The organism is Marinobacter denitrificans, assembly GCF_008795955.1.
GTDB lineage: Bacteria > Pseudomonadota > Gammaproteobacteria > Pseudomonadales > Oleiphilaceae > Marinobacter > Marinobacter denitrificans.
On record NZ_VMHN01000001.1, the window covers coordinates 1 to 922,746 of the forward strand.

General features: G+C 57.1%; 850 protein-coding genes, 6 tRNA genes, 5 pseudogenes and 1 riboswitch (1 of these 862 only partly in view). Of the genes and pseudogenes, 371 read left to right on the forward strand and 490 right to left on the reverse strand.

Annotated elements, in window-relative coordinates; translation table 11 throughout:
- A partial coding sequence (locus FO268_RS00005; RefSeq protein WP_150987750.1) for a transposase domain-containing protein occupies positions 1-110 on the forward strand: 110 nt, incomplete at its 5' end.
- Here the strand turns inward: FO268_RS00005 and FO268_RS23300 are convergent.
- The 10 genes from FO268_RS23300 to FO268_RS00055 form a co-directional block, all read right to left on the reverse strand.
- Complete coding sequence (locus FO268_RS23300; protein WP_150987753.1) at positions 91-582, reverse strand: competence protein CoiA family protein; 492 nt, start codon at positions 580-582, stop codon at positions 91-93. The genes FO268_RS00005 and FO268_RS23300 overlap by 20 nt on opposite strands.
- 83 nt (positions 583-665) lie before the next feature.
- Positions 666-1,577, reverse strand: a complete 912-nt coding sequence (locus FO268_RS00015) for a hypothetical protein (protein ID WP_150987757.1) — start codon at positions 1,575-1,577, stop codon at positions 666-668.
- Positions 1,577-3,418, reverse strand: coding sequence for a DUF3696 domain-containing protein (locus tag FO268_RS00020; RefSeq protein ID WP_150987760.1), 1,842 nt, complete (start codon positions 3,416-3,418; stop codon positions 1,577-1,579). The genes FO268_RS00015 and FO268_RS00020 overlap by 1 nt, the downstream gene beginning before the upstream one ends.
- Positions 3,419-3,577: 159 nt before the next feature.
- Entirely contained in the window at positions 3,578-4,069 is a 492-nt protein-coding gene (locus FO268_RS00025; RefSeq protein WP_150987763.1) for a hypothetical protein, read from the reverse strand.
- Positions 4,066-4,854: an ASCH domain-containing protein gene (locus FO268_RS22920; RefSeq protein ID WP_202336507.1), complete on the reverse strand. Its 789-nt coding sequence runs from the start codon at positions 4,852-4,854 to the stop codon at positions 4,066-4,068. The genes FO268_RS00025 and FO268_RS22920 overlap by 4 nt, the downstream gene beginning before the upstream one ends.
- Before the next feature lie 20 nt (positions 4,855-4,874).
- Positions 4,875-6,074 carry a restriction endonuclease subunit S gene (locus FO268_RS00035; RefSeq protein ID WP_150987766.1) on the reverse strand — a complete coding sequence of 400 codons (1,200 nt, stop codon included), beginning with the start codon at positions 6,072-6,074 and terminating at the stop codon, positions 4,875-4,877.
- Positions 6,071-7,612, reverse strand: a complete 1,542-nt coding sequence (locus FO268_RS00040) for a type I restriction-modification system subunit M (RefSeq protein ID WP_150987769.1) — start codon at positions 7,610-7,612, stop codon at positions 6,071-6,073. Before FO268_RS00040 ends, FO268_RS00035 begins: the two co-directional genes overlap by 4 nt.
- A complete protein-coding gene (locus FO268_RS00045) occupies positions 7,609-7,920 on the reverse strand; it encodes a hypothetical protein (protein ID WP_150987772.1) in 312 nt (103 codons plus the stop codon). The genes FO268_RS00040 and FO268_RS00045 overlap by 4 nt, the downstream gene beginning before the upstream one ends.
- Before the next feature lie 29 nt (positions 7,921-7,949).
- Entirely contained in the window at positions 7,950-11,396 is a 3,447-nt protein-coding gene (locus FO268_RS00050; protein WP_150987775.1) for a DEAD/DEAH box helicase family protein, read from the reverse strand.
- 57 nt (positions 11,397-11,453) lie between these two features.
- The gene (locus FO268_RS00055) at positions 11,454-12,965 is read right to left on the reverse strand and encodes a sigma-54 interaction domain-containing protein (protein ID WP_150987778.1); all 1,512 of its coding nucleotides are present in this window, start codon (positions 12,963-12,965) and stop codon (positions 11,454-11,456) included.
- A gap of 202 nt (positions 12,966-13,167) precedes the next feature.
- Here FO268_RS00055 and FO268_RS00060 point away from each other — a divergent pair, with 202 nt between their 5' ends.
- Complete coding sequence (locus FO268_RS00060; protein WP_150987781.1) at positions 13,168-13,581, forward strand: hypothetical protein; 414 nt, start codon at positions 13,168-13,170, stop codon at positions 13,579-13,581.
- 457 nt (positions 13,582-14,038) lie between these two features.
- On the opposite strand, the gene FO268_RS00065 is transcribed toward FO268_RS00060, so the two are convergent.
- The gene (locus tag FO268_RS00065) at positions 14,039-14,299 is read right to left on the reverse strand and encodes a pyocin activator PrtN family protein (protein WP_150987784.1); all 261 of its coding nucleotides are present in this window, start codon (positions 14,297-14,299) and stop codon (positions 14,039-14,041) included.
- A 110-nt stretch (positions 14,300-14,409) separates the two neighbouring features.
- Complete coding sequence (locus FO268_RS00070; RefSeq protein ID WP_150987787.1) at positions 14,410-15,501, reverse strand: tyrosine-type recombinase/integrase; 1,092 nt, start codon at positions 15,499-15,501, stop codon at positions 14,410-14,412.
- A 334-nt stretch (positions 15,502-15,835) separates the two neighbouring features.
- On the opposite strand from FO268_RS00070, the gene dusA reads away from it, so the two are divergent.
- The 5 genes from dusA (at position 15,836) to FO268_RS00095 (ending at position 20,403) form a co-directional block, all read left to right on the forward strand.
- Positions 15,836-16,894: a tRNA dihydrouridine(20/20a) synthase DusA gene (dusA, locus tag FO268_RS00075; RefSeq protein WP_225316470.1), complete on the forward strand. Its 1,059-nt coding sequence runs from the start codon at positions 15,836-15,838 to the stop codon at positions 16,892-16,894.
- 119 nt (positions 16,895-17,013) lie between these two features.
- Positions 17,014-17,979 (forward strand): transaldolase, encoded by a 966-nt coding sequence (gene tal, locus FO268_RS00080; protein ID WP_150987790.1) that lies wholly within the window; start codon positions 17,014-17,016, stop codon positions 17,977-17,979.
- 36 nt (positions 17,980-18,015) lie between these two features.
- A complete protein-coding gene (locus FO268_RS00085; protein ID WP_150987793.1) occupies positions 18,016-18,462 on the forward strand; it encodes a tellurite resistance TerB family protein in 447 nt (148 codons plus the stop codon).
- Positions 18,463-18,478: 16 nt separating this feature from the next.
- Positions 18,479-19,606 (forward strand): 3-deoxy-7-phosphoheptulonate synthase, encoded by a 1,128-nt coding sequence (locus FO268_RS00090; protein WP_150987795.1) that lies wholly within the window; start codon positions 18,479-18,481, stop codon positions 19,604-19,606.
- Positions 19,603-20,403, forward strand: a complete 801-nt coding sequence (locus FO268_RS00095; protein ID WP_150987798.1) for a glycerophosphodiester phosphodiesterase — start codon at positions 19,603-19,605, stop codon at positions 20,401-20,403. The genes FO268_RS00090 and FO268_RS00095 overlap by 4 nt, the downstream gene beginning before the upstream one ends.
- On the opposite strand, the gene sthA is transcribed toward FO268_RS00095, so the two are convergent.
- From sthA to FO268_RS00145, 10 genes are all read right to left on the reverse strand, one after another.
- Positions 20,377-21,768, reverse strand: coding sequence for a Si-specific NAD(P)(+) transhydrogenase (gene sthA, locus FO268_RS00100; RefSeq protein ID WP_150987802.1), 1,392 nt, complete (start codon positions 21,766-21,768; stop codon positions 20,377-20,379). The genes FO268_RS00095 and sthA overlap by 27 nt on opposite strands.
- A gap of 123 nt (positions 21,769-21,891) precedes the next feature.
- Positions 21,892-22,140: a (Na+)-NQR maturation NqrM gene (gene nqrM, locus FO268_RS00105; protein ID WP_150987805.1), complete on the reverse strand. Its 249-nt coding sequence runs from the start codon at positions 22,138-22,140 to the stop codon at positions 21,892-21,894.
- 14 nt (positions 22,141-22,154) lie between these two features.
- Positions 22,155-23,204: an FAD:protein FMN transferase gene (locus tag FO268_RS00110; RefSeq protein WP_150987808.1), complete on the reverse strand. Its 1,050-nt coding sequence runs from the start codon at positions 23,202-23,204 to the stop codon at positions 22,155-22,157.
- A gap of 9 nt (positions 23,205-23,213) precedes the next feature.
- Positions 23,214-24,440 carry an NADH:ubiquinone reductase (Na(+)-transporting) subunit F gene (nqrF, locus tag FO268_RS00115; RefSeq protein ID WP_150987812.1) on the reverse strand — a complete coding sequence of 409 codons (1,227 nt, stop codon included), beginning with the start codon at positions 24,438-24,440 and terminating at the stop codon, positions 23,214-23,216.
- A gap of 37 nt (positions 24,441-24,477) precedes the next feature.
- A complete protein-coding gene (gene nqrE, locus FO268_RS00120; RefSeq protein ID WP_150987815.1) occupies positions 24,478-25,086 on the reverse strand; it encodes an NADH:ubiquinone reductase (Na(+)-transporting) subunit E in 609 nt (202 codons plus the stop codon).
- On the reverse strand, positions 25,086-25,751 hold the full coding sequence (locus FO268_RS00125) for an NADH:ubiquinone reductase (Na(+)-transporting) subunit D (protein WP_150987818.1): 666 nt from the start codon (positions 25,749-25,751) through the stop codon (positions 25,086-25,088). The genes nqrE and FO268_RS00125 overlap by 1 nt, the downstream gene beginning before the upstream one ends.
- 2 nt (positions 25,752-25,753) lie before the next feature.
- Positions 25,754-26,557, reverse strand: coding sequence for a Na(+)-translocating NADH-quinone reductase subunit C (locus FO268_RS00130; protein WP_150987821.1), 804 nt, complete (start codon positions 26,555-26,557; stop codon positions 25,754-25,756).
- Positions 26,550-27,755: an NADH:ubiquinone reductase (Na(+)-transporting) subunit B gene (locus FO268_RS00135; protein WP_150987824.1), complete on the reverse strand. Its 1,206-nt coding sequence runs from the start codon at positions 27,753-27,755 to the stop codon at positions 26,550-26,552. The genes FO268_RS00130 and FO268_RS00135 overlap by 8 nt, the downstream gene beginning before the upstream one ends.
- Positions 27,756-27,758: 3 nt before the next feature.
- Positions 27,759-29,105: a Na(+)-translocating NADH-quinone reductase subunit A gene (locus FO268_RS00140; protein WP_150987827.1), complete on the reverse strand. Its 1,347-nt coding sequence runs from the start codon at positions 29,103-29,105 to the stop codon at positions 27,759-27,761.
- A 341-nt stretch (positions 29,106-29,446) separates the two neighbouring features.
- On the reverse strand, positions 29,447-30,916 hold the full coding sequence (locus FO268_RS00145) for a glyceraldehyde-3-phosphate dehydrogenase (RefSeq protein WP_150987830.1): 1,470 nt from the start codon (positions 30,914-30,916) through the stop codon (positions 29,447-29,449).
- 206 nt (positions 30,917-31,122) lie between these two features.
- Here FO268_RS00145 and mfd point away from each other — a divergent pair, with 206 nt between their 5' ends.
- Positions 31,123-34,629 carry a transcription-repair coupling factor gene (gene mfd / locus FO268_RS00150; RefSeq protein ID WP_150987833.1) on the forward strand — a complete coding sequence of 1,169 codons (3,507 nt, stop codon included), beginning with the start codon at positions 31,123-31,125 and terminating at the stop codon, positions 34,627-34,629.
- A 27-nt stretch (positions 34,630-34,656) separates the two neighbouring features.
- Complete coding sequence (locus FO268_RS00155) at positions 34,657-35,490, forward strand: CsiV family protein (RefSeq protein ID WP_150987836.1); 834 nt, start codon at positions 34,657-34,659, stop codon at positions 35,488-35,490.
- On the opposite strand, the gene FO268_RS00160 is transcribed toward FO268_RS00155, so the two are convergent.
- The 5 genes from FO268_RS00160 to FO268_RS00180 are packed head-to-tail and all read right to left on the reverse strand — an operon-like array spanning position 35,471 to position 39,742.
- Positions 35,471-36,253, reverse strand: coding sequence for an S-methyl-5'-thioinosine phosphorylase (locus tag FO268_RS00160; protein ID WP_150987839.1), 783 nt, complete (start codon positions 36,251-36,253; stop codon positions 35,471-35,473). The genes FO268_RS00155 and FO268_RS00160 overlap by 20 nt on opposite strands.
- Entirely contained in the window at positions 36,250-37,491 is a 1,242-nt protein-coding gene (locus FO268_RS00165) for a mechanosensitive ion channel family protein (protein ID WP_150987842.1), read from the reverse strand. The genes FO268_RS00160 and FO268_RS00165 overlap by 4 nt, the downstream gene beginning before the upstream one ends.
- A 33-nt stretch (positions 37,492-37,524) precedes the next feature.
- A complete protein-coding gene (locus FO268_RS00170; protein WP_150987845.1) occupies positions 37,525-38,055 on the reverse strand; it encodes a L,D-transpeptidase in 531 nt (176 codons plus the stop codon).
- Between the two features lie 58 nt (positions 38,056-38,113).
- A complete protein-coding gene (locus tag FO268_RS00175) occupies positions 38,114-38,788 on the reverse strand; it encodes a TetR/AcrR family transcriptional regulator (protein WP_150987848.1) in 675 nt (224 codons plus the stop codon).
- Positions 38,789-38,848: 60 nt separating this feature from the next.
- Positions 38,849-39,742 (reverse strand): MFS transporter, encoded by an 894-nt coding sequence (locus tag FO268_RS00180; protein ID WP_150987850.1) that lies wholly within the window; start codon positions 39,740-39,742, stop codon positions 38,849-38,851.
- 204 nt (positions 39,743-39,946) lie between these two features.
- Between FO268_RS00180 and FO268_RS00185 the strand changes: the two genes are divergently transcribed.
- The gene (locus FO268_RS00185) at positions 39,947-40,561 is read left to right on the forward strand and encodes a riboflavin synthase subunit alpha (protein WP_150987852.1); all 615 of its coding nucleotides are present in this window, start codon (positions 39,947-39,949) and stop codon (positions 40,559-40,561) included.
- On the opposite strand, the gene FO268_RS00190 is transcribed toward FO268_RS00185, so the two are convergent.
- From FO268_RS00190 to FO268_RS00210, 6 genes are all read right to left on the reverse strand, one after another.
- Entirely contained in the window at positions 40,540-41,685 is a 1,146-nt protein-coding gene (locus FO268_RS00190) for a class I SAM-dependent methyltransferase (protein WP_150987855.1), read from the reverse strand. The two genes, FO268_RS00185 and FO268_RS00190, sit on opposite strands and share 22 nt — an antisense overlap.
- 164 nt (positions 41,686-41,849) lie before the next feature.
- Complete coding sequence (locus FO268_RS00195; RefSeq protein WP_150987856.1) at positions 41,850-42,701, reverse strand: UDP-2,3-diacylglucosamine diphosphatase; 852 nt, start codon at positions 42,699-42,701, stop codon at positions 41,850-41,852.
- An 82-nt stretch (positions 42,702-42,783) separates the two neighbouring features.
- The gene (locus FO268_RS00200) at positions 42,784-43,830 is read right to left on the reverse strand and encodes a methyltransferase (protein ID WP_150987859.1); all 1,047 of its coding nucleotides are present in this window, start codon (positions 43,828-43,830) and stop codon (positions 42,784-42,786) included.
- 103 nt (positions 43,831-43,933) lie between these two features.
- Positions 43,934-44,107, reverse strand: a complete 174-nt coding sequence (locus FO268_RS22775) for a hypothetical protein (protein WP_191966771.1) — start codon at positions 44,105-44,107, stop codon at positions 43,934-43,936.
- A 124-nt stretch (positions 44,108-44,231) separates the two neighbouring features.
- Complete coding sequence (can, locus tag FO268_RS00205) at positions 44,232-44,909, reverse strand: carbonate dehydratase (RefSeq protein WP_150987862.1); 678 nt, start codon at positions 44,907-44,909, stop codon at positions 44,232-44,234.
- 65 nt (positions 44,910-44,974) lie between these two features.
- Positions 44,975-49,861, reverse strand: coding sequence for an NAD-glutamate dehydrogenase (locus tag FO268_RS00210; RefSeq protein ID WP_150987865.1), 4,887 nt, complete (start codon positions 49,859-49,861; stop codon positions 44,975-44,977).
- A gap of 144 nt (positions 49,862-50,005) precedes the next feature.
- Between FO268_RS00210 and FO268_RS00215 the strand changes: the two genes are divergently transcribed.
- From FO268_RS00215 to FO268_RS00240, 6 genes are read left to right on the forward strand one after another with little or no spacing between them, the layout of a single operon-like run.
- A complete protein-coding gene (locus FO268_RS00215; RefSeq protein WP_150987868.1) occupies positions 50,006-50,968 on the forward strand; it encodes an AAA family ATPase in 963 nt (320 codons plus the stop codon).
- Between the two features lie 11 nt (positions 50,969-50,979).
- On the forward strand, positions 50,980-51,927 hold the full coding sequence (locus tag FO268_RS00220) for a DUF58 domain-containing protein (protein ID WP_150987871.1): 948 nt from the start codon (positions 50,980-50,982) through the stop codon (positions 51,925-51,927).
- Between the two features lie 18 nt (positions 51,928-51,945).
- Positions 51,946-52,416, forward strand: a complete 471-nt coding sequence (locus FO268_RS00225) for a DUF4381 domain-containing protein (RefSeq protein WP_150987874.1) — start codon at positions 51,946-51,948, stop codon at positions 52,414-52,416.
- Positions 52,410-53,432 (forward strand): vWA domain-containing protein, encoded by a 1,023-nt coding sequence (locus FO268_RS00230; protein ID WP_150987877.1) that lies wholly within the window; start codon positions 52,410-52,412, stop codon positions 53,430-53,432. Before FO268_RS00225 ends, FO268_RS00230 begins: the two co-directional genes overlap by 7 nt.
- A complete protein-coding gene (locus FO268_RS00235) occupies positions 53,425-55,224 on the forward strand; it encodes a VWA domain-containing protein (protein ID WP_150987880.1) in 1,800 nt (599 codons plus the stop codon). Before FO268_RS00230 ends, FO268_RS00235 begins: the two co-directional genes overlap by 8 nt.
- Positions 55,218-56,966 (forward strand): BatD family protein, encoded by a 1,749-nt coding sequence (locus FO268_RS00240; protein WP_150987883.1) that lies wholly within the window; start codon positions 55,218-55,220, stop codon positions 56,964-56,966. The genes FO268_RS00235 and FO268_RS00240 overlap by 7 nt, the downstream gene beginning before the upstream one ends.
- A 5-nt stretch (positions 56,967-56,971) precedes the next feature.
- Here FO268_RS00240 and ccmI read toward each other — a convergent pair whose 3' ends face one another.
- The 9 genes from ccmI to ccmA all read right to left on the reverse strand — a co-directional run bounded on the left by ccmI (position 56,972) and on the right by ccmA (position 64,231).
- Positions 56,972-58,249 (reverse strand): c-type cytochrome biogenesis protein CcmI, encoded by a 1,278-nt coding sequence (gene ccmI / locus FO268_RS00245; RefSeq protein ID WP_150987886.1) that lies wholly within the window; start codon positions 58,247-58,249, stop codon positions 56,972-56,974.
- 72 nt (positions 58,250-58,321) lie between these two features.
- On the reverse strand, positions 58,322-58,804 hold the full coding sequence (locus FO268_RS00250) for a cytochrome c-type biogenesis protein (protein WP_150987889.1): 483 nt from the start codon (positions 58,802-58,804) through the stop codon (positions 58,322-58,324).
- Positions 58,804-59,340: a DsbE family thiol:disulfide interchange protein gene (locus FO268_RS00255; protein ID WP_150987892.1), complete on the reverse strand. Its 537-nt coding sequence runs from the start codon at positions 59,338-59,340 to the stop codon at positions 58,804-58,806. The genes FO268_RS00250 and FO268_RS00255 overlap by 1 nt, the downstream gene beginning before the upstream one ends.
- Complete coding sequence (locus FO268_RS00260; RefSeq protein WP_150987895.1) at positions 59,337-61,349, reverse strand: heme lyase CcmF/NrfE family subunit; 2,013 nt, start codon at positions 61,347-61,349, stop codon at positions 59,337-59,339. The genes FO268_RS00255 and FO268_RS00260 overlap by 4 nt, the downstream gene beginning before the upstream one ends.
- A gap of 39 nt (positions 61,350-61,388) precedes the next feature.
- Positions 61,389-61,865 carry a cytochrome c maturation protein CcmE gene (gene ccmE / locus FO268_RS00265; RefSeq protein ID WP_150987897.1) on the reverse strand — a complete coding sequence of 159 codons (477 nt, stop codon included), beginning with the start codon at positions 61,863-61,865 and terminating at the stop codon, positions 61,389-61,391.
- 14 nt (positions 61,866-61,879) lie between these two features.
- Positions 61,880-62,107, reverse strand: a complete 228-nt coding sequence (gene ccmD / locus FO268_RS00270) for a heme exporter protein CcmD (RefSeq protein ID WP_150987900.1) — start codon at positions 62,105-62,107, stop codon at positions 61,880-61,882.
- 4 nt (positions 62,108-62,111) lie between these two features.
- Positions 62,112-62,855, reverse strand: coding sequence for a heme ABC transporter permease (locus FO268_RS00275; protein ID WP_150987903.1), 744 nt, complete (start codon positions 62,853-62,855; stop codon positions 62,112-62,114).
- Between the two features lie 22 nt (positions 62,856-62,877).
- On the reverse strand, positions 62,878-63,540 hold the full coding sequence (ccmB, locus tag FO268_RS00280) for a heme exporter protein CcmB (protein WP_202336551.1): 663 nt from the start codon (positions 63,538-63,540) through the stop codon (positions 62,878-62,880).
- Between the two features lie 52 nt (positions 63,541-63,592).
- Positions 63,593-64,231 carry a cytochrome c biogenesis heme-transporting ATPase CcmA gene (gene ccmA / locus FO268_RS00285; RefSeq protein ID WP_150987909.1) on the reverse strand — a complete coding sequence of 213 codons (639 nt, stop codon included), beginning with the start codon at positions 64,229-64,231 and terminating at the stop codon, positions 63,593-63,595.
- A gap of 109 nt (positions 64,232-64,340) precedes the next feature.
- Between ccmA and fliK the strand changes: the two genes are divergently transcribed.
- Both fliK and FO268_RS00295 read left to right on the forward strand, forming a co-directional pair.
- Entirely contained in the window at positions 64,341-65,693 is a 1,353-nt protein-coding gene (gene fliK, locus FO268_RS00290; protein WP_150991516.1) for a flagellar hook-length control protein FliK, read from the forward strand.
- Positions 65,690-65,995: an EscU/YscU/HrcU family type III secretion system export apparatus switch protein gene (locus FO268_RS00295; RefSeq protein ID WP_150987911.1), complete on the forward strand. Its 306-nt coding sequence runs from the start codon at positions 65,690-65,692 to the stop codon at positions 65,993-65,995. The genes fliK and FO268_RS00295 overlap by 4 nt, the downstream gene beginning before the upstream one ends.
- Here the strand turns inward: FO268_RS00295 and FO268_RS00300 are convergent.
- The 16 genes from FO268_RS00300 to flhA form a co-directional block, all read right to left on the reverse strand.
- On the reverse strand, positions 65,981-67,084 hold the full coding sequence (locus tag FO268_RS00300) for an ATP-binding protein (protein WP_150987915.1): 1,104 nt from the start codon (positions 67,082-67,084) through the stop codon (positions 65,981-65,983). The two genes, FO268_RS00295 and FO268_RS00300, sit on opposite strands and share 15 nt — an antisense overlap.
- Entirely contained in the window at positions 67,081-69,363 is a 2,283-nt protein-coding gene (locus FO268_RS00305) for an ATPase, T2SS/T4P/T4SS family (RefSeq protein ID WP_150987918.1), read from the reverse strand. Before FO268_RS00305 ends, FO268_RS00300 begins: the two co-directional genes overlap by 4 nt.
- A 26-nt stretch (positions 69,364-69,389) precedes the next feature.
- Positions 69,390-69,782, reverse strand: coding sequence for a DUF2802 domain-containing protein (locus FO268_RS00310; RefSeq protein WP_150987921.1), 393 nt, complete (start codon positions 69,780-69,782; stop codon positions 69,390-69,392).
- A gap of 67 nt (positions 69,783-69,849) precedes the next feature.
- A complete protein-coding gene (locus tag FO268_RS00315) occupies positions 69,850-70,338 on the reverse strand; it encodes a chemotaxis protein CheW (protein WP_150987924.1) in 489 nt (162 codons plus the stop codon).
- A gap of 143 nt (positions 70,339-70,481) precedes the next feature.
- On the reverse strand, positions 70,482-71,270 hold the full coding sequence (locus tag FO268_RS00320; RefSeq protein ID WP_150987929.1) for a chemotaxis protein CheW: 789 nt from the start codon (positions 71,268-71,270) through the stop codon (positions 70,482-70,484).
- Positions 71,263-72,060 (reverse strand): ParA family protein, encoded by a 798-nt coding sequence (locus FO268_RS00325; RefSeq protein WP_150987932.1) that lies wholly within the window; start codon positions 72,058-72,060, stop codon positions 71,263-71,265. Before FO268_RS00325 ends, FO268_RS00320 begins: the two co-directional genes overlap by 8 nt.
- Before the next feature lie 197 nt (positions 72,061-72,257).
- The gene (gene motD, locus FO268_RS00330; RefSeq protein ID WP_150987935.1) at positions 72,258-73,040 is read right to left on the reverse strand and encodes a flagellar motor protein MotD; all 783 of its coding nucleotides are present in this window, start codon (positions 73,038-73,040) and stop codon (positions 72,258-72,260) included.
- Entirely contained in the window at positions 73,037-73,774 is a 738-nt protein-coding gene (locus tag FO268_RS00335; RefSeq protein WP_150987938.1) for a flagellar motor protein, read from the reverse strand. Before FO268_RS00335 ends, motD begins: the two co-directional genes overlap by 4 nt.
- Entirely contained in the window at positions 73,774-74,907 is a 1,134-nt protein-coding gene (locus FO268_RS00340; protein WP_150987940.1) for a protein-glutamate methylesterase/protein-glutamine glutaminase, read from the reverse strand. The genes FO268_RS00335 and FO268_RS00340 overlap by 1 nt, the downstream gene beginning before the upstream one ends.
- Before the next feature lie 49 nt (positions 74,908-74,956).
- Positions 74,957-77,092: a chemotaxis protein CheA gene (locus FO268_RS00345; RefSeq protein ID WP_150987943.1), complete on the reverse strand. Its 2,136-nt coding sequence runs from the start codon at positions 77,090-77,092 to the stop codon at positions 74,957-74,959.
- A 17-nt stretch (positions 77,093-77,109) separates the two neighbouring features.
- Positions 77,110-77,898, reverse strand: coding sequence for a protein phosphatase CheZ (locus tag FO268_RS00350; RefSeq protein ID WP_150987945.1), 789 nt, complete (start codon positions 77,896-77,898; stop codon positions 77,110-77,112).
- Between the two features lie 21 nt (positions 77,899-77,919).
- Complete coding sequence (gene cheY, locus FO268_RS00355; RefSeq protein ID WP_150987947.1) at positions 77,920-78,303, reverse strand: chemotaxis response regulator CheY; 384 nt, start codon at positions 78,301-78,303, stop codon at positions 77,920-77,922.
- Positions 78,304-78,482: 179 nt separating this feature from the next.
- Entirely contained in the window at positions 78,483-79,214 is a 732-nt protein-coding gene (locus tag FO268_RS00360; RefSeq protein ID WP_150987950.1) for an RNA polymerase sigma factor FliA, read from the reverse strand.
- Positions 79,215-79,244: 30 nt separating this feature from the next.
- Positions 79,245-80,057 carry a MinD/ParA family protein gene (locus FO268_RS00365; RefSeq protein WP_150987953.1) on the reverse strand — a complete coding sequence of 271 codons (813 nt, stop codon included), beginning with the start codon at positions 80,055-80,057 and terminating at the stop codon, positions 79,245-79,247.
- A 46-nt stretch (positions 80,058-80,103) separates the two neighbouring features.
- Positions 80,104-81,399 carry a flagellar biosynthesis protein FlhF gene (gene flhF / locus FO268_RS00370; protein ID WP_150987956.1) on the reverse strand — a complete coding sequence of 432 codons (1,296 nt, stop codon included), beginning with the start codon at positions 81,397-81,399 and terminating at the stop codon, positions 80,104-80,106.
- A gap of 60 nt (positions 81,400-81,459) precedes the next feature.
- Positions 81,460-83,628 (reverse strand): flagellar biosynthesis protein FlhA, encoded by a 2,169-nt coding sequence (gene flhA, locus FO268_RS00375; RefSeq protein WP_150987959.1) that lies wholly within the window; start codon positions 83,626-83,628, stop codon positions 81,460-81,462.
- 233 nt (positions 83,629-83,861) lie between these two features.
- Between flhA and upp the strand changes: the two genes are divergently transcribed.
- The 3 genes from upp to FO268_RS00390 are packed head-to-tail and all read left to right on the forward strand — an operon-like array spanning position 83,862 to position 86,609.
- Positions 83,862-84,500 (forward strand): uracil phosphoribosyltransferase, encoded by a 639-nt coding sequence (upp, locus tag FO268_RS00380; RefSeq protein ID WP_150987962.1) that lies wholly within the window; start codon positions 83,862-83,864, stop codon positions 84,498-84,500.
- 2 nt (positions 84,501-84,502) lie between these two features.
- The gene (locus tag FO268_RS00385) at positions 84,503-85,759 is read left to right on the forward strand and encodes a uracil-xanthine permease family protein (RefSeq protein WP_150987965.1); all 1,257 of its coding nucleotides are present in this window, start codon (positions 84,503-84,505) and stop codon (positions 85,757-85,759) included.
- The gene (locus FO268_RS00390; RefSeq protein ID WP_150987968.1) at positions 85,740-86,609 is read left to right on the forward strand and encodes a class I SAM-dependent methyltransferase; all 870 of its coding nucleotides are present in this window, start codon (positions 85,740-85,742) and stop codon (positions 86,607-86,609) included. Before FO268_RS00385 ends, FO268_RS00390 begins: the two co-directional genes overlap by 20 nt.
- Before the next feature lie 200 nt (positions 86,610-86,809).
- Here FO268_RS00390 and flhB read toward each other — a convergent pair whose 3' ends face one another.
- From flhB to FO268_RS00505, 23 genes are all read right to left on the reverse strand, one after another.
- Positions 86,810-87,946 (reverse strand): flagellar biosynthesis protein FlhB, encoded by a 1,137-nt coding sequence (gene flhB / locus FO268_RS00395; RefSeq protein ID WP_150987971.1) that lies wholly within the window; start codon positions 87,944-87,946, stop codon positions 86,810-86,812.
- A gap of 192 nt (positions 87,947-88,138) precedes the next feature.
- On the reverse strand, positions 88,139-88,921 hold the full coding sequence (fliR, locus tag FO268_RS00400; protein WP_150987973.1) for a flagellar biosynthetic protein FliR: 783 nt from the start codon (positions 88,919-88,921) through the stop codon (positions 88,139-88,141).
- Positions 88,922-88,928: 7 nt separating this feature from the next.
- A complete protein-coding gene (fliQ, locus tag FO268_RS00405; protein ID WP_150987977.1) occupies positions 88,929-89,198 on the reverse strand; it encodes a flagellar biosynthesis protein FliQ in 270 nt (89 codons plus the stop codon).
- A gap of 12 nt (positions 89,199-89,210) precedes the next feature.
- Positions 89,211-89,975: a flagellar type III secretion system pore protein FliP gene (gene fliP, locus FO268_RS00410; protein ID WP_150987980.1), complete on the reverse strand. Its 765-nt coding sequence runs from the start codon at positions 89,973-89,975 to the stop codon at positions 89,211-89,213.
- Between the two features lies 1 nt (position 89,976).
- Entirely contained in the window at positions 89,977-90,441 is a 465-nt protein-coding gene (fliO, locus tag FO268_RS00415; RefSeq protein WP_150987983.1) for a flagellar biosynthetic protein FliO, read from the reverse strand.
- A gap of 1 nt (position 90,442) precedes the next feature.
- Positions 90,443-90,949 (reverse strand): flagellar motor switch protein FliN, encoded by a 507-nt coding sequence (gene fliN / locus FO268_RS00420; RefSeq protein ID WP_150987986.1) that lies wholly within the window; start codon positions 90,947-90,949, stop codon positions 90,443-90,445.
- Positions 90,942-91,943, reverse strand: coding sequence for a flagellar motor switch protein FliM (gene fliM, locus FO268_RS00425; protein WP_150987989.1), 1,002 nt, complete (start codon positions 91,941-91,943; stop codon positions 90,942-90,944). The genes fliN and fliM overlap by 8 nt, the downstream gene beginning before the upstream one ends.
- 71 nt (positions 91,944-92,014) lie before the next feature.
- A complete protein-coding gene (locus FO268_RS00430) occupies positions 92,015-92,524 on the reverse strand; it encodes a flagellar basal body-associated FliL family protein (RefSeq protein WP_150987992.1) in 510 nt (169 codons plus the stop codon).
- A gap of 155 nt (positions 92,525-92,679) precedes the next feature.
- Positions 92,680-93,906 (reverse strand): flagellar hook-length control protein FliK, encoded by a 1,227-nt coding sequence (locus FO268_RS00435; RefSeq protein ID WP_150987995.1) that lies wholly within the window; start codon positions 93,904-93,906, stop codon positions 92,680-92,682.
- Between the two features lie 118 nt (positions 93,907-94,024).
- On the reverse strand, positions 94,025-94,369 hold the full coding sequence (locus FO268_RS00440) for an Hpt domain-containing protein (RefSeq protein WP_150987998.1): 345 nt from the start codon (positions 94,367-94,369) through the stop codon (positions 94,025-94,027).
- A gap of 15 nt (positions 94,370-94,384) precedes the next feature.
- Positions 94,385-96,130, reverse strand: a complete 1,746-nt coding sequence (locus FO268_RS00445) for an ATP-binding SpoIIE family protein phosphatase (protein WP_150988001.1) — start codon at positions 96,128-96,130, stop codon at positions 94,385-94,387.
- A 32-nt stretch (positions 96,131-96,162) separates the two neighbouring features.
- Positions 96,163-96,468 carry an STAS domain-containing protein gene (locus FO268_RS00450; protein WP_150988004.1) on the reverse strand — a complete coding sequence of 102 codons (306 nt, stop codon included), beginning with the start codon at positions 96,466-96,468 and terminating at the stop codon, positions 96,163-96,165.
- Positions 96,469-96,589: 121 nt separating this feature from the next.
- Positions 96,590-97,030, reverse strand: a complete 441-nt coding sequence (fliJ, locus tag FO268_RS00455) for a flagellar export protein FliJ (protein ID WP_150988007.1) — start codon at positions 97,028-97,030, stop codon at positions 96,590-96,592.
- The gene (fliI, locus tag FO268_RS00460) at positions 97,030-98,412 is read right to left on the reverse strand and encodes a flagellar protein export ATPase FliI (protein ID WP_150988010.1); all 1,383 of its coding nucleotides are present in this window, start codon (positions 98,410-98,412) and stop codon (positions 97,030-97,032) included. Before fliI ends, fliJ begins: the two co-directional genes overlap by 1 nt.
- Positions 98,393-99,256: a flagellar assembly protein FliH gene (locus FO268_RS00465; protein WP_150988013.1), complete on the reverse strand. Its 864-nt coding sequence runs from the start codon at positions 99,254-99,256 to the stop codon at positions 98,393-98,395. Before FO268_RS00465 ends, fliI begins: the two co-directional genes overlap by 20 nt.
- Positions 99,256-100,296 carry a flagellar motor switch protein FliG gene (gene fliG / locus FO268_RS00470; RefSeq protein ID WP_150988017.1) on the reverse strand — a complete coding sequence of 347 codons (1,041 nt, stop codon included), beginning with the start codon at positions 100,294-100,296 and terminating at the stop codon, positions 99,256-99,258. The genes FO268_RS00465 and fliG overlap by 1 nt, the downstream gene beginning before the upstream one ends.
- Positions 100,289-101,989: a flagellar basal-body MS-ring/collar protein FliF gene (fliF, locus tag FO268_RS00475; protein WP_150988019.1), complete on the reverse strand. Its 1,701-nt coding sequence runs from the start codon at positions 101,987-101,989 to the stop codon at positions 100,289-100,291. Before fliF ends, fliG begins: the two co-directional genes overlap by 8 nt.
- Before the next feature lie 15 nt (positions 101,990-102,004).
- On the reverse strand, positions 102,005-102,373 hold the full coding sequence (fliE, locus tag FO268_RS00480) for a flagellar hook-basal body complex protein FliE (RefSeq protein WP_150988022.1): 369 nt from the start codon (positions 102,371-102,373) through the stop codon (positions 102,005-102,007).
- A gap of 217 nt (positions 102,374-102,590) precedes the next feature.
- Positions 102,591-104,042, reverse strand: a complete 1,452-nt coding sequence (locus tag FO268_RS00485; protein WP_150988025.1) for a sigma-54-dependent transcriptional regulator — start codon at positions 104,040-104,042, stop codon at positions 102,591-102,593.
- A 12-nt stretch (positions 104,043-104,054) separates the two neighbouring features.
- Positions 104,055-105,344, reverse strand: coding sequence for a sensor histidine kinase (locus tag FO268_RS00490; protein WP_150988028.1), 1,290 nt, complete (start codon positions 105,342-105,344; stop codon positions 104,055-104,057).
- Positions 105,345-105,562: 218 nt separating this feature from the next.
- Positions 105,563-107,014: a sigma-54 dependent transcriptional regulator gene (locus FO268_RS00495; protein ID WP_150988031.1), complete on the reverse strand. Its 1,452-nt coding sequence runs from the start codon at positions 107,012-107,014 to the stop codon at positions 105,563-105,565.
- 73 nt (positions 107,015-107,087) lie between these two features.
- Positions 107,088-107,414, reverse strand: coding sequence for an SOS cell division inhibitor (locus tag FO268_RS00500; protein WP_150988033.1), 327 nt, complete (start codon positions 107,412-107,414; stop codon positions 107,088-107,090).
- A gap of 72 nt (positions 107,415-107,486) precedes the next feature.
- Complete coding sequence (locus FO268_RS00505; RefSeq protein WP_150988037.1) at positions 107,487-108,848, reverse strand: DUF1329 domain-containing protein; 1,362 nt, start codon at positions 108,846-108,848, stop codon at positions 107,487-107,489.
- A gap of 257 nt (positions 108,849-109,105) precedes the next feature.
- Between FO268_RS00505 and FO268_RS00510 the strand changes: the two genes are divergently transcribed.
- Positions 109,106-109,582: a DUF6586 family protein gene (locus FO268_RS00510; RefSeq protein WP_150988040.1), complete on the forward strand. Its 477-nt coding sequence runs from the start codon at positions 109,106-109,108 to the stop codon at positions 109,580-109,582.
- A gap of 60 nt (positions 109,583-109,642) precedes the next feature.
- The gene (locus FO268_RS00515) at positions 109,643-109,903 is read left to right on the forward strand and encodes a hypothetical protein (protein ID WP_150988043.1); all 261 of its coding nucleotides are present in this window, start codon (positions 109,643-109,645) and stop codon (positions 109,901-109,903) included.
- A gap of 38 nt (positions 109,904-109,941) precedes the next feature.
- On the opposite strand, the gene FO268_RS00520 is transcribed toward FO268_RS00515, so the two are convergent.
- Positions 109,942-110,430: a cell division inhibitor SulA gene (locus tag FO268_RS00520; protein ID WP_150988046.1), complete on the reverse strand. Its 489-nt coding sequence runs from the start codon at positions 110,428-110,430 to the stop codon at positions 109,942-109,944.
- 84 nt (positions 110,431-110,514) lie between these two features.
- On the reverse strand, positions 110,515-111,123 hold the full coding sequence (lexA, locus tag FO268_RS00525) for a transcriptional repressor LexA (protein WP_150988049.1): 609 nt from the start codon (positions 111,121-111,123) through the stop codon (positions 110,515-110,517).
- Between the two features lie 183 nt (positions 111,124-111,306).
- Here lexA and FO268_RS00530 point away from each other — a divergent pair, with 183 nt between their 5' ends.
- Both FO268_RS00530 and FO268_RS00535 read left to right on the forward strand, forming a co-directional pair.
- Complete coding sequence (locus tag FO268_RS00530; RefSeq protein ID WP_150988052.1) at positions 111,307-112,302, forward strand: amidoligase family protein; 996 nt, start codon at positions 111,307-111,309, stop codon at positions 112,300-112,302.
- Positions 112,295-113,059: a gamma-glutamyl-gamma-aminobutyrate hydrolase family protein gene (locus tag FO268_RS00535; protein ID WP_150988056.1), complete on the forward strand. Its 765-nt coding sequence runs from the start codon at positions 112,295-112,297 to the stop codon at positions 113,057-113,059. Before FO268_RS00530 ends, FO268_RS00535 begins: the two co-directional genes overlap by 8 nt.
- On the opposite strand, the gene FO268_RS00540 is transcribed toward FO268_RS00535, so the two are convergent.
- Positions 113,044-113,244, reverse strand: a complete 201-nt coding sequence (locus tag FO268_RS00540; protein ID WP_150988059.1) for a hypothetical protein — start codon at positions 113,242-113,244, stop codon at positions 113,044-113,046. The two genes, FO268_RS00535 and FO268_RS00540, sit on opposite strands and share 16 nt — an antisense overlap.
- A 12-nt stretch (positions 113,245-113,256) precedes the next feature.
- Here FO268_RS00540 and FO268_RS00545 point away from each other — a divergent pair, with 12 nt between their 5' ends.
- The gene (locus FO268_RS00545; RefSeq protein WP_150988062.1) at positions 113,257-113,943 is read left to right on the forward strand and encodes an SIMPL domain-containing protein; all 687 of its coding nucleotides are present in this window, start codon (positions 113,257-113,259) and stop codon (positions 113,941-113,943) included.
- Between the two features lie 9 nt (positions 113,944-113,952).
- Here the strand turns inward: FO268_RS00545 and FO268_RS00550 are convergent, their stop codons facing one another.
- Together FO268_RS00550 and FO268_RS00555 are read right to left on the reverse strand one after the other, a co-directional pair.
- Positions 113,953-117,690, reverse strand: coding sequence for a translocation/assembly module TamB domain-containing protein (locus tag FO268_RS00550; protein WP_225316471.1), 3,738 nt, complete (start codon positions 117,688-117,690; stop codon positions 113,953-113,955).
- Complete coding sequence (locus FO268_RS00555) at positions 117,687-119,447, reverse strand: autotransporter assembly complex protein TamA (RefSeq protein ID WP_191966773.1); 1,761 nt, start codon at positions 119,445-119,447, stop codon at positions 117,687-117,689. Before FO268_RS00555 ends, FO268_RS00550 begins: the two co-directional genes overlap by 4 nt.
- Before the next feature lie 233 nt (positions 119,448-119,680).
- Here FO268_RS00555 and FO268_RS00560 point away from each other — a divergent pair, with 233 nt between their 5' ends.
- The 4 genes from FO268_RS00560 (at position 119,681) to FO268_RS00575 (ending at position 124,996) form a co-directional block, all read left to right on the forward strand.
- Positions 119,681-120,985 (forward strand): acyl-CoA dehydrogenase family protein, encoded by a 1,305-nt coding sequence (locus tag FO268_RS00560; protein ID WP_150988065.1) that lies wholly within the window; start codon positions 119,681-119,683, stop codon positions 120,983-120,985.
- 61 nt (positions 120,986-121,046) lie between these two features.
- Positions 121,047-122,255, forward strand: coding sequence for an acyl-CoA dehydrogenase family protein (locus tag FO268_RS00565; protein ID WP_150988068.1), 1,209 nt, complete (start codon positions 121,047-121,049; stop codon positions 122,253-122,255).
- Between the two features lie 221 nt (positions 122,256-122,476).
- Positions 122,477-123,484: an ion transporter gene (locus FO268_RS00570; protein WP_150988070.1), complete on the forward strand. Its 1,008-nt coding sequence runs from the start codon at positions 122,477-122,479 to the stop codon at positions 123,482-123,484.
- A 30-nt stretch (positions 123,485-123,514) separates the two neighbouring features.
- The gene (locus tag FO268_RS00575) at positions 123,515-124,996 is read left to right on the forward strand and encodes an amidase (RefSeq protein WP_150988074.1); all 1,482 of its coding nucleotides are present in this window, start codon (positions 123,515-123,517) and stop codon (positions 124,994-124,996) included.
- Here FO268_RS00575 and nhaD read toward each other — a convergent pair.
- The 5 genes from nhaD to FO268_RS00600 form a co-directional block, all read right to left on the reverse strand.
- The gene (gene nhaD / locus FO268_RS00580) at positions 124,986-126,323 is read right to left on the reverse strand and encodes a sodium:proton antiporter NhaD (protein ID WP_150988076.1); all 1,338 of its coding nucleotides are present in this window, start codon (positions 126,321-126,323) and stop codon (positions 124,986-124,988) included. The genes FO268_RS00575 and nhaD overlap by 11 nt on opposite strands.
- Positions 126,320-128,845 (reverse strand): protein translocase subunit SecD, encoded by a 2,526-nt coding sequence (gene secD / locus FO268_RS00585; protein ID WP_150988079.1) that lies wholly within the window; start codon positions 128,843-128,845, stop codon positions 126,320-126,322. The genes nhaD and secD overlap by 4 nt, the downstream gene beginning before the upstream one ends.
- A gap of 70 nt (positions 128,846-128,915) precedes the next feature.
- Positions 128,916-129,296, reverse strand: a complete 381-nt coding sequence (locus FO268_RS00590; protein WP_150988082.1) for a hypothetical protein — start codon at positions 129,294-129,296, stop codon at positions 128,916-128,918.
- A 159-nt stretch (positions 129,297-129,455) separates the two neighbouring features.
- Positions 129,456-129,532: transfer RNA gene (locus tag FO268_RS00595), tRNA-Met, on the reverse strand.
- Positions 129,533-129,631: 99 nt separating this feature from the next.
- Positions 129,632-130,969, reverse strand: coding sequence for an acetyl-CoA C-acetyltransferase (locus FO268_RS00600; RefSeq protein WP_150988084.1), 1,338 nt, complete (start codon positions 130,967-130,969; stop codon positions 129,632-129,634).
- A gap of 166 nt (positions 130,970-131,135) precedes the next feature.
- Here FO268_RS00600 and FO268_RS00605 point away from each other — a divergent pair, with 166 nt between their 5' ends.
- Positions 131,136-132,542, forward strand: coding sequence for a 3-oxoacyl-ACP reductase (locus FO268_RS00605; protein ID WP_150988088.1), 1,407 nt, complete (start codon positions 131,136-131,138; stop codon positions 132,540-132,542).
- Positions 132,543-132,632: 90 nt separating this feature from the next.
- On the opposite strand, the gene FO268_RS00610 is transcribed toward FO268_RS00605, so the two are convergent.
- The 6 genes from FO268_RS00610 to FO268_RS00635 form a co-directional block, all read right to left on the reverse strand.
- A tRNA-Val gene (locus FO268_RS00610) sits at positions 132,633-132,708 on the reverse strand.
- Between the two features lie 11 nt (positions 132,709-132,719).
- A tRNA-Asp gene (locus tag FO268_RS00615) sits at positions 132,720-132,796 on the reverse strand.
- Positions 132,797-132,865: 69 nt separating this feature from the next.
- A tRNA-Val gene (locus FO268_RS00620) sits at positions 132,866-132,941 on the reverse strand.
- A gap of 79 nt (positions 132,942-133,020) precedes the next feature.
- On the reverse strand, positions 133,021-133,263 hold the full coding sequence (locus tag FO268_RS00625) for a hypothetical protein (protein ID WP_150988091.1): 243 nt from the start codon (positions 133,261-133,263) through the stop codon (positions 133,021-133,023).
- A gap of 87 nt (positions 133,264-133,350) precedes the next feature.
- Positions 133,351-134,229 carry a DUF2846 domain-containing protein gene (locus FO268_RS00630; protein WP_150988094.1) on the reverse strand — a complete coding sequence of 293 codons (879 nt, stop codon included), beginning with the start codon at positions 134,227-134,229 and terminating at the stop codon, positions 133,351-133,353.
- A gap of 115 nt (positions 134,230-134,344) precedes the next feature.
- Complete coding sequence (locus tag FO268_RS00635) at positions 134,345-135,352, reverse strand: hypothetical protein (RefSeq protein WP_150988097.1); 1,008 nt, start codon at positions 135,350-135,352, stop codon at positions 134,345-134,347.
- A 181-nt stretch (positions 135,353-135,533) separates the two neighbouring features.
- Here FO268_RS00635 and purE point away from each other — a divergent pair, with 181 nt between their 5' ends.
- From purE to FO268_RS00665, 6 genes are all read left to right on the forward strand, one after another.
- Positions 135,534-136,025: a 5-(carboxyamino)imidazole ribonucleotide mutase gene (purE, locus tag FO268_RS00640; RefSeq protein ID WP_150988100.1), complete on the forward strand. Its 492-nt coding sequence runs from the start codon at positions 135,534-135,536 to the stop codon at positions 136,023-136,025.
- Between the two features lie 161 nt (positions 136,026-136,186).
- Positions 136,187-137,305 (forward strand): 5-(carboxyamino)imidazole ribonucleotide synthase, encoded by a 1,119-nt coding sequence (locus FO268_RS00645; protein ID WP_150988103.1) that lies wholly within the window; start codon positions 136,187-136,189, stop codon positions 137,303-137,305.
- A gap of 72 nt (positions 137,306-137,377) precedes the next feature.
- Positions 137,378-137,956: a superoxide dismutase [Fe] gene (gene sodB, locus FO268_RS00650; protein ID WP_150988106.1), complete on the forward strand. Its 579-nt coding sequence runs from the start codon at positions 137,378-137,380 to the stop codon at positions 137,954-137,956.
- Positions 137,957-138,228: 272 nt separating this feature from the next.
- A complete protein-coding gene (locus tag FO268_RS00655; protein WP_150988110.1) occupies positions 138,229-140,295 on the forward strand; it encodes a putative bifunctional diguanylate cyclase/phosphodiesterase in 2,067 nt (688 codons plus the stop codon).
- A gap of 45 nt (positions 140,296-140,340) precedes the next feature.
- The gene (locus FO268_RS00660; protein ID WP_150988113.1) at positions 140,341-140,928 is read left to right on the forward strand and encodes a LemA family protein; all 588 of its coding nucleotides are present in this window, start codon (positions 140,341-140,343) and stop codon (positions 140,926-140,928) included.
- An 11-nt stretch (positions 140,929-140,939) separates the two neighbouring features.
- On the forward strand, positions 140,940-142,892 hold the full coding sequence (locus FO268_RS00665) for a M48 family metallopeptidase (protein WP_150988117.1): 1,953 nt from the start codon (positions 140,940-140,942) through the stop codon (positions 142,890-142,892).
- Between the two features lie 46 nt (positions 142,893-142,938).
- Here FO268_RS00665 and gspD read toward each other — a convergent pair whose 3' ends face one another.
- From gspD to FO268_RS00695, 6 genes are all read right to left on the reverse strand, one after another.
- Entirely contained in the window at positions 142,939-144,888 is a 1,950-nt protein-coding gene (gene gspD / locus FO268_RS00670) for a type II secretion system secretin GspD (RefSeq protein WP_150988121.1), read from the reverse strand.
- 32 nt (positions 144,889-144,920) lie between these two features.
- Positions 144,921-145,775 (reverse strand): type II secretion system protein N, encoded by an 855-nt coding sequence (locus FO268_RS00675; RefSeq protein ID WP_150988124.1) that lies wholly within the window; start codon positions 145,773-145,775, stop codon positions 144,921-144,923.
- The gene (locus FO268_RS00680; RefSeq protein ID WP_150988126.1) at positions 145,775-146,569 is read right to left on the reverse strand and encodes a type II secretion system protein N; all 795 of its coding nucleotides are present in this window, start codon (positions 146,567-146,569) and stop codon (positions 145,775-145,777) included. The genes FO268_RS00675 and FO268_RS00680 overlap by 1 nt, the downstream gene beginning before the upstream one ends.
- Positions 146,570-146,737: 168 nt before the next feature.
- Positions 146,738-148,390, reverse strand: a complete 1,653-nt coding sequence (gene groL / locus FO268_RS00685) for a chaperonin GroEL (RefSeq protein ID WP_150988129.1) — start codon at positions 148,388-148,390, stop codon at positions 146,738-146,740.
- Between the two features lie 64 nt (positions 148,391-148,454).
- Positions 148,455-148,742, reverse strand: coding sequence for a co-chaperone GroES (gene groES / locus FO268_RS00690; RefSeq protein WP_007155569.1), 288 nt, complete (start codon positions 148,740-148,742; stop codon positions 148,455-148,457).
- 161 nt (positions 148,743-148,903) lie between these two features.
- Entirely contained in the window at positions 148,904-149,464 is a 561-nt protein-coding gene (locus FO268_RS00695) for an FxsA family protein (RefSeq protein ID WP_150988133.1), read from the reverse strand.
- 96 nt (positions 149,465-149,560) lie between these two features.
- On the opposite strand from FO268_RS00695, the gene FO268_RS00700 reads away from it, so the two are divergent.
- Positions 149,561-150,322, forward strand: coding sequence for an SDR family oxidoreductase (locus tag FO268_RS00700; protein WP_150988136.1), 762 nt, complete (start codon positions 149,561-149,563; stop codon positions 150,320-150,322).
- A gap of 187 nt (positions 150,323-150,509) precedes the next feature.
- Here FO268_RS00700 and FO268_RS00705 read toward each other — a convergent pair whose 3' ends face one another.
- The 3 genes from FO268_RS00705 to FO268_RS00715 form a co-directional block, all read right to left on the reverse strand.
- Positions 150,510-150,821, reverse strand: a complete 312-nt coding sequence (locus FO268_RS00705; RefSeq protein ID WP_150988139.1) for an MGMT family protein — start codon at positions 150,819-150,821, stop codon at positions 150,510-150,512.
- A gap of 171 nt (positions 150,822-150,992) precedes the next feature.
- On the reverse strand, positions 150,993-152,330 hold the full coding sequence (locus FO268_RS00710; protein ID WP_150988142.1) for an AmpG family muropeptide MFS transporter: 1,338 nt from the start codon (positions 152,328-152,330) through the stop codon (positions 150,993-150,995).
- 78 nt (positions 152,331-152,408) lie between these two features.
- Positions 152,409-152,891 (reverse strand): YajQ family cyclic di-GMP-binding protein, encoded by a 483-nt coding sequence (locus tag FO268_RS00715; protein WP_150988149.1) that lies wholly within the window; start codon positions 152,889-152,891, stop codon positions 152,409-152,411.
- A gap of 156 nt (positions 152,892-153,047) precedes the next feature.
- On the opposite strand from FO268_RS00715, the gene FO268_RS00720 reads away from it, so the two are divergent.
- A complete protein-coding gene (locus FO268_RS00720) occupies positions 153,048-154,019 on the forward strand; it encodes a response regulator (protein WP_150988152.1) in 972 nt (323 codons plus the stop codon).
- A gap of 471 nt (positions 154,020-154,490) precedes the next feature.
- On the forward strand, positions 154,491-155,513 hold the full coding sequence (locus tag FO268_RS00725) for an AraC family transcriptional regulator (protein ID WP_150988155.1): 1,023 nt from the start codon (positions 154,491-154,493) through the stop codon (positions 155,511-155,513).
- 226 nt (positions 155,514-155,739) lie between these two features.
- On the opposite strand, the gene FO268_RS00730 is transcribed toward FO268_RS00725, so the two are convergent.
- From FO268_RS00730 to FO268_RS00755, 6 genes are all read right to left on the reverse strand, one after another.
- Positions 155,740-156,951, reverse strand: coding sequence for an argininosuccinate synthase (locus FO268_RS00730; protein WP_150988158.1), 1,212 nt, complete (start codon positions 156,949-156,951; stop codon positions 155,740-155,742).
- Between the two features lie 75 nt (positions 156,952-157,026).
- Positions 157,027-157,821, reverse strand: coding sequence for a substrate-binding periplasmic protein (locus FO268_RS00735; RefSeq protein WP_225316529.1), 795 nt, complete (start codon positions 157,819-157,821; stop codon positions 157,027-157,029).
- Between the two features lie 9 nt (positions 157,822-157,830).
- Positions 157,831-158,232, reverse strand: coding sequence for a flagellar export chaperone FliS (fliS, locus tag FO268_RS00740; RefSeq protein ID WP_150988166.1), 402 nt, complete (start codon positions 158,230-158,232; stop codon positions 157,831-157,833).
- Between the two features lie 36 nt (positions 158,233-158,268).
- On the reverse strand, positions 158,269-160,260 hold the full coding sequence (fliD, locus tag FO268_RS00745; protein WP_150988171.1) for a flagellar filament capping protein FliD: 1,992 nt from the start codon (positions 160,258-160,260) through the stop codon (positions 158,269-158,271).
- A 212-nt stretch (positions 160,261-160,472) separates the two neighbouring features.
- A complete protein-coding gene (locus FO268_RS00750; protein WP_150988174.1) occupies positions 160,473-160,913 on the reverse strand; it encodes a flagellar protein FlaG in 441 nt (146 codons plus the stop codon).
- Between the two features lie 73 nt (positions 160,914-160,986).
- The gene (locus tag FO268_RS00755) at positions 160,987-162,420 is read right to left on the reverse strand and encodes a flagellin N-terminal helical domain-containing protein (protein WP_150988177.1); all 1,434 of its coding nucleotides are present in this window, start codon (positions 162,418-162,420) and stop codon (positions 160,987-160,989) included.
- Between the two features lie 383 nt (positions 162,421-162,803).
- Here FO268_RS00755 and FO268_RS23260 point away from each other — a divergent pair, with 383 nt between their 5' ends.
- Positions 162,804-164,327 carry a flagellin gene (locus FO268_RS23260; RefSeq protein WP_150988181.1) on the forward strand — a complete coding sequence of 508 codons (1,524 nt, stop codon included), beginning with the start codon at positions 162,804-162,806 and terminating at the stop codon, positions 164,325-164,327.
- A 308-nt stretch (positions 164,328-164,635) separates the two neighbouring features.
- Positions 164,636-166,633: a tetratricopeptide repeat protein gene (locus FO268_RS00765; protein ID WP_150988184.1), complete on the forward strand. Its 1,998-nt coding sequence runs from the start codon at positions 164,636-164,638 to the stop codon at positions 166,631-166,633.
- Positions 166,634-166,699: 66 nt separating this feature from the next.
- Here the strand turns inward: FO268_RS00765 and sbcB are convergent, their stop codons facing one another.
- Both sbcB and FO268_RS00775 read right to left on the reverse strand, forming a co-directional pair.
- Entirely contained in the window at positions 166,700-168,145 is a 1,446-nt protein-coding gene (gene sbcB / locus FO268_RS00770; protein WP_150988187.1) for an exodeoxyribonuclease I, read from the reverse strand.
- A 48-nt stretch (positions 168,146-168,193) separates the two neighbouring features.
- Positions 168,194-169,060 (reverse strand): hypothetical protein, encoded by an 867-nt coding sequence (locus FO268_RS00775; RefSeq protein ID WP_225316472.1) that lies wholly within the window; start codon positions 169,058-169,060, stop codon positions 168,194-168,196.
- A gap of 199 nt (positions 169,061-169,259) precedes the next feature.
- Between FO268_RS00775 and FO268_RS00780 the strand changes: the two genes are divergently transcribed.
- Positions 169,260-170,285: a response regulator gene (locus FO268_RS00780; protein WP_150988190.1), complete on the forward strand. Its 1,026-nt coding sequence runs from the start codon at positions 169,260-169,262 to the stop codon at positions 170,283-170,285.
- Between the two features lie 2 nt (positions 170,286-170,287).
- Entirely contained in the window at positions 170,288-171,253 is a 966-nt protein-coding gene (locus FO268_RS00785; RefSeq protein ID WP_150988193.1) for a sensor domain-containing diguanylate cyclase, read from the forward strand.
- Between the two features lie 40 nt (positions 171,254-171,293).
- Here FO268_RS00785 and FO268_RS00790 read toward each other — a convergent pair whose 3' ends face one another.
- The 31 genes and pseudogenes from FO268_RS00790 to cysQ form a co-directional block, all read right to left on the reverse strand.
- Positions 171,294-171,662 (reverse strand): histone-like nucleoid-structuring protein, MvaT/MvaU family, encoded by a 369-nt coding sequence (locus FO268_RS00790; RefSeq protein WP_150988196.1) that lies wholly within the window; start codon positions 171,660-171,662, stop codon positions 171,294-171,296.
- 157 nt (positions 171,663-171,819) lie between these two features.
- A complete protein-coding gene (gene tviB / locus FO268_RS00795) occupies positions 171,820-173,082 on the reverse strand; it encodes a Vi polysaccharide biosynthesis UDP-N-acetylglucosamine C-6 dehydrogenase TviB (protein ID WP_150988199.1) in 1,263 nt (420 codons plus the stop codon).
- A 34-nt stretch (positions 173,083-173,116) separates the two neighbouring features.
- A pseudogene (locus FO268_RS00800) lies at positions 173,117-174,490 on the reverse strand (MBL fold metallo-hydrolase RNA specificity domain-containing protein).
- 34 nt (positions 174,491-174,524) lie between these two features.
- On the reverse strand, positions 174,525-176,294 hold the full coding sequence (locus FO268_RS00805; protein ID WP_150988202.1) for an SLC13 family permease: 1,770 nt from the start codon (positions 176,292-176,294) through the stop codon (positions 174,525-174,527).
- Positions 176,295-176,300: 6 nt separating this feature from the next.
- Complete coding sequence (cysC, locus tag FO268_RS00810; protein ID WP_150988205.1) at positions 176,301-176,921, reverse strand: adenylyl-sulfate kinase; 621 nt, start codon at positions 176,919-176,921, stop codon at positions 176,301-176,303.
- A gap of 35 nt (positions 176,922-176,956) precedes the next feature.
- The gene (locus tag FO268_RS00815; protein WP_150991528.1) at positions 176,957-178,897 is read right to left on the reverse strand and encodes a polysaccharide biosynthesis protein; all 1,941 of its coding nucleotides are present in this window, start codon (positions 178,895-178,897) and stop codon (positions 176,957-176,959) included.
- Between the two features lie 38 nt (positions 178,898-178,935).
- Positions 178,936-180,111, reverse strand: a complete 1,176-nt coding sequence (locus FO268_RS00820; RefSeq protein ID WP_150988208.1) for a DegT/DnrJ/EryC1/StrS family aminotransferase — start codon at positions 180,109-180,111, stop codon at positions 178,936-178,938.
- Positions 180,112-180,151: 40 nt separating this feature from the next.
- Positions 180,152-180,772, reverse strand: coding sequence for an acetyltransferase (locus tag FO268_RS00825; RefSeq protein ID WP_191966775.1), 621 nt, complete (start codon positions 180,770-180,772; stop codon positions 180,152-180,154).
- A complete protein-coding gene (locus FO268_RS00830; RefSeq protein WP_150988214.1) occupies positions 180,772-181,368 on the reverse strand; it encodes a sugar transferase in 597 nt (198 codons plus the stop codon). The genes FO268_RS00825 and FO268_RS00830 overlap by 1 nt, the downstream gene beginning before the upstream one ends.
- Entirely contained in the window at positions 181,365-182,486 is a 1,122-nt protein-coding gene (locus FO268_RS00835; RefSeq protein WP_150988216.1) for a glycosyltransferase family 4 protein, read from the reverse strand. Before FO268_RS00835 ends, FO268_RS00830 begins: the two co-directional genes overlap by 4 nt.
- 73 nt (positions 182,487-182,559) lie before the next feature.
- On the reverse strand, positions 182,560-183,723 hold the full coding sequence (locus FO268_RS00840; RefSeq protein WP_150988219.1) for a glycosyltransferase: 1,164 nt from the start codon (positions 183,721-183,723) through the stop codon (positions 182,560-182,562).
- Positions 183,716-184,849: a non-hydrolyzing UDP-N-acetylglucosamine 2-epimerase gene (gene wecB / locus FO268_RS00845; RefSeq protein WP_150988222.1), complete on the reverse strand. Its 1,134-nt coding sequence runs from the start codon at positions 184,847-184,849 to the stop codon at positions 183,716-183,718. The genes FO268_RS00840 and wecB overlap by 8 nt, the downstream gene beginning before the upstream one ends.
- Before the next feature lie 17 nt (positions 184,850-184,866).
- Complete coding sequence (wbjC, locus tag FO268_RS00850; RefSeq protein ID WP_150988225.1) at positions 184,867-185,988, reverse strand: UDP-2-acetamido-2,6-beta-L-arabino-hexul-4-ose reductase; 1,122 nt, start codon at positions 185,986-185,988, stop codon at positions 184,867-184,869.
- 3 nt (positions 185,989-185,991) lie between these two features.
- On the reverse strand, positions 185,992-187,026 hold the full coding sequence (locus FO268_RS00855) for a polysaccharide biosynthesis protein (protein WP_150988227.1): 1,035 nt from the start codon (positions 187,024-187,026) through the stop codon (positions 185,992-185,994).
- Between the two features lie 131 nt (positions 187,027-187,157).
- Complete coding sequence (locus FO268_RS23305) at positions 187,158-188,240, reverse strand: EpsG family protein (RefSeq protein ID WP_150988230.1); 1,083 nt, start codon at positions 188,238-188,240, stop codon at positions 187,158-187,160.
- 197 nt (positions 188,241-188,437) lie between these two features.
- On the reverse strand, positions 188,438-189,640 hold the full coding sequence (locus tag FO268_RS00865; protein ID WP_150988233.1) for a glycosyltransferase family 4 protein: 1,203 nt from the start codon (positions 189,638-189,640) through the stop codon (positions 188,438-188,440).
- Positions 189,641-189,780: 140 nt separating this feature from the next.
- Positions 189,781-191,196 carry an oligosaccharide flippase family protein gene (locus FO268_RS00870; RefSeq protein WP_150988236.1) on the reverse strand — a complete coding sequence of 472 codons (1,416 nt, stop codon included), beginning with the start codon at positions 191,194-191,196 and terminating at the stop codon, positions 189,781-189,783.
- Positions 191,193-192,323: a dTDP-4-amino-4,6-dideoxygalactose transaminase gene (rffA, locus tag FO268_RS00875; RefSeq protein ID WP_150988239.1), complete on the reverse strand. Its 1,131-nt coding sequence runs from the start codon at positions 192,321-192,323 to the stop codon at positions 191,193-191,195. The genes FO268_RS00870 and rffA overlap by 4 nt, the downstream gene beginning before the upstream one ends.
- Positions 192,323-192,883 carry an acyltransferase gene (locus FO268_RS00880; RefSeq protein ID WP_150988242.1) on the reverse strand — a complete coding sequence of 187 codons (561 nt, stop codon included), beginning with the start codon at positions 192,881-192,883 and terminating at the stop codon, positions 192,323-192,325. Before FO268_RS00880 ends, rffA begins: the two co-directional genes overlap by 1 nt.
- Positions 192,840-193,934 (reverse strand): TDP-N-acetylfucosamine:lipid II N-acetylfucosaminyltransferase, encoded by a 1,095-nt coding sequence (locus FO268_RS00885; RefSeq protein ID WP_191966777.1) that lies wholly within the window; start codon positions 193,932-193,934, stop codon positions 192,840-192,842. Before FO268_RS00885 ends, FO268_RS00880 begins: the two co-directional genes overlap by 44 nt.
- 10 nt (positions 193,935-193,944) lie before the next feature.
- On the reverse strand, positions 193,945-194,826 hold the full coding sequence (gene rfbA, locus FO268_RS00890) for a glucose-1-phosphate thymidylyltransferase RfbA (protein ID WP_150988246.1): 882 nt from the start codon (positions 194,824-194,826) through the stop codon (positions 193,945-193,947).
- 40 nt (positions 194,827-194,866) lie between these two features.
- Positions 194,867-195,976 carry a dTDP-glucose 4,6-dehydratase gene (gene rfbB, locus FO268_RS00895; RefSeq protein WP_150988249.1) on the reverse strand — a complete coding sequence of 370 codons (1,110 nt, stop codon included), beginning with the start codon at positions 195,974-195,976 and terminating at the stop codon, positions 194,867-194,869.
- 68 nt (positions 195,977-196,044) lie between these two features.
- The gene (locus tag FO268_RS00900) at positions 196,045-196,812 is read right to left on the reverse strand and encodes a Wzz/FepE/Etk N-terminal domain-containing protein (RefSeq protein ID WP_150988252.1); all 768 of its coding nucleotides are present in this window, start codon (positions 196,810-196,812) and stop codon (positions 196,045-196,047) included.
- Between the two features lie 338 nt (positions 196,813-197,150).
- Complete coding sequence (gene rfaH / locus FO268_RS00905; protein ID WP_150988255.1) at positions 197,151-197,651, reverse strand: transcription/translation regulatory transformer protein RfaH; 501 nt, start codon at positions 197,649-197,651, stop codon at positions 197,151-197,153.
- 121 nt (positions 197,652-197,772) lie between these two features.
- A complete protein-coding gene (locus FO268_RS00910) occupies positions 197,773-198,312 on the reverse strand; it encodes a hypothetical protein (RefSeq protein ID WP_150988257.1) in 540 nt (179 codons plus the stop codon).
- 118 nt (positions 198,313-198,430) lie between these two features.
- Positions 198,431-199,429: a hypothetical protein gene (locus FO268_RS00915; RefSeq protein ID WP_150988261.1), complete on the reverse strand. Its 999-nt coding sequence runs from the start codon at positions 199,427-199,429 to the stop codon at positions 198,431-198,433.
- 80 nt (positions 199,430-199,509) lie between these two features.
- Positions 199,510-200,481 (reverse strand): hypothetical protein, encoded by a 972-nt coding sequence (locus FO268_RS00920; RefSeq protein ID WP_150988264.1) that lies wholly within the window; start codon positions 200,479-200,481, stop codon positions 199,510-199,512.
- A gap of 7 nt (positions 200,482-200,488) precedes the next feature.
- A complete protein-coding gene (locus FO268_RS00925) occupies positions 200,489-203,893 on the reverse strand; it encodes a hypothetical protein (RefSeq protein WP_150988267.1) in 3,405 nt (1,134 codons plus the stop codon).
- A 2-nt stretch (positions 203,894-203,895) separates the two neighbouring features.
- Entirely contained in the window at positions 203,896-204,696 is an 801-nt protein-coding gene (locus FO268_RS00930) for a DUF4123 domain-containing protein (RefSeq protein WP_191966779.1), read from the reverse strand.
- Positions 204,656-206,773, reverse strand: a complete 2,118-nt coding sequence (locus FO268_RS00935; RefSeq protein WP_150988273.1) for a type VI secretion system Vgr family protein — start codon at positions 206,771-206,773, stop codon at positions 204,656-204,658. Before FO268_RS00935 ends, FO268_RS00930 begins: the two co-directional genes overlap by 41 nt.
- A gap of 154 nt (positions 206,774-206,927) precedes the next feature.
- The gene (gene cysQ / locus FO268_RS00940; RefSeq protein WP_150988276.1) at positions 206,928-207,695 is read right to left on the reverse strand and encodes a 3'(2'),5'-bisphosphate nucleotidase CysQ; all 768 of its coding nucleotides are present in this window, start codon (positions 207,693-207,695) and stop codon (positions 206,928-206,930) included.
- Positions 207,696-207,785: 90 nt separating this feature from the next.
- Between cysQ and FO268_RS00945 the strand changes: the two genes are divergently transcribed.
- Positions 207,786-209,147, forward strand: coding sequence for an MBL fold metallo-hydrolase RNA specificity domain-containing protein (locus tag FO268_RS00945; protein ID WP_150988279.1), 1,362 nt, complete (start codon positions 207,786-207,788; stop codon positions 209,145-209,147).
- On the opposite strand, the gene FO268_RS00950 is transcribed toward FO268_RS00945, so the two are convergent.
- The 3 genes from FO268_RS00950 to FO268_RS00960 all read right to left on the reverse strand — a co-directional run bounded on the left by FO268_RS00950 (position 209,144) and on the right by FO268_RS00960 (position 211,810).
- Complete coding sequence (locus FO268_RS00950) at positions 209,144-209,587, reverse strand: pilin (protein ID WP_150988282.1); 444 nt, start codon at positions 209,585-209,587, stop codon at positions 209,144-209,146. The two genes, FO268_RS00945 and FO268_RS00950, sit on opposite strands and share 4 nt — an antisense overlap.
- Positions 209,588-209,617: 30 nt before the next feature.
- Entirely contained in the window at positions 209,618-211,147 is a 1,530-nt protein-coding gene (locus FO268_RS00955) for an O-antigen ligase family protein (protein ID WP_150988285.1), read from the reverse strand.
- A 159-nt stretch (positions 211,148-211,306) separates the two neighbouring features.
- The gene (locus FO268_RS00960; protein ID WP_150988288.1) at positions 211,307-211,810 is read right to left on the reverse strand and encodes a pilin; all 504 of its coding nucleotides are present in this window, start codon (positions 211,808-211,810) and stop codon (positions 211,307-211,309) included.
- A gap of 346 nt (positions 211,811-212,156) precedes the next feature.
- Between FO268_RS00960 and pilB the strand changes: the two genes are divergently transcribed.
- The 12 genes from pilB (at position 212,157) to FO268_RS01020 (ending at position 226,236) form a co-directional block, all read left to right on the forward strand.
- Entirely contained in the window at positions 212,157-213,872 is a 1,716-nt protein-coding gene (pilB, locus tag FO268_RS00965; protein WP_150988291.1) for a type IV-A pilus assembly ATPase PilB, read from the forward strand.
- 2 nt (positions 213,873-213,874) lie between these two features.
- Positions 213,875-215,095: a type II secretion system F family protein gene (locus tag FO268_RS00970; protein WP_150988295.1), complete on the forward strand. Its 1,221-nt coding sequence runs from the start codon at positions 213,875-213,877 to the stop codon at positions 215,093-215,095.
- A 75-nt stretch (positions 215,096-215,170) separates the two neighbouring features.
- Positions 215,171-216,046: a prepilin peptidase gene (locus FO268_RS00975; RefSeq protein ID WP_150988297.1), complete on the forward strand. Its 876-nt coding sequence runs from the start codon at positions 215,171-215,173 to the stop codon at positions 216,044-216,046.
- On the forward strand, positions 216,046-216,648 hold the full coding sequence (gene coaE / locus FO268_RS00980; protein ID WP_150988300.1) for a dephospho-CoA kinase: 603 nt from the start codon (positions 216,046-216,048) through the stop codon (positions 216,646-216,648). The genes FO268_RS00975 and coaE overlap by 1 nt, the downstream gene beginning before the upstream one ends.
- Before the next feature lie 118 nt (positions 216,649-216,766).
- Positions 216,767-217,732, forward strand: coding sequence for a hypothetical protein (locus FO268_RS00985; protein ID WP_225316473.1), 966 nt, complete (start codon positions 216,767-216,769; stop codon positions 217,730-217,732).
- Between the two features lie 170 nt (positions 217,733-217,902).
- A complete protein-coding gene (gene tsaA / locus FO268_RS00990; protein WP_150988303.1) occupies positions 217,903-218,649 on the forward strand; it encodes a tRNA (N6-threonylcarbamoyladenosine(37)-N6)-methyltransferase TrmO in 747 nt (248 codons plus the stop codon).
- A 32-nt stretch (positions 218,650-218,681) separates the two neighbouring features.
- Positions 218,682-221,042, forward strand: a complete 2,361-nt coding sequence (locus FO268_RS00995) for a hybrid sensor histidine kinase/response regulator (RefSeq protein ID WP_227716212.1) — start codon at positions 218,682-218,684, stop codon at positions 221,040-221,042.
- A gap of 18 nt (positions 221,043-221,060) precedes the next feature.
- Entirely contained in the window at positions 221,061-221,249 is a 189-nt protein-coding gene (gene yacG / locus FO268_RS01000) for a DNA gyrase inhibitor YacG (protein ID WP_150988306.1), read from the forward strand.
- A 137-nt stretch (positions 221,250-221,386) separates the two neighbouring features.
- The gene (locus tag FO268_RS01005; protein WP_150988309.1) at positions 221,387-221,941 is read left to right on the forward strand and encodes a YfaZ family outer membrane protein; all 555 of its coding nucleotides are present in this window, start codon (positions 221,387-221,389) and stop codon (positions 221,939-221,941) included.
- A 142-nt stretch (positions 221,942-222,083) separates the two neighbouring features.
- The gene (locus tag FO268_RS01010) at positions 222,084-224,285 is read left to right on the forward strand and encodes a hypothetical protein (RefSeq protein WP_191966781.1); all 2,202 of its coding nucleotides are present in this window, start codon (positions 222,084-222,086) and stop codon (positions 224,283-224,285) included.
- 78 nt (positions 224,286-224,363) lie between these two features.
- Positions 224,364-225,287: a glucosaminidase domain-containing protein gene (locus tag FO268_RS01015; protein WP_150988312.1), complete on the forward strand. Its 924-nt coding sequence runs from the start codon at positions 224,364-224,366 to the stop codon at positions 225,285-225,287.
- A gap of 52 nt (positions 225,288-225,339) precedes the next feature.
- The gene (locus FO268_RS01020) at positions 225,340-226,236 is read left to right on the forward strand and encodes an acyltransferase (protein WP_150988315.1); all 897 of its coding nucleotides are present in this window, start codon (positions 225,340-225,342) and stop codon (positions 226,234-226,236) included.
- 3 nt (positions 226,237-226,239) lie between these two features.
- Here FO268_RS01020 and FO268_RS01025 read toward each other — a convergent pair whose 3' ends face one another.
- The 5 genes from FO268_RS01025 to zapE all read right to left on the reverse strand — a co-directional run bounded on the left by FO268_RS01025 (position 226,240) and on the right by zapE (position 235,186).
- On the reverse strand, positions 226,240-228,966 hold the full coding sequence (locus FO268_RS01025) for a LuxR C-terminal-related transcriptional regulator (protein ID WP_150988317.1): 2,727 nt from the start codon (positions 228,964-228,966) through the stop codon (positions 226,240-226,242).
- Between the two features lie 222 nt (positions 228,967-229,188).
- Complete coding sequence (locus FO268_RS01030; protein WP_150988319.1) at positions 229,189-230,550, reverse strand: DUF1329 domain-containing protein; 1,362 nt, start codon at positions 230,548-230,550, stop codon at positions 229,189-229,191.
- 33 nt (positions 230,551-230,583) lie between these two features.
- Positions 230,584-232,449, reverse strand: a complete 1,866-nt coding sequence (locus FO268_RS01035; protein WP_150988322.1) for a DUF1302 domain-containing protein — start codon at positions 232,447-232,449, stop codon at positions 230,584-230,586.
- Between the two features lie 382 nt (positions 232,450-232,831).
- Positions 232,832-234,016, reverse strand: a complete 1,185-nt coding sequence (locus tag FO268_RS01040) for a thiolase family protein (RefSeq protein WP_150988325.1) — start codon at positions 234,014-234,016, stop codon at positions 232,832-232,834.
- 72 nt (positions 234,017-234,088) lie between these two features.
- A complete protein-coding gene (gene zapE, locus FO268_RS01045; protein WP_191966905.1) occupies positions 234,089-235,186 on the reverse strand; it encodes a cell division protein ZapE in 1,098 nt (365 codons plus the stop codon).
- Positions 235,187-235,509: 323 nt separating this feature from the next.
- Between zapE and FO268_RS01050 the strand changes: the two genes are divergently transcribed.
- A complete protein-coding gene (locus tag FO268_RS01050) occupies positions 235,510-235,950 on the forward strand; it encodes a YhcB family protein (protein ID WP_150988332.1) in 441 nt (146 codons plus the stop codon).
- 29 nt (positions 235,951-235,979) lie between these two features.
- Here FO268_RS01050 and FO268_RS01055 read toward each other — a convergent pair whose 3' ends face one another.
- The 11 genes from FO268_RS01055 to FO268_RS01105 all read right to left on the reverse strand — a co-directional run bounded on the left by FO268_RS01055 (position 235,980) and on the right by FO268_RS01105 (position 244,876).
- Positions 235,980-236,723 (reverse strand): Nif3-like dinuclear metal center hexameric protein, encoded by a 744-nt coding sequence (locus FO268_RS01055; RefSeq protein WP_150988335.1) that lies wholly within the window; start codon positions 236,721-236,723, stop codon positions 235,980-235,982.
- A 35-nt stretch (positions 236,724-236,758) separates the two neighbouring features.
- A complete protein-coding gene (gene hisC, locus FO268_RS01060) occupies positions 236,759-237,814 on the reverse strand; it encodes a histidinol-phosphate transaminase (RefSeq protein ID WP_150988338.1) in 1,056 nt (351 codons plus the stop codon).
- A 204-nt stretch (positions 237,815-238,018) separates the two neighbouring features.
- Positions 238,019-239,326: a histidinol dehydrogenase gene (gene hisD, locus FO268_RS01065; RefSeq protein WP_150988341.1), complete on the reverse strand. Its 1,308-nt coding sequence runs from the start codon at positions 239,324-239,326 to the stop codon at positions 238,019-238,021.
- A gap of 172 nt (positions 239,327-239,498) precedes the next feature.
- Positions 239,499-240,146 (reverse strand): ATP phosphoribosyltransferase, encoded by a 648-nt coding sequence (hisG, locus tag FO268_RS01070; RefSeq protein ID WP_150988344.1) that lies wholly within the window; start codon positions 240,144-240,146, stop codon positions 239,499-239,501.
- A gap of 22 nt (positions 240,147-240,168) precedes the next feature.
- Positions 240,169-241,431, reverse strand: coding sequence for a UDP-N-acetylglucosamine 1-carboxyvinyltransferase (gene murA / locus FO268_RS01075; RefSeq protein ID WP_150988347.1), 1,263 nt, complete (start codon positions 241,429-241,431; stop codon positions 240,169-240,171).
- Between the two features lie 27 nt (positions 241,432-241,458).
- Entirely contained in the window at positions 241,459-241,701 is a 243-nt protein-coding gene (locus FO268_RS01080; RefSeq protein WP_150988350.1) for a BolA family protein, read from the reverse strand.
- 60 nt (positions 241,702-241,761) lie between these two features.
- Positions 241,762-242,115, reverse strand: a complete 354-nt coding sequence (locus tag FO268_RS01085) for an STAS domain-containing protein (RefSeq protein WP_150988353.1) — start codon at positions 242,113-242,115, stop codon at positions 241,762-241,764.
- Complete coding sequence (locus FO268_RS01090; RefSeq protein WP_150988356.1) at positions 242,112-242,765, reverse strand: MlaC/ttg2D family ABC transporter substrate-binding protein; 654 nt, start codon at positions 242,763-242,765, stop codon at positions 242,112-242,114. Before FO268_RS01090 ends, FO268_RS01085 begins: the two co-directional genes overlap by 4 nt.
- Positions 242,766-242,796: 31 nt before the next feature.
- Entirely contained in the window at positions 242,797-243,246 is a 450-nt protein-coding gene (gene mlaD, locus FO268_RS01095) for an outer membrane lipid asymmetry maintenance protein MlaD (protein ID WP_150988359.1), read from the reverse strand.
- A gap of 38 nt (positions 243,247-243,284) precedes the next feature.
- Positions 243,285-244,064, reverse strand: coding sequence for a lipid asymmetry maintenance ABC transporter permease subunit MlaE (mlaE, locus tag FO268_RS01100; protein WP_150988362.1), 780 nt, complete (start codon positions 244,062-244,064; stop codon positions 243,285-243,287).
- Positions 244,064-244,876, reverse strand: a complete 813-nt coding sequence (locus FO268_RS01105; protein ID WP_150988365.1) for an ABC transporter ATP-binding protein — start codon at positions 244,874-244,876, stop codon at positions 244,064-244,066. The genes mlaE and FO268_RS01105 overlap by 1 nt, the downstream gene beginning before the upstream one ends.
- A gap of 232 nt (positions 244,877-245,108) precedes the next feature.
- Here FO268_RS01105 and FO268_RS01110 point away from each other — a divergent pair, with 232 nt between their 5' ends.
- The 12 genes from FO268_RS01110 to yjgA all read left to right on the forward strand — a co-directional run bounded on the left by FO268_RS01110 (position 245,109) and on the right by yjgA (position 254,344).
- Complete coding sequence (locus FO268_RS01110) at positions 245,109-246,089, forward strand: KpsF/GutQ family sugar-phosphate isomerase (protein WP_150988368.1); 981 nt, start codon at positions 245,109-245,111, stop codon at positions 246,087-246,089.
- A 36-nt stretch (positions 246,090-246,125) separates the two neighbouring features.
- Positions 246,126-246,698: a KdsC family phosphatase gene (locus FO268_RS01115; RefSeq protein ID WP_150988371.1), complete on the forward strand. Its 573-nt coding sequence runs from the start codon at positions 246,126-246,128 to the stop codon at positions 246,696-246,698.
- The gene (lptC, locus tag FO268_RS01120; protein ID WP_150988374.1) at positions 246,698-247,288 is read left to right on the forward strand and encodes an LPS export ABC transporter periplasmic protein LptC; all 591 of its coding nucleotides are present in this window, start codon (positions 246,698-246,700) and stop codon (positions 247,286-247,288) included. Before FO268_RS01115 ends, lptC begins: the two co-directional genes overlap by 1 nt.
- Positions 247,272-247,853 (forward strand): lipopolysaccharide transport periplasmic protein LptA, encoded by a 582-nt coding sequence (lptA, locus tag FO268_RS01125; protein ID WP_150988377.1) that lies wholly within the window; start codon positions 247,272-247,274, stop codon positions 247,851-247,853. The genes lptC and lptA overlap by 17 nt, the downstream gene beginning before the upstream one ends.
- 10 nt (positions 247,854-247,863) lie before the next feature.
- Positions 247,864-248,589: an LPS export ABC transporter ATP-binding protein gene (lptB, locus tag FO268_RS01130; RefSeq protein WP_150988380.1), complete on the forward strand. Its 726-nt coding sequence runs from the start codon at positions 247,864-247,866 to the stop codon at positions 248,587-248,589.
- 119 nt (positions 248,590-248,708) lie between these two features.
- Positions 248,709-250,235, forward strand: a complete 1,527-nt coding sequence (locus tag FO268_RS01135) for an RNA polymerase factor sigma-54 (RefSeq protein WP_150991540.1) — start codon at positions 248,709-248,711, stop codon at positions 250,233-250,235.
- A gap of 26 nt (positions 250,236-250,261) precedes the next feature.
- Complete coding sequence (gene hpf, locus FO268_RS01140; RefSeq protein WP_137435116.1) at positions 250,262-250,570, forward strand: ribosome hibernation promoting factor; 309 nt, start codon at positions 250,262-250,264, stop codon at positions 250,568-250,570.
- Positions 250,571-250,667: 97 nt separating this feature from the next.
- Positions 250,668-251,138, forward strand: a complete 471-nt coding sequence (gene ptsN, locus FO268_RS01145; RefSeq protein ID WP_150988383.1) for a PTS IIA-like nitrogen regulatory protein PtsN — start codon at positions 250,668-250,670, stop codon at positions 251,136-251,138.
- Positions 251,139-251,166: 28 nt separating this feature from the next.
- Positions 251,167-252,048 (forward strand): RNase adapter RapZ, encoded by an 882-nt coding sequence (gene rapZ / locus FO268_RS01150; protein WP_150988386.1) that lies wholly within the window; start codon positions 251,167-251,169, stop codon positions 252,046-252,048.
- A gap of 7 nt (positions 252,049-252,055) precedes the next feature.
- Positions 252,056-252,325 carry an HPr family phosphocarrier protein gene (locus FO268_RS01155; protein WP_150988389.1) on the forward strand — a complete coding sequence of 90 codons (270 nt, stop codon included), beginning with the start codon at positions 252,056-252,058 and terminating at the stop codon, positions 252,323-252,325.
- Between the two features lie 106 nt (positions 252,326-252,431).
- Complete coding sequence (gene mgtE, locus FO268_RS01160; protein ID WP_150988392.1) at positions 252,432-253,793, forward strand: magnesium transporter; 1,362 nt, start codon at positions 252,432-252,434, stop codon at positions 253,791-253,793.
- 20 nt (positions 253,794-253,813) lie between these two features.
- Complete coding sequence (gene yjgA / locus FO268_RS01165; protein WP_150988395.1) at positions 253,814-254,344, forward strand: ribosome biogenesis factor YjgA; 531 nt, start codon at positions 253,814-253,816, stop codon at positions 254,342-254,344.
- A 12-nt stretch (positions 254,345-254,356) separates the two neighbouring features.
- Here the strand turns inward: yjgA and FO268_RS01170 are convergent, their stop codons facing one another.
- The 7 genes from FO268_RS01170 to FO268_RS01200 all read right to left on the reverse strand — a co-directional run bounded on the left by FO268_RS01170 (position 254,357) and on the right by FO268_RS01200 (position 263,650).
- Positions 254,357-255,217, reverse strand: a complete 861-nt coding sequence (locus FO268_RS01170) for a carbon-nitrogen hydrolase family protein (protein WP_150988398.1) — start codon at positions 255,215-255,217, stop codon at positions 254,357-254,359.
- A 20-nt stretch (positions 255,218-255,237) separates the two neighbouring features.
- Positions 255,238-258,984 (reverse strand): YhdP family phospholipid transporter, encoded by a 3,747-nt coding sequence (locus tag FO268_RS01175; RefSeq protein WP_150988400.1) that lies wholly within the window; start codon positions 258,982-258,984, stop codon positions 255,238-255,240.
- 43 nt (positions 258,985-259,027) lie between these two features.
- A complete protein-coding gene (gene rng / locus FO268_RS01180; protein WP_150988403.1) occupies positions 259,028-260,509 on the reverse strand; it encodes a ribonuclease G in 1,482 nt (493 codons plus the stop codon).
- Positions 260,502-261,107 carry a Maf family protein gene (locus FO268_RS01185; protein WP_150988406.1) on the reverse strand — a complete coding sequence of 202 codons (606 nt, stop codon included), beginning with the start codon at positions 261,105-261,107 and terminating at the stop codon, positions 260,502-260,504. The genes rng and FO268_RS01185 overlap by 8 nt, the downstream gene beginning before the upstream one ends.
- Positions 261,108-261,125: 18 nt before the next feature.
- Positions 261,126-261,602: a rod shape-determining protein MreD gene (mreD, locus tag FO268_RS01190; RefSeq protein ID WP_150988409.1), complete on the reverse strand. Its 477-nt coding sequence runs from the start codon at positions 261,600-261,602 to the stop codon at positions 261,126-261,128.
- Positions 261,602-262,489 carry a rod shape-determining protein MreC gene (gene mreC / locus FO268_RS01195; protein ID WP_150988412.1) on the reverse strand — a complete coding sequence of 296 codons (888 nt, stop codon included), beginning with the start codon at positions 262,487-262,489 and terminating at the stop codon, positions 261,602-261,604. The genes mreD and mreC overlap by 1 nt, the downstream gene beginning before the upstream one ends.
- A gap of 120 nt (positions 262,490-262,609) precedes the next feature.
- A complete protein-coding gene (locus tag FO268_RS01200; protein ID WP_150991542.1) occupies positions 262,610-263,650 on the reverse strand; it encodes a rod shape-determining protein in 1,041 nt (346 codons plus the stop codon).
- A gap of 376 nt (positions 263,651-264,026) precedes the next feature.
- Between FO268_RS01200 and gatC the strand changes: the two genes are divergently transcribed.
- The 4 genes from gatC to FO268_RS01220 all read left to right on the forward strand — a co-directional run bounded on the left by gatC (position 264,027) and on the right by FO268_RS01220 (position 268,825).
- Positions 264,027-264,314, forward strand: coding sequence for an Asp-tRNA(Asn)/Glu-tRNA(Gln) amidotransferase subunit GatC (gatC, locus tag FO268_RS01205; protein WP_150988415.1), 288 nt, complete (start codon positions 264,027-264,029; stop codon positions 264,312-264,314).
- Between the two features lie 47 nt (positions 264,315-264,361).
- Positions 264,362-265,819 carry an Asp-tRNA(Asn)/Glu-tRNA(Gln) amidotransferase subunit GatA gene (gene gatA, locus FO268_RS01210; RefSeq protein WP_150988418.1) on the forward strand — a complete coding sequence of 486 codons (1,458 nt, stop codon included), beginning with the start codon at positions 264,362-264,364 and terminating at the stop codon, positions 265,817-265,819.
- 32 nt (positions 265,820-265,851) lie between these two features.
- Positions 265,852-267,303: an Asp-tRNA(Asn)/Glu-tRNA(Gln) amidotransferase subunit GatB gene (gene gatB / locus FO268_RS01215; RefSeq protein ID WP_150988421.1), complete on the forward strand. Its 1,452-nt coding sequence runs from the start codon at positions 265,852-265,854 to the stop codon at positions 267,301-267,303.
- A 166-nt stretch (positions 267,304-267,469) separates the two neighbouring features.
- On the forward strand, positions 267,470-268,825 hold the full coding sequence (locus FO268_RS01220; RefSeq protein WP_150988424.1) for an MBL fold metallo-hydrolase: 1,356 nt from the start codon (positions 267,470-267,472) through the stop codon (positions 268,823-268,825).
- A gap of 38 nt (positions 268,826-268,863) precedes the next feature.
- Here FO268_RS01220 and rimO read toward each other — a convergent pair whose 3' ends face one another.
- The gene (rimO, locus tag FO268_RS01225) at positions 268,864-270,204 is read right to left on the reverse strand and encodes a 30S ribosomal protein S12 methylthiotransferase RimO (RefSeq protein WP_150988427.1); all 1,341 of its coding nucleotides are present in this window, start codon (positions 270,202-270,204) and stop codon (positions 268,864-268,866) included.
- A 401-nt stretch (positions 270,205-270,605) separates the two neighbouring features.
- Between rimO and FO268_RS01230 the strand changes: the two genes are divergently transcribed.
- From FO268_RS01230 to FO268_RS01245, 4 genes are all read left to right on the forward strand, one after another.
- Positions 270,606-271,010 (forward strand): PilZ domain-containing protein, encoded by a 405-nt coding sequence (locus tag FO268_RS01230; RefSeq protein ID WP_150988430.1) that lies wholly within the window; start codon positions 270,606-270,608, stop codon positions 271,008-271,010.
- A 158-nt stretch (positions 271,011-271,168) separates the two neighbouring features.
- Entirely contained in the window at positions 271,169-272,077 is a 909-nt protein-coding gene (cysD, locus tag FO268_RS01235) for a sulfate adenylyltransferase subunit CysD (protein ID WP_150988433.1), read from the forward strand.
- A 1-nt stretch (position 272,078) separates the two neighbouring features.
- Positions 272,079-273,737, forward strand: a complete 1,659-nt coding sequence (gene cysN, locus FO268_RS01240; protein ID WP_150988436.1) for a sulfate adenylyltransferase subunit CysN — start codon at positions 272,079-272,081, stop codon at positions 273,735-273,737.
- 234 nt (positions 273,738-273,971) lie between these two features.
- Positions 273,972-274,988, forward strand: a complete 1,017-nt coding sequence (locus tag FO268_RS01245) for a nucleoid-associated protein (protein ID WP_150988439.1) — start codon at positions 273,972-273,974, stop codon at positions 274,986-274,988.
- Between the two features lie 159 nt (positions 274,989-275,147).
- Here the strand turns inward: FO268_RS01245 and trmH are convergent, their stop codons facing one another.
- Positions 275,148-275,885 carry a tRNA (guanosine(18)-2'-O)-methyltransferase TrmH gene (trmH, locus tag FO268_RS01250; RefSeq protein WP_150988443.1) on the reverse strand — a complete coding sequence of 246 codons (738 nt, stop codon included), beginning with the start codon at positions 275,883-275,885 and terminating at the stop codon, positions 275,148-275,150.
- Positions 275,886-276,113: 228 nt separating this feature from the next.
- Here trmH and miaB point away from each other — a divergent pair, with 228 nt between their 5' ends.
- The 5 genes from miaB to lnt all read left to right on the forward strand — a co-directional run bounded on the left by miaB (position 276,114) and on the right by lnt (position 281,793).
- Complete coding sequence (gene miaB / locus FO268_RS01255; RefSeq protein ID WP_150988446.1) at positions 276,114-277,460, forward strand: tRNA (N6-isopentenyl adenosine(37)-C2)-methylthiotransferase MiaB; 1,347 nt, start codon at positions 276,114-276,116, stop codon at positions 277,458-277,460.
- Between the two features lie 491 nt (positions 277,461-277,951).
- Positions 277,952-278,935, forward strand: coding sequence for a PhoH family protein (locus FO268_RS01260; protein WP_150988449.1), 984 nt, complete (start codon positions 277,952-277,954; stop codon positions 278,933-278,935).
- Positions 278,932-279,405 (forward strand): rRNA maturation RNase YbeY, encoded by a 474-nt coding sequence (gene ybeY / locus FO268_RS01265; RefSeq protein WP_150988452.1) that lies wholly within the window; start codon positions 278,932-278,934, stop codon positions 279,403-279,405. Before FO268_RS01260 ends, ybeY begins: the two co-directional genes overlap by 4 nt.
- A complete protein-coding gene (locus FO268_RS01270) occupies positions 279,402-280,253 on the forward strand; it encodes an HlyC/CorC family transporter (protein WP_150988455.1) in 852 nt (283 codons plus the stop codon). Before ybeY ends, FO268_RS01270 begins: the two co-directional genes overlap by 4 nt.
- Positions 280,243-281,793 carry an apolipoprotein N-acyltransferase gene (gene lnt, locus FO268_RS01275; protein WP_150988458.1) on the forward strand — a complete coding sequence of 517 codons (1,551 nt, stop codon included), beginning with the start codon at positions 280,243-280,245 and terminating at the stop codon, positions 281,791-281,793. The genes FO268_RS01270 and lnt overlap by 11 nt, the downstream gene beginning before the upstream one ends.
- 274 nt (positions 281,794-282,067) lie before the next feature.
- On the opposite strand, the gene FO268_RS01280 is transcribed toward lnt, so the two are convergent.
- Positions 282,068-282,616: a zinc ribbon-containing protein gene (locus FO268_RS01280; protein WP_150988461.1), complete on the reverse strand. Its 549-nt coding sequence runs from the start codon at positions 282,614-282,616 to the stop codon at positions 282,068-282,070.
- A 396-nt stretch (positions 282,617-283,012) separates the two neighbouring features.
- Between FO268_RS01280 and leuS the strand changes: the two genes are divergently transcribed.
- From leuS to FO268_RS01305, 5 genes are all read left to right on the forward strand, one after another.
- Entirely contained in the window at positions 283,013-285,598 is a 2,586-nt protein-coding gene (leuS, locus tag FO268_RS01285) for a leucine--tRNA ligase (protein WP_150991547.1), read from the forward strand.
- Entirely contained in the window at positions 285,582-286,175 is a 594-nt protein-coding gene (locus FO268_RS01290) for an LPS-assembly lipoprotein LptE (RefSeq protein WP_150988464.1), read from the forward strand. Before leuS ends, FO268_RS01290 begins: the two co-directional genes overlap by 17 nt.
- The gene (gene holA, locus FO268_RS01295) at positions 286,172-287,179 is read left to right on the forward strand and encodes a DNA polymerase III subunit delta (RefSeq protein WP_150988467.1); all 1,008 of its coding nucleotides are present in this window, start codon (positions 286,172-286,174) and stop codon (positions 287,177-287,179) included. The genes FO268_RS01290 and holA overlap by 4 nt, the downstream gene beginning before the upstream one ends.
- 99 nt (positions 287,180-287,278) lie before the next feature.
- Entirely contained in the window at positions 287,279-287,542 is a 264-nt protein-coding gene (locus FO268_RS01300; protein ID WP_150988470.1) for a hypothetical protein, read from the forward strand.
- Positions 287,543-287,729: 187 nt separating this feature from the next.
- Positions 287,730-288,365 (forward strand): endonuclease, encoded by a 636-nt coding sequence (locus FO268_RS01305; RefSeq protein WP_150988473.1) that lies wholly within the window; start codon positions 287,730-287,732, stop codon positions 288,363-288,365.
- Between the two features lie 79 nt (positions 288,366-288,444).
- Here the strand turns inward: FO268_RS01305 and FO268_RS01310 are convergent, their stop codons facing one another.
- The 9 genes from FO268_RS01310 to bioB all read right to left on the reverse strand — a co-directional run bounded on the left by FO268_RS01310 (position 288,445) and on the right by bioB (position 298,101).
- The gene (locus FO268_RS01310; RefSeq protein WP_150988477.1) at positions 288,445-290,235 is read right to left on the reverse strand and encodes an acyl-CoA dehydrogenase C-terminal domain-containing protein; all 1,791 of its coding nucleotides are present in this window, start codon (positions 290,233-290,235) and stop codon (positions 288,445-288,447) included.
- A gap of 222 nt (positions 290,236-290,457) precedes the next feature.
- Complete coding sequence (locus FO268_RS01315) at positions 290,458-292,257, reverse strand: acyl-CoA dehydrogenase C-terminal domain-containing protein (RefSeq protein WP_150988480.1); 1,800 nt, start codon at positions 292,255-292,257, stop codon at positions 290,458-290,460.
- Positions 292,258-292,495: 238 nt separating this feature from the next.
- A complete protein-coding gene (locus FO268_RS01320) occupies positions 292,496-293,119 on the reverse strand; it encodes a putative metalloprotease CJM1_0395 family protein (protein WP_150988485.1) in 624 nt (207 codons plus the stop codon).
- Positions 293,120-293,214: 95 nt separating this feature from the next.
- The gene (locus FO268_RS01325; protein ID WP_150988488.1) at positions 293,215-293,460 is read right to left on the reverse strand and encodes a flagellar biosynthesis protein FlgE; all 246 of its coding nucleotides are present in this window, start codon (positions 293,458-293,460) and stop codon (positions 293,215-293,217) included.
- A 51-nt stretch (positions 293,461-293,511) separates the two neighbouring features.
- Positions 293,512-294,204 carry a dethiobiotin synthase gene (gene bioD, locus FO268_RS01330; RefSeq protein WP_150988490.1) on the reverse strand — a complete coding sequence of 231 codons (693 nt, stop codon included), beginning with the start codon at positions 294,202-294,204 and terminating at the stop codon, positions 293,512-293,514.
- Between the two features lie 19 nt (positions 294,205-294,223).
- Complete coding sequence (locus tag FO268_RS01335) at positions 294,224-295,054, reverse strand: methyltransferase domain-containing protein (protein ID WP_150988493.1); 831 nt, start codon at positions 295,052-295,054, stop codon at positions 294,224-294,226.
- A complete protein-coding gene (locus tag FO268_RS01340; protein ID WP_191966787.1) occupies positions 295,048-295,818 on the reverse strand; it encodes an alpha/beta fold hydrolase in 771 nt (256 codons plus the stop codon). The genes FO268_RS01335 and FO268_RS01340 overlap by 7 nt, the downstream gene beginning before the upstream one ends.
- Positions 295,815-296,993, reverse strand: coding sequence for an 8-amino-7-oxononanoate synthase (bioF, locus tag FO268_RS01345; RefSeq protein ID WP_150988499.1), 1,179 nt, complete (start codon positions 296,991-296,993; stop codon positions 295,815-295,817). Before bioF ends, FO268_RS01340 begins: the two co-directional genes overlap by 4 nt.
- Positions 296,994-297,018: 25 nt before the next feature.
- Positions 297,019-298,101, reverse strand: a complete 1,083-nt coding sequence (bioB, locus tag FO268_RS01350; protein WP_150988502.1) for a biotin synthase BioB — start codon at positions 298,099-298,101, stop codon at positions 297,019-297,021.
- A 40-nt stretch (positions 298,102-298,141) separates the two neighbouring features.
- Here bioB and FO268_RS01355 point away from each other — a divergent pair, with 40 nt between their 5' ends.
- Positions 298,142-298,930 carry a ComF family protein gene (locus FO268_RS01355; RefSeq protein ID WP_225316474.1) on the forward strand — a complete coding sequence of 263 codons (789 nt, stop codon included), beginning with the start codon at positions 298,142-298,144 and terminating at the stop codon, positions 298,928-298,930.
- Positions 298,931-298,941: 11 nt separating this feature from the next.
- Here FO268_RS01355 and FO268_RS01360 read toward each other — a convergent pair whose 3' ends face one another.
- A complete protein-coding gene (locus tag FO268_RS01360) occupies positions 298,942-300,042 on the reverse strand; it encodes an NAD(P)/FAD-dependent oxidoreductase (RefSeq protein ID WP_150988505.1) in 1,101 nt (366 codons plus the stop codon).
- Between the two features lie 127 nt (positions 300,043-300,169).
- Between FO268_RS01360 and FO268_RS01365 the strand changes: the two genes are divergently transcribed.
- Genes FO268_RS01365 through cmoB form a run of 5 tightly spaced genes read left to right on the forward strand, consistent with a single transcriptional unit; the run spans position 300,170 to position 303,759 of the window.
- Complete coding sequence (locus tag FO268_RS01365; RefSeq protein WP_150988508.1) at positions 300,170-300,592, forward strand: hypothetical protein; 423 nt, start codon at positions 300,170-300,172, stop codon at positions 300,590-300,592.
- 9 nt (positions 300,593-300,601) lie between these two features.
- Entirely contained in the window at positions 300,602-301,603 is a 1,002-nt protein-coding gene (locus FO268_RS01370; protein WP_150988512.1) for a serine/threonine protein kinase, read from the forward strand.
- A gap of 32 nt (positions 301,604-301,635) precedes the next feature.
- Positions 301,636-302,004, forward strand: coding sequence for a kinase (locus tag FO268_RS01375; protein WP_150988515.1), 369 nt, complete (start codon positions 301,636-301,638; stop codon positions 302,002-302,004).
- A complete protein-coding gene (gene cmoA / locus FO268_RS01380) occupies positions 301,997-302,752 on the forward strand; it encodes a carboxy-S-adenosyl-L-methionine synthase CmoA (RefSeq protein WP_150988518.1) in 756 nt (251 codons plus the stop codon). Before FO268_RS01375 ends, cmoA begins: the two co-directional genes overlap by 8 nt.
- An 11-nt stretch (positions 302,753-302,763) precedes the next feature.
- Complete coding sequence (cmoB, locus tag FO268_RS01385; RefSeq protein ID WP_150988521.1) at positions 302,764-303,759, forward strand: tRNA 5-methoxyuridine(34)/uridine 5-oxyacetic acid(34) synthase CmoB; 996 nt, start codon at positions 302,764-302,766, stop codon at positions 303,757-303,759.
- Between the two features lie 24 nt (positions 303,760-303,783).
- Here the strand turns inward: cmoB and FO268_RS01390 are convergent, their stop codons facing one another.
- From FO268_RS01390 to FO268_RS01440, 11 genes are all read right to left on the reverse strand, one after another.
- The gene (locus FO268_RS01390; RefSeq protein WP_150988524.1) at positions 303,784-305,079 is read right to left on the reverse strand and encodes an adenylosuccinate synthase; all 1,296 of its coding nucleotides are present in this window, start codon (positions 305,077-305,079) and stop codon (positions 303,784-303,786) included.
- 82 nt (positions 305,080-305,161) lie between these two features.
- The gene (locus FO268_RS01395; protein WP_150988527.1) at positions 305,162-306,343 is read right to left on the reverse strand and encodes an ATP phosphoribosyltransferase regulatory subunit; all 1,182 of its coding nucleotides are present in this window, start codon (positions 306,341-306,343) and stop codon (positions 305,162-305,164) included.
- Positions 306,344-306,522: 179 nt separating this feature from the next.
- Entirely contained in the window at positions 306,523-307,398 is an 876-nt protein-coding gene (gene hflC, locus FO268_RS01400; RefSeq protein ID WP_150991553.1) for a protease modulator HflC, read from the reverse strand.
- 2 nt (positions 307,399-307,400) lie between these two features.
- Positions 307,401-308,597, reverse strand: coding sequence for an FtsH protease activity modulator HflK (gene hflK, locus FO268_RS01405; RefSeq protein WP_150988530.1), 1,197 nt, complete (start codon positions 308,595-308,597; stop codon positions 307,401-307,403).
- Positions 308,598-308,675: 78 nt separating this feature from the next.
- A complete protein-coding gene (gene hflX / locus FO268_RS01410; protein WP_150988533.1) occupies positions 308,676-309,974 on the reverse strand; it encodes a ribosome rescue GTPase HflX in 1,299 nt (432 codons plus the stop codon).
- A 143-nt stretch (positions 309,975-310,117) separates the two neighbouring features.
- Positions 310,118-310,366: an RNA chaperone Hfq gene (gene hfq, locus FO268_RS01415; protein ID WP_007154829.1), complete on the reverse strand. Its 249-nt coding sequence runs from the start codon at positions 310,364-310,366 to the stop codon at positions 310,118-310,120.
- 40 nt (positions 310,367-310,406) lie between these two features.
- Positions 310,407-311,423 (reverse strand): tRNA (adenosine(37)-N6)-dimethylallyltransferase MiaA, encoded by a 1,017-nt coding sequence (gene miaA, locus FO268_RS01420; protein WP_150988536.1) that lies wholly within the window; start codon positions 311,421-311,423, stop codon positions 310,407-310,409.
- Between the two features lie 7 nt (positions 311,424-311,430).
- Complete coding sequence (mutL, locus tag FO268_RS01425) at positions 311,431-313,338, reverse strand: DNA mismatch repair endonuclease MutL (protein WP_150988539.1); 1,908 nt, start codon at positions 313,336-313,338, stop codon at positions 311,431-311,433.
- A gap of 19 nt (positions 313,339-313,357) precedes the next feature.
- Positions 313,358-314,716, reverse strand: coding sequence for an N-acetylmuramoyl-L-alanine amidase (locus tag FO268_RS01430; protein ID WP_150991557.1), 1,359 nt, complete (start codon positions 314,714-314,716; stop codon positions 313,358-313,360).
- 31 nt (positions 314,717-314,747) lie between these two features.
- Positions 314,748-315,254, reverse strand: coding sequence for a tRNA (adenosine(37)-N6)-threonylcarbamoyltransferase complex ATPase subunit type 1 TsaE (gene tsaE / locus FO268_RS01435; protein WP_150988542.1), 507 nt, complete (start codon positions 315,252-315,254; stop codon positions 314,748-314,750).
- Positions 315,251-316,837, reverse strand: coding sequence for an NAD(P)H-hydrate dehydratase (locus FO268_RS01440; RefSeq protein WP_150988545.1), 1,587 nt, complete (start codon positions 316,835-316,837; stop codon positions 315,251-315,253). The genes tsaE and FO268_RS01440 overlap by 4 nt, the downstream gene beginning before the upstream one ends.
- 119 nt (positions 316,838-316,956) lie before the next feature.
- On the opposite strand from FO268_RS01440, the gene queG reads away from it, so the two are divergent.
- Positions 316,957-318,021: a tRNA epoxyqueuosine(34) reductase QueG gene (queG, locus tag FO268_RS01445; RefSeq protein ID WP_150988548.1), complete on the forward strand. Its 1,065-nt coding sequence runs from the start codon at positions 316,957-316,959 to the stop codon at positions 318,019-318,021.
- On the opposite strand, the gene orn is transcribed toward queG, so the two are convergent.
- The gene (orn, locus tag FO268_RS01450) at positions 318,016-318,558 is read right to left on the reverse strand and encodes an oligoribonuclease (RefSeq protein ID WP_150988551.1); all 543 of its coding nucleotides are present in this window, start codon (positions 318,556-318,558) and stop codon (positions 318,016-318,018) included. The two genes, queG and orn, sit on opposite strands and share 6 nt — an antisense overlap.
- A 137-nt stretch (positions 318,559-318,695) precedes the next feature.
- On the opposite strand from orn, the gene rsgA reads away from it, so the two are divergent.
- Positions 318,696-319,751 (forward strand): small ribosomal subunit biogenesis GTPase RsgA, encoded by a 1,056-nt coding sequence (gene rsgA, locus FO268_RS01455; RefSeq protein WP_150988554.1) that lies wholly within the window; start codon positions 318,696-318,698, stop codon positions 319,749-319,751.
- A 6-nt stretch (positions 319,752-319,757) separates the two neighbouring features.
- Here rsgA and motB read toward each other — a convergent pair whose 3' ends face one another.
- Positions 319,758-320,717 (reverse strand): flagellar motor protein MotB, encoded by a 960-nt coding sequence (motB, locus tag FO268_RS01460; RefSeq protein WP_150988559.1) that lies wholly within the window; start codon positions 320,715-320,717, stop codon positions 319,758-319,760.
- Positions 320,718-320,746: 29 nt separating this feature from the next.
- Positions 320,747-321,598, reverse strand: a complete 852-nt coding sequence (gene motA / locus FO268_RS01465) for a flagellar motor stator protein MotA (RefSeq protein WP_150988562.1) — start codon at positions 321,596-321,598, stop codon at positions 320,747-320,749.
- A gap of 180 nt (positions 321,599-321,778) precedes the next feature.
- Here motA and asd point away from each other — a divergent pair, with 180 nt between their 5' ends.
- Positions 321,779-322,657, forward strand: coding sequence for an archaetidylserine decarboxylase (gene asd, locus FO268_RS01470; RefSeq protein WP_150988565.1), 879 nt, complete (start codon positions 321,779-321,781; stop codon positions 322,655-322,657).
- Here the strand turns inward: asd and epmA are convergent.
- Positions 322,629-323,615 (reverse strand): EF-P lysine aminoacylase EpmA, encoded by a 987-nt coding sequence (epmA, locus tag FO268_RS01475; RefSeq protein WP_227716214.1) that lies wholly within the window; start codon positions 323,613-323,615, stop codon positions 322,629-322,631. The genes asd and epmA overlap by 29 nt on opposite strands.
- Positions 323,616-324,191 (reverse strand): elongation factor P, encoded by a 576-nt coding sequence (gene efp, locus FO268_RS01480; RefSeq protein WP_150988568.1) that lies wholly within the window; start codon positions 324,189-324,191, stop codon positions 323,616-323,618.
- Positions 324,192-324,236: 45 nt separating this feature from the next.
- Here efp and epmB point away from each other — a divergent pair, with 45 nt between their 5' ends.
- The 3 genes from epmB (at position 324,237) to FO268_RS01495 (ending at position 329,551) form a co-directional block, all read left to right on the forward strand.
- Complete coding sequence (gene epmB / locus FO268_RS01485) at positions 324,237-325,277, forward strand: EF-P beta-lysylation protein EpmB (protein ID WP_150988570.1); 1,041 nt, start codon at positions 324,237-324,239, stop codon at positions 325,275-325,277.
- A 226-nt stretch (positions 325,278-325,503) separates the two neighbouring features.
- Complete coding sequence (locus tag FO268_RS01490; RefSeq protein ID WP_150988573.1) at positions 325,504-327,312, forward strand: GTPase; 1,809 nt, start codon at positions 325,504-325,506, stop codon at positions 327,310-327,312.
- A gap of 151 nt (positions 327,313-327,463) precedes the next feature.
- Positions 327,464-329,551 (forward strand): EAL domain-containing response regulator, encoded by a 2,088-nt coding sequence (locus FO268_RS01495; protein ID WP_150988576.1) that lies wholly within the window; start codon positions 327,464-327,466, stop codon positions 329,549-329,551.
- 54 nt (positions 329,552-329,605) lie between these two features.
- On the opposite strand, the gene serB is transcribed toward FO268_RS01495, so the two are convergent.
- Positions 329,606-330,829 (reverse strand): phosphoserine phosphatase SerB, encoded by a 1,224-nt coding sequence (serB, locus tag FO268_RS01500; protein WP_150988579.1) that lies wholly within the window; start codon positions 330,827-330,829, stop codon positions 329,606-329,608.
- Positions 330,822-333,137, reverse strand: a complete 2,316-nt coding sequence (gene parC / locus FO268_RS01505) for a DNA topoisomerase IV subunit A (protein ID WP_150988582.1) — start codon at positions 333,135-333,137, stop codon at positions 330,822-330,824. Before parC ends, serB begins: the two co-directional genes overlap by 8 nt.
- Before the next feature lie 216 nt (positions 333,138-333,353).
- Here parC and FO268_RS01510 point away from each other — a divergent pair, with 216 nt between their 5' ends.
- A complete protein-coding gene (locus FO268_RS01510) occupies positions 333,354-333,593 on the forward strand; it encodes a hypothetical protein (RefSeq protein WP_150988585.1) in 240 nt (79 codons plus the stop codon).
- A 113-nt stretch (positions 333,594-333,706) separates the two neighbouring features.
- Positions 333,707-335,344, forward strand: coding sequence for a methyl-accepting chemotaxis protein (locus FO268_RS01515; RefSeq protein WP_150988588.1), 1,638 nt, complete (start codon positions 333,707-333,709; stop codon positions 335,342-335,344).
- Positions 335,345-335,401: 57 nt separating this feature from the next.
- Here FO268_RS01515 and FO268_RS01520 read toward each other — a convergent pair whose 3' ends face one another.
- Positions 335,402-335,983, reverse strand: a complete 582-nt coding sequence (locus FO268_RS01520) for a YceI family protein (protein WP_150988590.1) — start codon at positions 335,981-335,983, stop codon at positions 335,402-335,404.
- Positions 335,984-336,036: 53 nt separating this feature from the next.
- Complete coding sequence (locus FO268_RS01525) at positions 336,037-336,597, reverse strand: cytochrome b (protein WP_150988593.1); 561 nt, start codon at positions 336,595-336,597, stop codon at positions 336,037-336,039.
- A 571-nt stretch (positions 336,598-337,168) separates the two neighbouring features.
- Between FO268_RS01525 and FO268_RS01530 the strand changes: the two genes are divergently transcribed.
- Complete coding sequence (locus FO268_RS01530) at positions 337,169-338,464, forward strand: EAL domain-containing protein (RefSeq protein ID WP_150988596.1); 1,296 nt, start codon at positions 337,169-337,171, stop codon at positions 338,462-338,464.
- On the opposite strand, the gene FO268_RS01535 is transcribed toward FO268_RS01530, so the two are convergent.
- From FO268_RS01535 to FO268_RS01570, 8 genes are all read right to left on the reverse strand, one after another.
- Complete coding sequence (locus FO268_RS01535) at positions 338,451-340,226, reverse strand: SLC13 family permease (RefSeq protein ID WP_150988599.1); 1,776 nt, start codon at positions 340,224-340,226, stop codon at positions 338,451-338,453. The genes FO268_RS01530 and FO268_RS01535 overlap by 14 nt on opposite strands.
- A 129-nt stretch (positions 340,227-340,355) precedes the next feature.
- The gene (gene parE, locus FO268_RS01540) at positions 340,356-342,251 is read right to left on the reverse strand and encodes a DNA topoisomerase IV subunit B (protein WP_150988602.1); all 1,896 of its coding nucleotides are present in this window, start codon (positions 342,249-342,251) and stop codon (positions 340,356-340,358) included.
- Positions 342,252-342,367: 116 nt separating this feature from the next.
- The gene (locus FO268_RS01545) at positions 342,368-342,859 is read right to left on the reverse strand and encodes a protease complex subunit PrcB family protein (protein WP_150988605.1); all 492 of its coding nucleotides are present in this window, start codon (positions 342,857-342,859) and stop codon (positions 342,368-342,370) included.
- A complete protein-coding gene (locus tag FO268_RS01550; RefSeq protein ID WP_191966791.1) occupies positions 342,856-345,351 on the reverse strand; it encodes a S8 family peptidase in 2,496 nt (831 codons plus the stop codon). The genes FO268_RS01545 and FO268_RS01550 overlap by 4 nt, the downstream gene beginning before the upstream one ends.
- Before the next feature lie 335 nt (positions 345,352-345,686).
- Positions 345,687-347,738, reverse strand: a complete 2,052-nt coding sequence (locus FO268_RS01555; protein WP_150988612.1) for a TRAP transporter large permease subunit — start codon at positions 347,736-347,738, stop codon at positions 345,687-345,689.
- A gap of 14 nt (positions 347,739-347,752) precedes the next feature.
- Positions 347,753-348,763 (reverse strand): putative solute-binding protein, encoded by a 1,011-nt coding sequence (locus FO268_RS01560; RefSeq protein WP_150988615.1) that lies wholly within the window; start codon positions 348,761-348,763, stop codon positions 347,753-347,755.
- Positions 348,764-348,820: 57 nt separating this feature from the next.
- A complete protein-coding gene (locus tag FO268_RS01565; protein ID WP_150988618.1) occupies positions 348,821-349,876 on the reverse strand; it encodes a hypothetical protein in 1,056 nt (351 codons plus the stop codon).
- Positions 349,877-350,131: 255 nt separating this feature from the next.
- Entirely contained in the window at positions 350,132-350,755 is a 624-nt protein-coding gene (locus tag FO268_RS01570) for a TetR/AcrR family transcriptional regulator (protein WP_191966793.1), read from the reverse strand.
- A 161-nt stretch (positions 350,756-350,916) separates the two neighbouring features.
- Here FO268_RS01570 and FO268_RS01575 point away from each other — a divergent pair, with 161 nt between their 5' ends.
- The 8 genes from FO268_RS01575 to FO268_RS01610 all read left to right on the forward strand — a co-directional run bounded on the left by FO268_RS01575 (position 350,917) and on the right by FO268_RS01610 (position 363,013).
- On the forward strand, positions 350,917-352,722 hold the full coding sequence (locus FO268_RS01575) for an acyclic terpene utilization AtuA family protein (protein ID WP_150988624.1): 1,806 nt from the start codon (positions 350,917-350,919) through the stop codon (positions 352,720-352,722).
- Positions 352,723-352,875: 153 nt separating this feature from the next.
- Positions 352,876-353,742 carry an SDR family oxidoreductase gene (locus FO268_RS01580; protein ID WP_150988627.1) on the forward strand — a complete coding sequence of 289 codons (867 nt, stop codon included), beginning with the start codon at positions 352,876-352,878 and terminating at the stop codon, positions 353,740-353,742.
- A gap of 10 nt (positions 353,743-353,752) precedes the next feature.
- A complete protein-coding gene (locus FO268_RS01585) occupies positions 353,753-355,369 on the forward strand; it encodes an acyl-CoA carboxylase subunit beta (RefSeq protein ID WP_150988630.1) in 1,617 nt (538 codons plus the stop codon).
- Between the two features lie 439 nt (positions 355,370-355,808).
- Positions 355,809-356,969: an acyl-CoA dehydrogenase family protein gene (locus FO268_RS01590; RefSeq protein ID WP_150988633.1), complete on the forward strand. Its 1,161-nt coding sequence runs from the start codon at positions 355,809-355,811 to the stop codon at positions 356,967-356,969.
- A gap of 169 nt (positions 356,970-357,138) precedes the next feature.
- Positions 357,139-357,957, forward strand: a complete 819-nt coding sequence (locus FO268_RS01595; protein ID WP_150988636.1) for an enoyl-CoA hydratase/isomerase family protein — start codon at positions 357,139-357,141, stop codon at positions 357,955-357,957.
- Positions 357,958-358,292: 335 nt separating this feature from the next.
- On the forward strand, positions 358,293-360,287 hold the full coding sequence (locus FO268_RS01600; RefSeq protein WP_150988638.1) for an acetyl/propionyl/methylcrotonyl-CoA carboxylase subunit alpha: 1,995 nt from the start codon (positions 358,293-358,295) through the stop codon (positions 360,285-360,287).
- Positions 360,284-361,111, forward strand: a complete 828-nt coding sequence (locus FO268_RS01605) for an SDR family oxidoreductase (RefSeq protein WP_150988641.1) — start codon at positions 360,284-360,286, stop codon at positions 361,109-361,111. The genes FO268_RS01600 and FO268_RS01605 overlap by 4 nt, the downstream gene beginning before the upstream one ends.
- Positions 361,112-361,183: 72 nt before the next feature.
- Positions 361,184-363,013 carry a long-chain-acyl-CoA synthetase gene (locus FO268_RS01610; protein WP_150988644.1) on the forward strand — a complete coding sequence of 610 codons (1,830 nt, stop codon included), beginning with the start codon at positions 361,184-361,186 and terminating at the stop codon, positions 363,011-363,013.
- Positions 363,014-363,392: 379 nt separating this feature from the next.
- On the opposite strand, the gene FO268_RS01615 is transcribed toward FO268_RS01610, so the two are convergent.
- Both FO268_RS01615 and FO268_RS01620 read right to left on the reverse strand, forming a co-directional pair.
- Complete coding sequence (locus FO268_RS01615; protein ID WP_150988647.1) at positions 363,393-364,373, reverse strand: NADPH:quinone oxidoreductase family protein; 981 nt, start codon at positions 364,371-364,373, stop codon at positions 363,393-363,395.
- 139 nt (positions 364,374-364,512) lie between these two features.
- Positions 364,513-365,079 carry a BLUF domain-containing protein gene (locus FO268_RS01620; protein ID WP_150988650.1) on the reverse strand — a complete coding sequence of 189 codons (567 nt, stop codon included), beginning with the start codon at positions 365,077-365,079 and terminating at the stop codon, positions 364,513-364,515.
- A gap of 138 nt (positions 365,080-365,217) precedes the next feature.
- Between FO268_RS01620 and FO268_RS01625 the strand changes: the two genes are divergently transcribed.
- The 5 genes from FO268_RS01625 (at position 365,218) to FO268_RS01645 (ending at position 369,916) form a co-directional block, all read left to right on the forward strand.
- A complete protein-coding gene (locus FO268_RS01625; protein WP_150988653.1) occupies positions 365,218-365,835 on the forward strand; it encodes a trimeric intracellular cation channel family protein in 618 nt (205 codons plus the stop codon).
- Between the two features lie 130 nt (positions 365,836-365,965).
- Positions 365,966-367,264, forward strand: a complete 1,299-nt coding sequence (locus tag FO268_RS01630; protein WP_150988656.1) for an NCS2 family permease — start codon at positions 365,966-365,968, stop codon at positions 367,262-367,264.
- Between the two features lie 27 nt (positions 367,265-367,291).
- Positions 367,292-367,834, forward strand: a complete 543-nt coding sequence (locus FO268_RS01635; RefSeq protein ID WP_150988659.1) for an adenine phosphoribosyltransferase — start codon at positions 367,292-367,294, stop codon at positions 367,832-367,834.
- A gap of 40 nt (positions 367,835-367,874) precedes the next feature.
- Positions 367,875-368,537 carry a fumarylacetoacetate hydrolase family protein gene (locus FO268_RS01640; RefSeq protein ID WP_150988662.1) on the forward strand — a complete coding sequence of 221 codons (663 nt, stop codon included), beginning with the start codon at positions 367,875-367,877 and terminating at the stop codon, positions 368,535-368,537.
- A 62-nt stretch (positions 368,538-368,599) separates the two neighbouring features.
- Positions 368,600-369,916 (forward strand): ABC1 kinase family protein, encoded by a 1,317-nt coding sequence (locus FO268_RS01645; RefSeq protein WP_150988665.1) that lies wholly within the window; start codon positions 368,600-368,602, stop codon positions 369,914-369,916.
- A gap of 33 nt (positions 369,917-369,949) precedes the next feature.
- On the opposite strand, the gene mscL is transcribed toward FO268_RS01645, so the two are convergent.
- The 4 genes from mscL to FO268_RS01665 all read right to left on the reverse strand — a co-directional run bounded on the left by mscL (position 369,950) and on the right by FO268_RS01665 (position 373,140).
- Positions 369,950-370,357, reverse strand: coding sequence for a large-conductance mechanosensitive channel protein MscL (gene mscL / locus FO268_RS01650; protein WP_150988668.1), 408 nt, complete (start codon positions 370,355-370,357; stop codon positions 369,950-369,952).
- Positions 370,358-370,468: 111 nt separating this feature from the next.
- The gene (locus tag FO268_RS01655) at positions 370,469-371,152 is read right to left on the reverse strand and encodes an SIR2 family NAD-dependent protein deacylase (protein ID WP_150988671.1); all 684 of its coding nucleotides are present in this window, start codon (positions 371,150-371,152) and stop codon (positions 370,469-370,471) included.
- Positions 371,153-371,188: 36 nt separating this feature from the next.
- The gene (locus tag FO268_RS01660) at positions 371,189-371,695 is read right to left on the reverse strand and encodes a DUF2244 domain-containing protein (RefSeq protein WP_150988673.1); all 507 of its coding nucleotides are present in this window, start codon (positions 371,693-371,695) and stop codon (positions 371,189-371,191) included.
- A 41-nt stretch (positions 371,696-371,736) separates the two neighbouring features.
- Positions 371,737-373,140: an FAD-binding oxidoreductase gene (locus FO268_RS01665; protein WP_150988677.1), complete on the reverse strand. Its 1,404-nt coding sequence runs from the start codon at positions 373,138-373,140 to the stop codon at positions 371,737-371,739.
- A 180-nt stretch (positions 373,141-373,320) separates the two neighbouring features.
- Between FO268_RS01665 and serA the strand changes: the two genes are divergently transcribed.
- Positions 373,321-374,550, forward strand: a complete 1,230-nt coding sequence (gene serA / locus FO268_RS01670) for a phosphoglycerate dehydrogenase (protein ID WP_150988680.1) — start codon at positions 373,321-373,323, stop codon at positions 374,548-374,550.
- A gap of 195 nt (positions 374,551-374,745) precedes the next feature.
- Positions 374,746-375,030 carry a hypothetical protein gene (locus tag FO268_RS01675; protein ID WP_150988683.1) on the forward strand — a complete coding sequence of 95 codons (285 nt, stop codon included), beginning with the start codon at positions 374,746-374,748 and terminating at the stop codon, positions 375,028-375,030.
- A 66-nt stretch (positions 375,031-375,096) separates the two neighbouring features.
- Here the strand turns inward: FO268_RS01675 and FO268_RS01680 are convergent, their stop codons facing one another.
- The 3 genes from FO268_RS01680 to FO268_RS01690 all read right to left on the reverse strand — a co-directional run bounded on the left by FO268_RS01680 (position 375,097) and on the right by FO268_RS01690 (position 378,404).
- A complete protein-coding gene (locus FO268_RS01680) occupies positions 375,097-376,389 on the reverse strand; it encodes a S8 family peptidase (protein ID WP_225316475.1) in 1,293 nt (430 codons plus the stop codon).
- 275 nt (positions 376,390-376,664) lie between these two features.
- The gene (locus FO268_RS01685) at positions 376,665-377,321 is read right to left on the reverse strand and encodes an OmpA family protein (protein WP_150988686.1); all 657 of its coding nucleotides are present in this window, start codon (positions 377,319-377,321) and stop codon (positions 376,665-376,667) included.
- Between the two features lie 63 nt (positions 377,322-377,384).
- Positions 377,385-378,404 (reverse strand): alpha/beta hydrolase, encoded by a 1,020-nt coding sequence (locus FO268_RS01690; RefSeq protein WP_150988689.1) that lies wholly within the window; start codon positions 378,402-378,404, stop codon positions 377,385-377,387.
- A 180-nt stretch (positions 378,405-378,584) separates the two neighbouring features.
- Here FO268_RS01690 and FO268_RS01695 point away from each other — a divergent pair, with 180 nt between their 5' ends.
- Positions 378,585-379,478, forward strand: a complete 894-nt coding sequence (locus tag FO268_RS01695) for an alpha/beta hydrolase (RefSeq protein ID WP_150988692.1) — start codon at positions 378,585-378,587, stop codon at positions 379,476-379,478.
- 20 nt (positions 379,479-379,498) lie between these two features.
- Here the strand turns inward: FO268_RS01695 and FO268_RS01700 are convergent, their stop codons facing one another.
- From FO268_RS01700 to FO268_RS01715, 4 genes are read right to left on the reverse strand one after another with little or no spacing between them, the layout of a single operon-like run.
- Positions 379,499-379,777: a GIY-YIG nuclease family protein gene (locus FO268_RS01700; protein ID WP_150988695.1), complete on the reverse strand. Its 279-nt coding sequence runs from the start codon at positions 379,775-379,777 to the stop codon at positions 379,499-379,501.
- Positions 379,774-380,679: a DMT family transporter gene (locus tag FO268_RS01705; protein WP_150988698.1), complete on the reverse strand. Its 906-nt coding sequence runs from the start codon at positions 380,677-380,679 to the stop codon at positions 379,774-379,776. The genes FO268_RS01700 and FO268_RS01705 overlap by 4 nt, the downstream gene beginning before the upstream one ends.
- Complete coding sequence (locus tag FO268_RS01710) at positions 380,672-382,057, reverse strand: sigma-54-dependent transcriptional regulator (protein WP_150988701.1); 1,386 nt, start codon at positions 382,055-382,057, stop codon at positions 380,672-380,674. Before FO268_RS01710 ends, FO268_RS01705 begins: the two co-directional genes overlap by 8 nt.
- Positions 382,047-383,549 carry a sensor histidine kinase gene (locus FO268_RS01715; RefSeq protein WP_225316476.1) on the reverse strand — a complete coding sequence of 501 codons (1,503 nt, stop codon included), beginning with the start codon at positions 383,547-383,549 and terminating at the stop codon, positions 382,047-382,049. Before FO268_RS01715 ends, FO268_RS01710 begins: the two co-directional genes overlap by 11 nt.
- Positions 383,550-383,789: 240 nt before the next feature.
- On the opposite strand from FO268_RS01715, the gene FO268_RS01720 reads away from it, so the two are divergent.
- Together FO268_RS01720 and FO268_RS01725 are read left to right on the forward strand one after the other, a co-directional pair.
- Positions 383,790-384,188, forward strand: coding sequence for a DUF4168 domain-containing protein (locus tag FO268_RS01720; RefSeq protein ID WP_150988703.1), 399 nt, complete (start codon positions 383,790-383,792; stop codon positions 384,186-384,188).
- A gap of 143 nt (positions 384,189-384,331) precedes the next feature.
- Positions 384,332-385,411, forward strand: coding sequence for a TRAP transporter substrate-binding protein (locus FO268_RS01725; protein ID WP_150988706.1), 1,080 nt, complete (start codon positions 384,332-384,334; stop codon positions 385,409-385,411).
- Between the two features lie 18 nt (positions 385,412-385,429).
- Here FO268_RS01725 and FO268_RS01730 read toward each other — a convergent pair whose 3' ends face one another.
- On the reverse strand, positions 385,430-386,272 hold the full coding sequence (locus FO268_RS01730; RefSeq protein ID WP_150988709.1) for a 23S rRNA (adenine(2030)-N(6))-methyltransferase RlmJ: 843 nt from the start codon (positions 386,270-386,272) through the stop codon (positions 385,430-385,432).
- Between the two features lie 100 nt (positions 386,273-386,372).
- On the opposite strand from FO268_RS01730, the gene FO268_RS01735 reads away from it, so the two are divergent.
- Positions 386,373-387,686: an MFS transporter gene (locus tag FO268_RS01735; protein ID WP_150988712.1), complete on the forward strand. Its 1,314-nt coding sequence runs from the start codon at positions 386,373-386,375 to the stop codon at positions 387,684-387,686.
- Between the two features lie 11 nt (positions 387,687-387,697).
- On the opposite strand, the gene FO268_RS01740 is transcribed toward FO268_RS01735, so the two are convergent.
- The 6 genes from FO268_RS01740 to FO268_RS01765 all read right to left on the reverse strand — a co-directional run bounded on the left by FO268_RS01740 (position 387,698) and on the right by FO268_RS01765 (position 394,877).
- Positions 387,698-388,063, reverse strand: a complete 366-nt coding sequence (locus tag FO268_RS01740; protein WP_150988715.1) for a DUF4870 family protein — start codon at positions 388,061-388,063, stop codon at positions 387,698-387,700.
- A gap of 65 nt (positions 388,064-388,128) precedes the next feature.
- Entirely contained in the window at positions 388,129-389,769 is a 1,641-nt protein-coding gene (locus tag FO268_RS01745; RefSeq protein ID WP_150988718.1) for a methyl-accepting chemotaxis protein, read from the reverse strand.
- A 219-nt stretch (positions 389,770-389,988) separates the two neighbouring features.
- Positions 389,989-392,040 (reverse strand): PhoX family protein, encoded by a 2,052-nt coding sequence (locus FO268_RS01750; protein ID WP_150988721.1) that lies wholly within the window; start codon positions 392,038-392,040, stop codon positions 389,989-389,991.
- Positions 392,041-392,260: 220 nt separating this feature from the next.
- Positions 392,261-392,560, reverse strand: a complete 300-nt coding sequence (locus tag FO268_RS01755) for a hypothetical protein (protein WP_150988724.1) — start codon at positions 392,558-392,560, stop codon at positions 392,261-392,263.
- Between the two features lie 138 nt (positions 392,561-392,698).
- Positions 392,699-392,959, reverse strand: a complete 261-nt coding sequence (locus tag FO268_RS01760; protein ID WP_150988726.1) for a hypothetical protein — start codon at positions 392,957-392,959, stop codon at positions 392,699-392,701.
- Positions 392,960-393,074: 115 nt separating this feature from the next.
- Positions 393,075-394,877, reverse strand: coding sequence for an acyl-CoA dehydrogenase (locus tag FO268_RS01765; RefSeq protein ID WP_150988729.1), 1,803 nt, complete (start codon positions 394,875-394,877; stop codon positions 393,075-393,077).
- 258 nt (positions 394,878-395,135) lie between these two features.
- On the opposite strand from FO268_RS01765, the gene FO268_RS01770 reads away from it, so the two are divergent.
- Both FO268_RS01770 and FO268_RS22780 read left to right on the forward strand, forming a co-directional pair.
- A complete protein-coding gene (locus tag FO268_RS01770) occupies positions 395,136-396,131 on the forward strand; it encodes a GlxA family transcriptional regulator (protein WP_150988732.1) in 996 nt (331 codons plus the stop codon).
- A gap of 114 nt (positions 396,132-396,245) precedes the next feature.
- Positions 396,246-396,410, forward strand: a complete 165-nt coding sequence (locus FO268_RS22780; RefSeq protein WP_191966794.1) for a hypothetical protein — start codon at positions 396,246-396,248, stop codon at positions 396,408-396,410.
- Positions 396,411-396,498: 88 nt separating this feature from the next.
- Here FO268_RS22780 and FO268_RS01775 read toward each other — a convergent pair whose 3' ends face one another.
- A complete protein-coding gene (locus FO268_RS01775) occupies positions 396,499-398,559 on the reverse strand; it encodes an NADPH-dependent 2,4-dienoyl-CoA reductase (RefSeq protein ID WP_150988735.1) in 2,061 nt (686 codons plus the stop codon).
- 72 nt (positions 398,560-398,631) lie between these two features.
- Here FO268_RS01775 and FO268_RS01780 point away from each other — a divergent pair, with 72 nt between their 5' ends.
- From FO268_RS01780 to FO268_RS01825, 10 genes are all read left to right on the forward strand, one after another.
- Positions 398,632-399,444 (forward strand): crotonase/enoyl-CoA hydratase family protein, encoded by an 813-nt coding sequence (locus FO268_RS01780; RefSeq protein WP_150988739.1) that lies wholly within the window; start codon positions 398,632-398,634, stop codon positions 399,442-399,444.
- Positions 399,445-399,676: 232 nt separating this feature from the next.
- Positions 399,677-401,983 (forward strand): putative monovalent cation/H+ antiporter subunit A, encoded by a 2,307-nt coding sequence (locus FO268_RS01785; RefSeq protein ID WP_150988742.1) that lies wholly within the window; start codon positions 399,677-399,679, stop codon positions 401,981-401,983.
- A complete protein-coding gene (locus FO268_RS01790) occupies positions 401,980-402,405 on the forward strand; it encodes a Na+/H+ antiporter subunit B (protein WP_150988745.1) in 426 nt (141 codons plus the stop codon). Before FO268_RS01785 ends, FO268_RS01790 begins: the two co-directional genes overlap by 4 nt.
- Before the next feature lie 46 nt (positions 402,406-402,451).
- A complete protein-coding gene (locus tag FO268_RS01795) occupies positions 402,452-402,799 on the forward strand; it encodes a Na+/H+ antiporter subunit C (RefSeq protein WP_150988748.1) in 348 nt (115 codons plus the stop codon).
- Positions 402,796-404,310, forward strand: coding sequence for a Na+/H+ antiporter subunit D (locus FO268_RS01800; protein ID WP_150988751.1), 1,515 nt, complete (start codon positions 402,796-402,798; stop codon positions 404,308-404,310). Before FO268_RS01795 ends, FO268_RS01800 begins: the two co-directional genes overlap by 4 nt.
- Positions 404,307-404,780, forward strand: coding sequence for a Na+/H+ antiporter subunit E (locus tag FO268_RS01805; protein ID WP_150988754.1), 474 nt, complete (start codon positions 404,307-404,309; stop codon positions 404,778-404,780). The genes FO268_RS01800 and FO268_RS01805 overlap by 4 nt, the downstream gene beginning before the upstream one ends.
- 11 nt (positions 404,781-404,791) lie before the next feature.
- Positions 404,792-405,064, forward strand: a complete 273-nt coding sequence (locus FO268_RS01810) for a monovalent cation/H+ antiporter complex subunit F (protein WP_137435241.1) — start codon at positions 404,792-404,794, stop codon at positions 405,062-405,064.
- On the forward strand, positions 405,057-405,470 hold the full coding sequence (gene mnhG / locus FO268_RS01815) for a monovalent cation/H(+) antiporter subunit G (protein ID WP_150988757.1): 414 nt from the start codon (positions 405,057-405,059) through the stop codon (positions 405,468-405,470). Before FO268_RS01810 ends, mnhG begins: the two co-directional genes overlap by 8 nt.
- Before the next feature lie 94 nt (positions 405,471-405,564).
- On the forward strand, positions 405,565-405,846 hold the full coding sequence (ppnP, locus tag FO268_RS01820) for a pyrimidine/purine nucleoside phosphorylase (protein ID WP_150988760.1): 282 nt from the start codon (positions 405,565-405,567) through the stop codon (positions 405,844-405,846).
- A 185-nt stretch (positions 405,847-406,031) separates the two neighbouring features.
- Complete coding sequence (locus FO268_RS01825) at positions 406,032-407,675, forward strand: fatty acid--CoA ligase (protein WP_150988763.1); 1,644 nt, start codon at positions 406,032-406,034, stop codon at positions 407,673-407,675.
- 66 nt (positions 407,676-407,741) lie between these two features.
- Here the strand turns inward: FO268_RS01825 and FO268_RS01830 are convergent, their stop codons facing one another.
- From FO268_RS01830 to FO268_RS01855, 6 genes are all read right to left on the reverse strand, one after another.
- Entirely contained in the window at positions 407,742-408,995 is a 1,254-nt protein-coding gene (locus tag FO268_RS01830) for a D-amino acid dehydrogenase (protein ID WP_150988766.1), read from the reverse strand.
- Positions 408,996-409,099: 104 nt separating this feature from the next.
- A complete protein-coding gene (locus FO268_RS01835; protein ID WP_150988769.1) occupies positions 409,100-409,453 on the reverse strand; it encodes a translation initiation factor Sui1 in 354 nt (117 codons plus the stop codon).
- A 38-nt stretch (positions 409,454-409,491) separates the two neighbouring features.
- Positions 409,492-410,016, reverse strand: a complete 525-nt coding sequence (locus tag FO268_RS01840; protein ID WP_150988772.1) for a DUF4136 domain-containing protein — start codon at positions 410,014-410,016, stop codon at positions 409,492-409,494.
- 77 nt (positions 410,017-410,093) lie between these two features.
- Positions 410,094-410,699, reverse strand: coding sequence for a YigZ family protein (locus FO268_RS01845; RefSeq protein ID WP_150988775.1), 606 nt, complete (start codon positions 410,697-410,699; stop codon positions 410,094-410,096).
- 7 nt (positions 410,700-410,706) lie between these two features.
- Positions 410,707-412,032 (reverse strand): sensor histidine kinase, encoded by a 1,326-nt coding sequence (locus FO268_RS01850; protein ID WP_225316477.1) that lies wholly within the window; start codon positions 412,030-412,032, stop codon positions 410,707-410,709.
- Positions 412,029-412,715: a response regulator transcription factor gene (locus FO268_RS01855; RefSeq protein ID WP_150988778.1), complete on the reverse strand. Its 687-nt coding sequence runs from the start codon at positions 412,713-412,715 to the stop codon at positions 412,029-412,031. The genes FO268_RS01850 and FO268_RS01855 overlap by 4 nt, the downstream gene beginning before the upstream one ends.
- Positions 412,716-412,917: 202 nt before the next feature.
- On the opposite strand from FO268_RS01855, the gene FO268_RS01860 reads away from it, so the two are divergent.
- Both FO268_RS01860 and FO268_RS01865 read left to right on the forward strand, forming a co-directional pair.
- Entirely contained in the window at positions 412,918-414,087 is a 1,170-nt protein-coding gene (locus FO268_RS01860) for a GNAT family N-acetyltransferase (RefSeq protein WP_150988781.1), read from the forward strand.
- Positions 414,088-414,131: 44 nt separating this feature from the next.
- Complete coding sequence (locus FO268_RS01865; RefSeq protein ID WP_150988784.1) at positions 414,132-414,791, forward strand: hypothetical protein; 660 nt, start codon at positions 414,132-414,134, stop codon at positions 414,789-414,791.
- A gap of 18 nt (positions 414,792-414,809) precedes the next feature.
- Here the strand turns inward: FO268_RS01865 and FO268_RS01870 are convergent, their stop codons facing one another.
- Together FO268_RS01870 and FO268_RS01875 are read right to left on the reverse strand one after the other, a co-directional pair.
- Positions 414,810-416,168, reverse strand: coding sequence for a nicotinate phosphoribosyltransferase (locus tag FO268_RS01870; RefSeq protein WP_225316478.1), 1,359 nt, complete (start codon positions 416,166-416,168; stop codon positions 414,810-414,812).
- A gap of 3 nt (positions 416,169-416,171) precedes the next feature.
- Entirely contained in the window at positions 416,172-416,387 is a 216-nt protein-coding gene (locus FO268_RS01875) for a dodecin (protein ID WP_150988787.1), read from the reverse strand.
- Between the two features lie 187 nt (positions 416,388-416,574).
- Here FO268_RS01875 and FO268_RS01880 point away from each other — a divergent pair, with 187 nt between their 5' ends.
- Positions 416,575-417,408, forward strand: coding sequence for a DUF3750 domain-containing protein (locus FO268_RS01880; protein WP_150988790.1), 834 nt, complete (start codon positions 416,575-416,577; stop codon positions 417,406-417,408).
- Between the two features lie 89 nt (positions 417,409-417,497).
- On the opposite strand, the gene FO268_RS01885 is transcribed toward FO268_RS01880, so the two are convergent.
- From FO268_RS01885 to FO268_RS01895, 3 genes are all read right to left on the reverse strand, one after another.
- Entirely contained in the window at positions 417,498-417,821 is a 324-nt protein-coding gene (locus FO268_RS01885) for an AzlD family protein (RefSeq protein WP_150988793.1), read from the reverse strand.
- Positions 417,818-418,567, reverse strand: coding sequence for an AzlC family ABC transporter permease (locus FO268_RS01890; protein ID WP_150988796.1), 750 nt, complete (start codon positions 418,565-418,567; stop codon positions 417,818-417,820). The genes FO268_RS01885 and FO268_RS01890 overlap by 4 nt, the downstream gene beginning before the upstream one ends.
- Positions 418,568-418,637: 70 nt before the next feature.
- Entirely contained in the window at positions 418,638-419,492 is an 855-nt protein-coding gene (locus FO268_RS01895; protein ID WP_191966910.1) for an NAD-dependent protein deacetylase, read from the reverse strand.
- Between the two features lie 235 nt (positions 419,493-419,727).
- On the opposite strand from FO268_RS01895, the gene FO268_RS01900 reads away from it, so the two are divergent.
- A complete protein-coding gene (locus FO268_RS01900; protein ID WP_150988802.1) occupies positions 419,728-420,156 on the forward strand; it encodes an organic hydroperoxide resistance protein in 429 nt (142 codons plus the stop codon).
- On the opposite strand, the gene FO268_RS01905 is transcribed toward FO268_RS01900, so the two are convergent.
- Entirely contained in the window at positions 420,134-420,697 is a 564-nt protein-coding gene (locus FO268_RS01905) for a DUF1415 domain-containing protein (RefSeq protein ID WP_150988805.1), read from the reverse strand. The two genes, FO268_RS01900 and FO268_RS01905, sit on opposite strands and share 23 nt — an antisense overlap.
- A 105-nt stretch (positions 420,698-420,802) precedes the next feature.
- Here FO268_RS01905 and FO268_RS01910 point away from each other — a divergent pair, with 105 nt between their 5' ends.
- Positions 420,803-421,696: a haloalkane dehalogenase gene (locus tag FO268_RS01910; protein ID WP_150988808.1), complete on the forward strand. Its 894-nt coding sequence runs from the start codon at positions 420,803-420,805 to the stop codon at positions 421,694-421,696.
- Between the two features lie 2 nt (positions 421,697-421,698).
- Here the strand turns inward: FO268_RS01910 and FO268_RS01915 are convergent, their stop codons facing one another.
- On the reverse strand, positions 421,699-423,285 hold the full coding sequence (locus tag FO268_RS01915) for an ABC-F family ATPase (RefSeq protein WP_150988811.1): 1,587 nt from the start codon (positions 423,283-423,285) through the stop codon (positions 421,699-421,701).
- 206 nt (positions 423,286-423,491) lie between these two features.
- Here FO268_RS01915 and FO268_RS01920 point away from each other — a divergent pair, with 206 nt between their 5' ends.
- The 3 genes from FO268_RS01920 to FO268_RS01930 all read left to right on the forward strand — a co-directional run bounded on the left by FO268_RS01920 (position 423,492) and on the right by FO268_RS01930 (position 425,590).
- Positions 423,492-423,770: a peptidylprolyl isomerase gene (locus tag FO268_RS01920; protein ID WP_150988814.1), complete on the forward strand. Its 279-nt coding sequence runs from the start codon at positions 423,492-423,494 to the stop codon at positions 423,768-423,770.
- Entirely contained in the window at positions 423,770-424,717 is a 948-nt protein-coding gene (locus FO268_RS01925; protein ID WP_150988817.1) for a succinyl-CoA synthetase subunit beta, read from the forward strand. The genes FO268_RS01920 and FO268_RS01925 overlap by 1 nt, the downstream gene beginning before the upstream one ends.
- A 93-nt stretch (positions 424,718-424,810) precedes the next feature.
- Positions 424,811-425,590, forward strand: coding sequence for a substrate-binding periplasmic protein (locus tag FO268_RS01930; protein WP_150988820.1), 780 nt, complete (start codon positions 424,811-424,813; stop codon positions 425,588-425,590).
- 9 nt (positions 425,591-425,599) lie between these two features.
- Here FO268_RS01930 and FO268_RS01935 read toward each other — a convergent pair whose 3' ends face one another.
- Both FO268_RS01935 and FO268_RS01940 read right to left on the reverse strand, forming a co-directional pair.
- Positions 425,600-426,778 (reverse strand): M24 family metallopeptidase, encoded by a 1,179-nt coding sequence (locus FO268_RS01935; RefSeq protein ID WP_150988823.1) that lies wholly within the window; start codon positions 426,776-426,778, stop codon positions 425,600-425,602.
- Between the two features lie 79 nt (positions 426,779-426,857).
- Complete coding sequence (locus FO268_RS01940; RefSeq protein ID WP_150988827.1) at positions 426,858-427,676, reverse strand: DUF2059 domain-containing protein; 819 nt, start codon at positions 427,674-427,676, stop codon at positions 426,858-426,860.
- A 123-nt stretch (positions 427,677-427,799) separates the two neighbouring features.
- Here FO268_RS01940 and FO268_RS01945 point away from each other — a divergent pair, with 123 nt between their 5' ends.
- The gene (locus tag FO268_RS01945) at positions 427,800-428,489 is read left to right on the forward strand and encodes a transglycosylase SLT domain-containing protein (protein WP_150988830.1); all 690 of its coding nucleotides are present in this window, start codon (positions 427,800-427,802) and stop codon (positions 428,487-428,489) included.
- A gap of 9 nt (positions 428,490-428,498) precedes the next feature.
- Here FO268_RS01945 and FO268_RS01950 read toward each other — a convergent pair whose 3' ends face one another.
- The gene (locus FO268_RS01950; protein WP_150988832.1) at positions 428,499-429,395 is read right to left on the reverse strand and encodes a LysR family transcriptional regulator; all 897 of its coding nucleotides are present in this window, start codon (positions 429,393-429,395) and stop codon (positions 428,499-428,501) included.
- Positions 429,396-429,524: 129 nt separating this feature from the next.
- Between FO268_RS01950 and FO268_RS01955 the strand changes: the two genes are divergently transcribed.
- On the forward strand, positions 429,525-429,722 hold the full coding sequence (locus tag FO268_RS01955) for a hypothetical protein (RefSeq protein WP_150988835.1): 198 nt from the start codon (positions 429,525-429,527) through the stop codon (positions 429,720-429,722).
- 82 nt (positions 429,723-429,804) lie between these two features.
- Here FO268_RS01955 and FO268_RS01960 read toward each other — a convergent pair whose 3' ends face one another.
- Positions 429,805-431,487, reverse strand: a complete 1,683-nt coding sequence (locus FO268_RS01960) for an AMP-binding protein (RefSeq protein WP_150988838.1) — start codon at positions 431,485-431,487, stop codon at positions 429,805-429,807.
- A 453-nt stretch (positions 431,488-431,940) separates the two neighbouring features.
- Here FO268_RS01960 and FO268_RS01965 point away from each other — a divergent pair, with 453 nt between their 5' ends.
- Complete coding sequence (locus FO268_RS01965) at positions 431,941-432,855, forward strand: glutathione S-transferase family protein (protein WP_150988842.1); 915 nt, start codon at positions 431,941-431,943, stop codon at positions 432,853-432,855.
- A gap of 61 nt (positions 432,856-432,916) precedes the next feature.
- On the opposite strand, the gene FO268_RS01970 is transcribed toward FO268_RS01965, so the two are convergent.
- The 3 genes from FO268_RS01970 to FO268_RS01980 all read right to left on the reverse strand — a co-directional run bounded on the left by FO268_RS01970 (position 432,917) and on the right by FO268_RS01980 (position 434,908).
- Positions 432,917-433,540, reverse strand: a complete 624-nt coding sequence (locus tag FO268_RS01970; RefSeq protein ID WP_150988845.1) for a TPM domain-containing protein — start codon at positions 433,538-433,540, stop codon at positions 432,917-432,919.
- A gap of 61 nt (positions 433,541-433,601) precedes the next feature.
- Positions 433,602-434,345, reverse strand: a complete 744-nt coding sequence (locus FO268_RS01975) for a TPM domain-containing protein (RefSeq protein WP_150988848.1) — start codon at positions 434,343-434,345, stop codon at positions 433,602-433,604.
- Positions 434,345-434,908 carry a LemA family protein gene (locus tag FO268_RS01980; protein WP_404802905.1) on the reverse strand — a complete coding sequence of 188 codons (564 nt, stop codon included), beginning with the start codon at positions 434,906-434,908 and terminating at the stop codon, positions 434,345-434,347. Before FO268_RS01980 ends, FO268_RS01975 begins: the two co-directional genes overlap by 1 nt.
- A 241-nt stretch (positions 434,909-435,149) precedes the next feature.
- On the opposite strand from FO268_RS01980, the gene FO268_RS01985 reads away from it, so the two are divergent.
- Positions 435,150-435,434, forward strand: coding sequence for a YebG family protein (locus tag FO268_RS01985; RefSeq protein WP_150988854.1), 285 nt, complete (start codon positions 435,150-435,152; stop codon positions 435,432-435,434).
- Between the two features lie 22 nt (positions 435,435-435,456).
- Here FO268_RS01985 and FO268_RS01990 read toward each other — a convergent pair whose 3' ends face one another.
- Positions 435,457-435,885, reverse strand: coding sequence for an Lrp/AsnC family transcriptional regulator (locus FO268_RS01990; protein WP_150988857.1), 429 nt, complete (start codon positions 435,883-435,885; stop codon positions 435,457-435,459).
- Between the two features lie 140 nt (positions 435,886-436,025).
- Between FO268_RS01990 and FO268_RS01995 the strand changes: the two genes are divergently transcribed.
- Both FO268_RS01995 and FO268_RS02000 read left to right on the forward strand, forming a co-directional pair.
- Positions 436,026-437,150, forward strand: a complete 1,125-nt coding sequence (locus tag FO268_RS01995) for an arginine N-succinyltransferase (protein WP_150988860.1) — start codon at positions 436,026-436,028, stop codon at positions 437,148-437,150.
- Positions 437,137-437,943 carry a DUF1338 domain-containing protein gene (locus tag FO268_RS02000; RefSeq protein WP_150988863.1) on the forward strand — a complete coding sequence of 269 codons (807 nt, stop codon included), beginning with the start codon at positions 437,137-437,139 and terminating at the stop codon, positions 437,941-437,943. The genes FO268_RS01995 and FO268_RS02000 overlap by 14 nt, the downstream gene beginning before the upstream one ends.
- Before the next feature lie 12 nt (positions 437,944-437,955).
- Here FO268_RS02000 and FO268_RS02005 read toward each other — a convergent pair whose 3' ends face one another.
- Positions 437,956-438,843, reverse strand: coding sequence for a diacylglycerol/lipid kinase family protein (locus tag FO268_RS02005; RefSeq protein ID WP_227716215.1), 888 nt, complete (start codon positions 438,841-438,843; stop codon positions 437,956-437,958).
- A gap of 145 nt (positions 438,844-438,988) precedes the next feature.
- Here FO268_RS02005 and FO268_RS02010 point away from each other — a divergent pair, with 145 nt between their 5' ends.
- Positions 438,989-439,774 (forward strand): ZIP family metal transporter, encoded by a 786-nt coding sequence (locus FO268_RS02010; protein ID WP_150988866.1) that lies wholly within the window; start codon positions 438,989-438,991, stop codon positions 439,772-439,774.
- Here the strand turns inward: FO268_RS02010 and FO268_RS02015 are convergent.
- On the reverse strand, positions 439,771-440,559 hold the full coding sequence (locus FO268_RS02015) for a sulfite exporter TauE/SafE family protein (protein WP_150988869.1): 789 nt from the start codon (positions 440,557-440,559) through the stop codon (positions 439,771-439,773). The genes FO268_RS02010 and FO268_RS02015 overlap by 4 nt on opposite strands.
- Positions 440,560-440,796: 237 nt before the next feature.
- Between FO268_RS02015 and FO268_RS02020 the strand changes: the two genes are divergently transcribed.
- Positions 440,797-441,462 carry an AbiTii domain-containing protein gene (locus FO268_RS02020; protein WP_150988871.1) on the forward strand — a complete coding sequence of 222 codons (666 nt, stop codon included), beginning with the start codon at positions 440,797-440,799 and terminating at the stop codon, positions 441,460-441,462.
- A gap of 5 nt (positions 441,463-441,467) precedes the next feature.
- On the opposite strand, the gene FO268_RS02025 is transcribed toward FO268_RS02020, so the two are convergent.
- From FO268_RS02025 to FO268_RS02040, 4 genes are all read right to left on the reverse strand, one after another.
- A complete protein-coding gene (locus FO268_RS02025; RefSeq protein ID WP_150988874.1) occupies positions 441,468-442,535 on the reverse strand; it encodes a peptidoglycan -binding protein in 1,068 nt (355 codons plus the stop codon).
- 12 nt (positions 442,536-442,547) lie between these two features.
- Positions 442,548-443,270 (reverse strand): MotA/TolQ/ExbB proton channel family protein, encoded by a 723-nt coding sequence (locus tag FO268_RS02030; RefSeq protein WP_150988876.1) that lies wholly within the window; start codon positions 443,268-443,270, stop codon positions 442,548-442,550.
- 108 nt (positions 443,271-443,378) lie between these two features.
- A complete protein-coding gene (locus tag FO268_RS02035; RefSeq protein ID WP_150988879.1) occupies positions 443,379-444,164 on the reverse strand; it encodes a substrate-binding periplasmic protein in 786 nt (261 codons plus the stop codon).
- Positions 444,165-444,328: 164 nt separating this feature from the next.
- Positions 444,329-445,210, reverse strand: coding sequence for an alpha/beta fold hydrolase (locus FO268_RS02040; protein WP_150991579.1), 882 nt, complete (start codon positions 445,208-445,210; stop codon positions 444,329-444,331).
- A gap of 170 nt (positions 445,211-445,380) precedes the next feature.
- On the opposite strand from FO268_RS02040, the gene FO268_RS02045 reads away from it, so the two are divergent.
- The 4 genes from FO268_RS02045 (at position 445,381) to FO268_RS02060 (ending at position 448,853) form a co-directional block, all read left to right on the forward strand.
- A complete protein-coding gene (locus FO268_RS02045) occupies positions 445,381-446,088 on the forward strand; it encodes a DUF3581 family protein (RefSeq protein WP_150988882.1) in 708 nt (235 codons plus the stop codon).
- Between the two features lie 13 nt (positions 446,089-446,101).
- Positions 446,102-446,572, forward strand: a complete 471-nt coding sequence (locus FO268_RS02050) for a DUF4112 domain-containing protein (RefSeq protein ID WP_150988885.1) — start codon at positions 446,102-446,104, stop codon at positions 446,570-446,572.
- A 71-nt stretch (positions 446,573-446,643) separates the two neighbouring features.
- Positions 446,644-446,883 (forward strand): zinc-ribbon domain-containing protein, encoded by a 240-nt coding sequence (locus FO268_RS02055; protein ID WP_150988888.1) that lies wholly within the window; start codon positions 446,644-446,646, stop codon positions 446,881-446,883.
- A gap of 86 nt (positions 446,884-446,969) precedes the next feature.
- Complete coding sequence (locus FO268_RS02060; protein ID WP_150988891.1) at positions 446,970-448,853, forward strand: N-acyl-D-amino-acid deacylase family protein; 1,884 nt, start codon at positions 446,970-446,972, stop codon at positions 448,851-448,853.
- Here the strand turns inward: FO268_RS02060 and FO268_RS02065 are convergent.
- Positions 448,850-450,079, reverse strand: coding sequence for a nucleoside recognition domain-containing protein (locus FO268_RS02065; protein WP_150988894.1), 1,230 nt, complete (start codon positions 450,077-450,079; stop codon positions 448,850-448,852). The genes FO268_RS02060 and FO268_RS02065 overlap by 4 nt on opposite strands.
- 367 nt (positions 450,080-450,446) lie before the next feature.
- Here FO268_RS02065 and FO268_RS02070 point away from each other — a divergent pair, with 367 nt between their 5' ends.
- From FO268_RS02070 to FO268_RS02085, 4 genes are all read left to right on the forward strand, one after another.
- Positions 450,447-451,289: a formate/nitrite transporter family protein gene (locus FO268_RS02070; RefSeq protein WP_150988897.1), complete on the forward strand. Its 843-nt coding sequence runs from the start codon at positions 450,447-450,449 to the stop codon at positions 451,287-451,289.
- Positions 451,290-451,354: 65 nt separating this feature from the next.
- Positions 451,355-453,073, forward strand: a complete 1,719-nt coding sequence (locus FO268_RS02075) for a bifunctional protein-serine/threonine kinase/phosphatase (protein ID WP_150988900.1) — start codon at positions 451,355-451,357, stop codon at positions 453,071-453,073.
- Positions 453,074-453,166: 93 nt separating this feature from the next.
- Entirely contained in the window at positions 453,167-455,056 is a 1,890-nt protein-coding gene (locus tag FO268_RS02080; RefSeq protein ID WP_150988903.1) for a sensor domain-containing diguanylate cyclase, read from the forward strand.
- Between the two features lie 6 nt (positions 455,057-455,062).
- Positions 455,063-455,800, forward strand: coding sequence for a maleate cis-trans isomerase family protein (locus FO268_RS02085; RefSeq protein WP_150988905.1), 738 nt, complete (start codon positions 455,063-455,065; stop codon positions 455,798-455,800).
- Here the strand turns inward: FO268_RS02085 and FO268_RS02090 are convergent.
- Positions 455,797-456,687 carry a DMT family transporter gene (locus tag FO268_RS02090; protein WP_150988909.1) on the reverse strand — a complete coding sequence of 297 codons (891 nt, stop codon included), beginning with the start codon at positions 456,685-456,687 and terminating at the stop codon, positions 455,797-455,799. The two genes, FO268_RS02085 and FO268_RS02090, sit on opposite strands and share 4 nt — an antisense overlap.
- A 242-nt stretch (positions 456,688-456,929) precedes the next feature.
- Between FO268_RS02090 and FO268_RS02095 the strand changes: the two genes are divergently transcribed.
- Positions 456,930-457,100 (forward strand): DUF1328 domain-containing protein, encoded by a 171-nt coding sequence (locus tag FO268_RS02095; protein ID WP_150988912.1) that lies wholly within the window; start codon positions 456,930-456,932, stop codon positions 457,098-457,100.
- A 41-nt stretch (positions 457,101-457,141) separates the two neighbouring features.
- Here FO268_RS02095 and FO268_RS02100 read toward each other — a convergent pair whose 3' ends face one another.
- On the reverse strand, positions 457,142-457,672 hold the full coding sequence (locus FO268_RS02100; RefSeq protein WP_263645052.1) for a shikimate kinase: 531 nt from the start codon (positions 457,670-457,672) through the stop codon (positions 457,142-457,144).
- A gap of 183 nt (positions 457,673-457,855) precedes the next feature.
- Here FO268_RS02100 and FO268_RS02105 point away from each other — a divergent pair, with 183 nt between their 5' ends.
- Positions 457,856-458,557 carry a lytic transglycosylase domain-containing protein gene (locus FO268_RS02105; protein WP_150988918.1) on the forward strand — a complete coding sequence of 234 codons (702 nt, stop codon included), beginning with the start codon at positions 457,856-457,858 and terminating at the stop codon, positions 458,555-458,557.
- A gap of 7 nt (positions 458,558-458,564) precedes the next feature.
- Here FO268_RS02105 and FO268_RS02110 read toward each other — a convergent pair whose 3' ends face one another.
- Together FO268_RS02110 and mtgA are read right to left on the reverse strand one after the other, a co-directional pair.
- Positions 458,565-459,194, reverse strand: coding sequence for a LysE family translocator (locus FO268_RS02110; RefSeq protein ID WP_150988921.1), 630 nt, complete (start codon positions 459,192-459,194; stop codon positions 458,565-458,567).
- A 32-nt stretch (positions 459,195-459,226) separates the two neighbouring features.
- Positions 459,227-459,892, reverse strand: a complete 666-nt coding sequence (gene mtgA, locus FO268_RS02115; protein WP_227716265.1) for a monofunctional biosynthetic peptidoglycan transglycosylase — start codon at positions 459,890-459,892, stop codon at positions 459,227-459,229.
- A 110-nt stretch (positions 459,893-460,002) separates the two neighbouring features.
- On the opposite strand from mtgA, the gene FO268_RS02120 reads away from it, so the two are divergent.
- From FO268_RS02120 to FO268_RS02130, 3 genes are all read left to right on the forward strand, one after another.
- Positions 460,003-460,695 carry a pseudouridine synthase gene (locus FO268_RS02120; protein WP_150988927.1) on the forward strand — a complete coding sequence of 231 codons (693 nt, stop codon included), beginning with the start codon at positions 460,003-460,005 and terminating at the stop codon, positions 460,693-460,695.
- Between the two features lie 13 nt (positions 460,696-460,708).
- The gene (locus FO268_RS02125) at positions 460,709-462,055 is read left to right on the forward strand and encodes a dicarboxylate/amino acid:cation symporter (protein ID WP_150988930.1); all 1,347 of its coding nucleotides are present in this window, start codon (positions 460,709-460,711) and stop codon (positions 462,053-462,055) included.
- Positions 462,056-462,117: 62 nt separating this feature from the next.
- Complete coding sequence (locus FO268_RS02130; protein ID WP_150988933.1) at positions 462,118-462,762, forward strand: DsbA family oxidoreductase; 645 nt, start codon at positions 462,118-462,120, stop codon at positions 462,760-462,762.
- A 62-nt stretch (positions 462,763-462,824) separates the two neighbouring features.
- On the opposite strand, the gene putA is transcribed toward FO268_RS02130, so the two are convergent.
- Together putA and FO268_RS02140 are read right to left on the reverse strand one after the other, a co-directional pair.
- Complete coding sequence (putA, locus tag FO268_RS02135; RefSeq protein ID WP_150988936.1) at positions 462,825-466,454, reverse strand: bifunctional proline dehydrogenase/L-glutamate gamma-semialdehyde dehydrogenase PutA; 3,630 nt, start codon at positions 466,452-466,454, stop codon at positions 462,825-462,827.
- A 169-nt stretch (positions 466,455-466,623) separates the two neighbouring features.
- Positions 466,624-470,139: an NAD-glutamate dehydrogenase gene (locus FO268_RS02140; RefSeq protein ID WP_150988939.1), complete on the reverse strand. Its 3,516-nt coding sequence runs from the start codon at positions 470,137-470,139 to the stop codon at positions 466,624-466,626.
- Between the two features lie 159 nt (positions 470,140-470,298).
- Between FO268_RS02140 and FO268_RS02145 the strand changes: the two genes are divergently transcribed.
- From FO268_RS02145 to FO268_RS02205, 13 genes are all read left to right on the forward strand, one after another.
- Positions 470,299-470,751 carry an Lrp/AsnC ligand binding domain-containing protein gene (locus FO268_RS02145; RefSeq protein WP_150988942.1) on the forward strand — a complete coding sequence of 151 codons (453 nt, stop codon included), beginning with the start codon at positions 470,299-470,301 and terminating at the stop codon, positions 470,749-470,751.
- Complete coding sequence (locus FO268_RS02150) at positions 470,751-471,662, forward strand: LysR family transcriptional regulator (RefSeq protein ID WP_150988945.1); 912 nt, start codon at positions 470,751-470,753, stop codon at positions 471,660-471,662. The genes FO268_RS02145 and FO268_RS02150 overlap by 1 nt, the downstream gene beginning before the upstream one ends.
- A 107-nt stretch (positions 471,663-471,769) precedes the next feature.
- On the forward strand, positions 471,770-472,573 hold the full coding sequence (locus tag FO268_RS02155; protein ID WP_150988949.1) for a putative hydro-lyase: 804 nt from the start codon (positions 471,770-471,772) through the stop codon (positions 472,571-472,573).
- A gap of 48 nt (positions 472,574-472,621) precedes the next feature.
- A complete protein-coding gene (locus FO268_RS02160) occupies positions 472,622-473,686 on the forward strand; it encodes a TRAP transporter substrate-binding protein (RefSeq protein ID WP_150988952.1) in 1,065 nt (354 codons plus the stop codon).
- Between the two features lie 64 nt (positions 473,687-473,750).
- The gene (locus FO268_RS02165) at positions 473,751-474,347 is read left to right on the forward strand and encodes a TRAP transporter small permease subunit (RefSeq protein ID WP_150988955.1); all 597 of its coding nucleotides are present in this window, start codon (positions 473,751-473,753) and stop codon (positions 474,345-474,347) included.
- Complete coding sequence (locus FO268_RS02170; protein WP_150988958.1) at positions 474,344-475,627, forward strand: TRAP transporter large permease; 1,284 nt, start codon at positions 474,344-474,346, stop codon at positions 475,625-475,627. Before FO268_RS02165 ends, FO268_RS02170 begins: the two co-directional genes overlap by 4 nt.
- Positions 475,628-475,659: 32 nt before the next feature.
- On the forward strand, positions 475,660-476,337 hold the full coding sequence (locus FO268_RS02175) for a DUF2848 domain-containing protein (RefSeq protein WP_150988961.1): 678 nt from the start codon (positions 475,660-475,662) through the stop codon (positions 476,335-476,337).
- Positions 476,334-477,665, forward strand: coding sequence for an amidase (locus FO268_RS02180; RefSeq protein ID WP_150988964.1), 1,332 nt, complete (start codon positions 476,334-476,336; stop codon positions 477,663-477,665). The genes FO268_RS02175 and FO268_RS02180 overlap by 4 nt, the downstream gene beginning before the upstream one ends.
- Before the next feature lie 5 nt (positions 477,666-477,670).
- Positions 477,671-478,507, forward strand: coding sequence for a hypothetical protein (locus FO268_RS02185; RefSeq protein ID WP_150988968.1), 837 nt, complete (start codon positions 477,671-477,673; stop codon positions 478,505-478,507).
- A 91-nt stretch (positions 478,508-478,598) separates the two neighbouring features.
- Positions 478,599-479,666 carry an NADH:flavin oxidoreductase/NADH oxidase gene (locus tag FO268_RS02190; RefSeq protein ID WP_202336555.1) on the forward strand — a complete coding sequence of 356 codons (1,068 nt, stop codon included), beginning with the start codon at positions 478,599-478,601 and terminating at the stop codon, positions 479,664-479,666.
- A gap of 39 nt (positions 479,667-479,705) precedes the next feature.
- Entirely contained in the window at positions 479,706-480,461 is a 756-nt protein-coding gene (locus tag FO268_RS02195) for a 5-oxoprolinase subunit PxpA (protein WP_150988974.1), read from the forward strand.
- Positions 480,458-481,183 carry a 5-oxoprolinase subunit PxpB gene (pxpB, locus tag FO268_RS02200; RefSeq protein WP_150988977.1) on the forward strand — a complete coding sequence of 242 codons (726 nt, stop codon included), beginning with the start codon at positions 480,458-480,460 and terminating at the stop codon, positions 481,181-481,183. Before FO268_RS02195 ends, pxpB begins: the two co-directional genes overlap by 4 nt.
- Positions 481,180-482,118 carry a 5-oxoprolinase subunit C family protein gene (locus tag FO268_RS02205; RefSeq protein ID WP_150988981.1) on the forward strand — a complete coding sequence of 313 codons (939 nt, stop codon included), beginning with the start codon at positions 481,180-481,182 and terminating at the stop codon, positions 482,116-482,118. The genes pxpB and FO268_RS02205 overlap by 4 nt, the downstream gene beginning before the upstream one ends.
- A 9-nt stretch (positions 482,119-482,127) precedes the next feature.
- On the opposite strand, the gene efpL is transcribed toward FO268_RS02205, so the two are convergent.
- The 5 genes from efpL to FO268_RS02230 all read right to left on the reverse strand — a co-directional run bounded on the left by efpL (position 482,128) and on the right by FO268_RS02230 (position 487,602).
- Positions 482,128-482,694 carry an elongation factor P-like protein EfpL gene (gene efpL, locus FO268_RS02210; protein WP_137435321.1) on the reverse strand — a complete coding sequence of 189 codons (567 nt, stop codon included), beginning with the start codon at positions 482,692-482,694 and terminating at the stop codon, positions 482,128-482,130.
- Positions 482,695-482,781: 87 nt separating this feature from the next.
- Positions 482,782-483,813, reverse strand: a complete 1,032-nt coding sequence (locus tag FO268_RS02215; protein WP_150988984.1) for a threonine aldolase family protein — start codon at positions 483,811-483,813, stop codon at positions 482,782-482,784.
- Positions 483,814-483,867: 54 nt separating this feature from the next.
- A complete protein-coding gene (locus tag FO268_RS02220; protein ID WP_150988987.1) occupies positions 483,868-484,566 on the reverse strand; it encodes a crotonase/enoyl-CoA hydratase family protein in 699 nt (232 codons plus the stop codon).
- 62 nt (positions 484,567-484,628) lie between these two features.
- Positions 484,629-487,202 carry a DUF2339 domain-containing protein gene (locus tag FO268_RS02225; RefSeq protein ID WP_150988990.1) on the reverse strand — a complete coding sequence of 858 codons (2,574 nt, stop codon included), beginning with the start codon at positions 487,200-487,202 and terminating at the stop codon, positions 484,629-484,631.
- A 16-nt stretch (positions 487,203-487,218) separates the two neighbouring features.
- Positions 487,219-487,602 carry a DUF2750 domain-containing protein gene (locus FO268_RS02230; protein ID WP_150988993.1) on the reverse strand — a complete coding sequence of 128 codons (384 nt, stop codon included), beginning with the start codon at positions 487,600-487,602 and terminating at the stop codon, positions 487,219-487,221.
- Positions 487,603-487,730: 128 nt separating this feature from the next.
- Here FO268_RS02230 and FO268_RS02235 point away from each other — a divergent pair, with 128 nt between their 5' ends.
- The 3 genes from FO268_RS02235 (at position 487,731) to FO268_RS02245 (ending at position 488,855) form a co-directional block, all read left to right on the forward strand.
- On the forward strand, positions 487,731-488,378 hold the full coding sequence (locus FO268_RS02235; protein WP_150988996.1) for a PEP-CTERM sorting domain-containing protein: 648 nt from the start codon (positions 487,731-487,733) through the stop codon (positions 488,376-488,378).
- Between the two features lie 108 nt (positions 488,379-488,486).
- The gene (locus FO268_RS02240; RefSeq protein ID WP_150988999.1) at positions 488,487-488,690 is read left to right on the forward strand and encodes a DUF3185 family protein; all 204 of its coding nucleotides are present in this window, start codon (positions 488,487-488,489) and stop codon (positions 488,688-488,690) included.
- 21 nt (positions 488,691-488,711) lie between these two features.
- Positions 488,712-488,855 (forward strand): DUF3096 domain-containing protein, encoded by a 144-nt coding sequence (locus tag FO268_RS02245; protein WP_114613847.1) that lies wholly within the window; start codon positions 488,712-488,714, stop codon positions 488,853-488,855.
- Between the two features lie 43 nt (positions 488,856-488,898).
- Here the strand turns inward: FO268_RS02245 and FO268_RS02250 are convergent, their stop codons facing one another.
- Together FO268_RS02250 and FO268_RS02255 are read right to left on the reverse strand one after the other, a co-directional pair.
- Positions 488,899-489,171, reverse strand: coding sequence for a SelT/SelW/SelH family protein (locus FO268_RS02250; RefSeq protein ID WP_150989004.1), 273 nt, complete (start codon positions 489,169-489,171; stop codon positions 488,899-488,901).
- 52 nt (positions 489,172-489,223) lie between these two features.
- On the reverse strand, positions 489,224-490,096 hold the full coding sequence (locus FO268_RS02255; protein ID WP_150989007.1) for a DMT family transporter: 873 nt from the start codon (positions 490,094-490,096) through the stop codon (positions 489,224-489,226).
- Positions 490,097-490,316: 220 nt separating this feature from the next.
- On the opposite strand from FO268_RS02255, the gene FO268_RS02260 reads away from it, so the two are divergent.
- Entirely contained in the window at positions 490,317-491,939 is a 1,623-nt protein-coding gene (locus FO268_RS02260; protein WP_150989010.1) for a M28 family metallopeptidase, read from the forward strand.
- Between the two features lie 13 nt (positions 491,940-491,952).
- On the opposite strand, the gene FO268_RS02265 is transcribed toward FO268_RS02260, so the two are convergent.
- The 3 genes from FO268_RS02265 to FO268_RS02275 are packed head-to-tail and all read right to left on the reverse strand — an operon-like array spanning position 491,953 to position 495,505.
- Positions 491,953-493,671 (reverse strand): BamA/TamA family outer membrane protein, encoded by a 1,719-nt coding sequence (locus FO268_RS02265; protein WP_150989013.1) that lies wholly within the window; start codon positions 493,669-493,671, stop codon positions 491,953-491,955.
- Between the two features lie 2 nt (positions 493,672-493,673).
- The gene (locus FO268_RS02270; RefSeq protein WP_150989015.1) at positions 493,674-494,684 is read right to left on the reverse strand and encodes an Acg family FMN-binding oxidoreductase; all 1,011 of its coding nucleotides are present in this window, start codon (positions 494,682-494,684) and stop codon (positions 493,674-493,676) included.
- A 26-nt stretch (positions 494,685-494,710) separates the two neighbouring features.
- Positions 494,711-495,505 (reverse strand): SDR family oxidoreductase, encoded by a 795-nt coding sequence (locus FO268_RS02275; RefSeq protein WP_150989018.1) that lies wholly within the window; start codon positions 495,503-495,505, stop codon positions 494,711-494,713.
- A 146-nt stretch (positions 495,506-495,651) separates the two neighbouring features.
- Between FO268_RS02275 and FO268_RS02280 the strand changes: the two genes are divergently transcribed.
- Entirely contained in the window at positions 495,652-496,311 is a 660-nt protein-coding gene (locus FO268_RS02280) for a hypothetical protein (RefSeq protein ID WP_150989021.1), read from the forward strand.
- Positions 496,312-496,328: 17 nt separating this feature from the next.
- Here FO268_RS02280 and FO268_RS02285 read toward each other — a convergent pair whose 3' ends face one another.
- Both FO268_RS02285 and FO268_RS02290 read right to left on the reverse strand, forming a co-directional pair.
- Positions 496,329-496,652: a hypothetical protein gene (locus FO268_RS02285; protein WP_150989024.1), complete on the reverse strand. Its 324-nt coding sequence runs from the start codon at positions 496,650-496,652 to the stop codon at positions 496,329-496,331.
- 1 nt (position 496,653) lies between these two features.
- Positions 496,654-497,028 (reverse strand): hypothetical protein, encoded by a 375-nt coding sequence (locus FO268_RS02290; RefSeq protein ID WP_150989029.1) that lies wholly within the window; start codon positions 497,026-497,028, stop codon positions 496,654-496,656.
- Positions 497,029-497,180: 152 nt separating this feature from the next.
- On the opposite strand from FO268_RS02290, the gene FO268_RS02295 reads away from it, so the two are divergent.
- The 4 genes from FO268_RS02295 to FO268_RS02310 all read left to right on the forward strand — a co-directional run bounded on the left by FO268_RS02295 (position 497,181) and on the right by FO268_RS02310 (position 499,354).
- A complete protein-coding gene (locus FO268_RS02295) occupies positions 497,181-497,750 on the forward strand; it encodes an NnrU family protein (RefSeq protein ID WP_150989032.1) in 570 nt (189 codons plus the stop codon).
- 15 nt (positions 497,751-497,765) lie between these two features.
- On the forward strand, positions 497,766-498,383 hold the full coding sequence (locus tag FO268_RS02300; protein ID WP_150989035.1) for a TetR/AcrR family transcriptional regulator: 618 nt from the start codon (positions 497,766-497,768) through the stop codon (positions 498,381-498,383).
- A gap of 79 nt (positions 498,384-498,462) precedes the next feature.
- Positions 498,463-498,918 (forward strand): hotdog fold domain-containing protein, encoded by a 456-nt coding sequence (locus FO268_RS02305; protein ID WP_202336512.1) that lies wholly within the window; start codon positions 498,463-498,465, stop codon positions 498,916-498,918.
- A gap of 31 nt (positions 498,919-498,949) precedes the next feature.
- The gene (locus FO268_RS02310; RefSeq protein ID WP_150989038.1) at positions 498,950-499,354 is read left to right on the forward strand and encodes a PaaI family thioesterase; all 405 of its coding nucleotides are present in this window, start codon (positions 498,950-498,952) and stop codon (positions 499,352-499,354) included.
- Here FO268_RS02310 and FO268_RS02315 read toward each other — a convergent pair.
- Positions 499,351-499,947 (reverse strand): pyridoxamine 5'-phosphate oxidase family protein, encoded by a 597-nt coding sequence (locus FO268_RS02315; RefSeq protein WP_150989041.1) that lies wholly within the window; start codon positions 499,945-499,947, stop codon positions 499,351-499,353. The two genes, FO268_RS02310 and FO268_RS02315, sit on opposite strands and share 4 nt — an antisense overlap.
- Before the next feature lie 109 nt (positions 499,948-500,056).
- Between FO268_RS02315 and pdxR the strand changes: the two genes are divergently transcribed.
- The 3 genes from pdxR (at position 500,057) to FO268_RS02330 (ending at position 504,274) form a co-directional block, all read left to right on the forward strand.
- Positions 500,057-501,487, forward strand: a complete 1,431-nt coding sequence (gene pdxR / locus FO268_RS02320) for a MocR-like pyridoxine biosynthesis transcription factor PdxR (protein WP_150989044.1) — start codon at positions 500,057-500,059, stop codon at positions 501,485-501,487.
- A gap of 126 nt (positions 501,488-501,613) precedes the next feature.
- Complete coding sequence (locus tag FO268_RS02325) at positions 501,614-502,351, forward strand: substrate-binding periplasmic protein (protein WP_150989048.1); 738 nt, start codon at positions 501,614-501,616, stop codon at positions 502,349-502,351.
- Between the two features lie 186 nt (positions 502,352-502,537).
- Positions 502,538-504,274 carry an extracellular catalytic domain type 1 short-chain-length polyhydroxyalkanoate depolymerase gene (locus FO268_RS02330; RefSeq protein WP_150989051.1) on the forward strand — a complete coding sequence of 579 codons (1,737 nt, stop codon included), beginning with the start codon at positions 502,538-502,540 and terminating at the stop codon, positions 504,272-504,274.
- Here FO268_RS02330 and FO268_RS02335 read toward each other — a convergent pair.
- The 4 genes from FO268_RS02335 to FO268_RS02350 form a co-directional block, all read right to left on the reverse strand.
- The gene (locus FO268_RS02335; RefSeq protein WP_150989054.1) at positions 504,271-505,158 is read right to left on the reverse strand and encodes a sigma-70 family RNA polymerase sigma factor; all 888 of its coding nucleotides are present in this window, start codon (positions 505,156-505,158) and stop codon (positions 504,271-504,273) included. The two genes, FO268_RS02330 and FO268_RS02335, sit on opposite strands and share 4 nt — an antisense overlap.
- Before the next feature lie 25 nt (positions 505,159-505,183).
- A complete protein-coding gene (locus FO268_RS02340; protein ID WP_150989057.1) occupies positions 505,184-505,636 on the reverse strand; it encodes a carboxymuconolactone decarboxylase family protein in 453 nt (150 codons plus the stop codon).
- Positions 505,637-505,772: 136 nt separating this feature from the next.
- Positions 505,773-507,227 (reverse strand): ice-binding family protein, encoded by a 1,455-nt coding sequence (locus FO268_RS02345; protein WP_202336514.1) that lies wholly within the window; start codon positions 507,225-507,227, stop codon positions 505,773-505,775.
- 272 nt (positions 507,228-507,499) lie between these two features.
- Positions 507,500-507,964: a sterol desaturase family protein gene (locus FO268_RS02350; RefSeq protein WP_150989060.1), complete on the reverse strand. Its 465-nt coding sequence runs from the start codon at positions 507,962-507,964 to the stop codon at positions 507,500-507,502.
- A 133-nt stretch (positions 507,965-508,097) separates the two neighbouring features.
- Here FO268_RS02350 and FO268_RS02355 point away from each other — a divergent pair, with 133 nt between their 5' ends.
- The 4 genes from FO268_RS02355 (at position 508,098) to tenA (ending at position 511,155) form a co-directional block, all read left to right on the forward strand.
- Positions 508,098-509,123: an AraC family transcriptional regulator gene (locus FO268_RS02355; RefSeq protein ID WP_150989063.1), complete on the forward strand. Its 1,026-nt coding sequence runs from the start codon at positions 508,098-508,100 to the stop codon at positions 509,121-509,123.
- Between the two features lie 236 nt (positions 509,124-509,359).
- Entirely contained in the window at positions 509,360-509,920 is a 561-nt protein-coding gene (locus FO268_RS02360) for a PEP-CTERM sorting domain-containing protein (protein WP_225316479.1), read from the forward strand.
- Between the two features lie 274 nt (positions 509,921-510,194).
- On the forward strand, positions 510,195-510,386 hold the full coding sequence (locus tag FO268_RS02365) for a CsbD family protein (RefSeq protein WP_150989069.1): 192 nt from the start codon (positions 510,195-510,197) through the stop codon (positions 510,384-510,386).
- A 100-nt stretch (positions 510,387-510,486) separates the two neighbouring features.
- A complete protein-coding gene (gene tenA / locus FO268_RS02370; protein ID WP_150989072.1) occupies positions 510,487-511,155 on the forward strand; it encodes a thiaminase II in 669 nt (222 codons plus the stop codon).
- A 36-nt stretch (positions 511,156-511,191) separates the two neighbouring features.
- On the opposite strand, the gene FO268_RS02375 is transcribed toward tenA, so the two are convergent.
- The 3 genes from FO268_RS02375 to FO268_RS02385 are packed head-to-tail and all read right to left on the reverse strand — an operon-like array spanning position 511,192 to position 514,712.
- On the reverse strand, positions 511,192-512,292 hold the full coding sequence (locus tag FO268_RS02375; RefSeq protein ID WP_191966795.1) for a histone deacetylase family protein: 1,101 nt from the start codon (positions 512,290-512,292) through the stop codon (positions 511,192-511,194).
- Between the two features lie 43 nt (positions 512,293-512,335).
- Positions 512,336-512,878, reverse strand: coding sequence for a GNAT family N-acetyltransferase (locus tag FO268_RS02380; protein ID WP_150989075.1), 543 nt, complete (start codon positions 512,876-512,878; stop codon positions 512,336-512,338).
- Between the two features lie 13 nt (positions 512,879-512,891).
- Positions 512,892-514,712: a putative bifunctional diguanylate cyclase/phosphodiesterase gene (locus FO268_RS02385; protein ID WP_150989077.1), complete on the reverse strand. Its 1,821-nt coding sequence runs from the start codon at positions 514,710-514,712 to the stop codon at positions 512,892-512,894.
- Between the two features lie 118 nt (positions 514,713-514,830).
- On the opposite strand from FO268_RS02385, the gene FO268_RS02390 reads away from it, so the two are divergent.
- The 3 genes from FO268_RS02390 (at position 514,831) to FO268_RS02400 (ending at position 519,793) form a co-directional block, all read left to right on the forward strand.
- Entirely contained in the window at positions 514,831-515,799 is a 969-nt protein-coding gene (locus tag FO268_RS02390; protein WP_150989080.1) for a ribonuclease Z, read from the forward strand.
- Between the two features lie 91 nt (positions 515,800-515,890).
- Positions 515,891-517,219 (forward strand): PilZ domain-containing protein, encoded by a 1,329-nt coding sequence (locus FO268_RS02395; RefSeq protein WP_150989083.1) that lies wholly within the window; start codon positions 515,891-515,893, stop codon positions 517,217-517,219.
- A gap of 18 nt (positions 517,220-517,237) precedes the next feature.
- Positions 517,238-519,793 carry an EAL domain-containing protein gene (locus tag FO268_RS02400; protein ID WP_150989086.1) on the forward strand — a complete coding sequence of 852 codons (2,556 nt, stop codon included), beginning with the start codon at positions 517,238-517,240 and terminating at the stop codon, positions 519,791-519,793.
- Positions 519,794-519,826: 33 nt separating this feature from the next.
- On the opposite strand, the gene FO268_RS02405 is transcribed toward FO268_RS02400, so the two are convergent.
- On the reverse strand, positions 519,827-520,171 hold the full coding sequence (locus FO268_RS02405; protein WP_150989089.1) for a PBPRA1643 family SWIM/SEC-C metal-binding motif protein: 345 nt from the start codon (positions 520,169-520,171) through the stop codon (positions 519,827-519,829).
- A 182-nt stretch (positions 520,172-520,353) separates the two neighbouring features.
- Between FO268_RS02405 and FO268_RS02410 the strand changes: the two genes are divergently transcribed.
- Both FO268_RS02410 and FO268_RS02415 read left to right on the forward strand, forming a co-directional pair.
- Positions 520,354-522,756: a Lon protease family protein gene (locus tag FO268_RS02410; RefSeq protein ID WP_150989092.1), complete on the forward strand. Its 2,403-nt coding sequence runs from the start codon at positions 520,354-520,356 to the stop codon at positions 522,754-522,756.
- Positions 522,749-523,612, forward strand: coding sequence for a universal stress protein (locus FO268_RS02415; protein WP_225316480.1), 864 nt, complete (start codon positions 522,749-522,751; stop codon positions 523,610-523,612). The genes FO268_RS02410 and FO268_RS02415 overlap by 8 nt, the downstream gene beginning before the upstream one ends.
- Positions 523,613-523,617: 5 nt before the next feature.
- Here the strand turns inward: FO268_RS02415 and FO268_RS02420 are convergent, their stop codons facing one another.
- The 4 genes from FO268_RS02420 to FO268_RS02435 form a co-directional block, all read right to left on the reverse strand.
- On the reverse strand, positions 523,618-524,142 hold the full coding sequence (locus FO268_RS02420) for a hypothetical protein (RefSeq protein ID WP_150989100.1): 525 nt from the start codon (positions 524,140-524,142) through the stop codon (positions 523,618-523,620).
- 135 nt (positions 524,143-524,277) lie between these two features.
- Positions 524,278-525,012, reverse strand: a complete 735-nt coding sequence (locus FO268_RS02425) for a J domain-containing protein (protein ID WP_150989103.1) — start codon at positions 525,010-525,012, stop codon at positions 524,278-524,280.
- A gap of 46 nt (positions 525,013-525,058) precedes the next feature.
- Positions 525,059-525,754 carry a VWA domain-containing protein gene (locus FO268_RS02430; RefSeq protein ID WP_150989106.1) on the reverse strand — a complete coding sequence of 232 codons (696 nt, stop codon included), beginning with the start codon at positions 525,752-525,754 and terminating at the stop codon, positions 525,059-525,061.
- Positions 525,755-525,785: 31 nt separating this feature from the next.
- On the reverse strand, positions 525,786-526,424 hold the full coding sequence (locus FO268_RS02435) for an SDR family oxidoreductase (protein ID WP_150989109.1): 639 nt from the start codon (positions 526,422-526,424) through the stop codon (positions 525,786-525,788).
- A 201-nt stretch (positions 526,425-526,625) separates the two neighbouring features.
- Between FO268_RS02435 and FO268_RS02440 the strand changes: the two genes are divergently transcribed.
- A complete protein-coding gene (locus FO268_RS02440) occupies positions 526,626-527,435 on the forward strand; it encodes a hypothetical protein (RefSeq protein WP_150989112.1) in 810 nt (269 codons plus the stop codon).
- A gap of 17 nt (positions 527,436-527,452) precedes the next feature.
- Here the strand turns inward: FO268_RS02440 and FO268_RS02445 are convergent, their stop codons facing one another.
- The 4 genes from FO268_RS02445 to FO268_RS02460 all read right to left on the reverse strand — a co-directional run bounded on the left by FO268_RS02445 (position 527,453) and on the right by FO268_RS02460 (position 532,163).
- Positions 527,453-528,742, reverse strand: a complete 1,290-nt coding sequence (locus FO268_RS02445; protein ID WP_150989115.1) for an MFS transporter — start codon at positions 528,740-528,742, stop codon at positions 527,453-527,455.
- A 58-nt stretch (positions 528,743-528,800) separates the two neighbouring features.
- Complete coding sequence (locus FO268_RS02450; protein WP_150989118.1) at positions 528,801-529,931, reverse strand: M14 family zinc carboxypeptidase; 1,131 nt, start codon at positions 529,929-529,931, stop codon at positions 528,801-528,803.
- Between the two features lie 203 nt (positions 529,932-530,134).
- Positions 530,135-531,520: a copper-containing nitrite reductase gene (gene nirK, locus FO268_RS02455; protein WP_191966797.1), complete on the reverse strand. Its 1,386-nt coding sequence runs from the start codon at positions 531,518-531,520 to the stop codon at positions 530,135-530,137.
- A gap of 187 nt (positions 531,521-531,707) precedes the next feature.
- A complete protein-coding gene (locus tag FO268_RS02460) occupies positions 531,708-532,163 on the reverse strand; it encodes a GatB/YqeY domain-containing protein (RefSeq protein ID WP_150989121.1) in 456 nt (151 codons plus the stop codon).
- A gap of 61 nt (positions 532,164-532,224) precedes the next feature.
- Here FO268_RS02460 and FO268_RS02465 point away from each other — a divergent pair, with 61 nt between their 5' ends.
- Positions 532,225-533,097: a patatin-like phospholipase family protein gene (locus tag FO268_RS02465; protein ID WP_150989124.1), complete on the forward strand. Its 873-nt coding sequence runs from the start codon at positions 532,225-532,227 to the stop codon at positions 533,095-533,097.
- Here the strand turns inward: FO268_RS02465 and FO268_RS02470 are convergent.
- On the reverse strand, positions 533,090-533,269 hold the full coding sequence (locus tag FO268_RS02470; RefSeq protein WP_150989127.1) for a hypothetical protein: 180 nt from the start codon (positions 533,267-533,269) through the stop codon (positions 533,090-533,092). The genes FO268_RS02465 and FO268_RS02470 overlap by 8 nt on opposite strands.
- A gap of 134 nt (positions 533,270-533,403) precedes the next feature.
- On the opposite strand from FO268_RS02470, the gene FO268_RS02475 reads away from it, so the two are divergent.
- The 4 genes from FO268_RS02475 (at position 533,404) to FO268_RS02490 (ending at position 536,374) form a co-directional block, all read left to right on the forward strand.
- On the forward strand, positions 533,404-534,072 hold the full coding sequence (locus tag FO268_RS02475) for a glutathione S-transferase family protein (protein WP_150989130.1): 669 nt from the start codon (positions 533,404-533,406) through the stop codon (positions 534,070-534,072).
- A gap of 167 nt (positions 534,073-534,239) precedes the next feature.
- Positions 534,240-534,401, forward strand: coding sequence for a PEP-CTERM sorting domain-containing protein (locus FO268_RS02480; protein ID WP_150989133.1), 162 nt, complete (start codon positions 534,240-534,242; stop codon positions 534,399-534,401).
- Positions 534,402-534,487: 86 nt separating this feature from the next.
- Entirely contained in the window at positions 534,488-535,243 is a 756-nt protein-coding gene (locus tag FO268_RS02485; RefSeq protein WP_150989136.1) for a sterol desaturase family protein, read from the forward strand.
- Between the two features lie 330 nt (positions 535,244-535,573).
- Complete coding sequence (locus tag FO268_RS02490) at positions 535,574-536,374, forward strand: hypothetical protein (protein WP_150989139.1); 801 nt, start codon at positions 535,574-535,576, stop codon at positions 536,372-536,374.
- A gap of 24 nt (positions 536,375-536,398) precedes the next feature.
- Here the strand turns inward: FO268_RS02490 and FO268_RS22930 are convergent, their stop codons facing one another.
- Positions 536,399-537,052 carry a PEP-CTERM sorting domain-containing protein gene (locus FO268_RS22930; protein ID WP_202336516.1) on the reverse strand — a complete coding sequence of 218 codons (654 nt, stop codon included), beginning with the start codon at positions 537,050-537,052 and terminating at the stop codon, positions 536,399-536,401.
- 139 nt (positions 537,053-537,191) lie between these two features.
- Positions 537,192-537,287 (reverse strand): annotated as a pseudogene (locus FO268_RS23310) (BBE domain-containing protein); the annotation flags it as partial.
- Between the two features lie 176 nt (positions 537,288-537,463).
- On the opposite strand from FO268_RS23310, the gene FO268_RS02505 reads away from it, so the two are divergent.
- Positions 537,464-538,765: a flavin-containing monooxygenase gene (locus FO268_RS02505; RefSeq protein WP_191966798.1), complete on the forward strand. Its 1,302-nt coding sequence runs from the start codon at positions 537,464-537,466 to the stop codon at positions 538,763-538,765.
- A 16-nt stretch (positions 538,766-538,781) separates the two neighbouring features.
- Here the strand turns inward: FO268_RS02505 and FO268_RS22785 are convergent, their stop codons facing one another.
- Positions 538,782-538,943: a hypothetical protein gene (locus tag FO268_RS22785; protein WP_191966800.1), complete on the reverse strand. Its 162-nt coding sequence runs from the start codon at positions 538,941-538,943 to the stop codon at positions 538,782-538,784.
- A 171-nt stretch (positions 538,944-539,114) separates the two neighbouring features.
- On the opposite strand from FO268_RS22785, the gene FO268_RS02510 reads away from it, so the two are divergent.
- The 3 genes from FO268_RS02510 to FO268_RS02520 are packed head-to-tail and all read left to right on the forward strand — an operon-like array spanning position 539,115 to position 541,237.
- On the forward strand, positions 539,115-539,405 hold the full coding sequence (locus tag FO268_RS02510; RefSeq protein ID WP_150989145.1) for a DUF3175 domain-containing protein: 291 nt from the start codon (positions 539,115-539,117) through the stop codon (positions 539,403-539,405).
- 45 nt (positions 539,406-539,450) lie between these two features.
- A complete protein-coding gene (locus tag FO268_RS02515) occupies positions 539,451-540,218 on the forward strand; it encodes an SDR family oxidoreductase (protein ID WP_150989148.1) in 768 nt (255 codons plus the stop codon).
- A gap of 56 nt (positions 540,219-540,274) precedes the next feature.
- Positions 540,275-541,237, forward strand: a complete 963-nt coding sequence (locus FO268_RS02520; RefSeq protein ID WP_150989152.1) for a GlxA family transcriptional regulator — start codon at positions 540,275-540,277, stop codon at positions 541,235-541,237.
- Here FO268_RS02520 and FO268_RS02525 read toward each other — a convergent pair.
- The 4 genes from FO268_RS02525 to FO268_RS02540 are packed head-to-tail and all read right to left on the reverse strand — an operon-like array spanning position 541,229 to position 545,018.
- Entirely contained in the window at positions 541,229-542,392 is a 1,164-nt protein-coding gene (locus tag FO268_RS02525) for an aminotransferase class I/II-fold pyridoxal phosphate-dependent enzyme (RefSeq protein WP_202336518.1), read from the reverse strand. The two genes, FO268_RS02520 and FO268_RS02525, sit on opposite strands and share 9 nt — an antisense overlap.
- Before the next feature lie 48 nt (positions 542,393-542,440).
- Entirely contained in the window at positions 542,441-543,697 is a 1,257-nt protein-coding gene (locus FO268_RS02530; RefSeq protein ID WP_150989157.1) for an MFS transporter, read from the reverse strand.
- Entirely contained in the window at positions 543,690-544,412 is a 723-nt protein-coding gene (locus FO268_RS02535) for a TenA family transcriptional regulator (protein ID WP_150989159.1), read from the reverse strand. Before FO268_RS02535 ends, FO268_RS02530 begins: the two co-directional genes overlap by 8 nt.
- A gap of 24 nt (positions 544,413-544,436) precedes the next feature.
- Positions 544,437-545,018, reverse strand: a complete 582-nt coding sequence (locus tag FO268_RS02540; RefSeq protein WP_150989162.1) for a GNAT family N-acetyltransferase — start codon at positions 545,016-545,018, stop codon at positions 544,437-544,439.
- 322 nt (positions 545,019-545,340) lie between these two features.
- Here FO268_RS02540 and FO268_RS02545 point away from each other — a divergent pair, with 322 nt between their 5' ends.
- From FO268_RS02545 to FO268_RS02555, 3 genes are read left to right on the forward strand one after another with little or no spacing between them, the layout of a single operon-like run.
- On the forward strand, positions 545,341-545,778 hold the full coding sequence (locus FO268_RS02545; RefSeq protein ID WP_150989165.1) for a hypothetical protein: 438 nt from the start codon (positions 545,341-545,343) through the stop codon (positions 545,776-545,778).
- 22 nt (positions 545,779-545,800) lie between these two features.
- Positions 545,801-546,271, forward strand: a complete 471-nt coding sequence (locus FO268_RS02550; RefSeq protein ID WP_150989168.1) for a phage holin family protein — start codon at positions 545,801-545,803, stop codon at positions 546,269-546,271.
- Positions 546,268-547,179, forward strand: a complete 912-nt coding sequence (locus FO268_RS02555; RefSeq protein WP_150989170.1) for a DUF3618 domain-containing protein — start codon at positions 546,268-546,270, stop codon at positions 547,177-547,179. Before FO268_RS02550 ends, FO268_RS02555 begins: the two co-directional genes overlap by 4 nt.
- Positions 547,180-547,214: 35 nt before the next feature.
- On the opposite strand, the gene FO268_RS02560 is transcribed toward FO268_RS02555, so the two are convergent.
- The gene (locus tag FO268_RS02560) at positions 547,215-548,072 is read right to left on the reverse strand and encodes an ion transporter (RefSeq protein WP_150989173.1); all 858 of its coding nucleotides are present in this window, start codon (positions 548,070-548,072) and stop codon (positions 547,215-547,217) included.
- A gap of 43 nt (positions 548,073-548,115) precedes the next feature.
- Complete coding sequence (locus FO268_RS02565) at positions 548,116-548,589, reverse strand: hypothetical protein (RefSeq protein ID WP_150989176.1); 474 nt, start codon at positions 548,587-548,589, stop codon at positions 548,116-548,118.
- A 177-nt stretch (positions 548,590-548,766) separates the two neighbouring features.
- Here FO268_RS02565 and FO268_RS02570 point away from each other — a divergent pair, with 177 nt between their 5' ends.
- Entirely contained in the window at positions 548,767-549,228 is a 462-nt protein-coding gene (locus FO268_RS02570; protein ID WP_150989179.1) for a gamma-glutamylcyclotransferase family protein, read from the forward strand.
- 6 nt (positions 549,229-549,234) lie between these two features.
- On the opposite strand, the gene FO268_RS02575 is transcribed toward FO268_RS02570, so the two are convergent.
- From FO268_RS02575 to FO268_RS02600, 7 genes are all read right to left on the reverse strand, one after another.
- Positions 549,235-549,720, reverse strand: coding sequence for a hypothetical protein (locus FO268_RS02575; RefSeq protein WP_150989182.1), 486 nt, complete (start codon positions 549,718-549,720; stop codon positions 549,235-549,237).
- An 8-nt stretch (positions 549,721-549,728) separates the two neighbouring features.
- Complete coding sequence (locus FO268_RS22935; RefSeq protein ID WP_225316481.1) at positions 549,729-549,905, reverse strand: hypothetical protein; 177 nt, start codon at positions 549,903-549,905, stop codon at positions 549,729-549,731.
- The gene (locus FO268_RS22940) at positions 549,906-550,109 is read right to left on the reverse strand and encodes a hypothetical protein (RefSeq protein WP_225316482.1); all 204 of its coding nucleotides are present in this window, start codon (positions 550,107-550,109) and stop codon (positions 549,906-549,908) included.
- A gap of 112 nt (positions 550,110-550,221) precedes the next feature.
- Complete coding sequence (locus FO268_RS02585) at positions 550,222-551,103, reverse strand: hypothetical protein (RefSeq protein ID WP_150989185.1); 882 nt, start codon at positions 551,101-551,103, stop codon at positions 550,222-550,224.
- 126 nt (positions 551,104-551,229) lie between these two features.
- Positions 551,230-552,177 (reverse strand): DUF4124 domain-containing protein, encoded by a 948-nt coding sequence (locus FO268_RS02590; RefSeq protein WP_225316483.1) that lies wholly within the window; start codon positions 552,175-552,177, stop codon positions 551,230-551,232.
- Positions 552,178-552,254: 77 nt separating this feature from the next.
- Complete coding sequence (locus FO268_RS02595) at positions 552,255-553,928, reverse strand: mechanosensitive ion channel family protein (protein WP_150989188.1); 1,674 nt, start codon at positions 553,926-553,928, stop codon at positions 552,255-552,257.
- Positions 553,929-554,011: 83 nt separating this feature from the next.
- Positions 554,012-555,796, reverse strand: coding sequence for a DEAD/DEAH box helicase (locus FO268_RS02600; RefSeq protein WP_150989191.1), 1,785 nt, complete (start codon positions 555,794-555,796; stop codon positions 554,012-554,014).
- A gap of 254 nt (positions 555,797-556,050) precedes the next feature.
- Between FO268_RS02600 and FO268_RS02605 the strand changes: the two genes are divergently transcribed.
- The 3 genes from FO268_RS02605 to FO268_RS02615 all read left to right on the forward strand — a co-directional run bounded on the left by FO268_RS02605 (position 556,051) and on the right by FO268_RS02615 (position 559,828).
- Positions 556,051-558,426, forward strand: coding sequence for a putative bifunctional diguanylate cyclase/phosphodiesterase (locus FO268_RS02605; protein WP_191966804.1), 2,376 nt, complete (start codon positions 556,051-556,053; stop codon positions 558,424-558,426).
- Positions 558,427-558,634: 208 nt separating this feature from the next.
- Entirely contained in the window at positions 558,635-558,931 is a 297-nt protein-coding gene (locus FO268_RS02610) for a hypothetical protein (protein WP_150989197.1), read from the forward strand.
- Positions 558,932-559,084: 153 nt separating this feature from the next.
- On the forward strand, positions 559,085-559,828 hold the full coding sequence (locus tag FO268_RS02615) for a class I SAM-dependent DNA methyltransferase (RefSeq protein WP_150989200.1): 744 nt from the start codon (positions 559,085-559,087) through the stop codon (positions 559,826-559,828).
- A gap of 48 nt (positions 559,829-559,876) precedes the next feature.
- On the opposite strand, the gene FO268_RS02620 is transcribed toward FO268_RS02615, so the two are convergent.
- The 3 genes from FO268_RS02620 to FO268_RS02635 all read right to left on the reverse strand — a co-directional run bounded on the left by FO268_RS02620 (position 559,877) and on the right by FO268_RS02635 (position 562,175).
- Positions 559,877-560,770: a metal-dependent hydrolase gene (locus tag FO268_RS02620; protein WP_150989205.1), complete on the reverse strand. Its 894-nt coding sequence runs from the start codon at positions 560,768-560,770 to the stop codon at positions 559,877-559,879.
- Positions 560,771-561,205: 435 nt separating this feature from the next.
- Entirely contained in the window at positions 561,206-561,646 is a 441-nt protein-coding gene (gene trxC, locus FO268_RS02630; RefSeq protein ID WP_150989213.1) for a thioredoxin TrxC, read from the reverse strand.
- A 49-nt stretch (positions 561,647-561,695) separates the two neighbouring features.
- Positions 561,696-562,175 (reverse strand): FKBP-type peptidyl-prolyl cis-trans isomerase, encoded by a 480-nt coding sequence (locus FO268_RS02635; RefSeq protein ID WP_150989216.1) that lies wholly within the window; start codon positions 562,173-562,175, stop codon positions 561,696-561,698.
- A 162-nt stretch (positions 562,176-562,337) separates the two neighbouring features.
- On the opposite strand from FO268_RS02635, the gene rlmF reads away from it, so the two are divergent.
- Positions 562,338-563,282 carry a 23S rRNA (adenine(1618)-N(6))-methyltransferase RlmF gene (gene rlmF / locus FO268_RS02640; protein ID WP_150989219.1) on the forward strand — a complete coding sequence of 315 codons (945 nt, stop codon included), beginning with the start codon at positions 562,338-562,340 and terminating at the stop codon, positions 563,280-563,282.
- Positions 563,283-563,285: 3 nt separating this feature from the next.
- On the opposite strand, the gene FO268_RS02645 is transcribed toward rlmF, so the two are convergent.
- Both FO268_RS02645 and bcp read right to left on the reverse strand, forming a co-directional pair.
- Positions 563,286-563,741 (reverse strand): CopD family protein, encoded by a 456-nt coding sequence (locus tag FO268_RS02645; RefSeq protein WP_150989222.1) that lies wholly within the window; start codon positions 563,739-563,741, stop codon positions 563,286-563,288.
- 42 nt (positions 563,742-563,783) lie between these two features.
- Positions 563,784-564,239 carry a thioredoxin-dependent thiol peroxidase gene (bcp, locus tag FO268_RS02650; protein ID WP_150989225.1) on the reverse strand — a complete coding sequence of 152 codons (456 nt, stop codon included), beginning with the start codon at positions 564,237-564,239 and terminating at the stop codon, positions 563,784-563,786.
- 106 nt (positions 564,240-564,345) lie between these two features.
- On the opposite strand from bcp, the gene FO268_RS23315 reads away from it, so the two are divergent.
- From FO268_RS23315 to FO268_RS02665, 3 genes are all read left to right on the forward strand, one after another.
- Positions 564,346-564,468: an SEC-C metal-binding domain-containing protein gene (locus FO268_RS23315; protein WP_191966806.1), complete on the forward strand. Its 123-nt coding sequence runs from the start codon at positions 564,346-564,348 to the stop codon at positions 564,466-564,468.
- Entirely contained in the window at positions 564,465-564,908 is a 444-nt protein-coding gene (locus FO268_RS02660; RefSeq protein ID WP_150989228.1) for a DUF3010 family protein, read from the forward strand. Before FO268_RS23315 ends, FO268_RS02660 begins: the two co-directional genes overlap by 4 nt.
- Positions 564,909-565,193: 285 nt before the next feature.
- Complete coding sequence (locus FO268_RS02665) at positions 565,194-565,433, forward strand: hypothetical protein (protein WP_150989231.1); 240 nt, start codon at positions 565,194-565,196, stop codon at positions 565,431-565,433.
- 126 nt (positions 565,434-565,559) lie between these two features.
- Here FO268_RS02665 and FO268_RS02670 read toward each other — a convergent pair whose 3' ends face one another.
- Complete coding sequence (locus FO268_RS02670; RefSeq protein ID WP_150989233.1) at positions 565,560-565,856, reverse strand: hypothetical protein; 297 nt, start codon at positions 565,854-565,856, stop codon at positions 565,560-565,562.
- A gap of 434 nt (positions 565,857-566,290) precedes the next feature.
- Here FO268_RS02670 and FO268_RS02675 point away from each other — a divergent pair, with 434 nt between their 5' ends.
- Both FO268_RS02675 and FO268_RS02680 read left to right on the forward strand, forming a co-directional pair.
- Positions 566,291-566,986, forward strand: a complete 696-nt coding sequence (locus tag FO268_RS02675; RefSeq protein WP_150989236.1) for an esterase/lipase family protein — start codon at positions 566,291-566,293, stop codon at positions 566,984-566,986.
- Positions 566,987-567,093: 107 nt separating this feature from the next.
- Positions 567,094-568,236 (forward strand): cell adhesion protein, encoded by a 1,143-nt coding sequence (locus FO268_RS02680; protein ID WP_150989239.1) that lies wholly within the window; start codon positions 567,094-567,096, stop codon positions 568,234-568,236.
- A gap of 27 nt (positions 568,237-568,263) precedes the next feature.
- Here FO268_RS02680 and FO268_RS02685 read toward each other — a convergent pair whose 3' ends face one another.
- The 3 genes from FO268_RS02685 to FO268_RS02695 form a co-directional block, all read right to left on the reverse strand.
- Positions 568,264-568,746 carry a metallophosphoesterase family protein gene (locus tag FO268_RS02685; protein ID WP_150989241.1) on the reverse strand — a complete coding sequence of 161 codons (483 nt, stop codon included), beginning with the start codon at positions 568,744-568,746 and terminating at the stop codon, positions 568,264-568,266.
- A 92-nt stretch (positions 568,747-568,838) separates the two neighbouring features.
- Positions 568,839-568,912, reverse strand: a tRNA-Gly gene (locus FO268_RS02690).
- Between the two features lie 18 nt (positions 568,913-568,930).
- Positions 568,931-569,869, reverse strand: coding sequence for a M14 family metallopeptidase (locus tag FO268_RS02695; protein WP_150989244.1), 939 nt, complete (start codon positions 569,867-569,869; stop codon positions 568,931-568,933).
- Between the two features lie 168 nt (positions 569,870-570,037).
- Between FO268_RS02695 and FO268_RS02705 the strand changes: the two genes are divergently transcribed.
- Positions 570,038-570,829, forward strand: coding sequence for a cobalamin-binding protein (locus FO268_RS02705; protein ID WP_150989247.1), 792 nt, complete (start codon positions 570,038-570,040; stop codon positions 570,827-570,829).
- Between the two features lie 44 nt (positions 570,830-570,873).
- Here the strand turns inward: FO268_RS02705 and FO268_RS02710 are convergent, their stop codons facing one another.
- The 10 genes and pseudogenes from FO268_RS02710 to rho form a co-directional block, all read right to left on the reverse strand.
- Complete coding sequence (locus FO268_RS02710; RefSeq protein ID WP_150989250.1) at positions 570,874-571,851, reverse strand: 5'-nucleotidase; 978 nt, start codon at positions 571,849-571,851, stop codon at positions 570,874-570,876.
- Positions 571,852-572,159: 308 nt separating this feature from the next.
- The gene (locus FO268_RS02720) at positions 572,160-572,669 is read right to left on the reverse strand and encodes a CAP domain-containing protein (protein WP_150989254.1); all 510 of its coding nucleotides are present in this window, start codon (positions 572,667-572,669) and stop codon (positions 572,160-572,162) included.
- Between the two features lie 133 nt (positions 572,670-572,802).
- Positions 572,803-573,951: a hypothetical protein gene (locus FO268_RS02725; protein WP_150989257.1), complete on the reverse strand. Its 1,149-nt coding sequence runs from the start codon at positions 573,949-573,951 to the stop codon at positions 572,803-572,805.
- 555 nt (positions 573,952-574,506) lie between these two features.
- Complete coding sequence (locus FO268_RS02735) at positions 574,507-575,256, reverse strand: substrate-binding periplasmic protein (protein ID WP_225316484.1); 750 nt, start codon at positions 575,254-575,256, stop codon at positions 574,507-574,509.
- Between the two features lie 275 nt (positions 575,257-575,531).
- A complete protein-coding gene (locus tag FO268_RS02740; protein ID WP_150989263.1) occupies positions 575,532-576,155 on the reverse strand; it encodes an ankyrin repeat domain-containing protein in 624 nt (207 codons plus the stop codon).
- Between the two features lie 81 nt (positions 576,156-576,236).
- Positions 576,237-576,632: a hypothetical protein gene (locus tag FO268_RS02745; RefSeq protein WP_150989266.1), complete on the reverse strand. Its 396-nt coding sequence runs from the start codon at positions 576,630-576,632 to the stop codon at positions 576,237-576,239.
- Complete coding sequence (locus FO268_RS02750) at positions 576,625-578,121, reverse strand: type VI secretion system PAAR protein (RefSeq protein WP_150989269.1); 1,497 nt, start codon at positions 578,119-578,121, stop codon at positions 576,625-576,627. The genes FO268_RS02745 and FO268_RS02750 overlap by 8 nt, the downstream gene beginning before the upstream one ends.
- Before the next feature lie 110 nt (positions 578,122-578,231).
- Positions 578,232-578,543 (reverse strand): helix-turn-helix domain-containing protein, encoded by a 312-nt coding sequence (locus tag FO268_RS02755; RefSeq protein ID WP_150989271.1) that lies wholly within the window; start codon positions 578,541-578,543, stop codon positions 578,232-578,234.
- A gap of 122 nt (positions 578,544-578,665) precedes the next feature.
- A pseudogene (locus tag FO268_RS23195) lies at positions 578,666-578,773 on the reverse strand (transposase); the annotation flags it as partial.
- A gap of 1 nt (position 578,774) precedes the next feature.
- Positions 578,775-579,758 carry a transcription termination factor Rho gene (rho, locus tag FO268_RS02765; protein ID WP_150989274.1) on the reverse strand — a complete coding sequence of 328 codons (984 nt, stop codon included), beginning with the start codon at positions 579,756-579,758 and terminating at the stop codon, positions 578,775-578,777.
- Positions 579,759-580,040: 282 nt separating this feature from the next.
- Here rho and sorT point away from each other — a divergent pair, with 282 nt between their 5' ends.
- From sorT to FO268_RS02785, 4 genes are all read left to right on the forward strand, one after another.
- A complete protein-coding gene (sorT, locus tag FO268_RS02770) occupies positions 580,041-581,267 on the forward strand; it encodes a SorT family sulfite dehydrogenase catalytic subunit (RefSeq protein ID WP_150989277.1) in 1,227 nt (408 codons plus the stop codon).
- A gap of 60 nt (positions 581,268-581,327) precedes the next feature.
- Positions 581,328-581,648: a SorU family sulfite dehydrogenase c-type cytochrome subunit gene (gene sorU, locus FO268_RS02775; RefSeq protein WP_150989280.1), complete on the forward strand. Its 321-nt coding sequence runs from the start codon at positions 581,328-581,330 to the stop codon at positions 581,646-581,648.
- 127 nt (positions 581,649-581,775) lie between these two features.
- Positions 581,776-583,260: a hypothetical protein gene (locus tag FO268_RS02780; RefSeq protein ID WP_150989283.1), complete on the forward strand. Its 1,485-nt coding sequence runs from the start codon at positions 581,776-581,778 to the stop codon at positions 583,258-583,260.
- Positions 583,257-584,297 carry a M14 family metallopeptidase gene (locus FO268_RS02785; RefSeq protein WP_225316485.1) on the forward strand — a complete coding sequence of 347 codons (1,041 nt, stop codon included), beginning with the start codon at positions 583,257-583,259 and terminating at the stop codon, positions 584,295-584,297. The genes FO268_RS02780 and FO268_RS02785 overlap by 4 nt, the downstream gene beginning before the upstream one ends.
- 17 nt (positions 584,298-584,314) lie before the next feature.
- Here FO268_RS02785 and FO268_RS02790 read toward each other — a convergent pair whose 3' ends face one another.
- Positions 584,315-584,809 carry a gamma-glutamylcyclotransferase family protein gene (locus FO268_RS02790; protein ID WP_150989289.1) on the reverse strand — a complete coding sequence of 165 codons (495 nt, stop codon included), beginning with the start codon at positions 584,807-584,809 and terminating at the stop codon, positions 584,315-584,317.
- Positions 584,810-585,722: 913 nt separating this feature from the next.
- Between FO268_RS02790 and FO268_RS02795 the strand changes: the two genes are divergently transcribed.
- Positions 585,723-586,538, forward strand: coding sequence for a THxN family PEP-CTERM protein (locus FO268_RS02795; RefSeq protein WP_404802906.1), 816 nt, complete (start codon positions 585,723-585,725; stop codon positions 586,536-586,538).
- Between the two features lie 40 nt (positions 586,539-586,578).
- On the opposite strand, the pseudogene FO268_RS02800 reads toward FO268_RS02795, so the two are convergent.
- The 5 genes and pseudogenes from FO268_RS02800 to FO268_RS02820 form a co-directional block, all read right to left on the reverse strand.
- Positions 586,579-586,674: pseudogene (locus FO268_RS02800) on the reverse strand (transposase); the annotation flags it as partial.
- Positions 586,675-587,106: 432 nt separating this feature from the next.
- Positions 587,107-590,100: an SPOR domain-containing protein gene (locus FO268_RS02805; RefSeq protein WP_150989295.1), complete on the reverse strand. Its 2,994-nt coding sequence runs from the start codon at positions 590,098-590,100 to the stop codon at positions 587,107-587,109.
- A 19-nt stretch (positions 590,101-590,119) separates the two neighbouring features.
- Entirely contained in the window at positions 590,120-590,953 is an 834-nt protein-coding gene (locus FO268_RS02810; protein WP_150989300.1) for a fimbrial biogenesis chaperone, read from the reverse strand.
- Between the two features lie 53 nt (positions 590,954-591,006).
- Complete coding sequence (locus FO268_RS02815; RefSeq protein ID WP_150989303.1) at positions 591,007-591,477, reverse strand: DUF4402 domain-containing protein; 471 nt, start codon at positions 591,475-591,477, stop codon at positions 591,007-591,009.
- A 94-nt stretch (positions 591,478-591,571) separates the two neighbouring features.
- A complete protein-coding gene (locus FO268_RS02820; protein WP_150989306.1) occupies positions 591,572-592,126 on the reverse strand; it encodes a DUF4402 domain-containing protein in 555 nt (184 codons plus the stop codon).
- A 137-nt stretch (positions 592,127-592,263) separates the two neighbouring features.
- Positions 592,264-592,352, reverse strand: a riboswitch (cyclic di-GMP riboswitch).
- Positions 592,353-593,089: 737 nt separating this feature from the next.
- On the opposite strand from FO268_RS02820, the gene FO268_RS02825 reads away from it, so the two are divergent.
- Positions 593,090-595,666, forward strand: a complete 2,577-nt coding sequence (locus FO268_RS02825; protein WP_150989311.1) for a bifunctional diguanylate cyclase/phosphodiesterase — start codon at positions 593,090-593,092, stop codon at positions 595,664-595,666.
- A gap of 394 nt (positions 595,667-596,060) precedes the next feature.
- Here FO268_RS02825 and chrA read toward each other — a convergent pair whose 3' ends face one another.
- Entirely contained in the window at positions 596,061-597,512 is a 1,452-nt protein-coding gene (gene chrA, locus FO268_RS02830) for a chromate efflux transporter (protein WP_202336520.1), read from the reverse strand.
- A 2-nt stretch (positions 597,513-597,514) separates the two neighbouring features.
- Positions 597,515-598,444, reverse strand: a complete 930-nt coding sequence (locus FO268_RS02835; protein WP_058091223.1) for a chromate resistance protein ChrB domain-containing protein — start codon at positions 598,442-598,444, stop codon at positions 597,515-597,517.
- Between the two features lie 171 nt (positions 598,445-598,615).
- Here FO268_RS02835 and dmeF point away from each other — a divergent pair, with 171 nt between their 5' ends.
- Positions 598,616-599,545 carry a CDF family Co(II)/Ni(II) efflux transporter DmeF gene (gene dmeF / locus FO268_RS02840; protein WP_011786633.1) on the forward strand — a complete coding sequence of 310 codons (930 nt, stop codon included), beginning with the start codon at positions 598,616-598,618 and terminating at the stop codon, positions 599,543-599,545.
- A 31-nt stretch (positions 599,546-599,576) separates the two neighbouring features.
- Here dmeF and FO268_RS02845 read toward each other — a convergent pair whose 3' ends face one another.
- Positions 599,577-599,855, reverse strand: coding sequence for a metal-sensing transcriptional repressor (locus FO268_RS02845; protein ID WP_011786634.1), 279 nt, complete (start codon positions 599,853-599,855; stop codon positions 599,577-599,579).
- Positions 599,856-599,935: 80 nt separating this feature from the next.
- On the opposite strand from FO268_RS02845, the gene FO268_RS02850 reads away from it, so the two are divergent.
- The 3 genes from FO268_RS02850 to FO268_RS02860 are packed head-to-tail and all read left to right on the forward strand — an operon-like array spanning position 599,936 to position 601,825.
- On the forward strand, positions 599,936-600,319 hold the full coding sequence (locus FO268_RS02850; protein WP_041656491.1) for a hypothetical protein: 384 nt from the start codon (positions 599,936-599,938) through the stop codon (positions 600,317-600,319).
- A gap of 48 nt (positions 600,320-600,367) precedes the next feature.
- Entirely contained in the window at positions 600,368-601,102 is a 735-nt protein-coding gene (locus FO268_RS02855) for a HupE/UreJ family protein (protein WP_011786636.1), read from the forward strand.
- A 15-nt stretch (positions 601,103-601,117) separates the two neighbouring features.
- Positions 601,118-601,825: a hypothetical protein gene (locus FO268_RS02860; protein ID WP_150989314.1), complete on the forward strand. Its 708-nt coding sequence runs from the start codon at positions 601,118-601,120 to the stop codon at positions 601,823-601,825.
- Positions 601,826-602,375: 550 nt separating this feature from the next.
- Here the strand turns inward: FO268_RS02860 and FO268_RS02865 are convergent.
- The 6 genes from FO268_RS02865 to FO268_RS02890 form a co-directional block, all read right to left on the reverse strand.
- Positions 602,376-602,690, reverse strand: a complete 315-nt coding sequence (locus tag FO268_RS02865) for a HigA family addiction module antitoxin (RefSeq protein ID WP_011786638.1) — start codon at positions 602,688-602,690, stop codon at positions 602,376-602,378.
- A 12-nt stretch (positions 602,691-602,702) separates the two neighbouring features.
- Positions 602,703-602,981, reverse strand: coding sequence for a type II toxin-antitoxin system RelE/ParE family toxin (locus tag FO268_RS02870; RefSeq protein WP_011786639.1), 279 nt, complete (start codon positions 602,979-602,981; stop codon positions 602,703-602,705).
- A 640-nt stretch (positions 602,982-603,621) separates the two neighbouring features.
- Complete coding sequence (locus FO268_RS02875) at positions 603,622-604,236, reverse strand: tyrosine-type recombinase/integrase (protein ID WP_150989317.1); 615 nt, start codon at positions 604,234-604,236, stop codon at positions 603,622-603,624.
- Between the two features lie 296 nt (positions 604,237-604,532).
- Positions 604,533-605,891, reverse strand: a complete 1,359-nt coding sequence (mgtE, locus tag FO268_RS02880; RefSeq protein WP_225316486.1) for a magnesium transporter — start codon at positions 605,889-605,891, stop codon at positions 604,533-604,535.
- Between the two features lie 93 nt (positions 605,892-605,984).
- Entirely contained in the window at positions 605,985-606,782 is a 798-nt protein-coding gene (locus FO268_RS02885; RefSeq protein ID WP_114435585.1) for an undecaprenyl-diphosphate phosphatase, read from the reverse strand.
- 206 nt (positions 606,783-606,988) lie between these two features.
- Positions 606,989-607,759 carry a hypothetical protein gene (locus FO268_RS02890; RefSeq protein ID WP_202336522.1) on the reverse strand — a complete coding sequence of 257 codons (771 nt, stop codon included), beginning with the start codon at positions 607,757-607,759 and terminating at the stop codon, positions 606,989-606,991.
- A 140-nt stretch (positions 607,760-607,899) separates the two neighbouring features.
- On the opposite strand from FO268_RS02890, the gene corA reads away from it, so the two are divergent.
- Complete coding sequence (corA, locus tag FO268_RS02895; RefSeq protein ID WP_114435584.1) at positions 607,900-608,973, forward strand: magnesium/cobalt transporter CorA; 1,074 nt, start codon at positions 607,900-607,902, stop codon at positions 608,971-608,973.
- A 544-nt stretch (positions 608,974-609,517) separates the two neighbouring features.
- On the opposite strand, the gene urtE is transcribed toward corA, so the two are convergent.
- From urtE to urtA, 5 genes are all read right to left on the reverse strand, one after another.
- Positions 609,518-610,216 (reverse strand): urea ABC transporter ATP-binding subunit UrtE, encoded by a 699-nt coding sequence (urtE, locus tag FO268_RS02905; protein WP_150989320.1) that lies wholly within the window; start codon positions 610,214-610,216, stop codon positions 609,518-609,520.
- Positions 610,216-611,040 (reverse strand): urea ABC transporter ATP-binding protein UrtD, encoded by an 825-nt coding sequence (gene urtD / locus FO268_RS02910; protein WP_150989325.1) that lies wholly within the window; start codon positions 611,038-611,040, stop codon positions 610,216-610,218. The genes urtE and urtD overlap by 1 nt, the downstream gene beginning before the upstream one ends.
- The gene (gene urtC, locus FO268_RS02915; RefSeq protein ID WP_150989328.1) at positions 611,037-612,176 is read right to left on the reverse strand and encodes an urea ABC transporter permease subunit UrtC; all 1,140 of its coding nucleotides are present in this window, start codon (positions 612,174-612,176) and stop codon (positions 611,037-611,039) included. Before urtC ends, urtD begins: the two co-directional genes overlap by 4 nt.
- 3 nt (positions 612,177-612,179) lie before the next feature.
- On the reverse strand, positions 612,180-613,778 hold the full coding sequence (gene urtB / locus FO268_RS02920) for an urea ABC transporter permease subunit UrtB (RefSeq protein ID WP_150989331.1): 1,599 nt from the start codon (positions 613,776-613,778) through the stop codon (positions 612,180-612,182).
- Positions 613,779-613,874: 96 nt separating this feature from the next.
- The gene (gene urtA, locus FO268_RS02925; protein ID WP_150989333.1) at positions 613,875-615,182 is read right to left on the reverse strand and encodes an urea ABC transporter substrate-binding protein; all 1,308 of its coding nucleotides are present in this window, start codon (positions 615,180-615,182) and stop codon (positions 613,875-613,877) included.
- Positions 615,183-615,532: 350 nt separating this feature from the next.
- Here urtA and atzF point away from each other — a divergent pair, with 350 nt between their 5' ends.
- The 4 genes from atzF (at position 615,533) to FO268_RS02945 (ending at position 622,856) form a co-directional block, all read left to right on the forward strand.
- A complete protein-coding gene (atzF, locus tag FO268_RS02930; protein ID WP_150989336.1) occupies positions 615,533-617,368 on the forward strand; it encodes an allophanate hydrolase in 1,836 nt (611 codons plus the stop codon).
- Between the two features lie 14 nt (positions 617,369-617,382).
- Positions 617,383-621,015, forward strand: a complete 3,633-nt coding sequence (gene uca / locus FO268_RS02935) for an urea carboxylase (protein ID WP_150989339.1) — start codon at positions 617,383-617,385, stop codon at positions 621,013-621,015.
- Between the two features lie 423 nt (positions 621,016-621,438).
- The gene (locus FO268_RS02940; protein ID WP_150989342.1) at positions 621,439-622,164 is read left to right on the forward strand and encodes a GntR family transcriptional regulator; all 726 of its coding nucleotides are present in this window, start codon (positions 621,439-621,441) and stop codon (positions 622,162-622,164) included.
- A gap of 422 nt (positions 622,165-622,586) precedes the next feature.
- A complete protein-coding gene (locus FO268_RS02945) occupies positions 622,587-622,856 on the forward strand; it encodes a ComEA family DNA-binding protein (RefSeq protein WP_150989346.1) in 270 nt (89 codons plus the stop codon).
- Positions 622,857-622,906: 50 nt separating this feature from the next.
- Here the strand turns inward: FO268_RS02945 and FO268_RS02950 are convergent, their stop codons facing one another.
- The gene (locus FO268_RS02950; protein ID WP_150989349.1) at positions 622,907-623,722 is read right to left on the reverse strand and encodes a helix-turn-helix domain-containing protein; all 816 of its coding nucleotides are present in this window, start codon (positions 623,720-623,722) and stop codon (positions 622,907-622,909) included.
- 177 nt (positions 623,723-623,899) lie between these two features.
- Between FO268_RS02950 and FO268_RS02955 the strand changes: the two genes are divergently transcribed.
- From FO268_RS02955 to FO268_RS02985, 7 genes are all read left to right on the forward strand, one after another.
- Positions 623,900-625,387, forward strand: coding sequence for an alanine/glycine:cation symporter family protein (locus tag FO268_RS02955; RefSeq protein WP_150989352.1), 1,488 nt, complete (start codon positions 623,900-623,902; stop codon positions 625,385-625,387).
- The gene (locus FO268_RS02960; RefSeq protein WP_150989355.1) at positions 625,384-626,787 is read left to right on the forward strand and encodes an aspartate ammonia-lyase; all 1,404 of its coding nucleotides are present in this window, start codon (positions 625,384-625,386) and stop codon (positions 626,785-626,787) included. The genes FO268_RS02955 and FO268_RS02960 overlap by 4 nt, the downstream gene beginning before the upstream one ends.
- On the forward strand, positions 626,784-627,815 hold the full coding sequence (locus FO268_RS02965) for a type I asparaginase (RefSeq protein ID WP_150989358.1): 1,032 nt from the start codon (positions 626,784-626,786) through the stop codon (positions 627,813-627,815). The genes FO268_RS02960 and FO268_RS02965 overlap by 4 nt, the downstream gene beginning before the upstream one ends.
- An 89-nt stretch (positions 627,816-627,904) precedes the next feature.
- Positions 627,905-628,684: a (Fe-S)-binding protein gene (locus FO268_RS02970; RefSeq protein WP_150989361.1), complete on the forward strand. Its 780-nt coding sequence runs from the start codon at positions 627,905-627,907 to the stop codon at positions 628,682-628,684.
- Complete coding sequence (locus FO268_RS02975) at positions 628,681-630,120, forward strand: LutB/LldF family L-lactate oxidation iron-sulfur protein (protein ID WP_150989364.1); 1,440 nt, start codon at positions 628,681-628,683, stop codon at positions 630,118-630,120. The genes FO268_RS02970 and FO268_RS02975 overlap by 4 nt, the downstream gene beginning before the upstream one ends.
- Complete coding sequence (locus tag FO268_RS02980; protein ID WP_150989367.1) at positions 630,117-630,776, forward strand: LutC/YkgG family protein; 660 nt, start codon at positions 630,117-630,119, stop codon at positions 630,774-630,776. The genes FO268_RS02975 and FO268_RS02980 overlap by 4 nt, the downstream gene beginning before the upstream one ends.
- A complete protein-coding gene (locus tag FO268_RS02985) occupies positions 630,773-631,693 on the forward strand; it encodes a DMT family transporter (protein ID WP_150989370.1) in 921 nt (306 codons plus the stop codon). Before FO268_RS02980 ends, FO268_RS02985 begins: the two co-directional genes overlap by 4 nt.
- A 6-nt stretch (positions 631,694-631,699) precedes the next feature.
- Here FO268_RS02985 and gloA read toward each other — a convergent pair whose 3' ends face one another.
- From gloA to FO268_RS03020, 7 genes are all read right to left on the reverse strand, one after another.
- A complete protein-coding gene (gene gloA / locus FO268_RS02990) occupies positions 631,700-632,257 on the reverse strand; it encodes a lactoylglutathione lyase (RefSeq protein ID WP_150989373.1) in 558 nt (185 codons plus the stop codon).
- Positions 632,258-632,576: 319 nt separating this feature from the next.
- Entirely contained in the window at positions 632,577-633,626 is a 1,050-nt protein-coding gene (locus FO268_RS02995; protein ID WP_225316534.1) for an alkane 1-monooxygenase, read from the reverse strand.
- 255 nt (positions 633,627-633,881) lie between these two features.
- Positions 633,882-635,249 (reverse strand): sigma-54-dependent transcriptional regulator, encoded by a 1,368-nt coding sequence (locus tag FO268_RS03000; protein ID WP_150989379.1) that lies wholly within the window; start codon positions 635,247-635,249, stop codon positions 633,882-633,884.
- The gene (locus FO268_RS03005) at positions 635,246-637,417 is read right to left on the reverse strand and encodes a sensor histidine kinase (RefSeq protein ID WP_150989382.1); all 2,172 of its coding nucleotides are present in this window, start codon (positions 637,415-637,417) and stop codon (positions 635,246-635,248) included. The genes FO268_RS03000 and FO268_RS03005 overlap by 4 nt, the downstream gene beginning before the upstream one ends.
- Positions 637,418-637,447: 30 nt before the next feature.
- Positions 637,448-639,469 (reverse strand): TRAP transporter permease, encoded by a 2,022-nt coding sequence (locus FO268_RS03010; protein WP_225316487.1) that lies wholly within the window; start codon positions 639,467-639,469, stop codon positions 637,448-637,450.
- Positions 639,466-639,981, reverse strand: coding sequence for a DUF1850 domain-containing protein (locus FO268_RS03015; RefSeq protein ID WP_150989385.1), 516 nt, complete (start codon positions 639,979-639,981; stop codon positions 639,466-639,468). Before FO268_RS03015 ends, FO268_RS03010 begins: the two co-directional genes overlap by 4 nt.
- A gap of 19 nt (positions 639,982-640,000) precedes the next feature.
- Positions 640,001-640,960 carry a TAXI family TRAP transporter solute-binding subunit gene (locus FO268_RS03020; RefSeq protein ID WP_150989388.1) on the reverse strand — a complete coding sequence of 320 codons (960 nt, stop codon included), beginning with the start codon at positions 640,958-640,960 and terminating at the stop codon, positions 640,001-640,003.
- Positions 640,961-641,242: 282 nt separating this feature from the next.
- Here FO268_RS03020 and FO268_RS03025 point away from each other — a divergent pair, with 282 nt between their 5' ends.
- The 5 genes from FO268_RS03025 (at position 641,243) to FO268_RS03045 (ending at position 647,484) form a co-directional block, all read left to right on the forward strand.
- Positions 641,243-641,908 (forward strand): GntR family transcriptional regulator, encoded by a 666-nt coding sequence (locus FO268_RS03025; RefSeq protein ID WP_150989391.1) that lies wholly within the window; start codon positions 641,243-641,245, stop codon positions 641,906-641,908.
- 164 nt (positions 641,909-642,072) lie between these two features.
- The gene (locus tag FO268_RS03030) at positions 642,073-643,107 is read left to right on the forward strand and encodes a DUF6160 family protein (protein ID WP_225316488.1); all 1,035 of its coding nucleotides are present in this window, start codon (positions 642,073-642,075) and stop codon (positions 643,105-643,107) included.
- A gap of 65 nt (positions 643,108-643,172) precedes the next feature.
- Positions 643,173-644,231 carry a lysylphosphatidylglycerol synthase transmembrane domain-containing protein gene (locus FO268_RS03035; protein ID WP_150989394.1) on the forward strand — a complete coding sequence of 353 codons (1,059 nt, stop codon included), beginning with the start codon at positions 643,173-643,175 and terminating at the stop codon, positions 644,229-644,231.
- Positions 644,228-646,444, forward strand: a complete 2,217-nt coding sequence (locus tag FO268_RS03040; RefSeq protein ID WP_150989397.1) for a glycosyltransferase — start codon at positions 644,228-644,230, stop codon at positions 646,442-646,444. The genes FO268_RS03035 and FO268_RS03040 overlap by 4 nt, the downstream gene beginning before the upstream one ends.
- A 92-nt stretch (positions 646,445-646,536) precedes the next feature.
- Entirely contained in the window at positions 646,537-647,484 is a 948-nt protein-coding gene (locus FO268_RS03045; RefSeq protein ID WP_150989400.1) for a YbgA family protein, read from the forward strand.
- 9 nt (positions 647,485-647,493) lie between these two features.
- Here FO268_RS03045 and FO268_RS03050 read toward each other — a convergent pair whose 3' ends face one another.
- The 4 genes from FO268_RS03050 to FO268_RS03065 all read right to left on the reverse strand — a co-directional run bounded on the left by FO268_RS03050 (position 647,494) and on the right by FO268_RS03065 (position 650,893).
- Positions 647,494-648,225 (reverse strand): DUF481 domain-containing protein, encoded by a 732-nt coding sequence (locus FO268_RS03050; protein WP_150989403.1) that lies wholly within the window; start codon positions 648,223-648,225, stop codon positions 647,494-647,496.
- 21 nt (positions 648,226-648,246) lie between these two features.
- Positions 648,247-649,257, reverse strand: coding sequence for an oxygen-dependent tRNA uridine(34) hydroxylase TrhO (gene trhO, locus FO268_RS03055; protein ID WP_150989405.1), 1,011 nt, complete (start codon positions 649,255-649,257; stop codon positions 648,247-648,249).
- Positions 649,258-649,440: 183 nt separating this feature from the next.
- The gene (locus FO268_RS03060; protein ID WP_150989408.1) at positions 649,441-650,001 is read right to left on the reverse strand and encodes a porin family protein; all 561 of its coding nucleotides are present in this window, start codon (positions 649,999-650,001) and stop codon (positions 649,441-649,443) included.
- Between the two features lie 169 nt (positions 650,002-650,170).
- Positions 650,171-650,893, reverse strand: coding sequence for a DsbA family protein (locus FO268_RS03065; RefSeq protein ID WP_150989410.1), 723 nt, complete (start codon positions 650,891-650,893; stop codon positions 650,171-650,173).
- A 108-nt stretch (positions 650,894-651,001) separates the two neighbouring features.
- On the opposite strand from FO268_RS03065, the gene FO268_RS03070 reads away from it, so the two are divergent.
- Positions 651,002-651,967 carry an NAD(P)H-dependent flavin oxidoreductase gene (locus FO268_RS03070; RefSeq protein ID WP_150989413.1) on the forward strand — a complete coding sequence of 322 codons (966 nt, stop codon included), beginning with the start codon at positions 651,002-651,004 and terminating at the stop codon, positions 651,965-651,967.
- A gap of 54 nt (positions 651,968-652,021) precedes the next feature.
- On the opposite strand, the gene FO268_RS03075 is transcribed toward FO268_RS03070, so the two are convergent.
- From FO268_RS03075 to FO268_RS03085, 3 genes are read right to left on the reverse strand one after another with little or no spacing between them, the layout of a single operon-like run.
- Entirely contained in the window at positions 652,022-653,566 is a 1,545-nt protein-coding gene (locus tag FO268_RS03075) for a DUF5666 domain-containing protein (RefSeq protein ID WP_150989416.1), read from the reverse strand.
- The gene (locus tag FO268_RS03080) at positions 653,563-654,426 is read right to left on the reverse strand and encodes a DUF6502 family protein (RefSeq protein WP_150989419.1); all 864 of its coding nucleotides are present in this window, start codon (positions 654,424-654,426) and stop codon (positions 653,563-653,565) included. Before FO268_RS03080 ends, FO268_RS03075 begins: the two co-directional genes overlap by 4 nt.
- A 37-nt stretch (positions 654,427-654,463) precedes the next feature.
- Entirely contained in the window at positions 654,464-655,909 is a 1,446-nt protein-coding gene (locus tag FO268_RS03085) for a DUF5666 domain-containing protein (RefSeq protein ID WP_150989421.1), read from the reverse strand.
- 159 nt (positions 655,910-656,068) lie between these two features.
- On the opposite strand from FO268_RS03085, the gene FO268_RS03090 reads away from it, so the two are divergent.
- Entirely contained in the window at positions 656,069-656,239 is a 171-nt protein-coding gene (locus FO268_RS03090) for a DUF6435 family protein (protein ID WP_150991611.1), read from the forward strand.
- 45 nt (positions 656,240-656,284) lie between these two features.
- Here FO268_RS03090 and FO268_RS03095 read toward each other — a convergent pair whose 3' ends face one another.
- From FO268_RS03095 to tkt, 6 genes are all read right to left on the reverse strand, one after another.
- Positions 656,285-656,629, reverse strand: a complete 345-nt coding sequence (locus FO268_RS03095) for a chaperone modulator CbpM (RefSeq protein WP_150989424.1) — start codon at positions 656,627-656,629, stop codon at positions 656,285-656,287.
- 12 nt (positions 656,630-656,641) lie between these two features.
- Positions 656,642-657,619 carry a DnaJ C-terminal domain-containing protein gene (locus FO268_RS03100; protein WP_150989427.1) on the reverse strand — a complete coding sequence of 326 codons (978 nt, stop codon included), beginning with the start codon at positions 657,617-657,619 and terminating at the stop codon, positions 656,642-656,644.
- Positions 657,620-658,138: 519 nt separating this feature from the next.
- Positions 658,139-659,203 carry a class II fructose-bisphosphate aldolase gene (fba, locus tag FO268_RS03105; protein ID WP_150989430.1) on the reverse strand — a complete coding sequence of 355 codons (1,065 nt, stop codon included), beginning with the start codon at positions 659,201-659,203 and terminating at the stop codon, positions 658,139-658,141.
- A 183-nt stretch (positions 659,204-659,386) separates the two neighbouring features.
- Positions 659,387-660,547: a phosphoglycerate kinase gene (locus FO268_RS03110; protein ID WP_150989433.1), complete on the reverse strand. Its 1,161-nt coding sequence runs from the start codon at positions 660,545-660,547 to the stop codon at positions 659,387-659,389.
- Between the two features lie 28 nt (positions 660,548-660,575).
- The gene (gene gap / locus FO268_RS03115) at positions 660,576-661,604 is read right to left on the reverse strand and encodes a type I glyceraldehyde-3-phosphate dehydrogenase (RefSeq protein ID WP_150989436.1); all 1,029 of its coding nucleotides are present in this window, start codon (positions 661,602-661,604) and stop codon (positions 660,576-660,578) included.
- Positions 661,604-663,604, reverse strand: a complete 2,001-nt coding sequence (gene tkt / locus FO268_RS03120) for a transketolase (protein ID WP_150989439.1) — start codon at positions 663,602-663,604, stop codon at positions 661,604-661,606. The genes gap and tkt overlap by 1 nt, the downstream gene beginning before the upstream one ends.
- A 234-nt stretch (positions 663,605-663,838) precedes the next feature.
- Here tkt and FO268_RS03125 point away from each other — a divergent pair, with 234 nt between their 5' ends.
- From FO268_RS03125 to FO268_RS03155, 7 genes are all read left to right on the forward strand, one after another.
- On the forward strand, positions 663,839-664,840 hold the full coding sequence (locus FO268_RS03125) for an ArsR/SmtB family transcription factor (protein ID WP_150989442.1): 1,002 nt from the start codon (positions 663,839-663,841) through the stop codon (positions 664,838-664,840).
- 149 nt (positions 664,841-664,989) lie between these two features.
- Positions 664,990-666,180 (forward strand): methionine adenosyltransferase, encoded by a 1,191-nt coding sequence (gene metK / locus FO268_RS03130; RefSeq protein WP_150989445.1) that lies wholly within the window; start codon positions 664,990-664,992, stop codon positions 666,178-666,180.
- Positions 666,181-666,657: 477 nt separating this feature from the next.
- On the forward strand, positions 666,658-668,052 hold the full coding sequence (gene ahcY / locus FO268_RS03135) for an adenosylhomocysteinase (protein WP_150989448.1): 1,395 nt from the start codon (positions 666,658-666,660) through the stop codon (positions 668,050-668,052).
- Positions 668,053-668,067: 15 nt separating this feature from the next.
- Positions 668,068-668,937: a methylenetetrahydrofolate reductase [NAD(P)H] gene (gene metF, locus FO268_RS03140; RefSeq protein WP_150989451.1), complete on the forward strand. Its 870-nt coding sequence runs from the start codon at positions 668,068-668,070 to the stop codon at positions 668,935-668,937.
- 228 nt (positions 668,938-669,165) lie between these two features.
- Positions 669,166-669,924, forward strand: coding sequence for a transporter substrate-binding domain-containing protein (locus FO268_RS03145; RefSeq protein ID WP_150989454.1), 759 nt, complete (start codon positions 669,166-669,168; stop codon positions 669,922-669,924).
- Positions 669,925-669,993: 69 nt separating this feature from the next.
- Entirely contained in the window at positions 669,994-670,665 is a 672-nt protein-coding gene (locus tag FO268_RS03150; RefSeq protein ID WP_150989457.1) for an amino acid ABC transporter permease, read from the forward strand.
- Positions 670,666-670,678: 13 nt separating this feature from the next.
- Positions 670,679-671,425 carry an amino acid ABC transporter ATP-binding protein gene (locus FO268_RS03155; RefSeq protein WP_150989460.1) on the forward strand — a complete coding sequence of 249 codons (747 nt, stop codon included), beginning with the start codon at positions 670,679-670,681 and terminating at the stop codon, positions 671,423-671,425.
- Between the two features lie 21 nt (positions 671,426-671,446).
- Here FO268_RS03155 and FO268_RS03160 read toward each other — a convergent pair whose 3' ends face one another.
- Complete coding sequence (locus FO268_RS03160; RefSeq protein ID WP_150989463.1) at positions 671,447-671,935, reverse strand: DUF2505 domain-containing protein; 489 nt, start codon at positions 671,933-671,935, stop codon at positions 671,447-671,449.
- A gap of 169 nt (positions 671,936-672,104) precedes the next feature.
- On the opposite strand from FO268_RS03160, the gene FO268_RS03165 reads away from it, so the two are divergent.
- The 4 genes from FO268_RS03165 (at position 672,105) to FO268_RS03180 (ending at position 676,855) form a co-directional block, all read left to right on the forward strand.
- Positions 672,105-673,457, forward strand: coding sequence for an adenosylmethionine--8-amino-7-oxononanoate transaminase (locus FO268_RS03165; RefSeq protein ID WP_150989466.1), 1,353 nt, complete (start codon positions 672,105-672,107; stop codon positions 673,455-673,457).
- 10 nt (positions 673,458-673,467) lie between these two features.
- The gene (locus FO268_RS03170) at positions 673,468-674,202 is read left to right on the forward strand and encodes a 16S rRNA (uracil(1498)-N(3))-methyltransferase (RefSeq protein ID WP_150989468.1); all 735 of its coding nucleotides are present in this window, start codon (positions 673,468-673,470) and stop codon (positions 674,200-674,202) included.
- 258 nt (positions 674,203-674,460) lie between these two features.
- Positions 674,461-675,690: a DUF445 domain-containing protein gene (locus FO268_RS03175; RefSeq protein WP_150989471.1), complete on the forward strand. Its 1,230-nt coding sequence runs from the start codon at positions 674,461-674,463 to the stop codon at positions 675,688-675,690.
- 124 nt (positions 675,691-675,814) lie between these two features.
- Complete coding sequence (locus tag FO268_RS03180) at positions 675,815-676,855, forward strand: HDOD domain-containing protein (RefSeq protein ID WP_150989473.1); 1,041 nt, start codon at positions 675,815-675,817, stop codon at positions 676,853-676,855.
- Here FO268_RS03180 and FO268_RS03185 read toward each other — a convergent pair.
- The 3 genes from FO268_RS03185 to FO268_RS03195 form a co-directional block, all read right to left on the reverse strand.
- Positions 676,852-678,171: a YihY/virulence factor BrkB family protein gene (locus FO268_RS03185; protein ID WP_150989476.1), complete on the reverse strand. Its 1,320-nt coding sequence runs from the start codon at positions 678,169-678,171 to the stop codon at positions 676,852-676,854. The two genes, FO268_RS03180 and FO268_RS03185, sit on opposite strands and share 4 nt — an antisense overlap.
- Before the next feature lie 117 nt (positions 678,172-678,288).
- Positions 678,289-679,506 (reverse strand): maltose/maltodextrin ABC transporter substrate-binding protein MalE, encoded by a 1,218-nt coding sequence (gene malE, locus FO268_RS03190; RefSeq protein ID WP_150989479.1) that lies wholly within the window; start codon positions 679,504-679,506, stop codon positions 678,289-678,291.
- 151 nt (positions 679,507-679,657) lie between these two features.
- Positions 679,658-680,590 (reverse strand): D-2-hydroxyacid dehydrogenase, encoded by a 933-nt coding sequence (locus tag FO268_RS03195; RefSeq protein ID WP_150989482.1) that lies wholly within the window; start codon positions 680,588-680,590, stop codon positions 679,658-679,660.
- 97 nt (positions 680,591-680,687) lie between these two features.
- Between FO268_RS03195 and tmpT the strand changes: the two genes are divergently transcribed.
- The 4 genes from tmpT to FO268_RS03215 all read left to right on the forward strand — a co-directional run bounded on the left by tmpT (position 680,688) and on the right by FO268_RS03215 (position 686,383).
- Complete coding sequence (gene tmpT, locus FO268_RS03200; protein ID WP_150989485.1) at positions 680,688-681,341, forward strand: thiopurine S-methyltransferase; 654 nt, start codon at positions 680,688-680,690, stop codon at positions 681,339-681,341.
- Between the two features lie 234 nt (positions 681,342-681,575).
- Positions 681,576-683,498: a PrkA family serine protein kinase gene (locus tag FO268_RS03205; protein ID WP_150989488.1), complete on the forward strand. Its 1,923-nt coding sequence runs from the start codon at positions 681,576-681,578 to the stop codon at positions 683,496-683,498.
- 48 nt (positions 683,499-683,546) lie between these two features.
- Positions 683,547-684,842 (forward strand): YeaH/YhbH family protein, encoded by a 1,296-nt coding sequence (locus FO268_RS03210; protein ID WP_150989491.1) that lies wholly within the window; start codon positions 683,547-683,549, stop codon positions 684,840-684,842.
- The gene (locus FO268_RS03215; protein ID WP_150989494.1) at positions 684,839-686,383 is read left to right on the forward strand and encodes a SpoVR family protein; all 1,545 of its coding nucleotides are present in this window, start codon (positions 684,839-684,841) and stop codon (positions 686,381-686,383) included. Before FO268_RS03210 ends, FO268_RS03215 begins: the two co-directional genes overlap by 4 nt.
- A 31-nt stretch (positions 686,384-686,414) precedes the next feature.
- On the opposite strand, the gene FO268_RS03220 is transcribed toward FO268_RS03215, so the two are convergent.
- Genes FO268_RS03220 through FO268_RS03240 form a run of 5 tightly spaced genes read right to left on the reverse strand, consistent with a single transcriptional unit; the run spans position 686,415 to position 691,881 of the window.
- Positions 686,415-687,773 carry a TrpB-like pyridoxal phosphate-dependent enzyme gene (locus FO268_RS03220; protein WP_150989497.1) on the reverse strand — a complete coding sequence of 453 codons (1,359 nt, stop codon included), beginning with the start codon at positions 687,771-687,773 and terminating at the stop codon, positions 686,415-686,417.
- Positions 687,774-687,811: 38 nt separating this feature from the next.
- Positions 687,812-689,860, reverse strand: coding sequence for a TonB-dependent receptor family protein (locus tag FO268_RS03225; protein ID WP_150989499.1), 2,049 nt, complete (start codon positions 689,858-689,860; stop codon positions 687,812-687,814).
- Positions 689,861-689,898: 38 nt separating this feature from the next.
- On the reverse strand, positions 689,899-690,624 hold the full coding sequence (locus FO268_RS03230) for an LrgB family protein (RefSeq protein ID WP_150989502.1): 726 nt from the start codon (positions 690,622-690,624) through the stop codon (positions 689,899-689,901).
- On the reverse strand, positions 690,617-690,997 hold the full coding sequence (locus FO268_RS03235; protein WP_150989505.1) for a CidA/LrgA family protein: 381 nt from the start codon (positions 690,995-690,997) through the stop codon (positions 690,617-690,619). The genes FO268_RS03230 and FO268_RS03235 overlap by 8 nt, the downstream gene beginning before the upstream one ends.
- On the reverse strand, positions 690,994-691,881 hold the full coding sequence (locus FO268_RS03240) for a bile acid:sodium symporter family protein (RefSeq protein WP_150989508.1): 888 nt from the start codon (positions 691,879-691,881) through the stop codon (positions 690,994-690,996). Before FO268_RS03240 ends, FO268_RS03235 begins: the two co-directional genes overlap by 4 nt.
- Positions 691,882-692,082: 201 nt before the next feature.
- Between FO268_RS03240 and FO268_RS03245 the strand changes: the two genes are divergently transcribed.
- Complete coding sequence (locus FO268_RS03245; RefSeq protein ID WP_150989512.1) at positions 692,083-693,564, forward strand: WS/DGAT/MGAT family O-acyltransferase; 1,482 nt, start codon at positions 692,083-692,085, stop codon at positions 693,562-693,564.
- 23 nt (positions 693,565-693,587) lie between these two features.
- Here the strand turns inward: FO268_RS03245 and FO268_RS03250 are convergent, their stop codons facing one another.
- Positions 693,588-694,217, reverse strand: a complete 630-nt coding sequence (locus FO268_RS03250; protein WP_150989515.1) for a TetR family transcriptional regulator — start codon at positions 694,215-694,217, stop codon at positions 693,588-693,590.
- Between the two features lie 182 nt (positions 694,218-694,399).
- On the opposite strand from FO268_RS03250, the gene FO268_RS03255 reads away from it, so the two are divergent.
- Positions 694,400-695,503 (forward strand): ferredoxin reductase, encoded by a 1,104-nt coding sequence (locus FO268_RS03255; protein WP_150989519.1) that lies wholly within the window; start codon positions 694,400-694,402, stop codon positions 695,501-695,503.
- A gap of 69 nt (positions 695,504-695,572) precedes the next feature.
- Positions 695,573-696,670 carry a fatty acid desaturase family protein gene (locus FO268_RS03260; RefSeq protein ID WP_150989523.1) on the forward strand — a complete coding sequence of 366 codons (1,098 nt, stop codon included), beginning with the start codon at positions 695,573-695,575 and terminating at the stop codon, positions 696,668-696,670.
- Here the strand turns inward: FO268_RS03260 and FO268_RS03265 are convergent.
- From FO268_RS03265 to FO268_RS03280, 4 genes are all read right to left on the reverse strand, one after another.
- Entirely contained in the window at positions 696,661-698,505 is a 1,845-nt protein-coding gene (locus tag FO268_RS03265) for a sensor domain-containing diguanylate cyclase (protein ID WP_150989526.1), read from the reverse strand. The genes FO268_RS03260 and FO268_RS03265 overlap by 10 nt on opposite strands.
- Before the next feature lie 126 nt (positions 698,506-698,631).
- Positions 698,632-699,069: an RrF2 family transcriptional regulator gene (locus FO268_RS03270; RefSeq protein ID WP_150989529.1), complete on the reverse strand. Its 438-nt coding sequence runs from the start codon at positions 699,067-699,069 to the stop codon at positions 698,632-698,634.
- Between the two features lie 29 nt (positions 699,070-699,098).
- A complete protein-coding gene (locus FO268_RS03275) occupies positions 699,099-699,473 on the reverse strand; it encodes a YbaN family protein (RefSeq protein WP_227716218.1) in 375 nt (124 codons plus the stop codon).
- 46 nt (positions 699,474-699,519) lie between these two features.
- Entirely contained in the window at positions 699,520-699,735 is a 216-nt protein-coding gene (locus FO268_RS03280; protein ID WP_150989533.1) for a hypothetical protein, read from the reverse strand.
- A gap of 216 nt (positions 699,736-699,951) precedes the next feature.
- On the opposite strand from FO268_RS03280, the gene FO268_RS03285 reads away from it, so the two are divergent.
- The 3 genes from FO268_RS03285 to moaA all read left to right on the forward strand — a co-directional run bounded on the left by FO268_RS03285 (position 699,952) and on the right by moaA (position 703,885).
- Positions 699,952-702,243 carry a nitric-oxide reductase large subunit gene (locus FO268_RS03285; protein ID WP_150989536.1) on the forward strand — a complete coding sequence of 764 codons (2,292 nt, stop codon included), beginning with the start codon at positions 699,952-699,954 and terminating at the stop codon, positions 702,241-702,243.
- 60 nt (positions 702,244-702,303) lie between these two features.
- On the forward strand, positions 702,304-702,786 hold the full coding sequence (locus tag FO268_RS03290) for a hemerythrin domain-containing protein (protein WP_150989539.1): 483 nt from the start codon (positions 702,304-702,306) through the stop codon (positions 702,784-702,786).
- A 106-nt stretch (positions 702,787-702,892) separates the two neighbouring features.
- A complete protein-coding gene (gene moaA / locus FO268_RS03295) occupies positions 702,893-703,885 on the forward strand; it encodes a GTP 3',8-cyclase MoaA (protein ID WP_150989542.1) in 993 nt (330 codons plus the stop codon).
- A gap of 165 nt (positions 703,886-704,050) precedes the next feature.
- On the opposite strand, the gene FO268_RS03300 is transcribed toward moaA, so the two are convergent.
- From FO268_RS03300 to FO268_RS03365, 14 genes are all read right to left on the reverse strand, one after another.
- Positions 704,051-704,602, reverse strand: a complete 552-nt coding sequence (locus FO268_RS03300) for a nitrous oxide reductase accessory protein NosL (protein WP_150989545.1) — start codon at positions 704,600-704,602, stop codon at positions 704,051-704,053.
- A 13-nt stretch (positions 704,603-704,615) separates the two neighbouring features.
- Positions 704,616-705,446 carry an ABC transporter permease gene (locus tag FO268_RS03305; protein WP_150989547.1) on the reverse strand — a complete coding sequence of 277 codons (831 nt, stop codon included), beginning with the start codon at positions 705,444-705,446 and terminating at the stop codon, positions 704,616-704,618.
- On the reverse strand, positions 705,443-706,375 hold the full coding sequence (locus tag FO268_RS03310; protein WP_150989550.1) for an ABC transporter ATP-binding protein: 933 nt from the start codon (positions 706,373-706,375) through the stop codon (positions 705,443-705,445). The genes FO268_RS03305 and FO268_RS03310 overlap by 4 nt, the downstream gene beginning before the upstream one ends.
- The gene (locus FO268_RS03315; RefSeq protein ID WP_150989553.1) at positions 706,375-707,640 is read right to left on the reverse strand and encodes a nitrous oxide reductase family maturation protein NosD; all 1,266 of its coding nucleotides are present in this window, start codon (positions 707,638-707,640) and stop codon (positions 706,375-706,377) included. Before FO268_RS03315 ends, FO268_RS03310 begins: the two co-directional genes overlap by 1 nt.
- Before the next feature lie 215 nt (positions 707,641-707,855).
- On the reverse strand, positions 707,856-709,745 hold the full coding sequence (nosZ, locus tag FO268_RS03320) for a TAT-dependent nitrous-oxide reductase (protein WP_150989556.1): 1,890 nt from the start codon (positions 709,743-709,745) through the stop codon (positions 707,856-707,858).
- Positions 709,746-709,801: 56 nt separating this feature from the next.
- Positions 709,802-711,985: a transcriptional regulator NosR gene (nosR, locus tag FO268_RS03325; protein WP_150991616.1), complete on the reverse strand. Its 2,184-nt coding sequence runs from the start codon at positions 711,983-711,985 to the stop codon at positions 709,802-709,804.
- A gap of 136 nt (positions 711,986-712,121) precedes the next feature.
- Positions 712,122-712,523: a ribonucleotide reductase subunit alpha gene (locus FO268_RS03330; protein WP_150989559.1), complete on the reverse strand. Its 402-nt coding sequence runs from the start codon at positions 712,521-712,523 to the stop codon at positions 712,122-712,124.
- A gap of 22 nt (positions 712,524-712,545) precedes the next feature.
- Entirely contained in the window at positions 712,546-713,295 is a 750-nt protein-coding gene (locus tag FO268_RS03335; protein WP_150989562.1) for a Crp/Fnr family transcriptional regulator, read from the reverse strand.
- Between the two features lie 368 nt (positions 713,296-713,663).
- Positions 713,664-714,470, reverse strand: coding sequence for a peptidylprolyl isomerase (locus FO268_RS03340; RefSeq protein ID WP_150989565.1), 807 nt, complete (start codon positions 714,468-714,470; stop codon positions 713,664-713,666).
- 11 nt (positions 714,471-714,481) lie between these two features.
- Positions 714,482-715,159 carry a respiratory nitrate reductase subunit gamma gene (gene narI / locus FO268_RS03345; protein WP_150991619.1) on the reverse strand — a complete coding sequence of 226 codons (678 nt, stop codon included), beginning with the start codon at positions 715,157-715,159 and terminating at the stop codon, positions 714,482-714,484.
- 23 nt (positions 715,160-715,182) lie between these two features.
- The gene (gene narJ / locus FO268_RS03350) at positions 715,183-715,923 is read right to left on the reverse strand and encodes a nitrate reductase molybdenum cofactor assembly chaperone (protein WP_150989567.1); all 741 of its coding nucleotides are present in this window, start codon (positions 715,921-715,923) and stop codon (positions 715,183-715,185) included.
- A 10-nt stretch (positions 715,924-715,933) separates the two neighbouring features.
- Complete coding sequence (gene narH, locus FO268_RS03355; RefSeq protein WP_150989570.1) at positions 715,934-717,508, reverse strand: nitrate reductase subunit beta; 1,575 nt, start codon at positions 717,506-717,508, stop codon at positions 715,934-715,936.
- Positions 717,505-721,248 carry a nitrate reductase subunit alpha gene (locus tag FO268_RS03360; RefSeq protein ID WP_150989573.1) on the reverse strand — a complete coding sequence of 1,248 codons (3,744 nt, stop codon included), beginning with the start codon at positions 721,246-721,248 and terminating at the stop codon, positions 717,505-717,507. The genes narH and FO268_RS03360 overlap by 4 nt, the downstream gene beginning before the upstream one ends.
- 122 nt (positions 721,249-721,370) lie before the next feature.
- Positions 721,371-722,648 (reverse strand): MFS transporter, encoded by a 1,278-nt coding sequence (locus tag FO268_RS03365; protein WP_150989576.1) that lies wholly within the window; start codon positions 722,646-722,648, stop codon positions 721,371-721,373.
- A 169-nt stretch (positions 722,649-722,817) separates the two neighbouring features.
- Here FO268_RS03365 and FO268_RS03370 point away from each other — a divergent pair, with 169 nt between their 5' ends.
- The 9 genes from FO268_RS03370 (at position 722,818) to FO268_RS03410 (ending at position 730,191) form a co-directional block, all read left to right on the forward strand.
- A complete protein-coding gene (locus tag FO268_RS03370) occupies positions 722,818-724,677 on the forward strand; it encodes a histidine kinase (protein WP_150989579.1) in 1,860 nt (619 codons plus the stop codon).
- 35 nt (positions 724,678-724,712) lie between these two features.
- Positions 724,713-725,372 (forward strand): two-component system response regulator NarL, encoded by a 660-nt coding sequence (gene narL, locus FO268_RS03375; RefSeq protein ID WP_150989582.1) that lies wholly within the window; start codon positions 724,713-724,715, stop codon positions 725,370-725,372.
- A gap of 68 nt (positions 725,373-725,440) precedes the next feature.
- Positions 725,441-725,938, forward strand: coding sequence for a ubiquinone anaerobic biosynthesis accessory factor UbiT (gene ubiT, locus FO268_RS03380; RefSeq protein ID WP_150989585.1), 498 nt, complete (start codon positions 725,441-725,443; stop codon positions 725,936-725,938).
- Positions 725,939-726,179: 241 nt separating this feature from the next.
- On the forward strand, positions 726,180-726,254 hold the full coding sequence (gene pqqA / locus FO268_RS23320) for a pyrroloquinoline quinone precursor peptide PqqA (protein ID WP_099617646.1): 75 nt from the start codon (positions 726,180-726,182) through the stop codon (positions 726,252-726,254).
- An 80-nt stretch (positions 726,255-726,334) separates the two neighbouring features.
- On the forward strand, positions 726,335-726,628 hold the full coding sequence (gene pqqD / locus FO268_RS03390) for a pyrroloquinoline quinone biosynthesis peptide chaperone PqqD (protein WP_150989588.1): 294 nt from the start codon (positions 726,335-726,337) through the stop codon (positions 726,626-726,628).
- Positions 726,597-727,730, forward strand: a complete 1,134-nt coding sequence (pqqE, locus tag FO268_RS03395; protein WP_150989591.1) for a pyrroloquinoline quinone biosynthesis protein PqqE — start codon at positions 726,597-726,599, stop codon at positions 727,728-727,730. The genes pqqD and pqqE overlap by 32 nt, the downstream gene beginning before the upstream one ends.
- Before the next feature lies 1 nt (position 727,731).
- Positions 727,732-728,238, forward strand: a complete 507-nt coding sequence (locus tag FO268_RS03400; protein ID WP_150989594.1) for a urate hydroxylase PuuD — start codon at positions 727,732-727,734, stop codon at positions 728,236-728,238.
- Positions 728,238-729,329 (forward strand): 3-phosphoserine/phosphohydroxythreonine transaminase, encoded by a 1,092-nt coding sequence (serC, locus tag FO268_RS03405; RefSeq protein ID WP_150989597.1) that lies wholly within the window; start codon positions 728,238-728,240, stop codon positions 729,327-729,329. Before FO268_RS03400 ends, serC begins: the two co-directional genes overlap by 1 nt.
- Positions 729,322-730,191, forward strand: a complete 870-nt coding sequence (locus FO268_RS03410) for a beta/alpha barrel domain-containing protein (RefSeq protein ID WP_150989600.1) — start codon at positions 729,322-729,324, stop codon at positions 730,189-730,191. The genes serC and FO268_RS03410 overlap by 8 nt, the downstream gene beginning before the upstream one ends.
- Here FO268_RS03410 and selD read toward each other — a convergent pair.
- From selD to FO268_RS22790, 4 genes are all read right to left on the reverse strand, one after another.
- Positions 730,181-731,218, reverse strand: coding sequence for a selenide, water dikinase SelD (gene selD / locus FO268_RS03415; protein ID WP_202336528.1), 1,038 nt, complete (start codon positions 731,216-731,218; stop codon positions 730,181-730,183). The genes FO268_RS03410 and selD overlap by 11 nt on opposite strands.
- A 25-nt stretch (positions 731,219-731,243) precedes the next feature.
- A complete protein-coding gene (locus FO268_RS03420) occupies positions 731,244-733,250 on the reverse strand; it encodes a putative bifunctional diguanylate cyclase/phosphodiesterase (RefSeq protein ID WP_150989606.1) in 2,007 nt (668 codons plus the stop codon).
- Positions 733,251-733,338: 88 nt separating this feature from the next.
- Positions 733,339-734,181: an iron-sulfur cluster assembly protein gene (locus FO268_RS03425; RefSeq protein WP_150989609.1), complete on the reverse strand. Its 843-nt coding sequence runs from the start codon at positions 734,179-734,181 to the stop codon at positions 733,339-733,341.
- Complete coding sequence (locus FO268_RS22790) at positions 734,165-734,320, reverse strand: hypothetical protein (RefSeq protein WP_191966811.1); 156 nt, start codon at positions 734,318-734,320, stop codon at positions 734,165-734,167. Before FO268_RS22790 ends, FO268_RS03425 begins: the two co-directional genes overlap by 17 nt.
- Positions 734,321-734,416: 96 nt before the next feature.
- On the opposite strand from FO268_RS22790, the gene FO268_RS03430 reads away from it, so the two are divergent.
- From FO268_RS03430 to FO268_RS03445, 4 genes are all read left to right on the forward strand, one after another.
- Positions 734,417-735,088 carry a hemerythrin domain-containing protein gene (locus FO268_RS03430; protein WP_150989611.1) on the forward strand — a complete coding sequence of 224 codons (672 nt, stop codon included), beginning with the start codon at positions 734,417-734,419 and terminating at the stop codon, positions 735,086-735,088.
- Positions 735,089-735,326: 238 nt separating this feature from the next.
- The gene (locus FO268_RS03435; protein ID WP_150989614.1) at positions 735,327-736,040 is read left to right on the forward strand and encodes a succinate dehydrogenase iron-sulfur subunit; all 714 of its coding nucleotides are present in this window, start codon (positions 735,327-735,329) and stop codon (positions 736,038-736,040) included.
- A gap of 98 nt (positions 736,041-736,138) precedes the next feature.
- The gene (locus FO268_RS03440; RefSeq protein ID WP_150989617.1) at positions 736,139-737,326 is read left to right on the forward strand and encodes a cytochrome P450; all 1,188 of its coding nucleotides are present in this window, start codon (positions 736,139-736,141) and stop codon (positions 737,324-737,326) included.
- Between the two features lie 83 nt (positions 737,327-737,409).
- Entirely contained in the window at positions 737,410-737,736 is a 327-nt protein-coding gene (locus tag FO268_RS03445) for a carboxymuconolactone decarboxylase family protein (protein ID WP_150989619.1), read from the forward strand.
- Positions 737,737-737,852: 116 nt separating this feature from the next.
- Here FO268_RS03445 and FO268_RS03450 read toward each other — a convergent pair whose 3' ends face one another.
- Entirely contained in the window at positions 737,853-738,224 is a 372-nt protein-coding gene (locus FO268_RS03450) for a DUF488 domain-containing protein (RefSeq protein ID WP_150989622.1), read from the reverse strand.
- 198 nt (positions 738,225-738,422) lie between these two features.
- Here FO268_RS03450 and FO268_RS03455 point away from each other — a divergent pair, with 198 nt between their 5' ends.
- Genes FO268_RS03455 through FO268_RS03465 form a run of 3 tightly spaced genes read left to right on the forward strand, consistent with a single transcriptional unit; the run spans position 738,423 to position 743,462 of the window.
- The gene (locus FO268_RS03455; protein ID WP_150989625.1) at positions 738,423-739,061 is read left to right on the forward strand and encodes a TetR/AcrR family transcriptional regulator; all 639 of its coding nucleotides are present in this window, start codon (positions 738,423-738,425) and stop codon (positions 739,059-739,061) included.
- On the forward strand, positions 739,045-740,373 hold the full coding sequence (locus FO268_RS03460; RefSeq protein ID WP_150989628.1) for an efflux RND transporter periplasmic adaptor subunit: 1,329 nt from the start codon (positions 739,045-739,047) through the stop codon (positions 740,371-740,373). Before FO268_RS03455 ends, FO268_RS03460 begins: the two co-directional genes overlap by 17 nt.
- Positions 740,370-743,462, forward strand: coding sequence for an efflux RND transporter permease subunit (locus FO268_RS03465; protein ID WP_150989630.1), 3,093 nt, complete (start codon positions 740,370-740,372; stop codon positions 743,460-743,462). Before FO268_RS03460 ends, FO268_RS03465 begins: the two co-directional genes overlap by 4 nt.
- 36 nt (positions 743,463-743,498) lie before the next feature.
- Here FO268_RS03465 and FO268_RS03470 read toward each other — a convergent pair whose 3' ends face one another.
- Both FO268_RS03470 and ubiU read right to left on the reverse strand, forming a co-directional pair.
- Entirely contained in the window at positions 743,499-744,392 is an 894-nt protein-coding gene (locus tag FO268_RS03470; protein WP_150989633.1) for a U32 family peptidase, read from the reverse strand.
- A 13-nt stretch (positions 744,393-744,405) separates the two neighbouring features.
- A complete protein-coding gene (gene ubiU / locus FO268_RS03475) occupies positions 744,406-745,401 on the reverse strand; it encodes a ubiquinone anaerobic biosynthesis protein UbiU (protein ID WP_150989636.1) in 996 nt (331 codons plus the stop codon).
- Positions 745,402-745,693: 292 nt separating this feature from the next.
- On the opposite strand from ubiU, the gene FO268_RS03480 reads away from it, so the two are divergent.
- Positions 745,694-747,721, forward strand: coding sequence for a methyl-accepting chemotaxis protein (locus FO268_RS03480; RefSeq protein ID WP_150989639.1), 2,028 nt, complete (start codon positions 745,694-745,696; stop codon positions 747,719-747,721).
- Positions 747,722-747,785: 64 nt separating this feature from the next.
- Here the strand turns inward: FO268_RS03480 and hemN are convergent, their stop codons facing one another.
- Positions 747,786-749,198, reverse strand: coding sequence for an oxygen-independent coproporphyrinogen III oxidase (gene hemN, locus FO268_RS03485; protein ID WP_150989641.1), 1,413 nt, complete (start codon positions 749,196-749,198; stop codon positions 747,786-747,788).
- Between the two features lie 355 nt (positions 749,199-749,553).
- Here hemN and FO268_RS03490 point away from each other — a divergent pair, with 355 nt between their 5' ends.
- Positions 749,554-751,086 (forward strand): cryptochrome/photolyase family protein, encoded by a 1,533-nt coding sequence (locus tag FO268_RS03490; RefSeq protein WP_150989644.1) that lies wholly within the window; start codon positions 749,554-749,556, stop codon positions 751,084-751,086.
- A gap of 21 nt (positions 751,087-751,107) precedes the next feature.
- Here the strand turns inward: FO268_RS03490 and FO268_RS03495 are convergent, their stop codons facing one another.
- The 7 genes from FO268_RS03495 to FO268_RS03525 all read right to left on the reverse strand — a co-directional run bounded on the left by FO268_RS03495 (position 751,108) and on the right by FO268_RS03525 (position 759,093).
- Positions 751,108-752,223 (reverse strand): ABC transporter ATP-binding protein, encoded by a 1,116-nt coding sequence (locus tag FO268_RS03495; protein ID WP_150989647.1) that lies wholly within the window; start codon positions 752,221-752,223, stop codon positions 751,108-751,110.
- Between the two features lie 7 nt (positions 752,224-752,230).
- The gene (locus FO268_RS03500) at positions 752,231-753,100 is read right to left on the reverse strand and encodes a carbohydrate ABC transporter permease (RefSeq protein ID WP_150989650.1); all 870 of its coding nucleotides are present in this window, start codon (positions 753,098-753,100) and stop codon (positions 752,231-752,233) included.
- Complete coding sequence (locus FO268_RS03505; RefSeq protein ID WP_150989653.1) at positions 753,093-754,019, reverse strand: carbohydrate ABC transporter permease; 927 nt, start codon at positions 754,017-754,019, stop codon at positions 753,093-753,095. The genes FO268_RS03500 and FO268_RS03505 overlap by 8 nt, the downstream gene beginning before the upstream one ends.
- A gap of 54 nt (positions 754,020-754,073) precedes the next feature.
- The gene (locus tag FO268_RS03510; protein WP_202336530.1) at positions 754,074-755,333 is read right to left on the reverse strand and encodes an ABC transporter substrate-binding protein; all 1,260 of its coding nucleotides are present in this window, start codon (positions 755,331-755,333) and stop codon (positions 754,074-754,076) included.
- A gap of 40 nt (positions 755,334-755,373) precedes the next feature.
- Positions 755,374-756,813, reverse strand: a complete 1,440-nt coding sequence (locus tag FO268_RS03515; RefSeq protein ID WP_225316490.1) for a carbohydrate porin — start codon at positions 756,811-756,813, stop codon at positions 755,374-755,376.
- A 107-nt stretch (positions 756,814-756,920) separates the two neighbouring features.
- The gene (locus FO268_RS03520) at positions 756,921-758,390 is read right to left on the reverse strand and encodes an ATP-binding protein (protein WP_150989659.1); all 1,470 of its coding nucleotides are present in this window, start codon (positions 758,388-758,390) and stop codon (positions 756,921-756,923) included.
- A complete protein-coding gene (locus tag FO268_RS03525) occupies positions 758,377-759,093 on the reverse strand; it encodes a response regulator (protein WP_150989662.1) in 717 nt (238 codons plus the stop codon). Before FO268_RS03525 ends, FO268_RS03520 begins: the two co-directional genes overlap by 14 nt.
- A gap of 121 nt (positions 759,094-759,214) precedes the next feature.
- Here FO268_RS03525 and FO268_RS03530 point away from each other — a divergent pair, with 121 nt between their 5' ends.
- Positions 759,215-760,462 carry a substrate-binding periplasmic protein gene (locus FO268_RS03530; protein WP_191966812.1) on the forward strand — a complete coding sequence of 416 codons (1,248 nt, stop codon included), beginning with the start codon at positions 759,215-759,217 and terminating at the stop codon, positions 760,460-760,462.
- 2 nt (positions 760,463-760,464) lie between these two features.
- Here the strand turns inward: FO268_RS03530 and FO268_RS03535 are convergent, their stop codons facing one another.
- Positions 760,465-762,153, reverse strand: coding sequence for an HAD family hydrolase (locus tag FO268_RS03535; RefSeq protein ID WP_150989667.1), 1,689 nt, complete (start codon positions 762,151-762,153; stop codon positions 760,465-760,467).
- A gap of 350 nt (positions 762,154-762,503) precedes the next feature.
- Here FO268_RS03535 and FO268_RS03540 point away from each other — a divergent pair, with 350 nt between their 5' ends.
- From FO268_RS03540 to apbC, 13 genes are all read left to right on the forward strand, one after another.
- A complete protein-coding gene (locus tag FO268_RS03540) occupies positions 762,504-763,865 on the forward strand; it encodes an ABC transporter substrate-binding protein (protein ID WP_150989670.1) in 1,362 nt (453 codons plus the stop codon).
- A gap of 258 nt (positions 763,866-764,123) precedes the next feature.
- Positions 764,124-764,867: an ABC transporter permease gene (locus tag FO268_RS03545; RefSeq protein ID WP_227716283.1), complete on the forward strand. Its 744-nt coding sequence runs from the start codon at positions 764,124-764,126 to the stop codon at positions 764,865-764,867.
- A complete protein-coding gene (locus tag FO268_RS03550; RefSeq protein WP_150989673.1) occupies positions 764,864-765,742 on the forward strand; it encodes an ABC transporter ATP-binding protein in 879 nt (292 codons plus the stop codon). The genes FO268_RS03545 and FO268_RS03550 overlap by 4 nt, the downstream gene beginning before the upstream one ends.
- Before the next feature lie 70 nt (positions 765,743-765,812).
- Positions 765,813-766,556 (forward strand): GntR family transcriptional regulator, encoded by a 744-nt coding sequence (locus FO268_RS03555; RefSeq protein WP_150989676.1) that lies wholly within the window; start codon positions 765,813-765,815, stop codon positions 766,554-766,556.
- 9 nt (positions 766,557-766,565) lie between these two features.
- Positions 766,566-768,299, forward strand: coding sequence for a fumarate reductase/succinate dehydrogenase flavoprotein subunit (locus tag FO268_RS03560; protein ID WP_150989678.1), 1,734 nt, complete (start codon positions 766,566-766,568; stop codon positions 768,297-768,299).
- Positions 768,300-768,341: 42 nt separating this feature from the next.
- On the forward strand, positions 768,342-768,575 hold the full coding sequence (locus FO268_RS03565) for a 4Fe-4S dicluster domain-containing protein (protein WP_023012262.1): 234 nt from the start codon (positions 768,342-768,344) through the stop codon (positions 768,573-768,575).
- 8 nt (positions 768,576-768,583) lie between these two features.
- Entirely contained in the window at positions 768,584-769,543 is a 960-nt protein-coding gene (locus tag FO268_RS03570) for a HEAT repeat domain-containing protein (protein WP_150989681.1), read from the forward strand.
- Positions 769,544-769,616: 73 nt separating this feature from the next.
- Positions 769,617-769,940: a ferredoxin FdxA gene (gene fdxA / locus FO268_RS03575; RefSeq protein WP_150989684.1), complete on the forward strand. Its 324-nt coding sequence runs from the start codon at positions 769,617-769,619 to the stop codon at positions 769,938-769,940.
- 3 nt (positions 769,941-769,943) lie between these two features.
- Positions 769,944-770,120, forward strand: coding sequence for a hypothetical protein (locus FO268_RS22795; RefSeq protein WP_191966814.1), 177 nt, complete (start codon positions 769,944-769,946; stop codon positions 770,118-770,120).
- On the forward strand, positions 770,113-770,424 hold the full coding sequence (locus tag FO268_RS03580; protein ID WP_150989687.1) for a DUF971 domain-containing protein: 312 nt from the start codon (positions 770,113-770,115) through the stop codon (positions 770,422-770,424). The genes FO268_RS22795 and FO268_RS03580 overlap by 8 nt, the downstream gene beginning before the upstream one ends.
- Positions 770,421-771,428 carry a YeiH family protein gene (locus tag FO268_RS03585; RefSeq protein WP_150989690.1) on the forward strand — a complete coding sequence of 336 codons (1,008 nt, stop codon included), beginning with the start codon at positions 770,421-770,423 and terminating at the stop codon, positions 771,426-771,428. The genes FO268_RS03580 and FO268_RS03585 overlap by 4 nt, the downstream gene beginning before the upstream one ends.
- A 36-nt stretch (positions 771,429-771,464) precedes the next feature.
- Entirely contained in the window at positions 771,465-772,241 is a 777-nt protein-coding gene (locus FO268_RS03590) for a ferredoxin--NADP reductase (protein WP_150989693.1), read from the forward strand.
- A gap of 14 nt (positions 772,242-772,255) precedes the next feature.
- Positions 772,256-773,140: an iron-sulfur cluster carrier protein ApbC gene (gene apbC / locus FO268_RS03595; RefSeq protein ID WP_150989696.1), complete on the forward strand. Its 885-nt coding sequence runs from the start codon at positions 772,256-772,258 to the stop codon at positions 773,138-773,140.
- A gap of 18 nt (positions 773,141-773,158) precedes the next feature.
- On the opposite strand, the gene FO268_RS03600 is transcribed toward apbC, so the two are convergent.
- From FO268_RS03600 to FO268_RS03665, 14 genes are all read right to left on the reverse strand, one after another.
- Positions 773,159-773,746, reverse strand: coding sequence for a DUF2845 domain-containing protein (locus FO268_RS03600; protein ID WP_150989699.1), 588 nt, complete (start codon positions 773,744-773,746; stop codon positions 773,159-773,161).
- Positions 773,747-773,842: 96 nt separating this feature from the next.
- Complete coding sequence (locus tag FO268_RS03605) at positions 773,843-775,336, reverse strand: complex I subunit 5 family protein (protein ID WP_150989702.1); 1,494 nt, start codon at positions 775,334-775,336, stop codon at positions 773,843-773,845.
- A complete protein-coding gene (locus FO268_RS03610) occupies positions 775,333-776,829 on the reverse strand; it encodes a complex I subunit 5 family protein (RefSeq protein WP_150989705.1) in 1,497 nt (498 codons plus the stop codon). Before FO268_RS03610 ends, FO268_RS03605 begins: the two co-directional genes overlap by 4 nt.
- Positions 776,826-778,295 carry a complex I subunit 5 family protein gene (locus tag FO268_RS03615; RefSeq protein WP_150989708.1) on the reverse strand — a complete coding sequence of 490 codons (1,470 nt, stop codon included), beginning with the start codon at positions 778,293-778,295 and terminating at the stop codon, positions 776,826-776,828. Before FO268_RS03615 ends, FO268_RS03610 begins: the two co-directional genes overlap by 4 nt.
- The gene (locus FO268_RS03620; protein ID WP_150989711.1) at positions 778,292-778,612 is read right to left on the reverse strand and encodes an NADH-quinone oxidoreductase subunit K; all 321 of its coding nucleotides are present in this window, start codon (positions 778,610-778,612) and stop codon (positions 778,292-778,294) included. Before FO268_RS03620 ends, FO268_RS03615 begins: the two co-directional genes overlap by 4 nt.
- Positions 778,609-779,307 carry an MnhB domain-containing protein gene (locus FO268_RS03625; RefSeq protein ID WP_150989714.1) on the reverse strand — a complete coding sequence of 233 codons (699 nt, stop codon included), beginning with the start codon at positions 779,305-779,307 and terminating at the stop codon, positions 778,609-778,611. Before FO268_RS03625 ends, FO268_RS03620 begins: the two co-directional genes overlap by 4 nt.
- Positions 779,304-779,579, reverse strand: coding sequence for a Na(+)/H(+) antiporter subunit B (locus FO268_RS03630; protein WP_150989717.1), 276 nt, complete (start codon positions 779,577-779,579; stop codon positions 779,304-779,306). Before FO268_RS03630 ends, FO268_RS03625 begins: the two co-directional genes overlap by 4 nt.
- Positions 779,572-779,886: a cation:proton antiporter gene (locus tag FO268_RS03635; RefSeq protein ID WP_150991628.1), complete on the reverse strand. Its 315-nt coding sequence runs from the start codon at positions 779,884-779,886 to the stop codon at positions 779,572-779,574. Before FO268_RS03635 ends, FO268_RS03630 begins: the two co-directional genes overlap by 8 nt.
- Positions 779,886-780,155: a monovalent cation/H+ antiporter complex subunit F gene (locus FO268_RS03640; protein WP_150989720.1), complete on the reverse strand. Its 270-nt coding sequence runs from the start codon at positions 780,153-780,155 to the stop codon at positions 779,886-779,888. The genes FO268_RS03635 and FO268_RS03640 overlap by 1 nt, the downstream gene beginning before the upstream one ends.
- On the reverse strand, positions 780,152-780,661 hold the full coding sequence (locus tag FO268_RS03645) for a Na+/H+ antiporter subunit E (protein ID WP_150989723.1): 510 nt from the start codon (positions 780,659-780,661) through the stop codon (positions 780,152-780,154). Before FO268_RS03645 ends, FO268_RS03640 begins: the two co-directional genes overlap by 4 nt.
- A 222-nt stretch (positions 780,662-780,883) precedes the next feature.
- Positions 780,884-781,420, reverse strand: a complete 537-nt coding sequence (locus FO268_RS03650) for a DUF4175 domain-containing protein (RefSeq protein WP_225316491.1) — start codon at positions 781,418-781,420, stop codon at positions 780,884-780,886.
- 95 nt (positions 781,421-781,515) lie between these two features.
- Entirely contained in the window at positions 781,516-784,638 is a 3,123-nt protein-coding gene (locus FO268_RS03655; RefSeq protein WP_150989725.1) for an efflux RND transporter permease subunit, read from the reverse strand.
- Positions 784,635-785,939, reverse strand: coding sequence for an efflux RND transporter periplasmic adaptor subunit (locus FO268_RS03660; protein ID WP_150989729.1), 1,305 nt, complete (start codon positions 785,937-785,939; stop codon positions 784,635-784,637). The genes FO268_RS03655 and FO268_RS03660 overlap by 4 nt, the downstream gene beginning before the upstream one ends.
- 5 nt (positions 785,940-785,944) lie before the next feature.
- A complete protein-coding gene (locus FO268_RS03665; RefSeq protein WP_150989732.1) occupies positions 785,945-787,264 on the reverse strand; it encodes a TolC family protein in 1,320 nt (439 codons plus the stop codon).
- Positions 787,265-787,521: 257 nt separating this feature from the next.
- Here FO268_RS03665 and FO268_RS03670 point away from each other — a divergent pair, with 257 nt between their 5' ends.
- Positions 787,522-788,820: an ATP-grasp domain-containing protein gene (locus tag FO268_RS03670; protein WP_150989736.1), complete on the forward strand. Its 1,299-nt coding sequence runs from the start codon at positions 787,522-787,524 to the stop codon at positions 788,818-788,820.
- A gap of 103 nt (positions 788,821-788,923) precedes the next feature.
- Here the strand turns inward: FO268_RS03670 and FO268_RS03675 are convergent, their stop codons facing one another.
- The 6 genes from FO268_RS03675 to FO268_RS03700 all read right to left on the reverse strand — a co-directional run bounded on the left by FO268_RS03675 (position 788,924) and on the right by FO268_RS03700 (position 796,251).
- Positions 788,924-789,310 carry a DUF302 domain-containing protein gene (locus FO268_RS03675; protein ID WP_150989739.1) on the reverse strand — a complete coding sequence of 129 codons (387 nt, stop codon included), beginning with the start codon at positions 789,308-789,310 and terminating at the stop codon, positions 788,924-788,926.
- Between the two features lie 24 nt (positions 789,311-789,334).
- Positions 789,335-791,683, reverse strand: a complete 2,349-nt coding sequence (locus FO268_RS03680; protein ID WP_150989742.1) for a heavy metal translocating P-type ATPase — start codon at positions 791,681-791,683, stop codon at positions 789,335-789,337.
- A gap of 41 nt (positions 791,684-791,724) precedes the next feature.
- Entirely contained in the window at positions 791,725-793,080 is a 1,356-nt protein-coding gene (locus FO268_RS03685; protein WP_150989745.1) for an APC family permease, read from the reverse strand.
- Positions 793,081-793,245: 165 nt separating this feature from the next.
- On the reverse strand, positions 793,246-793,989 hold the full coding sequence (locus tag FO268_RS03690; RefSeq protein ID WP_150989748.1) for a copper resistance protein B: 744 nt from the start codon (positions 793,987-793,989) through the stop codon (positions 793,246-793,248).
- A complete protein-coding gene (locus FO268_RS03695; RefSeq protein ID WP_150989751.1) occupies positions 793,986-795,701 on the reverse strand; it encodes a copper resistance system multicopper oxidase in 1,716 nt (571 codons plus the stop codon). Before FO268_RS03695 ends, FO268_RS03690 begins: the two co-directional genes overlap by 4 nt.
- A 13-nt stretch (positions 795,702-795,714) precedes the next feature.
- Positions 795,715-796,251, reverse strand: coding sequence for a cupredoxin domain-containing protein (locus tag FO268_RS03700; RefSeq protein WP_150989753.1), 537 nt, complete (start codon positions 796,249-796,251; stop codon positions 795,715-795,717).
- A 154-nt stretch (positions 796,252-796,405) separates the two neighbouring features.
- On the opposite strand from FO268_RS03700, the gene FO268_RS03705 reads away from it, so the two are divergent.
- The 6 genes from FO268_RS03705 (at position 796,406) to FO268_RS03730 (ending at position 804,234) form a co-directional block, all read left to right on the forward strand.
- The gene (locus FO268_RS03705) at positions 796,406-797,071 is read left to right on the forward strand and encodes a response regulator transcription factor (protein ID WP_150989756.1); all 666 of its coding nucleotides are present in this window, start codon (positions 796,406-796,408) and stop codon (positions 797,069-797,071) included.
- Complete coding sequence (locus tag FO268_RS03710; RefSeq protein ID WP_150989759.1) at positions 797,058-798,407, forward strand: ATP-binding protein; 1,350 nt, start codon at positions 797,058-797,060, stop codon at positions 798,405-798,407. Before FO268_RS03705 ends, FO268_RS03710 begins: the two co-directional genes overlap by 14 nt.
- A gap of 6 nt (positions 798,408-798,413) precedes the next feature.
- Entirely contained in the window at positions 798,414-798,866 is a 453-nt protein-coding gene (cadR, locus tag FO268_RS03715) for a Cd(II)/Pb(II)-responsive transcriptional regulator (protein ID WP_150989762.1), read from the forward strand.
- 232 nt (positions 798,867-799,098) lie between these two features.
- On the forward strand, positions 799,099-801,357 hold the full coding sequence (locus FO268_RS03720) for a copper amine oxidase (protein WP_150989765.1): 2,259 nt from the start codon (positions 799,099-799,101) through the stop codon (positions 801,355-801,357).
- Between the two features lie 103 nt (positions 801,358-801,460).
- Entirely contained in the window at positions 801,461-802,789 is a 1,329-nt protein-coding gene (locus FO268_RS03725; protein WP_404802907.1) for an alginate export family protein, read from the forward strand.
- A 35-nt stretch (positions 802,790-802,824) separates the two neighbouring features.
- Complete coding sequence (locus FO268_RS03730; RefSeq protein ID WP_150989771.1) at positions 802,825-804,234, forward strand: aldehyde dehydrogenase family protein; 1,410 nt, start codon at positions 802,825-802,827, stop codon at positions 804,232-804,234.
- 57 nt (positions 804,235-804,291) lie between these two features.
- Here the strand turns inward: FO268_RS03730 and feaR are convergent, their stop codons facing one another.
- Complete coding sequence (feaR, locus tag FO268_RS03735; protein WP_150989774.1) at positions 804,292-805,206, reverse strand: transcriptional regulator FeaR; 915 nt, start codon at positions 805,204-805,206, stop codon at positions 804,292-804,294.
- A gap of 309 nt (positions 805,207-805,515) precedes the next feature.
- Between feaR and FO268_RS03740 the strand changes: the two genes are divergently transcribed.
- Together FO268_RS03740 and FO268_RS03745 are read left to right on the forward strand one after the other, a co-directional pair.
- A complete protein-coding gene (locus tag FO268_RS03740; RefSeq protein WP_150989777.1) occupies positions 805,516-806,151 on the forward strand; it encodes a cation transporter in 636 nt (211 codons plus the stop codon).
- A gap of 120 nt (positions 806,152-806,271) precedes the next feature.
- On the forward strand, positions 806,272-806,835 hold the full coding sequence (locus FO268_RS03745) for a ferritin-like domain-containing protein (RefSeq protein ID WP_150989780.1): 564 nt from the start codon (positions 806,272-806,274) through the stop codon (positions 806,833-806,835).
- Positions 806,836-806,858: 23 nt separating this feature from the next.
- Here the strand turns inward: FO268_RS03745 and FO268_RS03750 are convergent, their stop codons facing one another.
- Both FO268_RS03750 and FO268_RS03755 read right to left on the reverse strand, forming a co-directional pair.
- Positions 806,859-807,344, reverse strand: a complete 486-nt coding sequence (locus tag FO268_RS03750; protein ID WP_150989783.1) for a DUF6174 domain-containing protein — start codon at positions 807,342-807,344, stop codon at positions 806,859-806,861.
- Positions 807,344-808,969 carry a M12 family metallo-peptidase gene (locus FO268_RS03755; protein ID WP_150989786.1) on the reverse strand — a complete coding sequence of 542 codons (1,626 nt, stop codon included), beginning with the start codon at positions 808,967-808,969 and terminating at the stop codon, positions 807,344-807,346. Before FO268_RS03755 ends, FO268_RS03750 begins: the two co-directional genes overlap by 1 nt.
- A 91-nt stretch (positions 808,970-809,060) precedes the next feature.
- On the opposite strand from FO268_RS03755, the gene rrtA reads away from it, so the two are divergent.
- Positions 809,061-809,657 (forward strand): rhombosortase, encoded by a 597-nt coding sequence (rrtA, locus tag FO268_RS03760; RefSeq protein ID WP_150989790.1) that lies wholly within the window; start codon positions 809,061-809,063, stop codon positions 809,655-809,657.
- Here rrtA and FO268_RS03765 read toward each other — a convergent pair.
- On the reverse strand, positions 809,647-810,567 hold the full coding sequence (locus FO268_RS03765) for an AEC family transporter (protein ID WP_150989793.1): 921 nt from the start codon (positions 810,565-810,567) through the stop codon (positions 809,647-809,649). The genes rrtA and FO268_RS03765 overlap by 11 nt on opposite strands.
- A 206-nt stretch (positions 810,568-810,773) precedes the next feature.
- Between FO268_RS03765 and FO268_RS03770 the strand changes: the two genes are divergently transcribed.
- From FO268_RS03770 to FO268_RS03795, 6 genes are read left to right on the forward strand one after another with little or no spacing between them, the layout of a single operon-like run.
- Positions 810,774-811,223, forward strand: coding sequence for a c-type cytochrome (locus tag FO268_RS03770; protein ID WP_150989797.1), 450 nt, complete (start codon positions 810,774-810,776; stop codon positions 811,221-811,223).
- A gap of 10 nt (positions 811,224-811,233) precedes the next feature.
- A complete protein-coding gene (locus FO268_RS03775; RefSeq protein ID WP_150989800.1) occupies positions 811,234-812,649 on the forward strand; it encodes a cbb3-type cytochrome c oxidase subunit I in 1,416 nt (471 codons plus the stop codon).
- 57 nt (positions 812,650-812,706) lie between these two features.
- Positions 812,707-813,660: a 4Fe-4S binding protein gene (locus tag FO268_RS03780; RefSeq protein WP_150989803.1), complete on the forward strand. Its 954-nt coding sequence runs from the start codon at positions 812,707-812,709 to the stop codon at positions 813,658-813,660.
- Positions 813,661-813,669: 9 nt separating this feature from the next.
- A complete protein-coding gene (locus FO268_RS03785; RefSeq protein WP_150989806.1) occupies positions 813,670-815,493 on the forward strand; it encodes a nitric oxide reductase activation protein NorD in 1,824 nt (607 codons plus the stop codon).
- A gap of 5 nt (positions 815,494-815,498) precedes the next feature.
- Complete coding sequence (locus FO268_RS03790; protein WP_150989809.1) at positions 815,499-816,083, forward strand: cytochrome c oxidase subunit 3; 585 nt, start codon at positions 815,499-815,501, stop codon at positions 816,081-816,083.
- 9 nt (positions 816,084-816,092) lie between these two features.
- Complete coding sequence (locus tag FO268_RS03795; protein ID WP_150989812.1) at positions 816,093-816,332, forward strand: cytochrome C oxidase subunit IV family protein; 240 nt, start codon at positions 816,093-816,095, stop codon at positions 816,330-816,332.
- A gap of 31 nt (positions 816,333-816,363) precedes the next feature.
- Here the strand turns inward: FO268_RS03795 and FO268_RS03800 are convergent, their stop codons facing one another.
- Genes FO268_RS03800 through FO268_RS03820 form a run of 5 tightly spaced genes read right to left on the reverse strand, consistent with a single transcriptional unit; the run spans position 816,364 to position 819,849 of the window.
- Positions 816,364-816,738: a hypothetical protein gene (locus tag FO268_RS03800; RefSeq protein WP_150989815.1), complete on the reverse strand. Its 375-nt coding sequence runs from the start codon at positions 816,736-816,738 to the stop codon at positions 816,364-816,366.
- Positions 816,704-817,492 carry a CbbQ/NirQ/NorQ/GpvN family protein gene (locus FO268_RS03805; protein ID WP_150989818.1) on the reverse strand — a complete coding sequence of 263 codons (789 nt, stop codon included), beginning with the start codon at positions 817,490-817,492 and terminating at the stop codon, positions 816,704-816,706. Before FO268_RS03805 ends, FO268_RS03800 begins: the two co-directional genes overlap by 35 nt.
- Entirely contained in the window at positions 817,489-818,253 is a 765-nt protein-coding gene (locus tag FO268_RS03810; RefSeq protein WP_150989821.1) for a PhnD/SsuA/transferrin family substrate-binding protein, read from the reverse strand. The genes FO268_RS03805 and FO268_RS03810 overlap by 4 nt, the downstream gene beginning before the upstream one ends.
- Positions 818,237-819,421: a cytochrome D1 domain-containing protein gene (locus FO268_RS03815; RefSeq protein WP_150991634.1), complete on the reverse strand. Its 1,185-nt coding sequence runs from the start codon at positions 819,419-819,421 to the stop codon at positions 818,237-818,239. Before FO268_RS03815 ends, FO268_RS03810 begins: the two co-directional genes overlap by 17 nt.
- Positions 819,422-819,480: 59 nt before the next feature.
- A complete protein-coding gene (locus FO268_RS03820) occupies positions 819,481-819,849 on the reverse strand; it encodes a c-type cytochrome (RefSeq protein ID WP_225316492.1) in 369 nt (122 codons plus the stop codon).
- A gap of 215 nt (positions 819,850-820,064) precedes the next feature.
- Between FO268_RS03820 and FO268_RS03825 the strand changes: the two genes are divergently transcribed.
- The 9 genes and pseudogenes from FO268_RS03825 (at position 820,065) to FO268_RS03865 (ending at position 828,185) form a co-directional block, all read left to right on the forward strand.
- The gene (locus FO268_RS03825) at positions 820,065-821,789 is read left to right on the forward strand and encodes a nitrite reductase (RefSeq protein WP_150989827.1); all 1,725 of its coding nucleotides are present in this window, start codon (positions 820,065-820,067) and stop codon (positions 821,787-821,789) included.
- A 27-nt stretch (positions 821,790-821,816) separates the two neighbouring features.
- Positions 821,817-822,281 (forward strand): AsnC family transcriptional regulator, encoded by a 465-nt coding sequence (locus FO268_RS03830; RefSeq protein ID WP_150989830.1) that lies wholly within the window; start codon positions 821,817-821,819, stop codon positions 822,279-822,281.
- Positions 822,282-822,313: 32 nt separating this feature from the next.
- On the forward strand, positions 822,314-822,823 hold the full coding sequence (gene ahbB / locus FO268_RS03835; RefSeq protein ID WP_263645056.1) for a siroheme decarboxylase subunit beta: 510 nt from the start codon (positions 822,314-822,316) through the stop codon (positions 822,821-822,823).
- Complete coding sequence (locus tag FO268_RS03840; protein ID WP_150989833.1) at positions 822,807-823,289, forward strand: Lrp/AsnC family transcriptional regulator; 483 nt, start codon at positions 822,807-822,809, stop codon at positions 823,287-823,289. Before ahbB (FO268_RS03835) ends, FO268_RS03840 begins: the two co-directional genes overlap by 17 nt.
- A complete protein-coding gene (gene ahbB / locus FO268_RS03845) occupies positions 823,264-823,779 on the forward strand; it encodes a siroheme decarboxylase subunit beta (RefSeq protein WP_225316494.1) in 516 nt (171 codons plus the stop codon). Before FO268_RS03840 ends, ahbB (FO268_RS03845) begins: the two co-directional genes overlap by 26 nt.
- Positions 823,780-823,792: 13 nt before the next feature.
- A complete protein-coding gene (gene nirJ / locus FO268_RS03850; protein WP_150989836.1) occupies positions 823,793-824,989 on the forward strand; it encodes a heme d1 biosynthesis radical SAM protein NirJ in 1,197 nt (398 codons plus the stop codon).
- A gap of 38 nt (positions 824,990-825,027) precedes the next feature.
- Positions 825,028-825,864 (forward strand): annotated as a pseudogene (cobA, locus tag FO268_RS03855) (uroporphyrinogen-III C-methyltransferase); the annotation flags it as partial.
- Positions 825,864-827,357, forward strand: coding sequence for a nitrite reductase (locus FO268_RS03860; RefSeq protein ID WP_191966916.1), 1,494 nt, complete (start codon positions 825,864-825,866; stop codon positions 827,355-827,357). The pseudogene cobA and the gene FO268_RS03860, both read left to right, overlap by 1 nt.
- A 96-nt stretch (positions 827,358-827,453) precedes the next feature.
- Complete coding sequence (locus tag FO268_RS03865; protein WP_150989844.1) at positions 827,454-828,185, forward strand: Crp/Fnr family transcriptional regulator; 732 nt, start codon at positions 827,454-827,456, stop codon at positions 828,183-828,185.
- A 74-nt stretch (positions 828,186-828,259) separates the two neighbouring features.
- Here FO268_RS03865 and wrbA read toward each other — a convergent pair whose 3' ends face one another.
- Positions 828,260-828,859 carry an NAD(P)H:quinone oxidoreductase gene (gene wrbA, locus FO268_RS03870; protein WP_150989848.1) on the reverse strand — a complete coding sequence of 200 codons (600 nt, stop codon included), beginning with the start codon at positions 828,857-828,859 and terminating at the stop codon, positions 828,260-828,262.
- Between the two features lie 196 nt (positions 828,860-829,055).
- Between wrbA and trhA the strand changes: the two genes are divergently transcribed.
- On the forward strand, positions 829,056-829,721 hold the full coding sequence (gene trhA / locus FO268_RS03875) for a PAQR family membrane homeostasis protein TrhA (protein WP_225316495.1): 666 nt from the start codon (positions 829,056-829,058) through the stop codon (positions 829,719-829,721).
- On the opposite strand, the gene FO268_RS03880 is transcribed toward trhA, so the two are convergent.
- A complete protein-coding gene (locus FO268_RS03880) occupies positions 829,722-830,285 on the reverse strand; it encodes a Yip1 family protein (RefSeq protein ID WP_150989854.1) in 564 nt (187 codons plus the stop codon).
- Between the two features lie 113 nt (positions 830,286-830,398).
- On the opposite strand from FO268_RS03880, the gene FO268_RS03885 reads away from it, so the two are divergent.
- Positions 830,399-831,544: an NnrS family protein gene (locus FO268_RS03885; protein WP_150989857.1), complete on the forward strand. Its 1,146-nt coding sequence runs from the start codon at positions 830,399-830,401 to the stop codon at positions 831,542-831,544.
- Between the two features lie 256 nt (positions 831,545-831,800).
- Complete coding sequence (locus FO268_RS03890) at positions 831,801-833,393, forward strand: MFS transporter (RefSeq protein WP_150989860.1); 1,593 nt, start codon at positions 831,801-831,803, stop codon at positions 833,391-833,393.
- Between the two features lie 52 nt (positions 833,394-833,445).
- Here FO268_RS03890 and FO268_RS03895 read toward each other — a convergent pair whose 3' ends face one another.
- The 3 genes from FO268_RS03895 to FO268_RS03905 all read right to left on the reverse strand — a co-directional run bounded on the left by FO268_RS03895 (position 833,446) and on the right by FO268_RS03905 (position 836,185).
- Positions 833,446-834,084 (reverse strand): ankyrin repeat domain-containing protein, encoded by a 639-nt coding sequence (locus FO268_RS03895; RefSeq protein WP_150989863.1) that lies wholly within the window; start codon positions 834,082-834,084, stop codon positions 833,446-833,448.
- A 105-nt stretch (positions 834,085-834,189) separates the two neighbouring features.
- Positions 834,190-835,695 (reverse strand): MFS transporter, encoded by a 1,506-nt coding sequence (locus FO268_RS03900; RefSeq protein ID WP_150989866.1) that lies wholly within the window; start codon positions 835,693-835,695, stop codon positions 834,190-834,192.
- A 28-nt stretch (positions 835,696-835,723) separates the two neighbouring features.
- A complete protein-coding gene (locus FO268_RS03905) occupies positions 835,724-836,185 on the reverse strand; it encodes a universal stress protein (RefSeq protein WP_150989870.1) in 462 nt (153 codons plus the stop codon).
- A gap of 266 nt (positions 836,186-836,451) precedes the next feature.
- Here FO268_RS03905 and FO268_RS03910 point away from each other — a divergent pair, with 266 nt between their 5' ends.
- Both FO268_RS03910 and FO268_RS03915 read left to right on the forward strand, forming a co-directional pair.
- Positions 836,452-837,861 (forward strand): MFS transporter, encoded by a 1,410-nt coding sequence (locus FO268_RS03910; protein ID WP_225316536.1) that lies wholly within the window; start codon positions 836,452-836,454, stop codon positions 837,859-837,861.
- 134 nt (positions 837,862-837,995) lie between these two features.
- Entirely contained in the window at positions 837,996-838,826 is an 831-nt protein-coding gene (locus tag FO268_RS03915; protein WP_150989875.1) for an ion transporter, read from the forward strand.
- A gap of 22 nt (positions 838,827-838,848) precedes the next feature.
- Here FO268_RS03915 and FO268_RS03920 read toward each other — a convergent pair whose 3' ends face one another.
- Entirely contained in the window at positions 838,849-839,220 is a 372-nt protein-coding gene (locus tag FO268_RS03920; protein ID WP_150989878.1) for a SirB2 family protein, read from the reverse strand.
- A 129-nt stretch (positions 839,221-839,349) separates the two neighbouring features.
- On the opposite strand from FO268_RS03920, the gene FO268_RS03925 reads away from it, so the two are divergent.
- Complete coding sequence (locus tag FO268_RS03925) at positions 839,350-840,534, forward strand: NnrS family protein (RefSeq protein ID WP_150989881.1); 1,185 nt, start codon at positions 839,350-839,352, stop codon at positions 840,532-840,534.
- Positions 840,535-840,575: 41 nt separating this feature from the next.
- Here the strand turns inward: FO268_RS03925 and FO268_RS03930 are convergent, their stop codons facing one another.
- Positions 840,576-841,088, reverse strand: a complete 513-nt coding sequence (locus tag FO268_RS03930; RefSeq protein ID WP_150989884.1) for an SRPBCC domain-containing protein — start codon at positions 841,086-841,088, stop codon at positions 840,576-840,578.
- A gap of 180 nt (positions 841,089-841,268) precedes the next feature.
- On the opposite strand from FO268_RS03930, the gene fabA reads away from it, so the two are divergent.
- Positions 841,269-841,778, forward strand: a complete 510-nt coding sequence (fabA, locus tag FO268_RS03935) for a bifunctional 3-hydroxydecanoyl-ACP dehydratase/trans-2-decenoyl-ACP isomerase (protein ID WP_150989887.1) — start codon at positions 841,269-841,271, stop codon at positions 841,776-841,778.
- 10 nt (positions 841,779-841,788) lie between these two features.
- The gene (fabB, locus tag FO268_RS03940; protein WP_150989889.1) at positions 841,789-843,000 is read left to right on the forward strand and encodes a beta-ketoacyl-ACP synthase I; all 1,212 of its coding nucleotides are present in this window, start codon (positions 841,789-841,791) and stop codon (positions 842,998-843,000) included.
- A 57-nt stretch (positions 843,001-843,057) separates the two neighbouring features.
- Here fabB and FO268_RS03945 read toward each other — a convergent pair whose 3' ends face one another.
- Complete coding sequence (locus FO268_RS03945) at positions 843,058-843,411, reverse strand: helix-turn-helix transcriptional regulator (RefSeq protein ID WP_150989892.1); 354 nt, start codon at positions 843,409-843,411, stop codon at positions 843,058-843,060.
- A 177-nt stretch (positions 843,412-843,588) separates the two neighbouring features.
- Here FO268_RS03945 and trhP point away from each other — a divergent pair, with 177 nt between their 5' ends.
- The 8 genes from trhP to FO268_RS03985 all read left to right on the forward strand — a co-directional run bounded on the left by trhP (position 843,589) and on the right by FO268_RS03985 (position 851,961).
- Positions 843,589-844,908 carry a prephenate-dependent tRNA uridine(34) hydroxylase TrhP gene (trhP, locus tag FO268_RS03950; RefSeq protein WP_150989895.1) on the forward strand — a complete coding sequence of 440 codons (1,320 nt, stop codon included), beginning with the start codon at positions 843,589-843,591 and terminating at the stop codon, positions 844,906-844,908.
- Positions 844,909-845,377: 469 nt separating this feature from the next.
- Complete coding sequence (gene sufB / locus FO268_RS03955) at positions 845,378-846,826, forward strand: Fe-S cluster assembly protein SufB (RefSeq protein ID WP_150989898.1); 1,449 nt, start codon at positions 845,378-845,380, stop codon at positions 846,824-846,826.
- A gap of 401 nt (positions 846,827-847,227) precedes the next feature.
- A complete protein-coding gene (gene sufC, locus FO268_RS03960; protein WP_150989900.1) occupies positions 847,228-848,001 on the forward strand; it encodes a Fe-S cluster assembly ATPase SufC in 774 nt (257 codons plus the stop codon).
- Positions 848,002-848,013: 12 nt separating this feature from the next.
- Positions 848,014-849,300, forward strand: a complete 1,287-nt coding sequence (gene sufD / locus FO268_RS03965; RefSeq protein WP_150989903.1) for a Fe-S cluster assembly protein SufD — start codon at positions 848,014-848,016, stop codon at positions 849,298-849,300.
- 6 nt (positions 849,301-849,306) lie between these two features.
- Positions 849,307-850,560 carry a cysteine desulfurase gene (locus tag FO268_RS03970; RefSeq protein ID WP_150989906.1) on the forward strand — a complete coding sequence of 418 codons (1,254 nt, stop codon included), beginning with the start codon at positions 849,307-849,309 and terminating at the stop codon, positions 850,558-850,560.
- A 13-nt stretch (positions 850,561-850,573) separates the two neighbouring features.
- On the forward strand, positions 850,574-850,927 hold the full coding sequence (locus FO268_RS03975) for a HesB/IscA family protein (RefSeq protein WP_150989909.1): 354 nt from the start codon (positions 850,574-850,576) through the stop codon (positions 850,925-850,927).
- Between the two features lie 30 nt (positions 850,928-850,957).
- Complete coding sequence (sufT, locus tag FO268_RS03980; protein ID WP_150989911.1) at positions 850,958-851,500, forward strand: putative Fe-S cluster assembly protein SufT; 543 nt, start codon at positions 850,958-850,960, stop codon at positions 851,498-851,500.
- Entirely contained in the window at positions 851,500-851,961 is a 462-nt protein-coding gene (locus FO268_RS03985) for a SufE family protein (protein WP_150989914.1), read from the forward strand. Before sufT ends, FO268_RS03985 begins: the two co-directional genes overlap by 1 nt.
- Before the next feature lie 18 nt (positions 851,962-851,979).
- Here FO268_RS03985 and FO268_RS03990 read toward each other — a convergent pair whose 3' ends face one another.
- Positions 851,980-853,170 carry a flagella assembly protein FlgT gene (locus FO268_RS03990; protein ID WP_150989916.1) on the reverse strand — a complete coding sequence of 397 codons (1,191 nt, stop codon included), beginning with the start codon at positions 853,168-853,170 and terminating at the stop codon, positions 851,980-851,982.
- 14 nt (positions 853,171-853,184) lie between these two features.
- A complete protein-coding gene (locus FO268_RS03995; RefSeq protein ID WP_150989919.1) occupies positions 853,185-853,718 on the reverse strand; it encodes an LPP20 family lipoprotein in 534 nt (177 codons plus the stop codon).
- A gap of 254 nt (positions 853,719-853,972) precedes the next feature.
- Here FO268_RS03995 and traF point away from each other — a divergent pair, with 254 nt between their 5' ends.
- The 6 genes from traF (at position 853,973) to FO268_RS04025 (ending at position 859,730) form a co-directional block, all read left to right on the forward strand.
- Complete coding sequence (traF, locus tag FO268_RS04000; RefSeq protein WP_150989922.1) at positions 853,973-855,232, forward strand: conjugal transfer protein TraF; 1,260 nt, start codon at positions 853,973-853,975, stop codon at positions 855,230-855,232.
- Positions 855,233-855,364: 132 nt separating this feature from the next.
- Positions 855,365-856,462, forward strand: a complete 1,098-nt coding sequence (locus FO268_RS04005; protein ID WP_150989926.1) for a multifunctional CCA tRNA nucleotidyl transferase/2'3'-cyclic phosphodiesterase/2'nucleotidase/phosphatase — start codon at positions 855,365-855,367, stop codon at positions 856,460-856,462.
- Between the two features lie 44 nt (positions 856,463-856,506).
- Positions 856,507-857,253 (forward strand): pteridine reductase, encoded by a 747-nt coding sequence (locus tag FO268_RS04010; RefSeq protein ID WP_150989929.1) that lies wholly within the window; start codon positions 856,507-856,509, stop codon positions 857,251-857,253.
- Positions 857,254-857,343: 90 nt separating this feature from the next.
- Positions 857,344-858,522 carry an acetyl-CoA C-acetyltransferase gene (locus tag FO268_RS04015; RefSeq protein WP_150989933.1) on the forward strand — a complete coding sequence of 393 codons (1,179 nt, stop codon included), beginning with the start codon at positions 857,344-857,346 and terminating at the stop codon, positions 858,520-858,522.
- A gap of 7 nt (positions 858,523-858,529) precedes the next feature.
- On the forward strand, positions 858,530-858,994 hold the full coding sequence (gene trmL / locus FO268_RS04020) for a tRNA (uridine(34)/cytosine(34)/5-carboxymethylaminomethyluridine(34)-2'-O)-methyltransferase TrmL (RefSeq protein WP_150989935.1): 465 nt from the start codon (positions 858,530-858,532) through the stop codon (positions 858,992-858,994).
- On the forward strand, positions 858,972-859,730 hold the full coding sequence (locus FO268_RS04025) for a type 2 periplasmic-binding domain-containing protein (RefSeq protein ID WP_191966816.1): 759 nt from the start codon (positions 858,972-858,974) through the stop codon (positions 859,728-859,730). Before trmL ends, FO268_RS04025 begins: the two co-directional genes overlap by 23 nt.
- 65 nt (positions 859,731-859,795) lie before the next feature.
- On the opposite strand, the gene secB is transcribed toward FO268_RS04025, so the two are convergent.
- Positions 859,796-860,296: a protein-export chaperone SecB gene (secB, locus tag FO268_RS04030; RefSeq protein WP_150989941.1), complete on the reverse strand. Its 501-nt coding sequence runs from the start codon at positions 860,294-860,296 to the stop codon at positions 859,796-859,798.
- A 142-nt stretch (positions 860,297-860,438) separates the two neighbouring features.
- A complete protein-coding gene (locus tag FO268_RS04035; RefSeq protein ID WP_150989944.1) occupies positions 860,439-860,855 on the reverse strand; it encodes a rhodanese-like domain-containing protein in 417 nt (138 codons plus the stop codon).
- 146 nt (positions 860,856-861,001) lie between these two features.
- Between FO268_RS04035 and gpmM the strand changes: the two genes are divergently transcribed.
- The 4 genes from gpmM (at position 861,002) to FO268_RS04055 (ending at position 866,009) form a co-directional block, all read left to right on the forward strand.
- A complete protein-coding gene (gpmM, locus tag FO268_RS04040) occupies positions 861,002-862,549 on the forward strand; it encodes a 2,3-bisphosphoglycerate-independent phosphoglycerate mutase (RefSeq protein WP_150989946.1) in 1,548 nt (515 codons plus the stop codon).
- A complete protein-coding gene (locus FO268_RS04045; RefSeq protein ID WP_225316537.1) occupies positions 862,549-863,682 on the forward strand; it encodes a murein hydrolase activator EnvC family protein in 1,134 nt (377 codons plus the stop codon). The genes gpmM and FO268_RS04045 overlap by 1 nt, the downstream gene beginning before the upstream one ends.
- A 105-nt stretch (positions 863,683-863,787) precedes the next feature.
- Positions 863,788-865,182 carry a S41 family peptidase gene (locus FO268_RS04050; RefSeq protein WP_150989951.1) on the forward strand — a complete coding sequence of 465 codons (1,395 nt, stop codon included), beginning with the start codon at positions 863,788-863,790 and terminating at the stop codon, positions 865,180-865,182.
- A gap of 26 nt (positions 865,183-865,208) precedes the next feature.
- Positions 865,209-866,009 (forward strand): divergent polysaccharide deacetylase family protein, encoded by an 801-nt coding sequence (locus FO268_RS04055; protein ID WP_225316538.1) that lies wholly within the window; start codon positions 865,209-865,211, stop codon positions 866,007-866,009.
- A 36-nt stretch (positions 866,010-866,045) separates the two neighbouring features.
- Here FO268_RS04055 and hisF read toward each other — a convergent pair whose 3' ends face one another.
- The 5 genes from hisF to FO268_RS04080 form a co-directional block, all read right to left on the reverse strand.
- Complete coding sequence (gene hisF / locus FO268_RS04060; protein ID WP_150989954.1) at positions 866,046-866,819, reverse strand: imidazole glycerol phosphate synthase subunit HisF; 774 nt, start codon at positions 866,817-866,819, stop codon at positions 866,046-866,048.
- An 8-nt stretch (positions 866,820-866,827) separates the two neighbouring features.
- Positions 866,828-867,565 carry a 1-(5-phosphoribosyl)-5-[(5-phosphoribosylamino)methylideneamino]imidazole-4-carboxamide isomerase gene (gene hisA / locus FO268_RS04065; protein WP_150989957.1) on the reverse strand — a complete coding sequence of 246 codons (738 nt, stop codon included), beginning with the start codon at positions 867,563-867,565 and terminating at the stop codon, positions 866,828-866,830.
- 195 nt (positions 867,566-867,760) lie between these two features.
- Positions 867,761-868,402, reverse strand: a complete 642-nt coding sequence (gene hisH, locus FO268_RS04070) for an imidazole glycerol phosphate synthase subunit HisH (RefSeq protein WP_150989960.1) — start codon at positions 868,400-868,402, stop codon at positions 867,761-867,763.
- A gap of 28 nt (positions 868,403-868,430) precedes the next feature.
- Complete coding sequence (gene hisB, locus FO268_RS04075) at positions 868,431-869,024, reverse strand: imidazoleglycerol-phosphate dehydratase HisB (RefSeq protein WP_150989963.1); 594 nt, start codon at positions 869,022-869,024, stop codon at positions 868,431-868,433.
- A 113-nt stretch (positions 869,025-869,137) separates the two neighbouring features.
- Entirely contained in the window at positions 869,138-869,599 is a 462-nt protein-coding gene (locus FO268_RS04080; protein ID WP_150989965.1) for an SRPBCC family protein, read from the reverse strand.
- 198 nt (positions 869,600-869,797) lie between these two features.
- On the opposite strand from FO268_RS04080, the gene FO268_RS04085 reads away from it, so the two are divergent.
- The 4 genes from FO268_RS04085 (at position 869,798) to FO268_RS04100 (ending at position 873,564) form a co-directional block, all read left to right on the forward strand.
- Positions 869,798-871,996 (forward strand): AsmA family protein, encoded by a 2,199-nt coding sequence (locus FO268_RS04085; RefSeq protein ID WP_150989968.1) that lies wholly within the window; start codon positions 869,798-869,800, stop codon positions 871,994-871,996.
- The gene (gene mutY, locus FO268_RS04090; RefSeq protein WP_150989971.1) at positions 871,993-873,057 is read left to right on the forward strand and encodes an A/G-specific adenine glycosylase; all 1,065 of its coding nucleotides are present in this window, start codon (positions 871,993-871,995) and stop codon (positions 873,055-873,057) included. The genes FO268_RS04085 and mutY overlap by 4 nt, the downstream gene beginning before the upstream one ends.
- A gap of 52 nt (positions 873,058-873,109) precedes the next feature.
- Complete coding sequence (locus tag FO268_RS04095; protein ID WP_027833160.1) at positions 873,110-873,382, forward strand: oxidative damage protection protein; 273 nt, start codon at positions 873,110-873,112, stop codon at positions 873,380-873,382.
- A 106-nt stretch (positions 873,383-873,488) separates the two neighbouring features.
- Positions 873,489-873,564, forward strand: a tRNA-Phe gene (locus FO268_RS04100).
- A 57-nt stretch (positions 873,565-873,621) separates the two neighbouring features.
- Here the strand turns inward: FO268_RS04100 and FO268_RS04105 are convergent.
- Genes FO268_RS04105 through FO268_RS04125 form a run of 6 tightly spaced genes read right to left on the reverse strand, consistent with a single transcriptional unit; the run spans position 873,622 to position 879,272 of the window.
- Positions 873,622-874,368 carry an NYN domain-containing protein gene (locus tag FO268_RS04105; RefSeq protein ID WP_150989974.1) on the reverse strand — a complete coding sequence of 249 codons (747 nt, stop codon included), beginning with the start codon at positions 874,366-874,368 and terminating at the stop codon, positions 873,622-873,624.
- Positions 874,369-874,423: 55 nt separating this feature from the next.
- The gene (locus tag FO268_RS22800) at positions 874,424-874,579 is read right to left on the reverse strand and encodes a hypothetical protein (RefSeq protein WP_191966818.1); all 156 of its coding nucleotides are present in this window, start codon (positions 874,577-874,579) and stop codon (positions 874,424-874,426) included.
- A 53-nt stretch (positions 874,580-874,632) separates the two neighbouring features.
- Positions 874,633-875,538, reverse strand: coding sequence for a carbamate kinase (gene arcC, locus FO268_RS04110; RefSeq protein ID WP_150989977.1), 906 nt, complete (start codon positions 875,536-875,538; stop codon positions 874,633-874,635).
- 15 nt (positions 875,539-875,553) lie between these two features.
- On the reverse strand, positions 875,554-876,555 hold the full coding sequence (locus FO268_RS04115; protein WP_150989980.1) for an ornithine carbamoyltransferase: 1,002 nt from the start codon (positions 876,553-876,555) through the stop codon (positions 875,554-875,556).
- Between the two features lie 18 nt (positions 876,556-876,573).
- A complete protein-coding gene (locus FO268_RS04120) occupies positions 876,574-877,803 on the reverse strand; it encodes an arginine deiminase (protein ID WP_150989983.1) in 1,230 nt (409 codons plus the stop codon).
- Positions 877,804-877,826: 23 nt separating this feature from the next.
- Complete coding sequence (locus tag FO268_RS04125) at positions 877,827-879,272, reverse strand: YfcC family protein (RefSeq protein WP_202336535.1); 1,446 nt, start codon at positions 879,270-879,272, stop codon at positions 877,827-877,829.
- A 241-nt stretch (positions 879,273-879,513) separates the two neighbouring features.
- Here FO268_RS04125 and FO268_RS04130 point away from each other — a divergent pair, with 241 nt between their 5' ends.
- Entirely contained in the window at positions 879,514-880,485 is a 972-nt protein-coding gene (locus tag FO268_RS04130; protein WP_150989989.1) for a calcium/sodium antiporter, read from the forward strand.
- A 15-nt stretch (positions 880,486-880,500) separates the two neighbouring features.
- Here the strand turns inward: FO268_RS04130 and FO268_RS04135 are convergent, their stop codons facing one another.
- The 8 genes from FO268_RS04135 to dctP form a co-directional block, all read right to left on the reverse strand.
- A complete protein-coding gene (locus tag FO268_RS04135) occupies positions 880,501-880,917 on the reverse strand; it encodes a DUF4124 domain-containing protein (protein ID WP_150989991.1) in 417 nt (138 codons plus the stop codon).
- 112 nt (positions 880,918-881,029) lie between these two features.
- Positions 881,030-882,238: a glycolate oxidase subunit GlcF gene (gene glcF / locus FO268_RS04140; protein WP_150989994.1), complete on the reverse strand. Its 1,209-nt coding sequence runs from the start codon at positions 882,236-882,238 to the stop codon at positions 881,030-881,032.
- Between the two features lie 211 nt (positions 882,239-882,449).
- On the reverse strand, positions 882,450-883,514 hold the full coding sequence (glcE, locus tag FO268_RS04145) for a glycolate oxidase subunit GlcE (RefSeq protein WP_150989998.1): 1,065 nt from the start codon (positions 883,512-883,514) through the stop codon (positions 882,450-882,452).
- Positions 883,507-884,979, reverse strand: coding sequence for an FAD-linked oxidase C-terminal domain-containing protein (locus tag FO268_RS04150; RefSeq protein WP_150990000.1), 1,473 nt, complete (start codon positions 884,977-884,979; stop codon positions 883,507-883,509). Before FO268_RS04150 ends, glcE begins: the two co-directional genes overlap by 8 nt.
- Before the next feature lie 39 nt (positions 884,980-885,018).
- Positions 885,019-885,444, reverse strand: coding sequence for a GlcG/HbpS family heme-binding protein (locus FO268_RS04155; RefSeq protein WP_150990003.1), 426 nt, complete (start codon positions 885,442-885,444; stop codon positions 885,019-885,021).
- Between the two features lie 18 nt (positions 885,445-885,462).
- Positions 885,463-887,001, reverse strand: coding sequence for a TRAP transporter large permease (locus FO268_RS04160; protein ID WP_150990005.1), 1,539 nt, complete (start codon positions 886,999-887,001; stop codon positions 885,463-885,465).
- Positions 886,998-887,711, reverse strand: coding sequence for a TRAP transporter small permease subunit (locus FO268_RS04165; protein WP_150990008.1), 714 nt, complete (start codon positions 887,709-887,711; stop codon positions 886,998-887,000). Before FO268_RS04165 ends, FO268_RS04160 begins: the two co-directional genes overlap by 4 nt.
- Positions 887,712-887,807: 96 nt before the next feature.
- Positions 887,808-888,920, reverse strand: a complete 1,113-nt coding sequence (gene dctP, locus FO268_RS04170; protein ID WP_150990010.1) for a TRAP transporter substrate-binding protein DctP — start codon at positions 888,918-888,920, stop codon at positions 887,808-887,810.
- 249 nt (positions 888,921-889,169) lie between these two features.
- Between dctP and FO268_RS04175 the strand changes: the two genes are divergently transcribed.
- The 6 genes from FO268_RS04175 (at position 889,170) to astE (ending at position 894,205) form a co-directional block, all read left to right on the forward strand.
- Positions 889,170-889,928, forward strand: a complete 759-nt coding sequence (locus tag FO268_RS04175) for an FCD domain-containing protein (RefSeq protein WP_150990015.1) — start codon at positions 889,170-889,172, stop codon at positions 889,926-889,928.
- Between the two features lie 113 nt (positions 889,929-890,041).
- On the forward strand, positions 890,042-890,812 hold the full coding sequence (locus FO268_RS04180; RefSeq protein ID WP_150990018.1) for an ABC transporter ATP-binding protein: 771 nt from the start codon (positions 890,042-890,044) through the stop codon (positions 890,810-890,812).
- Positions 890,813-890,899: 87 nt separating this feature from the next.
- Positions 890,900-891,652, forward strand: a complete 753-nt coding sequence (locus tag FO268_RS04185) for a transporter substrate-binding domain-containing protein (protein WP_150990021.1) — start codon at positions 890,900-890,902, stop codon at positions 891,650-891,652.
- A gap of 51 nt (positions 891,653-891,703) precedes the next feature.
- On the forward strand, positions 891,704-892,408 hold the full coding sequence (locus FO268_RS04190; RefSeq protein ID WP_150990023.1) for an ABC transporter permease: 705 nt from the start codon (positions 891,704-891,706) through the stop codon (positions 892,406-892,408).
- 3 nt (positions 892,409-892,411) lie between these two features.
- A complete protein-coding gene (locus FO268_RS04195) occupies positions 892,412-893,134 on the forward strand; it encodes an ABC transporter permease (RefSeq protein WP_150990026.1) in 723 nt (240 codons plus the stop codon).
- Between the two features lie 36 nt (positions 893,135-893,170).
- Positions 893,171-894,205: a succinylglutamate desuccinylase gene (astE, locus tag FO268_RS04200; RefSeq protein WP_150990029.1), complete on the forward strand. Its 1,035-nt coding sequence runs from the start codon at positions 893,171-893,173 to the stop codon at positions 894,203-894,205.
- Here astE and FO268_RS04205 read toward each other — a convergent pair.
- Positions 894,202-897,231 (reverse strand): efflux RND transporter permease subunit, encoded by a 3,030-nt coding sequence (locus tag FO268_RS04205; protein WP_150990032.1) that lies wholly within the window; start codon positions 897,229-897,231, stop codon positions 894,202-894,204. The genes astE and FO268_RS04205 overlap by 4 nt on opposite strands.
- Complete coding sequence (locus FO268_RS04210) at positions 897,231-898,310, reverse strand: efflux RND transporter periplasmic adaptor subunit (protein ID WP_150990035.1); 1,080 nt, start codon at positions 898,308-898,310, stop codon at positions 897,231-897,233. The genes FO268_RS04205 and FO268_RS04210 overlap by 1 nt, the downstream gene beginning before the upstream one ends.
- A 165-nt stretch (positions 898,311-898,475) precedes the next feature.
- Between FO268_RS04210 and FO268_RS04215 the strand changes: the two genes are divergently transcribed.
- Positions 898,476-899,117 carry a TetR/AcrR family transcriptional regulator gene (locus FO268_RS04215; protein ID WP_150990038.1) on the forward strand — a complete coding sequence of 214 codons (642 nt, stop codon included), beginning with the start codon at positions 898,476-898,478 and terminating at the stop codon, positions 899,115-899,117.
- A 57-nt stretch (positions 899,118-899,174) separates the two neighbouring features.
- Here the strand turns inward: FO268_RS04215 and astB are convergent, their stop codons facing one another.
- Genes astB through FO268_RS04245 form a run of 6 tightly spaced genes read right to left on the reverse strand, consistent with a single transcriptional unit; the run spans position 899,175 to position 906,850 of the window.
- Positions 899,175-900,515, reverse strand: coding sequence for an N-succinylarginine dihydrolase (gene astB / locus FO268_RS04220; RefSeq protein WP_150990042.1), 1,341 nt, complete (start codon positions 900,513-900,515; stop codon positions 899,175-899,177).
- Positions 900,516-900,528: 13 nt separating this feature from the next.
- Complete coding sequence (astD, locus tag FO268_RS04225; protein WP_150990044.1) at positions 900,529-902,004, reverse strand: succinylglutamate-semialdehyde dehydrogenase; 1,476 nt, start codon at positions 902,002-902,004, stop codon at positions 900,529-900,531.
- A 5-nt stretch (positions 902,005-902,009) separates the two neighbouring features.
- A complete protein-coding gene (gene astA, locus FO268_RS04230; protein WP_150990046.1) occupies positions 902,010-903,056 on the reverse strand; it encodes an arginine N-succinyltransferase in 1,047 nt (348 codons plus the stop codon).
- 28 nt (positions 903,057-903,084) lie between these two features.
- Entirely contained in the window at positions 903,085-904,101 is a 1,017-nt protein-coding gene (locus tag FO268_RS04235) for an arginine N-succinyltransferase (RefSeq protein ID WP_150990049.1), read from the reverse strand.
- A 33-nt stretch (positions 904,102-904,134) separates the two neighbouring features.
- On the reverse strand, positions 904,135-905,349 hold the full coding sequence (locus tag FO268_RS04240) for an aspartate aminotransferase family protein (protein ID WP_150990052.1): 1,215 nt from the start codon (positions 905,347-905,349) through the stop codon (positions 904,135-904,137).
- A 49-nt stretch (positions 905,350-905,398) separates the two neighbouring features.
- Positions 905,399-906,850, reverse strand: a complete 1,452-nt coding sequence (locus FO268_RS04245; protein ID WP_150990055.1) for an exonuclease domain-containing protein — start codon at positions 906,848-906,850, stop codon at positions 905,399-905,401.
- Between the two features lie 207 nt (positions 906,851-907,057).
- Between FO268_RS04245 and FO268_RS04250 the strand changes: the two genes are divergently transcribed.
- Positions 907,058-908,206 carry a DcaP family trimeric outer membrane transporter gene (locus FO268_RS04250; protein ID WP_191966820.1) on the forward strand — a complete coding sequence of 383 codons (1,149 nt, stop codon included), beginning with the start codon at positions 907,058-907,060 and terminating at the stop codon, positions 908,204-908,206.
- Between the two features lie 67 nt (positions 908,207-908,273).
- On the opposite strand, the gene FO268_RS04255 is transcribed toward FO268_RS04250, so the two are convergent.
- From FO268_RS04255 to aceE, 3 genes are all read right to left on the reverse strand, one after another.
- Positions 908,274-909,512 (reverse strand): NADH:flavin oxidoreductase/NADH oxidase family protein, encoded by a 1,239-nt coding sequence (locus FO268_RS04255; protein ID WP_150990058.1) that lies wholly within the window; start codon positions 909,510-909,512, stop codon positions 908,274-908,276.
- Between the two features lie 314 nt (positions 909,513-909,826).
- Positions 909,827-911,518 carry a dihydrolipoyllysine-residue acetyltransferase gene (gene aceF, locus FO268_RS04260; RefSeq protein WP_150990061.1) on the reverse strand — a complete coding sequence of 564 codons (1,692 nt, stop codon included), beginning with the start codon at positions 911,516-911,518 and terminating at the stop codon, positions 909,827-909,829.
- A gap of 10 nt (positions 911,519-911,528) precedes the next feature.
- The gene (aceE, locus tag FO268_RS04265) at positions 911,529-914,207 is read right to left on the reverse strand and encodes a pyruvate dehydrogenase (acetyl-transferring), homodimeric type (RefSeq protein ID WP_150990064.1); all 2,679 of its coding nucleotides are present in this window, start codon (positions 914,205-914,207) and stop codon (positions 911,529-911,531) included.
- A 655-nt stretch (positions 914,208-914,862) separates the two neighbouring features.
- On the opposite strand from aceE, the gene FO268_RS04270 reads away from it, so the two are divergent.
- A complete protein-coding gene (locus tag FO268_RS04270; protein ID WP_150990067.1) occupies positions 914,863-916,227 on the forward strand; it encodes a KamA family radical SAM protein in 1,365 nt (454 codons plus the stop codon).
- A gap of 91 nt (positions 916,228-916,318) precedes the next feature.
- Here FO268_RS04270 and FO268_RS04275 read toward each other — a convergent pair whose 3' ends face one another.
- The gene (locus FO268_RS04275) at positions 916,319-917,188 is read right to left on the reverse strand and encodes a thioredoxin family protein (RefSeq protein ID WP_150990070.1); all 870 of its coding nucleotides are present in this window, start codon (positions 917,186-917,188) and stop codon (positions 916,319-916,321) included.
- Between the two features lie 227 nt (positions 917,189-917,415).
- On the opposite strand from FO268_RS04275, the gene lon reads away from it, so the two are divergent.
- A complete protein-coding gene (lon, locus tag FO268_RS04280) occupies positions 917,416-919,866 on the forward strand; it encodes an endopeptidase La (protein ID WP_150990073.1) in 2,451 nt (816 codons plus the stop codon).
- 183 nt (positions 919,867-920,049) lie between these two features.
- Here the strand turns inward: lon and FO268_RS04285 are convergent, their stop codons facing one another.
- On the reverse strand, positions 920,050-920,544 hold the full coding sequence (locus tag FO268_RS04285) for a MarR family winged helix-turn-helix transcriptional regulator (protein WP_150990076.1): 495 nt from the start codon (positions 920,542-920,544) through the stop codon (positions 920,050-920,052).
- Positions 920,545-920,857: 313 nt separating this feature from the next.
- Between FO268_RS04285 and FO268_RS04290 the strand changes: the two genes are divergently transcribed.
- Positions 920,858-921,703 (forward strand): tetratricopeptide repeat protein, encoded by an 846-nt coding sequence (locus tag FO268_RS04290; RefSeq protein ID WP_225316497.1) that lies wholly within the window; start codon positions 920,858-920,860, stop codon positions 921,701-921,703.
- Positions 921,704-921,782: 79 nt separating this feature from the next.
- Positions 921,783-922,746, forward strand: the 5' portion of a protein-coding gene (locus FO268_RS04295; RefSeq protein ID WP_150990081.1) for a branched-chain amino acid ABC transporter substrate-binding protein. It continues 149 nt past the right edge of the window; 964 of the gene's 1,113 nt are visible here — the first part of the coding sequence; it begins with the start codon at positions 921,783-921,785; the stop codon falls past the right edge of the window.

The window sequence follows — 922,746 nt, forward strand, 5'->3', positions numbered from 1 at the left end:
CCTGTGCTTACCTGAAGGATGTGCTGACCCGCCTTCCGACGCAGAAGAACAACGCCATCGACGAGCTATTGCCCCACAACTGGAAGCCGGCTATACCTGACAAGGTGTGATGGGCGGACGCTTACAATACACCGGCCCCAGTTCCGCTGAGCTAGCCCAGGCATCCGGCCGAATATCCCTGGTACCTGGCAACGCCGGCTCAATATCTCCGTCAGCCAGCGAGAGGGTCCGGGAGGCGGGAGTGAGAGTTTCGGAAAAGGTACAAGTGATCGGTTCGGGCAGAACAAAGCGGTCAGTAGGCCGGTTCAAGGCTTTAGTGGGTATCGTTAGGCGATCAAGGTGATGGGCCAGTAAGCGCTTGGCGGCATTGTGCAACGCGGTCTCCTGACAAGCCCGCATTTGACTGTCCGATCCGCTCTTGTGTGCGAAATGGTGGGCCCTGATCTTACCCTTGCGCGCAACCAGTATTGCGCCGCACTGCGCGCACTGGCAGTGACACGCCTCGCCACTGACAACCTCTGAAATGATCCGGACCTCACCGGTGGCCCGGTCCCGGGCAGATAACATGCCTCCGTGCGCCATGTCTTACTCGCTGTCGTCTCGGAACAAAGGGGCAGAAAGGGGTGGGCAGCGAAATCCCCCTGAAAAGCAACGAGCCAAGACATTCACGAAACGCTGAACTCGTCTTCGAGACCAACCCCCTGAAGCTCAACAAATTGGGAAGATCGCTGTTGATACACTTCTTCAGCTAACAGAGTCAGCTCATCGTGTTCTTGATCGTTGCTTTCCTCGAACCCGTGACCGATCGACACGCCACCCAATTCACTCATTAAGTAACGATTGTGAATCGCGGACTTTCCTGTCTCGCGGATATCTTTGAAGGTGATTCGTGAAAATTGTTTCACCAGATCCGGTTGCTCTTCGGTCAACCTGTCAGCCAAATATTTACATGACCGTGCCGTTTTTTTACTACCGTCAAAAAGAACATCAAACGTTTTGCCTGGTGCTGGAGAGGAGTCAAGACTCGCCGTAAGCAAGAGAATGAATGTTTTCCACATGCCGGCCTGGGTTCCAAAATAAGGGTCAATCAACGTAATTGAGCTCGATAACCTTACAAATTCCTTTAGGCTTTGGGAAAGTTCTTCAGCAGTCCTTCTGACCGAAATCTGTGTCACGGAGGGTTCAAGGCCCTGCTCGAAATCTTCAATACAAACTACCTGTGAATCCAATGGTATCGGTGGTTTCCGATCCTTCAAAAAATGAATACCACAGAAAAAATTTTGCTCAGCATTTTTCAGGTTTTCATGAAAGGTAATGCTCCCATCGAAAACGAGTGATCTCTCAACCCGCCGCTCGCTTAACAATCGGAGCAGCTCCTCTAGCCTCATCTGCGCATGCTCTGACGCATCAGCTGATTGTTTGCTCAGCACCTGTTTGCGAAAGTTCTTCATCTTTGGAAAGTTCCCCGCTACCCGCGGCGACGGCATTGAAAACTCTCTTAATAAATCCTTGTAATCTCTTCTTGTTTCAGAAACTTTTAATAGGAATTCTGGTTCGATCAGGTGTTCCACTAGCATTAGAGAAGCTCCTCCCGCCTCTCAGAAAAAAAGCCCTGCGGCCAGCGAGATGTAAACTCACCATCCTCATCAATTTGGATCCGACGAACAGAGACACCGTCCTCGCCCGGCTCCAGATAAACGATCGAAATATCCTCAGGCCTGACCGGTGGAATATCCTCCGGCAGTCGGTTCTCTGTTGTTTCCCGAATTCGCCGAAGCAGGCGGAGAACCAAGTGTTCGCTGTGAGTCTCTATAAGAAAACTATTCTTTTCAGTAGCGTGCAAAAGCATGTCACCAATTGCTACCTGGATTCGTGGATGGACGTGAAGCTCAGGCTGTTCACATGAAACAAAACCGCTCTTTGTAATAAATGACGCGACAACTAAAGGAAATAGTTGCGAAACGCCAACACCTATGTCTGAGGGAGCAACTTCAATCTCGTTTAGAGTATCCCACAAGGTTAAAGATGCGGTCTGCGAAGAGGTTTCGCCAAAGTCGGGATCCGTCTTTTTTATCACATAACCAGTTTCGCGAAATTTTTCCAACAAAACACCCATCTTCGTCTTTGTCGGTTCATCTAGATCCTTGCCAATCTTCTCAGCTAACTCTCGCTCCAACGAACCATCATAGAACCTGCTCGTCAGCTCATGTAACTGTTCGAGAGCACCGACCTTCCTGGGCGCTACAAACTTTGCTTTTTCCTCGCTCATTTTGTAAACCAACTGATATCCCAAGTTCAATTTGTCCGCATCAGATATCCAGTGGTTTATTAGAGAATCTCTTTCAGGATCCTTGGCGGCGAGAACATCCCAACAGGCCTTACCTGAATACCAGTCGCCCTGAGCCGGATATGCATTAGAATGGTATGTAGCATCTCTTATGTGTCGTAAAGGGCCAATACACAGACTCTCATTAAGCAATTCGAGCAGATTGTCGAGTGGGGCAACGAAGATATCGCTCAGAATCTCTTCGACTACTCGAGTCTCCATGTCTTCACTCAACGACAGGCTGGTCACCAACGTGCGACCAAGCGTAGGAAGTGCACCCGCAAAGCCTTTGATACCAAGGGCCTTAAAGGAACCATACATGACGCTACTTTCTGCGATATCTGCATTAGATTCGACTGACTCTGATATCAGAGGCTGTATTTGCGTGAGCTCATGGAGTTCACTTTGAAGCGCTTCATCCGAATATGCGAGATCTTTTAAATCGGGACCCTCTTCATCTTTTGAATCAAGAATATACTCTACCAGGGAGGGGTGGACGGCTTGGCCTTGCTCAATCTGTTCGGAAACCCACTCAGTGAGCTCGTCATACTTCAATAAACTATGTTGGTAATTTATCCCAGTGATCATAGGCTGCTTGAGTCCCGAGTCACTGGTAATTTCCGCCAATTCTTCTCCATCGAACGCTACTGTGTAACGCGATACATAGGCTCGCTCTTGATCAGGAGACCAACTTACCTCCAGCCCCACGGACATCTTATTGGCTCTGGCCGCAAGGCCAATCAATTCGCCAATGGGCCCGATTTCAATAGCAACGAGGTCACCAACTTCCACATACGAGGATCCAAGCTTCTCCCCTAGCTCGAACTCAACCCCAATTCGGAGTGTCTCATCCAACCGCTTGCCGTGGACAAGATGTCGAAAACCACCAACAAATCGCCCTCCCATCGCTTCAATCCGCTGAGGGTCACACTGGCCTTTCGCCAGGATCTGCTGAACATAGAATAGCGCCATCAACACCGTGCTTTTGCCAACCGAGTTGGGGCCAAACAACAGAGTTAAAGGCGCAAATTCAATCGTCTGCTCTTTCCGAAATGAGCGGAAATTAGCGAGTGTTAGTTGGGTGATTCGCATGTGAAATTATGCTTCCTTCGCAAAAATGACCGCCCCTTCCCCAGGAACGGGCCGAAAAACTTTAAACGTCTCAGGCGGATTCATCCTGCTGAAGTGTAGCAATCGAATCCAGGGCCAGTAGCGAACCTAGGGAAAACTTTGCAGCGCACTCCATATTGATCATCCCGAGCGACCACCCTCTACCTGACTGTCACTCCAAATACCCACTATCCCATCAGACTGGGATTGCTGATGGTGTTCAATAAACGAGTCTGGATTTGTCGCTGGAGGAAGGAGATCCTCGCGAGCGTCATAGACTTCTTGCGTCAATACATCGACCTGCGCATACCAGGCTTCCAGATAACTTTGGATGGCGCGTGGCTGACTTTGAAGTTTCAATGTACCCTCAATCGGGACCCTTACAATTCGAATTTCCAATTGTCCCTGTAAGCGATCAAGGCTGACGCCCTCCGTATAGAGCCACCGCTTGTAGTACCTTTCCCAGGCTGGCTCGTCGACATCGATGCAAACTTCGATAGGCATTACGCCGCTCTGCAACTTTGCAATGAGCGCAAACAGCTCGGTCTTGGTAGTCAGGTACCGTCCGCGCCCCCAGAACAGGTGATTACGCGCGAGATCCAAGCGCCAGCCAACGATGCAAGGTTCAGTCATGAAGGTCCGGTCGCACCATGGCTGAATTTAAAAGAATCTAATTCTCCCTGATCTGCTTCAACCCAGCTCACTGCGGTCACTATGCCCCAATTCCCCTTGTCATTGGGCCGGCGCCACTTCGCCGCTGGCATTTTGCGTAAGTAATCCAGCGCTGCCTCGAAATTCTGGAAAGACACTTCCCCACCTTTTTCGCCAACCGTGTATTTCCCGCCTCGCTGGCAGGTGTCGCGGCTGAACAAAGAACCGTCTTTTGCCATCGGCAATTTAAGACGGCTATCTGCATCATTCCCGCTCTGGCCGGTCCGAGTGACAGGATCTTCCTCTGAATCGCCATGCCGGGGAGCTCGCGCCTGAATTGGGCTTCCCTCTAACGGCCAGTCCATTTCGGTGAGCTGCTCCGCAATTCCCTGCTGAGTCTGCTCGTCCAACTGCACCCAGATCACAGCGCCATTTTTGTGCTTGTAAGGAACAGCTGAGGGCAGAGCCGTTGCATTTTCAAGTACCCAAGCGTAGTGCCACTTGTAGTCAGATGCTCCGTAGATCTCGGACGGAATTTGATGACTATCTTCGTTCGCAGCCATTTCCTTATTGCCGAACGGGCCCTTTACGTCGACCAATTCAGCTACACCGACCACCTGACCAGAACCTTTCTCGATCAGGGCAATAGGTCCCCGCCTGTTGCTCTTCGCTGAACGCATCTCCCATCGCTTTCCTTTCTCCAGAATTCGAGTCAGCCATGGCTCGCTTACAACTAAACCAACCTCACAACAGCCAATGGATGGCATTTACTGTCCCCTCCTTTGCCCTAGAGTTGGCTGCTAAAAGCTTTCTGAGATGCTGAAGCGAAGAGCTCTTCCGTGAGATCGCTTGATGAAGAATATTTTTCAGAAATGGCTCTTGCCTTCCTATACATGTCAACAAACTTGCGTTGTTTCTCTATGGGCGGGAATATTGCTGACGTCTCCTCAAATTTTTTCTTTGATATATTGAGCATTGATCCACTCGTCCCGGTCGCTTGGGACCTCAATCGGTCTCTCATCCGCTGGTGCCACAACAAATAATTAAGGAATTCGGGAAGCAACTGCTCGTTCGTCTGAATTTTCCAAAGCTTATCCGGCAGGAAAAGGTTGTCGTAATCCCTATCAACGATCGCCGTCGCGGCTACCAGATCACGCGTGTTTGCGCGACTGAAAAGCAGGTCGCCTGCTCTTGGTTTCAAGAGTTTTTTCCCAGCCGGCACCGTCAATTCGTCCACCACTTTATTCTCGCTGGGGATGAACTTCCCAGTCGTCACGGAGCTAATCTTTAATACGCCGATCTGCCCCTCACCGGCAGGACGATTGTCGCCCTTTGCGCTCCACCCAGATTCGATTCGGGCGATTCCGGTCGACAGCGGCGCCTCACCCCAACCCTTCGGATTGCTAACCGGATCTCCAAACATCTCCATAAACACACTCCGCAAAAACTGATCCGCCAACTCAAGGGCCTGCTGGCGCTTGCGGCGGAGGGCGTCCGCTTTGTCGAGGATGGTGGCGATACGTTTTTGTTCTATAAGAGTTGGAAGTTCGATTTCCAATTCCCGCACGATAGACGAATTCAAATTCTTAACTACCGCCCCAGCAGCACGACTCGCTAGCTGATTTTTTATTTTAGGGGAGCCAAGATAATAGTAGAAAAAATCTGTGTGGATTTTGTCGGTCTTTGGGCTAAGCACCAGCCATCCGTCATGAATACAGCCCTCAGTTTTCAGTATGTAAGGCCGCCCAAAACTCATCGAATTGGTTAACAAAAAATCGCCAGGATAGACCTGCCTGGACTTTCTCGTGCCCTCAGGACGTATCTTTTTTGCCGTTCGCTCTATGTACTTCGAGCCACTGACTGCATCACCTATCATAATCCAGTTGACGCCTGACGGATCATCGGTAATAAAGCTTTCGATTGGCCTTGGTGATCCCCCACGCGCAACATCGAAAACATCGCCGAGCTTAAGTTTCGCTCCGCTCATAACAGCGCCTCTAGGTTTTCTAGATCTTGCGTAATTTCCGTTTCAATCTCCCTCAATCGATGAAGAATTTCCTTCGGGGAGTCAAAAGATTCCAATTCGTAGATTTGTTCTTTATATCTACTGATCGAAAGATCGAATTTGTTTTTCTTAATTTCTTCTTTGCTTACCCAGAATGACTTTGACGTGCGGTCATTCTGATCGGTGTCAGCAGCTGATTTATCGCGCTTTCTGAACTGTTCAACCAAGTCGGGCAAGTCATTTTCTCGAATTTCTTGCCGGCGGTCATCCAAGGTGCGACCGTCCGCCTCTACTTCATAAAACCATACGTGGTCAGTCGTACCACCTTTCGTAAAGAACAGAATGGCTGTCGAAACACCCGCGTAGGGTTTAAACACACCACTCGGTAGACTTATCACGGCTTCAAGCTGGTTATCCTCGACTAGGTGCTTTCTCAACTCCTGATGGGCACGCGAAGAACCGAAAAGCACACCATCCGGCACAATCGTGGCGCTCCGCCCCCCAACCTTGAGCATTTTCATGATCAGCGCAACGAATAGCAGCTCGGTTTTCTTGGTTTTCACTGTGCGAAGCAAAACCGGGTCGACATCTTCCTCATCCAGAGCGCCTTTGAACGGTGGATTGGCGAGAATCAGATCGAAGCCCTCCTTCGCGGCCTTGGGGAAACGCTCCGAGAAACGCTGGCTCAAGGTGTCCTGGTAATGAATATCCGGCTGGCTAATGCCATGCATCACCAAGTTCATGGCCGCGATGCGCAGCATGGTGGAATCAAAATCGAAGCCGTGGAACATGTCGGTGTCCACATGATGGCGGTGCTCTTGCAGAAGATCACCGGAATAGATCTTCTGCTCAACCTCCTCGCCTTTTTCGTTGGTAACCTTTTCCGTAGTGATGGTCTCTGGTGAGCTGTATTTCTCCAGGAGGTACTCATAGGTTGTCGCAAGGAAACCACCCGTACCACAGGCCGGATCAGCGATGCGGTATGTAGCTTCCGGATCAAGCATTTCCACAATCGCACGAATGATATGGCGTGGCGTTCGGAACTGGCCGCTGATCCCTGCCGTGGTCAGCTTTGAAAGCAGGTACTCATAGAGATCCCCTTTCATGTCCGATTCTTGCAGCGGGAGCTCACTGAGCATGTTGACGGCTTTCACCAGAAGTGTTGGCTTCTGAATCATCAGCTGTGCGTCTTTCATGAATTCGGCGAATAGCGATCCCTCGCCTGCCACGTCCTTAAAGTGCGGGAAAACTTCATCTTTCACCACTTTGTACATCTGCTCTGCGGGCAGGTGGCGGAAGCTCTCCCAGCGCGCCGATTGCTGATGCGGGGCGAAGCGGTGTTTGAAGGGCTGTCCGCTGCGCTGCTCCTTCTTTTCATCGCGACGCTCGTTCATATCCAGCAGACGGGCATACATCAGGAACGTGATCTGTTCGATCACTGTCAACGGGTTGGTAATGCCCCCGGTCCAGAATTCTTCCCAGAGCTTGTCGATTTTGCTTTTCAGCTCGCCCGTAATCATTTGTTTACTTCTCCGTTTTCAATTTGTTCCCAGGATCGAATTGCCCGCTCATCAATGGCGTAAAGTCCGGTGCGGCCTCCCCGGGTGGGTGGTTTCTCTGTGCGGGCACGAACCCGGTAACCTTGTCGAGTCACTTTTCGGATCATCTCGTCTTCGTCCATGACAGGGGTACTATCACTTTTGGTATTGCCACCTTTTGCAACACGGAAGGCCAGCTGACCTGTATCCCGGTCTTTTACTCTAGACGGATAGAGAATGTCGCCAGAGACATGAAACAGGCGCAGCTTGCGGCAAAGTATATCCGTCATATAGATGCCATTCCTTTTAATCAATCTTGTTATGGACGAGCCCGTTGCTCGGAGGAAGGCTTACGTTGTCCAAGCTCCACACCGAATTGTTTGACCAGATCGACCAGCGCGTCAGCCTGTTTGTCTTCCGTGAAAATGCCGTCCAGCCCTTCATGGTGGACGCCGGTAAACGGCTGTTCATACAACTGTTTAACGTTGATGGTGCCGAAGCGACACAGGTGATTCTTCAGCAGCGCGATAAAACGTTGCTGGCGACTATTCAGGTGAATGTGGTTGTCTTGGACAAATTCGGTAAAAGCGCCTTCAACCGCTTTGCTATCCATGCCAATCAGCGTGCGAAGCAACTGGTCAAGGCTTGCTCCTGAATTCGGAAAAAACTCTTTGAGGGTTTCCAGGTCAAGACTTGGATTCTGAACATGCACCAGCGCATTAAGCTCTTCCAGCTCCTGTTCTGACACTGGCTCACCCTTGCGAATTTTGATCAGAACGGCATTGGTGTCGAACCAGGGCTGGAGCGTTTCCTCTACCTGTTTCCGATAGATCTGATAGTCAACTGTCTCGATCCGGGTGGGGCGATCCTGAATTTGATACCCCTCGCTATCTTCCTTGAGATCGATCACTGTTGCCGGGCTGGCAGGTGGCGTCGCCTCTTTGTCTCTTAAATGAATAATCCTACGGAGAGCCTGACGCTGTTCTTCCAGTTTCTCGAACGACGGCTTTTGCCAGAATTCTTTAGCTTGAATGGCTTTTATGTGTTCGGCCTTGTCCCGAACCGGATTCAGGTGCATGGACAGGCTGCGCACTTTCTCAAGCGCTGCTTCTTTGGCGACATCCAGCTGCGATGGGTTCGTTAGCAGGATCCGCTGCAACTCTGTCAGCTGCTGATCCCACCGCAAGGCATCACTCTGCCCCTGCACATTACGCCACTGCATCAATGGCGCCATTGCGCCACGCAGAAGATCACGGGTTTGCGGCGCAAACTGCTCCAAAACCTTTGCGTCGCTCAACTGGGCCTTGAGCTTCCAGCTATCCCTGACTGCAATACAACGGTCATCAAGAGCGTCGATATCTTCCTTTATGAGCCGAACGATATCGCGGAACAGTTCGATCTCCGCGCGCTTAAGGGCTACCTCAGCCAAATCCAACCGGGTCTCAAACAGCTTTTCGCAAAGGGATTTACTTGGGCGCCCTTCTTCCTCGGGTGGGTCCATCTCGAAGTAATCGAAATTACCCCAATGATCAAAGATCAGAAAGTGGGTTTTATCATGCCCGGGGCCATACAGATTCGGACACAGTCGGGTGCCCCGCCCGACCATCTGCCAGAATTTGACCTTGGATTTGATCGGCTTGGCGAAAACCAAGTTGACCACTTCCGGCACATCGATACCGGTATCAAGCATGTCGACCGATATCGCAATCGTAATTTCATTTTTGGATTTACCGTCCGCCCGCTTGAAGTCTTCTATCAGCTCCTCTGCACGCTCGAATTTCGAGTGAATGACCCTGCAGAAATTGCCACCAAGCTGCGGATACATTTCACCGAAAAGCTCTGCCAAAAGTTCTGCGTGCTGGATGCTTCGAGCAAAAACGATGCTTTTCCCGGGCAGTTGGCCATCGGCATCTCGGACCCCCCGCTCCATCAGGTTGCGGAGCACCTCGCGATTCGTATCCTTGTTGAATATGGCTTTGTCGATATCCGGCTGACTGAAATCCAATTCATTAGGGTCGTAACCCTGGTCTTCCAGCTCAGCAATTTGTTCGTCAGTCAGAGACCGTCCCTGAATGCCCTCACGCAAAAATCGCGTGGTGTGTGAAACCACTTTAAACGGCACCAGATTGCGATCTTCAACGGCCTGCTCTAATGGGTAGTTCGCTGTGGGGGTTTTGTAATCGCAATCAAATAAGTTGCAGGTAGAGCGACTGACCATTTCAACCGGCGTCGCTGTCAGGCCAACCTGCCGGGCATCGAAATACTTGAACAGATCCCCGTAGACATTATAGATCGAGCGATGGGACTCATCGGCGATAATGAGATCGAAGTAACCCACGTCAAACTGTTCGAAGATGCGCATCATGCCGGGGTAAGTAGAGATATAAATCCGAGCGTCGTGCCGGCCTTCTTTGCTGCTGCGCCCAACAACGTAAAGGGGCTCACGAATGAACTCTCCGAACGCATTTTTCGCCTGTTTGCGAAGTTCTTTCCGGTCACACAAGAACAGAACTCGCTTGGCCCATCCCGCATCCAGCATCCGTTTTGTTAATGCAATGGAGACACGAGTTTTACCGGTCCCGGTAGCCTGGACAACGAGGGCTTTGCGGAAGCCGTTGCTAAAACGCTCACTGACACGAGTAATCGCTTCTATCTGGTACATCCGGCCAGCTATGTCCGTGGCGATGGGCGTTGAATTGAGATCCTGACGCGTTACCCGCTGAGCGACCAAATACTGGAGGCTGTCTTTGCTGTAGTAGCCATAAAGTTTGCGGGGCACTGTGTCCAGCACATCGTCCCAAATCCAGATGTCGTAACCGTTGGTGTAAAAGATAACTGGTCTTTGAGCGTGCTTTTCTTCCAGTGCATCGGCGTACAGCTTTGCCTGATGGCGGCCCTTCTCTGGGTTTTCGCGTGCACGCTTGGCCTCGACTACGGCAAGCGGCTTGCCATTATCATCCCAAAGAACGTAGTCACAATAGCCGGTACCGCTGCGGGTCGGTTGCCCATCGACTTCGTGCTCCAGAGTTACCTGGTCGGTGTCAGCGCCATCAAGGTCAATCTTCCAGCCTGCCAGTTGGAGCTCGCTGTCGATAAGACGACGTCGAGTTTGCGCCTCGTTCAACTCCAGGGTACTGGTTGCCTTTTCACTGCCATTGAAGAAAGATCGTGCCTTAGCCTGATCAACCGCCACTTTGAGCTGGGCAGCTTTCCTCAGCGCTTCTTGTTCAGACTCTTGCGCCGCCTCAAGTTCCTTTAAGGCACTCTCGAGCTGCGCCTCCTGTGAGGCGAGCTTTTCCTGAAGGGCTTTATTCTTTTTCTTGAATTCGGACTTCGCACTGCTTCCTTGCGGAGAAGGCGGTTGGAATTCAGGCACATCCTCGCGGCCACCTCCCGCTTGAGCGATAAACAGCCAGGCCCCGAGATGGTAAGCTTCCTCAACGAGCCAAACAGCCGTATCTGGGGAGGACTGACCTTCGTGTGCAGCCGAATTCCCATGCTTTCGCACAGCATGCAATTTATCGAGAATCACCTGGGGGACCATCGCAGTGAAACTGGCATTTCTGAGACGGTCCATGAGATTGGCAGTCGGCTCTATGGGCAGTTGGAGTTCACGATAAATCGAGCCCACCATTTTCTCTACATAGCAGCGCAGTTTTACAAGCGAACTCTGAGGATCCGAATAGGCATAGGTCTCGGCATAACCTCCAAGGTCTGCGAGTTCTGGCCATTGTTTTCTCAGGTGCTCAAAGTTCATAGACTTCATACAAGTTGCCTTCCATGTCGAGACTTAAATCAGGAACCGTGCCAAGTCCTAATAGAATCAATAACCGGTGTCGCTGATTCCGAGCTGATTGATCCAGTTGCTCAACGTTTGATGATTCGAAATCCCCAATAAACGGGCCGCTTTTACCTTCTGCCCAGCTGTCAACTTCAGAGCCTCTTGAATATAGTAGGCCTTTGTTTCATCGACGATTTTATTTATATCAACCCCTTGGGAAACGTCCAGTCGCTGACCAGAGTGAGAGACTGCTGCCCCCCTCTTTATCATTGCTTTCTCAATATGGTGATGCTCCAAGAGAACGCCGTCGGTCCACACAGAAGCTCTGACAAGGGTGTTCCAAAGCTCGCGAATGTTGCCCGGCCAAGGCTGGCTACAGATAAATTTAATTGCACTTTTGGAAATTTTTTTACTTGTATATCCTGGCTGCGTCCTCGCCTCCTGATTGAGCTGTTCTATAAGCCTCTCCACAAGATCAGGAATGTCCTCTTGGCGATTTCTCAACGGCGGTAGACTAAGAAGGCCAACAGCTAATCTGTAAAACAGATCTTCACGAAAATCACCTGCCTCTACCATAGCCAACAAATCACGGTGAGTTGCCGCAATAATTCGGACGTCTGTCTTGTGAGCACGGTTTGCACCGACCGGCATGACCTCTTTCTCCTGCAAAACTCGCAGAAGTTTCGCCTGTGCATCTAAAGGCAGCTCGCCGACCTCGTCTAAAAAGAGTGTACCGCCATGCGCCTGGTCAAATACGCCTTTTCGACTGCTTACAGCTCCGGTGAAAGCCCCTTTGACATGCCCGAACAAATGCGAATCCACCAATCCTTCAGGAATTGCACCACAGTTTACCGGCACAAACGGCTCACTCGCTCTCACCGAAGCCTGATGGATAGCGCTGGCAACTACCTCCTTACCTGTTCCGGAATCGCCTTGTATTACTACCGGTATATCTCTGAGGGCAATCCGTTTTGCCAGAGCGATAGTCTCACTCATAGTCGCTGAGTGAGTCTGGATATGGTCAAAATGAACGTCCACGTCAGGTGCATTGCTTGCGATCTGACCAAGCAGTCCATCCTGGTGCTGCAGATACTCGAGGGATATATCGAAAGGCAACTCGATGCTAGACAGCCCGGATTGCCACGAGGTCTGAACCAGTTCGGTCCCGTAAACACCCTTGCCGAGCAGCAACCATGTCGCAATCATCGCCGGCGTGCCCGAGGTTAGGTTCAGTGTTACCCGAACATCCTTAGCTGCCAGGCGATCAAGCTCTTCTCGGGCTACCTGGTAAATTCCACTGTAGTCGATAGGACTCTCAAGGGCGGCCTCGCGGAACGAGATCTTGAGGGGGCGTTTGATGCCTGCCATTTTCTTGGATAGCCAGCCCTCAAAATGTTCAAGTCGATCGAGCCAGTTATTTGCAAGAACTCTCACCTCATCAAACGGCCATTCGGCAGATGCCAGGATTGCAGCAATTGGACCTTCAGCTCCCCTCTCTTCCGCCAGTACATCCTGTTGACCCAACCATGTGAGCAAAATCCGTTTTTTGGGCATTGGTAAATTCCTCTACATCGACGCAAACAAACTTACCAGTTAAAGGCCGAGGGTGCGACAGAGTATGTTCTCAACTCTTACCAGCAGAACACGTGTCTATCTGGCCTAATTTCACGTAATGCACGCAAAAAACACGCAGTCACGTCGACAGCTCCCTTTTATTCCTTTGTAAGCTACCTGTGAACCCAGTTGGAGTAGAGACATGACAACACGCCCCCCTACAGACCGCATGATTGACTGCGCCAAGGAAAACGCAAAAGCTCTGGGCATCGAACTGCCACAGAAAGCCATCGAGGAATATATCTTTTGTAAGTGGTTCAACCTTCGCTGTTGGGCTTTGTTGCCGCCCCTCTATCGATACGTTTGTGACGAGGTAGAGCTTTGCGAACACCTCGGCATAACCGTAAACCTCTCGGAATTCAAAAGCCGACTGGACTTTGAAAGCTGGTTTGCCCCGATTTTGGCTAAATACGAAGCCTCAGTCCTAAGAATAGATGAGCAGCTTCAATCCCGGGAAGGCGCCATAGAATCTCCAAAGAAACCAAAGCTTCGCCCTCCCTCAATCAGCGGTACCAACTCGGCTTTGCAAAAAATTCGAAAGCTCTTCAAACGTTGACACCAACACCGAAATTTAGGATCGCTCACGAGGAAATAACGGGGCTCAACGGTCGACGGATCTTCAGCTTTAAGACATCTCCGTCGACGGCAAATTGAAAACTCAGGCCAAATAGATCACGAGCTTTCAAATACATCGTTCTACTGGTTTTCAATGAGCAGTTTACGATCACGATGGATTGGAAGGTTGGATGCAGGTCAGACGTGCTAAATCGCTTCGCAGCCAACATTAGCTTCTGCGCTTCGACCAATATCGGAAAGAAAGGGAAATGAGTGAGAAATGATGCCTAAGCAACTTGTCTTTGGCACCATTTCTCACTCATTGCGAAGCCTGTTGCCGGCTCTTTACGTGGCGAACCAATAAAAACGAAACAGTTGGGAAGCAGAACTTTACCCGCCGGCTTCGCCTTCACACAGAAGAATAGATTAACTGCATCCTCCGGATGCCTTTAGCTGAGTTAGGAATTCACCAAATGCCACTCTCGCCAGGCCAGCTCTCGTTGATTATCGATAAACTCTGCCAAATCCTGCAAGCTGATCAACCAGGTCGATTTCTGAGAACCTCCTCGCCACGCTGGAATTGGAAGAGCGTGGCGCCCTGCTTTTACTGCTGCTTTTGCTGGAGACAAGCCAAAATATTTCTGACAGACATCCGCCAACGGGACTTCTGATTCAGAATATTCCGCTAACAGCGCAAAATATGTTGATACCTGGTTCATAACACCTCCATAAAACACCCTGATTCTCAGCATATCGGAGACAGTGAACCTCGTGGGTCGTTAAACGGTGTTTTTTGCGCGCATGAGGACTCTCACCGATAGAGTGCAGATCACTCTTCACTTACTGGGCGCCAACTCCAACCCCTATATTTGTCGTGAGGCTCCTGCCGACTGATATGGGTATAGCGCTGGAGCATCGACCAGCTTTGGTGTCCTGATACAGATGCTACCCGTGGAATATCCCAGCCACACTCAAACAACCAACTGATGCACTCATGACGCAGGTCGTGGAAACGCAAATCTTTGATCCCTAGGAACTGGCAGTATGCATGGAAACGGGCGCCGATCGATTTTGAGTTATAAGGAAAAATTCGTTGGTGGCACCGCGGCTGCCGCTGAATGATCGACCAGGCCTCATCGGTGAGATAAACCACTCGGTTGTTCCCAGCAGTACCCATTGGGTTTTTCATGTTGGGGACGACGACACTCCGATTGCGCGAATCCAGGCTCGCCCACTCGATTCGGCAAATCTCGTCCTGTCGGCGGGTGGAAAAGAGGGCGAACAATATAATGTCGGCCATTGGAATAGCTCTTTTTCCCGAGGGTATGGAAGCGTATTCCAAAAGCTGGTCAAGTTCTGCCAAGTTCGGTCGACGATCCCTTTTTCTCGATTTCCCTACCAGTCGCTCTCGACGACATGTTTCGGCCGCATCATTTAGCGGTTCCAACGCTGCGGGTATGCCCCAGGCCGACCGGGCTGTTTTGAATACCGATCGGAGCCAAATCAAGTCGTTGTTAATTGTCTGGGGTTGAACCCTCTTTCCGAATGCATCGGGCTGTCCGCGGTCTACCACGTGTGCAACAACTTCTTGAGCGGTCAATTCGATCGCATCCTTCTCAGCCAGGTCGAACGACTTTAAATACTCCAAATGATGCCGTTTGCTTCTCCCAAAGCTATGACCAAACTCGTCCAAATAACGATCAATCAAGTCCTCAATGGTCACGCCCCTGTGTTGTATACGAAGCAAAGCACCAGGTTCCTGGAGTTCCAGCTCCCGCCGGCTACTCCAGTCTCGCGCCAGGGCCTTACGATCAAATGTACGGCTTTCCTGATATACGACGCTTCCATTGCGTTTGACCCGCACATCAGCACGATATGCCCTACTACCATCGGCACGTCTTCGTGTTGTTATGGATGCCATGCGCTATGTTTCTCCTCAGTATCGATCCCGGATCAAGATCATCTTTCAATCCAGAATATCCTCGAAAAATCGGCTTTCGTGACGGTAAACGTACTTTTTTGGCTACATCAGGGCTCGGATATCGCTTATCAGCCAGAGTCAGCCGAACAAACCATCGCAAGCACTTTCCTGATAGAATTCGCCCTGAAAGCGGTGGAACGTCTTGAGACACCGAAGCCTTTTAGGAAGGTTTTAACCGGAATTAATTACTGGCACAGATCGCGATGCTACAAGCCACTTGCTGTAGCACTCCTGTAGCACCGAGATCAGAAAAACGGTCAAAATCGAGCAATTAATGAGCAAAATAGTGCCCTCAGATAACAGCCAAATCATCAGCGGAGCCCCTGTAAAATCAGGGTTTGAGCCCTCCCGCCGCTTCTGCGTGGCCCCGATGATGGACTGGACGACCACCCACTACCGCTACCTGGCTCGTCAGCTGAGCCGGTACACCCTGCTATATACCGAAATGGTCACTACCGGGGCTTTGATCCATGGTGACACCGCCAGGTTTCTGCGGCATAGCGAGGCGGAATACCCGCTGGCACTGCAACTGGGGGGCAGTAATCCACAGGAACTGGCCCAGTGCGCCGGGCTGGCCGAGCAATACGGTTTTAGTGAAGTAAACCTGAACGTGGGCTGCCCCAGCGACCGGGTGCAGAACAACATGATCGGTGCCTGCCTGATGGCACATCCGGACAGGGTCGCCGAGGGCGTGCGGGCGATGATCAATGCCACCGGGCTTCCGGTAACGGTGAAACACCGGATAGGGATTGATGGCCGCGAATCCTGGGAAGATCTGTGTGAGTTTATTGAAAAAGTCTCGGAGGCGGGGTGTCGCACCTTTATCGTTCATGCCCGCATTGCCATTCTGGAAGGACTGAGCCCCAAGGAAAACCGTGACATACCCCCGCTCAAGTATGACTGGGTATACCGGCTCAAGGCCCGCTATCCTCACCTCGAAATCATCATCAACGGCGGCATCAAGTCGTTCGAGGAGTGCCATCAGCACCTTGAACGCACCGATGGCGTGATGCTCGGCCGCGAGGCCTACCACAACCCGTGGCTTCTGGCGGGCGTGGACACCGAGTTTTTCGGGCAACCAGGGCCGGCACAATCCCGCCACGCGGTCCTGCGCTCGGTATTACCATTCATTCAGGATGAGCTCGACCGCGGCGTCTACCTCACCCATATGTCGCGTCACCTCATGGGCCTGTTCCATGGCCAACCCGGTGGCCGGCAGTTCCGCCGCTACATCAGCGAGAACGCCCACAAACCGGGTTCCGGCATTGAAGTTATCGAGCAGGCCATGGCCAGGGTTCCAGAGCCCGAAGACTCGATGACAGTGCTGACCTGACCGCCCTGATACCTTTTACTGTCTTGTTCCTGTCAGGGCAGCCCGTTATTGTAGGCGTATAACCTTCAGCGCCCGCGATACGGGCGATCAATAACAAACCTATCAGGACGACAGGACGAATGAGCAGCAAGCTTGAACAACTCAAAGCCATGACCACCGTGGTAGCGGATACCGGTGACCTGGACGCCATTGTCCAGTGGAAACCGCAGGATGCTACCACCAACCCGTCACTTCTCCTCAAGGCCGCAGCCTCCGATGCCTACCGCCCCATGCTGGACGAAGCCGTGACTGCGGCCCGCAAACAGGGGGGGTCGGATGCTGAGCAGCTGACTTATGCCACCGATATGTTGGCCGTACTGGCGGGAAAGCAGATTCTGGGCCGTATTCCGGGCGTGGTTTCAACGGAAGTGGATGCCCGGCTTTCCTTCGACACTGGCGCCACCCTCACCCGGGCCCGCCGTCTGGTCGAGCTTTATGACCATCTCGGCATGGACACCAGCCGGGTACTGATCAAGATCGCTTCCACCTGGGAAGGAATTCGGGCCGCCGAGCAACTGGAGAAGGAAGGCATTCACTGTAACCTCACCTTGCTGTTCTCCTTCATCCAGGCCGCCGCCTGCGCGGACGCCGGTGCTTTCCTGATTTCTCCGTTTGTGGGCCGTATTCTGGATTGGCATCTGGCTGCCACCGGCCGTGATGCCTTCCCCGCTGAAGAAGACCCGGGTGTGCAATCGGTAAGCCGCATTTACAATTACTACAAGGCCAACGGCTACAACACCGTCGTCATGGGCGCCAGCTTCCGCAACACCGGTGAGATCGAGATGCTGGCCGGGTGTGATCGTCTCACCATCAGCCCCGCACTGTTGCAGGAACTGGACAACGACTCCGGTACCCTGCCGCGGCGGTTGTCGGCGGAAGGCGCGACGAGTGCCGACAAGCCCGGCAACATCGATGAGCGCCTGTTCCGCTGGGAATCCAACGAAGACGCAATGGCCACCGAAAAGCTGGCGGACGGTATCCGCCGCTTTACCAACGACCAGATTGAGCTGGAAAACCGCGTCCGCCGGCTGTCCCAGGCCGCCTGACGCTTGTAGCAGTAACCGGGAGGAGTGTCGCAAACCATGATTGAGCGCCTGAAAAAACTGTTTGGCTCGCCTGAAGACGAACCGACGCAGCCAGACAATCACCAGCTTGCCGTTGCCGCCACCGCGCTGATGGTTCAGTTGTCCAGAGTGGACAATGAGCAGGACGACGAAGAGCTGAAAACGATTGTTGATTGCGCGGTCCGGGCCCACCAGGTAACCCGGGAGGAAGCGGAAGACATTCTCCAGGACGCGCTCAGTCATGCCGACGACGCCACTTCCCTGTACGAATTCACCGGTATGATCAATGAACAGCTGGGCCAGGAAGAGAAACAGGTCCTGCTTGAAAGTATCTGGCGGGTAGCCTTTGCCGATGGCCGTATCGATAAATACGAGGAACACCTGATTCGCCGCATGGCAGACCTGCTGCACCTGAACCACAGGGAATTCGTGCAGGCCCGCCACCGCGCCGAGGACGCTGACTGAATCTTAAGGAGCAAGTATGTTAGCCATTCTCCACCCGGATACCGCACTGGATAGCGAAGCCTATCGCCAGACCATGCACTTTCTCGAGAACCTGCCCGGGGTCTCAGTCAGGGTTCACGAGGTTCAGGGCGCCAAACAGCGTCTTACCGAGGTTTACCTTCTGGGCGAAACCAAGTCCCTGGACAAGGATGAAATCGAAGCCCTGCCGGCCGTCGAGCGAGCCATCCGCATCTCGGACGATTACCGGATACTGGGGCGCCACAAGGACGACCGTCGCCAGAGTGGCTTTACCTACAATGGCGTGACGTTTGATCAGGCCAACCTGAACATCTTTGCCGGGCTGTGCGCCGTCGACGTTCCAGAGCATGTAGAACAGATGATGCAGGCGCTGGAGGATACCGGCCAGGTGTGTACCCGCATGGGCGCCTACAAGCCACGGACCAACCCCTACTCGTTCCAGGGGCATGGCAAAGGGTGCCTGCCGTGGGTTTTCGAGAAGGCCGGGAAACACGGCATCAAGGTGGTTGCCATGGAAATCACCCATGAAAGCCATATAGAGGAAATCGACCACTGTCTGGAACAGCTTGGCCGCCCGACGGGCGTGATGCTTCAGGTGGGCACCCGCAACACCCAGAACTTCGAGCTTCTCAAGGCCATTGGTCGCCAGCCCACCTATCCGGTGCTGCTGAAGCGCGGCTTCGGCATCACCCTGAACGAATCACTGAACGCGGCGGAATATCTGGCCAGTGAAGGCAACGCCAACGTGATTTTCTGTCTGCGCGGCATGAAAACCGAGGCCGGCCAGCCCCACCGCAATATGGTCGACTTCGCCCATGTGCCTGCGGTGAAACGCCTTACCCGCATGCCAGTGTGCGTGGACCCGTCCCACTCCGTGGGAAGCCGTGAGCGGGCACCGGACGGTATTCTGGACGTCATGCATGCGACAGCCCAGGGGGTGATTGCCGGCGCCAACATGGTGCTGGTGGACTTCCACCCGAAGCCCGAAAAAGCCCTGGTGGATGGCCCTCAGGCCTTGCTGATGGAAGAATTACCAGCCTATCTGGAAGATATCCAGCTGTGTCATGACACCTGGAAGCAACGCCAGCAAATCTACAACCGCTTGAAGGAATCCGCTAAAGAATGATCGTTTATGGGCACAGGGGCGCGAAGGGAGAAGCCCCGGAAAACACCCTCGCCGGCTTTACCCATGCCTATCGTCATGGTGTGCGTCACTTTGAACTCGACCTGGTACTTTCCAAAGATGGCAAGCCTGTGATCGTTCATGACCTTACGGTGGACCGCACCACCGGCCACAAAGGCAGTGTCGGCAGCTTTACCGCTCAGGAACTTGCGGGTATGGATGCACGACGAAATGGCAAACCTTGGCCGCGGGCCGTGGGCATTCCCTCGCTGGAAACTTTGCTCAACGACTATCCCGATTTCGAGCATCTGCAACTGGAAGTGAAAAAAGACAACCGTCAGCGCCTTAATATTCTCTGCAATCGCCTGATCGAGGTGATTCAGCGTCGCGACCTGTATAACCGCGTTGTCATCACCTCTTCAGATCCATGGTTCCTTCAGCAAGCGCGCCGCAGGGACACAAAAGTGCGAATCGGACTGGTTACCGACCGGAAATTCCCGAAACCTGTGAACGCAGCCGCCCGGCTGCACTGTGACTTTCTGTGCATCGGCTGGCGAATCTGTACGGAAGGCATCGTAACCGATGCCCACAGAAGGGGAATGCACGTCTCCACGTGGACCGTTAACCGCATCCACGACATGCTTCAGCTTGAGGCAAAAGGGGTCGACAGCATCATCACCGATTATCCCACCAGCACACGTATGTACTTCGATAACCGGTCCAGAACAGCCCTGCATTTACCCGGAGGGCAAAACAGGGCCGACAACACCAGGTCAGAAAATCCGGTTCAGGCCGTTTAGGGCAGCTACCCGATAGGCCTCTGCCATGGTCGGGTAGTTGAACGTGGTGTTGATGAAATAGTTCAGGGAATTGGCTTCCCCTTCCTGGTTCATGATGGCCTGGCCGATGTGAACAATCTCCGCGGCCTGGTCGCCAAAGCAGTGAATGCCCAGCAGTTGGCGGGATTCGCGGTGAAACAGCAGCTTCAGCATTCCGACCGGATCGCCGGTGATCTGGGCCCGTGCCAGGTCCTTGAAGAACGCTTGCCCCACTTCATATGGAACCTTGGCCTCCGTCAGCTCACGTTCGGTTTTTCCGACAGAACTGATTTCAGGGAGGGTATAGATGCCGGTAGGCACATCGGTCACCAGGCGGAAGTAATCATCCTTGACGATGTCAGAGGACGCCGAACGGCCCTGGTCATAGGCGGCGCTTGCAAGGCTCGGCCAGCCGATAACGTCGCCAGCCGCATAAATATGCTCCACCTCCGTCCGGTAATGGTCATCCACAGCCAGCTGACCTCTGCCGTTGGGAGTAAGGCCAATGTTCTCCAGCCCCAGCCTCTCGGTATTGCCGCTGCGGCCATTACACCAGAGGAAGGCATCCGCACGGATTTTCTTGCCGGATTTCAGCGACAGCACAACCCCGTGATCGTCGCCATCAACTGACTCATACTCCTCGTTGTGCCTGACAAGTACACCATTGTTACGCAGGTGGTAGCTCAGGGCATCCGAAATTTCGTCATCGAGGAACGTGAGCAGGCGGCTGCCGGGGTTGATCAGGTCCACCTTCACGCCAAGTCCGGCAAAAATCGAAGCGTACTCTGAGCCGATCACACCGGCACCATAAATGATGAGCGTGCGGGGGGTGTGAGACAGGTTCAGAATCGTGTCCGAGTTGTAGATCCGGTGATGACGGAAGTCCACATCGGGCGGGAGATAAGGACGCGACCCGGTAGCAATAATAGCCTGTTTAAAGTGGAGAATTTCGTGGGATTTGTTACCACGGATTTCCAGCCGGTGAGGGTCGAGAAAGCTGGCCCTGCCGTTGATCAGGTCCACCCGGTTGCGGGCGTAAAACTGGGTTCTCAGCTTGACCTGTTTACCGATAACTTTCTGGGCATTCTGCAGAACGCGCGGGAAGGAGAACCACCGTGGCTCGCCGATGTCGCGGAACATCTGATTGGTATTGAAGGTGATGATCTGCTTGACCGAATGACGCAATGCTTTGGAAGGGATTGTGCCCCAATGGGTACAGTTACCGCCAACGGTGGGTTTGTCCTCGATGATCGCGACACGTTTACCATGTTTCGTCGCATTCATCGCCGCACCTTCCCCGGAGGGACCCGCGCCGATAACGACGACGTCGTAATGATGTTCTGCCATTCTGCAGTGACTCCTTATCTACGTCGTGAGGAAGCCTCTGAAAAGACCCTGCAGGTGCGCACAGGCCAGGCAGGCGCTTTTCAGAGGCTCCCGGATTTTTTATAGTGTTCTGATTACGCCGGATCAGCGGTTGTTTTTATCGGAGGCATCGTAGGTTAATGCTTCCGCTGATTTACCGTCGTTGGCAAGGCGTTCATTTTCTTCTTCGCATTTCTGGGTGTTACCGCCACAGATATCGCAGGACTTGCTGATACCCAGTGCCCCAATGCCCCCACATGTACCACTGATGGGCTTGCGACCGAATATAACGCCCACCGACATGCCGGCAACCAGCAGTACAACAATTGTCAGAACCAGTAGAAAAGTACCCATAGGAGGTCTCTCCGTCAGTTTGCCAGGAACGAGGAGAACGCTGGCGTGTAATCCGTTTCAAACCCGTTCTCGCCCCGCACAATAAAGTAAGCGGCAATGTTTTCACGTGTGGCAAGCTCTTTCGCCTGCTCAAAACCCATGACGTTGAATGCAGTCGCCAGGGCGTCTGCTGTCATGCAATCGTCTGTTATAACCGTAACCGACGCGAGCTTGTGACGGATCGGTTTGCCACTCTTGGGGTCTATTGTATGTGAAAACCTCTGTCCTTCCGATTCGTAATAGTTACGATAGTCTCCAGAGGTTGCCATTGCCTGATCGTCCAGGGCAACCACCCTGTTGATTTGCCGCTGTTGTGACACCGGCTCCTCAATAGCCAGGCGCCAGGCTTCGCCGCCGGGCTTGCGCCCCGCAACGCGGACTTCCCCCCCAATTTCCACGAGGAACGCGGAAATCCCTTCGGACTCGAGGAAACGCGCAACCGCGTCGACCCCGTACCCCTTTGCTATCGCAGACAGATCAATGTACTGATTGGGGCTGGCCTTGAGCGCAGGCGGTTCGTCTTTCAGCTCCAGCTTGTCGTAGCCGATGGCTTCGAGTCTGGAAAAAAGTTCATCATCGGTGGGCACCCGCTCTGGCCGGGCATCGGGCCCGAACCCCCAGAGGTTGACCACGGGGCCGACCGTTACGTCGAAAGCACCCCCAGTCAGTTCAGACACTTCCATAGCCGTTGCCAGTACCTCGTGGAGCGGCCCCGATATCCCGGTCCAGCTGCTCTGGTCGTCCAGGCGGTTGAACCGCGACAGTTCCGAATCTTCTCGCCAGGTGGACATGGAGGCATCAATCTCTTCGAGCACCACTTCGATACCCTCTGCCAGATTTTCAAGCCGATCCGGGTCCTCCTGCAATACCACATTGATATGATACTGGGTGCCAAACACAGGCCCGGCGATCTCCCAGACTTTTTCCTCTTCTTCAAACGAACAACCCGCCAGCGCGGCAAAGGCCAGCACCAAAACGGCGCTGGCCAGAACCACCCTGACGGGTCGTAGCATACTGAATGTCATGTGAGCTGATTAACCCCCAAAGTCATCCAGCATGATGTTTTCATCTTCCACGCCCAGATCCTTCAGCATCTTGATGCAGGAGGCGTTCATGATAGGGGGCCCACACATGTAGTACTCGCAGTCTTCTGGAGCCGGATGGTCCTTCAGATAGTTTTCGTAGAGCACGTTGTGGATGAAGCCTGTCGGGCCTTCCCAGTTGTCTTCGGGCAGTGCATCAGAGAGTGCCACGTGCCACTCGAAGTTTTCGTTCTCTTCCTGCAGCCCGTCGAAATCTTCGACATAGAACATCTCCCGAACGCTTCGAGCACCGTACCAGAAGCTGATCTTGCGCTTGGAGTTCAGTCGCTTGAGCTGATCGAAGATGTGCGAACGCATCGGCGCCATACCGGCACCACCCCCGATGAAGACCATTTCAGCGTCTGTCTTCTTGGCGAAGAACTCACCGAACGGCCCCATCACGGTGACCTTGTCACCCGGCTTCAGATTGAACACATAGCTCGACATGATGCCCGGATTGTGGTCTGTTCCGGGAGGCGGCGTGGCAATACGGATATTGAACTTGAGAACACCCTTCTCTTCCGGGTAGTTCGCCATGGAATAGGCCCGTATGGTCTCTTCCTTGTTGATAGCCTTATAGCGCCAGATGTTGTGCTTGTCCCAGTCTTCGTGGAACTCTTCCTCAATATCGAAATCCTTGAAGTCGATCTCATAAGGAGGGCACTCAAGCTGGACGTAGCCGCCAGCCCGGAAATCCACTTCTTCGCCTTCCGGGAGCTTCAGTACCAGCTCCTTGATGAAGGTGGCCACGTTGTGATTGGAAACCACCTCGCATTCCCACTTCTTGACGCCGAAGAACTCCTCCGGCACCTCAACCTTCATGTCCTGCTTGACGGGCACCTGACACGAGAGGCGCCAGCCTTCTTTCTCTTCGCGATTGGTGAAGTGCGTTTTTTCTGTTGGCAGCATCGCACCGCCACCTTCCAGAACCTTGCACTTGCACTGGGCACAGGTGCCACCGCCACCGCAGGCAGAAGACAGGAAAATGCCGTTATTTGCCAGAGTACCAAGCAGCTTGCTACCAGCTTCCGTTTTCAGCGTGTGCTCTGGGTCATCGTTGACTTCGATGGTCACATCACCGGTGCTTACCAGCCTGGACCGTGCCGCGAGGATGACCGCGACAAGGGCCAGTACGATAACGGTGAACATGACCACGCCGAGAATAATTTCTGTATTCATGGTCTCGCCTTTTCGTTAAACCGACTCACCGGATTGGTTACAGTGAAATGCCTGAGAATGACATAAAGCCCAGGGACATCAGACCAACCGTAATGAAGGTGATACCCAGGCCACGCAAGCCCTCGGGAACGTCGCTGTACTTGAGCTTCTCACGGATACCTGCCAATGCCAGTATCGCCAGGGCCCAGCCAACACCGGCGCCAAACCCGTACACCACGCTTTCGCTGAAGGTGTAGTCGCGCTCTACCATGAACAGTGACGCACCAAGGATGGCGCAGTTCACTGTGATCAATGGCAGGAACACGCCGAGCGCCGCGTACAGCGCCGGAATGTACTTATCCAGGATCATTTCCATGATCTGGATAAGCGCGGCGATAACCCCGATATACGTAAGCAGGCCCAAGAAGCTCAGGTCAACGTTCGGCAAACCTGCCCAGTCCAGCGCACCTTCCCTGAGGATAGTGTTGTAGAGCAGGTTGTTCACCGGCACCGTGATCGTCAGGACCACGACAACAGCGATACCAAGCCCGGCGGCTGCCTCAATCTTCTTGGAGATCGCCAGGAAGGTACACATACCCAGGAAGAAGGCCAGCGCCATATTTTCAACAAAAATGGCCTTCAGGATCAGACTGATATAATGCTCCATCAGAAGGCCTCCTTAACCGTGTGGCGGGACATCTTGTAATCAGGCTCTTCCACCTGTTCTGGCTTCCAGACCCTCAGGCCCCAGATAGCCAGACCAATGATGAAGAACGCGCTCGGCGGCAACAGCAGCAGGCCATTTGGAATGTACCAGCCACCCTCGTTCACCACCGGCATCAGGGACACGCCAAACAACGAGCCCGCACCCAGCAGTTCGCGGAAGAACGCCACGAAGATCAGCATTACCGAATAGCCCAGGCCATTACCAACGCCATCCAGGAAGCTCAGCCAGGGGCCGTTCTTCATGGCGAAGCCTTCTGCACGGCCCATAACGATACAGTTGGTGATGATCAGACCAACGAATACCGACAGCTGTTTGCTGATTTCGTAGGCATACGCCTTGAGCACCTGATCCACCACGATAACCAGCGATGCGATGATGGTCATCTGGACGATGATGCGGATGCTGCCGGGAATCTGCATGCGAACCAGCGACACTGCCAGGTTCGAAAACGCCGTTACCGCGATAACCGCCGCGCACATGACCAGGGTCACATTCATGCTGGTGGTCACCGCCAACGCAGAACAGATACCCAGTATCTGCAGTGCAATGGGGTTGTTACTGAAAATCGGTTCGAAGAGAACCTGTTTGGCTGAAGCGTCTGCCATGATCAGACCTCCCCTTCACGAAGTTTTTTCAGGTACGGTGCGAAGCCCCGGTCACCCATCCAGTAATTGACCAGATTTTCCACACCACGGCTCGTCAGGGTCGCACCAGAGAGAGCGTCCACCTTGTGTTCCTTGTCGGGAGCGTTGGAACTTACACCACCCTTGACCAGGCGAATCTGCGGCTCTTCCCGCTCTTCGCCGTAGACTTCCTTGCCCACCCACTGGCTCTTCCAGCGGGGGTTGTCCACTTCGCCACCAAGGCCTGGTGTCTCAGCATGATCATAAAACCCCAGACCTTCAATGGTATTGGCATCGCCTTCCAGCGAGACGAATCCGTAAAGCGTCGACCACAGACCATAGCCATGAATCGGAAGCACCACACGAACCAGTTCGCCTTCTTCTTCAAGGGTAAATACCTTGGCGACGTTCGGACGGCGTTTGATGCCTGCCTTGTCAGCGGCCGACAGGATGTTGGTTGACATCTCCGGATCAGACGACGCTTTGTACATGTCGTACTTCATTGGGTCTTCAACACCGACGGATGACGGTTCCACGTATTCACCGGTATCAAGATCGACCAGACGAACACTGAAACGGGAGAAGGCTTCTTCAATCTCCTCTGCGCTGGCACCCGGTTCCAGCATGCCAGCAGCGGCGAGCATGTTCGAGCGGATGTCCAGGTTCTGGTTCTTGACCTGCGCCGGACGGAGCATTACTGCGGCAGTAGAAACCACTACCGAGAAGGCAATACTCAGCACCAGTGCAACCATCAGCGTTCTGGAGACAGTTTCTTTAGCTTTAGCCACGTGCGAGCCTCCGTTTGATGTTGGCCTGAACCACATAGTGATCCATCAGCGGTGCAAAGAGGTTGGCAAACAGGATTGCCAGCATGATTCCTTCCGGGAAGGCCGGGTTGATCACGCGGATGAGCACAGTCATTACGCCTACCAGGATACCGAAGCACCAACGCCCGGTATTGGTCATGGCCGCAGACACAGGGTCCGTTGCCATGAACATCATACCGAAGGCAAAACCGCCCATAACAAGATGCCAGTGTGCCGGCACATCAAACATCGGGTTGGTCTCAGAGCCGATAACATTCAGCAGCAGCGACATACCGATCATGCCGATCATCACACCCCCGACTATGCGGTAGGAGGCGATCTTCATCACCAGCAGGATAATGCCACCAAACAGCACCGCGAGCGTTGAGGTTTCGCCCATGGAACCCTGGATGGAGCCCATGAAGGCTGACATCCAGCCAATCTGGGTTTCCAGTGCTTCAAGGCCACCGCTGGCCGCCCAGCTCAGGGCCGTGGCGCCACTGAATCCGTCGACGGCTGTCCATACAGTGTCGCCGGAAATCTGCGCCGGATAAGCGAAGTACAGAAAGGCACGGCCGGTCAGGGCCGGGTTCAGGAAGTTCTTGCCGGTACCACCAAACACTTCCTTGCCGATAACCACACCGAAGGTGATGCCCAGGGCTACCTGCCATAGCGGAATGGTAGGAGGACAGATCAGTGCGAACAGCACAGAGGTAACAAAGAAGCCTTCGTTCACTTCATGACGGCGGACGGTCGCGAACAACACTTCCCAGAAACCACCCACCACGAAGGTGACAAAGTAAATGGGCACGAAGTACGCCATGCCATATACGAAGTTATCCCAGATGCTGGCAGCGTTGTTGCCCGCCAGGGCGCTTATAAAAGCGGTACGCAAGCCCCCGTCACCCATCAGGGCGTCCGGATTCTCAGCCAGGAAGCTGTTGGCCTGGAAGCCGATGTTCCACATACCGAAGAACATCGCCGGGAAGGTACACAACCACACCGTGATCATGATGCGTTTCAGGTCGACGCCGTCACGTACATGAGAGGTGGTGGAAGTCACCGAGCCGGGAGTGTAAAAAATAGTATCGACGGCCTCGTACAGCGCATACCAGCGCTCGTACTTGCCACCTTTTTCAAAGTGGTGCTCTATGCCATCGAGAAACTGTCGGATTGCCATCTGTTAGCCCTCGATCTCGATTCGGGTCAGGTTCTCACGGAGAATCGGACCGTATTCGTATTTACCCGGGCACACGAAAGTGCACAGCGCCAGATCTTCTTCATCCAGTTCCAATGCACCCAGTTTCTGTGCCATCTCGGTGTCACCAACGATCAGCGAACGCAGCAGTTGCGTTGGCAGAATGTCCAGAGGCATCACCTGCTCATACGCACCCACCGGCACCATGGCCCGCTCGCTGCCATTGGTGGAGGTGGTGAAATTAAACAGCTTGTTCCCTGCCAGTTTTGACAGGTAGATGTTCAGAACCGAGAACTTGTTCGGACCCGGAGACAACCAACCCATGAACTCGCGCTTGTAGCCTTCCTCCAGAACCGAGATCTGATTGGCAAAGCGACCGAGATAGGCACAGGGCCCGTCGCCACGACGACCACCAAACACGGAACCGGAAATTGTGCGAACCTCGCAGTCTGTGGCAATTTCACCGTCCAGAAGTTCCGTCAGGCTGGCACCGATGCGGGTGCGAAGCAGGCGCGGCTTCAGTGCCTTTGGCCCGCCAACGGCGACAATACGCTCCACCGGCAGCTCTCCGGTTTCAAACAGTCTGGCGAGGTCGATAACGTCCTGGTAACCAATACTCCAGACCACCTTGTCTCCTGCGATCGGATCAAGATAATGGATATGGGTACCAACATTGCCCGCCGGGTGAACACCGTCGAACTGCTGAACTTCAACACTGTCATCAGAAGGAACCGGGACGGCGGAGCCGGGTTTACCGGTGACAAACACCTTGCCGTTCGTCAGTTTGGCGAGAATCTTCAGGCCCTGTTCAAACGCAGCACTGTTTTCACGGATGATAACGGTGGGATCCGCCGCCAGGGGGTTGGTGTCCATCACCGATACGAAGATGGAGTGCGGCGCCGAGTCGATCGCGGGCACTTTGCTGTACGGACGGGTTTTGAAGGTGGTCCACAGACCGGATTCTACCAGGTTGTCGACAACCTGCTGGCGTTCAAGGCCAGCAATATCGGAGGCGTTGTAGCGCGCAAAGGTTTCAGCGTCGTCGCCATCAATTTCAATGACAACAGACTGGAACACGCGGCGCTCACCGCGGTTAATTTCCTTGACCACACCGGCTGCCGGTGAGGTATAACGAACGCCCTCGGTCTTCTTGTCCGTAAACAGCAGCGTACCGCGCTTTACACGGTCCCCTTCTTTCACAACCATCGTCGGCTTCATGCCGATGTAGTCAAAACCGATCAATGCCACGTGGCGAACGGGTTTGCCGTCAGTAATGGTCTGTTCAGGAGCGCCGCTGATGGGAAGATCCAGGCCTTTTTTGATCTTGATCATTAGCCTCATCCAATCATCAGAAACTGTTCGATGGATTGTAACGCCCGACGCCTGCGGCCCAGGTGTGCAATCCGGCTTCCGCCGGACGGCGATGCCAGAGCAACGAATACACCGGCGTCGTTACATGCCAGGCATCCTGTTACAGATAGCGATGGGAAGCGGGTGTCAGACGTACCCAAAATCGCGCCAATTATAGAGATTAAGGAATACTATTTCCACCAGAAACCCTGTGGAGTTTGTGCCTGAACGTAACCACACAATGGTTTATCGATTTCCAAAAAGAAACCCCGACCACAAAAATGGCCGGGGTTTCTTGTGTCACAAAGGCTGTCAGGCGTTGATCAGCCCCTGGCCCGCTTCGGGAAGATCGGATAGGTGACACCAGCCATCTGGTTAACCACGCGGATTACCTGGGCGCTGTAGCCGGCCTCGTTGTCGTACCATACGTAGAGGATCAGGCGCTTGCCATTGGCGATAGTCGCCTGGGCATCCACAATACCGGCGTGGCGGGAGCCGACAAAATCGGTAGAGACCACCTCCGGCGAATTGACGAAGTCAATCTGCTTCTGCAACTCCGAGTGCAGGGCCATGTCGCGAAGGTAGTCATTAACCCCTTCAACCGTGACTTCCTTTGCCAAATTCAGATTAAGGATGGCCATGGAGACGTTCGGAGTCGGCACGCGAATCGCATTGCCGGACAGCTTGCCCTTGAGCTCCGGCAGTGCCTTGGCAACAGCCTTGGCGGCACCCGTCTCGGTAATTACCATGTTCAGAGGCGCACTGCGGCCGCGACGGCTGCCCTTGTGATAGTTGTCGATCAGGTTCTGGTCGTTGGTGTAGGAGTGAACCGTTTCGACGTGGCCGTCTTCAATTCCGTATTCGTCTACGATCGCCTTGAGCACCGGCGTAATAGCGTTGGTGGTACAGGAGGCAGCGGAAAGAATGCGATCCTCGTCGGTTATCCAGTCATTATTGATACCATGAACAATGTTCTTGATATCGCCCTTGCCCGGCGCTGTGAGCATGACCCGACTAACGCCCTTTGACTTCAGGTGCAGACCAAGACCGGCTTCGTCACGCCATATGCCGGTGTTGTCGATGACAATGGCGTTATTAATACCGTATTGGGTGTAGTCCACCTGGTCCGGACCCGGAGAGTAAATTACCTTGATGAAGTTGCCGTTCGCGATCAGCGCTGAATTCTCTTCATCCACGGTGATGGTGCCATTGAAGGGCCCGTGGACAGAATCGCGACGCAACAGGCTGGCGCGTTTCTCGAGGTCATTGGCCGCACCACCCTGGCGAACAACAATGGCACGCAGCCGAAGGTTGTTACCACCACCGGCCTTTTCGATCAGGATGCGGGCCAGAAGACGACCGATACGACCGAAACCATAGAGAACCACGTCCTTGGTGTCGTTTTCAGCATCCTCTTCCGACTGTGTCTGATACTGGCCTACGATGGGCCCGATTTCGCGCTTGAGAAAATCCTCAAGGGAGCCACCCTCTTCCTTGAACTTCACTGCGAGCTTGCCGATATCAACATGCCCGCGCCCCAGATCCATCTTGTCCATTGCCTGCAGAATGGGAAGGGTGTTGTGAACCGACAATTCGCTATCCTCAACCTGACGCACAAAGCGGTGCGCGCGGATGATATCGATAACCGACTGGTTGATGACGGCGCGACCATAAACGGATGTAACCACATTGTTTTTGCGGTAGAGGCGGCCGATCAGCGGAATCATGGCTTCCGCAGTGGATTCTCTTTCAGTCCAGTTAGACAGGTGCTGGTTGATCTGTTCGTGACTCACGCTTGAACCTCTGCAGTTGGAACCTGGAAAATAGGGCGCACATTATCCAACGTTATGGGACAGACAGCAAATACAGACCCCCACTTCGCACGTAAGAGTATGTCCCCACTTTCATGACAGCGCTATCTCTGGCCGGTAGAATACGCGCCTCGCCGTTTTCCGGCCCGTCACTCTCAGCCGTCACTCTCAGGAGAACCAAAACGATCATGAGCCAAGGTGCCTCCCATTCCGACCGACCTGCCGTGCTGGTGGCGCCCCCTGCCCCACATAAGGCAGCGGATCATAGAACCTGGGGCCAGTTACACGGCAGCAGCGACGCTCTGGCAATCTGCGAGACCGCACGGGCCCATGCAGGGCTGACTCTGGTCATCACCCGCAGTACTGACGAAGCCATCCGCCTGGAGCAGGCCATGCGCTTCTATCTGGGACTGCCAGCCGACGAAGACCTGGCAGCCATTACACCTGACGGGCTGGAAGTACTGTCCCTGCCGGACTGGGAAACCCTGCCATACGACTTGTTCTCCCCGCACCAGGACATTACATCGCGGCGCATCCGGGCCCTGCACCGGCTACCCAGCACCAGCCATGGCGTATTGGTGGTGCCTGCCCGCACGCTGATGCACCGGCTACCGCCAGTCAGTTACCTGCAGGGCAACACCCTGCTGCTGGAAGTCGGGCAGTCACTGGACATCGACACCTGGCGTATGCAACTGGAAGCCGCCGGCTACCGGCATGCCGAAAACGTCTATGAACACGGCGAGTACGCAGTGCGCGGCGCCATTCTTGACATATTCCCTATGGGCGCAACCCGGCCCTACCGGATTGACCTGTTTGATGACGAAATTGAAACCCTGCGCACCTTTGACCCCGAAACCCAGCGTTCCATCGATCGGATCGATAAGATCGAACTGCTGCCAGCCAACGAGTTTCCCTGGCACAAGGAGGCCCGCTCCGGGTTTCGGAACCGCTGGTTCGAGCAGTTTCCTCATGCCGACAAGGACTCACCGATTTACCAGGATGTAACCCACGGCATCACCCCGCCGGGGATTGAATACTACCTGCCGTTGTTCTTCGAGCAGACCGCTACCCTGTTCGACTACCTGCCCGGAGAAACCGTGGTGTTTACTGCCTCAGGCCTTCATGAGGCGGCAGAACACTTCGACGCCGATACCCGTGACCGCCATGAGGAACGTCGCCATGACCGGATGCGGCCGATCCTCCCTCCGGCTCAGCTGTTCCTGCAGCAAGATGAATTGTTCGGGCAACTCAAGCATTTCCCGCGGATAACGCTAACCGCGGAAACCACAGATTCCGCAGGTGGCAGTAATTGCCACACCGAGGTACTGCCCGATGTTTCGATGGACGGCCGTGCGGCCGACCCCGCTGCCCGCCTCAAACGGTTTATCAATGAGTTCCAGGGCAGGATACTGATTTGCGCGGAGTCTTCCGGTCGCCGCGAAGCCCTGATTGAAAACCTGGCTGATCACGGGATCCAGGTAGCCGCAATGGACAGCTGGCGCGCGTTCAACGATAACCCGGACTGCGCCCTTGGCATTACCGTGGCACCAATGGAGTACGGACTGGTTCTGCCAGAGCAGGGCATCGCCCTGGTCACGGAAACAGCGCTATTCGGGGAGCGGGTATTGCAGCGCCGACGGCGTGAAAAGCCCACCGAAGCTGACGACTCCGGGTACCGCGACCTCTCTGAACTTCGAATCGGCGCCCCGGTGGTGCATATCGACCATGGTGTTGGCCGCTACCAGGGCCTGGAAACCATCACCGTCGAAGGAGAAGCCAGCGAATTTCTGATGCTGGAATACGCGGGTGGCTCGAAACTCTACGTGCCCGTGTCCAGCCTGCACCTGATTTCCAGGTACACCGGCTCCGACACCGATCACGCCCCCCTGCACAAACTGGGCACGGATCGCTGGAGCAACGCAAAACAGAAAGCGCTGGAGAAAATACGCGACACCGCAGCCGAGCTGCTGGATGTCTACGCCCGCCGGGAAGCACGCAAGGGTTTTTCGTTCGAGGACCCGAAGGAAGCCTACCGCGCATTCGCTGCCGGCTTCCCGTTCGAGGAAACGCCCGACCAACAGGCGGCCATCGAAGCAGTTTTCGAAGACATGATCAGCGAAAAGCCCATGGACAGACTGGTCTGTGGCGATGTCGGTTTCGGCAAGACCGAGGTGGCCATGCGCGCGGCCTTTATGGCCACCTACTCCGGCAAGCAGGTCGCAGTGCTGGTACCCACCACCCTGCTGGCGCAACAGCACTATGAATCGTTCCGGGATCGGTTTTCAGATACCGCGGTCAACGTTGAGTTGCTCAGCCGGTTCCGCAGCGGCAGCCAGACCAGCAAAGCCCTGGCCGCCATCGAAGCGGGCAAGGCAGACATTGTGATCGGCACTCACAAACTGCTTCAGGGCGATATCCGCTTCAAAAACCTGGGGCTGGTCATCATCGACGAGGAGCACCGCTTCGGTGTGCAACAGAAAGAACGCCTGAAAGCACTGCGGGCCGAAGTCGACATGCTCAACCTGACGGCAACCCCGATCCCCAGAACACTCAACATGGCCATGGGGCACCTGAGGGACCTGTCGATCATCGCCACCCCTCCGGCCCGCCGCCTTTCGGTAAAAACCTTTGTCCGTCAGCGGGACGAAGCCATGGTCAAAGAAGCCATCCTGCGGGAAGTGCTCCGGGGCGGTCAGGTGTATTTCCTGCACAACGATGTAGCCACCATCGAGAAAACCGCTGAAGACCTGCGGCGCCTGATCCCCGAAGCCCGCGTGGGTGTCGCCCACGGCCAGATGCGGGAGCGGGAACTGGAACAGATCATGTCGGACTTCTACCACAAGCGCTTCAACGTGCTGGTGTGCACTACCATCATTGAAACCGGCATCGACATCCCCAGCGCCAACACCATTATCATTGAGCGCGCAGACAAGTTCGGCCTTGCCCAGCTACACCAGTTGCGGGGCCGGGTAGGCCGCTCCCACCACCAGGCCTATGCTTACCTGCTCACACCACCGCCCCGCTCCATCACAGCGGATGCAAAAAAACGCCTGGAAGCCATCTCCGAAGCACAGGACCTCGGCGCCGGGTTTATGCTGGCCACCCACGACCTGGAGATTCGCGGCGCCGGCGAACTGCTGGGCGAAGAACAGAGCGGCCAGATCGAAAGCATCGGCTTTACTCTTTACATGCAGCTACTGGACGAAGCGGTGCAGGCCATACGGGAAGGAAGAACCCCGAATGCGGAACTGCCACTGAGTCATGGCACCGAAATGAACCTGCGGATACCGGCATTGATTCCCGATGACTACCTGCCCGACGTTCATAATCGACTGATGCTGTATAAACGAATTGCCAGCGTGAGTGACAAGGACGGATTAAAAGAACTTCAGGTTGAGATGATAGACCGCTTCGGATTATTACCGGAGCCGGCAAAAAATCTGATTCGCCAGTCGGAACTGCGAATCCAGGCAGAAGCCCTGGGGATCGTGAAAGTGGACGCCGGCAAGGAATGGGCGAGGCTGGAGTTTGGCAGCTCAACACCTGTGGATCCGCTGGTGCTGGTTAAAAAAGTGCAATCCGCCCCGGACCAGTATCGCCTTGAAGGAGCCAACAGTTTTCGTTTCCGGCTGAACGACACCTCAACCAGTGGTAAACTCGACGGCATTTCAAACATGTTGGGCCAGCTGGCTTGATAATGCCCCCCGGCTCAGAGGCCTGAGATGAAAAACAGCAACATTGGAGCAAAGCACTTGCGAACGCCCGGTAACTTATCGCCTGGAAAGTCCACCTTCATTTTTGTGGTTGCGCTGGCCCTGTCGTCCCTGGCATCCGCCCAGCAGCCTTCCCAACAGACCGACACGGCAGAAGCCCGTAAAGACTACTATCGTGCCGAGTTCGTGATCCTGGAGCGCAAGGTTGACCCGGACAGCATCAATGAGCGAATGGCCAGCCGCATCCCGGAGCCGCCCAACCCGGAGCTTACCGAAATCCTGCGCGCAGTGGACGGCAACGGTACGGTGGAAACCACACGGGACCTGGTTCCGCGTAGCGAACTTCATCTCAACTCAGCGGCCAGTCGACTGGAGAACAGCGGCAAATACCGGGTTCTGCTTGCCACCGGCTGGTACCAGTCCTTTCCGCCCGATTTCGAGGGTGAACCACTGCGGGTCGCTATCGGCGACTGGCTCGCCGATGCCGGGCACCGCGATGTGGAAGGCCAGATCACCGTTGACCGGCAGCGCTACCTGCATGTCAATGTGCAGCTGAACCACTGGCAGCCTAAGCCCTCCACAGAAGAAGTAGTCAATCTGACGGGTAACGGCCCGGAGGAGAATCAGCCCTCTGAGACCGGTGAAGATGGTGCTATCGAGGCAGATAATGTCAGTGAAACTGCGGCCGTCCCGGAAGAGGTGGCGATTTCCGGCGCAAACTGGCCGCGGGCGGAACTACTGACCTGGATTCGCGAAACCCGCCGCATGCGCAGCGAGGAAGTTCATTTCCTGGACTCCCCCACCATCGGCGTACTTGTATTCTTCAAGAAAATTGATGGGTAAGCGCACCCAGCTCGCTCATTGACACTTCGAGGATCCGCTTGACGCCAGACATCCCATGGTCGATAGCGGTCTCGATTTCCGCCATGGTAATGATGTGGTCGGATTTCCCTGCGGCATGATTCACCACCAGTGCCAGGCAGACATAGTTCATTTTCAGTTCGGCCGCCAGCGCGGCCTCGGGCATACCCGTCATACCCACCAGATCACAGCCGTCACGCTCCAGTCGCACTACTTCAGCCGCCGTCTCCAGTCGTGGCCCCTGGGTGGCGCCGTAAACACCAAAATCGGAAAACGGCAGGTTCTGGTCCCGGGCAGCAGCAATCAGCAGCTCACGGGCCTTTTGCGTATAAGGCCAGGTGAAATCAATATGGGTGGTCTCATCCAGTTCACCCTCAAAAAAGGTACTCGCCCTGCCCCAGGTGTAATCAATAATCTGGTCGGGGATCACGATATGCGCCGGGCCCATCTCCGGATGAATGCCACCCACGGCATTGACGCCCACAACAGTGCGAACACCGGCGTCATGGAGCGCCTGCAGGTTGGCCCGGTAATTGACCTGGTGGGGCGGAATACGATGGGGATTGCCGTGACGGGACAGGAAGACCACCGCCTGACCTGCCAGGCACCCCTCAACCAGTGCTGACGAGGGCTGCCCCCACTGTGTGTCAACAGAGCGCTCCGCCGTTATCTCCAGTCCTGAAAGGGTTGTAAGCCCGGTACCACCAATGATGCCAACCGGCGGGTTGTTCTCCGCTCCGCTCATGATCCTTCCCCTGTTGCCTCGGCGCTGTCGCCCTGTGTTTCACTGGAGCCTTCACTGCCATCCACCGGTGCACGGCTGCCGCCAGGCTCGGCACTGGAGGCTTCGCCTTCGTCACTCTTCCCTGCCTCCTCACTGGCAAGGCGCACGCCGTCCGGCAGGTGCAGTGTGCGTGTCGGGAAGGCAACCTCAGCACCATGGCCTTCAATAATGTCACTGATTTTCAACAACACATCCTGCTTGACCTCGTGAAACCGCACCCACTCAATGGTTTTGGTGAAGGTATAAACCATGATATCCAGAGAGGACGCGTTGAAGGCCAGGAAATTGACAATCAATGTCTGGTCCTGGTCGATATCCTCATGGTTCTCCAGCATGTCGCGGATTTCCGACACAATTTCGGCCATGCCACTGACATCCGCATAACGGATTCCAATGGTTTCCGAGATACGGCGGTTAAGCATTCTGGAGGGGTTTTCCACGGAAATTGTGGTAAAAACGGCATTAGGTATATACATCGGACGCTTATCGAACGTGCGGACAGTCGTGAGACGCCAGCCGATGTGTTCAACGGTACCTTCAATGTTACGATCTGGCGAACGAACCCAGTCGCCCACTTTGAAAGGCCGGTCCAGGTGGATAATAAATCCGCCGAAAAAGTTGGCCAGCAGGTCTTTCGCTGCAAAACCAACCGCAATACCACCGACACCACCGAACGCCAGCACGCCAGAAATGCTGAACCCCATCGACTGGAGCGCCGTCAGGGAAGCCGTGATGATCACTACCGCCCGGGAGAGCTTACTGATCGCATTAACCGTGGTGTAGTCCATCGGCGTCTTCATCTTGAGGGGCGAGGTCAGCATTTCCTCCCCCTGCTTGATCAGCCGGAGCAGGGTCCACACCAGCAGCACTATAAAGCCGAGCTGGAGCAGCTTATCGTTCACGGAGAATATCTCAGCGTCTGAGTAGCGATGAGCCACCTCCGCTGCCCAATACACCCCCTGCAACCAGACGAAAGCAACAACCGGCTTTCGGGCGGCATGAAGCAGTGCATCATCCCAGAGGTTGTCGGTTTTCTTGAAACGCCGTTCAATGGCACCAACAATAAAACTGGCAATATAGGCAACCACCGCGGTTCCAAGCACCAGGCCAAACACTACCAGCACCACCCGCCAGCTCTCTGACAGCAGGCCCCAATCCTGAATCCAGTTATTCACTATGGCAGGGGTTTCTTCTAGCATCGGTTCTCTCGGTTCCGTCAGTTCAGGGAAAGGTTATCGTATAAACACCGGTGTGCCCGGCTTCACCCGGCTGTACAAATCGACCACGTCCCTGTTTCTCATTCGGATACAGCCGTGGGAGCGTGGAACCCCCATGGGCTCGGAGTCCGGTGTGCCGTGAATGTATATGAAGCGACGAAAACTATCGACCCCGGGGCCCCGATTTTTGCCGGATTCCAGACCGCATAACCAGAGGATACGGGACAGTATCCAGTCCCGTTCGGGAAAATGCCCGGCCAGCTCCAGCGAATACACCTCGCCGGTTGGCCTGCGGGCGACGAAGACACTGTTCAGGGGGGCGCCACCACCGACCATGGCCCGTACATAATGCTTTCCGGTGGGGGTGCAGCCGCTGCTCTGGCGCTCACCCGGACCATTCAGAGCAGTGGAAACAACATAGGAAACTGAAGAGGTTGCGTCTTCCGTAAACAGTGTGAGCGTTTGTGTGGAAAGATCGATTTCAATTCCGGGAGTGGTCCCGGATACTCTCGCTGGCGCAAAAGGGGAAACAGAATCACTTGGCATGCGGCGTCAGGCTCCCGGCAGACGAGTCAAACCGGAAGCCTAACCGACAGAGTGCAATTCAGGCAACTGAGCTTTTATGGACAGGAGGGGCGAGCATCGCGTCCTCCGCCTGCATTCCGGCCGCGAGGAAAGGAACCAACCGGGCTGCGATTTCCTGGACTGTGGTTTCCACGCCCAGCTTATTCTGCAGGATATCCCTCAGAGCATCGCTGCTGGACATGGTGAATGCAGTGGCACCCAGCATGAACTGGATGCGCCAGTAACGATCCACCGATGACAGTTGCGGCGTAGCCTCTTTCAGCAAACGCATGAAACGACTGAAGGGCTGACTGTATTCCTGCTCTAAAAACTTGCGAAGATGCCCCTGGGACTGCGTATAAGCCAGCCCGAGCAGGCGCATGAATATGGAGATACCCTTCTCGTTGCGCTGAGGCATGCGCACGGCACTTTCTGTCAGCGCCCAGAGGGTCTGGTTCAGCGTGGGTGGTTCGCCGTCACAGCGTGCTTCAAGATCATCAAACGCCTTCTCGAGTGTTGCCGAAAAAGGTGTCAGGAAACGGGCGAACACCGCATGAATCAGAGCATTCTTGGAACCAAAATGATAATTGACAGCGGCAAGATTTACTTTAGCCTTGCTGGTAATCATCCGCAGCGAAGTTTCAGAAAACCCACGGTCAGCGAAAAGCTCTTCCGCTGCGTCAAGAATCCGGTCAACCGTATCAGACTGAGCCATTTTGTTATCAGTGCCTCTAGCAAACGTCTGTTTGAAACATACGTTTGACCGGCAATCTTGTCAAGTTCTCTGCTCCGGTTCCGCCGCCACAGAGGCCCAGCCCTTATCGATAGCCTGCTGATGACCTTCGAAGAACGCCTGTTGCGCGCGGGCATACGCCTTCTCCGCCTCAAGGAGATACACCAGATAGAGGCGAACATGCTCCCTGCGCGTCATGTTCCGCGCCAGCACCCGATGCTCCGACAGCGCCACAAGCTCACTGAAACGCGTCGCCTTGAGTGAGGGGTTGAATTCCGCCATGCGCGCGCACTGCCAAACCAGCCCTTCTTTCCCCTCCAGGTGACCGACGTGCTTTCGAGCATCCCGCAACAGTCGGCGCCGCCGCACGATCAGGTCCATATATGACGAGCGAGAGGTATACAGACGCCTGACCGTCGGCACGCCCATCAGCAGGATAATAACGAAGGCGCCGAATCCGCCACCGGCAATCCAGGCGGGCACAAAGCCGGTCATCCCGCTGAGGAAAATAACCACCGCCAGCAAGGCACTGAACAGCCAGAGATCCCGGTTCCGGCGCGCAGCGGAGAGTGTGTAGTTATCAGGCCAGTCAGGCAGTGCCAGTAATTCAAAATCCAGCAACAGGACCCGATCGCACTGCCGTAGCATCAGCCTCAGCTTACGCTGGCGGGATTCCGCCACGGTTTTTTCAATATCCGGCGAATCATCACCGGCAGCCCCCCTCTCACCAGAGTCCGCTTCCTCCGGGTCATCTTCGTGCCCGAGTCTGGGCAGCTCCTGAGCAGTAGCTGACGGTACGGCTTCTGTCGAGACTTTACCGGGCGTATCCCCCTGCCGTTCGGACACATGGGGCTGCGGATCCGCAGGGCGCCCTTTCCGTAACAGGGGCTCCTCCGGAGTACCGCTTTGCCGGACTGTGCTTTCGTTCTCTGCCATCAGGTTTCCCGTTGACTATAACCGGGCCTACACTCACAAAACCGCGCCCGTACCTGTGGTTTATCGACCACGCTTTCACATCCTTGAGCCCTGACCAGGGGGAACATGATGCCAACCCTCGCTTGGCATGGGATCATGCGACCGCTATCCTTGCCTCTCACAGTGTAGCCGGTACCGGCCGAAAACGTCCTCAGAGGGTAATGAATGTTTACAGGCATTGTTCAGGGTGTTGCCACCATAGACAACCTTTCCGCCGAGCCCGGGCTCAGCAGCTTCGCGATCCGTTTTCCCGAAGAGCAGGTTCAGGGCGTTACCATCGGAGCGTCTGTCGCTATCAACGGCACCTGTCTGACCGTAACCCGGCAGGAAGGCAATCTGCTTTACTTCGATGCCATGCAGGAAACGCTTCGCGCCACCACACTGGGGGAACTCCGGCCCGGGGACAGAATAAACTTTGAAAGGGCCGCCAGGATCGGCGACGAGATTGGCGGGCACCTGCTCTCCGGTCACGTTCATACCACGGCAGATATCGTTACGATTGACCGCCCCGAGAACAACTGCACCCTGGAATTTGAAGTGCCGGCCTCCTGGGCCAGATACCTTTTCCCCAAGGGCTACATTGCTATCAACGGTTGCAGCCTCACCATCGGGGAGGTCCGGGGTAACCGTTTTAACGTTTACCTGATTCCTGAAACGCTCCGGGCCACTACCTTTGGCGAGGTCTCCGTCGGCGACCGGGTCAATATCGAGATCGACAGCCAGACCCAGACCATCGTCGACACCCTGGCGCGAATGGGCTACGACCGGCCGGCATCCTGATCAGAGACTTCAAACACCACGAACCTGGGGTCGGCATCCAGCTGGCGAACCGTTGAGAAAAAACGCCTGAGGCTGCGGTGGTACCCCAGGTGGCGATTGCCCACCATCAGCATTCGTCCGCCAGGCTCCAGATGGCGGGCCACCTGACGGAACAGCCGCAAGGCGATGTGATCACCGACCACACCGCCCTCATGAAACGGCGGATTCAGCAGGACCAGCCCGAACTGACCGGCATCCTCAGGAATACCGTCACTATGGAGAAACGCCACCTCGGCTTCGGGAAACGCCTCGGCGGTATTATCACGGGCACTGACCACGGCCTGACTGGAAACATCCGCGAAGGTCACTGCCAACTCAGGATTGGCCTCCAGCACCGTCAGGCCCAGCACGCCATTCCCACAGGCAAGGTCCAGCACCTGGCTGCCGGGCGCCAGCCTGACAGCCTCACGTGTAACCAACGGCAATAGCAGCCGGGTGCCAATGTCGAGTTTCTCCCGCGCGAACACGTTAGGCATGGCGCTCACCTTATGCGCCGAATCTGGCAGCGGGTACCCTTTCCATAAATCAGCCCAGTTTCTCAGGGTCTGATCTCCTGGCGCGGCGATGATCACCCGTGCTTTTTTGCGAGCGGGGCATACTTCCCGGGTATGCACCAGATCCGCGAACACAGCAGAACTACTGTCCGGCAGATGCTTGATCATGCCCCCGGCGATGAGGGTGCCGTCAGGGTCAAGCACACTGTTAATCCACCTCAGCAGGCAGCTCAGATAATCCACCTGCCTCGGAATGCGCATTACCACCAGATCAAACGGGCCTTTCGGTGGCGCCAGCCAGCTTGCTGGCGTCACAACGTCCTCGCCAGCGGGCGTATTCATGATCAGTGCGGAGGAAAGTGAGCTACTGTCTGCAAAGGACACCGGCGCAAATTGCGCCAGGCCGAGCGTCAGTGCGCCGAACTGGTCGTCAACAATGAGCACGCGGGGACGGGCTTCCGGGTGAAAGCGGGCAAGGACCTGTTCCAGCAGCTGCTCGTCAGCCGCGTCCCAGGCTCGTAACGAACGGCCGCCACCCGGGCGTTTCAGAGGCAGGGACAGACCACTCACTTCCAGCACGTCACTTGTCATTTCCGGCTTCCGCTATCTGGTTTTTGCAACAGCGGACATTCTAGGCTGATTATTCTAGAAATTAACCCTACTCTGTGCAGACGATTTCAGGTTGCTCCGCTTTTTTTGGACGCCAACCTCTTTTGCCCCTTACCCCAGGGGCTTTTTTTCGTCCCGGAAAACCCTCACTTGGGCGCAGCGTTTATGCTTTCGATGAACGCGGGAGACAACACGTCGACAACGGGACGCTGGCCATGGGAAAATTCAGGTGCCGGTTCGGACGGCTCCGTGGCAATGATGCCGGGTTGCTCGGACCAGTGCAGGATAGCCAGGCGGCCGTCCTGTTGCTCCACCAGCGCCGTGCAGTGCTCCACCCAGTCCCCGTCATTGCAATAAAGGCCTTCCTGGCTGCGAAGGAAGCCGGCGGAGTGGATGTGACCACAGATAAAGCCATCGTAGTGGCCTCGCTCCGCCGCCGTTAAAGCGGCCAATTCAAAACGGCGGATAAAAGACCTTGCCCTGCCAATGCGGCTCTTCACCCACGCCGCCAACGACCAGTATGGTTTCCGGCGCAGCCTTCGCCAGACATTGAACCAGCGGTTCAGGCACAACAGGACTCCGTGTGCCCGGTCTCCCACCAGCAGCATCAGCGGGCTGCATCTCACGACCTGGTCAAACTGGTCACCATGGCAGACCACGAACCGGCGGCCGTCGGCGGTGGTGTGAATGGCTTTCTGCTTAAGCTCGATGCCGGCCAGGGTCTGGTCACAAAAATGCCGGAGAAAATCATCGTGATTGCCGGGAACATAGATAACCCGCGTGCCGGCGGCGGCAATGGCCATGAACCGCCGCACGACCGCCTGATGGCTTTCCGGAAAATGCACCCGGCGCTGCATGGCAATCAGATCGACAATATCGCCCACCAGATACAATGTGTCGCAGCTGACATTGTCTAGAAAATCCAGAAGGTAATCGGCCTGGCAGTCGGCTGACCCCAAGTGTACATCGGAAATGAAAACGCTCCGGTACTGATGCATCGGCTTCTCCCACCGGACTGGTCAAGGACTCCAGGTACCTTGTCCGACGGCAGTGACGAGCGTATGACAATCGTGCGACAGTTCAGTGACGCCGGGCAGACCAGACGGTAAACCGCTTGTCGGCAGCAATGGCTTTAACCGGCCCCACGTGGCGGCGAATCAGCTCCTGGTAAGGCAGGAAGCTGTTGGCCACCAGCCGTAACTCACCACCCGACTCCAGATGTCCTGCCACCTGCCGCAGAAACTGCTCCGTCATTGACGTATCAGTACGGATACCGGTGTGGAAAGGGGGGTTGCTCAGTACCGCGGCGTATTTGCCGTTCACACGGTCCAAACCATCCGAGGCCGTGATAACACCGGCTACATTGGCGCGCTGATACGTGGAGCGGGCGCAGATGACCGCCTGGGACTGCACATCCACGCCATCAACGGGTGTCGTGGCCTGCCCGATTGAACGCTGGTATAGCTGAAGCCAAGTGCCGACGACACCAGCGCCACAGGCAAAATCCAGCACCGGTCCTTTTTTCAAAGGGTAACCGGCCATTGACTCCAAGAGCATGGCGGTACCGGCATCCAGTTCACCGGTACTGAAAATTCCGGGCAACCCGGCCACCTCGAAACGGATCCCCGTAGATTCAACCAGGTGCCACTCCAGCCACTGGCGCACATTGAACGCGTCCGCTGGTTCCAGGTTATCCGCCTGCCAGATCTGGCAATGCCGGGCGCTGTCTATCTTAATGGCCTGGGGCGCCACGGCTTTGAGCTGTTTCACGGCGCCGGCGATGCCTTCCTTTTTTTCACCCACAAGAATCAGCCGGGCATCTTTTTTCGCAAGCCAACGCGCAAGCTCCAGCCGCAGGGCCAGTTCGGCCCGTGCCTTGGGAAGGAAAACCACCACCGTATCAGCGCCGGCCGAGGCCAATGCAGCGTCGTCATAGCCGAATGCGGCGGTCCAGCCGTCAATGGTTGCCATCTGTTGCCAGAGGCCAAAATGCTCGGTTACTACAAGACCGGAGGGCGCCAGGGCCGGCATGAGGGAAATGTCCAAAGGACCCAGCACCGCCAGACGGCCGTGCAGGTTTTCCTGATTCTTCAGCAGAGCTTCGTGGGAGTTGGGCAACGCAGGCATTGTTGGACTATTCCGGTCTCGGTATCAGACGGCATACTTTAACCGGAACAGAGCCCGGAGTCTTGACCCGGGCGATTGGAAATCAGGAAAAGGTCTTCGGGAATTATTTGTACCGCGCCACCGTGTTGGCACGCAGGGCGTCTTCGGGAGACATACCCCAATCTTCGGAGGATGCCGGCTGCGATGCGGAGTTGCCGGACCGGCGACGGGCCTCTGCTGCCTGCGATGTTTTACGCTGGCTCAACGCACTAAGGGCTTTCTGCATGATTTCTCGCATCACTGACCTCCTCAATTGCTACAAACTCAGTCTAACAACCAGGGCAGTAGTTAACTGTGATGACTGCGAGGGTCAGATAGTGACGTCTGTCACGAATAATTGACACAATTTGACACCATTGGTGTCACTTTTTTTGACGACCAGACCGAACCGGCCTTAAAACCAGCTCGTCAACACTGTTCTGCTTGACGCTTTCGCGGTCAGCTTCGGAGGCTATGGACAGCCCCATATCCCGCAGAATGCCGTCCGCCACATCATAAACGAACCCGTGTACTGTTAACGGCTGCCCTCTGCGCCAGGCCTCCTGGACAATGCTGTTCTGACACACATGCCCGACCTGCTCAACCACGTTAAGCTCGCATAACCGATCCACACGGTCCTGGTCCGAGGCCAGCCCATCGAGCACATCCCGGTGTTTGTCACGGACGTCCTGAACGTGTCGCAACCAATTAGAAATCAGCCCGAACCCTTCGTTATGCAGCGCCGCCTTTACACCACCACAACTGTAGTGCCCCACCACCAGAATGTGCTTCACCTTTAACACATCAATGGCGAACTGGAGAACTGACAGACAATTGAAATCCGTGTGCACCACCACGTTCGCGACGTTGCGGTGCACAAACAGCTCTCCCGGCATCAGGTCGACAATCTGGTTAGCCGGCACCCGGCTGTCTGCACACCCGATCCACAGATACTCGGGGGCCTGCTGATTGGACAGCCGGGTAAAAAATTCCGGGTCCTGGCTCTTGATGCTGTCTGCCCATGCCCTGTTTTTATCCAGCAACTTATCGAGCTGCCCCATCAAACCTCCCATCTGTAAATTCATGATGCGGGAATTGAACGGGAATCGACGTCATAAAGCAATACTCAAGTGGTCGGAGTGACAGCGTCTTCGTGCTGCTCGTGCATGGTTGTCTGGGCCAGATCCAGAAGCTCCCGCAGAGCTACCGAGAACATGGCGTACTCCGGTTCCCTGACCCCTTTGAGCTCGGTCAGCATGGATTTCCAGCGGTTGATCATGGCGGCATGCCGCTCCATCCAGTTTTCGACACAGCTATTAACATCCGACGGTTTTTCAGCCAGTTTGAGCACGCCGGTGGTCAGTGCCCGCTGCTGCCAGTCCAGGTCCTCACGGAAGCTCTCCCGCGCCAGGGCCTGCCAGTGGGAAGCCGGCACCAGTGCCGCGATGGCATTGGCAAACCAGTTCAGGTCCAGCTTGTCACCAAGGTCATAATAGAGGTTGGCGACCGTTTTCAATGGCATACCGGTGGCCTCCCGTGCCTCAATAATGCCCAGCGAGGAGTAAAGGTAACTGGTGCCGGACACTACAGAGGCAAGCTCCCCGGGCAGCCCCGACTCTACCAGCGCATCGTGCCGCTTCTTCCAGTCTGCCCGCGCCTGGTCTCCCAGATAGTCCGGCAGGTCCGCCGTGATTTTCCATACACTGTCGGCAAACCTTTCCATATGACTCTGGATACTGAGTTCGGCCCGGCGGTTACGCAGCAGCCAGCGAACAGCGCGGCGAATCAGCCGCATCAGGTCACCCATCAGCTCCATCTGCAGGTTAGCGGGAATAAAATAATCCAGGTATTCGATCTTGTCCCACCAGGTGTCCAGGCGGAACACGTCCCGGGCAATAATCCATGCCAGCGAGATCGAGGCGGCATCGGCCCCGGTAGACTGCTTCAGGCGCTCAACAAAGGTAATTCCCATGTGGTTGACCATATCGTTCGCAATCTGCGTGGCGATGATCTCCCGGCGCAACTGGTGCTCTCCCAGCTCTTTGGAGAATTTGCGGGTGAGGTCCTGGGGGAAAACCTTGTACATCTCCCCGGCCAACAAGGGTTCGTCAGGGAGGCTGCTGTTAATAAGCGTCTGTTTCAGATCGCCCTTGACGTAGGAAATCAGCACCGACAGCTCGGGGCGGGTAAGCCCCTTCTTGTCCAGTTTTCGCTCGGACAGGGTCTCATCGTCCGGCAGAAACTCAAGGCTGCGGTTCAGCTTGCCTTCGCTTTCCATGGTGTTCATCAGGCGGCGGTATTCCTCCAGGCGCGTCACCGCACCCATGCTGGCAATACTGATGGCCTGGGTTTGCCGGTAGTTGTTTTTCAGCACCAGCGCGGCAACGTCGTCGGTCATTTCCTCCAGCATGATATTGCGCTGCTTGTCGGTGAGGTCTCCCATTGCAACCGCATGGTTGAGCAGGATCTTCATATTTACTTCATGGTCTGAGCAGTCCACGCCACCGGAGTTGTCGATAAAGTCGGTATTCAACCGCCCACCCCTCAGGGCAAATTCGATGCGTCCGAGCTGGGTCATCCCCAGATTGCCGCCTTCACCGACGAGCTTGCAGCGAAGTTCGGAACCGTTAATACGTAAAGCATCGTTGGCCTTGTCGCCAACATCAGCGTGGGATTCTTCGTGCCCTTTCACGTAGGTGCCGATGCCGCCGATCCAGAGCAGGTCTGCCTGGGCTTTGAGGATGTGGGTAATCAGCATATTGGGCGGCACACGATCAGACTTGATCCCCAGCAGTTTCTTCATCTCGGGGCTGACCGGAATCGACTTGGCGCTGCGACTGAACACACCACCACCCTTGGAGATCAGGCTGGTGTCGTAATCGGTCCATGAAGAACGCGGCAACTCGAACAGGCGCTTGCGCTCCTTGTAGCTTTTGGCGGCATCCGGTGTCGGGTCGATAAAAATGTGGATGTGGTTGAAGGCCGCTACCAGCTTTGTTTTCTCCGATGACAGCAGACCGTTACCAAATACATCCCCACCCATATCGCCGATTCCGATGGCGGTAAATTCATCCAGCGCAGGATTTATGCCCAGTTCGCGGAAGTGCCGCTCCACGGATACCCAGGCACCACGGGCAGTAATGCCCATTTTCTTGTGGTCATAGCCGTTGCTCCCACCAGAGGCAAATGCATCACCCATCCAGAAACCGTATTCGGCGGCCAGGCCATTGGCTATGTCAGAGAAGGTGGCCGTACCCTTGTCCGCGGCAACCACCAGGTAGTGATCGTCCTCGTCGTGACGGATAACGGATTCTGGTGGCTGGATGCCGGCATCCACGAGGTTGTCGGTAATATCCAGCAAACCCCGGATAAAGGTCTTGTAGGCCTCTATACCCTCGGCCTGGAACGCTTCGCGGTCCGATATGTCGGGCAGGCGTTTGGCCACAAAGCCGCCCTTGGCTCCGACCGGCACAATCACGGCATTCTTGACCTGTTGCGCCTTGACCAACCCCAGTATTTCAGTGCGATAGTCCTCGAACCGGTCAGACCAGCGCAGGCCGCCCCGCGCCACTTTGCCACCACGCAGGTGCACACCCTCAACCCTCGGTGAATAGACAAATATCTCGAACATGGGCAGAGGCAATGGCACATCCGGAATCTCTGACGGATCAAACTTCACACTGATATAAGGCTTGGTCCTGCCCTCCTTGTCTGGCTGATAATAGTTGGTGCGCAGCGTGGCCTGCATCAACTCCAGGAACAACCTCAAAACCCGGTCCTCACTGAGGTTATCCACATCATCAAGGCCGGCATTGAACTCGATTTCAAGCTTCTGCTGCGCCGCGGCACTCTTGCCCTCACTCTGATAGCGCGCGGGATTGAACCGTACCTCGAAAAACTCAAGCAGAAGGCGCGTGAGTTCCACATGGTTCACAAGCGTATTAGATATAAACGTCTGACTGTTGGAGAACCGGATCTGCCGCATGTAGCGGGCATAGGTGCGCAGCAGGGCAATTTCCCGCCAGCTCATGTAGGAAGACAGCAGCAACCGGTTGAAGGCATCATTTTCTGCATCGCCATACCAGACCCGGCGGAACAGGTCCTCGAAGATCGGACGGATGCGGTGAATATCCACCATCTTTCCGCTATGGGCCTTCAGGGTAAAATCGTGAATCCAGACAATATTGCCGCGCCGGTCGCTGACCTCGAACGGATGCTCGCCAATAACCCGGAACCCGAGATTGTCAAAAATCGGCATAACATCTGATAACGGCAGAGGCTCATCCGGATAGAAAAGTTTGAAGTGCAGCGTACTCTCGTCTTCTTCCAGCGCCCGGTAGAAGCTCATGGTGAGATGTTTCTCGCTGGACGCTCCGGATATATGTTCAAGATCGATGGCTGCCCGCCTTGGCGAGAACATATCCTTGTAGCTGGCGGGAAAACCAGCGGAGTAGAGCCGGAACATTTCGTTGCCCTGCTCTTCGCCGTATGCTTCGTTCAGGGCTTCCAGCAACCCGTCACGCCAGGACTGGGCAAGCTCGATCACCTTCTCGCGGATTTCCGAGATCGGCAACTGACGGTTTTCCACCTGGGGCACACGAATCGTGAACTGCACCCGTGCGAGTACGGATTCCGAAAAATGGGTGACAAACTCGATATCCTCGGCCTCGAGCCTGTCATGCAGCACCTGCTCCACTTTCAGGCGCAGTTCCGTGTTGTAGATATCGCGCGGAAAAAACGACAGACAGGTCACGAACTGACCGTATACATCTTCGCGCATAAACAGCTCTATGCGTCGACGTTCCTGTATGTACAGGATGCTCTTGGCGACCGACAGCAACTCCGCAGGCTCGATCTGGAACAACTCGTCCCGGGGATAGACGGTAAGAATCTGATCCAGTTCCTTGCCGGCGTAATCATCCTTCAAAAAGCCCGAGCGTCTCATCACAGCCTGGACCTTGCGCCTTAACAGGGGGATCTCGTCCGGGCGCTCGTTATAGACACGAGCCGTGTAAAGGCCCAGGAAGCGGCGCTCGCCAACCACCTCGCCTTTGCTGTTGAACTTCTTGACCGCGATGTAGTCCGGATAGGCTGGCCGATGCACCCGCGATCGCTGGGCAGACTTGGCGAAGATGAAAATATCGTCGGTACGGGTCATTTCATGCCGCGTGCGCTGCGGCAATTCATTCAGTCTTACCTTCTCCGCGCGCTCATTGTTGACCCGGAGAATACCCAGCTCGGAGTTCTCCACGCGGCGAACCACCAACCCGCTCTTGTCCTTTGCAAAATCGTATTCGTCGTAGCCCAGAAACGTAAAATGATCCCTGACCAGCCAGTCCAGAAACGCTTTCGCCTCTTCCTTCTGCTCCTCATCAATACCGGCCGTGGTGCTATCCAGTTCGCGGCTGATTTCGTTGACTTTTTCAGTCACAATCGGAAAATCACTGACCGCAATCCGGACTTCATGAAGGATGGTCTGCAGCACTTCCTCCAGGGACCTCAGGTCCTCCGGACTGCTGTGCCGATCGATTTCCAGAACAATAAAGGCTTCGTATCCGGCATTGGTGGATTTTTTCTTCGGTGGGTGCAGTTTTTTCAGCTTCCCCTCGTCGCCCCGCTCCACCTGCAGGATCGAATGCTGAATCGAGTGGGTGCCGATTTCACGCTGATTAATGGCAATCCTCAGCGAGTCGATCAGAAACGGCATGTTGGGGTGAAGTATAAAGATGACCGTGTGGGTGGACTGCCAGCCATCACTCTCCAGATCAGGGTTGAAAACCGAGACCGGGGTTTCGTCGCCGGTACGTTTCTGGAGAAACTGCCAGGCCGCAAGAATAGCACCGTAGGTATCGGAAAACCGGCGACTCACGAGCTCTTCGAGAGGAATATGGGCATAATGCTGCTTTGCGAATTCACTGATTTTTTTCGCTTCTGTTTTCGCTATTTTTTCCGCGAAAGCTTCGTCCAGCTGCTGAAAAAACTGATCCTTGCTGGCGATTGTCAGCGCATTCATAGTCGACCTCTATGAGTGTGAAATAAACGTAATAGGCGTACTGTCACATAAGCATAGTCAAAGCCTTGATTTTTGCGCCGCAGATGCGAAAACTGCGGCAACTACTTACGCGAACCGTCCGTGCACCAGGAGCAGAGATTTCCCATGGCATTACAGCATACGTTTGGTGAGCTCAGGTCTCAGTTAGCAAAAAGAATAATCGGCCAGGAAAAGCTGGTAGACCGGTTGCTTATTGCTCTGCTCGCAGACGGCCACCTGTTGGTGGAAGGCGCTCCCGGCCTCGCCAAAACAACCGCTATCAAGGCCCTGGCCGATCACCTCGAGGGTGACTTCCACCGCATCCAGTTTACCCCCGACCTGCTTCCCTCGGACGTGACCGGTAGCGAGATCTACCGCGCAGAAACAGGCCAGTTCGAATTTCAGCACGGGCCAATCTTCCATAACCTGGTGCTGGCCGATGAAATCAACCGGGCACCGGCCAAGGTACAGTCGGCACTGCTGGAGGCCATGGGCGAGCGCCAGGTCAGCGTCGGTATGCGCACCTTTCCACTGGACCGCCTGTTCATGGTGATGGCCACCCAGAATCCTATCGAACAGGAAGGAACCTACCCGCTACCCGAAGCCCAGCTGGATCGGTTCCTGATGCACGTTGTTATCGACTATCCGTCCGCGGAGGCCGAAAAGGCCATCCTGCACCTGGCAAGAAACGATTACCGACGCGGGCAGGTGGCCGCGGAAGTCCGCCTGACGGCAGATCAGGTTTTCGAGGCCAGGAATGAGGTTTCAGACATCTACATGTCAGAACCTGTGGAGCAATACCTGCTGGCACTGGTGCTGGCAACCCGGGACCCGGCCACCCTGGACCCGGAGCTTGCGCGCTGGACTGCCTTTGGCGCCAGCCCGAGAGGCACGATTGCGCTGGATCGTTGCGCCCGCGCCATGGCCTGGCTGGAGGGGCGGGATTATGTCAGCCCCGATGATGTCCGCAACATCGCATTTGATGTGCTCAGACACCGGATCCTGCTCACATTCGAGGCAGAGGCCGAGGGCCTGACGGCGGACGCCATTATTCAGCGACTCATCGACCGCGTTCCGGTAACCGCCTGACAACCGTGACCATGACTGCACCTGAAGAGCCAGCCACCCATATTTCGCTGCCCGGCCTGATCCGGCTGCAGGCGGATGCCCGCGCCCTGAAGTTGCCGGCGGCGCGGCCGGTGGGATCCCGGCAGGCCGGCCTTCAGCGTTCTCCACGCCGGGGCCGGGGCATGGCGTTTGCCGAAGTGAGACAGTATCAACCCGGGGATGATATACGCAGTATTGACTGGAGGGTGACGGCTCGGAGGCAATCGCCCCATACCAAGCTTTATGAAGAAGAACGTGAGCGGCCGGTGCTGTTGCTGTGTGATCTTGGTCCGTCGCTGTTCTTCGCCAGCACCGGTGCCTATAAGCAGGTCCGCTGTGCGCAGCTGGCTGGTCTCCTGGCGTGGCTGGCGCTCTGGTCCGGGGATCAGGTGGGGGGTATTGTGTTCAATGGTACGACCCTCAGCGTCCAGCGCCCTGCCCGCCGCAAGAAATCGGTACTCAGGCTACTTGATACCGTGGCACAACAGCAGAGAATGTCCCGCAACGATCAGCCCCTGCAGCAGGCCGGCGACACAAACCGGGATCTGGACACAGCTCTGCAGGAGGCTCGCCGGGTAGCCCATACGGGCAGCCGTATTTTCGTAATCAGTGACTTTCTAAACATTACCGCAGAGACGTCACGGTTACTCGGGGCCCTGGCACGCCACAATACCGTCAGCGCACTGCGGGTAATTGACCCGTTGGAGCTGAAACTGCCCGATAGTGGCCGCTTCGCCGTTGCCGGTGAGGACGGCCCGGTATGGTTTGACGGCAGCAACCCCCGGTTCCAGCAGGCGTATGCCGAAAAGGTCCGGCAGCATACCGAAGCACTGGCAGAATGCTTCCGCACGGCAGGTGTGCAACCCGCCAGCGTCATGACCAGCGACCAGCCGGCACTGATACTGCAGACACTGCTCGGCCCACGTGGCCACATTGGATAACAGGACCGCTTCAGACCGATGATGGAACAGGATCCACTGAGCCAGCTCAGAGACATACACCTGCCCCAACCGGGCGGCTTCTGGCCCCCGGCGCCAGGCTGGTGGATACTGCTGGCCATTGCTCTGGCACTGGCTGTAGTGGCGTTCGTTATCCTCAGGCGGAAACGTCGCAGAAACCGCTGGCTGGGCACGGCAAAGAAAGAACTGCGGCGGCTGGAACAGACGGCAGTGGCGGACAATCACTGGTTCGCGGCCCTCAACCAGCTGTTGAAACAGTCCGCCCGGGAGCGCTACCCGGAACGGATACCGGAATCCCTGTCCGGCGAACCCTGGATCCGCTTTCTTCTCGAGACCAGCCCGAAAGATCGGATTGCTGCCCGGCCAGTGGTCGAGGCCATGGTTAACAGCGCATGGCAACCGGTCCCCGGCTGTCCACCAGAGGACGCCGTGGCCTTTGCCAGGCTATGGCTGGGAGGACAGAAATGCTGAGCCTCGCCTATCCCTGGTTGCTGCTACTGGCCCTGGTACCACTGCTTCTGCGCCTGCGCAGGCGCAGCACCCAATCTGTGGAAGCACCGGTTTTCCCTGTGGGGCACTGGCTGTCTGATCTGCCCGGCGTCAGCCGCAGCGGCAGCCGGGTACCCCTGTGGCAACAATTGGTGACGTTGCTGATGTGGCTTCTGCTTGTGGTAGCGCTGGCCCGGCCACAGCATGTGGGAGAGCAGGTTCAGCTCCCCGTCAGCGGACGTGACCTCCTGCTGGCCGTGGATATATCCCCTTCCATGGACGAACAGGACATGGTGATCCAGGGCCGAAGCATCAATCGGCTGCAGGCGGTCAAACGGGTACTGGATGACTTTATCCAGCGCCGTGAAGGCGACCGGCTCGGGCTCCTGCTGTTTGGTACCGAGCCCTACATTCAGGCCCCGCTGACGTTTGATCGGGCTACGGTGCAAACCTTGCTCAACGAAGCGGGCATCGGCATGGCCGGCCGTGCCACAGCCATTGGCGATGCGCTGGGCCTGGCGGTCAAGCGGCTACGGGACCGGCCCCAGGAACAACGGGTTGTCATCCTGCTGACCGATGGCGCCAACACCGCGGGCGAAATTGCCCCGGACAAAGCCGCCGAGATTGCCAAAGCTGCCGGCGTGCGCATTTACACCATCGGCATCGGCGCCGAATCCATGGTTCAGCGCGGACTGCTTGGCTCCCGCCGCGTCAATCCATCCCGGGACCTGGACGAAGAGCTGCTGAAGCGGGTAGCCCAACAGACCGGCGGGGAATATTTCCGGGCCCGCAGTCTGCCCGAGCTGGAGCTGATCTACGAAAGCATCAACCAACTGGAACCCATCGAACTGGAAGGCAAGCATTACCGTCCCGTGACCGAACTCTATGTCTGGCCAGCCGGCCTTGCAGCCCTTATATGGGTATTGATGCAAGGCGTCAGGCTAGCCGCTGCCAAACGCCAGTCGGTACACGTTGCCCGGGAGGCAGGCAATGGCTGACTTTCACTTCCTCCGCCCGCTCTGGTTACTGATGTTACTGGCAGCCTTCCTGCTGCCACTGATCTTACGGCGCTTTCATCAGAGCGACAGTGGCTGGAGCAAACTCATTCCGGCGAAATTACTTCGCCCCATGATCAGCCAATCGGGAGCGGACGGCACTCCCCGTAAATCACCCGTGTGGCCCGCGGTGGCAGCCGTCGTCGTGCTGGCGATAGCGCTTGCCGGGCCATCCTGGCGACAGGCGCCCACTCCCTTACAGCAGCAGGACGACAGTCTGGTGATCGTACTGGACCTGTCACTGTCCATGCTGGCGACCGATGTGGAGCCCGACCGCCTGACGGTGGCCAAACGCAAGATCCGCGATATTCTCAAGGCTCGCGAAGGTGCCCTGACAGCTCTGGTGGTTTATGCAGGCGACGCCCATGTGGTCACGCCACTGACTGATGACCGCAACACAATCGAGGGCATGCTGGATGTTCTGGAGCCCGTTATCATGCCCGCCACCGGCAACCGCACAGATCTGGGTATACAGCACGGTCTTGAATTATTGGAGCAGGGAGCGCCGGGCAACGGACGAATCCTGTTGATTGCAGACGAGGTGGGAGAACGCTATCGCGAGCGCATCACTGGTGACCTGGCGGCCAGCCGCTTCTCTCTGAGCACTCTCACCGTCGGAACCGCTGAGGGCGGGCCCATACCATTGGCACGCCAGGGCTTCATACGAGAAAACGGCGACATCGTCATTGCCCGGGCCGACCCCGCCGGCATGACCAGTCTGGCACGCAGGAACAACGGCAACAGTCACGAGCTGACCATCACCGATAATGACATTCTCGCCCTGGAGCTCCGCCCCATCGACTCCGCCGACTGGAAAGACAGCGATCAGGACCTGACCGTCAAGCGCTGGCAGGACGATGGCTACTGGCTACTCTGGCTGGCAGCGCCCCTGGCCCTTATCGGATGGCGCCGTGGAGCCATGGTCGTTATCCTGTTTGCGCTGCTCCCTCTTACGCCCCGCCCGGCCATGGCGGTGGACTGGGACGGCCTGTGGTCGCGGCAGGATCAGCGGGCGCCTGAACTGATTGAAAAAGACCCCGACCATGCGGCACAGATTCTGGATGATCCTGCCTGGCGCGGTAGCGCACTCTACCGGAAAGGCGAGTTCGAGAGCGCCGCAGAAGCTTTTGCCCGGGCCGAGTCCCCATCGGCGGAATACAACCGGGGCAATGCCCTGGCCCGCGCTGGCAAGCTGGAAGAAGCACTGGAAGCCTACAATACAGTGCTGGAGGCACAACCCGAGCACGAGGACGCCCAATTTAACCGTGACCTGGTGAAACAGCTTCTGGAGCAACAACAGGACCAGTCCGGGGGCGAAGGCAATGATTCCTCTGATCAGGAGGGGGACCAGCAACAACAGGACAATCAGCAGAATTCCCAGAGCGATTCGGACAGCCAGAACCAGCAAGGCAACTCGTCTGACCAGCCCGGCGACCAGCGACAGGACAACCAGCAGAATAATCAGCAACAGGACAGCGAGCCGGATGGCGACAGCGAGAATCAGGAACAGGACCAGTCGCCGGGACAGGAAGATCAAAGCAGCACCGACAGCGCTGAAAACAATGACCAGGCGGCCCGTTCGCCAGCAGAGCTGGAAACCTCGCCTCTGAACCAGGGTCAGGAGCAATGGCTCAGACGCGTTCCGGACAACCCCGGCGGACTGCTGCGAAGAAAATTCCTGCAACAACACCAGGAACGGGAAACACCATCTGACGAGGGCGACACACCATGGTAAGCCGGCTGACCTATCCGTTCATTCTGATATCGCTGCTTCTGACCATGGCGGGACAGGCCATGGCCGCAAATGACCTGATCGTAGAGCCTGACAGGACACGTCTGTATGAAGGCGAAGTACTGACTCTGACGGTGAAAGGCAGCACAAAGATTGATATCAACCTTGGTAATCTGTTTGATTTCGACATGTCCAGCCTGCCCAAGCCGGACATTGAGAAAGTAGAGGACGATTTCGAGATTCTCGCCCGCAACCAGCAGTACTCCATCCGTACAGTCAACAACGAAATGATTGGCGAAATCACATGGACCTATCAGCTGGCACCCAAAAATACCGGCAAGCTGACGATCCCTGCGCTCAAATTCCGGGATTCGGAGTCTGACCCCGTCACCATCAACGTCATCAGCGGCACACCACCCGAACAGGAAGCAGACGCCTCAAGGGAAAGTTTCATCGAACTGGCGGCCGACAAAGATGAGGTCTACGTACAGGAACAGCTGGTGCTGACCATCAAGCTGTTCTTCACCGGAAACCTCATCCGTGGCGAACTGTCTGAGCCGGAGCACCCCCATGCGATCATCGAATCCCTGGGTAAACAAAGCGAATACACGCGTTACCGGGATGGTGTGCGCTACAGAGTGGTGGAACGCCGATATGCTATCTTTCCCCAAAGAGAGGGCCAGCTCAGCCTGCAGCCCATCCGCTTTGAGGGCCAGGCTCGCAATAACGATGGCCAGCTGAAATTCCTGCGGGACAATGCCACCCTCTTCGACGTACCGGTCAAAGGGGTACCTCCAGAGTTCAGCGGTGATACCTGGCTACCGGCACGAAACCTGGAACTGAATGAATCCGGGTTGCCGCAAAACCAGACCCTGACCGCCGGCCAGAACCTCACCCGAACCCTGACACTGCAAGCTGACGGCTTGCCCTCCGAGAGCCTGCCGCCCTTCCCTGAAGAGATGCCAGATGGCGTGCGGTCCTATCCGGAAAAGCCAGAGCGCACAACGACCCCCGGCAGCGAGGGACTGGCATCCAGCCTGACGCAGACAATGGCACTGGTGCCGATCCAGCCAGGACAACTGGTGCTGCCCGAAATCCGCGTCCACTGGTGGGATACCGAAAGCGACACCGAGCGGGTTGCCGTGGTGGCAGCCCGCCCCCTTACCGTTGAGGCAATCCCCGGTCAGATCGAGACCTTACCCTCTGACTCACCCAGGCAGGCAGAAGCCACTGCTGATGACGGTGAAGAGAACACAGAAGGCACAACCAGGAGCACGGACCCTGGTTTCTGGCCAGTGGCCACACTGGTACTACTCGGGGCATGGATAGCGACCGCTGCGGCCTGGTGGATGTCGAGGCGCAAGTCACGCCCTCAGTCAGCTGTCGAGACTCCCCGTGACACCCGTGAAAAAGCCCTGTTTCGGGAACTTTGTGAAGCGGCCCGGGCCGGTGACCCAACCACCACCGAGCTGCTGGTGCGCTGGGTGGCCGTACGGCATCCTGAAAGCAGTTTCCGCAGTGTGGTGGACGTCAATCGCTTTCTAAAGGATATGGAGCTGGCGGCCGAGATTGAACAGTTGCAACACCGGTTATTCGGAACCCCGCAACAGCAGGCGTCATCGCCCTGGAACGGAGACCGTCTGGTAGCAACGTTGATCAGGATTCGTGGTGCCACCCACCCGGACGCCGCAGCCAAGACGTTACCACCACTGTACCCGGACGGCTTGAGAACCAGCGGCAACTGACGTAGCTACTGCACAAGCCGGGTATCTATTTCCAGGGTGACGACGTCAGCATCGGCGCCTCCCACCGGCACCGGCTCGTCCAGCTCTCCCTCCCAATCGCCAGCCTGGGGCCGGGCAGTTCCCGACCGTGACAATCGTGCTTGCACACGCACCTCGCCAGCCTCAGAAACCTTGGAATCCGGTGACATATTGAAACGGTCATCCAGACGTACATCTGCCGGTAACTGACCAGCTGTCAGTCGGGCTACTGCCAGTGGTGGCCCACCCTGCCCTTCGGCACTGCGGGCCAATACGAACAGTGTGGTGTCGTCCGGAACTTCGTCGCGGAATGACTCGGCAAGCTCTACCCGAACGGTAACGCCCGGCCCGGCGGCAACCTCCGCTTCGTCTTCTGGTACCTCACGACCAAGCCGTTGATAGGCCTGTTCAATACCCTGGCGAATAGAGCCGATCTGGGGATGATCCGGGGCCACTGCAACGATGCGTTCCCAATAGCGGATCGCCTGCTCATAGTTTTCCTGGCTGAACGCATGGATACCCAGAAGTCCCAGTGAATTTACCTCATCCGGATTGAGATCCCTGGCCTTCTCGATGGTTTCGGTAACTTCGGGCGTCATGCCACCCTGGCTCAGGAAAAACCGGGCCTGCGCGGATAGGCCCCATGCCACCGCCTTACCGTTGTCGTCCTCGTCAATGCTGCCGGCAAGCTGTTCAAAGGCCCAGGCGGCATCGCTGTATTGTTCAAGGCGCATATAGGTCCGGCCCAGCATCGCCCAGCCTTCCGTATTGTCCGGGTTCTCCTCCAGGCGTTCGCGCAATTGTGCCGTGAGTTCCTGCATCTGGCCAAGCCGGTCACCATCCGCCGCCATCATTTCCTGCATGGAGCGGAACTGTTCCACGTCGTCCAGTGCGCCCCATTGCTGGTACAGAAACACGGCTGCAGCAGGAACGATCACCAGGCTGGCAAGTACCACGGCAAAAGAGCTTTTGCCCCCATGCACTTGCTTCGGAGACTCCAGCACGCCCTGATCCGCATCCGGCACATCATCCAGCATGCTACCCGCCAGCTCTTCCCGGAGCTGCCGATAGCTGTCTTCGTCCATCGCGCCCGCCTCGAATTCGCGGTCCAGCTCTGCCATCCGGCTTCGGTAAGCCAGCAGATTCTGATTACGCAGGTCCAGCTCAGCGCGACGGCCTGAACGGTGGAAGAACAGCGGCGCGATAACAAAAGCCAGTGCCAGTATGATCATTACGGCTGCAGTGAGCCAGAAAGTCTGTGTCATGGAGCAGTCATGGTCCGGTAATAGGAAATGGGTGTAAACAATGCTGGATTGCAGGGGCCGCTAACCCGAGAATCAGGGTGTACGATCAGGATCATCCTCAGCAAGAATCCGGGACGCCCGGGCTCGTTCCTCGTCAGTCATCGCGGGTTCGCCTGCACCATTGCGACGGGCGCGCAAAACGATGACGGCCACCACAAGGAAGCCAACCACCACCGCAATCACAGGCGTGGCCCACAGCAGAATAGTCCGGCGGTCTACCTCGGGTTTGTAGCGTACAAATTCACCGAAACGGCTGACCAGGGCATCGACAATTTCTTCGTCGCGGGCGCCTTTCGACATCATCTGGTAGACCTCTTCCCTCATATCTTTGGATATCGGGGCGTTGGAGTCGGCAATGTTCTGGTTCTGGCACTTGGGGCAGCGCAGTTCCGAGATCAGTGTCTGGAACCGTTGTTCTTCCGCTCGGGAATCGAAACTGTATACATCGTCGGACTGGGCCATTGAGGACGGCCCGAATGCCATCAGCAGCAACGCGGCCATTACAGCACGAACCATCAGATCTTCTCCCGGTACTGGTTAACCAGGGGTTCAATATCCTGTTCCCAGACTTTTTCGTTGACCACGCCAACATGGCGGTGACGGACAATGCCTTCGGCATCAATCACGTAGGTCTCCGGCGCACCGTAGACACCCAGATCAAAACCCAGCCGGCCACGGGGATCATAGATGGACACCTGGTACGGGTCCCCCAGCCGATCCAGCCAGACCAGCGCATCGTCACGGTTGTCCTTGTAGTTCAGGCCCACGATGCGAATTCCTTTCTCTTCGGCGAGCCAGACCAGATCATCGTGTTCATCGCGACAGGCCGGGCACCAGGTCCCCCACACATTCAGCAGCGATACCTGGCCTTGGAATAACTCACGAGTCAGTTCGCGTTCCTCGTCGTGAAGGTCTTTCAACGTGAATTCAGGAACCGGCTTTCCGATCAGTGCTGATTCGAGCTTGTTGGGGTCCTTGCCGATCCCGGCGAACAGAAAAACCCCCAGCACGACCGCGATAATGACCGGTATAAACAGAAACACCCGCTTCATGACACAGCTCCTGCCGGATCCGCACGGCGAGTGCCGTCACCCTGAGTTGCCACTGACGGCTCGGCTTCCGACACCTTGTCGCGGATACGATAACGGCGGTCGGAGATTGCCAGGAAGCCACCGGCAGCCATAAACAGAGAACCCAGCCACAACCAGCGTACCAGGGGCTTGTATTGCAGGCGGATCGCCCAGGCATCGTCGGAGACCCGCTCACCGATCGCCACAAACACATCCCGGAACAGTCCGGCGTCTATCCCGGCTTCAGTCATGGTGTTGCGCTGCACCATGTATTGACGTTTCTCCGGATAAAGAGTCGAGACAACCCGCCCGTTATCGTCGGAAACCTCAAAACGCCCGTATTCCGCAGTAAAGTTCTTGCCGCGGCGATTGCCGATCTCAGTAAATGTCACCTGGTAGCCGCCCGCTGAGGCAGTGTCACCCGGTGACATCCTTACATCCCGCTCTATGCCATAATTGGATACCACGGTCGCACCTGCCATGGTGATGGCCAGCCCCAGATGCCCGAGCACCATGCCGTAATAACTGCGCGATTGGCGCCTCAACCCATGGAGCCGGCCTTTTTTCGAGCCGGACTTGTCCCAGATATCCCAGAAGGTGGCAACGCTTACCCACACAGATGCGAAGACGCCACCGAAGGCCCAGGGCTTGAAACCTCCGTAACCCACCAGAACCGCAGTGGTCACCACCACACTGATTGCCAGAGGCCAAAGCAGCTTGCGCCCCAGCCAGCCCCCGTCGGTTTTCTTCCATCGCGAAAATATGCCAGCGCCCAGCAGCAGACCGGCCGCAATTGCCAGCGGACTGAAGGTCAGGCTAAAGAACGGTTCACCAATAGAAAGCCGGCCCATTTCAAGGTAATCCAGTACCAGTGGATACAAGGTTCCCACCAGGACCAGCAGCGTCGCTGCCACCAGAAGCACATTATTAAGCAGCAGGAATATCTCCCGCGAAAGGCTTCCATAGCGGGAGCGCACATGCACCACCGGCGCACGGAATGCGTAAAGGGTCAGGCTGGACACGATGGTGATCGCCAGCAGCACCAGCAGGAAGGTGCCGCGATCCGGATCGGAGGCAAAAGCGTGCACAGACGTAAGCACGCCCGAACGCACCAGGAAGGTGCCCAGCAAGCTCAGAGAGAAGGTGACGATAGCCAGCAGTACCGTCCAACTCTTGAACACCCCCCGCTTCTCGGTAACGGCGAGACTGTGCATCAAGGCTGTGCCCGATAGCCAGGGCAGCAGGGAGGCGTTTTCCACCGGATCCCAGAACCACCAGCCACCCCAGCCAAGCTCGTAGTAGGCCCACCAGCTTCCCAGGGCAATGCCCAGGGACAGGAAGGACCAGGCCACGGTTGTCCATGGACGAGACCAGCGCGCCCAGGCCGCATCCAGCTTGCCGTTTATCAAAGCCGCAATGGCAAAGGCGAAGGCCACTGAAAAGCCTACATAACCCATATAGAGCATTGGCGGGTGCACAATAAGACCGAAATCCTGCAGCAGCGGATTCAGGTCGGCACCGTCAGCGGGTACGTTCGGCAGTGTCCGGTCGAAAGGGTTCGAAGTGATGATGGTGAACAGCAGGAAACCTACAGTGACCATGCCAAGCACCGCCAGTACCTGGGACACCATCACCGCAGGCAGACGACGGCTGAACACGGCAACCGCCAGGGTCCAGCCTACAAGCATCAGTATCCAGAGCAGCAGCGAGCCTTCATGGCCACCCCAGACGGCACTGAACTTGTAGTACCAGGGCAGCATGCTGTTGCTGTTATTGGCCACGTAAGCGACGGAGAAATCATCCGTTACAAAGGCATGGGTCAGTATCCCGAAGGCCAGCGCCACAAAAACAAACATCCCTGCGGACAGGGGCCTGGCAAAGGCCTGCAACTGATCACGGCCTGTCACCGAGCCCGCAAGAGGGACCACGGAAAGCAACACCGCCAGCAACAGCGCGAGTATCAGTGCAATCTGTCCGACTTCCGGATACATCAGGGTTCTCCAACTAATTCAACAGAATGGCCAGCAGGTTCAGTAGCTGGCGGCAGCTTCGCCTTGCGCATCAGAGATCGCAGCGCGTTTACCGGCGGCTTTTTCCAATGCTTCATTGACCTCGGGCGACATATAATTTTCATCGTGTTTGGCCAGAACCTGATCTGCCACAAAGCGGCCATTGCTATCCAGGCGACCCATGGCAACAACGCCCTGCCCTTCTGCAAACAGGTCCGGCAGGATGCCGGTGTATTCCATTAATACCGAGGAGGTGAAATCCGTTATCTTGAACTCCACCCTCAGGCTTTCCGGATCCCTTATCACCGACCCTTCTTCCACCATGCCACCGGCTCTTATACGCACATCCACCGGCGCTTCACCCTCAGCGATCTGGCTGGGGTCATAAAACAGGTTAATGTTCTGGCGCAGCGCATAGGTGGTCAGCCCTACCGCCACCGACACTCCGGCAAGCAGAAAAAGGATAATGGTGAGCCGTTTCTTCCGGATCGGATGCATGGTTCGTCTACCACTCAGTCTTGTGAAGGTTCAATTCGGGTAAAGCTCGCGCCCGCCGGACTCTCGGCGCGCACTGGCGTGCTATCCGTCCGGCGGCGCTGTTGCGCAATCACGAAACGGCGCTGACGCAGGGACCAGAACATAACGGCCCCCATGAGCAGGAAGAACACGAAATAACAGGCCCACACATAGGGCCCATGCCCTTCCATAACGATGAAGGCGCCGAACGAATCGAATGCCATCGGGTCAGTCCCCCCTTGCCTGGACCAGTTGTTGTACCCACCGGGTGCGGCCTTCGCGAACCAGGATCTCGGTCTGCATCCGCAAACAGGCCAGCCATCCAAAGATAAGGTACAGCCCCAGTACCGACAGTAGCAGAGGCACCCACATTTCCGCAGGCATGCTGGGCTTTTCTGTCAGTTTGAAGGTGGCGGGTTGATGAAGGGTATTCCACCACTCCACGGAGTACTTGATGATAGGTATATTCACAACGCCCACCAGTACCAGAACAGCCACCGCCCGCGCCGAGGACTTCTCATCTGATATGGCTGCGCCCAAAGCTATCACACCGAAATACAGGAATAACAGGATCAGCATGGAGGTGAGCCGCGCATCCCATATCCACCAGGTTCCCCAGGTCGGTTTGCCCCAGACAGCCCCGGTAAACAACGCCAGAAAAGTAAGCACCGCACCCACCGGCGCGACAGCTTTGACAAACACATCCGCCAGCTTCATACGCCACACCAACGTCACCAGCCCAGCAACTGCCATCATGATATAGACAGACTGGGCCAGAAATGCCGAGGGTACGTGGATAAAAATAATACGGTAGCTGTTGCCCTGCAGATAATCCTGGGGCGCAAAGGCCAGCCCCCAGCCCAGCCCGGCCACCAGCAGGGCAACGCCAACCCAAAGCAACCAGGGCATCAGCGTCGACGCGATACCGAAGAACCACTTCGGAGAGCCCAGCTTGTGAAAAATTTGCCACATCAGGTTGCTACCCTTCTACGTTTTAACTGTTGGACAGACTGATTCTTAAAGCGGCTGCCGAGGCGAAGGGCGCCAATGTCAGGGCCAACATCAGAAATGCCCCCATCAGTGCCAGCTGTCCCGCTACCGGCGCGCCCTCAGAGGCGGCCATCACCGTCCCGGTGCCAAAAATCAGCACCGGAATGTACAGTGGAATGATCAGCAGTGACAAGAGTACGCCTGCCGACCGCAAACCGAGCGTCAACGCTGCCCCAATGGAGCCGATCAGGCTCAGTACGGGCGTTCCGATCAGCAGCGTTAGACACAAAACCGCCACAGAGTTCCCTTCAAGGTGCACCATTACCCCAAGTACCGGCGCCAGCAGCACCAGCGGCAGCCCCGTCAGTACCCAGTGTGCCAGGGATTTGGCCAGTACCAGCAGGAACAGAGGCTGAGGCTGAAGCACCAATTGCTCAAGGGTGCCGTCGTCAAAATCGTGCCGGTACAGGTGATCCAGTGAAAGAAGCACTGACAGCAATGCCGCTACCCACAGGATACCGCTGCCGGCCTGCTGCAGAAATGACACTTCAGGGCTAACCCCGAGGGGAAAAAGGGTTACTACCATCACGAAGAACAGCAGTGGATTAAGCAGATCCTGAGGCTGACGAAAGGCTGTTTTCAGGTCCCGGACGAAAACCGCCTTCATGGCAGTGGCCGTGCCCACCGACACTTCAGGGGACCGCAGCGTAACGGTGAATTCAGTAGCCATAGCCGTCGCCTCCGCCCAACGTGACCCTTTGCATGGAAGGAAGCCGCAGATCATGGTGTGTTGTTACTACGATAGCGCCGCCATTTTCCACCCGCTCAATGAGTAACCGTTCCAGTGCCGCCACTCCCTGAATATCAATCGCGGTGAAGACCTCATCAAGTATCCACAAAGGCTCATCCGCTATCAGCAACCTGGCCAGCGCCACCCGACGCTGCTGGCCGGCGGAAAGGTTGCGGCAGGGAACTGCCTGGAAACCGCCAAGCCCGGTACCTTCCAGGGCCTGCCACAGGATCTTGTCCGGCAGTAACCGGCGGCCGTCCATCAAGGCACGCAGATTTTCCATGGGAGTTAGCAGGGGTTTGATACCGGGGCGATGGCCGAGATAGAGCATGTTACGGAGAAATTCTTCCCGGTAGCCGTTGCGGCTTTTACCCCGCCAGAGCAGATCACCGCTATAACTGTCGTTCAGGCCGGCCAGTATGCGTAACAGCGTGGTCTTGCCGGAACCATTAGGGCCCTCGACACGGATCAGACTACCGGGCAATATGGAAAACGAGAGATCCCGGAACAACACCCGGTCATCACGTTCACATTCAAGATTGACAGCCTGTAGTAACGGCTCAGACATCGGGGCCCCAGAGCTGGTTCAAACGATCGGGAAGGCAAACCTCGCCGGCGCGGCGTATTATAACGAAAGCGTCTCAGGAATACTCTTGTCTGACATCAAATCAGTGGCAATGAAATTACCAAACGGTAACCCTATACCACCGCCAAAAACAGATACCCCCGTGCCGACCCCCAGCCGGCCGGCAGGCGAGCAACCGGCGGCCACGGCGGATGCGGCGTCCGCGCGGGTTCTTCTCAACCAGCTCAAACTTGCCAACCGGGAAGCCACACTGGCACGGGTGGCCGAAGTGATCAACCGCCAGTCATCCGCCGGCGCACAGTTGTTGCTGGAAATCCGCGGCCAGTCATTGACGGTTCAGGCAGCTATTGGTGACACCTCCCTGCAAACCGGTGACTGGGTAAAGGTCATGCGGGCCGGTAACGAGTTGCAGTTGATGGGCAAACTGGCCCAGACCCCAGAGGCTGGTATTGCCCGGGCCCTGGCCCAGCGCCTGCCCTGGCAACAGTCTATTGATGCCGGCCTGGCGAAGCTTGTGGCCACACTGACCCAGGGTGTACGGCAGGACCCGCTGCCGGGCCAGCTACCTTCCTCCAGCCCGGCCCAGCCACTACCCGAAGCCGCCCGGCAGGCTATCCAGGAAATGGTCGCAAGGCTTCCCGCCAGTAATATGCTGGCGCCGGGTTCCGGCAGCCAGCCTACAGCACCACAACAGGTGCGCCAGTGGCTTTCTGAAAGTGGCCTGTTTGCCGAGTCGCGCCTGGCCCAGGCTCCTGCCAGCCAGATTCCTGATCTCAAGCTGGCCCTTGGCAGAATCATTACGGCCTTGCTGGCACAACAAGGCAGCACTCCGGCACAATTCAACCAGCTGACACCTATCGCCACTCCTGAACTGATGCAGGCACCGCTGCAATTCCCGCAACCCGTGGCGACGCCCCCGCCCCAGGGTAATGGAGAACCGCCCAGTGTCGGGCAGATGCTCCGCCTGCTGGCAGGAATGCTTAACCGTATTACAGTCAATCAGTTGCACAGCACGGCGTTGACCGCCAGAGGTGGTGGTGACGCAGCAGCACCAGCTTCCACGCTGCTGTTGGATCTGCCGTGGCTGACCCCCCAGAATGAACCCAGAATGGCGCAACTGCGCCTTGAACAGTACCGGGAGGAGAACGAGTCAGAACGGAAATCCCCGACACGGCCAACAGCAGAGTGGCGGCTTTCATTGGCGATGGACCTGGATGAAGCCGGACCACTGCACTTCGATGTGGCCCTGCGGCAGCAGGCGGTGAGCGCCCGCGTCTGGGCGGAGAAGCAGACAACCCTGCGCCGGGTGAATCAGGAACTGCCGGCCTTGCGGCAAAGCCTGTCAGACCTTGGCCTGGAAGTGACGGACCTGGAATGCCGCCGCGGCACCCCCCAGAGCAGTGTCACCCGGCTCGAACACAGACTGGTGGATACCCGGGCATGAACAAAGAGACCGATAACCACGGCAAAGCAGCCGTCGCACTCAATTATGATGGCGAGAAAGCCCCGACAATTACGGCAACCGGCACCCATGAACTGGCGGAAGAGATTATCCGCATTGCCCGTGAGCACAACGTACCCTTGTACGAGAACGCGGAACTGGCAAGTATCCTGGCGCGGCTTTCGCTGAACGAAGAAATCCCCGAGTCACTGTACCGGGTAATCGCCGAGATTCTTGCGTTTGCCTTCCATATCCGCGGGTTGACTCCTGACGACCGGCAACCCGGGGCCTCAGTGGATCAGTGAGCGTAGCGCCCAGGCCTGCTGCCAGTTGTCACCACGTCGCGATGCCACCGCTGTTTCAAAGTAGTGTTTCAGTCGGCGCCGGTCCTCGGGCTGGTCCTTGAGGGCCGAACCAATAATGTGGTGCATCAGCTGCTCCACCGTCATGCTGCCGCCGCCGTAATACCATGCGCTGAGACTGGCCGCGTGGGCCACGGAAACCGCTTCAGCAGTGGACAGAGCGGAGCCAGCCAGGCGGTCAGTGCTGCGGCCGTCCAGCGTCTGACCATTGCGCAACTCGTGAAACATGGTCACCAGAACCTCAACCACCGCTTCATCCGGAGCCACGTCAACGCCCGCCCGGGCGTTGGCTTTACGCACTTCCCTGAGCACCACGTCCATTTCGTCCGCCAGGTTTTTTATCGGTCGTATTTCTTCAAAGTCCATTCTCCGCTTGAGCGCGGCGCTCATGCGGTGCACCCCCTCATCGATGCTGTTTGACGTGGCAATCACATTAAAGCCGTCCCGGGCCAGTACCACGCCATCTTCTCCTGCCAGTTCCGGAATCACCACAACCCGGTCCGACAACACAGACAGCAGCGCATCCTGCAGCGACTGTGGGCAGCGGGCGATTTCTTCAAATCGAACCATGCGCCCTTCCATCATGCCCCTCAGCAAGGGGCTTGGTACCAGCGCTTTCAGGCAGGGACCCTCGTTACGCAGGACAGATTCATTCCAGCTGTACAACAGCTGTCCGACCTGGCTTACCGCCCCGCCCTGAAGTGTCAGGGTTGAGCTGGCCGATATCGCGGCCGACAACAGCTCCGAAAGCCAGGACTTGGCCGTACCGGGCTCGCCAACCAGAAGGCATCCACGGCTGGTACACAGGGAAATGATGATACGCACCACCATGGCCCGGTCTGCAACGAACTTGCGTTCAATACCCAGCTTTTCATCCCCCATAACAAACTTTTCCACCGCACGGGGTGACATCTGCCAGCCGGGGGGTACCGGGCCGTGATCCATACCTCTGAGCTTCGCGAGCTCTTCAGCGTAAACGGTTTCTGCCGGCTCACGCTGGGCGGCTCTGGACGCCTGATTCCTGCTGTTCATTCCTGACTCCTGCGGCCACCGCGAACTTCCGGCGCCATGCGTTCCATTGGGAGTATCCGCGGCAGTTCCGAAAGCGGGATAATGCCTTCAATCACATGATCCAGAGCACTGTCCCGCATGGTAATCAGACCCGCGTCCAGTGCCCGCCAGCGAAGTTCTCCGATAGGCGGCTGACTGGAAATGGCGTTACGGATGTCGGAATCGACTTCCATATATTCCACAATGGCCACCCGGCCCTGGGTACCTCTGCCATTGCAACTGTTACAGCCTGCACCTTCGAAACACCGGAAATCCGCCGGTGGCCCATCGGGAAACAGCTCGGCCACGATCGCCGGATCGGGCGTGGCCGGTTGGCGACAGTGTTTGCAGATTCGCTTCGCCAGTCGCTGGGCGATCACTGCCAGCAACTCACCGGCAATAGAGTTCGGGTGAACGCCCAGGTCGTATAGACGCTGCAGCGAATCCACGGCGTCGTTACAGTGCAGCGTTGACAGCACCACGTGGCCGGTCTGGGAGGCACGTATCGCCTCCAGAGCGGTTTCCTGGTCACGAATTTCGCCAACAAGAATAACGTCCGGATCTTCCCGGACGAAGGCCCTCATGGCATCGGAGAAGCCAAACCCGATCTCGGTACGCACGCGGGTCTGTTGAATATTGTCGATAGAGTATTCGATCGGGTCCTCTACCGTGATGACCTTTCGGCGGCCGTCATCCGCCAGGGTCTGCAGACCCGCATAGAGTGTGGTCGACTTCCCGGAACCGGTCGGGCCGACAACCAGCACCAGGCCTGCCGGGTTGTCCAGAAGACGCTCGTAACGCGCACCAATCATGGGGGACATACCCAGCTCGGAGATGGTCATGGCACGCCCCGTCTGGGGCAATAACCGGATAATGGCATGCTCCCCATGAAGCGAAGGCTGAGTCTGGATACGCAGATCGTAGGCGATATTGCCCAGTTGCAACCGCGAGCGGCCACCCTGGGGTAACCGGTGTTCGGCGATGTTCAGTTCCGCACGGAGTTTGATGACATTTATCACCCCCCTGATTTCCCGGGGCGATAGCTGGTACTGCGGCAAATCGTGGAGGTCACCATCCACCCTGAGCCGAATGCGGACCCGATCCCCATACTGCTCGATGTGAATATCACTGGCTTTTTCACTCACGGCATCCAGCAGGATCGCTTCGTAAACCGACACCAGATACGGGCTGACATGCTTATTGCCGGGATCGTTACCCAGGAGTTTGTCTTTGCTTGCATCGGCCCCGGGCTTGCCCTCCGTGCCGTCACCGTGATCCGCCACAAATCCAAGACCCTTGGCCGTCAGATCCAGTGCAGACCAGACCCGGCGGAAATCGGTCGGCGTTACCAAGAGACATTCAATAGTCTGATTGGGCGTCAGGCGCTCCAACTGATCAGTACGTGCGTCCGGATCATCGGTTACAACGGTGATCTTGTTATTATCCTGGGACACGGGAATCAGGCGTGACAGATCGAGAAACGTGCGGGAAAAACGCCGGAACAGTCCTGGATGAAGATCCGGGAGCAGCTCATCGGCGTCAGTGAACGTCATCCCCCTTTGCCGGGCGAGGGAGCGATACAGATCGATTTCCTCAAGATTCAGCTTGCGCCGGAGGATATCAAGCAGTGGGCTGTTCTGAGTGGCGGCCTCGGTCTTCGCCTCCGCCAGGATCTTGTCGTCAACAATGCCCTGGTCTATCAGAATCTGTTCCACGTTGCGGTTAAAGTCTACCCAGCCAAGTGTCCGGACCCGTTCCAACTGGACACCTTGCCTGACGAACATGGCCAGACTCGGGACCGGGCCAGCTCGCCCTTCAAGACAAAACAGATGCCCCCCTTCCCGCAGCAGGGGAGCCAGAGCATTCCGTTCACTGATAAACGTTGTGCACAGAACCAGATCGCACAACTGGTCCGGTTCCGGTGCTTCTTCCACGCTGGCCACAACGACATCCACGTTGTGCAGGCCCAGGCGGAAAAACCGCTCGCGCGCGGCTTCTGCAACGACCGGATTTTTCTCCAGGTAGATTACCCGGTGGGCCAACCCCGAAAGAACTGCAGCCAGGTAGCCGGAGCCACCGCCCACGTGCATTACCAACTGGTCCGGTTCTATCTCCGGAACCAGGGAGAGGATGTGGCGTACAGTTTCTTCGCGAGGGATGGAGTGCCCGGTTATTGAGGGGGCCAGATCGGAGCCGGATACAAAATCATGGCGGGATACAGACCTGAGGGCGTCAAGGGCCCTGGCGTAAACTCTCTTCATCCAGTAACGTCCGTAACAGCAGGATATCAGGCCGCCTGACGTTTTCTGAGTGCTGACACCAGCTCGGCCTCGGGACGGGAAATTCCGCACGTATTCATAAGATCGTCGATATCTGCGCCGAGATCAACCAGCCTTGAGGCTTCGTCGTAGGATATCCGCAGGGGGTCATTCTGGCGCATCTCGTCAAGCACGCCACGGATTTCGTGAAGCTGGCGCTCGCAGGTGACTACCCGCTGGCCCACCCCCATACTCCCACTGGCAGTGGCGTGAAGCTCCCGGCCCAGAATTTCGCAGCGCTCTTTTATTTGTTCCCGCAGTTTGCGGTTTTCCCGGCGAAACAACATACCCTGAACAAACAGCAGGCCCAGTGCGGCGGTGGTCAAAATCCACGGAGCCAGGGAAGAGATATCTGCAAACATGATGGACGTCCTCGGTTAATTGTTCCACGGGGCCTCCATCGTGTCTGCCTGCCGGCAACAGCCGGCGTTACAGAGCGGAGACTTCAGCCCATTCGTGGTCTGTCAGCATCTTGTCGAACTCGACCAGTATGATCAGCTCGCCGTTCTTGTTACACACACCCTGGATGAACTTGGCGCTTTCCTCGTTCCCCACATTGGGTGCAGTCTCGATTTCACTGGCTTTCAGGTACACCACCTCGGCCACGGAATCCACCAGAATACCCATCACCTGGTTGGACGACTCCATCACCACAATACGTGTTGCATCTGTTACTTCCGCATCCGCCAGCCCGAAGCGACGGCGGGTATCGATAACAGTGACCACGTTGCCCCGCAGGTTGATAATGCCCAGAACATAATCCGGAGCACCCGGAACCGGCGCGATTTCGGTGTACCGCAACACTTCCTGGATCTGCATGACATCAATGCCATAGGTTTCGTCATCCAGCCTGAAGGTTACGTACTGCAGTACCTGATCATCCTGGGCCTGATTTTTCTGTCCGCTGGGGGATGCCATAGCGTTGTGTCTCCTGTGGGCCGCCCCTGCGGGCAACCTGATCGTCAAAAAGTCATCATCAGTGCCCAATACTATAGTTAAGGGCACAAACCGTGCCAGTACTGCACGGTTTCATTCAGTAACGGGAGTTGTTTAACAGCTCCCTAGCTCAGATCAAGGTGTTGTTCGCGCTCGGCCCGCACCAGCAGGTCCGCCATGGTTTTAACATCAATCAGCGCGCACATGTGGTCAATAACCGTTCCCGCCAGCCAGGGCCGCTTGCTGCGGCCGGTCCGCCAGCGAACTTCGTCCGGTTTCAGGGTAAAGGACTGGGCCACGTCGTCGCAGGCCAACCCCCACTCGCTGCGATCGAGCCGGATAACGAAGCGGTAGTTATCCCTGGCATCCGCTGGCGCACGGCCAGCCATGATCCACTCTGCCGTGTCCACCACCCGAAGGTTATGGTCCCGGTCCGGACGCATCCCCATATACCAGCGGGGGCTGCCGGGAATCGGCTTCACCGGTTCCTCGATGCGGTGTATGGCCCCTAGCAGGACCAGAGGCACCGCCAGCTGCAGGCCGGCGACCGTAAAAATCAGGCATTCGAACGGCTTGTCGGACCACTCCGGACGGCCAGGTGGCTCCCATGCCGGGGGCGACGGAATGTCGGCGGTATTTTCCGTTTCTGGCTCAGGACTTTTAACGTCCGGAGTCTTATCCACCACCGGGGCCACAGGCTCCGGTTTTTCAATCTCCGCTGCCGGGGCCGACCTGGCCACAACAGGCGCTGGTCGCGGCGCCACCCGGGCACGCTCACGCACGACCGGTTTCGGTGGCTCCGGTTCCGGTTCATCCTGCCAGGCGGTATCCGTTGCCGTATGCAGCAATTCGTCCAGGTAGCTGGCAATGGCTGAGCCTGGATCAGCTACCTGTGTCAATTTCTTGTCAGGCATGCCGGCGCTCCGCCTTAGAGCCCGTCATTTCCTGCAAGTCGTTTAACAGTCGTACGTAGGCCCTTACCCCATGGGTCCCCTTATCCAGTGCAGACGGCGTTATGCCGGCCTGGCTGGCATCGCGGAATTTGGTATCCACCGGGATGGCAAAGCGCCAGAGCGAATCGGCATGGTTTTTCCGCAGCTGGTTAAGGCTCTTTACAGAGGCCTGGGTGCGCCGGTCAAACAGCGTTGGCACAATGGTGTAGGAAAGCTGGTTTTTCTGGGAGCGCATAATCATGGTGAGTGTGTGCAGCATGCGCTCCAGACCTTTTATCGCGAGGAATTCGGTCTGTACAGGGATAACCAGGTGCTGCGCGGCTGCCAGGGCATTCACCATCAGTACGCCCAGGGATGGCGTGTTATCCAGCAGGACATAATCGAAATCGTCCCACAACTGGGCCAGGGCGCGGGATATAATGAGCCCCATGCCCTCGACACCGATCATCCGCCGCTCAAGGGTCGCGAGCGCGGTGCTGGCCGGTAGAAGGGAGAGCCCCGGGCAACTGGTTTCGGTGATCAACTGGGCAGGCAAGCCTTCAGGTACCTTGCCCTGATGCTGGAACAGGTCGAACACGCTGTGGGCGATGGTGTCCGGATCATATCCGAACCAACTGGTCAGCGACCCATGGGGATCCAGATCCACGACCAGAACGCGTTTTCCGCTTTCCGCCAGCAGACCACCCAACGCCACAACAGATGTGGTTTTGCCCACACCGCCTTTTTGATTGGCAACTGCCCAGATTCGCACGCTGCATTCTCCAGAAAAATCGGCTCCGGAAACGCCGGAAACTATGAGGAGTTATCGGCCGTTATCCGCTCAACTTGAAGACAATTCGGCAAGGGTTTGCCGACTTTAAAGATGTAGGGGAGTTAATACAGATATTATGCCAACTTGCCTATAGGGACCTTCCGTCAGCCTCGGCCAGATGGATAACGGCAAAGCGCCTAGCGCATGGCGCCGCGGATACTGGCGTCCCGGGAAACAAGCAATACCACGCGGCGGTTGCGTCGCCTCCCCTCCTCGGTGTCGTTACGCGCAACGGGCTGGTATTCACCATAGCCAACGGCGGCCAGACGCTCTGATTCAACCCCTTCCATCGACAGCATACGCACGATGGCAGCGGCCCGGGCAGCTGAAAGCTCCCAGTTTGACGGGAAAGCACTGGTTCGGATTGGCAGGTTATCGGTAAAACCCTCCACCCGGATCGCGTTGTCGCGGTTGCGGAGCACACCGGCAATTTTTTCCACCACTTCAAATGCGTCGTAGTGGGGCTCTGCGTCGCCACTGCCAAACAGCAGGCTGTTACGAAGGCTAAGCTCCAGCCATTCATCACTGGTTTCCAGCGTTACCACGCCCTGGTTGATCAACTCGTCAAATTCCAGGGCGAGCTGGTCGGCCATGGCACGAAGTGCCTCCGTACGCCCCTGCTCGCTCATGGCAGGATTCTGTGGGGCTTCCGTCACCGGGGGGTCAATCACATCTTCAGCCGCCCGGGGTATGGCACGGCGTGGCTGGTCACCCACCTCAATGGGCTGGAAGGAGCGCTGTGGTGCGTTAAAAACTCCGGTCAGGGTTTCCGAGAGCACCTTGTACTTGCCCTCATTCACCGAGGACACGGAATACATCACCACAAAAAAGGCAAACAACAGCGTGATGAAATCAGCATAGGAGATCAGCCAGCGTTCCTTGTTGTGAAGGTCATCGTCCTGCCGTCTGCGACGTCTCACAGAAAGCCCCGTAGCCGCAGTTCGATGGATTTGGGATTCTCACCTTCAGCGATCGCAATGATGCCGTCGATCATCATATCTTCGTAACGGGTGCGCTCCCTGAGGATTCCCCGCAATTTGTTGGCCACCGGGAAGAACAAAAGGTTAGCCAGCGCCACACCATAGATGGTGGCAACAAAAGCAGTGGCAATACCGCTACCGAGAGACTGGGGGTCTTCAAGGTTGGTCATTACCTGGATCAGCCCCATCACGGCACCGATAATGCCGATGGTGGGCGAATAGCCGCCCATGGCCTCAAATACGCGGGCAGACTCCAGGTCACGCTGTTCCCGGGATTCCAGATCCACCTCCATGATACTGCGGATGGTTTCCGTTTCTGCGCCATCAACCAGCAGTTGCAGCCCCTTGCGGGCAAAACGTTCGGATTCTTTCTCCGCCAGTCCTTCGAGCCCCAGCAGCCCCTGCTTGCGGGCTTTCACACTCCAGTCGATGACTTTACCGATGCCATCTTCGAGGCTCACATAGGGCGGAAAAAACACCCACCGTGCCTGTGAACAGGCCCTCTTCAGCATTGGCCAGGAGGTCTGGAGAATGGTGGCGGCGAGTGTACCACCAATAACAATCAACGCTGCCGGGCCGTTGAACAGGGAACTGACTGCGCCACCTTCCAGAAGGTTCCCGCCAAGGATGGCCACAAACGCGAGAATAACGCCCAGCAGGCTGAGAATGTCCATCAGCTCACCCCTTCAACCAGGCGGGGACCGATGTCATCAAGTGCGAGGATCTCGTCTGGCAGGCCAGCCTTGGCCACCGCCATTGGCATGCCATAGATCACCGACGTTTTCTCATCCTGGGACCAGATATCCGAGCCACTCTGCTTCATCAGCCGGCAGCCTTCCTTGCCATCCGCTCCCATGCCGGTAAGGATCACGCCCAGGGTCTTGCCGGGAAAGCTCCTTGCCAACGAACCGAAGGTAACGTCCACACAAGGCTTATAGTTAAGGCGGTCATCACCGGGCAGTATGCGTATCCTTCCCTGGCCGCCCCGGTTTTCAATCATCATCTGTTTGCCCCCGGGCGCCAGCAGGGCCAGGCCCGGTTTGAGCATGTCGCCATCAGCAGCCTGGCGCACCTCGATCTGACAGAGCTTGTTCAGCCGTTCAGCGAACGCGGGAGTAAAACTTGCGGGCATATGCTGAACCAGCACCAGGGGTGCAGGGAATCCTGCTGGTAGCGCTGTCAGCACACGCTGAAGCGCGACCGGGCCGCCGGTTGAGGTGCCAATGGCAACCACACTGTAGTGCTTGGCGGCCCCACGGCGGGAACTGTGTCGGGTCGTCGGTGGCGCCTCCGGGGCCGGCCTGGGGATATCGCGCCCGGGACGGGGGCTGGCAGGTGTTGCACGTTTTTCCGGGGCTGGACGCGTTACCGGAGCGGCAACAGGCGAAGGAGCAGGTTTCGCTCCCGGCCGGCTGCCAGCCACATCCATTATGCGATCGATCAGAATCTTCTGGAGTTGGCTGGAGTCTCTGGCAATTTCCTCGAAATTCTTGGGCAGGAAATCCACAGCGCCGGCTTCAAGAGCATCCAGGGTAACCCGGGCGCCTTCGTAGGTCAGAGACGAAAACATCAGCACCGGAACGGGATGCCGTTTCATGATCTCACGAACGGCACTGATACCATCCATCACCGGCATTTCGTAATCCATGGTGATGACATCAGGGCGCAGCTTTTCAGCAAGCTCCACACCCTCACGGCCGTTTGTGGCAGCGCCCACCACCTTGATCTGACCGGACGCGGTCAGGATTTCCGTCAGTCGCTTGCGGAAGAAACCTGAATCATCAACGACCAGGACAGAAACCGTCATCCATTTCTCCTAAACCCGGGCCCGCTGCTGATCCACAACTGAAAATCTGTCAGCCGTAATTCTGCAGCAGGCTTGGAACGTCAATTATGAGTGCAATACGGCCGTCACCGGTGATCGTTGCTCCCGCCATGCCCGGTGTCCCCTGAAGGGCGCGACCGAGCGGTTTGATCACCACCTCTTCCTGGCCAACAAGCTGGTCCACCACAAAGCCAACCCGGCGGGTGCCCATGGCGACAATCACCACATGGGCATTCTCGGGCTCCGGGTCTCCTGCCGCGCCTTTTACCAGCCACCGTTTGATATGGAACAATGGGAAGACCTTGTCGCGAACCACAATACATTCACGGCCGTCAACGATGTTCTTTTTGCTCAGATCCAGGTGGAAAATCTCTACCACGTTCACCAGGGGTAAGGCGAAGGACTGATCCCCCAGCATGATCATCAGGGTCGGCATGATAGCCAGCGTCAGCGGCACCTTGATAACAATGCGTGAGCCTTTACCCAGTTCCGACTCGACACTCAGCTGGCCATTGAGCTGCCCGATCTTGGTCTTGACCACGTCCATGCCAACGCCACGGCCCGACACGTCGGAAATCTGGTCCTTGGTGGAAAAGCCCGCAGCAAAAATCAGGTTATAACATTCGGTATTGGTCAGGCGGTCAGCGGCATCCTGCTCATAGATGCCCTTTTCCACTGCTTTGCGGCGCAGCACGTCGGGGTCCATACCTGCGCCGTCATCCTCAATAGACAGGAGGATATGGTCACCTTCCTGCTCCGCAGAGAGGGTCACCGTTCCATGGCGGGGCTTGCCCGCTTTTTCCCGGATATCGGGTGCTTCAATACCGTGGTCAACCGAGTTGCGCACCAGATGCACCAGCGGATCGGACAACGCCTCAACGAGATTCTTGTCCAGATCCGTATCTTCGCCGTGCATCTCAAGATTGATCTCCTTTTTGAGATTCCGCGCCAGGTCACGTACCACCCGGGGGAAACGGCCAAATACCTTCTTGATGGGCTGCATTCGCGTTGCCATAACGGCGGACTGAAGGTCCGTGGTAACAACATCAAGATTGGAGACAGCCTTGTGCATGTGCTCATCTTCACTCTGCGCCCCGAGGCGCTGAAGCCGGTTGCGCACCAGCACCAGCTCTCCCACCATGTTCATGATGTCATCAAGTCGCTTGGTGTCGACACGCACTGAAGTTTCAGCCACAGGTGCATTCGCATCCCGGGATGGCATCGCAGGCGCGGCCGAGGCGGCACCTCCGCTGGCCTCGGCTTGCCGCTTATCAGGCTTACGGGCCGGTTCGGCAGGCTTGTCGGCGCCGGAACCCGCCGGGTTGCTGTCGGACGGCGCCGAAGACGCGTTCGACGTCTCAGCGGTGGGACTCCCCCCCTTGCCATGCAGGTCGTCCAGCAGCTTTTCAAACTCATCGTCTGAAATGAGATCGTCAGTGCTCTTACTGCCGGTGTCGTCAGAGGTTTCCGCCTTCTGCTCGTCAGCCTTGCCCGTCTCTGGCGGGCCGGCGAACTGACCCTTGCCATGTAGCTGATCCAACAGCGCCTCAAATTCATCATCGGAGATTTCGTCGTCGCCAGTGCTGTTGTCACCGCCGGCAGATTGGCTTTGGCTACCTTCGCCTGGGGACGCAGGGGCGCTCTTCTTCTCGTCTTCGAGGGCATCCAGCAGTTGTTCGAATTCGTCGTCGGTGATATCGCCGCTGTCTTCGTTCGAGCCGGCATCAGCCGTTGCGTCCGCATCGCGAGCCGCTGCAGGCGCTGCCGGGGCTTCCCCCGCAGGTTGTGCCAGGGCATCAAGGGCAGCAATCAGTTCGTCAGGAGCAGGTGTCAGTTCTTCGTGGTGACGAACCTGTTCGAACATCGCGTTGACATGGTCCAGCGTCTCCAGCACCACGTCCATCAGTTCCGAGTCAACCTTACGCTTGTGATTGCGCAGAATATCAAACACGTTCTCCGCGGAATGACAGCAGCGGACCAGCGGGTCCAGCTGAAGAAAACCTGCACCGCCTTTTACAGTGTGGAACCCACGGAAAATGGCGTTGAGCAGATCACTGTCGTCAGGATGTTGCTCAAGGTCGACAAGCTGCTCAGACAACTTTTCGAGTATCTCGCCTGCTTCAACAAGGAAGTCCTGCAGGATCTCTTCATCGGCATCAAACGCCATGGGTTACCCTCTTTTCCTCAGAAACCGAGACTGGACAGAAGATCATCAACATCGTCCTGGCCCGATACAACATCTTCGCGCTCTTCGGCTTTTATCTGCGGGCCGACACCCTGCTCCGCCGATACTTTCTCTTTTTCTTCCAGTTCGTGCACGGTGCCCGTCATCTGGTCCACATGGCTGGCCATAACCACGAGGCTAAGCAGGTGCTCTTCTACCTCTTTGACCAGTGTGGTGACCTTCTGGATGACCTGGCCGGTCAGGTCCTGAAAATCCTGCGCCAGCAATATTTCCGACAGGTTCTCGTACATGGCGCTGGCATCGGAATTGAGGCTGACAAAAAACGTATCTATCCGGGCATAGAGCTCGCGGAATTCTGCCGGCGCCATCTCACGGCGGCGCAACCTCTGCCACTCGTCCCTCAGTTCCGCCGCTTCATCACGAATGGCGCTGGCCCGGGGCATGGCCTCTTCTACCAGGTCCATGGTGCGGTTCGCCGCCTTTCCAGTCATCTGCACAACGTATTCCAGGCGGTCCGATGCGTCGGTCATTTTCGACAGCGCCTCGGACTGTTCGGCATTACGCGGATCAATCTGGAAATTGCGGATTGCCTCATGGAGGCTGCGGGTCAGCCGGCCTACCTCGCGGTACAGGCTCTGATCGCGAACCTCACTGAGTTCATTGATCAGGGTCATGGCGCGGCCGTACTCTCCGGCATTTACCTGCTCAACCAGTTCAGCAGCCTGGCTGCGAAGTTTTTCCGTAATCTCCGGGTCGAGGCCCTGTTGGTTCTTGTCACTTTCGCTCATGGGAGCCCGTCCGACCTCTGATTACTGGATTCGCTCGAAGATTTTCTCAATCTTCTCCTTGAGGACCGCTGCGGTGAACGGCTTGACTACATAGCCATTCACCCCGGCCTGAGCCGCCGCTACAATCTGATCCCGTTTGGCTTCCGCAGTTACCATGAGCACCGGCAAAGTCTTGAGGTTCTCATCGGCCCTGACGTTCTTGAGAAGGTCCAGCCCGGACATACCCGGCATGTTCCAGTCAGTAACCAGAAAATCGTACTTACCACTTCGCAGCATTGGCAGTGCAGTATTGCCATCGTCCGCTTCATCGGTATTGGTAAAACCAAGATCTCGAAGCAGGTTCTTGATGATCCGTCGCATGGTGGAGAAATCATCCACGATCAGGATTTTCATGTTCTTGTCCAATGGGACCTCCAGTATAAAACGCCCGGAATTCGTTTTTGGCCTCCGGCTTTCAGTCCGGCAAGCCGGCAGATTTACCGCTTATTGTGTTGCCTTTGGCACGGTTGTAAAGCGCCGGTTACCAAAAGGCTACAGTAAAGAATGCTTTGCAACGCTGCACAACGACTGCGACGTGACGGAGCTTACTGCTTCCAGTCCGAGAGCCGACCCCGCAACCTGAGCGCCGCCTGGCTGTGAATCTGGCTCACCCGGCTCTCGCTCACACCTAGTACTGCGCCAATTTCCTTCAGGTTCAGCTCTTCCTGGTAATACAGACTCAGCACCAGTTTTTCGCGTTCCGGCAGGTCGCCAATCGCCGTGGCCAGGTTCTTCCGGAAGTTGTCCGACGACAGACCGTCGAGCGGATTATCACTGGCCTCTGTTTCTTCTATCGGCAGGTCTCCCGATTCATTGAGCTCATCGAGACTAAAAAGTCGGCCACTGTTGGCATCGCTCAGTGCGGAGTGATATTCATCAAGGCTCTGGCCGAGCTCTTCGGCAACTTCCCAGTCCAGCGCTTCGCGGCCCAGACGGTCCTCAACGGCTTTGATGGCCTTGGCAATACGGCGGGAGTTTCTGTGGACGGAGCGGGGAACCCAGTCGCCCTTGCGGATCTCATCCACCATGGCCCCGCGGATGCGAATACCCGCATAGGTCTCGAAGGTAGCCCCTTTGGTGGAGCTGTATCGCTGGGCCGCTTCCAGCAGGCCGATCATACCGGCCTGCATGAGGTCCTCCAACTGGACCGAGGCCGGCAACCGGGCCATGAGATGCAGTGCTATTTTTTTGACCAGCGGCGCCTGCTCCTCCACAAGTTGCGAGGGGCCCTGCATGCCGGTCCGGTGGTAGATTCCAAGTTCTTTCGCCAATGTCATGTATCCGGCTTTTCGGTGACAGGATCAAATTCAGACTTCGACGAGCCGCTCCACGAAGAATTCCAGGTGCCCGCGTGGCGATTGCGGCAACGGCCAGCTGTCGACCTTTTCCGCCAGGCTCTTGATAGCAAGTGATGCCTTGGCCCGGGGATAGGCGTCCAGCACAGCGCGCTGACGCTGAACCGCCTTTTTCACGGCCTCGTCGTAAGGCACTATACCAACATATTGTAGTGCCACATCCAGAAACCGCTCGGTCACTCTGGTGAGTTTTTCAAAAAGATGGCGACCTTCCTGCTCATTACGCACCTGGTTTGCCAGTATGCGGAAACGGTTGGTGCCGTAATCCCGGTTCATTAATTTGATCAGGGCGTAAGCGTCAGTGATGGAAGTGGGCTCGTCGCACACAACCAGCAACAGTTCCTGGGAGGCCCGGAGGAAGCTGACCACGGAATCGGAAATACCGGCTGCGGTATCCACAATCAGAACATCGATCTGGTCGCCCAGTTCACTAAAGGCGTTGATCAGCCCCGCGTGTTCAAGGGAGGACAGCTGGGTCATCCGCTGGGTGCCGGAGGAGGCCGGCACAATCTTGATGCCACCCGGGCCGCTGACCAGCACATCACGCAGATCGCACTCCCCGGTGATGACATCCTGGATATTACGGTTGGCGGTAATACCCAGCAATACATCGATATTGCCAAGGCCAAGATCGGCATCAAGAAGCACCACCCGCCGCCCTTTTTGTGAAAGGGCAATGCCAAGGTTTACCGCAACGTTACTTTTACCAACGCCACCCTTCCCGCCGGAAATCGCAATCACCTGTACCGGATGTGGTTTGCTCATACTGATTCTGGTCTCTTGCCACGTTTAACCGCAGGCTGTGTTGTTATTAAACAGCGACTGCCTCTTGCTGCTGGAGTTTTCTAAGCCTCTCCACGGCCAGCCGCACCAACGGAACGGGCTCGGCGTGGTGCAGGTCTTCCGGGATCTTCTGGCCGTCGGTGTAATAGGCCACCGGCAACCCTGTCTCCATGACAAATCCCAGCGATTCTCCCAGAGTCAGTGCTTCATCGATTTTGGTCATCACACAACCCGTCAGATTTGCCATCTTATAGCAATGCCAGACGGATTTCATGATGCGCGGTTGACTCGTTGCGGAAACCACCAGATGGGTACAAATCTGGTGATGGCTGCGTGCCAACTCCGTGAGTTGCTCCTCGTAGCCTTTGTCGCTGCTGGTAAGACCCGCAGTATCAATCAGCACAAGGTGCCGGTCTGATAATTCATCCAGAATATCGTCCAGGGAATGGCTCTCATCCACCACTCTCACCGGTACATTCAGAATGCGCCCGAAGACGAACAATTGCTCATGGGCAGCCACCCGATAGCGATCCGTGGTCACCAGCGCCAGGGAGTCGGCGCCATGACGAAGTACATAATGGGCTGCGAGCTTGCCGATGGTGGTGGTCTTGCCTGACCCGGTTGGCCCTACCAGGGCGTAGACGCCGCCCTCTTCCGACCACTCGGTACGGGCAGTTTTTACACCGGCCGCCAGCATCTTCAGCGACTGCTTCCAACCGTCCTCCAGGCGTCCGGCACGATGACGACGGGACAATGAGCCGGCAAGCTCATGGCCCAGGCCGAATTCCTGCAGCCGTTCCGCCAGGCGTTGCTGCACGGCATTTACCGCTGTTTTCTCAGGCTCGGGGCTACGGCTGGCACTGACCAGATCCCGGAGAGAACTGATCTCTGCTCGCATCTGGGCCAGCTCGCCGGAATACCCGGAATTCGCACTGACGGGCTCTTCCGGTGTGATGTCGCTGCTGCCAAAGGCGTTGGCCCCCAGGCTGGTAAAACCCTGGTCCGAGACATTATTCCGACCGCCCTGGGCAGAGCGCTTTTCTCTGACTTCGCGGATTCGCTCCCGCGAACGGCCAAGTTCATCCTCCAGGCGGCGGTGCTGTTCCGCCTGAAGCTCGGCCAGCCGTGAGCCGTTGGTCGCTTCGCGCGCGGCATCACCCAGCCGTTGGCGCGCCATATTTTCGTCATAGTCCAGCGCTGTCACTATTTCGACACCACCATCCACACGGCGATTGGACAGAATCACCGCCTCGGGCCCCATCTGGTCACGTACCTGGCGCAGCGCTTCTGCCATGCTCTGGGCAAAAAACCGTTTTACTTTCATGATGACTCTTCCTCCCCGGTCAGCGCTTTGTGGCGCCTTCCGCCTTGCCGTCCGCGGCCGTTACTGGCCTACGGATGCCACAATGGTGATCTGTTTGTTATCCGGAATTTCCTGGTAGGACAACACGTGCAGTCGCTCTACCCCAAAACTTGCGAACTTTGCCAGTACCGGCCGCAGGGGCCCGGAGACCAGCAGTATTGCCGGCTTGCCCAGCATTTCCTGGCGCTGGACACTGTCCTGGAGCGAGCGCTGGAGTTTCTCGACCATATTCGGCTCCAGTACCAGCCCGATGTCTTCCTGACCGCCGGATTGTTGACTCTGTTGCATAGACTTTAGCAATAACTGTTCCAGGTCTGGGTCCAGGGTAATTACCGGGATTTCCGAGTCGTTGCCACAAATGCTCTGAACGATCATCCGTCGCAGCGATTGACGGGCAACCGTGGTCAGCAGTTTCGGGTCCTGGCTCTTCGGATGCACGTTGACAATAGCCTCGGCAATGGACCGCATATCACGTACCGGCACTTCTTCTTTCAGCAGGTTCTGCAACACCTTCAGCAACAGACTGATGGAAACAGTCGTGGGGACCAGCTCTTCCGCCAGCTTCGGCGAAACCTTTTCCAACTGATCCAGCCATTTCTGAACCTCCTCATGGCCCAGTAGCTCATGGGCATGCTTCTGCAGGATCTGGTTCAGGTGTGTGGCCACGACGGTGCTGGCATCTACAACGGTATAGCCCAGTGTCTGCGCTTGATCTTTCTTGTCCGGCTCAATCCAGCTGGCATCGAGCCCGAAGGCGGGATCCTTGCCTGCAATACCTTCAATCTTGCCAAACACCTGGCCGGGATCGATGGCAAGCTCACGGTCCGGATGGATTTCGGCCTCGGCGATGGTCACGCCCATCAGGGTAATGCGGTAAACGTTCGGCATCAGGTCGAGGTTGTCGCGAATGTGAACCGACGGCATCAGGAACCCCAGATCCTGGGAAAGCTTCTTGCGCACCCCCTTGATCCGGCTCAGCAGCTGGCCACCCTGGGACTTGTCCACCAGGGGAATCAGACGATAGCCGACTTCCAGGCCAACGATATCCACCGTGGCCACGTCATCCCAGCCCAGCTCACGGGTCTCACCCGGCGCAGGAAGCTGGGCACCCTGGTCCCCACCATCACCACCGGACGGAATATCCCGGCCGGCCGGCCTTGCGCCGCCGCCTCTGGCCGGAAACACGCCCTCCTCTTCAACAGTCTGGCGCTCTTCCTTCCAGATGTACCAGGCAATGGCACCTGAGATGGCACCAAGACCCAGGAAGGCTACGTGGGGCATGCCCGGAATCAGGCCGAGAATGATGAGGATAACGGCCGCAATGGCCAGAGCCTTGGGCGCGTTAAACATCTGCTGCAGGATCTGCCCACCCATATCCTGGCTTGACGTCACCCGCGTCACCATGATGGCAGCAGAGGTAGACAGCAGCAGCGAGGGAATCTGGGCGACCAGGCCGTCACCAATGGTCAGCAGCGCGTAGTTCTGGGTGGCGGTGCCGAAATCCAATCCGTGCTGGAGCATACCAATGGCAATACCACCGATCAGGTTGATCGCCAGTATCAACAGGCCGGCCACGGCATCGCCCTTGACGAATTTGCTGGCACCGTCCATGGAACCGTAGAAGTCCGCTTCCTGGGCAATCTCGGAACGCCGGTGCTTGGCCTCATCCTGGTTAATCAGGCCTGCGTTGAGGTCTGCGTCGATGGCCATCTGTTTGCCTGGCATGGCATCCAGAGTGAAGCGCGCACTGACTTCGGAAACCCGGCCAGCGCCTTTGGTGACAACCAGAAAGTTGATAATCATGAGAATGGCAAACACCACCAGGCCGACCGCGTAGTTACCGCCGATCAGTACCGCACCGAAGGATTCGATGACCTTACCCGCAGCATCCCCGCCTTCGTGGCCGTTGAGCAGTACGATCCGGGTGGAGGCAACATTAAGCGCCAGGCGCAGCAGCGTGGCCACCAGCAACACCGTGGGAAAGGAGGCAAACTCCATGGGACGCAGGGCGTAGACGCACACCAGAAGAATCACGATGGAAAGCGTGATGTTGAACGTAAAAAACACGTCCAGCATGAACGCCGGCATGGGCAGTATCATCATACCCAGCAGCCCCATCAGCATGATGGGGACGCCCAGATTACCCCGCGTCAGGGATTTGACATTATTGAGGACTAACGCTCGGTCCATGCCGGAAAACTCTCCGATAAGCGGTTAACCGCGGTTATTCGCGGGTGGTTTTTTTGACGCCTGCGCATCGATAGGGAGGGTATTCGCAAGATCCGTACCAGCCCTCAGGTTTTTTCTGCCAGCCATGCCTGACGGACCTGTCGATATACGGTATCCTTGCGCCATTTGCCGGCGTTTGCGCCGCGCGACAGACCGCATTCAGACACAGACAGAACACAAATAAAGGTGAGCCCATGCCAATCCACGAGGTGAAACACCCGCTGATCCGCCACAAACTTGGCCTGATGCGCCGCGCCGACATCAGCACCAAGAATTTCCGGGAACTGGCCCAGGAAGTGGGGGCCCTGCTGACCTACGAGGCCACCAAGGATTTCTCCCTGCAGAAAAAGACCATCGAGGGTTGGGCTGGACCGGTGGAGATCGAACAGATCCAGGGTAAGAAGATTACCGTCGTTCCAATTCTACGCGCCGGCATGGGCATGCTGGACGGCGTACTGACCCTGATCCCCGGTGCCCGGGTAAGTGTTGTCGGCCAGGTGAGAAACGAAGAAACTCTCGAAGCCAGCACCTACCTCGAAAAACTGGTGGGCGAACTGGACCAGCGTATGGCAATGATTGTAGATCCGATGCTGGCCACAGGCGGCTCAATGATTTCCACCATCGACCTGCTAAAGAAAGCAGGCAGTCACGAAATTCGCGCCCTGGTTCTGGTGGCCGCACCGGAAGGCATCGAGAAAGTGCTGGAAAAGCACCCGGATGTCTCCATCTACACAGCATCCATTGATGACAGGCTGAACGAGAAAGGCTATATCCTTCCCGGCCTGGGCGATGCCGGCGACAAGATTTTCGGCACCAAGCAGAAGGACGTTTGATCATGCAGGACCACCTGAACGACCCGGTATGGAAACAGGCCCTTGCCGGCTCGCAGATGTTACTGGTGGCCTTCGGCGCACTGGTGCTGATGCCGCTGATCACCGGCCTGGACCCGAACGTTGCACTTTTCACCGCCGGCATCGGCACCCTGATTTTCCATATCGTCACTGGTGGCCAGATTCCAATCTTTCTGGCATCTTCCTTCGCCTTTATCGCGCCGATCATTGCCGCCAAGGGCCGCTTTGGCCTTGAAGAAACCCTGGGCGGCCTGATGGCTGCGGGTATTCTCTATATTGTTCTCAGTGGCGCTGTGCGCCTGCGTGGCACCGGGTTCATTACCCGCCTACTGCCCCCGGTGGTCATTGGCCCGGTAATCATGGTGATTGGTCTTGGCCTGGCCCCGGTCGCCGTTCATATGGCCTCCGGTCGCACGGGTGACGGCGCACAGCAACTGGTGCCCTATGATACTGCCATCTGGATAGCGATGATCTCCCTGACCGTGACGGTCATCATGGCGGTCTGGTCCAGTGGCATATTCCGGCTGATTCCGATCATGTTTGGCATTATTGTCGGTTACATTCTTTCTGCCATTGCCGGCATTGTGGACCTCTCCCCTATCACCGAAGCGCCCTGGTTGGCTGTCCCCAATTTTGTGGCGCCGGAGTTCAGCTGGGCAGCTATCCTGTTCATGATTCCGGTTGCCATAGCACCGGCGATTGAACACATCGGCGACATCCTCGCCATCGGCACGGTTACCCGCAAAAACTACCTCGAAAAACCCGGCCTGCACCGCACCCTGCTGGGTGATGGCCTGGCCACCAGCGCAGCCTCTGCCCTTGGCGGCCCACCCAACACCACCTATTCCGAAGTGACCGGCGCCGTGGTGTTGACCAAAAACTTCAACCCGAAAGTAATGATCTGGGCCGCCTGCATCGCCATCGTACTGGCCTTCGTGGGCAAATTCGGTGCTGCCCTGCAGACCATACCGGCCCCGGTTATGGGCGGTATCCTGTGTCTGCTGTTCGGCTCGATTGCGGTGGTTGGCCTGAACACTCTCATCCGCCACCAGGTGGATCTGTCACAGGCCCGCAACCTGGTTATAGTGGCCATCACCCTGGTGTTCGGTATCGGCGGTATGGCCATCGGCAATATAGAAGGCATCGCCCTGTGCGCAGTGGTGGCCATTGCACTGAACCTGGTCCTTCCGGGTAGCGGTGAGGCCTGGGGTAAAAAGATCCATGAACACGACACCCTCTGACACCCGTTCTGGCAAAGACAGCTCGGGCATCAGCTTTACCGCCCTCTACACCGGTGCCGTCTGGCACCGGCACGGGCTCTCGAACGACTTACTCGCCACCGACCAGGGCCGCTGGCTCTACCACCTGATGACGCCGTTTGAGGCCGGCAGCAAGGCCCTCATCGGCGGCAACATCCGCACTTTCCTGCTCCAACGCCACCTGATCATCGACCACCTGATCGAGCAGGCTCTTAACCGCGGCGTCACCCAGGTGCTGGAAATCGCCTGCGGCATGTCCCCCAGGGGTATCCGATTGCATGACAAGCACCCCCTGCTCCATATGGTGGAAGCCGACCTCCCCGATATGGCCACCCGTAAGGCGGCAAGCTTGCTGGTAGCCGGTCGCCTGGGTGATAACCACCAGGTCATTCCCATCGATATTCTGGCAGAATCCGGTGAGCAGTCCCTGGAGGTGGTCGTTAAGAGGGCTTTCGACAACAACAAACCCATGGTTGTCGTCACCGAAGGCCTGACCAGTTACTTTTCACTGCCGGTCATTACAGAGTTCTGGAGACGCCTGGCCAGGGTAATGCAGCAGCGCCCGGGCTCGGTGTACCTGTCCGAAAGCTACTTGATGCCAGAACACCCGCTGCTCCGGGGAACACTGAAGTCCCTTGGCGGGCTGCTGGGAGCGGTTACACGGAGCGATGTCAGTTTTCATTTCCTGAATGACCAGCAGGCTGCTGAGCAATTTACTACCTGCGGGTTTCCTTCCGTAGCAGTCCACAATCCTGTTGACTTTTACGGTCGCCTTCCGATTCCAGAAAGCCGGAATGATCCCATGGTTCGGGTTATTGAGGTTTGGTCCTAGCCCTCTTCCAGCCTGGATGTTTGCGGTGTGAGCCGGGCGGGAGGCCGAAAGTGGTTCATCGGGTGGGCTTTCCAAAACTGTGCGGAGCCATGGATGGCGGAGCTCAAGCGCCACATGGATGTGCTTGAGCGTGTTTTGGAAAGCCCACCCGATGGATCACCTCCCCACAACCAGCAGGCTACAAGCAGGCAACCACCCAACTAAATATCCCGCCGCAGATCCGAAGGAATCGGAAAATCCGGAATATGGGGCTTCTGGCCACGACCCTTGCGGAACTGGCGGAGCTGGAATACGTAGGCGAGAACCTGCGCAATTGCCATATACAGGCCATCCGGGATCTCACCTCCCACCTCGGTATTGTGGTAAACCGCCCGAGTCAGAGGTGGCGTACGGAGGATGTCCACCTTGTGTTCGCGGGCAATCTCCATGATTTTGAAGGCGGTCTCATCCGACCCCTTGGCCACCACGATTGGCGCTGCCATTTTCTTCTGGTCGTACTTCAATGCCACCGCATAGTGCGTCGGGTTGGTGATTACCACGTCAGCCCCGGGCACATCCTGCATCATCCGGCGCTGGGCCATTTCCCGCTGCAGCTGGCGGATCTTGCCCTTCACTTCCGGCTTGCCTTCGGTGTCCTTGTATTCGTCCTTCACTTCCTGCTTGGTCATGCGCAGTTTTTTCTGATGATCGTAGATCTGGAACGGCACATCGATCGCAGCAATCACAATGGTGGCGCAGGCGAGGATGAAAAAGCTCCAGCCAAGGGTCCAGACCACGTGCTCCATGGCCGGGCGGGCGGGCTCTTCCGAGATACTGAGCAGGTCGTCGGTGCGCAGGTTCAGAATAAGGATGGCCACGGCCATGACCAGGCCGACTTTGAGAATCGCTTTCACCAGTTCGATGAGCGAGCGCATGGAAAACATGCGCTTCAGACCTTTGAGAGGGTCCATGCGGTTAAGTTTTGGCGCGATGGCCTTGCCGCTGACCAGCAGACCGCCGATGCCGATGGAGCCGGCGACAGCGGCAATCAATAACAGGATCAGCAGTGGTGCGAGGGCCCAGGCGGCTTCTTTCGCCGAGGCAATCAGCTGGACGCTCATGTGGCGGGTATCGAAGATGGCGGAGCGTTCTATGACAAAGCTGTCGCGCATGATGCTTTCCATGGAGGCGCCCAGGGACGCTCCGAACACCAGCAGGCCACCGGCGCCGGCCAACAGAACGGCCATAGTGGCCAGCTCTTTGGAACGGGCGGTCTGGCCATCCTCCTTGGCTTTTTCGAGCCTTCGGGGGGTGGCCTCTTCCGTTTTCTCCTGACTGTTGTCGTTTTCTTCGGCCATGTTTTTTCTTAACTTGGGTGTATCGGCCGGTGGGGATGACTATCCAAAACACGCTCCTTCGGCACATCCATGTGGCGCTTGAGCTCCGCCATCCATGGCTCCGCACAGTTTTGGATAGTCATCCCCACCGCCCTCGGCAAGCTTCTCAGTCAGCCCACGTTCCAATCATCTTTTCAATTCGATGATTAACCGTTAAGGCTGACCCTGCAGGTTACGCATGAATTCGAACGTTTCCCTGGTGTACTGCTCGAAGTGTGGCAGAAAATTGGCGTGCAGTACCCATATGGCAAATAATCCAAAAATCAGGCCAATCGGGAAACCCAAGGCGAAAATATTCATCTGAGGAGCTGCGCGGGTCATGACACCGAAGGAGATGTTGACGATAAACACAGCGGTGACCGCCGGCAGCGCCAGCAGTAACGCGGACACGAATATCCAGGTTATGCGGTGGGCCAGTTGCCAGACTCCCGACTGCCCCAGGCCTTCGAGGCCGATGGGGAGCGTGTGAAAGCTTTCGATGAAGACCTCGAAAGCCACCAGATGACCATTCATGGCCAGGTAAAGCAGTGTGATAGTGATGGTGTAGATCTGTGCCAGCACAGGCACGTTTACGCCGTTGGCAGGATCTACCATGGAGGCGAAACCCAGGCCCATTTGCATGGCGATCATCTGGCCGGCCACCACAAATAGCTGGAACAGTGCGGTAAGGGCAAACCCCATACCTACTCCAATCAATATCTGCTGGAGGGTGATCACTACCGCGTCTGCGCTGAAGGCATCCATCTGGGGTACCGGGGGGATCATCGGCACCACCAGGATGGTAATCAACAACGCCAGTCCCAGCCGGACCCTTGCTGGCACCAGTTGGGTGCCGATAAAGGGAATAACCATCATGAAGCTGGCCAGGCGGAACAGTGGCCACAGGTGCTGGCCAATCCACTGGTTAATCAGGTCGGCTGATATTTCAGTGGGCATGCCCGGGTCAACCGATCAGGTAGGGAATGCTGGTAATCAGCCGTTCCGCGTGGTCAAGAAGCTGGGTCAGCATCCAGGGGCCGGCAACAATAATGGTGATCAGGGTAATCAGCAGCCGGGGCAGGAAGCTCAGGGTCTGTTCGTTGATCTGGGTGGCGGCCTGGAAGGTGCTGACCACCAGGCCGATCACCAGGCCGGGGCCGATAATCAGGCTGGCCAGCAGAACAATCATCCACAGTGCTTCACGAAGGATGTCGATAACGGTTTCGGGTGTCATGGTTGCACTCCCCTATATCCCGTAGCTGGCGGCCAGGGTGCCCATAATCAGGGCCCAGCCATCCACCAGTACAAACAGCATGATCTTGAATGGCAGCGATATGATGATCGGTGACAGCATCATCATGCCCATGGCCATCAGCACGCTGGCGACCACCATGTCGATGATGAGAAACGGAATAAAAAGGATGAACCCGATCTGGAAAGCGGTCTTCAGCTCACTGGTTACAAAGGCCGGTAACAGAACCCAGAAAGAAACATCCTCCGGTGTGGCGTATTGTTCATCTGCAATGCGCATGAACAGGCCCAGATCGCTTTCACGGGTCTGCGCCAGCATGAACTTGCGGAATGGCTGGCTGGCTTGTTCCACCGCCTCAAGCGAGCTCAGTTCTTCTTCCATGTAGGGCTGCAGGGCCACCTCGTTCACCTCTTCCAGCACCGGTTTCATGATGAAGATGGTGAGGAACAGCGTCAGTCCAAGAAGAATCTGGTTGGACGGCGTGGACTGCAGGCCAAGGGCCTGCCGAAGTATGGCGAACACCACGATGATGCGGGTAAACGAGGTCATCATCATCAGCATCGCCGGCAGAAAGGTAAGCGCCGTCATCAGCGCCAGTATCTGCAGCGATACCGAGTATTCCTGCACACCTTCTTCTTCGCCCGGCGTTACCGTGAAGGCGGGGATACCCGGTATATCCGCCAGCGCCGATGGCGCCCAGGTGGCGAAAAGCACCAGCGCCAAGGAGACAAGGACACGCACTGGAACACGAGCCAACATGTCAGGAACCGTCCTTCGATGAAGCACCGGAGCCCCAGGATTTGCCGATCATGCCCTGGAGTTTGCGGGCAAAGTCGCCGGATACCGGCTCACCGGCACTGACCACCGGCTCGTCAAATACATGCAGTGTGCGAATCGTGGATGGCGTTACGCCAACAAGAATCTGTGTGCCCCCTACTTCGATCAGCGCTATCCGCTCCCGCGTGCCCATGGGCATCACCGACACCACCTTGATGGCCCGGGTATTGCCGCCGGTCATTCCACCCATGCGCCTTACAATCCAGGCACATCCGAAAATAAGCGCCAACACCGCCAGCAAGCCGGCTCCAAGCGTGAGCATGGTAACCAGAGTGTCGGGAGCAGAGGTCACTTCCTGTGCAGCGGGCTCCTTCTCCTGGGCAGTCACCAGGGCTGGTAGGAGCAGGGTCAGGAAAAGGCAGCCGGGGCCTTTACGAGCCAAAGCCATACTACTTCTGCAACCGCTTGATGCGTTCGCCGGGGCTTATGACGTCTGTCAGGCGAATACCGAATTTTTCGTTGACCATCACCACTTCCCCATGAGCAATCAGGGTGCCGTTAACCAGAACATCCAGCGGCTCACCGGCCAGGCGATCCAGTTCAATCACGGAGCCCTGGTTCAGCTGCAACAGATTGCGAATCGGAATCTGGGTGTTGCCCACTTCCATGGAGATGGTGACGGGAATATCGAGAATGACGTCCAGATCGGGCGCCGGGCCACTGCCCTGGCTGAAATTCGATCCTTCCGGAAACTCTTCCATCGGCGCGGCACGGACATTGTCCTTGCTGTCGCCAGTTTCGTCTTCCCCGGTTTCACCGGCTTCCGCCATGGCAGCCGCCCATTCATCCTCCCGGCCGTCGTCATCGCCAGACTCTTCCATGGCAGATTCCCACTCGGCAGCGAGCTTCTCGTCTTCGCTGAGCTCCTGCTCGTCTTTCTTGTCGTCATCAGCCATTGTTGCGTCCCACCTTCAGTTGCTTTTTCACCTTGGGCACCGTTGCCCGCTCATGAATTCTCAATGCCAGCTTGCCATCGCGGGTGCCCATCGTCGCTTTATAGATGGGGATACCATTGGCAGTCAGGGTCAGAAATTCGGGAACTTCCACCGGAATAATGTCGCCTTCTTTCAGCTTGGCGATATCGCGAAGGGAAATGCGGCGCCGGCACACCGTTGTATTCACAGGTACGTTGACTTCCTTGATGTCTTCTTGAAGTGCGCTGACCCAGCGTTCGTCCACGTCATCAATGTCGCTCTGGACACCAGCGTCCAGCACATCCCGAATAGGCTCAATCATCGAATACGGCAGCGCCATGTGCAGCTCGCCGCCGCCGCCATCCAGTTCGATGTGGAAGGTGCTGACCACCACAACTTCGCTGGGGCTGACGATGTTGGCCATCGCCGGGTTTACCTCGGAGCTGAGGTATTCGAAATCCACCTTCAGAACGGCGTGCCAGGCTTCCTTCATGTCGTGGAAGACCTGGTCCAGCACCATCTGGACGATTCGGGTTTCCGTCGGCGTGAACTCGCGGCCTTCAATCTTGGCGTGGCGACCCTCGCCACCGAAGAAATTGTCCACCAGCTTGAACACCAGCTTCGCGTCCAGCACGAACAGAGAAGTACCACGCAGGGGTCGAACCTTGCACAGGTTCAGGCTGGTAGGAACATACAGCGTGTGGATGTACTCGCCGAATTTCATGATCTGGACACCACCGGTGGACACATCGGCATTACGGCGCAGCAGGTTGAAAAGGCTGATACGGGTATAGCGGGCAAAACGCTCGTTGATCATCTCAAGCGTGGGCATGCGGCCGCGAACAATACGATCCTGGCTGGCAAGGTCGTAGGACTTGATACCGGTCTCGTCGGTTTCGTCGTAGGTATCAATGTCGCCGTCGTCCACACCGTGGAGAAGCGCGTCGATTTCGTCCTGTGACAGTAGGTCCTGCATACGTTTCTCTGCCCCTGTGTCCGCCCTCGCCGGGCCTGTTGAGCTATTTGTTGAGCTCGCTGAAGAACTCGCTATTGAACGACGAAATTCCTGAAAAGCACCCTCACTAACGGAGGCTCGCCTTCCTGCTCGAGCGCACCGTTGACGGCCCCCAGCATATCATCGGCCAACGCCTGCCTGCCTTCCGGGGTCTGCAGCTCGTCAAAACCCTTGTCCCCGAGGACACTGATCAGCTTACTCCGTAACAATGGCATATGCTTGCTGGCAGCGGCCAGAGCCTCAGGGTTGTTGGCTTCCAGGGCAAGATAGGCCTGAGCGTAACGCTGCCGGCCTTCTGCCTGCACCGTTGTTACCAGGGCTTTTTCCAAGACGGTATAGGTGCTGGGCACAAAAACGTCAGCCTGCTCCGCAGCCTCTTCCTCGTCACCTCCCGTAATGCCGGGAATGCCTCCCCCAAGGAACCACATGGTTCCGAGCACGGAGAGCCCTATCGCCAGAATAACTACCACTACCAGCAGTATAATAAGCTTGAGTTTGCCTTTCTTTGCCGGCGCCGCCTTGGGCGCATTATCTTCAGCCATAACGTGCTTCTGCCAGAAATCCGTCAACCAGACAGGTTATATGAAGGTATAAGCAAAGGACGGGCCAGAAAGCCCAATCCTCCTTATCCGCACAGCAGTTTAGCCTTGCGACGGAGGATGGGCAAAAGAAGAATTACCGAGGAAAGCAATTCCGGTCAGGCGAAGATATCAACTTCGCCTTTCCAGGTCAGATCCAGGGATTCGGACTGCAGGTCCTGATCGTCCAGGCCGCTGTCGGTCAGGGCACCATTGCCATTTCCGCTCTGTTCACCGGGGCCCTCTTCCCCAGCCTGTTGCTGTGGAGAGTCCGACACATCAAATTGCTCGAGGGACAATCCCTGCTCATTCAGCATGTCCCTCAGGCGGTGGCTGTGAAGTTCCAACTGATCCCTTACGGCGGGATTTGCCGAGTGTACGGTTATATTGGCCTGTTCCTGCTGGACCTGAACCCGTACTTCCATCGGGCCCATATCCGGTGGTGTGAGGTGTATTTCAGCAACGGACATGTTGCGTGCTGTCAGCCAGGTCAGCTTGCCAACCAGCTTGTCGCCCCACTCCGCGTGGTTGACCGGCACATCGATAGAAGTGGTGTAGCCCCGCAACGCGGCTGCCTCGGCTGGCAGCTTGGCGCTGTTGGGGTTCACTGCCTGCTGACTGGCCAGCTCTGCCGCTGCCTGAAAACGCAACGCCCCCTGAACCAACGGTGTCTCCTGGGTGCGGCTGGCATCGGCGGCCAAGCCGGACATCAACCCCTCGGTCAGGGCCAGTCCGGCCCCTGCTCCGGCAATGTTTCCGTTGCCCTGGCCAGGTTTGCTGCCGGGCGCGCCAGGCAGGCCAGCCATGATCCCGGCAAATGCCTGCGCCCCCGGCATCACGCCACTGACACTGGCCTGGGTGCTGCTGGCCCCGGCCGCTACCGGCATGGCACCGGCGTCCGCCTCACCAGCCGGCATCAATAGCGCCTGTAGACCGGCAAAGGTCAGTGGAATGATTTCTTCAGGAGCGTTCTCGTCAACCGTTTGCTGCGAAGTACCAACGGAGGCCCCAGATTCGGCATCAGCTGATACCTTTGAAGCTCCTGCGTCTTCCCCGGCATGCGTGTCTTCTTTCGGGGAGGGCTCTGTACCCGAGGAAGCTTCCTTGCGGTCGTCAGGGCGCCTGGCGCTGTCTTTGTCCTGGCGAACCTGCTCGTTACGGGCCGATTCGTCATTACGGGCCTGATCACGTTTTTCAGCCTGTTTTTTGTCGAGCCGCTGCTGTTCTGCGCGGGAAACAGAATCAAAATTACTGTCACCGCTTTTCTCACGGCCGCCCGACGCCGGCTTTACACCGTTATCGGGCTGCCCCTGCGGGGATGTCTGGGGAAGAACCATCTGGGACATGGCAACCTCTTGCCGTTTTTTTGCTGATCGGAGTGCATTTGTCTGCGTTACCGGGCTATTGAGCAAAAGGTAGCAAAAGGAATGCCATTCCAGGCAGAAGCATTGCCATTTACTTGTACTACTCCAGAAAACGTCGGAGCGTGACCTCTACCTGTCCGAATTCGCTTTCTATGGCATCGACCATAACCGAGGCTTCTCCCAGGCGATTGTCCCGACCGGCCTTTTCGGCCTCTGAACACAGCTCGCCCAGTCGGGGCGCACCAATGTTGATGCAGCTGCCCTTGAAGCTGTGTGCGGACTTGGAGAAACTGTCCGCGTCTTTGTGTTCCAGAGCCGAACGCAAATGTGCAATGCGATCCGACGAATCCTTGATGTAAGTGTTGATCAGGATATCGAATTCGTCTTCCATTACATCCTGCAGCTCGGCCAGTGCTTCCTGATCAAGGTGTGGCTTGTCCGTCATGACCAACCCCCTGCTTTATGTGTTGGTACCGCCCTCACGGGCAGCAACCTCAGAAAAATGCCAATCATATATAATTTCGGCCCGGGTACCATATTCCCGGAAGTTGAGGGACCGCCCCAGCTTCTGCAACAGCATCAGTCCTCGCCCGGAATAACCGTTTTCGTTACCGACGGCAGAGACGTCACCGTAATCGAACCCGCTGCCACTGTCTTCACAGACAATAGTCAGCTGCCCTCCCCCTTCCGTCATGGTGTGAGTCAGGGTAAAGCGGATGAAATGGTCCGATATGAACCGCAAACGCCGCTCCCGTTCTGCATAATAACGGCCGAAGCCATCCGGCGTGGCCTTCCAGTCCGAGGACAGGCCCAATACACCGTGCTCCAGGGCATTGGTGTACAGCTCCGACAACAGTGTGTAGATTTCGCCACTCTTGCGACGCAACCCGGGCACCTCCATACAGATGTGGAGCAACAACGGCAACGGACTGAACTGCCCCAGGGAACGATCCTTGATCTCGTAGACGCAATGCCATTCCGCGGGGCCTTCCAGGGCCGATTGGGGCAAACGTTCCGAAACCCCTTCCAGCTCTGCTTCTTCAACCATTTCCAGCGACAACAACGTGACATCGTCCTGTTCCGGTTGCTTGCCAGTGAATGCATGAATTCCGGTCATCACCGCATCAAATGGTGAGCCGGCATTGCCGGCTCCGGCGAGCGAACGCTTCAGGCGCTCCTCACCGTACATTTCGCCGTGGTGATTCTCGGCTTCCAATACACCGTCAGTCATCATCAGCAGGGTATCCCCAGGCTCCGTGCGAAACACCTCCATTCGGGCATCAAAGCGTGCGGCGCCGAGCACACCCAGCGGCAGATGCCGGGAGGCGATGGTCTCGAGTTTTCCATCCCTCTTCAGGAGAACGCCATCCGGCAGCCCTCCGTTCCATATCTGTAACTGATTAAGATGAAAGTCCGCCTGAATCATTGCTGCGCAGCAAAACATTCCGACAGGCAGTATCCGGCAAAGCTTCTGGTTAATCTCCCGTAGCACATCGCTGCCACTGAAACCCTTGCTGGTCATGCCATAGAAAATTTCGGCTACCGGCAGGGCACCAATGGCTGCCGGCAGGCCGTGGCCGGTGAAATCGCCAACCAGTATTTGCATGCCCCCTGCTGGACGGGGGCAGGCGAACAGAACATCACCGTTAAAAATCGACATGGGAGAGGCGTGATAGCGAATGTTCGTTGCATTCAGGCAGCCGGTATGGGCGACGTTATCAAATACCCGCTTGGCAATTTCCTGTTCCTCGAGAAGCTGGCGGTTACGATCGCGGATCAGGTCGCGGTGGTGGCTCAGAGTGCGGTGCATCAGCCGCATGCGGTTGAATGCATTGATTTTGGCTTCGATGATGATGCGGTTATAGGGCTTGGTCAGAAAATCATCGCCGCCAGCCTCCAGGCAGCGGGCGAGCGCGTCCGCATCAGAAAGAGAGGTGAGAAAGATGAGGGGTACCAGGCGCTCGCCCGCCAGTTCCTTGATGTGACGAGCCGCTTCCATGCCGTCCATTACCGGCATCAGCGCATCCAGCAATACAATATCCGCGCCGGACTCGCGGAAAATCCCCACAGCATCTTCGCCATTTCTGGCGTCTTCCACGTCATGGCCAAGACGACGGAGGAGGGTCTTGAGAATCAGTCGGTCACTGTCGCTGTCGTCGGCGATCAGAATCCTCAGCGGCCGGTTGTCTGAAAGTGAATCATCCACAACGAACCTCCGCGACCCTGCGATGTTATGGTTCAGCGAATCGCAAACAGCTGCTCGAAATTGGATATGGACAATATGCGGCGCACGTCACTGTTGCAGTTCTCTATGCGAATTTTCGCACTGTCGCCACCGGCGTAGTCTCTCAGTAACAGCAGCATCCCAAGAGCAGAGCTGTCGAGATAGGTGGTGTCGGAAAGATCCACCACAAATGCCGTCACGTTTTCGTCACCGTGTTCATAGGCATCACGAAAGGCCTGATGGGTACTGAAGTCAAAGCGCCCTTCAATTTTTATGGTCAGAGTCTGACCGTCCTCACTGCGATGCGTCTGAATCGGCATTCCGGTGCCTCCATGATGTGCGGGCTTGTTTACAGGGAACAACGTGAGCCTCTGGGGCATTGTGGTAAAGGATAGCTCACCACACTGATTTTGCACCCGCAGAACAAGGTCAGCAAACGTTTCAGCGTCTCCGGGCAATATTTCGGCCGGCGGCCTCGTCCATCAGTTTCTGATCCCTCAGATCCTGCTCCCGCTGCTCTTGTTGGCGGCAGGTTTCGATATATTTTTCCATGCCCCGGCGTCGTTCCCAGGCTTTCTGCCACTCCTCGCGACAGACCCTGAGCCGGTCCTCGGCCTGAACGAGCAGTTTCTGTTGCTGGCCGATCACCTGATCCAGTTGGGCGATAAATGCCTGCCAGCCTTGCAGCCGCGCCACCGAGACCACGCCCTGTTGACTGCTGCGGATCTGGTCCCGGTATTCCTTCTGGTAACGTTCCAGATTCTCGATTTGCTGGCGCTGGGCTTCGTGGTGTTTCTGAGCCTCAGCCATTTTCTCCAGTGCCGCCTTTTCCTTGCGTTCCTCAAGGGTCAGCACCACTGCCAGCCGCCGGGATCGCAACATCAGCTAGCTCCTCCGCCGACGGCCGGCGGGGTTTTGGGGCGGTCGGCAGAACGTCTTTCCGGCACCACCGCCAGCAATTGCCGGATACTTTCGTCGAGGGGCGCGCTTTCGTTCAATCCCTGCTGCAGGAACTGCCCCATATTGCCGATATGGGCTATGGCGAAATCGGTTTCCGGATCAGATCCTTTCACATAAGCGCCTACACTGATCAGGTCCCGTGCCTGCTGGTAACGTGAATACACCTGCTTGAAACGCTGGGCACGGGAGAAGTGTTCAGTTTCCGTCACCTGGGGCATAACACGGCTGATGGAGGCCTCCACATCAATGGCAGGATAGTGTCCCTCTTCCGCGAGCCGCCGGGACAGCACGATGTGGCCATCAAGGATCGCCCGGGCGGCGTCGGCAATCGGGTCCTGCTGGTCATCGCCCTCCGTCAGCACCGTATAGAATGCGGTTATCGAGCCGCCACCGGGTCGGCCATTGCCGGTCCGCTCCACCAGCTGTGGCAGCTTTGCGAATACCGACGGGGGGTATCCTTTCGTGGCGGGCGGTTCTCCAACGGCCAGAGCGATCTCCCGCTGGGCCTGGGCATAACGGGTGAGCGAGTCCATCAGCAACAGCACCCGCTTGCCCTGGTCCCGGTAGTATTCTGCAATACGGGTAGTCAGCATGGCGGCGCGCAGCCGCATCAGTGGCGAATCATCGGCGGGCGAGGCTACGACCACGGAGCGGTCAAGGCCCTCGTCCCCCAGGATGTCCTCGATAAACTCCTTGACCTCGCGGCCACGCTCACCAATCAGCCCCACCACGGTGATATCGGCGTCGGTAAAGCGCGTCATCATACCCAGCAACACACTCTTACCAACACCACTGCCGGCGAAAAGCCCCAGGCGCTGCCCCTGGCCAACTGTCATCAACGCATTGATCGCCCGTATTCCCACGTCCATGGACTGGCGAACCGGAGCCCGGTCGAGCGGATTGATGATATCGCCACTAAGGGACACCCGCGCTTCTGCCTGCAACGGCCCCTTGCCATCAAGCGGCTCCCCATTGCCGTTCACCACCCGCCCCAGCAGTTCAGGGCCTACAGGAACACGGCTGGCCACCGCTAACGGCACCACCATGGCGCCGGGGCGCAAGCCTTCAATTGCAGTCAGTGGCATGAGGTAAACACGGTCATCCTCGAAGCCCACCACTTCTGCCTCCACCGTGCCGGCACCCTGCCCGGTAATCACACAGCGATCACCCACCACCATGGGGCAGCCCACACATTCCAGAGTAAGACCCACCATGCGCGTCAGGCGGCCGGAAAGCTCCGGCTTCAGTTCATCGGTAAAGGAGCCCTGTAACCTTGCGAGGCGTTCAGCCAGATGCGCCGTCATCGCCCTCACCCTTGTCCGTGCTCTCATCGGAATCAAGCACGCCGTGCTGGAAATCGGTGAGATCGCTCATCATGGCGCCAAGCTCTTCCCCTTCAACGGTTTTCTCTGTGTCCAGCTGTTTATCCAGCATGCCCTGAATGGCTTTCTGGAAGCGCTTTTCCACGGTGAAATCCACCAGGCTGTGGCGGGTTTCCAGCTTACAGCCGCCTCGCAGAATCGAGTCATCCTCGACGATGGAAGTGGCTGCCTCAAACTTCCCGGCAACTTCGCTGACCCATTGGTGATCATCCGGGTGTACGTGAACACGTACGTTTTCCGTAGTGGATGGCAGGGAGGCCATTGCCGACCGGACCACTTCGGCGATATGGGAGGAATCCAGGGAAAGCTCCCTGAACACAATGGCGCGAGCAAGTATGGTAGTCAGGTTAACAAGCGCGGTTTCAATCTCATCTTCGTGGCGCTGGATGGGAACCAGCAACTCACCGAGCAAATGTTCCAGCCGGTCGAGTTTCACATCCACTTCCTTGCGCGTTTCCGCCAGACCCTGCTCCGTGCCCTGCTCGCGACCTTCTGCAAAGCCGGCTTCAAACCCTTCCTTACGGCCTTTTTCCAGACCCTCATTGAAACCCGCCTGGTATCCTGCCTCACGGCCTTCGGTATGGCCATCTTCATGGGCGGCCTGCCGGATTTCGTCAATGTCGGCCGCGGTCAGTGGCTTTACCTCACGCTCCTCTTCCCGGGCTACTTCGTTGCCCCTGGCGTCCAGCAGCGGGAGCTCCCAGCGCTCATAAGCGGTCAGATTTTCCTTGGGAATGCGATCGAGGTTGCGACGGGGATCTTTCATCACATCATTTCTTCGCCGGCACCGCCGAGGGTAATCTCACCGGCTTCAGCCATACGGCGGGCAATGGTGATAATGTCCTTCTGGGCGGATTCCACTTCACTGACCCGCACCGGTCCCTTCGCCTCCAGGTCATCCTGCAGCAGTTCAGCAGCTCGCTTGGACATGTTCTTGAAGATTTTCTCCTGAACGCCGTCGTCCGCGCCCTTGAGCGCCACTACCAGCACCTCGGAGGACACTTCGCGCAACAGGGCCTGGATACCACGGTCGTCAATCTCTTTCAGGTTGTCGAAGACAAACATCAGGTCCTCAATGGTGGAGGCCAGGTCCGGATCCATATCCTTGATGGAATCCATCAGGCCACCCTCAATGCTGCGGTCCATGAAGTTCATGATGTCGGCGGCTCGCTTGACCCCGCCGATGCGACTGGTCTGGGCAGCAGAACCGCCAGAGAACTGCTTCTCGAGAATATCGTTGAGCTCCTGCAATGCCTGGGGCTGAATGCTTTCCAGGGATGCGACCCGCATCATCACATCCAGACGCACCTTATCATCCAGAGTGCCCAGAATTTCGGCGGCCTGATCCGGATCCAGATAGGAAATAACAATGGCCTGAATCTGTGGGTGCTCATAGCGGATAATGTCGCCTACGGCACGGGGCTCCATCCATTTCAGGGTGTCCAGGCCCGTGGTATTACCCCCGATAAGAATCCGGTCGATCAGGCTGGAGGCTTTATCATCACCCAGAGCCTGGGTAAGCATGGTGCGGATGTAGTCATCGTTGCCAACGCCCAGGCCAGTCTGGCCGCCCACCGCCTCAACAAACTGATTGAGCACGTAGGTAACGTCGTCTTTGCTGACGTCTTTCATCTGGGCCATCGCCACACCAACACGCTGGACCTCCTTCGGGCCCATGTGCTTGAGCACCTCGGCAGCGTCGTTTTCGCCCAACGACATCAGCAGGATGGCGGCCTGCTCTACCCGCGGTATCTTCCGTTGGGGCTTTTGCGGCGCCTCAGGCTGGCGGTTAATCTCATCAGTCATCGACATTCACCCACTGGCGCATTACCTGGGAAACCCGCGCGGGGTCTTCCGCAATCAGGCCTTTCAGTGCATTTAACTGCCTATCATAGCTGTCTGTAGCGCCAGGCAAAAGCAGGTCGTCCTGCGAATGCATGGCCTCCCGCAGCGCGTCGCCACCTTCAATGCCGTCAAGCCCTTCGTAGCCGTCATCGTCCGAATCGCCCCGGCGCTCACTGCGGCCACCACCAGACAGGCTTTTCAGGGTCGGGCGCAACAACCCCAGTACCAGTACCAGGATGACCAGGCCCGCCAGGACCTGTTTCATCAGGTCCCAGAACCACGGTTGCTCCCAGAAGCCCGGCGCCTCAAATTCCACCTCTTCCTGGGCTGCAAAAGCGGTATTCATCACCGTAACACTGTCACCCCGGGCCGCAGAATAGCCAACCGCATCGCGAACGAGCATGGTCAGGCGCTGAAGCTCCTGCTCCGGCCAGGGTTCGTAGCTGACCTCACCGGTCTGTGGATCCACCACTTTCATATCATCAACGGCCAGGGCTACCGACAAACGCTTTACCCGCCCGAGTTCCTGGCGCACATAGCTTACCGTGCGGTCCATTTCGTAGTTACGGGTTGATTCCTCCCGTACATTCACAGGCGCCGGCGGTGCCCCGCCCTCGTCGTCACCGTTTGCCTGCTCCGGCACGGTCGCCTGGGCCGGGGGCTGGTTGGACAGTGCACCAGGAATCCCACCGGCGCCCCCACCGGCCCGACTCTCGGACATCTTGCGCTCGCTACGCACGGCCTGCTGCTCAGGGTTAAACAGCTCCTCTGCCTGCTCTACAGAAGAAAAATCAAGATCTGCCGTCACCTCGGCGCGGAACCGGCCGTCACCGACGACGGGACGAACCAGAGACGCAACCCGACGCGTCAGACGGTCCTCAACCCGGGAGGTGTAATCGTACTGGTCTTCCATCTGGCGGGTATCGCCACCGTCTTCCCGTCCCGTCAGCAGGTTGCCGCTCTGGTCGACCACCGTCACGTTTTCTTTCGACATTTCCGGAATGCTTCCGGCAACCAGATTTATGATTGAGGCAATCTGTTCATGCTCCAGCCGACGGCCGGCGATGACTTCCAGGAACACCGATGCTGTCGGCGTGCGGGCATCACGTACAAAAACCGAGCGCTCCGGAATGGCCAGATGGACGCGGGCGGAACGCACCGTACGCATACTGCTGATGGTGCGGGCCAGCTCGCCTTCGAGGCCGCGGCGAAAGCTGATGGTTTCCATGAACTGGGAGGTTCCCAGGCCACGGTCCTGGTCCAGCAACTCGTAACCCATCGTCTGTTCGTCTGTCACACCTTCGGCAGCCAGCTTGAGGCGGGCGTTATAAACCTCATCGGAAGGTACCAGTAGTGCTCCGGTACGGGGGTCCATCCGGTAATCAATGCCGCTACTGTCAAGAATGGTGGTGACGTCCTGGGGATTGTACCCGGACATATCCCCGACCACCGGCTGGTAATTGGGCTCCTGGGCCCAGAGAACCACGGCAACCCCGAGGGCAACACTGGCAGCAAGGCCTACCATCAGGCCTACCTGCCTAAGCAGGTTGAGCCGGTTGAACCCGAATATCAGGTCGCTACGGCTTTCGCCGGAGTCGTCGTCCCGCGCTGCGGGCATATTCGAGGATGAAGTTTCGGCAGGTAAACTGGCCATGGGTCTGCTCCGCTATCAAACCGGCATATTCATGATGTCTTCGTAAGCCTTGACCACCCGGTTACGAACCTGGGTAAGTGCCTCGAAGGAAATGGACGCCTTTTCGGACGCAATCATGACACGGGTAATATCCACATTAGGGTCACCCATATCGTAAGCTGTCTTGAGATTATTGGACGACTGCTGCAACTCGTTCACGGACCCTACGGCCTGGCTGAGCATGTCACTGAATTTCGGGGTTTCCTGGCTTTCCTGAATCCGGGAGGGTCCATCCAGCCGGCCGCGGATATTGTTATCCTGCTCAACCCGCTGATTCTCCATCATCTGCGAGCGCATGTTGCGGATTTCGGAAAGAACGCTGTTGATGTCAGCACGCTGAACCATGATTCACTCTCCCGGCTTAGCCTTTTGGCGGGCAAGCCATTGAACTGGATATTAGTTTCCAGGAGAGAAGCAAACCACAGGCCAATATCAATTACTGCCTGTTTTTCATTAAGTTAATGAACTTTCTGACAGCAGGGTCAGAAGCAGCGACGGTCTTTTGACGAGGCCATAAAAAACGGCACCCGAAGGTGCCGAACGAAGGAGTCTCAGGTGGGATTCAGGCAGCAGCCAGTTCAGCGTCCAGATCAATACCGGCATCCCGCATCTGGGCCAGCTTGTATCTGAGTGTGCGGGGGCTGATGCCCAGCTGTTCGGCTGCCCGGTTGCGACGGCCACGCTCTTTTTTCAGTGTCTGGATAATAATCCGGAACTCACGCTGGCGAACCTCGTCACCGAGGGAGGTCGGAGAAAGTTCTTCCATGCCCGGATTAGCGGGCTCACCGATACCCTCTTCGCCTGTCTGCATCGCCGTTTCAGAGAACGGTTGGGGAGCGGCATGCTGTGGGGCGGCCGCTGAGCCTCTGTCCACTCGCCCGGTAATGCCCAGCTCCAGGCATAAGTCACTGGCATGAATCACATTACCCTGGTGGAGCACGAGTGCTCGCTGAATGGCGTTGTCCAGCTCACGAACATTACCGGGCCATTGATGAGCCATGAGTGCGCTTCTGGCATCAGGCGCAAAGGTCACCCCGGTCAGTTTCATTTTGCGGCAATGGGTTTTCAGCAAGGCGCTGGCCAGGGGCATGATATCCAGTGTGCGCTCGCGCAGGGGCTGCCAGTGCATGGGAAACACCGTCAGCCGGTAGTAAAGGTCTTCCCGGAATTTGCCCTCGCGGACATAGTCGGACAAATCGCGGTTGGTTGTCGCGATCACTCTCACATCAAGGACAATCGTCTTACGTCCGCCCACCCGCTCGACCTCACGTTCCTGCAATACCCGCAGCAACTTGGATTGCAGGCCCAGCTCCATTTCCGAGATCTCGTCCAGAAGAATGGTACCGCCGTTGGCCTGCTCAAACTTACCGGGCGACGATGCAACGGCGCCGGTGAAGGCGCCCTTCTCGTGACCAAACAGGATGGCCTCCAGCATGTTTTCGGGAATCGCTGCACAGTTAATGGCAACGAAAGGCTGCTCGGAACGGGGAGACTGCTGGTGAATATAACGCGCCAGAACTTCTTTGCCAGTTCCACTCTCGCCGGAAATCATTACCGTTGAGTCGCTCGCGGCTACCTTTGCCGCCAACTGGAACATGCGCTTGCTGATGGGATCTTCCGCCACGGGCTGATCACCACTTTTCGGACGACTGCCCCCCACAACCTTGCTGACTGCGTCTACCAGTACCGCCGGTTCAAAAGGTTTGACCAGGTAATCAGTTGCCCCCGCCTGCATGGCAGAAACCGCATGACTGATCTGGCCATAGGCAGTAATCAGCATGGTCGGCAAGCCCGGATACAATCTCTGTATTTCATGCAGCAGATCATGGCCGGACATCCCGGGCATATTCACGTCACTGACCACCATGTCTACCGGCGACTCGGCCAGTTGTGCCAGCGCCTGCTTTGCATCGGCAGCTTCCCGCACCCGGAACTTCGCCAGCTCCAGTGTGGTCACCAGCGCTTCTCGCAGATCGTGGTCATCCTCAACGATCAGAATTTGGGCTTTGGCCATGATTGCCTCCGGTCAGTTATTCTGGTGTGTCTGCGTGCGGCGGCCATTGGCCGACAGCGAACGCAGCAACGGCAGCGAAATGGTTGCAACAGCGCCCCCGACAGTGGGCGATTCAATGTCAAAGCGGCCCTGGTGTGCCTTCACCACAGCCTGAACAACGGCCAGCCCCAGGCCTGTGCCATGAGACTTGGTGGTATAGAAGGCTTCCAGAAGCTGACCGGCCTGTTCCGGAGAAAAACCGGGGCCGTTATCAGCCACCCGAGCCACCAGCTCGCCATTCGCAGAAGCAATGGCAACCGTAACCTTCGTTGCGCCCGCTTCCACGCTGTTATTCACAAGGTTTGTGCAGGCGCCGACCAGGGCATCCCGATTACACATCAACGCCTCATCCCCTGCCTGGCTGTCCAGCTCTACGGAAACGCCGGCAGGGAGCTTCAGCCCATCGAGCGCAGACGCCAGCGCCTGAACCAGCCCAGAGGCAGACAGCTCCTCCGCAAGCCGGGTTTCACCGCGGGCAAAAATCAGCATGTCGCGAACCTGCTGTTCTAGGTGCGTAAGACGAGACATCAAGCGGGAGGCACAGCGCTGCCGCATTTCTTCGTCCAGATCCTCCTGGCTGAGGTGACCGCCATACAGAATGGCGGCAGACAGCGGTGTTCGAATCTGGTGGGCCAGTGATGCCACCATCTTGCCCATGGCTGACAGACGCTGGGCATGGGCCAGTTGAGCCTGGAGATGACGGGTCTCTGTCAGATCCGTCAGCAGGATCAACTGCCCCGGCTGATTTTCCATGGTGCGGATTTCAATACTGACCCGGCGGCCGTCCTTCAGTGACACTTCATGGCCGTCATCCCGTCGGGGCGCGAAACAGCGACGAATGACATCCACCCAGCGCTCGCCGCCCAAGGGCTCACCGAGCAGGGTAATGGCGGCGGGATTGGTCTGAGTCACGACACCCTGGCTGTCCAGTACCACCACCCCTGCCGGAAGTGCGTGAAGCAGCGTGGAAAGCCGATCAGCCAACTCCTCTTTCTGCTCCAGCTCCACCTGACGCTGCTGTGACTCTGCAGACAATTCTCCGGACAACTGGTTAACACGGGACTCCAGGGTGCGATAGGAATCAGTGATCTGCCGGGACATCTGGTCGAACAGATCCAACGCCGTACCCACAGCTTCATCGTCCTGCTCCGGGAACAACGCCGTCACCTTGTCATTGACATCCGCCGCCGCATTGGCCGAGGACTCCTTAATGGCTGAAGCCCCCTTCGCCGACGACAAACCAACAAAATGCAACTGACTCATAAACTCGCCCTCTGACCGGACCAAATCCGGCCCGTACCAATCGGATGGATCGTTTGGGCAGAACTAAGCCAGCACTGTGCCAACTTTATTTTTTGTTTATATTTCAATAGGTAGGGAAATTACAGAAAGGAGAGGTGACGGGTTTCTGGCACCCCTGAAACAACTACGGCGTCGCAGGTTACAAACCATTGACGCCGTTCAATACGCTACGGAGCTACTTAATTCTCCTCAGACTCCTCGTCCCGAAGGCCGTACTTCCTGACCTTTTCCACCAGGGTCGTCCGCCTAATCCGCAGTTTCTCCGCCGCCCGGGCCACCACGCCCCCCGCCTCATCCAGTGCCTGCTGAATCAGCTGCTTCTCGAGGTTGGAAAGGTAGTCCTTGAGATCAATCCCGTTAACGGGCAACAAGGCGGGTGCATCCAGCCCTACCAGACCCGGAATACTGGAAGGCATACCCGAATCTTCGACCGGCCGATTCTCGTCGTAGTCGTCAATATAGCGGAACTTCTTTGGAAGCTCCTGTACACCGATCACCCCGTACGGGTGCATAATTGCCAGCCGCTCCACCAGGTTTGCCAGCTCCCGGACATTACCCGGCCAGTCATGGCGACAGAGGCTCATGATGGCTGCCGAGTTCATCCGTAGCGAGCCACGCTTTTCTTTCTCCATACGGGAGATCAACTCATTGATCAGCAGCGGTATGTCTTCTACCCGCTCCCGCAGGGCCGGCATTTCAATGGGGAACACATTCAGGCGATAGTAGAGATCTTCGCGGAAATCCCCGCTCTCGATCATGTTCTCCAGAACCTTGTGGGTGGCTGCAATTACCCGTACGTCGGCGGACTGTGTGCGGTTACTGCCTACCCGCTCGTAAGTGCGTTCCTGTAATACCCGCAGTATCTTGACCTGCATGTTCAACGGCATGTCGCCGATTTCATCAAGGAACAGGGTGCCGCCCTCGGCCAGCTCAAATCGACCAACGCGGGCTGTGATGGCTCCTGTAAAGGCACCCTTTTCATGACCGAACAGCTCGCTTTCGAGCAGCTCAGCAGGAATGGCACCGCAGTTGACGGGGACAAAGGGCTTGTCTCGGCGGGCGGAATGGTAATGCAGATTGCGAGCCACCACTTCTTTGCCGGTACCGGATTCGCCGGTTATCAGCACGCTCACATCCTTGTCCGCCACCTGCTCCATCAATTGGCGAACGGACTGAACCTTGCGGCTGGTACCAACCAGGCTGCGGAAAAGCTGTAACCCGCGCTGTTTGCCACGCTCCCGGGACCGGGCAAACTGGTCACGGTAGATCTGGGCGCGATAGAGGGAGTCCACGAACTTGGTGTAGTTCAGGGGCCACTCCATGCGGGCAATCACCCGGCCGGCGTGTTCCTCGGACAACGGTTTCAGATCAGGGTACCCGATCATCAGCACAGGCACGCCTACAGTAGCCTCACACACCGACGCCACCGTCTTGCACACCCCTGCGTCCTCACCGTTGAGTACCACAGCAGAAATTTCGTCCAGCGTTTCAGGATCACCACTGGCAAGCAGCGAGCGAGCTTCGTCGCCGACCACGACCTCTTCCTCACCAACAAACTCAAGTATGGTGGCAATATCACGCTTTCTTGCGTCGTCCTCGCTGAGCACCAGCACCTTGTTGTTCTTCGACATTCAAACGAATCTCTTGCGGGGATTTGTGAGCGGTATTTAAGACTGTAAGTGCGTCTGAGTCAATTTTATGACGCTATTTAGGGGGATTTGAAGAGACGTTCTGATAGGCTTTCGCCGCGCTTCGGTTCTGATTAATTTCCTTGAGCGCTTTCTGAGCTTCGGCTTTAGCCTCATTTGCCGAAATATTGGCACGGTCACAATAAGTCTGGAGAGTTGCCAGTCGTTGCCGTACCGGCTCCGGGCTCAGTTCGCCGGCCTCCAGGGCTGCCATCACCGGTTCAATGGTTGGCTTCACCAATTCGTTCAGGCGTGACAGTTCTTCCCAGTTTTTTTCAGCAAGAGCGGTCTTGAGATGCTCCACCAGGGTATCCACTGCTTCCAGTTGCTCCGGTACCGACATACCTGTATCTCCAGTATCGTTGTATGGCCCGGACAGTGGCCGGGGATCCGAGACCCCCGGCCATCATGGTCATCAGCGGCGAGCGGCCCTGCGAGCGGCCGAAGCCGAGAACTGGTTGCCGCGGAAACCGGGCTTGAAATCGTAGGCCGGGAAACCATTGTCCAGACCATCAATGTAGTAACGCTCCGCCTTGAGATCGTACGTCATTTCCATGGTAGTCCAGAACACCGGCTCACTGTAGTAATTGATGTTGTGGGCCTCAGATACGCGCCAGAGCTCACCCTCACTGTCATATTCTTCGCTGGCAAGAATCTGCCAGCTATCCTCGTCTACATAGAATATCCGGCGGGAATAGATATGGCTGATACCTGTCCTCAGCTTCGCCTCAACAACCCATACCCGGTGAAGCTCGTAGCGGGTCAGTTCCTGATTGATGTGCTGCGGACGAATGACATCGTCAGGCTTGATGGTTTCGTCATGAAGTTTGTAGGCATTATAGGGCACAAAGATTTCGCGCTTGCCTTTGAGCTCCCAGTCATACTGATTCGGAGCGCCGTTATACATGTCTTTCTGGTCAACGGCCCTCAGTGAGGACGAGTTGGGCAGATCGGTTTCATAAGCCAGGTTCGGCGACCGGCGCAGACGTCTCGAGCCGGAATCATAGCGCCAGGCCAAGCGGGGCGAGCGGATCTGGTCAAGTGTCTCGTGCACCAGGGTGATGGTACCTGCCAGGTTGGAAGGCGCGATGGTTTCGGTTTTCAGGTAGAAAATCTTGTTGTCGATATCCTCAAGGTCGGCCCCCCGACGGCTGTAGGCGAAAAAGTAATCATACTGGTTCACCACCTGATTGTAGGAACCGTTTACTTGTGGAGTCGCCGAAGAACTGCGGAATGTAAGCTCCTCGCCCCGGTACCGAAGAATATGGTTCCAGATAACCTCAAGCCCATTCTCCGGAATCGGGAAGGGGCTGGTCATGATGGTATTCCGTACACCGTTACCGTTACTCAACAGCTCAGCACTAACGGCATTCTCCCGTGACTTCTCGTAGACATCCTCCGGGAAGGCCGCCGTGCGGCGAGTCTGGTATACCGGCATCACGAATTCCGGACCGTACTCCTCCAGCATCCGGACGTGGCCGTCGGTAAGCTTGTCGCGATACAGATCCACATTGCCAGCGGTAATCACGAATAAAGGCTCATCCTGCGGGAAGGGATTGATTTCCACCTGCCCCTGCTGCCAGCCTGAGGGCGGCGTGGTCAGCCCGCCGGTCCACTCAGGGATACTGCCAGATGCATTGGCTTTCCTTTCAGCACCAACGGGGGTGAGATCTTTGCCCAACCGCTCGGCTTCGGACTCACTGACCTTCGCGGAAACGCTGCTACCTGCAAACCCGAGCATTGCCACTGTAAAACCTGCGACCAAATGGTTACGCATTCCCTTCCACCTCCACGGAAACTGATCTGGACAACCGGCAGTCAAGATTTTCGCTTAACTGGAATTCAGCGCCAGACGATCAAAAGTTACTCAAACCGGGCGCCTTTTTGCCAAATTCAAACGACCGTTTCAAGTGAATCTTTGTAGTTTCTTGTCAAAGACTCGCGGATTGCCAGGAAGGAGGAAATCCCTGACCAGAAATGTTACCATTGGCAGTTAATCCATCGCGCGGCCCAGCTCTTTAGGCAGGTACATCCATGGCGTCACCGTGGCATTCACTGATTTCCCAGAAAATTTTTCTTGCCAGAACCCTGCTGGGCCAACTGGACGAGAATGACAATGTGCCAGTGCGCGAAGCACTGGTTCAGGGAGCGGTGGAGCTTGGCCTGCGCGCGAGAAAACTGATTCCGGTCATGGTCGCAAGAATGTACCAGGAGAAACTGGCGCAGCCCGACAGCCTGGAAGCTTTAATCGAGTTGCTCGGAAACGACATCCCGGAGGCGACCGACCTGAAGCAACTGGCCGGCGACACCAACAGCTGGTGGAACCACCTGGAGCAGCTGGAACGGCATCAGGGCAATCCCCCCGTGACCAGGAAAACCGTGAGTGACGAAAACGTGATTGCTGTTTCTGCCGATATCGGCCCGGACAGGTCGAGACAGGCTCTGGAACAAACCCTGACTGCCATCAAACACTTTACCGATATCCTTGAGGAACGGCACAGCGAGTGGTAATACCATGGTCCGCCGCTGATATTTGCCGACACCCGGGGAATGAACTGAAAGGCTAACTGAATGTCACCCTCTTTTTTCGAGATTGTACAACTGAGCAATGGCGATTACGCTCTTCGCCGTATCGACGACGACAGCGAACCCCTGGTAAAAATATCCTTCTCAGCCGAAGCCAGGGAAATGATGGAAGACCGGGATATGAATGTGGCCAAGGCCATGATTTCCGCCGGCATTGAGGCTGCAGGCAATGTTGCCCACGATATTGACTGGGAAGAAGATGAGCCAGATGCATACGATATCCGGCCCTCTTATACACTTCACTGACGTGGGTACTTCGCTCAACTGGGTGAGCCGCTGAACCCTCAGCGTTGGCGCAGGACCACGCCGTGACTGTTGCCTCTGGCCGAGGCCTGCTCCAGAGAAGCCAGGGCTTCACGCCCCAGCTTCCGGGTCCACATCACGACGGCATGACAGGTACCTGCGCTCAGCGCCCGCTCCGCCAGTTGCCTGGCCGGGTAGTCCGCAGTAGACCGCAACACCAATAGCTCGCCCGCCACAATCCCGCGCATGGGCTGCCACTTGCTGACCAGGCTTTGGGGTGGGTCGATCCAGGCCAGCCACCGTTTTTCCTGGTTGAGTTGTGTCAGCATCGGCAGCAATAGCTGGAAATTCTCAACCTGCCCTTCAGGAAGAATGATTTCCGTCACGTTACCGGTCGGCTGCGCAGGGCGGGAGCGGGTGACTGTCTCTCGTTTCACATCATGGCTGCTCAGAGCGGCAGCCTCCGGGCCGACAAATCTGCCGCCTCCGTGAGCGTACGCCAGGTTCTGATTAAAGCTGAGTTGTTCCATGATAAACCTCGTCTGCCGTTAAGCTGAGCCCGACAGAGGTTGACGCTCTGCGGAGCACTGCCGAAATGTCGGGATACAGGAGTATCAGTGAAGATCTGATCGCCGGATCACGCCGACACCCAGCCCTTCGATAAATAATTCCTGTTCTGTCAGATCCACCTCGATGGGGGCGAATTCTTCGTTTTCTGCAATGAGGTACACCTTGGAGCCATCCTTGCGGAACCGCTTCACCGTCACCTCCTCCCCCACCCTGGCAACCACAATCTGGCCGTTATGGACATCGCTGGTGCGATGCACTGCCAGCAGATCGCCATCCAGGATTCCGATATCCTTCATACTCATACCACGCACACGAAGCAGGTAATCCGCCGAAGGCGAGAAAAATTCCGGCTGCAGGGTGCAGTGGTCTTCGATGTGCTCCTGGGCCAGAATCGGGCTACCGGCTGCCACCTGCCCGATTACCGGCAAGCCCGGGTCCGCTTCGACTTCGGGGAGACGAATGCCACGGCTGGCGCCCGGAACCATTTCGATAGCCCCCTTTCTGGCCAGCGCCCTGAGATGCTCTTCCGCGGCATTGGCCGAACGGAACCCCAGCTCTGTGGCAATTTCCGCGCGGGTCGGTGGATATCCGGTCTCGTCGACAGAGCGACGAATGATTTCCAGTACCTGTGTCTGCCTTGCTGTCAGCTTCATGTTTCGGTGACCCCGGTTAGCCCTGTTTTTATATACAGTGATTTGACTATATACAGTGTTTTATCCAGTGTAAAGTCTGTACCTGAATTTTTTACTGAGGGCTGTATTTTTTGGCCGCCAATGGTCACTTTCAGTTTGCGGGTCTGTGTTAAGGTAACGCTAACCCCTTGTGGAGACGCATTAATGAGCAATAGATGCAGCATGCCGGACATCATGAGAACCGATGACGGGAAGGAACGGAAAGTTGGTGTTGAGATAGAGTTGTCCGGCCTGGGGTACGAAGCTCTCGTGTCCCTTTCGTCGCGCCTGCTTGGTGGCGAGGCGAAGCCTGTTTCGCGTTACGTATCGGAAATTTCAACCGAGGTAGGTTCCTTTACCATCGAACTGGATTCCGACCCCATCAAAGACCTGGATCTGCAGGATCAGAGGTTGCCGGAATCGGTCCGGGAACTCGGCGGCCAGGCCATGAGCGTTATCGATGCAGCAGCCGAGAAAATCGTGCCGCTGGAAATCATCAGCCCTCCATTGCCACTCAGCGAACTGGAGCGCATTGAAAAGCTCTGTGATGAGTTACGCAAGGCAGGTGCGCTGGGCAGCCGGGAGGCCATCTACTATGCATTCGGCCTGCAACTGAACCCGGAGCTGCCCGACCTGAAGGCCTCAACGCTGGTGCGCTACCTGCAGGCTTTTGCTGCGCTTTACGAGTGGCTCAAGGCACGTCACCAGATTGACCTGAGCCGCAAGCTCACAAGCTATATTGAACCCTGGAGCAGCACTTACATCGATCTGCTGGTGGCTGAGGATTATGATCCGGACATGGATCAACTGATGAAGGACTACCTTCACTACAACCCCACGCGAAACAAGGCGCTGGACCTGCTACCACTGTTTGCACACATCAACGGCGATCTCCTGTCTGAATACGTGAAGGATGAACGCATCAAGAGCAGGCCCACCCTGCATTACCGGCTGCCGGATTGCGACATCGACAACCCGCTCTGGCATTTCTCGACCGTATGGAATGACTGGGTGGTACTGGAGCAACTGGCTGCCAACGCCGGGGATCTGGCGGAGCTGGTCAGCGAGTTCCGCAAAAGCCGTAAGCTGAGCTTTCACAACCTGACCCATAGCTGGGTCGACACCGCCGAACAATGGCTGCAATCTCACAACTATGCCTGACGTCATCACGGAAAGGCCGGAACATCCCGGCCTCACCATCGGGATCAGTGGCCCTGCCCGACGCAGCCTGGCGCATCGGCTGATCAGTTTTGCCCTGCGCATGCATGGAGCGCACACTCACTTCATTCGCCCTGGCTCCAGAGTGGACGTTTCCCTGCTTGATGGCCTGGTGCTATCTGGTGGCACCCACGTTCACCCTTCCCGGTATGGTCAGGCGCCTCAGGTCACGGCAAACTATGATCCACGGCGGGACGAAACCGATGTTCGCCTGCTTTGCCGAGCGGAAGAGCTGAATATTCCGGTGCTGGGCATCTGCAGGGGTGCCCAGTTCATCAATATATTCCGTGGTGGCTCGCTGTGTCAGAACGTCACCCCCCTGCGGGTAAATACCCGTCACCGCCCGCTGCTCTTGCCCATGCAGACTGTTCGGATAGTCAACGACAGCCGTCTCGGAGAGGTCATGCGCCAGCCGGTGATTGGCGCCAACCGAATCCACAGCCAGACCATCAAGAGGCTGGGGCATCACCTTCGTGTCGTCGCCCTGGATAATGACCATTTCGTACAGGCGATTGAAAACACCCGCGGCCAGTGGCTGATGGGAATTCAGTGGCATCCTGAATATCTGCTGTATCACGGCGGCCACCGGCGCATCTTCAGGCACTTTGTTCAGGCTGCAGAAGAGAGAAAACTGATCAGACTTGATGAACCTTTGGAGCCCGATGATTCACCGCGGGAGGAATTTCAAAGTGGCAGGTAACGCTGCAGAACAGCCTTGATTTCGCGGATTTCCCTGGCATCACCGGGCAGGGCTTGCAGGTGGCGGGCTGCCCACTCTTTCAGTTGATCCCGGGTCGTCACATAATGGGGATCACTCCCGGTCAGCCTGAGCAGGATGTCACGCTCCCGGGGAGTCAACCTGACCTGATTATTGTGTAAAAGCATGGAGATCCCACAATGTTTTCTACCGCCCATCGATACCTGCTCATTCCCGCCGCCCTGACTTTCTTCTCCCTGGGCGCAATGGCCGGGGAAGTAAGCCTTAGCGGCCAGGCTTCAGTAAAGTATACGCCAGACAGCGCGCGGCTGCAGTTTACTGCCAACGCTGAACACAACCTGCCTGAAACAGCGACCCGGCGGGTGAATGAGCAGATGGAACAATGGCGGGACGGCATCAGCGACTACCGTGACCAGCTCGACGCCTACAGCGATGCTTCGGTTAATCTCTACAGTCGCTCCATCCCCTCCCAGGAGCGGGGCCAGAAGCCGGAAAAAATGGCCGTCGCCTCGCAAACTGTAAGCTTCACCATTGATGATCTTTCCTTGCTCAATCCCATTCTGCAGCAGGCCCAGGCACTGGGCATGGATTACAACGTGGGACAGCACCAGTTTTTCCATTCCGATGAGAGCAGCCTTCGCAAGCAGGCCCTGGCTGGCGCCATCGCTGACGCCAGGGCACGGTGCGAATTTGTTGCCAACGAACTTGGCAAGCAGTGCGGAGAGGTCATCAACATCAATGTCGATGACGGCTACCAGCCTCCGGTCCCGATGATGGCGGAAATGCGGGCCTCCTCTGCGCCTGTGTCTGACGTAGGCCCACGGGAACTCACATCCCGGGTCAGTGCCACATTTGAACTGGAATAACAGGCCCGCTCAGAAATCCCGGGTGTAGAAAATATCCAGGGAAGCTGCCAGGCCGCTGGCAGCTTCCAGATAGAAATACCGGCCAAGGTCGTAACGCAAGGCAACAGTGGTGATCGGCTCAAAAATACCCACGCCGTAGCGAATACTGAGCTCGTCGGTCAGGTAGCCACTGGCAACCACTGCAGACTCATCTCCGGAGCCCTCCGCTTCCAGCATCAGATTTCGTATGCCGAGCTCTTCACCAAGCCCCTGCGTGACCTTGTTGGCCTGGGTCAGCCCAAGTGAAATGGCGGCGCGACTCATCTGCCCCTCGTCACCCCTGCTCTGGGGGGCCCGGCCCAGGATGACATAGGATAATGCATCCGTCTGGGGCATCTCCGGTTCTGAAAACACTTCGGTCTGAGGAGAACTTACCGGGCCACTGAGCCGTATTCCCGCCACTACGTTGTCTACACGTCGGATAGCTTCGATGTCCAGGTACGGCTCTGTCAGCGGCCCTACAAACATCAACCGGGCCCTTCGCAGCTCCAGTTCCTGACCGTAAGCCTCATACTGGCCCTCAACCAGCCGCAGTTCACCACGGGTGTCGATATTGTTACCGATACGCAGGGTGCCCTCGAGGTTGCCGGTGACGCCAAAACCATTGAAACTGACCCGATCATCACCGACCACCACCGTCACATCCATATCCAGGGAGCGTAAACCACCCTCTTCCTTTTCCGCACCGACGATCACTTCGTCTTCCGAGACCGAAACTGCCTGCGCGGGCAGCTCCCTGATCTCGATCTCGCCGCGGGGAACCTCCAGGCGGCCGGTTATCGCAAGGTCGCCCCCGCTATAGGTAACGGTAATATCCGGAACCAGTTCTACGCGGGCGTAAGGGTCATAGCTGAACGGCAACCGGTCACCGGTGAGATTGATCTCTATATAGGGCTCCGCGAACCAATCCAGCCCCCCCTTGATGTTGCCGGTACTGCGCTCGTTGCTGCGCCAGCGGCCGGAAATATCCGCGGAATACCCATTCAGCTCCACGCTTACCACCATATCTTCCAACGGTATGGGCAACTGGGGGTCGGAAATCCGTCCGCCGGTCAACGCTATTTCACCCTTCACAGCCGGTTTCATTAGAGGGCCGGAAAGCCTGCCCTCGCCATTGAGTTCGCCCTCGACCACTTCCAGCCCAGCAAAAACTCCGGCCATCGCAATGTCCAGGCCCTGAACCCGGAACTGGCCATCCACCTCACGCTCTCTGTCGTTCGGATCAACCGCCATTGACACCGAGAGGTCACCCAGCCCGGGGCCCTTAAGCTCCACATTCAGTTCAGCGATGTCACGTTTCAACCGAAGCGCGGTAGTGAAGGTGTCATAACCCAGGGTCTGCCATTCGTCCCTGACCATAACTTCAAACTCACCGGCTCCAGCGTCCAGTGATACCTCACCATCAGGCCCGTCGTCGGTCATGACCAACTGGATGTCTGCGTTCAACTGCGCATCCCAGCGGAGCGTTTCAGGCATTAGCGGCGCCAATGCAGTGGTCGGGAAGTTCTCCACCCGATAGGCAATGTCCTGGGTAGGGAGCAGCGTCTGGTCTTGCGCACATACCGAGGCCTGTTGCCATTGCCAGCAATGGTTGCCGAAAGTCAGTCTGCCGGTTTCGGTATACTCCAGCGCTGCTGGTCCTGCCAATGTCCATTGTTGACCCTGTTCCGGAACATCAACGCGCCCCTGCTCTACAGCACCCTGCCAGGTGTTCCAGTTCTCGCCAGCCTTACCCGCAAATACCAGCCCGACCTCAGCCTCCTCATGAACGGCATTAACGTCTAGCTGGTGATTATCCCGGGTGCCTGACAGACCCAGCGTCAAAACCTGCAGCAACTGCTCGCCGTACCGGAGTTCGCTCGCTTCGACATCGGCACTGACACTCAGCCCTTCCCCTAGGTTGGCGTTCAGGTCCAGCTTGGCCAGGCTCAGTTCCTGCCAGGCCAGATCGGAACCGGACACACTCGCGCTGCCTTGAGGCTGCTCGGGTGTGCCGGACATCGAAGCGGTTCCGCTCAGCGAACCTGCCAGGCCGGGCAGGAAGGTTTCCGGAGAGGGCATCTCCACGCTCAGGTTGCCCTCGATCTCACTACTCCACTGGCCACTGCCGGTGACCCGGTTATCGCCCACCTGAAGTTCCAGGCCAGACACCGCCCAGGCCCCGGTGTCACTGTTCAGCGCACCGCGAACCAGGGCGTCATTGGACTGCCAGGTGCCTGAAAGATCCCACTCCGCCTCTATGGTTGGCTTGCCACTTTCTGGCATTCGCCCACTGGTTTTGACATTACCGTTCAGGCTCGCCTCGAGAACCGGCAACCAGTAGCCGGGGTTGAAACCGTCCAGTTCCAGTTGAGCATCCCATGCCAGCTGGTCTGCAAAGGCCACATTCCCCTGCCCACCGAGAAACCCGGCGCCTGTGTTCACTCGCAAGCGACTGATATTTAACGATTCCATATCGCCATCCAGCTCCCCGGACAGGTCAGCCTCCCCATGGGGGCCATCGACGCTGGCTTCGACACTCGCCTGATAGGCACCGGACTGATAGCGAACCTCACCATTCAGTTGGCGAAGGGAAACCGGTGGTTGCTCAAAATCCGGAATCAGGCTGTACCAGGGGAAGGCTTCCAATGCGACCCGGGCATCCAGCAAGAAGGCCTGCTGCCAGTCCATGCTTCCCGTCACCGATGCGTCTCCGGTCTCGGCATCGCCGGTTCCCGGCGCCGAGAGCAAGAGGTTCAGGTCTTCCACTCCGGCCGTTGTCACGAGACCTTTTAACGTAACCGCAATATCACCGGCGGTGCCGGGCAACGAGGTACGGGAATCGGAACGAAAACCGTTTTCGAGGCTCCCCTTCAATGCAACGACGGTGTCCTGAAGAACCAGGGTTTCAGGCAACCCCTCTGCGGGAATAAAACTCGGAGATTCCACAGTCAATTGTGCAGGCAAGGCACTGTCCAGAGGCGCCACTCGACCGGAAAGTGTGGCCTCCAGATAACCCGTGCTTGTCCCCCGCACCCTCATGTCTGCAGCACTACCAGTCAGATTGAGAGCAAGGTTCCAATCCGGCCCGTAGGGGGGCGGCAGACGAACTCCCACATCAAGAGCCAACGGCCAGTCGCCGCGTGTCTGCACCCGGCCGGACGCATCAATTCCGATATCATCACGGGCGAAGGTGAGGCTCTGCAGGTGCCAGTCCGATCCGGAGCCTTCGGCCCGCACCTGCAGATGATCCCAGATCTTGCCGTCATTCAGAGTGAAAGTGCCAAGATCTATCTCCCTGACCGCCAGGCCAAGCGGAAGGTTAATGCCAGGAAGTTCAATATCGTCGTTTTTCTTCTGCTGATCCGCCGACGGTTGCAGCGTCAGATCTATGGTTTCTACCCGCAGGGTTTCAAGGCACAGCTGCTTGCTGAAAAGACAGGTAGGCGACCAGTCAACCACCGGAGCCTCCAGCCGCAGACCCACACCGTAGCCCTGCCACCTCAACCACTGGGCCTGCCACTGCCCCAGCAACGAGCCCTGCCCCTGCTCTACTTCCAGACCGGGAATCTGGTCAATTACCCAGGCCGTTCCAGTCTCCGAGCGCAAGGCCAACAGCAGTGCCCCGATCAGGATCAGAGGCAGCAGGATTATGATGGCCAGCGCAATCAGCAGGCCATTCCTCAGACGCTTTGGCTTATGGACCTTTTCCGCTGGAGCGTCACTCATAACTCTGGCCCCATGGAAAAGTGAATACGCCACTCCCCACCAAATTCCGGGTTCAGCCCTTTTGCGACATCCAGGCGCAGAGGCCCCACCGGGCTTATCCAGCGGATACCGAGTCCGACGCCCGTTGCCAGGGGGTCCGCCAGATCATCAATGGCGTTGCCTTCATCCACAAAGGCAGCTACACGCCAGTTGTCGGCAAACTGATACTGATATTCAGCACTGCCGACCATCAGGTAACGCCCACCAACAGCGACATCGTCATCATCTCGCGGCGACAGAGTTTCGTAACCATAACCCCGGACACTCTGATCACCACCGGCAAAAAACCGCAACGAGGGCGGCACGTCGGAAAAACGATTGGTTGCTACTCCTCCAAACTGGAAGCGGGTCAGGAAGCGATGGTTATCCGCCAGCGTATACAGCCCCTTGACGAGAAAATTCACATGAACAATGTCGACGTTCGACAGTACGGCCCGGTGGGCACCGGTTACATCAAACTGAATCCGATAACCCCGGGACGGGTCCAGAGGCGAATCTGCATGCAGTTTCGAGTAACCTAGCCCGGGCAACAACAGGCTGCTTTGCTCGGTCTCATCATCGCCAATCCGGTAGCGTTCCCCCTCCCACCGCAGGGAAGCCACCTGTAACCAGCCATCGTCGAGCTGGTGCTTCCACTGCTGGCCGAAGGTCAGCAGTTCCGATTCAACGTCCTCTATATCCTCCCGCTGGTAACCGGCGGACAAACGGATGGAATCTGTCATGGGTGGGTCCAGGGGCAATTCGTACCATGTGCTGAGGTTCTGGCGTGGTGCGGAAAGTTCGGTTTCGACGCCACGGCGATGTCCCATGGGGTTAATCCAGTGCTCCCGCCAGTTACCCCGCAGACGTGGCCCCACGTCGGTAGAAAAACCGATACCGGCGGCCACCGATCGGGGTGGGCGTGTGGTCAGCCCGACATTCACCGGAATCGCCCCGTCCTCAGCGGCGCCGGGAGAGGCATCAATATCCACTCCGGAAAAATAGCCACTATTGGATAAATCCGTGTTGAGCCTGGCGATCTTGTCAGCGTGAAAAACTTCACCCGGTTCGAAACGCACAAACTGTTCAAGGAGCTGCTCCTCGAATCCATGGCCTTCGCTGAAACTGACCTCGCCCAGCCGGTAACGTTCCCCGCTGCGATAAATCAGAGTGATATCCGCCACCCTATTTTCAGGGTCTACTTCCAGCTTGCGGGTAGTGAACTCGCCATCAAAATAACCCAGTCGACTGGCGCGATTCTCGATAGTCTGGCGCAGCGAACTGTACTCACCGTGATTCAGTACATCTCCCTCAGCCGGTTTCTGCGGCAGGGACCCCGTAAAACCGGGATCTTCACTGGCCGGGCCCTCAATCTCCACCTTACGGGAACGGACACGCACCGGCTCACCCGGCTGCACGGTAAGAACCAGGCGCGCAGGCTCTTCATCCTCACCGGGTGGTTCGATAATTTCCCACTGGATAACCGGATTGTAGTAGCCGAGGGCGCGAAGAGCGTCTTCGACCTGGGTTTCGGCAGTGCCGGCGTAGCGCCTCAGACTGTTGGCCGTGCGGCCTTCGACTTCACCAACGAACGCCTCCGCGTTGTCCTGCAACTGCGGATAGTCACCATCCACCTTGATTTCCACCTGCTGGGCCCGGGACAACGCGGGAATGGCCCAGAAAACCAACCAGAGAATCAGGAGCCGACGGTTAACACGAGAACTAATGTGGGGGAGCATCCTGCAGCGTTACTTTCGTCAGTGAGTTTTAGTCAGTGTGTTAACGGGCACGGTATCAACCGGAGTGTAACGGGTAGAGGCACGGTTAATCCATGGCTATTGACCATCTTGCCTGCCAGTAATGTACGACATGCCAATGGCGTCGGATCGGCCCGGGCCCATGATCAACAAACAACAACCGCTCCTGATCGCCAGCAGGCGAACACAGGCAAGTGCAACCGAGGAGACAGCAGATGACACGGGACCCAATGGGCTTCGCCCTTTCCATGATGAACCGGCTTGCCGCGAATCCCTTACTGGACCGGTTTGGTCTGCGTGCCCCGCTTGAAAGAACCGCCTATCACGGAACCCGAACCGGGTTTCGTGCACTCGCTTTCGCCGGACGGGAGTTCCGTCGTGTCAACGACTGGCTGCCGAGGAAACGTCTGCCCAAGCGCGACCCGACTGAGCTGTTCGATCTCTCACTGACTGACGACCAACGGATGATCACCGATCTTCTTGGCCGGTTTGCCCGTGACGAACTCAGACCAGCTGCTGCCCGTGCCGATGAAACCGGGCAGATACCAGACGATATCCGCACAGCCTCGGCCGAGTTGGGGTTGGCCCTGTATGCGATACCAGAAGCATTCGGCGGTGTTGCGGAACACCAGTCCCCGGTGACCAGTGTGTTGATCGCCGAACAGCTGGCCTGGGGTGATATGGGGCTGGCGACAGCATTACTCGCGCCTTTCAGTGTGGCCCAGGCGATCACTCGCTGGGGCACCGGTGAACAGCAAAGCCGCTACCTGCCGGCATTCTGTGGTGACGAGCCCCCGGTAGCGGCAATCGCCATCGATGAACCCATCCCCCTGTTTGACCCCTTCACCGTGCAGACGTCGGCCCGGAAAACGAATACCGGCTATACCCTTAACGGCCTCAAAAACGCTGTTGTGCAGGGCGAAAACGCGGAACTCCTGCTGGTTGGGGCTGAACTTGAAGCACAACCGAGGCTGTTTATCGTGGAAGCAGGAACGCCGGGCCTTGGCGTTAAACCCGACCCGACGATGGGACTCAAAGCAGCGGGACCAGCCAGATTGCTGCTGGATAATGTTGAAGTACCGGCCGACGCCCTGCTGGGCGAAGAAGACTTCGACTACCAGGCCTTCCTCGATTGCGGCTCACTCCTTCGCTGCGGGCTGGCCATCGGTGCCACCCAGGCAGTTCTGGACTACGTCATTCCTTACTGCAACGACCGCGTAGCTTTCGGCGAGCCCATCAGCCATCGCCAGTCCGTTGCTTTCATGATCAGTGATCTGGCAATCGAGACTGACAGCATGCGCATGCTTACCTGGCGAGCTGCCAGCCGTCTGGAACAGGGCCTTCCAGCTCACCGGGAAACCGCCCTGGCAAGACTGCTTTGCAACGAAAAAGCAATGGCGGCCGGCACTAACGGCGTGCAACTGCTGGGCGGCCACGGTTTCGTCAAGGAACACCCGGTGGAACGCTGGTACCGGGATCTGCGCTCCGTTGCCACCCTGACCGGGGGCCTGCACGTCTGATTGCTTTTCGTCACTCCAGTTATCAACCGCTCATCACCCCAGCCAAAGCGAGCAGAACGACATGAATCTCGAAATACCCAGAAAATTTACTCCACTGATCAACCAGGCCCGACAAGTCGCCCGGGAAGTGTTCCGCCCGATCTCCCGCAAATATGACCTGGCGGAGCACGAATACCCAAGGGAACTGGACATGTTTGCCTCCATCATGGACGGCATGAACGACGGCGCGGCCGATGGTGGTACTGGTGCCGGAAAGCTCGCCCGCTCCGACACCAACGGGGGCGCTGGCAACCGCAACGGCATCAACATGAAAACCGTGCTCGGGTTGACCGAACTCTGCTGGGGCGATGTGGGACTGGCGCTGTCCATTCCCCGCCAGGGCCTGGGCAACTCTGCCATCGCTGCCGTTGCCAATGACGAACAACTGGCCCGCCTTGGCAACACCTGGGCGGCCATGGCCATCACCGAACCCGGCGCCGGCTCTGACTCCGCCGCCATTCGCACCACTGCCACCGAAGACGGCGACCACTACGTTATCAACGGCGAGAAAATCTATGTCACTGCCGGCGAACGCGCTGACGCCGTCGTAGTCTGGGCCACCCTGGACCGCAACAAGGGCCGCGCCGCCATCAAATCCTTCGTGGTGGAAAAAGGCACGCCCGGCATGACTGTGGAACGCCTGGAGAAAAAACTCGGCATCCGCGCCTCCGACACCGCCGCCATCCGCTTCGACAACTGCCGCGTGCCCCTGGAAAACCTCCTGGGCGACCCGGACATCAGTGTCGAAAAAGGCTTCGCTGGTGCCATGCAAACCTTCGACAACACCCGCCCTGTCGTCGCCGGCATGGCCATCGGCGTCGCCAGCGCCGCCCTGCAAAAAACCCGCGAGCTCATCGCCCTTACCGGCATTGACCTGGAATACCACCACCAGACCTGGACCCAACCCGCCGCCACCCGCGAACTCCAGCTCATGGAAGCAGAACTCGAAGCCGCCCGCCTGCTCACCCTTCGTGCCGCCTGGATGGCCGACAACGGCCTGCCCAACTCCAAGGAAGCCTCCATCGCCAAAGCCAAAGCCGGCCGCGTCGGCAACGCGATCACCCTGCGCTGTGTCGAACTCTGCGGCAGCCTCGGCTACGGTGAAACCGAACTGCTGGAAAAATGGGCCAGGGACTCCAAAATCCTCGACATCTTCGAAGGTACCCAGCAGATCCAGCTGCTGATCATCGCCAGGAGATTACTCGGTAAGTCGTCGGCGGAGCTGAAATAAGCTAACCTGTGTGAAAGCGTCGAAAAATCAGGCAGGTGCAACAAGTCCTGACCTGGACGGCGAACAGCACAGAGCCTGACGCAAGTTCCGGGTGGAGCCTTCCCAGACCGTGCATTGCCAAGGATGGCAATGCCGAGCCCCCATGGATGGGTTAACGGCGTGTCTGGGGAGGCTCCATCCGGAACTTGCCAGCACCCAAACCCGCAGTCCCGGATCACTGAATGCTGAAAGTAAACCGAGAAAACCTGAAAACCAGCCACCAACTCATCTGGTTCGTCATAGACTTCCTGATGCTCGGCCTGCTCATTATCAACCTGGCCTTCATCATCTTCGACTCCATCTACAACTTCGTCGCCATCCAGAACCTACTGGAAGAAAATGCCCCGGTCATAAAAGATCTTTACCACCCCATCCACGAGAACTTCATCTTCTACGACCTCATTTTCGTCGGCATTTTTCTGACCGAGTTCATCGTACGGTGGGGCTACGCCATCAAGGCAAAGGTTTATGACCGCTGGTATTTTTACCCCTTCATCCACTGGTACGACATCGTAGGCTGCATTCCCGTCGGCAGCTTCCGCTTCCTGCGGATATTGCGGGTGATCTCCATTGTCTACCGCCTGCACCAGTACAAGGTCATCGACTTCACCCAGACCCGAACCTTCCAGTTCTTCAACTTCTACTACGAAGCCTTCATGGAAGAGCTCTCCGACCGGATCGTCATCAAGGTACTCTCCGGCGCCCAGGAAGAAATCCGTCGCGGCTCCCCGCTGTTTGACCGCATCCAGAACGACATACTCTATCCCAGACGGGACATGCTCTCAGACTGGATCTCACAACGCGTGGCGGAAGCAGCGCAGGAAGGCTACGTGCCCAATCGCGGCGCCCTGCGCAGTTACCTGGAAACCCGTGTGGACAATGCCCTCAAGCAGAATCTCGAACTGTCACGGCTGAAATATCTGCCGGTCGTCGGGCCCACCATTCAGGAAACCTTGGAGGATGCTGTAGGGGACATTGTGGCCGACGTTATCCACCAGATTCTGGAGGACCTGGCATCGGCCTCCAACCATGCTTTTATTGAAGACATTGTGAATGTATTTCTGCCATCGCCGGATGAACACGGCAGGGAAGAGGCTCCGAACGAAGCGCTGATCAATCTGATCATCGAGATACTGGACGCTGTGAAATCTCAGGTGAAGGTCAAGCACTGGCGATCTGAATTGACCTGATCCGTACCGGAAAACAATAACGAGGACACAATGAAACCATTGCATTACCGTTCCGCCACCGAACTGGTTAGCGACCTCAAGGACGGCAAGCTAACTAGCCTGGAAGTTACCCGGGCTTTCCTGGACAGAATCCGACAGCACAACGGCACCATAAACGCCGTTGTGACACTGGATGAACAGAATGCTCTGGAAAGCGCCCGGAAGGCGGACGAAGCCCTGGCACGGGGGGAAGCTGGCGGGCCTCTGCACGGCTTGCCTCTCACCCTCAAGGACACCTGGGAAGTGGCGGGCATGGCCTGTACCGCAGGTGCCCCGGCGCTGAAAAATCACATACCGGACAAGCATGCCGATGTGGTCAAGCGACTGGAAGATGCCGGCGCCATCATCCTGGGAAAAACCAACGTCCCCATCTACGCCACCGATCTTCAAAGTTACAACAAGCTCTTTGGCGTCACCAATAATCCCCACAACCCGGCCTATACCCCCGGCGGCTCCTCCGGTGGCGCCGCCGCGGCCCTGGCAGCGGGAATGACACCCCTTGAAGTGGGCAGTGACCTGGCCGGTTCCATCCGCACTCCGGCCCATTTCTGCGGTATTTTTGGCCACAAACCCTCACGGGCGCTAGTCTCCTTCCGGGGTCATATTCCGGGGCCTCCGGGCACGGAATCGCGCCCCGACCTGGCCGAGGGCGGCCCACTGGCACGTTCAGCCAGGGACCTGGAACTGCTACTGAACGTGATTGCCGGCCCTGGAGAGCGGGAACGCACCAGCTGGCAACTTGCCATGGTTCCGGCAGCCATGGAATCGCTGGAACAGGCCCGTGTAGGGCTCTGGCTGAAAGACCCCCTATGCCCGGTTGATGATGAACTGGTCACCGGCTACGAGCAACTGGGCCGCGACCTGGAAAACCGGGGCGCGTTGGTAGCCGAAGCACATCACAACCTGTTGAACCTGGAGCACATCCTGCCGGTCTATTTCAACCTGCTGGGCAGCCTGCTGAGTACCTCCATGAAGCCGGCCCAGCGGCGGCAAATGAAGTGGATCGCCCGGCTGGAAAAATGGCTACATTTTTTCGGGCCGGTGACGGCCTTTATCGGCGAATATGGCCGCGGAGTAAACCAACCCGTTTACCAGTGGATGGCATGGAACGAAACCCGGGAGAAAATGCGGGCGGAAATTACGTCGCTGTTTGAGCAATTCGATGTTCTGCTGACTCCGGTTACGCCCACGACGGCAATTCGCCACGATCACACCCACCCGGTTTTCAAACGGCAGATTACCGTCGCTGGCCAACCCCGCGCCTATATGGACCAGTTCTGCTGGATTGCCCTGGCTACCCTGCTGGGCCTGCCCGCAACCTCGGTACCCATCGGTAGAACGAAAGACGGCTTGCCCTTCAACGTACAGGTGATCGGAGCGCCGGGAATGGATCTGACGACCATACGGTTTGCGGAGCTGCTGGAAGCAGGTGGCCTTGCCGGCTTCCAGCCCCCACGAGATCTCAGCCATTAATCATGAAGTGTACCCAGATACTTGCGCCATAGCCCAGGGCAATTGCCGGGGTCCATTTCAGGTGGCTGAGAAAGGTATACTGCCCCCTCGCCTGCCCCATCAGGGCGACACCGGCGGCTGAACCTATGGACAACAGGCTGCCGCCAACGCCTGCCGTCAGGGTAACCAGCAACCATTGAAAGTCCGACATTGCCGGGTTCATGGTGAGTACTGCAAACATCACCGGGATATTGTCCACCAACGCCGAAATCACCCCGATCATGACGTTGGCAAACGTAGGCCCGAGGTCGCCATAAAGTGTGGCTGACATCATGCCCAGGTAACCAATAAAGCCAAGGCCGCCAACCGCCATGATGACTCCGTAGAAGAAAAACAGCGTATCCCACTCCGAGCGGGCAATGTGGGAAAACACGTCAAAGGCACGACGGCCCTGCGTCCGATCGCCCGAACTGTCTCCGGGTGGCGTTTCAAAGCTTTCGTTCCAGTGGTACTCCTCGTGGCGCTTGAGATAGAAACCAAAAACCTTCAGGTAACCCAGCCCCGTCATCATGCCGAATACCGGAGGGATATGCAGAAACTGGTGGAAACTGATGGCGGTGGCGATGGTCAGCAGGAACAGGCCGCAGATCACCAGCCCGCCCGGACGAATAACACTGTCGTAGGATTCAGGCAAGGATGGTTGTCCTTTCGGCAGGGCAAAGTGCATCAGGGCAGCCGGCACGAGGAAGTTCACCATTGACGGCAGCAGCAGCTGGAAAAAATCCTGGAACGGAAGAATGCCTTTTTGCCAGACCATCAACGTGGTGATATCACCAAACGGGCTGAACGCGCCCCCCGCATTGGCACCCACCACGATATTGATACAGGAAAGCGAGACAAAAGCAGCGCTGTCCCGGCCCACCGCCATCACCACCGCGCACATGATCAGTGCCGTGGTCAGGTTGTCCGCTACCGGCGAGATACAGAACGCCAGGATACCGGTAATCCAGAACAGGCGGCGGTAACCGTAACCCTTGCCCAGCAGCCAGATCCGCAACTGATCAAAAACGCCGCGCTCAAGCATGGCGTTTATGTAGGTCATGGCCACCAGCAGGAAGAAGAACAGTTCGGCGTATTCCAGGAAATTGTGACGGATCGCCTCCTCGACTTCGCCATTGGCTCCTGCGGCCCGATAGGTAATGGCTACCAGTACCCAGATCAGCCCTGCGGCGATTAACATGGGCTTGGACTTGCGCAGATGGATCCGCTCCTCCAGCATCACCAGAACATAAGCAAATCCAAAAATCGCCAGCGCCAGATAGCCTACCGGATGGTCAACAAGGTTCATGGAATCAACTCCAGTTCACGGCGAATTTCATCGGCCGTTGGCCGCAACTGGGCGAGTCCCTTGCTGGCACGCCGCTGTCCCAGGTAATACAGGATCGGCGATGCGATAAAGACAGAGGAACTGGTGCCAATCACGATGCCAAACAGCATGGGCAACGCAAAGCTTGATACCGCCGCTCCACCGGCAATGCCCATGGGCAGCAGGGCCAGGAAGGTGGTTACCGAGGTGAACACGGTACGGGTCAATGTGGAGGAAATACTCTCGTTCAACAGCTCCAGCATTGGCCGATCTGGTGCGATTCGCATATTTTCACGGATGCGATCGAATACCACTACCTTATCGTTGACCGAATATCCCATCAACGCAAGCAGCGCGGCAACCGCCGTCAGGTTGAACTCCACGCCGGCAAGGGCGAAGAAGCCAATGGTTTTGGTGAGATCCAGCGCAATGGTCAATGTGGCTGCCCAGGCGAAATGGGACTCAAAGCGGAACCAGAGGTACGCCAGCATACCGGCTCCCGCCAGCAGGATTGCGAGAATGGTGGCGTCACTAAAACTGCCGCTGACTTTCGGGCCGACCATGTCCACCTTCGGAAACTCCGCCCTTGGTTCCACCGAGGTCACTGCGGCTTTGAGTAATGCCACCTGCTCCGCCGTTGCCCCCGGCACGCCCTGTTCCGCCGGAAGGCGGATGAGGAAACGGCCATCAGCGCCGGCCTCCTGAATGGCTGCATCTTCGAGGTCTTGCGCCTGCAGAGTGGTTCGCAATTGCTCCACTGTTACCCCCTGAGCCTGCACCTCAACCACCGTACCACCGGTAAAATCGACACCGTACTTCAGTCCGGGCTGCACAAACAGGGCAACGGCCGCAATGGAAAGAATCGCCGACACCACAAGCCCCATCACCCGCCCACGCATGAAATTCACCCCGCGTTCGCCGAGGCGATCCAGCCAGGCAAGGCCGGAAATCACCAACGGCTCCCGCTCACGGCCCCGGATACGCCATTCCATTATCAGGCGGGTGACTGCAATTGCTGTAAACAGCGAGGTCACCAGGCCGATGCCAATGGTGACGGCAAAGCCCCGTACGGGCCCGCTGCCAAACAGGAAAAGCAGGCTGACGGCGATCAGGGTGGTGAAGTTGGAGTCCAGAATCGTCCTGTAGGCCTTGCCGAAACCTTCCCGCAGAGCCATCCAGGCCGGCTTGCCCCGACGGGACTCCTCGCGGATACGTTCGTTGATCAGGATGTTGGCATCCACCGCCATGCCAATGGTGAGGATGATTCCGGCGATGCCCGGCAGGGTCAGGGTGGCGCCCAGCAGGCTCAGTATCCCGAAGACCAGCCCGATGTTCACCGTCAAACCCACACAGGCGATCAGTCCCCAGCGTCCGTACAGACCCACCATGAAGGCAATCACCATGGCGGCACCGAGCAAACCGGTGGTCAGCCCCATGGCGATGGCGTCGCTGCCCAGGTCCGGACCAACTGTGCGCTCTTCCATCACATGTAGCGGCGCAGGCAAAGCGCCAGCCCTCAGCAACAGGGCCAGGTCGCTGGCATCTTTGGAGGTAAATGAACCACTGATCTCACCGCTGCCGCCGCTGATCACGCTGCGAATCACGGGAGCGGTGATCACTTCGCCATCCAGCACGATTGCCAGAGGTCGGCCGATGTTATCCCGGGTCATGTCCCCGAACAACCGCGCGCCTTTGTCGTCCAACCTGAAATTGACCACCGGCTCCCCGGTATCCGGATTGAAGGCCATATGGGCATCGCGAATGTGCTCGCCGGCCATCGCAACCCGCTGCTCGAGTCTGTACTGCCTGTCTTCCCGGGCGTCTGGCAGGGTGATCAGGGGGATATCATCCCGCGACGTATCCCGCGCGGACCAGTGAAAGGTCATTTTCGCGGTGGTACCCAACAAGTCACGAATCTCACCGGGGTCGGCAACCCCCGGCATCTGCACCAGGATGCCGTCACTGCCCTGGCGAGTGATGCTGGGATCCACCAGCCCCGTTTCATCCAGTCGCCGCCTGACCACTTCCAGACTGCGCTCCACCGCATCCCGGGAAATACTCTCCCGCCAGGACGCGGTCAGGGCTAGCACCAATCGCCCACCATTGATATCAACATCAAACCTGCGCGTGCCATCCGGCGATTCCATAGCCATCGTTCGGGCGAGGCTGGCGGCTTCAGGTGCCCGTTCTGCCTGTCGTACCGGTAGTTCGATACCTTTATCGGTAATCTGGAGACGCCCGTACCGAATGTCCACCTCACGCAGGGCGGTGGTCAACTCACCTGCAATCGCCTCATACTCGCTGGCAAACAGTTCCTGGATGTCGACTTCCAATAGCAGGTGTGAGCCACCCTGAAGGTCCAGCCCCAGGGAAACCGTGTTCTGCTGGTACCAACCCGGAAGAATTCCGGACAGCCTGGGGGAAAGAACGTTCGGCAACGCACTCAGCAACCCGAGCACAATCACCAGGCCGTAGACCACAGCCCGTGAACGCAATGATTTCATGGGTAATCCTCGAAGAAAACTGCACTAATCCTAATGGCTGCCATGTGCACAGCCTTGAATAAACGGAGGATTACGCCAGGGGTGGTGCGCGAAGAAGAGGATTCAGAAAGCGGGCAGTTGTCGCGGAATGCTCCGCGAACACCCCAATGGTACAGTCATTGCCACAGAAGCTGGCCAAGGAAACACGGGAGTCGTCGTGCCACCACTCGGGAAGGTCACCATCTGCCGCAGAAGCTTCGTCCTGGCAGCTGCTAGGCGCCCGGCAAGACTCGCTATGGCTGGCGACAACCATCTGACCAAGTGGGCCGATAAACCCATGACCAACGTGAGTGGCAGAGGCCTGCTGGTGGGTAACCGAAGAAAGGAAAACAAGCAGCAATGCCAGGAGTGGAAGCACTACCAGAGGCATTTTAAATCGACGGTGATCACGTTGGAGAAAATCGTTGTTCATGCTGCTGTCCCTGAGTACGCAAGAAGTTTCGCGTGCAGGCAGGAAATAGTCAACGAGATTGCTGGCCGGCTATGGAAAGTACCTAGTGCTCCGAAGCAGTGGCGGTGTAAAAGCCTTCCCGGAATGCAGAAAGGCCAGCATAAGCTGGCCTTTCTTAATTGGTAGCGGGGGCAGGATTCGAACCTACGACCTTCGGGTTATGAGCCCGACGAGCTACCAGACTGCTCCACCCCGCATCAAACTGGCTGTTGCCAGGGAACCCCTGATCAACGAGGTGCGCATGGTACGGGTAGAAACCGAGCCTGTCAAAGGGGAAAATGAAATTTTCCGCAGACTTACCGCTCCAGTATTGCCGTCACCCCTTGCCCGCCTGCGGCACAGATGGAGATCAGCCCGCGGCCGCTGTCTTTTTCTTCCAACAGCTTCGCCAGGGTGGCCACAATACGACCGCCAGTGGCGGCGAACGGATGCCCGGTTGCGAGGCTGCTGCCTTTGATGTTGAGTTTATTACGGTCAATGCTTCCCAAAGGCTTGTTCAGCCCCAGACGTTCCTTGCAGAACTCCGGATCTTCCCATGCCTTGAGGGTGGATAGTACCTGGGCGGCAAAGGCTTCGTGGATCTCATAGAAATCGAAATCCTGCAGCGTCAGCCCGGCCTTTTCCAGCATGCGCGGTACGGCATAGGTCGGCGCCATCAACAGGCCTTCCTTCTTGTCGACAAAATCAACCGCCGCCACTTCCGAGAAAGTGAGGTACGCCTTGATTTCCATGTTGTTGGCCTTGGCCCATTCTTCACTGGCCAGTAGCACGCAGGAAGCTCCATCACTCAGGGCAGTGCTGTTGGCCGCGGTCATGGTGCCGTTTTCGCGATCAAACACCGGCTTCAGTGTCGCCAGCTTCTCCAGGGTGGTGTCCGGGCGCAGGATGTTGTCTTTCTCAAGACCGGCCAGGGGTGTCATCAGGTCCTTGAAAAAACCTTCCTCGTAAGCTGCTGCCAGTTTCTGGTGGCTTTCATAGGCCAGCTGGTCCTGCTCGTCCCGGGGAATGGACCATTCATGGGCGGTGATCTGGCAGTGGCCGCCCATGGAAAGGCCGGTTCTGGGCTCACCATTTTGAGGGATTTCGGGCTTCAGGTGTCCAGGACGGAAGCGGCTGAGAATCTTCAGGCGCTCGCCAGTCGTCTTCGCGCGGTTCAGATCCAGCAGGATTTCCCGCAGCCCCTCGCCAACACCAATGGGAGCATCGGAAGTGGTATCTGTACCACCGGCGATACCGCATTCAATCTGCCCCAGGGCAATCTTGTTGGCCACCAGAATGGCCGCTTCAAGGCCGGTCCCGCAGGCCTGCTGAATGTCGTAGGCAGGTGTTTCCGGGGCCAGGCCGCTGCTGAGGGCTGATTCCCGGGTAAGATTGAAGTCTCTGGAATGTTTGATGACTGCGCCCGCAACAACTTCTCCCATACGCTGACCCTGCAGGCCGAAGCGATCCACCAGGCCTCGCAAGGCAGCCGTCAACAGCTCCTGGTTGCTTACCTTGCTATAGGCGGTATTGGAGCGGGCGAAGGGTATCCGGTTACCACCAATAACCGCCACCCGGCGAACGCCACTGTTGGCTGCAGCCGACTTTTTCGGTGCTGCGGTTTTCTTTTGGGTGCTTTTCGGTGCCTGTGCCATGATGTTGTCCTGTTTGAACGAGTGTATTCATTGCGTTGCAGTTTAGCGCCGAGGGGGCCTGGCTCATTGGCATCCCTGACAACAGTGTGGGAGCGTTGAGTCAATCCAAAAACGGCCCGATTCTTTAACCTGTACGCCGATATCCGTTTCGCAAAAGGAAAATGCCATGTCTGATCGTTATCTCAAATTCGTCAACACCCCGGTGGGCAGAACTGCCGCCCAGTCCCTGGGACTGCCCTCGCCTGTCAATCTGAAACGCTGGAAGCGCGCAGATCAGCCGTTTATCGAAGGCGATGTACTTATCGGGGCTGCTAACGGGAGCAAAGCCATTGCCGCCATAGGCGGCCTGCTGGGGGCCAGCCCTGCGAAGCTCTTCCATGCCAGTGCCTTTGATACTCTGAACGATTCTGCCAAAAGCGGCAACAAGGCCAAAGCGCTGCCGCTCAATACCGAGATAGACCACAAATTCTCAGCCCTGGTGTTTGACGCCACGGGCATGAAGGACACCACCGACCTGAGAGCGCTTTACGACTTCTTCCACCCTACCATCCGTAAGCTGGCAGGCAATGGCCGCGTACTGGTGATCGGACAGGACCCTGCCACCTGTCGCCAACCGGCCAAAGCCGCGGCGCATCAGGCACTGGAAGGTTTTGTGCGCAGCGTAGGCAAGGAAGTGGGCAAGAAAGGTTCCACGGCCAACCTGTTATGGATGGCGCCCGGCGCAGAAAAGCAACTGGATTCCAGTGTGCGCTTTTTCCTCTCACCCCGCTCGGCCTATGTGTCCGGACAGGTAGCTCGCATTGGCAAGAGCACAGACGCACCCGCCACCAACCCCGTTGCTCCGCTGACAGGGAAAGTGGCCCTGGTGACCGGTGCCTCGCGAGGCATTGGCGCCGCCATTGCCGAAACCCTGGCGCGGGATGGCGCCACGGTGATTGGCCTGGACATTCCGCCCGCCATGGAAGACCTGCAGAAGGTCATGAACTCCATTAAAGGCAAGGCCCTAGCCTGCGATATTACCGACGAGAAAGCACCGAAGCAGATTGCTGATTTTGTGAAAGATCACTTCGGCGGCATTGACCTGGTCATCCACAATGCTGGTATTACCAGGGACAAAACCCTCGGCAATATGCCGGAGCATTTCTGGGACATGACCATCGCGGTGAACCTGACGGCAGAGGAACTGATCGACGAGGAGCTGATGCACGGGGAACTGCTGCGGGAGAACGGCCGCATCGTGTGCATATCCTCTATCAGCGGTATCGCCGGCAACTTTGGCCAGACCAACTACTCCACCGCCAAGTGCGGCGTGATTGGCTACGTGGAAGCCATGGCGAAACAGGTGAAGAACGGTGTAACCATTAATGCCATCGCACCCGGTTTCATCGAAACCCAGATGACCGCCGCCATGCCCATCACCATCCGCGAAGCCGGCCGGCGCATGAACAGTCTCTCCCAGGGTGGTTTACCAGTGGATGTGGCAGAGGCCATAGCGTGGTATTGCAACCCGGCATCGAATGGTGTGAACGGGAATGTTGTTCGGGTTTGTGGGCAGTCGTTGATTGGTAAGTAGGAGATTGTCGGGAGTGTGGTGTCGGATTATGCGAAGCCGTAATCCGACAACCCAAGCACCTGGCTTGCAATAACACTTCAAGGGGAAAAATGGTGGGTGGTACTGGGATCGAACCAGTGACCCTCGCCTTGTAAGGGCGATGCTCTCCCAGCTGAGCTAACCACCCGGGAATAAAAATGGCGGAGCGGACGGGACTCGAACCCGCGACCCCCGGCGTGACAGGCCGGTATTCTAACCAGCTGAACTACCGCTCCGCATCAATCCCTGCCTGAACGGCTTTCGGGACCTGAAACCGGGCGGGGTAGCCCGGCGATGCTGAAAAGTGGTGGGCGGTACTGGGATCGAACCAGTGACCCTCGCCTTGTAAGGGCGATGCTCTCCCAGCTGAGCTAACCGCCCACTTTTACAGCACACTGGCGATTCAGCGTTGCTGTCTCGACCAAGTGAGACGCGCATTTTAAGCATTTGTCTGACGGTGTCAAATTTTTTCCCGGATTTTTATGCTTTTCTGGGCCGCTTTTTTTGCCTTGCGACTCAAGGCAAGCTCACTGACCCGTCGCTTGCGATCTTCGGGCAATGCCCGCTCCGCCAGCGAGCAGTTCAGATGGTCCAAACGCTTTCTGACACGCTCAATACTCCGGCCCATGTCGTTAAGAGCTTCGGGTAGAACGTCTTCAGAAAACCGACGAAACCTTTTCTGCAGGGAATCCTTCAGCGACATGTTTCAGTGACCTTGTTATGACTGACTATTAACAGTCTAGTAACCGGGTACGGAAACACCAGTTCATCACGGGCCTGAATGCCTGCTTCAGAATATCCACCAGCCACCATCGTCTTCCGCCTCTTCCCTGCGCCTGCGCTCCTGCTCCAGGGCGGCATAGTCCTGCTCCAGTTCCCGCAGCCTGCGGTCGCTTTCCAGCGGCACTGTAGGCCCGCCGCCAAATGCCCAGTACCAGGGCGCCTCTTCATACTTCCCTTCGGCTTTAAGGCGCTCTATCTCGGCTTCACGCTCCTCTTCCAGCAAAGCCAGATCGCGTTCATAGTCGCCGTCTTCATTCACCTCTACAATCGAAACGGCGGCATGATTCGGCGCCAGCAGATCGCTGTTGAGGAAACGGGTGGATACGATCTCGTCAGCCTGCATGGCGTATTCCCGCGTGACCAGTTGCAAGTCGCCTGCGGTCAGAGGATGGTCTTCAGCCAGCCCCGGGTGGGTGCTCTCAGGCCCTTCCAGTTCGTTATAACGCAGGTAGTAGATATTTCCCGGTTCCACCTTCAGCGTTGCATCTGCAATCAGGCTGAGACTGAACGAGTTCAGTCCCTCCAGCCCCAGCAGCGGCCGGCGTATAGCAATGTGACGCTCTCCCGGGGCAACTTCCAACCAGGTAAAGCTATCGTTGCGGATGTTGAAGTAATGGTTGTCGTCGATATAGACGCTCGGGGCCTCTATTTCATCAGCGGCCCACTGGGAATGGGTGCGGTAGAAATACAGAACCGCGTTGCTGCGATCCCACTGATCATTGTCTATGTGGACAAAATCATGCCCTGATACGGGGTGCAGAAATGAGCCTACGCTCTTGCCAATGGACTGGTAAACCGTGCAGCCGGAGCCAAGCGCCAGCAGCGAAGCCACAAACAGGGCTGCCAGAAAACGGGAAAGACCGGGAAAAAGAAATCGGGTTTTCATTGTTGTTCACTCTTCATCCTTTCGCGAGTTGTCCCGATCATAACAACTGCGAACTTGCGGAACTGAGAGCTACCGCAAGGGATGACTACAAACTGTTACAAAGCTCAACCGGGGCTTACTGCCCCGATATCCGCGACCGCAAGTCATTCACTTCCTCGGACAACCGGACAAGCCTCGATGTCAGCTGGGCACGGGAAGAATCAATGGAGGCTACCGTGCCCTCCAGCTCAGCCAGTTCGCTGCGGACAGCATTCAGCTGCCCGCTGCTGGACAGGTTGTCTGTTGCTTCTTCAAGTGCGGCAATCCGGCTTTCCAGGCCATCAATGGTGAGTTTCTGCTCACGCTCAAACCGGACCAACTGACGCTCCACCAGCTGATCGACCCTAGCAAGGGATTCGTCCAGACTGGTCAGCCTGGAGGCGTTCTCCTGGCCAGTCTCACGCACGGCTGTAATCTGCTTTTCAAGATCAGACTCGACCGCCTCCATTCGGGAGGCAACGTCGGTTTCCAGCTTTTCCACCGAGGCGGTCAGCGTGTCACGGGCACTCTTGCCCTCGTCGAGGTCTGCGCGCAGCGACTCGAGTTGCGACTCGTGGTCATCGAGTCGTTTCCGGTTGCGGTCATTGGCCACGCCCCAGAGCTTGGCTATTTCGCTGTCAACCGTATCCAGGCGCTCGCCCTGAGAGGCCAACTGCTCTTCCATGGACTGCCCTGTCTCCTGCAGGCTTTCACCGGTTTCGGACAGCTCGCCCTCAAACCGTGCCAGTGCCAGCTTGCTTTGACGTGCCCAGTAGTCTGCCTCTTCCAGCTGGCCTTCCAACATCTGGATTCGTTGCTCCTGCTGGTACCATCCGGCACCGGCGGCACCGGCAACTACAAGCAGGGCAATAGCCCACATTCCACCCCGGCCCGGGCCACCACCTCCGGGAGTTTTGCGCAGGCTGCCTGCAGGCTTGCTGGCGTCACCACCTCCGGCAGCGGCTCGCCTGGGTGCTTCAGGTTTTTTGTCCCGGGCTGCCTTCCCGCTATCCCGCGGTTCCCGCTGGGCAGACAGCCCCTCTTCCCGCTTGGTATCTGCGGTACCAGCACGTACTTCATCATCATCCGGACGGATCGGTTCCATAACAGCTCCAGGATATGGACGGTAAGGGTAACTAGGCATGATAATACCCGTACCTTGCAACGACGCAAAATGAGCGCCCTGAACGGCGTCTGCCGAAGGAAGGTTACATCATGATGCGTTTGCATGGTTACAGGGCCTTACATACAATGGCCGGCTTTCTCACACATCAGGACTGTTGCATATGCAGCCGCTTGTAGGACTCATCATGGGCTCGAAGTCAGACTGGCCCACCATGGAACATGCCGCCGGGATGCTGGACAAGCTGGGCGTACCTTACGAGACAAAGGTTGTCTCTGCCCACCGCACACCGGACCTGCTGTTTGATTACGCCAAATCCGCTTCCGACCGCGGCCTCAAAGTCATCATAGCTGGCGCAGGCGGTGCGGCCCATTTGCCGGGCATGGTTGCTTCTCAGACGTCACTACCGGTGCTAGGTGTTCCTGTCCAGTCCAAAGCACTCAACGGCCTTGATTCGCTGCTTTCCATCGTACAGATGCCCGGCGGCATTGCGGTTGGTACTCTGGCTATCGGCAAAGCCGGGGCCACCAATGCGGGTCTTCTGGCTGCGCAGATTATCGGTACTTTCAGAGACGATGTCCGTAAGGCTGTTGATGAATTCCGCGCGAACCAGACACAAACGATCCTGGATAATCCTGATCCCAGCGAGCAGTAGTCGGCCTGGGTGCAGGAGTGGGTGGGGAGCGCTTTCCAAAACACGCTGTAAATACGTCCATGTACGCTTGGGCTCCGCCATCCATGGCTCCGCACAGTTTTGGAAAGCGCTCCCCACCCACTCCCCGAACTTTGCAGATGCCTAATGGCAGGAGATGACAGATGAGAATTGGTGTTCTAGGTGCTGGTCAGCTCGGGCGTATGTTGGCGCTGGCTGGGTACCCGCTGGCCAAGACGTTTGTTTTCTATGATATGTCGGGTAGTCCCAGTGCAGGTCTGGGTGAAGTGATTATTGATCGAGACGGTCAGTATCTGGACGATTTTATCTCCCGTGTAGACCGGGTCACGTACGAGTTCGAACACTTACCGGTTGATGTAGCCGAGCAAATCGCGAAAGAGAAGCCGGTTCACCCCTGCCCCCGGGCACTGCAGGTTTGCCAAAACCGTGAAATGGAGAAAACCCTGTTCGGTGAGCTTGGTATCCCGACACCCGAATGGAAAATCGCGGACAGCGCCCAATCCCTGCAGAAAGCTGCAGAATCGCTAGGATGCCCGGTGGTCGCAAAATCCAATACCGAAGGATATGACGGTAAAGGCCAGGCAGTTCTCCGCTCTCCGGAAGAAGCCGCAGCCGCCTGGCAGTCCATTGGCCACCCGCGCCTGATCGTCGAGAAATTCGTCGAGTTCCGCCGCGAGGTTTCCATCATCGCGGTGCGCGCCGAAGACGGCGAACTGGCCTTTTACCCCATGGCAGAAAACGCCCACCACGAAGGCATCCTGCGCTACTCTATCGCGCCGGCGCCGAAGCTGGAGAAGCACGTTCAGGAAGATGCCGAACGCTACATCAAGGCGTTGTTGAACGAACTGGACTATGTGGGCGTACTGACCCTGGAGCTGTTCGAGACGGCCGATGGACTGGTGGCCAATGAAATGGCGCCAAGGGTACACAACTCCGGCCACTGGACCATTGAAGGCGCTATGACCAGTCAGTTCGAGAACCATATTCGGGCAGTAAGCGGCCACCCTCTCGGCAGTACCGACCCGCGCGGTGTCAGTTGCATGATCAATATCATTGCCGAGCACGGCGACATTGAACGAATCCTCGAACTGCCTTACGCTCATGTACACCTCTATAATAAAGGCGAGCGCCCGGGGCGGAAACTTGGACACGTGACCGTTCTGGCCGACAGCTACGAAGAATTGGTATGGCGGGTAAAAAATTGCGCGCAGTTTTTACCCGGATGTCCTGAGTTCAACAGCACGCTCACGGCAAGGGGTTGATATAACTCAAAGCGCCCCTATATTTACAAGTCGACATACACATAAACAGAGAGAATCAGGGAGAACGACCTCATGGCATTTGAACTTCCCGCACTGCCTTATGAAAAGAACGCACTGGAACCGCACATCTCTCAGGAAACTCTTGAGTATCACTACGGTAAACACCACAACACCTACGTTACCAAGCTCAACGGGCTGATCGAAGGTACGGACAACGCCAACAAGTCGCTCGAAGACATCATCAAGAGCGCCAGTGGCCCGCTGTTCAACAACGCAGCACAGGTCTGGAACCACACCTTCTACTGGCACTGCCTGAGCCCGAACGGCGGTGGTGAGCCCACCGGGGCTGCCAAGGATGCTATCGAGAAAGCGTTTGGCTCCTTCGAAGACTTCAAGAAAGAGTTCAACGACAAGGCCGCCAACAACTTCGGTTCAGGCTGGACCTGGCTGGTAAAGAAAGCAGACGGCAGCGTCGCCATTGTGAATACCAGCAATGCCGAGACACCGCTGACCACTGCCGACAAGCCGGTACTGACCGTTGATGTCTGGGAGCACGCCTATTACATTGATTACCGTAATTCGCGCCCGAACTACCTGGAAGCGTTCTGGAAGCTGATTAACTGGGATTTCGTTAACGAAAACCTGGCGTAACAACGCTTCTGATCTCCCTGCTCGGAATGCAGCAGGGAGCAGGCGCCTGAAGAAGAAATGCCCGCTGAACTGCGGGCATTTTTGTATCTGGACGGAAACAGGCATTACAAAACGATACACCTGAACCCTGAAATATCTGGAAAAATTGCCGATACTGAAAGCAGTAACGGGAACTGATCCATAGTTTTACAAAACAATAGACCGGGAGCCCCCTCGCCCCCTGGAATGCGGTGCCGGGTCTCAATCAGTTGGAACGAATTATACAGGCTTCCATGCAAAATTCCTTTGAGGTAGAACATCGCCTGGGGTACCGGGTACTGCGATGGGTACTGGCTGTTGCGCTGATCAGCGGGATTCTTGTCAGTACCATTCAGGTTATTCTGGATGCACGGCGCGTATCGGCCTCACTTGACGCCCAGTCGGAGCAGACCATGGCCCTGGTCAGGGACGCCTCCACCCAGGCCGTTTTCAGCATCGATGCTGATCTGGCGCAACAGGTTGTCGATGGCCTGTTTGCCCAGGAATCCATTCATCTGGCACGGATCACCCATCCGGACGGCGAGGCTCTTGGCTATCGTAATCGGCCGCTCAAGGAAAGTGCGTTTCGTCCCATTACCGATCCGATTTTTGGTGCCGAGCGAACCTACCGTCAGGAGCTTTCCCGCAGCGGCAATACCGGCCGCCGAAACATTTATGGCTATCTCGAACTTCACTATGACACAGGGCCATCTACCGGCACCTGGCTTGAGCGTGCCTCGGTCACTTTCGGCTCAGGTATCGCCATTGCCGTTATTCTTGGAATGGTATTGTTCGTCGTCTTCCATTTGCTGCTCACCCGTCCGCTGCTGCGAATTGTCCAGTCCGTCAAGCAGGTGGACCCGGACCACCCTGACGACAACCTCATTCATCTTCCTCACGGCCATCAGAACGACGAGCTCGGGCTCTGGGTAAATGCCACCAACAACCTGCTGGTGGCCATTGGTGACAGCCAGACCCGCCACCGAGAAGCAGAAGACCGGGTGAACCGGCTCGCCAGGTATGACCAGTTGACCGGCCTGCCCAGCCGGGACACCTTTATGGAGCTACTGCAAACGGATATTGAAGAGGCCAGGGACGATAAATCCGTCCTCTCTCTTATTTGCTGCGGCATTGACGACTTCAAGTCCATCAATGAACAGTGTGGCTTCCGTACCGGTGACCTGATCCTTCAGGCCGTCGCTGATCGCCTCACCCAGCTGCTGGGGGGCACCCGTTTCACCATTGCCCGCCTGGGCAGCGACCAGTTTGTTATCGTAGAGAAAGGGCTGCGCGACGGATTCCAGGCAGCCAATACCGCCGATCGCATTCTTGCTACTCTTAGCAACCCGATGATGTTTGACGACCAGACCGTTACCATGACGGCAACCCTGGGCATTGCCCTGTTCCCGGGCGATGCCGAAAAGGGTGACAGGCTGTTGCAAAGTGCCGAGCAGACCATGGCGCTGGCCAAGGAAAGCGGGCACAACTACTTCCAGTTCTACGTTGCCAGCGTTGACCAGGAGATTCGTGAGCGAAAGCAACTCGAGAAAGATCTCTCCGTCGCCTTGAGCAATCACCAGTTCCACCTCGTCTACCAGCCGCAAATCAACCTGGAAACCCGCCGCATTATCGGCGCCGAAGCACTGATCCGCTGGGAGCACCCGCAAAAGGGACTTGTCCCACCAGACCACTTTATCCCCGTGGCTGAAATGAACGGCACCATTGTAGAAATCGGACAATGGGTGCTTGATCAGGCCTGCTGGCAGGCGGCCCGCTGGGCCAGTGACAGCATGCCCCTGCGGATTGCCGTCAACCTGTCGGCGGTACAGCTCCGCCAGGACTCCATCGTGGACGACATTCTCGACACCCTGAAGCGGCACAATATACCCGCCGGCAGGCTGGAGCTCGAGGTGACCGAGACCAGTTTCATGACCAACCTGGAAGATGCGGTGGATAAACTGAAGCGCCTGCACAGGGCCGGCATCAGCATCGCCGTTGACGATTTCGGAACCGGTTATTCATCGCTGACCTATCTCAAGCGGATGCCGGTACAGCACCTGAAGATCGACAAACAGTTCATCCGTGACCTGCTGGTCAACGAAGAAGACACCCGAATTGCCAATACCATTATCGACCTTGGCAAGAGCCTGAACCTTACCGTTGTGGCGGAAGGCGTGGAAACAGCGGAACAGGAATACTATCTCGCCCAGCGGGGATGCCAGCTGGCGCAGGGGTATTACTTCAGCAAACCACTCAAACCCCACGATTTTGAGAGGTTCGTTGCCAGTTTTCACAGTAAAATCGCTGAAAATAACGCCTGAGATCCGTACCACCCACCCTGATCCCTCTGCACGCAAGGAGTTGCCATGGGAACCACACTGATCGGCCTGATTGTTATTGCGGTCGTTGTTGTCTATATCGTCTTTATCTATAACCGTCTGGTTTCCCTGCGCAACCAGTTCAAGAACGGGTTTGCCCAGATTGATGTCCAGCTGCAGCGCCGTCATGACCTGATTCCAAACCTGGTGGAATCTGCCAAGGCTTACCTCTCCCACGAGCGCAATACGCTCACCGAGGTGATGCAAGCCCGCAACAATGCCGTCAGTGCCCAGAAAGACGCGGCCGGCGACCCTGCAGATGGCGGCAAGATTCAGCGCCTCGGCAGTGCCGAAAATATGCTGTCCAAGGCCCTTGCCAATTTTTACGCGGTGGCTGAAAACTACCCGGAACTGAAAGCCAATGAGACCATCCAGCAACTGATGGAAGAACTCTCCAGTACCGAAAACCGCGTTTCGTTTGCACGTCAGGCCTACAACGATGGCGTGATGAGCTACAACATCTTCCGCGAGCAGTTCCCCAACAACATCGTGGCGGGACTGTTTGCCTTCAAACCATCCTCCCAACTGGAACTGGAATCCCCTGACGCCCGCCAGGCACCGAAAGTCGCCTTCTGAGGCCTTTTGTTATGTCGCACACGGGATTTTTCCAGCGCCAGGCCAGCGCTCGCCGGAATACAGGGTTACTCGTTATCCTGTTTCTGGCGGCCGTGGCTCTTATCACCCTCAGCGTCTGCCTTGTGGGTTATCTGGTTACCCGCAGCGAGACCACCGGCCTCGCGTTTGCTGAGTGGCTGCTCAGCCGTCACGGGCTGTTAACGGCACTTGCGGTGGTCGGGCTGATCGGAATTGGATCGCTGATCCGCTGGGCCGACCTGGCCGGTGGCGGTGAACGAGTGGCAAAAATGGTCGGCGCCAGGGCCATCGACCCGGACACCCGGGATGCAGACGAGCGCAAATTGCGCAACATCGTTGAAGAGATGGCTATCGCCAGCGGCGTGAGCGTTCCTGGCCTTTACGTGATGGACCACGAAACCGGCATCAACGCCTTTGTAGCCGGCTACACGCCCGGTGAAGCCGTAATGGTGGTAACCCATGGCGCCTTGACCCAATTAAGCCGTGACGAACTTCAGGGCGTGGTGGGCCACGAGTTCAGCCATGTTCTGAATGGTGACATGCGGCTCAACGTTCGCCTTATTGCCATTCTGGCCGGCATTCTGATGGTCGGGCAGATAGGCAGCTTCCTGCTGCGTGTGTCTTTTTCTGGTTCTCACCGCTCAGTACGAACATCACGCAACAGCCGGGGCACGGCAATCTTCGGGCTGGTAGGGCTGGCATTGGTAGTGATCGGCTACGTCGGTGTGTTTTTCGGACGGCTGATACAATCGGCCGTCTCACGGCAGCGGGAAATGCTGGCGGATGCCTCCTCGGTTCAGTTTACCCGCAATCCCGAGGGCATCGGCGGGGCTCTGTTCAAGATCGGCCTCAAGGGTGGGTATCTGGACACCACCAGCCACGCCAGCGACATGAACCATATGTGTTTTGGCGAAAGCACCCGAATGAAGTTTACCGCCCTGCTGGCTTCTCACCCCCCGGTGCAGGAGCGCATCGAAGCCATACAGCCGGGCCTGTTTGCGCGGCTTCGCAGCCGCCTGAGAGACACAGAACCGGAGGGAACACTGCGATCCGCCCGCTCAGGCACTTCCGGCTCCCCGCTTCCAGAAGCCACCGCCGGGTTTGGCCCCGGCACCACGTCACCGCTAAATAGCCGACCACCGCAAAAAATCTCGGACAGTGTAGGTACCGTTAACCAGCGCAGTGAAGACTTTGCGGTGACACTCCTGAGCAGCCTGCCTTCCACTTTTCGCAACCTGCTATACACCCGTGCTGGTGCTGTCCAGTTGTGTTATGCACTCCTGGTTTACCAGTTGCCATCGCAGACAAGAGAGCAACGGCTGGCATTGATTGAAGGGGGCTCTATCCTTACCCCCAACCGGGAGTTATTGAGCAAACTGTTGCCTGCCCTGGAATCGTTGGGCCCGGGTGTTCGATTCCCTGCCCTGGAACTGGCCATGCCTGCCCTGCGCAAACTGGATCCGGACGAACGCGCAACGCTGATGGCCGGCACCGAAACCCTCATCAAAGCAGATAACCGGCTGAGCCTCTTCGAACTGGCCATGCACACCTTTCTGCGCCGCCACCTGGCTGAAGACTCGGCGCGGGTAGTGCCAGTGCGTTATCGTAGCTACCGGCCTGTGACAACCCAGTTACAGGTCGTATTCAGCCTGATGGCACGGGCGGGTGCAGAAGATGGTCGTAACAGAGAATCCCTCTTTGACGAGGCCATGGCTGGCTTCATATCAAACGGGGGGACACCGGAGCTGCTTACAGAAGTGTCAGTTACGCTGCTGAGACAGGCACTGCTGACGCTCAACAGCCTGTCGCCCCTGCTTAAACCCGGCATCATAGATGCCTGTGGCCACTGCGTCATGGCCGACGGCAACGTCAGCACCAGCGAGTACGAGTTGATCCGCCTGATAGCGGATCAGCTAGACTGCCCGATGCCACCACTTAGGGCCTAGGCCAGGAGCCGTTGAGGGCTCCCGGGGCAGGCGCCCGCCAGGAACCTCAGTCATTACTCGGATTGAACAGCGACTCTTTCGTAGGTGGTCTCTCGGGGTCAGGCAGCCCCAGCTTGCGCCGCACCCCGAGATTGATCTCCCACAGGCTCTGGAACTTCTTATCCGTAGCGGCGATCGACTCAGCCTTGCCAAGCATGATGGTAGGCCGCAGGAACACCAGCAGATTACGCTTCACCCGACGCTCCGACTCCGACGAGAACAGACGGCCGAGCACGGGAATATCCCCCAGCAGCGGCACCTTGCTCTTGTTGATCTGAAGGTCGTCCGTCGTCAGACCGCCAAGAACAATCGTTTCTCCATCATCTGCCAGCACAGTGGTCTTGATTTCACGCTTGTTGGTAATGATGTCCGAAGCTGACTCCACGCTATCGCCAATGTTCTCGGTGGTCTGCTCTACCACAAGACGCACCAGGCCGTCTGCGCTGATGGTGGGCGTCACCTTCAGGGTCAGGCCGATATCCCGGCGCTCGATGGTGGTAAAGGGATTCGTGGTGCCGTCACCGGTGACGGTGGATTGTCCGGTACGGAAAGGTACGTTCTGACCGACGATGATTTCAGATTCCTGGTTATCCAGAGTAATGATGCTCGGCGTCGACAGCAGGTTTGCTGCGGCGGAGGTCGACAGCGCCTGCAGCAGGATACCCCAGGAAATTCCGTCCTCATTACGTTGACCAGCCCCGAGGGTAATGCCCCCCGTGGCGGGCTCGATCAGTGAGTCTGTCAGGATGGCGCCAAGTACATCCCCCAGGCTACGGCCAACGTTGTTGAAATTGGTTCCGGCCACCGGGGTGGACTCACCCGATTCGTCCCCAACCGCAAGCTGAACCCCAAGGTCCTGACCCAGCTCGTCGCTGATCTCGACAATGGCCGCTTCGATCATCACCTGGGCACGTCGTACGTCCAGGGCCTGCACGATCTGCTCGGCTTCCTGCATCATGGAGGGTTCGCCACGCACCACCAGGGCGTTAAGCCCCTCATCGGCGAAAACAGCAAAGCCCGAGTTGCGGCTGCTGCCAGAGCTACTACCCGCCGAGCCATTCGAGCCGGAAGATTCTTTGGCCAACTCCCCCATCACACCTTTCAGAATTTCCGTCAGGTTTTCCGCATCCGCATGGCTCAGGCGAATGACCTTGGTGGTGCCGCCGGTGGCAGAGGGCTGGTCAAGCTTGGTGATCAGTGAACGCATCTTGTCGCGGAAAGTCTCGTCGCCGCGAAGAATCAGCCGATTACTGCGCTCGTCCGCCGTGACACTGTATTTGCGGGCGGCATTCTCACCGCCGCCCTGCCCGAGCTCATCCGGTGCCAGTTCCTGCAACAGTTCCACCATGTCGCCGACCCAGGCTTCCTCCAGCTGAATCACTTCCACTTCGTACTTCGAGGGACTGTCCAGCTCCCGGACAATTTGTTCAATGCGGCGGATATTCGACGAATGATCACTGACAATCAGGGCATTGGCTGCGGCAACGCCAGCCAGGTGGCCGTATTTTGCCACAAGCGGCCGCAGAATGGGCACCAGTTCCAGAGCGTTGGCGTTATCAATCTGGATGACCCGGGTGATCAGTTGTTCCGAGGGCACCTGAGTAAACCGGTCAAGCGATTCAGCGGACTGTTTGGCATCCACCTGCTGCACCACCTTGATCACTTCCTCGCCGGGGATCGCCGTAAACCCGTGCACCTGAAGGACAGCAAGAAACAGATCGTAAATCTCATCCTTGTTCATGGGGGCGCTGGAAAGCACTGTGACCTTACCCTTTACCCGCGGGTCCACCACGAAGCTGTAACCGGTAATGTCAGCCACCTGGGTGACAAACGCACGAATGTCGGCGTCTTTGAGGTTCAGCCGCCAGGTCTCATCCTGGCCGTAAGCGAGCGACATAAGGGGCAGCAACAGGGCCACAACGAAAGCCCGGAATAGATTGGATCTGTGGTTCAGCATCTGGCGTTCTTGTCCTGTATTGTTAAATCCGTTCAGCGCCACTGTTCAGGTATGGCATAGCTTACGGTCAGAATGGATCCGTCCCGTTCAATTTCGATTTCAACTTGCGGCTCAGACCGCCAGTTCTCCAATAGCGCCGCATCCTGCTCAAGGTCGCCCAGGCGCTGGCCGTTGACGGCGGTAATCACGTCACCGGCCTTGAGGCTGACGGCATTGAGCATGGCATTCGAGCCATCGTAAACATACCCCGAGCTGCCGTCATCGCCTGCCGGGCTGAGCCCATAAGGGGCAAGTGCCGCAACACCCTGGGAGTCAAGCTGTTCCCTGGCGTCACTCAGGAACTGTTCGGGCGAAGAGGTTACCGGATCTTCCTCAACATCCTCAACCAGGCCTGCTGGTATCTCATCATCAAAGGTCAGGCTTTCGTACTGGCCATTACGACGAATCAGGACCCGGCCAGGTTCCACCTCTGTAAGCTCTGCATTGCCGGGCAAAACGTCACCCACGCGATAATGCTCTGTTACCCCATTGCTTCCCGCCACTATAGCACCGGAGTCTTCCGGGCGCTCTGCAACCAACACCCCCTCAAGCCGGAGATTAAGCCGGGTTTCCGGTGCCGAACGGCGAACCACTTCAGCCACTCGGGCTCCTTCTGCGGGCTGGCCGAACAACTGGTGGGCTGCCATGGGTTGCAGGCGGGCTGACGTGGCGGTGGCTGCGGAACCAGCCGCTGAAGCCGACGCCACAGAAACCGGGCGCTCGTCCCAGGCAATCAGCCACGTAGTCTGCGCCAACACCCAGGCAAGATAAACGACCAGGCCAACCAGTAGAAGATTGGCCAGCACTCGCGGTAGTCGCTGGCCACCGATGGCTGTTGCCACAGCCATCACAGCGCGCCTCCCGGAATCAGCGGCTGCCTGACCCGGAATACCACATCGTCGGGGCTGGCCGAGTCCGGCCAGGGCTGGCCTGCCAGATCCACCATGCGTTTGTACACCCTTAAATCCATCATGCCGTTCCAGCGTATTTCGGCATCAGCGGCGGGGCCACCACCACTTTCCGGTGCCACAACCAGCGCGACGCCATCAGCGGTACTGTCGAGGCTCGCTCGCATGGGCGGGAAATCGGCCCGTCCGACGGTGTTACCCATAGGCCACGTGACTCTGCCGCCCGCCCATCGGCCAAGTCCATCAGCACCGGTGAGGCGCCCGTCCTCCCAGGACAGCACCAACTGATCGATGGTGACATCTCCTTCGATTACCGCGCCACCGCTACGACGGATCATATCCTCGAACTCGGCCACAGTCAGCTTGCCGCTTGCGTCAAGAGTACCGGCCCCTTGCCAGTTGAGATTAACACGGCCATTAACCGAGGATTGTGATGTCGCCAGTGAAAAACCAACCGGCACCGCCAACTCAGTCAGTGACGGGGCGCCAAGCTGCCAATCCAGCATGACAGGATAGCCGGCAACCACGGCACCAGCCGCGCCGGACCAGGCTTTACCGGAAACCTGCCTGACCTGGATTTCGGGTGGCAGCTGAATATGCGCCGAAGCCTGGTGCCATAGCCAACCGGCAGGGACAAGAACCACCAGCGCAACCAGATAGATCAGTACACCAGCAAGGGTTAGAAGGAAGATCTTGCCAGGTCTGAGAAAGGCTTTTGCAGGGGTTTCGCTCATACAGTGTCACAAAGATGAATGGCCGGTTGCCGAGTCTAGCAAAGCCATTTCGCAAGTTCATGACAAAAAAACAAAAAACCCCGCGTCAGTGTGAACCAACGCGGGGTTTTTCATGGGTTGACGGGGCCATTTCTCAAAAAATGAGAAACAGTCCGGGTCAGGCCGGCATTACATCATGCCGCCCATGCCTCCCATTCCGCCCATACCACCCATGTCCGGCATACCACCGCCGGCACCTTCTTCTTCAGGCTCGTCCGCAATCATCGCCTCGGTGGTGATGATCAGGGAAGCCACAGAAGCGGCAGCCTGCAGGGCAGAGCGGGTCACTTTGGCCGGGTCAAGGATACCCATTTCCAGCATGTCACCGAACTCTTCGGTAGAGGCGTTATAGCCGTAGGCGCCTTCGCCTTCCATGATCTTGTTAACAACAACGGAGGCTTCGCCACCGGCGTTGGTTACGATCTGGCGCAGCGGAGCTTCCATGGCACGGCGCAGGATGTTAACGCCAGCCTTCTGCTCTTCGTTGATGGCGTCTACCTTATCCAGGGACGCAATGGCCCGGATCAGGGTTACGCCGCCGCCCGGTACAATGCCTTCCTCAACCGCAGCACGGGTAGAGTGCAGTGCGTCTTCAACGCGTGCCTTCTTCTCTTTCATTTCCACTTCGGAACCGGCGCCAACCTTGATGACGGCCACACCGCCAGCCAGCTTGGCAACACGCTCCTGCAGCTTTTCCTTGTCGTAGTCGGAAGAGCTGTCTTCGATCTGCTTGCGGATCTGCTCAACACGGGCTTCGATATCACCCTGGGCACCGGCGCCATCGATGATGGTGGTGTTTTCCTTGGTGATGTTGACGCGCTTGGCAGTACCCAGATCGTCCAGGGTGGTGTTCTCCAGAGTCAGGCCAACTTCTTCGGAAATCACGGTACCACCGCTGAGGATAGCGATGTCCTGCAGCATTTCCTTGCGACGGTCACCGAAGCCAGGCGCCTTCACGGCAGCCACTTTCACGATTCCGCGCATGTTGTTCACAACCAGTGTTGCCAGCGCTTCGCCTTCGATGTCTTCAGCGATGATCATCAGCGGCTTGCCAGCCTTGGCAACAGATTCCAGCACCGGCAGCAGTTCGCGGATGTTGGAGATCTTCTTGTCGACCAGCAGGATGTACGGGTCATCCAGCTCGGTGGACATGTTTTCCTGGTTGTTGATGAAGTACGGAGACAGGAAGCCACGGTCGAACTGCATGCCTTCGACCACATCCAGCTCGTCTTCCAGGCCACGGCCTTCTTCAACGGTGATGACGCCTTCCTTGCCAACTTTCTCCATCGCGTCTGCGATGAGCTGGCCGATGGTCTCGTCGCCGTTGGCGGAGATGGTGCCTACCTGGGCAATGTTGCGGCTGTCGTCACACGGCTTGGACAGGTCACGGATGGCCTGTACTGCAGCGATGGTGGCCTTGTCGATGCCACGCTTGAGATCCATCGGGTTCATGCCGGCGGTAACCGCCTTGATGCCTTCACGCACGATGGCCTGAGCCAGGACGGTCGCAGTGGTGGTACCGTCACCGGCGGTGTCGTTGGTCTGGGAAGCAACTTCCTTGACCATCTGGGCGCCCATGTTTTCGAACTTGTCTTTCAGTTCGATTTCCTTGGCGACGGATACGCCGTCCTTGGTCACGGTCGGCGCGCCGAAGGACTTGTCCAGAACCACGTTACGGCCCTTCGGACCCAGGGTTACCTTTACTGCGTCTGCCAGAACGTTAACGCCCTGAACCATACGTTTACGGGCGCTGTCACCGAATCTAACGTCTTTTGCTGCCATGTCTTCTATTCCTGTTCGTTAAACCCAATTTGATCGTTCAATCGGATTGCTGCGTAACCGAGTTTTACTCGAGAACGCCGAAAATGTCGTTTTCGCTCATGATGAGCAGGTCTTCGCCGTCAACTTTCACGGTATTACCGGCGTACTGGCCAAAGACCACGGTGTCACCAACCTTGACCGCCAATGCGCGGGTTTCGCCATTGTCGAGAATACGGCCATTACCTACGGCGATAACTTCACCCTGGGAAGGCTTCTCCTTGGCATTACCCGGCAGTACGATGCCACCAGCTGTTTTCTCTTCTTCTTCCTTACGGCGCACGACAACACGATCGTGTAGCGGACGTATTTTCATTGCTCGATATCTCCAATGTCAGGTTAGGTTTGGCAATGATGGTTGCGTTAAAAGCCGGGGCTTTTAACCAACTGTTTTACAGCGGTTATTAGCCCGCAGCGAACTTGTGAGACCTATGTGGGGGTGGCACATTCGTTTTCAATAGTTGGCGAAAAAAAATTTCACTTTTTTTTCGGTGAATCGTCATCATCGCGGTCCAGACGCTGATGATCGCGCTCAGTCTCATCCCGGTACTCCCCCTCGATGACGTCCTCGTTCCTGTCGAAGGGGTTCTGACGGCCGAACGGGCTCTCGCGGCCACCGAAAGGCCCCTGCCCCTCGAAAGGTCCACGTTGCCCGGCGGTAAAGGTGAAACTGCTGCCCCGGCCTGCCACAACCATGCGCTTGAGTGCCTGTGCGGCGAGCCAGTGACGGGAACCGGGAATCAGGCACAAAAAGCCGATCGTGTCGGTGACAAAGCCTGGCGTAAGTAACAGGGCACCGCCCACAGCCAGGATCAGGCCTTCGGCCACTTCCTTCGCTGGCAGCTCACCACTATTGAGTCGCTGGTTGGCCTTCAGCAAGGTGGCAAGCCCCTGCTGTCTCAGGAGGGCGGCGCCGATGACCGCCGTCAGCAATACCAGACCCACGGTATTGAGGGCACCGATGAGGGTTCCCACCTTGATCAGAATCGTCATTTCGACGATGGGCATTACAATGAACAGAAAGAGAAAAACGCCCAAAAGAGCCTCCCGGGATGCACTGTGTCTGGTAGCGGCGGCGGTAATAAGCTCTGGTATACTCGCCTCGCTTGTTCATTCATTACCTTAGGGCGAAACATGAAACTTCAAGATTCCGTGATTGCAATTACCGGTGGAGGCCAGGGCCTGGGCCGTGCCATGGCAGAATACCTGGCCGCCAGAGGCGCCCGCCTGGCCCTGATCGACCTGATGCCGGAGAAACTGGCCGAAGCAGCCGAAGCCTGTAAAAAAGCCGGAGGCGAGGCCAAAACCTACGTCTGCAACGTGGCGAAGGAAGAAGAGGTGGAGCAAACCTTCGCAGCCATCGTGGCCGACTTCGGGCACCTCAACGGCCTGATCAATAACGCCGGCATCCTGCGGGATGGCCTGATGGTGAAGGTAAAGGATGGGCAGGTTGAAAAGCGCATGGAACTGTCCCAGTGGCAGGCAGTCATTGATGTGAATCTGACCGGCGTCTTTTTGTGCGGCCGTGAGGCGTCCACGCAGATGATCAAGAATGGTGACCAGGGTGTGATCATCAACATCGCGTCTATTTCCCGCGCAGGCAACATGGGCCAGAGCAACTACTCTGCTGCCAAGGCTGGCGTTTCAGCATTGGTTCCTGTCTGGGCCAAAGAGCTCGCCCGATACGGCATCCGTTGCATGGGCATTGCCCCGGGTTTTATCGAAACCGAAATGACCGCTTCAATGAAACCGGAAGCACTGGATAAAATGACCGCTGGCATTCCTCTGAAGCGTATGGGTAAGCCGGAAGAGATTGCCTCTGCTGCGGCTTTTATCTTCGAGAACGACTACCTCTCCGGGCGCATGATTGAGGTTGATGGGGCGCTTCGGCTGTAGGCTTTCAGGTTTGCCTCCTAGCCTGAGGGGTTTGGGGGCTGGCTAGGGGGTGGCGGTATTTTTTCTTTGGAAAAAGAACTCGCTTCGCTCAGACATCTTTTTCTGGCAGAAAAAATACCGCCACCCCCCACCCGACTGAACCTTTGGTGGGATCGCTAAATAGATTTATCCAAAACACCGTTAACGGTTACGGGCGCCACTGGTACTGTTTCATCGAAATCCTGCCATCGACAACCACGACCCCCTCCTCCCGTAGATTCTGGGCCTGCACCTCAAATGCCACACTTCCGAGGGGGAATGCGATCTGCCCGTTGCTTCTGATCACGCGGTACCAGGGAATGGAGTGTCCTTCGGGGAGTTTCCCGAGGGCTTTTCCGATGTACCGGGCCTGCCGGCCCAAGCCGGCCATGTGGGCGATCTGGCCGTAGCTGGCTACGCAGCCAGCGGGAATGGCGGCAACGACTTGCCAGATTTTCTGGTCCTTGGTGGGCTCTGTCATGGGGTTGGTTCGAGTTTGTATCGTTCAAGAGGTCCAATCAGGAGTTCGATCGGCCCGGTGGTGGGGGTACCTTTTCCGCCAGAAAAAGGTGTCTGAGCGAAGCGAGTTCTTTTTCCAAGGAAAAGGTACCCCCACCCCCGGGCCAGCCGTCGAAACCGCAGGTCAAAGTGCCTAATCCACCCTGCCGGGTTCGTCTTCGACTTCTTTATTGCGGGGCGCCAGGGCATCCAGGCGTTCGCCTTTGCTGATCATAAACCACGCCAGCAGTATAGCGGGGATGCCCATCAGCCCGGCCACCAGGAAGAACTCCCCGTATCCAAAACCGGCTACCACTATGCCCGAGAAGCCGCCAATAAATTTGCCGGGCAGCGTCATCAGTGAGCTGAACAGTGCGTACTGTGTTGCCGTAAAGGCGGCGCTGGTCATGCTGGAGAGCCAGGCGATGAGCGCCACGTTGGCGATACCGCCGCTGAGGTTGTCGGCGCTGACCACCAGCGCCAGGGTGGCGAGATTCGGGGGGTATTGCGCCAGAACCACGAACAGCAGATTGGTGGATGCGGTCATGATGGCGCCCGTAAGCAGTATCTTGCGCACGCCATAGCGTACAACCAGCACACCACCCACCAGGGAGCCGGCGATGGTCATGAAGAAACCGAAAATCTTGGTGACGTCCGCCACCTGGGTTTTGGAGAAGCCCATAAAGTCCAGGTAGAAGGGGTTGGCCATAACGCCCATGGCGATATCCGATATGCGGTACACCGCCACCATCACCAGAATCAGAATCGCCAGTTCCTTGTAGCGCCGGAAGAAATCCAGGAACGGCCCGGCCACTGCTGCATAGAACCAGCCTATAAACCGCGCCAGCCGAGGGTTCAAGTGGGTGCGTTTACTGGCTTCGTGTTCGATTTTGTCGGCAATGTCCTGGGCCGCGGCAAAATGATTGACCGCCGGTTCCCGCACGATGATGACAGTCGCCATGCCCACGCCTACCAGCAACGCCATCACTTCGTAGGACACTTGCCAGGACCAGAACTCGGCCAGATACAAGGCTCCTGCCCCGGCTACAAGCAGCGCCAGACGGTAGCCGAATATATAGGTCGCGGCCAAAGCCGCCTGCAGGCGTTCCTCGGCGATCTCGATCCGGTAGGCGTCAATCGCCACATCCTGGGTGGCAGAAGAGAAGGCGACCAACAAGCCACAGAACGCCATTATTTCCGGCGCAACCGTGGCATCAACATGGGCCATCAGGTAAAGACCGGTAGCAATGCCCGCCTGAGCCAGTAATATCCAACTGCGGCGTTTGCCCAGGAGCTTGTCAAGAAGCGGCAGCTTCACCCGGTCTACCACCGGGGCCCAGAACACCTTGATCGAGTAGGTAATACCCAGCCAGCTGAAAAACCCGATGGTGGCGGTTTCCACTCCGACATCGGCCAGCCGAGCGTTCAGTGTGGAAAACACCAGCAGAAAAGGCAGGCCTGCGGAAAAGCCCAGAAACAGGAGCGCAATCACCTGCCAACGGGTGTAGGTGTATACGGTTTCCCTGAGCAGTGCCAGGTTGCTGCCGGATAAGATGGTTCAGCCCCCGAATCAGTCGCGGAAATTGTTGAATTGCAGCGGTACGTCCAGCTCGGCTTCTTTCAGCAGGGCGATAGCGGTTTGCAGGTCGTCACGCTTTTTGCCTTTTACCCGCACCTTGTCACCCTCGATGCTGGTCTGGACCTTCAGCTTGGCGTCCTTGATCATCTTGACGATCTTCTTGGCCATGTCAGTCTCAATGCCCTGCTTGAGTTGCAGGTGCTGCTTCACCAGTTTGCCGGACTTGCTCTCACCATTCTCAGACAGCGCCCGGGCATCGATATTACGTTTGGCAAAAGCCATTCTCAGCATGTCCATCAGCTGTTCCAGCTGGAACTCCTGCTCGGCGCTGATGGTAATGCCCTTGTCGTCCAGCTCGATGTCCGCTTCCACGTTCTTGAAGTCCCAGCGATTACCCAACTCGCGTTTGGCCTGGTCTACGGCATTGGTCACTTCGTGCATGTCGATTTCAGAAACTATGTCAAAAGAAGGCATGGTGGGTTCTCACTTTTTACAATTATCCGCGTCAGGGCACGCGCAAAACGCTATACTGGAGCCCTTCTGGTTGCACTCTGGTTTGCAAGGTGCCAAAGCATACCAAGACCGGGGCGGCACCGCATCTGACAATGGACTGGTGAGTAGTAGATAACAATGCCAAATCTTGACCTTCCCATCCTCGTGGTAGACGACGCAAAGTTCAGCAGCATGGTAGTGGGCCGCACCCTCCGCAATGCAGGATACCGCGACGTACGAATCGCTAACAATGCACCTGCCGCCCTCGAGTTTATCGACCAGCGCCCGGTGAGCGTGCTGATTGCTGACTGGCTGATGCCAGAGATGGACGGGCTGGAACTCACCGACCAGGTACGCCAGCAGGACGAGCAGAACAACCATTACACCTATGTCATTCTGCTCACGGCCCGCGAGAGTGTGGAAGCCCTGTCGGAAGCCTTCGACCGCGGCGTAGACGACTTCATCTACAAGTCGGACATGACCAAGCAGCTGATTCCCCGTATCTTCGCCGCCGACCGTATGGCGGATCGCCAGAACACCCTGCTGAAAGCCAACTCCCTTCTGATCGAGAACAACCGGGAATTGGAGAACAGCAGCATCATCGATCTGGAAACCGGCCTGTGCAACAACCGCTATTCCCGCGACAAGATCAGTAAATGCCTGCGCCAGGCTGAATCCCGCGGTGGCGCCTCTGCGTACGTCCTTTGCGGCATTCGCAACTGGCAGGAGCTCAAGCGCAAGCATGCGCCTTCGGTCATGAGCGAACTGGCGGTAGGCATCGCCCGCCGCCTCAGCCACTTGATCCGGCCAATGGATTCCCTGTGCCGCGTGGGCGACAACCAGTACGCGATCATTGCCCACTTTCCCAACAGTGACCATTGCTCCACAACGGCTTTTCGCCGGGTGTTTGATGGCATTAACCACAAGGCATTGAAGACCACCGCGGGTTATATCTCCGTTGAAGCCGGAATGGTGCTCTGCCGGGCGGATGCGCAGAATGGTACCCCCTCAGTGCAGGAGATGGAGCGGGCGGCGGTTCAGGGGTTGGTGGATGCGTATGAAACGCGGAGGTTTACCGAGACCAGGCCGGAGATCGGGGAGAAAGCCTGAATCACACTCCGTAACACCAAGACACACATCACAAACAGACTTCCCCACCCGAAAGCCCTATTCTGAAATTGTGGATTCAAGCAGTATCCCCCATGGCGGAGGAGCCGAGTTGTACCTCCGCCGCTAAATGGGGAAACGGTCCACTGAATTAACGAATTTTTCAGGCACTTTCGTTCTTTCCTTGTTTTTAAGCCAGCTTTTTAGCTGGCTTTTTTATTGTCTCGAATTTGCTATTTTAATTTTTGCTGTTGGAGTTCCGCGGCGCCATGAACTGGAACAGGTTTCTGGAAAACGCCCGTGAATACGTCCATGTAGGGCTCGGTCGCGCCATCCCTGGCGCTCCACGTTTCCCGAAACCTGTTCCAGCCCACGTCACCACTTGCCAAAGCCTGAACTTGTCTTCCTTAGCTCTTTTTCCATTTTGATTCCGGTATACTTCCCCAACAATAATTCCAAGATGTTGCCGTAACCATGAAAACCCTCGGAACTGCCTGCGTTGCTGCCCTCAGACAATACGTTCGCGCCGCCAATGCCCAGGGTATGGATACCTCTGCACTATTCATGAAAGCCGGGCTGAATGAGTCGATCCTTCAAACCGACGATGAGCGTATAAACGGCGAACAGTTCCAGTCGTTCATACGGCTTTTGTGTGAAGAAAGCCGCAACCCGATACTTGGCCTGGAAATCGGTGATTTCGTACAGCCGGGTTCCTACAGTGTGCTCGGATACATCACCATGAGCTCCGCCACACTGGGCGAGGCGGTGGCGCGTATTGCTCCGTTCGAGAAACTGGTGGGCGATATGGGCACCACGCAAATTACGGGCAATGGTAACCACATCAAACTGATCTGGGCCTGCAACTACACCGACCCGGTCATCCGGCCCCACATGGTGGACAACGTTTTCGCCTCCTGGATCAACTACGCCCGCTGGCTGGCCGATAACTCCACCGCCTCCCCGGTAGAAGTGCTCCTGGAGCACCCTTCCCCCGGGCGGGAGCTGGAAAGCGCCTACACCGAACGCTGGCGCTGCCCAGTCCGATTCTGCGCCGGTGAAGATGCGATCGTACTGCACAAGGACTTGCTGGAAACCCCCTTACGACAGCCCGACCCGCTGCTCCGAAAGACACTTGAAGCCCACGCCCTGAGCCAGCTCGCCACCCTGGACACCGACACCGCCCTCACCCACCGGGTAAAGCACAGCATCCGCAAACAACTGATGCACGGCATTACCCGCCAGGACATGGTAGCGGACCATCTGAGCATGACCAGCCGCACGTTGCAGCGAAAACTCAGCCAGGAAGGGGTTTCTTATCAGCAGTTGCTGGACGAGGTCAGGCAGGCGATGGCCGAAGACTTCCTGGCCAATAGCGATCTGGGAATACCGGAGATAGCGTTGAGACTGGGATACAGCGAAACAACATCGTTTCACAGGAAGTTCAAAGCAGAAACAGGAAAGACCCCAGGTGAGTTCCGTCAGTTAAAAGCAGAATAGAGCAAAACCGGAACGAGCAGGATCGGTGCAGGTTTTCAGAAACGTGGAGCGCCTTGGCTGGCTAGGCAACACCGAGCTAAGAGCGCCGGACAGGTACCGCTTTTCAGGACTGTCGTTGGCCAAGGATGGCCAACGTCAAGCGCACATGGATGTGCTCGTAGCGTGTCCTGAAAAGCGGTACCTGTCTGGCGACTACTCCGAAACCATCAGGCACGGAATGAAAACTTTAAAGCTTGCGACCCTTCCCAGCCGCAATCCGCAACCGAAGGGCATTCAACTTGATAAAGCCTTCCGCATCCTTCTGGTCATACGCCCCCTGGTCTTCCTCAAAGGTCGCAATCTTCTCATCAAACAGCGAATCGTCAGACTTACGACCAACCACATCCACATTGCCCTTGTAGAGCTTCAGCCGCACCGTACCGTTCACATAAGTCTGGGTCTGGTCGATCAGCGCCTGCAGCGCCTCGCGCTCCGGCGACCACCAGTAACCGTTGTAGATCACCTCCGCATAACGCGGCATGATGCTGTCCTTCAGATGCGCCACTTCACGATCCAGGGTGATGGACTCAATGGCACGGTGCGCACGCAGCATGATGGTGCCGCCCGGGGTCTCGTAGCAGCCACGGGACTTCATACCGACATAGCGATTCTCAACGATATCCAGACGACCAATGCCGTTCGCCCCCGCCACCTTGTTCAGATGCTCCAGCACTTCGTGTGGCTTCATGGCCTGGCCATCAACGGCAACAATATCGCCCTTCTCGTAGGTCACCTCGATGTATGAAGGCGTGTCCGGAGCCGCTTCCGGAGACACACTCCAGCGCCACATGTCTTCCTCGGCTTCCGCCCAGGGGTCTTCCAGGTTCATGCCTTCGTACGAAATGTGCAGCAGGTTCGCATCCATGGAGTAAGGGGACTTGCCCTTCTTCATCTCCACCGGAATGTTGCGCTCGGCACAGTAGGCCAGCAGCTTCTCACGGGAATTCAGATCCCACTCACGCCAGGGAGCAATCACCTTCACGCCTGGCTTCAGCGCATAGGCCCCCAGTTCAAAACGAACCTGGTCGTTCCCCTTGCCGGTGGCCCCATGTGAAATCGCATCGGCACCGGTTTCATTGGCAATCTCGATCAAGCGACGGGAGATCAACGGGCGTGCGATAGAGGTACCCAGCAGGTACTCACCTTCATAGATGGTATTGGCGCGGAACATCGGGAACACGTAGTCGCGCACGAACTCCTCGCGCAGGTCCTCAATGTAGATTTCCTTGACACCCAATGCCTTGGCCTTTGTGCGCGCCGGCTCCACTTCCTCGCCCTGGCCGATGTCGGCGGTAAAGGTTACCACCTCACACTCATAGGTATCCTGCAACCAACGAACGATTACCGAGGTATCCAGGCCACCGGAATAGGCCAGCACCACCTTTTTAATATCAGACATGCCCTTGCTCCAGACTGAACAGAATGGATGTATCGAAAATAAGCGGCATATTGTACGGGACAGCGGGGGGAATGGCTATTGGGCGGAAAGGAGGGTGTCGCCCTCATCAACGCTGGCGGACTTACCATAGAAAATGCGGTGGAGTTCGCCGTCAGCGTCCATCTCTGCAATGGCCGCACTGAACCTGAGGGCGGCCTCAGGCCGGAGCGCTTCACGGGACATGTAAAGTGTGCCTTTCTGGCCAGGCACATGTTCGTGATACCGCAACCGATCCCGGCTCACATTTTGTGCGGCCAGGGTACGATATATATTGTGATCGCTGGCGAGAATCGCAGAAATTCGCCCCATGGAAAGCAACTCCAGCGCCTGGCTGATCGCATTTACCGGCACTTTCACCACATCCGTATCCTGCTCAAATGCATCACCGAGATAAGTGCCACGGATATACGCCACCCGCTTTCCTTTCAACGCCCGCAGGGTGAGCGGGTACTCAGAATCCGCCATGGCCGCCAGCAGCAAATTCACCTGAGTTATTGGAGAGACATTGACTGCCTCATTATCCAGTTCGGGGTTCTGGAAAAGAATACTGAAGTTAACATCACCCGTACGCAGCTCAAAAATCGCACGCCTGAGCGGTCGTAATCGTGGAATAACGGGAATACCGGTCTTCTCGGAGAGCCGATTTGCAACTTCGATAAGACTCCCCCGCAACTCTCCGGCCTCATTCTCATAGGCCCAGGGCCAGACATCGGGAATCGCAAAGGTAACTGCGTCCTCTGCTGCCGGCTCTGCCGCGAACACCAAAGAAGAGGCGGCGACTAAAGCCGCAACCAGAAGCCCTCCGGCAATCAATGCCGGAAACCGGGTCACCCGGCGCAATCACACCGCCTGCTGTTGCAGCGAAGTAGCCTCTTCGCGGATGCCATCCCAGCCGTCCTTGATGGAGCGCAGCAAGTCAGCTACTTCATCAAGTTTGGCGATGTCGTTTTTGGCGTTTGCCTCAAACAGGGTCCGTTCCATGTAGTCGTAGAGAGACTCCAGGCGAATGGCCAGGTCACCGCCTTTTTCGAAATCCAGGAAGCCACGGAGGCCGCCGATGATCTCGATGGCTTTGGAAATTAGCTTGCCCTTACCTTCGAAATCCCTGGCCTGCATGCGGGCCTTGGCCATATTGATGCGTTCCAGGGCGCCGTTGTAAAGCAGCTGGATGAGCTTGTGTGGGTCTGCATCGGTGATGCTGGTCTGGGTGTTGACCCTTTGGTATGCCTGTAAGCCGTTCATAGGTAGCCTCTTTATTCGCTTTTCAAGCAATAATCATCAACTATTATTGCGATTGTTCTGTGGCGCCAATGCAGCAAGCTGCTGGGTGACGTAGTCCCGGGTACTATTGAGCTGGGAGATCAGAGAATCGGCAGCGCTGAACTGGCTGACAAGGCGTTCCCGGTAGGCCGTGACCCGCTCTTCCAGCCTGATACGACCTTCCTGGATCTGCTCCAGCTCCCGGTTAAGGCTGTTTGTGCGGGAATCGAACGCCCCGTCGGCACCCACCATATTGGTGACCAGATCTGCGGTACGTTCACCTACCCCTTCAATGAAAGTGATGGAACCACGATCACCGGTTTGGTCCCCCAGGATACGAACCTGCAGGCCCGATGCGTCACCGTTACCACTGGACAAATATAAGACCTGCCCATCCCCCTCGGCTGTCTGGCCCCCAATCGTGCCAGCCACATCCAGCCCACCAGTACTGGAATTGGTATCCAGCCCGAAAGTGGTGGCGTTTTCGGCCGATGCCAGAGAAACACTCGATTCACTGCCATAACTGGAAGAGGTGAAGGTCAGCTTGCCGGTACTATCCACGCCGGCCTGAACCGAAACACCGGCTGCATTCAGGGCATTGTTGGCATCCAACTGGGTCTGGATTTCGTCCAGCATACTTTGCTGATCGGCGTAGGCACCCTGGGTCAAAGCCAGGTTCACGGTGATATCGCCGTTCACATCCAGAGTGAGCTCATCATTGGTGTCGGTGATATCAAAACTGGCACCCAACGCTGCCCCACCCAAAAGCTGGCCACGGGTGGCCGCCTGAGTGACATTTATGTCGTATTTCCCGGGTTTCGTATCCAGGCCGCTGCGCACAAATTCCACCTGGCCATCAGAGGCTCTTCCCTGCTCCGCAAACAACGCCGTAACATCGTCCGGATTAGCCTTGAGCTGCTCCTCAAACTTCTCGCGGTCAAACTCCAGCCCACCGGATTCCCAGTCGGTGGTAATACCCACATCCGCCAGGCTACGCACACTGGCATTCTCCATACCCGGAACAACACGGGTTAGAATGCCCCGTAACTGACTCTGAATACTACGAACCGTGGAATCGCCGGTCAGCAGACTGCCAGTGCCCGTCTCGGCGTTGAACCCGGCAAGGCTGTCGATGGTGGACTGCAGGGCGTTAAATTTGTCTACAAATCCCTGTACCCGATCCGCCACCGCACCCAGGTCCTGCTCAACCTTTACAGTGGAGGTGCCCTCGGCGGTGATATCAAAGGTCAGGCCGTCGATCACATTCTCGAACGTATTGGTGGAGCGGGTGACTTCTACACCGTTGATTTTCATAACCGCATCGCTTGCAGCGATGGTTTGTTGCAGGCCCGCATCCGCGTCCATACCGTCATTGAACGCAAAACGGGATAGCCCCTCATTGTCCGTATTGGTGCCACCTGCATCGCCACTGACAGAAATACTGACAGAATTCGCGGTACCTGTCTCATCAGCGGAAAGCACTAATTGGTAACCGCTACCAGTATCAATTACCCCGGCCGAAACCCCGGCGTCGGATTCATTAATGGCATTGGCCAGCCCCTGCAACGAATCATTGCTACTATCGATCGTAACGTTAGTGAGTTTGTCTCCCACGGAAAGCGTGAGGGTTCCCTGGCCAACACTGGTCGAGTCCCGGTCTGCAAACACCGCCTGAGATGCCAGTGCCTGCGCAGAGGCCAGACTGGTTACTTCAATACTGTAGGTACCCCGGCTGGCCTTGGTGCTGTCTACGGAGACCCCGATATCGCTATTGGAGGAGGACGCGGAAAAGGCCTTCAGGTTATCTGGGGAACTGAGCTGACGCATGGGCAAGCGAAGCTCGGTCACCGCACTGCGGAGTTTGCCATAGGCAGACAACAGCGCCTCAGTCTGCTTCGTCTTCTGCGTCAGACGGGTTTCTGTCGGTTTACGCTCGGCAGCAACCAGCTGATCCACCAGATCCGAGGTAAGAACTCCAGACCCAATGCCTAATGATGAAATACCTGCCATAACCATGCCTCCTCAAGGGGGCTCAATTCGCTACTGTTCAGTTTATCGGCAAAAAGCGGCAAATCTTTGCCATTTCCACTCGCCTTTTTGTAACACCACGTAACAGAGACGTTTTCCTGCCTTTCTGCCCAAACGCAGAACACCGCCGGCCCCTCTCGGGTGCGGCGGTGCTGAAAGTCCGTCATTTACATCAGGGCAGGAGCGGCAAGCCTCTACACCTTGATGTTGAATAACGTCAGCGGTTCGTCCTGCTGCAATTTTTCTGCCAACCTCAATGCAACCTCATCCGGAATTTGGCGAATCACTTCCTGGGTAGACTGATCAACGACTCTCACAATCGTCTGCCCCAGATTGTTATCCACTTCGAACTGCAAATCCCGTTGGACGGTCTGAACGAAATCGTTCAGTTGCGACACCGCGTTATCCAGTTGCTCCCGCTGAGCTTCGTTACGCTTCTCCAGCCTCTCGGCTTTCGAAGGCTCCTGAGCCTGGGTGGGCGACTGTACACGATCCGCACGGCCAGTTGATGAAGGTGCAACCTGGGCTGAGGCGCTCCTGCCTTCGGCCTGAGATGACGACATTGCCCTTACCGGAGACTGCTCACTGGAACGAACCAGCTTCAAATCCGGGCTGTTCAGGTTAACGTCATTCATAGCTTTACCTCACTATCCTCAAACGGCGTTAAACCGGGACCCGAAGGCCCCGGTTTGCACCGCTATGCCCCAATTACTGCAGGAGGGACAGAACCTGCTGAGGCCGTGCGTTGGCCTGTGCCAGTACGGAGATACCAGCCTGCTGCAGTACCTGGGACTTGGACAGCTTCGCCGTTTCGGCAGCGAAGTCGGCGTCCAGAATACGGCTGTTGGCGGCGCTCAGGTTTTCAACTGAGGTGCTCAGGTTGGCAATGGTGGACTCGAAGCGGTTCTGAATCGCACCTAGTTCGCCCCGGAGGCTGTTTACGCTTGTCAGAGCTGAGTCCACCCGCTTGATCGACTCGTTGGCGTCGTCAACCGTAGCCACGCTTACCGTATCAATGGATCCGGCAGCTGCGATCACTTGGCCGTCGGTGAAACCAGCGTTGGCCGGCGTGTTACCACCGATGGTGATGTCTTCAAGGCCTTCGATAGTGATGTCGCCGAAATAGTCTGTGACCTCAGCAGTGGTAAAACCTGCATCTGTACCCAGCGTTCCCGAGGCGAGTGTTCCATCAAAACCCTGACTGGCCAAGCCGATTTTTTCGCCATTAGCTGAGGAAAGAGTTATATCTCCACCGGACTCACTGACAGTCAAGCCCTCGATACCAAGAGCTTCAATGCCCGCAGCAACGTCAGCAGCACCCAGGGTTTCGCCGTCGCCAACTGCTAGCGTGAGAGTTTGAGCCGTCCCATCGCCAAGAGTAATGTCTAATGTATAATCACCACCGTCTCCAGCAGTAGATCCTGCAACTACATCTGCAAACGCAAGTGTCTGCTCGTTAGAGGCCGTTGCAGACGTAATTCCGGCAACATTCGCTGTATTAATGGCTTCAGCCAGCTCGGCCGCATCGCCTGCTGCGCCGATATCAACAGCCTCACCGTCACCCACCTTGATCGAGAGATCGCCAGCAGAAAGAGCGCCAGTAAGAGTACCGGTACCTTCAGCCAGGGATCCAATCTGGGTTCTGCGAGCTCCTTGGGTAAGGTCAATACCAATAGTCTCACCGGCGTTTGCGCCAACTTGGAAGTTCTGCTCACCGAAGCTGCCGTCGAGAACCTTCAGGCCGTTAAATGCTGTCTGGCTGGATATCCGGTCGATTTCTTCGAGACGCTGCTGGACTTCGTCATTCAGTGCCTGGCGGTCCGAAGCACTGTTGGTGGCGTTTGCAGACTGCACCGAGAGCTCGCGGATGCGCTGCAGGTTGTTGGTAATCTCGTCCAGAGCACCTTCGGCGGTTTGCGCCAGCGAGATACCGTCGTTGGCATTACGCTGTGCAACGTTCAGACCGGAAATCTGTGACTGGAATCGGGTAGAAATCGCAAGGCCAGCGGCATCGTCTTTGGCAGAGTTAATGCGCAGGCCAGAAGACAGGCGCTGCAGAGCCTGGTCGTTCATGCTCTGGGACTTGCCCAACTGATTCTGGGCGTTGAGTGACGCTACGTTGGTGTTAATACCGAGAGCCATATTGCTTCTCCTTCGACATGTTGTCGTTATTTCATGGAAAAGGTGTGACGCCCGTTTTCAGTTTGGGAGCGCCTCCCTGTTGCAATGCTTAACGGCGCCCCTTTCGCATCCTTTAGGAAAATATAGCCGGAATTTGTAAAGGAATGTAAAAGCGGCAACTGGTTTCCGATTTTGGTTGCCAGATAACCACCGGCTTCGTGCTTCGCTCTCCTCAGACTTTTCTATAAACCAATTAGAATCAGACGCTTATCTGACTAAAAAAGAAACTGGCATGGCGTTCGCTTAACCCTCTGCAAAACGGCAATTTAACGTATTTCCGCCGGCAAGGTGTCCAGTTTCATCGGGCACCGGGTTACCGGCATCTCTGAGCAGGGAGAAAAGATATGCCTCAGGTCATTAACACCAATATTGCTTCGCTGAACGCGCAAAGAAATCTGAACACTTCTCAGGGCCAGGCCAACCAGGCTCTCGAGAGGCTGTCATCCGGTCTGAGAATTAACTCTGCCAAAGACGATGCCGCAGGCCTGGCCATCTCTACCCGGTTTGAAGCACAGATCAGCGGCCTCAACATGGCCCAGCGAAATGCCAACGACGGCATCTCGCTCGCCCAAACCGCCGAAGGTGCCCTGGATGAAGTAACCAACAACCTGCAGCGCATCCGCGAGCTGGCGGTACAATCTGCAAACGCAACAAACAGCACATCGGACCGCCAGGCACTGAACCAGGAAGTGCAACAGCGAATCGCAGAAATAAACCGAATTGCCAGCCAGACCAGCTTTAATGGCCTGAAAGTGCTTGATGGTACTTTCGGCGAGCAAACCTTCCAGGTGGGCGCAAACGCGGGCGAAACCATCGGCGTTAGCGGGCTGGATTCCAGGGGGTCCCAGATTGGCTCGGTAATAGAGAGTACCTCAGGCATCTCAGATATTACTGCCGGGTACGAAGCGGTCGATACAAGCTCAACAGCCCTCCAGTCGACTCTCACGTTTCCGATTACAACGTCTGGCACAGATGACACCGTGACCATCAACGGTTCAGCGATTACCTTACCAGCCGGTACGTACAGCACAGCCGCAGATCTGGCTGATGCCATTCAAAGTGAGATTACTACTGCTGTTGATGGCGGCGACACGAACCTGACAGGCGTTTCGGTGAGCGCGAACGATGCCGGCGAGCTCGTCTTTACTAACACCAGAAACGAAGCGTTTGATGCAGTATTCAACATTGAAGACGACACTGCGCCGGCAACCTACGCGGAAACCGTCAACGTAGCCATAGCGGACACCCCTATAACTCTGGAAGAGTATTTCGAGTCGGGCGAAACTGTCACTTTCGATGTGGACATCAATGGCCTGGCGTTTTCAATCGTTGATGCAACATCATTGAATGACGTTGTCTCCCAGGTCAATGCCCGAACCGTGGATACAGGCATCCGTGCCAACCTCAATTCAGACAATGACGAAATCATCTTCTCCTCTCAGTTTGGTGAACCCTTCGAAATATCACTGACCAGCCCTGACCTGCTGGCAGACGATGGTGTCACACCACGCATTGACGAAACCTATACCGCCACCATTGCCGACAACACAGTAGCCGTCAATGATCTGGCTATCGATACACGCGAGGGCGCCGAGCAGGCCCTGGTCGCTGTTGACTACGCCTTCGACAAAATTAACGGCTTCCGTGCCGAACTCGGTGCCGTACAAAACCGCTTCGAGTCTACTATTGCCAACCTGGCGACCACCTCGGAGAACCTGTCTGCGTCCAACAGCCGCATCCGCGACGCAGACTTCGCCGCCGAATCCGCCGAACTGGCCCGCACCCAGGTGCTCCAGCAGGCCGGCCTTTCAGTACTGGCCCAGGCAAACGCAAGGCCACAGCAGGTGCTACAGCTGCTGCAAGGCTAATCGCCAACATCAGCAAACCACCACAACAGCCGGGCCCAAGCCCGGCTGTTTTATTTTGGGGTCTGACCACAACGTATGTGCCATGGTCCGATCGGCCCGGGGGTGGGGGTTCCTTTTCTGTCAGAAAAAGGTGTCTGAGCGAAGCGAGTTCTTTTTCCAAAGAAAAGGAACCCCCACCGCCGGGCCAGCCCCCAAAGCCCCGAAACTGGCACACCTTTCGCAGTATCTCCTTCAAAGCACTGCAAAACGTCAAAAAACTGCAGACCATTGCCGCTCGGTTGCCGCGGCGGGGTTTTACGAGGTGTCCCATGCAAGCACAGCACAACGTTCACGCTACCGAAGCACAAAAGGCTCATATCGCACGGCTTCTGCTACAGGCGAATCTGGCCTATGGCGAATCCAATAGCCCCGTGTCACTGGTACAGCGGGTCAAGGCGCGGTACGAGTGCCGCGGATACCTGAACGAAGTGCTGGCGCAAGAACCCGGCAATGCAGGGGCTCTCGGCTTGCTGGGACGGGTAGAAATGGACGAAGGGGCGCTGGAGAAAGCACACACCCTGTTCACAGACAGCCTCAGCCAGGATCCTGCCCAACCCCAGCAGTTTACTAACCTGGGCTACTGGGCCATCAAGTCAGAACGCCCGGCCCTGGCGGAGCAGTACTTCATCCAGGCCCTCGAGATGGACCGGCAATCCGCCGCCGCTTTCTGCGGGGTGGCCCACGCCAAGCGCCTTCAGGGCCAGTTCGACGTGGCCTACTTGCATTACCGCAAATTGCTGGAAATGGGTCTGGAATGGCCCTCCATCTACAGCGGCATGCTCACCTGCGCCGAGAATCTGGATGTTCAGAATGCGGATGCCAGGCTGGCCCGGGACGCCATCCTGCTGTTACGCCATGATGGCCTGCCACACCAGGAAATCGGTCGTTTCGTAGCGGCCATCATCCGCCAGCAGTATGACCTGGAAAACCCGAACGCCCAGGTGGCCCTGGATGCCGCCAGTGAAGACGAGTTGCTGATCCTGGCCCTGGAAAAAACCCTGATGCCGGACCCGGCAGTGGAAGAACTGGTTACTCTGCTGCGCCGGGCCATTGTTGCTGAGGTGGCACAGACGGTTGAACTGAGGGACGAATTGCAGCCATTGGCGTTGGCCCTTGCGGTCTATGCCGACCGCACCGGCTACGCGCTGACAGCCGAAGACGATGAAGAACGCCTGATCTCTGCCATTAATGAAAGCATTTGTGCGCAACTGGCCATGGGCGAGGAACAGGACGGGATGATCGGCTCCCTAATTCTCAGTGCCATGTATGGCGCGATGTTCCACCAGAGGTTTGCGGTGCAGCTTGGCCGCTGGAACCTGGTGGACTGGCCTGTCGCACTCCAGCCGGTGATGGCGACGAGCTATTACAATCGCACCACCGAAGAAGCCATCAAACAGAATTTTGACGAAAAAGCAGAAGAACTCTGCCTGGAAAAAACCGACGTACCTCAGGCCTGGCCGAGCTGGTCAAAGCTCGCCTACCGTAACGAGTCCAGCCTCAAAGCGATGATGGCTACGGAACTTGGTATGAACACCCAACAACTGCCAGCCACCCTGCGCATCATGGTCTGCGGCGCCCAGTCCGGCCAACGCGCCATGGAACTGGCTCACTACCTGAAAGATGTAGAAGTAATCGCGGTAGACGAGTCCCTCGCCAACATAGCCAAAGCGACCCGACTGGCCGGTGAAATGGGTATCAGCAACATCGTCTTCTGGCCCTGGTCCATTGCTCAACGGTTTGTGGCTGATAATCACAAAGTGCATTGGATCGAAGTCGGCCGCCTGCCCTCGAAAGAAATGACCGACGTATCCCTGGCAGCCCTGGTCAGCTCTGGTACTGGCAATGGCGCGGTGGTGCATATGCATACCGCCGTCAACGAACAAACCGACGGCGACCAGCAGATCCGCCGGCTGATCGCCCAGCATAATCTCAAACCCACCCGCACCGCCCTGCGCCAGCTGCGTAAAATGGTCCTGACCAACAGGCAGGACCCGATGTGGCAAGCGCTGGTCGCAGAAACCGACTTCTACGGCCTGGGTGGTTGCCGGGACCGCTGGTTCCGCCAGCAAGACACTGCGCAGTTAAAGGAATTGATGGCACTGGTTAGTAACGAGGTGGACTGGAAGCTGGTAAAAGCGCGGGATACCGACGGCCACAGTCTGGCCACCAAACCGGTACAGAAGCAGATTCAGGCCGAAGCGCTGGGGAGTGAGGTGCAGAGTTTGATGGGGCAAGGGCTGAGTGTTTACTTTCAGCGGCGGCGGTGAGCTCCTTATAGGGCCTGGGTGTCGGATTAGGCCCAAAGGGCTGTAATCCGACAACCCACTTCCACGCTAAACGTACGGAATCAAAGACTCCCCATACAAATGCAACTCCTCCAGCACATGCCGCTTCTCTGGCGTCAGTTCCGGATCGGCCGCAAGCCGCTGTAATTCGTTGGCATAAGCCTCCAGTGACCGCCACCCCTTTTTCGGGCTCATCAGGCGCTGGCCGCGGAATGTTTCCCAGCGTTCCATTTCTTCGCCGATCAGGGAGTTGGGGTAATTTCGCGCACGATAGCGAAACAGCAGCTCGTCCAGGCGTTTGTCTTCAAACTGTATCTCCTGCTCCCCCAGTGTCTCCACCGGTTGCTGCAGCAACCAGTTCAATTTCTCCCTGTCGGTCTTGCTGATAAATCCTCCCGCATAGAGCTGTTCGTCTGGGTCAGTGAGATCGCCTTCGTGGGCTTGGTCGAAAGCCTGGGCAATTCTTGCCGGTAGATCCGGGGCTTTGCGGAGGATGGCCAGGTGCTCACGCAGTTTGTCACCGTTCAGCTGCAGTGCCGCCAGCTGCTCTTCGGATAGCGACTTCAGCATGGTGGCGGGGGCCAGCACGGGGCACTTGTTCAGTTGCACGCCTTTGAGCGGAAACCGGCTTAACCCCTCCCCCAGGTCCGCCTGGGAAGTAAACACCCGCTCACGGATCTGTTCAGGTGTGGCATGGATCAGCTCGCTGGGGTCTTCCCGCAGGTCGTAGACAATCACCAGGTTCTTGTTGGTGGGGTGCTCTGCCACGGGCGCCACCATGGCACAACAGCCCCGAGAGGCCGGGTACTTGGCGGATATGTGGAACACCGGCTTCATACTGGCGGTATCAAGCATGGCGCGGGCGGAGTGTTTGTCTTTGTTCTGCAGCACAAAGTCAAACAGCTTGGGCTGCTTTTCCTTGATCAGCTTTGCCACAGCAATAGTGGCTTCCACATCCGACATGGCATCGTGGGCCGCTTCGTGGGCGATACCGTTAGCCGCCGTCAGTTCTTCCAGCCGGAAGCTGGGGCTGCCGTCCTCCTTCTTCGGCCAGTTGATGCCTTCGGGCCGGAGGGCGTAGGTCAACCGTACCATGTCGATGATATCCCAGCGAGAATTGCCGTTCTGCCATTCCCGGGCGTAGGGGTCACGAAGGTTGCGGTAAAGGGTATGGCGGGTGACTTCGTCGTCGAAACGCAGGCTGTTGTAGCCCACGGCGCAGGTGCCTGGCTGGCTGAAGGCTTCGTTGATCTGTGCGATGAACTCTGCCTCGGGAAAGCCGTCTTCCAGAGCCTTTTGCGGCGTGATGCCCGTAATCAGGCAGGCTTCGGGCGATGGCAGATAATCGTCCGCCGGCGCGCAGTAGATAACCAGGGGGTCTTCAATGATATTCAAGTCCGCATCTGTGCGCACGCCGGCAAACTGGGAGGGTCGATCATGGATGGGGTCGACCCCGAAGGTTTCGTAGTCATGCCAGTAGAAAGAGCGGATCACCGAAAGAACTCCTGCATTGCTTGAATGAGCGAATGCAGGGTAGTGTAATCAAAACATACCGGTACCGCGATCCACATAATGCGTTCGCTCCCGCTGAACGCCATTCCGCAGCGTATCCATATTCAGCGTCATACTGGTCGGCAAGTTAAGGAAGACCCCTTGCGGACCCTGTATCACGTTGCTGCCGTCCAGGTCTTGCCAGTCCACAGACTCACTCTGGAATGCCAGGAACAGATCCTTGGTGAAACCAACGGTGCCGTCCCCATTGTCGACGCCTACATCCATGGAAAGCAGGTTTGTCAGCTGCACGCATTCGCTGCAGTTTCCATCCTCTCCCGCCAGGCCGATCTGGGTGGCGCGGTGGTTGGTGGCAACTCCGTCAGCGTCAAACAGAGCCGCATCCAAGGTATTGCCACTGCCATCATCAATCTTCAGGCCAAGATTGCCGCTAAAACTGGCAATTTCACCGGACAGCGTGCCCCGCGCCTGGTTCAGGCCAAAGCGAAAACCGGACAGCTTGCCATCCCGTTCGGCCAGTTCCAGATAGGGTTGGATGCCCTCAAACGGCACTACTTCGTCCACATTGTAGGTGTTGCCGTCTAACTGAACGCGGTCCTGTTCCCCCTCACGCACATAATGACCGAGGGCGAAATTCTTGATATCAAGGTCTGCACCGGTATCATCTCCGCCCATAATCACATGGTCGGCATTCAGCCGCTTCTCGGAATCAATGCCCAGTGTCACACGGGTAAACTGGTGGTTAGCTCCGGCCACATTGTCTACCGTCATCATTGCCTGCCCTTGCACCTGGCTCATTTCCCTATCGGAAATGGGCTCCAGCTCTGCCAGGGCAACAGGCGAAATACCCAGGCAGATGGTGAGAGGGACAGCATACCAATAAGCATCCTGTCTCATAGTGTTGTGTCTCTGTTTGTTAGTAGGCCTTGCCGTCCGACGCCTGACCTTGCGGCATACAGTTATTATTTTTGTTACTGCTTGTTACCGCAGAGACACTATATCCCAGGCGCCCGGACCAATAGAGTGAGTCAGTTCACAGGGCATAGAATTCAGGGGCGCCACTGCTATACTGACGAAAATAACAATCGGAGCCCCCATGACCACCCGCGTTCTCATATGCGACGACTCTTCCCTCGCACGCAAACAGATGGCCCGCACCCTGCCCGCCAACTGGAACGCCGACGTCACCTTCGCCGTTGATGGCCGCGATGCATTGGAAAAGCTCCGCGCAAGTGCCGGTGAGCTGATGTTCCTGGACCTCAACATGCCGGAAATGGACGGCTACCAGGTTCTGGAAACGGTGCTGAAGGAAGATCTACCGGTGCTGACGATTGTGGTCTCTGGAGACATCCAGCCCGAGGCAAGGGCCCGCGTGCGCAAGCTGGGCGCTATCGACTTCATTAAAAAGCCCACCGATTCCGGCCTGGTTGTCAAACTGCTGCAGGACTATGGTTTTCTTCGTCCGGAGGACCTCGCGCCGGTTACTGAACAGCCGGCCCAGCAGAAAGCCGAACCCGCTGCCGATGACGCCACCATCAGCCTGAACGAGTACCTGCAGGAAATCTCCAACGTGGCCATGGGCCGCTCGTCCGATCTGCTGGCAAGACTGCTCAGAGTCTTCGTTAAACAGCCGATCCCCCGGGTGGAAATGATTGCGCGATCAGAACTGAGCATGGCCATCTCCGCCGCAGAGGAGGACAGCTGTTATTCCGCCGTCTGCCAGGGCTTCACCGGCGCCGGAATCGCCGGCGAGGCTCTGCTGCTGTTTTCTGACGCCAGCTTCAACGACATGGCTGAACTGCTCCACTACGAAGAAATGGACCCCGACACCATCCAGGTAGAGGTGTTGATGGACATGTCCAGTATCCTGTTCGGCGCCTTTCTCAAAGGCATCGGCGACCAGCTGGACCTGAAACTCGGCCTGGGCCATCCCACGGTTCTGGGCCAGCACCGGCAGATCGGAGACCTGCTGGAGCACCACAGCACGCGGCAGGAAAAGCTGCTGTGCATTGAAATCAGCTACGAGCTGGAAGACAGGGACATCAGTTGCGACATGCTGGTACTGCTGACCGAAGATTCAGTACCCTTCCTTGAACAACGGCTGCAGTATCTGGTGGATTAATCATGGCAACGAACGAAATCGAGGCAAGCACCTTTCACTGGCTGGTCGACATGCTGGAATCCGTGGAGGTCGGCCTGGTAGTGTTGGACCTGGAGTTCCGCGTACAGGCCTGGAACGGTTTCATGGAACACCACAGCGGCATAACCGCCAGCCGGATCCGTGAGCAGGTTTTATTTGATGTATTCCCGGACATCCCGAAAGCCTGGCTGACCCGCAAGGTGGATTCCGTGGCCATGCTCAACACCCGGGCCTTCACCTCCTGGGAGCAACGCCCTTACCTGTTCCGTTTTCGCAACACCCGCCCGATCACCGGCACCGAAGACTTCATGTTTCAGAACCTCACCATAAGCCCCCTCTCGGGGCCCGACGGCAAGGTCGAGAAAATCTGCCTGATGGTCTACGACGTCACTGACATCGCCACCAGCAAACGGGCACTGGAAAAAGCCAACGAACAACTCGCCAAACTGAGCATGACCGACCGCCTCACCGGCCTGCTCAACCGCGGCACCTGGGAAAACCTCATCGACGCCGAATTCGAACGCTATCGCCGCTATGGCCACCCCACCTGCCTGGTCATGTTCGACATTGATCACTTCAAACCGGTGAACGACACCTACGGCCACCTCGCCGGCGACGAAGTCATCAAATACACCGCCAAAGTCATGAAAGACAGCCTGCGCCAGGCCGATAGCCCGGGCCGTTACGGCGGAGAAGAATTCGGTATCATCCTCCCGGAGACAGACCCGGAAGGCGCCCGCATCATCTGCGAACGCATCCGCGAAACCATTCAGAACAGCACGGTTCAAACCACCGCAGCACCCATTCAGTACACCGTCAGCATCGGCATCGCCCCGTTGACCGACGGGCCAGAGAATCACATGCAATGGTTACAGCAGGCAGACGAGGCGTTGTATGCGGCGAAGGAGGGAGGAAGAAATCAAGTGGTGGTCTACAGTAGGTCGGATTAGCGCCGCTAGCGGCGCGTAATCCGACAAAACTATTACAAAATCAGTCCTGCTGCCAACCCTGCACAGTCTCCTTCCCATGCTTCTTCCGCCACTCATTCAAAACCTTGTGGTTACCACCACGTGTCTGAACTACTTCACCCGTGTGTGGGTTCTTGTAGGTTTTCATCGGGCGCTTGGCGCGGCTACCGGTTGAGGTATCCGCTTTTGTACCAGCAATGGATGGATCAATAGCACCCAGAATCTGGAGAACGTCTTTCGGCGACTTGTCATATTTCTTCATCAGCTCGCGAACCTTGTTTTCAAACTCAAGTTCGCCCTTCAGTGCTTGGTCCTGCTCCAGCTTCGCCAGTTCTTCGGAGAGCTTTTCCATAAGCTGCTTTTTCTGGTAATAATCATTAATCTTTGCCATGAACACAAACCCTTATCTAATAAGCTTCAATTGAAATCAACAAACACAGAATAGATAATAAGTGATAATCCTATACATGGCAAAATAAATCATTTACTAATCAGTTACCCATAAAAAAACCAGCCCGATGGCTGGTTCTATTAAATAAGCGAAAGGATTACAATCGCAAATCAGCCTCACCCAAAGGCAGCACACCCTTCAGGTCAAACAACACGCCATTTTCTTTCAGATAATCGCGCAATTCGCCGGATGAACGCTCTGCGTATTCCCGATGTGGAACTGCCAGCAATACCGCATCATATTGGCCTTTTTCGGGATTCTCATGTAATGAAATCCCGTATTCGTGCTCAGCTTCTTCATTGTTTGCCCAGCAGTCCGTTACATCTACCTGACAACCGAATTCAGCCAACTCTTTAACCACATCAATAACGCGGGTATTACGCAAATCGGGACAATTTTCTTTAAAGGTAAAGCCCATAATCAGCACACGGGCACGGGCAATGGTATGTCCCGCCTTGATCATCGCTTTTACCAACTCCGATGCGGCATAGGGCCCCATGTTATCGTTTACACGTCGCCCCGCCAGGATGATATCCGGATGATAACCAACGGCCTGGGCTTTATGGGTCAGATAGTAGGGGTCCACACCAATACAATGCCCGCCCACCAGGCCGGGTTTGAATGGCAGGAAATTCCACTTGGTTGACGCAGCGGCGATCACTTCATGGGTATCAATTTTTAGTTTCGAGAAAATCATCGATAATTCGTTCATCAACGCAATATTCAAATCACGTTGGGTATTCTCAATCACCTTCGCCGCTTCAGCCACTTTGATGGAACTGGCTTTGTGAGTACCGGCGGTAATAATGCCGGCATACAGTTCGTCCACTTCTGTCGCAATTTCCGGTGTGGAGCCTGATGTCACCTTTTTAATCGTAGTAACACGGTGCTCTTTATCACCGGGATTAATCCTCTCCGGGCTGTAACCGGCGTAGAAGTCCTGATTAAACACCAGGCCAGATACCTTTTCGAGAATAGGTACACACACCTCTTCCGTGGCGCCCGGGTAAACCGTGGATTCATAAATAACAATATCACCGCGCTTGAGCACTTTCCCAACGCTCTCACTGGCCTTAACCAGCGGTGTCAGATCCGGAGTTTTGAATTCATCAATCGGCGTGGGAACCGTCACAATATAAATTTGGCAATTGCGAATACCCTCCAGGGAGTCTGAAAACGAAAGCCCCTTTGAAGCGGCCAACTCTTCGCTGGAAACCTCGCGAGTGAAATCCACACCGTCTTTTAATTCCGCGATCCGCTTTGCATTGATATCAAATCCAACGATCTCGCGCTTTTCCCCGAACGCTGCTGCCAGGGGCAGGCCGACATATCCAAGGCCGACTACGGCGATTTTCTTCATAATCCCAATAATCCTTTAATGACAAATAACGGGTTCAGGCCAAACCGGGAATCATTATCCCCTTTAGGCCGACGGAATGAAATTGACGTTTCAGTAACTCTTTGGCGCCCGCGTCACCATGCACAATCCGGATTTCCGAAGGCGGCGGCTCAATACCACGAACAAACCGCACCAGGTCCGATTGCCCTGCGTGGGCCGAGTAACCACCTACCTGATGCACCCGGGCACGGATTTCATAGCGCTTGCCGTCCAGCTCAACCCAACCACCTCGAGGGCCGTAGGTAAGGATGTCCCGCCCTGGCGTCCCTTTGGCCTGGTAGCCTACAAACAACACATCATTGCGCCTGTCCGCCAGCATGGCCTTCAGATAATTCACCACCCGGCCGCCGGCACACATGCCGGAACCCGCCAAAACCACGCAGGGCCGCTGTGATTTTGCCAGATATTCAACGGCGTTAAGGTGGTCTTCGTGAGAGTCGATAACGGTAAGTTGTTCGAAAGACAGCGGGTGACGGCCCTGGTTGAGCAGGTCTGTGGCTTCGGCGTCCCAGAAGGGTTTGAGGTCACGGTAAATTCGAGTGAAAGTCGCGGCCAGGGGAGAGTCGACAACGATCTCGAGGTCATCCCACTACCCAAACTCATGAATCAAACTCTCAATCTCATACAACAATTCCTGCGTACGCCCAATACTGAACGCTGGTATCAGAACCGTCCCGCCATCCTCAAGGGCATGCTCCAGAACTGCCTTCAGGCGGTAACGCCGGTCTTCCCGGTTCTCGTGGTCTTTGTCACCATAGGTGCTTTCAATCACCACCCGGTCCGCTCGCTCCGGTGGCTGGGGCTCAGGTAACAACGGCGCATGGGGCGCCCCCAGGTCCCCACTGAACACAATCCGCTCGAACTCCCCATTGCTCTGGGCCTCACACTCCACATAGGCCGAACCGAGAATGTGGCCCGCTCTCTGCAACCGCACGGAAAGCGATTCACCCTTCCCGTCAAATATTGAGTGCCATTGCCCATAAGGCACCGGCACAAGGCGTGAGCGTATCAGTCCCAGCACCCGCTCAATCAATGCTCTGTCCCGCGTAAAGCCAATCTTCAGGGCATCCTCAAGAATCTCCGGCAGCATGATGGCCGACGGCTCCGAACAGATAATCGGCCCTTCAAACCCGGCCGCAAGAAGATAGGGAATGCGACCGATATGGTCGATGTGAACGTGAGTGACCACCAGCGCGCGAATGTGGCTGATGGGAAAATCAATGGAAAGATCCGAGGCACTAGCCCCGTTGCCTTCTTCCTCACCCTGGAAAAGGCCGCAATCGATAAGAATGCCAGAACCGCCAACAACCAGTTCATGGCAGGAACCGGTTACGCCTGTCACCGCTCCGTGGTGTTTTATGTCTATCATCAGAAACTTCCTTGCGGGTAAATCCGAACTACGCTCAGAACGACCAGACGAAGGGGATCAGACCGATTGCTGTTGATCCTACCAACAGGCTCAGCGGGAAACCCAGGCGTACATAGTCCATAAACTGGTAGCGCCCCGGGCCGTAGACCATCAGGTTGGTCTGGTAGCCCAGTGGGGTGATGAACGAGGCCGAGGCTGCAAACATCACCGCTACCGCGAAAGGCAGGAAGTTAACACCCAACTGCTCGGATACCGCCAGTGCGATGGGAAACATCAGCACCGCCGCCGCATTATTGGTGATGATTTCGGTAAATGCAGCCGTGAGAACGTACACCAGCGCCAACGCTAGCCAGGGCGTCAGCGGCCCAAACAACCCAAGCAGCCCATTCGCCACCCACACAGCCCCACCCGTATTCGTCATGGCGGTACCCAGGGCGAACGAGGCAGCAATCACCACCAGCACTGGCAAATCCACACTGCGTCGGGCACGGCTGGCCGTGATGCACCCGGTCACAATCATGGCGCCCGCCGCCAGAAATGCCGCCTCGATGATCTGCAACAGGCCGGAGGCACTGGCAAGTACCATCAACAACAGGATACCCAGCGCACGAGGCGCCTTATGGAAATCCGGCGGCGTGGAATCGTTCAGCCCGCTGACCAGCAGAAAGTCCCGTCGGAAGCGGTACTGCTCCACAAATTCGTGACTGGCCTCCAACAACAGGGTGTCGCCCATTTTGAAGGAGATATCCCCTAGCTTGCCGGGCACACGGTTACCCTCACGAGACACCGACAGAATTGCGGCATTAAAACGCGTACGGAAGCGGCTTTCCCGCACCGTCTTCCCTAGGGCCGGGAATTCCTGGCCCAGCACCACTTCCACCAGGCAGCGCTGATGGTTGGCCAGGTCCAGCTTCTGGATGCTCGCCTCGGCGGGCTTCAGGCCCTGAATCCGGCGCAGTTCGCTGGCGCACTCCGGCGCACCTATAAAATACAGCTTGTCGCCGGACTGCAACATCCGGTCCGGCTCCACCGCCGTAATCAAGCGTCCCCCCCGGTCGATTTCCGTCAGGTACCCGTAATTGAGCGCCCGTAAACCGGCCTGGGCCACGGTTTTGCCAACCAAAGGGCCGGCAGCCTCCACTTCCACCTCAACCCCGTACTGCCGAACCTGCTCCAGCTCTTCCTTCATGCCGCCCCGGTCCGGCAAAACCCGAGAAGCCACCAACACCAGATAGACACCACCCACCAGCAACAGCGGCACCCCCACCCAGGCCAACTCAAACAATCCCAGGTTAATCCCCAGGCGCGCCTGCAGCATACCGTCCACCACCAGGTTGGTACTGGTACCGATCAGCGTACAGGTACCCCCCAGAATGGCGGCGTAACTCAGGGGTAACAGAAGGCGGGAGGAAGGAATGCCCAGGCGCTGAGCCCAGTCCTGAATGGCGGGGATAAACATGGCCACCACGGCCGTATTGTTCATAAAACCGCTGAGAATACCGGTAGGCGCCAGCATCCGCAGTTGCGCACCTTTCTCGGTTTTGGGGTGGCCCAGCAGCAAACGGGCAATCCACTGCACGGCACCGGTTTCCTTCAGGCCTGCCGCCACCACATACAAGGTAGCAATGGTGATCACCCCCGGATTACCGAAACCGGCCAATGCCTCAACCGGCCCCAGGATGCCGGTAATCAGCAGAAACGCCAGGGCGGCCATCAGCACCAGATCAGCGGATACCCGCGTAATCACCAGCGCTGCTAGAACCGTAAACAGGGTAAGCAGGGTAACAATGGCTTCCCATGCCATAGCTACTTAAACTCCGGAGGCTTGCGGCGGGGTAAAGATCAGTTGCCGTTCCAGCAGGTAGCCAATTAACCGTTCCACGCAGTCTTCAACCGACATCTGCGCGGTATCCAGGCGCACCTCCGGCCGTTCCGGCGCCTCGTAGGGAGAATCAATCCCGGTAAAATCCTTGATCTTGCCTGCCCGGGCTTTTTCATAGAGTCCCTTGGGATCCCGCTCTTCACAGGTCTCAAGTGGCGTGTCCATGAACACCTCAATGAACTCCCCCGCCGGAAACAAGTTGCGCACCAGGCGCCTGTCACTGGTGAACGGAGAAATAAAGGCACTTAAAACAATCACACCCGCATCGGTAAACAGCTTGCTTACCTCGCCAATGCGGCGGATGTTCTCAACCCGGTCCTTATCGGAAAAGCCGAGATCCTTGTTCAGGCCGTGGCGTACGTTATCACCGTCCAGCAGAAAGGTATGGTATCCCCGCTCGAACAGGGCCACATCCAGGGCATTGGCGATTGTGGACTTGCCCGAACCGCTCAGGCCGGTAAACCACAGCAGGCATGGGCTTTGATTCTTGATGGAAGCGCGGTCCGCGCGGGTGACTTTCTGGTGATGCCAGACAACATTATCAGTCATTAGTCAGCTACCTTGCTTATAAAACTTTGTATTCCCTACACCGACAATCGATGCACCTTTTCGTCCTGGAGATCTGCAGCCACTGCATCGGACTGCCCATTACACCAAACCAGGTCTTCAAGCTCACCATTAGGCGCATAGCCCGTTTTTGCGGCTTTCAGAACCTCGATAATCGCTGCGCAGTCGAAAGCCTGGCTGGCGCGCTGGAGCTGGCTGAGGAACTCTTCAACCCTCTCCCACGGCAATGAAACTTCCCGCGCCATCATAATCCGGGGGTGTGATGTACCCTGAGGGTCGTCACCAATCAGCAGCTCTTCATAAAGCTTCTCGCCCGGGCGCAGGCCAGTGAAGACCACCTCAATATCACCACCCGGATCATCCTCGGTTTTCTCTTCCAAGCCCATCAGGTGAATCATTTTCCGGGCCAGATCCGCAATCTTCACCGGCTCGCCCATGTCCAGCACAAACACCTCACCACCCACGCCAATACTGCCGGCCTGCAGCACCAGCTGGCTGGCTTCGGGGATAGTCATGAAGTACCGGATTATATCAGGATGGGTAACGGTAACCGGGCCACCATCACGAATCTGGTCCCGGAACAGGGGAACCACGGAACCGGAGGAACCCAATACATTGCCAAAGCGCACCATTGAAAAAATCGTCTGCTGCTGCCTCTGGGCCAACGCTTGCAGCACCAGTTCCGCCAGCCGCTTGCTGGCCCCCATCACATTCGTGGGGCGAACGGCCTTGTCGGTAGAAATCAGAACAAACCGCTCAACACCGGCTGCAATAGCGGCTTCGGCCGTGTGCCAGGTACCGAAAACGTTATTCTGCACGCCTTCGATAACATTGTGTTCTACAAGAGGGACATGTTTGTAGGCGGCCGCGTGGTATACGGTCTGAATGCCAAAAGCCCGCATCACGGTTTCACAGCGACGACGATGGCTGACATTACCCAGCAGCGGATGCAGTTCCACCTCTAGCCCTTCGATCTGATTAATGGATGTCAGCTCGCGCTCAATGGCGTAAAGGGAGAACTCAGATTGCTCGAAAAGCACCAATTTGCGCGGGCGATGACGAACAATCTGGCGGCAAAGCTCAGAACCAATCGAGCCGCCCGCGCCGGTCACCATGACCGATTTCTGATACAGGCTTTTGGCCACAACGGCAGAATCCGGCCGCACCGGGTCACGCCCCAATAGATCTTCGATTTCCAGATCCCGGATATCGTTAATCCTTGCCTGGCCAGCCACCAATTCTGACATGGAGGGAACGGTCTGAACCGGGATAGACAAGGGCTCTAATTGCTTCAACAATTTCTTGCGGTCAACGTGGGAATTCTCATCCAGCGCCAGCAGAACCCGCTGTACACGGTACTTTGGCATATGCTTGGCGATGTGATTGATGCTGACCACAGGTAGGCCATTGATCATAGATTTGTGGTTGGCGCGATGCAGTGTCACAAAAACCACTGGCCGGTATTCCGTGCCCTGTGTGAGGGCGGAGGCCAATTGCATACCCGTTTCACCTGCACCCACGATGGCCACCGCTTCTTTAGCCATCTGCCTCGGGTGATTCACAATCATTCGTACACCCAAACGGGTGCCGCTCACAAACAAAAAGGCCAACGCACCATAGATAATAGGAACCGAGCGGGGCACAAATACCTGTAACAAATAGCCTAGGATGATCAGCGATACGCTAGAGGCAATTACCCCATAAATAATCGTAAGCAATGCCCGATCGCCCAGGTAGCGTATAACCGCCCGGTAGAGGCCCAGACGTATAAACACCCCAATGGTAAATACCACCGTAACAGCGGCAACCGTCAGTTGCCCTTGGGTAGGCATCCAGAATTGCTGCTCCAGGCGCAGGGCAAAGGCAGCCCAGATCGCGAAGAATAGGAAGAATGCATCCGAAAGTACGGAAACAACTCGCTTATGGAACCGGGGAAGATTCAGGAACGCCCTGATTATAGGGCTATCGTCACCACGTTTTGACAACTTGTCCTTCTTCAAGCAGTTGCCTCCTCCATCACCCGTGCAAGTACGTTGCACGTGAGCTTGACCTCATCCGCAGTCAATGTGGGGTGCACCAAAAACATCAGGCTGGTTTCACCCAACTCCCTTGCCACTGGCAAACGCTCTGCCGGCGCCATTCCTGCATCCTGAAACGCCTTCTCAAAATACACTTCCGAGCAAGAGCCGGAAAAACAGGGCACACCAGCACTGACAATCTCTGACATTACCCTGTCCCGGGACCAATGCGCATTCAGGGCGGTTGGCTCTACAAAAACATAACACTTGTATCCGCCGTGACCGATGGTTTTTGATACTTCCGGCACACGCAATCCGTTACATTTTCTTGCAGTCTTCCAAATAGACTCGCAATTGGTCTGGCGGCGCTCAGTCCAATCCGGCATACGCCGCAACTGGATACGGCCAATAGCCGCCTGCATTTCCGTCATCCGCCAGTTGGTACCAAAGCTCTCATGCAGCCAACGAAAACCCGGCGGATGTTCACGCTCATAGAAGGCCTCCCAACTTTTGCCATGGTCCTTGTAAGACCACATGCGCGACCACAACTCCCTGTCATTGGTGGTTACCATGCCACCCTCACCACCGGTCGACATAATCTTGTCCTGGCAGAACGACCAGGCCGCTACATGCCCTAAAGAACCTACAGGTTTTCCCTTGTACTTCGCGCCATGGGCCTGGGCACAGTCCTCAATCACAGACAAACCATGACGGCAGGCCAATTCATTCAGGCCATCCATGTCACAAGGCCAACCTGCCAAATGAACCGCAATAATCGCCTTGGTGTTCTCAGTGATCAGTGGGGCAACCGTCTCGGCAGTAATTCCCTGTGAATCCGCATCCACGTCCGCAAACATCGGCCAAGCACCCGCATTAACAATACACGTTACGGAGGCCAGGAAGGTTCGGGAAGTGACAATAACTTCATCGCCAGGACCAATGCCCAGGCCCTTCAGGGCAAGGTCCAGCGCTACGGTGCCGTTGGCAACGGCGACAGCGTAGTCGGTGCCCGCAAACTCGGCGAATTCCCGCTCAAACTCTCGGCCCTCCTTGCCTGTCCAGTAATTGACTTTATTGGAAAGGAGTACGCGGGAAACAGCGTCAGCCTCTTCCCGTGTAAATGAAGGCCAGGGAGAAAAAGGTCCGTTCAGCATAAGTTACTTAGCCATATACTTAGAATGAAAATTGGAATATTCAGAGGGTAAAAACTCGCGCTGGATTTCCCACCACAGTTACACCAGGCTCAACATCTTTGGTCACGACACCGCCCATGCCCACAACAGACTCCCGGCCAACCGAAAGCATCTGCCTGATTGATGCGCAGGCACCAACCCAGGCTAGATGCCCTAGTGTTACGCCACCCGCCAGAACCGCATTCGGGCTAATGTGGGCAAAGTCACCCACAACACAATCGTGTTCGACTACTGCTCCAGTGTTAACAATCACACCCGCGCCGACCACGGCACAAGGGTTAACCACTGAATTGGCAAAAACGACAGATCCCAAACCAATATCCGCATGGGGACTAATTATCGCCGAGGGGTGAATAATGGACACAAGCGTCGCTCCTGCTCTCACCAGCTCAGATTGTTTTTCCTCTCGAATCCGGTTGTTGCCAATACCAACAACTACGCCATCAAAGTCCGATAAGTGTTCACGTAGTGCTTGTGTATTGCCCCGCACCGTCCAAGGTCCGTTTTCTTCAAGCTCCGGCCAGGCATCATCGAAAAACGTAACAGTTTGCCAACCAACCTGCTCCGCCGTCTCGGCAACCACTTTGCCATGACCGCTAGCGCCAAGAATCGCTAAACGCATCAATCTTTATTCCCGGTAAATTTCGACATCGTCGACTCCCCTTCACCACTGATACCATCACGAACCAGCACTTTCTTGACCGTCAAGAACAGAATCTTCAAGTCCAGCCAGAATGATCGATTATCCACATACCATACATCGAGCTTGAACTTATCTTTCCAGGAAATCGCGTTGCGGCCATTTACCTGGGCCCAGCCAGTTATACCCGGGCGCACGTCGTGACGGCGATACTGCTCTTTTGAATACAGCGGCAGGTATTCCATTAACAACGGACGGGGGCCTACTAAGCTCATATCACCTTTCAAAACATTCCAGAGTTCCGGCAGTTCATCCAGACTACTGGAGCGCAGGAACTGGCCAAACGAAGGCATCCGTTCTGAATCAGGCAGTGGGTAGCCGTGGTCGTCCGTTGCATCTAACATTGTACGGAACTTGACCATCTGGAAGGGCTTACCATCTTTACCCGGACGAAGCTGAAAGAACAATACCGGAGAACCAAGTCTGCGATGAACCAGAAAAGCAACAACAGCAATCACCGGAAGTAAAAATAGCAGCGCCGTAGCTGACATCAAAACATCAAAAACACGTTTGATCACTGAATACCCATCTCGCCCAACATGAATTCATTCACTTTATGCACGTCATACTTCTCTTCAGCAATCTCTCGGGAACGCCTCCCCATGCGCGTGATCAGCGCCTGCTCTTCAATAAACCGAATCATGGCACTGGCCAATTCATCAATTGCCTGCACAGGTACCAGAAATCCATTATCCCCATCAATAACCGTCTCCCGGCAGCCCGGCGCATCGGTAGTAATGACGGGGCGTCCCATAGCCATCGCCTCCAAAACCGTGCGGGGTGTTCCCTCCCGGTAAGACGGCAACACATAAACACTGCAGGCCTCGATGGCGGGGCGCACATCGGCCAGCTTACCCAGAAACTCAAGAGCACCAGTGTTTATCCACTCATCAAGCTCGTGCTGACCAATGGCATCCGGGTTATCGTCAACCCACCCTACCAGCTTAAAGCTCGCCAGCGGGCACTGCGCCTTCACCAGCCTTGCCGCCTCGGCGTATTCACGAACCCCCTTATCACCTAACAACCGGGCGATCAGAAGGAACGAAGGTCTATACGGCAAAGGCGCCACCGAATACTCCGTCACATCCACGCCAGAACCATTCACCACGCAGGACGGGACCGCCACCGGTAACAGGTCGAGTTTCCGGAACAACTCTTCATCATCCGGATTCTGGAAAAATACCTTGCGGGATTTCGCCAGCCCGAATCGATACAAACGCTGGACCAGCTTTCGCAACAGGCCGCGTTTTCCCGAGGCTTCACCAATAAAGGCATAACCAAGGCCAGTAACCAGTGAAAACCGATTGGGAACCCCCGCCAGCCAGCCAGCCAGCGACCCGTAAATCACCGGCTTAATGGTATATCCCAACACATAATCCGGACGAATGCGGCGCATTAACCGCCACAACTCCAGCACGGTGCCCAAATCCGCGACCGGATTAGTGCCGGTGCGCTTTAACCCAGTTTCGTGAAGAGTAACGCCCAGCGCAGCCAGCTCACACCGGATTTCCTCGGCTCCGGACAAATCCGGCGCCGCCACATGTACCTCCAGCCCCTTTGTTAACAAGGCTTGCAGCAACGGCCCACGGAACTTGATCAACGAACCAGGAAAACTGGCAACCAATAGAAATCTCATTAGATTAGCAAGTACTCATTGAGCGTAGGGCCGAACCCACTTTTTGTGTAGATTTAGAAATGAAGCCATATTTCTAACCAATAAGTCTCAAAAAATCACCGGCATATTTTTCGGGCGCAAAATAGTTGGCAGCAGTTTCTTTTGCGCTCACGCGCATCGTATCGTCCTGTCTCATGTTCACACTTCGATTAATCACCTCTACCAAGCTATGAACTGTAGAATCTGGACAAACAAACCCGTTGATTCCGTCTTTGAGATAGGCGCCAAGGTCACTTGTCAGGTTTGCGATCACAGGTGTTCCTAGCGCCATACTTTCAACAAACTTGGTAGGAAACCCTGCTTGTACGCTACGTATATTCGGACGCAATAAAATTGAATAATCAGATCTACCTACTAAATTCAAGGTGTCCTCATGGCTCAAAATACCATGACATTTAACAACTTTATTTATTGCTTCCTGTCCGTAGGCATGCAAAGGCAAAAACTCGCCAAGCTTATCCTCAGGAACACCCGCTATGTGAAGCTCTACTCTATCACCATTTGAATGTGCAATTAATAAAGCAGAAATAATGGACGGCAAAGCATCTTTCTTTCCAGGTGTGCCTGCATAAACAAAGCTTATTGGCAAATCCACACTAGATCCCCGAGGATCGGAAAAATGTGGCAGATCCGCTGTGGGTGGTACCTTAATTATATTATTTAAATATGGCGAATAATATGACTTTAGATAATTACTTATAACAATTAGGCCATCGCATTTTTTTATTAAAAATCGCATTGCCAATTCGATATTCATATAGTAGGGCGACAGTAATCGAGACAACATGCCCGGCGGATCATACCATTCCACGACATCAAAAATTAGCTTAACGTTATTTTTTTTGGACCAAGGCAGCAATTTGATCAAATATGGCGAATATCCACTGTAGAGAATTACTGCCGCAGGCTTTTGCGCCAGAGAGTCCAGCCATCGGATCGTACTTTTCCCGGCCGAAAAATACATTAAATGTTTTAAAATCGTTGGTAAGTGTTCATGGCGGCGCTCACTCAACGAGATCACCGGTATCCCATCATATTCTTGCTCAACTGAATCAGAAACCTGACCTGAGGTGACAATCACATCATAACCGGCATTGCGAAGGGAGAGGCAATTACCATAGATTCGCCTCGCTGCAGCACCACCATCAGGAAACCCATATGGCCCAACATAAACAACAAGCTTGCGCTGCTTATTCATATTTCTTCCACACCGTCTGCATCACATAATCACGATAACTGTGGATAATGCGGACGACTTTCTCCGCCACATTCGGCATGCTGTAATCTTCGACTAGCCGCATGGAACGGTCATCACCCCTGCCCTGATTTTCCAGGATAGCCAGCCCCTGAAGCACGCGTTCCGTGCTCAGGCCTACCATCATGGCCGCCGTCTCTTCCATCCCTTCCGGACGCTCATGGGCCTCGCGGATATTCAGGGCCGGGAAGTTCAGGATAGACGCTTCCTCACTGATGGTGCCGCTGTCAGACAGCACCGCTTTCGCGCTCAGCTGCAGCTTGTTGTAATCCTTGAAACTGAGGGGCTTGAGCAGGCGCACCTGTTCGTGGAATATCACACCCAGGGCATCCACACGCTTCTGGGTACGGGGATGAGTGGAGACGATCACCGGGTAGCCGTACTGCTCTGCCACGGCATTCAGAGTCTCTACCAGCGCTCCGAAGTTTCGGTCGGAATCTACATTCTCTTCCCGATGCGCGCTCACCACAAAAAAATCACCGTCGGTGAGTCCCAGGCGCTCAAGAACATCCGATGCGTCAATGCCCTCACGGAAGTGGTTCAGTACTTCATACATGGGGCTGCCGGTTTTGATCACCCTGTCTGGCAGCAGGCCCTCGCGCAGCAGGTAATCCCGGGCTATGGAACTGTAGGTGAGATTGATATCGGCGGTGTGATCCACAATGCGCCGGTTGATTTCCTCCGGCACCCGCATATCAAAACAACGGTTGCCCGCTTCCATATGAAAGGTTGGGATTCGGCGGCGTTTGGCCGGAATAACCGCCATACAGCTGTTGGTGTCGCCCAATACCAACAGGGCTTCGGGCTGAACCTCCGCCAGAACCCGATCCACCGCGATGATGACGTTGCCGATGGTTTCCGCACTACTGGCACCCGCCGCACTCAGGAAGTGGTCCGGCTTGCGGATGCCCAGGTCCTGGAAGAAGATTTCATTCAGCTCGAAATCGTAGTTCTGCCCTGTGTGCACCATAATGTGCTCACAATACTCATCCAGTTTGGCCAATACCCGTGAGAGCCGGATGATCTCCGGCCGGGTGCCCACCACCGTCATAACTTTCAGTTTTTTCATGGCATTCCTAAATCGGTTCAGGCTTCTGTGCCCACCGGGCAAGCAAAAGTATCCGGGTTGTCCCGGTCAAAAATCTCGTTGGCCCAGAGCATACAGACCAGCTCGTCGTCTCCCACATTGGTGATATCGTGGGTCCAGCCCGGCACGGTTTCCACAATCTCCGGCTTGTCCCCGGAGGTGAACAGCTCGTAAAACTCGCCGGTTAACATATGGCGAAAACGGAAACAGGCCTCGCCCTTGATCACCAGGAACTTCTCGGTTTTGGAGTGATGATAATGGCCACCCCGGGTGATACCAGGATGGGCGGTAAAAAAGGAAAACTGGCCGGCATCCCGGGTTTTCAGCATCTCCACAAACACACCGCGCTCGTCACCATGCTGCGGCACGATGTAGGTGAACCGCTCCGGGGGCAAATAGCTCACGTAAGTGGCGTATAAAGCGCGGGTAAGGCCCGTGCCCACCGGTTCCGTGACCAGGTTCTCCCGGGTAGCCTTGAAGCGATTAAGCTGGTCCGCCAGGCCACCCACGGTAATTTTGTAAACCGGCGCCACCTCAACAAACGGGCCAGGGTCGCTGCTTTTCCCCTCCACCAGCGAGATAAAATGGCTAACCACGTCATCCACGTACACCAGATTAATCTCAGCGTCCGGATCTTTAATCGGCACCGGCAGATCCCGGGCGACGTTATGGCAGAAGGTTGCCACCACAGAGTTGTAATTGGGGCGCGCCCATTTGCCGAACACGTTGGGCAGGCGGTAAATATGCACCGGGTTACCGGTGGCCTCGTTCAGCGCCAGCAAGGCCTCTTCCGCGGCCCGTTTGCTGCTTCCGTAATCGTTCTCCCGCTTCGCCTGAATGGACGAACTGTAAATAACCGGAATCTTGCGGCCACTTTGTTTTACCACGTCACACAAGGCCTGAGTGAGCCCGGCATTCCCGGTAACAAACTCCGAAGGGTCGTCGGGGCGATTGATGCCAGCCAGGTGAATAACCCAGTCCACCCCCTCCAGCAAACCGGATAAATCATGCTCGGCATGCTCCCGGGTAAACGGAACCACCTCAAAATCGCTTGTTTCGCCCAGGTGCATCAGCAAGTTTTTACCGATAAACCCGTTCGCGCCGGTAACCAATACTTTCATGACTCAATCCTCCGGGTTGAGGTATTCACCCCGTTCCAGGGCACGAATGAAATCCAACTTGCGCAGCAGGGTTTGCATGCCCGCAACATCCAGGCGATCGGTATTGTGGGAATTGTAATCCTCGGCATGGGAGATCTTCTCCTCGCCCTCCTCAATAAACTTGCCGTAGTTCAGGTCGCGAAGATCCGGCGGAATACGGTAATAACCGCCCCTGTCTTCCGCACAGGCCATCTCTTCCCGACTCAGCAATACTTCGTAAAGTTTCTCCCCGTGACGGGTACCGATTTCGTGGATGGGATGGTCCGATTTATTCATTAACTCCGTCAAAGTCCGGGCCAACGTTTCAATGGTGGCAGCTGGGGCCTTCTGGACGAACAGATCGCCGTTCTCGCCGTGCTCAAAGGCATACAGCACCAGATCCACCGCGTCCCCCAGAGTCATCATGAACCGAGTCATGTTCGGGTCCGTGATCGTAATTGGCTTTCCAGCACGAATCTGATCAACGAATAACGGAATCACAGAACCACGAGAAGCCATCACATTGCCATATCGGGTACCGCAGATCACCGTTTTCTCGGGATCAACGTTACGGGACTTGGCCACCATCACCTTCTCCATCATCGCCTTGGAAATGCCCATGGCGTTGATGGGGTACACGGCCTTGTCTGTACTGAGGCAGACCACCCGCCGGACTCCATTCTGTATCGCTGCCTCTAGAACATTTTCCGTGCCGATCACGTTTGTCTTCACTGCCTCCATAGGATGAAACTCACAGGAGGGCACCTGCTTAAGTGCGGCAGCGTGGAAAATGTAATCGACACCCCGGGTAGCGTTCAGCAGGCTGGTGTAATCACGCACGTCACCAATGTAAAACTTCAGCTTGGGATTGGCGTACCGCTTGCGCATGTCATCCTGCTTTTTCTCATCCCGGCTGAAGATCCGAATTTCTTCGATGCCAGTGTCGAGAAATTGGTTAAGAACTGCGTTACCGAAGGAGCCGGTACCACCGGTAATCAGGAGCTTCGCACTACTAAACATTGTATTTTCCTTCTCATCTCTCAAACGGAGCAAAACCAATACTCCCAATTTATTACACTTTCTCCATACCTAATCTACAGTCTAATCACCTAAATCAAACACAGAACTTCAATAATACTCTCAAGGGATGATTACCTCGAATCACTTTCATAAAAAAAATTATATGGCACAAAAGTGTAACTTTGAGCTTCAGCACGAACTCTTTCATCGCCAACAATTCTTTCTCTTTCATTATAGATGCTCACAAAGCTTGAGATACAGAACCAAATTGCCAAACTGGATATAGCCGCGACATACAGAAAATTTTGGCCTAACCTTCTAGAAAAAAAACCATGCTCGCATAGCATGTAAAACAGAACAGCGAAAACCATAAGGTAAAGCCTAGATGCATAATTAAAAATCATTACTGAGCAGAACAAAGCCAAAAAATAAAAAGTCGTAAATAACAAAGATCCAGGAATTGACTTAACTGTCAGAAACGAAGAGAATATAAGAAAGCTAAACAGAGTTGCAACGATCGAAAATTCGAAGTCCGGGATGGAAATCAGACCATACAAGATCAGCTTTTCCTCTAAATACTTATGAAAAGTTAAATAAAATATACAGAAAAAAATAAAAGAAACAAATAATAATAGAAGCTTTCTCGGAGCACCAATCTTCATACAAGCAATGAAAATTGGAACGAAAATAATCGCAGAGAAGTGTGAAAAAATTGAAAACAAAAGCATTACGTAGGAAGCCTTCAGCCTACCACAACCCATCAAGCTCAACGAATAAAGAAAAAACAGGAGCGCCAGCGAAGCCCTCAAGACATTAAAATGATAATCAATAAAATAAATCGAAATATAGAAAAAAAGAAATATATACTTATTTGTAAGCGAAGAAAAAACTTTAAAAAGTATAAATGTTTGAACAAAAGAGATTACAACGAGAAGAAAAGTAAAGCTTCCAAAAAAATTACTAATTATATAAACAATAGAATAAAAAACAGGCTCCTTTAAAAAAATAAATTTCCACGAACCCCAAGCGTTAAAAACCTCGTTAAAGTAATACTGATACGAATACGTGTCAATCCCCGTGTCACCGCGAAAACCTGGAACAAAAAAAATAACTAAAAATACTAAAAAAACTAAATAACCTGATAATTTCTTCAAGTTTGCAGCAAGAAAAATCAGAAATGCGGAAAAAGCGGAAATAGATAGATAAAAAAGCATCAAGCAGGCTCAAGATTAAATTTTATAGACGCAACAACATCCATGATAGATCCACTACTTATGGAAAAATTTTCAGACTAATTCCACCTACTTTAAAATCCAGAAAATGCCACCTCTAACGCATCATCATTATTCTTTTAAATATCGTGAAAAATAGAGATAACAAGAAAGTAGCTCCGTTTAGATCCAAGCCCTTCTCAGCGCAACGAAAGAAGACGATCATAAACTGACATCACTTGTTCGACATGTACACCCAACGCAAAAAGCTCTTTCGCTTTAACTCGTCCTGAAAGGCCATATTCAACCGCTTTTGATCTGTTGGAATTCAAACAATTAATTGCATCCGCCAAGTTCTTCGGATCAAAAACATCCACAAGAATGCCATTCTCGTCATGATCGACGACTTCACTCATGCCCTCAATGTTCGAAGCAATCACGGGTTTTCCACGCGAAAAGGCTTCTATAATTGGCCTTGAGAAATGCTCGACAGTAAAAGGACTTATTAAAATATCTGCACCGTCGATTAACTCATTGGGGTCACTAACCACGCCTATAAATTCCACGTTATCAAGGCGAACAATTTCAAATAATTTTCTATAGTCACGCCTGCGTATAAGGAAATCGAATCGACTCAAGCCTTTCACTTTAAACGAAGACGTTTTCTCGAAAATGGAATAACCACCTGCCAACTGAACAACAATGTCTTTGTCCAGATACTTCACCGCTTCGGCCACAACGCGAAAACCCTTCACCTTGGCCATTCCTCCCAAGTAAACGACTTTATACGGGGCGGAGCCGGAAAAGGGTTCACGATACTTTTCAGGAATATCCACTGAGTTATAAATAGTAACTGACTTTTCTTCAAGACCAAGCCTTTTTTTATTATCATCGCTTATGCATATAAAAACATCAACCGTCCTGCGAAGAAGCCCACGGATCAGCCATGTTCTTAAGCCGAGATAACCTCTAGCCTCAAAAGGATCACGATTATGACAAACCACAGGAATATTTTTCCTTTTCGCAGCATAAGCCCACGAAGAAAGCACGTCAGAGTTTAAGTGCACTAGATCGGGGTTATATTTTTTTAAATATTTGGGGGCTATAAAAAATGCGTTGATTAGCCAGTCTTTAAAAATAAAAAGATAACGATACATTTTATACCATGCCATGAAGCTTTTTTTATGATGGGACAGGTAGTTTTTTGCTTTACCAACAACATCCACTTTAATTCCTTTCTCTTCAAACAAGTCAACGGCTGCACTTTGCTGCTGAAATACTACAGAAGACTTATATTTTTCCTTCGGCAAATTACTAATCAGGTTCAAGAGGCTTTTAGGCGCGCCACCAATCCCGTGTCCATGATGGACATATAATATTTTAACTTCATTACAAGAGGACATTAACAATTGTTCCTTTAATCATCGCACTCAGCCTTCCTATCTCAACTGAGCATTTTTGAGCAAAGTGCAGAAAATTCTATTTGCTTAGCGCCCGATCTGAGACCATGGGAATTGAGTTTTTTTGAAATGTCAGCATATCGTCACGAAAACTTTTTCGTCTCTAATAAAAATCGGCTAGCGCGACCAATCTCATCGCGAAAAATTACACTCCAGCTCAACAAAATCACCAACCAATATCCGACCATCCATCCCCCCAATACACTCCCCCAAAGAGTAAAAACCACCGCTCCAGCTACGGTGACAAAGGAAAAGAAATAGAGCAAACCTCTTGGCATCGGCTCCCACAAGTAAATTGAGAATTCTGTTCGAAGCAAAAAGAAGATCCAGAAAGAAATGCATGTACTCACTGCCGCGCCAGCCGCCCCATAACTGGGGACCAACCACCAGTTACCGCCCAGATTGACCGCGAACGCTATACTTGCTGCCAACATCGCATATGAGCTGCGCCGAGATATCCCAATCCCTACGACAGTGGTTTCAGACAACGTGTAAAGCAAAGGGTATCCAACGCAAGATACCAAAACCCATTGAACGGCAGCATACTCAGGCGGCAAGAACAAGGTCACCATCCATGAAAATAGTCCAGCTAACGCAAAGCCCAAGACCACCAACGCCAGTATAAATCGACTTACCTTATGAACATTTTCCAGTCCTTTTCCTGCAGACGCCCATTTGTATACCGTCGGTGCCCAGACGGTAGAGAATACACTTTGCAAGATAGATGCAGCTGCGGCAAAATTGACCGAAACGGAGTAGAGACCAAGCTCCTCAAAACTTGCCAGCATTCGAAGAAACACCTTATCAATCGCTGTAAGGCCCCAAAATGCGAGTCCGCCGAGTATCAGCGGCAAACCAAATCGGAGCATCCTTTTCAGATGACCGACATCCAGGCTCGTCTTGATGGCCGCCAGCCATTCCATTCGTGTGTTCCAGACGAAAATCACACAAATAAAGCTTATCGAGGCGACATTAGCTAGCACTAAATTCGTTAGATTTTTCTCCGCCCCTACTGCGATATAACCGCCAATTATTGCTAACAGGAGAAGCTTTGGAAGCAGCTGACTCATTGAAAATGCCAGGCCGCGTTCGTTCATTCGTAGCACCAATGACAAAAAGCGCGAGATGAAACTTACCACCAGAGCCAATGCTACAAGCACAGTCAAGTGCCAATGCGGCTCTTCAAACAACCAGCTAGCCAACGCTCCGCCAAACGACAGCAGTACAAGGACAGTTATTACCAACAATACCAAACCGGGCAGCATAGCTCGTTTGAGCAGCGCCGGTTTATTCTGAGCCTCGTGAAATTCCCGTACGTAGGATTGGTCCAAACCGAGGCTGAATAGCAAAATACCGAAGCCGAGGGTAACCTGCAGCATCGCCATTCGGCCAACATCTTCCTGCGAAAAAAACCAAGTAATGACTGGGAGCGAGATAAGGCTAAGAACAGCTCCCCCGACCGGGCCTATTGCGAAGGCAGCTATTTGTTTGGGCGTCACTGATAAAACTCAAAAATGGCGTCAATAACCTGCTGCTGAGTCGAGACCTCAATTCCGAACCAGATCGGCAATCTCACTAAACGTTCACTTTCCTTGGTCGTGAACCAATCCTCGCCATGAAAACGTCCGAAAGTCCGACCGGCTTTAGCCGTGTGCAGTGGTACATAATGAAACACCGCCTGAATGTCCCGGTTTTTGAGATGCTCCAACAACGTAGTGCGCTCTTTAAGTCCGGAAGTTTTCAGGTAGAACATGTGAGCGTTGGGGGTACACCCGCTTGGTGTGGTCGCAAGCTCGATGTGGGCTGACTTTGCTAACGGCTGGAGCTGCTGCCAATAAAAATCCCAAGAATTCAGGCGTGATTCGTTGATCTCGGCAGCGTGATCCAGTTGCGCCCAGAGATAGGCCGCCTGTAATTCACTTGGCAAGTAGCTGCTGCCAATATCCACCCATTGGTACTTGTCTACCATCCCTCGAAAGAACTGACTCCGGTTCGTACCTTTCTCGCGAATAACCTCTGCACGTTCCGCAAAGCGATCATCATTGATGATCAGAAGGCCACCTTCACCGCCACTGGTGTAGTTCTTGGTTTCGTGGAAGCTGAACGTACCAAGGTGACCAATTGTCCCCAGCGCTCGACCTTTGTAGCTGCTCATCATACCTTGCGCAGCATCTTCAACCACATACAAATTGTAGCGCTCTGCAATATCCATGATCGTATCCATTTCACAGGCTACGCCGGCATAGTGGACAGGCACAATGGCGCGGGTTTTGGGTGTGATTGCCGCTTCGATGATGCTTTCGTCAATATTCATCGTGTCCGGCCGGATATCCAAGAACACAATCTTGGCACCGCGCAATACGAACGCGTTTGCGGTACTCACAAAAGTATAACTCGGCATGATCACTTCATCGCCGGGCTTTATTTCGATCAATAGAGCGGCCAGTTCCAGAGCCGCAGTGCAGGAGGGAGTCAAGAGTGTTTTCAATGCTGGCAGGCTGTTTTCAAACCAACTCTGACATTGTTTACCGAAAGGGCCATCGCCTGACAGCTGGCCACTCTTCATGGCCAGCCTGAGGTATTGCTCTTCAGCTCCGGTACAAGGCGCCCGGTTAAACGGGATCATTATTGCTGTCCTTTGAGAAATTTCACTTCCAGTTCGAGTAAATCCTGCTTTCGATCTTTAATTCTCCTAGCGGGGTTACCAGCATAGATTCCCCAGGGCTGTGTGCTTTTGTTTACAAGCGTCATCGCACCAACGGAACAGCCATCTGCCAAGTCCACACCCGGAAAAACTATGGAACTTGCACCAATAATGACGTGTCGACCAATACGAATTGACGCTTTGCGTTCATTCTTAAACTCATCGCTAACAGTCGGATTTGTCAAAGTTTTACCTGAATAGTCGTCCGATTGAGAAAACACCTGAACCCCATATGCCAAGCCTGAGAAGTCCTCAAATGTGACCCCCTTTTCGCCTCCAGCAACCAAGCAGAAAGGTGCCAAGTGAACATACTTCCTGATCTTCACGTGGCCAGAAATAACACAAAAATCATCGATCCGAGAGCAATCCCCAAGTTCAATAGTTTCGGGATTGTAGATACTCGCTTTATCACTGACCTTCACATTCTTACCGACTGCCTTAAACCCCATGGCCAGCAGTGTTTCGCTTTTTAGATAAGCCATCTTTTCCCTCAAAAATATCTGAAAGTTGCCTAACCAGCGTCGCTTTGCAGAAGTACGAATGAATAATACATGCGTTCTTTCGCGCCTCTTCCCTTTCTATCGGTTGCAGCTGCAGCTCTTCAACATCATTCAACTTAATACCGAGACCGTGCAGGAATCGCCAATGACTCACATCGCGTCGCATGAAAACCCTCTTGCCCATCGCCAACAAGGTAATGGTATTACCCATTGCTTGCTGCCTGCGGTGATTAAAGATAGCGATATCCACGCTTTTCAAGAATTCCAGATACTGCTCGAACGGCATGAAATCCGTCATGGGCACAAACTTATCCCCAAACCATGCGTGGCCTTGAGCTATTACTTTGTTGGCGTAGTCCTCGTCGCCGTAGGACAGTGGCGCGTAAATTTTAATATTCTGACCTTTATAGGCCAGTAGCCGCTCAAATGCCTCAATGTGATTGTTGCCTGGGTCTGCTGAGTTGCCTAGAAGTATGTTCAGCCTACTTTTTTTGCGGTTCAGGGCTACCTCGACCGCCAACTGCGGGTCTACCACGTTGCTCAGATACACCAAGCATTCATGGTGGGTGCCCAATGCTCCGTACCATTGGCGGGCCAGATCTACATCGCCTTCTATGCACGTGACGAGATGGCCCATACGGCGAATAACGGAGTAGCGAAGCGCTTCTTTGATGCGTGACTTCAATTCATTTGAGGCTTGCTTGTACTGATATAAGTCCCCACCCCAGATGATCCAGTGGCACTTGGGCAGTATCCAAGGACACAATGCAAGAATCGCGACTACACGAATATTAAAGAGACCATGGAGCATGACCTTACGGGCGCTGTGCAGCGTTCTCACCAGTTTTGCATAGCCAACCAGTTCGCTCCAAAAGCCGTTTTTGCAAACGAAAACGGTCTCGCTTTGTTCCACTGGGTATTTTTCAACGGAACCGGTAAACCAAAACTGGTGACGTTCTTCCTGGAACTCCCTTTGAACGAACTTCACGAACGGCGGTATGAACTTGTCCAGCGTTGCTACATGCAGTATCACGGGCTGACCATCACAACTCACCAAGTGCAAGGGCGTTCAGATATTCACCGTAGGCGTTCTTGCGAAGTTCCTGAGCTTGCTGTTCGAGTTTCTCTTTACTGAGCCAACCCTTGTTAAAGCCTATTTCTTCTAGGCATGCAATCTTGTAGCCTTGGCGTTTCTCGATGGTTTCAACAAACTGAGCCGCTTCCAGCAGACTTTCATGAGTGCCGGTGTCCAGCCAAGCAAATCCCCGCCCCAATAGGTTCACTTTTAGTTGGTTATTTTCAAGATACGCCCGGTTCACATCGGTGATTTCCAGCTCGCCGCGATCAGAGGGTTGAAGCGTTTTTGCAATTTCGACCACCTTGTTGTCGTAGAAATACAAGCCGGTAACCGCAAAGTGGGACTTAGGCTTCATCGGCTTTTCTTCAATCGAAACCACTTTTTGAGCGCTGTCAAACGCCACCACGCCAAAACGTTCCGGGTCTTTTACCTGGTAACCAAAAACTGTTGCACCACCTTGATCTAAGACTTGATTCCGGGCTTCTTTCAGCTTTGGAACAAAGCCCTGCCCGTAGAAGATGTTGTCCCCAAGCACTAGGCATACGCTGTCGTTGCCGATGAACTCTTCACCGATAATAAAGGCTTGGGCCAGGCCATCCGGGTTTGGCTGTACTTCGTAGCTGAGTTTGATTCCAAACTGTGCGCCTGTACCCAGCGCGCGCTTGAAGCCGGTCTGATCTTCCGGAGTGGTGATAATGAGAATGTCTTGGATACCCGCGAGCATTAGTACAGAAAGCGGGTAGTAAATCATGGGTTTGTCGTACACCGGCAAGAGTTGTTTAGAGGTGCCGAGTGTTATGGGGTACAGGCGAGTGCCTGAGCCACCTGCCAGGACTATGCCTTTCATGGTTTGGTTCCTTCTGGTGAAGATGAGGTCAGAACTCTGGTTATGACCCCGCACCTAAGCGCTGGCGTTGGTAACTACCGTCGTGTACCCGCTGGCACCATTCCAGGTTATCAAGGTACCACTGTACCGTTTTACGAATGCCGGTTTCGAAGGTTTCCTGCGGCTTCCAGCCCAGTTCTTTTTCGATTTTGCTGGCATCGATGGCGTAGTGCAGGTCGTGGCCTGGGCGGTCTTTTACGTAGGTGATCAAGTCGCGGTAATGCGCTGTCTGGGGCCGGAGCTCCTGGAGAATATCGCAGAGGGTATGCACTACTTCAATGTTCTGTTTTTCGTTGTGGCCGCCGATGTTGTAGGTTTCGCCCGGGTTGCCTTCGGTCACCACTTTGTAAAGCGCGCGGGCGTGATCTTCTACGTAAAGCCAGTCGCGGATCTGGTCGCCTTTGCCGTAGACAGGCAGGGGCTTGCCTTCCAGCGCGTTGAGAATGACAAGGGGGATAAGCTTCTCGGGAAAATGGTAGGGGCCGTAATTGTTGGAGCAGTTGGTGATCAGGATGTGCAGGCCGTAGGTTCGGTGCCAGGCTCTAACCAAATGGTCTGAGCTGGCTTTGCTGGCAGAATAAGGGCTGCTTGGGGCGTAGGGGGTTTGTTCGGTGAATAGTGGCAAGCCAGATTGTCGGATTCCGCTTTGCTCTGTCCGATCTAAGGGGGCAGTCTCGCATGTGGACTCGGCCAGGTCGCCGTAGACTTCGTCTGTGCTTATGTGGTGGAAGCGGAATGCCTCTTTGTGTGGTGTTTCCAAAGTATTCCAGTAGGCTCTGGCGGCTTCCAGCAGGGTGTAGGTGCCTACGATGTTCGTTTCGATGAAGTCTGCCGGGCCGTCTATGGAACGGTCCACGTGGCTTTCGGCGGCCAGGTGCATGATAGCATCAGGCTGGTGTTGAGACAGTACCCGGTCCACTTCGGCGCGGTTGCAGATATCGACTTGTTCGAAGCTGTACCGGGCGCTGTCAACCACCTCGGCCAGGCTTTCGAGGTTGCCGGCGTAGGTGAGTTTGTCTAGGTTGACCACTTCATTTTTGGTGTTGTTGATGATGTGACGGATGACTGCGGAGCCTATGAATCCGGCGCCGCCGGTTATTAACAATTTCATTTTGAATAGGTGCTCTTACTTTTCAGAAGTACAAGGCTTAAAAGTTGCCTCTTGGAAAGCATTAATGGCTAACCGATGGCATCCTCGCCAAGCTGCTCTCTTACCAGCACAACAAATTCGGAGAAAAAGGCAAGAAATACCCCCATCATTCCTCCAAGAAGTACCGCCAAAATTACAATGAGGCTTCGGCTAGTGCCCTTACGTTCGGCGTTTTCCCGGCTAACAACGAGCGTTTCTCCCGAGCTCAGCCCTTCCAGCTTGCCCTCTAACTCCACTCGCTTTTGAAAGGCTTCTGCAATAGCGGAACCGGTGTCTTCACCGCCCTGTAGTGACTCTATTGCCCGGTCAACCGCCTTGATGCGGCTCTCCAGGCTCTTCTTTTCTCTGTTCAGCAGCACTTGGTGGCGCTCTTTCACCTGGTTGACCAGCTTTTCGTGGGTTTCTTTCACCAGCGACGCGTTTTCGGGCGCGGCTTCAGAAGCCATCCGGATCAAGCCGGTATTTTCAGGATTGGAAAAACTGACGTCAAATGGGAGCTTTTCCTCTTCCGCCTGACGATGGGTCGCCTGGATTTCAGGAAACCAGCGGTTTTCCAGGGTAGCAATGGTGGTTGCGGGTTCCTCTACGGTTTTTCCTGAATCCACTTCCGCCATCTGAACAAGGCTTACGTACTCGTACTTGTCTGGCATTAGCAATATCGCATAGGCCAGCCCTACCAGTGTTGTGACGAAAAAAACCACGTAAAAAACCCGCCTGCGACGGATGAAGGTGGTGGCCAGGTCGACAAGGCTTATCTCGTCGTCGTAGGTCGGGCGCCTTTCAGGAGTGTTGTCCATTAACTCGAACCTGTTGTTTCTGTTTAAGTTGTTCGTTCAGGCACGCTACCGCCCCACCTACCAGAACTCAGTGTGTTGGGGCTCAATACGCTTGGCTATGAAGACGACGAAAACATGAGTAGCGTTCCCAACGGCGTCCGAGTCAGGCAGCGTGTGGTTGATTGCAGTAATGGGGCGCAATTCTACGGCATCACGGCTTACAGGCAAGTCGCGATCTCCCTTACATTGTAAATCGGATCATCGGATTTGGTTAATTATTGTTAAATGGTTGGGGTTGGGAGCTTGAATCTGGGCTGGTTGTCGGATTACGCCCGTTGGCCTCTTGCGCCCTTCACGGGTCAGTCCGATCTACGTGAATCTCGAGAGCCCAAGGTTGAGAGTGGAACTTTTACGGTTTGTTGTTTTTGCATGAAGCTGATCAGGACAATGGCGCGCTCTTCACCGTCGTAAGCCTGGAAGATGGCGCTGATGCCCTTGAACGGGCCTTCGTCCAGCTCGACGGCCTGGCCGGGTTTGATGCTGCCCTGCTCTGCTACAGTATCCAGGCTGGCTTTGATGTGTTGGATAACCTCATCCGGGATGGAGGCGGGTTTATTGGCAAAACTCACGATGCGTATGACACCGCGGGTGGACCGCAACTTGGCCCACATGGGGTCGGTTTGCTCCAGGTTGACGAACAGGTAACCGGGAAAGAGGGGCTCCAGCTTTTTGGTTCGCTTGCCTGCCTTGATCTTTTCTACCGTGATTTTGGGATAGAAGCAGGCAATGTCCTGGTTTTGCAGGTGTGCCAGGGCGCGGTCACCCTGGGCGGGTTTGTGTTGGAGGGCGTACCAGGTCATCTATATCCTTGAAACTGAATCGGGGTCAGGGAAGCATTCTTAATGTCGAGCTGTCGGTTTCTGCATTGCTGATTGCCGTTAACTAACTGTTGATAATGATGATATTACCACAGCATGAAGATCATTCCGGCCAGATTACCAACCGACTACTTTCCAAAGCTTCAGTCAAATCCTTAAAGATCGACTCATGATCCTCGGCGTAATTATAAAGATCTGTGGCGAAGATACCGCCATCAGGCCGTTGCCGGCTGAAGAAACGCCCCTGTCTCGCACAAGAGTACTCATCTTTGTTTTTCGGGTAGATAATAAGATGCACAAAGCGACCAAGGCGCGTGCTGAAGTGATCCACTACGTCCAGATGAGAAATATCCGACCATGGAATCTCTTTGAATTCACAGTCGTCGATTCTCAGAAACTGTGGAGTGATCTCAATAACATTGTTGCGAATTCTGAAATCGTGAGACCAGATACTGAAAAGAAATAGGCCGATCAAAAGCATAAGACCTATTGTAAACAGAAGTGATGTGTCCTCGTACATAAAGTAGCCGGTCAAACCCACTGCGCCGAGGTGCAGCACCCCCATCGAATAGATTAAAGGTTTATCTTTCGAGTAAATCTTCGTCCTAGTGGTCGTCGGTAAATCGTTCTGGGTTAATTCCATGCACATCACTCCATTCATACCTGTTTTAATTCCAGGCCAAAAAACGTGTTGCAAGGTGAGTAATCGTTGATTAATTACCAACTTGTATGGTGTTTTCTGCCCCCGAAAATTGGCCAAACTACGCCAACATCGCCCCACCCGGCTCCTCCTGCAATGGCAGGCCCCGCCCCTGAATATGGGCATCCAGAATGCAAGGATGGTGGAAGTTCGTACTCCGCAGGCGGTCCCGGTAGGTTTGTTCATGGTTCTCGCGCCAGGCCTCCGGTGACATTTTCCGCCACTTGAACGGATCACGCCCGGTGCTTTCGTCCCACTGTGCAGTAACCGGATCACGGGACCGGAAGGGCTCAAAGACGGGGACGTCTGGCAGGGGCCGGGTGACATCCATGTACTGCTGGCGCATGTCCCAATAGGCATACACTTCCTTTTGGTCCATAGCGTCAGTGAGTAACCCCTTCATCCATAACTGGTGTTTGCTGTAGCGGTGTTGCAGTACCAGGTTGAAGTACCGGCCACCACGGCCCGAGGGTGTGTGAACCAGATAGGCATCGAATTCGATGAAGGGGGCCTCGAAGACCTCTTTGCCTTCCTTGATCCGAACCACACCCTCGCGGCGGTACAGGCCCGTGGGGTTGGCCCGCTGTCGCTTGTCGGTGAGGTGGGCTAACAGGAGGCGACTGTATTTGCCGCCGAAGTAACCTACGGCTAGAACTGAATAGGGAATTTCAAATGTGTGGTATACCCTTTTGGCTCCTTCTATGGTCGGGTCAGTAAAGAGCGCAGTAAGGATTAAAACGACTAATGGGAATAGGGATACGAAAAAACCGACTGCCGCACACATGTAAAGCATGTGCAAAAAGCCCTGCAACCCACTCAAAACCCCCTTGCTGACAGAGAACACGGATTCTCCCCAGGGATGCCCATCCTCCGCATCACTTTCATCCTCGAACAGCCGGGCGTAGGCCAACTGCGTCTCCATCGTGTTGGGCATTACCGGGTTCTGGTAGTGGCCCCAAGGCAGACGCTGAAATGCCTTGTCCATGTCCGGATGGCCGCCCGGTGGTAGCGCCGGGATGGCATCCGAGCGATAGGCGGTGGCCTGGTAGTGGTCCGTCATAAGTTGTTAACTCGTAATCGTAAGCCAGCGGGGGTTTAGGCAGGTGAAAACGGAGCACCTGCCGTTCGGCGTCGCCCCTTCTAAACCATCGCCCCCTGACTCAGATTGGGTACGCTTTTCTCCATTCGGTCTTCCAGTGTCGACCAGGGGAATTCCCGAATCTTCTTCAGGTGTGCCGGGTAACCTTCTTCCTCCCACCATGCCAGGTCCATCGTCGCCCAATAGTGTGCCGGGCGTCCGCGCTTACCCGCTGCATCATACTCCGTCGTGGTGGGGTCCAGGGGGCGGAACTTCTCAAGGGCAGGAACATCTGGCAAGGGCTGGCTTACGTCCATGTAGCGCTGGAGTTCGTCCCAGTGTGCATACAGCTCTACTTTGTGGATATCCGCCACTTGGGCCACGGTGGTTTGCCAACCGGTGTAACGGTGGCGCAGGAGCAGCTTGTAGTTCACGGGGCCCTTGGGGTTCACGTGGAACGAGATGTAGGGATCAAACTCGATAAACGGCGCTTCGAAGGTTTCTTCACGCCAGGTGCGAAACTTCACCATACCGGTAGTCCGGAAGAAGCCACAGCCCAGGTCCCTGACGATTAGACCGGGGTAACGCTCGAGGAGCCTGGTGAATGGGTAGCGGAAAAGCAGGTGAAGACCGAGCACCACTAACGTCATTACCGAATAACTTTCAAACTTGATGATGGTCGCTATATCCGCCAATACTGAGCAGAACAACAAAAGCTTTAGCATTCCATAGTCTGCAAAAGCACCTGCAAGCGTCAGCAGAAGCTGCCAGCGAGTTTTGACGAAGTCAGAGGGTTTTTTCTCATGCGTCCACTCGGGACCAACCCAACCGGCCCCTCCCGTATTGAGTCTTTCTTGATGGGATTTAACATATTGCGGACGAACATGGATGTTAAGGTGGCTATAATCACCCCAGGGCAACCGCTCAATGAAATCCCCTGCCTCCAGGGACTTGGCAAACCCACTGATGTCCTTCAGCGGAGCCTGTTCGGGAATGGCGTCCCGGCGATAGGCACCCGATGCGTAAGTGGCCATTGGTTCGTTACCGGCTTGCATGGTGTTTGATGTCCAGGTCGGTGAGCTGTTCGCTGATTTCCCGAATCGTATAGGTTTCCTGCTGGCGATCCCAGACCTTGACCTGGAAGGTGAGTTCCAGGCTTTTCACCGAGTAGCGCGTGGCCACGTATTCGTGATTGTGCTCGTTCGGGACCATTTCCGGAAGCTGGGCCTCCGACACTACGAAATGAATAGTGTGGCTGCCATCAAACCGATAATCGAGGTGGCGGGTATTGCCACTCCTGGAGGCAAGTGTCTTCGTACCAGCCCGGCCAAGCGCCTGGCAATGGGTGCGTTCGTATTCCAGCTCCCACTCGATGGTTACCGGCTCGCCCGAGATGGCCAATGCCGGTGCGGAAAAGGAAAACACGGATTCTGCTGCGCCCTGCCACGGCGACAGGCCATTCTCCTGCAGGAAGCTGTCCAGCCCGGCCCCGGTTACCCTCGTTATCGACAGAGGCATCATGGATTTAAGGAGCCCCAGGTACGCGGCATCCTCTTCCAGCAGTTCCGGGCGTTGATCTTCCAGGCTTCCCGAGAATGGGCCGCCCCGCAACCAGTTGCTGATGGCATCGTCCTTGATTTCGTAATACAGCCATTCACCCAACCCATAGATACCCAAACCAATCACGGTCACCCAGCCCGCGCTGACCGTACCTCCCCAGCCTAACGCCGCAGCGGCCCTGGATAACAGCGCCGCTGCCACGGCCCGCTCACCGGCACGGTGCACCAACTGGCGCCCCATGGGGGTCAGGATTCGGCCGGCAATGACGTCTGAATTGGTCATGACACCCACCCCCACCGCCTTAGTCAGGTCGGCTGAGGCCAGTTTCAGTCGTCCCTGAAAGACGTTCGCCGCCGCGTCCCAGATCATAACGGTGACAGTAAACATCCCCGCTATCCAGCCTGCGGCCTGCAGTTTGTTGCGGACAACTTTTTCTGCATATCCCTCTGAGGCTTTAATCTTGACGCTCCCGGCCATGGCAGAGAACCACTTAGCTTCCTGTTTCCAGGCACCAACCTGTGCATCGAGCCAGGCGGTTCTCTGGGGTAAAACAGAAAGTAACTGTCCGGAACTGACGAGCAGATCTAACGCAGCACTCATGAACCCTGCGCCATAACGTGCCCCATCCCCAGAATAATTGACTGCATTCCAAAAATTGAACACATCCAACACTACCAAAAACGGTGGCAACCCTATCGGGCTCACCGAAGCCGTATGGAAAAACTGACCAACAGGGCGCCGCCTCACCACTTCCTCAAAAGCCTGACTGTCAGCCAGTCTCAGTGTGGCACCCACCGCGGCGCCGGAAGTCAGGGTGTTCCCCTGTTCATCCACCACATCGAGCAGCGTATAAAGCTTGCCATCCTCGGCACTGTTCAACTGAAGAGTGGTTTTTCCAGGTATGGCGGCTTCAGCGAAGCCTTCGAATGCCCCTTTCACCTGGCTGACCTTTGCTTCAAAGGCAACGCCTTTCTTCAGGAGGGTTTCCTGGACACCGCCAAGCCACCATTGGCTGACTTCTGAAAAGGGTGCGGACAGCGCGTGCATACCAAAGCGGGTATCCGAGAACATTTCCGAAATATCAGGCGCACTGGTTTTATCGAAATGCTCGGCAAGGCTGCGCAGTACGTTGGCCTCGGCTACTCGCATAGGCTGTTCACGGTCCTGGAGCGCTCTGACCATAGCACGGAGCTTTTCACCAGTGGCGTCGCCGGGCAATGCTTCGGACGGGTCTTTGAAGGGCAACAGGAGCGCTGCCAATGCGTGGTCACCCACCATCAGGGATTCGTTAAGGTCCTCCGCATCGCTGGCTTTCAGCCGGCCCGCGTCCTGGGGCAACAGTAGAGGGTCGGCCCTCCCTACCGGCATGGTCAGGGCCTGGAGCAGCGGGCCGGCTTGAACATACCCGGCTATATCGTTACCGGCCTCGGCGTTGAAGAGATCACGCAGCACTTCCGTCAGGTTTTCCGTACGTGTGTCTTCCATCAGGCGTACAACAGCGCCCTGAGCCTCGATCAGGTAGCTGCGCAGGGCTGCGCGCTCCACCTCGTAGACGGTACGCAGCAGGCGTCCGTCTTCACTGTCATCCAGCCGATTATCAAACCAGCTCCCCTCTATGCACAGGGGGTTTCTGGAGCCGTTCGGCAGCACCTCTCGCCGGAAATTATTGTGAAACAATTCCGCCGTGACTCCATGGGGCCGCTTCTTGATGTTGTCCACCAGCGCCAGAAGAAGCGCCAGGCTTTCATTCATATGCTGAACCAGGTGCCTGGCCGCAAACAGCGGGTCCCGCAATGTCAGGGATAACAGGTGGCGGTTACGCAGGGGCTCGAATACATCCACGCCTTCGGCAATCTCCGGCAGCGCTTCTCCTTTCAGGTGCAAGTATCGCCAGCGGGGGACCAGCATCTGCGGGTAGATATCCATGTCGGCATCAACAACAGCCTCATCGGATTCAATGGCGTCCCGCTGGGTGACAATTTCATCCATCGTTCTCTGGGTGGCGCTGCCATCGATATCACGCAGCCATTGGTTCGGCATGAAAATGTCCCGCTCCAACGGGTTATCCCGGGCACGCATGGGAACAAGTTCGTCAACCCGGTGCCAGTCAGGGAACATGCCTCCGGGTATCCGATCCAGGAAACCCTTTATGGCGCGGGCATTACGGCAACGGCTGCCACGGAGCGAGTCGTCGCTTTCCAATGCTTCGATGTGCTGCCAGGACCACTGGGTATCGCTGAATGCCAGCTCCACATCATCGTATACGTCCTGGCCACGCAACCGGGCCGGTATGTGCACTGTGTCCACTTCGGGGCCTACGGGAGGCCGTTCATTCCTGTCTTCATCGCCAGCCTGTCGGAATCGTGCCAGGTCCGTATCCCGCAGTAACGGCGCCGATTCCTCTGCGGTGACCACAAACAGTTCGCGCCACAGGCGCCCTTGGAAAAAGACGTACACCCACCCGGTTCGCAGCGGCGCCGCCACGCTTTCCTCATAACCGGTCATGGGGCGTGGGTAGCTCAGTTCTCCAGCGTCGCAGAACACCGTGGGGTGTACCGCCACCATCAGGCTGTCCTGGAAATACCTCTGGGGAGGTCGGAGCGTGACGGGCGCGATCTGTTCCTTGTCTATCACAGGCACCACGACCTTTTCATCGCCATGGAGTTCCAGGACTAGGGACCGTTGCGTAGGTGCTTCTACATGGCCGGCGAGGATAGGCCCCATTCGCCCACGGTGATCTGCACAGGGCTCCATGGGCTCTGGACAAGGATCCTCCGTTTCGTGGTCCAGCAAACAGTAATGGTGTCCGTCCAGGGAATCCTCCCCGACCAGTTCCAGCCAAAAGGTGCGCGACGGTGTACAGGGGGGTGGTTTAATGGCTGGCATTGTTAAAGTCCTTTTTCATGTAGTCCGTGGAATTCCAGTTCCGCGTTTTGCCACAGTGCGCCTAGCTCAGCTTCTGATTCGGGGCATTCATGGCCTGCAGACCACAACTCACGAATGATCCGGCTTCGATGGCTTGGCGTGTGTTTATGGTTATTCACAATGGCTATGCACCGTGGCCAACCACTTACCCACGTTAATAACCTTTCAAAGGAGCGTGGCTGATGAGCGTGCAATCCCTCCCCTTCCGTGCTTGCGCCCCTTGCGCTGGATAAATGCGTATATTCCCCGTGATTAATGGCCCAAATCAGCAGTTCTCCTTCACCGATAAGCCCGCCTGCGGCATCGGGCAGGCACGTATTCAGAACTTCGAGAAAACGCCCATCGTATGGTCTTACAAAACAGGGACCGTAGGTTTCAAAATGGAGCATCAGGCTTTTGCGAATACCGTTCAGGGCTGAATTCCGTTCACGTTTTGATACCAGGATGGCCAATGCCTCATCCACACCCCACTGGGACAGGGCATGCTGACAAAGCGTACTGTCGAGGGTTGTCATAACAACAAGGGGGCCGGCGCTCCTATGCGGTTCAAAAGGCGTTTCGTCGAATAGCCAGAACCAATCTGGATTGGCATCCAGGGTATAAAGTTGCCGAAACACATCCTCTTCGTCGTACCTTGCTGCGTCGATAATGAGCAGACAGTGCTCCCGGGCTGACACCTTCCAGTCGTTAAGGGCCCGATCAAAGTCAGCCAACGAGTACGACTTATCCAACGCAGGCGCAGTTAACAACATCGCAGGTTCCATCCATTTTTTTCTGGCACATCTGCTGTGCCGGTGTTCGATCAGACGCGGCCTCCAACAGTGCATTCGGGGTAATCTGCGAGGCATCAGCGTTCGCCCGCTGGCCCACCTCCGCAATCTCCACCGGCGCAACCGCCCCACCATTCTTCTCCACCAACCCAGGCATCTCCGCCACCTGCACCTTCTGCCCACTCCCCTTACCCGGCGAACCACCCGCATTAAGCTTGATGGCGGCACCGCCCATGGCAACACCACTCGGATCAATCTTCACAAAGCTGCCCCCAGCCTTGAGGGTGATTTCGGCGCCGGCTTCGATGACGGCTTTCTGGCCGGCCTTGATGTGCAGTTCGGTGCCGGAGTCGCTGAGCCAGGCGGTGCCGGCCTTCAGGTGCAGAGTGCCGGTGACGTTGAAGCTGTGGTCTTTTCCGGTTTGTTCCCGCTTTTCACCGTCCACAGTGGCGTGGTCATTGCCCTTGATGTGAGCCTTGCGGTGGCTGTCCACGGTCAGGTGGCTGTCATTTTTGATGACTTCGGTACGGTTGTTCTCGGTCAGCAGGTCCAGGTCTTTCTGGGCGTGGATGTAGATCTGCTCTTTGTCCGCTTCGTCCTCAAATCTCAGTTCGTTACTGCCCTCACCCTTGTGGGTCTGGGTTTTCAGAGTGGTGCGTGTCTTGTGCTCCGGCAGCGCATACGGCGGTGTATTCGTGGCGTGATAGGTTCTACCGGTAATAATGGGCTGGTCCGGGTCGCCATCCAGGAAGGAGACGATGACTTCATTGCCGATGCGCGGTAAAGCCATGAAGCCATACTGGCCGCCGGCCCAGCCCTGGCTGACCCGCAGCCAGGCGCTGCTGTGTTCGTCGTTCTTGGAATAGCGATCCCAGGGGAACCTGACTTTAACCCGCCCGTGTTCGTCGCAGTGGATCTCTTCGCCTTCCGGGCCGGTTACGATGGCGATCTGGGGGCCGTCCATCAGGGGGCGGTGGTCAACCTGAGGGCGCCAGGTGCGGTCCGCCGGAATGGCGTTGAAGGCGTTATGGTAAGTGGTGGAGCCACTGTTGCCGTCTTCTTCCAGGGCCTGGGGTTGTTCGCCGGTGTGGGTGATGCTGGTGAACAGCCATTCCCGGTTCAGGGTCTGGTTGTCGTGTTCAGTGAGTTCGATTTTGGCGCCTACGGTGAAGTCGGGGCGGTTGCTCTGGCCGTTGGCGGTAGCAGCGTCGTTTCTCAGGGCGTCCATGCGGCTTTCGGTGAAGGGCTGGCCGCTGGCGTCCTGTTTGAAACGGCCGGGGTAGTCGTAGTGCTGGTAGTCTTCCCGCTGAGCATCTAGTTTGTCGGCCTGCTGCTCGTGCATTAATGCGTAAGCCGGGTTTTTGAAGGTGTAGTCCTTCATGGCGACGGAAGCGGCTTTGACCCGTTCCCGGTAGCTGAACTGGAAGACGGCGCTCTGGCGGCGGCTGCTGCCGCCGGCCTTGCCGTTGTATTCAGCGGGTTCCAGTTTAGGAGCGTCACCATGGTGGTCGGCGATGATCAGGGCCGGTTGTTCTTCGCCATTCACGTCACCGTGATTATACCGGTAGTGCCAGCCTTCCTCGGCAGACAGCCGTTCAATAAAGTCCAGATCGCTTTCCCGGTGCTGGACGCAGTATTCCCGTTCCTCGAGGGTGCGCTTAAAATCAAACACGGTATCGACGATGCCCCGCTCTTCCAGCAGGGTGCGCACGATGGCAGCGGTGGCCTGGATCTGGAAGATACGGCTGTTGTGCATCAGGCCCAGGCGCCACAGCGGGGGCTGCACTATGACTTCGTATCGGGTGCGGCGGTGGCCGGTGTCGCCACGGGCGAATTCGTTGACCACGCCGTGGAAACGCCGCAGCGGCACACCGTCCTGCCAGATCACCAGTTCCACGGGCTGCTCCAGCACGTCTTCAGGGGCAATGTCCGGGGACGTACTGGCCAGTTCCAGCTTGCAGTGGCTCAGCCTGGAGAGGTGTTCAGTCAGTTCGAAACGAGCGACCACGAACAGGTCTTTGGGGAGGCGGCCAAGGGTGGCCGTGAACTGCAGTCCGGTTGCCTGAGGCATGTCTTCGATCCCTGAAGATGTCTGGAATTTGTGTCAATCAACAAACGGCTCATCCTGAGCTTCGGTGATTATAACGATCGGCCCCGAGAATGTAACCCCAAACCCCGGCCGAGCGGCGAGAACACCGCCCGGATCACATTCCGGTTACTTCACTTCATTTATACCAATCGCCTGCCGCCACAAAGAACGGGTTCAGCACGTCTTCTTTACCGTACTTCAGTGGCTCGCCCTCAAGAGTGTCCACCTTCCCGCCTGCAGCCAACAAAATGGCATGAGCCGCTCCGGTATCCCACTCGCAAGTGGGGCCGAGCCGGGGATAGATATCCGCGTGGCCTTCTGCGATCTTGCAGAATTTAAGGGAACTGCCCGCCTGCACCAGCTCGTGGCTGCCGAGCTTATCAATGAAGGCTCTGGTGTCTTCATTCAGGTGGTTCTTGCTGGCGACAACGCGTTTGGTTTCGCCAGGGACCGCCACACTGATGCGGTGCACCCGGCCCGTGCGGTCGCGCTTATAGGCACCCTCACCTTTCAGGCCCCAATAGGCTTCTTTAAGCGCCGGGGCGGTCACCACGCCCAGGATGGGCTCGCCATTTTCGATCAGAGCAATGTTGACGGTAAACTCGCCGGTGCGCTGCGTAAAATCCTTGGTGCCATCAATGGGGTCGATCAACCAGAACCGGTGCCATTGCTTGCGCTCGCTCCAGGGGATTTCTGCACCCTCTTCCGAAAGTATTGGAATATCATGGCTGAGGTTACGCAGGCCCGCTGCAATTACCTGGTGGCTGGCGATATCGGCAGCAGTGATGGGCGACTCGTCTGCTTTGAAGTCCACCTTGAAGTCCGTCATGTAGATGCTGAGGACTTTTTCACTGGCGGCATCGGCGATTTTGAGAACGTCGGGGAGAATGGAGCTGTAATGCATGAGGGTTCCTTCCTGCGTCAGATCAATAACTTTTGCGCTATTATGGGCGATAGTGACGCAACACATCAAAACTATTGCAAGGATAATTTCATGAAGCTGCGATTCCTTGGCGGTGCAGGCACAGTAACCGGTTCACGCTATCTGCTTTCGGATGACAAGCACCGGCTGCTGGTGGACTGCGGCATGTACCAGGGCGTGAAAAATCTGCGCAAACGCAACTGGGCGCATTTCCCGGTGGATCCCTCCTCTATCAATGCAGTGGTTCTGACCCATGCCCATATTGATCACAGCGGCTATCTGCCCGCTCTGGTCAAGAATGGCTTCAATGGGAAAATCTACTGCACCAAGGCCACCCATGAGTTGTGCAAGGTTTTGCTCCCCGATGCCGGCTACCTGCAGGAAGAGGATGCCAAGTACGCTTTCCGCAAAGGGTTCTCTAAGCATGACAAGCCAGAACCGCTGTTTACGGTCAAAGATGCACATGAAGCCCTGAAACATTTCGAATCACTGCATTATCATGAACGCTTCGAGCCGGTTAAAGGCATGGAAGTCACCTTTACCCCTGCCGGACATATCCTGGGGTCCTCCTGCGTGCATGTAAACCACCGAAGCAGTGACCGCACTATAGTGTTCAGCGGGGACGTGGGCCGACAGAACGATGTCATCATGCGCGCACCGGAGCCCATCGATAAAGCGGATGTGTTGGTGTGCGAGTCCACCTACGGTGACCGATTGCACGCTGAAACCGACCCGGAAGCAGAACTGGCAGACATCATCACGAGAACCGCCGGACGAGGCGGCATTGTGCTGTTGCCCTCCTTTGCTGTGGGTCGAGCGCAAATGCTGTTGTACCTGATCCACAAAATCATGGGTGAAGGCCGGATACCGAAAATGCCGGTGTACCTGAACAGCCCCATGGCGATAAAGGCCACCGAGATTTTTTCTCGCCACCATAAAGAGCACAAGCTCAATGCAGCCCAGTGCGAGATGATCGATGAACACACCGAGTTTGTACGCACGGTGGATGAGTCTATCGAACTTAACAGTGTGCGCTACCCGTGCATCATTATCTCTGCCAGCGGCATGGCCAGCGGGGGCCGGGTGCTACATCATTTGAAGACATTGCTGCCCAATCCGCGGAACAGTATTGTGTTTGCCGGGTTCCAGGCGCCGGGTACGCGGGGCGATGCGCTGGTGAACGGGGCGGAGTCGGTGAAGATTCATGGGGAGTATTGGCCGGTTAAGGCGGAGGTTTATAACCTGGACTCTATGTCTGCTCATGGGGATTATGAGGAGATTTTGCAGTGGCTTGAGGCAGGGAGTTTGAAGCCGGAGAAGGTGTACGTCACCCACGGAGAAATTGTCGCGAGTGACGTTATGAGGAAGCGAATTTCCGAGAAATTTGGGTGGGATACCGAGGTACCTGAGTTGTTTGATGAAGCCTCGATTTAAATGACTGTGCAGCCAGACGGGCTGTACCTGTCATTCCAGTTCGGGGCTCCGCTTGTGTCAACAATACAACCCCAACTGCCCGTCACTGAGCGTTCAAGCCTTAATATTACGCCGGTAAGATTGTTATGGGCGTTGCCCCCCATGGTCACCTGAAGGTGACCAGAACCGTCAGGATTGAGCACTGCTATATCAGTTGCTGCCGTACCTGTGGTCAAAGGTGATGGGGTATAGCCAATATCGGGATTAACCAGTACACCGTTCTGGGCCAGGCGCTCTTCTACCGCCGACTTGTACGTTGATAACTCCCCAAGTGCCCGATTTACCTGAGATTGCATTACATATCCCCGATAGGCTGGGATGGCAATGGCGGAAATGATGCCAATAATGGCGACTACAATCATGAGTTCGATGAGGGTAAAACCACTGTTTTTTCCAAACATACTCTGTATTCCGAAACCCAAAAGTTACTTTTACTCAGCAAAGTCTGGACCAATACTGTTGGAAGGAGCTTGCGGACCTTCCCGGCGAGGAAAATTCCCATGAAACCAGAAGCGGGGCGTTGTCCATTCTTTTAGGTGTTCCTGAGAATAAATTTCATCGGCTTTCATATCGAGATAATAGGTATGCACCTGCCCTACCCAAAGCCACCAAAGTACCGCGACAACTGCGGCAGAGGAGGACGCCAAAGCCAGTTTTGCAGGGGTTCGAGCGTTATAGCCTCGGCTTTCCGGACGGAACACCTTTGGAGCAACCAATGCCCAGAACGCCACCAAAACATGCAGACCGACTATCATCGAACCAGGTGCTATAAACACAGCGGAAACCCCGGCATGTACCAATGCCCCAAGCAAGGACGAAGCTACACCGGAAAGTATAAGAACTTCATCTACTTTACCCTCAATCAATGAGGTAGTGCGACGCCGCCAAAAACTGAGGGTTAGCTGAAGTGCCAGTATCATGAGCAAGAGAATCAACAACCAGCCATACTCTGCAGCCCACATAAGATACATGTTATGCGGATGCCCAAACTTCCTGCTTTCCAAATACTCTTGAGCCAGCAGGTCATGGGTTAACCAGGATTGCGGCCCCATACCGAACGGAAAATTCTGTAGGCTCATCTGCCAGGCTTCAATAAAAAGCGGCATCCTCCCAGAGCTGGTCGCATGAAGTGACCGGAGCTCGGTTTCACCAAAAAACAATGATGGCACCAAGACTGAGAGGAAAAACCAAATAGCTCCCCCTATCAGAAAATAGACAATGAACTGCTTTAGCCACGGCCAGCTTTGGCGGCCAAAGAACAGGGTTGCGAGGAGCACGCCACTCGCAATTCCGATCATCGACCCCCTCGAAGTCGACAAGAGAATGATCCACCACCAAAGTCCGGCTCCGGTAGCGACGATTACTCGCCAAAGCCGGTACTTACGCAGAGGGCCTATAAGTACCGCCAGCGGCAGAATTGGAAGAAGCCAGGTTGCGACATGACTCCAATATCGGATATTTACAAAACCCCACGGAATGAGATCTGAAAGATCGGCCTGGCCATCCACCAATGCAAACAGGTAGACGTTGACCGACATAGCGCCATAGAAAAAGCAGGCAACTGCTGCAATGGAAACGAAAACCTCTACGTAGCGATTGACGCCTCCCAGCGTTACAAGAACAAGCCCGCCTAATATCGTGGTGGCGAAATAGAACGAATACAAACCGGGCTCTACGAAAACGTACAACTGCTCACGGAAAGGAATAGACAAGACGGGAAAGGCAAATATAAACAACAGAGCAGGTAGCAGGGCAAATACTGTTTTTTTTGAGGGTGCCCCCCGGGTCGCAATATAAATTGTGGCGACAATCGAAACAAAACCGGTCAATCCCACCAGAAAAAAACGCTGGTCTGCGTATGAGCCTGCGTACGTTGGCAAGAAATCAGCGAACAGAACGAGAAGCAACGAAAAGATTACTGCGCAACCTGCGAAGGCATGCATTATATGACTTGTTCTCATTCTTGCAGCCCTCCAACTCAATAGATAATGCTCCCTAACAGGAGCCCAACACTGCCAGGAATATCACCAACAAAAAAGCCTGGAGCCAAGGCCCCAGGCTTTCAGACTACCGCATCGCTTTAAAAAAACTCTGCGGAAGCGTGGTTCTACGACCCCTGATTAGGAAGCCGGGCAGCCAGCAGGTGCATAGCTGTCTTTCCAACCATTGTCGGTAGTTGGCGGAGTGATGGCACAGGTGTAAGCGCCATTGTTCGTGCGAGACACAGTGACAACCGCGCCACGAACCGCTGCAGAAGCATCGGTACCCAGCTCAACATTCCAGGACATGGTTGCCTGGTCGCCGTTAACAATATTCAGACCAAACTCTGGACCAGTGTTCGCGCCATCAACCAAGTTTGAACCGGTCCAGCCAATACCGATGGTACGGGGGTCGGTGGTCAAATCGTCTTCATTACCAATCTGGCCGCCGTTGTTAAAGATACTTTCAGCGTTGGATTTAATCGCGTTAACTTCGCCCACTACACGAGAAATCTGAGTACGGGCAGTGTAATCCTGATACTGAGGAATCGCTACCGCAGCCAGAATACCGATGATCGCCACAACGATCATCAATTCGATGAGCGTGAAACCCTTTTGGGCGTGATTCATTTGAATGTTCTTCATTAGTCGACCTCTGTGTTTGTCGTTGATCCACTCGATACGGCCCGGGCCCGGTGGAGTCTCACCCCGCGACCGATATCTAGAGCCTGAGGTTTGGGGAGCATTGTTCGTGCCAACCAGCAAGCGAAAAAAACAACCCCTTTATTATCTGAAGCTTACAAAACATTGTGAAACGCGTCACATAGGCAAAAACAGTCTGTTTAATGCCCTCCTACGTCACGGGGTGACAATAATTGTCAGGCAGGAAAGATGCGCACGCACCTTTCCAAAGTCTTTCGAGCCATCTAAACTCACTCCCAATAGACAAACATCCGTTTCAGCAACTTAGGCTGCGTTTTTTATACAATTTATGTCTACAAATAAAAGCAATGTAACGCTTACGGGCCTGGCGCGACGATTCGTCGAAGACGGGCTTATTGATGAATCCACCGCGAAAGATGCTTTTATCCAGGCATCCCAGAATCGCATTCCCCTCATCACTTACCTCGTTCAGAACGATCTCGCAAATAGCAGCGGGCTTGCCTTTTCCGCCGCGATGGAGTTCGGCGTGTCGGTTCTGGATCTCAGCGCGTTCTCTCCGGAGATGATGCCGGAGAAGGTTGTCGATGAGAAACTGATACGAAAACACAACACCCTGCCTCTCTATAAGCGGGGAAATCGTCTTTTTATTGCGGTTTCTGACCCCACCAACATCCAGGCGCTGGATGAGATCAAGTTCAACACGGGGCTTAGTACCGATGCGGTCCTGGTTGACGATGCGAAGCTCAGGGAAGCCATAGACAAATATCTTGAATCCCAGGATACATCGATGGGGGACCTCGATGACGCTGACCTGGAGGGCGTGGAAACCGAAGGCGGTGACCAGGAAGACGAAGCTGTTGCAGCGGCCACGGACGTGGACGATGCTCCGATTGTAAAGTACGTGAACAAGATGCTGCTCGATGCTATTCGGGGTGGCGCTTCGGACGTGCACTTTGAGCCATACGAAAAAACTTACCGGGTGCGTTACCGGACTGACGGCATCCTCAAAGAAATGTCCCGTCCCTCCATCAAACTGGCTCCGAAAATCTCTGCCCGCATCAAGATCATGGCCCAGCTGGATATTTCTGAGCGCCGGGTCCCCCAGGATGGGCGGATCAAAATGAAGCTATCCAAGACCAAAGCCATCGATTTCCGGGTAAACACCCTGCCGACACTCTGGGGTGAAAAAATTGTTCTGCGGATTCTGGATCCAAGTCAAGCCAAGCTGGGCATTGATGTCCTGGGTTACGAAGAAGAACAGAAAAAGCTGTATATGGATGCCCTGGAGCAGCCACAGGGAATGATACTGGTTACGGGGCCAACTGGTTCCGGCAAGACCGTATCGCTGTATACCGGCCTGAACATTCTGAACACACCCGAAAGAAATATTTCGACTGCGGAGGACCCGGCGGAGATCAACCTGGAGGGCGTCAACCAGGTGAACGTGAATACCAGGGTCGGCCTGGGATTCGCAGAAGCACTCCGGGCATTCTTACGCCAGGACCCGGACATCATCATGGTGGGTGAGATCCGGGACCTTGAAACGGCAAATATTGCCATTAAAGCCGCGCAAACCGGTCACTTGGTGCTTTCAACCCTTCATACCAACAGTGCGGCAGAAACACTCACCCGAATGATGAACATGGGCGTACCTTCCTTCAACATCGCCACATCCGTGAGCCTGATTATTGCCCAGCGCCTGGGCCGACGGTTGTGCAGTGCGTGCAAACAAGCGGCGGATGTTCCCAAGGACGTACTTTTAGCGGAGGGGTTCACACAGGAACAAATTGATACAGGGTTCACGTTGTACCGCCCCAAGGGCTGTGATAAATGCAATGGAGGATATAAAGGCCGCGTTGGTATTTACGAGGTGGTCAAGATTACCGATGAGCTGGCGAACATGATTATGGAAGAAGCCAGTTCGATTAAAATTGCAAAGCAGGCACAGGCCGAAGGCTTCCCGAATTTGCGGCAGTCTGCCCTCAAAAAGGTTATTGAGGGTGTGACCAGCCTTGAGGAAGCCAACCGCGTGACGAAGGATTAAGCATGGTAGAAAAAGCAGAGAAACTTCAGGCATTCCTCTGGGAAGGTAAAGACCGGAGAGGTAACAAGTCCAAGGGTGAAGTGTCCGGTACAAACCTGGCGCTGGTTAAGGCCCAGTTGCGCAAGCAGGGTATCATCCCTGAGAAGGTTAAAAAGAAGCCGAAACCTTTGTTCGGCGGTAGCAAGAAAATTACGCCTTTTGATATTGCCATGCTAACCCGCCAGCTCGCGACGATGATGAAGGCTGGGGTACCCCTGGTTCAGAGTTTCGACATCGTTGCGGACGGCCTTGAAAACAAAGGCCTTCAGGAGTTGGTTACGAGTATCCGGAATGATATTTCTTCCGGGACAAGCTTTGCCGGCGCCCTTCGAAAACACCCCAAACATTTCGACGATCTATATTGCAACCTGGTGGATTCGGGCGAAAAGGCTGGCGCACTGGAGAGCATGCTGGACCGCATAGCCTTGTATCTTGAGAAAACCGAAATTCTCAAGAAAAAAGTCAAAAAAGCTATGACGTACCCGGCCGCCATTATTGTCGTTGCCGTCATTGTAACAGCCATTTTGTTGGTAAAAGTTGTTCCTCAATTTGAAAGCCTCTTTCAGGGGTTTGGCGCTGAGTTGCCAGTATTCACGCAGATGGTAGTGAGGTTATCGGAGTGGCTGCAAACCTGGTGGTTTGTGGTGCTGATTGGAATCGTAGGCACGCTCTTCCTGTTTAAAGAAGCCGTGCGGAGATCCCAGAAGTTCTCTGATCTTGTTGATAAATACGTGCTGAAACTACCGGTGGTTGGTGAAATCCTGGACAAGTCCGCGGTTGCCAAGTTCGGGCGCGTGCTTTCCACAACCTTTGCGGCGGGTGTACCACTCGTTGATGCGCTTGATTCTGTTGCTGGCGCAACCGGTAATGCTATCTATCGGGATGCTATACAGCGGATAAAGAACGATGTTTCCAGTGGCACTCAATTGCAGGCCTCGATGAGACAACAGGGGGTCTTCCCGGTTATGGCGGTGCAGTTGACTGCCATTGGTGAAGAGTCAGGTAACCTGGATGAGATGCTGGAAAAGGTAGCGGTCCATTATGAGGCAGTGGTAGATGACATGGTCGACAATCTCACAGCACTGCTGGAGCCGGTGATTATGGCAGTACTGGGCGTGCTTGTGGGCGGTTTGATTATTGCCATGTATTTGCCGATTTTCCAGATGGGTCAGGTTGTTGGTTGATCGTTTTGCTTTGAGTTAAAAGCCCCCTCTCCCGCAAGGGGAGAGGGGTGTCAACAGTTCAGTTTGAGAATTTTGATGGTCTCTCTTGATGTTTTTCTGGCTACCCCCTGGCTTCTTTACCCCTCAGTCACCCTCTTTTCCCTCTGCATAGGCAGCTTCCTGAACGTCGTTATCCTGCGCCTGCCAAAAATGATGCAGCAGGACTGGCGCTGCCAGTGTGAGGAGTTTCTGGAGCTTCCCGAGGGTCAGCGGAAAGAGGAAGAGCCGATCACGCTTTCAAAGCCTGCGTCCACCTGCCCTTCCTGCGGCCACAAGATCCGTGCCTGGGAAAATATTCCGGTAATCAGCTACCTGGTACTGGGCGGCAAGTGTGCTTCCTGCAAGACGGGTATTTCACCGCGCTACCCGATTATCGAGGCCGTAACGGCGCTATTTTCCGTGGTGACGGTTTTTGTCATGGGGCCGACGGAAGCGGCGTTGTGGGCGTTGCTACTGGTATGGGCACTGATCGCGCTCACGGTGATTGATTTTGATACCCAGCTACTGCCGGATAGCATAACCTTGCCGCTGATGTGGCTGGGGCTGGTGTTGAATTACTTCGGTATACTCACCGACTTCACCAGTGCCTTTTGGGGCGCTGTCGCTGGCTACCTGTCGCTTTGGTCGGTCTACTGGCTGTTCAAGCTGGTGACCGGCAAGGAAGGTATGGGGCATGGGGATTTCAAGTTGCTGGCGGCGCTGGGCGCCTGGCTGGGGTGGCAGTTGTTGCCGGCGGTGATTCTGTTGTCGTCGGTGGTGGGCGCCGTGGTGGGTATCAGTTTGATGGTGTTCCGCAAGCATGGGCGTGAGGTGCCGATTCCGTTCGGGCCTTATCTGGCGGCGGCCGGGTTGCTTTGCCTCTGGTTCGGGGCGGAGATTTTGGCGGCCTGGTATGGGTATTTGGGGGTCTGATGGCGGTTGTTGGACTAACTGGCGGTATTGGCTCTGGCAAATCAACGGTTGCTCGGATGTTCGACGCCCTGGGCGTACACTGGGTGGACGCCGATGACGTTGCACGAGAGGTCGTCGAGCCCGGCACCCCTGCCCTTGAGCAGATTGCTGAGCACTTCGGGCATGATATCCTGCTTCCAGGCGGTGGCCTCAATCGCGCGGCATTGCGGCAGCTGGTGTTTGATGCTCCGGAGGAGCGGAGGTGGCTGGAGGCGCTATTGCACCCCGTCATTCGTGAGGAACTGATCAGGCAATTGCACCCGGAGGGCTATTCCCTACCCTACGTGTTGCTGGTGTCGCCATTATTGCTGGAAACCGACCAGCACCAGCTGGTCGACAAAGTGGTTGTGGTGGACGTTCCGGTGGAAGTTCAGATTGAAAGGACAATGGCCAGGGATGAAAATGCCAGGGATCAGGTTCAGCGAATTATCGACGCACAAATTCCACGGGAGCAGCGGTTGCAGAAGGCTGACGAGGTTGTGGACAATAGCCGACCCATTCCAGACGTTGAGCACCGCGTTGAAGAGTTACACAATCAGTTTATGGTGGCCTTTGGTCGCTAGCGCTCCCCCTTTCCGCACCTTTTCCCGCGTTTGTGCTGCTCTGCTTGTAGCCACCCCAGGGATAACCACGGCCCAGGACCGCCCCTTCACCATTGCAGACCCCGCAGTGGAGGACGTATTGACCCCGGAAAACCTGCCGCCTTCATTTTTTACCTTTTCCCCGGATGAATATTGGGCTGAGCCCAGGGATTCCTATTGGTTGCAGTTCAGCAACTGGGTTCTGACTCAGGAACGCGGCCATAGTGACCGCATACAGGCGTTGGGTGAATGGGCGGACCGAACCCTTTCAGGCAGTAGCCAGGCGTTGCCAGACAATGAAAGCTATCTGCGTGTGGGGTTTGCCACAGAGTCGGAGTATGGCGACCCGGCCCAGTTCGATCCCGAAGCGCGGTTCCGGCTGGACATTCCGACCACTGAGGAAAAACTGCGGCTGGTTATCGAGAGTGAGAGTGATGAACTGATCCCCCTCTCTGAAAGACGGCGTAACCGCCAACTGACCGAAGATGAGCGCAGTGAAACCCAGGCCACCGGTGCGTTTCGTTATCTGACCAGTGTCGGGGATGCCATCAATCTGAGTAACGATGTGGGTGTGCGCCTGCGGCTGCCGCCGGATGCTTTCTGGCGGGCAAAGGCTGAGAAGAGTTGGCAGCCGAACGAGGACTGGAAGCTTGCGGTGGAGCAGCGAGTGTACTATTTCCACCAGGACGGCTGGGGCACGCGCTCGTGGTTCGGGGCAGGTCGTGATCTGGGCAACGGCTGGAATACGTTGGTCTCGTCAGAGGTTGAATGGGTCCATGATGAACGTAAGTTTGAGCTTTCCCAGACGGCAAATTTTTACAAGCGGCTGAACAACCGGTCCACCCTGAATCCCCGCGTGGGTGTTCTGGGTGAGAGTCAGCCGGGGTGGCGGACGACGTCGGTGTTTACGGATGTGACATACCGGTATCGTTTGCACAGTGACTGGCTGTTTGGGGAAATTATTCCGGCGTTGGAGTTTCCGCGAGATGAAAGTTTCAAGGATCGGGCTTCGTTGGTGTTGCGGATAGAGTTGTATTTTTCTGGCAGTATTGAGCGGCCCTACTGAGGCCCTGACAATAAAATCCTGTGTTTTCTGGCCGAGCTTCAGCCGCTACGCCCTTCCAAAACACGCTACGAGCACATCCATGTGCGCTTGACTTCGGCCGTCCTTGGCCGAAGACAGTTTTGGAAGGGCGTACCGGCTGAATCTCTAACTCGAGTTGTCTGAATCTTTTTATGAGCCATCATCCATCCCGTCCTGCCACTGAGGCATTAACGCTCACGCCGATAGCCCTTACCCGCTCCTGTTTCCGTGACAAGTTTGGTGTACCCCGCCAACCGGGGCTGACCCGGTTTGCCCATGCAGATCTGGTGATTGAACCACCGTTTGACCGGGAGGATGCATTCCGGGGGCTGGAGACGGCGAGTCATCTATGGCTGACGTTTCAGTTTCATGAAGCGGTCCGGGCCGAGTGGCGGCCGGTGGTTCGGCCGCCGCGGCTGGGGGGCAACAAGAAGATCGGCGTGTTTGCCAGTCGGTCGCCGTTTAGGCCTAACAGTCTGGGGTTGTCGGTGGTTCGGAATGAGGGACTGGCCCGGGATGACAATGGGCGGTTAGTGCTGCGGATCAGTGATCATGATCTGATTGACGGTACGCCGATTCTCGATATCAAACCGTATTTGCCGTTTGCGGATTCGGTGCCGGAGGCTTCGCTTGGCTGGGCGGATTCAGCCCCTACGGAGCGGTTACCAGTGGTGTTTCTGGATGAGGCGCAAACTCAGCTTGCGGGTTTGTCGGCAACGCAGTATCCCGACCTGCGGGGGTTGATCGAGGATGTAGTGAGTTACGACCCGCGGCCTTCGTTTCGGCGGGGGCGGGATGAGGCGAGGATTTACGGGGCGCACCTGTATGACCTGAATGTGCGTTTTCGTTTTGTGCATGACGAATTACAGGAGCGTGTCGAAGTGCTGACTGTCTGTTAAACTGCAAATCGGTTGTTTTTTCGACACAGGGAATGCGTGCCTTGCCTCCGCTCCGGTTATTCAGACGAATAGGTGTACGGCCACTGGCTGCAAGACTGCTGGTTTATGTTCTGTTGTTCAGCCTGATCCTGTCTCTGGCAGCAACGGGCGTGCAGATGATTGGCGAGTTCGAGCGCCGCAAGGAGGAGCTTCGCAGCACTCAGGAGCGCGCTGCCGAGCTGGTTTCGGGTGCCATGAGCAACAATCTGTGGCTACTGAACTACAGCGAGGTAGCCAACAGTCTGGACGATATGCGGGCCATGCCTGTCATTCAGCACGCCCGGGTCATTACGGCCGGAGGCGAGGAGTTCAATACCGGCACCTACCCCGAGGGCCGGGTGATTAGCCAGTCGTTCCCGCTGGTTTTTAATCACGCCAATTTCGAACATTCTGAAGCCATGGGCACATTAACAGTGACCTCGTCGGTAGAGACGGTCTATAACGAGCTGATGGATCGCGCGCTGCTGACGCTGTTGTTCCAGTCGATGATTGTGATGCTGGGCACGCTGGGTTTGTTGATTATTGTGCGGCTCACCCTGTCACGGCATTTAGAAACCATTGCTGATTATGCCGCCCGACTGAATCTGGACGCGTTGATTGAACCGCTGCACCTTCGTCGCAAACCACCCAAGCGAGCGGATGAACTCAGCGAACTGGAGCAGGCACTGAACACCATGCGCCTGCAGTTGCTGGAAGATACCCGCTCCCTTCGCCAGTCATCGATTCAGTCCCAGGACGAGCGGGACGAAGCTGTTCGGGCCAATCATGCCAAGAACCAGTTCCTGGCAAATGTCAGCCATGAATTGCGGATTCCGCTGCAGTCTGTTCTGGGCTACGCCAATCTGCTTTCAGACACGCCCCTGGACCAGGACCAACGGGAGTACGTTCACACGCTGCTGAACGCTTCCCAGAGCCTGTCGTCCATCATCAACGACCTGCTGGACATCTCCAGCATGGAAGCCGGCAAGCTGGTGCTGGAGGATATTCCCTTTGACCTGCGGGACACCCTGAACGATCTCGTGCATATGCTGGGTGCGCGGGCCCGGGAAAAAGGCCTGGCCCTGGAGCTGCGCATTGACGAGAACCTGCCCTGGGCGCTGAGGGGCGATCCGGTGCGGCTACGCCAGGTTCTGCTGAACCTGACGTCCAACGCCATCAAGTTTACCGATTCGGGTCATGTACTGATCAGCATTGAAGTGCTGGGCCGCCGGGACGACAACGTGCGGCTGCGGATAGCGGTTGAGGATACCGGTGTCGGCATCAATCCCGAAGACATCCCGCTGGTGTATGAGCCTTACGTTCAATTGGGCCAGCGGTTCCAGCGCCAGCTCCCCGGCGCGGGCCTGGGGCTGACCATCTGCCGCCAGCTGGTTCACCTGATGAGCGGCTCCCTGGAGTTGGAGAGCAAACCCGGGGATGGCTCCACCTTCTGGATGGAGCTGACGTTGCCCGTTGCCGCAGACAGTGCAGCGCGCAGCAGGCCCGATACCAGCATGATCCGGGGCAAGCGCATTATGGTTGTTGATTCCTATGAACTGTCCCGCAAGATTACCCTGGAGATGCTGTCGCGGCATGAGCTGGATATTGAAGCGGTAAAGTCCGCCGGCGAGGCACTGACGTCACTGCGTCTGGCCTCTGACAATCACGAGCCCTTTGATGCCATTGCGCTGGATGGGTTTGTGCCTGATATGGACAGTGACCTGCTGTGCCGCCAGATTCGCAGCAATCCTGTATGGAACCATACGCGGCTGCTGATCCTGTCCTCCAATCCCCAGCGCGGTGACGCCGAGCATTTCCGCCAGGCCGGCGCCGATGCGTTTCTGAGCAAGTCCCTGCGGGAATCCTGCCTGACGCCAATCCTGCATCAGCTGTTTGCAGACGCAGCCAAGGACGAGCGCCGGTTCCTGACACGGTTTTCCCTGCAGGCGGTCAGCGACAAGACCCGCCGCCAGGAGTTGCCCTGTGGGCGCATGAAGGTTCTGCTGGTGGAAGACAACCCGGTCAACCGTACCCTTACCCGCCGCCTGCTGGAAAAGCTCGGCTGTGATGTGATGACAGCCAATGATGGAGAAGCAGCTTCCAGTCTGTGGCAATGGCACCCCTTCGACCTGATTTTCATGGACTGCCTCATGCCTCGGGTGGATGGCTTCGAAGCCACGCGGCGCCTGCGCCGGTGGGAGAAGGACCATCACCGCACCCCGGTACCGGTGGTGGCTTTAACAGCCAGTGCCATGGAGAAGGACGAGGAAAGTTGCCGCGAGGCAGGCATGGATTCCTTTGTTGCCAAGCCTGTCAATATTGAAATGCTGCGGGCGGTTCTGGAACAATACTGCAAGGCGTCCGCATCCACCTGAATATGTCACAAGGCCATCATGAACGTAGAATGCCCCACCTGTAAGAAATCCGTGGAATGGAACGAAAGCAATCCTTTTCGCCCTTTCTGCTCGGAACGCTGTAAACTGATTGATCTTGGCGCCTGGGCCAACGAAGAATACCGCGTGCCAGCGGAAAACGCTTCACCTGACGATCTTGACCAGGGCGGTGAAACAACCAATCACTGAAGACCCGGATTAACCACCCCTTACCCCATTTTAAGTTGAGCCTCCCGCGTCTGCCCGTTACCATTCAGGCAGTTAGCCCGTTGATCAGGCGGGTAAGAGCCGATCCGATTACATTCAATCAATGAAAAGGTAGAAGAATGAAAGCGTACCGTATTCCTTTTATCGTTCTGTCCCTTGCCGCAGCCCCTGTATACGCGGCTGATGCGGATCTGAGCCTGACCAACGACTCTGTAAAGGGCCAGGTGAACTTTTTCGGCCCCAATTCTGATATTCAGGTGGGTACCGGTTATACCTATCACGAAGGCAGCCGCCATATTGGCAACGTGGATTTCCACGCCCAGGGCCGCACCGCACTCGGCAATCTCCCTACTACTGCCGGCATCGGTGTTCGCGCCATCGGGTGGGATGACGATCGTCTGGACGGGGGCGCTGTTGCTCTTGGCGGGTTCGCCACGGTGAATGTTCCCGACGTCCCCGGCCTTTCCTTCACTGGCGGGCTTCACTATGCACCAAGCATTCTGTCGTTCGGTGATTCAGACGACCTCACCAGCGTTGAGTTGCGTGGCAGCTACCGGGTTATCCGTAACGCGGAACTCTTTGCCGGTTACCGCTACCTGAATACGGATTTCGAAGGCCCCGGTGACCTCAACCTTGATGAAGGTGTGATGGCTGGCATGAAGATCTTCTTCTGATCTGCCCCTGACCATCTGACACCCCCCCCGCCGGTTTCTCTACCGGCGGGGTTAACACCATTGAATTCGTGCCCTGCCTCACTCTTTGCACTTATCCAAGTTGGTAAACTTCCCGCTCACGTTTCGGGAATGGTTTATCGGCATGGACAACCTCTGTTTACAAACCACCAGACGGGCTCTTCTGGCCCTGTCAGCAGCTTCCGTACTCTCACTCACCAGCGGTTGCGGCGGTGGTGATGATGCCATTGACGAGGCCAGAGACAGTGAAAACAGCTTCCCCCCGGCCAAGAACGCCAATGACGATTTCACCTCCGGGACCACCGGCGATTCCAGCGATTCCTCCGGTCTGGAGCGCAATGAGGTCCGGGTAACCATGGAGGTTCCGGAATCTGTGGCGCCTGAGGGCGAGGCTACCAGGCGCAACCTGAGAATTGTCGAGCCGGACACCGTCACCGTTTACCGCACGGACCAGTCGCTCCGCAACCTTGCCTCGGTGGACACTCGCGCCCGCACCGAAGACACCGGCCGCACCGTGATCACCTTCGAAGAGGGCCTGCCCCTGGGCCCGGACGTGGTCATTGAGGCCACCTACGGCAACACTCGCCTTCGGGCCCTCGCTGCAGATGCCGACAGGGACGTAAAGGTTAACCCCTTCTCGGAATACCTGGTGGCCAATGCCGTGGGCCGTTACACCTCCGGTGAATTCAGCCGGATTATGGAGTGTGTGAACGACGCCAACAGCACCCTGTGTCTCAACAAATATGTATGGTCCACCCTTGCCGACCAGGTTCACGATTTTGAAATTGATATTCCTGACAACCTGGGGGCTCAGGGAGCATTAACACTGCTGGAAGAACGGGGAGACTTTGCGGGGTATGTGGCCTCCATGGCGGACCTGGCACTGCTGGATGAGGCTTCCTCCGGCAAAATTGAAGCCAGCTCGGCGGATTATCACTCGGTATTCTTGGGGATAGAACTGGGCCACACCTTCCGGGAGTCGAGCCTTGCTGGCTCCGGTCAATGGGGCGTGCGCCTTGCTCGAGAGGAGACTGTCACCGACCAGAATGGCACCGGCTATGTCTATCCCGGCCTGACGCTGACGTCCTTCGATGCCTTCAATATCAAGGTAACGTCCCTGGCCAGCGATATCCCCTATGACCGGAAGACGCTGGTACACCGGAATGACAACGAATTTTTTGACCGAACAGACTGGCAATTGAACACCCACTCTTCTTCCCCCGGAGCCGCTACCCTGAAGGACGATCTCCGCCTCCTGGCCGGTCGCGCCCTGTTCCAGAGCATTACCGGCCGCGGCAGCTCGGAAATCATCGGCTGGACCCGTAACCCCTATCATCTGGACGCCTATGTGGGGGGTGGTAGCGAACAGCCCGACCGCGTACTCAGCGGCTATTTCACAGCGGGAAAAGCCATTGAATTACGGTCGGAAGGGGGCGAGCTGAAGCGGGAGCGCACTCTGGAAAACCACTATTTGTCCGTTTTCGAACTGAACCTGCTGCGTTCAGAAGGTTTCGACAGGCAGGCCTCGTTGGACGGCAAGAATTACAACGTGGTGTACCTGGCCACCCGGATGGGCGATGAAAGCCAGCCCATGGTGGCGGAAAGTGGAATCGGTGACTGGCAGATCAGCGGCCAGGCCGTTACCCAGACCGCAACGACCGTGGCCCTTCAGCGGGACAATACCGGCGCAGTCTCCCTCGCGCCCGGAACCCGCGATGCCAGTTGGGTAATCAGCGAGCGTCCCTCCAGAGTGTGGGACCCCAATAGTGGGAACCGCATTGTCAGTAATGGGCGCCTGAACCTCGACAGAAACACCGCTTCCGGCCTTGATGAGATACCTGACCTTGCCATTGGTGCCTCCACACCGGATGGCAGCCTGCTGGGATTCAACCTGGATACCAACGCCATCGGCGATGGCCTGTTAGTGGCTGCCGAGAAGGCCAACGTCTCGCCACCCACCAGCGGCCAATACCGACTGCAAGGTGCGAGTCTGGGCATGGCCCCCGCCAGCAACCGCCTGGCCCATCTCGACAACGCCCTGCTGGTGATTGAATCTTCAGCCAGTGCCCGCCTGAAGGCTCGACGGCTTGATGTTACCCATCAGGTGAATGCAGAAACCGTTTCCGTGCCGCAAACCATAGTACCGGCCGAGGCTTCTCTCACCTACAGTGCGAACACAGATGGGACCGCAACGTTTACCGGGGACACCCTGACGTTGAACGGTTTTTTTACGAGTGATCAGGATCAGTTTTTCCTGCAGTTGAGGGACACCGACGGCCAGGAAGAGGTTCTGGGCCTGGTCATGGCGACCCGTCTTCCAGAGTGAGCAGCAGCAAACCACACGGGCGAAGTGCTCGTATAACCTGTTATAATCACTGTCATATCGATTGTAACGAGAGGTTGTATGTCTTCTGGTATCCGGGTGTTGTTGCTGGTAGTTCCGATGGTGGTTTTTGGCTTCTGGGGAGCTTTGCACACACCGGATCCCGATCTTGACCGGGACAAGGATGACGCAGCCGACGTTGCTCTGGCCAAATTGCCACCCCTGCCCCGTTGGTCCGGGACTGATCTGCCGGACTTCTCCACGTATCGTGATACCACCGAAAAAAAGGCAGCCTTCTTTTCGTTTCTCTACCCCCGTATCGTGCTGGCGAACTCTCGCATACTTATTGAGCGTGAATACCTGCGAAGCCTCTCTGGTAAAGAAAGTCTCACGAAATCAGAACTGACCTGGCTGAAAAACCAGGCCGAGCGTTTGCGGGTTGATGAGGAACCCGGTAGCCCGGACATGTTCCGACGGCTTGAGTATCGCCTCGACGTAATTCCTCCCTCCCTGGTCATGGCGCAGGCAGCTAACGAATCCGCCTGGGGAACCTCGCGCTTCGCCCGCCGGGGGAACAACCTGTTTGGCCAGTGGTGCTTCTCGAAAGGCTGTGGCCTCGTGCCTCAAAGCCGTATTGAGGGTGCCAGCCACGAAGTGGCCAGCTTCAGTTCCCCCTACGTTTCGGTGCGCTCCTACATTCAGAACCTGAATCGTCATCCCGCCTACCAGAAGCTCAGGGACATCCGCCTTGAGGCTCGCAACAACGGCGGTTATCCCAGCGGTTCAATCCTTGCTGCAGGGCTGCTTGACTATTCCGAGCGCGGTGAAGAATACGTGAAGGAAATCAGAAGCATGATCCGACATAACAACCTGACCTACTACGACGAAAAGTTTCGTAGTGTTCGCGATAGCAGCCAACAGCAGTTGCTGAAGCTTGCCTCAGCCAGCAAGGAAGAAGCCCTGCTGCCTGGCAGCGAAAATATAGCAACCGGCAGCGAAAGCTAACCGCCCTGCCACCCGACAACCAACCAGACTCGTATTCCGGAGACAGCCGTCGATGCTCAGTTTTTTGCCTGCACCGGTCAAAGGTGTGCTTGCAATAATTCTTGTTCTGCTCAATACCCTGTGGCTCTTCCCGATCCTGATGGTCTTTGCCATTATCAAGCTGGTCTTTCCGGCGGCACCCATCCGCAAAGGGTGCACCATTGTTCTCAATCGCATAGCCTGGTTATGGATCGGCTTCAACAATGTGCTGGCCGATGTACTTCACAATATTGAGTGGGACGTTCGCGGGGTCGAGGACCTGAGCCGGGAACACTGGTATTTTGTGACCTGTAATCACCAGAGCTGGGCCGACATTCCGGCTATCCAGCATGTGCTGAACAACCGCATTCCGCTGCTCAAGTTTTTCCTGAAACAGCAACTGATCTGGGTGCCTTTTCTGGGTATCGCTTGGTGGGCGCTGGATTTTCCATTCATGCAGCGGCACACCAAGGAACAGATAGCACGACGCCCCGAACTCAAAGGCCGGGACGTGGAAACCACTCGCGCAGCCTGTGAAAAATTCCGGTACACACCGGTAACCATCTTCAATTTCATGGAAGGCACCCGGCTGACTGCAGAGAAACACAGGAACCAGAATTCACCCTACAGGAACCTGCTCAAACCCCGTGCCGGTGGCACCGCCTTTGTACTGGAAGCCATGGGCGATTCGCTCCACACGATGCTGGATGTGACCATCGTGTATCCCGAGGGCAAGTGCGGCGTATGGGATTACCTGTGCGGGCGAATTCAGAGAATCATTATTGATATACGAACCAGGGAAATTCCACAGCGGTTTCTGGGCATGAACTATCAGGAGGATCGTGAAATCCGCGTGGATTTCCAGCGCTGGGTGAGTGAGCTATGGGCCGATAAAGACGCCCGCATCGAAGAGCTGAAACAGGGCGCCTGACCTCTATAACAGCCCTAGCTCCCGGGCCCGGACGATGGCCTGGGTACGGGATTTCACCTCAAGTTTGGCGTTGATGCGGCGGGCATGGGTTTTGACCGTATGCAGGGAAATATGCAGACGGTCAGCAATGTCCTGGTTCGAAAGCCCTTGGGCAATCAGTTCCAGCACGCCCTGCTCCCGGTCGCTGATGGGCTCCGCCAGGGGTGCCTGCTCCTTCATGTCCGACAACCCGTACAGTCTGCCCACAGACTCGGTAAAGGGCGTATCTGGCAACTGTTGCCACGTTTTTTCCAACAGCTCCTGCAACTCACCTCTGAGTTCGGCAAACGGACTGATGTAGTGTTCGTCCCCCGCCAACTCAATGGCTGTGGCCAGAATCTTTTGTGCCACGGCCGGGCCTTTCTGGCGCCAACTGACAATGCTCTCAAGCAACCTTGAGTGGATATCCAGCCCGAACGGAAGTGTCTCGCCACTATTGCTGCGAATTCCTTTTACCGTTTCTGCAGCTTTTACGTCATCCCCCCGCGCCAGTTCGATCCTGGCCTGCAGGCAGTTCAGCATACCCGGCATCATCGGGAACATTTCAGGAACACAGTTCACTTCCCGCCAGGGGTCCAGGCGTTCCATTGCCTGGGCTGCGGTATCAGCCTGGCCCAGTGCTAACCAGCCACTGATTTTCAGGGCTTCAAGAACCGGGACGTACACCGATCTGTCTACCTGCCACGATTGCATGGTGCGTTCAGCACGACCTATCCAGGCAAAAGCATCATCCATCCTGTTCTGGGTACGACAGATAAGTACCCTGAGCGCCATAGCCAGCAAAAGGCCCAGGTCACGGGTCTGTTCCGCATGGCGTATACAGGTCACTAACAGGCGATCCGCCTCGGCTTCCCTGCCCTGGTGCCACAGTACCATCACCAGGTTGAGCTGCAGTCGAGTCTCGCCCACCCGCGCGGGGCGGGAGGACTCGTTCATGGCAGTGTCCAGACCGGTTCTCAACAGTTGCTCGGCGTGTTTCAGCGAGCCTTTTCCCAGTTCAATACGGGCGTGGGCATACACCGCCAGAATTTCCGAGCCACCATCCCCGGCCTCCCTGGCCAGTCTTGCTGCAATTCGATTGGCTTCCCTGGCCTCACCGAAGTTACCCGCCGCACAAAGCGCACTGGAGCGCACCAACTGGGTCACCAGTTGCCCCTGGGTTGAGAGCTCTTCGGCCTGCAACGCACGGTCGGCGACGGCCAGGGCTTCGTCAACACTGCCTTCTCCGCGAAGGATGAAAGCTCTCAGCGCGTCAATACGGCCCACGAGCTCGGGGTGGTTTCCCTCATCCAGATCACTGATCAACAATCGCGCCTGCCCGAACTGGCCGCCAATGGCGTGAACCCAACCGTAAACAATCTTCAAGCGCGCACTCTTTTCCAGAAGCCCGGGGGGCAGGGAACGGCGAAGCCGCAGCAACGATGCGGTGTCCTGGCCAATCAGCAGCGCCTCTGAACCCTCCGAAGCTATGCGGACAGACTCATCCAGATCCCCGCTTAGCAAAGCGTAACGCAACGCCTCAGGGAACTGGTTACGCTCGCTGAACCAGCGACTGGCCTTGAGTGCCCTTTGCCGGGAGTCGTCCAGCGCCGGGGTCTGCAACCAGTCATGCAGTAACGGGTTCAGGCGGAACCATCGCCCCCGGCCCGGAAGCGGACGAAGTGGTATGCCGGTTTCCGCGGCAGCCGAGGGCCTGAAAGCGTGATCGCAGCCGGCGTCTGCCAGGGTCAGGAAGAGTTCATCCGAAACAATCTCCATTTCGGCCATGATCCGCAACGAGCGTTGCTGACCCGGCGTAAGATGAACCAGCACTGCATCCCGGAGAAATCGTTCAACACTGAAGGTTTCCTGGATCGGTAACCTGGCTTCAGAGGAGGACTCCAGCTCCCTCTGATAAAGCCCCAAGGGTGTAATCCAGCCCTCGGTGAGTGAATACAGGTGCTCCACCGCCACGGTTGTGAGCTGGTTACGGCTAACGGCGGTCTGAAAGAACTCGAAGGTTTCGGAACGGGTCAGTTCCAGAGATTCTGTGCCGATCCGATTGAAGCGGCCTTCCAGTTCGAAGGTATGGGTTTCAAACGGCAACGGTTTTCTCGACACTAGCACCAGTGCCAGTCCAGCGGGGGTGCTGGCCGTAAGTTGCTGCAACAGTGCTATCGCGGCTGGATTGGCGACGGTTCCGATATTGTCGATCACCAGCACACTGCCCGCGGTCGAGCCGGAATTTTCCTGTTCGTTGCTTACTCGTGTGTTCCAGTAAGGGTCCGACAACAGCATCGCCAGAGCATCGCTGTAGCTTGCAGCTTTTTGCTGGCTGGAAGACCGGGGCGTAACACGAGGGGGTGTCAATGCGATATCTAGCAGTGCCATAAGCCGGCCTGCATCGTTTTCCTGTCCCGTCAGGCCCAGCCATCTCAGGGTTTCGGGAGTACGACCGGTTTCCCGGAAGGCGGCGCTCAGCGCGTGGGATTTGCCAAAACCTGACGGTGCCTCCACAAACAGCACCTGCCCCGGCCTGATAACCGATGCAAGCTTCTCCGTAAGTGCCGCTCTTTTCAGATAGTTGGGTACGGGCTCTGGCATTCGCACCCGCTGACGCAATAAATCCCTGATCAACTCGCCACGATGTGCTCCGCCCAGTACCGACTGGAACTCATCATTGGCCGCACAGCCATCATCAAATGGTTTCACTCTCTGCCCCGTTGAAAACCCGGAATCTGCAGGCCCGGCGGCCTATTGTCCGGCAAAAGTGATCTCTGCCTTGTCGTTATCCTGGCGACCTGCATCGGGTACGCCTTTAGTATTAGTAGAGAGAGGTTAAACCAAATCAGGGGTGGGCTGCAAAAACAAAAAAAACGGCGAGCCATGGGCCCGCCGTTTTTTTACCCGAATTGGGTTCCGGAAATCCGGAGTTTACCGCGTACCAGCTCTGCGCAGAGCAGCTGGAGTGTATTCGCGGGAAGAACGCTCAACACCGAAGGTATAGGGGTTGGATTCTTCGTTGGTCAGACCCAGCACCAGATAACGACCCGACAGCAGATCATACAGCGTCTCAATCGCGTACCAGGGCACATTCTGATCGTAGAACTGCATGCTGTGAGCTTCCGCTACACGCCATAGCTCACCACGGCCGTCATAATGGTCAATGACCGTTGCCTGCCAGGAATCCTCATCGATATAGAAGTCACGTTGTCCGTAGATGTGGCGCTCGCCGTCCTTCAGGGTAGCGCGTACATGCCATACACGGTGCAACTCGTAACGGGTCAGGTCTTGATTGATGTGGCCAGCCTTGATGATCTCATCATAGCTCAGATCACGATCCACCAGCTTGTAGGAGTTGTACGGAATGTACATTTCCTTTTTACCGACCAACTCCCAGTTGTAACGGTCAGGTGCGCCGTTGAACATGTCGAAGTTGTCGGAGGTACGCATACCATCAGCAGCAGTACCCGGGCCATCATAGGCTACCTGCGGGGCACGGCGGACACGGCGCTGACCGGCGTTGTATACCCAGGCGCGGCGGGGCTCGGCAACCTGGTCGATAGTCTCGTGAACCAGCAGCACGTTACCTGCCAGACGGGCCGGAGCGGTGATAGCCTGCTTGAAGTAGAACAGCACGTTGGCGTCTTCGCCTGGCTCGTAATCTCTCAGGTAGGTACGCCAGGTCAGCTCGTCCTGAAATTTGACAACACTGTAAGCGCCGCTTTCTGTCGGAGTAACCTGGCCAACGTTACGCTGAACAGACCCACCGCGGTACCGGGTGATGTGGTTCCAGATGGCTTCCAGGCCATTCTGGGGAATCGGGAACGGCGTTGCATTCTGGTAGTTACCCAGGCCGTTACCGTCTTTGATCAGTTCAACCGTGGAGGCATTCTCAACGGTCTCTTCCATCACTTCGTCCGGATAGGCGGCCGTTCGATGCGTCGGATATACCGGCAGCTTGTAGTCATCGTAACGCTCAATCATGGCAACCTGGCCCGGGGACAGGTTGTCTGAGTACTGATCCACGTTGCTCTGATCAATGGTGAACAGTGGCTGCTCATCCGGGAACGGATTTACGTAGATTCCATCACCTTTGTAACCGGCAGGTGGCGTTGTCAGACCGCCGTCCCACGCCGGGATTTCATCGCCGTTGCCGGCCTTCTCTGCGCCCATCGGCGTGAGAGAATCGCCCAGCTTGGCCGCTTCCTCTGCGGAAACCGCGCCAAAGGCATTGCCCGCAAACAGGGAGGCGGACAGGATGCCAGTGGCCAGTAGCTTCTTGTTCAGTTTCATTTAAATTACCTCGTTAAACGAATTCGGGCCGAATCAGAATGAGTAGGAAACGCTCGCACTCACGAAATCGCGGTCGGTCAACTCGTTATACGGCTTGCCACCGAAAAAGTTTGTATAACCGATATTACCGGTTATGCGGTTCTGGTAAACGCCCTGCAGAGACACGCCAATGGCTTTGTTGTCTTCGTTAAAGGCACCACCAGGCTGCGGTGAATACCCTTTCACGTCATGGCTCCAGGCCAGCTGCGGCGACAGGTTGATGCCCGCGATCGCGTTGGGGTAATTCCACACCAGGCGAGTACGGTAGCCCCAGGAGAACGACGTGGTGAAGCCTTCATTGTCACAGTAGGAAGTGTTGATATTCAGCGCAGCACCGGTTGAGCCACTGCCATCACAGGCGCCACCAGGCAACTCACCGATACCAAAGGTACCTGACCGGCCATAACGGGCCTCGTCATCGTCCGGAAGGTCATGCACGTAGGTGGCACCGAATTCCGTAATCAGGGACAAGCGGCTGGCACCCATAACCTGGTCAAAGAACTTGATCAGTGTGAACTGCGCCTGGGACACATTGAAGCGGTCGTAACCGTCTACTTCAGCACCCCGAAGATCGACTCCCGGATTCTCTTCTTCGCGCTGCTGCTGAAGCAGGCTTGCAGGCTCACCGGTCTCCGGGTTGACCTGTTGCAGACCACCGTAGATCAGCTCAAACGCGTTCCATTGCAGAGGCATGTTGTCCCGGAAGCTGTACTCCGCACCAAGCGACCAACCACCAGGTGTAGTAGTGTTGATACTGATACCGTAGAGGTTGATATTTTCCGGGTACTCTATGAAGTAGCTGGGGAATCGCTCGCCCTCACGATCATCCCGTACTGTACCGCTGACGTAGGGAAGGCGGCTATTGTACTTGATGTAGTAGAAACCGAGCTCGGAGTCATTCAGCGCCGGTACATACCAGCGCAGTGCCACACCGAACTGATCCTTGGAGTCGGCTTCTCTATCGGCAAGACGTGGAGCGATGAAACCCTGCGCATAGGCCTGCGAATCAGGCAGCTGACCAGCCAGCAGAACCGGGCCACAGCCATCCGCGGCGAAATCGTTAGTAGAGAAGAATGTACCACAGTCGTCCGGACGCACCGGCTCCCAGTCTGCCTGCACAAAGGTTTCGAGAGTAATGTTTTCAGTAACACCGGCAGACATATAGAACATTTCAACCGGCAGCAGCGCGTCTTTCAGCTCTGAACCCGGTGCCCGGAATGCTTGTACGTCTACCGGGTTGATAGTATTGATACCACCCTGAATGAAGGTACTTTCACCCCAGCTCAGTACCTGCTTGCCATAGCGGACGCTGAGCGGCACATCACCGAGGTACCAGTCAGAGAACACATAGGCATCCAGAATCTCGCCACCGGATGCGTTGTCTTTTGCCTGCTCATTCAGTTCACGGCGCTGGCCCACAGGGTCTACGGCCCTGTTCTCGTCTTTCAGTTCAAAATCGTACCAGTAGCGGCCACGAACAAAGCCACCGACGCGGGTCAGAAGATTGCTGTCCACGTTGTAGTTAAGAAACAGTTCGCTGTTACCCTTGACGATCTTGGAAACAGTATCCCCTTTTTCGAAATTGAGGTTACCGTCGTCATAGTTGTTGGTGGAGGCACCAATATTTGCCATAGGCTGACCAGGTGCGTACTCCGGGCCGAGGTTACCCTGAGCAATCAATCTTCTATCGGGATCCTGGGTACGCCAGGTAGCACCCGCTGACAGCGTGGTGTTAAAAGAGGCTTCCACATCCCCCACATAAAACGAATAGGCAGCCGCCTGGCCGGACATTCCGGCGGCAACCGCTACGGCCAGCGGCAATTTGGTCCACTGCTGCCATTGATGTGTTTTTCTTGTCATTGGAAGGCTACTCCATTGTTGTTCTGAGTCGCTGCTCTGATTATTGGTATTCACGATGTTAGGAGGCTTCATGCACAGTGCTCGTGATGTTGGCACTATAGCTAACGCCATCGGACGCTTTGATCAGTCAAAAGTATGATTTTACGATTACACCCCTCTCTGCGGCAGGCTCCCCTCGCACAGAATCACTATAGTCAACATTTCTGGATGCAACCAGTTGTGGTAATGCGGGGTTTTGGCTTCAGTGCAACAGCAAGTGCGAGACAGGTTTTCGGGAAACGCTACGAGCACATCCATGTGCGCTTGACTTCGGCCATCCATGGCCGAAGACATTCCCGCAAACCTGTCCCGCACTCGCTGCCATGCCGACGAGCAGCCTACATCACAGCATTTCGATGGCCATTGCCGTGGCCTCGCCACCGCCAATGCACAGCGCCGCAATGCCCTTCTTTTTGCCGTAGTGCTTCAGAGAGTGCATCAGCGTTACCAGCAACCGTGAGCCGGTGGAGCCAACGGGGTGACCCTGGGCGCAGGCGCCGCCGTGGATGTTGACCTTCTCAGGGTCCAGGCCGAGTTCGCGGATAGGCATCATGGCGACCATGGCGAAGGCTTCGTTGATTTCGAACAGATCCACGTCGTCCTTGGTCCAGCCGGTTTTACCGAACAGCGTTTCGATCGCACCGACCGGGGCGCAGGTGAATTCCGACGGGTGCTGGGACTGGGTGCTATGGGCGACAATGCGGGCCAGCGGCTTGAGGCCGCGCTTTTCGGCCTCGGACTCGCGCATCAGCACCAGGGCAGATGCGCCGTCGGAGATAGAGGAAGCATTGGCGGCGGTAACGGTGCCATCTTTGCTGAATGCCGGCCGCAGGCTCGGAATCTTCTCAATGTTGGCGTTATGGGGCTGTTCATCGTCTTCAACAACCACTTCCCCTTTGCGGGTTTTTACGGTGACCGGAATAATCTCCTCTTTGAGCAATCCCTTCTCAATGGCGGTTTTGGCGCGGGTAAGAGAGGTGATGGCGTACTCGTCCATCTCTTCTCGGGTATAGCCTTTCTTGTCGGCCATTTCCTGGGCGAACGCGCCCATCAGACGACCGGTTTCTGCATCTTCAAGTCCGTCGAGAAACATGTGGTCCTGGGGCGCCTGCCCGGGCCCCATCCGATAGCCGCTGCGAACCCCCTGAAGGATATAGGGGGCATTGGACATACTCTCCATGCCACCAGCCACCATGATGTCGTTGCTGCCCGCCTTGATCACGTCGTGGGCGAACATGGCCGCTTTCATGCCGGAACCGCACAGCTTGTTGATTGTGGTGGCGCCGGTACTGTCAGGCAGGCCGGCCTGTCGCATCGCCTGCCGGGCTGGGCCCTGTTTCAGGCCTGCGGGCAACACGTTACCCATGATCACTTCCTGAACGTCAGCAGCCTGAAGTCCGGCGCGGCGGATGGCCTCGGCGATACTCATGGCACCCAGCTCCGGCGCGGAGACTGCGGCCAGGCTACCCTGGAAGCCGCCCATTGGGGTGCGTACACCGCTGACGATTACGACGTTATCTGTGGTCATGATTGGGTCTCTCTGTTCGTCTGTTCGTGTAGGTTGGTTTTCGGATCAGCCGAATCCGTAATCCGAAATTCATCAGGCTTTATGCGGCGCCTCAAGGTACTCCTGGGACTGCATCTCCAGTAACCGTGATTCGGTTCGCTCAAATTCGAAGCCAAGCCGCCCTCCGGCATACAGGTCGGTGATAGCGGCTTCTGCGGAAATGATAACTTTCACATTGCGGTCATAAAACTCATCGACCATATTAATGAAGCGTCTGGCCTGGTCATCCTTGTCCTTACCCAGAACCGGTACATTACTGATGATGACGGCGTGGAATTCCCGTGCCAGTTCGATGTAATCGTTCTGGCTTCTGGGGCCGTCACACAGAGTCTTGAAGTCGAACCACACCACGTCGTCTGCGTGATTGATCGCCGTGAGCTTGCGGCCGTTGATTTCAAGCTCGAGGCTGTGGCTTCCGGCTTCAACAGCAAGGCTGTCGTAGCTTTTCTGCAGGCTCCTGTCGGCCTCCTCGTCCAGTGGGTGATGGTAAAGCTCCGCCTGCTCCAGGGTTCGCAGACGATAATCCACGCCACCATCCACATTCACCACGTCGGTGTGCTTCTTCACCAGATCAATCGCGGGCAGGAACCGGGCGCGCTGAAGCCCGTCCTTGTATAGGCCGTCCGGGACAATATTGGAGGTACAGACGAGGGTGACACCTCGGCTGAACAGGCCATCCATCAGGGTGGCCAGGATCATGGCATCGCCGATGTCCGACACGAAAAACTCATCAAAACAGATAACCCGGGTTTCGTCCGCAAACATTCGGGCTACAAGTTCCAGCGGGTTTTTCTCGCCCTTCAGCGCCTTCAACTCTTTGTGGACGCGCTGCATAAAGCGGTGAAAGTGCACCCGCATCTTGCGATCAAAAGGCAGGGACTCGTAGAAAGTATCCATCAGGTAGGTTTTGCCGCGACCCACACCGCCCCAGAAGTAGAGGCCTTTAACAGGGTCTTCCTTGCCTTTTTTCAGCTTGAGGCGCAGTTTGACCATCGGTTTTTCCCGCTCCCTTTCCGCCGCCACCAGTTTGTCGTACAGTGACTGCAAACGGCGCACTGCGTCTTCCTGGGCCGGGTCCTTCTGAAACTCCGGCCGCTCAAGGTCCTGCTGGTATCGTTCCCATGGGGTCATATGGATGCGCTTTTGGGGTGTCATTAAGGCGTTTCCCGAAGTATGGTCATTCATAACGGCGGCGTATTGTGGCCGATTTTGGCTTTTTTCGCCATGGTCCGGAACTGTCCGGAGCCCCCCTGAACCGAAGCGGCAGGCGAAAGATACGACGCAATACGACGATTGGCGCACGCGTCACTCGTGTGCGCCGAGGCTTTGGAGCGTTATACTCTGGGAAGGGATTGCAACCACGTTAATTAAAGCCAGCGGATCTGGCGTATTCAGACCTGCCGGTATACTGATATTACCGGCATGGCCGATTCATCAAAAGGACGACACAGCTTATGACAAACCTGATTCTGGCAGCTATCGCCGCATTGATTGTTGGCATTGTCATCGGGGTACTGGTTGGCCGCTCCGGTCAGGGCTCCACCTTGCGTCAGCGCCGGGCTGAACAGCAGATTGAAGAACTGAGGAACGAGTACACCCGCTATCAGGCACAGGTCAACGAGCACTTCATGGAGTCTGCACATCTGCTGCGCCGTTTCAACGACACATACCGCGATGTGAACCAGCATATGGCCCGCGGCGCCAACCGCCTTTGCAACGACGAAGACTGGCTGCTTGAACTGGAGAAAGAAAATGCCAGAGCCCGCCTGGAAGAGAGTTCCAGCGGCAAGGATGGCGTAGAGCCGCCCCGGGATTATGCCCCGAAAAGCGACCCCAAAGAGAAAGGCACGCTGGCTGAAGATTTCGGGCTGGCCGAGAAAGAGCAGAAAGCGTGACGATTAAACCGGGCGTTTGAACCGGGTAATCAAACAGGATTGTCGCAGTCGATGAACCGGTGGCTTACCCCGAACGCTTCTTCCAGGGCCCGCCCCAGGGCCTGAACACCGTATCGCTCCGTGGCGTGGTGCCCCGCCGCATAGTAATGGATGCCACACTCGCGGGCGGTATGGGTTGTCGGCTCTGAAATCTCGCCGCTGATATAGGCATCGAGTCCCGCTTCCACCGCCTTGCCGATGAACCCCTGGGCTGCGCCGGTACACCAGCCAACCCTTGAAATCTCAGCAGGGCCAGCTCCCACCACCAGAGGAGCACGGTTTAATCGTTCCCCAATCAGGTCTGCGAAGGCCCCGGCCAGCATCGGAGCCTTCAGCTCGCCCTGCCATACCAGGCCACCCAACGGCTGTGGATCACAAATGCCCAACACATCTGCCAACTGGCGGTTGTTCCCGTAGTCCGGATGGTCATCCAGTGGCAGATGATAGGCCACCAGATTGATGTCGTGATCCAGCAGAGTTTTGATCCGCTCACGCTTCATACCACGAATGACCGGATCTTCGCCCTTCCAGAAGTACCCATGGTGTACCAGGATCATGTCTGCGCCAGCATCGACAGCCGCATCAATGAGCGCCTGCGAGGCAGTGACGCCGGTGATGATGGTTTTCACCTCTTCTCTGCCCTCGACCTGCAGGCCATTGGGGCAGTAGTCCTGGAAATGCTCAGGGCTAAGCCATAGGTTCAGAGTGCGGAGTATCTCGCTGCGCGATGCCATAGGGTCTCCGTATTCAGTGCCTGAAATTTGTCGTATTACACCAGCGCTTCAAGGCATTCGATCAATCGTTTGTTCTGATCTGCGGTGCCTGTGGTAATACGCAGAAAATCCGAAATTCGGGGCTTGTTGAAGTGGCGCACGATCACCCCCTGCTCCCGCAGCCCCTTCGCCAGTGCCTCGCCTGTATGTTCTGGATGACGGGCAAAGATGAAATTGGCTTTGGACGGCAAAACCTCGAATCCGAGCTCCTCCAGCCTGGAAGCCACCCACTCCCGCTCACCGATAACGCCCTCGCAGGTGGCCCGGAACCAGTCGTCATCCTCAAAGGCTGCACGGGCGCCTGCTAGCGCCAGGCGATCCAGCGGGTAGGAGTTAAAGCTGTTTTTTACCCGGTTCAGCGCCTCAATAAGCTCGGCGCTTCCCACTGCAAAGCCGACTCGTAATCCGGCCAGGGACCGCGCTTTGGAGAGCGTCTGGCAGACCAGAAGGTTCGGGTATTTGCCCACCAGCCCGATGGCGCTTTCGCCACCGAAATCCACATAGGCCTCGTCCACAACCACAACCCGGTCGGGGTTGGCGGCAACGATAGCCTCAACCTTGTCAAGCGCCAGGTAGCACCCGGTGGGGGCATTGGGGTTAGGGAAAATAATGCCACCATTAGGCTGCCTGTAGTCTTCGGGATTAATCTCGAAGCTGTCAGTCAGCGGTACGGTCTTGCCCTCAATGTTATAGAGGCCACAGTACACAGGGTAGAAGCTATAGGTGATATCCGGGTAGAGAACCGGCTCGCCGTGTTGGAACAGGCCATAGAAAATATGCGCCAGCACTTCGTCAGAGCCGTTGCCGAGGAAAATCTGTTCTTTCTCAACGCTGTAATATTGGGCGATGGTGCCTTTCAGCGCTTCACCTTCGGGATCCGGGTAGAGCCTGAGATTATCGCCCAGCTCTGCGGTAATGGCCTCGATCACCTTCGGCGAGGGGCCGAAAGGGTTCTCGTTGGTATTCAGCTTCACCAGATTGGCCATCTTCGGCTGCTCTCCCGGTACATAGGGGGTCAGCTTTTCCACCAACGGACTCCAGAACTTGCTCATTATTCTTCAACTCCTGAGGAGGTCGGGTGGTACGGAGAGCTTCCCGGGGCACGCTACGAGCACATCCATGTGCGCTTGACTCCGGCCATCCATGGCCGGAGACATCCCCGTGAAGCTCTCCGCACCACCCTCGCAGTCTTTACAGTGGCCTGCACAAAACGTAGGTCGGATTAGGCCCAACGGGCCGTAATCCGCCAGAGCCAGTTAATCCTTAATCCTATACTCCGCCGACCGGGCATGCGCCGTAAGCCCCTCGCCCCGGGCCAGCACCGAAGCCACCCGTCCCATCCGGTCCGCGCCCGCGGCGGAAAAGCCGATAATGGAGGACCGCTTCTGGAAGTCATAAACCCCCAGCGGCGAGGAGAAGCGCGCCGTACCGGATGTCGGCAACACGTGGTTCGGGCCGGCGCAGTAGTCACCCAGCGCCTCGGCCGTGAAGCGGCCCATAAAAATCGCACCAGCATGACGAATTTCTTCCACCAGGCTTTCCGGATCTTCCACCGAAAGCTCCAGGTGTTCCGGTGCAATGCGGTTGGAAACCCTAGCAGCCTCAGACAGATCCGCCACGTGAATCAGCGCAGCCCTGTCAGTCATGGAAGTGGCGATAATTTCGGCCCGTTCCATGGTAGGCAACAGCTTATTGATACTGGCTTCCACCGCATCAAGGAACGCCGCATCCGGGCTAATCAAGATAGACTGGGCCTGCTCATCGTGCTCAGCCTGGGAGAACAAGTCCATAGCAATCCAGTCCGGATCGGTTTTGCCATCGCAGATCACCAGGATCTCCGAAGGACCAGCAATCATATCGATGCCGACAGTACCGAAAACTTCCCGCTTAGCGGTGGCAACGAATATATTGCCGGGGCCGACGATTTTATCAACGGCAGGAATGGTTCCAGTACCATAAGCCAAAGCGCCGACAGCCTGCGCACCACCGACACAAAACACCCGATCAACCCCCGCTATCGCAGCAGAGGCCAGAACCATATCGTTCACCACACCATCCGGTGTAGGAACCACCATAATCACCTCGCCCACACCAGCAACCTTCGCCGGGATAGCGTTCATCAAAACCGACGACGGATACGCGGCCTTGCCACCGGGCACATACAGACCAGCGCGGTCCAACGGCGTTACCTTCTGCCCAAGGACCGTGCCGTCTTCGTCTTCGTACTGCCAAGACTTCTGATTCTGGCGTTCATGATAATCGCGAACCCGCTCGGCGGCTTTCTCAAGCGCAGCCCGCTGGTCCTGGGGAATAGCCTCCAGCGCCTTCTGCAACCGCTCTTGCCCCATCTCCAGCTCGGCGACAGAGCCCACTTTCAGGCGATCAAATTTCTCGGTAAATTCCAGAACCGCTGCATCACCACGGGTTTTCACCTCGTGCAGGATATGACGAACCGACTCATTTACTTGATGATCAACACTGTCATCCCAAGCCAGCAGCCTGGCCAGCGCACTGTCAAAGTCACTCTGGGAAGTGTTTAATCGTTTGATGCTGATATCGGTCATCACTGAATCCTGTTCCGGATTGTTAACTCAAGCCTGTTGAAGGCAACGCCTTAGTAGGGAAAGTGCTCAGGGACGGCTTTCCAAAACTGTACGGAGCCATGGATGGCGGAGTCCAAGCGTCACATGGATGTGCCGAAGGAGCGTGTTTTGGAAAGCCGTCCCTGAGCGCTTCTTACTCCAGAGTCCGCCGCTTCTCAACAGCAGCAGACATCTTCTCAATTATGGGGTTAATACCTGCGTGTTTCATCTTCATGGATGCACGGTTCACCACCAGACGGCTACTTATATTCTCAATCAGCTCGCGTGCTTCGAGACCATTCGCTTTCAGAGTATTGCCCGTATCCACGATATCGACAATCTCATCGGCAAGACCAAGGATCGGCGCAAGCTCCATAGCGCCGTAGAGTTTGATGATATCCGCCTGCCGTCCCTGGGCGGAGTAGTAACGACGCGCCAGATTCACAAACTTGGTAGCAACCCGTAGACGACCTTCCGGAGCCTTGGTGTCTTTCTTGCCAGCGGTCATCAACCGACACCGTGAAATATTCAGATCCAGCGGCTCATAAAGGCCGTCCCCGCCGTGCTCCATCAACACGTCCTTGCCGGTCACCCCCAGATCCGCCCCGCCATACTGAACATAGGTGGGCACGTCGGTGGCGCGGAGAATTAACACCCGCACATTCGGATCCGTGGTGGGAAACACCAGCTTCCGGGACTTCTTTACATCGTCGACCAGCTCAATACCTGCTTCTTTCAGAAGCGGCAAGGTCTCGTCGAGGATTCGTCCCTTCGACAGGGCGATGGTGATGGTGTCGGTCATGGGTCTTTCCGGTTCAGTGTGTTCAGCCTGGCAGGCGGCGAATACTGGCGCCCAGCAGTTGCAGTTTCTCTTCGATGCACTCGTAGCCACGGTCGATGTGGTAGATGCGATCGACAATGGTATCGCCGTCAGCCACCAGCCCCGCAATAACCAGGCTCGCGGAGGCGCGGAGGTCCGTCGCCATTACCGGAGCACCGGTAAGATGGTCCACGCCCTTAATGATGGCTGCATTCCCTTCAAGGGTAATGTCTGCACCCATGCGGATCAGCTCCTGGAGGTGCATGAACCGGTTCTCGAAAACCGTTTCCACAATCGTTCCGGTGCCCTCGGAAACCGCATTCATGGCTGCAAACTGGGCCTGCATATCCGTCGGGAACGCAGGGTATGGAGCCGTTCGCAGGCTGACCGCCTTGGGCTGGTTCCCTTTCATATCCAGGGATATCCAGTCCTTGCCGGTATCGATATGAGCACCAGCCTCTTCCAGCTTCAGCAGTACCGCCTCCAGAAGGTCCTCGCGGGTGTCCTTCAGCTTAACCCGGCCGCGGGTTGCTGCGGCAGCGACCAGGTAAGTCCCGGTTTCGACACGGTCGGGCAGCACGTCGTAGTGGCAACCATGTAGCCGCTCAACACCGTTAATTTCAATCGTTGCGGAGCCGTGGCCCTTGATGTCAGCGCCCATGGCAATCAGACACTCAGCGAGGTCCACCACTTCCGGTTCGCGCGCAGCGTTTTCGAGGATGGTTTTGCCATCCGCCAGCGCCGCAGCCATCATAAGATTTTCGGTACCCGTGACGGTTACGGTATCCAGGAAAATATGGGCGCCTTTCAGTCGACCATTGGTTTTCGCCTTGATGTAGCCGTTCTCGACCTTGATCTCGGCACCCATCATTTCCAGACCATGGATGTGCAGGTTTACGGGCCGGCTGCCGATGGCACAGCCACCGGGCAGCGAGACTTCCGCCTCACCGAAGTGCGCGACCAGGGGCCCGAGCACCAGGATTGAGGCGCGCATGGTTTTCACCAGCTCGTAGGGCGCGTGAAACTGCTTGATGGTGTTGGCATGAACCTCGACACTCATCTTCTCGTCGATCATCAACTCCACGCCCATACGGCCAAGCAGCTCGATCATGGTGGTGATGTCGTTCAGGTGCGGCAGGTTGCCAACGGTTACCGGCTCGTCCGCCAGCAGGGTGGCCGCAAGAATCGGAAGCGCGGCGTTTTTGGCGCCGGAAATCCGGATTTCGCCATCCAGAGGCTTGCGGCCCCTGATCAGAAGTTTGTCCACAATTAGGTCCTGTTGTTTGCGGGCGAATCAGCCCTGGCGCGCGGCCCACTCAGCCGGGGTAAAGGCTTTCGGGTGCAGGGCATGAATGGTACCGTCAAGAATGTGCTGGAAGAGTGCCTTGTTGATCAGTTGTTGCCGTTTGATGGTCGGCAAGCCTTCAAAAACATCGCCCACCACAACGACCATATAATGATTGCCGTCAACCTGAACCTGAACTTCGCACTCGGGCAGTGCCTCTTTGACCAGCTCAGCAACTTCGGTGGCTTCCATAAAAAATCCTCGGGCGTTTTTGAATCAGGGGCGAGATTGTAACCAATTATAGCGGCCGGGTCAGCTCTGGTGCTGGTTTTCGCGGGGTGCTTGCAACGGGGCCTGCGAGGGAAAGCCCGGCAGCTGCTCATCAAGGCCGCTCAGGGCAGCGAGTGAGCCCAGGCGCTGACTGACACCGGTAAAATTAAGGGCCTGGCTGCGACCGCGCGCCAGGCGTTGCCAGCAAAGCAACAGGGAAAGCACCACACTGTGGGCGGTACTCATGTCGGCAAGGTCCACCACCAGATCCGCTTTACTGGACAGGATAAGTGCCTCGCCCTCTTTTCTCAGAGCAACCACGGTCAGCGGATCGATTGGGCCGCTAACCGTCAGTGTGTTGCCGTTAAGGTTAACCGATGCCTGGGCTGGCGTCATGATTTGTCGACTTCAGCTTCCAGATTCAGCGACTCAACTGCATCGCCCCAGCCATCGATCACCACCTGGACCTTACCGCCGTTCTTCTCCATTTCCTGACTAAAACGATCACGAAATGCCAGGCCGATGTTCACGCCCTCAACAATCACGTTTTCCATCATCCAGCGGCCTTCGTCCGCCTGATACATGGAATAAGTCACCGGATAGCGATTGCCGGACGCGCTGATGACTTCCATACGCACGGAGGCACGCTTATCGTTGTTCGGATTGATGGTGGCATCCTTGACTTCAATGGCGAAATCATCTGCGCTCACCAGGGCCTGGGCGTAGCTGTCAAAAAGGCTCCGTTTAAACTTTTCCACGAACTCGTCACGCTGTTCCGGCGAGGTCTGGCGCGCATAACGGCCCATTACCCGGGCGGCGATCCGGCGGAAATCCACGAAGCCCTTCAGTTCGCTGTCCATACTCCGATAAAAGGCCTGGGGATCTTCCTCATACAGGCCTTTTTCATCGTGGAGTTTGTCGACGAGGCGCTGAGTGTTTTCATCCACGTACTCACGCAACTCTTCCTCCTGGCCAGCATGGGCCGGAAGCGCCAGAGCGGCCATCAGTAGTGCAACGAGCAGCAGGCTGCGTCTTATCAGAACCATGGTTGTCTCCTGTAAACCATTTCAGTTCGCTTTACTGCCCGGAGGCAAAGTTGGAAATCATTCGCTCAAGGTTCATGGCGGACTGTGTAGAGTAGAAAGTGTCCCCATCCCCCAGGGACTCCATATCGCCACCCACCGATATATCAATGTACTGTTCACCAAGCAGGCCGGATGTACGTATTACTGCTGAGCTGTCGGCGGGAATATTATCCACACTCCGGTTCACGTCAATAACGACCCGCGCCTGAAACGTTTCCCGATTCAGCGTAATCTCTCTGATCTTGCCGACCGTGACCCCGGCCATAGACACCTTGGCCCGCGGCGCCAGGTTACCGGCATCATTGAAGTTGGCGTAAAGCGTGTAGGAACTCTCCGGCGCCTTGGGCGCCAGCCCGCTCACCTGCAGCGCCAGAAACATCATGGCCGCGATACCCACGATCATGAACAGCCCCACAATGACTTCTGTTGTTCTTTGTGCCATGACGGCCCCCTGTGTCCTGTTGTTTCAGTATACCGCGATCAGAAGTCGCCAAACATGACGGCGGTGAGCACAAAATCCAGTCCCAGCACAGCCAGCGATGAATACACTACTGTCTTGGTGGTGGCAGAGCTGATGCCGGCAGAGGTGGGCACACAGTCATACCCCTGGTAGACCGCAATCCAGGTGCAGACAAAACCGAAGACCACGCTTTTGATCACACCGTTGAGAACATCATTGGTGAAACTCACCGAGGACTGCATGTTGCCCCAGAAGGAACCCTCGAAAACGCCGAGCCATTCAACACCTACCAGCATGCCGCCCCAGATGCCGACTACCGAGAACACGGCGGCGAGAATGGGAACGGCAATGAAACCGGCCCAGAGCCGCGGGGCAATTACCCGGCGAAGCGGATCGACTCCCATCATTTCCATACTGGATAGCTGCTCGGTGGTTTTCATCAGCCCGATCTCAGCCGTCAATGCGGAACCGGCGCGGCCAGCGAACAGCAAGGCCGTCACCACCGGCCCCAGCTCCCGCACCAGCGTCAGGGCAATCATCTGGCCAATGGCTGCTTCCGAGCCGTAGTCGCTGAGAATGGTGTAACCCTGCAGCCCCAGCACCATGCCGATAAACAGGCCGGACACCACGATGATCGCCAGAGACAACACACCGATCGAATACAGCTGCTTGAGCAACAGCGGGAATGCCACCGAAGGTTTTGATACGCCGCCCAGGACGCCGGCCAGAAAACGCCCCGAGCGCCCCAGCGAAGCGATGATATCCAGCCCCAGCCGGCCGAATGCCGCAAGCTTGTCCATTAACGACTCCTTCCGGTGATGCCCCAGTCCTGGCCGGCATCTGCAGCCGGGTAATGGAAGGGCACCGGGCCGTCCGGGTGGCCGTGCAAAAATTGCTGGACCTGCTCAGACGGGTGCGCCTTGATTTCCTCGGGAGTGCCGTCACCGATAATCTGCCCATCCGCCACGATGCAGGCGTAGTGGCAGATGCTCAGGGATTCTTTGACATCGTGGGAGACCATGACGCTGGTCAGCCCCATGGAACTGTTCAGATCGCGGATCAGTTTGATCAGTACCCCCATCGCAATCGGATCCTGCCCGGCAAACGGCTCGTCGTACATGATGAGTTCCGGATCCAGCGCTATACTGCGGGCCAGAGCCACCCGCCGGGTCATTCCGCCAGACAGCTCTGCCGGCATCAGCTCGCGGGCCCCTCGCAGGCCCACAGCCTCCAGCTTCATCAGCACAATATCCCGGATCATGTCCTCCGGCAGGGAGGTATGCACCCGAAGCGGAAACGCCACGTTTTCGAACACACTGAGGTCGGTAAACAGGGCACCACTCTGGAACAGCATGCCCATTTTCTCCCGCAGACGGTAAAGCGCCTTGCGCTTGAGTCGGGGGACATTCTCGCCGGCCACGGTAATAGTGCCGGAGTCCGGTCGTAACTGGCCACCGATCAGCCTGAGCAGGGTGGTTTTGCCGGTACCGCTGGGGCCCATGATGGCCGTAATCTTACCGCGGGGAATGTCGAGACTGACACCATCGAAGATACGACGATCACCGCGGGCGAAAACCACGTCTCTGAGTTCGATGTAGGGTGAAGTGTCCATGCCTGTTCCAAGTAACCGCCGGGGTGTGGGGGCCACCCTTGCGAATTGGTTGCAGCCCTCAATGTGTGGGTACATTATTCCAACCTGCTGACAACCTCAATCCATCCTTAACAAAATGAATTGATATCATTAATCAGTTTTGCTGACCGTCTTGTCATGAAGGCAGCCAAAGCCATTGAAGTGATATACTCTCGCCACGACGAAAAGCATCAACATTCTACCCGGGTGCCAGATGAACACCGAGATCGACCACAAGTTCAGAGAATCCGCTCTGCGGGCCATTGAAATCGAGCGCGATGCCATTGACGCGTTGACCGACAGGGTTGATGAGCACTTTGTCCGCGCCTGCGAGGTCATCATGGCCTGCAAGGGCCGCGTGGTGGTGACGGGCATGGGCAAATCCGGTCACATTGGCAACAAGATTGCCGCCACTCTCGCCAGCACCGGCACTCCTTCATTCTTCGTTCATCCCGGCGAAGCCAGCCATGGCGACCTGGGCATGATCACCAGCCAGGACGTGGTCCTGGGTATCTCCAACAGTGGCAACACCAGTGAAGTACTGACCATACTGCCACTGATCAAACGCATGGGTGCGCCGCTGATCAGCATGACAGGCAATGCAAACTCCACCCTGGCGCGGGAGGCGGTTGCCAACCTGGACGTCAGTGTTGCCCTGGAAGCATGCCCTCTCGGCCTGGCCCCCACCTCCAGCACTACCGCCACCCTGGTGATGGGAGACGCCCTGGCGGTGGCGTTGCTCGAGGCGCGCGGCTTCAGCACTGAAGACTTCGCGCTGTCTCACCCCGGCGGCAGCCTGGGCCGCAAGTTACTGTTGCGCGTTGCCGAAATCATGCATACGGGTGACCGCATCCCCCGTGTGCAGGAAGACATCACTCTTGGCGGAGCACTGCTGGAAATTTCCCGCAAGGGGCTGGGCATGACCACGGTTATCAATGCTGCTGGCGACCTGGTGGGCGTGTTCACCGATGGCGACCTGCGCCGCACCCTGGACCGCTCGGTGGATATTCACAACACGCCGATAGCGGAAGTGATGACTCGCAATGGTCGTGTTATCCACGACGACCAACTGGCAGCCGAAGCCCTGAACATGATGGAAGAACTGAAAATCAATGCCCTGCCTGTCATCGACCGTGACGGCAAGCTGACCGGTGCCATCAATATGCACGACCTGTTGCGGGCCGGTGTTATCTGAATGGTTATCTGAAATAGTTATCTGAGGGGTAATTTGATGGCCGATCAAATGAAAGAGTTGATGACAGACCAGCAGTGGCCAGCGGACGTACTGGAAAAGGCAGCCGGTATCCGTCTACTGGCGCTGGATGTCGACGGCATCATGACCGACGGCACACTGTTATTCAGCGCCTCCGGAGATGAACTGAAAGGCTTCAATATCCTCGACGGCCTGGGCATCAAGCAGGTGATGGCAGCGGGGATCGAGGTTGCCGTCATTACCGGCCGCTGCTCGCCCCTGACCGCCAGGCGCATGAATGACCTGGGCATCCCTCACCTGATGCAGGGCCGGGAGGACAAAAAGGTCGCTCTCGTGGAGCTCGCCGGACAGCTCGGCCTGTCCCCGCAGCAGATCGCCTACATGGGCGACGACCTGCCCGACCTGGCGGCCATCCGCTATGCCGGTCTCGGCTTGACCGTGCCCAATGGTTACTGGCTTGTCCGCCAGCATGCGGATATCTGCACCAGTGTCCCCGGCGGCAGTGGTGCCGTCAGAGAAGCCTGTGACTTACTGCTGACCGCCTGCGGGCAACTCGAGGCCACTCTGCAACCCTACCTGGAGCAGAATTGATGTCAGGCCAGCCGCTGTTCAACCGCCCCTGGGTCAGAACTCTGAGCCTGGCAGGCACGATAGTGGCACTGTTCTTTCTGCTCTGGCAAAGTGATGAGCCGTCGGAGCCAACAGACGCTGAATCCCTGAGGGGTGAATCCGAGCCCGACGGTTTTGTGGTCAATGGTCATTACCTGTCGTACGACGAAACCGGACGACTGACAACACAATTCCGAAGCCCGAGAATCGAGCAGTTCGAGTCTCGCAGTGAGACGGTCATGGCATCTCCCCGGGCAACACTATACGGCGACGGGGGCAGCCCACCCTGGCAGGTGGAGGCAAACGAGGGGCGCCTTCTGGAAGCGGACGACCTGGTTCACCTGACCGGAAATGTAAAGGTGACCCGCGAAGCTGAAGACGCCCCGCCGCTGACCCTGACTACAGCGGTGCTGACGCTGAACAACCGCGATCGCACCGTTTACACAGACGAGCCGGTAAAACTGACTGACGCTGCTGGCGTGACCACGGCTACCGGCATGAAGGCCTGGATTGATGATCGCATTCTTGAACTCGACTCGCAGGTGGAAGGACTCTATGAGCCTGGCAAGTAAACGTATTCCCCGCGGCAGGCCCCACTGGCCAGCTCTGAAATCGTTGGTACTGACAGCCGCTTGTACGGCCCTTATTGGCCCGTCAGCGGCGCTGGCTTTCAACCTGGAGTCCGACGAACCCATCAGGGTCAATGCTGACAGTGCACGGCTGGATGACGGCCAGGGGATCGCAACCTATACCGGCGCTGTAGAAATGACCCAGGGCCAGACCAACCTGACCGCCGACAAGGTTGTACTTTACCGCGACCAGGCCGGCGTCAGCCGCATTGAAGCCACTGGCCGGCCCGCACATTACCGGCAACCGGCAATGGAAGGACAGGGAGAAACCGATGCCCGCGCCCTGAGCATCACCTGGTCGGCCGCCGAAAACCGGGTAACGTTCGAGCGCGAGGCGGTTATTGAGCAGGACGGCAACCTGTTCCGTGGGGATATCATCCACTATGACAGCGCGAATCGCATTGTCACCGCAGAGGGCGCGCCCGATCAGGGCGAAGGAAGCGGCCGCGTGGAAATGGTGATACAACCACGCAACAATCCGGACAACTCGACCAGCAACCCCGACTGACAGGATACCGATGGCAGTTCTCAGAGCCAGTAACCTGGCAAAAAGCTACAAGCAGAAGAAGGTCGTCATTGACGTTTCGCTGGAGATCCGCAGCGGCGAGATCGTTGGCCTTCTGGGCCCTAATGGTGCAGGCAAAACCACTTGCTTCTACATGATCGTAGGGCTGGTTCCCGCCGACAATGGCAGGATCACCATCGACCACCAGGACATCACCCCGCTACCGATGCACGGCCGGGCCCGCAAGGGCATCGGTTACCTGCCCCAGGAAGCATCGGTGTTTCGTAAACTGACGGTACGCGACAACGTCATGGCCATCCTGGAGACCCGCCGCGAACTCAACCGCAGCCAGCGGGAGGCCAAGCTGGAGGAATTGCTGGAAGAGTTTCACATCACTCACATTCGCGACAGCCCCGGCATGGCGTTATCCGGTGGCGAACGCCGACGAGTGGAAATTGCCCGTGCCCTGGCAATGGAGCCGGCGTTTATTCTTCTGGATGAACCGTTTGCAGGGGTGGACCCGATCTCGGTGAGCGATATCAAGCATATTATCCGTCACCTGCGGGACAAGGGCATCGGCGTGCTGATCACCGACCATAACGTGCGGGAAACCCTCGACATTTGTGAGAATGCCTATATCGTCAGCGGAGGACATATCATTGCTTCGGGCAACTCCGACGATATACTGGCCAACCAACAGGTCAAGGAAGTGTATCTGGGCAATGAGTTCCGCCTGTAGTACACTCGGCAAAGAACTTGCTTGGCACGGCAAGTGACCAGCACATAAAGAGTTTTTGTGCAACCACAACTCCCACAAGAGACCGAGAGATACCGAGTGACGGATCCTGAATCATGGTTATGAAAGCCTCATTACAGTTAAAGCTGGGTCAAAGCCTGACCATGACGCCCCAGCTGCAACAGGCTATCAGGCTTCTGCAGCTCTCCACCCTCGACCTCCAGCAGGAAATCCAGCAGGCGCTGGAATCCAACCCCATGCTGGAAACCTCGGAAGACGACGATAACCAGAATCCGGAATCCACGGAAAGCGAGAGCGACACCGCCGAACCGACCTCGGCCGAAGAATCAAACCCCACCTCTGAATCTTCCCCGGACTGGGATGAATCCGAGAACGGGCCTGACTGGTCGTCGGAAACCGACAGCCCCGATACCATCCCCGATGACCTTCCGGTCGACACTGCCTGGGACGACATCTACCAGTCGGCTCCCGCGTCATCGGCCCGTAACGACGATGAAAACGACAACGATTTTGAAACCCGCAATTCGCCTACGGAAACCCTGCACGATCACCTTGAGTGGCAACTGAACCTGACACCCCTGAGTGAGCGGGACCAGGCCATCGCCCATGCGCTGATGGACGCGGTTGACAATCACGGCTACCTGACGTCCCCCCTTGAGGAAATCCACTCGGGGATGGTGGAGGAGTCTGATGAAGATCCACTGGAACTGGATGAAGTTGAAGCGGTATTACATCGCCTGCAGCATTTTGACCCGCCCGGTGTTTTCGCCCGGAACCTGCAGGAATGTCTGCTGATCCAGCTTAACCAGTTGCCGCCGGATACTCCCTGGCTTGCCCAGGCGCGGCTGGTCATTACCCACTACATCAACCTTCTGGGCAATCGTGATTACGCACAACTGCTTCGCCGCAGCCGCCTGAAGGAAGACCAGTTGCGGGACGTACTGGCGCTGATTACCGGATTGAATCCGCGCCCCGGTGATACCCTGGACCAGGCCGAACCGGACTACGTCATTCCGGACGTTATCGTGCGCAAGCACAACGAGCGTTGGCGCGTGGAACTGAATCCTGAAATTGCACCGCGCATTCGCGTCAATGCCAGCTATGCTTCATTGATAAAGCGTGCGGACAGCAGTGCCGATAACACCTACCTGCGAGACCAGTTGCAGGAAGCGAAGTGGTTTATCAAGAGCCTGCAAAGCCGCAACGAGACCCTGCTCAAGGTGGCAACCCGGATTGTCGAACACCAGCAGGGGTTCCTGGATCACGGCGAGGAACACATGAAGCCACTGATCCTTTCAGACATTGCCCAGGCGGTGGAGATGCATGAATCAACCATTTCCAGGGTGACCACCCAGAAATACATGCACACGCCCCGTGGCATCTTTGAGCTGAAGTATTTTTTCTCCAGCCATGTCAGCACCGACGAGGGTGGAGAATGCTCCTCTACGGCAATCCGGGCGATGATCAAAAAACTGATTGCAACGGAAACCCCGAAAAAGCCATTGAGCGACAGCAAAATTGCAGCCATGCTAGGAGAACAGGGTATCAAGGTAGCGAGAAGAACCGTGGCCAAGTACCGTGAGGCAATGCACATCCCTCCGTCCAATGAAAGAAAGCGACTGGTGTAGTAAAAATCCGATAACAGGAGAAGCCTATGCAACTCAATATTTCAGGCCATCACGTAGAACTGACCCCCGCTCTGAAGGATTACGTAACAGGCAAGTTTGACAAGCTTGAACGGCACTTTGACCACATCAGCAATTGCCAGGTCACCCTTGAGGTGGAAAAAGTGCGCCAGATGGCGGAAGCTACGCTACATGTGATTGGTGGTGAGATTCACGCAAAGGCCGAGAACAGCGATATGTACGCGGCGATTGATGCGCTGGTGGATAAGCTGGACAGGCAGATCCTGAAGCACAAGGAAAAGAACGTTGACCGGATGCATGGTAACGGTGCCCGCTAGGGCCTCCTGCTTCCTGCATAACAGTTAATCGAGCTGCGACACTGGCTAGGATTATAGAAGGTGTCGCAGCCTTTTTTTACGGAACTGCAGTCGATTCATGACCGACACATCCCTGACTATCGAGAACATTCTCGCGCCGGAGCTGACCCTTTGCAGGGTCCCCGCCTCCAGCAAGAAGCGGGTTATGGAAACCATCGCCGAGCAGATCCAGCAACACGATCCCTCGCTCAGTGATACCGAGATATTCAACAATCTGGTTGCCCGGGAGCGACTGGGGAGCACGGGTATTGGCCAGGGCATCGCCATTCCCCACTGCCGCCTGGAAGGGCTCGATCACGTTGTGGGGGTATTGCTGACCCTGGAAGAAGGCGTGGCCTTCGATGCCATCGACAACCAGCCAGTAGACCTGGTATTCGCGTTGATTGTTCCCAAGGAAGCGACCAGTGAACACCTTGAACTGCTGAGTCAGCTGGCCGAAAAGTTCAATGAAAGGGCATTCTGCGACCAGCTCCGTCAGTGCACCGATGCAGATTCTCTCTACCGCCGGATGACGGCCGAGGGAAGCTGAACTACTCCGGAATCGAGGTGAATGGGCTATGAAACTGATCATCGTCAGCGGCCGGTCAGGCTCCGGTAAAAGTACGGCGCTGCATGTGCTGGAAGATCTGGGTTTCTATTGCATCGATAACCTGCCCATCGGACTGCTGTTTCCACTGACACGGGAAGCGACCAACCAGAGCTCACCGGGCCGGCTGGGTAAAATGGCAGTCAGCATCGACGCCCGCAACCTGTCCGGCGAGCTCAGCAACTTTGAAGACATCTATCGCAGCCTGCAGGATACCGGTGTCACCGTCGAGATTATTTACCTGGACGCCGACGAACAGTCCCTGCTCCAGCGATTCCACGCCACCCGGCGCAAGCACCCCCTGAGCGACGACAAGACCTCACTGCGCGAAGCCATCGTCAGCGAAAAAAGGCTGTTGGAGCCCCTTTCCAAACTGGCCGACCTCTACGTCGATACCACCGGATTGTCCATGTACGAACTCAGGGATATGGTCAAGCAACGGGTTGCCGGGCGGCGGGAACAGGAACTGGCGCTGTTGTTCCAGTCTTTCGGCTTCAAGCATGGCGTACCACTGGATTCGGATTATGTCTTCGATGTGCGCTGTCTGCCCAACCCGTACTGGGATACCACCCTGCGGAAATTTGTAGGCACTGACCAGCCAGTGATCGACTTTCTGGAAAAGGAACCACTGAGCCGGAAAATGGTGGATGACCTGACCAGCTTCCTGGAAAACTGGCTGCCGTCCTTTGCCGACAGCAACCGCAGCTATATGACGATTTCCATCGGCTGTACCGGTGGCCAACACCGCTCGGTTTACATCTGCGAACAACTTGGCCGCCATTTCTCGGAAAAATACAGCAACGTGCAGGTCCGACACACCGAACTGCCCCACTTGCAGAGCCGGGAAAGCTGAGCCGTTTATGATCCGCCGCCCCATTACCATCATCAACAAACTCGGGCTGCATGCCCGTGCCGCAGCCAAACTGGTTGCAACAGCATCGGAGTTCGAGAGCAGTATTCATCTCAGCCGGAACGATCGCAAGGTGGATGCCAAAAGCATCATGCCGGTGATGATGCTGGCCGCCAGTCAGGGGACAGAGATAGAACTGATTGCAGACGGACCCGACGAGTCAGAAGCCATCGACGCGCTGGCATCGCTTATTGACGATTATTTTGGCGAGGGCGAATAGCGGCCAGCCGGCGGGCCACCCGACCACGGCATTCACCTATAACTCTTTCTCACCTGTGCACCCTAACTTCGCTATAATACGGGGGTTTTCTGACTGTGGGTGACCAATGACCGATATTCTGGAGAAAAGCCAGGCTCGCCAACGCCTTCGCTCCCTGAGCGAAGCGCTGGACAGTGGCGCTCTGAAACAGGTTGCCCGCATCCTTAATGGTGGCCTGAGCCCCAGCGATATTGCCCACCTGCTGGAGTCCTCTCCGCCCCGTCAGCGGGCGTTGCTGTGGAACCTGGTCGACAAGCAGCTGGAAGGCGAAGTTCTCCAGTACCTCAATGATGACATTCGTGGCTACTTCCTGAGCCAGCTGAACGCCCAGGAACTGGCGGACATCATTGAAGATTTCGAGTCGGATGACCTAGCCGACTTACTGCAACAGCTGCCGGATACGGTGATCCAGGAAGTCCTGGACACCATGGACGAACAGGACCGCCAGCGGGTGGAGGAAGTGCTCTCCTACCCGGAGGACACCGCCGGCGGCCTGATGAACACGGACACTATCACGGTGCGGCCGGATATCAGTATCGATGTAGTACTCCGTTACCTGCGCCGGCATCGCAACCTGCCACCGATGACCGACAGCCTGATTGTGGTGAGCCGACGGGACGAATTCATCGGCATGCTGCCAATCACCAAAATGCTGGTGTCCAACCCCGCAGCGACCGTTCGGGAGGTGATGGATACGGACATCGAGCCAATACCGGTCACCCTGTCCGACACCAAGGTAGCCACCCTGTTCGAACGCTACGACCTGATCTCGGCACCGGTGGTCAGCGAGGAAGGAAGGCTGCTGGGCCGGATCACCATCGATGACGTGGTTGACGTTATCCGTGAGGACGCCGACCACTCCCTGATGAGCATGGCCGGCCTGGATGAGGATGAAGATACCTTCGCCCCGATCCTCAAGACAACCCGGCGCAGGGCTGTCTGGCTGGGTATTAACCTGCTCACGGCCTTTACGGCGTCCGCCGTGATCGGCCTGTTTGAAGCCACCATCGAGAAGGTTGTGGCACTGGCTGTACTGATGCCTATTGTGGCCTCCATGGGCGGCATCGCCGGCAGCCAGACCCTGACTCTGGTTATCCGCGGCATGGCCGTGGGGCAGATCAGCGGGGCCAACGTGGGCTGGCTGCTGAACCGCGAGTTTGTTGCGGGCGCCCTGAACGGGTTGCTCTGGGCCGTTGTGGTAGCGTCGGCCGCTACCCTCTGGTTCAAGGACATCATGATTGGCGCCATCATCGCGGCCGCCCTGATCATAAATCTGATTGCCGCAGCCCTCGTGGGTACCGTGTTGCCCCTGTTCCTCAAGTCCCGCAACATTGATCCGGCGCTGGCAGGAAGCGTTATACTGACGACCGTGACAGATGTGGTCGGATTTATGGCATTCCTTGGCCTCGCTACCATATTTTATGGGTAATCCGACAAAACAGGCACTTCATGAACGATACTCAAGACGACTCCCCGCAATACTCAGGCCCAAGTAAATCCCAGCTCAAACGGGAGATGCACCAGTTGCAGGGTCTCGGCAAGCGCATGCTGGATCTGAGCAACGACCAGCTCGACACCCTGCCCATCAGCGGGACCCTGCGGGCGGCTATCGAGGAATCACGGCGCATTCGACAGAACGAAGCCCGCCGGCGGCACCTTCAGTACATCGGCAAAATCATCCGTCAGGAGGACGATCCAGAAGGACTGACGCGGGCTATAGATGCCTTTGATGCCGGCAGCGAGGAGCACACACGCCGCCACCACCTGGCAGAGCGGTGGCGTGACCGGATGATTGAAGAAGGTGATCCTGCTGTTGGGGAATTCCTTGATTACTGCACAACCGCGGATATCCAGCACCTGCGCAACCTGGCCCGTAATGCCCGTCGGGATGTGCAAAAAGAGAAGAACACCGGCCAGCCAAGAAAACTGTTCCGTTACCTGCGGGAATGCATTGACGACGTGGAGGCGGCCGGCAACTGAGGTCCCGCCTGGTCAGAGCCTGCGGTGCTCCCAGACCGGCATCCGGGCGCGGATCTCCCCGAGCCGCTCCGGGTCCAGGTCGGCAGTGACTACCCCCGGCCCCTCACCGATCTCGGACAGCACACGCCCCCAGGGGTCAACGATCATGCTGTGGCCATAGGTGTGCCGACGCTCACTGTTCTGGCCACCCTGCCCCGCTGCCACCATCCACAACTGATTCTCGATGGCCCTGGCCCGCAGGAGCGCATGCCAGTGGGCATCGCCGGTGTTCCAGGTAAAGGCGCTGGGCAATGAAACCCATTCGGCGCCCTGTTCCCGCAACTTGCGGAAAAGTTCGGGGAAGCGGAGGTCATAACAGATGGCCAGCCCGAGCCGCCCTGCAGGGGTGTCGAGCACAACCACCTCGTCGCCGGGCTCAAAGGTGTCGGACTCCCGGTACTGGCCGTGGGCGTCCTCCACCATGGCATCAAACAGATGAATCTTGTCATAACGGCCGACTTCCTTGCCCTCACTGTTATAGACGAAACAGCAGGCCCGAACCCGATCTTTCACGGTGGAGCCATCCGGGCGCGAGGCAATGGGAAGTGAACCGCCGACAATCCAGATACCCAGCCTGGCAGACTGTTCTGCCAGAAAATGACGGATCAGATTATCCGGGTCCGCTTCGCGCCGACCACACCCGATCATCTGCCGGGTAGCCAGAACGGCAAAATTTTCCGGCAGTACTGCGATGCCGGCGCCGAAAGCGGCAGCCTCTTCCAGCAAACGCCCCGCTTCCCTGAGATTCTCGGCAATATCATGGGTGCTCACCATCTGGATGGCCGCCACCCTGTTTGCCTGACTGGTCACTTCCTGCTGTGCATGTGCTGACATCAACTGTTCTCCCGATAGAATCATTGCGCGCCGGTATCAAACACCCGCCTGAGGCGAACCTCCGGTTCATCCCAACTGCCACTCACACTATAGGTTGCGCTGGTCAGTTTACTCAATGGGTCCCCCAACACTTTGTCCAGCACAAACAAGGCGCCTCCGATGGGCGCCCCCGCCCCCATCAGCAGCGCCGCCAGGGGCAGGTTCTGGGTCAGGGGCAGGACCACCACCATTCTCATATCCAGGGTTTCTTCGATCATGTTGCTGGTGCCGGTTAGCTTGAAAGCACCGGAAGGACCAACCACCTGAAGTTCCGGATCCAGTGTCAGCAGGCCATTAATCATGGTCGCCTTGCCTGAGATAGCATCAAATGCCACACCTGCCTCGTACAGATCGGAAAAATCCAGCTGCAGTCGGCGCCACAAGGTATCGGAGTTCAGCAGATTGAATACCCGGAACAACTGAGCGGTATTGTTGCTCTCGAGAATGACTCCATCGTCAAAGCGTACGCTCACTGAGCCGCTCAGTCCTGAAACGGCAAACTCATTGGGACGCCCCGGCCAGTCAATATCCAGGTTCACTGCCGTACTCTCGCTGCGGAACGGAATCTCGGTGCCAAACAGATTACCCAGATCCGCGAGGGACTCCCCGGTAATGTCACCAATGAACCGAGTGGTTTCCCGGTCTCCGGCAATACTCCAGATCAGCTGACCACCCAGCGCCAGAGATTTGAGGGTACCGTCGATGTCCTGAACCAGTAGTCGCGAAGGTTCCGGGCGAATCCCCAGCGACCAGGCTCCGGCATCATCATCGTCGAGTTGGAGGCTGGCGATACGAAGGTCAATATCCGGCCAGTTCTCCATGCCCAGCTCCCGGAAAGCACGAACCTGTTCTTCGGGCTCGGGCAGCAGAGGTATATCTTCATCAGTATCGGCGTCGCCCCGGGCCAGTTTCAGCAGCTCCAGATCGACGACGACCGGGCCGTCATCCGAAGGCCAGTATATCCCCCCGGAAAGCCACTCAGACTCCGCCTCAACAGACCATTGCTCATTGATCCGCTGTGCAGAAACGTCAACACCGGTTAGCTGCTGGTCGCCCAGAAACAGGCTGTTGAAAGCCAGCTCCAGATTATCCGGTTGCCACACCACATCCAGGTTCAGCCGGTCCGGCCAGTCGACATAGACGTTTATCCCGGCGTCGTCCCGCGGCTCTATTGACGCACTCAGGGGCGCCTCTTCGTCCGCCGCCTTTGCCAGGGGCTCCGGCCAGCCGACCTCAAGCCCGGTCAGGTCCGAATACAGCTTGATGGCGGCGGCCTTCCCCGGCGAGAGATCCAGGGTGGCCAGGTAGCCAGCCTCTCCACTTAACCCGAGCCTTGTGCCCTCTGGCAACGCGGTCTGGGCCAACAGATTGCTGACATCAAGACGGCCATACTGTCGGATATTGAGTGCTTCTCCGGTCTCGTCACGGCGCACCCGCACCGTGACCGGAGCTCCCAGGAAATGAGCCTGGACAGGCGTATCAGAAAACCCGTCCCCGGTACTGAAGCTCAGCTCACCGTTGATCTGTGTCCATTGCAGATCCGCCGGGGCATACGTCAGCGTGCCGGCATCGGCCCGGACTGTGGCATTTATGTCGGGTGGGGCCTCTGAACCCAGGAGCAGGCCAAGCCCCAGATCAAGGTGGTAGTCGCCATCCAGCTGAATGTTCGCCCCAGCTTCCCCGGCCAGCTCACCCAGCGGACTGTGCTCTATCCAGTATGCCACCGCCTCGCCTGACACTGCTGCGGCGGCATCCACGTTGATTCGGACATTGCCGCCCTCTGGCTCTACTCGCACCTGTCCCGGCTCGAGATCGAGCCCGCCCGTGCGAGCGGACTCCAGCTCAACCCGTGTACGGCCATTCTGAACGTAAACTGTGCCGGCGGCGTCGGTGACCTCTGGCCAACGTTCGTCGTAGCGTACGGTCCCATCCTTGAAACGGTAAACCATCGAAGACACAAACGAGCCTGGAGGGGCGTCGCGATTGATCAGCCCATGGCCGAAATACTCCCCGCTGGTGACGTCGACTTCTTTGATCGAGGTGGTCAGCCATTCATACAGCGCGGGAGCGACGGCTTTAACCGGCACAAAGTCCGCAAGCATTTCGGCGGTTCCGTTCTGAACGCCGACCTTGACGCCGAGATTGTCTTCCCCGTGGCGGTCCATCCGCAGATCGAACGCGCCGGCCAGCTCTGTGGCATCGCCATAAACCATCCCGATATCGTCAGAATAGACCCGGATAATGTCGCCTTCGAGGCGCCAGGCCACGCCGGCCTGGAGATCCCGCAGAGCCCAGGCTCCCCGAAACAGCTCAGGGAAGCCCAGTGTCAGCTCATCACTCCGGGCCTCTACATAGCCACCTTGGCCATTCATGACCAGACTGCCGTTCACCCCCGAGACGGCCGGCGCGCCGCCATAGGCCCGGACACCAACATTGTCCATTAGTGCCGTCAGCTCAAACGCTCCGTTGCCCTCAGAAGGAAGGTTGAGCACCAACTGGTTCAGCTTGCCGGCGGGCCGATAGTTTTCGAGGGCTCGTGAAGCAATGGCGGGTAGCATGCCAATGCTGGTGACCAGACGCCGAACGGGTTGGAGAGACAGTTCGTCGGCGATGATCCTCGGGCCGGCTTCGTCGTGTCGGAAGCGGATGCTGAAAGGCGGAACCGGATCGCCGTTCCACTCCCATTGAAGATCCTTGAGATGAAATTCGCCGGTGGTGAACCAGGGCTGATCAGCCAGCTCTGATTGCTGGTCGCCCCACGCATCCTGTCGGCGCCAACCAAACCTTGCGCTGATGTTTTCAAGGGGCGCCAGAGATTCGCTGCCAGCACCGATTTGCAGGTAAGGTGTTGCCACGTTGCCGCTGACCTGCGTCATCAGGCCCTCACGAAAGGTCATCCATACCTGGCCGCCCAGATCAAACCCTTCCACCCGGATATCGCGCCAGCCGTACTCGTCAACAAGACCGTCGAACAGCCGCCCGGAACTGATGTCCGCGTACACCTGGCCGGTAAAGTCGCCCCGGAAGAAATGCCTGCCGACCAATCCGAAACTGGCCAACTGTTCGGTAGTTCCAGGGCTCATGGCACGCCCGGAAGCGTGAAAAAGACCACGCTCATACACCAGGTCCAATTGGGGTATTTCCACATGACGTAGCTGGCCATTGTTGTCCCGCACGCCGAGGTCAAAGCGGGTGATTTTTACGGAGGGGTCGGAAAGCCAGGCTCCGGCAAAATCAAGCCAGAGTTCGATGTCATTAGCCACTGGCCCGGGGATATCGACACCTTCAACCGTCACTTCACCGCGCGGGGTCTGGTTGACTGTCAACTTGAGCCCATCCGCTTCAAAGTTGGCAAACACAATTCGCAAGCGGCTCAGCGAGGCCAGGAAGTCCAGGCCAATGCGAACACTCTGCAGCGAGCCCGCCACACCTTTGCCCGTCTCATCAGACAATACCAGGATTTCGCGGGCCATGATGGAGGGGTTGAGCCAGTTCCAGCTTGACGACAGCGAACCAATACGGATTTCCTGGCCCAGTTTCGACGACAGTGCCTGCTCGATATCGGTGCGATAATCGTCGATATTCTGGGTGAGCTGGCGGCCAATGCCGGCATACAGGGCCAGCAGGATGATGACTGCCAGCAACAACCACCAGATCAGGCTGGCAAGGCGTGACAGTAATCGGACCACTATATGCCTGTTTTCTGGATCAGCCACACTGGATGCCATCAGGGGTAACCGCCACGCCTAGTGAATACCTGCCGTTCCGGCGTTACAGCAGCACCACATCATACTGCTCCTGACTGTAGAAGGGCTCAACCTGAAAGCGAATGGTTTTACTGATGAAGGTCTCAAGATCTGCAACGTTATCGGATTCCTCGTCCAGCAAGCGATCCACCACGCTCTGGGAAGCCATGACAAGATAGCTTTCTGCATCATAGGCACGGTTTACCCGCAGGATTTCCCGGAACACTTCATAACAGACGGTTTCACTGGTCTTCAGGAAGCCACGGCCATCACAGATCGGGCAGGGTTCACAGAGTATCTGCCCAAGGCTTTCGGTGGTGCGCTTACGGGTCATTTCCACCAGCCCCAGCTCGGAAACGCCTGTTATTTTGGTTTTGGCGTGATCCCGCTCCAGCATCTTTTCGAGCATGCGATGCACCTGTCGCTGGTGCTCGGAATCATCCATATCAATAAAGTCGATAATGATGATGCCGCCCAGGTTGCGCAACCGCAGCTGACGGCTGATAGCACGCGCCGCCTCCAGATTGGTCTTGAAGATGGTTTCCTCAAGATTGCGATGGCCTACAAATGCCCCCGTGTTGATATCAATGGTGGTCATTGCCTCGGTCTGGTCAATGATCACGTACCCACCCGACTTCAGCTGCACCTTGCGGCTGAGGGCTTTCTGGATTTCATCCTCAACAGAATAGAGGTCGAAGATGGGCCGTTCACCCGGATAATACTCGACCTTATCGGAAAACTCGGTCACGAACTCATTTACGAATTCCATGACCCGCTGGTGACTTTCACGGCTGTCGATGCGGACTTTCTCGGTCTGGGGGCGAATCAGGTCACGAATGGTGCGGATAAACAGCGGCAGATCCTGATAGACCGCCGTTGGCGCCTCACAGCGGGTTATGCGCTCCTCGATCGCCTGATTCAGGCGATGCAGATAGTTCATATCGCCAAGAAGATCTTCCGCCGAGGCGGCCTCCGCGGCCGTGCGGATTATGTAACCCCCGCTTACCTCAGCGTCGGCGGCCGCCCCCTCTTCCACCAGCGCTTTTAGCCGGGCCCGCTCATTTTCGTCCTCAATCCGCTGGGAAATTCCCACATGAGTGACCCCGGGCATAAACACCAGGTAGCGGGAGGGAATCGAGAGCTGGGTGGTCAACCGCGCACCCTTGGTGCCGATGGGGTCTTTGGTGACCTGGACCACCAGTGACTGACCTTCCCGCAGCAGAGTGCGGATATCCGGGACGGTTTTCGGGGTATCGGCGGTTTCATTGGGCGGTTGTTGAACAGGCACCACATCGGACGCGTGAATAAATGCAGCCCGTTCAAGACCGATGTCCACGAATGCCGCCTCCATGCCGGGCAGCACGCGAACCACCTTGCCCTTGTAGATATTGCCCACAATTCCCTTGCGGCTGGTACGCTCAATGTAGGCTTCCTGGAGCATGCCGTTCTCCACGAGAGCCACCCGGGTTTCCACCGGGGTAACATTGATCAGTATTTCTTCACTCATTGCGGCTCTCCTGCCTGCTGTTCCAGGTTTCCCAGACCGGGCATCCGGCGCCGGCAAGTAATTCAGCGGTTTCCTGCAGGGGCAGACCGACCACAGCACTGTAGCTGCCCCGAAGTTCTTCTACAAAAATACCACCCCGCCCCTGAATACCATAGCCGCCCGCCTTGTCCATCGGCTCCTCACTTGCCACGTAGGCGCCAATCTCCTCCTCCGATAGCCGGCGAAAACGCACATCGGTAACCGCAACCAGAGACTCACAGGCGCCCCTGCTGGCGATGGCAACGGCGGTCATTACCTGGTGGGTGGTGCCGGACAGCTGCCTGAGCATGTCCGCAGCGTCCTGGCCGTCCCGTGGTTTGCCGAGAATCTGACCAGCAAGAACGACCGACGTGTCCGAGCCAATCACAATACTGTTCGGCTCTTTTGCCTGAACTGCCAGCGCTTTCTCCCGGGCCAGCCGGTCTACATAATGTACGGCCGATTCACCGGCGCCCGGGGTTTCATCAATATCGGCCGGTCGAACTTCGAACGACAGCCCGATCTGCCTCAGCAGTTCGGCTCGTCGCGGTGAGGCCGAGGCCAGAACAATAGCTGCCATGAAGCGCCGAAGCCCCCTCTATCCCAGTTTCCGGTTGAGATTGTCAAGCAGAACGCAAACAAACGGCCAGACTATGGCGCTGGTCAGCGCCGGCCAGAGATAGCTGAAACCGGAGTCGTCTGCGCCGAGGGTCTGTTTGATAAAGTGCACCAGCATCTGGTTGATACCCAGCAGCAGGAACACCATCAGGCACTGCTGGGGCATGGGATACATACGCAGGCGCTGATGAATGGTCAGCACCAGAAACGCGATCACCCCCATCGCCAGGGCATTGACGCCCAGTGGCGTGGCCTCCAGAACATCCAGCAACAGCCCCAGACACCAGGCCAGCAGAATGCCGAACTGGGCGGGCGCCCGGAAGGTCCAGTAAAACACCATCAATCCCAGCCATTCCGGTCGGAACTCGAACCAGCCCACCGGGAACAGGGAACTGCTGAGCACCAGTGACAGCACCACGCTGAATGCGAAAACGGGATAACTGATTACCGACAGCATCAGCGCACCTCGCCCTGGTCTGCGGGGGCCGCTTCAGTCGAGCGCGCGGTCTCCCCGGCTTCGTCGGTGGCCTCCTGTTCCGGAGAGAACACGACCAGCAGCAACCGGCTCTTGTTCAGTTCTGCCAGTGGCGTGGCTTCGATCTCCACAAAAGGTTCGCCCTGCTCTTTGGTAATGCTGCTCACTTCTGCAACCGGGTATCCCTTGGGAAAACGCCCTCCGAGGCCAGAGCTGACCAGCAAGTCACCTTCCCGGATGTCCGCAGTGTCAGGTACATGCACCAATTCCAGGGCACTGGTATCGCCGTTACCCAGAAGAATCGCCCGCAGGCCGTTGCGAACCACCTCCACTGGCACAGCATGGCTGCTGTCCGACACCAGCAACACCCTTGAGGTAAAACTGCTGGTTTGCTGAACCTGCCCCATCAGGCCATTGGCATCCAGAATCGCCTGGCCCACCTCGACGCCGTCGCGGCTGCCTTTATTGATCACAACCTCATGGGAAAACGGGTCGGGAGAAACCGCCACTACTTCGCCAACAATAACGCGGTCGTCCAGTACTTCCGACGAATTCATCAACTGACGCAGTTCATTGTTCTCGGAGGCCAGGGCGGCGTATTTAAGAGCGCGACGTTCCAGAATCAGCAGGCGTGCACGAAGTTCCTCATTCTCTGCCTGAAGATCTTCCTTGGAGGTGAACAGGCTGGCCACCCAGCCACTCAGTTCAGAGGGGGCGTTGCCCAGCCAGTGAATCGGCGCGAGACCCGTACCGATCGCGCTGCGAACGGGCGTGAGCTGGTCGAAGCGGGCGTCAGCCACGATGAGCACCGCCGACAGCACGATAACCAGTACCAGTCTGAAACCGGGAACAGGGCCTTGTACGAAAATGGTTTTAATGGCTCGCCCTCCCGCAATCCCTGCAGGTGTCCATACGACAACCGCCGCCGTGAGGTTTCACGAGCGGCGGCCGGGTTGAGGCAATGTCGGGGCGTAAAGCCGGGGTCAAGGTCAGCCCTCCTGGGAGAACATTCCGATTCCACCACGGTCAATCACTTCCAGCGCCTTGCCACCGCCACGGGCGACACAGGTGAGCGGGTCTTCGGCAATAATCACCGGCAGGCCGGTCTCCTCGCTGATCAGCTTGTCGAGACCCCGCAGCAACGCACCACCGCCGGTGAGCACTATGCCCCGCTCGGCGATATCAGAGGCCAGTTCCGGTGGGGACTGTTCCAGAGCGCTCTTCACGGTCTGGACGATCTGCGCCAGGGATTCCTGGAGGGCGTCGAGAATTTCTTCACTGTTCAGGGTAAAGGCCCGAGGCACGCCCTCGGCCAGGTTGCGGCCACGAACGTCGATCTCGCGGATATCCAGGCCTTCGTAGGCGCAGCCGATTTCGTGTTTGATGCGCTCGGCGGTGGAATCACCGATCAGGCTGCCGTAGTTGCGACGCACATAGGTAACGATGGCTTCGTCGAACTTGTCACCGCCGGTGCGGACGGATTCGGCGTAGACGATACCGTTCAGGGAAATTATGGCGATTTCCGTAGTACCGCCACCAATGTCCACGATCATGGAACCGCTGGCTTCTTCGACCGGCAGGCCGGCACCGATGGCTGCAGCCATGGGTTCTTCAATCAGGAACACTTCCCGCGCGCCAGCGCCCAGGGCAGACTCACGGATGGCCTTGCGTTCAACCTGGGTCGATTTGCTGGGCACACAGACCAGCACCCGGGGGCTGGGCGTGATAAAGCTGTTCTCGTGCACTTTATGAATGAAGTGCTGGAGCATTTTTTCAGTAACGACGAAATCCGCAATCACGCCGTCTTTCATGGGGCGGATGGCAGTAATGTTGCCTGGTGTGCGGCCCAGCATGCGCTTGGCTTCGGCGCCAACGGCTGCAACCATTTTCTGGGACCCATGGGTACGGATGGCCACAACGGAGGGCTCGTTCAGTACGATGCCGCGTTCGCGTACGTAAATAAGGGTGTTGGCGGTGCCCAGGTCGATGGACAGGTCGCTGGAAAATAAACCTCGGAGTCTTTTGATCAACATTCGTGTAGTTTCAACCTGAGAGTTGCAGTCGCAAAAAATGATGCGGCAACTTTAGCAGTGAGCACCCCTGCAGGCAAGGCACCATCGGGGCTCCCGCGGGGTCTTTCACGCTTTCGCCCTTTGTTTTGGCCCCTCCCGCGATTGTTCGAATCTGTTACTATAGCGCTTTTATTTGTTTGGCTGCGGTGAAGGGCCGTTCGTCAGGCAGGTTCCAAAACACGCTCAAGCACATCCCTGTGGCGCTTGAGCTCCGCCATCCCTGGCTCCGCACAGTTTTGGAACCTGCCTGACGAACACCCCCGGGCAAGTGAGCAGCGCTCTCTGAAAACCGTATTATTAAACACATTTCACATAGTTAAACCTGGGAGGCAATGTGACCATTTCCCGTGAGGACATTGAAAAAGTCGCTGTGCTCGCCCGCATTCGGGTGGATGACGAGCAGGTTTCGGAGCTGGAGAAGGATCTGGGCAATATTCTGGACCTGGTGGATCAATTGAGTGCCGCCGATACCGATGCCGTGGAGCCGATGGCCCATCCGCTGAATGCAGTGCAGCGCCTGCGCCCGGATGAGGTAACCGAGACCAATCAGCGGGAAGCTTTCCAGGCTATTGCCCCGGCTACCGAGAAGGGCCTATATCTGGTGCCGCGTGTCATCGAGTAAACAGATGGTATTGAGTGATCTGACGACCAGCGATTTCAGGATTCATCATGCATAACAAATCCGTAGCAGAACTGTCCCGCGAACTGGAAAGCGGCAAGATTTCCAGCGTGGAGCTGACCCGGGAGTATCTGGGCCGTCTCAAGAAGGAAGACGAACAGCTCAACAGCTTTATCTCCATTACCGAAGAACAGGCCCTGGCGGATGCCCATGCGGCGGACGAGCAACGGGCTGCAGGCAAGGCCACGCCCTGGACCGGCGTGCCTTTCGCCCACAAGGACATTTTCTGCACCAACGGTGTGGCGACTACCTGTGGGTCGAAGATGCTGGCGAATTTTGTGCCGCCCTACGATGCCACAGTCACGGAGAACTTCCGCAAGGCGGGGGCAGTGTGTCTGGGCAAGACCAACATGGACGAGTTCGCCATGGGGTCTTCTACCGAATCCAGTCATTTTGGCGCTACCACCAACCCCTGGGGCCTTAGCCAGGGCGAAAAGCGTGTACCGGGGGGCTCCTCCGGTGGTTCGGCTGCGGCAGTGGCAGCGCGACTGGTTCCGGCGGCGACGGCAACAGATACCGGTGGCTCAATCCGCCAGCCGGCCGCGCTGTGTGGCGTGACCGGGCTGAAGCCAACCTATGGCCGGGTCTCCCGGTACGGAATGATCGCGTTTGCCTCCAGCCTCGACCAGGGCGGCCCCATTGCTCGGAGCGCCGAGGATAACGCCTTGATGCTGAATGTGATGGCGGGGTTTGATCCCCGGGATTCCACCTCCATAGACCGGGACGTGCCCGACTATACCGCCACGCTGAACGAACCATTGAAAGGCTTGCGTATTGGTCTGCCGCAGGAATACTTTGCCAGCAACCTCAATGCGGCTGTGGAAGAGCAGATCCGTGGGGCCATTCGCGAATACGAGAAGCTTGGCGCCACTGTCAAGGAGGTGTCTCTGCCCCACGCCGATCTCGCCATCGCCGCCTATTACGTGATTGCGCCGGCTGAGGCTTCCGCCAACCTGTCCCGTTTCGACGGTGCCCGTTATGGCTATCGCTGCGAAGATCCGAAAGATCTGATGGACATGTACACTCGCACCCGGGCAGAAGGCTTTGGCGCTGAGGTGAAGCGCCGGATTCTGGTGGGCACTTATGCGTTGTCTGCCGGTTATTTTGATGCCTATTACCTGAAAGCCCAGAAAGTTCGCAGGCTGATCCAGCAGGATTTCATTGACGCTTTCCAGGAAGTGGATGTGCTGATGAGCCCCACCACACCCTCTCCGGCCTTCGTCCAGGGCGAGAAATCCAACGACCCGGTCACGATGTACCTGGAGGATGTGTTTACCGTTGCCATCAACCTGGCAGGTATTCCGGCGATGTCGGTGCCGGCAGGATTTGTCGACGGCTTGCCAGTGGGCCTGCAGATTATCGGGGACTACTTCTCTGAAGCGCGCCTGCTGAACGCCGCTCATCAATACCAGCAGGTGACTGACTGGCACCAGCGTGAACCGCAATAAGCCCGGAACAGGCCAGAAACAGGAGAGCGACTATGCAGTGGGACATTGTGATCGGGCTGGAAATTCACGTTCAGCTTGCCACCAGAACCAAGATTTTTTCAGGCTCCAGCACCGCCTATGGCGCCGAGCCCAATACCCAGGCCAATGCCGTTGACCTGGCAATGCCGGGTACCCTGCCCGTCCCGAATGAGCAGGCGTTCCGCTATGCGGTAATGTTCGGCCTGGCAGTAAATGCCGAGATTGAGCGCCGCTCGGTGTTCGAGCGCAAGAACTATTTTTATCCGGACCTGCCCAAGGGCTACCAGACCACCCAGCTGGAGCGGCCGATCGTGGGCCCCGGCTACGTGGATATCGATCTGGCCAACGGCGAAACCAAGCGCGTGCGCATTCACCACGCACACCTGGAAGAAGACGCCGGCAAATCCCTCCACGAAGACTTCCATGGCATGACCGGCATTGACCTGAACCGCGCCGGTACGCCACTGATCGAAGTGGTAACCGAGCCAGACATGACCAACGCCGAAGAAGCGGTTGCCTTTGCGAAGAAGCTCCACGGGATTGTGACCTCACTGGGTATCTGTGACGGTGATATGTCCCAGGGGTCCATGCGGTTTGACGTGAACATCTCGCTCAAACCCAGCGGCTCCGAGACCCTCGGCACCCGCACAGAAACCAAGAACCTGAACTCCTTCCGCTTCATGGAACAAGCGATCGCCCATGAAGTAGAGCGGCAGATGGATATTCTGGAAGACGGCGGCACCATCGTGCAGGAGACCCGCCTGTACAACGGCGACCGTGACGAGTCACGCTCCATGCGCACCAAGGAAGAAGCCAACGACTACCGTTATTTCCCCTGCCCGGACCTGTTGCCGGTAGAAATCGACGATGCCTTCATCGAGGCAGCCCGCAACAGCCTCCCGGAGCTGCCGGACGCTCGCAAAGCGCGCTTTATGGAGCAGTATGGCCTGAACGATTACGACGCAGGACTGCTGGCAGGCGACTCCAAACTGGCCGCCTTCTTCGAAACCACCGCCGAGCGCGGCAAAGATGCCAAACTGGCCTCCAACTGGGTACAGGGCGAATTCTCCGCACGACTGAACGCAGAAGAAAAGCCCGTTGCCGACTCGCCGATCTCCGGTGCCCAGCTGGGTGACCTGGTGGTTCGCATTGCCGATAACACGATTTCCTCGGCCGGCGCCAAGAAGGTGTTCGAAGCCTTGTGGACCGGCGAGAACGACAACGTGGACGCGATTATTGATGCCAAGGGTTTGAAACAGGTGTCTGACACCGGTGAACTGGAAAAGATGGTGGACGAGGTACTGGCCTCCATGCCGGATCAGGTTGCCCAGTATCAACAGGAGTCTGACCCCAAGAAACAGAAGAAAATGCTCGGCGGGTTTATGGGGCCCCTTATGAAGGCCTCCAGGGGCCAGGGGAATCCCAAGCTGTTCAATGAGATTCTCCTCAGAAAGCTTGGCACCTGACCGTCGCAGCGACCAGACTGGCCCGCGTTTGCAGAGCGGGCCAGTCTGGCCATGAAAGCACCGTAATATTTCCCGCCAGAAATGTTCATGACTTTGGGCCGTAAACAGCCCTGATTCGTGCTAATACTGAGTAATCAGCAACCACTTTTTAGCCGAAGGAGGTTCCATGTTTATTCAGCCATTCAAATCCGACGGTCTGTCTCACCTCTCCTACCTGATTGGCAACAATGGCGAAGCAGTCGTCATCGATCCCCGCCGCGATTGCGAATGCTATGCGCAAGCCGCCGCAGCCGAAGGCTGCCGAATAACCACGATACTGGAAACTCACCGGAACGAAGACCTGATTTCAGGGGCACCAGTGCTTTCCGAGCTCACCGGAGCCAGGGTTTTTCACGGGCCCAACGCGGCGGGAGAGGTTCGATATGCTGAAACCGTACGCGAGGACGACGAATTCAAATTCGGCAACCTGAAACTCAAGGTGCTCGAAACACCAGGGCACACCGACGACAGCCTCTCCTTCGCTCTCTACGACACGGAATTTGGCAAGGAAGCGGTGGCGGTATTCACCGGCGACACTCTGTTCATCGGGGACGTGGGCCGCACGGACTTCTATCCCGACCGGGCCAAAGAAGTGGCAGGACTGCTTTACGACAGTCTGCACAAACTGCTGGCCCTGGGCGATCAGGCGCTGATTTACCCGGCCCATGGGGCCGGCTCTGTGTGCGGCAATAACATGGCGGACCGGGAATTCTCCAGCATTGGTTATGAGCGCCGCAACAATCCAATGCTCCAGATCCATTCACGCGCAGAGTTCGTTGACCAGAAGGTGCGAGAGCATCATTACCAGCCACCCTACTTCCGGGACATGGAGCGGCTCAATCTGCAGGGAGGCGATGCCACCAAGCGGGTTCTGACACCGGCCGCGCTGTCGCCAGCGGCCTTCAAGAAACTGCCACATCACACCGTAACCCTGGACGTTCGCGGCATAAGCAGCTTCCTCGGAGCTCATCTACCCGGAAGCCTCGCATTACCCATACAGATGATCCCCGCATTTGCTGGCTGGTTCCTGCAACCGGATGACGAACTGGCGCTCGTTGCCAGCAATGAGCAGGAAGCGGAACTGGCAGCGCGCCACCTCGCCCGCATAGGTTTCGACAAGGTACTCGGCTTTCTGGCCCCTGATATGCCTCACTGGGCAGCCGGGGCAGAACCGTTTGATGCGGTGACGGTGATCGATGTAAACGAGTTCGAATCCCGGAGAAACAATCCTCCGAGCGACTGGCAGGTGCTGGATGTAAGGGGCAAAGACGAAGTCGAGGAAAACCCCATAGAGGGGGCGGTTCATCACTATGTGGGCCAGCTTGCCGAGGAATCGTCGGAACTTACTGCCAGCAATCACTACACCGTCATGTGCGGCAGCGGCGCCCGGGCAGCAATTGCCGCATCGGTATTGATGCGACAGGGCTTCAAAAAGGTTGACGTGTTCCTCGGCTCATTCGGGGCCCTGATGTCTGACTCCTAGATGTCTGACTCCTGGGCGGAACCCCGATTACTGGTCGATCAGACCAGTCGGCCCCACAGGTCGTGCTCATCCGCGTGTTCAACCACGGCCTGAACGATCTGCCCGGGCACCAGGCCTGTTTCGTCATTGAGGTAGACCATGCCATCGATTTCCGGCGCATCCGCCTTGGAGCGGCCGATGGCACCCTCCTCGTCGACTTCATCGATGAGAACGTCGATGGTCTGGCCAATTCTGGCCTGTAGGCGGGCAGCGGAGATCTGCGCCTGCTTCTCCATGAAGCGGGCCAGGCGCTCTTCCTTTATGTCCTCCGGCACAGCCCCTTCCAGCTCATTGGCCCTGGCCCCTTCCACCGCGCTGTACTTGAACGCTCCTACCCGATCAAACTGCGCTTCATCCAGCCAGTCCAGCAGATACTGGAAATCTTCCTCGGTCTCGCCGGGGAAGCCGACAATGAAGGTGGAACGAATGGTCAGTTCAGGGCAGATCTCCCGCCATTTACGGATTCGCTCCAGGGTTTTGCTGTCGTGAGCAGGGCGTTTCATGGCCTTGAGAATTTTCGGGCTGGCGTGCTGGAAAGGGATATCCAGGTACGGGAGGATCTTGCCTTCAGCCATCAGCGGGATAATATCGTCCACATGGGGATAGGGGTAAACGTAATGCAGGCGAACCCACACACCCATTTCACCCAACGCCTCACACAGCGACTGCATTCTGGTCTTTAACGGCCGGCCCTGCCAAAAGCCGGTGCGGTATTTGGTATCCACGCCGTAAGCGGACGTGTCCTGGGAAATAACCAGTAGTTCTTTCACCCCGGCATCCACCAACCGCTGAGCTTCGTCCATGACATCGCCAATGGGACGACTCACCAGATTACCGCGCATGGAAGGAATAATGCAGAAAGTACAGCGGTGGTTGCAGCCTTCGGAAATTTTCAGATAGGCGTAATGCCGCGGCGTCAATTTGATGCCCTGAGGTGGAACCAGGTCCGTGAAGGGATCGTGTTGCTTGTTCGGCGGCACAAACTGATGCACGGCACCGACCACTTCCTCATAGGCATGGGGGCCGGAGACTGCCAGAACACCGGGATGGGTGTCGCGGATCTTGTCCGCTTCCACACCCATACAGCCCGTGACGATCACTTTGCCGTTTTCACTGATCGCCTCGCCGATAGCGTCCAGGGATTCCTGTTTGGCGGCATCAATAAAGCCACAGGTATTGACCACAACAATGTCGGCATCGTTGTAGGTGGGCACCACATCGTAACCGTCCAGCCGCAGTTGGGTGAGGATACGCTCGGAGTCAACGAGAGCCTTGGGGCAGCCAAGGCTGATAAAACCTACTTTGCCGCCCTGGGAAACGGAAGGAATCTTGTCTGTCATAACCTGCACGGAATCATGGCGCCTTGATCGGCACCCGGTGAATGTTGGCGCGTAGTTTACCTCAGCCGACCTGCTGCCGTCAGTGAACTCGGAAAGGGAATTCACACCGCCCGGAATTGACATGCCTCATTATTAATGACGCCATGCTCATATTCAGTTCACAAATCTGACAGCTTTAGCGACAGGCAACTTGCTGATCACCAAACAAACAACTAGACTTTCAGGAAGTTAAGACCGAAATAATAAGCGCTTGCCGTTATCCCGCATCCGTCACATTAAGAGTTTATGACAATTTGCGGGGTTTTCTTGCGTATATGAGAAAGCGCAACAGCAAGTATAAAAAGGACTGAACGATGGGTAAGGCAGCCTCCTTTGAAACCAGAGACGCCAGAAGAGTCGCTATGAAACCAGTTGCCGCCAAGCCAAACCTTCGCAACCAGCAACGTGTTGATGTTGCTACCGAAGTCAGAATCGAGAAATCCGATGGCAGCTGCCTCACCTGTGAGGTCTCCAATATTTCGCGGACCGGAATCATGATCCTGTGTGATCAGGAATGCGTGAAGAAACTGGTTCCCGGCCAGAAAACTCCCGCCCCCGGCAACTGGATATCCGTCACAGCAACCTTTTCAGTACCCGTTGTTGCCCATCAGCCGGTTTCGGTTGTTGCCGGCGGTAACATCATCCATATGCGCCGCATCGCCCGCGACCAGTTCCAACTTGGCATCCAGTTCACAGAATTCGACGGCAACGGGTACGAGTACGTCGACAATTACGTCAGCAAGTTGCTCGCCGCCTCAATACCGTAAGCAAATAAACGCCCCGATCATTACATTACTCAGCCGCTATATTGTTATAGCAGCAAACTCTAGTAACCTGTCTTCTTATGCCGCGACCTGATCTGGTATGATTGCGGCATTCACACGCCCAGCCTTAATCAGGCACGCAAACGCGGTAACAGGATACGATGACCACTTACAACCTGACGCATCTCAAACAGCTGGAAGCTGAAAGCATCCATATCATCCGGGAAGTCGCAGCCGAATTCGACAACCCGGTCATGCTCTACTCCATCGGAAAGGACTCTGCGGTGATGCTCCATCTGGCCCGTAAGGCCTTCTACCCGGGCAAGTTACCCTTTCCGCTGATGCACGTGGACACCACCTGGAAATTCAGGGAAATGATTGAATTCCGGGACCGCAAGGCTAAAGAGTACGGGCTGGACCTGATCGTTCACAAGAATGAAGACGGCATCAAACAGGGTATAGGGCCTTTTACCCACGGTAGCGCCAAGCATACAGACGTCATGAAGACCCAGGCGCTCAAGCAGGCCCTCGACAAGTACAAGTTCGATGCAGCCTTCGGTGGCGCCCGCCGGGACGAGGAAAAATCCCGCGCCAAAGAGCGCGTGTATTCTTTCCGCGATGAATACCATCGCTGGGACCCCAAAAACCAACGCCCCGAGCTGTGGAACATCTACAACGGCAAGATCAACAAGGGCGAGAGTATCCGCGTATTCCCGCTGTCCAACTGGACCGAACTGGATATCTGGCAGTACATCTATCTGGAAAACATCGAGATCGTTCCCCTGTATTACGCCGCCAAACGCCCGGTAGTAGAGCGTGACGGCACTCTGATCATGGTGGATGACGACCGCATGCCCCTGAAAGAGGGTGAAAAGCCGATGATGAAGTACATCCGCTTCCGTACCCTGGGTTGCTACCCGCTGACCGGCGCCATTGAATCCGAGGCAGATACCTTGCCGGAGATCATCCAGGAAATGCTGCTGGCCACCAGCTCCGAACGTCAGGGCCGCGTGATTGACCACGATTCGGCCGGCTCCATGGAACAGAAAAAGCGGGAAGGATACTTCTAAGATGTCACACCAGTCTGATCTGATTGCCGAAGATATTCAGGCCTACCTGAAGCAACACGAGAACAAGGAACTGCTGCGCCTGCTGACCTGCGGCAGTGTCGACGATGGCAAGAGCACCCTGATTGGCCGCCTGCTCCACGACACCAAGATGATCTACGAAGATCATATGGCGAGCCTGAAAACCGACAGTGCGAAAATGGGCACCACCGGTGAGAAACTGGACCTGGCCCTGCTGGTGGACGGCCTGCAGGCAGAGCGGGAACAGGGCATCACCATTGACGTGGCCTATCGCTACTTTTCCACCGACAAGCGCAAGTTCATCATTGCTGACACCCCGGGCCATGAACAGTACACCCGCAACATGGCCACTGGCGCCTCTACTGCCCAGGTGGCGATACTGATGATTGACGCGCGGCATGGCGTGCTGACCCAGACTCGCCGCCATTCCTACATCGCGTCCCTGCTGGGCATTCGACATATTGTGGTTGCCATCAACAAGATGGACCTGGTGGACTACAGCGAAGAGCGCTTCAATGAAATCAAGGACGACTACCTGGCTTTCGCCAACAAGCTGGGCCTGAAAGACATCCGCTTTGTGCCGATTTCCGCTCTGGAAGGCGACAATGTCGTCAACAAGAGTGAGCACACGCCCTGGTTCACCGGCCAGCCGTTGATGGAGATTCTGGAAACTGTCCAGGTTTCCCATGACAAGAACCTGGAGCATTTCCGCTTCCCGGTGCAGTACGTCACCCGCCCCAACCTGAACTTCCGTGGCTTTTGCGGCACCGTCGCCTCCGGCGTGATCCGCCCGGGGGAGAAAGTGATGGCACTGCCCTCGCGGCGCACCAGTACCGTCAAGGAAGTGGTGACATTTGATGGCAACCTTGAGGAAGCCTATATCGATCAGGCGGTAACGCTGACTCTCACCGACGAGATCGATATCAGCCGCGGCGACATGCTGGTAAAAGCCGAGGATGAGCCGGAAGTGGGCAACCGCTTCACCGCCAATATCGTGTGGATGACGGATGGCCCTCTCGAAACCGGTCGGCTTTACGACATCAAGCTCGGGCCCACGTTTACCTCTGGCACGGTGAAAACAATTCACCACCAGACCGACGTCAATACGCTGGAGAAGAACGACAATCCTTCAGCCCTGCAGTTGAACGAAATCGGCCTGTGTGAGCTCACCCTGAGCCAGCCCATTGCGTTTGACGCCTATCCGCGCAATCACGCGACGGGCAGCTTCATTGTGATCGACCGGCTGACCAATGTGACTATCGGTGCGGGCATGATTGCCGGCACGGCTGGTACAGTCGAATCTCTGGATCCGGTGACCGGCGAAGAGCGTGAACGCCGCCTGGCGCAGAAGCCTGCGATCATTGCCTGTAATGGCAAGAAGGCGACAGCCCTGGCCATGGCGGTTGAGCGCGCGCTGTTTGACCAGGGTAAGACCTCCGTGGTGCTGAGCGAAGATAACGCCGGCAATGCGGATGACCGCCGCCGCGCCGCCCAGGTCATCAGTGCCCATGGCCTTATTGCCATTGCGGTGAACCTGGGAACTGACGTGGCTTCGGCCGCTGTTTCCGCGGACGACGACCAGGAAATTACTGAGGCGGTCAATACGCTGATTCAGGATCTGATGCGGCACAAGCGCGTTTAGTCGGATGGCTCGCTCTTGAGATAGCCCCCAGGTCTGTAACCTTGGGGGCTGGTTTGGGGGTGGGGGTGCCTCTTTGGAAAAAGAACTCGCGGCGCTCAGACACCTTTTTCTGGCACAAAAGACACCCCCACCCCCAAACCGATCGTTCCTCCAAAAAATCCATTACAATCCCCCTCCCTGAAGGTTTACCCTCAAAGCCTCTTACGTTTTAGCAAGCAAGGACTCTACAACCCCATGGCCATCAAACAGCTCCGCACCCTCTTCGCCAGCCAGTATCAGCCCGGACAACCGGCGCGGGTTCGTCCCGGCGAGGCGCTGGCCGAGCCGGGTGGTGACTACGAGGCGCTTCACAAGCAGATGAAGCGTCTGTTCAACAGCAAGCCGGGCAAGAAATACGGTCGCTTTTCCGAGGACGTTGGTGAAAGTCCGTTCAGCAGTTGGCTGAAGGATTACCGGGAGGACCGTCAGAGTTTTGCATCACTGACCGACCGTCTGTTTGGCCAGTGGCAGGAGTTGCTGAACAGTGCACAGGAGGAGTTCGAGGGGCACTTGATGATTGTTCACGAGGCCCTGGCGGATGCGGAGGTGGTTTACCTGTTCATCCTGGAAAACGACAGTGCCATGCGCTTTGACGCCCAGCAGACCCTGGACGCAACCGATATCCTGAGCCTGTCGCGGCTGAATCTGGCGGTGCGGATTGAGCTGGATGACTGGTTGGGCGACAGCCCAGGCGAAAACTATCTCACACTGGTCCACGCCCGTGGTTCCGGTGAAGGTGGCGATCTGTTCATCCGGCTTTGCGGTTTTACCAATCAGGTGGATGTGGAGAAGGAAACGCTGACGTTCATGGATGCGGTTGAGGCGTTCGCGAAGTCGTCCGAGCCGGAGGAAGCGGGCAAGATTCGGGCGCGGGCCTATGAGTTTTCCAAGGAGCAGCATGCGCTGGGCGAGCCGGTGGCTATTGAGGCGCTGTCAGGTTATCTCGACGAGGATCAGCCCCAGCGGTTCAAGGAGTTTGCCAGTGAGACGGCTGAGCTTCCGGAGAGCGGCGTGCTGCATCCGGATCACCGCAAGGTGAAGAAGCTGGTGCGGATTGCCGGCTCGGGTGGTGGTATGAGCGTGTCGTTTTCTTCGGATCTGGTTAATCAGGCCGTCTACTATGACCGTGACAACGATGCCCTGACTATCACGAAGCTGCCTAAAGCTTTGCGGGAGCAATTGCAGCGGTATCTGGAAAGTCGCAATGATTGAGACTGCTGCACTCCTAGCCTGTTAGCTGGGGGGGGCTGGCCCCGCCGCGGGGCAGCACTTTCTTCTGGAAAAAGAACTCGCTGCGCTCGGACACCTTTTTCCGGCAGAAAATGCTACCCCACACCGGGACCGAGCAAGTCAGGTGTTATCTCTGCAATATCAGGATTCGTTGGTGGTGACCGGAGTTGTATCGGTCCACCTGGGGCGACTTGCCCTTAGTTTTCGGACTTCCTTCATCCAGCCTACGCCATCCACCAGTTCACCGGTTTCCGGGTCGATAGGTGGGTACGGCAGATTACGGTCGTCGCAATAGCGTTTTACCACCGGCTGGCACCAGCAGAACAACAGGCGGTTGTATTCCTCATCAGGAAGTCTGCGGTAATCATACAGCCCGGCCAGTTTTCGTTGCCGTTGCGCTTCGGCGAGGATGATTGAGCAGGCTGATGACACGTTCAGGGACTCCACCATCCCCATCATGGGTATCACTATGTGCTCGTCTGCCTGTTCGGCGGCGTTGTCGCTCACACCATCCACTTCGTTGCCCATAATCACCGTGCAGGGCACGGTGAAATCCGCTTCCCGGTAGTCTATAGCGCGGTCAGATAGCTGTGCGGCGTAGATTCTGTGCCCCTGCCCTTTCAGTGCAGACACCGCTTCATCCATGGCCGGGTGGGTGTGGGTGGTGACCCAGTTGTAGCTGCCGCCGGCGGTTTTGCGAAACGCACGGAAGCCTTCCCGCGGCCAGACCACGTGCATGTTGGCCAGGCCGAAGGCGTCGCAGGAGCGGATGATGGCCGAGAGGTTGCGGGGCTTGTGGACCTGGTCGGTGAGGACGCTGAGGTCGGGTTGGCGGGTATTCAGGGTTTGTTTGATTCGGGCCAGGCGTTCGGGGGTCATGTTGTTTGAGCGTTTTGGTGAATGAGGTTTAGCACTTCAGTTGGGGAAGCGCTTCTACTTCCAAAGCTAAGCCAGCCAATAATACCACAGCCGATTTAGAGGATTGCCGAGACAGAGGTGGTTGCGGATTGATCACCTCGTTATAATGGCCAGCTAACTTTTTTAAGCGCCAACCTTGACCTCTTGGCGCATACCACACACCACCATGCACCAAATACGTTGAGAATCATGGCCAAGAAGCTGTACATCAAGACCCATGGCTGCCAGATGAACGAGTACGACTCATCCAGAATGGCAGATCTGCTGAAAACCGGCGAAGCTGTCGAGATGACCGACTCGCCGGACGATGCCGACATCCTGCTGCTGAACACCTGCTCTATCCGTGAAAAAGCCCAGGAGAAAGTGTTTCACCAACTGGGTCGCTGGAAAAAGCTCAAAACCAGCAAACCGGGTCTGATCATCGGCGTTGGCGGGTGCGTGGCCAGTCAGGAAGGCCAGGCCATCATCGACCGGGCGCCTTATGTGGACATGGTCTTCGGTCCGCAAACCCTGCACCGCCTGCCGGATATGATTACCGAAGTGCGTGCCAAGGGTAATGGCGTGGGTGTGGTGGATGTGAGCTTCCCGGAAATCGAAAAGTTCGACAACCTGCCCGACCCGGGTGCCGACGGACCTTCTGCCTTTGTTTCCATCATGGAAGGCTGCAGCAAGTACTGCACCTTCTGCGTGGTGCCCTACACCCGCGGCGAGGAAGTCAGCCGCCCGGTGGATGACGTTCTTGCGGAAGTGGCGCACCTGGCCGGCCAGGGCGTGCGGGAGGTAAACCTGTTGGGCCAGAACGTGAACGCTTACCGTGGTGAAACCCACGATGGCGACGTGATGGACATGGCGGAGCTGGTGGCGCTGATCGCTACCATCGACGGTATTGATCGCATCCGTTACACCACCTCGCACCCGGTAGAGTTCTCGGATTCGCTGATCGAAGCCTATGAACAGGTACCGGAACTGGTCAGTCACCTGCACTTACCAGTCCAGAGTGGATCCGACCGTATACTGGCTGCCATGAAACGCGGCCATACAGCACTGGAGTACAAGTCCAAACTTCGCCGCCTGCGCAAGATTCGCCCGGATATCAGTTTCTCCTCGGACTTTATCATTGGCTTCCCGGGGGAAACCGAGAAGGACTTTGAAGACACCATGAAGCTGATCAACGATATCGGCTTCGATATGTCCTTCAGCTTTGTCTTCAGCGCCCGACCCGGCACTCCGGCGGCAGACCTGCCGGATGATACGCCGCTGGAAGTGAAGAAGCAGCGCCTGAGCATTCTTCAGGACCGGCTGAATCAGAACGTGATGGACATCAGCCGCAAGATGGTAGGCACCACCCAGCGTATCCTGGTGACAGGGCTGTCCAAGAAGGACCCCGGCGAATACGCGGGCCGGACCGAGAACAACCGTATTGTGAATTTCCGGCATGAGAATCCGGAGGTGGTTGGGCATTTTATTGACGTGGAGATCAAAGAGGCATTGCCTAATTCTCTCCGTGGGACTCCTGTTAACTTGGAGATGTTTTAAAGCTGGGGCCATGCGTCTCGGGTTTGGTGAATGGCGAGTGGTGGGCACCTCTTCCCAAAAAATGCTACAAGCACATCCCTGTGCGCTTGGGCTCCGCCATCCATGGCTCCGCACATTTTTGGGAGGAGGTGCCCACCACTCTCCGCGAACCCTTTCCGTGTCTGCGGTCCAAACAGAGTAAATGTAGGTTGGATTAAGCGAAGCGCAATCCAACATTTGCAATGATATGAAGATGACCCAATATATTTCGGATTACGACTTCGTCTAATCCGACCTACTTGTATTTATGCATGCGGACCTGCAAATAGTTAAAAGGGCGCTGGCCGGAGGGCCTTTCCAAAAACGTGGAGCGCCAGGGATGGCGCGACCGAGCCCCCCATGGACGGGTTTACGGGCGTTTTTTGGAAAGGCCCTCCGGTCAGCGCCCGACAGCACCAATCATGAAATGCCTACTCCCTGAAATCTCGGGGAGTCATTAAAACGGAGCACTTTTGAACGCAAACGACTCAAGACAATTTGACCTGCACCCGGTAGACCAGCACCGGCTGACCACCCTGTGCGGCCAGTTCGATGAGCATCTGAAGCACATCGAGCGGCGCATGAACGTGAAGATTGGCCGCCGTGGCCATCATTTCCGGGTGGAAGGGGAAACCGAACATGTGGCTGCGGCTACCGAAGTCATTCGGCACCTGTATCGGGAAACCGAGGCCAACGATGATATTTCGCCGGACATGGTTCACCTGTTTATCCGCGAGACCGGCTTCGAGCGGCTGGCAGAGGATGTGCCCTACAACGGCGCCGTTACGGTTATCAAAACCCCGAAGCTGCAGGCCAAGCCCCGGGGCGAGAACCAGCAGAAGTACGTGCACAACATCCGTACCCACGATGTCAACTTCGGCATTGGCCCGGCCGGCACCGGCAAGACCTGGCTGGCGGTTGCCTGCGCGGTTGAGGCGCTCAAAGACGAACAGGTGAAGCGCATCCTGCTGGTCAGGCCTGCCGTTGAGGCTGGTGAAAAACTCGGTTTCCTTCCCGGCGACCTGGCCCAGAAGGTGGATCCTTATCTTCGCCCCCTCTATGACGCGCTCTACGAAATGCTGGGCTTCGATCATGTCACCCGGCTGATCGAGAAAAGCGTGATCGAGATCGCGCCACTGGCGTTCATGCGGGGCCGTACGCTCAACAATTCGTTTATCATTCTGGATGAAAGCCAGAACACCACCCGCGAACAGATGAAGATGTTCCTGACGCGGATTGGCTTTGGCTCAACTGCAGTCATTACCGGCGATACCACTCAGGTTGACCTGCCACGGGGCCAGAACTCTGGCCTGATCCATGCGGTGGGGGTGCTGAGCAAAGTGTCCGGTATCGGTTTCACCCGCTTCGAGTCCCGGGATGTAGTTCGTCATCCGCTGGTTCAGCGGATTGTTGAGGCCTATGATTCTCTGGACGATGGGAGTGCCACGGGCCAGTGAGTGAACTGACTGTAGATTTGCAGCTGGCCCTTGAGGCACCGGGTATTCCGGCACACGCCGACTTTGAGCGCTGGGCACAGGCAGCATGGCTGGGCGAGGATCCGTCAGAGGTGACGATACGTATCGTTGCCAGCGATGAAAGCGCCGGGCTGAACAGCCAGTATCGCGGGAAATCGGGGCCAACCAACGTCCTGTCCTTCCCATTTGACGCGCCAGCCGGTATAACAGTCCCGTTGGCCGGTGATCTGATTATCTGCGCTCCGGTGGTCGAAAAAGAAGCGGCCGAACAGCAGAAAACGCAGGAAGAACACTGGGCCCATATGGTGGTGCACGGCATGTTGCACCTTCAGGGCTATGACCATATTGACGATAATGATGCCGAGGTCATGGAAGCCCTCGAGATCCGGTTGCTAACGCAACTCGGGTTCAGCAATCCTTACGAGACAGAGGAAACGGAAACAGACTCATGAACGACGATCAGTCGAGTCGCAGTCAGGGCAGCAACAAGTCCTGGCTGGAGCGTATATCACAGGCCTTCTCCAGCGGGCCTGAGTCCGTCGAGGACGTGCTGGAAATCCTGCGGGACGCCGAGTCCCAGAACATCATCGATACCGATGCCATGAGCATCATCGAAGGTGCCATGCAGGTGATCGATATGCGGGTGGATGAAATCATGATTCCCCGCTCCCAGATGGTCACCGTCAAGGCATCCCAGGAGCCGAAAGAATTCCTGGGTGAAATCATTTCTTCTGCCCACAGCCGCTTTCCCGTCATTGGCGACAGCCAGGACGATGTAATTGGCGTGCTGCTGGCCAAGGACCTGCTGCCCCTGGCTCTGAACAACGACCTCAACTGGAACCGCATCCGCGAGATCCTGCGTCCGTCCACCTTCGTGCCGGAAAGCAAGCGCCTGAACCAGTTACTGAAAGAATTCAAGGAAACCCGCAATCACATGGCCATCGTGGTGGATGAGTATGGCGGCACCGCCGGCCTGATCACCATCGAGGATGTATTGGAACAGATTGTGGGCGAGATTGAGGACGAACACGACTTCGACGAAGAAACCCACATCAAGGCCCGCGGTGATGGCACATACGCCGTCAAAGCCGTAACGCCGGTAGACGACTTCAACGAATTCTTTGAAACCGAACTGGACGAGGAAGAGTTCGACACCATCGGTGGTGTTGTGCTCAAGGAGTTCGGCCACCTGCCCAGACGGGGCGAGTCAGTGGAGTTTGGCGGGTTGCAGTTCACCATTGCCAATGCCGATAACCGAGTCATCCGTCTGCTGCAGGTAACGCGCGGTGATGACCAGTAACACAACATCCCCAACGCCCGTGCTGAAATCACCGCTTTCTGAACAACCCTGGCTGCGCGCCGCGACCCTTCTGGTCGCCGGCGCCCTGCAGACCCTGACGTTTTCACCGTTTAACTGTTGGTGGCTGGGGCCGGTTTCCGTTGCCCTGATTCTCTTCTGTTGTCTGCCGCTCGCTTCTCAGAAGCTTTTCCGGGCTGGCTGGCTTATGGGGCTCGGGCTATTCGGGAGCGGTGCCAGCTGGGTCTATATCAGCATCAGCGAGCACGGCAACACATCCATTCCGCTGGCCATTATTCTCACGGTCATCTTCGTGGCCGGTCTCGCCCTGTTCCACGGCCTGGCCTTCTGGGCCTGGGGCAAACTGGCCAAGGACAGTATTATAAGGCGCCTGCTTCTGTTTCCGGCCGTGTGGATCCTCGGCGACTGGGTGCGAGGCTGGCTGCTGACCGGCTTTCCCTGGCTGTATCTGGGCACTGCCCATGTGGACGGCCCTCTGGGCGGCTTCGCACCACTGGTGGGCGTACATGGTGTTACTTTCCTGGTGACGGTGACCGGCGGTGCGGCCATCGCCTGCTGGTGGCTGGCCAGAAATACACGCTACACCAGCGCCGCCATAGTCGCGGTTGTCGCGCTGCTGCCCTGGCTTACCGGGCCGGCTGTATCGACTGCGCAATGGACGACGCTTGACGAAGAGCCCACCACATTCGCGTCCATGCAGGGCAATATCCCCCAGCAGATCAAGTGGGACCCGGATTTTTTGCGCGACCAGATTGTGGCTTACCTGGAACTGACGGAAGATCACTGGAACTCAGATCTCATCCTGTGGCCGGAAACCGCCATCCCCATCCCCCAGGACCAGGCCGGGAAGGTCATTGATCACATCGGTGAGGAGCTTGGGGAAAACAGTACGCTGATTACCGGCATTCCCTGGTATGGCTTCAGTGACAGTATTGAAGACTTCACCTTCCACAACAGTATCATGGCCATCGGCAGTGGTGGCGGCATCTACCACAAGCAGAAGCTGGTGCCTTTCGGCGAATATGTGCCCCTGCAGCAGTGGCTGCGCGGATTGATCGGTTTCTTCGACCTGCCCATGTCCAGCTTCAGCCCGGGGCCGTCCGACCAGGCTCCACTTGATGCCAATGGCACCAATATCATGCCCTTCATCTGCTACGAAGTGGCCTATCCGGACTTCGTGGCTCGCAACGCAAGCAATGCCGGCCTGTTACTTACCATCAGTAACGATGGCTGGTTCGGCGATTCCATCGGCCCGCTGCAGCACCTGCAGATCGCCCGCATGCGAGCGCTGGAAACCGGGCGTTACATGCTGCGGGGCACCAACAACGGCGTAACGGCCATCATCGACCATAATGGTAGGATTACTGAGACCATCCCGCAGTTTGAGCGCGGTGTGCTGACTGGTGAGGTCTATTCTGCCGAAGGCAGCACGCCCTACATGCAGTCCGGTTCCTGGCCGGTGCTGACGCTGGCTGCGATTCTTGTTGTGTTTGTTCGGGTGCGGGTGATTCCCAAGAATTGATCTCGGTTCTCGTCCGGGTAGCCTGCCAGATTGGTGCCTGGCCATGGGGTGGGGGTCCCTTTTCTTTGGAAAAAGAACTCGCTGCGCTCAGACACCTTTTTCTGGCAGAAAAGGGACCCCCACCCCATGGCCGTTCTGGCTCTGACGTTAGCTCCCGTAGTTCGGATTAGACGAAGTCGTAATCCGCCGCCCAGCTACATATGAACTCTATTTGTCGGATTACGCTTCGCTCATTGTGCCCTTCACGGGTAAATCCGACCTACTCCACCTACGCCTACTCCGATTTCCGAGGCCAGCGGCTTGTGACGCGTTCGTAGTAATGCGAGCCGCAGGCGTCGCAGGGTTCCAGATGGCTGGTGGCTGTCAGGCAGCGCATGTGGCCGCAATTGAGGCACTTGAACATGCCAGCCGTTGCCACTTCGCCACTGATGTACTGGCTGGGCGCGTGTTTTTCGAGCTTCTGGTTCAGCTCCAGGGTGTCGAGTTTTGTCTTGTCCGCCACCGAGAACAACATATCCGCAAGCTGGTGCTCCACCAGGGAAATGTCCAGCTGCAACCATTCCTTCAAGCCTTCGCCGGTTTCCTCCACAAAATGCAACAGGTGTTCAAGGTCCCGCTGAAGGTAGGCGCCCAGAAGGTCTGCCTCCTCCCGGGTCATGTCTTCCAGTTCGTACTCGAACTCCACTGCCCGCTCGATTTCCTCTTGCAGGGTATCGCGGGTGGTTTCCTGCATTTCACTGAGCCGGGACTGAACCCGTTCCAGCATGCGGTCGTAGGCCGCAAGGGCTTTGCCTGAGAGGTGATTGCGTTCTGGTTCGGTCATGGCCGCTCCCTATTGGTGTACGAGCAGAGTGGGTATGGCTGATCAGGGCACGCTGTAAATACATCCCTGTACGCTTGACAAAAACATCCCTGTTTTTGACATCCCTGATCAGCCATACCCACTCTCCCCTATATCAAACTGGTTTGCCAACTTACTCCAAGAGTCCGGGCGGGCAGGTACGGCTGTCCGGGACCGTAAAAAACAGGGATGTTTTTTACGAGCCTACAGGGACGTATTCACGGCGTGTCCCGGACAGCCGTACCTGCCCGCTTTCACCATTGAGTCTGGCACAGTATCAGCAATTTGGCAGACTACCTGTTAAGCCTTGTGTGCGTTAGAATGTCCGGCCGCTTCGCACATCTTTTTTGATACAGGGTAACTTTGGTAATGGCAGGAATGGACCAGCAATACAATCCCCGCGATGTTGAACAGCAAGCCCGCACCTACTGGGAAGAAAATAACACCTTTACGGTGAAGGAAGAGCCGGGCAAGCCCAAGTACTACTGCCTGTCCATGTTCCCCTACCCCAGCGGCAAACTCCACATGGGGCACGTTCGCAATTACACCATCGGCGACGTGATTTCCCGCTACCAGCGCATGCAGGGCAAGAACGTCATGCAGCCCATGGGCTGGGACGCCTTCGGCCTGCCCGCTGAGAACGCCGCCATTGCCAACAAGACTGCACCGGCGAAGTGGACCCACGCCAATATTGCCTACATGAAGAACCAGCTCAAGCAACTGGGCTTCGGTTATGACTGGAACCGCGAGCTGGCTACCTGCAAGCCCGACTACTACCGCTGGGAACAGTGGTTCTTCGCCCGCCTGTACGAAAAAGGCCTGGTGTACAAAAAGATGTCGACCGTTAACTGGGACCCTGTGGACCAGACAGTGCTGGCCAATGAGCAGGTGGTGGACGGCAAAGGCTGGCGGTCCGGGGCGCCGGTTGAGCAGAAGAAGATCCCTCAGTGGTTTATCCGCATCACCGACTATGCCGAAGAACTGCTGAACGACCTTGATCAGCTGGAAGACTGGCCCGAGCAGGTCAAGACCATGCAGCGCAACTGGATCGGAAAATCCACCGGTACCGAGCTGACCTTCCCCCTCAAGGGCCGTAATGACGCGCTGGATGTTTACACCACCCGCCCTGACACCCTGATGGGTGTGACCTATATGGCCGTCGCGGCTGAACACCCGATTGCCAAGGCGGCGTCAGAGCATTATCGGGAAGTCGCTGAATTTGTCGACCAGTGCCGCAACAGCAAGGTTGCCGAAGCTGACATGGCGACCATGGAAAAGAAAGGCATTGATACCGGCTACAAAGCGATTCATCCACTGACACAGGAAGAGATTCCGATTTACGTGGCCAACTTCGTGCTGATGGAATACGGTACTGGTGCGCTCATGGCAGTGCCCGCCCATGACGACCGGGATCACGAATTCGCCCTTAAATACCGGCTGCCGATCAAACAGGTTATTGCTCCTTCTGATAATCGCGAAATCGATGTGCAGGAAGAGGCGTTTACTGAGAAAGGTGTCCTGGTCTCCTCTGGCAAATACAATGGCCTGACCAGCGAAGAGGCGTTCGAGGCCATTGCCGGCTACCTGGAAGAGAATGGCATCGGCAAGCGTACGGTCAACTACCGCCTCCGCGACTGGGGTGTATCACGTCAGCGCTACTGGGGCGCCCCGATTCCGATGATGACACTGGAAGACGGCACAGAACGCCCGGTGCCCGACGACCAGCTGCCGGTGACCCTGCCTGAGGATGTCACCATGGACGGCGTCCAGTCGCCGATCAAGGCCGATCCCGAGTGGGCAAAAACCACCTTTGAAGGTCAACCCGCCACGCTGGAAACCGATACCTTCGACACGTTCATGGAGTCGTCCTGGTATTACGCCCGCTTCTGCAGCCCCAACTACGACAAGGGTATGCTGGACCCGGCTGCGGCCAACTACTGGCTACCGGTCGACCAGTACATCGGCGGTATCGAGCACGCCATTCTTCATCTGTTATACGCCCGTTTCTTCCACAAACTGCTGCGGGACGTGGGCCTGGTAAACAGCTCCGAACCCTTCAACCGTCTGCTTTGCCAGGGCATGGTGCTGGCAGAGACCTACTACCGTGAAGACGGTAACGGCGGCAAGGTATGGATCTCCCCGGCAGACGTCATCACTGAAAAGGACGAGAAAGGCCAGGTTATGCGCGCGGTTCACAAGGACGACGGCCAGCCAGTGGTGTCCGGCGGTGTAACCAAGATGTCCAAGTCCAAGAACAACGGCATTGATCCGCAGGCCATTATTGACGAGCACGGCGCCGACACAGTACGCCTGTTCATGATGTTTGCCGCGCCGCCGGAGCAGTCCCTTGAATGGTCCGACAGTGGTGTGGAGGGAGCTCACCGCTTCCTCAAGCGGCTGTGGCGCATGGTCAGCGAACATACATCCAACACACCGGTTCCAGCTCTGGATAGCGCGAACCTCAACGAGGGCCAGCGTAATCTGCGTCGCAAGACTCACGAAACCATTGCCAAGGTCAGTGACGACATCAGCCGCCGACTGACATTCAACACTTCAATTGCGGCAGTGATGGAGCTCCTGAACGAAGTTGGCAAGCTGGGGGATGATGAGCCACAAAGCCGGGCGGTACGCCAGGAAGCCCTTGATACCGCTGTGCTGATGCTGTCCCCCATCGCGCCCCATATATGCCACAATCTTTGGTACGCACTGGGGCATGAAACCCCGGTTGTGGACGCCCCCTGGCCCACCGCCGACGAAGCGGCCATGGTTCGTAGTGAAATCCAGATCGTCCTCCAGGTAAACGGCAAGGTACGCGCCAAGGCAGACGTTCCCGCCAATATTGAAAAAGACGCCCTGGAAGCACTTGCGCTGGATAACGAAAACGTCATTCGCTTTACCGAAGGCAAGACCGTTCGCAAAGTGATCGTTGTGCCAGGCAAGCTGGTTAATGTGGTGGCCAACTGATATGAACCTGATGGCGGGCTCCGTGATTCGTCCTATGGTGGCAGCAGCTTTGTCTTTGCTTGTTACAGGCTGCGGATTTCAGTTGCGGGGCGCACCACCGGTTTCATCGGCATTACAGCCACTGGCCGTAGACTGCGCTGAGAATGTGCCGGGACAACTGTGTGATGCAGTTCGGGAGCAGCTGGAGCTGGGCCGGATTGACCTGAAGCCCGCCGAAGAGGCGGACTTTGTGCTCAAAATCGGTAACTTCCGTCAGGAACGTCGGGCCAGTGCCATTACCCTCCGGGCAGCCGCCGCCGAATACACGCTACGTCACACGGTAGATATCGAGGTAATCACCTCCGATAACATCCCGCTCATTGAACCAACCGATCTCAATAGCAGTGAAACCTATCGCTACGACGAATCAAACGTGCTTGCCAAACAACGGGAGGAAGAGGCGCTGAGAGAGCAGCTCCATAATCGCCTGGCACAGCAGATTATCTTCCGCCTCGCGCCCATCACCGAAGATCGCATTGAACGGCTGAGACGGGAAGCCGATCAGGCAGGCGAAGAAGGCGCCGGGCCCTCGTCATGAAAACACAGCCGCACCAGCTTCCTCAGCTATTACAGAAAGGCCTGTCGCCGGTCTATCTGATCTCCGGCGACGAACCGTTGCTGGTTCAGGAATGCTGTGACCAGATACGTAAGGCCGCCCGCAAGGCCGGCTTCGAGGACCGGGTTACCTATCACGCGGACCAACAGCTGGACTGGAACAGGGTTGGTGAGGAATGCGGTGCACTGTCGTTATTCGCCGAAAAACGCCGCATTGAGATCCACCTTCCAACGGGCAGGCTTGGGGATGGCCGTGCGGTGATGGAAAGCGTGCTGCAGAATCCACCGGATGACATCATTCTGTTATTGATCAGTGCCCGTCTGGATGCCGCGGAAACCCGCCGTAAATGGTACAAGGAATTACAGAACAAAGGTGTTCACGTCCCGATATGGCCAATAGATTCAGACAAGTTCCCCGGCTGGCTTCAACAGAGGGCGCGGAACCATGGTCTCAGCCTGACCCGTGGCGCTCTGGATATACTCGCTGAACGCCTGGAAGGAAACTTGCTGGCGGCAAGCCAGGAACTGGACCGTCTGGCCTTGCTGGGATCAGGCACCACGATCAACGAAGAAACCATAGAACAGGCTGTTCAGGACAGCTCCCGCTTCAGCGGCTTTGAATTGGTCACGGAACTTCTTGCCGGCAGGGCCGCCCATGCCAGGAAAATCATTGGCGTGTTACAACAGGAAGGTGAGAACCCACTGGGGCTGCTGACAGTGCTGGCCCGGGATCTCAACCTGACCATGGAGCTGAATATCGCCGCCGCGAAACGTGAGAACACGGCCGGTTTTCTGAAAAAACGGGGGGTCTTCCAACCCCAGCGTGCAAAGGCTGTGGAACAGGCAGCCAGGCGCCTGAACCGACGCCAGCTCATGGCAGCTCTGGATCTGTGCAGCGCCACCGACCGCGCCGCCAAAGGCTTTGACAGCCTCTCCCCGTGGCACCACCTGCAGGACATGATTACCCTGTTGGCCAGGCCAGCCTGATCCACATCAAGTCGTTCGCAATCCCCTCCTTTCCCGCTTGACAGATTTTAACATTCGGCTGCATGGTATAGCGGTCAATCATCAAAGGAGGTGTGTGATATGAGTTTCCAGGACGAACTTAAGCAATTGTCAGAAAAGATAAAACAGTACCGAGATGAAGCCCGCGTTCAGATGCACCTGGCCAGAGAAGACGTGAAAGATGAGTGGGATGACCTGGAAAAGGACTGGGAGCGTTTTCGTGGCAAGCTCGACCGGCTCCTGCACGATGCAGACGACGCATCAAAAGAAGCACGCCAAACCGCCCACAAGCTTGGCGAGGATCTGAAATCTGGCTACCAGAACATCCGTAACCGACTGAAGTAAAGTGTTAACCGGTTAACAGATTGCTACAAATACCTGCCACGAGGCTCTGTTCATAAAGAGCCTCTGTGCCATACTTCTCACTATAAGTGAATGAAGCGTCATTTTTTTGTCTGGTTCGGCCTACGAAACCCAGTTCATGGCCCCATCAGCCAAGGCACTTCTGAGCTCCGAGAGGTATAAATGGCCTATGAAAACCCTAACCGTCTTATTGCTAACGCTATCCGTATCAGTTGTTCCCTCATTGGTCAGCAGTCAGAATACCCGCTTCAGTGACCCGGCAACGGTGGTCCAGAACGAGTTCTGGGGGAACCTCTATGCCGAGGGTGGAACCTCCTTTTTCTGCGAAACGCCGTTCACCAGCAAAGGCTTTTTGCTAACGGATGGATACATCTATCCGCTCGCCCAGGTTCGTAGTGCTCTCGATTGCGGTACCTCAAACCAGTGTGCCGATAACGACCGGTATCGCCAAATTGCCTCCGACCTCCATAACATCGTGCCAGTTCGCAGCCGCACGGAAATGAGACGGCGCAACTCCCTTTACGAAGAGCTCGGCTCAGTGGGCAAACCGGACGAATGTGGTATTCGTGAAAGTGCCCAGTTCTTCGAACCTCCTGAAAAGGTAAAAGGCGACGTTGCCCGAACCGTCGCCTACATGGTCGATACCTATAACCTGCCCTGGGCAGGAGCATCACGGGTGTTCAAGAGCTGGAACCGGATGGACCCGCCGGACGACCGGGAATTGACCCGTCATCGTCGGATTGCCGAGATACAGGGCAACGAAAATCCCTTCGTACTGGACCCCGGCAGACTGGAAAACCTCTAGTAACAATACCGTCTCCCACAAAAAAGGCAGGCCCCGGATTACTTACGGGCGCCTGCCTTTTTGCGTTACCTCAGCGGAATCAGAATTCCTCGGCGGTCAGCGCCATCATGGAGTTGCTGCCACTGCGAATACCCTCGGCGAGCGCGACGGTCTTGGGCAACAGACGATCGAAGTAAAAGCGTGCGCTTTTCACCTTACCGCTATAGAAGCCGGAGGTATCCGCTTCGGCTTTCGGAGCCGCTGCTTTCACCATTTTCGCCCACATGTAGCCCAGTGCTGTCAGGCCGAACAGGTCCAGATAATCAACCGAAGCAGCACCGACTGCGTCAGGATTGTCGCTGGCCTGGTTGATTACGTGTTCGGTTACATCGGACAAGCGCTCGAACGCCGCGGCCAGTGGCTCCAGGTAAGGACGCAGATTCTCATCCCCGCTGTTTTCCTCAATGAACGAAGCCACGTCCTCGGCGAACAGCTCATACAGCTTACCCTGGCTCCCGACGACTTTCCGGCCCATCAGGTCCAGCGCCTGAATACCGTTGGTGCCTTCGTAGATCTGGGTAATGCGGCAGTCACGAACCAACTGTTCCTGGCCCCACTCGCGTATAAAGCCATGACCGCCAAAGACCTGCTGACCCATGATGCAGGCATCCAGACCACGATCTGTCAGGAAGGCTTTCGCTACCGGTGTCAGAAGCGCCACCATGCCCTCAGCATGTTTGCGGCGCTCGTCATCATCCGAGTACTTGGAAATGTCCAACCACTGCGCCACATAGGTCGAGAAGGCACGGCCGCCCTCAACATAACCCTTCATGGTCAGCAGCATGCGACGTACATCGGGATGCACCAGAATCGGATCCGCCGCTTTTTCTGGCTGCTGAGCTCCAGTGGGAGCGCGGCTCTGAATCCGCTCCAGGGCGTATTCACGGGCGCTCTGCAAGGAGGCTTCAGCAGCACCAATGCCCTGAATACCTACACCAAGGCGCTCATAGTTCATCATGGTGAACATGGCCGCCAGGCCCTTGTTCTCTTCACCGACCAGCCAGCCTTTGGCACCGTCGAAGTTCATGACGCAGGTAGCGGAGCCCTTGATACCCATTTTCTTCTCAAGCGAACCGCAGCTAAGGCTGTTGCGCTCACCCAGGGAGCCGTCTTCGTTCACCTCAAACTTGGGCACCAGGAAGAGGGAAATGCCCTTGGGTCCCTTGGGCGCATCCGGTAACTTGGCCAGCACCAGGTGAATGATGTTCTCCGCCATGTCGTGCTCGCCCCACGTGATAAAGATCTTCGTGCCTGTCACGCTGAAGGAGCCGTCGCCGTTTGGTTCAGCCTTGGTGCGGATAATTCCGAGATCGGTACCGGCGTGGGGTTCGGTCAGATCCATGGCACCGGACCAGACGCCGGCGTACATATTGGGCAGGTACTTCTCCTTGAGTTCCTGGCTACCGTGGGCGTCCAGAGCCAGGCAGGCGCCCGCAGTCAGCATCGGGGCAAGACCAAAAGCCATATTGGCGGCCTGCATCATTTCCTCAAACTGGGCGACCAGGGTTTTCGGCATACCCATGCCACCGAACTCCGGGTTACCGCCCAGGCCGTTCCAGCCGCCTTCAACGATGGTCTGGTAGGCCTCACGGAAGCCTTCCGGAGTGGACACTTCGCCATTGTTCCACTTACAGCCCTGCTCATCACCTTCGCGGTTCAGGGGCGCCAGCACACCACTGGTAATCTTGCCTGCCTCTTCGAGAATGGCATCGGCGGTATCCGGGTCAACGTTCTCTGCCACCTTCGGCAATGACGTCCACAGGGACGGCGCATCAAAAACTTCGTTCAGGACAAAGCGCATGTCACGTAAAGGTGCCTGATAATCAGCCATCTAAGATCTCTCCACAATTCCACAATTCAGTCAGTCTGCGAAATGAACAAATACGGACCAGTGGTCCTGCTCACTTCCTCGGCTATGTGTCCGCTCAGGTTATTTTTATGGTGGCTTATTCTACCCTAATGGGGCCCCCAACTCATGAGGTCCCGGCGGCCATTTCATGAAAAAAGCCCGCCTCCTGGGAGAGCGGGCTTTTCCGGTTCCTTCAAACCCGCCTTAGAGGGCGAAGGCTTCTTCCGGCATGTCCATCAGGCTGTCGGCGCCGGCCAGCATACTCTCTGCATGGCCCTTGGAGCGCGGCAGCATACGCTTGAAGTAAAAGCGTGCTGTCTGGACTTTGGCGTTATAGAACATTTCTTCGGTCGTTCCTTCCACCATCTTGTCCAGCGCCACCTTGGCCATACGGGCCCAGAGGTAAGCGAACACGGCGTAGCCGGAGTACATCAGGTAGTCTACGGACGCGGCACCGACTTCCTCGCGGTTCTTCATGGCGGTCATGCCGATCTTCATGGTCAGGTCGCCCCATTCCTTGTTCAGCGCTGCCAGCGGCTCGATGAACTCCTTGAGCTGCTCGTTGTCGGCGTTTTCCTTGCAGAATACGTGAACCTGCTTGGTGAAGCCTTTGAGGGATTCGCCCTGGGTCATCAGAACCTTGCGGCCCAGGAGGTCCAGCGCCTGGATGCCGGTTGTGCCTTCGTAAATCATGCCGATGCGGGCGTCACGAACGTTCTGCTCCATACCCCACTCGGAGATAAACCCGTGACCACCGAATACCTGCATGCCCAGGTTGGCTGCTTCGTAGCCAATTTCGGTCAGGAAAGCCTTGGCAATCGGGGTCAGGAAGCCCAGGGCTTCGTCGGCCGCCTTGCGATCTTCCTCAGTCTTGCCGCTGTGCACAATGTCAGCCTGCTGGGCGGTCAGGTAAATCAGCGCCCGAGCACCTTCTGCAACGGCTTTCTGGGTCAGCAGCATACGACGCACGTCCGGGTGGACGATAATCGGATCCGCGATGCCTTCAGGATTCTTCGCACCGCTCAGGGAGCGCATGGCCAGACGGTCCTTGGCGTATGCCAGGGAGCCCTGGAAGCCCAGTTCAGCAGCACCCAGGCCCTGAATCGCAGTACCGATACGGGCAGTGTTCATGAAGGTGAACATGCAGTTCAGGCCCTTGTTCTCCGGCCCGATCAGCCAACCCTTGGCGCCGTCAAAGTTCATCACGCAGGTAGCGTTACCGTGGATACCCATCTTGTGCTCGATAGAGCCACAGGAAACCGCGTTACGCTCACCGGAAGAGCCGTCTTCGTTCGGCAGCTGCTTCGGCACGATGAACAGGGAGATCCCCTTGGTACCTTCAGGTGCGCCCGGCAGCCGCGCCAGAACGATATGGACAATGTTCTCGGCCATGTCGTGCTCGCCGGCAGAAATGAAGATCTTGGTACCGGTGATAGAGTAGGTTCCGTCAGCATTCGGTTCGGCCTTGGTACGCAGGGTGCCCAGGTCGGAGCCACAATGGGGCTCGGTCAGACACATGGTGCCGGTCCACTCGCCGCTGATCAGCTTGGTGAGGTAGGTCTGCTTCTGCTCTTCCGTGCCATGTGCCTCAATGGTATTGGTGGCACCGTGGCTCAGGCCCGGGTACATGCCCCAGGACCAGTTTGAGGTACCTACCATTTCGCTCATGACCAGACCGAGGGAATGCGGCAGGCCCTGGCCACCGTAGTTGGGGTCGGCTGTCATGGATGGCCAGCCGCCTTCCACGTACTGCTGATAGGCTTCCTTGAACCCGGTGGGGGTTTTCACACCGTCTTCGCTCCAGGTACAACCTTCGTTGTCGCCCACCTGGTTCAGCGGAGACAACACCTGCTCACAGAATTTGGCACCTTCCCCGATAATGGCGTCGACCATATCCGGAGTCGCATCCTCGGCACCTTCCAGATTGGCGTAGTGCTGCTCGCTGTCCAGCAGTTCGGTCATTACGAATTTAATGTCACGCAGGGGCGCTTTGTATTCAGGCATGGAATCCACCTCAGATTTTCGGTCACAGCTGCGAAAACGTCACAGCACTTTGCCTCGGGGTTTGCTCATACGGCACAGCACTCGGTGCGGCACCGCTAATTAAACACTTGTTTGAAACATACGTTTAGTGGCACAGAATTGTCAATAGCCACGCTTGAAATTTGTGTTGCATTTTGTGGTGAAGTTTTGCGGAAACCGCGGAATAAAAACTGAAAAGACCTGGTTGAATCGCAGGTTATCAGGCAGTTGTCTTAAACCGGGAGGTGACTTCATTATTTACAGTATCAGTCTCGCCCAATCCTGAGACGGTCTGATAAGCGCTGGCTGCGCTGCGGGTTTCCTGCCCGAACGACTTATCATCCTCACCGCTGCCGGCAGGGTCAGTGTCTTCCGGGTTAGCAGGCTCTGAAAACAACTCGGAGCGGGCCTGCAGCATAAGCTGCATGGCTTCCGCTGCGACCGCCCTATCCTGGGAAGACGGTTCCGCAGGTGCAAGCGCTGCAGCCCTGACCGTTCGCATTTTTTCAATGGTGGCCTGGGCATCACCGTGAATCGGGGAGGTGTCTATCGACACTTCTCCGCCAACAGCGTACTGAGCACCATCAGGACCCCGTTGATACACATAGGAAATTGAACCGGCGTATTGTCCACCTACGGCCTGGTGGGCCGCTTCGTGAGCACGGACTTCGCGGTCCCGGGCTTTGAGATCAGCCAATATCTGCAGCTCCGCATCCTCCAGCCCTTGAGGATTCTCCGGCTCTGAGCGCCGGCGCTCCTGGGTGCGGTCACGGTCGTTGGTTTCCGCCGTGGTTTCGACGTTGCGGTCGTCATCAGCCGCTCTGGCAGCTGGAAGGGGATTCATTGGAGGGACGGAGGCTAAGGCTCCGGAAATCATCATGTCAGTGATTCAGGTAATTATAGAACACGACCGGGCGGTCGCGAGCCATGCAGGCAGGTTCAGGCTTTGAGGTCCAGAAGCGTACCGAGAGTTTCATCGGCGGTCTTCACCACTTGGGCTGAGGCTTCAACACTTCGCTCGTAAAGCTTGAGATCAATGATGGGTTCCAGCAAGCCACCGGCGCCGTCCGCACTACCCCGAGGGCCGTCTGTGCCACCACGGGCAATCTGACGGGCGGCATTCTCCATGCCCTGCATACCGGTCTGGATGCCCTGGATACCAATTCCCAACGTGTTATTGATCATAACTTCAGTGTCCGATGACCATTAATTGACTCAATTAAGCCACATTTCTGGTCAATTTTCAAACAAACAATTCACATTGAGACTGGTCGCCAGCGTTTTGGGGTCCGCCCTTTCCTGCCATGGCAAGACGCCCATGCAGGGGGCTCCCAAATGGTTCACCAGGTATTCCAGCGTTTCCTGCTCACAGGTCATGACCTCAGCAACCGGCCGGTTGGCAACCCAGCCGGCAACGGCCAGCCCGTCACGACGAATGGCTTCGGCGGTCAATAAGGCATGGTTGATACAGCCCAGCCTCAGCGGCACCACCATAATCACAGGCATTTCCAGCAACCCCGGCAGAGCGGCGTAGGTTTCACGATCGTTGAGCGGTACCCGCCAGCCGCCAGCCCCCTCTACCAGCAAAAGATCCGCCGGGCGCATCTGCAAGCCGCGACAGAAACCTACCAGGCGTTCAGCCGTGACAGTACGGCCAGCCTGAGCTGCCGCAACGTGAGGAGCAATTGCGGGCTTCAGGGCTACCGGATTAACCTGGTCATAGCCCAGTGGCTCTGACATGGCCTCCATCAATATCAGCGCATCTTCATTGCGCAGACCCTCCGGGGTGTCGTCACAACCGGAGGCGATAGGCTTCATGGCCACTGTGCGCTTCCCCAGGACAGCGGCGGCCTCCAGAATGGCGGCCGACACCATGGTCTTTCCAACGCCCGTATCGGTGCCTGTTACAAAATAGCTTTTTCTGGCCATGGCCCGGAGAGCTCCTGTATCAATACGGCAGACGGCAACTCAGCCATGCTGCTTTATAAGTGGCGCGGACCAGCCCATCACTCCCTTTCGGGTAGTGATGGCACATGGCCCGCAAACGTCCCGGCGCTGTGGCGTAACGGCGACGGGACGAACCTTTGAATCCGGCCCCGATCGCTTTCAGCTCTGCCAGCAGGGCCAGCGGTGAAGGATAGTCCAGGACGATGGACTCCGTGAACACCCGGGGCCCCGGCAACTCATCCAGGGCCTGTCCACGAAACGCGGATTCGCTCTCGAAGCGGTTCACGTGCTCGTGTTCGGGATCAGCCTGGTACCAGGCGGTTCTTAATTCATCCAGCGTACCCTCCAGCAAGGTCGAGATGAATAATTGCCCACCCGGCCGCAGAACCCTGCGACATTCAGCCAGGACCCCGGCAGAATCCCTGCACCACTGGATCATCAGGTTGCTGAACACAAGGTCCAGGCTATTGTCTTCCAGCGGCAGAGACTCGGCATCTGCTACCAGCCATCGAATTCCGGGAGCCCCGGCAGCCCGCGCATAGTCCAGCATACCCGCCGACAGATCGACGCCGGTGACCGACGTTTCAGGCCCTTCAAACATTTCCGCCAGCTGTGAGGTGAACCAACCGGTGCCACACCCCAGGTCCAGCACCTGATAGCCTGCGCCGGCTACCGGGGGGCACTCCTGCGCAAGAATCTGCTCCATCATGACCTGGCCCATGTAGCGCTGTAGCCGGGCTGCGGGATTATAGGTTTTCGATGCGGCTCCGAAATCCCGGGCAATGGCTGTTTTCGGCGGGACCGATAAAGAACCTGTTGGCAGGCCTACCATGAATACTCCTTACCGAACGCAAATCGCCAGATCTGCTCACGGCACAGCCCGATCGCCTGCCCCCGCGGCCAGTGGGTCATTCCCGGCACAGTTACCACCTCCGAGCTTCCAGCCGGCACAAGGTTAGCTGCCCACGAGCGGACCACAGCATCCCGCCCCGCCTGGAGGTGGAGCGCCGGCACAGTAATCTGCCTCCACAGGGCGGTCTGATCCTCCGCTTCCAGCCACTCCAGGCCACGCACCAGATGGCCCGGACTCAGCGGAGTTCCATATTTCAGCCACGGCAAAAGGTCCTTGCGAGCCTCCCGGTAATCCTCACAGCCGTGTATCAGGAGCTGCTGGAACCGGCGCCACGCCGGACCGGTCTGGTGGGCGACATCGGCCCTGAAGGTTTTGAAAGTGCCAGTTGACATGCCAGCCGGCCAATCCGGGGTGGCTACAAACCTGGGGAAACCCGCCAGGGTAATGACCCTGGATACCTGCAGTGCCCTGTGCAATCCACTGATCAACGCACTCTGCGACGCTGCAGCCATGACCACCTGCGCCCCCTGGGACCAGCCGACCCACACCGAGGGGTGCGGATAGCGCTCCAACAGGAAAGCCCCCACCTCAGCGACCGACTCACACCGGGCCATTATCGTGTCGGTTAGCGAAACCAGGTGGATTTCACCAGGCCAGCCGTCGAACAGCGGCAGAAGCATGGCGGCATCAACGCCCCAGCCTCCGACCACGATCAATGGTGCCCTGTGAGCAACCTGGTTCATACAGCCTCGGCAGGCGGCCATTTCAACAGAGGGCGACACTCTGAGAGCGCGTCCAGCAGTTTTTCCAGATCCGCTGTCGAATGGGCAGCACTGAAGGTTACCCGCAAACGCGCCTCGCCCTCAGGCACGGTCGGCGGCCTTATGGCGGTCACCATCAGACCTCTTTGCTCCAGCGCCTCACTCAGGGCAAGAGCAGACCAGTTGTCGCCAACCAGGATCGGCTGTATCGGTGTGCGGGATGGCATCAATTCATAACCCAACTCAGAGGCACCACGGCGAAAATCGCGGATAAGAACGTGCAGATGGTTGCGGCGGGTATCCTCCCGTTCAATCAGGTCGATGCTGGCACAGGTAGCCAGGGCAATGGCCGGGGGCATGGCGGTGGTATAAATATAGGTGCGAGCCTTCTGCACCAGGTAATCCATCAGCAGTTTCGGGCCGGCGACGAACGCCCCGCTGGTGCCGATGGCTTTACCCAGCGTTCCAATCAGCACCGGCACATCCTCTTCCGACAACCCAAGTTCGGCGATGCTGCCTCGACCGTGGGGGCCAAGAACGCCCATACCATGGGCATCATCAACCACCAGTAACGCATCGTGTGCCCGGCACAGCGCCGCAAGCTCCTTCAATGGGGCCACGTCGCCGTCCATGCTGAACACACCGTCTGTCACAACGAGCTTATGGCCGCCAGTGCTGGCAAGCATGCTGGCCAGGGCTTCGATATCGCCGTGGGGATAGCGCCTCACCCTGGCACGGCTGAGGATGCAGCCATCAATAATGGAGGCGTGGTTGAGGCGGTCAGAAAAAATGGTATCGCCACGGCCCGCCAGGGCGGATATGACACCCATGTTGGCCATGTAGCCGGTGGAAAAAAACAGCGCCGAGCTGCGACGGGTGAACGCCGCCAGCCGAACCTCCAGTTGATGGTGGCCCTCGTGGTGGCCGCAGATCAGGTGCGATGCTGCTCCGCCCAGACCGGTGTGCGACATGGCTTCGGTAGCGGCCCGGACAATATCGGGATGGCTGGCCAGGCCCAGGTAGTCATTGCTGCAGAACGACAGCAGCGGAACACCGTCAGAAACAAGCTCCGGCTGCTGGGGCCCACTGATCAGCCGACGGGTACGGTAAAGCCCCGCCTGCTTACGGTTTTCAAGCTCGGCTGCAAAATCACGCATGGTCAGCTCTCACCGGCACCTCTGCCTATGCCGATTCGCGTGTGGCATCGTAGAACATGTGGCGGGTCTGCTCGTATTCGACGGCCTCCGCGATGGCTTCCTCCGCCTCCTCTTCCGAGCAAGCCTGCTCACGCACTTCGGGACGGATACCCAGGCGGTTGAACAACTCGCGATCGGCATCGGCTTCCGGGTTAGCAGTGGTCAGCAGTTTTTCGCCGTAGAAAATCGAGTTGGCGCCGGCCAGAAAACACAGGGACTGCATCTGCTCATTCATGTTCTCCCGACCGGCCGACAACCGCACATGGGAGGCCGGCATCATGATGCGGGCGACCGCGATGGTGCGAATGAAATCGAACGGGTCCAGGTCTTCCACATCTTCCATTGGCGTACCCGGCACCTTCACCAGCATGTTTACCGGCACGCTCTCGGGATGATGGGGCAGGTTTGCCAACTGAACCAGCAAACCTACACGATCGTCCGGGTCTTCGCCCATGCCCACAATGCCGCCGCAGCAGACTTTCATGCCGGCGTTACGAACATTCTCAAGGGTATCCAGCCGATCCTGGTAGGTGCGGGTGGTGATGATGTGGCTGTAGTACTTCTCGGACGTATCCAGGTTGTGGTTGTAATAATCCAGCCCGGCACTTGCCAACTCGTCGGCCTGCTCCTGCTGCAACATGCCCAGGGTCATACAGGTTTCCAGGCCCAGGGATTTCACCTGCCGCACCATGTCCACCACGTAGCCCATGTCCTTTTTAGAAGGGCTGCGCCAGGCTGCCCCCATGCAGAAACGGGAAGCGCCCTTCGCTTTGGCCGCCTTTGCTTCGGCAACCACCTTTTCAATTTCCAGCAACTTTTCCTTTTCCAGGCCAGTGTTGTAGTGGCCGCTCTGGGGGCAGTACTTGCAGTCCTCCGGGCAGGCGCCGGTCTTGATGGACAGCAGTGTGCTGATCTGCACCTCGTTGGGATCGAAATGTTCACGATGAACGCTCTGGGCACGGAACATCAGGTCGTTGAATGGCAGGTCGAACAGTGCACGTGCTTCCTGCATGGTCCAGTCGTGACGGGTTCCAATAGAAGGTGCCGCAGAGGGTGTGGTGGCAGTCATGATTCAGTCCTGTTAACTTTACCGGGATTCTGGTTTACGGATGAAACAGATGATAAAGGGACTGAGATCGCTGTCAACCTTGTTAACACCAAAGGTTAACAGCAGAGAATGGATTCACGACTCGGTGCGGAAGATCCGCAGCCCTCTGCCTTCCGGCGGTGGTCAGTGTGTCGCCTGTCTGGCGCCTGATGCCCTCTACGGGTTGTGTACGCCCTGCCGCCAGGACTTGCCTGCCAACCACTGGCATTGCCGCTGCTGCGCCCTTCCCCTGGCATTCGCCGGAAACGAAACGCTTTGCGGCCAATGTTTGCAGAATTTACCGCCGTTCACGCGGGTGATTGCGCCCTGGCGCTATCGTTACCCGGTCGACGGTATGATCCAGCGCTACAAATATAACGGCCAGCGTGCATTCGCACGGCCGCTGATTCACGACTTCGCAACCCAACTGGTGGGGATGCTGCAAACCATTCCCGAGCAGCGCCCGGATTTGCTGATAGCCAGCCCGATGCACCCGGCCCGGCGCCGCAAGCGGGGATTCAACCAGGCCGCAGACATTGCCGAACAACTCAGTAGACGCACAGGTATACCCTGGACTACCGATCTCGTTATCCGAAATCGTCGAACCCGACCCCAACGAGGCCTGAACCGGGAAGAACGGCTGGCCAACCTGCGGGGGATCTATCAGGTGGGTCGTACTCCGCCAGCAAGGCTCGCCATTATTGACGATGTCGTGACCACCGGGGCCACTGCGCGGAGCCTTACTGAAGCACTTCTTGAAGCTGGCGCGGCGGAGGTTCAGATCTGGGCACTGGCAAGAACACCGGGGTAACCAGGAAAGGGTCAGTCCCCCAGCTTTTGGGCTACCTCCTCGGCAATCGCCAGACACGCGGTCAAGCCCGGGGACTCAATACCAAACAGGTGGACCAGCCCCGGAATACCATGGTCTACCTCGCCATCAATTCGAAAATCCGCAAACCCGCCATCGGGCCCCGCCAGTTTGGGTCGGATCCCGGCATAAGCAGGTTGCAGACGGGTTTCATCCAGCGCTGGCCACCACTGACGGATACTGTTGGCAAACGATCGCGCTCGGCCAGGGTCCACCGAAAAGTCAACCTGCTCTATCCATTCCACATCCGGCCCGAAACGCCCCTGGCCAGCCAGATCCAGTGTCAGGTGAACACCCAGGCCGCCCGGCTCGGGCACCGGATAGATCAGCGAACTGAACGGGTGTCGACCGGAATAACTGAAATAAACACCCCGGGCAAGCCACTGTTGCGGCACAAGTGCCTCTGGCATCCCCTTCCAGGCAGACGCCAGAGCAACCGCGCCCAGGCCAGCTGCATTTACCACACGCCGGGCAACCAGCTCGCAAGGCGACTGCCCCCCTATCCGCAGGCGATGCTGGTCGCCGATGGTGGTGACACCTTCCACCGGCGCATGACAGACAAGCTGGCCACCACAGTCCTCAATATCCCCCAAAAACGCGAGCATCACCCCATGACTATTCACCACACCGGTTTCCGGGGAAAACAGCGCCTCATCGGCAATCACCTCCGGCAGCCTCGATTGCAGTGCGCCTTGCCCCACGCTTTGCAGCCACACCCCATTGCGCTCAGCCTGCCGGGCTATCGAAACGAGCTTCTCCTGTTGCTCCGGGCCTCGGGCCACGATCCACTTACCGGTTTTCCGATGGTCAATCTGTCGCTGCTGACAGTAATCGTATAGCAGTTGCCGGCCACGAATGCACAACTTCGCCTTGCCGGAGCCCTCCGGATAGTAGATACCGGCATGGATAACTTCACTGTTACGGGAGGACAACCCCTCTCCGAAACGTGCATTGCCGTCCAGAACCAATACCTCGCTACCCTGCATGGCGAGATGCCGGGCCACGGCAAGGCCGACAATACCCGCACCGACCACGACCGTATCTACCTGAAGCATTTCCCTGTCTGTCACCAAAGTTCGAATTACCCTCGCCTGTCTGTGGGAGTTTGCCGGAATCGCATTACGATCATGGCCCTGAAACGTTATACTTGCCCCAGAAAACAAGTGCACGGAGCAGGAAGCGATGTCTGACAGGAAGCAGTTTATAATTGTAATGATGGTCGCGGCCATATTTGTTGGCTGGCTTGGCTGGCGTGGTTTTGAGGTAATCAGCCTCAATCAGGATCTGAAAGCGGACACTATGGTGGCCAACTATCCCTATCAACACCGGGTATTGAGGGTGGAGGGGAGCACCGCCATTATGAGCTCCCTTCGCTCACACAAAACATCGACCCACGAAGCACTGAGCACCATTTTCCCGAGTATGCGCAACCTGAGCGACAACCACCGGGACTGGCAACGTGCAGAACGTGAATTGGCCCAGGTCCAGGCCAGGGCCGGCGATATTGTCCTCAATGCTTCAGGCGTGGACCGCGTTCGCTGGGAACTGGACGAAAACTGGTACCACCTTGCATCAATGCAGGCCCAACAAAGTTCGAGACGCTAAAATTTATTTATGACCGAGATCTCCAGCCATCCATACGATGCCCTTAAACCGGACAAGATTCTTGATGCCATGGAGAACGCAGGGTTCATCGTTAATGGCCGGCTGTTTGCCCTTAACAGCTATGAAAACCGCGTTTATCAGATCGGCATTGAAGACCAGCCCCCCGTAATAACCAAGTTTTACCGTCCGGGGCGCTGGAGTGAAGCGCAGATCCGCGAAGAACACGAATTTACCGCGCAACTGCTGGCCGCCGACATTCCGGTGGTCGCGCCAATGGTCATGCCCTCCGGGGACACCCTGGGGCGCTGTGATGACTTCCTGTTCGCCGTTTTTCCGCAGAGGGGCGGCCAGGCGCCGGATACCAGTGTAGCTGACACGCTCTACCGGCTTGGACAATGGCTGGGCCAGCTTCACAACATCGGTGATACGGCCAGCTTCAGCCATCGCCCCGTGATGTCCGTGCTCTCAGGCATTGAGGAGAACAACCGTTTCCTTACCGACAATTGCTGGGTACCGGATGACCTTCGCCCCGCCTGGGATTCACTGATTCCCGACCTGGTGGACCATTGCGCCCGGCGGATCGACGATGCCGGCGAAGTGCACTCCCTGAGACTGCACGGCGACTGCCACGGCGGCAACATCCTCTGTCGTGAGGAGCAGATGCTGTTTGTCGACCTGGATGACTGCCGCACCGGGCCAGCCATCCAGGACCTCTGGCTGCTGCTGAACGGAGACGACATTGAACGGGGCCAGCAGTTTGGCGAACTGCTTGAAGGCTATGAAATGTTCCGGGACTTCAACCGCCGGGAACGCCATCTTATTGAACCTCTGCGATGCTACCGCCAGATTTCTCACTGCACCTGGCTGGCCAAGCGCTGGGACGACCCCGCCTTCCCGCGATTCTTCCCATGGTTTGCCCAGCCCCGTTTCTGGTCCGACCAGATCCTGTCCCTGCGTGAACAGCTCGCGGCACTGCAAGCCCCTTCCATTAATGTTCCCGGCCAGTATTGAGGCCGGACAACCGAAAGACCGGAGACTTCCCGATGAGCCAGAGTGAGGCCAGATTCACAGTACGCAGCCTGATTGCGACAGCCATTGGCACCATGATCGCAACCGTTCTCGTACTGGAGGCAAGCGGCAAGATTGATCACTCCGACAACAAGGATCACGTGCCGGTTGGTGAATTCGAGGCAGTTCACATCACGCCGGATGAAGAATTCCGCATGTCGCCCAAGTCGTCTGAGCTTCACGCTGTCTGTGAACAGGGTTATCTGGCCATCGCTGCTGATGTTGACCCCGATTTCCGCGGCGTTCTGGTGGATTACAAGAACCGGGGTGTCCGCTGTAGCCGGGGCCCTGCCGCGGACCCGAGCCAGCCAGGGGAAAAGCAGGAGCCGGTGGGTGATGAGTGACAGTAACAGAAAGCCTGGGCAGGCACTGGACCGGCTGTTTGCCAGCGAACGTGAAACAGAAGATTTCCGTTTCGATGCCTCCGTAGCGAGGGTTTTCCCGGACATGATTCGCCGCTCCGTGCCCGGCTACACCACTATCATCCCGATGATCGAAGTCATTACCGAGCAATACGCCCGCCCTGGGAGCCACTGCTACGACCTCGGGTGTTCCCTGGGGGCCTCCACCCTGGCGATGCGACACGGCATTGGCGACCGGGACTGCATCCTGACGGGCGTGGATAACTCCGCCGCCATGATCGAACGCTGCGAGCACTACATCGCCCTGGATGACCATCCGCTGCCCGTCTCCCTGCGCTGCGAAGATATTCTGGACACTTTTATCGAGCAAACTTCGGTCACCACCCTGAACTTCACCCTGCAGTTCGTGGCGCCGGAAAGGCGCGGAGAACTGATGAAACGTATTGCTGAGGCCACTCTGCCCGGAGGTGCGCTTATCCTCTCCGAAAAAATCCGTTTTGAATCCGAAGCGGAACAGGCAATACAGACGCAACTTCACCACGAGTTCAAGCGAGCCAACGGCTATTCCGACCTGGAGATCAGCCAGAAGCGATCGGCTCTCGAGCAGGTTCTGATTCCCGAAACTCTGGCAGAACATCGTCAACGCCTGATAATAGCGGGCTTTGATAGGGTGCTGGTCTGGTATCAGTGCTTCAATTTTGTGTCCATGCTCGCCATCAAATCGCCCTGAACGGAGCCTTCATGACGACTTTCGACTGGCAGGGGTGTTTTGCCCCCTTGTTTGATGACCTCGACAGCCGTGGGTTCGGCCACTGGCGCTCCCTGCTACAGCAGCAACTTCACAAACGCTTTGATGAAAACCCTCACGGTGATATCGCACGTTGGATGCATGCGCTGGCGACCTTGCCCGATATCTCTTCGGTGACAGCGGATCTCAACCGGTCGGCCATCACTCTGAGCACCGAGCAGCCACTCCCGGCAGAGGCGGCAGCACACCTTGAAAAAGGGCTTCGGGGACTGATGCCATGGCGCAAGGGGCCCTTTGAGTTCTTTGGCACCTACATTGATACCGAGTGGCGTTCAGACTGGAAATGGGATCGCGTCTCCCCCTACCTGTCGGACCTTCGTGGTCGCCAGATACTGGATGTCGGTTGTGGTTCTGGCTACCACTGCTGGCGGATGCTGGGAGAAGGTGCTGGACGGGTCATCGGCATTGATCCCGGGCTCCTGTTCCTGTTCCAGTTCCTGAGCGTCAAACGCTACATCGGAACCGAACAGCGCGTCGACCTGCTGCCGGTGCGTATGGAAGACCTGCCAGAGAAACTGGAGGCTTTCGACACCACCTTTTCGATGGGGGTGCTCTACCATCGCCGATCCCCACTGGACCACCTTCTGGAGCTTAAGGACTCACTCCGCCCGGGTGGCGAACTGGTGTTGGAGACACTGATTACAGATGGGCCGGAAGGACACAGCCTGATGCCGGAGGACCGCTACGGTCAGATGCGGAATGTATGGTTCCTGCCCAGTTGCGATACGCTGCTGCGATGGCTGGACCGGACCGGTTTTCGCAACGCCCGCGTGGTGGACGTCACCGAAACCACCACCGAAGAGCAGCGCACTACAGACTGGATGCGCTTCCAGTCGCTGCAGGACTTTCTGGACCCGGACGATCCCACCAGAACTGTCGAAGGCTATCCGGGCCCCAAAAGAGCGACGGTTATCGCGGATAAGCCCTGAAGGCGGCCGCGACAACCTGCCGATTTACTCGCCGAAGGGATGGCGGAGTATGATGGTTTCCACCCGGTCAGGGCCTGTCGAGATAATATCGATGGGTGCTTCGATCTGCTCTTCCAGGAACCGGATATAGGCCTTGGCGTTCTCGGGCAGCTGGTCCAGCGCTGTAAGGCCAACCGTGCTTTCCTGCCAGCCAGGCAGCTCAGCAAACAACGGCTCGATGTCTTTGTAGGTGTCACACCCGATGGGGGGACGAGTGATTTCACCCTTGGGTGTCTTGTAGCCGATACAGACCTTCACGGTATCCATGCCATCCAGCACGTCGAGCTTGGTCAGGCAGATGCCCGATACGCTGTTGATCTGGATGGCGTGGCGCAGCGCGACGGCGTCAAACCAGCCACAACGGCGTGAACGACCAGTGGTGGTGCCGATTTCATTACCCTTTACAGCCAGATGCTGGCCCATGTCGTCAAACAGTTCGGTCGGGAACGGCCCGGAGCCAACACGTGTGGTGTAGGCCTTGGTAATACCCAGTACATAATCCAGGAACAGCGGGCCGAAACCGGTCCCGGTGGCGGTACCACCAGCCGTAGTGTTGGAGGATGTAACATACGGGTAGGTACCCAGGTCGATATCCAGCAGTGAGCCCTGGGCGCCCTCGAACAGGATATGTTCCCCGCGCTTGCGCAGATCGTGGAGGATATCCGTCACGTCCGCAGACATCGGCAGGATCTCCTCGCCCATGGACATGAGCTCGGCAAACGCCTGGTCAATGTCCTCCGGCTCTTCGCGGAAATACTCGGTCAGCACGAAATTGTGGTAAGACATGATTTCCTGCAGCTTCTCTTTGAAGCTTTGCGGATTACACAAGTCTCCAACGCGAACGCCACGACGGGAAACCTTGTCTTCGTAGGCCGGACCAATACCACGACCGGTCGTGCCGATCTTGTCCACACCCCGGGCACGCTCTCTGGCCTGATCAATGCGAACGTGGGTTTTGAGGATAACGGGACACGCCAGGCTGATCTTGAGCCGGTCGCGCACAGCAACACCGTTGCTCTCGAGCTCCCGGACTTCCTTCAGCAACGCTTCCGGAGAGAGAACCACACCGTTGCCAATCAGGCACTGAACATCTTTTCTCAGGATGCCGGAGGGGATCAGGTGAAGTGCGGTCTTCTTGCCCTCAATAACCAGGGTGTGGCCGGCGTTGTGCCCGCCCTGAAAACGCACCACGGCGGCGACCTTGTCGGTCAGCAGGTCAACAATCTTGCCTTTTCCTTCGTCACCCCATTGGGTGCCCAGCACTACAACGTTTTTACCCATGACTCTCTCTCAGTGCGGCTTCGCCGGTCGACGGAGTACCCGCAGTTTTACCTGTAAATGAGTGGCTCAGTACCCGTTGGTATCAGCCCAGCTGCTCTACGACCCATTGGCCGTCACGCTTTACCAGAATCCGGTCGCAATTACGGGAGCGCGGATCAACGCCTTCGTCCTCTGGCATAGCCCTGACAACGACTTCTGTCATCCGTAATCCGGATATGACACCGTCCAGAGTGGGGTCCTGCTCCGCTGGCGCCCAGACGGCCCTGCCCACTGACCGTGTACGCTGGCCCAGCGACACCAGGGCACGGATATCCAGGCTGAACCCGGTGGCCGGACGCGCCCGACCAAAATCACTACCGATGGAATCGTAACGCCCACCTTTGGCAACCGCATCGCCATGGCCGGGTACGTAGGCAGCAAAGACCAGGCCCGTGTGGTAGTTGTACCCACGAAGCTCACAAAAATCGAAGCCGAAGCTCACTTCCGGATAGTTTCCCGCCAGCATTTCCGCCACCCGTTCCAACTGCTCCAGGGCCTGAATCAGCGGCTTCGGCGCACCCTCAAGAATGCGTCTGGCTTCGGCCAGCGCTTCCCGGCCACCACTGACCCGCGCCAGCTCCCTGAGCATGCTCCCGGCAGAACCCGGTTCGCAATCACCCAGCAGTTCATCCAGCTCAGGCACAGACTTCCTGGTCATGGCATCAAAGATGGCCGCGCCGGTATCGCGGTCGAACCCGGCCTCACCTACCAGAGTTTCGTAGATGGTCACATGGGCCAGGTCCAGATGGATCCGCGGCAGACCGGACACTCGCAGTGTTTCCAGCATCAGGCTGATCACTTCCATGTCCGCCGATTCGGAACCACTGCCAAACAGTTCGCACCCGGCCTGAATGGGCGTGCGCCCAGTCAGCATATGGCGTGGGCGGGTGTGAAGTACATGGCCGGCGTAACACAGCCGAGTAATACCCTCCTGGCCAAGCGTGTGGGCATCAATCCTGGCTGCCTGGGGGGTCATGTCTGCCCTGAGACCCATCATTCGGCCGGTTAGCTGGTCCGTCAGCTTGAAGGTCTGGAGTTCCAGGTCATGGCCGGTGCCAGTAAAAAGTGACTCCAGGTATTCAATCAATGGCGGGATAACCAGCTGGTAACCCCAGTGCTGGCAGGTATCCATTACATCCCGGCGCAGGGATTCGATCTGTCCAGCCAGTGGCGGAAGAATATCTTCGACGCCATCCGGCAGCAGCCAGCGATCAGATACTGTCATGAGATTCGGTTGTCCGTTCTGCCCCGGAGGAAAAAGCCCCGGGAGTACACAGGATTTAGGGCGATGTTCGGCGCAAGAATAAAAACCCGAACCAAAACCGGCAGAATTTTACACTGTTGGCAGGCACAAAAAAACCGGAATACCGAGGTATTCCGGTTTTGTCATCACCGTGGCATCGTTCAGCGGCTTCCCTGGGGGTCCTTCAGGAACCTGAGGAATTCACTGTCGGTGTCTATCACCATGATGTCAGCTTCGTTGGCAAACGTATTCTGATAGGCTTCCAGGCTGCGATAGAAGCTATAGAACTCGCTGTCCGAGCCGTAGGCGTCAGCGTAGATACGCGCTGCCTCGGCGTCACCTTCACCACGCATCTCTTCCGCGTTGGCGAACGCCTCTGCCAGTATCACCGTCCGTTGACGATCCGCATCGGCACGAATACCTTCAGCGAGTTCGCGACCGCGGGAGCGGAATTCCTGCGCCAGCTTCTCACGCTCGGTGGCCATGCGCCGATAGACGTTCTGGCTCACCTGCCCCGGGAACTCGATTGCCTTGACGCGGATATCCACCACTTCAATCCCGAACTCTTTCTGTGAGGTTTCATTCACACGGTCCCGCAGAGTATGCATCAGTTCGTCACGCTGGCCAGAAACCACTTCGACCATGGTCCGCACGCCGAATTCATCACGAAGGCCGTTATCCACCCGGGACAACAGGAGCTCGGAGGCGCGATACTCATCGCCACCGGTAGCCCGATAGAACTGGTCCACATCCCGGATTTTCCAGGCGATGTAAGAGTCCACGTCCAATGGCTTCTTCTCGATGGTCAGGTACTGACGCGACGGCAAATCCGTTGTCAGCAACCGGATATCAAACTGCCGCACCTGGTCGATGACCGGTACCTTGAAGTGAAGGCCTGCCTGAATATCTGTTTCAATCAATTCACCAAATCGAAGCAGTACCCCACGATGGGTTTCCGGAATGATGTACACGCTGGACAGCACTATCAGTACCACGATCAGGGCGCCTGCAAGGCCCACAATGCTTTTGGGTCCCATCATTATCTACTCCTCCGAACGCCACTATCCTGCCTGCCGCGCAACTCCTGAATTACCTGGTCTGACAGGGTCTTGATGTCGATGCTGTCAGAGCTTCCGGAACTGTCCTGGCTGCCAGCGCTCGAGCCTGAACGATTATTCGTCAGCCTGTCCAGCGGCAGATACATCATGTTGTCGCTGCTCTGGGTGTCAACCAACACTTTGCTTGTTCTCGAAAGGACACCCTCAAGCGCCTGAATATACATGCGCTCCCGGGTAACCTCGGGTGCCGTCTCGTAGACACCAAGCACCGCGAGGAAGCGTGAAGTTTCGCCTCGGGCGCGCTCGATTACTTCTTCCTTGTAGGCTGACGCCTCTTCAGTCAGACGCTGGGCCCGGCCGCGAGCTTCGGGGACAACCTTGTTGCGATAGGTTTCCGCCTCTTCCTTAACCTGCTGCTCATCCTCGCGTGCACGCTGCACTTCGCGGAAAGCATCCTGAACCGCATCCGGTGGCTGGGTGCTTTCAACGTTCACACGCACAATCGAGAGGCCAGTGCCGTATTCCTCAAGGAAGTTCTGCAGTCGCTGCTCGACACGAACGGCCAGTTCTGCACGACCTTCAGTCAATACGTCGTCCAGAACGGAACTGCCAACCTCATGACGCAAGGCACTGTCAGTGGCGAATGCCAGCGCCTGGTTAGAGTCCCGGACATTCAGCACATAAGCCTTGGCGTCGCCAACGCGATACTGAACCTGCAGATCAACCGATACAAGGTTCTCATCCTGCGTCAGCATCTGCCCCGTAGACTCCGCGTTACGTACGTTGGTGACCCGGACCAGACGCACACTGTCGATCAACGGAACCTTGAAGCGCAGACCAGGATTCTCTGTACGACTGAATTCACCGAAGCGAAGAACAACTGCCCGCTCCTGTTCGTCCACGGTGTAAAAAGACTGGAACACCACATACCCAACGAAAATAATGGCTGCCAGCGCAAGAATGGCACCAAAACCACCGCCGCTGCCGCCGGACGACGAACCGCTGCCATTGCCTCCGGACTTGTTACCCTTGCCACCCAGCAGCTTGTTAAGCTTGTCGAGGCCCTTCTTCAACGCCTCGTCGAGGTCTGGTGGCCCCTGATCATTGCCGCCACGACCACCACCGGTTCCCCAGGGATCATTGTCATTGCGGTTTCCACCCGGTTCATTCCAGGCCATAGTTTTCTCCGTTCCAAACGAGTCTGATGGCTGCAAATACTAGGGATTTATAAGCGCCCCGGCAATAGCACAGCCTGTCTATATACGTTGTTCGTCAAGCTTTACGTCTTTTTCCTGAACCCCGGCCCGACTCAGTAGCTGCAACCAATCCCGGTACTGGAGACGCACTTCGATGATGGAGTCACCATCCTCCCGGTGCTCCTCGCTGAGTACGGAACCTGCCTGGTGTAAAAGCGCGCGGAGCTTGCCATCAGCCGGGCCCAACACCACAAAATGGTGCACAACGTCTTCGGCGAGTCGCTCCACAATAGTATCGAACAGCCCATCGAGGCCCGCTCCGGTGACGGCTGAAACCCAGACCCGCACCGGCACCCCATCTTCATTGCGTTCAATACGAGGCTCGAAATTGTCCAGCAGATCAATCTTGTTGAATACCTGCAACACGGGGATCTCATCCGCGCCGATTTCCGCCAGAACCTCTTCCACCTGTTCCATGTTTTCGTCGCGCCGGTCGTCGTGGCAGTCAATGATATGGAGAAGGATGGATGCTTCCGTGGTTTCTTCCAGGGTGGCGCGGAAGGCTTCAACCAGCTTGTGGGGCAAGTGGCGGATAAATCCCACCGTGTCGGCCATTACGACCGGGCCGATGTCCGGAAGTTCCAACCGCCGGAGCGTGGGATCAAGAGTCGCAAATAGCTGGTCAGCCGCGTAAACGGTGGACGTGGTAATCCGGTTGAAAAGCGTGGATTTGCCTGCGTTGGTATACCCCACCAGCGATACCGTGGGAATATCTGCGCGCTTGCGGGCCCGGCGGCCCTGATTACGCTGTTTGCGAACCTTTTCCAGTCTGCGGTGGATGGACTTGATACGCTCCCTGAGCAAGCGCCGGTCCGTTTCCAGCTGGGTCTCGCCGGGACCGCGCAGGCCGATACCGCCCTTTTGCCGCTCAAGGTGAGTCCAGCCCCGCACCAGCCGGGTAGACATATGTTCCAGCTGGGCCAGCTCTACCTGCAGCTTACCCTCATGGGTGCGCGCCCGTTGGGCAAATATGTCCAGGATAACACCGGTGCGGTCAAGCACACGGCACTGGAGCTCCCGCTCGATATTGCGCTCCTGGCTGGGGCTCAGGGCATGATTGAACAGAACCACGTCGGCTTCGTTCGCCGCCACCGCATCGCGAATCTCTTCCAGCTTGCCCTCGCCTACAAACAGCCTCGGGCTGGGCTGCTTCCGGGAGCCGGTAACAACGCCCACCGGTTCAACACCTGCGGACCACACCAGTTCGCGGAATTCGCCCAGATCCTCGGACTCTTCATGGGAGGAAAACTCAATGTGAACGAGGATAGCCCGTTCACCAACATCGGGACGTTCAAACAAGTAACAGAAACTCCTGATCGGTCAGGTTGTAACAGGTAGTACCGCCAGCAACAAAGCCGGGCAAAAAACAAACACCCGCGGCCCTCAGGGCCTTTTCGGGCCCGTCGGGAGCGCGGGTGGTAATACCGGGATTACCGGGTAAATCAGTCCTCAGACTCTTCCCCACCTGGTGCCTGTGGCGGAATGCGAACATTCCTGGCAGGGACCACTGTGGAAATGGCGTGCTTATAGACCATCTGGCTGACAGTGTTTTTCAGCAAAATCACGAACTGGTCAAATGATTCAATCTGGCCCTGAAGCTTGATGCCATTGACCAGAAAGATAGAAACCGGAATGCGTTCCTTGCGTAATGCATTGAGGTAAGGGTCTTGTAGAGAGTGCCCTTTTGACATGTGTTTTCTCCTGTTTATAAGTAAAGGCAGATCGTCATATTCAAGATTTAAATGTGGTGCGAGATTCAATAATTTTCAAGGCAGTGTCCGACATAAGTTTGTCGCCACTGTCCAGCCAGTCCAATCCGGACCACTTTCGCAACCAGGTCAGCTGGCGCTTGGCGAGCTGCCGGGTAGCGGCAGCCCCTTTTTCCACCATGGTGCTGTAGTCGCAATCACCCGCCAGATGAGACCAGGCTTGTCGATAACCGACACAACGCATGGAGGGCAGGCCGGAATGCAGATCGCCTCTGGCCATCAACGCCCTGACCTCATCAAGAAAACCGGCATCCAGCATTGCCTGAAAACGCAGGTTGATTCTTTCATGGAGTACCCGCCTGTCAGCGGGAGCCATCGCAAGCTGCACCACAGTATACGGAAGAGACGGCGTTTCGTCTGCCTGCCATTGGGTGAAATAGGTGTAATCCTCAACACTTGCGCTGCCCGCATCGTTAATGGCCGTATTGTTGCGTGACTTGTCCTCCCACAGCGAGGAAATCGGACGCCCTGTCAGACGGATTACTTCGAGCGCCCGAATCAGGCGTTGCCGGTTGTTCTGGTGAATCAGTCTCGCTGCTACCGGGTCCCGCTCTTCCAGTTCACGATGCAGACTCTCCCAGCCATTCTCCAGGGCCTGCTGCTCCAGCGCCCGCCGGATCTCGGCATCAGCGGACGGCAGATCGGACAACCCGTGCAGCAGAGCCTTGAAGTACATCATGGTGCCACCCACCAGCAGGGGAATTCGGCCCGCTGAGGTGATCTGGGCCATCTCACGCAGCGCATCATGACGAAAGTCCGCAGCCGAGTACGTCTCTGCAGGATCGCAGATATCGATCAACCGGTGAGGGGCTTGGGCGAGCTCCGCCGGCAAGGGTTTGGCGGTACCGATGTCCATGCCACGGTAGATCATGGCCGAATCAACACTGATGATATCGCAGGGCAAGCGACGACAAAGTTCGATGGCCAGGTCGGTCTTGCCGGAGGCCGTGGGCCCCATGAGGAATATGGCGGGAGACATAAAGGCCTTAGCGCCCCCGCAGGAACAGCTTGTCCAGCTCTGACAACGTGACCACAGTCCAGGTGGGCCGGCCGTGATTGCACTGGCCGCTTCGTTCCGTGGCCTCCATGTCCCGCAGCAGGGCGTTCATTTCGGGAATGGTCAGTTGCCGGTTTGCCCGCACCGAGCCGTGGCAGGCCATGGTGCCAAGCAGCTCGTGGGTGACGGCTTCGACACGGTCGCTCTCGCCGTTTTCGATCAGGTCCGACAGTACGTCCCGCACCAGTTGTTCGGTATCGGCACCCCGTAACAGGGCTGGCACCTGCCGCACTGCCAGTGTTTCAGGGCCGATACGCTCCACCCTCAATCCCAGCTGCAAAAGCTCCTCTGCATGGGTTTCCGCCAGTGCAGCTTCTTTCTGGCTGACGGCCAGAGATACCGGTACCAACAGCGGCTGGCTTTTCAGGTCCTGGGCTTCCAGCGCTCTTTTCATGCGCTCGTAGGTGATGCGCTCGTGAGCCGCATGCATATCCACCACAATCATGCCCTGGCGGCCCTGGGCGAGAATATAAATACCATGCAACTGAGCAATGGCGTAACCCAGCGGCGGCTCATCGCCACTGCTCTGGGGCGGCGTCGGCGACGCTACCGCCACCTCGCCGGCATCAGCCATGGCAGGCTGGCGATCGACACCGCCCCCCTGGTTCAGGGACTGATAGAACGCCATCTGGTCACGGGCCTGCCATTCAAGCTGCGGTGACCGCTGGCCGCCGGTAAAGCCACCAACGTCTTGGCCGTTTGAGCTGGCAAACGGATCGGGAGCCGGCTGGGGATTTACATCAGACATGGCCACCTGGGTGCCATAGCCACCCGGGCCGCCGGCAGATTCGCGCCCATGGGACTGGGCGACAGCGCCTCTCAGGTGGTCGTCCGGGCGCACATCCGCCAGGGCTTTATGGAGAGTACGGAAAATAAAATCGTGAACCAGCCGGCCATCCCGGAAACGCACCTCGTGCTTGGTGGGGTGAACGTTCACATCCACATTGGAGGGATCCACTTCCAGATAGAGCACAAAGGCCGGGTGGCGGTTGTTATAGAGCACGTCGCGGTAGGCCTGGCGCACGGCGTGGGCCACCAGCCGGTCACGGATCACCCGACCATTGACAAAAAAGTACTGAAGATCCGCCTGGCTACGGGAAAAGGTGGGCAGCGCCACCCACCCCCAGAGTTTCAGCCCCGTGGCCTCGGCATCAATCACCACCGCATTGTCGATAAACTGTTGGCCACACAGAGAGCCGATCCGGCGCTCACGGTCGAGGGGATTTTCCGCCGGGCGCAGGCTCTGGACCACCCGCTGATTGTGGCGGAGTGTGAACCCGGTATCAAAACGGCTCAGGGCCTGACGTCGGACACATTCGTCGACATGATTGAATTCGGTTTTTTCAGTACGGAGAAATTTGCGGCGGGCCGGCGTATTGAAGAACAGATCCCGGACTTCCACCGTTGTTCCCACAGGGTGGGCCGCCGGCGAGATGCTGGCGTCCATGTCGCGCCCTTCCACTTCGACCCTGGAGGCAGCTTCCTGGCTCTCTGTGCGCGAGGTTAATGCAAGCCGGGACACCGAACTGATACTCGCAAGGGCTTCACCCCGGAAACCAAGGGAAGCAACAGCCTCAAGATCATCAAGATTCTCGATCTTGCTGGTTGCGTGGCGGCTGAGTGCCAGGGGAAGGTCTGACTCGTCGATGCCGCTGCCGTCATCACGAACCCGGATGAGTTTCACACCCCCCTGTTCGATCTCGATATCAACCCGCCGGGCACCGGCGTCGAGCGCGTTTTCTACCAGTTCCTTGACGACCGAAGCCGGACGCTCAACCACCTCGCCGGCAGCAATCTGATTTGCCAGGCGCGGAGTCAGTAATCGAATGGAGGGCATGCTACCGGGACACCTCGTTTCAGGATGAGGGAATACGAATGGTTTGCCCTACCATAACACGGTCATCATTGAGGCCGTTATACTGCATCAGTTCGCTGACGCTTATCTGGTTCTCCTTCGCAAGCCCTGAGAGTGTATCCCCCCGACGGATGCGATACTGACTGACACTGCCAGCGCCCTGACTGTTCTGTTTCTGCCACGCCAGCAAGGTGCCTGGTGGCGGTGTCTTCTGGAAATAGTCATCAATTCCTTCGAAAACCGCCCTCGAGAGTTTCTCTCGATACCAGGCACTGGACAGATTCTGCTCTTCCTTGGGGTTGGAAATAAATCCCGCCTCAACCAGGATCGATGGGATATCCGGCGACTTCAGCACGGCAAACGCAGCCTGCTCTACTCCCTTCTTGTGGAGCTTGGCCACACTGCCAAGCCTGCCGAGAATTGAGCTGCCGACCCCAAGGCTGGAATTGATACTGGCCGTCATGGACAGGTCCAGGAGAACACCGGCGAGCATCTCGTCACGACCATCCAGTGAAACCCCACCGGCACCACCGATCAGATCCGACCGATTTTCGCTTTTTGCCAGCCAACGGGCAGTTTCACTGGTAGCTCCCCTTTGCGAAAGGGCAAACACCGAGGCACCCCGGGGTTGCGGCGTGCGGAAGGCATCTGCGTGGACAGAAACGAACAGGTCGGCGTTGTGCTTGCGTGCAAGCAACGTGCGGCTGCGCAAATCGATATAATAGTCACCGTTGCGGGTGAGCTTGGCGGTATATCCCGGCTTGGCCTCTATCAGGTCTGCCAGAGTCTTGGCCATTTTCAGCACCACGTCTTTCTCGCGCGTTCCCCGCGGGCCGATAGCTCCGGGATCTTCACCACCGTGGCCGGCGTCAACCACCACGATAACGTCGCGCTTGCCGTTACTGTTCTGGGAAATGGTCGGCTTAGAGGGTTTGCGTGCTTTCAGCCCGCCCTCATCGATCAGATCCACCACCAGCCTGTGGCCATATTGCTGGTTGGGCTCGAGCTGAAAACTCCGCGGCTTGATATCACTTTCAAGATCCAGAACTACCCGCAGGTCATTGCCATTACGGGGGGCACTGCGAATCCGGCGAACCGGGCTGCCGGACAGGTCAAGCTTTTCAAAGTCAGCTTTGAGACTGGCATTTTTCAGGTCAATCACTAGCCTGGACGGTCCAGAAAGAGCAAAAACCTTGTGATCAATCTTGCCACCTACGTCCAGTACCAGGCGCGTGTGGTCCGGCGCCGGCCAGATCCGCGCACTCTCAATACTGACCCCCGCCTTCGCCGCCAACGGGACCATTAATGACCACGCCATGACCGCAGCAAGAAACCACCGGGAGAATGTTCTTATATTCATCATTCTGCACACCTGCACTGATCACACACGATTAATATCCCTGGCCCGGGGGCAACTGCTCACTAATCCGGGCCAGCAAACTGCTGCCACGATTTGTTGATGCTGAAACACGGGCACTGCGCCCGTCACCGTTTTTACCCAGGCTCACCTGCAGATCCGGCTCGGGAAGGATGCCAAGACCACGTCCGGGCCACTCTATAATGCACAGGTTCCGGGCCTGGAAATAATCACGGATTCCCATGTATTCCAGCTCTTCCGGATCACCAAGCCGGTAAAGATCAAAGTGATAGGCAGGAGGATCCAGATGTTCATAAGGCTCTACGATCGTATAAGTCGGGCTTTTTACCGCTCCTTCGTGACCAAGACCACGCATGATACCGCGGCTCAGGGTGGTCTTTCCCATACCAAGATCACCTTCCAGGAACACCACCAGCCCCTGCCCGCTCTCGTTGACGAGCCCGGCCAGAATCCGGCCCAGTTGTTCCGTATCCTGTTCATCCTTCAGATAAAGCCTGAGCTCTTCCGCCGCGACGTTCATTGCTCTCCGAATTCTCCGGTCGTCCAGTGCTCGCCCTGCCCGCTTGCTGCGCTCTTTTCCGCCTCCAGCAGAACCTGCGGCAGCGCATCAATCACATCCATGGGCAGTAATCCCATATAGCCCCTGGTTGCCGTCGCCCGGTTTGCGGCCGCCAGATGAAGAGCAGCAGCTGCCGAAGCAGCGAGATGGCCTTCCCCGAGCTGAGCATACAGGCTGCCAAGTATGCCGGACAGCACATCGCCCATACCACCGGTTGCCATGCCGGGATTACTACCGCTTATAATATCCGGCAGCATGCCTTCCGAGGCAACAACCGTCCCGGCCCCCTTAAGCAGGACCACTCCCCCGAAAAGCTGACGAATCTGCTCTGCAGCGCGGACCCGGTCGTTCTCGATATCAGCCACTTCGCATTCCAGCAGGCGCGCCGCTTCGCCGGGATGCGGAGTAAGAATATGGTTTTCCGCGGGCTGTGCAACCCGCGATGCCATCAGGTTCAAGGCGTCCGCATCCATCACCCGCGGTTTGCCGCTGGCCACCACCTGCTGCAACATCTGCTGCCCCCAGGCGCCGTGGCCGATGCCGGGACCACAGACGATCACATCCGCCGCACTGATCAGTGGCGGCAACTCAGACCCGTGAATCAGCCCCTGAACCATCACTGACGGGCAGCGAGACAGTGCCGGCGCCACGTATTCCGGACGCGTTGCCAGGGTCACCATGCCCGCCCCAGACCTGGACGCGGCCTCCGCAGCCATCATGCCGGCGCCACCAAACCCGCGGTCGCCAGCCACCACCAACACATGGCCGAACCGCCCTTTATGGGCGACCCGCGGACGCCTGGGCAGCGACATATGGATACCGGCCCAATCCACCCTTCGGGCCAGCGGGCGCTGTCCGCTTTCGGTCGCCCAGTCGTCCGTATCAAGGGACTCAAACGCAACCCCGCCGGCATATTCCGGGCCCTGAGCGGTAAACAGACCAGCTTTGAGGCCAATGAATGTCACCGTCGCCGCCGCCCTGACCGCGTCCCCGGCCACGGTTCCGGTGGTGGCATTCAGCCCTGAGGGCAAGTCAATTGCCAGTACGGGCGCAGCAGCCTCATTGCACTGACCAATCATGGCAGCGAACGGCTCCCGGGGTGCCCCTGAAACACCGGTACCCAGCATGGCGTCGACTATCAGCCCCGCACCGCCAAAATATTCGTTGATTTCGGGGCCGGCAACATCGGCCAACTCCCTCACATGGACTCCGTCCTCGACCGCTTTCTGCCATGCCCTGCGGGCATCGCCAGACAACTTTCCGGTTGGTGCCACTGCAAGACAATCCACATTCAGACCGTGACGAACGGCATTGGCCGCCACCAGATAGCCGTCGCCACCATTGTTGCCGGCGCCACACAAAACAAGGATCCGGCCAGGTTCCGGCCAGTATCGCACCAGCCGGCGGAAGGCACTGGCTGCTGCGGCCTGCATCAACTCGAATCCACCGACTCCTTGCTGATCAATTACATAGCGGTCAATCTCCCGCACCGCATCGGCGGAGTAGAGGTCTTCTGGTAAACTGTGACCACCGGACAGGGGCATGCAAGTCCGCTCCCGTTACAGAATTCGGATTAAGAAAAACGGCCAGATACCTGTAAAGAGTAGCAAAACAGCGGGAAAGGTCATAACTTAATCAAATTAAACTTCGTTACTGGCATTCAATGACCGACCCAACCGACCATAAACTGGACGATCTACCTCGCCAGATCCGCGCCTGGGCCCTCGAACTGGGCTTTAGTGACGCCGGCATCACCCTGCCCGACACGGGCGTTCACGGTGAGCGGTTGCAGGTCTGGCTGAACGAAGGGCATCACGGCGAAATGTCCTACATGGCTGACCATGGCGACAAACGCTATACCCCCACCTCTCTGGTGGAAGGGACCCGGCGGGTGATTTCCGTTCGGCTGGATTACCTGCCGGCACCGGACAATCCGGGGCAGGTGCTTACTAACCGGGAAAAGGCTTATATAACCCGCTACGCGGTGGGACGCGACTACCACAAACTGATGCGAAAACGCCTGGCGACCCTGGCAAAACGAATTGACGAAGCGGTCTCAGGCTACGATTACCGGGCTTTCGTGGACAGCGCGCCGGTTCTTGAACGCGCACTTGCTCAGCGCGCGGGGCTTGGATGGATTGGCAAGAACAATATGCTGATTCACCCTAAAGCCGGCTCGTTTTTCTTTCTGGGGGAAATCTTCACCAGCGCGCCATTACCCCTCGACGAACCCTTCGAGAAAGAACACTGCGGCACCTGTGCGGCATGCCTGGACGTCTGTCCTACGGACGCATTCGAAGGCCCCCACAAACTGGACGCCCGGAAATGCATCAGTTATCTCACCATTGAGCTCAAGGGCAGCATTCCGGAAGAACTGAGATCGAAGATGGGCAACCGTGTGTTTGGTTGCGACGACTGCCAACTGGTCTGCCCTTGGAACAAGTTCAGCAAGCCCACAGCGGAGAAAGACTTCCAGCCACGCCATGGCCTGGACAACAGCGAGCTGGCTACCCTGTTCCTGTGGACCGAAGAAGAATTCCTCAAACGCACCGAAGGCTCGGCCATACGCCGGACCGGTTATGAAGGCTGGCTTCGCAACCTGGCGGTAGGCCTCGGCAACGCACCCTCAACCATTCCAGTAATTGAAGCCCTCAAAGCGCGGGCCGATCACCCATCTGAAATGGTTCGGGAGCACGTCCACTGGGCCCTGGGCCGACACGGTCTATAACTGGAAAAAATGCTCGCGGTAGTGACGCAGCTCGTTGATTGAGTCTCGAATATCGTCCAGAGCCAGATGACTGCCCTTCTTCTTCACCCCGTCCAGCACATCCGGTCGCCAGCGACGGGCCAGCTCTTTAACCGTGCTTACATCCAGATTGCGGTAGTGGAAGAAGGCCTCAAGCTCCGGCATATACTTCACCAGGAAACGCCGGTCCTGGCCAATACTGTTGCCACACAAAGGGGACTGGCCCGGCTCAAGGTATCGCTGCAGGAACTCCAGGGTTTTCTGTTCGGCATCAATCTCGCTGAACTTGCTGCCCTTTACCCGCTGGGTCAGTCCGCTTTCGCCATGAGTACGGGTGCACCACTCATCCATATCGCTGAGCAGTTTGTCGGACTGGTGCACGGCAATCACCGGCCCTTCTTCAATGGTGTTCAATTCCGAATCCGTAACGATGGTCGCTATCTCGATAATGCGCTCTTTCTCCGGGTCCAGCCCGGTCATCTCCAGGTCAATCCAGACAAGATAGTTGGCTTCTGGCATTCAGCAGTCTCCAGCGGTTAACTCGTGAGTCAGGCAACGGCCCCGCCGTTGCTGCACATAGTCTGCCTATTGTGGATGAATCACGTATGATGTTACAGCAATCACCATTCTCCATCAGGAATTAACCAACCCACGATATGGCTAAACGTCGACTGAACAAGCAGCAGCAATGGCGCATCAAGAAGGTCCAGCAGGAACGGGCCGCCCGGGCGGCCAGGAAAGAAGAAGCCATTGGCGAAAAGCTGGATGCCGGCGATCTGGGGCCGGAACAACAGGGACTGGTTATTGCCCACTATGGCCAGCAACTGGACGTGGAAGCTCTTGAGGGAGAAGACACTGGCAAGGTGTTGCGCTGCTTCGTAAGAGCCAACATAGACAGCCTGGTGACCGGCGACAAGGTGATCTGGCGGCCCGGGAGCGACGGCACCGGAGTGATCGTGGCCCGTTGCGACCGCAATACCCTGCTGCAACGGCCAGACAACTTCGGCGCGCTCAAACCCGTTGCCGCCAACATTGACTATATAATCCTGGTAATTGCCCCCGAGCCGGAGCCCCATGACAACCTGATCGACCGCTACCTGGTGGCAGCGGAAAGTACGGATATTCCGGTAATCATACTGCTCAACAAGACCGATCTGATTACTGACCAGAACCGGGAGCCCATCGACAACCTGCTGGCACGCTATGAAAAGCTTGGCTACCGCACAGAACGCACATCAGCAAAGACCCTGGAAGGGGAACAGGCGGTTCGGGTGGAGGATCTGGTGAAAGACCAGACCAGCGTATTCGTGGGCCAGTCGGGTGTTGGCAAGTCGTCTATTATCCAGACACTGCTTCCTGACGAGTCGATCCGCGTAGGCGCCGTATCGGAAAGCACCGGCAAGGGCATTCATACCACCACAACCGCGAGGCTTTTCCACCTCATTTGTGGCGGCGACCTGATCGACTCACCGGGTATCCGGGAATTCGGTCTGTGGCACATGACTCCGCAGGAGATCGAGTACGGCTTCCGTGAAATTCGCGACCTGATCGGTCACTGCAAGTTCCGCAACTGCAGCCATATGGGTGACCCCGGCTGCGCCATTGCTCAGGCTGCCGAAGACGGGCGCATCAGTGTGGAGCGAATGAAAAGCTTCAACCGGATTTTGCAGGATATGGCAGAACAGCAGTCCCGGGGCCTCAAAGCTGACTGAACTGGCCTACCAGTTCAGCTCGCCGGGGGCGGGCTCTTCCCGCTCCTCTGACCAGGTGCCCTCCTCAAGCCGCTCCATGGCCTCCTGCTGCTCGTCTTCGGAGGGCGCAGTGAGGTCTATCAATGGTTCGTTCGATCTTCCGGCATTACTCTGAATACCTTCTGCCGTCTTCTTGTTCATCACGATAATGGAAATGCGGCGGTTAACCGGCGCCTGCGGGTCGTCCTGATCAAACAGCACGGAATCACTCAGGCCCACTACCCGGCCGATCTGCTGTTGCCTTACACCACCGGCCACCAGTGCTCGGCGAGCCGTGTTGGCGCGATCCGCTGACAGCTCCCAGTTGGTGTAACCAGGGCGGCCGCTAAAGGGGGTGGAATCGGTATGGCCGGTAATGCTCAGCTTGTTGTTGACGGTGCTCAGGGTTTTGGCCAGCTCGAAAAGGATATCCTGGGAATAGTACTTGAGCTCGGCACGACCGCTGTCGAACATCGGGCGCTGGGAGCGGTCGACGATCTGTATCCGCAACCCTTCGCTGGTGATATCGATTAACAGCTGATCCTTGAACTCCTGCAAGGTTTCATTCTGCTCTATCCGGTCTTTCAGGTCCTGAAATAACTCCTCCATCTGCTGCTGTTCCAGGGTCTGCGCCAGCTCTTCAACCACCTGATCTTCAATCTGGATGTCGCTGCGCTCGATATCCTCGCTGCTCTCGTTAATAATAGAGGCGCTGCCCTCAAGGTCCACGGGGTTCGGAGATCCGCCCTCGGTAAACCCGACTGGGTCCCTGAAATAACCCTCAACCGCAAGCTTCTGTTCCGGGGTTGCAGTGGCGGTCAGCCATAACACGAGGAAGAAAGCCATCATGGCGGTAGCAAAATCGGCAAAAGCCACTTTCCATGACCCACCGTGATGCCCGGCGGCAACTACCTTTTTTCGCTTTACAATGATTGGCTGGTCTTCCAAGAAACTGCTCCCGACGGCTCTTGCTCAGATTATTTCGAACGCACGTGGTCGTTCAGTTCCTGGAACCCCGGCCGTTTGTCTGACGGCAACGCCTTGCGGCCAAACTCGATGGCCATTTGCGGTGCCTGACCAGAAACGGTCGCCACAATCGCGGATTTCACACACTCATATGCCTTGAGCTCATACCGGGCGGAATGTTCCATGGCAATAGAGGTGGGCCCGACGAAGCCATAACCCATCCAGATACCCAGAAACGTACCCACCAGAGCCGCTGCCACGCTGAGCCCGATCTTTTCAGGCCCCTCGCTGAGAAAGTTCATGGTGATAACGATACCCAACACCGCCGCCACAATCCCCAGGCCTGGCAATGCATCGGCTATCTTGTTGACGGCATGGGCCGGCTCGTCCAGCTCGTGCTTACGACTGTCGATCTCGTTCTCCATCATGCCTTCCAGCTCATGGGTGGCCATGTTCCCGGAACTGATGATCCGCAGGTAATCCGTCATGAAGGCAAGCAGGTACTTGGATTTCATGATGGCGGGGTAGCGGGTAAAAATCTGGCTTTCCTGAGGATTGTCGATGTCCTCTTCAATGGCCATCACGCCCTGCTTTCGGGATTTGTCGAACACCTCATACATCAGGCTCAGCAGGTCCATGTAATAGGACTTGTTATAGGGGGAGCCGGTTAACTGGATGAGGACACCCTTGCCGACTTCCTTGATGGTGTGCAATGGGTTTGCAATCACGAATGACCCGACCGCTGCGCCTCCGATAATCAAAATTTCGGTTGGCTGCCACAACACCATGAGATTACCGCCATGGAGAACGTACCCTCCCAGGACGCTTGCAATTACAACAACTGCACCGATTATGAGTAGCATGGAAAGAGAACATACCTTCTGTAATTGTTATCGGGAAACCGAGTCTGGACCCAAGCCGCCATTCCGCCTCGCAGAGATAATAGCAAGCACCGATCAGAACCGCGAAGCTGTGAAACAATTTCTATACACAGCGCGCAGTTTGGTAAACTTTGTTTCTTTGAGCGCCAAGGATTCCACCTGATGTACGACAAGCTATTTGTAACGGGCCAGTACGTAGCACCACAACTGAGCATTTCCCGACTGGCCGGCCGCCTCGCAGACAACGAAAGCGTTCCGGCGCTCAAGAACCGTGTCGTAAACTGGTTTATCGGCCGATATGGCGTAGACATGAGCGAGGCACTTGAATCAGAGGCGGACGCCTACCCCAGCTTCAACGCCTTTTTCACCCGTGCGCTCAAGCCGGGACAGCGGCCCATAGCTGACGGCGAGTCGGTAATCGTCAGCCCTTCGGATGGCACCATAAGCCAACTGGGCTGCATCAACGATGGCCGCGTCTTCCAGGCCAAGGGACAGTCTTTTAGCCTTAATGAACTGCTTGGTGGCGACCAGCAACGCGCAAGCGCATTCACAGACGGCGAGTTTGCGACCATTTACCTTGCCCCCAGGGACTATCACCGAGTCCACATGCCGTTGGCAGGCACCCTGCGGGAAATGATCTATGTGCCCGGAAAACTGTTTTCCGTCAATCCGGTCACGGCCGAAAAGGTGCCTAACCTGTTTGCGCGGAATGAACGCGTCGTATGTATTTTTGACACGGCGGCAGGCCCGATGGCCTTCGTGCTGGTGGGTGCGATGGTTGTCGGCAGTGTCGAAACCACCTGGGCCGGTATTGTGGCCCCGGGTAAACGCCGGGTTGACGTAACCCACTACGACGGACTCAAAACCCCTATACGCTTTGACAAGGGAGAAGAAATGGGGCGCTTCCGCCTGGGCTCAACCGTTATTATGGTGATGCCCAAAGGCTCAGTCTCCTGGAACAGTGATCAGGTGGCCGGCGGCAGAGTTCGCATGGGAGAAGCGTTTGGAGAACTCACGCCCGGTCAGCAGGAAACGCAATAACCCCGGCGAGGTCATCCAGCCCCAGCTTCAGCATCAGCAAACGATCAAGCCCCAGCGCCACCCCTGAACAGTCCGGCACGCCGGCATCCAGGGCCGCCAGAAATGCCTCATCAACGGGCATTTCGGGCTTGCCGGCGGAACGTCGCGCCTGATTATCCGCCGCGAACCGCCACTGCTGCTCTTCCTTGTCGGTCAGCTCCCAGTAGCCGTTACAGAGTTCCACCCCCTGCACATACAGTTCGAAACGGTGCGCCTGACGAAAACCGTCCTGCTCGGACACTCTTGCCAGCGCTGCCTGTGATTCCGGATAGCCGGTAACGAACACTGGCCCGATTTCAGCCAACGCCGGCTCAACCTGGCAACTCATCAGCAGATCCAGACAATCATCGCGGGATAAAGACTGTAACCGGGACGGCTCCATCCACTGCTCGCAGAGAGCCGACAATTCGCTGTCGCTGGCCAGGAACGGGTCAATGCCTGCAAAGCGCAGAAAAACATCCCGGTAACGCATCGTGGCAGGGGCGTCACAACCCAACCAACCACATACCAGCTCAGACACTTCGGCCATCAGGTCTGAGTCGGTGAAACCAGGCCGATACCATTCAAGCAGGGAAAACTCGGGGTTATGCCGTCGCCCGAACTCGCCGTCCCGAAACACGCGCGCCACCTGATAGATGGGGCCCGCACCGGCCGCCAGCAGTCGCTTCATGTGATACTCGGGGGAGGTCTGCAGCCAGCCGTTCGAAAACCCGGCTGCCACGGGGACAGGGCTTGCCGGGACGCTGTCGATATTGATATCGGTAACGCCGTATCGGCCCAGCACAGGCGTCTCGACTTCCATCACGCCCCGCTGCGCAAAAAAGCCGCGCACCCAGGCCAGCTGGTGTGCGCGGCTTTGGAGAGCAGCGACAGAGGCAGAAGGCTGCCAGGACGATATTGCCGCCACTTCGGAGCCCAATCAGCCGCCTTTTACACGGTTGACGTATTCGCCGGAACGGGTGTCCACCTTGAGCACCTCACCGATGGTGATGAACAGAGGCACGTTCACGACAGCGCCGGTAGAGAGGGTTGCCGGCTTGGTGCCACCCTGGGCGGTATCGCCCTTCATACCGGGATCGGTGTCCACCACCTCCAGCTCGACAAAGTTGGGCGGAGTTACAGACAACGGCGCACCGTTGTAGAGAGTTACGGTGTAAACATCCTGCTCCTTCAACCACTTCAGGGCATCGCTCACAGCTTTCGCATCCGCCGGATACTGCTCGAACGAACCATCGGTTTTCATGAAGTGCCAGAACTCGCCGTCGGTGTAGAGATACTCCATTTCCAGATCAATCACGTCTGCAGCTTCCAGGCTCTCACCGGACTTGAAGGTGCGCTCCCACTGGCGATTGGTCATCAGGTTGCGCAGCTTGACCCGGTTAAACGCCTGGCCCTTGCCGGGCTTTACGAATTCGTTCTCGAGAATGATACAGGGGTCGCCGTCCAGCAAAACCTTAAGACCGCCGCGGAATTCGTTGGTAGAATATGAAGCCATGAAATTATCACCTGAAAAGATGCGTATAAAAATTCGAAGGTCGCTATGATACAGCGAACCGCCACCCGTATAGAAGCCCGCCAATCCGATCATGATACCCGTAGCTGGCAACAGCTATTGTCAGACTCTGTGACAACACCAGAGGATCTGCTCAGGCGGTTAGAGCTTGACCCCGCCCTCTGGCTGTCTGGTGCAACGGAAGGCCACAGGCTGTTTCCGCTGCGTGTGCCCGAGCCCTACCTCCAGCGCATCGTCCCGGGGGATCCGGCGGATCCGCTGTTAAGGCAGGTACTGCCACTCTCTGCAGAAACAGACACCAGGTCGGGTTTTGTTCGTGATCCGTTACAGGAAAGCGACTCGATGCAGGCTACCGGCCTGATCCGGAAATATCAGAGCCGTGCCCTGCTGATGGTCACCGGGCAATGCGCCATAAATTGTCGTTACTGTTTCCGCCGCCACTTCCCTTATGACGAACACCGACTGTCACCGGAAGACCGGGCCGAGGTGCTGGCAACCCTGGGCAACGACACCCGTGTTAATGAAGTAATTTTCAGCGGAGGTGACCCACTGGTTGCCAATGACCGGTTGTTGTCATCCTGGGCCGAATCGCTGGCAGACATTTCCCACATCCGCCGCCTTAGGATCCACACGCGGCTGCCCGTGGTGATTCCCCAGCGTGTCTGCGAATCGCTCCTGGGGTGGATTTCCGAAAGCCGGCTACAGGTTGTCATGGTGATCCATACCAATCACCCGGCCGAGCTGGACAACCACACCCGTCACGCACTGGAACGCCTGAAAGCCGCTGGCGTCACCCTGCTGAACCAGAGCGTCATTCTGAAGGGCGTTAACGATACCGCAGAGGTATTGACCGATCTGAGCGAGCGGCTGTTCGAATGTGGCGTGCTGCCCTATTACCTCCATGCGTTTGACCCGGTGGAAGGCGCCCATCATTTCAGCGTCAGTGACGATAAGGCCCGGACATTGGTTCGCCAACTTATCGGCGCACTCCCTGGATTTCTGGTACCAAAACTTGTCAGAGAACTTCCTGACCGCCCCGGAAAGACGCCCCTGGACCTCTTTGCGTGACGCATTTGGCAAAGTGGGCCCAAATTGACTTGTTAAACATTGTCAACTCGTGCTCTTCTCGCTTTTTGTTGTGCGTTTGCTATTTTAAAGTGCGAAGAGTGACAACAATAAAAAACTGTATTCTCGAGGCTTTTCCAGCGATACGCGCAGGTGCCAGCAATCGTGGCCTGTGGTTCGTGGTGCAAACCGGAGTACCAACCGTGGTCCAGACAATTGGCGTGAACTCATGGAAGGCATGATCCTGAAACCTGATCTCCGTGTTCCTGAACAGAAAACGGCAAGCCTGTCATTTTGCCAGACATCTCCAAAAGCCTTCAGGGACTGGGTCAACCAGTTGCCTATGGCCAATATTGGGGAGGCTTCGCGGCAGCTCTATCACGCCATCATTGAACTGAACCACCTGTTTATCGCCCCCCAGCAGCGACTCCAGCTGCTGGAGCTGATTCGCCCGAAAATTCACTTTGTTTGCTCAGAACTGTCGAGGCACTACCTGGGCATGGCCATCGCGTTGCCCGAAAAGCAGCGCAAGATTGCCAACCTTTCCCAGGCACTCCAGCTCCACGCAGCCAGCGGCTATAAGCTCTGTGTCCTGGAGTTTCTGGACAACGGCGGGCTGGACAAGAACCGGAAAACAGTGGCCACAGCGATCCACCGGGCGATCTCGGAGCTGGCCGCAACGATTGTCCGTTCCCACCAACTGTATTGCCCCAGCCCGGCACAGAGCTGGCTGGAATGTCACCGCCTGTTCCGGTTTGCCCATCGCAATAAACTCAACGGGCTGTCTGTCGACGACGAGACCCTGAGCCACCGCCGCGCCAGCACGATAGAAGACTGCTACAAACGAATACTGCTACTTGGCTGTGCCCGCCCCAACCAGTTACGACAGGCAGAACTGGCGCTGGTCTACGAACTGTTCGAGAGATGGACCCATCTTGTCTCCTGTGGCCCCGAGGCTGACAACGACAGCCTGTTTGTGGTGAATATGGAGCGGGACACGGCGCCCATATACCGCAGCCTGCTGGAGCAGAAGCCGGGTAACGACAGTTACAACTTCGACACCCGCGAACTGTCCGAACACATTACCGAGTCGCTGCACGGCCGCCACAAGAAGGATGGCCACTCTCCCGGCAGCCTGGAACTGCCGCCCCGGGTCAGTGATACCCTGCTGACCCATCTCAGCCAGGCCCTGGGAATTCTGGCGAAGCGGAATTTCAATCGCATAGCCAGCCAGGGAACCCTGGAGGTATGCGTGGGGCTGACAGCCACCCACTTTTATGTGGCAGGCGCCAAGACATTTAATGAATTTGTCAGTGGTAATGACAACGGCCACCACGAACAGGACAACCAGTTCATGAGGTCATCACGCCGCAGGGACGACGCCTGGGCAGGTGCTCACGACGCGGGCCCCGGCGACGACCCGATACAGTCGGCGGATACTCCCATCAACTTCCGCAACAGCATTGGCGCCACACCGGATAGCGAACACGACCGCAGGCGCCCGCAGTCTCACCATGCCTTGCTGATCAACACCAGCCCCGGCGGTTACTGTGTCGGTTGGGAAACTAACGTGCCGGCTTCGCTGCAGGCCGGGGAAATACTGGGGGTTCGTGAGCAATCTCATCATCCCTGGAGTATTGCCGTGGTGCGCTGGATACGTCAGGTTCGAAACCAGGGCACCCAGGTGGGGATTGAGTTGCTGGCACCCAGTGCAGCACCCTGCGGCGTGAGACTGATCCAGAAAGTGGGCAACAGCAGTGAATACCTTCGGGGCTTGCTGTTGCCGGAAATCAGTGTGGTCAACCAGGCCGCAACCCTGATCACACCGAGGCTGCCGTTTCAATCCGGGAGCCGGATCTCTCTGCTCCACGATGGCCGCGAGGACCAGGGCACGCTTTCCCGCAAAATCTCCGCTACCGGAAGCATCAGCCAGTTTGAGCTCAAGCTCCAGAATAGCGGGACTGCAACCACGAGCAACACGCCGACAACGGCGAGTGCCAGCGAAGATGAATTTGATTCGCTGTGGCCGTCACTCTAAGGTTTGATTTCAGACAATCGAAAGCGTCCGGACCGGCGCCAAGGGTTGTTATTGAACGGTAACCCCTGCATCATTCAGCGTTATTGAAAGGCCCGCTCTATACTTATTAAAGAGCCGGCACAGCCAACGCGTACCACGAGACACCTGACGAATGCAGAAAAAGAACGCAACCGTACACCTGCTGATCCTTGACCCCTCACAAAACGACGCTGAGACGCTTGTGAGCCTGCTCCGGAACTCTGGCAAGGCCACGCGCGCTCATCGCATCACGTCCGAGGAAGATCTTGAGGAAACCCTGAAGGCAGGAAACTGGGACCTGTTACTGGCGCGGGACGACGTGGAACAGGAATTCGGGCCAGACGGCGCGCTGGCCATGATTCGCCGCATGGACAAGGACATCCCGTCCATACTGCTGACCACTGAATTCAACCGCGAGCGCACGGTCGCTGTCATGAAAGCCGGGGCCCACGATGCGGTGCCCTTTGAGAACACCGATCAACTGGTGTTGGTGGTTAACCGCGAGCTTGGTGCGCTAGAGGATCGTAGACGGCGCAGGACCCTGGAATCACACCTGCGTGAAGCCGAGCAGCGTTGCCAGTTACTGCTCGAAAGCTCCAAGGACGCCATTGCCTATATCAACGATGGCATGCATATATACGCCAACCAGTCATATATGGAATTTCTTGGCTACGACGATATCGACGACCTGATATGCATACCGGTACTGGATACCCTGACCCCGGAAAGCCAGGATAAGTACAAGGAGTTCATGAAGTCCTTTGCCGAGAGTGGTGAAGACGGCATGACCATGAACTGCGTCGCCCGCCGCAGCGATGACCAGGAACTGAACGTAACCATGTCGGTGTCTGCCGCCACCTATGACGGCGAGATCTGCACCCAGATTGTCATCCAGCCGGAACACAGCGATGGTGAGCTGGAGGAGAAGATTCGCCAGATCAGCAGCCAGGATCTGCTGACCGGCCTGTTCAACCGGCAATACCTGATGGACGCCCTTGGCCAGGCGATTGCAAAAGCAGGCAAGGACAACCAGAGCGGCGCCCTGGCCTACATCGCTCTCGATAATTTCATGAGCCTCAAAGGCCAGGTTGGTATAGCCGGCGCCGACCTTATGCTTGGCGATCTGGCCACGCTGCTCAAGGAGCAGGCGCCCGAGAATATGATTCTCGCCCGCCTGAGCGATGATGCTTTCTGCCTGCTTTGTCAGCCCTGCGAAGAAAAAGCCTTGGCGGAACTGTGTGAGGCGATCTGCAAGAAGGTGGAGGACCACCTGTTTGATATCAACGGCCGCACGGTGCAACTGACCCTGAGCATCGGGGTTGCAGCCATTACCGAAAACGCACCCAAGGCTCCTGACCTGATGGGGCGGGCTCATACCGCCTCGTCTGAGCTGAAGAAGAAAGCCGGCCACGAGCAGGGCAACGGCGTGCTGGTCTACAATCCCGCCGATTTCGAAACGATGGACGAGAGCAATTCGGCCGATGCCATACAGAAGGCGCTGGATGACAATCGTTTCAAGCTGCTGTTCCAGCCAATCATCAATCTCCGTGGTGAAGGCGAGGAACACTACGAAGCTTTTGTCAGGATGCTGAACAAGGACGACGAAGAGGTCTCTCCCTACGACTTCCTGCCCCCGGTCGGCCCCTCTGAAATGGCTCTGAAGATTGACCGCTGGGTGATCCTGCAAACCATCAAGCAGTTGTCCAGCCACCGGTCACGGGGCCATGACACCCGACTGTTCCTGAACATCACGGCCGAGACTCTCGAAGACAAGACCTTCACACCCTGGCTCAGCGTGGCGTTGAAAGCAGCCCGCCTGCCCGGTGACTCACTGATCTTCCAGATTCGCGAAGGCGACGCCAACAATTTCATGAAGCAGGCCAAGGACTTCGCCAAAGCCGTTCATGAGTTGCACGCCAAGGTTTCCATCTGCCAGTTCGGATGCGCACTTAACCCGTTCAACACCCTGAAGCATATCGATGTGGATTACGTGAAGATCGACGGTTCGTTCACCGAAGAACTGCAGAAGAAGGACGAGGCCAAGGAAGAGGTGAAGGAGATGGTCAAGAGCCTGCAAAGCGCCGGCAAGCTGACCATCGTACCGCTGGTAGAAAACGCCGGCGTGCTCGCCACGCTGTGGCAGGCGGGTGTGAACTATATCCAGGGTTACTACCTGCAGGCCCCGGTTCCGGAAATGAACTACGACTTCGGCGACCACTGACCAGCCATCACAGAGGCCCGGCCGGCTACTCGCCCGTCCGGGCCTCTGTGCTGGTTACTTCTTCGCGGCCTGAAGACTGTCGCTTTCTCTGAATCCGATCAGGTAGAGGATCGCGTCCAGCCCCAGCGTAGAAATGGCATGGCGGGCCGACTCTTTTACCAGCGGTTTGGCCCGAAAGGCCACACCCAGACCAGCCTGGCTCAGCATCGGTAGATCATTGGCCCCGTCCCCAACCGCAATGACCTGTTCCCGTGAGATGTGCTCACGCTCCGCAATTTCCAGAAGCAGTTCCGCTTTGCGCTTGCCATCGACAACCTGGCCCGCAACTCGACCGGTCACCTTGCCATTCTCGATTTCCAGCTCGTTGGCGTAAATGTAATCAATACCCAGCTTCTGCTGTAAATGACGGGCAAAATAGCTAAAGCCCCCGGAGAGAATGGCTGTGCGGTAGCCCAGTGACTTCAGGCTGAGGATCAGGTGCTCCGCACCCTCAGTCAGTCGCAGGCGGGCGGCAATCCCTTCCAGGACCGATTCGTCCAGGCCTTTGAGCAGCGCAAGGCGCTCTGCAAAGCTCTGGCTGAAGTCCAGTTCACCCTGCATAGCGCGCTCGGTAATCTCCGCTACCTGGCTACCTACACCGGCTTCCAGAGCCAGCTCGTCAATCACCTCGGCATCAATCAGCGTGGAATCCATATCGAACACCACCAGCCGTCGATTGCGCCGGAAAATGGAATCCTCCTGGAAGGCAATATCCACGTTCATTTCAGCGGCAATGTGCAGGAAGTCAGAGCGCAGCTGTTCCAGATCAGAAGGTGTACCCCTGACAGAGAACTCCACACAGGCAATGCGGTTCTCAGAAGAATTCAACGACGGCCGGGCCGAGAGCCGACTTATATTATCGATATTCAGACCGTGGCGCGCGGTAATGGCTGATACCCGTGCAATCTGCTCGGCCTTGATATCCCTCGACAGCAGCGTGACGATGTAGCAGGCCCGGTTGCGGCCCTCCGCCCACTGCTGATATTCCTCAATGGTGATCGGCGCAAAGCGCACCTGCAGGTCCAGCGCATGCAGCCGGAACAGCAGGTCCCGAATCACCGGCGAGGACTTGGACTCATCAGGAATTTCGATCAGGATCCCCCAGGTGAGGTGGTCATGGATCACCGCCTGGCCGATGTCCAGAATCCGTACATCGTACTGCCCCATAATACCGGTGATCTCGGACGTCAGACCGGGCTTGTCGCGCCCCGATACGTTAATCAGTACCAGCTCACTCACTGTCAGGCTGCTCCTCTGCATTGGCTGCCTCAGCGGCTTCAGCAGCGTTGCTGGCCGACTGGATGACATCAATAGCATCCACCCGCTGGAGCCCGCGAGGCAGTTTATGGCCGCGACGTCCGCGCTCACCCAGGTAGTGCTCCAGGTCACTGAACTGCAGCCCCATCTTGCGCTTGCCGGCGCGAATTTCGAGCTGGTCATCCTCGGCAAACACGGCCACGGCAACCACATATTCTTCCCGGTTCTGGACCCGCGCTGAAGGAATACTGATGATCTTGTTGCCCTTGCCCTTCGACAATTCCGGCAACTCACTCAGAGGAAACACCAGCATCCGGCCCTCATTGGAAATGGCGCCCAGATAAAGCGGTTTCTCTGAATCAGGCACCGCCACCGGCGGCATAATACCGGCCCCTTTCGGCACCGAGACCACCGCCTTGCCGTTGCGGTTCTTGCTAATCATGTCGTTCAGGGAGGTCACAAACCCATAGCCACCATCAGTGACAAGCAACACCTTGCGAGCTGGGTCCCCCATTAACAGCCCCGAGAAGGACGCCCCCGAAGGCGGATTGATACGGCCACTCAATGGCTCGCCCTGCCCCCTGGCAGAAGGGAGCGAATGGGCAACCAGGGAATAGGCCCGCCCGGTGGAATCCAGGAACACCGCCTGCTGGTTATTGCGCCCTTTTGCGGCCATGGCAAACTTATCGCCGGCCTTGTAGCTGAGGCCTTCCGGTTCGATATCGTGGCCCTTGGCCGCCCTGACCCAGCCTTTCTCAGACAGCACTACCGTCACCGGATCATTGGAGACCAGCTCAGTTTCACTGAAGGCCCTTGCTTCGCTGCGCTCAACGATCGGTGAGCGGCGGTCATCCCCATAGGTCTCGGCATCCGCCAGCAGCTCGTTCTTGATCAGTTCCCGCAGGCGGTCTTCCGAACCCAGAATGGCCTGGAGCTCGTCCCGCTCGGCAGCCAGCTCGTCCTGTTCACCACGGATTTTCATTTCCTCGAGTTTGGCCAGGTGGCGCAATTTAAGTTCGAGGATGGCTTCAGCCTGCTCTTCCGACAGCCCGAAGCGGGAAATGAGTTCCGCCTTGGGTTTGTCCTCATAGCGGATGATGGCAATGACTTCGTCGATGTTCAGGTAGGCGACCAGCAGGCCTTCAAGAATATGCAGGCGTGCCAGCACCTTGTCCAGCCGATGCTGAAGACGCCGGGTGACCGTGGTGCGGCGGAAACTGAGCCACTCTGTCAGCATTACCCGCAGGCCCTTTACGCCCGGGCGGCCATCGTTGCCGATGACGTTGATATTGACACGGTAGGTTTTCTCCAGGTCAGTACTGGCAAACAGGTGAGCCATCAGCCCTTCCTGGTCTACCCGGTTGGAGCGGGGAACAATCACCAGCCGGGTCGGATTCTCATGGTCTGACTCGTCACGCAGGTCCGCCACCATGGGCAGCTTCTTGGCCTGCATCTGCTGGGCGATCTGCTCCAGCACCCGGTTGCCGGAGACCTGGTGGGGCAGATCCGTTACCACAATTTCCCCACTCTCGTTGATCCAGCGTGCGCGCATCCGCAGCGAACCCTTCCCGGTTTCGTACATCTGCCGGATATCCTTGCGGGGCGTAATAATCTCGGCATAAGTGGGGAAATCCGGGCCCTTGACGTGTTCACACAGGTCATCTGTGGTGGCCTCCGGTTGTTCCAGCAGACGAACGCAGGCGGCGGTGATTTCCCGGACATTGTGGGGCGGTATATCGGTCGCCATACCCACCGCGATGCCAGTGGTGCCATTCAGAAGCACATGGGGCAGCCGGGCGGGCAACACCGACGGTTCATCCATGGTGCCATCGAAGTTAGGCACCCAGTCCACTGTGCCCTGCCCCAGCTCGCTGAGTAGCACATCCGCAAATTTGGCCAGGCGGGATTCCGTGTAACGCATGGCGGCAAACGATTTGGGGTCATCGGGCGCGCCCCAGTTGCCCTGGCCATCGACCAGCGGATACCGGTAGGAAAAAGGCTGCGCCATCAGCACCATGGCTTCGTAGCAGGCACTGTCACCATGGGGGTGGAACTTACCCAGAACATCACCCACCGTTCGGGCGGACTTCTTGTACTTCGACGTGGACTTCAGGCCGAGCTCGGACATGGCGTAGATGATCCGGCGCTGAACCGGCTTCAGGCCATCACCCACGTTGGGCAAGGCCCTGTCGAGGATGACGTACATGGAGTAATCAAGGTAGGCCTTCTCGGTGTAGTCCCTCAATGAAACCCGCTCAAAGCCTTCATCCGTGGTCTGAAACTCTGGCATGGATGCCCCTTTGTTGCGTGACTTGCGTGATATGAATTCCGGTGGCTACCCGGGCGGCAGCCGAAGGGCACATTATATGGAGGCGGGGACAGATACACCAACACCCTGTCGGATTTCCAATAGCGGAATTCCCGCATGGAGAGATATTAACCCTGGCCGTATGCTCGCAATCAGTAAAACGATGACCCGTTTCACGACATCCGAGAGTGGAGAACTATGAAACCCAACCTGAAAGCCTGCGGGCAGGCCATGATCACGGCCGTGGTGAATGCAGTTCTTGCTCTGGCCCTCATGCTGTTGGTGGAGTTCGCCATAAGCGGCACGTTCCAACTTGCTGAACCCTATCTTTGGGCAGGACTGCTAATCGGCCTGGTAATCTTTTTCGGTCAGTTCTGGCGTCAGCGCCACCTTTGCCGCAACGGGGAGCCCGGCCACGGCTCCACTGACACCTATTAACCCGTCATTTACCAGACACTATCAAGCGTTACACTTATCAACAATGATGAGCTCCTTCCCGGTGCTATCCTGACTTAATGCACTACGCTGCAACGAAAAGTCAGGATGAAAAGATGAATATAAGAAACTCCCTGGGCCTGAGAGCCAAAGTCGCCTTACCTTTTGCAGTTTCCGCCATCGCCCTGATTGTCATAGGTCTTTTCAGCGTCCTGACGGCGCGGAACCTGGTTTCTGACACCGACACGCTTTCCGACCGCTATCTTCCCGCCGTAAGCGAAGCCCTCAACGGTGATCGCGACCTTTACCAGGCCCTGGTCGCGCAGATGTCCTTCATCAGCGCCACCGAGAATGACGAACGCCCCGCTCGGCACATGGCGGATTTCGAAGAAAATGCCAGCCAGGCACTGGACAGAATGAACGCGGCCGTCGAGCGCCTGAGCGGCACCGGCGTTGCCGAAATAACAGAGGGATTTCGCAGCACCTACGACCGTTGGCTGAACTCGGCCCGTCAATCCATGGAGATCGCGCAGGCAGGCGATCCCTACGCGGGCCACCAATTGTTGATTGGCCAGAGCAATCAGGCCTTCAGCCAGCTACGGGACTATTTTGACAGTGTCGGGATCCATGCCGATGAGCAGGCTCAGATCACTGCCCGCGAAGCATCGGACGAAGGCTTGGCCAGTTCCGTTTTTATACTGGCGATAACGGCCGGCGCCCTCATCATTGGTCTTCTGCTGTTCGTGATAATTCTTCGAATGATTATTCAGTCTGTGAGCGTGCTAAGGAAACAACTGGACAACATCGCCCAGGGGGAAGGAGATCTCACACAGCGTGTTCCCGTTGAAATGGACGACGATCTCGGAAAGCTTGCCGTAAGTTTCAATCACGTGCTTGAAAACCTTCAGGGCATGATCGGCTCCATCCAGAATCTGAGCAAACAGCTGGGCGAAGGTGCCACTGAATTGTCCTCGACTGCCCATGACAACAGTAATGGAGTCACACGGCAAACCGATGCTATTTCCATGGTCGCAACGGCCATCAACGAGATGCAAAGTGCCATTGAGGAGGTGGCGGGCAATGCCTCTCGCGCCGCCGACATCACCAGACACGCCCAGGAGAAGGGGCGTAATGGAGCGACCATCATCCGCAACTCATCGGTTCAGGTACAACGCCTGGCTGCCCAGATCTCCAAAGCTGTGGAGGTTATACGCAAGCTTTCCCAGGATTCGGAAAACATAACCTCGGTGTTGGATGTTATTCGGGAAATAGCCGACCAGACCAACCTGCTGGCGCTTAACGCTGCTATAGAGGCAGCCCGCGCCGGGGAACAGGGCCGGGGCTTTGCAGTGGTTGCCGACGAAGTGCGCACGCTGGCCAAACGAACCCAGAAATCAACTGAAGACATACAGACCATGATTACCGCGCTGCAGACCGGCGTTGCCGATATCGTGGCGGTGATGGAAACCGGAAGCAAGGAAGCAGTGGAAACCGAAAAACTTGCGACTGAAGCCGAGGCTGAGCTTCAGGGCATTCTTGAGTCGATGGCGGATATCAGCGATATGAATACCAGCGTCGCGTCGGCCACAGAAGAGCAGACTCAAGTGGTCGACGAGATTAACCGCAGCGTTACGGAAATCAATGACCTGGCGTTTGAAGGGTTGGACCGGTCAGGTAGCATCGACCGTATAAGCAAATCGCTGGATGGCTATGCCAGAGAGCTGGAACAACAGACGGGCAGGTTCAAGGTATAAACAGGGAGAACTCGCCCCATCTCCGGCTTCTCCGCGAGAGGGGGCGAACGAGGACCGTTACTGGCGGATGCCTTCCACCGAAATGATCATTTCGACCGTTTCAGAGGCTTTGCCAAGGTCCATGGGAACGCCGAAGTCGGAAAGCTTGAATTCGGTTTCCGCCTCGAAACCCATACGGTAGCCACCCCAGGGGTCGTCCCCGTGGCCCAGCATTTCCACGTCAAGGGTGATCTCTTTTGTCACGCCACGCAGAGTAAGGTCACCGATAATGTCGGCTTCGCCCTCCTCGTCTACTTCCACCCTTTTGCTCTTGAAGGTCGCCTCGGGGTATTCGCTGACATGGAGGAAATCCTCTGAACGCAGGTGCTTGTCCCGCTCAGCATGATTCGAGTCAACGCTGGAGGTATCGACGGTCACTTTCACCGAACTGTTTTCCGGGTTCTCTGCGTCGTAGACAAACTGGCCGTCGAAGTCATTGAACCGGCCATAAAGCCAGCTGTAACCCAGGTGGGAAATCTTGAAGGTAACAAACTGGTGTGCGCCTTTGGTGTCGAAGGCATAAGTTCCGCTATGCTCCGATGCCTGGACGCCACCAGCCATCGTGAGTGAAACAGCGGATGCAAGCAGCAGTTTTTTCATGTTCATCTCCTTGTTGAAAAAGCCCTAAGGCGCAATTGTAGACATTACTCAGTTCAGTTTTGATGACGATTCGTACCCAGCATACGCCGTAAGGTGTCGTCCCGGTCAATCACATGGTGTTTGATGGCCGCAAGGCCGTGCAGGCCGGCAAGCACAACAACGGCCCAGGTTACCCAGTAATGAACCAGGCCAGCTGTATCCTCCATACCCTTGATCCGGCCCGTCACTGAAGGCACTTCAAACCAGTCAAAGACACTGATGGAAGAGCCGTCCGCGGTGGAAATAAGGTAACCACTGATCATGGCCACAAAAATCAAAACATATAGAAGCAGGTGGGCCCCGTGTGCTGCCAACACCTCGAAGCGGCTGTGACTGGGTAGTGGGCGCGGCACCGGGTTAACGAGACGCCAAGCGAGCCGAAGCACCATGACCATCATCAACAGAATACCGATGCTCCGGTGGATATCGGGGGCGGTGCGGTACCAGTCGTCATAATAGGACAGGCCCACCATCCAGTAGCCAAGGCCAAAAAGGCCGAATACAGCGATGGCAACAAGCCAGTGAATACTGATGGCGACAATGCCAAACCTGTTGGCCGTGTTGCGTACCTGCATAGTGATCTCCGTTTTCAACGCCCCGACCCCTGCCTCTAGAACCTGAAAGCAGTGTAGAAACAGGCGCCCCTAAAACCAATCGAAATGTTTTGCATACATAGGTCAGAAATTCTGACCAAAGGGTTTCCCGGTCTTTAGCTCGTACTTTCCCTTATACCTTTGGTCTGATACGGGTTCTACGGATTGTAGAAAACCATGGCAAAGATAGAATTTACACATATCTTGAATACCCGGTTCGGGTCACTCATTGAACGAGAGGAAGTAACATGGAAATTGAATTCGACGAATCAGTTGTCGTTCCCAGCAATAACTGATTTCAGGCGGCTCCCGGCGGAGCCGTCTATACCTTCTTTTTAGGCGCCTTTTCCGTGCGCTGTTACTCGACGTTGCCTGTTTTTACATGAAATAGTGGCAATAATCTGTCGGTTTTGGCACTCTTCCGTCTGGAACCATAATCCTGCGCACCCTGGTTAAATTTCCACCAAAATCAGCAAGGTGCAGCCTGGATTGACAGATCGGAAGGGCCAGCGGGTGCTTCCGGTGTTTTCGTATATCCGGACCCCGAAGGCCTATGTCGCGAACCCTCCCAGAAGAGTTGACCGCACCGGAACTGGACGTGCTGTCGCCTATGTTGACCAGGGAGGGCGAATCATGGACGGCCGATTATCAGGGCCTGACGCTGCGAACTGCGTTACAACCCATTTTCAGCATTTCCCACAAACGCATTGTCGGCTACGAGGCACTGATTCGCGCCTTTGACCCGGATAATGCCGCGGTGCTCCCGCTACACCTGTTTGAACTGCCAGCATCTGAGGCGGAAAACCTGCTGCTGGATCGCCTTTGCCGCTACTTGCACATCCGTAACTATTCAACCTTTCAGGACCAGCTTAACTGGCTATTTCTCAACGTCTCTCCCCGCGTGGTGTCTGCCGGCAACCGGGCTGATTCCTTTTTCGGCGAATTGCTGAAAAAAACCGGGCTGCCCCCACACCGTATCGTAATGGAAATTGTTGAACAGCCCACTGATGACGCCGAACGGCTGCGGGAGACCGTAGCTTATTACCAGCAACTGGGGTGCCTGACCGCCATTGATGATTTCGGCGCTGGCCACTCCAATTTCGAGCGCATCTGGAACCTGTCACCCGACATTGTAAAGCTCGACCGCAAATTGCTGACCCGTGCCACAGATGACCGCAAAGCCAGGCAGATCCTTAACGGTATTGTTTCGTTGCTCCACCAGTCCGGATGTCTGGTCCTCCTGGAAGGCGTGGAAACCCATCACCAGGCCATGATTGCCATCGATGCGGGGGTCGATTTTGTACAGGGCTTCTATTTCCGCAAGCCCAGCATCTCACTGGCGGACATACCCGGCGAAGTGACCGATCTGGACGGATTGCTGAAAGACTACAAGAGCAAGAACCGGATAACGCAGGACCCGACCCAACAGCTGACGTCCTTTTTTGAGGGATTCTTCCGCAATGCAGTGGACAGGCTCAGCCAGGGCATGATGATGAGGGAAGCCTGCAATACCCTGCTGAATCACCCGGCGGTGTCACGATGTTATCTGGTGGATGAAAGCGGCATTCAGATCGACGACACCCTGATTTCAGATGCCATGGCCAGCAACCTGGATCCTCGCTTTCGTCCCCTGGAAAGCACCACCAGTGCAGACTGGTATCGCCAGCAGTATCTGCGGCAGGCTATCGCCCTGCCAGGCTACCTGCAGGTGACGGCCCCCTACCTCTGCATTACCGGTGCCTACATGTGTGTCACCCTGTCCCTGGGCTATTATCACAACGGACAGCTGAGAGTACTTTGCTGCGACGTTCTGGCCAACCCAACAGAAACCGCCGTCAGGAAAGGTTGATTCCGTAAACCAGGGAAATCACGCCCACCGTGACCAGGCCGATAAACAGGTTCATTGGCAGGCCCACCTTCACGAAATCCATGAACCGGTAACCACCCGGGCCGAAGACCATCATATTGGTCTGGTATCCAAGGGGCGTGGCGAAACTGGCCGAGGCCGCCATCATAACGGCAATGACGTAAGGCTCGGAGGCAATACCCAGGGAGGCGGTCATCGACAGCACAATGGGCAACACCAACACCGCTGCAGCGTTGTTGGTGATCACTTCAGTGAGTACCGACACGGAAAAATACACCAGCAGGACCGTCAGCAACGGATGGCCACTGCTGACATTCAGGATTCCCTCGGCCACGAACGCCGCTGCGCCCGTTTCCTGCAAGGCCGCGCCCAGTGCAAAAGAAGCTGCGATGGTGAGCATGACGGGTACGTCCACCGCTTTTTGTGCCTGACCAACCGAACAGCAGCCACTGAGCACCATCAACGCCGCACCCATCAGCGCGGCGTTGAGCATACTCAATACACCGAAGGCCGCGGCACCCACCAGCACCAGCAATATGCCCCACGACAGATACGCCCGATCGTGACGGGGCGTTTCGGTTTCCAGATCATTGATCAACAGGAAGTCCTTGGCGTACCGCTGACGGCTGACAAACGCCGGGCGGGCCTCAAGCAGCAACACATCCCCGGTCTTCAGACGAATATTACCCAGATTACCCGACACCCGCTCACCACCTCGCGCGACCGCCAGTACCACAGCACCGTATCGATCCCGGAAGCGGGCATCGCGGATGGTCAGCCCAAGCACTTCGGACCGGGGTGATAACGCGGCCTCCACCAGCCGACGCTCTGCGCGGTCTTTGCTCAGGCTGGGCTCATCATCATGAACCGACGGCACAATGCCATTGATGCGCAGCAGATCGGAAATGGCCTGGGTATCCCCGGCAAACACCAGCCGGTCACCTCCCCGCAGACGCTCCTCCGAGGGCACGGCGGTGACCACACTGCCATCCCGCTCGATCTCGACCAGGTAAAGCCGTTCCAGCTCACGCAGGCCAGCCTCACCAACGCTTTTGCCTACCAACGGGCCATCAAAGGCAACGGCCACCTCCAGGGTAAACTCCCGCATGGAGCCAAACTTCTGCTGGTCTTTGCGGTCGGGCAATGCCCGTGGCAGCACCAGAAGCATCACGGCGACACCAATCACTGCGACCGGCAACCCGACAGCCGTAATGGAAAAAATCGAAAAGCCCGCTTCCCCGGTTAACTGCTGATACTGCCCGTTTACCACCAGGTTAGTGCTTGTGCCAATCAGGGTCAGAGTGCCACCGAGAATGGCGGAGTAACTCAGGGGAATCATCAGCTTCGATGGCGATATGCCGATCTTCCGCGACCAGGCATGAACCGCCGGGATCATGGTGGCAACTACGGGGGTGTTATTCAGGAAGCCGCTCAACAACGCCACAGGAAACGCAATGCGGGCCTGGGCCGAGCGTACGGTGCGGGGAGAACGCAGCAGGTGATTAACCACCAGATCCACGCCACCGGAGTGATGAATACCGGCCGCTACCACAAACATCGCAACAACGGTGATCAGGCCGGTATTGCTGAACCCGGCCAGAGCCTGATCAGCAGTGACAATACCACTGGCACTCAGCACGATGAGTACGCCCAGCATGACGAGGTGCGGACCAAAACGCCCGACACTCATCAACAGCAACGCCACCCCCGCGAGGCTTAAAGCAAACCAGCCCTGCCAGTCCATCTGGTGTTCCCCTGGAGAAAAGGGGGCAGGATAGCGAGTTTGCTGAAGACTTAGAAAGAATAAAGGATGCTTTTTAAAGCACCAACGAGTATATAGCTGCTACGTCTACCAACCTCGGTTGGCACCTCATCACACTTCGATGTCTGCCATATTCCCATACGTCTCGAGCCATACCCGGCGATCGGATGCCCGCTTTTTCCCCAGCAGCATGTCCATACGGGCGTCTGTGTCGTCGCCATCGGCAATGGTGAGCATCACCAGCCGGCGGGTATCCGGGGCCATGGTGGTCTCACGGAGCTGGAGCGGGTTCATCTCGCCAAGGCCCTTGAAGCGGGTAACGGAGATTTTTCCGCGGCGGTTTTCCGCCGCCAGGCGGTCGAGAATGCCCTGCTTTTCGTGCTCATCCAGCGCATAGAAGGTTTCCTTGCCCAGATCCACCCGGTATAGGGGGGGCATGGCCACGAACACATGACCGGCGGCAACCAGCGGACGGAAATGTTTGACGAACAGCGCACACAACAAAGTGGCAATGTGCAGCCCGTCGGAGTCGGCGTCGGCCAGAATACAGATCTTGTTGTAGCGAAGGCCGTCAAGTTTGTCAGAGCCTGGATCTACTCCGATTGCAACAGCAATGTCGTGGACTTCCTGAGAGGCAAGAATCTCGCCGGAGTCCACTTCCCAGGTGTTGAGGATCTTCCCCCGCAGAGGCATCACTGCCTGGAATTCCCGGTCACGGGCCTGTTTGGCCGAGCCACCTGCCGAATCCCCTTCCACCAGGAAAAGCTCGGAGCGATTGCTGTCGCTGCCGGAACAGTCCGCCAGCTTGCCAGGAAGGGCCGGGCCTGAGGTCACTCTCTTGCGGGCCACCTTTTTGCTGGCCTTCAACCGTCGCTGGGCATTGCTGATAAACAGTTCGGCCAGTGCTTCGGCGATGTCGGTATGCTGGTTGAGCCACAGGCTGAAGGCATCCTTGACCACCCCGGAAATAAACGCCGCCGCTTCCCGCGATGAGAGACGCTCCTTGGTCTGGCCGGAGAACTGGGGCTCCTGCATCTTGAAAGACAGCACGTAGGCGCAGCGCTCCCAAATGTCCTCGGGCGACAGCTTCACACCGCGGGGCAGCAGGCTGCGAAACTCGCAGAATTCCCGCATGGCTTCCAGCAAGCCCGTGCGCAAGCCATTAACGTGGGTGCCCCCCTGGGCGGTGGGAATCAGGTTAACGTAGCTTTCCATCACCGCTTCACCACCTTCCGGAAGCCACTGAATGGCCCAGTCTACCGCTTCTTTGTTACCGGAAAAGCTGCCGGTGAAGGGCTCCAGAGGTACCGCTTCGATGTCTGCCAGCTCGGTACGCAGATAATCGCGCAGCCCCCCTTCGTAGCACCATTCATCCTTGTCGCCGGTCTGTTCCTGCAGGAAAGTAATATGCAGGCCAGGGCAAAGTACGGCCTTGGCACGGAGGTTATGGCGTAGACGACTCACGGAAAATTTCGGACTGTCGAAATAGCTCGGGTCCGGTGTGAACTTCAGCCGGGTACCGGTGTTACGCTTGCCAACGGTGTCCACAACCTCAAGGTCGGTCTGTTTGTGGCCATCGGCAAACGTCATCCGGTGTAGTTGCCCGTCACGCTTGATCAGTACTTCAAGTTGGGTAGACAGAGCGTTGACCACTGACACGCCTACCCCGTGCAAACCACCAGAGAAGTTATAATTACCCTGGGAGAACTTGCCGCCGGCATGAAGGCGGGTCAGGATCAGCTCCACACCTGGAACACCATGTTCCTTGTGCATATCCACCGGCATACCGCGACCGTCGTCCTCAACACTCAGCGCTCCGTCGCTGTGAAGAATCACATCAATTCGACGGGCGTGGCCAGCCAGGGCTTCGTCAACACTGTTATCAATGACTTCCTGGGCCAGATGGTTAGGGCGACTGGTGTCGGTGTACATGCCCGGGCGTTTGCGTACCGGGTCCAGACCACTCAGAACTTCGATGGCATCGGCGTTGTACAGTTTCTGGCTCATGGGAAGGGAACGACTCCACGGGTTTGTTATTAAGCTGGGCCATAGCTTAGGGATTCACGGGGAAAGATCAACGGTTGATTTGTGCTGGTGAGGAGCGGCGCAGCCCCGGAGAAGCGTTATCGCTGGCGTGTAAGCGTATCCAGGCCTTCGCCGGATATCCTGAGCTGTTCCCAGTCTTCGGGGGTGATGGCAATGATGGCACAGGGCGTGGTGAGCACCTGGGTCACCATGGCATCGGGGGCAGGCTTCCTGATATCAAGGGTCAGTTCCAGCACATCATCAACTATCTCCGCGGACGCCAGGGTCAAACCATAGCCCCCGGTGGATTTCTGCCCCAGCCCTACAAGCACCAGATGCTCCTTTTCCAGATCAAGAGCCCTGAGCTTTTTCATCGCAAGGTTGCCGGATGGCAAACGCTCAAGCTTGTCGAGCTCGCTGGCGCTGTCTATGTAGACCAGCCCCGGCGCGGTCAGGCCGCAATGATCTGACTCCGTGACCTGCCTTGCCAGCGGTGCACCAGTGGCAGTCGCCGAACGATTAACAGCACACCCTGCTAGCAGTACGATAGCGAGCGCCAGTGCTGTCATATCTCTGAAACGATTGATCAACGTTGGTTCTCCAGGCTGCGAGTTGGCACGCCATCCCGCTCTTTTTCATCAGCGGATTTCAGGCGATAGCCTTCAAACCCGACCCGCGGCAGGCCCAGGGCAGAGATAGTAGGTCGGCGAAAACTGGTACTTAACCTTACCCCGCTGAGAGGCTCGTCGCCAATCACAATTTTTTCAGGCAGCCCGTTGACCGGATACTCAGCACAGGCTTCTCCGTTCTCACAAATCAGGCCATTGTTGTCGGTGTCCGTGCCGGCCACCAGGAAATACTCTCCCGGCTCCACTTGGTCAAAGGCAAAGTGGTACTGGCCGTTATCTGCGCTGACGACGACCTGCTCGATGGTCTGACGCTTGTCATCGGCGCTGGTTAGCAATACATAGTGTCTACCCGCATCCCGCTCGTCTGAGGAGGTGCCCAGTTGCAGCGAAACCGGAACGGTGAGCGTACCCGCGTCACCATTATCAGGGCTATATCCGATCTGCAGTTCCGTGGTGTAACGCTTATCCTCAAGGCCCGCTGTCTCCACTGACACAACGAGCGGCTCCGAAGGGGCGGTCGGTTTTTCCCCCAACACCAGCCAGCCCGCGCCAGAGGTAACATCAGTGATCGTGACCGGTTCTCCCTCCGGATAGACCGAGAATTCCAGCTCTGCACTCAGAACAGCAGAATTGAACTGTAGCGCAGACGGAGACGACCCCAGGGTAATCGGGAAGTTTCCGTCCAGTGCCGCGTCCATTGCCGCTAGGGCATTTATCAGGCCCGCACCGTATTCAAATGCTTCCCCGACGTCTTCCGTCAGATCACCGTTTCTTAACAGGCTGCGGAATTGCCCCGGGGTAATGCCGGGCACTTCACCTCTCATCAATGCATAGACAGCTGCCACGTGAGGCGCAGCCATCGAAGTTCCCTGCAGCCCGGCATATCCTGGCTCGAAGTTACCGTTTTCATCCCGACCCCAGGCACTGATAATCAGATCCGCTACACCATCCTGATTGGCATCGCGGCTGGCGTCACCGCCAGGTGCGACCACATCTACGGACTCTCCCACATTGGAGTAGGAGGCGCGTTTGGCACCCCCGTCGACGGCACCGACACCAATCACGTTGGGGTACGCCGCAGGGTAGGTTGGCTCATCCGTGCCCTGATTGCCTGCAGCAGCTACTACGAGCTTTCCCTCACCGTTCGCCCAGGCAGCATCAATCGCATTCTTGAGGGCATCACTGGGCCCCAGACCACCAAGGCTGAGGTTGATCACGTCGATCTCATTGCGGCCCGCTGCCCAATTCAGCGCAGCTATCAGATCAGCGGAAGAACCTACCCCATCACGACCGAGGACGCGGACCGGATAGATGGTCGCACTGGGCGCCAGGCCCAGTATACCAAGGGTGTTATCGGCTGCCGCGGCGATGCCAGCCACGTGGGTACCATGAAAGTTACTGCTTGTGGCTTTACCGTCGCCAGGGTCGGCGGGGTTACTGTCACGCTGACCATCATCTTCAGCGTCGATATCCAGATCCCCGGACACGTAGTCCATGGTCTGACCAGAAATCAACCGCACATTTTCATTCAGATCCGGATGCCAGTTTCCACCAGATGCGGGGGTGGTGCTGAACATACCGGTATCCAGCACCGCTATACCGATGCCCGACCCCACCTTGGGGGCCGCCTGCCAAGCCATTGGCGCCCGGGCCAGCGGCAGATTCCACTGCCGATCGAAGAGCGGGTCGTTGTCTGGCGAAACTTGCTGTGACGTGTAAAGATAATTGGGCTCTGCCGTGGCCACCCCGGGCTGCTCACGAACCTCCCTGATCCAGCCCAGGGTTTCCTCCCTGGCATTCTTTATCTGGGAGGCTGACATGGCTGCCGGGTTTCCGGCGCTATCCCTGCGCATCAGCCAGACGCCCCGCCCCAGCTCCCGACGTTCAGACACCGACATCGCCGCAACCAGTGCATTGCCGCTGGTCTCTGATTCAAAGCTCACGATTGCTTCGTCGACCATGAAAGCTGGCTCGGCATAGCTGGTATTCATGACACTGCCGGAGGCCTTGCCCGCGAGCGTAAGGACGTAGCGGAAGGGAATGCCATTGCTGGTGCTGACTTCAACCAGGTAGGAACCGGGCTCGGCATTTTTCGGAAGAGTCACCATCAGTGCCTGCAGGTCAGAGGAGGTACTATCGGCAGCCACCTCCGTCAGAACTCCCCCCTGTTGTTCAAGGATGCGTAAACTTCGGTCCGGCAGCGGCTGGCTCTGATCCGGCGACAAGAACACCTGCACGGCTATCCGGTCTCCAGGTGATAGCTCGGTTGTGTAAAAATCTTCCGTATCCACGAAGAAATCGAACCGATCCAGGGTTTCCGTGTTGTAAGTGCCATCGATGGAACTGAGATAACCACCCGCGATTGCCCCTGAAGGCAGTGCCTGGGCAGATCCGGGACTGCTATTGTCCGCCGCTTCACCAACGCGGATGTCATCCGCAGTGTCGGAGTCCACACGCGTTCCGGTTTCTATATCAATGACCCCGGCCACGTCAGGCGGGTTCTCGGTGCTCCCGTCGGAACCCCCATCGCCCCCCCCGCCGGAGCCCCCGCCGCCACAAGCTGATAGCAGCAGCGCAAAAGACATTGAGACAGCTGTGACAGGAACAATCCGGAACATATAAACTCACCAGAGCGACATCGTGGATTCGCGAGAACAACTTCCCTGTTCCTCAGCATGATAGCTAAATAACGTTGATAGCATCGAATACGTTGCAAACTTTTCATCAGATGCAAAAAAATACCGCCTTCAGGTTACCCCGAAGGCGGTTTCTTTATAGTGAAAAATGGTTACAACGCGTAAAACAGCAATGGCACGAAGGCGGCCGTCAGGAGCGTGGGCCCCATCACCACCAGCGGTAATAGCAAACGCTCATACCGGTGCCAGAAGGACCCCGTACGCTCGGCCGCCAGCACCTCGGTTTCGCCGACCACCTGCCGCGTCAGCAGATGGTTCAATGCCACCGGCGGGCTCAGGTAGCCCAGCTCGAACGCCACCAGACACACAATCCAGAAATGCAGCGGGTCGATGCCCAACTGGATTGCCGGCTGGGCAATGGTGGCAGACACCAGAATAACCGCCCCAAACGGGTCCATCACCATCCCGATGATGGTCAGCATCACCACGATCACCAGCATGGCCACCCACGGGCTGGTCAGGTTTTCCGGGAACAGCGCGTGAACAATGTCGGAGCGTTCCAGAATACCCCCGAGGCAAATGGAGAAACCAATCAGTGCCAGCAAGGCACCAATGTGCACGGCGGAGTCGCTGGCTGCAGCCGTACTGCGCATCCAGAACGCGCGGCCTCTCGATTGCCCCTGCTCCTTATGGTCCTTGCCGGAGTCAAGGTATACCAATGCCAGCATCACCAGCGGCAAGATCATCGGCGCACTGTATTCATTGAACCCGAGCCCGAGGATCAGCCAGATGGCCAGGATAACCATCGCGGCAACGACTGCGTAGGGTATCAATGGCCGCAGCTCGGCGATGGATCTCCTGAAAGCTCCGGGTGCCGGGCGGGGTTTCCAGTTGCCCTGGGTTTTACAGACCACCACCGAGAACAGCGTGGCTGACATGATGAACACCCAGAATCCCCAGCCATACATCTCGGATGTGGTCACCTCCTTGTTCAGTGCGGCCACGACCACAATCAGCAGGCAGGGGTTCAGGACTACACCCAGGCTGCCGGACATCGCAGTTGTTGCCAGTGACAACTGACGCCCTGCGCCGCTCTTGCGCATCTCGTCATAGACAACGCCGCCAACGGCCAGGATAAATATACCCGAAGCGCCGGTGAAGGCGGTGGGGAACGCCGTGGCGAAAATCATCACCGAGGCCAGCATGGGTGCCGGCAAATGGTACGGCTTGATCACGTTCAGCAGCAGTTCCGGAATCCTGGTCTGCTTGAGGGCCATACCCACCAGCACGTACAGACCGATATTGATAAACATGGACGACAGGTTGGTCATCATGCCGAAGTAAATGGCCAGGCCAGAAGAGTAACCATCGATGAAGAAGAAATAACTCATCGCAATCAGACCCATGGCGCAATACAGTGGCAACACCAGGCCCGAGGAGGCTGCCAGCGTACCCGGCTTCATCCGCGCCGGCACCGCCAGGAAGCGCACAAGGTTGATGGCCATGAACAGGCCAAAAACAGCTGCCCAGGCGTACTGCAGCAGCATGGCATCTTGCGAACCAGGCGATGAGGACAATCGGCCAACATAGGAAAACAACGAATACACCATCAGCCCATTGACCACGAACTGCATGCCCTGGCTCAGGCGCCATTCTGCGCGGTTGCGGGGCAGCCTCAGGGCAATATGGTCGGCATCCAGGGCGGAAATAGCCGCGGCCATCGCGAACATGGCAATGAACAGGAACTTGGTCAGCTCGATGTTATCCAGCAGGAAATCCGCGAATCCCTGTTCAACCGTCTTGAACACAGCCAACGCGTCCGTGGCGTGCTTCTGGTTTTCGTGGTACTGGAAATGCTTCTGCTGGCAAAGCGCCAGGTTTTTCTCCAGAGATTTGCGGATCGCGTCCGAGTCGGGTGGCGAGCTGAACAGGTCATCCGGGTCGGGCTCATAGGCCTCAACCCGTTTTTCAACCTCCGCATCGATATCCATGACCAGCTGGCACGTTGGTTCCGTGGCATCCGGCTCCAGCAGATAGTAGTTTGGCCAGGTTTGCTCACCCACCCACAGCATGCGCGAGTGAAGTGAGTTCCCCATACCCAGAAGAAGTGTAAAAATAAGGAGCAGCAGGAGAATAACCCCGTGCAGCCGGTGCACGGGGTACAGCGTTTTCGGGCCTGCGGCTGATAATGCTCGCCAGTTCATGGAGTCTCAGCCCTTTATTCGCGATCAGACGCTGTGCACTCGGAGGCCCCAGGATTACTGGAGCAGCGGATTTTGCTCAGCAGGCCCATCATCTTGGGGTGATAAACTTCCTCGGCGCCGTCTGTACCATCCCGCAACTGCAGGCGGTTCTCACGGAACATCTCCTGGTAGCCTTCGATATCCTTTTCGGGGATACGCACCCATTGCTCTTCGGGAATCGCGGATTCCTGGCGCTCGATCAGGTCCATGGCCTGGCCATACATGCCCCAGGCCACCTCGCGGGATTTCTGGGCCGTTTCGTCATCGAAGACCTCATCCCGCGCAATGATCTGAATCGTCAGCTGCGCAAGGGGGTAGTCGACAATACCACCCTCATCACCGATGCCTTTGTAGAGCTCCAGGGCCTCGTAGGCGAAGGCAGGGGCATATGCCGTATCCACGGAACCGTTATTGAACTTGCCGGCAAAGTTGGTGATGTCGGAGGGCACAACCGTCGCCTTCACGTGGTTCACCATGTGAATGGCGTCCTTCTGGTAATCAAGGGTTGCCATGCGCTTGCCTGCCAGCTTGCCGGCGGTATTGATACCCCGGTCGTTGACAAACAGATAGCCGGCACCGGCTGGAACAATTCCCAGAACTTCGTAATCGCCCTCTTTCATGAGCGAGGCTGCCTTGGGCTGCGCCAGGGTCGCCAGGGTTGTCTTGAGGTCGCCATAGGTAGGAAGCGCGCCGACCGCGCTGATGCTGCCGGTAAACCGGTTGAAAGGCCTGGTACGAAGATCCGTTGCGGCTACCGCATCGCACTGGCCGGAGTTGAAATCACCCACGGCAACCCCCTCGTCGGTGTATGGCCGCAACTCAAAGTCGACACCATGGGCCTTCATCTCCAGCGCATAGTCTTTCACCATGTTGTACATATCGCCATTGGCGCCGATCACGTCAAAGACACACATTTTGACCGGTGCAGCCGTCGCGAACGGGGCAGCGACAACCAGTGACAGGGCAGTAAGGGATTTGCGGATCATAAGTGACCTCCGGGTTTCTTGTGTTTGTTGGCTTGTTGTCAGACTGAGGGACGACCGCTACAGCAGGTCGTCCAGATCCATGGTTTCCGGTTCCTCGCCTTCACGCTGGGGGCTCATCCGGCCAAAATGAGTGCGAGGGGTGCGATAGCCGTAATTGGCCGTCCAGTGTTTGTCGGATGAGAACTGGATTACGTCGCGGGCCACTTCATCCACCAGTTGGAATTCATTCCACACCACGATGGTGTTCTCGGACTCGGCAAACCTTTTCACGACCTCTTCAAGCACCTCCGGGCGGCCGAATGTCTCTGCGGCAACGGCTTCAACAGCCATGGAAGCGCGGATGCCTGCAGCAACACCGAGGCGTGAGCTGTCTTCAAGTACTTCCCAGGGATCTGGCGACAGACTGGGACGGGTATCCGGCAGCAACAGCCAGACCAGTCCGCGGATAGCGTTTGGCAGTCCGCCCCACTTCTCGTTGTCAACACAGGTAGCGGCGCGTTCCGCCTGCGGGGCAATGTTGCGGGGCACACCAGCAATGGCTCCGGAGTTGGCATCATTTACGATGGCCTGCATCCCGGTCAGCAGGCCCAACAAGAAGGTGAGCTCCTCCTGCTCGTCAAACAGGAACGGGCATTCGAACTCCTCTGCGGCGGGGTCAAAATCGTAAGCCGCCATGGCTCTCTGGTAGGCAATGTAACGACGCTTGGCGGTTTCAGCGTTCAACCGCTTGGCCTTTTCACGGGCATCCTTTGCCGACGGCACGTTGCCGGCGAAATCTGCACGGAGGTAATCAAGCTCCGCTTCCCAGGCCTTGTACTCGGAACAATTTGCTGCCAACAGCATCAACAAGGAACCGGTGCTTTCCGGGGCATCCGTTACCCTGGAAAAAGAGTACAGCAGGGGATCCACGCCCTCACCCAGAGCACAGGCCATTTGAGGATCTGACATCTGCATCACGTAGGGCGTGGCTTCTCCTTCCGAGTAATTGGAAAGAACCACGCCGGTGGTCGTGTAGATGGGGTTGGCGGAACAACCGGCAAGGAGCGTCAACACCAGAAGGGCAAAGCCCCTGTTGCGAAGGCGCGTGAAGGATTTCACCAGTGAGGAGTTCATAGTTCGTCCTGTCTTACATTGTTTTTATAGGTCGGGGATGATCTGTGGAATCCCCGCTCGTATTTTGACAGGGGCAAGAATGCTGCGAATCTTGTCTGACAAAAATGGCTGGAATGCCGATTTGGTTATGCCGATCAGGCCAATGGCCCGCAGAGACGGGAAATTAAAAGACCTATATTGATTTAAAACAATGACTTCTGAAATTCATTAAAATTGATACATTCGTACCACCACGCAAAAATTCCCTGGCCGGACTCAATTTTCTGCGCGGGTCAGCCCCATCATTGCCACTACCTGCTCCGTCAGATCGTCCAATGTCAGACCACCGTCAGGCCGGTACCAGGTCACCGTCCAGCTCAACGCACCTGTGAGCAGGCGGCGCACCACAAACGGCTCTGCAGCCAGGACGCCATCCTTGCGCAGTGCGTCCAGCACATCCAGCCACAACTGTTCGTAAATGTCCCGGAGTTCCAGCACATAGGCCTGGGAGGCCTCTGACAGGCTGCGCCACTCAAACACCAACACCGCCATGGCCTCGCCGGTCTGGCCGTTGATGGACTCCAGCTCGGCGCGGATGAGTGCCTGAAGTTTGTCACGATGAGTTGTCGCCGCCTCCATTGCTGCCTGCATCAATGCGGTGTTGAGGCGAATGGTTTCCACCATCACCGCCTTGAGTATGTCTTCCTTGGTCCGAAAGTGGTGAAACAGGCTGCCGGATTGTATCCCCACTGCCGCGGCCAGGTCCCGGACCGTGGTGCGTTCATACCCCTTGTCCCGAAACAGCCTGGCAGCTTCGTGAAGGAGCCGCCCGCGAGCACTGGCGGGGTCGGAAACCAGGTTTTCAGCAATCAGTGAGCGCAGTATAGAGTCTTGATTCACGGTGTTTTCCAGCCAGGGGAACAGAGTAAAGCCAATTCTATCCTGATTTTGCCTGTTTACAAACCAAGCGCTTGCTTGGTATTGTCAATTCAATCGCTGACAACCTTCGCAAAATACGCCTCTAACAGCGGCTTTGCGGCTTCCATTTACAAGGGAAAAACATGCCCGACTCCGATCTTTCCAGGCCAGAGACCATCCGCATCGGCTGTTCCGCCGCTTTCTGGGGCGATACTGAAACCGCCGCGGCCCAACTGGTCCGCAAAGGTAATATCGATTACCTGGTGGCGGACTACCTGGCGGAAATCACCATGTCCATCATGGCCGGGCAGAAGATGAAGGACCCGAGCCAGGGTTACGCCCGGGACTTTGTCCAGACCGTTATGGGACCGTTGCTGGGGGAGATAAAACAACAGGGCATCCGGGTACTGGCGAATGCGGGCGGTGTAAACCCGGTGGCGTGCCGCGATGCCCTTCAGGCGCTGTGCGAACAAGCTGGCGTGGATATGAAGATTGCCCTGGTGCTGGGTGACGACTTGCTGTCAAAGAAAAAGCAACTGGCAGATGCCGGCATCACCGAGATGACCACCGGCCAGCCGATGCCGACGATGATGGTGAGCCTCAACGCCTATCTCGGAGCCCCCGGGCTGGTAGCGGCACTGGAACAGGGTGCGGATATTGTCATTACCGGCCGGGTGGCCGACAGTGCCTTGGTACTGGCGCCGCTGGTGCATGAATTTGGCTGGAGCTGGAACGACTACCACAAGCTGGCACAGGGCAGCCTTGCAGGACATCTGCTGGAATGTGGTGCGCAGTCCACTGGCGGGAATTTTACGGACTGGGAAGAGGTGGCGGAGGGCTACGATGACATGGGCTTCCCTGTCGCAGAAGTCTCCCGGAATGGCGATTTCATTGTGACCAAGCCGAACGACACCGGCGGCCAGGTCTCACGCGGGACTGTGGCGGAGCAACTGGTCTACGAGATCGGCGACCCAAGAGCCTACCTTCTCCCGGATGTGACCTGTGATTTCACCAACGTCACCCTTGAGGAGGTGGCAGCGGACCAGGTGCGTGTCAGCGGTGCACGTGGCCTGTCACCCACCAATAGCTACAAGGTGTCCGGCACCTGGCCGGATGGCTTCAAGTGCACGGTCACCTTCCTGTTGGCCGGAATGAACGCGAAAACCAAAGCGCAGACCGTTGCCGAGGCCATTCTGGCCAAGACCTCCCGAATGTTCAGCGAACGCGGACTCCCCGATTACACGGAGACCAGCATCGAACTGCTGGGCACCGAAGCCACCTACGGACCCCATGGCCGCACGGGAGATTGCCGCGAGGTAGTGGTAAAGATCAGTACGGCGCACGTGAAAAAAGAGGCTCTGGTGCTGTTTTCCCGGGAAATCGCCCAGGCGGCCACAGGTATGGCACCGGGGATTACCGGGATTGTGGGCGGGCGCCCGACCGTGTGGCCGAAGATCCGGTTGTACTCATGCCTGGTTCCTAAATCGGAAGTTTCGGTTGCCGTGGATCTGGACGGCAGCAAGCAAACGGTGGATGTGGATACCGAGGGCGCTTTCGAGCCGGGGCAACTTGAAGAACAGGCGCCGGGCACTGCGGCACCTGCCACGGATACGACTGTGCCGTTGATCCGGCTGGCATGGGCGCGCAGTGGTGACAAGGGCGATCACACCAATATCGGGGTGATTGCCCGCAAGGCGGAGTTTGTGCCGTTTATTGAGGCGGCGTTAACGGAACTGGCTGTGGCGGAATGGATGGGTCATACACTGGACCCGGAGCATGGTCGGGTTACTCGCTGGGCACTGCCCGGGTTCAATGCGTTCAATTTCCTGCTGGAGCACAGTCTTGGCGGGGGAGGCGTTGCCAGCTTGCGGATTGACCCTCAGGGCAAGGCGTTTGCTCAGCAACTGCTGGAGTTTCCTGTTCCGGTCAGAGCTGAACTGCTTGATTAATCTGACTTGGGTGCATGCACTCCGGTGGGAAGACGTGTCAGGGACACGCTGTGAATACGTCCCTGTACGCTCGACAAAAACATCCATGTTTTTGACGGTCCCTGACACGCCTTCCCACCGGAGCGCCCGAACATTTGAAAAGGTCCTTTTATTATGAGCTATCAGTCTGTTTTTCATCCGGATCTCTTTCGGGATCAGGTTTTTATTGTTACTGGGGGTGGTTCGGGGATTGGGCGTTGTACGGCTCATGAACTGGCCGCGCTAGGGGCACGGGTTGCGCTCGTCGGGCGGAAGGCCGAGAAGGTTGAGGCGGTGAAAGCCGAGATTACCGAGGACGGCGGTATTGCCTCGGCTCACGTGTGTGACATCCGCGAGGAAGAGTCGGTGAAGGCGACCGTCAAGGCCATTATTGAAGAGCATGGCGGGCTGAATGGTGTGGTGAATAATGCCGGCGGGCAGTTTCCCTCTCCCTTGGCGAACATCAACCAGAAAGGCTGGGAAACGGTGGTTCGTACCAATCTTACCGGTGGCTTCCTGATCGCCCGTGAGGCGTATACCCAGGCGCTGTCGAAGACCGGTGGGGCGATTGTGAATATCGTGGCCGACATGTGGGGTGGCATGCCCGGCATGGGGCATTCCGGTGCGGCGCGGGCGGGGATGGTGAATTTTACCCAGACTGCCGCTGTTGAGTGGGGTTGCTCAGGGGTTCGGGTGAATGCTGTGGCGCCGGGATGGATTGCGTCCAGCGGCATGGATAACTACCCGGAGCATATGAAGCAGTGGATTCGCAGCCTGGGGGATAACGTGCCTATCAAGCGTATGGGCACTGAATCCGAGGTCAGTGCGGCGATCTGTTTCCTGCTGAGCCCGGGAGCCGCGTTTATCAGTGGCGATTGCCTGCGGATCGACGGTGCAGCATCTCAGGGGGGACGGGTCTGGCCATTCCCGAAGGCGAAGAACAATGAGCCCTTTAACGGTTTCCATCGGGCGGTCACGCCTAAAGTCTTGAGTGACGACTGAGGAGCACGCAATGCAGGTACTGGAATCCACCGTAAATCCCCAGTCGGATGACTTTCACGCCAATGCAGAGGTGATGGAAGCCCATATTGCCACCTTCCGGGAAGTGGAGCAGAAGGTACTGGACCTGGCAGAGGCGGCGCGGGAAAAGTTCACCAAGCGCGGCAAGCTGCTGCCCCGGGACCGTATCAACCGATTGCTGGATCGCGGCACGCCGTTTCTGGAGCTGTGTTCCCTGGCCGGCTACAAGATGCACGACGACAAGGACGGCAGCATGTCCGGAGGTGGCATCATTGCAGGCATCGGCACTGTCAGCGGTGTTCGCTGTCTGGTAGTGGCCAGTAACAGTGCCATCAAGGGCGGCACCATCACGCCGGCGGGGCTGGACAAGACCCTGCGGCTGCAGCAGATCGCCATGGAGAACAAGCTGCCAGTGGTGTCGCTGTCCGAGAGCGGCGGCGCCAACCTGAACTACGCCACGGATATCTTCGTGCTGGGCGCACGTGGCTTTGCCAATCAGGCGCGAATGTCCGCCGCCGGCATTCCGCAGGTGACGGTAGTTCACGGCAACGCAACCGCCGGCGGTGCCTACCAGCCGGGGCTGTCGGATTACGTAATTGTAGTGCGGGAGCAGGCCAAAATGTTTTTGGCCGGCCCTCCCCTGCTGAAAGCTGCCACCGGCGAGGTTGCTACCGACGAGGAACTCGGCGGCGCGCAGATGCATGCGGAAGTGGCCGGCACGGCAGAATACCTGGCCGAAGACGACGCTGACGGCATCCGCCACGCCCGCAATGTGCTCGGGGCCCTGCCCTGGAACGAACAACTTCCCCCAGCGCGGGAGCCCGAGTGGGAAGAGCCGTTGTACCCGGCGGAAGAATTGATGGGCGTAATTCCCAACGATGCAAAAAAGCCCTACGACGTCCGCCAAATACTCGCTCGCATTGCCGACGGCTCGAAATTCATGGACTTCAAGAACGGCTACGACGACCAGACCGTGTGCGGCACCATCCGCATCGAGGGCCATTCGGTGGGCATCATCGGCAACAACGGCCCCATCACCCCGGCCGGCGCGACCAAGGCCGCCCAGTTTATCCAGCTCTGCGACCAGGCCGGCACGCCCTTGCTGTTCCTCCACAACACCACCGGTTTCATGGTGGGGACCCACTCGGAGCAGAACGGCATCATCAAGCACGGCTCAAAAATGATCCAGGCGGTAGCCAATTGCCGGGTGCCAAAGGTCGCAATTGTCATCGGCGGTTCCTATGGTGCCGGTAACTACGCCATGTGCGGCCGAGGTCTGGACCCAAGGTTCATCTTCGCCTGGCCGAACAGCCGCACCGCGGTCATGGGCCCGGCGCAGGCGGGCAAGGTGATGCGCATCGTGGCCGAGGACAAGCAGCGCCGGGGCGGTAGGGAACCGGATCCGAAAACCCTGGATTTCCTGGAACAGGCCACGGCGAAGAAACTGGAAGACGGTTCCACGGCGCTCTTTGGAACAGCGCGACTGTGGGATGACGGCCTGATCGATCCACGCGATACCCGGCGGGTTCTGGCTTTGGTGCTTTCGGTTTGTCGTGAGGCGGAGGCACGGCAGTTGCGACCTAATTCTTTTGGGGTAGCCCGCCTCTAGGGGATTTAGTGATGGTGGTTGGAACCGGGGCGGAGGGCTTCCCAAAAACGCCCGTGAATACGTCCCTGTAGGGCTCGGTCGCGCCATCCCTGGCGCTCCACGTTTTTGGGAAGCCCTCCGCCCCGGTTCCGGTCAACCACCAGTTATCGCTCAAGGCGAGCATGTTTTTCGAAAAGATTCAGGACACAAAAACGTAGGTCGGATTAGCGAAGCGTAATCCGACAAATAAAGAACAGGAAGCAACGAATTTATAGACAAAAGCGGCTGTGTGGGCGGGCCTTCAGAAACCGTGCGGAGCCAGGGATGGCGGAGCCCGAGCGTCACATGGATGTGCCGAAGGAGCGTGTTTCTGAAGGCCCGCCCACACAGCCGCAACCCAAGCTAGAGAACGTGCACACTCAACAAGCAGGCACGGACGAACAACCAGGAGAACAAAAACGTGAAATTCACACCCGAACACGAAGCCCTCAGAAAAACCGTCCGCGATTTCGTGGAGAAGGAAATCAATCCCCACTGCGACGAATGGGAAGCCGCCGGCGAATTTCCCATCCACGAACTCTTCAAGAAACTCGGCAACCTCGGCCTGCTGGGCATCCAGAAGCCGGAAGAGTACGGCGGCATGGGGCTGGATTACAGCTATAACCTGGTAGCTGCCGAAGAACTCGGCACCGCCCATTGTGGCGGCGTACCACTGGCTATAGGCGTGCAGACCGATATGTGCACCCCTGCCATTTCACGCTTTGGCTCCGACGAACTGAAACGAACCTTCCTGGCTCCAGCCATAGCCGGCGATATGGTGGGCTGTATTGGCGTCAGCGAAGTCGCGGCCGGTTCCGACGTGGCGGGGATGAAAACCACCGCGAAGCAGGATGGCGATGACTATGTCATCAACGGCTCGAAAATGTGGATAACCAACAGCCCCAAAGCCGATTTTATCTGCCTGCTGGCCAACACCTCCGACGACAAGCCCCACAAGAACAAATCGCTGATCGTCGTACCCATGAACACCCCGGGTATTTCCTTCAGTCCGCACCTTAACAAGCTGGGCATGCGCTCCTCGGAGACAGCGCAGATTTTCTTTGACGATGTCCGTGTTCCCCAGCGTTATCGAATCGGCGCCGAGGGGACCGGTTTCATGATGCAGATGCTGCAGTTCCAGGAGGAGCGGCTGTGGGGTGCGGCCAACGTGATCAAAGCGCTGGAACAGTGCATCACCAAAACCATCGAATATTGCCGCGAGCGAAAGACCTTCGGCCAGCCACTGATCAACAACCAGGTGATCCATTTCCGCCTGGCGGAGCTGCAGACCGAGGTGGAGGCCCTGCGTGCCCTGACCTATCAGGCCTGTGAGCTTCACATCGAAGGCAAGGATGTTACCCGGCTGGCCTCCATGGCCAAACTGAAGGCCGGGCGGCTTGGGCGTGAGGTGACGGATAGCTGTCTGCAGTACTGGGGTGGCAATGGTTACATGTGGGAAAACCCCGTGTCCCGGGCTTTCCGGGATGTGCGGCTGGTGTCCATTGGCGGCGGGGCTGACGAAATCATGTTGGGAATTATTTGCAAGATGATGGGGACCCTTCCAGGTAAACAGCGGGATTGACCTCTGACATCCCAACTTTGGAGTAAGAACTGGTAGGCAGGTAGGGCCATTTCGGGACACGCTGTGAATACGTCCCTGTACGCTCGACAAAAACATCCATGTTTTTGACGGTCCCGAAATGGCCCTACCTGCCCACCAGTCCCCGGACAACGGTATTGGAGTCGTTCTTATGGAAAATATGCCTCACTGCGAGACGCTTCTTTTAGAGAAACAGGGCCCTGCCCTGCACGTCACCATCAACCGGCCGGATGTACGGAACGCCATGAGCTTGCAGATGGTGGCGGAGCTTTCGACAGTGTTCAGTCAGGTTGAGAACGACACCAGCATCCGCACCGTGGTTCTTAGAGGTGCCGGTGGGCATTTCTGTGCCGGTGGGGATATCAAGGACATGGCCGGTGCCCGTGGGCAGAAGCCTGTTGAAGGCGAGGAAGATCCGTTTTACCGGCTAAACCGCGCGTTCGGGCAGATGATTCAGCAGGTGAACGAATCGTCGAAGGTGGTGATTGCGGTCATTGAAGGCGCGGTGATGGGCGGTGGTTTTGGGCTGGCCTGTGTGTCGGATCTGGCCATTGCCGGGCCAACCGCCAGGTTTGGTATGCCGGAGACGACGCTGGGGGTTATTCCTGCACAGATTGCGCCGTTTGTGGTGGAGCGAATCGGGCTGACCCAGGCACGGCGGCTGGCGTTGCTGGGTTTGCGGGTTGACGCGAACGAGGCTTGCCGGCTGGGGATTGTGCATCAGGTGGCGGAGTCTGAGGTTGAAATTGATGAGCTGCTGGGCGACGCGGTGGATCGCGTCCAGCAGTGTGCGCCGAATGCCACGGCGGAGACCAAGGCGTTGCTCCATCGGGTTGGTCACGAGTCGATGAGTGGTCTTCTGGACAGTGCGGCGGAGAAGTTTGCCCAGGCCATTCGCAGTGACGAGGGCTCCGAGGGGACTCTCGCGTTTATGCAGAAGCGTCCTGCTTCCTGGGCCTCTTCTGAGTGACGGTTTTTAGGCTTTGGTGGAGGGGCGGGGTTGATCAGGCTTTCCGGGACACGCTGTGAATACGCCCCTGTACGCTCGACAAAAACATCCATGTTTTTGACGGACCCGGAAAGCCTGATCAACCCCGCCCCCGAACCCCGTGCAAAACGCTCTTAAAAATAAAGGCATGCAATTACAAAAGCTGGAAGGAGCGTTGGTGCGAAGGGAGCTTGGGTTCAGGACCGTAAAAAACATGGATGTTTTTTACGAGCCTACAGGGACGTATTCACGGCGTGTCCTGAACCCAAGCTCCCTTCGCACCAACGCGACAACCACCCAAGCAAGAGAACATTCCCATGTTGAAAAAGCTCCTCATAGCAAACCGAGGCGAAATCGCAGTCAGAGTTATTAAAACGGCGAAGTCACTTGGGTATCGGACCGTGGCGGTGTATTCGGAAGCAGACGCCAAGGCACTCCATGTGGAAACGGCCGATGAGGCGGTGTGTATCGGTCCGGCTCAGGTGTCGGCTTCGTATCTGAAAGGTGAAGCGATTATTGACGCGGCGATCAGGACCGGGGCGGATTGTTTGCATCCGGGGTATGGGTTCCTGTCGGAAAATTCCGGGTTTGCCAGGGCCTGTAAAGACGCCGGGCTGGTGTTTGTAGGGCCGCCGGAGGCCGCCATTGAGCTGATGGGCAGCAAGCGACGGTCAAAGATTGCCATGCTGGAAGCAGGTGTGCCTGTGGTGCCGGGTTTTGAAGGGGATAACGCCAGCGATGAAGAGCTCATCAAGGCCGCCAAGAATATCGGCTACCCGCTGATGATCAAGGCCTCCGCCGGTGGCGGTGGCCGTGGCATGCGACTGGTGGAGACGGAAGAAGAGCTGGCCGACAATATCCAGCGCGCCCGTTCAGAGGCCAAACAAGCCTTTGGGGATGGCGAGCTTATTCTGGAGAAGGCGGTTATCGAACCTCGCCATATCGAGATCCAGGTGTTTGCTGACAACCACGGTAATGCGATTTACCTCGGCGAACGGGATTGTTCGGTTCAGCGGCGCCACCAGAAAGTGGTCGAAGAAGCGCCCTCGCCTTTCGTCACCCCGGAATTACGGGAGGCCATGGGAGAAGCGGCCGTAAAGGCAGCGTTGGCTTGTGGTTACGAAGGCGCCGGCACGGTTGAGTTCCTGGTAGACAAAGACCGGAATTTCTACTTCCTGGAAATGAACACCCGCCTGCAGGTAGAGCACCCGGTAACCGAGCTGATCACCGGGCAGGATCTGGTGGCCTGGCAGCTTGCCGTGGCCGAGGGCCTGCCCCTGCCGCTGGCGCAGAATGAAATACAGCTGAATGGCCATGCCATCGAGGTGCGACTCTACGCCGAAGATCCGGCCAACGGCTTTACGCCGCAAACGGGGCCCCTGCACCAGTTCCGCCCGGCAGAGGGCGAAGGCCTGAGGTTCGATACCGGCGTTCGCTCCGGCGACTCGGTCACGCCCCACTACGACCCCATGCTGGCCAAGGTAATTGCCTGGGGCGAGAACCGCAACGAGGCCCGGCGCCGGCTGCTTAGGGCCCTGGAAGAGACCACCGTGTTCGGCGTCACCACCAATCGTTATTTCCTCAGCCGGATTATCGGCAACGACACCTTTGGCGCCGGCGAGGCCACCACGGCCTTCCTGCAACAGGCTTTCCGGGACGACCCGTCGATGGCCCCGGAGGACATCAGCCTTCGCGAACTGGCATTGGCCGCCTGTGTATTCAGCCATGGCAATTCAGGCCCCGGTGCGGCTCCTCACAACGTGAATACTTCCTGGAGTAATGCGCCTGCCACAGTCACGCCCATGAAGCTGGAAACTGGCAACAAAACCCTGGAACTGCTGGTGCGACGCACGGGTAATCACTTCACCGTTACCCGGGGTGAGGACCAGTACGAGCTCGACCTTGAAAGCATGGGCGCTGGCCTGTTATGCATTATCGACAAGGGCATTCGTCAACAATGCCAATATCACCGCCGGGGCGATCACCTATATTTGCAGGCGTCCGGGCAGGCAGTGGCACTGCATGACGTCACCCACCAGCCGGCCAGCGGGTCTGCTGCCAGCGGCAGTGGCCGTATAAAGGCCACCATGGATGGCGCCATTATCGATGTTCTGGTCCAGGCTGGTCAGGCCGTCAAACAGGGCGATACCCTGGTGATTCTGGAGGCCATGAAGATGGAGCATCCGGTAAAGGCAGACCGCGATGGCACCGTGGGTGAGGTACTTGCCGCCAAAGGCGACCAGGTAAAACGAAGTCAGTTACTGGTAGACATTACTGCCGGAGAAGCTACTCCTGAGGAAGCCGGACAATGAGCACAATGAAGAACAGAACCGTTTTTATCACCGGTGGCAGCCGGGGCATTGGCCGGGCCATTGCCCTGGCCTGCGCCAGAGAAGGCGCCAATGTGGTGATTGCGGCGAAATCCGACAAGCCACACCCCAAACTGCCGGGCACGATTCACAGTGTGGCGGACGAAATACGGGACGCCGGAGGCCAGGCACTGCCGCTGGTGCTGGATGTGCGGGATGAAAAACTCGTGCACCAGAAGGTGGATGAAGCCGCGAATCATTTTGGCGGCATTGATGCCCTGGTGAACAACGCCGGTGCCATCAAACTGACCGGCGTGGAAAACCTCAAGGTCAGCCGCTACGACCTGATGCACCAGGTGAATGCCCGTGCGGTGTTCGTGTGCAGCCAGGCGGCGCTGCCCTGGCTGAAGGAGTCGGACCAGGCCCACATCCTGAGCCTGTCGCCGCCCCTGAACCTGGATACCCGGTGGTTCGCCCAGTACGGGCCCTACACCACCACAAAATACGCCATGACCATGCTGAGCATGGGAATGGCCGAAGAATTCCGACGCTATGGCATAGCGGTGAACACGCTCTGGCCCAAAACCCTGATCGCCACCGCCGCCATCGAATTTGAAGTGGGCGGCCCGCAGATGATGGCTCAGGGCCGCAAACCGGACATCATGGCGGACGCCGCACTGAGCATTCTCAGCCGTCCTGCCGAGAACATGACAGGCCAATCGGTGATTGACGAAGATGTGCTGAAGGCAGACGGCGTTACCGATTTTGAGCGCTACCGGTATCAGCCAGGCGACAAACCGCTGATGCCTGACCTGTTTCTGGATTAGCCCCGGCGCCATAGGTTGTCCCGGGGCACAAACCAATAACAACGTTTAACACTGACCCTTACGGATGACCTTATGACCCAGGACAACGTATCCCCACGAGATATTGCCCGCAGCCTGCCAGGCATACTCCGGCGCTTCCCGGCGATTGCCCGGGGCTATTACTATTACGCAGTCAGGAACGAGAACAAGGACCTGACTCTGGGCACCCTGGTAGAGCGCAATGCCAGAAAACATGGCAAGCGCGCGGCCATCCTGTATGAGGACCGCAGCATTACCTGGCAGGAATTCGACCAGTGGGCCAACCGCATCGCCGGCTTTCTGAAAGCCGAGGGGCTCAGCAAGGGTGACGCTATTGCCGTGTTCCTGGAAAACCGCCCGGAACTGCTGGCCGTGGTCGCCGGTGCCGCCAAGATCGGCGTCGCCTGCGCCATGCTTAACACCTCCCAGAAAGGCAAGGTACTTGCACACAGCATCAACCTGATCAGTCCGAAAATGATCGTTGTGGGCGAAGAACTGGTCGACAGCTTCAATGGTGTCAAGGCCGACATCCGGACCAGCCACCCCAAACCCTTCCTGTTCCTCGCCGATACCAACACGGTGAACATCTTCGGCGATGCGCCGGGAGGTTATGTGAACATGGCAGCACAGGTGAGTGCGCACCGCAGCACAGCGCCCCAACCCGCCGACCAGCCCGTCATGGGTGACACGGCAATTTACCTGTTTACTTCCGGGACCACCGGCCTGCCAAAGGCAGCACCTGGCAGCCACCGCAAGTTCATGAAAGCCTATGGAGGCTTCGGCATGATGTCCCTGGACATGAAGCCACACGATGTCCTTTACTGCACCCTGCCCCTCTACCATGGCACCGCCCTGCTGGTGTGCTGGGGCTCGGTCCTGGCCGGTGGCTCGGCCATCGCCCTGCGCCGGAAATTTTCTGCCAGCGCCTTCTGGGACGACGTCCGATTCTTCAAGGCAACCACCTTCGGCTACGTGGGCGAGCTCTGCCGCTACCTGCTCAATCAGCCCCCAAGCGATCAGGACCGTAATCACAACCTCACCAAGATGATCGGCAACGGCCTGCGCCCGTCCATCTGGAAGGAGTTCAAGGAGCGCTTTGGTATCCAGACGGTCGCAGAACTTTATGCCTCCAGCGAAGGCAATATCGGCTTCAGCAACTTTTTCAACATGGATAACACCGTCGGTTTTTCAACCGCTCCCTACAAGCTGGTGAAGTTCCACGACGGCACCCGGGACCCGATCCGGGACGAAAATGGATTCATGCAGGAAGTGGAGAAAGGCGAACCTGGCCTGCTAATCGGCGAGATCACCAAGAAGTGGTCGTTCGAGGGCTACACCCAGAAAGATGCCACGGAGAAATCGATCCTGAGGGATGCCTTCAAAAAAGGAGACCAATGGTTCAACACCGGCGATGTGTTAAAGGAAATCGGCTGCGGACACCTGCAGTTCGTGGACCGCATGGGCGACACCTTCCGCTGGAAGGGAGAAAACGTGTCCACCACGGAGGTGGAGAACATCATCGACGGCTCCAATATGGTGGAGGAAGCCATTGTCTACGGCGTGGAAATTCCGGGCACGAACGGCAAGGCGGGGATGGTAACGCTGGTCCCCCATGCCAATGGCGAGGAGTTCGATGTAAACCGCCTGTTCCGGTACCTGAACGACAACCTGCCATCCTACGCGGTTCCGGTCTTCGTACGGGTTACAAACGCTATCGAGAAAACGGGTACGTTCAAATACCGCAAGGTGGACATCCAGAAAGCTGGTTATTCCATCGACAAGCCTGGGGAGCAGGTTTATGCGTGGTTGCCTGGGACTGAGGGGTATACCCTGTTGACGCCTGAACTGGTGGCGGAGATTGATTCCGGTGATGTCCGGTTCTGAGTTTTCTTTGGCTTATGGTGGTGCCTATGGCTCCCGGCCCTAGCCTTTATGGCTTGGTGACTGCACCGATGGGAACACCCTCCCAAAAAACGCTACGAGCACATCCATGTGCGCTTGGGCTCCGCCATCCATGGCTCCGCACATTTTTGGGAGGGTGTTCCCACCGGTGCCGACGAATCATCGGAGATATCGCCTGAAGGGCAGAGATATTCCCTAAGTCTGCTGGCCGGGGCTGAGGGACCCTCCACAAAATGTCTCCGGCCAGGGATGGCCGGAGTCAAGCGCACATGGATGTGCTCGTAGCGTTTTTGTGGAGGGCCCCTCAGCCCCGGCCATACTCCAAAACCGGAAGGCTAGGACCACACTCGGAAGCCAGACCTCAAGAACCAACCTTAAGAACGATCTTCCCGGTAGCTGTGCGCCCGGTCAGCGCCCCGAGAGCCTTCTCGTAATCCTCGAACTCGTAGACCTCGCTGATTCGCGGGTTGATCTTGCCCTCGGAGAACAGCTTCAGCAGCTCCATCATGTTCTGGGCACTGTTCTGAGGCTCACGCTGGGTGAAGCTGCCCCAGAACACACCGACTACCGAACAGCCCTTCAGCAGGGTGAGGTTGGCCGGGATTTTCGGGATGTCGCCAGCGGCGAAGCCGATGATCAGGTGGCGGCCGTTCCAGGCCATGGCACGCAGGGCCTGCTCGGTGAATTCACCGCCGACCGGGTCATAGATAACATCCACGCCCTTGCTGTTGGTCAGCCGCTTGACCGCGTCTTTCAGGGGTTCTTCAGTGTAGTTGATCAGCTCATCAGCGCCGGCTTCTTTCGCCACAGCCAGCTTCTCGGCCGTGCTTGCCGCTGCAATCACATGGGCGCCCATGGCCTTGCCCAATTCCACTGTCGCAAGACCAACGCCACCGCTGGCGCCCAGTACCAGCAGGGTTTCGCCCGGCTGGATGTTGGCACGCTGCTTGAGTGCATAATAGGAAGTGCCATATACCATGGAGAAAGCCGCCGCTTTCTCATCAGACATGGATTGGGGAATGGGCAGGATGTTCTGTTCGGGAACCACCACCTCCTCGGCAAAAGCACCATAACCGGTGAGGCCGGCAACCCGGTCGCCCGGCTTGAAACGGGTGACTTTTTCGCCCACTTCAATCACCTCACCGGACATTTCTCCACCGGGAGAGAATGGCATGGTGGGCTTAAGCTGATACTTGCCTTCGATAATCAGGGTATCCGGAAAGTTCAGGCCCGCGGCCTTGACCCGAACTTTGACGCCATGACCTTTGGCCACGGGGCTGGCAACGTCTTCGATCACCAGTTTGTCCGCAGGGCCGTATTCCTTGCAGAGAATCGCTCTCATGTTGTGACTCCGTTAATCGACGGTCGATAAGGGTGACTGCAGTTGATGGTTATCAACCTAAACAGAGTCGCGTTATGAAGCAAATAAACAAATCTTATCCAATTGAATAAGTCTTGCTTATAGTTTCTGCAATCAGTTGCTAGAGCATGGTGCTTACATAGGCCATAGCGCCTACCAGACCCACAGCAGCCGCTATGAGGCCCACCAGAATACCCTTGGGAATAACAGATTGTCTGTTTCGGTGGTTACGACCGCCGTCATGGCTCACAACCCGACCGTCCTGGCTGGAGTTCCTGATCAGGGTGATCATTTCTTCACACTGACCGCGGTTGAACTCGGAGGGACGGAACGCATCCATTCCCTGCTTATCCAGGAACCTGTTTACGTCGGAAGACAGCGGCACGTACTTCATCGACCAGTTGGTAAATGTTCGGGCGTCGATTGGCTCCTCCAGAAGCGTAATGATGTTGCGGTGCCGCCCGTCACTGGCGATGCGGTCGTAGAGGTTGCGAACGGCCTTTTCCTCGCCTTCAAGATACTGGAAAAACTGATCATCGCCATAATAAAGCCCGCCAACGATTTCACTTCTGGCGTTATTTCTACGGGATTCCATCAAGATCCGGGCGACGTTGGGTTCAACACCCTTTTCCACAGGTTTGGCCTGGAAAGTGGCTTCACTGGCGTAAGCCAGACGCATCAGGGACATAGTGTTCGCTCCGTACTACATTCAACGGTTAAGGTAGCCGAGAGATACGCTTCCAACCTTGAAGATGGATCATAGACATTCGTATACTCCTGCCTCCCGGGCTGACGCCCCTTCCTCGTTGCTCCCTCAGGGCCTGACATGTTCGATATTATTTACCTGCTTGAAATGATTGGCGTGGTCGCCTTCGCGATCTCAGGCATGATCGTGGCGAGATCCAAGAATATGGATCCGGTGGGTATATTCACGATCGGTTTCGTCACCGCGCTTGGTGGCGGCACCCTGCGGGACCTGATGATGGACAACCATCCGTTGTACTGGATCAAGCATCAGGAGCAGCCGATTCTGATCCTGGGTATGGCGATCATATTCAGTTACTGGCACCGCGCCGAACGCATCCGCGAATCGCGGATTGTATTCCCCGACGCCATCGGCCTGGGCGTTTTCTCCATCCTTGGTGCCCAGCTTGCCCTGGATCTTGGCCACTCATGGTTTGTCGCGTCACTACTGGGCGTGATGACCGGCACTTTTGGCGGTGCACTGCGCGATACCCTGTGCAATGAGGTGCCATACATTTTCCGTAAGGACCAGGTTTACGCCTCTATCTCCTTTGCAGGTTGCTGGCTTTACTTCGTCTGCCAGTGGCTGCTGGAGAGTGAGACACTGGCCCTGACTGCCGGCTTACTGTTCATTACCATCACCCGTATGCTGGCCGTGCGCTTTGATATTCGCCTGCAGCGGGACAGACATCAGGGTTAAGCAGGCTGCCAATGTTGAATAGTCCCTTGGCGTTGACGGCTCCAGCCGGTAACATTGCCGTTTTTTCACGCAACTCCTGAATCAGATTCATTTGATCCCCATTCAGCATCCTGTGAGGCAGTCACCCGTCATGCTCGAACGACTATTCCAGCTCCAGGCCCATGGCACCACTGTTCGTAAAGAAGTGATTGCGGGCTTTACCACCTTCCTGACCATGGCTTACATCATCGTGGTCAATCCCAGCATTCTCTCTGCCACCGGCATGGACTTCGGTGCTGTGTTCGTTGCTACCTGCCTGGCCGCCACCATCGGCACCCTGATCATGGGGCTATGGGCCAACTACCCGATTGCCCTCGCCCCCGGCATGGGCCTGAACGCGTTCTTCTCGTTCACGGTGGTCGGCAGCATGGGCTACAGCTGGCAGGTGGCACTGGGGGCAGTTTTCATCTCCGGTTTCATCTTTTTCCTGCTCAGCCTCTTCAAGGTCCGGGAATGGATCATCAACAGCATTCCGCTGTCCCTGCGCTTCGGTATCTCGGCGGGCATCGGTTTTTTCCTGGCTCTCATTGCCCTTAAAAATGCCGGTATCGTGATCGATCACCCCGCAACCCTGGTAGGCCTTGGCGACGTCAAGGTGGCGGAAAGCCTTCTGTTCTTTGGCGGATTCGTGCTGATCTGTGCCTTGTCGTTCCGGCATATCACTGGCGCAGTGATGATTGGCATTATCGCCGTGACCGCCGCTGCCATGGCGCTGGGCATGGTGGAATACGACGGCTTCGTTTCAGCACCTCCCAGCCTGGCCCCCACCTTCATGCAACTGGACCTGGCCGGCGCGCTGAATGTGGGCATGATCAGCGTTATCTTTGCGTTCCTGTTCGTAGACCTGTTCGACACCTCCGGCACCCTGATTGGCGCGGCCCAGCGTGGCGGGTTACTGGACAAGAACGGCAAACTGCCCCGCCTTGATCGCGCGCTGATGTCGGATTCCGTCGCCACCATGTCCGGCGCTGCCCTGGGGACCTCCACAACCACCAGCTACATTGAGTCTACCGCCGGCATCACCGCCGGAGGCCGCACCGGCCTCACGGCCGTTGTTGTCGCCGCCCTGTTCATGGCGTGTCTGCTGCTGTCGCCCATTGCCAGCATCATACCGGCCTACGCCACGGCCCCGGCTCTGCTGTACGTTGCGGTACTGATGGCCAGCGGATTGAAACTGATAGACTGGGATGACGTCACCGAAGCCGCTCCGGCGGTCGTAACCGCATTGATGATGCCGCTGACCTTTTCCATCGCCAACGGCATTGCCCTGGGTTTCATCACCTACGCCATCCTGAAAGCTTTAAGTGGGCGCTGGTCGGACCTGAACGCCAGTGTGGTGATCATCGCCATCGTCTTTATCCTGAAATTCACCTTCCTGGACGTGGCATAAGCTGCGTTTTCAGAACCCGGACACGCTATGGATTACTTTGCAGAAAGCATCAAGCAAGCCATTCGCACGGTGCCTGACTGGCCCAAGCCAGGGGTCGCCTTTCGCGATATCACCACCGTGCTACAGGACCGCACCGCGTTCCGTAAGCTGATTGATGCCTTCGTTCACCGTTACCACGGCCACAAGATTGATGCCGTGGCGGCCGTGGATGCCCGTGGTTTTATCATCGGCTCCGCCCTCGCCTACGAGCTCAACGCCTCGCTGGTTCTGGTCCGCAAGAAAGGCAAGTTGCCGTTCGACACCCTGGTGGAAGACTACGAACTGGAGTACGGCACCGCCTCGGTGGAACTGCACAAGGACGCCTTCAAACCCGGCGATAATGTGGTTCTGGTGGACGACCTGATTGCCACCGGCGGCACCATGCTGGCGGCCTCTCGCCTGATCCGCCGTATTGGCGCCGAAATTGTGGAAGTGGCGGCAATGATCGATCTTCCCGACCTGGGCGGTTCACGCAAGCTGCAGGAAGAAGGGCTGAAGGTTTATACTGTGTGCTCGTTTGAAGGCGATTAGGGAGCTTCGGCTCCCCTCATGAGAATTAACGGGAGCGGCCATGCCTGATTATCAGCACCACTGGAAAGACGGGACCCCGGTTCACCTGCCCCTGGGCAAGATAGTCTGCATTGGCCGCAATTATGCAGAGCACGCCCGGGAACTGAACAACCCGGTGCCGGATGAGCCCCTGCTGTTCATCAAGCCGGCCACGTCGGCGGTCCATATTACCCGCCCGCTGCACCTCCCCCGTGACCGGGGTGAGGTTCATTTTGAAACCGAGCTTGCGGTGCTGATCGGGCGTCCTCTGACCAATGCTTCTGCCAGCGAGGCCGAAGGCGCCATTCTTGGCTACGGCCTTGCCCTGGACCTGACCTTGCGGGAGGTGCAGTCCCGGCTAAAGGAAAAAGGCCACCCCTGGGAACGGGCAAAAGCGTTTGACGGCGCCTGCCCACTGTCACCGTTCGTTTCCGTTGACCGCCTTCGCCGGGACTACCTGACCTTCACCCTGGACATCAACCGGGAGCGCCAGCAAACGGGCGACACCCGGGATATGCTTAACCCGATCGTACCCCTGATCGCCTACATGAGCAGCCAGTTCACCCTGATGCCCGGCGATGTGGTCCTCACCGGCACGCCAAAGGGCGTCGGGCCGCTCGCTTCCGGACAAATATTATCCCTTGAACTGGAAGATGCCTTGTTTGTGGAGACCACCGTGCTCTAGTCTGGGCGCAGGATACTGCGATCCACCTCAGGTCCATCGGCTTTACAGGACGTATATCAGGCATGGCAAAAAAACCGGTTACCACCCGCAGTGGACGATTTTTCAGACTGGCAGGCATGACGGCCTCTGTGGCCGGGCAATATGCCGGGCAGCGCGCGCGTCGGATATTCCGCAGTGAGGAAGACAACGAAGGCGCCCGCTCTGAAAGCTATACCCGCATGGCGGATCAGATTGTCGACACCCTGGGTGAGCTTAAAGGCGCGGTGATGAAGGTCGGGCAAATCGCATCCCAGACCCAGGATTTCCTCCCCAAAGAGTTTTCCGATGCCCTAGAGCGGCTGCAGAAAGAAGCCCCGCCAATGCCCTTCGAGGTGATTGTCGGCCAGGTCGAGAGCGAACTGGGCAAACCAGTCTCGGAGCTGTTCGAATACCTGCAGGAAAAGCCCTACGCCGCTGCCTCCATTGGCCAGGTCCATCGTGCCCGCCTGCACGACGGCACAGATGTCATCGTCAAGGTGCAGTACCCTGGGGTGGACGAATCCTGCGACAGCGACCTGAAGCAGCTGCGGATGGCCCTGAAACTGGGTGGCCTGCTGCGAATGCCCAAGGAGCACGTGGACCAGCTGTTCGGTGAAATTCGTGTCCGGCTGAAAGAAGAACTGGATTACGAAAACGAGGCCCGCAACCTGGCACTGTTCCAGTCATTCCATGCCAACGACGACTGGATCGTCATCCCTGAAGTGTTCCAAAGCCACTCGTCCCGGCGGGTGCTGACCATGGAACTGGTGGAAGGTGACCACATCAGCGAGGTAACGCCGGAAAAATACGACCAGGACACCATTAATCTGATCGGCCACCGCATCTTCACCATGATGGCGGACCAGCTTTTTCGCTACCAGTGCATCCATGGTGACCCCCACGCCGGCAACTTTGCCTACCGCCCTGACGGCACCATCATTCTGTATGACTTCGGGTGCGTGAAAAAACTGAAGCCGGAGATTGTCGAAGCCTATCGCAACGCTCTCATCTCTGCACTGGAAGAAGATTATGCCTCTCTGGACCACCATCTGATTTCCCTGGGCGCTCGCGTGGAATCCCAACCGGCGGTGGACGAAGCATACTATGCCATGTGGCGGGACATCCTCATTCAGCCGTTCCGTAGCGACACGCCCTATGATTTTGCTGACTCCGAGCTTCACAAGGACGTCGCCGCCAAGACCACAACCGTCTTCAAATATCTGGATTATTTCAAACCACCGGTGGAAAGTATTTTCATCGATCGGATGATTGCAGGGCATTACTGGATGATGAAGCGGCTGGGTGTTCAGGCGGCGTTTCGGGAAGAACTGGAGAAATACCTTCGACAAATGCCGGACTGAGTTGTCACCCGGCCCGGCCGAGCGGCCGAAAAACTACTCGGCCTTCTGTTTCAGCAAATCCCGGATTTCCATCAATAACTGCTCCTGTGCTGAAGGCGCGGGCGGAGCGGCTGGGGTTTCCGCTTCCTTTTTACGCATGCTGTTCAGTGCCCTCACGGCGATGAACACTGCAAACGCCACGATTACAAAATCGAAAACGGCCTGAATAAAGACTCCATAACGGAGTGCAACTGCCTCCGCACCCTCCTCGGCGGCTTTAAGCGTAATAACGAGGTTGGAAAAGTCGACACCACCGATAAGTAGCCCAATCGGTGGCATCAGTACATCGGCAACAAACGACGAAACAATCTTGCCGAATGCGACACCGATGATAATGCCCACCGCCATATCCATGACGTTACCCTTGACCGCAAACTCCTTGAACTCCTTTACGATGCTCATCGCAACCAACTCCCTGATCAGACCCTGTTGGCCCTAAAAGACTGCAGAGGGCACGCTCGCAAGAACGTTATTGAATTGTAGCGGAGTTTTGGGCGATTACTCTGCCAAAGGTCAGCGGCATCCGAGTCCAGCCACCCATTCGGATACCCCCTCACAGGCCCCCTTACGGATAACCCTCGCCCTGGAAAGACTTGCCGGCTCGCCGGGATCAATCACCGTCACCGGCACATCAAAATTTACCAGGTCTACCAGACCCGCTGCAGGATAGACCTGTAGGGAGGTTCCTACGATCAGTAAGTAATCCGCCATGGGTACGACTTCCGCAGCCGCTTCGATCATCGGCACTTCTTCGCCAAACCAGACGATATGCGGCCGAAGCTGGGCACCGCGTTCGCAGGTGTCGCCGGGATGGATGTCCCCGAACCCTATGTCATAGACCAACTCGGGATACTTTGAGCTGCGGGCCTTGGTAAGTTCGCCGTGCAGGTGGATGACATTACTGGAACCGCCCCGCTCGTGCAGGTTGTCCACATTCTGGGTGATGATGGTCACCCGGTAATGCTGTTCCAGCTTTGCCAATAGGCGGTGGGCCTCGTTGGGTTGTGCCGATTCAAGTTGCCGGCGACGCTCATTGTAGAAGCGCAACACCAGTTCCTGATTGCGGGCGAAGGCTTCCGGGGTCGCAACGTCATAAACACTGTGCTGCTCCCACAAACCGCCATTGTCGCGGAAGGTGGAGAGCCCGCTTTCGGCACTCATGCCCGCACCGGTCAGAACCACGATATGATCTTTCATAAGGCAATGCTTTTGATCTGTGCGTTAAAGAATTCTTCAGAACCAGAGCTTCTCCGGCCTGCGCCGTTTTTCCACTCTGAGCCCGTGTTTTTCCAGAATAGCAACCAATTCCTCTGTGTCATCTATATTCAGGAAAGGCGCGAGGGAAATTTCTTCTCCGCGGAACTGCAGGTGGAGCTTGGGGGGCGTCCAGGGATGTCGCGGCACGTCCTGCCAGACGCGAGTATGGCGACGGGGTAGCTCCCACTCTTTTTCCTTGCGGGTAAGGCCTTTTTCCAGCCGGATCAGCTCCGGGGAGAAGGTGAGCACTTCCCGTTTCTGGCATTTGCGTGAGGTGTAGTAAAACCCGGCCGCCAGCGCTGTCAGTTCCAGGCCGGCAAATGGCAACACCGGCCACGCCCCGGCCAGGACCATTCCGGTGGATATCATCAACTGAAGTAACACGGCCGCCAGCCAGACGCGGATATTGCCCTTCCACGTCATGGACTGGTTGGGCGTCAGGAGAAAGCAGTCGCCTTCATCGCGGGAAAGCTGTTCTACCATTGCGGTTACTCCCGGGAACCACCCGCACCGCCTGAGCGCCTTCAGTCGAAGATCTTGCCGGGATTCATCACCCGGTTGGGATCGAAGACCTGCTTGATGCCCCTCAGGTAGTCAATTTCAGCGGCACTGCGGGTGTACTCCAGATACGCCTTCTTGGTCATGCCAACGCCGTGTTCGGCAGACACGCTGCCCTGATAACGTTCGACAATCTCGAAGACCCATTTGTTCACCTGCTGGCATTTCTCGAAGAAATCCTCCTTGGCCATGTCTTCCGGCTTGAGGATATTCAGATGCAGGTTGCCGTCACCGATGTGGCCGAACCAGATAATCTCGAAATCCGGATAGTGCTCGGTCACCACCGCGTCGATTTCCTGCAGGAACCCCGGTACCCGGGAAACCACCACAGAGATGTCATTCTTATACGGCGTACGCGGCGCAATGGACTCGGAAATGCGTTCCCGCAGTTGCCACAAGTTCTGAGCCTGGGTCTCGCTCTGGCTAATCACCCCGTCCAGAACCCATCCGTTCTCGACACACTGCTCGAACAGGGCCATCGCGTCGTCCATTACCTGGTCAGACACCGCCTCGAATTCCAGCAGCGCGTAGTATGGCGCCTCGGTTTCGAACGGCGCCTGTACCTGGCCATGGGCCAGCACATGCCCCATCGCCTGGTGGGAGAAGAATTCATACGCGGTCAGGTCGATCTGCTTCTGGAAGGTCTGCAGCACATCCATGGTGTTGGTGAGGTCGCTCAGGCCCAGCACCAGTACGGTCAGGTTATCCGGCTTGCGCGACAGCTTCATGGTGGCCTCGGTAATGAAGCCCAGGGTGCCCTCCGCACCAATAAACAGGTGGCGCAGGTCGTAACCGGTGTTGTTCTTCTCGAGATCCTTGTTCAGATCGAGAATATCGCCCTTGCCAGTGACGACTTTGAGGCCGGCGACCCAGTCACGACTCATACCGTAGCGGATCACCTTGATGCCGCCGGCGTTGGTAGACAGGTTACCGCCAAGCTGGCTGGAACCGGCAGAGGCAAAATCCACCGGATAGTAAAGGCCGTTTTCTTCCGCAAAGTTCTGAAGTTGCTCAGTCACCACACCGGCCTGGCATTTAACGGTACGGTCGCTGGCGCTGAAATCCAGGATCTGGTTCATGTTGTCGAACGCCACCACAACCTCGCCATTAGCGGCCACGGCGCCGGCACTCAGGCCCGTACGCCCGCCCGAGGGAACCAGTGCCACATGGTTGTCGTTGGCAAACTTCACCAGCGCCTGCACCTGTTCGGTGGTTTTTGGCAGGACAATAGCTACCGGTGTGGGCGGATAGATCTTGGTCCAGTCCTTGCCGTAGTTTTCCAGGTCGGCCGGGTCGGTCAATACTTTCCCGGGCGCCTGGCCCGTTTCCATCAGGGCGCGAAGGGAGGCAACGATCTGTTCAGAATTCATGGATAGTCCGGTCTCGCAAAGGGTTAGTCAGAGCGTCAGCAGGCGAAGTTGATTCAGGTAACCTGACGCGCTGTGAAAATCTCTGTTTATGGTATCATACCGCCCCTGTTCTGTGAGCCCGCCCGCCAACCGCGGCGCTCACGGGTCATTTCACGTGACGAAAGGTTCGGAAGCAAGCCCATGTCAAATACGTCTCTTGAAAAGAGCAAAATCCGCATCCTGCTGCTCGAAGGCGTGCACCAGTCTGCTATTGATACCCTGAATGCCGCAGGTTATACAAACATCGAGTACCTGACTCACTCGCTGGCTGAGGATGAGCTGGTCGAAAAGATCGCTGATGCTCATTTCGTGGGTATCCGCTCACGCACCCAGCTGACCGAAAAGGTATTCGAGGCCGCCCAGAAACTGGTGGCGGTGGGCTGCTTCTGCATCGGCACCAATCAGGTTGACCTACAGGCCGCAACCCGTCGCGGCATCGCTGTTTTCAATGCCCCCTTCTCCAATACGCGCAGTGTGGCAGAACTGGTTCTTGCCCAGGCCATTCTTCTGCTTCGCGGCGTGCCGGAGAAAAACGCCAAAGCGCATCGTGGCGAGTGGCTGAAATCCGCCAAAGACAGCTATGAAATCCGTGGCAAGAAACTCGGCATCATCGGTTACGGCAACATCGGTACCCAGTTCAGTGTCCTGGCGGAAGGCCTGGGCATGGATGTCTATTTTTACGATGTGGTATCGAAACTGTCCATCGGTAACGCCACTCAGGTCGGCACAATGCAGGAGTTGCTGAACACCTGTGACGTGATCAGCCTGCACGTGCCGGAAACGCCAGCTACCAAGTACATGTTCAAGGCTGAACAGTTTGCCCAGATGAAGCCTGGCAGCATCCTGATGAATGCCTCCCGGGGCACCGTGGTCGATATCGACGCCCTGGCGGATGCTCTTGGAAGCGGCAAGCTCCTCGGCGCGGCTATCGATGTCTTCCCGGTCGAACCCAAGTCCAACGACGAGGAGTTCATCTCCCCGCTGCGCGAGTTCGATAACGTCATCCTGACCCCGCACGTGGGGGGCTCTACTATCGAGGCCCAGGAGAATATTGGCCGCGAAGTGGCGGAGAAGCTGGCCATGTACAGTGACAACGGCACCTCTGTCTCCTCCGTGAACTTTCCGGAAGTGGCGCTGCCCTCGCACCCGAACCAGCACCGTTTGTTGCACATCCACGAGAACGTGCCTGGCGTGATGTCGGAAATCAACCAGGTATTCTCTGAGAACGGGATCAACATCTGCGGCCAGTACCTGCAAACCAAGGAAGATATCGGTTACGTGGTGATCGATGTCGACAAGGAATACGGCGAGCTGGCCCTGGAAAAGCTGCTGAAAGTGAAAGGCACCATCCGCTGCCGCGTCCTGTTCTGATCCAGGAAAACAGGGCATCACAAAAAGCCGGGGCCGACAGGCCCTGGCTTTTTTTTGGCCGATCAGGCCAACTCCCGGAATCGACCGCCTCGTGGCCTGATTTCGAGGGCTTTGCCCTTGAGATGTCTCCAGATCCAGCCATGATGGAAGTGAACGTTTTTAATCACAACAAACACTCACTCCTGGGAGTACCTCATGTCACTGAAGGAGTCATTGCAGAAAAAACTCGAAACACAGACTCAATACTGGAGTAAGCAGATCCAGAGCCTGCAGGCTGACGCGGAAGAGAGGATGGCAAAAGCCAAAGATGATCAGGCAGAAGCTGAGATCCAGAAAGACTTCTCCGAGCGCATTCAGACACTGGAAAACCGGATTGAAGAAGCTCGCCAGAAGATCTCGGAAATCCGGGATTCCGGGGAAGATCAACTGAGAGACCTGAAGGCGCGGATTGACGAGTGGTTGCCTGGCGGCAATAACTAGCTGGTCAGGGAAAAGGCCGGAGACTGGCAACACTCCGGCCTTTCAGTATTACTGAGGCACTCTTGATTACTGAGGCACTCTGAGCAGCAGGTTGGGCGAGCCTTCTTTAATACCACCAAGTACGTTTGTGGTCGCCAGGTCCGCCAGGCGAGCGTCCACAGCCGCCGGTGAAAGCCCGGGATCCGCCCCGAGAATCAGGGCAGCGCCCCCGGCGACGTGAGGCGATGCCATGGAGGTACCGCTGATGGTGTTCACTTCATTGTCTTCCTGGTACCAGGCCGCGGTTATATCGGAGCCCGGAGCAAACAGATCCAGGCATTCTCCGTGATTGGAGAATGAGGAACGCTGGTCATCCCGGGTGGTGCTTCCCACCGTGATGGCAGGCCCAACCCGATTGGGAGACCCGGAGCAAGCATCGGCATCGCTGTTGCCTGCTGCGACGACGAAGGTCACCCCCCGCTCTATCGCGCCACGCACGGCATTGTCCAGGGCTTCGGAATCACCGCCGCCCAGAGACATATTCGCTACCGAAGGTGCCTGGTGATTCTCGGCAACCCAGTCCACCCCCGCGATCACATCAGCGTTTGTGCCGGCACCGGAACAGTCCAGAACCCGGACCGCCGCGACGGATGCCCGCTTGGCTACCCCATAAGTCGTACCAACTGCCGTGCTCGCCACGTGAGTGCCATGGCCGTTACAGTCCGTGGTGTCCCCAGGGTCGGTTTCACCACCGATATTGACGATGGGGCCGATCAAGGGTAAACCGCCCAGACCCAGCAGCCCGGCATCGTTAACGGCAAAGTTTCGGCCTTCGATCACCCGCCCGGAGAACTCATCGTGGGTATCCCGCAACCCGGTATCGATGACGTAAACACTGACACCTTCGCCGGCGGATGCCGGGTAGCTGTATTGTTTGTCCAACGGCAACACCGCTTGATCTGTACGGTCCAGGCCCCAGGTAGCATCGGCCTGGGTCTCGCTATTAGCGACCACCACCTGGTCCGGCTCAACGGCAAGAACGCCAGGCAGGGAGGACAGTAAGGCCGCCTGCTGTTCCGTCAGCGACACGGCTGCACCTGTCATGGCGGTCCGGTACAGATGCAGGATATCGCCACCACCCACCGCCAAAAGCAGAGATTCAACACTTGCCTGCAGGTCAGCCAGACCAAGCATGTCGGGGATTGAGGAATCCAGGGTCAGAATGTAACGCCCGTGCAGCGGGTCTCCGGGCTGAAGTGTCGGTTCGGATGCTTCCGTTGAATCTGTCAGGCCGGCATGATCCAACAAGCCCGACCAGGCCGGGGCGGCAGCAAGTAAACACGCGGAAAAACCAATTGTTGTTGTGATCTTTGTTGTCAAAGCACATTCTCCATTTGCTCATTTTCCGATAACGAGACCCACCAGGAACGGACAGCATAGAGCCTCAGCCCTCCTCACGGGCCGACTCGTCACACAGTTCCATGGGCTGCGCTCCAAATCAGGTCAGAAGAGGCCAATGTGGCTGTTTTTGAACAACTTGTAATAAACGAAGCGGATATCGAAAAGAGGGCGGTGGCTTCGGAGGGGATTCTGCAATGTGTGGAGGGGCTCCGGACCCATAGTGGCCCGGAGCCTCTGAATTGCGCTGCCTGCCGTTACTGCATCGGCACCAGTGTCAGTTCAACGCGGCGGTTCTGTTCGCGACCAGAAGCCGAGTCATTGGAGGCAATGGGATACCGCGGGCCATAACCAACCGCCCGTGTGCGTTTGGGCTCTATGTCCTGGTTCAGGAGGAAGTCACGGACAGAGGAAGCCCGGCGCTCACTCAGCAACTGGTTGTAATCCCGGGAACCGGTGCTGTCAGTGTGGCCCTCGATCTGGATAATGGTCTTGTCGTACTCCTTCAGCACAAGCGCTACGGATTCCAGAGTGCTACTGAAAGATGGCTTGATGGTGGACTGGTCCACGTCAAAGGTGATATTGCCCGGCATCACCAGCTCAATTTCGTCACCGTTACGCACCACGCGAACGCCGGAGCCTTCCAGTTTGCGGCGCAGCTCGGCTTCCTGCTTGTCCATGTAATAACCGATACCACCGCCAACCGCAGCGCCGGACGCGGCGCCAATCAACGCGCCCTTGCCTCGGTCACTGCTGCTGGAGGTTGCCGCACCGACTGCAGCACCACCAATAGCACCAATGATGCTGCCCTTGGTGGCGCTCGAAGTTTTCTCTTCCCCGGTATAAGGGTCATATGTCATACAGCCGCCCAAACCAATGGTAGCGACAGCAAAAGCAACAATTGTTTTCTTCACGGCATTCTCCAGAGAATTTCCTGTGTATTACTGAGAGCGGCAAGTCCGCGTCACTTGTTTTACCTAACAGGCTTCCGAGAGGAAGCTGTCATAGTCGCCTTCAAAGGTATCCACAATGGTGTTGAATACCGTTGCCTGCAAATCCTGCGCTTCGTTCACTAGATGATGACGACCGTCCGGGATGCGGAGTTCCTCAACCGAGGTAAATTTATTGCGGATAATCCGCAGATTATGCTGCCAGTCGACGGTCAGATCTTTCTCCCCCTGCACCACCGTTACCGGAAAATCTACCGGTCGGGCGGACTCGATATGGGGCACCCACTGTCTCAGCGCTGATACCCAATCCACATGTACGGCCCTCGCCTGGAGCGGATCATACTCCTTCAGGAAGGTCAGAAAACGGGAGTTCCCACTATTGGCCCCAAATACACGGGCCCATCGTGAAACAAACGGTTTGACCAGACTGTGGAGCACCTTTGCCCCCAGCCAGCCCATCGGGCGTATCAGTGGTGCCAGCAACACAACCCGTCGGAAATCCGAGGTTTCGGTAGTATGGTGATTAGTCAGCAGATAATCGATCAGGATAGCGCCGCCGGTGCTTTGCCCCACGGCGTACCACGGTGCCCTCACCTTGCCTCTCACATTGGCCATCACATCTGTCAGCACGGCCTGGTACTCCAGGAAACTGCCAATCGCTGCAGGTGTTCCGCTGGACAGCCCGTGTCCCGGCTGATCGTAGGCCAGCACATCAAATCCTGCGCCCAGGCAACGGTCGATCAACTGGCTGTAAAGTCCCACGTGATCAAAGTAGCCATGGAGCACGAATACCGTGCCTTTGGGCCGTCTTTTTTCAGGCAACCGGAAATAGTGCACCATCACCTGGTGCCGGTCTGCCAGGACATAACCCTGATGGTAGGATACCTCCGGATGCTCCACCCAGAGATCCAGGCCGTAAAATCGGCAGTAGGCTATCATGTCCTCGCCAAGCGCTTCCCCGCGTTCGGGATCGAACGGCTCCAGCCTGTCCAGTAACGATGCCCTGTCCCAGTTCGGAATTTCTATGGTATCTGTTTTCCAGTACACGTAGAGTTAAACGCCTGTTATCAATAGGTACAAAAATGCCAGCCTGGCCCCAGGGGCTAAGCTGCTAGGTTAGCACACCACGACACCTTTGCGGCTGTTAAAGCGGTGTCACCATGGCCATTGCCGAAACGGTCGCATCCGCCTATGTTATTTCAGATCAATTCAGCCCCGGAGTGAACAATGACACAAACTGCCATGGAAACCGGACTGCGTCTGACCATGCGCCGCCTGGTCCGGCCTATCCTGCATCCGGCCGTTCCGGTAAGCATTCAGCGCAGCCTGGTGAGCAAAGCCTATCTGACTTCGATCCCCCCTCGCGGCACTCGCTTTGAGGACATTGAGGCCGAGGGCATTGCCATGACGCGGGTCTGCCACAGTGACAACCCGGACGGCGTGGTGCTGTATTTCCATGGTGGTGGTTATATCATCGGCTCCCCGCGCACCCATCGTGGCATTACCGGCCACCTGGCAAAAGCCAGTGGCGCGATGGTCATCGTACCTGACTACCGGCTGGCCCCGGAAAACCCTTACCCGGCAGCCCTGGACGACGCGGAAACGGTTTATCTGGCGCTACTCGATGAGGGCCATCCCCCAGCGTCACTCAGCCTGGCAGGCGACTCCGCCGGAGGCGGGCTTGCTCTCGCGCTGGCAATGCGCCTGCGTGACAAGGGGCTGCCTCTGCCCTCGTCATTGATGGTTATGTCACCGTGGACCGATCTTTCCAATGCTCACCTGTACTCCCCCGAATGCGAGCCGGTCCTGCAGAGACCCTGGATCGACAAGGCCGCCCGGTTGTATTGTGGCAGCGAGCCGGTGGCAAACCCTTACGTATCCCCGGTTTACGGGGATTTATCCGGCCTGCCCCCGTTATTGATCCAGGTGGGCAGCCAGGAAATCCTGCTGAATGATGCCCAGCGCCTGGCGAAGGTGGCCAACCGGGACAGCGTTGAGAGCCGTCTGGAAATCTATAACAGCCTCTGGCACGTGTTCCAGGTACACGCCGGACAGCTGGACCGGGCAACCGACGCGCTGGAAACCGCAGGCCGGTTTATTCGGCGACATCTACCCGGTTGATGCCGGGGTAATCCGGTGTTTCAGCCGGTCAATTCCGGCAGCGATAACTCACCCCGAACCAGTGCTTCCTTCTGGCCGCGCGGCCAACGTTTTATCTGCCACTCCAGCCTGGCGGCAGCTACCCTGTCCTTTGTCTCCGCGAAAAACACCAGCTCAAGGGGCCCCTTTCCCCGCAGGCTTCTGGCGCCTCTGGGGGCACCGGCCTGATGTTCGGAAAAACGACGGGCCACATCAGTTGTGATCCCCGTGTACAAGGCCCCCCTGGCAGTACGCACCATATAGATAAACCACTGGCTCATACTGACGATGCCCTGACCATTTTGTCCCTGGCTTTGCGTTGCTGGATCCACAATCCGGCCACAATCAGTATCAGGCCTATGTATGTGGACGACAGAATGATCTCGCCAAGAATAAAATAGATAAACACCAGGGACAGAAACGGGGAGATGAAAATGAGGTTGCTCACCCGCGAGGTATTCTCAGCTTTTTTCATGGCGTATGACCAGAGAACAAAGGCAATCCCCATCTCGAAAACCCCGACATAGAGAGCTGCGTAAAGGCCGGTATCCAGCCTGAAGTCGAATCCGGCGGTCATGGCGCAGATCACCAGAATCACCGGCAGGCCACACAGAAAGTTCAGAAACAGACCCACCACCGGGTCGCGGGTGTCCCGGGTGGCGATAATCCAGTAGGACGCCCATACAAGAGTGCTGCCAATCGCATACGCCACCCCGAGAGGGTCGGAGAATGTGAGTGAGAAAACGTCACCGCGAGTAGCAATCACCACCACGCCGCTGTAACAGATCAGCCCCGCAATAATATCCGCACGCCTCAGCCGCTGCCCCAGAAACGGCACCGAGAGATACGCCAACACGAGTGCCCAGGTGTAGTTCAGGGGCTGCGCCTCCTGGGCAGGAAGTCGGTCAAAAGCACCGAAAAGCAGGAAATAATAGAGGCAGGGATTAATCAGCCCCATACCGATGGATTGCAAGTACTGGCGTCGGCTCAGTTGGAAAACCAGATGCCAGCGTCGCTGCACCAGCAGCACCAGGGCCATGACCAGCACCGAGGCGGAACAGGCCAGAGCCAGCATTTGTATCGGAGTCAGCTCCCGTAACGACAGCTTGAAAGCGGTGGCTACGGTGGACCAGAGCAGAACCGTCCCCAGGCCGTAGAGCATGGCCTGTTTCTGGTTAGTCATTGGTCTCATCCTTTTCGCTATCCAGCCAGCGGTAGAGGGTGCGGCGATTAACCCCCAGTATCTGCGCTGCCCGACGTTTGTTGCCCTCTACGGCACTGATAACACGCCTGACATAATCCTGCTGAACCTGATCCAGGGTGGGCCAGTCTGCAAGATTTCCCGCGGGTAGCCCGGGCCTCGCTTCCGCCGTGTCAGTCTGCCGTTTACGGATCCTGGCTGGAAGATGCTCGGGCAGAATTATATCGCCATCGCAAAAGGTCACCGCCCGTTCAATCGCACTGCCAAGTTCTCTGACATTGCCGGGAAACGGGTAATCGGAGAGGATCTGTGATGCCACCTCACTCAATTGCAGAAAGCCACGGTTATGTCGTTTTGCTGACTCCCTCAGGAAGTGCATGGCTAGAAGATCCACATCGTCTCCACGCTCCCTGAGCGGGGGTACCATCAGGGTCAGTGTCTCCAGGCGGTAATACAGATCTTCCCGGAAATTGCCCTGTTCCACTGCTTTGACCAGATCCTGATGAGTGGCTGCAACGATGCGCACATCGACCTTATCTTCCTGATCGGCGCCCACCGGCTTGATGGTGCCCTCCTGCAGAACCCGCAACAACTTTGCCTGCAATGCCAGGGGCATTTCCCCGATCTCGTCCAACAGCAGCGTACCGCCGTCCGCTTCCGCAAAGAGGCCCGGGCGGGATGACCTGGCTCCCGTAAAGGCGCCAGCCTCATGACCGAAGAATTCGCTTTCCATCAACTCGTGAGGAATGCCCGCGCAGTTCACCGGGATAAACGGCCGGTCTCTGCGGTCACTCTCTCTGTGGATAGCGCGGGCGACCAGCTCCTTGCCAGTTCCACTTTCACCGCTGACCAGAACGGCAGCCTGGCTTCTGGCCACCTGCTTTATCTCGTTCCTCAATTGCATCATTGCCCGGCTTTCACCCACCAGGCCCAGGGATGTGTCTTCAGGCGTCTGCGATTTGTAGCGGGCGAGTTCGCTGGTGATGGCGGCATGTGCAAGCAACCGCTTGATTTTCAGCCTCAGATGGTCTGTTGATAACGGTTTGGTGAGAAAATCATCGGCACCGGCCTTTAGCGCTTCCACGGCCTGGTCCACGGTGCCAAAGGCGGTAATGATGATAAAGGGCACCGACCTGCCCTCCGCCTGCAGTTGTCGGAGTATCGACAGCCCGTCGCCATCCGGAAGCCGGAGATCCGAGACAATCAACTCGGCTCCTGACTCCAGTGCACACCTGCGCCCTTCTTCGGCTGTTCCGGCACAGGTAACATGGTAGCCATCGACCTCAAGCTCTTCCGCCAGAAGTGTTCGCAAACTGGCGTCATCTTCCACCAACAGGATTGACGACGGATTACTGCTCATGGCTGATCTCCTTCTGGGGCTCATCCTGCGGGTAGTCGGGCCAGAAAGTAGACATCCGGCACCCCCCTGACGGGCTGGCACCTACCTCAATCCGACCGCCGTGCTCCTTGAGCACACTCCCTACAACGGCAAGCCCCAGCCCGGTTCCCTCACCGGCGGCACGGGTACTGAAGAAGGGCTCGAATATCCGGTCTCGCATGGCTTCCTCTATCCCGGGGCCATCGTCATCCACCCGCAACTCCCACAGTCCCTCGTGCCTGGCAAGTGTCACAGTCACTATTGAGCCCGCCGCCTGGCAGGCATTACGGATGATGTTCACACATGCCATTTGAAGCCGGGTTGGCTCTGCCAGAATGTCCGCCCGACCATAGGGTATCTCTGACCGGATCTCCACCCCCTGACACCTGGGCTCTTCACGGATGCGTTCCAGCACTTCGCTTGCCGTTGCCACCAGATCGGTCTTGCGGCGGGAGTCCGGTACGTGACGGAAACAATCCAGCAACTGCTGGATAATCAGCGTCATGCGCTCAACCTGAAGCTCGATGTCTTTCAGATGCCGGCGGTCGCCATCGGCCATATCTCCACGCCCGAGTATATTGGCTCGCCCCTGGATAACGCTCAGGGGAGCCCCAAGCTCGTGGGCAACACCGCCAGCCACGCGGCCGATCATGGCAACCTTTTCCTGGTATTCGAGTTGCTCCGCAAGCTCCTTCTCACGCTCCACGCTCGCCCGTATTTCAGTTTCCGCATTCATCATGCGCTCGCCCATATTACGCAGTCCCTCGTGAATCTGGCGCAGTTCCCGCGGGCCGGCAGGCTCTTCCTCAACCTGCCAGTGTCCGGGGGCCATCCGCTCCATGATCTCCAGCAGCCGGCTGACATGACGCCCCACCGCGCCATAGTGCCCAAGCACCACAACAAAAATGACCATTAGCGATAACACCGACCAGATGGTGAAGGCCCAGATACGACTGGAGGCCACTAGCTCGTGGAAATCGCTGCGCTTGCGGGTTACCTGAAGCAGCCCCTGGATCCGGCCATCGGCAGCGATCAACGGCGTGAACTGGGAAAAAACAGACACCCCATCAACCTGACGAAAGGCCCCCCCCACTTTACCGCTGGCAATAACGCGCTCGGCACTGTCACTGCGGGTGACATCTGTGTCGGCAACCCCGAGGCTGGCCACCTGATGACCGTCCTCATCGAAAACGGAGGCACCGAACACGCGGCCGATCCGGAAGATCGATTTCAATGACTCGCCCATGACGATTTCATCGCCGTCAGACATCGCCTGCGAAAGGGGGCCGCTCACAGCCCGGGCTACCAGTTCCAGGTCTTCCCGCAGACGGTCGTTGAAGTTTTCCTCCACAGCACCGAGCCCCACATAGATAGCAGCGCCGCTGAAGACCATCAGCGGAACAACAATACTCAGCACCAGAGTCAGTCGCAGTGAGCGGAACATTTTTTGTGCAGTGAGCACAGGCCTTTTCATAGTGAACTCCGACAAAGTGTCACACACCTATGCCACATGTGACATTTAGCCACAATAGACATTACCCGTCCGTAACCCAGAATAATCCATAACACATTGATATAGAACTATTTAATTGGGAAATCGGAAATTGGCACAAGGCTTGAATAGAAGGAATTACCGTCAACAGAACCACTTAAGGGTTCAACAAAATTGTTTGTGACACACGCAAACAATCCCACACTTCAAAAGGGGAAAGTTATGAACAAGCTTCTCGTTTCACTGACCGCATCACTGGCATTGCTTGCTGCTGGCCCGGCCCTGGCCCAGGAAAACCAGCAGAGCCCGGAAGCAGCCGACACTGAGGGCGGTTACAGCGACCCGGCCGCTGCAGGCACCCAGAATACGAATTTTTCTGACCAGGAACTGAAACAGTTCGTCGAAGCGCAGGAAGGTATCAACGACATCCGTGACGAGTACATGGAGAAGATTGAGGATGCCGATTCCCAGCAGAAAGCTCAGGAACTCCAGATGGAAGCCAACGATGAGATGGTAACCGTGATTGAGGATGCCGGCATGGATATTCCCACCTACAACTCAATCGCAACAGCTTACAACAGCGAGCCCAAGGTAAGAAACCGTGTAGACGCGCTGATGTAAGCGACGCCCTGCGATCGTCAAGTTTAAGGCCCCGCTTGTGCGGGGCTTTTTTGGTTGTGACAGATCACTGCGTGCAACCACCGGGCCGGCTTAATGTGGTACCTTGCTGACAAGGATAAGTTGATAACGGCCGGAGACAGGACATGCGAAGATTTTGCCATTGGCGAACCCCACTGTTTGCAATGGTTATCCTGCTATTAACAGGCTGTTCGGACAGCCCCTCCCCAACCGCAACCAGTGAAGATACCGAAGAAAAGCCCACCTACCCGGTCACCTGGCGGTTTGCACTGGAGGAGATTGAGGGTAGCGTCCAGCACCACTATGCCCTGGAACTGAAAGAACGCATTGAAAGCATTTCGGACGGCAATATCCTTATCGACATCTTCCCCTACGGCTCGATCGGAACCTCCATCCAGTTGACGGATCTGGCCCGCGAGGGTTCTGTCCACCTTGCCTTTGCATCGCCCGGGCATCTCGCTGACGTGGTCCCGGAAACCGGCGTTTTCACACTCCACTTCCTGCTGTCGGACGACGAGCAGGTAAACCGGAATATTCTGACCAGTGACGAGTTGGTAGCGGAGTTCAGCGAACCTTACGCCGAGCAGAACCTCGAACTCCACGGGTTTGTGCCCGAAGGCTGGATGGTCTGGACTGCCAATAAACCCCTTAGAGAACCTGCCGATTTCGACGGCCTCGCCTTTCGCACCATGACGTCGAAGATTTCGGCTGAAGCCTACAAGGCGTATGGGGCAACACCCACTCCCGCGCCTTACTCCCAGGTATACAGTGACCTGCAGTTACGCCGTATTGAAGGACAGGCCAATCCGGTTTTTGCGATTGAAGAGATGGGGTTTTACGAGGTGCAGAGCACCATGACGTTTGCAAGGCCCGCCCAGTTCGTCACTTCAGTGGTGTCAAACAAAGAGTGGTTCCACTCACTCCCCGATGACCAGAAACGCTGGCTGCAAGATGCCCTGGACGAAGTTGCCCCTCTTGTCTGGGAAGTGCAGGCAGAGCTCAATGCCAGCCGCCTTGAAACCATCCGACAGAACAGTGATATTCGCGCCATTGAACTGACAGAAGAAGAACGTGACCGATTCCGCAAGGCCAGCCTGCCGGTTCGCGACACCTATACCCGCATTGCAGGAGACAGGGGGCAAGCAATTCTGGAGCGACTCACGCAGATGGTGGATGCAGCGGAGTCTGAAGCTACTGACAACTGACCTGACAGACGCATCGCTTTACTCAGGCACCAGCCAGTTCGTCGTCGAAGTAATATCGAGACATTGGCGGGAAGAGACTGCTTCCATCATCGCCGCCAGCCTACTGTCAAAACCCCAGGGTGGATTGATTACCAGCATCCCGGAGCCGGACATACCACGCTCCGGAGGCTGGTTCAGCCTTATTTCACTGCAAAGCACTTTACGCGCCGGCCCACCGGATATTGCATTTTTAAGCCTTTCGTGGGGATTCCCCGCCAGAATCGGATACCAGATCAGGAAAACCCCGTGGCGACATTTCTGCCAGGCTCGCGTCAGCGTGACTGCCACCTCTTCATACTCGCTTTTTACCTCGTAGGAAGGGTCCGTCAGCACCAGAAGCCTTGGTTGCCTGGGGGGCAGATGACGAAGCAGCCCTTTCAGGCCATCCTCCTGGCAGACTCTCACACCGGAGCGGCCAGCCCCCCAATGAACCAGGGTTTCACCTTCGGCCGGGTGCAGTTCGAAGGCCGTCAGGCTGTCCTGCTCCCGCAGATAACGACAAAACCAGAGAGGCGACCCCGGATAATGCCGCAAATGGCCATCCTTCCCCTGCCCGGTGGCCAGCTCATTAAACATGATCTGCCAGTCGTCGGAATGCAGATGCTCACGATATGGCCAGATTCTCTGGACGCCGGATGCCGCCTCCCCGGTCTTCAGGGCTCGCTCTCCACCCAGGTCATAGCTGGCGCTGCCTGCATGGGTGTCAAAGCAGGCGATGGCTGAAGGTTTGGCCTGCATCATCCGTATCGCCAATACCAGGGCCGCATGTTTCTGAATGTCGGCGAAATTACCGGCATGAAAGGCGTGGAGATAACTCAGCATTCCAGACTCCTGAAAATCGAAAACCCATTCCACTACAGATGGAGCTGACTTGGCAAACATAACTGGTATCCTTGGATCACACTTCCCAGGAGGACGGCTCTTGCCTGCCAAGCACAGAAGTACCATCGACAGGGCATACCGCCTGATTGCCAACGAAGAAGACGCCCGGGTCTGCACGGATATTCCCGAATCGGCCTGCCGGGAAGTTCCCCGCAACTTTTTCCTGATCCTGGGGAGTAACGTACTGACCAAGCTTGGGGATCTGTTGATCAGCCCTAAAACCGTGCTGGCCTGGTTGCTGAGCGCCATCGGGGCGCCTGCGCTGGTCGCGTGGCTGGTGCCCATCCGGGAATCCGGCTCAATGATCCCCCAGATGGTCATCGGTGCGTGGGTAAGGCGAAAGCCGGTGCGCAAATGGTTCTGGACCCTGGGCAGTTTCGGCCAGTCGGCCAGTGTTCTGGCCATGGCAGCAAGCGTCTGGTTTCTGGAAGGCTACGCTGCCGGCTCAGGGGTGGTGGGCGCGCTGGTGCTGTTCTCCCTGGCCCGCGGCTTCTGCTCCATATCCATGAAAGACGTCCAGGGCAAATGCATCCCGAAAAAACGCCGGGGCAGACTGTCCGGCCTTGCCTCCACCATTGGCGGGTCGGCTACCGTGGTTTTGACGGGGCTGTTGTTCTGGGATCGTGGGGACCCCAGCGTGCTCTTCTACACGTTACTGCTTTTGCTGGCAGCTGGCCTGTGGATCGTCGCCGGCCTTCTGTTTGCGTCGGTAGATGAGCATGAGGGCGAAACAGGCGGTGGAGGCAATGCACTCCGGGAAGCGGTAAAAAGCCTTTCTTTGCTGCGGGATGATGCTCCGTTCCGCCACTTCGTGATCACCCGCGCCTTGTTGCTGTGTTCAGCACTGGCGTCGCCCTACTTCGTGGTGCTTGCCCAAAAGAATACGGACAGTGGGTGGCTGCTGGGGGTCTTCCTGCTGGCGAGCAGCCTGGCCAGTTCGATCAGTGCAAGCATCTGGGGCTGGATGGCCGATACATCAAGCCGCAGGGTCATGATTCGCGGCGGAGCCATGGCCGGCGGCGTGTGCCTGATAGTGGGCATCACAGCGGTGATCGCAGGAACCGACCTGGGCAGTGTCTGGTTCTACCCCGGCGCCTTTTTCGTACTGAGCATTGCCCACGCCGGTGTCCGGCTGGGCAGAAAAACCTATCTGGTGGATATGGCGGGAGGCAACAAACGGACCGACTATACGGCGGTGAGCAACACGGTTATCGGCTGCCTGCTTCTGCTGACCGGCGGCCTCACTGCCCTGGTCTCAATGGTATCTGATGTCGCGGTCATTCTTATGCTGGGCCTTATGGGGCTCGCCGGCACGCTCAGCGCCTTGCGACTGCAGGAAGTAACCTCAGATTGACTCACTCAGGCTCACAAAGGGGCCTTACCATCATTGAGGGCCAGAGCACCCTTTACAATGCGGTAGATTATCCAGATGGATATACCCAGAAGCACAAACCAGCCAATGATCAGCGGCGTGGTCACGATGCCGACAACGGTCCAGAGCAGCCCAATCCAGAAGGTTCGGATCTGCCAGCGAAAATGGGGCTCAATCCAGGTATTCCTGACATCATCAAGCTTGACATAATTGATGATAACGCCGGCAAGGCCGGTGATACCTCCGACAAAAAACGATAGCGCCTGGAGGATATAAACCAGCACGGCCAGGTTGCGACCCGGCTCCTCGCGACGGGCCACGGGGTCTTCATCAGCGGGAATGTATTCAGGCTCGGACAAGGGGCTCTCCTTTTACTGCGTACCGGAAGTGTATCACAGCGCCCGGTCCTGAAAGGCAGCGCTGGTCAGTGACTGTCCGGCTTGTAACCCAGGCGGAAACCGCCCCAGTGCTTGCCGTTCACATAAATTGGCACCGACAGGTCATGCATGATTTCCCCGGTATCCCGCCGATAGGTCTGCAACAGCATACTCTGGGTATGGCTACCACAACGGGCGCCGGTGCGGTCGTTAAACAGCCGCTTGCTGCGGCTCTTCATGAGATCCACGTCCGGATCGCCCGTCGGGGCGTGTGCAAAATCGCGGTTATGGGTGGGCACGTAGCCATCGGGCGCTATAGCAATTGCATACACCATGGAAGGATGAGCTGATTTGACCGCCTCCTGTACAGAGGGAAGCTGCTGGTCTGTAAACCGGTCATAACTGCTTGCATACTTTTGGGGGTTGGTATTCGGTATGGGTGCCCGCTTCTTGTCAAAGAGATCGTTCTCCGACAACTGCCCGTCACGAACGGCCTGTTCGAAAAGCTTGCCAATACGGTCTGCCCCCTGGCGTGCCTGATCATAGAAAGTCCGGTGATAGCTTTCATCGCTGTTCAGGGCAAATGCGGCATTGGCCTCTTCCGCCAGTTCCATCAGTGTCGCGGCCTGCTGTGCAAGGGAGGCAACGCTGGAATCACTCTCTGTGATCTGGTCACGGACCGTCTCAATGGCGCCGGACACCTGCTGCAGGCTTTGTTCGTTATTCTGGTCAATCTCGGCGATGCGGGCCACCTGTTGCTGAACCCGGTCGGATTGATCGCGGATCTGGTCCAGGCGCTCACCAACACTTTCAACCGATTCCAGGCCGGCCTCTACACTTTTGGCGAGATCTTCAATCCGCGACACAATCAGGGAGGTGTCAGACCGGATTTCCTGAAGGGTTTCAGCCACTTCACCGGTCGCCTGGGCGGTCCGGCCTGCCAGTTGCCTGACTTCATCAGCGACAACCGCAAACCCCCGCCCCTGATCTCCGGCACGAGCGGCTTCGATGGCCGCGTTCAGGGCCAGCAGGTTGGTTTGCTCTGCGATCCCCTGAATGGTCGTAGTAACGCCCTGAATTTTATTGGATTTTTCGTTCAACTCCTGAATCAGCCTCAGATTTTCACTGGACTGTTCGTGCACGGCTCGCACACTGTCTATGGCGGACGTCAGCGCTTCCCGACCTTCCATGCTTACCTGACGATTCTGCAGGGCCATGGTGGCGGCGTCGGTGGCCTGCTGTGCAGACTCCCGTACGCTTTCGGTGATCTGCCCGGCATACTCCGCCATCTGGGCAGTCTCAGTGACCTGAAGGTCCAGGCGAACCTTTAACTGATCCGCTGCGTAAGACACCTGGGCTGCAGAAATAGCACTCTTGTCGGCGCTCCCGCCCAACGCTTCAATCAACGCCCGGCCGGCCTTCGCCTCCACAAGTAGGCCGGCACACTGTTTACCCAGAGCGCTGTCGGCACTCAGCTCGCCGGCGTTCAGTTGCTTGAGAGAACGCTCTACCGGTTCCAGTACCCGCAATACCAGATAAGCAGTGGCCACCACCAGCCCGACAACCAGGCCCGCCAGAACTGACGAACCGTCCAGCCCGATCAAAGGCGCGCCCAGCGTGGCCACGATGGCAACAGCAATTGCAACCGATACCCCCACCAACAGAACAGGTCGACTGAGCACAGCCATAGCCACCTCTTTATTATCATTATTGATGAATACATCTTTATTGAATATTACCCAAGAGAGTAATGAATTGATCCGTGTTAATAACTGCTACTTTAGTTCAGCAGTAATTGTTTTTCGGCAGGTTGCTACAAATCTGAAACAAAAAAACGCAACCCGGAAACTTCCAGGCAGAAGAATCCGGGTTGCGCTCGGGTTAAGGCGAAAGATTGGCCGCCTGTATCAGGCGCCGATCACCCCTCCGTCGTCCCTCGTTACGATCACTGTTGCATCTCGCGGACGATCCTCTGCTGCGTTCGGCCAGTTTCCGGCCGGATGCTGGATGTTGACGAACATGGTTTTCACATCCGGTGTCGACACCACACCGGTCACCTCGCACCCCTGGGGCCCCACAAAGAACCGCTTGATTTCACGGGTAACCGGATTGGCGGCCAGCATCATATTATTCTGGTACGGTGCGGCGTCGCTGCCATCGGTCTGGATCCACAGGCGGCCGTTGTAATCAAACCAGAGACCATCGGGGCTGTTGAAGATATTGGTATCGTCCAGCGTCACGACAGCTTCCCCGTCAACAACCGTCTCGGTTCCCTGCTCCCCGGCAAACACGAAAATGTCCCAGTCGAAACCGGTCGCCGTATGATCGTCGCCCGCTTCCGTCCAGCGGATAATGTGGCCCGTGGCGTTCTCAACAATGGGGTTCGCAGCATTAACGTCGTCAAACCCGTCTTTGCCCCGGTTGCTGTTGTTGGTCAGCGTGAAGTAGACCTCGCCGGTGTTCGGATCAACAGCACCCCACTCCGGCCGGTCCATCGTCGTGGCGCCTGCAATATCGGCGGCCAGACGGGTGTTGACCAGAACGTCGGCCTGGTTCTCGAATCCATCAAACTGGATATCGCCCACCACGGTTCCCTCAGCGGCAGCAACCTTACCGGCAAAGTCCGCATCATCCAGATCCAGCGCCAGCCAGTTTCCGGTGCCGTCCTCATTGAAGCGGGCAACGTACAGCGTACCTTCGTCCAGCAGGTAGCCGCCTGCGGTTGCCGCGTGATAGGGCTTGGAAGAGACAAACTTGTAGATGTATTCGAAGCGGGAGTCATCACCGGAGTAACAAACCACCGGTTCCCCTTCTTTGGCCGGCGCAAAAATAACGCCCTCGTGGCCAAAGCGGCCCAGAGCTGTCCGTTTCTGGGGTTTGCTCTCGGGGGTAAACGGATCAATCTCGACCATGTAGCCGTAGGTATTCGCCTCGTTACGGTAGTCCTCGGCTGCTGAACCGCCAGTGGTTGATACGTTGAAGCGCCTGTATTCATCGGCACTGGTATCAGCCAACTCCCAATCGTAGCGAGAGCTGTCGTTAACACCATGACGCAGATATTCACGCGGGCGCTGGGCGTCGGCGGTGGCAAAGTAGCCGTGCCAGTTCTCCTCCGCGGCCAGGTAGGTTCCCCATGGCGTGGGGCCCATCGCGCAGTTGTTGAGGGTGCCCCGGGTTTCGGTGGCACTCGGGCTGTACCTGGTGATCAGCTTGTTGAAACCACGAACCGGGCCACGTATATCCATGGCGGTGTTGCCCGTGATGCGACGATTGAACGGACTGCCGAAAACGACATCCCATGTCCCCTCACTGTCGCGCTTGATGTGAATGACGGAAACGCCGTGCGCTGCAATTTCCTTGCGAACTTCATCCGCCGGGCGAACGCCGCCGTTATCAGCAGCTCTGGTCGGGCCGTCGGCATGCAGCGCGCCCTGGTTGATGTACTCGTGGTTCATCACCAACAGACCTTCGGTAGAACTGTTGCCCCCGGACTTCTGGTCGATCGGGAAAAAGTGCACACCATCGTGATGCATGCCTACCTGCTGCTCCTGGTCTTCACCGGTATTGGTGCCGTCAGCACGGTATTCCGGATAGCTGCCGGTAATGGGTGTTCCCCAGGGCACAAAGATTTCCGTAGAGTAGCCTTCCGGAACGACAACGCGATTGTCGGTTGAAACTGCTACCGGTTTGAATCCAAGCTCTTTACCGGACTGGGCGTCACCACCGGAGCTACCGTTGTCGTTGTCGTTGTCGTTGTCGCTGTCGCTGTCACTGTCCGAACAACCGACCAGGCCCATCCCCATAACACTTGCAAGAGCAGCGCCGACACCGCCCTTCATCACAGTTCGCCTCTGCATTCGTGCGCTCAGCACGGATTTGAAGGAAGTATTGCCGGAATGGTTAACAACGGGCTCGTAATTGGGATCCAGGTAATTGGGATCCAGATCATGCTTTGCCATGGTCCTGTCTCTCTCGGGTGGTTTATAGGTTTTTCCCGAGGCCCAGTGTCGTTGGCAAACGTGACAGATTGCAGACACTCAGAAGTCAGTTTCTTTAACGTTTTTTGACAACCCGAAAAAAAGAGCCTGCCCCGGGGGGCAGGCTCTTCAGGCGACTATGCGCGTCTACGAGGCCATCCGATGTCCTCAGCCAGATCTCCTTATAAGAGACCCGGTAATCTTATTGCATGGAATCGCCAGCTTCCTCTGTGGCTTCTCCCATTTCCTCGCCAGCTTCGTCCATAGCTTCGCCGGTTTCTTCAGCGGCGTCATCAGCAGCATCCTTGGTTTCATCCCAGGCGCTGTCATTCTGGCCGGTAGCGTCTTCGTAGGTTTCTTCCATGGAATCGCCGGCATCATCCGCCATTTCTTCAACGTTGTCACCGGCTTCCTCGAAGTCTGCGCCTTCGTCATCATCGCTGCAGGCCGCAAGGCCCAGTGTCATCAGTAGTGCCAGCGCGCTCAGTGTCAGCTTGTTCATAACCATGTCCCTTTTTGGTTTGGCGTGTGAAAACAACAGCGACAAGTCTACGGCTGTGGCAGAGCCGGTACAATTACCTGCTGATTACGTTTTTGTTAATAGCGACAATAAGTTAGGAAAAGCAATAACCTGCTGATTTCAATTCATATAAGCCATTGTCCTGCCGTCAAGCGTGAGCACATGATCCAGCCTGACCATATGCCCGCGCCCCAGGAAAATAAACTCCTGGCCTGCCCTGATGAACAGGTCACGGATGACATCGTGGGTGGTCTGAATCTGGCCGGCATCGTCGCGATAGACGATTTCCGCCAGCCTTGAGGATGTCAGGTATTCCCTGAGCAGGCTTTGTATTTCACAGCGTACCGGATGATAGGCGTTAGAGGCATTTTCCGACGTCATGGCACGCTCTTCCCTGTGGAAACCGACAAGACAGAAAAATGCCCCGAGGCGGCGGATCCAGGGCCAACCCGGGGCATGCCTACAGTCTGGTTCAGATTACGTCAGTCTGCCAGTTTCAGAACCATTCCGGCTTCATGTTCATGCAGGTGTCGTCCTGATTTCTCAACAGCACAAGATCCTGCGCGACAGTCGGCAGCTCCCAATGGAAGAAATACTGGGCCGCCTGGAGCTTACCCTGGTAGAAACTGCGTTCATCGTCGCTGTTGGCTGATCCCAGCGCCTTGGCGGCGGCGTTCGCCTGGCGCAGCCACATCCAGGAGACAATAATGTGGCCAAACAGGTGCAGATAGCAGGAGGCGTTGGCCAGCACCCGGTCCGGGTCTTCCGACATCAGTGATTTACCCAGGCTCTGTGTAACCTTGACGGCCTGTTGCAGGGTTTCGCTCAGGGACAGGGCCCACTGCTGGCAACGATCGGTGGTCGCTGCTTCCAGGTCCACCTGCATTTCCTGCATCAGCAGCTGCAGGCCGTGGCTCTGGTCCTGCCAGATCTTGCGGCCCAGCAGATCGAGGGCCTGGATGCCGTTGGTGCCTTCGTGGATCGGGTTAAGGCGATTGTCGCGCCAACACTGTTCCACCGGATATTCACGGGTGTACCCGGCACCGCCATAAACCTGGATAGCCAGGTCGTTGGCCCTGGGGCCGAATTCAGACGGCCAGGCCTTGATAACCGGTGTCAGCAGGTCCAGCAACTTGCCGGCCTCCATCCGCTTTTGTTCGTCCGGATGGGTGTGCTGATCGTCCATCAGGCGTGCGCCATACAGGCAAAGGGCCAGACCACCCTCGCTGTAAGCCTTCTGGGCCAGCAGCATGCGACGCACATCGGCATGTTCGATGATCGGAACCTGGGGCGATTCCGGGTTCTTCTCTGACGGCTTGCGGCCCTGCAGGCGGTCCCTGGCGTATTCCAGACTGTGCATATAGCTACGATAGCCAATCACCGCAGCGCCAAAGCCCACGCCCACACGGGCCTCGTTCATCATCTGGAACATGTACTTCAGGCCCTGGTGGGGTTCGCCAACCAGGTAGCCATGGCAGGGGGCGTCGTCACCGAAGCTTAGAGCGGTGGAGGTGGTTCCACGGTAGCCAAGTTTGTGAATCAGGCCGGCCAGGTTCACGCCATTGCGCTCTTTCGGGTTGCCTTCTTCATCGACGAGGAATTTCGGCACGATAAACAGGGAGATGCCCTTCACCCCCGCCGGTGCACCTTTGATCTTGGCCAGCACCATGTGAACGATATTTTCGGTGATGGACTGCTCGCCGCCGGAAATATAGATCTTGGCACCCTTGATCAGGTAATGACCTTCATCGGTGGGCGAGGCGGAGGTGCGGATATCGGACAATGAGGAGCCGGCATGGGGTTCGGTCAGGGCCATGGTGCCGCTGAAACGACCGCTAAGCATATGGGGCAGGAAGGTGTTTTTCTGCCGGTCGTTGCCAAATACGCGGATCAGGTTCGCTGCGGCGGTGGTCAGGAACGGGTAGCCGGCCGTGCCCGGGTTGGCGGCGGTGAAGAAGCCGTTACAGGCCGCCATAACGGATTCGGGCAGTTGCATACCGCCAAGTTCGTAATCGTAGCGGCCGGCAATGAAGCCTGCGCCAGCGTATGCGTCGAAGGCTTCTTTTACCTGGGGAAGCATTTCAATCTGGCCATCCACAAACTTCGGCTCGTCTTTGTCGGCAGCGCTGTTGTGGGTGGCGAACTTTTCCCGGGCCATTTTATCAGCGGTTTCGATGACGGCGTCGAAAGTGTCGCGGCTGTGTTCGCTGAAGCGTTCGCGTTCGCTGAGGCTTTCGGTATCAAGTACTTCGTAGAGCTGGAACGCCAGGTCGCGGCGATCAATCAGGGTGTCTGTCATTGGGGTAGTCTCCTGTTTATGGCGTATAGCCTCTCATACGGTCGTTTTTGTTGAAACCGGCGTTAATGACATAATCTTGGTTGAATCCGCCACTTTCTACTCCCGGGCTCGTTTCATTGTGCCTGTCAGACGGCCGCCAACCGGGAAGACCCTCCCGGGAAACGCTGTTAATACGTCCATGTACGCTTGACGGCAGCATCCATGCTGCCGACAGTCCCGGGAGGGTCTTCCCGGCTGGCGCCCTGCTCTGGAGTTAGTATGCGAACGGTTTCTGTTATCGGGTTTGATGGGGCGCTTGCCAGTGCGATTACCGGCATTATTGATCTGTTCCGTCTGGCAGGTGTGACCTGGGCGCGGATCAATGACACGCCGCCGGAGCGGGAGTTTACGACGCGGCTTTTAACCAACGGCGGCAAGCCCTGCCGGTGCATCAACGGAATAACACTGCTTGCGGACGGGGACTGGCGGGAGTACGCTGCCGGCGACTTGAAGGCGGATCTGGTCATTGTGCCGACTATTGGCGCGCCGATTTCACAGGTGTTGGCCGCCAATCCCGACCTGGTTCAGTGGCTCGGGGATTTTCGGGACGCCACTTCCGGGCAGGTGCGGGTGGCCAGCAACTGCACCGGAGCGTTTCTGTTGGCCGAGGCCGGGTTACTGGACGGGCGGCAGGCGACGACGCATTGGGGGTTCAGTAACCAGTTCCGGCAGCGTTTTCCGGCGGTGGATTTGCAGCCGGACAAGTTGATTACGGTAGACGGGCACATTGCCTGTGCCGGGGGTGGTATGGCCTGGTGGGACCTGGGGGTGTACCTGGTGGAGCGTTTTGCCGGGCCAAAGGTGGCACGGGAGCTGGCCAAGGCGTTTGTGATTGATGCGGGGCGGACCAGTCAGGCGCCCTACGGGGCCCTGCAGGCCAGGCGGTATCATTCCGATGTGGCGATTCTCCGGCTACAGGACTGGCTGGATGCGAATTACACCAGGCCTGTCACCCTGCAATCGCTGGGCAGGCTGGCGGGATTGACGGAGCGGTCTTTGATTCGTCGGTTCAAGGCTGCCACCGGAGATACCCCTACCGGTTATCTGCAGATTCTGAGAATCGAGGCGGCGCGTCAGCATCTCGAGAATTCGCGGGCAGCGGTTGAGGAAATAACGCGATTGGTGGGCTACGAAGATGTCAGCTCGTTCAGCCGTCTGTTTCGAAAACACACCGGCCTGGCCCCCGGTGTCTACAGGGCTCGCTTTGGTCGGTAGCGCACCGACACAAAAGTTTGGCCCGGGTTATGCTAGATATTAAGTACAAGACCGAAAGCCGGCACCGAACGTAAAAATTATCGACACAGGTTATTTCCCGCGGAGGGTAATGCCATGACAGCACTGCAAAAAGACCAGCAATCAGATCTGCTGAGCCGCCTCTACGACATGAAGCAGAAACAACTGCTTAAGGCCAGCCAACAGGCCGACAGCCTCCGTTACAGAGTACTGTCTGCCGAAGCTGACGCCATCAGCGCAGCTCTGAAAGCCATTCGATAACGGGCAGCCAGGACTGTAACGGTACCTGACTGCTACCGGCGCCCGAGTGTAAAAGGCGCTCACTTTGTGACCAAAATTGTCCACCCGGTCAGATCCGGGCAGCTACTTCAGTCCCCTGGCGAATAGCCCGCTTCGCATCCAGCTCTTCAGCCACATCGGCACCACCAATCAGATGCGTCTGAATTCCCCGGTTTACCAAATCATCAAACAGGGCACGGAAAGGCTCCTGACCTGCGCAAATGACGACATTATCCACCGCCAGCACCTTGCTTTCGGTGACCTTGCCCTCCTTGTCAGATAACGTGATATGCAGGCCGTCGTCATCAATCTTCTGGTAACTGCAGCCACGGACCATTTCCACATCCCGGTGTTTAAGGCTGTTACGGTGGACCCAGCCGGAGGTTTTGCCCAGGCCACCGCCCACCTTGCTGCTTTTGCGTTGCATCAGGTAGATCTTGCGGGGGGACGACGCCGGTTTGCGTTCAGCCAGGCCGCCCGGCCCCTCGAATTGCGGGTCCACACCCCATTCCGCCTGCCAGTCGGCAACACTGACCTGCTCGCCCTCCGGGTGGCGGCCAGCTTCGTGGGTCAGGAACTCGCTGACATCGAAGCCGATCCCTCCGGCACCGATCACAGCCACTGACTTGCCCACAGGCTTGTTGTGGCGCAGCACGTCGAGGTAGCCCAGAACTTTCGGGTGGTCGATACCCTCAATCTGCGGGGTTCTTGGTTTGACTCCGGTTGCAATGATGACGTCATCAAAACCCGCTTCGCTGAGCGAATCCGAATCAACGCGGGTATTGAGCCTGAGCTCGATGCCCAGGATTTCGATCTGGCGCTGGTAGTACCGTAGCGTTTCGTAGAATTCTTCCTTACCGGGGATACGCTTGGCATAGTTGAACTGGCCGCCAATCTTGTCGTCGGCTTCAAACAAGGTCACTTTGTGCCCTCGTTTGGCGGCGGTGGTGGCTGCAGCCAGCCCGGCAGGCCCGGCCCCAACCACGGCAATGCGGCGGCTGACGGGTGCAACGGTCAGCACCAGCTCGGTCTCATGGCAGGCACGCGGGTTGACCAGGCACGAGGCGCGCTTGAGCTGGAACACGTGATCCAGGCAGGCCTGGTTGCAGGCGATACAGGTATTGATTTCGTCGCTGCGGTTCTGCTCCGCCTTGCGGACAAACTCGGAATCCGCCAGCAGCGGCCGCGCCATGGACACCATATCCGCCTTGCCGGCTGCGAGAATTTCCTCGCCTTTCTCCGGGGTGTTGATGCGGTTGGTGGTGCACACCGGGATGTCCACTTCACCGTAGAACTTGGCGGTGACGTCGGCGAAGCCGCCGCGGGGCACCGAGGTTACAATCGTAGGCACCCGCGCTTCGTGCCAGCCAATGCCGGTATTGATAATAGTTGCGCCGGCCTTTTCAATCGCCTTGCCCAGTTGAACCACCTGATCCCAGGTCTGCCCACCTTCCACCAGGTCCAGCATCGAGAGGCGGTAAATAATGATGAAGTCGGGGCCAACGGCTTCCCGCATCCGGCGAACGATCTCCACCGGCAACTGCATACGGTTCTCGAAGGGGCCTCCCCATTTGTCGGTACGTTTATTGGTTCGCTCGCACAGAAACTGATTGATGAAATAACCTTCCGAGCCCATAACCTCAACACCGTCGTAACGGGCCAGCCTGGCCAGTTTTGCGGCGTCGACGAAATCATTGATCTGTTTGTCCACGCCTTTGGTGGACAGGGCGCGCGCCTTGAAGGGAGTGATTGGCGCCTTGGTGGCAGAAGCGGAGACACTGAAGGGCTGGTAACCGTAACGGCCGGCGTGAAGCAACTGCAGACAAATCTTGCCCCCAGCATCATGAACTTCGCTGGTGACATGACGATGAAGAAGGGCAGTACCGCGATGGTTCATCGTGGACGCCAGGGGCGAGAGCTGACCAACGAAGTTGGGCGAAAAGCCCCCCGTCACCATAAGCCCCACCCCACCCTCTGCGCGTTCGGCAAAGTAACGGGCGAGTTTGTGGATATTCCAGAAGCGGTCTTCCAGGCCGGTGTGCATGGACCCCATAAGCACACGGTTTTTCAGCTCGGTGAAGCCCAGGTCCAGGGGCTTGAGCAGGTTCGGGTAGGCTGCAGTCTTGGTCATGTAGTCTCTCCTTCAGGAGGCAACATGTTAGCATAGCGCCCTACGACTAATGTATGACACGGAACCGACAATATGAGCGCAAGCGATTCTGAACGGGTGCTGATCGATATTGAGGACGGCATTGCTATCGTTACCCTGAACCGCCCGGAGAAATACAACGGCCTGGACATGCCGATGTTCGAGGCCATCACCCGCGCCGCCAGAACCCTGAAGAAAGATCGCAGTGTGCGCGCGATTATCCTGCGGGGCGCAGGAGAGGCCTTCTGTTCAGGGCTGGATGTGAAAACCGTGTCGAAGAACCCGGTGAACTTTCTCAAGCTGCTGATCAAGCCAGGCCGCAAAATCAGCAACCTGGCCCAGGACGTGGGTTATCTCTGGCGGGACGTGCCGGCGCCAGTTATTGCCGTTACCCATGGCTACTGTTTTGGCGGCGGCTTCCAGGTAGCGCTCGGTGCTGATTTCCGGTTTTCCACCACCGACTGTGAATTCTCCATTATGGAAAGCAAGTGGGGCCTTATCCCGGACATGAGTCTGACCGTAACCCTGCGAGAACTCATCCCCATTGACCTGGCAAAGGAACTGACCATGACGGCCCGGCGCTTCAATGGAACAGAGGCCAAAGCCATGGGCCTGGTCAGCCGGGTCAGCGATGATCCGATGAGCGAAGCCCTGGCCTTTGCCCGGGAGCTGGCCTCACGTTCGCCCGATGCGGTAGCTGCCAGCAAACTGCTGTTCAACCGTGCCTGGAACGCCCCCGACAAGGTAGCACTGGACTGGGAAACCAGACTGCAGAAAAAAGTGCTGGGCCGGGCCAACCAACGCGTGGCGGTCGCAAGGAACTCCGGCTCTCCGGACAAACCCTACCTGGACCGCCGGGATTTCTGAAAACGGCATCGATACCAGCGCAGGGGTGTGGTCCAACTACGCTGCAAAACCGTATTCAGGCGTCTATGCTTGCAATCAGATGGAGTGCAACCTGTCTTGCCTTTAATCAAGGTGTCGGATAGGCTCTCAGGCGTCTGAATACGGGGTAATAATCAACACTCCATGTGGATCCGTTCCAGCCCCGGAGCGATCCAGCCGACTTTCACGGGCCTGACTGGAGCGCAATCTGAATATGCTACTGGCTGTGTTATCAGGATTTTTGCTGGCGATCGTGGCACCAGCGCTGCACCGGGTAACGGGCAGATACATCGGCTGGACACTCGCAATACTCCCCGCCAGCCTGACGGCCTACTTCGCCAGCCTTATTCCGGAAGTCCAGACCAATGGTTCGCTGGTTCTGGAATATGCCTGGATACCGGGTCTGGGCATCAACCTGAACTTTCTGGTTGACGGCCTTTCACTGGTATTTGCCCTGATGATCAGCGGCATCGGCACGTTTATCCTGATTTATGCCGGCGCCTACCTGGCTGGTCATAAATACCTGGCACGTTTCTTCGTGATCATGTTGTCCTTCATGGCCTCCATGTTGGGACTGGTGCTTTCTGACAACCTGATTTCGATATTCGTGTTCTGGGAACTCACCAGTATCACCTCCTACATGCTGATCGGCTTCAACCATGAAGACATGGAGGCCCGCAAATGTGCGCTTCAGGGCCTGTTTGTCACCGCCGGCGGCGGCCTCGTACTGATGGCAGGGCTGATTCTTCTGTCGATCATGACTGGCAGTTACTCGTTGGCTGAAATACTGGCGTCGGATTCGGCACTCCATGAGCACGCATTCTATACCGCCGCTGTTCTGTGCATTCTGGCCGGGACATTTACCAAGTCTGCCCAGGTGCCTTTCCACTTCTGGCTGCCCAACGCCATGGCTGCGCCCACACCGGTCTCCGCGTTCCTGCACTCCGCTACCATGGTGAAAGCCGGCGTTTACCTCATGGCCCGCCTGAACCCGGCTCTGGGCGAGGGCGACCTCTGGAGCCAGACACTGATGCTGTTTGGGGCCGCCACCATGTTCACTGGCGCCTATCTGGCCTTCAGCAGTACCGGAATCAAGAAGGTACTGGCCTATTCCACCATCATGGCCCTTGGCACGCTGACCATGCTGATTGGCGTGGGTACCGAACTGGCCCTGACCGCCTTCATCTGCTTCCTTGTGGCCCACTCCCTCTACAAGGGTGCCCTGTTCATGCTCGCCGGCGCCCTGGATCATGAAACCGGAACCAAGGACATCACCCGCATGGGCGGCCTCAGAAAGGCCATGCCGGTGACCGCGACAATCGCGTGTCTGGCGGCGTTGTCACTGGCCGGCCTCCCGCCTCTTTTCGGTTTCGTTGCCAAGGAACTGATGTTCGAGTCGTTGCTCGACTCCCCACTCTGGTCTGCCGGGCTGACCACCGCAGCCGTTGCCGCGTCCGTGCTGATCGTGGGCGTCGCCGGCCTGGTCGCCATAAAGCCTTTCTTTGGCCAGGTCGGAAACACGCCGAAAACGCCCCATGAGGCCCCCTTCGGCATGCTGGTGGGGCCCGCAGTGCTGTCGCTGACCGCCCTGGTATTCGGCCTGGCCCCTTTCCTGCCCGAGGGAGCTCTGCTCAGGTCGGCGGTGGGCAGCGTCTATGGCGCACCGGTGGAGACTTATCTGGCACTCTGGCATGGCGTCAATGTGCCACTGATACTGTCTATTGGCAGCCTGGTGCTTGGCCTGAGCCTGTTGGCGGGGTGGAAGCGGCTGCAGCCCTCTATCTACGCCATCAATACCTCCGCCGCGCGGTTTGGCCCGGAGGCGGGTTACTTCCGCTTTATGGAAGGCATCACCATTGTCGCCGCCTGGCAAACAAGAGTGCTGCAAAATGGCGTGCTCGGCCTCTACCTGCTGCTGCTCGTGGCAGTGACCTTTGGCCTCACCGGGTACACCCTGCTGACCCATCATGGCATCAACCTGACCCTGGATCTGAGCTACAGCCACTTCTATGAATGGGGTATTGCCCTGTTACTGGTCGTTGCCGCGGTTTTTGCCAGTGCCACTCACTCGCGCCTGGGTTCGGTGGCTTCCATGGGTGTACTCGGCTTCGGTGTCGCCCTGACCTTTATTCTGTTCAGTGCGCCTGACCTGGGTATTACCCAGTTACTGGTGGAAACGCTGACGGTAATTCTGCTGGTCCTGGTGCTGTTCAAGCTGCCGGAATTCGTCAATCTGTCGTCGCCGTTTGAACGTTACCGTGACCTGGCCGTAGCCGCCTTTGCCGGAATAGTCATGACGCTTCTGATCCTGGCCGCTCTGGATGTGCAGTACTTCGAAAGCATCTCAAGCTACTACATCGAGAACAGCGCGCCGCTGGCCTATGGCCGTAATATAGTCAACGTGATTCTGGTGGATTTCCGGGCACTGGATACCCTGGGCGAAATCTTCGTTCTGTCCCTGGCTGCACTGGGCGTCCTGTCGATGATCAAACTCAAGGCGGAGGATCAGCACAAGCCATGAAATCCAATACCCTGATCCTGCACACCGCTGCTCTTTTCATCATGCCGCTGCAGCTGATGTTCTCAGTGTTCCTGCTGTTCCGGGGCCATGATGAACCCGGCGGCGGCTTCATTGGAGGACTGGTGGCGTCCGGGGCTTTTGTCCTCTACGCCTTTGCCTTCGGGTCGGAAGCGACGCGCCGGATACTCCGTGTAGCACCACGGGACCTTCTGGCTGCCGGGCTGCTGTTTGCCATTGCTTCAACCATTCCGGCATTCCTGGCTGGGCAGCCCATGTTGACTGCCCATTGGTGGGAACTGCCGTTGCCCGGCAACAGCTACCTCAAACTGTCAACGCCGCTGATCTTTGATATCGGCGTATACGCCGCAGTTCTGGGAACCATCATGACATTTGTGATCAATCTGATGGAGGCGGATGAATGACGCGGCGTTTCGAAACTTACTATAGCCACCCGGAAGGAGGGCCGTTATGGAAAGCCTGATGGCTTATGTCGTCGGCATCCTGTTCGCGGCAGCGATTTACATGATGCTGCGTCGCTCTATCGTCAAACTGGTTATTGGCCTGATGATCCTGAGCAACGCCGCCAACCTGCTTATTTTCGTGGTATCGGGCATGACCCGGGGCGCACCACCTCTGCTCCCTGCAGGCGCCGAGGCGCCAGCGAGCGCAATTGCCGATCCGTTGCCCCAGGCCCTGATACTCACTGCCATTGTTATCGCCTTCGGCGTTCTGGCCTTCGCTGTGGTTCTCATACGCCGCGCGTATGAAGTGGTGGGAACCGATGACCTCGACCAGATGAAGGATACGGACACTTGAACCTGGAGCTCGCCCTACCCATTCTGATCCCGCTGCTTTCCGGCGCCCTGTCCCTGGCGTTGTGGCGGTCAGTCCGCTATCAACGCATCCTCGCGGTTCTGGCCACAGCCCTGCTGCTGGCGGCCAGCGTGTGGCTGGTGCGCTCAACCATGGAAGAAGGCTTCCTGGTGATGGAAATGGGCAGCTGGCCAGCGCCGTTCAGCATCGTGTTTGTCTCAGACATACTCAGTGCCATCATGATCGTGCTGACGGGCATTATCGGGCTGGCGATCGCCGTCTATTCCCTGGCGTCCACCCCAAGTGGCCATGAAAAGTTCGGATATTACCCGCTGATGCACCTGCTGCTGGCCGGGGTAGCCGGTTCCTTTCTGACCGGCGACATATTCAACCTCTTCGTCTGGTTTGAGGTCATGCTGCTCGCCTCGTTTGCCCTGCTGACCCTGGGCGGCGAGCGGGCGCAGATGGAAGGGGCCATCAAGTATGTCACCCTGAACCTGTTCTCCTCTGCCATCTTCCTGTCGGCGGTGGGCTTGCTCTACGGAACCGTCGGCACGCTGAACATGGCGGATATTGCCCAGAAAGTAGCGACCCTGGAAGACCCGGGGATGGTCACGGTAATCTCGATGATGTTCATGGTGTCGTTCGGCATCAAGGCGGCGGCGTTTCCGCTGTTTTTCTGGCTGCCGGCCTCATACCATACCCCTCAGGTAGCCGTCTCCGCGCTGTTTGCCGGGCTGCTGACGAAAGTGGGAGTCTACGCTCTGTACCGGGTATTCACCCTGATCTTTACCCAGGATGTGGAATACACCCACACAATTCTGCTGTGGGCCGCGGCGTTGACGATGCTGACCGGCGTTCTGGGAGCCGCCGCCCAATTCGAATTCCGCAGGATTCTGTCGTTTCACATTGTCAGCCAGATTGGCTACATGATCCTTGGCCTGGCATTGTTTACGCCGCTGGCCATTATCGGCGGCGTGTTCTACATCATGCACCACATCATTGTTAAGACGAATCTGTTCCTGGTCAGTGGCATCACCTACCGGCTGCTGGGGAGCTACGAGCTAAAAGATCTGGGCGGCCTCTACAAAGACCGACCAATGCTTGCCCTGTTATTCCTGATACCCGCGCTGTCACTGGCAGGCATTCCTCCCCTGTCGGGTTTCTTCGCCAAGTTCGTGGTCATTCGCGCGGGCCTGGAAGCAGAGGCCTACGTGGTAACCGGCATCGCGCTGCTGGTGGGCTTACTGACACTTTATTCAATGATCAAGATCTGGGCCGAGGTGTTCTGGAAAAAAGCACCGGAACATGTCGAGTCACTGGGCGCACTGAGGAGCGAGGTGAAGCGCGGTCACAAGTGGGCCTATTACGTTCCGGTGGTCGGCCTTGCGGCCTGCACACTGTATATTGGTCTTAATGGCCAGCCCATTTATGAACTGGCAGAGATGGCGGCCGACCAGTTAATGACCCCTGAACTGTACATAGAAGCCGTTCTGGGAGGTGCGCAACAATGATCGGTTTCTTCTGGAACATCATGCTGGCGCTTGCCTGGGTGGCACTCAGCGGCAACTTCTCGGCAATGAATTTCCTGGCCGGTTTCTTCTTTGCGTATCTGGCGCTGATGGTCCTGCAAAGGCAGGTACCGGTGCTCAAGGGGTATTCAAGACGTATCCCCCGTGTGGTGGCGTTTCTGGTGTTCTTCGTGAAAGAACTGGTGAAAGCCAATTTCCGCGTAGCCTATGACGTTGCCACCCCGGTCTGGTATATGAAACCGGGGGTAATCGCCTTTCGCCTTGAAGCACACACAGACGTGGAGATCATGTTCCTGAGCAGCGTGATCTCGCTGACGCCGGGCACATTGAGCCTGGACGTGTCCGACGACCGCCAGGTGCTTTTCATACACGCAATGTTTCTTCAGGATGAAGAACAGTTGCGACAGGACCTCAGGGAACTTGAGCGCCGAATCCTGAAGATCTTGCGCTGAGGAGCCAACACGTGATTCCGTTTGTTATCAACATTGTCTATTTCATGCTTTCGTTGGCGCTGCTGTTTGCGTTCATTCGCCTGACCAGGGGGCCGTCGCTGCCTGACAGGGTTGTTGCCCTTGAGCTGGTGGCGTCCATCGTGGTGGGCTACGTGGGCGTTCATGCTATCGACACCGGGGTGTCCAGCCTGCTGGATGTCGCCATTGTTATCGCCCTCACGGCGTTCCTGGCGGCCATCGGTTTTGCCCGCTTCCTGGAGCGAGGGGGACGCAGAAATGACTGACATCATCGTATCGATACTGCTGATCGCCGGCGCTGCCTTCATGCTGCTCGCAGCCATTGGCATCCTTCGGCTTCCGGACCTTCCCACCCGCATGCATGCATCGACCAAGGCCGGCGCCATGGGCGCCATGTTCATCATGGGCGGTGTCGCATTCTTTTTCCTCGACAGTATCGTGTTTGCCAGGGCTTTTGCGATTGTGGTATTTATCCTGATCACCTCCCCGATAGCGGCCCACGTTATCGGGCGTGCCGGTTACTTTACCGGTACCACGCTCTGGGATGGCACCGTCAAGGATGAGCTCCGGGAAAACTACGATGCCGAGACACACAAGCTCAGCAGTGGCTACGAAGGCAGCCCGGAGAGCGTAACCCCCCCGCCTGAATCCGAGTCACCCGAGGACCGCTAGGCTTCGCCTTTTTCGCCTTTGCCGCGTTTTTTTTCACAACGCGGCAAACTGATTTCGCGTATAGTGCGCCCACCGATTATGAGGAGATGCTTTCATGTTGAAAGTGAACGAATACTTTGATGGAAAGGCCAAATCCATCGCCTTTCAGACTTCCACCCTGCCCGCCACCGTGGGCGTGATCAGTCCGGGTGAATATGAATTCGGCACCAGCAAGAAGGAAACCATGACCGTCATCAGTGGTGCGCTCACCGTACTGCTGCCAGGCATGGACGAATGGATGACCTATGGTTCCGGCGAGTTTTTTGAAGTAGCCGGGCAGGCCAGCTTCAAGGCAAAGACGGACATCGACACCGCTTACCTCTGTACTTACGAATAAACTAGCGAATAACACCCACACCTCGTTCCTTAAGGACGCGGAACCGGAACAGGCGGGCCAATAAATACCTGCTGTTCCGGTTCCGCGTTTTTTTAACGGTTAAAGGTTTCCGTTGATGTAAAACTGTGTCAGATTTAGGGCTCTTCTCGTTATAAATTAAACAATTGAGAATGAGGTACCGAGTTATGGCACAGACCCGTATCCTGCCACCTGCAGACAACGCGCATCAGTATCCACTGCTGATCAAGCAACTGCTCATGTCTGGCCCCAGGTACTCTCCTGACCAGGAAATTGTTTACGCCAACCGCTCAAAGTACACCTACACTGACTTGGTGGAGCGAATCCATCGCCTGGCGAACGCATTGACCGATGCCGGCGTCAAACCCGGCGACACCATCGCCGTTATGGACTGGGACACCCCCCGCTACCTCGAATGCTTTTTCGCTATTCCGATGATTGGTGCGGTACTGCACACGGTGAACGTTCGCCTGTCTCCGGAACAGATCGTTTACACCATGAACCACGCTGAAGATGATGTGGTCATGGTCCACGATGACTTCCTGCCGATCCTGGAAGGCGTGAAGGATGAGATCAAAACGGTCAAACACTACATACAGCTCAGTGACGAAAAAGCCGCGAAATCCACCTCGCTGAACACCGTTGGTGAGTACGAAGAATTGTTGGGCAAGGCAGGCAAGGAGTTCGATTTCCCTGACTTTGACGAGAACAGCATTGCCACCACCTTCTACACCACCGGCACCACCGGTAATCCCAAGGGTGTTTTCTTCAGCCACCGGCAGCTGGTTCTCCACACACTGGCCATGACCGGCTCCCTGTCTGCCTATGACGAAATGCCGTTGCTACGTTCGTCATCGGTGTACATGCCGGTAACACCCATGTTCCACGTACATGCCTGGGGCGTGCCCTACGCAGCCACCATGATGGGCATCAAGCAGGTTTATCCGGGCCGTTATGAACCGGAGCTGCTGGTGGACCTGCTCAAGGAACACAAGGTGACCTTCTCCCACTGCGTGCCCACGGTGATGCAGATGATGATGGCCACCGAATCCATCAAGACGGCTGATCTGAGCAACTGGCATGTGCTCATCGGTGGCAGCGCCCTCACCCGGGGCCTGTGCGATGCCGGCGCCAGACTGGGCATTCGCATGTACACCGGTTATGGCATGTCGGAAACCTGCCCCCTGTTGAGCGCAACCCATCTCAAGCAGCAAGACCTGGAACTACCACTGGAGCAGCAGACGTCCAAACGCATCAAAACGGGTATCGCAGTGCCCATGGTGGAGCTGGAAGTCGTTGATCCCGAAGGGAAGCCAGTGCCCCATGACGGGGAAGCCAAGGGCGAAGTGGTCGCACGCGCGCCCTGGCTTACCCAGAGCTACTTCAAGGAGCCGGAAAAAGGTGAGGAACTCTGGCAGGGTGGCTGGCTGCATACCGGTGACGTGGCCAGCATGGAGCCCGACAACACCCTGGTGATCAAGGATCGCATCAAGGACGTGATCAAGACCGGCGGTGAATGGCTGTCATCCCTGGATCTGGAAAACCTGATCAGCCAGCATCCTTCCGTGGCCGGAGCAGCTGTGGTGGGTGTGCCTGACGAGAAATGGGGCGAGCGCCCGCACGCCCTGGTCACCCTGAAACCAGGCGAGGAAGCCAGTCTGGAAGATATCCAGAGCCACCTGAAGCAATTCGTGGACTCTGGCGAAATCAACAAGTGGGCGATCCCCAGCCAGATTGATTTCGTTGAGGATATCCCGAAAACCAGTGTTGGAAAGATCAACAAGAAGCTGATCCGGGATCAGCTGAAGTAGACTCCGCGATAACGACGCCCCGCATTCCCTTTCTGGGGTGTGGGGCCGTACTCCCACCGGCTCTCCCTACAACCCGGTAAACGCGAAATCCACATCCGGTTTACGTCCTGCAACGATGTCCGCCAGCGCTGCGGCAGAGCCGCACGAGTGGGTCCAGCCCAGAGTACCATGGCCAGTGTTCAGGTAGAGGTTGCCGAAGTGACTTTTCCCGATATACGGCACATTGGAAGGTGTCGCCGGCCGTAGCCCGGCCCAGAACTCGGCCTGCTCCCAGTGGCCGGCCTCTGGCATCAGTTCGGCGGTTCGCCGAACAATCATTCGGCAACGGGTAAGGTTCAGCTCCCGGCTATAGCCGCTGAGTTCGGCCGTGCCGGCAACGCGAATCCGATTTCCCAGGCGCGAAAACACCAGCTTGTACTCATCATCGGTCAGGCTGACTCTGAAGGCGGCGTCCTCATTCTTTACCGGCACGGTTATGGAGTATCCCTTGGCCGGGTAGATATTCAGGAACAGGCCCAGTTTTCGTGCCAGGACAGCACTGAAACTTCCCAGGCTGAGTACGTAACGGTCCGCTCGAAGGGTGTGGTATCTGCCTTCGCGGATAACGTTGACGCCAAGTACCCGGTCCCGCGTGTTCTCAAATCCGACGATTTCCGTGTCATAGAGGAATTGAACACCGGCTTCCTGGGCTTTTATCGCAAGCGCCCGGGTGAACTGCCTGGCATCACCAGACTCGTCTTCCGAGGTGTAGGTGGCGCCGACAATCCGGTGCCTGGCCGGTGCAAGCGCAGGCTCCAGTTCAACGGCCCGGGCGGCATCAATTACCTGTCGATCGCAACCCAGTTCCCGCATGGTGCGTGCCGGCTTCAGGGCGGACTCGAACTCTCCTGGGTTGGTATAAAAGTGCAGGATACCTCTCTCAAGGTGATCGTATTCAATTCCGGTATCTTTACGCAGCCCCTGCAAACACTCGCGGCTGTAGGTGCCCAGTCGCACCATCTGCCGGATATTATGAGCCGCTCTGGCGGACGTGCATTCCCGCAGAAAAGCGACGGCCCAGCGCCACTGGGCGGGGTCCATGCGAGGGCGGAACAAAAGGGGGGCATCGGAACGGGCCAGCCATTTCAGTATTTTAAACGGCGCGGAAGGGTTAGCCCAGGGTTCGGCATGGGAGACCGAGATCTGTCCGCCGTTGGCATAACTGGTTTCGGTACCTGCGATGCTCTGGCGGTCTACAACAGTAACGTCATAGCCCTGCTGCCTCAAGAACCACGCGGTAGTAACACCCACAACACCCGCACCCAGCACCAGCATGTGCATTCACTTCCCTCCCCCGGCCCGCGCCTGAATAAGCTCACTATTGTAACGGCTGGAACAACAGATTGCGTGTCAGACCATTCGCCACTATCGCGGGAGGGCAGCGTTCAGCCACCGGCTTTTTTCACCTCCCAGCCTTTCTCCTTTAACAGGGGCACCAGAACATCCCGCTGGTCGCCCTGAATCTCCACCACCCCTTCCTTGACGGTGCCACCTGTTCCGCATTTGGCCTTGAGTATCTTGGCGAAAGCCTTCAGTTCTTTTTCGTCGAGAGGAATACCGGTAACAAGGGTAACCCCTTTACCCTTGCGGCCTTTGGTTTCCCGGCTGACGCGTACAACCCCGTCACCAGCAGGGCGAGAGGGTACCCCGCAGATACAATCATCAACCGGCTGCCGGCAACCGGGGCACATGCGCCCCTGCTCAGTGGAGAACACCAGTCCTCCGGAACGGTTTTTCATAACGTCCTCTTATTCACTACCATACCCGGCCAGAGCGTTCACACTCCCGGGGGGTACTTTTCAAACATGTCTGCGACGATTTCATCGATCAACTCGCGCCGTGACTCTGACGACTGGTTTTCATTGAGGTAACGGCGACTGGCGGCTCGCCATACTACGCGGTCGGTGCCGGTATCAACCAGCTCAACAACAAGCTTGCCTTCCTCTATTTCCCGGATCGGTGGCGCTGAGGAAAGCCCCCAGCCAAAGTTGCCACTACCGAAACCAAAGCCAAGGCCAACGCCACTGCGCTCGAGCCGTTCTTCTTCAACAATCTGCCAGGCGACGAGCAGGTCTGCTTCGTTTTGCTCAACCTTGCGCATGGACTTGCGGTTGAGTTCCCGCTCAACCGCGGTTTCGATGCGACCACCGTCGAGGGACGTGAAACTCTCACCCTCAGCCTTTGGGGCAAAAGCCCAGGACGCGTAATTGCCGAAAACTGCGCCGGAGTCATAATCCGTCACAACGTTGCTGGCGCACCCGGCCAAAGCCAACATCAACAAGGAAACAAGGATAACTCTCATGATTACATCTGCCCTTCTTCGTATTGTCTGTGTTCAGTATACGCACAGTAGACGCGCGGAGTTTCGGTAAACGTTCCCTAGCTTTCAAAACTGTAATCCAGTCCGCGGGCGTCACAAAATGCGCAGAGGTCACTGTCCCGGTCGACGGGCATGGTGATTTCCGCTGTCACCCGGGCACTGTAGTCGACCCGTTCAACCTGGGCCTGGTTCAGCTCGCACCAGTGCCGGAGCGGCTGTTCATCGGCGAAGCTCATGGTAACGGTCACCCGCGATAACGGTTGCTGGATCACGCGGCCCACTGCAGACAGCACAGCCTCGGTGGCGGCGGCATAGGCTCTGACAAGGCCTCCGGCTCCCAGTTTGATCCCACCGAAGTACCGGATGACCAGCACCAGAACATCGCCCATATCCTTGTGCTGTATCACACTGAGGATGGGCTTTCCTGCGGTTCCCGAGGGCTCACCGTCATCATTCATGGCGGCCTCGGCAGCCGCACCGGGTCGGCCGATCTGATAGGCCCAACAGATATGGCGGGCATCAGGGTGGTCCTTATGGGCCTGCTCCAGCCAGGCCTTGACCTCATCGCGGGAGGTGACCGGTACAACCCGCGCTATAAAGCGGCTCTTTTTTACTTCGGTTTCCCGCTCCAGAAAACCTGCCGGTACTGGATAATCCCTGGACATGGGCTTCTCAGTTCGCTCCGGTGAAGATGGGAAGCCGCAGCACGACCACCAGACCGCCGGGATCGGCGTTGAAGGCTTCTATCTGGCCATCGTGAATGGCCACGATATCCCGGGCAATGGCAAGACCAAGGCCCCAGCCCTTGCCACCACGGGATTTGTCAGCGCGGTAGAAAGGCTCGAACAAATGGGGCAATACTTCATCCGGTACTCCGGGTCCCTCGTCGCGAATCTCCAACACCAGTTGCTGGTGCTGCGAATGCATGGCGACATGTACTTTCCTGCCCGGAGGAGTGTGATCCAGTGCATTCTGCAGAACATTGTCGAACGCGCGCTGCAGCAGCCCCGGCTCCCCGAGCACAGAAGCATGCCGGCAATCCGGGCTGATGGTCAGCAGGCAGTCAACGCCCCGGTGTTCTGCATAATCGGCTGCATCCTTGAGCACATCGTTGATGACCCTGACCGGCTGAACGCCGTCACGCTGAATGTCGGCGCCCTGCTCGGATACCCGATACAGGGTCAGTATCTGGGATGTCATCGCTTCCAGTCGCTCGTTCTGGCGCAGGATTGAGGCCATCAGATCCTCATCCGCCCCACTCTCGCTGGCCAGCTCAATGGCAATCCGCTGTCGCGTAAGCGGCGTGCGCAGGTCATGGGAGATATCCCGCAGCAAATGGGTCTGGCGATCCAACAGATTGCACAGCTGCTCGGTCATGGCATTAAACGCCGTCGCCAGGGCGCCCACTTCATCCCGACGGCGGGCAATGCCTTCGCTCACACGTAAGGTATTATCGCCACCGGCAATGGCCCGTGCCGTTGATTCCATATGCTTCAGGGGGCGCGACACCAGCCGCGCTACCCATACGCAAGCCAGGGTTATGATGACAAAAGCCAAAGCAAGCTCCAGCCACTGAAACACCCGGGGGCTCAGCCATGCGTCTCCGTTCAGACGTGGCCAGGCAACAAGCCGGTAGCCATCAGCCACCTCAATAACAGCCGGCCGCTGCTGATACCAGCCGACAGACTCCATGCGTTCCCGAATGGATTCCGGCAGGCTGCCGTCATCGTTCCCGGCCTCAATGAGGAACAAGTGCAGATCCAGTTCGCTGCCACGCTCTTTCAGGAAACGCCAGGCGTCGCCCCGGCCCTGGTTTTCACGCACCGCCAGCGCCTCGGCCGCAAGCTCCTGCAAACCTGCCTGGCGCTCGATGGCCTGCCTTTCCCGGTCTTTCAGGGTGTAGGTCACCAGGTTGCCGACAATCATGGTCAGAGCCATGGCAAGCCAGATGGAAATGAATATCCGCCAGAACAGCGGGAATCTCAGCCCCCGGCTCACGTTGGCACCCGGTAGCTATACCCGAGCCCTCTCACTGTTTCAATTCGTGGTGGATCATCATTGCCCAGTTTCTTTCGCAGGTTGCTGATATGCATATCCAGTGTGCGATCATAAGCCTCAAGACGACGCCCCAGAGCCCACTGCATCAGGTCCGTCTTTCTCACCACGCTACCGGCATGGGCCAGCAATACCTGTAACACCTCGTACTCCGTGGCGGTAAGGTCCAGCGCTTCATCGTCCTGATAGATCCGCCGGTGTACGGGTTCCACCCTCACATCACCATAGGTTCTGGACTCATCCAGCCCGACCTGCTGATCCCACGCCACCCGCCTCAGCAGCGCCTGGAGCCGGGCGATAAGTTCACGGGGATTACAGGGTTTGGGAATGTAGTCGTCTGCGCCAACCTCGAACCCGACGATGCGGTCCGTCTCATCGCCGCGGGCGGTCAGCAGCACCACCGGCAGGTGGGTTTTTGCCCGCAACTGCCGTAACACTTCCAGCCCACTGATGTCCGGCAGCATAATATCCAGCACGACGATGTCACAGTGCTGCCCCATGGCCAGAGACAGCCCATCCTGACCATTCGAGGCCTCACGCACCGTGAACCCCTGATTGGCCAGATAGCGGGACAAGAGCTCCCGCAGTTCCTCGTCGTCTTCCACCAACAACACCCGGTTCTGCATGGCAATCCTCCGTTGTTACTGGCAGCAGTCTACCACGACACTGCAAGGAGCCTGTTTTGTATCATTTTTCTTTGCATAACCTTTACATGCTGCTGGTGTCTTCCGATACGTCAACAAACCAACAGAAATTTAACCCTCAATCAATGATCCGAGACGCGGTTGTAACGTATGGTAGCGGGTAAACTCATGAGCGCTCCAGACTATGACGGAAACCGGTAGCCCCGAACTGACCATCCAGGCAACCCGATCAATTCGCGAGATCTCCCCGGACGACTGGAACCGGTTCGCAGGCAGTGACATACCGTTTCTCCGCCATGACTTTCTGCTGGCTCTGGAAGAGTCCGGAAGCACCACCGCTGCCACGGGGTGGAGCCCGTCTCATCTGATGGTGTATCTGAATGACAAACTTGCAGGCGTGATACCGGCGTACCTGAAAACCCACTCAATGGGAGAGTATGTTTTTGACTGGGCCTGGGCCGAAGCCTATCAACGCTATGGCATGGGTTACTATCCCAAATTGTTGATTGCCGTTCCGTTTACCCCTTGCCAGGGGCCGAGACTTCTGTTTTCCGAGGAGTTGCGCCGATGGATGACTCCAGATCGCATTCATCAGGAGCTGGACGCAATCACCGGGGGCCTTGACGCCCATTCATGGCATCTGCTTTTCCCGGACACCCGGGACCAGGAATTACTGGCTATGCCGGGCGCACTTCACCGGGTCGGCTGCCAGTTCCACTGGTATAACCGGGGTTATCGGACGTTTGACGATTTCCTCGCGAGGCTGACATCGCGAAAACGTAAAGCCATCCGTAAGGAACGAAGAATGGTCGCGGAACAGGGCATTACCTTCCGGCATTTTTCAGGCCAGGAGATGCCCGATCATGTTCTTTCGGCATTCTTTGTGTTCTATCAGGCGACCTATCTCAAGCGGGGGCAGCGGCCGTATTTGAACAAAGAATTCTTTCAGCAATTGAAGGAAAGACAACCAGAGCAGCTCCACATTATTATGGCGGTCAAGGATGAACAAATGATTGCGGGGGCCCTGTTCCTGAGCGGTGGAGAGACCCTCTACGGCCGGTACTGGGGCTGCCTCGAGGAATTCAGCCATCTGCATTTTGAAACCTGTTATTATCAGGGGATCGAGCTGGCCATCCGGCAGGCACTGACCTGTTTCGACGCCGGCGCCCAGGGAGACCACAAACTGATTCGGGGGTTTGAGCCTGTTATAACCCATTCCTGGCACGGCGTACTTCACCCGGGTTTCCGTGAGGCCATTGCCAGATTTACCCGGGAAGAAGCGGAGCAAGTAATGGCCTACGCCGAGGATGCTCTGGAGGCCCTGCCTTTCAGGCACGTCGAGCCGAATCAGTAGCAGACCTCAAGTTATACCTGACATTTTACGGAGCGCGCAGCCATATGGAACCGGACAACGTTTTAGATTTTTTCAGCGGCAATCACGTCATTCTCCTGGTCGCTGTTGCAGCGCTGATTGTTGCCATCATTTCAGTTTTCTCCAACACCACAGCCAGGCGCAAGCTGGCTGACCGCGTTGACTCGATAAAACTGCGGGTAGACAGCCTGTGGACGGATATGGATGAGCTGCGGGTGTCGCATTTCAATGGCTCCAAACCCTCCGGTGGCTCCGGTGGTCACGACACTACTGCCACTGAGCGATTCTCTTCTGAGAAGGCCGCTTACGAAGCAATCTGGCCATTGATCTGGTCACTGCACGACAAACTTGGCATGTTTCTCCGGGCTGTAGAAGCTGACGATCAGACGGGCGAGCTTCGGCTAGAGGCACGAAACGCAGCGCTGACCGCCCGCAGCACACTGAATCGGGTACGGCCCTTCTGCCACGCCGACATTGACGAATTGATCACCCAGTTGATTGATAACCATATAAAAGCACACCTGGCCGCATGCCAGTACATGGATTTGCGTAAAGACTCCCTGTCCTCAAGCTCCAATCACGAAAGGGCCGTACAGAAAGAGAAATTCCGCATGCTCTATGATGGCCAGTCCAAGGAAATGCTGGACCAGCTGGTTTCCCATATCAGGCAGAGGATGCTTCGATAAGCTTCGGCTGAGGCCTTTTCAGGCCCGCCTGACCCTTTCCAGAGTATCCCGCTGCAAAGCCCTGAGAAAGTCACTGATTACGACGGGCACTTCACTGATGGGCGCCAGGGAGCGAATCCTCGCGGGCAGGGTGTCGATTGCCTCGCTGGCACTGACCACCTGGTCATCCAGCGATTCCATGGCACCTTCAAGCATTCGCCCTTGCTTCATCACTGGCTTCAATAACGGGGTGCCGTCATACACCTCATCCCTGCCACTTACAACGTCCTGAACAATACAGCCGTCCGGTCCCAGACGCCGGTATATCTGTTTCGGCCCAGGGAACGACTGTTTACCTGGTGAATTTTTCATACGCGGAAGGCTGGCATACTCGGTCAGCTTGAATGCAAGTTCCAGTGCTGGCTCATCATTCGAGACCCCAATTGCTGTACCGACGCCGAAACCGTCAATGGGGGCACCAGCAGAAAGAAGTTCCGCAATCCTGTATTCATCCAGACCACCGCTGGCCATTATCTTTATATCCGTCAGACCGGCCTCATCCAGCATTTTGCGGCAGTCCGTGGCTTCCGTCGCAAGGTCGCCGGAATCCAGACGGATACCGCCAATGCTCACGTTCGGATCGTCCTTCAACCAATTGATGATTCGCTTCACAGCGGAGCGTGTATCGTAGGTATCAACCAGCAGCGTTGTACCCGGATAGAGATCCGCGTACACCCTGAAGGCATCGAGTTCGCCCGCACACGCCTGGACAAAACTGTGGGCCATGGTGCCATAAACGGGCATATTGAAATCCAGGCCAGCCAGGACATTACTGGTCCCCGTCAGCCCGGCCAGACGATAGGCTCTTACAGCCCGGTGCGCGGCATCCAGCCCATGGGTTCTGCGCATACCAAAGTCGATCACCGGCCGGCCCTTGGCCGCGAATGTCAGCCGCACGGCCTTGGAAGCCAGCAATGACTCGAGATGCACGTAGTTCATCACCAGGCTTTCCAGTAGCTGAACCTCAGCGATCGGGCCTTCGATTTCCAACAGGGGTTCCTGGGGAAACAGCGGAGTGCCCTCCGCAACCGCATGAACCGAGCCGCTGAAGCGGAAGTCTCTCAGCCAGTCCAGAAACCCGGGCTGAAACCGGTTAAGGGATGCCAGACGCTCAATGTGGTCATCCGTAAAGCAGAGGGACTCGATGACAGACACAACGCTCCGCTGTCCGCAGGCAAGAACGAAGTTCCGGTTTTCCGGGAGGTCCCGAAAGAACAGACTGAACACCGCCGTGCCATTCATGCCCTCGGTCCAGTACGCCTGGGCCATTGCCAGTTCATACAGGTCCACCATCAGTGGCAGGTCACTCTCTCTGACAAGCGGCGGTTGTCTCAGCACAGGTCAGCTTCCCTCGATGCGGAAGCCTATTTTCAGGACGACCTGATAATGTCCGACTTTACCATCAACAACATGGCCGCGAGTTTCCTGCACTTCAAACCACTCTATGTTCCGAAGGTTCTTGCTGCATTCGGCGATCGCATTTTCGATGGCATCCTCGATGCTTTTCGTCGAAGAACCAACGACTTCCACCTTCTTGTAAACATGATGGTCGGACATAGCACCTCCTGTTTTAAGGTTGGATATAGTCAGGCAAATCATTTGAATGCCTGTGATTTCAGCCTATACCAGTAAACTGGAACCAGCAAACAGCCGGGGCTTATTTGTGAAGGAACTTTAAGGAACAACTGAACTCTGACACTTCCTGTGTCGTACACTGAAGATCCCACACTTGCTCCGGACTCCAATGAGAAGAATCAAGCGCTGCTTTATCGGCATTACCCTGACACTCGCCCTGCTATTGGCAGGTCCGCTCCTCCTGGCCGCCTGCGCGGGCTTTCAGGATGCCGGTAGCTGGCGAACAGCCGATCGCTCCAGTGCGGGTATCGCCCCAAGCCCTGACCAGGAAAGCGGTGCCGTGGTTCAGGTGTATGGTGCACGGGCCTATAACTGGCGGGGTTATTTTTCATTACACACCTGGATCAGTACGAAAGAGGCCGGGGCCGGTCGCTACTATGTGCATGAGGTGACAGGTTGGCGCCACTATGTGGTCCAGTCCAGGCCCGACGACCCGGACCGGGCCTGGTACGGCGCCCCACCAGAGTTGATCGCGGATATTCGCGGAAAGCAGGCGGAGCGGATTATTGAACAGCTTGATGACGTGATCGCAGAGTACCCCTACCCCACGGAATATAAGGCTTGGCCCGGGCCTAACAGCAACACCTTCGTGGCCTGGGTGATCCGCCAGATCCCGGAGATGGATGTTGCTTTGCCAAATCATGCCATCGGTAAGGATTACCTGGGCAACGGTTTTGTTTCCGAGGTGCCCGGCGGAGCCGGATACCAGGTATCTCTGGGGGGCTATTTCGGACTTCTGGCGGGGGTTCGCGAAGGCCTTGAGCTGAACATCCTGGGACTTTCCCTGGGGGTCAATCCCATGGGACTTGGTATCAAGCTGCCGGGCATTGGGGAGTTGGCATTGCGCAACACCAATCCTATGGCTGAGGAGGCCGTGCAAGAATCCGAGCCCGTTGTTTCCGAGACGGCCGGGGCAGGGACGGTCTCCCAAAAAACGCTTTGAATACGTCCCTGTACGCTTGGGCTCCGCCATCCATGGCTCCGCACATTTTTGGGAGACCGTCCCTGCCCCGACCTGATCAGTGGTGGGCCTTATAGTCCCGTGACTCCTGCATAACGGACCAGTCCAGCTACTGCAATCCCTGCTGCAATTGCCGGCAACGGCTTTTTGGTAGCCAGCATAATAACCGCCGTAACTACCAGAGCCGCCAACGAGCCAGCGTCACCGCTGAACGCCATGGGCACAATAATGGCGATCAGCACTGAGCTGGCCATCGTATTGATAAAGCTTTCAATTCGTGGGTTGATGGTCACGAAGGACATGAGGAAGGCGCCACCGAAGCGGGTCACCAGGGTGACCAGCGTCATGACGGCAATCAGGGCAAGAATACCGGCGGTGGTGGTTTCGACTGTCATGTTGAGCCCACCTCTTCACCGCCGTCTTCATTTTCGCTGTCGGGTTTCTTTTCCAGCCAGAAGAATCCGATAGCGCCCCCAGCCAAAGCCCCGACGACCACATGGGTGTTGGGGGGCAGCCATTTCCAGGCGGCCAGTGATGACACCGCGGCAACTGTCCATGCCACCAGTGTTCGTGGTGACTTGCTGCCGCCGAGAGCCATGGCGAGGAGGAAGCAGCCAAGAACCATATCCAGGCCAAGGGACTTGGGATCCTGTAGCAACCCGCCGAAGTACACGCCGAGCCAGGTTCCAACGATCCATGCCAGCCAGAGGACAAGGCCGCCACCAAGAATGACTTCCAGGTTGCGCCTGCCACTCTGGTATTCCTGGGCAGAAACCGCCCAGTTGGCATCGGTAAGGAGCAGCAGCAGACCGTATCGGCGCCCTGGAGGCAGGTCCCTTAGCATGGGATACAGCGAGGCACCCATCAGCAGATGGCGGGAATTGATGGCAAACACCACCGCAATCAACGGAATCAGGGAAACTTCACTGCCCCACATATCCACGGCGGCAAACTGCGAGGCGCCAGCAAACACCGTGGCACTCATGAGAATGGCCTGCAGCGGCTCAAGACCTTTCTGCGTCGCCGCCAATCCGAAGGCAGCACCGAACGCCACCACGAATAACGAGATGGGAAGTAACCTGAAAAACTCGACGCGGACCTTGTCAGGTTGTAACCGGTAAGGATATGTACTGGCGTTCATCTAAGCAAGCTAATGAAACCGGCACCATATGCGTATAGGTAAATGCCGAAGCGCGAGCAAACCGCTCTTGTCAGAGCTGGTCAAGAGCTATGGCCAGCGTAGCGCCGATGTCGGCGTTCAGCTTCAGATCCACCAGAGAATCCGCCCGGGTACGCCCCAGGTTCAGCGTGGCCATGGGCTTGCCCCATTCCTGGGCATAGCGACAGAAACGAAAACCGGAATAGACCATCAGCGAGGACCCGATCACCAGCAGGCCATCGCTGGCCTTCAATGTGTCCAGTGCAGAGTACACCCGTTCTCTGGGCACATAGTCCCCGAAAAACACCACATCCGGTTTCAGAACCCCCCCGCAACAGGTGCAGTCAGCAACACGGAACTGCGAGAAGTTCATGTCAAGATCCGCATCGCCATCCGGTGCGGCATTTGCGGTGTAGTGTTCAAATCCCGGATTCATCTCATTACAGCGCTGGTGAATCTCATCGCGCTTGTACCGGGATCCACAGCTCATACAGACCACTTCGTCTGCCCTGCCGTGCAAATCCGTTACTGAGCGACTACCGGCGCGTTGATGGAGGCGATCCACATTCTGCGTAACAACAAGCCGGCTGTGGTTGCGCAATTCCAGTTCAGCCACATGGTGATGGGCAACATTTGGCATGGCATTACGCATGACCGGCCAGCCAATCAGGCTCCGGCCCCAATACCTCTGGCGGACTTCCATGCTCGTCATGAAATCTTTGTGCTGGACCGGCTGCTTGCGCTTCCAGGCACCTTCACCATCCCGGTAGTCAGGGATGCCGGAATCGGTACTGACACCGGCGCCAGTGAGAATCATCAGGCCGGGGTGGCGATAAATGAACTCCGCCAGCATGGCACCAGCCTCTTGCGGAGTATTCAGCGCAAGAGGGTGATCGCTGGACGGCATGGTTATGCCTTTAGTGGACTGTGGAACTGCAGCCATCCGTTTCGCACCTCTTTGAAAACCTCTCTACTTTAGGGAGCAAATATTGTCTTGCCAATGCTGACAGCAAGAAAACCATCTTACGTTGAAATACTTTTTATTCACTTACATTGTGCACAACACAATTGTGTGCAATCATTAGGGCTATGGAGCATCAGATCTGATGCTTCGAAATACATCAGCAAGGAGAACCACGATCATGTCTATTGAACAGGTTGTTTATCGCGCTTCAGCAGAAGCCACCGGCGGCCGTGACGGTCGGGCCATTTCCTCGGACGGCATCCTGGACGTTGAACTGACCACACCGAAAGAACTCGGGGGCGCAGGTGGCAAGGGCACCAACCCGGAGCAGCTCTTTGCAGCGGGCTATTCCGCTTGCTTTATCGGCGCCATGAAATTTGTGGCGGGGCGGGATAAGCTGCCCATGCCGGAAGACGCATCCATTGAGGGTGTGGTTGGAATTGGACAGATTCCCGGTGGTTTCGGGATCGAGGTGGAACTGAAAATTTCATTGCCCGGCATGGACGATGCCCAGGCACAGCAGCTGATCGATGAAGCCCACAAGGTGTGCCCCTACTCTAACGCCACCCGAGGCAACATTGACGTCACTCTGACCCGGGTAGAGTGATCACTGCCTCTCCGGATAGCCTGCGGCGCATCTCATCTGCGCCCAGGCGATTCATCAATTCAATGTTTTGCCCGGGTATGAGTTCCGCGTTCGGGTATCCGGCGATGGCCCGCTCAAGGCTTTCCTCCCGCAGCAGGTGCAGCATCGGGTAGGGAGATCGATTGGTGTAATTTTCCGCGTCCTCCGGTTCAGTACCGCCGAACTGGTAATCGGGATGAAAACTGGCAATCTGGTAGATGCCCTCCAGTTCAAGCTGTACCAGAAGCCCGTCCGTTGCGGCAAGAAAGTCGTTGTAAACCATAAAATCCTGCAATACACAGGGATGCACCAACAGCGTTGTTTCAACGTCTGGATGTTCCTCCAGATACAACAGTTCGTTCTGCAGCTCGGTCAGGAGCGCCTCTTCCGAGCCGGCGTCCGTCACCCTGAAAAGAACCCGATCCTTCACCAGCTCCCTGCGCGCGAAAGGGCACAGATTCAGACCAACTACCACTTCAGACACCCATCGGCGGGTAGCATCAATAATCGAATTCTGCTCCACGTGAAGACTCCCACGTTCTGAGAAAAAGGACGGACACGCCGGAGACGAGTCATGATATGTTGAGCAAGCTTACAATAATTCCCTTACCAATACCGGAGACCGGAAATGGACGTTGTGAGAACGCCTGAAAAACGATTCGAACGACTGCTGGACTACCCGTTCGACCCGCACTATGTGGAAGTCGATGGCCTGCGCATGCATTATGTCGACGAAGGGCCCTCCGACGCCAGGCCCGTATTGATGATGCATGGCGAGCCATCGTGGTCCTATCTTTACCGCCACATGATCCCGATTTGCGCAGCGGCCGGCCACCGGGTGATTGCGCCGGACCTGATCGGTTTCGGCAAGTCGGACAAGCCGACAGATATAAACGCCTACAGCTATCAGAGCCACATGGCGTGGATGCAGTCGTTCCTGGACCAGACTGACCTGCAGGATATTACCCTGGTCTGCCAGGACTGGGGGTCGCTGCTGGGCCTTCGCCTTGCCGCGGAAAACCCGGACCGGTTCAGGGCCATCGTCGTGGGCAACGGCATGCTGCCAACCGGCGACCAGCCGGTGCCGAAGGCCTTCCAGCTATGGAAGAACTTCGCCCTCTACAGCCCATGGTTTCCCATTGCCCGTATCATCAACACCGGTAGCTTCCGCACGCTTGGTCCGGATGAGTGCCGCGCCTACGATGCGCCCTTCCCCGGCAAAAAATACAAGGCCGGTGCCCGCGCATTCCCCAAACTGGTACCGGTGAAGCCCGATGATCCAGCCAGCGAGCCAAATCGGGCGGCATGGAGGGTATTGGAGCAGTGGGACAAACCTTTTCTGACCACATTCAGCAACGGTGATCCCATTACCCGGGGTGGCGACCGCTACATGCAGGAAAGGATTCCCGGGGCCAACGGGCAGCCCCACATCACCCTGACCGGCGGGCACTTCCTGCAGGAAGACTCACCGGTGCAGTTCGCCGGCGCCATCAACGACCTGCTGGCCCGGCTGGACCAGTAAGATCAGAGATAACCCTGGCTGCGCAGGTAGTCGTCGTAACTGCCGCTGAAGTCGGTGATGCCATCGGCTTTCAGCTCGATGATGCGCGTGGCCAGCGACGATACAAACTCCCGGTCATGACTGACGAATACCAGCGTGCCCGGATAGTTCTCCAGGGCCAGGTTGAGGGCCTCAATGGACTCCATGTCCAGATGGTTGGTGGGCTCGTCCATCAGCATGACATTGGGCTTCTCAAGGATCAGCTTGCCGAACAGCATGCGGCCCTGCTCCCCCCCGGAAATCACCTTGACTGACTTGCCGATATCATCTCCGGAAAACAGCATGCGGCCGAGCGTGCCACGCACCAGCTGTTCGCCACCAGTGGTCCATTGCGACATCCAGTCGGTGAGGTTCATGTCCTCATCGAAATCGGCGGTGTGGTCCTGTGCGTAATAGCCAACCTGGGCACTGTCGGTCCACTTCACGTCACCGCTGTCAGGTGTCATGGCACCAGCCATGCACTGCATCAGTGTGGTCTTGCCAATACCGTTGGGGCCGATGATGGCTACCCGCTCCCCCGCCTCGATCTGCAGATTGAGCTTGTCGAACAGGTTTTCGCCATCAAACCCTTTGGTCACATCCTTCAGGGTGACCGCCTGGCGATGCAATTTCTTGGTCTGTTCAAAGCGGATAAACGGGCTCACACGGCTGGAGGGTTTTACCTCCTCAAGCTGGATCTTGTCGATCTGGCGTGCCCGGGAGGTGGCCTGCTTGGCCTTGGAGGCGTTGGCGGAGAAACGGCTGACAAACTGCTGCAACTCGGCAATCTGGGCCTTTTTCTTGGCGTTATCCGACAACATGCGCTCTCGGGCCTGTGTGGCGGCGGTCATGTACTCATCGTAATTGCCCGGGAAGAGTCTCAGTTCCCCATAATCCAGGTCCGCCATGTGTGTGCAAACACTGTTCAGGAAATGGCGATCGTGGGAAATGATGATCATGGTGCTGTTCCGGGCTACCAGAATGCTTTCCAGCCAGCGAATGGTATTGATATCGAGGTGGTTGGTGGGCTCGTCCAGCAGCAGGATGTCGGGGTCGGAAAAAAGAGCCTGGGCCAGCAGAACGCGCAACTTCCACCCCGGCGCGATGGCGCTCATCGGGCCATCGTGCTGCTCGAGGGGGATGTCCAGGCCCAGCAGCAATTCACCGGCACGGGCTTCCGCCGTGTAGCCGTCCATCTCTGCAAACTGAACTTCCAGATCCGCCACGGCCATGCCGTCTTCTTCGCTCATCTCCGCCAGCGAATAGATGCGATCCCGCTCGGCTTTTACCCGCCATAGCTCCTCGTGGCCCATGATGACCGTATCCAGAACCGTGCAGTCCTCGTAGGCGAACTGGTCCTGGCGCAATTTGCCCAGGCGCTGATTCTGGTCCACCATGACCTGGCCAGCAGAGGGGTCCAGATCACCCCCGAGAATTTTCATAAACGTGGACTTGCCACAGCCGTTGGCGCCGATCAGGCCATAGCGGTTGCCATTGCCGAATTTGACCGATACGTTTTCAAACAGGGGCTTGGCCCCGAACTGCATGGTAATGTTCGCGGTGGAAATCAAGAAGAGACCTATCAACAGTGAATACCGGTTAAAAGCCGGTCAAGAAAAACGGGCATTGTACAGGTTTGCAGCCAGAACCGTGAGACAGCAAAAACACGGATAAAAAGCACTTGCCTAAGCGCCCCGGGGCGGGCAGCATTCCAACCTCGGCAATGCCAACACACGTTCTATTATTCTTTATCACTCCAACCAAGGAAACCGACACCATGACACAGGCAACAGCACGCCACATCCTCGTGGACAGCGAAGCAAAGTGCGAAGAACTGAAGCAGGCCATCGAAGGCGGCCAGGATTTTGCGGAAGTGGCAAAGCAGCACTCATCCTGCCCCTCCGGCCGCAACGGTGGCGACCTGGGTTCTTTCGGCCCCGGCCAGATGGTTCCGGAGTTCGACAAGGTGGTATTCAGCGGTGAAGTGAACAAGGTTCTCGGCCCGGTCAAGACGCAGTTCGGCTATCACCTGCTGGAAGTCACCAGCCGGAGCTGATGGGTATAAACCTGGCACTTGACCTACCCGCTCGCAAGGCCCGGATATGGCAGTATCTGGCCTTGGCGGGCATCGTTCTGATAGCTCCCTTTTTCTTCATTGGCGGCCCGGGGTGGACCGACGGCCCACTGTACAAGTCCGCCTGGAATCTCGGACACATCCTGTTCTTTGCCCTGCTGACCCTTGCGATTCAACCCTGGCGGTTCTGGACCGGCTGGAAGCTCTGGGGGCTCGCAACCCTGGCAGTACTCCTGGTCGGGCTGGGCATAGAACTGCTGCAATACGGTACCAGCCGGCAGATGGACGGGCAGGACCTGTTCCGTAACCTGCTCGGCCTGTGGATCATACTTCTGATCAGCCCCGGAGTAACAGAGCCCAGTCGCTCAGGGCTGGGCACCTGGTCGCTACGGATTGCAATTGCAGCACTTCTGGTTGCCGAAACTGGCGCCACCGCCGCTGTCGCCCTTCAGCAGTACAGGGTCAGCCAGTTGTTACCGGAACTCTACGATTTCAGCCAGTCAGACCCGTCCCCCTTCTGGAGCGGAGCGATCGCCGCCGCTGACGTAGCAGGCCCGCAAAATGGGCTCAGACTATCGCTATCGACCGCCCATTATTCCGGCGCAACCCTGCACAATTTTCCGAGCGACTGGCAGGGTTATGGGCAACTGGTGATGTCGCTGGACAACCCACAGGACCAGCCTGTGCACATCACCCTGCGAATCAACGATATCCAACACGATCAGGGCGACAACGATTACAGCGACCGGTTCAACACCCGCCTGACCCTGTCTCCCGGCCCGAATACCTTCCAGCTGGACCTTGACCGGATCAAGAATGCTCCGGCGACCCGCGCCATGAATATGCGCGAGGTAAGACGCCTGAAGCTGTTCACAACTGGCTTACCGTCACCCAAAACCGTTTATCTGCGTGATCTCAGGCTGAAATGACGCATTCGTGTACATGGGCTAGTCTTAATGGACGTACTCTTCGTAACGTACCCCATGATCCATTAAACAGCATTTTTGGCTGTGGGCGGTGACATGAAGTTTCTCAAAGCGCAGATGGCCGCGCTTATTATTCTGTTTTCGACCCTGGCGCTGGGCCATGATGACCGGCAACTGAGTATCAGCGTTGGTGACTGGCCTCCCTTTTTTGTGGCAAACGAGCCTGGGGAAGGAAGTGTTGCCCGCCTGGTCAGAGACATCTTTGCAGAAGCAGGTTATGAGGTGGAGTTCAACTTCCTGCCCTGGAAGCGGGCCTACCGCGAAGCAGCCGCCGGCAAACACGATGCTACCGCCATCTGGATGTATGCCGCCGACCGGGAGCAGGACTTCGTCTACAGCGACCCGGTGATGAACGAACGCTTTGTGCTATTTTACCGCAAGAACGCCCCCATACAGTGGAACCGCATGGAAGACCTTTCGGGTCTGCGGCTTGGGGGCAGCATCGGCTACAGCTATGGGCCAAAGTTCGACAGGGCAGCGGAAAATGGGGTTCTGGACGTGGAATGGGTGGCGTCCACGGAGCTCAACTTTCGTAGACTGCTGTTCGGCCGTATTGACGCCTTCCCCGAAGAGATCAACGTTGGCTACTATATTCTTCGACGGGAAACAGACCAGGAAGAGGCTCGACAGATTACCCACCACCCCGAGCCCGTTTCTGAAAACCAGAGCTTTTTGCTGTTTCCGAAAGATGAACCGGACACAGAAAAGCTCCGGACGATCTTCAACCGAGGCCTGAAGACGTTCAGGGCCGATGGTCGCTACAAGACCTATTTCGATTCCAGGCCCCAGGTATCAAGCAATAATCCAGGCCGATGACCTGCCAGCTCAGTCCAGCCGCCATGGGTTGGACGTGAGCGGTTCCGCCCCGCTCTCGCCGACCAGAACGGTATCACTGCAACCAATGCCCCACAGCCCCGGAATACGCAGACAAACAGGCAGGTGAAACACCATGCCTTGCCGGAACTCCACAGATTCCCCGCGTGCAATAAAACCGGAGCCTTCCACCCAGGACGGGGGAAATTGTGCGCCTACGGTGTAACCAAAAACCCCGGAGAAGAAAACCTCGTCCGCCAAAGGTGCCAGGGCTTGCTCCGCGGCCCTGGCGGCAGAATCAAAGGTCCGGCCGGGTACCATGGCAGCCTGCAGGGCTTCCACCACACGGCGGCAGCCATCGAACACGGTGCGCATCCGGGCTGAGGGCTGACCGGCCACCACGGTACGCATCATCGGCGCTGTGTAGCGCTGCCAGACCGCACCGAACTCGAGAAATACCGCGTCGCCCTCCTGTACCGTGCAACGTTTATGGTTGGTATGAATCACGCTGCTTCGCTGTCCCACGGTCACGATGGGCTGCATACTCATGAACTCGCTACCCCCGGCCAACAGGGCCTGGGCGCCCACGGCAGCGATATCGTTATCAGTCATGCCGGGCCGGATGGCCGCTGCAGCGGCTTCGATACCCTGCCCCGTAATGCGGGCGCTTTGTCTGAGATAATCAATTTCTGCCGGAGACTTCACGATACGCAGACTCTTGAGCATGCCGGATGCATCCACAAAACGGGTATCCGGCAGCCGTTGTTTCAGGCCTTCAACCACACCCTGGCGTAGTGAACCATGCCAGTAATCGATACCCACGGTTGTTCCATGACCACCCAGAGCCTGAGCCAGCGGGTCGAGCACGTCGCCGATTCCCTCCCAGCGGTAGCCAAGCACGTTATCAACCCTTGTGGTAATCATCGCGGGGCCCGTTTCAATCGAGGGCACCTGAAGTGTCATGGACCCGGCTGTCACGACCAGGGCCACATGAACGGAAACCTCAAACGTACTGTAACCGGTCAGGTAGAAGAGGTCAGATGGGTCTGTCAGCAACAATGCCCCCACGCCATCCGCCGCCATTCTGGCCCTGAGGGCATCCAGACGGCGGTCGTATTCAGCCTGGGGGAAGGGGCATTCCCGCCCCCTGAGTTCTCTGGTCAGGGTTTTCTGGTAAGCGTTAAAGTCCATCGGGTCGTCTCCGGGGCGGAGGAAAGGTTACTACTGGAGACTGGACCCAAACCGGCTGGTTTTCAAACCCTGACGAATATCATTCCGGATTGAAGAAACGCGCCAACTGACTGCCTACCGATTCCACCGGCTCGGTAATTGAACGCTGGATGCTGTTGGTGGCCACTCGAGTGAACGCTGAACCGGCGTCACTCTCGAGAAAACCGATATAGTCTTTCAGCTCGGACGTGGTCAGATCCTGATAGGTATAGAGATATCCGGCATAGACCTGTTGGGCGACCATGCCCCGCAACATGCTCCTCTGGCTTTCGATTTTCTGCTGCAGTTGCTCAAAGGTAGGCCCCTTGCTGCCATTGAAGGCGGCCATGGCCGAGGCCAGGCCCAGCTGGACGGCAACGGTGGTGTCCACGGCGCTTTCGGTGGCCCGGGCTGCCCTGTCAAAGCGATCAAACAACTCCGCCCGTTCGCTGCCCTTGAATTCTTTCTGTAACTGCGTAGCTTCGGCCTCAACTTCTTTCCAGACTGACGGCCTGGATGCCGCAATCTCTGCCTGAGTGATCTTCTCGGCCAGCGGCGTTTCGTACCACTCAAGCACCGAATTCAGCTGCTGATCGCTCATGCCCTGATCCAGGTCTTCGATCACCTGGGCGCGAATCTCTGCAACACTGAACGCATTGCTGACAATACTGCTGATGGTGTTCGCGACGAAGGGCTCTACGCGTCCGCTCTGCTTCAGGCCGTCACGGACACCCTGACTCATCATCGCCGGATACTGGGCGACAATCGCATCCACCGGCGAGGCCCGGAGCACAGAGTCGGCCAGAGGGCTGGCAGTGGCGGAAGTACATGCCAGCAAAAGAAAAAGTAATGCCGGTTTAACTTGGGATAGTGCGCGCATGAACCTAATATCCTGTGAGATCGGGCGTTTGTTATGCCATGGCGCCGGCGCCCCCTGCAAGCAAACAGCGCCGGTGTTTGATGACCATTTTGTAGTGTGGAGTATGAGAGCCCTGAACTGCCCATGAAGAAACGCCGTAACCGACTGAAAATCTGGAAGTCGCGGCTTCGCTGGTACGGACTTCCCTCACTGGGCCTGGTCATCGCCATTGTGGCGACCCAGCGGTTCAGCCTGCTGGAACCCGACCCACCAGCAAATACCGAGAACGTCTGTGAGATTTTCCGGGAACATCCGGTCTGGTATGACTACGCCAGCCGCTCGAAAGAGCGCTGGGGCACACCTATTGCCACACAACTGGCATTCGTCTATTACGAGTCGTCGTTCCGCAGTCATGCCCGGCCGCCCCGCAGCCAGTTGTTCGGATTCATTCCCTGGACACGGCCAACATCCGCGTACGGCTACGCCCAGGCCCTCGACCCGGCCTGGGGCGAGTATCTGGAGGCAAACGGCGACGGATTATCGGTGGTGCGTACCAACATGAAACACGCGCTGGACTTTGTGGGCTGGTATAACCACCTGACCAACCAGGAGGTGGGCATTCCTCTTACCAGCCCGGAGAAGCTCTATCTTGCCTACCATGAGGGCAGAACCGGGTACCAGCGGCAAAGCTACCTGGCGAAGCCGGCGGTGATGTCGCTGGCAGACAGGGTGCAAACCCGCGCCTTTCGGTACCACCGCCAACTCCAGAGCTGCGAGAAAGAGTTCCAGTGCTGGCGCTTCTATCAGTTCTGGCCGTTTTGCGGAGACTGGTAGAAATGCCGGTCAGGCCACCTCCCCCTCCACTTTCGGCGAGAGCTTTGCCAACCTCGCAGTCAGAAACTCCATCACGATGCGCACTCGTGCCATCTGCTGGGTTTCCTGGTTAACCATCAGCCAGAGGTCCACACCCTCACCCTCCAGGGGAGGAGATAGCCGCTTCAGTTCCCGGGCGCTGTCACCCAGGTAACAGGGCAGAGCTGCAAGGCCGGCACCGGCCCGCGCCAGGGCGTGCATGGCCTGGAGGCTGTTGCAGCGGATAATAGAGGAGGCGTTCTTCAGGTGTTTGCGATACCAGCGCCCGGTTGCCAGGTGGCTGAAACTCTCATCCGGCAGAATCCAGAGTTGCTGCTCCGGGGCATTCTCCAGATCCATGTGAGGATTGCGCTTACAGTACTTCGCCGCCCCATATATAGCTGACTCGATGGTACCGATACGCTCACCTTCCAGAGTGGCCTGGGGTTTGTTGACCGGCCGCAATGTGAGGTCAGCCTCGCGGTGGCTCAGGTTGAGCACATCGTTATCGGTGAGCACTTCCAGCTCGATATCCGGGTACTCCCGGACCAGCTCGGCAATCATCGGGCTGATCAGCGCATTGACCATGGTGTCGGTGGCGGCAAGCCTGACTTTGCCCACGGGTGCCGAATCCTGTCCAACGAGCTGACGCTCAAGGTTTTCCATATCGCCGGTCAGTCTTTCAGCTGCCCGAAAAGCGGTTTCACCCACAGGGGTAAGCTGAAGCCCGTCGCGGTTGCGCTCAAAAAACTGAACGCCCATCTGTTCTTCCATCTGGTCCAGACGACGGAGCACCGTGGTCTGGTGCACACCCAGTATTTCACCGGCTTTGGCGAGGGTTCCCCCTATTGCCAGCGCGTGTATATATCGAAGATAATCCCAGTCCATAGCTACTGCATATTTGCAACATGAGTACGGAGTTTAACGTATTTGAACTGCAAAAAAGAAGGCGTATAGTTCTTTACATAGTCAGCTAACCAATATTTTTTTAACCCACCAGACAAGGAGGAAGGCGCTATGACTCAAGCACATATCGCAACCGTACACCCCATGCCATCCAGTATCCTCCACAACAGTACTGAGGTCAGGCGCCAATACACCCGTGCAGCTGCAAGACAGGCCGTACAGGTTATCAGCCGGAAAATGGGTTCGTGGAGAAAGAAGGCAGCAACCGCAACGCCGGAGATGCCCCAGATGATGCAGGGCGAGCACTAAGCGCCCCCTGTAAAGGAAGACAGATTTCATCAGCACCGGTGGCCCTGAACATTCAGGCCCACCGGTGTTTTCGTTTGTGGGCTCAGAATTCCCAGACCACTTTCTGTTTCTTGTCGAACCACTCATCCATTTTGCGGTTGTAGTAGTCCTCAATCACGTTCCGCTTGATCTTCATGGTGGGGGTCAGCATGCCGTTTTCCATGGTCCAGGGCTCCTTCACGACTACCACAAAGGCCAGTTTTTCATGGCCCTCGCATCCCCTGTTAACCGCATCCAGCTCCGCAGCCAGCTCCTGCTCCAGATCATCACGGCTGCCACCCGTTTCCAGCTCCTCACGCGCTTCTTCCGATAACAGCACCATCAGGCATGGCTGAGGCTGATTGGCACCGGCCACACACACTACCTCCGCTTTCGGATGATTGAAGCGGTTCTCGATAGGCACCGGCACCACGTACTTGCCCTTGGAGGTTTTAAACAGGTCTTTTACCCGGCCGGTGATTCTCAGGAACCCGTCCTTGTCGATTTCCCCCATATCACCGGTTTTCAGGAACCCGTCGTCAGTAATGTCTTCGCGGGTCTTCTCCTCGTTTTTGTAATAGCCCAGCATTTGCCCCGGGCTTTTGACCTGAACTTCCTCTCCCTCGCCCAGGCGGTGTTCCACACCCGGGTTGGTCACGCCCACGGTACCGGGCCTGGCCGCGCCCGGACGGTTGGCATGGGAATAACCGAAGTTCTCTGACATGCCATACACTTCCAGCAACTCCAGGCCCAGGTTGCGATACCAGGCAATGATTTCGCCTGAAAGCGGTGCTGCCCCTGTCAGGGCGGCACGGCAATGGTCGAGCCCCAGTTGCTTGAGCACTTTCTTCTTCACCAGACGGTTAAGCAGCGGGATATTAAACAGCACTTTCTGTTTTTTGGGCGGCAACTTGGCATTGACGCCAAGGTAGAATTTCATCCATAACCGTGGCACAGAGAAGAACAGTGTCGGGCGAGCCCGCTGCAGGTCCTCCTGGAAGGTTTCCAGGGAATTGGCGAAATACAGATGGAATCCGTAATACAGCGACTGGGTTTCCACGGCGGCACGCTCCGCCACGTGGGCAAGCGGCAGATAGGAGAGCATACGCTCGTCCGGGGTGACCGGGAATATCTGCTGCAGGCCATCAGCCACGGAAATCATGGTGCGAAAACTGTGCATGACCCCTTTCGGGCGCCCGGTACTGCCTGATGTATAAACGATGGTCGCCAGGTCGTCGGGATCTGGCAGCTTTGGTGCCACCGGTTCCTGGCTGGCAATGATATCAAGCCATTTCGGGGTATCATCGCGGGGCGACATCGGCAATGAGATAATCGGCAAGTCGCCAGGGATATGATCCTTGATATCGTTCCAGCCGTCCGCCTTGCCATCCAGCTTACCCAGAAAAAGCAGCTTTGCTTCGCTATGCTCAAGCACATACGCCGCCGTATCGCCGTTTAATGTGGGGTAGAGCGGCACGGACACATGCCCTGCAGCCCAGGTGGCCAGATCACAAAGAATCCAATGCGCGCTGTTTTTGCCCAGAATCGCGATATTGCTGCGCTCGGGAAGCCCCAGGGTGCCAAGATGCGCTGCCATGCGTGAAACCTGGTCTGCAGCCTGCTTCCAGGTAATATCTTCGGTGCTTCCGTCCGGGAAGGGCTGAGTCAGATAGACGTTGTCGGGAGTATGCTCTGCCCAATGGTAAAGGCAATGAAGGGATGTTTGCTTTGCGCTGTCTACAGCCATCAACGGCTCCTTATTGTTATAATCCGGAATCACTTTATTTTTATCAGACTAAAGTATAGCCAGGTAGATAGTACCTGTATTTGCGGTTTCCTCAAGCTCTCCACACCCCTGAATCACCTCATCATCAAACCGGGCAAATGCGACAGACAACACATTTTATGTGGTGACATATGTCAATTATGGTCTAGAGTGTTCTGGTAAGCGTAAAGAACAACAACAAAAAGGCCACTGTGGAGGTGCCTGTGAGAACAACAACACGCTCATCATTGATTTTTCCCGCCTGGGCCATTATCTGTACAGGCGCAGTTGCGTTTCTGTATTGCGCATCCGCGGGGCTTCTGACCGCCTGAGTGGCCCCCACGGACAAGTTCCGGGGCTTCCGCCAGAACGATTTGCAGCGTACCCTCCTTCGTCTCGCCAGGTAACACTGTCAACAAGGAAGGGTTCTGCCCCATGCAAGACTTGATTCTGTACCACTACGCCATGTCACCCTTTTCTGAGAAAGTCCGGGTGATGCTGGGTTATGCCGGTCTTCCCTGGCAATCCGTTATTGTGAAAGAGATGCCTCCCCGGCCTGCACTTTCCATTCTCGCGGGGGGCTATCGAAAAGTGCCAGTAGCCCAGAACGGGGCTGACATTTTCTGCGACAGCCGCGCGATTGCAGACGAAATCGTGCGCCTGAGCGGCAAAACAGAACTGAGCCTCGCTGACCAGCCACAGGATGTGATTGATTTCGTACGCACCACGGATCTGGAGGTGTTCCTGGCCTGCGTAATCGCCGCCAGCGACGGCCGTATGCTGAAAAAGCTTGTCAGGGAGACCTCACTTTTCCACGCCTTCCGCTTCCTCAAAGACCGCATCACCATGGGCCGAAAATCCCGGGTCAAGGCGCTAAGAGGGCCTCAAGCCAAGGAAAAGGTTATCTCCCATCTCCGCACTATGGAGTCCATGCTGAGTGAGGACTTCCTGTTCGGAAGCACTCCCTGCATCGCGGACTTCTCCGCCTATCATGGCCTCTGGTTTGTGTGTGAACTGGCCGGCAAGCCCTGGTTACGGGACTTTCCGAAGGTGAAAGCCTGGATGGCGCGGATGAAGGCCTTCGGTCACGGCGAATTCCGGGAGATCACCGCCGACCAGGCACTGGACATCGCCCGTGACGCCTTGCCCCGGACCATGGAAGCTGCAAGCGAGGATCCGCTTACCGGAAAGGACGTGGAAATTGCACCGGATGATTACGGACGGGAGCCCGTCACCGGCAAACTGGTATATGCCGATAACCAGGCACTGGTTCTGGGACGTTCCCATAAGCGAGTGGGACAGGTACACGTGCACTTCCCCCGTCAGGGATTTGCGCTCAAGCCGGCCTGAAATCTCAGGCCGGCCTGTTTTCAGGACTGAAGGCGCTACTGCTCTCAACCCCTCGTGTTTTCTATCGTTTCGGTATTAACACCAGGTGATTAGGCAATTCGTTTTTCTCCCGGGTCGCCGGCACCTGCTCACGGAGGTGCTCGCCGCAGCTTTCAATACACTCCAAGAAGCCCGCCAGGGTATTGCCGCTGCGCACCCGGTCGGTAAAGGTTTTGACAATACCTTCCCAAATCTCGTCACCCACTTTTGAAGAAATTCCCTGGTCCACAAGAATTTCCACATAGTGTTCGGCTTCCGATACGAAAATCAGCATGCCGACACCACCTTTGGTGTGATGCAGGTTTTGCTCAAGAAATTGCCGACGCGCCATATTGGAGGCCCGCCAGAATCGCACGGGGCGAGGAATCATATGGTGGCCCACCCCCGGGAACTGGAACAGCAGGCAAAGCACGATAAAGGTTGCCCACTGGGCAACCAGCAACCAGTCGGCGCTGAGAGTCCCGGTGAAGTAATTGATCGCACCGGGTATCAACAGGGCAATAATTCCCGCCCAGAGCAGCGGTATATAGGAGTAGCTGTCGGAGGCATCCGCCAGCACTGTAACCAGTTCCGCGTCGGTTTCCCGCTCTACGTCAGAGATGGCCGCAGCCACCTGTTGTTGTTCCTTGTCTGTCAGTAGCGTCATGTTTGTTCCGAGTTTGCTGAATCAGGGGTTCCGTGTTTGAGCACCTTTTAACCAGGCATGGCTACCACCCGCCGGAGGCACCACCACCGCCGAAGCCGCCGCCTCCGCCGCTGAAGCCGCCACCTCCGAAACCGCCACCGCGACCGCCGCCGAGCCCACCGAGAAGAGCGCCCGCCAGTATGGCACTACGACCACGCCGGCCGCTCCCGAAAAACGCCAGCAACACGATAATGAAGAACAGTATGCCGAGCGCAGGATGAGGTTTGTCCTGCTGCGTATCGGAACGCTGGCGCTCAGGTACCGCAAGGGGCTCTCCACCCAGTACCTGCACCATTGCCGCAGCACCATTGGCGATCCCGCTGGCAAAATCGCCCTCCCTGAAGGCAGGGGTAATGATCTGGTTGATAATAGTAGCCGAGGTAGCATCCGTAAGGCGGCCCTCAAGGCCGTAGCCCACTTCGATGCGGATTCGCCGCTCATCTTCAGCAACAATCAGCAGCGCACCGTTATCCTCGCCCTCCTGACCGATACCCCAGTGCCGACCCAGTTGATAGCCGTAATCCTCGATGGCATAACCCTGCAGGTCGGGAAGGGTCACCACGACCACCTGCTCGGTGGTCGATTGTTCATGGGCTTCCAGCATCTGGCTGAGGTTGGCTTCCACCTGCTGCGGAAGCATATCGGCCTGATCCACAACCCGGCCCTTCAACTCCGGGAATTCCGGGGTGGACTGGGCCATAGCCGAGGCCTGTAATATCAGATTCAGGGCGACAAACAGGGTAATCCGGCGCAACAGAACAGGCATCAGAATTCCACCTGAGGCGCGTCTTCCGCATTCGGGGCCGTTGCCTCGAAATTGGCTCGCAACTCCATGTCGCTATAAAGGAAACTGTGCCACAGCCGGCCCGGGAAGGTGCGGATCTCGGTATTGTAGCGCTCGACCGCCTGGATAAAGTCCCGCCGTGCCACCGCGATGCGGTTTTCGGTGCCTTCCAACTGGGACTGCAGCGCGAGGAAATTCTGGTTGGACTTCAGGTCGGGATACCTCTCGGACACCGCCATAAGCCTGCTCAATGCACTGCTCAGCTCACCCTGGGCCTGCTGAAACTGCTGAAGTTTCGCAGGATTATTGAGAATACTCTCGTCCACCTGAATCGACGTGGCCTTTGACCGGGCTTCAATTACCGCCGTCAGGGTTTCCTGCTCCTGTTTCGCAAAACCCTTGACCGTTTCAACCAGATTTGGCACAAGATCTGCGCGCCGCTGATACTGGTTTTCTACCTGCGACCAGGCCGCCTTGACCTGTTCGTCATAGGTGGGAATATTGTTGATCCCACATCCGGACAGCAGCAGGGCCAGTAATGCCATGGCCGCCAGACGGATGTTAAATCGGCCAGGCACGGCCGTGCTCACGTAGCGCATAATGTATCAGTTCCTTGATGATTAACGGGCTGGTTGCCAGGAAGCCTAGAACACTAACACACTTCCGTCACGGCATCTGCGCCCTCCCAAACCACTGTATACATATACAGATCTCTTCGATATACTCCCGGCGACTCAATGAACCCCACCAGACACGACACCGTGCGGGAACACACTGGAGAACAACATGGCCGTACAAGCGCTGTATTACTCGGAGAGGGACGGACTGGAGATGGCACTGAAAAACCCCGACATAATGCTTTTCTCGTCCAAAGCCGAAGCCGACGCCCGCGACAAGGTACTGGAACTGGCAGAAGAAATTACCCAGTTCCTGCAGGCACGGGTTGAAGGCATGGACGAAGCGATGGCCGAGAAGGCGGCGCTGGCCATTGCCGAGGAGAAAGACCTGTTCGGCAAGGCGCTCAAGAAGCCGTCTTTGCTGAACGAGCAGGCGCACCCGGATTCTGACTGATCTCCGCCCGCTTTATGGCCACTCAGCGGCGAAAACGCGTTTCCAGCACTACCGCTGAGTTGGTTCGCTCCACTCCCTCCAGATTGCCTATCTCATCCAGTACGGCGCTGAGCTCCTCCAGCGACTGCGCCTGAACGATGGCGATCAGGTCATACTCGCCGCTGACCGAATACAGCTGGGATACCTGGCTGATCTGCTCAAGGGCGGTGTTGGTTCGCGCCGTCAGCTTCTGAAAAACTTTGATCGACACGTGTGCCTCTACCTGATGCGCCGAGAACTCCCCGCCCAGTTGCACAGAATACCCACGAATTACCCCACTGGTTTCGAGTTTCGCGATGCGATTCTGCACCGTTGAGCGTGACACATTGAGCGCGCGGGCCAGGTCAGAAATGCTGGAGCGGGCGTTCTGGCGAAGCCGCAACAGCAACTCCTGATCTTGCTTTCCGAGCATATTGTTCAACCTTTATGTCATTCTGAAGCTAAAGGCTAGCATTTTTGATAATTTGAAACTACAAACTGACACCCTGCTTCATCATACTGTCCTCATTAATCATCACCCGCAAACAGCCAGTAACAGTTGAGGATGTCACCATGATTATTCGCCCGGTCGCCATGACAGACCTCCCTGCGTTGCAGCAGATCGCAGTGGAATCCGGCCCCGGGTTCACTTCCCTGGTAGATGACCTCGATTTCCTTACCCGGAAAATCCGGCACTCCGTGGCAAGTTTCGGGCGCACCGTGCGTTCGCCCGGCGATGAAGGCTATCTGTTTGTTCTGGAAGATCCTGAAACCGGCGACCTCATGGGTACCACCGGCATTGAAGCCTCAGTAGGCATCCGGCGCCCGCTGTATCATTATCATCGCAGTCAGGTGGTACACCATTCACCGGATCTGAACCTGCTGCGGCGCCTGGAAGTGCTCAACATGTGCAATCACTACACCGGCTGCAGTGAGATCTGCACGTTGTTCCTGCGGCCGAAGTTTCGCAGAGCGCAGGCGGGGAAACTGCTTTCACGGGTGCGTTTCCTGTTTATGGCACAACATCCGCAACGCTTTGCGCAAACGGTCATCGCGGAAATGCGTGGCGTCTCGGACGAGAGCGGCCAGTCCCCTTTCTGGAACTGGTTGAGCGAGCACTTCGTGGATCTTGACTTCGACACAGTGACCCGGATGGTGGGTACCGGTAATAACGGCTTTATTGCGGATCTGATGCCCCGGCACCCGCTCTATACTCACCTCATGGCTGAAAATGCCCGTGCTGTAATCGGACAGGTGCACGACAATACCCGCCCTGCCCTGAACATGCTTGAAGCCGAAGGCTTCCGCCATACCGGTTACGTTGACCCCTTCGACGGTGGGCCTACGGTGGAGGCCAGGCTGACTGACATCCGCACGGTGTCAGCCTCCGTAGGCTGTCGGGTCCAGGTTGTTGAGGACGTTGAACCGGCTCTGGATAAATGGCATACCGGCGGCCAGGGCCGGATACTGGCGATCACTAATACCGGAACGGGAGACTTCCGCGCCACCATCACCACTGCCGCCAGGTACCTGCCCACTCGCAACCTGTTACAGGTGCCGGTAACACTGGCAAACACGCTCGGCCTGAGTAACCATGGACAGGCACGGTTTACGGAACTGGCACCCACCCGCACCGGCAGGCAACCGGTAGCTATTCCACTTTGCCAACAACAGGAGGCGCTCCATGCACACCGATAGGGACACACTGTTCGGTCGTCTTTGGGATAATTATTGTGAAGTGACCCCCTCTGCCGAGGATATCCATCGCCTGCTGGACGACACCCAGGGTGGTGAAATCGTCAATGACCACATCGCCCTGCGCACCTACAACCTCGATAAGGTGAATCTGGACAAGCTGGCGGCGCACTTTCTGGCGCTGGGTTACCGGGAGGGCGGCGAGTACCATTTTGAAGCCAAGAAACTCTATGCCAGGCACTACGAACACCCGGACCCTTCCGCCCCCAAGGTATTTATTTCCGAATTGCTGGTCGAGCAATGTTCCGAACCGTTGCAGGCCGTTGTCCGGAACCTAGTGAGCAAGATGGACCCCGCAGCAGTGACTGCCGATAACTTCCTATATTCCGGGCGGCACTGGGACCTCAACTACCGCACCTACCAGGCGATGCTGGAGGAAAGCGAATACGCTGCCTGGGTGGCTGCATGGGGGTTCCGCGCCAACCACTTTACGGTAAGCATCAATGCCCTCAGCCGTTTCAAGACAGTGACGGAAATCAATCAGGTACTCAAGGACAATGGTTATCGGGTGAACAGCTCAGGCGGAGAGATCAAGGGGTCGCCAGAAGAATTGCTGGAACAGTCCTCGACCATGGCAGACCGGGCAGAAGTGCAGTTTTCCGATCAGACAGCGGCAATACCCAGTTGTTTCTATGAATTCGCCCTGCGGTACCCGAAACCGGACGGTCAGCTTTACAGCGGGTTTGTCGCCGCCTCTGCGGATAAAATCTTCGAGAGCACCGATAGCCGGGGCTAATATCTAGCCTGGCTATTGTCCTGTGGTGACCAGGTTATCGCAGATCACTCTCAGGCATGCGGGCCGACATTTTACCGTCAGCGGGGTCTTCCCGGCGATCTCCCCGTCCATGGTAATGGTTTTTGATGAGCGAGTGGTCACTCTCACCACCGGGCTCTTCAGTTGCACGACCGTACTGGATCGCTTCGGCGAACTGTGACTGAGGCGGACGAGAAGAAAGGCCCATAAAAGCTGGAACAGCGACCGCGGGCGAACGGCAATCACATCCAGTTGGCCATCGCCGGCGGATGCCTCGGGAATCTCGGTGCCACCGCCGAAGAATGCCCCTGAGGAGATGGCGATAGTGAGCCAGCGCCCGGTCATCCTGCCTTTATCGGTTTCGATTACGCCGTGAAAACCTCGGTACGCCGCCAGTTTCTGTAATAACGCCGCACCGTAACTGAACCGACCGAGAAAACGCTTGGCTTGCCCTGACGATTCCCTTACGGGGAGTGTGCCGAGGCCAATATGGGCAACATTCAGGAACCTCCCTTGTGTGGCGACGGCAACGTCTACCATGCGGGTTTTACCTGTGGCCACCAGATCACAGATCTGCTGGGGGTCGTCCGGAAGCCCGAGATTACGTGCAAAATCGTTGGCCGTGCCGGAAGGAAGCACTGCCAGGGTAGCTCCGGAATCCACGCAGAAGCCTGCTGCCGCATTCACTGAGCCATCGCCCCCTGCGGCAAGTACAACATCGTCTGGCTCAACCTCGCTTGTCCAGGCGGTGTCCTCGAGGTTACAGTCACGGATACTGGAAATACCGGCCGTTTCCAGATGCTCACGCCAGAAATCCGCGCCGCGACTGCCTTCCTCCCCTGCCTTGGGGTTTGCCATCAACCAGTAGACCATGACAGTCATTCGCTCCCTGAGCCAGTGTGGTAAAACGGGCGTAAACAGGTATAAGTCATAAACCGGAAACGTGCCATAAATATGGGTAACGTTTAATCTGGTGGCAACACACGGATCAGATTGCGCGGACCCGACCAGGACAGAAGGGAACCCAATGCTCGAGGAAGTCAACGTAGTACTGCTGGGAGCCACTGCCAGTCTGCTGGCGGGCCTGGGTACCGGGGTTGGTGCACTGGGTGTCTTCCTGGTGCGAAAGCTCACGCCGCAACTGCAGGATGGCATGCTCAGCGCGGCCGCCGGAGTGATGCTTGCAGCGTCGTTCTTTTCGCTGCTTCTTCCCGGTATTGAATACGGCGAAGAGCTCACGGGGGCAACCTGGACGGCGGCACTGATGGTAATTGCCGGCCTTCTTATGGGGGCGGGGCTACTTTTCAGCATTCACCAGCGGCTGCCTCACGAGCACTTCACTCTTGGTCGCGAGGGGCCGGACAGCGCCCGAATCCGCCGAATCTGGCTGTTTATCATCGCCATCGCCTTGCACAATTTCCCCGAAGGCATGGCGGTGGGTGTCGGTTTCGCCGGTGGCGATATCGGCAACGGTACCGCTCTGGCCATTGGCATCGGTCTGCAGAATATCCCCGAGGGCCTGGCGGTGGCGGTCTCACTGCTGGCCATTGAGCACTCGCGGGTAAAATCCTTTGGTATTGCTGTGCTGACAGGGTTACTGGAACCCGTTGGCGGCCTTTTCGGAAGCGCCATGGTGTGGCTGGCAGAACCCATCATGCCCTGGACTCTGGGCTTTGCGGCAGGGGCGATGCTGTTTATCATCAGTGATGAAATCATCCCCGAAACCCATCGCGGCGAGTACAAGACCCTGGCCACGTTTTCCCTGCTGGGGGGCTTTGTAGTGATGATGTTTCTGGACGCCACGCTCGGTTAGCCGGGGAAGATCACTTTCATCATCCCGATACTGCTGACAACCAGCAGCACCACGCCAAGCACCCGGAAAAACACCGGAGTTTCCGCCCTCAACATGCGGTCATGGACATGCAGGCCAATTACGTGACCCACTGCAGCGCAAGGCAGCAGCCACAGATGGTGAATCAACTGCAGGTCAACGCCTACCCAGATAAAGGCGCCCATCTTGATCACCACCAGAATGAACCACAGAGCGAACAGCGTATCCCGCAACCTTTCCTTGGGCAGATGTTGCGCTGCCACGGCGATAATCAACGGCGCCCCTATCAGGGAGGTGCCACTGACGTATCCACCAACCATCAGGAATACGGTGTCTACTGTGCGACTGCCACTGCGAAACGGCCGATCAAGGATGTACGAGACGGAATAAAGGGCCACGATGACAAAGATGATAGTGCTCATGACATCCGACGGCAGGGTAATAAGCCCGAACACCCCGATCAGCTTCGGCACGATCATGATGGCCAGAATCCGCCAGAGATAGCGCCAGTCCACAGTCCCTGCCGACGTATGCCCCTCATCGTCAGTTCTTGAAGACTTACGATTGTTCATCCAGATGGTCAGTGACGAGAACACCAGCAGATGAACAGCGATGATGGGCAGGAAGACCAGCGGCTCATCCAGTACCAGTAGCAGAAACGGCAGCGACAGTACCGCTCCGCCAAACCCTAGCCCGGAACGAACAAAGCCACTCCAGACAAATATCAGACCAATCAGAACATACTGGTATAACGCCAGCTCAGACATAGTGATACTCAGATTCCGGAAGGTAAGTTCGCGAATGCAAAGGTATAAGAGGATACCCGCCAGCCCCGCATTACTTCCAGTAACAAAGGGGTACTTTTTTACAACGGAAGAAATGCCGGATAGCGCCTAATTTTTAATCAAAGGTTCTTGCGTTGTACTCGCAGTACCTCAATGACAAAAACAACAACCGGGCTGAGCACTACCCATGCATCTGCCCGTGGTGAAGGGAGAATTACAATGTCTGCAGCGGTCGAACACCTGGACGAGCGGCTTCAGGACGGCAGTGAGCTACTTGAAGAAATCATGCCTTCGGCCATCACCCTGGCCATGATGCTTCGCCAGCGAACCATGGCAGCGTGGATGCGAACCGAATTTGATGGCTACGGCGACCCCGCGGCGCTTCCCCCCTACCGACGTGATATCCCCGGCCACATCGTAGCCCGCTCTCCCCAGTATGGCTGGATCCCGGCACCGGTTGACGACCAGCAGAAGGAGGACTTCGGACACCGGGACATGATGGAGGGCCTGAAATCTCTGGAGAAAACCTGCCTCAGTTGCAAGAAAGGGACGGGTAACCGCATTGTCTTCAACAAAGAGGAAATGGCCACTCTGCAATCCCAGATCAATCTCAGCGCCGAGCTGGCTATCACCATCAGCAGAGACAGCTACTGCAAACTGCTACGGGTTCTCCGCAGTGCACTGTACCTCTGGTGCCAGGAGCTGATAGAAACAGGCATTGGCGGCGACCACAATTCGTACAGCCAGGACGAACGCAAGAAGGTCGCCCATCTGGATGACCCCGAGCGATTCTGGCGCAAAGCACTGGAAAGCAACATCGACCTGCCGGTTCCGGATGTGCGCGAGGCGGGCTTCTTCGAGCGGGTCTTCGGCCGGGCCGGCTGAACCGCTCACCGGTCAGTGAGCTTGATTTCGATACGGCGGTTCCGCTGCAACGATTCGATGGAACTGCCCTCGTCGACCGGGAAGAACTCACCAAAACCGGCCGCTACCATGCGGCTCTGAGGGACACCCTCGGAGGCAAGGTAGCGTACCACGGCCACTGCCCTGGCGGTGGACAGCTCCCAGTTGGAGGGAAATTCTTCGGTATTGATGGGAAGCCGGTCAGTATGGCCATCAATCCGCAGAATCCAGTCGATATCATCGGGAATGGCGGAGGAAACATCCAGCAGTACTTCTGCCAGTTTATCCAGTTCCCGCTGACCCTCGGCTCCCAGACTGGCTGATCCGGAGGCAAAAAGCAGCTCGGAAGGCAGCAGGAAACGATCTCCGACGATGCGTATGTTCTCGTTATCCTGAAGAATGTCCCGTAACCGCCCGAAAAACTCGGACTGATAACGCTCAAGCTGGTTGACCCGCTCTGCCAGCAGGGTATTGAGACGTTTCCCCACCTTTTCCAGTTCAGCCTGTTTTTCAGCGGTAAGGTCTTCCTGCAGCCGCAGTGCCGCCGAGATACGGCTCAACTGGTCCTGCAAGGCGGCAATCTGATTTGACAGCTGCTGAATGATTGCACGCTGAGAGGCAGTCAGCTGTTCTTCATCGTCCAGTTCCGCTTCAGCACTTGCTACTGCCTGTTGCAGGTCCTCTACCCGCGTGGCCTGGGCCTCGGCATTGTATTGCTGCGCCAACCGTTCTGCCTTTTCCTCCTCAAGATCTGCGCGCAACCTGGCATTCAGTGCGAGGCTTTCACTGAAACGGTTCTGTACCGCCGACATTTCTTCTTCCAGCGCCGCTGTCTGCTCCCGTTCCAATCCCAGAAGCTGTGAAATTTCCTCCAGCCGGCTGTTCAGTCTGGCCAGTTCGGAGTCACGGTCCGACAGGGTTTGTGAAAGGTATAGCTGGCTGACCACATAGATCAGCAACATGAAAATAATCAGCATCAGCAATGCCGACAGGGCATCCACGTAGCCCGGCCATACGTTGATGGTGCTGCGGGTGCGACGTCTGGAACCGATCATGGCGATGGCCTGTTATTGCGGTGTATCGTCAACCCGGTCCACCAGGTTGGTTACGCCGGTCAGCCATTCTTCCAGGCCGTCGTAAAAGCGATTCTGGGCGTGCCCGGCCTGGATATCCAGAAAGCCGAGAATGAGGGATCCGCCAAGCCCGAGCAGCGAAGAGCTGAACGCCGTCCCCATACCCTCCAGCGGTTTCAGAAGACCCGACTGGAGCCCGGCGAAGACTTCACCGAAGTCCTCCTGCCCCATATCGAGGTTCACGATCACCTCTCCTACCGAATTGATGGTGCCCAGCAGGCCCCAGAAGGTACCCAGCAGGCCCAGGAAAATCAGCAGGCTGATGAAGTAGCGGGTAATTTCACGCTGTTCGTCCATCCGGCTGTGGATGGCATCCAGTACAGTGCGCAGCGACATGGTAGAAAGGGAAAAGCGGTCGCGCTTGGAGTCGTCGTCAAGCTGGCGGGCCAGTGGTTTCAGCAACCGGGGCTCCTGCAACACGGAAAGTCCGGCATGGCCGGTACGGAACTGCGCCACCCAGCGCAACTCGGGGAACAACACGAAGACCTGGCGATAGGTAATGGCGATGCCGACCAACAGCACACAGACAATGAGCAGGTTGAAGACCCAGTTCGCCATGAACGCAGTCTGCAGTGGCTTGTAAATCAACGCACAGACCACCACGACCACCGCCAGGAAAAGCGTCATCCAGAAAAGGGTATGCTTGGGATTGCTCATTAACGTCACCGGTTTTATCGGGAAACACGTTAAAAGCTAGCACAAGCCCCGGCCCCCTGCTGAACTTAAGCCGGTTCTGGCGGGTTACGTCTTTGTTACCCCGAGAATTCAGGGCTGATAACGACCGATAATGCGGTCCAGCGCGCCACTCTCACGGGCTTCATCCAACCCCTGCTGCAGGTCTTCCACTATCCCCGGGTCGGTTTTGTTGCTGACCGCCAGGTACATCGGCGTCTCCCGGAAGACCAGAACCGGTTTCAGGCCGGTAATACCATGCTCTTCTTCGGCCACCAGCGGGCCTACCAGCCCATCGGTTACCCAGAGGTCAGCCTGGCCCAGTGTCAGCCTGCGCGGGTTCTGCTCACCAGATACGCTCATGATCACCTCAAAACCTTCACTTACCAGGTAATCCGACATCACATCTCCCTTGTAGCCGGCAATCTTGTATTGCTTGGCGTCCTCAAGGGTTTCGATTTCAATATCGGAATCCGGAGCGGCGAACAGCGTCCACTTGATAGGAGCAAGTGGCCCTACCCACTGGAACTCATCTTCCCGTTCATCCGTCCGGGCCGTGCAGAACAGACCGTGGTTTTCACGCCCCTGAACCCAGCTGTAAGCAAGGCTCCAGTCACGCATTTTCATGATGTAGTCGTAATCGACCCGCGCCATCATTTCCTTGACCATCCCCGTGCAGATCCCGGTAATGTCCTCAGCGCTGTGGGCGAAGCCTTCGCCTGTCGTCGACGTGTTATAGGGAGGGTAGTTCTCGGTAAAGATATAGAGTTTGTCATCGGCGAGCGCAGTCGGCATCAGCGCCAGCAATAACAGACCTTGAGCAACACGTTTGATAGGTGTCAGGGGGGCTGGAACTCCGGTGCCTGATCTGGCTGGCATTCTCGTATCCTCGTAGCAATGGGGCGTTATTGGTTATACATGCATGCAAACACTACATTCTGGCATTTAAGGCTAATTGCTTTGATCATTTATGCCAATACGACCATCATTGCGGTTCTGACTCAAAATTTCAGTGACAAAACGTATCTTTGTTGTGCCCTATCTTAATGGCCCGGAGTCGCGAACCAACGTTGCAACTCTGGGAGCACAGTCTCGGGTGCCTCTTCCGGCAGAAAATGCCCACAATCCAGCAGCCTGCCCTCCACCTTATCGGCATAGTCCCGCCACACGGCCATTACGTCGTAGGTGCGGTGAACAAACCCCCGTTTGCCCCACAGGACCAGCAACGGGCACTCCACCTTGCGATCACGATCGCGCTCGTCATGGTCAAGATCAATGGTAGCGGCAGCCCGGTAATCCTCACAGGAGGCATGAATCACCTGCGGGTCACGGAAGCAGCGCAGGTATTCGGCAACCGCAGCCGGGGCAAAACTGGCCTCCGGCCCGCTCCAGCGATTGAGCTTCTCCTGCAGGAAGTAATCAGGATCAGCGCCAATCATGTGCTCGGGCAATCCATCAGGCTGAATCAGGAAAAACCAGTGATAATAGCCGGTGGCAAAGTTCTGGTCGGTGTGTCTGAACATGTGGAGGGTGGGCGCAATGTCCATCACACAAACACGGGATACGCGCTCCGGATGGTCAAGTGCCATGCGGTGAGCTACCCGCGCGCCCCTGTCGTGGCCAGCCACGGCAAACCGCGGGTAGCCCAGTTCTGCCATCACCTCTACCATGTCCCGGGCCATTTCCCGTTTCGAATAGGGTTCATGCCGGGCATCGGACGGTGGCTTTGAACTGTCTCCATAGCCTCGCAGGTCGGGGCAGATTACGTGAAAGCTGCGCGCCAGTTCCGGCGCCACCAGGTGCCACATCGCATGGGTCTGGGGATATCCGTGCAGCAGGAGCAACGGTGGCCCCTTGCCGCCATGGACAAGGTGAATCTCAGCACCAGACGTTTTGATATGCTCGGTTCTGAACCCGGCACCCATATCCATCCTGTACCTCCGCCATTTGCCCTTCGTTTGTGTAGTGGATAGTGTAACCAATCGCCGCTATTTTGGTGGTTATCTTAGACATTGGTTTCGTTGCATCTTGCTGCAAGGCGCTTTTAAGGCCACTATCGTAACCCTCCATATTTGCGAAAACGAAAAGGCACCGCATGTTTCTCGAACGCTACCATTCTATCCAGGACGGACACGTGCTGATCAGCGCGACCCAGGCCAGCCGATTTGCCAAGGAAGTGGCAGGGGATTTCAACCCGATTCATAACCCCGATGCCCGGCGCTTTTGCGTACCCGGTGACTTGCTGTTCGCCTTGCTGGTGTCCCACTTTGGTCTGTCCCGCAACATGACGTTTCACTTCCGCAGCCTCCTGGGCGCAGATGTACCCCTGGAATTTCGCGAGGACAGCGATGGCCTGATCCGGGTCTACGATGATAAGGGCAAGGTCTATATCGAAGTGGAACGCAGCGGTGAGTCCACTCACGATGACACGGTTATCGAGAATTTTACCCGCTGTTACGTCGCGGCCTCCGGCAAGAACTTCCCCCACACCCTCAAGCCGCTGATGGAAAGCGAGGGCGTGATGTTCAACCCGGACCGGCCGATGATCATGTATCAAAGCATGAGCCTGACCATGAGCACCCTTGACGCACCATCCCCTGACCTGGAGTTGCATAATGCGGCCCTGAAGCCGGACGGAAAGCGCGGCAACGTCTCACTTGACTACCGGCTGCTTTCCGATGGCAAGATTGCCGGTGAGGTATCCAAGAAGCTGGTGGTCAGTGGCCTGCGTGAATATGACGCTGAGGCGATGGATGCGGTTGTCGAGGAATTCTACCGGCTCAAGAGTAAATCCTGGGACTAACGGAAACCTTGTCATGCCCTCAACACCGGTAAGTCGGGAAGAGAAACTGGCGGCGCTCGCCCGTCTCGACAGGTTCAGCCGGATGGCCGATAACGCCATCCGCATACCCTTCACCCGCTTCCGTATCGGCTTCGAGCCCCTCATTGGCCTTGTCCCTGTCCTCGGCGATTTCGCCGGCCTGGCCATGTCCGGCTATGTGCTTCTCGAAGCTCATCGCGCCGGCGCCAGCACCCGCATAAAAGGGCGGATGGTCCAGAATATGGCGATCGACTTTTTTGGCGGCCTTGTACCCATCATCGGCGATGCCTTCGACTTTGCCTTCAAGGCCAATGTCCGTAATACAAAACTGCTTCGCGATTACCTGGAAACCGAACTGCAGTCGCAACCCAAACCGACATTCCCCTGGAAACAGCTTCTGGTCATGATTGGCATTCTCTCTGCACTGACGGCTCTGGGAGTACTGGTATTGGGAGCTGGCGCCTAGTTTGCCGGTCGGGAACACTACGGATTTGTGCTACACGGCCATCAAGGCTTAACCTTGAAGGAGGCACTGGAATGATCGAAGGAGCGACCACTATGGCGAATACCACCTGCTCCAACTGCGGAGCAACCCTCTCACTGAGCAGCAAGAAATGCCCGGAATGCGGCAACCTTCAGACCTCGAAATTCAAGATGGTCCTGGGGGCGGCTACCGTGTTGATTGCAGCCCTGGTGATGGTGATCGGCGCGATCTCCATTATCGCCAGAGATGACCCCGCCAACCCGGCCGGAGACACCACCGAGATAACCCCCTGACCCGATACCTTGCTTGAAAAACAGGGCAGGAGCGTAGTACTGGCCGCCTACCTCAATAACCAGAACAATAATTAGGTGAGACACTCATGAGTAATGCCACCTCCAGTAACACCTGGGATTACCTGATCCAGGGCGCAAAGGTTTTTGATGGCAGCGGCGAGCTGCCGGTATACGAGGACATAGCCGTAGCCGATGGCAAAGTTGCCGCGCGTGGCGCCAACCTTGACCCGCAAAGGGCGCACAAGGTGATTGATGGCAGCGAATGCTGGGCCATGCCCGGGCTATTCGATATCCACACCCATTACGATCTGGAACTGGAGGTGGCCCCAGGCTTGCCAGAGTCGGTGCGCCACGGCACCACGACGGTAGTGATCGCCAACTGTAGCCTCGGGCTGGCCTTCGGCTCCCAGCGCAAAGACGGGGCAGACCCCATTGTGGACTGCTACGCCCGGGTGGAAAACATTCCCAAAGGTGTACTGCGAGCAACCGCAGACCGAGTCGACTGGCAGAATCCGAAAGAATACATCCAGCACCTGAATAAACTCAGCCTCGGGCCCAACCTGGTCACCCTGGTACCCCACTCCATGCTGCGAATTGAAGTGATGGGGTTTGAAGCCAGCATCTCCCGCGATCCCACCGAGGACGAACTCCAGGCCATGGAGTCACTGCTGGAAAAGGCCCTCGATGACGGCTATGCAGGGTTCTCAACCGATGCGTTGCCCTTCCACTACCTGGCCAACCAACCCAACACCCGCAAGACCATTCCTACCCAGTTTGCCAGCTACCCGGAAATCAAACGGCTGACCGATGTGGTTCGGCGCAAGGGTGGGGTCTGGCAAGCCACACCGCCCAAAGACAGCACCGTTGGCACCATCAGGACCTTCCTGCTCAGCTGTGCCCGGCTCCACGGCAAGCCTCTGAAAACCACGGTTGTGGCAGCCCTTGATGTACATAGCAACCGCAAGATTGTGCGACTGGCACGTTTGCTGGCCCGGGTGCTCAACTCCCGCCTGTTAAAGGGAGACTTCCACCTGCAGGCCCTGGCGGCGCCCTTCAAAGTGTGGTCCGATGGCGCAGTAACGCCGCTTTCGGAAGAAATTGAAGAGCTGCGCATTCTCAATGAAACCGAACTGGAAGACCGCGAAGGCCGCCTGAAGATCCTCAACGACCCGGACTACATCAGTCGGTTCAAGGCGATGTGGATGAGCGGAAAGACCGGTTTCGGTCTCCAACGCCTGAAGCGCCTGGTTCGTCTTGAGGATTACGCCTTCAACCGTGCACTCGAAGACATGACCATCGACGTCTGTCCCCTCAAGAACTGGGAAGGCAAAACCTTTGCCGAGGTCCGTGCAAGGGTCCAAGCGGTCAACGCGGGCAAACCCCTTGAATGCAGCGATGCGGAAGAGCCCCTGTTAAAAGACTACTTTGCCCAGGTGAAGGATGAAGGCGACTTCGTGCTGGCCATGTTGCGGGCGTTCGACCGCGACCTGAGCTGGTACACTGTTTCCGCCAACCGCGACGAGCGCACCGTGCGCAGCCTGCTCATGGATCGCCAGCTACTGCCCGGCTTCAACGACAGCGGCGCACACCTGACCAATATGGCCTTTTACGATGGCAACCTCCGCGCACTGAAACTGGCATCAGATGGCGGCGATATGGACGTGGCGTATATGGTGCGCCGCCTCACCCGCGACCCCGCCCGCGTCTTCGGTGTCAAAGGCGGCCGTATCGAGGTGGGTGATCAGGCTGACCTGATCCTGCTGAACCCCTCCGCCCTGCGCCGCATGGACCACAATAAAACCGTGAAACGCCAGTACCGCGAGGAGTTCCGGCACGAACAACTGGTCAACCGCACCGATGGCGTAGTGCCCCTGGTGATGATCGCCGGCCATCCTGCCTGGCACGGAACCGCTTTCGACGAATCACTGGGCCGGCAAAAAATGGGCACCGTACTGGAAACTACCTTTTAGCCGAAGAACCAGTAGCACACCAGGATAGCTGTCAGCATCCCGGCGAAATCCGCCAGCAGGGCGCAGCCCAGGCCATGGCGGATCTTGCGGATGCCGACAGCACCGAAATACACCGCCAGCACGTAAAAGGTGGTTTCGGTACTGCCCTGCATCGTCGCCGCCATCAGCGCGGGAAAACTGTCCACCCCGAAAGTATCCATGGTCTCAATCATCATGGCGCGGGCACCACTACCGGAGAGCGGCTTCATGAAAGCGGTAGGCAGGGCGTCGATAAACCCGGTGTCCCATCCGAGCCCCTCGATTATCCAGCGAATACCCTCAAGGCCGGCATCCAGAACTCCGCTGGCTCGCAGAACTCCTATCGCCACCAGCATTGCCACCAGGAATGGCAACAGGGAAATGGTGAAACTGAACCCCTCCTTGGCCCCTTCGATAAAGGTGTCGTAAACATTAACCTTCCGCAGGGCGCCGATGAGCAGAAAGCTGATCACAATGCCGAACAGCGTGAGGTTGCCTACCAGGGTTGAGGTCGCCGCAAGAGCCTGTGCCGACATACCTGCCAGTGTCGCCAATAACAGCCCCAATGCCGCTGCCCCGGCAAGGAGATAAGCCAGCACCACCGGATGCCAGAGTTTCAGCCTCTGCATCAGTGAGACACTCAACAGCCCTACCAGGCTGGAAGCGGTGGTCGCCAGCAGAATAGGCAGGAAAACCGCTGTGGGGTCCGCGGCTCCTTGCTGCGCGCGGTACATGAAAATAGTCACCGGAAGCAGGGTCAGTGATGACGTATTGAGTACCAGAAACAGAATCTGGGCGTTACTGGCCGTATCCCGGCTCGGATTGAGCTCCTGCAGCGAATGCATGGCCTTGATACCGATGGGTGTCGCCGCGTTGTCCAATCCCAGGATATTGGCAGCAAAGTTCATGGTGATGTGGCCCTGAGCCGGGTGGCCACTAGGCACCTCTGGCATCAGACGGCGGAAGAGCGGGTCCAGAACTCTGGCCATAAGCTGGATCAAGCCGGCTTTCTCGGCAATGGCCAGGAAACCCAACCAAAGTGTCATGGTGCCAACCAGCACCAGTATGATCTCGACACTGAGTTCTGCCATGTCGAACATGGCCGCAACCAGGCGGCTGAACACCTCCGTGTCGCCCATGCCCAGCCATTGCCAGAGCGCCGCTACGAAGGCCACCAGGAAAAAGCCCAGCCAGATTCCATTTAGCATTGTTTTATCCGCCTTCCTGAATGGTAAGAATCGGGTTCATTTTCGGGGCACTGGCTTCCCGCACGCACCAAATTGAACCATACCCGGTTTGGCAAACGCACCTCCGTACCCGCAACCGCGCGCCAATTCATCAGAACAAAGCTCTTACCATAATGATATTAAAAGATTTTTCATTCATATAAACATTCAGGCACGGGTATTGCGTTGTAATAACTGACATTGGCCAGCGATTCTCGGGCCACTCCAGGCCCAGAACATCGAACACTACCCGGACAACGGCGTCCTCACAAACCTGACTTTCAGGCTTTCGTGTGCGCGCCGTTTTTTTGTGTCCGGAAAATTTCATCGTCAAATGAGGTAATAAAAGATGTCCTATCTAGTTCCATCAGAATTCGTCACCAAAATGGTGGACGCCGGTGAATCCAAGGTTCACATGTCCACCCGCGACACCCTGATCCGCGCCTTCATGGCCGGCGCCATTCTGGCTCTTGCTGCCGTCTTTGCTGTTACCGTGGCGGTAGAAACCGGCAGCTTCCTGCTGGGGTCAGTGCTCTTTCCGGTAGGTTTCTGCATGCTCTACCTCATGGGCTTTGACCTGCTTACCGGCGTGTTCATGCTCACCCCCCTTGCCCTTCTGGACAAACGGCCGGGGGTTTCCACCAATACCATCCTGCGAAACTGGGGGCTGGTTTTCGTGGGCAACTTCGCCGGTGCCCTGACCGTCGCCTTCATGATGGCCTTCATTTTCACCTACGGATTCAACGTTGAACCCGGCGCTGTCGCCGAAAAAATTGCAGGTGTTGGCGAAGCCCGAACGCTGGGCTATGCCGAGTATGGCGCAGCTGGCTGGTTTACGATCTTTATCCGCGGCATGCTGTGTAACTGGATGGTTTCCATGGGTGTGGTCGGCGCCATGATTTCCACTAACGTTGGCGGCAAGGTTCTGGCCATGTGGATGCCCATCATGCTGTTCTTCTTCATGGGTTTCGAGCACTCCGTTGTGAACATGTTCCTGTTCCCGTTCGGTATCATTGTTGGTGGTGGTTTCTCGGTGATGGACTACCTGGTCTGGAACGAAATCCCCACGGTTCTGGGTAACCTGGTAGGCGGCCTGGCCTTTACCGGCCTGACCCTGTACACCACCCACATCCGCACCGGTGCAAAGCGCAACTTTTCCAAAGGTGCCAGTGCTGACCGCGTGCCGGCATAACTGACCAGGACGAGAGGCCCGGCCCTGGTGTAACGCGACCGGGGCCGGGCCTTTGGCATTTCTTCATGAGCAAGTATCTGAAAGTATCAACGGGCCAGCACTCGGATAAAGGCCGAAAGCCGTCCAACCAGGACTTCCACGGCTACACCATGCCGGCGGAGCCCCGCCTGGGTATGAAAGGCATCGCCTTTGCCATGGCCGATGGCGTCAGCAGCAGTGACGTCAGCCACATCGCCAGTGAAACGGCCGTGAAAAGCTTTCTGGATGACTACTTCTGTACCTCAGAAGCCTGGTCGGTACGAAAATCCGCCGAGCGGGTGCTTACCGCAACCAACTCCTGGCTCCATGCCCAGACCCGCAACAGCCCCTATCGGTATGAAAAAGACAAAGGATATGTCTGCACATTGAGCGCACTGGTGCTCAAGGGCTCTATGGCCCACCTCTTCCATGTTGGCGACACCCGGATCTACCGTTTGCGGGACAAGGCTCTGGAGCAACTCACCAACGATCACCGGCTATGGCTATCCCAGGACGAAAACTACCTGAGCCGAGCCCTCGGGGTGGACTCACTGCTGGAGATTGATTACCAGTCCCTGCCACTGAGACAGGGTGACATTTTTGTTCTGGCAACGGACGGCGTCTACGAACATGCCAGCGCACAACAACTGATCAGTACCATCAATCAATACCCCGACGACCTGGACGAAGCCGCCAGATCCATGGTCAAAGCCGCGTTCGACAGCGGCAGCGAGGATAATCTCAGCGTACAGGTTGTGCGCATAGAGCAACTGCCCGAGCAGGCATCCACGGAACTTCAGCGGCAGGCAGAAAACCTGCCTTTTCCGCCCATTCTGGAACCGAGGCAGACCTTCGATGGCTACACCATCCTGCGGGAAATTCACGCTACCAGCCGCAGCCACGTATACCTTGCCCTGAATATCGCGTCCGACACCAGAGTGGTTCTTAAGACGCCGTCGATAGATCTCAGGGGCGACCCCGGCTACCTGGAACGTTTCCTGATGGAGGAGTGGATTGCGAGGCGGGTAAACAGCGCCCACGTGCTCAAGGCGGGCCTGCAGAACCGTCAACGCAACTACCTCTACACCGTCACCGAATACATAGAGGGTCAGACCCTGAAGCAATGGCTGATCGACAACCCCAAACCGGATCTGGAGGTTGTCCGTGGCCTGGTGGTTCAGATTGCCCGGGGCCTGTATGCACTCCATCGCATGGAAATCCTGCATCAGGACATACGCCCCGACAATATCCTGATTGATACCAACGGTACGGCGAAAATCATTGATTTCGGTTCGGCGCGCGTGGCAGGAATTGTGGAATCCACTACGCTGGAGCCCAACGATATACCCGGTACCGCACTCTACATGGCCCCGGAATATTTCATGGGGGAAACAGGCACTGACTGCTCGGACCTCTATTCCCTGGGGGTGCTGACCTATCACATGCTGTCCGGCCGGTTTCCCTATGGCACCCAGGTGGCCAAATCCCGCACTGCATCTGCCATGCGCAGGCTCAACTATGCTTCGGTCCTGGACGACGACCGCGAGATTCCCGCCTGGATTGACGAAACCATCAAGAAAGCCGTGCACCCGAACCCGGACAAACGTTACCAGGAGTTATCCGAGTTTACCTTCGACCTGCGCCACCCCAATCCCGCCTTCCTCAATAAAACTCGGGCCCCGTTGCTCGAGCGCAATCCTGTGGCTTTCTGGCAGGGTGTATCGGCGCTGCTGGCCTGCGCTCTTATATACCTTTTGACTACATAAAACCAACACTTTGAATACTGTTTAAGCAGCGTGAATCTGAGATATTTGGCGTGTACAAGTGCAACAGCCCAGCGAACGACCTGAGAGTTTTCATTGCAGCGCGTTATCGGTTACCAGCGAATTTTTCGGAATGTGGCTGCGGCAAGCTGGCCGCTTGCGGCGGTTTTATGCCTTCTATTGGCCGTTGCCCCCATCTCACTGGCACTGGAACCGATCGACGTTGCCGGGGCCGAGGACAGCCTGAAGCTCGGGCCTCATATTGAACACCTCAAGGACCCCGAGCGCTCTCTCGACCTGGCCGACATCCGTGCCCTTGGCGAGCAATTCAGCCGGCACACCGGAGAAGTGCTCAACATCGGCTACACCAGCGCCGGCCAGTGGGTGCGTTTCCGGCTCCAGAATACGGGCTCCGAGCCACTGAAACGCTATCTGGAGTTCCGTTCTCTTTTCGTCGATCACTTGAAGCTTTACCAGCCTCAGGGCGAGGGAGAGTACGAGAAAATTGAGTCCGGGCGGCTGGTGACGCCCCCCGCGCGCCCCTATACTTCACGGCACTTCGTTTTCCCCATCACCGTGCCGCCGGACACTGACGCGTACTATTACCTGTATGCCGACAGCGCCGACACCCTCACCATTCCCCTGTACCTCCACACCGACGACGGCTTGCAGCAAACCGAGTTGACCAGCCGTTCCTGGCTGACGTTCTTTCAGGGCCTGATTGTCACGATGACGGTATTCAGCCTGTTCCTGTTGGTGACTCTCCGGGACCGGGTGTACGGCTACTACATCGGGGTTATTGTGGTGCATCAGGGCCTGTTCTTTACCCTGTTCAACGGCCTTGGCTACCAGTACTTCGGGCTGGAAAGCCCATGGTGGTCACGGGAAGCCATGTCTGTACTGGTCAGTCTGGCCATGTGGATGATCATGCAGTTCACCCGGGTGTTGCTGGCAACACGGGAGCAACAGCCTCGCCTTGACCGGCTCGTGGTCGCCATCCAGTCCGCGGCGCTTGTTATTGCCGGCCTGAGCATCTTCGTCGACTATTACCTGTCCATCCGCCTTGCCAATCCCCTGGCTTCTGTCACTGCGCTCACGCTCTGGCTCGTGGGTTGGAACAGCCTGTGCAAGGGCAATCCGGCAGCCCGGTATTTCCTCATTGCCTGGACCATGCTGATCATTGGCGGCCTGACTTACAGTCTGAAATCCTGGGGGCTTATCCCCAGCACCACTTTTACCGAGCACAGCTGGCAAATCGGGGCGGCTATAGAGGCTATCTTCCTCTCATTGGCCATTGCCGACCGCATCAGTACCGAAAGCCGGCAACGCATCCAGTTACAGCGCGAAGCCCAGAAGGCGCAAGCCAGAGCGCTGGAAGTACAGCTCAAAGCCAATGAGACACTTGAACAGAAAGTCCAGGAACGCACCGAGGAACTGCGGGAGGTGAACCGCAAACTTCAACAGCTCAGCGATACTGACCAGCTCACTGATATCAGTAACCGCCGTTCCCTTGAACGTTATCTCAAGCACACGTTTAAACGGGCGATGGTGGACTGCAAGAGTATTGCCGTGCTGTTGATCGATGTGGATCACTTCAAACCGGTTAACGACACTCATGGCCACCAGGCGGGTGATGACTGCCTGAAAGTGATCGCCGGCCGCATTCAGGCTCAGTCCCGCTGGCCAGCCGACATGGTGGCCCGTTATGGTGGCGAGGAGTTTTGTGTGGTGCTCCCCGATACCGACGAACAGACCGCTGTCATGGTGGGAGAGCGCATTCGTGAAGGCATAGAAGCCGAGCCCGTACCAACGCGCGTCGGGCCGCTGAAGCTGACCATAAGCCTTGGAGCCCATGTCGCCGTCCCGGGACCGGATGATACCTGTGAGAGCTTCCTGGAGCGTGCCGATCAGGCACTTTATCGCTCCAAGCAGGAGGGGCGTAACCGGGTTACACTGTACAAGGCTCACGTGCTTCAGAATGGGTGAGTCACCATGAACCACACTGCCGCCAGGATCGCATTTCTATACCCCGGCCACGCTGCCGAAGACGACTACCCTCGGCTTGCCAATAGACTCTCGCCAGCGGCGGAAGTAACGGTGGTACATACCAGTTTCAACGAAGATGCACACACGGTAGCGGCACTCACAGAAATGGGAAGCCCACAGCGTTTAAGTGAAGGCGCGCGGGAGATCGCGGACAAAGACCTGGAAGCCGTGTTGTGGACCTCCACCAGTGCCAGCTTCGTGCGGGGCATTGACGGCATACGGGAACAAATTGAAACCCTGGAAAACCTGCTTCACATCCCCGCTTCTACCACTGCCATGGCATTTGCGCGGGCCGCTGCCGCCATCAACGCAAAGCGGGTAGCCATTGCAGCCACCTACCCCAGGGACATCGCCCTGCTGTTCAAGGCATTTCTGGAACACTTCGATATCGAAGTCGTCCATCTCACAAGCCAGGGTATTGTCACGGCTGCAGAGGTAGGCACGCTTGGGAAAGAAGCGGTCGCCCGGTTTGTGACAGATAACGACCATCCGCACGCCGATGCCTTGCTGGTACCGGATACCGCCCTGCATTCCGTCGCCTGGCTGGAAGACCTGGAGGCAGCCGCAGGCAAGCCGGTGCTGACAGCCAACCAGGTCAGTTTCTGGGAGGGGCTGAGACTGTGCGGCAAGCTCACGCCCCAGCAGGGCCTGGGCACCCTTTTCCGAGTCAACCCCTGGGACTAAGCCGCTTGTTTGCGCTGGGTGACCACGAGGGCAACCCCGGTAATCGACACGGCGCCGCCGATCATCGCCAGCACGCCCAGGCGCTCATCAAACAGCCAGTACGCCTCCAGGGCAGTAACCGGCGGCACCAGATAGAACAGGCTCGCCACCTGCGAAGCTGCGCCACGGCGGATCAGCCACATCAACAGCAGGATAGCACCGATGGAAACGCCGAAGACCAGCCAGACCATTGACCATATCAGCGGCTGAGCCCACTCCACCTCACGGGTTTCAAAAACAAAAGCGCCAACGGCGAAAAAGGTGGCCGCAGCACTGTATTGAATGAAGGTGCCAGCCACGAGATCCGCCTGGGTACCGTTCCGTTTTTGATAGACGGTACCCAGCGATATCCCGCCCAGAGATAGCGCGGCCCAGAGCAGTGTCCACAACGGGAACGACGAGGCAGAGGCGCCGCCACCAAACTTCTCCGCCAGCACCAGCGTCACCCCGACCAGGCCCAGTGCCAGGCCAAGCCATTGCCGGGACGAGACGCTCTCCTTTAGTACCAGGATCGCCACAGCAGAGGTCACCAATGGCTGCAAACCAACGATAAGCGAGATAATGCCCGACGGCATGCCGCCCTGAATGGCGTAATACACACCACCCAGGTAACAGCCGTGCACCAGCAAGCCTGTCACCGCCAGGTGCCCTGCGCCACGCCAACCTGGCCAGCGGGTTTTCATGAACCAGGCAAGCACACTGAGTAACACCAGCGTGAACAGCATCCGTATCAGCAGCAGGGTAAAAGGCTCGGCAAACGGCAAACCGTATTTGGCGCCGATAAAACCCGTGCTCCATAACCAGACGAAGAGGGCCGGTACGAAAAACGAATAGAAAATCTGGGGCATAGGGTTCATCGCCAGCAAATGTGTGTGGTAGCGGATTTAATGGGTAGACAATAGCAATCTTCGACGAATGTTCGTACCTTAGTAAATATTAATCAACTGACAATACTCATTCTTTTACATCCAAAACAATAAGTTAACTACTGCATCTCTCGCTTCATCGTGCTTTGTGGAGTTCTCTTATTTGTGCCTCGCCGATGCATGTGCCACGTTTAAACACGAAGCCATCTGATAGGAGAAAGGATATGCTCTATTGGGCTGTCGTATGTCTCATCGTTGCGATTATCGCCGGGGTACTCGGTTTTGGTGGTATCGCGGGAACAGCTGCAGGAATCGCAAAAGTGCTGTTCTTTATTTTCGTCATCCTGCTTGTCATCTCATTGGTTGCCAACGCCATGAAAGGCCGCGGGCCATAGCTCGATAGCTATTTGATTTCGCACCCCGGGAGCAGCTGGGCTCAGCACGCTCCCGGGGCTGCCCTCAGCGCTGCGATGACGGCGTCGCAGACCTCTTCGTGGTTTTTGTCACCACAGTCAACCGTCACATCCGCCACACCGGAATAAAGCCCGAAACGCTCACTGAACAACTCACTCAGCGACTGCCCCGGTCGCCGCGAGATTCCCCGTGCGCTGTAATCACCAATTCGCTCAAGCACTACCTCCAGCGGAATATCCAGAAACACCACAACAGCATCGGTTTTTAGATGTTGCATTGCCGGTTCACTGTAAACCGCACTTCCACCGGTTGATATCACCTGGCGCCGTACCTCCAGCTCGAGCAATACCTGCTCTTCTATTTGTCGTAGCGCCTGGTAACCCTCGTGATCAACAATATCCTGCAAGGTACGCCCAGCCTCCTGCTGAATAAGCAGGTCTGTATCGATAAACCCCAGCCCCAGCCGCTTGGCAAGCAAAACCCCGACCGTGCTTTTGCCGCTGCCCGGCATGCCGATGAGCACAATATTACTTGCTGTTCTGGTTGCAGGCACCTGACCTCCGGATTTCGCCAATAGTGAGAACTGACCGGCTATACTGAAAAATAACACTTTTGCGACAAACATTGCGGTTTCTTAAAGAAACTATAGCCGTATAATCAGCCCAATGGCCGGGGCCTTGGTAGGCCGACGGGGCAGGCAGCCGGTATTATTGATCAAGCAGTCCAAGAGCAAACAATGACAGGCGCAAAAACCTTCATCGCTTCATCGCTGGCAATTCTCCTACTGGTAGCTTCAGCGCCGGGAATGGCAGATAGTATCAAGCGCATCGTTCATCCGGATGGACGCGTGGAGTACACCAACGCAAAAGGCAGCAGTCAGAAACGTGCCTCCACAAAAGATGAAGTGGTTTACCGTTACAAGGATGACAACGGTGTGGTTGCTTACAGCGGCACTCAACCGGCGAGCGCGAATTTCGACGTCATCCGCTTCCACTGTTACGCCTGCGATCCGGACTCCAACGTGAACTGGCGCACCACACCGCTGTTCCTGAAACCCTACCGGGACGAAATCACTACTGCGGCCAGCGAATTCAATGTGGACCCGGCACTGGTACGGGCCGTGATCCACGCCGAATCCGCCTTCAACGACAAGGCTCTGTCACCCAAGGGCGCCCAGGGGCTGATGCAGCTTATGCCTGCCACCGCAAAAGAACTGGGTGTTAGCAATGCGATGGTTGCCCCGGACAATATCCGCGGCGGCGTTAATTACCTGGCCCGCATGCTCAAACGCTTCAATGGTGATACCAGGCTGGCAACAGCCGCCTACAATGCAGGACCAGGAGCTGTCGGACGCCACGGTGGCGTACCGCCCTACGCCGAAACCCGAGCCTATGTGGAACGGGTGGGAATCCTTCACGAACGGTATGCGAGCAACTGATGCTGCATTAACCAAACGCCAGCCACATTCCCACCAGTATCATCAGGCTGCCTGCCACACGGTTCACCGTGCGAACGCCCCCGCCCTGCTTGAGAGCTTTACGCAAGGTCTTGCCGCCATGGGCATAGAGCTGCAGGCAGAGGAATTCCAGGCCGAGGATAATCAGCACCAACACCGTCAGTTGCGGTGCCATTGGCAGCTTGCTGTCAATGAACGGAGGCAGCAACGCAATGAAGAAGGCCCAGCCCTTGGGGTTGGCAATTGCCGTAACAAACCCCTGAAGCGCCAGTTGCAGGCGTGAGCTTTCAACCGGACCGGCGTCCTCCTCTGGCATGGCCATCTTGCCTCTGGACCGCCACATCTGTACGCCAAGCCATGCCAGGTAGGCACCGCCGGCATACTTGAATACCGCAAACGCTGCGGGGTACTTCAGCATAAAAGTGGCCACACCCACTGCGGCGGCCGTCGCCACCAGGGCAACACCAACGAGCTCGCCTGCCATCATCCACAATGCCCGCTTCACACCAATGGTGATACCCAGGGAGAGAGCCAGGGTCATACACATGCCCGGGGTAATGGACACCACAAAGAATGTCGGGACAAAGGCAGACAACAGGGCCAGGTTCAGTGACAACACAAACGGACTCTCATAGTGAAGGGGGCGAATCGTTAATTATACAATCCCTGCAGATAACGCAACCCGGAAAGCTGTGCCATCTGCCCACGAATCCACGCTACCCGCTCCCACACATAGGCCGAGGGGCTGGCAGCGCTGAGCACCTTCGGATTGGGCAGCACGGCTGCTAGTCGGGCAGCCTGGGTTTGAGACAACTGGCTGGCAGGGATGCCGAAATAGAGTCGGCTGGCAGCCTCAACACCATAGACCCCACGACCAAACTCGGCAATGTTCAGGTATACCTCGATAATCCGCCGCTTGGGCCAGAGCCCATCAATGCCCAGTGCCAGCCCCGCCTCAAGCGCCTTGCGTATGAAACTACGCCCGTTCCACAGGAACAGGTTCTTGGCGGTCTGCTGGGTGATAGTGCTTGCGCCGCGCAAACCCTGGCCAGCCTGGTACTCTGCCAACGCCTTGCGGATAGCGCCAAAATCCACCCCGTGGTGATGTGGGAAACGCTGATCCTCACTGGCCACTACCGCCAGCGGCATCCAGGGTGATATATCATCCAGCCCCACCCATTCCTGCCTCAGTTCCTGACCGGAGCCGGAGATCACGTGGCCCAGCATGAAGGCAGAAATGGGCGGATTCACGAACCTGAACAGTACAACCGCTGCCGTAACCAGCAACAGAAGCCCCGCCAGGGCCCAGGCAAACATTCCCAGGGATTTTCGGATCAAAGATTGTCGAGCCACAGTGCTATCATCAACCGGTTGTAGGTATTGTCGTTTAAACGCATAGAGCCGGACCGGACTATAACATCGCCGCTATGAAGCTTTCCCGAATTCTCAGTAATCAAAACGGTGTCAGCCGCAAGCAGGCCAACGCATTGATTTCCGCGGCGGCGGTAACGGTGGATGGCGCTGTGTGCAAGGAACCAGCGCGTGAGGTGGACCGATTCTCAACGGTGGCCTGCGGCGGCAGCGTCATCCAGCGGGGTGAACCGGCCTGCTATCTTATGCTACACAAACCTGCAGGATACCTGAGTGCGACAGCCGACAAGATTCACAAAACCGTAATGGAGCTGATCGACCACAGCCTTCACAACTGCCTGCATATTGCAGGGCGGCTGGACCGGGCCAGCACCGGTTTGTTGATCCTCACCAATGATGGCACCTGGTCGCGCCGGCTGACCAAACCGGAAATCAGAATACCGAAGGTCTACCGGGTATCCACCGCCCACGCGATCTCGCCGGAGACTGCTGCACGTTTTGCTGAAGGCATCTGGTTCGAGTTCGAGCAGCTCAGAACGTCCCCCGCCCAGCTCGAACTGCTCGGAGCCCGGGAAGCACGGATTACTATCTACGAAGGCCGCTACCACCAGGTGAAGCGCATGTTTCATGCCGTCGGAAATCGAATAACGGGGCTGCACCGGGAGAGCATGGGCGACATTCACCTTGACGACAGGCTTGCACCCGGCGCCTGCCGCCAGTTGACCGAAACGGAAATCAATTCCGTCTGACAAAGGTCCGATCATGACTGAAAACAACTCGAGCTATTATCCGCGACCGCTACGGCATTTGAGTAGCTACCTCTCCGGGCTTGTGCAGGGGCGTCTCTGGCTGAAAGTACTCGTCGGCATGTTCCTGGGCCTGGTAACGGGGACCTTGCTCGGCCCCTCTGTTGGTCTCGTCGAGCCCGCGACGGGCACGCTGATCGGTAACTGGCTGGCGTTCCCCGGGCAGCTTTTCCTGGCCACAATCCAGATGATCGTAATTCCCCTGGTCATTGCCTCCGTCATCCGCGGTCTTGCCGCCAGCGAAGATCTGGACCAGCTCCGCAAGATGGGGCTGCGGGTGACCGGCTTTTTCGTCATCACTACCGCCATAGCTGCCTCCATCGGGCTCTGGGTGGGCAACCTGATAAATCCCGGCAGCATGATGACAGGCCTTGCCAGCACCGTCTCACCCGGGGAAGGCCCGACCACAGCAGCAACCATGCCCAGTGTGGATGAGCTCCCCACAACCCTGATTGGTCTGCTTCCCGGCAACCCACTGGACGCCATGGTCGAGGGCCAGATGCTGCAGGTCGTGATTTTCTCCATCATAGTCGGTATCGCTCTGGTGAGTATGGCCCCGGAAAAGTCACGACCCTTGCTGGACCTGCTGGACTCCTTGCAACAGGTCTGTATGACAGTCGTGCGCTGGGCCATGCGGCTGGCGCCCTACGCCGTGTTCGGACTGATGGCACAGCTGACGACCACTATCGGCTTCCAGGCCATGATGGGCATGGCATCCTATGTGGTGACCGTTCTGGTGGGTCTGCTGCTTCTGCTCGGACTGTACATGTTGATCCTTAAGCTGCTGGCTGGGCAGCCTCCTGTTCAGTTCATCAAGGACAGCCGTGATGTCCTGCTGCTTGCGTTCTCCACTTCAAGCTCAGCAGCGGTAATGCCGCTGTCGATTCGCACTGCCGAAGACAAGCTCGGGGTGCGGCCCTCGGTCTCCCAGTTTGTCATTCCGTTGGGCGCCACCATCAATATGAACGGCACGGCCCTGTACCAGGCTGTGGCGACGGTATTCCTGGCGCAGGTGTACGGCATTGATCTCAGCATGGGTAGCATGGCACTTGTCGTGGCCATGGCCGTTGGTGCCTCCATCGGCTCACCGGCAACACCGGGCGTCGGCATCGTCATTCTGGCAATGGTGCTGCAGACGGTCGGCATTCCGCCAGGTGGCATTGCACTGATCATGGGTGTGGATCGGATTCTGGATATGTGTCGTACTGCCATCAACGTTACCGGCGATCTCGTCACCTGCCGGCTGATGGAAAACTGGTCCGGTAAACGGCTACCTGAAGAGCCGGTTTCCCGGCAGCCTTGAAGGCGACGCACCGAAAGGTCTTCTGTTAACCTGACATAGACACAATCCAATCCGGAGCTGCCATGACAACCATGCAAATCGACATCGTGTCCGACATCGCCTGCCCCTGGTGCGCCATTGGTTATGCCCGCCTGGAGAAAGCCATGGAGGCCCTGCAAGACGACATGGACTTCACCCTGCAATGGCATGCTTTTGAACTGAACCCGGACCCGTCCGGCGATGGCGAACCTATCCTGCCGGCCCTGAGTCGCAAATATGGCCGCAGTGAAGACGAGATGAGAGCCAGTCAGGGGCAGATGATGGAGATAGCCACGGCGCTGGGACTGAACTTCGAGAAGCTTCAGGAGCGTCATACCCGCAACACGTTTGATGCCCACAGGCTGGTGAAATGGGCGGGAGAACAGGGCAAACAAACGGAAATGAAGATGGCCTTCTTCGAAGCCTACTTTGGCCGCGCGGAAAACATTTCAAACCCGGACGTGCTGGTCTATTGCGTGGAATCCATCGGGCTGGACGGCGCCAAAGCCCGCGAAGTGCTGGCATCAGACCTGTATGCCGATGCCGTCCGACAGGATGAGGCCCAGTACCAGCAGGCAGGCGTGTCGGCAGTGCCTGCCTACATCATCAACCGGAAATACCTGATTTCCGGTGCCCAGGAACCTGAAACGCTGGTACAAGCCTTCCGGGAAATTGCCGAATCTGCCTGAGCAGTTTCCAGTGGCGACTGCCTGACCCCCCCTTCTCCGGGGGGCGTCCGGCAGCACCATAGTTACTCGGACGCGGCGATGAGACTGGCGTTGCCGCCTGCCGCCGTTGTATCCACACACAGGTGACGCTCAATCACGAATCGCTGATCAAGCTTGTGCTCGGTAATCAGCGGCAGCAGGGCGCCCTCCCTTTTTGCCAATGCCTGACGGTACTCCTTCAACAGGGACTGCTCCGCGCAGCTCACCGCTGCATGGAAGCCACGGGCCTGAGCAAGTGCCTCCGGCTCAAGCAGCCCTTCAACACCAACAATTGGCAGGCCAGCCGCGGCTGCAGTGCTCACGGTTTCTTCAACGCCCGGGGCAATAACAACCACTTTGTTACCCTGGGACAACGCGGTGGCGGCCTGCTCCAGCGCAGTGTCCTTATCCGGCCCCAGGCAAAGCACCACGCCCCGGGGGTGGTTGGTCAGGCGGTTCAGTTCGCCAGTCGGCCCCGGCAGTTCTTCAGCGTGAGCATCCAGCGGCGCGGGAACCGCACCGAAGATCGGCTTCATCGCTTCCATTCGTGGCTCAGGTGCCAACGTTTTTACTCCCACCACTTTGCCAATCAGCCCTTCGAGCTTCTTGATATCCACCTGCCTGGCCCCGGAATCCGCCGGGCGCTCAACGGTCTCGCCCTTCAGGAAACGACGCACATACTGAGGGCCGCCGGCCTTGGGACCGGTTCCGGACAGGCCTTCGCCCCCGAATGGCTGAGACCCGACAATGGCACCGATCTGGTTCCGGTTCACATAGGTGTTGCCGACCTTGATACGGCTGGCAATCTGCTCCACACGACGGTCGACACGGCTATGGATACCAAAGGTCAGGCCGTAACCCTTGGCGTTGACGTCGTCCACCACCTTGTTGATGTCCTTGGCCGCAAACGTGGCCACATGCAGCACCGGGCCGAAAATCTCTTCTTCCAGTTCCTCGATTCCGCTGACACTGATGACAACCGGCGAAACATAGTTGCCCTTCTGGGGCACCGGTACCTTTTTCATTAGGCGCCCTTTGGCTTCGTACTTGTCGCAGTGGTCGGTGATTTTCTTCCTGGCGGCTTCATCAATTACCGGCCCGACATCTGTCGAGAGCAGCCACGGATCGCCAACGCCAAGCTCGTCCATGGCGCCGTACAGCATTTCCAGAAGATGGTCGGCGATGTCTTTCTGCACATAGAGCATACGCAGGGCGGAACACCGCTGGCCTGCACTCTGGAAAGAAGAAGCCAGTACATCCCGTACAACCTGTTCAGGGAGGGCGGTGGAGTCCACAATCATGGCGTTCAGTCCGCCCGTCTCCGCAACCAGCGCAGCGTCGGGGGCCATGTTTTCACTCATCTTCCTGTCGATACGCTGGGCCGTTGCCGTGGAACCGGTAAAGCAGACTCCGGCTACCCGTGGGTCAGAAGTCAGTGCGCTACCCACGGTGGCGCCGGTGCCCGGAAGCAACTGAATGGCATCCTTGGGGATGCCTGCCTGATGCATCAATTCCACAGCACGTACCGCCAGCAATGAGGACTGTTCGGCGGGCTTGGCCAATACCGTGTTGCCCGCCACCAGGTTGGCAAGAATCTGACCCGTGAAGATTGCCAGTGGGAAGTTCCAGGGTGAAATACACACCATCACACCCCGTGATTCACCGCTGTCCTCATAGCGAATGCCTTCATTGGCGTAAAACAGGGCAAAGTCCACAGCCTCACGGATTTCGGCAACTCCGTCCAGCAGCGACTTCCCGGCCTCCCGGGTGGCTAGAGCGAAAAGTTCGTAGGCGTTTTCCTCATACAAATCGGCCACCTTGCGAAGACATTCTGCCCGCTCCTTCGCTGACCGGGCAGACCATGTCTTGAAGCCTTCCTGCGCTGCGGTAATGGCAGTGTCCACATCGGCCTCGGAGGCCAGGGTCACATGGCCAACGGTATCTTCGGGATCAGCCGGGTTGCGGACCATCTGAACTTCTGCACCACCCACGTCGCCGGCAATGATGGGCCCGCCTTTCCAGCGATGCTCGCGATAGGGATCGCGACCCTCATCGATTTCCTTGACGGTCACCGGATCCGTGATATCCCAACCCTTGGAGTTGCGCCGCTGCTCGCCAAAGATCTTGAAGGGATGCACGATCGCCTTACTGGAGATATCAGTGCCCATTTCCTTGACCGAATCCATCGGGTCCCTGGCGATCTCCTCCGGCGTGATGCGCTTGTCCACAATCTGGTTAACGAACGAGCTGTTGGCACCGTTCTCCAGCAGACGGCGCACCAGGTACGCCAACAGATCCTTGTGAGGACCCACCGGCGCGTAAATCCGACAGGGCACACCACTGACCTTCAGCACTTCGCTGTGGAGTGACTCGCCCATGCCATGGAGGCGCTGAAATTCATAGTTATCCACGCCCTTGGATTTTGCCAGCTCCAGAATCGCCGACACGGAGTGGGCGTTGTGAGTGGCAAACTGCGGGTAGATCCTGTCCGTCATGTTCAACAGTTTTGTGGCACAGGACAGGAAGGATACGTCGCTACAGGCCTTTCGGGTAAATACCGGGAAGCCGCTCAGGCCCATGACCTGCGCACGTTTGATTTCGGCATCCCAGTAGGCGCCCTTCACCAGGCGAACCATGAAGCGGCGGTCGTACTTTTCTGCCAGTCCGTAGAGCCAGTCCAGCGCGAAGGCAGAGCGCTTGCCATAGGCCTGGACCACCACACCAAAGCCGTCCCAGCCGGCCAGCTCGGGATCAGCCACCAGTGCCTCGATGACATCCAGGGAAAGGTCCAGCCGGTCCTGTTCCTCGGCATCAATGTTGAATCCCATATTGGCGGCAGCCGCCTTCCTGACCAGCTCTTTCGCCCGGGGGAGCAGCTCGTTCATCACCCGTTCTTTGTTGCCATACTCGTAGCGGGCCAACAGGGCGGACAGCTTGACGGAAATACCGGGATTCTTGCGCACGTCGCCCTTACAGGCCTTGGCGATGCTGTCGATGGCGTTGGAATAGGAGTTGTAATAACGCTTGGCGTCATCGTCGGTGCGGGCGGCCTCGCCCAGCATATCGTAAGAGTAGGTGTAGCCCTTGGCCGTGTACTCTTTTGCTTCGTCCTGGGCTTCGTCGATATCACGCCCCAGAACGAACTGGCGGCCCATTTCTTTCATTGCCTGTCCGGCAACGGTGCGGATAACAGGCTCGCCAAACCGCTTCAACAGCTTGCGCAGGGTATCGCCCACGCTGTTGCGCTCGGAGTCCTTGAGCAGATTGCTGGTCATCAGCAATGCAACGGTCGCCGTATTGATCAGCGACGAAGACGCGCGGCCCACATGGTTGCCCCAGGCGCCGGAAGTGATCTTGTCCTCAATCAGTTCGTGAATTGTCAGGTTATCAGGCACGCGCAGCAACGCTTCCGCCAGACACATCAGCGCCACACCCTCTTTGGTGGTGAGGCCGTATTCCGCCAGGAACTTTTCCATGATGGTGGACTTGGCGTTCTTGCGGACGCTACGTACCAGGTCAGCCGCGCGAGCGGAAATTGCGTCGCGCTCGGCCTGGGTCAACTGGGCGCCAGCAATCATCTCACTAATCACTTTGTATTCATCCGCCAGGTAATAACTGCGGATGGCCTGCCGGCTATCGACCAGTGTGGGAGTCTCTGATTGCTGCGGTCTCATGGTTGAACCCTCTCAGTTGTTTGTCTTTCCCGCATTCTACCGGGAACGACAAAGACTATTTGACTGTAAAAACCAGACACACACGACCTTCAGGCTTTTTTAATGAACTAAAATTTATGTTCTTCCTGTCAAATGCTCAGTATTCAGGTGAATTTACTGCACTGGCTGGTTAATCTGCCTTTGCGGCCAGCTCCCGAAGTACGCTGTGAGCGACGGAGAAGACCGCGCAATCAACATCATTCGCAGCCTGCATGTCTCCGAGCATCCGGTGCCAGCGCACCAGTAGCGCCTGTTTGTCGTCGCGCCAGGCTTCCAGCATCTGTTCTGGTGACACCTCCTGGGTGCCTTTCGCTACAGCCGCCGCGGAAAACACACTCGACGTAAGGTTCCGCAACTGATGATCAAGCTCATCGCGGTAATGGAGCGTCGCCAATACCTGCCAGTGACCACGGGCCCTGAAGGCACGCATTTGCCTGTCCAGCCAGGTCAGGTTCAGGCCTTCCCCGAGACTGAAATAAACCCAGGCCACCGATTCCAGATCCTGTCCCAACTGGCGACCGATCTCGATGATGTCCATCAGCCAGTACCGGCTCTCAGCCGAGGCTCCATAAGCGGCCAGCCCCTCGGGAACTGCCTGCTTACAGTACCTATCATAGCGTTCATGCCAGCGACTTGCAGGAATCACCGAGCCCAGGCGCTCTGTTGACGCCAACACCTCGGCCAGCGGCCCCTGATAGTGGGCAACACACGAGGCCGGATCCAGATCGCTCCGGCGGTTGTGCAGCAGCCAGCTGGTGCTGCGGGTAACCAGGCGAATCACGTCACTGAACAGTTCCGCCTGCACCTCGGGGCTGATCTTGCCATCCAGTGCCTCAATGGCCTTCCATTGAGTCTCTACGTCATGGATGCGCAGGGAGATCAGGTACCCTGCAGCAATCCGCCCGCTATCGGCACCAGTGGCATTACGCAGCTTGTCCGCCCAGCTGATGCCCATACGATTCACCATGTCATTGGCGATCTGGGTGGCTGAAATTTCCGCGCGCAGCGGATGCGCGTCAATTGCCTCGGGAAAGTGCTCCAATAACGATGCCGGAAAAGCCGAATAGAGCGCATGAATAAAGCGGTCATCATGAACAATTGTGGTGGTCAGCAACGCCTGTTTGAGTTCGATCTTGGCGTAGGAAATGAGCACAGAGAGCTCCGGGCGTGTGAGGCCGGAGCCACGCTCCCGCCGCTCCCTGAGCGCCTCATCATCGGGGAGGAACTCAAGCGCCCGGTCAAGCTTGCCCTCGGCTTCAAGCCGCCGCATCAGGCGCTCATACTCGTCTGCAGTGGTCACAGCACCGCTTTGTGCCAGACACAATGCCATGGCCTGGCGATAGTTGTTGCGCAGTACCAGCTCCGCCACCTCGGCCGTCATTGCCCTGAGCATCTGGTTACGCTGGTCCAGCGTCATCTGTCCCCGTCGCACCTGCTCGTTGAGAAGTATCTTGATATTTACCTCATGGTCCGAGCAATCCACCCCGCCGGCATTGTCGATAAAATCGGTATTGGCCGCCCCACCGGCGCGGGCAAAGTCAATCCGGCCGAGCTGGGTGAATCCCAGGTTGCCGCCTTCTCCAAGTACCCGGCACTGCAACTGATGGCCATCAATCCTAACGGCGTCATTGGCTTTGTCGCCAACGTCATCGTGGGACTCACTTGCTGCTTTCACGTAGGTGCCGATGCCGCCATTCCAGAGCATATCCACCGGGGCTGTCAGCAGTGCCCTGATCAACTCATTGGGGGCGAGGCGGTCGGCTTCTATGCCCAGTCTGGCCTGCATCTGGGGTGAAACCGGAATCCACTTTGCAGACCGGGAAAAAACCCCGCCACCCTCGCTGATCCGTTTCTCGTCATAATCCGCCCAGCTCGACCCCGGCAACTCGAACAGCCGCTTGCGTTCGGCAAAGGAGGCAGCTGCGTCCGGCTCGGGGTCAACAAAGATATGCAGATGATTGAACGCGCCGACCAGACGGATACGATCCGACAACAGCATGCCGTTACCGAACACATCCCCCCCCATGTCGCCGATACCAACCACCGTGAATTCTTCGGCCTGGGTGTCGATGCCCTTCTCGAGGAAGTGTCGTTTGACGGACTCCCAGGCACCCCGAGCCGTAATCCCCATCTTTTTGTGGTCGTAGCCCTCGCTGCCGCCGGAGGCAAACGCATCTCCCAGCCAGAAGCCATAGTCGTGGGCCAGCCGGTTGGCGATATCGGAGAAGGTCGCGGTACCTTTGTCAGCGGCGACCACCAGGTAGGTGTCGTCGCCATCATGGCGGACCACATCGGCCGGTGGCACGACTTCACCCTCATCCAGATTGTCGGTCAGATCCAGCAACCCCCGGATAAACGTCTGATAGCAGGTGATGCCCTCTTCCCTCAAGGCCTCCCGGGAGCCATCTTCCGGCGGCTGTTTGACGATGAACCCGCCCTTGGCACCGACGGGCACAATCACCGAGTTCTTCACCTGCTGGGCCTTTACCAGGCCGAGAATTTCGGTGCGGTAGTCCTCACTGCGGTCGGACCAGCGCAGCCCGCCCCTGGCCACCGGGCCTGCCCTGAGGTGTACCCCTTCCACTCTGGGTGAACATACGAAGACCTCAAAATGAGGACAGGGTTTCGGAATATCGGGTACAGAGGAAGGGTCCATTTTGAGCGACAGGTATCCCTTGAACTCGCCGGTGTCCTGGCGCTGGAAGTAGTTGGTTCTCAGGGTTGCTTTGATAAGCACATAAAAGCGCCTGAGAATCCGGTCATCATCAAGACTTGTCACCGCATCAAGGGAATCCAGAATGGCACTTTCAATCCTTGCAGTCTCTGATTCCCGGCATTCAGCCACCGCAGCATCGGGATCGAACCTGGCCTTGAAGAACTCCACCAGCAGCGAGGTAAGATCCAGATGCCGCGCCAGGGTATCGGCAATGAACGGCTGGCTGAAACCGAAACGCAGCTGCTTGATATAACGGGAATAGGCCCGCAGCACGCTGACCTCGCGCCAGCCCAGGCTTGCCGCCATCATCAGCTGGTTGAAGTCATCGTTCTCGGCAAAACCATTCCAGATTTCGCGAAACCCTTCCTGCAACAGGGGTTTGGCTTTTTCAATGTCAGCGCCGCGGCAACGGGCGTGGAACTCCACCGTAAAATCACTGATCCCGAACTGCTCGCCGTCACGCCGCCGGATACGATACGGGTGCTCCCCAAGCACCCGCATGCCAAGGTTCTCCAGAATTGGAATGACATCCGACAGGATCACCGATTTGCCCTGGCTGTAGAGCTTGAAGCTGAGTTCCTGCGCGCCCTGCTCAGATGGCTGATAGAAACGCATGGGCACATCGGACGTCAGGGCAATGGATTGAATCTGCTGAATGTCTTCAACCGCATCCTGAACAGAGAACTTCGACCGGTAGCTCGAAGGGAAGCCGCCACTGAACATGCTGGCAAATCGCTGCCCGGGCTTCTCACCAAGAACTTCAACCAGGCGCTGCAGCAGTGCGTCATCCCACGACACGGACTCCTCCATCATGGTGGCGACAATTTCACGCAGGTTTCGCGAGTCGTCCGGGTCGTAATCCTCACCCTCAAGGGCATCTGAGAGCTGTTCCAGCAGCGTTTGTTTTTGTTTGGCTTCGGCAGGGGTCATCAATGGTCTCCGGGAATATCAACTGGCACGTATGTGACTGAACATCCCACAGTATAGCCAACTCGCAGAAGGCCCTTTGTCTGTAAAGTTTTAATGTGCAGGTATTTTGATTATATTCAGGCCCATAATTAGCCGTATATCTAGCCAGGAAATGAGATTATGGTCGAACTGGACAGAATCGATCACTCCATCATCCGCGAATTGCAGAAGCACGCGCGGATCACAGTGACTGAGCTCGCCTCACGGGTGGGGTTGTCGAAAACGCCCTGTCAGGTTCGTATGCGGCGCCTGGAAGAGCAGGGATATATCACCGGGTACACCGCCCTGGTCAACCAGACCAAACTCGGACAAAGCCACATCGCATTTGCCCAGGTTACCCTGAACGACACCAGCAGTGGCGCCCTGGCGGCGTTCAACACTGCAGCAAAACAGATCTCGGCAGTGGAACAGTGCCACATGATCGCGGGCAACTTTGATTACCTGCTGAAAGTACGCACCCGCAATATGGCAGAATACCGGCAGGTGCTCGGGGAGCAGATATCCGCCTTGCCCCATGTATTGCAGACCAGCACGTTTGTGGTAATGGAGAATGTCAAGGATGCGGGGATCTGATGCACATCCGGACCCTGGAAACCTTCGTCTGGATCGCCAGGCTGGGTAGCTTCCGTGCCGCCGCCAGCAGGGTCTACGCCTCACAACCCTCGGTATCAGCCCGCATTGCCGGCCTGGAAGACCAGCTTGGCATAGAACTGTTTGATCGTTCCGGCAAGAAGATCACCCTGACCGCCAAGGGCCGGGAGTTTCTCGTGTATGCCGAGAAAATGCTGAGCCTGCACGGTGAGATGCTACAGGCGGTGGCCAAACCATCCTCTATTCAGGGCACCATTCGCCTTGCTGTCTCGGAAACCATTGCCCATACCTGGCTACCCCAATTGCTGGAACGTGTGAGCGAAGCCTACCCGGCCATCAACCTGGAGCTGGACGTGGATATCTCCGTCAACCTGGCGGAAAAACTCAAGAACCACGAGATCGATGTAGCCTTTCTCATGGGCGGCGTCAACCAGCCCGGCATCATAAACCGGGACCTGTGCCGCTATTCTCTGACCTGGGTTGCAAGCCCTCAGCTCAACATTCCCGATCAAGCGATGTCTCTCGCCGAGCTTGCCACCTGGCCCATCGTCACCTACCCGCGACAGAGTGAGCCCTACATTGCCATCCGCTCACTGGTGGACCCCATGAACCATTCCACCCGCATTCATTCCTGTTCGTCGCTCTCAACCATCATACGCATGACGGTGGATGGCCTTGGCGTCAGCGCCCTTCCCCGGGAAATTCTGCAGCGTGAACTGGACACCGGCATTCTGCGACGATTCGAGGTTGATGCAACCGTGCCGGATCTTACGTTCATTGCGGCCTACAGGGCGGCGCCGAGCAGCAGTGTGGTACATGCCATTGCAGAACTTGCATTGATAACTGCAAAAGAGCGCGCAGGATTGGTCGAAGAGTCCCCCGCAGACCGTTGAAAAACATGACTGATCCATTTTTTCTATCGAAACTGATCCCATATTTCGATTTGTGTTAATCATTACTTCTGCCTTAAATGTAAGAAACTCATCTATCGGGCAGAACCATGACAAGCATCGCTCAGCTGGACGCACACTCAACACCCCAGGCTGTTCGCAAAGCGGCAAGAGAAGGCAGCCTGACCGGGCCAACCTCCGGGCTTGCCAGCGGTTATGTCCAAGTCAACCTGGTCATCCTGCCGGAATCCCAGGCAGCGGGCTTTCTCCGTTTCTGCCAGGCCAACCCCAAGCCCTGTCCTCTGTTGGCAGTCAGTGAGCCCGGCGCGCGCACCTGCACCCTTTTAGGCCGTGATCTGGATATTGCCCGCGATGTGCCCGCGTACCGCATCTACCACCATGGCCGGGTCAGTGACACCCGTATGGATGTGGCGGATGACTGGCGGGATGACCTGGTGACCTTTGCGCTGGGCTGCTCCTTTACGTTCGAGCACGCCCTGATCAGCGCCGGGATTCAGGTGCGCCACATCGACGAAGCCAGAAACGTGCCGATGTACAACACCTCCGTACCACTGACGCCAGCGGGCGGTTTTAGCGGCAATCTGGTCGTCTCGATGCGACCGTTTGTGGCCGCTGATGCCATCCGCGCTATCCAGATCACCACCCGCTACCCACAGGTTCACGGTTCTCCCGTGCACCTGGGCAATCCATCGCTGATCGGAGTTTCCGATCTGGGCGCACCGGACTACGGCGACTCCGTTTCCGTGGGTAAGAATGAAATTCCGGTGTTCTGGGCCTGTGGTGTTACGCCACAGCAAGTCCTGATTGATTCCGGTATCGAGTTCGCGATCACCCACAGCCCGGGGCACATGCTGGTCACGGATATTCCTGACAACAGCCTGGCCCTTTTTTAATCAGAACCGACAAGAACCACCCCCGACGAAGACCATGAGGAAACCACCATGAATACAAAAAAAACCCTCGTTTCAGCCTCGCTGATGGGTCTGGCAATGGCCAGCTCAACCGCACTGGCACAGGACGTAGACAAAGCCAGCTTCAACTATGTGGGAAGCTGGAGCAGTTTGTCCCTGTACCAGAACTTCGAGCGCCCGTTCTGGGAGAAGCACCTTCCTGAAGCCTCCGACGGCCAGATCAGCACCGAAGTCACCACCTTCGACCAGATGGGCCTGGGTGGCGGTGAAGTCTATCGGCTGATGAGCCGTAACGTTATCGAAGTCACATCCACGGTGGCGGATTATGCGGTTGAGGATGCACCGGAACTGGAAGCCCTGGATATGCCCATGATCGCTCCCGATGTGGAAACCGCCCGCAAAGTAGCAGAAGCCTACCGCCCCGTTCTCGCCGACGCGTTTGAACAGCGTTACGACGGCGCTCACCTGCTGGCGGTTGTGCCTTACCCTTCGCAGATGGTGTTCTGCAACGCTGACATTGACGGCCTGAGTGATCTCAAGGGCATGAAGGTTCGCGCCAGCGGTCGCACCACTGCCGAATTCCTGCAGGCCCTGGGCGCCGAAGGCATCACACTGAATTTCAGCGAAGTACCCGGTGCATTGCAGCGTGGCGTTATCGACTGCGCAGTGACAGGTTCCCTGTCAGGCTACAGCTCGGGCTGGCACGAAGTATCCACCCATCTGTACCCGCTGCCGGTAGGCGGCTGGGACCATGTGGTTACCGCCATGAATGGCAAGAAGTGGAACTCGCTTTCAGAGCAGACACAAGAGTGGTTGACCGCCGAAATCAAGGAAAACTATGAAGACCCGGTCTGGGACTCTGCCGTTGAAGAGACGAAAGAAGGCATCGCCTGCCTGACCGGCAACGGTGAATGCTCCCGCGGTGACGCCGGAGACATGACTCTGGTAGAGGCCACCGATAGTGATTTCACTGAGGCTTCTCGCCATCTGGAAGAAACACTGCTGCCTAACTGGGCGCAGCGCGTCGATCAGGAATGGGTTGACCGCTGGAATGAAACCGTAGGTGACGTAACCGGACTGAGCGCGTCCAAGTAACACGCCTCTCACCCATAACGGCGACCGGGGTGGTCACACTGCCCTGGTCGGTCTGGAGAACCCTATGTTGCAACAGGTGAACTCGTTTCTCGACCGCGTGCTCGCTGGCGTTAAAGTTGGCTCGCTATGGTTCGCCCGGGCAGGCGGCGTGATGATCCTGCTGACAGTGGCTCTGGTTACGGTCGAAGTGGCCTCCCGGGTATTTATGGGTCGTTCCGCGGTCCACGCCACCGAATTGACCGGTTACATCATGGCGATCAGCGCCAGCTGGTCTTTCGCCTACACCCTGATGTGCAAGGCACATATTCGCATTGATGCCCTGTACCTGACGTTTCCTATGAAAGTGCGGGGCGTGCTTGACCTGGTTGCCCTGCTGGCCCTGGCGATGTTCTCAATCCTGGTGGTCGACGCGGTTTTCGGCGTCCTCAGCCACTCTTACAGCGGCGGATCCACCGCCAACACGCCGTTGGGCACGCCTTTGTGGATACCACAGGCCCTCTGGTTTGTGGGGTTGGTCTGGTTTGGCTTTGCCGTGTGTATGGTTTCCCTGCGAGCCTTTTTCGGCTTGCTCAGCGGCGACACAGAAGGTGTTCAGAAACTGGCAGGCAGCCCGACGCTGGACGAACAGATTGAAGAAGAACACAAGGAAGCACGCTCATGATCATTACCGCGCTGCTGATTCTGATGGCTTTGCTGCTCCTGAGCGTTCCTGTGGCTGCAACGCTGATTGCGTTGGCCCTGCTGCTTGCAGAGCTGTTCTCACCCTTTCCGCTGCTTAACGCGATGGGGGATGTGCTCTGGTCTGCGTCTGACAAATATCTGCTGATTGCCATACCCCTGTTTATCCTGTTGGGGGAGATTCTGGTTCGCACCGGTATTGCCCGTGGCACCTACCGTTCCCTGGAAAGCTGGATGTCCTGGCTGCCGGGCGGGCTGCTCCATGCCAACATCGGCACCGCAACCCTGTTCTCCGCCACCTCCGGTTCCAGTGTCGCCACCGCAGCCACTATTGGCACCGTGGCGCTTCCACAGGGCAAAGAGATGGGTTACGACCCCAAGTTGTTCACCGGTTCCATTGCCGCCGGCGGCACCCTGGGCATCATGATTCCACCCTCGATCAACCTGATCGTGTACGGATTCCTGACTGAAACCTCCATTCCGCAGCTGTTTGCCGCAGGCCTGCTACCGGGCCTTCTGCTCGCGCTGATGTTCATTGTCGGTACCGCGCTGATCTGTATCTGGAAGCCAAGCCTTGGCGGGCCCAGTGTGTCACACAGCTGGGGGGACCGTTTTTCCGGCCTGCGACATCTCGTGCCAGTACTGACCCTGTTCGGTATTGTGGTCGGCTCCATCTATGCTGGCGTGGCAACACCAACTGAAGCGGCCTCGCTGGGCGTGCTGGGTGCGCTGATCATTGCTGCATCCATGAAAAAGCTGTCAGTACGCGTGATCACCGAAGCGCTGGACGGCACCATGAAAACCACCGGCATGATTATGCTGATCATCATTGCTTCCTACTTCCTGAACTTTGTACTGGCTTCAGCGGGGGTGACGCGCGAGCTGACCGCTTTCCTGGAAAACGCCGGTCTTGGCCCCTATTCCACGCTGGTGCTGGCCATCCTGCTCTATATCATTCTCGGATTTTTCATCGAAACCCTGTCACTGATGGTCATCACCATTCCCATTGTCGCCCCGATCCTTATCGGTCTGGGCTTTGATTCTGTGTGGCTTGGGATCCTGATTATTCTGCTGATTGAAATGGCCCTGATCACGCCACCGGTGGGCCTCAACCTCTATGTGGTGCAGGGGGTCCGAAAAGGTGGACCTTTCAGCGACGTGATGAAAGGCGCCATGCCCTACGTTGGCATCATGTTCCTGATGGCCATCGTGCTGGTGCTGTTCCCTCAGGTGGCCACATTCCTCCCTGAGCTGATGAAGTGATCAGCCATGAACCCAATGACCGGAGTGACTCAATGACTAACTTCCAACTTGCAGACTCCCTGGAATCCATTCATGTCGACGTCCGCGAGCTCATCATTGCTGGCTGGGCCGGTCGGGTGCAGTCGGCCATCGACGAACACATCGAAGAACTGAAGGAAATTGGCGTAACACCGCCATCCACCACCCCGCTGTTCTATCGTGTCGCCGCCAATCAGCTCACGACGGCTCCGGCAATTCAGGTGCTGGGTGAAGCCTCCAGCGGCGAGGTAGAAGTGGTCCTGATAGGCTCCAATCAGGGCACCCTCGTCGGTATCGGTTCAGATCACACCGACCGCGAGGCCGAGGCCTGGTCCGTAGCCCACTCGAAACAGGTCTGCGTCAAACCGGTGAGCCCCCGGGTATGGCGGCTCGATAGCGTGATCGACCACTGGGACGAACTGCAGATGGCGTCCTACGCCACCATCGACGGTGAAGAAGTGTTGTATCAGGAAGGCCCGGTCACTGGGCTGCTGCACCCTGTGGAACTCTTGCGACGCTTTGGGCTGGACAAAGCTGAACTGGCTCTGGGCCAGGCCATGCTGTGCGGCACGCTGCCGGTAATCGGTGAGCTACGCCCAGCACAGGCGTTCCGGATGGTGCTGAAAGATCCGGTGTCAGGCAGCGAACTTCAGCACCAATACAACATTCACACTCTGCCGGTGATCAAATGAACACGCCAACCACACTCGCCCGGATGCTCGACGAGATGGATTGCGGCCAGCGCAAGGCCACGGAGTTGTTGGAGAGCTGTTTCGAGCATATCGACACAAACGACGATGCCAATGCCCAGATCTACACCCGTCGGTTTGATAAAACCGCCCGCGCTGAAGCCGATGCCATCGACCGACTGCGTGAGGCCGGACTGACCGGCGGACAACTTGCCGGGCTGCCCATAGCCCTGAAAGCGCTTTTTGACGTAAAGGGCGAGATCACCCATGCCGGGTCTCAGGGCTGGCAGGTACCCGCGGAAACCGACGCACTTATCGTTTCCCGGTTGCGACGTGAGGGCGCGGTGATCACCGGCCATACCAACATGACCGAGTTTGCGTACTCCGGCGTGGGGTTGAACCCTCACTACGGCACACCGGATAACCCCCTGGCACCGGGTCGCATTCCCGGCGGCTCGTCTTCCGGCGCCGCGGTGGCGGTGGCGCGGGGTATGGCCTGCGGAGCTATCGGCACCGATACAGGCGGATCCGTGCGGATTCCGGCGGCGTTTTGTGGCCTGGTGGGTTTCAAGCCTTCTCAGTCCCGCATTCCCCGCGAGGGCACTTTCCCGCTGTCCGACAGCCTCGATTCCATCGGCCCTATTGCTCCCACAGTGGACTGCTGCGCCCGCCTCGACGCTGTGCTGTCCGGTCGCCAATACCAGCCCCTCAGACCGATATCGCTGAAGGGCGTGCGCTTTGTGGTCCCGACCCAATACATGCTGGACGATCTGGATAACACCGTTGCACAGGCATTTGCCTGCAGCCTGAACAGTCTGCGCGATGCCGGAGCCACCATTATTGAAGCGCCTGCCCCAGTGCTTACTGCAATCCCCGAGCTCATGGAAGGAGGCGGTTTTACCGCTGCAGAAAGCTATTTCGTGCACCGGCAGTCACTGGCGGACCACGGGGACCAGTACGACCCCCGCGTGCGCACCCGGATCGAACGTGGTGCCGCCATTACAGCCGCAGATTACCTGGAACTTTGCCGCCGCCGGCAGCAACGCAAGCAGGAGGCGGACGAATGGCTGCAGGATTACGATGGACTGCTTGCCCCGACAGTGCCAGTGGTTCCGCCTCGATTCGAGGAACTGACGGCAGACGAGGATTACGCCCGCCTGAACCTTCTGATCCTGCGCAACCCTACCGTGGCGAACATGCTGGACCTGTGCTCCGTCACCCTCCCCAACCACAAGCCTGGCTACTTGCCAGGCGGGCTGATGCTGATCGGTCGCAACGGCTCGGATGAGACCCTTTTGCGGCTGGCGAAAGCTGTCGAACGGGTGCTGTAACAACCATGCTGACCGTGCTGCTGGCCAAACTCATCGCTACCGCTCTGGTGGTCATCGGTGTCTCGGTTGCAGTAGGCAAACTGGGCCCCAGACTGGGAGGCATTATTGCCGGAACACCCATTATTCTCGGCCCGGGCTACTTCTTCCTGTTGCAGGAGTGGCCAACAGAATTTATCCAGGACGCAGCGCTGGCAACCCTCCATGCGCTGATCGCCACGCTGCTGTTCAGCATCAGTTTCGTCCTGACTGCCGAACGCCTGGGCGCCCTGCCCAGCCTTGGACTGGCGACCCTGGTCTGGATTCCGGGGGCATACCTGTTCGCCTTCATTCCCGGCGGCGTACTGGTTGCTGTGGTGATCTATGGCGTGGTGCTGCTGGCAGCCGAAATCATCAAACGTGTGCTCGCCCTGAAACAGCCCAAGGTAGTGGCCGTATCCGGGTGGTCTGATGTCGTACTGCGCGGACTTCTTGGCGGAGTGCTCGTAGCTGTCGCCACGACCCTGGGGGCGCGCTCCGGCCCACTGCTGTCGGGGATACTGGTCGGTTTTCCCGTAGGCCTGTTCACCATTGGCTGGACGCTCCACGACCGTTATGGCCCTGACGTGGCAAGAGCTACGGTAGCCGCGGCACAACAAGGCATGCTCAGCCTCGTCGCGTTCGCGGTTGTGACCGCGGTTCTGGTCGGCCATGTCCCCCCGATGGTGACGTTCATATTGGCCTTACTGGCATCCATTGCCGTCAGCGCCGCCCTGTTCATGGTGAGCCAATGGCGGGTTCGCCGTGCCTACGGCCACCTGCTCGCGCCTCAATCAACAATAAAAGGACATCACACCCATGAGTGACGACAAAACCGATTCCAACGCACCTGTTACCGATTCCCGTTCCGGTGGTGAGAACGCCCGCCGCATCCTTCGGCGTGACCCGAACCCTCATATGTTTCGTCCAATCCGTTTCCGATCAGTGGAGGCCCGCAACCGCATTATGCTGTCTCCGATGTGCCAGTATTCCGGCGAAAATGGGCTCTCCAACGACTGGCACTTTGTTCACCTGGGTGCGCGAGCTGCCGGTGGTGTCGGCTGGGTGTTTACCGAAGCGGTGCACATCGAACCCCGTGGGCGGATCACGCCAAACTGCCTTGGCCTGTGGAACGACGAACAACGTGACCGGCTCGCACGCATTGCCAGTTACGTGGCAGACCAGGGCGCAGTGCCCGGCATTCAGCTCGGCCACGCCGGTCGCAAGGCATCGGTCGGACGCCCCTGGGAGGGTTCTCACCCGTTACGGGCAGACACCGGCGGCTGGGAAGATCTGGTGTCCGCATCGGCGCTGCCCTATGCCAGCCAATGGCAAGTACCGGAAGCAATGAACCAGAATCAGATCGACGAGTCGCTGGAGGCCCTGAAGTCCGCCACCCGCCGGGCCCGGGAAGCCGGTTTCCAGGCATTGGAACTGCACGGCGCCCACGGTTATCTGATTCATCAGTTCCTGTCGCCGCTGAGCAATCAACGTACCGATGAGTACGGCGGAACCTTCGAAAACCGAATACGCTTTCTGCAGGAGTCCATCGCGGTGGTGAGGGAGGAATGGCCAGACGACCTGCCGCTGTTCCTGCGGCTGTCCTGCACCGACTGGGTGGACGGAGGCTGGACCCTCGACGACACCGTGCGGCTGGCCACCCTGTTGCGGTTCCAGGGCGATGTCGACCTGATAGACTGTTCATCAGGTGGGAATGATCCGCGCCAGCAAATCCCGATTCATCCGGGGTACCAGGTCCCCCTGTCGCAAGCGGTGCGCACGCGGGCTGACATTGCTACCGGCGCCGTTGGCCTGATCCACAGCCCGGACCTGGCCGAGTCGATTATCGCCAATGGCCAGGCTGACCTGGTGATACTGGGGCGGGCACTGTTGTCGGACCCGGCCTGGCCGCTTCGCGCCGCAGCGGCTCTGAAAGCCGAAAACGTAGAGTGGCCAAAACAGTACGAACGCTCGAACATCTTCTGAGCCAACAGGCTGTTTCAAAGCAAAGAAAGAGAGGGCATCATGAAACCTTTACTACTGAATGCCGACATGGGTGAGAGCTTCGGCCCCTGGGTGATGGGGATGGATCACCATGTCATGCCCCATGTTCACCTGGCCAATATAGCCTGCGGATTTCACGCCTCGGATCCGGATGTCATGCGGCGCACGGTTCGCATGGCGGCAGAACATTCGGTGGGCATCGGTGCCCACCCGGCCTACCCGGATCTGGTCGGTTTCGGCCGACGCTCCATGGCTTTTTCAGAGGAGGAAATCGAAAATCTGGTGCTCTATCAGGTAGGCGCGCTGGCGGCCATGTGTCGGGCCGAAGGCACGGAAATCCGTTATGTGAAACCCCACGGCGCGCTTTACAACGACATGACCCACAAGCCGGAGATATTCAGCGCCGTGGCCCGGGCCATCAAAGCCTATGGCTCAGGGCTTCCGCTGATGACCCTGGCAACCCGCGACACAAGCTCAATACGTGAACTGGCCCAAGAGCAAGGCCTCACGCTATGGTTTGAGGCCTTCGCCGACCGTGCCTACGACGCCGACGGCCGGCTGGTTTCCCGGACGCAGCCCGGCGCTGTGCACCACGATCCTGACGTTATTCTTGACCAGGCCCAGCGCATCGCCACGGGACAACCACTGACCGCCAGCGATGGCAGTGAACTGATCCTGACTGCGGACACCCTGTGTGTCCACGGCGATAACGAAGAGTCGGTGGCGTCCGTGCGCGCCATCCGCCAGATGCTCAACCAACTTCAAGAACGGGCATGAAACCGACACGCTTACCCTGCCTCGAGCGGGCCGGCCTTGACGGCTGGATGGTGCGGCTGTTCGACAGCATCGAGGAAAACAACCTCCTGTGGCTGGCGGCCCTTGCCGAGGAATGCGAGGCCGCCTTCGGCGACACCCTGGTGGACCTGGTGCCGTCCTACACCACGCTGCTGGTGGTTTTCGATCCGCTTCACATCAGCCCCTGCGAAGCCAGAAAACAACTGCTCGACATACTCGCTACGCTGACACCTGCTGAAGCGGGCACCAGCGGAAAACTGCACGAACTGCCCACCTGGTACGACCTGCAGGTAGGCCCTGACCTCCAGCGAGTAGCTGACATGTCGGACCTTTCGGTTGAGGCCGTCATTGAAGCCCACAGCGCCCGGGATTATCGCGTGTTTGCGCTCGGCTTCGCGCCCGGGTTTGCCTTTATGGGGCTACTGGACCAATCACTGACCTGTCCACGCCTGGATACCCCGCGCCAGAAAGTGCCTGCTGGCAGCGTGGCCATTGCCGGCCAGCAAACCGCCGCCTACCCGGTAGTGACGCCTGGCGGCTGGAACCTCATTGGCCGTACTCCTGCGCGGTTATTTGACAGGAACCGCGAAGGGTTAAGCCTGCTGAGAGTCGGCGACCGCGTGCGTTTTGTGCCGGTGAATCAGGACACTTTCGAGGCAGAGGGTGGCGAGACCACACTCACAAACGGGGGCCCGGCGAAATGAGCGAAAGTCACCTCACAGGATTTCGCGTCTCCCGCGCTGGCCCGCTTGCACTGCTGCAGGATGCCGGCCGTTTCGGAGTCCGCCATCTGGGCGTCACCCAAGGTGGGCCGGCCGACCTACACGCCTGGGCCTGGGCCAACCGCCTGGCAGGCAACACCTGGGGCACCGCCGTGCTGGAAATCACCTTTGGTGGGCTGGAGCTGGTGGCGGAGCGGGATCTGACCATTGCGCTGACGGGCGCCAACCTGGGCGTCAGGCACAATCAACAAGCCGCGCCCATGTGGCGAACATTGGCCATCCGTGCGGGGGACAGGCTTGCTTTTGGCACGCCGGTTAACGGCTTACGTGCTTATCTGGCGGTTGCCGGAGGTTTCCGCGGTGAGACTGTCATGGGAAGCGCCGCCTGCGTGGTAAGGGAACAGCTCGGCGGATTTGACGGGCAGGGAACCAGCCTGCGTGAGGGCGATACACTCACTGTGAACGAAGCGGACAGCATTCCGGCCGATCAGATTGCGCCGGAATCGGAACAGCGGGATTACCGGCAGACAACCACACTGAACCTGCTTCCGGGTGCCCAGATAGCGGCCTTTACTGGCAGAAGCCTGTTTGATGCGTTCAATTCCGAATGGGAGGTGGACCAGCGTGCAGACCGTATGGGCGTACGCCTGACCGGCCCCAGACTCCAGTGCACTATCAGCTCACTGGTGTCGGAAGGGATTTCACTGGGCGCCGTTCAGGTACCACCGGATGGCCAGCCAATCGCCCTGCTGAACGACCGGCAGACCATTGGCGGCTACCCGCGCCTGGGCAATCTCACACCGTTGGCCGCCAGCCTCCTGGCCCAGTGCATGCCTGGGCAGACGGTTCGCCTCAGAGCTGCCGGCATAGACAGCGCGCTGCGACAACACCGACAGTTTCTTCACTCGTTGCGCTGATCCGTACCCTCAGGCCCGGCCCAAGAACCGGCGCTCTTCCACATTGATTTTGATCCGGTCGCCTGTGGAAATATGTTCCGGCACCTGAATAACAAGGCCCGTGGTTAGCCTGGCAGGTTTGGTCCGTGCCGTTGCAGATCCGCCTTTGACGGAGGGATCGGTTTCCTCAATGACAAGGTCCACCGTCGGGGGCAAATCCAGCGCCACGGGCGCATCGCTTACAAGAATAACCATCAAGCCCTGAGTATCCTCGTTGATGAACAGCAACTCATCAGCAATGGCCTCGCCATTCAGGCTGTACTGGGTGAAGTCTTCGGTATCCATGAAGACGTATTCTTCGCCGTCTGAATAGGAGAACGTGGCCGGCCTGCGGACCAGGTCAGCCAGATTCAGCATGTCGGAATCCTTGAACGTCTGGTCGATCTTGTAACCGGTCACTACGTCGTAAAGCCGCATGCGATAAAGACTGCCGCCGGCTCTTCCCTGGGGCACTGACCGCTCGATGTCCTTGACGAAGTAAACGCCACCCTCGTATTCAACTGCGGAATTCTTCTTGATTTCACCTGCTTTTGGCATTGCTACTGCTTCCAGTATATAAAATGGGACAAATACGATGCTGATATACCACGAAGCCGGCTCTCTGGCGATAGCCAGCAAGCGGACTCAGGCCACCAGTGCACGCACGTCTGCAAGAAAACGATCCACCTGCTCCGAGCTGGTCGACCATGAACACATCAGACGGGCGCTGCCACCAATGAAGTTGTAGAAATTCCACCCCTTCGCCCGCAAAGCGGCCTGCACCGGCTCCGGCATCTCCACGAAAACACCATTCACCTGCCTGGGATAACGAAGCCTGATACCCGGCAGCCCCTGAAGTCCCTTCTCAAGCCGTTCTGCACACGCGTTGGCGTGGCGGGCATTCTGCAGCCATACATCCCCTTCCAGCAGCCCGCACCAGGGTGCAGAAATGTATCGCATCTTGGAGGCCAGCTGCCCAGCCTGTTTACAGCGCCACTCGAAGTCTTCGGCCAGTTCGTGATTGAAGAACACCACTGCCTCACCCATCGCCAGGCCATTCTTGGTGCCCGAGAAGCACAACACGTCCACCCCGGCCTTCCAGGTGATCTCGGACGGATGCACATCCAGCGCTGCCACTGCGTTGGCGAAGCGGGCGCCATCCATATGGATATTCAGCTTGTAGCGATCCGCCACTTCCCGGATGGCCCGCAGCTCCTCGGGGGTGTAGACCGTGCCCACCTCGGTGGCCTGGGTCAGGCTCAGGGCCTTGGGTTTGGGATAGTGGATATCGCTGCGCTTGGTGACCAGATGCTCAATGCTTTGCGGTGTGAGTTTGCCGTCGGCGCCCTGCCCTAACAGTAACTTAGCGCCGTTTGAGGCGTACTCGGGGCCACCACATTCATCGGTCTCTATGTGCGCGAGCTCATGGCAGATAACACTGTGAAAGGACTGGCCGATGGAGGCCAGGGCAAGCGAGTTGGCGGCGGTGCCATTGAACACAAAGTAGACATCGCAATCCGTGTCAAACAGAGTTCGAAGATCATCCGCCGCCCGCTGTGTCCAGCGGTCCTCGCCGTAGGCCGGCTCATCGGAACAATTCGCCTCGGCCATCGCCTTCCAGGCTTGTGGGCACACCCCGCTGTAGTTATCGCTGGCGAACTGCTCGGACTCTGACACGACGTTGCTCCTTCATCGCTCGGGTGATAGGCCGCACCATACGGCCCATTCTGTTCAGCTCATCAATCCCAGGTGTTCTGCATCCTTAAGGATACAATCATCCAGCAGCTCGAGATACGCAGCCTTGGCCTTACGCTTGGTCTGCTCGTGAGCCTTCATGTTCAGCTTCCGGAACTGCTGGGCCACATCATTCGCCCTTTCCTTAAGCTGCTCCGGCGCAACCACCTCATCCAGGAAACCGGCTTCAATGGCTCCTTTGGGGCTAAAAATTTCCGCGTTGATCACGGAACGGTAAAAATGGGACGGCGACAGGCGATGCCGCGCAATTTCGATACCGGCATGGTGCATGGTCATGCCGATGGCCACCTCGTTCAGGCCCAGCTTGAAATCACCCTCGATACCAATGCGGTAATCCACCGACAGGAGAATGAACGCGCCCTTGGCAATGGCGTGGCCACTGCAGGCACCGATTATCGGCAGCGGGAAGGCTGCCAGGCGACGGGTGAAGCGGGAACCCACCGTGACCAGCGCGGAGGCTTCCTTCGGCCCCTTCTGCATTTCCTTCAGGTCGTAGCCGCCGGAAAGAATACCGGGCTGCCCTGTCAGGATCACCACTGCCTTGTCTTCCTCGGCCCGGTCAAGAGCGTGATTGAGCGCTTCAAATACTTCGTGGCTCAGCGCGTTTGCCTTGCCGTTGCTGATAGTGATCGTGGCAACGCCATCTTCCAATTGATAATTTACAAGGTCCGTCACCGGATTGTCCTCTTGCTGAAGTTGAATTTTTAGGTGGCGAACTTTGCCACCTTCTGCATGAACTAGCCACTCCCGGGCACGCGTTGTGCTTTTCGGTACATCCAGGCGAGGCCCAACAACGCCAGCCCCAGCCCCATGAACGCAGCCACTCGCCAGAGGCCCTGTAGCCCGGCCATGTCGATCAGGAATATCTTGCCAATCACTATTCCCAGCAAGGCCATGCCGGCCTTATAGAGCACTGCATTGTCGCGCCTTGTGGCATGAAGTATGGCGACAATGGCGTACAGCATACCCACTACCGAATAGCTGTACAGCTCACCCTCTGAAACACCATAAGTCAACGCCATTTCACTTCCCTGCCACAGCTGACGGATTTCCAGTGCAGTAAACAGCAGTATGCATGCGGCCGCCCCGCACAGGGACCAGAAACGGGGCGCAAGCCGGGGAAAGCGACTTGCGAGCAGCGCCAGCAACACCGGCCCGCCAAAGGCAGGTAACAGCATATTGAATATCGCCGTATCACCAATGGCGCTGCCCCCCCACCAGGGATTGAGCACAGTAACGAGAGTGAGATAACTCAGCGTGGAGAGGCTGAGCAGAATCCACGAAAACAACCGGTAGAGCCAGCCCAGTGACTGGCTTGCCCCTGCGCGCACCATGTAGGTCACGCTCAGCGCACCCCAGAGCAAGGTGTTGATGGTTGCCTCGGTGAAACTGTACTCACGGGCAAATATATCGCCATCATAGAGCCAGTAGCGCATTTCCGCGCCCAGGAACAACACCAGCAAGTGCAATGTTGCCCCTTCAAGCCACGGACGGATGCCCCTGTTCCTGCCGGCCATCCAGGTAGCGATGCCGGCAAACAGGGCGGCTCCGCCATAGGTCCACAGGGGCCAGTGCACCGTGGTGTCGTAGTCCTGCAACCATGGATTGAAGGTCAGCCGCGCAACCACCAGGGCCAGCGCGATTTTCAACAGCAGGTACAGTTCCGGCATCTCATAACGGCGTGCCAGCCAGGTCAGAGTGACGAACTGGACAGAGAGCGCCAGTGTCAGAGACCCTTCCCGGAACAGCATAACGGCCGCCAGGGAGTAGCTGATGTGTGCCGCCAGCACGGCCCAGACAACGCCTCCCCGATAACGCTCAAGCCCTTCCAGTTTCCACGCCAGAACGCCGTACCCACCGCCGATCAACAGCATCGCCACCGACCAGCTGAAAGACGTTTGGTAGCCGTGAAGCAGCAACCAGCCCAGAACCAGCCAAACCAGTGGCGACAGAAACGTTAATGATGCCCATCGCCGCTGATCGCTTTGGCGGACCCAGTGCCACAACCCAAGACCAAGAGTGATGATGGCTGCAGCAACCAGATAGGAAAGGAAGTGGCCCTGATGCTCCAGCGGCATCTGCGTGAGGTATAGCGTGTCTGCATTATGGCGAGCGCTGTAACCCAGCCAGCCAGCCGCATTGACCAGTACCGCGCCCCAGGGAAGAAACCAGAGGGCCCCACGGCTCTGGGGCACCAGTGCGGCCACTGGCAGGATCAGCAGCCAGCTCCAGAACAGCGGGCTGGCTACCTGCTGATCAACCATCGAGATGCCCCAGACAACCAGCAACGATACCAGAAGCTCCCGCACCCGTGGTGCATCTGCTTTTACGAAGCCCGGCAGGACCGCAAAGGCCAGAAACAAACCAGCGATATACCAGGCGGAAGCCGCGCTGATAGCGGCGGAGGACGCGGTAATCAGCCACCATAAAAGCGCACCACTCAGGGTCGCGTACCACAGCCAGTCACGGTACACGTAGCGCATCAACAGCAGCGAACTGAGGGTAATCAGGAAACTGTAAGACAGCACGAACGCCACGCTGCCGTCATCGCCACCGATCAGCAAAGGCACCAGGTAGGCGCCGCTCAACCCCATGACTGCCAGCAAAGGGCCGTGAACCAGTGCCAACACCATGGTGGCCAGCGATACCAACGCCAGGCCCGCCAGCCCCATCGCTGGGGTAACCAGTCCATAGTGGTGTACACCGGCCAGCAACGCTGCATAGAGCGTAATACTGCCCCCACCTGCCAGGGCAGCGAATACCTGATCCGCCCCCTGGTTACGGCGGCGCAGATATTCGGCCCCGGCATGCAACGCGATGCCACTTGCCACAGCCATGACCAGTTGCAGTATAGGGCCGATAAGCCCGGCATTTATGGAATGGCTGACCATGAATATTCCTGCCAGGGCCACACTCAGGCCACCAAGCCATACCATCCAGTTCTCTTTCAGAGCCTGGGCCAGACGGGAAGACGTGCTCACACCCAGTCGATCACTGGCTGTCGGACGGGCCGAAGCCGCCCAACCATCCGTCGATGACGTTTCCGGGGCCGATCGGCGTTCCGTCAGAGGCTGCGCGGTTGCCGCGGGCGCTTCGGGCTCGTCCAGCTCCAGTGTGAGGGGCTGATCCCCCTGCGCCATCTGGCGTCTGACCCCGGCGACTTCCTCCCGCAGCGCTGAGAGTTCACGCTCCATCGACGACATGCGAGCCGCCTGATCGCCATGCCGGCGAAAGGCGAGGAAGCCGAGGACCGAACCGACAGGAACAAGTACCGCAACGGCAAAAACCAGGATGATGAGTAATACTTCCAAGCCCTTTTCCCCTTCTTCAGAAGCTTGACATCTCATCCTGAAGATCGCGCTTCAGCTCCTCCGGTTCTGTTATCCACAGGGTGTCGTCAAGCCCGGGAAACACTCCAACTTCCAGTCCGTCCCGGGTCAGGCCGGGCACCCATTTTTTGAAAAAGTCGGGCAGGGAAATACTTTTCGGAGAGAGGTCACCGGAGGCTTTCGCGTACTCAGCCGCAAAGGCTGCACTGGGCCAAACCGGCAGATGAGCAATAGCCCCGTCTTCTGATTCGATTTTCAGAAAGCGATTTTCCGTATTTACCAGAATCCAGATTTCCCGCTCTTCACCAACCAGCCCCAGGAAGTAGTCGTATCGCTCCTCACCATTCATTTCGAGGATCTGGCTCAGTTCGTCATTGCTCATCGTATGGGCTTCCCGGTTTTGATTGGTCAGTAAGTCGATTGCGCACAATTCTAGCGGACAGACACGTTCTTGGGATAGCGGACCCCGGATTTCATTCTGTGATTCACACACGGAAATCCGCCGCGGCAATGAATTACAATGCGAAACAAAACTTTACAAACAAAAAGGAAAGAATGATGAATAAACTTGGCCGGATAGCTTGCAGTGCGGCACTACTCCTCTCACCTTATTTCGCGCAGGCAACTGTGCTCGATTTTGAAAACCTCTCTCCCGGTGAAATAGAGAACGGTTACGGTGGACTTGCCTGGGACAACTGGGGATTAATGCCGAAAAGCACCTGCCAGTATGGATATTGCAATTCAGTGACCTCTGGCGGCTGGTCTGCCTATAACTTTTCCGGCGAGAACGCCACCATATCCAGCGCCACCACATTTGATTTCTACGGTGTAAATCTTACCGCAGCGTTTCATGACAATCTTTCCGTGAACGTGAAGGGTTATCAGAGTGGCCAGTTAACCCATAATCAGACTGTTGGTGTAAATACACTCGATGCTCGATGGTTCGACTTTGATTTCATTGGCATCGACACTTTGGTATTCAGTGCGTTCGGATCGGACGTCAACAATCGGGACTCCGCCCGGGGAAGCAACTTCGCTATTGATGATTTCTCCTTCAGGCATTCAGCGGCTTCTGTTCCGGAACCTTCCTCATTTCTGATTATGGCTGCGGGTATGGCACTGCTGGCCGGCTTCCGTCGACAGGCCGGTCAACACTAGCAGCTGTTACAAACATACTCTGCGCGGTTTCAGCTGCTACACTGGAAACTTCCGGGGCCCCAGAGGCCCTGAATATGGTTCCACAAGCGCGCTCACAAGGAAATTGGAATGGGAAGCACGAAAGTCATTGGCCTGGTTCTTCTGGTGGTAGGCATTGCTCTGCTCTACTTCGGCTATCAATCCACACAGTCAGCCGGCGACCAGATAACAGAGGCATTCACCGGCCGCTTTACGGATGAAACCATGTGGTACCTGATTGGTGGCGCCGCAGCCGTTGTTGCGGGTGGATTCCTGGCGTTCGTCAGAAAATAATCACTACAGGAGACCAGTCGTATGACACTTCACCTTGAACTTGCACCTCTCATCAGCCTTGGTGCGGGCATTGCCATACTGGTATTTCCAAAGCTGCTCAACTACATCGTGGCAGGCTACCTGATCGTTCTGGGAGTGCTGGGATTGCTCGGGCATTCCTTCTGAGGGCATAAAGCCAGTGCCCGGGCAGAGTTACTTGTCCCGGGCTTCAACGATCCACGTGACCGAGGGAACGTTCAGGGTCGATTTCATCCCGCACCAGCTGCTTGAGTACCTTGATCTCCGGAAAACCCTGTTGTTCCTTGCGGGACCAGATGCGCTTGCCGTTAACCCACACCTCGAAAATGCCGCCGCTTCCCGGATGCAGGGCCAGCGAATCCAGTTCGCCTTCAAAGGTGGTCAGCAGCTCCTGTGCCATCCACGCCGAGCGAAGCAGCCAGCGGCACCCTGTGCAGTAATGGATATCAACTCTGTTTGTCATTGGGCACGTCCATTTTCCCTAAAACGTTTTCGTTAACAGTATACAGCAGACACTAGGATTTCTGGGCGGGTCGGCGAAACAGCACATAGTTTCCAAGGATCGCCAGCATGGCTCCCAAAACCGCAGTAATGGTCCATTCGAATCCCTCCAGCCACGTGGAAACACTCAAGGCCACTATCGGGAAAAGCACCGTTGCATAGCCCGCCTTTTCTGCGCCCAAGGTCTGGATCACAGTAATGTAGGAGTAGAAGGCAATAATGGAGCCGGGGACGGCGAGGAATACGGTTGCACCCCAGAAGGTGGCCGCTGAAGGCAGCACCCACCCCACCCCCTGAATCAGGCACCAGAGCCCCAGGATTAACGCCCCATAGACCATGGCCCAGGCGTTGGCGACCAGCAGGGGAATCTCCGCCATTCGCACCTTGATGCTCACCAGGTTACCCATGGAGAACCAGAACGTACCGGCGACGGCAAACAGAATGCTCGCACCGGTGGCGTTACCCAACTGCAGGTCATGCCAGAACAGTAATGCCACGCCGGTAATGCCCAGGGCCACGGCCGGGTAAAGCCGCGCCGTAGGCCGCAGCCCCAGCCACAGCCATCCGTTCACCGCGTTGAACAGCGCCGCCAGCGAGAACACTACCGCCAGCAGGCCACTGGTCATGGACTCAGCAGCACGATAAATCAGCAGGAAGTTCACGCTGTAAAGAGTAAGCCCCTGAAGCACCAGCCAGCCATGTTGTTTCAGGTCCAGCTTCTGCAGGCGCCGCAGCAACACAAGCACTACAAGGGTCACCACTGAAGCCAGGAGGAAACGGTAGAACACCGAGATATCCACCGGTGCCGACTCTACCTGCAGGCGAATAGCGGTCCAGGTAAGCCCCCAGATCAGTACAGTAAGTGCATAGTGTGCAGAAACCGGCATGGTAGTTGTTCCCTGCGGCCATCGTGGCCTATTTGAAAAAATAACACTTTGTAATGTTCTGCATGTGGATGGAGCGAATATCCACGACTAGTCTTCCTAAGTGGTATCGAAGGACGTAGTGATACCCCAGATGCCTGTTTACCACCTATTCGGGCATCGCTGCGCTGAAAGACCGCCACAAGCGGCTCCAACAACAAACTCCCAGGAATGGAGAATACCAATGAAACTCAGCACCGCAAGCCACACCCTGGCTTTGGGATCTCTTTTGTTTGCAATAACCGCTCAGGCCGCGCCAGGCCAGAAATCCACCGGTGATTTACTCAACGATTTCTGGAGTCCCGAACACATCAGTCCCTTCGAGTGTCGGTTTGGCATCCTGAACAGTACGCCATTCGGTCTGCCCCGCTGTATGCAGGCGAGCAATATCCAGTATCACCTGGACATGTTTTACGCAATAGCCAAAGCCAATGATGGCAATCGCGCTGCCGGCCTGCCCGGCTACCAGGCCTCGGTTGATTACGTCAAGAACACCCTCGAGAGCGCAGGGTACGATGTCACCATCCAGTCGTTCCCGTTCAATACTTTCTACCCGGCCGGGGATGGCATTCTACAAGTCACTGCGCCAACGCCGACCGACTATGTGTGGGAGGAAGAATTCACCTACCTGTCCCAGACCGAGCCGGGCGATGTCTCAGGCACGGCCGTCGCTGTTGATGTCCAGCTCGGCCCGGACAACACCTCCACCAGTGGCTGCGAACCCGAAGATTTCGCCGACTTCCCGGCCGGATCCATAGCGGTCATCCAGCGGGGAGCCTGTGCCTTCGGGCAGAAAGCGACCAATGCTGCCAATGCCGGCGCTGTGGGCGTGGTGATCTTTAATCAGGGCAATACTGACGACAACATGGGCCTGATCAACGCCACTTTGGGCGACGACTATGCTGGTGGTATTCCCGTTGTGTTCACCACCTACGACATTGGCGCTGCCTGGGTAGACCAGCCAGACCTTGAGCTCAGGGTGGTAACTGACGTAGTGAGAGAACAGACCGAAACTGTCAATGTCATCGCTGAAACCAACCGGGGCAACCCGGACAACGTGGTGATGACCGGCGCCCATCTGGATTCCGTCTACGAAGCTGCCGGCATTAACGACAATGGCTCCGGCAGTGCCGCGTTGCTGGAACTGGCCCTGCAAATGAAACGGGCCCACCCCCGCAACCAGGTCCGCTTTGCCTGGTGGGGCGCGGAAGAAGCCGGCCTTGTGGGTTCAACCTTCTACGTCAACAGCCTGTCTCAGGAAGAGAAGGACAGGATCAAGGTCTACCTGAACTACGACATGATTGGTTCGCCTAACTTTGGCAACTTTATCTACGATGGCGATGGTTCCGACTTCGATCTTGCCGGCCCTCCGGGATCGGCCGCCACAGAGGCGCTGTTCGAGAAATACTTCGACCTGAGGGAAATTGCAGCGGAGGGCACGCAAATAAGTTTCCGCTCCGATTATGCGCAGTTCTTTGAAGACGGCATCGCCTTCGGCGGCCTGTTTACCGGCGCCGAGGAGCTGAAAACCGAAGAACAGGCTGCCAAGTTTGGTGGCGAGGCGGGCGTTGCCTTTGACCCCTGTTACCATTCCTCCTGTGACGACATCACCAACGTCGACGAACTGGCACTGGAAATCAACGGCGATGCGGCCGCCTTCGTCACAAGCTGGTTATCACTCTCAACCCGGGTGATCGACGAGGAAATTGCAGCTGCAGAAGACGCCGAACCCGCTGCCGGTGCACGTTCGCTGCAAATGCAGCAACAGCACGACATCACCCATTGGGGCGACAAATGGATCAAGTAACGTTCATCGTCGCCTAGAACCGGGTTCGACCCCGCAGCAACACCTGCACCTGGTCAATGCTGTCGTCCCCATCCAGTGGAAAAGCAAAGTCCAGGTGCAGCATCCGCTGCACTTCGATTCGGCTTGAGGCCAGCCTCAGGCCGAATCCCACGTCTTTCAGCACGCCGCTGTCCGGGCCATTGTTGCGTCCGTCATCGAACCAGGCTCGCCCTACATCAGTGAACAACACGCCACCGAGACGAAACAGCTTGAACGGGTGCCAGTCAGGAAAATAGCGGCGCTCCAGCGTCCACAGCGCTCGCCGGTTACCTTGCTGGTAATCGCTCGGATAACCACGAAGGCCAGTGTCACCGCCTATCAGAAGCTGCTCATCTGCAGTCAGATTATGGGCTGCCGTTAAAGACAAAGTGGTATACCAGCTGTTCCAAGGTACGGAACCGCCGTGAAAGTATTCCAGATTAAGTGTCCCCTGAAGATTCTCAATGCGGTTTTCATCCAGCCGGTAGTTACCGCTCTGGCTCAGCTCGTAACGGGCGTAATTGGTTTCCGTTGCCAGCAGCGCATCCTGGAACTCCATATTCAGTACCACACGGTCCTCGGTGGCCCCGAGACCGGGAGACGAATAACCGAGTTCTGTTCGCCACACAATCCCATCCCGGACGTCTTCAACCCGCTGCAACTGGGTGAGATTCGTCATCTCCCGGAAGCGATTTTCGCGGTAGTCGAAACCGACCCAGGGATAGCTCAAGGTGCGGTTTTCAGGCAGCAGGTCGAGCTCAGGTTCATCCGGCAGCCGCTCAAATTCCAGAGCATCGTAACGGTAGCCAGCAAGCAGTCGCCATTGGCGCTCATCCCGCTCCGCCAGCCGCCACCCGACATCAATACTCATAAATTCCTGGCTACGGCGATAATCGGCAATGGCCTCGGCACCCACGAAACGGGACTCTTCCCGCACGTCGTCCTCGCCATTGAGCCCAAACCGCCAGTCCGCCCGCTCGCTATAGAAAGGACGTTCGAGGTAAGCACTGCGGCCGCGGCCATCGCTGCGTTTATCGTAGGAAAACCCCGTCTGCCAATGGGAGCCCAAAACATTGGGGTCATCATAATTTATGCTGGTTTCGGTACGGTCCGGGTCCTTCGTGTAGGCCACGCCCACGCTCTTGCCGGAGCCAAGAAAGTTCGGGTCGGAAAGGCCGGTGTTGGTGGTGTTCTCGCCCCCGGAACGTGACCCTCCCACCGAAGGAAACAACGTCCAGGTATCCCGCGCCAGAACACTGACCTCCACCTCATCCCCGCAGACCCGGGTGACACCGACCCAGGCCGCGGTCAGGTACTCACGCTGACGGAGAACACGTTCGGACTCGGCGATCAGACCCGGGGCGTAGAGGTCCCCCTCGCTGAACACCAACTGGGCACGAAGAGCCGACTCCCAGGTGGGCGTATTAAGAGCGTTGAGGGTGCGGTAGAGAAAATTGTCCTGCTCCGGGTCACTGAGATCAAAAATGGGCCGGCGAACAATACGAATCCGGGCGATACGGGCTCCCTCCGGGATAACCATATCGCTCTGGCGAGCCAACTGGTCCCGGGGCTGGTCAAGGTCAATCGACTCCGGCTGAACATTGCTGGCAATACAGTGGCCTGCCTCGGGCTCTGCAACGACACCTTGGCTGGAGAGGGTTACTCCTGAAAAGAAAACAGCTCGCCCCAGAGCTTTCACCGCGGTGCGCGCCATGGCTATCCCCGGACTACCTCTGCCACCGGCCGCCGTACTGATCGTGGCGCTTCACGCCCATGACCAATTCTCACTATAAAGTCCGGCCGTCGATTCCCCACCCCCAGAAAATCGGCGAACTCCTCCCGCAGTGAAGCAACCTCAACGGGCTGGTTGATGAAGGCCGTTTTCAGATTCAATGCTGCTGCCTGCAGGGCTAGCCGCTCATAGCACCGGCCCGCCTCGATCCAGTGGGTTTTATCATCGATATCGGAGACCAGCACCGCAATAGCCGAGGAACTCCGTATGTGCCGGAAATCTTTCTGGTTCTGCTTCCTGGCAGAAAAGCCGAATTGCATCGCCAGCGACCCAAGCCAGCGGGGCACATCGGGATTGCCCATGGCCGGTCCATAAAGGCCATCCCCGCTACTTACTGCCTCCCGCCCGTTAAATCGAATCCAGGATTTCAGCTCCCGGGCCCAGGCAATGTCGCGAAATTGCGCCGTGTTCCCCTCCGCCACGTATCGGGCTATCTGTTCTTTATGGCCCTCATCAGTGAACAGCATAATCGAGACACCGCTACCCTGCCCCGCCGTCTCCAGCAGTTGCAGATGATCGGCAGAGAGTGGAGAGCCATCGTATTCAACCCGGCTACACTGCCTTGTGATAATGGCGTCGAACAGCGGTGACCTGAAGGGGGTGGTTTCCTCGAACTCAATAGCTACGCCCGTGGTTGAAGCGTCATAGCTACAGTGTCCTTGCAGCCCCGCCGCCTCTGCTGCCAGCAGCAGGTTTTCAGCGGCACAGCCCAGGCTCGCGTAAAGGTGATGGTCGTCGGGATCCACCGCAGGACAGCGACGGGAAAGATCCGGAAGAATCCGGATCCGGTTCTTTTCCGGTTGGAAAATCCACGGCTGCGTGTTGTGACTCGACGCCGCCAGCGTCGCGTAGTGCACCAGCTTCGAATAATCCTGCGCAGCGTTATCCAGCGGCACGTGGCGCCAGGTCTCCGCTACACACTCTGAATAGTTCATCTCGCCCCCTCATGCCTCTTAAAGCATCAGGATCGCACCCTGGCCATGCGGAACAGTGCCTCCGGCGAGATCCGCTTGATCCAGAGCGCAGCCATTTCCTTGCCCTTGCCCACAGGAATCTCGCGTTTCTTCGCCTTGAGGCCTTTGAACACCACCTCAGCGCATTCAGTGACATCCATGCCGCCGGCAATATCCTCGTCTTCCTTGCCATAGGCCGAGCCATCACCGGAGAGGGCGTTGCGGGCAATATCGGTGCGGATAAAACCGGGGGTGATCGTCGACACGCTTACACCCTGGCCTTCCACTTCCGCCCGTAACGCATCGAAGAACCCCATCACAGCGTGCTTGGCGGCGCAGTAACCGGTGCGCAGGGGGGCGCCGACCTTACCGGCAACACTGGAGGTTACCGCAAGATGCCCATCGCCGCGCTCCAGCATGTGGGGCAGCACTGCTTTGGTCAGCGCAATCTGGCCCATCACGTCCACGTCCATCAGTTTCTGATAGACAGACATATCGGTGTCTTTGCACAGGGAGCGCTGGGAGACACCCGCGTTGTTCACCAGCAGATCAATAGTGCCGAACGTATCAAGTACCGTCTGGACCTTTCCAGACAGCGACTCCCAGTCGGTCACGTCCAGCGGCAGCACCAGCACCTGATCCGTTGCAAGCCCCGCATCACGGCAACGCACGGCAACACGCTCCAACTCCTCTTCCCGGCGGGCAGAAAGAACAAGGCGCGCCCCAGCCTGGGCGTATTTCAGGGCAAGCGCCTCGCCGATACCGGAAGAGGCTCCGGTAATCCAGACCGTTTGTGTGGGCATACCTGTTGTATCCTCGAAGTGGGGGCTGTTAGCAGCAGTCTGACCAAAAGACTACACCAGCCCCTGCTCCCGTGCCATCGCTCTGGACGGGGCCACAGGGTTTTTGCTTCACTGTTCAGTCCCATTGAGAATAAAGACTGAAACCCATGCGTATTCGCATCACCCATCAAAGAATCACCATTGCATTGCAGCTGATCCTGCTCGCTGAAACGGTATTCGCGGTATGGAGTCAACGCTGGTTTACAGCGTTCCTGACAGCAATGATTATTGCCATCACTTTTTTCCCGGTGTTGTTCGAGCGCCGGTTCCGGATTCACATTCCGCCAGAGTTGCAGCTTGCTGCCATCGGCTTCGTTTTTGCCTCTCTGTTTCTGGGCGAGATACGGGATTACTACACCCGGTTCTGGTGGTGGGACATGGCCTTGCACACCATGTCCGGGTTCTTGCTGGGTATTCTCGGTTTCCTGCTGGTCCACATCATGAACGAAACCGAGAAGATCCATGTACACATGAAACCCGGGTTCGTGTCCTTCTTCGCGTTCATGTTTGCTTTGGGTGTGGGTGCACTGTGGGAGATTTTCGAATTCACCATGGATTCCGTATTCGGCATGAACATGCAAAAACCCATGCTGGGTGATCCATCGGGGCTCACAGACACCATGTGGGATCTGGTCGTCGATGCCGTCGGTGCCCTGATAATTTCAGTGTTGGGTTGGCGTTATCTCAAAAATCCGGAGCAGAAATCGTTCCTGGAGCGCTGGATCGACTCATTTATCAAGCGCAATCCCAGGTTCTTCAAGCAGTAAAAGCAAACGCGACCAACTCAGCCAAAGTAGTTCTCAATCCAGTCAAACAGCGTTCCTGCATCGACGTCGGAAAACGCCATCTGTTTGAAATCGTCGCCCACCTCGTCGTCGATGGTCACAAACTGGTAGAGCAACAGGCCCGGCTGCTCATCATGCAGGATGAGCGTTATGCGCCGACGGGTCCGCAGACAGTCGATGGTCATCACATCCGCAGGTATACCGGCGTCACGCATGCCACGGCGCACTTCCACCACCGGGTTGATGTGCTGGTGTGTCGCCTGTATCCGGGCGTGAGCGTCGCTCGCCATGTCGGACAGGGCTTTGAGGGGGTCTTCTGACATATTATTCAACCACTCCTGATCGGGGAACCAGACAGTTCATCGCAGTAATGGAAAGATCCCGAAACGCCGCCTCCGAGTCAATGACACTCGGGAACCTGTCATCGAGCGTACGGCGGCATGACGATGTCCGGGCTTCACTTTCGGCAACGCAGTTCGAATGGGCCTCCGTGCCAGGGCGTTGACCGATTGCATCCTCACAGAAAGCAGGAATCCGGGCAACCAGCCAGTCCACAGTAACACTCCGCTCCACCGGATTGGCCGACAGGTTGGTAAAGCGACCGGCCTCAACCGGCTCGGGGCGTTCCCGGGTTTGCTCCCAGACAACGAACAGCAGGGCTGCGGATACCAATACAACTGTGACCTTGGGAAACTTCATGGGCGCCTTGTCCATCCGGTGAAACAGGCATGGGATGATAAACGTTGAGGAATGTGCTGTCTCGGTTTGCGCGGCTATACTGACGGGGATTTTCCTCTCAGGGCTGTTCATGGACACAGGCCCTACCAACCCAATAACAAGGAGTTTGGATCATGACCATACTGATCGTTGGCCTGGTTCTGTTTCTCGGAGTGCACTCTCTGTCCATTATCAACGAACCGCTGCGCAATCGCCTGCAGGCCTCTATGGGCGAGGCCGCGTTCAAGGGGCTTTATTCCGTTGTCTCCCTGATCGGCCTGGTGTTGATCATCTGGGGTTACGGCGCTGCCCGCATGGATCCGACCGTGATCTACACGCCACCAGGGTGGCTACGGCACCTTGCCATGTTGCTATTGGTTCCGGTTTTTCCGCTACTCTTCGCTACCTATTTTCCCGGCAAGATCAAGGCAAAACTCGGGCACCCGATGCTGGCAGCAGGAAAACTCTGGGCACTGGCTCACTTGCTTGCCAACGGCATGCTGCATGACCTGCTGCTGTTCGGCTCTTTCCTGGCATGGGCGGTGGCGGACCGGATTTCCATGAAGCGCCGAACCCAGCGGCCAATTCCCACGCTACCTGCTAGCAAGGCTAATGACGCCATTGCGGTTGTCGGCGGCCTTGCGGTGTATGTGGTATTCGTACTCTGGGCCCATCAGTGGCTCTTTGGTGTTGCGCCTGTCTGACCTACGGAGACTTTAATGCTGCAAGAGACCTTCGAACGGGTGCTGCCAGGGGCCCGCAAATCCACCAAGCGTCACATTCTCCAATGCGCGCTGGAGTGCTTCCTGGAAAACGGTCTTGAATCCACAACCATCGATACCATCCGGCAGCGGTCCGATACCAGCGTGGGGACCATCTACCACCACTTCGGCAACAAGGAAGGGCTGGTGGCTGCGCTTTTCTTTACTGCCCTGGACGACCACAAGGCGGTTATGTGGCCAGAACTGGAGCGTGCGAGTACGCCCAAAACAGTCATCGAAGGGCTTGTGCACGGTTACATACATTGGGTCACCCGACAGCCTGAACTGGCCCGCTTTATGTTTCTCGCCCGTGCCAGCGTGGCGGCCGGTCCGTTCAGCGAGGAACTGGCCACACGAAACCGCGAGCAATACAGCTTCCTGCACAAGTGGCTGGCTGAAGGCGTGAAGATTGGCGACATCCGCTCACTGCCAAAAGAAACCTATCCCTCTTTGCTATTCGGGCCGGCTGAGAATTATTGCCGGGCGTGGCTGTCTGGCCGGGTGCCAACACCCCCGAGTGATCATGCTTCCGTGTTTGCCGAAAGCGCCTGGTGGTCGCTGGCGCATATAAATTAGAATATTATTCTAGAAATAAGTTCTGCTTTTTGGCATAGTTTTCTGGTAGGCCCTTATCTCACTATCAGGAAGCAATGCCATGGACATCATCCGCCTGTACAAACGCATGAACCGCTTACCAATGGGGAAAACCCTGTTCAGCCGAGCGGTTTGCCAGAGCGCTCCCTATTTCTCCAGCATTTCACCCCATGTCGAATCTCTTGAGCCGGGTCGCTGTGTGGTCACCATGAAAAAGCGCCGCAAAGTCACAAACCACCTGAAGACCGTGCACGCCATCGCCATGTGCAACATGGCTGAGCTCGCAGGCGGGCTGATGACGGACGCGTCGATTCCCCAAGGAGCTCGCTGGATTCCATCCGGTATGTCAGTGAAGTATCTGAAAAAAGCCAAAACCGATCTGACTGCTACTGCAGATGGTTCTCAACTTGACTGGTCGCAGGATGGGACGGTTCAGGTACCGGTATCGGTTAATGACAAGTCCGGCCAACAGGTGTTCCACGCTCTCATCGACATGAACATCAAGCACGCGAAATGAAGCGGGACATTACCGAACTGAGGACATAGTGATGAGTGAACTATTCGACTTCGGAAAAACCATACTCCAGCAACAACCATTCAGCGTCCTTCTGGGCACGGAACTCAAGGCCTTTGAACCCGGGAAAGCGGAGTTGGCCATTACCGTCAGGGAGGAGCTGAAACAGCAGCATGGATTTGTCCACGGCGGAGTCGTCAGTTACCTGGCGGACAACGCGCTAACCTACGCGGGCGGCTCGGTGCTGGGCGATTCGGTTACCTCAGAATACAAGATCAACTACCTGCGGCCCGCGTTGGGCCAGATGCTGATAGCCAGAGCGACCGTGATTTCAGCCGGCAGGAAACAGGCCGTGTGCAACTGCCAGGTCGTGGCCATCAACGACGGTGAAGAACGGGTTGTTGCTGTCGCCCAGGGGACGATTACCAAAGTAGATTAAGTGCCTGCCGGAAGCGTTCCGTGCCATATCGGCAGGTCCATATCTTCCGGATCGTCGTTGGGGCCACCGGTGCGGCTCTTGAAGGCGCCCTCCTCAATCGGCACCCGGAACAGCGCTGTTGCCTTCCGCTCCTTTGCGTTCGGGGCGCGCACCTGATCCCAGCGCCCCGGCTCCAGCTGGTCGATGATAGCCCGGAACGCGGCGTCGAATTCGCCGTCATCCGTAACCTGCGAAGCCCTGCCAAACAGCACCAGCGACTCATAGTTAGCGCTGTGGTGGAAGGCGGACTTGGTCATCACCCACTCGTTCGTCACCGCAAACGAAATGCAGATCAATGCCCCTGAAGCCAGGCGCTGCGACATGCGTCCCCCGTTGAGGGTGTGGAGGTACACATCGTCGCCCAGCCGCCAGACCGTCAATGGGACGATCCGCGGCTCCCCGTCTTCAACAAACGCCACATGGGCTGTCTTCAGGCGGTCAATGAGTGCATAGGCCGGCTCTCGCTCGTAGCTCGCCCTCTGAGCGGCACGTTTGACCTGGCTGCGGGGGCAACAGGTCAAAGGAGAGGGCTCGGGCGTGTTCGTCAGTGTCATCTGGTCTTCCTTCAATAATCTGTGGTTCACAAAAAGTACCCTTCTATTGAATGACACCTCTGATACCATCAGAAGATCCAGATTATAAATTTCTATAGGACCAGTTGATGTGATCGACGATATCCGGCTGGAGGGTTCAGCACCCCTGCAGCAACAGCTGTACCAGCAACTCTCCCAGCGCATTCTCAGGCAGCGCTATCTTCCCGGAAGTCGCCTTCCCTCAAGCCGCCAGATGGCCGCAGACCTGGGCATCAGCCGGAATACCGTCAACGCGGTCTATGATCAGCTCAAAGCCGAAGGATTCCTGCAGAGCCGTGCCGGCAAAGGTGTGTTTGTGCATCAAGACATCGCAGCCGCAGTAACGCCGTCAGGTCCCGGGCTGGAGCAGGCCATCCGCACCACCGCTGACTTGCCACCACTGCCCGTGCCTGCCCCCACCAACATAAGAACAGCCGAAGACGCCAACCTGCCCTTCCAGCCAGGCCTGCCCGACCTGGATGCATTTCCGATCAGAAGCTGGAACCGGATCCTTCATCATCAGGAGAGCCGCCGCGCACTCAGGGGGTATGACAGCATCCAGGGGTATCTTCCTTTGCGCCGGGCGATTGCGGATTACCTGCGAACCTCCCGCGGGGTGCGTTGTGAAGAGCATCAGGTCATAATCACCAACGGTGCACAGCAGGCCCTGTCACTCATTGCCGACGTCTTCCTGCAGGCCGGGGACAGGGTATTCTGCGAGAACCCCGGCTACCGCGGAGCCCGTTATGCCATGGGCCGCTACGGTAACCCATTGGTGCCCGTCCCCCTCAGGAACCAGGTACTGGATGTCGGTGCTCTGGAGGCTCTTGGGCCGGCGAAGCTGCTGTCCTGCACGCCCACACACCAGTACCCCATGGGTGGCGTGCTTGACCTTTCCCAGCGCATGGCCCTGGTTCAGTGGGCACAACGCAACGAGTGCTGGATCATCGAGGATGACTACGACAGCGAATTCCACTTCTACCACAAGCCCTTCGCCGCTATTCAGGGCATGTTCGACAACGCCCCCGTGCTCTATGTGGGCAGTTTCAGCAAAACTCTGATGCCCGCTCTGCGAACAGGTTACCTGGTGGTCCCGGAGCCCGTCATAGAGCCAATACTCAGTGCCAAGCGAGTCAGCGGTGGCGAAACGCCGCTGCTCGCCCAGGCAACCATTGCCGAATTTATAGACAGCGGCCAGTTTGGCAGACACCTACGTCGCATGCGCCAGCTCTACCAGAACAAATGGAAACGATTCCAGCAAAAAGTGACGGAAGAGCTTGCTGGACGGGTGCATCCGGTAGCCGAAAGTGCAGGCATGCACCTGGTGCTGGAAGGGACTTTTGACGACCTGGCCGTGAGCCAGTGGCTGCAAACCCGCGGTTTCGGTAGCACGCCACTCAGCGCCCACTTCATCGGGAAGCAGGTCCAGACAGGCCTGGTTATGGGATTTGCCAGTGCCAGCGAGCGGCAGATGGATGAGTGCGTGATTGCATTGAAAGCGGGCCTGGCGTCGGTGCCATGACCCGCAGATGAATATGAATAAATAGTAATTCGAAAATGTAAAGAAGAGGAATCCGCACTGCCCAGCGGGGCACCCATTCACTATCATCCCGCGCTCGCCAAACCCAAACTGAAATGGAGTGAGTGCATGAAAGGGAAAATCGGTCTGCTGTTCAGCCTGTTGCTGATATCCGGTTACGCCAACGCCGAATTGCGGATTTACACGGAACAATACCCACCTTACAACATGACCACCAACGGTCAGCCGTTTGCCCACTCGCAGAAAGACATAACCGGACTGTGCACAGACGTACTGACCGCTGTGCTTGAGGGCGCCAAGGTGGAATACAGTATAAAACTGCGGGACTTGAGCTATGGCCTCAAGCGAACAGAACAACACTCAGACCACGGCATCTACTGCGTATCCCGAACGGCTGATCGTGACCCGGCTTTCAACTGGGTCGGCCCGTTGGCCAGCATAAAGTGGAGCCTGTTCGCCAAACCAGGATCGTCCATCGACCTGAAAAACCTTGAGCACGCCAGGAAATACAAGATTGGTGGTTACAAGGGCGATGTCATGACCACCTACCTGGCAGATAAAGGATTCAACGTGTCGGCCATCAGCAACAACGGCCTGAATGCCCGCCGCCTGGTACAGGACCAGATTGACCTATGGGTTGCAGATGGCCTGGCTGGCCCCTACCTGGCTGCCGACGCTTCAGACGTGACCGATCTCGAACAGGTTCTCGTGTTTCGGGAGACCCCGATGTACCTGGCCATCAACAAGAACACCGACCCCAAGGTTCTGAGCGCGCTGCAGAACAGCTATGAGAAGCTGGTCAGCTCCGGCGATCTGGAAACAATTTCCCGCTCCTACGGCTTCTGATCACCATAAAGGGCTCTTCCCACGGGAGGAGCCCGTCCGGAATACCCTACAACCGTCCGGAATTCCTGCCACCTCGCCTACCAGACTCCTGAGCCAGCTTCACCAAATCAACTACTTGGAGCCCTGGCATGATAATTCCTTGGTTGTAGCTGCCGAACAATAAATCCAAGAAGGGAGCTTACAACCATGAACTTTCCGTCCATTTCACGGCACGGCGGCACGGCATTGTCCGCGCTTATCCTGTCAGCGATCCTGATAATAACGGTACAACCGGCCAGTGCCGGACAAACCCACACCTACACCCTCCCCCAACAGGGCTATAACCAGTCCCGGGCCAGGGACTACAAGGTGTATGTGCCAGACAACCTCCCCACGCCAGCGCCGATGGTGATGGCACTGCATGGCTGCAAACAGACCAATAACGACGTTCTGAACGACTGGGGACTCACCGCAGCAGCAGACGAGTACGGCTTTATCCTGGTAGCACCGTTCATCACCAGTTACGACGGGCTTCGAAACGAAAACTGCTGGGGGTTCTGGTTCGATCATCACCGCCATGAAGGCGCGGGTGAAGTAGAGGACCTGCACAAGATCGCCCAGGCCGTGGAAGCCGACTTCAGCGTTGACTCTAATCGTCGATTTATCACCGGGTTGTCTTCCGGCGGAGCCATGGCCACTGTTGCCTCCGTGGCACACAATGAGTACTGGGCCGCCGCAGCACCGGCTTCAGGGCTGCCGTATGGAGAAGACTCCGCCTCTGTCTCGTTATCCGGACAGTGCCCCGGAAGCGCGACTTTCCATAGCGTATCCCGGGTAGTGTCCGACATGGAGAGCGAACTGGATGACACCTACCCTATCCCGTTAATGGTTCTACAGAACGAGAACGACTGCACCGTACTCAAGACGGCTGCTGACAATACACGAGACGCCCACCTGAAAGTCTTCGGCGATCCAGCTTTTGATACACCCGCTGAAGCCGAAGCCTCTTCCATTGCGTGTGCGCCGTACTATCAGAATAACTACAGCTGCAAGCACACCCGCTATACCCGGGACGGCACGCTGGGCTCCCGCTCCGTTGTCGAAACCGTTTATCTGGACGGCCCCTTGTCCACCCCCAATACGCAGGACACAGACCACGGCCACTACTGGGTTGGCGGCGAGAGCGGTAACAATGGAAAATGGTCTGTCAGGGTCGGCCCCAGCTACCCCGACATCATCTGGGAATTCTTCAGTCGCAACAGCCGTGATGGTACCGCCCCGGAGGGGTTCCCTGTCATCACCCTGACTGGCGATAACCCGATGACGGTGAACATCAACACCGCCTTCACCGACCCCGGCGCCACTGGCGAGGACGCCGAAGATGGCTCCCTGACCGTGAACGCCGACTGCAGCGAGGTGGACACAGCAACCACCGGTTCCTATACCTGCACCTACTCAGCCACCGACAGCGATGGCAACACAACTACCAAGGATCGCACCGTAGAGGTCGTCGACCCCAACGCTCCTGTCGAAACCTGCGAGCAGGCAACCGCCTCACCAAATGCCCACATTTCGGAAGGACGGGCGTACGCTGGTGGATCCTACGATCTGCGGGCACTGACGTCGGGCGATGATGTCGATATCGGCGGTTCCTTTGACACCTGGAGCAGTGTCACCCTTCACGAGGGTGAGCCAGGGCTCTGGTATGCCAGTGAGCCTGCTGCATGCAATGGCACCGGCGATGGTGGTGGTGACGGCGGTGGCGAGTTTGCCTGCCAGAACTGGAACGACACCAACCTTAACCATGACGTTGCGGGGCGGGCCTACTACGCCGGCGGTTATTTCAGCACCGGCGGTGATGACACACTGGGCGCACTTTCAGGGACCTACACCTGGGTGAAAGAAACGTCAGACGGTTTCTTCGAGGCCGGAGCCTGTAACTAGCGCTCTGGAAACTGGTCCGCAAGATGTCGCAGTTTGTCCGGGTTACGCACAATGTATAACGCCTGGACACGATTATCTGCGACATCCAGCGTCGTGACCTGAGGAAGCCCGTCCTGTTCGATGGTTAACCAGCCGGGCCGACCATTCACGATGACGGGCTTCACCCAGCGAGGTCTCGACGACGCTGCCTTGCGGGCCAGACCCTCGAAAAACCGGGCAATCTTGTCGGCACCGAAGATCAGGCGCCTCGCTGCAATCCTCTTGCCGCCACCGTCAGTATGTAAAGTAGCATTCTCAGTCAGCAATACCTTCAACGTTGAAACATCGCCACTGCGGGCCGCATCAAAGAAACGGTCTGTCAGCTGGCTGTGTTCCCCTGCCGTCACATGATAGCGGGGGCGTTCGGCCTGTACCCGTTTACGGGCCCGGCTGGCGAGCTGCCGGCAGCTTGCTTCGCTGCGATTCAGGCTGACGGCAACCTGGCCGAAATCCAGCCCGAAAACATCATGCAGCAGGAACGCTGCACGCTCCAGGGGTGACAGTCGCTCGAGCGCCAGCATCAAAGCGAAGGAAACATCACTGGCGAGCGCCTCGGCGTCCGCTGAAGTATCAGGCGCTTCCAGCAAGGGCTCCGGCAACCAGGGCCCCACATAAGTCTCCCGCTGCCGGTGAGCAGACCGCAGGCGATCCAGGCACAACCGGCTGGTGACAGTTGTCAGATAGGCCCGCACATCGCTCACCGACAAATGGTCGGCATCGTGCCAGCGCAAATAGGCATCCTGCACCACATCCTCTGCCTCGGTCACCGAGCCCAGCATGCGATAGGCAACGCCAGTCAGATAACGGCGCCATTCATCAAACTGGTATGCAGGCTGTTCTGTCATAGCGGAAGGCTCCTGGCACGCTCCGTCATGAGTTACGGTCGTTCGGGTGAACCGTCCGGAATCCCACGCTGATCCGGTTCCAGACGTTGATGGCGCCAATCAGTAGCGTCAGGTCGACGAACTCCTTCTCGGTAAAGTGCGCCCTACCCTGTTCATAATCATGAGCCGGAGCGCCTGTTTCCGCCAGCTTCGTCAATGCCTCTGTCCAGGCCAGTGCCGCCCGTTCGCGAGGCGAATAGAGTCTGGATTCCCGCCATGCAGAAAGGAGATAGAGTCTTGGCTCACTCTCACCCGTCGCGCGGGCGTCGCTGGTGTGCATATGCAGGCAATAAGCGCAGCCATTGATCTGGGAGGCCCGCGTTTTGACCAGGTGTATCAGGCTCTCCTCCAGCCCACAATCGCGAACGTACTCCTCCAGCCGGGTCATCGCCGCGATGGCGTCCGGGGAGGCTTTATAGGCATTCAGGCGTGTTTCCATGGTCTTGCTCCTCTGTTTGGTGGGGTTGTTTACAGAGGTAGACGGACCAGTGAGAGAGTTTGTGACATGCGAGGGCCTATTTATGCAAAAAGGGACCCCGAGGGGTCCTTTTTAATTTACAGCTAAACTGCTGTTGTTACTGCGCCGGTTGCGTGACCGCGTTCGCGTCCAGGGTGACCGCTGTCTGGGACAGCGCGCGACCGTTAAACGTTGCTTCGGTCTGCATGACAATCTTGGTTTTGCCAAGGAAGATGCCTTTGACGTCGCTTGTGGTGCCAAAGGTGGTGGCGCCCGCTACCTGCCAGAACACATTCTTGGGCAGTGCGCCGCCACTCAGGTTGACTATAACGGCGTTGCTGACAGTGAGGTCACCAGCAATCTGGAAAATCCACACATCATTGGCGTCGCCAGAAAGAGTCACGTCAGTCACAATCAACAGGTCACTACTCCATTTGTAGAGACCCGGAGCGATGGTCATTCCGCTGATGTCGCCGGCGCCGAGTTCGGTGGCGTCAGGGTTTGAGCGACCAGCGGCATCGACATAGGCGGTTTCCATATCACTCACTGCCGTGGTAAGCGTTGACGGCGTGGGTGGTGCCATATCGGCGGCAAAGATGTGGCCATCCACGATGGCGGAGGTGGAGAATTCATTGGACGCGTCACGTCCCTGGTCGAATCCAGTGATAAAGCTCTCTGCAGCCGGGCTAACCGCGATATCGCCGATAACTTCTGTTGTGCCGGTTGTGGAGATGGCAGCTTTCGCCAGAATCACATAATTACCTGCGGTACCAAGAATAACCGGAGCCGGGCCCTGCGCTAAATTTTCGCCGGTTTTGAATGACCAGACGACGTTTGCCGCCAGGGCGTTCTCGGCAAGATCCATAACACCGATGGTGATGGTGGCCGTGTAAATAGCGTTCATGGCCAGGTCGGTCAGAGGATTGAAAACAGCTGTAGTGCCAACAAGTTCTACTGTGCCACTAACAGCGTCTGAATTGGCGTCTGTCACAGTAAAGGTTGAGTTGTTAATGCTCGCAGCATTCATCGCCTCACTGAAGCTGGCGGAAACGTTCCGGTTGATCGCTACGTCCGTGTCCAGGTCCGCCGGATCGGTAGAGGTAACTGTAGGTGAATCGAGATCGGCACCAGTGCCGGTGGTAAAGCTCCACACATAACTACTTGCCAGAGCATTGCCATCAGCAGACTCCACCGCAGTTGTGATGGTAGCGGTATACTCGGTGCTGGCTGCGAAGTCGCCGCCGCTGGTATCGAAGATAGCCGTATTGGTTGCAGCATCCAGGCTGACCGTACCCGTGATCGGGGTTTCGCCAGCGGGGCCCACCGTAAAGCTGGCAGTAACGAGCGTATCGGCGTTTACGGCTTCACTGAAAGTGGCAGTGACAATACTGTTGGTGCCTACACCGACGGCATCACTGGCAGGGCCGGTAGCGGTAATGGACAGCGCATCCTCCGAGGGGGTAGAAGAGTTGTTGCCACTGCTACTTCCGCCACCACATGCAGAGAGGGTTACGGCCAGCATTATAAAAAAAATCGCCATGAACGATTTCGTGTATTTCTGGATATTATTCATTCTTATTTCCTGAATCTTTATGCCACCCATATTTATATGGGCGGTAAGGGAACCGAGTAATAATACACACCCGTTCCGGGATGCCTCATGCGCTCGCAACGCTTTATTTATTCGCAAGAAACGCTATGAATGCGCTTTTTGATTGGACTGTTCTGGTTGGAACATAATTCAACCACGACCACTTATATTCCCTATTCCATAGATAAGATATATTTATATTGTATTTAAATATATCTTTATAGAAATGAAGGATAAGCGGCTCATCGAAACGGTTATCGCCCCACAAAATATTCCCGCGTGCCCATAAGGTGATCAAACCACGGGCGGGTAACACACCAGTTGGCATTGGGGTTTGGCCCCATATGGTGATCGTAATGCCAGGGCAAGTGCGTCTTCGCCCATTCCGGGTCAAGATGTGATTTGCGATGAACGCGATAATAGTTCCAGGCACAGTAATACAGGGTACCCACGAAAAAGGGCGCTACCGGTAACATCGGCGTTACCACAACCGCCCCGGCCACCAGGCTGGCCACTTCCTTGCCCTGGGCATGCCGGCCCCAGGGCGACCGTTCGTAGGCCGGGTCGTGGAAGTCGTTCCGGCGCACGTCGCGATGATGCTCGTGCCAATGGAAACGCCAGAAACTGTTGCGATTCCGGCCCAGGCCGTGCAACACATACTTATGGGTGACCCACTCCACCGCGTTGGCGGTAAGCAACCCCAGTGGAATACCGATCATGACAACCTCCGGTCGGGACAGGACTAAAGGTTCAGCCTAGCCTGCCCGAGAACCCATTGTCCTGTTATCGGTAGCCCGGAATAATGGCCACGAAAAACAATTGGGGGTGCCGTGTAAGCGCTATAGTAACCCTATGGACGTTTCGCAAACCAAACCCTGGCTTACGCTGCCTGCCAGCGTGGCCCGGCCCTATATCAACGCTTTGTACAGCCTTCTCAAGCAGGCAGGCTTTCCGGTTGGGCAGTGGCTCGCAGACTCTGGTGTGGCAGCACAAACTACGGATAGTGACGAGCGCCTTTCCCTCTATCACGCCCTGTCACTCTGGCAGCGGGTTGAATGTGATGCACAGACACCGCTGCTCGGGATTCAGCTGGGGCAGGCATTACAGCCACGGGATTTTCCCATCCTGGGGCAAGCCGCTTTGAGCGCCGACACACTTCGGGCCGCCATTGAGCAGCTGCGGGAATTCGAGCCGCTGATCTGGGACATAGGCCTGTGCCACCTCGAAGTCACCGGGCAAACGGCAAAGCTGATGTTAAACCCACGGCACAGTACGCTACTTCCCGCTGGCATTATTGAACTGGCCATCAGTGGTTGGCTCCAGATCGGGCGAAAACTGCTACCCGAACACCAGCACATAACGGTCAGCTTTACCCACCAACCAACCGCGGAGGAAAAACTCTACAAGCAGTATCTCCATGCCAGCGTGACTTTTGAGCAACCGTTTAACGGGCTGACGTTCCCGGCGTCCTGGCTGGACTTACCTCTACCCGCCCGGGACGAACACCTCCAGTCTCTATTGCAACAACAGGGCCGGCGCTTGCTGGCCAATTACCACCGCGACCTGAACCTCCCCAACGAAGTTCGGGCCCGGATCTGCCAGCGCTTGCTGGAAGGGCCAGTGGGGCCGGCCGACACCGCCCGGCAACTCGGGCTCAGTACCCGCAGCCTGAGGCGCAAACTGGCCGCTCGCCACACCAGTTGGCGCACCCTTTATGAGGAAGTGCGACTGGACCTGGCGATGCTGTGGCTTCGCGAACCGGAAGCGCCCCTGGCTGATATCGGCCTGCTACTGCAATTTGCCGACCAGAGCGCCTTCAACCACGCGTTCCGACGCTGGACCGGCGAGACCCCCGGCCAATACCGTCGACGGATTTAACGCAATTTCAGCGACTTACCACGATATCGGCGATTGTGCGTCGAGGTATTTAACGTCCATGAATACGCATCAGGTTGACAGGCTGCTATGGGGGCCTTTCGTGAATCTGGCATGGTTTTAGCCCTGTATATAGACAGGAACGGACTCCCATTTATTTCGCAGAACGGAGGTTCACACGCCACTGGTCAGACCAAGGCCAGGGCCGCAGGAAGCGCAGAACCATGAGGAGGAACACTATGAACTTCAGAAAGACCGCCCTGGCAGGTGGTACCCTGCTGGCAACTCTTTCACTTTCCACCCATGCCGCCATGATCACCGGCGATGTTGGGTTCGGGGGCGATTACACACCTCTCGACAGTGAAGGCGGTTCCGAAGTCAGCCTCGAAGAGGCAGGATATATTGATGTAAGCGGTGAAGAAGCCATTGTCACATCTGAAGGTACTGGCGACCTGGCAGCCCTCACTGAATTCGATACGGTTGTGGATCACCAGAGCTTTGCCGTGGGTGAAGCACCCTCCGGGCCCCTGTGGTCGGGTAACGGGTTCAGTTTTGAGCTCACCGGTATGAACGTCGTGGCACAGAATGACGTCATTCTTGGCCTGTCCGGCCAGGGCACTATGAGGGCCGACGGTTTCGACGACACCCCCTTCCTCTGGAGCTTTTCGGCAGACTCCGCCGGAAATGAGGAGTTTGCGTTCTCATCTACAACTGCCTCAGTTCCGGAGCCCGGTACTCTGAGCCTCCTCGGCCTGGGCCTGCTATCTTTCGGCGTTGCCCGTCGCCGCATGAGGGCCTGATAGCCCAGGAACGGAGAAGCCGGCTCCGCCGGCTCTTCCGTGCCGGGATCGCCCGGAACCACATTCTTAAACTTTCATAATAAAACCTTAAAACCCTTACAAATCATTACCTTAACGACATGCCCACCCACTTCCCAACGTTAATGTAAACCCATGTTATTGTCAGAGAAAAGGCTGTGTGGCAGTTTGAGACTCGCAGTTACGCAATAGCGAAACGGATTGGCGTTGTTGCGTATGCAGTTCTTTCCAATCTCACAGGAGAAGGACTACCGACATGAATAACGATACTCTGGAAGGTAACTGGAAACAGCTCAAAGGCAAAGTGAGAGAAAACTGGGGCAAGCTGACCGACGACGAAGTCGATGAAATAGCGGGCCGCAAGGAGAACTTTGTCGGAAAAATTCAGGAAAAGTACGGTATGAAGAGGGATGAAGCTGAAAAAGAGTGGGATAAGCTCACTAAATAATCCCTGCTGATGCCCGCTGGCCTGGGGAAGACAGAATCTTTCCTGTATTCTTCAGGCCAGAGGCCCCGACCAGAATCCCCCTATCAAAAACGGAACTCAGATGCCGTACCAGTTTGAGGATCTCAAAAGGAGCTGCCAGGCAGAATGGCGCGCCTACATTGAGCACAGCTTCGTAAAACAACTGGGCGATGCGTCGCTGGCCCCGCAGGCCTTCCAGCATTATCTCAAACAGGACTACCTGTTCCTGATCCAGTTCGCCCGGGCCTTTGCCCTGGCTGCCTACAAAAGCCCGACTCTGACTGATCTCAGACAGGCGAAGGAAGGGCTGCAGGCAATCGTGGATGTGGAGCTGGACCTTCACATCAGCTACTGCATGGAATGGGGCATTTCCGAACAGGAGCTTGCCAGGCTGCCGGAAGCCCGGGCCACTATTGCCTACACTCGCTATGTGCTCGATGCCGGCCACCGGGGCGACCTACTGGATCTGCACGTTGCCCTGTCTCCGTGCATGGTCGGTTACGGCGAAATCGCTAACTGGCTGAACCAGCGGGCAGACACCATTCGGGGAGCCAGCAACCCTTACGATGCCTGGATCGCGATGTACGAAAGCGACGGATTCCAGGACGCCATGCAAGCGGAAATCAGTTGGCTGGATGAAAGGCTGGCCGATGTCTCCCCCGCCCGGTTCGAGCAGCTCACGCGAATATTCAGTGACGCCACCCGGCTGGAGATCGATTTCTGGGAGATGGGGCTGAACCAGAGCGACTGACTTTTACAAACCAGCGGTCAGGGTGCAGCCTTCCACTTAGTCGTCGTCGCTGAACGCGGAACGGTGAAATTCCACGGCCTCATTCGCTTCCTTCATGCCCGCTTCCAGCAATTCCGGTATATCTCCGCCAGCAAGCACTTCCAGCACTGCGTGAACCCCCTGGGAGAGCGAAGTCAAACTGTAGCCGCCTTCCAACACCAGCGCGAGCCTGCCTTCACAATGCTGGGCAGCGATGTCCTGGATGATGCGGGTCATAACCTTGAAACCGTCGTAGGTAAGATTCAGAGCCATATCGTTGCGATGTGGATCGAACCCTGCTGAGACAAGAACCAGGTCCGGTTTGAAGTGCTCGGCCGCCGGCACCAGTATTTCGCGATACACTTTTTCAAAGGCGATGTCTCCGGCCGACTCCGGCAGCGGAACATTGATGGTATAGCCCTCACCGAAACCGGCGCCCACTTCGTCAAGGTGACCGGAGCCCGGATAAAAGGGTGCGGCGCAATGGGTATCGAAAAACAGAACATCCGAGTCCGCCCAGAATATATCCTGGGTACCGTTACCATGGTGGGCGTCCCAGTCGATGATCAGCACTTTTTCACAGCCCAGTTTTGCCTGGGCATGAGCTGCCGCCACGGCAACATTATTCAACAGACAGAAGCCGCGCGCCCTGACCGGCTCCGCGTGGTGCCCGGGTGGGCGTACGAGCGCAAACGCACTCTGGCATTCGCCGTTAACCACACTCTCCACCGCCGCAATCGCGTTTCCAGCCGCTGCCAGGGCGGCGTTGACACTGTCCGGGGAAACGGCGGTAGTGTCAGAGTCCACCCAGGCGCTCTTTCCGAACAGTGAGAGGAAGTGATCCAGATAGGAGGCCGTATGCACACGGGCAAGCTGATTATAGGTGGCGGCACTCCCGGCCTTGAAGTGGACGCCCGGTACAGGATGTTGCTCCAGATACTTCATGACAGCGGTCAGGCGACCCGGATGTTCAGGATAACTCCACTTGAAGTCCAGGCCCTGAAGGATACTCCGGACGCGTTTCTCCACCCGGCTGGGCACAAAAGGCAAATCCACCTGGGGGTTGTGGCCGAGCATGACCTCATCATAAAAGACATTTACGGTTCGATCGCCTAGCACTCCAGTCTCCTCGTGGCCTTGAGCATCGTTGTGGTACCGGTTGCTAAGACCGGCTGTCCAGGGCTTCCTGCACCGAGGTTGTGAAAGCTGCGGCACGCACCCCTATGGTCTTGAACCCCAGGCGGGTCCAGGCTGCCTTGGCCTCTTTGTTGGAGGCCGAATACTCCAGGACCAGCTCGTAGGCACCGCGGCTCTCCGCAAAGGCAACCAGGCTACGCAGCAAGTCCGGAAAAATTCCCAGCTTGCGAAACTCGGGTTCCACCCACACATCATCAATGAACGCCGACCGGTACTCGACGTGACTCGTCTGCTCCCAGATGCCCTGGTTGCGCGAAATATAAATATACCCCATACCAACAAGCCCTGCTCCGGGCACTTCCGCCACCATTATGTGCTTGTTTGCATCGGTCAGCGACGACAGCAGTACCCCCTGGAGGCGGTCCCGTTCGCGCTCCTGCAGGCTCTGGGGTGGCGAGCCCGAAACGTGCAGTGCCAGGCTGGCAAGGAATTCCACCAGCCTGGGAAGGTCATCCTCTACGGCTTCCCGTATCAGATACCTGGGAGCGGCCTTTTTCTTGCTAACCATAACGTAACTCCCGTCAGACTACCGCACGTGCCCGCAGAGCGGGAATTTGTTCAGGTGGAAGCGGACGGGAGAAAAGATACCCCTGGCCGTAGGTGCAATGCTGTCTGTGCAGGAAGGCCAGTTGCTCACTTTTTTCAATACCTTCCGCGATCTGGTCCAGGCCCAGGGCTTTGGCCATTTCGATGATGGTGCGCGTAATCGTTGCTCCGTCATCACACGCCGGCAGACCCTCAATAAAGGAGCGGTCGATTTTAAGGCTGCTCACCGGCACGCGGCGAAGATACGCAAGCGAGGAGTAGCCAGTGCCGAAATCGTCGATGTTAATTTCGATATCCCGCGCCTTCAGACGAATCAGGTTACGTTCCACGGCCTCACTGTCCCGCACCAGGGAATGCTCGGTGATTTCAATGCGCAGCAGCTTTTCGGGAACGTGCGCGGCGGTCAGTCGCTTGAGCAGGTCCTCAGTAAAAGCCGGCTGTAACAGTTCAGCCGGAGATACATTCACTGCAACGGGAATATCCCAGTCGGGCTCCAGGCACCAGGCCTGCAACTGCCGGCATACTTCCTCGCGCACCCATCGACCGATTGGCACAATCAGACCACTTTGCTCGGCCAGTGGAATAAACCGTTCCGGAGACACCTGGCCAAGTTCCGGGCACCGCCAGCGCAGCAGTGCTTCAACACCAGCCATTTTCCCTGTGGTTAAAGAAAAAATCGGCTGGTAGAGCAGATAGAACTCGTCTCTCGCCAGAGCGCCTTTCAGACATGACTCGATTTTCAGAATTTCGGAGAACGCATCCGAGTGGGAAAGTTCAAAATAATGCACGGGCTCGGCCGCGCTCTCAGGGCTGACCCGAATTGCCGCCGAGGCCTGGGCAATCAGGGCTTCTGGAGTGTCTCCCTGGTCGGGAAACAGGCTGCCACCGATGCGAACCCTCAGATAATGCTCCTGGCCCAGACACCGATAAGGGCGCTCAAGCGCCGCATGAATCCGGTGGGTAAATTCTCTACGCTGACTTTCACTGTGTACCGGAAAGACCATAACCAACTCATCACCCTGCAAGCGTGCGACTGAACCACCCGTGGGGCAATTATCCCGCAACCGGTCAGCCAGCTGCAGTAGAAGTTCATTTCCGCCCTGGGTGCCAAGGCTCTGGTTAATCACCCGCAGGCCGGTCACGTTGAATAGCAGAACAGCTACCTGCAGGGACTCCATCGTGGCCAGCTCAAGAAGTTGGCACAGGCGGTCCATCAGCAAATAGCGATTTGGCAGTTGGGTAAGAGGGTCGTAATAGGCCGAGCGCTCTATCGAGCCTTTTAAAGTGAGTAAGTCCGCCGTATGGGCAATTTCATTTTCGATCAGGTCGGCGAACTGGCGCAAACGGATACGATGGTCCTCATCAAAGTACCTGGGCTGGTGATCCAGCACGCAGAGCGTCCCCAGAGCCTGCCCCCGCGGGCCACGCACCACAGCACCCGCGTAAAAGCGAATGAAAGGGTCGCCTGTTACCAGCGGATTACCCGCAAAGCGGGGGTCATCCAGGGCATTGGGAACCACGAGCAATGAATCCTGGTTGATCGTGTGTCCACAAAAGGAAATATCGCGCGGGCACTCGGCCATGTTCCAGCCCAGCCTGGATTTGAACCACTGCCGATCGCGGTCCAGCAATGAGATCAATACGATGGGAAACCCGAATACACTTGCCACCAGGCTGGTATAACGATCAAAACGCAGCTCCGAGGCCGTGTCCAGAAGCCGAAGGCCATACAGCTCCTCCAGGCGTTCTTCTTCACCCTCGGTAATATCTGGCGGAACATACGTATTCTGGTTCATGGCTATCCAAAGCCTCCGGAAGAATCCTTCTCCCCAGTGTAGAATATAAGTCCGCCGTTAGCATGAAAGGCACAACGGCCTCGTAGCCTGACACATCTGATTGCAAAGATGAGGAACCATGGAATTCACCTTCCTGGGCACATCCGCCGGAACACCGACACGATTACGCAACGTGAGTGGGCTTGCCCTGTGCCACTCCGGCCCCAAACCCTGGTATCTGGTGGACTGTGGTGAGGGCACCCAACACCAGTTGCTGCGCAGTCGCTACTCGGTCGTGCAGTTGCGGGCCATATTCATCACCCATATCCATGGCGACCACACCTTCGGCCTTCCAGGGCTTCTCACCAGTGCCTCCATGCTCGGACGCACTGCACCGCTTGATGTCATCGCCCCGCTCCAGGTGCAACGCTTTATCAATGCGGTGATCGACAACAGTGACTCCACTCTCAGCTATCCCCTGAACTTCATCGATTCCGAAGCACCGGACTTCCACTGGCAGGATGAACACTTCGAGGTCACCAACGTGACCCTCTCCCATCGCGTTGCCTGCCGCGCCTACGTGTTCACCGAAAGGAATCTGGAGCGACAACTGCTACAGGAAAAACTCAGGGAGGATGGCATAGAGCCCGGACCGGGCTGGGGCGAGTTGCAGAAAGGATATGACGTAACGCTTGAAGATGGCCGCCTGCTCAGAAGTGACGACTACACACACATTCCCCGCGTGGCCCGCCGTGTGATCGTGGCTGGCGACAACGACAACCCGGAGCTGCTGGCCGAGGCCTGCCACGGCACCCAGGTACTGATTCACGAAGCCACCTACACCCAGGAGGTGGCAGACCGGGTCGGCCCATGGCCACAACACAGCTCGGCCGAACAGGTAGCCCGGTTTGCCCAGCAGACCCAACTGCCCAACCTGGTGCTGACGCACTTCAGCTCCCGCTACCAGTCCGGCCCCGGCGGCGCACCCCATATCAACCAATTGGCAGCCGAAGCCTTGCAGCATTATCGCGGCCAGCTGTTTCTGGCGCGGGATTTTGATACCTACCGACTGGAAAAGGACCTGTCACTGAGCCCCAGAAGTACATGAGCTCATTGTAAAAATGGCGGCTTGCAGGAGTTTGGTCCAGACTATGGTGAGGAAGTGAGTATCAATTTCGACAGGGCGTCGGGAGCCAGCGATGATAAGGATGCATGGAGAGTATCGCCGGCATTTGCGATCGGGGATCAGACTCCCGGTCGTACTGAAGTATGCCAATCACACCATTGAAACCAATACGCTGGACGTATCGGCTAGCGGGCTACGTCTGAAAAGGCCCGAAGGCGTGTATATCCGCCCCGGCGAGGTCACAGACGTCGATTTCCCCGATAAAGCCGATATGAGCGTCGCCGCGACCGTGGCGTATACTGGCAAGTCCCACATCGGGCTGGAGTTTTACCGCAGACGCTTTTCTGAATACGAACTGAGGGAACTCTACGACGTTGCGCCATCCTGGCAGCGCCTCAAAGCCAGAAGCAAGCGTGCACTCTGGAAGAACGCTCGCCGCTTTGCGATTTTATCGGCCAATACCTACCTGCGAGCGCCCATTCATGCCCTGGCGCGGCCGCATTTTCTGTTTGCGGTGTACGGTAACAGGGAACAGGCCGCCTCCTACTTCACGCCCCGCATGGCGCAGCGTATGCCGCCCAATCTGGTGATTGGCTACATTCGCAATCAGGACATGCGTGGCCTGCTGGTGGCGTCGCAATTCATGGAGGATGAGTTAGAGGAAGACTCCGAAAAAGTTCGCCTTTACCTGGATAAACTGCAACGGGATTATCCCGATGTAAAACGCATCGCCCTCGTCGGACGGCTGCCGAACTTCGTCATGAAAGCGGGCATCGAGATTACCGAACCGCTGGTGGAAGGAAGCCTGGGCACACGATATATGATCTGGGACGTGGCGCGAAAGATGCGTGAGCGGCCCCAATACTGCCAGCAGACGAGCATAGTCGTGTTGGGAGGTGCCGGGCGCATCGGTAATGCGGTGTGTAAGGATCTCACCAGTTTGTATGACAAGGTGATCGGCTTTGATCCACGCTATGAAGAGGACAGGGAAATAGCCACAGACGGAGGTACGATCCTGCAGACCTCCTCCCCGGCCCATCTACAGGACGAAAAGCTTTACATTGGTTTAACCCATCATGGCGATGCCGTACTGGATCTCCAGCAGTATATAGCCCCGGGAGCCATGATCGCAGATGACACCCATCCCTGCATCAGCCTGACGGCGCGGGAGCAGCTGCAGGCCAGGCAGATCGCGGTGGAAAAAGTGGTGCTTTCGCACGAAGAATTCCTGATGTGGCCACGCATGCCGGCCTGGAGCAACCGGGATATTCCAGGATGCCTGGTCGAAGCCCTGGTCCTGCTCCGCCAGCCCGGCGTCGGCGAAGGCGAGTTTTCCGCCTTTTGCCAGGAAGCCGAGTTTCTTGGCTTCACCGGCCGCCTGATCAGCCCCCTTGACGAGTAGGATGGACAGGGATGGACCATGATGAAACGCGACCAATGGGCGGCAGGATTAGCAGCACTGTCTCTCCTGTTCGCTCTTACTGCCAATGGCCAGGAACTGACGGTTGCAGAAGACTCAGGCCATTACCACCTGAACCATCAAATCGAGTACTTGCTGGAGGGCGAACTTACTCTTGGCCAGGTACTTCAGCATGACCAGTGGCAGCAAAAGCACGATGCCAGCATCCTCAACCTGGGATTCACCGAACAATCCGTCTGGCTCAGGACAGCTCTGAACATTGCCGAACCCCTCACCCAACAATGGTACCTGGTGATTCCCTATCCTCTTCTGGAGGAGGTCGATCTCTATATAATACGTGATAACCAACCCCCGGCCATCTACCACACCAGTCGGCAGGAAACCGAAACCCGAAGAGCACAGACCCACAGCTACCAGGTAGCGCTGCCATTACCGCGTGACCTGAGCGGCCAGGTGGACTTATACCTTAAGGCTCGCTCAGCAACTGCGCTGCAAGTGCCGGTCGAACTCTGGCGCGAAGACAGCCTGCTGCTTCGGTTTTCATTGCGGAGCCTCTACTGGGGAGCCTACTTCGGCATTCTGGGCGCCCTGGTGATCTACAACCTGTTCCTGTTTCTCTCCCTCAGGGATCTGGCCTACGGCTATTACGTGCTGTATATCGGCTCCATCACTGTGCTGATGCTTTGCATCTCCGGAGCCGGAAGTGCGTGGATATGGGCCGGCCAGCCGTTGGTGCCCCGCTACGCCCTGCCCGTCAGCACCGCCTTTGCGTCTCTCTTTGCCTTGCTGTTCGCACGCAGCTTTCTGAAATGGCAGGATATTTCTCTGCGCTGGGACCGGGGAATGAGAATCTCGGCAGGCCTCGCCGGGGTGCTGATTCTCTACACCTGGGTCGATCCCATAAACGGTTCGCTGTTCGCCGGCCTGCTAGGCGCCCTGGTCATCGTGTTGCTCATTGCCGTGGGGCTGGCAGGCCTGAGGGCCGGCGTTGTCATCGCGCGCTATTTTGTGCTGGCCTGGACTACCTTTGCCCTGGGCGCCGCCCTGTATTTACTGAGCGTGTTTGATCTTCTACCGGTAAACCTCATCACCAACCATGCCATGCAGGTCGGCTCCGCGGCCGAGGTGCTGCTGCTCTCATTTGCCCTGGCACATCGCATCAAGGACGAACGGTCACGCAAGCTGGCGGCATTACGGAAACAGCAGATGGCCGAGCGACAGGTCCGGGATCTGGAAATGCAGTCCCTTGAACAGGCCATGCACGATTCAACCACCAGAATGCCCAATGCCTCGATGCTCAACCAGCAGTTGCAAACAATGATGGGGCAAAACAAGCGGGTCGCACTCACCCTGGTCCACTACCCCCAGATCAAGGACATTGCATCCAGCATGGGCCACAGGCTGGCAGAGGAAATGTTCTGTCAGTTGATGAACAAGCTCAACCATACGCTGGCGGGGCTGGCCGGTGTGGTCTGTCTGGAAAGCCGGCAGCACGCCTACATTGCCATTCCCGAATTCGGCTCAGCATCGTTCCTGATTGACCTCGATCTGCTGGAGGGATCACTGGAGCCCTTTATCGAACAGATGGTGGGGAACCATGAAATCTCTGTCCATGCCGTCAGGCTGCCTGTGTTCATGAATCTGTACTGTGGCGTGGCGATTGCCCCGGAGCATGGCGACAGCACGGAAATCCTGTATCAACACGCCTCGGCAGCAAGGGACCGCAGCGAATCAAGCAAGGTTCCCGTGCAGGTCTACAACGATGAGATCTCCAACTTCGCGCGTCGCAGGCTGGATCTGGTAACAGCTCTGCCGCCGGCCATCGAGGCTGGGGAACTGGAGCTTTACCTGCAACCACAGATGAACAGCACCGGCCAGCAGTTGGTGGGCGCTGAGATACTGCTACGTTGGCACAGCCCACGTTTCGGGCCAGTGCCTGCAGGGGAAGTGATCGAGATCGCTGAAAATGCCGGCTTGATGGACCTGCTATCGCGTTACATCGTCACTCAGGCATGGCAGATCATGCAGACGCTACAGGAACGACAACTGCCCATCACCTGCAGTATCAATCTGTCGGTCCAGAATCTCACTAACAGCCATTTTGTGTCCTTTGCACTGGCGGGGATCAGGGAACACGGCCTGCCAATGAACCGCGTGATCTTCGAAGTGACGGAGACGTCCATGATGCACAATATGGAGGCCGTGATCGGGTCCCTCCTCCGGATTGCTAACAGCGGCTGCAAAATTGCCCTGGATGATTTCGGTACGGGGTATTCATCCCTGGCCTACCTGAGCCGGCTGCCCATCCATGAACTGAAGATTGACGGTTGCTTTATAAGCCAGATGGCTTCCAACCAGAATGACCTGGGAATTGTCCAGAACACCCTGAAGCTCGTACGTGCCCTCAACCTGGAGGCCGTAGCCGAAGGGGTGGAGGATAACAACACCAGAGACCTTCTCAGCAGTCTGGGCTGCAATCGGCAGCAGGGCTACCTCTTTGCCAAACCCATGCCGTTAGAGAAATTCTGCGACTGGGCATTGGTCCACCAACACTGAGCCCGGCAACCGGTTGGCTGCCGGGCACCACTCTCAGCCACAACACTTCTTGAATTTAAGGCCACTGCCACAGCTGCAAGGGTCATTGCGAGAAGGCCCCTTCGCTGTTGTAACCGTTGCGCCTTTGTTCAGAATTGCGGTCAGTTCGGTGATGGACTCAACAGCGCCGTCGCTGGTATCCACCGTAATGTTCGCATGCAACCCGGCCTCGGCCACCTGGGTCTGGATCTCCTGCTTGCGTGCCTCACTGGTCACCACCAGCGTTAACGGGAACTTCCTGCTGCCACTCTTTTGACTGGCATTGGTCTGGAAACCGCCGTAAGCGGTGTGATGCTGGCGCGCGTCCTGGCGGCCTTTGAAGAAAAATTTGTCTGACATGCTGAAATCTCGGTGAATAAAGGAGTGCCCGGGCGCTCAAAGAAAGGCTGCTGCCGCTGGCCGGGACGTTTTAGCACGCTTACGGCAGGGGGGATATAGGCAAAGGTACGTTTTCGTAGTCTATCCTTGAGTGAAGTTCCTGCGCACCTGCAGGTTTCCACGTACTCACCAGGAGGACGTTAATGACGTTACCCACGCCCCTGACTCCAGAGCAGGTTTATCGCCGTTGCCCCTTCGACCAGTTGGACTTCGACACCACCGAATCGCTTGAAGATCTTGAGCTGCCTTGTAGCCAGGAGCGTGTACTGCGGGCCCTGGAGTTCGGCGCCAGCATGCACGCGGATGGGTTTAACCTTTTTGTGCTCGGGCCCTCCGGCGCTGGCAAGCAAGAACTCGTGGAGCGCTATCTCGCCAAACATGCCGCACGGCAACCCGTGCCCTCAGACTGGTGCCACGTTCACAACTTTGAATTCCCGGACCGGCCCGGGGCCATCCGACTGGCCGCCGGCGAAGGGCGGCAATTCAAGAAAGACATGAATGATCTCGCTGGCGAGCTGCGTACAGCAATTCCGGCAACCTTCGAAAGTGAGGAATACCAGGCACGCCTGCAAGAGCTGCAGGAGGAGATGACCAAGCGCCAGCATCAGGGTTTGTATGATATCCAGGAAGAGGCCAACGCCAATAACATCGCGATGATAACGACACCCGCTGGCTTCACCTTTGCGCCGATGCGCAATGGCGAGGTTATTGACCCGGAGGAATACAAAAAATTCTCTGATGAAGAAAAAGAACTCATTGAATCCAAGGTGGAGGAACTCCAGCAGAAACTGCAGCAGAACATTCAACAGATTCCCCGCTTACGCAAGGAAGTCCGGGAACGGGTTCATGCGCTCAATGAAGAGATGGTTCAGCTCACTCTCGGCGGCCCGATTGGAGAGCTTCGCGAGAAGTGGCGCCATGTGCCTGCGGTTGTCGATTATCTGGATGCCATACGTGAGGACATGGTGGAACACGCAGAAGCCTTCCAGGACACCGAGAACGGGCCACCGAGCGGTCTGCTGGGGCGGTACAAAGTGAACTTACTGGTGGACAACGCGGAAACGACGGGCGCGCCAGTGATCTATGAAGACCTGCCGAATCATCAGCACCTGGCCGGCCAGATTGAGCACCGGGCGCGGCAGGGCACCCTGTACACCGATTTCACCCTCATAAAAGGAGGGGCTGTCCACCGGGCTAACGGTGGTTATCTCCTCCTCGATGCCCGCCGGATACTCACCCAGCCGATGGCATGGGAGAGTCTGAAGCGCATCCTGTTTTCCGGCGAGATCCGGATTGAATCCCTGGAGCGCCTGTACGGATTGGCCAGCACCATCAGCCTGCAGCCAGAACCCATTCCGGTCTCGGTAAAAGTGGTGTTGCTGGGCGACCGCATGCTGTATTACCTGCTCTCCCATTACGATCCTGATTTCCTGGATCTGTTCAAAGTCGAGGCAGACTTTGAGGACGATCTTGATCGGGACGACGACAGCTATGAACTCTATGCGCGCATGATTGCCACCATGGCCCGGCAGCTGAAATGCCGGCCGCTTGACCGGAATGCGGTAGCAAGGCTGATTGAACAGGCAAGCCGGCTGGCGGCAGATCAACGCAAGCTGACGGCGCACGACCGGGTACTGCGGGATATCGTCAGTGAGGCGGACCACTGGGCGAAGCAGGCGGATAGAACCACCATTGGAATGGACCATGTTCAACAGGCGATCGATGAGCGGGAATTCCGCGCCAGTCGGATTCGCGAACGGAGCCGTGAGCAGATTACCCGCGGTATCGTGATGGTGGCTACCGAAGGGGAAACGGTAGGCCAGGTAAACGGGCTATCGGTGCTCAAACTGGGCGCGTCCATGTTTGGTCAGCCAACCCGGATCACGGCCACCGCGCGGCCGGGAAAGGCACAGGTTGTGGATATCGAGCGGGAAGCCAAGCTGGGTGGCCCGATTCACAGCAAGGCAGTGATGATTCTTTCCCGCTTCCTGGCGAGCCGGTATGCGGGGGATGGCGAGCTTTCCCTGTCGGCTAGCCTGGCTTTCGAGCAGTCTTATGGTGGCGTGGAAGGCGATTCCGCATCGGTGGCAGAAACCTGTGTGCTGCTGTCGGCCATCAGCCGTTTGCCGTTGCGCCAGGGTTTCGCCGTCACCGGGTCCATGAACCAGCATGGCGAAGTCCAGGCCGTGGGCGGCGTTAACGAAAAAATCGAAGGCTTTTTTGATGTCTGTCGTGAGGCCGGGAAGGTACACGGCCAGGGCGTTATTCTACCGGCCAGCAATGTCGAGCACCTGATGCTTAACTCTGATGTTCGTCAGGCCATTGCTGATGGCGATTTCAGTGTTTACCCGGTTTCACATATTAATCAGGCGATTGAACTTTTGACCGGTATGGAAGCCGGCGAGCCAGACGAGAACGGCGAGTTCCCGGCGGCTTCCTTCAACCGGGCCGTCGCCGATCGTCTGGCCCGGTTTGCCGAAGTCAGCGAAAAACAGGAGAACGGCGAAGGAAACAGGGACAACAATGGAGGCGGTAACCGTGACTGATGCTGAAAAGCCCGCAGGCCTGCCCTCTACGCGTGGGCGTGTTCTGGTGCTTATCGACGGTTCGCGGCTGAGCTATGCGGCTCTGGAGGCCGCTGCCGATATCGCCGGAAAACGGGATGCTGACATCCTGGGCGTGTTTGTTGAAGAATTAAACCTGGTGCGCAGCGCGGGCTATGGTTTTTCCCGGGAGGTTGGTTCCGCCTCCGGAATCAGCCGGCCCTTCGACCCCGGCATGCTAGAGCAGCGGTTGCAGCGTCTGGCGGATCAAGCGCGCGCAGCACTTGCCGGTGCCGTAAAGCAGCACGGCGGAAAAGCGGCACTCAGAGTTGCCCGTGGCCGCGTAATTGACGAAGTGCTGGCGCTGGCGGGCCCGGATGATCTCCTTGTGCTCGGCCGTGTCGGCTGGTCCTCCCCGGCTGGGGCCCGGCTGGGTTCGACTGCACGGGGGCTTATTCGGCAGTCACCCGGGCAGGTGTTGTTGTGGTGCGAACACAAACGGCCCTACCAGAACAGGGTGGTTGTGTTCCTGAATGATCACGATGAGGCAAATCATCGGGCTGCGCTGGCAGCCACCGAGATCGCCCGGCATACCCACCAGCCGGTAACTGTTATCCTCGGCACGGACGGCGCTCCCGCTCCCGAGCGGCTTGATGCCATCAGGCATGATCTGGATGTGCTCGGAGCCGGCACCCACCTGAGGGCGATGGCCGATACTGACCCGCTAACCGTAGCCCGGGTACTGCGGGAAGAGCATGCCTCGCAGCTGGTGATCAGCCGGGAGTGCGCGCTGTTTGAAGAGCCCGGCGCCGAACAGCTGTTGGCAGCGCTTAACCTCCCCGTCACGGTAACGCCATGATTCAATCACTGGATGCTACTGCCCTGCTCCAACAGCTTGTCCACGGCGCAGTCGTGGGTGCCGGGGAACTCACTCTGCACCCGCTTCAGGTAGTCCCTCGCCTCTGCCCTGGAGCCACCTTCTTTCTGGGCTTCAGTGAGGGCAGTAAGGTACAGCGCGTGGGCACGGACGTTCAGCGACAGCGTCGGGTCCTTATAGATTTCCAGAAGGATGTCCTGGGCCTCTGCGTAGCCGTCCTCGGTGGGCGCACTGTCTTCCAGGTAATCAAGGATTTTGGGGCTGACGCGGTATTGCTCCGGATCACATTCCGAGGATGAAAAGAGCTTCTGGTAGCTCGCGTAATCCTCTTTGAGATTATTCCGGAACTCCTGGCGCTTCTGGTGAAGCTTTGCGGCAGCCGCACCCGATGCAGCGTATACCGAGCCGGTAACAGCCCCTCCGGCACAGCCCTGCAGAACGAGGCCAGCGAGGGCAAGGATGACAAGAATGGGCGCGCGCCGAGGGGTTGAATTGCAAGTACTGGCGGTCATTGGTCACGAACTCCTTTTCCGAATAACGTTTCCTGATATGGCCCTGAACAACCGGGCTTTCCACCCCGTTAGCCTATCGGGATCACCAGAGAAATTCGACGGTTCGCCGCTGGAAATGGGCGCTACGCACGCTAATCAGCCCAGAAGCTGCTCTTTGGCTTCATTGATACGGGCAGCAAGATAGTTACTCCCCCCACGGTCCGGGTGCAATTTCTGCATCATTCGCCGGTGAGCCTGGATGATCTCCTCCCGGCTGGCACCGGCTTTCAGCCCGAGGATGTCCAGGGCCTCGCTCTCGGTCAGAGGTGCCCCGGCGTTGCCCTGATCACGGGTGCCCTCGCCGTCATCGCCGTCATCGCCGTCAGTGCCAGGCTCGTCGTCAGCACGCCAGGAGTCTCCAAACCGGCGGTCGAGGTAGGTTTCCAGCAGCCGGGCAGAATCCTCATCATGCTCCCGGCAGTAGCGTAGCAGCTCAAGAAATTCGTTCTCGCCCAGATCCGCCAGCTCCCGGCCAGCCATGGGGCCTTTCACTATTTTGCCACTCATGGTTCCGGAGTCATGATCCAGGCTCATCTCGAGAACATCGCTGGAAACATGGGACTGGCTGCCCGGTTTGGCCCTGTCATTCCCTGCCCCCGCCAGGCTTCCCGTCAATAAAGAGGGCAGCACCCGGCGCAGCAACGGGAAAAGAAACGCCAATAATGCAAAAAGAAAGTGCAAGCGGCCGGTAATAGCGAGCAGAACCACCATCGCGATACCCGCCGCCAGCACCAGCTTGATAATAGCCGGCTTGCGTTGCGCGGGCGGCTGGTTGCGCAGCCAGACCCACGCGACAACCGCCATTACAATTACCAGTAGCGTTAGTGGCACGCAGATACCCCGGGCTCAACGGCCCATCGATGGATTATGACAAGCGCTACCTGATCTGCCGGGTCAGGCGCCTGACTTCCAGGGAGCTGCGGCTGGAAAAATCCTGCAAGGCCCTGGCTCCCCCGGAAGCATAGACCGCAACAGCGGCCATAAGATCCTTGAGAACCTGCGGACTGTTGCGATCAAAGGGGGCGTAGGCGCCTCCGGACAGTTTGCTCACCTGTTGGAAAACCGCCCTGGCATGGGCGTCACCGCCCTCATGAAACATGAACACCGGCGTCCTCAGCATGCCCAATTCTCCGGCGGTATGGCAGAGCTCGTCCACAGGCTCCTCGCAGCAATCCCCGATAAACACGACTGCCTTGACGGGCTTTGCGCGGGTTTCTTTCACTGCGTGTGCCAGCACCCGGCTGATCTGGGTGCGGCCACCCAGGCAGGAAACGCCATTCATCAGGTTCAGCAATTGTCCCGTCTCGGTCACAAACTTGGTGGCCTTGAATTCACCAAAGCCACGGTAGTAACAAAGCTGTATGGCCAGCCCGCCCAAATCCCGGGTCGCCAGGAACAACTCACTTTGCAAGTGGCACGCCTCATCCCAGGTCGCCTCCCGGCTGGCCGTGGCGTCCAGTGCAAATATCAGCCTGCCCTGCCCTGAACTTTGCTTGGGCAGCTTGCGCACTTCGTTTATAAACTGGTCGATGGACCGCTTATCGGATCTGGTGCGTAGCTCTTTGTCAGACATAAGCTTCTGGTTCCACCTGGCTTGATGGCCGCTATAATTTTGCCACTGCTTCAGGCACCGGCGTGTCGCCGGACACCACATCAAAAACCCGGTTGCTGGTGGTCTCCGAATCCAGCACCGCCAGCAGAACTCGGGCGACATCCTGCCGTGGAATCTTGCCGAACTCCTCCAGCCGCTCGCTCAGTGCCACCTTGCCCGTGCCCTCATCGTTGGTGAGCTGGCCCGGACGTACAATGGTGTAATTCAGGCCGCTGTTCTTCAGGTGCTCATCAGCATTATGCTTGGCCCAAAGGTAATGTCGAAGCTTTTCCGGTCCCTTTTCCGGCTCCTCTGCACGCATGCTGCTCACTATGATAAAACGCTTTATGCCCATGGCCCGGGCAGTATCCATCAGCCGGATAGCACCGTCCTGGTCCACGTCGATGGTTTTGTCCGGCCCGGTATGAGGCCCGGAGCCAGCGGTAAAAATCACAGCATCGCAGCCTCTCATGGCTTCGCTACAGTCATGCTCCAGATCGCCCAGCACGGTTTCCGTAGCGCCCAGTTGCTGAAGTTCCGGGCCCTGATCCTGGTGGCGGACGAGGGCGCGCGCCTCATGATCGCTGTCTGCCAATTCCCGCAACAGATGCTGGCCGATTTGTCCGTTGGCGCCTGCAATGAACACATGCATGGTCGATCTCCTGGTTAGCTGTTGGCGTGCATATCCTCTATAGCTGAGTGCACTACCGGCACAATTCAAGGCAGTGAGCCCTGTGAAACGCTATTGTTGGTATACGGGCCTGAATACCTCTGATGACGGGAGGGCGTTATTGTGCTCAACGGGCGTTGTTCTCGAACCAACAGTTCTGCGACATCGTGGTTCATTCTTCTGGTGGCACTTCTGGCAGCCACCCTGGCCTTGCCACGCGCCGTTCAGGCTTCAGGTGATGTCTACCTGCTTTACCGTCAGTGGCAGCCCTATGACTGGCCGGAAAACGTGCCGTCGGCCGCCGACGTAACCCGTTCCCAGCGTGGGCTGGGCTGGCGTCAAGAGAGCACTGCAGGCGTACTCGGCGTTGATTACGACTATCAGCCTCTGCGCATTCGTATCGGCGAACCTGCGCACAACGGTCATTTACACCGGTTGACCGTCGGCGGCCAATGGCAGTACCGGCTTTACCGCGTGGAAGCGCGGGCTGGCGTCGCCGGTACATCCAATATGTTCAAGCATCAGGCATTTCATAACGATGTGGTGAATGGCCGGGTGGCGATGTTCCGAGCATTGAGCCAGAGCTCGCCGCTGAGCCTGGGCGTCGGTGGCGATCATCGTTTCGGTTCTTTCCGCTGGCTTCCACGAGTGCGCTGGGAGTACGCCAATGATAGCGGCCACTGGCTGGCAGACCTGCCCGTCATGCTGCGATGGCAAAGCCACGGTGAACGCTGGCAGCTCCGGCTGGAACGCAAGGGGGATCGCTGGGCCACTCTCGATAGTGCCCGGCAGGTGGAAAGCGCGCTTTACCTGCAGGAGTGGCGCGCGGAGCTGACATACCGGATCAGAAGGGCACGCCGGTTTTGGCCATCCGTAGTGGTGGGAATCGGCGCCAGCGTGGACACCCGTGTGCAGTATCAGGATCTGGAGGCAGGAACCCTGGATCTACGTTTAGGCGACGCGCTATTCGGAACGATAAGACTCGGCTGGTAAACCGGATCTACCGGCGCTTAACGCTGATAGCCTGCGCCCGGCTCTTCACTGCCAGTGGCTTCATAGGTGAACGGCTCGCCCTCTTCGTTCAGAAGCTGTTGGTTGTAAGCGGCCTGAAGGCCGGTTTTCTGGTTTGCCTCCGCCTCCGGTGCTTCCTCGGTGTTACGGGGATACAGGGGCGACAACAGGGCTACCACGATGCCGATTGCGGAGAAGGTCGCAAACGCTACGCTGTAATCGAAATGGCTCACCAACAGACCAACAACGGGTGAACCGGCGGCCTGCCCCAGTGAAACGGCCATGAACGGAAGTACCGGCCCCATGGACAGGCGACCCGGCAACAGCCGGACGCCGGTCATCAGATAAAGCCCCGTCAGGCTCATATAGGCCAGGCCAAAGACCAGCCCCGAAAAGATCGCGAAGACCAGTTCACCGGGACTGGCCGCCAGCAATGCCAGGCTGGCCCCCAACATCATCAGCATCAGCGCCTGGGTAATTGGCGGATTGTTACGGTCAGCCAGGTCAGCCACCACAGCACCTCCGAGCCCGGCGACACCCACCGCCAACCAGAGCCAGCCGGTTTCTGACGACGACAGCTCACCCAGATTGACCGCGAGATCGGGCGCGAATATCCAGTAAGCGGAAGAAATAAACCCCATCACGAAGGCAAAGATCGAGAGCCTGAACAGGCGCCACCATTGCAGGGCGCTGATCGGAGGTGGCGGTGCCGCATTTGACGGAGTTACCCGGGACACCGAGGGAATCACATACCAGGCCGCTAATATCCCGATGACCGCCAGAACCGCAAAGCCCATGTACGCAAAACGCCAGAGGCCGGCCATAAACAGAACAGCCGGCACGGCAATGGCGACCCCAATGCTGGTACCCGCATTCATCACCGAGCTGACCCGCCCATGCACGGAACGGTCCACCAGCACCTGCATGGCCGCCGTAAGCGCCGGCATCATCAGGCCGGTGCAGATACCGCAGGCAAACACACCAATGCCAAGAGACACAGCGCCGGACGACTGGCTGATCAGCGCCAGACCGACCGCGCCAAACCCACCAGCCGCCACGGCCGTGTTACGGGCACCGAGACGATTGGCGGCGAGGGGGGCAACCAGCGTAGCCAGCACGAAACTGATGAGTGGAATCGCGCCAATGATACCGATCAGATCGGGTGTCAGGTCAAGGTCGGCGCGAATGGGTGGCACAAACAAACCAAAAGCAAAGCGCGCGAGACCGTAACTGATCGCAATCAGAGAGGCGCCGAATAAAGCAAATCCTGTGCTCGATACGGACTTCACAATACATACTCCTACGGTTGCGCGCTTAAACGCAGACTTTCCCTAGAATTGAGCCCTGTTATTCCACCTCTTCTGCTTCTTCATTAGGTGCACCAATACCCGGGCCCCTGGGGGGAAGATTCTCGGCCACTGAAATGTCTGCGTCAAACAGTGTGCCATCGGCCATGGCGGCTACTACCGATTTGGCTGCATTGTAGGCGGTTTTGGTAATGTAACCGTTGCTCTTGGTTCCGATACCACCACGCATCTCGAACAGCACCGACCCTGCCCCCAACAGGCCATAGGCATTACGGGCGATACCTGGCGTAGTTGTACCAGGATAGAGAGTGAGATTGGCGTAGCCATACTGATCAAGCTCTGTGGCCATAACACTGACCACTTTCTTCGCCAGTTCAACCCCCTCCTCGAACTGATCCACCACGCCAAGTGCCTCAGCCGCCGAGGTGGCATTAGGCCACATGGTTGAGCCGGTAATCAGTTTGCCGTCGGCATCAACGTAAGAGCCCTGGTGGTGGAAATCGATAACCACCGAAGGCTGAAACTCGTCAAACAACAAACGCATGGCAACCGCCTCCGGAACGGGGTTGGGCCCGCCAACATAGGGGTCGACCTCCGGGCTGTCCTCGATGAAAGAATGATAACGGTTGATGTCGTAACCGCGCCCACGCTGGTAGAAGGCAGGACAAGAGCCAGTTACACAGAACGGGTCATAGTTCTGGCGCCAGGGTGGCGTATTCCCGAAAGCGTCCTCGACACTGGCATCAAACCCGTCCACATTGACTCGGGGCACAATGGTAAGTGTCAGTGCATCCCGTATGGCCCTGTCTTCCTTCGAATTGCCGGAAAGGTCTCTGGCCAATTCAATCATCGCCTCACTCACCACGTACTCGTTACCGTGTTGCTGCGCTATGATCATAATCCGCTGCGGCCCGTTTCCTATGGTAACCACGGGGATGTCACGGCCTGTATTGCTCACGCGCGGTGCGGTCGAAAGAGCAAACTCCCCTTTGGCTGACCTGTCCAGTTGTTCAAGCGTGTGCCAAAGCTGCTCATAACTGCGCAATGCGGCCAAAGACACGTTCTGTTCATCCGTAAGCCAGGGGCCATTGGGTTTACTCTGGGGAGAGGCAGAGGCCAACCCCGTCCAAACCAGACAACTGATGGCGATAATCGATAAACATCTTTTCATGAGAAATCCTTCCTCTACGTATGTTTAATTGTGTGATTATCTAACTAACAGGACACCAACTTGCATCCATGGGGATGCGCCTCGCAATGTTATTGTTTGTCTTTATCTAGTTCGAAAATGCGACCTGCGCAAGAGTAGTTATCGGGTACCCAAAAACAAAAACCCCGGCTTTCGCCGGGGTCAGTCAGGTCAAATATCAGTGCTTAGTGTCCGGAATTTTCGTCCACCAGCTCGGAGCTTTCGAAGATCTCTGAGTCGGCCTCCCCGTTAACTTTCAGGATACCTACCAGACCTTTCTCTGCCCGTGACAGGGCGTGATCTACCAGGATGTACTTGCCAGGGTAATCGGTTTCGAACTCAACCATTGTCGCACCGCCAGGAGGCACCAGAGTGGTCTGGACATCGGTCAGCGGAGGGCTGGTGAGAGAGGCCTGGTCGTACACCTTGTCGAAGATTTCGCCGATAACGTGGAAGCTGGATACCAGGTTCGGGCCGCCAACACCGAAGAAGATACGGACATTGTCGCCAACGTCGGCTTCCATCTTGTGGGTGGCTGTCAGGGCATCCATGGCACCGTTGAACATCATGTGCTCAGGACGCTCGTCGAGCATCTTGTCGAGCGAGAATTCCTGCAGGCCAGCTGAGCCGTGACGTTGTGCGGTGTAAAGCTCACCCTGCATGACGTAGAACTCACGGTCGACTTCAGAAAGGCCGCCTTCAGGCTCCACCAGGATCATGCCGTACATACCGTTGGTGATGTGCTGGGCTACCATCGGAGTCGCACAGTGGTAGACATACAGCCCGGGGGTCAGAGCCTTGAAGCTGAAGCTTTTGGTCTGGCCAGGTGCCGCCTGGGTCACTGCAGCACCGCCGCCCGGGCCGGTCACCGCGTGAAAGTCGACAGAGTGAATGTGTGAGCTCTCCTCGGAGTTCTTCATATTCACGGTTACAGTGTCACCAACGCGCACCCTGATCATCGGGCCTGGAACTGTATTATTGAAGGTCCAGAACTTATAGCTGCTGCCGTCGTTCAGGCGACCGACAACTTCCGTGGTTTCAAGATCAACGGTCACATTCTTCGGCCCGCGATCGCCTACCGGCTCTCCGACCTCATGGGGGTCCTTGGAAAGGTCTTTCTCCTGGGTCGCCGCCTGCTCTTTCGGGTCACCGACGATCAGCCTGCCAACCATGCCTGCCGCCTTATGGCCCGGCAATGTGCACAGGTACTCGAAGGTGCCAGTTTTATTGGCCTTGAACACAATAGCCGTGGCCGAGCCCTTGCCGGAAATTTCATCAGACTTTACATCAAACCCGGGCACCGCAAAGTCATGCAGAGCGCCATCGCCATTAACGATGTTGACCTGCACTACCGCACCTTCGTCGACCTTCAGGTCCGGATTGATCTGGCCCTTGGTGGGACCCTTTTCACTCACATACACCAGCTGACCATCTGCAATATCAGTCCGCAGGGTAAAAGTGACATCTGGAACATATGTTACATCAGAACTGCTTTCCGGATGCTCCGCAAAAGCAGGTGTTCCGAATCCCACCATTCCACACAACGCAGCCATCATTAGAAGGGCTTTCATGGTTAATTCTCCCCGTTTGTCAGACCCGCAATGAGCGGGACCCATCAATGCCTCATAACATTGATATGAAATGATTGTATTGGGGGAGGGCTGCTTCGATCTTGATCTTGGTCAAACCACATCAACAGGCCGCCGGTCATTAGAGTTACCTCTTATTGGTTAGCGGAACCGGCGGCCGGAAGGGTCATTAATCCGCCAACGCGGCCCGCACTTTTTTGCTCAAGTGGCCCATGTCGACCCGGCCAAGTACCTGTGGGCGCAAATCATTCATCACACGCCCCATATCCTTCATTCCCTGGGCGTCGGTTGAGCTGATGGAGAGCCGGATCAGGCTGTCCAGGTCATCTTCAGTAAGGGCTGCGGGCATGAACTCCTCAATAATCACCATTTCCGCCCGTTCCTTGTCGCCCAACTCCTCGCGGCCGGCCTCATCATACTGGCTGGCGGCATCGCGGCGCTGTTTGAGCATCTTGTCCAGTACCTTCAGAACCTCCTCGTCATCCAGTTCCCGGCGCTCGTCAATCTCGATCTGTTTGACCGCTGACTGGGCCATACGCAGGGTGACAAGCCGGGTTTTATCCTTGTTTCGCATCGCGTCTTTTACCGCGGTGCTCAGTTGTTCCTTGAGTGATGATTCCGCCATACTCCACCTCTGTTAACATTGATCGGACGTTTTTCCCTGTAACATCATTGGGCCCTCGCACATGAAACTCAATCCCTTTAATACCCGCATCGGCCTTGCCCTGGGGGGCGGTGCCGCCAAGGGTATTGCTCATATCGGCGTTTTGAGGGCTTTCGAGGAAGAACACATCCGGATTCATTGCATTTCGGGAACCAGTGCAGGCGCACTGATCGCCAGTTATTACGCCTTCGGCCGGCCCGCGGAATCCATTCTTACCATTTGCTCCACCCTGAACCTGTCCAAGATTATCAACTTCACCCTGGAGCGCGGAGGCCTGTTCAGCACCAATGCCATTCGCGAGATGATCCATCGGGACCTGGGCGATTGCCGCATCGAAGATGCCGACATCCCCCTCGCCATTTGCGCAACCGACATCGAAACCGGCGAACAGTTGATCTTCAGAGAAGGCAACCTGGCGGACGCTGTGTGCGCGTCAATGGCGGTGCCCGGCCTGTTTGTACCGGTAGAGGTAGATGGCCGCATTCTGGTCGACGGCGGGCTGGTTGAAAACGTACCGATATCGCCGTTGGCAAAAATGGGCGCGGGCATTACCGTGGCGATTGATCTGAGCCACGTCGGCCGTTACCCGAAACCGGTAGATACGTTTGACGTGATCAGCAACGCCATCAACATCGGTATCGATTTCAGCACCCGCAAACAGCTGAAAGAGGCAGATATAGTCGTACCACTGGATCTCAGCAGTTACAGCCTCACCAACAATGCCGGCCGTGTGGAAGAGCTTTACATGGAAGGCTACCACCCGATGAAGAAAAAGATTCAACAGGTGCTCTGGTACAAACGGATGAATGTCGTTATCAGCCTGATAAAAGCAGCCGCGAGATTTCTGCCATTCAAGGTGCCCGAAATCCTCAAAGACCTTAAACGCCTCACATGAAGTAGTGCCGAAACAACTGCAGCACCAGGGCCAGCGCCATCAGCGGTATGATCCATCGCGTAATTTTGCTGTAGTCCCGCGGTTCCCCTTTGGGCGCGTATTTTTCCACCAGCGGAACAATAATGATCAGGGCCAGAAAAAGCACCGCGAGAATTGCCAGCAGGGTACCCATGGTGAGCCTCCTTGTTGCCTTATCACCTTCAGGCTACCGATTAAGAGGGATATTGGGAATGTGGGTGAACCAAAAAGCCATTTGCACACTACTCTGATAACCTGCCCATTCTTTATTGCGAACGGAGTTTCTGCATGATTACAGTTCATCACCTCAACAATTCCCGCTCACAACGTGTTCTCTGGATGCTGGAAGAGTTGGGCGTGCCCTATGAGATCCAGCGTTACGAACGTGATCCCAAAACCATGCTGGCGCCTGAAAGCCTGAAAAAGGTGCACCCGCTGGGCAAATCGCCTGTGATCACTGATGGCGACCTGGTAGTGGCGGAGTCCGGTGCCATCATCGAATACCTTGCCCATACCTATGGCAAAGACACCATGTTACCGGAGGCCGGCGGCCAGGCATGGCTTGACTACACCTACTGGCTGCATTATGCCGAAGGTTCCCTGATGCCACCGCTGGTGATGCGCCTGGTGTTTCAAAAGGTAAAAACCAGCCCGATGCCGTTCTTTATCAAGCCGGTGGCAAAAGGCATTGCAGACAAGACCAATGAAACCTTCATCGGCCCGATGATCAAAACCCACCTGGATTTTGTTGAATCCCACCTGGCAAAAAACACCTGGTTTCTCGGGGACAACCTCAGTGCCGCGGACATTCAGATGAGTTTTCCGCTGGAGGCCTCAGTGGCACGGGGTATCGTGGGTAAGAACCGGCCCCATATCACCGCCTGGGTTGAGCGGGTGCACGCCACGCCAGCCTATCAGAGAGCCCTCGAAAAGGGCGGGAAATACGATTTCGCCTGAGTGGCCTGACCTTTCGGCGGGCTTTGGGTGATACTCACTCAAAACCGCCGGATATTTTTACACTTCTGATTTGGCCGGTAATCCAGGTCATTGATTCTTTCGGCTTCCCTACCCCTGGCCTGAAAAATGCTGTTTCCGTAGTGAGCCCATAACATGGAAGATTCACTATGAAACACCTCACCACCGGACTGTTCGTTTCAATGCTTTCTTCAACTGCTCTTGCAGGCGTGGCGGTACCTCCTCCTGTATCAGTACCCGAGCCCGGCATGCTGGGTTTGTTTGCCGCTGGCATGGCCGCACTTTTTATCGCCAGGAAATTCCGTAAGTAGTAGCGTTGCACGACCAAAACCGTGACACATAACAGGGACCAGAAAGCAGGGACGCTAACACCCAGGAAACGCCAGTATAAAGCGCTATGGCCACCTACCAGCTTTTTTACCTGATCAGTATTCCGCTGATTATTGCAGCGGAGTACCGTTTCGCCCGGAAAAAGCTGTTGCGGAATCGTTACGACCGCTGGTTTAACAACCTCAGCCTGGGTTTTATCAACGAAGCCGTTCTTCTGGCTTCTCCGGTATTGATTCCCCTCTTGCTACTGCCAGAATCATCCCCCTCACACCTGCATCCGTTGCTGGGAGCGTTGGCTGCTTTCCTGATTCTGGATCTGGCTGGCTACTGGCTCCATCGCGCCTACCATCATTTCGGTGCGTTCTGGCGCCTGCACCGGGTTCACCACAGTGATCTTGAACTGGACTATTCGACCACTTTTCGCCATCACCCCGGGGAAGTCGTGGTCAGTTTGCTGGTGATCTACCTGGTGATGGCGACACTGGCACTGACGCCAAGTCAGGTCATTCCCTACGTCATTGCAGTCAAGGCGGCCCAGCTTCTGGCGCACTCGAATATCCGCCTGGGTGCCCGCATAGAACCCCTGATCAACCTTCTTTTCGTGACTCCGGGCACTCATCAGTTTCACCACTCCACGCAACAGCCCCAGACCGACTCCAACTTCGGAGAGGTTCTGACGATCTGGGACAGGCTGTTTGGCACCTACACCTGCCCCCGGCGCTCGCCGGAACCCGCTGCCTTTGGCCTCGACGAGTTTTCAGAGGACAGGCATCAGCGCCTTGGTGCGTTACTGGCCCTGCCCTTACGATCCTTCGGAAAGTAGACCGAACGGCCCCGCACTATCTGTATATCGCCTGAAACATGTACGTCGAAAAATTTTACATGCCGATTATGTACACCTGTTAATGAAGCTTGCAGGCCCCGCAATTTGAAGGGAAAAAACTGCCCTGGCTCCGTTATTGCTGCACATACTACAGCGCTAAGTGTCCGAATTGTAACGATTCTTTAGTGTGGGAGGCTTGTATTTTGGAGCCTGGAACTTCACGGTTATAGGCTGCCAAGTTTTGGCCTTCACTAAGAGGTAACGAAACGAGCAAAGAAAGAAAGTATGCAAAGAGACATTTTCCCAATGGTCGCTTCATGGAGGTGCGAGATGTCTAAAAGGATGTCTGATATAGGTCTTGCAACAGTAATGCTATTCGCCGGTTTGGTTCTGAGTGCCTGTGGCGGTGGCGGTTCAAGCAGTTCAGGTAGCTCAGGTGGGGGTGACGGCACACTGAAAGCCGGTTTGTTTGACGCAACAATTGAATACGTTGGTAGCGATCGTACAGAATCCGCGACCACTTATATCAGCCCGACAGGAAGGTTTGCGGTTATCTACGGAGGCAACACGGGCGTATCAATCGGAACGCTCTCGTTTGATGGCACAGCAATCAGCGGTACCAGTTATGATTATCGCGTAGTGGGCCCCGAAGGGTTTATCGAAGACAAGGGCGATGAAGGGACCATAAGCGGGACCGTCAGATCGCAGGAGTCGGCTACCTTTTCTACCGCGGACGCAGAAGGCGAGGTTAACACGAAGGTCACACTGCAGCGGCAAAACACTGTCAGCGATAGAGATATCTCTCTGGCGGACGCTGCTGGTACTTATGTAAAGGGTAACTCAGAGGTGGCACTGAATGTGGGCAGCGATGGCACTGTTGATTCTCAGTACTATACGGACACTACTGGATGCCACCTTTCGGGAACCCAATCCAATTCCCTCTCAGTGCCCGATGCATCGATTAACGTCTTTGACATTACCTACACGATGTCCAACTGCACCCAGGTTGAGGGCGAGCCTAGTCGCAATGGAGAGTACACCGGGCTCGGCTTTTTTGGCGATCAGCAAAGGCAAATGGTGTTCACAGCCCACAATGAGAATGTCGCCATGAAGTTCCAGGGCACCAAGTAAGCCGTGAACTCCACCTTACGCTAATCAGGCCGCCTGCTTCCGGCGCCGCGTTGCTATCAGGCCAGCCAGCCCAAGACCAAGCAAACCCAGTGTGGCTGGCTCTGATACCTCTACGGCCTCCGCGCGGACCTCAATAGCGTAACCGGTGCTTCCACCATGGTCAGCGCGGAGAATCTGCAGCGAGTGGCTGCCGGCGGAAATGGCGGACAGGTTGATATCATACTCGTTCAGATTAGCGCCACCTGAACGGGTGGCGCCAAACAGAAATGCACCGTCGAGCCACAATACAATGCCGTTATCGACACCAACATCTATGGTCAGGTCAGAAAGACTGCCAAGAACGAAGTCATATACAATTGCGGTTTCAGTGTTTACGGCCCAGGTACTCGGTATAGCCGTACCCGGAGCGCTCCAGCTCCCACCAGTGTAATCGCCAGCCAACCAATCTGCTCCGAACTCCGGAGTGAAAGTAAAGCCGGGGTCCGCGGCCAGTTGAATGGTCGGGTCACCTTCACTGACATTTGGGCCTAACAGAAAGCCGCCAGGGCCGTCCATGTTGGCAAGATCACCAAGCCCGGCGTTGTAGAGCCCTGTCGTGCTGTTATCGATAATCAATGTCGCCTGAGCCTGTACCGACGCGGCAAGTAGAGCAGAAGCAATTGCAATATTGAGTTTCATTCGTTGCCTTCCTTGTTTGGGCGTCAGGTGCGACGCAATATGCAATGCGCCTATGCAATCCACATACCATAAAAAAACGCATTAAATAACAGTAAGCTAACGAAACAGGAAACCAACTGTGTAAATTACTCTGACACTCTTAGGGTCGAATATTCTGATTCACCCGGAACAGATTTTCCGGGTCATACTTCTGCTTGATTTCCACTAGCCGTTTGTAGGCCGCCCCATAGGCAAATTCAACCCGATCAGCTTAGATCGTTTAGGGACTATGGCGTAACTGTTAGCCGGTTTTAATCGGCAAGCGGGGAATATTGGCGCTGGACGCCGGGAGGGTGTAGCTTAATAAATGCACGCAATGCGTCGATCACCCCTATCCTCGTCGGGATGCCACCGCATTTGCAGGAGCAGCCGATGATTCAGAACACCAATCATGGCCTTGATCTGGTTATCGTGGGCGGGGGCATCGGTGGCGTCATCTGTTTGAAGTACGCCAAAGACGCCGGGCTGAATGTGCTACTTCTGGAGCGCGGGGACCGCATCGGTGGCCTGTGGCGTGACCTCCCCTCCTGGCAGGACATACAGTTCCGCAAGGAAGACTGGACCCTTGGCAACCTGCCACTCTCCGGGGAGGATCAGCCCTGTATCCTGGGCAACATCGAAGCCTGGGTCGAACGCTTTGAACTCTCCCCCTACATCCGCCTGAATGAGTCCGTAACAAGTGCCCGGCGATGCGACAACGGGTGGCGCCTGACCACAGATAGCTCAACGCACGAAGCGAAGTGGCTCATTGCCGCCACCGGTGGACACAATCGCCCCGTCGTGCCGCATGTTGAGCGCGCCAACTCTTCGATTGTTGAATATCACTCCTCCGCCTTACGCGATCCCGAACAGTTGAGAGACAAGCGCGTCACCGTGGTTGGAGGCGGTGCCTCCGCATACGATCTACTGGACCTGTGCTTCGCCCACGGCGCCCGCAGTACGGCGTGGATCTACCGATCCACCAAGTGGATGAGGCCGACGCGCCGGGTCAAACACCTCGGCATCGACATGCGGGTTCTGGCCAGGTACCAGATGCTCTGCCTGCCGGCCAGTCTGGTACACCGACTGACCAACAAGGACCTGCGGGCGAGGTACGCGAAAGCGGGGCTCAACGAAATCATGCCAGAGGGTGATTTCGACATACGTCGCGACCAGCTCATTCCGGGCCGGCCGGGCATGCTCACTAACTTTGCCAACATTCAGCGCCATCAGGGCGAAGTCCGCTCACTCCGCGGCAAAAATGTTGAACTCTCAAACGGGGAAGCGTTGGAAACGGATCTGCTGCTCTGGGGTACCGGGTATGGCGTTGACTTCGGCTTCCTCGGCCTGGAGGCGCTCAGCAAGGCAAAAAACCTCAACGAGATCGGCAGTCGCTGCTATTCAAGATTCCTCTCTGCCGACGCTCCCAATCTCTTCCTGTTGGCACCAGGGGTGCTCGACACTAATACCTCAACGCCCTGGGCCTATGCCCATGTGGCGAAGTCCATCATGTCTCATATTGGGGGCAAGCCAGTGTTTGTGAAGGCCCCGTGTGAGGTCCTTACAAACCATTTCGATCTCGTCAAGCTGCTGGCACCGCAGGACCGGCGGAACTATCCGTTTGCCATCTGGTACCTCAAGTATCTCTGGCTTGCCATGTGCCATCCCTGGAAACGGGCGCTGCCTATCCCTTGAAAGGCGATGCCCGGGTTCAGCCAGCTTTGGTGTTAACAGGCCTTGGAGCAGGGGCGGCGAACTGCCCGCTTTTACCCTTGCCCACATACTCAACCGAGCCACCGGACTTCAGAAAAGCAGCTGTCTGCTCTTCAATCATGGCCGTTGTTAATGTCGCTTTTTCGGGTTTCTTGCTCATTTTATTCTCCAGGCTAACGGTTGACTTATTCACCAACTTCAAACCCCCATGATAGCTGAAACAGGAAATAATTGTTTGGGTCAAGAGACAGTCCCGTACGCCTTATCCCGCTTTCCGGCGAATATTTGCTATGGTTTTAAAGCCACACACGAAACGACCCGGAGTTAGATTATGGAAAAATCTGAACGCTGGTCGCAGAAGGTGACCAAATCCAGCGACTCCCTGGACCTTGAGCGCGGCGTCTTTGCCCTTGACGATCCCCGGGAAATCGCCCGCTCCCTGAAGAAGTCCGCGGAAGAGAGCCACCGCCGAAAATCGGACCCTTACCGCTCTGCCATGTCGATGCTGACGTTTTACATCAACCGGGCGGGCAAACAACTCAACGCAAAGGATAGAGAGCGTCTCGAGGCGGCAAAGGATGAGTTACGCCTCCTGTTTGGTCGAACTCCCAAGAACCACTGATAATGAATGCAGGCCTCACTTCCTGATCACAAGGAGCCACCACACATGGCACAGCAAACCCCGGTCATTCTCGTAACCGGTGGCGCCCAGGGCATCGGTAAGGGCATTGCCACCTATTTCCTGGAGAAGGGCTGGCGCGTGGTTGTCCTTGACCAGGATGCAGAAGCCATCAAGGCCTGTGAGCAGGGTTTCGGCAATCCCGACAACCTGCACCTGATCACAATGGATGTGTCCTGTGAGGGCGAAGTGGTTACTGCGGTGGCCGAGGCCCTTCGATGGGGCGGGCGGCTGGACGCGGTGGTCAATAACGCAGGCATTGCTGATCCGGACAACGGGCCGATAGAATCCCTGGAACTTGCTCAGTGGCAGCGGCGAATCGACGTCAATCTGACCGGCGCCTTTCTGATGGCAAAGCATACAGTGCCGCACCTTCGCCAGAGCAAGGGCAGCATTGTCAACATGGCGTCCACCCGCGCCCTGCAGTCCGAGCCCAATAGCGAGGCTTACGCTGCCAGCAAGGGCGGGCTGATCGCCCTCACCCATGCCCTGGCGGTTAGCCTGGGGCCGGATGTACGGGCCAACAGCATCAGCCCGGGCTGGATTGATGTCCGTGCCTGGCAGACCCCGGCGCCCAGCGAGCTCGAGCCCCTGTCTGCCTCCGATCACAACCAGCACCCCAGTGGCCGCGTCGGTACCCCTGCTGACGTAGCGGCCATGGTGGCCTTTCTGGTTTCGCCGGGGGCTCGTTTTGTGACCGGCCAGAACTTCGTGGTCGACGGCGGTATGACCCGCAAGATGATTTACGAGGATTAGGCCCGGTAGAATGAATTAGAATATTTCGCACTATTATTCTGACGTGAGCGATGTAAATGGACGTGTACTTCCTGATTTTGCCCAACATCCATCTAATGGATTTATCGGGCCCGGTCCAGGCACTGGCAGACTGCAATGAGCTACAGGGAGAACATTTTCGCTGCCATTACATCAGCCCCCAACAAACGGTTTCGAGCTGGCAAGGTCTGGCTCTTTCCACAATGTTGCCACTTCCCGCAGCGGTTCAACCGGGAAGCCTGATTTTTATTCCCGGCATGAAACTCAGCGCCGGCAAAACAGACCCACAGCTGTATCAGGAAGTTCTTGATTGGCTGCAGGAAATGGACAGGCAGGATGCACGGCTGATTGGCGTTTGCACTGGCGCTTTCATACTCGGCGCGGCCGGGCTATTGGATGGCCGAAGATGCACCACCCATCACCGGCAGCTAAGCCGGCTGGCCGAAGATTTCCCGAAGGCCGTGGTCCTTCAGGAACGCATGTTTGTCGAGGATCAGGGGTTATATACCTCAGCAGGTGTCAGTGCCGGGATCGATCTGACACTGCACCTCATCAGCGAGATCGTCAGCCCTGAAGCAGGCATTGCTGTTGCCAGAGAAATGGTCGTCTGTAGTCGACGAATGGGGGATGACCCTCAGATTTCACCCCAGTTTCTTTATCGCGATCACGTCCACCCGACGATTCACGAGGCGCAGGATATTGTTGCGAGCAAGCATAGCCAATCGTTAACTGCAGAATCGGTCGCGCGCCAACTCAATATTTCGGCCCGCCACTTCCAGCGGTTGTTCCGACAGGCCACGGGCATGACTTTCAAACAGTATGTTAACGAGCAGCGAATTCAGAAGGCCGATCAGCTACTGAAATCCACGAACCACTCGATTGAATGGGTTGCAGAGCTCGCTGGCTTTCAAAGCACCAAGACGTTCAGGGACGCATGGAGCAGAAAGTTTGACTACCCACCAAGCCAACGACGACAAAGCAGTAAGACTGATTCATGCTGAATCCCGCTCCTGCAGATAGGTTTGCGAAAAGGCGTTGGCCAGGTCTGCGATGATGTCATCTGGAAATTCCAGGCCGATCGACAGGCGTATCAGGCCGGGCGTTATTCCGGCCTTCAACTTTTCAGAATCGCTATACCGGCAATGGGTTGTAGACCACGGATGCGTAACCATCGTTTTTGCATCACCAATATTGGTACAGCGTGAAACCTGCGAGAGGTGATTGATAAACTGCCAGGCCGCTTTTTGCCCGCCTTTTACTTCTGCGCTGAGCACTCCGCCGTGACCGGTCTGTTGCCGATTCACGAGCTCTTTGTCGAGGCGCTCGGGCAAACCTGTGTAATGTACTTGAGTGACTTCTGGATGCTCCTGCAAATATCGCGCTACGTGCAAGGCATTGGTCTCATGCATCACCATTCGAGCGTGTAAGGTCTCAAGACTTTTCGAAAGTAGCCAGCCATCAAAGGCACTCAAGGTCATACCACCACTGCGAAGCGCCGTTTTTATCGGCGCAATCAGCTTGCTGCTTCCGGCGACTGCACCCGCAACGCAACGGCCTTGGCCATCAATGAACTTCCCTGCCGACTGAATAACAAGGTCAGCCCCCAGTGTTAAAGGCTTTTGATAAATCGGCGAGAGTATCGTGTTGTCCACCACCAACAGTATGTCAGCGCTCTTCGCCATCCTGGCCAGTGCCATGATGTCAGCAACTTCCATGGTCGGATTGCCCGGCGTCTCCAGAATCATCATCCGTGTGGAAGGACGGATAGCCTCGCGCCACGCTGCAGTGGCCGTTAACGGAAGCGGTTGGCAGGTGATGCCGAACTGGGAGAAGTAGTGCCTGAACAAATGGGCCGTGGAACCAAAAATCCCGTTGCCCATCAGGACATGATCGCCCTGTCTCAGGTAAGCCATTGCAAGCGCCAGGTACGCACCCATGCCCGAACTGGTCGCCACGGCTTCCTCGGCTTTTTCCAGTATGGCCAGCCGGCGTTCGAAGTTCATCACGGACGGGTTGGTAAATCGTGAATATACGTTGCCCGGGACGCGATTGTTAAAGCGATCACTCGCCTCTTCGGCAGACCCGAAGTCGTACGCCGATGTCATATAGACGGGTTCCGAGTGAGCATCCTGCCCGTAGGCGAGCGGCCGGTGCAAAGCGTCTGTGGTCTCATGGGAATGGGGCATGGTATGTCCTGTCCGGTTTTAGGTAGGTTCTGGCTCTGCAGCAAGATTGCTCTGGCCTGTTCTTATGCCCTTGAGAGACAGTGCGGCAAACAGTGACAGAAGACACACGCTCGTCACAGCCAGCGTTGTCAGGGTGTAATCGCCCGTAGCGTCCCGGGCGAAACCGCCCAGCCAGGCGGTCAGGAACACGGCGACCTGGTGAACACTGAATAGCAGTCCGAACATTTTTCCTTTTATCTTCGGACCATAACAATTCAGGCAGATCATGGAGGTCAGGATGACTGTCCCCATGTACGTCAGCCCGAACAGCACGGCAAAGAGAATGAAGAGCGCCGGGGAGTGTGTAACAGCGAGCATGGCCAGGGATAAGGCACGCACTCCGTAGAGCATGGCGAGTAACCGGGAAACATTGAGTTTGCCGGCGACATAGCCGACGACTACCGCCCCTATCAGCTCGAACAGGCCCAAAACACTGAGCATCAGGGCAACCGTGGAGGTTCCTTCACCGCCCAGCGACAGCGTTCGTTCCTGGACCAGTGGCACCAGATGGATATCAATAAACGCCATTGAAGCACCACATCCTGCGAAACTCATGGCGAGCAACAAAAACAGGGGCTTCTTCAGGTGTTCGCTGACCTTGTCTGAATTTTCATTCTGCCCACTGGCGCTTGTGTCGCCCGGTACGGGGAAGGCTCGGCTTACGAGAAGAACAGGTATGGTTATAAGCACTGCGAAAACGATGGCCAGGTAGTTTGAAAGGTCGCTCCAGGTCATCCAGTTATTCAACCATACCCATAAAGGCGAAAGCACAATGAAACCTATTGCCACTCCATTGCTCACGGCGGCAAAAGCCAATCCCTTCCGCTGCCGGGAGATAACCCGGTCAATCAGTATCCCCACAGGGACAAAACTCAATGCCGCTAACGCATACGCGGCAAGAATGCCGTATGCAAAGAGGAAGACCCCATATTCGGTGACATTGCCGAGAAGGAAAAACGCAAGCGAGGCTACCGCACCTCCGGAGAGCAAACACAAATAGGGGCCGTACCGATCACACACAGCACCTACAACAGGAGAAAAAAGTCCGAGGCTCAGCCCGAACAGAGCCCCGGACAAGGCAAAGGCACCTCTGCCAACGCCAAAAAAATCTGCCAGATCGCGAAAATATATCTGGTAAGTTCCCTTAATGGAGGAACTTAAAAACATAACCACGAAGCCAATCAGTATTACGCCCCACACTACGCCCGCAGGGTTCACCTTCCGTGGTTCAGGCATGCGAGAGCTCCCCTCTCTTTACCGTCTCGTAGATGCCTTGATACATGCCGTAGAAAAGGTCGCAGGTGAGATTTACGGACTCCAGTGCTTCCTGCTGCATTCTTTCAGTTGTACAGAGGTCCGCCACCAGGTCGAGCCCTTGCTGTACGTGCCCTACATCCTCCTTCTGGTGGACGGAGAAAAACAGCAGATCAGCCTCTTTCAACCCGAACACCCGGCCTAAAATGGTGTGTCTCGCTTCCTCACCCAGTGTTTCAAGATTCTGACCTTCACTGGCGATCAACACCGCTGCTGCGCCAATGTGGTACCGGCCCGCAGTGGTACAGGCTTCCATTCTGAAATCTATCAGCTCTTGAGTAGCGGGAAGCGCAACGGCTGCGTCGCGTTCCTGATCACTGATACCTAATGCTCTAATGAAATCCTGCATTAGCTCCACGTGGTTTTTGGTTCTCGATAACCTGCCCGTCTCCTCCTCGAACATATTAAAAAGAAGGCGCCGCTTGTGTTTTTCCATCGGGCAATAAAAGAAAAGATTTTCAATATAGGTCAGAAAGTTTTTTGTAAGCTGATAGCCCTGGAGAGCAACCCTTTTCAGGAGCTCTTTATCTGCCCTTTTCTCATCCAGCAACATGGAAAACAACGGATGGCTAAGGGTTAGCTTCTGATGTAATGTTTCTTCCAGTCGCTCTCGAAATCTATCCCGGGCTTTCACCATCGTATATCCCTCACGTTATCGGTTTTATTTCACATTACTGAGTGTTTTCTCTTTCGAGGATTTTTTACTACTCAGTTTTTTGGAAAGATTATCGACGGACTGGTGCATAAAATGGCCACGATACGACTGACCATTGTGGCGGGCGTAATCATCCAGTACGCCAAAAGATTCGAATCCCCAATGCGACCACAACTTGTGTGCGGCTGTGCCTTCTCGAACATCAAGTGTGAGCCGACTCACGCCAATTTCCTTTGCCTTGATGACAATACGTTGAAGCGCGCCCTCCAAATATCGCTTTCCTCGAAAAGAGTCGGCAATGACGCCTTTCTGTAATTCCGCGAGATGATTTGTTGTTTGCAATGACTGCTGGAGAAGTAAGCAGGTCAAAACGATTTGACCATGGACGCTTCCAATCAGCAGATGCCCATGGCCATTCAATATGTACTTAAGATGGCTTAAGTATGCCGATTTGGTATCGCTGTCTGCTGCATCACTAATTCCCAGTATGGCCTCGTCCTGAGCGGTGCTTCTTAACAGGCTCCAAAGATCATCGCCAATGACATCGATTACCAGGGGGGAGTCAATCCAGGAATAATTTATTTTCATTGTCAGCTCCTTCTACTGCCTTATGCTGCAACTGTTTTTGGTGCCTCAAAAGGCTAAAAACGGACATAGATGCGGCGAAAAGAGGACAAACTGTATAGCCGAAGCGTTCTGCGGATAACCGAAACCTGTAGGAATTGCACACTTTGCGCAATTATTACCGATTCTGGCGCCGCCTTAACTGTGGAGCCGGAGGGATGCGCCCTATAACCCTTTGTTTAAATGGCCTCTGACAGGTTCGCCTTAAGATGGCCCGGCGCGTGCTTGTAGCAGTTCTGCAAGGGAATAACACGTCAATCAGGCGGAAATACGCATAGGAGGTTATATGCAAACGCAGCATCCCAATACTCCCGGCAACGGTGGTACAGAATCATCCACGCAAACCGATCTTGGCGAAAAGGCACGCGACATCTCTGAGGAAGCCAAGAACACAGCGCGAGATCGGGCGCTGGACGAGGCCGAAGGGCGCAAGCATGACGCCTCCAATATAGCTGGGGCTGGCGCCAGGGCATTGGACAGCGCCGCAAGCAGCCTGGACGAGCAGGGCCAGGAAACGCTGGCTCAGACTACGTCTTCACTGGCTTCCAGCCTCTCAGAGTTTGCCGGCAAGCTGGAACATAAAAATGCTGAAGAACTGCTACAGGACGCGACCCGCCTTGCACGCCAGAACCCGGCGATGTTCGTGCTTGGAGGGATAGGCGCAGGCCTGATTCTGAGCCGTTTCTTAAAAGCGTCGTCCAATTCCCAGGGAAGTCAGCACTGAACAGTGGCACCAGGAGGTCATCATGGCGAATACAGCTGAGAACGAATACACCAGGCCGACCATGGCAGATACACCTACGTCACCTGCGTCATCCTCGGAGTCATCCCAGGCCCAGGAACGGGTGAAAGTCTACAGCCTGGTCAAACACCTTGTGGATGACGTGGCTCTGCTCTTTCGAAAAGAGCTGGCATTGGCAGCCTCAGAGGTGGGGCGCTCCGTGAAAGACACCAAAAAAGGTATGACTGGCCTGCTCAGCGGTGCGGTTGTGCTTAACTCCGGCTACCTGTTTTTGCTTGGTGCCGCAGCCCTTGGCCTTGCGCAAGTAATGGACGCGTGGATGGCAGTGCTCCTCGTGGGTGCCGTGACGACTGTGGTGGGGCTGCTCATGGTTCAGGGGGGCAAGAAGAAACTCGAGCCTTCCAGCTTCAAGCCCGAACGCACGATAGATGAAATTCGCAAAAACAAAGATTCGGTAAAGGGAACTACATCATGAGCACCGCAAGAGACTATATCAAAGAAGACATGGCCAAAAATCCTGAACAGATCCAGCGGGAAGCAGACGAAGTGCGCGCTGACATGGAACATACCGTTGACGATCTCTTCAATCGGCTCTCCCCAGGCGAACTGATCAATCAGGCCATGGCGATGTTTCGGGGCAATGGCAACAGTAATTTTGTCCAGAACCTTACAACCCAGGTCCAGAATAATCCTGTACCTGCAATTCTGGCGGGGGTGGGCCTGACCTGGCTCATGTCTGCTTCCAAACAGCCCCCTACTGCAGGCGAATCCCGGACATCTTCGGGAGGAATAACCCACGGAATGCGCTCAGCCTCTGCAGCAATGTCATCTGCTACAGACAAGGCCCGCTCATCAGCCAGTAGCGTGGCCCACGGCGCAAAAGAGAAGCAGCACGACCTGGCCGATAGTGCCAGCGACCTGAAGCACCGTGTTAGTAATGCAGGCCATCAAACCATGGAAGCGAGCCGCTCGGGTGCCCATGCTGTACGCAATACCTACAACGACCTGCTTCGTGAGCAACCACTGATGGTAGGGGCAGCGGCTATCGCAGTCGGGGCGGCGTTGGGAGCGTTGTTACCACGAACCCAGGCAGAAGAGTCCCTGATGAGCCAACAACCCCCGGATGCATCGAGCGGTCACCAGACCTCTTCCGACGCCGACAATGGCGAATCACCGGGTAGTGTCGACGCTCCGAGTTCAGGAGAGAGCGTTCGTCGGGACGCGGCAACACCTTCCGCGCATTCCCAGGGTGCGATGACCACCAACCCGCCGGCCGCCGGTGCGAGCGGTCCCCCTGGTTCTCGTCCGTCTGCACGGCCTCCAGCCGGTGGAGCTGAAAGCGCCAGGCCTTCCCCGGACGCCAATTCCACAGATACACCATGAGTCGAAGGGCGCCTTAAGGGCGCCCTTACCGTTCATTAACCAGAGCCTCGCGGTTCTGGCCGCTCTTCATCAAGCCAGGCACCGCAATATTTGCAATACCTGGCGTCAACGTCATGTCGATGCTTACCGCAGGCGGGGCAGGCTTCATCGGAATAACGTTCTGCCCGCAGGGCGCGAATGACTTCCGCAGAAAAAACACCAACGGGTAGTGCGATAATCGAGTAACCCGTCAACATAATCATCATGGAAAGGAACTGGCCCCAGGCTGTAATCGGCGTTATATCGCCATAGCCCACCGTCGTCAGTGTCACAATGCCCCAGTAAATGGCTTTGGGTATACTGGTAAAGCCCGCCTCGGCCGGCTCAATGAGATAGAGTAGAGATGAAAAGATGGTCACGAGCATCAGCACTGTGAACAGAAAGAGCAGGATCTGGTGCCGACTGCGAATCAGCGCGTCCATCAGCAGGCGGCCCTCACCCACTACGGTCATCATTTCCAATACGCGGAACAGGCGCAACGTACGCAGCAAGCGCACTACTACGAGCGTCTGTGCTCCCGGGAACAGAAGTGCCAGCCAGGTCGGCAGAACCGCCAGAACATCAATAACTCCGTAAAAGCTTTTCAGATAAAACCTGGGCTTCTCAAGGCAATAAATACGCAGGCCGAGTTCAATAGTGAACAGCAGCGTTACACACCATTCCAGCACAAAAAAGAGCTCACCGTAGCGGGCATGATATTCCGGAACACTGTCCAGGAGAATAATCCCGACGCTGAGAAATATCAGCAAAGCCAGCAGAACATCAAAGCCTTTGGCCAGGCGGGTATCTGATTCGAAAATGATCTGAAACAGGCGCGTTTTGAGTCCCAGGCCGCCCGGTTTTCCTGTCGCCATCTAATCTGCCTCTTGAATTGCCACTGAGCGAGCGATCGCCCTGTCAGTCCTCTTCAATGGCCTTACGAACACCCTGCTCTGCCCCCTGCCAGGTCTCGGAGAGGTCGTCGAAGGCGTCGTTGAAACCGTCTTTCATAGACTCCCACGTAAAACCAGGACTGTCCTGCATACGCTGGTGCCATTCCGCCGCCCGAGCCCGCTCCCGTCGCAGCGCTGCCAGTGCGGTCTGCGCCTGAGCCCGAGATAACTCGTCAGCGGTCTCCCAATTCTCCTGAAGATGGTTGTCCAGTGTCGCTATGCGGTCTTCGATGGCAGCGAGAACGTCCTCAATGTCCGCCATCAATTGTTCCCGCCGGTCTGCGCTGAAATCCGCCAGCTCCTGATCGAGGCTCTGCATCTCCTTGCGCAAAGCTTCCACAGTTGCCTCGTCGCCATTCTCCGCCGCCTGCCCCTGGGCCAGGGGCAACACCATAGCCAGCAGTAGTGCACTGGCCTGTAATCGCAATGGGTATCGCACGGTCTGGTACCTCCTCTAGGGCTTAGATAAACAGTCTATACGATTAAACATACCGGAGGACCTTACCGCTTGGAAACCGTTGATATTTTCCTGGTATTGCTCTTGAAGCCCTCTCCGAACCCACGCGCATTAATGATATCGTTGGCTAACGGTACCAACATCTAGGGGGAGAGCAGTATGGCAAGCCGAAAAAGCAGAATCCGCCACACTCTGGCGATCATCTTCGCTCTCCTTGCGTCAGGGGTTGGCTATCTTTGGCTGACCTTTGCCAGCCCCTTTGGCTATAACCCAACTATCGAGTTACCGGTGATCGACGAAGATGCCACCTATTCCGTATTTGTTTACGGCACCCTGACGAAGCCCTGGGTGCGCTGGCTGGTAATGGGCCGTGCAGGCGAAGGTGAGCCCGCAAGCTTACCGGGCTTTAAAAAAGAGGAGCTGGATATCAAACCGGTTGCGGGAGCGGTTACGAAGGGGCAGGTCATCACGGTCGATGCCGATGAACTCAGAGCACTGGATCGCTACGAGCGGCTAGGCGTTCGCTATGAACGAAGGGAATTAACACTGAACAATGGCGAATCAGTCTGGGTTTACAGACTTATGGAGCCGCTCATACTGGAACTTGAAGGTGAGATCTAGATATCGCTAGAAATACCCCAATAGCCTGCCAAGAATCAGCGCACTAACCCAGACCACCAGCGACACCAAGGCACCTGACCTCACCGGCAAAGGCATGGAAGCAGTCATTGGGAGGCTCCGTATATCCCGGCGCTTGAACACCCGCCCCAGCATCAACGCATTTGACAGACCCAACAACACAAGCACGATTTTCGCCTGGAATAATGGCGATTCGGCATAGTCTGCGGCCGCTGTGGCAAATAAAAGCGCACCACATACAACCGCCACCCCCAAACCAATCGCCGATGTGATCCGAAGCACATCAACAAACATCATCACGGGGTAGTTGCGCCAGAGCCCCAGCAAACGCAGGTCCAGCGGCATAATGCCGCCTACCAACATCGCAACCCCGAAAATATGCCCGGCATTGACCAGTGGGTACATATATGTAGAGTTGCGCAGGGCTGAGACAAAGGCCAATTCTTCGATGGCAACCAGCGCTTGCTCAATCATCCCCGGGGTCAGGATGCACGGCCGGGGTACAAATCGTAGTCCTCCCCGTCGATCACAACTCGCTCAGCCTTGACCAGCCGCTCGCCTTCTTTGGCGGAGCGATGGCCATGTACGGTAATCTCCTGGCCCTGGCTCAACATCTCTTTGCTGAGCCCGACACGGTCGTTACGCCAGGGCTGACCCACTTACACAACCCATTCCTCGCCATCCACGCTGATCGTCACCTCACCATGGGGATTACCAAGGCGTACTGACTGGATGGTACCGGTGATCTCAAACTCCTCATCCGTTGCCCATGCCCAACCGTGATGAGCCTGAACGCCAGAGGCGGAGAGAAAAGCAGCAAGAACAGCAAAACCGAGCAGATAGGTAAAACGAACGTGAGGCATATCCAATCCTCTTGTCGCGGGTTTGTCAGGGTAATCGAACCGCAAGTTCCACAGCTCAGTTCATTCGACAGTGGGAATGCAGAGAAATTCCCGGCGGGCCACTCGAGCCCACCTATAAGGCATCAAGCTTTTGAAACTCCCTGTTTCGCTTGGCTATTTTCTTGCTGCTTGCACGACCGCGACTGAGCAGGCTTCGATGTGATGAAAACAATAAATTAAGCATGACTCTCCTGCCGCTGCCGAAGTGTCGGCGATGGAAAGCCTCAGTGTTCTCAAAAAATAGTGTTCCAGCAGGGCCCGTAATATTTTTTATAGAGCCACCAAAACGGTTTTCTGCCTCAGCCAGGGTTATTGAGCCTCGCAGTACATCCGCGATCTTGATGTCGCGATGACTCCCTTTCGCCACGATATGAAAGGAAGATTCTTCATCAACATCCGTAAGATAAACAAAGAGATTCAGGGATGCCCAGCCAGCATAGTCAAAATGAAAAGAGTTCTGTTTATGCTCTCTTGGGCTCTGTCCCGAGCGGGATACAAATAACGAGGATTCCAGGAGCACGGGTTCAGATTTTAAGTAGGCCCTTAGAATCTTTTTTATTCCCGGGTCCTGGGTTAAACGACGCACGTCCTCATTCACCTGATGAACCAGTTGATATTCTTCAGGGGGGAGCTGATCCGTTATTTTCCGTAAACGACCGATCAGGTCCGCAGGCAACTGACCAAGCACCGCAACACTGTCCTGCCGGATTTCCTCTGCGATCAGCGTTGCATCAATATCCCCAAGTATTGATTCTCCACTCTCATCGATTGAGTCAAGTGGCGGCCTGAGCTTCTGAATGGCATAAATAGGGCCTGCCCGCCAAGGAGCGAAGTGAAATAATTGCCGGATTTTGTGTAGGGTAGCCGATAGCTTGAGGCCATTTACGGCTCGCCTGACAAAGTTCAACGACGAAGCCAGACTATCCTCGCTGCCAACGCTAAATCTATAGCTCATAAGCTCCCTTCGCAAAAACATCCATCGATGCTTCCGTAGCATTTAACTACAAATACTAGACGATCTGATGAGTTTTACGAAGGTAAATTTGCCCGGGTTTTCCCCTTCTGCCCTCCAATTTCGCGGCTAAAGCCTGAGAATCCCCTTACCCTGCTCATGTAACCAACGGCTCCAGTCCAGACTCAGCATGCTTACCCCGCCGATATAATTATCATCCACCAGGTAATACGCCAGGGTTCGGTCGCCCCGGTTAAAGTTATGCATCAGCCGCACCACAAAGTTACGGCGCGTGGGTTGAGAGAGCAGAAAACTAACGAACTGCCCCGACTGAGCCCGCAGGCTCCCGTGGCCAGACATTTCTGAATGGCGCCATTTACCGCTGGAGAGCTTCAGCAACTGGTCAATGTCCGTTAAACGGCCCTGCTCACGGGCTTGAGCGACAAACCACCGGTTTTCCTCGTGACGTTCAAAATACAAACCCGAGTCATCACGCTCGAGCATCTCCATCTGCTCGGCAAGGCCCTCATTTAACCAGGCTGGCGCATAGGGAACGATGGTATCGACGACTGCGTGACTCACCTCGTGCTTGATCGTTTTAAAGGTGAGGCTTCTGTTTTCCCGCACGTAGACGGCTATCTGGTGCTCGGAGGGTATATACAGGCCGTAAGACGCAACCGCCATGCCTCGGTTATTGCGAATCAGATATTGCTGGTAGTCAGCCCTGTCCTTGAAAAGCAGGATATTGACGGGCACCGTCCTGTACATGTCAAACGACATCACACGATCAAAGAACTCATAGACATTGTTCACGCCGTCAACAATTTGCTGGTTTTCCTCGTCACTCAGCTCTACATCTACAACTTGAATGTCGATATCAAAACGCGACCATTTCGACGCGCCTGGCTTCACGTTCACCACTTCCTGCTCAAGGCTGTGGTCTTTCCGGTCGCTGAAATGAACCTTCCCGTTTTCATCAACCCATTTATAGATCTCGGCATACCCCGGGTTTGCAACGATCATAAAGAGCGAACACACAAGGACTGGCTTTACGGCTTTCAGTAACTTCTTGATCACTGCGCTTTACCCGGTGGAGAGATGGTGTCGTTATTGCGTGTGCAGCCCGTGGCCACGCAGTCGCGATGAAGGCGCCCTCAGCCTGAGGGAGGTGGCATTTCCCCGCGAGCAATGTCGTGAGGGCTGGCTACCACCACCTCCCTCGGCCACCATTCCGGGTGGTTGTCACGGATGAATGCCAGCAACTTCTCACGGACATTCATTTCGGCCTCCCAGCCGGCAAAGGGCTCGGAGGTCATGAGGTAGAACGAAACCTTCTGGACCGTCTCGGTCTGCGCAGTGACAAAGCACGAGAGCTTGTGGTGCTCGACGACGTTTTTTTCTGCCTCGGCGAACTCCTTGAATCTCTCCCTCAGGCATTCGATGTCGGCATTCAGATGAAGCGAGAGCTCTATCATCCTGTACATTTTGGCACTCTTGACCGACAAATTCTGGAAGGGCTTCGAGGTGAAGTACTGGACCGGTACCACCAAACGGCGTTCATCCCAGGTTCTCAAACGAATGAACGTATAAAAGATGCCTTCCACATAGCACCACTGCCCCTCGAAGACGATCAGGTCGCCAATCCGTATGGGCTTGGCGAGCGACACCTGAAATGAAGCGAGAATGTTGCCCAGCACCGCCTGACCGGCAATACCCAGCAGAACCGTCAGGATACTGGCCGATGCCAGGAGAGTGATGCCCAGCGTCTCGAAAAGCGTGATCTGCGACAATATGTAGATGATGACCGCGACAACCGTCATCAGGATGATGCCTCGACGCAACGCATAGAGCGAGGTCAATAACTTGCGTTCATCCCGGTGTTTGGTGTCATCGATTTCTCCCACCAGATGTCGCTTTACCTTCAGCAGGAGGACGTCCACGAAACGCAGCGCGATCATACCTATGCCCCAGGCCAGGATGGCGATCAGCAGTATGCGAAAAGACGTGGTCGCCACGGCCGAGAAAGATACCACGGAATTGAGAAGGGTCCGGGCCACGAGCGTCATGGCCACTAGCGCCATGGGCAACCTGATCTCGCCAGCGAAGATGCTGGGTGAGCCGGAGGGCAGCCATCGAGCCACCAGGCCGACCAGGCGATGAACAAGCCAACCCACCAGGCCCACCCCCAGCAGGAAAATGGGAATAGCGATCCACTCCCAGATCTGGAGCCGCCCAAACGTTGACTTGAAACGCTGAGGCACTTGTTTCTCCAGCCAGGAGGGGCCGTATTCCTCATAAAGCAGAGGGAGGGAGGTCAGGCTTTCCGGCGTGATCAACCAGACGGGATTCTCTTCACCCACCCGGTATCGGGCCAGACGAATATCATAGGACTGCTCTTCGGCACGGAGTGATGCGAGTTTGAGATTGCGTCGTGGTTGCCCTGCCCGGGGATGGTTCCCCGACGGATCGACAATGGCGGCATCCTGCCGGCCGGACAAGTCGGAGGTATCGATCCACTCGCCGCGCCTGAGAACGGCGGCAAGTTGCCGGGCTAACTCGCTCCCCTTCTCGCGCTGTTCTGCGGCACTTAGGTCAGAAAGGTTGAGAAGGTGCGCCGCCGCCTCGAAGTCCTGCTGCCTGGTGAGCTGGAGAAAACTGCGGACCGACTCGCGCGGCGTCTGCCGCTGGACCTCCTCGGGGGGTTCATCGAGCCCGGTATTCAACGAATCGATGGTAAACCATCGCATCTCTTCGTCTTCCGTCTGCGCCACGCACAGGTTGGAAAACACGAGAGCAACGAACAGCCACCCTATCAGATATTTTTTCATTCGCGTCCTATCGGCATTGAGGTGCATCCATTGTCTATATCACTATAGAAGAAAGAAAACGCCGGGGAAAAACCGGGGCGGATCTATTTACACGCCTTGCGATAGCCCCCCTGATAGTCGAAGATCCGCTCCTGAACCTGCCAATAGTGCTTCTGCTTGCGGGCAATCACAAAATCCGGCGCCGACAAGAAGCCCTGCATCTCAAACACCTCATCCGCGGTGCTGAACGCTTTCGGGGCCTGACTATTGGCGAAACGACGCCCAAACAGTTGGTTAAAGACGTTGCGCTGGCCCGGCTTACTGAAATCAAAAGACTCGCTGAGCTCCTCCCCATCCTCACCGTGATAGGTGAGCCTCAGTTTTGTGCCATCAGCAGCTAACGTAATCCCGGCGCAGCGGATTACCATGGCATCCTTGAGTTTCAGCGCATCTCGCAGCTGATCATCCGGGTCAATGATGGCTTTGTGGCACTGCCCACAGTTACGGGCCGCAATATCATTCTCGCCACCGCAGTGCGGGCACTCCTTGAAACGGAAACGGTAATCGCACTGCTGAGGGCGCCCTTTCTGCACGGAAAACTCCTCGCCTTCTTCAGGTTCGAGTAGCCCCTGACAACGGCGCCCGTAGTGCTCGATAACACGGCCTTCGCTGTCGGTTTTGCCCCAGAAGATGTTGGCAAAACCACAGCCCGGGCAGAATACCTGTACAGGCTCACTATCGGGGTCGGGTTTCGGTTCCCCTACCTCCGGATGGTGCAGATTCACATGGTTGCCCGCGTAATCAATCACCAGGCAGTCCTGTTTGCCATCGTCCAGACGAAGACCACGGCCCACGATCTGCTGATACAGGCTGACCGACTGGGTAGGCCGAAGAATGGCGATAAAGTCCACATGGGGCGCATCGAAGCCGGTGGTAAGCACGGACACGTTCACCAGATACTTCAACTGCCGCTGCTTGAAGCGCTGAATCAGCAGATCCCGATCCTTCAGATCGGTCGCGCCGGTTACCAGGGCGGTTTGGTCCTCCGGCAAATAGCCGGAGACCTCCCGCGCATGCTCCACCGTTGCCGCAAAGATCATTACCCCCTTGCGCTCATCAGCCAGCTCTATCACCTGTTCAATGATGGCACGGGTCACACGTTTATGTTTGCTCAGCAGCTGGTTGACGTCTTTCTCGGCGTATTCGCCAAAGCGATCCTGAGGCAGCGCGGAGAAATCGTATTGCGCCACCGCCGCGTTTACCAACTCAGGCCTGGTGAGATAGCCCCGATTGATCATGTAGCTCAACGGCAGTTCATAAATGCAGTGCTGAAAGGGCTTGCCGTGCTCTTCACTCTCATCACTACCGCCACGAACAAAGCCCCGGTAGTGATAGCGATAGATCCAGCCCATGGCCAGACGATAGGGTGTGGCAGTCAGCCCAAGCAATTTGAGGGAGTCGTTCTGTTGCCGCAGCAACTCGATGATCCTTTGATACTGACTGGTATCCTCACCGCTGACCCGATGGCACTCATCGATGACGACCAACGAGTATTCATCCCTGAACTGATTCAGATTCGCCGCTACGGATTGGACACTAGCAAAGGTTACCTGATGCCGGTTTTCCTTACGCTTCAGCCCGGCGGAGAAGATGCCGCCCGTTAACCCATAACTCTGGTATTTGGCGTGATTCTGCTCCACAAGCTCTTTTACGTGGGTCAGTACCAGAATCTTCCGGCGGGCAAGGCGGGCCAGCTCGGCAATGACCAGGCTTTTACCGGCACCGGTTGGCAGCACGATAACGGCAGACTCATCGGATTGGCGAAAATGCCTTAACGTGGCATCCACCGCTTCCTGCTGGTATGGCCGCAGCGTGAAAGGCGCATTCATTTTGTAGGGCTCAACCGTTATCAGTAAGCAAAGGCGGCCATGATAACAAATACTGGCGGGATGACTGCTTCGCCGGAAGACTCAGTGCAACAGCTCAGGCTCCCATTACGTTTACGCTTTAGTGGTATATTAAAGGCGACGGCAAGGATTTGGCCGGCCCCTTTCAGGACTGATTTATGACAGAGACGTCAGATAAACACGAGATTTTCACTGATCTCACTGAAGCGCTTGCCATGGCTTGCCCGGTGGTTTGCGTGGCGGTCATCCTCAAAGACGGGGACTCCCCAAGCCATCTCGTCGGAGACCCGGACGCAGCTCAGCTGCTAATGACGTTGGACAGTGTTCAGGCGACATTGGCTGACGGCGCTCCGAGGACTGAAGCATCACCACCAGGCACGGCTCTGGAAGCAGCCGCCTTCATCGCGGTTGAACCCCTGAACCTTCCCCATCAAGAGTCCGTGGCGACTGTGATCGCATTCGCAGGCAAACACCTGGGTGATTGCGAGCGCGCTGTCGCGCTCCTGCACTCCCTGGTGACGGAAACTCTCAATGAATTGATGTTTCTCAGGCAAACACCTTTTCTGGCGGCTGCTTTTGCTGAAATCGAATGTGGGGTAACCATCGCCGACCCCAATCTCGCCGACACGCCTCTAGTCTATGCCAACGCCGCATTTGAGCGTATGACGGGTTATTCAAGAGCGGAAGTGTTGGGTCGCAACTGTCGTTTTCTTCAGGGTGACCTTAAGGACCAGCCCGGCCTTCGCACCATACGCAATGCTCTTGCGCGGGGCACAGACTGTACAGCCGTAGTGACAAATTTTCGCAGCAATGGCGAGTCATTCGAAAACCGCCTCAAACTTCGGCCCATCCGTGGGCATGACGGTACGGTTGCTTACATAATCGGGATTCAGCTTGACGTCTCGAGAGAGCACTCGGCTCTCGAATCTCTGGCCCTGCAAAAACGTCGCTATGAAAGCCTCATTGAAACGCAGTCAGGCTACATCTGGCTTATGGATATTAAAGGAGAACTCAAGAGCGTACCCGAAAAATGGTTAGAGCTTGCGGGTCTCCCCCCGGCGAGCGATCCGCCAGAGCTGTCAGTCATCCGTAGCGTTCTGACTCCGGAGGCGGCGCAAGCTTTCCGGGAGGGATGGAGTGAAGCCCTCAGGACTATCACACCGTTTGAAGTGATCTATCAGTTACCGGCCCAGGTCCAATCCCCTAGGTGGTTTCTGGACCGCGTTACGCCGGTCCGCGATGATGAGAAAAGACTTCTCGAGTGGATTGCCGCGTCGCAGGAAATCACTGAGTTGAAACTCGCCGAAATGGAAGTTGAGCGTGCCGCGTATGAGGACCGGCTGACCGGGCTTCTTTCACCGGAAGGCTTTGCCCAGCGCCTTGACGAGCATCTCAGAGAGCAGGATCTGCATCCTGCCAGCCCGGTGGTGGTGGTCGACATCAAAGCCCTGAGGGAAATCAATAATACCCGCGGTTATGAGGTTGGCGATGAAGTGCTGCGGGAGGTCGCCCGTCGCTTGTCCGGCGAGATGGGCCCGAGCGCACTGGTTGCGCGCACGGGCGGCGATGAGTTCACCGTGCTTGCGCCACTGGAAAATCAGCGTACACCGCGCCAATTGCGTGCGTGTATGGCAGCCGTCTTCGATGTACCTTTTGAAATCAGAGGCTTTTCCTTCCACGTTGAAGCGTCTTTCGGCTACGCCCGGCTACGCAGCAGTGCGGGAGATGCCCGCAAACTTATGACCGATGCGGCGTTGGCGCTACATCTGAGCCAACATAATCCGGCGGTGACCTGGTCTCAATACACCAAAGAGCTCGAGCGTAAAACGCGCAAAACCGTGGACCTCACCACGAAGTTACGCCACGCTCTCGAAGCCGATCAGTTAGAGCTTTATTACCAACCTCAAGTTGATCTTGAGAGCGGTCGCATCGTCTCGGCAGAATCTTTGTTGCGATGGAAGCACCCTGAGATGGGCTTTATTCCGCCTGACCTGTTCATCCCGCTGGCTGAACAAAGCCAGCTCATCGGGCCAATAGGAGATTGGGTGCTGCGACAAGCCTGCCGGGATCTTAAGGCCTGGAGGGGTGCGGGACTTGGAACCTGCCCGGTGTCGATCAATGTTTCACTGATCCAGTTCCAGCTGGGCTCTTTCCCCGACAAAGTTCGCAAGGCATTGACTGACTTCAACGTCGCCCCCGGGGAGTTGACCCTGGAGATCACTGAAAGCGTCTTCGAGCAACACAGCCAGGCCTTGAAGCAGGATCTGGAAGCCCTCAGTGCAATGGGGGTTCGCCTGTCCCTGGACGACTTTGGAACAGGCTATTCCTCTCTGGGCCATTTGAAAGACTACTGGTTCAATGAAATCAAAATAGATAAAAGCTTTGTCAGCCAACTGGACGACGGGGCTTACGCGCAGGCGATCGTCAAAGCAACTATATTTATCGCTGCGGCACTCGGGGCAGAGGTCGTCGCCGAAGGAATTGAAGAATCAAGACATATAACGACTTTACGGCTTCTTGGATGCACGAAAGGACAGGGCTATCACTATAGCCGGCCTGTACCCGAGCCCAGGTGGCATCAATTGCTTATCAAGAACCCAGCGCTTCCCTGAGGGCAATTTACGGGTATCCAAATCGCCTATCTGATATGCCGAGTTGATAAGCACACCTTCCTGAGCTTAGATTAAAAAGTCATCCGGGATTCCGTAGTTCGTGGCGGTTCAGTCTCCTTATCCACATAACGCCATTGAGAGAAGCTGCGATGAGGCGCTCAGACAGGACGTTTGGTCCGTCTGAAACTCGTATTCGAAGGAGTACTCTATGAAAAAGTTACATTCACTCGCCTTTTATGCCTTGATCACACCGGCCATAGCCCTGGGTTCAGCTGCGTTGTTCGCCGAAGAAAGCGGCAATGGGGATAAGGATCTGGGCGAGCAGGATATGGACCAACATGCTGAACCCGAGGATCAGAAATCTGAGCAACACGAGGAATCCACCAAGTCCAAATACAATACAGATGACGCAGCTGGCGCAAGTGACTCGGAAACGGACGACCAGTCTGACAAGCAGAAAAAGGAGAAGCACAAAACGCCTGCGGATAAGGACATGACCGAGTGACCTGATCTGAACCGAATACCCCTCGTGATGAAAGCGTGGGTGTGTCGAATTGATCAAGCCGGCAGTTCGATGATGTCACCCGCCACACCGCCTTCATACACCTTCTGCTATACTGCCGGCCATTCCCCTATCCTGCCCGCCCTGTGAGCCGTCATGCCGTCTACCAAGCTATACACTGACCTCTCCGGTTATTACGATCTGATGTGTGCCGACATCAACTACCGGGAACAAAGCAGCGGCGTGCGCAGGCTAAACCAGCTGTTCGGAAACGGCGGTTACAGGCACTTGGATCTGGCCTGCGGAACCGGCCCTCACATTCGGCATTTTCTCGACTTTGGTTACCAAAGCCAGGGCCTGGACATCAATCAGCCTATGCTGAATAAAGCGAAAGTGCGCTGCCCTGAAGCCGAATTCACCCTGGGCGACATTGGCAGTTTTGCCTTTGACCAGCCTTTCGATCTGATTACCTGCTTTCTGTATTCCATTCACTACAACAGTGACATCGACCGCCTGAAATCCTGCATCACCAGCGCCCACGAGGCCCTGCAGGCCAATGGGGTCTTCTGCTTCAATGCGGTGGACAAAAACAAGATCAACAACCACCTGTTCGTAACCCATACGGCAGAGCACCAGGACGGTGTTTTCACATTCAGTTCGGGCTGGAACTACCGCGGCTATGGTGAGCAGCAGTCACTCAAGCTGTGGATCAAAAAAGACACGCAAAATGTCAGCGAGACCTGGACGGACGAGCATCCCATGGTGGCGTTGGGCTTCGAGGAGCTTGCACAGCTGCTGGAACCCTGTTTCGAGGTTCATATATTCGAGCACGACTACGGCAAAATAGAGCCCTGGGACGGGGAGTCCGGCAACGCCCTGTTCGTCTGCGTGAAGCGGTAGCGCAAAATAGAAGACATGGCAGTGTGGCGGCCAGTGGAGAGCTCGGCGTCAGGAAGCCTTTGTCATAACCGGCGCCAACCATTTGCGCTTGGCCTTCTCCACCAGATCTCGAGCATCGTGATTCCAGGGGTGGAAATTCGGGCTGTAGTACTTGAAGTAGGACGGCAAAAGCTTGCGGAAAACGCCGGGCTTGCCCCACATGTAGTTGAGCCCGCCCAGCCAGGACTTCAGGTTGAATAGTTCTCCGTCTTCTTTCATCAGCTGAACCAGATGAATCCCGCTGAACAGCGGGAACATCACGCTCACTGCCATCATTTCCGTTAGTCGAACAAACTCGCTGCCGCCCATGGCCTTGTAAACATCGAAAGCCACGCCCTTGTGCTCGGATTCTTCAATCGCGTGCCAGGCCCAGATAGGGGCCATGCGCGGGTCCATCTCCTCCAAAGCGTCGTATTTCAGCAGAAACTCCTCGGCCATCAGGGCGGTGAAATGCTCCACTGCCACCGTATGGGCCAGCTGACGCTCGGGACTGAAGTGCTTGCGCATCCAGTTCATCAGCCCCTGAATCTCCCGCTCCAGGCGGTCGAGATTGATGCCGCGATCCTGCATATACCCGTTGAGGGCCTTGTGTTCCTTCGAGTGGTGGGCCTCCTGGCCAATAAAGCCCCGCACCGCCGCTTTCAGCTCGGGATCTGTGATCTGTTTCTGGTAGTGGCGTACCGAGTCGATAAAGAAGCGCTCACCGGGCGGGAAACTGGAAGACAGAGCGGCCAACAGAAGCGTTTTGGCCGGATCGTTGTCCCACCAGTATTTGGGCACGTCGTCGGCCAGATCAAAGTTCGGCTGACGGACTTCGGGGATTATGCCTTTGGGCGTGGTAGTTCGAGCTGCATTGCGTGCTGAAACCGGATGAACATCGGCTTCTGTTCTGTTGGCAATCATCGTGAGCCCTTGGGAAGCGTATTGGCTGTGAAGTCATCATACCGGTGAGGAATCCACTGCCGTAAGAGCGCAAGGGGACAATGTACTTGTCATTGGCGGCCAATCGAAAACCATAACAACAGAGCAACCCCGAAAAGAAGCACTGCAAGGTGGACAGTCAGGTTCTTCCGGATAGTTGGAGCGGGCTTCCTGGCGAAACTGAAGTAATCCTCACCAAACAGCCCCACGCCGCAGCGCTCGCAGTAGTTTCTTGAGTAAGAAACCCTGAGCGCAGACGGGTCAAACTTTTTTCGACAGCTGTAACAACCAGGCTTAATCATTCTGGGTTTGCTCATTAGGTCAGAGCGCCCCAAACACGAGTCGCTACTGCTGCATGGTGTCCTGAAACGCCCGCATACTGAAAGCGAGCCGCCCTTTACCGAATCTTCCCGCCCCCTACCGAACACCGTTCGATTGCAGCCACTGGCTGATCTGCGCCTGGTTCATGGCACCGCTCTGGCGGGCCACTTCCTTACCATTCTGGAACAGGATCAGTGTGGGTATGCTGCGAATGCCAAACTGGCCGGCCGGCCCAGGCGATTGTTCGGTGTTCAGCTTGGCAAAGCGCACTTTACCCCGCCAGGCTTTCGCTGCATTCTCGAACTGAGGCGCCATCGCTTTGCACGGGCCACACCAGCTGGCCCAGAAATCCACCAGCACCGGCACATCACTGCGCCCTGTATGAGCATTAAAGCTCTGGTCCCCCAACTCCAGAACCCGATCCGGCCAGAGCGGCTGTTTGCAGGCACCGCAATTGCCGCCGGATGACAGCTTATCGGCAGGCACCCGATTCACTTTGTGGCAATGGGGGCACACCAGGTGTCGAATATCGGTCATGATCAATCTGCCTCTGATTGCTTACTGGTTTGAACAATCCCTGAATCCCTCAGTGATGCCCACCCGGCCCGTGAGCGTGGCCGTGCGCCAACTCTTCCGGATCGGCAGCCCGCACTTCAACGATTTCGATATCGAAGGTGAGGGTTTTACCGGCCATCGGATGGTTGGTGTCGACATCCGCAAATTTGAGGCCGACCTTGGCGACGACCACATGGCGTGGGCCCTGTTCGGTTTGCACCTGGGCGACCATGCCCGGCTTCCAGCGTTTGGCCCCCATCAGATGCTTGACGGGCACGCGCTGCACGGCATCGGCCTTGCGTGGACCATAGGCTTTTTCCGGCGCGACGGTAACGCTGAACGTATCGCCAGCCTCGCGACCTTCCAGGGCTTCTTCCAGGCCCTGGATAATGCCGCCGTGGCCGTGCAGGTAAGCGTTCGGCTCGCCGCCACGGGAGTTTTCAACAACGTTGCCTTGTTCATCACTAACACTGTAGTGGAACAACACCACTTGGTTTTTTTCGATTGGCATAAGACTCTCTACGACGGTTCAAAGTACGCCATTATAGCCATTAGCGCCGCTGACTGCAGAGGACTGCCCCGGTTTTCATGCCCACTAAAGACATAAAGACTATAATCACGGACCAAGCCAGACCCACTCTACAATTGAACGCCAAGCCTCGGGCCTATTACTGTGAGCACCCTCCACCGAAATAAAAAAAGCCGCGCCAAGCCTGTTCGTAAAGGCCTACACCCAAGGAATCTGCACAATCAGGGTTATGACTTCCCCGCTCTCGTAAAGAGCCACCCGGCACTAGCCCCCTATGTGAAACCGAACGCTCATGGCGACCTTTCCATTGATTTCGCAGACCCATTGGCCGTAAAAACTCTCAACGCCGCGTTATTGAAGCGGTACTACAACATTGCCGATTGGGATATTCCAGAAGGTGCGCTTTGCCCTCCAATCCCGGGCAGGGCGGACTATATCCATTACATGGCAGACCTGCTTGGGCTTGGCCCTGAGCTTGAGCAGTACAGCGTCAAGCTGCTCGATATAGGGACTGGCGCAAATGGAATCTACCCGCTACTGGCCTGCCAGATTTACGGCTGGCAGTGTGTCGGCAGTGACATTAATCCCCAATCGCTCGAGAACGTAGCCGCGATTATCGCCAAAAACCCCACCCTCAAAGAACGCTTCACGCTGCGCGTGCAGCAAGATAAAAACCACATATTTGAAGGGATCATTCAAGCCGGGGAGTTCTTCGACGTCAGCGTATGCAACCCACCCTTCCATGCCTCGCCGGAAGAAGCACTTAAAGGTAGCCAGCTTAAACTCAAAAACCTTGCTCGTAGCCGCGGTGAACAGAAAGCAAAAACCGACTCCCCCACTCTGAATTTTGGCGGGGTGGGAGCAGAGCTTTGGTGCAAGGGGGGTGAACAGCTGTTTCTGAAAAAGCTGATCAGAGAAAGCCAGGTGTATTCGACTCAATGTCGCTGGTTTACCAGCCTGGTTTCAAAAGCCGACAACGTTAAGCCTGCAAAGAAGCTGATTCGCAAGCTCGGTGCCGTTGATTGTCGGGAAATCGAGATGAAGCACGGAAACAAGATTACCAGGGTACTGGCCTGGACATTCATCTGAGGCCTACAGATACCGTCCGCCGGCACCGATCGCAACCACAATCAGACCAAGAATCAGGTTGGTACCCACCAGCTTGCGGATCTGCCCCACCTGGCGCCCGCCTTCCTGGGGATCCTGGTTGGCAACGGCCTGCTTCAGCCGCCGGAAGGGGGCGAAATAGACGTGAAAATAGAGCAGGATCATCACAATCCCCAGTCCCTGCATGGCGTGGATATGCCACCCGGCACCGGCCATGCCACCGAACACACTGAAGATCATCCAGTAACCGGTCACCAATAACAGGATCACGGCAGCCCATACCCACTGGAAAAAACGGGACAGGGTGGCACACCAGAGTGCGCCCCGCTGGGACGCCTCGATCACCTCGACCACCGCCGGCCGCATCGCCATGTAGGCGAAAAACATACCGCCAACCCAGATCACGGCAGAGAGAACATGTAGTGTAATAGCCAGACTCATATAGTGATCCCCGGATGAAAATGTGTGTGATGCCGTTTTTAGTTACGTCAGGTCATCCAATATTTCCTGCACATGCTCTGCCGGTTTGACCTTGCCGTAATGGCGCCGAATCACGCCCTGTTCATCAATCAGGAATGACTCCCGATTCACGGACATCACCTGTTTACCGTACATGTTCTTCTGTTTCAGCACTTCATACTGATTGACCACCACTTCTTCGGGGTCCGCCAGAATCGGGAAGTTCAACGACTCTTTCCGGGCAAATTTCTCGTGGGAGCGAACGGTGTCTCGGCTTACACCTAGCACCTGCACGCCATGACTGCGAAGTTCGTTCAGTCGGTCCCGGAATTGCTGAGCCTCGATGGTACAGCCGGGAGTGGCGTCACGTGGGTAAAAGTAGAGCAGGACTTTCTGCCCCTGATAAGCCGATAGAGAGTGATCTTTACCTTCCTGGTCTTGCAGCGTGAAATCGGGTGCGCTTTTGCCTTCCCAGCTCATAGGGTTTTCCTCCATACAAAATCTCAGGCCAACGATATACGAATCCGATGTGAGTTAAGAGTAAATTCTGCCTCGTGGGCCTGCCTCGCCAATAGAAATTAAATCTGTGCCGGTTATATTTACTGTAACATCGCCCTCCCGCAACAACTTGTGCAACTGCGGTAGTGGAATCAAATTCAATAAATGCTGCGGCCGACGACAACCGTGGCATAGAAGGAAATGGCTATGATTGTTTGCGGGGTTGAGCTGAGTGGCAGCGATGCGGTGGTGTGTTTCCTGAATATGGACAGGGGGCAGTTCAACCTGCCGGAGTGCAAAGTTCGCAAACTGTCATTGCCGAAAAACCATAGCCGTGAAGATCTGAAGTTGTTCCAGACGGCCTTTGCAGAGTTAATGGCCGAGCACGGGGTCACCAGTGTCGCGATCAAAGAGCGGATGCCAAAAGGCAAATTTGCCGGTGGCGCCATCAGCTTTAAAATGGAAGCGGCCATTCAGCTGATCACCGGTATTGAGTTTACAGTGACCCTGCTCCCCCCGGCCCTGATCAAGTCCACCCTGGCATCCAATCCGCTGCCAATTGCTTTTGCCGATACGGGTTTGAAGGCGTTTCAGGAAACGGCCTTTATCACCGCCTATGTAGGACAGCTAAACCAAACCATGATCACATAAATCATTCCTTGCTTCAGTGCCTCAGGATTTGACTGATATGAACGACGCTTTTGATTTAATTGTTTATTTTCAGGGGCTTGCCAATCATGGCGAGCCACTGCAGGTGAAAGGCCACAGCGACTGGGATCAACTTTCAGCTCGGATAATGGCACGGCAAGCGGCAGTTTTGTCGACACCATCGAAGCCTTCGAGCTCAAAGTCGGCAATCGTTACATCGCTCTCACCAATACCGAGACAAGCCTGGAATGGACCGAGACTGGCGCCGAAATTGGTATGGAGGGCACGGTGATCGGGTCTGCGATTGAGGGGTATGTTCAGATATCAACACCCACTGCGGTAAGCATCTCCGAATACGAAACCTGTCCAACCGACGGGGTCATCCAGATTTCCAGTGATGGTTCTGCAGAGGTGCGATATGGCAGCAGTGCGGGTGGCACAGCCGGCGCCGTAGCTGTGTGGATAGATGGCCAGATTGTTGAAAGCTATGCCGACTGCAACAACGTTGGCTTTGAACCGGTCTACTGAAGAATGGCGGCGAGGAATGTTATTCCTCGCCATGCCCTCTTCTGAGAAAACGATTTGCATCGTTAAATCCGGCCCGGTTTTCGCGATTTCCTGATTTTGCTCAGAATCCGACCCTCTTATTTCAAATCAGGCCTCATCAACGTCGATACCAACGGGTATGTACGCCCCACGAGAAGCAGGTTTGATGAATTCAACATAGCTTCCAGAAAACTTCTCTGCTTTTCTGTTAAGGGTGCGAGCAAACTGAAAGAACGAATCGCTTTCGCTCTCTACCCAGGTCTGAACCCGCTCCAAGCGAAAATACGGCACTTCGTCTGCAACGGTTTTCATCGTGTCGAAAGTGCTAGTGGAAAGAGCCTGCTGCATGGCTTCAACAACAGAAATTAGCGAATCTATCTCTCTAAAAATAGAGTAATCATTCATAAAAAACCCTCTGTTTTTAATTAAAAAATACATCTATAAATTAGCCATGATATATAATTTTTTTAACTTAGGAATCAGACCACAACAGATCAATATTAAAACAGTTAAAAATAGGGCATTCATACTAATTTAGCGAGATTATTTGTTAAATAAAATTAAGCCTTAAAAACAGATCTTGCCACTTCTAACTGCAGAATATTACTTGTAAGTAAACTTATCACTCAAAGCATTTAAGAAACTAATAAAACAATACGCAAAAACATCTAGCATGGTCATTAAATTGCACGAATATAGGCGATTTTTCTGATAGCAATATTGCAGCCCCAATACTTGAGGTCATAGGTGGCGTCCCCCAAATGGGCGATGCAATTGCGGATGAAAAAACTGAACACTTGCTCATTGTATAACCCGTAACAACAAGAAGGGGAATCACAATGTTCAGATCTACGTTCAGAGCAACCATAAAAACAGCCACGGCGATTGCCATCAGCCTTATCACTTTTTCCCTGCCAGCACAGGCGGCGAAACCGGGCACTGAGGAGTCGGCAGTCAGAAACCCGATACTGTTCGTGCACGGCTATGCATCCGGCGCCAGCATCTGGGACACCATGAAAGACCGGTTCCAGGCCGACGGCTGGCCTGCCGATGAACTGGCGGCCTTCAGCTACAACTATAACCAGTCCAACACCACAACGGCGGAGGAAGTTCGTGATCAGGTTCAAAGCCTGCTGGCCAGTACCGGGGCGGATCAGGTCGACATTATCACCCACTCGATGGGTGGGCTCTCGTCACGCCACTTTCTGAAATTCATGGGCGGAGATGAACTGGTCGAAGCCTGGGTGTCACTGGCCGGGCCGAACCATGGAACAAGCTGGGCGTACGGCTGTTTTTCCTGGTCCTGTTTTGAGATGCGCCCGGGGTCCAGTTTTCTGGATGAGCTGAACAAGGGCAAGGAAACACCGGGCGACACGCGATACGGCACCTGGTGGTCGCCTTGCGATGAAATTATTAACCCGGACGACAGCGTGATCCTGAAAGGGGCGGACAACCACCGCACAGCCTGCATCTCTCACAACTGGTTCTTGTACGACGAGGAAGTTTACCGCGACGTGCGGAACTGGATCGACTAACGCAGACAAGGCGGCCCCTTGATTCAGGGGCCGCCCGCAGGCATGTTAGCTGCGCAGGCAGGCTACGGCCTGAATCCACACAAAAACAATACGGATTGAGATACGCTATGTTAAAAACCTTCCGATACATTTCTCTGGTGTTATTGGCATCTGTTCTATTCCAGCCTCTTGCCGCACACGCCACAGAAGACACTCTCGACTACGGACTGTACTGGTTCGATGGCAACAACAACTCCGTCAAAGCGGTAGAAGCAGATGGAACTGTGAACACCGTACCCCTCAAATTCTACGATCCCTCGAAACCGACCATCGTGCATTTTCATGGTTGGCAGCCCGATTCCGCTACCCGCGGTGACGGTTACGACCGTGAAGACTTCCGCTTCGTCTGGGGTGATGAGGACGTCATCACCTCCCGCTCATGGAAGGATAAGGGCTGGAACATAGCCTATTTTTACTGGGACCAGTTCGCTGATGAATCAGAAGTGAAAGACGCCGAGGCCAAAATGTGGTCCGCCAACGGCCCCCGCGGCATGCGTTACCGCCTCAGCGACGGCAGCTACAGCACGCAGCATTCGCCTGACAAATCCGTGGGCGAAATTGCCTTTGAGCAGCTTACCGCAGCATTGGCCGACAACACCTCCCATTACGTGCGCCTGTCTGGCCACTCGCTGGGCAACCAGCTGGCTACCATCGTCGCCGGCAAAATCAGCGATGCGATCTATGCCGGTGACGCTGGCGTGAACGTCATGGTTGATCGTCTCGAGCTGCTGGACCCATTCTATTCCCAGGACGGCAAAGACTACCTGGGCGATGCCAACGGCGACGGCAATCCGGACTGGACCGGCGAACGGGTTCGGTGGACCGTTCAGGACCTGATCGACCGTCACAACACCCCGGTGACGGCCTACTACTCAAGCAACATCAATGACCTTTGGATCGGCGATAAAAACCTGCCGTTGCGAGCAAAGGTGGCCGAGATATGGAACCGTTTCTGGTACCTGGTGGATGAAATAAACAAGCACAATCACGTTGTGCCGTTCTACTTCCGCTCAATGGCTTCCGCCCCTCCGGAGGAAGTGACCATCAACTGGGCAGGCGTGCGCAGCGAAACCGGCCAGGACGCCGCCAGTGCGAGTACCGATGACAACCGGATTCTGGAAATGATGGGCGACACGCATTACTGGGACCAGGTGGAAGGCCGCTACACCGCCGACCCCGAAGACGACCAGTTTGAAATTAAGAATTACTGAGTCCGATCCGGTGATAAAAGCCGCGGGCTAGCCCGCGGCTGGGCTAGCCGTCTGCCGACACCTGAGATCAATAATCTCACCAACCACATCGTCTTCGCTCACCTGCAGCTGCCCTACCGTGATAGGCAGAGTAAAACGCCGGGGCCCGGCGCCACCTGGGTTGAAATAAAGCACATCACCAATCCACTCATTACGGGGTTTGTGGGAATGGCCGGCGATCACCACGCGGTAACGGCCTTGCGGATCGATGTCGAGGGTTTTGACGTCGTGAAGCATGTAGAAAGCGTGGCCGAGGAATTCCAGCACCTGAACATCGGGAAGAGTCGCTGCGCGGCCAGTTTTGTCGATATTGCCACGGATCGCAACCACGGGGGCGATCGCCTCCAGCGCATCCAGAACCTCGTCCCGCCCTACATCACCGGCATGAAGGATCAGATCCGAGCCTTTCAAAACCTCCAGAGCTTCGGGACGCATTTTGCTGTGGGTGTCTGCGATCACTCCGATTTGCATGCTTACGCCCTCTTAATTCCTCAATGACTCCAGAAAAGAGGTCCAGGTTATCCAAAAACAGAAATACAAGACCTATCCCGGCTGCGGGCAGATGGAGCGGGTGAAGGGAATCGAACCCTCGTCGTAAGCTTGGGAAGCTTCTGCTCTGCCATTGAGCTACACCCGCGTCCTGCGGCCCAATATACTAGAGCGACCCCGGTTTTCCTAATGACAGCGCATAGTCGATCGCCGCACACACTGCTGCAACTTGCGCGGCATTGCATTGCTCAGCGGTCACGCGGTCGCTGTCCGGGTATACCTCGGTGGTGGTTCTGTAGCGGGCGTTGGTCATGCCGGCGCAAAGGCCAAGCTGCGCCAGCGGGTACTGAATAACACCCCGGTCGGCCACCAGTGAGCCGAAGATCTCGCCGTTATCATCCGCCGGCGCGATGTGGGTGATCTTTTCCACCGCCCTGATCAATGCCTGCTGGAATTCAGGCTGCGGGCTCTCGGTGTCATCCACCAGGTAGAAGCCATCCGGAATGTTACCCGGCTCAAACGGTTTGCCATCACGGGCAGCAAGCGCCGGGCGAAACTCGGTTTCGTCGGTATCGGTGGTCTCGTGCAGGTCGATGTGCAGCAGTATTGGCTCATCAATCGACGCAACCAGCTGCATGAGCGCCACTGACTCCCCCGCCTGGCCCTCATCACGAAACGAGCGGTTGGGATCCACCGCGTTCGCGTTCCAGCGATGGATGCGTTCGTAAGCCCAGGGGCTGACGCACGGCGCGACCAACAGGTTTACACGATCAGCATAATCCGATGCATGTTGTTCAACGAACTGCAGAGCACCATGCACCCCGCTTGTTTCATATCCATGGACCCCGCCTGTTATCAGCACCACCGGCCTATCGGCGCGCCAGTCCCGGCTGCGGATCGCCATCAGCGGATAAATGTCGGGGCCGTATTCCAGGCGGCCGTACTCCTGCACATCAAAGCGCGAACGCAGCCGCTCGACCACGCTAAACACGTCGGACTCGTAACTGCGCTGACGGCTCTGCCGCGACAGCCACTCAGCATGTTCCGCGTTGCCCCAGGGAATGCCGGGCGTGCCGATTGGATAGGCCGCTGAAGCGGTGCTCATATTGCGTTTCTCCTTCGGTCATTCACTGACTTTCCTGGGGTCCGACTCCGTGTCATTATGCTACCAAATGCACGGGGGCCTGACCCCCTTCTGCGCACAGGTGTATGTGCACGGTCTTGTACGGCAGGGCCGGAGTACCGAGGTCAAGCAGGCCCTGATGAGCCACCGATGAATTATCCCCAGCGAATTGTCTGCCTTACCGAAGAAGCCACAGAGACCCTCTACGCCATCGGCGCAGAGGACCGCATTGTCGGCATATCCGGGTTCACCATCCGGCCCGAGCGAGCCAGAAAGGAAAAGCCCAAGGTCTCAGCCTTCACCTCCGCCAAAATTGGGAAAATTCTGGAACTGAAACCAGACCTGGTGGTGGGGTTCTCTGACATGCAGGCCGATATCGCAGCGGAACTGGTGCGCAGCGGCGTAGCCGTGCACATTTTCAATCAGCGCACGGTGCCGGGCATCCTTTCCATGATCCGAACCCTCGGCGGCATGCTGGGCCTGTCTGACCGAACCGACGCCTACGCTCAGGCGCTTTCCGACAGGGTTGAACGAATAAGAGCGGAAAGAGCGAGTCCGAACCGCCCCCGGGTCTACTTTGAGGAATGGGGCGACCCGATGATCACTGGCATAGGCTGGGTGTCCGAGCTGATTGGCATTGCCGGTGGTGAGGATATCTTCCCGGAACGGGCAGCCGAGCCCGGCGCCCGGGAGCGCATTATCGAAAATCCCGGAGACGTAATCGAGCGGCAACCAGACATCATCATCGGCTCCTGGTGCGGGCGTAAATTCCGCTCGGAGCAAGTAGCCGAACGCCCGGGTTGGGGCGATATTCCAGCCGTGGCCAACAACCACCTGTATGAGATCAGGTCACCGCTGATTCTTCAACCGGGGCCGGCAGCGCTGACGGATGGGCTGGATGCGCTATGTGAGATTATTGATCTGGGGCGCAGCTTCAATTAGTGCCCATCTCGAGACTGCTCGAAACAGTCTTCTGACCGGCATTCTCACTTGCTGCTTGCTGAACTTTTCTCAGAATCCTTGAGCAGAGATCCGGACCTGTAAGGCACCTTCCCCGCAGGTGTGTATCGGGCAGCAGGCTCCAGATGCACATCCTGATCATCAAAGAAGATGTGCGCCTTGAACGCCCTGATGATTTTCGATTTATCCAACCCGCCCAGGAAAAAGATCTCATCCACATACACCCCCCAATGCCGCTGGGTTTTGATGACCCGCATCTCAGCCGGGCTATTTCTTGCGGTAATGATGGCCACACGTACCGGTGAGAAGTCGACCTTGTGAGGAAGCCGATCCTGTAAACGCGACAACTTCCGAAGCAGCGTTGCGTATGGCCCGTCACTCAGGGGGTTGTCCTGTTCCTTATCCTCTACGGTGTGAAACCCTTTCAGGCCCTCTGCCTTGAACACGATTTCACTCTCGTCGCTGAACAGCACCGCATCGCCATCAAAGGCAATTCGCACCTGGCCATCGGGAATGGTTTCCATATTGGCGGGTGGCTCTTTCACCAGCGCGACGGCGCAGCTATCGCTATCAATCACGCGCTGCGCATCTTTGGTGTTGGTGGTCAGGAACAGATCCACATCGTAAGCGTCCAGATAGTCCACCACAGACTCACCACCGGTGAACGCGGAGCGTGTGATATCCAGGCCGTACTCGCGAATGTTATGAAACACCCGCACCCCAGTTTCCGGGCTGTTGCGGGACATCACCACGACTTCCACGAGTGGGGCTCTGTCGCCGGACTGAAACTGGTTCAGGGAAAGCAGGGCCTTCACCAGATAAAAGCCCGTGCCCGGCTGGAGACCATCGGACTCACGGGCCGCCATATATTCACGGTAATCTTCAATAGCCTCTTCGCGATTGGACTCGAACTTATCACGAAATACGGAATCCGCTTCGCTCAGATCGAACAACGCCGTCGCCGAGATGCCGACCACCAGGGTATCCGATAAATCGTAGGGCATGGGAAATCCTTAAAAGTGATTTCAGCTATGTGCAATCTCTTATGCGCGCAAATAAATATACACAGCTTTTCGCTGCGTTATCGATCTTGCTACTACCCATTGAGGTGGCCAGCCCAGCACTTCAGTGGACGAACCGCTACCGACACCAACATGTCCCTCTGGTGTAGCTGGCTCCGGATGAGCCCATGGACGAGCCGCCCCGCCGACTGCGGCTGGCGCTTGAGCGCCAGGGCATCAGTGAATCGGCCTTCCGGGTGATGCAACACGGGGAAGTGTGGTCGCCGCAGTGGTAAGTCTCTCGAAATGGCTTAAGGCGACGGTCGCCCAAAAATTTGGGTCCACGAAGGGGAATACCGGGAGCCCCGCTCCTCGGCCTTTGCCGCGCCCATTTCGGTGAATTTTGTACTCATGATATTCGCGCAATGTCCCGGGCTCGAGAGCCAACCATCCACGACGGCATCAACGGAGTTCTGACCCCCTGCGATATTTTCGCCAACCGCCGACCAGCTGTAACCGCTGCCTAGCACCCGCTCGCCCATCTGGACACCTTCAGGGCCGGTATGGCTGAAGAATTCCTGCCCTACCATATCCTCTGAATGGGCCAGGGCAGCCTCCTCGAGTTTGCAGTTCCACGCCAGCGGTTCGGCTGCGTCAAAGTGCTCGTCGCCACATTGTCTGGGTTGACTGCGCGCTTCGTTGACGCGGTCCAGCAAAGCCCGATCGGTTTCGTCCATCTCGCACTCGCCAGCCACAAGAAAACCGGAAAATCCGAGTAAACCCAACAGGGCAAAGGCGTTCGGCCTGGTCTGTCTGGCCATTAGCTCCTCCTTGCTTTTTGGAGCGTAGAATCCTTTCCAAAGGTTAGATGAGTTAAACAGAAAATACACCAAACACGAGGACCGTGAGCACTACTGCACGATGTGCATGAGCGGCAACCCAGGCCGAGTGCTCTCAGGCGCTGCAGCTATACTTGGACGGGCCCCGCCCCTCGACCACCTTCCCGGACTTGTAATCCACGCTCTGTGCTGGCAACAAGTCCGACTCGTACACCCACTCAGAACCCTGGTTAGAGAGAAGGTAGTTCTGCCTCTGGCAGTCGCTGCCATCACCGGTTTCTATATTGGCAGCGGCTCTGCAGCTTGCCTTGTCGGCGGACTCAGTCAGGTAGCATCGAAGAGATGTGCCGCGAGTACCGTCAATCAGCAATTGCTGTTGCAGATAGCTTTCGAAACGCTGCCCTGCAATATGCTCAGCTTTGGCACCTTCAACGGTACGGGGATTACCCTCCAGGCTTGTTAGTACCGGATGAGCCGGATGGATCTGATTCGCAGCAAGTTCGTTGGCAATCTCCCAGCCATTTGGCCCCATGCGGAATTGAAACTTAAGTGTTGTGGTTTGGTCATTAGACGCCCCTCCCTCAAGACCTACAAATGCGGTTGCCGGGTTGGCCGTTCCGTTGGTGTAGAGGGTAGTGCCAAACGCCGTGCCGACCGTGAAATCAGGATAGTTTTCCGCAGCGTACTGCCTCGCCAATAATCGGAGTGTGTCCAAGCTTTGGTAGTGACGGTCCAGTTCGCCGTCCACCACCTTAATATCTCCGAACGTGGCAAAGCCTGAACCATACAGTTCTGTCTGGCTTTTTGCCGCAGTCAGCTCAACGGTGAACGGAACACCCAGCGTTTCGGACTCACCAAACGCAAGCACTACCTGGTAGTCGCTCATCAGGGTCTGCTGGTCAGGTACGCTCTCGCCTTCCAGCATTTTCTTGAGTCGCAGGTGCGGAGTAGTGCCAGCGCCTTCCACAGGCACTGAAAATGTTTTGCCGGCCGGATTCTCATCGAAGATCACAATTTCCGCCGCAAGGTCGGCAAAGAATTCCGAGCCTTGGCGAAGCACTAGTGTCCCACCATTGAGAATCGCTTGTTCCATGGTGAACTGACTGTCTCGGATCCGGCCAGCCACGGGCTGGTCACTGCGGGCAGGCGCCGCTGAGCTTACGGCTTGTGGGGTGGGCTCAGGTGCGGGCGCGGAGACCTCAGTTGCTGCGGGTTCGTCGCTGCAACCAGTGGCGATCAGGACGATGAAAACAATTGCGGCCATGCTTGGACGGCTCAAGGGATTCCATTCCATAACTGTGCTCTCGTGTAGGTGCTGGGTAATTTCCTGATGGTATTGCGTTCTTTCTACCGCACTGTTTTTGAAAAATCTGTTGTATTTCCGTTACGTTAGTCAGATCTGATCAGTGGTGAGCAGGCCACATAAGATGACGCTCAGGATTCGACTCCAGGACTCCAAAAACGCTGCGAACTCAAATGCGTCAAAGCCGTGGAAGTCCTTTTCCGGGCTATCAATCGGCAGGTTCGGATCCGCCCCAGCTGCATTAATGCGCGGAGATAATCAATATCGGCATACAGTATTACCTCATGCACCGGTGCCAACCCGTTGTAATAGCCGTTGACCGGCTCTCCCCTTTCCGTGAAATGTCGAAGCAACGCGTAGCCCCGTCGCCTCGGGGTCGACAGGGCTCCACGGCATTTCTTCGGGATCGAGAAGCGCAATAACTGTGCCCCCCCAGACATCAGAACCAAAAGCCCAGGTGCGATAGATCATCGGGAATGCCTGCACTAGTGTTCGCGAAAACTGTGCAGGTCGAAGCTAAGGCTGCCGCTCCGGAACCTGCGAGGGTGCCATAGCGTCACTCAGGCCATAAGCCCGCAGAATTTGCCCATACTCTCCATTGAGCCGGATTATATTGAGTCCCCGATTGAAGTCTTCCAGCAGTTCTTCGCTGTAGGGTTTGCCTTTTACCACGCCGAAGTACAGGGGCTGCGTGAGCAGCGGGGCTGACAAACGAACCTTACTCTTCACGGTGGGGTTGGCCTCGATAATCGCCTTGACGACCAGCTTGTCTTCAATGCCCGCATCGACCCGGCCCCAGGCGACCATTTGAACGACGTTTGAAGTTGTGTCGACAGGCAGTTTATTCAGGGTATCGGCCTGATCAAAGTCGGCCCCAAAGCGCGCACCCTCCCGATAAGCAATCCTGAGCCCGGCAAGATCGTTGAAGTGCCGGGGGACCAGATCGGTTCCGGCAGGTAAAAGAGCGACTATCGGAGAGAGAAAGTAGGGCTGGCTGAATGCTACCAGTGCTTCACGATCCTTTGTATGCCATACGCCGATCAAGCCGTCTGCGGCCTGGCTGCGGGCGCTCCACACGACCCGTCGCCAAGGCTGGAGTCGTACCGTAATATTGTCATAGCCTGACGCTTTCAGGGCCGTTTTCACAATCTCGGTGGCAAAGCCTTTTTGAGAGTCAGTATCGTCCAGATAGGGGGGCCAGGGTGGGCCTATTAACAAGAGCTCGCGCCCGGCAGCAGGAAATACCAAAGAGAGCAAAATGGCCATCGATACAACAAGCCGCCTTGCTCGCGAGGCAGGGACGCCCAGCCGCCAACCAGAAGGAAAAAAGACCGTTAACATTCTTCGCACCCTGCCCTGCTCCTTTTGATCAAACGATAGCATTGATCAGCTTAGCAGGAGCAATTCAGAAGTACTCGACGACTCAGTGAACAAAACCTGAATAGGTCTATTTCTCAGATGGGTGTCCCGGTTATTCCCCGAGCTTGCCTGCGAGCCCAAGAAAACAGATCTGTTCCAGTTATCCCTCACAGAGCAGCCGCCTACAAAGCTTCGAGCTCTTTCCGAACATCCTGAAAAATTTCTTTGTTCCGGGACTCCAAAAACGATGCGAACTCCAATGCGTCAAACCCGTGGAAGTCCTTTTCTGGGCTATCAATCAGTAGGTTCGGGTCCGCCCCCAGCTGCACTAATGCGCGGAGATAATCAATATCGGCATACAGTACTGCCTCATGCACCGGTGCCAACCCGTTGTAATAGCGGTTGACCGGCTCTCCCCTTTCCGCGAAATGTCGAAGCAACGCGTAGCCACGCTGCCTCATGATCGAGTCAGCATCGTGTGTATCTAACGATGCGCCCACGAAATTGATCAGAGGTTGCGAACAGCCGCTCATTGCGGTCATTGCTTTACCACATCGCTCATACGGCCAGTCCGAATGCGTCAGAAGCCAGTACGCCGCCGCAGGCCTGAGCGCCAGGCTATCGGGGTCGAAAGGGCTCCACGGCATTTCTTCGGGATCGAGAAGCGCAATAACTGTAAGTCCCCAAGCATCAGAACCGAAAGCCCAGGTACGATAGATCATCGGGAATGACATCAGGACGATGGCCAGGACCACTCCGCCGAGAGTGAGTGCCTTTTTGTGGCCCAGGAAAAAGTTGATAAGCACGTCGCTCCTCCGTGAGCTTTGTACAATGCGGGGGTTCCTCTCTCACGAAAGAAGCCTGCTCAGCTTCCGCCACCCGGGTGACTAGTCAAACGCTCCGAGATACCAACCCGAGAAAAAAAACAGAAACATAAGAACTGCATACACGGTGAAAGGCACAACCACCCAAAGCTTCAACGACAGAGGTAAAGGTTCGTGCTCGTCACCCATTCTGGATTCGATACGGGTACCTATTCGCGGGAGGTTCCGAAATACTAAGAACACGTACACATATGACACCCGCATCCATCGTCCGATCGGACCATTGCCCCAGACTATACGCATATCATCCAAATACTTACCTGGCGTTGCGATCCGTCTCTCGACTTCCTCGGTTTTTCGGAAGAAAAACGTGACCATCAAAAGCATGAGAATTACACCTACGCCAAGAGAAATAGCTCCTGCAATAGCCGCTAATGCCGTCAGCTGCTCCTCATTCATGAATAGCCTCCCTCAGCTTTTGCCCAATGCCCTCACCACCTACTCCGCCTCCATAGCCTCCTGCTGCTGCGCCGAGCCCCCCAGCGATGACGGCGCAAGCCACACCCCCAATGCCTGCGGTGGTGATCGCGAAGACTGTGCAGGTCGCCGCTGCGGCTGTTGCCCCAACAGCGCCCCCAGCAAGAGAACCCGTGAACTTACCTCCCTCACTGTAAGCAACGACCTGACACTCTTTATCACTTCCAGAGGTGCATGCCTCATGGATTTTTAACGCAGACATAGATGCATCGAGGGTGATCCCCAGATAACCTACGTTTCGGGCATACTCGGCCCCCGTTGCCAGCCGCTCGTAGTGCGTAGCGTACCCTGGTATGCCACCGACCCCGGCGGTCTTCCAACTATGCACAATACTCTTAGACGACAACCCGAGGGCACGCTTCAGCTTCGCATCATCCAGTGACATACCTTGGCGTGCCACGCTTCCCAGAGAAAAATCCAGCTCTTTGAAAAGTGCCCGCCGCTTCTCGAAAAACTCCGGATGGTTGAGATGCCCGTGCTTCCGGTAACTGTCCTGATGAAGGCGCTCGATGTTCTTTAAGGCCTTCTCAATGCTGCCAATCTGCTTTGACACCATTACTGCGCCAGCACCCATACCCGCAGAACCCGTTGAGGTGATGGCTTCCAGTAAATCGTAATACTTGACGATAAACTGCGCCTCGTCCTGATCCAGCGACCGTACCTGGGCATTTACCTGTGCCGCCACCTCCATCAGGTCCGCTTCTTCCCGGGTGCACGCCATGCCCTCCGGGTCGCCCAGCACAATCATCTCACCAGGCAGCACCTTATCGCCAAGGCCCGGATTCAAACGGTCAAAACTATCAGGCTTCGCGGAAGCATCACCATAGAGCGCAGCCAACAGGGCAGTCTTGCTCATTGGGCTCTGAACCACGTGATAGCCTGGTTCCACAGTAGTTTCCTCCGTTTGACCCTTTGAACCCTTATCAGACAAACCAGACACAATCGGGCCCACTGCAACCATACTGCTATCGCCCCGCGCCATCACATTTGAGATTGGAGACTGTGGGGACGACAAGGATTCTGTAGCTCCACCATCAACACTGCGAGCATAAGAAGCTTCCGCCTGCGAAGCTGGCTTTGATGGGGCCGGTGAAATGCCGGAAAACTGGGTGGGCGTATATGTATCACCAATAACCACGCTGCCACTACCGATGGTGACGCCGCCGCAGGAAAGCGCACCACCAGTCACGGCGGCAGGAATACCATTGATCAGCACGGTTGCCGAACCTGCGGCGATAGCTCGCGGATGAGGGGGATGCTTGGGTTTGGAGTGTGGTGCGAGAGGGTCGCCAACACGGGCAACAGGCTTGCCATCAATCAGCACATTGGGGGAACCGGCAGTTACCGGAGTGGGCGGGAACCCCTGGTGGTCTGTTCCTATGTCACCCAACAGCACAACTTTCTTGCTCATTCCTTTGCTCCTTCTGTCCTTGAAGAACCATCCATTTTTTCAGGGGGCGCCGTCACTGGTGCCCAACGCGGTAATGCTGAACAAAGATACCGTAATACTCAAGGCTCTATTCAGGCAGCCCGAGGAGAGCCATTATCCCCATCGGACTCCAGAGTCCATCTCATCCCCAATGCGCGCCCCGCCTTCACAAGCGTGGTGATCGTTACACCGGTATCCTTCTCATCAAGCAGGCGGTTAACCACCGTACGACTGGTATGCATTTTCTGGGCAAGCTGGGACTTGTTTACGCCTGTGTACCCCATCGCTTGCTGAATCTGCCAGACAATTACCCGCTTCAGCGCCTCAGCTTCTGCCTGTTCAAGTGTGCCGTCGGATTCAAGCAGATCATCGAGAGAGCTGCCAACGTGCTTATGCTGTGTCATTTTCGTGCTCTCACATAATACGACGTTAACCGTTTTCCTTGTCATAAACCCCCTTCCTTGGCGCAAACCAAATGTACCTAATTAGGTACACCAATGCCAGCCTTCTAACAATCCATTACCTCCCGCGCAGAAAAGCTTGACCATTCATACAACTCAGGTTTATCCACCATCCTCGCCTTAACAGAATTGAGTTCCACATAGCGACAACAAGCCAGCAGGTAGGCGTCAGTATCAATCGATGGGCGCTCCGGGAATGCTGTCCAGAAGCTCGAAATTTGTGGGGTACTGCTCAAGCAGCTCAACCAGCTTTCTCGTGCCCTCCAGCGGTTTGAGACCGCTGAGCGCCCGGCGCAACGCTCTTATTTTGTGTAAATATTTCGGATCTAACAGCAGCTCTTCACGGCGTGTACTGCTTTTCGAAATGTCCAGCGCGGGGAAGATTCGCTGATTCGCAACGTCTCTTGATAAAACCAGCTCCATGTTCCCCGTGCCCTTGAATTCCTCAAATATAACCTGGTCCATACGGCTGCCGGTATCAACCAGAACGGTTGCCAAAATGGTAAGCGATCCGCCATTCTCAAGGTTTCGTGCAGAGCCAAACAACCTCCGCGGGATCTCCATTGCGCGAGAATCAACCCCGCCAGACATAGTACGGCCGCCGCTCTTTTGCTGGGCATTGTGCACACGCGCAAGCCTGGTAAGGGAATCAATCACAATCATCACATCGTGACCCTCGCCGGCTTGCTGGCGAGCGGTATCAAGAAGCTCATCGGCAACGCGAGCGTGATGGGCATAGCTTTCATCCGAAGAAGAGGCGTGTACCTCAGCCGGGACGCTACGCCTGAAATCAGTGACCTCTTCGGGTCGCTCATCTATCAATAACGCATAAAGTTTAATCTCGGGATACGCCTTCCCCACCGCCTGGCAAATATCTTTCAAGATCGTCGATTTTCCAGACCCCGGCGGTGCAACGATCAAGCCTCGCTGCCCCATTCCAATCGGCGTGATCAAATCCATCGCACGCACCGTGAGTTTTTCTGAACCTGACTCCAAACGAATCCCCGGCGCTGGATTGATAGCCACACCGTTTAAAAAACGTTTTTGTGGATCTGCCTCCCTCTCACCCTCAACCCCAACCATAGCTTCGGCTTCCTCAGCCACTGGTTTGGCGTCTTTAATGGGTTTCCGGGTTAAACCTAATGTCTTTCTCGTCATGGGTGTTTGATAGCTCTTAGTTGATAGATATTTTTCGAAATGGGCTGATAACGCCTGAAAACAGTGTGCACAAAATAAATCTGTCCCTGTTTTCCGCAACTTGCCTTACTTGCCAGCATTCAGCGTTTGTACAGCATAGGATTCAAAGATTAAATCTGCTCCCGTTTTCGCTGGGAACATTGCTCATTATTTAACCAGCACCTATAACTTATATAGTTATAACCTGTAACCAATCAGCGCAGGCCACACCTTCAAACAAAAAGGCAGGCAAGGAGACGGAACATGCAAGCGGAAGCAGCACTTCAGCGAGGCCGGAATGACCCTGGTCTCGAAAACCCCACCCGTAGAAGCCTTCTGCTTGGCAGCGCCGGGGCCATGGCCGCAGTGAGCCTACTGGGTTTCATACCGCTCGCGAAAGGCGAGGAGCCCAAATCATTGCCCGATTACGCCGCCTGGAAAGAGCGCAATGCCCTGATCGTGCATAGCGCCAACACCATGGAGACCGAAAGAGGTGCAATCGGCATCGGTGTCATCACACCCAGTGATCGCCTGTTCGTTCGCAACAACCTGCCCGCACCTTCGGAGTCAGTAACCGAAAACCCGGATGTCTGGGAGGTTCAAATCGAAGGCGTCAAAAATCCCCGAACCCTCACCGTGGGGGAACTGAAAAAGATGGGCGTCACCACCACTGCCTCCGTGCTCCAGTGCTCCGGAAACGGCCGAGCCTTTTTCCCGCATGGTGCGAGTGGTACCCAGTGGTCGGTTGGTGCTGCCGGTTGCGTTATGTGGACGGGCGTTCCCCTGAAAGATGTTGTGGAAGCCCTTGGCGGAGCCGTAGAGGGTGCAAAGTACATTACCAGCACGGGTGGCGAATCCCTACCGGACGGACTTGACCCCAAAACGGTCGTGGTGGAGCGCTCAGTACCCACCAAAGCACTGGAAACGGCGATACTGGCGTGGGAAATGAACGACGAGCCTCTCAGCAATACCCATGGCGGCCCCCTGCGCATGGTGGTACCGGGCTACTACGGCGTTAACAACGTCAAGTATGTGAAGAACATTGCCTTCACTGGGAATCAGACCGATGCCAAGATTCAGGCCTCGGGTTACCGCATCCGGGATGTGGGGGTGAAAGGCGCCCCGGACCAACCCTCGATGTGGGAGATGAACGTCAAATCCTGGGTGACCGCGCCTCTGGAAACCGGCAGCAGTGGCCGGAACATGATCTACGGCGTCGCCTTTGGCGGCACAGTGGCGCTCGCAAAAGTGGATGTTTCGGTTGATGGCGGTAAAACCTGGAAGCAGGCCCGGTTCCTGGGGCCGGACCTTGGCCCCTACGCCTGGCGACCTTTTGTCCTGGCAGCGGACCTGCAGGCCGGCGAACATCGTATTGTCAGCCGGGCGACGGACGTTGAAGGCAACAGCCAGCCGGAAGGCCGGACCGACAACGAGCGTGGCTATGGTCACAATGGCTGGAAAGACCACGGCGTCACCGTAGCGATCAGCTGATACACAGCGGGGCCGCCCGAGGACGGGGCGCCCCGACCAGTGTCCTCAGAGAGACGTAATATGAGACTGATTGCCGTAGTGTTAGTTGTACCCCTGTGTGGCTTGTCACTTCTGGCCCAGGCCAGCGACCCCGAAAAGGGAAAAAAGGTATTCACCCAGGACGCACAACCTGCCTGTGCTGTGTGTCACACCCTTGCAGATGCTGGCTCTACCGGCGAGATCGGGCCGAACCTGGATGAACTGAAACCATCGAGGGAAGCCGTGGTCAACGCTGTTACCGGAGGCGTTGGCATTATGCCGGCGTTTGAAGAATCCCTGTCTGCAGAGCAGATCGAGGCTGTGGCGGCTTACGTTGCCACGGTTACAGGCGGGGATAAGTAAGTAGGGGGCTCATGCCCTCTTCCTCGCAACAGCCAGACAAGTCCAGAATTGAGCCTCCCACCCGGCACCTCTTCCACCACTATTTCCGCTACTATCAAGGTAAGCCAGTGCTGGAGCCACAGCCGCCATGGGACTGTCGATAAAACAATCGGAATTTACAGCGGAAGAATTTGACCGTTTTGCTGCCAAGGTGCGAACGGACCTTACCGCACTCACCCGCCTTCTGGACCGGCCCGGCTTTGGTGAGGGAGAATCTTCCATCGGTGCCGAGGTCGAGTTCTACATCGTAAACCCGGACCTGCGCGTTCAGCCGATCAACACAGAAATAGCCGCCAGCGTTCAGGATCCACAACTGACGGTTGAGCTCAACCGCTTCAATCTTGAATACAACCTCAGCCCTCAGAATTTCAAGGGAGCCCCCTTTGCCAGAACCGAGCAGGAACTGCTCAAGGCCATGCAGCGAATCAACCAGCACGCCGCGCCATTGAATGGCGAACTGGTCCCCATCGGCATTCTACCCACGTTGCGCCAGTCCGATATGGGCGCGAAGGTGATGACAGACGAACCCCGCTACCACCTGCTATCCAACGCATTGATCCAGCAGCGGGGCGAGCCCTTCAGCATCCGTATTGGTGGCAATGACATCATCGACCTGGAAGCGGACGACGTCACCATGGAAGGGGCGACCACGTCGTTCCAATTGCACTGGCGCGTTCCAGCCCACCGCTTTGCCGACTATTTCAACGCCGTGCAGCTGGTGACGCCCATTGCGCTGGCGCTGGCCAGCAATTCGCCCAGCCTGTTCGGCCACCACCTCTGGGACGAAACCCGTATCGCCCTGTTCAAACAATCCGTCGACAGCCGGTCGCCCAACCACAGAACCTGGAAACACCCGCCACGAGTCTATTACGGCAACGGCTGGGCACGCAGCGCCTGGGAGCTGTTTGCAGCTTCGGCATCCTTGTATCCCCCCATCCTTCCATTGATGTCCGAAGAAGATCCGATGGCTGTTATTGATCGGGGAGACGTACCGGAACTGGCCGAACTGCGACTGCACCATGGGACTACGTGGCCCTGGAACCGGGCCATTTTTGATCACACAGAAGGCGGCCATTTGCGCATCGAGATTCGTTCCATGCCGGCCGGGCCAACGGCCGTGGATATGTGCGCAAACGGACTCTTCATAATCGGGGCGGCGTTGGCGGTGCTCGAGGATATCCGTCACCTGACGTCGATACTTCCCTTTCATTACACCGAACACAATTTCTATCGTGCCGCCAAATACGGCATCGGTGCAGACATTATCTGGCCCCACAAAGACCAGGTACAGTTACAGGATACACCCCTGTTGAACGTTGCCCGTGACCTGCTACCGCGCGCCCGGGAAGCCTTGCAACGAACCGCCGTGGACGAGGCGGAGATCCACCGCCTGCTGGGAATCATCGAAGGCCGCATTCAAACCCGGATGACCGGCGCCCGATGGCAGCGACAGGTCACCGAGTCTTTTTTCAGGTCCCAGACTACCGACGAGGCGTTCAAAAGTATGCTGTCTCTTTACATGGGCAACCAGAAGACAAACACACCACTGCACGAATGGACTTTGTCACCATGAGCCGCTCGAACACCCTGGATTATCTCAACAATCCGTCACCCCAGACCCTGGGCCGCTCGCCCCTGGAGTGGCTGAGCCGGCTGCAACGGCCCACGGTGGTTCGCGTTGCTGGCCGCGATCCTTCAAGGACCCGGGCCATGGCAACGCTGCTTCACGGCAACGAACCCTCAGGGCTGTTCGCGCTCCACCGGTGGCTACTGGAGCAGCACACCCCGGAGGTCAACCTGTTGTTCCTTCTGGGCGGCGTCCACCCCGCGAAAATCCCGCCGATGCTGTCGCTACGCCAACGGCCAGGCGGACGTGATCTGAACCGGTGCTTCAAAGAACCGTTTGAAGGAGAGGAAGGCGCCATTGCCGAGGCCATGCTGGCCGAGCTTCAGACAGCCAACCCCGAATGCCTGCTGGATGTGCACAACACCTCAGGCACCGGGCCTGCCTTCGCTGTGACCATCACCAACGATGCTGCCCATCAAGCACTGGCGTCGCTCTTTACCGACCGGCTGATCATGACGGATCTTCGCCTGGGTGCACTGATGGAATATTCCGAGCAGGAGGTGCCCACGGTGACCATCGAGTGTGGCGGGGCTCAGGATGATCACGCACACCAACTGGCGTACGAAGGGCTTGTTCGGTATGCCTCACAGCCAGATGTGCTGTCGCTGGAAAAAGCGGAATGGAACGTTGCTGTACTGCGCAATCCGATTCGAGTGGAGTTGGCACCCGATGCGACAATCGAGTACCGATTGACGCCCAGTGGGCAGGCGGACCTCACGTTTCCGCCCGACATCGAACACCGCAATTTCGGCATTGTGTCGCCGGATGAGCCTCTCGGATGGGTTGGGCAAAAAGGCCTGGACGTTCTCACGGCGATCAGCCACAACCGCACCGAGAACATGGAACAGGTACTTCAAATCAGGGATGGGCGAATCTACCCTGCCCAGGCCCTGAAGGCCTTCATGATCACCACCAACCCGGTGATTGCCAAGAGCGATTGCCTGTTCTATGCCGTCAAAGCAACGGGCGATCCCATTTTCTAAACCATACCGAGCCGCTTTTAATCGTAGATTGCCCGCTCTCTCGCATCTCGTTTTCGATCAGGGTCTTCCTGGCTTCGCGTGGCTGAAATGGCATCAAGGTAGTCAGCGGGAACGCCTGTTTCTTTCGCACCAACGATGACGTGATTCACATACCAGGAGTGAGGCAGCAAAGTTGGATCCGTTGACGTTGCACAGTAGGTAAAAGCATCAAACGAATTCCCGAGAGCATCCGTCACCGTGACCCGCTTTTCATCGTAACCGAAGCCCAAACCCTCAGCCCTGTCCAGCGGGCCTTTCTCGTGGCGCGGTATCTCAAAAAGCGCGCCAATAACGAAGTCCTCCGGGTTGCCGGTAAACAGTGCGTCGCATTTTGCGGATTTGTCTTTCCTGCTCCACTTATGAAACCGAAGGGAATGCTCAACGAGCGTGAACATACCGATTCGCTCCGCGCTTGGAACCCTCGCTCTTAATCTGAGGAGTGACATATTCGATCCGTAAGCAAAATACTTCATGCTGCCTCTGTGTCTGCACTAGTCAGGTATGCGCTGCTATAGTGAAACAAGAGCACCTGATTCTCAATCCGAGCCACAGCATTCCCGGCGCCTAGCTGAATAGCGTTCTGGTTTCAAGGGATTGTCAGTATCGACGCCGACTTCGTACATGACTTGTAGGAAAGGTTTCTTCTACCAGCCCCGGACCACTCCATTCCGCCCTTCACCCGCGTATTAACGACGCTGGAGCGATCACAGCAGAAATGTGAACGGGCTGGCGAATCTCTATCTCAAGTCGCCCATTGCCCGGGAGGGCGCGCTACCAGGCGTCTCGAGAGGCCTGTGCGGCGACCGACTGGCGCCTAAAATTCGGAGAACTCGTTCGCAATGACAACAACGTAAAAAATATCGACGTTTTGGGAGATCTACGTCGCCTGCCAGATTGCGCGGGAAAGAGATATTTCTACTAAATGCTTCACACGCCGCTTGCTGTGCGGATTGGCGTCCAGGGCTCCAATTTGAATGTCCTTTTTAAGTATATGTCCACCCTGCCACTTTGTAATTTTGAAAAGAATATTCAATATCACTATTTGTGTTTGTCTTTGCTTCATGTATCTAAAAAAGTCGCAGCTGGGCATCCCTTTATAGAGGGGTTTTAAACATATGCCCCAAAAAACAATACATATATTCGCCGCTTCCAATAGATTGAGTAATTTTAACAAATAGATGTATTCCTTCCATTGTCGGCTGGCTTTACGGAGTGATCATAAAAATTTTAAGTAAAACATTTAAGTTATTGAATTTACGGGTTAAATAAAACTGGCATGATGAGTGCTAACCTAGGGCAAACGGGTCGCGAGCTTCAGCTCCAACAATCCCGTTTTGTCCTCTGGATAAATAATTCATCCTTGAACAATCAGGTGGTTTACATATGATTCGATTTCCTAAGAAAGCAGCACTTATTGCAACAGCCGTTTTTCCCTTTACTCTGGGTGCAACTGCTGCCAGCGCCGCCCAAATCACATCTTGGGACTACGAGGTAGACAATTCATTTTCCGATGTCACTTTTAGCGAAGGCACTGGGACCGGAAGCGTCGCTGCGGACGGTCAATCAGTTTCCTGGGGTTCAGGCGATGCCAGCAGCTCCGTCTCCATTACCGACGCCAGCAATCCACCTCAGCTGGTAACTAACGGTGACATGGTGCCCGGTGGCGTATTCAGCCATGATAATGCGGTTATCCCCGCCGGAAGCGAATCTCTGGCCAGCTTTAACCTGAACAGTACACTAATGCTGACCGCGGCGACCCCAGACGAAATGGCCGGTATTTCGCCAGACCCCGTCACCATCACCTTCCAGAGCTTCTTTACCGAAACCTATAATGGCGGGGAATGCTTCGAAGGTTCTGCTTCTACCTGTGACGATGTGTTTTCCCTGGCGAACCCCGAGTTGGGCAGCTTGAACGAAGCTGGTATTTTTGAGTTCTCTGGACCCAACTTCACCATCGATGACACCAGCTATTCCGTGTTCCTGGAAATCGTTGGCCTGAACCAGCTGAGCGATGAGCAATGTGCGGTAGCGGGCGCACCCGCGAACTGCATTGGCCTCCTGACCCAGGAAGGCACCAACAATATCTTTGAAAGCAACTTCCGTATCGAAACCGCTGCGGCTTCAGTTCCGGAGCCGGGTTCCCTGGCACTGCTGGGTCTTGGCCTGGCCGGCCTTGGCGTAGCCAAGCGTCGCAAGAAGTAATTCGCCCCAGGCGAACGGCGATTAAAAAGGTTTATCGCACTTAACCGGGCAACGCTGCTTTTATCTTCAGGAAGAAGTAGTCGTTGTCCCGGTAGCCATAGGCCCTCCGCTTGATCACCTTGATCTTGTTGTTCATCGAAAACCGGGCACAATCACCCTGGCCTGTCTTGGCATCAGCTTCTCCTTGCTTTTGAAGCACAGAATCCATTCTGTGCTGGCAGTCGATGTTAACCGAACCAGAGAGGCTGTTGGTAGTGACTTGAGTTGGCTTTCAGACACTGAAGAAGCTGGGAAAATAGATCTGTCCCGGTTTTCCTATTATGAGCACACAACCTGCTCTCTTCTCGCCAGCAATTCATCGTTCAATTAGGTCGCAAAGCGAACGTTCAGGCGGATAGACCAACACTTTCCCTTGGAGAAGTTCAGCCTCTTTTTGGGAATGTCTGCAGTAAAGGGGTAGAACCCAAGCTCCTCAACCGTATCCAGGATCGGACGGAATTCTCCACCGTCACCTGATCTACCGCCTACAGCAAAGGCTAAAAGACGGCAGTTTTATCACAGCCGTAATTTAGTTATCAGGAACCGCCCGAATGTCCAACGAGGCTTGGATTTCTTCAAAGCGCCGCACCCAGGGTTTTGCCTCTGACAGAGCGGGTGGTAGTTGCTCTAATGCAGACCGAGCGGCCTGGAAGCTCCTGAAACTGCGGTAGGTTACGAAATACCAGGGCCGTCCTTCGCGCAAAGTGCGGGCATAAGCTGTTTCATTCTTGATTCCGTAATGTTCGATGTAACGTTTTACAGTGGCCTCTGAGCCAGCCGCCATTAACTGGATTGTAAAGTGGCCAGCTGGTTGTTCCTGGAGCCAGGATTCAGTTCGGAAGCGGTTACGGTCATAGGTTGCTGGTGCACTGGCCCCCGAAGGCGGAGAGCGCTTCTTGTGTTGCCGGTTAGCCGGCATTATCAGAAAATCTACTCCGCTGATAAACGAACCATCCCCCGAGACGGTGAGCACATGCAGGCCCGTATCTGTCAGTCCTAACCGTCGTAACTGCTTGGGTGAGATCCTTAGCCAGTAATCACCGGCTACCACTTCAGGGATGATATAAAAGCCGTCCCAGCTACTTGTCGTCTCACCTACTACCTCATGTTGGTCATTCAACAGTTCCAGGTTGAGATCCCCTATACCGCGCTCAACGCCGTTCTCCAGCAGGTAGACGGTTCCATCAATTTCTGTCGTCATCTGGACCGGAAAATCCAGCCTTGCCACGCGGCCCGGACGCGGCACTAAGCGCACCCCCTCACGTGCCGGCGCCCACTGCGGGTCTAGCAATGTAGAGGTTTCGACCCCAATATCGACATGCTGTTTGACCGGCAGGTGGTTAATGTGGGCGATACCCGCCGCGTCGGTGCGGGCCTGATGCCGGCCCCCGTTGACAGTGAACCCCGCGCCTTGCAGTGGCTCCTCGCCGGCGTCGATGACACCGTTGTTGTTTTCGTCCAGGAACATGCGTACCGAAGCAGCGCCACTGTTGGCCACGGGCCGGGCATCGAATAGCCAATCTGAGCGCTGGGGGTCACGGCCCACAGCGACGAAGAGCTGCGCACCCATAGCGATCTCGCCGGTATCGACATAGCTGGCACTTAAGCCCAATCCAAACCGGCCCAGGCTCTTGGTAAAGCCGGCGGTATAGTGTGTCCGCGGTGAGGTGAACGCATGCGTCACACCCAGAGTCATCCGGTAGCCTTCCGAGAGATATTTGTCGGCCGACAGCGACAGGGCCCTTAGCTCGCTTTCGGAACCCAGGGTGTAATTGATCTGGCTGCGCAAACTCATATCGCGAACCCGGCGGCTGATCCGCAAGGTTCCCGTGGTATGTTCAAGATCGTCGCGTGCATTCCAATTCAGGGTGTTGGTGAAAGCCGTGCGGAGGATGTAGGCGGATATCCGGGCGCTGATGTCCGTATTGACAATGCCGGATTCTCGCTCATCCCTCGTTGCCTCGACCGTTACCGGCAAGCGCAAGCGCGTGCCTATCGGGACAGAACCACTGAAGCGAAGCCCGTCACGGGTTTGGATCGGGTCGTTAGAAGCGTGAAATACCTCACTGGTGAAATCGTCCAGATAGATACGACTCGCATCGACCGCCATGCCTCCGATGCGGGTCTGTAACCCAAGTTCAGTCAGTGAGCTGCCGTCTTGAGCCCGGACAAGATCTGCACTGACACTCATGGATTGCCAGAATGTGCGCAGGCCCAGGTTCGTATATTGCTTCTCGATGCCAGCCACTGGCGCCCGGATGAATCCGACCGATGCGGAAAGAGCACGGGAAAGGCCCATATCGAATTGGGCGATGGACCTGGGCTGGCCCTTGTCGTTGCGGTGCTCGGTAAAGCTGTACTGGAATTCCCCGGGTCGGACCATGGATTGAGCCAGGGAGAAGCTATACTGTTCCACCCGCGTCTGTCCCAGAGGGCCGTTGAACACCAACCGAAAATCGTTGCGGCCATAACTTAGGGGCTGATCTTCAAAGCGATAGCGTCCATCTCCACGGGCGGTCTGAAACTCGACCAGGGCGTCGTTATAGTAGAGTTCGACATCCCAGCCAGGCGGCAGATCTCCTTCGAACGTCTGACTGTCAAAGCTGGTGGGCTGCGTCAGCGGTCGGTTGCTCAACATTACCCCTTCGCCGGTGTCGCCGCGGGTGATGTTGTCGATGCTTGGGGCGGATAGACTGCCGAACTGATAGGAACGGGCATGAAGCGGACCGAGCAGGTCCGCGTCGGGGCTATGGCGCCCGAGCGTGGCGCGCACGTCTGGCGACGGATCCTGCTTGTTGCTGCTGAAATAGAGGGACGACTCCATGCCCAGCAGGTCGCCGGTCAGGAAGGCTGTATAGCGGGCATCGGTCTGGGTTTGGCCATCATTTCGCCGCACCTCCGTCGCGAAGGTCTGGTCGATGAACGGCATGCTCAGCAGCCGGTAGGGTATTTCCTGTTCAGGATACCCAGGGTCTTCGTAGCCGCCGCGCCTGCCTGCCCGCTCACCGAGTCGCTCGCGCTTCAGGCGCTCCTGTAACGGCAATGCCTCAAGGGCATTGACCCGGAGTGACAGACTGGAGCGGTCGATTTCCAGTTTTACTGGCAGCCAGTGCTCAATTAGTGACTTCGCCACATAGAGATCGTCCGGTTCTACCAGGATCAGCGAGGAATTGAATGTCTCTGTCACACCCGCCCGACTGACCTTGCCTTCGTTCAGGCTGAGGCTGAATCCACGGTCGTCGCTGAGGATGAAGCCACTGGCGGTGCCATGTTCTGGCTGGGTCTGGATTGCAATAGTGAGCAATCTTGCCAGCTCACCCAGCGGCAACAAGGTATGCTCGCCGAGTTCATAAGCGGGAATGGCGCTGGACAGGACGGTCTGGTCCAGCCGCACTTCCAGCAACAGGAATTCCGGCTCTGTGCCCTGGTCTTGGGCCATCAGCGCGCGAGAATAGCCAACTGATGTGAGCAGTAACAACAGCAAGGCCAACCCACCCGCCCAATGAACGGTTACCGTGCGCATCTTGCGGTACCCGCACTAATCAGGGAAGTCGCAGAACCGCCTCGGCGAGCACCGCGCCGCCACCCTCCGCCTGTTCCCGATAGATCACCCGCAGAATTCCGTTGCTGAGTTGTAAACCGTTGGGCTGGTCCAGTTTAATACTTGCACGGCGTAGGGAGTTCGGCGTGTAGACCGCGACTCCGTTGGCGCGCGCGACAACCTGCTCGCTACCGCCATGGGGAGTGAAGAAGACGGTCAGGTCACCGTAAACCGACTGGCTGCCGCTGCGCTCCATGTGCAGTGCCAGAGTCGGCTCTTTATCGGCAGCCTGCGCAAGATCGAGATGCGTCAGAGCTACGGTTGCATCGGTATTGCCCTGGCGCACGATGACCGGAATCGATACCCCGACAAGGGCGGTAAGCTTGATTTCGATTGCATCATCGCCGGGAGCATTCCGGGTTTCGATGCTGGACCTCCCCCGAGCCTTGGGCTGTTTGGCGAATAGCAGATGCGAACGGTATTCGCCGGTGGTCAGATTCGCGGGCTTGCGGACCATGATCCGAACTGTCTGACCCTTTCCAGGGGCAAGCGTTACCTGGCGCGGCGAATAGCGCAGCAGATTGTCAGCGAACTGTTCACCGGGCAGAGGTTCGTCAATGTCCGAGAAAGCTCCGGTCTCACTCATCCGCCGGTTTACCAGGGAGATGCGATAAGTCGCGGTTTCAGTACCGTTGTTAAGCAACTCGACCTGAGCAGCGCGCTGGTTTCCGTCAAAGACGACCCTGGTGGGATAGAGAGTCAACCCGGCCAAGGCTTGGCTCACGGGCAACAACAAAAACAGAATGCACAGGGTGAATTGATAAGTAGTGCGCATGGTTCTCCTACGAAATGCTTTAACAGACAAGACTTGCGTCCAGGATTGTCACGTCAGTTGTAATCCACGGTCACGGAAAAGGTACCGGAATAGTCGCCAGGCGCCTGATCGCCGCTGATGAATAGTGTCCCCCCGATCGACAGGGTCTGGGATCCACCCGCGTCAAGCTGTCCGCCAGTCCCGGAAGGACTGCTGGTAAAATCATTAATAGTCATATCAACACCGGGACCGGCGAGTTTTACGAAGTCATTACCGGGGAGTTGGATGGTATAGGTCGCGTTGGCATCGCCGGCAACGGTGAATTGCGCAGCTGCTCCGGCGCTTGAGGGAATAAGCAGCACACCGCCAGTGGCGCTACGCGCGCCGCTGGTGCTGATAGTGACGGTACCGCCACTGCCAGCTACGAAGCTACCGAACGACAGTTCCTGGCTGTTCTGGATCGTCATCACCAGCGCCCAGCTAGCCGGCACTGCCATGATAACAAGGACAGCGCCGGCCACGAGTTTTGGCAAATACGGTGGCATCGTGGCGCTCCTCACCAGGTCATCTATGCGGCGTCGATGGCGATATTGCCGGGCCGGGCGGCCCGGTTTTCTGCCTTGGCAGGCCAGTGGACGATTAGTTGTACTCGACCGTTGCCGTCACAGTGCCGGTATAGGCGCCTGCAACCTGGGCAGCATCCACTGTCAGCGTGCCGCCCAGATATATGGACTGTGCGCCGGCGGTCAACGTGCCGCTTGTCACCTCGCCAGTGGTGGCACCACCGCCGGTCAGATCACTGATTCTGGCCAGGGCCATGGTTTCTCCAGCCCCGCCGGCCCCCGTGGTCAGGGCTGTATCGCCAGACCATGTAATGCTGTAAGTCGAGGCGCCGTCACCGGTTACGTCGAACTTGGCGGCGGTCGGGGTGGCACCGACGGTCGAAAGAATAGCGCCAGTCGCTGTTCGTGCGCCGCTGGTAGAAACGGTAACACTACCGCCAGCGCCCTTTGCAAAACTACCGAAGACCAGATCCGCCACGTTTGTAATCGTGATCGGAGTGATTACGGTGGCGGTCGATGTTGTTGATGCTCCTGCAGCCAAGCTGTGGGATGCGCCAAAGGCGCCCAGCATTGCAACTGAAGCCAGCGCAACACGGCGAATACTCTTGTTAAAGAAAATAGATGAGTTCATTGATAAATCCCCTGCAAATCATGCCGCCGGTTTATTACCGTTAGCAATTGCTTGATTGAATACCAGTCAGGAGGATCCGATAACACAACATTGCGGATAGGTACGGTGAACCCATACCCGGAAGAACCACGTGAAATGTCGGCGGTCCCGCTGTCATAGGACTGTTAAGTCCGTTAGACCGGTGACTTTGCGTCTCCGCCTTTCGACGGGTTTGCCTTTTCGTGCATTGCGAGAGTAGCTGAAACTTGTTTTCAAACAAGTAAAAAAATGTATTGTTAATGTTAAAAGGTATTATTTTGTAGAGGGAAATTACTTGATTGAACCCATACATTCAAGTTTTGTTTAGGGTTCTACCCCGTTTCTACGGACGGTTTTAAAACGGCTTGCTATAAACATTTGTCTTGTCCATGACGCCCCGATTTGATCAAAAAGTAATCACTTATGACAAGTCCAAGTAACGCCTGCACTTGACGACCAATTCGGGCAATTTTCAAAAGAGTTATCCACAGAAATTGTGGATGACTTTGTGATTGCTCCCAATCAGAAATGTTATTGAGACCATAACTTGGCCGCCTCCCAAGCTTAGTCAACGCAGGTCGCAAAGCGGACATTCAGGTCAAAGGCCGAAGGGCTCGCTTTGAGGCTCGTGTGTGTCATGCGTATCGGGGGAAGTCCAATCGTGGGCTTGCCAGCTGGTACTCAAGGGATATTCTGAGCGCTGACAAATAGTTACTTAAAAATTTTTTCTTTTTTTATGTCTATTGTCGATAATTCATAAGAGCTCGAAGCACGCTGCAAGTTTGCATCAAGATCTCCGGTTAGCCGCTTTCGGGACATGCTCGAAAATAACAACCAATATTCGTAGCGGGGGTTTTCCTTCAGTGATCAGCTCAGCGCTGCTCTGGAGGTCGTCTTCAAAGGGCTGGCTCTGAAGCCCCCCATCTTTCTGCAGAGCATCACATCATGAGCGACATTGAATTTTCTGTGCTGGAAGCGCAGCAGAACATCCATGAGTTGATCGCCCAGCAACACCCACTGGAGCAGACGCTGGACGCGATAGCCGACTGGGTCGGCAGCATGATGCCCGGTGCGCTCGTTTCCATCATGCGTTTTCATCCGGCCACCGATCGCCTAAGTCTGATGCCCAGCGACCGGTTTTCAGATCGTTTTTTCCAGGCCATGCAGGATATTCAGGTGGCTGAGAACAAAGGCACTTGTGGTACTGCGGCCTTTACTAAAGACTTAGTTATTACTGACAATATTCAAGAAGATCGCCGCTGGACGGGCTTCCATGACATCGCCGAGGCAGAAGGAGTCCGCGCCTGCTGGTCCATGCCGATTCTGACCTCGAAAAATGAGCTCCTGGGCACCTTTGCCACCTACTACCGCGCTCCAGCCACCCCAACTGCGGGCGCTCAACGCAACCTTGCCCGGGGCGCAGCTCTGGTCGCCCTGGCCATTCTCCGACACCGGGACGCTGAGAACCATAGAACCCTCTCCGAGTGGCACCGGACCCTGTTCGACAACCATCCAGATGCTGTATACACGTTCGACCTCGATGGTCGCTTCCAGAGCTGTAACAAGGCATTGGAAAAAATTTCTGGCTATTCGGCGGGTAAGGTGTACGGCCTTCACTTCAATCTATTTATTGAACCTGATTATCGCCCACAGACCCAGGCAGCATTCGACAGAGCTCGAAACGGTGAAGTCATCACCTACGAAACCATAGGCACTCACGCCTTCGGCCATCCCTACTTCCTGGAGGTCACCAACTTCCCGGTCATCATCCAGGGTGAGATTGTCGGCGTCTATGGTCTCTGCCGGGACATTTCTGATCGTAAACATCAGGATGCAGACCTGCATCTGCTCAAGCGTGGCATTGAAGCAAATCCCAACGGTATGTTGATGGTGGACGCACGCAGTCCAGACATGCCGGTGGTCTATGCCAACCCCGCATTCACTGAAATGACCGGTTACTCTTACGACGAGGTCATGGGAAGCAACTGCCGCTTTCTTCAGGGAGAAGACACTGCTCTGGAAGCGCTCGAAACCGTACGGCAGGGACTGCACCACCAAACCGAGGTCAATGTCGAACTGATTAACTACCGAAAGGACGGTACGCCTTTCTGGAATCACCTCCGGATCAGCCCGGTGTTCGGTAATGACGGCCTTTGCACTCACTTTATTGGCACTCAGCAGGATGTTACCCACCAACGGGAGCAGGAAGCCCAGATTACTTACCAGGCCACCCATGACCTGCTTACCGGCTTACCCAATGGGGTCTCGTTTCAAGAGACGCTGCATGACGCACTGATTCTGGATGGTGGGCATGGCGCGTTAGCTGTCCTGTATCTGGACTTGGACGGATTCAAGCCCATCAATGACGAACTGGGGCATCATGTTGGCAACCAGGTACTCATAACCATTGCCCGGCGACTGGCAGACTTGACGGCACCTGAGGCAACCGTTGCCAGGTTGGTTGGGGATGAATTTGGTTTGTTGCTACCTGGGTACACAAATCGCAAAGAGGTTATCCAACTGGCCGAGCGTATATTGCTACACCTTGCACAGCCGATCGACGTGGACGGCCAGATGGTCCACATTAGTGCCAGTATTGGGATCGCCTGTAACTCCACCCCTCTGGACGCCCCCCATGAATTGCTGCAGTTTGCAGACATTGCCCGGGAGCGGGCCAAACGGCAAGGCAGAAACACCTGGCAATGGCACAGTGGCCGTAAAGCCGAACGCAGCCAGCACAGCGTTAAGCTGAGGCATGACCTTCACACCGCTCTGAATGAAAACCAGTTTGAAATCCATTACCAGCCCCTAGTGGACGCTGTCACTGGACGAATGCGCAGTGTCGAAGCTTTGGTACGGTGGAAACACCCTACCCGGGGGATGATCTCCCCCGGTGAGTTCATTCCATTGGCCGAGCAGACTGGTCAGATCATTCCGCTCGGCCTCTGGATCCTCAAACAGGCCTGCATAGAAATCGCAGACTTCAATGCCCAGCGGGAAAGAGGGCTACGTGTTGCCGTCAACATTTCATCGCTGCAGTTCATCCGCGGCGGCTTTCTGGATGACGTTCGCCGGGTGCTGGCAGAAACGGGGCTTCCGCCACAACTGCTGGAACTGGAGGTGACGGAAAGTGTTCTTCTTGATGGTGCCGAGCCCGTAATCGAGCTAATGGAAACCCTGAAAACCTTGGGTGTACGTGTCGCCCTGGATGATTTCGGGACAGGCTTTTCCAGCCTGAGCTATCTTCGGGATCTGCCCACTCACAAGGTAAAACTTGATCGAAGCTTTGTGGAGAAAACCACGACAGACCACCGGATAGCGGCCATCGTTCAGGGCGTGATTACCATGGCTCACCACATGGATATGATCGTAGTTGCGGAAGGGATAGAAACCCAAGAGCAGCAGGACGACCTGGCCCGCCGGCACTGCGATATCCTGCAGGGGTATCTGTTTGCCCGGCCAATGCCTCTGGCGGAATTGAAAAAGCTGCCTGACCTATTGCCGGTGAATCCTGCGGGGTGACACTCCGTCATATTCGTCCCACTTTAGCCAAACGCCACTGTTGCCAGTTCTCCTCCACGGCAAAATACAACTGATCTTGGGGTGATGAGCCACCAACACAAATGGCCAACCTGAGCCTAAGAGGCATCTTTCTGCCGTCACCATCTTCATCACTCAACGTATGGGCGGCATAACGTCTGAAATGGTGGTGGCGCGAGTATTCGCTCTTGTTCGCTGAGGTCCGTGAGTAGCCTTGGTCGCAAAGCGGACATTCGAGTAAGACGAATAGCGCTTGCAGTATGCGCGCCCATGGAATGGAACCGAAGGCGCAATGAAATGGGCTTCGTCGCGCCTGCGCTTAATGGGTTCTACCCCGTTACTGTGGACATTCCTAAAAAGAGGCCTGACACGCTGCTCACAGGCTCGGCGTGCCTCCGAACAACAGGTAATAAGCGATGCCCAGTAGCGAACTGACTAAGATCACCGGCAACATGCCCACCTTGAAGCGTAACATGGCAATAAAGGCGGCCAGTGCAAGCACCACACTGGCGATCTGAATACTGCCCCATGTCGGCACCATTAACTGCATGCCAAAGGTCCGAACCGTATCTACTTCGGCGAAAGCGACATGCACCGCGAACCAGATAGCCAGGTTCAGCATCACGCCCACAACGGCGGCGGTGACCGCCGATAACGCAGCACTCACCGCCTGGTTCCCGCGCAGCCTTTCTACATAGGGTGCGCCCAGGAATATCCACAGAAAACAGGGAACAAAGGTCACCCAGGTAGCCAGAATCGATGCAAGAATGCCCGCTGTAAAAGGATCGAGGGGGCCTGCGTCGCGGAAAGCGCCCATGAAGCCCACGAACTGTACTACCTGAATCAAGGGGCCGGGCGTGGTCTCTGCCATGCCCAAACCATCCAGCATTTCCCCTGGCGCAAGCCAGCCATAGTTCTGTACGGCCTCCTGTGCCATATAAGCCAATACTGAATAAGCACCACCGAAGGTGACGGCGGCCAGCTTGCTGAAGAAAAGCCCTATCTGGGTGAAGACATCGTCAAAGCCCAGCGATACAGCCAATACAACTAGCGGTGTGAACCACAGCGGTAGCCAGACCGCGAGTACCTTGAGCGCCCGCTTGCGCGTTGCCTTGGTATGATGTGCGGCACCGCCATCCATCATGGTGTCGATCGCCCGTTCACCATCCTCGGGCGTGTCATGTCCCTTGATGACCACGAATCGTTCCGGGTCCATGTACCGCCCCAGCAGGCCAATAACGGCAGCAGTCAGGATCACTACCGGGAACGGGACAGCGAACAAAAAGATGGCAATGAAAGCAAGGGCCGCCAAGATGTACATATAGGCATTCTTGAGCGCGCGCTTACCGATCCGGATGACGGCCTGAATCACGATCGCCAACACCGCCGCTTTAATCCCGAAGAAAAGCGCCTGCACCAGGGTTGCATCCTGAAAGCCCGCATAAAGCACGCTCAACACCAGGATGCTCAAAAAACCCGGCAACACAAACAGTCCGCCGGCCACGAGCCCACCCTTGACGCCATGCAGCAGCCAGCCGATATAAGTAGCCAGTTGTTGGGCTTCCGGCCCGGGCAGTACCATGCAGTAGTTCAGGGCGTGCAGAAACCGGCTTTCGCTGACCCATCGCTTTTCATCCACCAGAATACGATGCATGACGGCGATTTGGCCGGCAGGACCGCCGAAACTCAGCATTGCAATCCTTAGCCAGACGCGCACCGCTTCCCCAAACGTAATCTCATGACCAAACTCGTTGCGATCGCCACCCGATGGCACAGTGTCTTGTTGGGTTCTGTGGGCTGTATCGGTGGAGTGGGACGACTCCGGCATGCTTACTTCCCCTTCGTATAGGTTGTGTACAAACTGTCGAACACCTGATTGGCAGCCAGTAACAGCTGATCATCGTTATGATGAGACTCGCGAAAGCCCATCAATACGCATTCAACTCCAGTGGCCGCCGGTGGCTGATGGCCGCCAACATCGAGGTAATGCACCAGTTCCGCGATCCGCTGCAGTGCCACCTGGCGCAGGCCAAAGCTCGCCAGCAACGTTTCAAAGGTGACCTTGTCAGCTACATGGGTGAAGGCCGCTCCATCGAAATCAAAACCCAGCGCGTGATCAGGGCAATCAGCTGGAGAGCTTAACCATAGAAAATTCGCTTCCGGATCGATGAATCGCTTAATCAACCAGGCGCTGGCCAGGCGGTCCACCCACGGTCGGCGACGAGTTGCCCATACCCTTCCCAGGTAGTCGGCACGGTTGAGGAGAGCGACCGTGCCTGAAACAGGTAGCGGCTCATCAGGCGACAGCACCCGATTTGCGTCGGTTTCCAGTTCCTGCAACGCCCGATCGACCCGTTCACGGGCAGCACCTGGAAAAAAATCAATCTGTGACACGCGCGTGAAGCGCTTACGCAGTTTCCGGGTCTCCCTAATAACCTCCATGGCCGATTCTGGCAGCAGCGTTGCCCGTAGTTCTGCGATGTCCGAGTGCAAGGCCTCATAGTCGTCCGCACGATCGAATAAAGCGGGGAATTCATGAGCATCCGGGCCGTCAGTGGGTACAACATGGGCGACACCGCCGGCTTCACGCACGTCATGGGCCACAGCCTCCAACTTCTCGACGTGATCGGGGTGAGCTGGCAGTAAATAGACGCCGTCGCGAAGTGAAGCCGCGCCCCATGCCTTAATAGAGCGCCAGGCCCGCATACGCACCGTCGCATTTTCTGTAGGAAGTGACAGAATCAGTAGAAGCCATGACATTCTGTAGAATCTACTACGTGTTTGTAGCAATCACAACACTTTTATGGCTGAACGGTTGTGATGGCCATCTGACTACAGTAGCATTCTCATATATCCCCCCACGGGGGATAGGTTAAAAGCTGGTTTTGACCCCAGACTTACCAAATCATCAGCCACGCTAGGAACACTGTGATGCACCACGAACGACTCGATCATTGGCAACATAAGCATGTCTTTGGCCAGGATCGGAAGCGCCCCGGAGAAATCCGAACGCTCATCGTGGTGGGCCTAACGCTGGCGATGATGGTCTGGGAAATCCTGGCCGGGATCGTTTATGGCTCGATGGCCTTGCTGGCCGATGGGCTGCACATGGGGTCGCACGCGGTGGCCCTGGGTATTGCCGCCTTCGCCTATGCATACGCCAGGAAAAACGCAGGCAACGCCCGATTCTCTTTCGGGACGGGGAAGGTCAATGCGCTGGGCGGCTTTACCGGAGCCATTCTGCTGGCTGTCTTTGCGCTCTACATGGTCATCGAGAGTGTTGGGCGTTTTATCCAGCCCGTCCCCATTTCTTTCGATGGGGCCATATTTGTGGCCATCATAGGCCTGGTGGTCAACGGGGTGTCAGCGTGGATACTGGGGGATGCAGGTCATGACCATGGTCACAGTCACGGGCATAATCACGGTCACCACCATCATCACCATGACCACAACCGACGGGCCGCTTACCTGCATGTGCTTGCAGATGCGTTGACGTCAGTCCTTGCCATTGTTGCCCTTCTGGCGGGTAAATATGCCGGGTGGAACTGGATGGACCCGATGATGGGGATTATCGGTGCGATTCTGGTAACCCGTTGGTCCTGGCAACTTTTAAGAGACACCTCAAAAATCCTTCTCGACGAGCAACATCAGGACATGGAGGACGCTGTTAAAGAGGCCGTCGAAGACGACGATGCCAAAGTCAGTGATCTGCATGTGTGGGCAATAGGCCCAAACATTCATGCCGCTATTGTCTCAGTCGTCTCGCATCAGCCCGAGTCGCCCGCAGTTTATAAGGAGCGCATTCAGGCACACTGCCAGTCCCTGGTCCACGTGACGGTGGAACCTCTTCGCTGTGATTAACGGAGAGAACGCAAATTAGAGAGTAACGAGATCAAAGATAACGGGCGATTGCTTTGAACTCGTCGACGCGCCGCTGCTGCTCCGGCTCCAGCGGTCCGATGGCATCGTCCAGGCAGTGTTCAATGTGGTCCTGTACCAAGACGCGCTTGGCCTGCTGGATGGCCTTTTCCACAGCGTGAAGCTGCTGTGCCAGCTCCAGGCAGGGCTTCCCCTGATCCATCATGCCAATCACGCTTTCAAGATGGCCGTTGGCCCGCTTCAGGCGTTTGATGATATTCGGATGCGATTGATGCGTGTGATCATTTATCATGTTTAATTCCTATCCCCCGTGGGGGGATGGTATCCTCTTGCTTCGTTGAAATCCAACCACCGACTCGACCATTGAGACTGATGATTTCGGCCCTCCATCAAAGAAAACTGCTTCCGACGCTCGTCATGCTGTTCGCATTGGCGGGCCTGTCGCTGTCGGTGATTGGCGAGTCATTCTCTCACGGTGTGGCCAACTTGGCAGGCGATTGGGAATCGCAGCCTGACGGCCACCCAGGCAGTTATGGTGCGCATGGACACACCCACGATTTTGACGAAGAGCCAGAGACATCCTCAGTGCATCATGATGCTGGCAATCATACTCACGAGACCGTGGACCAGCTCAGGGTTCCGTTTGTTTCCCAAAGCCTGACCGTTCTCCGGCAGCCCGTGCCCTTTGCCGGAGGTTCTCCCCGCAGTTTGCGCTATCGGCTTGAACGCCCTCCAAAAGCCTCTATTCCCGCTTGATTCTTGCCGCTTACGTGGCCCGAGAAAACAAATTCAATTGGAGTCTTTATGTTGTCAAGCTTGCTTGGCGGTTGCCGTGGTGTGCCCTCAACGGGCACAGGCAGTCGTCTGTTCTGGACATTTCTGACCCTGGGCTTTCTGGGTATGAGTACCGATGTGCTTGCCCACGCAGTCGCTCAGGGCGACAGGGGCTACATCCAGGAAATTACCGGGATAAACCTTATTGCGTTCATCTATCTGGGGGCCAAACACATGGTCACCGGCTATGACCACCTGCTGTTCCTGCTGGGTGTCATTTTCTTCCTTTACCAAATGAAGCACATCGCGATCTACGTGAGCCTGTTTGCCCTGGGGCATTCCACCACAATGCTGCTGGGGGTGTACTTCAATGTGGGCATCAACAGCTACATCATTGATGCGATTATCGGCCTGTCCATCGTCTATAAGGCACTGGACAACATCGGTGCCTACCAGCGGTGGTTTGGCTTCCAGCCCAACACCAAGGCCGCCACGTTGATTTTCGGGTTCTTCCATGGTTTCGGCCTGTCCACCAAGATCATCGAATACGACATCTCGCCGGACGGCCTGATTCCGAACCTCCTCGCCTTCAACGTGGGCGTGGAAATCGGACAGTTGATCGCCCTGGCCATGATCCTGATTGCCATCAGCTTCTGGCGTAAAACCGACGGCTTTTTCCGCCACGCCTATACAGCCAACGTTGCCATGATGAGTGCAGGTTTCCTGCTCTTTGGCTATCAGCTCACGGGTTACTTTGTCGCCTGATTCTGGAGATTTGCTATGTACAACACCGATATACCCAACCGTGAAGAACTGCCCAGCACTGCCAAACTTATTCGATCAACCATCATCGCAGCTATTGTGGCGCTGATTCTGCTGGTGACCGTGGTCATGCCCGCCGAGTACGCCCTGGACCCGACCGGTGCCGGCAGATTGCTGGGGTTGACCGAAATGGGCGAAATCAAGGAACAACTGGCTGATGAAGCTGCCGCTGACGAGGAGGCACAGATGGTTGCCGTGCAATCCTCAAGCGATCAGCAGGAAACCGAAGCAGTACAGCCTGAAGCCGAAGAACCCGCTCAGGAAGCTGCCCCAGAGCCAGAACCAGAACCAGAACCAGAACCTGCGGCCGTGCAAGAACAACAAGCATCAGAACCAGCACCTGCAGAAACACGATGGCAGGACGAAGTGCGAGTGGTTCTTACGCCTGGCGAAGGTACTGAGTTTAAGCTCACCATGGAAGAAGGTGCTGTGGCTCGCTTCTCTTGGGTATCCGAGGGTGGCCCAATCAACTTTGATACCCATGGCGATGGAGGCGGCCAGTCAATTTCATACGAGAAAGGCCGGGGCGTACCGGAAGACGAAGGCCAACTGGAAGCCGCTTTTACCGGCAACCATGGCTGGTTCTTCAGAAACCGGAATGACAATGACATTACTCTCGTCCTTCGTACCGGTGGAGACTACGGACAACTGAAGAAAGTGCTTTGATCACGCAGGCATAAATTGCAATTTTTTTTGGAGCCGGTCAGACAATGGCCGGCTGCGAGAAACGAAGCGAAGGTTCATGAAATGGAGCAAAACCAGAGGTTATGAATCAGCTCATGAATGTCATGCATACAGCAATTAATTAGGCTACTGAAATACCGCGTTATTCATAATTTTCCATATCATCGGTGATCGCCGGGTCGGAATAGTTATTCCACTTTATCGTTAGTGCATCCGATTAAGCGGTACCAGCCTTCAAAATTGAATCGAAAGCCGATTCGAAGCTGAGAGCTGCAAATGTCCGCTTTTGTTTAGGTATTGCCTGGAATGCGGGACGGTCGCAAAGCGAACCATGTTCTTTGTAGCAACGGGTGTAACCAGATCGTTTAGCGGGGATCCTTTACCATTCGGAGGACGGAAGTGCGAGGGATGCGCAAGGCCGTCTCGCAAAGCGGGATGAGCGAATAGCGAGCCCGGAGAAGCCCGCCCCGAAGGGCGCGCTCAGGTGATCGCGATCAAAGTGTTGGTGGACTAACCAGGTGACGGGCTGAGCTCAGGCCGCCTCATGATCAGACTTTCGAGGCTTGATGAGCTTCTTGATTTGATCGGATTTCTCCGCGCGGACACGACGCAGGTCATAATCGGTCTGCAAATTGAGCCAAAACTGCTCAGTAGTCCCAAAGTAACGAGCCAAACGCATGGCCGTATCCGCGGTCACACCACGACGCTCGCGAACAATCTCGTTCAGGCGCTGTGCAGGAACATAAAGTTCTTTTGAAAGCGCATTCACACTCATGCCAAGAGGCTCAAGGTAATCCTCAAGTAAAATCTCTCCTGGATGGATAGGGCGCATACCTACAGTAACCATTGCGCGACCTCCTTAGTGGTAATCAACAATCTCCACGTCTTCCGCCCCTTCATCTGTCCAGCGGAAACACAATCGCCACTGGTCATTGATCCGGATGCTGTGTTGCCCCTCTCTGTCTCCAGAAAGCGGCTCAAGTCTATTCCCGGGCGGAGACTTTAAATCTTTAAGAGCTTCAGCGCTTAGCAGCTGCTGTAACTTACGCTCGGCCGTTCGCTGGATTGCATTGAAACGCCGAGTCTTACCTGTTTTTACAAGCTCCTCTGTGTGCTTGCACTTAAAGCTCTTGATCATGGTTACCCACCTTATAACGTTGCACGTTAAACGTGAAATACGATTTAGTTATAATAACACATTTTTTTATAACGTGTGGAATCGAGAAAACACTTGGCGGGAGTGCTGCAGTTTACCACGAAAACGCATCATCCGGTCGCACTTGCGAACCATATAAAAAGGCCCGAGAAAGCGGGCCAGGAAAAAACAAACCAAACTTACCAGGCAAAGCCTGGCAGCCTGATTTTACGAGAGACGCTACCATAGCGATTGATCACTGAGCGTAGGAGACCGTTCTCTGGCAAACTTGGCAGTTTCAAAGCTCTGTACAATTTATTCGATAGTCAGCAGAGCCCACTGTATAAAAAGGTCCGTCAGGGTCGAAGTGCTCCGGAAATCCGCACCGAAAACGGTAGCGCACGGTTTCAGTAACGGACATTACTAAGGAGCAGTTGGATTAAATACCGGGGGGCAGGTCATGCAGGCCAAAATCAAGCATCTTCAGAGATCTGTCCGCGGTAACCGCAGAATCCGTGAGGACAAAAGGTCCGCTTCTGTTTAGCCATTGGAGAGGCGTGATCGGCTCCCGAAGATGATCATCGACTGGCGCTGAGAGCGGCTGCGTCACCCAACGGTCGATCGAAGGGCCTCGTTACACCAATTAGATCTCAATACTCTCAGCTATCTCCAGAGCATCGTCCACCTCGACACCAAGGTATCGCACGGTACTGGACATATTTGTGTGCCCCAATAGCAATTGGACTGCTCGGAGATTTTTGGTCTTCTTGTAGATCAAGGTTGCCTTGCTCCGTCTCATTGAGTGAGTGGCATAGACGGAAGGATCAAGTCCAATGCTTCCGATCCACTTCTTGACGATACGGGCATATTGATGAGTAGTGATGTGGTCAAACTTTCTCATCCGGCTCGGCCATAAATAATCCATACCTGATAGTCCGCGAAATTCGATCCATGCTTCGACCGATTCGCGAGTCTTTTTGGTTATCTCAAACTGAACGGGTTGACTGGTTTTCTGCTGGATGACTTGCGCCCGATCCAAAACCTCTCCGTTTCTGGAAATATCTCGAACCAAGAGCTTTACCATATCGCAGGATCTGAGCTTGCAATCAATCGCCATGTTGAACATCGCCAGCTCGCGGATGTTATTTGCAATCTCTAACCGAATGCGGATAGCCCATATTTGTTCGAGTTTGAGCGGTAGTTTCTGGCCAACGAGCTTTCCCTTGTTCCAGGGAGCTTTGCTGGTAGGAAATGTCATGACATGGCCCTCTTTGGAGGGTAAGGGCCCTTAAGTATGGTTCAGAAGTTTGTTTTCTGCTGGCCAACCGGTCGCAAAGCGAACGGTCAGATTCAGTTGACTTGTCCCCAGTCTTTGATCCAACTGTTCCCTAGTAATGACCGTAACTTTTGAATCAGTTTTTCCAAGTAGCCAAGTTCGAGAATCCGCAACTCCTGCAGGATTTGTCGCTCTGTTTCGTCCGGCTCACAGGCGGCTATGCAGTCCGGCTGTTTCACCTGGATCGCCAAATCCTCTGCAGGGCGATCTTTGGCACATCAGGTGGGTAGGGTCAGTATCGCTGTTGCAATCGCAAAATAGATGAGAATGCCGGCGACATCAGCGATGAAAGTCACCACTGGCCCACTGGCCGTTGCCGGATCCAGATTCAGCCGGTTGAGCAGAAAAGGCAGCGACATGCCGATCAGGCTCCCGGCCAGTACCACGATGACCATGGTCAGTGCTGCTACTGTTGCCATTTCCGGACCGCTCCGCACGAGACCTATCCCCGCCACGGCGAAAGCCATGGTCAGGCCAAGGGCAAGCCCCACGCTAATCTCCCTGATCAACATACGCCCCCAGTCCCTTGTGACCACCTCGCCCGTTGCCATGGCCCGGACCATTAAGGTAGCCGACTGCGTGCCCGCGTTACCGGAACTGGCGATGAGGAGGGGCAGGAAAAACACCAGCCCGATGTGCGCCGCTAGCGTGTCTTCATACAAGGCAATGCTGGCGCCGGAAAAAACATTGGCAAATACCAGGAGGATGAGCCAGAAAATACGTTTCTGGTAAAGTGTTCTCAGACTTGCCTGGCGAAATCCACTAGGCATGGCGCCGACGGTAGCGCCCTTGTGGAAATCCTCTGTCGCCTCGGCTTCCTGAACATCCATAGCATCATCGTGGGTCACTATACCCACCATTGCTTCGTGGTCATCCACCACCGGAATAGCCAGCAGGTCGTAGTCTGCAATCAGTTTGGCGGCCTGGGACTGCGGATCATGGACATTGACGCTGACGGTATCCCGGTGAATCAGTTCCCCTACTTTCTGATCATCAGGCGCGATCACCAGGCCGGCCAGGGTTATGGTGCCGAGCAGCCGGCGCTCACTGTCCAGAACATAGGCAATGTAGATGGTTTCCTTGTTCAGTGCCTGGGCTCTCAAACGCTCTACCGCCCGCCGTGCATTGATGTGGCCCGGAAGTGTCGCGTACTCGCTGGTCATGATGGCGCCAACGGTGCCTTCCTCATAACCGGCCAGTCGCAAGAGGTCCTCCCGTTCGGCTTTGGCCAGTGCCGGCATAAGGATTTCCTGTACATCTTCCGGCAACTCCTGATACAAGTCGGCCCGTTCATCGGCGTTCATTTCGGTAAAAAGACGGGCCAGTGCATGCTGATTCAGGCGGCGAACCATGCTGAGTTGGTGGGACGTGGACAGATAGGCTAGAACTTTCGCCTGCCGGGCTAGCTCCAGGTGGTCAAACAGCTCGTAAGCGTAGTCAGGCTCGAGTTCGTCGATAACAGAGCCGATATCCGCTGGGTGACGACTGCTGAGTAACGTTAGCGCCTGTTCCCAGTTATCCTGACCCAGAAACTCCCGGATTTGCTCCTTCAGTTCCAGTTCCACAGCTTCGGTCATAAGCAACCTTTCACATTAAGAAAAAACGACCATCCAAGGCGTGCCTTGAACTGTTTCATTCATTGGCTCAACCATGTGATATGCCAGCGGCGTTTACATTAGGACAGCGTATATAACTATTGCAAGAACAATCCGGTAGAGCACATAGGGCGACATGCCCACCTTATTCAGCCACTTCAGGAAGAAGTGGATGGCAATGATAGCCATGATGAACGACGTAACCCCGCCCACCAGAAAACCGAACCAGTCGACGGCAACCTCCGATGTGGCCGCTTCCAGCAGTTTCACCGCCGAGGCCAAGGCGGTAATCGGAATGGCCAGCAGGAACGAAAACCGGGAGGCGGTCTGCCGGCTCATCCCCAGAAACAAGCCTGCGGTGATGGTGGCACCGGAGCGGGAGGTGCCCGGCACTAGCGAAAGAGCCTGTGCACACCCCACGATAAGGGCATCTTTCCAGGTCAGGCTGTGCAGAGTCCGACCCTTGTTGGGCCGCCAGTCGGACCAGCCCAGCAGCAGCCCGAATACCAGGGTGGTAAAGAAAATGACTTCCACCGCCCGAAGCTCGTTGTCGATCATATCCAGCAGCGCCAGCCCGACCAGGCCGGCGGGGATGGTGCCGACCACCAAGAACCAGGCCATGTTGCCCTGGCCGACCATCTGGCGCCGGGCCAGGGAGATAAGCCCATCGCGGGTAATGCCAAACACGTCTTTACGGAAGTACAGCACCACCGCTAGCAAGGTGCCCACATGCACGGCCAGGTCAAAGCCGACCCCCTGATCTTCCCAGTCAAAGAAAGCGGGGATCAGGATCAGGTGGCCGGAGCTGGAAATGGGCAGAAACTCGGTCAATCCCTGCAGAATGCCTAGGAAAAATGCCTGGAAGAAGTCCATGAAATGTTGTCCGTTTGCTGGCCGGGAATCGCTGTCAGATTGCCGGCGGGGGATCGTATCAGATGGTGGCCAGCCGGAACAGGCAAAGGATTATGTGATCGGCAGCGCCTCCCTGCTCAGGCCGGGAATCTCTGTCGCTTGATATTTGCAATTCGCACCGATGGAGTGGTGTCGGGCTGAAGTCTGCAGTTGCGCGAGAGGGCGGCTCATTTCAGCGCGGCAGACTCGGAATAGCCCTGGTGTTTGAGCTCGTTCACCAGTTCAATCACTGTCAGCAAACTGTGGCTGATCCCCAAACGGCCGATCTGGTGATAGAAGGCTGCATCCTCGGGGTGCCGGTCGGCCTTGCGGTACTGGCGGATGTGGCCGCAAACGTCGCTCAGTTCGGTGTGCAGCCGCATCAGCAGTGACACCAGGGAGGGCTCCATGTACTCGGAATACTTCATGTTCAGAATGTCCCACAAGTCCCGGGCCTTTTCCTGGAAATACTCGTAGCTGCTTTCGCTGAACAAGCTCTTGTCACACAGTTTCGCCATCAGTTCCTCGCCGGTGCGGGTTTCCAGCTCGTGCAGAAAGCGGGCGCGCTCGGAACGGATTCGCCCGTGCTGTTCGGCTTCTTCCGGGCCTTCGGTAATGTTCGGGTCAAAGCCGAAGGCGCGGCCGGCCACGCCGTCCCGAAGGCGGTTGATGTGGCGGGCAATTAAGTAGTCAATGTGCCCGCGCACCAGTTTCCAGCGGTTGGCCTTGGAGCGCACCAGCAGCGAATCGATGATGAAAAGGGTGAAGGCGGCGCCGAGCAACTCGGTAAACAGGCCGAGGGTCAGGTCCGGGTGGATTGCCTGGAAGATCCAGAGCAGTGCCATGGTCGCGAAGATGGTGCCGTAGACGGCCAGCGGGATCTCGGACCGCTCGATGGCAGTGGCGAGGTTCCGGATCAGGACCGGCTGGTTTTGGTGGGGTTTGGGGTGTTCGGTCACGTGCGCTCCATTCGGTCTGGACAGACGGTGAGACGGCATCCAGACTTTCTGTCATCGAACAAAAAGTCGCGTACAGTCCAGAACATAGCATAATAAGGCCAGCATGCAGCGCAAACCAGAACAATTAACAAGGCGGGCAGATGGCCTATTTCAGCAAACACTATCATGACCCCGGCACGGCGCCGGGCACCCTGGTGGCGGCGAGCGACCATAAAGGGCCAGTCACGGTTCACCTGATGGACTACACCGATGACCACGTGGAAGAGGTCAGCCTGGGCCGGGCAGTCGACTGCCGGGATTATCTGGATCGGCCCTCGAAAACCTGGGTGCAAATCAACGGCCAGGCCGACCCGGACACCCTGCGCAAGCTCGGCGACCTGTTTGACCTGCACGACCTGGCCCTGGAAGACGTGCTTAACACCGGCCAGCGACCGAAACTGGAAGTGTACGACGACCAGCTCTTCATCATCGCTGCCATGCCGTTCTACGATGGCACCACCCTGGAGATTGTTCAGATCAGTCTGTTCGTGGGGCAGGATTACCTGATCTGCCTGTGCCCGCTGGACGAAGACCCGTTCGAGCCGGTACGCAAACGGATGCGTATGCCCAACAATCGGCGTTTTACCTCCCGGGGGATCGATTACCTGCTGTATGCTCTGATGGATCTGATTACCGATTCCGCCTTTCCGGTGCTGGAGGAGTTCGGAGACCAGTTGGAGGTAATGGAAGCTGCACTGCTGGAAAACCCCAAGCAGAAAACCCTGGCCGGTATTCACGGACTCAAGCGAGAGTTGCTGATGCTGCGCCGAGTGCTGTGGCCCCAGCGGGAGCTGATGACCAGCCTGATGCGGGCAGAAGACCCGCTGATTAGTGCCGACACCCAGATTTACTTCCGCGACTGCCACGACCACAGCGTGCAGATCATCGAGCTATTGGAGAGCTTCCGGGAAATGGCCACCAGCATGGTGGATATTTACCTGTCCAGCATCAGCCAGCGCACCAACGAAACGATGCGGGTGCTCACTATCATCGCCACCATCTTCATCCCCCTCACCTTTGTGGTAGGGATCTATGGCATGAACTTTGAAAATCCTGACAGCCCCTGGTCCATGCCGGAGCTTGGCTGGCACTACGGTTATCCATTGGTTTGGGGCGTGATGATTGGTATTGCTGGGGGGCTGATCTGGTTCTTCAAACGTCGTGGTTGGATGTAGGGTTGGACAGTAAACAAATGATCATCGGCTTCAGAACCGAATTGCCAGCCCGCCAAACGGGAGCTGGTAGATCGTCAGGTCGATGGAATCCAAGCCCGGTGCAAACAGGCTGTTGTCCAGTGTTGCCGACGTGCTCTGCCTCCCGATATAGAGCTCTCCCTGTTTGCCAGGCTCTGCAAGATCAAAAATTGAACGATGTGAGGCTGAACGCAGCTGCTGAGGGTTGCGCGATCAGTGCAGATGCCAGAGTGGCCGTGAAAAGAGATCGAAGCATCATATCTCTTTTAGTCTCTGAGCTGATTTGAATTTTTCTGTCATTTGATGTGAACAAGGGCGCCACCATGACGCCAAACATACTCAGGAATCATGAGCGTGCGAAGGTCCGCTTTTGTTTAATCGCCGATGCTTTGTCGAGCTGCCCCCAAATTTGCGTAGTTCGCCTCAATTAGTTTGAAAACAAAAACTCCGTGCCAAGCATCACTCGGCACGGAGTCATTATAGTCAGGGCTTTTAGGACTCTCGAAGCGGGAGAATACCCGGGTCGCTAGACCGTCAGGTGCTTCCTGATAAGTTCATCATTCAACCCAGCAATCCCCCCCGCAGCAACCCGCCTCCCCCGATCCAAAATCGCAAACCGATCCGCATACTTCCTGGCAAACGGCAACTTCTGCTCAACAAGTAGAACGGTCAGCCCGTCTTCTTCGATCAGGCGACGAATAACCTCCCCAATCTGCGTCACAATATTCGGCTGAATCCCCTCCCCCGGCTCATCCAGAATCAGCAACCTCGGCTCAATCACCAGCGCCCGCCCAATCGCCAACTGCTGTTGCTGCCCGCCGGAAAGGTCGCCGCCTCTACGGTTTTTCATTTCCTTCAACACCGGAAACAACTCATACACTCGCTCGGGGATTTTCTTGCTGCCGTCCTTGCGCACAGCCAGGCCGGTGCGGAGGTTCTCTTCCACGGTGAGCAGGGGAAATATTTGCCTTCCCTGGGGTACGTAGCCGATGCCCAGGCGTGAGCGGTCTTCGATTTTCTTTTTGGTCAGTTCCACATCCCCGGCGAATTCGATGCTGCCGCTGCTGGTGGTTTCCTCGCCCATGATGCATTTCACCAGGGTGGTTTTGCCCACGCCGTTGCGGCCCATCACGCAGGTGCACTGGCCCTGGGGTACGTCCAGGTCCAGGTCCCAGAGGGTGTGGCTTTCGCCGTAGTACTGGTTGAGTTTGTTGATTTTGAGCATTACGCCTCCTCCCCCAGGTAGACCTTGATCACTTCCGGGTCGTTGGAGACCTGGTCCATGGTGCCTTCAGCCAGTACGCTGCCCTGGTGCAGCACGGTGACTTTGCGGGCGATGGAGCGCACGAAGCCCATGTCGTGCTCCACCACCACCACGGACTGCTTGCCCGCCAGGCTGGTGAGCAGTTCGGCGGTGCGTTCCATTTCCTGTTCGGTCATGCCCGCTACCGGCTCGTCCACCAAAAGCAGCCTTGGTTTCTGCATCAGCAGCATGCCGATTTCCAGCCACTGTTTCTGGCCGTGGGAGAGGATGCCGGCGAGTCTGTCCCGCAGTTCCTGCAGGCCGATGGTTTGTAGCACTTCGTCGATGCGGTCCCGGTATTCCGGTTTCATGATGGCGGTCAGGGTGGGCAGGATGCGTTTATCCGTGGCCATGGCTAGTTCCAGGTTTTCGAACACGGTTAGGGCTTCAAACACCGTGGGTTTCTGGAACTTGCGGCCGATGCCCAGGCTGGCGATGTCCGGCTCGTTCTTGGTGAGCAGGTTGTGGCGGCTGCCGAACCATACGGAGCCTGTATCTGGCCGGGTTTTGCCGGTGATGATGTCCATCATGGTGGTTTTGCCTGCGCCGTTGGGCCCGATGATGCAGCGCAGTTCGCCGTCGTCCACGGTGAGGTTGAGGTTGTTGATGGCCTTGAAGCCGTCAAAGCTCACGTTCACGTCTTCCATGTACAGGATCGGGCCGTGGCGCACGTCCACCGGGGACTGCACCGGTGCGAGGAAGTCGAATACCTGGTCTCGATTGGCAAGTTCCTGAAAAATGCTCATGCGGTGGCCTCCTGCCGGGTGGGGGTGTCGTCATCTGGTTTGGTTTTGTGGCGTTTCTGCAGCAGCCCGGCAATGCCCTTGGGCAGGAACACGGTCACCAGCACAAACAGGCCACCCAGGGCGAACAGCCAGGCGTCCGGCATCACGCCGGTGAACACGGTTTTGGCGTAGTTCACCAGGATGGCGCCGATTACCGCCCCGTAGAGTGTTGCGCGGCCACCGAGGGCCACCCACACCACGATCTCGATGGAGAACAGCGGCGAGAATTCGCTGGGGTTGATGATGCCTACTTGCGGCACGTACAAGGCCCCGGCCACACCCGCCAGCATGGCGGACACCACGAACACGAACAGCTGCACCCGTTCCACCCGGTAACCCAAAAAGCGGGTGCGGGCTTCGGCATCTCGGCAGGCGATGCTCACCCGGCCCAGCTTGCTGGCCACGATGGCGCGGCAGATCACGTAGCCGATGGCCAGGGCGATGCCGGTGGCGATGAACAGCCCCAGCCGTGTGGCGTCGGTGCGCAGGTTGAAGCCGAGGATGTCGCGGAAGTCGGTCAGCCCGTTGTTGCCGCCAAAGCCCATTTCGTTGCGGAAGAAGGCCAGCATCAACGCAAAGGTCAGCGCCTGGGTGATGATGGAGAGGTACACTCCGGTCACCCGCGAGCGGAAGGCCAGGAAGCCGAACACCAGCGCCAGTAGGCCCGGTGCCAGCAGCACCATGATGAACGCAAACCAGGCCATGTCGAAGCCCTGCCAGTACCAGGGCAGCGAGTCCCAGTTCAGGAACACCATGAAGTCCGGCAGTACCGGGTCGCCGTAGGTGCCGCGGTCGCCGATCTGGCGCATCAGGTACATGCCCATGGCGTAGCCACCGAGGGCAAAAAAGGCGCCGTGGCCCAGGCTGAGGATACCGAGATACCCCCACACCAGGTCCACCGCCACCGCCAGCAGTGCATAGCAAAGGTACTTGCCCAGCAGGGTGACGGTGTAGGCGCTGACATGCAGGGCGCTGTCCTGGGGCATGAACAGGTGGAGGAAGGTCACCACCACCAGCGCCGTAAACAATACGCCCAGGAATAGTTGTGTGGAACGCTCCTGAAAAGGCCGGAGCAGCCAGTTCTGTGATGACGCCATAACTCAGCCCTCCGCTGCACGGCCCTTCTGGGGAAAGAGTCCCATTGGGCGTTTCTGGATAAACAGGATGATAAAGACCAGCACAATGATCTTCGCGAGTACGGCACCGGCCCAGGGTTCCAGCAGCTGGTTGATGGTGCCCAGTGACAGTCCCGCTATGAGGGTGCCCCACAGATTGCCCACGCCGCCGAACACCACCACCATGAAGGAGTCGATGATGTAGTTCTGGCCCAGGTTGGGGCCCACGTTGGTGAGCTGGGACAGCGCCACTCCCGCCAGGCCGGCAACGCCGGAGCCCAGGGCGAAGGTCATGATGTCTACCCGGGTGGCGCGGATACCCATGGAGCGGGCCATGTTGCGGTTCTGGGTAACAGCGCGCACTTCCAGGCCCAGGCGGGTTCTGCGCATGATCAGCATCAGCGCGGCAAAAACCACAAGGGCGAAGCCCAGCACGTACATGCGGTTGAGGGTGAGGGACAGCGCGTCGTTGATCACCAGTGAGCCACTCATCCACTCCGGTGTGACCACGGTGCGGTTCTGGGGCGAGATGACGGTGCGCACCAGTTGCTGCAGGATCAGGCTGATACCGAAGGTGGCCAGCAGGGTTTCCAGCGGGCGGCCCTTGAGATACTGGATCACGCTGCGTTCGATGATGATGCCGGCGGTGGCCGCTACCATGAAGCCGGCGGGTATGGAAAGGATCAGCGCCAGGCCGGGCTGGCCCGGTAACAGTTGCTGCATGCCCCAGGTGGTGTAGGCACCCAGCATGATCAGTTCGCCGTGGGCCATGTTGATCACGCCCATCACACCGAAGGTGATGGCCAGGCCGATGGCAGCCAGTACCAGAACCGAGCCGAGGCTGAGGCCGAAATACAGGGTCTCTGCAGCACGGTTCAGTTTCAATTTCTGTTCGATGGTGCTCAGGGCCTGTTTGGCCTTGGCGGCCAGTGCAGGGTCATCGCCCCGGACGGCCACGTTCAGGGAGGCACGGGCGCGGGGGTGCAGGCTGCCGGCCAGTACTTCCACAGCATCAAGGTCACCCTCGCCCACCCGGTAAATGGCCAGGGCCTCTTCAATGCGGTTACGTACCTTTGCGCTCTCCTCCAGTTCCAGCCGCGCTTCCAGCGGCTCAACCAGCAAAGCGTCCACTTTGCCCATCATGTCCTGTGCGGAGGCTTCGCGCACGTCCGGGTCCGGGGCGTTCAGGTCCAGCATGGCAAGAATGCCCCCGAGCTGGCCCCGTATGGCGTTGTTGATGGCGACTCTGTCCAGCTCGCGGCGGGACATTTCGCCCATGTTCTCTCCGGTCAGCGGGTTGGCAATTTTCCAGTCCCGGCCCCGGTTGTTCAGAACCACAACAACCTGGCCGGTGTTTTTGACCTGGCTCAGGCGGTTGTTGCCATAGGCTTCGAGCCAGCCCCTGGCTCTTGGGTCACCACTGCTGACGATGGCATTGAGGGCTTCTTCCACTTTGCTGTTCGGCGCTTCGGCAAGGTTGGTCAGCAGTGCCGTGCCGGGGTCGTCTTCCTGTGCAGTTGCAGGAAGCGAAAGCGCGGAAGCCAGGGCAATAAGCAGCAATGTGAGCGATCGGAGGATGCCCATAGTGTGTCCTGTCTGTTGAAAGCGAGTTGCGGGGTGGCAACCGGGGGCAGCATCGCTACCTCCGGTTGCCTGTATTGCTATGTTGGTCGCTGTGTCTTATTCGTCAGCCGCCGCCATTTCGCCGGCCGAAGCGCCGCAACTGCCGGTTTTGGTGTTGAAGGTGCCGCAGGACATCGGCTTGCGCCAGTCGGCAATCAGGTCCTTTGAACCGGGCAGGAAGTCAGACCAGGCATCGCCAGCCACGGTGGACGGGGTTTCCCATACAACGGAGAACTGGCCGTTGTCCTGGATCTCACCAATCAGCACCGGCTTGGTGATGTGGTGGTTGGGCATCATGGCTGCGTAGCCGCCGGTGAGGTTTGGCACGCTCACGCCGATGATGGCGTCTTTCACCGCATCCACGTCGGTGGTGCCGGCTTTTTTCACCGCTTCGATGTACATGTTGAAGCCGATGTAGTGGGCTTCCATCGGGTCGTTGGTGACGGCTTCCTCGTCGCCGGTGTGGGCAACCCACTGGTCGATGAAGTCGTAGTTGGCGTCGCTGTCCACGCTCATGAAGTAGTTCCAGGCGGCCAGGTGGCCAACCAGCGGGCCGGTGTCGATACCGGAGAGCTCCTGCTCACCCACGGAGAAGGCAACCACGGGGATGTCGGAAGCGGAGATACCCTGGTTGCCCAGTTCGCGATAGAAAGGCACGTTGGCGTCACCGTTAATGGTGGACACCACGGCGGTCTTCTTGCCGGCGGAACCGAAGCGCTTGATGTCAGACACGATGTTCTGCCAGTCGGAATGCCCGAAAGGCGTGTAGTTGATCATGATGTCGTCCTTGGCCACGCCCTGGTCCATCAGGTAGGTCTCAAGGATTTTGTTGGTGGTGCGCGGGTAGACGTAATCGGTGCCCGCCAGTACCCAGCGCTCGACGCCGATTTCGTTCATCAGGTAGTTCACCGCCGGGATCGCCTGCTGGTTGGGAGCGGCGCCGGTGTAGAACACGTTCTCTGAAGACTCTTCACCTTCGTACTGAACCGGGTAGAACAGCAGGCCGTTGAGTTCTTCCACAACCGGCAGTACGGACTTGCGGGAAACCGAGGTCCAGTTGCCGAAGATGACATCGACCTTTTCCTTGGCCAGCAGTTCACGGGCCTTTTCCGCAAACAGCGGCCAGTCGGAGGCCGGGTCTACTACTACGGCTTCCAGTTGGCGGCCGAGTACACCGCCTTCGGCGTTCTGTTTTTCAATGAGCATTTCAACGGTGTCTTTCAGGACCGTTTCACTGATGGCCATGGTGCCGGAGAGGGAATGCAGGATACCGACCTTGATCGGGTCTTCGGCGGCCATTGCGTTAAGGGAGACAGAGAGGGCCAGCGCTGAGAGGCCAAGTTTCACGTGTTTTTTAATAGTCATGTTGTGCGTCCTTGTTTGCAGGTTGGTTCGTGCCATTCGCTTGAGTAAACGCACTCCTGCCACTGCATCTGGCGTTCCAGCTTTCACCAATTCCCATACACAACAATCACTTATCTAGTATACAAGCTAGCAGGACCGGCTCTTTCCGGGCGTCATGGCCTGCAAATCTGCGGTTTCCGGGCCATTTTCTGGTGCACCCGCCCAGCATTAGTGCACCTTAAAAATGTCTCTTTTCTCGTCTCATACATGCATCTAATTGTTTTCATTGGTTATTTACAAATCCCTTTCGAGTGGCACGGGCATTGCCATTGCTCATGTATACAAGATGACAACGCACATGAGGATGCACCATGCCAGCAACAACCGGATGGACTATTGAGGACTGGAGGAAGGCCTATCAGTCGGGCGCTACGCCCGAGAAACTGCTGGGAGAGCTGATAGCCAGCCTGGATACAACCGACAACGCCTGGATTGCACTATCAGGTAGCACGCAGTTGCAGGCGGCCCTGTTCGACCTGGCAGGCACACTCAATAAGGTGGATGGGGATATCAGCCGCCTGCCGCTGTACGGCATTCCTTTCGCAGCGAAGGACAACATTGACGCCGTCGGGTTTGAGACCACCGCAGGCTGCCCGGCCTATGCCTATTCCCCTGCAGAAGATGCCAACACCGTGGCCCGGCTGAAGGCCGCTGGCGCGGTGCTGATTGGTAAAACCAATCTCGACCAGTTTGCCACCGGGCTGGTGGGCACACGCTCTCCTTATGGGGCGGTACCAAACAGCTTCAAGCCTGAGGTGGTGAGCGGCGGCTCCAGCTCCGGTTCCGCCTCGGTGGTGGCCCGCGGCCTGGTGCCGTTTGCGTTGGGCACCGACACCGCCGGCTCCGGCCGTGTGCCGGCGGGGCTGAACAACCTGGTGGGGCTGAAGCCGACGAAGGGGCTGTTCAGTATTCACGGCGTGGTGCCCGCCTGTCGTTCCCTGGATTGTGTGTCTGTGTTTGCCCTGACGGTGAACGATGCTGGGGCGGTAGCCGATGCCATGGCCGGGTTCGATGCCGACGATGCCTTCTCCCGCAAGGCGCCCTACGCCCTGCCCCTGGACGGCCCGGCCATTCGACGCCCCGGCCCGATCAAACGCCTGGCCATTCCCGAGCACCCGCAATGGTTTGGTGACCAGCAGTCCGAAGCGGCCTGGAATACTGCCATCAGCCTGTGGCGAGAACAGAACGTTGAGCTGGTACCGGTGGATTTCAGCCCCATGCTGGAGCTGGCCGCCCTGCTCTATGAAGGCCCCTGGGTGGCAGAACGCCATGCTGCGGTGGAATCCTTCATGGCCAGCCATGGCGACGACATGAACCCGGTGGTGAAAAGCATCATCGCCAATGCCGGCAAGTTCACCGCCACGGACACCTTCGGGGCCCAGTACCGCAAGGAAGAACTGTTGCGGCAGATTGATGAATTGCTGGCGGATGTGGATGCCCTATTGGTGCCCACTGCACCCACGGCGCCGACCATTGAAGCGGTCAATAAAGACCCGGTTACGCTGAATAGCCAGCTGGGCACCTACACCAATTTCGTGAACCTGGCGGACTTCTGCGCGCTGGCCATCCCCGCCGGCTTCCGGGACGATGGCCTGCCCTTCGGCGTTACCTTGATCAGCGGCGCGTGGAAGGACACCGAGCTGCAACACCTGGCCTGCCAGTGGCTAAATGCCCACCCCACGCCACTAGGGGCGACGGACAAGCTCCGGCGGGAAGAAACACCCGGCGCCGAAATCTCCACGCCTACTGTGAAGGTGGCCGTGGTCGGTGCGCATCTCAGCGGCATGCCGTTGAACACCCAACTGACCGAACGTTACTCCGTACTGCTCGAGCAGACCACTACCTCTGCCAACTACCGGCTATACGCCCTGCCCAACACCACCCCGCCCAAGCCCGGACTGAAACGGGTAGCAACGGGAGAAGGCGAACAGATCGTCGTGGAAGTCTGGGAAATGCCCGCCTCGGCCTTCGGCTCCTTCGTGGACCTGATTCCGGCGCCCCTGGGCATCGGCAATGTGGAACTGGCGGATGGGCGCTGGGTGAACGGTTTTATCTGCGAAGGCTACGGCTTCGAGGGCGCGCGGGATGTCACCGAATTCGGCGGCTGGCGCGCCTACATCACCGCTCTTAAATCCGGCAAGGCATAAGGAGTTTCGCCCCCATGTTTACCAAAGTATTGATCGCCAACCGTGGCGAAATCGCGGTCCGCACCATTCGCACCCTCAAGGCCATGGGCGTGGGCAGTGTCGCCGTCTATTCCCACCAGGACCGCCACAGCCTGCACGTTACCCTGGCCGATGAATCCGTGGCCCTGACCGGTAACGGCGCCAGCGAAACCTACCTCGATAAGGCCCAGATTCTGTCGGCGGCCAAGCACACCGGTGCCGAGGCAATTATTCCCGGTTACGGTTTCCTCTCTGAAAACGCCGACTTTGCCGAAGCCTGCGAGGCCGACGGCATTGCATTTATCGGCCCAACGCCAGAGCAGATGCGCGAGTTCGGCCTGAAGCACCGGGCCCGGGAACTGGCGGAAGCCGCCGGCGTGCCCCTGGCGCCGGGCAGCGGCCTGCTGGACAGCCTGGACGAAGCGGTTGCCGTAGCCAATAAGCTGGGCTACCCGGTGATGCTGAAAAGCACCGCCGGCGGTGGCGGCATCGGGCTGACCCGCTGCAACAGCGAAGCCGACCTGCGGGATGCGTTCGAAACCGTACGCCGCCAGGGCCAGAGCTTCTTTAATGACAGTGGCGTATTCCTGGAGCGTTTCATCGCCCGGGCACGCCATGTGGAAGTGCAGATGTTCGGGGATGGCAGAGGCAAGGTCGTGGCCCTGGGTGAGCGGGATTGTTCCCTGCAGCGCCGCAACCAGAAGGTGGTGGAGGAAACCCCGGCGCCAAACCTGCCTGCCGCTACCCGCCAGCAGATGCTGGATGCCGCCGTCTCCCTCGGCCAGTCGGTAAACTACCGTTCCGCCGGCACCGTGGAATACATCTACGACGCCGACCGGGACGAGTTCTACTTCCTGGAAGTGAATACCCGCTTACAGGTTGAGCACCCGGTGACCGAGTCTGTCACCGGCCTGGACCTGATCGAATGGATGCTGAAGATCGCCGCCGGCGAGAGCCCGGACCTGGCCAGTTTCGAGCCAGAACTGAACGGCGCTTCCATGGAAGTGCGCATCTACGCTGAAGATCCATTGAAAGACTTCCAGCCCTCCCCCGGCGAACTGACCGACGTGCACTGGCCGGAAGACGATGTGCGCGTCGATACCTGGGTGGAAAACGGCAGCGAAGTGTCCGCCCACTATGACCCGATGATTGCCAAGCTGATCGTGCACGGCAAGGACCGCGCTGATGCCCTGGCCAAACTGAAAACCGCCCTGGCGGAAACCCGGCTGATAGGCATTGCCACCAACCTGGACTACCTGCGCCAGGTGGTGGCCCAGCAGAGCTTTGCCGATGGCATTGTCTCCACCCGGGCGCTGGAGAGCTTCGAGTTCAAACCCTCCGTAGCGGAAGTGGTCAAACCCGGAACCTACACCACGGTGCAGGACTACCCCGGCCGCGTGGGCTACTGGAATATCGGTGTGCCGCCCAGTGGCCCGATGGACGACTACGCCTTCCGCATTGCCAACCGCATTGTAGGTAACCACCACGAAGCCGCCGGGCTGGAAGCCACGCTGACTGGCCCCAGCCTGAAGTTCCACAAGGATTCTGTGGTGGCGCTGACTGGTGCGCTGACTGAAGCGACCCTGGACGACAAGGCGGTGGAATTCTGGAAACCCATACACGTAAAAGCCGGCCAGGTTCTGGCAGTGGGCAAGGCCATAAAGGGCTGCCGCACCTACCTGGCGGTGCGTGGCGGCTTCGATGTGCCGGTGTACCTGGGCAGCCGTTCCACCTTCGCCCTCGGCCAGTTCGGCGGCCACGGCGGCCGGCCATTGCGCCCCGGTGACATGCTGGGCATCAGCCAGATCGCCCTGCCCGCCTTCACCACCACGGCCCCGACACACGATCCTGCACCGGCGGACCCGGACCTGATCCCGGATTATCCGGACCACTGGGAAATCGGCGTGCTCTATGGCCCCCACGGCGCCCCGGATTTCTTCACCGAAAAGTCCATCGAAAAATTCTTCGAGCAGGACTGGGAAGTACACTACAACTCCAACCGCCTGGGCATCCGTCTGAACGGCCCCAAACCGGAGTTCACCCGCGCCGACGGCGGTGAAGCGGGCCTGCACCCCTCTAATATCCACGACTGCGAATACGCCATCGGCTCCATCAACTTCACCGGCGACATGCCCGTAATCCTCACCAAGGACGGCCCCAGCCTGGGCGGCTTCGTGTGCCCGGTGACCATCGCCAAGGCCGAGCTTTGGAAAGTCGGCCAGGTAAAGCCCGGCGACACCATCCGCTTCGTCGCCATTGATAACGACACCGCCGTAAAACTCTCCGAGCGCCAGGAATTGGCCATCAAAAGCCTGATGGCACCGCCGGTGCCGGAGCTAGTGGCTCCGGACCTGGCGCCGCTGAATGGGCTCTCCGCCACTATCCTGGCCCACCTGGAAGAAACCGACGGACGCCCGGAAGTCACCTACCGCCAGGCCGGCGACCAGTACATATTGCTGGAATACGGCCCCAACGTGATGGACCTGGGCGTGCGTTTGCGCATCCACGCCCTGATGGAAGCCATCGCCGACGTACAGCCGGCTGGTTTGCTGGAACTGTCCCCGGGGGTGCGATCTCTACAGCTGCGGTACGACTCCCGCATCCTGCCGCAGCAGTCCCTGATGACCTACCTTCTGGATCTTGAAGCCACCCTGCCACCCACGGACGAACTGAAAGTCCGCAGCAGGGTGATTCACCTTCCCATGGCCTTCGAAGACAGCGCGACTCTGGAAGCGGTGGACAAATACCGGCAGTCAGTCCGCGACACCGCCCCCTGGCTACCCAACAACGTGGACTTCATGCAACGCATCAACGGCTTGCCCAGCCGGGAGGCCGTTCGGGATATCCTGTTCTCCGCCAGATACCTGGTACTGGGCCTGGGCGACGTCTACCTCGGCGCCCCCTGCGCCGTGCCTCTGGACCCAAGGCACCGGATGCTCACCTCCAAGTACAACCCGGCAAGAACCTACACCGCCGAAGGCACGGTGGGCATCGGTGGTGTGTACATGTGCATCTACGGCATGGACTCCCCGGGCGGCTACCAGCTCGTCGGCCGCACTTTGCCCATCTGGAACAAATACCTCAAAAACCCCCAGTTCGCCGAGGGCGCCCCCTGGCTGCTGCGGTTCTTCGACCAGGTGTGCTACTACCCGGTTTCTGAAGCCGAACTGGATGAAATGCGAGACCAGTTCCGCGCCGGCCAGTTGACGGTGAAAATCGAAGAAGAAACCTTCGACCTCAAATCCCACCAGACTTTCCTGGACGCCAACGCCGATTCCATCGCCGACTTCCGCAAACTGCAACAGGCGGCATACGCTAAAGAGGTGGCCCTGTGGAAAGACAGCGAAGCCGAGGAACTGGACAAACTGGCCAAGGCACCGCCGAAGGCGGATGTGTCTGACCTCGAGCGGTTCGGGGAGCTGGTGAGTGCGGAGATAGCGGGCAACATATGGAAGTGCCTGGTAAAACCCGGTGATACCGTGGCAGAAGGTGATCCACTGGTGATCGTAGAGGCCATGAAAATGGAATTCGAGATAAATGCCACGCTCGCCGGGCAGATCAGCGCCATGCATGTTGAGCCCGGTAAGGCCGTTACTCCCGGGGAGCCTCTGTTGAGCATCAAGGTCTGAGTTTGGAGTTTTTCTCCGCTGGCCTCTTGCTCTGGAATAACGCCGATGGGGGAAGGGGTGTCCCAGACACGCCGTGAACCCATCCATGGGGGCTTGAGCGCAGCATCCCTGCTGCGCACAGTCTGGGACACCCCTTCCCCCACCGGCTTCTCGGAGTTTGGTGAATGCGGTTTGGAAAAAACAAAGTGTTTGTTCGTAATACAGGCAGCAATCGGAAAACGACTTCACCAAAACTTCCGACTAAGCTCTCTAGCAGGCAACGGGAGTCGGGGACGGCTGTTGGGTGGGGGTATTCAAAAGTGTGCGCAGCATGGATGCTGCGCTCAAGTCCCCATGGATGGGTTCACGACGTCTTTTGAATACCCCCACCCAACAGCCGGCCCCAAAGGCCAACTCCAAACAAGAGGTATAACCGGATAAGCGATGGCAACAAACACCAAAAGAAAAGAGTCCATGGCAGACAGGGTTTACGAAGCCCTGAAGGACGACATCTTTGAGTTTCGGCTGATCCCCGGGGACAAGTTCAGCGAGGGAGACGTAGGCGCACGCCTGAATGCCAGCCGGACGCCCGTGCGGGAAGCCCTGTATCGGCTGCAGCGGGAAGGCTTTGTCGAAGTACTGTTCCGCAGTGGCTGGCAGGTGAAGCCGTTCGACTTCCAACAGGTGGAAGAACTCTACGACCTGCGCATCACCCTCGAACGGGCCGCGATGCACAAGATCTGTCAGTTGCAGGAAACGCCACAGACCGTCAGAACCCTTACCGCCATCTGGAACCCTGACCATCCCTCGGAGCGTGCCGTTGGCAGTACCGTGCGGGCGCTGGACGAAAGCTTCCATTGCGACCTGGTGGCCGCCGCCGGCAACCGGGAGATGACGCGGATACACCGGGAGATCACCGACCGCCTGCGAATCATCCGCCGGCTGGACTTTACCCGCGACGACAGGATAGACGCCACCTACCGGGAACACGCCGAAATACTCGAGGCCCTCCGGGCCGGCCATTCCGTAGAGGCGGCGGACCGGTTAACAAGCCATATCCGTATCAGCCAGAAGGCCGTGCGGGAGATCACCATGGAGAAGATCCGCGAAGCCGCGGAGGCACACCAGAGCTCCGCGAGCACCACTCTCGAAAACTCTTCAAAAACATGAATCTACATTCATTTATCGGAGGCCTGATTAGATTACAGATCTGTAAGAGATATCGCACAGGCCACAGAGCCATTGTCCGATTTCCCGAAAACCGATCCCACGTAGAATGGTCAGCGTCAAGGATGAGAAGCCGGCAAGGACAGCTGGCTCAGGGAAGATAACTCCACGGATCAGGAGTTGCCCAGGGAATCAGGGCTTACAGGGACGACATACAAGGAAGACGCGCAAAGGATTATGCGCAGGCCTGAAGGATCAGGCATGGGGTCAGCCACGGATTCAGGATCACATGGAATGTGTTCCGGTCCGTGCACTCCCCCCCCCATCACCCGCACGTTTCCTTCTTCTTGCTCCATCAGCTCCGCCGCTTTTACGTCCTGACGAATAATCAGCCACGTAAATTCACTCTCAGGAGCCTGTTAAACATGAAACGCACCCCTTTGATGGCCATGATGGTCCTTCTGTTCAGCCTGTTCGCCGGTTTTGCTCACGCTGAGCCCGTCACCATCAACATCAACACCGCAGACATCGAAACCCTGGCCAGCCTCAACGGCATCGGACAGAGCAAGGCCGAAGCCATCGTGGCCTATCGCGATGCCAACGGTCCTTTCCAGTCCAGTGAAGACCTCACCAACGTCAAGGGCATTGGTGAGCGCACGGTTGCAAAGAACGCCGAGCGCCTGACTGTCGAATAAGCCTGCCGGGCAGTGGCACGCCGCCGCTGCCTGCTTCCATCACCCCGCTGTTAGTGGCGAGCCCGAAAAAGGTACTCCTCCGGAGCCATGTCGTTGCGAACGGCAGCACGAATGGATACGTCAATCCGGTCACTGTCGAGGTCATGCAACCCGCAATTGGCGAGCGCCTTCCGCACAATAACACTCTGTCCAAGATATTCGTAAAGCACCCTGGCGCAACAGGGCATCCGTTCGCTGCTGTCCGAAACCCCTATTTTCAACCCGGTCAACCGGGTCACCCGATTGCGGAAACTGGGAAAGAGAATGGTCTGCGTGATTTCGTGCCGGTTGAGTGTTTCATAGTCCACCAGGAACAGCCGGTCCGTCAGCAAATAGGCAATGCCTTGATAGCGGTTGTGACAAGGCGGTTCGTTGCTGGTCGCACGCATTCGTTCCGTGCGCTGGAAGACCACCCGGCTCCCCCGGCGTTCCAGGCATACCAGATTCTGAAGCACCTTCCCCGGCGATGACATGGACTGGTAGTACTCATAGTAGTAGCCCAGGTAACCATCAACATCCCCCCGTGCTTCATGATCAAGCCGTTCAAGATGTTTCTGGAAGGAATCCTCGTCCTGGTTCGGCTGAGCCTTGATCATGGGGCGCACATCCACAATGCGCTGAAACTGGCCGTGCGGGAGAAGAATTTCCTGTTCGTCCACGCCAAAAAACTCGCAAAGACGACGCAGTGTATTGGCTGACGGCTTATGTTGGCCGCTCAGATATCGATTGAACTGCGGGCGGTTGATACCAAGGCGGCGGCATACCTCCGCAATGGACTTGTAATAACTGCACAGCAGCCTGAGGTTCTGGGACAGATTCTGATGCATAGCGTGTATCGCCCGTTGTTTCATCGAGTAGCCCGGCGCGCCAAGTCACGATAGCGCACTATGACGCTACAACTGCGACAGATAGCATCACATTGGCAACAATGCGCAAATTCTAGCAGGGGGATCCGATTGATTAAATAAGGGTTCGTACAACAACAATCATCATCGGAGTTGCTTATGTTGGAGTTTCTGAGCGAATTGCTGTGGGGCAAGGTTCTGATTGCCCTGTTGGTCACCGTCGGTATCGGCTTCACCCTCGCCTCCCGCTTCGTACAATTTCGTTATTTCGGGCGCATGTTCCGGATTCTGAGCGCCAGTCAGGCCTTCCAGAAAGACAAGCACGGCCATCTCAGTTCTTTTCAGGCGTTGCTGCTCTCGGTTGCCGGCCGAGTTGGTGGAGGCAATATCGCAGGGGTGGCGGTTGCGATTACCCTTGGTGGCCCCGGCGCCATTTTCTGGATGTGGATAGTGGGGCTGATGGGCATGGCCACCAGTTTCCTGGAATGCTCCCTGGCCCAGACCTACAAGGTGGCTGAACCTGATGGCACGTATCGCGGTGGCCCGGCCCATTACATCTCCCGTGGCCTTGGGGCTCGCTGGAAATGGATGGCCGGCCTGTATTCGGTTCTGTTGCTGTTGACGTTCGGCTTTGGATTTACTGCGCTGCAATCCTATGCGGTGGCAACCTCTGTTGATGATGCGTTCGGCGTTCCCGTTTTCTATACCGGCATCGCACTGGCGATGGTGGTGGGCCTGATCATTTTCGGTGGCGTCCGCCGTATTGCCAGGGTTGCCGAGTTCCTGGTTCCGATCATGGCTGGCAGCTACCTGCTGATCACGGCGGCTGTACTGGCCCTGAACGTTGAGCAGATTCCGGATGTCTTCATGCTGATCGTCAACAGCGCCTTCGGGCTTGAGCCTGTGGTCGGTGGCGGCATCGGCGCGGCTATTCTGATGGGGGTCAAGCGCGGCCTGTTCTCCAACGAAGCCGGGCTGGGAAGCGCCCCCAACGTGGCCGCTGTCGCCTATGTGCCCCATCCCGCCAATCAGGGCGTGGTGCAGGCATTTTCGGTCTTCATTGATACCCTGATTATCTGTTCATCCACCGCGTTTATCATCCTGCTGAGCGGTATCTACGACCCCGCTGCCCTGAGCGACATTGGTGGCGTGGCCCTGACACAGTCTGCGCTGGCAGATCATGTGGGTGACTGGGGGCGCAGCTTTGTGAGCGTGGCCCTGATGCTCTTTGGCTTCAGCACCATTCTTTACAATTACTACCTCGGCGAAAACAGCATCAACTTCTTCAGCACCTCGAATCAGAATTTCTTCAACACCTTCCGGGTTGCCATCATCGGCCTGGTTTGCTGGGGCGCAACCACTGACCTGGGCACCGTGTTCGGTTTTGCAGACGTCACCATGGGCCTCCTTGCCCTGGTAAACCTGATTGCGCTGATTGCCCTGTTCAAACCTGGCCTGCGCATCCTCAAGGATTTTGACGACCAGATTGCAGAAGGCATCGAACAGCCGGTATTCGACGTTACGCGCTTCGAGGACATGAATCTCGATGCCGCCGCGTGGGAAATCGAGCCCGAAGACATCGAACGCGTCCGCAACCGCACTTACTCAGGCGTAGTGCCTGGCTTCAAGGAAAAGCCCAAAACATGAACACTCGCATTGAACACGACCTCCTGGGGGATCTCAGTGTGCCGGTGGATGCCTGGTATGGCATTCAGACCCAGCGTGCCCTGGATAATTTTTCCATCACCGGTGTGCCCATCAGCCACTTCCCCGACTTCGTCCGGGCCCTGGTGATGGTGAAGAAGGCGGCGGCAATGGCGAACCGTGAGCTGGGGAATCTCGCGCCCCATAAAGCCACGGCGATCATGGCGGCCTGCGATGACATTATCGCAGGCCATCTACACGACCAGTTCGTGGTGGACCTTATTCAGGGCGGAGCCGGCACCTCCACCAACATGAACACAAACGAGGTGATTGCCAACCTGGCACTGGAAAAGCTGGGCCACGGCAAGGGTGAATACCACCACCTGCATCCAAACGATGACGTTAATCGCTCCCAGTCCACGAACGACGCCTACCCCACTGCGGTTTGCCTGGCGGTTCAGTTTGCGGCCGAGCCGCTGGAGCGAGTCATCGTCCATCTCAGGGAGAGCCTCGAGCAGAAAGGCCGGCAATTCGCGGATGTGGTCAAGATGGGGCGTACCCAGTTGCAGGACGCCGTACCCATGACCCTGGGACAGGAGTTCGAGGCCTTCGCCGTTAACCTCGGTGAAGATATCGATCGCCTGCACGAAGCCAGTCGTCTGCTCTGTGAAGTGAACCTTGGCGGAACCGCTATTGGCACGGGAATCAATACCCACCCACGTTATCAGGCCTTGGCTGTGCGCTATCTTGCCGAGATTTCCGGAAAACCCCTTGTCTCGGCGAGCAACCTGGTGGAAGCCTCCTCCGACATGGGAGCCTTTGTTCTGTTCTCCGGCATTCTGAAGCGTTTTGCGGTGAAGCTGGGCAAGATGTGCAACGATCTTCGCCTGCTGTCCTCCGGGCCTCGAACGGGGCTGGGAGAAATTTCGCTGCCGCCCATGCAACCGGGCTCGTCCATCATGCCGGGCAAGGTCAATCCGGTTATCCCGGAGGCTGTCAATCAGACGGCCTATCAGGTTATCGCCAGCGACCTTGCTGTAACGCTCGCCGCCGAAGCCGGGCAGCTTCAGCTCAATGCCATGGAGCCCCTTATTGTCTATAACCTGCTCAACTCCATGAAAATGCTCGGCTCTGCCTGCACCATGCTCGACTCGCGGTGCATCCAGGGTATTCGAGCCAACACCGAGCAATGCGCACGGCATCTGGATAACAGCATTGGCATCATAACCGCGCTGGTTCCCAGGCTCGGATACTCCAACGCCACACGCATCGCCTCAAAGGCCCTGAATTCCGGCTCCACCGTACGGGAGCTGGTGCTCGAAGAGGGGCTATTGGATGCCGATGACCTGGACCGTCTGCTCAGCCCGCAAGGCATGCTCGCACCTGCCGGAGACGAGAGGTGAAAGGTCGCGTACTGCTGCTGTATACCGGAGGGACCATCGGCATGGTCTCCTCTGACGGTGGGTATGTGCCAGGCGAGGATTTTAGCGCGCGCCTGGCCCATCACCTCGGTAAGCGCCGTGGGGAATTGCCGGAGTTTGACGTGATCGAGCTGGACCAGCTGATCGACAGCGCCAATCTGACCCCGACAAACTGGACGACTATGGCCACAGTGCTCGTCGAAAACTGGGACCGGTACGATGGCTTTGTGGTGCTCCATGGCACCGACACCATGGCCTACACCGCCTCGGCTCTGTCATACATGTTCAAGGGGTGCGACAAACCGATAATTCTGACCGGGTCTCAGATTCCGCTTGAGCGCTCCCGTACCGATGCTCTGGAAAATCTCATCACCTCGCTGCTCCTGGCGCCCTCGTGGGAAATTGCAGAAGTATGCCTGTACTTCCGCGGCAAGCTGCTCAGGGGCAATCGGGCGCGGAAACTGAAAACCAGTGAACTGGATGCATTTGATTCCCCCAACGCGCCCCTGCTTGGGCGGGGTGGCATCGATCTGCAACTACGCCACGACTTGCTGCTTCCGCCCGGCACGCCTGATTTTCAGGTGCCGGCGTTTGATCCCGGGGCCGTGGCAGTCCTCACGCTGTACCCCGGCATGTCAGCCGCGCTTGTTGAAGCGGCCCTGGCGCTACCAGGGTTGAGGGGGCTGATCATCCACACATTCGGTGCGGGCAACGCTCCGGATACTGACGCCGCCGTGGTTCGGGTTCTTGCGCGTGGAATCGAACGGGGCATTACGGTGCTGAACATCAGTCAGTGCCTGCAAGGCCGGGTGGCTCAGAGGGCCTACGCCTCCGGAGCGGCGCTGGACAGAATCGGCGTTATCCCGGGTGCAGACCTGACTCCGGAGGCCGCCTTTGCCAAACTTCATTTTCTACTGGCCACAGGTCACTGCGGCAAATCGCTCCGGGAGCAACTGGAGCAACCTCTGAACGCTGATTCCAGCGCAATGTCGCGGGGAGCCAGTTACTGACTTTGTGCCCCTAAAGTCGGCTGGCAACACCTGCTCCGCCACCCTATTATTGGTTGTCACTGACAACAATAACCTCAAGCGGTAGCACTATGGTTGATTCCATCAAGGTTTACCCGGCGAAACCTTCCAAAGTCTATTTCTATGGCACCTGCCTGGTGGACATGTTCTACCCGGACGCAGGCATGGCCGGCATCCAGTTACTGGAACGGGAAGGCATTGAAGTGATCTACCCCGAAGACCAGACCTGTTGCGGCCAGCCTGCCTACACATCCGGTTACCATGACGAAGCGCGGGCAGTTGCCAAGGCCCAGCTCGGGCTGTTCCCGGAAGACTGGCCCATTGTGGTGCCCTCCGGGTCCTGTGGCGGCATGATGCGCAAGCACTACCCGGCGCTGTTCAAGGATACCGCCGATGATGGGAAAGCCACGGAAATTGCCGGGCGCATCTGGGAACTGACGGATTTTCTGGTGAACGTGTGCCACATCAAACTCGATGACCTGGGCGAGCCCACAACGGTGGCCATGCACACCTCCTGTTCCGCACGCCGGGAAATGGGCGTGGCGGAAGTGGGCCCGAAACTGCTGGGGCAACTGAAGAACGTAAACCTGGTGGAACAGGTGCGGGCCGAGGAATGTTGTGGTTTTGGCGGCACCTTTGCGGTACGGCACCCGGAGATTTCCGGGGCCATGGTGAGTGAAAAAGTGGATACCCTGGTGGACACCGGCGCCAAAGAGTTCGTCACCACGGATTGCGGCTGCCTGATGAACATCGACGGCTACGCCGAGAAAAACCACAAGCCGGTTACCGGCCAGCACATCCTGAGCTTTCTCTGGCAACGCACCAACGGCGATGGGGGCAAGCGCTCATGAGCGACACAGCAGACCATTCAGCCCATCACATCGATGTAAAGGAATTCCACCCGCGCGCCCGGGCGGCCATCCATAACCCGCAGATTCGCCAGAACTTCCGCAAGGCGATGGACGGGCTGATGAGCAAGCGCAAGTCGGCTTTTGAAGGCTGGGAGCTGGAAACCCTGCGGGATCTGGGCGCCAATATCCGCCTGCGGGCGCTGGCCAACCTGCCGGACCTGCTGGAGCAGCTGGAACAGAAACTGACCGAAAACGGCATGACCGTGCACTGGGCCGCCGATGGCGACGAAGCCTGTGAGATTGTGCGAGACATCTGTGTAGCCCGGAATGCCAAGAGCGTGATCAAGGGCAAGTCCATGGTGTCCGAGGAAATGGAGCTGAACCATTACCTCGATGCACAGGGTATCGAAGCCCTCGAATCAGACCTGGGCGAATACATCGTTCAGCTTGCTGATGAAACGCCGTCTCACATCATTATGCCGGCGATTCACAAGAACACCGAAGAGATTTCCCAGCTGCTGCATGCCAAGACGGGCACTGACCTGTCCCACGATGTGGAGTACCTGACTGCCAACGCCCGTTTGCAGTTGCGTGAGAAGTTCATGAATGCGGATGTGGGTGTATCCGGGGTGAACTTCGCCGTTGCCGAAACCGGCACCCTGTGCCTGGTGGAGAACGAGGGCAACGGGCGCATGACCACCACCGTGCCGCCCTGCCATATTGCGGTGACCGGCATTGAAAAGGTGGTGCCCAACCTGGAAGACGTGACCGCGCTGCTGGCGCTGTTGACCCGATCCGCCACCGGCCAGCACATCACCACCTACTTCAATATGATTTCCGGCCCCCGCAAGGCCGACGAGCTGGACGGCCCGGAAGAGGTGCACGTGGTACTGGTGGATAACGGCCGCTCCACCATCTACCAGGACGACGAGCTGCTGGACACCCTGCGCTGCATCCGTTGCGGCGCCTGCATGAACCACTGCCCGGTCTATACCCGTGTGGGTGGCCATACCTACGGTACCACCTACCCCGGCCCCATCGGCGCGATCCTGATGCCCCACATGGTAGGACTGGACGAAGGGCGGCACCTGCCCACGGCTTCCAGCCTTTGTGGCGCCTGTGGTGAAGTCTGCCCGGTGAAGATTCCCATCCCGGACCTGCTGGTGCGCCTGCGCCAGGAATCCGTAGACGGTGATACGGTGCACCCTGCGAAGGTTCGTGGCCATGGCGCCAAACGCGGCGCCGTGGAAGCCATGATCTGGAAAGGCTGGAGCTGGATGCATGCCCGCCCTGGCATCTACCGGATGGGCACCAGCATGGGCGCCCGCTTCCGCAAACTGCAGCCCGGCAAGTTCGGTGGCTGGACGCAATACCGCACGGCTCCGAAACTGGCGGCCAAAACCCTGCACCAACGTATGAAGGAGCGCAGCCAGTGAGTTCCCGTGACGCTATCCTGCAACGCCTGCGCCACCGCACCGGTGGCGAGCTGACCGCTCCGGAATGTGATTTTTCGGTGCTTGACCGGCCCGAGTGGTCCACCGCTGAAAAGCTGGACATGTTCGAGCAGACCATCGAATCCGTCCATGGCGAAGTGCACCGCACCACTGAGGCCGGCTGGATTGATCGGCTCGCTGAAATCCTGCAAACACGGGGCGCCCAGACACTGCTGATTGCAAAGGATCACGAGATCGGCAAAGCACTTCAGAGTGCTACGAAAGGCCGTGAAGACCTGCCGCACCTGCTTATCTACGACGAGCCGGTGGAAAGCTGGCAGGAAACCCTGTTCAGTGAAGTGGACGCGGGCATTACCTCCACCCGTGGTGGCATTGCCGAAACCGGCTCGCTGATCCTGTGGCCGACGGTGGACGAACCGCGGCTGATGAGCCTGGTGCCACCCATCCATATTGCGGTACTGAAAGCCAGCGAGCTTTACACCACCTTCCATCAGGCCATGCAATCCCAGAACTGGGCTACTGGCATGCCAACCAATGCGCTGTTAATCTCCGGGCCATCGAAAACCGCCGATATCGAGCAAACCCTTGCTTACGGTGTCCACGGCCCCAGGGAACTGATCGTACTGGTTATTGAATGATCCGAGGCGCATTACTGATCGCCCTGGCCGCCCTGCTCTGGGCGACCACGGGCGTTGTCGCAAAATTTCTGTTTACCGGCACCGAACTGCAGGCGGTCACCCTTGGCTTTCTGCGCCTGGCGGTGGCCCTGCCGTTTTTCTTTGTGCTGATGCGCCGGGAACAGCGAGCGCTGGCCCATCGCTCCACGCCCTTACCGACGTTTACCCGCAGATCACTGATGCCGCTGGTTGCCCTGGGGTTCTTCCAGGCCGTTTACCAGGGCAGTTATCTGCTGGCCGTGGACATGACCGGCGCCGGTATCGCCACACTCATTGCGTTGTGTCTGTCGCCCGTGCTGGTGGCTATCCTGGCAGCGCCGCTGCTGGGCGAAAAACCCGGGCTGATCACCATGCTGGCTCTGGCCGCGGCCATTGCCGGCACCGCCATGCTGGTGATCAGTGATATGGACAGCGCCGGCAGGCTTCGTCTGGGAGGCATCCTGGTGGCGGTGCTGGCGGCTTTTGTGTACGCCGGTTTCACCCTGACGAGCCGCCATACCTCCACGGGCACGCCGGTTTTCACTACGGCGTTTATCTGCTTCTTTACAGCGGCACTCATCCTTTTACCCGTAGTGGCGGCCAGCGGCGGGTTTGAAGGGTTGGAAAGCCTGGGGCCGGCCCAATGGCTGATGGTGGCTTATATCGGCATTGTGCCGACCTGCCTGGGGTATGTGAGCTTCTTCACTGGCATGAAGACAACGCCAGCGACGCTGTCCAGCATTATCGTGACACTGGAGCCGTTGTTCGTGGCGTTGCTGGCGTGGGTGTTTTTGGGTGAGGTACTGGGTGTGATCGGAATTACCGGTGCACTGATCCTGACTGCGGCGGTGATCGTCGCGTCTAAAAGCAGTGCCGGGAAACGGCCCGACACTGCCTGATCCGGTTTACGCTTCCTCTGCATCCCGGCGCTGTTTTTCCATCATGTTCGGCTGCAGGATTTCGATCCAGTAGCCATCCGGGTCCTTGATGAATGCGAGGCCTTTCATCTTGCCGTCATCGGGCTTTTTGACGAACTCCACTCCCAGCTTTTCAAAGCGGTCGCAGGCACTGTAGACATCCGGCACGGCAACGCCGATGTGCCCGAAGCCCTGGGGCTCGTCGTTACCATTGTGGTAGGTGAAGTCGTCGTCGTTCTCGGTACCCCAGTTATGGGTAAGTTCCAGCATGGCTTCACGGCCGAAAATGTAGGTGGTGCGGTGGCCGTCGTCGTGGGGGACCATGTTGGCGTGGCGGTCATCAAGGTAGGCCATGAAGTAAAGCGTGAACTTCATTTCCGGGAAGTCGAGTTTTCTGACAAGGCGCATGCCCATTACCCGGGTGTAGAAGTCCATGGAGCGCTCGGGGTCTTTGATGCGCAGCATGGTCTGGTTGAAGACGTAGCCTTCGGTTTCGGGCACTGATGCTTCGTGCAGGCCTGGGGCTTGTTCGAAGTGCTTGGGCATGGGGGGCTCCCTTTTTTATGCGTTCAGGACTCAACTTATATACTTGCGTGCGTTACGGGGGGATTTCAAGGGCCAAAAAAAAGACCCCACAGTCAGAGACACAAACCTGTGGGGCCTTGAAACTTGTTTGATTGCCTGCTTTTGACTGCTTGCCTTGGGGGCTGGTCCAAGCCGCTCCCCCCTCCCAGACACGCCGTGAACCCATCCATGGGGGCTTGAGCGCAGCATCCCTGCTGCGCACAGTCTGGGAGGGGGAGAGCCGCTCGGACCGATTCTTACTCTTCAGGTAACGCCTCTATGGTTGTTCACCGACTCTTCTTTACACCAACTGGTGTTCTTCGCCCTCGTAATACGCCTCTACCCTCGGATTCATCACCTTCTTCCACAGTGGCGGAATCATTGCCAGGACAACCATGGCGGCGTAACCGGCCGGGAGCTGCGGCGCTATCTCGTGGTGGCGTAGCACCTGGTAGCGGCGTTTGGCCCAGGCGTGGTGGTCGCTGTGGCGCTGGAGGTGGAACAGGAACACGTTGGTGAGGAAATAGTTGGAGTTCCAGCTGTGTTCCGGGCCGGTGCGTTCGTAGCGGCCGTTTTCGAGTTTGCGGCGGTGGAGGCCGTAGTGTTCCAGGTAGTTGACGATTTCCAGCAGGTTCAGGGCGATGAAGCTCTGGCCCAGGAAAAACGCGGCGCCGAGCCAGCCGAAGGCGATGGTGAAGGCGGCCAGTGCCAGGGCGCTGATGCTGTACCACCAGATGAGTTCGTTGCTCCAGCTGAAGGCTTTATGGCCTTTCTTTTCCAGGCGCTTGGCTTCCAGTTTCCAGGCGTTCATGAAGTTGCGGGCGTAGGCCTGGGGCAGGAAGTTGTACAAAGACTGGTTGTAGCGCGAGGACGAAGCGTCTTCAGGGGTGGAGACGTGTACGTGGTGACCGCGGAGGTGCTCCACCTTGAAACCTGCATAGCAGACCAGTGACAACAGGAAGCCCCCGGCCCAGGTTTCGAGTTTGTCGTCTTTGTGGATGAGCTCGTGAGCGACGTTAATGCCCAGGCCACCCACAATACCCACGGAGAAGATCCAGCCAATGCCACCGGCCACATTGAAGGCGCCGGAGGCCAGTACGAACATGCTCCATACCAGCAGCACCGCAAAGGCGGCAACCCAGCCCAGGGTAATGAACTTGTAGAACACTTCAGAGTTCATGCGGGGCGTATCCACTTCCTCGTCCGGGTTCAGGGCGTCTTTGCCCAGCAGCAGGTCGAGGATGGGGATGATGCCGAACACCACCACGGGAACGCCCCAGGCGAACAGGTTTACCCATCCGGTAGCGTGCCCGGCCGCCAACAATAGCGGCGGCAGTGCCAGCGGCACCATGGCAATCAGGTAACTGTATTTCTTGAGCGTCAGCAGCACCTTCCGGCGTGCGGATTCGGTGCCCAGGGTCAATGGCTTGGTACTCACGGGTCTCACCTCATTGGCTGTTGCATTGGATCTTGGTGATCGCTTCTTGTTGACTGCATTATTGTCCTACAATATGACAGTCGTCAAGCAACAAGTACCATTTTTTGATCAATGTCAGCTTTCGCCGGCGTTAACTGCCTGACAACTCGCAGTAAATCCGGCGATTCTTCAGGTGATAAAGTTTTCCCGTTTGAGTCCGTACTTCTGCATTTTTTCATTGAGGGTGCGTCGCGGCAGGTCCAGCACCTCCATGACCATTTTTATGCTGCCCTGGTGATGGCTGAGCTCCGCACTGATCAGGGCTTTTTCAACCTGTTCCAGGCGATCGCTGAGGGACCCTTCCCCTGAAAACACCGTGGAGCGGTTGCTCTGGCCAAGTTGCAGCAGGTCAGATACCGAAATGCCATTGAAATTGCGGGTCAGCAGGTAGCGTTCGGCAGTATGCTTGAGCTCGCGGACATTACCCGGCCAGTGGTGCAGCTCCAGCGCCAGCACGTCCTCGTAGTTAAGGGCCGGCACTTCCAACTGGTTTTTCTTACCGGCCTCTCGCAGGAAGTGCCCAAACAGCGCAGGCACATCATCAATACGGTCACGCAACGCGGGCAGATAAATGTCGGCGACCATCAGGCGGTAATACAGGTCTTCCCGGAAATATCCCTCCCTGGCGGCCTCTCGCAGGTCTTCCTTGGTGGCCGAAATAATGCGCACATTGATGGGAATGGGCGCGTGGGAGCCAACCCTTACCACTTCCCGTTCCTGCAGTACCCTCAGCAACTTGATCTGGAACGACATGGGCATGCTTTCAATTTCATCGAGAAACAGCGTGCCCTCGTGGGCCGCCTCGAAATAGCCAATGCGACGTTTCTGCGCGCCGGTGAACGCCCCCGCCTCATGGCCGAACAGCTCACTTTCCAGCAGGCTTTCCGGTATTGCCCCCACATTGATGGCGATAAACGGCTGGTCCCGGCGGATGCTCAGGGCGTGAAGGCTGCGGGCAACCAGCTCTTTGCCGGTGCCCGTTTCCCCGGATATAACAACATCCGCATTGACCCTGGCCAACGCCTGTACGTGTTGCCTGAGGGTTTGTGCAGGCACCGATTCACCAATGAGTACTGAAGCCAGCCACTCATCTTCCCTGTCCGTCGCTTGCTGGGGCTGGGTAGCGAGGGTGACCTGGCGTTGCTGGCACGCGCGTTTGATCAGTTCGACCAGGCGGTCCTGCTTGTAGGGTTTCTCGATAAAATCATAGGCGCCCAGTTTCATGGCTTCCACGGCCTGGGCAATGCCGCCGTGCCCGGTAATCAGGATTACCGGAATGGTCGGATCAATCGCCTGCAGCAGGCTCATACCGTCCATACCGGGCATGCGGATATCACTGACGACAACGCCGCGGAAGTCGCTGGTGAGCATAGGCAAGGCATCGCGGGCGTCACTGAACGTGGTGACGTCGAGGTCCGCCAGCGTCAGCAGCTGTTCCAGTGACTCCAGCACGGTGGGTTCATCGTCAATCACCACGGCGTGGGTTATGTCTTTCATGGGTGATTCTCCCTTTTTTCGGCACTGGCGATTGGCAGGATCAGTGAGAAACACGTGCCTTTGCCAGGACGGGTGCTGACGGTTAATTCCGCCCCTATGTCACAGGCCAGGCTGTAGCTGATCGCCAATCCCAGTCCAAGTCCTTTTCCCATCGGTTTTGTGGTGAAAAAAGGTTCGAAAACGTGGCTCAACTGTTCACCGGTCATACCGGGCCCATTGTCTTCAATACTCAGCGAGACTTTGCCGGGGGATGCCTCCCGCTCGGTCAGTCGGATATCGATGCAGGCATCCGCCTGGCCCGCCAGCGCGTCTACGGCGTTGGTGAGAAGATTGACGACGATTTGCTCAAGAACCATTGCGTTGGCCCGCACCTGATAGTCGCGCGGCACTGAAAGGCGACATTCAACCTGTTCGCTTTCAAGCCTGGGTGCCAATAACTCCAGAGCATAGTTGACGGGAGCCTTGAGCGAGACATAGGCGCTGCCGGTATTGCGTTTGCCGGAGAATATCCGGAGCTGGCGTGAGAGTTTCGAGAGGCGTGCCACCAGGCCCTCGATCTTGAGGAAATTCTCGTTAACCGCTTCGATTTTGTTGCGGGCCAACAGCATCTGGCTGGTGGCCACGAAATTCGACAAAGCGGTGATCGGCTGGTTGATTTCATGGGCAATGGCCGCCGACATCCGGCCCAGCGCCGCCAGTTTCTGGTTCTGCGCCAATTCGGCCTGCGCTTCTTCCAGATCCTGCGTACGTTCCTGGACCCGTCGCTCCAGAACTTTATTGGCCTCCTGCAGTGCCTGCTGGGCCGCCGTCAGTTCCGTTACGTCCTGAACCGTGAGGATAAACTCATTGCGCTCCCCCACGCGGATGGGGTTCAGCGTGTACAGCACCGGAAAGCGGTTGCCATCGGAACTGATACCCTCAGCCCGCCAGGAGCCATTCCCGGCTTCTTCCGGGTGCCATGGCTGAATCAGTTCGGAGGGGTCATGGAAAGTATCGTCGCTGCCCAGCCTGAACAGGTTTCGTGCGCGCTCGTTCAGAAACAGGGGCGTGAACCTGTCGTCCAGGTTGAGCAGGCCCACGTCGGTATTCTGGATGATGGCGCGCTGGTGTGATTCCCGTTCGGCAGTCAGGCGGGCCAGTGCATTCTGCGCATGGGTACGGCGGCGGCGCTCACGATAGAAGAGGCTGCCGACTGCGAAGCCCGCGTAGAGCAGCACAATCATGCTCTGCTTCCACTGCACCTGGGTTCTTACCTCGGCCAGTGGCATCCGGTGGTGCATCTGCCATGGATAGTCCGGTATGGCCGATCCGAATACCAACTCCGGCCCCTCAGCATCCAGGTCCAATGTGGACCAGTCATCCGATTGCCATTCGGTGACTCGCGCCAGGGGGGTGACAGGGCTGCTGCCGTATTGTCGTGTTTCAGCCAGTTCGGACTTCACCCCGTCCGAGAGCGGCTGCAGCGTGGTGTAATGCCACTTGGCACTCGACGCAAGGAATATGATTCCTCGCTTGTCGGTGACCCACACCGAGTCACCGGAGGCCTTCCAGCTCTGCTCCAGCTTTTGCAGGTCAATCTTCACCACGATAACGCCCAGTGTAGTATCCGCCTCGGAATAGACCGGCGCCGATAGAAACAGCCCCGGAATGCCCGATGTGGCCCCGACAGCAAAATAGAAACCGGGGGTGCCACCCAGCGCGTCCCGAAAGTACGGGCGGTACCCGTAGTTCATGCCTACAAAACTGTCTTCGGTGCCATAGTTGCTGGAGTAGTGGGTTGTGCCATCCGGCGCCATCAGGAAGATTTCATCGGACCCCGCTTTGCGATTGATCTGTTCCAGTAGCCGGGAGGTCGAGACACCGTCAGACGATGCGCTGTCACTCTCGAGGCCACCCTCAAGGTCACCCAGGCTGTTGACGATACGAGGGTCGGAGGCCAGAACCCGGGGCAGGTAAAGGTGGCGGTCTATGGTGGCCAGCAGCGACGTCTTATAGGCGCCCAACCGTTGCAGCGAGTCGGCCTTGGCCTGGTTGATTTCATAGCGCATCAGCCATGGATGGGTAAAAACGAGGGCCAGAACCAATAAAAAGAAACCGACAGACAACCAGAACGGCAAGGACCGAAAGGAAGGGTAATAACGGCGCAGCGGCTGATTGTCTGAAGGCATAATATTATTGTTCTTGATGTGGCGGACTGATCACCCCATTGAATTTACCACAGCCTGGCCATAACGGCGTTGCGTGTAATTGGTTGCCAGCAGCACCAGCATGGTGACAACTCCCGCCACTTCCACGTAAAAGTCGGGATAGAAAACCGCGATAACTGCACCACCCAATACCACTCGCATCCATGCTTTCATGCTGGTGAAGAGGAAACCTTCAAGCACCGCCGCGAAGGCCGTCAGAGCGAGTATGGCGATAAACCCATTCCACAGAACCAGGGGCAGCGGGCCGCCTTCGATAATGACGGGATTGAACACCATGAATAGCGGAATGAGATACAGGCCCTTCGCAAACTTCCAGGCCTGGACGCTGGTCTCCATGGTTTTACTGCCGGCAATGGCCGCCCCCGCGAACGCGGCCAGCGCCACGGGAGGCGTGACGTTGGAATCCTGCGAGTACCAGAACACCAGCAGATGGGCCACCAACAGCGGAATGCCGAACTCATTGGTCAATGCCGGCCCCACCAGCACAATCAACACGATGTAGCTGGCGGTTACCGGCAACCCCAGCCCGAGAATCAGGCTGGCAATGACCACCAGTAACAGGGCCAGCAGGATATTGCCGTCGGCAAACGCGATCATCATTGAGGAGAACTTCAGGCCCAGCCCGGTCAGGCCGACAACCGCCACCACGATGCCGGCCACAGCGCAGGCGATACTGACAGGAACCGCGTTGCGCGCGCCCAGCTCCAGTCCCTGCAGGAGTTTTACCACGCCTTCACGCACCGCATGTTTGAGGGCTGCGCCAAGCTGGTTGTCCGCCTTGCCCTTCCTGTACGCAACGCAAAGGCCGTTCAGCCCGGCAATTCCGATAATCCCGACCACCGCATAGAAGCCGACACGCATGGGGGAGATGCCGACAACCAGCAGATATACCAGCAGGATAATCGGCAGCAGGAAGTACCAGCCGGAAGCCATAACATCCCTGACCTGGGGCAGCTCACTGGCGGGCAGACCTTTCATGCCTTGCTTCACCGCACAGATGTGGACTAGCAGGTACACCGTGGCGAAGTACAGCAGGGCGGGAAACACGCTTACCTTGACGATTTCCAGGTACGGCACCCGGGTGTATTCGGCAATCAGGAAGGCGCCGGCGCCCATCAGCGGAGGCATGATCTGACCACCCGTACTGGCCGCCGCTTCGATGCCACCGGCCTGGGCGGGCCGGAAACCCAGCTTTTTCATCAGCGGGATGGTAAACGCACCCGTGGTGACCACGTTGGCGATGGAGCTGCCGGAGATAGAGCCCATACTGGCCGAGGCCAGCACCGCTGCCTTGGCGGGGCCACCCCGCTGGCGACCGGTCGCAGCAAAGGCCAGGTCGATAAAGAAACGGCCAGCACCTGTGACTTCCAGCATGGCGCCAAACAAGACGAATATGAAAACGAACGTTGCCGCGACACCCAGCGGCAGGCCGAAAATGCCCTCCTGCCCCAGGAACAGCTGGGCACCGATACGGTCCAGCGAATAACCGCGATGGCTGAGGATGCCGGGCAACCACTCCCCAAGCCAGGACAGCGACCCGCGCTGGCCACTCATGGCGTACACAATGGCTACAACACCAATCACAGTAAGGCCGGTGCCCACAGCCCGGCGGCTGGCCTCCAGCAAGGTGATGGTGCACACCCAGGCCATGATGATATCGGTCTGGTTCCAGAACCCTGCCCGGCCCATTATCTCATCCAGAAACCAGACCAGGTAGAACCCGGATGCGGCGGAGGCGATCAACAGGGTGGTGTCGATCAGGGCTGTTATCGTGCCCCGGGGTTTGCCGGGCCGTGGACCGAACAGCAGGAAACACAGCATCATGATCAACGCCAGGTGGGTGCCCCGCTGATAGAACAGCCCGAGAGGCTGAATGCCTGCGCTGTAGAGCTGGAAAAGCGACAGGCCGATGCCGATCAGGGCAACTAGCCAGAGCAGAGGCCGGGGCCCGCTCATTCTTGCCGGCTGCCAGTCGCCATTGGTTTTCAGGTAGATGGCCGTCTGTTGACTCATTTAAGTTCGTTTCCTTTACCCCCTGCCGGCTGCACTCGAATCTCAACGAGCTGGTCCGCCGCCAGGTCGCTGAGACTGACCAATCGTGCCCCCACCTCAATGCGGTGATTTACCGACGGGGCCCCGACGCGCAGCCAGAGGTGATTGTTGGATATGGGCACCTGCATCTCGACAATGCGGTAACCGTGCGTGTCATCAGACACCAGTCTTCCCCGCCCGCTGATATGCCCAAGGCCGGCGGCGAAGTCTGGTGTGTGGGTAGTGTCCAGCATCAGTTGGCCCTTCTGCATCCGGAAGCAGTCGGTAACCGGGAAGCCCTGCACCGAGTGGTTCCAGACCAGGCACCACCGCCCGTCTCCGGACAGATCGACCTCCACCAGGGTGGTCTGGCTGACATCCGACACAGACAACTGCCAGGGCACCGAGCCCTGCGCGTGGACGGCCATGGGCAACAGGGCCCACAGCAGTGATCCGGTCAGGCAGCAGGCCAGGCAAACCATACGCTGAGACATGATGGATGAAACTTTCCGGTTACTCGCGCAGCTTGTCCGGCACCGTGGCACCGACTTCCTCGTAATAACGAATGGCGCCCGGATGGAGCGGGATGGGTGTGGATTCCAGGCTGAATTCCACGGTGGTGTCGTCGGCCGCCGGGTGAATCGCCCGCAGGTCCTCTACTTTTTCAAACAGGAGTTTGGTGATGTTGTACGCCAGATCCTCTGACATGGCGTTATTCACGGCGAGGACGTTAGGGATGCCAATGGTAGACGTGGCCTCATCAACGCCGTCGTAGGTACCGGCACGCAGTTCATAGGGCGCGAACACAGGAACCTCTGCGCTGGCGTTGGAAACTTCCTCCTCGGAAAGGGATACCAATGCAATATCGCGGGTGTTCGCAAGGCTGACAATGGAACTTGTTGGGGGGCCAACACTCCAGAAACCGGCGTCGATGTCGCCATCGCGCAGGGCGTCTGCGGATTCATTGAAGTTCAGGCTGCGAACCTCGAAATCGTCGAAGCTCATGCCATTGGCTTCCAGCAGCGCCTTGGCGTTGACTTCGGTACCGCTGCCGGGCGCACCGACGGATACCGTTTTGCCGGCCAGGTCCGCCAGCGACGTAATGCCGGAGTCCGCCAATGCGACGATCTGGACCGCGTTCGGGTAGAGGGAAGCAATGGCCAGCACATCGAGCTCGTTGCCGTTGAAACGTTCGCTGCCGTTATAGGCCTGATGCACGGTATCGGCCAGCGCTATGGCCAGGTCAGAATCCCCGCGATGGATCAGCCCCATGTTCTCAACCGAAGCACCCGTGACCTCGGCAACGGCGCTGTGGCCCTCAATGTGGTTGCTGATCAACTCGGCAAGCCCCCCACCGAGAGGGTAATAGGTACCACCGGTGCCGCCGGTGGCAATGGAGAGATTGGTTTCCGCCTGAGCGGGAGAGATACCGATCAGCGCGGTTGCGCCCAGTGCAAGGAATAACTTACGCATGTTGCTCACCTCGTTTTTGTTGGAATAACGCCGGGACATGACCTTCCCGATGACGTGTTCAGAGGTTTGCAGCTTGTGTGCCAATCCGAAGAGGTGCGTAATTAGTGGGCTGTAGAGCAGGTGGAAGACGGAGTAAGCAGAATTCCGCCGATTGCGTGGATGGCAGTAAGCGGAATTTCGCCTACTACCAACTACTGATTCTTCCCTTAATTAAGGTTAAGATTCATGTGTGATTTTCCAAGGCAATCATGGTTTTAAATCTTCAGCAACAGGCGTTAATCAATGGATTTCCAGGTCCCCAACACCCTTGCCGAGCAGATTGCCAACTACCTGGCCGAGCGCATCATGACGGGCCAGATCCGGCCCGGGGAGCGCTTGCAGGAGGCCACCACAGCCAATGAGTTAAAGGTGAGCCGGGCCTCGGTGAAGGAGGCGCTTTATACTCTGGAGCGCTGGCATCTGATCGAGATCACCCCGCGCAAGGGGGCATCCGCCACCAGGCTGGACGCGGTGCATGCGGCCGAGCTCTATGATGTGTATATGCACCTGCTCATCATGCTGGCGCGGCGTTTGTGTGAGCGTTGGCGGGAGGGCGACAAAATCCGATTGTTGGCGGCTGTGGAGAGGGTTACTGGCCAGATGCAGAAAAAAGACGCCAACATCACCGCGGTTGTGGAAGCCAGTTTCGAGGTGATGGAAGTGTGCTGCGGGGTGGTGGGCAATCCCTACCTCACTGAGGCGCTGACCAATTTCAAACCAGCGGTCAGCCGGGCCTACTATCTCAGCGCGGACCGCTACCGGCAGGACCTGGACCGCACGGGGCTATTCTTTACCCGCCTGACCAGGGCTATCCTGGCGCGTGATGCGGATGAATCCGAGGCACTGGTTGCAGAGTTCGGCGCCCACCAGAAAGAGCTGATCCAGCAGGCTTTGGCCCCTTCGGCCTGACCGGGTCTGTGCGTTGAATCACAGAATCCAGTTTCTATCCCGCCTATCGTAACACTCTGTAACAAACCTTTTATTCCGCTGCACTGGTTATGCTGTCCCCCTGCGGCCAATGGATAACTCTGACCGGGCAACGAACCGGCATAACAATAACGATCGGGGCCACCATGACACGTCGAAACACCCGAAAGCGCCTGGAACACATAACGCCTGCCCTGCTCAGGTTCTTCACACTGAGCCTCGCGGCCGGCCTTTCCCTGCCTGTGATGGCGGACTTCCGACCGCTGGATGACACCACCATGGGTGAAGTCACCGGCCAGACCGGTGTCACCATCGAAATGGAAACCAAAGTCGAGATGGACCGCCTGAGCTGGACTGATGAAGGCTCTCTGAACGTGGATGGCATCCGCCTGTCCGGTCACAACGACACCGTGCTGGATAATCTCAAGATCACCCTGGATATTGCCGGCCAGGATGAAGTGTTGACTCACGGGTTTTCCGAGATAGCCCGCCGTGCCAACGCCGGCCTGCTGGATACGTCCAACCCGGACGTTGCTGACGCCCTGGCCCGCTATGCCGTAGGTGGTGGTTACGGCAAGCAATTCGACAGCGGCGACCTGGTCATTCATCTTGGCGCCACGGACTACGGCGACCCCACCAGCCTGGATGATTACCTGCAGGCGGTGGACTTTGAACTGGCAGTAGACAGCGTTGAAGCCACCGGTTCCGCCGGTACGGCCAGCCTGTTCTCCAATGTTATGCTACAGGGCTACATTGGCCCCACCGATCTGGTGATCCGGAACCAGGGTACCAATACCCGCACCCTGACCAATGGTAATGAGGTCTCCGGATCGGAACTGCAGCTCGACACCCACTTCGAGATCACCGATGGCAGCCTGGACTGGGACGCGGCAGATGTGATTCTGCTGTTCAATTTTGCGGCTGTTGGCATTGAGGGGCTGCAGATCCATAACCGGCGCGGCGACGACACCCTGGGCCATTTCGGCATGGCCAGTGCTACCGCGAAGCTCTCGCGGGGCACCAGCGCTGTTTCGGGCAAGGAAGGGCTGTCCATTCATGAGGTGGACTTCCGTGCTGATATCGATATGCCGGTGTTCAAGGTAGGCGGTACCAGCATCGGCTCGGTGCAGTTCACCGATTTCGCCATTAAAAACACCACCATGATGGTGTATGGCCACTAGTAAGACACTGGACAGCCCCCCCGCCCTCAACAGTAAACTGCCCGTCTCCTAATGGCGGGCAGTCCATGACCACTACCCCGGATCAAGATTACAAGCAGCGCGCGTCCTGGCGCAGGCTGACCGTTTTCAGCCTGCTTTTCATTGCCATGACGGCAGCCGGGCTGTACGCGGTTTACGACCAGTTTGCCGGCCGCAGTGTCTCCTTCGATGAACGGCTGGTCTCGCCCCAGACGCTTCTTTCCATTATTGCGCTGTTGATCGTTTATTTTGCAGCCGACGGGCTGCGACTGCATTTCACTCTGCGGGCACTGGGGCACCGCTTACCTTTCCCGGTTATTTTCCGGCTGGTGTTCATCAACCTGTTCTTCTCCAACATTACGCCCATGGCAACCGGGGGCGGCTTTGCGCAAATCTGGTACCTGCAACATCACGGGGTGCCGGTGGGCCGGGCTACGGCAGCAACGACTATCCGCACTGTGATTGCGGTGATTTTTATCTTTTCCCTAACGCCGGTTTTCCTGCTGACCCTCAACGTACTGGACAACCAGGCGCTCGTTGGCGAACTGGGGCCAATACTGGCGGTGCTGATCCTCCTCTATCTCGGCTTCTTCATGGTGGTCCTGTTCCGTACCCGCTGGCTGATTGCGCCCCTTGGACGCCTGCTGGCCGTGTTGCATCGCTTCCACCTCCTTGGCGAGCGCCGCCACCGGCGCTGGCAGTTCAAAGCCAAGCGGGAAATGCTTCGTTTCTCCCACAGTTTTGGCGATTACATCAACGGCCCGAAGCGCTTTGTGGCCCTCTCCGTGCTCTTTACCTTCGTATTCCTGCTCAGCCTGTTCAGTTTTCCCGCGCTGCTGATATCGGCGCTGGATTACGAGGTGGACTACCTCGTGAGCACCGGTTTACTGGTGGTAACCACGTTTGTGATGTATTTTTCACCAACACCCGGCGCGTCCGGCATCTCGGAAGGCGTGTTCGGCACCTTCTTCCGCGACATACTCTCGGCCAATCACCTTGTACTGGTGACCGTCAGTTGGCGCTTCATCACCATTTACCTGGGCATGCTGGCGGGGCTGGTGATTCTCCAGCGGGAACTGGTGAAAAACCGAAAGGAAGCCCAATGACACGACGTCATCCGCTAAAACTCCTGTTCTACTTCACCCTGGCCATCGTGGTGATGCTGGTAGGGTACAAGGGCTACCTAAACTATTTCGAGCCGGATTTCAAAGCCCTGCACACGGAACAGGTGGCCCACATCAGCGACATGCTGGCTGATACCGAAGGCTTCAGCTTTGCGGTGGTGGGCAACATCAACAACTCCATTGGTGTGTTCGAAGAACGCATGATTCCGGTGCTCAACCAGGCCGACCTGGACTTTCTGGTCTCCGCGGGAAACGCCGTCAGCGGGGGCGGCGAGGACAAATACCGGGCCATCCAGGGCACTCTTTCCAACCTGGACATTCCCTACCTGCTCACCTTTGGCCAGAACGAGTACGAAAACTTCGGCAGTTACCGGTTTTACGACCACTTCGGCCCCCATTTCTTCAGCGTAAAGGCCGGTAATGCCCGGCTGATCTTCCTCGATAGTACCGGCAAAACGCCCTGGCAATGGCAGATCCGTTGGCTGAACGACCTTTTGAACCAGGAGCCCAACAGTTTGCGCTTCCTGTTCATCGGCCACCCGCCGCTGGAACCGGACCAGGAGGCGCCGTTCGAGCAGGACGAGGATTTCCTGGCGCCTCCGGAGTTCCGCCAGGCACTGCTTGAGTCCATCGCCAGGCATGATGTAGACATGGTGTTCTCCGCTAACCTGTCCCTGTATGCGGAACAGGTTCAGGGCGATACCCGCTTCATTACTACCGGCGGGGCCGGCGGGCTGGTGCTTAATGATGACACCAGCTTCTACCACTACATACGAGTGAATGTGAGCGAAGAGGGGCAAATCAGCCATTCACTGGAACGCCTGGAGGTGGGGCAACATCCGGTGCTGAGTACGCTGGAATCGCTCTGGTTCTTTATTTATTCGCTGTTCTACGTGGGCTATGTGAATTTCATCCTGCTGGTGGCCGTGTTTGTTCTCATCAGCATCAAGCTCTACACCGCCATCTTCGTAGCGAAAGACTACTACCCCGACTACGACCTTGACCCAGAGCCGTGGCTGTCCCGGCCACTGCGGGTTGCCATGTTCACCAACAACTACCTGCCATTCATTGGCGGCGTGCCCATTTCCATCGAACGTTTACGCAAGGGGCTGGAGAGCCTGGGCGATGCTGTTCTCATTGTGTGCCCGCGGTATCGGGATCAGCCCCGGGAAGAAACCAACGTGGTTCGGGTTCCGTCCCTGCTGGCCATGGGCGAGGACCGTGAATTCCGGCTGGCAAATATCTTCCTGGCGCGCATCCGGCGGCAACTGAGAGCCTTCAAGCCAGAGATTATCCATCTACACCACCCCATCTGGCTGGGGTCCCTCGGGCTGTTCATGGCCCGGCGCCTCAAAGTGCCTGCGGTGTACACCTACCACACACGCCTGGAGCACTACGCGCATTTTGTGCCGCTACCGGGTAACCTGTTCCGCAACCTGATTTCGCACGAGCTGGTCAAACGCTTCGCCAACAAATGCGATGGCGTTATTGTGCCCACCTACTCCACTGAAGAGTATCTGCGGATGATTGGCGTCAAGAGCCCCGTCTTCGTCCAGCCGACCGGCATCGAATACAAGCGCTTCCAGGAAGTGAATGACGAAGACGTCCGCAAGCTGCGGGAGTCCCTGGGCATCGTCGACGAAACCGTGTTCGTCAGCGTGTCACGGCTGTCCAATGAAAAGAACATTGATTTCATGATCAGTGCCATCGACGAGCTGCGCCGGCGCTCCGATCGTCCTTTCCGTTTCCTGATGATTGGCGAAGGCCACCAGCATGAGCGTCTTCAGCAACGTATCGATGAACTCGGCCTGCAGAAGCACTTTACCCTGGTTGGCTCGATACCGCCCGCCGATATGGCCACCTGGTACCACCTGGGCGATGCCTTCCTGTTTGCCTCCAAATCAGAAACCCAGGGCATGGTGATCCTGGAAGCCATGGCGGCCGGGTTGCCGGTGGTTGCAGTGCGTTCCAGTGGCATTGACGATGTCGTGCGCCATGGGTTTAACGGCTTCAAGACCCCGGAGAAGCAGGACCAGTGGTGTGAACATGTGCAGCAATTGCTGGAAGATGATGCGCTGCGCAAGGAGCTTGCCGACCATGCCCTGGAATTTGCCGCCGATTATTCGGTGGAACAGTTTGCCCTGGATATGCGCGGAATCTATGCCCTCACTCTAGCGAGGTCCTCCTCCCGGTAACCGGTTTTATGTGGCACTTTCAATGTCACGGATGATCGGTTTAGACTGTTAAAACGTACCTGTAAGGTACTTTTTGCTTCCGGAGACTTACTGTGACTGGCATCCCTGTTGGTATCAGCACCTGCCTGCTGGGCAAGGAAGTCCGCCATGATGGCGGCCACAAGCATTCCCGCTTCTGCACCCAGGTACTTTCCCGCCATTTTGAGTTCCGCTCCATCTGCCCGGAGCTGGAAGCGGGGTTGGGTGTACCCCGGCCGGCAATTCACCTGCGGGAATACGAAGACGGTCTGAAACTGATCGAATCAAAAGGCACGGCGGATCATACCGATGCCATGCAGGGCTTTATCGACCAGGTCATGCCCAGTCTGGCGGACCTGCGGGGCTACATTCTGATGGCCAAATCCCCGAGCTGTGGTATGGAGCGCATCAAGGTACACAACGCTGACGGTAATGTGGTCCGCCGCGACGGCCAGGGCCTGTTTGCCGAGGCACTGATGCGTCAGTACCCGCTGATGCCAGTGGAAGAGGAAGGCCGGTTGAACGACGATACACTGCGGGAAAACTTTATTGAGCGGGTGTTCGCCTACGACGACTGGATGCAGAACGTGAGCGGTGAGAACCTCTCTGCCCGCGCCCTGATCGAGTTCCACACCCGCCACAAATTCCAGCTGCTGGCCCATTCCGAGAAGATCTACCGCCAGCTGGGGCCAATGCTCGGGGATCTCAAATCAGAACCCCTGACAGACATTGCAGACCGATACATCGCCTCGTTCATGGAGGCGATGACCCTGAAGGTGAGCCGGGGTTCCCATGTGAATGCCATGCAGCACCTGATGGGCTATCTGCGGGATTCCATGGCGGATGAGGACAGGAAGGTGCTGATGGAGCAGATCGAAGCCTACCACCGGGGTGAGGTGCCCTTGGTCGTACCGATGACGCTGCTGCGGATGGCCCAGCGGAGGGAGCCAGTTGACTACCTGCATAGCCAGAAGTACCTGACCCCCTACCCGGACGAGCTCGGGCTCAGGAACCGGGTTTAAACACCCGGCTCAGAAGCCGTAAAGCAGTGCCAGCGAGAGTTCTGTGTCGGTGTCATCCGAGCCCTCGGGCTCGTCCGAAACATGCTGTACCAGGTATGCAACTTTCATGGAAAGGTTGCCCACAACCTTGGCCTGCACAGAGGTTTCAGACTCGGTGATGGTGTTGTTTTCATCAATGCCCATTTCGGTGCTCAGCTTCTGGCGAAACAGGGCGTTTTCAGACAACGCATAGTCAAACTGACCTGCCAACCGGCCAATGGCCTCTTCCTCATCACGGTTGCCATCGTCATCCGGCTCTTCCAGTTTGTTGAACCGGTAACCGACACCGGCCGAAAGGTCCAGGAAGGAGCGCTCGCCACGCTGCCAGACCCGGTTACCATAACCAGTGGTCAGGGATGACTGAAAGTCGTACCCGGAGAAGCGGTCGTCCTCATAGGCGCCCCGCACAAACACGTACTGACTCCCTTCGAATTTGTAATCCGTCTGCAGCTCACCCCGGTACTTCTCGGCCGTGGTTTCGTCATCTGTCTCGGAGAAGGTAGAGCGGAACTCGCCCTTGTTGCGCCACTCCTCCTCTTCGTATACCAGGCCGAGGCGGGTGTTGATGTTGGTTTCCTCGGTGTTGCCGGTGGTTATCAGCACACCGGCTTCACCTTCACCCTCCCAGCCTTCATAATCCTGACCAAACACCATCGGTGATATGGCCAGCGACGCAATCGCAAGGGTTGTTCTGAACTGCATGAGATCTCCTTGTGTTAACCATCAGGACTTCGCATGACGCTCACCCATGGCACTTTTTCGGGCCTGCTGCTCACGCTCTGCCTTCTTTCGGGCTTTTCGCTCCGCAATGATTCGTGCCGCTTCGCCGCCCACATGCGCTTCGCCCCGCTGTTCTGCCAGGCGCATCTGACGCTCGCGCTCGGCGAAGCGGGCCTTCTGCTCTTCAGTCAGCGAGTCAATACACCGGTGACAGCTCACACCCTGCTCGTACTCCGGGCGCTGTTTGTCTTCGGCGGTAATCGGCCTGCGACAGGCATGGCACTGGTCATACTCACCCCGTTCCAGCTTGTGGTTCACGGTTACCCTGTCGTCAAACACAAAGCATTCACCCTGCCACAGGCTCTGTGATTCCGGGACTTCCTCCAGGTATCTGAGGATGCCTCCCTTGAGGTGATACACCTCATCAAAACCCTGCTCTTTCAGGAATGCCGTGGATTTTTCACACCGGATGCCCCCGGTGCAGAACATGGCGACCTTCTTGTGTTTCGAAGGGTCCAGATTCTCCTTTACGTACTCGGGGAACTCGCGGAACGTATCCGTAGCCGGGTTCCTGGCATTTCTGAAGGTTCCGATCTCCACTTCGTACTGGTTACGGGTGTCCACAACCATTACGTCCGGGTCGGCGATCAGATCATTCCACTCTTTCGGCTCCACGTAGGTGCCCACAATACGTTTCGGATCAATACCCTCCACACCCATGGTGACGATCTCTTTCTTCAGCTTCACCTTGGTGCGTTTGAAGGGCTGGATATCCACGAAAGATTCCTTGTAATCAATACCCTCAAATCGCTCATCGGCATCCAGCCAGTGCCGGATCGCATCCACCCCCTCACGGCTGCCGGCAATGGTGCCGTTGATGCCTTCACGGGCAAGCAACAAAGTGCCATGCACGTCCTTCTCAAGCATCAGGTCCAGCAGCGGCTGGCGAAGGGCTTTGTAATCATTCAGAACTGCGAACTTGTATAGCGCGCAGACAACAACATCCTGGCTCATGAGTCTGGTTTCTCCTGCGGGCCGGACCGTAAATCCGGAGCATGGTTAGTGATCGCCCAAGGGCATAAAGCCGCCATTCTAACGAATCCGAATGCCGGAAAGTATTACGGGGGGGTTACGGATAGAATCTTCGGGAGAGCCCGGCACCAGGAAAGGTGCCGGTAAATTACGTGCCGACAGAGATCAGAACAGTACGGCGAAACCGATGGAGACGCCGGAGATTTCCGCGCCATCCTTGTCGATATACTGCATGTACTCGCCGTTGACCTGGAAATCCTTATTGATATCCAGGTTGGCGCCCAGACCAAAGGAAATGTCGGATTCCGACTCTGATAGGCTGGCTGAGCCACCGGGGCCCGTCGCAGAGGCAGTCAGCTCACCCTTGGTGGCACCGACAATTACGTAGGGATAGACGGGGCTTTCGTTGGGAAGCCCCAGCGCCATATAGCCACCCACCATGTAATCAAGCTCCAGCTCCAGAGAATAACCATTGGCGCTGATTGAATCATCTTTGGCACCAAAACCGGCCCTTAATTCGGCAGAGAGGTAAGGATTGATCCGCACCCCGGCTTTTCCCACCAGGGCGCCCAGATCGAATTCTTCGGAAATTCCGTCTTCTTCATAGGTCAGAAAGCTGTAGTTCAGCCCCACATAGCCACCATCGACAGACTCCTGGGCAGACGCATTGGAAGCGAAAGATGCCAGCACAGCGAACACAGACCCCAAAACAATCTTATTCTTCATTACTTGCTCCTTTATAGAGGCCGGCCCAAAGCCCCCAACAACATTTTTTAATCATCAGTTTGCAAGGCGGGTGAATAATAATTCATTTTTCTCCCTAATTCCTTGAGGCCGAACAAAAAAACTCCCGCAATGCGGGAGTTTTCAGGACGTTCCAAAATGGGGACTTTGCTCAGTCGGCCAGCTCACGCTCTACTACTGCAGATAACTGCCCCCAGCCCGGACGGGTCAGGCGTACGTTATCCACAAGCACGGTTGGCGTGCTGGTCACGCGCAGCTGCATGGCCACGCGGCGGCTCTGCTCGATGTCATCAATATGAAGGTCCGTACTCATGCACCGGCGGAATCTGCGCTCATCCAGCCCCAGATCGTTCGCGTATCGGCTGAAGGTATCCACGGGGCTACCGGAACCACTCCACTCGGTTTGCATATCAAATAACTCGTCGTGCATTTCCCAGTAGGCACCCTGATCCCCTGCACAGCGTGCAGCGTGGGCTGAGGGCACAGCATTGTCGTGTTGTTGCAGGGGCAGATCAAAATAGACGAAACGCACCTTGCCAGTCTCCACGTACTCCTGTTTCAGTTGCTCGCTCGCGTCCGAGAACCGCGCACAGGCAGGGCATTGGTAATCCGCGAATTCCCGCACAACCACAGGGGCATCGGGATCGCCCACTGAGATACCAAAGCGATCCAGCTCGGCCGGGAAAGGGTTGGCATTGGGGGCGGCAACCGGCAGAGCATCAGAGGACGGATCCGGACTGGCCGTGAGGAAAAACACGCCTACGGCAACAAAGGCGATGACAATGACCCCAACACCCAGATACAGCGATTTGCGGCCCTTCTTCCGCACGGGAGGCGGCGCACCGGTTTCCTTTCTTCTTTTTGCTTCGCCCATAATGGAGCTCCTTGTTGTTTATTCGTTTCTGGTCATTTTCAGGCGGTAGTGAGCACGCTAAGATCCCTTATACCGTACATAAGTTCCAGCATAAATTAAGGAATTCTCATGGCGTTACCCGAATCACTGAAGAACTCGCTGAGCCTCCCCCTGGTGGCCGCCCCCATGTTCCTGATCTCCGGCCCGGAGCTGGCACTTGCGTGCTGCCGGCAAGGCATTGTTGGCAGTTTTCCTGCCCTGAACCAGCGCAGCAGTGAAGATTTCGAGAAATGGGTGATTCAGATGAACGAGGGCCTGGATGACCTACGCCAGACCCATCCGGACAGAAAAATCGCACCCTATGCTGTCAACCTGATTGTTCACCGTACCAACCCCCGCTGGGAGGCCGACCTGGAACTGTGCGTGAAACACCAGGTGCCGATTGTGATTACGTCCCTTGGCGCGGCAACCCGTGTGACCGAAGCCGTACACAGCTACGGTGGCATGGTTTTCCACGACGTTACCAACCAGAAGCATGCGCGCAAGGCGGCCGAGGCAGGTGTGGATGGTATTATCGCCGTTTCCGCCGGCGCGGGCGGCCATGCCGGCACCGTCAATCCGTTCGTGCTGGTTCATGAAATCCGTGAGGTGTTCGACGGCATTATTCTGCTCGCTGGCGCGCTTTCCAAAGGCGAAGATATCCTCGCTGCCCAGGCCATGGGCGCGGACCTGTGCTACATGGGCACCCGTTTTATCAATACCACCGAATCACTGGCGGAAGCCGCCTACCAGAACATGATCCTGGAAGCGGTATCCGGGGATATCATCCACACGCCGGCGGTGTCAGGCATCCCCGCCAACTTCATGCGCCAGAGCCTGGAAGCCGCGGGCTACCCCATGGATAAACTGAACGAGCCCGGCAAACTCGATTATGGTGAGAAGCTGAAGCCCGTGAACGATGAGGCCAAAGCCTGGAAAACCGTCTGGTCCGCTGGCCAGGGGGTGAGCCAGATTACGGATGTGGTTTCTGTCAGTGACCTGGTCCAGCGTATAAGCGACGAGTATCAGGAAGCCCGCTCGCGGATTTGCGGTTAGAACTGTGAGCAATGCCGGGTGCCCTGAGGGGCACCCGGTTATCGCTGTTGGCGATCAGTCGTCGTCATCTTCTTCGAGTTCGATTTCATCGGCCCTGTAAGAATGCTGCCCTGAAACCGCGAGTGAGTATTCCACTTCAACCAATGGGAACTCTCCGGTTTGAGGGCTAACCATCTGCTCAATAACCGAGCGGTCGGTATTCCCCTCAAACGCACCGATGCCAATATTCATCCTTACGCCCAGCACGGTGATTGACTGATCATCAATGGCGCGTAATTTTCCCTCCAGTTCGAACTCGTTCTGTTCATCACCATCATCTTCGGGCTCTTCTCGCTCGACTTTGAGTGCCTCAAGGAAAATAGCCCCACTACCATCTTCTCTTTCGACACCCTCTACCTCTACCTCATCGCCACGGAACAGGTCTTCCAGGCTGATACGGGTATCGTCATCGTCATCGGTGATGATCGTAAACGGTGTTATCTGTACCAGCACACCACCCACTTCGAAGGTCCGGGCGGTAAGATCAACCAGCGACGTTATAGCGCCCGTGACTTCCGCGGTCCCCTCTCTAAGCTCAATCTCTTCGGCTACAACTGTACGGTCGGCAGTAAACTCGCCTTCAACCTGGACCAGAATCCCTTGCTGCAAATCAGCGACCGTAAGCCCACCATCCAATTCCGTTTCCTCAGTGACCCTGACCACAAGGTCGCTCATACGGAACTCTCCGTCCTGGGGTCCGGAGCCGGAGGCACTGAAAGACACCTGAATGGGGCTGGTAAATTCTATATCGTCATCGCTGGCCCGATTGTAGCGGCGGAAGTCGTCCCTTTCGATTTGCCTGGCTTCCAACGTGCCACCGGAGTAGTCGCCTTCAACTTCAAAGTAACTCCCCGGGACCAGGTCACTCTCACTCAATCCGTCACCAAATTCGACATTGCTGCCGTAGGTCACGTTGACACCGTTAAGGGTAAAACTGCCAGGCTCAACCGAACCCTCTTCGATAGCGCCCTCAACTTCCACGTCTCCTACCGTGCTCTGCGCAAGTACACCAACGTAGCTTGCACGGAAGGAACTATCTTCCTGGCGCCAGGCACTGACGCGTACGCTCAGGTCGGTACCATTACCACTCAGAAGATCTGCGAACGTTGTACCGCGTACCACCGTTTGCTTCTCGACAACGACGGTCTGGCCCATCACCTCGATTTCTACAAACTCCCCCGCTCCTGAGGTATCAGGGGCAACACTCTCTATCCTGCCACGGAGCGTATCGTCATACTCAAGGGCATCAGCAGTACCCGTGCCATCATCCCGCCATTCACCGTCAACCCGCAGGATCATGCCTTCGTCCAGTTCCGACTCTGCAGTGATGCCGTCGTCGCTCTGAACCTGGCCGTTCAGATCCCCGGTATCAAACCGGACGCCGTTAACAAATACGCTACCAAATCCTGAAACCGGCCCCACACTGGATCCCGTGCCACGGATGCCACCGTCCGCGATATCAAGGCTAGCACTGCCTCCACCACCGCATGCGGTCAGGATACCGATGGATAAAGCGCCTAATGTAAAGCGGGTAGCTGACTGGATGGACTTCGGCTTCATGTGCGTTTCTCCCTGCCGCTTGCGGATAACTGAACCGGATCTTCAAAATAGAAAACACCTACACCCGTTCTGACCGCCTCGCCGGTGGCCCTGTTTGCTCCATGGCCGGCGATGTCACGGTCGTAGGGGCCAAGCCACTTGTCCAGCTGCTCAAGCATAGCCTGTGACTGTTGCGCCGCATACCTGCGCCAGCGCGCCACAACTTCCGGGGGTATATTGTTGTACACCAGTGTTCTCTGGAACAGGGGCTGACTATCAGCCTCGCTGCCCACCAGATTGTGATCAATGGTCGCTATAAGATCTGATACGTCCTCCCCGAAAATCTGAAGCATTTCTTCACTGTCACCAGCAGGTACGTACGCCCTCTGGCGCAATGCCAGTTTCCCGGAGGCTTCGGTTTCCACCACGCCTACCCGCACCAGCTCCTCGAGCACCGCCCGGGGCGTCATATCACCGCTGTAGCGTTTTACCAGCTCGCTGAAGCTGAGCGGGCCATCAAACGGCAGTTGGGCCGGTTCTCCGGCGCCCGTCTGGAATGCAGAATCATGGACCCAGCCGGAAACAACGCGGGAGGCCCGGTTTTCATGCCGGTTAGCCGGGCTACCGTCATCCTCACCCGCCAGGATCTCGCGCTGTTTTCTGACTTCTTTTCGGGTCAGGCCGGTCATCACCGCAGCACGGGAGTCTGTCGGCTTTTTGCGATTATCAGAGAAGTCTTCCAGGGCGGCATCCACGTAGGCCCGCTTGACCAGCTCCGCAAACTCCGCAAATGGAATACCATTGCGGAGCAGCAGACGAGCCAGCGGGCGCAGAATGCGATACAGCGCCCGGTGCAGAGGTTGGGTATTGGACTTTTTCATATTTGGGATTGTATTCCCATAGTGGCGTCAAGACCAATCAGTCGTCTTCCTCTATTTCGTCGATTACATAGTCACCGCCCGCATTGCGGAAGTAATCGACTTCTACCTGGTCGCCCACACGGATGCCAGATAGATCCGCGCCACCACCTGACAGCGTGAGACCAAGAACCGTAACGGAGCTGTCAGTAACGGCCGTTACTCGTCCTTCCATCTCATAACCCTCCTCATCGCTGTCCTCGCGTTCGATTTTGATGGCTTCCAGATAGTCGCCACCGGCCGCTCGTTGGCGACCTTCAACCTCTATAAAATCGCCCACCCGCAGGCTTTCAATATCGCGGGTTCTCATGGTGATGTTGTCATCATCGTCGTCATCGTCATCTTCGATAAGGGTGTTGCCTGTCAGCACGACGCGTACACCGCTGACCACAAGCTCTTCGCCGCTTCTGGATTCAATAACGCCATCCACTTCAGCATCACCGTCCCGGGGTTCGACCTCTTCGGCTACGAGCACACCGTTACGGAAGCTGCCTTCGACTTTAACCAGCAGACCATCGCCCAGATCACTTTCTCTCAGACCGTCGTCAAACTCGGTGCCGCCATTCACCTGAACGATAATGCCATTAAGGCTGAACTGCCTGCTGGCTTCGTGGTAATCGCCGGAAATGGCCCCGGCAATCTCGACATCATCATCGTCATCAAACAGGTCGTCTTCGTCGTCAATCTCTTCGGCAATCAGAACGCCATTGCTATCGATGAAACCCTCAACTTCAACGGCCAGGCCGTCAGCGAGATCGCCCGGTTTCAGATCATCGTCAAACTCGGCGCTCTGGTAATCCACTTCAATGCCATTGATCTGAAATGTCTGGGCAACATTGTCCAGGTTGTGGACCAGGCCTTCGATTTCTACTTCGTTGGTGTCATCGAAATCTTCGCTGACGGGTTTTATCCCCACGAAACTGGCACGGAAGCTGCCGTCGTCAAGGCGCCAGGCGCTGACTCGAACACGGTAGATGCCAGGGGCAACACCGTTGAGGTCAGCGGGCGTAGCGCCCTTGAATACCGTTTGCCCGTCCACCAGGATTTCCTGCCCTGCGACAATCAACGTGCCTTCGCCATCCAGCAGGTCCGGCCCGTTCCAGCTCGCCGACTGCAATTCGCCGCGGATGGAATCGTCGTAATCCAGGCGATCTGCTTCGCCCTGCCCGTCATCGTCCCACCGGCCACGGACCTTGAGAATCATGCCTTTCTCAAGCTGGGTTTCCCGCTCGATGCCGTCGTCGCTGTTAACACTGCCGTTGGTATCAAAGCGGGTGCCATTCACATACACACTTCCAAAACCCGACACGGGCCCGACACTGGTGCCCGAGGATGCGGTGTCACTGCTCGACGAGCTGGAACCACCTCCGCCACAGGCAACGAGAGAACCGACGACTGCACCGGTCAGGGCCAGTTTGATTGCTGTTGTAAGGGGATTACGTTTCATTGGCCTTCTCCTTTGATTGGGATTATTTTCCCAAATATTTAATTGGGAATTTATTCCCATTTTTTGGAGCTGTCCAGTTATTGACCATGAAATTTTGTGAACTTTCCGGCCTCAAGGGCGTAAGCTACTGAACAGACAAATGAAAGCAGGGGAAAAATGATGCTGGGATTTTTGAAGGGTGATCCGAAGAAAAAGCTTCAGAAAGAGTACGAGGCCAAGTTGCAGAAAGCGCTGCACGCCCAGCGCAACGGCGATCTCCGCACGCATGGCACGCTGATGGAAGAAGCGGAAAAGATTTACGCCGAACTGCAGAAGATGGGTAAGGAGTAGTTTTTAGCCTGGCGGGTGGGTCGGCTGGCCCACCCGCCCTGCGGACTATGTTTCGCCTAAAAAATGCCTTAATTGCCGATTTAACCGATCGACTTCACGCCTCATTTCCTGGACCTCGTCGAGAAGTTCCAGAGACATCGCCAACCCAGGCAGATTCATTTTGAGATCTCTCTGCAAACGCTGAGCCTTTTGTAAACGGGCCAGGGCGTCGAGATCAAACTGCCACTGTCGCGCCTCTGGTGATTCCTCTACCGGCGTGATCACACCGTAGTTCACCAGCTTGATCACGAACTCGGCATGGCAGTCACCACGCTCGCAGATTTCCCGCAAGGTGAATGTAGCGGTGGGTTCCACCAGTTCGACGCTCAGAATCCGGTCTTTGTCAGTCATCCTTCACCCCGCTCACACATGCAACTTGCTACGTGGATTGAACCCTTTTTCAGCCTCGGCCAGTTGCTTGTATAACTCCTCGGCTTCGTCGCTGTGCCGCTCAGGCATCACGATCTGCAACACTACCAACTGGTCCCCGGGATGTTTGCCCGGCAGGCCTTTGCCCTTGAGGCGCAGTTTGCGGCCACTGGACGAGCCCTTGGGCACCTTCACGTTTACCTTCGAGCCAACGGTGGGAACCGTAACCGAGGCACCGAGGGCAGCCTCCCAGGGTGCGATGGGCACTGTTACCAGTATATCCTTGCCTTCCACCGTGAACAGGGGGTGCGGCGCGTATTCCACTTCGATAAACAGGTCGCCATTCTCTGCACCGCCTATGCCGGGCGCGCCCTGGCCTTTCAGGCGGATATGCTGCCCCTCTTTCATGCCGGCAGGGATTTTCACGTTGAGGGTTTTCTGCCGTGGCACTACCCGGCCTTTGTCATCGGCCTCATGGACATTGAACGAGATCTGCTTCTCGCAGCCATGGAACGCTTCCTCCAGAAACAGCGCTAGCCGTGCGTGAACATCTTCACCCCGCATGCGCATGGAGTGGCGCTGACCACCGTAGCCACCCCCAAAGCCGGCACCGGAACCTGAACGACGGCCGCCACCGAAGATTTCTTCAAAAAAGTCACTGAACTGCGACGCATCGGCGTCGGTAAAACCACCGCCACCAAAGCCAGATGCGCTTTGCCATCCCGGAGGTGGCTGGAACGATCCGTCCTGCCGCGCACCGTATTTTTTCAGCTCATCGTATTCCGCCCGTTTTTCGGGGTCTTTCAGTACTTCATAGGCCTCGCCGACGTCTTTGAACTTATCGGAGGCGTCTTGCTCCTTACTGACATCCGGATGGTATTTCCGGGCCAGTTTGCGGTAGGCCTTTTTGATCTCCTCGGGGGAGGCAGACTCGCTCACACCGAGCACGGCGTAATAGTCTTTGAAGTCCATTCTGCTCCTCACACCTGTTTAGACGACTGGGCATGTTTGCCCGGTTACTAACTCTATAGTTGATGAGGAAATGAAAATTACAAGGTGGGGGTGTGTCAGAATTGATGCGTATCAGTTGTCTGACTTCGGTTGTGCCTTTGGGTTAGGCACCTAGCCTGCCAAGTGGCGGTACGCCCCGATGGGAACCCCCTTCCAGAAAACGCCCGTGAATACGTCCATGTAGGGCTTGGTCGCGCCATCCCTGGCGCTCCACATTTCTGGAAGGGCGTTCCCACCGGGGCTTTTTGGCATTCGAGTTATCGCCGCCAATAGCGCAAAGAAGATTGGCGACGAGTGTCAGAGCATGCGATATCGAGGGGCCGAACAAGCAGAGGTGGGCTTTCCTTCCGGGACCCTAAAAAACAGGGATGTTTTTTAGGAGTCTACAGGGACGTATTCACGACGTGTCCCGGAAGGAAAGCCCACCTCTGCGGAGCCCGCCAGGCCAGCAGGCTACAAAGAAGAGGCAAGCTCCAAAGCTTACCTTACCTTGGGATCTAGCTCCCCAGAAGCATACCGCTCAAACATGCGCTCAAGGTTAACTGGCTTGATCTTGCTGGCATTGCCGGCGGTTCCGAAGGCTTCATAGCGGGCAACGCAGACGTCTGTCATCGCCTTCATGGTTTCTTTCAGGAACTTGCGCGGGTCGAATTCGGCCGGGTTCTGGGCCAGGAAGCGACGGACCGCGCCGGTGCTTGCCAGGCGCAGGTCGGTGTCGATGTTGACCTTGCGAACGCCGTGCTTGATGCCTTCGACGATTTCCTCAACGGGTACACCGTAGGTTTCCGGAATCTCACCACCGTATTCGTTGATGATCTTCAGCCACTCCTGGGGAACGGAGCTGGAGCCGTGCATGACCAGGTGGGTGTCCGGGATGCGGGCGTGGATGGCTTTGATCTGGTCAATAGCCAGGATGTCACCGGTCGGTGGACGGGTGAACTTGTAGGCGCCGTGGCTGGTGCCAATGGCAATGGCCAGGGCGTCCACGTGGGTTTTCTTGACGAAGTCGGCCGCTTCTTCAGGGTCGGTCAGCATCTGGCTGTGATCCAGGGTACCTTCCGCGCCGATGCCGTCTTCTTCACCGGCCTGACCGGTTTCCAGGGAACCCAGACAGCCCAGCTCGCCTTCCACGGAAACGCCACAGGCGTGGGCCATTTCCACGGTACGACGGGTGACGTCGACGTTGTATTCGTAGTCGGTGGGCGTTTTCCCGTCCTCACCCAAAGAGCCGTCCATCATCACGGAACTGAAGCCCAATTGGATCGAACGCTGACAAACGGAAGGGCTGGTGCCGTGATCCTGATGCATAACCACTGGAATATGCGGAAACTCTTCAATAGCCGCCAGAATAAGGTGACGCAGGAACGGCGCACCCGCGTATTTGCGGGCGCCGGCAGAGGCCTGGACAATCACCGGAGAGTCGGTTTTGTCAGCCGCTTCCATGATGGCGCGCATCTGCTCCAGGTTATTCACGTTGTAGGCAGGCACGCCGTAGCCGTGCTCGGCGGCGTGATCCAGCAGTTGCCGCATCGATATCAGGGCCATGGGGTCAGTCTCCTTGCTAAATGAAAATGAAGTCGAGTACTTGCACAGTGTTCGCGAGCCAGGGAGCGGGCAAGCTGTGCGGGACCGTAAAAAACATGGATGTTTTTTACGAGCCTACAGGGACGTATTAACGGCGTGTCCCGCACAGCTTGCCCGCTTCCTGGCGTCATGCACTTAATGTATTCAGGCGCCGCGCTCTTCCAATACCGCGACAGCCGGTAGCGTCTTGCCTTCCACAAACTCCAGGAAAGCACCGCCGCCGGTGGAAATGTACGAGATTTTGTCACTCACACCGTACTTGTCAACGGCGGCGACCGTATCACCACCGCCAGCCAGGGAGAAGGCATCGCTTTCTGCGATGGCTTTCGCCAGGGCTTGGGTGCCGTTGCTGAACTGGTCGAATTCGAATACGCCGACCGGGCCGTTCCAGAGGATGGTTTTGGCATTTTTCAGCAGATCGGCAAACTGACCAGCGGTTTCCGGGCCAACGTCGAGGATCATGTCGTCCTCGCTGACGTCGGAGATGTTTTTGGTGGTGGCGGTCGCGGTTTCCGCGAATTCGCTGGCGACCACCACATCCACCGGCAGCGGGATTTCAACGCGGGAGGCGATTTCCCGGGCGGTGTCGATCAGGTCGTGTTCGCACAGGGATTTACCCACCGGATGGCCTGCGGCCGCCAGGAAGGTGTTGGCGATACCGCCACCGACGATGATGGAATCGCAGACTTTTTCCAAGGCGTTCAGCACGTCCAGCTTGGTGGACACCTTGGAGCCGCCGACAATGGCGACCACGGGCTTGGCCGGGTTGTCCAGGGCCTTGCCGAGGGCTTCCAGTTCTGCCGCCAGCAGCGGGCCGGCGCAGGCTTCGGGCGCGAAACGGGCAACACCATGGGTTGAGGCCTGGGCGCGGTGGGCGGTACCAAAGGCGTCCATCACGTAGACGTCGCACAGCGCGGCGTACTTTTTAGCCAGATCTTCGTCGTCTTTCTTCTCGCCCTTGTTGAAGCGCACGTTTTCAAACAGCACCACTTCGCCTTCGGCCACTTCAACGCCGTCGAGGTAATCGGCAATCAGGCGGACTTCCTGGCCCAGTAACTTGCCAAGATGGTCAGCCACCGGCTTCATGGAGGAGGCTTCGTCGTAAACACCTTCTTCCGGGCGGCCCAGGTGGGACATCAGCATTACCCGGGCACCCGCCTCTTTTGCGGCCTTGATGGTGGGCAGCGAGGCGCGGATGCGGGCATCGCTGGTAACTTCACCGTTTTTTACCGGTACGTTCAGATCTTCACGGATCAGTACTCGCTTGCCTGCGAGGTCCAGATCGGTCATTCGCTTGATAGCCATAATGTTCATCCCCTGATCAAAAATAGTTTCAGTGGCCGGACAACCAGTGTTTGCTGACGTCCAGCATCCGATTTGCGAACCCCCACTCGTTATCAAACCAGCACAGCACCTTCACCATGGTGCCACCGGTTACACGCGTCTGGCCTCCGTCCACAATGCTGGAGTGGGCATCGTGGTTGAAATCGGAGCTGGCCAGAAGCTCGTCGGTGTAGCCCAGAATACGTTTCAGCGGGCCGCGGGCGGCGTTTTGTAATAAATTATTCACCGCCTCCACCGAGGTGTTCTTCCGAACGTTCACTACCATATCGATTGCCGACACATTCATGGTGGGCACCCGCATGGCCACAGAGCTGAACCTGCCTTCCATATGGGGAAGCAGGCGCTCGATGCCCTTGGCCAGGCCGGTATCCACGGGAACGATGTTGTGCAGGGCACTGCGGGTGCGGCGCAAGTCCTGGTGGTGGTAGGCGTCAATCACAGGCTGGTCGTTCATGGCAGCATGAATCGTAGTGGTGCTGCCCTGCTCCACTCCCAGGGCCTCATCCAGTATCTGGATGACAGGCACCAGGCAGTTGGTGGTGCAGGACGCTGCCGCAACGATACGGTCCGATGCGGTCAACTGGCCCTGGTTGACACCGTAAACCACCGTGCGATCCACATCGGACTCTGCCGGTTGTGAGAACAGCAGCCGAGCAGCGCCGGCCTTCAGGTGCTGCTCGGCGGTCGCCCGGTCGCTGAAGGCCCCGGAACATTCCAATACCAGGTCCACGCCCAGTTCACCCCAGGGCAGCTCCGATGCATCCGCATGGCGGAGCACCCGGATTCGATCACCATTCACCAGCAGGGAATCGCCCTCAACGGTAATGTCACCCTGGAATCGGCCATGGGTGGAGTCATAACGGGTGAGGTGGGCAATGGTGTCGATATCCGCCAGCTCGTTAATCGCGACCACCTGCAGGTGGTCGCGAAAACCGTTCTCATAGAGCGCACGCAGGACACACTGGCCGATACGGCCGTATCCATTGATGGCGATGCGATACGGTGCAGCGGTGGTCATCAGGCTTCCAGCAGCTCCCCGGCCACGGCGATCACGTTATCCACGGTGAAGCCGAACTCTTTGAACAGCTCACCCGCAGGCGCGGACTCACCGAAGGTGCTCATGCCCACAACCCGGCCGTCCAGGCCAACATACTTGTACCAGTAGTCCTCAATGCCGGCTTCGACAGCAACACGGTTGGTCACTTCCAGTGGCAGCACTTCCTGCTTGTAGGCAGCGCTCTGGGCATCAAAGATATCAGTAGAGGGCATGGATACCACGCGCACCTTGCTGCCCTTCTCCCGCAGCGCAGCCGCGGCGTCCTGGGCCAGGCCGACTTCGGAGCCGGTGGCAATCAGGATAAGATCCGGCGTGCCTTCGCTGTCGGAGAGGATATAGCCACCTTTGGCGATGTTCGCCAGTTGATCTGCGTCACGCTGCTGATGAGGCAGGCCCTGACGGGAGAAGACCATGGCCGTGGGGCCGTCGGTACGCTCAAGGGCGGCTTTCCAGGCTACCGCCGATTCCACGGCATCGGCCGGGCGCCAGGTGCTCATGTTCGGCGTGGTGCGCAGGCTGGCCATCTGCTCGACCGGCTGATGTGTCGGCCCGTCTTCGCCCAGGCCGATGGAGTCATGGGTGAAGACGTAGATGGAGCGTTGTTTCATCAATGCGGCCATCCGCACGGCGTTACGGCAGTATTCCATAAAGATCAGGAAGGTGGCGCCGTAGGGCACGAAGCCACCGTGCAGGGCAACACCATTCATGATGGCAGCCATGCCGAACTCGCGAACACCGTAGTACACGTAGTTTCCGCTAGCGTCCTCTTTGGTCAGCGGTTTGCTGCCATTCCAGATAGTAAGATTGGAACCGGCCAGGTCGGCAGAGCCACCCAGCAGCTCAGGCAGCAATGGGCCATAGGCGTTCAGCGTATTCTGGGAAGCCTTGCGGCTGGCGACAGTCTCGCCCTTGTCCTGACATTCCTGGATGTAAGCCTGGGCCTTTTCGGAGAAGTCTGCCGGCAGGTCGCCCGCCATACGGCGCTTCAGCTCGGCAGCCAGTTCCGGCTCCGCTTTCTCGTAAGCGGCAAAAGCTTGATCCCACTCGGCCTCAGCGGCGGCGCCCTTCTCGCGCGCATCCCAGGCGCTATAGATTTCCGAGGGGATCTCAAAGGCCCCGTGGTTCCAGCCCAGCTTCTCGCGGGTCAGGGCCACTTCGTCCTCGCCGAGGGCCGCACCGTGACAGGCCTCGGTGCCCTGCTTGTTGGGAGAGCCGAAACCGATGATGGTCTTGCAGCAGATCAGGGTGGGCTGGGACGTGTTGGCGCGGGCTGCCTGAATGGCGCTGCGGACCGCTTCGGGATTGTGGCCGTCAACCGCGGGAATCACTTGCCAACCATAGGATTCGAAACGCTTGGGCGTGTCGTCGGTGAACCAGCCGTCTACTTCGCCGTCAATGGAGATGCCGTTGTCGTCATAGAACATGATCAGCTTGCCCAGGCCCAGTGTGCCGGCAAGGGAAGACACCTCGTGGGAGATACCTTCCATCAGGCAGCCATCGCCCAGGAAGGCATAGGTGTAGTGATCAACAATGCTGTGCCCGGGACGGTTGAACTGTTCGCCCAGGGCTTTCTCTGCCAGGGCAAAACCGACCGCATTTGCAATCCCCTGCCCCAGCGGGCCAGTGGTGGTTTCAACGCCGGGCGTGTAGCCATACTCAGGATGGCCCGGGGTCTTGGAGTGCAGTTGACGGAAGTTCTTGATGTCATCAATGGAGACGTCATAGCCACTCAGATGCAGCAGGGAATACTGCAGCATGGAGCCGTGGCCATTGGAGAGCACAAAACGGTCGCGGTTGGCCCACTTCGGGTTGGCCGGGTTGTGGCTGAGGAAATCATTCCAGAGTACCTCGGCGATGTCCGCCATACCCATGGGCGCGCCCGGGTGGCCGGATTTGGCTTTCTGAACCGCATCCATGCTCAGCGCGCGAATGGCGTTGGCGAGATCTGTGCGAGATGGCATTGACGTTTTCTCCAGTTTTGGTCGGCAAAAAGGTGAACTGATAAAAAGAAGGCGCGTATTTTCGCCGATTAGTGACCACCGGGGCAAATCGGCGTCACTCTTTTTATGCCCCTTTCAGGCGACAGGTAATAGCAGCAGAAATTTTGGCTGATTTTTCAAACAGATCTAACTCTATATCAATTTATTTTGATATAGATATTGATTGACTGATCAGACAGCCCTAAACTTCGTTCCATGACATCACTGACCACACACGTAAACGACCTGTCCTCCGTGGACGCTCTGGCACCGATCTTCAAAGCGAGCGGCGACCCGCTGCGCCTGGAGATCCTTCGTGTGTTGCGCCGGGACACTTTTGGCGTTCTGGAGCTGAGCCAGTTGTTCGATATGCGCCAGTCCGGTATGAGCCACCACCTGAAAGTGATGCACAAAGCGGGGCTGCTGGAACCCCAGCGTGAGGGCAACGCCATTTTCTACCGGCGCCCGCTGAATCTGGAGAGCGACAAGCTTACCGACCAGACCATCCGCCAGGTGTTCGACACGGTAGACCGCATTCCCCTGCCGGAACATCTGCAGGGAAAAATTGAGGCGATCCGCAACCAGCGTGCCGATCAGTCCCAGGCTTTTTTCGCCCGTTATGCGGAAAAATTCCGGGAGCAGCAGGAACTGATTGCCGCGTTCGAATTGTATGCCGAACCGGTGGCCAACCTGATCCGCAACCGCTCCAGCCGGCATGAGTGGAAAACCGCCCTGGAAATCGGCCCCGGCGAAGGCGCGTTCCTGCCCGTACTGTCGAAACTCTGCGAGTACGTGGTGGCCCTGGACAACTCCCGTGACATGCTGGCAAAGGCCACACGCACCTGCATCGACGAGCGCCTGAACAACGTCGACCTGATCGAAGGCGTGACCGACCACCTGCTTGCCCGGGGTGACGATTTTGACCTGGTGGTGGCCAATATGGTGCTGCACCACGTTCCTAGCCCTGCAGACATTTTCCTGGACGCCGCCGCACTGATGAAAACCGGCGGCTGCCTGGTGATCAGCGACCTGTGCAGCCACGACCAGGACTGGGCGAAGGAAGCCTGCGGCGATCTCTGGCTGGGCTTCGAACCTGAAGAACTCACAAGCTGGGCGGCAGAAGCCGGCCTGATTGCCGGCGAGTCTTTATTTATCGGCCTGCGCAACGGATTCCAGGTGCAGGTAAGAGAATTCTGGAAAAACCCGGAGGCTGCCTGAAGGCAGAAATCAAAACTGTATCAATTTTTTTTGATATAGAATTATGCAGACTCTGAAAACTGATTTACGATACCGACATCACCACGGCCGGACGGAAACCGAGATTCACCACCGGCACGAATTTGCAACGCTCACAGAGGAGCAACCCTATGTCTGATTACAGCGTCTTTACCTCCGAATCGGTCTCTGAAGGCCATCCTGACAAACTGGCAGACCAGATTTCTGATGCCGTACTCGACGCCATCCTCGTGGACGACCCCCATGCCCGGGTTGCCTGTGAAACCATGGTGAAAACCGGTGTCGCCATCGTGGGCGGTGAAATTACCACCAGCGCCTGGGTTGACCTGGAAGACCTGGTACGGGGTGTGATCAAAGACATCGGCTACACCTCCTCCGACGTAGGCTACGACGGCGACACCTGTGGCATCATCAACATCATCGGCAAACAGTCCGTGGACATCGCCCAGGGCGTTGACCGCCAGAAGCCGGAAGACCAGGGCGCAGGCGACCAGGGCCTGATGTTCGGCTACGCCAGCAACGAAACCGACGTGTTGATGCCGGCGCCGATCACCTTCTCCCACCGCCTGGTCCAGCGCCAGGCCGAAGCACGCAAGAGCGGCCTGCTGCCATGGCTGCGCCCGGATGCGAAAAGCCAGGTCACCTGCCGCTACGAAAACGGCAAGGTTACCGGCATTGACGCCGTGGTCCTGTCCACCCAGCACGACGAAGACGTGTCCCAGGCTGACCTGAAAGAAGCAGTGATGGAGCTGATCGTCAAGCACGCCCTGCCGGCGGAGCTGCTGCACAAAGACACCCAGTTCCACATCAACCCCACCGGCAAGTTCGTGATTGGCGGCCCCGTTGGCGACTGCGGCCTGACCGGCCGCAAGATCATCGTCGACACCTACGGCGGCATGGCACGCCACGGCGGCGGCGCCTTCTCCGGCAAGGACCCGTCCAAGGTGGATCGCTCTGCAGCCTATGCCGGCCGTTACGTGGCGAAGAACATTGTTGCCGCCGGCCTGGCGGAAAAGTGCGAGATCCAGGTGTCTTACGCCATCGGTGTTGCCGAGCCAACATCCATCTCGGTCAACACCTTCGGCACAGGCAAGATCGGCGACGACAAGATCATCCAGTTGATCCGCCAGAACTTCGACCTGCGCCCGTACGCCATCACCAACATGCTGGACCTGCTGCACCCGATGTACCGTGCAACAGCGGCCTACGGCCACTTTGGTCGCGAGCCCGCCGAGATGACGGTTGGCGGCAAGACGTTTACTTCCTTCCCATGGGAGAAGACGGACCGGGCAGATCTTCTTAAGGATGCCGCTGGTATCTAATTTGGGCTTGGGCCTCGGCTTGGACTCAGGCTTGGGTTAGCCCGCTACTGATGGGGGTGGCGGCGCTGAGGGACCCCTTCCATGGACACGCTACAAGCACGTCCGTGTGCGCTTGGGGTCGGCCATCCCTGGCCTCCCACAGTCCATGAAAGGGGTCCCTCACCACCGCTTCGCATTATGGTGAGGGCTTCTCGGGTTTAATACCCAGGAGCGGAAGTTAGTGACAGAGTCCGACACCTGTAGTGGGCCGATTCAACAGTTTGGTGCGTATTCCTAACGGCATACGCCAAAAATTCGAACGAGGTGGTGGGGGTCTTCCTTCCCGGAATGTGGGAGGCCAAGGATGGCCGACCCCAAGCGCACATGGATGTGCTCGTAGCGTTTCCGGGAAGGAAGACCCCCACCACCGACAGCACCCGAATTCAACAGTAAGGGAGCAGCAACTCCCAATCCAGAGATTCACGACAGGAGAACACCATGAGCACTCCAGCAGAAAAACTGAACCAATTCGATGACTACAAAGTCCGCGATATTTCACTCGCGGCCTGGGGCCGTAAGGAAATCAACATCGCTGAAGGCGAAATGCCGGCGCTGATGAAGCTCCGCGAAAAGTACAAAGGCGAGCAGCCGCTGGAAGGCGCCAACGTCATGGGTTGTATCCACATGACCATCCAGACCGCCGTACTGATTGAAACCCTGATCGAGCTTGGCGCCAACGTACGCTGGTCATCGTGCAATATCTTCTCTACCCAGGACCAGGCCGCAGCAGCCATCGCGGCACAGGGCATTCCCGTGTTTGCCTGGAAAGGCGAAACCGACGAAGAGTACGACTGGTGTCTCGAGCGCACCGTCGGTGCCGACGTGGAAGGCTGGGAACCCAACATGATCCTGGACGACGGCGGCGACCTGACGGCGCTGCTGCACGAGAAGTATCCGGAAATCCTGGCCAAGTGCCACGGTGTAACCGAGGAGACCACCACCGGCGTCCACCGCCTGCAGGAAATGCTGCGGGACGGCAAGCTGAAGGTGCCGGCCATCAACGTCAACGATGCGGTCACCAAGTCCAAGAACGACAACAAGTACGGTTGTCGCCACAGCCTGAACGACGCCATCAAGCGCGCCACCGACCACCTGATGGCTGGCAAGAAAGCGCTGGTTATCGGTTACGGCGATGTGGGCAAGGGCTCTGCCGCTTCCCTGCGCCAGGAAGGCATGATCGTAAAGATCACCGAAGCCGACCCGATCTGTGCCATGCAGGCCTGCATGGACGGTTTTGAAGTGGTGTCTCCGTATCTCGACGGCGTGAACACCGGCACCGAAGCCGGCATTGATAAGGCGTTGCTGCAGAACACCGATCTGCTGGTCACCACCACAGGCAACATGAACGTGTGTGATGCCAATATGCTCAAGTCTCTGAAGAGCGGCGCCGTTGTGTGCAACATCGGCCACTTCGACAACGAGATCGACACCGCCTACATGCGCAAGAACTGGGAGTGGGACGAGGTCAAACCGCAGGTACACGTGGTGTATCGCGACAAGGCCATCAACGACCACCTGATCCTGCTGTCCGAAGGCCGCCTGGTGAACCTGGGCAACGCCACCGGCCACCCGTCACGGATCATGGATGGCTCGTTCGCCAACCAGGTGCTGGCGCAGATGTACCTGTTCGAGCGCAAGTTTGCCGATCTTCCGGAAGATGCCCGCGAGAAAGGTATCTACGTTCAGGTTCTGCCCAAGCAGCTGGACGAGGAAGTGGCCCGCGCCATGGTTGAAGGTTTTGGTGGCGTGATCACCAAGATGACACCGGAGCAGGCAAGTTACATTGGTGTACCGGTCGAAGGACCGTACAAGCCGGAAAGTTACAAGTACTGATCAGGTAGTAGCAGCATGGAAACCCAGAAACAGTTCAAGCGCCGCTTCAGCTTTGAGTTTTTCCCGCCCAAGACCGATAAGGGCTGGGAAAAGCTGCAGGGCGTTCGCAACACGCTGGCAGAGGTTGACCCGGATTTCTTCTCGGTCACCTTTGGGGCCGGCGGCTCAACCCGGGATCGCACCGTGCAGACGGTGCTGGACCTGCACAAGCGGGGTGTCTCTACCGCCCCGCACCTGTCCTGCGTGGGCGCCACCCGCGACAGCATTGCAGAACTGCTGGACGTTTACCGTGAGAACGGTATCAACCGCATCGTGGCCCTGCGGGGCGATATGCCTTCCGGCATGGGGGCCGCCGGTGAACTGCGCTACGCCAATGAGCTGGTGAGTTTCATCCGCGAGCACAGCGGCGATACCTTCAATATCGAAGTGGCGGCCTACCCGGAGTTTCATCCCCAGGCCCGCACCGCGGAAGATGATCTTAAGAACTTCGCCCGCAAGGTGGAAGCCGGCGCCAACAGCGCTATTACCCAGTATTTCTTCAACGCAGACAGCTACTTCTACTTTATCGACCGGCTGGAAAAGATGGGCGTCACCATTCCGGTGGTGCCGGGCATCATGCCCATCGTCAACTTTTCCAACCTGACCCGCTTCTCCGACATGTGCGGTGCCGAAATTCCCCGCTGGATCCGCAAACAGCTGGAAGCCTACGGCGAGGACAGCGACAGCATCCGCAAGTTTGGCGAGGAAGTGGTCACCCGCATGTGCGAAAAGCTACTGGCCGCCGGAGCGCCAGGGTTGCACTTCTACACCCTGAACCAGGCTGAACCCAGTGTCAGTATCTGGAAGAACCTTGGGCTTGGTGAACGTGAGAAGATCGCTTTCTGACGAGCCCGCTTCTGTCGGATTACGGCCCTTTATGGCGTAATCCGACCATTTTTCTTCCCTCTCCCCTCCTCCAACCATTTGATTTCCTGCATTTCTCCGGTTAATGGTCTAAAGTGTAAAGGTTGCAGTTCCATTAACTGCCCCCGGAAAGAACCGGCTTGATCAGCCCGCCTTTTCCGGAGCACTCCACCGGGTGCACGGGCAATAAAAGCAAAAACAGGAGATTGTATGAGCACCAAATGGATTAAAACGGTTGGCGCAACCCTGGCACTCACCGTTGCCGCAGGAACCGTCAGTGCAGAGACGCTGCGTGTCGTCACCGACCCCAGCTTCGTGCCCTTCGAGATGATGGACCAGGAAACCGGTGAGATGATCGGGTTCGATATGGAGATCATCCGCGAAGTGGCAGATCGTGCCGGCTTTGAGATCGACCTGAACACCATGGACTTCAACGGCATCATCCCTGCCCTGCAGACCGGCAACGTGGATATCGCAATCGCTGGCATTACCATTACCGAAGAGCGCAAGGAAATCGTTGATTTCTCTGACCCGTATTATGATTCCGGCCTGCGAATCCTGGTGCGCGAGGATAACGATAATGTTGAAGAGATTTCCGACCTGGAAGGCCTGAAAATCGGCACCAAGATCGGCAGCACCAGTTACGACTACCTGATGAAAACACTGGATGAAGACGACGGAGTTACCCCTTATCCGGGCAGTTCAGACATGTACATGGCGCTGATGTCCCGCGCTGTTGATGCGGTTTTCTACGATGCACCCAACGTCGGCTACTTCGCCAGCACCAAGGGTGAAGGCAAGGTAAAGACTGTCGGCAAGTTGTACGAAGGCCAGCAATATGGCATTGCTCTGAAGAAAGGCAGCGAATGGGTGGACGAGGTGAATGACGCCCTCGCTGAGATCAAGGAAGACGGCACGTACAAGGATATCTACGAGAAGTGGTTCGGCGAAATGCCAGAAGGCGAGTAAAACTGAAAACCACAGCCGGGGCGCACAACGCCCCGGCTGGCAACTCCCCATCCAACGGAGACACCCACTGTGGAATTCCAGTTTCAGTTTGACTGGCAGGCTGCCATCAACTCGATTCCCTACCTGCTTAAAGGTATTCCCTACACCCTTCTTATTTCCTTTGGCGGCCTCGCCATCGGCTTCGTACTCGGCATCATTTTCGGCTTGCTGAGTATCAATAAAAAGTGGTTCTTTCGCTGGCCAGCCACGGCCTACATCGAAATTTTTCGCGGCACCCCGATTCTGGTTCAGGTGCTATTCATCTTCTATGGCTTGCCAGACCTGGTAGGCGGCCCCATTGATCCGCTGACCGCCGGTATCGCTGCCATTGCCCTGAACTCTGGCGCCTATATCTCCGAAGTCGTGCGGGGCGGCGTGCAGTCTATCGACAAGGGCCAGACCGAAGCGGGGCTGTCACTGGGCCTGTCCCGGTCCCAGACATTCTGGTCGATCATCTGGCCCCAGGCTTTCCGCCGCATGATCCCGCCCCTGGGCAATCAGGCGATCGTGAGCATCAAGGACACCTCACTGTTCTCGGTCATCGGTGTGGGTGAGCTGGTTCGTCAGGGCCAGGTGTATATCGCCAATACCTTTACTGCCTTCGAGGTCTACTTCGTGGTGGCATTGATGTATCTCGCGATTACCCTCTCCCTCTCTCTCGTGCTCCGCTTCATAGAGCGGCGCGGACTGGCTTCTGTCTGAAGGATTGGTACCCATGACACAGATCGTGCAAATGCGGGGCATGAACAAGTACTTCGGTACCCTGCATGTCCTCAAGGAAATTGACCTGACCGTTGAAGCCGGTGAAGTGGTGGTGATCATCGGGGCCAGCGGCTCCGGGAAGTCGACCCTCATCCGCTGCGTCAACGGCCTTGAAGAATTCGAGTCCGGAAAACTGGTGGTGGACGGCAATGAACTCGCCCCGAAAGGTGGCAACCAGAAGGCCCTGGCGGAAATCCGCAAGGAAGTGGGCATGGTGTTTCAGCAGTTCAATCTCTTCCCCCACCTCACGGTGAAGAAGAACATCATGCTGGCGCCGAGAAAAGTTAAAGAAGCACCCGAACCCATCGCCAGTGCCACGGCAGACCGCCTGCTGAGCCGCGTAGGCATCGCCAGCCAGGCTGACAAGTACCCCAGCCACCTGTCCGGCGGCCAGCAACAGCGGGTGGCGATCGCCCGTGCTCTGGCCATGGAACCCAGGTTAATGCTGTTCGATGAACCCACCTCGGCCCTGGACCCGGAAATGATCGGCGAAGTGCTGGATGTCATGCGGGAACTGGCCAAGGAAGGCATGACCATGATGGTGGTTACCCACGAAATGGGTTTCGCCCGGGAAGTCGCCGACCGCGTGATCTACATCCACGAAGGCCAGATTGTCGAGGAAGGCAAGCCGGCGGATGTGTTCGACAACCCCCAGAATGAGCGTACCCAGTCGTTCCTGAGCCGGGTGCTGTCGCACTGATCATCCCACCCGCCACGCGCTCTAGAGCAACTGGCGGGTGATCCTGTACTCCTTCTCAATCTTGGTATGAGAGTCATCCGCCAGAAACCGGGCAATCTTCTTGCCCAGCAACGGCACTTCGCATAGAACGTTCAGCGTGACGTAGTTGATGCAGGCCTGGTCTGTGCCCTGCAGCCGCATGTTGCCCTTGATCTTTGCCGGTACCCCCTCGATCCGTACCCGGAATTCGCAGTGCCATTCCCCGTCGTCCTTGCGGAACCAGTGTTCTTCCTGGCGTACGCGGTTCCACTCTTTGTGGAAGCTGGAGAGAATACCCGGCACCTCAGTGGAAGCCATCATCTCCCGCTCCACCACTACCTTTGCCGACAGCTCGTCGCGGGTGAGTTCGGGAACCCGCACGTTGCGGGAACCCAGTCGCTCGTTCTTTTCCTGAATGTGGGCTTCGTCGAAGAAGGCACCCAGCACCCGCTCCAGGCCGGCGTTGTATGAATGTCTCAATTCCAGTTCCATAAAGGCCTCCGTAACAGAATGAACTGATTCTGCGCGAGGGGTGGTGCGGACACATTGGCCCACCGGTCATTGGCGCCTGGCATAGTGGTCAGCGGCCGCTGTTAACTGTAATATCCGCACAGGTTAACAGCCGATAATTCACTACCTGAGCGTCTGACGGAGATTTATCATGCGCAATGCTGACCTCGTCGCCCGCGGCCTTAAATCCGTATGGCATCCCTGCACCCAGATGAAAGATCACGAAGGAACCCTGCCACTGGTCCCGATCAAGCGGGGAGAAGGTGTGTGGCTGGAGGATTTCGAGAGCAACCGTTACATCGATGCTGTGAGTTCCTGGTGGGTTAACCTGTTCGGTCATGCCAACCCGAGAATCAACGCCGCCATCCAGAAACAGATCGGACAGCTCGAGCATGTCATCCTGGCCGGCTTCACCCACGAACCGGTGGTAAACCTGTCAGAACGGCTTATAGAAGTGACCCCGGAAGGCCTCAACAAGTGCTTCTACGCCGACAACGGCTCTTCGGCCATCGAAGCGGCGCTCAAGATGAGCTTCCATTACTGGAAAAACCAGGGCAAACCGGGCAAGAAAAACTTCGTGAACCTGAGCAACAGCTATCACGGAGAAACCCTGGGCGCACTGGCCCTCGGCGATGTTGCCCTCTACAAGGACACCTACCAGCCGTTATTGATGGAAGTGCTGACGGCGCCCTCCCCGGACGCCTTCAACAAGGAGCCGGGTGAAACTGACGAGGACTACGCCCTGCGCCAGTTCGAGGCCATGGACGCGCTGCTGGCAGAAAAACACGATGAAATCTGCGCCGTGGTGGTAGAGCCCCTGATCCAGTGCGCGGGCGGCATGCGCATGCACCACCCTGTTTACCACACCAGACTCCGTGAAGCCTGCGACCGCTACGATGTGCACCTGATCGCCGACGAGATCGCCGTGGGATTCGGCCGTACCGGCACCCTGTTTGCGTGTGAGCAATCCGGCATCACCCCGGACTTCATGTGCCTGTCCAAGGGCCTGACCGCCGGTTACCTGCCGCTGTCTGTCGTGCTCACTACCGATAACGTCTACAACGCCTTCTACGACGATTACGAAACCCTGAAGGCGTTCCTTCACAGCCACAGCTACACCGGCAACCCCATCGGCTGCGCGGTAGCCCTGGCCACCCTGGATATCTTCCGGGATGACAACGTTATCGAAAACAACAAACGCCTGAGCGCCTGCATGGGAGAGTCCGTCGCCCACCTTGCAGACCATCCCAACGTTGGCGATATCCGCCAGCACGGCATGACCCTGGCGGTAGAGATGGTAAGGAACAAAGCCACCAGAGAGCCCTTTCCCTGGCAGGAGCGCCGTGGTATCCGCGTATACCAGCACGCCCTCACCCGACAATCGCTGTTGCGGCCGCTGGGCAATGTGGTCTACTTTATGCCCCCTTATGTGATCACTGAAGAACAGATCCGCCACCTGGCCCAGGTGGCCACCGAAGGCATCGAAATCGCAGTACGGGACTGACCAACACACCATGCGCATCCCTCGTATCTACACCGACTCTCCTCTGAACGAGGGAGCCACTGCTGACCTGGACGACAACGCGGCGCAACACGTAGGCCGCGTACTGCGTATGCAGCCCGGTCAGGAACTGTTGCTGTTCAATGGCGACGGTAACGACTACCCTGCCACCATCACCGAGTCCGGCAAAAAAAGAGTGGAAGTCCGGGTCGGCAGCCCGGTAGCCAACACCACTGAAGCCCCCCTGGACATCGTACTTGGCCAGACGCTCTCCAAGGGTGACCGTATGGACTATGCGGTGCAGAAAGCGGTAGAAATGGGCGTCGCCCGCATCGTTCCGCTCACCACCGAACGCTGTGACGTCAAGCTCAAAGGCGACCGGGAAGACAAACGCCTGCGCCACTGGCAGTCCGTCGCCATCAGCGCGGCCGAGCAATGCGGCCGTGCCCGGGTGCCGGAAATATTGCCAGTCATGACCCTGGCGGACTGGCTCGATCACACCCGTGACTGCGACCTGCGCCTGGTGCTCCACCACCGCACCCAACAGTCACTCAATACCATGGCTAAACCCGCCCGGGTCGCCCTGATGATCGGCCCCGAAGGCGGCCTCAGCGCGGAGGAAATCACCGCCGCTGAAACCGCCGGCTTCCTCCCCGTCGCCCTCGGCCCACGGGTCCTCAGAACCGAAACCGCGCCGGTCGCCGCCATGGCCCTGTGCCAGTGGTTGTGGGGAGATATCGGAAGCTGACAGATTCCGACCGTGCCGCCGTCTCAAGCTGGCAGGCAAGTCATTGACACCAGCATTGTCTGACAACATTATCCCTGTCGGGTAAAAAGAACGTTTAGGACAACTCCGAAGCCGGGGCTGTATTACGGGGAGGCGTTGCCAAAACTGTGCGGAACCATGGATGGCGGAGCCCAAGCGCCACATGGATGTGCTTGAGCGTGTTTTGGCAACGCCTCCCCGTAATGCAGCAAACTCCAGAAGATAACAAGCGAACACCAGATGACAAGCCTGTTTAGCAACCCAGAATTCTGGCAATACCTCAGCATCCCGGTTATTGCCGCCCTGATCGGCTGGACCACCAACTGGCTCGCCATCAAGATGACCTTCTACCCGCTGGAATTCGTCGGCAAACCCCCGTTACTGGGCTGGCAGGGCATCATCCCGTCGAAAGCCCGAAAAATGGCCGCCATCAGCGTCGATGCCACCATCTCCAAAATCGGCACCGTGCAGGAAATCTTCCAGCAGATCGACCCAAAGGTACTCGCCGCCCACATCATCTACACAGTCGAGCCCCGCACCGAAGAATACGTCGACGAACTGATGCTCAAAGAGTACCCCACCTTCTGGGAAAACCTGCCGGCCTCCGCCAGAAACATGGTCTATGACCGGGTACGGAAATCCACCCCGCACCTGGTGGACAACCTGGTAGGAGATGTATCCGACAACATCGAAGACCTGCTGGACATCAAAAGCATGGTTATCGAGCGCCTGGCGAAAGACAAACGCCTGCTTAACCGCATATTCATCGAGTGTGGGGAAGTGGAATTCCGCTTCATCATCAACTCCGGCTTCTACTTCGGTTTCCTGTTCGGCCTGGTGCAGATGACCGTCTGGTACTTCTACCAGAGCTGGTGGGTGTTGCCTTTCTTCGGTCTGCTCGTGGGTTGGGCCACCAACTGGATTGCACTGAACGTGATCTTCCGACCGCTACACGAGAAGAAAATCGGGCCGGTGCGGCTTCAGGGATTATTTCTCAAGCGGCAGCAGGAAGTAGCCGAGTCCTTTTGCCACATCGTCACCCATGAAATCCTTACCGTGGGCAACATCATCAATGCCATCCTCGAAGGCCCGAAAGGCGACCGTGCACGCAACATGGTCAAGAAACACATCAAACCGCTGGTGGATGAGACGGCCGGCATGGGCAAGGCTCTGACCCAGGTGGCGTTCGGGCCGACCGGGTTCGCCACTCTCAAGAATCAGGTGGGGCACAAAGCCATCGAGATTTCCCGAACCTCGTTCGACAACCCGGTCTTCGAGACGGACCGGGCAAGGGCCGTTGAAAGCATTATGGTTGAACGCATGATTGCCCTGTCTTCGGAAGAATTCCAGGACCTGCTGCGCCCCTGCTTCCAGGAGGACGAGATCAAACTGATACTGGTGGGCGCCTTCCTGGGTTTCGCTGCCGGCATCTGCCAGCTGATCTTTGTATTCGGGGGTTCCGTCTTCTGATTCTCGGTGCCGGAAAACCGGCAAGTTATGCCGGGTTACGCTGGGCATATCCGCTATGGGTCTCTATACTCCGGGGATACGGGTGTGTATTTCCCGGCGACTCTACTTTTCCCGGAGGCATCGGATGCCAGGCTTTTTTTCCTGGATTTCAGGATTTTTTTCTTCCGACGTATCACCAACCGTATCAGCACCCGAGTCCCGCCTGCTTAATCCGGCTGCGTCCGTGGAAGACGATTCAGCAAGCGATCCCGCTCTGATTGACCAACTTGAAGAACACCTGTTTTGCTGGTTGCTGGACTCGCCGCCCACAGCGCTGCGGTCAGAACCCGGGGAATGGGAGCCTGTTCTGGAAAATCTGCGCGGACGCATCACCCATCGGGAACTTCACGAATTACCGCGCCAACCTATGACGCTGCCAATGCTGATGCGGGCGCTATCCGACGAAAAATCGGACCGACACCATCTGACCGAAATCATTCTCAACGATCCGGCACTGACCGACCAGTTACTACAGATTGCGAACAGCCCCTATTTCAGGCCCGGCGACCAATCGATCGACTCTGTGGACCAGGCAGTTTTTCTGCTGGGGCTGGACGGCATTCGTAACGTCATTTCCGCCGCCATCATGCGCCCCATGATGGCGGCACGGAACAGCCGCGAGGCATTGTTTGCCCAGAGAGTGTGGCGCTGGGGGCTTACCTGCGCCCGCAGTGCGGAACTGATTGCCAAGATTCAGGGCGAGGACAGCAGCGTTTACTTCATGGCGGGATTACTGCCGGCGCTCTCCTACATTACGTTGCGGAGGGAACTGCAGCGACTCTGCAGGGCGGAACCGGGGATGACCGAACCGCCACCCTCGCTGATACACGATGCTCTATCACGGTACCAGTGGGCCACATCGCAACTTCTGGCCAATGAGTGGAACCTGCCCCCCAAATACCACGCACAATTACTGGCGGCTGAGCGGCCCGCTCCGCGGAAGACCCAAACCCCACTGAACGACGGCATCATTGTCGGAACCCGGGAAGTGTTGCGCCACGCTCATCAGCGCAACATGCCAGAGGAGAACGTTCTGCGCCTTATCCACATCTCGGGAGAACAGTACACCCGGGTACGCAAAGTTATCCTTGATGTACTGGAAGCCGGCGCCAGAACCCGCGCCTAGTTTTTGGCCCGCTCTTCTTCCTGTTTCAGTAATTCGGCAAAGCTGACCGACTCGTCTTCCGGCGCCTGTGCCAGGAGCCGTTGTGGCACCACATAAGGCAAACGATCCACGACACGGTCCTCATCATGGCGGATGGCGTCCAGAACACGCCCGATGGTGATTCTGTCCAACGACTGCCCCGGCACCAGACAATCCCCGTTACGCCCGGCCAGCATCAGCAGGCCAGCGCGAATGAGCTTGTCGCTGATCCCCCGGGTCACCTCCCCGGGCACTCGCAGGTCCTGCTCAATTTCTTCCTGCTGGGGCGCAGGCCGGCCTTCGCTGAAAGGCTTTGCTACCAGCCACATCAGGGCCAGGCCGGTTTTTTCCTGCAATTCCGGTGACAACCGTACCTGAGTGCGTTTGGCGACAGCGCCGGGATTCTGCAGATAGAACGCAATGCTGGAACCCAGCAGAAGGATGATCCAGTTCAGGTACAGCCAGATCAGCAGGATGATACCGATGGCGAAACTGGAGTAGATTGCGGCGTACTTCGCCGAACCTGCCACAAATGACGCGAACAGCATTCCAGCGGCCTGCCAGGAAATACCTGCAATCAGGCCGCCGATAAAGGCGTAACGCAGCTTCACCCTGGTATTGGGAATAAATACATACACAAAGGTGAACGCACCCACCACCAGCATGAACGGGGTAAAGCGGGTCGCGAAGATAACCACGGTTCCCAGTGGCTCGACTGCCATCAACGCCTGGACAAACGCCGACGAAAAAATGGTGGCACTGATGCCGATGGCCGACACCATCAACAACGGGCCAATCATGATCACGCTGAGGTAGTTACTGAAGCGCTGGGCCATGGAACGCATATCCGGCACCCGCCAGATCATGTTGAAGGAGCGCTCGATTTTCTGCACCAGTGAGATCACGGTATAGACCAGCAAAGCCAGGCCCACCGACCCCAGCACACCCACCTTCATGTTATCCACGAACCCGAGAACCTGCTCGGCAATCTCCACGCCCTGCGGGCCCATAGGCTGGAAAAACTGGTACAGAAAGGGTTCCATACGCTGGTGTACGCCCATCGCCTTGAGCACCGAAAAGCTCAACGCCAGCAACGGCACGATGCTCAACAGGGTGGTATACACCAGGCTCATGGCGTGCAGGGTCAGGTTACCGGCAATGATATCCCGCACCAGCGCATAGGCAGTGCGCCCGGTTTTATACAACCAGGTCCACGGCCAGCGTTGCGGTGGGCTTGGATTGGCCAGAATCCAGGCTTCAGCTTCCTGAAGCCGCTCTTTGAATTGGAAAGAAGCCACACGACGTCCTGTTTGCCAGAGTTTTGTACAGATTATCAGTCAGATACCAAATCACAACAAAGTATGGCCGATTGTTTGGCTTTTACTAGCAGTTTCGGGTCGATAGCGGCAGCTCACTCAGTTGGTCACGTAATGCCGCCGCGTCCACCCCCGCATCTCATCCAGGCGCTCAAGCCGGCCGGCGGCCTTATCCAGGGTGGAGGCAATGGGGTAGTCACCTTCCAGCATGCCGGCAAAGCGAATGGTCATCAGGTCCCAGAAACGTTTCATTTCCGGAATGTTGGGCATGATTTCGCCGCGGCTGGCGGAGCGGAAGGTGTGGTCGATAAAGGGGTCCTCGCTGAGGGTTTTCACCACCTCCAGGTGGGCAACTGCTCCCAGCGGCTTGTCGTCATTGACCGAGTTAAGGCCGGATTCGGTCAGGAGATAGTCCTCCATAAACTGCCGGGCCAGCTCATGATTGGTTGAAACGGCACTGATCCCGGCCGCCAGCACCCCCACGAAAGGCTTTCCGGGGGCCCCCGTTACCGTGGGCACATCAGCGATACCCACATTGATCCCGGCCTGGCGTATCTCGCTCCAGGCCCATGGGCCGTTGATGATCATGGCCGTCTCGCCGGACTTGAAGCCTTCCATCATGGTGCCGTAATCCGCCTCCTTGGCCAGGACGCCGGAATCCAGAAGGTCCTTGATGCCCCTCACCGCACTGACGGCTCCGTCGTTGGCCACTCCGACATCGGAGAGGTCGTACACCTGCCTCTCCAGACCGAAACTGTAACCACCCGACCCGGCAAAGACCGGCCAGGAAAAATACACGTTCCTGTAATCCCAGGAGATAGCTTCAACGCCTTGCGAACTCAACCTGCGATGCTCGGTTTTCAGCTGCTCAAGAGTCGTGGGCGGCGTTTCCACCAGGTCTTTGTTGTAGAGCAGGCTCACCACTTCCATGGCAATCGGGTAGCCATACACCCGCTCACCGACAGAAACCGCCTGCCAGGCAAAAGGCGCAATGGCATCACGAACGTGCGCTGAGGGTTTAATGGGCCGCAGGTGCCCTTCGTTAATCCAGCTGCCAAAACGATCGTGAGGCCAGATCACAATGTCAGGCGCTTTGGAGGAGTAGCCGTAATGATCGTATTCGGAGGTGAGATCGTCCGGCGTTTCTACGGTGACGGCAATGCCGGTGTCCGACTCGAAGCGCCGGCCAACCTCGGCCAGGCCTTCATACCCCTTGTCGGAGTTGATCCAGATAAGCAGTTCGCCGCGTTCGAAAGCGAGAGCCGGTACGGAAAAGAGAACGAAAAAAAGCGCAAGAGCCAGGATGGGTCTGATCATGAGTATCGCCCTGTTGTTATTGTTGGAGCGTCGTTGAAACGCATGCCCTCATTTGGGGCATTTCACAGGCAGTTTAAGCAACAGGGAACAGCAACCGCATCATACGGCTGCTGTTTTTTGAGGGGTGAGTATGGGGGAGTACCCGAAAAAATCAGGCAGAGGACAGGTTACGGGCCGTGATCTCCACAATTCTCTGTCTCGCTTCCCGGCTCGCCCAGGCGGAATGGGGGGTCACAATCAGGTTGGGAATGTCGTCCGCCAACAGCGGATTGCCGTTGCGGGGCGGCTCCTCTGTCAGAACATCAAAACCTGCACCGCCAATGGTGCCTGCGCGCAGAGCATCGGCCAGCGCCTGTTCATCCACCAGGCCACCGCGACTGGTGTTGATCAGCAGCGCATGCTTTTTCATCATCTTCAGCTCACGAGGACCGATCATGTTGCGGGTCTCATCCGTCAGCAGGCAATGCAGGGAAAGCACATCCACTTGCGGCAGCAGTTCATCCATGGGAACCCGGGGGTACCCATCCACCTCGCCGGCCGCCTGGCCCGGCCTTGCACCGAGTAGAATATTCATCCCGAAGGCCCTGGCCCGCTCAACAACCCCCTGGCCCAGATCACCGTAGCCGAACACACCCAACGTGCGCCCCTCCAATTCCATAATTGGATGATCCATCAGGCAGAACATCGGGCTTTCCCCCCAGCGACCGGACCGTACATCCCGGTCGTAATCCAGCAGCCGCGTGGCCAGCGCCAGCATCAGCGCCATGGTGTGCTGTGCTACGGTGGAACGCCCATAGTTGGTCACGTTCATCACCTTGATGCCGTGTGCCTTTGCGGCCTCCTGGTCAATGTTATTCAGTCCGGTGGCGACTACCGCAATGGTCTTCAATGCTGGGCAGGCCTCAAAATGCTCCCGCGACAGCATTACCTTGTTCACCAGCACCGTATCGAAGCCCCGGATGCGTTCCTGTACCTGTTCCGGGGTCGTACGTGGGTGTTTCACCATCTCACCGGTTACCGCCTCAATCGGCGACAGGTCCACATCGCTACCCAGTGTGTCGGCATCCAGAAATACGGCTTTCATTCGTCCATCCTTATTCATGATGTTTTCGATCAACCACCAGTTCCCAAGATTAAGTTAGACTGAATAAAACCTCCAATTGGCGAAAAGGGGAAGACTCATGGAACACGAATTCTGGCACGAACGCTGGGCCAAGAAAGAAATCGGCTTCCACGAAGGCACCGTGAACCAATACCTCCACGACCACTGGCCCGAACTCGCTGGCAACGGCACCGGTGCCGTCTTCGTTCCCCTGTGCGGTAAAGCCCATGACATGTGGTGGCTGCACGACCGCGGCCATCCTGTCATTGGCGTGGAACTGAGCGAAGTGGCGTGCAAGGACTTCTTTGAAGAAGGCCGCGAGAAAGCCAAGGTCCACCCCGGCGAGCCCTTTACCACCTTCAAGCATGACGATCTGGAACTCTGGTGTGGCGATTTCTTCCAGTTGGTGCCGGAGGATCTGCAACACGTACGGCTGGTCTACGACCGTGCCGCACTGATTGCCCTGCCCCCGCATATGCGCAAGGACTACGTTGACCACCTGACAGCGGTCATCCCGGATGGCACGCGGGTTTTGCTGATTACCCTGGACTATGACACCGAAATCAAAGGACCTCCGTTCAACGTCAGTGACAAAGAAGTCCTGGAACTCTACTCCGACGATTACGAAATCGAACACATCCTCACCAACACGCTGGCGAAAGATCACCCCTTTACCAAGCGTAAAGGCCTTGCTGGAGCCACCGAAAGCGTGTTTCGCCTCCGGAAACGCTGATACACAATTTAATGAACCTTAACGCTTCTCCTCCTGTCCAAGTCCGGAAGCTTGAACTAAGCTCAAAATAACCGGACCGAAATGAACGCAGCAGCGTAATTCGGTCCGGTACTTCCTATACTTTCACTCATAACCATAACCACCGTCCGGGGCGACGGATCCAACAGCAACGGGGAAATTGCGTGAACTAAAAGCTGTCTTTCAAACAGTTAGAGAGCAAGCGAGGGGCCATCTATGAGCATCGTGCAGCACTTCAAAAACCGGTATGAAGCAACTCAGGAAGAAGAATACACTCTTGAGGAATACCTGGAGATCTGCAAAAAGGACCCAACGGCGTATGCCACCGCCGCAGAGAGAATGTTACTGGCAATCGGCGAGCCGGAACACATCGACACATCCCGTGATTCCAGGATGTCTCGTATTTTTTCCAACAAAGTGATCAAGCGCTATCCGGAATTCTCCGAGTTCTATGGCATGGAAGAGGCCGTAGAAAATATCGTTTCCTTCTTCCGCCATGCCGCCCAGGGCCTGGAAGAGAAGAAACAGATCCTTTACCTGCTTGGCCCCGTCGGTGGTGGTAAATCCTCTCTGGCTGAAAAGCTCAAATCACTGATGCAGAAAGTACCCTTCTACGCCATTAAAGGCTCCCCGGTGAACGAGTCGCCGCTTGGCCTGTTCGATCCGGCCGAGGATGCCGCGATCCTGGAAGAGGAATACGGCATTCCGCCCCGTTATCTCAAATCCATCATGTCGCCCTGGGCGGTGAAACGCCTGCATGAATACGGTGGCGACATCAGCCAGTTCCGGGTCGTCAAGATGTACCCGTCGGTTCTGGACCAGATCGGCGTATCGAAGACCGAGCCCGGGGATGACAACAATCAGGACATTTCGGCACTGGTGGGCAAGGTAAATATCCGCATGCTGGAAGATTATTCCCAGGATGATCCGGACGCCTACAGCTTCAGTGGAGGCCTTTGCAAGGCCAACCAGGGGCTGATGGAATTTGTGGAGATGTTCAAGGCGCCCATCAAGGTTCTGCACCCGTTGTTGACCGCCACCCAGGAAGGCAACTACAACACCACCGAAGGCATGGGGTCCGTGCCTTTTGACGGCGTCATTCTGGCCCACTCCAACGAGTCTGAATGGCAGACGTTCCGCAACAACAAGCACAACGAGGCCTTCCTTGACCGGGTCTACATCGTCAAGGTGCCCTACTGTGTGCGTGTGACCGAAGAGATTGATATCTATCGCAAACTGCTGCGGGACAGCTCCCTGGCAGGCGCGCCCTGTGCCCCGGACACGCTGGATATGCTGGCGCAGTTCTCCATCCTGTCGCGCATCAAGGAGCCGGAAAACTCCAGCATTTTCTCCAAGATGCGGGTGTACGATGGCCAGAACATCAAGGATACCGACCCCAAAGCCAAGTCGATGCAGGAATACCGTGATGCCGCCGGCGTGAACGAAGGCATGGACGGACTATCTACCCGTTTCGCCTTCAAGATCCTGTCCAAGGTATTCAACTTCGATACCACAGAAGTGGCTGCCAACCCGGTTCACCTGCTCTATGTACTGGAAAAACAGATAGAACAGGAGCAGTTCCAGGCCGAAACCCAGGACCGCTACCTGCGGTTCATCAAGGAGTTCCTGGCGCCCCATTATGTGGAATTCATCGGCAAGGAAATCCAGACCGCCTACCTGGAGAGCTACAGCGAATACGGTCAGAACCTGTTCGACCGCTACGTGACCTATGCCGATTTCTGGATACAGGACCAGGAGTACCGCGATCCGGAAACCGGGGAAATCCTCGACCGTTCGTCCATCAACGACGAGCTGGAGAAAATCGAGAAACCCGCGGGCATCAGCAACCCGAAAGACTTCCGCAACGAGGTGGTGAACTTCGTGCTACGGGCGAGGGCCAACAACCAGGGCCGCAACCCGTCCTGGCTCAGCTATGAAAAGCTGCGCAGCGTGATCGAGAAGAAGATGTTCTCCAATACCGAGGACCTGTTGCCGGTTATCTCCTTCAATCCGAAGGCAAGCCAGGAAGATCAGAACAAACACAAGCAGTTCGTCGAGCGCATGGTCGATCGAGGCTACACGGAAAAACAGGTCCGCCTCCTTGCGGAATGGTACCTGCGGGTTCGTAAGTCTCAATAAGTCAGCCGCTATATGTGCTGAGAAAGTGCGCTGAACTGGAGTAAAACTATGGGTATGACCCACGTAGTCGACCGGCGACTGAACGGAAAAAACAAAAGCGCGGTGAACCGTGAACGGTTCCTGCGCCGTTACCGCCACCATATCAAGAAGGCGGTGGCGGATGCGGTCCACCGCCGGTCCATCACGGACATTGAACGCGGCGAGAACGTCAGCATTCCCTCCCGGGATACTGACGAGCCGATATTTCATCACGGCCAGGGCGGCAAAAGAGAGGTAATCCATCCCGGCAACAAGGAGTTTGTCGCCGGAGATACGCTGCCCAAGCCGCCTGGAGGAGGCGGTCAGGGCCAGGGGCAAGGCCAGGCCAGCCCTGACGGGGAGGGTATGGATGAGTTCGCCTTCCAGATTACCCAGGAAGAATTCCTGGACTTTCTGTTCGATGACCTGGAACTGCCCAATCTTGCCCGCAAAAAGCTGAAAGACACCGAAGCGTTCAAGTATGTTCGCTCCGGCTTCTCCACCCAGGGCGTCCCGGCCAAACTGGATGTGGTGCGCTCTTTGCGAGGGGCCCACGCGCGGCGGCTCGGCCTCGGGGGTGCCCGCAAGAAAAAAATCCGTGAAATGGAAGCGCAGCTGGCCGCACTGAAGAGTGCTCCGGACGATCTGGACCCGGCGTTCAGCCACGAAGACCAGATCAAGGCAATGGAGGATGAAATCGCCGAACTCAAGGCCAATGTCCGTCGCATTCCGTTTATTGACGAGATTGACCTGCGATACCGCCAGCACCTGAAGCAGCCACAACCGGCTACCAGTGCCGTGATGTTCTGCCTGATGGATGTCTCCGGGTCGATGACCCAGATGCACAAGGATATTGCCAAGCGCTTCTTTATCCTGCTCTATCTTTTCCTCAAGAAGAATTACAAGAAGATCGACGTGGTCTTCATCCGGCACCACACCAGCGCCAAAGAGGTGGATGAGGAAGAGTTCTTCTACTCACGGGAAACCGGCGGCACCATCGTCTCCAGTGCACTGAAACTGATGCACAAGATTATTGAGTCCCGCTACTCTCCCTCGGAATGGAACATCTACGCAGCCCAGGCGTCCGATGGCGACAACTGGAACGATGACTCTCCCATTTGCAGCAAGTTGCTGGCCGACAGCATCCTGCCCCTGGTGCAGTACTACGCCTATGTGGAGATCACGCCCCAGGATCACCAGATGCTGTGGTACGAATACGAGAAAATCCAGGAGCGATTCCCCCAGAGCTTCGCCCTGCAGCAGATTGCCGACCCCGGTGAAATCTACCCGGTCTTCCGTCAGTTGTTCGAGAGGAAAGCCGCATGACCGACACCATGGACAGACCCAACGAGCCACGAACCCGGGAACCGATTTCCACCAGTTCCGAGTGGACCTTCCCACTGCTGGAAAAGTACGACGAGGAAATTGCCAAATGCGCGGCCGAATTCGGGCTGGATACCTACCCCAACCAGGTAGAAGTGATCAGTGCCGAGCAGATGATGGACGCGTACAGCTCCGTGGGGATGCCCGTGGGCTACCATCACTGGTCCTTCGGCAAACAGTTCCTGTCCACCTCGAAGGGCTACCAGCGGGGCCAGATGGGGCTGGCGTATGAGATTGTCATCAACTCCAACCCCTGCATTGCCTACCTGATGGAAGAGAACACCCTGCCGATGCAGGCACTGGTGATTGCCCATGCCTCCTATGGCCACAACTCGTTCTTCAAGGGTAATTACCTGTTCCGCACCTGGACCGATGCCAGCGCCATTATTGACTACCTGGTGTTCGCCCGGGATTACGTGGCCCAGTGCGAAGAGCGTTATGGCCTGGATGCGGTTGAGCAGATTCTGGACTCCTGCCACGCGCTGATGAATTACGGCGTGGACCGTTACAAGCGCCCTGCGCCGATTTCGGCCGCGGAGGAGGCACGTCGTCAGAAAGAACGGGAGGAATATCAGCAGCGCAGGCTCAATGACCTGTGGCGCACCATTCCAAGAATGGAGGATGACGAAGACCCCGTGAGACGCAAGCAGCGTTACCCGGAGGAACCCCAGGAAAACATTCTCTACTTTATCGAGAAAAACGCGCCACTGCTGGAAACCTGGCAGCGGGAACTCATACGCATCGTGCGTAAGCTGGCGCAGTATTTCTACCCTCAGCGCCAGACCCAGGTGATGAACGAGGGCTGGGCTACCTTCTGGCACTACACCCTGCTGCATCGCATGTACGACAAGGGCCTGGTCAACGACGGCTTCATGCTCGAGTTCCTGCAAAGCCATTCCGCGGTGGTCTATCAGCCACCTTTTGACAGTCCCTGGTATTCAGGCATCAACCCTTACACCCTGGGCTTTTCGATGTTCACCGACCTGCGGCGAATCTGCGAAAATCCGACCGACGAGGACCGGGAATGGTTCCCCGATATCGCCGGCACCGACTGGGTGGAAACCCTGCATTTCGCCATGAAGAACTTCAAGGATGAAAGCTTCATCCAGCAATTCCTGTCGCCCAAGGTGATGCGGGACATGAAGTTCTTCGCCATCCAGAACGACGACGAAGAAGACGTATATCGCATTACCGCAATCCACGACGATCCGGGCTACCGTATTCTCAGGGAAAAGCTGGCCCGCCAGTACAACCTGAGTTATCGCGAGCCCAATATCCAGGTGTGGAATGTGGATGTGCGCGGGGACCGCTCCCTGACCCTGCGGCACATACCTGTTGACCGGGTGCCCCTGGGGGATGATACCGAAGAAGTGCTCCGCCATGTGCACCGGCTCTGGGGCTTCGACGTGCATCTGGAGAGTGTGGATGATGGCCAGGTGGTGGATGAGGCCCATTGCCCGCCAAAGGATCTGGATGAGGACTGACCGCAAGGTCAGCCCTCATGATCAGGGTTCTCTAGGCTGAGACGGAAGGCAGGCCCGACAGGGCCATGGCCATCTCCTGTTCACTGTATTCATGGTCGCTCAGATCACCGGCGAAATACGAGGTATAGGCCGCCATATCAAAGTGGCCGTGACCACACAGGTTGAACAGGATGACTTCTTCCTTACCTTCCCGCTTGCAGCGCAAGGCTTCGTCGATGGCTCCCTTGACCGCGTGATTGGCTTCCGGTGCCGGCACAATGCCCTCATTGCGGGCGAACAGCACACCGGCCTCAAAGCATTCACGCTGGGTATAGGACACCGCATCAAACAGGCCCAACTCCTTGGCGTGGGAGACCATCGGCGCCATACCGTGGTAACGCAAACCGCCGGCATGGAAACCCGGCGGGGTAAAGTCGGAACCCAGGGTATGCATCTTGGTGAGCGGCGTCATATGCGCGGTATCGCCGTAATCATAGGCGTACTTGCCACGGGTCAGGGTCGGACAGGCTGAAGGCTCCACTGCAACGATCCGTGATTTCTGGCCGCCCCGCAGGGCATGACCCATAAACGGAAACGCAATGCCGGCGAAGTTGGAACCACCACCGGTGCAGCCGACGATGACATCCGGCCAGCAATCCGCCATTTCCATCTGCTGCATGCATTCCAGGCCAATGATGCTCTGGTGCAGCAACACATGGTTGAGCACCGAACCCAGGGCGTACTTGGTGTTCGGGTCCTTCACTGCCAGCTCCACCGCCTCGGAAATAGCAACACCGAGACTGCCGGTGTGGTCCGGGTTCTCGGCCAGCACCTTTCGCCCGAATTCTGTCAGCTCTGATGGTGAAGCCACACATTTCGCGCCGTAGGTTTCCATCACCGCCCGGCGATAGGGCTTCTGGTCGTATGAAACCCGAACCTGGAACACGGTCACATCCATATCGAACAGGGAACCGGCGAATGACAGCGAGGTGCCCCACTGCCCTGCCCCGGTTTCCGTGGTCAGGGTGCGAATGCCGGCTTCGCGGTTATAGAATGCCTGGGGAATAGCGGTGTTGGGCTTGTGGCTGCCAGCCGGGCTCACGCCTTCGTACTTGTAGAAGATTTTGGCAGGGGTACCAAGGGCTTTCTCGAGACGATGCGCCCGGTATAAAGGCGCCGGGCGCCACAGTTTGTAGACATCCCGTACCGGCTCAGGAATCTCGATTTCCCGCTCTGTGGTCACTTCCTGTTCAATCAGCGACATGGGAAACAGCGGTTCAAGATCCGAGGGGCCGACTGGCTGCTGGGTCACCGGGTGGAGCACCGCTGGCAGCGGCTCAGGAAAATCCGCCTGCAGGTTGTACCAGTACTTCGGCATCTGGCTTTCTTCGAGAAGAAACTTGGTTTGCATTTTTATGAGCACCCTGAGGTTCGTGTTGTTGTCAGCCCTCAGAATACCCATTCCACGCCGGCATAAAAAGTTCTTCCTGGCGCGGGCTCGTAGTAGCCGCGGTCTTCCACGGGCCGGTCAGCGTTGGCATTGATGCGGATGTTGCTGAAATAGTCCTCATCCAGCAGATTGCGGATACCTCCGTACAGGTTCAGGCTCTGGCTGCCGAAACGAATCGTGTCTCCTGCCCTGACTCCGAACAGCCAGTAATCGCTGACCTTCGTCTGGTTGCTGTTTTCCGCGTATAGATCACCTACGTACTGCCACTCCAACGCAGCAAACCGCTGTCCGTTCCCTTTCCACTCGACTTCGGTAACCCACTGTTCACGGGGTAATCCGGGAAGACGATTGCCATCGGCATCGTTGCCCTGCTCGTCCTGGAAATCCCTGAGGGTGTAGTCCGCCAGTGTAAGGGCGCTGGTTATGCGCCAGGTGTAGGAAATATCCCATTCAAGTCCTAATTCAACGCCATTACGCTCAGTTCGGCCGGCATTCTCGTAAAACGTCCGGTTATCGACTTCGAAAGGCAGGATTTCATCATCGACACGAATGGAGAACAGTGCCAGGTCATAGCTGAGCCCCTCGCCGAGGCCACCACGTATGCCTATTTCGCGGTTAATGGCCTGTTGCGGCTCGATGTCAGGGTTAAAACCACCGCTACCATCGGGGTTGGCAAATTCGGTGAAGGTTGGCGCCTCGAAGGCGGTACCAACGGTCGCGTAAATCTGCTGACGCGGAGCAACGCGGTAACTGGCGCCGGCAAAACCGCTGAGCTCGTCGTATGTTCGGCTGCCGGAATCGTCACCATCATCCAGCCGTTCGTCATCCACCGATAACCGCAGTCGGTCGAAGCGGGTTCCCAGGGAAAGCTTCAGGCGTTCCGTCACTGCCAGATCTCCCTGGGCAAACACGGCGGCAGTGGTGCCGTTCTGGGTTTCCTTCTGGGTCTGCCCTGTTATGTCTCCATTGAACGACACTGAATAGCGGCGACGTTGGTCCACCTGGCGATGCAGGTCCGCCCCCACCACCCAGGTCAGGGGCCGCCCCGCAACTTCACTCCCCTGCTGATAATCCGAGCTGACGCCGTAGAACTGGCGGTCATAGGCAATCCGGCTGGGGCCGGGAAACGGTAGCTGCTGGGTAAAATCGCGTCGGGTAAAGAAGGTGCTGACGGTGAGGTCACCGGCACCAACGGCGGGGGTTTCGTAAAGCAGTCCAAATGTCTGCTGGTCTACCTCCTGCCCTGCGTCCAGCCTTTCGGCATTGGACGTAGCCTGGGACCGGTCTTCTTCTACCTGCGCAGCGGTCAGGCCGGCCGGGTCTTCCGCTTTTGGCGTGTACAGAGCATTAAAAGTGGCGGTGAGCCGCTGGCCGTTGCCCCATTGATGAGAAAGGCGGCCGTTGAACAGACCTTTTTCCACTTCGCTCTGGTCCCGGTAACCGTTGTAGTTCAGCCAGGACATCGTTGCAATACCGCTTGTATCACCCTGGCTTCCACTGGCCTGGGCCGTGGTCTTGTAATAGTCATCACTCCCGACATCCTGCCGCAACCGGGTACCTGCCGGCTGATCATCTCCCCTGGCGGTGGTGATATCGATTACCCCGCCGGACGCATTGCCATACTGGACCGATGAGGGCCCACGAATGACCTCAATGCGCTGTGCGGAATCCAGGTCCACGGCGTCAATCTGGGACTGGCCATCTGGCAGAGTGTAGGGGATACCATCCACCTGAATGCGGATACCCCGAATGCCAAACGGCGCCCGGGCGCCAAAGCCGCGGGTAGACAAACGCAGGTTCTGGGCAAAGTTGTAGCGATTCTGGAAAAACAGGCCGGGGACGGTGTCCAGGGATTCATCCAGCTGGAGGCGCTGCTGGCCTTCGTGGATATCCGGGGTTTCAATGACCGACACCGCTGCGGGTGTCTCGTAAAGATCCCGCACCAACCGGGGTGAAGTAACCTGGATGACGGTTTCGGGCGTCTCCGGGCTCTCCTGGGCATCTACGGTGGTGAAGGCACAGGTCGCCGCCAGCCCTGAAACAACCATTACCGATGTTCTGAAAAATACCACCGTGCCTCTCGCCTCTATATTCCGATCAGATCCACCAACCACGGCACGATCAGGGCCGTCGCAAATGCCGATAATGCCATTGCCAATCCGGAGAACGCACCCATCTGGGAACTAACCTGGAAGGCCCGTGCCGTGCCTATACCGTGGGCCGCCACGCCCATGGCAATGCCTTTTACACTATCGTCGGTGATGCGCATCCATTCAAACAGTTTGGTGCCGAGTACCGCTCCGACAATACCCGTTGCAACGACCAATACAGCGGTCAGGGAGGGAATGCCGCCGATGGTTTCGGAGATACCCATGGCAACAGGCGCAGTGGCGGATTTGGGCGCCAGCGACATCTGGATTTCCGTGGAGCCTCCAAGCAGCCAGGCCAGACCAATGGAGCTTCCGGCAGCAATCACCACGCCACAGAGCAGGGATATCGTCACCGGGAGCCAGATTTGACGAAGGCGGGAAAACTGCTGGTACAGAGGCACCGCCAGCGCCACCGTTGCCGGCCCCAGCAGAAAGTGAACAAACTGCCCACCCTCGAAATATTCGCTGTAGGAGGTGCCAGTCACCATCAACAGGGCAATCAGCATGGCCACGGAGGTTACCACCGGATTGGCGAGCGGGCTGGAATTGGATTTCAGGTACAGGCGATAGGCCAGGCCATACGCCACCAGCGTTATGGTCAGACCCAGCAGCGGTGAGGCGGAGAGGTAAACCCAGATATCCCGGATGGCTGGCTCATTCATCCGCCTGCCCTCCCCCGTTCTCGTGCCTGGAAAACCACCGCGTGGTTACCTGCATGATGCCGGCGGTAGCGACCATGGTAATGATGGTGGAGAAAAACAGCGCCAGGGTGATCGGCAGCCATTCATCGGCGATACGGTCAAAATGAGCCATCATGCCCACCCCGGCCGGGACGAACAGCAGCGATAAATGGCTGAGCAAAGCGGTCGAGGCGTTCTCCAGAGGCGCTGGAGTCCGCCCCCGTATCATCAGGGTCAGAAACAGCATGACCATGCCCAGAACAGGGCCGGGAATAGGTACTGCCAGGAGTCGAACGGTGACTTCGCCCACCAGCTGGTAGACCAGCAGCAGAGTCATTCCGTTGAGAAAATTCATGGCGAGGGCTTCGCAATGATCGGGGCGGGAATGATTTTCCGACCGTAGGCTGCCAGTACAAAGCCAATGGGGAACATCAGAACGCCGTAAACGGCTGCTGGAATTGACATGGCACTGGACTCCAGCAGTGTCAGCGTCACCAGCAGCGCAATGGTGCTGTTCTTGATGCCGAGTTCCACGGCAACGGCAATGGATTCGCGCTGGGTTAACCCGGTCGCCCGCCCGGCCAGCAGCCCCACGAAGATGCCGGCCAGATTCAGCAGCAAGGTTGCAGGGCCGGCCTGACGAAGCAGATCCCATATCTGGTCACGCACGCCCCAGACCAGGCCCACCACCAGCAGCGCCAGAACCACGCCCCCGAACACACTCACTGCACTTTCAGCACGACGCGACAGCTCGGGGGCGCGAGTGCGAAACACCATGCCAACCGCCACCGGGAATAACACGATACCAACCAGCATGCCCACGGTTCGACCTACCGGCAAGGTGATGGATTCTTCCGTGCCCGCGTACAACTGCAGGGCATAGTTGGTCAATATCGGAAGGGTAACAATAGTAATCAGGCTGGCTGTTACCGTCAGCACAATCGAGAGGGCAATATTGCCCCGGGCCAGCAATACAAACAGGTTGGAAGTGGTGCCGCCCGGGCAGGCCGCGATAATCACAAGGCCCACAGCGATCGCGGGAGAGAGGTCAAGCATGGAAGCCAGCGCAAAGGCAATCAGCGGCATCAGCAGGATCTGGGCAACCGTCCCGACAATCATACCCTTCGGATAGACCGCCACCTGGCGAAAGTCCCTGATCGACAAAGTCATTCCAATACCGATCATGATAATAAACAGGGCGATCGGCAACCCGGCGGAAATCAGGGGACTGGACTCCACAGTGCCTCCACGGATTATTGTTTTGATGAAGTTAGTCAGCTAAAGAAAATAGCACAAAACAAAGCAAAAAAAGTGAAACCTTTCGCTACGTTCATCGTGTGATTATCCCTGTTGTTGCGTATACTTGCGAACAACAACTATGTGAACGGATATGCCCGGGATGGCTTACCGTTCGCCTGAGCAAAAGTAAGAGGACGAGCAATGAAACGCCTGGGAACACTGGACGCATCCTGGCTGGCTGTGGAGTCGGAAGATACTCCGATGCACGTTGGCAATCTGCAGATTTTCTCGCTACCGGAAGACGCTCCGGAAACCTTTCTGAGAGACATGCTTGCCCGCATGAAGGCAGACGCCGATATTGCCCCCCCCTGGTGTTACAAGCTGGCATTTTCCGGATTTCTGGGCCGCCTGATTGCTCCATCGTGGAAGGTGGATAAAAAACTGGACCTGGACTATCACGTCCGCCACTCAGCCCTGCCCCGCCCAGGCAGTGAACGCGAACTGGGCATTCTGGTCTCCCGCCTGCACTCCAACCCGCTGGACTTTGCCCGCCCGCTGTGGGAATGCCACATTATTGAAGGCCTGGAGAACAATCGCTTTGCCCTTTACACGAAAATGCACCACTCGATGATCGACGGCATCAGTGGTGTTCGGCTGATGCAGCGTGTACTGAGCAAGGACCCGGGCGAAATCAATATGCTGCCGCCCTGGTCAGTGCGCCCCGAGCGCACCCGCGGCAGCAAAACCGACACCGAGGCCAGTGTTCCCGCTGCATTTTCCCAGGCGATGGACGCCCTGAAGTTGCAGGCGGATATGGCGCCACGCCTCTGGGACGCGATGAACCGTCTGATCCACTCGGCGCGACACCCTGAAGATCGTCTCACTGCCCCGTTCGCCGGCCCGTTATCGGCCCTCAATCACCGGGTAACCGGCCAACGGCGTTTTGCCACCCAGCACTACCAACTGGAACGCATCAAACAGGTGTCGCGCGCCACCAACGCTTCCCTGAACGATATCGTGCTTTACCTTTGTGGTACCGCCCTGCGGCGTTTTCTTCTGGAACAGGATGGCTTGCCGGACACGCCGCTGACGGCAGGTATTCCCGTAAACATCCGGCCGTCGGATGACCAGGGCACCGGCACCCAGATCAGCTTCATGATTGCGTCGCTGGCCACTGATGAAGCTGACCCTCTTACACGGTTACAGAACATCAAGCAGTCCACCCGACGGGCCAAGCAACATCTGCAGAAGCTGCCCCGCAAGGCGTTGACGCAATACACCATGCTGCTGATGTCACCCTACATCCTGCAACTCATGTCGGGCATGGGCGGGCGTATGCGGCCAGTCTTTAACGTCACGATCTCCAACGTGCCGGGCCCGGAAGAGACTCTGTACTATGAAGGGGCGCGACTGGAAGCCATGTACCCGGTATCCCTGATAGCCCATGGCGGCGCCCTTAACGTCACCTGCCTGAGTTATGCCGGATCGCTGAATTTCGGTTTTACCGGGTGCCGGGACACCCTCCCCAGCATGCAGAAACTTGCCGTCTATACCGGTGAGGCTCTTGATGAACTGGAGAGCCTTGTACTGCCCCCGCCAACGAAGGACGGCACTGCCAGCAAAGAAAAGCCCGCCGCCCGGGTTCGCCGGGCAGCACGCAAGAAAGCCGCCCCCAAAGCCTGATCGGCAACCGGCCGGTTGCCAGGTTACTCGGGGCGACTGTTCCAGTGAGCAGCGCCCACAAAAATCAGCTGCAGAAAACGGGCCGTGCGCTTTCTGACCTGTCCCTCCTGGTATTCGTCCTCGGGTGAGATAACCAGGATATCGGTGAGGCTGAACGCCACACTGCGCACCACCAGGTCGCAGGTCATGTCCAGGTCGGCATCGCTGAGATGATCGGCCAGCTTCAGGCGCCGCAGATCATTTGCCAGCTCGCTGGCAAAATAGCGCATCTCACTGCGGATGCCTTCCTGAACCGCCCGGCTCTCCCCCGCCAGCCCCTGGGCCATGAACATGAAAAAGCTGCGATTGTTGCGGGCATGGGAAATGAAAATGCCCACGGACTCATCAATCAGCTTGTCAGCCTGCAATACGTTGGCACGGGCCTCCCGCATCATGCGACGCAGCACCAGCCCCAGCTCATCCACCAGCTGCAGACCCAGATCGTCCATATTACGGAAGTGCCGGTAGAACGAAGTGGGAACCACCCCCGCCTGCCGGGTAACCTCCCGTATACCCAGGCTGGCAAAGTGCCGGCCTTTGCCCACCAGGGTCAGCGCCGCGTTCATCAGTTTCTCACGGGTCTCCCCCGGCTTGGGTCGTTTTCTCTCTGCCATGGCCCCACTAAAGCTCACACGTTGATCACAAGGCAACAAGTGTACACATCCAATCGAAAAAAATAACCTGAACATGTCATATTGGGCCAGGATGATACCGCTGATTGCCCACCCCCTCTCCTAAGTGTACAGTCGTACACATTAGTGAACACTTGTACACATCAGTACAAAGGAGAGCAGATATGATATCCGTACTGGAGAACTCACCCACCTTGCACTGGCTGGGCAGGCAGCTCTTTAACCGGGAAGACCCGGCTGCCTTTTTCGACCCCCTGCTGGAGCGCATCAATCCCATGTGGGTGCAGCAGTACACCCCTGCCAGGGTGACTGCCATCCGGAATGAAACCGCAGACACCAAGACTTTCGTTCTGGCGCCCGCAAAGCGCTGGAAAGGGTTTCAGGCCGGCCAGCACGTCAATATCAGCATTGATATTGACGGCATCCGCCGCAACAGGACCTTCAGCCTGTCCAGCTCGCCGATTCAATGGCGCAACGACGGCACGGTGAGCCTTACCATCAAGCGCCTTCCAGGTGGCCTGGTGACGAACTGGATGCACGATCACCTGGAGCCGGAGGCGGTCATCGGTCTGGGTGAGGCTTTCGGTGATTTCCGCGTGCCGGCGCCCCAGGAACCTGCCCTGTACATTGCAGGCGGCAGTGGCATTACCCCAGTACTGAGCCAGCTGGAAACCATGGCGGCATCGGATTACCGGGCGCCAGTTACCCTGCTGTATTTCGTTCGCACCCAGGCCGACGTGATTGCTGCTGAAAAGCTGCATGCGCTAGCAGGGCGCTGGCCGGCGTTTACCTTGAAGGTGGTTGCCACCAACGAGACAGAAACCCCGCAGTTTCTCAGCGACCAGCATCTGGATGAAGTCCCCGGGCTGGGGGCAAGACGCTGCTATCTCTGCGGGCCGAAAGGACTGATGGACCTTGCCGATGACCTGCTATATCGCCGGGGCATCGGTGAAGAACGGATTCACAGCACCTTCTTCTCAGTACCGGCGGCCAACCTGGATACCGACACACTGGGCGGCGCGGTCCATTTCGAGCGCAGCAACCTGGACGTATCTTCCGAGGGTGATGCGGTGCTACTGGAAATTGCCGAGGCGGCGAAGCTGTCTCCTCGCTACGGCTGCCGCATGGGTATCTGTCACCAGTGCAGTTGCCGCAAGACCAGCGGCACCGTCATCAATCGCCTGACCGGCAAGACTTCCGGGCCAGGAGAAGAAACCATTCAGCTTTGTGTGTCTGTTCCCAGCGGGCCTGTGTCCATTGATATCTGACCGGCCCCGCCACAACGCCAGAATCCCTTATTCGCAGTACCGGCCTGACGGTACCGCAAGGAGTACACCATGAAGAGAATGAACGAAGCACAATTGAAAGAACTGGAGCAGGATCTGGACACCATTCGTGACCAGGTGATTGCCGACCTTGGCGAGCGGGACGCCCGTTATATCCGCAGCATTGTACGGCTGCACCGTTCATTGGAGATCGGCGGGCGTGTACTTATGCCTTTCGGGTTTATCCCCCCGGTCTTTATTGCCGCCACCACTGCGCTTGGCATTTCCAAGATCATCGAGAACATGGAAATCGGTCACAACGTGATGCACGGCCAGTACGACTGGATGAACGACCCGTCACTCCACTCCCAGACCTACGAGTGGGACACAGTGTGCACTGGCGACTCCTGGCGCCGTACCCACAACTATGAACATCACACCTACACCAATATCATCGGCAAAGACCGGGATTACGGCTACGCCCTGCTGAGGCTGAGCGACGACGATAAATGGAAGCCGGCCCACAGTCTGCAGTTCATTAACTACGTGCTGCTGAGCGTGTTTTTCCAGTGGGGTGTGGGGCTGCATGAGCTGGAGTCCGAGCGGATCCGGCGCCGGGAAATTTCCGTGCGTGAGAAGATCCCGTTCCTCAAGGACTTCTTCCGCAAGGGTGGCCGCCAGGCCTTCAAGGATTATGTCTTCTTCCCCCTGATCACCTTCCCGGTGGCCCCGGTGGTGCTGGCCGGCAATGTCGGTGCCAACCTGATCCGCAACCTGTGGTCATCCACCGTCATTTTCTGTGGCCATTTTACCCAGGACGCGGAGACGTTTACGGAGGAAGAGTGCGAAGGTGAGAGCAAGGGCCACTGGTACCTTCGCCAGCTGACCGGCTCGAGCAACTTTACCGGCGGCAAGTGGATGCACGTGATGAGTGGTCACCTGAGCTATCAGGTTGAACACCATATCTTCCCGGACCTGCCGGCACATCGTTACCCGGAGATATCGGAACAGGTGCAGGCGGTGTGCAAGAAGCACGGCATTCCCTACAACACCGGCACCTTCGCGAGGCAGTACTCAACGGTGCTGAAGCGTATTCTGGGGTATTCGCTGCCAGACCGGCTACGCAACCGGATGTTGCCGGAATTCAATAGTACCGCCACTCAGTCCTGACAGGTCGGGAATTGCAGGCCAGCCCCGCTGGTGGAGCAATCCCTGTACCTGACGGCATTGCGCCCGCCCTGTTTGGCCTCATACAGGGCGGCGTCCGCAGCACCAATCAGCTCATCGGGTTCAACCCGCTCCCCCGCCGGTGCTGTTGCTGCGCCAATACTGACGGATACCGGAACCGGCTGGCGATTCCATGTAAAGCCGAGGCTATCGCAGATCCTACAACGGATTCGGCCTGCTATCCGCCGTGCCCCGGCGGGATCGGTGTCGGGCAGAATAACCACAAACTCCTCTCCACCATATCGGGCCACAACATCCGCCCCCCGGTTGACCATCTCCGATATGGCACTGGCAAGCGCCTTAAGACAAGCATCGCCAGCCTGGTGACCCAGCGAATCATTGAGTGCCTTGAACAGATCCACATCAACCATCAGCAGCGACAGCGGACCACTGCGACTGCAGCGCACGGCCTCTTCAGATAACCGCTCATCGAAATACCGCCGATTGAAAACCCCGGTTAATCCGTCGGTTGAACTGAGCGCCTCCAGTTGCCGGTTGGCCACCTCCAGCTCTGATGTTCTTTCCGCTACGCGTTGCTCCAGCCGATGCGTCATTTCTTCCTGGATCTGCTGGTTTTCCAGCATCAGCAGTCTCATGCGGTCAGCCAGGGCCAGGGACAGAAGAATCACCTCAAAGGCAGAACCGATCTGGATGGCATAGTCAGTAATGAAGTTGGCGGGCGCCAGGCCGAAGGTTTTCAGGGTATACAGAATCATCCCCGTCAGCAGCGCCGACCAGGCAATCATGAAATAGCGGGCGGGCTTGAACTTCCGGTACAGGCAGATGCCACCACCGGCGAGGATAAAGAGGACTGATACCGACGCCATAAACGTGGTCACCCGAATGACCGGGCCATAGTCAGGCCAGAACAGAGAGGCCAACGCCATTGCCGGGAAGAACACCATCAAACCGACGAATATCCGCTCCAACCGCGGGGCGTTTACCTGGAGAGCCAGGAATGACTTGGAAAAGCCAAGGATACTGAACATCCCCATGGCGATCAGGAACGATACGGCACGGTTATTCCACCAGGTGCTTTCAGGCCACAGGTGCTCGAACGCAAGGCCGTTCAGCGTAAACTGAAGTAAGCCGTAGAAGACGATGTAAGACACGTACCATAGATAGTTCTTGTCACGTATGGACAGAAAAATCAATAAGTTGAATGCCGCCATGCAGAACAGGAGGCCGTAATAGATGCCCAGGACAAACCGTTCCTGGTGGTCTGCTTCGCTGAAGGCTTCGTTCTCCCACAATAACAACTGCATCTGGACCGCGCCGGATGTGCGAACGCGGAAGAACACGTCGGTGGCCTCACCCTTCCCGAGCTCAAACGAAAAATTGATGTTGTGGTGAGTTCGACCACGGCTGGCGAAGGGAACCGAATCACCGGCCTGCTGATGCTCAATGCGGCCATCTTCCCGGAGCAAAAAGACATCCATCCGGTCAATAATCGGATACAACCCCTCTATTACCCACCGGTCCTCAGGGTTATTGCGATTCTCGATGCGGGTATGAAACCAGTAGGTGGAGTCAGTGAAGCCAAAGTTGTAGGCTTCGTCCGGCTTTTCCGCAGAAGCAATGTCGGGCCAGTCCGCCAGAATCGTTTCAATATCGTAAACGCCGGGGGCATCCTTATAGTAAGACAGGTGCCGGGAAATATTCAGGCGCTCGGTGTTCTCATCCAGAATGGCCGGATGAGGGTCTGTTATCCCGGTACTGGCGAGTGCCGTCCCATGAACCAGGCACAGGAGCAGCATCATGATCGTGGACAGCTGCAAAACCCGCCCTCTTGCTCGATATTGTAGTGATTGGGGCTGTAATCACCATTCTATCGAAGCGGGTAAGCCGACACTGATTAAAGATGTCTTAAAAGCGTAAGTTTTTGTTCCCTCTGCGGGACAGCGTTACGCAATCTGTAACAGCCTTAGCAACTGGGGACGGTGTTGATCCTGGATCACGTCTGCCAGGGTGTACTTGTCGAGCGTCTGAAGGAAGGCCGTCAGCGCCTCGCCAAGCATCGACTTCAGCCCGCAAACCGGAGTAATCCGGCAGGCGTTCTTTGAGGAGAAACATTCAACAATGTTGAGATCCTGCTCGGTCTCACGCACGAGAATACCAACATTGATGTCTGCAGGCGCCATCTGCAACCGCATGCCACCCTTCTTGCCCCTGACCGTCTCGATATAGCCCTTTTTGTTGAGCTGATGGACCACTTTCATCAGGTGATTCTTGGAGATATCGTAGCTGTCAGCGATTTCCTGAATCGTTGCAAGTTCGTCACCCTGAACCGCAAGATAGATCAGAACACGCAGGGAATAATCGGTGTAACGGGTGATATGCATTTACCAACTCCAATACTTCAGATGCATCGTCAGCACGAGGCACGCGTTAAGAGATAACAGGCGAGACCAGAGAACATCAGCCCTGTCACTACCAGCACCACAGGTGCCGCACCGGCAATAAACAGTACGGACCAACTTACACACAGCATCACGCAGGCAAGCCACTTTCCCTTGCGAGGAATGGCGCGCCTGCTGCGCCAGTTTTCTATGGCCGGGCCAAATGTCCGGTGGTTATCCAGCCAGTCAGCAAAAGCCGGCGAACCCTTGCTTGCCGCCCAGGCAGCAAGCAGAACAAACGGTGTGGTCGGCAATAATGGTAACACCACCCCGAATGCAGCCAATGCGATACTTGTATACGCAAGGAGTCTGAAACCGGTTCTTCCGGACAAGGGAATCATCAGCATCTTCTCTCGAGAACGACGGCAATATATGTCGCTATTCTACCTTTAATTAATGGACGGGTCTCCCCAGTTGTTTCAATGACACCAGCCTCGCGACGTATGAGATCTTGATGCCGGTGGCAAATATCAGCGTTCCGATGTGTGCGACGATCTGCCCGGCCATCGGTAGTGCACTGGCAAACGGATAGGCGAGCAGAATAGTAGCCAGCAGACCAACGGTCGACGCAAGCAGAGCGCCATTTGAGAACCCAAGCAGCTTTTCCATCCTCCTCCCTCCATTAAATTATTCAGAATACATCTTTAATATAGACCCACCTGATCACAATTTCAACACCATCCGCAAACCCCAGAATTTGCGCCTTTGCACCAACAATAAAGAATACCACCCTGTGGTTACCTCTCAGAAAATGCTGCAAACCAGTTACTTTTTATTTTTGTAGATGTATTATTAGTACATCTTTAAACCAGAGAGGAGATGACCATGGCCAAATACCGACGCCTATGGTTTCTGTTGATTGCCATCGTGGGGGTTACCTTCACGCTACTGGGCTATTTCGGCGCGGAAGTCTACCGCGCTGCGCCTCCAATTCCCGACCAGGTGGTGTCGGCCAACGGCGACACCCTGATGACCGAGGAAAGCATTCTCGACGGCCAGACCGCCTGGCAATCCGTCGGCGGGATGCAACTCGGGTCCATCTGGGGCCACGGTGCCTACCAAGCGCCGGACTGGACCGCAGACTGGCTGCACAGGGAACTGGAAACCTGGCTGGAAATTGCTGCCCAGGAGGAATATGGGCAGGACTGGCACAGCCTCAACGGCCAACAGCAAAATGCCCTGCAGTACGACCTGAAGACCGAGTACCGCACCAATACCTACGACGACGCCACCAGCACCCTGCACCTGTCCGAACGCAGAACCGCTGCCATCGCCGAAACCGCCGACTACTACAGCCGGCTGTTCAGCAACGCACCGGAGCTGCAGTCCACTCGTGAAAATTACGCCATGAAGGAAAACACGCTGCCCAGCGCCGAGCGCCGTGAGCAGATGACCGAGTTCTTTTTCTGGACCGCGTGGGCTGCCGCCACAGAACGGCCCGACAGCGATGTTACCTACACCAATAACTGGCCTCACGAGCCGCTGATCGACAACAAGCCAAGCGCGGAGAATGTGGTCTGGTCATTAATCAGTGTGGTTCTGCTGATTGCCGGCGTCGGCGGTCTGATCTGGGCCTGGGCCTTCCTCCGCAAAGAGGATGAGGAGCCGAAAGCACCACTCAAGGATCCACTCAGTGCCGTAGGACTCACGCCCTCCCAGCAAGCATTGGGCAAGTACCTGCTACTGGTGGTTGGCCTGTTCACCTTCCAGGTGATGCTTGGCGGCTTTACCGCACACTATACTGTTGAAGGCCAGAGCTTCTACGGCATCAACACTTCCGAATGGTTCCCCTACTCCCTGCTGCGTACCTGGCATATCCAGGCCGCCATGTTCTGGATTGCCACCGGCTTCCTGGCCGCCGGCCTTTTCCTTGCTCCCATCATCAATGGCGGCAAGGACCCGAAATTCCAGAAACTGGGTGTCGACGTGCTGTTCTGGGCCCTGGTGGTCGTGGTGGCCGGCTCATTCATCGGCAACTTCCTGGCTATCGCCCAGATCATGCCAGCCAACCTCAGCTTCATGCTGGGCCACCAGGGTTATGAGTATGTGGACCTTGGGCGCCTCTGGCAGATTGGCAAATTCCTCGGCATCGTGTTCTGGCTGGTGCTGATGCTTCGCGGCATCGTTCCTGCCCTGCGTCAGCCCGGTGACAAGAACCTGCTGGCCCTGCTGACCGCTTCTGTGGTGGCCATCGGTCTGTTCTACGGCGCCGGCTTCTTCTACGGCGAGCGCACTCACATCTCCATCATGGAGTACTGGCGCTGGTGGATTGTCCACCTGTGGGTAGAAGGCTTCTTTGAAGTATTCGCCACTGCAGCCCTGGCTTTCATCTTCTGCAGCATGGGCCTGGTGTCCCGCACCGTGGCGACATCCGCCAGCCTGGCCTCTGCCAGCCTGTTCATGCTCGGTGGTGTACCGGGAACCTTCCATCACCTGTACTTCTCCGGCACCACCACACCGGTGATGGCAGTGGGTGCTACCTTCAGCGCCCTGGAAGTAGTGCCACTAGTTGTACTCGGCTACGAAGCCTGGGAAAACTGGCGTTTGAAGTCCCGCGCACCCTGGATGGAAAACATCCGCTGGCCGCTGACCTTCTTCGTGGCAGTGGCCTTCTGGAACATGCTGGGTGCAGGCGTACTCGGGTTCATGATCAACCCACCAATAGCGCTGTATTACATCCAGGGCCTGAACACCACGCCCACCCACGCCCACGCAGCTCTCTTTGGCGTGTACGGATTCCTGGCCCTGGGCTTCGCCCTGCTGATCCTGCGCTACATCCGCCCACGCATCGTCTTTGATGAGCGGCTGATGAAAGTGGGCTTCTGGTGGCTGAACATTGGCCTGGTGCTGATGCTGTTCACCAGCCTGCTGCCCGTCGGCATCATCCAGTTCGTGGCCAGCGCCAGCGAAGGCCTCTGGTATGCCCGCAGCGAAGCCTTCATGCAGAGCGACATCCTGCAAACCCTGCGCTGGGTCAGAACCATCGGCGACGTGGTCTTCATCGTCGGCGCCCTTGCAGTGACCTGGCAGGTAGTGAAGGGGGTCTTCTTCCCGGATCTGGAGCCGGTGACCCTCGAAACTGATGAACAAGGCGCAGCCAGCGAGCTCAGCGCCTGATACAGCGGAGCCCGGGCCAGGGAAGGCCGGTCTCTGCAACATCAACCAGGGAGTGCTGTCATGACAAATACTGAACCTATGACCCAGGCATCCAATGAAGAACTGATCGAACATATTCTGACCCGATACCACGACACCCACCGGGAGCAGTTGCCGGAACTGATACAGTTATCCGAACGGGTAGAGCGGGTCCACGGCGGCCATACCGCCTGCCCTGCTGGCCTCTCGTCGCACCTGACGCACATGGCCGAGGAACTGGAGACCCATATGGCCAAGGAAGAGAAGATTCTGTTTCCGATGATAGCCCGTGGCATGGGCGCCATGGCTGGCGGACCTGTCGCCGTCATGCGGCATGAACATGACGACCATGGTTCCGCGCTGGAGGAACTGGAGCGTATTACTCATGGTCTGACTCTGCCGGAGGGCGCGTGCGGAAGCTGGCAGCGTCTTTACCATGGGCTGGCAAACTTCCGCGACGATCTGCAGGCCCACATACAGACTGAGAACGACCTGCTGTTCAGCCGCATTGATGGGGGTAACTGAAAGGGGGATACTCCCGCGGGGGTATCGGATTCGACAGGTTGATTTGCCATAATTGAGCTACACTCTCGAGTGAGAGCTCATACAGCGAAGGACAGGAACGATTCCCATGCCCCAAGCCAAGCTGACCGACCGATTTGGCCGCACCGTCAACTATGTGCGTCTGTCTGTCACTGACCGCTGCGATTTTCGCTGTGTTTACTGCATGGCAGAGGAAATGACTTTCCTGCCCCGCCAGCAGGTACTGACTCTGGAAGAGATAGCCCGCGTGGCCAGAACCTTCGTTTCCGTGGGCACGGAAAAGATCCGCCTTACCGGTGGTGAACCTCTGGTGCGCAAAGACATTCTGGAGTTGGTCAAGGAAATCGGCAGCTATGGCCTGCGGGATTTTGCCATGACCACCAATGGCAGTCAGTTGCCGACCATGGCCGAGCCCCTGCGCAAGGCAGGGCTAAAACGGCTGAATATCAGCCTGGATTCACTGGATGCCGATAAGTTCCACCGTATCACCCGGACCGGTCGGTTAAGCCAGGTGCTGGATGGCATTGATGCTGCCAAAGACGCCGGTTTTGAGGGGATAAAGCTCAATACGGTGGTGATGAAGGGTGGCAACGATCAGGAGGTGCCAGAGCTGGTTGAGTTCGCCCGCAAGAAGAACGTGGACATTACCTTTATTGAGGAAATGCCGCTGGGGGAGATTTCCGACCATGACCGTGGGCAGATGCTGTGCACCAGCGATGAGGTTCGCGACATCATCAGCCAGCGCCATGAGCTGATACCCACGCCAGAGGATTCCGGCGGGCCCGCCCGTTATTACAGAATGCCTGGCAGCGATGTCCGGGTCGGCTTTATTTCCCCCCACTCCCACAATTTCTGTTCAACCTGCAACCGGGTTCGGGTCACCGTAGAGGGTCGGCTGTTGCTGTGCCTTGGCAATGAGCATTCGGTGGATCTGCGCCGTGTTCTGCGGGGCCACCCGGTGACCGATGACAAGCTGCGTGAAACCATTATCAATGCCATGGACCTGAAGCCGGAGCGGCATCACTTTTCTTCCGATGGTGATGTGCAGATTCTTCGGTTTATGAATATGACTGGCGGCTGAGGGTCTGGCCCTGAGTTAACGCCTGGAACTTCTAGTTCGGGGTTAACGCCCGGAGGTGGGTGAACCTTCCGGGATACGCTGTGAATACGTCCATGTACGCTCGACAAAATCATCCATGATTTTGACGATCCCGGAAGGTTCACCCACCTCCGGGCTTATTCGACCTTAGTGCTCGTGTTCATCCATATCCATGTTCTGATGTGACATTTCCTGACTTCTGTCCTGGGTCAGGTGATCCATTATCACATCATTGAACTGAACGACTTCTCCCCCGAACTCGTCTGCAAAGTCGTTTGCCGACTCTTCACTGGCAAACGACGCCAGCGTGGGCCCCATAGCACCGGTGCGCTCCGACCCCACCACAAAGAAGGCTTCACGTGCATCAATCAATGCGGTGTCGTCCGGATGTTCCCAGTCGGTCTGAGCCATGTCATGAACGTAGAGGGTGTGGTCGCGTTTGGCATTTTCGGGCTGTAATGCCCAGGAGAACATGTCGCGGGTGGAGCAGAATTTATTCACTTTCTCTTCTCTGGCCGTTATGGCTTCACCTTTAGGTCCCGGGAAGCGGGTGATGGCCATGCCGCAGACGTGGCATTCGTCGCCGGATTCGAAATGGACCGGCTCCGGCTTTTCCGTGACCTGCTCTTCAGCGTCGGAACAGCCGGCCAGGAAAACGGCGAACACCACCGCTACAGACAAGGTTTTAACAATACGCATGGCAATCTCCGGATCAGATTCGGCGGCGACGGAACAGGGCCCAGGCACCGGTAAGGGGGATAACAAACCACAGCACCAGGGCGAACCACATGCCGGCCGGGCCAATGGGCAGGTCTGCACCAAGGCTCAGCACGCCGCTTAACTGGGCGCCCTCGCCAAAGGCAACGATGTTGAGCAGGCGGTAGATGTCGGTGGGGTTGAGCATCAGCAGCCAGGGCAGCAGTTCGGGGCTGAGTTTTCCTTCACTGGCCACCAGTATGCCCAGCAGCATCAGGTCGAAGACCAGCACAAAGAAAAACCAGATTCCCAGCGCCAGGCCGGCGGCTACAGGTTTTTCGCTGACCCGCACGCTGATCATGTAGGCCAGCGCAATGAACCCCCAGCCAAGCAGAATGGTGGAGACGATAAACCGGAACATGGCAGCGGCCAGAGCGCCAACGGCTACGTCTTCCACGAGCAATGCAATGGCAATCCCGGCAACGCCGAAGCCGATCATAGTGGCAAACGCCAGAGTCAGGCCATGGCCGAGGAACTTGCCGAACAGTAGCTGGCCACGGCTCAGTGGATACGTCATCAGTAGCAGTAGCGTGCCGCCTTCTTCCTCACCGACGATGGCGTCATAGGCCAGTAACAGCGCGATCAGGGGTATCAGAAATATACCCAGGCTGGCCAGGCTGGCAATCGTGGCCGGGGTGGAGGCGTAACCCACCTGCCCCGACGCCGCTGCACCAAACCAGGCAATGCCCAACGCCAGTACCGCAAACACCAGCGCGATGGCGACCAGCCAGCGGTTGCGCAGGCTGTCACTGAGTTCCTTGCGAGCGATGGTCCATATGCTGTTCACTGGGCACCTCCACGGTGGGCCAGGCCACCGGAGCCGATAAAGTGCACATAGACATCCTCCAGGGTGGGCTGGTGAATACCCAGATCCTGAACTTCCCCGGAGTTCAGCAGGTCCTGAATCAGCGCCATTTTCTCCGAGGGGCGTACGTCGACCTGCAAGCGTCCGTTGTCTTTCTTGATCATCAGACCATTACCCGCTGACGAGGCTTCAATCACTTTCTCCAGAGCGGATGAACCGTTTGCAGGTTCAATAGACAGGGTCACCGACATGTTTGCCTGCCGCCGCAGGGAAACCAGGTCACCAACGGCCTTCAGGGCACCATCGGTAAGAATCGCCGCCCGATCGATATAGGGCTCCACCCCCGGCAGCACGTGGGAGCAAAGAACAATGCCCGTGCCCTCGTCCCGTAATTTACGCAACAACCGGTACAGGTCTGCCGTGGCTACCGGGTCCAGGCCCACCGTGGGTTCATCCAGCATCAGCAGCTTCGGCTTTCCCAGCAGCGCCTGCGCCAGCCCCAGGCGCTGGCGCATGCCTTTGGAGTAGGTTTTCACCCGTGCCTTCATGGCATCGCCAAGGCCCACCTGCTCCAGCAACACCGGCACCTGTTTCAGGGACGCCCCTTTTAGCCGGGCAAAATGGTTGAGGATTTCCCGCCCGGTCAGTTGCGGGTAGAACATCACGTTCTCCGGCAGGTAACCAATATGTTGGCTGACGTGAGGATCACCTGCCGCGCCGTCAAGCACTGAGACTGTCCCCTGGGTCGGTGTCATCAACCCCAGGATCAGCTTGATGCTGGTAGTTTTACCGGCACCATTGTGACCAAACAGCCCAAGAATCTCACCGGGCTCCAGGCGCAGATCAACGCCATTCAATACCAGTGTCTTGTCGTACCGGTAACTCACATTCTCAAGACGGAAACAGCTCATCAGGACTCCGGTTGTAACGTTTCGGGCTGGCGCATCAGCGGGTGCGAATCGCTGACACCGGCGGCTTTAACCACTGGAAAGGCATCCTGTACCCAGCGCAGGGTATCCACAGCCGGGCTGAACATCAGCACCTTGGCCTCCGGATAGGTCCACAGCAAGCGGTCCACATTGTCATTGGGTTCATAAGCCACATCGCCAATGCCGTCCTGGTTACGATCCCACCCCAGATAGTCACTCCAGTAGTTGCCCCGCCCTTCCTTTGACCACTCCTGGGTGCGGCTGGCCACATACTTTACCTGGCGCTGGTTGTTCACAAACGCATTATTGAACACCTCGTTCTCCTCCGACCCCGCGGTCAGGTGAATCCCGATATTGCTGTCCCGGAAGACATTGTTCTCGAAGGTGTTGTACAGTGAGTTATAGATAAACACCGCCTTACCCTCGGCGCCGGAAATGACGACTCCAGCCGTTTCCCCCTGGGAAACCCCCGTCACCACGTTGCCCCGCAACTCGGAATTGGTGATGAAATTCATAAGAATGCCGTAATTCCCATCATTCTCGGACCGGTTATTGATCACCTTCAGGTACTTGCTCTGCATCAACGCATACCCGGTCCGCGTACCCCGGGTGACATTACCCTCCAGCAAATTGTGCATCGAATACATGTAGTGAATGCCATACCGCAGATCCGTCATCAGGTTGTTGCGGATCTCGTTGTTATTGGCCGTCTCAATATAAATCGCATCCCGGGTCTGGCTGATGTCATTGCCTTCAATCAACGCCCCGGTGGTGTTGAACAGATGAATGCCGTTGCCCCGATCCTGGGAGCGTATCGACGCGTCCCCGCGCACTTTGTTGTTGCGAACCGTCACATCCTTTGTCGCATCCAACCAGATCCCGAACGCCGGCCCCTGCAACCGGTTGTTCTCGATAACCGATCCCCGGGCCTCCGGCGCCACAAAAATCCCGGCGTCCAGCTCATTCAGATCGCCTCCCCAGTTACGCAACTCACAACCGGAAAACGTCACCTCCTCCGCCAATATATCGACAGCGTTACCCTCACCACCGCCGTCGATTACCGTGTCCGCATGGCAAGACACCGTGACCCCGGGCACCCGGAAATCCAGCGAAGAAATCTGTTCATGGGGAAGCTCAAAGACAGCACCGGGCTCCAGCGCATCAAGCTGTTGTTGCAGGTCCGCATGTGCGGTCAGCGATAACAAGGCGACTGTCAGGGCCACCCCATAACGCAATAATTGGTGCATCAATACATCTCATCAAGGTGAAACAGACAGAGGCCTGCTTCCAAGTATGGCAAGCCAAGAGGAAAGCCTTTTCCAAAACTGTGCGGAGCCATGGATGGCGGAGCTCAAGCGCCCCATGGACGGGCTTGAGCGTGTTTTGGAAAAGGCTTTCCTCTTGGGTTGCTTCTCCCAAGCCAGAACTCCCGAAGGAGCCCTGGCTTAGAACGAAGCCTAAATCAGGCTTTTTCTACCAACATGCGACCACCCATCTCCATATGCAACGCATGACAGAACCAACTGCAGTAGTACCAGTAAACCCCCGGCTTACCCGCCGTAAAGGTCACCGACGACGTCTGCTGAGGGCTGATCTCCATACTCACACCATGGTTCACCATAACAAACCCGTGAGACACGTCCTCAATGGAATCCAGGTTGGTCACATACACCGTAACCTCATCCCCTTCCTTCACCTTGAATTCCGTCGTCCCGAACTGCGGCGCCACAGATGTCATGTAGACACGAACCTTGTTGCCATCACGAATAACCTCGTTGGCTGCCTCCAGCGTGACCCCGTCCTTCTCAGCCTGGGCACGGGCGGTGGCGAACAAGGGATCATCACGATCGTATATCTTCTTGGTCTTGATCTGATCACGACGAATCAGAATACAGTCGTGGGGCTCCGCAAACGCCGGGCCATCGTGAACCAGCTTCATCTCCTCGCCGGAAATATCGATCAGCTGATCATTCTCCGGGTGCAGAGGGCCTACCGGCAGGAAGCGGTCCTTGGAGAACTTCGACAAGACGACCAGCCATTTGCCGTCCGCATCGCGTGATTCAGTCAGGGAGGCGTGGTTGTGCCCTGGCTGATAATGCACATCGAGCTTCTGACGGATGTAGTTGGTCTTCTCACCGTTGTAATCCTTGATGGCGTCGGCAATGTTCCACTTACATACCTGGCTGTCAATAAACAGCGTGGTATAGGCGTTACCACGGCCATCAAAGGTGGTGTGCAGGGGCCCGAGGCCCAGCTCCGGCTCGGCCACAATAACGTCGCGCAGCTCGATATTGTCGTCGAAGACATCGTCCAGCTTGTCGATCTGGATAATAGAACAGGTCGGTGACAGCTTGCCGTTGGCAATGAAGTATTTACCATCCGGTGATGTATTCAGACCATGCGGGTTCTTCGGAACCGGGATGTAACGGGTCAGTTTCGAGCCTTCACGCCCGTCCACTACCGGCACATCGGAGTCACCAACGGTCTTGAAGTCCCCGTTCTTGACGGCTGCTTCAATACGCTCGACGTTGAACACCACAACCCAGTCGCGGTCGTTGCGCATGGTGCCAGCGAGATCCGCCGCTTTTTCCGAGTTGTAGCAGGTGGACGCGGCATACTTTCCGGTGTAGTCGGCGTCGGTGTTATCCAGGTTGCCGTCCACAATCACCTGCCAGGCCACTTCCATGGTGTCTGCGTTAACAGCACTGAACATGGTGTAGCTGTTTTCCAGGCTGAAATCGGTGCCGTCATTCGGGTGCGGAATCACAAATTCGGCGTTACAGAACACGTACTTGGTACGAGGCACTTTTTGCAGTCGCAGACCATGAATCGCCTGCACGTTCGGAATGTGGGTGATCTTGTCCGTCTTCATGATATCCAGGCGGATACGGGCAATACGGCTGTTGGCCTTGTCGTTGATGAACAGGTATTTGCCGTCGTAACGGCCGTCTTCCATGGAAATGTGCGGGTGGTGACAGTCACCGTTCAGATACTGCCGATCGCCGCCCAGGATCTCCTTGCTCTCATTGGTGATACCCCAGCCGGTGGCGGAGTCCACGTTGAAAACCGGAATACGCATCAATTCACGCATGGAAGGCACACCAAGTACCCGTACCTCACCCTGGTGACCACCACTCCAGAAACCGTAGTACTCGTCCAACTCACCGGGCGCCACGTGAACCTTGTTCTGGGCATCCTTGACTGCGGCAGCCCAGGAGTCCCGAGTCATCACTGCACCGCCCAGGCCCGTTGCGCCTACGGCGCCTGCCAGTGCGGTTGCGCCCAGGAATTTACGGCGGCTCAGGCCGCTCTCTTCCAGTGCGTTGTTACCAAGTTCGTCTTTCTTCTTCATAGCTTCCAACTCCGTTGTTGGTAATGGCGGTATTGCATTTCGTTTTACTGCTTTTCTTATGTCACCTGGGTGACCGGTATCTGTTCCGGATGGCCCGGTGCGTTATGGCCACGGCGTTTGCCGCGCCGTTTGACAATTAATGGTGGGCATTTTTTGTCGTCGAAATAGGTCATCTGGCAGTCGAGGCAGTAGTGGCATTCCTGATAATTGATGGTGCCGTCAGGATGGATGGCCTGCACTTCGCATTCGTGTTCACACAGACGGCATGGGTTACCGCACTCTTTGCGACGTTTCAGCCAGTCGAATACTCTAAGCTTTGTGGGTAGTGCCAGCGCAGCGCCCAGCGGGCACATGTACCGGCAAAAGACCTTGCGGGTGAACAGATTCACCACGATCAGCAACACCGCATAGGTAACGAACGGCCAACTGCGGTCAAAGCGCAGGGTGATAGCCGTCTTGAAGGGCTCGATTTCAGCCAGTTTCTCGGCGGTAGCGAGTGAATCCAGGGACACACCGAACAGCACCAGAAGGACGATGTACTTGATGGCCCAGAGGCGCTCGTGGATCGGAAACGGCACTGTGTACTGTGGCACTTTCAGTTTGCGGGCGATTTCATTCACAAGTTCCTGAAGCGCCCCAAACGGACAGAGCCAGCCACAGTAAACCGCCCGCCCCCACAACAGGACGATACCGGCAACCGTTGCCCACAGAATGAATATCACAGGATCAACGAGGAAGGTTTCCCACTGGAACCCGCTGATGAGGCTGTTGACGAATGTCAGCACGTTGACGATGGACAACTGCCCCAGTGCAAACCAGCCAATGAAGAACAGGGTATAGGTCAGGAATGCATGGCGTATCCAGCGGGTGACCTTTGGCTTCTTGACCAGCCAGTCCTGGAAAAAGAGGATGAACATCAGGACACCGATACCAATGCCCAGGACGACGATCTGGAACTGGCGCTGATACCACACCTGCACCCACATGGGCTGGGTTTCCAGCCACTCTTCCTCAGACAGCTCCACCTCTGGCCGGGTGTAGTACTGATCCGGCAGCTGGTACTCCAGCGGGAATACGGCGAACTCGCTATCCAGCGGGCCTGTCTGGCGTTTGACGGACAGCTCCAGGGACCAGGGGGTGCCCGGGTCGAAGTTGTACTGCTGGCGGACAATAAAGATCGCCATTTCAGAAAAATCAGGCATACCCTCCGCATAGACGTCGCTCAGGCGGTAAAAGTCCAGATCCCGGAAGTTGAAGGTGTCACCGAACTGACGCACCTGGATGCGATCGAAAATGCCACCCCGCACATAACCGGAACCCTTGAAGGAATATTCTCCACTGGCCATCACCGCGATGGCGTGTTCCCCCTCCTCCAGCTCGGACATCAGCCACTGGTATTGGCCCTCGCCCAGAAGGTTTTTGCCGATTGCAGGAACATTCAGATAACCGGTGTAGAGATCGATCAATGCCTCGTCCCGCTCATCAGGCGCAGCTTCATCAACACCTTCCGCTTCGGTGCCCTCGAAGGCGTCGTCCACTTGCCCCCGGGTCACCAGTAGCCGGCGAACTGACCCATCTCCGGTCAGTTCTTCCCAGTTCTTTTCTGTGAACTCACCGCTGCGGAGTTCCGCCAGCGGCGGCCGGCCGCCGCCTCCACCCTCAACCAGACCCAGTTCGGCGCCAATACGGTGGGCTGTTTTCATGATGACTTCGTTGATCACCATCACTGTCACCGTGGCGCCGGACAGGCCATCCACAGCAATACGGCGTTCAGAGGATTTACCGCCCACTGTCACCCTCTGATCTGCCTTGAGGCCAACATACTGGTCCGTAAAATCGTGCATCTTGATTTCGGGAATACCAATCAGAAGAATCGGCTCGTCGTGGTGTATTACCCGCGCACCCTTGATCTCTCCGTCGGTGTCGAGCACGACCATCGCGTTCAGCGGTTTGCCGGAATAGGCGGGCGTCTGCACGAAGTCCAGGGTTTGATAGGCATACCCCAGAAGCTCTTCGCCGCGGCGAAGTTCCTGGATGGCGCGGTTATCTTCCCGGGGGGATATATCATCAACCGAGGGAAAGGCTTTCAGGATCACCTGACGGGCGGCCAGTGGCTCGTATTCTTCGGGGGCGTCTGCAATGGCCCCCGTTGACGGGATCAGAACAAGACACAGCAACCCGAGAATTGAAATGGCAGCACGCTGTATAGAACTCACGAGACCCCCTGGGGACACCTGCATGAAATAGAAGACGAGCGACAGCGGGATACTATTAGCCTGGCGCATTGGGATATTTGATATTTCTCACTGGTGACGGGCTGCTCTGTAAAAAAGCTAGTCGATATAACAAAAACTTCAAATACCCTTTTTTATGTAATTAACCCAGTGAAACGGCCTGACCTTTCTGATCCAATGGCAGGTAGTTTCCAACGTGGCCCAGACGGATAGATTCCACCATCATGGTGAGGGGTTGTTGGGCTTCATCGGAAGACGGCTGCATGCCACCACGGCCAGACATTGCTGCAACGAACACCACGTCCCAGGCCTGACCGGTCTGGCGGGACTCCTCCACGAGGGCACCGAAATCTCTGACCTCATCGGGGGTTTTGTCAACGCACACGACAGGTGTCAGGGCGCCGCCCTCACCATTGGCAAAGGCGGCCTTTTCCTCGCTTGAGGCGTCATCGGGAAGCTCGGCACGGCAGAACACGAACAGGAATCGCTGGGGAGCGGGTTCCGCATCGGCGGCTTTGAGCAAATCGGTATAGCTTGAAATCATCAATGTGTTCCTGCCTTGCTGTTTACTGGCTGATCTGTATCAGCCGAGCGGGGTCGGAGATAAACAACCGGCTGCGGTTTACCCGCACAAGCCCGTTTGATTTCAGGTCTGCCAGAATCCGTGAGAAGGTTTCTGGCTGCATGGCCAGCCGGGAGGCCACCAGGCATTTGGGAAGCGGCAACTCCACTTCGCCACCTTGTTCGGCGCCGCTCGGCAACAGGTCGATCAGGTACCGGATCAGCCTGTCTCGCGCGCTCTGTACGGTCATGATTTCCAGATCATGGAAACGGGCCACCGCGCGCCTGGCATAATGGCGTAATGCCGCCTGGGTGTACTCGGGCTTTCTTTCGAGCAGGTCCTGGTAAACCTTGACGGGTATCATCAGCACTTCGCTGGATTTGAGCGCCTCTGCGTAACAGGCGTACCTCGCCGGGTCTGCATAGATCATGACTTCTGCAAAACAGTCGCCGGGCGCAATGCTGTCGAGCGTGCGGTCAATGCCGGAGGCATCCAGGCGGTAAAGGCGGAGCCGGCCGGAAACCACAAAAAAGAAGTGGTGTGCAGGCATGTCCTGGCGGTAGAGCAGTTGGTGATGGCCAAGCCGCAGGCGTCTGGACTGGTGCATCAGGTCTGTCAGATCGTCGTCAGTCAGCGATGAGAACAATGCATGCTGGCGCATCGAGGCCAGACTGTCGTCCTCATCAAGTGGCTTGTTGACGGCAACCAGTACCGGTTTGCTGTAGCGTGTTTCTGCTGTTTGTAATAGTGCCATTGTGTTTGCCCCTGCATTAATAATGCATTTCATATCTGCTTTTATAGTAGTGGGGCTTGGGGGGAAAATCGCTCCCCCGATAGGGGTAGTTTGGTGGTTATTTCTGAGTAATTGACTTAGCTCAAAGAAAGGGGCTTGTGTCTGAGTGCTGGCACTGTTTTAGCTGGGAGTCAGCCTGGAAGGGATTCGCTTTACAAAACACGCTCCTTCGGCACATCTGTGCCACGCCTGGGTCCTGGTGCATAGTCTGGTGGGGATCACCTTTCCAAAACACGCTCAAGCCCATCCATGGGACGCTTGGGCTCCGCCATCCTTGGCTCCGCACAGTTTTGGAAAGGTGATCCCCACCAGCCTCCAGACGCTTGAAGTTACTGCATCAGGGGTGAGTCGGGTATTTCCATATCCACACCCTCCACACCGGTTTCCGCAGCGAGAACCTGCAGGTACTGGCGGAACGCTCTTCTGGTTACGCTTTCGCTCAGGTACTGCCGTATCTGCGGTTTAACGTGCTCATAAGGCAGCTGTTCGCCGTCGATTCGCTGGTCGACTCTCACCAGGTGCCAGCCGTAGCGGGTTTCGATCAACTCCGGGTTGAGACCTTCCTGCAACGACAGCACCGGGCGTTCGAACTCGTCGACGGTCTGGCCTTTGCTGATCTGGCCGAGGCTGCCGCCCTGGTGGCGGGATTCGCACGCAGAGTACTGTTTGGCCAGTTCCGCAAACTGGGCACGGCCATCGAGTAGGGAGGACAGCAGCTGTCGACCGGCTTCCTCCTGGCGCATGCGTTCCTGGACGTCGTCCGGGGCCGCCGCCAGGAGGATGTGGCTGACAGCCATCAGGGTCGGGCTGCGGAAGCGGCCGGGGTTTGCGGCGTAGAAGCGTTCGCAGTCCTGCTCGCCGGGGTCAGGAACGTTAAGTTCCTGCTCCAGTACGCGGGCGATGCGGTCTTCTTCGTCGGCGATTTCGTCCAGATTCAGGCGGCTTGCCTGTTGCAGGAGGAGTTCGCGAATGACGAGGCTTTTGGCGGCTTCGTGCCAGGCTTCGGCGACTTCTTCGGCCGGGTGATGTTGCATTTCCCGGGCGATATCGTCTTCGCCGATGAGGTTGTCACCCACATACACCGGCGGAAACTTGTTTCTGGGTTTTTCGGCATCGCCTACTGGGATGAGTTGCATGTTATGTCTCCTTACGCGCGCTTGCGCACGACCTGGTACTTGCGCCCGAAATACTCCACCGGCACGCTGAGCATATGCACCAGGCGGGTGAACGGGAACAACACGAAGATGGTCAGGCCCAGGAAGATGTGGGTCTTGTAGATCCAGTGCACGTCGGCAATATAGTCCGCCACGCCACCCTGCAGGGTGAAGATGCCCTGGGCCCAGGCGGAAAACTTGAGCATGGTGCTGCCATCCAGGTGACCAAGGGTCGGCAGGATCGTTACGAGGCCAAGACCCACTTGTGCAACCAGGATCAGAATGATCAGATTATCGGCAAACGTACTGCTTGCCTGGACCCTCGGGTCCGTCAGGCGTCTCCAGGCAAGCATGGCACCGCCGATCAGGCAGGCAACACCCGCAATGCCACCCACCACGATCGCGAGGACCTGTTTCGTGCCTGGTGTCATGAACGGCTCATAGAGCGCGTGTGGCGTCAGCAGGCCAACCAGGTGACCGAAGAAGATCACCAGAATCCCGACATGGAACAGCACGCTGGCCATCACCATGTTTTTCTTGCGCAGCATCTGGCTGGAATGGGCCTTCCAGGTGAACTGGCCGTGGTCATATCGTGCCCAGGTGCCAATCACCAGGACGGCGATGGCAACGTAGGGGTAGATCCCGAAAAACAGTGTATTAAGATAGGACATCATTTCAGTTTCCTCCCGCGCCCTCAGGCGCCTCCTGCCTGACGGGGCATCGCATCCGTCATCAGTTGATCGCTCAGGTGAATGGTCTGGGTCTGTTCCAGTTCGCGGCGGCGCTGGCCTACAACGCCACCGGTCGCGCAGGAACTGCCCTGATCGTCCACAAACTTGACCATTTCTTCTTCCCAGACCTTATCCAGGGCCTCCGGCGTGTCATCGCGCTCTTCCGAGGCCACGATCTGCGCCAGCTCCCGGCGATTCGCCTCGCGACCGGAAAGCACCAGCAGCGAGTCCATCAACACGTGGTAGAGGCTCTCACGCTGGTAGAGTCTTTCGCCCAGCAGTCCGAGGATGTGGTGGATGTCTTCCAGCCAGTTCCGGATCTCTTCCCATGGTCGGGTGGAGAGGTATTCCAGAAACAATGGCAGATAGTCCGGCAGTTCCTTGGCATCGATTTCCAGGCCGTTGGCGCGGTATTGCTCCATCAGGTCAACCATAGCCTGGCCACGGTCACGGGATTCACCGTGAACATGTTCGAACAGCAGCAGCGATGTTGCCCTGCCCTTGTCGAAGGTGCCCACGTAGTTTTCCTGCATATCCAGCAAATCGCCGTCGCACAACAGGTCTATACACCGCAGCAGCTGTTCCTTGTTCTCTCTTGGCAGGCGGTTGTCTTCCAGAACGGCTGCTACCAGTGCGTCTTTGGAGGCCTGAAGTTCTTCCGTGGGGTACTCGAGCACCCGCGCTATTACTTTTAAAAGTTGCATATCGGCCTCCTTATTCCTGTAACTGTTTCGGGTCAACCTGCTTCACGGTGGACAGCTTCTGCACCATGCTGGTGGTCTGCTTGCGACCACCGAACATGTTGAATTCACTGTCGCCGTTACAACCGTCCCCGAAGCTGAAGCCGCAGCCGTTGCGCTCGCCGTAGGCGTCTGCATCCGGGAAGGCTTCCCTGGCCAGCTCACGGTGGCTGGTGGGGATCACGAAGCGGTCCTCGTAGTTGGCAATGGCCAGGTAACGGTACATTTCATCGGCCTGGGCCTTGGTCAGTCCCGCTTCCTGCAGTGCCCGCAGGTCTTCCTTGCCTTCCACGGTTTCAGCCCGCTTGTACAGGCGCATGGCCATAATGCGTTTAAGGGCACGAACGATCGGCTTCTCGTCACCGGCAGTCAGCAGATTGGCCAGGTACTTCACTGGAATCCGCAGGCTTTCGATCTTCGGCAGCACACCGTCAAACTCCACCTTGCCGGCTTCCGCCGCAGACTGGATCGGGCTCAGGGGCGGCACGTACCAGACCATGGGCAGCGTGCGGTATTCCGGGTGCAGCGGCAGGGCCAGTTTCCAGTCCACTGCCATCTTGTAGACCGGGCTGCGCTGGGCAGCTTCGATGACGTTCATCGGGATACCGTCTTTCTTCGCCTGCTCGATGACCTTCGGGTCGTTCGGGTCCAGGAAGATTTCCAGCTGCTTCTCGTACAGCTCATGCTCGCCCGGCGTGCTGGCCACTTCTTCAATGCGGTCAGCGTCATAGAGCAGCACACCCAGGTAACGAATGCGGCCGACACAGGTCTCGGAGCACACGGTGGGCAGGCCGGCTTCAATGCGTGGATAACAGAAGATGCATTTTTCGGACTTGCCGGTTTTCCAGTTGAAGTAGATCTTCTTGTACGGGCAGCCGGAGACACACATCCGCCAGCCACGGCACTTGTCCTGGTCGATCAGCACGATGCCGTCTTCCTCACGCTTGTAGATAGCGCCGCTCGGGCAGCTGGCTACGCAGGCAGGGTTCAGACAGTGCTCGCACAGTCGCGGCAGGTACATCATGAAGGTGCTTTCGAACTGCCCGTAGATGTCCGCCTGAATCTGGTCAAAGTTCTTGTCCTTGCGGCGCTTGGAGAACTCCGTACCCAGGATTTCTTCCCAGTTCGGGCCCCATTCGATCTTCTGCATGCGCTGGCCGGAGATCAGCGAGCGCGGCCGCGCGACCGGCTGGTGCTTGCTGTCGCCCGCGGTGTGCAGGTGCTGATAATCGAAGTCGAACGGCTCGTAGTAGTCGTCAATTTCCGGCAGATCCGGGTTGGCGAAGATATTCGCCAGCACCCGGAAGCGGCCGCCGATCTTCGGACGGATCTTGCCGGAGCTGTCACGCATCCAGCCGCCCTTCCATTTGTCCTGGTTCTCCCACTCTTTGGGGTAGCCGATACCGGGCTTGGTCTCGACGTTGTTGAACCAGGCGTACTCCATGCCTTCACGGCTGGTCCATACGTTTTTGCAGGTCACGGAACAGGTGTGGCATCCGATGCACTTGTCCAGGTTCAGTACCATGCCGACTTGGGAACGGATTTTCATTTTACAGCCTCCTGAACAGTGTCATTACCTTCGCCATCGAGCCAGTCGATGTTGTGCATCTTGCGCACCACCACGAACTCATCGCGGTTGGACCCTACGGTGCCGTAGTAGTTGAAGCCGTAGGAATACTGGGCGTAGCCGCCAATCATGTGGGTCGGTTTCGGGCATACCCGGGTGACCGAGTTGTGGATACCGCCCCGGGTGCCGGTGATCTCGGACCCTGGAATATTCACAATCCGCTCCTGGGCGTGGTACATCATCACCATGCCCGGCATCACCCGCTGGCTGACCACCGCCCGTGCCGCAATGGCGCCGTTGGCGTTGAACAGTTCGATCCAGTCGTTGTCCTCAATACCCAATTCTTTTGCATCGTCTTCGCTCAGCCACACAATCGGGCCGCCGCGGGACAGGGTCAGCATCAGCAGGTTGTCGCTGTAGGTGCTGTGGATACCCCACTTCTGGTGCGGCGTGATCCAGTTCAGCGCTTTCTCGGCGTTACCGTTGCTGCGCTGGTTCAGCATGCTGCTGACCGTCTTGGTGTTGATGGGCGGACGGTACACCAGCAGGCTCTCACCGAAGGCGCGCATCCACTCATGGTCCTGGTAGAACTGCTGACGGCCGGTCAGGGTGCGCCAGGGAATCAGCTCATGGACATTGGTGTAGCCGGCGTTGTAGGACACGTGCTCGTCTTCCAGGCCAGACCAGGTCGGGCTGGAGATGATTTTGCGCGGCTGCGCCACGATGTCCCGGAAGCGGATCTTTTCCTCCTCCTTGTTCTTCGCCAGGTGGGTGTGATCCAGGCCGGTCATTTCCGACAGCGCGGCCCAGGCTTTCACCGCGACCTGGCCGTTGGTTTCCGGCGCCAGGGTCAGAATCACTTCCGCGGCATCGATGGCGGATTCGATCTTCGGCCGGCCGTCGTTGGCACCGCCGATATGGGTGTAGTTCAGCTCCTTCAGGAAGTTCACTTCCTTCTCGGTGTTCCAGTTAATGCCCTTGCCACCGTTACCCAGCTTGTCCATCAGCGGCCCAAGAGAGGTAAAGCGTGCATAGGTGTTCGGGTAGTCCCGCTCAACGGTGATGAAGTTGGGCGCCGTCTTGCCCGGAATCAGCTCGCACTCGCCCCGCTTCCAGTCCTTCACATCAAAGGCCTGGCCCAGTTCGGCCGGCGCATCGTGCAGCAGCGGCAGGGTAACCACGTCTTTCTCGACACCCAGGTGACCCTCGGTGGCTTTGGAGAAAGCCTTGGCAATGCCCTTGTAGATTTCCCAGTCACTGCGGGCTTCCCAGGCCGGATCAGTAGCGGCGGTCAGCGGGTGAATGAACGGGTGCATGTCCGAGGTATTCAGGTCGTTCTTCTCGTACCAGGTTGCGGTCGGCAGAACGATGTCGGAATACAGACAGGTGGTGGACATGCGGAAGTCCAGGGTCACCAGCAGGTCGAGCTTGCCCTCAGGCGCCTCGTCGTGCCACTTCACCTCGGTTGGCTTGACGCCACCTTCGTGGCCAAGATCTTTGCCCTGCAGGCCGTTCTTGGTGCCCAACAGATACTTGAGCATGTACTCGTGGCCCTTACCGGAGGAACCCAGCAGGTTGGAGCGCCACACAAACAGGTTGCGCGGGCAGTTCTGCTTCGCCTCCGGGTCTTCACTGGCGAACGCCAGGGAGCCGTCTTTCATGGATTGCGCGACATAATCGGCTACTTCCATACCCGCTTTCTCGGCTTCTGCGGCAATACCCAGCGGATTGCGGTTCAGCTGCGGTGCGGAGGGCAACCAGCCCATGCGCTCGGCACGTACGTTGTAGTCGATCAGGCTGCCACCAAATTTGGACTTGTCCGCCAGCGGCGACAGGATTTCGTCCACACCCAGTTTCTCGTAGCGCCACTGACCAGAGTGGGCATAGAAGAAGGAGGTGGAGTTCATGTGGCGTGGCGGGCGCTGCCAGTCCAGACCGAATGCCAGGGGTTGCCAGCCAGTCTGCGGGCGCAGTTTCTCCTGGCCGACATAGTGTGCCCAGCCGCCACCGCTCTGGCCAATACAGCCACACATGATCAACATGTTGATCAGGCCACGGTAGTTCATGTCCATGTGGTACCAGTGGTTCATACCGGCACCGACGATGACCATGGAACGGCCCTTGGTCTTGTCGGCGTTGTCGGCGAATTCACGGGCAATACGGATCACCTTGTCGGCGGGAACACCGGTGATTTTTTCCTGCCAGGCCGGTGTGTAGGGCTTCACTTCGTCGTAGGAAGTGGCGCCGTCGTCATCGCCCAGGCCACGGCTGATGCCGTAGTTGGCAACCATCAGGTCATAAACGGTGACCACACGGCCTTCGGAACCATCCGCCAGCTGAACCTTGCGGGAGCCCAGCTTGTGCTTGAGGATGTCCTTGATTTCGACATGCTTGAAGTGGTCGTGCTCGATACCGCCAAAGTACGGGAAGGCCACATCGACGACGTCGTCGTGCTTTTCGACCATGGACAGCTGCAGCTCAACATCGTTGCTGCTTGCAGTCTGCTTCAGGTTCCACTTGCCCTTCTCGCCCCAGCGATAGCCGATGGAGCCGTTGGGGGCGGTCAGCTGATTGGTTTTCTCGTCAATGGCAATGGTTTTCCACTCGGGATTGTTCTCTTCCCCAAGGCCATCCACCAGGTCACTGGCACGCAGGAAGCGGCCCGGCACGTAGCTGCCATCGTCCTTCTCTTCCAGCATCACGAGGTAGGGCATGTCGGTGTAGCGACGTACGTAGTCGGTAAAGTACTCGCTGGGCTTGTCTACGTGGAATTCCTTCAGAATCACGTGGCCCATGGCCATGCCCAGAGCGGCGTCGGTACCCTGCTTGGGGTTCAGCCACTCATCAGACAGCTTGGAAACTTCGGCGTAGTCCGGGGTGATGGCAACGGTCTTGGTGCCCTTGTAACGCACCTCGGTGAAGAAGTGAGCGTCGGGAGTACGGGTCTGGGGTACGTTGGAGCCCCAGGCAATGATGTAGCCGGAGTTGTACCAGTCGGCGGACTCGGGCACGTCGGTCTGCTCGCCCCAGGTCTGCGGGGAAGCCGGCGGCAGGTCGCAGTACCAGTCGTAGAAGCTCATGCACACGCCGCCGATCATGGACAGGTAACGGCTGCCGGCAGCGTAGGACACCATGGACATGGCAGGGATCGGCGAGAAGCCGATGATACGGTCCGGGCCATACTGCTTGGCGGTGTAGACGTTGGATGCCGCGATCAGCTCGTTGACTTCATCCCAGCTGGAGCGCACGAATCCGCCCATGCCGCGACGGGGCTTGTACTCGGCGGTTTTCTTGGGGTCTTCCACGATGGAAGCCCAGGCGTCCACCGGATCGTTGTGCTGCATCTTGGCGGACCGCCAGAGCTTCATCAGATGCTTACGCATCAGCGGGTACTTCAGGCGGTTGGCGCTGTACATGTACCAGGAATAGCTGGCACCACGGGGGCAGCCACGGGGCTCGTGGTTGGGTAGATCCGGACGTGTACGGGGATAGTCAGTCTGCTGGGTTTCCCAGGTAACCAGACCGTTCTTGACGTAGATCTTCCAGCTACAGGAGCCGGTGCAGTTGACGCCATGGGTGGAACGCACAACCTTGTCATGCTGCCAACGCTGGCGGTAGCTGTCTTCCCACTCACGGCTGACTTCGTGGGTTTCGCCGTGGCCGTTCGCGAACGGCTCGCGCTTCTTCCTGAAGTAGTTCAGTTTGTCGATCAAATGACTCATGGTCTCTCTCTCCGTCGTCCGGATCATTGTTCCGATTTGAGACCATTGTGTGGGAGAAAAACCCTGAAATCTGCGTGGTTACTACCACATAACCCACCTCTACCACCCAAGTGGTAGGGGCGCTATACACCCTTGTGTAACAATGTCTGACGCTCCTCGCGACGGTGGTCACGGGCGAACAGGAACAGACTGCCCGTCAGCAGTATGAAGAGAATCATGAACATGGCCGTACCCACGCCTACCCAGTAAATCATGGCGCCGAAAAGCACGGGCAACAGAAAGGCCACCAGGCAGGCACTGAATAGCAGCATGCCGGCCGCGAAGGCGGGTGCCTCACGGTTTTCCGCAATGACCATGCACTGAAGGGCACCCATGGCGGAGCCAAGCGCCATACCCAACAAGACGATAAAGAAGCCTTCCAGCACGAGTGGCAGGGCCAGTTCAATGGCGATCACTGATTCAATTCCTTGTACGGACAGCGTCATCGGCGGGTAGGACAACACGAACAGGGCAACCAGACAGACCGCCAGCGAACGCACGATCACACGCCCTGCCCCGTAACGGTCCGACAGCCCTCCGCCAACAATCTGTGCCAGGGCCCCGGGGATCACAAACCACAACGCCAGCCGCGCCCCCGACTCCATGGTTAGCAAGAAACGGGACGACATGAAATCCGGCAGCCATAGCGCCAGGGAAAAAAAGCTTCCGGCTATAACGCCAAAGTAAAGATACAGCCGCCATACCCGCGGATTTTCCAGGCGACGCAGTAATTGCCTGGCGCTGGTTTCGACATCCGGATCGCCACGGGAATCGGAATCGTCTGTCAGCAACACCAACAGGGCGGTCATCAATAGAAGAACAACAAGGTAAGCGAGCGGCACGCCATTCCAGGAGAACGCCTGCAGAATCAATGGCACAAGATAGTAATTGAAACCAGCGCCCGTCACACCCGCACCAAATATGCCCAGTACGAGGCCCATATGCCGGGGCGAGGCATGCCCGGTTACAAATTGAAGCCCGGCACTGTAAAAACCGCCGGCGAGGCCCAGCCCGGCCGCAACCATCAGGTAGCCGGCCCAGGTTTCCACCAGCAGCAGTAGCGCCATACAGATGGCAAGCCCGAGCAGGCATGCAATCATGACCCTCCTTGCGCCCAACTTCTGGGCGGCGATTCCCGCTGGCACCGCCAACAAAGCGCCGGCCGCCATGGGCGTTGCCAGCAACAGGCCGAATTCCAGGCTACCCAGTCCCAAAGCATTCCGAAGATACGCGCCCGCCACGGCAAATATGGTCCAGCATCCGGCAGCAATAATAAAGCCAACGACCGCCAGTGGAAGAACCACTGCCAGCGAGGTCAGTTTATCGTTATCTTCGTCGTCCTGGACTGAATAAGGCTGCATGACAATATCCACCGAAAGCCAACTTGCAGTTTCGGGTTTTGCCCTGTTCAGGGTCAAAGACTATGATGGGGGATCGCCCATTGGGGTAATTACGGGTGCTTGACTATCCTCAAGGAGGTACACTCAGGGGGATTACCGCCCTATTCGCTGTACCCGATGAAGAGACCAGATGACACGCAACAGTCCCCTCGTTAAACGCATTTCCATAGTAGTTGGCGCCGTTGTACTGACCGCGATTGTCAGCATGGCAACAACTCTCGGGGTATCACGCAGCATTGAGGGTAATGCGACTGCCATCAATATTGCCGGCTCATTGCGTATGGGCGCCTATGAGCTGCTTGCACGCTCCGCTGCGGACCCCACAGAAGATCAATCCACCACCTTCATGGCCGGACTGGAAGCCTACCAGGAACGCATGGCCCACCCGGACTTCAACCGGGCAATCCCTGATGCCGATGACCATCCGCTGGCCAAACAGCACCAGAGGATGGAAGCCCTCTGGCTGGAAGAGCTGCGACCAGCCCTCATCGCCAACGCCCCGAACAGTACTCGGGTGACGGAAGAACTTATAACGGTGACAGAGCGCTATGTGACTGAGGTCGACAAACTGGTCAGCATGCTGGAGCATCGGACCGAGGCTCGCGTCGACTTGTTGCACCTGATCCAGATTATCAGCCTGGTGTTCTCGATCCTCATCATTTTCGGGCTGTTCCTGGATATCAAAAAAAGGGTACTTCGCCCCCTGAGCAAGCTGATGGACATCGCGGTCGCAGTGGGCGAGCAGGATTTCTCCCACAAGGCCAACCTGAAAGGCTCCGATGAGCTGTCCCAACTGGGGGCTGCTTTCGACCAGATGACCAGTGAACTCGCCCTGAGCTACCGCGAGCTCAAAGAAGAGGCGATGACAAAGACCCGCGAACTGGAGAAGAGCCACGCAGCCCTGGAACTGCTCCACTCTTCCAGCCGTTCACTGTTCGCCAATCACGATCTTTGCAGCGGGGCTATCCCGATGCTCCAGGACCTTGAACAGTTACTTGGGATTGGTCCCATCCGGCTGTTCCTGCACGACAAGAACTCCGCCGAACCGGTCCAAGCCATTACGACCTCGACGAAGGAACGCCCGTTCTACTGCAAGGACCACCATTGCGATGCCTGCCTGGTGACGCCGGAAGTGTTTGATGAGCTGCCCTCCGAGGGCAATGACGGCCGAAGGTTGCTGTTACCCATTCGCACACCAGGGCAGCTGTTGGGTACCCTCGAAGTCTGGTACCCCGCCAGCAAGGGGCTTTCACAGACCGCCCGCCGCCTGCTGGAAACCCTGAGCGACCAGTTGGCGACAGCGATTTTCCTGGAGCGCCAGATTACCGAAGAGCAACAGCTCACCCTGGCAGAGGAACGCACTGTGATAGCGCGGGAACTCCATGATTCCCTGGCCCAGTCACTGTCCTACCTGAAAATGCAGGTAGCACGGCTTCGCCGTCTCGACATCACGGGCGAGCATGAAAAGGTCCACCATGACATTCTGGAAGAGCTGAGCACCGGTCTGAACAGTGCTTACCGCCAACTACGGGAATTGCTGACCACCTTCCGGCTGAAACTGGATACCCCCGACCTGGCCACCGCCTTACGGCAAACGGCGCAGGAGTTCTCTGAAAGGCTGGGCAACGACGTGAAGCTGGACTATCGTTTGCCCCCACAGACGCTGTCGCCCAACGAGGAAATCCACACCCTTCAAATTGTCCGCGAAGGGTTGGCCAATGCGGTAAAACACTCTGAAGCATCGGAAATTCTGGTGCAGGTACTGTTTGAATCTCCCCGGGTACAGGTCAGAATACTTGATAATGGTAAAGGGCTGCCCGCCGGTAACCAGCCGGCGCAGCACTACGGCCTGATCATAATGCAGGACCGGGCCCGCACTCTGGGCGGGAAGGTTAACGTTCTTAACCGTGACACCGGCGGTGTGGAAGTGGCTCTGAGTTTTGTACCCAAGAGCAGGCACCTGATTACATCCGAAGCCGCCGGCGGCTGAGCATTGCTACACTACGTCAAATAATGAGAGGAACCATGGCTGACTCACCAGCAAGCATACTGTTGATAGACGATCACCCTTTGCTTCGTCAGGGCATCAAACAACTGATCGAAATGGAAGACGATATGCAGGTGGTTGGCGAGGCCAGCAACGCCGCTGACGGTATTCGCCTGGCACAGGAGCTTGAGCCCGACCTGGTGCTGATGGACCTCAACATGCCGGAAATGAATGGTATTGAGGCACTGAAAAAGCTGCGTGAAGGAAGCATCAGCTCCCGCATCGTCATGTTTACCGTGTCGGATCATGAGGACGACGTGGTTGCGGCGCTACGAGCCGGCGCTGATGGTTATCTGCTGAAGGATATGGAACCGGAAGACATGATCCGACAGCTGCACGAAGCCGCCGTAGGCAAGATGGTGATCAGTGACCGCCTGACCGCCCTGCTGGCACAGGCTCTGAGATCCCAGAAGCCGCAGCAGGCGTCGCGGCCGGATTTCGACAGCCTGACCCCACGGGAAAAAGATATCCTGCGACTGATTGCCGAGGGTCTGTCCAACAAGATGATCGGCCGCAAGCTCGATATCAGCGACGGCACCGTGAAGGTGCATGTGAAACACCTGCTGAAGAAGCTGAACCTGCGCTCCCGCGTTGAAGTTGCCGTCTGGGCGGTAGAGGAAGGCCTGCACAAGGGCTGAGTTATATCAAATTACTGCAGTGTGCTTTCCGGTACTCTGGGCAGGTTTCTGACCGCCCGGAGTAAACCATGGCCTTTCCCCTACCTTCCGTTGCCTCACTGAACGGCCCGCTTCTCGACCAGTCCCTGGCGGTGCTCAGGGAGTATCTGCCCTCGCCTTTTCCCGTGCTTGCCGCCATAGATCGGCGCATTCCAGTTCCGATCAAGCAACTGGCCGCTGAAGAGCCACTTAACCGACTCTTTTCAACCGCGATTACTGACGGTGAATTCGATGATTTTGAAGGGCGCCGGATCCGGCTGGAAGCAACAGGGGGACAACCAGGCATTACGGTTGGCTTCTGGGCTGGTCGCCTGCGAATCGTTGATGGCCCGGGCGAAGCCACTATCCGGGGTCCCCTGAGTGCCTTCAAAACGCTGGCAGAGCGCCGTCAGGACCCTGACCAGCTCTTCTTTCAGCGCCAATTGGTGATCGAAGGCGACACAGAGCTCGGATTAGGGCTGAAAAACCTGCTTGATAGCCTGGAGTGGGATTTCACCATTCGACGTTTTTTGTTCCGCCGAAAATAATCCGGTTACTCCCCCGCCTTTCTTGATAACAATCAATATTAATACTTCTATTTTTAACGGCCGATGTAGCACCTCCCCTGCTTATCGGCCCGCTCCTACCGAAAGGCCGAATTATCGATACCAAAGCCCAAGAAAATTAGGCCGAAGGTACCATTTATCCACTTCTTTCCCGCAGCCTACAGTGAACAGGACCGGAAAAATATCCGGCCACAAACATTCATTATAAATGCTGGAGACTACTATGAAGTGGACCGATCCGGATTTCAAAGACCTGAGATTGGGCTTTGAAGTAACAGCCTACGTTTACGTTCGCTGACGTGCCGTTGTGTTCCCGCAGGCAGATCCCGCTGCGGGAACCACTACAGACTCTTGCCCACTCAACGTATGAGGCACCCCATGGCTGATTCAAACAATCACAACAGCCTGGCCCGGTTCAGCATTGCCCCGGTTTTCATGTTCCGGTGGGAGGAATCCCAGCAGGCCCATGTGCTGATGTACCCCGAAGGCATCGTCAAGCTGAACCCTACAGCCGGCGAAATCCTGACTCGCTGCAACGGGGCGAACACGGTGGAAGACATCGTTCACCAGCTGTCCGAACTGTTCTGCGAACAACCCGAATTCATCGAACCCCGTGTTCACCAGTTCCTGGAGGTGTGCCATGGCAAAGGCTGGATCCAACCTCAATCTTGATGGCCAGGGCAACCCGGTGTGGCTGCTGCTGGAACTGACCTACAAGTGTCCTCTCAAGTGTGCATTCTGTAGCAACCCCACTGATCTCGATGCCCACCAGGATGAGCTGACGACCGCCGAATGGAAAAAGGTGATGCATGACGCCCGCAACATGGGGGCCATGCAGATTGGTTTCTCGGGTGGCGAACCTACCTTGCGTAAGGACCTGGAAGAGCTGGTGGCAGAAGCCAACGATCTTGGGTACTACACCAACCTGATTACCTCCGGCATCGGCCTTACCCGCAAGCGGCTGGAAAACCTGAAAAAAGCCGGGTTACGTCATATCCAGCTCGGGTTCCAGTCAAGCGACCCACAAACAGCCCATTGGCTTGCGGGGGTGGACTGCTATGAAAAGAAAATCAACATGGCACGGGAGATCAAGGCCCTTGGTTTTCCCATGGTTCTAAACGTCCCGATCTCCAGCCTGAACATTCATCAGGTACCGGACATCATCAGCCTGGCCGCGGACATCGGTGTGGAATACCTGGAGCTGGCCAATGTGCAGTACTACAACTGGGCGCTGGTGAACCGGGACCAACTGATGCCCACCCGGGAAGCGCTGATAGCCGCAGAGGCGCAGGTTGCCGAAGCCCGCGAACAACTGGGCGACAGCATGACCATTTTCTTTGTTATTCCCGACTACTACGAGGGCCGCCCCAAGGCCTGCATGAATGGCTGGGGCAGCATCCACCTGACCATCGCGCCGGACGGTGTGGTACTGCCCTGTTCACAGGCCCGCTCACTGCCAGGCCTAGACTTTCCGGGCGTCCGCGATCATGACCTCGCCTCGATCTGGCACGAGTCCGAGAGTTTCAACCTTTACCGGGGGGACAGCTGGATGAAGGAGCCTTGCCGCAGCTGTTCCGAAAAAGAGCAGGATTTTGGCGGTTGTCGCTGCCAGGCCATGCTGCTGACCGGCGATGCCGCCAATGCAGATCCTGCCTGCAGCAAATCGCCCCATCACCACATCGTCCAGGATGCCGTGGCCAGTGCACTTGCCTCCAAGCAGGACCACTCCCGCCTCATCGCCCGCGATGTGGGCTGGGTGCCCACGGAGATGTAATATGAGCTGGACATTGATGGATATCGCCCTGCGCTGGCTCCATATCGTGTTTGCCCTGATCTGGATTGGCCATAACTATGCCAATGCTGTCAAAACGCCGAAATTCATTCCCTTACGTATCGAGCCTGACGAGGGAAGCGAAGGCTCCTCCGACCTGACCCGACGCATGCGCCAGGAACACGGCACCTTCCGCTATGCCTCCCTGGTGGTACTCGCCTCTGGCGCTCTGATGCTCTGGAACCGCGGCATTCTTGCCGACGCCCTGATGCTCCAGGGCTACCATGCAGTCATCGGCGTCGGCGCCTGGATCGGCATCATCATGGTGCTGAATCTCTGGTTCGTGCTCTGGCCTCATCAGAAGAAGGTGCTGGGTTTTGTGGCGGCACCGGCCGCAGAGCGCATCCGCTGTTCAAGAATTACGTTCCTGTCGTCCCGGACCAACACCATCCTATCTTTCCCGCTGATCTTTTTTATGGCTGCGGGAAGTCATGGGCTGGCGCTGTTCTGATGAACGGCAGGGAAAGGGTCCATAACTTTGCCGCAGGGCCGGCTGTACTCCCTCCGGATGTACTGGAGCAGGCGCGGGCAAGCCTGTCTGACTGGCAGGGACTGGGCTTTTCACTGTTGGAGACGCCCTTCACCGGTGATGAATTCAAGGCGTTGATGGACACCACCCGGCACCAGATAAAGACCGCCCTGGCAGTACCGAATGGCTATCAGGTGCTGTTTCTGCAAGGTGGCGCATCGGCCCAGTTCTCACTGATTCCGCTGAACCTGTTACCGCCAGCCGCCATCGCCGGCTATGTGGAAACGGGCCACTGGTCGGCAAGGGCAATTGAAGAGGGGCGCCGGTACGGCCGGAGCCAGGTAGTCGCCAGTGCCCGCGGCACCGGTTTTGATCGTGTCCCGCCAGTTACTGAATGGGCGTTGAATGACGATATCCACTATTGCCATGTAACGCCCAACGAGACCGCAAACGGTGTCCAGTTTCCCGGCGACCCGGATTGTGGCGATATCCCGCTGATTGCGGATATGACATCCGAGTTCCTGTCTCGCCCTGTCGAGATCGAACGCTACGGCATGATCTACGCGGGGACCCAGAAAAACCTCGGCCCAACCGGCCTGGTCATCGCCATCATCCGCGAGGACCTGCTGGGGCAGGCACGGCCGGAAACCCCGACGGTATTCAACTACCGGACACAGATTGAACGCCAGAATCGCATCAACACACCCCTGATGTTCGGCATTTACCTCGTTCACCTGATGCTAGACTGGCTTGAGGAAAAAGGCGGCGTCAAGGCTATTCATCCCCACAATATGGCCCAGAGCCAGGCTCTGTACCGGGTTATTGACGAAGACGATTTCTATGATTGCCCGGTGATGCCCGAGTACCGTTCCATCATGAATGTGTGTTTTGGCACCCGGGATGAAAGCCTGCAGCAGCGATTTCTTGCCGAGGCTGAGGCCATTGGGCTGATGAACCTTGCGGGGCACAGCCACGCCGGCGGACTTCGCGCCAGCCTCTACAATGCCCAGCCGGATGAGGCGGTTGCAGCTCTGGCCTCTTTCATGACCGATTTTCGCCAGCGTTATGGCTAGCCTTCTCACCAGGCCGGCCAGTGCCCGGGCGCAGGCCTTCGCAAGAGCCTGCCAACTGGCCAGCGCCCCCTTGCCGGCATGGGAACGCCTGGCGCAAAGTGCCGGCCCCGTCAGCTGTATGGGCCTTTCCTTCCCGAACCGCCTGGGAATAGCCGCGGGTTTTGATCGTTCCGGAACACTCGGACGGGGGGCCGGCAACCTGGGGTTTGGCGCGATCGAACTGGGCAGTTGGACTCAGGCAAACTGGCCCCGAATCCTGCCGGTCCAGCGCACTCAGGCAATACTCGATACCCGCCTCGGAATTCGGTTGGCCACAACAGCCCCGGTATCACCGGAGCAGGAAACTGTGCAACTCCGTCACCTCATCGAGCGGGCCTGGTCAACGGCGGACTACCTGACCATAAGTCCGGGCTGGCTTCAGCAGCCAGTGCCTTTCCGACAGCTCCACACCAGTCTGCGTCGATTGCGGGAAACCCAGCTGGCACTCGAAAGAAAAACCCGGAAATTCTGCCCCATTGTCTACAAGCTACAGGTCCAACCGGGAAATGAAGATGTCTGCAACCTCGTGCCGTACCTCGGCTGCCAGGGAGTCGACGGTATCCTGGTAAGCTTCGATTTCGGCAAACCGGTCACCCATGCCCACTACCGCCGATGGCGGGAGCCTGCACTTCAGGCCAGTACCTGCCGCACCATTGAGGCCTGCCGCTATCACCTGAAAGGGAGCTCGGCCCTGCTGACCAGTGGCGGTGTAGGTTCGCGCCAGGACTACCTGGACCGGACCAATGCCGGGGCCGACCTGGTGCAACTCCACAACGCCCTGGTGTTCGAAGGGCCCGACATTGGCTGGAAACTCAGTCAATAACCTGAACCAGGCACTCGTCAGAACCACGGTCATGTAACCGGCCGAAGGGATGGAGGGCTAGCCCGTGCTCGCTGGCCTTTTTCTCGAAAGCAACTCGGTGCTCTTCGGCCACACAAACCAGCAGCCCGCCACTGGTCTGGGGATCGCAAAGTAGCGTCCTGTCCTGATCTGTCAGGCCCTCAAAGGCATTACCCAACGATGCGGCATTGCGGTGGGAGCCACCGGGAATACAGTCCGCATCAATGTAGCGTGCAAGGTTCGATAGCTGCGGCACTGCATTCCGGTTAATGGTGGCACCAACGCCGCTCCCGCGGCAGATCTCCATCAAATGGCCAGCGAGACCAAAGCCGGTTACATCCGTCATGGCATGTACACCCTCCATTGCCGCGAAGACCTCGCCCACTTTATTAAGAGAGCACATGGTTTCGACGGCGACCGCGAGATCTGCTTCGGTAATCTGGCGCTTTTTCAGTGCGCTGGTCAGAATCCCGACCCCAAGTGGTTTGGTGAGGTACAGAAGATCGCCGGTCTGGGCGGTATCGTTACGCACGATTCGATTCACCGGTACCTGGCCAGTAACGGCCAGGCCGAAGATCGGCTCCGGCGAGTCGATACTGTGTCCGCCGGCCAGTGCTATTCCTGCATCGGCACATACCGCTCGACCACCCTCAATCACCTGCGAGGCAATCTCCGGTGCCAACTGGTTCACCGGCCAACCCAGTATGGCGATTGCCATCAAGGGTTTCCCGCCCATGGCATAGACGTCACTGATGGCATTTGCAGCTGCAATTCTGCCAAAGTCATAGGCGTCATCCACCACGGGCATAAAAAAATCTGTGGTGCTGATGATGCCCAGACCATTGCCAACATCCATCACGGCAGCATCATCCCGGCTGGCATTGCCGACCAGGAGTCGCGGATCGTGAAAATCAGGGGTCGTAGTGTGAAGAATGCGGTCCAGAACATCCGGCGCAATCTTACAGCCACAGCCGGCTCCGTGACTGAACTCGGTAAGTCGCGTTGACAAAATACAGCCCTTTATTGGTTACGTTCTATTGAGACAGTGTCGAGTTCACTGCCCATTGGGGAAAAGGCTTCCAGCATTCAATCCAGTCTGCCAGTTTTTCCTGGGCCATTGGAGGTGAAATTGCGTAGCCCTGTGCGAATTCACAACCGAGGTTTAAAAGAACCTCACCCTGTTCTATGGTTTCCACGCCTTCTGCGATCAGCTCTCTGTCAAAAACCCGGGATAAGCCGACAATGCTTCTCAATATCGAAAAATTCTCTTCTGTATCGCCAACCCCACTTACAAACTCGCGGTCTATCTTGAGGGTGTGGACGGGTAACTGTTTAAGATAAGAAAGCGAGGAATATCCGGTACCAAAGTCGTCCAGGGAAAACGTGACGCCAAGCCGCCTGCACTCATCAATAATATTCACTACCCTATCAAGCTCACCGAGGGTTGCCGACTCCAGTATTTCCAGGTCAAGACGACCCGGCTTCAGCGCCGGGAACCGTCCAAGCATGTTCCGCAGCCCCTCAGCGAATCCCGGTGCCTGCAATTGAATGGCTGCCACATTCACACTGATATTTACGTGAATTCCCTGGCTGTCCCACGCACTCATCTGGGTAAGGGCCTCGAATAGAACCCACTCACCCACTTCAACCATTAAAGGATGGTGTTCAATTGCTGGCAGAAAATCGGCAGGGGAAAGAAAACCCTTATTCGGGTGCTGCCAGCGAATGAGCGCCTCCACCCCTTTTAACTCTCCTGTTCTCAGGCTTACTTTCGGCTGATAAAAAAGTCTGAACTGTCCGTTTTCGAGACCCGTTCTGATTTCCGAGAGAAGCTGCTGTCGGGACCGGCCTGCTTTCTTTTCCTCAGCATCAAGGAATAGCCAGCTTCCTTTGAGCTCCTGCTTGGCGCGGAAAAGGGTATGGTCTGCCTGGCGCAGGAGCATGTCGGCCCCTTCATCGACGTGCCCCAGCTCATTATCAGGAAACAGTACAATTCCTGCTGTAAAAGAAACCAACGCCGAGCCGCCTCCCAGGTCGAAAGGCTGGCGGCTGGTCAGTTGTAAAGCGGCCAGCCTGATTTCAACCTGACTGGCATCTGGAAGCAGCAGGGCAAACTCATCCCCACCGATGCGGGCGAGAGCGGCATCGGGCGGTAGCGCATCCAGCCAGCGCCGTGCAAGTAAGCCAAGCATACGGTCGGCTGTTTCTTCCCCGAAACGCGCGTTAATCTCGTGAAAGTTGTCCAGATCAATGGAAACCAGCGCAGCAGAGTCATCCTCCAGATCCTCGCGAGCAAGCAACTCGCGGATAAGTCGGGTAATTCCGTTTCGGTTCCATAAGCCAGTGAGGGCATCCGAATAGGCGAGAAACTCCACTTGCTTCTGATGATCGCTCGCCTGAGCCTCAAGAGCCTGGTGTAATCGCTCACTCTGCAGGCGCTGCAATTCGTCCTCGGCTTTTTGCCTGGCCATCTTTTCCCGCATAAGCTGAATGGTGCTGGCAGACAGAGTGCCGTAGATCTCCAGCAAGGCATTGACGAGCACCGATACAGAACCACTCAGCTCCGAATCCACATACTCTCTCGCCTCCTTCAAAGACTTACCTGCCTCCAGAGCTTTCACAGTCAATGCCATACGCCTGTCAGATTCCAGAATATGAAAGGCAAGCCAGCGGGTCAGGTAATCAAACAGTTCAGCCAGAACATCGTCCGGTGGGGCTGTGCTTTGGCGAAGGGTCTGGATCTGGGCAAAAAACATCTGATGGGATTCGTGGTGATTCCGGGACACATCAGATATGCCGAGACTTTGCTCCCAGATACTCTCCTCGTACTCGAAATGATAGGAAGCGTAGGCGAGAAGTTCGTCTAACAGGCCAGAGCCATCTTCCTCCGAACTGCTGGAGGCAAAATGCCACGCCAACCGGTTCAGAATGTTCACCAGCACTCGATGCTGGTCGTCAATCTCTTTCAGTCCGGTTTCGAAGTTACAGTTCCAGGGAAAAATCTCAAAGGCATCCGACTCTTTCGCGCGATGTTGGGTCACGTTATCCGGACTCCCATGTGGCAAGGCAACCAACAACAGTGTAGCCCATGTTGCCACATCAGACTCCTCAATTAATGCGGCAGCCTGCTCAAATCAATCCCAACTCCAGTCGCGCCTCCTCTTCCAGATTGTCGTAGCTCCAGGGGGGATCAAACACGATATCTACCCTTGCATCTTCAACATGAGGTACCTGTAACAACTTGCCTTTCACGTCGCCGGCAATAATGTCGCCCATGCCACAGCCCGGCGATGTCAGGGTCATTTCAACCCGCACACCATGCCGGTTCTGGTCTATATCCAGTTTATAGATCAGCCCCAGGGCGACCACATTCACCGGAATTTCCGGGTCATAGACCAGTCGCAGTGAATCCCAGCATTGCTGCTCACTTATCCGCCCATCCTCCGGCGGCTCGAACATGATGGCGTCCGAGTGAAAGCCCAGTTGTCGTGTAACCACCGGAGAAAGACGGTACAGGTTGCCGTCGTAGTTAACCGTAAAGCTGCCCCCGAGCGCCTGGGTAACCGAGACGGACGCACCCTCAGGAAGAGTGACGGCGTTTCCGTATGGCACTCGCAAGGCTTCACAGTCTTGCGACAAGACGAAGGTCTTGGGTGGCTTTGCCGGCTGTTTCGAATTCGGGGCCTTGATGGTCAGGCATTGGAGCTTGTCCTCCCCCTGAACACCAATCTGCATATCCTGCAGGTATGGAACACTTGCCCCATCGAAATACAGTATCAGTTCATCAAACTCTTTGCGGACATCCCCGGGCGACTCTTCGCCCGGTGGGCAGAAGGCCAGGCATGTTTCGGCGTGCTGGGTGCCGGCCTTGTCCACATAAACACGCGCCGCCATCCCGGGCACCTCCTGCTTCGTCAGCAGAGTGGCCAGATAGTCACGGGCTTGCGGTGTTACATCAGCGTTGATGTTCACGAACCACCTCACCTTTTCTGCGTTTTTCACGATCCCGCTTGACCTGGTTGGCGTTGCATTCATTACTGACAAGATCCAGCCATCTCAGGTGCTGATCCCAGACTTTGTCTTCAATATGATCCGGCTTGTTACAGGTCATCATTACCTCCCGGCATACCAATAAAATGAGAATGGTTCTTGACATCATTAAATATGTATTCTATATATATCTTAAAGTAAGAGAGGAGCATCTGCAATGAATTATCAGGACATCATCGGCAACTGTCATGAAACCACCGTCGCCCAACTGGCCAGCCGGTGCCCCCAGACTCTGGATGTATTCCGCAAGTACGTTCCGGAAATTGACGCTCACCGCCGGACAACCGTCGACATCGTCGCATCCATTGCCGACGTCAAGCCACAGCGGTTGTGTCAGGAACTGTTTGATACGGTGATGGAACACACACCCCTTGAAGAACTGGACACGGATGTACTGCTGGAGCTCATATCAAGGAGCTACGATGCCGGCCATCTTGAGCAATTGCCCAGGCTGCACCGGCTCGCCCGCAAAATCGAGGCGGTACACAGGGCCAACCCGGACACACCGAAAGGCATAACTCTGGCCATCAAAAAGCTGGAGCACATTCTGGTTGATCACATAGAACGGGAGCACGCCTATGTTCTGAAACGGATGGAGCATGATCAGCCACCCAATCCGGACACACCGATTGCCCAGATGAACGAGGAGCACTCCATTATCAAGCGACAGCTGAAAAAACTGCGCAAGATAACCCGGGACTACCGGGCGCCAGAGTCCGCATGCCGGTCCTGGAGACGGTTTTACAGGGAACTGAAAGCCTTGGACTTCAGGTTGTCCGAGCAGATTTACCTGGAACGGGACGTGTTATTCCCGAGATTCCAGTTTTGAGAGGAGAACCAGCAATGAATGATCAACAACCACCGATTGAAGACATGGACACAGACGTGCTGCTGGAGCTCATATTAAGGGGCGGCTTTACCTGAGCCGGAACCTGCTGCCTACAAGATTTCAGTTCCGACAGGACGACAGGACGACAGGATCATCTATGTGAAGCGAGAGAGTGACAGCGCAACGCAAATAGTCTGCTAAGGTTTAACTGACACTTTTTTACATAAAAGGCGCCAGCATGTCCAGCTTCACAGTTCGACTCTACCGCTACAATCCAGAACAGGATGAGGTACCTCACAATCAGGATGTCGAGGTTGGTGGTGAATACCGAAACCGCATGGTGCTGGACGTGCTGGAACACCTGAAAACCCGGGACCCTACCCTGACGTTCCGCCGCTCCTGCCGGGAAGGCGTTTGTGGCTCCGACGGAATGAGCATTAACGGCCGCAATGGACTGGGTTGTATTACCAACGTAGCGGATGCCCTGGGTAAAAAGAATGTTCTGGAGATTCGGCCACTTCCGGGCATGCCCGTAATCCGGGACCTGGTGGTTGACCAGTCCCTGTTCTTCAAGCAGTACGAGCGGGTTATGCCCTGGCTGATCAACGATACGCCCGACCCCGCAATTGAGAGACTGCAAAGCCCGGAGGACCGCGCAAAGCTGGACGGGTTATACGAGTGCATTCTCTGTGCCTGTTGTACCTCCGCCTGCCCGTCCTGGTGGTGGAACCCTGAAAAGTACATCGGGCCGTCCGGGTTGCTACAGGCATACCGTTTTCTGTCAGATTCCCGGGATACGGCTACAAGAGAGCGCCTGGAAAAACTGGAAGACCCGTTCAGCGTGTTTCGCTGCCGCGGCATTGGCAACTGCACAGCCTATTGCCCAAAAGGGCTCAACCCCATGAAGGCGATTGGCCACATCAAGGCGATGCTGATTCGGGAGCAGATCTGAATCATTTTGATCTGCCCAGAGCACTTGATTTATCTTCAAGAAGACAGCAAAGACCTCTGATAGTCTGCGGGGATATCTTTTCTTCCCGAGGATTAGCAATGGCAGACAATCCCCGCAGCCCTGACTGGAACCCCCGCGCCGATGAGGTTCTGGGTGACCAGATACATGCCTACGACGCCATGCGCGCGGAGTGTCCGGTCGCATGGAGTGATTACCAGCACTGGACGTTATTCAGGCATGGCGATGTTTTGCGGGTGCTGGAAGACCACCAGACGTTCAGCAGTGCGGCATCCAGCCATCTTTCGGTCCCCAATGGGATGGATCCGCCCGAGCACACGCCCTACCGACAGGTCATCGAGCCTTATTTCTCGCAACAGGCAATGAGCCAGTTCGAGCCAACCTGTCGCAGCATCGCCCGCAATCTTGTCAATAACCTGCCAGATGGTCGGCCGTTCGATGTTGTTGAAGAGTTCAGCAGAGCCTTCGCCCTGCAGATACAGTGCGCATTTATGGGGTGGCCCGACGCCCTTCACGAACCTTTGCGGGAATGGGTTCTGAAAAACCACCAGGCAACCCTGGCCCGTGACCGGGAGGCCATGGCTGACGTTGCCCATGAGTTCGACGGCTATATTCACGACCTGCTGGAAACCCGACGCCAAGCCGGAACCGACGCCCCCAGAGACGTCACCACCTCACTGATGGAAGAGACCGTCAATGGTCGAACCATGACCGATGAAGAGCTCACCAGCCTTCTCCGGAACTGGACTGTGGGTGAACTGGGCACAATTAGCTCCAGTGTATCCATTCTTGTGAGCTACCTGGCTGAACATCCCGACCTGAGACAGAGCCTGGCCAATGATTCCGTCGAGCTGTCGGACGCGATCGATGAGATACTGCGGATGGACGCGCCGCTGATGTCCAACCGTCGTGTTACAACCCGGGATGTAGAGATTGGCGGAAGAAAAATTCCCGCCGGTGAGAAAATCACCATCCTGTGGGCGTCGGCCAATCGCGACGAGAGCGTTTTTGGTGATCCCGATGCGTTTTGCCCACACAAAAACCGTGACCACAACCTGCTCTACGGCGCGGGCGTTCATGTCTGCCCCGGCGCACCCCTGGCGAGAATGGAGCTCAGGGTTCTGATGGAGGAATTTCTTGCTGCTGTCGACACGCTGGAGCCTGCTCCTGACCAACGACCTGAACGGGCGGTTTTCCCGACGGGTGGTTTCAGTTTTCTACCGATGGTTATTGGAAAATCACAGGAAGATTCCCTCAATGTGAGGTAAGGTTTCTGTTCCAGATCAAAATCTGTCCACCGGTTTCGGACCGACCTTGGAGACGGGGCGGAACCCACAAAAGAGGAAATCTAATGGATAAACATGACAGCGAACTCCCCAAGACCTTCGTTGCCTTCAGTGAACGGTTTCCAGAGCTTCAAGAAGCACACAAACAGCTCGGGAAAACCCTTGCCGATGCTGGTCCTCTGGATGAAAAAATGCGGGCTTTGGTAAAGCTGGGCATTTGCGTAGGTGCCGGGCGCAAATCAGCCTTACAATCCCACATTCGCCGCAGTCTGGAATTAGGCCTCACTCGCGAGGAAATTGAGCACGCGCTGGTGCTGGGTATGAACACATTAGGCTTTCCGGCAACAGTCGCTGCCTGGCAGTGGGCTCAAGAAGCACTTTCAGACTCGTAATCTATCGCCCACCACTGCTGGGACAGCCTCTGAAAAATCGATACCCCACTTGAGGGCCGCTTTCCTTTTCTTTTTGGCGGGATTTGTGACCAGAATCTGGGGATACTGGCCATGCTTTATCGCGCTACCAACTGGTCCTTCAGAATAAAATCCCTAAGCGCCACAGCATTGTTATGCTCGGTATCCTTGGCAGCATATACCAGCGTTAAGCGCTTGTGCTCATTGAGCAGTTTCCGGAGCGTATTCAGGTCCTCGGCGGCATCGTCGGATTTAAGCTCTTCCAGATAGCGGTCACAGAACTCGGACCACTTGTCCGGGTCATGCCCAAACCATTTGCGCAGCTCAGTCGACGGTGCCAGCCCTTTCAACCAGTGGGCAATGTCGGCATCTTCTTTAGCGACACCCCGGGGCCAGATGCGATCAACCAGTATGCGCGGGCCATCGGAGCGGGCGGCGGTGTCGTAGGCTCGTTTCAGGCGAATTTCCATAGATGATTGCTCCTGATTTTCTGCCTGCCGGGTAACGAATTCCCGCAAGCTGCTCGAGAGTGGTCACAGATGAGTGTATGCAGTGCTCAGCCTCCATACAAATGTGCCCCTCAGCCATCCTGTATAAAACCAGTCTTGCAAAAGCTATCGGCCTGATACAAGATAAAGTAATTACTTACTTTCTTTTGTGAGGCGCCAATGGAAACTACCCCCGAACCCGGGAAACGAGCCTACCAAAGCACCGAACTGCGCCAGACCGCCACCGTCGAGGCGGTTGTCCAGCTTTGTGCGGAGCAGGACCCCGCCACCCTCACCACGGCCCGGATTGCCGATGAAGTGGGTTTGTCACAAGGTGCCCTGTTCAAACATTTCCCCAATAAGAGCCGGCTCTGGGAATCGGTGGCTGGCTGGGTGGCAGAACAGCTGACAAGCCAGGTCTTCAGTAAGGCGGAGCAGCATGAACTCGCCGATCAGGCCCTGGAGGCCATGTTCCTGGCTCATATAGGGTTTATCGCCCGGCACCCCGGCATTCCGCGCCTGATGCTGGGGGAGCTTCAGAAACCCGGAAACGGCCCGGCAAAAACCATTATTCGCCAGACACTCTCCCGCTATCGCAAAAAGGTGGTCGGACTGCTGGAGCTCGGAATACAACAGCGGCGCATTGGTCCCGGCATCGATACCGAAGCAGCAGCGGTGCTATACATCGGTGCCATACAGGGTTTGGTGGTTCAGGCCATGGTCAGCGGCGAGATCCATACCATTGAGCATACGGCGCCTCGAATTTTCAAACTCTACAAAGCCGGCCTGCAGGAGCTGCCCGATGAACCGGAAAAATAAACTGACGCTTACCCTGGCCCTGCTCGCCGGCATCGCCTTTGTCGTAATCATGGTGAAGCTCAAGCAGCCACCGGAAAGGCTTGAGGCGCAGGCGAAAGCCACGCCTGTCCGGATCATGGAAGTGACCTTGCAGGATTTCCGCACCGAAGCCCGGGGCTATGGCCAGGTGCTGCCGGCTAGCAGCTGGAACGCGGTGGCCAACGTGGGAGGGCGGGTTATCTGGAAACACCCGGAGCTGGAAAGCGGTAACCTGATCCCCGAGGGTACCCGGCTACTCCAGATCGATCCCACACGTTACGAACTGGCCGAAGCTTCCGCGAGAGCGGACCTGGCAGGTATCGAAGCAGAACTGCGACAACTGGATCAGGAAGAGCGCAATACCGGTGAACTGCTGAAACTGGAAGATCGCCGGCTGACACTGGCCAGGCGGGAACTGGACCGGGCCAAAACCCTGGCCGAAAGAGGTGCACTGTCTGAAACCCGATACGACGAGCAACAGCGGGCCACCCTGCAGCAGGAACAGGCGGTTCAGAGCCTGAGAAACCAGCTGAATCTGATTCCGGTCAGGCGGGATACCCTGGAAGCCCGCAAGGCCAGAACGGAATCGGCTCTGGCCGGTGCCCGGGAAGACCTGGAAGACACCCGTTTTGAAGCGCCCTGGGATCTGCGAGTGCACCAGGCCGATATCGACACCGGCCAGCACGTCAGCCCGGGCCAGGCCCTGTTCATTGCCGACGACATAACCCGGGCTGAAGCCACGGTGCAACTGGAAGTGTCGGAACTACGCCGGGTGCTGTCGCAACTGTCGGATGACAGTCTGCCGGAACCAAGCACCGGCGCCACCAGCGGCTTCACCGACTTCCATGATCAATTACCCCTGGATGACCTGCACATCCGGGTAACGCCCACCAACGTGCCGGATGCCCACTGGCCCGGCGAACTTACCCGCGTTACCAGCAGTCTTGACCCGGCAACACGCACCGTTCAGGCAGTGATCACGGTAGAAGAACCCTATCGTAACGCCAATCCTCCTGCCCGCCCGCCGCTGGTGCGAAATATGTTCGTGCAGGCCAGCATTTCCGCCAACTCTCCGGAGCCGGTTGTCGTGATCCCCGCCAGCGCCGTCCACCAGGGTGTGGTGTACCTGGTGGATGAAGACGACCGCCTGCAGCGCCGGAAGGTCACGGTTGCCTGGCAGCAGGAGGATCTTGCCATTATCAGTGAAGGCCTGAAGCCGGGGGAGCGACTGGTTCTGGATGACCTGGTACCTGCCATCGATGGCAGTCTGCTGGCCCCGGGAGACAAGCCATGATCCGCTGGTTTGCGGGCCACCCCACCGCAGGTAACCTGCTGCTGATCCTGATCCTGGCAGCGGGGCTGTTTGCCGCGCCCAACCTGACCCGGGAAACCTTCCCGGATTACCTGCCGCCGGAAGTCAGCATCACCATGGAATATCGCGGAGCCACCGCCGCTGATGTGGAAGAGGCCATCTGCCAGCGTATGGGTGAGGCACTGCAGCGGGTGGACTACATGAAGGAGATCTCCTGCACGGCACGGGACAACCAGGCCCAGACCATCGCCAGCATGGAAGCGGCAGGTGACATGGGTCGGTTTCTGGACGATATTCGCACTGAAATCGAAGCCCTGACCGATCTGCCTAAAGAAGCCGAAGACCCGGTTATCCGGCAGCTTTACCGCACCGACCTGGTAGCCGCGATCGCCGTCACCGGCCCGATGAGTTTCGCCCACCTGGAAAGTTACACCAACCAGCTGGAAGACCGGCTGCTTGCCATCGATGGCGTTGCGGATGTCATACCCGTGGGCCTGTCCCAACGCCAGTGGCAGGTGGAAGTCTCCCGGGATCAGCTTCGCCAGTATGGCCTGGGGGTTCAGGATATCGCCCGTGCGATTACCGGCCAGAACGTCGACATGCCCCTGGGCACCCTGGAAACCGATAACCAGGATATCCAGCTGCGATTCGTGGATGAAAGGCGCTCTCTGGCCACTCTGGCCGATCTGCCAGTGCTCGGTGGCGAAGCCGGTGCCGTCCTCACCCTCGGAGACCTTGCCACCCTCTCCGAAGCCCACGAGCGTGACGAAGAGCGGGCTGAGTTCAATGGCCAGCGGGCCATCATCCTGGAGGTGCACAAAAACCGTCATGACGATGCCCTGCAGGTAATGGATACACTGCAAGCAACCATTGCGGAAGAAACGACCCGGCGCGACGGCACGGTCAACCTGGAGATCACTCAGGACATGACCTCCATCGTCAAGGACCGTCTGCAAATGCTGGTCGGCAACGGCATTACCGGGTTGCTGCTGGTGGGCCTGGTAATGGCGCTGTTTTTCCGGCCCCGGCTGGCCTTCTGGGCCCTGTTCGGTCTTCCCGCCGCCTTTGCCGGTGCATTTGTAATGATGGTGCTGACCGGACTGTCCCTGAACATGATCACCCTCGTGGCCCTGCTGATGGCCATCGGCATCGTGATGGACGACTCGGTGGTTATTACCGATAACATCGCCCGCCGGGCCAGTGAAGGTGCCACCCCTCTGGAAGCCGCAGCCAGCGGTACCCTGGAAATTCTGCCCGGGGTTATTTCGTCGTTCCTGACCACCGTTTCTGTGTTTATTCCCCTGGCGTTTCTGGCCGGCGAACTGGGTTCGGTACTGGAAGTACTTCCGGTGGTTTTGATTGCCGCCCTGGCAGCCTCGCTGATCGAGGCCTTCTGGATACTCCCCCATCACCTGCAAAGTGGGCTGGGCAAGGGCCGGGACCAATCCGTCTCGCGCTTTCGTGAGAGGTTCGACCATGGCTTTGACGCCGCCCGGGAGAAAGTCGGGCTGATGGCCGATGCCGCCATTAGTTTCCGGTACGGTGTGCTGGCCGCCATTCTGGTTATCCTGCTCGGATCGGTCGGGCTGATGGCCGGAGGTTATGTGCGCATGGAAGCCATGCCGGAAATCGATGGCGACGTGCTGGAAGCCAGGGTGCTGATGCCCCAGGGCACCCCTCTTCACCGTACTGGTGAAATCAGCGATCGCATCACCGAAGCCATGCTCCGGCTGAGCGACGAATACGCCCCACAACAGCCCGATGGCCAGGCCCTGGTGCGTAACATTCAGACCCGCTTCAACCAGCACGCGGGGGCTGGCGAGAAAGGCGCCCATGTGGCAACCGTCATGGCCGACCTGCTCACCGCGGAAAACCGTACCGTTGATCTGGCCGCGTTAACCGACCGTTGGTATGAAGAAATCGGAGACATTCCCGGCATCATCGCCCTGAATATTCAGGAGCCTGGCTTCGGCCCTGCAGGCGTTCCCATTGAAATCCGCCTCCAGGGCAGTGACCTGGACCAGCTGAAACAGGCAGCCCGAGACCTGGGCCATGAGATAGCGGGCTACACCGGCACCTTCAACGTGCTGGACGACCTGCGCCCCGGTAAACCCCAGCGCACACTCAAACTGAAAGAGAGCGCCCTGGCCCTGGGCCTGAATGCCAGGGATGTGGCCAGCCAGGTCCGCACCGGGTTGCTGGGCGACATTGTCGATACCGTCCAGATTGGTGACCAGCACATCGAAATCCTGGTACGCCAGAGCAGCGCAGAGCGCACCACCCGCGCATTTCTGGAGGATACGGTCATTACTGCCAGGAACGGCCAGATGATTCCGCTAAGGGAAGTGGCGGAGATTACCGACGAGCGCCAGTGGGCACAGGTGACCCGAATCAACGGTCAACGCACAGTGACCGTCTCGGCCGATGTAAACGGCCAGAAAACCAACGCCGACGCCATCGTTACCGACCTTCAGGAGCAGGTGTTTCCGAAGCTCCGGGAACAGTGGCCGGATATCACCCTGCAGGTGGAAGGCCAGACTGCCCGCTCCCGGGAAACCGGCCAGTCCATCGCCCGCGGGCTGCTGATTGGCTTGCTGGGTATATTCCTGATTCTGTCGTTCCAGTTCCGCAGCTACCTGGAGCCAATTATTGTCATGCTGGCGATCCCGGTGGCCTTTATGGGCGCCGTGTGGGGCCACTTGCTCATGGGCTACAACCTGTCCATGCCCTCACTGATCGGCGCGGCCTCCCTGGCCGGCATAGTGGTGAACAATGCCATCCTGTTGGTGCAGTTCATCAAAGCCTACCGGGAACAGGGCATGAGCGCGGGGGAAGCCGCTGGAGCCGCCAGCCGCGCCCGTTTCCGGGCCATCCTGATCACCACCAGCACCACCGTGGCCGGCCTTCTGCCACTGCTGGCTGAAACCAGCACCCAGGCCATGGCCGTTATTCCACTGGTGATATCCGTGGTGTTCGGTCTGCTGGTCTCCACCGTTGTAATACTGGTGGCGCTGCCGGCACTGTACGCGATTCTTGAGGACCTTGGCTGGGCGAGAAACGTGGAAGCCTGAAACAATGAGGCCAGGGTCAATGTCCCGGCCTCTGATTCAAGAGCCGACCAGGTCCATCCCCGGCTTACCATACCAGTATCCGTTGCAGGGGGGGGCCTCCACCAGTTGCAACGGATCGGTTGCCGGTGCCTCGCCTCGGCGTACCTGATCAAAGCGCTGCACCACCGCATCCATACCCTGGTGTTCCGGGCTCAGGCGCACGGTAGAAACGCCCATGCGTTCCATTTCCGGCAACTCATGCATCAGGTCGTAACGCGAACCGGAAAGAGTCGAGATTCCGTTAAGGCGAAACAGTTCCTGCGACTCCCGGGAGCGCAATTCCATACCATCCGGGTGCTCAATGCATCGGAACTCGCAATTGTCCTTGGGCAGATTGTAGTGGCGCGCGGTAAAACAGCGGGATGACCAGGCCAGAGGAAGAAAGCCCCAGGCGAACACTTCTGCCGGTAAGTCCAGACTTTCTGCTTTCAGCCCCTCGATCAGCTGGTTCAGTGTTTCCTTGCCCAGTTCCACTGGCAGGTTCCAGCCCTTCAATCCCTGTTTTGCCAATACCTTGAGTGTTGCCACGTTGTAGATATTCATGGAGGGGCCGGTGACAAACGGAATCCCGTTCTGAATGGCAACCTGCAGGGCACTCTGATCGTTAGCTTCCACCACAAACTCATTCTGATCACATATCCGGCGCAGGCGTCGCAAGTCAGCTTCGGATTCAATCAGTGTCTGGGTGGAAAGCACCACGTCTTTACCACAGGCCTTTAGATCACGAGCCAGATCGAACCAGTCGTCAGGCTTCAGCTCACGCCTGCGGGAACAAACGGCTTCGCCCAGATAGATGGTATCTACGGGCCACTCTGCCGCCTTGCCATAGAAATCAAATACGCTTTGCTTGGACCAGAACCACAGAATCGGCCCCAGGGATAACTTCATCATAATTGGCAGAACCTTATTTCCACTTTCGATGGTAGGCGCCCAGGGTAGTCAAGCCACCTTCAGACAAGCCCGAAAGGATGTTTCTCCAGGCCGGGTCAACCTTATAGTCATCCGGCCTGGCTTCCAGGTTATCCAGGGCATGGCGCCAGGTGCGGGCCACATCGGCGATGTAGGCGGGGCTACGCTGACGGCCTTCAATTTTTACAGCGCTGATGCCCAGCTCCTTCAGGTTCGGCAACATATCCAGAGTGCTCAGGCTGACCGGTTCTTCGATGGCATGATAAACACTGCCTTCCACCTCAAAACGCCCCTTGCACAAGGTCGGGTAACCGGCAGACTCTCCCGGCCCATAGCGGTCGATCAGCACATCGTTCAGGCGTGACTCCAGCCCCTGTGGTGTTTCCTGCCACCGCACAGCCTTGGCCGGGGAACAGGCACCACGGGTATTCGGGGATTCGTCAGTAAGATAGGAAGACAGGTAACAACGACCTTCCGCCATGATGCACAAACTGCCGAAGGCGAAAACTTCCAGTTCCACCGGGCTGTGTTTTGCCACACCCCGAACCTGATCCAGAGAAAGCACCCGGGGCAATACAGCACGGCGGATATCAAAGTTGTCCTTGTAGAAAGACAACGCTTCGTAACTGGTGGCAGAGCCCTGAACGGACAAATGCCGGGGGATATGAGGGTATTTGTTGGCAGCGTAATCCAGCAGGCCCATATCAGCCAGAATGATGGCATCCACCCCAAGGCTCGCGGCGCGGTCTACTGCCCCTTTCCACTGTTCCCAGCCATCCGGTTGCGGATAGGTATTGATAGCACAGAACACGCGGCTGCCTTTGGAGTGGGCGTATTCAATGCCTTCGCCTGCGCGCTTGTCATTGAAATTCAGCCCCGCAAACTGACGGGCATTGGTGCTGTCGCGAAAGCCGAAATAGACGGCGTCCGCGCCATTGTCGACTGCGGTTTTCAGGGCGGGCAGACTGCCTGCCGGGCATACAAGCTCCATAACTCCTCCGCTGAAGCAGAATAGCCAACAGCCTAGCCGCAAGCCCGCTGAGAGACATTGACCATTGTCAGCCGCCCGCCGTGAACCTCGCCTGCAAGCCTTCACTACCTCTTGAGGAATACTCTGGTACAAGTATCCGGCGCCAGCTTTCTAGCGTCGATTCATGGGTTTAACATTAACTAACAAACACTTACCCGCCAGTTACTACCCCCACAACTACCCCATTACGTGAATATCACACCCACGAGTCCTTGCGGACAATAGCCGCACGTTTCACAGAAGAGACCGGAAAATGAACCTGATCAATAATCTTTCCATGCGTGGCAAGCTCCTCACTCTGGTGGTGCCCGCCTTTTTGGTTATCGCCTGGTTTGCAATGAGCTCCATCGCCACCAGCTACGATGAGCTTGGCAATATGCAGCAACTCCGCACAATGGTCGAGCTGACGGGCATTGGTGACCCGCTGATCGAGGCCCTGCAAAAGGAGCGAGGCCGAACGGCTGTAGCATTTGCCAGCCAACCAGGGTCCGATACGTCCAGGCGATCAAACCAGGAACTGGCCACCCAGCGACAGCAAACCGACGCCCGTCTGCAGGACTATCGGGCAAATCTTGAGTCCCTTCTGGCGGAGGCCAACTTCGACGAGAACGTCACTGCTAGCATCCAGTCTGTAAACCAGGCCCTGGACAACCTGGAATTGCTGCGTCAGTCGGTAGACAGTCGGAGCATTACCACCGCCGAATCCGCCAAACGCTATACGGCAGTGATCATGGGGCTTATAGAACGGATTCCCCTGATTGTTCGCCGCGCCACGGACGCTGGTCTGACCCGGGAAGTAAACGCCTACTTCTCCCTGGCAGAAACCGCAGAGCGCGCCGGCCGTGAGCGGGCAGCCGGTGCTTCTGTCATTCGTAGCGGTGACTTTGACCTGCCCTCCATTCAACGCATCGCCGCTCTCGGTGGTCAGCAGGACGCCTACCTCAGTCAGGCCGTAAGCATGCTGCCTTCTGACTCCATGCTTAATACTTCCCTTGAAAAGCTGGAGCAAACCCCTGCAAACCGTGAGTTTGGGGACATGCGCGAAACCCTTTTCAGCAGCCCTGCCGGTTTATACGCTCTGGACGCAACGGAGTGGTTTACCGTCACCACCCGTCGGATTGAAGGTCTCAATCAAACCCGTGCAGACGAACTGGAAAAAATTCTGGGGCAGGCTGACCATCGCGTTGCCACGGCACGCAGCGAACTGATAATGACGTCGACCATCGCAGTGGCAGCCATATTTTCCGTCTGTCTGCTCATGGTGGTGATCATCCGGGCCATCAGCCGCCAGGTAGCTGAACTGCTTTCTGCCGTCCGGTTTGCCATGGACAACAAAGACCTGAGTCGTCAGATTTCCGTTTCCAGCACCGATGAAGTGGGCATCATTGGCAAGGCCATCAATGAGCTTTTCGGGCGTTTCGGCACCGCCCTCCAGCACATAGACAAGTCCAGTGTTCAGTTGGCCACCGCCACCGAAGAGACCAGTTCCACTGCCAGCCAGAACGCAGGCCAGGTAAAGAACCAACAACAACAGATTGAACAGGTTGCCGCTGCAACCGAGGAGATGTCTGCCACCTCCGAGGAAATTTCGCGGAATACCCAGCAGGTAGCCGATGCTGCCACCCGTGCGATGGAAAAGAGCAGAGGCGGTGAAGAAGTGTTGCACAGCAGTGTGCGCAGGATTCGCTCCCTGGCCATCTCGGTGCAGGAAGTAAACGAAGTGATCGAAGAGCTCGAGCGTCGCAGCACCACCATCAGTGACGTAGTGGATGTGATTCGCCAGGTGGCCGATCAGACCAACCTGCTCGCACTGAACGCTGCTATTGAAGCTGCCCGTGCCGGGGAACATGGCCGCGGTTTTGCCGTAGTGGCCGACGAAGTGCGGACCCTGGCCAGGCAAACCCACGAATCCACAACGAAAATCGAAGACATCATTAATGGCTTCAAGGACATCACTGATAGCGCCAGCCGTTCCATCACCGCGAGCCACAAACTGGCCAATGAAACCAGCGACCAGGCATCGGAACTGGAGCAAACGTTTGCCGATATCCTCAGCGATGTAAACAGCATCTCTGACATGGCCTCACAAATTGCCACCGCCTCCGAGGAACAGGTGTCAGTGACACGGGAGCTTGCAGGTAACATGGAATCCGTCAGCGAGGCAGCGATCCTGACACTGACCGGTTCCCAGGAAATTACCCAGGTGACCGGAGAGCAGGCAAAACTGGCGAGAGTACTTCAGGATCTGGCCAATGAGTTCAAGGTCCCGGCGTATAGCTGAGGCCACCAGAGCCAAAAAAGGGGCTGCCAGGTAACTGGCAGCCCCTTTTTGTCAGTTCAGTGTGTCAGATAATCCGGGAAAACCGCTTGCTGGCCCCTTCCTTCCGATACAGATCAAAGATCTGGCAGATGGCCCTGATCAGCAGCCGCCCGGCGGGCTGAACCTGGAGTGCGTTGCCGTCATCCGCGATCAGTTCATCCTGGATCATGGATTTCAGACGGCTCAGTTCATCGGCGAAATAACGGTCCAGATCTTCCTTCCATACCTCCGCGAACAGTTTGCGGTCCAGCCGGAACTGGCAGATCAACTGGCCGATGACCCAGCGGCGGATGCGGTCATCGCGGGTGAGGTTCACACCTTTGGTGATGGCAAGCTGTCCGGCGTCAATGGCGGCTTCCCAGGCCGGCAGGTCGTGGTTGTTCTGGAAGTAGGCATCGTCGGTCTGCCCGATGGCGGATACGCCCAGGGAGACCAGGTCACACTCGGAGTGAGTGGTGTAGCCCTGGAAGTTCCGGTGCAGCCGCCCTTCCCGCTGGGCTACTGCCAGGCTGTCATCCGGCTTGGCGAAATGGTCCATACCGATGTATTCGTAACCTGCGTCCAGCAACCGGTTGATGGTGTTGTGCAGGATGGTCAGCTTCTGCTGGGGCGTAGGCAGGGTGTCCGCCAGAATCCGGGTTTGCGGGTAGAAGCGGTCCGGCAGGTGGGCATAGCTGAACACGGAAAGCCGGTCCGGTGACATCTCGATCACTGCTTCCAGGGTTTCGGCAAAACTTTCCGGGGTCTGGTGGGGCAGACCGTAGATCAGGTCCAGATTGATGGAGCGGAAGCCGAGTCGGCGGGCTTCGTTCAGCACCGCCTCGGTCATTTCCCGGGGCTGGATGCGGTTAACGGCTTTCTGCACCTTTGGATTCACATCCTGGACGCCCAGGCTGATGCGGTTGAAGCCAAGGTCCCAGAGCGTTGGCAGGGTATCCTGATCCACTTCCCGCGGGTCAATTTCCACGCTGTAATCCCGGTCGTCACCGCTCTGCAGGTTGAACAGTTCTCCGTACCCCGCCATCAGATATTCCATCACATCCTTTGGCAGGAATGTCGGCGTGCCACCACCCCAGTGAAGTTGCGTCACTGGCCGGTTACCACCGAACAGGCGGGACTGGATTGCGGCTTCCTTCAACACCCGCTCTACATAGGGCATGGCCTTGTCGCGCTTCTTGGTGATCACCTTGTTGCAGGCGCAGTAATAGCAGAGGTGCGCGCAGAACGGCAGGTGGGTGTAGAGCGACAATGGCCGGTCGCTGGCTTTGCTGCGAGCGGCTGCCTTTACCATGTCTTCCACCGGGTAGTTCTGGTTGAACTCCACTGCCGTTGGATAGGAGGTATAGCGCGGGCCGCTGAGGTCGTAGCGGCGGATCAGCGCTTCGTCCCAGATGAATTCCGGGAGGGTGGATTCAGCAGTTTTCAGTGTGGCAGTCATAATCAAAGCTCTGGTGTCGAAACGGGGGTCATCCTGGAATTGCCGGCATTCTGGGGCATTCCGGCGATCCGCACTTTGATGCGGGTCAGCTGACCGATGATTGTAGTTTACCAGTCTTTTGTATGAACCACCGTTGAGCTCTTGGCGTACTTGGTTTACCCCTTTGTAGGCATAACTCGGTGCTACGGTCTCCGGTGCTTGGAGGGGAAGGGCCTGCCAAAATACGCTGTGAATACGTCCGTGTACGCTCGGCTCCGCCATCCATGGCTCCGCACGATTTTGGCAGGCCCTTCCCCTCCAACCACCTCAGCTAATTGCAGGCCCGCAAACTTATTGAAAAGAGAAACAACCCACAATGAAAAACCTGATTCTGATTCTCGGCGATCAACTAACAGCAAACATCAGCGCGCTCGAAGACGCCAACCGGGATCAGGATCTGGTGGTGATGGCAGAGGTCCATGGCGAGGCCAGCTACACCAACCACCATAAGAAAAAGCTGGTCCTGCTGTTCAGTGCCATGCGCCACTTCGCCCATCGTCTGGAAGCCAATGGCTGGCAGGTTCACTACCAGGCGTATCATCCCGACAACGATGCCCGGACTCTGGAGGCGGTCATCACCAGTCAGCTCAAGGAGACCGGCGCAGACAGAGTGATCACCACAGAATGTGGCGAATGGCGGCTGCATGAGCAGATCGAGCAGTGGCATGAACGGCTTGGGGTACCGGTGGAAATCCGCCCCGACTCCCGTTTTATAGCCAGCAAGCAGGAATTTGCGGACTGGGCCGAGGGGCGAAAACAGTTGCGGATGGAATTCTTTTACCGGGAAATGCGTCGAAAAACCGGTCTTTTGATGACTTCCGATGGCAAACCCGAGGGTGGGCAGTGGAATTTTGATGCGGACAACCGGCGCAAGTGGACCGGCAAGCCAGCGGCCCCCGCTCCATTTCGTTTGGAACCCGATAAGGTGACGAACGAGGTGATCGATCTGGTGGAGGAGCATTTCGCCGGTCATTTTGGCACCACAGAGGACTTTCACTTCGCCGTGACGCCGGAAGATGCCGAACAGGCGCTGGATTACTTCATCGATTTCGCCCTGCCCTGTTTTGGCGATTTTCAGGACGCCATGTCGGATGATGAAGACTGGCTGTTTCACTCGATTCTGTCGCCCTACATCAACTGCGGCCTGCTGGACCCATTGGCTGTCTGCGAGACCGCAGCTCAGGCCTGGTATGCCGGGCGTGCACCGATCAATGCGGTGGAGGGGTTCATCCGGCAGATCCTGGGCTGGCGGGAGTTTGTGCGGGGGATCTACTGGATGAACATGCCGGAGTACGCCCGGGAAAACCGGCTTGGCAATAACCGCGCCCTGCCCTGGTTCTACTGGACCGGGGAAACGAAGATGCGATGCATGCACAAGGCCATTGATGCCACCCGCCGCAACGCCTATGCGCACCACATCCAGCGGCTGATGGTCACCGGTAATTTTGCACTGCTGGCCGGTGTCAGGCCGGAGGAGATCTGCGACTGGTACCTGGCGGTGTATGCCGATGCCTACGACTGGGTCGAGCTGCCCAACGTGCTCGGCATGGTGATGCACGCCGACGGCGGCTATCTGGGCTCGAAACCCTACGCAGCCAGCGGCAAGTACATCCAACGGATGTCGGACCATTGCAGCAACTGCCACTACAAGGTAAACAAATCCACGGAAGAGGATGCCTGCCCGTTTAACGCCCTGTACTGGCATTTCATCGACCGGCACCGGGAGGACTTCGCCAATAACCCGCGCATGGGCATGATGTACCGGAACTGGGACAGACAGAAGCAAGACAGGCGGCGGGCGCTGCTCCAGCGTGCCGATGACTTGCTGGCACGGCTGGAGCAGCTGTGAGCGAAGGTTCTCGCGGACTGACTACGGTCGAATGCGTTTCTCGCTTTCCGGGTCGAAGAAAACGACTTTTCTCATATCGAACATCAGTTCGGCTTCTTCGCCCCATTCCACAGGGTGCTCAGCGTCCAGCCGGCACTGAACGTCAATATCGTTCAGCCGGATGATCGCCAGCACGTCTGGCCCGGTCGGTTCGGTGACTTCTACTGTGAACCGCCCCTCAGCCACCATCGGGTTATTCCTTTTGTGTTCATCTGGCTGGCTTACATGCTCCGGGCGGATTCCGAGTACCACCTGTTTACCGGCCCAGCTCTCAAGATACTCCGGCACCGGCAAAGTCAGTGTGCGGCCGTCGCTTCCTTCAACGGTCATTGACAGGCCCGCCTCAGATTGTTCAACGGTTACACCGATAAAGCTCATGCAAGGGGACCCCATGAAGCTGGCAACAAACAGATTCTCGGGGGTGTCGTAGACCTCCTTCGGGGTACCCAGCTGCTGCAGCTCGCCATCTTTGAGCACCGCAATCCGGTCCGCCAGGGTCATGGCCTCGATCTGGTCGTGGGTGACGTACACGATGGTGGTTCTCAGGCGCTGGTGCAGTTTCTTGATCTCGGTACGCATTTCCACCCGCAGCTTGGCGTCCAGGTTGGAAAGCGGTTCGTCGAACAGGTAAATCTTGGGCCTGCGCGCCAGTGCGCGGCCCATGGCCACCCGCTGCTGCTGCCCACCGGAAAGCCGCGAGGGTTTCTTGTCCAGCAATGGTGATATCTGCAGCAGATCGGCAACCCGCTCCACTTCCTGGCGGATTTCCTCTTTCGGCATGCCACGGATCTTGAGGCCAAAAGCGATGTTCTCGCGCACCGACATGGTGGGATACAGCGCGTAGGACTGGAACACCATGGCGATGTCCCGGTCCTTTGGCTCCATCCCCGAGATATCCTTGCCATCTACCACAATCGACCCGCCGGTGATGGTTTCCAGCCCGGCGATGCTGTTCATGAGCGTGGATTTACCACAGCCAGATGGGCCAACCAGGGTGAGGAATTCACCGGAGGCGATGTCGATGTTGATGCCCTTGAGGGTCTCGTCCAGGGCGCCTGCGTAGGTCTTGCGGATGTCCCGCAGTTCAAGTTGTGCCATTGTTGTTCTACCCTTTAACCGAGCCGGCCGTCAGGCCGCGTATGAAGTACTTGCCTGCCACGATATACACCACCAGTGTTGGCAGTGCGGCGATCATGGCGGCGGCCATATCCACGTTGTATTCCTTCACCCCGGTACTGGTGTTCACCAGATTGTTCAGGGCCACCGTTATGGGCTGGCTGTCGCCACTGGCGAAGACCACCCCGAAGAGGAAGTCGTTCCAGATCTGGGTGAACTGCCAGATCAGTGACACCATGAAAATCGGTGTGGACAGCGGGAGAAGTATGCGGAAGAAGATGGTAAAGAAGCCGGCCCCGTCCAGTCGCGCGGCCTTGATCAGGGCATCGGGAATGGCCACGTAATAGTTACGGAAAAACAGTGTGGTAAACGCCACCCCGTAGATCACGTGGACCAGCACCAGTCCGGTCGTTGTGTTTGCCAGCCCCAGCTTGCCCAGTGTGGCCGCCATGGGCAGTAGCACCACCTGGAAAGGTACAAAGCAGCCAAACAGCAGCATGCCGAACATCAGGTCAGAGCCCTTGAACTTCCACTTGGACAGCACGTAACCATTGAAGGCGCCCAGAAGGGTTGAAATCAGCACCGCAGGTACTGTCATCTTGAAAGAGTTCCAGAAAAACCCTCTGACCCCCTCGCACTGCACACCCGTACAGGCCTCGGACCAGGCCTTGGTCCAGCCCATAACGGTCCAGTCGGTGGGCATTGCCAGCAGGTTGCCGGTACGGATATCCATGGGAGTCTTGAAGCTGGTGATCAGCATGATGATCAGCGGAATCAGGTACACCAGGCACGCCAGTAGCAGCACCCCGTAGATAGCAATACGGCTGGGGCGAAAGCCGGTACGAACCACATCAGTCATGGCGCTTCTCCCTCAGTTCGGAATACAGGTACGGCACCAGCAGTGCGAGAATGGCGCCCAGCATCAGCATGGCGCTGGCAGAGCCCAGGCCCATCTGGCCACGGGTAAAGGTGTGGGCGTACATGAACACAGCAGGCAGATCGGTGGAATAACCGGGCCCACCAGACGTCATGGCCATAACCAGGTCAAAGCTCTTGATGGCGATATGGGCCAGGACCATCACGGAACTGAAAAACACCGGCCGCAGAGAGGGCAGGATGATTTTCCAGTAGATCACCGGCAGGCTGGCCCCATCCACTCTTGCAGCGCGGATAATGGATGGATCAACACCCCGTAGCCCGGCCAGGAACAGAGCCATAACAAAGCCGGAGGCCTGCCATACGGCGGCCATCACAATGGTGTAGATGGCAAAGTCAGAGTTTACCAGCCAGTCAAAGCTGAACGACGTCCAGCCCCAGTCATGCATCAGCTTTTCCAGCCCCAGGCTCGGATTCAGAATCCACCGCCAGACTGTGCCCGTTACGATCATGGACAGCGCCATTGGGTAAAGGTAAATCGTCCTTATTGCGCCTTCCTGGCGGATGCGCTGATCCAGGAAGATGGCCAGTACAACACCGATCAGCAGGCAGATGCCGATGAACAGCCCGCCAAAGATCGCGAGATTTCGTGAAGCCACCAGCCAGCGTTCGCTCTCCATCAGCTTGGCGTACTGGGCAAGCCCGACGAAGTCGTAGCTGGGCAGGAAGCTGGAATTGGTAAACGACAGCACGCCCGTCCACAGCATGTAACCATAGATACCAATACCAACCAGTATGAAGGTTGGCGCCACTACCAGCTTGGGCAGCCAGCGCTGCAGGCCATCCATCAGGCCAGACGATGCCCTGGCCACCCCGGCAGGGCGACGTTGAGTGTGTTCCATGAGGAATCCCCTGAAAAAACCCGAAGGCCGCCCGGCGGGCGGCCTGGTATGGCATTACATGGCGGACTGGATGGCGGCTGCCAACTGGTCCGTGGTTTTTGCCGCGTCCGGGTTACTGGAGTTAACGAAGTTGGTGACCACGTCGAAAATCTGGCCCTGGATGTAGCTCGTGGTCGCCAGGCCATGAGAGAAGCTCGGCACCAGGCCCCCATCTTCGGCACTGGACTTGAACGTATCCATCGATGCCTGGGCGCAGGTGTCGAAGTTCTCCATGTCCATGTCGGTACGTACCGGAATGGAACCCTTGTTCTGGTTGAACAGAGTCTGGAATTCGGGTTCCAGGATGGTACGCGCCAGGTCCTTCTGTGCCTTGATGTCCTCCTCCTCGGAGAGACTGAACATGGCGAAGGAATCCACATTAAAAGTGAACTGGCCTTCGGTTCCCGGCGCCGGCGCACACAGATAGTCTTCACCCGGTGTCAGCTCCGCGGCGGTGAACTCGCCCTTGGCCCAGTCACCCATGATCTGCATGGCCGCCTCACCGCGAATCACCATACCTGTGGCCGTGTTCCAGTCCCGTCCGGCGGCATCGTCATCCACGTAACTCATCACTCTGGCGAACTGTGAGAACACCTCTTCCATCTTTTCGCTGTTGATCACATCCATGTCGTGGTCAACGAATGCCTTGCGATAATCATCAGGCCCCAGTTCCGCCAGTGCCACCGCATCAAACACGGTCGCGTCCTGCCAGGGCTGGCCGCCGTGTGCCAGGGGAATGTAGCCCTCAGCTTTGAGCTTGTCGGCCACTTCAAAAAATTCGTCCAGCGTGGTGGGAACTTCAACGCCGACATCTTCCATCACCTTCGGGTTCACCCACAGCCAGTTCACCCGGTGCACGTTCACAGGCACCGCCACATAATCCCCTTCGTACTTCATGACATCGGAAATCATTGGCGGAATAAGCTGATCCCAGTTCTCGGATTCAGCCACACTGTCCAGGCTTGTCAGAAAACCAAGCTCTGCCCATTCGCGAATGTCCAGCCCCTTGATCTGAGCGGCCGCGGGCGGATTACCGGAGACAGCGCGGGTTTTCAGCACGGTCATGGCGGCTTCACCCCCACCGCCGGCTACCGCAAAGTCCTTCCAGGAGTGGCCCTGCTCTTCCATCATTTCCTTCAGGGCAGCAGCTGCCCGTGCTTCCCCACCGGCGGTCCACCAGTGCAGAACTTCCACTTCACCGGCCTGAACGGCCGCTGTTGGCATCAGGGCGGCAGATACCGCCAGGGCAGTCAGATTTCGCTTGAAAGTATTCATATAGACTCCTTGTTTTTGTAATGGAGACGCTTGTGAGTTATCAGAACCAGACTTCCATCTGGGTACCAAAGGTCCACTGGCTGCCGCCAAAGTCTTCCTCGCCCAGGGCATCGCCGCCGTCGTAGCGGTTAAGCTCATCATCCCAGGTGGAGTAACTGGCGAAGACACGGATCTCCGGGCGATTCCAGAAGTCGCCGACCTGTGGCTTGAAGGTTGGTGCAATGGTAAAACGGGCGTAGTCACCATCCACATCACCGCGGCCCTCATAGCCTTCCGTCTGCAGATCCATGACCTGCCAGGAGGCCTCGTACTGCATCTCGAAGTTGGCCCCCAGCTCGTTGGCCAGGCGGGTATTGAAGGTAAGCCACTGGTAATCGTCGCCTTCCACATAACGGTCCTTACTGGTTTCCGCCATGATTGCCGGGGCAATACGCCAGTTAGCGCCTAGCCGGGTGGTGCCGTAGAGGGCGACCCGCGTGCTGACCGCATCTTCATGCAGGTTGCCATCGGCGCCGAGGTTCTTGACCTCCGCGCCCAGACCCTGGCCATGGAGCAGCGCTACCTTGAAGCTGCCGTCGGAGACGCCGAAGAAGCTGTCACCGTGATAGGCCAGCATGGTTTGCACACCAGAGTCGGCTGCTTCCATAACGCCGCCGACCACACGCTCGTCGTTATCCGCCGCGGACATGCCGTTGATCAACCACTGGACGTTGCCGAAGTAGTTGTTGGCAGTCAGGATCAGGTTGTCGGTATCCGAGGTGCCCTCGGTGGTGTTGGGGTCGGAGGGAAAGTCCAGGAAGCTGCGGCCGTAGAGTGAGAAGTTGGACTTCACTGACTCGCTGAAGGTGACATCGTAGAGACCAGCACCGGTGCCCCCCAGAAAGACGATATCGCTGTCGAGCCAGTGGATGTCAAAATCCAGGTCCCGGTCAAACCGCTTACCGGCCCAGATCGACGCTTCTTCAAAAATGCCGCTGAAACCGGCCAGGTTGCTGAATTCCACATAGGCCTGGCGAACGTTCAGGGCGCCATCACCGGCAGTCCAGTCGTTCGAGGAAGTGGTGGAATCGGCAATCATCAGGCGGTAATGGGACCTGGTGCCGTTCTCGGCCACGCTCTTGTAGTTGAGGATGGCTTCCAGATACGTGTCCGGCTCGTTGCCAAGCCGGCCGACCGCCCCGCCCACAGAACCGGCCGGGGTCAGGTAAGGGCCGCCGGGGGCGCTTTTGCCATCGCTGTTGAGAAGCAGCCCGGACCGGGCGTAGGTGTTGAAGGAGAAGCCCTCGTCGCCCCGGGCGTGGGGTTCGACGTCTGCCAGTTGCTGCTCCAGCGCCGACAGGCGCTCTTCCACGCTCTCCTGGGCCTGGGCCTGGCTGGCAAACAGCCCCAATGAAGCCACACTCACAGCAATCGCCAGTCGGCGACCGTTGATGGCGTCATTGCTCCGGATAGTACGATTCGATTTACAGGTATTCATCATGACTCCTTGTTTTTGTTGTATTGGCAACATCAGAGTCTATGGCAATACCCGAAAGCGGAACGTATCAAACTGAAAGACCCATGTAACATGATTGTTACATTGAAATTTCAATGTCGCGGCAGCGAAAGCGTGACGTCCAGGCCGCCGCCTGACCAATTGGCTATCTTCAGATCGCCGCCATGGCTTTGCGCTATGTTGCGGGCGATTCCCAGCCCGAGGCCGTGGCCTTTCCGGTGCTCCTGGCCAAGGCGGTAATAGGGTTCGAAAATCCGGTCCAGTTCCGCGTCGGGAATGCCCGGCCCGTGGTCCCTGACGTGAATGACCAATTGTTCGGGAGAGTCCTCCACGCAGATGGTCGCCGACTCGCCGTATTTGACCGCGTTATCCACCAGATTACCGAGGCAGCGCTTCAGTGCCAGGGGTTTGCCTCGATACGGGGCACAACTTCCCTCCACCAGTACTCGAGGGCTGTCGCCGATGTAGGCTTCGGCCATTCGACGCAACATGCCATCGATATCGATAAGCTCGACATTCTCGTGGATGTCGGTGTCCTTCATGCTTTGCAGGGCGCCTTTTACCAACAATTCCAGTTCCTGGAGATCACTTTCGAGCCTTTCACGGATGCTGTCATCCTCAATCAGGTCAGCTCGCAGGCGCAGCCTGGTAATCGGGGTTTTAAGGTCGTGGGAGATAGCACGAAACAATTGGTCCCGGTCGCTGATATAGCTCTGCAACCGCCGATGCATGGTATTGAAGCCACGGGTAACAGCAACAATTTCAGCACTGCCCTGTTCCCGCAATGGCGGCTGGCATTCGTCCAACGGCAGATCACGCGCGGCCCGGGCCAGTTTGTGCAACGGTCGGGTCTGGCGACGCACCAGCCAGGCCAACACCGGAAAAAGCACGCCGATCATCACCAGGATAAACACAATCTGCTGCCCGGGGATGCTTTCGTCATCCAGTGACACGTAAGGGGCTGGCAACAACGACGCCAGGTACAGCCACTCCCCCGTGGCCACTTCCACCTGGGTGACCAGCACCGGGGGCTTGATGGGCTCGAGGGTCAGCGCGTGATGAGCCCAGGATTTGGGTAATGCATCCAGTGGCAGCTGGGTATTGAGAATTCGCAGGTCATCAGGGTGAACGAACTCTACATACAGATTGGTGGATTTACCCAGCCGGCTCCTGAGGACAGCCTCGACTTCCTCTGTGACCAGTTGCTTACGTTCACTGTCTGGGAGCGCACGCATATTGATACGCTTGTCATTCAGGGAGACAAAGAATCGGGATCCCCCCATATCTCTCAGCTGGTCCAGCACAATATGCCGGTATTGCAGCGGCAGAGACTTGAAGAACTGCGTGGTGGCCGCCGCCGAAGAAGCAAGGTTGCGGGTGGTATTGACCAGCCCCTCAACCTGCTGGGCCCGAAAGGTACCGACCCAGATCATACTCGACGCCACCTGGGCGACACCCATGGCCAGCAGTGTCAGCAGCAGGATGCGCCCCAGGAGCGACGACGGCACAAGGCGCCATACCCGGCGCCCCGTCTCGACCGCCCCGGTATCATTCCGCGGCATAAGACACCGTTGCCGCCAGCAGATACCCTGCCCCGCGCACTGTCTTGATCAGCCTGGGGTTGCGCCCCTGATCTCCCAGGCGCTGGCGCAGGCGGCTGACTGCAACATCCACCACGCGGTCAAGCGGCATGGATTCCCGCCCACGGGTAACCCCGGAGATAGTGTCACGGTCCAGCACTTCATTGGGGTGAGCGAGGAAAAGCTGTAACAGCGCAAAGTCGGCGCCGGACAAAGGGGTGGCTCGACCCTGGTCCGAGATGAGCTCATGGGCCATTGTGTCCAGCCGCCAGCGGTCAAAACGCACAAACCGGGGATTGTCTGTTCGGGTAAAGCTCGAGCGCCGCAACAACGCCTTTACCCTGGCCTGCAGTTCACGGGCACTGAAGGGTTTGGCCAGGTAATCGTCGGCACCAATTTCCAGGCCCACCACCCGGTCGGTTTCATCGGAGCTCGCCGTCAGCATGATGATGGGCACCTGCGAGTGCTCCCGGATTTCCCGGCAAAGCGTAAATCCATCGTCGCCGGGCATCATTATGTCGAGCACGATCAGATCCACCTTTGACTGCGCCAGCCGTTGACGCATGCCATCACCTTCGGCGGCGGTCATCACGTCGTAACCAACACGGGACAGGTGTTCCTGCAATAGCTCACGTATCGCCAGGTCGTCGTCGACAACAAGAATCGATGTTTTTACATCAGACATTTAAAAACCTTTATTGTTGTTGGCATCTGCAAGCATATGACTAAAAGTTGTGAGGCAAAAGCCCCGAGCGAGTGCTAGGCTGAGTTCAATATTGTTAACAAAAATGGATAAAAGGCTCACCATGGATCTCCGACCTGTGGTACTGGGTGTAATCGGCACAGTGGCCCTGTCTATCGCTCACGCCCGCCCCCCTGTACTCAACCTCTATACATTTGCGTCCTCGCCTTACCAGATACCTGCAATGGGGGGCACTGGGGACGCGAAGGTGGTTGGAGAGACGGTAGATACCGTCAACTGTGCAGCGCGCCAGGCCGGCTGGTCGACCCGCATTCGGATCACCCCGCAAAATCGGGCCGTACACTCGTTGCGACGAAACCTGATCGATGGTTACTTTGCCATAGATCCTTCCATAGAACTTGATTCGACTGCGAAAAGAAGTAATCCGGTCGCCCTTGAGAAATGGTATTTTTTCACGACGGATCCGGATGTGGTGCCAGAATCTGCCCGCCTTGGAGTAGTGGACGGCAGTAATGAGAAAGCCTGGCTTGAGGACAACGGTTTCGACGTTTTCATCAGCGTTTCCCTACCGAGCCAGTTGCTCGCCCTGTTACAACGTGGCCGAATCGATGCAGCCCTGATGGACAGACGTGCCATGATTGACCTCCACGAGCCCGACAAGTCAGGCGCTGGCGAACTGCACACCCATTTTCTCCGCTACGCGCCCTTGTACATGTATCTCAGTGAAAACTTCACCGCCAACAATCCTGATTTCCTTCGGACTTTCAACCAGTTCCTCCCGGCCTGTATGGAAGGCCGAATTACGCTTTCTGCCGATGAGGAAGCACGGATTAAAAGCCTCTCGAAGCGATTATTCAGCGAAATTGACGGCATGCTCGATCTGCAACAGGCTATCGATGCCGGCCCACGCATGGAAAACCTGACCGATGTGCTGACATTCGACGCCAAGTGGCAAGTGCTGGCACCAGCGACGACTCCCGAACTTGCCAAAGCCATTCTTGAGCTGCCCGGGTCCCGCGCTCTTCACGCCTGGAAACTGAACCACAAAGACATTGTCACCGAGGCTCTGCTCACCAACCACCTGGGCACACTCGTGGCCATGAGCCAGCTTGCTTCGGACTACTGGCAGGGCGACGAGCCCAAGTTCACCGGCGTTGTGGAGAACCTGCACGCAGGCGCAACCGGTTTGGACGCCATGCACCTGTCAGACATTCGGTATGATGCTTCCACCTCCCGCTTTCAGGTAACGGTCAGTGCGCCGGTGGGCCCGGTTTCAGACGGTCTTCCCATGGGCGTGGTCGTGTTGGGGCTGGACATTGAAAAGGCGCTGGGGAACCATGCCGCACACTGACCTCACGGGGGCCCGACCTCACAGGCAAGCACCAGGGCCCAGAATTCCGAAAAGTCGTTAACCACCACATCCGGTTTATCCGGATGTTTGTGGGTGCCGGGGAAAATCCGGTTCAACCACGGCAAATCCCATTGCGCGCCGTTAAAAAACACAGCCGTCATGCCGGCACGCTTGGCGGCAATCACATCGGTAGTGCTGTCACCCACGTACCACACGCTTGGGTCCGGCGGGTAGTCCAGCTTTTGCACCGCGAGATATAGCTGGTCCGGGTGGGGTTTCCTCAGGGGCGTGTCATCGCCACAGACGTCCACATCAAACAGGTGAGTCCAGCCGGTGTCTTCCACCGCAGCCAGCTCATGTTCGAAGAACTCCCGGTCACGATTGGTAATCACCCCTACCTGAATACCGATACGCCGCAACCCCTCAAGCACGGCACGGACTTTGGGTTCGAAGGCTTTCACCGTACCGTAATGTTCACGGTAGTGACGGTTGAACACCTTGTGGGCAACCTGTTTCGCCTCCTGATCCTCACCAAACAGCACTTCGAAAATATCCGTGCGTGATATCTTTCGGTCTGCCCGCACCTTGGGGTGCAGTTTGGCAAACTCGCGAACATAAGCCACCAGGCGGGCATCCTCGGGGGTTTTACTGTCTTCTGGGGCCAGCATGCGGTCTGTTAGACCCAGGGCCTCAAACTCCGGAAACATGTCATCCACTGCGTGGTACATGGCGTCCAGGGTATCCACCAGGGTGGCATGCCAGTCAAACAACACCACCGATGGCCGGATCAGGCTGACAACCGCAGGATGCCAGTCCGGCTCAATACGAGGCTGCGGCGGTTCCGGGCGTGGGTAAGCCCGGGGCCGGACCTCGGCAGGGGTTGCCCGGAAAGCGTCCGGCTCCTGCCGTTCCAGGAGCGCCAGCAGGTTGAGCAGGTCCTCAAAGCTGTCGAGAATTGCCGCCGGTGCGTCCCGATGACTGAACCAGCTGTCGATCCGCCCGGATTCCCAGCAGGCGCCGTTATAGAAAACTCCGGAAACTCCCGCCCGGTTGGCGGTGAGCATGTCCACATAGCTGTCGCCCACGTACCAGGCCCGCTCGTCTGCGGGTAAGTCCAGCTTCTCCAGGGCGCGGGTGATCACTTCCGGATCGGGTTTGTACTCGGTCACGTCATCGGCGCAGACCGTGACATCAAAAAGGTTCTGCCAGCGCCCTTCGTCGACCATTTTAAGTTCTTTATCCAGGAACTCCCGGTTGCGGTTAGTGGATACCGCCAGCCGGATTCCCATCTCTTTCAGAGCCGTAAGGTATTCGTAAGCGCCCTGCTGAAACGGCTTTACCTTTCCGAAGTAATTCCGGTAGCAGTGATTGTAGGCCTCGTGGGCGATCAACCTGGCCTCTTTGTCGTCACCAAAAATGGCATTGAAGATATCGGTACGTGACACCCGCCGCTCCGCCAGGATACGGGGATGCAAGCGACGGAAAATCCGGATGTAACGTACCAGGCGAGCGTCATCCGCGGTGCGGCATTTGTCTTCAGGCAACAGCCTGTCCACCAGGCCCAGATCTTCCAGCTGTGGAAGCATCTCTTCCATGGCGCTGAACATGGCGTCGTGGGTGTCCACCAACGTGCCGTGCCAGTCGAACATCAGCACTGACGGTGCTGGCAATCCATCGCTGAATCTGGCCATGAGGTCTCCTCGAGCGCCGTATTGGATGGCTATTGCCTTCAGTAAAAACCATTTCACTGCGAACTACAAAGAACCAGCCCCTCCCCTGCGCCTCGCTCACTTGCATTACTTGTTATAGCGACACGATTGCCTCCTGCGCTGTCCTGGCACCGCTCAGACACCTTCGCACCAAACGCGGGCGCCCCGGGAGTTTGCGTTCTCTACCGATTCGTCTGCGGCCAAAAATTCAAACTCCAATAAAAACAAACAGCTTGGTTGCACCTGTCGGTTTCTGGCACAGCAGGTGCAACACCTACTGCAGGGATCATGACCTGTTAGTACAAGTGAAACGAAACGGGAAGGAAAAGACGATGAGAGATTCGAGAGCCCTTGCAACACTCACACTCTGTGGATCGCTGGCACTGTATGCCGGCGCTGTATCTGCAGACACCATCCGCGTTGGCATTGGCCACCAAAGCATGGTGACCAACACTGTTTCCGGCGGCATTGTGCTGGAAAAACTCGACCTGCTTGAAAAGCATTTGCCCACCACCGGCAAATACGACGGTGTCGATTACGACATCGTTTACCGCGACTACGATTCCGGCCCGCCCATCACTAACCAGATGCTGGCTGGCAAACTGGAATTCGGTGTGATGGGCGACTATCCGCTGATTGTTAACGGCGCCAAGTTCCAGGAAACCGGCAAGCAGGAAACCCGCTTCATTGCGGTTACCGGTTACAACCTTCGCGGCACCGGTAATGGCATTGTCGTTCCCATCGGTTCCGATGCCCAGAGCCTGGCAGACCTCGAGGGCAAGACCCTGTCCGTTCCGGTAGGCAGCGCCGCCTGGGGCATGACCCTCAAGGCCCTGAGCGAAGCAGGCCTCAGCGACAAGGTCCAGATCGTCAACCAGAGCCCGTCAGTGGGCGCGGCCAATATCCAGGCCGGGCGCATTGATGCCCATGCCGACTTCTGCCCCTGGTCAGAGATCATGGAATTCCGGGGCACGGCCCGTAAGATCTATGACGGCAGTGAAGCCGGTATTCCCACCTTCCATGGCATTGTTGTGCGGGAAAGCTACGCCGAGCAGTATCCGGAGATCGTGGAAGGCGTTCTGAAAGCCACCCTCGAAGCCCAGGAATGGATCCGGGAAAACCCCATGGAAGCCGCCATGAAGGTCTCCGAGTGGACCGGCGTGGAGAAGGAGGTGCTTTACCTCTACTTCAGTGAAGGCGGGATCACCACTGCCGAGGCCAGCATCAAGGACGAATGGGTCGAAGCCATGAAATACGACCTGGATCTGCTGAAGCGGGAAGTGGGCGTGCCGGACCTGGATTTCGACCGCTGGGTGGATGACACCTACCTGCGTGCCGCCTATGCAGCCATGGACCTGGATTATGACTCACTGGTCAATTCGGTCGTTGACACCCGGCCCAACAACCCCGCCCTGAAACCTGCCGAAATCTGGTTTGAAGACAAAGGCATCGTTACCTACGACAGCGTTGCCGACATGCTCGCGGCCATGGAAGAACCGGGAAGCGCCATCAATGCAACCTATGTCTACGACAACGTCACCGGCCTGAAACTGTTCGGCAAAGCCGCCTACCTGGTACGTGGTGACGATGGCGAAGTAGTTGCCTTCCTCAAGAAAGCCGACTCCGAAAAACACATAGCCGATCACGGTGGCACCCCGGTTACTCCGGACAGTGCTATAGCGATGGCCTACTGATCCCTTTGCTGTGCGGGTGCCACCGGTGCCCGTGCAGTAACGGTCCGAGGAGTGACTACGATGGATAGCAAGAGCAACGTGGCGATGCAAACTGCCGAACCGCTGGAGGAAGCCGACAACGGCTCCACCAATGCCGCGACCGAGGAACAAGCATCAGCGCCGGCTGTGTCAGCGACAGACAACAGAGCAGACAACGACTCGCGTCCACCCGCCAGAGTGTGGCTTAAAACCACCGGGGTTCGCTACCTGGTGCGGATCATGGCACTGGTAGTGGCTGTCGTGCTCTGGGAACTGGCCTCCACCAACGGTTTCCATTTCTACATCAACTTCGACAACATCCCGGCGCCGTCTGTGGTGGGGGTTGCCCTGGTTGCAGAGCTGACCGGGCAGGAGTTCTATCTGCACATTCTGCATAGCCTGGAGCGCGTAGCCATTGCCTACGTGATGGCCGTGGTTATCGGTGTAATCCTGGGTGTGGCCATGGGGCGCTCCCGGTGGGCAGAGGACATTATCCTGCCCTATATCGAACTGCTGCGGCCCATTCCGGCAGTAGCCTGGATTCCGCTGGCCATCCTGATGCTGCCCACTGAACAGTCCAGCATTATTTTCATTACCTTTCTGGGCGCGCTGTTTCCGGTCATTCTCAACACCGTTCACGGGGTTGAACAGACCAACAGCGTGCTGGTTCGCGCCGCCCGAAGTCTCGGAGCAAGCCGCACCGCCATTCTATGGCACGTGGTGTTGCCGGGAGCCATGCCGTCCATCGTGGCAGGACTGGCCATCGGTATGGGTGTGGCCTGGTTCTCTCTCCTGGCCGGAGAAATCATAAGTGGCCAATACGGTATTGGCTACTACACCTGGAACTCCTACACCCTCATTCAGTATCCGCAAATCATTATCGGCATGCTCACCATCGGCGGGCTCGGAACCCTGTGCACCCTGCTGGTCCGCAAGGGTTGTAACCCGTTGCTGAAGTGGCAAGCCAAAGGAGGCCGCTCATGACTGACGCCCCTGTAAACGACAACCGACTTGCCGTGCTGGATCACAGCCGATCAAGAGCAAAGTCCGGGAAGCCCGGCGCCGAACGTGGCCGGATCTCGGTCAGGGATGTGGATATCGTTTTCGATACGGTCTCCGGTCCCCACGTGGCCGTCCAGAGCGCCAATCTGACAGTCCGCCCCGGGGAGTTTGTCTGCCTGCTGGGTCCCTCCGGATGCGGCAAGTCCACGCTGATGAACAGCATCGCCGGCTTTGTGCCCCCTACTCGCGGTGACGTCACAATAGACGGCGAGGCAGTAACGGAACCCGGCCCTGATCGCGGCATGGTGTTCCAGCAGCATTCACTGTTTCCGTGGAAGACGGTCAAGGAAAACGTCGCTTTCGGCCCACTCATGGCCGGTGCAGGCCAGAATGAGGCTAACGGCGTTGCCCGCACATTTCTCTCGCTGGTCGGCCTTGCCGCATTCGAGAACGCCTACCCGAACACGCTGTCCGGTGGCATGCAGCAGCGAGTAGGCATCGCCCGGGCATTAGCCAACTATCCCAGCGTGTTGCTCATGGATGAGCCATTCGGCGCCCTGGATGCCCAGACCCGCATCATGATGCAGGAGAACCTGCTGGATATCTGGCGCGAATTCCGCAACACCGTGGTGTTTGTTACCCACGACATCGACGAGGCCGTGTTCCTGTCCGACCGGATCGTGGTGATGAGTGCCAGCCCGGGTCGGATCATTGCTGACATCGACGTGAAACTGCCCCGCCCGCGGGAACAGGCCCTGCTGACCAGCCCGGATTTCATGACGCTGAAGCGTCAGTGCCTGGATCTGATCCGCAAGGAAACTCTCAATGCATTCCAGCAGCAGAACAAGGCGGGGTAACTATGAACGCTCTACTCCCTGCCCTGCCCGAACTCGCCATGACCTGTCATAACAAGCAGGAGGACGAGCGATGACCAATGCGACTCAAATAATGGCCGGCCAGTCGCCCCTGCCGCTGTATGTCCAGATCCGCGACAGCCTGCGACGCCAGATTCTGGATGGCACCTACCAGGTCCATGAGCGCCTGCCGTCAGAAAACGAAATGATGGGTGTGTTCGGAGTCAGCCGGATCACCATCCGCCAGGCACTGCGTGATCTCCATAACGAGGGCCTGGTGTTCAGTGCCCAGGGTAAAGGCACCTTCGTGAGCAAACCCAAAGCGGTGCAGAACGTCCAGCGCCTGGAAGGGTTCGGTGAAGCGATGGCAGCCCAGGGCTATGAAGCCTCGGCGCGAGTCCTCAGCATCCAGCAATTGAAAGCCCCAAAGGCCGTTGCGGCCTCACTGGATCTGCAACCGGGCGATGAGGTTATCGAGGTCAAACGGGTGAGATACCTCAACCGCTCGCCGGTGTGCATTGAAAACAGCTATTTCCCGATGGACATAGGGCGACGGATGTTCAGCCTGGACCTGTCCGGCGACATTTTCCCCATGCTGGAGAACCTGTTCGGCATCCCCCTCGGCGGTGCCGACATCAGCCTCGACTCCATCCTCGCGGACGACGAAGCCCAGCAATACCTCAGCATCAAAACCGGCGAAGCCATCCTCCGGGTTGAACGCCTGACCCATAACCGGGACGGGCGTCCCATCGATTTCGAGTATCTCTGCTACCGCGGTGATTCATTCAAATACCAGTTCCGGATTGACCGGAAATAGGAGCGCACCATGAAAATCAATGACATCCCTGTGATCGATACCGACGTTCTGGTCATTGGCGGAGGTACTGCCGGCCCCATGGCCGCGGTAACGGCCAAGGAGCAGGACCCAAGTCTCAACGTCATGCTGCTGGAGAAGGCAAACGTAAAACGTTCCGGCGCCATTTCCATGGGCATGGACGGCCTGAATAATGCCGTGGTGCCCGGCCACGCCACGCCGGAACAGTACGTGAAGGAAATCACCATTGCCAACGACGGCATCGTACACCAGCCCGCATTGATGGCCTACGCCACCCGCTCATTCCCGATGATCGAGAAGCTGGACTCCTGGGGCGTTCACTTCCAGAAAGACGAAACCGGCGACTACGACATGAAGAAGGTCCACCACCTGGGCACTTACGTGTTGCCCATGCCGGAGGGCCATAACGTCAAAAAGATCCTGTACCGCCGCCTGCGCCGTAACCGGGTGCAGATTGAAAACCGCTACACCGCCACGCGGTTGCTGAAAGACCCGGACGGCAAGATTGCCGGGATGATCGGCGTCAACACCCGCACGGCGGAACCCATCATCATTCGCGCCAAGGCCGTAATCATGGCCACCGGCGCCGCCGGCCGCCTGGGCCTGCCGACATCGGGCTACCTGTTCGGCACCTACGAAAACCCGGCCAACAACGGCGACGGCCATGCCATGGCCTACCACGCCGGTGCCGACCTGGCGAACCTGGAATGCTTCCAGGTGAACCCACTCCTGAAGGACTACAACGGCCCGGCCTGCGCCTACGTAACCGGCCCGCTGGGTGGCTTTACCTCTAATGCCTTTGGGGAGCGCTTCATCGAGTGTGACTACTGGTCCGGCCAGATGATGCTGGAGTTCTTCAAAGAGCTGGAATCCGGCACCGGCCCGGTGTTTCTCAAACTGGACCACCTGGCAGAAGAAACCATCGAGGAGATCGAGACAGTACTGCACACCAATGAGCGCCCCTCCCGCGGCCGTTTCCACGAAGGCCGACACGTGAATTACCGCGAGCGCATGGTGGAAATGCATATCTCCGAAGTGGGCTTCTGTTCCGGTCATTCTGCCTCCGGCGTGTGGACCGACGAAACCGGGGCCACCACCGTGCCCGGGCTCTACTGCGCCGGCGACATGGCCAGCGTGGCCCACAACTACATGCTCGGCGCATTTGTGTACGGCCAGATCTGCGGGGAAAGCGCGGTCGAATTCGTGAAATCACGCAGTGAGCCCAAGCTGGACGAGGACTTCATCAAGGCCGAACTGGAGCGTATCCAGGCGCCCATGAAGCTGACCGATGGTATCCCGCCGGAGCAGATGGAATACAAGGTGCGCCGCCTGGTGAACGACTACCTGCAGCCTCCCAAAGTCACCAAGAAAATGGAGATCGGGCTCGAGCGGATTCTCGCAGTACGTGAGGATCTCCCCCAGCTCTGCGCCCGCGACCCACACGAGCTGCTCAGGGCCATGGAAGTCCAGTCCATTATCGACTGCGCCGAAATGGCAGCCCGTGCCTCCCTTTACCGCACCGAATCCCGCTGGGGCCTTTACCACTACCGCGTGGACTTCCCGGAACAGGACGACAGCGAGTGGTTTTACCACAGCCGACTGTTCAAGGACGAAAACGGCCAGATGGCCAGCGGCAAGCGACCGATTGCGGATTACCTGGTTTCCCTCGGTGAGGAAAAAGACGCCTACCGCAAGATGCGAGTGCAGAAAGCGGCCAACGGCTGACAGAACTGAAAACACATTTTGCGACGAGAGAGGAACACCAATATGCCTATCGCCAATCACCATTCAAGCGTTCCCGTCATTGTGGACGAGGACAAATGCATCGCTGACAAGGGCTGCACCGTGTGCATCGACGTGTGCCCGCTGGACGTGCTGTGGATCAACGAAGAAACCGGCAAGGCCCACATGAAGTATGACGAGTGCTGGTACTGCATGCCCTGTGAGGCTGACTGCCCCACCGACGCCGTTACCGTCAACATTCCCTACCTGCTGCGCTGAGGAAAGCCATGAAAACCTACGACGATCCCGAACTGCAGGCCATTGCCGTAAAACTCACCTCCGACGATCCCGGCATCCGCAGGGTGGCGGTTATGGACCTGGTGGATTCCGGCGAGCCGGAAGCGGTGGAACTGGTCATCCATGCCCTGAACGACCCGGACACCAACGTACGCCAGGAAGCCGCCAAGGTCGTGGATGAGTTTGAAGCGGCTGACATGGCAGACGCGCTGATAGCCGCGCTCAGCGACGGCGATGAGGTGGTACGCAACAGCGCCGCCCACGCCCTGGCAGACCTGAAAGACCCGGCCGCTGGCGAGCCACTGCTGGAAGCCCTGGAACACAGCACCGACGGTTTTGTGGTGTCCGGCATCCTGCGGGCCCTGAAGCCACTGCGACTTGCCGGTGCACAGCGCCCGGCCCTCAAGCGCCTGGGGGACAGCGACCCCCGTGTTCGCCGCGAGGCAGTGGCGGTGATTGGCTGGCTGAAACAGCCTGAAAACCTGCCTGCACTGGTGGAAACCGCACAGCACGACGCCGACCCCGAAGTACGCCGGGCCGCCACCGGAGCGCTTGTCTATGCCACCCCGCAACAGGTGGGGCAGGCACTGATCAGCCTGTTGCAAGACCCCCACTGGCAGGTGCGCTGCGAAGCCGCCAACAGTATCGGCAAACTGGATCACAAGGCGGCCGCACCCGCCTTGATGGAATCCACCACCGACGAGCTTTGGCAGGTGCGTGAAAAAGCGGTGGATGCCCTGGGCAAGCTGGGGGTTATCGAAGCCATACCGGTACTGGGCACGTGCTCGAAGGATGCCATGAGCAACCTGCGCAAGGCCGCCATCGGCGCACTGGGCGCCATTGCCCACAACGATGGCAGGCCCTATGTGGTAACCGCCCTGGACGATCCGGATCCAGACGTCCGCAAGCTGGCCCGCTGGGCCATCTCGAAACTGGACGCTGCGGCCTGACCAATGGGCCGGCCCGTCGCACAACGGGCTGGCCATTACCCGCCGCACCACTGCAAGTTGCAAGGAGACTGCCATGACCTTTGTTGTCACCGAAAACTGCATCCGCTGCAAGTACACCGACTGTGTTGATGTCTGCCCCACGGACTGCTTCCACGAAGGCCCCAACTTTCTGGTGATCAATCCGGAGACCTGCATCGACTGCAGCCTATGCGTTGCCGAATGCCCCGCCGATGCCATTTTCGACGAAAAGGATCTGCCGGAGGATCAGCACCACTTCATTCAACTGAATGCCGAGCTGTCCCAGGTCTGGCCGGTGATCGACTCGACCTCCACGCCCATGCCAGAGGCGGAAGACTGGGTCGATCGTCCCGGCAAAATGCAGTATCTGGAGCGCTGATTCATGCCCCGACTTGTCATAACGAGTTGCTTGCGGATGCTGTCGCTGGCTTTGGTGGTGGTTTCGGCTGCCGCCCTGGGCAGCACCCGCCCGATGGAATTACCTGATCGCCACATTCCGCTACCCGAAACACCGGAACTGGTGCTCCCGTCCCTGATGCAAGGAGGCCGTTGTGTCTAGACAAGCCCTGGTAGAACCGCCAAAGGAAGTTCGCCTGAAACGCAAACTCAACGAACTGGAACTGAGCTGGCCCGATGGCCTGACCACCAGGCTGAGCTGCCTGATGCTGCGCAAATCCTGCGCCTGCTCCCATTGCACCCAGGCCAAACGCACCGGCCGGCTCAGCCTGATTGACGCCGACATCCGCGTAGACCGGGTGGAGCTGTCCGGTGTCAGCGGGCTGCAGTTTTTCTTCAGCGACGGCCATTACCGGGGCCTCTACCCCTGGGCCTTCCTGCGGGAACTGAGCGAGCAGGTGTCATGAACCAGACTCTCCGCGCTCTGGACACCCGCTGGTGGGCAGCTGCACGGCTGCGCTATCCCGGCGCTGCCTTGTGCGGGGTGCTGGCCCTGGCCGGCAGCTTCCTGGCAAACCATTACGGTGCCCCGGCCTTGATACTGGTACTGCTGCTGGGGTTCGGCTTTGCCAGCCAGGCGGCAGACTCCCGGCTACAGCCCGGCGTGGAATTCTGCAGCCGTCAGGTATTGCGTATCGGCATCGCCCTGCTTGGCGCCCGAATCGGTGTGGAACAGCTGATGACCGTCGGCAGCCTGCCGTTGCTGGTGGTCCTGACCTGCACGCCCATCATCATCGGCTCCGCGCTTTTGCTTGGGCAATGGTTTGGTCTGCCCCGTATGCAGAGCCTGGTAGCCGGCGTGGCCGTGGCGATTTGCGGTGTGTCTGCCGCGGTGGCGGTGGCTGCGGTTATCCCCCAGGGCAAACTGGAAGACCGGCGGCTTTTGGGCGTCGTAGTAGGCGTTACGGCACTCGGTACCCTGAGCATGCTGGTGCTACCTCCCCTGTTCGCCATGCTGGGCTACAGCGAGCCACAAGCCGGACTGTTACTGGGAGCCAGCATCCACGATGTCGCCCAGGCGGCCGGGGCCGGTTATCTGGTCTCCGATACCGCCGGCGACATTGCAACGCTCACCAAACTTTTGAGGGTAGCCCTGCTGGCACCACTGGTGCTGTTGCTGGGCGCGCTGCTCAACCGCAACAGCACCGGTAAGGCGGAACACCCCTGGTTCCTCTTGGGCTTCGTCATTCTGTTCGGCATGAACAGCCTCAGCTGGCTACCAGAAGACCTTCGCCAGGCCCTGGCCACCACCTCTCAGGCGTGCCTACTGGTGGTCATGGCCGCCCTGGGCATGCGCACCAGCCTGTCGTCCCTGATCGCCCAGGGTTGGCGCCCTTTTGCCTTGCTGGCCTTGCTCAGCGCTCTGCTTGTTATCACGGCCATGGGGTCCATGGCCACTTACTCACTCTGAACCGATATACAACTGGCCAACACGGAGGACTACCCCATGGCTGCACTTGGAACCGAAAACGTCATCAGCGTCCATCACTGGAACGACACCCTGTTCAGTTTCAGGACCACCCGCGACCAGAGCCTGCGCTTTGAGAACGGTCACTTCGTCATGATCGGCCTGCCGGTGGATGGCAAACCCCTGCTTCGTGCCTACAGCATTGTCAGTGCCAATCACGAGGAATACCTCGAATTCCTCAGCATCAAGGTTCAGGACGGCCCGTTGACCTCCCGCCTCCAGCATCTCCAGGAAGGTGACTCGCTGTTCGTCAGCCGCAAGCCTGTGGGCACCCTGGTGATGGCGGACCTGAACCCGGGGAAGAACCTATACCTGTTCGGCACCGGCACCGGACTGGCGCCGTTCATGAGCATCATCCGCGACCCCGAAACCTACGAGCGCTTTGAAAAAGTGGTGCTGGTACATTGCGTACGGGAAGTCAGCGAGCTGGCCTATCACGACTACCTGACCAGCGAACTGCCCGGCCACGAATTCCTGGCGGAGATCATCGGTGACAAGCTGATCTACTACCCCACGGTTACCCGGGAACCCTTCCGCAACGAAGGCCGGATCACCACCCTGATTGAGTCCGGCCAACTGGCGAAGGATACCGGACTGCCACAACTGAACCCCGAAACCGACCGGGCCATGCTCTGTGGCAGCCCGGCCATGCTCAAAGACCTCTCCGCCATGCTCGACAATTTCGGTTTCGAAGCATCACCCCACCAAGGTGAGCGCGGCGACTACGTCATTGAACGCGCTTTCGTGGAACAATAACCGGAGGTATTGCCATGGCCAGCCCAGTTTCCTATCTGCCAGCCCATCAACAGAAGCGCGAGGGGCCGGAACAGAAAACGGTTCCCGGCGTAAAACACCTGATAGCAGTGGCTTCCGGGAAAGGCGGTGTCGGCAAGTCCACAACCACCACCAACCTTGCCCTTGCGCTAGCCCGCAGCGGCGCCCGGGTGGGCGTTCTGGATGCCGACCTTTATGGCCCCAGCCAGCCCCGCATGCTTGGGTTGAAAGGCATGCCTGACAGCCCCGACGGAAAAATCCTGGAACCCATGATCGGCCACGGCATCCAGACCATGTCCATCGGCTTTCTGGTGGATGACGAGTCCCCCATCATCTGGCGTGGCCCGATGATCACCCAGGCCCTGACCCGGTTGGTGTACGAGACGCGTTGGGACAACCTGGACTATCTGATCGTGGACATGCCACCGGGCACCGGCGACATCCACCTGACCATGGCCCAACGCATGCCGGTTTCCGGCGCGGTGATTGTAACCACCCCCCAGGACATCGCGCTGCTGGATGCCCGCAAGGGGTTGCGTATGTTCGAGAAGGTAAACATTCCGGTGCTCGGCATTATCGAAAACATGAGCACTCACATCTGCACCGCATGCGGCCACGAAGAACACATTTTCGGCGAAGGCGGTGCGAGAAGAATGGCGGAGGAAGCCGGCACCGAACTGCTTGGGGAATTGCCGCTGGATATCCGGATCCGCACCGGTTCTGATTCAGGCCAGCCGATCATGACAAGCGAACCCGATGGCACGCTGGCAAACGCCTATCTGGAGATCGCGACGAGGATTACCCGGGAGGTTGAAGCTCTCTCCAATGCCCCCCGGGAAAATGCCTCCGGGCAAGACATGCCGGAAATCATCATGGAGTAGAGGGGGAAGCCCGAGGCACTATCGGGGCTTCTTCGCGGTTTCAACCTGAGTGATACGGCCATTGCGCAATTTGACGATCCGGCGAAACTGGGTCTTGCCGGTTTCATACATCCATTCTTCCACAGGCACCAGAGTCTCCGGCCGATAATGCCCGGAAACCTTTGCTCCGCGGCCAACGACTTCCCAGGTGACCCGCCTGGAAACCGGTTCGCCGCAATAGGACACCATCTCGAACTCACTGACCCCACTCTGCAGCCGGGCCGGGGAGCAATCACCGGCACTGTCTCCGGCAAAGCCATAGCCCAGGCTGTGCTCTCTGCGCAGCTTGCCGTCACGAAATTCAAGGCGGCGGATGAACCCCTGGGGGCCAGGGTTGTAATACCAGTGCTCTACCTCGCCCACAACGCCGATGCCGGGGACTGTGGCCGTGGGGTAAGTGGCGACGTAATCCGGCGCTCCGCAGCGCTCTTCCACTTCCACTGGCCAGTCGCCGACGTCCACCAGCGAGGAACCACAACGAAAGGCAGCATTAGCGGTGCCGGGCAAGAGTATCAGGCCCGGGACTAATACCACCCACAACAATCTGATCGATAACCGCAAGCGCATGACGTTTCTCCCGGTTGTGCACTTCTGATTTCCCAATACTAGAACGAGAAAAACACGATAGGCACCGGTAAATCGTAAAGATCACGTAAACGCCAGCTATCGGTGTCTGACTACCCGGGTCGCCCACAGGGTCAGCCCCGCCAGCGCAACCGCCAGCAGCATTGGCCATATCAGTGCCCATAACTGATACGGTGCCGGTAACCAGAGCGGGGACTTGACCAGCCCTTCTACCTCCCAGGGCATCCACCAGAAGGCCATTAGGCTCACACCAATCGCCATCAACCATCCTGCCGCCAACATCGGCGGGTTCCGGCCCGTCTGCAGCGTTCCTGAAAGTGTCCAGAAGTAGCGCAACACCAACAGCAGTGTAGCCACGGCCCCGGCGGTCATCAGCGGCGACAGGTAACCGCCGAGGGCAAAGTCCAGCTTGTCTTCCGCCAAGCCTTCTTTCATCGCCAGCTTGGCCAGCGCGCCACTGGTGAACGGTAATCCGGCCAGGGACAAACCCGGCAAGGCGATCAATAACCAGACTGCTGCCCTGCGAATTCTGCCGGCGGGAAGCGACATGCCCGCCGACAGAAACAGACTGCCCTTGGCCAGGCCATGATGGAGGGCGTACAGGGCAATTACCGAAAACAACACCGGCGCACGTTCGGAATCCGCCATCGCAGCACCCACCATCAGCACCATCAACCCCATCTGGCTGATACTGGAATAGGCCAATACCGCCTTTGGCCGCTGCTGGCATACGCCCAGCACAGCGGCACCGATCGACCCCACGGCTCCAGCCCCAAGCATCAGTGTTCCCCAGCCCTGCAAGGCAATATCACCAAATGGCAGGGTAACCAGCCATCCCAGCAAGCCGGCCTTGATCATCGCGCCACTGAGCACGGCACTGGCGGGCGTGGGCGCGACCGGGTGAGCCAGCGGTAGCCAGAAATGCAGCAGAGGCAGGCCGGCTTTGACTCCGAACCCCGCTACCAGCAGGGCCATCATCAGGTCCCGACGTGGCGACTCGGCAATCGCGGGCGGCAAATCCGAAAGCATCTGGCTATCGGCAGCTGCGGAGGCCAGCAGCAATCCCGCCAGAATCGCCATCTCCCCCAACACTGCCATCACCAGATACACCCGCCCGGCATGGCTTGCCTCTGCCGTTCCCTCATGCACCACCAGGCCATAGCCGGCAAAGGTCATCAATGCGAAGAAGCTGTAGAAGCTGCCAGCATCCACGGCAACCGTCAGCCCGATATTCCCCGCCAGAGTCAGCCCCCAGAACACACAGAACCGCTGCAGATAATGGGCGCCCAGGTAACCCACCGCGTAAATGCCCGCTACAGCCCAGAGTACCGCAGTCAGTAGCAGGAACAGCCGGCGCAACTCATCCATTGCCCAGAGTCCGCCGTTGAGCAACCACGGGAGCTCCAGCTGCCAGCCGGGCTCGGTGGCAAGCGCCAGGACCAGTGCTGGCAACGGGAGAACGGGCATTGAGTAACGCAGCACCCTGGCCCATCCCGCACGCAGGGCCAGTATTGGATACAGTAACGGCAAGCCCACCGCCAGCAGAACCAGAACCGACTCGAAAGCGATCATGGCGAGTACTCCCGCAGCACAATCAGCTCGGCCCACGACAGCGGGCTAAAGGGTAGCGAAGCCAATACCCCGACCATGACGGTCATCACTGCCGTCAGCAACGGCGGCCAGAACAGCCAGGCGCTGGTTTCCAGCCGGCCCCAGAACCGCTCTTCAGGCCAACTGGCTTGCGGCTCACGGAACCATAAGCGGTGCAGTATGGGCAGGAAATAGGCCGCATTGAGCAAGCTGCTTAACACCAGCACTGCTATCACCCAATCCATGCCGGCAGCCAGTGCTCCACTGCCCAGAACCCACTTGGTAATAAAACCGGCCAATGGCGGCGCGCCAATCATGCCAAACGCGCCGATGGTAAACGCCAGCGATGTGCCGGGCATACGTCTCCCCACGCCGTCCATTTCATCAATGCGGTGAATGCCCAGCGTTTCTGCATAGTTGCCTGCACAGAAAAACAGAGTGATCTTCATCAGCCCCTGGTGTAGCAGATGAACCAATCCGCCTGCGGCTGCGACTGGCCCGAACAGGGAAACCCCGAGAATGATGTATGACACCTGGCTTATGGTAGAAAACGCCAGCCGGCGTTTGAGATCAACCTGCGACAGTGCCCGAACCGACGCGTAAAGAATGGTGAAGGCGGCCAGCCAGGCCAGCGGCTCCAGAACCCCCAACGCCGACGAAGCCTCCACACCATAGATGTCATACACCACCCGTACGATCCCGAAGGCACCGGCTTTTACCACCGCCACGGCATGCAGAAGCGCACTGACCGGGGCCGGCGCCACCATCGCCTGGGGCAGCCAACCATGGAGGGGGAACAGCGCTGCTTTTACCCCCAGCCCGGCTACAAGCAATATAAAGATCAGGATCAGCGAACGGTGAATCTCAGGATCGGCATCTATGAAATGACCACCTTCACGGAATGGCAGATCCCCCGCCACGCCGTGCAGCCAGGCAATCGCCAGCAACAGGACGGCTCCTCCGGAAAGCGTATAGATCAGATAGGTCCGCCCCGCCCTCAAGGCCTTTTCAGTACCCCGGTGAACCACCAGCGGATAGGTCGACAGGGTCAGCATTTCGTAGAACAGGAAAAAAGTGAACAGGTTTCCCGCCAGGGCAATACCCATAGTGCTGGCGACGCACAGGCTGAAAAAACCGAAGAACCGGCTGCGATTGGGCGAGTCCTCCAGGTAGCCCACGGCATAGATTGTCGTCAGCAACCAGAGCACCGCCGATAGCCCCGCAAACATCATCGACAGGGCATCGGCTTTCAGCACAAACGTCACGCCAGGAACCATGGTAAAGCTCAGACCATAATCCACCCCGCGAAACACGCCCCAGACCATCACCACTACCAGCCCCAGCTTTACCAGAGCAGCGCCCAGGTTCACCGTTGTCCGCAGGCGGTAGCCCTTTTCGGGTAGAAGAAAAATCACCAGCGCTGCGACCAGTGATGTCATCAGCGCAAAGACCGGTATCCATGCGTTCAACGTCATGGCGAGCCCTCTTCTTCAAACGGCAGCGCCATCACCGAGAGCACCTCCTCAGATACCATGCCAAGCCCGATCGCCATCAACGCCAGGACCATCGGTATTACTTCCAGGCTCCTGGACGGGTGGTAGAACTCATCCGTCTCAGAGTTTTCCAGAAAAGACGCGCGGTAGATCCGGAACACGTACGCCGCCGAGAGCAGGCCACCCGTCAACAGCACCAGCACCCACCACCATTGGCCGCTACCCAGGCTGGCCTGAAGTAGCAGCCATTTGGCCGCAAACCCACCGGATGGCGGCAGGCTCATCAACGAGACTCCGGCCAGGCCAAAGGAGAACAGAGAGAATGGGAGGAAACGGCTCACGCCGGTCAGTGCGTCCACGCGATTACTTCCGGTGGACAGAATCAGATTACCGGCAGCAAGGAACATGGCCGCTTTTGCCAGGGCATGGCTGATGACCTGGAGGGTAATGCCTTGCTGAGCCTGCTGTGACACCGACTCCGACACTGAATACGTCAGCGGAAACAACAGGAACAGATAACCAATCTGCGCCACGGATGAATAGGCCACCACCTGTTTCAGCGCTGACTGACGAAGGGCCAGCCAACTGCCCCAGACCACAGCCGCGCTGCCCAGCAGGCCCACCAACTGCGCCGCAGCCAGGTTACCAAGCGGCTCGCCAAGTTCCAGCCACAGCCTGGCCGCGATATAAAAGGAGGCTTTGACCACCAACGCCGACAACAATGCGCTGACCGGCGATTGGGCAATTCCATGCGCCGGGGGCAGCCAGCGATGGAGCGGAAAAAGTGCGGTTTTCAACGCCAGGCCTGTGACCATCAAAGCGAGCGCGAGTCCGGAACCGGCCGGCACGGGATGGTCCTCCAGCCAGAACACGACCCCCGCAATGGACAGGGTGCCGAATTGCCCGTATATCAATGCCACGCCAAGCAGGTAAGCCAGCGATCCCAACAGTGCCGCCAACAGGTATCTCAGGGACGCCCGCAACGCCGCGGCTTTGCCACCCAGGGCCACCAGGCCCACAGCAGAGAGACTGATCAGCTCCAGCCCGACATAGAGATTGAAGAGATCGCCACCGAGCCAGACCGCGTTAAGCCCGGACCAGAGAAACCAGAACAGGGGCCAGAAATAGCGGTGCCAGGGTTTGTCCGGATCAATATAGACTCCGGCATGGAAACCGCAGGCACTGGCAACAACAGCGGTAAGTAACACGAAGGTGACAGCAAGCCCGTCAACCCGAAGCTCGATGCCAAGCGGTGCTTCCCAGCCACCCAGGCCATAATAGAAACCCCCGTCCCGGGACACCGCCAGCCAAAGACCCAGCGACACCAGAACCTGAACCACGATTCCGCCCCATGTCACCACCCGGCCCCAGGCAAAATCCGTCAGCAGTGTCAGCACGGCCCATGCCAGAGGAGTAAACAACAATCCGGCCATCAACCAAAGGGTCATTCCGGAGCACCCTCCCGGGAGGCAGGCTCGCCCGTCAGACTGGTCAATCCAGACAGATGGTAATAACGCCGTATCAACACCACGGCCAGGGCCGTGGCGGCAATAGCCACCACAATACCGGTAAGCACCAGGGCCTGAGGTACCGGGTCCTGCCCGCCCTGGTGCTGGGGCAAGCCCACCAGCACCAGAAACACGCCAGACCCCATAATATTGAACGCCACCAATTTGCGGAGCAGATGTGACAGCCACAACAGCCCGAACAGACCGATACCGCATAAAATGGCGCCTGCGAGGGCATACAACAGCGGAGCCGTCATGACGAACCCTCTTCGGGGTCCTCGGCATCATTGACCGGGGCGGAGACAAACAACGCCAGCAACACCATGGCTATGGACAGGGTCAGAACCGATTCGATAATCAGGATCAGGGGTTTGGTCAACTCCGGTGGATACGCCAGAAAGGCATCACCGCCGATAACGCTCGCCACTGCTACCAGCAGAAACACCGTAAAACCCAGCACCAGGCCCAGGCGTAACAGCAACCCGGGGCGAAGAAAATCCATGGGAACACCCCCGAGGCGCATCAGCACCCCCGTAGCAGCCAGTACGGCACCGGCCTGAAACGCGCCCCCGGGCCGGTGCGCGCCGGCCCACAACAGATACCCCGCCAACATCAGCATCAGTGGGACGAACCAGCGCTGCAAGCCGTAAAGCAGTGAGTCCGAGGTGCGCAGTTCCGGATCCTCCAGCGATGCCGTTTTTGCCATGGATATGCCGGCAATGCCGGCGATCACCAGAACGCCGATCTCGAGCAGGGTGTCGTAACTGCGGAAATTCAGTAGCACCGCCGTGACCGGGTGCTCCACTCCACTGCGCGCCATGTTTTCCGACAGCAGTTGTGGCAGGTTCACCGGGGCCGGTTGTCCGGCGATCGTCCATATACTGAGCGCAAGAATTCCTGAAAACGACACACAGGCTGCAACCATAGCAAGAGTTTTCAAAGTCCGGATCATTGCCCGTTGCCTCCCTTATCCTGCCCTCGGGGACGAGCCCTGCCCAGGTGGCTGACGGCATCCAATAACAGCACCCCGGTAAGCCCGGCACCGATAGCCGCTTCCGCCAGGGCAATATCCGGCGCCTGCAAGCGCACCCAGGCGACCGCCATCAACAGACCAAAGGCTATGAATACCACGACTGCCCGGAACAGGTCGCGGGACAGCAATGCCGCCGCTGCTGTTACCAGCAGTGCAACCACCAGCAAGCCATCCAGCAGCCACTCAGTCATTGCGCTCGCTCCCTCGCGTGCCGGCCCGGTCCTGCGACCGGACAGCCCGGGCAATCAGGTGGGCGGACGTAGCGCTGGCCGCCAGCGCCACCACCCAGATCAGGATCACTTTCATGGCCACAGCCAGTGACGCTACCCCCAGCAGCAGAGCCAATACGATAAACCCCAGCCCAAGGTTGTCGACCTTGGTAAGGGCGTGAATCCGCGTGAGGGTTTCTGAAAAACGGAACAATCCCAGGGTACCTATGGCGAAGAACACGCAGCCTGCGGCCAGCAGCAATACCTGAAGAAACTGAACCAACTGCATCACGATTCCCTCCGGTCTATCCGTACCACTCGCGTTACAAAACCCACAATGGCCAGTACCGATAGCAATGCCAGAACAAGCGCCACATCCCTCAGCGACGGGGCAGCCTGGGCTTCGGCAAGAACCAGCAGCAATGCAACACCTGTGGTGCCGAAAAGCTGTGACGCCAGCATGCGGTCTGACGCCGTGGGGCCCAGCCATATCCGCTCCAACGCCACCAGCAAGGTCAGCAGCAGAAAAGCCGCTACGGCGTTAAACACCAGCGTCATTGCTGGCTCCCTTCCTGCCTGAAATGGTTGTTCGGCGACAGGCCAAACACCTGCGCCACTTTCTGCTCGACGAGCCTCACATCTGCCTCAACCGGTTCCCGGGTATCCAGGCAATGCAAGTCCAGCCGCTCCCCATCAAGGCTGACGCTCAGCGTACCGGGCATCAGCGACAGGGTATTGGCCAGCAGCCAGCGCGGGCCGCCTTCGGGCAAGCTGAGATAAAACGTGAGATAGCCTGGGTTGACCGGCAAGGATGGCGACAACAAGCGGCGGGAAACGTCGATCCCGGCCACCACGGATCGACCAATGAAGAAAAGCATGAAGAGCAGGAATGGAAACGGGCGAATCCGTACTTTAGCCGGTGGGAAAAGACGCAAAGAAATAACCGTGGCCAGTGCGGTGACCACCAGACCAAATCCGATTCCGGAGGAATCCCCTTCCGTAAGGGCCCACCACACCAGCAGAAGCAGCCCAATCCGTGCAGAAATCGTTGTGACTGCGCTCATCGGTACTCCGTGCGTTGACCTGTGAAATCTGCCCTGAACTCCCACCCACACTGAAAAGACTACCACATCAACAGCTAATACGAATCCACTCCCCGGCTATGCAGCAGACCCCAGCACCCGTGCGGAACCATTAAAACGCGTGAAACCGAATAAACAGTCCGGGTAAATTACACTGGCGGTTGGTCAGGGTATTATCCTGACCAACCTGCCCCATTTGCGGCGTTAGCGTGAGCCCTGGCTGCGGGCCTGATGCTCCAACATTTGCTCCATCATCAACTGCATCTGGTTCATGCGGTTTTCCATCATTTCCAGACGCTGTTCAGAGTTCATGCCACCAGCACCGCCCTGCTGATTTTTCCCCGGCTTTTTCCCGGATTGCTGGTTATTCATGCCCTGACCTTGCTTGCCATCGCCCATCATTCCGTGACCTTGACCCATCATACCTTGGCCCTGGCCCATCATGCCGCCGCGCATCATGCCCATATGTTCCTGCATGGCTTCCATGTGTTTTTCCCGGATGCGTTGGCGCTCAGTCTCTGATGTTGCGCTTCGCATTTCCTGCATCATGGTCTGCATTTGCGACATATTTTCATGCATTTGCTGCATCTGTTCCGGGTTCATCATGCCACCACGGGGCATTTGCTGGGAGCTCCCCTGTGCAAACACTATAGCGGGCGCTGCCACGAGAATTGAACACGCGACCAAACGGCTAAATCTGTTCATGAGATCCTCCTTAATACCTGCATCGGACTGTTTCATACTCAGTAAAGACCATGAAACTGAATCCAGGCTGAAATTCGAGCTTACAGGGAGGCCAACTCAACACATGTTGACCTGAATCATGAAAACAGGGCTCAGGCCACGACACACCTCTGCTTCCACAGATAGAACAGCACAGGAATAACAAGCAGCGCGAGAATCACGGCGCTGATCATACCGCCGACCATGGGCGCTGCAATACGCCCCATAACCTCGGACCCTGTGCCGGTACCAATCATGATAGGTACCAGTCCACCGATGATGGCTGCCGCCGTCATCATCACTGGTCGAACCCGCAATCCGGCACCATGCAATACCGCATGGCGAAGGGTTTCGCGCCTGGGGGTCACTCCCTTCTCTTCACAGGTTTCCATCATCTGGTGGAAGGACTGGTTCAGATACACCAGCATGATGACACCAATCTCCACGGCCACGCCGGCCAGGGCAATGAAACCGACACCGACGGCCACCGAGAAGTTGTAGTCCAGCAGATACATCAACCAGATAGCGCCGATCACCGCAAATGGCAGCGTGCCCATGATGATCGCGACTTCCCCGAAACGCCGGAAGTTCAGGAACAGCAGGATGACAATAATGACCAGGGTCAGCGGCACCACATAGGCCAGCTTTTCCTTGGCACGCAGCATGTATTCATACTGACCAGACCAGCTAACGGAGTAGCCTGCGGGCAAATCCAGCTCATCGCTCACGGTAGCCATGGCCTGCTCCACGTAGGTGCCTACATCAACCCCGTCAATATCCACGAAGGTCCATCCATTCAGGCGCGCGTTCTCGCTCTTGATGGCAGGCGGTCCGTCCTCGACCCGGATATCGGCCACATCCGCCAGCGCAATTCGCTGCCCCGACGCGGTTACGATGGGAAGTTGCTCCAGCTTTTCGGGCGAATCCCGGTAATCCTCCGGATACCGAAGATTGATCGGGTAACGCTCAAGACCTTCGATCGTCCTCGACACGTTGATACCACCAATCGCCGAGGCCACCACCTGCTGTACATCCGCGATATTCAGCCCATATCGGGCGGCGCGCTCGCGATCAATATCCACCTTGATGTAGCGTCCACCGGCGACCCGTTCAGAATAGACGGATGCTGTGCCAGGTATGTCCACCATGATTTCCTCAAGACGTTTGCCAATGTCCTGAATAATGGCAAGGTCGGGTCCCGCCACTTTGATGCCAACGGGTGTCTTGATGCCTGTTGCCAGCATGTCGATACGGGTGATAGTCGGCATCACCCAGGCATTGGTTACCCCCGGGAAACGAATCAGGGTATTGAGCTCCTGCTTCAGCTTTTCGGTCGTCATGCCTTCCCGCCATTCATCCCTGGGCTTGAGCTGGATAAACGTCTCGATCATGGTTAACGGCGCCGGATCGGTCGCGGTATCCGCCCGTCCTACTTTGCCAAACACGGTTTCGACCTCGGGCAGGGTCGCAATCAGCTTATCCGTCTGCTGCAACAGCTCCCGTGCCTTACCAATGGAGATGCCCGGGTAGGTGGTGGGCATGTACATCAGGTCGCCCTCATCCAGCGGAGGGATGAACTCACTGCCGATTTTGGTAGCTGGCCACAAACCGATAACCAGGATCAGCAGTGCAGCCAGAACCGTCATTTTGGGAAACCGGAGCACCAGCTTCAGGGCCGGCATATAGGCACCGACCAGCAGGCGGTTTACGGGATTCTTGTGTTCCGGCAGCACCTTGCCGCGAATGAAATAGCCCATAAGCACCGGAACCAGCGTCACTGCGAGAGCTGCACTCGCCGCCATGGCGTAGGTTTTGGTGAAGGCCAGGGGCGCAAACATCCGCCCTTCCTGCGCCTCCAGGGCAAACACCGGCACAAAACTGACGGTAATGATCAGGAGCGAGAAAAACAGCGCCGGCCCTACCTCCGAGGCTGACCTTGCGACGACCTCCCAACGGTTCTCAGGCGTGAGCGGTGTCCGCTCCATGTGCTTGTGCATGTTCTCGATCATCACGATGGCGCCGTCGATCATGGCGCCGATGGCGATGGCAATCCCCCCGAGTGACATGATGTTGGCATTGATGCCCTGCCAGTGCATGACGATAAAGGCCGCCAGAATGCCCACGGGAAGGCTGAGAATCGCCACCAGCGACGAGCGCACGTGGAACAGGAAGACGATGCACACCAGACCGACGACCAGGAACTCTTCAAGCAGTTTGAATCCAAGGTTATTGACAGCCCGCTCGATCAGACCAGAGCGATCATAAACCGTCACCACTTCCACACCTTCGGGCAGGCTGGATTTCAGGTCCTCGAGCTTGGCCTTCACGCCATTAATCGTTGCCTGGGCGTTTTCACCGAAGCGCATCACCACGACGCCGCCGACAGCCTCACCTTCCCCGTTCAGTTCGGCAACACCGCGGCGCATCTGGGGGCCGACTTCAACGCTGGCCACATCTTTCAGAAGTATGGGGGTACCGTTATCGTCGAGACCCAGCGGGATCGATAACAGGTCATCACGGGACTGGATATAGCCGGACGTGCGGACCATGTATTCCGCTTCTGCCATCTCAATGACGGACGCCCCCACTTCCTGGTTACCCCGTTTGATGGCGTTCTGAATGTGAGCCAGGGGTATGCCCAGGGCCCGGAGTTTTTCCGGGCTGACCTTGACCTGATATTGCTTCACCATACCGCCCAGCGCGGCCACCTCAGATACCCCGGGTACCGTTTGCAGTTCGTATTTCAGGAACCAGTCCTGCAGGCTGCGCAGCTCGCTTAAGTCGTGGTTCCCGGTGCGGTCAACCAGGGCATATAGATAAACCCAGCCCACTCCGGTGGCGTCGGGCCCAAGCTGGGGCCGGGCCGAGTCTGGCAGACTGGGCGCCACCTGGGAGAGGTACTCCAGCACCCGTGAGCGGGCCCAATACATATCGGTGTCTTCATCGAAAATCACATATACGTAGGAGTCACCGAAGAACGAGTAGCCCCTGACCGTTTTCGCGCCCGGCACCGAGAGCATGGCCGTTGTCATCGGGTAGGTCACCTGGTCTTCCACCACCTGCGGAGCCTGCCCCGGGAAGCTGGTTTTGATGATGACCTGAACATCGGAGAGATCCGGAAGTGCGTCCACTGGCGTGTTCTTCAAAGAGTAGAGACCAAGCCCGGTGATAAGCAAAGTTGCCAGCAGCACAAGGAAGCGGTTACGAACAGACCAGTAGATGATGGCTGAAATCATGACTCGTCTCCGCCATGATTCATGGTGCTATGATCCATCCCCTCGTGATTCCTAGCCTCCGGCTCTGCCTTCGACTCCGTATGCGCCGGGGACATCCGTTGAAAATCCGACGTTTTGCTGGATTCGGAATCAATCAGGAACTGGGCGGAGGTCACTACAATGTCGCCCGGTTTGGCACCCTCGAGAATTTCCGCATACGGGTCGCCAATACGCCCTACGCTGACATTGACGGATTTGAAGGCGCCCTCCTCCAGCGCCAGTACCAGGCGATCGCTCTGCCCGGTGCGGATGATGGATTCGCGAGGCACAAGCATGCGCCGCTCCCTGCGCTCGCCCTGGACCTCCAGCCCGGCGAACATGCCTCGCAACAGGGCGCCATCGCTATTGTCAAAGCGCATTCTGACCCGCGCCGTCCGGGTTTTCGGGTTGATCTCCGGATAGACATAATCCACGCGCCCCGTCCATTGGCGCCCGGGCATGTAATCCAGAGTCATCACCACCTTATTTCCTGCCTCGAGCGCCGAAAGCTGGCTCTCAAAGACTTCTCCGATCACCCACACCTCATCCAGTGACGCAATCGACAAAACCCGGTCGCCGGGCTTGATGAACATCCCCTCCCGTACGTTCAGGTTATCGATAACGCCCGAGGCCCGGGCATGGACAGTCATTGTTCGCTGAACTTTACGGGCGTCTTTCAGCTGCCGGATCACCGTTGCAGGAACATTCAGGGCCCTGAGACGTTCTTCAGCGGCGTTGATAAGGCGCTGGTTGGTCCGGTTGAGTGCCAGGATAAGCTCTTCCTGGGCGTTAACCAGTGTTGGCGAATAGAGGGTGTAAAGGGGCTTTCCTTTCTCGACGGTTTCGCCCTCCGCTTTGACGTAAAGGGCTTCAATCCACCCTTCAACACGCGGATGCACGTGGGTCATCTCATCCTCGTTGTACTGCACATAACCCACGGTTCTGACGGTGCTTGGCAACCGCCCCTGGATCACGGGTGCCGTGCGCACGCCCAGGTTGTTGACCACGGTCGGTGAGATCCGGACCGTGCCTGGCGAGTCCTCCCCGGAACCGCCCTCCTCATAGACCGGAACCAGGTCCATCCCCATGGGCGACTTGCCAGGTTTATCACGTTTGAAATCGGGGTCCATGGGCGCCACCCAATACAAAGGTTCCTTGCTCTCAGTGGTAGCAGTTTCGGGGGCATGGTTCATTCCGGCGTCGGGGGCCAGCCAGTAGGCAGCCGCCGCCCCGGCAACACCACCCAATAACACAAAACCCAATGGGCGAATCAGATTGGCCATGGTCGTTAGTCCTGATAGTTAGGCAGTTTAAAAGAGGGCTCTTCGGCGGAATTCGCGGTCAGATAACGAAAGCTCGCAAGGCCTTTGGCACGCTCGGCAAGTATCTGTGTCAACTCAACCTGAGCATTGAGTTCGTCAATGCGCGCACGCACGGCTTCTGCGAAATCGCCATCGTCATTGTCGTAAGCTGTCAGGGCGGCGCTGGCCTGCTCTTCCATCTGCGGCAACAGGGTCTGACGGTATAGCCTGACCCGGTCATCAAGCTGCTCAATCCGTGCCATTGCGGCGTGGGCCCTGGCCTGAAGCTCCCGCATCTGCAGTACCCGCTCGGATCTGGCCGCTTCCAGGCGAGCTGTTGAGGAACGCAGTTTCCGGTCCTGTCGGTTGCCGGTAAAAATCGGGAGATCAAAACCAATGCCTACAGAAAACAGGTCGGCGCGGTCCTGTCCGTTCGGTGCCCTGTCCCGATAGCCATACTGCGCAAAAACAGACCACTCTGGTTTGTAGGCCTGGCGCGCCAGGTCAACATCAATCGCCTGGGCATCGATCAACTGATCAGTCGCCCGAATCGAGGGGTGGCGGATCAACCCATCTGAATCTGTTTCCGGCCACCTGTCCGGAAGCCCGGTCAATAGCTCTGGCGGGATCTGTCCGGTCACCGGTAACTGGGCCGCCTCCGCCCCAATCCACTCGCCCAACGATTCACGGTTGGACGCCAGTTGTGTGTTCAGGGCTGCCAGCCGGTCCTCAAGCCGGGTCAGCTCCAGCGAAGCGCGAATAATATCCTGTTGCCTCGAGCCCATGGTTGCCGAGGTGTAGCCCGCTTCAGCAACATCGGACAACTGTTCGAAGAGCCCCCGTTTGTCCTCTATCAACCGGATACTCTCCTGCGATCGCCAGAGCTCAATCCAGAGGTGAGTTACCCGCTCTGTTACCTGCTCGCGCCGATTTTCCCGGCGGAATGGCTGCACGTCAGCCAGCCGGGTCTTTTTTTCACTGGCCAGGTGACGACTGTCACCACGGGGAATGCGCTGGGAGAGTCCAATGGTGGCCTGAGTCATGCCTTCCTGCCCGGTGTCGAAAGTATCCGTGGGCAGATTCGCGGCGCCGATGGTTACCCGGGGATCAGGGAGCGCTCCATCTGCGTAGGACTCTTCCATCAACGCCTCCTGCGTCCGGGCGCTCTGGCGAAGCCAGGGATCGTTCTCGATGGCAGTGGTAACTACATTCGTCAGTTGAAGTTCTGAATTTGCCCAACCGGGCAGACTGGTTAAAACCAGAACAAAGAAAATTGCCGGCTTAATAATGCGAGGGGGGATGGACAACTTGGAATCTCCACTGAAATTATTCTGAAAGGAGATCTTATGTTTCCAGCCTGAAACAAAACTGAAATTTACAATAAAACACGTCTATTTTGATCCACCTCAAGTCATTAATATAACTGACAAATATCAACAATTAGTTTTTTGGATATTAACCTGGGACCAGAAGTCATTTCAGGAACTTTAATAACGGCTGTTTATTTATAGTGTTCTAATAGTGACCATGATGAACTTGTCCAATACGTGAGGGTGATGCCCGTATGCACGACGAAACCAGAAATAACCAGCAAACAGCCAGTACCAATGCGGCTCTACTCAATCGCCATTGTTACTGCATTACCCTTGATCAGGACGCCCTCAACTCAAATCTTCGGGATCAATTTTCGAACGCTGACATTGGTTCCCCGGCGATAGCGATTCCGGAGCTTGATCATTTCTTCTCGGACACCGCCGTTTTTGTCCCCGAGAGTGATATTTTGACGATGGAGGGAGTCGTCCGGGCTATCGAGAAAGCGAGCAAACTTCCGTCTTACCAGACACAGGTCCTGTCCTGGGCTCCAGACATCGCACAGTTCGATCCCGGCCCTGTCGGGGCATTTATGGGCTATGACTTTCATCTGGGGCCCGAAGGCCCTCGACTGATCGAGATCAACACCAATGCCGGCGGTGCTTTTCTTAACGCTGTGCTCGCCCGGGCTCAAAGCCGATGTTGCCAGCCACCTCAACACGCGCCCGCAATCAGCCCGGCGCTGGACAGGTTCGATGATGCGGCGTTCGAGATGTTTAAACATGAGTGGCAAAGGCAGCGCGGGGAATCGATGCCGCAGCGACTGGCCATCGTTGATGACACCCCTGAGAGTCAGTTTCTGTTCCCGGAGTTCCAACTGGCCCAGCGACTCCTTATGGCCCGAGGCATAGATACCCTGATCCTTGATCCTGCCGAGTTCGAGTATGCCAATGGTGAGCTAACCGCCGGTGGAAAACGCATTGACATGGTGTACAACAGGCTGGTGGATTTCGCGCTGGAAGCACCGAACCATGCGCCGTTAAGACGGGCCTATCTCGACGGCGCCGTCGTCGTAACGCCCAACCCGCGAACACACGCAGTGCTGGCCGACAAACGGAACCTGACTCTGTTGTCAGACTCACAGGTGTTGCACGAATGGGGACTGGATACGAAGGACGTGGAGCTACTGGGAAGGGCTGTTCCAAAGACCAGGGTGGTCTCCAGGGCTGACGCGGCCGAGCTATGGCGAGATCGCCGCAGGCTCTTCTTCAAGCCCTTTTCAGGCCATGGCAGTAAAGGTGTGTACCGGGGCGACAAACTGACCCGACGAGTTTTCGAGAACATCCTCGACGGCGATTACATTGCGCAGGACCTCGTCCCTCCGGGGGAGCGAGGTCTCAGAATCGACGACACCGTAACCACCGGGAAAGTCGATATTCGTCTGTACACCTACAATGGAACAACGCTGCTTACCGCTGCCCGCATCTACAAAGGGCAGACGACTAATTTCCGGACACCCGGCGGGGGATTTGCACCCATTTTTCAGCTGTAAGTGTGGCCGATCTACCAGCTGTAAACGCCCCGGTTCAGTCCATCCCGGATGGCGCTCATTTTTGAGATCTGCACCTGGTCACCCGGCATCTGCCCTGAGTCAATCAGATCGCCCGAACAACCTCGGAAAGCACATCCCTGACTTTCCCGGCAACCTGCTTTAGCTCGTCATTATCAATGGCGGTCATGGAAACCACAGGGTCTATCGCGCTGATCTCTACACCCTCCGACACCTCACGAAGAATGACGTTGCAGGGCAGCATTGCGCCCACACGAGGTTCGATACCGATCGCTTCCCAGGCCATAGCAGGGTTACAGGCTCCAAGGATGAGATACGCCGGCATGTCCTTCTCCAGCTTTTTCTTCATGGTGGCCTTGACGTCAATTTCCGTCAGCACCCCGAAACCGTGATCGGCAAGTGCCTGGCGCGCTCTTTTGTCCACGGCCTCGAAACCCTCATCCTTGATCATTCGATTGATTGTGTATGACATGGTTACCTCCAATGGTTCAGACGTTTATTGCCTGGATTCGAGTTTGACCACCCTCAATCGCAGTGCATTCACAATCACGCTGACCGAGGACAGTGACATGGCGGCCGCTGCGAAAATCGGGGACAGCAGTATGCCGAAGACCGGGTACAGAACACCCGCCGCAATGGGAACGCCTGCAGAATTGTATACAAAGGCAAAAAACAGGTTCTGCCGGATATTGCGCATCGTCGCCAGTGACAACTGGCGAGCTTCCACAATACCCATCAGATCCCCGCGCAACAACGTAATACCGGCACTTTCAATGGCCACATCGGTGCCGGTACCCATGGCCACACCGACGTCCGCCGTTGCCAGGGCAGGCGCATCGTTGACGCCATCGCCCGCCATAACCACAACACGGCCTTCGTCTTTCAGGCGCTGAACAATCTTTCCCTTGTCTTCCGGCAGCACTTCCGCTTCCACTTCATCAATATGCAGTTTGCGAGCCACCGCTTCGGCGGATGTGCGGTTATCCCCGGTCAGCATAACAACCCTTATACCGTCTTTCTGCAGGGCTGAAATGGCCGCTTCGGTCGTTTCCTTCACCGGGTCGGCAATGGCGAGTAAGCCGGCAATTTTTCCATCCACCGCCGCGAAAATAACAGTGGCCCCGTCCTTGCGGAGCTGGTCGGCCTCAGATTCAAAATCCGTGGTGTCGACACCTTCGGCTTCCATCAACAGCCGGTTGCCAATCAGTACCTGCTGCCCCTCGATCTTGCCGGTGACTCCTTTGCCGTTCGGGGAATTGAAGCCTTCAGCATCCGGCAGTGTCAGGTCCATGGCACTGGCTTTGTCGAGAATGGCATGGGCCAGCGGGTGCTCGCTACCTTTCTCCAGGCCGCCAGTGAGCCGCATCAGCTCTTCCTCGCTGAACCCTTTGGCCGGGACCAGTTTTGTGACCTGAGGTTTGCCTTCGGTCAGTGTGCCGGTCTTGTCCACTACAACCGTATCTACCTTTTCCATGCGCTCGAGGGCCTCCGCATCGCGGATCAGAACACCGCTCTGAGCACCCCGTCCTACACCGACCATAATGGACATGGGGGTTGCCAGACCCAGTGCACAGGGACAGGCAATAATCAGCACGCTCACGGCAGCAATCAGGCCAAATGCCATGGGCGGTGTCGGCCCGAAGAAGGCCCAGGCAATAAAGGCAATAATGGCGATCACGATCACCGCCGGCACAAAGTAACCTGCCACCTTGTCTGCCAGGCCCTGGATCGGTGCGCGGCTACGCTGGGCGCTGGCCACCATCTGCACGATCTGGGACAACATGGTATCCCGGCCAACCTTGTCGGCCCGCATGATAAAGCTGCCTTGCTGGTTGATGCTGCCACCGATCACCTGGTCACCGAATTTCTTGCTGACCGCCAGGGGCTCGCCGGTCACCATGGATTCATCCACATTGGAGCTACCTTCAAGCAACTCACCGTCCAGCGGCACCTTATCCCCCGGGCGAACCCGCAGGCGGTCGCCAACCTTGACCTGATCCAGCGGCACATCGGATTCGCTGCCGTCGTCGTCCAGCTTCCTGGCCGTCGCGGGTGCCAGGTCCAGCAGAGCTTTTATGGCGCCAGATGTTTTCTCCCGGGCTCGCAACTCCAGTACCTGACCCAGTAACACCAGGACCACGATGACCGCGGCTGCTTCGAAATACACGGCAACCGAACCATCGTCCTGTCGGAAAGCACCCGGGAAGACCTGAGGCGACAATGTCGCCACGAGGCTGTATATCAGTGCCACACCGGTACCAATGGCAATCAGCGTAAACATGTTCAGGTTGCGACTGACCACGGATTTCCAGCCCCGAACAAAGAAGGGCCAGCCACACCAGAGAACCACCGGTGTTGCCAGCACCAGCTGAATCCAGTTGGATGTCTGAGGGGCCACAATCTGGTCGAGTCCGATGAGGTGCCCACCCATTTCAAGCACCAGTACTGGCAAGGTCAGAACCAGGCCGATCCAGAATCGGCGGGTCATATTCGTGAGTTCTGCGGAGGGCCCGTCATCCAGGCTCACTTGCTCCGGTTCCAGAGCCATACCGCAGATGGGGCAGTCTCCCGGTCCCTGCTGGCGGATTTCCGGATGCATGGGGCACGTGTATATTGTGCCAGGCGCTACCGGCTCTTGCTGCTTCTGCTCTTCACCAAGGTACTGTTCGGGGCTGTCATCAAACCGGGACTGGCAATGTGACGAGCAAAAATACCAGGTTTTGCCTTCGTGCTGGCTTCGATGTTCCGCTGTATGCGGATCCACCGACATGCCGCAGACCGGATCCTTGGCAGTATGCTCGCCGGATTCCTCGTGGTTGTGATGACCGTGTTGGTGTCCAGACATTTCGGTCTCCAGTTTCGTCTACCAGACAATCCGGCTACTGGTCAGCGGTGATGATGGGAATGAGCTTCTTCATGTTCCGATTGCCGTGAATGCTCGGACTTTTTCAGAAAAATCTGCTCTGCGACCGCGATAACAATCATCACTACAATTGCTACGCCGATGACAAACGGATCGGTGTTCAGCTTGACCCAGACAAAGCCGCCAAGAACGAGCAAATCCAGCGCAATGGCCATAGCTGGCACCCACGCTTTGGCCTGCACATCTTCGCGCAAATATCGAAGCACACCCCAGTGAATGGCAATATCCATAATCAGATAAAACACTATGCCCAGCGCAGCAATCCGGGAGAGGTCGAAGAAGGCCGTCAGGATAAGCCCCAGCACTACGGTGTAGACCAGCGTGTGCTTCTGGATACTCCCCGGCATGCCGAAGTGGCTATGGGGGACCAACTTCATTTCGGTCAGCATCGCCAGCATACGGGATACCGCAAAAACGCTCGCGAGAATGCCTCCTGCTGTAGCCATCATGGCAAGGGCAACCGTGAACCACACCGCGTACTCCCCAAGTGCCGGGCGTGCGGCAGCGGCAAGAGAGTAGTCCTGTGTTTCGATGATTTCAGCCAGCGACAGATTGCTGGCAACGGCAAAGCCGACCAGCGTGTAGATCACCACGCACGCCGCTATGGAGATAACAATAGCGCGACCTACGTTCCGCTTGGGGTCTATTACTTCGGAGCCACTGTTGGTAATGGTGGTGAAACCCTTGAAGGCCAGAATGCCAAGCGCGGTTGCACCCAGAAAGTTGCCCACAGTTCCATCCTCTCCAGGGGAGGAAAAGTCAACCGTTATGGCATCGGCCACCCAGACCCCGACCAGCCCGAAAATCAATATGCCGCCGATTTTCAGAATTCCGATGAAGGAGGCCACACCCTGAATCATTCGGTTGCCTAACAGGTTGATCAGAAAAGCCACCAGAATCAGTGCTACCCCGAGAACAGGTACCATCCGGCCGCTTTCGTCACCGCCGAAAAGCTGCATGGTGTAAGAACCGAAGGTGCGAGCTAGAAAACTCTGGGCGATCACCATGGAGAAGTACATCAGCAAGGCATTGAATGCCGTGGGCAACCGGTTTCCATAGGCCTTGTGCAGGTACATGCCAATGCCACCGGCAGAGGGCCAGGCATTGGAGATCTTGATGTAGGAATAGGCGCTGAAGCTGACAATCACGGCTGCCGCCAGAAAGGCCAGCGGGAAAAGAGCGCCAGTCATCTGAGCCATCTGTCCGGTCAGCGCAAAGATGCCGGCACCGATCATCACGCCGGTGCCCAGCATCACCGTGCCCGGCAGGGTGAGACTGCCTTCCTGATAGCGAGTGGTTCTGTCCTGTTCCCTGGTCATTCAACCTCCCTCTTTGTCTGATGCCTGATTCGCATCACAACACCCGAAACTGAATTACCGCTGAAAATAGGAGAAGGGAAGCCAAATTTTATTCGGCTTTTGATTTACATCAAATAAAGGTGTCAGGGCCGGGATGGAGCATCCCGGCCCTTTATAGCGGAAGTATCAGAACGAGAGTCGGGCCCCGACGACAGCAAACCAGTCTTCGGTACTGCCACCTGAATCCCGCGCGAGATCGGCCGTGTCTCCATACTTACGCTCATGAACGACCCCCAGATAGGGGGCGAAGGAGCGGTCGATCAGGTCGTAACTCAGCCTCAGCCCCACTTCGGTGGAATTGAGTCCCTTGCCGACGCCGATCTCCCGATCTTCCGAGAACGCCACGAGGCTTTCAAACGAAGCTGACATAATCCAGAAGTTAGTGACCAATAGCTCGTATTCCGCCTCAAAGTCTACCGACGCGTCGCCTTCATCACTGACATAAAGGTTGGTGTCCACCTCGAACCAGTACGGTGCCAGTCCAGTGAGCCCGAGCACGCCATAGACCCGGTCCGGCCCCTCGGGAGTGTCAATGCGGACACCCGCCTTGGCATCCCAGAAGTCGTCCACTGGAGTCTGGGCAACAAACTGGTTTTCAAGGGTTTCCCACGCGTTGTGGGCTTCTTCCCACTCGCCCTCAAACAGCCAGCGGAACTTGAGTTCATCAGTGCCATAGTAGGCGTCACCCTCAACGACTGCCAGTTCCTCGTCTGAATCACTGTAACGGTACTCAAATTTTTCGGCAGATACGCCCCAGAATGTCTTGGCTGTCTGGGTTTTCTTGGCAGGATCTTCCTGAGCGACAGCGGGGTTTGCCAGTGCAGCCACCGCCAGGGACAGGCCACACATGGACACAGCCAGATGGTTCATGATTCATCTCCCTGGTGCTCGCTTTGCTTGCCTTCAGCCACAGCACTGTCCGGGCCACCCTCAACCACGATCTTGCGGAACATGCCGGAGGCCGCGTGATAAGACAGATGACAGTGGAAAGCCCACTCACCCGGCGCATCCACTTCCGTTTCCATATACACCGTAGTGGCAGGCGCCACGCTGATGACGTGCTTCAGAGGGTTCCACTTGCCTTCGCCCACGTCGAGAATCGACCACATACCGTGCAGGTGCATCGGATGGGTCATCATGGTCTCGTTGACGAATTTGAAGCGAACCCGCTCGCCGTATTGCAGCACGATGGGGTCAGCATCCTCGTACTTGGTGCCGTTGATGCTCCACTCGTAACGCTCCATATTGCCGGTAAGGCGGAGCTCAATTTCCCGGGTGGGCTCTCTGTCTTCGTACAGCGGGTTCTGGGCTTTCAGGTCCGCGTAGGAGAGGAATTTGCCGCCATTGCTTGCCGTGGGCATCAACCCGCTGCCCTTGGCATAAAAGGGGTCTTCCGGAAGGGTTTCTCCTTCACCCTGGCCCATACTGCCATGGCCCATGGCGCTGTGATCCATCTCGGCATTGCCGCCCATGTCACTGTGATCCATGCCGGCCATGTCATCGTGGTTCATGTTGCCATGATCCATTCCGCCATGTTCCATATGCCCGGCCATGTCGGCCATGGTCAGCAACGGGGCCTCACGCAATTCCGGCACTTCCGCCGTCATCCCTTTTTCTGGCGCCAGGGTGCCCCGGGCAAAACCGGAACGCCCCATGGATTCGGCGAAGATGGTGTAGGCCTCCTTGTCCTTGATATGAACGATCACATCGTAGGTTTCCGCCACACCAATGCGGAATTCATCCACGTTCACCGGCTGGACGTTGTTGCCGTCGGCCTGAACGACAGTCATTTCCAGCCCCGGGATACGAATATCAAAATAGGTCATCGCAGAGGAGTTGATGAAGCGCAGGCGAATCCTGTCACCCTCCTCAAAAGTTCCTGTCCAGTTCTGCTCCGGACCCTTGCCGTTGATCAGTCCGGTGAAGCCCTGAACGTCTTCGATATCCGCCTTCATCATGCGCATATCGCCCCACATCATCCGGTCCTTCAGCGTTGCCATGAAGCCTTTTTCCCCAGACTCGGCGAAGAAATCTCCCACGGTTTGCTGCTGCCGGTTGTAGTAATCCGCAGACATTTTCAGGTTACGCATGATGCGGTCGCCGGAATGGGGGTGCTTGTCGGTAAGCTGCACCACATATTCCCGATCATAACGGAAGGGTTCACGACCCTCGGGCTCGATCACGATCGCGCCGTAAGCACCGTTGGGCTCCTGGAAGCCAGAGTGGCTGTGGAACCAGTAAGTACCGGCCTGCACAATCGGAAACTGATAGGTAAAGGTTTCCCCCGGCTTGATCCCTGGGAAGCTGATCCCCGGAACGCCATCCTGCTCAAAAGGCAGAATCAGGCCGTGCCAGTGGATGGAGGTCATCTCATCAAGATTGTTGGTGACATTGATCGTGACCTGCTCCCCTTCCTTGAATCGTAATATCGGCCCGGGGGAAGCACCGTTATAACCAATACCTTCCTTGTTGAAATCTCCGGTGTCGATCTGGACCCGATCAACAGAAATGTCATATTCACCGGCGTTGGCTGCCGAAAAGGCAAGGCCGGCCAGCAGAACCATCAGAATGGACTTCTTCATAGGGTAAACCCGCTTATTCAAATTCAATATCGCCGTACATGCCCGCCTGGTAGTGGCCTGGTACGTTGCAGGCAAACTCAAGGTCGGCAGCTTCAGTAAAGGTCCAGATGATTTCTTTGCTCTCACCCGGCTCCATCAGCACACTGTTGGGGTCGTCGTGCTTCATGGAATGGCCGTCGCCCATATCCATTTCCATCATCTCGTGATCGATGCGATCGCCCTTGAGTACGCCATGCTCCACCATCATCTGCATTTCTTTCTGATGGGCCTCGTGCATGTCTGCCGTACCGATATTGAACTCGTGCACCAGGGCCCCCTCGTTCTTCACGCGGAAGCGAATAGTTTCGCCGGGCTCCACGGCGATGGACTCAGGTTCGTAGTAGTTGTCCATCATGGTCACGTCAATGGTGCGGGATACATTTTCCGCCTTTCCAGGCTCGCCCACGGCCTCGCCCCCGTGATGCCCGCCGTGTTCGCCCGCGGCGTAGGCGCCTGAAGAGATTGCCAATACCATGGCAGGTAACAGTGCGTTTTTGAGGATCTGATTCATCGATTTCTCCCGAAACTGATCTGGCTGTTGGATTTTGAGCCATACTCTGCCCCAACAACCTGAATCCTTGCTGAATTTTCCCGTTAATACTTTTTCAGGTTACATTCAGAGAACAGCCGTACACTTCACAAGACTTTGAACTGCAGGAAACCTCATGCGATTGCTTCTGGTGGAAGACGACACTCTCATTGCAGAAAGCCTTAACCGGCAATTGTCCGCGGCAGGCTTTACCGTGGACGAGGCTGGTACCGCAAAACAGGCCGAACATCTTGGCAAGCAGGAAGACTATCGGGCCGTGGTTCTTGACCTGGGGTTGCCCGACGGCAACGGGCTGGCTGTTCTCAAAAGCTGGCGAGCCGCCAAACTGGCAATGCCGGTGCTGATCCTGACCGCGCGGGGCGACTGGCAGGACAAGGTCAATGGCCTCAAGGCGGGGGCCGATGATTACCTGGCCAAACCCTTCCAGACCGAGGAACTGCTGGCCCGGTTGAATGCCCTGATTCGCCGGAGTGAAGGCCGGGTAGAGGCAAAGCTGACCGCCGGGGGCTTCGAACTGGATGAACACCGCCAGTGTCTACATACACCGGATGGCGAGGAACACTCGCTGACGGGCACCGAGTTCCGCCTGCTGCGTTGCCTGATGAGTCGCCCGGGACAACTGTTTTCCAAAGAGCAGTTGCTGGAGCAGCTCTACAACCTCAACGACAGCCCCAGCGACAACACGATTGAAGCCTACGTTCGCCGGCTGCGAAAGATCACCGGAACAGAAGCCATCACCACCCGTCGCGGCCAGGGATATATTTTCAATGCACCGGATTGATCCCCGGCGCTCCATTCGCAGAAGCCTGCTCACCCTGCTGCTGCCAGCCGCCATTGCATTGATGGTTGCTGCCTGGATCATCCATGGCTTGTTACTGGAGCGTATGGCTCAGGGGTTTGTGGAAGACCGGTTACAGGATGAAGTCTCCTTTCTGGAGCACCAGCTGCGGCAATCCGGGCCAGAGGAAATCCGCGACATTGCCGAAGGGGACTATTTCGAGGAAGTCTTCCACCACGCATTTGCCCTGCGCGCAGGCAGTCAGGTTCACAGCTCTCCTGCCCAGTGGTCGACTGTCCTTGAGCCACTGCTGAGCGAGGAAGCCACAGGCCTGGTCCGCAAAACCAGGCCTGAATCCGATGCCTCCATCGCTGATTTCCTGGCGTACCGCAAAGCCTTTTCTCTCAACGGTGAAACCGTGGTGATTGTAGTGGCCGAGGACCTGGGCCATCTGCAGCAAAGTCAGCAGGAACTGCACCTGTGGACGGCCGTTGTGTCCGCCATTCTTCTGGTACTGCTGATACTGGCAATATGGCTGGCAATCCGGCTGTCCCTGAGTTCCGTTAACCGCATTCAACACGGCCTGACCTCCCTGCAGACTGGCGCCACCAACCGGCTGGAAGTCAACGCCCCTGCAGAGTTCCAGCCGTTGATCAGCCAACTGAACCAGCTGCTGGACACCCTGGACCAGCGGCTTTCCCGGTCCCGGGACGCCCTGGCCAACCTCTCACACAGCGTAAAAACACCTGTGTCGGCCATTCGACAGGTACTCGAAGACGACACCCGTGCGCTGGATCCGGAAATGCGTCAACAACTGGCCCAACGGCTGTCTGATATTGACCGCCAGCTGGAGAGCGAAATGCGCCGCAGCCGCTTCGCCGGCCCTCAGGCAGGCAAAGCCGCGAAACCCGTCAGTCAGGCCCGTGACCTCCTGTGGATGCTGGGCCGGCTGTACCCAGACAAGAACTTCGAACTGGAAACCGAACTGGGCCCTGAAACGCGGTGGCCGATCGAAGAGCATGACCTGAATGAGATTCTGGGAAATCTCGTTGATAATGCTGGCAAGTGGGCCAGGAAAAGTGCCGAGTTATCTCTGAGTGAGCACTCGGATCAGTTGATCATTACTGTGGAAGATGACGGGCCCGGCGTCAGTGCCGGGGCACTTCTAACATTAGGCATCCGCGGCGTACGGCTGGATGAACAGACGCCCGGACATGGGCTAGGTCTGGCCATCGCCCGGGAAATCACAGAACGTTATGGTGGTAGTCTATCCTTCAGTATCGGAACGAGGGGCGGGCTCAGGGCCAGCATCTCGGTGCCCAAAGAACGAGACGGGTAAGCGGCTATGAAAATCGGTGAAATCTCAAAAGCGACTGGCGTTCCGGTGGAAACCATCCGTTACTACGAGAAAATCGGCCTGGTGCCGGAGCCAGAGCGGGAAGCCAGTGGCTACAGACAATATCGGCAAAGCCACCTCGACCGGCTGCTCTTCATACGACGCTGTCGCAACCTGGACATGGCCCAGGATGAAATCCGCGAACTGATTCGCCTGGCTGACCAGCCAGATGCAGACTGCAGCGAGGTGGATGCCCTTCTGGCTCGCCACCTGAGCCATGTACGGGAGCGGCTGAAGGAACTGGCAAGCCTCGAAGATACACTCGAACAACTCCAGCGGGCCTGTTCGGATGGCCGTACGGTCAGTGAGTGCGGCATTCTTGGAGGGTTGAGCTCAGAACTCGAGACTCTGGAACCGGAAAATCGCCGCAACCATGTTCCCGGCACTCACGGCCAGCACTGACGGATCCCGTTCATACCAACCTCATTAAAGCCTCAATGTAGCTTTTTCTCTTCCCGGCACGAATTCAAAAGAGTCTGGCAGCCATTCTAAAGCCCGCCGTCCCAGAGAATGATATTCCTACACTTACCGATAGCGACGTTGGGCGCGATCTACGCTGAACCTGCAGCCACCGTATCGCTGACTCAACTGCCTCAGTCTTTAATGCACGTTAGAAATATTGCCTGGAGTCATTATGCATAAAAAGAAAATAGCACTCTCCGTAGCCCTTGCCTCATCGCTGTTATTTGCCAGCCCAACTACTCTGGCCCATGGGGGTTCGCCGGATTATATTCCACTAGCAGAAGCGCTCACATCCTCAGGGGCCAGTTATAAACTCAGCGAGGATAAAAGCGAATTGCTGATTACATCGGGGGACGCGGAATTCAGAGTGCCCCTGGGCGACAACCAGGCTTTTTATAACGGCAAGTCCATCGAGCTCTCCGCTCCTGCAAAAATGCATGATGGCGAGGTACTGGTAGAGCGGACGTTTACTCACGATCTGTTCAAGGACCAGGTCCAACAGAACATATCCACTGGCAATGCGAGCCACCCGCTTGATTCATTAACAGCAGAAGAAATCACCAAGGTTTCGAACGCCGTCAAGGCCTCCAAACACTACAAGGAAAACATTCGCTTCACAGAAATACGGCTGGCGGATCCAGCCAAAGACAAAGTCTGGAAATGGTCTTACGGCGAACCGCAGGATTTCGAGCGCCGGGCCAACTTTACTGTGGTCGATGGCAGAAAGGTCATTGAGGGAACGGTTGATCTTACTTCTGGGGATCTTCTGGGCTGGGAACACATCGAAGGCGCCCATGGCATGGTGACCTTCGATGACTTTATTGCCGTGCAGGAGATCGTCGCTACCAGTGACGCGTACAAAGCTGCGCTCAAAAAGCGTGGTATTGACGATGTCAGCAAGGTCGTTGCAACTCCCCTGACGGTGGGGTATTTCGGCGGGGATGACGGCCTGGAGCACGAGTTAAAGCTATTGAAAGTGGTTTCTTACCTCGACGTAGGTGACGGAAACTACTGGGCCCATCCGATCGAAAATCTCGTGGCCGTAGTGGACCTGGAGAAAAAGAGCATTTTGAAAATTGAGGACGACGGCGTCATACCCGTGCCAATGGCTCCTCGCCCTTATGATGGACGTGATCAGGACAAGATTGCCGATGTGAAACCTTTGATGGTCGTGCAGCCAGAAGGAAAGAATGTCTCCATGTCCGGCAATACGATTAACTGGCAAAACTGGGACTTCCATCTGAAACTGGACGCGCGCGTCGGTCCCGTCATTTCAACGCTGACCTACGACGACCAAGGCGACAAGCGGAAAGTCATGTACGAGGGTTCCCTGGGTGGCATGATCGTACCCTATGGTGATCCTGATGTGGGCTGGTACTTCAAGGCCTATCTGGACTCCGGCGATTACGGCATGGGTAACCTGACCTCGCCCCTCGAGCCCGGCAACGATGTCCCCAATAACGCTACCCTGTTGCCGGCTACCCTCGTAGACAACAATGGTGACCCTTTCACCATTCCCAATGCCATCGCGGTATTCGAGCGCTACGCAGGGCCGGAGTTCAAACATAATGAGATGCTCGGCAGCACCCCTGGCAATGAAAGCCGTGAGCGCAGGGAGCTGGTCGTTCGCTGGGTCAGCACCATTGGCAACTATGACTATATGTTTGACTGGATCTTCATGGCCAATGGCAACATTAAACTGACCGTCGGTGCGTCAGGCATTGAAGCGGTCAAGGCCGTGAAATCGCGCACCATTCACGACGAAACCGCAGACGAAGATACCCGCTACGGCACCCTGATCGACCACAACATCGTGGGCACCACCCACCAACATATTTACAACTTCCGCCTGGATATGGATGTCGATGGCATGCAAAACAGCATGATGGCAATCGATCCCGTGGTTGCAGAAAACACCGACGGCGGACCTCGCAGAAGCGTAATGATCACCAAAGAGCGACTCGTACCCTCAGAGCTCGAATCTGTCCAGAAATTCGACCCCTCAACCATCCGCCTGCTGACAAACCCCAACAAGGAAAACCGCATGGGTTATCCGGTGGGCTATCAGGTTATACCTTTTGCAGGAGGAACCCACCCGATTGCGAAGGGAGCCCTGTTCAGTGAAGACGAGTGGCTGTATAAGCGCGTCCACTTCATGGATAAGCAGATCTGGGTAACCCAATACAAAGCTGAGGAACGCTTTCCAGAGGGAAAATATCCCAACAGGGCCAAATCCGATGCCGGCCTGAAAGTCTTCGTCGAGGATGATGAGTCCATTGAAAACGTCGACACCGTGTTGTGGATGACAACTGGCGCAACTCACGTCGCCCGTGCGGAAGAGTGGCCGATGATGCCCACCGAGTATGTCCATTCCATGCTCAAGCCATGGAACTTTTTCGATCAGACACCGACGCTGAACCTGCCCGAGTAGGTGAAACCCGGCAGGCTGATCGACACAGGACAAAAATTCCAGGCAGGGAAGCCTGACCACACATTCAGATACACGGGAATCAGAAACAATGAACAAAAATCGTATAACACAAAGCCTGGCTTACTTTGCTCTGGTGGGGCTATCGGCACCGGCCTCTGCCTACAATTTTTACACCGAGGATGGCACCGAACTGAACGTCGATATCGAGGCGATGCTGGGTGTTTTCTCCAGCCAGGAAACTTACAACCTTGGCGCGAAGTCGGAAGCCGGTGAAACAGCCTGGCAGGAAGGCTTCATCAAGTACGGGCTGGCAGGAAGTCATATCATCGGCGCAAACAGCAGTGTATACGGAGCGCTGAACCTGGTCTCTTCAGGGACATGGGGCGATGGCGATGCAGGTGGATTCTCTTCCGGCAATGAACGCAGAACCTCACTGGAAGACGCCTACCTGGGCTGGCGCTCAGGCGACCTGATTCCAGCGCTTGGCCAGAACGGTCTCGATATTTCCCTTGGACGGCAAGCCTTCACCATTGGTGATGGTTTCCTCATCAATGGCGACTCCCTGAACTTTGGTGATGCCCTGAATCCCCTGGTGGGAGTCGATCTGGACCGGGGCGGCGCTTACTGGCTTGCCGCACGCAAAGCCTTTGATCAAACGGCTATCGCGCGTATTGGTGGTTCCGACGGACTGCGCGCCGACCTGTTCTGGCTGGACTCGGACAATAAAGCACAGGCACAGATGGAGCTGGCGGGCGCCAATGCCGAGTATGTGAGCTCCACGGGTACCTTCGGCCTGGCATATATCGAAGGGCTGAACGTCGACGATGACGTCGCACCATTGCTGGGGTACAACTCACGAGACGGCCAGCAAACCGTAAGCCTGCGCTATCAGGGCAACGCCGGCATTGAAAATCTGTTCCTGTCCGGCGAGTTTGTCACTCAGGAGCCGGGGGACAGTTCCTTCGACGATGCCCAAGCGTGGTACGCAGAAGCGGGCTGGACCTTCAGTGATGTCACCTGGTCACCCAGTGTCAACTATCGGTACTCGAGCTTTGACGAAAATTTCGATCCGCTCTTCTTCGGCTTTAACCGGGGCTATGGCACCTGGTTTCAGGGCGAAGTCGCCGCCAATTATGCCGGCCCCTTCAACTCCGATGCAGACGTGCACCATGTGGGCGTCAAGGCCACTCCATCAGAAACACTCAGTGTGGGCGCGCTGTTCTTCAACTTCCGTGACACCGCAGGCGGCAGCGATAACCTGGACGCCAACGAGATCGATGTCTATGCCGAATGGGTAGCAGCGCCCCATCTGATTATCAGTCCGCTGGTCGGTATCTATACCCCCGACACCAGTTCCGCTGAGGGTGGCAGCCAGATCGGTAATGATGACACAAATGTCTATGGCCAGATCATTGCGATAGTCCCTTTCTGACCGTTTAACAAATATAGCCTCAAGAGAGCATGATCATGAAGACTTACAGCAATTCCGTGAACGGCGAATCTGTTGAAACGCCAGATCACCAGGAAATCTTTAATCCCGCTACAGGGGCTTCCCTCGGCCTGGCCCCGATAAGTACCGAGTCAGACGTAGGTTCCGCTGTGAACGCCGCCCGCAAGGCTCAGCCTGACTGGGCCCGGACCAGCGACCAGGAGAGGCGGGACGCGGTAACCCGCATCGCCCAGGTACTGGAAGAAAACTCAGAGTACCTGGCCGAACTCATCACCCGCGAGCAGGGCAAGCCGCTGTCCGGCCCCGGCTCCCGGTTCGAGATGCAGGCCTGCGTGGGCTGGACACAGGTGCCAGCGGCACTGGAACTGCCACCAGAAATCGTCTACGAGGACGAGGAACGCAAAGATACCCTTCACCGGAAGCCCCTGGGTGTCGTGGCCGCCATCGCGCCCTGGAACTGGCCCTTGATGATTGCCATCTGGCAGATCATTCCTTCCATTCGCATGGGCAACACGGTGGTTCTCAAACCCTCCGAATACACCCCAATTGCAACCCTGGAAATGGTGCGGCTGATTAATCAGGTATTGCCGCCGGGCGTCCTCAATACCGTCTCCGGAGATGGCCGTATCGGTGCCGCCCTGACCAGCCACCCGGATATCGACAAAATCATGTTCACCGGCAGCGAGGCCACAGGTCGGCGTATTGTTGAGGCTTCCACCAAAAACCTTGCACCGATCACCCTCGAGCTTGGAGGCAACGATGCTGCAATTGTCCTCGCCGGCACCAACGCCAGTGCAATAGCCGAGGGCCTGTTCTGGGGTGCATTCCTGAACATGGGCCAGACTTGCGCCTGCATCAAGCGCCTATATGTTCATGAGAGCGATTACGAGGCCGTGGTTGATGCGCTCAGCAATCTTGCCCGCCAAATGCCCATTGGCGATGGTATGGACGAGAACAACCTGATCGGACCGCTGCAAAACGAGATGCAATACAACAAGGTGAAGGATCTGGTCGCCGATGCCCGCGCTAACGGCTGCAAAGTCATGGAATTCGGGACTATTCCGGACACGGGCTACTTCCTCCCGCTCACGCTGGTAGCGAACATTCGCGACGGCCAGAGATTGGTGGATGAGGAACAGTTTGGCCCTGCCCTGCCTGTCATTCGTTATCAGAGCCTGGATGAAGCCGTGGCTTCAGCCAACCGGCTGGAGGCGGGTCTTGGTGCTTCTGTGTGGGCAGATGATCCGGAGCAGGCTCAACAGGTGGCTGTTCGCCTGGAAGCAGGAACCGTCTGGATCAACCAGCATGGAGCCATCCACCCGATGGTGCCGTTTGGCGGCAACAAGGCCTCTGGTTACGGTGTAGAGTTCGGACTTGAAGGCCTCAAAGCTGTCACCCAACCCAGGGTCATCAGCATCAAAAAGTGATACCCAAGGCAATTGCTTCCCGAAGTCTGCCAGATGCGAAGTCTGGCAGGCTCCATTTCACATGGCACAGCTTTTACAGTACCCGGTTGGGGTGACACCGAAGTATTGCTTGAAGGCAGTCGAGAACGCACTTGGACTGGAAAAGCCAAACCGGTATCCGACTTCAGTCAGATTCAGCTTGCCCTTTGATGTCTTCATATAATCGGCACACATCTCCAGACGCTGGGTTCTGATGTACCCTGATACCGTCAGGGAACGAACCGCAAAGGCCCGATAGAGGCTGCGCACTGATGCCCCTGTCGTCGTTGCCACCATTCGTGCACTCAGCTCAGGCTCGCCGATATTGTCCTGAATAAATGAGACCGCCTGTAAGAAAACCCGCTCATTTGGGCTGCTACCAGAAAGGCTCCGAATCACTGAGGGCTTGATCAACATAATCAGTGAATCAACAATCGCTGAACCTTCTTCCTCATTCAGGCTATCGTAGTGAGCGGCCTCAGCAATGAGGCGGTTGGCCACACTGGCAATATGACTGTGAGACGGAATCCGTACTCCGAGCTCAATACCTGACAGGTTCAGGATACGCTCAATGACAGTACGGGGCAGGATGAGGGAAATTTGCTGGGATTCGTGATCGTAGGTAAAACTGAAAGGTAATGCGGAGTCTACCAGAACTATATCCCCTGTCTGGAGAATAGAACGGTTCCCTGCCTGTTCAACACGAGACGTTCCGTGAAGCTGGAAAACACAAAAAAATTCGGGCGCGACACATCGACGTATCTCGCTTCGACCCCGAACAAGCTGAGCCCCCCGAATGGCCACCCGCGACATATCTATGGCGCCACCACCCATCTTGTGAATATCACCGGAAAATATTCCTTCCAGGGGTTCCGCCGAGAAAGGTCCGCAAATCTGGTTAACGTCACTGATCCAACGGTCAAATCCTGCCGCTGCGTAAGCGCTTCCAACCATGGCTAGCCTGCTAAATTCGGTTTTTATGATTGTCGAAGCAAAGACTGGCCAGTTTCTTTGTATATGTCAAGACAGTGTGTACCGGGCAATTAAGGGCCTAAGCCAATAAATCCGATACAAACAAAAACTACAAACATCTTCTTATGAATCATAAATAGCATCTCCAAGGCCACAGAATCGCCGCAACCGTATTCCCGGCACGAAAGGCGTCGGCCAGTAGAGATACCCACCTAAATACCCGCTCACAACGGTTGACCCTGTAGTAACTACAGGGTTTTTAATGGCCTTATTCAAATACAGGAGGCCATCATGGCGTGTAGCTGCTCAGCACCCGAACCCAAATCCCCCGCTCCGGGCTTTCGCAAAGCCTTGTGGATTGCTCTTTCGGTCAACCTGGCTATGTTCCTGGTGGAGGGTTACGCGAGCCTGCAGTCCGGCTCCGTGTCCCTGCTCGCAGATGCTATCGACTTTTTCGGCGACAGCGCGAACTATCTACTGTCCCTGTCCGTCCTTTCCATGGGCATGCTCTGGCGTGGGCGGGCTGCCATGGTGAAAGGTATAACCATGACGGTGTTCGGCTTCGCGGTGCTGGGCCGCGCCATCTGGGTAATGCAGAATGACATAACGCCGGAACCGCTAACCATGGGAGCTGTCGGGTTACTGGCCCTGGTGGCCAATATGAGCGTTGCCTTCATGTTGTTCAAATTCCGGGAAGGCGATTCCGATATGCGCTCGGTATGGCTGTGCAGCCGCAATGATGCCATCGGTAATATTGCAGTCATGGTCGCCGCACTGGGTGTATTCGGCACTGGCACCGCCTGGCCGGACCTTATCGTTGCCGGCATTATGGGCACGCTCGCGATCACCGCTGGCATCAGTGTCGTGCGCCATGCGCGCAGTGACATTGCCCAGGGAAAAATCGCTGAGGCAGCTTATGGCGGCTGAGTTCGGTCATCCCGGCGGACTTTATGGATGCTTGTTATAGTGCGTCTCTTCTGATCGAGTGCTAATGTGATTTCGTAGGAACTGGTAGCGTCATTTGCCAACCGTCAGAAGGAGCCTAACATGAGCATATCGAAGGGTACCGAAGCCAGCGGTAAACAGCCGTTTCTGTCCGACATCAAAAAAATCCGGGAACGCGCCCGCGCAAACATGCGTGACGGCGCAATCACCGAAGGCTACAAGGCCGACCGGGAAACCGTGATCAGAATTCTCAACGAGGCACTCGCTACCGAGATTGTCTGTGTGCTGCGCTACAAGCATCACTACTATGCAGCAGACGGGCTGAACGCCGAAGCTGTAGCGCAGGAGTTTCTTGAACACGCACAGCAGGAACAGGAGCACGCCGATCAAATTGCCGAGCGTATTGCCCAGTTGGGAGGCAACCCGAACTTTTCACCGGACAGCCTGACGGCTCGCAGCCACTCGGAATACGTAGAAGGTGACACCCTAAAGGAGATGATCGAAGAAGATCTGGTAGCGGAACGTATCGCCATCGACAGCTATCGCGAGATCATCCAGTACCTGGGCGACGACGATCCGACCACACGGCGGTTAATGGAAGAGATTCTCGCCGTTGAGGAGGAACATGCCGACGATATGGCCGGCTTGCTACAGGATTATGATTAACGAGCGGCCCGGCGCACCAGACTTCAGTCGCTGTCTCCAGCACTGAAGTCCGTCAGCGTATACTGAATCTCGTCGTCAGCAATCATTTCATGGCCGTCGTACTTAATACGGCGAGGGAAGCCAAAGCTGGGATCGTACTCCACCTCCAGCTTGTGAGGTTTCCGTGCTGCCGAGGTCTCAATAAAGCGAAACACCCCGGCAATGGTCAGCCTGTAGTTATCCAATTGGTCCCGTTGCTTCAAGGGCTGCTCCAGGCCCTTAACCTCAACAACATCACCGTCTACAACGCTTACCCGCAGAGGTTGACGCAGCTCCGGTGGGCAGAAACAGGTCTGGGTGACGGTAACCTGGTAGGCGGAGGGGGCTTTGGCATTCCACAACGCCTGTGCCTGGGGTAAAGTTTCCGGTGCCATATCTGAAAACCTTTCAGCACTCGCATCGGAGGCTGTGGCACTACAGCCAGTCAGCAGCAGCACCAGCAACGGGAATGACAAACGCCGAACCAGCATTACCCCAGACTCCTGCGGCGAATGCCAGCTCCGGTGATGCCCAGCAGAACCCATAACCAGTGCATGGCGCCACCACCGCCACCGCCGCTGCTACCGCTGGAGTCTGACGTATCGGAATCCGTCTTTCGTGGGGTGCCTGATGTGTCGGAGTCAGACGTTTCGGACAAAGCAACAGTGATCTCCGTGAGCAACTCATCGTTACCGGGGCGAATGTCTTTGACCTCCCCGCCGCTACTGGACAGTGTCACATTTTGCAGCAAAGTAAACGTTGGACTTGAGCCCGCAACGGCATTAATACTGAGCGGGAGGCTCTCTCGCGCAGTAACACCACTGCAACTGAATGAAGTATCGTCCAGCAGAGCACACGGATTTCCATCAATACTCACGCCCTGCAGTTGCCCTTCGCTCTCCCCGACCACACCCGTTATGGTCAGCCCATCTGCGGGCTCTGCGGCCTGCCGGTAAGCCACGTTGAAGTTGGCCTGAAAGCTGGCGCCAGGCTCCACTTCAAGAGGGTTGCCGTCAACGTTCAGGATGCCGGCATCAGCGGGGAAGTTGAAGCATTGCTCAACGGCATTGAGCTCCGAAATCCTGTTACTGATATCGGTAAAGGAACAGCCTGAAAAGGAAGTAGCCGAAGGGTCAACATAGGGGCTCATGATGTGGTCGCCCGCCTCGCAACTGGTTCCAGCCCCGTCATGGCCGGCTCCCAGATTGTGGCCTATTTCATGGGCAACAATAACTGCGGTAGTGGCATTGGAATCAAATGCTTTGGTGATGCCAGAGGCATACCCGCTACCGTTGCACACCGTTCCGACCCAGGCAAGCCCTGCAGTGGAGTTGTCGAAGTTGCGGCCACTGACAAAATGGAAAATGGATTGTTCGCTTTTGAGGAACGAAATCTCACGATTGCCGCGCTTATAGGTAATGTCATTCAGCAACATTTCGGGATCGGTCGTGCTGTCAAACAAATCAGCGCCCATAAACGTCAGCGACAGAGTGTCGAAAACAACTCCGAACTGGTCCGCGTAAAATCCTTCCACCATATTAACTATAGCCGCCGCACGGCTCTGATAATCATCCGGAAAACGGCTCTGGAATTCTCTATCGAATGCCAGCTCCAGCTCCATCATAAGGCAGGCGCCATCAACCTTATCCGCACATAGAGTATCGTAGTTTGCAGAAACCGCCTGCACCGTGGCCATGTCGGCCAGGCTGTCGGGGGTAATGGCGGATTCACTGTGAACATGGTCCACGCCACACTGGGGCGCTTCCATCTGACTGAAACTGAAGCTGGTAGCGTGATCTGATTGCGACGAACCACCCAGGGTCTGCATGCGCCCAAACACGAACGCCAGGCCTTCCCATCCACTCTCCAGCCGGGAAATCCTTACCCAGCTATCCGGATCCTCTGGGAAATGGCCCTTATAATGCTTGCCGGCCAGGTTTTCCTCGGCGGAGCTGCCTGCTATCTGCAGCTGCCGATTTGGCTCAAGTACGGCATCATAGCCATACCCGTCAATCCAGATGGTTTTTACCAGGTTGTCATTTGCGACCACAGGCATCGACAATGTCAGCAGGAAGATGAATCCTGAGATAACAATCTGTATAAACTTGAATGGCATTGAACGTCCCTGTCTGGTTTCTCGCGGGCTGCGTGAAATCTAATCAAATCGCGAAACGAGCACTACGGAGTTTGCGTAACGTAATGTATTTATGAGGACTGTTTCTGAATTGCGGCTTCCTTCCTGCTGGCCACGCTTCACGCTGCTGGCAGCGCTGCTAGCGTTTGCCGCCCTGATACCGGCTGTGGCGCTTGAGTGGTCCCGCCCCGGAATTGCCGCAGGCGAATACTGGCGCCTGATCACCGGCCACTGGGTTCATCTTGGCACCAACCACCTGCTACTGAACCTGGCCGGATTGCTGGTAACCAGCCTGCTGTTTACTCGCCACCCTCCCCTGGCCTGGTGGCTAAGCTACCTGGCTCTGGCACCCCTCGTCATTTCCGCCGGCCTGCTGCTTATTGCACCTGAATTGGCCTGGTACCGGGGGTTTTCGGGTTGCCTTCACGGCCTTCTGGTGTTCACTGCACTTTTCAACCTCAGATCTGATACCCGCTGGAGCCTCATTATTCTGGGGTTCATTGCACTGAAGCTGCTATTCGAGAACGTCCTGTATCCCGCAACCGGGCACAACCCGCTGATTGGTGGCTCGGTAGTCACACAGGCCCACTGGCTCGGGGCGCTGACCGGCCTGGGGGCGGGCATCATGCTGCTTCTGCACAAAGCTGTACGGCCTGCTATCAGGGAATGACCAGCGCCACCATCAATGGAATGAAGGCGAGCGCAAACAGGGTACTCAACAAAGCGGTCCCTGCGGCCTGTTTAGGGGCGGTATCGAGCAGGGTGGCAATCACCACCGTATTGGCAGCAATAGGTGTTATGGAGATCAGGAAGATCGCCTGGTAGACCGCAAGGTTATAGAGGCCAAAGATGTTGGCGTCCAACCACCAGAACGCCATAGCCGCTAAAGGCCAGGACACGAATTTGCCGAAGAAGGCCAGGCCGGTGAAGCGAAGATTGCCGGCCAGCCCCCGAAAGCTGAGTATGCCCATGCCAATGATCATCATGCCCAGAATGCTGTAGGCCCCACGCAGGTTATCGAACAGGGGTGTGAATACATCCGGAATGGAAAAGCCGGAGAGGTTCAGCGTTACGGCCAGAACAAACGCGTATACCGACGGCAGGCGCGCCACCCGCACCAGAGCGTCTTTCAGGCTGTAACGCCCCCTGGCAGCCAAGTAAAAACCAACGGAATTCTCGAACAGTGTGGTGCCCAGCATGCACACGATATACAGCGCCAGCCCTTCCTGACCGAATAACAAAAGAGCCACCGGTATGCCGAAGTAGCCGGTATTACCCGTCCCCACCGACAGCGGAATGATGCTGGCACTCTCGTCTGTGATGAGGCGCCGGGCAACCCCCAGATGCGTGAAAGCGATCGCGCAACACATGGCGAAAGTCAGAAACGGCAACAGGATCACTTCCGCCGACAGGGGGGCGGCCATAACGCCGGAAAAAACCACCGAGGGCGTCATGATGTAAAGCATGATTCCGGCAATATGTTTGCCGCTCGCCTCCAAATACCTTCCGGCAACCCAGCCAAGAAGAACCGTTACATAGAGCGGGATCAGTTTCATAAAAAGAGCAAACGCGGCAGCCATCAGAACTCCAGGCAGGCAGAAAGCAGGCAGAATTTTTCAGGTACACAGGACGCGAAGTCTATCACCTACCCCTCCAGAGGTAACTCCCCGGCGCAATGGTGAAATCTCCCGGCATGCTTGACAATGATCAACAGCATTAGGAATGCATCTTTATATCCTAGTCGGGCAATCAGGTATTCCACAAAACTGAAAAGAGAGATACACACATGGCCGAGCGCTTTACCAAAAGCATGGCCAGGAACATATATCTGGGAGGAAGTGCATTCTTCATCCTGCTGTTTCTGGCCCTGACTTTGGACACACAGGTGCGGGCAATGCCCGAGCGGGACAACCGCGACCAACTCACCGATCAGGTGGTTCGTGGCAAACACGTCTGGGAGAACAACAACTGTGTCGGTTGTCACTCCCTGATGGGTGAAGGTGCGTACTTCGCGCCGGAACTTGCCAATGTATTCGACCGCCGTGGCGGTGGTAACAGCGAAGTCTTCAAGGCCTACATGAATGCCTGGATGACCGCCATGCCCACCAACGTGCCCGGCCGCCGCCAAATGCCCCAGTTCAATCTGACCGAGCAGGAAATCGAAGATCTCTCCGCCTTCCTGGAGTGGACATCAAAGATTGACGACAACGACTGGCCACCCAACATCGAAGGCTGAGGGAAAGGATATGAAATACGAATCTCAAAGGGTGGCAATGCCCTACTTCATCTTTGCCCTGGTTCTGTTTGTCGGCCAGATTGTATTTGGCTTGGTACTGGGTCTCCAGTACGTAGTCGGTGATTTCCTGTTTCCGGAAATACCCTTCAACGTCGCGCGCATGGTTCATACCAACCTGCTGATTGTCTGGCTGCTGTTCGGCTTTATGGGTGCCACCTATTACATGGTGCCGGAGGAGGCACAGACAGAACTGCACAGCCCGTTGCTGGCGTGGATTCTGTTCTGGGTTTTCGCCGTTGCCGGTACCCTGACCATTCTTGGCTACCTGTTCGTGGACTACGCCACCCTGGCGGATGTCACCATGAACAAGCTGCTACCCACCATGGGGCGGGAGTTCCTCGAGCAACCCACCATCACCAAAATCGGCATCGCGCTGGTGGTTGTCGGGTTTCTGTATAACATCATGATGACTGCCCTCAAGGGCCGTAAAACCGTCGTCAATATAGTACTGATTACAGGCCTGATTGGCCTGGCGGTACTCTGGATGTTCGCATTCTACAACCCTGGCAACCTGACCACCGACAAGTACTTCTGGTGGTTCGTGGTACACCTCTGGGTTGAGGGCGTCTGGGAGCTGATCATGGGTGCCATCCTGGCCTATGTTCTGATCAAGCTGACCGGTGTGGACCGGGAGGTGATCGAGAAGTGGCTGTACGTGATCATCGCCATGGCACTGATTACCGGCATCATCGGTACCGGCCATCACTTCTTCTGGATCGGTCCGCCCGAGTACTGGCTGTGGCTGGGTTCCGTATTTTCCGCCCTGGAGCCGCTGCCGTTCTTCATGATGGTGATCTTCGCCTTCAACATGATCAACCGCCGCCGTCGCAACCACCCCAACAAGGCCGCCCTGCTGTGGGCCATGGGTACTGCGGTCATGGCCTTCCTGGGCGCCGGTGTATGGGGCTTCCTGCACACCTTGGCACCAGTCAACTACTACACCCACGGCAGCCAGATCACCGCCGCCCACGGCCATATGGCCTTTTACGGCGCCTATGTGATGATCGTGCTGACCATCATCTCCTACGCCGTACCGATTCTGCGCGGCCGCCCCTACGGCAACAGCAACACTGCGCAGATTGTCGAGATGTGGGGCTTCTGGCTGATGACGGTTTCCATGGTGTTCATCACCCTGTTCCTGACCGCCGCTGGCGTTCTGCAGGTGTGGCTGCAGCGGATTCCCGACAGCGGGGACGCCCTGTCGTTCATGGCCACCCAGGACAACATCGCATTGTTCTACTGGATGCGCTTTGTCGCAGGTGCTTTCTTCATGGCCGGCCTGGTTGTTTATCTCGGCAGCTTCTTCATCAAGGGGCAGGCATCCCCTGCTGAAGAGGTCCGTGGTCCTGCCACCCAGGAAGCGTAAGTACCGCAGGCCGGGAACCGGTTTCCCGGCCTGCTCAACCCTCTACGGACCTTTAACGTGCATGCCCAGACGCAACAGAACAGGGACACCCTGCAGCAGAAGCGGTTACTGACACGATCCGCGTTCTTTCTGCTGTTTCTGCTTGCACCGGTGCTCAATATTTTTCGGTACGATCTGACAGAAACCCATTTCGTGCTTTTCGGATTTCCCCTCTCATTCAACCTTGAACTGGCCTGGGTCACCCAGAGCTCACCGGTGGAAGTGGCCGGGCAGATCCTGTTCTGGTTTGTGCTGCCCATCACCCTGCTCGTACCTCTCGTACTCTGGATAGCCTGGAAATGGGGGCGGATTTACTGCGGATGGCTATGCCCGCATTTCTCGGTGGTGGAAACCATCAACCAACTGATGACCCGAATTACGGGCCGCCCGACCCTGTACGAAGCCCTCAGGAAGGGCCGTCGCGGCAAGGCGCTGCACTGGGCGGGGCTGACGCTGGCCTGTGCCCTGATCGGCTTTTCCTGGGCACTGGCGATGCTGTCCTACCTGCTGCCGCCAATCCCCCTGTATACCGACCTGGTTACCGGTGAACTGGCAAAGTACCCGGCGATATTCCTCGCGGTGGCCACCTCACTGTTTACCCTGGATTTCCTGTTCGCCCGGCATCTGTTCTGCAAATACGGCTGCGCCTTCGGGGTCGTCCAGAGCATCGCCTGGATGGCCAACGGCAGAGGTAAAGTAGTCACCTTCGATGCCAGGCGGGCCGCTGCCTGCCAGGATTGTACAAAGGCCTGTGATGAGGCCTGCCCCATGCGCTTACCCACCCGCAGTCACAAGCGGGCGAAATTTACCTGCACCCAGTGCCTGCAGTGCGTGAGCGCGTGTCGCGAGGTACAGAAGAACAACCCGGAAGGTTCCCTGCTGAGCTGGGAACCGGGTGAACCCGGCAGACAGACCATTCTGATCCCGGTCCGCCAGGTGGATCCACCACGCCAGCAACGCGCCAGAGCCTGAGGAGTTGAAATGGAAGAGTGGGTAGGCTTCAAGTGGCACGAATACATCACCCGCCAGGCCATGGGCGAGTTCCCGGAGCATGCGGTTCACCTCAAGGATGAAGCCCGCACCCTGGGTATCCTGTTCCGTGCCTTGGGGGGCGACCCCGCATTGAGCCTGGTCACCGCAGAGCCTCGCCACTTCCGCACCCGGCGCCGCTTTTTGCAGAAACTGGCGGGTACCCACAAGAAATTCGAGCTGGCCTGGCGTGATGAGCAGAGCCTGCGGCTGCCGGAACGCCTGGCACTGTTCCCCTCGAAACGGGTCAACCGGGACCTGTACCTCTGGCTGGCAGCACTGGCTTCCCGCGGCGAACTCACCGATGCCGACTGGCTCACCGGCAACCAGGCCATGGTTCTGACCGTACTGGCGGAATGGCCGGGGCTGGAACCGGTCTATCAACGCCTGGTGCGCCATACCCTGCAATGGCGCCCGGACCCGGAGAGTCTGCCCCCGGCGGAGAGTCGCCGCGAGAAGGCCATTCGCCAGGCGCTGATCTACCCCGGCAGCGTTGAAAGGCTGCCGCCGGCAGAATCAGACCCCTGGCCGGTTGTGATCTGGCTCTACCCTACGGTTGCCCTGGGCAAGGTGACTGGCCAGATCATCGGCGACGACAACCTGACCTCAACACCGGGCGGCCTGGCGAAAAAACGCAAGCGCCGCCGCGCCGAGCGGGTGGACGCATTCGACAAGGATCAGGGCCTGATGCTGTTTCGCCTGGAAAGCCTGTTCTCATGGAGCGAGTTCATTCCCGTGGACCGGGCCGGTGACGACACGGAGGAAGACGATGCTGACTCAGTGGCGGATGACATGGACATGATCTCTGTCTCCAAGGACCGCAGGGAAGCCTCCTCGGCCATCAAGTTCGACCTGGACCTGCCCTCGGAAGAAAACGACGACCTGCACCTGGGCCCGGGCATTCACCTGCCGGAATGGGACTGGCGCAGCCAGAGTTACCGGGAAAAGTTCTGTTGCCTGCAACCCATGCTGAGCAAGGATTCGGTGCCGACCAGACTGCCAGACCACCTGTCCAGATCTGCCATGCGCTTACGCCGCCAGTTCCATGCGCTGAAACCCCTGCGACAGTGGGAACGCCGGCAGACTGAGGGCGAAGAACTGGACCTGGACGCCTGCATGGAGCGGGAAGTCCAGCATCGCAGGGGCACCGGCGTGATCAACCAGAAGCTGTTCCGCCGCTGCAAGCAGAATCAGCGGGACCTGGCATGCCTGATTCTGGCGGATATTTCCATGTCCACCGATACCTATATCAACAACAGCCAGCGGGTGATCGACATCGCCCGGGACGGCTTGCAGCTGCTCAGCGAAGCACTCCAGGCCAGCCGCGACCCCTTTGCCATATTCGCATTCTCGTCACGGCGCCGGGACCATATCCGCTTTCATCACATCAAGTCCTTCGATGAGCCTTATAACGATGTCAGCCGGGGCCGCATCCAGGCGCTGGAGCCGGGTTACTACACCCGCATGGGTGCTGCCATCCGCCAGGCAACCAATCTGCTGAAAGGCCGCCACGAACACCAGAAAATCCTGCTGCTGCTCACCGACGGCAAACCCAACGACCTGGACCTGTACGAAGGCCGTTACGGCGTGGAAGACACCCGCATGGCCGTTCAGGAAGCCCACAAGGCCGGTCTGACCCCCTTTTGCGTCACCATCGATGATGACGCCAACGAGTACCTGCCCTATGTCTTTGGCAGCAACCATTTCGTAGTCATCAAAGACCCGACCCAGTTGCCCCTGCAACTGCCCAAACTCTACATGAACCTGACTCGCTGATACCCATGCAAGCACCCACACAGGCACCCTCCATAGAACCCCGCCACCTGCCCGGCGACCTCGCTGTCTGGTTTTTCATCTTCGCGGAACTGGCCGTGTTCGGCATCCTGTTCATCGGCTTCGGCGTCGCCCGCAGCCTGGATCCGGATACCTTCACCGCCGGCCGCCAGGTGCTGCACCCCTGGACAGGCCTGATCAACACCATCGGGCTGATCACCGCCAGCTATCTGGTAGCCCTCGCCGTGCACCGTCTGCGACACCGCCAGCCGGGCGTCACCCTGTTACTCTGGGCCGCTATTGCCGCGTCCGGCATCTACACCTTTGGTAAGCTCTGGGAATACGTGGACCTTTACGGCAGAGGCTACAACCTGGGCACAAATACCTTCTTCATGTTCTATTTCTTCCTCACCTTCTTCCACTTCATGCACGTGGTCCTCGGCCAGATCATCCTGGTGGTTCTGGCGGTAAAGGTGAGAAACGGAGGCTACAACGGTGATGACATGAACGGCATGGAGTCCGGCGCCTCCTACTGGCACATGGTCGATCTGGTGTGGCTGGTGTTGTTCCCGATGCTGTACGTTCTTGCCTGAGGAGGCCAGATGCTTGCTGTCTACATCCTGTTAATGCTTTGCACCATGACGCCAGTGATTGCCATGCAGGCGGGCGCGGATGCTTCCGTGCTGGTGTGGCTGGTGTTTGCACTGATCATCGTGAAAGCCGTTCTGCTGGTCGATCATTTCATGGAAATGCGACACGCACCACTGGGGTGGAGACTGGCTTCACAAGGCTGGGCGGTCATCGTTATAGCTGCTCTGGCCGCCACACGCGGAATCCACTGACCCGGCCGCTCCACCACCAAAACTCCAGGATTCAGCTGAAGCGTCGCGGAAAATAAGGGGGCTTATCACCAATAGCCTGGGCCAACGCAACCATCCCCCATAAAACAAACGACGTATGCAGAACGATGGACCAGACAATGGCACTGGTCCAGAAATCACCGGTATTACCAAACGCCAGCCAGAACACAGCCACACCGCCACCAATAAGCGTCGCTCCCAGTAATGACATACAGACAGTCGCCTTAGCATGCAGCTTCCGCAAAGGTGACGCATTCCCCGAACGCAGATAGACCCAGAGCAAAACAGCAAAACCCACGAACGGCAGCAACAACAGATTCAACAGGTACCAGGCAACCGGCACCACCGCACCACTACTGGTTCTCGTCTGACTTCCCGAATACGGCATACACCACCTCCATGAGTGCGCTGACGGTTGCTTCATCGTCAGTCAACGGCTCTATCATCCCGGCCCGACAGGCCTCGGTAACCGGCACACCGGCGCGAACCAGGTGAGCGGTGTGAATCAGAAGACGTGTCGATGCCGCCTCCTCCAGATCATGATCTTTGAGGTTGCGCACGGAACGTGCCAGGCCAACCAATTGTTCAGCCAGATCCCGGTCGCAACCGGACTCCTCGATCACAATGGCCTGCTCGGCCGCCGCATGCGGGTAATCAAAACTCATCGATACAAAGCGCTGCCGAGTGCTGGGTTTCATCCCTTTGAGCAGGCTCTGGTAGCCCGGGTTGTAAGACACCACGAGCATGAAGCCCGGGGCCGCCTTCAGCACTTCGCCGGTCCGTTCGATTGGTAGCTCACGGCGGTCATCCGCCAGCGGATGCAGTACTACCGTGGTGTCCTTGCGGGCTTCTACCACTTCATCCAGATAGCAGATGCCGCCTTCCCGCACTGCCCGGGTCAACGGGCCGTCCTGCCAGTAGGTGCCGTCCGGGCCAATCAGGTGCCGGCCCACAAGATCCGCAGCAGTGAGATCATCGTGGCAGGCCACTGTGTAGACAGGTCGCCCCAGCTTCTCCGCCATAAAGCGGACAAAACGTGTCTTGCCGCAGCCGGTCGGGCCCTTGATGAGCACAGGCAAGCCGTTATTGGCCGCGGCCTGGAAGAGTTCTATCTCGTTACCTGCCGGTTGGTAAAACGTCATTGAGTTCTATCCTCTGAATCCTGAGTGTCGGGCAAGGCAAAGCCATACACCCATTCGGGAAAGATCGCGAACCTCTGCGGATCGTCTTCCCGCTGTAATTCGGCCAGTGCCTGTTCACAAATTTCAGCGCGCTTATTCCAGCCGGTCTGGCGATACCAGCCAGCCGCCTTTACAGGCTCCCCCTGCCAGCTGACCACAAGGCTGTTCCTGGCCAGGAAGGGTTTCAAAAAGCCCAGCTCCGATACGGCAGCATAGGTGTTGTTATGGAGCAACAACCCCAGTGCAGAGCTGTAGTCACCGGCCTCGTATAACTGCCCGGGCTCCGGCACGATACCTTGTTCCTGCAACGCTATCAGCGCCAGGCTAGCTCCCAGAGGGTCATTGCCGGCAACTGTCGCAAGGTCACGCCCCTGCAGTTCATCAAGGCCCCTCATTCCCGATGTCTTGCGAGTGACCCAGACAGGAACCGGCAGCTTGCCCTCCCGGTTCACCGCCTGAAGTACGGGTTCCGCTTCCCCGGGGCTACCCGGAAAAAAAGCCAGGGCAAGCCCCCGCACCGCGGCACCTATCTGAACATCAGCTTCGCAGCCCCGTGTTTGCAGGTACTCCGTCAACCGATAGCGCGACACGGCCGCAGGCCCGGTGGCAGACTCAATCCCGATCAGGATACGCGCTTTGTCAGCGCTGGCAGGCGCGGCATACATCAGCCCGGCCAGCAAAAACCCGGACAATACCCGCCATGGGTTAAAGACCAAGTGCATGAGCCCGGCTGGTAAAGAAGATGCCACTGGGTTTTTCTGCATTAAGTGTTGCAACCGGTTCCAGCGTTCGGGTGCTGTAGACAGTTACCTGATTGCTGTCTCTCGCAGACACCCACACTTCCTCTCCGCGGGGGGTAAACTCCATGTGCAGAACCGCCTCGCCGGGTTCCAGGGTGCGGATAATTTTCCGGGTTTGGGAATCAATCACCTGTACCACATCGTTCTTCGGGTGGGCAAAGCTCACCCAGATCTGGCGATTGTCCGGGCTGGCCATGACAAACACCGGCTGGCCTTGCACCGGAATCCGATCGGTCAGTGACCAGTCCTGCATGTCGGCCACCAGTACCTGATGGTGTCCCACCGCCGGCACAAAGGCTCGGCCGTCGGCGATGGCCCAGCCTTCCAGGTGGGGCATCTTGTAAACGGGCAGCTTCTGCTCACCCATGCCGTAATCCGGCAGAATCTCGGTCACCCCCTGGTCCGGATTCCACAGGTCCAGCATGGACAGACCGTCTTCACCAAAAAGGCCGGCAATGTAGTAACGGCCATCCGGCGTAATCAGGGCGTCGTATGGCGATTTTCCGGCCTCAAAACGGGTGATCTCAGCGGTCTTATCACTCATATCGATGGTCCAGATCTCTCCGGCCTCAAACAGGCTGAACACAAACAGGTTCCCCGGTGCGTCCACCAGTCCGACCGTTTTAGACTGGCCGGCCTCACTGTCGCCGCTGGTGTAAGTAGCAGGTATGTCTGCCACCAGCTCCATGGTCTCGCTATCAAATACTTTCACCCCGCCCGGTTCGTAATTGGACACCGCCACATAACGGCCATCCTGTGAAATCGCCCCGCCAATACTGTTACCGGACTGGATAACACGGTCGACAATGGACTGGCTTAACAGGTCCACCTTGGTGAGGCCCCCGTCGCGACCGAACACATACCCGTAGCGGGCATCCCGGGAGTAAACCACAGACGCATGGGACAGATCCCCCAGCCCCTCAACACGGCCCAGTACTTCGTGCCGGGAGGTATTGACGACCAGTACCGAGCCCGTGGTTCGCTCAACGATCAGCCCCAGGTCGCCGGTACCCATAATATCGGGGCGGGGATCTGACCCGGAGAGCGCCTGGCAACCACTCAGGCCAAAGGCCAGAAACAATGCCAGCATCAGCATGCCGGACGCCTTGAATTTAACATCCATGGATGATCATTCCTCCAGATCGGCCTTCAGTGTGAAACCAGCGCACCGGACTTCAGTTGTTCGCTGATCCAATGAATTTCTTCAGGGGATAACAGGGCTTTCCAGGGCGGCATAGCGGAACCCGGGACGCCCTCGCTGACAATCGCGGCGATGGCCTCCACTGGCAGATGCGCAAGATCCTCTGGTCGCAATGGCGGACCGAGCCCACCACGGAGCGTCAACCCATGACACGAACCACAGTCCTGGACCACCAGGTTCGACAGCCGGGCCTGCTCAGATGGCGGCCGAGCCTCGGCATCGCCACCAAGCGCTATGCCAGGGGCAAGAAACAGGGCGACCCAGGTCACGCCGAGAATCTGTAATCGCCTTTGATATGCCCGCCAGAGCCTGTTCAATCCCTGCTTCCTCCCAAGTATTAATAGCATCCTGACGACGCTACCGGGTGTCATCCTTGATATTGGTTAAAACAGCAAATCAATGCCAGAACTCTTTGGGTATACCCACCAATGGGTAAACGCTGGACAAAAAACGCACATCTGACATTAATCAATGTTCAGGGGGATAAAGAAGAGAAACCTAAAGGGACTCTTAAATCCAAGGAGAGAACCTGATGAGAGTAAGCAAGCTGTTTCCCAAGCCACTGGCACTGGCCGTCGCTATTGCGTCGCTTACCGCGATGACGGTACATGCCGCCCCGAAAGATCCCGACCCCTCGGCAACCGCTTACGAGGGCACCTCCAGCTCAGTTGATCCCGGATCCGCCAAGGTTGTCCGGACCCCTGGCGCACCAGACCTTACCGACGCGGAGTTCGAACAGGCCAAGCAGATCTATTTCGAACGCTGTGCCGGTTGCCATGGCGTTCTGCGCAAAGGCGCGACAGGCAAGCCTCTGACCCCCGACATCACCCAGGAACGGGGCATCGACTACCTCAAGGTGTTTATCAGTTACGGCTCACCCGCAGGTATGCCGAACTGGCTGACCTCAGGTGATTTTACCGAGGAAGAAGTCGAGCTGATGGCCAAGTACATCATGCACGAACCACCCCAGCCTCCGGAGTACGGTCTTGACGAGATGAAGGCAAGTTGGGAAGTGATCATCCCGCCGGAAGACCGACCCACGAAGCAGATGAATGACATGAACCTTGAGAACCTGTTCAGTGTCACGCTGCGGGATGCGGGCCAGGTTGCCTTGATTGACGGTGATACCCATGAAATTGCCCATATCATCAACACTGGTTATGCAGTGCATATTTCCCGTATGTCGGCCTCAGGCCGCTACGTCTTCGTGATCGGCCGGGACGCCCTGGTCAACATGATCGACCTGTGGATGGAAGAGCCCGACACCGTTGCCAAGATCAAGGTCGGCATGGAAGCCCGTTCGGTTGAAACCTCCAAGTACGAGGGCTGGGAAGACAAACTCGCCATTGCCGGTACCTACTGGCCGCCACAATTCGTGATCATGGACGGGCAGACTCTGGAGCCGAAGAAAATTGTCGGCACCCGAGGCATGACCGTGGGCACCCAGGAATATCACCCGGAGCCAAGGGTTGCCGCCATCGTGGCCTCCCACAAGCACCCGGAATTCATCGTCAACGTGAAGGAAACCGGCAAGATCATGCTGGTGAACTATGAGGACCTGGATAACCTCTCGATCACCAACATCGATGCCGCACAGTTCCTGCACGACGGTGGTTGGGACAGCAGCATGCGCTACTTCATGACAGCAGCCAACCAGTCCGACAAGATCGCTGTGGTTGACTCCCAGGACCGCAACCTTGAAGCCCTGGTAGACGTGGGCAAGATTCCCCACCCTGGCCGCGGCGCCAACTTCGTGGATCCGGAGCATGGCCCGGTCTGGGCAACCAGCCATCTGGGCGACCCGACCATCCAGATGATCGGAACTGATCCCGATGGCCATCCGGACAAGGCCTGGAAAGTCGTCAGAACCCTGGACGGCCAGGGCGGTGGATCGCTGTTCATCAAGACCCATCCGAAATCTACCAACCTGTGGGTTGATACCGCTTTGAACCCCGGTGAAGCCATCAGCCAGAGCGTTGCGGTATTTGACATCAACAATCTGGAAGCCGGCTATGAGGTGCTGCCGATTGCCGAGTGGGCGGAACTGGGTGACGGGCCTAAACGGGTCGTGCAGCCCGAGTACAACGTCAAAGGCGACGAAGTCTGGTTCTCGGTGTGGAACACCCAGGACAAGAAATCCGCCCTGGTCATTGTCGACGACAAAACCCGTGAGCTGAAGAAGGTAATCACCGACGAACGGCTGGTCACTCCGACCGGCAAGTTCAACGTCTACAACACCCAGCACGACGTGTACTAACCGGGTGCGGCCCGGAGGAGACCAGAGATGAGACTGGATACAACTGATAAACAGCTGATCAACCTTTTCCAGCGGGAACTGCCCGTCTGTGAGAGACCCTACGAGGCAATGTCCCGACAACTGGGCATCGCTGAAGAGGAGGTCCTTGAACGGCTTCAGTTGCTCCAGGACAGTCAGGTTCTCAGCCGGGTCGGGCCGGTTTTCGAACACAGCCGGGCAGGCGCGAGCTTGCTGGCTGCCGTGGCGGCACCAGACGAACAGCTGGATATCGTTGCCGCCCGGGTTAACCGTGCTCCGGGGGTAAATCACAATTACGCCCGCGAGCACACCTACAATCTCTGGTTTGTCATGACTGCCCCGGATGAAGACACTCTGGAAGAGCGGCTCGACGAACTGGAACACCAGCTCAGACTCCCCATGCTTCGGTTGCCCATGGTAGAAGCCCATCATATTGACCTGGGCTTCGACATCGACTGGGAGGCCCTGCCGTGACCCTTCGCCACGCACCGGAATATCTGGTCACGTTGCCGGAAGTTACCGGTGCCGGGTCAATCAGTGCCTGGGGATTACTGCGGCTTCGGCAGCAGCTGGAACTGGGCCTTCCACTAACCCCCCGCCCTTACCAGACTTTGGCGGAAAGAACCGGCCTGTCCGAACAGGAAGTAATGACAGCCATCAGACAGTGGCAGGACCAGGGGCTCATCAAGCGATTCGGACTGGTGGTCCGGCACCGCACGCTTGGCTATACCGCCAACGCCATGGTGGTGTGGGATATTCCTGACGATCAGGTACACAAGCTGGGGCGGGCTCTGGCCAGCGCGCCTTTCGTCACGCTCTGTTACCAGCGCCCACGCCGGCTCCCGAACTGGCCCTACAACCTGTTCTGCATGATTCACGGTGTTGACCGGGAACGGGTAATGAGCCAGTTGGCAACGCTGATTGCCGAGCAGGAGCTGGAGCAGATACCCCACGCCGTATTGTTCAGCACCAAGGCCTACCGACAACGGGGAGGCCGTTATGTCAGCCATGACTGAATGCCTGGAGACAACACCTGAATTCACCGACGTGGAGCGGGCCGTGATTAACCGGCTGCAAACAGGCCTGCCTCTGGTGCATTCGCCCTATGCAGCGGTAGCCGATGAGCTGGGGATGCCCGAGGAGGTGGTTCTGAACACCCTTCAGAACCTGCTGGACCGTCGTATTCTCACGCGTTTCGGCCCCATGTTTCACGCCGGCGAAATGGGCGGCGGCCTGACGCTGGCCGCCATGCGCATTCCCGAACAGGACTTTGACAGCATCACCGCAAAGGTTAACGAGTTCGATGAAGTGGCCCACAACTACCGCAGGGAACATGAACTGAACATGTGGTTTGTATTGGCAACGGAGGCACCGGACGACATAGACCGGGTGATCACCGGTATCGAATCTGCAACGGGCTATCCCGTTTACAACATGCCCAAGGAGGAGGAGTTCCATGTCCATCTCCACTTCCCGGTCTGACCAAAATTACATGCTCTGTGCGCTTGACCGGAAACTGATCCTGGCTACCCAGGGCGGTTTGCCTCTGGTTCCTGACCCGTGGGGAGCGCTGGGCAAGGAACTGGGGCTCCCCGCAGACGAGGTTCTGGCCCGTTTTCAGCGCATGCAGAGCGCGGGCGTTATCCGGCGGGTTGCCGCCGTGCCCGATCACTATCGCCTGGGCTATCGCTTCAATGGCATGACGGTGTGGGATGTCCACGACGAGGCCATCACTGCCATGGGCCGACAGGTGGGCGAACTACCCTTTGTCAGCCACTGCTACCGACGGCCGCGGCACCTGCCCTACTGGAACTACAGCCTGTTTGCCATGGTTCACGGTACCAGCCGTGAAGAAGTCGAAGACAAGGCTTCGCAGATTCACGACTTGCTCGGAGACACCTGCGAAGGCCACACCATTCTTTACAGCTCGGCCATCCTGAAAAAAACCGGTCTGCGGCTGCGGAAATCATGAGAGAGGAAGCACCATGTTCAGAATGACCCGCTACATCAAGAGCCTGATGAACCCGGCTCCGGTGCGCCCGGTTCCGAAGCCCTCTGGCCCGGTGGTAATCTGGAACCTGATTCGCCGCTGCAACCTCACCTGCAAACACTGCTACTCCATCTCCGCCGACGTGGATTTCAAGGGTGAGTTGGGTACGGAGGAGGTCTACACGGTGATGGACGACCTCAAGGAGTTTGGCGTACCGGTGCTGATCCTCTCCGGCGGCGAACCGCTGATGCGCCCGGATATCTTTGATATCTCCCATCGCGCCAAAGCCATGGGGTTCTACGTTGGCCTTTCCACCAATGGCACGCTGATTACCGAAGACAACATCAGGCAGATCGCAGAGGCCGGCTACGACTACGTGGGTATCAGCATCGACGGACTGGAACAAACGCACGATGAATTCCGCCAGAAAAAAGGCGCCTTCGCCGCCTCCATGAAAGCCGTTGAACTGTGCAAGAAGGCGGGTATCAAGGTAGGCCTGCGCTTCACCCTTACCCAGGACAACTTCCCCCAGCTGCCGGACATGCTCAAGCTGCTGGACGAACACGACATCGACAAGTTCTACCTGTCACACCTGAACTATTCGGGCCGGGGGGGTCGCAACCGCAAACGGGATGCCTGGTACGACATGACCCGCGAGGCCATGACCCTGCTGTTCGACCACTGCCACGACGAACTCCAGCGCGGCATCGAGCGGGAATACGTAACCGGCAACAACGATGCCGATGCCCCATTCCTGTTGCAGTGGGCAGCGGAACACTACCCCGATCAGGTTCCAGCCCTGAAGCAACGGCTGACCAACTGGGGAGGCAATGCCTCCGGCGTCAACATTTCCAACATCGACAACCTTGGAGAGGTTCACCCGGATACCTTCTGGTGGGACTACAACCTGGGCAACGTTCGCAACAAACCCTTTTCCCGGATCTGGTCCGAAGCCAGTGATTCTCTGATGACAGGCTTCCGCCAGAGCCCGCGCCCGGTCAAGGGGCGCTGTGCCGACTGCCGTTACCTGCCGATCTGCAACGGCAACACCCGGGTAAGGGCCTACAACATTTCCGGTGATTTCTGGGAAGAGGATCCCGGCTGTTACCTCACCAATGAAGAAATCGGTGTGCTCGATATGCCACGGCGCGTTGCCGCTCCCGTCACCGAGATCCCGGTTCACAACCTGTAAGGACAAGCATCATGACAACCAGCCAAAGGAAGAAGTGCCTGGTGGAGTTCCAGCTGGCGGAACAACCCTTACGGGTCGGAGAAGTTGCCATAGTCGGAGCCGGTCCCGGTGACCCTGGCCTGCTGACCCTGAGGGCACTGATGCTGATTCAGCAGGCGGATGCCATCGTGTATGACCGCCTCGTATCGCCACAGATCATGGAACTGGTGAACCCGGCAGCCGAGTGCATCCATGTGGGGAAAGCCAGCGGTTGCCATTATGTGCCCCAGGAAGACACCAATGAACTGCTGGTACAGCTGGCCGTCAAACAGCGTCGCGTCGTTCGGCTCAAAGGCGGCGACCCCTACATTTTCGGCCGGGGCGGTGAGGAAGCGGAGTTCCTGGTGGATAATGACATTGATTTTCAGGTGGTGCCGGGTATCACCTCGGCCGCTGGTTGCGCCTCTTACTGCGGCATACCACTGACTCACCGGGATTACTCCCAGAGCGTGACCTTCGTAACCGGCCACCGCAAGGCCGACCTGTCCCTTGAGCTGAACTGGCGAGTGCTCGCAGCACCGGGCCAGACACGGGTTTTCTACATGGGGCTACATAACGCTCCGACCATCGTCCGCGAACTCATCGCCCATGGTCTGCCCGGAGACTGCCCGGTGGCGCTGGTGGAACGGGGAACGACACCGCAACAGCACATGGCGGTAACCACACTGGAAAACCTGGAAGCCACCATCCTCAATGAAGGCTTCCAGCCACCCACACTGATTATCGTAGGTGAGGTTGTCCGTCTGGCCGACAAACTGGCGCAGCCCACTGCTGCAGGGTGGCAGACTGGCCACAACTCAGCCATTGCAGCCAGCGCAGGAGGCCGGCCGGCATGATGATCCGCAAAGCTACACTGCTGATTCTGGCCACCAGCCTGCTGCTCCCTGCCTCGTTACAGGCTAGCCCCGACTCCGGCACTGAGGCGCTCTACCAGCAACATTGCGCCAGCTGCCATGGATCGGATCGCCTGGGAGGCATGGGCCCCGCGGTGCTACCGGATAACCTGTCCCGGCTCAAGAAGCCCCAGGCCGAGGATGCTATCCGCAACGGCCGGCCTGCCACCCAGATGCCGGCCTTTGCCGATATTCTTGACCCGGAATCGATCACTGCACTGGCGGAGTATATTTACCGCCCACCTGCCACCACACCAACCTGGGGTCAGGCAGAGATTCTCGACAGCCACCTGTTGCCCCACTCGCATGGCTCTTTGCCTGAGGAACCGGTTTACGAAGCCGACCTGATGAACCTGTTCCTGGTGGTGGAAATCGGTGACCATCATGTCACGCTGCTCGACGGCGACCGGATGGAACCCATCCACCGCTTCCCGAGCCGCTACGCCCTGCACGGTGGCCCGAAATACAGCCCGGACGGCCGCTACGTTTACTTCGGCTCCCGGGACGGATGGATTACCAAATACGACCTGTACAACCTGGAAGTGACGGCAGAAGTCCGTGCCGGTATCAACATGCGCAACATCGCTGTCTCCGCTGACGGCAGTTACGTGATGGCAGCCAACTACCTGCCCCATACCCTGGTGCTGTTTGATGCCGACAACCTTGAGCTGATGGACATCATCCCGGTAGAAAACGATGCCGGCGACAGCTCCCGTGTCAGCGCCGTGTACGCCGCTCCGCCTCGGGACAGCTTCATTGCTGCGCTCAAAGACATTCCCGAAGCCTGGGAAATCACTGTGGAAGATGGCCAGCCCAATGTCCGCCAAATGCAGACCGACACCTGGCTGGATGACTTCTTCTTCGACCCGGGTTACGACCATCTTATCGGTGCGGCACGCGACGGCAAACATGGCCTGGTAATCAACCTCGACACCGGCAAAACCGTCGCCGACCTGCCCCTTCCCGGTATGCCGCACCTGGGCTCCGGTATCACCTGGGAATACCAGGGCAAACGGGTGATGGCCACCCCGCACTTCCGCACCGGCGCCGTTTCCATCATTGACATGGACACCTGGGAAGTCATTAAGACCCTCGAAACAGAAGGCCCCGGCTTCTTCATGCGCAGCCACGAGAACTCCCGTTACGCCTGGGTGGATGTGTTCTTCGGCCCCAACAAGGACAAGGTCCACGTCATCGACAAGCAGACCCTGGAAATCGTCAAAACGCTACAGCCCGCTCCAGGCAAAGTCGCCGCTCATGTTGAGTTCGACCGCTACGGTGAAAAACTATTGCTGAGTATCTGGGATAACGACGGGGCTGTGATCGTTTACGACGCCGATACCCTGAAGGAAGAAAAGCGTATTCCTATGAACAAGCCGTCCGGCAAATACAACGTCTGGAACAAGATTAACTACGAGGAAGGAACCAGTCACTAAATCGACTCAGTGAAAAAGGCTTAATGATTTAAGTCATTTCAAAAGATGTTTTTTTGATACCATAATTGACCTGACACTCATAACAGGGTCAACACCATGAACAGCATCCTCAGGCCAAACGTATCCTCTGCACCCTGCATGCTGGGAGAAAACAACCCGGACATCATCCAGCAAGAGTCCGCGCCTGAATCGACGGCTCTGCTGAATGGACTGAGCCGAATATTCGGTATTCGTCTCGCAGGGCACGAAAACGAGCCGGATGCACGGTTTCTGGCAGACCTCGCCCGCCTGTTCCACCAACGCAGGGTGGATGCCGAAACCACCCTGGAGAAACACGACACCCCCTGGGCAAACGTTTACCTGATTCAGTACGGCATCCTGCGACTATTCCGGGAAGCACCCAATGGCAAGGTCTCCGTGCACCATTTCTTTTCCGAGGGCGACATGGTCTGGCCCGTCTTCGGCCGCAGCCGCACTGTGCGAAATACCCTCTGCCTGACCAGCGTAACCCCGGTGACTGCATGGGTAGCTGACTTTTCCGCGTTCCGCTCCGCAATCCAGTCTCACGGGGAAGGGCTATGGCCACGTTTCGCGCTGGTACTGACCGAGGAAATGGCGGAGTTGACCAGTATGAGGGAGTTCCGGAAACACACCATGTCCGCCGGCGAACGATACCAGTTGCTGCTGGAAGAATATCCGGAGCTGGTCAAACGCGTGCCTGACAATCAACTGGCTTCCTGGTTGGGCGTAGTGCCGGCCACCTTCTCCCGGCTCAAAACCGGCGCCGTGAATAAACCGAAACAGGGCACGGCACAGGCCGGAAAATAGAACACAAAAGAAGGGCAGCAAGCTCTCGCCTGCTGCCCTGAAAAACGCTCAACGCTTGATAAATACTGTAACTATCAGCCGAACAGCTTCACCGCCAGCTCCGCCACATGCTTGCCCTGATAGCGGGCGATATTCAGCTCTTTCTCGCTGGGCTGGCGTGAACCGTCGCCTCCGGCAATGGTGGACGCACCATAGGGCGTGCCACCGTTCATCTCCGACACATCGAAGAAATCGGGAATACCATACCCAAGCGGTATGATAACCATGCCGTGATGGGCCAGTGTGGTCCAGAATGAACTGATGGTGTGCTCCTGGCCGCCACCGGTTCCGGTTGAGGTGAACACACTGGCAAGTTTGCCGTGGAGCTTGCCTTCAGCCCACAGGCCGCCGGTCTGATCCAGGAATGTCCGCATCTGGCCAGACATATTGCCAAACCTTGTTGGCGTGCCAAAGATGACCGCGTCGTACTCCGGCAGTTCCTTGGGGTTCGCTATCGCTGCCGCCTGGTCGGCTTTTCCGCCAGCGCCCAGGAACGCCTGGTCGGCCATGGTTTCAGGCACACGCTTGACCGTGACCTCGGCCCCGGCCACACCCTTTGCGCCCTCGGCGACAGTGCTGGCCATGGTTTCGATGTGACCGTACATGGAGTAATAAAGAACAAGTACCTTTGCCATTGAGTAGAGCCTCCTGCTGGTTGCGTTTGATTGATGGGTCAAGCCTACTCCCCGGGCAGAGGTCGAAAAACCGGAAGATTTCATTCGGCTTGTTCAGAAATTCTGATCATTCTCACGGCGGCGTCACACTTCCGGGATTGCGTACAGGTGTACGCTGAAGTACCGTAGCGGCATGATCGAACGGGAAGAAGCATCAATGAAAGCGACCGGCACCACCATGGAATCCCCACACCACCGCATTGAAGAATGGCTGAACAGTGCTACCCATGGGCTGGGAGCCGTTCTCAGTGTCATCGGGACGGTTGCCCTGATTGTTGCGGCCAGCCAGTTGGGGGATGCGTGGAAGGTTGTCAGTTTCAGCATTTTCGGCGCGTCACTGATCCTGCTCTATCTGGCCTCCGCGCTTTATCATGGCGCCCGCCACCCGCGGCTGCGGGCGCTCTTCAAAACCCTGGATCATTGCGCCATCTTCCTGCTCATTGCAGGCACCTACACTCCCTTTCTATTGGTCAACATGCGTGGCACTACCGGCTGGACGCTGTTCGCCATCATCTGGTCCCTGGCCGTCTCCGGAGTGGTGCTCAAGATCATCTTCAGAAACCGCTTCAAACTCGCCCGGGTGGGCATCTACATTGCCATGGGGTGGCTGATCACCTTTGCATCCTCTGACCTGGTTGCCAGCCTGAGCGAGACCGCACTCTACCTGACCATCGCCGGCGGCGTGGTTTACACCGCCGGCGTTATTTTCTACCTGGCTGACCGCATTCCCTACATGCATGCGGTGTGGCACCTGTTTGTCATTGGCGGCAGCACGCTTCACTTCAGTGCCATCTATTACGGCGTGCTTCCCTATACCGTCTGATCAGAACGCCCACACCATTGCCATCAAGATGCCCCAGGCCAGCAGAGAGGCTGCCATTACGGTGTAAGTGGCCGACATGGCGACAACATCGTTATCGGTACGGTGGCACAAGGACCGGACGCCCTCATAGACCAGAGCACAGGACAGAAACATACCCACAGCGACAGCCATAACGCTTACCGCCAGCACAGGAACCAACAGGGCCAGCGACGACAACCACAAGGGTATGGGCGCAACGGCGGCCAACAGGTAGGCGTCCTGATAGCTGATTTCCAGCTTGTCCCCGTCAAGCACAGCATGGATAAGCCAGCCCATGACGAAAAACGTCAGCAGTTCTGCCAGGAACAGTATGGTCGTTATAAAGCGCCACTCCTTGTCGGCAAACCCGGCCAGAAAGGCGTCGCCGTGATGGGTGCCCGCGTAATACAGCAACACTGGAGGCAGAAATGACAAGGGCACAACCACTGCCCAGGCGAGGAAGGGAATGGAGAAATTCTGGCGCTGCAGCTCCAACCACACGCCATTACCCGAGAAAGGCAAACGAAACAGTTTTGCGATAGACATGATGAACCTCTTTCACCAGTTCTTGTACTTTAGTGATAGCCGGGCCAGTCTGTACGGTCAAGAATCCCCGATGACCTCAGACAAGACGGCGCTACCGCAGTGGTAACAGACTAATGGCAAAGGCAACGACCAAACCGTTTCACGCTTTCTGGCTGTTTTTCCCCGCGGCGGCTGTATGGGCGGCTCTGGTGGTGCCCCTGTCCATTAACGCGGTGCTGTCCGGTTCCGGATGGCCACCGGGACTACTAGGTGCGGGACACGGCCATGAGCTGATTTTCGGATTTGCCTTGGCCCTGATTGCCGGCTATACCCTTGGCCCACAACCCTGGAAAGTACTGGCGCCGCTGTTTCTGCTTTGGCTTGTGGCCCGTCTGTGCTGGGTGTTGGTGCCGGCCAGCCTGGCCTCCCAGTTGCTGAGCCCGGCCTTTGCATTATTGCTCGCCCGTTACGCCGTACCCAGGTTCCAGGCGGCGAAAAAGTGGCGCAACAAGATCGCCGGTCCGTTGATTCTGGTGCTGTGCCTGCTGTCCGTCGTGTTCTGGATAGCGGCGGCTGCGCCTCCTGATTTCGAGCTTCCATTACCCGACACCCGACGCGTCATGGTCGCCGCCATTCTTGGCCTGTTACTACTGATGACATTCATGGGTGGCAGGATCATCGCACCGGCTGTGGCCGGAACGCTGGAAAAGCGAGGTATTCCCCTAGAAGCCAGGGTGCAACCACGAATGGAAGGTGCGCTTCTGGTGGTTCTGCCAGCGGCCGTGGTACTGGCACTCATGCCCTTCGCAGACACGGTTACCGGCCTTCTTTTAGTGTCGTCCGCCGCTCTTGTTGTGGTCCGTACCGCGCGCTGGAAACTCTGGCATTGCGTGAATCGGCCGGATTTGCTGGTCCTTGCCATTGGCTATCTTTGGCTCGCTGGCGGGGCAGGCATAACGGGAGTTCGGCTTTTGCAGGGAATTGACCCCTTACCGGCATTGCACGTGATTACGATTGGCGCTCTTGGCACCCTGTCGCTCAGTGTGATGCTACGCCTGGCTTGGCAAAGGGCTAAACGGACCTTTCCTCCCACCTGGCAAGTACTCGGCATCGCTTTAGCTATGGCAGTGGCAGTGCTGGCCCGACTGCAGGCGGGTGCCACTCCGTTTGCCCATCCAGAGGCACTCTGGATATCTGCCCTGGCTTGGTCCACGGCATTTGGCCTGGTCGCTATCCAGCTTCTCACCCTGTTTCACCACAGCCAGCAGCGCCGGAAATGATTGGCTACCTCCACTGCGCCAGGAACCGGACCGACTACTCCATAAGATATACAACCCCTATAACCAACTGATTTTAAATGACAATAAAGGGCCTTTAGTGGCACTTCCATCGGCGGAAAAAACCGGAACCAGCCGGCCCTAGTTGTCCTTGATATTTGTCACGATCACCCCGCGCCTCCCGTTTGCAGAATGACTCCCATAGCCCGAGTGCCACCATTGCCGTGGTCCAGGGTCAGCAACTAGAGGAGCAGTAATCATGGCTAAAACCAATGCCGACATCGAACACTGGGATGTCGAGAACGAAGAATTCTGGGAAAAGGAGGGCAAGCGCATTGCCTCCCGCAACCTGTGGATTTCCATTCCCAGCTTGCTGATGGGTTTCGCCATCTGGCTGATGTGGGGCATGATCACCACACAGATGCAGAACCTGGGCTTTCCATTCACCATTGAACAGCTGTTTACCCTGAGCGCAATTGCAGGGCTTTCCGGCGCAACTCTCCGAATTCCGGCATCGTTCATGATCAAGATTGCCGGTGGCCGCAATACTGTATTCCTTACCACGGCTCTGTTAATGATTCCCGCATTGGGGACCGGTATTGCATTGATGAACCCGGAGACGCCGTTCATCGTTTTCCAGGCTCTGGCATTGCTGTCCGGTATTGGTGGCGGTAACTTCGCCTGCTCCATGAGTAACATCAGCTCGTTCTACCCGAAGAGCAAGCAGGGCTATGGTCTGGGCATGAACGCCGGGCTGGGTAACTTCGGTGTTACCACCATGCAAATCCTCATCCCTCTGGTGATGACCATTGGTATCTTTGGCGCGCTTGCTGGCGCCCCAATGGAATTGCAAAGCGCCAGTGGCACGCTGATCGGGCGCATCGAAGCCGGCACCGAGACCTGGATTCAGAACGCTGGCTTCATCTGGCTGGTCTTCCTGATTCCACTGGCCTTCGCGGGCTGGTTCGGCATGAACAATCTGAAGGTGGTTACCCCCAATCCGGGTAATCCTGCTTCCGCCTTCGGCAAGATTCTTGGCCTGTATGGCGTTGGCCTTGCCACCTCACTGGTCGGCGTTTATGCGCTGGGGATTCTGAATATGTGGGTGGCGCTGCCCCTCACTATTATCCTGACGCTGGTTCTGTTGCGTTTGATTCCCGGCGATATCAAGCCCAACATCCAGAAGCAGTTTGCCATCTTCAGCAACAAGCACACCTGGTCCATGACCGTGCTCTACATTCTTACTTTCGGCTCGTTCATCGGCTTCTCCGCAGCATTGCCCCTGTCCATCAGCGTTATCTTCGGCAACATGATGGAAGTGGCGGCCGACGGCACCGTAACCCGTGTCAGCAATCCCGATGCACCGAGCGCCCTTACCTGGGCCTGGATGGGCCCCTTCGTGGGTGCGTTGATTCGCCCGGTGGGTGGCTGGATTTCCGACAAGATGGGCGGCTCCATCGTCACCCAGATCATCTCGGTGGTTATGGTGGTAGCCTCCGTGGCAACCGGCTACGTGATGATGCTGGCCTACAACTCAACAGATCCCAACAGCTACTTCGCGCTGTTCCTGATCCTGTTCATCGTAATGTTCGCTGCCAGCGGCATCGGCAACGGCTCCACCTTCCGCAGCATCGGTGTGATCTTTGACCAGCAACAGAAAGGACCGGTGCTCGGCTGGACCTCTGCCGTTGCCGCCTATGGCGCCTTCATCGCGCCCCGGGTGATGGGGCAGGAAATCCAGGCCGGCACCCCGGAACTGGCCATGTACGGATTTGCGGTGTTCTATGCGGTGTGCCTGGTGGTGAACTGGTGGTTCTACCTTCGAAAGAGTGCCTACATCAAGAATCCCTGAAGAAACCGTTAGACTATCAGGTGCAGTTTGCCGGCCCCAGGGGCCGGCTTTTTTAGTCCTGATTCTCTCGCCCCTCCCCCGGGTCATCGCCACAGCCGAGAGCTTCACGGACACGCTCCGCCCCTTCCCCTTCTTCCGCACTGGCCATCAGGGCAAGATCCTTTGCCGTCTGCCCCTCCCTGTTCTCGATGTCTGTATCTGCCCCTGCTGACAACAGAAGTCTCACCAGCTCCGGATTGCGGTTTCTAACCGCCCACATGAGCGCTGTCTGGCCGTTCTCTTTTTCCTGGACATCCAGCTCGGCCTCCCGCTCGACCAGAACCCTGGCTGCCTCAGGGCGATTGTTCACTACAGCCGCCATCAACGCCGTATAGCCGGTTTTTTCCAGATGGTTGATCTCCGCCCCGTTATCCAGCAGATACGTCAGCATATCCGTGTGTCCACCTGCCGCAGCCCGCATCATTGCTGTCCAGTTGCAGTCATCCCCCGCATCAATTCGTGCGCCTTTGCCAACCAGCCTGCGTACTTCTTCTGCATCGCCCTCCTCCGCAGCCACAATCAGCGGCGTACGGCCGCGTATATCACGAGCTTCCAGGCTGTCCTCCTGCCCAAAGATCTGCCACAGGGCTACCAATACCACAACGGCCAGTAATGCTCCGAGCCAGCCGGACCAGCGCTCGAGAACTCCCATAGTGTTCCCCTTCAGTTTCAGGACGGATGCTTTGCCACAGAATACAAAAAACCCGCCGGGATTGCTCCGGGCGGGTTCTGATGAAGGTCAGCTTGCCGAGGGTGATTAACCAGCCGCGGCCGCAGCCTGCTTCCGGCGCTCCTCCTCTTCAATCTGAAGGTCAACAGACGACACCTGGTACTCTTCCGCAAACCCGGACTCCGGCTCTTTCAGCCACATCAGGCACAGCACCCAGCTGATGAAGGCACCCGCGGCGATGATGTAGAAGAACTGCGTGGGCGTAACGAAGGTGAAGATGGTGAGATACACCACCGCGCCGACATTGCCGTAGGCACCGGCCATGCCGGAAATCTGCCCGGTCAGACGGCGCTTGATGGACGGAATAATGCCAAAGGTTGCACCTTCAGCCCCCTGCACGAAGAAAGAGGTGAAAACGGTGATGCCAACGGCAATGATCAGTGGCCAGTTCGAGTTCATCAGTCCCATTAGTGCAAAGCCAATGGAAATGCCGAACATGTAGGCGAGCATGACAAACCTGCGGTTACCCATGCGGTCAGAAACCAGGCCGCCCATCGGGCGCGCCAGCAGGTTAACGAAGGCAAAGGACGCTGCGATCATGCCCGCGGCAGCTGCACTCAGGCTCCAGGTTTCTTCAAAGAACATGGGCAGCATGGATACTACCGCCAGCTCGGCACCGAAATTGGCGAAATAGGTGCTGTTCAGGGCCGCGACACTGTTGAACGGATACTTGTCGTCCTCGGGCACGCCTTTCTTGAGAATGGGGATGTTTACCCGCAGAATCTGGATAATCTGGTAGATCACGATCGCAACGATGATGCCGTAACAGATCAGCGCTCCGGTGGTACCGATGTACCCCATGCTCTGGATACGCCAAACCAGGATACCCAGTACGCCCACCAGCGGAATCGTCCACAGGATGAGCTTGATCATGTCGCCCCAGGTGCTGACTTCCAGCGCAATGGCCTTGCGAGGCTTGCGGTGAACGGTGCCCACAGGGCCGTCGGTGATGGCAAACCAGTAGTAGACGCCATAAGCCGCCATGAAGATTGCACTCTGGGCAATGGCCCAACGCCAGCCGTCTTCACCACCGTACATATGCAGGGCAATGGTGGGCAGAGAGATGGCTGCCGCGGCAGAACCAAAGTTACCCCAGCCCGCATAGAAGCCCTCGGCAAAACCGATGTCCCTGGGTTTGAACCACATGGCGGTCATGTGGATACCAACAACGAAGCTTGCGCCGATAGAGCTCAGGACCAAGCGGCTGACCAGCAGCTGCATCATGGTGGTGCCGAACGCGAACACCAGGGCGGGAATGGCCATCAACACCATCAGTACCGAGAACACACGGCGCGGACCGAACCGGTCCAGGGCCATGCCCACAATGATGCGGGCGGGAATGGTCAGCGCCACGTTACAGATGGCAAACAGGCGGATGTCATCTTTTGTCAGCCAGTCCACACTTTTCAGCATGCTGGATGCCAGCGGTGCCATGTTGAACCAGACATAAAAGGTAATGAAAAAAGCAATCCAGGTCAGGTGCAGAGCCCTGATTTCCGGATTGCGGACGCGGAATACGTCTGCGACTTTCATTTCAGCCTCCGGGGCTATTCAAGGGTTATTAAAGGCTGGGGAGAATGAGCAGCGGACACTGCACCCGGCGTGCGAGAAAAGAGCTCACACTGCCAAAGGTCATGTAATCCAGCTCATCCACGAAATAAGTCAGCGAACGGGCGATAAAGCCGCCATCGGGCTCGTGGCTGTGGCGGGCTATTACCAGCATGTCGGGGCGGATTTTCTTCTCCGCGGCAAACAGCAGCATCTTGCGGGCGTCGCCCTCCAGCAGAATGGTTTCAGCGACAATCTGCTCGTTCTCGCAGACCTCGACCGCTTCCGCCAGGTGCTGCTTGAGCTCATCCACTTCCTGCTGGAAAAAATCTTCGTTTCCCGACGTGATGTCGCGGGGGTTTTCAGCCACGGCAACAAGAGTGATTTGCGGTTGCAGGTCCCGAAACATGGTGATGGTTTGAGCCAGCGCCAACCTGGCATTTCTCGAACCGTCGTAGGCAATCATGATTTTCATCGTAGGCTCCTGACCTCTTATGCCAGTGCGCACGCACGGCAGACTTAATATTTGTCAGCATTAGCCCACAATCGCCTACTGCCCCAACTTGATATGCATCAAAACTACAGGCGGGTACCCCACCAGAGACACATGGGCGCTATCCCTTTCGCGCCTTTCAACCCGCTATCGCCTACCCCTACCTGCCATGAAGGGGTACCTCCAATGCTACGGCTCCATAGCGGGCATTCTTGATATTGTTCAAGTAGCTGCAGGGGGGCTGCGGGATACAGTCGAAACCATGGTTTTGCAGTTCGCAGTGGGAGAGGTTCCTGATGGAAAACAGCGTATCGAAGCATGAACAGTACCGGGCGCTGGGCATATCCACGTTTGCCTTCACCCTGTGCTTTGCGGTCTGGACCATCTTTTCCATTATCGGCATCAAGATTCGCCAGGACTTCGGGCTATCGGATACCCAACTGGGATTGTTAATGGCCACCCCCATCCTGACCGGTTCTATCAGCCGGCTATTTCTGGGCGTCTGGACAGACCGTTACGGTGGCCGGTGGGTATTTGGGGTGCTGATGCTGACCACCGCCGCCTGTGTCTACCTGCTCACTTTTGCGAACAGCTATCTGATGCTGCTGGTTGGCGCCCTTGGCGTCGGCCTGGCAGGCGGCTCGTTTATCGTGGGGGTAACCTACACGGCTGCCTGGTTCGAGCAGGCGCGCCAGGGCACCGCACTGGGTATTTTCGGGGCAGGTAATGTGGGCGCGGCGGTGACCAATTTCGGCGCTCCTTTTCTGCTGGTGGCCCTGGGCTGGCAGGGCACTGCTCAAGTGTATGCCACTGTGTTGGCCGTTATGGGTGTGCTGTTCATCCTCCTGGCCAAGGAAGACCCCTTGGCGAAGGAGCGCGCCAGCAAGAAGTCCCAGTCCTTCCTGGAGCAGATGGCCCCACTGAAGGAGCTGCGGGTATGGCGCTTCGCGCTGTATTATTTTTTTGTGTTCGGCGCATTTGTGGCCCTAGCCTTGTGGTTACCCCACTACCTCATTGGCGTGTACGGCCTGAACATCAAGACGGCCGGCATGATTGCTGCGCTCTATACCATCCCCGCGTCCCTGTTCCGGGTGCTCGGTGGCTGGATGTCGGATCGTTACGGCGCTCGCCGCGTTATGTACTGGACCTTTATCGCCTCTGTGGCCTGCACCTTCCTGCTCAGTTATCCGCCAACTGAGTACGTGATACACGGCATAGATGGGGATATCCGCTTCTTCCTCGAAGTAGGCCTGATTCCATTTGTGGTTCTTACCTTCATCCTCGGCTTTTTCATGTCCCTGGGAAAGGCGGCTGTGTACAAACACATTCCGGTGTACTACCCCACCCATGTGGGCGCGGTGGGTGGCGTTGTGGGCATGATAGGCGGCCTGGGAGGCTTCCTGCTGCCACTCATGTTCGGTGCCCTGAACGACATCACCGGTGTCTGGCAGAGCAGTTTCATGCTGATGTTCCTGATCGTGGCCACGGCCCTGGCCTGGATGCATTACGCAATCCGCTCCGCCGAAAGGGTGGAATGGGCTGCCCACGAGTCCAAAACCGACCTGCCGGAGCTCTCATCACCACAGCTTTTCTATCCGCTGAACCGACCGGTCAGGGGCAACAAGGAACCGTCCGCCAGTCGCCCGCCCCTTAAGTAACGTGTTTGCCCTTGTAGCGATGACCTGCGCTAATGCCCCCGACCTCCGGGGGCTTTTTTTCGCACGGTGTATCCAACCCGCCCCACTCGCTTTAGAATTCAGGCTCCACGAACTACCTGGAGCTGTTGTTTTCCATGTCACCCAAACCCAGTCCTGCCACCGGCTTCGAGCAATTGCGCCGCATTGAGTCCAGCCGGGTATTCCAGGGCGTTGTCATTGGCATCATTATCCTGTCGGCCCTGACAATTGGCGCCAAAACCTATGAACTGCCGCCGCTGGTGGAAGGCTCGCTGAGCGTGATGGACAACGCCATCACCATCTTCTTCCTGATAGAAATCCTGTTCCGCTTTGCCGCCTGCCCCAACAAGAAACGCTTTCTGATGGACGGCTGGAACCTGTTCGATACGCTTGTTGTGGTAGGCAGCCTGATCCCGCTGGACAACTCCGACGCTGTACTGCTGGGCCGGTTATTGAGGGTATTCCGGGTACTGCGGCTGATTTCCGTGGTGCCGGAGTTACGGTTTCTGATCAATTCCCTGCTCAAAGCCATTCCTCGCATGGGCTACATCGCCGTGCTGATGTTCATCATCTTCTATATCTACGCAGCCATGGGCTCCATGTTCTTTGCAAAAGTGGATGAAGTACTCTGGGGGGATGTGGCCATCGCCATGCTCACTCTTTTCCGGGTGGCCACCTTCGAGGACTGGACGGACGTCATGTACGCCACCATGGAGCAGTACCCGCTGAGCTGGATCTACTACCTGACGTTCATTTTCCTGACGGCGTTCGTGTTTCTGAATATGATGATCGGGGCGATACTGGAGGTAATGAGCGAAGAGCAGAACGCCCAACAGGCGCAACAGGCCCACGACGAACGGGATGAAATTGCCCGTCAGTTGCAGGCTGTACAGGAACAGTTGAAGGAACTGACGAAGCAGATGTCAGAGAAGCCCGGGGGCCATTAACCCCCCCCCGGCTTCGAGCAGATCAGAAGGGTTTGGCCAATGCCAGATGGAAAATCGCCATGATCTGGACCAGCGCCAGTACCGAAGCAATCAGCCGTACCTGCAGGCTGCGGGTTTCCTTCATCGCGAACACACCTGCGACGATGTAACCCACCAGAAGGAAGATCTTCGCCGTCAGCCAACCATGCACAAAGGGTACCCAGGGCGTCACAAACAGAAGGCTGATGGCGGCCACCAGCAGAACCGTGTCGTTGGCGTGGGGGATCCAGCGCAACGGGGTCTTGCGCCAGTTGGGCTTGCCCACTGCATCGAGTATCAGACGCAAGGCAAACAGCACCACCGTCAGGTAGGCTGCGGTCATGTGGATACTTTTCAAAATCAGGTAACCGCTCATAAATTAATCCATTGGGAATCAAATCGATAGCCGCATTGTACGCAAAACTACCGCCTGATGGGTATGTTATTCCTATAAACATTTATCTAATATACACGTTATATTCAGATCGCCAGTGGAGTCATTGTCATGCAGGCTATTCCCACCACAGAAACCGCAGGGGGTGCGAGCGTCCGCCAGCTGTTCGGCTACCCTTTCCGCATTTTCTTTCTTTCCATGACCATACTGGCCATGGTGGCTATTCCGGTATGGATTCTGCAGGTCAGCGGCGCCATTCAGTTGCCCCTGGCCATGCCAGGGCTGTTCTGGCATCAGCATGAAATGCTGTTCGGCTTCCTGTCTGCGGCTATTGCCGGCTTTCTGCTGACCGCCGTATGCGTATGGACCCAAACAGAACGAACCCATGGCTTACGTCTGGCTCTGCTGTGGGGTGTCTGGCTTGCGGGGCGGCTATTGCTGGCCTTCGGAGCGGGCCTGCCGGACTGGCTGGTTCATGGCGTTAACCTCGCCTTCCTGCCCCTGGTAATGCTGGATGCCGGCTGGCGCGTCGTACACGCCAAACAGAAGCGACAACTGATGATCCTGGTGGTACTGGGGCTGCTCTGGCTGATGCAGATCGGCTTCGTAACCCGACTCGATCCGGCATTCAGCTATGGCGCGCTAATCATGGCAATGGCGCTGATCAGCATTATCGGCGGTCGTATTACCCCTGCGTTTTCCGCCGGCTGGTTGCGTCAACGGGGGCTGGATGCCACCCAGGTAAAAATGGTTCCGGCGCTGGACATGGCCGTGCTGTTCAATATGGTGCTGCTGATGGCCTCACTGGTGTCCGGCTGGCAAACTATCACCGCCATTCTGGCGGTAACAGCCGCTGTTCTGATGCTGGTTCGCCTCGCCGGCTGGAAAGGCTGGCTGTTCCGTACGGAGCCACTGCTCTGGGTACTGCATCTGTCCATCCTCTGGGTGCCGGTTGCGCTGCTCCTGCTCGCCGGCTCCCTCCTCGCAGGCTGGCCCGCCAGCGCATGGACACACGCGGCCGGTACCGGAGCGGTTGGCTGCCTGATCCTGGGCGTCATCGCCCGGGTATCACTGGGCCATACCGGGCGCCCTCTCGTTCTGCCCGGAGGCCTGGTCACAGCTTTTATACTGATTCACCTGGCGGCACTGGTGCGCGTGATCACGGCGCTCGAAGTCATTCCCTGGAATGCAGGGGTAGGGGTAAGTTCGCTGTTATGGATGCTCGCATTCGGCATTTTCCTCGCCCGCTACACCCGGATCCTGGCGTCACCGCGGCCGGATGGCAAGGAAGGCTGAGCCTTCAGGGACTTTATGAAATCAGCAACAGGAAGAGCCGGTCAGGCGGCCAGCTCTTCCTCGGCAATTGCACTGAATGCTGCCCTCGCCTCGCGGAAACGGTCAGCAGGAAAGTGGATGTGAATTCCCTCAAGTGAGGCCATCAACATTTCAAGGTGGGCATCCCAGCCGGCACAGGAAACCGCCACCCGGTGGTCGTCCGGCAACAGCAATGCCAGCTCTATCTTCGTTCCCTCCGCTTCCGGAATCAGATTCCAGCGTATCGGGCGTTGCGGTTCATTACCGGCACTCCAGGAATACTCCAGCAGCCGTTCGGGCTTGATAGCGCGAACATAGCTGTCGATCGCTGAGCCACTCTGGCCAAACTCGATTTTTACCGACCCGCCCGGCCACTGCTCGATCGTTCCCGGGGCCAACCAGTTAGCCAGATTGGCGGGATTAGTCAGCATTGCCCATACCTGTGCAGGGCTGTGGTCTGTGCTGCGCTTCAGCTTTGCACTAACGCGGCCATCCCTGCGGCTCAGTTCGCCCCAGGCTTTACTATTCGCGGACATGGCAGCTCCTCGTATCTGTCAGGGTCAGCCTGAAAAATAACCAAAAGCGCCTGACCACACCTTGATGACCATCAACCGCAGCCAGCCACTTCCTTGAAAACTGCAACCAATGGTCAATAGCCAACTGATGAATAACAGCTAAAGTATAAGAAACCATTTTGTAACAGGAACATTGGCATTATGACCCCCGACCACTTTGACAAGGCGGATCTGGAAGCCTGCGGGCAAGGTACGCTTTTCCCAGGCAAGATGCGGCTACCTATCAACGAAATGCTGATGATGGACCGCGTAACCCACTTCAGCGAAACCGACGGGCTTTATGGCAAAGGCAGCATTATTGCCGAGCTGGATATCAACCCGGACCTGTGGTTCTTCAAGGTTCATTTTGTTGATGACCCTGTCATGCCTGGCTGTCTGGGCCTGGATGCCATGTGGCAACTGGTGGGCTTTTTCCTCGCGGCTACCGGTGGAGAGGGTAAGGGTCGGGCGCTGGGAAGCGGCGAAGTGAAGTTTTCCGGCCAGGTGCTGCCCACCAACAAACTGGTTCGCTATCACCTCGATATCAAGCGGGTAATCCGTCGCAAGCTCACCATGGCGATCGCCGATGCCCGCATGGAAGTGGATGGCCGCGAGATATACACTGCCAAGGATCTGAAGGTTGGCATGTTCAATTCTACGGATGACTTTTAGGAGCCATTAAATGCGTCGTGTAGTTATTACCGGCATGGGGATTGTCTCCAGCCTCGGAACCAATCAAGACGAAGTGACCCGGTCACTGCGTGATTCAATACCCGGCATAGGCTTCAGCCAGGAAGCCAAGGACAATGGCCTACGCAGTCATGTTTGCGGCCAGATCGATCTGAACCTGCCGGAACTGATAGACCGCAAGCTGATGCGCTTCATGTGTCCGGCCTCCGGCTATACCTACCTTGCGATGAAAGAAGCCATTGAGCAGGCCGGACTGACCGACGAGCAGATCCGCGCCAACTCGACCGGCGTTATTACAGGCGCCGGGGGTGCCTCCACCGTGGAGCTGATGGATGCGATTGATACCCACCGCGCCAAAGGCATTCGCCGCGTTGGCCCGTATCGCGTACCCCGCACCATGGGCAGCGCCATTAACGCTTCCCTGGCCACCGCATTCGGAATTACCGGCGTCAACTACGGCATCACCTCTGCCTGTGCCACCAGTGCCCACTCCATCGGCCACGCCGGTGACCTGATTGCCCTCGGCCGCCAGGACGTCATGTTCGCCGGTGGCGGTGAAGACATCCACTGGACCCTGAGCCTGATGTTTGACGCCATGGGTGCGCTGTCCACCAAGTACAACGACACCCCCGGAAGCGCCTCCCGCACCTACGACAGAGACCGGGACGGCTTCGTCATCTCCGGTGGCGGCGGTGTTCTGGTACTGGAGGCCCTGGAGCACGCAGAGGCACGTGGAGCCAATATCCTGGCCGAGCTGGTCGGCTTCGGTGCCACCTCTGACGGCGCCGATATGGTCGCCCCCAGCGGCGAAGGCGCGATTCGCTGCATGCAGCAGGCGATGAAAAATGTGGATGGTGAAATCAGCTACGTGAACACCCATGGCACGAGCACGCCTGCAGGGGATGTCACCGAGCTGAAAGCCCTGAAGGAAACCTTTGGTGACAAGATACCGCCACTGAGCTCAACCAAGCCTCTGTGCGGCCACGCTCTGGGCGCTGCGGGCGTGCATGAAGCCATCTACAGCCTGATCATGCAGCGGGGGAACTTTATCGCTCCGTCGGCTAACATCGAGAATCTGGACGAAGGCGCCGAAGGCTACCCCATCGTACGGGAAAGGCAGGACAACGTTGATCTGCCCCTGGTGATGAGCAACAGCTTCGGCTTTGGCGGCACCAACGGCACGCTGATCTTCAAGAAAGCCTGATAGGTAAACGAAGGCTCCGGGGTATGCGCGTTCGCAGCCCCGGCGTCTGCTTCAGCCTCACGCCGCCATTGAGCGGTAGGCCCCCGGCGACTTGCCCATCCAGCGCTTGAACGCGCGACTGAACGCGCTGAGTTCCGAAAAACCCAGTTGTTCGGCAATTTCCACCAACGACTTGCTGCGATCATCAAGATAAGCCAGCGCCCGCTCACGCCGGATCTCCTCCAGCAAGGCCGCAAACGTCAGGCCCTCCCGCTTCAGCCTTTTGTGAAGCGTATGCCGGCTCATGTGCAGTTGGGAGGCCACTGCCTCTACGCCTACCCGACCCCGTTCCAGATGTCCGGCAATCAACGAAGTCACTCGCGCACTGAACGGTGCTTTCACCGCCAGGGACTCCATCGGTTCTGATTGCATGTCTTTTACTCCTGATATCTCAATGCAGGCAATAAACCCTGCGGACGTCAGCGTACACATGTTAGCCGAAAATAACCATATCCGCCCTTGAGCCGCATCAAGGGAAAAAATCGATCGATGAGGCACTATGGGCCGCACTCAAACCCAGAATAACCGATGGCCTTATCCGGAGCCCCAATGCACACCCCAGAACTACTGGCCCCTGCCGGCACTGCCGAACACCTCGAAACCGCCTTCGCCTATGGCGCCGATGCCGTCTATGCCGGCCAACCGCGGTATTCGCTAAGGGTAAGGAATAACAGCTTCAAAAACGTTACGGCCCTGGGGGACGGCATAAACCGGGCCCACGAACTGGGTAAGCAGTTCTACCTCGTATCCAACATCGCGCCCCACAACGACAAGGTACGCAGCTACCTCCGGGACCTGGAGCCAGTTCTGGAATACCGGCCGGACGCCCTTATCATGTCCGATCCCGGACTGATCATGCTGGTAAAGAAAAAATGGCCGGACCAACCCATACACCTTTCGGTACAGGCCAACGCGGTGAACTGGGCGACGGTGGAATTCTGGCGAAGACAGGGCATCAGCCGCGTTATTCTCTCGCGTGAACTGGCCCTGGACGAAATCCGCGACATCCGTGAAAAAGTGCCGGAAATGGAGCTGGAAGTCTTCGTCCACGGCGCCCTGTGCATGGCCTACTCCGGCCGCTGCCTGCTGTCCGGCTACATGAACCACCGCGACGCCAACCAGGGCGCCTGCACTAACGCCTGCCGCTGGAATTACAAGGAAGTCAGCCACCACCATGACCAGACCGGCGACCTGATCGCCACCTCGGCCAACGGCGAAGCCCAGATGGTAGAGCCAAAGGAAATCCTGCTGGAAGAACCCAACCGCCCAGGCAGCTACATCCCCGCCTACGAGGACGAACACGGCACCTATATCATGAACTCCAAAGACCTACGCGCCGTCCAGCACGTCGCGGCACTGGCAGAAATGGGCATCCACTCCCTGAAAATCGAAGGCCGCACCAAAAGCACCTACTACGTCGCCCGCACCACCCAGGCCTACCGCCGCGCCATCGACGATGCCACAGGTGGAAAACCCTTCGATATGAACCTGATGGACCAACTGGAAGCCCTCTCCAACCGCGGCTACACCGAAGGCTTCCTACGCCGCCACGTGCCTCAGGAATACCAGAACTACGAACAGGGCTCCTCCCTGAACGGCAGCCAGCAGGTCGTCGGCACTATTACTGACGTGGATGACCGGTGGCTGACCATCGACGTGAAAAACAAGTTTGCTCCCGGCGACACCCTCGAACTAATCACCCCGGCCGGCAACCTGCGGTTCAGCGCCGAAACCATGGAAAACCGCAACGGTGAGACCATGGGATACGCTCCGGGTAGCGGCCATATCGTTCGCATCCCCAAACCTGAGCAATTACCGCCATCCCTCGACTACAGCTACCTGACCCGTATTCTCCCTACCGGCGAATAGCAATTAGTCGAAGGCCTCAGGCGGGTCTGGCTTCCAAAACCGTGCATTGCCAGGGATGGCAATGCCGAGCCCCCATGGACGGGTTCACGGCGTGTTTTGGAAGCCAGACCCGCCTGAGGCCCTCCTCAAACATTCAGTCTTATAGATACTAAGGCTATCACCTCGATTGCGACCCCCTTAGTGCCCCAAGGGCCGAATAAGGTATAATCACGACACGCGCAATTTAATACCTGACTATTTTACTCTGGTATTGTATACTCGCTCACCAGAAGAAACGGATTTTGCCCTTGGTTATCAACAGGGCAACGCCAAATCCGTCATCCAAAAACCGATTGCAGGGCGTACCCACTGGCTGGGCGACCATTGCAACGCCTGAAACATTTACATCCGCAAGGTAGCCACTCAAGCAAGGTTGCCGGCGACACCAGGGGCTGAAAAGCCCGAGATGAGAGAATACGGAGCGACGATCATGGCGACCACCGACAAAGAGGTGAACGAGCTGATCAAACGGGAATACGAACACGGATTCGTAACAAATATCGAATCCGACACGTTCGAACCCGGCCTGAATGAAGACGTCATTGCCCGCCTTTCCGGCATCAAGAAAGAGCCCGAGTGGATGCTGGAGTGGCGCCTGAAAGCCTACCGTCGCTGGCTGGAAATGGACGAGCCGGACTGGGCTCACGTCGGCTACCCGAAGATCGACTACAACTCGATTTCCTACTACTCCGCGCCCAAGCGCCCGGAAGATATGCCCCAGAGCCTGGACGAAGTGGATCCGGAACTGCTCAGAACCTACGAAAAACTGGGTATTCCCCTGCACGAGCGTGAAAAACTCGCTGGCGTGGCCGTTGATGCGGTATTCGACTCCGTCTCTGTTGCCACCACCTTCAAAGAGCCACTGGCCAAAGCGGGCGTGATTTTCTGCTCCATCTCCGAGGCCATCCAGGATTATCCGGAACTGGTCAAAAAGTATTTGGGTTCCGTGGTTCCCGCTGGCGACAACTTCTTCGCAGGCCTGAACTCCGCAGTCTTCTCCGACGGTACCTTCGTATACGTGCCCAAAGGTGTGCGCTGCCCCATGGAGCTGTCCACCTACTTCCGCATCAACGCGGCCAACACCGGACAGTTCGAGCGCACCCTGATCATCGCCGAAGACAGCAGCTACGTAAGCTACCTGGAAGGCTGCACAGCCCCCATGAGGGATGAAAATCAGCTCCACGCAGCCGTGGTAGAACTGGTTGCGCTGGACGATGCGCAGATCAAGTACTCCACCGTCCAGAACTGGTATCCGGGCGATGAGAACGGCAAAGGCGGCATTTTCAACTTCGTCACCAAGCGTGGCGCCGCCATCGGCAAGAACTCCAAGATTTCCTGGACCCAGGTTGAAACCGGTTCTGCGGTGACCTGGAAGTACCCGAGCTGCATTCTGCGTGGTGACAACAGCGTGGGCGAATTCTACTCGGTGGCACTGACCAACAATTATCAGCAGGCCGATACCGGCACCAAGATGATCCACCTGGGCAAGAATACCTCCAGCACAATCATCTCCAAGGGTATTTCCGCGGGCAAGAGCTCCAATGCCTACCGCGGCCTGGTGAAGTTCGGCCCCGGTGCGGAAGGTGCACGTAACTATACTCAGTGCGATTCGCTGCTGATCGGCGACCGCTGCGGCGCCCACACGTTCCCGTACATCGAAAGCAAGAACAAATCGGCCATCGTCGAGCACGAGGCCACCACCTCCAAGGTCAGCGACGAGCAGATGTTCCTCTGCCGTCAGCGTGGTATCGACCCTGAGCAGGCCGTTTCCATGATTGTGAACGGCTTCTGTAAAGAGGTCTTCAAGGAGCTGCCCATGGAGTTTGCTGTTGAGGCTGGGAAGTTGCTCGAAGTCAGTCTTGAAGGGTCTGTGGGTTGAGACCTGCTTGCCCCGCCAGCTGCTGTGGAGGTCAGCGAGCAGGTTGGGCCTTCCGAAACACGCCGTGAATACGTCCATGTAGGCTCCTAAAAAACGTCCTTGTTTTTTAGGGTTTCGGAAGGCCCAACCTGCTCACTGACCCGGAGTTTGGAGGGGCACGAATATGCCAGTCCGCCGAAACAACATTATTCTGCTTCGGACGGCAAACACAAAAGTATGCGGAAGCCCTCGGGCAGGCCCTTCCGGGATCGTAAAAATCAGGGATGATTTTTTCGAGCGTACATGGACGTATTCACAGCGTATCCCGGAAGGGCCTGCCCGAGGGCTGACTCACCCAAGGTTTAAAGTTGGTACCGAGGGTGAGTACAAGAATTCAGACATCAGGAAGAGAGAAGCCATAAATGCTGAGCATCAAGAACCTGCACGCATCCGTTGAGGGTGAAGAGATCCTCAAGGGCATCAACCTGGAAATCAAGGCCGGGGAAGTTCATGCCATTATGGGCCCGAACGGCTCAGGCAAGAGTACGCTGTCCCAGGTGCTTGCAGGTAATGAAACCTTTGAGGTAACCGAGGGCGAGATCACCCTGAACGGTGAGAACCTGCTGGATCTGGAGACCGAAGAGCGTGCTCGCGAAGGCATTTTCCTGGCGTTCCAGTACCCGGTGGAGATTCCCGGTGTCAGTAACCTTCAGTTCCTCCGCACCGCCGTTAACGCCATGCGTACACACCGTGGCGAGCCGGAGATGAACGCGGCCGAGTTCATGAAGCTGGCCAGAGAGGTTTCCAAACAGGTGGACCTGGACCCGGCGTTTCTCAAGCGCGGCGTCAACGAAGGCTTCTCCGGCGGTGAGAAGAAGCGTAACGAAATCATGCAGGCGCTTCTGCTGCAGCCCAAGCTGGCGATTCTTGACGAGACTGATTCGGGGCTTGATATCGATGCCCTGCAAGTGGTCTCCAAGGGCGTGAACGCCCTGCGCGCGGACGACCGCGCTATCCTGATGGTGACTCACTACCAGCGGCTGTTGAATCACATCGTGCCGGACTACGTACATGTTCTTGCCGGTGGCAAAATCGTCAAATCCGGTGGGCGAGAGCTGGCGCTGGAGCTTGAAGAGCGCGGTTACGGCTGGCTCGGTGTGAAAGACGAAGAAACCACCCCCAGTGCAGCGAGCTAAGGAGGTCGTGGAATGAAACCAGCACCAACGCTTTCCAGCGCCTTCCTTGAGCCGGGCCGGCAGTCACTGCCTGCACCGCTGCTTGAGCTGCGCAAACAACGGGGTACGGCTCTGGTGGATATGCCATTGCCAACTCGCAAAACCGAGAACTGGAAGTACTCCAGCCGGCACCTGAAGCTGACTGATGAGCTTGCCGCTACCCTGCCCGCGACCGGCAAGGACGGTCTCAGCCTGTCGCTGCCAGGTTACCGGGTGGTGTTTCATAACGGCGTGATGATTCCGGAAGCGTCGGATTTTCCCGATCTGGACGGTATCCGCATCCAGCGCTTCGCCGATCTCGATGACGACGAGGCGGCTGCCCTCGCCGATCGCCTCGACAACACCCTGGACAACCGGGCCGTGCAGATGGCCAGGCTGAACTCGGCGCGTTTTGAAGACGGCCTGCACATTCAGTTGGACAAGGAAGCTGTGCTCGACCAGCCCTTGTTCATCGTGCACGAAGTAACCGGCACCGCTTCTGGCTCTGCCTACCCGCGCATCTACGTGGACGCGGCGCGTCACAGCCAGATCACGCTGGTTGAGGAATACCTCTCCAGCGGCAATGAGCCTGTCATGGTCAATGCGGTCACCGAGTTCATGCTGGGAGACGGCGCCAATGTCACCAGCGTGCAATTGGTCATGGAGGGCGAGAACGTACAGCACATCGGTGCCACCGGTGTGCGCCAGGCAGCCAATGCCCGCTTTGAAAGCCATTGTGTCGGTTTCGGCGGACCGCTTCGCCGCCACGACCTGATGGTTCGCCTGGAAGGCGAAGGTGGTGAGTGCAAGCTGAATGGTGTGGTGGTTACCCAGGGCAAGCAGCACTACGACAACCACACCTCCATTGAGCACGTGGCTGCCCACTGCAACAGTGAAGAAACTTATCGCAACATCGCTGCGGACCAGTCCCACGCTGTGTTCAATGGCCGCATCCATATTCATGAGGATGCCCAGAAGTCGAACGCCAACATGAACAACAAGAACCTGTTGCTCTCAACCGGCGCCGAGATCGACACCAAGCCTGAGCTGGAGATCTACGCGGACGACGTCAAGTGTGCCCACGGCGCGACCATTGGCCAGTTGGACAAGACTTCCCTGTTCTACCTGGTGTCCCGGGGCATCGGGCGCCGTGAAGCCAATACGCTGTTGACCATGGCCTTCATTAACGAACTTGTTGAACAGATCCCGGTGCAGGCAGTCAAAGATGCTGCACAGCTGCGGCTGAACGAGTTTTTCGACCAGACATTTGAGGAGGCCTGACCGGTTATGACAGACCTTTCTGTGGCAAACAAGGCGGGCAGAGCAACGTTTGATGTCGATGCTGTCCGCCGGGACTTCCCGATCCTTGATCAACGGATCAACGGCAAGCCCCTTGTGTATCTGGACAACGGTGCGTCGGCTCAGAAGCCGGTCGCCGTACTGGACGCCATGGATCGGTACTACCGGGAAATGCACTCCAACGTCCACCGGGGCGCCCACACCCTGGGTGACCGTGCCACCAGCGCGTTTGAGGGGGCTCGCGAAAAAGTCCGGGACTTTCTGAACGCCGACAGCACCCGTGAGATTATCTGGACACGAGGCACCACAGAGGCCCTCAACCTGGTGGCCAATGGCCTGGCCGCTCGTCTGAAACCGGGCGACGAAATTCTGGTCAGCCAGATGGAGCACCACGCCAATATCGTGCCTTGGCAGATGATTGCCGAGCGCACAGGGGCAAAAGTGGTGCCCATACAGGTCACGCCCCAGGGGGAGCTGGATGTGGATTCGTTCAACAGCCTGCTCGGTGAGCGCACGCGCATACTGGCGCTGACTCACGTATCCAATGTTCTGGGCACCATCAACCCGGTTGCCCCGCTGATCGAACAGGCCAAGGCCCGCGGCGTCATCACCGTAATCGACGGTGCCCAGGCAGTGCCCCACTTCAAGCCAGACGTTCAGGCGCTGGGCTGTGATTTTTACATGTTCTCTGCCCACAAGATGTTCGGCCCTACCGGCATCGGGGTACTTTACGGCAAGGCCCAGCTGCTTGAGGAAATGCCCCCCTATCAGGGCGGCGGCGAAATGATCGAGCGGGTATCGTTCGAGCGTACCACCTGGAACACCCTGCCCTACAAGTTCGAGGCAGGCACTCCACCTATCGCCGAGGCAATCGGCCTGGGCGCCGCGATTGATTACCTTGACGGCTTGGACCGGGCCAGTATAGAGGCAGCGGAAAGTGCACTGCTTGCCCGTGCCAATGAGCTGGCGGAAACCGTTCCCGGTATGGAAATTATCGGTACTGCCAGCAACAAAGTGCCGGTCATGTCCTTTAAAATCGCCGGCCTGCACCCCAGTGACATAGGCACATTGCTGGACCAGCAGGGTATCGAGATCCGCACTGGCCACCATTGCGCCATGCCGCTGATGGACTTTTACGGGGTTCCCGGTACAGCCCGGGCATCCTTTGCGTTTTATAATACACTGGAAGAAGTGGAACAGTTATTTACTGCCCTACAGAAAATCCAGCGCCTGTTTGCCTGATGGAGGTGGAAACATGACAGCCGAAGTCTACACACCAACCGTAGCGGTCACCATGACGCCTACTGCGGTTAAACACGTACGCAAGCAACTGGACAAGAAGCCGGAGGCGAAAGGTATTCGACTGGCCATCAAGAAAAGCGGCTGCTCCGGATTCAAGTATGAAACCCAGTGGGTAGAAGAAGTCAGCGCGGACGACAAGGTCTTCCATATCGACGGTGTGGATCTGTTCGTGAAGGAAGAGCACCTGCCGCTGGTGAATGGCATTGAGATTGATTTTGTGACTGAGGGGGTTAACTCCCTGTTCCAGTTTCGGAATCCGAATGCGACCGCTGAGTGCGGATGTGGTGAGAGTTTTACCGTCGCCTGAACACGAACAGAAAACGAGGCCCCAAACGGCATGCAAGAACGGGAAGTGGTCCTGACCAAACGCGAAGTAGAGGCACGCCTGGTGCCCACCGGAACGGAAATCATGATTCCGTCGGATACCTTTGTGACCATCACACAGTCACTGGGCGGCAGCTTTACCGTTGCTGTCAACGGCAACCTCGCTCGTATTGAGGGCCACAATGCCGATGCCCTGGGCAAGAAGCCCCTGGCGAGCAGCTTCGAAACACCCGAAGACGGCACCATCAACGAAAACCAGGTCTGGGAAGCCATGCAGAACTGCTACGACCCGGAAATTCCGGTGAACGTGGTGGACCTGGGCCTGATCTACGACTGCAAGATTGAGAATGGCACCGAAGACGGCAATCACGTCTACGTCCTGATGACCCTCACCGCCGCCGGATGCGGAATGGGGCCGGTAATTACCGAAGACGTCAAGACCAAGCTTGAGCACGTGCCCAATGTGGACAAGGTGACCGTTGAACTCACCTTCGATCCACCCTGGAACAACGACATGCTCACCGATGAAGCCAAGCTTGAGCTGGGGATGCTGTAATGACTGCCTCCGAACAGGACTTTCTGACCAACCCGCTGGGGAAAGATACGACGCTGGAAGATGTGCTGGACGGCTTCGAGTTTCTCGACGACTGGGAAGAGCGCTACGCGTTTATTATCGACCTGGGTAAACAATTACCGCCATTCCCGGATGAGGAACGCACGGAAGAAAACTACGTGCACGGGTGCCAGAGCCAGGTCTGGCTGATTCATCACTACGATGGACCCAGCGGCAAGCTGTACCTGTTGATTGATTCCGACGCCATTATCGTTCGTGGCCTTGCGGCTATCATTCTGGTGGCCCTGAACGGCAAGACACCGAGAGACCTGTTGGCGACCGACATCGACGAGCTGTTCGAACAGCTGGACCTGTTCCGCCATATCTCCCCCACCCGGGGCAACGGACTCCGGGCCATGGTCAGCAAGATCCGCGATATCGCGGCGGAAACTGCCGCAGCCTGAATGTGATGGCGATAGCGTCTACCAGACGATCGCCACATCATCCCTCTGGATATTGACCTGCCCACCTGAAACGGGAATTCTGCCGTTGCTGAAATCCGGGTGGACGTTGTTCACCGTCATGGTGGCACCACTGTCCTGGAGCTCAGGGGTCGAGCCTGGCGCATCAAAGAAGCTGGCACTGCGGTAGAGTTTCAGTTCATCACCCGGCCGCAGCCCGGCGGTGGCACCGGAATCCAGGGTCACCTTGTTGCCATCCACCCGGGTCACCCGGGTGATAAATGGTTGGCATGCCAGAGCATCGTTTACCGCCGACGTCATATCCTTCATCAGGCCACCCACGGCCTGGCCATAACGGGTTTCCTGAAAACCGGCCGAGCCGAAACCGTCGGCGGAGCCGGGGCCGGCATCCCACCGCGCTTCGGTCGCAAAACGTTCCTGGTAGACCGGAGCACCACTGAACCCGTCATAAATCATCAGGTCCGCGACAAACCGTCTGTTCTGGTTGGCAGCGCCAATCCCCCGCTGCATGCGGTCGATAACGGAACTCCCCCACGCGTCCGGGTCAGATACACCCACATCACGGATGACGCCGGCAACCACAAACTGAACCCCCAGTTCCCGCGCCACCTGGATGACGTTGGTAAGACGGTTATTGAACTTCTGCTGGGTTGGCGCGTTCAGAAGATCACTGAAAAGACGCTGGGTGGTAGCACCAAATACCTGAAGATGGCCGGTATTTCGAAGTTCCGCCTGCAATAATTGCGGCAAGATCTCGCCGGCGTCATCAATACGGCCAATCCGCGCCTGGTCCGGGTATACCATCGGGAAGCCGGTCACCGCGACGCGTTTTCTCAGACCACTTGCCTCACCCGCACTGCAGCTTCCGCTTTCGGACATATCCGCCCGCACAGTAACCCGCAGCAGATTGCCACTGCGATACTCATCAACCACCTTTACTGATCTGGCCCTGGACGACGACGCCACCTGCAGACGGGATTCAGTCACCACGCCATTTTCCATGGTATCGCGACTGCTGATTTTCGCCTCGTACTGCAGGGATACATCCCGCAAAGCGGCCTTTCTGGCCTCCTCCCTGGCGCTGTCCACGTCGTCATTGTAGATGGTGGCATGGCCAACGCCCTCAAGTACGACGGCCTGAACATTGGCAGCAAGCATCAGCGCTGTAATAACCAGAATTACCGGCTTCATGGATAATTGGTCTCTCAGTCGAGGTAGTAGAGGGAGTCCACGCCCCGGCTCTGCACATCACCGACGCTGTCATTATCCCGGGGCATGGGAATCGGGCACAGGTCCTGAACCTCTCTGTCGGATACTCGGGAGACACACGCACGGAACCTGGGTTCCAGCTTCAATTCCATCACTGTTTCCACAACCCCGTCACTGTGTTCATTCACAGCTACCATCTTGGCTCCACGGATGTAGCTGTCCACGTAAGTGCGGAACATGTCGTTCTGCAGCACAAAGTCATTCACCGTTGAACTGCCGTAAATCACCGTGCCGTAAACCCGTTCCGCCAGATTACGGTAAGCATCAAGCTGTGATGCCCGGCGGGCAAGCAGCCGCTTGCGGGTATTCACGCGGTCTTTCGAGACATTTTCATAGGTACCAAAGCCACTGACCCGCACCGTTATCGGGGCCAGCTCAGTCTGTTGCTGCGAGTCCCGCTGCTGACCGATCGGGGCACAGCCCATTATTGTCACCACCAGCGCAGGTATCAGTATCCACCGCAAGGTCATGTTGATTCTCCGAAAAAACACCAGTTCAACATGCCCATGAAAAATTCACGCCAACCTTTGTAACTGGCTGAAATCCATAACTCCACGTTCTTTAACGCTGCCTCTCTTCCCTCAGAGCGGCAAAAAACCACCGCTATTTACACTAGGAAAACAAACCGTTACTGCATCACCGGTGAGTGAGAAAACGAACTGGATTAGTCTGAACATCGCGCAATCTATAAACCGACACTACAAATGCATTATCAGGATCCATCATGACCGACAACCGTCTGACCAAGCTCTCTCTGGCCATCGGCCTCTCCATTGCCACCACAGCGGCGATGGCCAGCCCGCAAACTTTTATGTCGTCACGTTCCTTTGCTATGGGCGGTACCGGTGTCGCTATCGCTCATCCGGCGGCTGCAGGCGCTTCCAACCCGGCTATGATGGCGGCCGAGCACCACGACTGGTCCGACGACTTCGGCTTGATCCTTCCCTCTGTCAACGCCCGCGTTGCTGACGAAGAAGAAACAATTGACCAGATTGATGATATTCAGGACAACATTGACCGGTTCGAGGAGCTGGACAAGACCACCAGCGCAGCAGAAGCGCGCCAAACCGCTGGCGAACTCAGACAGCAGTTGAACAACTTTGACCGGGATACCGTCCGCGTCGATGCCGGCCTGGGGATCGCGCTGGCTGTGCCAATGGATTCCATCTCGGTTGGTTTTTTCACCAACGGCAACCTTCGCGCGACCGTCCGGGGTGAATTCGATCAGGACGACGAGCAATTCCTCGCTGACCTGGAAAACGCATCAACAGCAGAACTGATTGCTGCGGATCTGGACCGTGACCTGCAATCCCGCGGCAGCGTTCTGGCGTCCGCGGTGACAGAGGTTGGAATTTCCCTGGCGACTTCAATCGACCTGGAGAATGACTCGCAACTGCAAATCGGGGTTTCGCCGAAATACGTTCAGCTGCGAACTTATCAGTACACCCAAACCGTGGCCGGTTTCGAAGATGACGACTTCGACAGCGATGAGAATGAAACTGAAAAAAGTGGTTTCAATCTGGACGTTGGTGCGGCGTATGCCTTCGGCTCACACAACCAGTGGAACGCTGGTGTAGTGGTTAAGAACCTGATCCCCATGGAACTGGATTCGGCGGCGAACCGCCCCACTGAAAAAGAGCGAACGCTGGAACTGAACCCCATGGTGACTGCCGGCATCGCCCATAAAGGCGACTTCCACGTAGTGACGGCGGAAATGGACCTGACCAAGAAGGAAGCATTCGGCTACGAGGATGACACCCAGTGGCTTGCGCTGGGTGCAGAATTCGACGCCTTCCGTTATGCCCAACTTCGCGTAGGCGTACGCCAGAATCTGGCCAGCAATGACGACAACGATGGCATTGAGGAAGACACCCAGTTCACCGCCGGTATTGGCCTGTCCCCTTTCGGCGCCCGTCTGGACATCGGTGCGCTGGTCAGCGACGCGGATCTTGGTGCCGCCATTGAGCTTGGTGCAGCGTTCTGATCTGCCCCGAACAACCAGCTCCCAAAAGCCCGGCTCCGTGCCGGGCTTTTTTGTGGCCTAGCGGTTTGCCCGTAGCGGGCCATACCCTGATAATCCCCTGAACGACACCCCATATGGAGCACTATCCGATTCATGAAAACCTATCTGGTTGGCGGCGCCGTACGTGACGAACTGCTTGATCTGCCGGTAAAAGACCGGGACTGGGTGGTCACCGGAGCTACGCCGGAGGAAATGCTGAAGCGAGGCTTCAAACAGGTAGGCGCCGACTTCCCGGTGTTCCTCCACCCCGATACGCGGGAAGAATATGCACTGGCGCGAACGGAGCGTAAACAAGGGCGGGGCTATCACGGGTTTACCGTCTACAGCGCACCGGACGTCACACTGGAAGATGATCTCAAGCGGCGGGACCTGACCATCAATGCCATGGCGAAATCGACCGAAGGCGAGCTGGTGGACCCCTTCGGAGGCCACCAAGACATTCAGACCCGCAGCCTGCGCCACGTATCCGAAGCTTTTGCTGAAGATCCCCTGCGAATTCTGCGCACCGCGCGTTTTGCAGCCCGGCTGCAACCCCTGGGGTTCACCGTGGCGGAACCAACCATGGCCTTGATGCAGGAAATGGTAAAGGCGGGTGAAGTCGAGCATCTGGTCCCCGAACGGGTGTGGCAGGAAATCCAGCGGGCCCTGCACGAAAATGAACCCGGCACTTTCTTCGACGTGCTCCGGAACTGCGGAGCGCTGGCAACCATTATCCCGGAACTTGACCGGGACGACACCTATTCAGCCGCACTAAAAGCACTGCGCTGTGTGCACAGCAGTGCAGGTGGAACCAGCGCCCGGTTCGCGGCCCTGATGTCGCCATTGGCTGAAAACGAAGCCCGCAAACGGGCAGCGCAACTAAAGGCGCCGAACGACTGCCAGGATTTGGCCCGCCTCACCACCAGCCTGTTGCCACGGATCCTCTCCATGCCCGGCCATCAGGCAGAAGTGCTGCTGGAGGTGCTCGACGAAGCCGATGTGTGGCGCCGCGCGGACCGCTTTAAAGAATTGCTACAGGCACTGAACTGCGCCCTGCCCGACACCGAACGAGACAAACTGGGCTGGCTGGAGTCGGCCCGGCAGGCAGCCACAGGTGTGCAGGCAAAAGAACTGATGGCGCAGGGGTACAGGGGAAAAGAACTCGGCCAGGCAATCCGAAATGAACGGTTGCGACGTATTTCTGAGCTCTGATCTGAGCCCTGACCTGAACCCCAACCGACACAGTGAGATACACCATGGAAGCATTAACACCTGTTGCACTGATCACTGGAGCGGCACATCGACTAGGAGCCCATACGGCCAGACACCTCCATCATCGTGGCTGGAACCTGGTGGTTCATTATCGCTCCCGCGAGGCGCAGGCTTACTCCCTGTGCGAGGAGCTGAACAACATCAGAGCCGAGTCTGCGGTTGCCCTCCAGGCTGACCTGTCGAATCCGGGAGAAGCCGCAACCCTGGGTTCAGAAGCCGTTTCCATATGGGGACGCCTGAACGGACTCGTCAACAATGCCTCCGTTTTTTATCCCAATCCCACGCCACAGGCCAGTTCCGACGACTGGGACGCAATAATGAACACCAACCTGCGCGCACCCTTCTTCCTGGGCCAGGCCTGCCTGCCAGCGCTGAAACAATCCCGCGGCGCCATCGTGAACATGATCGACATATACAGCCAGCGCCCGCTGGCGAACCACCCGCTTTACTGTGCCAGTAAATCCGGCCTGGCGTCACTGACCCTCTCCTGGGCAAAAGACCTGGCACCAGAAGTCCGGGTTAACGGCGTTTCTCCGGGTGCTATCCTCTGGCCTGAAGGCGAGGCAGCCATCGATGAGACCTATCAACAGAGCATCCTGGCCAGGACCCCGCTGGCTCGCACGGGCGCGCCGGAGGACATCGCCAGCGCCATTGCCTTCTTGCTTTGTGATGCGCCGTTTGTAACAGGTCAGATACTGGCGGTGGACGGCGGTCGCAGCCTTAATATGTAAGCGGATTACGCCGTCCCGCTTTGGCCTACCCCGGCTTTCCGATACAATGCGGGGAGCTTTTTAAACCTGCCTGGAAACCGGAGAGAACCCATGCGTGATGTTGTTATCGTAGCCGCCAAACGTACCGCGGTCGGAAGCTTTGGCGGCGGGCTTTCCAGCCTTCGCGCCGACCAGCTCGGCAGCGCCGTTATCAAGGCCTTGCTGGAGGAGTCCGGCGTTGCTGCCGATCAGGTCAACGAAGTGGTCCTGGGCCAGGTCCTGACGGCCGGCTGCGGTCAGAACCCTGCGCGTCAGGCCTCCATCAATGCCGGCATTCCCGCCTCGGTGCCTGCCATGACTATCAACAAGGTGTGCGGCTCGGGCCTCAAGGCTGTTCATATGGCAGTTCAGGCCATCCGTTGTGGCGACGCCGAACTGATGATTGCAGGCGGCCAGGAAAGTATGAGCCAGGCGCCCCACGTGCTCCCCAACAGCCGTAACGGCCAGCGCATGGGCAACTGGAACATGGTGGACACCATGATTTCGGACGGTTTGTGGGAGGCTTTCAATGACTACCACATGGGCGTCACTGCAGAAAACATCGTGGAAAAATACGGTATTAGCCGTGAAGAACAGGATGAGTTTGCCGCCGCGTCCCAGCAGAAAGCCGCTGCCGCAATGGACGCCGGTTATTTCGACGGCCAGATTGTTCCCGTCACCATTCCCCAGCGCAAGGGCGACCCGCTGATAGTGAACAAAGACGAGACTCCCCGTGCCGGCGTTACCGCCGAAAGCCTGGGAAAACTCCGTCCGGCGTTCAAGAAGGACGGAACCGTCACCGCCGGAAATGCGTCCTCCCTTAACGACGGTGCCGCCGCGGTCATTGTTTGCAGCGCCGACAAAGCCAGAGAACTCGGACTTACGCCACTGGCTACCATCAGGGCCCATGCCAATGCAGGTGTTGACCCCACGATCATGGGCACTGGCCCGATTCCGGCAAGCCAGCGCTGCCTGAAACTGGCCGGCTGGTCGGTGGAAGATCTGGACCTTGTGGAAGCCAACGAAGCCTTTGCCGCCCAGGCCATTTCCGTTAACCGGGACCTCGGCTGGGATACTGCAAAGGTCAATGTGAATGGCGGTGCCATTGCTTTGGGCCACCCGATCGGAGCCTCCGGCTGCCGGATTCTGGTCAGCCTGCTGCATGAGATGGCACGCCGGGATGCAAAAAAGGGCCTCGCAACCCTGTGCATTGGCGGCGGTATGGGCGTAGCCCTGGCCGTGGAACGCTGAGCCTGGAATGCTGAATGTGGTGTTGTTCGAGCCGGAGATACCGCCGAATACCGGCAATATTATCAGGCTCTGTGCCAACTCCGGCTGCCGCCTGCACCTGATTGAGCCTCTGGGTTTTACCCTGGAAGACAAGCAGATGCGGCGGGCGGGCCTGGACTATAGTGAGTACGCAACGGTCACGGTTCACCCGGATTACAAGAGCTTTCTGGACAGCGAACAGCCCCTGCGGCTGTTCGGGCTGACCACCAAAGGCTCCCGTGGATATCATGAAGTGACATACCAGAAAGGCGATTATCTGATGTTCGGCCCGGAAACCCGGGGCCTGCCAGCAGACATTCGCCAGGCACTTCCGGAAGCACATTGCCTGAGAGTGCCGATGCGCCCGGAAAGCCGCAGCCTCAATCTGTCAAACACGGTTGCGCTGGTGGTCTATGAAGCATGGAGACAGCTTGATTTTGAAGGAGCTCAATAACCACCGCCCGGCAGCCTTGCTCGCCTTTGCAACCATCCTGGCGCTGTTCTCATCCAGCGCCTGGCCCCATAACAGAAGTGTCGAAAAATCGGGCGAAAATACCCGGGTTATCACCACCCCCTCAACCACATCCGAGGTCTCGGTGGTACTGGGCAAAAAGATTGTCCGGCAGCTTTATACCAGCTGTGGGCTCAACGTCCGTTATCTGGATGTGCCCGCGGCCAGGGCTGTTATGATGGCGGAAAAAAGTCAGTCCGACGGCGAACTTGCCCGCATACCCATGGCCGTAAAGGAAAATGCCCCCCTGTTGCCGTTGCATATTCCGATCGAGACAGCGCGGCTGGTTCCTCTTTTCCTCAATCGGGAATCAGCCAATGCACACACCAGCCTGAGTGGTGAGCGCATCGGTTTTCTGAACGGCTATCGTATGATCGCTACGGTATTGCCCGAGGATGCCACCCAGGTCGCCACAGCTGATACGTTTCAGCTGGTCAGCCTGCTTAAACGCCAACGAATTGATGTAGCGTTAACACTGGAATGGGATGCACTGGCCGCCAGGCACCAGAATCCGGAAATGGTGATTGGCGAACCGGTGCTGGAATCGCCCATCTATCACTGGGTACACGAAGCCAGGCAAAACGACGTTCCCTGTCTTTCTGAGGCTCTCAGTGAGATGAAGACAAGCGGGGAGCTGCAGCAAATACTCAGGGAAGGCATTGAATCGAGTTCACCTTAAAAAGAAACCCCACCGGCGTATGCGCGAGCGGGGTTTCTTTGGGCCAGGCTTGGGGCGAGGCGGAATCAGTGAGTCTGCTCTTCTTTGCTTTCGCCTGCTGCCTCTTCCTGCTTGCGCTTTAGCGCCTGCGCGTAGATAGCATCGAAGTTCACCGGTGCCAGCATCAATGCCGGGAAGCTACCTTTACCAACCACCCCGTCAATTGCTTCCCGTGCATATGGGAACAGGATGTTCGGGCAGTACGCACCCAGCATCTGACCGAGTTGCGGCCCTTCAATACCCTTCACCAGAAACACACCGGCCTGCTGAATCTCGACGATGTAAGCAACCTTGTCATCGACTTTCGCAGTCACTGTCAAAGACAGAACCACTTCATACTGGTTGTCGCTGACCTTGTTGTGAGACGTGTTAAGGTCCAGATTGACCTGCGGCTTCCACTGGTCCTGAAAAACCGTGGGTGAGTTCGGGGACTCGAACGACAGATCCTTCACGTAAATGCGCTGGAGCGCAAACTGGGGTTGTGTCTGGTTTTCGTTGCCTGCTGCGGCCTGCTCATTTTCAGCCATTTTCAGTCCTTTCTTCGATTAAGGGGGCAACCAGGGCCCATTATTATATTGAATGCTGCCGGAACAGTTTAATGCCTGGCTCCGCCTGCTGATGTGAAACAGTGCGACAGTTTACCGTTCAGTTCAAGGCCCCGGTAGCCGGTTACTTCTTCACCAGCGGCAGGTTGCTGCCTTTCCAGTCAGCGATACCACCATTCAGACGAACCACATTGGTGTAGCCTTCCGCGTTCAGCTGCTTGACGGCCATGGCGGAATGCTGGCCCATTTTGTCAGCCACGATGATCTGCTTATCCTTGAACTTCTTCAGCTCCGACGCACGGCTTTTGATACTATTGAGGGGAATATTGATTGCACCGGTAATCCGGCCCTCGTTAAAATCCTTGCGATCACGGATGTCGACAACAATAGCTTCGTCGCGGTTGATCAGATTTACTGCGCCCTGGGCCGATATTTTCGCACCACCACGGCGGGATTCCAGTACCAGTATGGCAAGCAGGAAAGCGACAAACAGAGACACCAGAATGTAATGGTTAACCGCGAATTCGAACACCCTTTCCATGAAAACACCTTGCTGAATAGTTTGTGGCAGGATTATACACACCCTGCTCCATTGACAGAAGATAACCGAGGTGGCCGAGGGGTGCGAAAGTGTTTAGAATCAATGTTCGTTTTAGTAAATTTACCAAACTACCATCGGATTAAGTGATGACTGCCACGCGTAAGCCTACTGCACTGATTATTCTTGACGGCTGGGGTCACCGTGACCCGGCGGACGATAATGCCATCAGCAACGCCAATACGCCATTCTGGGATAAGCTCTGGAAAAATCAGCCAAAAACACTGATCAACACGTCTGGAATGTTCGTTGGCCTGCCGCAGGGACAGATGGGAAATTCCGAAGTCGGCCACATGAATCTTGGCGCAGGACGGGTGGTTTACCAAAGCCTGACGCGCATCGACAAAGACGTGGAAGAAGGTACTTTTACGCAAAACCCTACCCTGTGCAGCGCCATGGACAAGGCCATCAGTAGCGGCCGGGCCGTTCATCTTATGGGCCTGCTTTCTCCCGGTGGCGTGCACAGCCACGAAGACCACATTCTGGCTGCTGCTGAAATGGCAGCCGAACGAGGCGCCAAAGAAGTCTACGTCCACGCATTCCTGGATGGCCGCGACATGCCGCCCCGCAGTGCCAGGGCCTCATTGGAAAAAGCCGCTACCAAACTGAAGAACCTGGGAGTCGGCCGGGTAGCCTCCATTGTCGGTCGCTACTACGCGATGGACCGGGACAACCGCTGGGACCGGGTTGAAGAGGCCTACAATGTCATGACCCTCGGAGAGGCCGAGTTCACGGCTGCCGATCCGGTAACGGCGCTGGAGCAGGCCTACGAACGGGGCGAGAATGACGAGTTCGTCAAAGCGACCCGTATCAAAGCCAGTGGCGACACGGAAGGCACCATCGACGATGGCGATACCGTGATATTCATGAACTTCCGCGCCGATCGCGCCCGGGAGATGACACGCTGCTTTGTGGAGAACGACTTTGACGGCTTTGAGCGCCGCAAGCGCCCGGAACTGGCTGACTTTGTCATGCTCACCGAATATGCCGCAGACATCAAAACGGCCTGTGCCTATCCGCCAGAGCAACTGACCAACGGCCTGGGCGAATACGTCTCGAATCAGGGCAAAACCCAGCTTCGAATTGCCGAAACCGAGAAATACGCCCACGTTACCTTCTTCTTCAATGGCGGCATGGAAACGCCGTTCGAAGGTGAAGACCGGATCCTGGTGCCGTCACCCAAAGTAGCCACTTACGACCTGCAGCCGGAGATGAGCGCGCCGGAAGTGACCGACAAACTGGTGGAAGCCATCAAGAGCGGCAAATACGACCTGGTGGTGTGTAACTACGCCAACGGCGACATGGTTGGCCACACCGGCAAGCTGGACGCTGCCATCAAGGCCGCCGAATGTATTGACCAGTGTGTCTCTCGCATCGCCGAAGCGCTTGAAGAAGTCGGTGGAGAAGCACTGATTACCGCAGACCACGGCAACTGTGAACAGATGACGGACCCGAACTCCGGCCAGGTTCATACCGCCCATACTATCGGGCCGGTGCCACTGGTTTATATTGGCCCCCGCAAGGTATCCCTCAAGGATGACGGCAGCCTGAGCGATGTGGCACCTACCCTTCTAAGCCTGATGGGCCTTGAACAGCCGGCGGAAATGTCAGGCCATAGCCTGGTGGAGATCGATTGATTGCTCGTCTGTGGCTGGCGCTGGTACTGCTTGCAGTTGCCACGCCAGCACTGGCGGAGCAACAGGTCACGCCTGGCCAGATAAAAGCACTCCGGGAGGAGATCGCCGGGATCGACGAATGGCTCGCCGATGCCGAAGAGGATCGCTCGTCACTTGAGCGCCAGCTCTCGGGGCTGGAACAGGAAATCGGCCGCCTTACCCGCGAACGCAGGGAACTGCGCCAGCAGGCCCAGAACCAGCAACAGCGCCTCAATCAGCTTGCCGAAGAAGAGGCTGAGCTGACGCGAACCCTGGACAGTCAACGCGAGAACCTGAAGAAACAGATTCGCGCCGCCTGGATGGAAGGGGACGCACCCGCGGTAAAAGTCCTGCTTAATGAGATAGACCCTGACAAGATTGCCCGCACCATGACCTACTACGAATACCTCAGCCGCGACACCATCGGCCGGCTGGAGGCATTCGCCGCCAACCTCCGACAACTGAGAGACACCCAGAAAGAGGTCAAGGCCGGCCGACTGCGACTGGCTGAACTTGAGCAGGATGTGGCTGACCGGCAACAAAAACTGAACAACAGTAAAAGCGAACGGGAACAGACCCTGGCAGCCCTCAAAGCCGACATCAGTGATCGCAGGAGTGAACGCCAGGAACTGGAAGCAGACCGGAACCGGCTGGAAAAACTGCTCAAAGAGGTGGAAGAGGCCATAGCGAGCATTCCCACCCCCAATGAATCAGACCCGTTCGGGTCGCTCAAGAACAAACTGCCCTGGCCGGCAGACGGCAAGGTTGCCAGCAAATTCGGCGACAGCTATGCCGGCGGCAAGCTGCGTTATAACGGTCTGCTGATCAATACCGATGAAGCGAGCGATATCAAGGCGGTTCACTATGGTCGCGTTGTCTTTGCCAACTGGCTCAGAGGTTTTGGCCTGATTACCATCCTGGATCACGGCGACGGCTACATGACCCTCTACGGCCATAGCAGCAGCCTTTACACCAGCCCGGGTGACTGGGTGGAAGCCGGCGAGGCCATTGCCCAAGCAGGTCGTACCGGTGGCACGGACAACCCCGCGGTATACTTCGAAATTCGCCACAACGGCAAACCGGACAACCCGCAGCGCTGGCTTGGCAATCGCTGAGGCTGTTCGTGGTACCCTAAAGGCTGACAAATCAGTCTGGTAACGCCATACTGTCCTGCATTACGCAGGAACCAATCAGTCATCGGAACAACACAGGATAAGTGAATGAGACGGGTAAGACGTTTTAACCACGCCCCAACCATGAGCGCACTCGCCCTTGCCTCTTGCCTGACCGCTCTGCCCGGCCTGATTCACGCTCAGGAACCCGATGATGAGACCCGGCGCCTGCTCGAGGGCATCCAGCATGGCGAGCAGGTCGAAATAGAACTTCCCGACCCGGAAGAGCAGCTTCCCCTTGATGATCTGCGCAAGCTCGCGGAGGTATTTGGCCGCATCAAGGATGCCTATGTGGAAGAAGTGGATGATCGCAAGCTTCTGGAGAGTGCCATCAAGGGCATGCTGTCGGATCTTGACCCCCACTCCACTTACCTTACCCCGAAAGACTACGAACAGCTGGAAGAAAGCACGTCCGGGGAGTTCGGCGGTCTGGGTATTGAAGTCGGCATGGAAGACGGTTTCGTCAAGGTGATTTCCCCCATCGACGATACACCAGCCCAGAAAGCTGGTGTGCAGGCCGGTGACCTGATCATCAAGCTTGGTGACCAGCCGGTCAAGGGCATGTCGCTGGAGGAAGCCGTCAAGCTAATGCGCGGCAAGCCTGGCACCGTGCTTACCCTCACGATTATGCGCGAAGGCGAATCCGCGCCCATTGAGATTGATGTAAAGCGTGACGTGATCAAGGTCACCAGCATCAAGTCCCGTATCATCGAAAACGGGTATGGCTACGTTCGGATTACCCAGTTCCAGGCGGATACAGGCTCACAGTTCACCGCGGCGCTGGAGGATCTTGAAAAGGAACATGGCAGCGCCCTGGATGGCCTGATTATCGACCTGCGCAACAACCCGGGCGGCATCCTGCAAGCGGCTGTTGAAGCGGCAGACGCCCTGCTTGATGAAGGACTGATTGTTTATACCGAAGGCCGGATCCAGAGCTCGCGCCTGCGCTTCAATGCCAAACCGGGCGATATAATGCCCGAAACGGCTATTGTGGTCCTGATCAATGGCGGCTCCGCGTCAGCCTCTGAAATTCTTGCGGGGGCACTGCAGGATCATGAACGCGCTGTCGTCATGGGCACCCAGTCATTCGGCAAAGGTAGCGTACAGACCGTCATCCCCCTGGATGAAACCCATGCCATCAAGATGACCACTGCCCGCTATTACACTCCGGATGGTCGCTCCATCCAGGCCAAGGGCATCAAGCCGGATATCGAAGTGAAGCCAGCCGAACTGACCGAACTGGACAGCCAGCCCTTCTTCACAGAGGCGGACCTGAGTGGCCACCTCGAGGGCCAGGATGAAGAGCAGGACGTACCCCCAGAAGACGTCGGACAGGCCACACCGACAAGCCGTGACTTCCAGCTACGCTCGGCACTGAACCTGCTGAAGGGCCTGAGCATCCTCAGCAAGCGCAACATGCCAGAACAGGAAAGCGCGGATTGAAAGTACCAGCTACGCTGATTGCCGCCATTCTCACGGTGATAACACCGGCCAGTTCCGGGGAGGAGCGGGCCAACCCGCAGCAGGTTCCACCCACCATCGCCATCATTATCGATGACATGGGGCACAACCTCACAGAGGGCCGTAGGCTGATAGGCCTGGAGCAGCCTATCACCCTAGCCTTCCTGCCTTACCGCCGACATACAACGGAACTGGCGGAGCATGCCCACCGCAGACAAAAAGAGATCATGCTTCACGCTCCCATGGCCAACACCCGCAATATCGGCCTTGGCGCCGGCGGCCTGAATTCCGGTATGGACAAAAACAGTATGGCAACGACCCTACGCCGTGCCTTACAGTCCATTCCTCATGTCCGTGGTGTTAACAATCACATGGGCAGCCTGCTTACCCAACAACTCGAAGCCATGGACTGGGTGATGTCGGAGCTGGACCAATACCCTGTCTATTTCGTCGACAGCCGCACTATCGCCTCTTCCATCGCTGGTGAAGTCGCCGCTGCCTATCGTATCCCCACCCTCACCCGCGATGTGTTTCTCGATCATGAACAGACCGAGGAGTACGTGGACAAACAGTTCCAGCTGCTGATTAAAAGGGCAAAAGAGAATGGCAGTGCCGTGGGCATCGGCCACCCTCACAAGGTAACGGTGGATTATCTGGAGAAGCGTTTACCGGAGCTGGACGAAGAAGGTATTGCCATTGCCACCGTCAGCGCCGTGTGGGCCATGAGGAATGGTAACCGGACGATGTTTGCGGAAGGAGAGAAGCGGGCCATTCGCCCGGCGTTGGCAAAACAAAGTAGGTCGGATTAGGCAAAGCCGTAATCCGACAATTCAACACGCAGCTAGCTAGTCCCGCACCTCGATCCCCTGCGCCTTCATAAACGCCTTGGCTTCCGGGATCGTATGCTGCCCGAAGTGAAAGATAGATGCCGCCAGGACCGCGTCCGCACGCCCCTTGGTCACACCATCCGCCAGATGCTGAAGCTCGCCAACGCCGCCTGAAGCGATCACCGGCACCGACACCGCATCACTGATCGCCCGCGTCAGCCCCAGGTCGAACCCGATCTTGGTACCGTCCCGGTCCATGCTGGTCAGCAGCAGCTCCCCGGCACCCATGGCGGTCATCTTGCGGGCCCATTCCACGGCATCCAGCCCTGTGGGTTTGCGGCCGCCGTGGGTGAAAATTTCCCAGCGCGGCTCTTCCCCCTCACCACTGACCTGCTTGGCGTCAATGGCCACCACGATGCACTGGCTGCCAAAGCGGTCGGCGGCTTCGCGGACGAATTCCGGGTTAAATACCGCGGCGGTGTTGATGGACACCTTGTCGGCGCCGGCATTCAGGAGCTTACGGATATCCTCAACGGTGCGCACGCCACCGCCGACCGTCAGCGGGATAAACACTTCGGCGGCCATGCGTTCCACGGTTTCGTAGGTGGTGTCGCGGCTTTCGTGACTGGCAGTAATGTCCAGGAAGGTGATTTCGTCGGCGCCCTGCTCATTGTATTTGCGGGCCACTTCCACCGGGTCACCGGCGTCGCGGATATCGACAAAGTTAACGCCTTTCACAACGCGGCCTTTGTCGACGTCGAGGCAGGGAATGATGCGTTTTGCCAGAGCCATGATTCGTCTTACCCCTTCAGGCTGTCACAGAAGGCCTGGGCTTCGGCCACATCGAGCGTACCTTCGTAGATAGCACGGCCGGTGATGGCACCAAGAATTCCTTTGTCGGCTACCGTTGCCAGGCGCTTGAGGTCGTCCATATTGGTTACGCCGCCAGAGGCGATAACGGGGATACCGCCCTCTTCTGCCAGCGCCGCGGTGGCTTCCACATTGACGCCCTGCATCATGCCGTCACGGCTGATATCCGTGTAAACAATCGCATCCACGCCGTCGTTGGCGAAGCGCTTGGCCAGGTCGGTAGCCAAGACTTCGGAGACTTCTGCCCAGCCATCGGTGGCAACGCGGCCGTCTTTGGCGTCAAGGCCTACGATGATATGGCCCGGAAATGTCTTGCACATTTCGGTGACGAACTCCGGTTCCTTGACAGCTTTGGTGCCGATGATCACCCACTGTACGCCGGCCTTGAGATAGGCCTCAATGGTTTCCGCGGAACGGATCCCGCCGCCAATCTGGATGGGCAGGTCCGGAAACTTGCGGGCAATGGCCTGGACAATTTCGCCGTTGACGGGCTCGCCAGCGAAGGCGCCGTTCAGGTCCACCAGGTGTAGGCGGCGGGCGCCGGCGTCGACCCAGCGGGTTGCCATGTCGACGGGGTCGTCACCGAACACGGTGGAGTCGTCCATGCGGCCCTGGCGCAGTCTTACGCACTTGCCGTCTTTGAGGTCTATGGCCGGGATGATCAGCATGTTTTCTCTTTTCCTTGGGATTGGTTTTGGCTTGCTGCTAACAGTGGAGTTTAATCGCCCGTGCTCCGCCGAAATGGAGGCCCTGTTCGGGGCACGCTGTTAATACGTCCGTGTACGCTCGACAAAAACATCCATGTTTTTGACGTCCCCGAACAGGGCCTCCATTCCGGCGAAGCACTACTTTTTATTTGCCTGCTAGCTTTTTCCGGTCCAGTTTGTGAAGTTTTTCAGTAACTGCAGCCCCGCCCTTGCGCTTTTTTCCGGGTGGAACTGTGCTGCGAAAATGTTGTCTTTTGCCACAGTCGCAGCCAAATCGACTCCATAATGGCTGCGACCGGCGATGTCAGCATTGCCTTCGGCTTCCACATAATAGCTGTGCACAAAATAGAAGCGCTCGCCGTCGGCGATGTTATGCCAAAGCGGGTGTTCGATGGTCTGGTAGACCTCGTTCCAGCCCATGTGGGGCACTTTCAGGCGCTCTCCGTGTTCCACGAGGTTTTCACCGAAATACCGCACTTCTGATGGAAATAGAGCAATGCAGTCAACACCGCCATTTTCCTCGCTGCGGGACATCAGTGCCTGCATACCAACACAAATACCCAGGAACGGGCGATCCTGCGACACCTCGCGCACCAGGGTGTCGATACCCAAACGGCGAATTTCAGCCATACAGTCACGAATTGCGCCCACACCAGGCAGAATCACCCGGTCGGCTTCACGGATTTTATCAGCGTTATCGGAGACCAGCACCGTGGTATCCGGGGCTACGTGCTCTACCGCTTTTTTGGCAGAGTGAAGATTGCCCATGCCGTAGTCGATAATGGCAACGGTTTTCATGGTTGTTGCGGTGTCCTTCGAAGACAGGTTATAGCGAACCTTTGGTAGAAGGTGTGATACCCGCCATGCGCTCGTCCATTTCGATGGCCATGCGCAGGGCGCGACCGAAGGCCTTGAACACGGTTTCAATCTGGTGATGGGTGTTCTTGCCCTTCAGGTTGTCGATGTGCAGGGTAACCATGGAGTGGTTCACAAAGCCCTGGAAGAACTCAGCAAACAGGTCCACGTCAAAGCCCCCGACAGCGCCACGGGTGTAGGGCACATTCATCAGCAGTCCCGGGCGTCCGGAAAGATCGATCACCACGCGGGACAAAGCTTCGTCCAGCGGCACGTAAGCATGGCCATAACGGCGTATACCTTTCTTGTCGCCAACGGCCTGCTTGAAGGCCTGGCCCAGAGTGATGCCGATGTCTTCCACGGTGTGGTGGTCATCAATGTGCAGGTCACCCTTGGAGACGATGTTCAGGTCCACCAGCCCGTGGCGGGCGATCTGGTCCATCATGTGCTCTAGGAAGGGCACGCCGGTATCGAAACTGGACTTGCCGGTGCCGTCGAGATCGATCTCGACGGTGATCTGTGTTTCCAGGGTATTTCGTTCTACCCGAGCCTTGCGTTCGGCCATGGGGACTCCCAAGTCATCAATCGGCAGATGCCGGAAAAGTGTCTGCGCGCATTATACCTTTTATGCGTCCCTGCGTCCCGCAACGGGCTTTATAGCGGTGATAGCTGCAACCATCAGAATGCTTTTTTCAGGTTGTTCATGTAAGTATCCACCAGGCTATTGAACTCGTGCTTGATCACCGGGCTGATCGCCAGCTTCAGCAGGCTCGGCAGGGGCACGGTCAGCTCGGCGCTGGTCTGGAATTTCACCGAGGTGGTGTTGTCGTCTTTTGCCTTGAGGGTCCAGGAGCCTTTTACCACGCCATTGCCCTCACCTTTCACCGGCTCCCAGGTGATTTTGCCGTTGTCCTTGTCCGGGTAATACTTGCAGGCGTAAATCGACTGGATGGCATGCTTGTCCACCCCTACTTTTTCCATTTCCCAGCGATAGGTGTTGTCACCCAGATCCACCAGTTTATGCACCTTGGGGAAATGGCTGGCTGATTTCGGAACGTCTGCCAGCAGATCAAAAACCTCGTCATACCCGGCCGGCAGATCCAGCTCACGGTTCAGCTCAATAGAGACAGTAATAGCCACTGCTTGCTCCTTTTTATCGTTGTAAGACGCGCAATACGTTGTCGCATGAAAAATCGTATAGAAATAAGGTGCCTATTTTGGCTGATCACTAACGTATTGTCATACATCCAGGCTTTTATTTTGTTACCCCTGGGTTATGCTTGGGCTAACAATTCGCCTATTAAACCGGACAAGAATTAACGGAAGGACGCCAGAATCATGAAAGCTGTTCGTTATGTGGCTCTCGCCATAGTCGGCCTGATTATCCTTGCCATTGCCGCCGTGGCTATTGCCGTTGCCGTCATTGACCCCAACACCTACAAGCCGCAGATTGAGAAGGCCGTTGAAAACAGCACCAACCTCGACCTGATTCTGGCGGGTGATATCGGTTGGTCTTTCATCCCGCTGGGGCTGGAACTCAATGACGTGGAAGCCACCCTGGAGGACGAGCGCCTTGTTCGCCTTGACCAGTTGGTGGCACAGGTCAGCTTCTGGTCCCTGGTGACTATGTCGCCCCGGGTAGACACCTTCCTGCTGAACGGCCTGGACGCCAACCTGTCGGTGGACGAAGAGGGTAACGGCAACTGGACACGGATCATGCCGGAAGGCGAGGCCAAGCCAGAGCAGGAAGAGCCCGCACCGGAAGAAACCGCTGACGAGAGCACCGGCGAAAGCGAGCCGCTGAACTTCAATGTTGAAAGCGTGGAAATCAGCAACGCCCGCATACATTATGAAGACAAAGGCACAGGCCAGGCTTTCACTCTGGAAGACTTCACCCTTAACGCCAGCGAAATCACCCTGGGCTCCAGCTTTCCGCTGAACGTGGCGTTCCGGTTCGCTACTAATCAGCCTCAGGTGGAGGTAAAGGGTGACCTCAGTGCCCGCCTTGCAGCCAATGAAGCGTTGAATGAGTTTGGCGTGTCCGACCTCAACGCCACCTTTGACATGAGCGGTGAGCCTTTGGGAGGCGAATCAGTCCGCGCGGAGCTGGCCGGTTCTCTGGAAGCCAACCTGGAAAATGAAACCGCCACCCTCAGCGGTTTCACTGCCAGCCTGGCCGACGTCACGCTGAACACGGACCTGTCCGTGAACGGTTTTGGCGACCAGCCCAAGCTTGAGGGAAGCCTGAGCATCGACGAATTTTCACTGAAATCACTGCTGGCCGCGCTGGGCCAGCCGGCTATTGAAACGGAAGATCCGGAGGTCATGAAGGCCATCGCCTTCTCCACCAATATTGGCGGCCCTGCCGGCACCGTCGAGCTCAGCGATCTGGCGATTACCCTGGATGACACTACGTTCAAAGGGAGTGCAAGCTATGGCTTCGCCAACAGCGCTATTGGCCTGAAGCTGAATGGTGACGCCATCAATGCTGACCGTTACCTGCCTCCCGCCAGTGAAGAAGAAAAAGCAGCCAACCAGGAAAAGGACCAGCCACAGAACAGCTCGGCAGAAGGTGGCCCCGCGGAAGAGGGCGAACTGCTGCCCCTGGAAACCCTGCGTTCATTGGCGCTGGACATCAACCTGGGATTGGGTGAGCTGATTGTCAGCAATCTCACCATTAACGAAATCAACTCCGTGATCACCGCCAGAGATGGCCTTCTGAAAGTGGAAGATTTCAGTGGCCAGCTTTATTACGGCTCGTTTGACACCAGCGTAACCCTGGATGCCCGTTCGGATAATCCGCAGTGGACCATTACCAAAGACATCAAGGATGTCCAGACATTGCCGCTACTGGCAGACCTTGCCGATGTGGACATGCTATCCGGCGCCGCCAACATGGCCGTCAATGTCAAAACCACCGGCAACCGTATTTCTGACCTGCGCAGTAACGCCAAAGGCGATATTAACTTCAACCTGGCTGAAGGCGAGTTCACCCGCATGAATCTTACCCGCATGGCCTGCCAGGGGATTGCCCTTGCCAACCAGGAACAACTGGGCAACTCAGGCTGGGGCACCAGCACACCGTTCAATGACATGAAGGGCACGCTCAGGATTGACGGCAACACCCTTAACAATACCGACCTCGTGGCAGCCCTCGCCGGCATGAGACTGGAAGGCGATGGCACCGTCGATCTGGCTGCCTCCGAGCTTGATTATGAGATTGGCCTGCGCATCGTCGGTGAGATCCACCGGGATGAAGCCTGCCGGGTAACGGAGTACGTGGAAGACGTGGTCATTCCTGTGGAGTGCCGCGGCAACTTTACCGAAGACCCAGCCGGCCTGTGCTCCTTTGACGGCTCCCGCTTCCGCGACACACTGAAGACCATCGCTGCCAATGCAGCCCGCAAGAAAGTCAGCGAAGAAACCGAGCGGGCAAAAGAAAAGGCCGAGGAGAAAGCGCGCGAGGAAATTGACAAGCGCCTGGGCGAAGACGGCGAAAAGGTCAAAGACGCACTGAAGGGCATTTTCGGCCAATGAGCGACAGCTTTGCCCAAAGGCTACTGGCCTGGTACGACGAAAACGGCAGGCACGACCTGCCCTGGCATCATGACCGGAACCCATACCGCGTGTGGGTTTCGGAAATCATGCTGCAGCAGACCCAGGTAACCACCGTTATCCCCTACTTCGAAGCCTTCATGCAACGTTTCCCGGACGTGAACGCACTTGCCGCTGCCCCGGTGGATGACGTACTCAGCCACTGGTCCGGCCTGGGTTATTATGCCCGCGCCCGCAACCTGCAACAGGCTGCCCGACAAGTGGTGGAGGAACACGGTGGGCAGTTCCCCCGGGACCAGGAGCAACTGCAGGCACTGCCTGGTATTGGCCGCTCTACCGCCGCCGCCATCCTGGCCCAGGCACACCAGCAACGCGCCGCGATACTGGATGGGAACGTAAAACGGGTTCTGGCCCGGTACCACGCCATTGCCGGCTGGCCCGGCAAGACCACCGTACTGAACCAGCTCTGGGAGCGTGCCGAAGAGCACACGCCCGATGAGCGGATCCGGGACTACACCCAGGCTATCATGGACCTTGGCGCCATGGTGTGCACCCGCAGCCGCCCTGCGTGCGAAAGCTGTCCGCTACAGGCCGGATGCGACGCCTACGCCAAAGGCGAGACCAGCCTATACCCCGGCTCAAAACCCAAGAAGACCAAACCCGAGAAAACCACCTGGATGGTAATACTGGAAGACCACCAGGGGCGCATCCTGCTGGAACGAAGGCCGCCCAGCGGCATCTGGGGAGGACTGTGGAGCCTGCCAGAGCTTGACCCGGCCTACAGCCCGGAAGAACTGCCCGAGGCTTGCGAACAGACCTTCGGCTTTAATTGCGGTGAACCGGAACTCACCAGCGGCTTCCGCCATACCTTCAGCCACTACCACTTGCACATTCAGCCAGTGCGGCTGGCCGTTCGCAGCTCGGTGCAAGTCAACGACACCAATAACCAGCAATGGATTCACCGGGACCAGGCACTCTCCCTCGGCCTGCCCGCCCCCATTCGCACCCTGCTGACATCGCCGGAACAATCCCTCCTGCTCTGATCTGTTATCATCCCTCCAGATTCCGCAACACGACCTCCAAACAGGAGCAGACATGAGCCGCACCGTATTCTGTCGTAAATACCAGGAAGAACTCGAAGGCCTGGACTTCCCACCCATGCCGGGCAAGAAAGGCGAAGACATCTACGAGAACATCAGCAAGAAAGCCTGGGAAGAATGGCAGGCCCAGCAGACCATGCTGATCAACGAAAAGCACCTGAGCCTGATGGACCCCAATACCCGCAAGTACCTGCAGGCGCAGATGGAACGCTTCTTCAACAACGAGCCGTTCGACAAGGCCGAAGGTTATGTTCCGCCGGAGAACTAGCCCCGCAACCTGTGGAAGCGCCTATTAAAATTTTCCCGGAACGGCCTTGACTCAGGCAACCTAAACCGGTTTAATAGCGCCCCGTTGCACAGCAGTACTGCAACACGCCCGGATAGCTCAGTTGGTAGAGCAGGGGATTGAAAATCCCCGTGTCGGTGGTTCGATTCCGCCTCCGGGCACCATTAAGAATTCTGACAAAGTCCGCCTTGTGCGGACTTTGTTGTTTCTGGAGGCCCGCTTTATTTTTCGTCCAAGGGCTTAAAGGCCCGATACCCCTGCCCGCTTGCCCCCTTTTTCACCGTAAAGTACTCAGACCTGTCGACCAGCAAATCAGAGAACTTCTTCGCTCCATAAGTTCGCGGGTCAAAATCCGGACGTGTGCGCTTGAGGAATGAGCCGGCGGCAGAGAAGGTTGCCCAGCCCTGGTCGTCCTGGGTTTGCTCCCAGGCCCGTTTCAAAAGCGCCACCTCCTCAGGGACTTTTTCCTGCTTCTTCCGAGGGGTTTCAGATTTTGTGGGTTCGTCAGACGTGGTTTCTTCCGGGTACTCCAGATTTTCGGTAAACAGAAAATCGTCGCAGGCGCTTCGGAACGAGACCGGGGTCTTTTTTTCCCCGAAGCCGAATACGTATATCTCGGATTCCCGGAGCCGTGAAGCCAGCTTGGTGAAGTCGCTGTCGCTGGAGACCAGGGCGAAGGCATCAAATTTGGAGGAATAAAGCAGATCCATTGCATCGATGATCAGCGAGGCATCCGTGGCATTCTTGCCTTTGGTATAGGCAAATTGCTGGATGGGCTGGATCGCGAGTTCGTTTAGAACGGTTTTCCAGTTTTTGAGGCTGTCTATGGACCAGTCACCATAGGCTCGTTTTATCACCACGTGGCCATGGGAAGACAGCTCTTCAATAATCAGGGGCAACTTTGACAGCTGGGCGTTATCGGCGTCGATTAAAACGGCAATTTTCTTGTGCTGCTCAAGGTCCTTCAATGCACTTTCCCTTTATTCTGATCAGGTACATCAAGGACTTCCGTAAAACCGCCCTTCAGGCAGCCTTGCGGAAATCCTCGATTCTTACTGTTTTATCACGCTTACGCTTGTACTTGCTTTTATCTTCCACCACGCGCATCTGGTACTTCGGGGTTCTCAGTTCGCGCTGAACAGCGCTGTGCTGTGTGGGCTTCGCCCGTTTTTTCGCCATAATGGGTATCTCCCTGGTTGGCTGGATGTTCTCAGGGAGATTATACCACTGCCCTACTTCATTACACAGGTACCTGCCCGGCGCTCAAGAATCGCCAGCGCATCCTCCAGCTTACCAATACCACTGATACCACCGCTTTCGGCGAAGTTGCCCGCAGCAGCCATTTTGGGCCCCATGGAACCGGCTGGCAGATCCAGATTGCGGGCTTCGTCGAGGGTCAACTCACTGATGGGTGCGGCGGTGTCTTTGCCGAAGTCACGGTAGATGGCATCCACGTCGGTGAGGAGCAGTAAGGCGTCTGCACCCAGTTGGCTGGCCAGTAGTGCGCTGGCGGCGTCTTTGTCGATCACGGCTTCCACGCCGATCATGCTGCCGTCATCCCGGCGAAGAATGGGGATACCGCCGCCTCCGGCACAGATCACCACAACACCCTGCTCCAGCAGCAATTTGAGCACGCGCATGTCGGGTATCTCCAAGGGTTTGGGCGAGGGTACTACCCGCCGCCACTTGTCGCCATCCTGTGCGATTTGCCAGCCGGCGGCTTCGGCTTTACGCTCGGCTTCTTCCTTGTCATACACCGGTCCGACAAATTTCGTGGGCTTGCTGAAGGCAGGGTCGTCCTTGTCCACCAGTACCTGGGTCAGCAGGGTGGCCACTGGCCGGTCGTGGCCCAGGGCGTTTTCCAGCTCCTGCTCGATGATGTAGCCGATCATGCCTTCGGTTTCAGCACCCAGTACGTCCAGCGGGTAGGCCTCCTCCGGCTTGTAGGCCGCGCCCTGAAGCGCCAATAAGCCGACCTGCGGACCATTACCATGAGTGACCACCAGCCGGTGGCCGGCGCGGACGATTTCGGCCAGCGATTCGGCGGCGATTTTCACGTTGGCGCGCTGGGCCTCAGCTGTCAGGGGCTCACCGCGCCGCAACAGGGCGTTACCTCCGAGTGCTGCTACTACAAGCATTTCGATCTCCTTATCTCAGCTTCCAAGAGTGGCAACGAGCACCGCCTTGATGGTGTGCATGCGGTTCTCGGCCTGATCAAACACGATGGAAGCGGGGCTTTCAAAGACATCGTCGGTGACTTCCATCGCGTCAATACCGAACTCAGCCTGTATTTCCTTGCCCACGGTGGTTTCCGTGTTATGGAAGGCCGGCAGGCAATGCATGAACCTTGCACGGGGGTTGCCGGTTTTCTCCATCAGGGATGCGTTGACCTGGTAGGGCTGCAACAGCTTGATTCGCTCTGCCCACTTCTCCTTGGGCTCGCCCATGGACACCCACACGTCAGTGTAAACAAAATCCACCCCCGCAACCGCGGCATCAATGTCTTCGGTGATCATGATCCGGGCGCCGGTACCGGTGGCAATGGTCTGCGCTTCCTTCTGAATCGCGTCGCTGGGCCAGCAGGCTTTCGGAGCGCACAGACGTACGTCCATCCCCATCTTGGCGCCACCGATCAGCAGGCTGTCTCCCATGTTATTGGCGGCGTCCCCGATGAACACAAAGGCCACGTCACGCAGAGGCTTCTCCACGTTTTCCTGCATGGTCAGGAAGTCTGCCAGTATCTGGGTGGGATGGAATTCATTGGTCAGCCCGTTGTAGACCGGCACGCCAGCGTATTGTGCCAGCTCCTCAACTACCGCCTGGCCGAACCCCCGGTATTCGATCGCATCGTATACACGCCCCAACACCCGGGCTGTATCCTTCACCGATTCCTTATGGCCGATATGGGTGCCCGTCGGGCCCAGGTAGGTTACCCGGGCGCCCTGATCAAACGCTGCAACCTCAAACCCTACCCGGGTCCGGGTGGAGTTCTTCTCAAAGATCAGCGCTATGTCCTTGCCCTGCAACTGCGGCACTTCGGTACCGGCGTACTTGGCCGTTTTCAGGTCGGCGGAAAGTTTGAGTAAAAAGCTGATTTCCCGGGGCGTAAAGTCCCTCAGGGTCAGGAAATGCCGGTTCTTGAGATTAAAAGCCATGGTCCTGCTCCTTCCTTGTCAGACTGCATCTCGTATTGTCGGGCAGCTCATGCAGCGCCCACCGCCCCGGCCCCGGCCCAGCTCCGCACCGGGTATGGCCAGCACCTCTATGCCGGCCGCTTCCAGGGCAGCATTGGTATCGTCGTTGCGGTCGTAACCGATAACGACACCCGGGCTCAGTGCCAGCACGTTATTGCCATCGTTCCACTGTTCCCGCTCCCGTTCGGCAGGGGTATCGCCACCCGTGGCCACCACTTCCAGGGACGGGTAACCAAGTACATCTGCCACAACATCAAACAGCGGGCGACTGTCCTGCAAAAACGACAGGTGCTTGCCGCCTTGCCCGGGACGCAGGTCGTAGCAAACCATTTCATCGGCAACCTCCTTGAAAGTGGTCACTACATTGCCGCCACAAAAGGTAAACACCGTATCCAGATGCATGGCGGAACGGGTTTTGGGAATCTGGCAAGCGATCACCCTGTCTGCCGTGCCGTTGGCAAACAGCGCCCTGGCCAGTTGGCCGATGGCTTGCGGAGAAGATCGTTCCCCCATACCCACCAGCACGGCGCCATTACCCACCGGCATGATGTCCCCCCCTTCCAGGGTTGCCAGCGCGTGGTCCTCAAGCGGGTCGCCCCAATGCACGTTTACCTTGCCGGCGAACTTCGGGTGGAACCGGTAGATCGCGCTCATCAGCAGCGTTTCCGGTTTGCGCGCAGTCCAGTACATCGGGTTCAGGGTGACGCCACCATAGATCCAGGCGCTGTTGTCCCGTGTGAACAGGAAGTTTGGCAGTGGCGGCAGCACAAACCCGTGCGGCCCCAGATGGTTACCAAACAGGCCCGAGGGATCGAAGGGCAGATCTCCCACTTCCAGGCCGCCGATGAGGAACTCTGCCAGGGTCTGGCCGGGTAGCTCGTCCATCCACGCACGAAGATCAGACACCATGCCCACCCCGATATGGTTCCAGGTGATCCGGTTATCGAGAATCCAGGCCCGCGCCTCGGGAATGTCAAGGGTGTCCGCCAGCAGTTCATTAACGTCCAGCACATCCACGCCCCGGGCGCGCATGATCCCGGCGAAGACGTCGTGGTCTTTCTGGGCCTGCTTGACCCAGAAGACATCATCAAACAGCAGTGCATCGCAGTTGGAAGGTGTCAGCCTCCGGTGGGCCAGCCCCGGACGGCAGACAATCACCTGCCGGAGTGTGCCGGTTTCGGAGTGGACTCCCAGTGTTTGTTCAGCCATGTCGCATGCTCCTTTGCTCTGGATTATAGAAACGCGCCGATGCTGATCACCACGGTGATGAATACAGTGAGGATCAGCAACAGGGGCCAGATGAATGCCAGCCAGCGGTCGTAGGACACGCGGCCGATGGCCAGGCCACCAACCACAACCGCAAAGGTCGGGTTGATCAGGTTTACCAGCCCGTTGGCTGACTGATAGGCAGTGACCACCAGATCACGCCCCACGTTGGCAAAGTCCGCCAGCGGTGCAAGGATCGGCATCGAGAGTACAGCCAGGCCGGACGAAGACGGCACGAAGAAGCTCATACCCACTTCGATCCAGAACATCAGGTTGATAAACGCCAGTTCCGGCAATCCGCCCAGGGTGGTCTCGGCGCTGTGCAAGATAGTGTCCGCAATCATGCCCTGTTCCATGATCACCACAATGCCCCGGGCCAGGCCGACGACGAGTGCCACACCCAAGAGGTCACGAGCCCCGTCTACAAAACTGCCGGTCAGCTTTTTCTCCCCCAGACGGGCGATAAGGCCAATCACGATGGCAGCGCCAAAGAAGAGCGAGCCCATCTGGGCCATCCACCAGCCCTGGGACGACACGCCCCAGATCATCACCACAAAGGTAAGGGCGAAGATGACCAGGGCTATCTTCTGGGTGCCTGTGAGATCAAAGTTTTCCAGCTCGTCATGGCCCTGGAGGAAGAGCTTGCGGTGGGCATTCCGCTGTTTGGCGACCACCGAGCGGGAGGGGTCTGCCTTTACCCGATGGGCATAGCGCATAACGTAAGCAGCACAAATGAGAAGGCCACCGATAAGAAGCACAAAACGCAGCACGATACCGTCAGTAAAGGGAATATCGGCGGCGTTGGATGCAATCACCGTTGCAAACGGGTTAATGGTAGAGCCCAGAACCCCGATACCGGCACCCACCAGAATGATGGCAACCCCGGTAACAGCGTCATATCCCGCCGAAATTATCACCGGAATCAGAATGGCGTAGAAAGCCAGGGTCTCCTCTGCCATGCCGTAGGTTGTACCCCCTAAGGCAAACAGCGTCATCAGTATTGGTATCATCCATATCTCGCGCCCTTCCAGCCTGTGCATGGCACTGCGGATGCCTGTGTCGATGGCCCCGGTGGCGTTCATTACTCCGAGAAAACCACCGAGGAACAGCACGAAAAGGGCCACGTCAATGGCGTTGGCCGCATAACTGTCCGGATCGTAGAAGCCAGCGGTAGGCGCCAGCATTACCTCAACAAAACCCTGGGGGTTGGGATCGACAGTTTGATAGGTACCAGGCACAGCAACTTCCCGCCCCACCTCATCGTTCATGGAACGCTCGTACTGCCCCGCTGGAATAATCCACGTCAGCGCTGCAACCAGTATGATCAGTAGAAACAGGATGGTATAGGCGGTTGGAAATCGTGTCGCAAGGTCTTCTTCAGGATTCGAAGAGGGAAGTTTTTCATCAGTCACGTGGCGTCTCCTGTCCATTGTGGCTTACTGATGGGGCGTCCATCGCTTCGAGTATGGACCTCAAGACCGGAATGGAAAGTGATCAGCGTCAATTCAATATGAAGCTGACAGCGCGTCTACTACTTATCCGCATAACTGCTGAGATGGAAGGACTTATGTTTGCGTCTACTATTCTCCCGTACCAGAATGACCCTGGTTATTCAATCTACTGACCCTGCAACACCATACTCAAGGAACCACCATGCTTCTTTCATTTCTGGCTATAGTTGCCGGCCTTGCGTTACTGGTTTGGAGCGCCGGAAAGTTTGTTGAGGGCTCGGCAGTCACCGCCGGGCACTTTGGTATGCCACCGCTGTTGATCGGTATGGTGGTGGTTGGCTTTGGCACTTCGGCGCCGGAGATGGTGGTGTCGGCACTGGCAGCTACTCAGGGTAATCCCGGCCTGGCGCTGGGTAACGCCTACGGTTCCAACATCACCAACATTGCGCTGATCCTGGGTATTACGGCCTTGATCAGCCCGATTGCAGTTCACTCCCAGGTGATGCGCAAGGAGTTGCCGATACTTACAGCGGTAACGGCACTGGCCGCCTGGCAGGTGTGGGATGGTGAACTGACATTTGTGGATGCCCTGGTGCTGCTGGGCGTGTTCTTCCTGTTGCTTGCCTGGTCCATCCGCCAGGGAATGACCCAGAAATCCGATGCCCTGGGCGCAGAAATTGCTGATGAAATGATCCACCGGACCATGCCGCTTCGCACTGCGGTCATGTGGCTGTTTGTCGGCCTGCTGGTACTGATTGTCAGTTCGCGGATTCTGGTATGGGGCGCGGTTGAGATTGCCCATGGTTTTGGGGTGAGCGACCTGATCATCGGCCTGACCATTGTCGCGGTGGGGACGTCCCTCCCGGAGCTGGCATCGTCTGTGATCGCTGCCCGCAAGGGAGAACATGACATTGCATTGGGCAATATCCTGGGTTCCAACCTGTTCAACACCCTGGCGGTTGTGGGCATCGCCGGCACTATCAGCCCAATGGCGGTGGCTCCGGAGGTGTTCTACCGGGATATTGCTGTCATGTCTGCCCTGACACTCTCGCTGTTCGTTCTGGGCTATGGTTTCCGAGGCCCGGGGCGGATCAACCGGGTGGAGGGGGGCTTGCTGCTGGCCTGTTTCGTTGGTTACACAGCCTACCTGATTGCAACCACCTTCACGTCATGACCAACCCGGGCCCGCTCAGCCAAGCACACACTCCCTCGACAGCTTCTGGCTGACTTCCCGGCGTTGGCGCCGCAGCCGGTTGCCCTTATCGTTGGAGTAGCCGGCCCGCAGTTGCTGCTGAATGCGATCAAGCCGTTCGCGGTATCCGGCACAACGGGCATTTTTGCGCTTGAGCTCGCGGGCTTCCTGCTGTGCAGAGGCTCTCTGCGTGCCACTGTCGTTGGCTTCCAGGCTGCGATTGACCTGGCGGTTGATGGTGCTTACCCGCTCGCCCCGGCTGATGTTCTCCCGCATGGGGATAAGCGAGGGGGCCCTGAGCTCCACCTGCTTGTGCTTGCGGTCGCTGGGCTTTATGTCTGTAAAGTGAGCAACACCCTGATCGTCGATCCAGGTGTACATCTCGGCCGTCGATACGGCCGGGCTTAAAAGCATTAATAATACTGCGGCTTGCCTCCATGGCATCGGTGTCCACTCCCTGTGGTCGGTTTAATGGCCCGGGCATTATAGACAAAACCCCAGGCGAGTAAGAGGTGCACGCCACAGCTCAGGCGTCCAGCAATTCAATCCAGTGTTGGACCGGCACCTTTGCCCTGGTTTCCAGGTGCATCTGGCAGCCGATGTTGGCGGTGACAATCCGGTCCGGGTTGTCCACGGTCAGCGCCTTGAGCTTATTGTTCAGCAGGCGCTGACTGAGCTCGGGCTGGAGTATGGAGTAGGTTCCTGCGGACCCGCAGCACAGATGTTTCTCTCTGGTTTCCGCCAGCTCAATACCGGCCTTGCGCAGCACCTGGTCTACCACCCCGCTCTGCTGCATCGCGTGCTGAAGGGTGCAGGGGCAATGGAAGGCAACCTTGCCGGCCCCCTTCGGGACATTCAGTTTTTCCAGGTCCTGTTTGAGGAGGAAGGCGCCAAGATCGATGGTCATGTCACTGACTTTCTGCGCCTTCGCGGCGTAAACCGGGTCATCTCGCAGCAGGTGACCATACTCCTGGACCATGGCGCCACATCCGGAAGCGGTCATGATGATGCCTTCGGCCCCGGCATCAATAGCGGGCCACCAGGCATCGATGTTGCGACGCATGGCGTCGAGCGCCTTTTCGTGTTCCGACAGGTGATGATTGACCGCGCCACAGCAGCCGGCTTCGGGCGCTTCCACCATGGTAATGCCGAGTCGGTCGAGCACGCGGGCAGCGGCAGCGTTGGTGTTCGGGGTGGCGGAGGGCTGAACGCAACCAGCCAGGGCCAGTACAACGCGGTCGTGGCTTGCCGAAGGCCATGGGCTGGCCTGTTTTCTGGGCGGCACTTTTGTCTGCAGTGCCTGCGGCAATACCGGGCGGAACAGTTGCCCCATTCTCAGCAGCAGGCCGAATAGCTGGCGGTTGGGGAGCACTCTGGCCAGTGACCAGCGAATCCAGCGTTCTTTTGGCGGCCTGGGCATTTCCTGTTCCATCAGGCCACGGCTGATGTCGATCAAACGGCCGTACTTTACACCGGAAGGACAGGTGGTTTCGCAACTGCGGCAGGTAAGGCAGCGGTCGAGGTGTTCGCGGGATTTTTCGGTAACTTCTTCGCCTTCCAGGAACATTTTCATCAGGTAGATGCGGCCGCGGGGGCCGTCGCGTTCGTCGTTCAGTTCCTGGTATGTCGGGCAGGTGGCGGTGCAGAAGCCGCAGTGTACGCAGGCTCGCAGGATGGACTCGGCTTCCTGGCCTTCTGCTGTGTTGGCGAATTGTTGGACTAGATTGGTTTGCATCTTTTACCTGCTTTCTGAATTTGGAGCACAAGTGAGCGTTTGGAGCACAAGTGAGTGGTACCCCCTTTTCTGAAACACGCTCCTTCGGCACGTCCATGTGACGCTTGGACTCCGCCATCCATGGCTCCGTACAGTTTCAGAAAAGGGGCTACCACTCACTTCCCCGGCATCTCGGTAGACGCGCTCAAATACCGTCATATACCACTCGTTGTCACAGCCAGCTGTACAACCTTCCTGGATTAAAAATACCGTCAGGGTCGAACGACTTTTTCAGCCGTTGCTGAATGTCTTTCAATGCCCTTGGCTGGTGGTGCATCACTTCGTCTGTGCGGTCACCGCCGCGGAACAGGCTTACCTGGCCGCCGGCACGTTGGGCCAGGGTTTCCAGTCTGGCTATGTCGGCATCGCCGCGGTACCAGCGCTGGGAGCCGGCCCAGTCGACCAGCCAGGGGCCCTCGAGCTTCGGGTGGTCGGCGGTGGAGCCGACGGAGAAGCGCCAGAGTGGTTCGTCGCCGGCGAAGAAGTCGTGCTGCATGTGCTGCAACTGGTGCCAGAACGCATCGCCCTGTTCCATCACTTCGCCGGACCATTTTTCGGCGGTGGCTTCTACCGCAGATTTGGCGCCAGCCAGGCGCAGGTAGACTTTGCCATCTACCCAGGCGGCGCCGGTGATGGGTTTGGGTTCTTTCGCACGGCTGTTCATGTCCTGGATAACGTCGTCCAGGGGCATGTCCTGCACCAGGGTGAGGGACATGGCGGGTCTGGGCATGACTTTCAGGCTGATTTCGGTGATGGCGCCCAGGGTGCCCATGGCGCCGGCCTGTAGCCGGGAGGTGTCGTAGCCGGCCACGTTTTTCATTACCTGGCCGCCGAAGCGCAGATGCTCGCCCTTGCCGTTGAGCAGGCGAATACCCAGCACCTGGTCCCTTATCGAACCGGACCAGGGTCTCGCAGGGCCGGAAAGGTTGCACGCCAGGGTACCGCCGAGCGTGGAGCCATCGCCAAACCTTGGCGGTTCGAAGTGCAGGCACTGGCCCTCTTCCGCCAGGGTGGCTTCGATTTCCGCCAGGGTGGTGCCCGCGCGGGCAGTCAGCACCAGTTCCACCGGGTGGTATTCCACAATACCGGTGTGTTCACCCAGTTTCAGGGTGCCGGCCTCTGTATCGGCGGTGCGGCCCATGAAGGCCTTGGTGCCACCGCCTTCGATATTGAGCTTCTGCCCTGTCTGTCGGGCCTCAAGAATCTGGTTTTTAAGCATCTGCGAAATATCACCCATGCGCAGCGTCCACCGTGTCATGCTTGTGTTGTTTGTGTTCCAGGGAGCGGTATTCCTGGCAGAAACGCAGGGCCGGAACGCCCTTGCCAGGGTTGAGGATACCGGCAGGATCGAAGGCGGCCTTTACGTCGTGGAACTGCTGCAGCTCTTCATCATTGAACTGCACCGCCATCTGGCGGATTTTTTCCACGCCCACCCCATGTTCACCGGTGATGCAGCCGCCGACTTCCACACAAAGATTGAGGATTCGGCCGCCGAAAGCTTCGGTACGTTCAAATTCCCCGGGTACGTTGGCATCAAACAGGATCAGCGGGTGCAGGTTGCCATCGCCGGCATGGAATACGTTGGCGACTCGCAGCCCGAACTCTTCCGACATTTTTTCCATCTCCAGCAGCACATGGGCCAGGTACCGCCGCGGGATGGTGCCATCCATGCAGTAATAATCCGGCGAGATACGGCCAACGGCTGGAAAGGCGGACTTGCGACCTTTCCACAGCAGCGCCCGTTCTTCCTCGCTCTGGGAGGTCTTTACTGAAGTAGCCCCCAACTCGCGGAAGAGGGCTTCGGCCTGGGCAATGTGTTCGTGCACTTCTTCTTCCGTGCCGTCCACTTCACACAGCAGCAGGGCCTTGGCTTCCCTCGGATAACCCGCCTGGGCAAAGTCGTCCGCGGCGATAATGGCGTGGCCATCCATCATTTCCAGGCCACCGGGAATAATACCGTGGGAGATGATGCCACCCACGGCGTCGCCGGCTTTCTGTACGCTGTCGAAACCCGCCATCACCACCTGGGCCACTTCCGGCTTGGGCAGCAGTTTCACCTTCACTTCAGTCACGATACCCAGCAGGCCTTCAGAGCCGGTCATCAGCGCCAGCAGGTCCATGCCACAGACATCCAGGGCATCACTGCCAATGACTACCCGCTCACCCTCGGCGGTAATCATTTCAACACTGAGGATGTTGTGAACCGTCAGGCCATACTTGAGGCAGTGCACGCCGCCCGAGTTTTCCGCCACGTTGCCGCCAATGGTGCAGGCAATCTGGGAGGAGGGATCCGGCCCGTAATAGAGCCCGAACTGGGCCGCCTCTTCGCTGATGGCCAGGTTACGAACACCCGGTTGCAAGCGTGCCGTCCGCGCCAGTGGATCAATATCCAGGATCCGGTTGAACTTGGCCAGCGACAGCACCACGCCTTCCTTGTGAGGCATGGCGCCGGCACTCAGGCCGGTCCCGGCACCACGGGCCACCACGGGCACTTCGTGCTCGTTACAGATACGCATTACCCTCTGCACCTGCTCGGCGGTTTCCGGCAGCACCACGAGCATGGGCATCTCGCAGTACATGGACATACCATCGCACTCATAGGGTTTCATGGTTTCGTCATCGGTGATGACAAAGTCCGGGTCTATAAACGCGCGGAACTTTTCCGCCAGTTCCGCTTTGCTGGCTTTCGGCTTGGTGGTCATATCGTTCTCTGGAGTGATTGGCCTCAGGTGTGACAGCCCTCAACCACGTTTGGTTTCAAAATAGTCGATACCCGCCTGCGCACAGTCCATATCCTGTTGAGGCGTGCCGGAGCTGAGGCCAATGCCGCCGACAACCTCCCCATCGACAATAACCGGCAGGCCGCCGCCTACAGAACTGATGCGACCACCTACTTCGGTATGGATGCCGAACGCCAGCTTGCCAGGCACGTTGACAGCGTTGTAGTCGTGGGTCGCTTTCTTCGCGGCCGACGCGGTAAACGACTTGTCCTGGGCGATGGTGACACTGGTTATCTTGCCGCCATCCATCCGCTCGAACGCAATCAGGTTACCGGATTCATCGGTGATGGCGATGCACATGGGTACGCCGATTTCGCGCGCTTTCTCTGCAGCGCCTTCGATCAATAGTCTGGCGTCCGCCAGATCAAGCCGTTTAACAGTCAACATAAGAGATTGCTCCTCTTTTTAGCCATAAACCAGGTTGGGCAGCCAGGTAACGACGCCCGGGATGAGCACACAGATAAACAAACCGAACGCCTGGATGGCAAGGAATACCAGGGATGACTTGAAGATAGTGCCCATGGTGATATCCGGCGGGCACACGCCCCTGATATAGAACAGTGCATAGCCGAAAGGTGGACTGAGAAATGACATCTGCATGTTCACCAGGTACAACACACCGAACCACAGCACCACGTCGGAGCCTTCCACGCCGGGCAGTCCGAACAGGCCCGGAAATTCCAGTGCCTCCACGATCGGGATGAAAATGGGCACCGCCAGCAGGAGGATACCCACCCAGTCCAGGAACATACCCAGGATCACCAGCAGCACCATCAACAACAGAAGGACCGCGTAGGGCGAAAGGCCAATGCCCAGTATCGACTCGGTAATGAAGTCCTGGCCGCCCTGCAGGATATAGAACCCGACAAAGACCGACGCACCGAACATGATCCACAGCACCATGGCAGAGGCCTTGGCCGTGGTTACCGACGCATCCCGCAATGTGGCGATGGAAAACACCCGGTGCTTCATGGCCACCAGAATTGCGCCGAAGGAGCCGATACCCGCAGCTTCGACCGGGGTGGCGATACCGCCGAACAGAAGGCCCAGAACCAGGAATACCAGTATCAGTGGGGCAATCAGGTCCTTCAGAAGAAGCAGCTTGTCCTTGAAGCCGATGCGCTCCTCTTCCGGCACTGGCGGGCCCAGTTTGGGGTTCAGCCAGGAGCGGATTCCGACGTAGAGGATATACAACGAGGACAGAATCAGACCGGGGAGCACGGAGCCCAGATACAACTCACCCACCGACTGTTGCGCCACAACCGCGTACAGAATCGCCAGAATTGAGGGAGGAATCAGAATGCCCAGGGTTCCCCCGGCCATTATCGATCCCAGGGCAATCTTATGGTCATACCCGCGCTTGAGCATCGCCGGCAGCGCAATGATACCCATGGTGACCACTGCCGCGCCAATAACCCCCACCATGGCCGCAAGAATCGTGGAAGCCACAATGGTTGCAATGGCCAGACCACCTCCAATGCCGCCCATCCATTTGTAGACCACATTGAACATTTCCTCGATCAGCCCCGCCCGTTCAAGCATCGAGGCCATGAAGATAAACAGCGGTATCGCGGCCAGGTCCGAGTTGGTCATCATCGGGAAGATCCGGCTGGGAATGATGTTCAGCATCATCGAATCGCCCACCAGATAGATAAAGGCGACGCCGAGACCACCGGTGACAAAGGCCAACGGCAGGCCCATCATCAGCAGCACCGCCAGAGAGCCGAACATGATATAGGTCAGCGGTCCGATCCTGATATCCGACATACTGCCGGAGAATTTGAACAGGAATTTCTCATCGCTGAAGGGGTCGTAAAACAGGATATTGATAACTTCCACCAGCATCACAAAAGCAAGGGCAACTGTGCCGATGATCATCAGCCACGTGCCAAGCTTGCCGGCAAGGGAGCCGCGCCCCTGGGTGCTTGCGATATCAGTACTCATGCGTGTTGCTCCCGGCCAAGTTTGATAAACATCGAGATATCCTTCATAAGCTTGGACAGGCCAGCCAGGAAGAGCAGTGTCGATCCCAGCAGCATCACGGCCTTCACCGGCCAGTACTGGATGCCCCAGGTTTCAACGGTTCGTTCATCCATCGCATAGGAGTTCTCGAAAAACGTCCAGGAGGTGATCATCAAAGCGATGGCGAACATGAAGAAGAACATGGACGTGAATATGTCCATGCCCACGCGGCCGCGTACCGGCAGGAAGTTATAGACCACGTCTACCCTCACATGGGAGCCGTGGAGCAGAGCAAATGCGCCGGCCATCAGATACTGCATACCGAACAGCAGAAAGCTGGCCTCATGCACCCAGATGGTGGGCTGGTTGAACGCGTAGCGCATCACCACTTCAAAGAAGTAGAACACCACCGCATTCACCGTCCAGAACGAAATGAACACACCGGATTTATCGCTGATCCAGTCAACTGAGTTGGTAAACCAGTTACCGGCATGACTGTAATCAACGGTTTTTTTCAGTTCTGCTTCAATCTGCTGAAGCTTTTCATTGGCCTCGGCATTTTTGTCGATGGCTTCCACGCCGCGCCGGGAAAGCCACCGGTCCAGCCCCATCATGATCAACGGCATCACGGCGAGCCAGCCCCAGTAAAACCAGTGGGGCATCACCAGGCCAAACGCACTCAGGTCAGACATGTTTCTTCACCTTAATCACAGAGCGGGGAAGACAGGGGGTAATGCCAGCGCACTCCCTGCCTTCCCCGTGATCAGTTTTGTTATGGTTATGCAGGCTTACATGCCTTCGATATCTTCCTCGCTGAGGTAGCCGACGGTCTCGTTCATCATGTATTCGAGCTGAATATCCAGAATCGCCTTGGCGTCCTCATTCTTGCCAGCCCAGTTGAACCAGATCGGAATGGCTGCCTTGCGGAACTCGTCCATGTCCTGCTGGGTAAGACGTGTCACCTTGGAGCCATCTTCCTTGAACTTCTTCATGGCTTCGATGTTGCGTTCCTGAATCGTCAGGTAATGCTTCTGGGAGTAGTTACGAACCTCGTCCTCGACCAGTTGTTGCAACTCCGGATCCAGCGCCTTCCAGGCCCGCAGGTTCACTGTCAAATCCATCAGGTCGACTGGCTGGTAGATGGACATTACGCCTGGGGGGCCGAACATGATGTAGTCGGTCACCTGGGAGAAGCCAAGTTCGTAGTTCACTGCAGGGCCCACGTAGTCCGCCGCGTCAATGGTACCCTTCTCCAGCGCCGGGAAAATATCCGAGCCCGGCAGGCTTACGGTGGACACGCCGAACTGCTGGAAAACCTCGGCCACCATGCCGCCCGGCACCCGCATCTTCATACCTTTCAAATCGGCCAGGCTGTTAACCGGCTTCTTTGAGTGAATGATGTTGGCGTCGTGCTGAATCGGCCCGACATAAAACAGACCGAACTTCTCATAGATTTCCCGGGTCTTTTCCAGCATGCCCATGGAATAGAACATGATGTCCCACTGATGAGGCTGATCAGGGCCTGCGGGATAGGACGACAGGAAGACCGAGGCAGGGATCTTTCCCGACCAGTACAGGGTGAAGGGGTTCATGCCCTGCAGCACACCGTTACGAACGGCCTCGAACAGAGCGTTGTTGTCCGCTGCGACCGACTTGGCCGGATAAGGCTTGATGATCAGTTCGCCACCGGACTTCTCTTCGATACTGTCTGCCCATTCCTCGAACAGATCGTAACCGACGGTGCCGGCATCCCATACGGACTGGATTTTCCAGGTGGTTGCTGCGTGGGCCTGGCCCACTCCGATGAAAGTCGCGCCACAGAAGGCAGCGGCCAGTGCGGTGGTTTTGAGAAAGCTGCGCCTTGGGACGACGGTTTGCTCAGTATTGTTGTTGGTACTCATCGACACATCTCCGTTGACGTTGTTGTTATCTGCGTCAGGTAAACGCCGACAACTGCCGGCATTAAATCGATATTCGTAGCCCGGCCGGTTATAGTCCAGAAGAATGCCCGGTGGTCTGACCAGTTTCGTAAATGCCCGATGGACGAATGCCCCGGAATGAGCCATATTTACTGACCCCGGACGAAAATTTGCGATTAACGGGCAAACAAAAATAACTGGTCAGACCAGTAGGCAATAACAGGTAAAACCATGGCGATCGCCCAGGACATTTCCTATCGACTAGAACGGCTGATTCTGGATGGCGGCCTGGCCCCGGGGCAGAAAATGCCCTCGGAGCGACAGCTTGCCACACGGCTGAGCGTGTCCCGCGCCATCATCCGCGAAGCCTTGCATGAGCTGCAGGGCCGCGGCGTCATTGAGACTAAACACGGCAAGGGTTCTTTTGTGGCGCGCATCGTCCCTGGCGTTGAAGAGGACGGTGGCGACAGCCCGTTGCTGCAGATGTTCAACGGCCACCCCCGCACCCTGTACGACCTGCTGGAAATCAGGGAACAACTGGAAGGCCAGGCTGCATACCTCGCAGCAAAGCGCGCCACCACCCTTGACCTGCATCGCATCACGAAAGCCTATGCCGCACTGGAACAGACCGACCCACTCTCTAACGCCAGGCCAGACCATAATTTTCACCAAGCTATTGTGGAGGCGTCTCACAACCCGGTGTTGGTGCATGTTCTGAACGGCCTCAAAAACCTGATGTTGTTGACAGTGCAGGCATCGGTGGCCAATCTGAATCCGCGAGAGGAAATGCGCAACAAGATCGGCCGGCAGCACAAGCGTATCTACCAGGCAGTGATGGCCCGAAAACCAGAGGCAGCCAAACGGATTGCCATGGCTCACGTTCGCTTTGTGAGCGATGCCATGCGGGAAATCGAGCAGCAGGGCACGGCCATTATCCGGGTGCCCGTTAATGCGTCCGCATCAAAGGCTGCCGCCCCTCAAAATGCATAATTGGCGGAATGCTTGCATCCTGGCTTCCGTGATTCACAATTAATTGGTATTGATTTTCGGGACCACTGTCCGTAAAACTTGCGCCTTTGTTCAGACAGCCTCAGGAGCCATCTATGGCGGAAACATCGCCTCTGATCTGCAGGGATATCCATAAGACCTTTGACCAGCTGGAAGTACTCAAGGGTATTTCGCTGGAAACCAGGAAAGGCGATGTCATATCCCTGATCGGCAGCTCCGGCTCCGGTAAAAGCACTTTTCTGCGCTGCATCAACATGCTGGAAACCCCCACATCGGGCGACATAATTGTGCACGGTGACCCGATTCGGTTCACAACCAACCGCAAGGGCGAGCGCATACCCGCTGACAACAAACAGGTTGAGCTTATTCGCGCCCGGCTGTCCATGGTATTCCAGAGCTTCAATCTCTGGTCCCACATGACGGTGCTGGAAAATATCATTGAGGCCCCCGTTCACGTTCTCAAAGTCCCGAAAAAAGAGGCTATTGAAAGAGCGGAAGCTTACCTGAACAAGGTGGGCATCTATGAACGCAAAGACTACTATCCCGCCCAGATGTCCGGCGGCCAGCAGCAGCGCGCGGCCATTGCCCGGGCACTGGCCATGGAGCCGGAGGTCATGCTGTTTGATGAACCCACCTCTGCCCTTGACCCGGAACTGGTCGGGGAAGTTCTGAGAGTCATGCAGAACCTGGCCGAGGAAGGCAGAACCATGATCGTGGTGACCCACGAGATGTCTTTTGCACGGGATGTGTCGTCTCAGGTCCTGTTCTTGCATCAGGGTGTGATCGAGGAGCAAGGTACACCGGATAAGGTTTTCGACAATCCGGAGTCAGAACGGATGAAACAGTTTCTGGCTCCCAACTTTTGATGTGCGTGCTATCTTGAAATCAGTAAAAAGGCAGACCACTGCCGATAATAAAGCCCACAAGGCAAATAACGACTGGAGAAGTGACTCATGAGAAAACTGATTGTTGCAGCAAGCGTTGCCCTCGCCATGATGGCTGGCGTCGCTCACGCCCAGGAACGTAATCTACGCATCGCATTCGACGTGCCTTACGAGCCGTTCGAATACAAGGACGAAAACGGTGAACTGACCGGTTTTGAAGTGGAGCTGGCAGAAGCCATGTGCGAGGAAATGAACGCCAACTGCGAGTTCGTCATTCAGGCATGGGACGGTATGATTCCGGGCCTGATGGCACGGAAGTTCGACCTGATCATGTCCTCCATGTCCATCACGCCGGAGCGCGCAGAGCGGGTGCTGTTCTCCGACCCGTACTACAACACCCCGGGCGGCTGGTTCGGCCCTGAAGACTTCGATACCGACGTGACCGACATGGAAGCGATGGAAGGCAAAACCGTAGGTGTGCAGCGTGGCACCACCATGGACACCCATGTGACTGAGGAAATGGGTGGCGTGGTCTCCATCAAGCGTTACACCACCGCGGATGACATGGTTCTTGACCTGGAAGGCCAGCGTCTGGATGTGGTTTTTGTAGACTACCCGGTTGGTGAACAGACCGTACTGAGCAAAGACGGATTCAAGGAAGTGGGCGAGCCGGTCAAGCTCGGTGAAGGCGTGGGTGTTGCCATGCGCAAGCGCGACAAGGAACTTGCGGAAGAAGTGAACGCGGCCCTTGCGACCCTCAAGGAAGATGGTACCTACGACACCATCATGAAAAAGTACTTCGAATACGACATCAAGATGTAAATCAGGCCGAGGGGCAGTCGCTTTGGCTGCCCCTGCTTACCGGATGCTTCCATGATCGACTTGAAAGGCTACGGGCCGGCCCTGATGGACGGGGCAGTGGTCACCATTGAACTGGCCTTCCTCTCCCTTGCCCTCGCAGTGATTCTCGGGCTGATTGGCGCCTCGGCCAAACTGTCCAAAAGCCGGGTGGCTATTGGGGTAGCTACCACTTACACCACCCTGATCCGCGGCGTACCGGATCTGGTGATGATGCTCCTGTTTTACTATGGTGGCCAGGTGGCCGTTAACAACCTGTCCGATTATCTGTATGACGCCTATAGCGTGGATTTCTTTTTCCAGTTTGATCCGTTTATTGCCGGCGTCCTCACTATTGGCCTGATCTTTGGTGCCTACATGGCGGAAACCTTCCGCGGAGCCTTCCTGGCGGTTGAAAGCGGCCAGATTGAAGCGGCCCGCGCCTACGGCTTCACCCAGTGGCGCACGTTCCACAGAATCATCTTCCCGCAAATGCTGCGGCACGCCCTGCCCGGCATTGGCAATAACTGGCAGGTACTGCTGAAAACCACCGCCCTGGTATCCATTATCGGCCTGACGGATATGGTGCGTGTGGCGGAAGAGGCGGCCAAAGCAGAGCGCATGCCGTTCCACTTTTTCATTCCGGTGGCGTTTGTCTATCTCAGCCTGACGGCCGGTTCCGAGCTGTTTATCAAGTGGCTCACCAAGCGCGCCAATGTCGGCGTGGTACAGGGGAGCTGAACCATGCCTGACTTTATTGCAGAACTGCTCAACCGTAACGATATCTTTACCGCATCCACCATCATGGAATACTGGGGCGGTATGGTCACTACCGTTCAACTGGTCTTCCTGTCACTGATCCTCGGCCTGGTGCTCGCCGTTCCACTGGCCATCATGCGCACCTCAAAAAACCCGCTGATCAATGGCCCGGTGTGGTTCTACACCTATATTTTTCGCGGCACGCCGCTGCTGATCCAGCTATACATCATCTACTACGGCCTCGCCCAGATTGAAGGCATCCAGCAGACATTCTGGTGGGATATCTTCAGGGAAGCTTTCTACCCTGCCCTGCTGGCGTTTACCCTGAACACGGCTGCGTACACCACTGAAATCATTCGTGGTGCCATTGTGGCGACACCCAGCGGTGAGATTGAAGCGGCCAAGGCTTACGGCATGAGCTGGGCACTGCGAATGCGCCGGATTATTCTGCCCAGTGCCGCCAGGCGGGGGGTACAGGCGTACTCCAACGAAGTCATTTTCATGCTTCACGCCAGCGCGATTGCCAGTGTGGTGACGCTGGTGGACCTCACCGGCGCGGCGCGGAATATCTATTCCCGTTTCTACGCGCCATTTGACGCATTCATCTTTGTGGCGCTGCTGTACATGGCGTTAACTTTCTTGCTGGTGTTCGGATTCCGTAAACTGGAAAACTACTTGTTGCAGCATCAGCGGCCAGTCAGTGGCTGAGATTCAGGTCTGGTTCCTGGGATAACGGGGAGTCACATGAGCGTTCGTGAATTACTTTTTGGTCCTGGTCGCGACTGGCTTTCCCACACCCTGTCTACCGCCGAGCATGCGTCTTCGGAAAAGGTCGTGGTGCTGGATGACGGCACCGGCCTGCAACTACAGGATTCGGGGCTTTTGTACCTGGAACCGCCAGCCGGTCGCGCCAACCCTAATCATGAGGCGCTGATAGTCTCTGCCGGTGTTCATGGCAATGAAACGGCGCCCATCGAGGTACTGAACAATCTCCTGAACGAACTGCTCGACAATCAATGGCAACTGGCCTGTCCGATGCTGTTGATACTGGGCAACCCGCCAGCGATGGGCGCGGGTGAGCGATTCATCGATGTGAACCTCAACCGGCTGTTCGGCGGCGCCCACTGCAAACCCGAATACCGCGGTCTACCCGAAGCAGAGCGGGCCAGGGTGCTGGAACGGGCTTGTGACGCTTTTGCCGCCAGGCATTCCAACAACCTTTATCACTATGATCTGCACACTGCTATTCGCCCTTCCCTGCGGGAAAAATTTGCACTGTACCCATTTGTTGACGGGCGGGAAGTGCCCCGGGATCAGGTGGATTTTCTGCTGGAAGCAGAGGTAGACACCCTGCTGTTGCAGCACCGGGAGGGCACCACGTTTGCGTCGTTTTCCTCAACGTCGCTGGGGGCCGAGAGCTTCACCGTAGAGCTCGGCAAAGTACGGCCGTTCGGTCAGAACGACCTCACGCGGTTTACCGGGATCAGTAATGCGCTGCGGCGGCGCATGAAAGGCGAGAAGCCACCGGTGCGCGATACGGCCGCCACTCAGATAACCGTGTTTGAGGTGGTGCACGAAATCCTCAATACCGGCGACAGCTTCCGCTTCCATGTGCCCGATGACGTAGCCAACTTCACAATGTATGACCCAGGCACCATGATCTGGGAAGACAATACCAGCTGCCACAAGGTTGGGCGCTGCCCTGAGGGTATTGTCTTTCCCAACCGCCATGTACCGGTGGGCCAGCGCGTCGGCCTTATGATAAGGCGCCGCAACTAGGCTGGCGCGTTTTCAGGCTCAGCCACCTTGCACCTGATTACACGGGTGCAGACAGATGGTACCACCAGCAATGTCAGCACCGTGGAAGCCAGCAAGCCGGAAATGATGGCCCAGGCCATGGGTGGCCACAGTGTAGAGCTCGAGAATGCCAGCGGCAGCAGGCCTGCAACCGTAGTGCCGGTGGTCAGCAGGATGGGCCGGGTTCGCTGCTCTACTGCCTTGCGAACCGCATCGCGGATGTTATCCCCTTTTTCCAGCTGCCGGTCCATGACATCCAGCAGTACGATGGCGTTGTTCACCACAATGCCCACCAGCGCAATCACACCCAGCAACGACTGAAAACCGAAGGGCGAACCGGAGAACACCAGGCCGGGGAATATCCCCACGGTGGCCAGCGGCACGGTCAGCAAAATAATCCCGACGCGGCGGAACGAGTTGAACTGAATCAACAGGAAGAACAGCAACAGCAGCACGCCGATGGGCGCTGTGGTCAGCAGGGCATTGTTGGCGTCGCCAGAGCCCTCGGCATCACCCCCCATTTTCAGCCGGGTTCCGGGCGGCAAAGGGTTGTCTTTCAGAGCAGCATCCAGCCCTTCCAGGGCCTGGCTGAAACTGTACCCGGTATGCAAGTTGGACCAGACGGTGTTCATTCTGGTGCCGTTGCGCTGATACCGGGCAGCGGATTGCCATGAGGTCTCCACCGAGGCAATAGCGGACAGGGGTACTGCGTCGCCCTGATCGTTATAGATGTTTACTGACAGCAATCTTGGCAGTGAAAGGCTGGTGCCTTCCCGCGAGCGCAGTACCAGGGGGATGGGATCTTCCTCCTGCCGGTATTGTTCCGCCACCACACCAAAGCTCTGGCCATACAGGCTCTGGGCCACATCCGACCTGTTCAGCCCATAGCGGGCAGCGCTGGCATCGTCCACGTTAATGGCAAGGCTTGGGACCCCCATATCCAGATTGTGGCGCACGTCCACGGTGCCCTCGACACTGCGAAGGGCTGCAAATAACTGCTCCACCGCCCGGGCACGTGTTTCATCGTCAGCGTGGTACACCCTTACCTCCACAGGGGCCGCCCGTGGTGGCCCCTGGCCGAGAATGCCAGCGGTTACCTGCAGCTCGGGCATTTCCTGCCCCGCATATTCCCTTATCCACTGCACCAGCCCCGTGGTTTCTTCCAGGGTGGGTGTCGAGACCACGATCCGCCCACGATTCGGTGCCTGGGGCTCCCGCTGCAGGTTGTAGTAAAAGCTGGGGCCGGTAAAGCCGGTGAACCGGTGCACCTCGAGCGCCTCCGGTCGGGTACGTATGGCGCGCTCAAGATCTGCCGCCACACTGGAGGTACGCTCCTGGTCCGTCCCTTCGGGCATATACAGCTCTACCACCACTTGCGGGCGATCGGCGTTGGGGAAAAACTGTTGTTTCATGAACGGTGTCAGCGCAAGGCTGAAAACCACGAGTGCAACCCCCGCCAGAATCAGCGTGCCTGGCCGTCTTGCGACCAGGCTCCCGAGAAAACGGGAGAGGCCGATCAGCCTGTCTTCTCTTGCATCCACTTTACGCGCTTTGAGAAAACGGGCCGCCAACAGGGGTACGGCGGAAATGGCCAGCAGGTAGCTGACTGACAGGGTAAGCATGATCATTACGGGTACACCGCGGGTAAAATCCGCTGTTCCGCCCTTGGAGAGTAACAGTGGCATAAACGCCGCGATAGTGGTTCCCGTGGAGGCGCCCAGCGGTCCGGCGAGTTCCCTTACCGATCGTTTCAGGGCATCCAGCCGTCGCATGCCATCGTCCAGATACCCCTGGATGCTCTCCACAATCACAATGGCGTTATCAATCAGGATGCCCAGAGAGATCACCATGCCGATAACCGCAATCTGATGGAGCACACCGCCGCCCAGGTCATACAGGCCGATACTGATCAGTGCCACCATGGGCAGGATGGAGGCCACCAGGATGCCCATGCGGATACCCATGCCGGTGAATACCACCGCCACAATAATGATGACCGACATAACCAGGCTCCAGGCCAGGTTATCCAGCCGCTCTTCCACCTTGTCGGGCTGGAAGAACATTTCGCGGATTTCGTAAGGTGCGAACTCATCCCGGATCACTGACAAACGCTCGCGTACCCGTTCGCCAAACCGAATAGCATCGGTAGTGCCCTCCTCCATGATCATTGAGACCAGCACCACCCGCTCGCCATCGTACCAGGCCTCGGGCTCTCGGGGTTCGGCCGGCCCCCGCCACACTTCTGCAGCGGCAGCCAGTGGCACCTGAGAGCCGTCGGGCAGTTCAATGGGCGTGGCGCGAATGGCTTCAACACTGGTGAATTCGCTGTTTGGCAACACCGACAGGCGCCGGCCATCTGCCACAATAAAGCCCCCGGGGGTGGTCTGGTTACGGCGGGAAAGGGTTTCCAGAACCCGTGCCGGTGAAATACCCAGCCGGTACATGGCGGCGTCGTCCAGCGCCAGGGTAATCTGCTCGTCCGCGTCGCCGTCGAGCTCAATACGGGACACTCCGGGAATATCCGCCAGGTTCTGTTTCAGGCGCTCGGCAACGTCGCTCAGCTCTGTTACCGAACCGGAGCCGCTGACAGCCAGGATGATCGCCGGAATATCGATCATCCGATCGTCCAGCACCATCTGCCCCACGTCGTCCGGGAAATCCAGGCGCGCCCGGTCCATCGCCTGGCGCACCCGGTCCCAGGCGGAATCAGTATCGTAGATGGTATCGTTCAGGCGAACGTTGAAAACCGCCACACCGGTGCGTGCGGTAGCCTGAGTGAAATCTACCTCCTCAACCTGACGAAGCTCATCAGATAGCGGCTGCAGTACCAGGCGCTCTACGGCCTCGGCACTGGCGCCGGGGTAATTAATGGTGATCAGGCCGGCACGGTAGGGAAAGGAAGGATCTTCCTGCCGCGGCATGGTGCTATAGGCAGCGATACCCAGTAGGCAAAGCATGGTCACCACCATGCCCAGCAACCGTTGAAAATTCAGCAGGCGCACTGACATTAGCGCACCTCCACCGCATCGCCGTCGGAAATCCGGGTCATACCGGCGTATACCACCTGGTCACCGGCAGTGAGGTCATTGGCGTCCACCACAACGCGCTCGCCGATGATTCGCTGAACCGTTACCGGTACCCGGCGGGCAATGCCATCTGAGACACGAAACACACTGGCACCGCCATTGGATTTCATTACCGCCAGCAGGGGCACAGTGGTGGCGACGGTTTCGTGGGGAGTAATCCCCACCTCTACCGGCTCGCCCGGTTCCAGGGTGTCCGCAGGAAGATTTACCAGCACCGGGTGCAATTCCCCTCGCACCCCGCCGGACTGGGCAATTTCCACGATCGATCCGGTTTCTGGCGGGAGGTTACGCTCCTGCACTGACCAAACCGGCAGGAGCTGGCCCAGTGAAACATGGTTAAGCATGTAGGCAGGCACCCGAACTTCCACTTCGCGGCCGTCAGGAGACGACAGGCGCATCACCGGTTGCCCGGCCGCCACAAACTCGTCCCGCTCCACCAGCAGTGCTTCAACGCGGCCATCGAATGGCGCCCTCAGTTCACTTTCCTGCAGCAGCCGTGTGGCTTCAGCAAGGGAAGCATCCGCGGTTGCCATGCTCGCCTTCAGGCTGTCACGCCGGGAGGCCAGTTGTTCCAGCCCCTGCTCCGACACCACGCCCCGCTCATGCAAGCGGCGGGAACGTTCCCATTCCCGCTGGGCCTGCTCATACTGGGTTTTGAGTTCTTCCAGCCGCGCCGCAGCGGAATCCCGGGCCGGTTCCAGCGCCGGGTTGTATACCCGCGCCAGCAGCTCGCCGGTTTTCACCGTCTGCCCCAGCTCAACCGCCCGCTCACGCAAGGTACCGCTGACCTGGAATGTCAGTGTTGCCCGTTGGGCCGCCCGTACAATACCGGAGAAACGAAGCGACACACCTTCAGTCTGACCACCGGTAACCTCAGCGGCACGAACGGTAACAGGAGCAGCATCCTGATCCGGGCCCGGCTCACTGGATTTACACCCACTGACAAGCAGGACGGCGAAAGCCGCAAGAGACAGGATGGCAGAGCGCCAGATGGAGTTCATTGAGAGACCCTCTCTTCCATGTTCATGATATTTTGTTACTCGCCCATCCGGTGGACAAAATTTTATTATCAGACATAATGTCATTCTTTGACAATTTGTCAATAATCAGCTTTCATTCCCAACCATGTATCATGAGAATGCCGTCTCAATAATCCGGAACCCCCTATGAGTGAGCCGTTAAAAACCCGTAGAGAGAAAGAAAAACAGGCCAGGTACGAGGCCATTCTGGATGCCGCGGAACTGGTATTTTCAGAGAAGGGCTACGAGCGCACCTCCATGGACGACATTGCCCGCACCGCGAGCCTGAGCCGTGCATTGCTGTACGTTTACTTCAGGGACAAGGCCGCCATCCAGCGCGGCATCATGCTGCGCGCCGGCCACAGCCTGTGTCGCCGTTTCGAGGACGCCCGCCAGACAGCAGACACAGGCCTGGCACAGATACGGGCCATGGGTGTGGCCTATTACCAGTTCTACCGCGATCAGCCGGATTACTTCTCTGCCCTGACCACGGCTTCCACGGCGATGGCAGAGGCAGACGACGAGTTGGCAGGCGAGATGTTCTGCTGCAAGGCACAAACCATGGACCTGATGGTAGGCGCAATTCACCTGGGCCTGGAAGATGGCACCATGAATCGCGACCGCATCCATGATCCGGTCGAAACCGCCCTCTACCTGCGCGGAGCACTTCACGGGGTAATCATGCTTTGCCAAAGCGAGATGGCGGAAACCGGCCAGGAAGAGAACTTCCCTGCCGAGTCACTGATCCGTCACACCATGGAAATGCTGACTTCTTCGATTGCCTCCTGACCCAGGAGTTATCTATCCCTGTCGGATTAGCCGCAAGGCGTAATCCGACAAACATACTCAAAGTTGAAAGTCGTAGATCGACCCCAGCCCCAGAATTCCAGTCAACTCATCAAGCGCCTTACGAACCTCATCCAGCAACATCGGGTCCCCCAGATCCTCCTGCGACAACTCCTCCCGGTAATGCGCCTCCACCCACGTGGTCAGCCGCTCATAAAGCGCATCGGTAAGCAGCACCCCGTGATGCATTGCCTTGAGCTCGTCATCGTTCAGCACCACCCGCAAACGTAAACACGCCGGCCCACCGCCGTTGCGCATGGATTGCTTGACGTCAAACACCTCCACCGAGGTGATCGGCCCCGTCCCCTCCACAAGCTCGTCCAGATAACGGCTCACCGACGTGATCTCCCGGCACTCCCCGGGCACCGCCAGCATCATGCCATCCGGTGTATTCAGCAACTGGCTGTTGAACAGATAGGAGGCCACGGCGTCTTCCAGTGGCACCTGATCGCTGCTGACGCGAACAGCTTCAAGCCCAGCCCCGGTCAGGCGAGCGCGGATGTCAGCAAGGACCCGCTCTTCCTCCAGAAACGCCATTTCGTGGTAGAAGAGGGTGTTGCCGTTGCCTACCGCGATAACGTCGTTATGGAAGACACCGGCGTCGATGGCTTGCGGGTTCTGCTGCGCGAAAACCACGTGACTGTCTTTAAGGCCATGCAAACGGGCGATGGCCTGGGAGGCTTCCAGGGTCTGGCGGGCCGGGTAAAGCCGGGGAGCCGGGGCCTGGTCGTTGAAGGCAATCTGGCCATAAACGAACAGCTCCACGCCCGGCTCGCCATACCGCCCGCACAGGCGGGTATGGTTGGCCGCACCTTCGTCACCGAACTGGCTGACCGAGGGCAGTGCCGGATGGTGGGCAAACCAGGATTCGTCCGAAAAGATCGATTTCAGGGCCCGGCCTGTGACCGGGTGTTCAATAGAGCGATGAAACTTGGCGCTCAGGTTCGCGGGCGTGAAATGAACCCGGTGATCAGAGGTATCCGCACTGGGAGAAACCGTGGCGGCATTGGCCGTCCACATGGTGGAGGCCGACGACACCGCCGCCAGGATAGACGGGCTCTGCTCAACAACTGCCCGCAGGATATCGCTGTCAGAACCCCTGAAGCCCAATGCCCGCAAAGTCGGGATGTGCGGGCGCTCATGGGGCGGGAGCACACCCTGCACGTAACCCCGGTCTGCCAGCCGTTTCATCTTGGCCAGGCCCTGCAACGCCGCTTCCCTGGGGTTAGAGACCGAGCGCACGTTGGACTTGGAAGCCACATTGCCCCAGGACAGCCCGGCGTAGTTATGAGTGGGCCCTACCAGGCCATCGAAGTTGGCTTCTACCGCGTGCTTGGCCATATTTCGTTTTCCGTCAGTCGAAATTTAATCCCGGTGCGAGGCTCTCCGGCAGTTCGCTCTTTTTCGCCTCCAGCGAGGCCATCGGCCAGGCGCAGTAATCGGCAGCGTAATAGGCGCTGGGGCGATGGTTGCCACTGGCACCAACACCACCAAACGGAGCCGCACTGCTGGCACCAGTCAATGGCCGGTTCCAGTTCACAATGCCCGCGCGTACTTCGTCTGCAAGCCGCTCATAGAGCTTGTGATCATCCGTCAGGATGCCGGCGGATAACCCGTAACGGGTGCTATTGGCCAACTCCAGGGCCTCATCAAAGCTCTTGTAGCGGTACACCGTCAGCAGGGGGCCAAAGAATTCCTCGTCCACCATATCCAGCCCCGTGGCGTCCACAACACCCGGCGACAGCAGGCCAGTGCCCTCCTTCAGCAGTTGCATTTCCAACAGCGGTTTGCCGCCATGGGTCAGCAGGTTGCGCTGGGCCGCCAGCAGCTTTTCGGCCGCTTCAGGGGATATCACCGAGCCCATGAAAGGCTGCGGGTCTGCATCGAACTCACCCACTTTGATGCGGCTGGCTACCTCCGCGAAGCGTTCCAGGAACTGGTCGCCCTTGGTGCCTTTGGGCACCAGCAACCGGCGGGCGCAAGTACAACGCTGGCCGGCAGAAAGGAAGGCGGACTGCAGGGCATGGTGCACGGCGCCATCCATATCATGGATGTCCTGCACAATCAGCGGGTTATTACCGCCCATCTCCAGCGCCAGAATTTTTTCGGGCTGACCGCCGAATTGCTTGTGCAGCAAATGCCCTACAGTGGAGCTGCCGGTAAAGAACAGACCATCGACCCCCGGATGAGAAGACAGGGATTTACCGGTTGCCGCTGCCCCCTGAACAAGATTGATCACACCGGCGGGAATGCCCGCCTTCTCCCACAGCTTCACGGTCATCTCGGCAACGCCGGGGGTCAGTTCACTGGGTTTGAATACCACGGTATTGCCTGCCAGCAAGGCCGGCACGATGTGGCCATTGGGCAAATGCCCGGGGAAGTTGTAGGGGCCGAACACTGCCACGACACCATGGGGCCGGTGCCGTAATACTGCGTGACCGCCAGCAACCTCGGACTCAGAGCGCCCGGTGCGATCGTGGTAGGCCTTCACGGATATACCGATCTTGCCGAGCATTGCGGCCACTTCGGTGCGGGACTCCCACAGGGGTTTGCCCGTTTCCAGTCCTATCTGGTGAGCCAGATCTTCCTTGTGCTCTTCCAGCAACTTGCCAAACTTCTCCACCAGCGCCTGACGCTCCTCAAACGGGCGCTTACGCCAGTCAACAAACGCAGAGCGGGCTTCACGCACGGCGGCGTCCACATCTTCGATACTGCCGCTGACGCCTTCCCAGACCGTCTCGCCGGTAACTGGCTGAAGAGACTCAAACGGGTCGCCGTGGCCTTCCAGCCAGAGCCCATCGATAAATAATTGGCCGGTGATGCTATCCATACTCACTATCTCCTTCCGGTATCTTTCAAAGGGGCCAGCCGCACACGGTCCCCGGATTCAACCTCCAGCGCCTCTGCCACTTCGGCCGGTATACTGACAGTATCAAGCTCGATACACCCGGCGGGTATGGTGGTTACCCGAAAGTCCCGGAACGAACCATTGGATATCATTACCTGGTCTTCCGCCGGCACGTTCATATCCAGTGGCTTCTTGCGAATCATCACGTGGCGGTTGATACCTTCGCGCACAGTGCGGATGTTATGGATAAAAGCCTCCACCACCGGGCCACCATCAAAAATATCCACCATCCCGTTAAAATTGAACCCCTCGGCCTGCAGCATCTTCAGGGCCGGCGCCGTGTTCTCGTGTACCCGGCCGATCACAGCACGGGCGGCGTCCGGCAGCATCGGCAGGTAAATGGGGTATTTCGGCATCAGTTCGGCGATAAACGACTTATTGCCCAGGCCCGACAGGATGTCCGCTTCACTGAATTCCATATCAAAGAACTGGCTTCCGAGAGCATCCCACAGCGGGCTCTGGCCATTGCCATCAGAAACGCCTCGCATTTCAGCGAACACTTTTTCGGAAAAATGCTTTCGAAAATCATCCAGATACATGAACCGACAACGGGACAGCAGCAGCCCTGCGCCGCCCCCACGGTGGGAGCCTGAGAGCAAAAGGGAGCAGATCTCGGTGGTATCGGTCATGTCATTGGACAGGTGCAGCGTTGGCGTACGCACATGCACGCCCAGTTCGCGGGAGGCATTCACGGTGACGCTCAGCCGGTAATTGTAGAACACCTCATCCAGACCTACCCGCGCCTGAATGCCGCTGATACCCACACAACGTTTCAGCTCGGTATCCTCCAGCGCAAACAGATAAAGCCCCGCTTCCGGGGCACAGCGCTGGTTAAACGTTTCCCGGGTATGGTTAATCTTTTTCTGCAGCAACTCCCGGTCTGCCGGCAGTGTGGTCAGGCCCTTACCGGCTCCCTGCGCCATGGCATACAGGGCGTCCAGATCATTTTCCTGTAGTGGTCGGATCAACAACATACCGGCCTCCTGAGTGCGCTCGCCCTGTTCATAATGGTGTGATCCTTACCTCGTCACCCGAGCTTATGCCCAGGCACTTCCACGTTTTCAGGGGCACTTTGACCTCGTCGGCAAGGCTTTCGGTCAGTGGCGTCAGGGTGCAGCGGAAGCCGTCATTTTCACCACCGGAAATCAGGCACATCTCGCCGTCGTCGGTATTTGCGGCATGGAGGATTTTCGGGTGGCTGGTAACCACGGATTTGAGGGCGTCAGTGCGGGCTTCGAGCACCGGTCCGGCATCAAAAATGTCCAGGTAGCAGCCGCCTTGAAAGCCCTCATGCTGCAGCAGCGCAAAGGTTGCACGGGTCTGTTCGTGTGGCTGACCCAGCGCTTGTTGCGCCGCCTTGCTCAGCAAGGTGACATAGATCGGGTTGGGTGGCATGAGTTCAGCTATGAAGGTTTTGCTCAGCATGCCGGAATACTGGTCCGCGGTTTCAAAGTCCATGTTGAAAAAATGCCGGCCCAGACTGTCCCAGAACGGCACTTCGCCGCTCTCCGTCTGCACGCCCTGTATTTCCACAACCGTGTGATCCGTGAACAGGTGGCGGTGAGCAGCAATAAACAGCATCCTGGCCCGTGACAACAGTTCGAACGCGTCCGTACCACGTAGCTCCGGCTTGATGGTGAAGGAACACAGCAGGGTATGGTCGGTCAGCGCATGGGACGGATACAGAACTTCCACCCGACGGGATACCCCCAGCTCGTGGGAAGCATGGATAAGAGCGTCCTTCCGGTAGTTATAGAAAGGTTGCCCATTCCCTGCCCGGGCATCGATGCCGGAGACGCCAAGGACTTTGCCGGTGTCAGTATCTTCCAGCACGAACAGGAAACGTTTGGCTTCGCCCGCGCTGTTCTTGCCGGCAAACGATCGGGCTGACTGATCGATCTTGAGGGACAACGCCTCTTCTTTTTTGGGCAGCGTGGAGGACATCCGAGGGCCCTGGCCCCCGGCGATGTCGAGTATGTCTTTCAGGTCACCCGGCTGAGCCGGACGTACCAGCCACATAGGCAGCTCCCCTGGTTGACTCCGTAGAATTTATTACCCGCAAACCTTCTTAACGCCGGCCTCAAATCGCACCAGCGCTTCGTCAATATCCGGCTCCGGGATAATCAGCGAGGGCGCCAGCCGCACTACATTGGGGCCAGCAATCAACACCATCACACCCTCGGCGAGGCCGGCATTGAGAAATTCCTTGGCCTTGCCTTGCCATTTTTCCGTCAGCACACAGCCCAGCAGCAGACCAGAGCCACGAACTTCACTGAAGATGCCGTAACGCTCACCAATGTCCATCATGCCCTTGCGAAGATGATCGGAGCGGGCTGCCACGCCCTTGAGAATGTCTGGCTGACTGACGGTGTCGATCACCCTCTGGGCAACCGCACAGGCCAGAGCATTGCCCCCATAGGTACTGCCGTGGGTGCCGACACCGAGGCTTCTGGCAACTTTTTCAGTGGTCAGCATGGCTGCCACCGGGAAGCCCCCGCCAAGGCCCTTGGCAGTCGAGAGAATATCCGGCGTCACCCCATACATCTGGTACGCGTACAGGTGGCCGGTACGGCCAACCCCCGACTGGACCTCATCAAACACCAGCAGGGCATCGTTTTCATCGCAAAGCTGACGCAGGCCCTTCAGGAACTCCGCATCAGCGGGCATAACGCCGCCCTCGCCCTGGATCGGCTCCACCACCACGGCACAGGTTTTCTCTTTGGAGATCAGCTTTTTCACCGACTCCAGATCATTGAAATCAGCGTGGTGAATACCGCCCGGAGCCGGCTCGAAACCCTCCAGATATTTGGGCTGGCCACCCACACTGACAGTGAACAGGGTGCGGCCGTGAAAGGCGTTTTTGAAGGCGATGATCTCGTTTTTTTCCGGGCCGAAGTGCTCCCAGGAATAACGGCGCGCGAGCTTGAAGGCTGCCTCGTTGGCTTCGCCGCCGGAATTGGCAAAGAACACCCGCTCGGCAAAGGTAAGGTCACACAGGGTTTTTGCCAGCCGCAATGCAGGCTCGTTGGTCATTACATTGGACAGGTGCCAGATTTTATCGGCCTGTTCCGTCAGCGCACTCACCAGGCCCGGGTGCGAATGCCCCAGACAGGTCACCGCAATACCGCCTGCCAGATCGATATAATCCTTTCCCTCCTGGTCCCAGATGTGGGAGCCTTCCCCTCTTACAGGAATCACTGCCCCCGGGGCGTAGTTGGGGACCATTACCTCATCGAATAGTTCACGGCTGACAGGTTCTCTGTTCATTGGTGTCTCTCAAACAAAACGTGAAAAAGTAAATTTAATCATACGCCACTCAGGGCATGAGCACATCCGGTGTGCCCACCGCACCCAGTTCCATAACTCTCAGCGCCCGGCCATCCCGGCCCATCAGCGCTTTGACCAGCAGCCTGTAGGAGTCCAGGTCGAAATTGACGGCCTGCCCCCGCAACGACAGCGTGTCCAGCTCATCCACGCTGTCCAGCGTAGTCACGTGCATCCAGTTATAGACCACCAGAACATCGGTCTTCCCGGTTCTATCGTTGTGTTCCACAACCCCTACCGGCCCCTCCCAGGGCCAGGTTTTCAGGCGCAAGGCATGGAACGCGATCTGCACCCTCAGGTTGTACTTCACCACATCCTCACCACCGTCACAGGCGCCCTTGCAGCGGCCCAGTGTCCGCTGGAAACAGGGGCCCTGGTGCTCCGGCTCCAGCCCCAGCAGCTTGTTGCAGAGGTCGTTCTTCGCGGCAATGCCGCTCAGTGCGCTCTCCGCATCCCTCTGACTACGGAACAGCCCGAAATAACTTCCCAGCCGGTGAGGCTCGATTTCACGAACCAGCCGGGCCTGGAGATAGCCCTCACTATTCGCTGCAAGTTCAATGCTTACCAGATTCTTGGCAGCGCGGGAGCGGCGATTGAACAGCGGCTTCAGATTCTTTATCTGCTTTAATTCAAGCAGTAACGCGCCCAGCTCGCCAGCGGTTTCTGTCCAGTCCACCCGCCGCAAACTTTCAGACATGCGTATACCACGGCTGGAACTGTGGTCTCCGGAGAAGTGGGAGGCGACTCGCTGGGCGATGTTAGTACTTTTACCTACGTACAGAAGAACGTCGTTTTCACCATAGAATCGGTACACGCCCGGGCCGCTGGGAAGATCCTGCAGGACATCGACAGGCAAGTGGGAAGGAATGCTCGGCCGCTGCAGCAGTTCTGCAATGGCGGCTTCCAAGGTATCTCCGCCTTTTTCCGCCAACGCATGCTCAAAGAAGGCCAGCATGGCGGACACATCTCCCAGTGCCCGATGCCGTTGAACCTGGCCAAGACCATGGCGCTCGATCAAAGCATCCATATTGTGGCGACGGAACCCGGGGTAGAGTTTGCGGGACAGCTTGACGGTGCAAAGCACCTTTGCAGAAAACAGCGAGCCCAGCCGCCGGAACTCGGCTTTGATAAAACCGTAATCAAAGCGGGCGTTGTGGGCGACAAAAATGGTGTCTTTCAACTGCTCTTCCAACTCACCGGCGATATCTGCAAACACCGGGGCGTCCGCCACCATGGCATTGGAAATTCCTGTGAGGCTCTGGATAAACGGCGAAATCCGCGTTTCCGGATTGACCAGGGTCTGCCACTCATTCACGACTTCCCCCGCCCGCCAGAAACGGATTCCGATTTCCGTAATGCGGTCATGGGAATGATTACCTCCGGTGGTCTCAATATCGAGAAACGCAAAGGTGGCAGTGTCGAGAGTCCGGGTATTCTTTTTCATGGGAGATAGGTACGCAAAGCCGGAAATTATCGATGTTTTGCCCTACTGGCGAGGGGAAATAAACACAATCCTCAAAAAGTTCCCCTAACCCACCGATTTCGTTGTATAGACATTCGTCTAATTAATGCAATAAATTATTTGAAATGTCATGCGTTCGTAACTACTTTGAAGTGGGTCCAACAAAAATAATGTGTGGAGACAACAAAGATGCAAAGCAACAAATTAAGAATGGCAATTCGTTCAACGGCTGCGGTAGCAATTCTGGGGGTGGCTGCACAGGCTAATGCAGTCAGTTTCGAAACTGGCGGTTACGAGACCGACATCTACGGCTATGCCCGTCTCGGCGCTTCTTACGATATCGATAGCAACCAGGCACTGAGCACCCGTTCAGGTTCTTACACCGGTCTTGCAAACAACGACGACGCACCCGATGGTCACTTCGGCGCTGACGCGTTCCAGAGCCGGATTGGTTTGAAAACCGTAACACCCGAAGGTCTTACAATGAACGTGGAAGGTGACTTCCGCGGCAGCGGCGGCGGTGCACTTCGCCTGCGTCATGCCTATGGCTCTTACAACGGCGTTCTGATGGGTCAGACCTGGTCCAACTACAGCAGCTTTGTCGGCAACACCGCAACGCTGGACTTTGACTCACTGCCAGGATATGCCGGCTACCAGTCACGTACCGCCCAGGCACGTTACACAACTGGCGCGCTGTCTTTCTCTCTTGAGGATCCGCAAAACTCTTTGCTGGACCCTACTGGCGCTGCCGCAGATACGAAAGACAGCCTCCCCGCTTTCACAGCGCGTCTTGAAGACTCTCAGGGCGGCCTCTCCTATTCGGCTGCCATCCTTGCGCATCAGGTCGGTTACGACGATGGCACGAATGACGACAGCTCCATGGGCTTCGCCACCTTCGGCGCCCTTAAGATGGCTCTGAGCGACATGATCACCATCCAGGGCACCGTGTCCTACACTGATGGTGCCAACAGCTATTTGTACCGCTCTGGCGAGAACTTCGGCGCCGCAAGCGCATACGTGGATGCCAGCGGAGATGTCGAAACCATTTCCGGTTACGGCGGCTCGGTTGGTGCGGGCTTCAACCTCGGTGATGGCCGCAGCATCAATATTGGCTATGGTATCGTTACCGTAGATTGGGACGACGCTGAAGATGATCTGGGGGCGGCTGCTGTTGCCGACCAAAGTGAGACCAACTCTGCCATTATGGCCAACTACCAGTGGACTCCGGTCAAAAACGTCATGATGGGCGTTGAGTACCAGTTCCTGAAGCGTGAAAACGTAAGTGGTGATGATGGCGATGCAAACCGCATCCTGTTTGCCGCTCAGTACAACTTCTAAGCCTTTTAGAAGTTAACTCAGCAGAAACCCCGGCTCCGGCCGGGGTTTTTGTTTGCAGCTATTGAAATTACTCCCCCGCCCGCAATCTTGTACGCACCCCGCGGCTTGTCATCACCGCCAGCACCTCCATGAGCGACAGCACACCCCGATCGTGCTTCCGGGGCACCTTGCCCTTGCCCATCCGCCCTAACTGCCGTGTGTACCAGCTCACTTCCATCAGCGCCATATCATCGATCATGCGAATGCCCGTGCGAATCGGCCGAACAGAGCTGGTGAACGCCTCCCCCGCCATAATCCGTTTCGGGAAGTCCGGCTCCACCGCCAGAGGGCGCGCCAGCCCCACCAGATCCGTCGCACCAGTGGCCACCGCCTCGGCCATCCCGGACTCTGTGCGGAAGCCCCCGGTCACCATCAGCGGCACATCCACCCGCTTGCGAACCTTTTCTCCAAACTCCAGAAAATACGCTTCCCGCGACACCGTGCTTGCTTTGGCGCCTTTTGCCATTGCCGGGTTTTCATAGTTACCCCCGGAAATTTCAACCAGATCAATCCCCAGGCCCGCCAGGGTCTCGATGACTCCCAGAGACTCCTCCTCGGTAAATCCACCACGCTGAAAATCCGCTGAGTTCAGTTTGATACCAACACCAAACTGCTCGCTGGTCGCCGCACGAATTGCCTTGTACACCTCCACAACAAACCGCATTCGGTTCTCGGGGCTACCACCCCACTCATCCTCCCGCTGGTTGTGATGGGGCGAGAGAAACTGACTGACGAGATACCCATGGGCTCCATGAATCTGCACCCCGGCAAAGCCCGCTTTCTCTGCAATCGCCGCACTGGTGGCAAACCGCCGGATAATCTCCTCAATCTCCGCCACCTCCAATGCCCGCGGTGTCGCAAACATCGCCTGCAACTCTTTCCGGAACGGCACCGCACTGGGCGACACAGGCGCCCTGTTCAGCATCTTCGGGCTTTGCTTGCCGGGATGATTGAGCTGCATCCACAATTGACACCCGTTCCGAGAGCCTTCCCGGGCCCACTCCTGCAACAACTCCAGATCCCGCTCATCATCCAGCACCACATTCCCCGGCTCACCGATATGACGGCGGTCGATCATCACGTTCCCGGTAATGGAGAGCCCAACGCCACCCTCCGCCCAGGTCCGGTACAGCCGCGGCAGATCCCTGGTCACCCGGTTATCCATCGTGCCCAGGGTTTCACTCATGGCGGACTTGGCAAAGCGATTGGGAATCACCGCCCCGGTTTTAAGGGTCAGTGGTTGGGAAAGAAGTTCGGCGGCGTTCATTGATCAGTCTCCGTAGGATGCCTGGGATTCTCTGAAGGCGAGACCTGATCATGGAGAGGAAACACTATTGCTGCATTGGCCAGAACGCCGGGGAGAGTCCGGCTAAAGACAAGTCACAAGCATGAATCGGTGAAAAATGGCGATACCCCAGGAGCCCAAACAAGCGAGGCCGGTAAGGCTATTCAGAACCGTGGAGGGCCAGGGATGGCCCGACCGAGCCTACATGGACGTACTCGCGGCGTGTTCTGAATAGCCTTACCGGCCTTGCGAAAGCCCTGCAGCCTGCCGGCTACAAGGCAATCAATCACAAAAAGTCAGAGAAGAAGAGAGCGAATGTCCCCCATCAGCTGACTCAACAATGACGTAAACCGGGCCGCATCCGCCCCGTTCACTGCCCGGTGATCATAAGACAGCGACAACGGCAGCATCAGCCGCGGCTGGAAATCCTTGCCATCCCAGACCGGCTTCATCGCCGCCTTGGACACCCCAAGAATCGCCACCTCCGGCGTATTCACAATCGGCGTAAACGCCGTGCCCCCGATACCACCAAGACTGGTGATGGTAAAACAGGCGCCCTGCATTTCCGCCGGCTTCAGCTGCTTGTCCCGGGCCTTCTGGGCCAGGTCCGCACTTTCCGCGGCAAGTTCCCAGAGCCCCTTCTTGTCGACATCCCTGATCACCGGCACCATCAGCCCGTTGGGCGTGTCCACCGCAATCCCGATATGAATGTATTGCTTGCGAACCACTTCCTTACGGTCCATGTCCAGCGACACATTGAACTGCGGCAGTTCCGCCAGCGCCGTGGCACAGGCCTTCAGGATGAACGGAAGCGGAGTCATCTTCACCCCTTTCTTCTCACCAGCCGCCTTCTGCGACTTGCGGAAGTCTTCCATATCAGTGATGTCCGCGTCCTCGAACTGAGTAACGTGGGGCACGTTCAGCCAGCTGCGCTGCATGTTGTTGGCCGTGGCAAACATCATGCGCGACATGGATTCACGCTCAATTTCACCGAACTGGCTGAAGTCCGGAAGCTTCACGCCGGGAATACCGGCACCACCGCCACCAGCCACTGTGCTGCCCTGCTGCGTCTGCTGCAACTGGCTCTTCACATAGGCTTGCACGTCGTCCTTCAGGATGCGGTTCTTCGGGCCGGAGCCCTTGATGCGGGCCAGATCGGCGCCGAATTCACGGGCCAGCTTGCGTACTGCCGGGCCAGCGTGAACCTTCGCACCCGGAGTAGGCGGCTCGTAGGTCGCTGACGACTGCTCCGGCTTCGGCTCTTCACTTTTACCTTTCGGCTCGGCTTTGGCTTCCTGTTTCTCATCGCTGGAAGATTCAGCCGGCTCGGACGATGCTTCTTCCTCGTCGTCGCCTTCTCCGCCTTCTTCTACAACTGTCATTTCGAGCAGGTCATGGCCTTCCGAGATCTTGTCTCCCTCGGACACCAGAATCTTGCCGACCTTCCCGGCATAGGGAGACGGAATTTCCATGGTGGCCTTGTCGGATTCAACAGTGACCAGCGGATCGTCGACTGCAATCTCGTCGCCCTCACTGACGTTGATCTCAATGATGGGCACATCGTCGAAGCCATCCAGCGCAGGCACCTGCACGGTTTCCTTGCGGGAACCGCCGGATTTTTTCGGAGCCGGCTTTTTCTCTTCAGCCTTATCTTGGGCTTTGTCTTCCGACCCGGCTTCGGATTTTTCATCCTTGCCAGAGCTGGCCTCTTCACCAGAATCCTTGTCGTCCTCGGAACCACCAGAGTCGCCACTGGCTTCCATCATGCCGACAACGTCGCCCTCCTTGACCTTGTCACCCACCTTGACAGTGATTTTGGTGATCTTCCCGGCACCAGGCGAAGGCAGCTCTACGGACGCCTTGTCGGACTCTACCGTCAGTATCGGATCTTCTTCCTCAACCGAATCCCCCTTGCTGACGAGGACTTCTATAACCTCGACCTCGTCTGCACCGCCGAGATCCGGAACCTTTATTTCCTGTTCACTCATGGCGGTCTCCTTAGCTCAGCACCGGGTTCGTTTTGTTGCGATCGATTCCGTACTTGCGCATAGCGTCGAGAACCACGTCATTCTTCACTTCACCATCCCGCGCCAGGGCCGCCAGCGCGGTTACGGCTACGTAGTAGCGGTCCACCTCGAAGTGACTCCGCAGTTTTTCGCGGGTGTCACTGCGGCCGAAGCCGTCGGTGCCCAGGGTCAGGTAGGTTTTGGGGATGTAGGCGCGCACCTGCTCGGACAACAGCTTGATATAGTCCGTCGAGGACACCACCGGCCCCTGCTGTTTCTCTAGGCACTGAGTGATGTAGGCCTTCTTGGGTGTGTCGTCCGGATGCAGACGGTTCCAGCGTTCAATGTGCAGGCCGTCCCGGGCCAGCTCGTTGAAGCTGGTGACGCTCCAGACATCACTGGCAACGCCAAAGTCGTCTTTCAGCAGCTCGGCCGCCGCGCGCACCTCGTTGAGGATAGCGCCGGAGCCCATCAGCTGAACCCTCGGGGTCTTCTTGCGGCCCTTGGTTTCAACGGAATCCAGCAGGTACATACCCTTGATGATGCCGTCTTCAACTCTCTTGGCTTCTTTGCCTTTCGGCATGGCGGGCTGTTCGTAGTTTTCGTTCTCGATGGTCAGGTAGTAGAAAACGTTCTGGTTGTCTTCAAACATTTCCTTGATGCCATGCTGGACCACCACCGCCATTTCATAACCGTAAGCCGGGTCATAGGCCTTACAGCTGGGAATGGTCTGGGCCAGGATGTGGCTGTGGCCGTCCTGGTGCTGCAGGCCTTCACCATTGAGTGTGGTGCGCCCGGCGGTACCGCCTACCAGGAAACCACGGGCCTGGATATCGCCGGACGCCCAGGCCAGATCACCCACACGCTGGAACCCGAACATGGAGTAGAAAATGTAGAACGGCACCAGCGGGAAGTTGTTGGTGCTGTAGGACGTGGCTGCCGCCATCCAGGCTGCCATGGAGCCGTCTTCGTTGATCCCTTCCTCAAGGACCTGCCCTTTCTTGTCCTCCTTGTAGTACATGATCTGGTCACGGTCTTCGGGCACGTACTTCTGGCCTTCTGACGTGTAGATACCCAACTGACGGAACATACCTTCCATACCAAAGGTACGGGCCTCGTCCGGTACAATCGGAACGACCCGCTTGCCGATACGCTTGTCCTTGGTAAGAGCCGTCAATAACCGCACGAATGCCATAGTGGTGGAGATCGCGCGGCCGTTGGAACCTTCGATCACTGCCTTGAAGGTATCGAGTGGCGGCGCCTGCAGCGGCTGGCAATCCTTGCGGCGTTTGGGATAGAAGCCGCCCAGTTCCTGCCGGCGCTTGTTCATATAGACAATTTCAGGGCTGTCCGGGGCGGGCCGATAATACGGCACGTCCTTGAGCTCTTCGTCCTTCAGGGGCACCGCAAAGCGGTCGCGGAAGGCCTTAAGCTGATCCATATCCAGCTTTTTCAGGGAGTGAGCCGTATTCTGGGCCTCACCAGCCGTGCCGAATCCGTAACCCTTGATGGTATGGGCCAGGATCACAGTTGGCCGACCGCCATTGTTATGAATGGCGTGGTGATAGGCCGCGTACACCTTGTAGGGATCGTGACCACCCCGGTTAAGCTTGTTGATGTCCTCGTCGGTGAGGTTTTCCACCATCTTGGACAGCTCCGGGTACTTGCCGAAGAAATGCTTGCGGGTATAGGCCGGGCCGTTGCTCTTGAAGTTCTGCAGATCGCCATCCACAGCTTCGTCCATTACCCGTTGCATCAGGCCGTCCTGATCCTGTTCGAACAGCGGGTCCCACATGCGGCCCCAGACCACTTTCAGCACGTTCCAGCCGGCACCCCGGAAGACACCTTCCAGCTCCTGAATAATCTTGCCGTTGCCCCTTACCGGGCCATCCAGGCGCTGCAGGTTGCAGTTAACCACGAAGATGAGGTTGCTGAGATTCTCGCGGCCAGCCACAGAGATGGAGCCCAGTGTTTCCGGCTCGTCACACTCGCCGTCGCCCACGAAGCACCACACCTTGCGGTCACCCATGTCGATCAGTTCACGGCTGTGCAGGTACTTCATGACGTGGGCCTGGTAAATGGCCTGAATCGGCCCGAGCCCCATGGACACCGTCGGGAACTGCCAGTACTCCGGCATCAGCCAGGGGTGGGGATAAGAGGACAGGCCATTGCCGTCCACTTCTTCCCGGTACTTGTCCAGCTGCTCCTCATCGAAACGGCCTTCCAGGTAGGAGCGGGCATAAATACCCGGTGAAGAGTGGCCCTGGAAGTAAACCAGATCCGATTCCCGCTTTTCATCACCACCGTGGAAGAAGTAGTTAAAGCCGACGTCGTAAAGCGTGGCGGCCGAGGAGAATGACGATACGTGCCCGCCCAGCTCACCCGGACGCTGATTGGCACGTAGCACCATCGCCATGGCATTCCAGCGGATCAGGGAACGGATGCGCCGTTCCATGAACAGATCGCCCGGCATGCGGGCTTCCTGGGTCACCGGAATAGAGTTGCGGAACGGCGTGGTAATAGAGTAGGGCAACTCGGTGCCGTCGCGGCTGGCTCGTTCGGAGAGCCTTTCGAGAATGTACTTGGCGCGATCAACGCCCTCCTGTTCGATCAGAGACTCCAGCGCATCCAGCCATTCACTGGTCTCTATGGGATCATCGTCCTGGTACATCAAACCTCCCCTTGGCATAAAAAGTGCGGCGCGTGCCACGATCAGCAGCTGAGCGCCTTGCAGTGTCGATAAGCTGCGATGAAATGCAGAACGTTTTGTTGTGGGTATCCGTCTGTTTGTTACCTTGAACAAGCATAGAACACGATTGCCAGTTTTACTGCCTGAAGCGCCTTGCTTAAACGGCTTTTCGCCTGACACCCTCAGACGGTGCCAATCAGACGGTGCCAATATGTCCGCTTGAATCAACCCGAGAATTACGTAGTATTTTTACTACATTTCGGTATGAAAATTCAATTTTACGTACAAATTTACGCCGAACCACCGGACTATTTCGGTTACTTACGCAAGAATGGCGCCTTTTCGTTCTTCAAACAAGCATATTCAGACCAAGGTCGTAGGATTCCTACGGCAGACAAAACCTTAACGTGCTAAAAGAAAAATAACCTTAGATTCTCGACACTTCTCCAAGCAAGGATATCTTTCTATCTTATTATCAAGGGTTTATTTCGCCTTCAGCACGCTGTGACACGACACTTTTAATTAGACCTGAAAATGCTTTTGGATTTATGTATACTCGCCTGCCCGTTTTTTAACCAGCGGAGCGGTGGCGAACTCCACCCTCCTGAATTTGGCGCATAACCAAAGAGGGCGATCTATGAACTCCATCGTCACGTTCCCGAACCGCATTCCGACTGCCGAGTTCGAAGAGCGGCGCTTCAAGGTCTACACGGACCGCCAGCTCGACAAGATCGACATTATCCAGAATCTCCCCGAAGAGACCCTGTTCGAGATGAAAGTGGTAGCCAGCGTGCTGCCCTTCCGTGTCAACGAATATGTCCTTAACGAACTGATCAACTGGGACAAGGTTCCCAACGACCCGATCTATCAGTTGGTGTTTCCCCAGAAAGGCATGCTGAAGGACGAGCATTACGAGCGCATGGCAAAAATGCATCGGGAAGGCGCCGAGAAGAAAGAAATCCAGGCGGTGGCGAAGGAAATTCGCGACGAGCTGAACCCCCATCCCGCCGGCCAGATGGAAATGAACATGCCGGAACTCAATGGTGAGGTTCTGGACGGTGTCCAGCACAAATACCGTGAAACCGTACTGTTCTTCCCGGCCCAGGGCCAGACGTGTCACTCCTACTGCACCTTCTGCTTTCGCTGGGCGCAGTTCGTCGGTGATAAAGACCTGAAGATGGCCAGCACCGAGGCTGAGAAGCTTCACGGCTACCTGCAGGAGCACACCGAAGTGAGCGACCTGCTGGTTACCGGCGGCGACCCCATGGTAATGAAGACCAAGAACCTGGTTCAGTACCTGGAACCTCTGCTGCGGCCGGAGTTCGACCACATACAGACCATCCGCATCGGCACCAAGGCCCTCACCTTCTGGCCATACCGTTTTGTGACTGACAAGGACGCAGACGAGCTGATCGACCTGTTCGCCCGCCTGGTAGATGCCGGCAAGCACGTGGCTATCATGGCCCACTATAACCACTGGCAGGAAATCACCACCGACATCGCGGAAGAGGCCATCCGCCGCCTTCGCGCCACCGGTGCCGAAATCCGGGCCCAGGGCCCGCTGATCAAGCATGTGAATGACAATGCTGATGACTGGGCGAAGCTGTGGAACAAGGAAGTGCAGCTGGGCATCATTCCCTACTACATGTTCGTGGAACGGGACACCGGCGCCAAGAACTACTTTGAAGTGCCCCTGGTGGAAGCCTTCCGCATCTACCGTGAGGCCATGAAGCAGGTTTCCGGCCTGGCGCGTACCGCACGCGGCCCCTCAATGAGTGCCGGCCCCGGCAAGGTAGAGGTGCAGGGCATCACCGAGATCAACGGCGAGAAAGTCTTCGTGCTCCGGTTTATTCAGGCGCGCAACCCGGATTGGGTACAGCGTCCGTTCTTCGCAAAATACAGCGAAACCGCTACCTGGTTGCACGAGCTGGAACCAGCCCTTGGGGAAGAGAAGTTCTTCTTCGAGGATGAGTATGAGGAAATGAAGAAAGGGAACGGCTAACAGCCGCCTTTTTTGCCAAACGGCCCCTGCTCGGGGCCGTTTCTTTTTGTAGAGTATCCGTCGGGTTTCGCCCCTGGCTCTACCCGACCTACTAGTGCATCAAGGTGTACAGCTTGCGCCGATAGGTACGCACGTCCGGGTTATTGTTGCCCAGCTTGTCGAATAGTTCGATTAACGTGGTTTTCGCCACTTCGTCCTTGTACTTGCTATCCACCTGCATCAGGCGAATCAGCAGCTCCATGGCTTCGGCATTGTTCTCCTGAAGAATGTGATGCAGCGCCAGCAGATGCAAAGCGTTGGGGTCTTTCGGGTCTTTATCCAGCGCATCCTCCAGCTCATGAACTGGGGGCAGCTCGGCTGACGCCTTGAGAAACTTGATGCGAGCCGCGAGTTGCTTCGCCTGGTGCTGCATTTTTTCTTCTGGCGGAAGGCTTTCCAGAACCTGTTCGGCCGTTTCCAGATCGCCCAGTTCTGCCTTCAGCTGAGCCAGATCTATGAGTACTTTCAGATCTTCAGGGTTGTTCCGGTTCATTTCCGTGAGAACAGCCAGCGCGGCCTCCACATCGCCTTCTTCCCACAGGCGATGCGCCTTGTCGTAGGGGGCTTCCTCGTCTTCCGGCATCTCGATATGTTTGTCCAGAACCTTGCGAATCTCGCTTTCCGGCAGCGCGCCATTGAAGCCATCGACCGCCTGGCCATCTTTGACCAGTATCACCGTGGGCAGGCTGCGCACGCCCAGGCTACCGGTCAGCTGTTCCTGCTCATCAGCGTTCACTTTGGCCAGCATGAAACCGCCACGGTACTCAACCGCCAGCTTTTCCAGCAGTGGCATCAACTGCTTGCAGGGAGCGCACCACTCCGCCCATACATCAATCAGTATCGGCGTTCTGGACGAGGCTTCCATTACATCCTGCTGGAAGTTGTCCATGGTGGCTTCGAATATGTACGGCGAGTTGCTCATGAGTGGCCCCTGAAATTGGTTTTCTGGAAATAGTTTCCTGAAATGACGTAAACAGATTGTTGATGGTTGTGGGGGCTGAGAGCGGAAATTCAAGGCTGCGACTCCCCTGCCCTGATTCCGGCGAATACCGCCACTTGCCTTGAAATAATCACTGGCGCCGCTACATAGGCTTTAGGCCCGGGAGCGCAGCTCCCAGGATTCACATTCCCGGAGGATGCTTGCACGGTATGAACGACGACAACCGCAACGACTCTTTTGAAGCTCCCGAAGAAGACCTGACTGAGTACATCGGCAAGGACGAGAACAGCAAAAGCCTGGTGCTGCCGAAACAGCATATGCCCCGGCGCATGTACGTTCTGCCCGTATCCAACCGGCCATTTTTCCCGGCCCAGGTGCAGCCGATCGTGGTGAACCAGAACCCCTGGCAGGAAACGCTCAAGCGCGTTGGTGAAACCGACCACAAGGTGTTGGGCATCTGCTTTGTGGACGACACTGACCCCGAACAGGGCATCCCCGGTAGCGAGGAACTGGAAACCGTCGGCTGTGCTGTACGGGTCCATCATGCCCAGGGGGAAAACGGCAAAGTCCAGTTCATTGCCCAGGGCCTGCAGCGCTTCCGTATTACCCAGTGGCTCCGCCGCCGGCCGCCCTACCTGGTGGAAGTGGAATACCCGGAAGAGCCGGAGGAAGCGGCCGACGAACTGAAAGCCTATACCCTGGCCATCATCAGCTCCATCAAGGAACTGCTGCGCACCAACCCGCTCTACGGCGAGGAAGTGAAGCAGTACCTGTCCCGGTTCGGGCCGGACGACAGCTCGCCTCTGGCGGACTTCGGCGCCTCCATGACCAGCGCCCCCGGGCATGAACTGCAGGAAGTACTCAACACCGTTCCCCTGCTGCGACGCATGGAAAAAGTGCTGTTACTGATGGCGAAAGAGCAGGAAGTCGCGCGCCTGCAAAGTGAAATCAGCGAGGAAGTGAACGAGAAAGTCCAGAAGCATCAACGGGAGTTCTTCCTGAAGGAGCAACTCAAGGTCATCCAGCGCGAACTGGGCATGGCCAAGGACGACAAGACCGCCGATGCCGAGCGTTTCCGCGAGCGTATGGAAAAGCTCAACCCGCCGGAGCAGGTGCAGGAGCGTTTTGACGATGAGCTACAGAAGCTTCAGGTACTGGAACAGGGCTCGCCGGAATACGGCGTTACCCGCAACTATCTGGACTGGCTTACACAGGTGCCATGGGGCCTGACCTCGGAAGATCATTTTGACCTGGCCGAAGCCCGGCGTATTCTCGACCGCGATCATGACGGCCTGGATGACGTAAAAGACCGTATCGTCGAGTTCCTGGCCGAAGGCACTTTCAAGGGCGAGGTCAGCGGCTCCATCCTGCTGCTCGTGGGCCCGCCCGGCGTTGGCAAAACCTCTATCGGCCACTCCGTAGCAGATGCCCTCGGCCGCAAGTTCTACCGCTTCAGCGTGGGTGGTATGCGTGACGAAGCTGAAATCAAGGGCCACCGCCGCACCTACATCGGCGCCATGCCCGGCAAGTTCGTGCAGGCCCTCAAAGACTCGAAAGTATCCAACCCGGTCATTATGCTGGACGAAATCGACAAGATTGGCGCCTCGTTCCAGGGCGACCCGGCCTCCGCGTTGCTGGAAACTCTGGACCCGGAGCAGAACCGGGAATTCCTGGATCACTACCTGGACGTGCGTATGGATTTGTCCAAGGTACTGTTCATCTGCACCGCCAACCAGTTGGACACCATTCCCCGGCCCCTGCTGGACCGCATGGACGTTATCCGCCTGTCAGGCTACATTGCCGAGGAAAAGCTGGCCATCGCCAAGCACTACCTGATGCCACGGCTGCTGAAGCGGGCCGGGCTGCTGAAAAAGCAGATGAACATCACCGACGCCGCCATCAAGCAGATCATCGAAGGCTACGCCCGGGAAGCCGGCGTGCGGGGCTTGGAAAAGCTGCTGCACAAGGTCATCCGCAAGGGGATCGTGCAGCTACTGGAACACCCTGACAAACCGGTGAAGGTGGGCGTATCGGACCTGCAGACCTACCTGGGCCAACCGGCATTCCGTAAGGAAAAATCCCTGAAAGGCACCGGCGTGGTCACCGGCCTGGCCTGGACCGCCATGGGCGGCGCTACCCTGAGCATCGAAGCCTCCCGCATTCACAGCACCCAGCGCGGCTTCAAACTCACCGGGCAGTTGGGAGAAGTAATGAAAGAGTCCGCCGAGATCGCCTATAGCTATGTGTCATCAAACCTCAAGCGCTTCAAAGGCGACCCGACTTTCTTCGACAAGTCGTTCGTGCATCTGCACGTGCCTGAAGGGGCCACGCCGAAGGACGGCCCCAGCGCCGGCGTCACTATGGCCACCGCCCTGCTGTCCATCGCCCGTAGGGAAGCGCCCCAGCAGAATCTCGCCATGACCGGTGAACTGACCCTCACCGGCCAGGTGCTTCCGGTGGGCGGCATCCGTGAGAAAGTCATTGCGGCGAGGCGTCAGAAAATCAGCAACCTGATTCTTCCTGAGGCAAACCGGGGGGATTATGACGAGTTGCCGGAGTACCTGAAGGAAGGGCTGACAGTGAATTTCGCCAAGCAATACAGTGATGTGTTTCAGGTGTGTTTCGGGGATAAGCCGAAGAAGGGGGCTTCGGTGCATTGATCGGGGTCCGGTTGTCGGATTACGGCTTCGCCTAATCCGACAAATTCAGGCGTTACCCGCAAAGCCGGAATCGGTCCCGGGGCGGGGGTACCTTTTCTGCCAGAAAAAGATGTCTGAGCGCAGCGAGTTCTTTTTCCAAAGAAAAGGTACCCCCGCCCCGGGACCAGCCACCATGCCCGGAGCTCAGGCTTTAGCCTTCCAACCATCCTCCCGCAACACTGGCCCAACATCGAGCACCGGTGACGCATCAATGTCATCGGCATCCATCATATTGGCCACCCGCTGAAGCGACGCCAGAATCATCGTCTGCTCCCATTCCGCGAGGTTCTGGAACTTCTTGATAAAATCTTCCTGCAACGGCTGCGGCGCGCGTGCGAGGATATCGGCGCCCTCCTCTGTCAGGTGAGCGTGGACCTTACGTTTGTCCTGGGTACTGCGAACACGATAGACCAGCTTGCGATGCTCCAGCCGGTCCAGAATCGTCGTCACCGTAGCCTGGCTGAGACTGACCTTGTCGGCAATGGTGCCAATAGTCACCTCACCCAGGTCGCGTATACTGCGCATGATCAACAGCTGCGGGCCAGTGAGCCCCGCATTTTTGCTCAGTCGCTTGGAATGCAGGTCAGTTGCCCGTATCACCCGGCGCAACGCCACCAAAACCTCTTCATAATTGTTCAACGCATCGCTCCACTGCCAGGTCCCCCGATTATTTATACCACTAACTATTAGAGGTCTTTGTTCCGGATATTGCAAGCCAGCAGTCACCACAACCCGCCACCCTATTGCACTGACATAACTGCCCTTTTACGAATTTCAGCATTTTTTCCGCTGGCCACTATGCTAAGGTCACTACCTTGTTGAATTTCCGCGAAACGGACACCGCCAGATGAATACCCGAGCACAGAATTCCGTCCCCCGCTGCCCTTCCGGGCCACGCCTGACAGCCCTCCTTGCCTCATACCTTTTGGCGCTTGTTTTTACGACAGGGACCATGGCACAGGAGCCCGCGGAAGATCTGACAGCGGAAGACGTACAGCAGCGCATCGATACACTGGAAGAGCCCATGTACACCCCGTTCGTGGAGCTGTATCTGCTGGAAGAGAGCAAGGCTCTGCGCAAGGAAATGATGAACACCCGCGCCGAGCTGATTGAAAAAGTGGTCGACAAAGAACTGTCGGTGGCGGACAAGACCATGTCCTACGCCACGGACACAGTCACCTACTTCTTCTACCTGATCGCAGGTGCCACTTCCATTCTGGTTGTAATAGGCTGGAACTCCATCCGCGACATGCGCAACCAGCTCACTACCCTGGCCGAAAAGCGGGTAAACGAACTGGTGGTTGAGTACGAAAAGCGCCTGGAATTCATTGAAGATCAGCTCCGGCAGAAATCCGACATCATCCACCAGAACCAGGCGGAGATTGAACGCACCAACGAAGTTCATTCCCTGTGGCTGAAAGCCAGCCAGGAAACCTCCCAGCAGAACAAGATATCCGCCTACGATACCATCCTGGATCTTCGACCGGACGACGTGGAGGCGCTAAGCTATAAAGCGGACGCGGTGCTGGAGATGCAAGAGCCCCTGTGGGCCATTAGCCTGTGCCAACGCGCCCTGAAACTGGCTCCCGACAACGGCCATGCCCACTATCAGCTGGCATGCGCCTATGCCGAAATTGGCCGATGGGATGACGCCGTTGCAACACTGCAGAAGTCGATTCACATCTCAGAGGCGTACAGGGACGATGCCTCAGTGGACCCCAGCTTTGAACAGCTGCGGGATCATGAAAGCTTCCGGAAACTGGTTTACCCGGTAGATGAGGAGCAGTCCGACACCTGATTGCTTGACAACACAGCATGTGTGGTGTTTGTTTACATCGCTGAGAACATAAGAATAACCCTGAAACAGGACAGACCCAATGAGCACACCAGTCAAAAAACTCGTAACTGCTATTGCAACTTCCGTCGCCGTCATGGGCGCTGGCCACGCTGCCGCTGAAATCAAGATCGGCATTGCCGGCCCGATGACCGGCCCCGTTGCCCAGTACGGTGATATGCAATTCTCCGGCGCCCGCATGGCGATCGAACAGATTAACGCCGACGGTGGTGTTAAGGGAGAAAAACTCGTCGGCGTTGAATACGACGATGTATGTGACCCAAAGCAGGCCGTAACCGTTGCCAACAACATGGTCAACGAAGGCGTGCGCTTCGTGGTCGGGCATCTCTGCTCCAGTTCAACCCAGCCGGCTTCCGATATCTATGAGGACGAAGGCATCCTGATGGTAACGCCAGCCTCCACCAGCCCGGACATTACCGAGCGTGGTTATGAGCTGGTGTTCCGCACTATCGGTCTCGATAGCATGCAGGGGCCGGTTGCTGCCAATTACCTGATCAGTCAGAGCCCGGAACGCGTCGCTGTTGTTCACGACAAGCAGCAGTACGGTGAAGGCATCGCCACAGCGGTACGTGACACCCTTGAAGAGGGCGGCGTTGAAGTAGCAATGTTTGAAGGCATTACTGCCGGCGACAAAGACTTCTCCTCCCTGGTGACCAAGCTCCGTCAGGCCGATGTGGACTATGTGTACTACGGCGGTTATCACCCGGAACTGGGCCTGATCCTGCGCCAGGCCAAGCAGGCCGACCTGGACGCCACGTTCATGGGCCCGGAAGGCGTTGGTAACAAAGACATCAACACCATTGCCGGTGAAGCAGCTGAAGGCCTGCTGGTAACCCTGCCACCGAGCTTTGACGAGAAAGAGGAAAACCAGGAACTGGTCAAGGCATTTGAGGAAAAAGGCGAAGATCCCTCCGGACCGTTCGTGCTCACTTCCTACGCTGCTGTCCAGCTGATCGCCGAAGGTATTGAAGCTGCAGACTCCACGG

What these genes read in the sequence shown, in the direction of transcription:
- FO268_RS02660 (WP_150989228.1), top strand. Translation starts at nt 564,465, where the DNA reads ATGATTGTTTGCGGGGTTGAGCTGAGTGGCAGCGATGCGGTGGTGTGT.
- FO268_RS00835 (WP_150988216.1), bottom strand. Translation starts at nt 182,486, where the DNA reads ATGAGATTTCTATTGGTTGCCAGTTTTCCTGGTTCGTTGATCAAGTTC.
- FO268_RS03990 (WP_150989916.1), bottom strand. Translation starts at nt 853,170, where the DNA reads ATGAAGCCGGTAATTCTGGTTATTACAGCGCTGATGCTTGCTGCCAAT.
- fliM (WP_150987989.1), bottom strand. Translation starts at nt 91,943, where the DNA reads ATGCAGGACCTACTGTCACAGGACGAAATCGACGCGCTTCTCCACGGT.
- FO268_RS02610 (WP_150989197.1), top strand. Translation starts at nt 558,635, where the DNA reads ATGAAAAAGTTACATTCACTCGCCTTTTATGCCTTGATCACACCGGCC.
- FO268_RS02645 (WP_150989222.1), bottom strand. Translation starts at nt 563,741, where the DNA reads ATGAGTCTGGCTATTACACTACATGTTCTCTCTGCCGTGATCTGGGTT.
- tviB (WP_150988199.1), bottom strand. Translation starts at nt 173,082, where the DNA reads ATGAAGAAAATCGCCGTAGTCGGCCTTGGATATGTCGGCCTGCCCCTG.
- FO268_RS00755 (WP_150988177.1), bottom strand. Translation starts at nt 162,420, where the DNA reads ATGGCTCTCGGTATTAACACCAACGTAGCGTCACTCAACGCCCAGAAT.
- FO268_RS03465 (WP_150989630.1), top strand. Translation starts at nt 740,370, where the DNA reads ATGATCCGCTGGTTTGCGGGCCACCCCACCGCAGGTAACCTGCTGCTG.
- FO268_RS02570 (WP_150989179.1), top strand. Translation starts at nt 548,767, where the DNA reads ATGGCAAGCCGAAAAAGCAGAATCCGCCACACTCTGGCGATCATCTTC.
- FO268_RS03825 (WP_150989827.1), top strand. Translation starts at nt 820,065, where the DNA reads ATGAGAGTAAGCAAGCTGTTTCCCAAGCCACTGGCACTGGCCGTCGCT.
- FO268_RS01110 (WP_150988368.1), top strand. Translation starts at nt 245,109, where the DNA reads ATGAACACCGAGATCGACCACAAGTTCAGAGAATCCGCTCTGCGGGCC.
- FO268_RS00635 (WP_150988097.1), bottom strand. Translation starts at nt 135,352, where the DNA reads ATGGAACCGATCCGTCCGGATGATGATGAAGTACGTGCTGGTACCGCA.
- FO268_RS04195 (WP_150990026.1), top strand. Translation starts at nt 892,412, where the DNA reads ATGCCTGACTTTATTGCAGAACTGCTCAACCGTAACGATATCTTTACC.
- FO268_RS01635 (WP_150988659.1), top strand. Translation starts at nt 367,292, where the DNA reads ATGGATTACTTTGCAGAAAGCATCAAGCAAGCCATTCGCACGGTGCCT.
- FO268_RS00170 (WP_150987845.1), bottom strand. Translation starts at nt 38,055, where the DNA reads ATGCCAAGTGATTCTGTTTCCCCTTTTGCGCCAGCGAGAGTATCCGGG.
- FO268_RS03520 (WP_150989659.1), bottom strand. Translation starts at nt 758,390, where the DNA reads ATGCCGCGGAATGATACCGGGGCGGTCGAGACGGGGCGCCGGGTATGG.
- FO268_RS01115 (WP_150988371.1), top strand. Translation starts at nt 246,126, where the DNA reads ATGGCCGATCAAATGAAAGAGTTGATGACAGACCAGCAGTGGCCAGCG.
- FO268_RS03915 (WP_150989875.1), top strand. Translation starts at nt 837,996, where the DNA reads ATGTCACCCAAACCCAGTCCTGCCACCGGCTTCGAGCAATTGCGCCGC.
- FO268_RS03410 (WP_150989600.1), top strand. Translation starts at nt 729,322, where the DNA reads ATGGCTAGCCTTCTCACCAGGCCGGCCAGTGCCCGGGCGCAGGCCTTC.
- FO268_RS01015 (WP_150988312.1), top strand. Translation starts at nt 224,364, where the DNA reads ATGTCTTCTGGTATCCGGGTGTTGTTGCTGGTAGTTCCGATGGTGGTT.
- FO268_RS00520 (WP_150988046.1), bottom strand. Translation starts at nt 110,430, where the DNA reads ATGGAACAACTCAGCTTTAATCAGAACCTGGCGTACGCTCACGGAGGC.
- rffA (WP_150988239.1), bottom strand. Translation starts at nt 192,323, where the DNA reads ATGATCCCGTTTAACCGGGCGCCTTGTACCGGAGCTGAAGAGCAATAC.
- FO268_RS00630 (WP_150988094.1), bottom strand. Translation starts at nt 134,229, where the DNA reads ATGAAAACCCGATTTCTTTTTCCCGGTCTTTCCCGTTTTCTGGCAGCC.
- FO268_RS02355 (WP_150989063.1), top strand. Translation starts at nt 508,098, where the DNA reads ATGGACGTTTCGCAAACCAAACCCTGGCTTACGCTGCCTGCCAGCGTG.
- FO268_RS01730 (WP_150988709.1), bottom strand. Translation starts at nt 386,272, where the DNA reads ATGCTGAGTTATCTCCACGCCTTTCATGCCGGTAATTTCGCCGACATT.
- cmoB (WP_150988521.1), top strand. Translation starts at nt 302,764, where the DNA reads ATGACGACTTTCGACTGGCAGGGGTGTTTTGCCCCCTTGTTTGATGAC.
- FO268_RS00045 (WP_150987772.1), bottom strand. Translation starts at nt 7,920, where the DNA reads ATGACGGATATACTTTGCCGCAAGCTGCGCCTGTTTCATGTCTCTGGC.
- FO268_RS01925 (WP_150988817.1), top strand. Translation starts at nt 423,770, where the DNA reads ATGGGTATAAACCTGGCACTTGACCTACCCGCTCGCAAGGCCCGGATA.
- pilB (WP_150988291.1), top strand. Translation starts at nt 212,157, where the DNA reads ATGTCTACAAATAAAAGCAATGTAACGCTTACGGGCCTGGCGCGACGA.
- hisD (WP_150988341.1), bottom strand. Translation starts at nt 239,326, where the DNA reads ATGACCGATATCAGCATCAAACGATTAAACACTTCCCAGAGTGACTTT.
- FO268_RS01315 (WP_150988480.1), bottom strand. Translation starts at nt 292,257, where the DNA reads ATGCCTGAATACAAAGCGCCCCTGCGTGACATTAAATTCGTAATGACC.
- trhO (WP_150989405.1), bottom strand. Translation starts at nt 649,257, where the DNA reads ATGAGCCAGGATGTTGTTGTCTGCGCGCTATACAAGTTCGCAGTTCTG.
- hisF (WP_150989954.1), bottom strand. Translation starts at nt 866,819, where the DNA reads ATGGCTCTGGCAAAACGCATCATTCCCTGCCTCGACGTCGACAAAGGC.
- purE (WP_150988100.1), top strand. Translation starts at nt 135,534, where the DNA reads ATGCAGCCGCTTGTAGGACTCATCATGGGCTCGAAGTCAGACTGGCCC.
- FO268_RS03365 (WP_150989576.1), bottom strand. Translation starts at nt 722,648, where the DNA reads ATGCAGCCTTATTCAGTCCAGGACGACGAAGATAACGATAAACTGACC.
- FO268_RS02365 (WP_150989069.1), top strand. Translation starts at nt 510,195, where the DNA reads ATGAATAACGATACTCTGGAAGGTAACTGGAAACAGCTCAAAGGCAAA.
- astD (WP_150990044.1), bottom strand. Translation starts at nt 902,004, where the DNA reads ATGGATAGCATCACCGGCCAATTATTTATCGATGGGCTCTGGCTGGAA.
- FO268_RS01995 (WP_150988860.1), top strand. Translation starts at nt 436,026, where the DNA reads ATGATTATTCGCCCGGTCGCCATGACAGACCTCCCTGCGTTGCAGCAG.
- FO268_RS00295 (WP_150987911.1), top strand. Translation starts at nt 65,690, where the DNA reads ATGAACAAAGAGACCGATAACCACGGCAAAGCAGCCGTCGCACTCAAT.
- nqrF (WP_150987812.1), bottom strand. Translation starts at nt 24,440, where the DNA reads ATGAATACAGAAATTATTCTCGGCGTGGTCATGTTCACCGTTATCGTA.
- FO268_RS00185 (WP_150987852.1), top strand. Translation starts at nt 39,947, where the DNA reads ATGTTTACAGGCATTGTTCAGGGTGTTGCCACCATAGACAACCTTTCC.
- cysC (WP_150988205.1), bottom strand. Translation starts at nt 176,921, where the DNA reads ATGACTGATAATGTTGTCTGGCATCACCAGAAAGTCACCCGCGCGGAC.
- aceE (WP_150990064.1), bottom strand. Translation starts at nt 914,207, where the DNA reads ATGTACCAGGACGATGATCCCATAGAGACCAGTGAATGGCTGGATGCG.
- FO268_RS01795 (WP_150988748.1), top strand. Translation starts at nt 402,452, where the DNA reads ATGGAAAGCCTGATGGCTTATGTCGTCGGCATCCTGTTCGCGGCAGCG.
- asd (WP_150988565.1), top strand. Translation starts at nt 321,779, where the DNA reads ATGTACGACAAGCTATTTGTAACGGGCCAGTACGTAGCACCACAACTG.
- FO268_RS02560 (WP_150989173.1), bottom strand. Translation starts at nt 548,072, where the DNA reads ATGGCGACAGGAAAACCGGGCGGCCTGGGACTCAAAACGCGCCTGTTT.
- astB (WP_150990042.1), bottom strand. Translation starts at nt 900,515, where the DNA reads ATGGCCAAGCACGCGGTAGAAGCCAACTTCGATGGCCTGGTAGGGCCC.
- FO268_RS01135 (WP_150991540.1), top strand. Translation starts at nt 248,709, where the DNA reads ATGAAAGCCTCATTACAGTTAAAGCTGGGTCAAAGCCTGACCATGACG.
- FO268_RS02465 (WP_150989124.1), top strand. Translation starts at nt 532,225, where the DNA reads ATGAAACTCAATCCCTTTAATACCCGCATCGGCCTTGCCCTGGGGGGC.
- ahcY (WP_150989448.1), top strand. Translation starts at nt 666,658, where the DNA reads ATGAGCACTCCAGCAGAAAAACTGAACCAATTCGATGACTACAAAGTC.
- bioF (WP_150988499.1), bottom strand. Translation starts at nt 296,993, where the DNA reads ATGCGTGATTTTGCAGCCGAGCTTGAAAACCGTAAGCAGGCGGGGCTT.
- FO268_RS04095 (WP_027833160.1), top strand. Translation starts at nt 873,110, where the DNA reads ATGAGCCGCACCGTATTCTGTCGTAAATACCAGGAAGAACTCGAAGGC.
- FO268_RS02005 (WP_227716215.1), bottom strand. Translation starts at nt 438,843, where the DNA reads ATGACTGTCATGGTCTACTGGTTGATGGCAAACCCCAAGGCAGGGGAG.
- FO268_RS02575 (WP_150989182.1), bottom strand. Translation starts at nt 549,720, where the DNA reads ATGATTGAGCAAGCGCTGGTTGCCATCGAAGAATTGGCCTTTGTCTCA.
- FO268_RS02710 (WP_150989250.1), bottom strand. Translation starts at nt 571,851, where the DNA reads ATGCCCTACGATTTATCGGATACCCTGGTGGTCGGCATCTCGGCGACG.
- FO268_RS04190 (WP_150990023.1), top strand. Translation starts at nt 891,704, where the DNA reads ATGATCGACTTGAAAGGCTACGGGCCGGCCCTGATGGACGGGGCAGTG.
- FO268_RS00200 (WP_150987859.1), bottom strand. Translation starts at nt 43,830, where the DNA reads ATGCCTGCGTTGCCCAACTCCCACGAAGCTCTGCTGAAGAATCAGGAA.
- orn (WP_150988551.1), bottom strand. Translation starts at nt 318,558, where the DNA reads ATGCCAGAAGCCAACTATCTTGTCTGGATTGACCTGGAGATGACCGGG.
- FO268_RS02855 (WP_011786636.1), top strand. Translation starts at nt 600,368, where the DNA reads ATGTTGTCAAGCTTGCTTGGCGGTTGCCGTGGTGTGCCCTCAACGGGC.
- can (WP_150987862.1), bottom strand. Translation starts at nt 44,909, where the DNA reads ATGGGGCAGCTCGATAAGTTGCTGGATAAAAACAGGGCATGGGCAGAC.
- hisG (WP_150988344.1), bottom strand. Translation starts at nt 240,146, where the DNA reads ATGACCGACACCATCACCATCGCCCTGTCGAAGGGACGAATCCTCGAC.
- mlaE (WP_150988362.1), bottom strand. Translation starts at nt 244,064, where the DNA reads ATGGACAAGCTTGCGGCATTCGGCCGGCTGGGGCTGGATATCATCGCT.
- sthA (WP_150987802.1), bottom strand. Translation starts at nt 21,768, where the DNA reads ATGGCAGAACATCATTACGACGTCGTCGTTATCGGCGCGGGTCCCTCC.
- FO268_RS00605 (WP_150988088.1), top strand. Translation starts at nt 131,136, where the DNA reads ATGTCTGATCGTTATCTCAAATTCGTCAACACCCCGGTGGGCAGAACT.
- FO268_RS02615 (WP_150989200.1), top strand. Translation starts at nt 559,085, where the DNA reads ATGCCGTCTACCAAGCTATACACTGACCTCTCCGGTTATTACGATCTG.
- FO268_RS02190 (WP_202336555.1), top strand. Translation starts at nt 478,599, where the DNA reads ATGTTTCGTCCAATCCGTTTCCGATCAGTGGAGGCCCGCAACCGCATT.
- FO268_RS01175 (WP_150988400.1), bottom strand. Translation starts at nt 258,984, where the DNA reads ATGGCATCCAGTGTGGCTGATCCAGAAAACAGGCATATAGTGGTCCGA.
- FO268_RS01035 (WP_150988322.1), bottom strand. Translation starts at nt 232,449, where the DNA reads ATGACAAGAAAAACACATCAATGGCAGCAGTGGACCAAATTGCCGCTG.
- pqqE (WP_150989591.1), top strand. Translation starts at nt 726,597, where the DNA reads ATGGCAAAGGCTGGATCCAACCTCAATCTTGATGGCCAGGGCAACCCG.
- FO268_RS22775 (WP_191966771.1), bottom strand. Translation starts at nt 44,107, where the DNA reads ATGCGAGAAATCATGCAGAAAGCCCTTAGTGCGTTGAGCCAGCGTAAA.
- FO268_RS02820 (WP_150989306.1), bottom strand. Translation starts at nt 592,126, where the DNA reads ATGAACTCATCTATTTTCTTTAACAAGAGTATTCGCCGTGTTGCGCTG.
- rng (WP_150988403.1), bottom strand. Translation starts at nt 260,509, where the DNA reads ATGAGTGAAGAAATACTGATCAATGTTACCCCGGTGGAAACCCGGGTG.
- FO268_RS22790 (WP_191966811.1), bottom strand. Translation starts at nt 734,320, where the DNA reads ATGACCTGTAACAAGCCGGATCATATTGAAGACAAAGTCTGGGATCAG.
- uca (WP_150989339.1), top strand. Translation starts at nt 617,383, where the DNA reads ATGTTTACCAAAGTATTGATCGCCAACCGTGGCGAAATCGCGGTCCGC.
- FO268_RS01230 (WP_150988430.1), top strand. Translation starts at nt 270,606, where the DNA reads ATGAAACCAGTTGCCGCCAAGCCAAACCTTCGCAACCAGCAACGTGTT.
- ahbB (WP_225316494.1), top strand. Translation starts at nt 823,264, where the DNA reads ATGTCCATCTCCACTTCCCGGTCTGACCAAAATTACATGCTCTGTGCG.
- FO268_RS02670 (WP_150989233.1), bottom strand. Translation starts at nt 565,856, where the DNA reads ATGAATGATTACTCTATTTTTAGAGAGATAGATTCGCTAATTTCTGTT.
- FO268_RS01555 (WP_150988612.1), bottom strand. Translation starts at nt 347,738, where the DNA reads ATGAACTGGCGAGCATTATCAGCCGCAGGCCCGAAAACGCTGTACCCC.
- FO268_RS02510 (WP_150989145.1), top strand. Translation starts at nt 539,115, where the DNA reads ATGGAAAAATCTGAACGCTGGTCGCAGAAGGTGACCAAATCCAGCGAC.
- chrA (WP_202336520.1), bottom strand. Translation starts at nt 597,512, where the DNA reads ATGCCGGAGTCGTCCCACTCCACCGATACAGCCCACAGAACCCAACAA.
- FO268_RS03450 (WP_150989622.1), bottom strand. Translation starts at nt 738,224, where the DNA reads ATGGAAATTCGCCTGAAACGAGCCTACGACACCGCCGCCCGCTCCGAT.
- urtD (WP_150989325.1), bottom strand. Translation starts at nt 611,040, where the DNA reads ATGAGCATTTTTCAGGAACTTGCCAATCGAGACCAGGTATTCGACTTC.
- FO268_RS01290 (WP_150988464.1), top strand. Translation starts at nt 285,582, where the DNA reads ATGTGGTGGCCAACTGATATGAACCTGATGGCGGGCTCCGTGATTCGT.
- FO268_RS02430 (WP_150989106.1), bottom strand. Translation starts at nt 525,754, where the DNA reads ATGTCTGACAAAGAGCTACGCACCAGATCCGATAAGCGGTCCATCGAC.
- FO268_RS01020 (WP_150988315.1), top strand. Translation starts at nt 225,340, where the DNA reads ATGCTCAGTTTTTTGCCTGCACCGGTCAAAGGTGTGCTTGCAATAATT.
- FO268_RS00345 (WP_150987943.1), bottom strand. Translation starts at nt 77,092, where the DNA reads ATGGCGTTTGATGCCGATGAAGAGATCCTGCAGGACTTCCTTGTTGAA.
- FO268_RS03790 (WP_150989809.1), top strand. Translation starts at nt 815,499, where the DNA reads ATGCAAGCACCCACACAGGCACCCTCCATAGAACCCCGCCACCTGCCC.
- FO268_RS04165 (WP_150990008.1), bottom strand. Translation starts at nt 887,711, where the DNA reads ATGTCTGACCTGAGTGCGTTTGGCCTGGTGATGCCCCACTGGTTTTAC.
- FO268_RS03685 (WP_150989745.1), bottom strand. Translation starts at nt 793,080, where the DNA reads ATGACCAGGGAACAGGACAGAACCACTCGCTATCAGGAAGGCAGTCTC.
- FO268_RS03445 (WP_150989619.1), top strand. Translation starts at nt 737,410, where the DNA reads ATGGATAAACATGACAGCGAACTCCCCAAGACCTTCGTTGCCTTCAGT.
- FO268_RS01090 (WP_150988356.1), bottom strand. Translation starts at nt 242,765, where the DNA reads ATGGTTCTGATAAGACGCAGCCTGCTGCTCGTTGCACTACTGATGGCC.
- trhA (WP_225316495.1), top strand. Translation starts at nt 829,056, where the DNA reads ATGAAAGCGACCGGCACCACCATGGAATCCCCACACCACCGCATTGAA.
- cadR (WP_150989762.1), top strand. Translation starts at nt 798,414, where the DNA reads ATGAAAATCGGTGAAATCTCAAAAGCGACTGGCGTTCCGGTGGAAACC.
- FO268_RS04115 (WP_150989980.1), bottom strand. Translation starts at nt 876,555, where the DNA reads ATGGCTTTTAATCTCAAGAACCGGCATTTCCTGACCCTGAGGGACTTT.
- FO268_RS00910 (WP_150988257.1), bottom strand. Translation starts at nt 198,312, where the DNA reads ATGGAATTAACCCAGAACGATTTACCGACGACCACTAGGACGAAGATT.
- FO268_RS01575 (WP_150988624.1), top strand. Translation starts at nt 350,917, where the DNA reads ATGCCCGACTCCGATCTTTCCAGGCCAGAGACCATCCGCATCGGCTGT.
- FO268_RS01390 (WP_150988524.1), bottom strand. Translation starts at nt 305,079, where the DNA reads ATGGGTAAAAACGTTGTAGTGCTGGGCACCCAATGGGGTGACGAAGGA.
- FO268_RS02395 (WP_150989083.1), top strand. Translation starts at nt 515,891, where the DNA reads ATGATAAGGATGCATGGAGAGTATCGCCGGCATTTGCGATCGGGGATC.
- FO268_RS01880 (WP_150988790.1), top strand. Translation starts at nt 416,575, where the DNA reads ATGAGAAGAATCAAGCGCTGCTTTATCGGCATTACCCTGACACTCGCC.
- FO268_RS03160 (WP_150989463.1), bottom strand. Translation starts at nt 671,935, where the DNA reads ATGGAACTGGAATTGAGACATTCATACAACGCCGGCCTGGAGCGGGTG.
- urtB (WP_150989331.1), bottom strand. Translation starts at nt 613,778, where the DNA reads ATGGGCATCCTCCGATCGCTCACATTGCTGCTTATTGCCCTGGCTTCC.
- FO268_RS02140 (WP_150988939.1), bottom strand. Translation starts at nt 470,139, where the DNA reads ATGACCCCTGCCGAAGCCAAACAAAAACAAACGCTGCTGGAACAGCTC.
- FO268_RS01855 (WP_150988778.1), bottom strand. Translation starts at nt 412,715, where the DNA reads ATGCAGAACCGGGTGTTGTTGGTGGAAGACGACGAGGAACTGCGGGAG.
- fabA (WP_150989887.1), top strand. Translation starts at nt 841,269, where the DNA reads ATGACCCCCGACCACTTTGACAAGGCGGATCTGGAAGCCTGCGGGCAA.
- FO268_RS22800 (WP_191966818.1), bottom strand. Translation starts at nt 874,579, where the DNA reads ATGGCGAAAAAACGGGCGAAGCCCACACAGCACAGCGCTGTTCAGCGC.
- pxpB (WP_150988977.1), top strand. Translation starts at nt 480,458, where the DNA reads ATGAAACCGACACGCTTACCCTGCCTCGAGCGGGCCGGCCTTGACGGC.
- FO268_RS00545 (WP_150988062.1), top strand. Translation starts at nt 113,257, where the DNA reads ATGTTTTCTACCGCCCATCGATACCTGCTCATTCCCGCCGCCCTGACT.
- FO268_RS03455 (WP_150989625.1), top strand. Translation starts at nt 738,423, where the DNA reads ATGGAAACTACCCCCGAACCCGGGAAACGAGCCTACCAAAGCACCGAA.
- cmoA (WP_150988518.1), top strand. Translation starts at nt 301,997, where the DNA reads ATGAGTGACAGTAACAGAAAGCCTGGGCAGGCACTGGACCGGCTGTTT.
- FO268_RS01745 (WP_150988718.1), bottom strand. Translation starts at nt 389,769, where the DNA reads ATGGCTGTGCTCAGTCGACCTGTTCTGTTGGTGGGGGTATCGGTTGCA.
- FO268_RS03925 (WP_150989881.1), top strand. Translation starts at nt 839,350, where the DNA reads ATGCAGGCTATTCCCACCACAGAAACCGCAGGGGGTGCGAGCGTCCGC.
- FO268_RS02875 (WP_150989317.1), bottom strand. Translation starts at nt 604,236, where the DNA reads ATGACATTTCCTACCAGCAAAGCTCCCTGGAACAAGGGAAAGCTCGTT.
- FO268_RS02950 (WP_150989349.1), bottom strand. Translation starts at nt 623,722, where the DNA reads ATGCATCAGAATCTGTCCCAGAACCTCAGGCTGCTGTGCAGTTATTAC.
- FO268_RS01835 (WP_150988769.1), bottom strand. Translation starts at nt 409,453, where the DNA reads ATGAAAAACCGTTCCGGAGGACTGGTGTTCTCCACTGAGCAGGGGCGC.
- FO268_RS03605 (WP_150989702.1), bottom strand. Translation starts at nt 775,336, where the DNA reads ATGATCGCTTTCGAGTCGGTTCTGGTTCTGCTGGCGGTGGGCTTGCCG.
- FO268_RS04155 (WP_150990003.1), bottom strand. Translation starts at nt 885,444, where the DNA reads ATGTTGACTGTTAAACGGCTTGATCTGGCGGACGCCAGACTATTGATC.
- FO268_RS01520 (WP_150988590.1), bottom strand. Translation starts at nt 335,983, where the DNA reads ATGAAAAAACTGCTGCTTGCATCCGCTGTTTCACTCACGATGGCTGGT.
- FO268_RS02545 (WP_150989165.1), top strand. Translation starts at nt 545,341, where the DNA reads ATGCAAACGCAGCATCCCAATACTCCCGGCAACGGTGGTACAGAATCA.
- FO268_RS01220 (WP_150988424.1), top strand. Translation starts at nt 267,470, where the DNA reads ATGTTTATTCAGCCATTCAAATCCGACGGTCTGTCTCACCTCTCCTAC.
- mgtE (WP_150988392.1), top strand. Translation starts at nt 252,432, where the DNA reads ATGACCGATATTCTGGAGAAAAGCCAGGCTCGCCAACGCCTTCGCTCC.
- FO268_RS00165 (WP_150987842.1), bottom strand. Translation starts at nt 37,491, where the DNA reads ATGCTAGAAGAAACCCCTGCCATAGTGAATAACTGGATTCAGGATTGG.
- mreD (WP_150988409.1), bottom strand. Translation starts at nt 261,602, where the DNA reads ATGCTGTCGGTAATCAGTTATCCCGTTTTCGCATTCAGCGTGGTGCTG.
- lnt (WP_150988458.1), top strand. Translation starts at nt 280,243, where the DNA reads ATGACCAGTAACACAACATCCCCAACGCCCGTGCTGAAATCACCGCTT.
- FO268_RS02435 (WP_150989109.1), bottom strand. Translation starts at nt 526,424, where the DNA reads ATGCATGTGTTCATTGCAGGCGCCAACGGACAAATCGGCCAGCATCTG.
- FO268_RS01965 (WP_150988842.1), top strand. Translation starts at nt 431,941, where the DNA reads ATGCAAGACTTGATTCTGTACCACTACGCCATGTCACCCTTTTCTGAG.
- astE (WP_150990029.1), top strand. Translation starts at nt 893,171, where the DNA reads ATGAGCGTTCGTGAATTACTTTTTGGTCCTGGTCGCGACTGGCTTTCC.
- dmeF (WP_011786633.1), top strand. Translation starts at nt 598,616, where the DNA reads ATGCACCACGAACGACTCGATCATTGGCAACATAAGCATGTCTTTGGC.
- FO268_RS02845 (WP_011786634.1), bottom strand. Translation starts at nt 599,855, where the DNA reads ATGATAAATGATCACACGCATCAATCGCATCCGAATATCATCAAACGC.
- mutY (WP_150989971.1), top strand. Translation starts at nt 871,993, where the DNA reads ATGAGCGACAGCTTTGCCCAAAGGCTACTGGCCTGGTACGACGAAAAC.
- FO268_RS03235 (WP_150989505.1), bottom strand. Translation starts at nt 690,997, where the DNA reads ATGAATTTTCTCAACGGAATGACTCTGCTGCTGGTCTACCAGCTGGTG.
- FO268_RS00550 (WP_225316471.1), bottom strand. Translation starts at nt 117,690, where the DNA reads ATGAGTGACGCTCCAGCGGAAAAGGTCCATAAGCCAAAGCGTCTGAGG.
- FO268_RS00155 (WP_150987836.1), top strand. Translation starts at nt 34,657, where the DNA reads ATGAAAAACAGCAACATTGGAGCAAAGCACTTGCGAACGCCCGGTAAC.
- FO268_RS23305 (WP_150988230.1), bottom strand. Translation starts at nt 188,240, where the DNA reads ATGCTTTTTTATCTATCTATTTCCGCTTTTTCCGCATTTCTGATTTTT.
- FO268_RS01950 (WP_150988832.1), bottom strand. Translation starts at nt 429,395, where the DNA reads ATGGACTGGGATTATCTTCGATATATACACGCGCTGGCAATAGGGGGA.
- FO268_RS02340 (WP_150989057.1), bottom strand. Translation starts at nt 505,636, where the DNA reads ATGGAAACACGCCTGAATGCCTATAAAGCCTCCCCGGACGCCATCGCG.
- FO268_RS02755 (WP_150989271.1), bottom strand. Translation starts at nt 578,543, where the DNA reads ATGACACAGCATAAGCACGTTGGCAGCTCTCTCGATGATCTGCTTGAA.
- FO268_RS03985 (WP_150989914.1), top strand. Translation starts at nt 851,500, where the DNA reads ATGACTGCCTCCGAACAGGACTTTCTGACCAACCCGCTGGGGAAAGAT.
- FO268_RS02345 (WP_202336514.1), bottom strand. Translation starts at nt 507,227, where the DNA reads ATGAATAATATCCAGAAATACACGAAATCGTTCATGGCGATTTTTTTT.
- FO268_RS01825 (WP_150988763.1), top strand. Translation starts at nt 406,032, where the DNA reads ATGGCACAGACCCGTATCCTGCCACCTGCAGACAACGCGCATCAGTAT.
- FO268_RS00820 (WP_150988208.1), bottom strand. Translation starts at nt 180,111, where the DNA reads ATGCTGAACGGACCTTTTTCTCCCTGGCCTTCATTTACACGGGAAGAG.
- lexA (WP_150988049.1), bottom strand. Translation starts at nt 111,123, where the DNA reads ATGAAGCTGACAGCAAGGCAGACACAGGTACTGGAAATCATTCGTCGC.
- FO268_RS01720 (WP_150988703.1), top strand. Translation starts at nt 383,790, where the DNA reads ATGAACAAGCTTCTCGTTTCACTGACCGCATCACTGGCATTGCTTGCT.
- FO268_RS02860 (WP_150989314.1), top strand. Translation starts at nt 601,118, where the DNA reads ATGTACAACACCGATATACCCAACCGTGAAGAACTGCCCAGCACTGCC.
- secB (WP_150989941.1), bottom strand. Translation starts at nt 860,296, where the DNA reads ATGGCTGAAAATGAGCAGGCCGCAGCAGGCAACGAAAACCAGACACAA.
- FO268_RS02255 (WP_150989007.1), bottom strand. Translation starts at nt 490,096, where the DNA reads ATGCCGGTTTCTGCACACTATGCACTTACTGTACTGATCTGGGGGCTT.
- FO268_RS01665 (WP_150988677.1), bottom strand. Translation starts at nt 373,140, where the DNA reads ATGAATTCTGAACAGATCGTTGCCTCCCTTCGCGCCCTGATGGAAACG.
- FO268_RS03285 (WP_150989536.1), top strand. Translation starts at nt 699,952, where the DNA reads ATGGCCAAATACCGACGCCTATGGTTTCTGTTGATTGCCATCGTGGGG.
- groL (WP_150988129.1), bottom strand. Translation starts at nt 148,390, where the DNA reads ATGGCAGCAAAAGACGTTAGATTCGGTGACAGCGCCCGTAAACGTATG.
- cysQ (WP_150988276.1), bottom strand. Translation starts at nt 207,695, where the DNA reads ATGCATTACAGCTCCATTCTCCCCGACGTTCTCAAAATCGCCGATGCC.
- FO268_RS03075 (WP_150989416.1), bottom strand. Translation starts at nt 653,566, where the DNA reads ATGAAGCCGAAGTCCATCCAGTCAGCTACCCGCTTTACATTAGGCGCT.
- FO268_RS02350 (WP_150989060.1), bottom strand. Translation starts at nt 507,964, where the DNA reads ATGATCGGTATTCCACTGGGGTTGCTTACCGCCAACGCGGTGGAGTGG.
- FO268_RS00025 (WP_150987763.1), bottom strand. Translation starts at nt 4,069, where the DNA reads ATGACTGAACCTTGCATCGTTGGCTGGCGCTTGGATCTCGCGCGTAAT.
- FO268_RS03885 (WP_150989857.1), top strand. Translation starts at nt 830,399, where the DNA reads ATGGCAAAGGCAACGACCAAACCGTTTCACGCTTTCTGGCTGTTTTTC.
- FO268_RS01055 (WP_150988335.1), bottom strand. Translation starts at nt 236,723, where the DNA reads ATGGCATCGCGCAGCGAGATACTCCGCACTCTGAACCTATGGCTTAGC.
- tkt (WP_150989439.1), bottom strand. Translation starts at nt 663,604, where the DNA reads ATGCCATCTCGCACAGATCTCGCCAACGCCATTCGCGCGCTGAGCATG.
- FO268_RS00350 (WP_150987945.1), bottom strand. Translation starts at nt 77,898, where the DNA reads ATGAGCGAAAGTGACAAGAACCAACAGGGCCTCGACCCGGAGATTACG.
- FO268_RS03840 (WP_150989833.1), top strand. Translation starts at nt 822,807, where the DNA reads ATGTCAGCCATGACTGAATGCCTGGAGACAACACCTGAATTCACCGAC.
- FO268_RS03640 (WP_150989720.1), bottom strand. Translation starts at nt 780,155, where the DNA reads ATGACGCTGGTGTTTAACGCCGTAGCGGCTTTTCTGCTGCTGACCTTG.
- FO268_RS03620 (WP_150989711.1), bottom strand. Translation starts at nt 778,612, where the DNA reads ATGACGGCTCCGCTGTTGTATGCCCTCGCAGGCGCCATTTTATGCGGT.
- FO268_RS01560 (WP_150988615.1), bottom strand. Translation starts at nt 348,763, where the DNA reads ATGATCCGCAAATCCCTTACTGCCCTGTCACTGGTTGTCGCTGCCCCG.
- FO268_RS03090 (WP_150991611.1), top strand. Translation starts at nt 656,069, where the DNA reads ATGCTGGGATTTTTGAAGGGTGATCCGAAGAAAAAGCTTCAGAAAGAG.
- FO268_RS03635 (WP_150991628.1), bottom strand. Translation starts at nt 779,886, where the DNA reads ATGCAGTTGGTTCAGTTTCTTCAGGTATTGCTGCTGGCCGCAGGCTGC.
- FO268_RS02015 (WP_150988869.1), bottom strand. Translation starts at nt 440,559, where the DNA reads ATGTCTGAGCTGGCGTTATACCAGTATGTTCTGATTGGTCTGATATTT.
- rimO (WP_150988427.1), bottom strand. Translation starts at nt 270,204, where the DNA reads ATGACAGACAAGATTCCTTCCGTTTCCCAGGGCGGCAAAGTAGGTTTT.
- FO268_RS00240 (WP_150987883.1), top strand. Translation starts at nt 55,218, where the DNA reads ATGGTAAGCCGGCTGACCTATCCGTTCATTCTGATATCGCTGCTTCTG.
- FO268_RS01695 (WP_150988692.1), top strand. Translation starts at nt 378,585, where the DNA reads ATGACACAAACTGCCATGGAAACCGGACTGCGTCTGACCATGCGCCGC.
- FO268_RS02705 (WP_150989247.1), top strand. Translation starts at nt 570,038, where the DNA reads ATGAATTATCCCCAGCGAATTGTCTGCCTTACCGAAGAAGCCACAGAG.
- FO268_RS01310 (WP_150988477.1), bottom strand. Translation starts at nt 290,235, where the DNA reads ATGGCTGATTATCAGGCACCTTTACGTGACATGCGCTTTGTCCTGAAC.
- FO268_RS01325 (WP_150988488.1), bottom strand. Translation starts at nt 293,460, where the DNA reads ATGATCAATAACACGTTGGGAATTGGTATCCAGGGCATCCAGACCGGT.
- FO268_RS00700 (WP_150988136.1), top strand. Translation starts at nt 149,561, where the DNA reads ATGAAACTTCAAGATTCCGTGATTGCAATTACCGGTGGAGGCCAGGGC.
- glcE (WP_150989998.1), bottom strand. Translation starts at nt 883,514, where the DNA reads ATGGGTGATATTTCGCAGATGCTTAAAAACCAGATTCTTGAGGCCCGA.
- FO268_RS03510 (WP_202336530.1), bottom strand. Translation starts at nt 755,333, where the DNA reads ATGAATACTTTCAAGCGAAATCTGACTGCCCTGGCGGTATCTGCCGCC.
- FO268_RS22780 (WP_191966794.1), top strand. Translation starts at nt 396,246, where the DNA reads ATGACAGCACTGCAAAAAGACCAGCAATCAGATCTGCTGAGCCGCCTC.
- FO268_RS03530 (WP_191966812.1), top strand. Translation starts at nt 759,215, where the DNA reads ATGGATCTCCGACCTGTGGTACTGGGTGTAATCGGCACAGTGGCCCTG.
- FO268_RS03655 (WP_150989725.1), bottom strand. Translation starts at nt 784,638, where the DNA reads ATGATTTCAGCCATCATCTACTGGTCTGTTCGTAACCGCTTCCTTGTG.
- FO268_RS04240 (WP_150990052.1), bottom strand. Translation starts at nt 905,349, where the DNA reads ATGAACAGAGAACCTGTCAGCCGTGAACTATTCGATGAGGTAATGGTC.
- hpf (WP_137435116.1), top strand. Translation starts at nt 250,262, where the DNA reads ATGCAACTCAATATTTCAGGCCATCACGTAGAACTGACCCCCGCTCTG.
- FO268_RS01725 (WP_150988706.1), top strand. Translation starts at nt 384,332, where the DNA reads ATGCGAAGATTTTGCCATTGGCGAACCCCACTGTTTGCAATGGTTATC.
- FO268_RS03900 (WP_150989866.1), bottom strand. Translation starts at nt 835,695, where the DNA reads ATGAAAGTCGCAGACGTATTCCGCGTCCGCAATCCGGAAATCAGGGCT.
- ubiU (WP_150989636.1), bottom strand. Translation starts at nt 745,401, where the DNA reads ATGGAGCTTGTATGCCCGGCAGGCAGTCTGCCCGCCCTGAAAACCGCA.
- FO268_RS01940 (WP_150988827.1), bottom strand. Translation starts at nt 427,676, where the DNA reads ATGCGCGCACTATCCCAAGTTAAACCGGCATTACTTTTTCTTTTGCTG.
- FO268_RS00210 (WP_150987865.1), bottom strand. Translation starts at nt 49,861, where the DNA reads ATGAATGCGCTGACAATCGCCAGCAAGGATCAGTTTTTTCAGCAGCTG.
- FO268_RS01270 (WP_150988455.1), top strand. Translation starts at nt 279,402, where the DNA reads ATGAACGACGATCAGTCGAGTCGCAGTCAGGGCAGCAACAAGTCCTGG.
- FO268_RS03255 (WP_150989519.1), top strand. Translation starts at nt 694,400, where the DNA reads ATGATATCCGTACTGGAGAACTCACCCACCTTGCACTGGCTGGGCAGG.
- FO268_RS02245 (WP_114613847.1), top strand. Translation starts at nt 488,712, where the DNA reads ATGACACTTCACCTTGAACTTGCACCTCTCATCAGCCTTGGTGCGGGC.
- FO268_RS03565 (WP_023012262.1), top strand. Translation starts at nt 768,342, where the DNA reads ATGCCTATCGCCAATCACCATTCAAGCGTTCCCGTCATTGTGGACGAG.
- FO268_RS00250 (WP_150987889.1), bottom strand. Translation starts at nt 58,804, where the DNA reads ATGGTTCGTGCTGTAATGGCCGCGTTGCTGCTGATGGCATTCGGGCCG.
- FO268_RS01710 (WP_150988701.1), bottom strand. Translation starts at nt 382,057, where the DNA reads ATGAGCAGTAATCCGTCGTCAATCCTGTTGGTGGAAGATGACGCCAGT.
- FO268_RS00720 (WP_150988152.1), top strand. Translation starts at nt 153,048, where the DNA reads ATGCCAAATCTTGACCTTCCCATCCTCGTGGTAGACGACGCAAAGTTC.
- FO268_RS01440 (WP_150988545.1), bottom strand. Translation starts at nt 316,837, where the DNA reads ATGCCCCTGTCCGGTGGTCACAGTTTACCAGAAGACCTCTACTCCGCC.
- FO268_RS00540 (WP_150988059.1), bottom strand. Translation starts at nt 113,244, where the DNA reads ATGCTTTTACACAATAATCAGGTCAGGTTGACTCCCCGGGAGCGTGAC.
- FO268_RS00225 (WP_150987874.1), top strand. Translation starts at nt 51,946, where the DNA reads ATGATGGAACAGGATCCACTGAGCCAGCTCAGAGACATACACCTGCCC.
- FO268_RS02280 (WP_150989021.1), top strand. Translation starts at nt 495,652, where the DNA reads ATGCGTATTCGCATCACCCATCAAAGAATCACCATTGCATTGCAGCTG.
- FO268_RS00430 (WP_150987992.1), bottom strand. Translation starts at nt 92,524, where the DNA reads ATGGCTGAAGATAATGCGCCCAAGGCGGCGCCGGCAAAGAAAGGCAAA.
- fdxA (WP_150989684.1), top strand. Translation starts at nt 769,617, where the DNA reads ATGACCTTTGTTGTCACCGAAAACTGCATCCGCTGCAAGTACACCGAC.
- FO268_RS02150 (WP_150988945.1), top strand. Translation starts at nt 470,751, where the DNA reads ATGCACATCCGGACCCTGGAAACCTTCGTCTGGATCGCCAGGCTGGGT.
- rapZ (WP_150988386.1), top strand. Translation starts at nt 251,167, where the DNA reads ATGAAACTGATCATCGTCAGCGGCCGGTCAGGCTCCGGTAAAAGTACG.
- fabB (WP_150989889.1), top strand. Translation starts at nt 841,789, where the DNA reads ATGCGTCGTGTAGTTATTACCGGCATGGGGATTGTCTCCAGCCTCGGA.
- FO268_RS22930 (WP_202336516.1), bottom strand. Translation starts at nt 537,052, where the DNA reads ATGAAACTCAATATTGCAATTGCTTCTGCTCTACTTGCCGCGTCGGTA.
- FO268_RS02940 (WP_150989342.1), top strand. Translation starts at nt 621,439, where the DNA reads ATGGCAACAAACACCAAAAGAAAAGAGTCCATGGCAGACAGGGTTTAC.
- FO268_RS02325 (WP_150989048.1), top strand. Translation starts at nt 501,614, where the DNA reads ATGAAAGGGAAAATCGGTCTGCTGTTCAGCCTGTTGCTGATATCCGGT.
- FO268_RS01495 (WP_150988576.1), top strand. Translation starts at nt 327,464, where the DNA reads ATGCAGAAAAAGAACGCAACCGTACACCTGCTGATCCTTGACCCCTCA.
- FO268_RS00500 (WP_150988033.1), bottom strand. Translation starts at nt 107,414, where the DNA reads ATGTCGGTACCGGAGCAACTGGAAGCAGTGGATACCCTGGTGGAGCAT.
- FO268_RS00015 (WP_150987757.1), bottom strand. Translation starts at nt 1,577, where the DNA reads ATGCTAGTGGAACACCTGATCGAACCAGAATTCCTATTAAAAGTTTCT.
- ccmI (WP_150987886.1), bottom strand. Translation starts at nt 58,249, where the DNA reads ATGACACAGACTTTCTGGCTCACTGCAGCCGTAATGATCATACTGGCA.
- FO268_RS03020 (WP_150989388.1), bottom strand. Translation starts at nt 640,960, where the DNA reads ATGCGTAAGTTATTCCTTGCACTGGGCGCAACCGCGCTGATCGGTATC.
- FO268_RS03220 (WP_150989497.1), bottom strand. Translation starts at nt 687,773, where the DNA reads ATGCAAACCAAGTTTCTTCTCGAAGAAAGCCAGATGCCGAAGTACTGG.
- FO268_RS00780 (WP_150988190.1), top strand. Translation starts at nt 169,260, where the DNA reads ATGACCACCCGCGTTCTCATATGCGACGACTCTTCCCTCGCACGCAAA.
- FO268_RS02410 (WP_150989092.1), top strand. Translation starts at nt 520,354, where the DNA reads ATGACGTTACCCACGCCCCTGACTCCAGAGCAGGTTTATCGCCGTTGC.
- FO268_RS00435 (WP_150987995.1), bottom strand. Translation starts at nt 93,906, where the DNA reads ATGTCCCAGATGGTTCTTCCCCAGACATCCCCGCAGGGGCAGCCCGAT.
- FO268_RS02230 (WP_150988993.1), bottom strand. Translation starts at nt 487,602, where the DNA reads ATGAGCAATGACGAACTGAGCCAGATCCTCGAAATGAATGGTGAGGAG.
- FO268_RS00065 (WP_150987784.1), bottom strand. Translation starts at nt 14,299, where the DNA reads ATGAACCAGGTATCAACATATTTTGCGCTGTTAGCGGAATATTCTGAA.
- glcF (WP_150989994.1), bottom strand. Translation starts at nt 882,238, where the DNA reads ATGCAAACCAATCTAGTCCAACAATTCGCCAACACAGCAGAAGGCCAG.
- fliI (WP_150988010.1), bottom strand. Translation starts at nt 98,412, where the DNA reads ATGACGGCGCATCTGGCTGAACGCCTCGCAAGGTTACAGGGCTCCTTT.
- FO268_RS02175 (WP_150988961.1), top strand. Translation starts at nt 475,660, where the DNA reads ATGACTAACTTCCAACTTGCAGACTCCCTGGAATCCATTCATGTCGAC.
- groES (WP_007155569.1), bottom strand. Translation starts at nt 148,742, where the DNA reads ATGAAAATACGTCCGCTACACGATCGTGTTGTCGTGCGCCGTAAGGAA.
- FO268_RS00255 (WP_150987892.1), bottom strand. Translation starts at nt 59,340, where the DNA reads ATGAAGCGGGTGTTTCTGTTTATACCGGTCATTATCGCGGTCGTGCTG.
- FO268_RS01360 (WP_150988505.1), bottom strand. Translation starts at nt 300,042, where the DNA reads ATGCTTCAGGTAGATACGGTCGTGGTCGGTGCGGGTATTGTCGGCCTT.
- ccmB (WP_202336551.1), bottom strand. Translation starts at nt 63,540, where the DNA reads ATGAAGGCGGTTTTCGTCCGGGACCTGAAAACAGCCTTTCGTCAGCCT.
- FO268_RS00020 (WP_150987760.1), bottom strand. Translation starts at nt 3,418, where the DNA reads ATGCGAATCACCCAACTAACACTCGCTAATTTCCGCTCATTTCGGAAA.
- FO268_RS01320 (WP_150988485.1), bottom strand. Translation starts at nt 293,119, where the DNA reads ATGAATCCCCTTCCAGCTGCCAGAGCGGCTGATGACGACCGCAACGTC.
- FO268_RS01935 (WP_150988823.1), bottom strand. Translation starts at nt 426,778, where the DNA reads ATGGACTTTAACGCTTACCAGAAAACCCTGACCAGAGAACTCAGGGGG.
- FO268_RS03340 (WP_150989565.1), bottom strand. Translation starts at nt 714,470, where the DNA reads ATGCAACTCATCCCAGTAGGCGATGCCGAAAAACCCAGAAACAAGTTT.
- FO268_RS03260 (WP_150989523.1), top strand. Translation starts at nt 695,573, where the DNA reads ATGAAGAGAATGAACGAAGCACAATTGAAAGAACTGGAGCAGGATCTG.
- mfd (WP_150987833.1), top strand. Translation starts at nt 31,123, where the DNA reads ATGAGCCAAGGTGCCTCCCATTCCGACCGACCTGCCGTGCTGGTGGCG.
- FO268_RS03555 (WP_150989676.1), top strand. Translation starts at nt 765,813, where the DNA reads ATGACCAATGCGACTCAAATAATGGCCGGCCAGTCGCCCCTGCCGCTG.
- FO268_RS00465 (WP_150988013.1), bottom strand. Translation starts at nt 99,256, where the DNA reads ATGAAAGATCCCCGTCGCAACCTCGATCGCATTCCCAAGGAAAATCTG.
- lptC (WP_150988374.1), top strand. Translation starts at nt 246,698, where the DNA reads ATGTCAGGCCAGCCGCTGTTCAACCGCCCCTGGGTCAGAACTCTGAGC.
- FO268_RS03690 (WP_150989748.1), bottom strand. Translation starts at nt 793,989, where the DNA reads ATGAACCATCTGGCTGTGTCCATGTGTGGCCTGTCCCTGGCGGTGGCT.
- FO268_RS03600 (WP_150989699.1), bottom strand. Translation starts at nt 773,746, where the DNA reads ATGCGCTTGCGGTTATCGATCAGATTGTTGTGGGTGGTATTAGTCCCG.
- FO268_RS02850 (WP_041656491.1), top strand. Translation starts at nt 599,936, where the DNA reads ATGATTTCGGCCCTCCATCAAAGAAAACTGCTTCCGACGCTCGTCATG.
- ccmD (WP_150987900.1), bottom strand. Translation starts at nt 62,107, where the DNA reads ATGGCATTCGATTCGTTCGGCGCCTTCATCGTTATGGAAGGGCATGGG.
- FO268_RS03155 (WP_150989460.1), top strand. Translation starts at nt 670,679, where the DNA reads ATGACACAGATCGTGCAAATGCGGGGCATGAACAAGTACTTCGGTACC.
- FO268_RS00970 (WP_150988295.1), top strand. Translation starts at nt 213,875, where the DNA reads ATGGTAGAAAAAGCAGAGAAACTTCAGGCATTCCTCTGGGAAGGTAAA.
- FO268_RS03975 (WP_150989909.1), top strand. Translation starts at nt 850,574, where the DNA reads ATGACAGCCGAAGTCTACACACCAACCGTAGCGGTCACCATGACGCCT.
- FO268_RS03170 (WP_150989468.1), top strand. Translation starts at nt 673,468, where the DNA reads ATGCGCATCCCTCGTATCTACACCGACTCTCCTCTGAACGAGGGAGCC.
- wecB (WP_150988222.1), bottom strand. Translation starts at nt 184,849, where the DNA reads ATGAAAAAACTGAAAGTTATGACGGTGGTGGGCACCCGGCCGGAGATC.
- FO268_RS02960 (WP_150989355.1), top strand. Translation starts at nt 625,384, where the DNA reads ATGAACACTCGCATTGAACACGACCTCCTGGGGGATCTCAGTGTGCCG.
- FO268_RS01900 (WP_150988802.1), top strand. Translation starts at nt 419,728, where the DNA reads ATGTCTATTGAACAGGTTGTTTATCGCGCTTCAGCAGAAGCCACCGGC.
- FO268_RS01765 (WP_150988729.1), bottom strand. Translation starts at nt 394,877, where the DNA reads ATGACAGACACCCTGATTGATCGCCGCGACCTGGCGTTCCAGCTCTAC.
- FO268_RS02270 (WP_150989015.1), bottom strand. Translation starts at nt 494,684, where the DNA reads ATGAACTATTCAGAGTGTGTAGCGGAGACCTGGCGCCACGTGCCGCTG.
- fliG (WP_150988017.1), bottom strand. Translation starts at nt 100,296, where the DNA reads ATGACTGATGAGATTAACCGCCAGCCTGAGGCGCCGCAAAAGCCCCAA.
- FO268_RS02870 (WP_011786639.1), bottom strand. Translation starts at nt 602,981, where the DNA reads ATGATCAAGAGCTTTAAGTGCAAGCACACAGAGGAGCTTGTAAAAACA.
- FO268_RS03585 (WP_150989690.1), top strand. Translation starts at nt 770,421, where the DNA reads ATGAACCAGACTCTCCGCGCTCTGGACACCCGCTGGTGGGCAGCTGCA.
- FO268_RS02240 (WP_150988999.1), top strand. Translation starts at nt 488,487, where the DNA reads ATGGGAAGCACGAAAGTCATTGGCCTGGTTCTTCTGGTGGTAGGCATT.
- fliF (WP_150988019.1), bottom strand. Translation starts at nt 101,989, where the DNA reads ATGGCCAGTTTACCTGCCGAAACTTCATCCTCGAATATGCCCGCAGCG.
- trhP (WP_150989895.1), top strand. Translation starts at nt 843,589, where the DNA reads ATGCACACCCCAGAACTACTGGCCCCTGCCGGCACTGCCGAACACCTC.
- FO268_RS03700 (WP_150989753.1), bottom strand. Translation starts at nt 796,251, where the DNA reads ATGAATCAGATCCTCAAAAACGCACTGTTACCTGCCATGGTATTGGCA.
- FO268_RS02685 (WP_150989241.1), bottom strand. Translation starts at nt 568,746, where the DNA reads ATGCAAATCGGAGTGATCGCAGACACCCACAGCAAAATGCGTCCCGAA.
- parE (WP_150988602.1), bottom strand. Translation starts at nt 342,251, where the DNA reads ATGAGCCAGAAACTGTACAACGCCGATGCCATCGAAGTTCTGAGTGGT.
- FO268_RS03775 (WP_150989800.1), top strand. Translation starts at nt 811,234, where the DNA reads ATGAAATACGAATCTCAAAGGGTGGCAATGCCCTACTTCATCTTTGCC.
- FO268_RS02160 (WP_150988952.1), top strand. Translation starts at nt 472,622, where the DNA reads ATGAATACAAAAAAAACCCTCGTTTCAGCCTCGCTGATGGGTCTGGCA.
- FO268_RS02490 (WP_150989139.1), top strand. Translation starts at nt 535,574, where the DNA reads ATGTCTAAAAGGATGTCTGATATAGGTCTTGCAACAGTAATGCTATTC.
- tenA (WP_150989072.1), top strand. Translation starts at nt 510,487, where the DNA reads ATGCCGTACCAGTTTGAGGATCTCAAAAGGAGCTGCCAGGCAGAATGG.
- FO268_RS00160 (WP_150987839.1), bottom strand. Translation starts at nt 36,253, where the DNA reads ATGAGCGGAGCGGAGAACAACCCGCCGGTTGGCATCATTGGTGGTACC.
- FO268_RS01510 (WP_150988585.1), top strand. Translation starts at nt 333,354, where the DNA reads ATGAAACCCAACCTGAAAGCCTGCGGGCAGGCCATGATCACGGCCGTG.
- FO268_RS02735 (WP_225316484.1), bottom strand. Translation starts at nt 575,256, where the DNA reads ATGGCCATTTTGCTCTCTTTGGTATTTCCTGCTGCCGGGCGCGAGCTC.
- FO268_RS00315 (WP_150987924.1), bottom strand. Translation starts at nt 70,338, where the DNA reads ATGGCATCCCCCAGCGGACAGAAAAATCAGGCCCAGGATGATCAGGTA.
- FO268_RS01715 (WP_225316476.1), bottom strand. Translation starts at nt 383,549, where the DNA reads ATGAAAAGGCCTGTGCTCACTGCACAAAAAATGTTCCGCTCACTGCGA.
- fliN (WP_150987986.1), bottom strand. Translation starts at nt 90,949, where the DNA reads ATGGCTGATGACGACAAGAAAGACGAGCAGGAGCTCAGCGAAGACGAG.
- mutL (WP_150988539.1), bottom strand. Translation starts at nt 313,338, where the DNA reads ATGCCCTCCATTCGATTACTGACTCCGCGCCTGGCAAATCAGATTGCT.
- FO268_RS03560 (WP_150989678.1), top strand. Translation starts at nt 766,566, where the DNA reads ATGAAAATCAATGACATCCCTGTGATCGATACCGACGTTCTGGTCATT.
- FO268_RS02085 (WP_150988905.1), top strand. Translation starts at nt 455,063, where the DNA reads ATGAACCACACTGCCGCCAGGATCGCATTTCTATACCCCGGCCACGCT.
- FO268_RS01610 (WP_150988644.1), top strand. Translation starts at nt 361,184, where the DNA reads ATGACCCAGGACAACGTATCCCCACGAGATATTGCCCGCAGCCTGCCA.
- FO268_RS00960 (WP_150988288.1), bottom strand. Translation starts at nt 211,810, where the DNA reads ATGAAGAACATTCAAATGAATCACGCCCAAAAGGGTTTCACGCTCATC.
- FO268_RS00625 (WP_150988091.1), bottom strand. Translation starts at nt 133,263, where the DNA reads ATGTCGCTGAAGGATTCCCTGCAGAAAAGGTTTCGTCGGTTTTCTGAA.
- sufC (WP_150989900.1), top strand. Translation starts at nt 847,228, where the DNA reads ATGCTGAGCATCAAGAACCTGCACGCATCCGTTGAGGGTGAAGAGATC.
- FO268_RS02090 (WP_150988909.1), bottom strand. Translation starts at nt 456,687, where the DNA reads ATGCCCCAGATTTTCTATTCGTTTTTCGTACCGGCCCTCTTCGTCTGG.
- FO268_RS01565 (WP_150988618.1), bottom strand. Translation starts at nt 349,876, where the DNA reads ATGAACTCCTCACTGGTGAAATCCTTCACGCGCCTTCGCAACAGGGGC.
- FO268_RS00190 (WP_150987855.1), bottom strand. Translation starts at nt 41,685, where the DNA reads ATGACAAGTGACGTGCTGGAAGTGAGTGGTCTGTCCCTGCCTCTGAAA.
- FO268_RS02055 (WP_150988888.1), top strand. Translation starts at nt 446,644, where the DNA reads ATGATCGAAGGAGCGACCACTATGGCGAATACCACCTGCTCCAACTGC.
- FO268_RS00365 (WP_150987953.1), bottom strand. Translation starts at nt 80,057, where the DNA reads ATGAGCAAACCACATCCGGTACAGGTGATTGCGATTTCCGGCGGGAAG.
- FO268_RS02750 (WP_150989269.1), bottom strand. Translation starts at nt 578,121, where the DNA reads ATGAGCAAGAAAGTTGTGCTGTTGGGTGACATAGGAACAGACCACCAG.
- FO268_RS03095 (WP_150989424.1), bottom strand. Translation starts at nt 656,629, where the DNA reads ATGACTGACAAAGACCGGATTCTGAGCGTCGAACTGGTGGAACCCACC.
- FO268_RS01980 (WP_404802905.1), bottom strand. Translation starts at nt 434,908, where the DNA reads ATGGCATTACTGGCCCTGCTGCTGTCCGGATGTGGGATCAACAATATT.
- FO268_RS01365 (WP_150988508.1), top strand. Translation starts at nt 300,170, where the DNA reads ATGTCTGACAGGAAGCAGTTTATAATTGTAATGATGGTCGCGGCCATA.
- FO268_RS00975 (WP_150988297.1), top strand. Translation starts at nt 215,171, where the DNA reads ATGGTCTCTCTTGATGTTTTTCTGGCTACCCCCTGGCTTCTTTACCCC.
- FO268_RS00090 (WP_150987795.1), top strand. Translation starts at nt 18,479, where the DNA reads ATGTTAGCCATTCTCCACCCGGATACCGCACTGGATAGCGAAGCCTAT.
- fliS (WP_150988166.1), bottom strand. Translation starts at nt 158,232, where the DNA reads ATGAACGGCTTACAGGCATACCAAAGGGTCAACACCCAGACCAGCATC.
- FO268_RS22795 (WP_191966814.1), top strand. Translation starts at nt 769,944, where the DNA reads ATGCCCCGACTTGTCATAACGAGTTGCTTGCGGATGCTGTCGCTGGCT.
- FO268_RS03625 (WP_150989714.1), bottom strand. Translation starts at nt 779,307, where the DNA reads ATGATCCGGACTTTGAAAACTCTTGCTATGGTTGCAGCCTGTGTGTCG.
- fliQ (WP_150987977.1), bottom strand. Translation starts at nt 89,198, where the DNA reads ATGACACCCGAAACCGTTATCGACATCCTTCGTGAAGCACTGTGGATG.
- FO268_RS01085 (WP_150988353.1), bottom strand. Translation starts at nt 242,115, where the DNA reads ATGACGCCAGCCCAGGCATCGGTTAACCTTAACGGCAACACACTGACG.
- FO268_RS03670 (WP_150989736.1), top strand. Translation starts at nt 787,522, where the DNA reads ATGCACGACGAAACCAGAAATAACCAGCAAACAGCCAGTACCAATGCG.
- FO268_RS01975 (WP_150988848.1), bottom strand. Translation starts at nt 434,345, where the DNA reads ATGCCTGTTCTGTTGCGCCGGATTACCCTGTTTGTCGCCCTGAATCTG.
- FO268_RS00050 (WP_150987775.1), bottom strand. Translation starts at nt 11,396, where the DNA reads ATGAAGTCTATGAACTTTGAGCACCTGAGAAAACAATGGCCAGAACTC.
- FO268_RS01945 (WP_150988830.1), top strand. Translation starts at nt 427,800, where the DNA reads ATGAAGAAACGCCGTAACCGACTGAAAATCTGGAAGTCGCGGCTTCGC.
- FO268_RS01355 (WP_225316474.1), top strand. Translation starts at nt 298,142, where the DNA reads ATGAAACAGATGATAAAGGGACTGAGATCGCTGTCAACCTTGTTAACA.
- FO268_RS00095 (WP_150987798.1), top strand. Translation starts at nt 19,603, where the DNA reads ATGATCGTTTATGGGCACAGGGGCGCGAAGGGAGAAGCCCCGGAAAAC.
- FO268_RS01780 (WP_150988739.1), top strand. Translation starts at nt 398,632, where the DNA reads ATGAGCGCAAGCGATTCTGAACGGGTGCTGATCGATATTGAGGACGGC.
- nosR (WP_150991616.1), bottom strand. Translation starts at nt 711,985, where the DNA reads ATGCAGGTGTCCCCAGGGGGTCTCGTGAGTTCTATACAGCGTGCTGCC.
- FO268_RS03480 (WP_150989639.1), top strand. Translation starts at nt 745,694, where the DNA reads ATGAACCTGATCAATAATCTTTCCATGCGTGGCAAGCTCCTCACTCTG.
- FO268_RS01930 (WP_150988820.1), top strand. Translation starts at nt 424,811, where the DNA reads ATGAAGTTTCTCAAAGCGCAGATGGCCGCGCTTATTATTCTGTTTTCG.
- FO268_RS00915 (WP_150988261.1), bottom strand. Translation starts at nt 199,429, where the DNA reads ATGACGGACCACTACCAGGCCACCGCCTATCGCTCGGATGCCATCCCG.
- FO268_RS02030 (WP_150988876.1), bottom strand. Translation starts at nt 443,270, where the DNA reads ATGAGCAATCCCAAGCATACCCTTTTCTGGATGACGCTTTTCCTGGCG.
- narJ (WP_150989567.1), bottom strand. Translation starts at nt 715,923, where the DNA reads ATGCAACTTTTAAAAGTAATAGCGCGGGTGCTCGAGTACCCCACGGAA.
- FO268_RS03330 (WP_150989559.1), bottom strand. Translation starts at nt 712,523, where the DNA reads ATGATTTCAAGCTATACCGATTTGCTCAAAGCCGCCGATGCGGAACCC.
- FO268_RS04215 (WP_150990038.1), top strand. Translation starts at nt 898,476, where the DNA reads ATGAGTGAGCCGTTAAAAACCCGTAGAGAGAAAGAAAAACAGGCCAGG.
- FO268_RS04130 (WP_150989989.1), top strand. Translation starts at nt 879,514, where the DNA reads ATGCTTCTTTCATTTCTGGCTATAGTTGCCGGCCTTGCGTTACTGGTT.
- FO268_RS02390 (WP_150989080.1), top strand. Translation starts at nt 514,831, where the DNA reads ATGGAATTCACCTTCCTGGGCACATCCGCCGGAACACCGACACGATTA.
- FO268_RS03660 (WP_150989729.1), bottom strand. Translation starts at nt 785,939, where the DNA reads ATGGCCAATCTGATTCGCCCATTGGGTTTTGTGTTATTGGGTGGTGTT.
- FO268_RS01840 (WP_150988772.1), bottom strand. Translation starts at nt 410,016, where the DNA reads ATGAGAGTTATCCTTGTTTCCTTGTTGATGTTGGCTTTGGCCGGGTGC.
- FO268_RS00215 (WP_150987868.1), top strand. Translation starts at nt 50,006, where the DNA reads ATGGCATTACAGCATACGTTTGGTGAGCTCAGGTCTCAGTTAGCAAAA.
- FO268_RS03720 (WP_150989765.1), top strand. Translation starts at nt 799,099, where the DNA reads ATGCATAAAAAGAAAATAGCACTCTCCGTAGCCCTTGCCTCATCGCTG.
- FO268_RS00260 (WP_150987895.1), bottom strand. Translation starts at nt 61,349, where the DNA reads ATGTATCCGGAAGTCGGACAGATTGCACTGATACTCGCGCTGTTGCTG.
- mscL (WP_150988668.1), bottom strand. Translation starts at nt 370,357, where the DNA reads ATGAGCATCGTAAAGGAGTTCAAGGAGTTTGCGGTCAAGGGTAACGTC.
- fliP (WP_150987980.1), bottom strand. Translation starts at nt 89,975, where the DNA reads ATGTTGGCTCGTGTTCCAGTGCGTGTCCTTGTCTCCTTGGCGCTGGTG.
- nqrE (WP_150987815.1), bottom strand. Translation starts at nt 25,086, where the DNA reads ATGGAGCATTATATCAGTCTGATCCTGAAGGCCATTTTTGTTGAAAAT.
- moaA (WP_150989542.1), top strand. Translation starts at nt 702,893, where the DNA reads ATGCCCCAAGCCAAGCTGACCGACCGATTTGGCCGCACCGTCAACTAT.
- FO268_RS02885 (WP_114435585.1), bottom strand. Translation starts at nt 606,782, where the DNA reads ATGGACTTCTTCCAGGCATTTTTCCTAGGCATTCTGCAGGGATTGACC.
- FO268_RS03995 (WP_150989919.1), bottom strand. Translation starts at nt 853,718, where the DNA reads ATGACCTTGCGGTGGATACTGATACCTGCGCTGGTGGTGACAATAATG.
- FO268_RS02810 (WP_150989300.1), bottom strand. Translation starts at nt 590,953, where the DNA reads ATGCGCACTACTTATCAATTCACCCTGTGCATTCTGTTTTTGTTGTTG.
- FO268_RS01615 (WP_150988647.1), bottom strand. Translation starts at nt 364,373, where the DNA reads ATGAGAGCGATTCTCTGCAAGGAATACGGCCCTGCGGACAAACTGGTG.
- FO268_RS00490 (WP_150988028.1), bottom strand. Translation starts at nt 105,344, where the DNA reads ATGAGTCAGTTGCATTTTGTTGGTTTGTCGTCGGCGAAGGGGGCTTCA.
- FO268_RS04010 (WP_150989929.1), top strand. Translation starts at nt 856,507, where the DNA reads ATGGAAGCATTAACACCTGTTGCACTGATCACTGGAGCGGCACATCGA.
- aceF (WP_150990061.1), bottom strand. Translation starts at nt 911,518, where the DNA reads ATGAGTGAACAGGAAATAAAGGTTCCGGATCTCGGCGGTGCAGACGAG.
- FO268_RS04185 (WP_150990021.1), top strand. Translation starts at nt 890,900, where the DNA reads ATGAGAAAACTGATTGTTGCAGCAAGCGTTGCCCTCGCCATGATGGCT.
- rfbA (WP_150988246.1), bottom strand. Translation starts at nt 194,826, where the DNA reads ATGAAAGGCATAGTCCTGGCAGGTGGCTCAGGCACTCGCCTGTACCCC.
- FO268_RS00230 (WP_150987877.1), top strand. Translation starts at nt 52,410, where the DNA reads ATGCTGAGCCTCGCCTATCCCTGGTTGCTGCTACTGGCCCTGGTACCA.
- dusA (WP_225316470.1), top strand. Translation starts at nt 15,836, where the DNA reads ATGAGCAAAATAGTGCCCTCAGATAACAGCCAAATCATCAGCGGAGCC.
- nhaD (WP_150988076.1), bottom strand. Translation starts at nt 126,323, where the DNA reads ATGAACCTTGTTGACCATCCGGTAGGCTATCTGGCGCTGGCGATTTTT.
- secD (WP_150988079.1), bottom strand. Translation starts at nt 128,845, where the DNA reads ATGAAATCATTGCGTTCACGGGCTGTGGTCTACGGCCTGGTGATTGTG.
- FO268_RS00195 (WP_150987856.1), bottom strand. Translation starts at nt 42,701, where the DNA reads ATGCATCAGTACCGGAGCGTTTTCATTTCCGATGTACACTTGGGGTCA.
- FO268_RS00725 (WP_150988155.1), top strand. Translation starts at nt 154,491, where the DNA reads ATGAAAACCCTCGGAACTGCCTGCGTTGCTGCCCTCAGACAATACGTT.
- FO268_RS22920 (WP_202336507.1), bottom strand. Translation starts at nt 4,854, where the DNA reads ATGCCATCCATTGGCTGTTGTGAGGTTGGTTTAGTTGTAAGCGAGCCA.
- sufB (WP_150989898.1), top strand. Translation starts at nt 845,378, where the DNA reads ATGGCGACCACCGACAAAGAGGTGAACGAGCTGATCAAACGGGAATAC.
- FO268_RS00775 (WP_225316472.1), bottom strand. Translation starts at nt 169,060, where the DNA reads ATGAGACAGGATGCTTATTGGTATGCTGTCCCTCTCACCATCTGCCTG.
- bioB (WP_150988502.1), bottom strand. Translation starts at nt 298,101, where the DNA reads ATGACTGCCACCACACCCTCTGCGGCACCTTCTATTGGAACCCGTCAC.
- FO268_RS03015 (WP_150989385.1), bottom strand. Translation starts at nt 639,981, where the DNA reads ATGTCTCAGCGTATGGTTTGCCTGGCCTGCTGCCTGACCGGATCACTG.
- FO268_RS01580 (WP_150988627.1), top strand. Translation starts at nt 352,876, where the DNA reads ATGAGCTATCAGTCTGTTTTTCATCCGGATCTCTTTCGGGATCAGGTT.
- FO268_RS00805 (WP_150988202.1), bottom strand. Translation starts at nt 176,294, where the DNA reads ATGGCATGGGAAGCCATTGTTACCCTGCTTACCCTGTTTACGGTTCTA.
- FO268_RS00750 (WP_150988174.1), bottom strand. Translation starts at nt 160,913, where the DNA reads ATGAATGACGTTAACCTGAACAGCCCGGATTTGAAGCTGGTTCGTTCC.
- FO268_RS22785 (WP_191966800.1), bottom strand. Translation starts at nt 538,943, where the DNA reads ATGAGCAAGAAACCCGAAAAAGCGACATTAACAACGGCCATGATTGAA.
- FO268_RS01890 (WP_150988796.1), bottom strand. Translation starts at nt 418,567, where the DNA reads ATGAACGCCAGTACATATCCTTACCGGTTACAACCTGACAAGGTCCGC.
- FO268_RS03100 (WP_150989427.1), bottom strand. Translation starts at nt 657,619, where the DNA reads ATGGACTTCAAAGACTATTACGCCGTGCTCGGTGTGAGCGAGTCTGCC.
- hfq (WP_007154829.1), bottom strand. Translation starts at nt 310,366, where the DNA reads ATGTCAAAAGGGCACTCTCTACAAGACCCTTACCTCAATGCATTACGC.
- nqrM (WP_150987805.1), bottom strand. Translation starts at nt 22,140, where the DNA reads ATGGGTACTTTTCTACTGGTTCTGACAATTGTTGTACTGCTGGTTGCC.
- FO268_RS01305 (WP_150988473.1), top strand. Translation starts at nt 287,730, where the DNA reads ATGAAAACCCTAACCGTCTTATTGCTAACGCTATCCGTATCAGTTGTT.
- FO268_RS03030 (WP_225316488.1), top strand. Translation starts at nt 642,073, where the DNA reads ATGACACGTCGAAACACCCGAAAGCGCCTGGAACACATAACGCCTGCC.
- FO268_RS00655 (WP_150988110.1), top strand. Translation starts at nt 138,229, where the DNA reads ATGCAAAATTCCTTTGAGGTAGAACATCGCCTGGGGTACCGGGTACTG.
- FO268_RS02045 (WP_150988882.1), top strand. Translation starts at nt 445,381, where the DNA reads ATGTTTCTCGAACGCTACCATTCTATCCAGGACGGACACGTGCTGATC.
- FO268_RS02405 (WP_150989089.1), bottom strand. Translation starts at nt 520,171, where the DNA reads ATGTCAGACAAATTTTTCTTCAAAGGCCGCCAGGACGCGCGCCAGCAT.
- FO268_RS03730 (WP_150989771.1), top strand. Translation starts at nt 802,825, where the DNA reads ATGAAGACTTACAGCAATTCCGTGAACGGCGAATCTGTTGAAACGCCA.
- FO268_RS01860 (WP_150988781.1), top strand. Translation starts at nt 412,918, where the DNA reads ATGACGGAAACCGGTAGCCCCGAACTGACCATCCAGGCAACCCGATCA.
- bioD (WP_150988490.1), bottom strand. Translation starts at nt 294,204, where the DNA reads ATGGCCAGAAAAAGCTATTTTGTAACAGGCACCGATACGGGCGTTGGA.
- FO268_RS00570 (WP_150988070.1), top strand. Translation starts at nt 122,477, where the DNA reads ATGCTGAAAGTAAACCGAGAAAACCTGAAAACCAGCCACCAACTCATC.
- FO268_RS03550 (WP_150989673.1), top strand. Translation starts at nt 764,864, where the DNA reads ATGACTGACGCCCCTGTAAACGACAACCGACTTGCCGTGCTGGATCAC.
- apbC (WP_150989696.1), top strand. Translation starts at nt 772,256, where the DNA reads ATGGCCAGCCCAGTTTCCTATCTGCCAGCCCATCAACAGAAGCGCGAG.
- FO268_RS00340 (WP_150987940.1), bottom strand. Translation starts at nt 74,907, where the DNA reads ATGACGGTTTCTGTCCTGGTCGTTGATGATTCAGGTTTCTTCCGCAAG.
- FO268_RS03650 (WP_225316491.1), bottom strand. Translation starts at nt 781,420, where the DNA reads ATGAAACAGTCCGATGCAGGTATTAAGGAGGATCTCATGAACAGATTT.
- FO268_RS02620 (WP_150989205.1), bottom strand. Translation starts at nt 560,770, where the DNA reads ATGATTGCCAACAGAACAGAAGCCGATGTTCATCCGGTTTCAGCACGC.
- FO268_RS03675 (WP_150989739.1), bottom strand. Translation starts at nt 789,310, where the DNA reads ATGTCATACACAATCAATCGAATGATCAAGGATGAGGGTTTCGAGGCC.
- FO268_RS01990 (WP_150988857.1), bottom strand. Translation starts at nt 435,885, where the DNA reads ATGCTCGGAAAGCAAGATCAGGAGTTGCTGTTGCGGCTTCGCCAGAAC.
- FO268_RS01760 (WP_150988726.1), bottom strand. Translation starts at nt 392,959, where the DNA reads ATGACGTCGGAAAATGCCTCTAACGCCTATCATCCGGTACGCTGTGAA.
- astA (WP_150990046.1), bottom strand. Translation starts at nt 903,056, where the DNA reads ATGTTGTTGATCCGACCACTACAGGAAAATGATCTGGACGCCCTGTAT.
- FO268_RS00790 (WP_150988196.1), bottom strand. Translation starts at nt 171,662, where the DNA reads ATGGCAAAGATTAATGATTATTACCAGAAAAAGCAGCTTATGGAAAAG.
- FO268_RS02385 (WP_150989077.1), bottom strand. Translation starts at nt 514,712, where the DNA reads ATGAACCAGAATACGTATGTTCCGCCAGATATTACCGAGGGTGAAGAA.
- FO268_RS01785 (WP_150988742.1), top strand. Translation starts at nt 399,677, where the DNA reads ATGCTACTGGCTGTGTTATCAGGATTTTTGCTGGCGATCGTGGCACCA.
- nirK (WP_191966797.1), bottom strand. Translation starts at nt 531,520, where the DNA reads ATGAAAGCCCTTCTAATGATGGCTGCGTTGTGTGGAATGGTGGGATTC.
- FO268_RS00880 (WP_150988242.1), bottom strand. Translation starts at nt 192,883, where the DNA reads ATGGCTTATCTAAAAAGCGAAACACTGCTGGCCATGGGGTTTAAGGCA.
- FO268_RS01770 (WP_150988732.1), top strand. Translation starts at nt 395,136, where the DNA reads ATGCGAACGGTTTCTGTTATCGGGTTTGATGGGGCGCTTGCCAGTGCG.
- FO268_RS03050 (WP_150989403.1), bottom strand. Translation starts at nt 648,225, where the DNA reads ATGCAGTTCAGAACAACCCTTGCGATTGCGTCGCTGGCCATATCACCG.
- FO268_RS02070 (WP_150988897.1), top strand. Translation starts at nt 450,447, where the DNA reads ATGTCCTATCTAGTTCCATCAGAATTCGTCACCAAAATGGTGGACGCC.
- FO268_RS02275 (WP_150989018.1), bottom strand. Translation starts at nt 495,505, where the DNA reads ATGCCCACACAAACGGTCTGGATTACCGGAGCCTCTTCCGGTATCGGC.
- ptsN (WP_150988383.1), top strand. Translation starts at nt 250,668, where the DNA reads ATGACCGACACATCCCTGACTATCGAGAACATTCTCGCGCCGGAGCTG.
- FO268_RS04135 (WP_150989991.1), bottom strand. Translation starts at nt 880,917, where the DNA reads ATGCTTTTAAGCCCGGCCGTATCGACGGCCGAGATGTACACCTGGATC.
- FO268_RS00140 (WP_150987827.1), bottom strand. Translation starts at nt 29,105, where the DNA reads ATGATCAAGATCAAAAAAGGCCTGGATCTTCCCATCAGCGGCGCTCCT.
- FO268_RS02165 (WP_150988955.1), top strand. Translation starts at nt 473,751, where the DNA reads ATGTTGCAACAGGTGAACTCGTTTCTCGACCGCGTGCTCGCTGGCGTT.
- FO268_RS00220 (WP_150987871.1), top strand. Translation starts at nt 50,980, where the DNA reads ATGACTGCACCTGAAGAGCCAGCCACCCATATTTCGCTGCCCGGCCTG.
- FO268_RS01805 (WP_150988754.1), top strand. Translation starts at nt 404,307, where the DNA reads ATGATCGGTTTCTTCTGGAACATCATGCTGGCGCTTGCCTGGGTGGCA.
- FO268_RS02675 (WP_150989236.1), top strand. Translation starts at nt 566,291, where the DNA reads ATGTTCAGATCTACGTTCAGAGCAACCATAAAAACAGCCACGGCGATT.
- cysD (WP_150988433.1), top strand. Translation starts at nt 271,169, where the DNA reads ATGACCACTTACAACCTGACGCATCTCAAACAGCTGGAAGCTGAAAGC.
- leuS (WP_150991547.1), top strand. Translation starts at nt 283,013, where the DNA reads ATGGACCAGCAATACAATCCCCGCGATGTTGAACAGCAAGCCCGCACC.
- FO268_RS00110 (WP_150987808.1), bottom strand. Translation starts at nt 23,204, where the DNA reads ATGACATTCAGTATGCTACGACCCGTCAGGGTGGTTCTGGCCAGCGCC.
- FO268_RS00135 (WP_150987824.1), bottom strand. Translation starts at nt 27,755, where the DNA reads ATGGCAATCCGACAGTTTCTCGATGGCATAGAGCACCACTTTGAAAAA.
- FO268_RS02260 (WP_150989010.1), top strand. Translation starts at nt 490,317, where the DNA reads ATGAAACTCAGCACCGCAAGCCACACCCTGGCTTTGGGATCTCTTTTG.
- fliK (WP_150991516.1), top strand. Translation starts at nt 64,341, where the DNA reads ATGAAATTACCAAACGGTAACCCTATACCACCGCCAAAAACAGATACC.
- FO268_RS01375 (WP_150988515.1), top strand. Translation starts at nt 301,636, where the DNA reads ATGAGCCAGAGTGAGGCCAGATTCACAGTACGCAGCCTGATTGCGACA.
- FO268_RS00665 (WP_150988117.1), top strand. Translation starts at nt 140,940, where the DNA reads ATGTCGCACACGGGATTTTTCCAGCGCCAGGCCAGCGCTCGCCGGAAT.
- FO268_RS03610 (WP_150989705.1), bottom strand. Translation starts at nt 776,829, where the DNA reads ATGACGTTGAACGCATGGATACCGGTCTTTGCGCTGATGACATCACTG.
- FO268_RS03865 (WP_150989844.1), top strand. Translation starts at nt 827,454, where the DNA reads ATGAACAGCATCCTCAGGCCAAACGTATCCTCTGCACCCTGCATGCTG.
- atzF (WP_150989336.1), top strand. Translation starts at nt 615,533, where the DNA reads ATGCCAGCAACAACCGGATGGACTATTGAGGACTGGAGGAAGGCCTAT.
- FO268_RS03535 (WP_150989667.1), bottom strand. Translation starts at nt 762,153, where the DNA reads ATGGCCAGATTCAGCGATGGATTGCCAGCACCGTCAGTGCTGATGTTC.
- FO268_RS02720 (WP_150989254.1), bottom strand. Translation starts at nt 572,669, where the DNA reads ATGGCCAGACAGACCAGGCCGAACGCCTTTGCCCTGTTGGGTTTACTC.
- FO268_RS02265 (WP_150989013.1), bottom strand. Translation starts at nt 493,671, where the DNA reads ATGGCGCGCACCGCGGTGAAAGCTCTGGGGCGAGCTGTTTTCTTTTCA.
- FO268_RS03310 (WP_150989550.1), bottom strand. Translation starts at nt 706,375, where the DNA reads ATGAGCTGTTTCCGTCTTGAGAATGTGAGTTACCGGTACGACAAGACA.
- FO268_RS00680 (WP_150988126.1), bottom strand. Translation starts at nt 146,569, where the DNA reads ATGAGCGAAACCCCTGCAAAAGCCTTTCTCAGACCTGGCAAGATCTTC.
- FO268_RS02480 (WP_150989133.1), top strand. Translation starts at nt 534,240, where the DNA reads ATGAAACACCTCACCACCGGACTGTTCGTTTCAATGCTTTCTTCAACT.
- FO268_RS00510 (WP_150988040.1), top strand. Translation starts at nt 109,106, where the DNA reads ATGGCGTCACCGTGGCATTCACTGATTTCCCAGAAAATTTTTCTTGCC.
- yjgA (WP_150988395.1), top strand. Translation starts at nt 253,814, where the DNA reads ATGAACGATACTCAAGACGACTCCCCGCAATACTCAGGCCCAAGTAAA.
- FO268_RS02450 (WP_150989118.1), bottom strand. Translation starts at nt 529,931, where the DNA reads ATGAAAAGATGTTTATCGATTATCGCCATCAGTTGTCTGGTTTGGACG.
- FO268_RS03085 (WP_150989421.1), bottom strand. Translation starts at nt 655,909, where the DNA reads ATGAAACGTAATCCCCTTACAACAGCAATCAAACTGGCCCTGACCGGT.
- FO268_RS01660 (WP_150988673.1), bottom strand. Translation starts at nt 371,695, where the DNA reads ATGGTAGAACAGCTTTCCCGCGATGAAGGCGACTGCTTTCTCCTGACG.
- yacG (WP_150988306.1), top strand. Translation starts at nt 221,061, where the DNA reads ATGAACGTAGAATGCCCCACCTGTAAGAAATCCGTGGAATGGAACGAA.
- wbjC (WP_150988225.1), bottom strand. Translation starts at nt 185,988, where the DNA reads ATGAAAGTATTGGTTACCGGCGCGAACGGGTTTATCGGTAAAAACTTG.
- FO268_RS03165 (WP_150989466.1), top strand. Translation starts at nt 672,105, where the DNA reads ATGCGCAATGCTGACCTCGTCGCCCGCGGCCTTAAATCCGTATGGCAT.
- gspD (WP_150988121.1), bottom strand. Translation starts at nt 144,888, where the DNA reads ATGCTGAACCACAGATCCAATCTATTCCGGGCTTTCGTTGTGGCCCTG.
- FO268_RS01515 (WP_150988588.1), top strand. Translation starts at nt 333,707, where the DNA reads ATGAATATAAGAAACTCCCTGGGCCTGAGAGCCAAAGTCGCCTTACCT.
- hflK (WP_150988530.1), bottom strand. Translation starts at nt 308,597, where the DNA reads ATGGCCTGGAATGAACCGGGTGGAAACCGCAATGACAATGATCCCTGG.
- FO268_RS01620 (WP_150988650.1), bottom strand. Translation starts at nt 365,079, where the DNA reads ATGTCCCTGATGCGTCTGGCTTACGCCAGTGAAGCCACTTTCCAGGCC.
- FO268_RS03570 (WP_150989681.1), top strand. Translation starts at nt 768,584, where the DNA reads ATGAAAACCTACGACGATCCCGAACTGCAGGCCATTGCCGTAAAACTC.
- FO268_RS02250 (WP_150989004.1), bottom strand. Translation starts at nt 489,171, where the DNA reads ATGACAAACAGAGTTGATATCCATTACTGCACAGGGTGCCGCTGGCTG.
- serC (WP_150989597.1), top strand. Translation starts at nt 728,238, where the DNA reads ATGAACGGCAGGGAAAGGGTCCATAACTTTGCCGCAGGGCCGGCTGTA.
- hisH (WP_150989960.1), bottom strand. Translation starts at nt 868,402, where the DNA reads ATGAAAACCGTTGCCATTATCGACTACGGCATGGGCAATCTTCACTCT.
- metK (WP_150989445.1), top strand. Translation starts at nt 664,990, where the DNA reads ATGTCTGATTACAGCGTCTTTACCTCCGAATCGGTCTCTGAAGGCCAT.
- FO268_RS04150 (WP_150990000.1), bottom strand. Translation starts at nt 884,979, where the DNA reads ATGACCACCAAGCCGAAAGCCAGCAAAGCGGAACTGGCGGAAAAGTTC.
- zapE (WP_191966905.1), bottom strand. Translation starts at nt 235,186, where the DNA reads ATGACCCCATGGGAACGATACCAGCAGGACCTTGAGCGGCCGGAGTTT.
- FO268_RS03035 (WP_150989394.1), top strand. Translation starts at nt 643,173, where the DNA reads ATGACCACTACCCCGGATCAAGATTACAAGCAGCGCGCGTCCTGGCGC.
- FO268_RS03810 (WP_150989821.1), bottom strand. Translation starts at nt 818,253, where the DNA reads ATGCACTTGGTCTTTAACCCATGGCGGGTATTGTCCGGGTTTTTGCTG.
- FO268_RS00485 (WP_150988025.1), bottom strand. Translation starts at nt 104,042, where the DNA reads ATGGCCAAAGCCCAAATTCTGATCGTTGAGGATGACCACGATCTGCGA.
- FO268_RS04160 (WP_150990005.1), bottom strand. Translation starts at nt 887,001, where the DNA reads ATGAGTACTGATATCGCAAGCACCCAGGGGCGCGGCTCCCTTGCCGGC.
- FO268_RS03740 (WP_150989777.1), top strand. Translation starts at nt 805,516, where the DNA reads ATGGCGTGTAGCTGCTCAGCACCCGAACCCAAATCCCCCGCTCCGGGC.
- sufD (WP_150989903.1), top strand. Translation starts at nt 848,014, where the DNA reads ATGAAACCAGCACCAACGCTTTCCAGCGCCTTCCTTGAGCCGGGCCGG.
- FO268_RS01595 (WP_150988636.1), top strand. Translation starts at nt 357,139, where the DNA reads ATGGAAAATATGCCTCACTGCGAGACGCTTCTTTTAGAGAAACAGGGC.
- FO268_RS03000 (WP_150989379.1), bottom strand. Translation starts at nt 635,249, where the DNA reads ATGAAAGACATAACCCACGCCGTGGTGATTGACGATGAACCCACCGTG.
- FO268_RS01865 (WP_150988784.1), top strand. Translation starts at nt 414,132, where the DNA reads ATGGAACCGGACAACGTTTTAGATTTTTTCAGCGGCAATCACGTCATT.
- FO268_RS00645 (WP_150988103.1), top strand. Translation starts at nt 136,187, where the DNA reads ATGAGAATTGGTGTTCTAGGTGCTGGTCAGCTCGGGCGTATGTTGGCG.
- FO268_RS01340 (WP_191966787.1), bottom strand. Translation starts at nt 295,818, where the DNA reads ATGAACCAGGTTGCTCACAGGGCACCATTGATCGTGGTCGGAGGCTGG.
- FO268_RS01490 (WP_150988573.1), top strand. Translation starts at nt 325,504, where the DNA reads ATGGAAGGCATGATCCTGAAACCTGATCTCCGTGTTCCTGAACAGAAA.
- fliR (WP_150987973.1), bottom strand. Translation starts at nt 88,921, where the DNA reads ATGCCCACTGAAATATCAGCCGACCTGATTAACCAGTGGATTGGCCAG.
- FO268_RS03920 (WP_150989878.1), bottom strand. Translation starts at nt 839,220, where the DNA reads ATGAGCGGTTACCTGATTTTGAAAAGTATCCACATGACCGCAGCCTAC.
- mgtE (WP_225316486.1), bottom strand. Translation starts at nt 605,891, where the DNA reads ATGACCGAAGCTGTGGAACTGGAACTGAAGGAGCAAATCCGGGAGTTT.
- FO268_RS00935 (WP_150988273.1), bottom strand. Translation starts at nt 206,773, where the DNA reads ATGCCTCAGGCAACCGGACTGCAGTTCACGGCCACCCTTGGCCGCCTC.
- FO268_RS03205 (WP_150989488.1), top strand. Translation starts at nt 681,576, where the DNA reads ATGAGCATCGTGCAGCACTTCAAAAACCGGTATGAAGCAACTCAGGAA.
- FO268_RS00825 (WP_191966775.1), bottom strand. Translation starts at nt 180,772, where the DNA reads ATGCGTTTAGCGATTCTTGGCGCTAGCGGTCATGGCAAAGTGGTTGCC.
- FO268_RS02035 (WP_150988879.1), bottom strand. Translation starts at nt 444,164, where the DNA reads ATGCCAGCCAGATCAGGCACCGGAGTTCCAGCCCCCCTGACACCTATC.
- FO268_RS01335 (WP_150988493.1), bottom strand. Translation starts at nt 295,054, where the DNA reads ATGGTAGGCCTGCCAACAGGTTCTTTATCGGTCCCGCCGAAAACAGCC.
- FO268_RS00440 (WP_150987998.1), bottom strand. Translation starts at nt 94,369, where the DNA reads ATGACGGACAAGCCACACCTTGATCAGGAAGCACTGGCCGAGCTGCAG.
- FO268_RS03890 (WP_150989860.1), top strand. Translation starts at nt 831,801, where the DNA reads ATGGCTAAAACCAATGCCGACATCGAACACTGGGATGTCGAGAACGAA.
- FO268_RS01830 (WP_150988766.1), bottom strand. Translation starts at nt 408,995, where the DNA reads ATGCACATGCTGGTGCTGGGTGCGGGTGTTGTGGGTGTTACTACCGCG.
- FO268_RS03630 (WP_150989717.1), bottom strand. Translation starts at nt 779,579, where the DNA reads ATGACTGAGTGGCTGCTGGATGGCTTGCTGGTGGTTGCACTGCTGGTA.
- FO268_RS01750 (WP_150988721.1), bottom strand. Translation starts at nt 392,040, where the DNA reads ATGGCAAAGCATGATCTGGATCCCAATTACCTGGATCCCAATTACGAG.
- FO268_RS02535 (WP_150989159.1), bottom strand. Translation starts at nt 544,412, where the DNA reads ATGGTGAAAGCCCGGGATAGATTTCGAGAGCGACTGGAAGAAACATTA.
- FO268_RS04245 (WP_150990055.1), bottom strand. Translation starts at nt 906,850, where the DNA reads ATGAAAAAGAATACCCGGACTCTCGACACTGCCACCTTTGCGTTTCTC.
- FO268_RS03800 (WP_150989815.1), bottom strand. Translation starts at nt 816,738, where the DNA reads ATGCCGTATTCGGGAAGTCAGACGAGAACCAGTAGTGGTGCGGTGGTG.
- wrbA (WP_150989848.1), bottom strand. Translation starts at nt 828,859, where the DNA reads ATGGCAAAGGTACTTGTTCTTTATTACTCCATGTACGGTCACATCGAA.
- FO268_RS01185 (WP_150988406.1), bottom strand. Translation starts at nt 261,107, where the DNA reads ATGGCAGCTATTGTTCTGGCCTCGGCCTCACCGCGACGAGCCGAACTG.
- FO268_RS03750 (WP_150989783.1), bottom strand. Translation starts at nt 807,344, where the DNA reads ATGCTGGTTCGGCGTTTGTCATTCCCGTTGCTGGTGCTGCTGCTGACT.
- hisA (WP_150989957.1), bottom strand. Translation starts at nt 867,565, where the DNA reads ATGCTGATCATCCCGGCCATAGACCTCAAAGACGGCAAGTGCGTAAGA.
- FO268_RS03335 (WP_150989562.1), bottom strand. Translation starts at nt 713,295, where the DNA reads ATGGCACTATTACAAACAGCAGAAACACGCTACAGCAAACCGGTACTG.
- FO268_RS02815 (WP_150989303.1), bottom strand. Translation starts at nt 591,477, where the DNA reads ATGCCACCGTATTTGCCAAAACTCGTGGCCGGCGCTGTCCTTGTTATC.
- FO268_RS03110 (WP_150989433.1), bottom strand. Translation starts at nt 660,547, where the DNA reads ATGGCTATCAAGCGAATGACCGATCTGGACCTCGCAGGCAAGCGAGTA.
- FO268_RS01960 (WP_150988838.1), bottom strand. Translation starts at nt 431,487, where the DNA reads ATGGCTGTAGACAGCGCAAAGCAAACATCCCTTCATTGCCTTTACCAT.
- FO268_RS00930 (WP_191966779.1), bottom strand. Translation starts at nt 204,696, where the DNA reads ATGGAACCTGCGATGTTGTTAACTGCGCCTGCGTTGGATAAGTCGTAC.
- FO268_RS00785 (WP_150988193.1), top strand. Translation starts at nt 170,288, where the DNA reads ATGGCAACGAACGAAATCGAGGCAAGCACCTTTCACTGGCTGGTCGAC.
- FO268_RS01245 (WP_150988439.1), top strand. Translation starts at nt 273,972, where the DNA reads ATGGCCATCAAACAGCTCCGCACCCTCTTCGCCAGCCAGTATCAGCCC.
- FO268_RS02145 (WP_150988942.1), top strand. Translation starts at nt 470,299, where the DNA reads ATGGTCGAACTGGACAGAATCGATCACTCCATCATCCGCGAATTGCAG.
- FO268_RS03795 (WP_150989812.1), top strand. Translation starts at nt 816,093, where the DNA reads ATGCTTGCTGTCTACATCCTGTTAATGCTTTGCACCATGACGCCAGTG.
- FO268_RS02305 (WP_202336512.1), top strand. Translation starts at nt 498,463, where the DNA reads ATGGACATCATCCGCCTGTACAAACGCATGAACCGCTTACCAATGGGG.
- dctP (WP_150990010.1), bottom strand. Translation starts at nt 888,920, where the DNA reads ATGAGTACCAACAACAATACTGAGCAAACCGTCGTCCCAAGGCGCAGC.
- FO268_RS03495 (WP_150989647.1), bottom strand. Translation starts at nt 752,223, where the DNA reads ATGGCACAACTTGAACTGCGGGACATCCGCAAGACCTACGCAGGCGCC.
- FO268_RS02805 (WP_150989295.1), bottom strand. Translation starts at nt 590,100, where the DNA reads ATGCGCACGGTAACCGTTCATTGGGCGGGTGGGTTGGCCTTGCTGTTG.
- FO268_RS03785 (WP_150989806.1), top strand. Translation starts at nt 813,670, where the DNA reads ATGGAAGAGTGGGTAGGCTTCAAGTGGCACGAATACATCACCCGCCAG.
- FO268_RS03005 (WP_150989382.1), bottom strand. Translation starts at nt 637,417, where the DNA reads ATGCCTTCAGACAATCAGCCGCTGCGCCGTTATTACCCTTCCTTTCGG.
- FO268_RS03370 (WP_150989579.1), top strand. Translation starts at nt 722,818, where the DNA reads ATGACACGCAACAGTCCCCTCGTTAAACGCATTTCCATAGTAGTTGGC.
- flhA (WP_150987959.1), bottom strand. Translation starts at nt 83,628, where the DNA reads ATGGACCGAGCGTTAGTCCTCAATAATGTCAAATCCCTGACGCGGGGT.
- FO268_RS01675 (WP_150988683.1), top strand. Translation starts at nt 374,746, where the DNA reads ATGTCACTGAAGGAGTCATTGCAGAAAAAACTCGAAACACAGACTCAA.
- FO268_RS02985 (WP_150989370.1), top strand. Translation starts at nt 630,773, where the DNA reads ATGATCCGAGGCGCATTACTGATCGCCCTGGCCGCCCTGCTCTGGGCG.
- FO268_RS04085 (WP_150989968.1), top strand. Translation starts at nt 869,798, where the DNA reads ATGAAAGCTGTTCGTTATGTGGCTCTCGCCATAGTCGGCCTGATTATC.
- fliO (WP_150987983.1), bottom strand. Translation starts at nt 90,441, where the DNA reads ATGGCTTTGGCTCGTAAAGGCCCCGGCTGCCTTTTCCTGACCCTGCTC.
- narI (WP_150991619.1), bottom strand. Translation starts at nt 715,159, where the DNA reads ATGTCCTATCTTAATACACTGTTTTTCGGGATCTACCCCTACGTTGCC.
- FO268_RS01600 (WP_150988638.1), top strand. Translation starts at nt 358,293, where the DNA reads ATGTTGAAAAAGCTCCTCATAGCAAACCGAGGCGAAATCGCAGTCAGA.
- FO268_RS00450 (WP_150988004.1), bottom strand. Translation starts at nt 96,468, where the DNA reads ATGCCGATTCAGACGCATCGCAGTGAGGACGGTCAGACTCTGACCATA.
- FO268_RS00675 (WP_150988124.1), bottom strand. Translation starts at nt 145,775, where the DNA reads ATGGCTGTGGCAACAGCCATCGGTGGCCAGCGACTACCGCGAGTGCTG.
- lptB (WP_150988380.1), top strand. Translation starts at nt 247,864, where the DNA reads ATGGCAGTTCTCAGAGCCAGTAACCTGGCAAAAAGCTACAAGCAGAAG.
- FO268_RS02105 (WP_150988918.1), top strand. Translation starts at nt 457,856, where the DNA reads ATGACAGGCGCAAAAACCTTCATCGCTTCATCGCTGGCAATTCTCCTA.
- miaA (WP_150988536.1), bottom strand. Translation starts at nt 311,423, where the DNA reads ATGTCTCCCGCCATATTCCTCATGGGGCCCACGGCCTCCGGCAAGACC.
- FO268_RS03225 (WP_150989499.1), bottom strand. Translation starts at nt 689,860, where the DNA reads ATGGTTGTTTCAGGGCTGGCGGCGACCTGTGCCTTCACCACCGTAGAT.
- gloA (WP_150989373.1), bottom strand. Translation starts at nt 632,257, where the DNA reads ATGCCCAAGCACTTCGAACAAGCCCCAGGCCTGCACGAAGCATCAGTG.
- FO268_RS03245 (WP_150989512.1), top strand. Translation starts at nt 692,083, where the DNA reads ATGAAACGCCTGGGAACACTGGACGCATCCTGGCTGGCTGTGGAGTCG.
- FO268_RS03280 (WP_150989533.1), bottom strand. Translation starts at nt 699,735, where the DNA reads ATGGAAAAGCTGCTTGGGTTCTCAAATGGCGCTCTGCTTGCGTCGACC.
- FO268_RS00535 (WP_150988056.1), top strand. Translation starts at nt 112,295, where the DNA reads ATGCCTGACGTCATCACGGAAAGGCCGGAACATCCCGGCCTCACCATC.
- FO268_RS04015 (WP_150989933.1), top strand. Translation starts at nt 857,344, where the DNA reads ATGCGTGATGTTGTTATCGTAGCCGCCAAACGTACCGCGGTCGGAAGC.
- hemN (WP_150989641.1), bottom strand. Translation starts at nt 749,198, where the DNA reads ATGACTGCCACACTGAAAACTGCTGAATCCACCCTCCCGGAATTCATC.
- tsaA (WP_150988303.1), top strand. Translation starts at nt 217,903, where the DNA reads ATGAGCCATCATCCATCCCGTCCTGCCACTGAGGCATTAACGCTCACG.
- FO268_RS00925 (WP_150988267.1), bottom strand. Translation starts at nt 203,893, where the DNA reads ATGCCAGCCATTAAACCACCCCCCTGTACACCGTCGCGCACCTTTTGG.
- urtC (WP_150989328.1), bottom strand. Translation starts at nt 612,176, where the DNA reads ATGGCGTCATCACAGAACTGGCTGCTCCGGCCTTTTCAGGAGCGTTCC.
- FO268_RS02300 (WP_150989035.1), top strand. Translation starts at nt 497,766, where the DNA reads ATGCTGCAAGAGACCTTCGAACGGGTGCTGCCAGGGGCCCGCAAATCC.
- FO268_RS02130 (WP_150988933.1), top strand. Translation starts at nt 462,118, where the DNA reads ATGACAACCATGCAAATCGACATCGTGTCCGACATCGCCTGCCCCTGG.
- FO268_RS04005 (WP_150989926.1), top strand. Translation starts at nt 855,365, where the DNA reads ATGAAAACCTATCTGGTTGGCGGCGCCGTACGTGACGAACTGCTTGAT.
- metF (WP_150989451.1), top strand. Translation starts at nt 668,068, where the DNA reads ATGGAAACCCAGAAACAGTTCAAGCGCCGCTTCAGCTTTGAGTTTTTC.
- FO268_RS01625 (WP_150988653.1), top strand. Translation starts at nt 365,218, where the DNA reads ATGTTCGATATTATTTACCTGCTTGAAATGATTGGCGTGGTCGCCTTC.
- FO268_RS01645 (WP_150988665.1), top strand. Translation starts at nt 368,600, where the DNA reads ATGGCAAAAAAACCGGTTACCACCCGCAGTGGACGATTTTTCAGACTG.
- FO268_RS02515 (WP_150989148.1), top strand. Translation starts at nt 539,451, where the DNA reads ATGGCACAGCAAACCCCGGTCATTCTCGTAACCGGTGGCGCCCAGGGC.
- FO268_RS02725 (WP_150989257.1), bottom strand. Translation starts at nt 573,951, where the DNA reads ATGGCCGCAATTGTTTTCATCGTCCTGATCGCCACTGGTTGCAGCGAC.
- FO268_RS00955 (WP_150988285.1), bottom strand. Translation starts at nt 211,147, where the DNA reads ATGAGAACAAGTCATATAATGCATGCCTTCGCAGGTTGCGCAGTAATC.
- FO268_RS03930 (WP_150989884.1), bottom strand. Translation starts at nt 841,088, where the DNA reads ATGTCCGCGAATAGTAAAGCCTGGGGCGAACTGAGCCGCAGGGATGGC.
- FO268_RS01910 (WP_150988808.1), top strand. Translation starts at nt 420,803, where the DNA reads ATGGACGTTGTGAGAACGCCTGAAAAACGATTCGAACGACTGCTGGAC.
- trmL (WP_150989935.1), top strand. Translation starts at nt 858,530, where the DNA reads ATGCTGAATGTGGTGTTGTTCGAGCCGGAGATACCGCCGAATACCGGC.
- FO268_RS00705 (WP_150988139.1), bottom strand. Translation starts at nt 150,821, where the DNA reads ATGACAGAGCCCACCAAGGACCAGAAAATCTGGCAAGTCGTTGCCGCC.
- FO268_RS02540 (WP_150989162.1), bottom strand. Translation starts at nt 545,018, where the DNA reads ATGAAAATAAATTATTCCTGGATTGACTCCCCCCTGGTAATCGATGTC.
- FO268_RS02585 (WP_150989185.1), bottom strand. Translation starts at nt 551,103, where the DNA reads ATGAGCTATAGATTTAGCGTTGGCAGCGAGGATAGTCTGGCTTCGTCG.
- FO268_RS02485 (WP_150989136.1), top strand. Translation starts at nt 534,488, where the DNA reads ATGGCCACCTACCAGCTTTTTTACCTGATCAGTATTCCGCTGATTATT.
- rho (WP_150989274.1), bottom strand. Translation starts at nt 579,758, where the DNA reads ATGACGAGAAAGACATTAGGTTTAACCCGGAAACCCATTAAAGACGCC.
- FO268_RS02195 (WP_150988974.1), top strand. Translation starts at nt 479,706, where the DNA reads ATGAAACCTTTACTACTGAATGCCGACATGGGTGAGAGCTTCGGCCCC.
- FO268_RS04210 (WP_150990035.1), bottom strand. Translation starts at nt 898,310, where the DNA reads ATGAACTCCATCTGGCGCTCTGCCATCCTGTCTCTTGCGGCTTTCGCC.
- FO268_RS00180 (WP_150987850.1), bottom strand. Translation starts at nt 39,742, where the DNA reads ATGGCAGAGAACGAAAGCACAGTCCGGCAAAGCGGTACTCCGGAGGAG.
- FO268_RS02790 (WP_150989289.1), bottom strand. Translation starts at nt 584,809, where the DNA reads ATGAAGTATTTTGCTTACGGATCGAATATGTCACTCCTCAGATTAAGA.
- FO268_RS01030 (WP_150988319.1), bottom strand. Translation starts at nt 230,550, where the DNA reads ATGAAACTGAACAAGAAGCTACTGGCCACTGGCATCCTGTCCGCCTCC.
- FO268_RS02505 (WP_191966798.1), top strand. Translation starts at nt 537,464, where the DNA reads ATGATTCAGAACACCAATCATGGCCTTGATCTGGTTATCGTGGGCGGG.
- ccmE (WP_150987897.1), bottom strand. Translation starts at nt 61,865, where the DNA reads ATGCATCCGATCCGGAAGAAACGGCTCACCATTATCCTTTTTCTGCTT.
- FO268_RS03970 (WP_150989906.1), top strand. Translation starts at nt 849,307, where the DNA reads ATGACAGACCTTTCTGTGGCAAACAAGGCGGGCAGAGCAACGTTTGAT.
- FO268_RS03315 (WP_150989553.1), bottom strand. Translation starts at nt 707,640, where the DNA reads ATGCACCAATTATTGCGTTATGGGGTGGCCCTGACAGTCGCCTTGTTA.
- FO268_RS03545 (WP_227716283.1), top strand. Translation starts at nt 764,124, where the DNA reads ATGGCACTGGTAGTGGCTGTCGTGCTCTGGGAACTGGCCTCCACCAAC.
- FO268_RS03400 (WP_150989594.1), top strand. Translation starts at nt 727,732, where the DNA reads ATGAGCTGGACATTGATGGATATCGCCCTGCGCTGGCTCCATATCGTG.
- FO268_RS03195 (WP_150989482.1), bottom strand. Translation starts at nt 680,590, where the DNA reads ATGAAAGCCGTATTTCTGGATGCCGACACACTGGGTAGCGATGTGGAC.
- FO268_RS02995 (WP_225316534.1), bottom strand. Translation starts at nt 633,626, where the DNA reads ATGGTGCCGCTGGCACTGCCGCCGCTATTGTTGGCGGCCGGGCACGCT.
- FO268_RS03180 (WP_150989473.1), top strand. Translation starts at nt 675,815, where the DNA reads ATGCCAGGCTTTTTTTCCTGGATTTCAGGATTTTTTTCTTCCGACGTA.
- FO268_RS00300 (WP_150987915.1), bottom strand. Translation starts at nt 67,084, where the DNA reads ATGAACAGCAGGAATCAGGCGTCCAGAGCCGCCCAGCGTGAGCCGGCA.
- FO268_RS03710 (WP_150989759.1), top strand. Translation starts at nt 797,058, where the DNA reads ATGCACCGGATTGATCCCCGGCGCTCCATTCGCAGAAGCCTGCTCACC.
- FO268_RS04290 (WP_225316497.1), top strand. Translation starts at nt 920,858, where the DNA reads ATGGCACAGGAGCCCGCGGAAGATCTGACAGCGGAAGACGTACAGCAG.
- sufT (WP_150989911.1), top strand. Translation starts at nt 850,958, where the DNA reads ATGCAAGAACGGGAAGTGGTCCTGACCAAACGCGAAGTAGAGGCACGC.
- FO268_RS01630 (WP_150988656.1), top strand. Translation starts at nt 365,966, where the DNA reads ATGCTCGAACGACTATTCCAGCTCCAGGCCCATGGCACCACTGTTCGT.
- FO268_RS02025 (WP_150988874.1), bottom strand. Translation starts at nt 442,535, where the DNA reads ATGATCGGTTCCAGACGTCGCACCCGCAGCACCATCAACGTATGGCCG.
- FO268_RS00565 (WP_150988068.1), top strand. Translation starts at nt 121,047, where the DNA reads ATGAATCTCGAAATACCCAGAAAATTTACTCCACTGATCAACCAGGCC.
- FO268_RS01985 (WP_150988854.1), top strand. Translation starts at nt 435,150, where the DNA reads ATGGCCGTACAAGCGCTGTATTACTCGGAGAGGGACGGACTGGAGATG.
- FO268_RS03895 (WP_150989863.1), bottom strand. Translation starts at nt 834,084, where the DNA reads ATGGGAGTTCTCGAGCGCTGGTCCGGCTGGCTCGGAGCATTACTGGCC.
- FO268_RS02155 (WP_150988949.1), top strand. Translation starts at nt 471,770, where the DNA reads ATGACAAGCATCGCTCAGCTGGACGCACACTCAACACCCCAGGCTGTT.
- FO268_RS03275 (WP_227716218.1), bottom strand. Translation starts at nt 699,473, where the DNA reads ATGCTGATGATTCCCTTGTCCGGAAGAACCGGTTTCAGACTCCTTGCG.
- FO268_RS03210 (WP_150989491.1), top strand. Translation starts at nt 683,547, where the DNA reads ATGGGTATGACCCACGTAGTCGACCGGCGACTGAACGGAAAAAACAAA.
- FO268_RS03540 (WP_150989670.1), top strand. Translation starts at nt 762,504, where the DNA reads ATGAGAGATTCGAGAGCCCTTGCAACACTCACACTCTGTGGATCGCTG.
- FO268_RS02420 (WP_150989100.1), bottom strand. Translation starts at nt 524,142, where the DNA reads ATGACCGCCAGTACTTGCAATTCAACCCCTCGGCGCGCGCCCATTCTT.
- FO268_RS03680 (WP_150989742.1), bottom strand. Translation starts at nt 791,683, where the DNA reads ATGTCTGGACACCAACACGGTCATCACAACCACGAGGAATCCGGCGAG.
- FO268_RS01530 (WP_150988596.1), top strand. Translation starts at nt 337,169, where the DNA reads ATGTCGCGAACCCTCCCAGAAGAGTTGACCGCACCGGAACTGGACGTG.
- FO268_RS00950 (WP_150988282.1), bottom strand. Translation starts at nt 209,587, where the DNA reads ATGTTTGGAAAAAACAGTGGTTTTACCCTCATCGAACTCATGATTGTA.
- FO268_RS02315 (WP_150989041.1), bottom strand. Translation starts at nt 499,947, where the DNA reads ATGACACTGACGAACACGCCCGAGCCCTCTCCTTTGACCTGTTGCCCC.
- FO268_RS02825 (WP_150989311.1), top strand. Translation starts at nt 593,090, where the DNA reads ATGAGCGACATTGAATTTTCTGTGCTGGAAGCGCAGCAGAACATCCAT.
- FO268_RS02000 (WP_150988863.1), top strand. Translation starts at nt 437,137, where the DNA reads ATGCACACCGATAGGGACACACTGTTCGGTCGTCTTTGGGATAATTAT.
- FO268_RS02955 (WP_150989352.1), top strand. Translation starts at nt 623,900, where the DNA reads ATGTTGGAGTTTCTGAGCGAATTGCTGTGGGGCAAGGTTCTGATTGCC.
- FO268_RS02185 (WP_150988968.1), top strand. Translation starts at nt 477,671, where the DNA reads ATGCTGACCGTGCTGCTGGCCAAACTCATCGCTACCGCTCTGGTGGTC.
- FO268_RS00040 (WP_150987769.1), bottom strand. Translation starts at nt 7,612, where the DNA reads ATGATTACGGGCGAGCTGAAAAGCAAAATCGACAAGCTCTGGGAAGAA.
- FO268_RS00505 (WP_150988037.1), bottom strand. Translation starts at nt 108,848, where the DNA reads ATGCGTAACCATTTGGTCGCAGGTTTTACAGTGGCAATGCTCGGGTTT.
- FO268_RS00600 (WP_150988084.1), bottom strand. Translation starts at nt 130,969, where the DNA reads ATGGCACAGGCACCGAAAAGCACCCAAAAGAAAACCGCAGCACCGAAA.
- ubiT (WP_150989585.1), top strand. Translation starts at nt 725,441, where the DNA reads ATGGCCTTTCCCCTACCTTCCGTTGCCTCACTGAACGGCCCGCTTCTC.
- gpmM (WP_150989946.1), top strand. Translation starts at nt 861,002, where the DNA reads ATGACTGCCACGCGTAAGCCTACTGCACTGATTATTCTTGACGGCTGG.
- FO268_RS00235 (WP_150987880.1), top strand. Translation starts at nt 53,425, where the DNA reads ATGGCTGACTTTCACTTCCTCCGCCCGCTCTGGTTACTGATGTTACTG.
- FO268_RS01395 (WP_150988527.1), bottom strand. Translation starts at nt 306,343, where the DNA reads ATGACAGTATCTGATCGCTGGCTGCTGCCGGATGGCGTCGAAGATATT.
- FO268_RS03500 (WP_150989650.1), bottom strand. Translation starts at nt 753,100, where the DNA reads ATGACTGATGTGGTTCGTACCGGCTTTCGCCCCAGCCGTATTGCTATC.
- FO268_RS00840 (WP_150988219.1), bottom strand. Translation starts at nt 183,723, where the DNA reads ATGAATAAGCAGCGCAAGCTTGTTGTTTATGTTGGGCCATATGGGTTT.
- FO268_RS01080 (WP_150988350.1), bottom strand. Translation starts at nt 241,701, where the DNA reads ATGGAAGCCACCGAAGTTGCTGAGCTGGTCAAAGAGGCACTGCCCGAG.
- FO268_RS01640 (WP_150988662.1), top strand. Translation starts at nt 367,875, where the DNA reads ATGCCTGATTATCAGCACCACTGGAAAGACGGGACCCCGGTTCACCTG.
- rfaH (WP_150988255.1), bottom strand. Translation starts at nt 197,651, where the DNA reads ATGACCTGGTACGCCCTCCAACACAAACCCGCCCAGGGTGACCGCGCC.
- mtgA (WP_227716265.1), bottom strand. Translation starts at nt 459,892, where the DNA reads ATGTTTGCCTGGGCCCTGGCGGGGCTTCTGTTGCTGGTTACGGCAGCG.
- FO268_RS01010 (WP_191966781.1), top strand. Translation starts at nt 222,084, where the DNA reads ATGGACAACCTCTGTTTACAAACCACCAGACGGGCTCTTCTGGCCCTG.
- sorU (WP_150989280.1), top strand. Translation starts at nt 581,328, where the DNA reads ATGAGACTGATTGCCGTAGTGTTAGTTGTACCCCTGTGTGGCTTGTCA.
- FO268_RS00590 (WP_150988082.1), bottom strand. Translation starts at nt 129,296, where the DNA reads ATGAACAACGATTTTCTCCAACGTGATCACCGTCGATTTAAAATGCCT.
- FO268_RS03805 (WP_150989818.1), bottom strand. Translation starts at nt 817,492, where the DNA reads ATGACGTTTTACCAACCGGCAGGTAACGAGATAGAACTCTTCCAGGCC.
- FO268_RS00175 (WP_150987848.1), bottom strand. Translation starts at nt 38,788, where the DNA reads ATGGCTCAGTCTGATACGGTTGACCGGATTCTTGACGCAGCGGAAGAG.
- FO268_RS02785 (WP_225316485.1), top strand. Translation starts at nt 583,257, where the DNA reads ATGAGCCGCTCGAACACCCTGGATTATCTCAACAATCCGTCACCCCAG.
- FO268_RS03755 (WP_150989786.1), bottom strand. Translation starts at nt 808,969, where the DNA reads ATGCCATTCAAGTTTATACAGATTGTTATCTCAGGATTCATCTTCCTG.
- FO268_RS22940 (WP_225316482.1), bottom strand. Translation starts at nt 550,109, where the DNA reads ATGCCTCACGTTCGTTTTACCTATCTGCTCGGTTTTGCTGTTCTTGCT.
- FO268_RS03430 (WP_150989611.1), top strand. Translation starts at nt 734,417, where the DNA reads ATGAATTATCAGGACATCATCGGCAACTGTCATGAAACCACCGTCGCC.
- parC (WP_150988582.1), bottom strand. Translation starts at nt 333,137, where the DNA reads ATGCCAGAGTTTCAGACCACGGATGAAGGCTTTGAGCGGGTTTCATTG.
- FO268_RS01605 (WP_150988641.1), top strand. Translation starts at nt 360,284, where the DNA reads ATGAGCACAATGAAGAACAGAACCGTTTTTATCACCGGTGGCAGCCGG.
- holA (WP_150988467.1), top strand. Translation starts at nt 286,172, where the DNA reads ATGAAAACACAGCCGCACCAGCTTCCTCAGCTATTACAGAAAGGCCTG.
- FO268_RS02680 (WP_150989239.1), top strand. Translation starts at nt 567,094, where the DNA reads ATGTTAAAAACCTTCCGATACATTTCTCTGGTGTTATTGGCATCTGTT.
- corA (WP_114435584.1), top strand. Translation starts at nt 607,900, where the DNA reads ATGGCCTATTTCAGCAAACACTATCATGACCCCGGCACGGCGCCGGGC.
- FO268_RS03695 (WP_150989751.1), bottom strand. Translation starts at nt 795,701, where the DNA reads ATGAAGAAGTCCATTCTGATGGTTCTGCTGGCCGGCCTTGCCTTTTCG.
- FO268_RS02290 (WP_150989029.1), bottom strand. Translation starts at nt 497,028, where the DNA reads ATGAAGTTTCCCAAGGTCACAGTTGTATTGGTATCCGCAGCCCTGCTG.
- FO268_RS04035 (WP_150989944.1), bottom strand. Translation starts at nt 860,855, where the DNA reads ATGGAAAGGGTGTTCGAATTCGCGGTTAACCATTACATTCTGGTGTCT.
- FO268_RS02235 (WP_150988996.1), top strand. Translation starts at nt 487,731, where the DNA reads ATGAATTACAATGCGAAACAAAACTTTACAAACAAAAAGGAAAGAATG.
- FO268_RS04255 (WP_150990058.1), bottom strand. Translation starts at nt 909,512, where the DNA reads ATGAACGCCGCCGAACTTCTTTCCCAACCACTGACCCTTAAAACCGGG.
- FO268_RS02040 (WP_150991579.1), bottom strand. Translation starts at nt 445,210, where the DNA reads ATGGGTGCCGGGTTCAGAACCGAGCATATCAAAACGTCTGGTGCTGAG.
- FO268_RS00085 (WP_150987793.1), top strand. Translation starts at nt 18,016, where the DNA reads ATGATTGAGCGCCTGAAAAAACTGTTTGGCTCGCCTGAAGACGAACCG.
- tal (WP_150987790.1), top strand. Translation starts at nt 17,014, where the DNA reads ATGAGCAGCAAGCTTGAACAACTCAAAGCCATGACCACCGTGGTAGCG.
- gap (WP_150989436.1), bottom strand. Translation starts at nt 661,604, where the DNA reads ATGACCACCGCTGCACCGTATCGCATCGCCATCAATGGATACGGCCGT.
- FO268_RS01775 (WP_150988735.1), bottom strand. Translation starts at nt 398,559, where the DNA reads ATGACCAAGACTGCAGCCTACCCGAACCTGCTCAAGCCCCTGGACCTG.
- FO268_RS00070 (WP_150987787.1), bottom strand. Translation starts at nt 15,501, where the DNA reads ATGGCATCCATAACAACACGAAGACGTGCCGATGGTAGTAGGGCATAT.
- lptA (WP_150988377.1), top strand. Translation starts at nt 247,272, where the DNA reads ATGAGCCTGGCAAGTAAACGTATTCCCCGCGGCAGGCCCCACTGGCCA.
- FO268_RS00575 (WP_150988074.1), top strand. Translation starts at nt 123,515, where the DNA reads ATGAAACCATTGCATTACCGTTCCGCCACCGAACTGGTTAGCGACCTC.
- FO268_RS00865 (WP_150988233.1), bottom strand. Translation starts at nt 189,640, where the DNA reads ATGTCCTCTTGTAATGAAGTTAAAATATTATATGTCCATCATGGACAC.
- FO268_RS03270 (WP_150989529.1), bottom strand. Translation starts at nt 699,069, where the DNA reads ATGCATATCACCCGTTACACCGATTATTCCCTGCGTGTTCTGATCTAT.
- FO268_RS03025 (WP_150989391.1), top strand. Translation starts at nt 641,243, where the DNA reads ATGGATTTCCAGGTCCCCAACACCCTTGCCGAGCAGATTGCCAACTAC.
- FO268_RS02125 (WP_150988930.1), top strand. Translation starts at nt 460,709, where the DNA reads ATGACTGAAAACAACTCGAGCTATTATCCGCGACCGCTACGGCATTTG.
- FO268_RS03905 (WP_150989870.1), bottom strand. Translation starts at nt 836,185, where the DNA reads ATGAAAATCATGATTGCCTACGACGGTTCGAGAAATGCCAGGTTGGCG.
- rsgA (WP_150988554.1), top strand. Translation starts at nt 318,696, where the DNA reads ATGGCTAAACGTCGACTGAACAAGCAGCAGCAATGGCGCATCAAGAAG.
- FO268_RS04050 (WP_150989951.1), top strand. Translation starts at nt 863,788, where the DNA reads ATGAGACGGGTAAGACGTTTTAACCACGCCCCAACCATGAGCGCACTC.
- rrtA (WP_150989790.1), top strand. Translation starts at nt 809,061, where the DNA reads ATGAGGACTGTTTCTGAATTGCGGCTTCCTTCCTGCTGGCCACGCTTC.
- FO268_RS01885 (WP_150988793.1), bottom strand. Translation starts at nt 417,821, where the DNA reads ATGACAGTCGAAACCACCACCGCCGGTATTCTTGCCCTGATTGCCGTC.
- urtE (WP_150989320.1), bottom strand. Translation starts at nt 610,216, where the DNA reads ATGCTCAAAATCAACAAACTCAACCAGTACTACGGCGAAAGCCACACC.
- FO268_RS02975 (WP_150989364.1), top strand. Translation starts at nt 628,681, where the DNA reads ATGAGCGACACAGCAGACCATTCAGCCCATCACATCGATGTAAAGGAA.
- FO268_RS00920 (WP_150988264.1), bottom strand. Translation starts at nt 200,481, where the DNA reads ATGGCCACTTACGCATCGGGTGCCTATCGCCGGGACGCCATTCCCGAA.
- FO268_RS02600 (WP_150989191.1), bottom strand. Translation starts at nt 555,796, where the DNA reads ATGAATGCGCCTTTCACGCTGCGGCCATACCAGCAGGAAGCGGTGGAT.
- FO268_RS02120 (WP_150988927.1), top strand. Translation starts at nt 460,003, where the DNA reads ATGAAGCTTTCCCGAATTCTCAGTAATCAAAACGGTGTCAGCCGCAAG.
- FO268_RS03645 (WP_150989723.1), bottom strand. Translation starts at nt 780,661, where the DNA reads ATGAGCGCAGTCACAACGATTTCTGCACGGATTGGGCTGCTTCTGCTG.
- FO268_RS03230 (WP_150989502.1), bottom strand. Translation starts at nt 690,624, where the DNA reads ATGAATGAGCCAGCCATCCGGGATATCTGGGTTTACCTCTCCGCCTCA.
- gatA (WP_150988418.1), top strand. Translation starts at nt 264,362, where the DNA reads ATGCATAACAAATCCGTAGCAGAACTGTCCCGCGAACTGGAAAGCGGC.
- FO268_RS03945 (WP_150989892.1), bottom strand. Translation starts at nt 843,411, where the DNA reads ATGCAATCAGAACCGATGGAGTCCCTGGCGGTGAAAGCACCGTTCAGT.
- FO268_RS03125 (WP_150989442.1), top strand. Translation starts at nt 663,839, where the DNA reads ATGACATCACTGACCACACACGTAAACGACCTGTCCTCCGTGGACGCT.
- FO268_RS04275 (WP_150990070.1), bottom strand. Translation starts at nt 917,188, where the DNA reads ATGAGCAACTCGCCGTACATATTCGAAGCCACCATGGACAACTTCCAG.
- FO268_RS01370 (WP_150988512.1), top strand. Translation starts at nt 300,602, where the DNA reads ATGACCGAGATCTCCAGCCATCCATACGATGCCCTTAAACCGGACAAG.
- FO268_RS03815 (WP_150991634.1), bottom strand. Translation starts at nt 819,421, where the DNA reads ATGCTGGCATTGTTTCTGGCCTTTGGCCTGAGTGGTTGCCAGGCGCTC.
- flhB (WP_150987971.1), bottom strand. Translation starts at nt 87,946, where the DNA reads ATGGCCGAAGAAAACGACAACAGTCAGGAGAAAACGGAAGAGGCCACC.
- FO268_RS01535 (WP_150988599.1), bottom strand. Translation starts at nt 340,226, where the DNA reads ATGGACTGGCAGGGCTGGTTTGCTTTAAGCCTCGCGGGGGTGGCGTTG.
- FO268_RS01050 (WP_150988332.1), top strand. Translation starts at nt 235,510, where the DNA reads ATGACAAACCTGATTCTGGCAGCTATCGCCGCATTGATTGTTGGCATT.
- FO268_RS03360 (WP_150989573.1), bottom strand. Translation starts at nt 721,248, where the DNA reads ATGAGTCATTTGATCGACAAACTGAACTACTTCAGGAAGAAGCGCGAG.
- fliD (WP_150988171.1), bottom strand. Translation starts at nt 160,260, where the DNA reads ATGGCAGGTATTTCATCATTAGGCATTGGGTCTGGAGTTCTTACCTCG.
- FO268_RS03250 (WP_150989515.1), bottom strand. Translation starts at nt 694,217, where the DNA reads ATGGCAGAGAGAAAACGACCCAAGCCGGGGGAGACCCGTGAGAAACTG.
- FO268_RS03060 (WP_150989408.1), bottom strand. Translation starts at nt 650,001, where the DNA reads ATGAAGAATAAGATTGTTTTGGGGTCTGTGTTCGCTGTGCTGGCATCT.
- bcp (WP_150989225.1), bottom strand. Translation starts at nt 564,239, where the DNA reads ATGAGCTGGGAAGGCAAAAGCGCACCCGATTTCACGCTGCAAGACCAG.
- cysN (WP_150988436.1), top strand. Translation starts at nt 272,079, where the DNA reads ATGTCACACCAGTCTGATCTGATTGCCGAAGATATTCAGGCCTACCTG.
- FO268_RS02400 (WP_150989086.1), top strand. Translation starts at nt 517,238, where the DNA reads ATGATGAAACGCGACCAATGGGCGGCAGGATTAGCAGCACTGTCTCTC.
- efp (WP_150988568.1), bottom strand. Translation starts at nt 324,191, where the DNA reads ATGGCTTCATATTCTACCAACGAATTCCGCGGCGGTCTTAAGGTTTTG.
- FO268_RS02010 (WP_150988866.1), top strand. Translation starts at nt 438,989, where the DNA reads ATGCTCGAGGAAGTCAACGTAGTACTGCTGGGAGCCACTGCCAGTCTG.
- efpL (WP_137435321.1), bottom strand. Translation starts at nt 482,694, where the DNA reads ATGCCAAAAGCAGGTGAAATCAAGAAGAATTCCGCAGTTGAATACGAG.
- FO268_RS00555 (WP_191966773.1), bottom strand. Translation starts at nt 119,447, where the DNA reads ATGCTCCCCCACATTAGTTCTCGTGTTAACCGTCGGCTCCTGATTCTC.
- narH (WP_150989570.1), bottom strand. Translation starts at nt 717,508, where the DNA reads ATGAAAATCCGTTCCCAAGTCGGCATGGTACTGAACCTGGACAAGTGC.
- FO268_RS01585 (WP_150988630.1), top strand. Translation starts at nt 353,753, where the DNA reads ATGCAGGTACTGGAATCCACCGTAAATCCCCAGTCGGATGACTTTCAC.
- FO268_RS01300 (WP_150988470.1), top strand. Translation starts at nt 287,279, where the DNA reads ATGAGTTTCCAGGACGAACTTAAGCAATTGTCAGAAAAGATAAAACAG.
- FO268_RS00335 (WP_150987938.1), bottom strand. Translation starts at nt 73,774, where the DNA reads ATGGACATTCTCAGCCTGCTGGGCGTTATTCTCGCGTTTGTGGCCATC.
- FO268_RS04180 (WP_150990018.1), top strand. Translation starts at nt 890,042, where the DNA reads ATGGCGGAAACATCGCCTCTGATCTGCAGGGATATCCATAAGACCTTT.
- FO268_RS02065 (WP_150988894.1), bottom strand. Translation starts at nt 450,079, where the DNA reads ATGCTAAATGGAATCTGGCTGGGCTTTTTCCTGGTGGCCTTCGTAGCG.
- FO268_RS01920 (WP_150988814.1), top strand. Translation starts at nt 423,492, where the DNA reads ATGACACAGGCAACAGCACGCCACATCCTCGTGGACAGCGAAGCAAAG.
- FO268_RS02460 (WP_150989121.1), bottom strand. Translation starts at nt 532,163, where the DNA reads ATGGCGGAATCATCACTCAAGGAACAACTGAGCACCGCGGTAAAAGAC.
- FO268_RS03525 (WP_150989662.1), bottom strand. Translation starts at nt 759,093, where the DNA reads ATGTCTGATGTAAAAACATCGATTCTTGTTGTCGACGACGACCTGGCG.
- FO268_RS02335 (WP_150989054.1), bottom strand. Translation starts at nt 505,158, where the DNA reads ATGACAGAACAGCCTGCATACCAGTTTGATGAATGGCGCCGTTATCTG.
- ppnP (WP_150988760.1), top strand. Translation starts at nt 405,565, where the DNA reads ATGTTGAAAGTGAACGAATACTTTGATGGAAAGGCCAAATCCATCGCC.
- FO268_RS03765 (WP_150989793.1), bottom strand. Translation starts at nt 810,567, where the DNA reads ATGGCTGCCGCGTTTGCTCTTTTTATGAAACTGATCCCGCTCTATGTA.
- FO268_RS03745 (WP_150989780.1), top strand. Translation starts at nt 806,272, where the DNA reads ATGAGCATATCGAAGGGTACCGAAGCCAGCGGTAAACAGCCGTTTCTG.
- FO268_RS02020 (WP_150988871.1), top strand. Translation starts at nt 440,797, where the DNA reads ATGTCTGCAGCGGTCGAACACCTGGACGAGCGGCTTCAGGACGGCAGT.
- FO268_RS00730 (WP_150988158.1), bottom strand. Translation starts at nt 156,951, where the DNA reads ATGTCTGATATTAAAAAGGTGGTGCTGGCCTATTCCGGTGGCCTGGAT.
- ccmA (WP_150987909.1), bottom strand. Translation starts at nt 64,231, where the DNA reads ATGTCTGAGCCGTTACTACAGGCTGTCAATCTTGAATGTGAACGTGAT.
- hisC (WP_150988338.1), bottom strand. Translation starts at nt 237,814, where the DNA reads ATGAGCAAGTTCTGGAGTCCGTTGGTGGAAAAGCTGACCCCCTATGTA.
- FO268_RS02695 (WP_150989244.1), bottom strand. Translation starts at nt 569,869, where the DNA reads ATGAGCACCGCTTCAGCGGCCTATCCAATCGGCACGCCCGGCATTCCC.
- FO268_RS01790 (WP_150988745.1), top strand. Translation starts at nt 401,980, where the DNA reads ATGAAATCCAATACCCTGATCCTGCACACCGCTGCTCTTTTCATCATG.
- tsaE (WP_150988542.1), bottom strand. Translation starts at nt 315,254, where the DNA reads ATGAACGTCGCGGCGGAAGAGCTCAGGCTTTATCTGAAGGATGAACAG.
- tmpT (WP_150989485.1), top strand. Translation starts at nt 680,688, where the DNA reads ATGGAACACGAATTCTGGCACGAACGCTGGGCCAAGAAAGAAATCGGC.
- FO268_RS02550 (WP_150989168.1), top strand. Translation starts at nt 545,801, where the DNA reads ATGGCGAATACAGCTGAGAACGAATACACCAGGCCGACCATGGCAGAT.
- feaR (WP_150989774.1), bottom strand. Translation starts at nt 805,206, where the DNA reads ATGGTTGGAAGCGCTTACGCAGCGGCAGGATTTGACCGTTGGATCAGT.
- traF (WP_150989922.1), top strand. Translation starts at nt 853,973, where the DNA reads ATGACCGACAACCGTCTGACCAAGCTCTCTCTGGCCATCGGCCTCTCC.
- FO268_RS02170 (WP_150988958.1), top strand. Translation starts at nt 474,344, where the DNA reads ATGATCATTACCGCGCTGCTGATTCTGATGGCTTTGCTGCTCCTGAGC.
- FO268_RS01040 (WP_150988325.1), bottom strand. Translation starts at nt 234,016, where the DNA reads ATGACCACAGATAACGTCGTAATCGTCAGCGGTGTACGCACCCCAATG.
- FO268_RS02865 (WP_011786638.1), bottom strand. Translation starts at nt 602,690, where the DNA reads ATGGTTACTGTAGGTATGCGCCCTATCCATCCAGGAGAGATTTTACTT.
- FO268_RS02095 (WP_150988912.1), top strand. Translation starts at nt 456,930, where the DNA reads ATGCTCTATTGGGCTGTCGTATGTCTCATCGTTGCGATTATCGCCGGG.
- FO268_RS00125 (WP_150987818.1), bottom strand. Translation starts at nt 25,751, where the DNA reads ATGGCAGACGCTTCAGCCAAACAGGTTCTCTTCGAACCGATTTTCAGT.
- FO268_RS00495 (WP_150988031.1), bottom strand. Translation starts at nt 107,014, where the DNA reads ATGTCGAAGAACAACAAGGTGCTGGTGCTCAGCGAGGACGACGCAAGA.
- FO268_RS02835 (WP_058091223.1), bottom strand. Translation starts at nt 598,444, where the DNA reads ATGTCATGGCTTCTACTGATTCTGTCACTTCCTACAGAAAATGCGACG.
- FO268_RS03470 (WP_150989633.1), bottom strand. Translation starts at nt 744,392, where the DNA reads ATGATGAAGTTATCCCTGGGGCCGATTCTGTGGTTCTGGTCCAAGCAA.
- pqqD (WP_150989588.1), top strand. Translation starts at nt 726,335, where the DNA reads ATGGCTGATTCAAACAATCACAACAGCCTGGCCCGGTTCAGCATTGCC.
- FO268_RS02470 (WP_150989127.1), bottom strand. Translation starts at nt 533,269, where the DNA reads ATGGGTACCCTGCTGGCAATTCTCGCGGTGCTTTTTCTGGCCCTGATC.
- FO268_RS04235 (WP_150990049.1), bottom strand. Translation starts at nt 904,101, where the DNA reads ATGTGGCTGGTACGTCCGGCTCAGCCGGGTGACCTGAAAGACATACTC.
- FO268_RS03070 (WP_150989413.1), top strand. Translation starts at nt 651,002, where the DNA reads ATGGCGTTACCCGAATCACTGAAGAACTCGCTGAGCCTCCCCCTGGTG.
- hisB (WP_150989963.1), bottom strand. Translation starts at nt 869,024, where the DNA reads ATGGCCGAACGCAAGGCTCGGGTAGAACGAAATACCCTGGAAACACAG.
- FO268_RS02745 (WP_150989266.1), bottom strand. Translation starts at nt 576,632, where the DNA reads ATGAATGAGGAGCAGCTGACGGCATTAGCGGCTATTGCAGGAGCTATT.
- FO268_RS03145 (WP_150989454.1), top strand. Translation starts at nt 669,166, where the DNA reads ATGAGCACCAAATGGATTAAAACGGTTGGCGCAACCCTGGCACTCACC.
- FO268_RS02520 (WP_150989152.1), top strand. Translation starts at nt 540,275, where the DNA reads ATGGACGTGTACTTCCTGATTTTGCCCAACATCCATCTAATGGATTTA.
- FO268_RS00055 (WP_150987778.1), bottom strand. Translation starts at nt 12,965, where the DNA reads ATGCCCAAAAAACGGATTTTGCTCACATGGTTGGGTCAACAGGATGTA.
- FO268_RS02970 (WP_150989361.1), top strand. Translation starts at nt 627,905, where the DNA reads ATGGTTGATTCCATCAAGGTTTACCCGGCGAAACCTTCCAAAGTCTAT.
- FO268_RS00660 (WP_150988113.1), top strand. Translation starts at nt 140,341, where the DNA reads ATGGGAACCACACTGATCGGCCTGATTGTTATTGCGGTCGTTGTTGTC.
- mlaD (WP_150988359.1), bottom strand. Translation starts at nt 243,246, where the DNA reads ATGGCACAAAGAACAACAGAAGTCATTGTGGGGCTGTTCATGATCGTG.
- FO268_RS01875 (WP_150988787.1), bottom strand. Translation starts at nt 416,387, where the DNA reads ATGTCCGACCATCATGTTTACAAGAAGGTGGAAGTCGTTGGTTCTTCG.
- FO268_RS00310 (WP_150987921.1), bottom strand. Translation starts at nt 69,782, where the DNA reads ATGTTTGCAGATATCTCTTCCCTGGCTCCGTGGATTTTGACCACCGCC.
- FO268_RS01895 (WP_191966910.1), bottom strand. Translation starts at nt 419,492, where the DNA reads ATGCCGTCCAGCGATCACCCTCTTGCGCTGAATACTCCGCAAGAGGCT.
- FO268_RS00765 (WP_150988184.1), top strand. Translation starts at nt 164,636, where the DNA reads ATGCAAGCACAGCACAACGTTCACGCTACCGAAGCACAAAAGGCTCAT.
- FO268_RS00995 (WP_227716212.1), top strand. Translation starts at nt 218,682, where the DNA reads ATGCGTGCCTTGCCTCCGCTCCGGTTATTCAGACGAATAGGTGTACGG.
- FO268_RS02180 (WP_150988964.1), top strand. Translation starts at nt 476,334, where the DNA reads ATGAACACGCCAACCACACTCGCCCGGATGCTCGACGAGATGGATTGC.
- FO268_RS01845 (WP_150988775.1), bottom strand. Translation starts at nt 410,699, where the DNA reads ATGTCCAGGGATTATCCAGTACCGGCAGGTTTTCTGGAGCGGGAAACC.
- FO268_RS01955 (WP_150988835.1), top strand. Translation starts at nt 429,525, where the DNA reads ATGACTCAAGCACATATCGCAACCGTACACCCCATGCCATCCAGTATC.
- serA (WP_150988680.1), top strand. Translation starts at nt 373,321, where the DNA reads ATGTCAAATACGTCTCTTGAAAAGAGCAAAATCCGCATCCTGCTGCTC.
- FO268_RS03770 (WP_150989797.1), top strand. Translation starts at nt 810,774, where the DNA reads ATGGCCGAGCGCTTTACCAAAAGCATGGCCAGGAACATATATCTGGGA.
- FO268_RS04205 (WP_150990032.1), bottom strand. Translation starts at nt 897,231, where the DNA reads ATGTCAGTGCGCCTGCTGAATTTTCAACGGTTGCTGGGCATGGTGGTG.
- FO268_RS01155 (WP_150988389.1), top strand. Translation starts at nt 252,056, where the DNA reads ATGATCCGCCGCCCCATTACCATCATCAACAAACTCGGGCTGCATGCC.
- FO268_RS01525 (WP_150988593.1), bottom strand. Translation starts at nt 336,597, where the DNA reads ATGCAGGTACGCAACACGGCCAACAGGTTTGGCATTGTCGCCATCAGT.
- FO268_RS03010 (WP_225316487.1), bottom strand. Translation starts at nt 639,469, where the DNA reads ATGAGTCAACAGACGGCCATCTACCTGAAAACCAATGGCGACTGGCAG.
- FO268_RS03435 (WP_150989614.1), top strand. Translation starts at nt 735,327, where the DNA reads ATGTCCAGCTTCACAGTTCGACTCTACCGCTACAATCCAGAACAGGAT.
- FO268_RS00275 (WP_150987903.1), bottom strand. Translation starts at nt 62,855, where the DNA reads ATGTGGCAAATTTTTCACAAGCTGGGCTCTCCGAAGTGGTTCTTCGGT.
- FO268_RS01005 (WP_150988309.1), top strand. Translation starts at nt 221,387, where the DNA reads ATGAAAGCGTACCGTATTCCTTTTATCGTTCTGTCCCTTGCCGCAGCC.
- FO268_RS02060 (WP_150988891.1), top strand. Translation starts at nt 446,970, where the DNA reads ATGAGTAATGCCACCTCCAGTAACACCTGGGATTACCTGATCCAGGGC.
- fliE (WP_150988022.1), bottom strand. Translation starts at nt 102,373, where the DNA reads ATGGTTCAGCGTGCTGACATCAACAGCGTTCTTTCCGAAATCCGCAAC.
- FO268_RS03860 (WP_191966916.1), top strand. Translation starts at nt 825,864, where the DNA reads ATGATCCGCAAAGCTACACTGCTGATTCTGGCCACCAGCCTGCTGCTC.
- gatB (WP_150988421.1), top strand. Translation starts at nt 265,852, where the DNA reads ATGCAGTGGGACATTGTGATCGGGCTGGAAATTCACGTTCAGCTTGCC.
- FO268_RS04270 (WP_150990067.1), top strand. Translation starts at nt 914,863, where the DNA reads ATGAACTCCATCGTCACGTTCCCGAACCGCATTCCGACTGCCGAGTTC.
- FO268_RS00320 (WP_150987929.1), bottom strand. Translation starts at nt 71,270, where the DNA reads ATGCCTGACAAGAAATTGACACAGGTAGCTGATCCAGGCTCAGCCATT.
- FO268_RS03590 (WP_150989693.1), top strand. Translation starts at nt 771,465, where the DNA reads ATGGCTGCACTTGGAACCGAAAACGTCATCAGCGTCCATCACTGGAAC.
- FO268_RS02330 (WP_150989051.1), top strand. Translation starts at nt 502,538, where the DNA reads ATGAACTTTCCGTCCATTTCACGGCACGGCGGCACGGCATTGTCCGCG.
- FO268_RS23260 (WP_150988181.1), top strand. Translation starts at nt 162,804, where the DNA reads ATGCCTCAGGTCATTAACACCAATATTGCTTCGCTGAACGCGCAAAGA.
- FO268_RS00715 (WP_150988149.1), bottom strand. Translation starts at nt 152,891, where the DNA reads ATGCCTTCTTTTGACATAGTTTCTGAAATCGACATGCACGAAGTGACC.
- FO268_RS02360 (WP_225316479.1), top strand. Translation starts at nt 509,360, where the DNA reads ATGAACTTCAGAAAGACCGCCCTGGCAGGTGGTACCCTGCTGGCAACT.
- FO268_RS01430 (WP_150991557.1), bottom strand. Translation starts at nt 314,716, where the DNA reads ATGAATATAAGAACATTCTCCCGGTGGTTTCTTGCTGCGGTCATGGCG.
- FO268_RS00390 (WP_150987968.1), top strand. Translation starts at nt 85,740, where the DNA reads ATGAACACGACACCCTCTGACACCCGTTCTGGCAAAGACAGCTCGGGC.
- FO268_RS03065 (WP_150989410.1), bottom strand. Translation starts at nt 650,893, where the DNA reads ATGGGCGAAGCAAAAAGAAGAAAGGAAACCGGTGCGCCGCCTCCCGTG.
- FO268_RS02780 (WP_150989283.1), top strand. Translation starts at nt 581,776, where the DNA reads ATGGGACTGTCGATAAAACAATCGGAATTTACAGCGGAAGAATTTGAC.
- FO268_RS03175 (WP_150989471.1), top strand. Translation starts at nt 674,461, where the DNA reads ATGACAAGCCTGTTTAGCAACCCAGAATTCTGGCAATACCTCAGCATC.
- FO268_RS03505 (WP_150989653.1), bottom strand. Translation starts at nt 754,019, where the DNA reads ATGGAACACACTCAACGTCGCCCTGCCGGGGTGGCCAGGGCATCGTCT.
- upp (WP_150987962.1), top strand. Translation starts at nt 83,862, where the DNA reads ATGCCAATCCACGAGGTGAAACACCCGCTGATCCGCCACAAACTTGGC.
- FO268_RS03290 (WP_150989539.1), top strand. Translation starts at nt 702,304, where the DNA reads ATGACAAATACTGAACCTATGACCCAGGCATCCAATGAAGAACTGATC.
- FO268_RS03830 (WP_150989830.1), top strand. Translation starts at nt 821,817, where the DNA reads ATGAGACTGGATACAACTGATAAACAGCTGATCAACCTTTTCCAGCGG.
- queG (WP_150988548.1), top strand. Translation starts at nt 316,957, where the DNA reads ATGACCGACCCAACCGACCATAAACTGGACGATCTACCTCGCCAGATC.
- FO268_RS02530 (WP_150989157.1), bottom strand. Translation starts at nt 543,697, where the DNA reads ATGCCTGAACCACGGAAGGTGAACCCTGCGGGCGTAGTGTGGGGCGTA.
- FO268_RS04120 (WP_150989983.1), bottom strand. Translation starts at nt 877,803, where the DNA reads ATGGCTGAACAAACACTGGGAGTCCACTCCGAAACCGGCACACTCCGG.
- FO268_RS00560 (WP_150988065.1), top strand. Translation starts at nt 119,681, where the DNA reads ATGACACGGGACCCAATGGGCTTCGCCCTTTCCATGATGAACCGGCTT.
- rfbB (WP_150988249.1), bottom strand. Translation starts at nt 195,976, where the DNA reads ATGAAATTGTTAATAACCGGCGGCGCCGGATTCATAGGCTCCGCAGTC.
- miaB (WP_150988446.1), top strand. Translation starts at nt 276,114, where the DNA reads ATGGCCAAGAAGCTGTACATCAAGACCCATGGCTGCCAGATGAACGAG.
- FO268_RS01105 (WP_150988365.1), bottom strand. Translation starts at nt 244,876, where the DNA reads ATGGACACTTCACCCTACATCGAACTCAGAGACGTGGTTTTCGCCCGC.
- nirJ (WP_150989836.1), top strand. Translation starts at nt 823,793, where the DNA reads ATGTTCAGAATGACCCGCTACATCAAGAGCCTGATGAACCCGGCTCCG.
- flhF (WP_150987956.1), bottom strand. Translation starts at nt 81,399, where the DNA reads ATGAAAGTAAAACGGTTTTTTGCCCAGAGCATGGCAGAAGCGCTGCGC.
- fliJ (WP_150988007.1), bottom strand. Translation starts at nt 97,030, where the DNA reads ATGTTGCGATCCCGGCGGCTGGCAGTGGTGCTGACCCTTGAGGAACGC.
- trmH (WP_150988443.1), bottom strand. Translation starts at nt 275,885, where the DNA reads ATGACCCCCGAACGCCTGGCCCGAATCAAACAAACCCTGAATACCCGC.
- FO268_RS03300 (WP_150989545.1), bottom strand. Translation starts at nt 704,602, where the DNA reads ATGCGTATTGTTAAAACCTTGTCTGTAGCGGTGGTGTTCGCCGTTTTC.
- sorT (WP_150989277.1), top strand. Translation starts at nt 580,041, where the DNA reads ATGCAAGCGGAAGCAGCACTTCAGCGAGGCCGGAATGACCCTGGTCTC.
- FO268_RS01970 (WP_150988845.1), bottom strand. Translation starts at nt 433,540, where the DNA reads ATGACGCTACTGACAGACAAGGAACAACAACAGGTGGCTGCGGCCATC.
- FO268_RS03215 (WP_150989494.1), top strand. Translation starts at nt 684,839, where the DNA reads ATGACCGACACCATGGACAGACCCAACGAGCCACGAACCCGGGAACCG.
- FO268_RS00530 (WP_150988052.1), top strand. Translation starts at nt 111,307, where the DNA reads ATGAGCAATAGATGCAGCATGCCGGACATCATGAGAACCGATGACGGG.
- FO268_RS00305 (WP_150987918.1), bottom strand. Translation starts at nt 69,363, where the DNA reads ATGAAGAGAGTTTACGCCAGGGCCCTTGACGCCCTCAGGTCTGTATCC.
- FO268_RS01655 (WP_150988671.1), bottom strand. Translation starts at nt 371,152, where the DNA reads ATGAAAGATCATATCGTGGTTCTGACCGGTGCGGGCATGAGTGCCGAA.
- FO268_RS00900 (WP_150988252.1), bottom strand. Translation starts at nt 196,812, where the DNA reads ATGGACAACACTCCTGAAAGGCGCCCGACCTACGACGACGAGATAAGC.
- malE (WP_150989479.1), bottom strand. Translation starts at nt 679,506, where the DNA reads ATGATCAGACCCATCCTGGCTCTTGCGCTTTTTTTCGTTCTCTTTTCC.
- FO268_RS02555 (WP_150989170.1), top strand. Translation starts at nt 546,268, where the DNA reads ATGAGCACCGCAAGAGACTATATCAAAGAAGACATGGCCAAAAATCCT.
- FO268_RS02475 (WP_150989130.1), top strand. Translation starts at nt 533,404, where the DNA reads ATGATTACAGTTCATCACCTCAACAATTCCCGCTCACAACGTGTTCTC.
- mnhG (WP_150988757.1), top strand. Translation starts at nt 405,057, where the DNA reads ATGACTGACATCATCGTATCGATACTGCTGATCGCCGGCGCTGCCTTC.
- putA (WP_150988936.1), bottom strand. Translation starts at nt 466,454, where the DNA reads ATGAGACCGCAGCAATCAGAGACTCCCACACTGGTCGATAGCCGGCAG.
- FO268_RS01700 (WP_150988695.1), bottom strand. Translation starts at nt 379,777, where the DNA reads ATGAGCCAGTGGTTTATCTATATGGTGCGTACTGCCAGGGGGGCCTTG.
- coaE (WP_150988300.1), top strand. Translation starts at nt 216,046, where the DNA reads ATGGCGGTTGTTGGACTAACTGGCGGTATTGGCTCTGGCAAATCAACG.
- FO268_RS00515 (WP_150988043.1), top strand. Translation starts at nt 109,643, where the DNA reads ATGTCACCCTCTTTTTTCGAGATTGTACAACTGAGCAATGGCGATTAC.
- FO268_RS00945 (WP_150988279.1), top strand. Translation starts at nt 207,786, where the DNA reads ATGAAGCTGCGATTCCTTGGCGGTGCAGGCACAGTAACCGGTTCACGC.
- FO268_RS03705 (WP_150989756.1), top strand. Translation starts at nt 796,406, where the DNA reads ATGCGATTGCTTCTGGTGGAAGACGACACTCTCATTGCAGAAAGCCTT.
- FO268_RS03080 (WP_150989419.1), bottom strand. Translation starts at nt 654,426, where the DNA reads ATGAAAAAGTCCAATACCCAACCTCTGCACCGGGCGCTGTATCGCATT.
- motA (WP_150988562.1), bottom strand. Translation starts at nt 321,598, where the DNA reads ATGCTACTCATAATCGGTGCAGTTGTTGTAATTGCAAGCGTCCTGGGA.
- FO268_RS01280 (WP_150988461.1), bottom strand. Translation starts at nt 282,616, where the DNA reads ATGACCGAACCAGAACGCAATCACCTCTCAGGCAAAGCCCTTGCGGCC.
- FO268_RS00385 (WP_150987965.1), top strand. Translation starts at nt 84,503, where the DNA reads ATGCAGGACCACCTGAACGACCCGGTATGGAAACAGGCCCTTGCCGGC.
- hflC (WP_150991553.1), bottom strand. Translation starts at nt 307,398, where the DNA reads ATGGGACCCAAAAGCATTGTGGGCCTTGCAGGCGCCCTGATCGTGGTA.
- FO268_RS02295 (WP_150989032.1), top strand. Translation starts at nt 497,181, where the DNA reads ATGACCATACTGATCGTTGGCCTGGTTCTGTTTCTCGGAGTGCACTCT.
- FO268_RS00060 (WP_150987781.1), top strand. Translation starts at nt 13,168, where the DNA reads ATGACAACACGCCCCCCTACAGACCGCATGATTGACTGCGCCAAGGAA.
- FO268_RS02380 (WP_150989075.1), bottom strand. Translation starts at nt 512,878, where the DNA reads ATGGTTAGCAAGAAAAAGGCCGCTCCCAGGTATCTGATACGGGAAGCC.
- FO268_RS00855 (WP_150988227.1), bottom strand. Translation starts at nt 187,026, where the DNA reads ATGTTTAGTAGTGCGAAGCTCCTGATTACCGGTGGTACCGGCTCCTTC.
- fba (WP_150989430.1), bottom strand. Translation starts at nt 659,203, where the DNA reads ATGGCCCTGATATCGATGCGGCAACTGCTGGATCACGCCGCCGAGCAC.
- FO268_RS02205 (WP_150988981.1), top strand. Translation starts at nt 481,180, where the DNA reads ATGAGCGAAAGTCACCTCACAGGATTTCGCGTCTCCCGCGCTGGCCCG.
- lon (WP_150990073.1), top strand. Translation starts at nt 917,416, where the DNA reads ATGAACGACGACAACCGCAACGACTCTTTTGAAGCTCCCGAAGAAGAC.
- nosZ (WP_150989556.1), bottom strand. Translation starts at nt 709,745, where the DNA reads ATGAAGAAGAAAGACGAACTTGGTAACAACGCACTGGAAGAGAGCGGC.
- FO268_RS03440 (WP_150989617.1), top strand. Translation starts at nt 736,139, where the DNA reads ATGGCAGACAATCCCCGCAGCCCTGACTGGAACCCCCGCGCCGATGAG.
- FO268_RS01170 (WP_150988398.1), bottom strand. Translation starts at nt 255,217, where the DNA reads ATGTCAGCACATGCACAGCAGGAAGTGACCAGTCAGGCAAACAGGGTG.
- FO268_RS03880 (WP_150989854.1), bottom strand. Translation starts at nt 830,285, where the DNA reads ATGTCTATCGCAAAACTGTTTCGTTTGCCTTTCTCGGGTAATGGCGTG.
- FO268_RS02285 (WP_150989024.1), bottom strand. Translation starts at nt 496,652, where the DNA reads ATGTCAGAAGACCCCCTCAAAGCCCTGTCCGACATGGCGAGCGACGCT.
- FO268_RS03040 (WP_150989397.1), top strand. Translation starts at nt 644,228, where the DNA reads ATGACACGACGTCATCCGCTAAAACTCCTGTTCTACTTCACCCTGGCC.
- arcC (WP_150989977.1), bottom strand. Translation starts at nt 875,538, where the DNA reads ATGCTTGTAGTAGCAGCACTCGGAGGTAACGCCCTGTTGCGGCGCGGT.
- FO268_RS02595 (WP_150989188.1), bottom strand. Translation starts at nt 553,928, where the DNA reads ATGAAAAAATATCTGATAGGGTGGCTGTTCGTTGCTCTCGTGTTTTCC.
- narL (WP_150989582.1), top strand. Translation starts at nt 724,713, where the DNA reads ATGGCTGACTCACCAGCAAGCATACTGTTGATAGACGATCACCCTTTG.
- urtA (WP_150989333.1), bottom strand. Translation starts at nt 615,182, where the DNA reads ATGACTATTAAAAAACACGTGAAACTTGGCCTCTCAGCGCTGGCCCTC.
- FO268_RS02945 (WP_150989346.1), top strand. Translation starts at nt 622,587, where the DNA reads ATGAAACGCACCCCTTTGATGGCCATGATGGTCCTTCTGTTCAGCCTG.
- FO268_RS00360 (WP_150987950.1), bottom strand. Translation starts at nt 79,214, where the DNA reads ATGACATTGGCGAAAGAACTTGGAATCTACCACCGGACCGGCATGCAG.
- sodB (WP_150988106.1), top strand. Translation starts at nt 137,378, where the DNA reads ATGGCATTTGAACTTCCCGCACTGCCTTATGAAAAGAACGCACTGGAA.
- epmB (WP_150988570.1), top strand. Translation starts at nt 324,237, where the DNA reads ATGATACAGCGAACCGCCACCCGTATAGAAGCCCGCCAATCCGATCAT.
- FO268_RS03615 (WP_150989708.1), bottom strand. Translation starts at nt 778,295, where the DNA reads ATGACCCTTTGGTTGATGGCCGGATTGTTGTTTACTCCTCTGGCATGG.
- FO268_RS03490 (WP_150989644.1), top strand. Translation starts at nt 749,554, where the DNA reads ATGAAAAACCTGATTCTGATTCTCGGCGATCAACTAACAGCAAACATC.
- trxC (WP_150989213.1), bottom strand. Translation starts at nt 561,646, where the DNA reads ATGACCGATATTCGACACCTGGTGTGCCCCCATTGCCACAAAGTGAAT.
- FO268_RS04175 (WP_150990015.1), top strand. Translation starts at nt 889,170, where the DNA reads ATGGCGATCGCCCAGGACATTTCCTATCGACTAGAACGGCTGATTCTG.
- FO268_RS01705 (WP_150988698.1), bottom strand. Translation starts at nt 380,679, where the DNA reads ATGACTAACCAGAAACAGGCCATGCTCTACGGCCTGGGGACGGTTCTG.
- FO268_RS04250 (WP_191966820.1), top strand. Translation starts at nt 907,058, where the DNA reads ATGCAAAGCAACAAATTAAGAATGGCAATTCGTTCAACGGCTGCGGTA.
- FO268_RS02635 (WP_150989216.1), bottom strand. Translation starts at nt 562,175, where the DNA reads ATGCCAATCGAAAAAAACCAAGTGGTGTTGTTCCACTACAGTGTTAGT.
- FO268_RS02310 (WP_150989038.1), top strand. Translation starts at nt 498,950, where the DNA reads ATGAGTGAACTATTCGACTTCGGAAAAACCATACTCCAGCAACAACCA.
- FO268_RS03515 (WP_225316490.1), bottom strand. Translation starts at nt 756,813, where the DNA reads ATGATGAATACCTGTAAATCGAATCGTACTATCCGGAGCAATGACGCC.
- FO268_RS02050 (WP_150988885.1), top strand. Translation starts at nt 446,102, where the DNA reads ATGCCCTCAACACCGGTAAGTCGGGAAGAGAAACTGGCGGCGCTCGCC.
- FO268_RS02075 (WP_150988900.1), top strand. Translation starts at nt 451,355, where the DNA reads ATGAGCAAGTATCTGAAAGTATCAACGGGCCAGCACTCGGATAAAGGC.
- FO268_RS01755 (WP_150988724.1), bottom strand. Translation starts at nt 392,560, where the DNA reads ATGAACAAGCTGACACTGAGCGCGCTGGCACTACTGATGACACTGGGC.
- FO268_RS03460 (WP_150989628.1), top strand. Translation starts at nt 739,045, where the DNA reads ATGAACCGGAAAAATAAACTGACGCTTACCCTGGCCCTGCTCGCCGGC.
- FO268_RS23300 (WP_150987753.1), bottom strand. Translation starts at nt 582, where the DNA reads ATGGCGCACGGAGGCATGTTATCTGCCCGGGACCGGGCCACCGGTGAG.
- FO268_RS00035 (WP_150987766.1), bottom strand. Translation starts at nt 6,074, where the DNA reads ATGAGCGGAGCGAAACTTAAGCTCGGCGATGTTTTCGATGTTGCGCGT.